This window comes from Sodalis glossinidius str. 'morsitans' (genome assembly GCF_000010085.1).
Taxonomy (GTDB): Bacteria; Pseudomonadota; Gammaproteobacteria; order Enterobacterales; family Enterobacteriaceae; genus Sodalis; species Sodalis glossinidius.
The window spans coordinates 1941424-2864169 of the sequence record NC_007712.1 but is presented as its reverse complement, the minus strand read 5'-3'; the positions used below and the strand labels follow the sequence as shown (position 1 = coordinate 2864169).

The window sequence follows — 922746 nt, the reverse complement described above, 5'->3', positions numbered from 1 at the left end:
CATGCAGGCCCTGGGCGGCAGTTTCCAGACTCCCGCATCTCTCCCGGCCGCGCCTGTCGTGGCGCAGAATAATTAAAACAACTGAGAACTCATTACCCCGCAGGTGGCGGGCACTGTAACCACCATTGCCGAGAGTTATTATCAAATCTGGTGTATGGCGATCAGGCTACGTTCTGCTCTGCTCTGATGCTTCGTGAATCTGTTCTCCATTCTGAAATTGGACGTTGTTTACCACCAGGGTCAGCCAGGTCAAATCCTCTTAGCCGGTTCCAGCTTTTCTGAGCAGACTGGAGCAGCTTAAATACCATTGACAGGGTGGTTTCTCTCGAACCACACTTCTTTGCGCGTCTGCTTCGTAGCTTCACAGTCGCAAAAGCCGATTCAATCGGCTTTGTCGTTTTTATTGATGCCCAGTGCTCTGACGGGAAGTCGTAGAATGCCAGCAGTTCTTCTCGATCTTTCTCCAGCTTCTTCATCGCTACAGGATACTTCGCTGAAAACCTTGCTAACAAAACATAAAAAAGCACATTAGCCGTTTTGTGCACCCAACAGCGTTGGTGCTGCGTGTCCGGGAATATCTTTGCCATTGCATTCCAAAAACTAAGGGCACCGTCTCCCTTAGCCAGCTTGGGAGATACGGTTAGGCCACCTGCTTGCAGGCCATTGAGAAGTTCGGCCCAGTTTGCTTCTGATTCTCGATAAACCCTCTTCGACCGCAACCAGCTCCTGACGTCCATGCTCAGTGACGCCGATACTGACCAGTAGGCAAAGGCGATCATCTTGCCTGACATGGCTATATATGCCATCAGCCCAGAAATAAACGTAGCGCGTATCGCTTAAATCACGCAGGCACCATTGCCTGTGCACTTCAAGCCATTGCTGTTTCAGTCTGCTGATGGTACTCGCGGAGAGGCCATGGGCTTTTTCACCGAGTAGCGCCCCTATGGCTTCATGAAAATCACCGGTGGATATGCCTAGCAGATACAGCCATGGCAGCAACGCACTGTTGAAGCATATTCCGTCGCCGCTGCGATCCCTGACCTTAGGCACTTTAATTTCAACATCGCCAATACCCGTCTGTATGGTTCGCTGTGGCAAATAACCGTTACGGACGACGGCATGACGCCCATCGTCAAGACGGCGTTCAGCATGTTGTTGCAGCATGGCTTCGAGCTCAGCCTCAACGACGGCGGCTATCAGTTGTCTGGCACCATGACGGATGAGTTCATGCAAGGGATCACCGGTAATATCTGGTTCTGCGGAGACCTGTAGGGTAGACTTTTTCATGGCGTATCATCTCTCTGTTGTTGAAATCATCCACGGAATCAATTAATTGCCGCCGATGACAGCGACTACGTGAAACAGGGGCAGCTGCTGGTCCGTCTTGATCCCAGCGATACCATCGTGGCGCAGGAGAAAGCCGAAGCCAATCTGGCCCGGGTGGTGCGGCAAGTACGCGGTATGTACAGCAACGTGGACAATTACAAAGCGATGGTCGCCTCGCGTAAGGTGGAACTTCAAGGCGCCAGTGCCGATTATCAGCGGCGCGCCAATCTGGCGCGCGACGGTGCCATCTCGCAAGAGGAATTGTCCCATGCGCGCGATGCCCTGACCTCGGCGGAGACCTCGCTGACGTCGGCGCAGCAACAGTTGAATACCACCAGCGCATCCAGATGTCAAAGATGCTGCGGCCACGCTGCGTAGCGCCTATCTAAACCATGTCCGCAGTACCTTGATGGCTGTGGTACCGCTGGACGATGTCTGGATTGACGCCAACTTTAAAGAAACGCAATTACTGTCGATGCGTATTGGTCAGCCGGTGGAAATTAATGCCGATCTGTACGGCGACGACATCACCTATCGCGGCAAAGTGGAAAGTCTGGGCGTCGGTACCGGCAGCGCCTTCTCGCTGCTGCCGGCGCAAAACGCCAGCGGTAACTGGATCAAAATCGTACAGCGCCTGCCGGTGCGTACCTGACGCAGCATTATCCAGCCGTTTTAAGAGCGCTTGCCCAGAGTCCCCCTGCAAGTCCCTATTTATCAATCCGTGGTCGGAATGGTTAAAATGTTCGTTACGTTTTTGCTATCGATGATGTCGGGATAAGGCGGGTTGACCCGTAAGCGAGTCGGTTCTTTATGAAAAATCTTAATCTGATCGCCGACGCTAAATAGCAGTTCATCATGGATCAGGCTTGCTTCGGTGCCAGGGATTTCTTTGGTGAAGGTGATTTTACCTTGCGGATCGCGCACGATAATCTTCGCATAGGTTACACCTGGGAAATAATGATGCGGCGTGGTGGTAAAGACGTCGATGACCAGTTTGCCTTGAGCGTGATCAACTAATAGCATGGCGAAAAACTCGTCTGCAATGCCCAAGAAATTTATTTCTTGCGAGATGATCGGCGATGCGAATTTTTTGATAAAGGCAATTTCCGCTGCATTATCCCCCTGTTTCACTATAAGATAATCCGTTGTTGGCTGGTATTTACGATCTTTACCGGTAGGCAAACGCAGGGTGTATACACCAATCGGCAGATCTCCCAATGTCATCGTCGGGCTGTCTATACGTATTTTATAAGCATAACGCGCTTCCTCCAGCAGGATCAGGTCTTTACCATAAATCTGCGCAAAGTCATCGATGTTAAAACGCAAGCTGACATTGCCTTTCAGGCCGGTAGCTTTTAACTGAGTTGCATCAACCAGTCGGAGGGTGGAGTCCAGTTTCAATTGGTTTTTCACCGCTTCCAACTGTGGTTTATCAACTAATTGATACAGCGGATACACGGCCTTAGCGTGGCTAAACTTATTACGATCGCACTGCGGTTGCGTCACATGGCCGCCGGTAAGCTGTACAAAAGGCGTTACGTCCACTTGCTCTCCAGCTATAGCAAAACTTTCAGACAGTATATCCAGCAGTGAGTGTAAGTAAGGAGCGAAGTCTGACGTATTACAGTTTTTACGGTACTGCTGATTTAAAAACGTGAAGGCATTCTTGCCCGCTTTGTCCACCATTAACATGATAAAGTAAAGCTTGGAATGCAAATCCCACTGGTTAAGCGGCTTCTCTCTGGCGATTAGCTGAAAGATGGTCTCCTCAACTTTCGCTTTATTGCTGTAATCATATAGCCAGCCGTCTTGGTATTTACGATCACCCAGCATTACATCCTGGTAGCTGGCGGCATAAATGTTGTTCCATACCTCACCGACTGAGAAATGTTTATCCGTCATAAAGTGCCCCTGATAGCCGTGGGCAATTTCATGCAAACTACCCCAGTTGCTGGCCTGCGGTGTTAGCCAAAAACTGCTAACCGAGGCGGAAGATTCCGCTGGCCAATTACCGCCGTAATAGCCACCGTTGCTGTCATCTTTTTTGTCGGATTTCATTAAGTATCGATTGTTAATATTCCAATCCGAATCATGCTCGGCCTCAAAGGAGAGACCGGACAGCGCATTGTAGAAGGTAAAAATATCTTCATAATAGGTGATAAGAGCATCTATATTCTCAACATTTCCCGGGGTTTGCAGCGCTGGTTTGCTGATCTTCGGTACCAGGATCACCGCGTATCCTGAATCGACTAAAGCGAATTCGGCGTCCTGGGAATTCCACCGCTCGAAAAAGGCCGCTTCATTCTCGCCTTTGCGGTATACCGGCAATATTTTGGACGTCTCAGGATACTCGATTTCCACCATCGGGGCGCCATTCACATAAGGTGTTTCGATAAAAGGAACTGAGACCGCGTTGACGCTAACTTCTTCCCAGTTACGGCCGACGCTGAAGCTAGCCTCAGTTTTTCTGCCGTCGTTTAATAATAGCAGCGTCAACGTGCTACTGAAAGCCGCATCGACCTAGCGGACTCTGAGCGTCTGATTGGCGGCGAGTATAATGTCTAAATGCTGGTGATAGTGGTTAATTCCTTTACTCATACCAGCAGCATCTAACCAATCAGGTCTTGTCAGCGTATAAATCGATTTCAATTTGGTAATATTAATGCATTTTAATTTCCTAAATTGTTTCATTTTTTTGAAAATATTGAGAGATTAGCCTATCACGGATGATATGAACAATTAAGTGTGCCTGGTGATTTCTTATAAAGAAAATAGAATGGTAAATATAATAATGATTTAATTTGTAAAAAAATATAGTTATTTTATAATATTGTCAATTGCACAAATGCAGCAATATTAGATGTCTTTGCCCTCTAGAACGGGATACAAATTTAAGCGTTATGGTGGTGTTGCTATGGATTAGAAGTGAGGTAAGTTTTGGATGGACGCCACGTTTATTATCGTCATTCTTACATTTTTGGTTATTTCTGGGCCTAAAGCACTCTGTCTCTAGCAACGATATCCATTCCCTTATTCTGCTCCGTCGTGGGTGAATGATTTATCCGTTGATATAAAGTGCTGACATTGATCATGTTATCCTCTCGTTACTCCTTGGCCGTCCGATAGGTTGAGTGGGACGATACCCATTTATTGTTGGGCATTTACCATTAATGCATTCATTACACTGGAGTTGAGCTATCACTGTATCGATAAACGTGATACTACCGGGGGGATAACATTATCGGTTATCGCCGGAGGATTTAATATCAATGCCATAGGCATAAGGTTATGATTAATCTATTGTCGAGCAATTAAATACTGTGCAATTTTTACCTCAACATTTATGCTGTAGGGCCCCAAGCAGCATTACCCCGACCGATTAGGCTACTGTGGGATCGGAGTCTAATATGATGAACTATTAAATCGTAAGCTACTTAATCACTCTTCGCCTATGACAGGTAGCGTCGCCATTTCGGCGTCTTGACCAGCGAGAGTGGAGCGGGGCACAGGGACGTGCCGTCTGCGGCGGCCAGTATCAATCTGGTGGCATGGGCGTAATTGCCCTGTGCCGTCTGCGGCGCCCAACATCAACCTGAATGCAGGGGCAGATTCGCGCCACGCGGTCTGCGCTGGCCACCAACAATCTTTAAGCACGGGCGTAGCAGCAGAGTGCCTTTGACAGCGGCGCGACAGGCCATGTGGCAACGGGTGTTGATAAAGTCGGTAACAAGGCAAAATAGAGAAGGGCGAAACCGAAAGTGGTGGGTCGTGCAGGATTCGAACCTGCGACCAATTGATTAAAAGTCAACTGCTCTACCAACTGAGCTAACGACCCACTTAAAAGACGTCAGAATGGTGGGTGATGACGGGATCGAACCGCCGACCCCCTCCTTGTAAGGGAGGTGCTCTCCCGGCTGAGCTAATCACCCACTTCTTAGAGCATATTACTTCTATTTCTCACGGCGGGATAAGAACTGAATCGTGGTGGGTGATGACGGGATCGAACCGCCGACCCCCTCCTTGTAAGGGAGGTGCTCTCCCAGCTGAGCTAATCACCCCCGCTGTGTGGAGTTGCATTATAGGGAACCGCCGAAATGAGTCAACGATTTTTCCCGTGAATTTGCGTGTTCGTATTAAATTTAGCCATCCCGGGCGGTTTTGCCCCGGCCTGAGCAAAAAAACTGCCGGATGTGGACAGGCGTTGAGGATTCGCCCCCAAGTGGTAGACTATTCCCCACTTTTTATTATGGGCCGGAAGCGCCATTCCGGCTGTTCGCCCTGCGTAATGAAGGCAATGTAGCTGATGAAAATTAAAACCCGTTTCGCGCCTAGTCCCACCGGCTATTTACATGTCGGTGGCGCGCGCACCGCGCTCTATTCGTGGCTGTTCGCCCGCCATCTGGGCGGGGAGTTTTTGCTGCGCATAGAAGACACCGATCTTGAGCGCTCAACGCAGCCGGCGATTGACGCCATTATGGATGGTATGAACTGGCTCAACCTGGATTGGGACGAAGGCCCCTATTTTCAGACTAAACGTTTCGACCGCTATAACGCGGTCATTGACGATATGCTGTCCAAGGGCACCGCCTATCACTGTTATTGCTCCAAAGAGCGGTTGGAAACGTTGCGCGAAGCGCAGATGGCCCGGGGCGAAAAACCGCGCTACGACGGCCGCTGCCGTGACAGCCATGAGCATCACGCCGACGATGAACCCTGCGTGGTGCGTTTTCGCAACCCGCAGGACGGCTCGGTGGTGTTTAATGATCTGATCCGTGGGCCTATTGAGTTTAGCAATCAGGAGCTGGATGATCTCATCATCCGCCGCATCGACGGGTCTCCCACCTACAATTTCTGCGTGGTGGTCGACGATTTTGATATGGCGATAACTCACGTTATCCGCGGAGAAGACCATATCAATAACACGCCGCGCCAAATCAATATCCTCAAGGCGCTGGGCGCGCCGGTGCCGGCCTATGCCCACGTCTCGATGATCCTGGGCGATGATGGCAAAAAACTCTCCAAACGCCACGGCGCGGTAGGGGTCATGCAATACCGCGATGACGGTTTTTTGCCGGAAGCGCTGCTGAACTATTTGGTGCGACTGGGATGGTCCCACGGCGATCAAGAGATTTTCAGCGTTGACGAGATGAAACAGCTCTTTAGCTTTGAGGCGGTGAGCAAGTCCGCCAGCGCTTTCAACACCGAAAAGCTGCTGTGGCTGAATCACCATTACATTAATCATCTGCCGGCCGACTACGTCGCTACGCATCTGGTCTTGCATATCGAGCAGCAGGGAATTGATACCCGCACCGGCCCGCAGCTGGCGGCACTGGTGAAGCTGCTGGGCGAGCGCTGCAAGACGCTGAAAGAGATAGCGGCCAGCTGCCGCTACTTCTACGAGGATTTCAGCGAATTCGATGCCGACGCGGCCAAGAAGCATTTGCGCCCGGTGGCAGTTTTGGCTCTGGAGGCGGTACGCGCCAATCTGGCGGCGCTCAGTGAATGGACGCCGGCCACGGTACATGCGGCTATTGAGCAAACGGCCGAGGCGCTACAGGTCGGCATGGGTAAGGTCGGTATGCCGCTGCGCGTTGCGGTTACCGGCACCGGCCAGTCTCCCGCCCTTGACGTCACCGTGCATGCCATAGGCCAGTCGCGCTGTCTGGCGCGAATCGTTAAGGCGTTGGACTTTATCGCCTGCCGGACGCAGGAAAGCGCCGGTTAGCCCTGATTTGCCGGCTTTTTCAGCGTTTAACCCATTTGGTGAATTTAACCGTTGACAGAGCTTGTTGGAATTCATATCATGCGCCCCATCCACCAGAGACGACATCCGTATACGGGGCTATAGCTCAGCTGGGAGAGCGCTTGCATGGCATGCAAGAGGTCAGCGGTTCGATCCCGCTTAGCTCCACCAATAAAAAAACCGGCCCTAGCCGGTTTTTTCACGTCTGGACATCGGATGTCAATGACTGCCTGCCTGATCCGACCCCGGCCGTCAGGCCGGGGAGAAGGAGGGCGCAGCGTTAGATAACCAGGCCGGTGATGGCGGCGGACAACACGCTGACCAGCGTGGAGCCATAAACCAGTTTCAGGCCGTAGCGGGAGACAACGTTGCCCTGATGCTCGTTCAGGCCTTTAATGGCACCCGCGACAATGCCGATGGAAGAAAAGTTGGCAAACGAAACCAAAAATACCGACAGAATGCCCACCGAGCGCGGCGATAACTCACCGGCGACTTTCTGCAAATCGATCATAGCGACGAATTCATTCGACACCAGTTTGGTGGCCATAATGCTGCCCACCTGTAGCGCTTCGTGCGCTGGCACGCCCATCACCCAGGCGAAGGGAAAGAAAATATAGCCAAGGATGTCCTGGAAGCTGATACCGAATATCAGGCTAAACAGCGCGTTTACGGCGGCAATCAGCGCAATGAAGCCGATAAGCATCGCCGCGACAATAATCGCTACCTTGAAACCGGCGAGAATATATTCTCCCAGCATCTCAAAGAAGCTTTGCCCTTCGTGTAAAGTACTCATCTGCAGGTCTTCTTCTTTTTCGACCCGATAGGGGTTAAGCAAAGACAGAACGATAAACGTACTGAACATATTCAGCACCAGTGCCGCCACGACATATTTCGGCGCCAGCATGGTCATATAGGCGCCAACAATGGACATGGACACTGTCGACATCGCCGTGGCGGCCATAGTGTACATGCGGCGCTCGGATATTTTGCCAAGGATATCCTTATAGGCGATAAAGTTTTCCGACTGACCTAGGATCAGTGAACTGATGGCATTGAACGATTCCAGTTTGCCCATACCGTTAATCTTGGATAACACGGTGCCAATGATGCGAATAACGAAGGGCAGCACGCGGATGTGCTGTAGAATGCCGATTAGCGCTGAGATGAACACAATCGGGCACAACACATTCAGGAAAAAGAACGCCAGCCCTTTTTTATTCATATTGCCGAACACGAAACCGGTGCCTTCAGCGGCAAAACCCAGCAATTTATCAAACAGGGCGGAGAAACCTTGCACGAAACCCAGGCCTATCTGGGAATTGAGGAAGAAATAAGCGAGCAGGATTTCAATTGCTAACAGCTGAATAATGAAACGGACGCGAACGCTTTTACGATCGCGACTCACCAACATTGCCAGGATCGCCACCACGGCGAGCGCCAGGACAAAGTGTAAAATGCGTGACATAGTTGCTCCAAAAATGAGGCAGACAGAATTCGCCGCTCATTCTATGTAACGGGGCAGCTAAAAACGAGTTATAAGTTGCAAATATAGCAAAATTCTCTTTCTCCTTCGTGGGAACATCCCTGACGTCGGGAGATTTTAGCTCTGATGTTAATAATACGGGTAAAAAGGCTAAGTTTTATGCTAGGCTAAAACTTAGCCTGTGCTATATTTTTGGTCGTTAAGGTGAAAGGTAGTGCGTTCGGGCCGCCCATCGTGTGACGGATTGTGCATTCACGGTTGCTATCGAAGAGATAAGTAGAATCGCTTTGAATGCATTTGATAATCATTATCATTTTTATGATATTTCATGAACATGTGAGTTGATAAGGGTTATTGCTATGGTGGACAGCAGTACTGCGGATAATGCCAACCGTGCCGCGAGAAAAGTGAAGCTTTCCTTACTCGGACCCGCTTTCATCGCCGCGATTGGCTATATCGATCCCGGTAACTTTGCCACCAATATTCAAGCGGGAGCCAGTTTTGGCTATCGGCTGCTGTGGGTGGTGGTGTGGGCCAATATCATGGCGATGCTGATTCAGCTTCTGTCCGCCAAATTGGGCATTGCCACCGGCAAGAACCTGGACGAGCACATTCGCGATCGTTTTCCCCGTCCCGCGGTGTGGGCCTATTGGGTGCAGGCCGAAATTATCGCAATGGCGACCGACCTGGCGGAATTTATCGGCGCCGCTATCGGCTTTAAAATGCTGCTCGGGGTGTCGTTGTTGCAGGGCGCCATCATTACCGGTATCGTTACCTTCCTGATATTAATGTTGCAAAATCGCGGCCAAAAACCGCTGGAAGTGGTGATAGGCGGCCTGCTGTTATTTGTCGCCGCCGCCTATATCGCCGAGCTGTTTTATTCCCGCCCGGTGATAAAGGAATTAGGCGCCGGCGTGCTGGGCGCCACCATCATGCCGCACATCATCTATCTTCACTCCTCGCTGACCCAGAACGGTAGGGAGCTGTGCCGAACGTTATTCCTCCACTAAAACTGGAGTGGCTATCGCGATGACCATCGCCGGCTTCGTCAATATTGGCGATGATGGCGGCGGCATTTCATTTCAGCGGTCATACCGGCATTGCCGATCTGGATGAGGCCTACCTGACATTGGAGCCGTTGCTCAACCATACCACCGCCACGTTGTTCGGCTTAAGTCTGGTTGCGGCGGGGTTGTCCTCCACGGTCGTGGGCACCATGGCCGGGCAGGTGGTTATGCTGGGGCTTGATCCGACGCGTATCCTGGTGATGAGCCAGGTGTTGCTCAGCTTCGGCATCGCGCTGGCGCCGCTATTGGTGTTCACCGGCAATCGCCAATTGATGAACGAATTGGTCAACTCGCCCGTGATTAAGGCGCTGGGCTGGCTGATTGTGGCGGTGGTGGTCACGCTGAATATCTACTTGCTGATCGGCACCGCCATAGGACATTAAATTCCGGCCAGGATGGCGTCGATGTCGGCGAGCTCCCGCTCGCTGAATTGCCGGTTGGCCAGCATGGCGACCGCATCATCAATCTGCGCGGTTTTGCTGGCGCCGATCAGCACTGACGTTACGCGATCGCCGCGCAATACCCACGCCAACGCCATTTGCACCAGTTTTTGCCCGCGCGCGACGGCAATCGCGTTCAGACGACGGACTTTCGCCATTTTTTCCTCGGTCAATTGCGCCCCGGAGAGAAATTGGCTCTGGCTGGCGGCACGCGAGTCTTCTGGAATCCCGTTAAGATAGCGATCGGTCAGAACACCGCCTGCCAGCGGCGTGTCCGGAACCGGCCTGTGATGATAGAAAATATCCACATAATCCAGACCTAAACGTTTCAAGCTCTGATTCAGGCTGGCCACCAGGTATTTTTTTGATCCCCAATCGCCATAGGGCCCCTGCCACATGGTATAGCCCGCCTTGGTGGAAATAATCAATTCGTCTCGATAAGGCGTAAAGTCTTCGCGCAGCAGCCGGCCAAAATTTTCCTCCGCCGAGCCCGGGGGTGGACCATAATTATTGGCAAGATTCCGGTGTATTTGATTCGCTATGAGCAGCCTGGACTGCTTGGCGCCAGCGCTCATATCCGTCAACTGATGGGCTATAAGCTCTAACCGCCCGCCGTCCTTAACCTGCCGCAGGACGTCGTTCCGCGCTGCGTCAGGGCCGGCAGTCGCCAAGCGTGTGCCGCGTCTGTAACAGGCGCGTCAACTGACAAATACCTTACCCGTATATCTTTACAGTCCCATCATGAGGTGAAAGGCTTTCACCTTACCGCGGCTGACCGGCACCTCAAAGTCTACATCGTTGAGGCGTAACAGGTAGGTGTTATTAAACCAGGGCACAATTTCGCGGATCTTCTCCCTGTTGACGACATAAGAGCGGTGCAGCGGAAAAAGACTTCTTCCGGCAAACGATCGCAAAATTCGGTGATTTCCATCGGCATGGTAAATACCTCTCGGCGTGTATAGACCCGCGTCACCTTTTCCTGAGCGACCGCATAATAAAGATTATCGATGTCGGTGACGATGATGCGCTCATCCTTCATCAAATTGACGGTATGGCTGGTGCGGGAACCGTGGGTATTAAGAGTTGCCGCCGTCAGGCGCCCGTTGGCCTCAAGCTTATGCAGCATGGTGACAATACGCTGTTCGTGGTAGGGCTCAAGAATATAGTCGAACGCTTCCAGCTCAAACGCCGCCACCGCATGCTCCTTATAAGCGGTAATGAAAATGAGCCGGCCTGCGCACCAATTTGCTGATGCTCTGGGCCAATAAAACTCCGTCCAGCGACGGGATATTGATATCCAGGAACACCACATCCACCTCATGATTTTGCAAATAGCGCAGCACATCCAGCCCATCGTCAAATGTGGCGACGATGTCCAGGCGGCTGTGTTTTTCCACTAAACAGCGCAACTCTTCCAGAGCCAGAAACTCGTCTTCAACAATAATGGCTTTCATTCTGTCTCGCTTATCAACCGCGTCAATATTACCTCCGTCAAGCGGCCTGTTTGCAGCCGCCGGGGGGCAAGTAAAACCAAATTTCCGTGCCGGGCTCCCGGCGACGAATGTGTAAAACTTCTCCGTACAACAACGCGACCCGCTGGTGCACATTCAATAACCCGATGCGCCGCGACGGCTGTTCGTTGCGCTGCACTTGTTCAATCACCGACTCGCTGATGCCGCTGCCGGAAATGCGGATTGATTTTACTTTGCAGCGTGCGCAGCTCGGCGCGGTCGGCCATTTCCCTCAGTTGCTCAATGCGCGATACCTCGATTTGGGTTGAGATGATTTGTGAAAGCCTAACCGCCATCACCTTTAGCGAATTGGTAATTTGGTGGGCGTGGCAATAGTAGATTTTCAGCGAGCCGGTGACGACGCTTTTCTCCCACAACGGGATGATGATTAGCGAGTGTATTTGCGGCGTACGATCCGCTTCGTCATTTTTTTTGATCGTAATTTTGCCGCTGGCAATCGTTTCGCGGGTCATCGCGCTGATAATTTCATGGCCAATATTGTAGCGTTCAGCGCCCACGCCGACATAGGCCAGGATATGGTGCTGATTAGTGATGGCGACCGCGTCCGCCTTGATATCGGTACGTATGATATCGCAAACGGTGGTCAAGGATTCGCTATTGATATGACGAAAGTAGGGCAGGGTTTTATTGGCTATGTCCAGCGCCAGCGCCAGTTTCGCCTGACGCGCGGCAATGACTTCTTTTTCATTTTCGACACCCTGTACCAGAAGAACAATCAGACCAATGCTGACGGCGCCCAGAATCATCGGCAAGGCTATCTTGGCGACAATATCCAGTCCCAGCGGCGTAGGTTTGGCCCAGACTACCACGATCAACATAGTGAGGGATTCGCACAGCATGCCGCCCAGGATCCCCAGGCTCCAGCGGCGTTCTTTCTTGATCCGCAGATGAATATATCCGGAGACCACGCCCGCTACCACGCTACTTATCAGACAGGGCACCGACCGGACCGTGGATATCGATGACGAAGCGATGCAGACCGGCGACTGCGCCGGTAATGATACCGACCCAGGGGCCAAAAAGGATGCCACCGGACATGACCGCAATAATGCGGACGTTGATGAGCGATCCTTCCACATTGATACCGGAATAATTACTGAAAATTGCAAACAGACAGAAAAAAGAGGGCCGGTCTACCGGCGAAGAAAGCGTTCAGTCATCACCCCGTGGTTACGGGGTGAAACTCGCGGAATGGCGCAACGCCGTGCCGCGAGCTTGCTGCTTATTACAGTAACAAAAAAATGTACCTACCTACAAGCACAGCATGAACGAAATGCCCATCATAAAATATTTCACTGTACCAATTCCTTACTATTACCACGCAAGCCTTGAGCTTGCAGTGGCAGAGGATTGAAGGGAGGTCATCGACAGCGGCCCGCCGGCGCATCCTGATCCGGTATCGCGCTTGGGGACACGTAATAGGATCGGCGTATAATGTACTCCCGAGTCCAGGCAAAATTCAATAGATTCAGACGGCTGCAGCCTGCAAATCGTAAAAAACGATATTCGCGCGCTGCGCTAAGTAATTATGCTGCCAGGGGCGCTACCGCCGTTATTTCCTGTCAGCCCGAAGGCGGGGTTCCTCACCCGGCATGAAGTCGGGTTTCACACCCAGCGTTGAGGGGTGAAGTATTTTAGCCCGGCAATGCCGGCGATGAGCAGGTACAGGCTGATAATGCGTCCGGCCGTGACCGCTTCGCCCAATACACTCATGCCGACCAGTGCGGCGCCGATACTGCTCCAGATAGCGTAAGCAGTTCCCGCCGGCAGGGTTTTCATGGACCAGGAGAGCAGCAAAAAGCTGAGGCTCAGAGCACCAAGGACCAGCAGGCTTGGGAGGGGGCGGGTAAAACCGTGGGTATATTTCAAGCCGATGGCCCAGATGACTTCAAACAGGCCGGCGACGAAGAGAATGAACCACTGCATAGGACGTTTTCCGTATTGGTCGGGTCGTCCCGCAGAATAAGGCTGGCGGCCAGGTCGTCTTGAGTACTATGATAACGCTTGCAGAGTAGCACAACGCCGTCTTGGACAGCAACTTCGCACTGATGCGGCCTGTCCGGCCGCGGCCGATAGCCTTCAGGCGACAAGGACCAGCGGGAGATCCACTGCATAGCCGGGTGTTAGCGAGTGCGTCCCGGTCGGTAGGGTTTATACGAGGAAAAGCAGACCAGGAGTTTACTCAAACTGGGAGCGAAAGGGTAAGAGGAAAACGGTAAATTAAAAAGCCGATTTCGCACTGATGCAAAACCGGCTGGGTGGACACACTGTGTGCCGCAACGCACTATCGGTAAAAGCGGATCAACCGTACCGCGAATTCAATGCCCAAGATGAGGCGGACACGCCTGGGCGGAATCGTGTGAGTCGGTCACCGCAATTTTTTCATGGTTTTTACCAACAGAAGTTGCCCCCTTCTTTGAGTGATTTTTTTTGGAAAGTAATTGCTTAATCCAACATTATGACAATATTCAATAAGCCCATTGACTGAATTGACTCCAATCTTTTCGTAAATTCTGAGTAGCCTGTTCTCAACGGTGCGAGGAGAAATGCTTAATCTTTATGTGACTCCTTAGCCGAAAGTTTTTGTATTGCGTAAAATGTTATCTCTAATTCTCTATCGGTAAAAATATCTACGGGGGATTCATGGTTATTGTAGTGGGAAGAAGGCCATTGAAGAAATCAAATATAGAGTTGAATTGAAGATACTTATTGTAATGTATGCTCCCTAATACATTACCCTATTTATCATATATAGGGAATTTTGCACAACAACAGGGTTGAAGAATAGAATTTTTTCCGAAATTGGAAATGGCGATGATTTCGGCGCCTTCTGGGCTTGACTCTGCTTTTCTATCATGAGCCTGTAGTTCATCTACTAAAGATGCCCAGGGGCAGGGAAATTCATCGTCACTGCGACCCTCAAAATCAAATCCTTTTGGTATATTCAAAAACTCACAGCATGCATTATTTAAATAAATAATTTGTGATTATGAGTTCTTTATACCCCAAGGGATTTGAGATCTCTCCATCATAGCCATATTTCTAAGCGACTCAATAGTCAATCTACTAGGTGATTCAGGGGCGTTTTCGTCCATAACATACTCTCCATTAAATACTTCGTTCGTTATCGACCAAAAATTACCCTTACATAGCTATGCAAATTGGTAAAGAGTATCGTCCCTTATTTATACATGACGTCGGAATTAAATTATCATGATTAAATTAGGATGAGGGGTATTAAAGCATGCAATCACCGAATGATTGGCGGCGCACAAGGGCGGCAGGGTAAGCTGTCCTGTCGCACATTGCCAGCTGGACGGAACCGGCAAGGCTAACTTAGCCGTGTGGGAGAAAGCAAAAGTGATGATAGTTAGTGCACATGTGTCGTTATAGTCTATTGATATCAGCGGCAAATAACGGCAATTATTTTAGGCATTAGCGAAATCCAACGCGTGGTGTCATCTCTTTAGTACTTTATTGCGGTCGCCATGAGCGCGCGGTTGGTCGAGTCAGACGAATTGAAAGCCCTGCTCATTGAGAATTTTGCTCCTTTGCTGGTTTAGCTGTGTCAGTTGTTCTGCCTTTGCACTCCTGTGTCTGATGACGCCAATGAGGGTATTGCACGGCGAGGTGTCTTTTATCACTGGCTTAAGGATATTACATTAACCGGGATCGGAAATAGGCTGCAAAAGCTACCGCCACTCTCCGGGGAGATGGTCAGTTGTACAGGCTTAGGTTAGAAAAGTGGGGGAGAATCAGATGAGGATAAAGGTGGTTCGACAGACATCATACTCATCGATATAAAGACTTTAAAATCTGATGGTTGACTAAGTGAGGATAATTGAGATACCCCCAAAAGATTTTTCAAGACGCGCTGCGGGACTTGATGAGCATTTCGTTTTTCCAGTGCGTGTACTCGGAATACTTTCATCTAGAAGATCAGCCAAGCTTAATTGGTTTTGGTAAATGTCCATGCGATATCATGCGGTAAAACCACTGTTCTGTCATCCCCTAATCACTGATTATAAATTTCATATCGATGAATGAATTAGATCGTAAGTTATCAGGTTCAATCTTCATTTTTACCTCTCTTGACCTGCTCCCTGTTGATTAACACACCGCGATGTTAGTAATGTCTTCATCAGAAACGTGAGGGCATCCCCATAAAGAAGCGTTTTTCTGACGAACAGATCATTAGTATCCTCCGCGAGGCCGAAGCCGGGGTTTCTGCCCGGGAACTCTGCCGCAAGCATGGTATTTCAGACGCCATCTTCTACACCTGGCGCAAGAAGTTTGGCGGCAGGGAAGTACCTGAAGTGAAGCGGCTTAAGTCACTTGAAGAGGAGAACGCACGCCTCAAGAAGCTGCTTGCCGAAGCCATGTTGGATTAAGGAGGTGCTTCAGGTGGCTCTGGGCCGAAAGTTCTGACGACAGACCAGAAGCGGTAAGCCGTGGAAGTCATGTGTGAGGCAACGGGCCTGTCGCAACGTCGTGCCTGCAGGCTGGTAGGTTTGTCCCTGTCTACCTGCCGTTATGCGGCTCAGCGTCCGGCTGCTGATGCTCAGTTATTTGTACGCATCACTGAGCTGGTGCTTTGGTTACCGGCGTATCTTCTGGCAGCTTCTGCGGCGTGAAGGCCCATGCGTTAATTACAAGCGGGTTTACAGCATGTATCATCTTAATAGCTTGAGCGTAAAACGCAGACGGCGACGTAAAGGGCTGGCGACTGAGCGGCTTCCGCTTCTACGCCCGGATGCGCCGAACCTGACCTGGTCGATGGATTTTGTCATGGATGCACTCGCCAGCGGTCGCCAGATCAAGTGCCTGACCTGAGTGGATGATTTCACCAAGGCGTGCCTGACGATCACCGCCGCATTCGGGGATTTCAGGCGTTCAGGCCAAGCGTATTCTGGACAGCATTGCACTATTCAAGATAATCCCACCCGTAATACGAATTTAGTGGAACTAATAAAGGGAGGGAGAGAAATCTCGCATTTTCTCGTCCTGGAGGGCTTGATACAAATCTACCATCGACAAAATATTCTGGTGTTTTGATAAAATGTACAGTACGTATTCTGTTATCGTAATAAGATAATACTCTAGGGTCTAAACGCTCGTTGCCATCGAAGCGATCCATGGACTCAGTATTCATAGTTACTTCTTTAATTGCATCAGGTAAAGAAGCTGACTCCTTTAATCTATATCTGTCACCATCTACTATTTCAAAACAATTTTCTATCACGGTATGGTCATTTCTTTCCCAATTCAATTTCGTAAGAAAATTCAGAGGACTGAGATTAGGTAAACTTTTCAATCCCAGATTGCTTAAATCCAGCTTGTTCTTTTCTTCTATTATACAATCCAGTATTTGCTTCACGGCAAGGTTTCGGTTCTCTCCCTTTGCCAAACCACCTTCAGGAAACTCTTGGCTTTGTTGAATAAACAGATTTTATGCTGCCGCTCCAGTGCAACTGCTAATCCTAGCAACGTAAAATCATGCAGTTAGGCCGCGTAAAAAAACGGCACATCTAAGGTGAGAAGCATTTTCCGCCAAAACGAGTATAGCAAAACAGCATGATTCCCTATTATTCAACAAAGCCTATCTGAATAGTAAACTTTTGCGAATTAACGATATCAGATGTGGAAATGCGCCGCCAGACGCTATCTGGCACTTAATCCCAAGGCTACGCTCCGGCGTGGCCTTTTTTTGGCTGGAATTTACAGAAGGAGCGAACATGCTATCCGCTATCTGCGCAAATTCGTCCATCGCACCCGCCATTCGCCCCTTACCCGGTCGCACTGCGCCGAACCCATTGATGGGGAGATTGGTTAGCGTCAAAAACAGGCCTGTGTACTTTGATAGCAGACCCTCGGCATGGACATTCATCAAGCGCACATTGGCCTCATTGCTTAGTAAGGTAGTGCGTGTTTGTCAGGCCATCCCTGAAGCGTTGGCTACCCTAACGTCATGCCGGGGGCGAGCTAAAAACTGCCCATCAAAGCCGGACATTGGTAGCACACGCCTGATGACGAAGACGCCCCGGACAGCCGGTATACTTCGCTATCTCGACCATCTGGTCAAAGAGACGGATATCGGCTGGGCAGAGGTAAATGACGATGACCCTGAACGCTTGTGTGACCAGGTAGCCTGACGCAGTTTTAACCGTAACGTGCTGACGGCAGAGCTTGAAGGCCAGTCGTTTAACGCATGCACCCGGATGCTAGCGCATCTGGAAGGAGAATATGGGCAGCACCTTCGCGGTGTACTGGACTTCGCCGCCGAGCAGGTGGGGCAGACGGAGGAAGACCCGGTGAAAGTCTCTACCGCCTACAAATACCCCACTCTCGTTGAGGACGTCATCATCGTCTTGCACGAGCGTCTGGGCCGCTACGACGTGCTGGTTGAACCTGGCGCCGATATTCGGCGGTATAGCGAGCTGACTTCAAAAGATATCAAGGCGTTATCCTGTATTGGCATTGGCGCCGACTTGTTGACAGCGAATGCCTGATTGTATGGCTACCACTGTGCGGCCTTTTTTCTGACTGATAGCCACCCCTTCTGAGGTGGAGTAATGAAATCCATGGGAAATCACACAATCGGCTACGCCTATAGCTGGGGCTTTGTCACGTGCCTGTTGGGCATGTTCTCGCTCAGTCAGTGGGCATTGATTCTGGGTATTGTCAGCACTCTAGTCACTTTTTTTCTGAACTGGTATTACCGCTACAAGGAATACCGTTTTAGGACGAAAAGCGATGAGCATTAAACACGCCGCCGCCCCAATGTGTGCCGTGACCGCCATAATTGTGTTGGTTGTTTCACACGGACAGGTGCGCACCAATACCGATGGACTTAAGCTTATCGGCAATGCGGAAGGTTGTCTCCGGGAGCCATATCGTTGCCCCGCCGGTCGATTAACCGACGGTATTGGCAATACTCACAGCGTCAAGCCCGGCACTTACAAAACAGACCAGCAGATAGCGGCAGACTGGCAACGTAATATTCTGGATGCAGAGCACTGCATCAACACCTATTTCCGCGGCTATGAGATGCCGGACAATACTTTTAGCGCGATGACTTCTGCCGCGTTCACCACGGGTTGCTACGGCTTGCGTACTTACAAAGGGAAGGACAACCAGCGCCACGAGACGACCCTTCATAAACTGGCGCAGAAGGGAAAATGGCGTGAGATGTGTGAGCGTCTGTCAGAGTTCAACAACGGCGGTAAATACCCCGGCCTCACGAAGCGCCGGGAAGCTGAGCGCCAATTGTGCCTGAAGTCCGTGTAACCCATTAATCCAAACCCATGAGCCTCGGCATCGTCCGGGGCTCTTTTTCGCCTGCTCCTCCTCGTGTGCATTCAACCAAGAGTCTTTCGGGACAGAGTGGCGGTTTCATCGCTAACCCCTCTTGGGCCACTCATGTCTACGAGGCAGGCTCTATCACCAAAAGGAAATAGTGATGCAATTAGTAGAAATAAAGAAATTTGATCTTGTAGCGAATACTATGGCGATTGCTGAGGGTGTTGAGAAAGATCATGACACCATTATCAAGCTTGTTGACCGTAACAAAGCTGATCTGGAAGAGTTTGGGCCACTCGTATTTGAAATCCGTATGGTTGAGAGAAGCCAAGGCGGTGGCAAGCCTCTTCGTGTTGCATTTCTCAACGAGCAGCAAACTACACTCTTAATTACCTACATGCGCAACAATGATGCTGTTCGTGTATTCAAGAAGAAGCGGGTTTCCGAGTTCTTCCGTATGCGCAATGCATTGGCGGGCAAGAAGATGGATCGCAATACCGCCCGGATTGAGTACCGCCCAATGACCGATGCCATCAAACACGAACGCGAAGCTCAGGGGAAAACCATCGCGCCACACCATTTCAGTAACGAGGCTGATTTAATAAACCGCATTGCACTTGGTATGACATCTGCAAAATTTCGTGTCCACCATGAAATAGGCAAGAAAGAATCTATCCGTGACTATCTGACGCCAGAGCAGATCCACTGCATTACCGAACTGCAACGCGCCAATACGGTATTTATTGGCATGGGCTGGGACTTCGAGCAACGCAAGGCCACGCTGATGGGAATATTCAACAAAAACCATCGTCAGCCATTGATTGAAGAACAGCACCGACTGGCAGCATGATGCGCTGGAAACTCCTCACGCTCGCCGCAATGCTGCTCACTATGACAGCTCTCGCTATAGTGGTTAGAATTCAGAGCCTCGACATCACCACCCGCCTAAAGCAGGCTAATCAATCGATGGTCGCCGAGCGTGACGCCGCCCGCGCACAGTTTACCCACTATGAACAGGCGGTAGCGCTGTTCAACCAGATAGCCGGAGCAACACAGGATGCACATCAGCACGCGGTGCAGGACTTTCAGCCGCGCATTATCCAAATACGCGAGGCCCTTACGCCTGAGCGCTGTGCTCGTCTGCCTGTGCCTGCCAGTGCTGTTAACCGGCTGCGGGCGCACGCAGACCAGATACCTGCCCATCCCGCACGCGCCGATACCGGCCACACTGCTCGATGATTGTCCAGCGCCAGTTATCCCGGAGCGCATGACGTGGGGCGACAGCGTGATACTCAACGAGAAGCTGCTGCTGGCATTGGAGATGTGCAATCAGGATAAAGCCGCGCTGAGGCAGATAGAGGATATAAGACATGGGACGACAAACAAAAAATAAAGTCGGTCGCCCGAGTAAGTTTGCCGAGAGCCTGACGAAGGCAAACGAATATTTAATGGGTGGCTATGAAACGGTTGGCGATGTGGTCCCGAGCGTTGCCGGTCTTGCCTGTTACCTCGGTATCAGTAGGGTCACTGCCCAGGCTTATGCAAGAGAAAATGAAGAGTTTTCTTGCACGTTAGAAGCCATAAAAACGTTGCAGGAAAACAGGCTCATCAACAAAGGGCTGACCGGGGATTTCAACGCCACAATCACAAAGTTGATGCTAGCGAATCATGGCTATTCGGACAAACAAGAAGTCGATAATAAATCTTCAGATGGCAGCATGGCCATTAGCCCAACGATGATTCAGCTTGTACCGGTAGAAGCAAAGCATGAATAGTGTGCAACTGCCTATTCCAGCAAAACTTGTCCCATTATTCACTGTGCCCAATAAACGTTATCGCTGTGCATACGGTGGGCGTGGCAGTGCAAAAACGCGCATCTTTGCGCTAATGACGGCGGTTAAGGCTTATCAGGCAGCAAGAAACAGTGAGTCAGGCGTCATACTTTGCGCGCGTGAGTTTATGAACTCGCTGGAAGAGTCGAGTATGCAGGAAGTGAAACTGGCAATACAGTCAGTGCCATGGCTGGCGGCTCACTTTGATATCGGTGAAAAATACATTCGCACCCTCGACAGGCGAGTGAGCTATGTGTTCAGTGGACTTCGGCATAATCTTGACAGTATCAAATCGAAAGCACGTATTCTGCTGTGCTGGGTGGATGAGGCTGAAACCGTTAGCGAAATAGCCTGGCAGAAACTCGATCCCACCGTACGAGAGCCTGGCTCTGAAGTATGGGTAACATGGAACCCTGAGACAGAGGGTAGCGCGACCGATAAGCGATTTCGCAAGGATAGTGATGACGCCATTATCGCGGTTGAAATGAACTACATGGATAATCCATGGTTTCACAGTGTGCTTGAGCAAGTGAGGCAGCGGGACCTCCGTATGCTTGACTCGGCAACCTATGCCTGGATTTGGGAAGGCGCGTATCTGGAAAACGCTAATAAGCAGGTCATGAGTGGGAAATATGTGTTTGAAACGTTCCCGGATGATCTGTGGAAGCAGGCCGATCGGCTGTTCTTTGGTGCCGATTTTGGCTTTGCGCAAGATCCAAATACGCTGATACGCATGTTCATACTGGATAACCGACTCTACATTGAATACGAGGCTTACGGTGTTGGCGTTGAACTGGATGAAATGCCCCAATTTTATGATGCGATCCCCGAAGTCAGACGATGGCCGATTAAAGGTGATTCGTCGAGACCGGAAACCATAAGCTGGCTATCCCGTCAGGGATTTAACATCGATGCGGCTGTCAAGTGGCAGGGCAGCGTGGAAGACGGCATCACTTACCTGCGAGGATTTGAAAAGATAGTCATTCACCCTTGCTGCAAAGAAACCGCTAAAGAAGCGCGATTGTACGCCTACAAAACCGACCGTATCACAGGCGACGTTCTCCCTGTCATCGTCGACGCCTATAACCACTGCTGGGACGCCATTCGCTACGGCCTTGATGGCTATATTACGGCAAGGGGTGGGTTTGGGACCTGGATAGCATTAGGGCGTAAATAATCATCAACAGCGTGAGGCATTATGTCACGAAAAAACAGAAGCCGCGTGGACGTCAGTCAGGCGACGGCGGACAGCTATGACAACTTTATCGCCCGCGTTGGCCTGCAGCAGGCTACCCAACATGCGGCATCGACTTACCGGGCGAATTTCACCAGCCGTAACCGCCTGCAGATTGAATGGGCTTACCGGTCATCAGCAATTATTGGCTCAGCAGTCGATGCCATCGCTGACGATATGACCCGCAAGGGCATACGCATTACCTCTGAGATTGAACCCCAGGCGCGCGGTATTCTGGAATCGCTGTTTGATGAGCTGGAAATATGGGATCGGCTGAATGACATCATCAAGTGGTCACGTCTTTATGGTGGCGCGGTTGGCTTTATCATGATTGAGGGACAGGCCCCTATTTACGCCGCTCAGGTTGGAAACTATTGGCGAAGGACAGTTTAAAGGCATCCTGCCGCTCGACCGCTGAATGATCAACCCTAACCTCAGTCGCCGTATTAAGGAAATGGGGCCACACCTGGGAAAACCAGAATGTTACGATGTTGTGACTACCGCAACGGGGATCCCCGCCTGGCGCATTCATCACAGCCGATTAATTCGATTTGACGGTGTGACGCTGCCGTATCAGCAGGCCCTGACGGAAAACGAGTGGGGCATGTCTGTTGTTGAGCGGATTTGGACCGGCTGACAGCCTTTGACAGCGCGACCATGGGGGCCGCACAGCTGGTGTATAAAGCGCATCTTCGTACCTACAAAGTCAAGGAATTGCGTCAGCTTATCAATATTGGTGGCCCGGCATTCGAGTCACTGATGAAAAATATGAATATGATACGCCAGTTTCAAAGTAATGAGGGAATGACCCTCATGGACAGTGAGGATGAGTTTGAAACCCATCAGTACAATTTCTCTGGTTTGGACAATGTGATTAGCCAGTTTGCTGAACAGATCAGCGGTGCTGTCGGGATCCCCCTGGTGCGCCTGTTTGGTCAGTCTCCCAAAGGTTTTTCTACCGGGGATGCGGATCTGGCGAACTATTACGACAATATCAGCACCCAGCAGGAGCGCCGACTGCGCCAGCCATTACGTAAGTTGCTCGAAATTATGCACCGCTCGGCGTGTGGCGGTCCACTGCCGGAAGACTTCACGTTTGGGTTTAATCCCCTGTGGCAGATGTCCGATGTGGATCGCTCAACGGTCGCCGTCAATACGGTTAATGCCATCACATCGGCGGTTGATGCGGGATTAATGACGCTCAAAGCGGGGATGACGGATTTACGTGAAACGTCAGATGTGACCGGCATTGGTGCGTCAATTACCGATGAGGATATTGAGGATGCGGAAGACGAAGCGCCGCCAGGCCTCGGCGAACCTGATCACCCGAAGCCGCAGCAGACAGGCACAGAGCCGTTATCGAACCAGCCTACGCAAGATAGCGCAGGCCGTGGGCGACACCGTCAATGGCCGTTACGATGGTTCAAACGCTAGCGTTATCGACATCATGGCGGCGTTGGCGCACTACAGCGAGCTGATAACCCCGTGGGCGAATCGGGTTGCAGAGCGCTTCGCGTTAGAGATTGGCCGGCAAAACGAAAAGGTGTGGCGTCAGCACAGTCAGAATATCAGTCGAGCGTTACGTCATAGTCTGAGCAACACCCCGGTGGGGCAGGTCATGCAGTCGATTGTTGCTGAGCAGGTTAAGTACATCAAATCGTTGCCACTTATAGCCGCAGACAGGGTGTATGACATTCAGAATAAGGCGATTGAAGCCGTGATAACCGGGTGCCGTGCAACGCCTTTTGCTGAAGACATCATGTCATCCGGCGATGTGGCAAATCCCGCGCAAACCTTATCGCCCGCACAGAGCTGGGACGGGCAACAGGCGCGTTAGATCAGGCCCGAGCGCGGGCTATTGGATCTGAGGGCTATCTATGGCGCACCGCTGGCGATGGTGATGTCCGTCATTCACATCGGCAGATGGAAGGCAAATTCGTTACGTGGGGAAAACCGCCAACGCTTGACGGTATGACTGGCCATGCCGGAGAGCTGCCGAACTGCCGCTGTTATAAAGAAATCATTTTTCCCCGCCTCTAAATTCATTCTCGCCTGAATAGCAGGTAACCCATGAAATATCTTTTTAACTCCCAACTGGGTGATACGCGCTATCGCATGTCGGACGGCAGTATGTTGTGCAAGGACGTGCCGATAGCCCGCACCGGAAAACAGCTCTACGGTGCCGCCGACTTCCCTGAGCTTGAACCCGACGCTGACGGAGAAATCGTTGTTGAGCGGATGGCCGATGAGGTTTTCAGTCCGGAGGCAATGGCCTCGTTTGAAGGCATGGCCGTCACCCAGCTTCATCCTGAAGATGACCTTGGCAATATTCTGTTCGTTGATACCGAGAACTGGCGCGAACTGGCCGTAGGCCATGTCAGCAATATTCGCCAGGGGGACGATGAGCCGTCGGGGTTACTGATCGCCGACCTTATTATCAAGGACGAGATAGCGATAAAGGTTATCGATAGCGGCCTGCGAGAGGTGTCCTGCGGCTATGATGCGAAGTACAGGCAAACCGGACCCGGTAAGGCAATACAGTACCAGATCACCGGTAATCATGTGGCTCTTGTCCCTAAAGGCAGAGCCGGAATTATCTGCTCGATAGAGACAGTTTCACAATGAGCAAATGTCATCAGAGCTGGTATCAGAAGCTCAGAAGTGCCATTAAAACGGGCGACGCCGACACCACGGCTGAACTGATGCAGAATGTGCCTCGCACCATCACAGGCGATGCAGACGAATCAACCCGGCGTCATCAACATTAACTTGCCACCTCAACAGCCCCTGTCGCCTGAGGCGAAAATCAGTGTGGAGCCCACGGCGGACGAAAGTGAAGCGGTGCCGTCTTACATAAAAACCATCATGGCCCGCCTGGACAAGCTGGAAGGCCGCACAGGTGACGGTGATAAGGACGATAAGGGCATCACAGGCGATGCGGATGACGAGGACGACGAGACGGAGGAGAAGGCGACCGGCGATGCGGCTTATCAGGCCGAGCTTATTCAGCCGGGCATTAATCTGGATCGCAAAATGAAAGCGACTGATTTCAAACGTGACGTACTGGCCTCTGCAGATCAGGCGTTAGTACGTCAGATTGTCGGGGATGCGGACATCCGTAAAATGAACCACCCCACCGTCGATATGGCGTTTAATGCCGTTGCTGAGCTGGCTAAAAGCCGCAATCTGAGTGTCAGGACCGCTGATGCTCACCGCAGTACTGCCAGTACCCTTGAAGCCATGAACGCTCGCCACCGCGAATTCTGGGAAAAACGGAGTAAATAATCGATGAGTAATGCAATTCTGACACGAATGGGCGTGGGCTTTGCTGGCGCCGTGTCACGTCCTCAGGATCTGACCACCGAACCTGCCGTACTGAAATCTGACGCCAACAGTGCGTTTCCCTCTTACGGTCTGGCGGGCAAGTATGATGGCGCGTTCTTTGTGCCGTTATCCGCGGGAGACACCGCTGACAAAATCCAGGGGATATTCGTCCGTCCTTATCCTACGCAGAGTGTACCGGACAAAGCTTATCTGCTGGGCAACGGGTTTGGCTATACCGGTGACATCCTGAAACGTGGGTACATGACCGTCAATGTCGGCAGTGACGCAACAGTCATTACCAAAGGTGCGCCGGTCTATATCCGTAATGCCAATCCGAGCACAGAAAGTCCTCTAGGCGCCGTGCTGGCGGCCGAAGAAAACACCGGCACTGCCGACAAGCCGTTGATTAATACCGTTGTTATGCCCTACGCCTTTTTCATCGGTCAGGGTGATGCGGACGGCAATGTAGAAATCTCGTATAAGATTTAAGGGATCCTTATGCAAAATATGCAGACATTCGACCGGGCCACGCACGACAGTACCGGCATTTTTCTTGTCGGTGAACTGGAGCGACTGGATCAAACACTCAATGAACCCCTGGTTCAATATACCTGGAGCCGTGACATTGATTTGCGCACAGACGTGTCGATCGCGGATGAAATTTCCAGCTGGACCAATACGCAGTTTGGCGCCGCGGGCAGTGCCGCTAACCCGAACGGGAAAAACTGGATTGCCCAGTAATCCACTGCCATTGCCGGTGTTAACGTTAATATTGAACGCAGCTTCCGTACACTGAATCTGTGGGGGGATGGAGCTTGGCTGGACGGTCCTTGAGCTTGCCGCCGCACAGCAGGCAGGACGGCCGCCGATTGACACGCAGAAATACGCCGGCATGCAATTGAAGTGGAATATGGATACGGATGAGCAGGTCTACATTGGCGATAAGACGCTGGGGGCCAACGGGGTCGCGGGTCTGGTCAACCAGAGCGGCATCAATACCGTGACGGCGGCAAAACGCTGGGCGGGCGGATCCCCTGATGATATCCGAAATAGTATCAATGATCTGCTGAATGCGGCCTGGAAAGCGTCGGCCTATTCTGTGGTGCCGACCGACCTGCTGCTGCCGCCAGAGCAGTATGCTTATCTGGCCAGCGTGATCGTGTCCTCCGCGGGAAATCAGTCTTTGCTGACCTACCTGACCACCAACACCCATTGCTTACCACCAGAACGGTGTACCACTCAATATCCGTGCGGTGAAATGGCTGAAAGGGGTGGGGGCGAAAAACACCGATCGCGCCGTGGCCTACACCAAAGATATGAAGTTTGTCCGTTTCCCGATGGTGCCGTTGCAGAGTATTCCTATCCAGTACCGTGGGCTGTGGCAGATTGTGACCTACTACGGCAAACTGGGTGCAGTGGAGCCGGTTTATCCCAAAACCCTTGCCTACCCTGGACGGTCTTTGACAGACAGCCCCTTCCGGGGCTTTTGATGATGGCTTATGAGCAGAAATAGCACGCTACCCTCGGTGACCAATTTTCGTGACAACTTTCCTCAGTTCGCTGATCCTGCCAAATACCCGAAAACACACATCGAGTTTCTCCTGAACCTGGCTGATGTGCTGCTCAGCGAGAAGTTCACGAGTAAGGATCTGTTTCCTTACTTTGTTGGGCTTTTTGTTGCGCACTACATGGTGTTGTGGGCGGCTGATAGCAAAGCGATGGCGACGGGTGGAGCGGGAGGTGCATCGGGGGGTGTGGCCTCGTCTAAATCGGTTGATAAAGTCAGCGTCAGTTATGACACGGGAGCCACGTTAAACCCCGATGCGGGCTTCTGGAACTATACCCGTTACGGGGCTGAGTTCTGGCAGTTGATTATGATGTTTGGCGCAGGAGGCATCCAGCTATGAAAAGCGGTGTCATTATGAGGGCAGACAAGGCGCAATCCCTTCTGGAGGCGCTTAAAACGCTCGGTAACCGAGATGTGTTGGTGGGCATTCCCGCCGCTGACTCTGCGCGTGATGATGTCCCCTTCGGCAATGCCGGCATTGGCTATATCAATGAACATGGCTCTCCGGCGCAGAATATTCCGGCCAGACCCCATCTGCAACCCGGCGTTAAATCGGTACAGGATAAAACGCTCCCCCTGTTGAAACAGGCCGCGCTTTTTACGCTTGGCGGCAATATATCGGGCGCCGAGAGATTGCTTAATCAGGCGGGAGCTACGGCGGCGGATGGGGTAAGGCGTTTTATTACCACCTCTCACTTTATACCACTGGCCTCCAGTACGCTCGCGGCTCGCGCTCATCAGGGTCGAAAGGGGGCGCAAGCAGAACTGGCAAGCCGTGCAGCAGGCAATGCCCCAGATAACGCGAATGCCAGACCACTGATTGATACCGGGCAGTATCGTCGGTCGATCACTTACATCGTGAGGGATAAAAATGCCGGATCTTGATGTTACTGACATTCTTTTTGACCCTGATTTCTGCGACACCACGCTAACGGTTACCCGTCGCGTCCGATCTGTTGACGATGACGGATTTGGGCATAACACGCATACTACCACGCGATTTTCAGGCGTTGTCACCGTAGACAAATCGCTCGAAAGCCGCCGCATGGAGGCGGGGACCCTCATCAGTGGCGCTATTCTGATTGTGACCACTGAACGGCTGACGCAGGGGCAGACAGCGCGTGACGCTGACATTGTGACTTATCAGGGTCGGGATTATCGCGTGACGTTTGTCGATCCCTATACCGCTTACGGTGCAGGCTTTGTGCAGGCGCATTGTGAATTGCTGCCGTTTGATGGAGGTATTCCTGTTGAGCAATAACGCCAGTACCGAACGGGGTTGGCTGACACCCAACGGCAGCGATCCGGTTTACTACGAGGAATTGGACAAGCTACTAAGCCAGTGGGTGCGCAACATTACCTTGCTGACGGCTAAACGTGTTATTGCCAGATGGCAACCAGAGCCGCCCGATATTCCGCCCGCAGACGTTAACTGGTGTGCTTTCGGCGTAGTGGATATGCCGTGTGACGATAATCCGGCATTTGTTAACCAGACTGAAGAAAACACTGGACTCTGGCGGCATGAGACGATTGAATGCCTGGCGTCCTTTTATGGTCCGGCAGGACAGCAGTACGCCACCCGTTTTCGTGATGGTATCACGGTGACTCAGAATAATGCGGAACTGAACACCCAGGGGCTGTCGCTCGCAGGTTACAGCCCTATTATCCCGTTTCCCGAACTCATCAACACCCAGTGGGTGCGCCGGTACGATGTTACCGTGCGCCTGCGTCGTAAAGTGGTACGCGAATACAACATCCGATCGCTGATAGACGCGCCCTTTACCCTTTCCGGAGAATAAACTATGTCACAGGGCTTACCTGTATCGAGAGTGGTCAACGTCACTGTCGATATGTCGTCGCGTGCGGCCAGCGCACGGAATTTCGGCGCATTGCTCATTATGGGCACCTCATCGGTCATCGACCCCCTTGAACGACTGCGGGCATACTCATCCATTGAAGAGGTTGCGACCGATTTTGGTACTGGTGCGCCGGAGTACCAGGCGGCGTCACTGTATTACCAGCAATCTCCCCGTCCAGTCGACCTGTTTATCGGGCGTTGGGGCAATGAAGCCTCTGCGGGCCTGCTGCGCGGCGCGATATTGACCGCAGAACAGGCGAAAATCAGTCGCTTCACCATTGTTACCGATGGCGCGATGAAAATCACCGTCAATGGAAAAGCAATCACTATTAAGGGCGTGGATTTATCGAGAGAGACCAATCTGAACGGTGTTGCGCAGCGAATTGCTGAAAAAATCAATACCGCTACTGTGTTATGGGATGCCAGCAATAGCCGGTTTGTGGTGACGTCATCAACGGCAGGTAAGAGCAGCACGGTGGGATTTACCACTGCGCCAGACAGTGGTACTGATCTTTCCGCGCTGACAGGGTTATCACAGGCGGCTGGCGCCGCACCGGTGGCAGGGATGGACGGTGAAACCGCCGCGCAGGCGGTTGCGACGTTGGCCGATTTTTCCAGCGCTTGGTACGGCCTTATCGTTGCGGCCATTCTGTCGGCGGATGATATTACCGCCATTGCTGCCTTTATCAGTGCCAGCAGTACATCACGTATTTTCGGTGTAACCACGCAGGACACGGCGACTATTGACGCTAGCCGAACCGACGATATCGCCTCACAACTCAAGCAGGGCAAGTCCGGACGGGTATTCACGCAGTATTCCAGCACGTCGCCTTATGCGGCCGCCTCAGTGTTCGGACGGGCCTTTACGGTCAATTTTGGCGCTAACAACACCACCCTGACCCTGAAGTTCAAACAGGAGCCGGATATCCAGGCTGAACTGTTGCGCACGTCTCAGGCGGATGCGCTGGCGGCGAAAAACTGCAATGTGTTTGTGCGCTATGACAACGACACGGCTATTTTGCAGGAAGGCGTGATGGCGAACGGCGATTTCTTTGATGAGCGTCACGGCCTCGACTGGCTGCAAAACTACGTGCAGAACAATCTTTATAACCTGCTGTATACCAGTACCACCAAAGTACCACAGACCGACGCTGGCGGTACCCGCCTGTTGGCCTCCGTTGAACAGTCGATGGCGCAGGCCGTCAATAACGGTCTGATTGCGCCTGGTGTGTGGAATAGCGGGGCGGTCGGGCAACTGTCGCCGGGCGATACGCTGACCAAAGGGTATTATGCCTTTATTCAGCCGATGGCGGCGCAGGCCCAGGCAGACCGTGAAAAACGTCAGGCACCGCCGATCCAGGTGGCCTGTAAACTCGCCGGTGCCGTGCATTTTGCGGATGTGCTGATCACCGTGGTTCGCTGAGGAAAATAATTTATGGCAACTTATTCATTTATGGATGTGTCGGCGTCAATGACGGGGCCGACGGGCGTGATTGATCTCGGCTATGGCTCGGCAAACGATGAAGAAGGGATTGTGGTGGCCATGACCGAGGCAAAAAACACCATGACCATTGGCGCAGATGGCGAAGGGATGCACAGCCTGAGCCCTCGAAAATCCGGCACCATCACGATTAATTTGTTGAAAGACTCGCCCGTTAATAAAAAGCTGATGCTGGCCTACAACGCCCAGAGTCAGTCCTCGTCCCTCTGGGGCAACAACGTTTTTGTGATACGTAATCATGCTTCGGGGGATATCGCCACGGCGCGCGGCGGTGCATTTCAGAAGCTCCCCGACTGGCAGAATGCCCACGTCGGTAATACGGTGGCCTGGGTGTTTGACTGTATCAAAATCGATGAATTGCTTGGGGAGTTTTAACCGATGGAAATCGAACTGAAGGGTCATTTCTACCGCGTCGGGAAACTCAGCGTATTTGACCAACTGAAAGTGGCACGAAAACTGCTGCCGGTCCTCTCTGGCATGGTCGGCGAACTGCAAAAGCTACGCGGCGGCGAGGCGGCCATGGAAACCCTGTTACCCGCCCTGGCCACCGTGATAGGTGATATGCAGGATAGCGACTGCGACGCCATTATTCATGCCTGTTTATCGGTGGTCTCCCGGCAAAACGGCAAGGCATGGGTGGCGGTATTGCGCCAAGGGGAGCTGATGTTTGATGATATCGACCTAGGGACCCTATTGCAGTTGGTCGCACAGGTGATAGGGGATTCACTGGGAAATTTTTTTCACGCACCCCTCGACGGCGCGACTGTGCCCCCACAACCAGCTTAACCCTCGATACGCTTCCTGACAGGGAAGATTATATTCTTCGCCCGGTGCGAGAATTTCATATTAACCAAAAGCATTTAGACAGTGGCGCGGTAGATCTCTGCCGTATCGCACTGCTTAATGACTATTTGGACATGAGCGCAGATAACGAAGCGCGGATAGCGCGATGGAGAGAGACAAACCGTGACTAATGTTGACACTATCCGCGACTTCCTCGTCAGCCTCAGTTTTCAGGTGGATGAATCGGGGATGCGGAAATTTGAGCGCATCCTCACCGGCGTCACCGCTAATGTGTTAAAGCTGGGCGTGGCAGTCGAGGGGGCAGCGCTGTCCGTACTGAGTTTTACCACACAGATAGCCGCTGGACTGGATAAGGTGTACTGGGTGTCACAACGTACCGGTGCCAGTGCGGCGGGCATAAAGGCATTGGGCTATGCGGCAGCCCAAACCGGCAGCAGTGCCGAAGCAGCGCAGGGCGCGCTGGAGAGCCTGGCGCGATTGATGCGCAATACCCCCGGTGCAGAAGGCTTCCTGAACTGCCTGGGGGTGCAAACACGGGATGCCCGCGGACGGATGCGTGACATGTCGGCGATCTTTACCGGTGTCGGGCAAAAACTCGGCCAGATGCCCTATTACCGGGCAAACCAGTATGCACAAATGCTGGGCATCGATGAAAATACCTTGATGGCGATGCGCAGGGGATTGAACGGCTTTACGGCGGATTATCAGTCTATGCTAAGCCGTACCGGTTTTAACGCAGAAAAAGCCGCTGCGCAGTCTAATAAGTTCATGACGGCCATGAAGGGGCTAACGGCGTTATTCGGTATCCTGCGCGATAAGGTCGGCGCAAATCTGGCCGGGGGACTGGCGGGCTTTCTGGACGACCTGAGAAAGAAAATACTCGAAAACTTTCCCAAAATCGAAGACGTGTTGACCCGGATCGTCCGGGGAATGATCCGCGCTGGTGAGATGGTGGGCCGCGTTATCTGGCGCCTGATACAGGCAGCGGGCCAAATTTTTGACTGGTGGCACCGCCTGGATGGTCAGAGCAAAAAGGTGATAACCACGTTTGGAGCCTTGACTGCCGCGATATGGGCGCTGAACCGGGCGTTTTTCTCCTCGCCGATGGACATCATTACCGGGCTGGCAGCCGCGATATTATTGCTGTGGGATGATTACCAGACCTGGAAGGAAGGGGGAACGTCCTTTATTGACTGGTCGACGTGGGGATCGGAAATCGAACAGGCGAAAAAGGCGTTCGCGTGGATAGGCGATAAAATCACCGGACTGGTTAACGATGTCGGGGGCTGGCAAAACACCCTGAACATGCTCGCCACCTTTATCGCCGGCGCCTGGGTATCAAAAGTCCTCGGTGCGTTCGGCAAGATTGCCGGTCTGCCCATCCCTCCCTGGTTAAAACTCTGGGGACTGTATGCCGGTTATCTGGTCTCAGACAGAGAAAACATTGTCACCAGCGCCAAAGCGTCCTGGGACTACAACACCCGACAGATAAAACGTGGCGTGGGCGATAGCCTGAAAGCGCTAGGGATAGATAACGCCTGGGCCAGCAAACATCGCGGCGATGCTTCCGCCGATCCACTGGCGCTCCCGCACGGGATCCGCAACAACAATCCGGGGGATCTGAATTATGCGGGGCAGGCGGGCGCAGAAAGAGAGTCGCCCGGTGGCCGCTTTGCCCGCTTTCAGACGCCGTTTGAGGGGCTGCGGGCCATGGTCTCAACACGATTGAAAAAATCATCAACACCTGGGCACCGGGAAGTGAAAACAACACGGGCGCCTATATTGCGGCGATATCCCGCCAGTTGGGAGTCGCCCCGGATGCGGCGCTGAACCTGGGCAATCCTCAGCTGATAGCGTCGCTGATGGGCGGCATTATTCAGCATGAGAATGGGCGTAATCCCTATAGCAGTGAACTGATTGACCGTGCGGCGCTCGCGGGGATAGGCGGGAAAAGTCTTCAGCAAGAAACGACGATTAATGTCTATGGCGCAAGCGATCCGGCGACCACCGGCACGGATATCGCCGACAGGCAGACCGGTGTTAACGCCCGCTTGATTGGGCAGTTCAGGCAGAGGGCCTACTGATGGATATTCTTTCCACACTGTTCTCGCAGCCCTCGCGCAAAATTGGGTTGTTGGTGCCGGATGTGGTGATTTCGGAGAAACACCAGGACCAGCTTGACATCACCGAGCATCCGGTGGAAATCGGCGCTGAAATCGCTGACCACGCCTATCAGCGGCCCGCTGAGCTGACGATGGAGGTGGGGTTTGCCGGCGGCGGCTCACTGCTCTGGATAACCGATTAATCCGCACTGGCAGTTTTTTTACGGAAAACACCATGCCTCAGAACTGGATAAGACAATGCTCGCTGATCGTCGCCGATGAAAAAGGTGAGGGTATCGAACTGTCCGCCTTTCGCACCACGTTCAGTATTTCATGGCCGGATACACGCTGGCCGCGCACGGCCGTGTTTAAAGTCTGGAACCTGAAACCGGAGACGGTGAATCGCATTCAGGCGGACGAGTTTGCTCGTGTGCAATTAATGGCAGGGTATCAGGATAACACGGGGTTGATTTTCACCGGAAACATCTGCTATTCCCTGACCGGCAGAGATAACCCGACCGATACCTTTGTGATGATTCAGGCGGTCGATGCCCATGATGCTTACGATTACGCCACTCTTAATACAACCCTGGGTGCAGGCCATACCCAAGCCGAACAACACCAGACGCTACTCACTGGCCTGGCCCCCTACGGTATTGTGAAAGGCACGACGCCTGATTTTGAGGCGACGCGCTTTCCCCGTGGAAAAACCTACTTTGGCATGGCGCGGGATGCGATAGATAACCTCGCAGGGCAGTGTCGCGCGTCCTGGCAATATATCAACGGACAGCTGGTGATGGTACCGGAAGAGACCTACGTGCAGGAGGCGGTGGTGCTCAACAGCGCCACAGGGCTGATAGGTTTGCCGCAGCAGACGATTGAGGCCGGTGTCAATGTTCGCTGTCTCATCAACCCGACAATTCAGGTGAATGGCCTTATCCTGCTGGATGAAGCGCTGGTTTACCGCACGATGTTACCCGAACGCGATATTGCCGCGGTGCCGGGCCGGATAGGGACGGTCAATCATGGCAGCGTGCAACAGACCGAAGGGGCATTATCGCCACCGGCGAGCCTGGCGACCGATGGGGCGTATATTGTGAAGAATATTACCTACAGCGGCGATACGCGGGGTAAAGCCTGGTATATGGATCTGGTGTGCGTGGCGAAAGGCGCGGCGGATTTGATGAAAACCTCAACACTGAACAAGGTGGGATAATGACGATTTCCGTATCAGAACGCGCGGGGGATAAGCAGGCGCTGCTTGAGGTCCTGCGCCACACTATATTGTCCCAGCTGCGGGTCGCTCTGCCGGGGATTATTCAGTCATTTGATGCGGAGGCTATCACCTGCACGGTACAACCGGCAATTAAGGGTGTTATCAGTGACGCGCAAGGCCGAGCGCAGTCTGTCGCGTTGCCGTTACTGGTAGATGTTCCTGTCATTTTCCCTCGTGGCGGTGGCGTTACGCTGACGTTTCCTGTTGCCGCAGGTGATGAATGTCTGGTGGTGTTTGCTGACCGCTGCATCGATTTCTGGTGGCAGAACGGCGGCGTGCAGGAAACGATTGACTAACGTCAACATGATTTGCCGGATGCGTTTGCGTTTGTTGGCCCACAGTCGCAGGCAAAAAAATCAGTGGTATCAGCGTGCATGCCGCCCAGCTGCGCAGTGATGATGGTGCTGCCTTTGTCGGGGTGGCGGCGGGACACGCCATTACCGTTACCACACCGGGTACCTTAAAGGCCACGGCGCAGGGCGGTGTGGACGTCACTGCGCCGACCATTGTGCTCAATGGCAATGTCACCATCAATGGCAATCTGTCGCAGGGCATGGGGGATAGCGGGGGAAGCGCCAGCATCAACGGCCCGGTCAGTGTGAAAAACGACATTACGGTGGCGGGTATCAGCCTGACAAACCATGTGCATACCGGCGTTCAGTCCGGTGGCAGTAAGACGGGTAAACCGCAATGAGATACCGATCTGGTAAACAGCCCTGAGTGTGTTGCCCAGGCGGTGAAAACGCGTCTTGAATTATGGCGCGGGCAATGGTTTCTGGATAGCGAGGAGGGGACGCCCTGGCGTCAGGCGGTGCTGGGTAAGCATAACACTGAGGCTTACGGTCTGGCCATCAAGCAGCGTATTCTTAACACCCCCGGCGTCCGTGGTATCAACGATTTTAACGCGATTACCTCCCACGAAACCCGAAAAATTACCGTGACCGTGCGGATACAGACGCTCTACGGCGAGACCGCAGTCATAAGCGAGGTCTAATGCTCCCTCTCGATACCCTTGGCCTATCGGCGACCGTCACCGACAGCGGCATCACTGCACCTGATTATCAGACGATACTGCAACAGCTCACCGGCTATTTTCGCCAGATTTACGGCCGGGAGTGCTATCTGTCGCCGGACAGCAAGGACGGCCAGATGATAGCGATTTACGCGCTGGCTCTCCACGATGCCAACAACGCGGTTATCGCCGCCTACAACAGCTTTAGCCCCATGACCAGTACCGGCGCGGCCCTGTCTAACACGGTGGCGATTAACGGTATCACCCGGCATGCCTCGGGGTATTCCCAGGCTGATGTCCTGCTGACCGGTCAGGTTGGCACCGTTATTACCCACGGCAGCGTAAGCGACCGCAATGGCCAGACCTGGCGCCTGCCTGAGCGGGTGACTTTCGATACGCACGGTGAGGCCAGAGTGACCGCCGTCTGTACGGCAGCCGGTAATATCACGGCGGCTCCCGGCGATATCAGCGACATAGCGACCCCGACGCGGGGGTGGCAGACGGTGACCAACCCGGCCGCTGCCACACCCGGCAGGCCGGTTGAGCGGGACAGCGCATTACGTGCTCGGCAGAAGAAATCCGTTGCCTTACCGTCGCGCACGGTGCTGGACGGTATTCAGGGCGCGGTCAGTTTACTGCCCGGTGTGGTACGGTTGCGGGGATTTGAAAATGATACGGGCGAGACAGATAAAAACGGCCTGCCAGCGCACTCTATTGCCATGATAGTTGATGGCGGTGATGTCAATGCGATTGCCCAGGCGATAGCGTTGAAAAAAACGCCTGGCGCAGGCACCTATGGCGATACCCTGGTCAAGGTCATCGACCGTTACGGTTTGCCGAAAGATATCCGCTTTTCCCGTCCTCGCGAAGTCAACGTGGCGGTGGAAATAACCCTGACTGCCTTTACCGGCTACACTACGCTAACCGGCGATAAAATCCGCTCAGCGGTGGCGGCCTACATTAACCAGCAGCTGATTGGCGATAATCTTTATCTGACGCGTCTGTATCTGCCGGCCAATCTGCCCGGTGACGAAGAAGGACAGACCTACGACATCACGGCAATAAAAATCGGGCGCTCGGCCCAAGCGGTTAAAGAAGAGAATCTGCTTGTGGCCTTCAATGAGGCGCTCAGCGGCACAACCGAGCATCTCACTTTGGTGGTGACCACATGAGGGATTACACCGACTTCGTGACGCCGCAGCATTGGGCGGCGCCAAAGTTTGTGCGCCATATCCAGCTTATGACGCGGCCGCTTCAAGATATCGCCGCGCTGGCGGGCCAGCTTAACGCGCTGTTCAGCCTGGAGGGCGCCTTTGGGAAACAACTGGATGCCATCGGAGAGTGGATAGGGCTATCGCGCTATGTGAAAACACCGATTACCGGGGTGTATTTTGCCCTCGATACTGACCGGGTGGGATTCGACCAGGGCAGCTGGAAAAGGCGCTTTGATGCCGACAGCGGTTTTACCGAGCTGGATGATGAGACCTACCGCGCCATACTGCGGGCCAAAATTCGAGCCAATCACTGGGACGGTACCTGTGAGATGTTGGCGGCTATTTATCAAGGGGTGATACCGGATAGAACGGTGAATATCTTCTTTACCGACAATCAGGATATGTCGATGGACGTCTATCTGACCGGCGGGGTGGTGCCTGAAGTCATCAAGGCGGTAATACGTCAGGGGTATCTCAATATCAAACCAGAAGGGGTGAAGCTCAATGCCTACAGTGGCTCAGAGGGCGACAACGGCATTTTTGGTTTTGATATCCGTAATGGTTATGTGGATGGATTTGATACCGGCAGCTGGTCGGTAAAACTGTAAGGAATAATGATGGCCAAGAATGAATTTTTACCGTTTGCGACGGCAGACGGCGCTAACGTTTTGTCGGCGGAAGACTATCAGACGTTGCGCTCGCGCAGTAATGGCTTTAGCGCGGGTGTCGCCCGTTCGCAGGAGCTCAATACGGTCTGGCGGCAGGCATCGGTGATTGCGCATGTGGTGGCGCAGTTTATTGCCGATACCAATAATAGTGATGTGGCTGACGACGGCGACCTGGATAAACTTCAGGCGGGGTTAATTCAAGCGCTCTCTAAGAATGTCAATAATACCGTGCCAGCCGCATCACTGAAAACGGCGGGTATCACCCAACTCAGCAGCGCCACTAACAGCGACAGTGAGACGCTGGCTGCGATGCCAAAAGCCGTGAAGGCGATAGTCGATAATCTCAGTGGTGGCCGCCTGCTGAATATCCAGTCCTTCACCGAAAGCGGCATCTATACTCCCACGCCGGGGACACGGAAAATCCGCGTGAAATGCTGGGGCGCTGGCGGCAGTGGTGCACGCATGTCCAAACAAAGTCGGGGTTCGGTGTCCGGCGCGGGCGGGGCCTATGCCGAGGTGCTACTGGATGCAACGTCGTTTTCGTCCGTGAGTGTTGAAGTGGGTACGGGCGGAGCCGCATCGGCAGACGGTGTTTCACTGGATGGTGGCGATGGGGGCGGGTCGTATTTTGGCAAGCATGTTATCTGTGGCGGCGGCAAGGGTGGTCTGATTGGCAAAGGGTTAGCCAAAGGCGGTGAACCCGCAGGTGGAAACGTAATGATGGTCGGTGGGCAAGCCGGACAAGGTGGCAGTTATACATCAGGTATATTAAGTAATGGTGTTGGCGGAGCATCTTTTGGAGGCTATAACGCTTTACCACACGTTTCATTAAAAGGTGATGATGGATCTTTTCCGGGAGGTGGTGGTGCTATGGGGTCATACGTTAATGATGATACCCAGTATGCGGCCGGGAAAGGTGGAGATGGTTTCATTATTTTAGAGGAGTATTCATGATGAAAGATACAGGCCCGTATGCTTTGATACCAGAGGGTAGCAATCGAGTTGAAATATTATTGTCGCCAGCGATGACTATCAACGCAAAGGCTACTACACCGTTAGGTACGACGAGAACACATTTTGTCAGCCCGGCATGTACTACAACGCAAAAACTGGGCTTTTTTATGATGAGCCAGAATTCAGGCTCATTAACCGTCGTGCCGTATCAGGCGGCCAGTGACACCGCCGCGGCAATCGCATTATCGACAATCAGCCGGTAGGCCGGGATTTCGCGCAACTGCTGGGTTTGGGAGTCAAATGCCTCGACATGCAGCAAATCAATTTTCAGGCCGTTTTTGCGCAAAGCGGCAATATCGCTGGCGAGCCGCTGAACGCCGAAAAACAGCAACGCATCCAGTGCCGTCACCAACAGTCTTGATGTTAGCGCCAACCGTAGCCGTTCACGCGGTACACTCACCTGCCGGGCAATACTGGTGTAGCTGTTTTCTGTGCCACCTTCGGCACCTGAGCGGAAAACGGTAAATTTGCGCGTGTAGTGAAAGGCCTCCGGCGCGACGACATCGGCGTCAAGGCTATACAGCACTCCGCGTTTGCTGCCGTTGATTTCCACCCGGCGGCTGTGGATGGTCAATTCATCGCGCAGTTTTTCGATAGCTTGTGGCGCACGGATAAGCAGCAGCCGAAACGGCAGTTCGTAGCTCGTCACATACGGCAGGCTGTGCAACGCCAGTCTGACCCGGGCAATTTCCCCGGCGTGCTGTTGCTGCATGATAAACCATTGTTTGGCTTGATGCGGGGTTTCGCTGGCCTCGGTGATGTGGTTGAGTGCGATCTGATAATCGATGCGCTGCACTAGCGACCGTCGCCAAACAGGGAAGCCAGTTCGTCGTCTGAAAGTCCTGTGCATGCTTTAACGGTGTCGCGCGGAATTCCACGGGTGAGCATTTGCCTTGCAATTTTCAGCGAGGCGCTATGCTCGCCTTCTTGGCGACCGAGCAGTATTCCTTTTTCGATGCCCTTGGCTTCAAGCTGTTCAGCGATCGTCATGGCTTCCTCCCGATAGCGCGGCGTTTTTTCTGCCAGCGCGCGAATAAACTTTTCCCCTTCAGCGGTATTTCCCGCCTCGGCCAGATAGTATAGCAGGCTGCGAAACTGCTCTTTGGGGTAGGCCCACTGTTCGAGCAATCCGGCCAGTTCGTTAACCAATTCCAGCATATCCCGCGTCCGGATGTGCTTCTGCACCAATTCTAGCAGCGCTACCCGCCGATGAGACAGTATTTCATCATCCGGCATCGCGGTGATATCGACCAGCGGGAATGCTTGCCTGTAGACTGATTTTGCCAGTTCAGGGTCAGCAAAGCAATCGAGCCATTGGGTGCTGTAGGGGTAAGGCGATGTGGTGCCGTGATAGAACAAGAGCGGAATCACCACAGGCAAAGCGTCATTGCCTTGTTCAAGATGCCGTTGCATCGCGGCGACCGCATACCTTAGAAGCCTGAACGCCATCAGCTTTTCCGGGCGGCTCTGGTGCTCGATTAGTGTGTAAATATAGCCTTTCCCGGCATTAATCTGCACGGAGTAGAGCATATCTGAACACCGGGTGCGCAGGTCGTCCTCGATGAAGCTGCCCGATTCCATCGCCAGTGTGTTGAAATCGCAGCGCTCCCGCAGATGCGGCGGCAGATGGATTTCCAGAAAGTCGCGAGCTACAGCGATATCGCCGAGGAACTTTTTGAACAGGGCGTCGTGTTGGGATAGTGAGGAATTAGACATATTTACACCGACTTTGACACAAGGCTTGATACCTTACTGTTTTTGATTATTATAAGCTTTCTATGTAATTAGCGTACCATTGTAGCATCTTCCTTCTTTCAGGGAGGTATTGAGCATGATTATATATTCCTCTGATTTTATTTTTATCGACATGTTCAAGCTGTCGTTCAATTAAATCAGGATCGAAGCGATTCTCATTAAGTATAGTACTCATTTGATGCCTAAAACCATGTTCACTTGCTATACCATCATATCCAATCCTCCTAATAAGACCTAATATTGTATTTTCGCTTATTGGCTTGTTCTGATCATTTCTTCCCGGAAACAAATATTCGTAATGTCCGGTCATAGGCTTTAGTTGTTCTAGCAGTTTGATAGCTTGATGCGACAGTGGTACTACATGGGGACGCCTGCCTTTCATGACTTCTTTGGGGATCTCCCATGTGCCTAAATCCAAATTTATCCATGACCACTTCGATAGTCTTAATTCAATCGTGCGTAGGCCCGTGAGCTGTAAAAGCTGTGTTGCTATTTTTACGATTATGCTACCGGTATATCCTGCTAATGCCCGATTAAAGTCGGGTAGCTGCTCAACTGTTAGAAATGGATAATGTTTTGGTGTAGAAGTAGTCATTGCAATGGTCAAATCTGGTGCAGGATTATATTCAACGAGACCTGTAGCCATAGCAAATCTAAAAACTTCGCCACAACGTCGCCGAGCTTTTTTAGCGCGTTCTATTGCCCCTCTTCGCTCGAATACGCGTAAAACTTCAAGAAGCATACGTGGTTTTATGTCTCGTATTGGGATATCCCCAATCATGGGGAATATATCTTTATTAAATATTGATATAATTTCTTCTGAATGATTTATTGACCATCTATTTGATCTAACGGCATACTATTACAAAGCTAATGCCTTGAATGTGCTAGCATATGCACTTTTCGTCTCTGCTAGCTGAGCTCGTTTATGAACAGAGGGATCAATACCAGAAGATAGTAATGCTTTTGCTTCTTCTCTCAGCTGTCTGGCTGCTGCAAGGCTTAATGAGGGATACTTGCCAAGGGTAAGTAACTTCTCCTTTCCCTGAACTTCATATCGCAATCGCCACACCTTTGATCCTGCCACGGACATGTAAAGTCCTAGCCCTCCGGTATCTGTTAGACGATAGGGTTTTTGCTTTGGTTTTGCTGCATCGATCTGCTTGATTGTGAGCATGTCGGGTAAAAATCCTGTTCTGTAAAAACTTTACCCGGGAATATACCCGACAAAAAGGGTGTTAGTTCATTCCCTTCAGTTCGCCTCAGTTCAGGATTATTTTATTATCTATCAGATTTTAAAGGTTTTTATTTCAGGTGGGTGCGTTTGAGTGCAGGTCTAAATGGCCCGACAGGAATCGAATCTTTTATAAATCACATGTTTTATATTGATTTTTTAAATAAATTCAAAATTAAGCCCCATTTTAAAGCCCCTTTTGAAATTCCGTCACTTTGTATAATACAAAGAATGACTGTATCACTTTCTACACTGAGCTATAGAAATCCATTGCGGTCTATTGTTCAAATATTATACGAATATGAAGTCCGTAATAGGAACAAATTCTGAACTTAATTCCTGCAAAACCATTATCGAGGCATACTCGGTATGTAGCAAAATCCCAACGCTTGAAGAAGCCAGCCAAGGCAAAGGGCTATCAGCCTCTCACGTCACGTCTTGAGCACCTAGGAGGTATTCAGCAAAGAGCCTATCTGGTAGTACAGCTCACAGCAGAGGAAGAGGAGTAATCTCTCACGTGAGGAAAAAATAGGTTGTTTCAGTTGTTTCAAAGAGTGGTTTTTTGTTTAACTATCTGTTATTAAATGGATTTATTTTTCATCCTGAAACAATTCAAGGGGGCTTTGAAACAACCGTTCCGGAAGCACGGCTATCAACACATTGGGGATGCTGGGGCATCGGGGAGATGATTTAGCAGAAAAGCTCCTTCTTTGGCTGGCCCCCATGCCAACGGAATACGCTGATCACTAATAGTATGGCAATCTTGCTGTATGTATAGCCAGTTGGTAGACTTCAGTAGACGAATAGGCTATGTCTAAGCTGATCTCCGAAAATTAGCCCATCTCTACAAACTGACGTAGTCGATTTAAAACTAGAGAGCAAGGAACAGTGTATGAATGGAGAAGTGATAAACAGTGATCCACTGGCTGAGTTACAAAAGAAAGCAGAAGAGTTTATCTCTATCAAAGAGGTTCTGTCATTGTTTTGTAAGAAGCTAGGATGCAACGTAGAAACTGCCGCTGAAATTATCATATCGAAATTACCGAATGACAATGACTTTCACGGACAGCCTATCAATCTCGGATTTTTTGGTGAAAAAATAGGTACTGCGACGTTTGTTCCTTGTGAACATGAACCATCTCTTAGGCAACTTCTTATAGATATTGTACGAGGCGATGAGTCTGCATTTGCTATTACATTTTAAATGGAATAATAAAAATGAATATCAGTGACCTTGATGATAAGTACGGACAATATGGCTTCATTAAATCGGATTTAGAATATTTGTTAGGTTTTTATTTAAACAGTGATGTAAAACCCTTACCAGATTATTTATATCCATACAAAACTCGGTTTGGCATTACTATAAAAGAATCTGCTAATATTATGGCAGGTTTTAAGCCAATGGATAATGTTACGGTAGTCGATAAAGCTGAATTATTCCATGCTTATTTAGATTCTCTTTGGGATGCTGTAGATAACGGATTACTCAATGCAACCAAGATTGAAGAAGAATACTATAACGACGAAAAATATAGAGTAAATGCCATCCTAATAAAAGATGAAGTAACTATATGGGCTGAGAAAAATAATATTCAGTGGCCTTTTGGTGTGGAAGAGCGTAGTGGAGGTGGAGAAAAAACAAAAGAAAGTACTGATGATATTATCAAAAGATTAATGGCTGAAAATGAAAAATTGAAAAATGAAATATCAGAAGTTCGGGAGCTGCTGCCTATTCTACTTAAAACATATCGTGATGATGATCCTCTTACACTAGAAATTGAAATTCGGAGAGAAAATTGAATTAATTATGATCCTGATAATGATAGGGCAACGAGAGATAATCAAGAGGCAATAGTGCATTATCTTGAAACAAAAGGATTTACAAACCGTCAGGCTAGTTCTATTGAAATGGTCGCTTGCCCGATAAAACGATGATACGACTTTTCTAAGTATCTATTCTAATACCGCTATACTTGCCATTTTATAACTGTTAAAAGTTGGCACATTGCAAGACTGATGTAGCGGTGCCTAAGAGTGAGAGCCACTCTCCATTGTCTTATAAGTATTGGCCAAAAGTGTCTCACTATTCGGAACAGCTATTTAGTTACCCTCAGGGGAAGATTGCGAACGTCTTTCGGATATCACTTGAACAATGTAACAATTAAATTAAATAACAATGAGTTATGGTGATCGCGATGGAGGGTTGTTCGTTTTTTATACATTCGCTTATCATGTGAACATCCATTCTTTAACCCTAACCCTCAGGGTGATTTCGCAATAAAAACCATTACCCTTAGGGTATATTAATTCTGAGCATTAGGGTCGTAAAACACAAAAATAAAGTAATTTACCATTCACCCTTAGGGTTCTTTTTTCTTAAAGATCCCTCAGGAATGAGGGTATGGAAATAAAGAATTTTTTTGTGCAATGATTATCTCACAAATAACAAATATTACGAGGTAAACATGTCTCAAACACTTATACGTCTACCAGAAGTCCAGCACCGTACCGGTTTCGGTAAGGCATGGATTTACCGCTTAATCAGCCAAGACCGTTTCCCATCTCCCGTAAAGACTGGCTTACGTTCAATTGCTTTTATTGAGAGCGAGGTAGACGAGTGGATTAAGGAGCGCATTATTGAGTCTCGTGGGGAGTGCAACTAATAGGCAAACACGGGGTGTGCGTTTTTGCGTGCTTTTGCGCGCGCTTTCTTTGAACATTGGAAATGTAAGAACAATACATATATTTAACTGAGAATGACCAATCATGAAAAAATTAACTGTCTTAGCTGGCAGCGGACGGACTCAACCTGAAGCCAGCCAAGGAAAGAACTATCCTCTGCCTAGCTCACTGAGCTTAATATTTAGCTCAACCAATGTGACGGCCTCGGATAGCTCCGAGGTCACTGTATCGATGACCTCGGAGGATTCAGCGGGTTACGCCAATTTGAGTTCGCCAAAACGGGCGAGCGCAAAATATCGTCAGCACCAGACCCCCATGCCGGAGGTCACTGTGACCTCTTGCAATGCAATCAATGTGTTAGCTCCAGCGTCTTTGGGGGTATGCCCAGATAACCTACTGAATATCAAGGCTGAATCGGAGTTTGTCCAGGCAGCAGATATTGCTCAAACTTTGTGCGTTACTATCGGTAACTCGCAAAATCAGCAGAGGTTGGGGTCTTTAAGACCCCGACATGTTCAAAAGAATGATTTTCGTACTTTAGAAGATGTGCAGGTAACGGGAGAAAAGAAGGGCAGCATTCGCAGTGCTACCCTTCGGCATGGTGGGGAAGTAAGTCAGCTTTGGCCCTCTTGCGCAACCGGCGTTTGATCTCGCCACGCATGGAAGTAACTATAAAACCGGCGCTACTTTCTTGCTCGTCCTTAAGAGAGTCCATCTGCTCTACTACTTCATGGGGAACCCTTACGGTAAAAAGCTGTGACTTAGCGTTTTTATTTCCTGTTGCCATCACTTACTCTCTGTTGTTTCGGTGTGTTTCAGTATACGCAAAAAAACCTAGAGAAAAAGTCTTGACGTGTGTATCACCTATGCGTAATGTGATACACACCTTAATTCTGATAAGGTCTAAGAATAGCGGGGCCCAGAAGGATTGCACTCCATTCCGGGCCTCTAACCACAATGTAACAGAGGCTTACACTATGGCATTTCTACATAGTACCCAAACTCGCCCCAAATTTACAGATACATATTGGATCGTCCCGTGTTACGAGACGACGCCTTACGGCAAAGTGTCGTTCACACGTCAAGATCGCTGTATCTTCATCGCCATGTTCAAAGACAGCCGCCTGATATGTGCTGGGCGTCAACCTGTTGGCTCAACCACGTATGGAAAACATACGAGGTCGCAAAAGGAGGGCGTTAAACATACGATGTTGCATGAAGGCATAGAGGAAATCTTTACCCCCAAAGGTATGGTCAACATCACCCCACCTTCAACCATAACGAACATCGTTACAGTTCAGGGGGTGGCACATGCGTGAAGAAATCACATTAGAGCCGATTGACGCCTTAATCAAAATTGAGGCATTAGCCGCTGCCGCTGCGCACCTTACCGATGATGAATATGAACGCGCATTAGGTAATGAAGTTATAGGTGTCATTGAATCGACCGCCAAGAAAGCGTAGGAGGTGGCTCATGTCTAATTACGTCGCCATCCAGAACACCGCCATGCCGGTAGTCGAGTACCAAGGTAAGCGAGTGGTCACCTTCGCCATGATTGATAAGGCGCATGGACGTCCGAAGGGCACCGCCGGGCGTTATTTCCGCCGTCATCGTGAACGTTTCATCGAAGGGAGCCACTTTTTTGAGCTATCTTCCGGACTAATAGTCCGCAACATACCTACAGACCTTTTCCCGAAGAAGAGTCCCAAGGGATGCTCATCACCGAGATGGGATACCTGTTGTTGGTTAAGCCATTTCAGGATGATTTAGCATGGGAAATTCAAGAGGAGCTGGTTACCGTCTACTTCCGCCGCAACACCCTGGGCGAACTCCGTCACGTCGAGATACCCAGTCTCGAAGAGTTAAGCCAATAGGTGCGATCAGGCAAAACGATCAAAGGAGGAACTTCGATCGTTATTAACAACTAGGGTATATAAAGACAGAGGGAGTATTCTGGTTGGGTGAAGAAATTTATATTTCCGATGTCGAATATCGCCAATATGCAATATAGATAATTCATCTACCGTTGGACAGGAGAAAATATGCCTAGACTAAGTCTTAGTGATACCCTGAATGAGTCCTACGGCCGGTTAGTTCAGGTGCTTAGAACTCATGATGGTGATGTATCATAGTATCGCTAATTAATATTAGCGAGTTAATGGGAGTTGTTATTGACGCAGGTTCATCATTTCCTCCTGAATCTTCGCTTAACACTATCAAATTGATTATGCAGATAAACAAGCTATCTGAGTATGTTGAAGCCAAAACGAAAGAGGATGCTCTAAGCACTAGCCATTAACACAGAAAGGCAAATTAATGACTTTAAATGATGCGGAATAACCGCAGGGCATCCCCTTAACCAAATGCAGGATTCTATATGAGTAATTTATATTACGAAGAGGCTAACCACGCCGTAGAGATGGAAAAGCAACGCTATTACAAAGTGGCTGAATACGCATAGAAGCGGGCGGCGCAATATGCCAAAAACCCTAAAAACAAGGCATATGCTTTAGGGCGAGCGTTACTAAACAGTAAACGTCATTCGCTGGACGAACGTTATTGGCTGTTGAAGCTGGAAAGTCAGCGATTACATGCCGAGCAAAAACAAAAGAAAGCTATCGCATAAGCTCTGCAAGCTCATCTTTGCGAGGAGAACGCCTCATGAACGGTTGGACACGCCTTGCCGAGACCGCTGAGAGGCTGGAGTGCAGAGGGCTTTACCGTCGGGCTGTGCCGCTGTCACCCTCACATGAAAAGCAGGATATCTGTATTAACGCCATCAAGCGTTGCTCCGGGCATAAAGGGTATTAATGAATCAGGAGTCATACCAATGAATCTCGATGAAATGAGTGAAAAAGAACTGGTAGAATTTATCAGGAAAAGCGGTGTTGAGATGCCTCAGTGGTTGCTCGACATGAAGCCAGGAGAAAAACATCGCCAATTGACACGCGAACAGCAATTGGAATTCGCAGAAATTCACTGCATCCAGCTAAGGGCTTGTGCTGCGCTCTACTATATCGATGAATGTATTAAACGCTTTGGCCGTGGCCCGGACGGACAACTGATTTTTTGCCATGAGAATACGGTGGTGGAAATCAACAAGCCGGTGATTGAAAAACTGCTCAAGGTACAGATTGAAGACGTCCTGATAGATGAGATGCCCGAGGATAAATATATCTCCGTCATGAGGTTTTATAAGTGGGATGAAATTAACCGCAAGCGTAGCTCGTCGCCCTGGCTGGTTGAATTTATCGACGAGGTGTTAATCGCCTGCGCGGAAGAAATGCTGAATTCATTTATCGACACACCTAAATCTAAACAAATTCATTAAGGAAAGAATCATGACCCAGATTATTCTTATCAAGAATACCCAACTGCCCGTTATCGAGTATCAGGGCCAGCGTGTGATTACAACCGAGCTGTTGGCTCAGGGGTATGGTGCTGAGGTGAAAAGCATTCATATGAATTTCACACGTAACAAATCACGTTTTGAAGAAACTAAGCATTATTTTCTGCTTCAAGGTGAGGAACTTAAGGCGTTTATCAACTAACCCACTAATTGTGGGTTAGTTGATAAACGCTCTCCGAGCTTGGTTCTTTGGACTGAGCGCGGGGCCTCCCGTCACGCCAAGATGCTGGAGACTGACCAGGCGTGGGAATGGTATGAGGCGCTGGAAAATAACTACTTCCGCTTACGCGAACAAAAATCCCCCGTCGAACTTGGCCTGCCGAACTTCCTTGACCCGGCAGAAGCGGCGATCGCATGGGGCCAAGAGCGCAAGACTGTGCAACTGATTTCCTTCGAGCGTGACCAGGCAATTCGCACCAAAGCCGAGATCGGCAGCCGCCGTGAAGCAACCGCGATGTCAACGGCTTCAGTAGCGGTGCGTGAGCGCAACAAGTTGGCGGCCCGTCTGGGCGAATGCACCCGTCACGCAACGGTGCAGGCAGTGATGAATAAAACCGGCAAGGAATACCCGTGGCGTCCACTCCGTAAATGGTGTGCCGACCATGATGTCGCGGTTATCCACGTTCCTGATGCCCGCTACGGCTCCGTTAACTCATGGCCCGCTGAAGCGTGGATTACCGTTCACGGTATCAATCTGCCTGAACTGTTTGGTGAGGTGGCACATGCGTAACGCTCCTATCCCTCTAGATACCGCAGCATACCGGGCAAGCGTCGCCTGTTCGCTGTACGAGGTCATTCTTGATAAGGCTAATGATGAGAAATCTTCACCTGTGCTCATCGATTTAATCAGTCTGGCTTGCGACATCAACTTTGAGGTCAGCCGCTCACTGGAAGCGCTGATGGAGGGAGACGATCATGACTGATATCTACCACCAACTGACCCGTCACGACTTTTGCCAGATGGATACGGACAGCCTGACGGAGGTCCGCAATCAGTACAGCGACGCCTTCGACGGCATTATGGCGGCTCCACGAGCGATGGGCAGCATGGCCTTTTGGGCACGCAGTAGTGATGAATACAGTGATGAACAGGCTTTTGAGGATTATCAAGCGGTAGCTGAATCATTGATGTACCTTCCGCGCATTGCTGAAGCCTTCAAATTTAATGCTATCGACGCAGATTTTGAACTTCGTTGCCGCGAAGGTTTTCCAGTCTCACACCACACTCAAACTATAACCCAAATAAAAACGGAGGACGCCGCATGAGCCGCTATCACGTCGAGAATACCCCGGACGGCATCAAGATATCTCAGCATACCGCCGAGCGCCTGTACGTGCTGTAGACCTCATCCCCTACGCTGACATCATGCCCCTCCTTGACGCTGGAGAGTGGGATGAAGACACAGATTTGGCACTGACCATCGCCGTTAAGTGGGGGGAGTCGGGTTACGACTATACCAACGAGGATACGCTACTGATGTGGCGCTGGCTGATTGCCTACGCCTTCAACCGTGAGCAACGTGAGGCAAACGGCACCGTTACCGTTGAATGGCGTCCGGGTGAGTTCAAGGAATGTGCGGTTTATCAGGGCGAATATGGCGCAGAGCAAGGAACGATAAACGCTGTCCAGTTCTATGCCGCCATGCGTGGTGAAAATGCGGCCTTTCCGAGATGGGACGCGAGGTGCTATCCGAGTTGCATGATGGCTTCATTCAGCAAATTCACGGCTCCGGGATGCCGGAAGTACCGACTGCACATTAAGGGGGAAAATATGGCACTGGAAACAAAAGACTTCCGTCTTAATTTTCTGGCTAACCAGTACTCTGCCGCTATGTATGCCGCGATACAAAAAGAGAACAGCGGTGACTGGTTTACCGTGAACGCCGGTGAGCAGGACATCCGTGTCGACATTATCGGCGGGATATCCGGGGTGCGTGACCTGATAGACGCTTATGGGCTGGAAGCCATGAAGCTGAATTACCCGCAGTGGGAATCCTTGGCAATCGCACTGCTTACCAAATCCTTGAAGGGGAAACGACTGACAAAGGCCGGGCGGGAAATATGGCAAAGCATGGTCAACGACATGGGTGCGACCGTTATCGCGAGGGGGACATAATGCCCTCTTTTGTCGATGAAGTCCGTGCCAAGGCCAACGGCCATTGGGAGCCAATCCTGGAGCGCCTCGGCATATCGACCAACCGCAAGGGTAGCCGAAGAGATGTCTATACCGCTGCCGGAGAAGCAGCCAGCCAAAGAGAAGCCTCTGCGCCCGATAGCTGAGCGTGTGGCGGCATTACTCAAGACCACCCATATAGGCGAGTCCGTCTATCTCAACAATAAGGGGCTGCAAGGCCCCCACCCGTTGCTCAAGGATGGTTCGCTACTGCTGGTACTCCGCACGATGGCGGGTACGGTCACCGGCGCTCAGACCATACGGCCTACTGGAGAAAATCGCCTGCTCGCGGGCACGAAAAAGAAAGCGGCCTTTATTCCCGTTGGCGATATCCCCGAGAACCCCGATAGCGTGGTGATTGCCGAGGGCTATGCCACGGCATTGAGTCTGGCTGTGTGCGGCGCTGAGGTAATACTGGCAGCCATTGATGCGGGCAATCTGCTCTCTGTCGCTCATGCCGTGCGGGAGAGCTGGCCGCAAACGCCCATCATCATAGCCGGAGATAACGATGTGACCCCGGAGGGCAAGAACGTCGGTAAACGTGCCGCCGAGGAAGCCGCACGTGCCGCTTCTTGCCTGTTTGCCGTGCCGCCAACTGACCATAAGGCCGACTGGAACGATTACCGCCAGCAGAACGGCGTAGAGGCGCTACAGAGGGTTTTTATGTTAAGTGCCGTAGAGCCGGAAATGCCCGTGGCAGAGGAAGTCGTGCCAATTGAGGAAAATATAGTGTCATCAACAAAATTAACCGTCATTGAAGGTGGGAAAAAAGAGAAAAAAGCGACTGACCCGTTGAAGCCCCGGATTGAGAGCCGTGAGGAGGGCGTGTATTGGGTCGAGCCGAAAATGGATAAAGATACCGGTGAAATAGTTAACAAGGAGCAATGGTTGTGCTCCGCTATCAACGTTATCGGTAAGGGCGAGGATGAAAAAGAGCGTTACTTGATTCTGGAGTGGAGCAAAGGTAAGAAAAAAACAGTTACACGAAAGGCAATACGGGCCGCCGACATTGGCGAGCGTGAAGGATGGCGCATGCTAAAGGCGGGCGGCGTTGACGTAACAACGAAATCAGGATTGCGGGCAACGCTGGGCGACTGGCTGCAACGTTCAGCAGGAAAAGAGATGTGGAGCATAACCCCGCGCTCTGGCTGGCATAAAGGGGCCTATATCATGCCCGATGGGTCAATCATCGGTGAGCCAGAACAGCCGATTATGTTTAACGGAGGAACCGCAGCCGCAGAAGCCTACAGCGTTGAAGGAACGGCGGAAAGCTGACGTGAGAATGTGGCGCGTCTGGCTGAGGGGAATCCGTTCCAGATGCTAACCGTTGGTGTGGCCCTTGCCGCTCCCATGCTGCCACTCGTGGGCGCTGATGGTTTCGGCGTTCATCTCTACGCACAGTCTACCGCCGGTAAGACGACCGCTGAGGATTTAGCCGCCAGCTTGTACGGTGAGCCGGAGCGCCAGCGGCTAACGTGGTACGGCACAGCGCTTGGTGTGGCAAACGAGGCGGAGGCGCATAACCAAGGACTACTATCGCTCGATGAGGTGGACCAGGGAGCCGCACCCAAACATGTGTACACCGCCGCCTATACACTGTTCAACGGTAAGGGGAAATTGCAGGGTTCCCCGGAAGGTGGTAACCGTGTACAAAAATACTGGAAAACCGCCGTGATAAGTACCGGAGAGCGTGATCTGGAAACCTACCTGAAAAGTGCAGGTATTAAGGTTAACGCCGGGCAATTGGTGCGTTTGCTCAATATCCCGGTCACACGTCCGACCCAGTTACACGGGCATGAAAGTGGTAAGGCACATGCGGATGCGTTGAAAGAAGCGTGGAAGCAGAATCACGGGGCGGCGGGCCGTGAGTGGATCCAATACCTCTCGACCCGTAAGCAAGAAGCCATCGAGGCGTACCAAAAGGCCAAACGCCGCTGGATATCACTTATCCCGGAAAGCTATGGTGAACGGGTGCATCGTGTGACCGACCGTTTCGCCGTCATAGAAGCCGCAGGATTGCCGCGATGCATTACAGCATATTTTTAATATTTGGGTGGTCACCTTTGGTACGGGCAATAAAGAGATTGAGCAAATAAAGCAGCAGGTAGAGGCATTTCTAAATAATTACGGATTTAGTCGTTACCTGCCTTACCCCAATCCAGACCCTAGAGATCTTCCTGTACATAAGTTAGCTGGCTATCGTACTGGAAAGGCGTTTGAAGAGGGAGCGTCTTTTCGGTTCTACACATTCCCCAATGTCTTTGAGGAAGAGATTGCCAATGGATTCGAGTACAAAGAGTTTGCTCGGGTACTCGCAGAACTTGGCATGCTGGAAACGGGAGGGGATCGCTACAAGAAGAAAGCGTTTAATAAGATTGGTGGTAAACAACATGTTTTCTATGTGCTGATGTTTGGGCCAGAAGAACCAGACCAGCCAAAAGAATAATTCAAACACGCGCGAAAATGTGGAGATATTGACGGGTTATAATAGCGGATATCACATTAACTCATTGAAATATAATAAATAACATAACCCGTGAAATACTATATATAACCCGTAAATATCAATTTGTAATCCGTAGATTGGGTATTGTAACCCATGAAACTCCGTTTCTAATCCTTGAGTCACTTCCTGTAATTATATTAAGGCGAGATTGCTGTACGGGTTATTGGAGCAGATTTTACGGGTTACGATTTTCTGGTTAAAAAATAGCAATTTATTGATTATTAATGTAAATAAAAACTTAGCACCCTATGATACCCCGTTACCCCGTTACCCCGTTACCCCGTTACCCCGTTACCCCGTTACCCCGTTACCCCGTTACCCCGTTACCCCGTTACCCCGTTACCCCGTGTAACCCGTGGCTTCTTGTACTTTTTACAAAACGCGTTTAGCAAAGAGATGTTTATCTACCGTTGATGTTGACGCTTTAGCCCAATCACTGAAAAAGCTTCCTCTTTGGCTGGCTAACCAAGTGACAGGAGATGCAGAAACGAAAGATAGTACTAATAAGCAGATGCCAATAAGTGAAATATTTCAATAAACGACAAATTTGGAGATTGCCAAGATGAATGATAGCCATACCAAGATTGCGATAAAAACCATAACTCCTCTTTCTGCTGGATGGTGGGTGAAAGATACAGAATGCACGGATTCAGGTGCCACATACGAATATTATCACCCCGTAGCAGGCATGGCTCAATATATACATTATGGAGTCAATGTTATTTATCCTGTTTGTAACGGTGAAGTTGGATTAGAGGCAATGGCTAAGACACCACTTTTTATGCCGGCAGCAAAGTTCTATCCTCTCAACGAAACAGATTTTTGGGTGATTGAGCCGGTTCACCAAAAGTTGCTTTCAGATATTATATTTCAAGTCGAAGAATGGCCCGAAACACACCCATATGCGATGCAGCGTGAATATAGCTTTATCTATTGTGTTAAAAAAATGCTAAAGCGTGATAACAATGGATGGCAAAGAACAGATGATAAAATTCAATTGTGTGTGTCAGAATATTCTGCCGTAGACAAAGACATGGCGGTTATTCATCGTGATAGTTGGAAAGCTGAAAGAGAATGGCATAAAGAGAGGGGTTATCTGTAAGAAGTCAACATCGCCAGCCAAAGGAAAAGCCTCTTCCTTGGCTGGCCCCATGCCAAGGCATCGTTTACCAGACAGGCATTCTATGAACACAGGGGGTGCAAATGAACAAAGATAGTTACTACCGTAGTACGCGGATTGCAGTATTGGCACTGCCGTTATCGTATGCGCAGTGCTGCGAGGAAAGAGATTGCCCCCAATGCATTGGGTGATGGCGAGTGGCTAATTTATGCGCGTGAATCCTGGCTTGAAAAGAGGTTGGAAATTATTCATCCGCGAACACGTCAGGAAGCCATAGATGTACTAAAATGGTATATAGACTTTCCGCGCTTTGAGGACGAGAATGGTGATAACGTTTATCTTAATCTTATTGGTCAGTATCATAGGCCTTACTGGCCGTGCGTTATTATGAGATAATTAATCCATTAAAAAATACTGAATAGCTTGTCGCAAGCGTTGAATTGATTTGAGTTCAATGGTCTTCTTTTTGGTGTCGTCGAAAAATTATCATGGGAGGCGGCATGAGAGCACGACGGCGACTGACTGCCCGCGATATTCCGCTTATCCGAACGCTGCTGGCCTCCGGTATGCCAGTGGCGGAGGTAGCACGAAAATTCGAGGTTCGTAAGCAGAACATCTACAGCATTAAAAACAACAAGAGCTGGAGGGCGGTGGAATGAACATTGAGTGGGTGCGGGGCCGTATCAGATACGCGTTGGCGGATATTCGTCAAATCAGGAACGGGCAATTGGTCAATCTGGCGGAGCGGACGCGGGTAGAAACCTCACGCTTCAATCGTAACCCTCCGCGCTTTTTCTGCCATGCAAACGGTAGCACGATCAGGGTGCCATCGTCGCCGGTGAAAGCGAAGCAAACACGGGTGAAGGGTAAAGCTATTATTCCGATACATGAGTACGATTATTCTCTCGTGCCCTGGCGTCGTGCCATCGGCGGCCTGGATGAACCGCTACAGGCGTGGATCCGGTATTGCTATGGCGATTACCGGCACCACGCTGAACAGCTCAATGTGGTGCCTTACGTGTGGCAGAAGTTCATGGCGCAGCAACCGGGGCGTATATCCGGCAAGGTGAGGCAACGCTTACAAGGATTGGCGTTGCTTGCTGTGCAGGTGGTGGCACGGGAAATAGATGGTCGCCCGAAGCGTTATACCTACGCTGAGCTGGCGGATATGGTGGGCGTCAAAAAACAAAACTGGAATGAGGTCTATAAACACTATTGGCATGGATTAATAGAGGCTACCTTCTGTCTTGATTTAGCAGCGTTGAAATGTGTAGACAACGTCATGCTTTTACAAAAACCGGGAAGTCCTACTTGCAAAACTGTATTTTTCGGCTATAATTTGACTATAAATCTATATGATGTCTAAATTGTAGCTAAAGTTCGGATGCGTCAAATCCGGCTTCTCAAGGCCTCAACTCCCTCAGGTGGTTGGGGCTTTTGCTATTGACAGCTACTGATTGCTGAATAAAATTATTAGGTCGCACATCTGATTGTTGTCCAGTCCGTATCAGTTTTGCGCAGATGTGCGATAGGGCCTCGGCTAATGCCGGGGCTTTTGCTTTCTAAAGGTTTCAGCGCTGACTATCAGCTTTGCATTTTGGACAGAAGCGCGATAGAAACTCGCACAGCTCCGTGGTTTTATCATTGGAACCTAAAGAGTGAAGTAATGCACTGAATTCTGATTCCAGCTGTTCAAACTTTTTCAGGTAATCGGCAGGGCTTAGCTCCTCGGATAGTCTGCGAAGATATTCAAAAGCAAGTTGATGGGCTGTCGGTTTATTGTTCATGGCGATGTCCTTTTCGTTATGGGTAGGCAGTCTGATAAGTACTGGTAACTCAAGTTAAGCATAATTCGTGTTTGACGCATTTTTCAAGGCTACGCTCCGGCGTGGCCTTTTTTCTGACTGATAGCCATCCCGGACGCGGTGGCGCAATAACCCCAATAACTCCAATGGATAAATTTACTACCGGCTCTGCCTACAGCTGGGGCTTTGTCACGTGCTTGCTGGGCGCGTTGTCGCTTAATCAATGGGCATTGATTACCGGTATCGCATGCACCTTGGCCACCTTTTTGCTGAACTGGATTTACCGGCATAAGGAATACCGTTTCAGGACGAAACGCGACCCATGAATCCCGAGCTGCGTAACCGATTGATAAAAGGCACAGCAGGCGGTGTTATTGCATTAGCGACCGTGCTAATTCAATGGCACGAGAGCGTACACTACACTCCCTATCGGGATTCTGGCGGCGTATTGTCGGTCTGTTATGGACATACCGGTAGCGATATTGTCCCCGGTAAGCGCTATACCGTTGCTGAATGTCAAGCCCTGCTAGATAGCGACCTGAAAGCCGCAATGTCCGTCGTTGACGCCAATGTTACCGTACCACTGACTGAGAGCCAAAGAGCGGCGTTAGCCTCGTTCGTCTACAACGTGGGGAACGGGGCGTTTGCGCGCTCTACGCTACTGAAAAAGCTGAACGCCGGAGACATGGCCGGTGCCTGTGATGAGATGCGGCGCTGGAAATATGTTGGCGGCAAAGTATCGAAGGGACTGGTCAATCGGCGTTACGCCTGAGCGCTGTGCTCGTCTGCCTGTACCTACCAGTGTTGTTAACCGGCTGCGGGCGCACGCAGACCAGATACCTGCCCATCCCGCCCGCGCTGATACCGGCCACACTGCTCGATGATTGTCCAGCGCCAGTTATCCCGGAGCGCATGATCTGGGGCGGCAGCGTGATACTCAACGAGAAGCTGCTGCTGGCATTGGAGATGTGCAATCAGGATAAAGCGGCGCTGAGGCAGATTGAGGCAATGCGAAAATGACCGAACCCCGCATCTACGGCTCGCGTTGGGATAAAGCCCGTCGTGCCTTTCTGGCCCGCCATCCGCTGTGCATGATGTGCCAGCAGCAGGGTAAGACGGTGGCGGCGACCGTGGTTGACCATATCACCCCGCACAAGCTGAAGGCGGCGTTGCAGTCGGGTAATACTGTGGCTATAGCGCAGGTACAGGGATTGTTCTGGGAGCGGCGCAACTGGCAGCCGTTATGTACGCTGCACCATAACGCCACCAAGCAACGCATGGAGAAGCGCGGCGGGGGAATGGGGTGTGACCTTCAGGGTATGCCTTTGGATGGAAATCAGTACTGGCCGCGATAAGGTTTATTTAAAAATAAAGTGTTCGTATGAGATTTTATTTATGAGTTTCATTTCTTGATAGAGTTAAATAATAAATTTTTCTGCGGAAACTTCAAATAAAATAACGGCAGGGGAGGGGTAAAACTCCAAATGAATTAAGCGAATTGGCCGCCTCCTGCCCTTTATTTTAACGCTAACCCGATTTTTTGTTTTTTTAGGTCGTCTTATTATGGCAGATAAACGCACTCGCTCAGACAGCTCAACGGCAGCGCTGAAGGCCATGAAAAATGCGTGCGAGGATACTCTCATGCCCCTACAGCATGCGGGCTTGGAGAAAAAAGCCGAACCATTCTGGCATGACAACATTCGCTCAAAATCACTGGACAGCTGGACGCCAGCGGACCTCCTGGCGGCGGTAGAACTGGCGAATAATCAGCAACTGGCAGGGGGTGGGCTTTGTTGAGGTAGTGCCTGAGACGATGCGCGCTGGCGACATTATCATGATGCAGGTATCGGCCCCGGTCACCAATCACGCTGCCGTCTATCTCGGGGATAACCTTATGCTTCACCATCTGTTTGGCAAACTGTCGGCGCGAACGCCGTATGGCCGCTATTACCGCGACAGGACGGTGCGCATCGTGCGCCACAAGGAGCGTTTACATGCTGAGAACCATTAAACTTAAGGGGGCGCTGGGCAAACGCTTTGGTCGCACCCATCGTTACCATGTTGCTGATGTGAAAGAGGCACTCCGGGCGCTTTGTGTCACGCTGCCCGGCTTTGAAAACACTATGAGTAACGCCCACCATGACGGTATTCGTTTTGCCTTTTTTAACGGCACGGAAAATATTGGCATTGAGCAGTTTGAGATGAGCAAGGGTGACCGGGATATCGTTATTATGCCGGTGATTGAAGGGGCCAAACCCGGAGGTTTTTTACAGGTGGTGTTAGGTGCCGCCGCGCTGGCCGGGGCCTTTTTTACCGCAGGAACCTCGCTGGCGCTGTTCGGCGTGGCGGCATCAACCCTGCTGACTGGCCTCGGGACCTCGATGCTGCTGGGCGGGGTGGTAAAGCTGATGACGCCGCAGCCCAATTACGGCGTCGGGAAATCATCGAGTGCCGACAATAAACCCAACTATGCTTTTGGCGCGCCTGTCAACACGGTGGCGATGGACTACCCGGTGCCGGTGTTGTACGGCCAGCGGGAAATCGGCGGTGCGGTCATCAGCGCCGGTGTTTTTGCCAGCGACCAGCAGTAGGTAAACCATGCAACTGCTTAAAAACGCGACAATAATTCAGGGGGCCAAAGGCGGTGGCGGTGGCGGTCATACGCCGACGGAGCAGAGCACCCGCTGTCGGTGTCGAAGCTTAAAATGCTGCTGGCGCTCTCTGAATGTGAAATCCAGGGCGAGCTAACCGCACAAAATATCTTTCTCAACAATACCCCGCTGGCGAATGATGATGGGTCGTATAATTTTACCGGCGTCGTCTGGGAATACCGCAAGGGCACACAAGATAAGGACTACATTCAGGGCATGCCGGAGGTGGATAACGAGGTGGCGGTAGGCATCGCCGTCAAAACGTCGTCGCCGTGGGTGCATGCCTTCAGTGACCTGAATCTGGACGCGGTGCGCATCAAGCATTGATAGCGACCGCCTGGCGATACGCTACTATCGGGTGACCTCGGTCAGCGCCAATGACGACGGCACTTTTAGCATTGCTGGGTACAGCATGATCTGAACAAATACCGCTACATCGATGACGGGGTAAGCATTACGCCACTGCCGGTCACGGTGACGCCCTCAAGCGTGATGCCTGCGCCACAGTCTATCGTGATAACGGAAACAGACCATATTGTTCAGGGGATAACGGTCGCTACCCTCCAGACGTCGTGGGAGAAGGTGGACGGGGCCATCAACTACCTCGCCCAGTGGCGTCGGGATAAGGGCGACTGGGTGAATGTGGGCGAAACCAGTGCACAGGGTTTTAGTGTGCAGGGTATTTACGCCGGGGGATATGATGTGCGCGTACGCGCCGTCAATGCCGCCGAGGTCTCTTCACCCTGGGGGCATGCGCCCTCGACCACCTCGGACGGCCAGAATCCGTTACTGCTGGCCAATGTGCCCTATCCGGCGGTCAATTATCAGCATGGCCCGCTGCCTGCCGGTGTCAGCCGCTGGTACCGGGCAAGACTGGTGGACCGCATTGGCAACAAGGGCGACTGGACGCCGTGGGTCAGGGGCGAATCCTCGTCCGATGCGTCGGAAATTCTCGGCAATATCACCGAAGGCTTTTTGACGGCGGAGGATGGTGCACGTCTGACCGAGGAAATCAATACAGTCACTGACGCCGTCGCTGAAGCAGCATTAGCCAATAATGCGGATATGCAGCGCTGGCGTAGAGAAAACGGGCAACGTAAAGCCGAAATACTTGAAGTGCGCACCACGGTCGTCGATGAGGAAAGAGCTTTTGCCGAGTACCAGCAGCGGGTGCAGGCGGAATTCAAGAAAAACAAGGCGATGATAGACACCAGGGCAACGACCGTTTTTGACCATACGGGTTCCGGCAGCGCCCTATTTAGCGTAAAGGTCGGTGTCGATATAGACGGCACCTACTGCGATGCGGGGATGACGATAGCGGCCATCGCCGAGGTGGGGCAGCCGGTGATAACGCGCATTGGCTTTAATGCTAACCAGTTCGTTATCCTGAGTGGGCCGGGTGGCAAAAGCTATTCGCCTTTCTCGGTGATTAATGGGCAGGTGTTTATCAACGAGGCATTTATCAACTACGCGGGGATGACACTGGCCAAGGTGGGGTCATGGTACTCGGCGAATTATGTGCCGGGGCAGTCGGGGACCATTATGCGCAACGATGGCTCGTTTGAGCTCAATGGCCGACAGCAGGGTGGACGCATGGCCATTAACTCGGATTCGATATCGGTGTATGACGGCGGTGGAAATCTGAAAGTGCGATTGGGGAAATTAAATTAATGTCCGAATATGGCTTAAGTGTTTTTCATGCTGGCAAGCGTTTAAACCTGTCGCATGCCAGTCCGCTGACGTTTATCGATAGGATAGAAATGAAAAAAAAGAACGAAGTTCTGGGCAAGAAGTGGAATTTTCATGTGGCCAGCAGCGCATCAGTCGATTACTCAGACCGTTGTCCGCCCGGTAGCCAGCTGCTTTGCCTGTGTGAAACCGTTTTGGCTGATAGAAACGCCGCTTTCGCCTATACGGTTTTATATCGATATTCAGGACAGGACGGTAAGACTCCGTAATGAGGTCATACGCAAAGGTGATTTACTCCTTGATAAGCCGGGTAATATTTATGTGTTTGCGCTCTACCCCACGGTTTCGGCTTTTGATGGTTATGGGATCGGTATCTACGGTGCAGGTGCCTTTCCTTTGGTGGTCGATCCTAGTAAAGGGATGTTCATGACGTATAAGGCGGACATCACGTTTACCGGAAACATGAAAATCCCTGTGTCGAGGAATTCACTGGTGTTTTGCCACTACGATGCGGTTGGTGTCGGCGTTGAATATCATCCCGATACGCAGCAACTCTCCGGTTATCGATACGATGGTGGTGGCGTATCACAGGCAATAGCGATTAGAATGAAAATAGTGGCTTTTGATATAAAAGTACCGACCATGAGCGATTATGGCATTGCTATTTATGGTCGTGACGGAAAAGTGGCCTTTACGTCGAATGAGGTCCCGATGCTGGTCAGGGGATATGTCAATACGCCACCAGAGCGCAATGCCACTATTCAACTGGCACCAAGGCCCCATGATACCGGCATTCACATGGGGGATATGGCATAAGGAACGGCGGGGGTATAAAGCCAATGCCGGGATGAGCTCGGCAGGTATCAAAGGCATGCCCGGTCCCTTTTTGCACGATGCCAATAAACACAGGGATGATGGCACAACGATTATTTATGCCAATAAACCCTTTCCGGTATTATGGGCATCGGACTATTTTTAGAATTGATAGCTGACACCGAGATTAAAGCCGCTGGATTTCCAGTCGCCGCTACCCGAGCCTGCCCAGGCGGCATCAATAACCAGCCCTTTATAAACATTAAATTGCAAACCCAGCGCGTGCGCCAGCGAAGTGTTGCTGGATTTTTCGTTTCGGGAAACCTGCTTTGGCGGAATGCTGGTTTTATCCGTTTCGTATAGGGAATTTTCAACAGAGTGCAGGGCGACGCCGAGCAAACCAAAGGCACTGACCCATTCGTTAGCTCTGAGAGTCGGTCCAGCCAAGAGGGAGACATAATCGGTTTTGACCCTGTTGCTAAATCGCTTTTCTATTTTATTAGCGTCCTTTTTATTTTTGGCTTTTTCGCCGGATAGAAAATGATTGTCCATATCACCGACGGCATAGGTTATCGCCCCCATCACCCCCCAGGTATCGTCAAGCTTGTAGCGATAACGAATAAACATGCCCTGTGGCTGCTTGTCGCTATCGGCATGTTGGGCGAAGACGTTACCGGTTGTTTTTAAACGCGACTCATATTCGGCCTTATTGGCGGAGTAGGCCGCTTTGCTTGGGTCAGAGTTCATCTGGGCGTAGCCGATGGAAAGGGTCTGGTCACCTTTGGCGGCATGGACAACGGATGAAGAGAGGATTGATAAGGCAATAACTGATTTTAAAACGCGCATTATAATAAATGACCATTTTGAGCATCGTCTGATACTGGCTAAAGGCAATGATTTGAAGTGGTTCGTTTTTAAGGATGACGGTAGCGCTTATGCCATGCAGGGTCACTGGCAAAATAACTCGGACCGGCGGATAAAAAGCAATATTGAGAAAATAGAAAATGGCCTTGAAAAGGTCGAAACGCTGACGGGCTATACGTATGTCCTTGCCGAACATCGCCAAGCGGGTGTGATGGCCGATGAGCTGGAAAAGGTCTTGCCAGAGGCGGTAGGTAATTCGGGTGATTACCATGAGAGTGATGGCACCGTTGTTAAGAATGTGAAATCTGTGGCTTACGGCAGTATCACTGCGTTGCTGATTGAAGCGATAAAAGACCTGTCCACGAAAATGAAAGTGCAGCAGGTTGAGATAGATGCGCTTAAAGCGTCGATGCCTGTGGTGCAGGATGCGGATAGTCCGAAATAACCTGTCCGTCGAATAGAGCCTTACCCCGACCGCTGAGCGCGGTTTTTTTGTGCCTGAAAAACGTAAGCCCCGACTGTAGCAAGCAGTGCGGGGCTTTTTCATAAATCTTCATCAACTTCAAGACGACATGAACAATAGCAAACCTGAAGATAAATTTGGAGATGATCTCATGATAAAAGCAGAGACATCGTGACAAGGGGCTGATACCGCAGCGAAAATAATTGCAATCTGCCGTGGTATTCGGTACATTTTGACGCCGATAGCCTGGGTTATCTGCACTGCGTCGCTTACGGCGCTGTAAGGCATATATGGAAATTGTGAACATTACACCTCGCGAGATACGGCGTATTTTTTGGCATATTATCGCGGGGATATCAGTTTTAGTCGTTGTGTTTAAGGTGGTCGCGCTTCTTTGATGAAGCGAATTAATACGGGAGTTGCGACTTATGATTAAGCGATTACCAGGCTGGAAGTTCATTATGCTGTGGTTGGTGCTGTTCACCGCCTCCACAGGCTACCTGATGGCGGCTATCCTTCATGCCATCAAATGACCCTCGGTCCCTCAACGAGCCGGGGCAGCTGTCAGTGCCTCTGTGCGAACTGGCTGAGCTCGGACTTATGCCAGCGTGTCATGGTATCGGTGAGCATGAAGGCGTTGCTCTGGCTGGCGTCCTTCTTTTGCTGTAGCTCTTGATCTTCATGTTCACTGCGAGCCATTTCATGTAACTTCCAGCCTGAATACTGACCATAGATACGATGGACTTTGTCGAGTATAGCTGCTTCATCAGGCGTAAATTTGCTCATGTCTATCTTGACTGGTGGGACTGGTAGCGGCTCATTTTTATAGTATCGGTATCTTAGTTTCAGTGCATGCACAACAGGACCATCGGGGGAGGCTTCAACTTTTTCATTGAATAATGGTTTTCCAAGCAGCGATAGGGCAAAGACCTGCGCATAGTAAACAAGTCGTTGCAATTTAGTGCTGGTCATCACATCCCCGCAGCCCTCGTTTTGATTTCGGACCAGAAAATAATTTGCTAAATCGAAACAATCTTTCATACACCACTCCTTTGTATAAACGAAAACCAAATAACCACACATCCTTGTAGATGAACTCCAAGTATTTCATACCTTGACAGAAATTAATTTTATATTTCGCTTGATGTTGTTCGTGTAATATCTACAGATTAAGATAGAGTTTTTTGTTCGTATTCAACGCAATGCATCCGATTCCGTTGACTGTTGCACTCCAACGCAAAGTAATATGTACACTGGCGTTTAATCTTTGTTGAACATCCACGGTAGCCACAGCCTCTCTGACTTCAATTCCTCTCCCAACAGCATCAGGCATGCATCCATTCACCGATATCGATTTTAAGGCACCTGTTAGCTTGATAGAGACGCTTTGCCAATGTCTGACATCGATTACCCCTAGAATAGAAATCTTCTCACAATGGCGCACAGACGCTCTCAGGCATGATCGCGTGAGCAGTGAAGTGATTGACGATGTCGGTTGACGTGCACCTGTCTATATTTTGAACTACGAAAATTTTGTAGTTCAACTTTTAAGCAGAAATCAGCTTCCACGACTCCACGGCAGTGGAACTTTGCAAAATCCGGTAAAAGCTGCCGATGAGCACTACTTTTGAGGGTGGCAAGGGGGTTGTGTGCAGCAAAAGCCGCAGCCGACAAGGCTTCCGGGGCAGTTGTCCAGCACATGAGCCAGCCAGAGAGGGAGCTTTTCCAGATGATTTTATCGATAGCTCGGTAGTTTCAGGGGGAGGATTGATTGTTTCAAAACGGGGGCTGGTTGTTTCAAGATTTTCGACAATGTCATTATATATCATGAAGATAGTGATTTTGAAACAACTGAAACTACCAAAACAACCCTCTTTTGCTTATATTACAAAAAAAGTTGCTGTCGCGTATTTAGTGTTCGTTTATCTTTCACATCCCACGGAGCCATCCCTCCGTTTCAAACGGGCTGATTAAAATATCACCACCAAGCAGCTATAGGGGGGCTTGCGCACAGATAACCTATTGAATACCAATGACGATTATGGATTTGTCCAGCGGTATAGCATGGCAATTAATTTTTCCCCCGTTTCGGGGAATAATGACCAAGAAATAACCAACCGTCTTATAGTCAGTCGGTCATCTGCATCCAACCACGTCGCTAAAAGTTAACTGGTTCATTCCCCTTTGACTTGCGCACGTCTGAAAGACTTTTCCAGGTCCCCCCACCCGAAATGACTTCCCCGGTTACCGATATCCAACGGCCGTACGCTTCACGGAGACCTACAATATTTTTGTAGGTCGTGGGGTATGCCCAGCAGAATCGGCATGGCGCAAGGTCTGGAGAGATTTTGTGCAGCCATGCGTGAGCTTGGTAGGCATGAACCCCTGGTGTGCATTCGCTCGGTGGCTGGCACATCGTCCATATTGTGAACCAGTAATATTTGATGGCTTTAATCGCCTCTTCCATGGCGCTTGGCGAAATCATAGGGGGATATGTAATGCTCTCGGTTGGCATCGAGGTAATCCGCCCACCACTGCATCATTAGACGGCGCTCTTCAAGATGCTTGGTGGTGTGGAGATAAGCGGCCTTGACCCCGTTACGCTCGATATGGCTCATCTGAAGCTCTATTACATCATCAGCCCATAAACCCGACTCACCCATAGCTCCTCTTGCCATAGTCCTAAATCCATGCCCACAAATCTCGGTTTTGGTATCATAGCCCATAACGCGAAGAGCTTTGTTAACAGTATTTTCACTCATAACACCTTTAATATCGTGGTCTCCAGGGAAAATATGTGCTTCATCACCACGCTGTACTTTAAGTTGCTTTAATAATTCTATTGCCTGCTTACTGAGCGGTACTAGGTGAGAGGATTTCATTTTCATTCCTCGTTCAGAATAACGAACTCCAGCAATAGGTTCGCGTTTGGCTGGTATTTCCCATAACGCATGCTCAAAGTCAATTTCTTTCCAACGAGCAAAACGTAACTCACTAGATCGTACAAAAGTTAATAGATTTAATTCTACGGCTATGCGAGTTATTTTTCGGCCTTTGTAACTAGTTAATCGTGCAAAGAATTGGGGTAACATGATGGGTGCTAATGCAGGATGATGAACACTTTTGGGAGGAATTAATGCTCCTGCCATATCCAGCGCCGGGTTCGTTTCAATGATTTCATTTTGTACTGCATAACGCATGATTGACGTTATTCTTTGCTGGATACGTTGAGCTACTTCGTGTTTTCCATTCTCTTCCACAGCTCTCACTACTGCTAGGAGATGGCGAGTTTTTAGTTGACGTATATCATTTTTACCGATAATTGGGAATACATATTTCTCAAGACTATTAAGTATCAAGTTACGTGTTACGTTCTCCCATCGTCTGTTATTGGAGTGCCATTTTCGAGCAATTGATTCAAAAGTAAACTCTCCATTATTCTCTGCATGCTCCTTTTTTTGCACCTTCTTAGGATCCAAACCTTTCGCGAGAAGTTTTTTGGCCTCATCGCGTTTAGCTCTAGCTTCAGCCAAGGTGATCGCAGGATAGACCCCAAAGGACAATTTATCCTCTTTTCGGTCACTAGGACGGTGATACTTCATGCGCCAGTACTTTGAACCTCGTGGTGTAACCTCCAAATACATTCCTCCCCCGTCGGAGAGTTTGTAAGATTTTTCTTTTGCTTTAGCTGTTTGTACCTGTCTGGGATTTAGCTTCATATGGGGCTCTTTTAAAATCGAACCAGTGAGAGCCACAAATAATGCCCCAAACCTAGAGACGATTGCAATAGACTTCTATTGACTCAAGTAGAGTAAGTTTCTTTGTAATATAATCTTTTTTAAGGAATGTGTAGACTTTGGTGAACTAAAGCAGACGAGATGATGGCGTCCCCGACAGGAATCGAACCTGTAACTAGCCCTTAGGAGGGGCTTGTTATATCCGTTTAACTACGGAGACACGCTAAACGGCGGCCAGTATAGCCTATCTGGCCGCGGAAATAAGCATCTGGCGGCGCGTTTGCTCAATTCCTGGTCAAACAGCGGCGCGGCCGGTTTTCTGGGGCGAAAGCCTGAGGTCTCATCGCCCCTCGTCAGCGTGGCAAAAGCGCCGCTTTATTCTGCCGGCCGCCGTGGCATCTATCTGGTCGCGGTACGCGCCGGCAGGCACGGCGGAGCCGTTGGGGTCTTTGTCCGGCCCTTAAGGCTTTCAGTGCTCGCCGCCTGATGTCATTGTTGCCGATTGCCCAGCCGCTCGTCACCCGCGGGCGCTCCCCCTTTCGCCGCTGTTTTACTGTTTTTAGCGGCCGATGCCCGCCTATGATGGCTCAAATCGTTGCGTATTTGAGCATGGCTTATCAAGGCAAAAATAAAGGTGCCACCCACGATATTGCCCGCTAGGGTCGGCAGCGCGAACGGATAAAAAAATTGCCACCAGGGGATATTGCCATTAAAGACCAAATACAGGATCTCAACCGATCCCACGACAATATGGGTCAAATCGCCAATGCCCATCAGATAGGTCATTAAGATGATGATAAGGAGTTTATTATGATCCAGACCAGCGATGCGATGATCCAGCCTGAGATGATGGCATTGCAAAACATCTCGCCCGAGGTGTTAGTCATTACCTCCTCTGAGAGAGTGACGAAGGCCGCGGCGCGTGGCGACGTCGAAGACCGGCAGATGAATGAAGGCGAAAGCCATTAACGCCGTGCCTATCAAGTTGCCCACCAGCACTACGCTCCAAAGCCGCATGAGAATGCCGAAATTATGGCGGGTGGGTTTGTGTATGAAAGGCAGAACGGCGGTTAAGGTGTTTTCCGTAAACAATTGCTGGCGCGCCAAAATGACGATGACGAAACCGAGGGTATAACCCAGATTTTCGACAAAAAAGCCTACAGTGCCCTCGGGTGTGAAAAAGACCTTTCGCCATTAGCGAGGCCCCCATCTACAGGCCGGCCGCCAGGGCGGACCACCACAACTCCAGGCTGTCCCGTTCCAATTCTTTCTCGCCCTCCTGGCGGATCTCTTCGTGAATGGCGGCGGCGGGCGAGGGCAGATTTTCCTCCTCGACTTCTATATCGGTCCCTTCTTCATTCTCCTGACTTTCTACTTCGTGAGGTTGATCGCCGGGACGCGAACGTGCTTCCTCCCCAGGCGGGTTCATATCATTTTTCCGAGCGGCAGGGTTTTTTTCGCGGTTTTGACGCATAGATTCTTCCCGATAGGCGACTCACAGGGTGACAAACATCATAAGCGTAGCGGCTGTGGCATCATCAGTCGCGTAAGTGGGATGTACCTAACGAAAAAAATGTCCTGCTATAATTTGTGGTTAATGAGTAACAAAATTTTAACGTTACTGGTTTTTCGCTCGTTTTATTGATCTAATACAGGCTATCGTTCATTGGCCGTGAATCGCGTCGGCGCGTAAGTGTTTTCCGTGGCGCCCCGTGATAGGAAGCGAACCATTGTTAATAAAGAGTTTAATGTCCAACGTTGGCAATTCACAATCTGGCCTGTGTCCGCGATGAGCGGCAATTATTTAGCGGATTGAACGAGGAATTTGCTCCCGGCGATGGGGTGCAAATTGAGGGATCGAACGGTGCCGGCAAAACGTTGCTATTGCGGATTTTGGCCGGGCTGACGCCGCCGGATGCGGGTGAGATACGCTGGCGTCAGCGCCCGCTGCGTCAGTGCCGCAGCGACTATTATCGTGAGCTGGTTTATATCGGCCATCGGGCGGCAATTAAGCCTGTTCTGACGCCCCGGGAAAATCTAACTTTTTATCAAGGGATTACCGGTCTACGCAATGATTACGCCATTTATCGGGCGCTGGAGCAGGTCGGACTGCTGGGATATGAGGACGTGCGCGCGGCGGGGTTGTCGGCAGGGCAGCAGCAGCGTATCGCTCTGGCCAGGCTGTGGCTGACGTCGGCCTCGCTGTGGATTCTGGATGAGCCGCTTACGGCTATCGACCATCAGGGCGCCCAGGCGCTTGTCAGGTTATTTGAGCAGCATTGTGCCACCGGCGGAATGGTGATTATGACAACTCATCAACCGCTGCCGGCTTCACGTTATCGGATGCGCAAGGTTGCTTTGCGTATGGCCGAGGCAACGTCATGTTTTGGTTAGTGCTACGCCGTGAGCTGCGGCTGGCGCGGCGTCAGGGCAATGAGCTGGTGAATCCGCTGTGGTTCTTTCTAATTGTCATTACCTTGTTCCCATTGGGAATCGGGCCGGAGCCAGCGTTGCTCAGGCTATCGCGCCGGGGATCATTTGGGTGGCGGCCTTATTGGCCTGTCTGCTCTCTCTTGAGCGGCTGTTTCGTGATGATGTTCAGGACGGCACACTGGATCAATTGCTGTTGTTGCAGGCGCCGTTGCCGCTCACGGTGTTGAGAAAGGTTTGCGCTCATTGGCTGGTCGCTGGTCACCGGTTTGCCCCTGCTGCTGATGTCGCCGCTGGCGGCGCTGCTGCTATCGCTGGATGTCGCCACGCCGTTATGGCCGTAAGCCGGAAAAGACCGTCGGCCGCTTTTCGTGGCGTGACCCGGTTGAGGCTATCCTCCGGGCAATGCGTTTACCGTGTTAACTGTGAGCAATAATTATTATGTTGAAAGTGCTTCATCAGTGGGCCAAACCGGAACGGCTATATTACATTTGCGGGCGGTGTATTCCTTGGTTCGCCATCGCCGCACTCTTTACGCTACTGCTTGGCTGGGTTTGGGGTTTTAGCTTTGCGCCGCCGGACTATCAGCAAGGCGAAAGTGTTCGCATCATGTATTTGCATGTGCCGGTCGCGATCTGGTCGATGGGCATTTATGTGGCGATGGCGCCGGTGTTTACTCTTATTGCGTTGATAACCGGATCCGCCTGGGGCAAACCCATGTGGGGAACCTGGTGGGTATGGGATGCGAGGCTTACCTCCGAGCTGGTGCTTTTGTTCCTCTATCTGGGTGTCATGGCGTTACATAACGCCTTCGATGACAGGTGCACCGCCGGCCGCGCTGCCGGCATCCTGATTCTGGTCGCAATAGTCAACATCCCCATCATCCACTTTTCCGTGCAGTGGTGGAATACCTTGCACCAGGGCTCCACCAACATGCAGCAAACTATCGATCCCAGTATGCGTACCCCGCTGCGTTGGGCGATTGGCGGTTATCTGTTGTTCTTTATTACCGTGACGCTGATTTTATTCCAGGAGCGTAAACGTCCCTGGGCTATCGCGCTGGCGCAAAAGGAGCGTCTATGATGAATCCCGCATTTTCTTCCTGGCCAGCCTTTCTGGCAATGGGCGGTTATGCTTTTTACGTTTGGCTGGCGGTCGCCGCCACCTTGCTGTCACTAGTGATATTGGTGGCGCAGACCCTCGTCGCGCACAGGCAACTGCTGAACGCTATCCGCCGCCAGCAGGCGCGTGCCGCAAGGCTGCGCCAGGGCGCCTCTCGCCTCACGACGACGATCCCCCCCCCGGAGAGAGACCAGTGAACCCACGTCGTAAAAGCCGTCTATGTCTTGCGATGGTGGCGGTTATTGGGGCCGCGGTGACGCTACGCGCTGCGCGCCAATATCGACCTATTTTATACCCCAAGAGAAATCTTCGGCGGTAAAGGGGAAGCGCACCAATTGCACCACGTCGGTCAGCGTTTGCGCATCGGCGGCCTGGTCATGCCCGGCAGCGTAAAGCGCGATCCGCAAACGCTACAGGTCACCTTTAAAATCTACGATGCCGCCGGCGCCGTGGCGGTTAATTATGTGGGTATTTTGCCCGATCTGTTCCGTGAAGGGCAGGGCGTCGTTGCGTAGGGCATATTGGCGCTGGGGAATCGGGTAGACGCCCGGGAGGTGCTGGCAAAACATGACGAAAAATACACCCCACCCGAAGTGGCCAACGCAACGCCGGCAGTGCAAAGTAGGGTTCAGCCCCGGGAGCAGACATGATCCCGGAACTCGGCAATTTTCTGCTTTGTCTCGGCGCCGGCCTAGCGCTGCTGTTAAGCGTCTATCCACTGTGGGGCGCCAGCCGACAGGATGCGCGCATGATGGCGGTGGCGCGCCCTTTGACTTATGGCGTGTTTATTGCCCTCGCGGGCGCTTTTGCCTGTTTGGTCCAGGCGTTTAGTCCAGGCGTTTATCGTCAACGATTTTACCGTCGCCTATGTGGTGAATAACTCAAACAGTCACCTGCCGCTTTATTACCGCATCGCTGCCACTTGGGTGGCGTACGGGGGATCGCTACTGTTGTGGATGCTGGTGGTGGCCCACTTTAGCCGCACTATGCCGGCGGAGGCCGTGGTGCGGGTATTGGCGGTAATGGTGATGATTGCCTGCGACTTCCTGGCGTTTATTTTGCTGACCTCCAACCCTTTTCGCCGCACGCTGCAGGGGATTCCCATTGACGGGCACGATCTGAATCCGGTGTTGCAGGACATCGGTCTTATCTTCCATCCGCCCTTGCTGTATATGGGGTACGTGGGGTTTTCGGTGGCGTTTGCCTTGCTATCGCTTCGCTGGTTGCCGGCCGGCTGGACACGGCCTGGGCGCGCTGGTCACTGCCCTGGGCGCTGGAGGACGAGATACGCGGTATGACGGTGGTGGGGCTGATTATGTCGCTGTGGGTGATTGTCCTCAAGCTCATGGAGCTGCATGAGCGCGCCAGCCATCGGCACGGTTTCTGGCGCGGTCTGACCCATTTGACCCGTAGCCATTGGGGCATGGTGCACGGCCATTTGGGCGTAGCGGTAACGGTCATTGGCATTGCCTTCAGCCAGAACTATAGTCTGGAGCGCGATGTGCGTATGCAACCCGGCGACAGCGTGACTCTCCGAGATTACCAATTCGTCTTCCGCCGGCTGGAGGCGCTGCACGGGCCAAACTATACCAGCGCCGCGGCCGGCCAGAAGCAACGCTGCAGGCGGAAAAACGCCTTTATACCGTCTCGCGCACCGTGATGACCGAAGCGGCGATAAGCGGTGGTCTCACGCGCGATTTGTATGTGGCGTTGGGGGAGGAGCTTGACGGCGGCGCCTGGGCCTTGCGCCTTTATTACAAACCGTTCGTGCGCTGGATTTGGCTGGGCGGTCTGTTTATGGTTGCCGGCGGGGTTTGCTGTCTGCTTGACCCGCACTACCGGGCGGCGAAGAAGGCCCGCCTGACGGGCAGCGGGGCGTCCTTATGAGCCGCAAACTGCTGTATATTCCCCTGGTGCTGTTTTTGCTGCTGGCGCTCGCCCTTACGGTGCAATTGGCGCACAATGCCCATGGCGACGATCCCACCCGGTTGGAGTCGGCGCTGATAGGAAAACCGTTACCGTCATTGACCCTGGCGTCCCTGGACGATCCCGGCAAGATTTACAGTCAAGCGCTTTTGCGCGACGCGCATCCCTGGTTGCTCAACGTCTGGGCCACCTGGTGTCCCACCTGCCGCGCCGAGCATCAATTTCTCAACGGCCTTGCCGCCTGGGGCGTCAGGATCGCCGGCGTAAATTACAAAGACAGCCGTGCGAAGACAATGGCCTGGCTTAATACCCTAGGCAATTCCTATGCGCTAAGCATATTCGATGGCGACGGTATGCTCGGACTGGATCTGGGCGTCTATGGCGCACCAGAGACGTTTCTCATCGATGGTTAGGGGATCGTATGCTATCGCCACGCCGGCGATATGAACGCCCAGGTCTGGCGCCAGGACGTCGAGCCGCTGTATCGCCGGTATGGGGGGAGCAAAAATGAGGCGCGCGCCGATATTGGCCTTGCTGGCCGGTCTGCTGCTGAGCGCTGCCGCGGCTGCGGATATTCATCAATTCAGCAGCGAGGCTCAAGAACAGCACTATCGCGCGTTGATAGGCGAGCTGCGCTGCCCGAAATGCCAGAATACCAGCATCGCCGATTCCAATGCCGTTATTGCCGGTGATATGCGTGATAAGGTCTATTCCCTGATGCAACAAGGCCAGAGTGATCAGCAAATCATCGATTATATGGTGGCGCGTTATGGCCGTTTCGTGACCTATACGCCGCCGTTAAATCCGCTGACTCTGCTGTTATGGCTGGTACCGCTGCTGTTTGTCGGGGCGGGCGCAACGGTGGTTATCGTCGGGGCCGCCCGGCGCAAACTCCCCGCCGGCGCATTGTCGGCGGCGCAAAAGCAGCGTTTTGCAAGGCTTCTCCCGCCCTCGGACAGGAATGCGCCATGATAGTCTTCGTCTTCCTCGTCGTCTTGCTGTTGCTTATAGCATGCGCGCTGTTTGTGCTGCCGGCGTTGGGCTATGGCGTTAAGTCTGCCGCCATGAGCCGCGATCAACTCAATACGCGCTTTTATCAAAGCCGGCTCGACGAGCTGGCCCACGACGAGCGTGAAGGCGTAGTGAGCGAGCGGGCGCTGCATATTGAAGATTTACAGCGTGTGCTGCTGGCAAATATCCTGGCGGCGCCCGCTACCGCGCTGGGTGCTGGCGCCAGGGGTGGTGGTGTTGGTCGCGCTGGGGCTGTATGCGCTGATCGGCGGTGCGGGTCAGGTAGTGCGCTGGCGGCAGACGGTGAAGGCGTTTCCTGCGCTGCGGGCGCGCGTGATGGATACCCACGGGCAACTCCTGAGCGCCGAGGAGTTGTCTCGCTTCGCGGTCGGCCTGCGCGCCGAGCTGCAACATCATCCGGAGAACCTGCAAAATTGGCTGATCCTGTGCCGTTTGGGGGTGGTGCTCAATAACGCCGAGTTGGCGACATAGGCGTTCGCCCAGGCCCGGCAACTGGCGCCCGAAGATGACACCATCGCGCTGGATTACGCGTCGGTGCTGACACGTTCTGACGATCCGGGGGACAACGGCGCAGGTAACAGGCTGTTGCAGGTTATTCTCGCCAAACGACCCCATGACCTGCAGGCGCTTAATGAATATCAGCAAAACAATGATGCCCGGGCTGTCGCTTTGTGGCGCGAGGTGCTGGCTCGTTTACCCGCTGCGGATGCCCGCGCCGATGCCATCCGCCAGCATATCGAGCAGGCAAAAGCGCAGGGTGGGCTGGAGCAGGCGGCCCTGACCGTGGTCGTTACCCTGTCGTCGGCCGTCGACGCCTGGTTGCCGACTCAAGGAACCATGTTTATTTCCGTCAGCGATGGACAAAGTCCAATACCTGTAGCGGTAAAACCTTTGCCGTTGATTCGCTTTCCGTTATCGTTATCGCTCGACGATAGTAATGCCATGATCCCCGAACGTTTGCTTTCTGCCCAGCAGCGGGAAAAGTACTGGTCCGAGTGGCGCGCGACGGCACCGCGCAACCGTAGCGCGGTGACTGGTTCGGCGAGAGTGCGACGCAGCCATTCGGCGGCAACGGCAGGGTAGCGGTTGAGATTAACCAGCAGCTCCCCTAGCGATGGCATAAGAATATACAACGGAGTTTTATAATGAATTTTCGCCTGTCAGGTGTGGCGTTTGCCAGCGTCCTGCTTCTGGGGTGCGCTACTCATCAAAATCAGGACTACCAGGGCCGGTCGGATCCTCTGGAAGGCTTTAACCGCAGCATGTTCAATTTTAACTACAACGTGCTGGATCCCTATGTAGTTCGCCCGGCGGCGGTGGCCTGGCGAGATTATGTGCCGAAGCCGGCACGTAACTGTTTGAACAATTTCTTCACTAACCTCGAAGAGCCCGCCACCATGGTCAACTATTTTGTAGAAGGGAAACCCTACAAGGCGATGGTGCATTTTAACCGCTTTTTCCTGAATACCTTGCTGGGGATGGGGGGCTTGATCGACGTGGCCTCGATGGCGAACCCGAAACTGGCCAAAGAGGAGCCGCGGCGTTTCGGCAGTACTCTGGGTAATTATGGCGTCGGTTATGGTCCCTATGTGCAGCTCCCCGGCTACGGGAGTTTCACGCCTCGTGAGGACATCGGCGGATTGGTAGATGATCTTTATCCACTCTTGAGCTATCTCACCTGGTGGATGTCCGCGGGCAAATGGGCGTTGGAAGGACTGGAAACACGAGCGCAACTGCTGGACTCCGACGGCCTGCTGCAGAACTCGCAAGATCCTTACGCCATGGTGCGCGCCGCCTATTTCCAGCGGCATGATTTCCTGGCCAGCGATGGCGTGTTGACACCGCAGGAGAATCCGAACGCCGAAGCGATCCAAGGCGATCTCAATTCGATAGATGCTCAGTAAGCGACGGGCCGCGCCTGCCGCGTGCGGTCCTTGGGTCGCCGTCCTGCCGGCCCGGGGCGGCGGGGGGCATAGCCGCACAGCCGGCCATGCGGCGTACCATCTGACCATGGCCGCGCTGTCGGCATTGCGGTGTTCCGTTTGACAATGACCACACAGCCGGCATGACATCGCGCCGTCTCACCATGGCCCGCAGTTAGAAATGGGGTGTGTTGTCGTTAGCGAGATAGGGTCAGCGCCGCTCGTCGACCGGTGGTCTGTTTACCGTTCCGCTACATCGGTAACGCCCAGGAAATACTCGCTGATTTCCCGTTACCTTTGGCGGTAAAAACGCGTCTTTAGCGGGCTTTTGTCCGGCCGATTGGCTGTTAACCCCGGCGCAAGGGGCGTATAATTGTTCCCAATTATGAAGGTTTAATTTACGACTAGCGCCACCCCGTGTCGCCCGGCAAGGAGAACATCATGGTTAATTCACTGAACAAATGCAGCACGAATGAAACGGCAGCTTGCTGCTGCGTTGATGTCGGCACCATCATCGATAATGAAGATTGCAAGGCGAGCTTCAGCCGCGCCTTCGCGGAGCGCCAACAGGCAGAATCGATGCTGGCCCGGCTTACGGAAAAAGCCCGCGCGGTGGAATCCGATCCTTGCCAAATCGATGCCAGGATTGACCCTCAGGATAACGGTTTCGTGCTGGACGCGGACTTCACCTTTTGCTGCCAGGCGGAAACTCTTATTTTCCAACTGGGTCTGCGTTAAATCCCTTACCCCCCGCGCCGCGAGCTCATGCGGCGCGGGGGGTGCCGTTTTTGTTCCGCGATAAGAATATTCCCACGGTGTTTAAGCACCATTCGGCTAAAGTGTTGTCATAGCCTGATAATCATCGCTATTTGCGGTGCGTTTTCTGACCTGAAAACGTCGTCCGCGCGCGAATAGCCCTGCTCATTATATTGACTCCTGGGGTGGAGTTGATGTAAAAAAAACAGCGTTTTGGTCGGATGAGACCTCTCGTCTGACCCGGTCGCGATACCGCCACCGCGGGTGGAGGGTGGCACGACCCGTACGTCATCACGGCTGGGGGGAACTGCCCGGTCGATCTGACGCGATGTTCCCCAACGACAACGGTGCATTATGCAAGTTCTAATTATGCGGCACGGCGATGCTGTTTCCGAGGCCGCGAGCGATGCGGAAAGACCCCTGACCGATCGGGGCCGTGATGAATCCGGCCTGATGGCGCGCTGGCTTAGCGGCCAGGTGGCGGACATCGATCGGGTGTTGGTCAGTCCCTATCTGCGTGCCCGGCAGACGCTTGATACCCTGCAGGCGTATCTGGTGTTGCCGGACGGCCATGAAGTCCTGCCGGAGCTGACGCCGGGCGGGGACGCCGGGCTGGTAAGCTGCTACCTGCAGGCGCTGGCGAATGAGGGCTTAAACCGGGTACTGGTCATCTCCCATCTGCCGTTGGTGGGTTATCTGGTGGCGGATTTATGCCCGGAAGAGCAGCCGCCGATGTTCGCCACTTCCGCCGTGGCTGGTGTTGATCTGGACGCTGTCAGCGGCAAGTTACGCTGGCAGGTCGGACCGAACCAACTGCTGTCGAAAGTCTGAGCGAGCCCAGCGGACGTCTTTACCGATGAACATCGAGCTCAGCCCATCCCGACATTGACGCCTAGCGCCAAATCACGTCTACCGCCGTGCAGCGTTTACGTCGAGGCCTTGTTGCAGCCCTAGCGCGGGTGGCGTTTATCTGTAGCGCAAAAGTCGTCGTCGCGGGGCGCAGTATTTCAGGCCACCCATTGGCACTTTATCCCCGGTGAGACCCCGTTCAGCCGGCGTATCAAAGCGCCGCCCATCAACAAGGCGCCAATTCCACCAGAATTAACAGCGCCACGCTCCCGCCAAATTCCTTTGGCGCCTGATGAAAACCTCTGATGTCAGGATGCTGCGCCAGCCACAGTGGCGTCTGCTGCTTCAAAATATGTTTGCCATGCACCGTGCATGACGCAGGCGCAGTGCACGTGCTCACGCCGGCAGGCGGCAATCAGCGCCCCTAATTCTTGTTTGGCCTCCTCCTGCGTCAGTCCGTGCAGATCTAAAAACAACTCGGGCGTGTAGTCGCCGTGCCACAGCTTTTTTACCTCATAAGGGCTGACGTCCGGCCGCACATAGCGAGGCGGTCCCTCCTCCTGAAGCAGCGGCTGGAACTCATCGGAAAAGTAGAAACTGGCGTCGACCTGCTCTTGTATTAATCTTCGCGCCGGTAGGGCGGTTTTGGTACGCCGTGGCGGATAGGGTGTAACCCGGTCCTGCAGCAGCGGCTTGGAGCCCACCACCGTTTGCCTGAACAGTTGCAGATCATCCTTGGCCAGCGTATATCGTTTCTTCATTATCTGCTCTGAGCTTCGCGTTTTGTATTAGTTTACCCTTTCCTTATCATCGGCGGCGAAAAATGTGGCGCCGTGACCTTTGAAGGCGCACTGGCTGCTGCTTTGTCCGTCACTTCATGGCACACTAGCGCCTGTTGATGAAAGCGAAGGCTGTGGAGGGCAGATTGGACAGAATTTTTGTGGATGAAGCGGTAGCGGAAATGCATACCATTCAGGATATGCTGCGCTGGACGGTCAGCCGTTTCAACGCCGCGCAGATCTATTACGGCCACGGTACCGATAATCCCTGGGACGAAGCGCTGCAGCTGGTGTTGCCCAGCCTGTTTCTGCCGCTGGATCTGCCGCCGGAGATGCATGGCGCGCGCCTGACCTCCAGTGAGCGCGCGTGCGTGGTCGAGCGCGTTATTCGCCGGGTGAACGAACGCATCCCCGTGTCCTATTTGACCAACAAGGCTTGGTTTTGCGGTCTTGAGTTTTATGTCGACGATCGGGTGCTTATCCCGCGTTCCCCGATTGGCGAGCTGATTACCGAACGTTTTCGCGATCTGCTGCCGTATCCGCCGGCGCATCTGCTTGATATGTGTACCGGCAGCGGCTGTATTGCCGTGGCCTGCGCCTATACCTATCCGGAGGCGGAGGTGGACGCGGTGGATATCGCTCCCGGCGTATTGGCGGTGGCGGAGCACAATATACAAGCGCATGGCGTTGAGCAGCGGGTGACGCCGATTCTCTCCGATCTGTTTCGCGACTTGCCGCCGTTGGCCTATGACGCGATTATTACCAATCCTCCCTATGTGGATGAAGAGGATATGAACGATTTGCCGGCGGAGTTTCATGCCGAACCGGTGCTCGGTCTGGCCGCCGGCAGCGACGGTCTCAAGCTGGTACGACGTATTCTTGCCTACGCCCCAGACTACCTTAGCGAAGATGGCGTGCTGATTTGCGAAGTGGGCAACAGTATGGTGCATTTGGTAGCACAATATCCGCAGGTGCCGTTCCGCTGGCTGGAATTTGCCCAGGGCGGCGACGGTGTTTTCATGCTGACGCGTCAGCAATTGGTTGCCTGCGGTGATCTTTTCAAGCTCTATCGTGATTGAAACGCCCGATCAAGCCCCGTGCGGCGCAGGCGTGTCTCTTTTTTATCAGGAATTGGTAAGGAGTCCCGATGGCAGGGAACAGTATTGGACAATTTTTCCGCGTGACGACCTTCGGTGAATCCCACGGCTCGGCGCTGGGTGGGATCGTCGATGGCGTGCCGCCGGGTATCCCCCTTTGCGAGGAAGATTTGCAGCACGATCTTGACCGCCGGCGGCCAGGGACATCGCGTTATACGACGCAGCGGCGCGAGCCGGATCGTGTAAAAATCCTCTCCGGTGTGTTTGAGGGCGTCACGACCGGCACCAGTATCGGGCTGCTTATCGACAATACCGATCAACGCTCGCAGGATTACAGCGCCATCAAGGATTTCTACCGTCCCGGTCACGCCGATTACACCTATGCTCAGAAGTATGGCCGACGCGACTACCGCGGCGGCGGCCGATCTTCGGCGCGTGAAACGGCGATGCGCGTCGCCGCCGGCGCTATCGCCAAGAAATACCTGGCCCAGCAGTGCGGGGTGCGGGTCCGCGGTTATTTGGCGCAAATGGGCGATATCCACTGCGAGCTGAAAGACTGGACGCAAGTGGAAAAAAACTCGTTCTTCTGCCCCGATGTCGACTGTCTGGAGGCGTTGGATGCACTAATACACGATCTGAAAAAGGCGGGGGATTCCATCGGCGCCGGAGTGACGGTCGTGGCGGAAAATCTGCCCGCCGGACTCGGCGAGCCGGTATTTGATCGCCTCGATGCCGATCTGGCCCATGCGCTGATGAGCATCAACGCGGTGAAAGGAGTGGAAATCGGCGATGGCTTCGCGGTTATCGGCAAGCGCGGCAGCGAAAACCGAGACGAAATTACCCTCGAGGGCTTTCAAAGCAATCACGCCGGCGGCATTCTCGGCGGAATCAGCAGCGGCCAGCCGGTTATCGCGCATCTTGCCCTGAAGCCCACCTCCAGCATCATGGTGCCCGGCCGGACGGTAAACCGCAGCGGCGACGCGGTAGAGATGGTCACCCGCGGCCGGCACGATCCCTGCGTTGGGATCCGGGCGGTACCGATCGCCGAAGCTATGATGGCTATCGTGCTGATGGATCATTTCTTGCGCCAGCGTGCGCAGTGCGCGGACGTCGTTGCAGCGGCGCCGATAAGGTGATGGTAATGCGCAGAGTATTAATCGGTTGTCTGGCGCTGGCGGCATTATTTTGCGTGGGGGCCGCGCAGACGCCGTGGCAAAAAATCGACCATCCGATCGCCGGCGCGCCCAGCTCCATCGGTAGCTTCGCCAATAGTTGCATTATCGGGGCCCAGCCGCTGCCGTTGGAAGCAGGCAACTATCAGGTGCTGCGGCCGGATCAGCGGCGCTACTTTGGCCACCCCGATCTGCTGTTGTTTATCCACGCCTGAGCAATCAGGTGAAACATCTGGGGCTGGGTGAGGTGCTGGTAGGGGATATGGCGATGCCGGACGGCGGTCGTTTTAGCAGCGGCCACGCCAGCCATCAGTCGGGGCTGGACGCGGATATCTAGTTGCAGACGCCGCGCCAGCGCTGGAGCGCTTATCAGCTGCTTAAACCTCAGCCGCTGGATCTGGTGGCGGCCAACGGCCGCGGGGTGGTGCCGCGTCTGCGGCTCCCCGAAACCGAGGCGCTGATTAAATTGGCGGCGGAGGATGACCAGGTCACCCGTATTTTTGTTAACCCGGCCATCAAAAAACAGCAGTGCCTGGATGCGGGCAGCGATCGCTACTGGCTGCGCAAAGTCCGGCCCTGGTTCGGGCACCGTGCCCATATGCATGTCCGGCTGCGCTGTCCGCCGGGCAGCCGCGAATGCGTCGATCAGCCGATACCGCCACTGGGGGACGGTTGCGGCGCCGAGCTGGAAAGCTGGTTCCTGCCGGCCAAACCGGGAACCGTAGCACCGGTGAAAAAAACACTGCCGCCACTGCCTGCCGCTGGTCAGGCGCTGCTTGACCGGCATTTGATAACACCCTGAGAAACGGGCCGTCGCGCAAGCGTCACCAGGGTCAGTGGTGGCCCTGCGTAGCGTCATTAGAGAAAAGGATATGGATTGGTTAGTGATTTCGCCCTGGCTATTGGCAGGGCTGTTTTTCGTGGCGGTGCTGGCCGCGGGGTTGCCGCCGACCCAGGCGCTGGCGACCAATAAACTACAGGGCGTAGGCGGCAGTTTTTCCGCCAGCCTCTATTTTGTTCGGCGGGGGACGGTGAAGCTTGCCGGCCAGAAACGCACTATCGCCATGACCTTGCTGGGGTCGGCGGCGGGCGCCATTCTAATTCAGCATGTGCTCGCTGAACTGCTGCGTCAGCTATTGCCCTTGCTGGTAATCGCGATCGGTCTGTATTTCCTGCTAATGCCGCGCCTTGGCGCCGAAGATCGTCAGCGCCGGCTGTCCGGCTGGCCCTTCGCCCTAGTGGGCGGCAGCTGCGTCGGGTTTTACGACGATTTCTTTGGTCCGGGCGCCGGTCCGTTTTACGCCCTGGCCTTTGTTATGCTATGCAGGTTTAACCTCGCCACCGCACATGCTAAAGTACTCGATTTTACCTCTAATTTTTTGGCGGCCTGATGCTGTTTGTCCTGTCGGGCAAAGTGATATGGGTGGTGGGACTGGTGATACTGGCCGGGCAAATTCTGGGCGCACGGCTCGGCGCGCGCATGGTTTTAACTAAAGAGCAGCAGTTGATTCGAACGATGATCGTGGCGGTGTCGCTGCTGATGAGTATCAAACTGATTTATGACAATCACGGCGCGGCAATTGCCCATTGGCTGGCCGTGTGGCTGTAAAGGTAAAGCATGTCCGTCCATTCCCATCATTATCAGCAGTTAATTGACGCCTTCGACGGTTGTTTCGCCGTTACGCAGAATACGCGGTTGGTGAAAGGCGACGAAGAGCCCATTTATTTGCCCGCCGACGACGCAGCGCCCTATCATCGCATTATCTTTGCCCACGGCTATTACGCCAGCGCGCTGCATGAAATAGCCCACTGGTGTATCGCGGGCGCCCGCCGGCGGTTATTGGTCGATTTCGGCTACTGGTATTGCCCTGACGGGCGCGATGTCGACACGCAGGCGCGGTTTGAGCGCGCCGAAATCAAGCCGCAGGCGCTGGAGTGGATGTTTTGCGTCGCCGCCGGCTTCCCCTTTCATGTCAGCTGCGATAATCTCAGTGGATATTGTGAGCCTGATCGCATTTTATTCCAGCGTCAGGTGCACGCACAGGTCGTGTTGAATCTCGAAAACGGGGTAGGGCCACGTCCGGCGGCATTTATACAAGCGTTGCATCGCTATTACCATACGCCGCCGCTGGTGCAGGATCAGTTCCCCTATCCATCAGACCTTAACGAATAGCAGTACAACATCATCAAGAGGATGAGTATGATCGCGGATTTTGAAGCGCGCATTCTGGCGCAGATCGACGAGATGGTCGAGCATGCCAGTGACGATGAACTGTTCGCCGGCGGCTATCTGCGTGGTCATTTGACGCTGGCGGTAGCGGAAACCGAACAGAACGGCGAACATACCCTGGAGGCACTGCATAGCCGGGTTCAGGAAAGCCTGGATCGCGCTATCAGTAAAGGAGAACTGTCGCCGCCGGATCAGATTTTAGTGAAAACAATGTGGCAAACGCTTTATCAGCGCGCCGCGGACTAAGCCGAGCCAGCTCCAGGATGGAGCACGGCAGACGGGGCGCTCACGGGTTTTTTGCCTGATAATGGGGGGTGGCGTCAGGATCCGCTAGGCCAGGCGGTCGCTGTGTGAAGGGCGGCACCGCGCGCGCCAGCAAAGGAGAAGTGCTAAAGCACGGCACGCGGCGTCGATAGCCGCCAGCGTAAGCCGCAGACTTAGATCCCCTTGACCGGAGGGAAGCGCCGGGGTTGGGCAATCTCCCTGCCTTTTAATAACTTGCGGACCCAGAACCGATTTGGATTCAACGCCTGCGCTACGGTGCGGGTGACCGGCAGAGGCTCGCCAAAAATTTGCGCCGCCACGATTTCCGCCGCCAGCGGTGCGCTGCATAAACCGCGGGAACTTAACCCCCCCAACATGAATAAATTGGCATAGCCCGGCGCCGTCGGCCGTGTTGCGCCCTCCGGCAGAGGCTGCGCCAGGTTACCATAGGCGCGCAAGGTCGCCTCAAAATCCGGTACGTTGCCTGCGAGCGGCAAATGATCGCGGACCCCGCACCGCGCCTGTCGGCCGTGGATATCCACCGCGTCCAGCCAGGGCGCATCCGGCAGACACGCCCGCAGCCGTTGCAGATTATGCTGCTGTTCACTGTCACGATAGTCCGTACCGGTATCGCCACGTTGATAACTGGCGCCCAGGCAATGGCTGGCAAAGCCGGGACTTTGCGGCGTTAAATAGCCGTCAAAGCATAGCACCTGACGCAGCGCCGCCAGCGGCGCCGTCGCAGGGAGATGGTTTACCTGACAGCGTACCGCATAGAGCGGTAGCGCAGCGGTTGGGGTCAGCCCGCTCATTTCATGCCCATTAGCCAACACGACCGTGGCATGGTGTACATCGTCGCCGCAGGCAAAGGTCAGCTGCCAGCCGTCGCCAGTCGGCGCTGAGCGCGGTCAATCGCCGGCGATAGTGTGTTTGCAGCCCCTGTTGCGCCGCCAATTGATGATAGCAGCGCAGTGCGAAAGGAAAGGCGGCGGTAAAAATTGGGCCAGCGCGTCATGTCGATGATTCAGCAGCGGATAGAATGCCCCCTGACGATTGCCCGAGGCGCCCTGCGCCGGTTGATCGTCGGCGCAATGAAGGGTGACGCGGGCGCCGCGCCGAAGTAGTGCCAGCGCGACCAGGGCGCTGGCGATCCCACCGCCGATAATGGCCACATCCTCGGGCCCGGCGGCCGAGGGGCGGGCATACTGGGAGCAGCGCCGGCATCAACGTCGCCGCGCGGTGCCCGTATTATGCCGGTGAGTATCTCCCGTTTACGGCCGAAGCCTTTGACCTTTGTCACCGCGAAACCGGCTTGCTGCAGCCCACGGCGGTAAAGGTGGCGAAGCTGGCCTCCGGTCCTGCCAGTCTGGCCATGGCGGCAAACAGCGTATCCTGCCACATATCGGGGTTTTTCGCCGGCGCGAAGCCGTCCAGAAACTAGGCGTCAATCTGAGTTCCAGGCTTACGTCCAGCGCGGGAAGCAGCGTATTGACATCGCCAAAGCCGATATCGAGAATGACCCTGCCGTGGGCCAGACCAGGCGGTGATAACCGGCTACCGGCTGCAGCCAGAGGGACAGCAGTTCCTCCTCCAGCGGCGCCAGCGTTTGCAAGGGCTCGAGCGCACTGCGCAAATTTTCCTTACCGAGCGGGTATTTTTCAAAGCTGATAAAGTGCAGGCGCCGCGCGCCGATTATTGCCGGCAATGCGTATCAAAGGCATGCCATAACGCCAGGAAATTGAGGCCGGTGCCAAACCCGGTTTCCGCTACCCGAAAGACCGGGCGTGTATGGGGCGTGAAGCGGGCAGGCAAGCCATTACCGTGCAGAAAAACGTGGCGGCTTTCCGCCAGACTATCCTGATTGGAAAAGTAGACGTCATCAAATTTTTGGGATACAGGTGTACCCTGATCGTTTCAGCGCAATACGGCGGGTTCAACGGCGTGGCGGTTCACGGCAGCAGGCTCACGGCAGGGAAAGTGGTACGATTCTAACTACGAGGGCTTTCCAGTGCAAATTTTGCTAACATCCTCTGATCGGACTTGTTCAGCTTACATCTGTAAGCTAAAGTGAGTGACTGAAACTCAAATATTATTACAAGAGGTATTAAATGAAACGTGCTGTGATTACCGGCCTGGGGATCTTATCAAGTATCGGTAACGACCAAAAAGAAGTCCTGGCCTCGTTGCAAGAAGGCCGCTCCGGGATTACCTTTTCCCAGGAATTGAAAGATTCCGGCATGCGCAGCCATGTCTGGGGCAATATTAAACTCGATACCACCGGGCTGATTGATCGCAAAATGGCGCGCTTTATGAGTGATGCCTCTGTCTACGCCTTTTTGTCCATGGAGCAGGCGATTGCCGACGCCGGGCTGACGCCGGACATGGTGTCCAACGACCGTAGCGGCCTTATCGTCGGCTCCGGCGGCGGCTCGCCGCGCAACCAGGTTGCCGGATCTGACGGCATGCGCGCCCGCGGCCTGCGCGGCGTGGGACCCTACATGGTTACCAAGGCGATGGCCTCCGGCGTGTCGGCGTGTCTGGCGACCCCTTTCAAAATCCGCGGCGTTAACTACTCCATCAGTTCCGCCTGTTCGACCTCCGCGCATTGTATCGGCAATGCGGTGGAAATGATCCAGCTCGGCAAACAGGATGTGGTGTTCGCCGGCGGCGGTGAAGAGCTGTGTTGGGAAATGGCCTGTGAATTCGATGCCATGGGCGCGCTATCTACCCGCTACAACGAAACGCCGACCAAAGCATCGTGCACCTATGACGTCAATCGCGACGGGTTCGTTATCGCCGGCGGCGGCGGTATCGTGGTGGTGGAAGAGCTGGAGCATGCTCTGGCCCGCGGCGCCCATATTTATGCTGAAATTATCGGTTATGGCGCGACTTCCGACGGCGCGGACATGGTCGCCCCGTCCGGCGAAGGCGCCATCCGTTGCATGCAGATGGCGTTGAAAGATGTCGATACCCCGGTAGATTACCTGAACGTCCACGGGACCTCTACGCCGGTTGGCGACGTCAAAGAGTTGTGGGCTATCCGGGAAACCTTCGGCAGCCAGCATCCGGCGTTCTCCTCCACTAAGGCGATGACCGGTCATTCGCTGGGTGCCGCCGGGGTGCATGAAACCATCTTCACGCTGCTGATGCTGGAGCACGGGTTTATTGCTCCGAGCATCAATATCGAACAGCTTGATCCGCAGGCGGAAGGCATGAACGTCATTACCGAGCCGACCCGACGTGCATTGACCACCGTCATGAGTAACAGCTTTGGTTTCGGCGGCACGAACGCAACGCTCGTGATGCGTAAATACGGCTAAGCCGTGTCGGGTGTGGCCGGGCCGTGGCGCCGGAGCCCCGTTGTCGTGCGCCGGCGTCAGCGTTCACGCTAACCAACGCGTCCCTTTCTACCGTGACGGCTATGGAAGGGAAGGGCGTTGGTTTTTTTATGCTCTCTTTGCCGTTAATTTGCCATGAGCAAGCTCGCATCATCATGCTGAACCCACTATACATTAGGCAACATTCCGGCGAATAAGACGTTGTTTTCGCTGTGCAGTGCGGTGTTTCTTTGTTATTTGACCGTGGCGCTGCCGTTACCGGTCATCCCTCTTTATGTTCATGACGAGTTGGGACTCAGCAATACGCTGGTCGGCGTCGCGATAGGCATTCAATTCCTGGCCACGGTATTGACCCGCAGTTATGCGAGTAGACTTGCCGATCAGTTCGGCGCTGCAGGGGATGGCGGCATGCGGGTTGGCCGGTGTATTCCCGCTACGGGCTGCTGTTGATAGGGCGCGTCATGCTGGGTTTCGGCGAGAGTCAACTGCTTACCGGTACTTTGAGCTGGGGGTTCGGTTTGTTGGGGCAGTCGCGCGCTGGCAGGCATCGCCGTGACGCTGCTGTTTACCCGGCAGCGGCGTCTCGAGAGCGGCGACACCGACGCCTGACGGGCGGGGCACTTCCGCGCGCAACGGACGGCGGTCGCAGTAACATCACTATGCTTTTCTGCCCTCCCTGCCGCGACGGGCCGGCAGGAGGCTTGGCACCGCACGCAGGGACGCACACGGCATCATCAAGGTCAGGCTCCTGCGGCGCGTCCGCCCCTTTCGGCCATCAGCGGGCCAGCAGCCATATAACTACCAGCACCACGGCGACAAAGACCCCTATCACCAGCGGCGATCGCGCCGAGCGGACCGGCCGTGGATCGTGTTCGATGGCGATAAGCGTGTGGGTTAACGGCTGGAGCAGCCGGACATCCGGCGTCTGGCTGTCGGCGGCGAAATGTTGCCGGCAGTACTGTTCCACGGCCTGCTGCTCCTCGCCGTGGACAGGATGCTTGAGCACCGCCGTGAGCGTGGCCAGCGTGGGATGCCCTTGCTGCGACAGAGTCAAATGGCTTTGCAAGAACTGACTTAATAACGGGAAATGGCGGGCGGGAATAGGATCGCCGGATTTCAGCCCCATCATACGGTGCAGACTTTCCCACAGTTCGGTGGGCGTCTCGCCGGTAAGCGCCGCCAGTCGGGTGATAAGCTGGCTGAGGGCCTGGTGTTCCGCCGGCAGCAGGGTGCGATCGGTCATGGCGGCCTGCTGCGGCGCCGGAATGTCCAACTGCCCATTTTGCAGTAAATGCAGTACCTGACGCAGTTGGCCGGCGTCCAATTGGCTAAGAACGGTGTGACCAAACTGGCTGCGAATAAAATCACTCACCGCCTGGCGGTTATTACCCTGCGGCAGCAGATCGGTTAACTGCTGCAATAATTGTCGGCCGGCCAATGTTTCCTGTGCCGTCACCAGCCGTCCCTGCAGCAGCTGTTCGGTGGGAAGAAAGTGGCGCACCCGTAACTCACCGCCGCCGGCGATTTGTAGATGATGAAACAGCGCGGCCCAGATTTCCGCCGGTTTACTGGGGCTTAGAGCCATAATACGGGTAATCAACCGCTCAAGCGTCATGCGCTGAGCGGTGGTCAGGGGTTGATCCGGGCCGGGCGGCGGTGGCGTCTGACCCCGTGGCGGCGTACCGGGACCGGTAACTGGTTGCATAATGCATATCCTCTCGGGAGGGCAGACGGTGAAAGTCAGGCGCGGCCCCGCTAACGGCGCGATGTTGGGGGCTGATAATAACAAGTCCGCGTCGGCAGCTGTAGCATCCGGCGTCGGGATGGCATTTTCTGCCGGACGAGATGAGTGAACCCTGCCGCTGCAAGCTTAGCCTCTCTCATCGGCGACAATGGCAAAATGAAGCGTGATAGGGTTGGGATTCTTACGCATTCGGTGGCAGAATATTCCCCCCCCCCTTTAACGTTTGATGGCACTGTGCTGCCGGAGCCTGATGTGAAAATCCTGGTGGATGAGAATATGCCTTATGCCGAGGCGCTGTTTGGGCGTCTTGGCGATGTGCAGACTGTGGCGGGCAGGGCGATTCCCGCGCCGGCGCTGGCGCTGGCCGACGCGCTGATGGTGCGTTCGGTGACCCGCGTCGACGGAGCTCTGCTCGACGGCAGCCGGGTGAAATTCGTCGGTACCGCTACCGCCGGCACCGATCATGTGGATGAAGACTGGTTGGCGCAGGCGGGGATCGGTTTTTCCGTGGCACCGGGCTGCAACGCGATTGCGGTAGTGGAGTATGTCTTTTCCGCGTTGCTGTGGCTGGCGCAGCGGGACGGTTTCGCGCTGCGCGACAAGACCGTCGGCATTGTTGGCGTCGGGAATGTCGGCGGCCGTCTGCAACGGCGGCTCAACGCCTTTGGCGTGCGTACCCTGCTGTGCGATCCGCCGCTGGCGGAGGCCGGCGCTCCCGGCGACTGGCAGCCGTTGGAAACGCTGGTGGCTGAAGCGGATGTGCTGACGTTCCATACGCCCCTTACGCTCGCCGGCCGGCATGCCACCTGGCATCAGGTGGACGAGGCGTTGTTGGCGGCGCTGCCCGCCGGCCGCATTATCATCAATGCCTGCCGCGGAGCGGTGGTGGATAACGCCGCGCTGCTGCAGGCGCTGGAGGGCGGCAAGCCGCTGAGCGTTGTGCTGGACGTCTGGGAGCCGGAGCCCGCGCTGTCGTTGCCGCTGCTGGCCCGCGTCGATATCGGCACCGCCCATATCGCCGGTTATACCCTGGAAGGCAAGGCGCGCGGCACCACGCAGGTTTTCGATGCCTACAGCGCTTATGTCGGCAGTGATGAGCGCGCGAGCCTGGCGGCGCTGTTGCCGCCGCCGGCGGTGGAGCGTATCCGTCTGCGGGGCGCGATTGATGAAGAGGCGCTGCGTCTGTTGTCGCATCTGGTCTATGATGTGCGGCGAGATGATATGCAGTTACGTCGCGTGGCCGGACTGCCGGGGGAATTCGATCGCTTGCGCAAAAATTACTATCAGCGCCGGGAGTGGTCGTCGCTGTGCGTGGAAACCGACAATAGCATTGGCGCGGATGCGCTGAGGCAGCTGGGGTTCCAAGCTCGGCCGTTCGCCGGCTGAGGCTGCACGAGGCCTCAGCCTGTCGTGCCTGACTGTAGTTGCTCTCTTGGCCGCAGGATGCGCCCGGGACCTTTTTCGCTATTTTGATTGACGGATGCCGCAGGTGCAGTGCGTCGCGGCATCGCAAAACGGGAGATAACATGATGTCTGACGGCTGGAGTATCGTTCTTTTGGGAGCAACAGGCGCAGTCGGTACGGCGCTGCTGGAAATTATGCAGGAACGCCAATTCCCGTTCGGGGAGCTGTTTTTACTGTCCAGCGAGCGCAGCGCCGGCGAAACGGTGAGGGTTAACGGACAAAGTTTGCAGGTGAGCGAAGCGGCGCAATTCGATTGGACGCAGGCGCAACTGGCCTTCTTTGTCGCCGGCGCGCAGGCCTCGGCGCTGTATGCGGCTGAAGCCGCCGCCGCCGGCTGCCTGGTGGTCGATGTCAGCGGCCTGTTTGCCCTGGAGCCGGACGTGCCGCTAGTGGTGCCGGGCGTCAATGATGACGTACTGGCCGATTACCGTAACCGCAATATGGTCGCGGTAGCGGATGCGCTGACCAGTCAACTATTGTTGGTGGTAAAGCCGCTTACCGATCTGGCGGGCCTGGGACATCTGCACGTCAGCAATTTGCTGTCTGCCTCCGCCCACGGCAAAGCGGCGGTGGATGATTTGGCGGGTCAGAGCGCCCGCCTGTTGAATGGTTTGCCCGCCGAGCCGGGCTTTTTCCCGCGTCAGCTGGCGTTCAATCTGTTGCCGCTGCTGCCCGCTGATGCCGGCTCGGTGCGCAGCGAACGCCGTCTGGTGGACGAAGTGCGTAAAATCCTGCGTGATGAGGGGCTGCCTATCTCGGTCAACAGCGTGCAGGCGCCGATATTTTACGGTCATGCACAGCTGGTCCATCTGGAAACGCTGTGGCCGATGGCCGCGGAAGAAGCGCGCGTGGCGCTGGCGGCCGGTGAGGGGCTGACGCTGAGTGAAGAGCTGGACTATCCGACGCCGGTAGAGGACGCCTCGGGAAACGTCGCGCTGAATATCGGTTGTCTGCGCAACGATTACGGCATGCCCGATCTGCTTCAGTTCTGGTCGGTGGCGGATAATGTCCGCTTCGGCGGCGCCCTGATGGCGGTGTTGACCGCGGAGAAACTGATGACCGAGGCCAGCGCGTGGTGACACTACAAACGGTGCCCCTGCCCGGCGCGGACGAGGCATTGCCGGCGGTGGCCAATGACGGCACGATGAAGCTGGCGCTCGGGATTGAATATGACGGCAGCGCCTATTACGGCTGGCAGCGTCAGCAGGAAGTGGCGAGCGTGCAAGCGTGCCTCGAACGCGCGCTGTCGACGGTCGCCGATGAAACTGTCACGGTTTATTGCGCCGGCCGTACCGACGCCGGCGTGCATGCCACCGGGCAGGTCGTTCATTTCGACACCCGATCGCGGCGACCGGATACCGCCTGGACGCTTGGCGTCAACGCCAATTTGCCGGCCGATATTGCCGTGCGCTGGGTAGCGCCGGTGACGGACGATTTTCATGCGCGTTTCAGCGCGACCGCCCGGCGCTACCGCTATATTATTTATAATCATCCCCTGCGCCCGGCACTGCTTGGCCGCGGGTTAACCCATTATTATCATCCGCTCGATGCGCCGTCGATGGCGCGCGCCGGCCAGTGTTTATTGGGCGAAAACGATTTCACGTCTTTTCGCGCTCTGCAGTGCCAGTCGCGCAGCCCCTGGCGCAACGTGCACCATCTGTACGTCACGCGACAGGGACGCTATGTCGTGGTTGATATCAAAGCCAATGCTTTTGTTCATCATATGGTTCGTAATATTGTAGGCAGTCTGCTAGAAGTGGGGTGCGGCAACCGGCCGGAAAGCTGGATCGCCGACCTGCTGGCGTGCCGCGACCGGACACAGGCCGGCGCTACCGCCCGCGCGGAGGGGCTTTACCTGGTGGCGGTGGATTATCCGTCGCGTTTTTCCCTGCCCGCGTCGTCGTCGCCGGGGCCGTTATTTCTTGCGGATTAACCGCTTACTTTTTATCGACTTGCGTTACCGGGAAAACTGAATGGAATATATTAAATTTATTATCGATTTTATTTTGCACATTGATGTACATCTGGCAGAGCTGGTGGCGCAGTACGGTGTCTGGGTGTATGCGTTTTTGTTTCTGATTCTGTTTTGCGAAACCGGCCTGGTAGTAACGCCCTTCCTGCCGGGAGACTCACTGCTGTTTGTCGCCGGCGCGCTGGCGGCGCTGCCGAGTAACGGGCTCGATATTCATGTGATGGTGCTGTTGATGGTGCTGGCGGCAATCGCCGGTGATGCGGTGAATTATACGATTGGCCGTCTGTTCGGTGAAAAGCTGTTTAGCAATCCGGACTCCAAAATCTTTCGCCGCCGCTATCTGGACAAAACCCATGAGTTTTATGCCCGGCACGGGGGTAAAACCATCATTCTGGCGCGCTTTGTACCCATCGTGCGGACCTTCGCGCCGTTCGTGGCCGGCATGGGTAATATGCGTTACCGCCATTTTGCGCTCTACAATGTCACGGGTGGACTGATGTGGGTATTGTTATTCAGCTACGCTGGCTATTTCTTTGGCAATATGCCGATGGTGCAGCAAAATCTGAAGTGGCTTATCGTGGCGATTATCCTGCTGTCGGTGCTGCCGGGCGTCATTGAAGTGTGGCGTCAGCGCCGGATGGCTGCCAACGGTAAAAGTAAGTAATTTCCCGAAGCCTGCGTGCAGAATGTGAACAAAGCATAGAGTTTTCTGTGCCAAGTCGCTGGCCATTATGGTTTAATGGGCAACCTTTGGCACGCCGTCACCGGCGGGGAGCGTGCGAGACGGCGGCCCTCCCGCCGCGGTTAAAGGTCAATTAGATATAGCGGACTGGCGGATGCCAGGTTCAAACAGAAAGGTTATCGATGAGCTGGATTGAACGAATTCTCAATAAGAGCACTATCACCTCGGCGCGCAGGGCGAACATTCCCGAAGGCGTATGGACCAAGTGTGATAGCTGTGGCCAGGTGCTGTATCGCGCGGAGCTGGAACGCAATCTGGAGGTCTGCCCGAAGTGCGATCACCACATGCGGATGACCGCGCGCGCGCGCCTGCACGCTTTCCTGGATAAAGGAAGCGAGTCTGAGCTCGGTAGCGAGCTGGAGCCGAAAGATATCCTGAAATTCAGGGACTCGAAAAAGTACAAGGATCGCCTGGCGGCGGCCCAGAAAGCCACTGACGAGAAAGATGCGCTGGTGGTGATGAAAGGCGAGTTGTACGGCATGCCGGTGGTGGTGGCGTCATTCGAGTTCGCCTTTATCGGCGGTTCGATGTCCTCGGTGGTCGGCGCGCGTTTCGTGCGCGCGGTCGAGCAGGCGCTTGCGGACGACTGTCCTCTGGTGTGCTTTTCCGCCAGCGGTGGCGCCCGCATGCAGGAAGCGCTGATGTCGTTGATGCAGATGGCCAAGACCAGCGCCGCGCTGGCGCGGCTGCGCGAACGGCGATTGCCCTATATTTCGGTTTTGACTGACCCCACCATGGGCGGCGTTTCGGCCAGTCTGGCGATGCTGGGCGATCTGAACGTTGCCGAGCCGAAAGCGCTGATTGGCTTCGCCGGTCCGCGGGTGATAGAACAGACGGTACGCGAAAAACTGCCGGCCGGTTTCCAGCGCAGTGAATTCCTGCTGGAAAAGGGCGCTATCGATCTCATCGTGCGCCGTCCAGAAATGCGTCTGCGTCTGGCCAGTCTGCTGGCAAAACTGACCAACCGGCCCCAGCCGCAGGACCCATTGCCGCACGAGCCGCGCCCTGATGCGGTCCCAGAGGATCATCAGGACGAGGTATAAAGGGCGGCGTAAGCCTGCCCGCAGCCATCAGCCGGGGGCACGCTTAGTGAAAACCCAGCATAAGCCAATGAACGGACGTATGGAAAATCTGCCTATCCCCCAAGCCACGTCGCCACTGGCCGCGTGGCTTTATTATCTTGAACGTCTGCACGCCAAACCCATCGATTTGGGCCTGGAGCGGGTATGCCATGTGGCGACCGGCCTGAATCTGCTGTGCCCGGCCACCTGGGTCATTACCGTTGGCGGCACCAACGGCAAGGGTACCACCTGCCGGCTGCTGGAAGCCATTTTGCTGGCAAGCGGGATGCGTGTCGGCGTCTATAGCTCCCCGCATTTGCTGCGCTATACCGAACGGGTGCGCATTCAGGGTGGCGAATTGTCGGAAGCCGCCCATAGTGAAGCGATGGCGGTTATCGAAGCCGGCCGTGGCGCGACGTCGTTGAGCTATTTCGAGTTCGGTACGCTGGCAGCGCTGCAGCTTTTTCGGCAAGCGGCGCTGGATGTGGTGATCCTTGAGGTCGGGCTGGGGGGGCGGTTGGACGCGACCAATATCGTCGATGCCGACGTCGCCGTAACGACCTCCATCGCCCTCGATCATACCGATTGGCTGGGACTGGACCGTGCTAGTATCGCGCGGGAAAAGGCCGGTATCTTCCGTCGCGGCAAACCGGCGGTCGTGGGTGAGCCCAACCGGCCGGCGACGCTCGACGCTGCCGACTGCGGCGCAGCGCTATACGCCCGCGATCGCGATTGGTGGTGGCAGGACGACGGCCAGCACTGGCGCTGGTGGGACAATGTGCACGAGCTTACCGCACTGCCGCTGCCGGCCATTCCGCTGGAAAACGCGGCCACGGCGCTGGCCGCCGTTGCCCGCCTGCCGTTCGCGGTACCGGAAGCGGCGGTGCGTCAGGGGCTGCGCGAGGCTTCGCTCCCGGGACGTTTTCAATGTATCGGCCGGGCGCCGCTGATCATTCTGGACGTAGCGCACAATCCCCATGCCGCCGGCTATCTGGCCCGTCGTCTGGCGGCGTTGCCCCGCACCGGCAAAGTCCGGGCGGTGGTCGGGATGCTGGCGGATAAAGATATTCCCGGCACGCTTGCCTGCCTGCGCGGGCAGGTAGATGTTTGGTATTGCGCATCGCTTGACGGGCCGCGTGCTGCCAACGCCGCGCAACTGGCGGCGCATCTTGACAGCGACGCGCAACGGTTTGAGGATGTGCCAAGCGCCTGGCATCAGGCAATAGCGGACGCCGCGCCCGAGGATTGCGTGCTGGTATTCGGCTCTTTCCATACCGTGGCACCGGTCCTGGCGCTGGCTGAAAGGGAGACGTATTGTGGCAAGTAAATTTCAAAACCGCCTGGTCGGGACCATTATCCTGGTCGCCCTCGGCGTCATCATTTTGCCCGGTCTGCTGGACGGTAAAAAGAAGCACTATCAGGACGAGTTTGCCGCTATCCCGCTGGTACCGAAGCCCGGCGACAGTGACGAGCTCGACGCGACGCCGCCGGCCAGCCAGCAATTGCCGAGCAAGCCGCCGGAAGGGGCGGGCGAAGCGGTAGAACAATCCAGCCGGGCGGCCGGCAGCGGTACCCGTCAGCCGAAAACGCTGGCGCCGCCGGATATGAAAGCCAGTCCGCCCGCGGCTACCAAACCGGAGGTCAAGCCGACCGTGTGGCCTGAGAGCAAGCCGGTGCCCAAACCGCAGACGCCGAAAGTTGAAGCGTCCAAACCGCTGGCGCCGAAACCCGACACAGCGCCTGCCGCCGAGCAGGCGCCAAAAGGGGAGGCGTGGGTGGTGCAGCTTGGGGCGTTGAAGAACGCCGATAAGGTGTCGGAAATCGTCGCCAAGCTGCGGTTGTCGGGCTATCGCGTTTATACTTCGCCGTCGGCGCCGGTGCAGGGGCAGATTACCCGGATTTTTGTTGGTCCGGACGCCTCCCGGGATAAACTGCAAAGCGCGCTTGGCGAACTTAACCAGTTGAGCGGTCTTAACGGCCAATTGCGGGCCTACAGCGTACGGTAGACTTTTGCCTGGACAGGACAGGACAGGACAGGACAGGACAGGACAGGACAGGACAGGCTAGCCGAGCCCGGCTGCTCACGCAGGTGCGGCGTTTTGACCGCAGGGACCTCGGTGCCTTGCAGGCGGTCGGCGCACCAGGTTGCGCTATCTTGTTGTGGCGATGGGCCTTTTTCACTCACCGTGATTTATTTAAACCGGGGGAATAAATCCCCTACGCAAACGTTTTCTTTTTCTGTTAGAATTCGCCGCGAACCAGCTGACCGGGCGAATGATCAAGGGATGCATGCATGATCTGGGTTGATTACGTCATTATCGGCATCATTGTTTTTTCCGCTTTGGTGAGTCTAATTCGCGGGTTTGTGCGTGAGGCATTATCTTTAGTGACCTGGGCCTGTGCATTTTTTGTCGCCAGCCATTACTATATTTATCTTGCGATATACTTTACCCGCTTTGAAGAGCAGATGGTTCGCAGCGGTATTGCGATTGCCCTGCTGTTCGTGGCAACCCTGATCGTCGGGGCAATCGTCAATTACGTCATTAGTTCGCTAGTCGAGCGGACCGGTTTGTCCGGCACCGACCGGGTATTAGGCGTCTGTTTCGGCGCACTGCGCGGTGTTTTGATTGTGTCGGCGGCGTTGTTCTTTCTCGACACCTTCACCGGTTTCTCCCACAGTCAGGACTGGCAGCAGTCCCAACTGATACCGCAATTCAGCGGTATCATCAGATGGTTTTTTGACTATCTGCAAAGCACGTCGAGTTTCTTACCGAGGCAGTAGTTGTCCCGGTAACGCTGATGAGGAAATGACAACATGTGCGGTATTGTCGGAATCGCCGGTTTCATGCCGGTAAACCAGTCTATTTATGATGCATTAACGGTGCTTCAGCACCGTGGGCAGGATGCGGCAGGCATCGTCACCATCGATGCCTTGAATTGTTTTCGCCTGCGTAAAGCCAATGGACTGGTTAAGGATGTTTTCGAGGCCCGGCATATGCAGCGCCTGCAGGGCAATATGGGGGTGGGCCACGTCCGCTACCCGACCGCCGGCAGCTCTAGCGCCTCCGAGGCGCAGCCGTTTTATGTTAATTCCCCGTTCGGCATCACTCTGGCGCACAACGGTAACCTGACCAACGCCCACGAACTGCGTAAAAAGCTGTTTGAAAACGGGCGGCGTCATATCAATACCACCTCCGATTCGGAAATCCTGCTGAACGTTTTTGCCGCCGAGCTGGATCGCTTCCCGGATTATCCGCTGGAGGCGGACAACATTTTCGCGGCGGTGGCGGCGACTCATCAGCAAATCCGCGGCGCCTACGCGTGTGTCGGCATGATTATCGGTCATGGTCTGTTTGCCTTTCGCGATCCCAACGGCATCCGCCCACTGGTCATCGGCAAGCGCACGCTGGCGGACGGGCGCAATGAATATATTGTGGCCTCCGAAAGCGTGGCGCTGGATACGCTGGGTTTTGATTTCCTGCGCGATATCGCGCCGGGCGAGGCGGTATACGTCACGGAAAAAGGGCAGCTGTTCACCCGGCAGTGCGCTGAGAACCCCAGGCATCATCCTTGTCTGTTCGAGTATGTCTATTTAGCCCGGCCGGACTCGTTCATCGACAAAATCTCGGTCTACAGCGCCCGCGTGCGCATGGGCCAAATGCTGGGCGAAAAAATCGCCCGCGAGTGGGAAGATTTGGATATCGATGTGGTGATCCCGATTCCGGAAACCTCCTGCGATATCGCGCTGGAAATAGCTCGGATACTGAACAAGCCCTATCGTCAGGGATTTGTAAAAAACCGTTACGTCGGCCGGACCTTCATCATGCCCGGTCAGCAGGTTCGCCGGCAGTCGGTGCGCCGTAAGCTTAACGCCAACCGCGCCGAGTTCCGCGATAAGAATGTGCTGCTGGTAGACGACTCCATCGCGCGTGGTACCACCTCCGAGCAAATCGTCGAGATGGCACGCGAGGCGGGCGCCCGTCACGTATACCTGGCCTCCGCCGCGCCGGAAATCCGCTTTCCAAACGTTTACGGCATAGATATGCCGAGTGCCTCGGAACTGATTGCCCACGGCCGCGAGGTGGATGAAATACGGCAGCTCATCGGCGCAGATGCGCTGATATTCCAGGATTTGGCCGATCTGGAACGGGCGGTGCGGGAGGATAATCCTGACGTTGAGCAATTTGAATCTTCGGTATTCAACGGCATCTACGTGACCCGCGACGTGGATCAGCGCTATCTGGATTATCTGGAGTCGTTGCGCAACGATGATTCCAAAGTGATGCGCGCCCAGACCGAGGTCGAAAACCTGGAAATGTATAACGAAGGTTGATCGGTACCGCGCGGGTGCAGTAGGTTATGTTCCTGACCCGCGCTTTATGGCGGCAGGTCATCTCAATCCGGGCGGTCAACCGCGCCGGTTTTTTTCGTCTTTGCCACTGGCAGGAGTTGAGGTATGAAACGTCTGATAGTCGGTATCAGCGGCGCCAGCGGCGCCATTTATGGCGTCCGCTTGCTGCAGGTACTGGGCACGCTGCCGGAGATTGAAACCCACCTGGTCATCAGCCCGGCCGCGTGGCAGACGCTGACGCTGGAAACCGCGTACAGTCTGCACGAGGTGCAGGCGCTGGCGGATGTCGTGCATGATTCCCGCGATATCGCCGCCAGCATCAGCTCCGGTTCATTCCAAACCCTGGGAATGATTATCTTGCCCTGTTCGATGAAAACCCTCTCCGGCATCGTCAATAGCTACAGTGACGGGCTGTTGACGCGCGCGGCGGACGTGGTGTTGAAAGAGCGGCGCCGGCTGGTGCTGGGAGTGCGTGAAACGCCGCTGCATCTGGGCCATCTGCGCCTGATGACGTTGGTGGCCGAGCTGGGCGCGATCATTATGCCGCCGGTGCCGGCGTTCTATCACCGTCCTGCCCAGATAAGCGATATCATCGACCAAACGGTCAATCGGACGCTGGATCAATTCGATCTGGTGCTGCCCCAAGACCTGTTTCCGCGCTGGCAGGGCGGCTGAGTGCCGCCGTTATTATTTAAATTTATGTAAAATTATTATTCTGATAATTATTTAAAATAAAATTACACAAATAATGAACATGCTGGGTAAATGGATGGTGCAGCGCCGGGAGCGATTGGCGCACGCACGGTCCAGCGCGCCAGTCGCACTACCGATTTGCGCCAGATGTCAGAGGCCACAACGGCCTCTGGCGCCCTGAACATGCATCGCGGGCGCGGCGCGATATATGGCATGAAAAGTGCAATGGTTCCGGCGGAAAAGGACACACGATCTGCCGGGCATTAAATAATTATACTGAGGGTAATTTATAAAACAGCTGTTAAAAGTTCTTCCTTTGGTGGCGGCGCGGGCAGCGCGTTTGCCGCAGTACCCAAAAATATCCGCATTGGCACCGATCCGACCTATGCCCCTTTTTAATCGAAAAACGCCAGCTGCGAGCTGGTGGGCTTAGATATCGATCTGGCCAAAGATCTGTGTAAGCGTATCGAGGCCAAGTGTACCTTCGTGGAAAGCGATTTTGATGCGCTTACCGACAAGCTCTACGCCGCCAACGCGCGTTTGATTGCCAAAGCCGGTAGCCCGATTACCCCGCCGCTGGATTCACTGCGCGGCAAACGTGTGGGCGTGTTGCAGGGGTCAACCCAGGAAGCTTACGCTAATGCTATGTGGCGGCCGAAAGGGGTGGACGTGGTCGCCTATCAAAACCAAGATCTCATCTACGCCGATTTGACCTCGAGTCGCATCGACGCCGCTTTCCAGGATGAAGTCGCCGGCAGCGAAGGCTTCCTGAAGCAGGCTGTGGGTAAAGGGTATATTTTTGCTGGCCCGGCGTTGAAAGACGACAAATTCTTCGGTGTCTGTCCGGTATGAGATTACGTAAAGACGAAACCGATTTGAAAGATGCGCTGAATAAGGCTTTTGCCGAGATGCGCAAAGACGGAAGTTACGATAAATACGCTAAACAATACTTTGATTTTGACGTGTACGGCGGTTAATCCTGTCATAGGGCATAAGCCCGTGGCGTCACGGGCTACGCCGGTATTTCTTCTTCGCCAGGACAGGTAAGATCGATGCTTTTTGGTTATTCGCAATTAATTATCAACGGCGCGCTGGTGATCCTGGAGCTGGCGCTCAGTTCCGTTTTATTGTCGGTAGTCATCGGTCTTATCGGCGCCAAACTCTCCCGTAGCCGCGCGCTGGCGGGTTGCTTTGAAGGCTGGCGTACCTGACATGGTGCTCATGCTGCTGATCTTTTACGGGTTGCAAATTGCACTGAACAGCCTGACGGAAGCCGTCGGTTTGGATCAGATCAATATCGATCCGATGGCCTCGGGGATTATTACCCTGGGCTTTATCTACGGCGCCTATTTCACGGAAACCTTTCGCGGGGCGTTTTTGGCGGTACCCCGCGGGCAAATCGAGGCGGCCACCGCATTTGGCCTCAGCGCTTCGCAGACCTTCCGCCGCATTCTCTTTCCCGCCATGATATGTTTTGCGCTGCCCGGCATCGGCAATAACTGGCAGGTCATTTTAAAGGCAACCGCGCTGGTTTCGCTGCTCGGATTAAATGATGTGGTGAAAGCCACACAATTGGCGGGCAAGGGCACCTATCAACCGTTTTATTTCGCCATCGTCGCCGGCGTGGTGTATCTGCTGTTCACCACCCTGTCCAACGGCGTGCTGCTGTGGAGCGATGGCTACCGTTTCACCGGACTGGCGGTGACCCTGTGGCTGCTGATTATCTCGGTGGTGCTGGGGGGGGGATGCTGGCGGTGGCGCGCGTGTCGTCCCGCCGCTGGGTACGTTTACCGGTCTGGCTGTTTACCTATATTTTTCGCGGCACGCCGTTGTACGTTCAGTTGCTGGTGTTTTATTCTGCAATGTACAGCCTGGAAATCGTGCGCGGTACCGATGTGTTAAACGCGTTCTTTCGCAGCGGCATGAACTGTACGCTGCTGGCGTTGACCCTTAACACCTGCGCTTATACCACCTAAATTTTCGCCGGCGCCATCCGGCTGTGCCGCACGGCGAAATTGAGGCGGCGCGTGCCTATGGCTTCTCGCCGTTTAAGCTCTACCGCGCCATTATACTGCCCTCCGCACGGCGTTGCCGGCCTATAGCAATGAAGTCATATTAATGCTGCACTCCACCGCGCTGGCGTTTACCGCGACAGTGCCGGATATTCTTAAAATCGCCTGGGATATCAACTCAGCGACCTATCAGCCATTTTATGCCTTCGGCATTGCCGCGGTATTGTATCTAATGATCTCTTTTGTGTTGATTAAACTGTTTAAACAGGCGGAAAAGCGCTGGCTGAGCCATGTCAAACCGCAATAACCCACGTGCAGGATACGTATATGCCAGAAATCAAATTGTCGATCCAGGAGCTGCACAAACGCTACGGTGACCATGAAGTGCTAAAAGGCGTGTCACTTGAGGCGCGCGCCGGCGATGTGATAAGTATTATCGGATCCTCAGGCTCCGGTAAGAGCACCTTTTTGCGCTGCATTAACTTTCTGGAAAAACCTAGCGAAGGATCGATCGCCGTTAATAATGAAAATATTCATATGGTGCGCGACCATGACGGCCAGCTTAAGGTGTTTGATAAAAAACAGCTGCAACTGCTACGCACCCGTCTGACGATGGTATTCCAGCATTTTAATTTATGGAACCATATGACCGTGCTGGAAAACGTCATGGAATCGCCAGTACAGGTGCTGGGCCTCAGCAAAAGCGAAGCGCGTGAACGCGCGGTACGCTATTTGGACAAAATGGGTATTGATGAGCGCACACGCGCCAAATACTCTATCAATCTTTCCGGCGGGCAACAGCAGCGCGTGTCCATTGCCCGCGCGCTGGCAATGGAGCCGGAGGTGCTGTTGTTCGATGAAACGACCTCGGCGCTGGATCCGGGCTAGTGGGTGAGGTGCTGCGCATCATGCAAAAGCTGGCTGAAGAGGGCAAAACCATGGTGGTGGTGGACGCACGATATGGAATTTGCGCGCTATGTCTCGAACCACGTCATTTTCCTGCATCAAGGTGTCATCGAGGTGCAGGGGCCGCCGTCAGAGGTGTTTGGCAGCCCGAAAAGCCCGCGGTTGCAGCAGTTCCTCTGGGGCCCTCAAGTAACCGCCTCGTCGGTTAGACGGCGTTGACGATTTCCGTTAGCGCCGCTTCCAGCTCGCTATAGCAAAAGGTAAAGCCGGCCTCGGTCAGCCGCCGCGGCATTGCCCGTTGGCCACCGAGTATCAGCGATGCCCCTTCGCCCAGAAATAATTGCACCGCCCGTGCCGGCACGCGGGTGAAAACTGGCCGGTGCAGGACGCCCGCCAGCACGCTGCTGAAATGTTCATTGCGCACCGGATAAGGCGAGCAAACATTGAACGGGCCAGCCAGTCCGTCGGTGGTTAGCATAAACAGCAGGGCGTTGACGATATCGTCGATATGGATCCATGACATGAATTGGGTGCCATCGCCGATGGGACCGCCCAGCCCGACTTTGTACAGCGGCAGCAATCTGCCGAGCAGACCGCCGTCGGCGGCCAGCACCACGCCGGTACGCGACAGGCAGACGCGGGTTTTTTCGCTGCGCGCCCTGAGCGCCAAATCTTCCCAGCGTGCGCACAGAGTGTGGGCAAAATCAATAATCGGCGGTTCATCTTCGTCCACTAGGGCATCATCCTGGTCTCCATAATAGCCGGTAGCGGAGCTGGAGATGAACACCGAGGGCGGATTCTCGCTCTGGCGTATCAACAGGCTCAGTTGACCGGTGACGTCCCAGCGGCTCTGACACAGCTTGTTTTTTTGCTCGTCGGTCCAACGGCGCTCGGCGATAGGCTCGCCGGCCAGGTTAATCACCGCATCAAATTCGTTGAGGTGCGACAGCGGCGCCAGCGTGGTCATGGTGGCAATCTCCGGCCCCAGCGTTTGCTGCGCGCGCTGGGTGTCGCGGGTCAATACGGTAACGTGATGCGATAAGGTCTGCAGTCTCATAACCAGGTGCCGGCCAATAAGCCCGGTCCCGCCGGTCAATAAAATTTTCATGGTGGTCTTCTCCGCCCGACATTAATCGATGCGTCGGACCGCAGGGGCCGCGCGCAACGATAGCAAAACTCCATTCTGCCTAAAGCATAGGCCACGGCGGCGGGAAATGCCCGTGGCGGACACAGTGCCGGGATCTGCGCCGCCGCCGGGCCAGCAAGGTTTAGCCGTTAGCCCGCCGCCAGGCGCGTTCCACCGCCGGACGGGTCCGGATCTCGTTGAACCAACGTTGCACAGTGGGATAGTCCGCCAGAGAGATATTCTGCTTCTCATGGGATACCTCCCAGGGGTAGGTAGCGATATCGGCGATGCTATACTGCTCGCCTGCGATGTAGCGGTGCTCCTGTAGTTGCTTATCCAGCACGCCGTAGAGCCGCGCGGTTTCGGTGCGGTAGCGGTTAATGGCGTAGGGGACTTTTTCGGGCGCATATTGGCTGAAGTGGTGTTCTGGCCGAGCATAGGCCCGAAGCCCGTCATTTGCCAGAATAGCCATTGCAGGGTGGTATGGCGTTCGCGCAGGTCGTGGGACAGCAGCTGTCCGGTTTTATCCGCCAGATAAAGCAAAATGGCGCCAGACTCAAACAGGCTGAACGGCGCGCCGCCGTCGGCCGGTTGATTGTCGACAATGGCCGGGATTTTGTTATTTGGCATTATGGCCAGAAAGGCCGGCTTGAATTGAGCGCCAGCGCTGATATCCAGGCGGTGAAGCTGATACTGCAAGCCGGTCTCTTCTAAAAACAGCGTAATTTTATGGCCGTTGGGCGTGGGCGCATAATAAACGTCGATCATAAAGCCTCCATCAGGATGAAGCGTGTGGCTTAACTGTAGTGCAAAAGCGCAGGGGATAAAAGCGAATAAGCAGCGGGGTGTGAGCGGGGTTTTTGGCGCAAAAAGGCGTTAGTCGGCTGACTATAACGGGACAGCGCTGACGCATGGAGGCTGAAGTTTGTTAAGCTTGGCGTGCCGCACCGTCTGTGCGTGCGGCGTCTCGGCATGCGAACAGGAGACGATAATGATAATTGATGATAGCGTCCGATATTCATGGCTCTCTAGCCGCCACGCGCCGGCTTCTGGCAGCGTTTGATTTAAGCGGCGCCCGCTGGCTGCTGCTTTTGGGGGACTTTCTGAACCATGGTCCGCGCAACCCCCTGCCTGAAGACTATCGACCGGCGGAGGTCGCCGCCGCTGGCGCCCGGCGACGCGCTGTTGTACGGCCATACCCATCTTCCCCAGGCGGAGCGTGTGGGGGAGCATATTCTGTTCAATCCGGGCTCGGTCAGCCTGCCAAAAGGCGGCTACCCGGCCAGCTATGGGCTGCTGGCTTATGGCCGGTTACACGTTGTGGCATTAGATGGTGGGGAAACTATTGCGCAAGTCGCAATAACCTTCTAAGTTATGACAAAATACGTCAGTCGCGTTTCTTACGTTCAACCATACCGCGCGGGCAGTCCGCGCCATTGCATAAGGGTGTCATAGGATGGAGAAACAGAGTCAGTCTGCCGGTGAGGAATGGGTCGACATTGTCAATGAAAACAATGAAGTCATCTCCCAGGCCAGCCGCCAGCAGATGCGCGCGGAACGTCTGCGTCACCGCGCCAGCTATATTGTGGTGCATGATGGTGCGGGCAATATTCTGGTTCAGCGTCGTACCGCCTGCAAAGACTTCTATCCGGGCTATCTGGATGCGACCGCCGGCGGCGTGGTACAAAGCGGCGAGGGAATGCTCGATTCCGCCCGTCGCGAGGCGGAAGAAGAGCTGGGCATTGCGGATGTCCCCTTCGCTGAACACGGGCAATTTTATTTCGAGAATGAGGCCTGCTGCGTGTGGGGCTCGCTGTTCAGCTGTGTCACCCATGGCCCGTTTGCGCTCCAGGAAAGCGAGGTCGAGGCCGTCAACTGGCTGACGCCGGAGGAAATTACCGGCCGCTGCGACGAATTCACCCCGGACTCGCTGAAAGCGCTGTCGCTGTGGCTGAGCCGCAATAACGCCCAAAGCTTTGGCAAGCCGCTGGCCTCGCAAACGTCGGACGATGGCGCGGCCCAGTAGCGGGCGCCAGCGTCGCGTGAGGCAGACCCTAGTCTATTTGCACGGGCAAGCCGGCGTAGGTATGAGGCCGGGCGCAGCACATTTGCACGAGCTTTACCGGCGTAGGCGTAGGAAAGAGCACATGACATTAACACGGGCGCTTAGCCGGCGTACGCGTGAGGCAGGGCGCAGTGGGGCTGCACGGGAAAACCGGTTTTCATTTCAGGAAAGTTGCATTACGCCTGTGCGGTGTGACCCGGGGGCCTCGCTCGGGAAAACCCTCGCTCCCGCCAGGGCCGGCGTGGTCGTTTCTGACGCTTTAACGCTAAATCAGCCTTCCGCCTGCTTCGACTGAATAGCGGTCAGGGCGACGGTATAGACGATATCATCTACCAGCGCACCGCGCGAGAGGTCGTTGACCGGCTTGCGCATCCCCTGCAGCATCGGGCCGATGGAGATCAGATCCGCTGAACGCTGCACCGCTTTATAGGTCGTATTACCGGTGTTCAAATCCGGGAAGATGAACACTGTCGCCTGACCGGCCACCGGCGAGTTGGGCGCTTTCGACAGCGCGACGTCGGCCATAATGGCGGCGTCATACTGTAGCGGGCCGTCAATGACCAGGTCCTGGCGTTTTTCCTGCGCCAGACGGGTGGCTTCGCGCACCTTCTCGACGTCGCTGCCGGCGCCGGAGTTGCCCGTGGAGTAGGAAATCATCGCCACGCGTGGTTCAATACCGAAGGCGGCAGCGGAATCAGCCGACTGGATAGCGATCTCCGCCAATTGCTCCGAGGTCGGATCCGGGTTGATGGCGCAGTCGCCGTACACCAATACCTGTTCAGGCAGCAGCATAAAGAACACCGACGACACCAGTGAACTGCCCGGCGCGGTCTTGATAAGTTGCAGCGGCGGGCGGATGGTGTTGGCGGTGGTATGTACCGCACCTGACACCAGCCCGTCTACTTCGCCTTGCTCCAGCATCAGCGTGCCCAGCACCACGTTGTCTTCCAGCTGTTCGTGGGCCACCACTTCGGTCATGCCTTTGCTTTTGCGCAGTTCGACTAGACGGGCGACATACTTCTCGCGCGCCACTTCCGGATCGATGATTTCGATGCCGTCGCCGAGTGTCACGCCTTGTACCGCGGCGACGCGCTGAATCTCATCGGGGTTGCCCAGCAAGACGCAATGGGCAATGCAGCGCTCGGCGCAAATGGATGCCGCCTTCACGGTGCGCGGCTCGTCGCCTTCCGGCAGGACGATGCGTTTACCCGCCTGGCGCGCCAGTTCGGTCAACTGATAACGGAACGCCGGCGGCGATAGGCGGCGCGGACGTTCGGAGCTGGCGGACAGCGATTCGATCCAGGCATTATCGATATGGCCCGCGACATAGTTTTGCAGTTTTTCCACCCGGCTGTGGTCATCGGCCGGCACTTCCAGGCTGAAGCTTTGCAGGCTGAGCGAGGTCTGCCAGGTGTTGGTCTGCACGGTAAACATCGGCAGGCCGGTCTGGAAGGCGCGTTCACACAGTTTCTGAATGCGCGGATCGATGTCATAGCCGCCGGTCAGCAGTACCGCACCGATTTCCACGCCGTTCATAGCGGCGAGGCAGGCGGCGACCAGTACGTCGGGACGGTCAGCGGAGGTGACCAGCAGCGACCCGGGGCGGAAATGCTCCAGCATATTCGGCAGGCTGCGCGCGCAGAACGTGACGGATTTCACGCGACGGGTCTGAATTTCCCCTTCGTGGATAATCGTCGCGCCCAGGTGGCGCGCCATGTCGATGGCGCGCGTAGCGATAAGGTCGAAATTCCAGGGAATGCAGCCCAGCACCGGCAGCGGGCTGTTTTCAAACAGCAGGCTCGGATCGACATTGGCGACGCTGGCCTTGCTGGAATCGTCGAAAATCTCCGACAAATCCGGGCGGGTGCGACCTTGTTCATCCACTGGCGCATTCAATTTGTTGACGATGACGCCGGTGATGTTTTTATTTTTGCTCCCACCGAAGCTCGAACGTACCAGCTCGATGCGTTCTTTCAGCTGGTCCGGCGAATCGTTGCCCAACGACAGCACAAAGACGATCTCGGCGTTGAGCGTCCGGGCGATTTCGTAGTTCAGCGCTGTGGCGAACTGATGTTTACGGGTGGGGACCAGGCCTTCCACCAGCACCACTTCCGCCTCTTGGGTGTTGGCATGATAGCGGGCGATGATCTCTTCCATCAGCACGTCTTGCTGGTTGGAGCCGAGCAGCGATTCAACATAGCTCATGGCCAGCGGTTCGGCGGAAGGAATGGTGGAGTTGGCGCGGATAATACGGGTGGTGGCGTCGAGGGTGTCCTCGCCGGAACGGGGCTGCGCGATGGGTTTGAACACGCTCAGGCTCACGCCCTTTCGCTCCATGGCGCGGATAACGCCGAGGCTGACGCTGGTCAGACCGACGCTGGTGCCGGTAGGGATCAACATGATTGTACGGGACACGGCTAAACCTCTTTCAACGGTTGCTCGTTAGTCAAAAACAGCCCCGCCGGACAAAGCCTGCGGGGGAGATTAGAATTACGCTGTCAGACGCGCAGCGTCCTGGGCGATAACCAATTCCTCGTTGGTCGGGATGACGATGGCTGGGCGGCTGGTGTCGGTGGTTATCACCCCGCCATGGCCGAAACGGGCGGCCAGATTGCGTTCATGATCCACTTCAAAGCCCAGCAGCGCCAGTTTTTTCAACGACAGCTCGCGCACCATCGCGGCATTTTCACCGATACCGCCGGTGAAAATCACCGCGTCCAGTCGGCCCTCCATAAGCGCGCTATAGGATCCGATGTATTTGGCCAGCCGGTGGCAGTACACATCCATGGCGCGGCGGGAGTCGGCTTTTTCGCGGTAATTGTCCTCGACATAGCGGCAGTCGCTGGTCACGCCGGTCAGACCCAGCAGGCCGGACTCTTTGGTCAACAACGTATTAATTTGGGCGACGGACATGCCTAACGCATCATGCAAATGGAAAACGATGGCCGGATCGATATCGCCGCTGCGGGTGCCCATAACCAGGCCTTCCAGCGGCGTCAGCCCCATGGAGGTATCCACGCATTGGCCATTGCGGATAGCGGAAACGGAGCCGCCGTTGCCCAAATGGCAGGTGATGACGTTTAGCTGATCAACCGGCTTATCGAGCAGTTTGGCCGCTTCGCGGCTGACATAATAGTGACTGGTGCCGTGTGCGCCGTAGCGGCGAATAGCATGATCCTGATATAAAGAATAGGGCAGGGCATAAAGATACGACTCTTCCGGCATTGTCTGATGGAAAGCAGTATCAAAAACCGCTACGTTCTTTTGCGTCAGCTGTGGAAATTCTTTCAGGGCTTCGCGGATGCCGATAAGATGAGCAGGATTGTGCAGCGGCGCGAACGGAATGGAATTCTCAATGCCTTTTACCACGTCGTCATCGATAATGGCGGACTGGATAAAGCGCTCGCCGCCGTGCACGATGCGGTGCCCGATGGCGGTTAATTGTGCCGACAGTTCCGGTTTTTGTGCCAAAATGGTATTAACGATAAAGTGCAGCGCTTCACTGTGCGCACTGCCGGCACCTAACGCCGCTTCTTGCTTGGCACCGTCCATCTTCCATTTGATACGCGCTTCCGGCAGATTGAAGCACTCGGCGAGACCGGAGATATGTTCTTCACCGTTGGCGGCATCGATAATGGCGAATTTCAAAGATGAACTGCCACAGTTAAGAACCAGTACTAGCTTACTCGACATGGAAGTACCTACTTGTTATACGTGGTTAATAATTCGTTAATCAGACTTTAATCGTAGCGCATTCCGCCGCTGACATTATATGATTAACATCATGGATGCGGTGATTTCGCGGTCATGATGTCGGCAATGCGCTCACGCGGCCCTGAAACGTTAGCTTAAGGCGGCTCCTACCACCTTGGCTGTCGCGGTCGACAGGAACGCTGGCGGCGGTGCATGCACAGCCCCGCAGCGAGGAATAGGATAACGACAGAGCGCGGTAAAGACAAAATATATTTAATTGTTATAAAATCCATAGTGAAGTTACTCTAATTTTTTAATAATTGTTCATAAAGTTGAGGTCCGCTATGTCGACACTCCCTTCCGGTTCGGTAAGTTGGTACAAGATATTCCAGCGCGGACAAAACTATATGAAGGCCTGGCCCGCCGAAAAAAGCCTGGCGCCGATGTTCCCGGAGCATCGCGTCGTGCGCGCCACCCGCTTCGGCGTGCGCTTCATGCCGGCGGTAGCGGTCTTTACCCTGACCTGGCAAATCGCTTTGGGAGGACAGCTCGGCCCGGCGGTGGCGACCGCCATTTTCGCCTGTAGCCTGCCGATGCAGGGGCTGTGGTGGCTCGGCAAGCGTTCGATAACGCCGCTGCCCCCCTCGCTGCTGACCTGTTTTCATGAGGTACGGCAAAAGCTCAATGAGGCGGGCCAGTCGCTGGCGCCGGTGGAAGGCGTGCCGACCTATCAGATGCTGGTCGAGGTGTTGAAACGGGCCTTCAAACTGCTTGATAAAGCGTTTCTGGATGATTTGTAACGTCTAAAGGCCCTGTCGGCACGCCCGGTGCCGGCCCCGCCGTCATAAATATTTCATCCGGTCATGGTTTACATCAAACAAAGCAGGGTTTGCAGTACCAGGCGCGTGGCGCTATGCCATGCAGACTTTCCTGGCGCGGCCAGGCTTTTAACACCAGGAGTAGATTATGGAGATGACCAACGCCAAACGGCTTATCCTGTCAAATCAGTATAAAATGATGACCCTGCTCGACCCTGACAATAGCGAACGTTACGCCGGCTGCAGATTATCGTCGAGCGTGGCTACGGCCTGCAGATGCGCGAACTGGAACGTGATTTCGGCGCGCTCAGTGAAGACGTTTGCCGCACAATTATCGATATTATGGAAATGCATCACGCCATGCAGGTGTTCTGGTCCAATTTAAAGGATCGCCAGGACATTGATGAACGCCGCCTGGAGTTTCTCGGCTTCGATGTCGCCACTGAAGCCCGCTATCTGGGTTATGTGCGTTTCATGGTCTTCACCGAAGGGCGCTACACCCATTTCGACTCCGGTACCCATGGCTTTAACGCCCAAACCAAAATGTGGGATAGATATCTGCGGATGCTGGCGGTTTGGCAAGCCTGTCCGCGTCAATATCATTTGAGTGCGGTAGAAATTTCGCAAATTATCAATGCCTGAAGACGGAGTAGAGGAGCGGCTTGTGCGCGGTTTAGGCTTTTTGTTTGACCTTGATGGAACATTGATTGATTCGCTGCCGGTGGTGGAATTGGCCTGGGGAAATTGGGCGCGTCGCCATGGCGTGCCGGAAGCGGAGGTATTGAATTTTATACACGGCAAACAAGCTATTACCTCGCTGCGCCATTTTATGCCGCTGCAAAGCGAAAAGACCATTCAACACGAATATCGTCTTTTAGAACGCTTTGAAGCTGAAACGATTGAGGGCGTAAGTGCGCTGCCCGGCGCGCGCGAGCTGCTTACCGAGCTCAACCGCCTGCAACTGCCGTGGGCGATTGTCACTTCCGGCTCGCTGCCGGTCGCCTCTGCCCGCGTGCGTGCAGGACAGCTCCCGGCGCCGCCGGTGCTCATTACCGCGGAACAGGTGCCGCGCGGCAAACCGCAGCCGGATCCGTATTTGCTCGGCGCCGAAAAGCTGGGTTTCCGGCCTGCGGACTGCATTGTCGTGGAAGATGCTATCGCCGGCATCCAGTCAGGGCTTGCGGCGGGGTGTCCGGTGATTGCCGTGAATCCGACGCCGGAAACGCCGCAGAAAGACGCGGTGGGAATAATTGTCGCTTCGCTGTGGCAGCTCAGGGTGACCCGGGAAGGGGATTACGCCCTGGTGAGTCGTCACGAGGTCGCCTGAGGCCTGAAAGGGCGACGGTGCAAGCCGGAGCGAGAAGTCAGCAGAGGTCGTAGTAGCCGCAATCTAGGCGAAGGGCCGAACGAGAAGGAGCGTCAAACGCCTTGCCGATGAATCGTGTATTGCATCAGATGTCCGCGCCAGCGGAGCGGATCGTTTAAGGGTGAGGTGAAACCTCGTCCAAAGCGCTCAGCGATGAAACCCGACTCCCGCGGCAAGAACCGGAAGACGCAGGGCGAGACTTGCTCATGCAAGCACTCGCGAGGGAAAACATGCAACGCGCGTGGAAACGCCTGAAGGCAAACAAAGGAGCTGCGGGGGTCGATGGTCTGAGTATTGCGCAGACCGGACAACACCTGAAGTACGCGTGCCGACCATCCGGCAACAAGATGGTCGGCACGTACCGGCCACAACCGGTACGACGCGTAGGCATCCCAAAACCGGATGGAAGCGAACGTGAACTGGGGATACCCACCGTCATCGGCCGTCTGCACGTTAACGACGCTGGAGTGATCCGGCTGGTGCGTGCTTACCTGAACGCAGGAATCATGAAGGGCGGTGTGGTGGTCGAGCGTGCGGAAGGGACGCCGCAAGGCTGCCCCCTCTCGCCTCTGCTGACCAACGTGCTTCTCGACGAAGTGGATCGAGCTTGAACTGCGGGGACACTGCTTTGCCCGCTATGCCGATGACTGCAATGTCTATGTGTGCAGTGAGAAGGCTGGCGAGCGAGTGATGAAACTGCTCAAGCGCTGCTACGACAAGCTGTACCTGAGGATCAATACATCGAAAAGTGCGGTTGCAAGCGGCTTTGGCCGCAAGTTTCGGGGTTATACCCTCTGGGAAGCCCCGAACGGCGAGATTAGACGCTTGGTGTCGAGAAAGGCGCTGGAGACGTTCAAGCAAAGGATCAGGCAATTGACTGGTCGATCGGGTGGACGCAGCATAAGCCAGGTAATCAAAGCACTACGCCGGCTATGTACTGGGCTGGAAAGCGTATTTCCAATTAGTGCAATCGGCACGACGCTGGCGACAGCTTGACGAATGGTTGCGTCGCAGGATGCGCGCTCTTCAGCTCAAAATGTGGCGACGTGGTAGTACGATTTACCGGGAGCTGTTGAAGCTTGGGGCTAAACCTCAAGTTCGGTGGCAGCGCTAAGCCGTCGGTGTTGGCACAACAGCCTGTCGGCGGTACATAACGTGTTGACGATTGCTTACTTGGATTCCCTTGGCATGCCTAGCCTCACGTAACCTCAACTGCTCGAACCGCCCGATGCGGACCCGTATCCGGGTGGTGTGGGAGGGGACTGGCCAGTTACTGGCCGCCCCCTATCCCGATTGGCATGCTGTGGCTGTAATGGCTTTTTCAGGATCGGGATGTTGGCATGAACGACGAACTCCTCTGGGTGCTTGGCCTGCTGCTGGTGACGGTGGTGCTGTTCATCACCGGGAAGGTGCGCATGGATGTGGTGGCATTGTTGGTCATTGTCGCCTTCGTGTTGAGCGGTACATTGACGTTGGCCGAAGCCACCGCCGGTTTCAGCGAACCTAACGTGTTGCTTATCGCGGCCTTGTTCGTCATCGGCGACGGGCTGGTGCGAATGGCCGGCAACAGCGAGCTGCGCATGCTACTTGACGCTGGTGGCGACGCCGATAGGCTGTTTAGTGCTGGTTCTCGGCATGGGCTATATGACGGTGGCGAGTTTCTGGCTGACGGTGCCCGATGACGGCCGTGCCGGCGACACCTGGCAGCGCCGCACCTTTCGCGATCTGATTCCGCGATTACCGGCTATCGGGACGCGCCAGGCGTCTCGCGCTGTGCGCCGGTTCGCCGCTTATCGGCCGCCGTCTGGATGATTTACGCCTGCGCGACCGCTACGGCGCCAATGTGGTCGGTATTGAGCGCTGGCGCAAATTCCGCCGGGTGATGGTCAGCGCCGGCGGCAATACCGAGCTGCGGCCGCGGGATGTACTGCTAATCGATATGTCCGCCGCCGAGACGGATTTGCGCCAGTTTTGCAGCGAACAGCAACTGGAGCCGATGGTCCTGCGCGGCGAATACTTTTCCAGTCAGGCGCGCGAGGTGGGAATGGCGGAGGTCAGCCTGATCCCGGATTCCTCTCTCCTGGCTATACTCTCAGGGAGGTCGCATTTCGCAGCCGTTACGGGCTGAATGTGGCGGGCATCCGCTGAGGCGGCGAGGCATTGCCGGGCGTACTGATCGACGAGCCTTTACAGCTGGGGGATATTCTGCTGGTGATAGGCGACTGGAAACGTATTCGGCAACTGCAGGCCTGGACGCGCGATTTTATTCTGCTCAATTTACCGGCCGAAGTGGACCAGATCGCGCCGGCGGCCAGTCAGGCGCCGCATGCGCTACTGGCGCTGGAGAAAACCGGCGTCGTCGATGTTGTGGTCCATTTATTAATACGTTTGTCCGGCGGGGCGGGGGCCCACGTGATGCTGCTAAGCATGTTTATCCTGTGCGCGGTGACCGGGCTGTTTCTCCAATACGGCCACTGTGGTATTGATGGCGCCTATCGCGCTGGGTGCGGCGCATCAATGGGCGTCTCGCCGTATCCGTTCGCCATGATTGTTGCCATCGCCGCCTCGGCGGCGTTCATGACGCCGGTCTCCGGTCTCCTCCCCGGTCAATACCTTGGTGCTCGGGTCCGGGGGCTATAAATTTAGCGATTTTGTACGTATCGGCGGCGTGCCGTTCACCCTGCTGGTGATGGCGGCCAGCGTGCTGGTGGTACCGCTGCTCTATCCTTTCTGACAAGCCAGCGGCAGGCGGTGGTGCTGACGAGCCGCGGCGGGTGGTGGCGTCAGGCGGAGACGTGTCTCAGTTCGGCGGTGCTACAGTGGTGAATCCTGGCTGATTTCGTCCAGCGACAGGCTGAAGCTTGGAATAAACACCTGCTGGAAATAGTCCATCGCGGGGCTGCGCCGTTCGTTAAGCGTTTTTTCCAGGCGCGCCATCGCCAGGGTAAATTCGGTATTACCGGCGGAAATCTCCTCCAGGCATTTCAGGTAGGCGCACAGGGAGTCGGCCTGCTTGACGACGGCTTTCTCCGCGGGCAGGTAATATTGCTCGTCGATAAGTAGACGGAAATCCTCCCGCAGCGCTTCCGGCACCATATCGATCAGTTTTTGCTGTGCAATTTTTTCGATATTTTTGTACTCATGGGCGATCTGCGCATTGTAATACTTGATGGGCGTCGGCATATCGCCGGTCAGTACTTCGCTGGCGTCGTGATACATCGCCAGTAGTGCGATACGTTCGGCATTCAGGTTAGCGCCGAACAGACGATTATTAATGAGCGCCAGAACGTGGGCGACAAACGCCACTTGCAAACTGTGCTCCGAGACATTTTCGGTACGCACATTGCGCATCAGCGGCCAGCGGTTGATAAGTTTCAGGCGTGACAGATGGGCGAAAAAGTGGCTTTGAGTCATAAATGTTTCCAGAAAGACGCGACAACGGAAACGCTATTGTGCGCACCCGGCGGCGGTTATGCAAATCTCCCGATGTCGGCTTTGGCGATTCGGCCAGTGGCGCTATGTCTATTACGACGGTAGTGATGCCGCGCGGTGGACATGCATGCAATCGGCTACGCCACCCCTACGCCGGCAGCTCTGACGGCGGTGGTGCGGTGCGCGACGCTTGCGGTCAAACCGCTTCGCCTGCGCCACGCCGCCCGTCTGTTCTTATTGATGATAGTGCTGCATAAACCGGCCAAATTTGCCGATGGCGGTTTCCAGTTCATCGACCCGCGGCAGCGTCACGATCCGCAAATGATCCGGCCAGGGCCAGTTGAACGCGCTGCCCTGAACCAGCAGCACTTTCTTCTGCAACAGCAAATCGAGCACCAACTTCTGATCATCATGAATATTAAAACGTTTGGCATCGTAGCGCGGGAACATATAGAGTGCGCCGCTCGGCTTGACGCAGGACACCCCGGGGATGTCGTTGATAAGCTCCCAGGCCCGGTTACGCTGTTCATACAGGCGCCCGCCGGGTTGGATAAACTCGCTGATGCTCTGATAGCCGCCCAGGGCGGTTTGGATCGCATGCTGCATCGGTACGTTGGCGCAAAGGCGCATTGAGGCCAGCATCTCCAGCCCTTCGATATAGCCTTTAGCGTGTTTCTTAGGACCGTTGAGCACCATCCAGCCCTGGCGGAAGCCGGCGACGCGGTAGGTTTTCGACAGGCCGTTAAAGGTGACGGTAAGGAGATCGGGCGCCAGCGCCGCAATAGAATGATGCTCCGCGGCGTCGTAAAGTATTTTGTCGTAAATCTCGTCGGAGAAAATAATCAAATTATGCTGGCGGGCGATCTCAACCAGCGACAGCAACATATCTTTACTGTACACCGCGCCGGTCGGGTTATTCGGGTTGATAATCACCAGCCCACGCGTGCGGGGGGTGATTTTGCAACGGATATCGTCCAGATCGGGAAACCAGCCGGCTTCTTCATCGCACAGATAATGCACCGCATTGCCGCCCGACAGCGAAACCGATGCCGTCCACAGCGGATAATCTGGCGCCGGGATCAGCATTTCATCGCCGCTGTTGAGCAACGCCTGCATGGATTGCTGGATCAATTCCGAGACGCCGTTGCCGATATAGACATCCTCCACGGTGAGATCCAGCATTTCGCGCTCCTGGTAATGTTGCATAATGGCCTTGCGTGCGGAATACAGCCCTTTGGAGTCGCTATAGCCTTGCGCCGTCGGCAGATTGCGGATCACATCCACCAGGATTTCATCCGGCGCGTCAAAACCGAACGGAGCTGGGTTGCCGATATTTAACTTGATGACTTTATTGCCTTCTTCTTCCAGGTGTTTTGCCTCTTTCAGCACGGGGCCACGAATGTCGTAACAGACGTTTTCCAGTTTGCTAGATTTTTCTACGGGTGCGACCACGATATTAACCCTTCTGCCAGATAGCGTATTCCCACCATGGATACGCATGATCTGCATAATGTACTCTTGTCCCGCGCGCTTTTGAAGGAGGAAACTGCGCAGACGGGGATTGTGTGGTGCGCCGGCGGCAAAAGTGAAAGAAGGAGTATTCTTATTTAAAAATAACCCTAAAAACATGCGTGATAATTATCATAGCGGGGTTCGGCAGGGAAATTAATAGAGGTTGGGTGGTCGCTTTTTATACAATATCTTGGTTGAATAGGGTAAGGTGTGAGGTGATGGAGGGGCAAGGGGACGTTCAGCCGGACAAGGGGAGGTTTTTGTCTTTGCGTGCTGAGTCCAGGACGGCCAGGGATCACGCCCGTGCCTGGCCTAGGTAAATGACGAATTTGTCGTTTTGTTGACGAAGCGTTTCATTTTGTTCGTCGTCTAGCGCACGCGGCGAAATTTAACTTCTTGACCGTCGCGGGGTTATTTATGGTATAACTTACAAGCGGTCAGATTTAGAAAAGAAGGACTATTTTTTCGTTTAAACAACAGTTAAGAGAAATTTATGTTAATAGGCGGGGCCGCAAGATAAAAATAACGCTTAATCATTAATATCTAACATTTATTGCCATTGTTGTTTGAGCATTCAATTAGTTAAATTAACGTTTGTGCCAAGCCGCCAGCTTATTTTGTTTTATACATCAAGGGGAACGAATGTTATCCTTATCAAAGCAAATGTATTGACCGCATTGGTGCGTAGTTTCAGTTTAACGGCAGTCTTTTTTAAGTGGGAATGCGATTGTTGAAGAATGAACCCTCCGGCACAAATACTGCATATCGTTCGAGGCGCCTGGCCTTACGGACGACACGATATGCCAAGGGTCGGCTTTTGACAATACGGCGGAGTTACCACCTTTTGCAACGCCAGGACAGTAGTTTGTAATTAGAATTCAAACAGTGAAGACAATATATGATCAATGCAAATCGTCCCGTACTCAATCTCGATCTGTTGAGAACGTTTGTTGCCGTCGCCGATCTTAACACTTTCGCTGCGGCAGCGGCCTCAGTCTGCCGCACGCAATCTGCGGTCAGCCAGCAGATGCAGTGATTAGAACAGCTTGTGGGGAAAGAGCTTTTCGCCCGTCATGGTCGTAATAAGCTTTTAACTGAACACGGAATTCAACTGCTTGGCTATGCCCGCAAGATTTTGCTGTACAATGATGAGGCCTGTACTTCCCTGATGTTCAGCAATATCCAGGGCGTGCTGACCATAGGCGCGTCGGACGATACCATCCTGCCCTACCTGCTAAACCGCGTAACTCGAATTTACCCCAAACTGTCCGTCGATGTCTGTGTGAAACGCGGTCCGCAAAAGGTGGAGATGCTGAAAAATGGCGAGGTGGATTTAGCCATTAGCACCCAGAGAGATGTTATGCCTTCACGCATCCTTCCGTGACACTGCTTACCTCACCGATATTATGGTACTGTGCGGCGGATTACCGCTTCACGCCCGGCGAAGTCGTCCCGCTGGTGGTGCTCGACGAGTCAAGTCCGTTTCGCACTCTGGCCGTGGAAAGCCTCGATGCAGCGGGAGTGCCGTGGCGTATCGCCTACATTACGTCGACCTTATCTGCCGTGCGCGCGGCCGTCAAGGCGAGCATGGGCATCACCCTGCGGCCGGTGGAGATGATGAGTCCCGAACTGCGGGTACTGGGGGTGAGCGACGGTCTGCCGGAGTTGCCCGCTACGCGCTATGCGCTATGTAAAAACCCGCAGGGCGAAAACGAATTGGCGATGGCAATTTTCAACGCCCTTCAGTCGGGTAGCGATACCTAACACGCCAAAACCGCTCCCGTCGTTGGAAGGGGAAAGTCCTTCGCTTGAAGATGAATGATTCTTTTTATCTAGAATAAGCTACTGATAATGTAGCTTATTTTTGGTAATACTTTATTAATCCCCTTCTTTGTGCGTTAGTGTGCTCAAAAGATTAAAACTCACAGTTATCTCCTTATCGACCTGTGGCGTATTTCCCCACCGCCCCCACGTCATTGGCTCGGCTATTTGATGGGCATATCAATAAATTAGAAATAGCATTTTAAAAAATACACTGCCAAAAAGGTGGTTATTTGCACAATAAAACCCTGAAAAATCTGTTGAAATGTGTCCTGGATCATAAAAAAGGTTTACCGCTTACGCCGATCCATAGGATTTTTCGCGAAAATGGTATAATTGAGCGCAGCTTTCCCTGATCCCTGATGACCGGTCCGCAAGCCGGAATAACGTTTCGATGACTGACACGATTTAGCTAATTTCCTGCACAATCCCTGTTAACTGACCTTTGCAGGTGTAAATTAACATGGGGTTCATGATGTCTAAGTTGACAAAAGGTTATAAAAAGGAGTAAAAAACCCCACACAATGGCTGTGTATCTTATTACCACACGGATTTTATGGTTTCTTACTTCCTTCCCGTAAATCGATGTGATGCGTAAAACTGCCGAATTCATAGAGCAGCCTGCAAATCGCCACTTTTGATGAGTAGCAAAGAGAATGTCGATAACTACTGAAATTACCGCTCATTATTGGGCTTTCGCCGTATTCCTCCTGAGTGCGCTGGGTCTGTGCGTCTTCATGCTTACCGGCGGTTTCCTGCTGGGCGCCCGCGCCCGGGCGCGCTCGAAAAACGTGCCGTTTGAATCTGGGATCGACCCGGTGGGCACCGCAAGATTGCGCCTTTCAGCTAAATTTTACCTTGTGGCGATGTTTTTCGTCATTTTCGACGTTGAAACCCTCTATCTTTATGCCTGGGCTACCGCTATTCGCGAAGCGGGCTGGGTGGGCTTCATCGAGGCAACCATTTTCATTCTTATCCTGTTGGCGGGTTTGGTTTACCTGGTGCGTATCGGTGCCCTTGACTGGACGCCGGAGCGCTCCCGACGTTTGCGCCGGGCAGGCCCCATTGGCGAAACCCCCCGTCATCAAGAGTAACAGCGAGGCAGCAAAATGGATTACACCCTCACCCGCGCGGAGCCGGACGGAGATAACGAGCGGTATCCCCTGCAAAAACAGGAAATCGTGGCGGATCCGCTGGAGCAGCACGTCCATCGCAGCGTATACCTCGGCAAGCTTGAGAGAGCGCTGCACAATGCGGTGAACTGGGGACGCGGCAATTCGCTTTGGCCTTACAACTTCGGCCTCTCCTGCTGCTATGTCGAAATGACCACCTCCTTTACCGCTGTGCACGACGTGGCGCGCTTCGGTTCGGAAGTTATCCGCGCCTCACCGCGCCAGGCGGATTTCATGGTGGTGGCGGGGACGCCTTTCACCAAGATGGCGCCCGTCATCCAGCGTCTTTACGACCAAATGCTGGAGCCGAAATGGGTTATCTCCATGGGCGCGTGTGCCAATTCCGGCGGAATGTACGATATTTATTCTGTTGTGCAGGGCGTTGATAAATTCCTGCCGGTGGACGTCTACATTCCCGGCTGTCCGCCGCGCCCTGAAGCGTACATCCAGGCGCTGCTGTTGCTGAAGGAGTCTATCGGCAAAGAACGCCGCCCGCTCTCCTGGGTGGTGGGCGATCAGGGCGTCTATCGCGCCAACATGGAGTCGGAACGTCAACGTAAGCACGGTGAGCGTATCGCGGTCACCCATCTGCGCACCTCCGACGAAATTTAACGCGCGGATACGCATGCTGGTCGCGGCTGAATAAGTGGGGCGGCATGTGCCGTCACAGCCAAATGTGGTGAAGATAACTATGACAGAGTTGATGACGCAGAATTCCGCCCTGCCGGTCTGGCAATCACAGGATCATCAAGATGATCCTGTGATTGCCGAGTTGCGTAACCATTTCGGGCCGGACGCTTTCAGCGTGCAGCCGACCCGTACCGGTATTCCGGTCGTTTGGGTGAAGCGCGAGCAAATTCTCAAGGTGCTGACCTTTCTGAAGAAGCTGCCAAAACCGTACGTGATGCTTTATGACCTGCACGGGGTGGACGAGCGCCTGCGTACCCACCGCCAGGGCTTGCCAGCAGCGGATTTTACCGTTTTCTATCATCTGATTTCCATCGATCGCAATCGCGACATCATGCTGAAGGTGGCGCTGTCGGAAAACGACCTGCATCTGCCTACCTGCACCCGCATTTTCCCCAACGCCAACTGGTATGAGCGTGAAACCTGGGAAATGTTCGGCATGACCTTTGATGGCCACACGCACCTGACCCGTATCATGATGCCGAAAAGCTGGGAAGGACACCCGCTGCGCAAGGATTATCCGGCGCGCGCCACCGAATTCGATCCTTTCGTCCTCACCAAACAAAAAGAAGATCTGGAGATGGAAGGGCTGACCTTCAAGCCGGAAGAGTGGGGAATGAAGCGTGGCAAAGACAATGAGGACTTCATGTTCCTCAACCTGGGGCCGAACCATCCTTCCGCACACGGCGCGTTCCGCATCATTTTGCAGCTCGACGGCGAAGAGATCGTCGATTGCGTGCCCGATATCGGTTATCACCACCGCGGCGCCGAAAAGATGGGCGAGCGCCAGTCCTGGCATAGCTATATCCCTTATACCGACCGTGTCGAGTACCTCGGCGGCTGCGTCAACGAAATGCCTTACGTGCTGGCGGTAGAAAAGCTGGCCGGCATCGTGGTGCCCGATCGCGTTAATGTGATCCGGGTGATGCTGTCGGAGCTGTTCCGCATCAACAGCCACCTGCTGTACATCAGTACCTATATTCAGGACGTGGGCGGGATGACGCCGGTATTCCTGGCGTTTACTGACCGTCAGAAGATTTATGATGTGGTCGAGGCGATCACCGGTTTTCGTATGCATCCGGCCTGGTTCCGCATCGGCGGCGTGGCGCACGATTTGCCGCGCGGTTGGGAAGGGTTGCTGCGCGAGTTCCTCGACTGGCTGCCGAAGCGTCTGGACAGCTATGTCAAAGTGGCGCTCCGCAACAGCGTACTGCGCGCCCGCGCCGAGGGCGTCGCCGCCTATGGCGCGAAAGAGGCGCTGGACTGGGGCGTGACCGGCGCTGCGCTGCGCGCCACCGGCATCGATTTTGACGTGCGTAAATGGCGTCCTTATTCCGGCTATGAAAACTTCAACTTTGAAGTGCCGGTGGGCGATGGCGTGAGCGACTGCTATAGCCGCGTGATGTTGAAGGTGGAGGAGATGCGCCAAAGTCTGCGCATCCTTGAGCAGTGCCTGAACAACATGCCGGCAGGCCCTTTCAAAGCCGATCATCCGCTGACCACGCCGCCGCCGAAAGAGCGCACCTTGCAGCATATCGAGACGCTTATCACGCACTTCCTGCAGGTCTCGTGGGGACCGGTGATGCCGGCTAACGAATCATTCCAGATGATCGAGGCGACCAAAGGCATCAACAGCTATTACCTGACCAGCGATGGCAGCACAATGAGTTACCGGACGCGTATCCGCACGCCCAGTTTCCCTCATTTGCAGCAAATCCCCTCGGTTATTCGCGGCAGCCTGGTATCGGATTTGATCGTATACCTGGGCAGTATTGATTTCGTTATGTCAGATGTGGACCGCTAATTATGCAGCAACAGCAAGATACCCCCAAGTATGCGGCGGCGGCGGGGCTGGACGCCGCCACCGAAACGTTCGAGCTGAGTCGCGAAGAGCGCGAAGCCATCAAGCATGAGAAGCACCATTACGAGGATGCGCGCGCCGCCTCGATCGAAGCGCTGAAAATCGTGCAGAAGAATCGCGGTTGGGTGCCGGACGGGGCCATCGCGGCTATCGCGCAGGTGCTGGGTATTCCCGGCAGCGATGTCGAAGGGGTGGCCACGTTCTACAGCCAGATTTTCCGTCAGCCGGTGGGCCGCCATGTTATCCGCTATTGCGACAGCGTGGTCTGCCATATTACCGGTTATCAGGGCATTCAGGCCGCGCTTGAGCAATCGCTGAACATTAAGCCGGGCCAGACTACGCCCGACGGGCGCTTCACCCTGCTGCCCACCTGCTGTCTGGGCAATTGCGACAAGGGACCGACCATGATGGTGGATGACGATACCCACTTGCATCTGACACCGGAAGGTATTGGTCCGCTGCTGGAGCAATATCGATGACCAAAACCATTGTCCGCTTGGCGGAAACGCACCCGCTGACCTGGCGGCTGCGCGATGACCATCAGCCGGTGTGGCTGGACGAATATCAGAGCAAAAACGGCTATGTCGGCGCACGCAAGGCGTTGAGCGGCATGGCGCAGGACGATATCGTTACGCTTGTGAAAGACTCGGGCCTGAAAGGACGCGGCGGCGCCGGCTTTTCGACCGGCCTGAAGTGGAGCCTGATGCCGAAAGATCCCGCCATGAACATTCGCTATTTGCTGTGCAATGCTGATGAGATGGAGCCGGGCACCTATAAAGACCGTTTGCTGATGGAGCAACTGCCGCACCTGCTGGTGGAAGGGATGCTGATCGCCGCCTTCGCTCTGAAAGCCTATCGCGGCTATATTTTCCTGCGCGGCGAGTATATCGAGGCGGCGGCGAACCTGCGCCGCGCGATAGCCGAGGCCACCGAGGCCGGTTGGTTGGGCAAAAATATTCTGGGCAGCGGGTTTGACTTCGAGCTTATCGTCCACACCGGCGCCGGGCGCTATATCTGCGGCGAAGAAACCGCGCTGATCAATTCCCTGGAGGGGCGCCGCGCTAACCCGCGCTCGAAACCGCCGTTTCCCGCCAGCGCTGGCGCCTGGGGTAAACCCACCTGTGTCAACAACGTCGAAACATTATGCAATGTGCCGGCCATCCTGGAGCACGGGGTAGACTGGTATCAAGGCATCACCGCCGGCAAGAGCAACAGCAACGACGCCGGCACCAAGCTGATGGGCTTCTCCGGTCGGGTGAAGAACCCCGGCGTCTGGGAACTGCCGTTCGGCATCACCGCGCGCGAGATCCTCGAGGATTACGCCGGCGGCATGCGCGATGGCCTGACATTGAAAGCCTGGCAGCCCGGCGGCGCCGGCACCGACTTTTTGATCCAGGATCACCTGGATCTGCCGATGGATTTTGAGAATATTGGCAAAGCGGGCAGCCGGCTCGGCACCGCTCTGGCGATGGCGGTGGACAACGAAATTAACATGGTGTCGTTAACGCGCAATCTGGAAGAGTTTTTTGCCCGGGAATCCTGCGGCTGGTGTACGCCGTGCCGCGACGGCCTGCCGTGGAGCGTCAAGCTGCTGCGTGCGCTGGAGAGCGGCAAAGGCCAGCCCGGGGATATTGAAACCCTGGAGCAGCTGTGCCGCTTTCTTGGCCCCGGCAAAACCTTCTGCGCCCATGCACCCGGGGCGGTGGAGCCGTTGCAAAGCGCGATTAAATATTTCCGCTCCGAGTTCGAGGCGGGTATCAGCGTTGAACATTTGGGCAATACGCGCGCCATCGCCGGCGTGCAGCCCAACCTATTAAAAGCGCGCTGGTAATCGTCCATGCGACATGAGCGGGTCAGGCGGGCGCACGCGCTTTGCACCCTGAACGCATTTTTGATTAACGCCCGCCGTTGGCGGGCCTCACCTGAGCATGCTGACTATGGCTACCATTCATGTAGACGGCAAAGAGTACGAGGTTAACGGGTCTGACAACCTGCTGGAAGCTTGTCTGTCCCTCGGCCTCGATATTCCGTACTTTTGCTGGCATCCGGCGCTGGGCAGCGTCGGCGCTTGCCGCCAGTGCGCGGTCAAGCAATACCAAAACGCCGAGGATACCCGCGGCCGGCTGGTAATGTCCTGTATGACGCCGGCCGCTGACGGTACCTTCATCTCTATCGCCGACGATGAAGCAAAACAGTTCCGCCAAAGTGTGGTGGAGTGGCTGATGACCAACCACCCCCACGATTGTCCGGTCTGCGAAGAGGGCGGCAACTGCCACCTGCAGGATATGACGGTCATGACCGGCCAGAATTTCCGCCGTTACCGCTTCACCAAGCGCACCCACCGCAATCAGTATCTGGGGCCGTTTATTTCCCATGAGATGAACCGCTGCATCGCCTGCTACCGCTGCGTCCGCTATTACAAAGATTATGCCAACGGCGGCGATCTCGGCGTGTATAGCGCTCATGATAACGTCTATTTCGGCCGTCCTGAGGACGGGGTGCTGGAGAGTGAGTTTTCCGGCAACCTGGTGGAAATCTGCCCGACCGGCGTGTTCACCGACAAAACCCACTCCGAGCGCTATAACCGTAAATGGGATATGCAGTTCGCGCCCAGCGTCTGCCAGCAGTGTAGCATCGGCTGCAATACCAGCCCCGGTGAGCGCTATGGCGAGCTGCGCCGCATTGAAAACCGCTACAACGGCAGTGTCAACCATTACTTCTTGTGCGACCGCGGCCGTTTCGGCTACGGCTACGTCAATCTTAAAGACCGTCCACGCCAGCCGCTGCAGCGCCGCGGCGACGACTGGATTGCGCTTAACGCCGACCAGGCGATGCAGGGCGCCGCCGATGCGCTGCGCCATGCGCGTAAAATGATCGGCATCGGCTCGCCGCGCGCCAGCGTCGAAAGCAACTTCGCTCTGCGCGAACTGGTGGGCGCCGAGAATTTCTACACTGGTATCGCCGGCGGTGAGCAAGATCGGCTGGCGCTGATGCTCAATGTCTTGCGCAACGGCGGCATTCGCACGCCGTCGCTGCGCGAAATGGAAAGCTATGACGCCGTGCTGGTGCTGGGGGAGGATTTGACCCAAACCGGCGCGCGCATCGCGCTGGCGGTGCGCCAGGCCGTGAAGGGCAAGGCGCGTGAAATGGCTGCAGCGCAGAAAGTGACCGACTGGCAGATAGCCGCCATTATGAACATTGGCCAGCACGCCAAACACCCGTTGTTCGTCACCAACGTTGACCGGACCCGTCTGGATGATATCGCCGCCTGGAGCTATTGCGCCCCGGTGGATGATCAGGCGCGTCTGGGCTTCGCCATCGCCCACGCGCTGGATGAGACGGCGCCGGTGGTGACCGGCCTGGATGATGCGCTTAAGGGTAAAATCGACGTGGTGGTGCAGGCGCTGGCCTGCGCCCGCAAGCCGCTTATTATCTCCGGCAGCAACGCCGGGAGCGAAGCGGTGATTGCCGCCGCCGCCAACGTCGCACGCGCCTTGAAGGGCAGGGGCAGCGATGTCGGGATTAGCTTTATCGCCGCCGGCGCCAACAGTATGGGCCTGGCGATGATGGGCGGCGGCAGCCTGGACGATGCGCTCGAAGCGCTGGAGCAGGGCGCTGCGGATAGCGTAATCGTGCTGGAAAACGACCTTTATCGCCATGCACCGGCCGCGCGCATCGATGCCGCGCTGGCCAAGGTCAATAACCTTATTGTGCTGGACCACCAGCGCACCCCCCTACAGGACAAGGCCAACCTTATCCTGTCGGCGGCGAGCTTTGCTGAAAGCGACGGTACGCTCATCAACCAGGAGGGCCGCGCGCAGCGTTTCTTCCAGGTCTATGATCCGGCGTACTACGATGATCAGGTCGTCATGCTGGAAAGCTGGCGCTGGCTGCATTCGCTGCACTCAACCTACCTGAACCGCCAGGTGGACTGGACGCAGCTCGATCATATTATTGATACCGCAGCCGAGGCGCTGCCGCAGCTCTCGGGGATTAAGGACGCCGCACCAGACGCCTGCTTCCGGATTCACGGCCAGAAACTGGCGCGCGAGCCGCACCGCTACAGCGGCCGTACCGCGATGCGCGCCAATATCAGCGTGCACGAACCGCGCGTGCCGCAGGACCAGGACACCATGTTCGCCTTCTCCATGGAAGGCAACAATGCCCCACAGGCGCCGCGCCAACAGGTGGCGTTCGCCTGGGCACCGGGCTGGAACTCCCCCCAGGCCTGGAGCAAATTCCAGGACGAAGTGGGCGGCCATTTGCGCCACGGCGATCCCGGCGTGCGGCTGCTGGAAGCGGGTGAGGACCGGCTGGACTACTTCAGCGCCATTCCGCCCGCGTTTGCGCCGGCCCAGGATGGCAGTTGGCGTATCGCGCCATATTGGCACTTGTTCGGCAGCGAGGAGACCTCGCAGCGTTCTCCGGTTATCCAGGAGCGGATGCCGGCGCCCTATGTGGCGGTGAGCCAGGCTGATGCCGCCCGGCTGGGCGTCAACAGCGGTACCCTGCTCTCCTTTAGCTGCGCGGGGGTGGAACTGCGTCTGCCGGTGCGGTTCAGCCATGACCTGAGCGCCGGACAGGTCGGGCTGCCGCTGGGGCTGCCGGGCATTCCACCGATGCTGGCGGGACAGCGCGTTGAAAATCTGCGGGAGGCCGCGCTATGAGTTGGTTGACACCGGAGGTCATTGATATCCTCCTGACGGTGGTGAAAGCGGTTGTTATCCTGCTGGTGGTGGTCACCTGCGGCGCCTACATGAGCTTTGCCGAGCGGCGCCTGCTAGGGCTGTTCCAAAACCGCTACGGACCCAACCGCGTAGGTTGGGGCGGTTCGCTGCAGCTCTTGGCCGACGTTTTGAAGATGATGTTTAAAGAGGACTGGATCCCGCCGTTCGCCGATCGGGGCATTTTCACCCTGGCGCCGGTCATTGCCTTCACGTCGCTGCTGATTACGTTCGCCATCGTTCCGGTAAGTCCGACCTGGGTGGTGGCCGATTTCAACATCGGCGTGCTGTTCTTCCTGATGATGGCCGGGCTGGCGGTGTACGCCGTGCTGTTCGCCGGCTGGTCGAGCAACAATAAATACTCGCTCCTGGGTGCTATGCGCGCCTCGGCGCAGACCTTGAGCTATGAAGTGTTTCTCGGTTTGTCGTTAATGGGAGTGGTGGCTCAGGCCGGTTCGTTCAACCTCGGCGCGATCGTTGAGTCGCAAGCGCATCTGTGGAACGTGGTGCCGCAATTCTTCGGCTTTGTCACCTTTGCGCTGGCGGGCGTCGCGGTGTGTCACCGCCATCCCTTCGATCAGCCGGAAGCGGAGCAGGAACTGGCTGACGGCTACCATATCGAATACTCGGGGATGAAATTTGGCCTGTTCTTCGTCGGTGAATATGTTGGCATTGTGACCATCTCGGCTCTGATGGTGACGCTGTTCTTCGGCGGCTGGCAGGGGCCGTGGTTGCCGCCGTTTATCTGGTTCTCCATTAAAACCGCTTTCTTTATGATGATGTTCATCCTGATCCGCGCGGCGCTGCCCCGTCCGCGCTATGACCAGGTGATGGCGCTGGGCTGGAAAATCTGCCTGCCGCTGACGCTGCTCAATTTGTTGGCGACCGCAGCGGTCATCTTGTACAACGCGCATTAAGGGGTGGATGAATCATGACGTTAAAAGAGTTAGCGATCGGCTGCGGGACCACGCTGCGCAGCATCTGGATGATTGGCATGCAGGCGTTCAACAAGCGTGAAACCCGCATGTACCCGGACGTGCCTGTTAATCCGCCACCCCGTTTCCGCGGGCGGATCGTGCTGACGCGCGATCCCGACGGCGATGAGCGCTGCGTGGCCTGTAACCTGTGCGCGGTCGCCTGCCCGGTCGACTGTATTTCGCTGCAAAAGGCGGAGACCAAAGACGGGCGCTGGTACCCGGAATTCTTTCGTATCAATTTTTCCCGCTGTATCTTCTGCGGCCTGTGCGAAGAAGCCTGTCCCACCACCGCCATCCAGCTCACGCCGGATTTCGAGATGGGCGAGTTCAAACGGCAGGATCTGGTGTATGAGAAAGACGATTTACTGATTTCAGGGCCGGGTAAATACCCGGAATATAACTTCTACCGCATGGCCGGTATGGCGATTGCTGGCAAGGACAAGGGCGAGGCGGAAAACGAAGCCAAACCTATCGACGTGAAAGGTTTGCTGCCCTAAGGAGACTGGCATGGAACTGGCGTTTTATCTTTCCGGTCTGGTGGCGGTGCTGGCGACGTTGCGCGTCATCACCCATACCCAGCCGGTACATGCGCTGCTGTACCTGATTATTTCGCTGCTGGCCATCGCCTGCGTGTTTTTCTCGCTGGGCGCCTACTTCGCCGGTGCGCTGGAAATTATCGTTTACGCCGGTGCCATCATGGTGCTGTTTGTGTTCGTGGTGATGATGCTCAACATGAGCGTCGGTCGCGATAAGCAAGAATGTGCCTGGCTGCGCCCGCGGGCCTGGATCGGGCCCGCGCTGATGTCGCTGGTGCTATTGGCGATATTGGTGCGCGCCCTGGTCGGCGCGGGGGATCACGGCATCGCGGGCGACCTGATTGCGGCGAAAACCGTGGGTATCGCGCTGTTTGGTCCTTATGTGCTGGCGGTGGAGCTGGCCTCCATGCTGTTGCTGGCGGGGCTGGTGGTCGCCTTCCATCTGGGCCGCGACGAACGCGATAACGTTGATGCGCTCTACAAGGGGCCGAAAATCACCGACGCCATCAAGAGAAGAGGGGAGGAGCAAGCATGATCCCGTTATCACACGGTCTCATCCTGGCCGCTATCCTGTTTGTGCTGGGCCTGACGGGGATGATTATCCGCCGCAATCTGCTCTTCATGCTGCTGGGGCTGGAAATCATGATTAACGCGTCGGCGCTGGCGTTCGTGGTGGCCGGCAGCTATTGGGGCCACGCGGACGGGCAGGTGATGTATATCCTGGCAGTCACGCTGGCCGCCGCCGAGGCCAGTATCGGCCTGGCACTGCTGCTGCAGCTGCATCGCCGCCGCCGGACCCTGGATATCGATTCAGTCAGCGAGATGCACGGATGAACCTACTCTATTTAACCCTAGTTTTCCCCTTGGCGGGGTTCCTGCTGCTGGCGTTTTCCCGCGGCCGCTGGTCGGAAAACCTTGCCGCGACGGTCGGCGTCGGCAGCGTCGGGCTGGCGGCATTGACCACCCTCTGGGTGGCGCTGGATTTTCTCGACGCCCGCGGCGACGGTGCGGCGGTGTATGCCCAGACGCTGTGGCACTGGATGGCGGTGGGTGATTTCCAGATACCCATTACGCTCAGCCTCGACGGCCTGTCGCTGACGATGCTGTCGGTGGTCACCGGCGTCGGCTTCTTCATCCATCTTTATGCCTCCTGGTATATGTGCGGGGAAGAGGGCTATTCGCGTTTCTTCGCCTATACCAATCTGTTTATCGCCAGCATGTTGGTGCTGGTGCTGGCGGATAACCTGTTGCTTATGTATCTCGGCTGGGAAGGGGTAGGGCTTTGCAGCTATCTGCTTATCGGCTTCTATTATACCGAGTCGAAAAATGGCGCAGCGGCCATGAAGGCATTTGTCGTCACCCGCGTCGGGGATGTGTTGCTGGCGTTCGCGCTGTTTATCCTCTACGACCAGCTCGGAACGTTGAACTTCCACAATCTGATGGTGCTGGCGCCGCAAAAACTGGCGGAAGGCTCTCCGGCCATCATCTGGGCGACGCTGATGCTGCTGGGCGGCGCGGTCGGGAAGTCGGCGCAGCTGCCGCTGCAAACCTGGCTGGCGGATGCCATGGCCGGCCCGACCCCGGTCTCGGCGCTGATCCATGCCGCGACCATGGTGACCGCCGGCGTGTATCTTATCGCCCGTACCCACGGTCTGTTCCTGATGGCGCCGGACGTGTTGCATCTGGTGGGGATTGTCGGCGTGGTAACGCTGGTATTGGCCGGCTTCGCCGCGTTGGTGCAGACCGATATCAAGCGGGTGCTCGCCTATTCCACCATGAGCCAGATAGGCTACATGTTTCTGGCGCTGGGCGTTCAGGCGTGGGACGCGGCTATTTTTCACCTGATGACCCACGCGTTTTTTAAGGCGCTGCTGTTCTTGTCCTCTGGTTCGGTGATCCTGGCCTGCCATCACGAGCAGAACATCTTCAAAATGGGCGGCCTGCGCAAATCGATTCCGCTGGTCTATATCTGCTTTCTGGTGGGCGGCGCGGCGTTGTCGGCGTTGCCGCTGGTCACCGCCGGCTTCTATTCCAAGGATGAAATTCTCTGGGGGGCGCTGGCCAACGGCCATAGCGCCCTGATGATGGCCGGCCTGGTGGGGGCGTTCCTCACGTCGGTCTATACCTTCCGCATGATCTTTATCGTGTTCCATGGCGAGGCGAAGATTAAAGCCCACGTCTGCCGCGGGATCAGCCATCATCTGCCGCTGGTAGTGCTTTTGGTGCTCTCTACCTTTATCGGCGCCTGGATCACGCCGCCGCTGGCGGGGGTTCTGCCGGCCAGCGTGTTCGGTCATGACGGTAAGCTGGCGTTGGAAATCACCTCGGGCGCGGTCGCCATCATTGGTATTTGTCTGGCGGCGGTCCTGTGGCTGGGCCAGCGTCGTCTGGTGAACGCCGTGGCCGCCAGCGCGCCGGGGCGTTTCCTGACGGTTTGGTGGTTCCACGCCTGGGGATTCGACTGGCTTTACGACAAGATCTTCGTCAAACCTTACCTGGTCATTGCGCGGCTGCTAGCACGCGATCCGCTCAATGCAGTGATGAATCTTCCCGCGCTGCTGGCGCGCTGGGCCGGACGTGGCCTGACGGTGAGCGAAAACGGGCAGTTGCGTTGGTATGCGGCGTCGATGGGTCTGGGTGCGGTTATCGTGGTGGCGCTGCTGGTATTCGTCTGAATACCCCGAGCTTCGTTTCCGGCTTAGGGCGGAGCGGCGGGTAACGTACTGCTCCGCTGACACGCCAGTTTATTGATTTTACAATTAGGGACGCAAAACGCCATGCTACTACCTTGGCTAATTCTTATCCCCTTTATCGGCGGTCTGCTGTGTTGGCAATGTGAGCGTTTCGGTACCCGTGTACCGCGCTGGATAGCCTTGATTGCCATGGGGCTGACACTGGCGCTTTCATTGCTGCTGTGGCAGCAGGGAGGATACACCCTGGCGATGGCGCAGGGGCTGCCGCAATGGCAGGTGGAGTATCTGCTCCCCTGGATCCCGCGCTTCGGTATTAGCATCTATCTGGCGCTGGACGGCCTGTCGCTGCTGATGGTAGTGCTGGCCGGGCTGCTCGGGGTGCTGGCTATCCTCTGTTCCTGGCGTGAAATCCAGCGCTACCAGGGGTTCTTCCACCTCAATCTGCTGTGGATCCTCGGCGGCGTTATCGGTGTGTTCCTGGCTATCGACATGTTTCTCTTCTTTTTCTTCTGGGAAATGATGCTGGTGCCGATGTATTTCCTCATCGCGCTGTGGGGGCATAAGGCGTCCGACGGTAAGACGCGTATCACCGCCGCAACTAAATTCTTCATCTATACCCAGGCGAGCGGTCTGGTAATGCTGGTGGCCATCCTAGGTTTGGTGCTGGTGCACTATAACGCCACCGGCGTCTGGACCTTCAATTATGAAGACTTGCTGCGCACGCCGATGTCGGAACGGATGGAATACCTGCTGATGCTGGGCTTCTTCTTGGCCTTCGCGGTTAAAATGCCGGTGGTGCCGCTGCACGGCTGGCTGCCGGATGCCCATAGCCAGGCGCCTACCGCCGGTTCGGTGGACCTTGCGGGGATTTTGCTGAAAACCGCGGCTTACGGGATGTTGCGTTTTAGCCTGCCGCTGTTCCCCCATGCGTCGCATCAGTTCGCGCACATCGCCATGTGGCTGGGCGTGGTAGGCATTTTCTACGGCGCCTGGATGGCGTTTTCGCAAACCGATATCAAGCGCCTTATCGCCTATACCAGCGTGTCCCATATGGGCTTTGTGCTGATCGCCATCTACAGCGGCAGCCAGCTGGCCTATCAGGGCGCGGTGGTACAGATGATCGCCCACGGTTTGTCGGCCGCCGGCATGTTCATCATTTGCGGCCAGCTGTATGAGCGTTTGCACGCCCGCGATATGCGGCAGATGGGCGGTCTGTGGGGCCGGCTGAGCTTTATTCCGGCGTTGTCGCTGTTCTTCGCCGTTGCAACGCTCGGGATGCCGGGCACCGGCAACTTTGTTGGCGAGATTACCATTTTGTTCGGCAGTTTCCCGGTGGTACCTGTGATTACGGTGATTTCCACGTTTGGTCTGGTGTTCGCGTCGGTCTACTCGCTTATCATGATGCAGCGCGCGTATTACGGCCCGGCCAAATCTACTGAGCCGCTGCCGGGCATGACGCTGCGCGAACGGTTGATTATTTTGTTGCTGGTGGTGCTGGTGCTGCTGCTCGGGTTCTTCCCGCAGCCGATTATGGATACTTCAGCCGCCGCCATGAGCAACATTCAGCACTGGTTCGCCGCCGACGCCGGTTCCACTATTTCAACGACAAGGCCGTAATTCGCCATGACAATAACTCCTCAACAACTGATCGCATTATTACCGCTGTTGATCGTCGGATTGACGGTGGTGGTTGTGATGCTGTGCATTGCGTGGCGACGCAACCATTTTATTAACTCCACCCTGACGGTTATCGGGATTAACCTGGCGCTGCTGTCGCTGTGGTTTGTGACGCAAAACGGCCCGATGGATGTGACGCCGCTGATGCGCGTCGACGGGTTTTCCATGTTCTATACCGGGTTGGTGCTGGTGGCCAGTCTGGCGACCAGCACGCTGGCCTACGCTTGGCTGGCGGGTTATCCGGGCAACCGCGACGAGTTCTATCTGCTGGTGCTGATTGCCACTATGGGCGGTATTCTGCTGGCCAGCGCCAACCATCTGGCGGCGCTGTTCCTGGGTATTGAGCTGATTTCGCTGCCGCTGTTTGGCATGGTGGGCTATGCGTTTCGCCAAAAGCGCTCGCTGGAAGCTAGCATCAAATACACGCTGCTGTCGGCGGCGGCGGCGTCTTTCTTGCTGTTTGGTATGGCGCTGGTGTATGCCCAAACCGGCCAGTTGTCTTTCACCGCCCTCGGTCAGACGCTTAATGACACCATGCTGACGCAGCCGGTGCTACTGGCGGGCCTGGGGATGATGGTGGTCGGTCTTGGCTTCAAGTTGTCGCTGGTGCCGTTCCATTTGTGGACGCCGGATGTCTATCAGGGCGCGCCCGTGCCGGTGTCGACCTTCCTGGCCACCGCCAGTAAAATCGCGATTTTCGCGGTCGTTATGCGCCTGTTTTTATATGCGCCGGTGACGCACAGCGATACGGTGCGGCTGGTGTTGGCGATTATCGCCTTCGCCTCTATGCTGTTCGGCAACCTGATGGCACTAAGCCAGAGCAACATCAAACGGGTGCTGGGCTATTCCTCCATCGCCCATCTGGGCTATTTGCTGGTGGGATTAATTGTGGTGCAGGCCCATACGCTGGCGCTGGAAACCGTCGGCGTTTATTTAGCGGGATATCTGTTTGCCAGTCTGGGGGCGTTCGGCGTCGTCAGTCTGATGTCCAGCACCTACACCGGCGAGGATGCGGATTCGCTGTATTCTTACCGGGGTCTGTTTTGGCATAAGCCGCTGTTGTCATCTGTACTGACGGTGATGATGTTGTCGCTGGCGGGGATCCCCATGACCCTTGGCTTTATCGGCAAGTTCTACGTCATTGCTCTGGGCGTGAACAGCCACCTGGGCTGGTTGACCGGCGCGGTCGTCGCCGGGAGCGCCATCGGGCTGTTCTACTACCTGCGCATCATGGTCAGTCTGTACCTGTCGCCGCCGGAAAATCTGCGCCGCGATATGCCCTCCAACTGGGCGCTGACCGCCGGCGGGGTGGTGGTGCTTATCTCCTCGCTGCTGGTGTTGTTGCTGGGTCTGTATCCGCAGCCGCTCATTACCCTGGTGCAATTGGCGTACCCCATTCTCTAACTGAGCGCTGCGGGTAGTGTCCCCGCGGCGTCGATGCGCCTTACGGCGATGATCATCAGCCAAAGCCCGTTTTTTCGGATTGCTCCGGCGAGAATAGTCCTCCGGTACGGGCATTTTTTGCCTATAGTTAGTCTGACGCCCTCCATCAGAACACGGAGAACAATGATGACTACACCTAACGATCCCTTCAGCCGCACAAAACACATGTCGACGATGAATGCAGCTCTTGTCCGAAACGCTGGAAGAAGTGCTGGCTTATTCCGGCGATAAAACCGATCAAAAATATGTCGAGCTGAAGACCCCCGCGCGCAGCAGGTGCTGGATGATGTTAAAACGCGGGTGAGTCAGGCGTCCGACACCTATTATCTGAAAGCCCGGCAGGGCGGTGAGCGCCGCGGATGATTACGTGCAGGAAAATCCCTGGCACGGCGTCGGTATCGGCGCGTCTGTTGGGTTGATTGTAGGGTTGCTGCTGGCTCGTCGTTAAGGGCGCCGGACGGAATGACGCCGCGGCGCCGCCGCTGTCCTCCCGCGTGCAGCCCGCCGAATATGCGCAGCGTCACGGTGCCGTGGCCTGCGCATTTTTTATCCCTGCTGCTGTGTACGGTGCGTTTTGTTTTACTCCCCACCATACGTATAATCCCTCTCATTATTCCGGTTTTGAAATAAACGGTCCGTTATGCTGTCACTGCTTATCTCCACCCTGCGGCAACACCTCAATGCCCATTTGCTGCCGGCGGCGCCCGGTGTTCGGCAGCTGGTTCTGCCCTGGCCGTACGGCGCTGCGGTGCGCCATTTCGCCGTCCTCGACGCGGCGCAGCGTTTCCTTGCCGCGCCTGAGCTGGCGGCGTCAGGGGGAACGTTATCAGGTGATCCTGACGCTTGGCAGTGCAACATCGCTTGAGGCGGACGCCACCGATTTTCTCGCCTGGCTGGAGACGTAGCCCCGCTGCGCCGGCGCCTCTGCCCGATTTGCCGGCGTGGCGCCGCCTGGTGCAGCAGGCGCTCGCGCAATTTGGCCAGGCGGGCTGGATAAAGTGGTGCTGGCCCGCCGCTCCGCGCTGAGCGTCGACATGCCTCCGTTACCGCTGTCGCTGATGGCGGCGAGCCGACAGGTTAATCACCGCTGTTTCCATTATCTTCTGGCGTGGTCGCCGCATGACGCTTTTCTCGGATCCAGCCCGGAGCGGTTGTATCACCGGCACGGTCGCTGCTTGGATACCGAAGCCCTGGCAGGGACTGTCGCCTGCGACCCGGATCCGCAGCAGGCGAGCCGGCAGGAGTCGTCGTTTATCCGGCGTCATGAACCTTTCGCGCGCCAGTGGTACGCCGGGTCAGCGGGCTATCTCACCGCCGGCGAGACCGAGTTTTGCGTGGCACTGCGCCCGGGTGTCGGATCATCATATCTGGCTTTATGCCGTCGCCGGTATTGTGAAGGGATCCGATGCCGATCAAGAATGGCAGGAAGTGGAAAATAAAGCCGCCGGTCTCCAATCACTCTTCACCAGCGAGACGCGCGAGCAGCAAACGACCTAGATCGGTGTTTATATCAATATCCGCTCTTACAATAGGGTGTCACCTCACCCCCTGAGCGCCAGGCCCATCATGTCCGAAATTATGTTTAACCGTCGCTGGGCCTGGCGAAAGCCAGCGGCCAGCCGGTGGCGGTCATTGTCACCTCGGGTACCGCCGCCGCCAATCTGTATCCGGCCTTGATTGAAGCCAGCCTGACCGGCGAGCGGCTGGTGCTGCTTACCGCGGACAGGCCGGCGGAGCTTATCGACTGCGGCGCCAATCAGGAGATCCGCCAGTCCGGCATGTTTGCCGGTTTCGCCGCCCGCACGCTGGATTTACTGCGGCCGACGCCGGCGATTCCGGCTCGCTGGCTGATGTCCCCCACGGCGGTGTGCATATTAATTGCCCGTTTGCGGAGCCCTTGTATGGCGTGGACCAGGATGAAGAGGATGACTAGTCACGGGCGCTCGGCGATTGGTGGCAGAGCGATCAACCCTGGCTCAAGGCCGCGGCGTAGTGATAGCCGGCCGGACCAACGCCGCGCAGGGAGACGCGATTGAGCAGTGGGCGCGCACTTTGGGCTGGCCGTTGCTTGGCGATGTACTGTCCTATACCGGGCAGCCGCTGCTCCATGCCGACCTTTGGCTTAACGCGCCGGCGGCGCAGGTGGAACTTGCCCACGCGGAATTGGTGGTGCAGTTCGGCAGCAGTCTGACCGGCAAGCGTCTGCTGGCCTGGCAGGCCGAATGCCCGGCCGGCGGGATCTGGGCAATCACCGCGGGTGGCGTATTTTCGCCGCAGCCGAACCGTGGCTGACGTTGCATCCGGCCGTCGCCAATCCCCCTTGGGCCTCGGTTTTGGCCGACCTGTTTGCCGTCGCCGCGAGGCGGGTAGGTCAGACGCTGCTGCCGGCGCTATTGCCCGCAGTTGGGGGCGTCTTTCTTGGCAATAGCCTGACAGTCCGCCTGGCGGATGTGCTGGCACAACTGCCGGCCGCTGCTCGCGCTTCTGGGAGACGTATCGGCGCTGTACGACATCAATTCCCTGCTCTGTTTCGCCATTGCTCGGCGCCGGTGGTAATTTTAGTGGTGAACAATAACGGCGGCCAAATTTTCTCGTTGCTGCCGACGCCGGAGACGGCAACGCTGGTTGAGCTGGTGGTGCCGGCGGAGCAGGGGGATTCTCTTTTGCGCGAACTGGTGGCGGAGATGGCGCGATGACGGGGTGGGCGGTGCGGTACCGGCAACCTGGCAGCGGTCGGCGGCCCTGTCTGGTGTGGCTTCACGGTCTGGCGGCGGTGTTGGCCGACTGGTACCGCCCAGCCGGTGTTTAGCGATTTAACGCCGACGCAGCGCGCGGACCTGATGCGACTGCGTGCCGATAACCGCGGCGCGGGGGGGGGGATTGCGGCGATGCTGATGGTCGGTTCGCTGGGCCGTCAGCCGGATCTTCTGGCGCCGTTTGCCATTACCATTCGGTTATCTGTGTGGCGCGCAGGACGTCAAATTTTCCGCGCTGGCCGAGCAGGCGCGGCTGCACTGGTGGCTGATACCGGCGACGGGGCATAACACCCATCGCGGCAACCCGCAGGCGTTTGCCACACGACTTCTTTTTTTGCTGGCTCCGTTTGAATAAAGGAACTCATGATGCTTGAACCTAATGAAGACTCTTGGTATGCCCCCATCGACTGGAGTGATTGCAGCGGCGAGTTTACCGATATTCGCTATCACAAGTCCGCGGACGGTATCGCCAAAATTATCCTTAACCGTCCGCAGGTGCGTAATGCGTTCCGTTAGCTGACGGTCAAAGAAATGATACTGGCGTTGAGCGACGCCCGCTATGATGAGGGTATCGGCGTGATTATCCTCACCGGCAAGGGGGAAAAAGCCTTCTGCTCCGGCGGCGATCAAAAAGTCCGCGGCGATTACGGCGGTTATCAGAACGGCGGTGGCGTGCATCACCTGAATGTACTCGATTTTCAACGCCAGATCCGCACCTGTCCCAAGCCGGTCGTGGCGATGGTGGCCGGCTATGCCATCGGTGGCGGCCATGTGCTGCATCTGATGTGCGATTTGACCCTGGCGGCCGGTAATGCGGTATTCGGGCAGACCGGCCCGAAAGTCGGCTCGTTTGACGGCGGCTGGGGGGCGTCTTATATGGCGCGTATCGTCGGCCAGAAGAAAGCGCGGGAAATCTGGTTTTTGTGCCGTCAGTACAATGTGCAGCAGGCGCTGGAGATAGGGCTGGTAAATGCCGTGGTACCGCTGGCGCGTCTGGAAAGCGAAACCGTGCGGCTGGTGCCGGGAGATGCTGGCCAACAGTCCCATCACATTGCGTTGCTTGAAGGCGGCGCTCAACGCGGATTGCGACGGACAGGCCAGTTTGCAGGAGCTGGCGGGGAATGCGACTATGCTGTTTTACATGACGGACGAGGGGCAAGAAGGCCGCAACGCCTTTATCGAAAAGCGCCAGCCCGATTTCAGCCAATTTAAGCGTAATCCCTGATGTGCCGGGCATCGCTTTACTGCTACCGTCTGCCAATGCAGCCCGGCGTGGTGCTGGGAAATCAGCGCCTTGCCCGGCGCGGGGGGTGGGTGGTCGTGCTGGAAGCGTCGGGACGGCGCGGCGGCGCGAGATTGGCTGGCGCGCTGGCGAACTGCCGGCAGACGTTGGATCACGCCAGGCAACTTGGCTTGACGACGGTGATAAGCTCCGGGGTTGAATCGAGTCTGGCGCTGACCCAGCTTTCCCGTTTGGCGCATTGGCTAACGCCCGCGGTGACGCTGGGGCTGGATACCTTGTCGCTAATGCAGGCGCAATTGGTGCGGCCCTGGCCCGGCTGTGATTTACCTCTGTGGTCCTTGGTCGGAGTTGGAATTTGTCGAGACGATGCCATGAGCCAAGGTCTTGAGGGAGGAGGCAATGCCTGAGCTGATTGGCCCTGGTGTCAGTGGGCACAACAGAGTCCTGATGCGGTGGCTCTGCACGGGCCTCAGGGCGATGTGAGCTGGTGGCAGGTGGCCGTGCAGCGGCAGGCGGTGTGCTGGCGCCGCTGAATCCCCGTTTGCCGGCCGAATTGTTGGCGCGCTGGCTGCCGACGCTCGATCTGGCGTTTGGTTATAGCTGTGAAAAAACGGCCTGGCCGTCGGGCATCATGCCGCTCGACGTTGATCTGTCATTGCTGTCGCCGGCGCGGGCGCCGGTTGACGTTGACGCTTTAGCGTCCCCGGTAACGCTCTGGGATGCCCAGCGTCTGGCGCTGGCTGTGCGGGAAGGCAGGCTGCTGGAGCAGGTGCTAATGGGGTACAGTCATGCGTCATTGGTGTCGACGCAGTTATGGCGGCTGCTCGGTGGCTCCGTTGTTGGTGTGGCTACGGACTGACCGAATTTGCCTCAACCGTCTGCGCCGGGCGTGCGGACGGCTCGGCAGGGGTCGGATTGCCGCTGGCCGGGCGCAGTCTGGGGTTGGTACAAGGCGAGATCTGGCTGCGCGGGGCCAGCACGGCCGCAGATTACTGGCAACAGGGACAATTGCTGCCGCTTGATGAGGGCGATGGCTGGTTTTATACCCGCGACCGCGGCATGATGCTCGCCGGCCAATTGACCGTCGCCGGGCGGCTAGATAATCTTTTTTCTGCGGCGGCGAAGGAGTACAGCCCGAGGACATCGAACGCTTGCTTTCCGGCCACGACGGCGTCTGCCAGGCATTCATTGCGCCGGTGGCTGACCCGGAATACGGCCACCGGCCGGTGGCGGTGGTGGACGCCGACGTTACGCTGGCGGCGCTGCGTGCCTGGCTCGAACCCCAATTGTCCTCTTGGCAGCGCCCTGTGGCATGGTATGACCTGCCACCGGCGCTCAACCAGGGCGGCATAAAAATTCCGCGCGGGGCTATCCACGCCTGGCTGGCGCAGAACCGAGGAGCCTGAGCACGGCTACGCCCCTGTCTCCTTCTGGCAATTATCGCATTTCGTGAAAATCCCTCGAACAGGTGTTGTGTTTGTCGATGCCGCTTTTTAAAGTGGCACTACAGGATCACAGGAGAAGAGCATGCTTAGGGTAGAAATGCTGTGCACGGGCGATGAAGTCCTGCACGGTCAGATTGTCGACACCAACGCCGTCTGGCTGGCGAACTATCTGTTCGAGCAGGGGATGCCGATGTCATCGCGCATGACCGTCGGCGACAATCTGTCCGCGCTTGTGGCGGCGATGACCGAGCTCAGCCTGCGGGCGGATGTGTTGATTGTCAATGGCGGCCTGGGACCGACCAGCGACGATCTCAGCGTGCTGGCTGCCGTCACCGCCGCTGGCGATGAACTGGTGGAGCATGCGGAGTGGCTGGAGAAGATGACGGCTTATTTCGCCGAACGCGGCCGCGAGATGGCGCCCAGCAACCGGAAGCAGGCCCTCATTCCCGCTAGCGCCGAGCTGATTGATAATCCGGTGGGTACCGCTTGCGGGTTTGCGCTGCAGCTTAACCGCTGCTTGCTGTTTTTCACCCCTGGCGTGCCGTCGGAATTCAAGGTGATGGTGGAGCGTGAAATCGTGCCGCGCCTGCGCGAGCGGTTTGACTTACCGGATCCGCCGCTGTGTCTGAGGATGACGACCTTTGGCCGTGGTGAAAGCGATTTGGCCAATGAGCTGGACGGTCTGCCGCTGCCGGAAGACGTCGTGCTTGGCTACCGCTCCTCGATGCCGATTATCGAACTTAAACTGACCGGCCCGGCGCATGAACGCGAGGCGATGGAGCAGGTGTGGCAACAGATCCGTGCGGTGGCCGGCGACAGCCAGCTTTACGAAGGGACCGACGATATACCGGCCTGCCTGGCGCAGCTGCTGCCGCAGCGGGGGCTGACCCTGGCGCTGGCGGAGCAGTACACTGCCGGTATGGTCACCTGGCAGTGCCGGAGCGCCGGCGTGCCGGTGACGGGGGGCGAATGGTGGCCTGCCGATAAAGTGGGTGCCGCGCCGCTTGCCGATTTATCGGCGCTGGCGCAGCAGGCCGCGCAGCTGGCGCAGCGTCACGGCGCCTCGCTGGGGCTGGTGGTAGGCGAGTTAACGCAAGATCATTTCAGCGTGGCGCTGCATACGCCGGCGCAGGATTTTGCGCAAACCATCGTATTGCGCAACAATTTGGTGCGGCACCCGCTGCGCGCCCGTCAGGAAGTGGTTGCGCTGATGGCATTGACGATGCTGCAGCGCTGGCTGCAGGGGAGAGCGGTTTATGCTGAATATGGCTGGGTGCATCTCGTGGCCACGCTCTAAACCGCGCGTGGCGACGCCGCCGTCGTTTTCGCTGCTGGCCACAAATAAACAGGGGGCCGTCGCCAAGCGACGGCCCCTTTGTCATCTTGCCACGGCGGCTTGTTTTACCGCGGCGGCTTATCCCGCCAGAGCGGCTCCGCTTACCACGGTGGCTTAGCCTACCGCCGTAGCCGATGACGGCGCAAAATCTTCCGCATCCACATTGTAACCTGAAGGCTCCCAGCGCAGCGTTAAAAGCGCCAGCAGGCCCAGCAGCGGCGCCAGCGCAATCATCCAGAACACGCCGGTGCCGAGCAGCGCCGTCAGCACCGGGAACAGAAACAGCGACAGCGTCGAACTGGAGCGCATCAGCGTCTGGTTAAAGCCCACGCCTACGCCGCGCAGCGAGGTGGGGTAGCTCAGAGAAGCGAAGGGCATGCTGTGCGAGCCAGGGCAGATCCCTTGTCCGAACAGGAATAGCGCCAGCATGGCGATAGCCAGACCGGCCTGCATACTATCGTGGGGGCGGCCGATAAGCGCCAGCCCGATGAGCGACACTAATTGCAGGGCATAGCCCAGCACGGTCATGGGCCAGGCGCCAAAGCGGGGCACAAAACGCACCGCCAACAAACGCGAACAGGAGGTTCAGCGCCAGCGAGAACAGTATGGTGCTCAGCATGCACTGCTCCAGAAAGCTGCTGAGGATAAACGGCAGACCAAAGGCGACCGCATTATAGGCGAACGAAGAGGCGCCGATGGTGAATCGGGCGCGACCTCGGCATTAATACCGTAGGAATGGCGCAAGATTTTCGCCGCACCGGCCAGATCGCCCTGGTTGGCGGCCCAGACGGGCGATTCACTCATGTAGCGGCTGTGGATGGCAATAATCACCAGCGCCAGTACGGCGCCGGAACCGAGGATCAATCGCCATAGCTACGCGGTATGTCCTTTGGCAACACGCCGTACAGCAACAAGACCAGTAGATAGGAAACGCTGATCGCGGCATATCAGGTGGGACACCACATAGCAATGCTGGCGGTTTTGTTACCCCGTCCGCGCAGGCGGGAGAACTCCGCCAGAAACGCCATTGCCACCGGCAAATCGATGCCCACGCCCAGCCCATCACAAAACGCGCTGTGGTGAGCACGTATTCGTTGGGGGCAAAGGCGCAGGCCAGCGCCGCCAGCACGAAAAACAGCATGTCCGCCATAAATGCCCGATAGCGGCCGATTTTATCGGTCAGGTAACCGCCGAAAAATGCGCCGACGATAGCGCCAAAGGTGATGGCGGACGCCACCATACCGGTCGCGGCCGGGGTCAGGTTGAACTCCCGCGTGACACCCTTGATGCCAAACGCCAGCGCGCCGAGATCATAGGCATCGAGAAACACCCCGCCTAGCGCAATGGCAATAATAATCGAGGCATGGAAACAATTATCGGTGTGATGATTGACCAGGGCGGAAACATCGCTGGTGCTGCGTATGACATGCCGCTCGCCGGTGGCGCTATGGCCATCGGCCAACGTGGCGACATGCGCCTTACTGAAAAGTAGAGACATAGACGTCGAGGCTTAGGTAAAAATTTTACGGTAGCCAAGCATACCGATTGGAGCAGCGAAAACCAATTCCGTTACGGAATAAGTTACAACTAAAGGCATAATACGACGAGGGCCGGCCCTCTGCGCCGCGGTAAGAGGGGATTGCAGGAATACCGCCTGTCCATGGATTTCTCCCGCAAAACAGGCGGCATATCCGCAGGGTCCGGCGCCCAAAACGCTGGCAAGCGATGATCACGACATTCATCCGTGCACGTCACGAGACAATCAATGCCGCCTGGCACCATAGCAGGTAAAAAAGCTGGCCTGTACTTGCCAAAGGATCAATAAGATACAGGCGCCGATGTGTTTTCCTGCCGAGTCCGTTATCGTCTGAGCGATTACCTACCTGTTAACGGTTGATTTATTTTAATACTATTATTTTATCCGTTGGTCTGCGGCTGTGTAGGATTTTTCTTCATCTTGTTAGGCGTTGCGGCCGTCTGTTGTCTTTTTATTGACGTTTGATTCGATCGTCTATTGCGCGATAGGGAAGCCGGTTTTGAGGCTTGTTCAATAATTTCATTTGCCCTGGCCATTATAGCTGGCGCTTCTTTTATAATCGTGTTTGTCTTGGCGTCGTATTGTTTCATGTATTGCTCTTTATCTCTATTAGAGATTTTGATGAATTCGTCCTGCTCTGCTTTAACCTTTTCCTTAAACTCGCTTAACTTTGCGTCAAACTTTATTTCATCCTCCCTTCTGGCATTAGCCAATACAGCAGATTATTTTTTCAGGTATGCTAGTTCTTTTTTAATCTGAGCGTTGAGGTTGACAGACATCGGCGCGCTATTTGGTATCGAGTTGCCTGTGGTTTCAACTCTTAGAGATCCTGATAAAGGGTCCCCCGTCATAGGTGGCTTTTTTAGCTTTTTATTTCTCATATCTAAAAGAGTCAATTTGGGAAATTGATCAATGACTTTATCAGATAGTTCTTCAATCTGGTTATTATTCACTATTAATTTTTTGAGGGAAGACGGCAGGTTTTTCGGTAGCTGTTTAAGTGCATTCCCCACAATCACCAGTTTTTCCAATTTGGGTAATTTATCTGCAAGATCATCCAGGGCGTCATCTGAAAGATGGCTGTTGTTAGCAAAATGGAGAAACTTGAGAGTGGTAGGTAAGTTACAGGGCAAACGTTTCCTGTTACAGCCGATAACGGTCAGGGATTCCAGATTTTTAGCCCGAACCGCCAGGTAGTCAAGGTCGTCTTCTTTCAACGCCGTCGAAGAAACTACCTTAAGCGTTCTGAATTCAGGATGAAAGGTTTTTGGGAGGCATTTGATACCCTCCGCTGCAAATTCTTACAACGTCGCTGGAAGAGACGCATCAAATCGGCTTAGTGGATTACCCCTTGAGATAAGCCTTCTAAGTGGTGCGCATAGGGGAGATAAGGCGACAAGATTACAGTCTTCCAAAGTGAGCATATCGTTTTTTTTACCCGTGCAGAGATAATATCATCACGCGCTTGCGCTCTTTTTTCATTTTGACAATCTTCTGTTTCGTCACACCATATCTGTAAACGCTTTTCATAAACCTCGCTGGCTCCACAGAGGGTCATCGGCTCCTTGAAGCTTTCGGCCGTAGGAGGAAAAGGAGCTAAAAATAAATTATGGTGAGAAATCTTATCGCCGCCCACCTCCAGAGTATAAAACTTATGATAAATGGCTATTGATATGATAGTATTATTTTGATTATCGGTTATGGTAAACTGGCCATCTGCGCTATTTATAAAATGGTCTTTATAATTTCCTTTGGCCATGTTTTTTAATGCATAAAAATTTTGGCTGATTTACAATATTGTACTAGCGATAGGAGGATGGCAAGTATCATTTAATAACCGGATACAGTTTTTAGTTTCTCCCCCGAAGAAAAAATCCTTCACTCTTTCCCACAGCGTCATGACCAATGGTGATTTGTGCTTGTTTGCCGCATACTCTCGTATGCGATCTGTGCTGAGTGTGTTTGAAAAAAATTTATTGCCGATGACGAAAGACATTGTCCACTCCTGTGCAAAATTAAAGTCTAATGACATTATTCCTTATCGCCATATTTACTCACTTTCGTTGCTATGTTAATCCGGTATTTTATGTGTTCGTCCCAATAATAAAGCCCCCTGGGTGGATGAATGATTTTCTGACTATGGCGCTAATGTTTTTAAGAAGCCCCTGGGTCAGGGGCTTATGCAGGCAAGTATGTCGTAGTCTATTTTCGATGTGAAGCACACAGTTATCGCTTCAGGTCGCCGCTGCCGCCGTCTGGGATGACGGGGCATGCCTGTTGTGGAGGGCTGCCGTTGCCGCCATCCAGCGTGTATGAGAATGCCCGGCGTGCCGGTCACTTCCTATTGCCGGACGACGCAGGCTACAGTCTACTCTGAGTGTCGAGGGTCACAATTTACGTGTAGGGGATTACAACTTGAGCTCGATATCGTCGACCGGCAGGCAGCAGCAGGGCAAGATTTCCCCACGGCCGACAAAGGCCAGCGGCTCCTGGTGGTATTTCACCTCACCTGCTAGCAGACGCAGGCGACAGGCGCCGCAGTAGCCGGAGCGGCACTGGAATTCTACCGGTACCTGGTGCGCCTCCAGCGCGTCCAGCAACGAGCGATGTGCTTCGCTGCAGGAAAGCGCGGCACCGCACGGCCGCAGGTGAATGAGGGGCCGCGCCATGTTACAGCTGGAAGTCGCTAAGGTCGTCGCTGTTAACTTCGGCGTCAATCTGACCTACCAGATAGGAACTGACCTCCACCTCCTGCGGCGCCACCTGAACGTTATCCGACACCAGCCATGAGTTAATCCACGGAATAGGATTGGAGCGGGTGGCGAAAGGCAGATCAAGGCCGACCGACTGCATGCGGATATTGGTGATGTATTCCACATATTGGCACAGGATATCTTTGTTCAGGCCGATCATGGAGCCGTCGCGGAACAGATAGCTGGCCCATTCTTTCTCCTGCTGCGCCGCCAGCAAGAACAAATCATAGCTTTCCTGCTGACATTCGCGGGCGATCTCGGCCATTTCGGGATCATCTTCGCCGGAGCGCATCAGGTTCAGCATATGCTGGGTGCTGGTCAGATGCAGGGCTTCGTCACGGGCGATAAGGCGGATGATTTTGGCGTTACCTTCCATTAGCTCGCGCTCGGCGAAGGCGAAAGAGCAGGCAAAGCTGACGTAGAAGCGGATCGCCTCCAGAGCGTTGACGCTCATCAGGCAAAGATAAAGCTTTTTCTTCAGCTCGTGCAGGTTCACCACCACCGTTTTACCGTTGACCTGATGAGTGCCTTCGCCCAGCAGATGGTAATAGCTGGTCAGCTCGATAAGTCCGTCGTAATAGCCGGAGATATCCTTGGCGCGTTTCAGGATTTCCTCATTGGTGACGATGTCGTCGAACACCAGCGACGGATCGTTGACGATATTGCGGATGATATGGGTATAGGAGCGCGAGTGGATGGTTTCGGAAAACGCCCAGGTTTCCACCCAGGTTTCCAGCTCCGGTATCGAGATCAGCGGCAATAGCGCGACATTGGGGCTGCGGCCCTGGATGGAATCCAGCAGCGTCTGATATTTGAGATTACTGATAAAGATATGTTTTTCGTGCTCAGGCAGCGCCTGATAGTCGATGCGATCGCGCGACACATCAACCTCTTCCGGACGCCAGAAAAACGACAATTGTTTTTCAATCAGCTTTTCAAATATGTCGTATTTCTGCTGATCAAAACGCGCAACGTTGACTGACTGGCCGAAGAACATCGGCTCCAGCAGTTGGTCGTTTTTAACTTGTGAAAAGGTGGTATAGGCCATGGGTGCTCCCGTTACACGCGGACGGCATCGCTACCGCCCGCGTCCATGTTCAAATCTTGCAGGCGCCGCTTTCGCAATCGTCCTGCTGCGTCGACTGCATGTCTTCCTGCGCATCTTCCGCGCCGTCGCGGGTGTTCTGGTAATACAGGGTTTTCACCCCGAATTTGTACGCGGTCAGCAAATCTTTTAACAGCTGCTTCATCGGTACTTTACCGGCTGGGAAACGGGACGGATCGTAATTGGTGTTGGCGGAAATGGCCTGATCGACGAACTTCTGCATCACACCCACCAAATGCAGATAGCCGTCGTTGCTCGGCATTTCCCACAGCAGCTCATAGGCTTTCTGTAACGGGATAGATTCCGGCACTACCTGGCGCAAAATACCGTCTTTGGACGCTTTGATACTCACCAGGCCGCGCGGCGGTTCAAGGCCGTTGGTGGCGTTGGAAATCTGCGAAGACGTTTCCGAAGGCATCAGCGCCGACAGGGTAGAGTTACGCAAGCCGTGCTGCTTGATATCCGCGCGCAGCGCTTCCCAATCGTAATGCAGGGGTTCGCTAACGATGCCGTCGAGATCCTTTTTATAGGTATCGACGGGCAAAATACCCTGTGCATAGGTGGTCTCATTAAACCACGGGCAGGCACCGCGCTCACGGGCCAAATCGTTGGACGCCTTCAATAGATAATATTGAATGGCTTCAAACGTGCGGTGGGTCAGATTGTTGGCGCTGCCGTCGGAGTAGCGTACGCCATGTTTGGCCAGATAGTACGCGAAGTTGATCACGCCGACGCCGAGCGTGCGGCGGCCCATGGCGCCGCGTTTGGCGGCCGGGATCGGATAGTCCTGGTAGTCGAGCAACGCATCAAGCGCGCGCACCGCAAGCGTCGCCAGCTCGCCCAGATCGTCAAGGCTGTCGATAGCCCCAAGGTTAAAGGCCGACAGGGTACACAGGGCGATTTCACCGCTGTCGTCGTTGACATCCTCCAACGGCTTGGTGGGCAGGGCGATTTCCAGGCACAGGTTGGACTGGCGAATCGGCGCCACCGCGGCGTCGAACGGGCTGTGAGTGTTGCAATGATCGACGTTTTGCACATAGATGCGGCCGGTGGAAGCGCGCTCCTGCATCATCAGCGAGAACAGCGCCACCGCCTTGATGCGGCGCTGGCGTATGCTGCTGTCCTGCTCATACAGGGTGTACAGCCGCTCGAATTCATCCTGATCGGCAAAGAAGGCGTCATACAGCCCCGGCACGTCGGAGGGGCTGAGCAGCGTGATGTACTCGCCTTTGACCAGACGCTGATACATCAGTTTGTTAAGCTGCACGCCGTAATCCATATGCCGCACCCGGTTGGCTTCCACGCCGCGGTTGTTTTTCAGCACCAGCAGGCTTTCGACCTCCAGATGCCACATGGGATAGAACAGCGTGGCCGCGCCGCCGCGCACGCCGCCCTGGGAGCAGGATTTGACCGCGGTCTGGAAATGTTTATAAAACGGAATACAGCCGGTATGGAAAGCTTCGCCGCCGCGAATCGGGCTCCCCAACGCGCGGATGCGGCCGGCATTGATGCCTATCCCGGCGCGCTGGGACACATATTTCACAATCGCGCTGGAGGTGGCGTTAATGGAGTCGAGGCTGTCGCCGCATTCGATGAGCACGCAGGAGCTAAACTGACGGGTCGGGGTGCGTACGCCGGACATAATCGGCGTCGGCAGTGATATCTTGAACGTCGAAACGGCGTTATAGAACCGCTTGACGTAATCCAGACGGGTCGTGCGCGGATAGCCGGAGAACAGGCAGGCCGCGACCAGCATATACAGAAACTGGGCGCTCTCATAGATTTCTCCGGTCACCCGGTTTTGCGCCAGATACTTGCCTTCCAGCTGTTTGACGGCGGCGTAGGAGAAATTCATATCGCGCCAATGATCGATAAAGCTGTCCATCTGCTCGAATTCTTCGGCGCTGTAGTCGGTCAGCAAATGTTTATCGTATTTGCCCATGGTGACCAGCCGCGACACATGATCGTAGAGTTTTGGCGGCTCAAACTGGCCATAGGCTTTTTTGCGCAAATGAAACACCGCCAGCCGGGCGGCGAGATACTGGTAGTCGGGCGCCTCGCGTGAAATCAAATCCGCCGCGGCTTTGATAATGGTTTCATGAATGTCGGCAGTTTTGATGCCGTCGTAGAACTGAATATGGGAGCGTAATTCCACTTGGGAAACGGAAACGTTTTCCAACCCTTCGGCCGCCCAGTCGATGACCCGGTGGATTTTATCAAGGTTAATGGTTTCTTTACGTCCATCGCGCTTTGTGACGAGCAGACTCTGGTTCATGCGGCAGTATACCTGTCTGAATGACCCGCAACCGCCCTCGCTGGCGCGCAGGCAAATAGTGCCTTGCCAGAGGACAAATCACTATATATGGGGTCTTTTTGTTAGTTTGGTAACAAGATAGTGATAAAGCTTGCGCAATGCAAGTGAGTAACTTGCTTATTTTGTGGATAACGTTGGGGAGAAACGGTCATCAAGTGGGTAAGCCGCTATTGTGCCTGTGCTTCGCGCTTGTCAATTGCGGGGGATAAAAATTTCTAGAATAATGTGGTCGTTGCTTAATTGAACGCTAACCGCGATGGCTGCCAGAAGGGGACGGAATCGCTGGACGCACTAGCAGGGGAAAAGGCGGGGTGACATTACTGGACCGGCAGGCAGGAGAAAGGCAGGGCGAGAAGACGGTCGTTCTTTGGCAGGAGGGGATAGCGGCCGCCGTAGCAAGCGGGAGAGAGGATAATCATGCGCCGGCGGCGGCAAGGGCAGCCAAAACGGCGATCGCGCCGGTAGCCCTTGCCGTTAATTGTCTCAGGCGGCGGGGCGCCTTACGCCTGGCGCCGCGTGTGCAGCATATAATTGACATCAACGTTGCCGCCGAGATAGAAACGATCCCGCAACGGATTGTAATGCAGTCCGATAATGTGCTGCTCGCGCAGGGGGGTATCATCCACCCAACCCAGCAGTTCGGCGGGCTTAATGAATTTGGTAATATCGTGGGTCCCCCGCGGCACCATACGCAGCACATATTCAGCACCGACGATAGCCATCAGCCAGGCCTTGGGATTGCGGTTTAACGTTGAGAAAAACACCTCCCCACCGGGTTTCACCAAGCGGGCGCAGGCCCGGACAATCGACGCCGGATCTGGCACATGCTCCAGCATTTCCATACAGGTCACGACATCATAGGCGCCAGGATGCGCCTCGGCGTGTTCTTCAACCGTCTGCTGGTGATACGCCAGCATCACGCCGCTCTCAAGTGCGTGCAGGCGAGCGACCGCCAGCGGCTCGGCGCCCATATCTAACCCGGTGACCTTGGCCCCTTCCCGTGCCATGCTTTCCGCCAAAATGCCGCCTCCGCAGCCCACGTCCAGCACGTTTTTGCCAAACAGCCCGCCGGAGCGTTCGAGAATATAATCCAGGCGCAGCGGATTGATGTGGTGCAGCGGTTTGAACTCTCCTTCGAGATCCCACCAGCGGGCGGCGACGGCGTCAAATTTGGCGATTTCGTTCGGATCGACGTTTTCCTGACGATGCGCAGCCGGCTGGCTCGCTTCATTGCTCACTTCAGGGATCATGTAACAGCTCCTTATCCATTTATCGGCTAAGTATACGCGCAACCGGACCGTCCGGCAGCCTGTTTGCCCGGAAAAGCGGGCATTTTCGGCGTGCCGTCGCGGTTGGGGCGCGCTTGCCGCGACATGAGATGGTTCCGCTACGCCTTTCAACGGTGACGGTGCCCTTTTACAGAAAAAAGATGGTATACTTTGACACCTTTAAATCCGGGTAGAAGCTTCATTAGTAGAGGGATAGCGGCTCCATGAGCGACCTTGCCAGAGAAATTACACCGGTCAATATCGAAGAAGAGCTGAAACGTTCTTATCTGGATTACGCCATGTCCGTCATCGTCGGACGTGCGTTGCCGGATGTGCGTGACGGGCTCAAGCCCGTGCACCGTCGTGTGCTGTTCGCAATGAGCGTGCTCGGTAATGACTGGAATAAACCTTATAAAAAATCGGCGCGCGTTGTCGGCGACGTCATCGGTAAGTATCACCCCCACGGGGATACCGCCGTCTACGACACCATCGTGCGTATGGCACAGCCGTTCTCGCTGCGTTACATGCTGGTGGATGGCCAGGGCAACTTCGGTTCGGTTGACGGCGACTCCGCCGCGGCGATGCGTTATACCGAAGTGCGCATGGCCAAAATCGCCCACGAATTACTAGCGGATCTGGAAAAAGAGACCGTCGATTACGTGCCCAACTATGACGGCACCGAGCAAATCCCCGATGTCATGCCCACCAGGATCCCGAATCTGTTGGTCAACGGCTCTTCCGGCATCGCGGTGGGAATGGCCACCAATATACCGCCCCACAACCTCGCAGAAATCATTGACGGCTGTTTGGCCTATATCGACGATGAGAACATCAGCGTCGAAGGCTTAATGGAACACATCCCCGGGCCCGATTTCCCGACCGCCGCCATCATTAATGGCCGGCGCGGCATAGAAGAGGCCTACCGCACCGGGCGCGGCAAAATCTACATCCGTGCGCGCGCCGAGGTGGAAACGGACGGCAAGTCCGGCCGGGAAACCATCATCGTGCATGAAATTCCCTATCAGGTGAATAAAGCGCGTCTGATTGAGAAAATCGCCGAGCTGGTAAAGGAAAAGCGCGTCGAAGGTATCAGCGGTCTGCGCGATGAGTCCGACAAGGACGGCATGCGGATCGTCATTGAAATCAAACGCGACGCGGTGGGAGAGGTGGTGCTCAACAACCTCTACTCCCTGACCCAGCTGCAGGTGTCGTTTGGTATCAATATGGTGGCGCTGCATCAGGGGCAGCCGAAGATCCTGCCGCTGAAGGATATTTTATCCGCTTTCGTGCGCCACCGCCGTGAAGTGGTGACCCGCCGCACGATTTTTGAATTACGCAAAGCCCGCGAGCGCGCGCATATTCTGGAAGCGCTTGCGGTGGCGCTGGCGAATATCGACCCGATCATTGAGCTGATTCGCCAGGAGCCGACGCCGGCGGAAGCGAAGGCCGCCCTGGTTGCGCGCTCATGGGCGCTGGGCACCGTCTCCGCTATGTTGGACCGCGCCGGCGACGACGCTGCACGTCCGGAATGGCTGGAGCCGGAATACGGCATTCGCGACGGGCAATATTACCTGACCGAGCAGCAGGCCCAGGCGATTCTGGATTTGCGCCTGCAAAAACTGACCGGCCTGGAGCATGAAAAACTGCTGGATGAATATAAGGAGCTGCTGACCCAGATAGCTGAACTTATCCGTATCCTGCAGAACCCTGACTGCTTGATGGAGGTGATCCGCGAAGAGCTGGTGGCCATCAAAGAGCAGTATAACGACCCGCGCCGCACCGAGATTACCGCCAATACGTCGGATATCAATATCGAAGACCTGATCAATCAGGAAGATGTTGTCGTCACACTGTCCCATCAGGGTTACGTGAAGTATCAGCCGTTGACGGACTATGAGGCGCAGCGCCGCGGCGGTAAAGGGAAGTCGGCGGCCAGCATCAAGGAAGAGGACTTTATCGACCGGCTGCTGGTGGCGAATACCCACGACACTATTTTGCTGTTCTCCAGCCGGGGACGGATGTACTGGATGAAGGTTTATCAACTGCCGGAAGCCAGCCGCGGCGCCCGTGGGCGGCCGATAGTCAATCTGTTGCCGCTGGAGTCCAACGAACGTATCACCGCTATCTTGCCGGTGCGTGAGTATGAAGAAGGACGACACGTCTTCATGGCGACTGCCAGCGGCACCGTGAAGAAGACCTCCCTCATCGAGTTCAGCCGTCCGCGCAGCGCCGGTATCATTGCCGTCAATCTTAACGATGGCGATGAGCTGATTGGCGTGGATCTGACCGACGGAAGCAACGAAGTCATGTTGTTCTCCGCCTACGGTAAGGTGGTGCGCTTCCCGGAAAACCAGGTGCGCAGCATGGGGCGGACCGCGACCGGCGTGCGCGGTATCAATCTGGCCGAAGGCGACCGGGTGGTGTCTCTCATCGTGCCGCGCGGCGAGGGGCCGATATTGACGGTGACGCAGCATGGCTACGGCAAGCGTACCGCGCAGGCGGAATATCCGACCAAGTCCCGCGCCACCCAGGGCGTTATCTCCATCAAGGTGAGCGAACGCAATGGTGAAGTGGTCGGCGCGGTACAGGTGGATGATTGCGATCAGATCATGATGATAACGGACGCTGGTACGCTGGTGCGTACGCGGGTCTCCGAGGTAAGCATCGTGGGCCGCAACACCCAGGGCGTGACGCTCATTCGCACCGCTCAGGACGAACACGTGGTGGGTCTGCAGTGTGTCGCCGAACAGGTCGATGACGACGATCTGGATTCGGTGGTGAGCCCTGACGCGCTCGCGGATGACAGCCTTGTGGATGCTGATGACGCCGATGAGGCGGATAATGGCGTCGAGGGTGACGATGATGTCGACGGTGAACGTGAATAATCGCCACGGTTGGCGTCGCGCCGGCGAGTAACAACGGTAACCAAAAAGAGCCAGCGCGGTTGCGCTGGCTCTTTTTAATTTCGGCTGATTTTCTCTTATCGAACGGTACGGGTTTGAAATATTTCACTTCGTTTCGCACCACGGTCAAAATATCCCGCTACCTGTTCAGGACGTTGGCACTCATGCTGTGGGCGCTCGGCGCGCTGTTATCCTTTCTATGTTTCTTCAGTCTGCTGCACCAGCGGGAAGCCGTGCTGCGTCAGGAGTACGACAATAGCTACGAACAGGCGCAAAATTATATCCGTCACTCGGCGGACATCACGCGTCAGCTGAAATACATGGCGGAAAACCGGTTAACCGGCAGCTTGAGCGGGCTGTATAGGCTGGACGGCAACGCCTCCGGCGCCAAATTGACCCAACCGCGCTACAGCACACTGATTCCCAACGGCGATTGTGCCAAAGAAACGCCGAGCTTTCATGCCGCGGTCAACGCATTGACCTATTTTCTCAGCTATTGGAAAGATAATTTTTCCGACGCTTACGATCTTAACCGGGTGTTTTACATCGGGGGAGAAAGCCTGTGCCTGGCGGATTTCAGTATGCGCAGCGTAGAGAACGGCGACGATGCCGCGCCCAAAAGTCTGGTGCGCCAGGTTATCAAATTCCGTAACGTGCTCCTTACCGACCGGCAAGGCACCCAATATTGGGTTACCCCCGGCAACCGGCACGACAGCGGCAATTACTACGTCCTTATTCCCCTTTACAGCGGCAATAAGCTGGAGGCCCTGATTGGCATTGAGCAAACAATACGGCTGGAGGATTTTGCCAGTGCCAGCAATTTGCCGCTTGGCCTGACCCTGCTCGATCAGAACAACCTGCCGTTACTGAGTTTGACCAGCGGCGAGCGCGGCGCGGCGGCGCTCAGCACGTTTCCCTCGCAGCCGGCCTTTTTTGGTTACAACCACGGCTTTACCAATCTGGTCATGAAAAAAGCGCTGTCCCAGACCGCGCTCAGCATGGCGTTCTCGCTGCCGCGCAGCGCGGTGATAGACAATCTCAACATGCTGCTGTTCAAACTGGGGCTGCTGAATCTGTTTTCCGCGGCGGCGCTGATGTACCTGACCTGGCTGTTTGAGCGCAGGATGCTGGCGCCGGCGGAAAAGAACGTGTTCCAATTGGAAGAAAACGAGCAGTTTAACCGCAAAATTGTCGCCTCGGCGCCGGTGGGAATTTCCATTCTGCGCATCAGCGATGGCACCAACTTGATAAGTAATGAGCTCGCACATAATTATTTGAGCATGCTCACCCATGAAGATCGTCAGCGTATTACCCATATCATCTGCGGGCAGCAGGTCAATTTCGTCGATGTCATCACTAGTAATAACACCAACCTGCAAATCAGCTTCGTCCATTCCCGGTATCGCAATCAGAACGTTGCCATTTGCGTGTTGGTAGATGTCAGCGCCCGGGTGCGCATGGAGGAGTCGTTACAGGATATGGCGGCGGTCGCCGAGCAGGCGAACCAGGCCAAGTCGATGTTCCTGGCGACCGTCAGCCACGAATTGCGTACACCGCTTTACGGCATTATCGGCAACCTGGATTTGTTGAAAACCAAGGCGTTGCCGGACGGCGTCGATCGGCTGGTCATGGCAATGAGTAACTCCTCGGCGCTGTTGTTGAATATCATCAGCGACATTCTCGATTTCTCGAAAATCGAATCGGAACAGCTAAAAATTGAACCGAAGGAATACTCCCCGCGCGAAACGGTGAGCTATATCGTCGGCAGTTACCTGTCGCTGGTGGTGAAAAAACGCCTGGGGCTGTATTGCTTTATCGACCCGGATGTACCGGACAGCCTGCGCGGCGATCCGGTGCGTTTGCAGCAGGTGCTTTCCAATTTGCTCAATAATGCGATCAAGTTTACCCGCAGCGGCAATATCGTCGTGACGGTGTATTGCCGCGACGGCTACTTGCTATTTAGCGTACGGGATACCGGCGTCGGCATGCAGACACGGGAAGTCATGCAGCTCTTTGATCCATTTGTACAGTTGGGCGAGGGTGGTCAGCGTCCGATCCAGGGCACCGGGCTGGGGCTGGCGATTTGTGAAAAACTGGTCAATTTGATGGACGGCGATATCGCCGTGGAATCCGAACGCGGACTCGGCAGCCGTTTCACCATCCGTCTGCCGCTTTATCAGGCGGTTACCCGGCCGATGGAAAAACAGGATGCCGCCGGTAACACCTGCTGGCTGGCGGTGCGCAACAGCGCCATGGGGCGCTATCTACAATTGTTGCTGCGCTATCACGGTCTGACGGTGCTGGACTATAACGACGAGGCCTTGAGCTTCAACGACATGTTTATCTGCGATGATCCACAGCAGCCGGAAGGCAGGGCGCGCGCCACGATTTGCTTCTCGAACGAGCATATAGGACCGGCGGAGGAAATCCGTCCCGGTTATTGGCACCTAAGCCCGGCATTTGCGGGGGATCTGCCGTTGTTGCTCAACTACCTTTATCGCCATGACCAGGCAACATGGTCCGCGCTGCCTGCGCCGCCGGTGATGATGCCCGCAAGCGTTGCCAACGAGGATATATTGATTCTGGTCGTCGATGACCACCCGATCAATCGCCGGCTGTTGGCCGATCAGTTGGGCTCGCTGGGATACCAGGTTATTACCGCCAACGACGGGCTGGATGCGTTGAATGTAATAAGCCGTCAGGCGGTGGACATTATTCTGAGTGACGTCAATATGCCCAATATGGATGGTTATCAGTTTGCCCACGCGCTGCGAACGCAAGGCAGGTTAACGCCCGTCATCGGCGTCACCGCCAATGCGCTAGCGGAAGAAAAGCAGCGCTGTCTCGATGCGGGTATGGACAATTGCTTGTCAAAACCGGTGACGCTTGAGGTTCTTCAGCCGGTGCTTGCGGCCTACGGTCGAAAAGTACGGCAGGCGCGAAAAGAGGCTGACCTGGGTAACCAACAATAACGTGCGGCGCGCTGTGCCGCGCGTCCGATATAAAGGCAGGTTTAATCTTTGTCGACCGGCGCCATGCTAACCGACGACAGATAATTCAACAGCCCGATATCATTTTCCACGCCCAGTTTGAGCATGGCCGATTTTTTCTGGCTGCTGATGGTTTTGATACTCCGATTCAGTTTTTTGGCGATTTCGGTCACCAGAAAACCTTCGGCAAACAGCCGCAATACTTCGCTTTCCTTAGGCGACAGGCGTTTATCACCGTAACCGCCGGCACTGATGCGTTCCAGAAGCTTAGCGACGCTCTCGGGGGTGTACTTCTTGCCTTTTTGCAGCAAGGCCAGCGCTTTCGGCAGGTCGGTGGGCGCGCCCTGTTTCAACACGATGCCGTCGATATCCAATTCCAGCACCGCACTTAAAATGGCCGGGTTATTGTTCATGGTCAGGACGATAATCGCCAGGTGAGGATAATGACGCTTAATGTATTTGATAAGCGTAATGCCATCGCCATATTTTTCACCCGGCATGGAGAGATCCGTCACCAAGACATTCGCATCCAGCTTGCCAAGACTGTTAATCAGGGCGGTGGAATCCTCGAACTCGCCGACCACGTTGACCCATTCAATTTGTTCTAAAGATTTCCGAATGCCGAACAGGACGATCGGATGGTCATCGGCAATGATGACATTAAGGTTGTTCATAGTTATGGCTACCTTGCATGCTGCAGCATTTTAGTGACAAAAATATCAATTTGGTGGATCTCGGATCCTATCTTCGATACATCGTGTTGTTTAATGTAAAACTCAAGAGATTCACAAGCACGTTTACCCGGCCCCAGGCCGAGCATCGCGAACACCCCTTTCAGACGATGAGCGGTTTGCGCCAGCGCATTCAGGTCGCCGCTTTCCGCTTCAGTATACAACCTCTTTACGTCATCGGGTACTGTCTCAACGAACAGGGCATAATAGTCACTGTCCTGTAACCGGTTTTGGTACCCGCCGTCGCTTATTGGCTCGCCGGTCGCCTGATCCCGCTCATCTTCCGGCTCCGCCAGCCGCTGCTCGATCAGCGGCAACATCGCCTCAAGCATCGGCGCGCTGAAATTGTAATTTACCTTCATACGCCGGGTAGTCAGCGCCATGACCCCCTGAGCGTCTCCGTCCAGCAACAGCGCATAATCTTCCATGCGCGCCGGGTCATCCGTCATCAGCAAATCATGCTCTTGGCCGAGGTAATGTTCATCAACATAAACGCACTCGGCACCCCATTGTTCCAGCATGGCGCTGACAATGGTGCGTATTTCTTCGTTATGAATGTCAAGCAAAACTAATGTGTCATGCAGTAGTTTTTCGGCTTCCTCGCCGTCTTCGCCCTCAAGCGGGGCCAGCGGCAGACTAAGGCTATACCGCGTGCCGATATCCACCCGGCTTTGTATCGTCAGCCGCCCGCCCATTCGACGGCAGAGCTGATCGCACAAAAACCAGGTAAGTCCCGAACCGCGCTGATACCGGTCTTGCTGCGCCGGGCTGACAAACGGCTGGCTGAGATTGGCCAGTTCTTGCTCGCCGATGCCGCTGCCGGTATCGCTGAGGGTGAAGGTTATAGCGCCGCCGGCGTCATCATTGCTTACGCGCAAGGTAATTTTACCGAAGTGGGTGGTGGTGGTGGCATAATCAAGAATCAGCGCGATCACTTTGCGGACAGCCTCTGCGTCGCCCGAATAGCAGCGCTCGAACGGCGGCAGGTAGTGATGAAACAGCCCCAACCCTTTTTGACTTAAAAGTGGTAAACGGTCACGCAACACATCGTCGCACAATTGGTGCAGGTTAAAAGGTGCGCTGGCCGGTTGCCACTCTTGCAGCTCCAGGCGGGTGAGCAACTGCAAATTATCGGTCAGCCCCATCAGCCGTGACGATTCCTGACGCAATTGCGCCAACAGCGTCGCCTGCTGGTCCTCCTGAACGACCGTGATACGCTCTACCAGCTGGCCGATAGCGGCCAGAGGAGCGTTCAATTCCTGCTGGATGTTGTTAAGTATTGCCCGCCGCGCTTCGTGATTTTTATCCAATTCCCGCTGGGCCTGCTGCAACTTTTTATTGACCAACACCTCTTTGTCCTGGTCCAGCAATTGGAACAGCCAGGTCTGCGGCGAGAGCTGGCTTTTGAACATACGAATTTCATACATTTCATTGTTCACCGTGGCCTGAATGACGCCCTGATGCCTCTCCCCCAGATTGGCGATTTTTTGTAAGCTCAGGTGCGGCAGCAGGTGATCGGCGATCTTATTGCTCGCCACCAGGGTGTTGTCGCTGAAATTATAAATCAGCAGACCCAATGGCAGATTGGCGATCACTTCCTGTCCCAGCGTTTGATGAGATTTAAGCTGTTGCACCATATCGATATTGGGCCGTAGCAAATTTTTGCGCACCAGATAAATACCGAGCAAGGAAAAGGCAATCAGCAACAGATCGATGAGCACCAGACACAGATTATTATGCAGCAGGTCCAGCGCCAGGCTGATAAGCGATACCCGGTAGGTCATGGACAGCGGCGCATTGGATAACGGCGCCGTGATTTCAAGCATGGCGCTGTTCATCCGGCTGAAGACGCGCGGCGCCTGGGCGCCGTCCATGTCGTCGTCATCCACGTTGCCGTCGGCGGCGCGATTAAGCACGAAATTGGCGCGCGCCATATTAAGCGGAATAATATCGTTGATTGGCAAATCAAAGGCGATGATGGTAGCCAAATGGCCGGGCTGATTGAAAATCATGCGCTGGGTAAAATAGTAGTCGTTAAGAAACCGGTATTTGCGCAGGGGAGAGAAACTCTCGCGTTCATCCAGGATATTGGCCTGTTGCAGCATTTCACTGCGGCGTGAATCCACCAGCGAGCCGATATAGCTGTCGCGAAAGCGGGGATTTGTTTCGCGCAGCGGCTGCGTGGAGATGAGCGTCAGACTGTTATCGCTGCCGTTAAGATAATACAGCGTGAAGCTGTTATTTTCCGCTCCCCACAGCACATCAAGATAGCGTGACATCGCTAGCGCGTGGGTGTAGGTTGCGCTTTCATGACTGCCGAAAATCATCGTATCGGTTTTCTTATGCGGCTTGTCGACAAAATACACGCCCGGACGCAGCCGCACCTCCTGCGTGCCGTTTGGCTGCAGCGCCAGCGCGTCGTTTTTGCCGGAGGCATCGTAAAGCTGATAGGCGGCGACGCGGTATTTGTCGATGCGTTTTTGCATGGCGCCGGCAATGGTGCTCAGACTATGCTGTTTTTCCACCACATAGGTACTGAAAACCTGATAACCCAGGACCCACAGCGACAGCAGCAACAGCAGAATAAACACCAGAAAACCGCGCAGCAGCGCGGTGGAGGTTAACGCGATTTTTTTAATTTGCATAATGGGCCTGGCTATTATTGTCCTTTAATGGGTCACGCGGCGCGCGCTGGCGCTGGCCACCAGTAATAATACCGCTACACAGCAAAAGAGACATACAGGCTGTCAAATGGACGATGAAGCCTATCAGGGCAGGGTCTGTAAGGATACCGGCATAGCCCACCCCGGAAATGGCCGCCAACGCCAGGTGGGGCGGCATATCCCGCTGATCGCCCACGACGCTGAACAGCAGCGGCACCAGGTTGGTGGCGCCAAAGCCCAGCAGCAGAAAGCTGAGCAGCGTCACCGTTGGAACGTCAATGGCGATAGCCAGCAGCAAGCCCGCTGCGGCGCACAGACTGCTGCCCAGTAACATGCGAAAGCGGCCGAAGTCATTGATAAGCTTGTCGCCACACAGCCGGCCGAGGGTCATGCTGATGCAGAACAAGGTATAGCCCAGGCCGCCGGCCGAGCTGTTCATGCCCTGTTCATGAGTAAGAAACAGGGCGCTCCAGTCCAGCATAGTGCCTTCCGTTAAAAACAGAATGAAACCCAGTAAACCGATCGCCAATACCCGTCCGTGGGGACGAACGAACAGCGGTGCGCTCTGATCCTCGTCCGTCACGGTCAGTAGCTGGCCGGCGGCCAGCGCCAACAGGACCAACAACACCGCCACGATAACCAGTACGCTCGCCAGGGGCGTCAGCGCACAGGCCAGCAGCGTGCTGACCAGACCGGCGCCGGCAATACCGCCGAGGCTGAAAAAACCGTGAAAGCTGGACATAATGGCGCGGCCGCTGGCTTTTTCCACTGCCACCGCCTGAATGTTCATTGTGATATCCAGCGTGCCCAGTCCAGCCCCGCGCCGAACAGCAGCAGCGTCAGCAGCGGCACACTCTCAAGCTACGCCAGCAGCGGCAGTGTCGCTCCCAGCACGCAGGCTGCCGCGATGATGGGCCGTTTGCAGACCAGCCGGTGCGCGCAAGGTGCCGCCAGCGGCGCCCGGGTGGACATCGCAAAACCAGCGATAAAAAACACCACGCGGGTGGCGATACGCACCGGATAGGTGGGGCGCAAAACTGAGGGCAGGGCAATGGTCATAATAGTAGGCCGCGAGCTTGAGTCCTGGTGTAAAACGCGACCCTAATGGGCCGCACAAAGGGGTTATGGTGCAACACGCGCCGGCAGGGGCCGCCATAAAACGGGTGCCGCCATAGGCGACGGGAGGCCTGCCTGCACCGGTGCCAGGCCGCACGTCCTGATGCCTATCTTCCAGGTAACGGGGCGCGAGATGCTGCCGGGATTATCCCGGCGGCTCACGCTTGACCGCCGCTGCCGCGACGTTCCAGCCACGGGGTTTGTTTCCCGTCTTTGGCCGGGAACACCGGTGCCAGCCGGCTGGCGATGAAATCCCGCGCGTGGTCCAGGATGACTGTCATTCCTTTGGCGTGCATATAGTCGTTATCGCGCGGGTTAAGGGAGAAACGGCGCCGAAAGGCTGATTGCTGCAGGTGCTGCCATATCTGCTCTTTGTCCCTCGCGTCTTGGGTCATTTTGGTACCTCGCCCAGGCAGGCCGCCTGCTTTATCTGCACAGGGCGCACAGTGTAACACGCCATGCGCTGGCACACGATGGACAGAAAGGAGACAATTTGCGCCGTTCACTTCATTGTACCACCGCAGGATAAGCTGGTATGAATCGGCGTGTGAGGAAAATAAATGAATCCCTGCGCTGAAATAAGACGCATGGGAAGGAAGATAATAAATAGTTAATTTATTTATTATTAACTTTTTTAAATATATTTTATCACTAAAAAATATTTTTATTCTCGTTGTTATTCTCGATCTCTCTCACAGTCTCGCTAAAAAATAACCATGCATGGAGAAAATGAAAGGAGATTTTTATAGGGTATGCCGGGGGTTTATATTGCGTTTCTTACGGAGCATATCTGGAGAAATTTTATTAATGTAATGTTTTTAAAGTCTTTTTCTTTTTGGTTGATGCTATCCATTAGTCAGTTAATATGGTGATTTTATTATTTTTTATATTATTATTATGTATATATATTGCTTGTTGCCATTCAATGGCTTGAAAGGTCAAAATTCATCGAGTATGATTCCTCCGTTAGTTCAATATTCCGATCTATCAGTGACATCAAGATCTGTTGAATGCTCGTTTTTATTTGGGCCTTTGCGGATATCAAATTATTAGTGGCGAAATATAATAAACATAGAGGGTATTAACATGAAACTACAGTATCTGTCTGTGCTCGCTTCGGCTATGGTAATGGCAGGTAGCGCTGGGGCAGCCGAAGTTTATAATAAAGACGGCAATAAACTGGATCTGTTCGGTAAACTCAACGGCATGCGCTATATGTCTAGTGATGATGCTAAAAACGGCGATCGTTCTTTCATTCATTATGGCTTCAACGGGGAAGCCCAGCTTAGCGAAGGTATTACCGGTTTCGGTACCTGGGAGCAAGAAGTCGGACTGAGCCACGCCGAAAGCGGAGGCGCGAAAAGCAACTTCACCCGCCTGGGTTTCGCCGGTATCAAATTCGCCGATGCGGGCAGCATTGACTATGGCCGTAACTACGGCGTGCTGTATGACGTCGGCGCCTGGACCGATATGATGCCGGAATTCGGTGCTGATACCACCGTAACCGACAATTTCATGACCGGGCGTGCCAATGGCGTGTTCACCTATCGCAATACCAATTTTTTCGGAATGGTCGACGGCCTGAACTTTGCGCTGCAGTATCAGGGCAAAAACGACACCAAGGAGGATGAGAAAGGTAGGCGTGGCTTAAAAGGTGGGCGTGGCTTAAATGAGGCGAACGGTGATGGCTACGGACTGTCCGTAACTTATGATTTGGGGAACGGTGTTTCCGCCGGTGCCGCCTATACCAGCAGTAATCGCACCTTGGGGCAGCGTATGTTGAACAGCGCGCGTAATAATAAGGATAAAAGGGCTGAAGCTTACTCTTTGGGTCTGAAATATGACGCTAACAACCTCTATCTGGCGGCGCTGTACAGCGAAACTCGCAACATGACGCCCTACGGCGATTTCTCGGGCAACAAGGCGAAACACGGTTTTGCTGACAAGGCGCACAATCTTGAATTGGTCGCGCAATACGCGCTTGATTTCGGCCTGCGCCCCTCGGTCGGCTATCTGCAATCGCGGATTGACGGCGATTATCAGGGCAAAAGCCAAACCATCAAGAAATACATCGAAGTGGGCGCCAGCTATAACTTTAACAAGAATATGCTGGCCTTCATTGACTATCGCATCAATCTGCTGTCCAAAAACGACTTCACCCGTGACACGCAGATATCTACTGACAATATTTTAGCAATGGGCATGACGTACATGTTCTGATGCGTCTGTTGATGTAGAGAATAAGGTGTTAAGAAACGGGGCGTACGGTGTGACAGTCAGCCCCGTTGTTTGGTAAGAGATACAGTCCTTCGCCTTATGCGGCGAAGAGGCCAGCGGTAAAGTGGTGCCTGCGTGCAGGATTGCCGCGTGGGTAAGGGAGGTGATGGGGCAAACCGGTGTTAACGATGGCGTTGATTAATCAGCGCTTTTTTGCGAATTTGTTTGACCGCTTTAATTAGCGAAAATACGGCAAAGCCGAGCAAGACGGCTATGAGAATCAGATTCGTTATCTTCTTTGCTCTCCTTTTGTCCTGAAAGGGGGCTATTATCGGTAAGGAAAGAGGGCAGGGTAATAGGATGATTCCGCAAGCGGTAGCGCGTCTTTCCCAACGCCTGCCTGCGCGCCTCTGAACTTTCTGTCGCGTCGGTTTGTGATTGTCTTTTGGTTATACAATACTTTATTCTGCTCAAGTTCCCCCCATTGCCGACAGTATGCCCTATGTACTTATTGAGAACGTCACCGGCCTCGCCGATCAACTGACAATCGAGCCGGCGGACGTCAATAATTCCCACATAGTCTTTTACAGCAAAATCAATTAGGCAAGATCCCGACGCTTATCACACCGGAGGGGCAGACCCTGTTTGATTCGCTGGTGATTATTGAATTTCTGGATGCCAAAGCCAGTGGTGGCGTGCTGATCCCAAAAGGCTATGCCCGCTGGGAGGCGCTACGCCCGCAGGCGTTGGCGGATGGTGGTTTGATGGATGCGGCGCTGTTGGTGGTGTATGAAGATCATTACCGCCCGGAGGACGAACGTTCCCCGGGATGGGTGGCGCGCGCTCGACTATGCCGAAAGTCATTATACGCTTACCCCGGTCGCCGAGACGTTGCATGTGGGAGAAATTGCGCTGGCCGCGGCGCTGGGCTACCTCGATCTGCGCTTTGAAGGCGCCTGGCGTCAACGCTATCCGAAACTGGTCACCTGGCTTACTCTGTTTCGTCAGGCGTTACCGGCTTTTGACGCCACCGGTCGGCAGCCGTAGTTGCCCCTATCAGCGCCTGCCAGCGGGGGTGTCCGTTGGTGGGTTAAGCTGCGTACCCGGTTGCCGGGCGCGCAAAGTTTTATTGCAAACAAGGAAAATAGGCTATGTCGAACCATTGGCTGTCGAAATGGGTGGCCCTGGCCGCCGCCGCAGTTTGGATGGGATCCCTTTGCGCTCTGGCGGTTGCCGCCCCGGCGCCCGTCAAGGTCACTTTCGTCCAGGAGTGGCCAGTAGCGGATGGCTTCTGGATCCCCTGGAGGTTGGGTATCAGTAAAGGGTTCTATCGCGAGGAAGGTATCGATCTCAATGTGGTGGTGCCGCCAACCGTTCGTGCCGATAATGAAATTCCTCGGTACCGGCCGGGCGGATGTCGCTTTTACCACCGTTATGGACATTATTTTCGCCAAAGAGCAGGGCGCGCCGATGATTTCGATCGGTCGCTATGGCACTGGCAATAACTGGGGTATTTTCACCCCGGCATGTCAGCTGGTCACGCTGGCGCAGCTTAAAGGCAAGCGCATCGGTATCTATAACGATGCCTGGACGAAAGCGCAGCTGTCGTTGATGTTAAAAAGTGCCGGTATGACGTTGGACGGTATCCAGATGGTCGCGGCCGCCTGAATTTATGCCTGCGACCCTGCATGGGGTGCCCGATACGCCTATTTTCATGTTCGCCGGTAATCAGCGCTGGCTGGAAAAGAATCCACAGTTGGCCAAGGCGTTCATGCGCTCAACGGCGCGAAGCGGTGCGCTATGCCATTGAGCATCCCGATGAAGCTACCGCTGCCTTCGACGCGAATTTTGTTAAACAGCAGTGGCATGAAACCATGCAGGTGCTGGGCGCGCCTGGCGTGATTTGCTTGACGCGGTGACCTCGCTCGGTATTGTGAAAACCACGTTGCCGGTAGACGCTTATTACACCAACGAATATTTATCACAGGGACAGTGATAACCCCCGCCGGCGCCGGTCTTCTGGACCGCGCCGGCAGTACGCCGCAGAGGCTGTTTATCCCCTCGCGCCGACGCGAGAGGCCTTTCACCAGGCAGGCGGCTGATCCGTTACTCGCTACCGTGGTTTTGCCGCCGTAACGAGCCGAACGCCAAAGGGTCTCCTGAACGGGCGTGCGGCCCTGCGATGCTTACACTGCTGACTTCCATCGTTGTTGCGCTGAGCATCAAGGAGCGGAAAGTCGGCAATGTTATGCGGTCACCGCATGGCATAAGTACATTTTTTTCTTAGCATTAAAATGTATAACTTACATCTTTTTTATTTGTCGATTATATGTAACGTTTGTAGAACTGTATGCTCCAGAGAACAACAGGAGTGAACAGGCGTGAACTTTCAGCAACTGCGTATTATCCGCGAGTCAGCGCGCTGCAACTATAATCTGACCGACGTTGCGAGCATGCTTTTCACTTCGCAATCGGGCGTCAGCCGTCATATCCGCGAACTCTAGGATGAATTGGGGGTGGAAATATTCATGCCGCGGTAAACTTTTGATTGGCATGACGGAGCCGGGCAAGACGCTGTTGTCGGTTGCCGAGCGTATCCTCAATGAAGCCAACAATTTCGCCGGATTGCTAATGTGTTTGCCAACAAGGATTCCGGTGAGCTCTCTATCGTCACCACGCATACCCAGGCGCGTTACAGTTTGCCGGTGTCATCAAAAACAATTCCGCGAGCTGTATCCGTGGGTGCTGTTGGTACTCAATCAGGGCAGCCCTGAGGAGATCGTCGCCATGCTGCAATCCGGCGATGCTGATGTCGGCATAGTCAGCGAGAAATTAATGACCGAAGAGCAACTGGCGGCCTTTCCTTATTACCACTGGCATCACGCGGTGCTGGTTCCGGAAGAACATGAGTTGACCCGTGCCCCTGAACTCACACTTGAGACGTTAAGCCGCTACCCGCTTATTACCTCCGACACGGCATTACCGGCCGTTCGCGGCTGGGTGTGGCCTTTCAGGCGGCAGGGTTGCAGCCGGAAGTCGTGATAAGCGCTCAGGATTCGGACGTAATCAAGACTTACGTCGAACTAGGGCTGGGCCTGCTGGCGGACATGTCTTATAACCGCGAAAGAGATGCCGGCTTGGTGAGTCTGAGCGCAGAACACTTGTTCGAGGCCAACACCGTCTGGCTGGGGGTAAAACGCGGCCAATTACAGCGTAAATACGCCTGTCGCTTCATTCAGCTCTGCAATCCGCAATTGACGCTAACGAAAATTGAAGAAGCCGTATTTGCTACCGCTGCCCCAGCCGCCGCGCTCGATTATCAAATCTAGCGTACAACCCAACAGCGTAAGCCGGCTTGCGGACCGTCTTTTTCGCGGCGGCGGCCAGGGATGAATGGTATTGTGATAATTATCACTGTTAACAAACTCGGACTAATCCTATAATTGCTCATCCTTTACAGAGCTAACGCCATGAGTCCCTCATGAGTCCGGAAAGGATAACCGTCGCACGCCCCGTGATATGGGTTTTTTTCTAGCAGAAAAGCGCATCGGCAACTCACCTCCTCGCAAGAGGGAGTACAGCAAAGGTCGTCGGTGCGCTTCTCTGTCACCTCCTGGCTCATCATGCGCATCTAAGCGTACATCACCGAAACAAACCCGATGATGGTGAGTGCCAGTCCAATTAAAAAAGCAATATCGTTGGTATGCATAACATAACCTCCGTGCTATCACTTTTGCTTCATTATCAATATCATGGTCTCGACTGGCGTGACGCGCTTTCCATTTTGATGAAAAGTCGCGCATTTGTCTGTATTGGCGCTTGGCGCAGGCCCGTTCCACCTCTTTGGATGAACATGAGCGACGCTCGCGAAGGCCATCTTGACAGCCATCCTCACCTGACTCAAGGCGCTAACGGCGGCGTGCGCCTGAAAATCCCTCGTAATGGAGTCCTTCGGCACTGGCCCGCGCAACGCTCGCATTTCCACTATGGCAATCCTGTTCCTTTGTACCTTGTGAAATTCAACCTTATAATGAGGCTACTAATCAATTTGGCCAGCAGGGCAGCGATGATTGCACTGAGTCGTGCAGTATAGGGTATAGCGCCACGGCTGTCTTTTTTCAGCAAACCTGCTTTTGGGCAGCGATGCCCGTGCGTTGCGCGTTTAAGAGGGGGCGAGTGAAGCCGATCCCGGTGGGCTTGACGGCCGTCGGCGCGCGGTTTAAACGCTGTTTTTATTAGCATAAATATAATGCGTTAATTTATTTTTTCTCTGGTAGTGATTTGCTTTAACTATGCTGAAAAAGACAATGCATCAAGAAAGTCTGTAAGGAGTGGTTTGTGCGGTTGTTTTATCAACGTATTTCTCTGTTAATCAGTCTGTGTGGTTTTTTCTCTGCGGCGTGGGCGAGCGATGTCCAGCCGGCTTCATCAACGGGGCTGTGGCAACGCTTTACGCAGAATGTGGCTGAAACCTGGCATCACTCTCCCCACCAGGATCTTTATGTGCCGGCCATTACCTGGCATAACCGTTTCACTTATGACGACGAGCATATCCGCCGTTACAATGAACGTCCCTGGGGCGCCGGTTATGGTATCTCACGTTATGACGAGAAGGGAAACTGGCACGCCATTTACTTGATAGCCTTCAAGGACTCGTTCAATAAATGGGAGCCCTTCGGCGGTTATGCCTGGGAAAAGCAATGGCGTCCTTTCGACCGCTATCAGGACATCCACTTTGGCGCCGGTTTTACCGCTGGGGTGACTGCCCGCGATAACTGGAAATACATCCCTGTCCCGGCGCTGCTGCCGTTGGCATCGGTCGGCTATAAGCAATTGACGTTCCAGGCCACCTATATTCCCGGTACTTATAACAACGGCAATGTGTTCTTTGCCTGGCTGCGCTACCGTTTCTAGACACTCCCGTCAGCCCACGCGGAGTCTCTTATGGAAAAAGCGTTTGCTCCCGCCCGGCGGCTTTGTATACTCAGACCCTATTGCCGCCCGTGGCGCGACAGAACCTATCGCGCTTGATGTGCCTGCGCCAGCCGGCTGCGTCGGGCCGGGTAACGAGTCGGCGTTATTCTTTTCTGGGGGAACAGAAGATGGCGAAAATACGCGTCGGGGTGATTTTCAGTGGTCGTTCGGCGGAGCACGAAGTGTCCCTTCAGTCGGCGAAAAACATTGTCGACGCCATTGATCGGAAACGCTTCGATGTTGTGCTGCTGGGCATCGATAAACAGGGGAGCTGGTATCTGCATGATGCCGCAAATTACCTGTTGCACGGCGATGATCCCTCCCGAATTGCGCTGATCGGCAGCACGCGGGAAATAGCCTTGTTGCCCGGCCGCCGACAGCATCCGGTTCGAGCAGGTTAGCGCCTCTCTCGGACTGCCTCTGTTTGTCAAACCTGCCAACCAGGGGTCGTCGGTGGGCGTATTCAAGGTCACCGACCGGGAAAGTTTTGCCCAGGCAATAGCGCTGGCGTTTCGTTTCGATCATAAAGTGCTTGTGGAAACCACTATCGCCGGTCGTGAGCTGGAGTGCGCCGTCCTGGGTAACGATGAACCCGAGGCCAGTCTGTGCGGCGAGATCGTGCTGAGCGACAGTTTCTATTCCTATCACACCAAATACATTAACGAGACGGGAGCGCAGGTAGTGGTGCCGGCCGCCATCAGCCAGGCTGTCAGCGATAAAATCCGCCACACCGCGCTGCGGGCATTCACAGCACTTAACTGTGCCGGCATGGCGCGGGTGGATGTTTTCTTGACACCCGATGGTAAGGTGGTGGTCAATGAGGTGAATACCCTGCCGGGGTTTACCAATATCAGTATGTATCCAAAACTGTGGCAGGCGAGCGGCCTAGGTTATACCGATCTCATCACCCGTCTCATCACGCTGGCGCTTGAGTGCCACCGTCAGGATCAAACGCTTGCCTGCGGTGTTTATCGTCGGTAATAGCGGTGGTAAGACCCTGTTGGGGTAGCAGGCTATTGACGGCCGCCGAGTGCCAATTTGCAGGCCAGACTGGCATAAACCGACGCCAGCAGGTAGCGCGGCCAGCTTGCGGGGCGGCGCTCAGGGTAAACAAAGCCGTTGCCGATATGGCTGGCGGTGAGGACCACAATCCTGTTCACCACCAATCCGATAGCGTTGAGCACCGTCGCCATCAGCATAATCTGTAGTGCCACCGATCCTGCCTGTGGTTGCACAAATTGCGGAAACAACGCTAAAACAAACAGCACCATTTTGGGATTGAGCAGGTTAGTCAGCAGGCCCTGACGGAAAATCGCGCCCCTAGCTAAGGCTGCGTGAGGCAATGAGCAGCATATCCGGCCCCGGCGTCAACGTCTCAGACAGGCCCCGGAAAATAACAGCAAGGAGGAAGTGATCAACATCCCGTTCTCTCGCAAGGCAGGTCAGGCGAACAGCATAAGAGCGTCGGGGAGGGAACTCAAGCCACATGTTACACCTGGCAAGCGACGGCGCCCGCACCTGTCGCCGGCCAATGCGCGGCCAGAAAACCGGTACGTCAGTGTTATCCCCGCCGCCAAAATTGCCGCAGCCTCAGCGCACATTATATCGCGCGCGGCCTCAGATCACCCGATCGTTAATGGGCTGAATCAACCGCGGGCTGTCATTGTAAATATTGCCGACAGCTGAGGAAACCGGATGCCAGGCAAAGGCCTCCGACGGCAGCGCGGTGGTTTCCGCCAGGGCCTTGGTGGCATCGATATCAAGCGCAGGATCAAGCCATTGCCGCGCGCCTGTGTGAGTCTACCAGCCCACACTCCCCCGGGCCCGGTCAACAAAACGACACCGCTGTCCTCTTGCGTGTCAGAAGAGGTCGGGTTGAAACGGCCGAGCGCGGCAAAAAACAGCGGCCGCCGCGCGGCGTGATAAATGTAATAAGGCTGTTTGTGTTCCACATGACGATGATCGGTGCTCCATTCATACCAACCGTCGGCCAGAATCAGCGCGCGACCACAGTGCCATAGCGGTTTGAATAGCCGGCTATAGGGCGCGGTTTCCGCGCGGGCGCTCACCATGGCGGGCTGATGATGCTTTCTCGCCCAAGGCGGATGATAACCCCAGGTAACCGCCTCCAGGTGCAGCTCTGCATCGCGCTGATTCACTACTAACGCCTGGCTTCCCGGCGAGATGTTGTAGCGACCGTTAGGCAAGGTATCCTCTGATGCCCGGCACGCCAGCGGAGAATTCAGCGCGGCCAAATAGTCCGAACGCGCTTCATATTGGGCAAAACGTCCGCACATACTGTGTCTCCTGTTTTGTGCTAACAACAGCATTAAGTATAGATGAAGCCCGCCGAAAAAAGAAAATAGATTCCAATTATTGAAAACGGGACACCGGTGGGAGGGCGTGGGAATAGTCAGTACAGCGACGTAGGGCTACAGATTTCGCGAAGTGCGGCGAGGGGTTTCTGGGACCATCGACCCCGCAACTCCTCTGCGGTGGCCCGTCAGGGAGAGATACTTGGGCGCTAGTCTGGCGAAGTAAACGTTTTCAATTAGCGCCCCGATTGAGCCCCCTCAGCAGTAAAACTCAGGACGTTCACGCGCACCACGGGGTAAGCCTCAACGGTCCAGCCGTTCTGTTAAACGCTAAAATGAGGTGCGCCTGTGAGCGTACCTTTATAAATTTATATTAATTTCAAATAGTTAAACTATTTATCGTGAACGTTATCACAAATCCAGCACGGATATATTGTCCGTAGTAAAAATCTCGAATACTTTGCCGATTCGAGTTAGCAAAATTTCATTATTCTTCGTTTATCCATAGTGTTTCAAGTCCCGTTTTACATGTGATGTAACAGAGCAGGCTGTTTACCGTGAAGCTGAATGACGCACCGGCGCGGGAAGGCAAACATTTCCTCAGCCTTGTCCAGTACATATCAAGCTAAGGGGGAGAATCATGTCGCATAAAATCAGCAAAATATAGGTACATCTCGTTTCTCTGCCCGCCGCAGCCGGACGATGCCACGCGCAAAGTCGAATCAGTAGGTTACACCGTGGTCAGAATTACCACTGATCAGTGCCTTGAGGGGTTCGGGCTGAAGTATCATGAGGTGGGCGGGGAAGCCACCAAGGCCCTCATTTTGAAAAATTTCGCCCCTAAACTCCTCGGTAGCGACCCCTTTGCCACTAAAGTGCTGTGGGCAATTTTTCCATTATCTGCGTGGCGTGGGCCGTAAAGGCTTGACCTTCGGCGCCTTAAGCGCGGTGGACACGGCGCTGTGGGATCTCAAAGGCAAGATGACCGGTCTGCGCTGTTCCGCTTGCTCGGCGGCACGAAAACTTCGGTACCGGTCTATGCCAGCGGAGGGTGGACGTCTTTCAACGACGATCAACTTTGGCGCAAGGGTATCAGAAAATAAAGGTCAAACTGGGCGTGGAAGGGGGCACTCGACCCCGGCGCGATATCGAATGGATACGGAAAGTCCGTGAGGCCATCGGACCAGATATTTATCTCTTTGAAGAGCCGGTATTTGCCGATGACATTACTGGCCTGATTCAAACGCGGCACCGATATTCCCCTTGGTACCGGCGAGCATGAATATACTAAATTTGGCGTCAGGGATTTAGTCATCAATGACGCGGTGGATATCGTACAAGTAGATGTGGCGCGCATGGGGGGCTACACGGAGATATTAAAAGCGGCCGCCATCACTCAGGCATGGAATTTAAAGTTTGCGCCCCATGCGATGGAACATATGCATAGCCATCTGGTCAGCGCATTACCCAATGCCTTGTTTCTTGAAAGATTTATGATGTTTGAGGATATTACCAACAATATCTTTATCGATCCGCCTATGCCCAACAAAGGCTATCTTGCGGTGCCCGACGCACCGGGTTTAGGGCTGCGCCTGAATATGGACTTTATTCACGATAATGAGGAGTAGCTTTTTCGTTTGGGGGTATAAAACAGACAGGTTGTGGCGACACGACGTCGATGTTCCGGGCAACGCCCTTTGCCGCCAGCCCCTGGTATTTAGGGGAAGTAACGCAGACATCGCGGCGTTTGAATATGAGGACAGCAGTATACGCTTACGTGAAATGACCCTCATTAGCATAGCTGTTTACTGATGATTATCTTTAACCCTCCCGGAATGTGATTTTAGCGTAGGCGAGCATCAGTATCAGAGAAGAGTTGCGCCCCTCATTCTTGGCCGTTACAAGAATGACACTATAGCGATAATAAAGGAATGCATAATGAATACATTAGCTTCTGTTGCCAGTAAACGCACTGATGATATCGAAAGCAAAGTCGTTAAAAAAATAATGATAAAGATATTGCCATTTTTGATGCTGGGTTATTTTATTGCATTTATGGATCGTGTCAATATTGGCTTCGCCGCAGTACAAATGAATGAATCTTTGGGCTTTACCTCGGCTGTCTATGGCGTGGGGACCGGTATATTTTTCATTGGCTATTTCCTGTTTGAAGTACCCAGTAATTTAGCTATGCACCGCTTTGGCGCCCGCGTTTGGATTGCCAGAATTATGATAACCTGGGGCTTGATCTCCGGGCTGACCGCTTTTATCAGTGGCGAATATTCATTTTTCATCATCTGATTCTTGTTAGGCATGGCTGAAGCCGGATTCTTTCCAGGCGTCGTTTATTATTTCTCCTATTACTGCCAGCTAAAAACCGGGCTAAAGTGCTCAGTGTCTTCTACCTGGCGGTGCCTTTCGCCGTGGTATTCGGTTCGCTCATCTCAGCACCCCTGCTCATGATGCATGGATTGGGGGGACTAGGAGGTTGGCAATGGCTGTTCATTATTGAAGCCCTTCCGGCAGTTATCCTAGGTATCTACCTGTTTTTCCGCTTAAAAGATAAACCTGAGCAGGCCACCTGGCTTGACGACGAAGAAAAAGCCTGGCTGACCGTCACGCTCGATAACGAGAAAGCCAATCTGGCTACGCCTGGCCAGCACCGCTTGGGCCAGGTGTTTGCCGATCCGCGCGTCATTAAAATGAGCCTGGTTTATTTCGGCATGAATTTCGCCGGCATTGGCTTGATTATGTTTCTACCGCAAATCGTGGCGGGCTTTGGTTCGGCCCTCTCCTGGGTGGGGATAATTGCGGCCATACCTTACTTTGTCGCCAGTGGGGGGGCCAGGGTGGCGGCGTTTGCCCAGAATATCCAGCAGGAAAGACGTGAAAAAGCCCTCGGCGAGCACGAGAATTCTCCGCATCTGGCGTTCTATCAGGTGGATATTACCCTTTAGGAGAGCGTCCGCCGTGCGCTTGATGATATCGAGCAAAAATGGGGTACCCCTGACGGATTGGTCAATAACGCCGTGATTGATACACAGCCCAGCGCGCCGCCGGAGGTATCCGGACCGTTTGAACATTTCCCGGCCGCGGTGTTTCGCAAAGTGGTGGAGGTCAATTTGGTCGGCACCTTTTGGGTCACTCAACAGGTGGACGCCCGGATGAAAGCGGCGGGAAAAAAAGGGTCTATCATCAATGTTGGATCCATTTATGGTGTGGTATCGCCTGTACAGGACATTTATAGCTATAAAAAAGAGGACACCAGCGTGCCCTTTATCAAGCCGGTGGCCTATTCCGCTGCCAAGTCGGGTATTTACAACTTTACCCGCTATTGCGCGACTTATTGGGGACGGGACGGCATACAGGTTAATACCCTGAAGATTTCCGGTGTGGCACGGCCGGATCAGGATCCGCGTTTTCAGAAAAATTATACCGCCCGTATGCTGATCGGCCGCATGGCCAACGAGGATGAATACAATGGAACGATAGTGTTTCTACTTTCCGACGCTTCGGTCTATATGACCGGCGCCAATGTGGTGGTCGATGAAGGATGGACAGCATGGTAAAGCACGGCCAGTGGGATAAATACCGGGGGATTATTTCGGCCATCGTGACGCCGATACATGATGATGAGTCCATCAACGAAGACGCGTTGGCGTTGTTGGTTGCTCATCAATTAAAGCGGGGTGTGGAAGGCTTTTATTGCTGCGGATCGTCCGGCGAAGGTCCTTTGCTCAGCCTGGAGGAGAGACAACGCGTCTTGCGCACGCTGGTGGAGCAGGTTAACGGTAAGGTGCCTGTAATTTCCCACGTTGGCGCCGCCTTATTATTACAAATTCTCCAAATCGGAGATTATCGCTTATTATCGCAAAGTGCTGTCGGCGATAGCGATACCGGTCATTATTTATAATATACCGCAATTTACTGCGGTGGAGCTCGTACCGAGATGGCCGGGGCGTTATTAACCGATGAACAGGTGCTGGGGGTGAAGCACACGTCGCATAATTTATATTCTCTGGAACGGATGGCGGCGACGTACCCGGAAAAAATCTTTTTCAACGGTTTTGATGAAATATACTTATAGGCCTTAGCCGCCGGCGCCACCGCGACCACCGTCAATTTGCAACCCGAATTGTTTATCGCGGTGCGCGATGCTTTTCGGATGGGTATAGATGCCCGAGGCTCAGGCGTTGCAGCAGAAAATCAATACTGTCGTGGCGTTCATGGTGGAACGGGGGATTTTTCAAGCCGCGAAATGCCTGGCGGGGCGTAATCTGACCGAACTTGGGCCGGTGCGTGAGCTCTTTACCCCCCTGACGTCGACGCAGAAAAAGGAATTGGACGGGCTGTATCACCGTATCCAGGAGACTATCGCCCATGGCAAAGGCTAGCTCGGCTTTTAGTGCGCGCTATACTCTCAGCGATATCGCGGCGGTTAAGATGGTGGCGGATCTTCTTGAGTCGACGGCCTCCGACCCCGGTACGCACGGGCTGGCGGTGGCGGTCGTGGGCTGCTACGGCTAGCTGGTGGCGTTCGGCGCCCATCACCGCTGTCCGCCGCTGCCGCGGTTACTGGCCCAGCGTAAAGCCTATACGGCGCTCATGCTGCGGCGCAGTACCTGTCAGGTGTCCGAAGAGGTGCAGCGCGGCGCCATGGCTCTCGGGGTATTGAATGATGCCATGCTTTTGCCGATGCCGGGCGGTATGCCGATTCGTATGCAGGGGGCGGTCGTTGGCGCAATTGGCATCAGCGGCTTGCCGGTTGAGCAGGATATTGCGTTGGCTGAGTCTTGGGCACAACGCTTCGGCTAACGGAGAGGTTTGCCAACCAGCCGCCGTATATCGACGGCGAGCTAACGATAGACGAAAAAAACCAATCGCAGGCGATTGGTTTTTTTTGGGGATGAATTTGGTCGGCATGAGAGGATTCGAACCTCCGACCCCCGACACCCCATGACGGTGCGCTACCAGGCTGCGCTACATGCCGAACTCATGGGCGCTTATACTACCTGTTCTTGCTATGAATGCAATAGCCGACTCGAACGACTGCTTTAGTTTTAAGCGTTTAGTTGGCAATAAAGCGTTTTTCATTCGTCAGTACCTGCAGCAGCAGCGTCAGTTGCGGTTTTTGCTGGTACAACTCCTTACCATTGACGTCGAAAGTGCGGTAACTGCCGTTATTTTCCAGCAGCAGGGTTTCATGCGGCGTGGTAATAGCCAGCTGATGTTTGTCTGCGCTCAGCACCCAATCATTGCGGCGACGCGGAGCGAACAGATCCTCCCCTTGAGAGTAATCGCTGGCGCGATTGCTGGCATGCAGCAGACGCTGCATGAGCGTCACGGTGACGTCATTGTGGTTGGTCAGTTTCGTTACTACCTGCGCCGGCGTGCCGGGCCAATGTACCACCAACGGCACCTGCAGCTGCGCGTGGTTGAAACGGGTACCGCTCTCGCTCCGTCCTCTGCCATTATCATCTAATTCCACCCCGGTGGCGGCGGTGATGACGACCACCGTATTATCCAGATCGCCGCGTGCGCGCAGAGTATCCAGCATTTGCCCCAGGGTATTGTCCAGACGTTGCGCGCCTTGCTGATAGCGGCGGGTGAAATCCGGCGTGTTGGCCAGACCGCTGCTGACGTTGGTGCCGTTAAATGACACATAGGAGAACCAGGGCGATGCGCCACTGTAGCTGTCGCGCCATTGCTGCCACTGCCTGGCGGTTTGCACGTCCGTCTGCCTGACGGGCTCCGGCAACGTAAAATCGGTCAATAGCGCCTGACGATATAGCGGATCGCGAAAACCGTCGGAGGCAAACAGGCTGAGCTGGTATCCCTGTTTATTCAGCGCGTCCAACAGCGCCGAGGATTTGCGCGTGGCCAGGATTCCGTCTAGATAGGAGGCCGAAATGCCGTAGAACAGTCCGAACAGGCCGGTATCCAGCTGATTGCCGGTGCTATAGTGCTGCGCAAAACGCGCGTTTTGTTCGGCGAAGCGCTTTAGGGCCGGCATCTGCTGGTCCAGCGTGTCATTGCGCAGCATGCCGGTGGTGATAATGAGCAGGTTCAGACCGCTTCCTTTGTCGCTAAAGCTCACCGGACTCAAGGGGTATTCCACCGCTGCCGCCTCCGGGTTGCCCTGCTGGACCAGGCGCCGCTCAAAGGCCTGAGCATCAAGCAGGCCATGGCGCTCCAGAAAACGGCGCGCGGTCATCGGATAAGATAGCGGCAGATTGGCGCGTTGCATGGTAATAGGGCGGTAAAAATTCGCATCCGCCCAGATATAGGCCACATGCGAGGCGCAAAAGGCGCCAATAAACAGCGCGGTCACCGGTTTGCCGATGTTATAGCGATTGAGGCTGCGTAATTTTTGCCAGCTCCAAGTGCCAAACAGCATTTCCACCAGGAATATTACCGGAATACCGATAAACATCAGTTGCCAGTCACGGGCCAGCTCGGTCTGATACGGGTTTATCACCAGTTCCCACACCATCGGATTAAGATGTTGATGGAAACGGGTGAAGACCTCGCTGTCCACCAGCAGCAGCGTCAGCCCCGCGGTGGCGATGATGGCGGATAAAAGACGCAATAACCGTTGCGACATCACCACGAAAGTGAGGGGAAATACTACCAGCAAATACAATGTGAAGCTGAGAAAGCTGAAATGACCAAGCCAACTGGCGAACGCGTACAGCCGGCCCGCCAGCGAGCCGGGCCAGTCCGAGATGAACAAATAGCGACTGCCCAGCCCCAGGCTGAGCAGTATATTAAAAAGGGCGAACCAGTGACCCCAACTAATCATTTGGGATACTTTGTCACGGTAGCGCTGACTCTTTGTCACCATAGCTGTGTCTTGGCTTGTGCTTAATTAATGCGTGTCGGGAAGCGGCACCGATGCGTGCAGCGCGTCGGTGAACGATTTAACCAGCGTATTGCGCATCTCGGCGCGACGTGGGTGTTGATCACATGGGTGACCATATTCCCCAAGACCATTAGCACGAGATCAGTCGGCGTATGATGTTTTTCCAGTACTGCAGCCAGTTCGGCAAGCAGGACCTCTATCTGTTCGTCACTGTAACGGGATGCTTGTGGCATAATATCATCTACGTGGCCTGTCAAAGTCCGGTATCTTACCGTATCAACTCCCCTTTTTCCGCACTTTTATCGTTTCTAACCTTTGTAGCGTTTCAGCCTTCGGTCATGGCGGAGGCGACACAGTTGCAGCGGCGGGCGATTCGGTGTTTGAATACGCACCTGACCAGAATGGAGAATAGAACATGAGTCTGGATATCGACCAGATTGCTCTGCATCAAATGATTAAGCTCGATGAACAGACGCTAGAGCTGGTGCTGCGTGATACGCCTCTTGATGTCTCGCCGGCGGTGGAAGATATGATGGCCGAGCTGCACCGCGTATACAGTGCCAAGAGCAAGGCCTACGGCATTTTCACGCCCGAGAGTGAACTGGCGGACGCGGTACGCAGTTGCCGCCGGGGAAATGAAAACTTTCTTGCCTTCAGCCGCACCGCGACGGGGCGACTGCGCGATGAGCTGGCGAAATATCCGTTTGCCGAAGGCGGAACTGTCCTGTTTTGCCAGTATCGTTACCTGGCGGTAGAATATTTGCTCATCGCGGTGCTCGGTACCTGTCAGAGTATGCTGGTCAATGAACAGCTGGATATCAGCAGTACCCAGTACCTGGATATACACCACGCGGATATTGTGGCGTGCATCGATTTGACCGAATGGGAAACCCAGCCGGCTTCCACGCGTTATCTGACGTTTCTGAAAGGGCGCGTAGGACGGAAAGTCTCGGATTTCTTTATGGACTTTCTCGCAGCAGCCGAAGGGTTGGACACCAAGGCGCAAAACCGCGGCCTGCTGCAGGCGGTGGATGATTACTGCACCGATGCAGCGCTGGATAATCGCCAACGGCAAGAGGTTCGCCAGCAGGTACACAGCTACTGCAAAGAGCAATTGCAGGCCGGCGAGGATATTGCGCTGGTGGAACTTTCCGCCACTCTGGCGCCGGTGAGTGACAAAACTTTCCAGGCCTTCTCAAGCGAACAGGGCTATGCGCTGGAGGAAACGTTCCCAGCCGATCGCGGCACGCTGCTCCAGCTCACCAAATACGCCGGCAGCGGCGGAGGGGTAACGCTTAATTTTGATGCGCATTTGCTGGGCGAACGCATTTTCTGGGATCCCGCGACGGACACGTTGACGATTAAAGGAACGCCGCCGAATCTGCGCGATCAATTAACCCGTCGTCAGAACGGCAAATAACGCTCACAATACCTTAAATCACCGTTGACTATAGTACGGTGGTTTAAGGTGACGGCGCCCGCTAGCGTCCAGATAATTAATACATCAATCATTGGCCTGAAAGTGAATGATAGATAACGACTCCCGTACGTTTCCAGGCTGTTACGTTTTTGTTGCAATAGCGAATCGCGCTATGCTACCTTCGTGAAAAATAAATATCCCGGTATGTTGCTGGTTTTTTTACCTATTGCGCAGGCGATCCTGTGAATTATTTATCACACCCCTATTTTTTGGCTGGATAACTTTGGTTATAGAGGGTTTTTATTAGCAATTCAGATTTTTTTATTAATGCTCCTCGCCTTGGCTTGTTTAATCGTAATATGGAATTCAATAAATCCAGGAGGTGTGTAATGCCCATGTCATCAGTCGCACGGCAAAATAGTGTTGTCGGAAATTATTATAACTACCTTCATGATAAAAATAGAAAAGATACAACTATTGACCGCGAAGAACGGTCGCTACGCATGCATCCGGCCAGGGATGACGGTGCAGCTGGTCAAAGGATCTTGGCATTAATCAACGCGGCAAATGTCATGGAGACCCGGTGACCAATCCTCAGGCAAAGTAATATCATCAATTTACTTTCTCTGCTCTCGCTTATCAAGCCAGGCTACGGGATTGGCAGCCTGAATGCTGCGCCGGCAAATGTCGGCCATGTTGCAACCGCGCTGTCGGGTCAGTTGCCTCCTTCGGCGCAGGCCCCAATGCCGATCGAGTTTCATCTCCCGTTGCAGAGTACTGCGGATGTTAGTGTCCGGACACCGCTGCCCCGCGGTAATGTCCGGGCAAAACGGTCAGCTGAAGCAGGCTTGCATGAAAGAATGGATGATATGTTGATATTTCAAACCGCAGAAAATTCTTATCCCACCACGGTCGATGCCCTTAGAGAGTTATATCAATCTATTACGGTTATCAAAAACGAAAAAATGGCCAATGAAGTTTATGGCTTGTTATTTGTTGCCAAGAAAATTTTTCATCAGGCGGAATATTTACTTGCGGCGGCTAGGTTGGCGAAGGCGGATCTTGCTACTCATGAGGATTATATTAAGCAGAATAAATTTTCAGCCCGACATTTGCGGAAACTAAAAAACGTCTCAGAAGATTTACGTAATGATGTCGTCAAAGAGGCGTGGAATGTTTATCAGTTCTTTCGTATTTTTTCCACTATTGCCAAGTTTAAAAAGAGAATCGAAGCGATAATCAAAAAAATCAGTAAAACCTATGATCAAAAACACAGGGTGGCGGTGTCTGTTGTTGAGGAGGAATTAAGTAAGAATAGTCATGTTCTCGGCTTGACTGAACAGAAACTCAATAAAATTCGGATGATATTCAAGACGCCATCAGAGAGTATACTCAGTGAGATAAAGCACCTTATTATCAGGAAATCATCTCCCAAGGTCATCCTGGTATTGTGGTGCTGGCTCTCGCGCATAAAAACGTTCCGCTGCCTTCCGTACCGGGGGGAAGAGACGGAAAACACAGTTTTCCCTCCCTCATCGATAACGCTGACCAAGACTTTATGACTAAGGTTGTCGTACCTTACGAGGAGAAAGCGAAGAGCGCAGTGGAAAAAAGGGGCGGCGCCCCCTTAATGCAATTGGCGACCAGCGGCAGCGCGGCGGGAGCGGTAGCTTTAGGGGCCGGCACGGTTTATCTCCTCAACAAAAGGAAACCACAGCGGATGTGGCTTTGGAAACGGTGGAGGAGGCGGTGGTGGAAGATTTGGAGGTTGACGCCGTGGAAGCCGGGACGATAGTCGGCGGACCGGTGGCCTGGATTATCGCCCTGGCAGCTATTGAAGCGGCAAAAGAGGTCGGTGAAGTCCTTGTCGAAAGCGCTGTCGAGTCGGTGGGTGGGGCGGTAAGCGAAGCGCTGCAGGACGCGGTTGGCGCAGCGGTTAAATCCGCAGTCAGGGCTACGTCGTATGAGGCCATGACGGATGCAACCTGGATAACGGCCGGTGAGGCGGTGATAGACTCGGTGGTCGAGAAGATTAATGAAAGGGTGGAGGACGGGCTGTCGAACAAGCTGAAAAAACGGGTAAGGGGGCATTAAGAACGGCTGAGATCGATATGTGAAGGATAACGGCGGTTGTGAAGCGTTCGGAGGAAACCCACGGCAAACGCCGTTTGCGCGAACATGACGCTATCTGACAAGAATGCGATGGAAGGTGGGTTCGCGGAGTAAAAAAACGCCGCAGGGTGCGGCGTTTCTTCTTTCGACGTTACACACTTAGGCGCGAACGAAATCGATATGGGTCAGTTTCGGTTTGAACGAATGACGTTGCACTGCCTGTACCTTCACTTTGCTTTCTTTACCGTCGATCACCAGAGCCAGAACGTCGGTGTAAAAACCTTCTTTGGTCTGGGTGTTCAGAACGATATCGTGATCCAGCTCGATGGCGACCGGCGCTTTGGTGCCGCCATAAACGATAGCCGGAAACTTGTTCGCAAGACGCAGGCGGCGGCTCGCACCCTTGCCCTGGTCTTTACGGATTACAGCGTTGATAGTTAACATAATTTTTCTCAAAACCTGAAATTGAACCTGCTACAGGCGACCCAGCAGCAGGCAGGATAAACATGCTTGTCAATAAGCAGGCAGGATTTTACCGGAATTACCGGCGCGGAGCAAACGAAACCCGGTTAGCCGCGTAAGCGGGAAACCACAAAATCCGGCGCCCGTAACTTGTCCGCTGCCGCTTCGATGTCCTTCGCCCGCCCCAAGGTAAACGCCACCCCCGGGGGGGGGCGCAGGTGCAACGGCAGAAACCGAAGCGCAAACAGCCGCCGCTGCGCTGGCGTGTGCAGGCGGTAGAGCTCGCCGACGTCGGCGCCGTCCTCGTCATAATAGGTAACCTGCAGCCATTCCCCCTTATCATCCTGACCCGCGCGCAGTGACATGCCGCTACAACGCAGCACTAGCGCATCCTTCAGCCGTAGCGCCGCCTTGAGCATATCATCAGGGTCGAGCAGAATCCGCTGGCAATGGTGGCAGTGACGGGCGGCGATGTCGTTCTGTGCGCCACAGTCGGCGCACAGTTTGAAGCAAAAGCGGTAATCGCATTGCTGGCGCTCGCCCCGTTCGTCTTCATGCCAGCCCTGGCAACGACGGCCGTAATGCTCAATCACCTCGCCATCGCTCGTCGTTTTGCCCCAAAATAGATTGGCGAAACCGCAGGCGGGACAGAAAACCTGTACCTGCTGGCTCTGCCCGTCCGGTTTATGTCTGCCCGACTTCCGGCGAGTAGAGATCGTGTCCGTTGCCGGCATAATCCAGGATGAGACATGCAGTTTTGCCGGGATAAAGCCGCAACCCGCGGCCGACGATCTGCTGGTACAGGCTCACCGAGGCCGTCGAGAGCAAGATGGCGATAACGTCAACATGGGGCGCGTCGAAACCGGTGGGTAAGGACCGCGACGTTGACTAGGTAATGCAGGCGCTGCGCGCGGAAGGTGGCAATCAACCTGTCGCGCTCCACGGCCGGGGTCGCGGTGCTGACGAGTGCCGCCTGATCCGACGGCAGCAGGCCGAGAATTTCGCCAGCGTGCTCAACGGTGGCGGCAAAGATCATCACGCCCCGTCTGGCGGCGCCGTAATCACGGATTTGCGCGACAATCAGCGGTGTGATGCGCCGCTGGCGCTGCAATTCACCGTTAAGCGCTTTTTCCGGGTAGTCGCCCAGCGCGTTGGGAAGAAGGCGGCTGAAATCATAATGGCGCACCGGCATATTCAACCTCTCAGGCGGCACCAGATAGCGGTGCTTCACCATGTAATGTAGCGGCAGTTCAAAAATGCAGTCGCGAAAAAAGCAGCTCTCATCGCAGCGCACCATGCCGTGGTAATGAAAATGATATATCCATCCCTTTCCCAGCCGGTAAGGTGTTGCGGTAAGGCCGAGAATGCGCAGCCCGGGCGTGACATCGCGCAGATGGCGGAGCACTTGCTGATATTGGCTGTCGTCGTCATCGCCCAGGTGGTGGCACTCATCAATGATCAGCAGCGAAAACGGGGTGGTAAAGGCTGAAAGATTGCGCGCTACCGACTGTACGCTGCCAAACACCACTTTGCCGGCGCTGTCGCGCAACTTCAGGCCGGCGGCGAAGATGGTCGCTTCCAGTACCAGGGCGCGGTATTTCTGTTCATTTTGCGCCACCAGCTCTTTCACGTGCGCCAGCACCAGAACACGGCCGCGCGCCAGGCGGGCCAGCTCGGCGATGACAAGGCTTTTGCCGGCGCCGGTTGGCAAAACGATAAGCGCCGGCGTGCTGTGACGGCGGAAATGATCGACGGTGGCCGTCACCGCTTCACGTTGATAGGGGCGCAGCGTCAATGCCATCAGCGCCGCACCCTCGCCAGTGGGAAAAAATCGGGGAAAATAGTCGTGATAATGGCTGTCTTCATAATGAATTAGGATGGATGCTAATAATTCAAGTGGATGCCTGCTAGGCGCGGCGGGTAAGCCCCGGTATACTCGTCGTATAAACAGCAACGGCTGTTCAACCTGCGCGATCCGCTGACGTTTCCTTTTCAGCCGTGGCGGTTTCCCTCTGCGGAAGCGCCGACGTTGCCAGGCGCTCCCAAGATTACAGGCAAAACAACGTTAATGCGACTGGACAAATTTCTCTCTCAACAGCTGGGCGTCAGCCGGGCCTTGGTGGCGCGCGAGCTGCGCGCCAAACGTGTCACCGTGGACGGCGAGATTATCAAACAAGGGGCGTTCCAACTGCGGCCCGAACATCAGGTGCGCTTTGACGGCAACCTCCTGCACCAGATTCTGACCGCGCGCTATTTCATGCTGAATAAGCCCCAAGGCTATGTGTGCTCAACGGACGACCCCGATCATCCCACGATCCTGTATTTCATCGACGAACCGGTACCGGACAAGCTTCATGCCGCCGGCCGGTTGGACATTGATACCACGGGTCTGGTGCTGTTGACCGATGACGGGCAATGGTCGTACCGGCTGACCTCGCCGCGCCATCACTGCGAAAAGGACTATTTAGTGACGCTGGAGCAGCCGTTGGCTGCGGAGATCACCGCGCAATTCGCCGCCGGCATCCTGCTGCGCGGCGAGAAATTGCCGACCCGTCCGGCCCGCCTGGCAACGCTTTCGCCCCTAAAGGTGCGTCTGACCATCAGCGAAGGCCGCTATCACCAGGTAAAACGTATGTTCGCCGCCGTCGGTAATCGGGTGGTGGCGCTGCATCGCGAGCGCATCGGCGCCATCGTGCTGGATGCGCATCTCCAGCCGGGAGAATACCGCGCGCTGACCGCCGGGGAAGTTGCCGGCGCGGGTCTGCTGGTAAATTAAGCCAATAATACATCTCATCAGTTTGTTGAAAGGAGTATGGAGAGTGCATCCCGAACGTAAAAAGCATGTCGGTATCGTGGTAATACTGGGACTGTTGTCCATGTTGATGCCACTGGCTATCGATATGTACCTGCCCGCGCTACCGATTATCGCGACGGAATACGGTGTGAGCGCCGGCAGCGTGCAGATGACGCTGAGCGCTTATGTCCTGGGTTTCGCCATTGGCCAGCTGTTTTACGGGCCGATGGCCGACTGTCTTGGTCGCAAGCCGGTTATCATGTTCGGGACCTTCTGCTTCGCGCTGGCCGCGGCCGCGTGCGCGCTGTCGCAATCCGTGGAGATGCTGATTTATATGCGCCTGCTGCACGGTCTGGCCGCCGCCGCCGCAAGCGTGGTGATCAATGCGCTGATGCGCGATATGTTCACTAAAGATGACTTCTCGCGCATGATGTCTTTCGTGGTGTTGGTGATGACCGTAGCGCCCTTACTGGCGCCGATCATCGGTGGCGGCCTGCTGGTTTTGTTAAGCTGGCATGCCATATTCTGGACCATCGGCCTGGCGGCGCTGGTCGCGACCGGACTGGTACTGGTGTTTATTCGCGAAACGCTGCCGCGCGAGCGGCGACAAAAGTTCCGTCTTAGCACCACCATCGGCAATTTCGGTTCGCTGTTTCGTCACAAACGCGTCTTTAGCTACATGTTGGCCAGCGGTTTCTCCTTTGCCGGCATGTTTTCGTTTCTCAGCGCCGGGCCGTTTGTCTATATCGACCTCAACGACGTATCGCCGCAGAACTTCGGCTATTATTTTGCGCTCAATGTCGTATTTTTGTTTATCCTGACGTTGATTAACAGCCGTTTTGTCGCGCGCTTCGCGGCGCAAAGCATGTTTCGGCTCGGTCTGACGATTCAATTTTCCACCTGTCTATGGATGATAGTGGTGCTGACGCTGCATTTAGGCTTCATTCCGCTGGTGGTGGGTGTCGCGCTGTTTGTGGGATGTGTTGCCATGGTGACCTCGAACGGGATGGCGGTGATCCTGGAAGATTTTCCGCATATGGCGGGTACAGCCTCGTCGCTGGCGGGTACGCTGCGTTTCGGCGTCGGCGCGATTATCGGCGCGCTATTGTCGCTGTCGACGTTTAACAGCGCCTGGCCGATGGTGCTGTCCATGGCCATTTGCAGCAGCGTTGCGCTGCTTTTGTATCTGTATGCCAGCCGTCCGCGCAAGGGCAAAGCCGCGGGCCGTGCCGGAAGACTCGAGCGCTAGGCCCGGCTGATTCGCCGCCGCGCCAGACTGATGTATGCGCTAAACCCGGCTGCGCGGCAGGGGCGCCGGGCGGCCTTGGGGATCATGTTGTGAAATGTCGCATCCGCACCGGGTTGGGAGGGCGCAAGCCCGGGCAACCCCTACCTGCGTCGGAAAAACATGCGCGTTATGCCCGGCGCATCCTCTCCTTACTCTCAATCGCTGCATGCTGGCTTCGTGATTGTTAGCCTCATCACGGGTTATCTGAAAAAAACCGGACGCGGTCAATGGCTGAAAAGGGTGTGGCTCGGCGCTATTACCACAGCGCTATTATGCCTGGCATTGGGGCTGGCGATTAACGCCACCACCGGTGAATTTCCGCAAAAAGAACAAGAGTTGTTCGAGGGCATCGTAGCGGTTATCGCAGTCGCCGTATTGACCTGGATGGTGATGTGGATGCGCAAAATGTCCCGATCGGTAAAAAATCAGCTGGAAATGGCGGTAGATCAGGCGTTGGCGCAATCCCGGCGTCAGGGCTGGGCACTGACCGGGATGGTGTTGTTTTTTCTATATTAATGCATTGAAATAAAAGGATTTATTTCTGCCAGTGTCCAATCAATGACCATATCGACCAAAAGGCCCCGGTTTTCGGGGCTTTTTTTATAGGGACAGATTAAGTTGCTTTCTACCGTAATGGGAGGAGGGAAAGGTGTCACGGGGAATAAAATCAGCGGGCAGGGGCCTTGCGGCTGTGCGTTTCGTGATTTCCCGCTCAAACGTATTCATCGTCGTGAATGAACGGCTGCATTCCAGGTTCTGACACTGGTGATATTGTCGGATCGTCTCTGAGTGAACGACTGGTGCGGGTGCGGGCCATTGCCTTGCAAAAGGGACATCTGAATATGATAAGCGTTCCACCTGGAAGTTGAACATCGTTTCATTTTAATCCGTTTTCGCTATTCATTCAGGTATTTTCGCCTCCAGATCGAGGCGGATCGTAAAGCCGTTATTGTCAATTACGTGCTCTGCCCGCGATATAATCCAGTCCTGATGATCAATATCGGCCTTGAAGCCGTTGACGGTCACGGCATCTCCGGGTAAAGCTCCGCCCGGCCTCGCGCCAGAGTGAGGGAGAACGCCGCTGCGCCCCGTTGAAGTTGCTGCCACTTTGCGGCGGCGGCTGTCCGACGCGCGTTGACGCTGACTTTTTTCTTTTTGCCAAAATTCAGATCCAGCCAGTAGGTCCGCACGCCGGTATAGGCATCCCGATCCGCGATGCGAAAACGGTGTCGGTCGCCACTCATGCGCGTAATGCTGGCGGAAGGCAGCGCCTTACCGGACGCACTGACGCCGCCGCCCGGCAGAATAAACAGCAGCCAGCCGTTTTTTATCGTGGCTATCGCGTCCAACATGTCCGCCATGCGGGTCAGAAACGACATATCGCTTTCCTGTGTCTGGTCGGCATGGTCTATTTCAATGTCCATCAGCCTGTCGCTGATCTGCGCTTTCAGGCCGTAGCGATGCGCGATAGCGGAGACCACGCGTTCAACGGTCACGTCATGCCAGGAGACTTCCCTCTTGACGTTCAGCTCATCACGAAAATCAGCGCTGCGGGCGGTAATGCCTATCGTATCCGGCGGCCCTTCGTGGGACACCTCATCAACGGTATAGCGCCCCTTGGCTCCCCCAGCCAGCCTATAGATACGGCAAGCTCAACCCCTCTCGGCGGCAGCACCAGGCGTCCGTCGCTATCGTCAACGGAAAGCGTTAACTGGTCAGCGTCAAACCCCCGGTTATCCGTCAGCGATAACGACATGATCCGTTCATCCAGTTGCGTCAGTACCCGGTCGCCCAAGGTAATCGAGAACCCGGGACTTTTTATCGCCTCGGTCAATGCGTCGTTATACTCGCCCACCACGTTGTTGAGTGTCGTTTTCAGATCTGAAAGCGCCATAATGTTCCGCGTTTTGGGCGAAGGAGATCCCACGCGCGCGGACGCGGCAACATCTGTTTTTGTTGTCGCCGCGCGGCCAGACCGGGAATAACGTGAGTGGGCAGCAAACATGGGCGATGATCACCCCTAACCCAATAACTGTAATGGCGGTACACATGTCTGAGTCTCGCTTTCATGGTGTACACGTTTGGGAAAATACCGATCTGGTGACAGCCATCAATGATATTGAATCCAGTGTCATTGGTATGGTCGCCGTGGTGGATGATGCCGACGCGAACACCCCCGTATTGCTGACGCGGGTCAATAACGTGCTGGGCAAGGCCGGCTCGCTGTACAAAACGCTCAAGGCCATTGCCGACCACTCCGCCTATGCGTGCGGCCTGCGTGCCCTTATCGACAATCAGCAGGGGTGGCATAAATCATTGTCCAACGTGGGGGTCAGTCATGTACTGGGGATCTTGCATGACGTGTTCTGGTCGCTTCAGGCGGAAGAAAGCGATGCCAATGCCCTGAACAACAAGGACATTACCACGCTTATCAAGCGTAACGGATTCCGCTTCTGGGGAAACCGCACTACCGACACCAACGCCTCTATTTTCGAGGGGTATACCCGCACGGCGCAAATTCTCGCGGACACGATTGCTGAGGCGCAGTTTGAAGCCGTTGACGGGCCGCTAACGCCGACCAACGTCAAGGATGTGGCCAGCGGCATTCACGGCAAACTGAGCGCCCTGGTGACACAGTAGCGGCTGATTGGTGCCACATGCTAGGGTTTGATCATTCTGGATAACCCGACAACCGCGCTACGGCAGGGAGAGGTGCGTATCCGATACAACTACACGCCGGTGCCGCCGCTGGAAAACATGACGCTATACCAGACGTTCACGGATGACTATTTTGGTCCGGCGTTCTCTTCGCTGGGAGGAGCATAACCCATGGCTATTCCACATAAACTGCATCAGCTCACCTGCTTTGTGAACGGTAACAACTGCATCGGCAAGGTCACATCGGTAACGCTGCCAAAGCTGACGCGCAAAACGGAAGATTTCCAGGCGGGTGGCATGATGGGATCTGTCGCCGTGGATCTGGAGTTTGATAGCGGTGCGCTAGACACCACCATGGTGATGGGCGGTCTGGAAAAAGACGGCCTGTTAATGTACTACAGCAAGATCGACGAAACCCGCTTTCGCTTTGCCGGGGCCTATTACACCAACTACAGCGACATGCTGGTTGAGGTTGAGCTACGCGGGCGCATCACCGAAATAGACGGTGGCGAAAGCAAGATGGGGGAAGACACCTCCATCAGTTACGCCATGAAAAACACCTATTACAAGCTCTCCATTGATGAGAAGCCGATCTTTGAGTTTGATTTTCTGAATTTCATCTACAAGAAAGACGGCAAAAACCTCTACCCGGACCGCATCATCTCAGCCCTGGGCATGGGGAGCTGAGGCCATTCACACAGGGCGGCGAAGGCCGCCGCACGGAGCAGACGACAATGAGCAAAAAAAACCACCAGGCCATGACGCTGGCGACCCCCATTATTCGCGGCAATGACACCATTACGGCCGTCACGATCACCGATGATATCAAACAGGCAGGGTCGCTGCGCGGGCTGAGGCTGGTCAACGTGTTGAACCTCGACACGGACGCCATCACCACACTGCTGGAGCGCGTCACGTCTCCCCATTTCAAGACCAAAGAAAGCGCCGAAATGGACACCCGTGATTTCGTCGGCCTCTCGGAGGAGCTGATGCCTTTTTTGACGCCGCCGGGGCATGGCGAATCGAGCGAGGCGGAGACGGAAAACCCGTAACGCTATTACAGTTTGACCAGATCGACGATCTGGTCGCTGATATTGCCGTTGTTTTTAACTGGCCTCCCTCTGAAATCTTCAGCATGGCACTGGCCGAGGTCATAGCCTGGCGTGAGCGGGCGGCTGTTCCAGTGGAGCTGGTGACGGTGAAAAGCCTTAATATCCGCGTCGCGTTCAGCGCGATAGTATAAACTGATCCGCCCGGTCAATGCAGCCCGCCAGCGTGCGTGCGGCCTGTCTGAGTCCCTTAAAAAACGCAGTTCGCCATCAAGGGACTGGAGAGCCAGTCCCGGACGTTCAACCGTCTGCGCGACAGCGCGCAAAACCTCCCGCAATATTGACGACGTGCGTCGGACACTTGACGGCCTGAGCCAGGCGCAGCAGGCAGGCACACGGCTTACCGACAAACAGCGCGAGCATATGGCGCAACTGGCTGCCCGACTAGAGCGTCTCAACGCCACACGCACCCAGGAAATGGTGACGCTGCGCGCCGCCTCCCAGGCACTCAAAAGCCACGGCGTATCGCTACTCGGCGGCAACCGAACCCTTGAGAGCGCCATACGCCGCATGGCGCAGTATAACTAGACGCTGGAGCGCGAGTGGCGGCAGTTGGCCGCGGTTACGCAAGCGCGCGCCCGCTATGACCGCTTGCAACAAACTGCGGGCAGGTTGCGCGGCGGCGGCACGATGGCGGTAGCCGGGGCAGCGGCGGCAGGCTATGCCGGGGGACGATTTTTAGCGCCCGCAGTGGGGTTTGATGCCCAGATGTCGCGCGTTCAGGCGCTGACCCAGCTGGATAAAGACGACGCGCAGCTGGCGGCCCTGCGCGCGCAGACTAAAAAGCTGGGCGCGGAAACGGCGTTTACGACCCGCGACGCGGCCAGCGGTCAGGCATTTCTGGCGATGGCGGGGTTTACGCCGCAGGCCATTCAAGCGGCTTTGCCAGGCGTGCTGAATATGGCGTTGGCCGGAGGCATGGATCTCGGCGAAACGGCGGATATCGGCTCTAGTGTGTTTTCCCAGTTCAGCCTGTCGGCAAGCGAAATGGATCGCATCAGTGACGTGTTGACCGGTGCCTTTACCCGCACCAACACCGACTTGCGCAGCATGGGCGAGGCGATGACCTATGCCGGGGTGGGTATGTCAACGCTCGGGGTCAGTGTTGAAGAAGGTGCGGCGATGGTTGGCGTGCTCGCCAATCAGGGCTTGCGGGGCAGCATGGCGGGCACGGGCTTGCGCGCAACGTTTTCCAGGTTGGCGGCGCCGGTGGGCCGCGCCAAGGGATCACTGAAGGCGCTGGGGGTCTCGATTGCCGACGCCACAGAAAATGCGCCCGGCAGAGGCGGTATTAACCGATCTCTACAACGCCACCAAAAAATACGGGGCGACCGACCAGATCGCCTTTTTCAAGGATATTGCCGGGGAAGAAGAAGCAAACACCCTCCAGACGCTGGTTCAGGCCGCCGGGAGTGGTGCCCTGCAAAAGCTGATTGGCGAACTGAAAAATGTCCAGGGAGAAGCCAATAAAGCCGCCAAGGTGATGGCCAATAACCTCGGCGGCGATCTGAAAAACCTGGAAAGCGCCTGGGAAGGTTTGCGTATCCAGATTGAAGAAACCACTGATGGCCCCCTGCGCCGCCTGACGCAACGCGCCAGCAACGTGATCACCGCCATCAGCGGCTGGGCGGTGCCTCGGGTGGGGCAATGGCGTGTGTCAGCGAATGGCGAGGCGTCTTTTCCTCCCTGACCGCTGGTGCAGGAAGGTTGATGGCGCTGCTAGCCCCCCTGAAAAGCCTGCTGCTGGCCGTCTTTATGTCCCCTTCTGCGGAGCTTGGCGCGCTCACCAGGGGCATCGGTGGACTGGCATTGCGCCTGACGGGATTACCAGCACTGTGGAGTATCATCATCGCCGCCATCTCCGGACTGGGCGCGGCGCTCTCCTTTCTGCTGAGTCCGATTGCCCTTATTGGAGCGGCATTTGTGGCAGCTGGCGTACTTATCTGGAAATACTGGGCGCCTATCAAAGTCTTTTTCGCCGGGGTGCTTGACGGCATCATGGCGAAGCTTGCTCCCTTGCGCGACACCTTCACGCCATTCCGCCCGCTATTTGATGCTATAGGCGTGGGGATAGGCCGGGTTTTTGACGGGTTCAAGACATTGCTCTCCCCGATGGAATCCAGCAGGGACACACTGGATAAGTGCGCCGGTGCCGGTGAAACGTTCGGCAAGGTGCTAGGGGCACCCTGCAATTACTGCTATTGCCGTTAACGACCCTGATGAAGGAGGTCGGCTGGATACTGGAAAAGCTCGGCCTCATCCCTGCCGGCCTTGAGGCTGCGCGCCTCAAAGCGGAGAGCCTGCAGAAAGCGCCCGTGATGTGGGAGTGGGATCCGCAACAAAAAAAGATGGTGTGCAAGGGGTGGAACTGGTCACCCAAAGCCGCGCCGTTTGTGGGGCTGCCGGCCCCTCACCGCTGGGGGGCGAGAGTGGCACACAGCGCCGCTTACAGAAGATCGCCGATAATACGGGGGGACTGCTGGAGGAGATCAAAAAGCGTATTGGCCCCGGCGATATCATCTTTAAAAACCTGCCGCGCGCACTGGCTGTTCGCGGCGAATGGCAGGGGGAGCGCCTGGCCAGCACACTACACACCCGCCCGGCGGTGATTACCGCATCACTGCCTGTCACGCAGGCAGAAATGCCGCTGGCAAGGCGTCGTCTCCATCCGATGGCCGTTGCGAGCAGTGGCTTTTCCGGGGAAATCCATGTTCATCTGCACGGTGTCGATCGGCAGGATGCACGTGACATTGGCCGGATTGCTGCCGATGCGGTAAATGCCGAGCTGGCGCGGCGCGAACAATTCAGCCGCAGCAGTTTTAAAGACAGAGACTAGAGGAGGCAGGATCATGATGATGGTATACGGCATGTTTGTCTTTGAACTGAAAACGTTGCCCTACCAGCAGTTACGGCACTCGCTGAACTGGCGACACGTCAAAAATGATCGCATTAACCGCTCGGCAAAATGGCAATACATTGGTGCCGGTGAAACGCAGCTCAATCTTGACGGGGTGCTTTACCCTGAAATTACGGGGGAAGACGTCTCGCTTGCTGCACTGGCGACGCAAGCCTATACCGGGCGCCCCTGGCCGTTAATCAACGGCATAGGTCAGATATATGGTATTTTTCTGGGGGAGTCCGGTGAACACCTCACGCATCTCGGGAATATCATTGACCGAAATCAGCATATTCCCCTGAAGGGTTCGGGCTATTTGTGCGATGTTCTCATACTCCTCAAACGGAAATGTCACTCCGTAACCCTGTGTATGCCAATAGATATAAGGGCGGGTCGAGGTAGAAAAGCGTATGGGGGCGGTCGTACTTTTCAATGCAAGCCTGCCAGCCCAGATGTTCAATGGTGGCGTCTGAGAGCCGCAGGTGCGCCTGTGATAGCTGCTCTTCCAGGCGCAGCAGATTGAAGCGCTGAATGCCCATTTAAACTGGCGCATAAATTCTTCCAGATGCACTTTCACCACCCGGTAGAGATTCATCAGCTCGCCGTTAATGTCGTTTAGCACTTCCACCTTAGAGGGCGGCTTGCTGAAGAACAGCGAGGCACCGCCGCAGAAAGGTTCGACATAGCACTGGTGCGCCGGGAAGTGGGGCAAAATCTGTTTTATCAGGCGACGCTTACCGCCGACCCAGGGAATCATCGGCGAGGACACGTTATGCTTCCTCATCCGGCGGTGTCGGCCAGTCGATATCCGGCGCGGTGCTGATATCAACGCGGTTAAGAAACACGCGGTATTTTTTCCATGCCCGCAGCGCGGCTTTTTCTGCTTCCGTTGCCATGTTGAGGTCTACTGCGTCTTGTAATGGCTCAATGATGCGTCCGGCGTCATCCAGCTGGCTCTTTTTCGTGAGCGCTACGCTTCGTTTGGCATCTTCCGGCGTGGGCGGCGGCGCATCCACCCAACACGGATAGCCGTTGGCGTCGCCGCCACGCAGCTTTCCGGGTGGGGGATTTTGAAATTTAATGAAAATTTCCTCTCCTACCTCAACGCTGTCTTCAGGCCATGAGCCGGCATCGATGTAGCCCTGCTTGCGATTCAGGGGATAAAATGCGCCGGTCGTGCCGCTAAAGACATATCTTTCATCGTTCATTATCATTACCTGAAACATTAATAGCCGATGGCCACATAGCGAAAACCTGAATCAGCATTCTTATTTGACCAGACTTTCATGGTGGATTGGGTATAGGCACCAAACGGATATCTGCGCTGTTCTGGTCTTTCGCCAGCTTTTCGGGCAGTTGGCTACCGCTATCAGGGTGCCGTCTTTGTCAAACAGGCCCATTTCCCTTATCCACCATCCGCCCTCATTTTCCGGGATAACCTGCTCGGTAATGATCTGGCTGCCGTTAAGCGGGTCAACGCTCAGTTGATTGAGGGCCGCGCGGCGGCGTTCGCCAGCCGCGCCGCACCCTAGTGGGTCAGGATGCCAAAAAATTTGATGCTCATGATGTGATGCTCACGGTCAGGATATCGCCATCATAGCTGCCGACGGCGACCGGAAGTTGGCCGTTAACGTCGAGATTGACCGACAGCTCGGTCATGTGGCGGCTGACGGGCTTGGCGTCCGCAATCAGGCACTCCAGCTCCTGGTACATGGCCTCGGTAATGCCGTTTTCCAGTACGCCCACATCCAGTCGGAAGGTGCCCGGTGCCTCGCCGGTTTGCCACCATTCAATCACGCGATAGCCCAGTGGCTCTAGCGCGCTTCAGGGCGGTGATGGTGCCCTTTTGCCGGTGGATCTGCCAGGCGGCTTTAATCACCTGCCGCCTGATAGCCTCCGGCCAGTTTTTATCCCAACGGTCAACAGACAGCGCCCAGGCAAGGTGAGGCAGTAGCGCCGCCGGACACGTATCCGCGTCCCATAACTGACGCAGTTCAACGGGAATATCACTGATCCGTGCCCCCTATGTTGATGGTGAAGGCGGTGCAGCGCGCCGCCTGTGTATCGTCAATCACGATTTCTTCATCGGCAGGGGTCAGGACTTCCACGCGCTGTACACCCTGCATATGTAACGCGGCCATAATGGCGGAGCGGGCCACATGACGGCCAATTTTTCCCTGCTGTGCCAGCCACGCCTTAAGCGACGCCTGCGCAGCGGCTTGAATGGGCTCAGATTCCGGTCCGGGGTAACAATGCAGACGCGCCTCAATCTGATAAGTGACGATGCTGGCCGACTGCACCGTCAGGCGATCGCCAAGGGGGCGTTTATCTTCAGCGGATAAGGCGCGCGTCACACTCGCCAGGAGCGACGCGTCAGCGGTACCGTCCCCTTCCGTCGAGAGTACGGAAAGCACCACCACCGCAGGGGATGGGCTGGTCGCTTTCGCATCGGCCACCTTGCCGCTGGCGCTTTTGGCAAAGTATTCGTAGGCACCCGATGGCCTGGCAACACTCAGCCCATCAAAGGTCGCTTGCGCCCGCAGGCGCAGTGCGGTGTCGCTTTCCATCACGGCGGGGTCGGTCTGCGTTGCGGGCGTTACCACCAGACGCCGAGTGTTCAGGTTAGCCGCCAGGTTATCCAGATCGGCATCCACCGCATGACTTAACATACAGGCCGCCGCACCGTCATTGATCTGCTGCTCAAGCAGCATCACGCGGTAAGCCACCACCTGGGCGCTCACGTTCAGCGGCTCGGATTCCAGCGCCAGCGACGCCGCGACAGACGCCTGCTGCGCCTTCGGAAAGGCCGCGATCATGAAAACCTTGATGTCATGAAGAATGCGTTCAAATGCCGGTATGGCAATGATGTGTGGCGGCGGTAACTGAGACAGGTCAACGGTTGACATGGCGGCCACTCCTGAGCGCCAGCGCGTGATGTCGTTTTCCGGCTCATCGAGCAAATCAGGCAGCAGGCTGCCGTAGTCCCGGCGCATCACACGGCTGGCCAACGGCGTGGTCAGCACATCACGAACGGCCTGCCACAGGTGGTCGGCATCGGTAAGCAACCCAGTGCTGTCCGGGTTCATGCCGGTATAGCGAACGGTCATGTCGGCCCCCCGGTGTTGCCGGCGCCGCCCTGCACATGCGTATGCAGCGTCACCCCGTGAGAGGACAGCGCGCTGTCAGAATGCACAATGTCGCCTTTCATTGTGCCGCCTGCCGTCAGTTCAAACGTGCGCGCCTTCAGATGCGCCGTGCATTCCACCACGGCCGTTTCGAGCGTTACGCGGGTCTCGGCGACGATGTGTGCGGTTTTCATGCCCTGCGCGTGCAGCGCGCCGGCGTCAGCGTCATAGCTAAAACGCGCACCATCTGGCGCGGTCAATATGATGTACTTCAGGCTGCTACCCGGAGCCGGGTGATCGCGGCTATATAGGCTGCCGATAATGACCGCTGTTTCAGTATTGCCGCCCAGGCACCCCAACCAGACCTGCTCACCCATGCAAGGCGGTGCCCAGAGCGTGAACGCGCCCGCGCGCAGGGTGCTCCAGCGTAACCAGTCGGTCAGCAGATCGCCGCTTTGCACGTGTACACGGGCGCTTTTTTCATCTACTGCACCACCACGCCGACACGAAGCAGGTTTTCCAGCAGACGGATCAGTTCAGCGTTCACCGTGCTAACCTCCCCAGGCTGTTAATCACCTGCCCGGTGATGTGTTGTTCATCTGCTGACGTGAAGCCCAGCAGTTCACACACCGGATAGTGCGTGAAAGTGCCTGGCCCAACCTGGTCACGCTGGCCGAACTGATGCACACGGGCGATACGTGCGGCCATCCCATCAAAGCCCCCGCTAGCCCCCCCCGGCATCGGCGCGCATCCTGAGAAAGCGATAACGACGCAACCGTTGAAACAGGGGCGCCTTCTTTGTGGTACTGCGGCGTACCGACTGAGTGTTAATCGCGATGTAGCGCTCAATATCGCGGCGGTAAAAGGTGCGGATATCGTTGCGATCTTCATCAAAGCCGGTAATGGTGCGCCCGTATTGGCCCCGCGCGCCGTGCCCGTTCTTCAGGCGCCGGATCTCCCCCTGCCAGACAAACACCACCCCTTGCTGGGCGCGCAGCACCTTGCGGCGGCGAGCCATCGGGATTTTTCTGGGCTTTGATGCGCTGCTGCTGACTGCGCCGCAAGGACTGGCCGATGGAGCGTGTGGTGCGCGTCTGGCCGGATGGCGAGGCGGCGTTCAGGATGTCGCGAAAAATACCGTCCAGCGTACGCAAACGATCGTCGCTCATGCAGTCGCCTCCCGCGATGCGTCTTCAAAGAGGTCACCCCAGCCGCTTTGCCTGACGTGAAGGCGTGGACGCGGCTCAGGCAGATGCTCGGCACGGGGAATGCCGTGTCATCCAGCGTCACCTTCACGCGCTCGCTTATCGGCATCTCAAACAGAATATCTGCGGTGTCGTCTTTATTAATCAGCGGAGTAAAGGCTATCTGCCGCTTTTTCTCCGGGTTACTGTATTTGCCTTCTTCTACCACCTTGTTGGTCATGTCGCGCGTAGAAATGGTGACATCACGCACTGCGGTGCCTTCTGGCGGCTGATCTGCTGATTGATCCGCGACTGAAAATCGGCATGCCCCGCCCACGCATCCAGCTGGGGATAGCCAATGGCGGTGTCATAGTTCACCTGGTCGCAGCGGTAGCACTGTGCTTCCAGATCATGCACGGTGGCCGGGTTACGGCGGTGGGTACCGTCATTGGTGCTGTTGGTGCGGGCAATCGGGCCGGTGGTGCTGATGAGCACTTTTTCGCCTTCCTGCTCTTTTACCCCGATCACGTTGATTTTTTGCAGCAGATCACTGCTCAACATCTGGGCGTTTTCCAGACGCTGCTGGACGGCCGGATCGACCGCAAAGCGCTTTTCCAGCGCGGCCACGCGGTCAACCAGATCGGCGTGAGACTGAGCAACCTGCTCAACGGCATCGCGCACCTGGCTGAACTGCGCCGTGTCGCTGTGCCGGCCTGCGCTAATCATCGCCATAATGCGGCCAAACCACTGCTTGCCCTCATCACTGCGCCGTTCTGCCAGTTCGATGAATTCCGCCTCGATGGCATCGGTAAACAGCGGCGTGTCGCCCAGCTGGTTATAAAGGTCATCACCTGCGCCCGCTGCTGCGCGGCAAAATTCAGGCGCTCGGTACCCAGACTCGCCGGGGTGTCCGTCATCGCCAGCCCGACCACATCCGCCTTGCCGTTAAGGGCAAACTGTGGATGCAGCTCAATGCTAGAATAGATTTTTTTGCCCTCCTCGGTGAGCTGTTTCATGTGCTTGGAGGGGGCGATTTCAGCATAAAGGGCGGTACGTCCCGCGAGCGGCCCTTCGCTTATCTCTTCGGTACTTAACGCCGTCACATCCTCCATGGCTTCGAAATCGCTGCCGGGGACCGGCGAAAGGTAGTGTTCCACGTTGACGCGGGCACCATAGACGTCCGGGCTGTAATGGGCGGCGGCGTCACGGAGGTGATCAGGTCTGATTTCTCGCCCGTCAACGGTGCCCCCGGAGACGGCGACGCGGAATTTTTTGCGAGCGGATTTAGAGGCGCTGGCCATGTCGGTATTCCTGTTAAGTGATGTGCTGTCTGCCAATGATGGCAAGCGTTGAATGCCGCCTCAATGCGGCGTTGTTGTCGGAGACGGGCCAGACCTGAAAGGGGGCGCCAGCGCCCGCGTGTGCGCGGTAATCTGCCTGTCATGAACGGGGAGGACCGATGATACAGGACGCTTTTATACGCCAGCGGGCAAAACAACTTTACTGGCAGGGTTATCCGCCGGCGGCAATATCGCGCCTGATGGGCATCAATCAAAACACCCTTTACGCCTGGAAAAAACGCGACGCATGGGATAACGCGTCGCCTGTCCAGCGTGTGCGCCAGTCCATTGACGCCCGCCTTGTCCAGCTGACGGGCAAGCAGGATAAAACCGGCGGAGATTTCAAGGAAATTGACCTGTTGACACGGCAACTGAAAAAACTGTCGGACGGACCACGGGCAGAGGCTGAAGCCGCCAAAAAGCCCCGCCAGCGCAAGCTGAAAAACCACTTCAGCGAGGCGCATATTACTGCGCTGCGGGTCAACATCATGGACTCGCTCGCCCCACACCAGCGGACCTAGCTTGATTCCCTTGAGGTGTGTCGGCAAGAAGACTGTCGCAACCGCATAATACTGAAGTCACGCCAGATCGGCGCGACCTGGTATTTCGTGCAGGAAGCCCTGCTGCGGGCACTGGAGACCGAGGTGACACACCCCTGGCAACGCCGATTTTTTTGTCAGCTTCGCGGCGTCAGGCGTACCAGTTCAAAAACACGATCCAGAAAGCGGCGCAGGCGGTGGACGTTGACCTGAAAGGGGGGGACTGCATCATCCTCTCGAACGGGGCCGCGAGCTGTTCTGGGGACGTCGGCGGCGACGGCGCAGTCGTACACGGGCCACCTCTATTTTGATGAATTTTTCTGGGTCAGCAACTTTACCAACCTGCGCAAGGTGGCGGCAGCCATGGCAACGCTAACAGGATTGACGCGCACCTATTTTTCCACGCCGTCAGCCGAAACACACGAGGCTTACCTGTTCTGGACCGGCGAACGCTGGAACGCGAAGCGCCCCAGGGCGCAGCGCAAGGCCTTCGATGTGTCGTGGAAGGCGCTCAATAGCGGGTTAGTTTGCCCGGACAAAACCTGGCGCCAGATTGTTACTCTGAAGGACGTTATTGATCGCGGCTGGGAATATACCCGTCTTGCCAACATCCAGGAGGAAAACAGCGAGGATGAATTTCGCAATCTTTACCTGTGCGAGTTCGTCCGCGATGGCGAATCCGCCTTTAATTTTAACGCGTTGATAAGCAGCGGGACGGACGGCTACGACGAGTGGCCAGACTGGAAGCCGTTCGCCTCACGCCCCATGGGCAACCGCCCGGTATGGCTGGGCTACGATGCCAATGGCAGCAGTGGCAACGGCGATAGCGGTGCGGTATCCGTGGTGGTGCCGCCCCTGGTGGCCGGCGGCAAGTTCCGCACGGTGGAAACGGAGCAGGTGCGCGGGCTGGAGTTTGAAGCGAAGGCAAAGGTTATCGAAAACTTCACCCTCAAGTATCACGTACAGCATATTGACGTGACGTGACGTGACGTGACGTGACGGGCGGCAACGGCGAGGCCGTTTACCAGCTAGTGAAGACATTCTTTCCGATGGCGATGCCCTACACCCTGTCGCTGTCGTCCAAGTGCGCCCTGGTGCTGAAGATGTTGCAGATTATACGCGCTGGGCGCTGGGAGTATGATCGCAGTGAGCGCGCCCTGGTTAACGCCTTTAATGCCGTGCGCAAGGTAAAAACGCCGGGCGGGTTTATCACCTATGACACCGATCGCGCGCGCGGCGTGAGTCATGGCGATCTGGCCTGGGCCACCATGCTGGCCATTATTAACGAACCGCTGGGCCAGGAAAAAGGCGACGGCGGTGGATTCGCCATAGAGTTCTGATGAAGAAAAACAGAAAAAAAATTCGCCGACCACAGGCAGACATCCTAATCTCGCCGGCGCGCTAAAAAGGGATCCCGCATTGAGCGCTTTTAGTTTTGACGGCCCTTATCTGGCGGAAGATTACGATCTGCTGGATAACATGGCTTGCGCGGACAATGGCCGGTATTACGAGACGCCCATTGACTGGGGCGGACTAGCGAAGGCATCCCGGCAGACATCATGGCATCAGTCAGCGCTGTACTTCAAGCGTAACGTGTTGACGGGCTGCTTTATGCCCCATCCTTTACTGTCCCGCCAAACCTTCTCCGCACTGGCGCTGGACTGGTTCGTTTTCGGGAATGTTTACCTGGAACTGCGACGCAATCAACTCGGCAGCCCCCTGACGTTACGGCATGCCCCCCGCCCGCTATGTCCGGCGTGGTAACGATCTGGATACCTACTGGCTCGTTCGGCAATGGCAGGACGAGCACCTTTTCAGAACAGGCAGCGTTTGCCATGTGCTGAATCCCGATATCAGCCAGGAGATTTACGGCATGCCGGAATACCTGGGGGCGTTACTCTCCGCCAGCCTGTCCCACTCGGCGGATAGGTTTCGCAAGCTCTATTACGACAACGGCTCCCATGCCGGGTGCATTATCTACGTGGGTGCCACCCAGGTTGACCTTGAAAGTATGGCGGTCGTGAAAAAAACGCTGGCGGACTCTCGGGGAAAGGGCGCATTCAAAAACTTGCTGATACATTCCCTTGCCGCGCTGCCCGGCGCGGCCTATCACAGAGCATCCCCCGTCACTGACGACCTGTGCATCACTACCCGCTATCACTGCCTGAGCGCCATGCTGACGGGCGCAACGCGACACCCTTTTACCTCCCACACCAGCCTCATAGACTCACAGGGGGCCGCCAGACGGCGAATAATGGCGCGTCAACGCATGGCCTCAGGCACCCCGTTTTGCGGGCTGCCCCTCGTCACCTGCGCGCAAGCAACGCTTCGTTTTTTGTGCAGAGGCCGATCCCGGCCCAGCCCGCGCCCGCACGGGGCGAAAAGGGGAAAAATCGCAGTAAAAAAATCGTGCAAAATTGTGCAACAGAGAAAGAAGGCATGGAATGAAGAAAAGCCGCACTCAAAAGGCAGCTTCCCAGATCAGTGGGGATTGATGGATAGTCGGCGCAAAACAGCAGCAACATCACCGCTGCTTACTGAACCCATCGCTGCAGATACCGTCAGTTCTTCCAGTTCGTCACCTTCATCACGGACATCAATGCCATTGCGCTTTAAAAAAGCCATCGCAACGAAAAAGGCGGTTCGCTTATTGCCGTCATTGAAGATATGGCCACGCGAAATAGCGACAAGATACATCGCAGAGAGTTCGTGAATATCCTCAGTGCCTTCATAGTACAGCTGGTTCTGAACACGATAAATGATCGCCTCTGCTCTTCCCGGTTCTGGCATCCTCTGCACGCCCGGCAAAGCTGCAAGTAGGCGATCATGAAACGCTATCACCTCCTGGGCGCTGATCCATTTCATCTGTCGGCCAGCGCCTTAATAGTGCAACCGTGCCGCCCCATAATTTCGGCAAATTCAGCATCCAGCTTTGTTTCCTGCCACGTGTTGAAATCATCGCGGCTGATAAGTACGGCGGCAGAGCCATCGCGGCGGGTTATTTCTACAGGCTCACCAGCCGTAGCCGCTTCCATTACCTCTGCAATATTTTGCCGGGCCTGAGATGTGGTATAGGTCCGCATATAACCTCCTTTGATGTACTCCTTAAATGTACAATATAAGCGTACAACACGCAACATCATCGCCAGAGCCTGACCCATTTCCATTGAGCGCCACGTTGTGGCGCTAGCGGACTTTTTACCGCCCGCACCCGGAGAATATCGCCCCGCGAATCCTAGAGACTAAACTCCCAGAGAGAGGTAAACAGGATGACTAAAAATACCCGCGTTGACGCTCGGCATACTGGTGCTTCTCCCAATCATCCCGGCATTCTGGGCAGCAAAACAGCAAAAATTACCAGGCGTTTTCTCTTCACAATGGTAGCAGCGGCCAGTGATCGGGATCGGACGGTAACGTCGTCTTGCTTCAGCAATCGCGCGTTCACGGAACAACGCCTCCCGCTCGCTGGCAATATCGATAATATCAGACATCGGGTCGCCCCTTCATGGCCGCCGGCGCTGTCTGAAAGCGGAAGGCCAGACCCAACTTTTTAGCCAATGCTACTTCAGCACAGGCACCTGCGCTGTCCTGCCAGCCGTCCAGCAGGTAAATCCCGTCGGCGCATTGCAACATGGTCAGGCCGATGCGCATGTAATCAGCCTCGGAAAGACCATCAGGTAGCATGGCGGGATTGAGCGGAATAGCGCCCTGAGCGGATAGCCGGACAGCGGCCAGGGAAAAAGCTGTCCGGTTGAAATCGGGTTTTCCGGTCATTGGGCCGGCAATGTAAATTCGCATGATGACCTCTTATAAATATTGAATGGGCGCTAGGTTTAACAGGAAATGTTGGTTTAAAGGAACGCACTACAAGGCGTCGTGCATGACTCCCCCGGCGATCAATCATCGACCTTTTCAAACGCGCCGTTTGCATTAAGCACATACCAGGTATCCGGTTTCACGCCGTTGTCGCCAATCTTGCTGGCGCGGATGTGGATAATGTCGCCCTCATCATTGCGGTAGCACAGTACAATTGCGCCATGCTCAGAGGCTTTGGCCTTACCCTGCGCGCCGAGAGACTCGGCAACCGATCCGACGCCGCTAACGTCTGCGGCGGACCCGTCGCCTTCAATGATCGTTTGTTCTGCGGACTTATCAATTTTACTCGCTATGCACTCGACGGCGCGGCCAACCATTTGGTGGAGGGACAGCGCCTTCTTGATGGTAATTGTGCTACTGGCGAGTTTGTTGCCTCCCGCTTCATGGGCGATATCGCCGAATACTTCAACCTCGGCAAAACGATGATTTGCAGGCGTGAAAACCTGAACTGCAAACTTCTACCGCGCGCTCGTGCTGGTAGGTTTTCCCGATCTCGAACTGATAACCACGGCAAGTCAGATCGGCGTTAAAACCTTTGTAGGCAATGATTTTGGTCATGGTGTTTGTCCTTATGCGGCCTGAAGATATTTGTCATGAGTGAATTCGCCGTTCCAGCTTTTCTTCATCGGAAGCTCGCCTTTGAGGTAGTGGCGATAAAGCCATTTAGCGCCTTCTTTTAAAAGAATGACCTCATAAAATTTCTTCTTGCCTTTTTCGGTGTTAACGGTGGCAATTTTTTCAGTAAAGTATTTGTCGCGTGCATAAGCCTTTACACGCCACTCATAAGGTTTGTTTTCCTCTTTCTGTCCGTCGTAGAGGAAATTACGCTCTTTCTTGTTTCTTATTGACCAATGCCAGCTTGGCTTCACTCTTTTTCGATTCCAGCAGAGTTTCCAGCGCAGAAATGTAATTTTCCGGCAATGCAGGGGCTTCGGTGATTGCCTGTGCTTTACCAGACTCAAGAGCGAACCAGCGATCAATGACGGCAGCACGGCGTTTTACGTCGTAGCCTGTGATGAGGATTTCTGTATGACGGCGGTCGAGAAGGAACTAGGCAACATAGCCGCGCCCATCAATAGCAACGATTACACCTTCAATTATCGTAACATATTGATTTTTATGATTACCAAAATTTGGGGCATCTTTTTCTATCTGATAAAGCTGCTCAAGCATCTCCCATACGTCACGGATAACATGGTCGTGTCGTTTACCGACAAGCTCCGCAATCTCGCGGCTGGACATGGTTAATGTTTGTGCAATGGTTAAATTTTGCATATAGATACACCTCACAAGTCAATGTGATTAATGGAACCCCGGCACGTTACCGGGGTAGGATGAGTGATTAGTGGCGTTGCAGGAACTGGTTAACGTTCGCCTGTTGCCATTTTTCGAGTGCGTGGGTCATGACGCCGTAATGCTGCTGAGAGCTTTCTTCGAGCATCCGCTGCATTCCAGCAAGCACGATATAGCTTCATACTTCACGATGACGTAGGATGCGACGCATGGTCTGCTTCTCGGCGTCGAAGATGGCCTCTTTCTGGTTGGTAATGCCGTAGATACGGCGGCACTCTTCGGCCAGCAGGGGGAGTTGCCGGATTTCAAAGTGCTGAGGGGAGGGTACGCCCGTTACGCGGCGCAGAGCGTACCAGATGGCGTTACTCCATGCCCGGTCGAAGTGGAAGCCATTTGCCATGCTCCAGACCAGATGGGTCAGACAACGGGTATCATCATCGTTGAACAGTTCGGTGGCTTGGGGTTTGTATTTCGGTATCGAGTAAAGCTCTGGCTCCATGCGGTTAAATTCCGCTATGTAAGCTTCCTTGAACGCTGCTGCCTTTTTGCCGGTGAAGCCCATGACGATGAAGACGAAGCCGTCTTTGGTCATTTCAAACATCGGGCGTTTTTCGCCTTTTGCATCGACGTAATCAACTAGCACAAAATTGTGCTGGTTAAAAATCGCTTAACAATCAAGGTTTTTGATTTTATCTAAAACCCTTTCGTGACGCTTGCTAAAGTAATCAGCAACGTCTCTAGACGTGGTTAGAGCTTTACCATTGTTGATAAATACGCGAGGTTCTTCAATGTGCAAGTTTCCTGCTAATGCTGGAAGGGCCATGATAGCCTCCGATGGTTGTATTTGAACTACTCACCACCAAGAGACGCTAACCTCTGATTGGTGGTGAAATGAATGGAGTTAGCGTTACCGGATACAACCAACCGGCCAGTCTTTCGGCTGCCCCATCCAGTCCACCATAGAGATTTAGCTGGATTGTGACGTAAAAAAACACGCTGCGTGTCATTTTGTCGCGACAATCTCGGCGGGCTACGAAACCCGGCACCTGAATTTGCAGATTGACTATAGCGCATGAGTTGATCTTCCGTCAATAAGATTGCTGGGTTACACTTGCTCAAAAGAGGAGGATTCCTCATATGGGTCAAGTTGCGTTCGATACATTGAAATTCGTTGAAACACTAGAAACTGCTGGCTTGCCTAAAGATCAGGCTAAGGCAATTTCGCTTGCAGTTCGTGAATCGCACGAGGTAGTTGATGTTGCTACCAAGCGTGATCTTGACGATGCCAAAAAAGACGTTTTATCTGAAGTTACAGCCGTCAAGCGTGACCTTGAGGACGTGCATAAAGAAATCGACGCCCGCTTCGAGAAGACCGACGCTCAGATGCAAGCCCGCTTCGAGAAGACCGACGCGCAGATAGCCGATGTCCGTAAGGATATGGCTGCGGGGTTTGATAAACTTAGCATGCAGATGACCATCCGACTTGGGTTAATGGTGGCGGCTGGTGTCAGCATTATTGCTGCTATTCTTAAAATGTAACTGTTGGGGTTGTTAGCTCAGTTGGCAGTGGACTCTTAATCTATCGGTCGCAGGTTCGAGCCCTGCACAACCCACCAATTACGTAACCCGTTTCAATTTGTGCACCTGCTTCTTAAGCCGCTTATTTTCCTCCATCAGATAGCCAATGGTTGATTTATATATCATTGTCTCTTGGTCGTCGTATGGATACGGCGACCATCTCACCGAAATTTGGATGGTTGAAGGTCGTTATACGAGGCTTGTTAAGTTGCATCATAATTAATCCTCCTCGGCCTCCATCTTTACAAAAGCGGTACCATTATGGATAAAAGCATGGTAGCAGGTTTTCGACAGCGGCGATTTCACGATAGGCGTCAGAGGTAACAGTTGTGAAGCTACGTGTACAAAGTCACCAAAACTAATATCGAATTTATCGAAGTATACATCTATCAATATCAAAATCGTCATCCTCTCGTTGCTCGTCGTTAATACCAAAGAGTGAGAAAAGCAGTTCTTCATAATCAAATTCGTTCATCATTTAACCCTCCGTTGACTATCAAAATATTTCCGCTTCTCCCAATCTTTTCCGCATTCTTTGCAGAAGAAATTACCCTCGGTTGGGGCTTCGTAATAATAGCAACGGCCTGTGAAGGGTAATTCCTCTTCTCGATAATGGGCAATCTGTTGTTGGCGGAAAGCTTCTTCGTGTTGGCTGGCTAAATCGACATCATCTGCCATAAATCTATTTGATGCTCCTAATCGTTTAATAACTTCCGGGTATTGTCCGTAAGTGGTGCCTGATATTTCTCAACCATCCTCGCGGCATAAGCGATAGCGTCCTCTCGGTCGGAGAATTCGCCAATGTTTCGTAAAAAACCGTATTCAACTTGGATAATGACGATGAATAAATCAGCTTTATCATTCTCTTGCAGCGTATAGCCCCAGTTGTCATAGGTTGCGCCAGACAGGATGATTTCAGTAACAATCGTCCCCGGCGCTATCAGGTGGTCGAATTCGTCAATGAGCTTTTGCATGGTGGTCTCCGTAGTAATGTTGACGACGCTATGAGCTTACAGATTGAGTCTATTGATTTCCTCAAGCTTATTTTCTATCTCATCAGCCACATGTATAATTTTACGCGCAAATTCTCTAGCAATTCTCGGGCTAGCTTCGCCTATCTAAGGCCAACTTACTGTTGCACGATTTTCGTATTTTAATTCAGCAATATCGAACTTTATGTTGGCGGTAATGTTTGTTAAACACATGCTGTCACCGCCAAGGATAGAAATTATGGACATCGACTATTCTCCGGTCGTTAAATGATTACCTCGCTGAAAATATCCCCGTCTGCTTTCTAAACCCCGCTTGGAATAACGCCACATTCTCCAAACAGCACGAACCCTCCTCAAATTCTACAACCGCCCCGCGATGTGTATATCTGGCTTGTATGTGCTTCTGGGCGGAATGGGTGATTTGCTCTTGGTACTGGGTCAGCGTGCTTAAATCTAGCGGTGGTGCTGGTTTGCGTTTGCTGAGTTTTTCCCATCAGGATGGATATTGCTGTTTCTCTGGCTTCAGTCCTAATGCCGTGTCAATGCGTGATATTACAAGGCCATTATCAACTTCCTCGGCCCTGCGCCGTTTTTGCCGACGGCTACGCGCATTATCTTTTACGACAGGATTGATTTACCGTAAACGATAGTTGCTTGCATGTTCACCTCCAACAGATGGTTTTGGTGGTGTGGTGGCCGGTGCTGATCTCCGGCTTTACGGTTATCGTGAGGCGTGTTTTTTCCTACCGTCAAAGAATGGGCCTTTCACCCATTGTGCCCCCTCGCCAACTTGCACATCAGCCTGTGCATTCACCACACTCTAAAAACATCTGGGCAAAGGTTCGGCACGTTTCAGTGCCTTCCGTAGAGCACTAGGCTCGTTGTAGATCAGAGTAATCAATCTGCTACCCCACCGTCTGGCTCGTCTTGTGGCTTTCTGGTGGGTTAATGGGATGAATGATACGATATGTATCAAATTTGCGCAGATGTGCGATAGGGCCTCGGCTAATGCCGGGGCTTTTGCTTTCTAAAGGTTTCAGCGCTGACTATCAGCTTTGCATTTTGGACAGAAGCGCGATAGAAACTCGCACAGCTCCGTGGTTTTATCATTGGAACCTAAAGAGTGAAGTAATGCACTGAATTCTGATTCCAGCTGTTCAAACTTTTTCAGGTAATCGGCAGGGCTTAGCTCCTCGGATAGTCTGCGAAGATATTCAAAAGCAAGTTGATGGGCTGTCGGTTTATTGTTCATGGCGATGTCCTTTTCGTTATGGGTAGGCAGTCTGATAAGTACTGGTAACTCAAGTTAAGCATAATTCGTGTTTGACGCATTTTTCAAGGCTACGCTCCGGCGTGGCCTTTTTTCTGACTGATAGCCATCCCGGACGCGGTGGCGCAATAACCCCAATAACTCCAATGGATAAATTTACTACCGGCTCTGCCTACAGCTGGGGCTTTGTCACGTGCTTGCTGGGCGCGTTGTCGCTTAATCAATGGGCATTGATTACCGGTATCGCATGCACCTTGGCCACCTTTTTGCTGAACTGGATTTACCGGCATAAGGAATACCGTTTCAGGACGAAACGCGACCCATGAATCCCGAGCTGCGTAACCGATTGATAAAAGGCACAGCAGGCGGTGTTATTGCATTAGCGACCGTGCTAATTCAATGGCACGAGAGCGTACACTACACTCCCTATCGGGATTCTGGCGGCGTATTGTCGGTCTGTTATGGACATACCGGTAGCGATATTGTCCCCGGTAAGCGCTATACCGTTGCTGAATGTCAAGCCCTGCTAGATAGCGACCTGAAAGCCGCAATGTCCGTCGTTGACGCCAATGTTACCGTACCACTGACTGAGAGCCAAAGAGCGGCGTTAGCCTCGTTCGTCTACAACGTGGGGAACGGGGCGTTTGCGCGCTCTACGCTACTGAAAAAGCTGAACGCCGGAGACATGGCCGGTGCCTGTGATGAGATGCGGCGCTGGAAATATGTTGGCGGCAAAGTATCGAAGGGACTGGTCAATCGGCGGGCAATAGAGCAAGAGTTGTTGTGTAAGGTAATGATAAATATTTAATCATTGTATTGATTTTTATAATCAAACATACTTAACGTGTTTTAATATGCATCCGGTTATCCAGCAGAAAGCACGGGCAGCAAGTCTCTTCCGTGATCTTGCCGTGCATCTTGAAGTTTATTGAGTATAATATTCTTAAAACATAAAATGGTCAGGATACATTCTAGTCATGACACAGATTTGTTAATAATAAAAGAAAATTACATGTTTATTCCATTGAGTAATCAGGGTTAGGGAGTGAATGTTTTTTTGAATAGATGTTGGTTAATAAATATGCTTATTTTGGTCAAATAACATCCTAATAGATGATTTTTGGGCGCTGAGACGTTTTTTTAACCGATGTGTTCACTTAATGAGCATTCATACTCTTGCCCTGATTGAGTAATACTGTAAATTTTTTATAGACAATTGCAGCATCAAAAGATAGTTATTACTTATGTGGAACCTACAGGTATCCACAAACATGAGCCACGACCCTACATTATTTTTAATAAAGAAGGAGTTAATTATGAATAAAGCAGACATTTCAACTTTGCATGGTCAAATAGCTAATCCTGAATCACGTGCGGCAAAAACGCATCAATGGTGGGCAAACGCATTAGAAAGTGGTAAGTTTTTTCCTGAAATCCAATCTGGCCTTAGTGATAAGTATGCTCCTACAGATATCCCCAATCAAAAACCACCAGAAGACGGGAAGATTGCTAGTGCTGGTCTGGCAGGAGCAGAAAAGCTTGATGAGTATGGTGAAAATCGTTGGGAAAAGAATGAGATAAAATCCGGTGCTATTATCGATTTCACGTGGACATACACTGCTGTGCATAGAACAAGACGTTGGAATTATTTTATCACTAAAGATAACTGGAAACCCAATGAACCATTGAGTCGTGCTCAATTTGAGAAAGAGCCTTTTTTTATGGTTCAAAATGACAAGCAACCCTATTGGGAGCATGATTTGATGCCTAATAATCCTACGATACATAAAGTAAAGATGCCAAATAAAAAAGGATATCATATCATACTGGGTGTATGGGAGATTGCTGATACCGGTAATGCTTTTTATCAGGTTGTAGATGTTAATTTTGTATAAATAGAATTGCCATATAATTTTTCATTCAAACCGTGCTGATAATCTAATATCCAGTTGACTGCCAAGCCGCCTGAAAAGGCGGCTTTTTTGTGAGGGCTATATCTGTATGAAGAACGAATTTATCGTGTTTTGTATGAAAGTTTCAGGCAAGACGAAAAAAATTAGCTAAAGATTTTGGATTTCACTATTTCCTGACTCGCTCAAAGTTTAAGGCTTATTGGCGTGCGGTGTTTTCGTAACATGTCACCGCAGGGAATGTTGCAATGACAAAACATGAAAAGCAGCAACTGGAAACACCATGAGGCTTTGTTGAATAAATATAACTTTTAGGTGATCGTCTGCTCAGATCACTACCGTCATTTCAACATCTGCACTCCATGGCAAAGCAAAAGTTTAAAATAACCAACTGGTCCACTTACAACAAAGCTCTCAAGCAGCGCGAGGCTCTGACGATATGGCTGGATGAGTCGGCAATTGTTGCATGGACGGAAAAAACAACGCCTGAACGGCGTGGCCGGCCGCTTCACTACGCAGATATGGCTATCACCACTGTCTGATGATGAAACGCGTGTTTGGCCTTTCGTTAAGGGCTTTACAGGGCTTCTGACACCATTTTTAAACTGATGTGCTGCCGCTAAGATACCCAGACTACTCGCTGATCAGCAAGCGAGCAAAGACAGTTAAGATCAGCATAAAAACGCCGACCCGTGGTGAAATCTTACCTCTAGTCATTGACGGAACCGGCCTGAAGGTCTTTGGCGAAGGCGAATGGAAAGTCCGACAGCATGGTGCCGACAGACGGAGGGTGTGGCGTAAGCTGCATATGGCCGCAGACAGTGTAACGCATGAGATTATCTGTGCTGACTTATCGCTCAGCGGTACGACGGATGCTCAGGCCCTACCCGCTCTGATAAACCAGACCCAGCGGAAAATCAGGGAAGTGTTGGCTGATGGCGCTTATGATACCCGCTACTGTCATGATGCTCTGCTGAGGAAGAAAATAAGGCCTCTTATTCCTCCACGAGGTGGGGCGCAATATTGGCCAGACCGATACCATGAGCGTAACTACGCCGTTGTGAATCAGCGTCTAAGCGGCAGTAACGATGTATGGAAAAAGCAAGTGGGCTATCATCGACGCTCAGTGGCTGAAACAGCGATATTCCGGTTCAAAACGCTTATGGGCGATCATCTAAGTCTGCGTGACTATGATGCGCGGGTAGGTGAGGCAATGGCGATGGTCAAAGCGCTTAACAAAATGACGCTGTTAGGAATGCCGAACAGCATCCGGATCGCATAACAATCGATCTGCTAGGGGGGCGTAGTCACAAGTTCTGATTTATTCAACAAAGCCACGGTATGCCGCTATCTGAATGATGGCTTCGCTGATTTGGGCTGTGGTCGGATTTCGTTTGGCGTTGCCAGTGTGGAGCAGGCCAAAATCCTTCTTGATGTTTTGCTTGCTATGGCTAATCGCAAATCAAAGCGGGATAAGTGATGCGCTGGAAACTCCTCACACTCGCCGCGATGCTCTCGACGATTATCGCTCTCGCTATCGTGGTGAGAGTTCAGTACGTCGAAATCACCCGTTTAAAACAGACCAACCAATCGATGGTCGCCGAGCGTGACGTCGCCCGCGCACAGTTTACCCACTATGAACAGGTGTTAGCACTGTTCAACCAGATAGCCGGAGCAACACAGGATGCACATCAGCAAGCCGTGCAGGACTTCCAGCCGCGCATTATCCAGATACGCGAGGCCATTACGTCGGCTCGCGGTGCTTGTCTGCCTGTGCCTGCCAGTGTTGTTAACGGGCTGCGGGCACACACAGACAAGATATCTGCCCATCCCGCCCGCGCCGATACCGGCCACGCTGCTCGATGACTGTCCACCTCCTGTTATTCCGGAGCACATGACCTGGGGCGACAGCGTGATACTCAACGAGAAGCTGCTGCTGGCGCTGGAGATATGCAATCAGGATAAAGCCGCGCTGAGGCAGATAGAGGATATAAGACATGGGACGACAAACAAAAAATAAAGTCGGTTGCCCGAGTGAGCTTGCACAAAGTCTGGAAAAGGCTAAAGCGTATTTATTAGGGGACTATGAAAATCTGGGTGATGTTGTCCCGAGCGTTGCAGGATTGGCTTGCTATCTCGGCATCAGTCGCTCAACTGCACAGGAATATGCCAAAGAAAATGAAGAGTTTTCGGGCACGTTAGAAGCCATAAAAACGTTGCAGGAAAACAGGCTCATAAACAAAGGCCTGACCGGTGATTTCAACGCTACAATCACGAAGTTGATGCTGGCGAATCATGGCTACTCGGATAAGCAGGAACTGACCGGTAAAGACGGCGGCGCACTTCAGGTAGAGACCAGGCCGCTATCGGAGATTTTTAAAAATGGCTAATCCGCATTTTAGACCCTTTATCAAGCCAGCCCCTTACAAAGTGGCTTATGGTGGGCGAGGAAGAGGTAAGTCATACTTTTTCGCTGAGCTTGCTATCGAAGTCGCCAGAAGAACCAAAACCGTCATTCTCTGTGCGCGGGAATTACAGGAATCTATTAGTGACTCGGTGCATAAGCTCCTACGCGAAACGATTGATCGCCTTGGCTACAATGCCGAATTTGAGGTGCAGAAAAACACCATCATCCATCTTGCTACCGGAACGACATTTATCTTTTTAGGCGTCAAGAATAACGTCACAAAAGTGAAGTCTGCTCAGGGTGTCGGTATCTGCTGGGTTGAAGAAGCGGAAGCGGTGACGAAGGACTCTTGGGACGTCCTATTGCCCTCAATACGCGGAGACAAGAACGCCGAAGTGTGGATTTCCTTTAATCCCAAAAACATCCTTGATGATACGTATCAGCGATTCATTGTTAATCCACCCAAAGGTGCCATCATCCTGAAGGCCAACTACAGCGACAATCCCTATTTCCATGATTCTCCACTGCCTCAACAGATGGAGGAGTGCAAAGAGCGTAATGTTGATCGGTGTCGGTGCAGGCGTGAAGGCGCAGCTCAACCGAAAGTCTCGGAGGCTCTACAGCTCGCCATGCTGACGCCGGAACAGGCGCAGGCCACCTTAAAACGGCTTGGTGTGATTGAGGTGGGTGATGGCTAGACCTGCACTGCTGTTCTACCCCTTGGCGATTGAGCAACGTTACCAAAAAGCGCTGGAACGATTGGCAAAGGCGGTTATTCAGCGCGTGAAGTCCGATATCCCGCCTCTCGTTGACCATGATAGAAATGATGCGACACTCAGCAGCCTTTCGGACACGGTGAGCGGCTTTTTTGCCGTATTACGGGTAAAACTCCGGGCTATTGCTGATGAGGTAAAACCGGAGATGGACGCTGCGACGCTGATATTGCCGCAAACGGTGACAGAGACGAACGCTTTCGCTAAAGGTGTCACCGAGCGTACGCTGGCACGGGGTATCAGCAGGAAAGGCGTACCGCTGAAGGTGAAAATCCCTGACGGTGCCCCGCCTGACCTCGTCGAACGATTTATCGCGGAGAACGTCGCGCTCATCACGTCCATACCTGAGGAATACCTTGGCAACGTCCATTCAACCGTGATGCGTGCCTGGGAGCAGGGGGCCGGGCGAAAAGCCATCAGCGACCTTCTGGCTCCCATGGTTGACCCACAGAGCGCCCCGCCAGTTAAACGGGCGCGGCTCATTGCCCGCGACCAGACAGGCAAACTCACGGGGCAAATGCAGCGATACCGGCAGCAGCAGGCGGGCATAACGCATTACATCTGGCATACGATGGAAGATAGCCGGGTGCGACACAATCATGCCTTATTGGACGGGCAAACCCTCTCATAGGATAAACCGCCCGCGGCGGCCAACTACAATCACCCCGGCGGGGATTTCCAATGCCGATGTTATGCCGAGCCGATCATCCCCGAACTTGCTGACCTGATGCAACACGGGCTGAGCGCTGACGTTGATTTTGCGAAATACCAGGCCGTACCATTGAGGAAAAAATGACAGTAGAACGCTACGACCGAACGGAGATCGTGGCGCGGCGAACTGATGAGGGGTTTATTGCTGACAGCCCGGTATTGACGCGAACGGGAATATTCCCCTACCGCAACCGGGACGGCACGACCCGATTCGAGTATCGCCCGCCCGAAGAAGTTTTTCACCCCCAGTCTCTTGCCACCCTCAAAGGCAAACCCATCACCGAAGACCATAAAGGCCATGTGACCGCCAGTAATGCCGGCGGCTGGGTGGCGGGGGCCATTTTGTCTGAGGGGCGCAGAGACGGGGATAACGTGGTTGCCGATATCGTGATCCACAACCCGGAGGCGATAGCAAAAGGCAAAAAGGAGTTATCTCTGGGCTATCTGTGCGATATCGACGACACACCCGGCGACGTCAACGGGCAGCACTACGACTGTATCCAGCGCAATATCCGGGTTAACCATCTGGCAATCGTCGGGCGCGGACGTGCGGGTAATGCACGGCTCAATCTCGACAGGGCAGACGCCATCAATGAAGACGAGGACATCACCATGACGCTTGAAGAAGCGATGAAGAAGATCGGCGAGCTTGAGGCGAAAGCCCGTGCGGATGAAGCCGAAAAAACGGGGCTTTTGCAGCAGCTTGAGACGGTAAAAAAAGACGGTGAGGCGTTAAAAGGGCGTTTCGATGCGCTGGACGCCGAACACAACAAGCTCAAGGAGGAACAACCTCAAATCAGGGCTGACGCGCTTAAACAGGCCAAGGTGCGTATTGAACTGGAAACCACGGCCAAGGCGCAGGGGGTTGAGGTGAAGGCTGATTCCAGCGATGCGGACATCAAAAAAGCTATCGTGAAGAAAATTCACGGTGACCGCTTCGATTTTCGTTCGGACAGCGTCGAGTACGTCGATGCGGTGTTCGATATGAGCCTGCAATTGCCAGCCCAAAGCCAGCAAAAACAGTTTGTCCCCCAACGCCGTGGAGACAGTCTAGACATCGCGTCACTGGCGGCACGACAGGCCGCGATGGTGGCAAAAATGAATGGCGAAACAAAGGAATAAGACGATGGCAGAATTATCACAATACAAAGGGCTACCCGGCCAAATTGCGGATACTGCGTTTAAAGATGTGATATCCCACTGTGCGGCTGAAAATGTACCGTTTGGTGTCTTCGTCACCGAAGCGAACGGAAAAGTGAAGGCCGGTGGTGAGGGTGTACTGCGCGGTGTTTCCGTACGCCAACAGACCAATGCCCTCGGCTACTACCCGAAACAGACCTGTGTTGGCACGATGCAAATGGGGCGTATCTGGGTGAAAGTGAAAGAAGGCGAGGAAGTAAAAAAAGAGACCAAGGTGAGTTATGACCCGGCAACGGGGGAGCTTGCTGCCAGCGGCAAGGCGGTGGCTAACGCACGTCTGGTCACGGATGCTGTGCCATCGGCTAACGACACCCGGATTGCGCAGGTCGATTTCCATGCCTCGCTGGACGCGGTGAGCATGGCGCAAGCAAGGCCCCAAAGGTGAGAAAGGCGATAGAGGGCCGCAAGGCGATAAAGGAGATCCAGCATGACCATTACCCAAATGATGCGCCAGGACAGCATCTTTCAGTATGACACTCACATCCTGCGCGGTGCGGTGGCCGGTTTTGCCCGTAACGATGAGTCGACGCTGGAAGAGCTTGCGGCGTTGTTGTATGTCACACGTGAGCGGGTTATCGACTACACGCCGATGTTGACACCGTTGTAGAAATTAATTCCCGTTAAAGCCGAGGTGGCAAACTGGGCGGATTCCTTCGCGTTGACCGACGGTTTTACCGTAGGCGAGCCGAAAATCATCAGCGATAATGCGGATGATTTGCCGACCATTGACCGCGGTTTAAACGCACACGCCACTCGGGCTCATTTGCTCGGTGCCAGCTACTGCTACTCGGTACCTGAGTTGGAAAAAGTACGTGCGAATGGTCTCGAACTGCCCACCGACAAGGCCATCTATGTGCGTCAGGAGATGGACAGGAAAATCGCCACTATCGGTGTCTACGGCGATGCTGATTATGCGATGCAGGGGCTGTTGACGTATCCGTTCACCACTATTGAAGACAGTGTAGGGACGAAAACGGCGCTGGCGAAAATCACCAGCTTCATCAACCAGCATTGGAACCTGAAAGGTGGGGTGTTCCCGGTGACGCACATTGTGCTGCCGCAGGCGTTGTATGACGACATAAGCATCACACTAAGCAATCCTAATACCAACCTGACCGTACTGGTGGCGCTCAAACAAGCGAATCCGGGTATCGAGTTTGTGAAGGCCAATGAACTCAACGCCGCGGGGAAAAGTGGCAAGGGCAGTATCGTTATCGGCACTATCCGCAACGATATCCTGTGTAACCGTGTTCCCGTGGCCTTTACAGCACTCCCCGCTCAGGCTCGCAATATCAATGTCTACGTACCGTGCTACTGCAAGGTGGTGGAGCTGGAGGTGTTGCAGAAAGACGCCCTCCTGCGCGTTGACCTGAAGTAGTGCGGAGGTGGTGAAATGTTAACCATTGAGAAAGCCCAAACCCTGCTCTCGGTGTACGCCCCGGCGCTGGTAGCGGAAATCACCGAAAAAAAGCTGGACGTCTTGCTGGCGGTGGCGGCATCTCATCGCCCACGTTGCCTCAAGGGTGTCAAAGGGGATGAGGCTGAACTGTATTACCTCATCTACCTGCTGTTATTGGCGAAGGCAACGGACAGGCAACAAGCCACGGATTTGCTTGCGGTACAAAGCGCCAGAGTCGGCGAATAGATTTGTCAAGGTGTATGTAGTCTGATTCATCCCAGGGTTTATAGCCCGTAGAGAAGCTAATGACGCCTATACTGAGCCACTCATCTGAAACCCGAACAGTTGTCCGTACTCCATAACGTATTTGCAAGGATGGGTAATAATGAGTCTGCCAAATCCACTTTTTGTGGGAATTGATGTTTCTAAAGCGACACTGGACATTGCTGCCAGCAGTGATATTGCTCAGTTTACGGTCAGTAATGACTCTGACGGACGGTTTTGATGCTATTACTGATGAACTGAGAAAGTATCCGGTGGTGTTGGTTCTGATAGAGGCCACTGGTGGACTTGAAGCTGCCGTGGCCTGCTTGTTTCAGGCTGAAGGCTTTGACGTCGCGGTGGTCAATCCCAGACAGGCTCGTGACTTTGCCCGCACTATGGGCTATCTGGCAAAAACGGACCGTATTGATGCACGGGTGCTTGCACAAATGGCGGAGGTCATTAATCGACATCCAGGGTGGGAACGCTTTATCCGTGCCATGCCGGATGCGGAGCTTCAGGTTCTTGCACATCAGGAACCACTTCAAAGAGCTGGCTGCCAGACTGAGCAGTATTAAAGGGGTTGGTATGATGACGGTTGCAGCGTTGCTGGCGGAGGTTTCCGACCTGGGTAGCCTCTCGAGACGAGCCATCAGCGCGCTTGTAGGCGTTGCTTCCATAAACCGGGACTTGGGTACCATGCGGGGCCGGCGAACCATCTTTGGCGGAAGGGGCGGAGTCCGAACAGCGCTTTATATGGCTGCACTTGTCGCAACCCGCTTTAATCCGGTGATAAAAGCATTTTATACGCGGCTGCTTGCAGCGGGAAAAGCCAAAAAAGTCGCGCTGGTTGCCTGTATGCGTAAACTTCTGACTATCCTGAACACGATGCTCAGAAAGAACAAAGAGTGGGATGAATCGTACCATCACGTTTCTCTATAATTTTATCGTTCAAGACAGTTGCTTCTCTCAATTAATCTTGTCCTTTAGATACCTGCATAGACTGCTCTGCCGCGTTGCGGCGAGGGCGCAGGTGGGGGGAAGCCTGCTCAGCGCCATTAACCATAATGCTGCTGATGGGCTTTTTTCCGCCGCAGATAATCCTCGTCGGCGCGCAGGCGATCCCAATAGCTTTTAAACCAGATCGTTTACACGCGGCTTGACGACACGGTCAGCATCGTATTTCCTGCCGCCCTGATGATTGGTATAACGGTGTGCGAGCGTATAGCCCATTTGTATGAATTTGCGCGCCATATCCATGCCGACGAAATTGTCCGCCCGGCGGTATTGCTCAAAATTTTGCCCTGACGGTGGTGGCAGAAGTGGCGGGAGAGCGCGTGGCGCAGGCCATTCAATTGGGGCTTGAATATGCCCCGGCACCGCCGTTTGATGCGGGTCATCCCGCTACGGCGCCGGCGTTAAAGGCGTGCTAAGAGAGATGACGCCACCGAAGGCGTCGGATGAGGTTTTCCGCATGGAGTTTTGCTATGACTGTCCGCCTGTTATCACACATTGATATTCCACCGGCATACCGGCAGGGATTCGCCGCCGCGGGGATCACGCTGTATCTCGCGCCGCGAACCGATCACACGGGCCCGATTTGGCCCGACGGGCCGCTGCAACCCGTATTGAGCGCGGTGGGGGATAACACCGAGAATGAGACGTTCGATCCGGGCGCAATTGACGTCCTCTTGACGATAGGGTCGCTCGGGATAAGCGCGCAAGATATGGCGAAGCTGCCTGCGCTGTGCCTGATTTGCTACCTGGGGGTAGGCTATGAGCGCGTCTGTCTGACCGCCGCCGCGCGCGGCATTCGCGTCACCCACGGCCGCGGCACCAATGACACCTCGGTAGCGGATCATGCGATGGCGCTGATGCGCGATATTGCTCCCCTGGACAGCGCAGTGCGCCGTGGCCGCTGGCCCAGCCGGCGTCGGCGGCTTCCTTAGGCCGTTTTATCCACATCACGTCGCGCGGGGCGCCGAAATTCTCAACCTGCAACCCGGCGGCGGCGCGCACCATCGAGCGGCGGCCGTCGGTACCTATCACCATCGGGGTGGTGATGGTAAGGGCGCCGGCGTCGTCCTCGGCGTTGACGCCGACTACCCGCCCCTCGTGCCGGCGCAACGAAACGCCACGGGTCGCGCGCAGCAGCGTAAAGCCCGGCAGCATCGCCGCCTGCTCCTCCAGAAAATTAAGGAAGTCCCACTGCGGCATCAGCATCATGTACTGACAGCGGCCGGGGAGACGGCTGAAATCGGCCATCGTGAACGTTTTACCCTGCAGCTCGCCGCGCAGCGTTGTCACTTTTTGATGCGGTAACGCCAGCAGCCCCTCCAGCAATCCCAGGTGATGTATAATGGTTAGCGTAGAAGTATGAATGGTGTCGCCGCGAAAGTCGCGGAGAAAATCACGATGTTTCTCCAACACCATGACCACGATACCCGAGCGCGCCAATAAATAGCCGAGCATCAAGCCAGCCGGTCCGCCGCCGGCGATGCAGCATGGCGTCGTAATTGTTTTCTCGCCCATGATCGGTTTCCTCCTTGCTGCGTAAAAGACAATCATAAGAAGCAGGCGTCATGTTGCAAATAATTATCGTTTACTTCTGCTATTGGCAGCACCGATAAGGCGTTAGAGAAACCGATATGGTGCAAATGGAAATACGGCGCCGGCGACTGCTCCGCTTGCGGCAGAAATGCCCGTAGCGTACTTGTCAGGCTTTGCGTCTCGCAGGGCAGCGTCAGGTGCTGATAGTGGCGGTGCGGCGCATCCAGCAAATAGAGATGGTCCGCAAACACGATGACGTTCAACGCCTCAGAGGAGGGCGAAGTGAAAAGCCGGCCGCTGAGCGTGTGTGCCTTGCCCACCGTGAGTACCCCGTTGATCAGATCGAGATTGAGCAGTAACCGCGCCAACTGCGCCGGTGAGTCCGCCGTCCGGCGGCGATAGTGGAGGTCGCGACGTACGATGTCCCGAACGAGGGCATGCCCGGCCAAGCCATCCAATAACCCTCGGCGCTTAATGCCCTGGGCGACTTCCAGCGCGATGTCCAAGGTGTTTTGGCCGCTGGCCTCGCAGCGTTTGCCGCCGAAAAGCGTATGGAACGTTTGTGGCCAGAGCAGGGACGATCGGCATAGCGCAGGTGATGCGTGAGGTAGTATTCCAGCACGCGTCGGCTGTCATCGAGCATGTCCTGCAAGGGGTAAACCGTCACCCGCGCCTTTCCAGGAAGCGGAGCGCGGTCGTTTGGCGATGGACTGACCTGCCGTACCCTGTGGCCGACGGCAGCAGCGTGCGGGGCAGGGCGAAGGGAGTAACGCCGGCCGGCGGCGCGGCTGGCGCTAAATAAGGGGCCTTTACGCTTGGGGAAAGCACGGTAAGGAAAGCGTGCGGGATAACGCGACCGGGACGGCCTGCGGCTCGTTCTGTTGCCGCGTGACCGATGGGTTGGCGCTGGAGGCAGGCGGCAACAGGGGGGAATGGCGGCCAATCTTCATGCCTGCGGTTCCTCATGGGATAAGCGTAAGCTAGGAATAGACGCTTAATCTGCGTCGATCAAGTCAGCAAGACATGTGCCGGACGTTAACGATGGCAACGAAACATTCCCCCGCAGCTATTGGGCGGCGGCGCAGCGAAGGAAACATTAAGAGAAAGAGGACGCCAGCGGGAAACGTTTTGTCGCTAAAGGGTGCCGTTGGCGGAAAGGCGCGAGTCACCGACACTGACGGTGATGCGTTGCGGTGGGAGCGAAACGGGGTCATCCGTGCCGTCAAGCCAATGACCCCAAAATCGGTTAAGACACCGCTGCGGCGGCATGAGCTGGCGGACCGCGCGGTCGGGTTTAGTTGCCGTGCTTATCCTCAAGCTTGGGTACTCCGCTGTCGTCGGTGGCGGAAAGCAGGCCGGTGCCAATATAATTGATAAGCTTGGCGCGGGTATCGGTGATATCCAGATTGCGCATGGTCAACTGACCGATACGATCCTCCGGCGAGAAGGTAGATTCCCCTTTCTCCATCGTGAGGCGCTCCGCCATATAGGTCAGATTGTCGGAAACGGTATTCAGAATGGAGTAGTCGTTGCCGCGGCGCAGTTCCAGCGTCACCTCGCCCGTTATTTCGCTGGCGACCCAGCGCTGGGTCGCGTCACGCAGCATCAGCGCCTGCGGATCGAACCAGCGGCCCTGATACAGCAGGCGGCCCAGCTGGCGGCCGTTGGCGTGATACTGATCGATAGTGTCTTCGTTATGAATGCCGGTGACCAGACGCTCATAGCCGATATGCAACAGCGCCATGCCCGGGGATTCGTAGATGCCGCGGCTTTTCGCCTCGATAATACGGTTTTCAATTTGATCGCTCATGCCTAGTCCATGACGACCGCCGATGCGGTTGGCTTCCAGCAGCAGCGCCACCTGATCGCTGAAACTCTGGCTGTTGATCGCCACCGGCAGACCGCGCTCTAAGCGCAGGGTCACTTCTTCAGCCGGGATCTGCACCTGCTCATCCCAGAATTTAACCCCCATAATGGGATTGACGATTTTCACGCTGGAGTTGAGATACTCAAGCTCTTTCGCTTCGTGGGTGGCGCCGAGAATATTGGAGTCGGTGGAGTAAGCCTTCTCGGCCGACATTTTGTAATCGAAACCGGCTTCGGTCATGAACTGCGACATCTCCTGACGGCCGCCGAGTTCATTGATAAAGTCGGTATCCAGCCAGGGTTTATAGATTTTTAGTTCGGCATTGGTCAGCAGGCCGTAGCGATAAAAACGCTCGATATCATTGCCTTTATAGGTGCTGCCGTCACCCCAGATATCGACGCCGTCCTCTTTCATCGTTGCCACCAACATGGTGCTGGTGACGGCGCGGCCGAGCGGGGTTGTATTGAAATAGGTCACGCCGGCGGTAGTGTTGTGAAATGCGCCGCATTGCAGGGCGGTCAACCCTTCCGCCACCAATTGCTTGCGACAGTCAATCAGAAGGGCTTTTTCAGCGCCGTAGGCTAAGGCCTTGCGCGGAATAGCGTCATAGTCATCTTCGTCCGGCTGGCCGAGATTCGCGGTGTAGGAGTAAGGCACCGCCCCTTTCTGACGCATCTATAACAGTGCGGCACTGGTATCCAGACCCCCGGAAAAGGCAATACCCACGCGTTGATTGACCGGTAGATGTCTGAGAATCGTTTCCATTGATGTGAGCCCTATAAGAGAAAATGACAGCAAAAGGTGAAATCGCCCGTCGCGGCAGGCTGCCGATGCATCATCTTAAGGAAACTCTCCCCGGAACGCTACCCTTAAGCGGTGGCGCCGGTCGGGAAATCCCAGCGCCGCGTACGGTCAGCCTTCAGGGAAGGCCGTCGCGTTTGCCCTAGGCGGGACCCCCGGTGCAAGCGATATTCACCGCGGGCCCTGGCGATTCAACTCTCTGATGGTGTTTCAGCACAGGGCGTGCCGGCGGCGCCGGCCTTGACGTATTCGTCCCCGTGGAGAGCGATGGCGTCCGACGTGCCTTTTGCCGTGGCGACAGCCGACGTCCCGAGCGGTCCATGGACGCGCGCATAGGCGAGTCCGTAGCGGTAAAGCCGCGCGCCCAGCCAAATCATGCCAGTTTCATCACGTTCCAGTATACGATTCGCCACCAGTACCTCAACCAATGAATAAATGCTGGATAACGGGGCCGCGAGATCTTTTGCTACTTCATAGGTCGTGATGGGGCACTGCCGGTTTTGTAAACAGTCGAGAATTTGCAACGTGCGGTCGATACCCCGTACGCGGGTACGTCGCTGGCTGCCGGTTTTACGGGGGGCTTGCACGCTTTCGTTCATGGTTATCTCCTGAGCTGTAAGGCCGGAACGCCGCCAGCCCGGCGAGTAACCCGACGCGCGCTCTTGCTTACTGCGGCCCATAAACGTGCGCAGCACTTCGACCGGAAAAGGGTGCCGGGCGCGAAAACCCAACTTACGCTCCACTATCGGCAACGTGCGCAAAATATTTAGCCGTCGAACGGGCTTTTGCGGGCTGAAGCGAAACACCTTTGTTAACTCATTGGGCTACAGCGGAGCGGGCAGGATAACGCCTCCGTGCCGGACTGCCTCTAAAGAGTCTGTATGGGACGCGTCTCCCCGGGAGAGCAGTTTTGCGCGGCGCCGGCCGGTGATATGGCGGTAGCCTACCGCCAGTACGAACAGCAGACTCTGAACCAGCACGATACAGGGACCGGTGGCGGCGTCGAAATGAAAACTGAGCAACGTGCCTCTGAGGCTGGCGACGGCGGCGGTCAGCAGCGCCAACGCTGTGATGCCGGGGGTAATCAACATGGTGATCACCAAAATGACGCCGACGTCCTGAAGCGATGCCACCACGGTCAGTCCCAGCAGGCACAGCAGCCCATAATGCAGAAGCGGAATGCGCAGTCCCAACACCGTAGCCTGACCCACATCAAAGCAGAATAGCGCCAGATCTCGCCGTTTAAGCAGCACGACTAGGGTGACTACGTCGGCAATCAACAGGGTGTGCAGCAACTCGCGCGGGGAAATGCCGAGTACGTTGCCGAACAAAATATGATTGAGATGCTGGTCGGTATCGATACGGGTGAACAGCACCAGACCGAAACCGAACATACCGGTGTAGAGTATGCCCATCACCGTGTCCTCTTTCAGCCGGCAGCGATCGCGAATATAGCCGGTGCCCTGCGCACAGCAGACCCCGCCACGAAGGCGCTTACCGCCAGGGGAACACCGGCGGCAAAGGCCAGTACGATCCCCGGCAGTACCGCATGGGAGATGGCATCGCCCATCAGCGACCAGCCTTTGAGGACCAAAAAGCACGACAACACCGCTCAGACCGTTCCTGTCGCCAGCAGGCCCGTCACAAAAGCGCCGGCGGCGTAGGGCAGACCCAGCGCATAGGCGGCCGCAACGCCCGGCATAACCGAGTGGGACAAGGAGTCGCCCATCAGCAACCAGCCTTTCAGTATCACAAACGCCGACAAAAACGCGCAGGATGCCCCCACCAGCGCGCTGACCCAAATCGCGTTACGCATGTAGGCATAATGCAGTGGCTCCAGCGCCCACTCAAGCATCCGCCGGCGCTCCCGTCAGGATCTGCAGCGGCAAACTGCCGCCGAAGGCGCGGCTCAGGTTGTCGGCGGTAAAGGTTTTCTCCAGCGGACCGGCGGCGACTACGCCGCCGTTAATCAGTACCACCCGATCGTAGTAAGTTGGCACGCTGGCAAGATTATGGGTGGAAATCAGCACCAGATGCCCCTCCTCGTGCAGTTGGCGCAGCAAGGCGATGATGGTGCTTTCGGTCTGGCTGTTCACGCCGGTAAAGGGTTCATCCAACAGCAGTATCCGCGCCTGCTGCGCCCGCGCCAGGAATACCCGCTTTCTCTGGCCGCCGGACAGCTCGCCTATCTGTCGCCGGCGCAGCGCGGTCAGGCTCACGCGGGCCAGCGCGCGATCCACTTCCAGGTGATCCTCGCGCGACGGGCGACACAGCCACGACATATTGCCGTAGTGACCCATCATGACCACCTCCTCCACCAGCACCGGAAAATGCCAGTCGACGTCCTCGCTTTGCGGGATATAGGTCACCTGATTTTCCCGCAGGGCGACCGCCACCTGCAGCCCGTTGAGGCGGATGAGGCCGGTGCTGGGACGTACCATTCCCATGATACTTTTGAACAGCGTGGACTTACCGCTGCCGTTAACGCCGAGCAGCCCGCACAGCGTGCCGCCCTCAAGCGTGAAGCCGGAGTCGCGCAGGGCGGTATGTCCATTATGATAGGTGACCGTCAGACCGCTCACCGCCAGGTGGGTGCGCGGGTATACCGCCGCGGGGGCGCTTGGCCAAACCCGCTGGCGATGGTGTCAACGGTGGTGAGCAGCAGGTCGAGATAGGTAGACACCGGCCCGTCGGCGGTGGACAAGCTGTCCACATACAGCACGCCGCCGTAGCTAGCGGGCGCCGGATTCCTGGCTGACTTGGCGCGCCGGTTTATCGGAAATGGTACTTTTGCTAAACACGACCGGAATACGGTAGCGACGGACGGTATCAATGACATTTTTTACCTGTTGCGGAGTGCCTTGCTCGTCGGCATTGATCGGCCAGAGATAGACCTCGCGTAGCCGGTAGTCCCGCGCCAGATAACTGAATGCGCCCTCGCTGGTGACCCAGCCAGTGCTGTTCGTCGGGAATTTTCGCCAGGCGGGCGCGCAACGGGGCATCGATCGCCTTGATTTCATCGGCATAACGCTTGGCGTTGTGGTTGTAAATGGCCGCATGGGCGGGATCGTGCTTCACCAGCGCCCGACGGATATTACGTCACCAGCGCATTGGTGGGCGACATCCAGGTGTGGGGATTGACGCGGTCGTTGGACCGCCGTCGCGGATTGGCATAGGTTCTATGCCTTTGGTCACAACCGCCGACGGCACGTCGTGTAATTGGTCGAAGAAGCGGCGAAACAAGCGTTCGAGGTTCATGCCATTCCATAAGATCAAATCCGCCTTTTGCGTCTTGACGATATCCCGCGGTGTGGGCTGATAATCATGCACCTCCGCGCCCGGTCGGGTGATCGAGTGCACCTCTGCCGCATCCCCCGCGACCTGCCGGTGAACAGCGCGACCAGCATTCCCGCCAGCATCAGGCGCAGCGTAAAAGGCGAGCGGGTGAAAACGTGGCGAGCAGAGGATGTCGTGGTCATGGCGATTTCCCGGGTTGCGGTTAACGTCTGAAAAAGCGGCAATCATGTCTGTAGCGGGCATCAAGCTTGCAGACCCCTATGCCACGCTGCTGGCCCAAACGCGTCGGGGGGGGGGGGGGGGCGACCTGTCGTCGGTGCCTTGCCGGCGCGGTGCCGGCATAATCAACAGATATAGCATAGGCTATATTAGATAGCAAAAGAAATTAATTCAAAATTTTGTACTCGACCGCTCTTCGTTTACAATACTTAGCCATAATGTGCCTGTCCCGCCCGCGCGGGACCGTTGGCCATGACATAACGAGGAACAAGCATGACCCAGGATGATTCATCCGCACTGTCCAGCGAACTTACGCCCTTGGTGGACGTGAAAGAGTATGTACAGGGATTCTTGCAGGTGCGTGAAGCGCATCGGCGGGAGCTGATTGATGACTATGTTGAGCTGATAGCCGATCTGATCCGCGACTGCGGCGAAGCGCGCCAGGTGGATCTGGCGGCGCGGCTGGGCGTTTCACAACCGACGGTAGCCAAAATGCTTAAACGGCTGGTGGTGGCGGGACTGGTGGAGCAACAGCCTTATCGCGGCATTTTTCTCACCGCCGAGGGAGAAGCCCTGGCTCACGAAAGCCGCATGCGTCACCAGATTGTCGAATCCTTCCTGCTGGCGCTGGGCGTCAGCCCCGAAACCGCACGCCGCGACGCGGAGGGGATTGAGCATCACGTCAGTGACGAAACGTTACAAATTTTCCGCCGCTTTACCGATAATCCTGAAACCGTTAATTCCTTCCGCTAACGCTTTCCTACGCCGCCTGGCGCAGCATCCGCGCGTTGGTGACACCCCTGGCGTGAGCGTCGGCGCTGCCCGCATCGCCGCACCCGCGGCAACCCTCTGGCGCATGGATAAACAAAAATCGCATTCGATGCTTGATTTCGCATTAATTTCTAAAAACCGCACGGATTAACTTAAATAAATATTTTCGGAATTAATTCATTTGCACTATCAAACAATAAATCGACGAAAGTATGTATTAATATTAAACAATTTATCACATTCAAAAACAAACATATATCCTCTGACATCACATCCTGCGTTTGTAATCGAAACAGCATTAATATTTGGAAAGTCGCAATTATTCCGAGTTATTTTCGGCACAAATTGTCATTAACCGAATTCCGGGTTAACTTAAAATACGCAGTAAATGTTTAGGTACAGAAAAGTTACAGAATGCAAACATTTTATGCCAGTAGTTTCATTGAGTTATTATTAGCATAAGTGTTATAAAGCTTCCGGCGATATCAGTGCATCTCAGGCGGATGCGGTGGGATGACATCAAAACTTGCAAGGAACTTGAGGGTATTTTATGGATCAGGCCGGTATTATCCAAGATTTGTTGAGCTGGCTGGAAGGGCATCTCGATACGCCGTTGACGCTGAATAGGGTGGCTGAGCGCTCGGGTTATTCCAAGTGGCACCTGCAGCGTAAATTTAAGCTGGCGACCGGGCAGGCGATTGGCGCTTATATCCGGGCACGGCGGCTCTCGCGGGCCGTGTTGGCGTTGCGGCTCACCAGCCGATCGGTAGCCGATATCGCACTGCAATACGGTTTCGATTCGCAACAAACCTTCACCCGCCCTTTTAAAAAACAATTTATACAAACGCCGGCGCTTTATCGCCGTTCGCGTAAATGGCATTTCTTGGGCATGTACCCGCCGTATCGGTTCGATAGCCGGCCTTTGCCCCAGGCGGAATTCGTTACCTTGCAGGTGATGACGCTTATCGGAACGTCGCAAAGCTATACCTGCACTCTGGAGCAACTGAGTGAATATCGCACCAATTTGCGATCGCATTTCTGGCGCCAGTTCCTGGCCGCGATGCCAACCAAACCGCCGGTGCTCTACGGTCTGTCGCCACACAGGCGATCAAGGCACGAGAAGATCGTCAGGAAGTGTTCTATACCACAGCGGTAGAACCGCAATACCTGACCGACGGCATGCGTCAGGGGCAGCCCATTGCGCTTGAGGCAGGTGAATATATTCAATTTACTTATCGCGGGCCAAAGCCGGGACTGCAAAATTTTATCCTGGACGTCTACGGCCATTGTTTGCCGATGATGAAATTGATCCGGCGCGAGAGCGCCGATATTGAACGATTCCGCCTGGCGCCTTCCGCAGACCAGGATGAGGCGTCGGCAACGTTTTTATGCGATTACCTGATCCCCATCCTGCGCGACGGTCAAGGCATGCAGCAGCCGGTGACGTTGCCGCTTAGCCTTGGTATGTGCCCGGGCTGATAGCCGCCGGGGCAAGAAGGCATATTAGCTGAACAGAAACAGTCCCCACGGTAGCAGCGTTAGATAACTCCATACGCAGAGGAAAACCCACGGCGCGTGGCGGTGAAACAGTACGTCCTGGCGAAAGTATTTCCAGGCGGTGCCGGGGTAGGCCGTGGCGTTTTCGGCGCGTCGCTCCGCAAGATAGAGGTCGTAATCGCCCAGTTCCTGGTGGTTGAACAGCAGGCGATCTTGACATTCCTGCCATCCCTTGAGTTCCGCATAGGCCTAGCGGATGCCCGGCCAGGTCTGGAAAATCAGCACAAGCGCCAAAACACTGAGCAAAAGTGGAAACAACAGGGTAAAGGGGTTTTTCCATTTGCCGACCAGCGAACTTATCGAGGTGGCGTAGGCGATAACCAGAAATGATTGTGACGCGATGAAAGCATTCAGCTTTCTGGAGAGTAAGCCACTTTGCCATTGTATTTCGCTGCGATAAAACGTTAACAGGTCTTCATCCCGGTGAGCCACCAAACGCTCCTTTTGCTTTGACAGTTACCGCTACACGGCCTGCGCGCGGCGATTGCGCCACGGCGCGCTTGTGCCGTGCACCCTATGACACCCCCACACCCGCTGAGGCGGAACCCCCCATTCGCGCCAAGGCGCTGAGCGACGCGAAACGTCAGTATAGTCACGAAACGACGAAAAGGTAGGGCGAGGGCAGCACCTTGCCCGCAGAGTGCGCGGAGGGTCGCGCGCCCACGCGGTATCGGCCGGGGAACGAACGCGGGGTGGCAATTGCGAAGACGTCGGCGTGTAATGGTCTGCAACGCGCGAGGTAATGACGCTGTGGCGGCGGCAAGAGCGCCTGCTACGTTTTACGCGCGGTGCGCTAGATCCGCACGATGGCCACCAGCGCCGCCAGACTGTAACAAATAAGCTTATCCGACGGCGCGCGATTTTCAGATCGTGCAATGAATGATGCAGCCGATGAAAGCCGCTCCAGAGCGGTAAAATGACCATCAGCAGGAGAAAGATTTTCCCGGGCCAGCTCTGAGCAAAGACCGCTATGCGCGTATAGTCGAGCGCGGCGCCAGGATAGAGGCCGAGTGGTAGCAGCAGTGTCACGAGCAGCAGCATGACCGGTGTGACAATCGCGGTCCACATGCCGCCGGCGCCAAACAGCCCCCAGAAAATCGGTTCGTTACTGTGTTTTGGACTAGATTTCACGAAGCATCTCCCCTCAGTAGAAATAGGCGAAAGCGAGTAGCGCCAGGCTAAACAGGGCGGTGACGACCCATAAACCCATAACGATCGGCTGTGGCGGCAGTTTGTGATCGCCCACGACGATAATTCTGGCTTTCGGCTCCAACTGAAACCAGGTTACGGTGTGCAGCAGCGGCGCCATCAGCGAGACGATATTCAACACAGCACCAGCGGATGCTGCAAGAAGGCGATAAACCGCGCCCAGTCCGCTTCCCCGCCGTTAAGCATCACACGGCGCCGCCGATCAGCTCCAGACTAAACCAGATTGTCGGTATCGCCGTCGCTTCGCGCAGCATGTAAAAGCGGTAGAAACCCAAGTAGCACCACCAACTGCCGGTCATCGGCGGCGTATACGATCTGCGTTTGGTTGCATGGATCATTGGTCAGTCTCCCTGCGGGGTGAGGGTGGCAATCAGGTAATCTTTTCTGCTGGCCACTTTGCCCTGCTGGATGGCCGCGGCAGGATCGACGTGCTTCGGGCAAACCTCCGAGCAGTAGCCGACGAAGGTGCAGCGCCGCACGCCATTTTCGCCGTTGAGCTGCGCCATGCGTTGACGCTGGCCTTTATCGCGGCTGTCCAGATTGTAGCGATGGGCGAGGGTGATAGCCGCCGGCCCGATGAATTCCGGCTTTAGCCCGAATTGCGGGCAGGCGGCATAGCATAGTCCGCAGTTAATGCAGCCGGCAAATTGATGGTATTTCGCCATTTGCGTGGGCGGTTGCACGTTGGCGCCCTGTTCCGGCGTGCGGTTGTTGCCAATAATCCAGGGCTGGATGGCCAATAAAATTTCCATAAAGGCGCTCATATCCACCACCAGATCGCGCTCGATAGGGAAATTCTCCAGCGCCCGCACCTTCAGGCCGTGCTGGAAATCCGCTCAGGAAGGTTTTGCAGGTCAGCCGCGGCACATCATTGACCATCATGCCGCAGGAGCCGCATATCGCCATCCGGCACGACCAGCGGAATGTCAAATCCGCCGCCAGGTGATCTTTGATATAGCCCAACGCATCGAGAAGAGACGTCTGTTCGTCCCAGGGTACCGGATAGCTCTCCCATTGCGGGGCGCGATCTTTTTCGGGATCGTAGCGTTGGATTTGTACCGTCAACGGGTGCTTGTCAGCCATGGTTGGCCTCCTTACTCACGGTGGCCGGCGCTTCCGCCTCTCTGCCGTAAACCCGCTTAGAGGGGGGTAGGGTAGTGATCTTCACGTCGCTGTAATCCAGCCGCACGCCGCCGTCAGGGGTGGCGAACGCTAAGGTGTGTTTCAGGAAATTGACATCGTCGCGGGCAGTGCAGCCTTCGTCGAGACGTTGATGCGCGCCTCGTGATTCCCGGCGGTGAAAGGCCGAATACGCCATGCATTCCGCCACATCCAGGCCGTGTTGCAACTCCAGTGCATACAAGAGATCGGTTTAAAGACGCTGCTGGTATCCTGTATCCGGACCCGTTTAAACCGGTCTTTCAACTCGGCGAGTTTATCAATGGTTTTTTGCATTGCCAGCGAATTGGAGCCCAGCCGGTTAGCGCCGTCTAGACCGACCATTCCCCGACCGCGTACAGTCCCTGCACCCGGAATCGGCTCATTGACAGGATAGAAGCCCACATAGGCTTTGGTCAGCTCGCAGATAAACGGCAGCCGCTCTTGCAGCTTTTTGGCGCCCAGATGACGCAGATCCAAATGTACGACGTCGCCGCGTGAGGTGGCGATAGTACGGCCGGCGCGCCATTCATGCCAGAAGGCCTGCGAGAGTTTGTCCCGCGGGCCCAGCTCCATGTATTTGTTTTTTGGCTCGCCCAGCGGGGTTTCCGGCCCCATGCCGTAATCCTGCAAATAGCGATAGCCGTCTTTGTTGACCATGATGCCGCCTTCGCCGCGGCAGCCTTCGGTAATCAGGATACCTGAACCCGGCAGGCCGGTCGGATGGTATTGCACGAATTCCATATCGCGCAGGGGAACGCCCCATACCCATACCGGCGCCGCCGGTCGCCAGAATCACGGCATTGGCGCGGAATTGTACTAGTTGGCCTTCCATCATGTTGATAGCCACCAGCCCGCGAGCTTGACCCTCGTCCACCAACATATCCAGTAGAAATACTCATCGAAGCATTGAATTTGGGGAAATTGCAGCGAGGTCTGAAACAGCGTATGCAGCATGTGGAAGCCGGTTTTATCAGCGGCAAACCAGGTACGCTCGATTTTCATCCCGCCGAAGCGCCGGACGTTGACGGAGCCGTCGGCCTGCGGCTCTAGGGGCAGCCTCATTGCTCCAGTTGAATTATCTCCCGTGGGCAGTCGCGTACGAAGGTATCGACCACGTCCTGCTCACACAGCCAGTCGCCGCCGGACACCGTATCGTGAAAATGATCGGCGAAACTGCACGGCGTCCTACCACCCATCGCCATGCCGTTTGATGAAAAGGGCAAACTGGTGAAAGGCGGTTTAAAGCCGCAAATTGATTTTATTATCGACAGAGGCGCCAGCGCGATCGTGGTCGGCGGCAGTACCGGCGAGGGCCATACCCTCTCGGACCAGGAATTCAAGCAGGCGATGACCGAGGCGTATGATGCCAATAATGGCCGTGTGCCGTTTGTGGTGGGTCTTATCGTCAACAGCACCCGGCAGGCCATTGCCCGGGTGAAATTGCTCGAAGGCATGAAGCTCGACGCGCTTCAGGTAACGCCGGTACATTATCTGTTCAAGCCTGATACCGACGCCACCGTGCGCCATTTCCGCGAGATTTATGACGCCACCGGCATTCCCATTCTGATTTATAACGTTATTCCCTGGAACTATCTCAGCTTGGAGCTGATGAGCCGTATCATGGAAGAAGTGCCGGGTGTGGTCGGCATGAAACAAAGCTCGGGAGATCTGAAAGCCTTGTCGGATTTGTTACTCAGCTGTCCGGATAAGATCATCGTCAGCGGGGTGGATGCGCTGCTGTACCGCGGTTTTGCCCTGGGTTGCCAGGGGGCGATTTCGGCGTTAACCAGCGCGGTGCCGTCCGTCGTGCATAAAATGTTCACAGCCGTCGAGCAAAACGATCACGCCCCGGCGCGGGATATACATTTCCGTCTTGCCAAGCTGTGGAACACCTTACCCCACGATAATCTGCCGGCCTGCTTCAAATATATCCAATCGTTCCAGGGCGTGCCGCTGTTTCAGCCGCGTCCGCCCATGCAGCTCGTTAGCGAGGCGTTGAAACGCGAAATCAAACAGGCATTTGATCAATTGATGAGTTAGCCGCTCCGGCCTGCGTCCCGCTAAGACGCAGGCATTAATAATAAAATAACCCAGCGCCCCCTGTACCCGGGCGCGATGGAGGCCTACGGCGATGAAATCTTACCACGCGACACTCACGTGTGACTGGCGCAAACAGCCCGCCGCGTCAACTTCATCCGCGGCGAATCCGCCGCACACGGCACATGATCATGCCCTGGATGCCCCGTCGGCACCGCTGGATCTACCCCGGCCCAAAGGGCATAACCTGCGCTGGGTCATCATCGGCATTATCGCGCTGTTGACTATCACCAATTATCTCGATCGGGGCAATCTTTCGGTAGCGGCGCCGCAAATCATGCAGGATCTGTAGCAACGCCATGATGGGGAGGTGCTCTCGGCGTTTGTCTGGCCTTGCGCCATCATGAATTTACCCACTGGTTGGGCGGTGCCATTTCGGCGTCAAGCTGGCGCTGGCGGTGGGCCTGTGGTAGGTGGTGGCTATTCTGACCGGTTTCGCCCGCAGCGTCGGCGGTTTTATCGGTCTGCGCATCGCACTGGGGATGAGTGAGGCGCCGCTGTTCCCTGCGGCATTGAAGGCCACCGATAAATGGTTCCCGGAGAAGGAAAAAGCGGCGGCCACCAGCGCCTATATTGCCGCCACTCAGGTCGGGCTGGCGCTGGCGCCGCCCGTGTCTACGCTCTTGATGGAGTACTTCGGCTGGCCGGCGATGTTTATCATCATGGGGGTATTTGGTTTCGTGGCCCTGCTGGGCTGGTTGGTGATCTACCGGGAACCCGAACAGCCCCCGTGGCTACACCGGGATGAATTGCGCTATATCACCGCCGGCCAGCAGCACCGCCAGGACACCCCTGCGGTGCAGCAGGCAGGGTGTCGCTTAACGAATGGAGCCGGTTGTTCCGCTATGCCTCGCCTCCACCTGGTATATGGTGATTGGCAGGCTTCTGCCTGCAATATGTTTTCTGGTTTTATATCAGCTTATGATCGGCGGCCGTTTCTCAGACCGCCTGGTGGTGCGCTGCGTGGATCCGTTTAAGGCGCGGCGCTATACCATCGCGGGCGCCGCGATGATGACCGCGCTGGCGATGTTTGTCACCGCCGCTTCTACCGGGCCGGCGCTGGCGGTAGCCTTGTTGACGCTCGGTATGTTCACTTACAGCCTGTCTTCCGTAATTACTGAACGCTGGCCGCCGAGGCCGTTACCTCGAAACGCCTGGTCGCCTCGGTGGGCAGTATTCAAAACTTCGGCGGCTTCCTCGGCGGGGCCTGCTCCCCGATTGTTACCGGTATCGTTATCGACTGCTTTGGAGGCTTTGTGCCGGCGATCGTGGTGGCGGGAGCGATGGCGATGATTTCGGCGTTGATGTATGGCATCACGCTGCGCCGGTGCCTGCCGGTATAAAGGAGAAACCAATGACACAGTCTCTTCAATCCCGTCAGCCGGTGGCTATCGATGTGTTGGTAGTGGGCGCGGGATCGGCCGGCGTCGCTGCGGCGGAGGAAGGCGCCCGCACGCTGCTGGTGGACGCGTCGGGCAGCGTCGGCGGTACGCTGGCGGTGCAATTACTGGAACACAGCGCCGGCTTTCACAATCGGGAAGGGCATCAGGTGGTGGCAGGGTTTGCTCAGCGCCTGGTCGACTATCTTGAGCAAAACGGCGCTTCGCCCGGCCAGAAGAGTTCCGCCCGTGAAGTGCACATTGCCGGCTGGTTTCGTCAGTCGGTGCCGGGCTGCGCCCGCGCGTACGTCGTTGCAATCGGCAATCAGGTAGGGGTGCGCGAATCGCGGCGTATCACCTCCACCTGTTTCGCCACCGGCGAAGCGGCAGCTCCCGGCGGCGGCATTGCGGAAGCGGTTATTACAACGCGGCGCCATCATCAGTTTGGACAGCGCCTGAGCCTGATGGGTCACGGGGCAGGTCAGGTTACGCCTGACCGCCAACGACAGGGTGAGGGATTATGGTTGATTCACACGCTCATAGTGACGCCGCCAGCGGCGACGCGCCGGCATTTTCAAGCGGGCTGCCGCGCCGGCAACTAGGGTAGCGCGGTAGGAGCGGCATGGGCATCGCCGCGCCGCGCGCGATATAAAATAAACAAGCGATCGTCCGCGGGCCGCTGGCCGGACCAAATCCGCCGCCAGGACGGCGCCGGCGGTGCGTCGCGTTCTTCCCGCGCCTGCTGCACCAGCAGATAATCGCAGCCGAGCGCGGCCGCATTCATGTGGCCCGGTTCGCCCTCACCCGAATGGCCGGCATAGATGCGCCGACCCGCCACGCCGGTCAAATAGTGCAGCATGCCGAGCTCCGATTCGCCCAGACCATCGGTCGCCAGACAGTTCGGCGCCGCCAGAAGCGTCCGCAGTTGCACGAAAGGCTGATGATAACTGCGCGCGGCGTCCAGCCACGGCAGCAATAACAGCAGCGCTACGCTCCAGACTGCCGTCATGCCGGCTGCCCAGGAACGCAACAGTTCCGGCCGGCGGTGGCAGGCGACACCTGCCCACAGCGCCAGCGCCAGGCAGGCAAGTCCGACGCTTGTCCCATCGGGCCGCAGCCAAAATCTGAGGGGAAGCTGATGGTCGATGCCGGGCCACATCCCGTGCAGCAACCGCGGCGTGCCGGTGTAGATAAGCTGCAGCGCGGTGACGATGATAACCAGCAGCAGCAACAGGAATATCCCGTCCAGCGCGCGGGCCGCGCGCCGCTGCCACGCGTTGCCGGCCTGCAGCAGCGGTAGCGCCAGCAGCGCCATGGCGGGGAGGAACGGCATCAGATAGATGTCGCGCATGGCGCCTGATGACAGCAGCGTCGTCAGGCCGACCGCAACATAGACCGCCACTACCCATCGCGCCGGGTAGCGCCGCAAAGCGGCCCCCGGTTGGCCCTCCCAGCCGCGGTGTGACAGCGTACGGCGGGCTATCGCCACCATGCCGCTTATTCCCCCTTTTACCAACAGCAATGAAGCGGGCGCGCCGGCCAACGCGACGGCAAATACTCTGTCCAGCAGCGGGTTATCATGGCCGCCCAGCGAGGAAAAGCCGACAAACCGTCCGACATTGTTGACCCAGAACCACTCATAAAACAGGTCCGGCGCCGAGGCGTACAGCGCTAGCGGCCAGGGCACCGCAAAGGGCAGTAGCGCCAGGACAGCGCACAGGAGAAAGGCCACGCCACGCCGCCCGCGCAAGGTTAGCAGCCAGGGCAGGCAACAAGCCCAGGTGGCGAACAGGACACCCGGCATCAGCAATCCTTTCGACAATAGCGCTATCCCGCAGCCTGAACCAAACGCGGCGCCGTGCCGTAGCGTTCGGCAGAAAGACGGCGTGTGCGTGGCCGAGACCGCACTCATCAATGCCGCCAGCGCCACCATTGCGCCCGCGAGCTGCCCGAGGTCGGCGGTGAATTTGTGAATGTGCTCGGCCAGGCCAAGATTGGCCACCAGCAGGGCGATGCCGCAAAAACGCCAGGCCGGCGCCGACAGCCGCGGCTGCGGAATTTCAGCGTACAGCCGCTTTAATGCATGGCAAAACCCCCACAGCGTCACCGCCAGACAAACGAGTACCGCCAGCCGTGATGCCTCATGGGGCGCCAACCACGGGAACAGCCGTACGCACAGCGCGCCCAGCCAGAAAATCAGCGGTGGCTTTTCCATGAACGGGTCGTCGCCGATGTAGGGAATAAGCCAGCGATCGTGGTTCACTACGTTCCAAACGATAGCAAAGGAATAAGGCTCATCCGCCTTCCAGGGAAAGCGGCCAAAGGTTCCCGATAACACATAAACGGCGAACAGGACGTAGAGGTTGGCGCGAACCGCCGTTATCCGCCACGACACACCTGTTGACGGCATAAGGCGGATGGAACTGGGTAAACGGAAGTGGAGCGGCAGTGTAAAGCGAAGAAATTTCATGGGTGCAGTCGTGACTTATTGTTATAGCCCGCCGAGCGGGCGACCGTGGAATGACGTTGTCGCAAAGGAGGTGGCCCTGCGATCCTGGCTGCTCCGCCGTGGGCGGAAGGGGAGGAGTTTAGCGCAGCGCTCTTGAACAATACCTCACCACACCGGCACAAAGCGGCCGTTAGCGATAATACACCGCGACGTAGTGCACTTGGATGTGCTCGATATGGACCTGTGTATCAAAGATGTCGGCGATCACCGCCGGCGGCCGGCGGTGCAGAACGGCGCCATTTTTCATCGCGATGATATGGTCTGCATAGGCGGAGGCAAAATTAATATTGTGGATCACCAGAACCACGTTTTTACCGAGCGTATCCGCGGCCTGGCGCAGTTGTTTCATCATCGCGACGCTGTGTTTCATATCCATATTGTTCAGCGGCTCATCTAACAGAATATAGTCGGTATCCTGACACAGTAATGGCGATATAGGCCCGCTGCCGTTGACCGCCCGAAAGCTCATCCAGATAGCGATCCTGCAGCGGCGTAAGCTGCAAAAACGCCAGCGCGGCATCGATATAGCGGCGGTCGTCCGCAGTAAGGCGGCCGCGCGAGTAGGGATAGCGGCCAAAACCGACCAGATCATATACCGTCATCCGGCTGGTGAAATGATTCTCCTGACGCAGGATGGACAGCAGCGTGGCAAGCGTTGCGCCCGGGGTTTTCGCCACATCGTGGCCGTCAACGCTAACGCTGCTGCACTCGGGCGTCAGGAGTCGCCCCATGACCGACAGTAACGTGGATTTCCCGGTGGCGTTGGCGCCAATAATAGCGGTAATCCCTCCGCGGGGTAAGGTGGCGGTAATCTGGTTGAGGACGGACACATTGCGGTAGTTTTTCACTACCTTATCGATTTTTATCACACCGCTGCTTTTTTAATCAGAAAATAAAGAAAGAGCGCACCGCCGACAAATTCAATCACCATGGAAAGCGTACCTGCCATATGCAACAGGCGCTCGAGAATCAGCTGTCCCGCCACCAGCAGGACCACGACCGGCAGCAAATAACAGTGGCGCCAGGACTCTATCAACGAATAGGACAAATTGGAGACCAGCAGACCAAAAAAGGTCAACGGCCCCACCACCAGGGCGGTGGAAGCCGCCACCAGCAATAAAAGCAGCATCACCCGCGGCCGATAGGCGATGCCGAGGTTGAGAGCGGTGTTGCGTTCGAGAGCGATGGCATCCAACTCAAAGCGCATACGCCAAACCACGACAGCCACGATGAGGATAATCACGGCGGCTACCGACAATATCTCCGGCGTCGCGCGGGGAAGGTGGCGAACAGGCGGCTTTGTAAAATGGCGAATTCCCTCGGCGACAGCAGACGCTGCAACAGCGTCGCCAGACTGCGAAACAGCGTGCCGCATATCAGACCGACAATAGCACCCGGTGCAGGTTGACACCGACGCTGCCGAGCAACCAGCGGAACAATACCAGTGAAAAGCCGACCAGCAACAGCGTTTCCACCGCAAATTTGCCGGCGGCGCCCAGCAACACAAGCCCTTGCACGTTGACGGAAAACAAGATGGCCGTCTGCAACAGAATAAACAGTGCTTCCAGGCCCATTACCGAGGGCGTCAAAATGCGGTTATGGTTGACCGTTTGAAACAGCAGGGTAGCGATCCCGCCGGCGAAGGCCACCAGTAGCAGGGTAGCCAGAATTTGCGCCCGGTGGACCAGGATGTAGCGGATATTGCCGTGCAGATTGACGGTCATGAATAATAGGATAAACGCCAGCGCCAGCAGGGCCGGCAGCAACAGGCGCCGCGCCGGCAGGCTTAGACGACGCCACCGGCCCGGGGCAGCGGTCCGCGACGACCAAGACGGCTCAGCGTGCATGACGATCGCTCCTCATGATCAACAAAAGAAACACCCCGGCGCCGATCACCCCCAGAATAACGCTGGCGGGGATTTCAAACGGATAGCTTATCAGGCGACCCAGAGTGTCTCACAACACCACCAGCACGTCGCCGCCGAGGCTGACCCAGGGCAGCATGCGCCGCAGATTATCCCCCAAGGCAATACTGGCGACGTTGGGCACAATCAGCCCGAGAAAGGGCAATACGCCGATCACCACCACCACGCCGCTGACTACCGCGATGAGCGCCATACCGGTGAGCATGACCCGGCGGTAGTTCAATCCGAAATTGGTGGAAACGTCGACGCCCAGCCCCGCCACCGTAAAGCGATCGGCAATGAAGCTGGCCAACACGGTCAGTACGCCGACGATCCACAGCAGTTCATATCGCTCCTGCATGACGCCGGAAAAATCGCCTGACTCCCAGCCCGCGAGGGATTGCAGCAGGTCGAACTCCATTGCCAGAAAGGTAGTGACGGCGCCGAATACCGCGCCCAGCATAATGCCGGTGAGAGGCACCATCAGCGGCGATTTCATGCGCATGCGCCCCAACAGCATCATAAACGGCGCTGTGCCGCCGAGGGCGAACAGGGTGGAGATGCCCATTTTGACGCTCAGCGGGGCGCCCGGTGCAACGATCGTCACCAGCAGCAGCACCAGGCTTGCCGATTGTGTGGTGCCGGCGATAGTCGGCTCCACGAAGCGGTTTTGCGTCAACATTTGCATGATGAGCCCGTCGACGCTCATGGCGCTACCCGCCAGCATAAGGGCCAGCGTGCAATATCGCCGAATTTGCCGTGGGGCGATTGCGGCAAAATATTCCCTGGGAGACCATAGACGGCACCCAGGTGCGTCTGGTGATTTTATTCGCGGTGAAAGAGACGGATAAAAATGCGGGACATATTAGAATGCTGGCCAAGATTTCCATTGCGCTAGGGGATGAAGAGGTGGTGGAAAAATTGCTAAACGTCCAGCGGCGCGAGGAGATGTTTGTGTTATTGCTCGCCCACTCGGGCGCGTGACGCTAAATAATTTATGAACCTGAAACGTCGTAATACCAGGTAACAAAAGGTCGCGGTTTAGCCCGCGCAATGATCCCTACCGGTAAAGTAGGAGGCGTACGCACGCGCGTTCGCCAACGCTGTACCACCAGATAAATATAACTAAATAAAATCGTTTCCTTATTATTGGAGAACGCATATGAACATCATTGCTATTACCACCTGTCCGACGGGTGTCGCCCATACCTATTTAGCCAAAAGTAATTTGAAAAAAGCGGCGTCAAAATTGAGCCTGTCGCTATTAGTGGAAACACAAGGGGCCGTGGAAAGTGACTATATTTTCACCCCGTAGGATATCCAACGGGCCGACATCGTACTCATCGCCGCGGACAAAAAAATCGATATGTCGCGCTTTGTCAATAAACAGGTTATCGACGTCTCGGTGACATGCGCGGCCAAGGACGCAGAAGGGCTATTGAACGCGATTATCACCAGGGAGCTGACGTCGCACCTGCTGCCTGCCACCCTGGACGGCGCACGGACGGAGGCCAGGAGCGATGACGCCCCACCGCGCTCTGCCATCGCGCAGATCTACGTGCATTTGATTACCGGGGTCAATTTAATGATCCCGTTTGTCATCGCCGGCGGCATTCTTATCGCGCTGAGTTTTTCCTTTGGTATCACGGCGGCGACGCCCAGCGATGCACATTTCAGCCCGATCGCGAAAATGCTGTCCGACATCGGCGGCGGTTCTGCCTTTGCGCTGATGCTGCCTATTTTATCGCTGGGAATAAGCCAGTCGATAAGCGGCAAAATGGGCATGGTGGCGATTCATACCGGCTCCGGTTTCCTCGGGGCGCTTATCGCCGGATTCCTGGCGGGCTACATCACCAAACTCATCGTCGATTATGTCACGTTGCCGAAAGCCGTGGCCGACTTAAAGCCCATTTTAATCGTGCCGCTGTTGAGCGTGTAGGCGCTGCGACCGCCACAGGAACTCCCGTTCCTGGCGCTGTTATAAGGGCAGGCGCAAACGCCAGGGTAAGCAGTTATCGATTCCATCCGACATTGTCCCCTTTGCAGTGGCGCTATGGCTCAAACATAAAGGCAGGACGCACACTGTGAACAGGCATATCCTAGCAGTCTTAAGCATTTACGCTGGCTCCTTAAGAACAATCTTAAGAGAATTTCACGTCTGTATAAAAAATCAACTGTGTTCCGTTTTGAGTGCAGAGGTGAAGGCATGCCCAGTTCGCCGTGGAAAGGGGTCGCTGCCATTAATCTTGAAAGCGCCTACGCGAGATGCCACGTTAGCTACAGGTTTATGGCTGAGCAGAGGCGCTGTCGCTGGCAAATTGTGCCAGAAGTGGACTCGATAAACCGTTCGCTGTGCCCATTTCAAAGCCCGTCATGAGTGCCTCTGACTGCCCCCTGCAACTTTAAGCCACGCGGTGATGAGGTCCTGTAACCTGGCACAGTCGTAAAAATTACAGGTATAATCCCCTAAATGACTTAACGGGTATAGAAACGACAATGACAAAACTCACCTTGCAAGAGCAGATGCTAAAAGCAGGATTAGTGTCCAGCCAAAAAATGGCTAAAGTGCAGAGAACGGCTAAAAAATCACGCGTTCAGGCTCGTGAGGCCAGAGCGGCCGTGGAGGAAAATAAAAAAGCGCAACTTGAGCGTGATAAACAGCTGAGCGAACAACACAAACAAGTGACGTTATCGAAGGAATATAAAGCACAGGTTAAGCAGCTCATTGAAATGAACATAATCCACATCGCCAAAGGCGATATTGGTTTTAACTTCACCGATAACAATGTTATCAAAAAACTCGATGTTGATAAGATAACCCAAGCTCAGTTGATAAATGGTCGTCTCGCCATCGCTCGGCTGGCGGTTGATAACGCGGGTGAGTGTCTATATGCGATTATCCCCGCGAGCGTCGCCGATAAAATTGCCCAGCGAGATGCAGACTGTATTGTCTTGCACAGTGTGCTGAGTCAGGAAGAGCAGGATGAAGACGATCCCTACGCTGATTTTAAAGTGCCCGATGATTTAATGTGGTGATCTACATTTTGCACAGGCGTAAAGATGAAAAGCCCTTCAGGGCTTTTCGTACTTTTTGCAGCCCGGTCATGGGAATGTGAGTCCATCGGGGATAGAGGGCATCAGTTGTGCGGGCAGGCGGGATAATGCCTGCTAGCGTCCCTCTTATGATATTCGTCTCTGCGCGGGTGTCTTTTGGCTCCTCTGACTGGGATCGCCTTTGCCAGTAACTGGCTAATAAGTAAGCTAAACCTGAATCCACTTTCTGTCAACACCACCAGAATGACCACCAATAGATACCGTCTTGCCAGTTATCTTGTAAGACATATTCCAGCATCGAACTCAATTATCATTATTGTCAGTAATGGGGCTAAAATGATTGTGTCTATGAACACCCTTTATGAGTGCGCTTTGAAGGGAATGCTTCCATAAGGAAATCTCCAATGCTCAAAGAAAACTTCAACGAACTGCAAATCTTTCTTGTGGTGGCAAGGGAGCGAAGTTTTACAAAGCAGCGGGCAAACTTGGTGTTTCTCAGTCTGCACTCAGCCATGCGATGAAGGCACTGGAGGAGAGGCTAAATATCCGCCTTCTGACCCGCACTACCCGAAGCGTTACCTCTACAGAAGCCGGTGAGAGAATTATTGCCTGCCTTGAACCCCGTATTGCCGATCTTGAACAGGAGCTAGAATCGCTTGTTTAACTGAACGGCAACGCCTCCGGCAATATCCGTTTATCTGCCGGTGAGCATGCTGCGTGAAGTCTGGTATGGCCGAAGTTAAAACCCTTCCTCAGGGAATATCCGGAAATTAATGTGGAACTGGTGGTCGATAATGGTTTTGTCGATATCGTGGAGGGACGTTTTGATGCCGGGATCCGTCTGGGCGAAAGCGTGGATAAGGATATGATCGCCGTGAGGATTGGACCGGATATGCGAATGGCAGTGGTTGGCGCACTGTCATATTTTGCTGCTAACCCTGTCCTGAAACTCCTCACGAGCTACAAAATCATCGGTGCATTAATATGCGCCTGCCCACTACCGGTGGACTTTACTATTGGGAGTTTGAAAAGGAAGGGAAACCGTTACGGGGCAGAGTTGAAGGACAGGTAACGTTTAATTTGCAGGCGGAAAGGATTAATGCTGCTTTATCTGGTTTTGGCATCGCCTGTATACCTGAGGATATGGTACTGGATTATATAAATTCAGGAGAGCTTATTCAGGTTCTACAAGACTGGTGTCCCTCTTTCCCCGAATATTATCTTTACTACTCCAGCCGTAAGCAGCATCCGCCTGCATTTGTGCTGATGATCGATGCACTTCGCTACTTGGAATAACGGGTCCGCAATTTGCTGTGGACCCGTCTGGGTATTAACGGCCTGCGCGAGCCTGATGCTCAGGAGAGTAACGTTCGCCGACGATTTTAATCGTTTCAAGCGCCTGTGTTATCTGACGTGAGTCATTCTGCGAAAGAATGATGTCTACAGCCCCCAGGTTTTCCTCCAGCCGGGGCTTTGTTGAATAAATATAACTTTTAGGTGATCGTCTGCTCAGATCACTACCGTCATTTCAACATCTGCACTTCATGGCAAAGCAAAAGTTTAAAATAACCAACTGGTCCACTTACAATAAAGCTCTCAAGCAGCGCGGGGCTCTGACGATATGGCTGGATGAGTCGGCAATTGTTGCATGGACGGAAAAAACAACGCCTGAACGGCGCGTGGCCGGCCGCTTCACTACGCAGATATGGCTATCACCACTGTTCTGATGATGAAACGCGTGTTTGGCCTTTCGTTAAGGGCTTTACAGGGCTTCGTTGACGCCATTTTTAAACTGATGGTGCTGCCGCTAAGATGCCCAGCTACTCGCTGATCAGCAAGCGAGCAAAGACAGTTAAGATCAGCATAAAAACGCCGACTCGTGGTGAAATCTCACCTCTAGTCTACGCCGTTGCGAATCAGCGTCTAAGCGGTAGTAACGATGTATGGAAAAAGCAAGTGGGCTATCATCGACGCTCAGTAGCTGAAACAGCTATATTCCGGTTCAAAACGCTTATGGGCGATCATCTAAGTCTGCGTGACTATGATGCGCAGGTAGGTGAGGCAATGGCGATGGTCAAAGCGTTTAACAAAATGACGCTGTTAGGAATGCCGAACAGCATCCGGATCGCATAACAATCGATCTGCTAGGGGGGCGTAGTCACAAGTTCTGATTTATTCAACAAAGCCGTGACGGATCATATGACTGAAGATGCGTTAGCTAAAGCCACCGGTACGAAGGACAAAGAACTCTTTCTGATCGATGGCGCTACTCATATCGAGACTTATTGGGTACCTAAATACGTTGACCAGGCAATGCAAAAGTTAGACGTCTTCTCCTTCTCCGATAAGAATATTTAGTAAGCTTCCAATGACGCCTCAGCCGCGCAGGCTGGGGTATGTCCATTAGCTGTAGCCACTTTCTGCTGCATTTCACATTGCGTATTCACGCGATATACCAAGATTAACGAAGTTGCGGTTAAAGATAATTACGCTACTTAAATAGGCACTATGAATGGAATTCATAGACCTAATCTGGATCAGGAAATGAAAACGATGAGCCTGATGTGACAGGATGGATCTGGAAAGAGTGAATCATTCACTTCAAATTACTTTCAGGCGGAGAAGCAAATGAGTTCGCAAGAGCTAACATTTAGTCAGGTAGTGAAAAAAAGGTACTCGGCAAGAGCCTTTCTTCCATCTCCTATCCCCAGCGATGTCCTCAAAGACATTTTGCTTAAAGCGCAATGTGCACCATCCAACTGCAATACTCAACCCTGGTCCCTGCATATCGTCGCGGGAGATAAGCTTCGTGAATTAAGCCATGCGCTGACGGCAGATCTGAAAGCAGGAAACTACAGCCTTGATTTTACGTTTGATAAAGAAGCCTATCCCGAGCCATTCAGACAAAGTGCTTTGGAGCAGGTGCGCTCGTACTATCAGGCATTGGGCGTTGCGCGGGGGGACAATTTAAGTCGCTCAGAAGTGGTAGAACGTAACGTGAAATTTTTCGGAGCGCCTCATGTTGCTCTGTTGTTCATCCCTGTTGTAGGGGACAACGTTCGCGTTGCCTTGGATGCGGGTATGTATGCGCAGGTATTCCTGCTTTCTCTGGCAGCTCGCGGTTACGCAGGCGTTCCACAGGCAGTGCTGAGTTATTTTGCCCAAACGGTGCGTCGGATATTAAATGTACCGGAGGATTTCAGGCTGCTATACGGTATTTCTTTTGGGATCCCAGATAAAACGCATCCCTCCCTGAGTTACAGGGAAGGGCGGGTTTCTATAGACGAAAGTGTCGTCTGGCATCAATAACAAAGCTTTATTTTTTTAGCTGAACGGTCAGTGCCATCAAGGCGCTGGCTGCCGTAAACAACGCAATTATCCAGCCCATCATCCATGGTGTGCCATCACTGAACAGAGCAAGAAGAAGTGAAAAGGTGATGCCGCTTCCGTATTGTAATGTTCCCATTAGCGCCGAAGCGGAGCTTGCAACATTAGGCACGGCGTCAAGTGCGCAAGCCGTGGATGTTGCAGCGATGATGCCATTCATAGCGAAGAACACGAACACAGCCCCGACAATCACGGTTATTCCACCAACACCTACGCCGGTTGTGACAGTCAGCACTATTGCGGCAATAGTGGCGATGAATACGGCATTCTTGAGCAACGCTTCCAGTGGATAGCGGTGAACCAGGCGTCTGTTGACCATGCTCACAGCCATTAATCCCACAATGTTTACTGCAAACAGCCAACCGTAGTGCTGCGGATCAACGCCGAAGTATGTGATGTACACAAACGGAGAGCCCGTGATAAAGGCGTAGGCCGCGATGTAATAGAACGTCAGGCACAGAGTAAACCGCATGTATTTGGCGTTGGTTAGCAAGGCATAGTAGTTTTGAAAGGCTCTGGTTACGGAGGCTTGCGAGCGTTTTTCAGCAGGTAATGTCTCGGGTAACCAGAATAAAGACATCAGCATTAATGTTCCGATAACCGCCAGCAGCCAGAAAATGGCATGCCACGAGGTGACTTTAATCATTTGCCCGCCGATCAGGGGCCCGGCAATCGGTGCGATGGCCATAATGATCATCAGAGTCGAAAGCATTTGTGCTGCACGAGTGCGGCTAAACAGATCGCGGATCATTGCTCGTGCCAACATTGGACAGGTACAGGCACCTAACTCCTGAAAAACACGCCAGAAGACAATTTGAACAATGTCAGTTGATAACGTACAGCCCACCGAGCCTATGACGAATAGACCTAAACCAATAAACAGCGGCAGACGACGTCCATAACGATCGCTAATCGGTCCCCAAATCAGTTACGCAATGCAAAAGCCGATAAGAAACCCTGTGATTGTCAGCTCTGCATCGCACTGTAAATCTTTTGCCATGACGGGCATAGCCGGGATAGATGTCGGTTGATAAAGAGGTAAAAGCCATCAGGGCGCTGAGAATGAGTAGAAACGATAGATCGGTTTTTTTAGCTGTCGAAGACTGCGTTCGTGCATGTAGGTTGAACATGGTGATCCGTATGAACAGAAAGGAATAGCTGCATGTTAACGGATCAAGGCCGGTTGATAATGATTGCGTGGAGGATAGGCACTGTGAGCAATATTCATCAATGAAATGAATTTTAAAGATCGTAAAAAGAGAAATTAAACATGCAATTACATTTTAGTGTATTGCATACAAAAGGTAGAACTCTGCTATTTGCTCATTACCGTAACTTAATCGCTATTAGCGATTTACTGACTTTCATGTCTGCTTTTCTCTATTAGCTGCCTTTCAGAAACCACCGAAAGCAGAAAGTCCGACTCAGAGAACTGAACAGGCTTTTCTAACATATGGCTCCTCTGACTGGACTCGAACCAGTGACATACGGATTAACAGTCCGCCGTTCTACCGACTGAACTACAGAGGAATTGCGAAAGTGGTTGATATGATAGCGGGGGGCTGTAGGGTTGTCAAAGGGAGAAACGGGGAAAATCGGCCGATCGCTCAGAGAATGCGCATCTGGGTCAAACCGGCCTGGAAGCGTTTTACTTATCCGGACGCTGCGGCTACATCAGCCCGTAGGCGTGGGCCAGCAGCCAGCCGGCACCGCAGGAGACGCCTACGCCAATCAGCCCGACGGCAAAAAGCTGTGGTTGATGACCCAGCGGCCAATGCGCGTTATGCCGGCGCGGTCGAACTGGACCGCCGCCAAATCGCTGGGGTAGGTCGGTAAAAGTTCGCGGTGGTTTTGCTCTCGGCGGCGGGGTTTATTCTCTGGGAGCTGGTGACGCTTCATCCGCTGTTAAGTCTGCGAGTGTTCGCCAATTCCGTGTTTTCTGCGGGCTGCGTGGTAGCGTTCGCTATCGGCGCCGGCATCTACGGCTCGACCTATATCATTACGCTGTTTGTGCAAACGGTGCAAGGCTTCACGGCCACCCGCTCCGGCTTATTGCTGATGCCGGCGGGCTGGTGCTGGGCCTGGTATTTCCTATCGCCGGCCAGCTAAGCGATAAATTGCCGCCGCATATTCCGGTGATGAGCGGGCTGGCGCTGTTCGGTCTGTCATGCTGGCTCTCCGGCGGGGCGGATGTGGACACGCCGTTCTGGACGATGGCCTGGTGGGTGATGCTTGGGCGTATCGGTCTTGGCGTGATGCTGCCGGCGTTGAACGCCGGTGCGCTTCGTGCGCTGCCGCCGGACAAACTGGCGTAGGGATCGGGCAGTCTCAATTTCGTGCGTCAGCTGGGCGGGTCGTTTGGTGTCAATGTCTTGTCGGTGGTGATCGACAGGCGCACCACGTTCCACGGCGATGCGCTGGCCCAGGCGCTGACCACCGCTAACGCCGCCGGCATGGAAGCTATCAGCCGGCTGGGGTTGTTGATGTCGCATTGGTGCAATCTGTTCGGTTATCCGCTGCGCGCCGGCATTCATCCCGGCGCCCTGGCGTGGCTTGAAAGCATGCTGGTGCCGAGGGAGCAACTGATGGCGTATCAGGATGGTTTTTACCTGGTGGCGCTGTTTTTTTCGCCGCCGTCGTGCCCGCCTGGCTGATGCGCGGCAAAAGGCCGCGGCGCACGGTACCGCTTAAGGAAGAGAAGCCAACACTGACACAGTGACCCGGGGCGCCCACTGCGCCAGACCATACTACGCTTGATTAAACTAGACGATCAGTCTATATTCTCGTCATGCAATCGATCCGTCCTCAACCGCGGCGCAGCCGTCCACGTAAGACGGCGGCCGCCGACCCCGATATCCGCCAGGTGTTGATTCGCGCCGGCATTGCGCTGCTTACCAAACAGGGCTTCACCGCCTCGGCATTCTCAAAGCGGCAGGCGTTCCTAAAGGGTCGTTCTACTATTATTTTTCCAGTAAAGCGGCTTTCGGCCAGGCGATAGTCGCCGGCTACGGTGATTATTTCGCCGCCAGGCTGGCACGCTGTCTCACGCAGCCCGACTTGATGCCGCTGGCACGGCTACAGGCGTTTGTCGAGCAATCGGCCAAAGGCATGGCGAAATATGATTTCCGGCGTGGCTGCCTGGTGGCAACCTCGGGCAGGAAATCGCGGTTTTGCCCTTCGGGCTATCGTCAGCAATTGAGCGCCATTCTGCACGGTTGGCAGCGGCAGGTTGCCGATTGCCTGCGGCTGGCGAAGGCGGCGGCGGAGATCCCCATGCCGAGGCGGATTGTGATGCGCAGGCGGAATTTTTTTGGATTGACTGGGAAGGGGCGGTGATGCGCGCCCGGCTGGCGGGCAATCGTCAGCCGCTGGACCGCTTTGCCCAGGGGTTTCTGTCCGGTTTACCGCGCTAGCTTTCAATGCGCTGCCTTAGGCTTCGCCACCCAAAGGAGCATCCATGTTTAACGCTATCGTAATTGATAAAGACGACGCGGGCTATCGCGCCGCGCTGACGACCCTGGAAGAAGAGCAATTACCGCCGGGGGATGTGCTGGTGCGGGTTGAGTACTCCACCTTGAATTATAAAGATGGTTTGGCGATTACGGTAAGAAGGGCCGGTGGTGCACCACTTCCCGATGGTACCTGGAATCGATTTAGCCGGTACGTTAGAACACAGTCGCCATGCCGGTTTTCGCGCCGGCGATCGGGTTGTGCTGAATGGCTGGGGCGTTGGCGAAAAGCACTGGGGCGGGCTGGCGCAAAAGCCCGCGTCAACGGCGACTGGCTAATCCCGCTGCCTGCCGGACTGGATGCCCACTCGGCAATGGGCGGCGGCCGTTGACAGCGTCGGGAGCCATACGCTGGCCAATGTTTGCGCCGGATTATGTTATCAGGGCGTCGTGACGGCCTGTGGTCTGGCCTAGGGCATGGAGTTTCCCGCAAGCGTCGCGCCGTTTATTTTGCGTGGCATAACGCTGGTAGGTATCGACAGCGTCATGCGGCCCGAGGCGGATCGTCGCGCCGCCTGGCAGCGTATTGCTGAACTCGTCGATGAGCCGCTACTGGAACGGATAAGCCGCGAAATCGGGCTGTCAGAGGCGATAGACACCGCAAAAGCGCTGATGGCGGATCAAATACGGGGTCGTATCATTGTCGATACCCAGCGCTAAGCGCAGGTCTTAACTGACGGAAAACGCCCAGCTGATTTTAGCGTTCGGCTGGGTGTTGCCACTAATGATCAGCCCATGAACGTATTCTCCTTCGCCGGGGACGGCCTATGGCTTTGTCGAAATGGAGCCGTGGGATGGGGGCAGGCGGAATGACTTTGCGTTCCCTATGAGGATTCCAACTGTCTTGTGCTGCTAAGGGACGCCACGGAGAAAGAAGATGGCGATGTTATGCTGTCCGACATCTCCCCGACCGGTTGGCATGTCACCGAACTGGCGGGTTTGCGACCCGGCGATAGCGTGGCGAACTATGGCGCCGGTCCCGTCGGGTTAATGGCGGCACATGCGGCGGTCATCAAGGGCCCACCGTAAGCGCTGGTGGTGGATACGCATCCTGACGGGTTAGCGCTGGCAGAGAAGCTCGGCGCTCCGTGTCAGGCGATGCAAATGCGGTTTCGTCCCTCGCCCTTGGCCTGATAGAGAGCAGTATCGGCCCGGCTGACCATCCTCGACGGAGAGTCGTCACGGGTCGCCGGCTGCCCCACATAGACGCCGATGCTTGGCGTAAGGGTACCGGTAGGACTGGCCTGATGCTCAATTGCCAGGCCGGTATCGCGTCATATACCCGCTGTGCAACTTCCCGCGCGCCTGCCGCATCGGTTTGCGGTAGCAGAATAATAAACTCCTCGCCACCGTAGCGCGCCACCCGATCCGGTGTCGCAATGGAAGGGCTTTCAGCGCTTCGCCAATGCGTTTCAGGCAATCATCGCCGGCGACGTGGCCGTAGAGATCGTTATATTATTTGAAAAAGTCGATGTCCAGCAAGATTATACCCAGTGAATCCTGGCTAACTACCGCACGGTTGAACTCATCGGTAAGGGCCAAATCGAAATGGCGGCGATTATACAGGCCGGTGAGGTCATCACGGCGCGCCAATGTTCCAGTGATTGGTTCAACTTGCGTAGCTCACGCTGGGCGTAGCGTAACTCTTCTTCCACACGCATGCGGCGGCGGTGTATCTGGCGGATAAACGAGATAGCCAGCAGGCTGAGCAGCGCCAGAAAAATAACGACCAGGATCACATGACTTATCGCATCCTGACGCCAATCCACCAGTGCCTGATTCAACGACATAGCGGTCGTGATCGCCACCGGAAACTGCTGCAAATGGGTGAAGCTGTAGATTTTCTGCGGATCCTGGCTGCTGAGGGAGCCCGTCATGACGCCTGAGGTTTATTGGCCGATATGTTGCTGATAGAGCGGCGAGGCTGAAATGGAACTGCCGATTGCCCGCTCGTTGTAAGGGTGACGATACAAAACGGTGCCATTGTTGAGCATCATCATTAACGTGGAGTCGTCGTCTATCACGAAGCGGGCGTAAAAGTGGCGGAAATAATCGATAACCACGCTTTCCAAAAGCACTCCCGCAAAGCTGCTATCGGGATGATTAATACGGAGCGAAACCGGCAAAATGAGCCCGCCGGAGAGCCGGTTGCGGATCACTTTGCCAATATGCAAACTACTGTCATTGTGGTCGCGATGGTAGCGGTAATAGTCGCGATCGGCAAAATCGGTATTAGTCGGCAGCGCAGTGTCGGAGGTAGCGACCATCTGTCCCGCGGCGTTATAGAGGAAAATACCTCGGTTCTGAGGCAGGTCGCGCATTTTTGCGGTGAAAAGCGGGTGCAATTGCTCCTGCTGTACGGCATCCAACCCCTCATGAGCGATACGTTGGGCTAAATCGGTCAACAGCAATTCAGCCTGCACAAAGGTATCGTTGGCATGTTGCGAAAGCGCCTGGGTCAAATTGAGAATATTGTTTTGGGAGCGCGACAGCGCAAGCTGATAGGTATGATAGAGATGCCAGCCGGTTAGGGAGACCAGCACCAAGGCCAAAAACACCGCCGATGCGGCCACCTGCAGGATGAGCGAAAAGCGAGGCGGTCCGTCCAGCGAATCAGGATCCACTCTGCGACGCCTGCGGCCAAAAAAATGTGTAAGTTTTAACATATGACCCGCGCGCAGCTTCCCGGCGAATTGAAAATACTTTCCCTCCCTCAAGCAAGTATCTATGGCTTTTCGCCGTTCGTCAAAGTTATCTCTGCCGGCACCTACGAATGATGGCAACCGCGCGTTGCATAAGCATGTCTGTTATCCCGGCGCGCGCGAACAGGTCTTAGGTAGCGGTGCAGATAAAATACGGAGGATACAGCATGTTAAGGAGCAGGGCGTTTTTATCAATCCTTTTCATCTGCGGTATAAAAGATGAACCAAGCGGCATCAGACTTTGGTCAGCAAGCCTTTTCGTCGTATTATCGAAGGTCGAGATATTTTCCTTGGTAATGACGATCTCGTAGAGATCTTTGTCATTTTTTAGCGTATAGCTGAAGTGCTTGATGCGCTGCAGTTCATAAGTTTTATCGTCGGCGCTAAAGGTCCCGTTGAGGATGTAAAAACCTTCTGCGGTGTTGGTAAAATACATGCGAACATCCACCACATAGCTGTAGGTGCCGGGGACGGTATTAGCCCTCATCACCATCAGTCCGGAACAGTTGAAGCCCGATAGCGACTGCTTATGCTGATGCAGATAAAAAAGAAAACCCGCGATAAAGCACATCACCACGATAACGATGAGCCTTTTCATGTTTCGCTCCAATTGTAAAAAAAGAAATTTAAACAATTGGAAATGTGGTCGTCCTCGTCTTTGCGACACTTGGCCATGAAAGTGCGGACATTGATATTATCCTGGATAAGCGGGTCAGGAATGAGCGTTTTAGAAAAAATGACGATATAGTTGTTTTTACATTTTTCCACATTCCCTTTCATAGCTTCGACGATCCGCAAACGGTAGTCCTCTTTTTCCAGACCGGGAATAGGATGAAAAGTATAGACTTTACATGAGTTGATCTGGCTGGAGAAGTATAATTTCTGGTTGTCATCATCTTCATAATAAATATACGCCATGATAACTGTCAGCAGCGTGACAATCACCATTAACAAGGTCAGTGCGCCATTGATATTTTTTCGCCCTCTGCTAAGCATGACGGGCGGTGCTAATTCCATCGGGAATTCGTTAACCGCAGGAATGCATGTGGCCTGAAAGACATCCTCTTCCAGCGTGCTTATCACCAACTGATCATTTAATTTCAGGCCGCGCTTTGGGATGGTGATTATCGCCGAAGCGTCCAGGCCTAATGAGGTTAATCCCTTACGTATTAAACTAACCTGTTGATTTAAATTGCCGTTAGAGGGTTGTAGCCCGTGGGCGCTCCAGACGCTGGCGAAAAGGTGCTCCCGGGTGACCGGCTCACCGGTCCCGCGATACTGAATAAGCTCCTCCAATACCCTACCAGCGGAATTGGACAGTTTCACTGATGTATCGGCATCATCCACCAGCGTAAGAAGGTATTCGGTGGTATCAAACGCCACGGTTGAATTGATAATATACTTCATTGGCTACTCCATATTGACCAGCCGCTGGTCAATATTCATACCAGACCTTTTTGTTAATAGATGTACCTGTTAAAAAGAAGACCCTGTCTTTTCTGCACATAATACCATGAACAGAATTCTCGCGTTACGAAGGCAGCAAATTGGATAATTATCATATTTTCAGGATTATATCCTTGTTAACTCTTAAAAAGAGGCTTTTTGTTTTAAAAATTTCAAAAAAGTTTTAAAATCTAAAAAAATAACAAAAAATAGCATAAAACACCTTAATTGACCAAAGCCAGGGCCTCACAAGCGACAAAAAAAGAGAGTAATCCTTCAGGCTGCGAAATAATGAGGCGATTTAACCCTAATTTTAGCAGTACATAGATAAATTGACGGTGTGCAAAAAATTGAACAAAAACATTATTTCATATGATATAAGATTACTCAATCATGTAAATAACGGATGCCGTGCTGCCTGGGCAATGTAAACGATATCATGCGGGTATCAGAAATGCTTATATCCCCCGGGCTATCTCGTTTTGCTCTAATTCCGCTGGCCCGAAAGAAATAACTTGAGCACCCGCATACCCAGGCGAGTGAATGCCCCCGGTTAACAGGAACGCGTCGCCGAAGCTTATAAGGCGTTAGTATTACCGCCATCATCATGGCATGCACGGGGCTCGGCGGGTTCTGAGGTATGGCGCCGGGCCCGACGCGGCAACTGTTTGGCAGTCCGCAATAAGAAAAGGCTTATGGCCCTGCGCGCCCGGCCGGCTCTGCGGGTGCGGCCCCGACATGGCGGGACGAAGCGGGTAAATTATACCGTTAGGGTGTGCCGTCTCACCTAATGCGCGGGTCAGCGAGGCGATATACTGCCGCGAGGGGCAAACTTCAGTCGATAGTCCTGCTGAGGTTGCTAAGAAAGGGCACTCACCGCTGGCGTGAATTGACAGGCCATGGGTTATCACATGCCTTTTTGGTTATATCGGGTGCTAAATTGCTATTACGCCGGGGACGCGGTATCAGTGTAGCGACACCATGACACCGCCGACTCGATCCGTTTGTCAGCCGATTGGGCTTCATTTATTGCGACAATGTAGAGTGTGAGATAATAACGCTAATTATCTAATTATTATTTAGCACGCGCTTAAATAAAAAAAATAAATTAAAAACCAATAATTATAATGATATTTCGTATACCATCGCTAAATAGAATAACGGCAGTGCGCTTCCCTTAAGAAAATTGCCACACGTCTTTGTTGCATTCAGTTACAATTTCATCAGCCGGGACGGACCAACATTCACCCGGCAATAGCCCATTTAATGACGTCCGCGCAACCGCGCACTGACCCTGTTTACATTGGGATCCGTTGTTGCTTATTGAGGCGCACTGACCCGGTTTACGTAAGGGTATGGCTGTAGCTCGCTAAAGCGAGCTACAGAAGGTCATGGTCAGGGAGCCGGTTTTTTGCATAAGGGAAGAGAGAAATGTACGTTGACCTACAAGTGCAATCGCGCCCCATTCTGGCGCCGCGCGCAATAAGGCGTCTCCGCTTATGGCGATAATGGCGCCCAAAATACCACGCCAGCCTGTGCCCGCCAGCGACGGTGCCGATTACCTCAAAACCATCCCCGGCTTCGCCGTGGTCCGTAACGGCGGCACTAACGGCGATCAGGTTTTTCGGGGGATGTTCGGTTCCCGGTTGCGCATGCTGTTGGACGGCGGCGAGATGCTCGGCGCTTGTTCTTCGCGCATGGACTCTCCCAGTGCCTATATTTCCCCGGAAAGTTTTGACATCGTGTCGTTGACGAAAGGCCCCCAAACCGTTCTCTGGTGACAGGGGGCCTCCGCCGGGACCTTACGGTTTGAAAGGGTGAGGCCGCGCTTCGACGCGGCGGGAATGACACTGCATGCCAGCACGCTTGCCGGCTCAAGCGGGCGGCTGGACCAGAATGTTGATGGCGCTTTCGGCAACCCGTTTGGTTATCTGCGCCTGATGGGCAATGTCTCCCGCGCCGGGGATTATCAAGATGGCGCGGGTCAGCGGGTTCATTCTGGCTGGCATAAATGGAATAGCGATGTGGCGGTCGGCTTTACCCCGACGCCCGATACCGTCATGGAGCTGACGGTGGGGAGCGGCGACGGCAATGCCCGTTACGCCGGGCGTAGTATGAACGGCACCCATTTTGAACGGGAAAGCCTTGGCCTGCGCTTCGAGCAGAACGTGCTGGGCGAGGTGCTGGAAAGCGTCGAGATGCAAGGTTAGTACCATTATACCGATCACGTTATGGACAATCACGCCCGCCGGATCGCACAGCGCTTGGCCTGCCAGGGCAGCGCCGTGCCCGGAAATTGTACCCCCTGTCGCGGCAACGTCGATCGCCTGACGCTGGGGGGGGGCATCGGCACCTGGCAATGGCAAGAGGTACAGCTGCAGGGCGGGGCGGATATTCAAGTCAATCGGCATCGGAGAAAGAGTGGCGGCCAATGGTAGCAGGATGCCCAATTTCAGGGTAGTGGGGTATTCGCGGAGGTCAGTTGGCGATTCAAACCGGCGCAGTATAACGGTGTGCGCAGAACAGAGCGCCGCAGCGAAGTGTATCCCGCCGCCTTTGTTCGCCTGGAGCACCAGGCCGAGACGCTGCCGCTGATGGCCTATGTCGGCGCGGGACTGAGTGAGCGCTTTCCGGATTACTGGGAACTTATTACGCTCACCTCCGGTCGCCGCGCCGGGCAGGATGCATTTTATCGGCTCAAACGTGAGAAAACCGCCCAGATCGATCTTGGCGCGCATCTGCAACTCGCGCCCCTGGATGCCTGGGTATTGGCCTATGTGAAGCAGGTGCGGGACTTTATCTTGTTCCGTTATGGTATTCCGCCTGCAAACATCAGCCGTGCCGATAATATCGACGCCCGCATTCACGGTGGTGAGGCGGGGCTCAACTACCGCTTCAATGACCGTTGGCGGTTAGAAAGCAGTCTGGCTTGGGCGTTCGGGGAAAATCGGGACACGCACCGGCCGCTGCCGCAGATCCCGCCGCTTGAAGGCCGGCTGGCGCTGAGCTGGGAACAGGGCGACTGGAGCGCCACGGGGTTATGGCGGCTGGTGGCGGCCCAGCATCGGGTCGCGCTGAACGAGGGGAATGTGGTGGTTAAAGACTTTCACCGCAGCGCAGGTTTTGGCGTATTGTCAGCCAATGTGGCCTGGCAGGCCGCCGCCACGATAAAATTGAGCGCCGGGGTAGATAATCTGTTGAACCGGAGCTATAGCGAACATCTCAATCTGGCGGGCAACCGTGGTTTAGGCTACGCCGCGATACGCCCCTGATGGAGCCCGGCCATACCTTATGGGCCAGAGCCGGCATCACCTTCTAACGCCGCGTGCCGTTGTGCCGATAAGTCTCGGCGGTGCGCCAGAAAAGCCTGCCTTGCAGGGGATAACCGTTTAACCGCTGATCTAACCGGTGCTACACTGTCAATTTAACGCCCCTGCGTAAGGCAATGGCATGCGATTAAGTCAGGTAGTGAGAAGCGGTCCCGGTCAATATCTTTGTCAGGCCGCCGAATTGCTAAATGTGGAATACATCACTCTCCCGACGGTGCTCGGCACCTGCGCTGCCACCACGCCGCTCTCGGCGATGTATTGGCCGGATCATGCGTTCCGCTCTGTGGATTACTATCACCTCCGCCTATCTGACCCTGGTTGATTTGACGCTGCTAATCACATCGCCGCGTGATTATTTTCTCGGCGGCATCGGCGATACGCTGGCGAAGTGATATGAAGCGGAAGCCATCACCCGCCATGCGCTGGCGGCCTTGGACAGTATGACGACGGGGGCGGTGTCGCCGGCGTTTCAGCGCGTGGCGGAGGCGATCATTGCCGTAGCAGGCATGGTGGGCGGTTGTGCGGAGTCGGGCCGCATGGCCGGTGCGCATGCTATCCATAACGCCATGAGCCATCTGCCGGAAACCCATCCGGTGCGGTGCTGCACGGCATGAAAGTCGCTTACGGCATTCTGGTACAGCTGGTTGCTACCGGCGATGAACAGGAAGTCGTGCGGCTGTTGCCTTTTTATCGCCACAATGGTTTTCCTTATGATTTTGCCACGCTGGGCATCACTACGCCTGCCGAAGAGGCCGTCAGGCTGCTGGCACTGCCCGGCGTGACCGAAGAGCAGATCGCATCGGCGCTGCGTCGGGTGGAACAACTCGCGTGCGACCTGCGTTCCTGATCTGGCGCGATCGGTTACACGGTCCGCCAGCGTTTATGGCGGACATTATGTCCGCAGAAAAAATCCCCGTATGGTTTATCACCGGCTGCTCGACAGGGTTTGGCCTAGAGCTGGCGCAGCGCGTACTGTCCCGCGGCTGGCGGGCGGTTATCACCGCTCGCGATGTGCAACAGGTCACGGCGTTAGCGCTGGACGTGACCAATGACGCAGCTATAACCGACGCGGTCAAGGCGCGGCGGTCGACAAATTTGGCGCTATTGATGTCCTGGTAAATAATGCCGGTTATGGCTATCAAAGCGTCGTCGAGGAGGAGATACGCGCCCAATTCGACACCAATGTGTTCGGACTGTTCGCCTTGACCCGCGCGGTGCTGCCGCTGATGCGCGCGCAGCGCCAGGGGCATGTGATCAATATTACCTCGGTGGCGGGGCTGGTGGGTTTCCCCAGCTCAGGCTATTACGCGGCCAGAAAATATGCCGTAGAAGGCTGGTCCGATGCGCTATGGGCGGAGTCGCGCCGTTGGGTATCAAGGTGACCTGCGTTGAGCTGGGGCCGTTTCGTACCGACTGGGCCGGACGATCGTTACGCCAAACGCCCTGGCGGATTACGCCACAACCGCCGCGGCGCGGATGAAAACCACCGCCGCCAACAGTGGTAAGCAGGCCGGCGATCCGGTGCGTGTCGCTGACGCCATGCTGGATATTACCCTCAATGCGCGGCCGCCGGGCCATCTGCTGCTTGGCGCCTGGGGTTTCGAGACGGTGACCGGCAAATTACGCGAGCGATTGGATGAAATGGAGGTCTGGCGCGATGTCAGTCTCGGCGCCGATTATCCGCAACAGGAGTGATACGCCGCGGCCGCGCCGTTCCCCCTCGACGGCGTAACCGGTGGCAGGCTGGATGCTGTAAGAGCGTGTCAGCGCCGCAGGTAAATCTGCGGCACGCCGTCCTCTTGCTGGGTCTGTACTCGGAGGTCGGCTTGATAGCAGGCGCGCAACTGCACTTCTGTTAACACCTCTGCCGGCGTCCCGCTGGCAGCAAGCCGCCCTTGCTGCAATAGCAGTATCCGATCGGCCCACAGCGCCGCCAGATTCACATCATGCAATATGCAGCACACGGCCAGCTTGCCCGCGCGGGTGAGTTGATACAGCAGGCGCAGCAGCGCCTGCTGATGATATAGATCCAGCGCTGACGTGGGTTCATCCAGAAACAGCCAGCCCTCCGGGCCGTCCTGCTGCCAAAGCTGCGCCAGCGCCATTGCCAGACGGACCCGCTGCTGCTCCCCCCCGGACAACCGGCGAAACTCGCGCGACGCCAGCATTTCGCAACCGGTTAACGTCATAACCTCGGCAAGTACGGTGGTTGCCGGCGTGCCAGACCAGGGCGCGCGCGCCATCGCCACCACTTCGCTAACCCGGAACGAAAATGCCACGCTGCCTTGTTGGGCCATTACCGCCCGCCGTCGCGCGAGCTGGGCGGCAGTCCAGACGGCCAGCTCCCGTCCTTGCAGCCGGCACTGCCCCTGTATAGGATCGAGATAGCCGCTCAATAGCCGCAAAAGCGTCGATTTACCGGCGCCATTGGGGCCAATCAGCGCCACCATTTCCCCAGGCGCCAACGTCAGCGAGACGCCTTCAATCAGCGTGCGACCGCCGGCGCGGTAGTGGAGATTGTCGGCGTGCAATAAGGCGTCAGACACCGGCCGCCTCCCGTCTGCGCAGGATAAGCCACAAAAACCACGGTCCGCCCAGCAGACTGGTCAAAAGCCCCACGGGCATTTCCGCCGGCGCCACGGCCGTGCGCGCGACCGTATCCGCCAGCAGCAGCAAAATGGCGCCGGCCAACACCGCGCCGGGCAGAAGCCAGCGGTGATCGGCGCCCAACGTCATGCGCACCAGATGCGGCACCACCAGACCCACGAAGCCGATAACGCCGCTGACCGCCGCCGCCGCCGCCACCAGCAGCGCGCTTGACAGCAACAGATGGCGCTGGGTACGTTTGACATTGACGCCCAGATAATGTGCTTCTTCCTCACCGAGCTGCAGCACATTGAGCGCGGTAGACAAACGCTGCACCACCAGCGCCCCGGGCACAATCAGCGATGCGGCGGCGGCCACCGTCGGCCATTGGGCCTGTCCGAGACTGCCCATGCCCCATAACGACAGCTGGCGCAATTGCTGATCGTTGCTTAGCCAGGAAAGGACGCCTGTCGCGGCGCTGCATAAGGCATTGATGGCGATACCGGCGAGCAGCAGCCGCGCCAGACCGGCGCTGAAACTGCTGAGTGAAAAAATCACCAGGGTGACGACAAGGCTGCCGATAAAGGCCGCCGCCATCGATGAGTACAGCGCGAAAATCGGCGTCAGCGTCCAGGGCAGCACTACCGCCAGACCGACCGCCAGTGCGGCGCCGCTGCTGATACCCAGCAAACCGGGATCCGCCAGCGGATTGCGAAACAATCCCTGCATCACCGCGCCGGACAGGGCCAGCGCGGTGCCCACCAGTAGCGCCAGCGCTACCCGCGGTAGCCGGATATGGAACCATATTTGCCAAAGCATACCGTCGCTCGGGCTGCGCCAGATATCGGCAAGCATAAGCCGCATGGCGCCGAAGCCGGCCGCGGCGGTGGCCAATACCAGAAGCAATACCGCCATGGCGCCCAGAGTGAGCAAAGGTTTGTTAGGACGCATAGAGCCTCAGGGCCGAGCGGCCGCGCGCAGCTTGACGATTGCTGCGGGCGTATCCAGGCCGAATCCCAGCAGCGCCATATCATCCAGCACCACCAGCCGGTGATGTTTGCCCGCCGGGGTCATCGCCAGTCCCGGCAATTGCCAGACTTTTTCCTCGCCGCCCAGGGTTTTGACGCCGTCGGCGGTCACCACTACCAGATCCGGCGCGCTGGCAATAATCCCTTCTGAGGACAGTGGTTGATAACGGCTAAAGCTCTGCATGGCGTTTTGCAGTCCCGCAGCGCGTATTGCGGCGTCCGCCGCGGTATCTTTACCGGCGGCCATCGCCGACATGCCGCTATGGCTAAGAATAAACAGCACTTTTACCGGCAGCGTGCCGGCGGGGATCGCTTGCAAGTCATCATGCAATCGGGCAATCAGACGCTCGCCCTGGGACGTACGGTCCAGGGCGGTGGCGACGGTTTGGATTTTGCGGTCGATGGCGCTTAGCGACGTTTCTTCCGGCACGGTGATAACCTGCACACCGCTATCGGCCACTTGCTTGAGCGCCAGCGAGGGTTTGGCCAGTTCGCTGACCAGCACCAGCGACGGACGCAAGGCTAATATCCCCTCAGCGTTCAATTGCCGCAGATAGCCGACGTCCGGCAAGCGCAGCACCTGATCCGCAGGCTTCAGGCTGGTACTGTCCCGCGCCACCACCTCCCCGCCGGCCCCGAGGGCAAAAGCGATTTCGGTGACATCGCCGCCGATGGTAATCACCCGCGTTTCGGCCAGCAGCGTAAAGGGCGCGACAAGCAGCGCCAGGGCCAGATAGCGGCGTGCGGCCAATGCCGGTACGACGCGCGATAAACCGTCCCGCAGCCGTTCACGGGTCGCAACACGCGCCAGTCGCGCCAGAACTCTGCGTAGCGATTGACGGTGCGGTGCGGGGTGGGTTTGGCCGGACAGCACAGTGAGGACCCGGTTAATTACCATAGGATGATCTCCATATTAAGGCGGCGAGTGCAGGGTGCCGCCGCGCCGAAGGGGGCGATATCGCCGATCGCCGTCTGCGTCAAGTTTGACACCCGGCAAGCGTGTTGCACAGAGCCTGAGAAAGGGGGCGCCGCGCCGCTGCGTACGGCAACGGTTGACCCCGGCACTGGCCTTTCACCGCCGCCAGAGGGTAAGGCCGTGAGGCCCGTGGGCGTAGGTAAAGTGCGTTCCTGCACGGGTGGGTGGATCGGCGGCGACGAAGCCTTGGTCTGACGTAAACGGCGTAGCGCATGATAGGCATTGTGATCTCTGTTCGGGCGATGAAACGGCGGGAGGGCCTCAAAGCACCTGTCCTGGCTTAAGGCCGCCCGCCAGCACGGGATAGGGCCTTATTCCCTTTAGTATGAATAATAATACGAACTATTATTGTTATCAATATTGTACTATCTTTTTTTAACGAAAAAGGCATGTAAAGCAGAGGGTTATCGCTTTTCCCCTTCAGAAAGTCATTCTCCTTACGGCGAGTTTATCGCCGGTGGAGGAAACCAAATACAACCGCGGCAGGACACGCCGGGCCAGAGTCTATGCCTGATGCTGATGAGGAAAAAGAGCGAAAAGCGGGTCAGACGATCCTGGCTTTCCACCGCGCAGTGCCCGTGATGCAGCTGCATTATGCTGCACACGATGGCCCCAGACCGCTACCGGTGGCTGAATCGTGGCGAGAGGCATCGACGCGATAAAAGTGGTCAAAAATACGTGCATCTGGTTGAACGCCGCCACCAGCGCCACCAGCGCCACCAGCGCCACCAGCGCCACCAGCTCCCGCGGCACATGTGCTAACTGAATTTGCCAGGCCAAATGGCGGACGTCGATGGCGGCTGCCTCCTGGGCTAAATGGTATAAGGGGCGTAAACCGCGTCGGGTCAGAAAAACAACGCTCAGCGCGGCGACGGCGGTAGCGATGATTATCAGCAGCAGCATTTCGTGACGGTAGCCCGCAAGCGTACTGGTGCGTTCCGTCATGAGCCTGCCGGTGATAATTTCCACTTCGCCGGGGCCATTGCTCGTTTTCGCCAATGCCGAGGCGGAGATAAACGGCGTGCCATTGGCCGCAAGCTGGTGGCGGACGCTTTTCAAGGTCAGCGGCTGATGGGTAGGCACCGCGGGTATGTCCGGTATGCGGGTTTTGCTGGGGTTCACCTCAATCAGCGGCGGCTGGCTGGGAAAGCGCACCACCATCAGGGATTCGGTATTGCCCAGCATATTGGCAAACAGCCGGGGTTTGGTGCGAATAAGCGCCAGCACGTCCTCGTTGAGCAACAGCGTGCGGATTTGATCCATCCGGTTCAAGAGCGCCGTGTCGTCACGAACGCTGATTTGTTTCGCCAGCGATTGATACAGCACCATCTCCGTCAGGATCATGACCAGCAACACGGTAGTGGCAATCAACAGCGACAGGCGGGCGGTCAGCGACAGGCTTTTCATGGCGTTTCGTCGCCCTCGCAGCGATAGCACACACCGTGAACCGTATGAATAAGCGGGTGAGTGAAGGGTTCATCCACCTTTTGCCGCAAATGGCGTACGGCCACATCCACTACGTTAGTATCGCCATCGAAATTCATGTCCCAGACCCGCGAGGCTATCAGGGTGCGGCTCATTACCTGTGTCCCGGGTTGGATATAAACAATTGCAGCAGGTTAAATTCTTTATTGGTCAGGTTGATCCGCAGGCCTGACCGCTCTACGCGCCGTTTGGCGATATCCAGCCGTAGGTCGGCCACCGTGAGAAGCTCCTCGCGTTTTCCGTTCATGCCCCGCCGCAGCGCGGTTCGAATGCGGGCCAGCAGCTCGGCAAAGGAAAAGGGTTTCACCAGATAATCATCCGCGCCGAGTTCCAGACCTTTGATGCGATCGTCGACAGTACTTTTGGCGGTAAGGAAAATAACCGGGGTATCCAGCAGACTATCCAGCGTTTTCATGACTTCCCAGCCGTTCAGCTCCGGCATCATGACATCGAGCAGAATCAGATCGTAATAATACTCCTCGGCCATAAATACCCCCTCGCGGCCGTTGACCGCCACATCGACGACATAACCAGACTCGGTTAAACCGCTGCGCATGTACTCCCGTGCTTTAGGTTCATCATCAATGACCAATATTTTCATCATTTACTCCGTCGCATCAGGAGAGGGTGCGCAGCGGCCTACTCAATCAATGCCGCAACCTCTTTAGGATGGGATTCATACACCGAATGGCTGTCGCCGGCAACTTCTACCATATGGCTCTTGGCGCGCTGAGCGTACATCCGTTCAAAGTCGGGATTAATGATTTTGTCCGCTTTCGCAACCATGTACCAGCTGGGTTTGGTTTTCCAGGCTGGATTATCGATGGTGGTGGAGAAAATGGCCTCTGCGATCGGCATCTGCGCCTGTGCTTCAAACATGGCCTGTTTGGCGGGCAGGTCAGCCGCGAAATCGCCGGGGTAATTTGCCGGCGCCAGCATCATATATCCGTCAGGCGTTTTCACAGGGTGCGCGCTGTTGGGGTATTTTTTGCCATTGCCGCCGCTGGATTCGCCGACGTCGAGCGCGTGGGCGGCGATATAGACCAAACCGGCGACATGTGAATCATTGCCCGCTTCGCTAATAATCGTGCTGCCGTAGCTGTGGCCGATCAGAATCACCGGGCCGTCTTGCTGAGCCAGGACGCGTTGGGTGGCGGCGACATCTTCTTTGAACGAGGTCAGCGGTTCCTGAACCAGAGTCACTTTATAACCATCTTGCGTTAGAATGTCATAGACCGGACGCCAGCCCGCGCCGCCGACAAAGGCGCCGTGCACCAGAACGATGTTTTTTTACGTTTTCGGCCTGTGCTGCGGTGCTGACGCCCGCCATCAGACAGACGCTGGAGAGGGCGATAATTTTAATGGATTGACCGAGGGTCAGTTTCATAACATGTTCCTCTAGTTGGTAAGTATAGGTGTTCATTTCATAGAAGAGTGTAGGCTGGTGAAACTGACCGCGGCATGAGCGAGTTATGACAAAAGTATGACGTTGCCGGCGACGGCTAAAAGCCAGGGCAAGATAGCGGCCGGCGTCAGAGGAGACATGTCTCCTCTGACACCTGACGCGCCACAAGCGCTAAGGTGCCTGCTGCCCGGGGCCTCGCGCGGGCGTCATCATGCCTGCTGTCTGGGGCCTCACGCAGGGCGTCAGTATGCCGATGCAGCTTGAAAGTGCTTCGCGCAGGTATCGACCTTTCGCGGTGGCCGGCATGGCGCTCCGCCAACCGCCAACTCAGCATGCCAAGCCCTCCGGTAACGCCCGCCGGCGGCAGCGATGGTAACCTGCCTCACCCGAGGTTGATAAGGCGGAATACGTCGCGGTAGCGGCGAAATGCCCATATACACAGCGCCAGACCCAGCAAGGCAATCAGCGCGCCCACCAGGCCGATATCATCGATGGTGAAGAACAAGCTGACCTGATTCCCCAGTAATGCGCCGGCACCGATACCCAGATTGAAAATGCCGGAAAACAGGGCCATAGCGACATCAGTGGCATCCTGCGCCATGCCGAGGACTTTCACCTGAAGACTCAGGGCGAGGGCGGTCATGGCCATGCTCCAGATAACGCACAACAACGCGATAGCGAGATTATGCGGCGCCAGCGGCAGCAGTAACAGCAGGCAAATCATCAGACAGAAAATAACGCCCATCAATAGCGCGGTAGGGTGACGGTTGCCCAGGAATGAAAATACCAGGCTGCCGAGGATACCGGCGGCGCCGAACAGCAAAAGCAACATGGTGGTGAAGTTTTCGCCGGCGGAGGCCACGCGCTGCATGAAAGGTTCAATATAGCTGTAGGCGGTATAGTGGGCCGTTACCACCACTACAGTGATACCGTAAATGCTCACCAGCGCAGGGCGGCGAAACAGTGCCGGCACGCTGCTCAGGGAGCTTGAATGATTACTGGGCAAACGCGGCAGCAGACGCCACAGAAGCAGCATAATCGCCAGCGCGGTGATGCCGATAATGCCAAAGGTCATACGCCAGCCCAAATATTGGCCTATGAGTCTCCCCAGCGGCAGCCCCAGCACCATCGCCAGCACGGTGCCGGTGGTCAAAAGACTGAGTGATTGCTCTGATTTTCCTTTCGGGCCGACGCGAATAGCCAGCGAGGCGGTTATTGACCAAAACACCGCATGTGCCAGCGCTACTCCGATGCGTGAACACATCAACACCCAGAAATTCCAGGCGAAGGCGGTGAGCACATGGCTGGCGATGAACAGCGCGAACGTGCCCATCAGCAGGTTGCGTCGCTCCATCTGGCTTGACAACAGCATCAGCGGAAGCGACATCAGTGCTACCCCCCAAGCGTAAACGGTGATGATCAATCCCACCTGGGCCGGCGTCATGGCAAAACTGTCGGCGATATCGCTTAGAAGCCCGACGGGGACAAATTCGGTGGTATTAAAGATAAAGGCCGCCAGCGCCAGGCATAGCACCCGCAGCCAGGCTCTTGAGCGACTGGTACGAGGCGTAAACGGCGGGCGGGCCCGAGATTGGCGGGAAGAACGTGTCGTTTGCATTGAGATGGCAGCCAACAAAAAAGAAATTAGCGGAAAGCACCGGGTGGAGCATCGTCGTGGCAGCGGGGGCCTGCGACGCCCAGGCTGCATGATAACAGTTTACTCTTGTTATGTGATCTGTGCCGCGTTTTTTTGCGGTTTCAACGTGCTGAACTTAGTGCCGCGTTTTTTGCCTGGTGTTGAAGGAAAGGCGTCAATGTATGCTTTGCGACGCATGCGAAAGGGGATACGCCGCCCGCAAAGCCCAAAGCCCAAAGCCCAAAGCCCAAAGCCCAAAGCCCAAAGCCCAAAGCCCAAAGCCCAAAGCCCAAAGCCCAAAGCCCAAAGCCCAAAGCCCAAAGCCCAAAGCCCAAAGCCCCGTGCTGGGTGTTTCGTATTCTGTGCGTGGAGCTGCAGGTGTAAGGATGCGCCGATCGGCGACCCGCGGCGAGGGTTTGGCGGATAAGCGTCGAAACAGGCGCGCCGCTTATGCCAACACCAGTCGTTTAATCTCCTGCAGCGTAGAGATGCCCTCCATCGGCCCCTTGCGGGATACCGCCAGCGCGCCGCTGGCGTTGGCATAGGTCAGCGCCTCGCTGACCGGATAGCCGGCCAGCAGCAGGCTGACAAAAGTTGCGCCGAAACAGTCACCGGCGCCCGTGGGGTCTACCAGCGGGGTCTGGTAACCCGCGACATGCTGCTCCTGCAGTCCGCCCTGCCGCCACTGGTAATGGCTGGCGCCGTTGCCGCCCCGTTTGATGGTGACATGCTGCACGCCTCCCGCCAGCAGGTCGGCAACGATTGCCGCCTCCGACTGATTGCGGCCGTGGGCGAAATCAGTCATTTCCCTTTCGCTTGCAAAAAGATATCAGTGTATTTCAGAATGTAGTCGAAGGTCTAGCGCATCTCGGGGATATTCATCATCTCCTTGCAGATGTTGGGATCGAAGGAAACGGTTCCCTGATTGGCTTTGACTATCTGAATCACCTTGCGCATGGCGTCAATGATACGTAACGAAAACAGCGATGACCCCATAATATGAAAGTGCTGGCAGCGCTCAAGCAGGGCGGGCTGAATATGGTCTGGGGAGAGGAAACCGCAAGCGCTGCTGGGAATATTGAAGATAAAATCCTGCTCAAGGGGAGTGCGATAGCTGACGAAGGCGGTGCCGGTGGGCGCTTTGTCTACCCGGGTGATGCCTTCGGTTGCTACGCCCTCCTGGCGCAGCCGCTCGATATTAAGTTCGCCGAAATTGTCGTTGCCGACGCAGCCGAATAACAGGGAGCTGAAGCCCAAACGGGCGACCTGCGCGGCGAAGATGGCGGGCGCGCCGCTGGGATAGGGGCCGAGGAACTCCCCGGGCCGGGTGAAGCCCTGGTTATAGTTTTTACAGAGAAATTCCATCAGTAACTCACCCATGGTGCAGATGCTCACAGACATAGCGTCCCCTTAATCCCCAGTAGAATCCCGATTAGTCCAGGTAAAGCACTCGTTATTGCTGTAGCGGATGATGAAATCCGACTCGAACAATTGCTGTTGATAAAATCCGTTTACTGCTCCACATGTCACCAAATTGTCAAGCTGAGTCAATTGCCCGGCCGGCGCGTGATTACCCTCGGGCGGCGGATAACAGGTGACCAGCAGCGTTTTCAGCTGCGCCTTGTCGAGCACCCGTTGGTAATGGGGTGCCAACTGCGGCAGCTCGCCGCCGAGCGCGCCGGTAGCATCCAGCGATGTGGCCTGCAAAATACAGTGGGAGAGCGTGTAATGTTGTACGACTCTGTCCAGCGTTGTGCCCACCAGAACATGGCGGTTGCGGATCATTTCACTACCCGCCAGGATCACTTCGCCATCGATAAACTCATCCGCTAGCAGGGCTTGGTGGAGGTCATTAACGATAAGCTGCATCTTTTTACGGCCGCTCAGCAAGGGAATGACCTTGCGGGTAATGGTGCCGTGCCCCAAAAACAGCGTATTCCGATCGGCCACCAGGCGCGCGCAATGTAGCGCCATTTCCAGTTCCGCGGCGCGGTTGGGCACCTCGCCGGCCGGCAGCAGTGGAAACAACATTTCCGCGCGGTGACCCCTATAAAACGAAGACGACGGGACGGAATAAGCCTGTTCATCGAAGCCGTCAGTGGAGAAAATGTTGTGCACGGGTTGGCGCATAATTAACAAGTGGCGAATACCTCAATTATAATCCGTAGCCGCTGTTTAATTCTTGTTGGCCAATTATTAGCAGTGATTAAAATAATAATTAAATGTTTGATGTCTTCGGCTATGGGCTATCGTTAGCTGTGCACTGGCGCGGCCGAGGAGTTTCATTCTTGCGCGATGTGTCATGCGCTTTGGCAGCCGGCCGCGTGGCGGTGTCCCGGATAAGGTGGTGCGCTGAGTAAGGTTTTGTCTCAAGGCCGTCGGTCTGTCCGTCCGGTCTATCTTCTGTAGTCATGGCGTCATGCTGTGGTTGAATCGTCGCGTATGCTGCGGCGCAAACGAAATTGAGGTCTCTAAAACATGAAGCATGCCACTCTTATCGGCGCCTTATTGGCGGCGTCCTTATCGCTGTTGACTCAGACCTCCAGGCGAAAAAATATCAAATAGGCAGCCTCGCTGCTGACCCAACAGCACCCGTTTTATATTGAACTGGCGAATGCCATGAAAGCTGAATCGCAACGCGAGAATGTGACGCTTAATATTTCAATAGCCAATCAAGATATGAATAAGCAATTATCCGACGTTGAGGACTTTATTACCAAAAAGGTCGACGCTATCATTATTTCGCCGGTTGATTCACGGGGCGTACAGGCAGCCATTATTAAAGCGGAGAAAGCGGGCATTCCGGTGGTCAGCGTCGATGTGGCCGCAGAAGGGGTGCCTGTCATAAGCCATGTGGCGACCGACAACTATGCGGGCGGCGTAGAGGCCGGCCGGCTGATGGGGAAACTGCTTAACGGCAAAGGCGACGTGGCCATCATCGATTATCCGGCGCTGCAGTCGGTGGTCGCGCGGGTGGACGGTTTCAAAAAGGGGTTTGTCGAAACGCACGGAGTGAAAATTGTTGCGATTCAGCCGGGTATCACCCGTGCTGAAGCCTTGACCACCGCGCAATCATCACATCAAAATTATCGGCTTCGACGGCATGCCGGAGGCATGCAAGGCGGTGGATAACGAACAGACCTTTGTCGCCGTCATCCAGCAATACCCGGACCAAATGGGCAGTAAAGCCGTGGCGGCAACCGTCTATTATCTCAACGGCAAAACGGTGCCGAAAACCATTGCCGTAGCCCCGGGCGTCTACCAAAAACCCTAACGCAAAATGCACTATCCAGCGCCGACCGGACGGACGAGGTCCGGCCGGCGTTTGGCGCAGGCCATCGCGAAATCGCGAAAACATTCGGCGCCGTGGTGGCGTTGCAAAGCGTCAGCCTGACGTTACGCCGCGGCAGGGTGCATACGCTTTTGGGGGAGAACGACGCTGGCAAATCGACGTTAATGAAAATTCTTGCTGGTCTGTATTCCCTGGACCGGGGCGCGATTGTCGTTGACGGTCGTAGCGTGACGATCCGCAATCCCGCTCATGCCCGCGCGCCGGCCAAATGGTGGCCGACTGTCGGCGGTTACTGGAGGAATTGGCATCGAGGCTGACCCGCATCATCGGGTGGGGACGTCATCGTTAAGCGACGGCGAGGCCAGCATTTTGTTCGGCATCATAGACCGCTTGAAGGCGCGCGATTGCGCGTTGGTGTACATCTCCCACCGTATGGACGAAATCATGCGGGTCTCCGACGATATTACGGTCTTACGCGACGGTACTTTTATCGCGACCCATCAGCGTGCCGACACTCACATCGCGGCGCTTATCGCGCAAATGGTCGGCCGGGAAATGAAAAATGTCTTTCCGCCTCGTTTAGGCACAGGCTCGGACCCCGGCGCTGAACCGCTGCTGGAGGTACGCCATCTCAACCGCCGGGGCAGTTTGCCGATATCAGCTTCAGCGTCCGGCCGGGCGAAGTGCTGGGCTTTTTCGGCCTGACCCGATGCGACGGCGATATCCTCATGTCGGGTAAACCGGCGACTATTCGCTCCCCCTCACAGGCCATCTCTCAAGGCATCGCGTTTGTCACTGAGAATCGAAAAGAAGAGGGGCTAGTACTGAGTCATGATGTCAATCTCAACCTGCAACATATTGCTTTCCAGCATGCCGGCCCGCTGATTAACCAGCGCCGGGAGCGGCAGACCACCTGGCCAAATGGCTGCAAAAGACCCCGCGGGTATTAATTCTTGATGAACCGACGTGGGGGGCGTCGACGTAGGCGCCAAATACGAAATCTATCAGACGGTACGCCAATTGGCGGCCAAGGGCACGGCGATTGTGTTTATTTCCTCCGAACTGCCGGAGGTGATGGCGCTAAGAGATCAGCTGGTCGTTATGCGCGCCAAGCGCATCGTGGACATTTATCCCACAACCCACTTAACCCCGGCCCAGGTCATTTCCACCGCAACAGGAGTCGCATAAATGAGTGATAAAGCTCTCCTTTCTCCCGGACATCAGCGCGATGGCGTCGGCGCCGCACTGCTGTTAGGTGCCGTTAACGGTGCGCTGACCGCGTTGGCCGGTATTCCTTCCTTTATCGTCACCGTTGCCACCATGGGGATTTTCCGCGGCGTCGCCTACATCGTCACCGACGGGATGCCGGTCATGATAAGCGATCCGGGTTTCCTGGCGATGGGTAACGGCGAATGGCTACTGATTCCGGTGCCCATTTGGATCCTGGTGCTGCTGTTGGTGGTCAATCATGCGGTGCTCGGCAGCACGACCTTCGGGCGCAAAATCTATCTGACCGGGGGCAACCGGGGAGCGGCGCTGTATTCCAGCATCAACGTGACCGCTTTGCGCATCAAATTGTTCATGATAACCGCCCTGGTGGCGGGTATCAGCGGGCTGATTCTAGCGTCGCGGCTGTACTCCGGCCAACCCAACGCGGCGCTCAGTTATGAGCTGGACGCCATCGCCGCCGCCGTTTTGGGCGGCACCAGTCTTACCGGCGGCTATGGCACGGTTATCGGCACCATGATTGGCGCGCTGATCATCGGGGTTATCAACAATGGGATGAACCTGAAACGTTCCCTATTTCTACCAAATGGTGGTGAAGGGCGTGGTGAATCCTGGTGGCGGTCTATGTCGACGTCAGAAATAAAAAGAAACGCGGTTAACCGGGGCGGCTTACAGCAAAAAGAAGGAAATAGGGTGATGAACAGTATCTATACCATTGGTGAAGTACTTGTGGAAATGATGGCGGCGAACATCGGTCAGGGGTTTACCCATCCCGTCGTTTGGCACGGTCCCTATCCCAGCAGCGCACCGGCGGCATTATCAGCTGTGTCGGCGATGACGGTTTCGGCCGGCTGAATGTCGACAGGCTGGCGCGTGACGGCGTCGACACCCGCGGCATTCGTATGCTGGCTCAGGAAAGCACCGGTAGCGCTTTTGTCGCTTATCAATCCGGCGGCGAACGGGATTTCATTTTCAATATCAAGCATTCCTCCTGCGGCCGCATTTCGCCCCAGCAGGTGGTGGAAACGCTGCCGGCGGAATGCTGTCACCTGCATATCATGGGCTCTTCGCTGTTTTCCTTCCAGATGGTGGATGCGGTGAAAAAAGCGGCTGAGCAAGTGAAAGCCGCCGATGGCACGCTCTCATTCGACCCCAATATCCGCAAGGAAATGCTGGCCATACCCGAAATGCACGATGCTCTGCATTTCATGCTGGAGTTGACCGATTGTTACCTTCCCAGCGCCAGCGAAGTCGTGCTGCTGTCGCCGGCCAACGACGCGCAGGGGGCCATAGACTGGTTTTTACAAAACGGCATCTGGGAAGTGGTCGTGAAGCGAGGCCGCGAGGGCGCCAGCTATTACAGCGCCGAACAAACGCTCCACGTGCCCGGCTACTCGGTTATTGAAGAGGATCCTACCGGCGCCGGCGACTGTTTTGGCGGTGCATTCATCGCCTGTCGCCAGCGCGGTTTCAGCTTCAGCCAGGCGCTGTCTTACGCCAACGTCTGCGGCGCACTGGTGGTCACCCGTCAAGGCCCCAATGGAGGGCACCTCCAATCTTACGCAAATCGAGGCGTTTTTGCAGCGGCGACGCCGGTTTCCGATAATCACAGCATTCAGGAACGTCAATGAAACTCTTATTGCTCGACACAAACAGGGTGAACACCTGGGCATTTGTTCCGTCTGTTCCGCCCATCCGCTAGTGGTAGAGGCGGCGCTGCGTTTTGATCTGCACAGCGACTGCCACGTCTTGATTGAAGCGACGTCCAATCAGGTCAATCAGTTCGGCGGTTATACCGGCATGACGCCAGCGGGCTTTCGAGATTTTGTCCAGACCATTGCCGCCCGGGTCGGTTTCCCTCTCTCCCGTCTGATCCTGGGCAGGGATCATTTTGGCCCCAATTGCTGGCGCGATGAACCGGCAGAGGTCGCGATGGCGAAAGTGGCGCATCTGGTTGCCGACTATGTGCGGGCGGGGTTTTGTAAAATTCACCTCGATGCCTTGCCTGGACGATCCGGTACCGCTGCGGGCGGCAAAGCTTTGTGCTGCGGCCGAGGCCAGCGCCAGCGACGCCCAGCGGCAGGCGCTGTGTTATGTCATCGGTACGGAAGTGCCGGTCCCCGGCGGCGAGGCGGACACTATCGGCAGGGTGCATGTCACGACGCCCGCCTCCGTTGCAGAAACGTTGCATCTGCACGAAATGGCCTTCCGCCGGCTGGGGCAGGCGCAGGCGATTGATCGCATCATCGCCCTGGTGGTTCAGCCGGGGGTGGAATTCGATCACAGCAATATTATTCATTATCGCCCGGCCGCCGCCCAGGCGCTGTCGCGTTTTATTGCTACCACCCCTTGGGTGTTTGAAGCCCACTCCACCGATTATCAAACCCCGCAGGCGTTCGCCCAGCTGGTGCAGGACCATTTTGCCATCCTGAAAGTCGGACCGGCGATGACGTTTGCTCTGCGTGAGGCGATTTTCAGTTTGGCGCTGATGGAAAAAGTGTTGGTGCCGGTGGAACGACAAAGCCATATTCTGGCGGTTATTGATAGCGTCATGCTCGATGAGCCGAAGTATTGGGAGCAGTATTACCATCCGCGCCACTCCCAGGCGATGGTGGATTTACACTACAGCCTGTCCGATCGCATTGCAGAGGCGCTGCGCTAGTTGATAGGTCAACTGAGTTCCTGCCGTCTGCCACTTGGCATGTTAAGTCAATATTTCCCGCTGCAATACCGGCGGGTGGTGGCGGGGAAATGCCGTGCGGATCAGCACAGTCTTATCATGGACAAAATCCAGGATGTGCTGCGGGATTACGCCTATTGCTGCCGTCCGCAGATGGTCGCAGAGCCGGAAGCGCACGCGCTGTCACTCTAAGAGGTAACACCGGCGCTTGCTTACGCACAGGGGGGAAGATCGACCTCAGGGCTTAACCGCGCCCGTCCGTGGGGTACCCGACATTACCGCAAGAACAGGTAGCAGTCATAACCTTAATCGCGCCCGCCTGCCGGATCGGGGCGTTGACGGTGACATTACGCGCATTACCGCTTACGAGATATAATAAGTATGTTGGGCATGAAACATGCAGCGCCAAAACGTCATTATCTTTCTCGGGAGGCGGGATGCTGGATCATTTGGGCGGGAAGGAGAGCGAGAGTGAACGGCGCAAGATGATCGATGCGCTGGCACGCAGCGAGCATGATGTATTAGCACCCTTTCACAAATACCGACAAAATGCCTTGCTGGATGCAACCATCGCACTCATCAGTGGCGCATCACTGACGCTGACCAGCATCGGTCGTTATCTGCCCGGTGCGGTTCAGGTCAAAAATAAAATAAAACGCGTTGATCGCCTGCTGGGTAATAAATCACTACATCAGGATATTCCTCTGATTTTTAAAAGTATTATCTCAATGCTGACGAGTCAGTTGTCTCTGTGTGTTATTGCCGTTGACTGGAACGGCTACCCGTCTCAGGAATATCACGTTCTTCGAGCCAGTCTCCTGTGCGACGGGCGCTCAATCCCCTTGTTAAGCTGGATAGTCCCGTCAGAAAAACAACAGAACTCTCAGCTACAAAAGGCCTTCCTCAATGCTCTTGCCGAGGCCGTGAACCAGCAGGCCAGAGTCATCATTGTTACCGACGCAGGCTTTCAGAACTCCTGGTTCAGACATATCAAATCTCTCGGGTGGGACTTTATTGGCCGCATAAGAGGTACGGTAAAATTCAGGCTGCAAAAAACAGGCGAGTGCTGGTACCACGTGAGTGATATCAAGGCAGAAAGGCATCCGGCAATCAAAGCCAGTGCGAGGCCGGTATATCTTGGGGCTGGAACTCTGGGATGCACAGAATATGCTCGTTGCGATGGTCATTTTTATCTTCACAAGAAGCCATCTTGCGGACGTAAAAATAAGCATTCCCGATGCAGTATCTATCGTAAATCACAGGTACGAGATGCCTGCAGGGCGGCAAAAGAGCCATGACTTATCTTCAGTAGCACAGATGACTTCAAACAACGTGAACTTATGAAGTTATACAGCCGCCGTATGCAGATAGAGCAGAACTTCCGGGATGAGAAAAGTGAGCGCTTCGGGTTCGGCTTGCGTGCCAGTTACAGTCGTTAAGCCGGGCGCATACTGGTGTTGAGCCTGCTGGCGATGCTGAGCACAACAGTTCTTTGGATTATTGGTTATCATATTGAAAACAAAGTGTTACAATTTAGGTATCAGGCCAGCAGCATTAAATCACGGCGTGTTATCTCGTATCTGACGTTAGCGGAAAATGTCTTGCGACACTCCCCGCTAATTTTAAAGTGAACTGTGCTAAGCACCGTTCTTAATCGCCTCGCCAAAACCTACCGAAATATGGTGTTGGTTTATTAGCGCTGATTTATGGGGATCCCTCAGCGCTGGTGCTGGGCTTTCCCTTCATCCGGTTTTATGCGGGCACCCCGCTTGTCACCAAAAATAATATCGCCATCGGTATCCTGTGCATCATCGATTATCAGCCGTGCACTTTGAGCCGTCATGAGCGGGATCGGCTGGAAGCCCTCGGCGCCATGGTCACCGTGTTCATGCAGGAAACTCACCGGCTGGGGCTTATCGATCCCGTGACCCTGTTACCCAACCGGCAGCGGCTGTATGATGAACTGGCGGAGCTGGATGAGCGCGAGCCGCGCTATGGGCTGGCGCTGGTGGAAACCACCGACGTCGTCCGTCTTTATGATACAGCGAAAGCGTTCGGGAGCGCGGCGGTAGAGGCGCGCATTCTGGCGGTGGCGCCGCGCATGCGGGAGGCTCTGAGATCGCGTTATCATCTCTACAGCGTGGCGTTCGGCCGGTTTGCCATTCTTTATGACGAGGCGGACACCGCCGATCTTCTGAACAACATCCGCCGTTTGCGCAAGGAGCTGAACATGGGTTTAACCAGCTTCGATACGGCGATCCGCCGCCAGTCGCAGCAAATATTGCGCGAGTGCATGAGCGCGCTACATGACGCCGTGAGCAGGGCGTCATGCGCTATCAGCCCGACAACGACCTGTCGCAACAGCGGCTGACGACCATTGTGCAGGACTTGACCAAGCGCATCTCGTCGGCCGCAGGATTTGCCATTTATTATCAACTGAAACTGAATCTGCGTACAGGCATGATTGAGAGCGCTGAGGCGCTAAAACATATGGCGCTTTGGCGCGAGCAGGGCCTGCCGCTGGCGGTGTCGGTCAACGTCTCTGTGCAGGATCTTTGCAGCGAACGTTTCCTGCGGCTGATGCGTGAACTGAAAAAAACTTACCCGCAGGCGGCGGCGCAACTGGAGCTGGAATGCCTGGAAACGCAGGAAATTTTGCACAACGAACGGGCATTGATCCACCTTGACGCGCTTAAACGCGAAGGGTACCGTATCGCCATTGACGATTTCGGCGCCGGTTACAGTAATCTTGGCTATTTGATTACCATGCCGGCGGACGTTATCAAGATCGCTCGCTGATAAGCAATATAATGGTCGATGCGCGTAACCGGATGATATTAACCTATCTCATCAAGATGCTGCATGATCTGCACTATCAGGTGATCGCTGAAGGCGTCGAAGATCAGGCAACCTTTGATGAAGTGGCCGCGCTGGGATTTGACGGCGCACAGGGTTTTATATCTCCCGCCCGCTGCCGCTGGCGGCGTTTGGTCAGTTTATGGCAACGGTAGGGCAGCCGTGGCGGAGGGAGACAGACACGGCGGCACCGCTCTAAGCACCCGCGTCTTTCTGTGTCAACGGTCGACGCCGTCGGGCGACGATGCGCGGGCCGCGGTGGCCAAAAGCGTCGCCACACGCTCTTCCGATAAGGCTTTGGAGAATAAGGGACCCTGAGCTCATTGCAGCCGACCTGCGCCAGCGCGGCACGTTTTTCTTCGCTGTCCACGCCGCGGGCGGTGACCGACACGCCCATGGCGTGGCCCAGACGAATGACCGATTCGACGATGGTCGCGGCATTGTCGTCCTGGCCCATATGTTGAATAAACGAGGGGTCGATTTTGATTTTATCCACCGGAAATTGATTGAGATGCCGAATACTGGCGTAGCGGACGCCAAAATTCTCTACGGTAATTTTAAACCCGTTAGCCCGCAGCGATTGCAGAATGCCGAGGGAGTAAGTGTCTTGATTAAATAATACGCTTTCGTTAACGCCAAGTTCGATGCGCGACGGGTCGCATTGCTGCGATTGAAGAATCGCCGCGACGCGTTCCACGAAATCCGGGCTATAAAAATGCACCGGTGTGATGCTCTCCGCGATAAATCGTTCCGGCCACTGCTGGGCGATGCGTCAGGATTGGGTCAGCATCCATTCTCCCAGGGCAATGCCTAACCCGCTCTCCTCGGCGATCAGCAACAACTACGATGATGATAAATAGCGATACTGCGGGTGCTGCCAGCGTAATTGCGCCTCGAACCCGACTACCTGTACCCCGGTAATATCCACCTGCGGCAGAAAATGCAGCGACAACGCGTCTTGCAGGCGTAGCGCGGCACGGAGATCGCGCACGACCGCCTCACGGGCACGTAACGACTCGTCCAATGATTGCTCGAACCACTGGAAGCCGTCGCGGTCGCGGGCCTTGGCGGCGTACAGGGCGATTATTCAACAGTCAATGTTTCCTGTCGCGCCAAAGCGGGCGCCGGTCGTAGTAGTGTCACACCCCTTAGGCTAGAAGAGGCTAACCGTTTAAGCCAGTTTTGTTCGCCTGAGCCTTTGGCCACCATGGCGAACCGGCGCGTTGCCACGCCGGTGGCTCTGTCGCTCATCGCGCTGGAAGCGGCGCGACCAAGGCCGCGCCTGCGCGCTGTGGCGCTAGGGGGTCACCAGGTACTCCAACGCCAGCACCATCAGGAAGCTCACTACCCCCAGCAGCGCCAGAAAGGCAATAGCGGCGAAAGTCCCGGCGGTGTTCAACCGCGAGTTGGCCTGGAGCAAATAGGCTCCCAGTCCGCCGCTGGTAGAGGCTGTCCACTCACCGATAACCGCACCTGTAAAACGCTGAAGGTGGCTGACAGCTTCAGGCCGAGAACAGCGGCGTATAAGTGGCCGGCAGTTTGACATGGCGAAAAACGCCGAGCCGGCTGCCGCCCATGGCGCGCACCAGATTCAGACTATCTTTGTCGACGGAGCCAAGTCCGCCAGAATGTGCGCCCAGGTCAGCGCCGGCGAGGGGAGAACATAGGGCGGAATGTCCCACAAACTAGGGCGGGATGTCCCACAAACGGACCGCTGTGCCCCAGATAGCGACAACCAGCAGCAGGGCGAGGAGCGGCCCGTCTACCGCAATTACTCCCTTAGGCAGGTTTTTCATGCGTTGCAGACTCCGTGGTCGCGTCGTGATAAATCATGGAGAGGATTTGACCCTTCAGCGCGATAAAGCGCGGGTTGGTCAGCGTGACGACGGAACACGGTCGCGGCAAGGGCACCGGCAATTGGGCGCCAATACGGCCCGGTCGCGGCGTCATGACTACTACCCGATCCGCCAGCATGATGGCTTCGTCGATGTCATGGGTAATAAACACCACCGTACGGCGCTGCTCTGACCATACCTGCAATAACCACTGCTGCATGGCGAGGCGGGTTTGTACATCCAGCGCGCCGAACGGTTCATCGAGCAGCATGATATCGTGCTCCATCGCCAGAGTACGCATCAACGCCACCCGCTGGAGCATGCCGACGGACAGCGCGGCGGGGTAGTGGTTGATAAACTCCCCCAGGCCGTAACGCCTGGCCAGAGCGACACCCTGCGCGCGCTATGCCAGACTGGCGCCGCCGTTGACCGTGGCACCCAGCACAATGTTGTCGATGACCGTCTTCCAGGGGAGCAGCAGATCCTTTTGCAGCATATAGCCTACGTGACCGCTGCTGCCGGTCACGTCATGACCGTCTATCAGGACCTGGCCGCTGTCGGGGGCCAATACGCCCGAAATGACATTAAACAGCGTACTTTTACCGCAGCTGGAGGGGTCGACGAGGCAAATAAATTCCCCTTGCTGCACTTCCAGGTCCGTTGGTGCAAGAGCGGTGAGCGCGCCGAAACGGCGGCTGATCTGGCGTAAGGCTAATTTCACAGCGGACATCAACAGCCTCTTTCAGTGAAGCGCCGGCAATAACAGCCCGGCGCTAGATACAGGTTGGCGCAGTGGTTGCCGCCGCGACCCGGACAACAGATTAACTCGGTGGCGGTAAACATGCAGCATAACGTCATTTTTGTTAACGGCACAGTTCGCCGGTCGTTCCCATGCCCGGGGGCAGAGGCGGCTCAGGGCGTAATACGCTGCCCGTGGCGGCGATTGCACTTGCGCTATGTTGACTTATAATGGCGCATAGAGTTCCATTTTATACGGCCTTTCATGGCGGTATTTGGCGTTAATTTTGCGCCTTATTTGTCACATTATTTCCCATTATAACAGAACTTGGCGCGTTGCCGGAGGTTGACCCCGCACGAGCGCCGCACAATGAGGGATGCCGCGCCGGTTGTCCGCGCGGTATAATCAGTAATCGTTTCGCCCAATGCCAAAGTCACCTTTGGTGTGATTGCCCTGTTTTGTCCTGGCCGAGCCAAATGTCACGCGCATTTCCCCTGTCCGGTCATCTCGCCGCAATCGTAGCCTCATTACCCGCAGGAGAAAAAATGTCCAGTGTTTATCCCGTTTCACGTCCACGCCGTTTGCGCCGTACCCCTGCTTTGCGCGCTCTGTTCCAGGAAACCGAGGTACGGCTAAGCGATCTGGTACTGCCGATATTCGTCGAGGAGGAGGTCAGCGACTATGTGCCGGTGTCCGTCATGCCGGGCGTGGTCAGGATACCGGAAGCACGCCTGGCTTTTGAAATCGAGCGCTATGCCAAAGCCGGCATTCAATCTGTCATGACCTTCGGCATTTCCCATCACCTGGACGATACAGGTAGCGATACCTGGCAGGAGAATGGCTTGGTCGCGCGCATGGCGCGCATTTGTAAAGACACGGCGCCGGAAATGATTGTCATGTCCGACACCTGCTTTTGCGAATATACCACCCACGGTCATTGCGGCGTGGTGCACGATAACGGGGTCGACAATGACGCCACACTTGTGAATTTGGGGCGTCAGGCGGTAGCGGCAGCGCGCGCCGGTGCGGATTTTATTGCCCCGTCGGCGGCGATGGACGGGCAGGTGCAGGCGATACGCGCCGCGCTGGACGGCGCCGGCTTCACCGACACCGCCGTGATGGCGTATTCCACCAAGTTTGCCTCGGCCTTTTATGGTCCGTTTCGCGAAGCCGGGGGCACTGCCCTGAAGGGTAACCGCAAAACCTATCAAATGAACCCGATGAACCGCCGCGAAGCGATACGGGAGTCGCTGTTGGATGAGCAGGAGGGGGCCGATGCACTGATGGTAAAGCCGGCCGGCGCTTTTTTGGACACCATCCGCGATATCCGCGAGGCGGCCCATTTGCCGCTGGCGGCGTATCAAGTAAGCGGCGAATACGCGATGATCAAATTTGCCGCTGCCGCCGGCGCCATTGACGAACGCCAAATCGTGCGCGAAACCCTGGGCGCAATCAAGCGTGCCGGGGCGGATATTATTCTCAGCTATTTCACCCTGGATATTGCCGAACAGGGTTTTTAATCCGTCAGTGTCCGGCGCGGTAACGTTTTACGGTGCCGCGCCGTCTGGCTTGCCTTCGCCTGCGGTATGGGGTTTGGCGGTAGCGAGAGAGAGAAAAAGCGTTCCATGTCTTGCTCAATGGACAAACTCTGCTTAAATAAAGCTGTATCGGCGGCAACGACGCACCGATAATTACGAGTCAAATCGGTTACTCCCCCCGGCGCGTAACAATCCATTCGGCGTATTCTTTGTTTTTACCAGGCGAAAAGTATCGTTCACTTCATCATGTTCGAGGATGATTATGAGTAAGACGCTTTTGGCTGTCGGCTGTTTGGCGGGCGTTTTCTGCTGTTATTCGGCGCGTGCCGCCGAAGCCACCGGTACGATAAACGCGACGCTTACCCTGACCAACGGTTGTTTAATTAACGGTGACCCAGCCACCACTAACGCCAATTTCGGCAATCTGGATTTCGGCACCCATGCCGCGACGTTCGACACCCTTGAGGCGACCATGAGCGGCGCCATCGGCGACGGTATCCGCGTGCGCTGCTCGGATGGCGCCGTATCCTATATTGTGCAGATAACCGGCAGCAGCAATCCCGCCCCGTCCAACACCCCGTATGGTACCGTGACCGCCAACGCGCATTACATGACGTTGATGACCGATCCGACGCAGGCGGTGGCCTATACCCTGTACAACGGCCGGCTTTACCTCCGCTATCGCCAACGGCACCAACCTGACCGCCGCATCGACATCGAATCCGGTTAACGGCTAAATTTATCCGATTTATGGCCGTATCACCGGGGGAGGCAATAGCACCAGCATTCCTGCCGGCACCTATGCGGATGTGATCAATGTGCAGGCCACCTATTAAATTTTGCGTCAGGGCATGGGGCAAAAGCGCATTAACAGGACGTCGGTGGACTGATGGAGCTTGTGGCTGATGCTGGCTAGCATGACGACGCTCAAGATAGCGGCGTTGCCCAACCAGAGCTTTCAGGTCGCGGCGACGGTGGTTGCCGGTTGTCTGATTAACGGCGGTCCTAGCATAGGCAAACTGGATTTCGGCAGCCAGGCTGGCAGCGACAGACAGCTTTTTACCGCGAGCATGGTACAGAATACGGCGTTTTCGCTGGCCTGTTCGCCGGGCACCACGCTAAGCATGCGTATCGATGGCGGCAGCCATTATACGAGCCAGCGTAACTTACAGCGTGTCGGCGGCACTCAGCTTATCGGCTACCGGCTATATACCGATGCCGGTCTTACCCCCGCCAACGCCATACCGGTGGGGCAGGACGTGTCGCTCTCCTACAGCGATGCCAATCATATTGTACTGCCGGTTTACGGCGCGCTGCAATTGTCGGGCATGTCACTGTCGGGGACCTATACCGATACCCTGACGGTGACGGTGACGTTGACATGGTAAAAGGCGCCGCGCGCCGGCACGGCGGTGATGAGTGACCGACGGCGAGGGCGGGAAATGCGGTTCTCATTGCTGCTGTTCGTTTACGGTGAGCGGGCCGCGCCTGAGACGCCGGCGAACCGTTGTTAAGCTGGCGGGTGATCGAGGAGGGCGGCAAGGCGTTTTTGGAGGTCACCAACCGCGGACCTGTGCATGCGCGGCTCAGCCAGGCGCAATTTGACCATCATCGTTTAAGCGACGGGCTCTTCGGCTATGTCCTGTCCCACGCGAGCTATCGTTGGCCGCTGAAGGGAACCCTGGCCCGCGGCCAGCAGTTGGAATTCCAGCTGGACAACCGCGATCGCCTCTGGCGTAGCGGCGCGCAGCAAGCGCAGTGAAGATGCGCGGCTGCCGGTCCAGCCTGTTCCCGCTATTGATCCTGCCGTCGGGCATCGGCGCCGCGGGCGCCGACACGCTGCCCCTGGACGTTCTGCCGCCGCCCCCAGCGCGGCCGAGGCCAGTCGGCGTCAGCAATACCCTTTAGGACTTATTGTCAATCAGGCGGACAACGGACTCATCGTCCCGGTCACTTTTTCGCATGGGCATTATCTGCTGCGCGCCCAGGATCTGCGCCAGGCCGGTTTGCCGGCGGAGAAGTTGACTGCCGACTGGGTCGATGTCTCGGCCATCCCGGACGTGCAGGCGCACTTGGACACACAACGACAACAGTTGCAGCTTAGTGTACCGCCGGGCTGGCTGCCGGCGCAGGCGTTTTCCCACAAACACCTTGAACCGCGCTATACCGCCAGCACCAGCACGGTGCTGAATTACGATCTCTATACCACCCGTTTTTACAACGGTGCGCTGCGCACGTCCGCCTGGAATGAATGGCGCGTGTTTGGCGACTTTGGCTATATCAGCCATGATGGCGTCGTACAGAGCAGCCTGAGCGGCGCCAGCAGCACCCGCAATGGCTATATCCGTTACGACACCGCCTGGTCCAATGAAAATGAAGATGACGCCTTGAGCTGGACCGTGGGGGATCTGATCACCGGGTCGGTCTCCTGGAGCAGTAGCTTCAGGGTCGGCGGCGTGCAGATCGCCCGGGATTTTGCCTTGCAGCCGTACCTGGTCACTTACCCGTTGCCGTCATTTAGCGGGTCGGCGGTGGTGCCGACCACCGTCGATATGTTCGTTAACGGTTTTAAAACCAACAGCGAGTCGATACAACCCGGACCTTGGTCGCTGAATAATCTGCCGTTCGTCAACGGCGCCGGCGATGCGGTAATCGTCACCACCGACGCGCTCGGGCGGCAGGTGGTGACCACACTGCCGTTTTACGTTTCCAGCACTATGCTGGAAACGGGACTGGCGGATTTTTCTTTTTCCGCCGGCGTGCTGGTGGTGGTGAATCACTCCTGGAGCCATAGTCTGTGGCAGGGGGAGCAGGGGGATCAATACGGCTTCGGCTATCGCTATAACAATCGCATGTTTAGCATCGGTACGCAGCATATCCTACGTAGCGCCCGGTTTGGCAATCTGGCGATTTATGATAACGGCGATAACGCTTTGCTTCGCGATACGCGCTGGAGTCTCAGCCGCCGCAGTGAACAATACAACGCCACGTTGTCGCTGGCGCGCTACGGCAGCCTGGGCGTGGCCTATGTTGCCATTCGCAGCGACCAGGGTGAGCGGACGAAACTGTGGAATCTGTCGTGGAGTAAATCATTATGGGGTGACGCCAGCCTGTTTGTCTCCGGCAGCTATGCGCCGCTACAGGCGGGATGGAGCGGGGCGCTGGCTCTTATCGTTCTGTTTGGCGCGCTGTCCAATGCAAGCGTTGGGGGGGAGCGATCCCCTGCGGCGGCATGGCGCAGAGGCTCACCCTGTCCAGCGCCATGCCGTCCGATGGCGGTATCAGTTGGGATCTCGCCTACGCCCGTCAACGGCGCGCCGCGGATTACCGGCAGGGGATGATCGGCTGGCGCAATCCGCTGATGGAAATTGATGGTGGTATTTACGGCTACGGTGAAGAAAACACCGTCTGGAACGATCTCAGCGGTGCTCTGGTGCTGATGGATGGGCAATGGTTCGCCGCAAATCAGTTAAATAATAGCTTCGCGCTGGTGAAAACCGGTTACCAATGTGGAAGTGAGTTATGAAAATCAGCCGGCGGGGGTCACCAACGCCCAAGGCTATCTGCTGGTGCCGGGCGTTAGCGCTTATTATCCGGCTAAATATGCAATCAACACTCTCGATTTACCGCCGGAAATCACCGCCTCCCGGGTAGAACAGTGTTTGACCATTCGCCGACAGAGTGGCTATAACGTTAATTTTGGCGTGCAGAAGCTTCGCGCCGCCTTGGTTATTCTGCACTACTGTCAGGGCCAGCCGACGGAGGTTGTCAGCTGGGATGGCCAGGCGTGGCTGGATAATCTTAGCGACGAAAACCTCATCACGGTGCAAACGCCGGATGGATGGTGCTGTCAGGCGCGGCTGACGCTGCCCGGCGGCGTGGTGTATGCGTTGAAAACCTACGGGCCCGTGCGCTGCCCGCTGAATGAACCTGCATCAGGAGCGCCCCATGACTAAACCCGACCTGCGATTCTGGCTACTTTTGCCGTTGATGATGGGGGGGGGCGCGGCGAACGCTGCCTGCTCGTTGCCCGCCAGCAGCGCCAATCTCGGCAGCATGACATCGTTTGTGCTTAACAATCAGGCCAGCACCATGACCGGCGAGGTGCACGTTAACTGTGGCGCCGGCAGTATCGCCTCGCTGCTCTCGTCCAACTACATCCGCTTGCAATTGACCGGTGCCAGCCAGGTCGCCGGGGGACGAGCGGTGCTGCAAAACAGCTGCGACGGTGTGCCGGTACAGCTTTGTACCTCGGCGAATTGCGTAACCGAACTAAGCGTGGGCGGCAGCGGCGTTACCTACGGATCGCAGGAGTTGATCAATCTGGTGGGCATCTAGCGGGATATTGAACGTGCTGACGCAATATAATATCTGCACCAGTATCGGCGTCGGGGGACGTGTTTGCCTGCCGGCATGCAGGCCGGCCGGTAGTGGTGCCGATGAGCGTAACGCTTGTCGTCACCAACGATTGCATCGCCATTACCGCGCCGAACCTCAATTTCGGCAGCGCGCCGCTGGTCGCCAGTTTTAACTATGTCACCAGGGCATCAGCGTCACCTGTACCAAAGGTAGCAGCTACACGGTGGGCTTTAGCAACGGCGCTCATGTGGTAGGCAATGTGCGCAACATGGCCAATGGCAGCCAACGGCTGAGTTATGAAATCTACCAGGCCAACGGCAACACGCGCTGGGGCAGCAGCGGCGCAGAGCGCGTGGCCAGCACCGCCGCCGTCAGCGTGACCAGCGATGGGTTGACGCTGATGTTCAACTACGTGGCAAAAATCGTCAAAACACAAACGACACCGCCGACGGGAATTTACACCGATAGCGTGATGATCGACCTGGCTTTTTAACCAGAGCGGTGGGGAGGTAACACCCGGGAACGACGGCTTTACAGAACTTGAAAAATTTATCTTTATAACGCTAAATCAGACAGTTGATGGCCCAGGAACCCGATTGGCCGGCGCGTATCGCTTGAGGATTGCATGACGCGCCGGTTTCAATGCGCTGATACCGCGCATTCTGACGTAGCTGGGGTCGTTTGGCGTCACGGTGTTTTTTATGATTACCGGCTATCTGTTCTGGCGCACAAGGCCCTGGCGCACGGCGTGGGAGATACGGCGGTATTTTACCGCCGGCGGTTGTACCGCTTGTTACCGATGTACCTTATAGCGGTGGCGGGGGTGTATTTATTATCCTCCGCTGTCGGTTTCACCGCCAATATGGACGGTGGCTATCTGCTGCGATCGCTGGCGTCCTGGTTGTCGTTTGGCTTTATCAGCGGCATGACGCTTACTGACGGCAAACCCGGCTGGCTTATTTTGTGTGGGGTATTCTGGACGCTGGCCATCGAGGTGAAGTTTTATCTGCTGTTCCCTCTGCTGGCGATGTTCGCCCGGCAACGCCTGCGCGGAATGGTTGCGCTCGGGGCGCCGTCATCCTGTTGCTATTGCTGCATTGGGTGCAGGAGATCACGGCGGTGCAGTACAGTATTCTGTTCGCCTTCATGGGCGGCATGTTGACCGCTACATTACACATCTGCCCGGGCTTTAACGCCGAGACGACGGTGCTGCTTAAAAGGCCGGTCTGGAAACAGGGGCTCTCGGCGGTGGCGAGCGTCGGCCTGAGTTTTTACCTGTTTGACTTTGCTTACACGGGCCTGTCGGTATTGCTGATTGCGGTCTTTTTCCTTATCACCGCCAGCGGTAATGACCTGTTCGGTCTGCTGCGCTGCCCATCGTTTCGCTTCGCCGGCGTCATAAGCTACAGCAGCTATCTGTTACACGGGCTAATGTTGACCATCAGTTTCCGCTGGTTATATCCACATTGGGGGCCGTTTATCGCCTTGGCTGCGGCCTTTGTGGCGGTTTTTATCGTCAGCGCCCTGACGTTCGTCAAAATCGAGGCGCCGTTTATGCAGTTGGCACATGGCCGACCCCGCGCGCGCAAGTCGGGACGGGGAGGCGGTCGCGCTAAGTGCCGCCGGCGGGATCAACGGCTGTGGCACCAATAGGCCATCAGGCTAAGGGTTTCCCGCTGCAGGCCGCAGCTATGGATCAAATATCGGCGAAGGGCTTTTACACCTGAGGATTCGCAGGCAATCCAGCCGTAGAACGCCGAATGAGCCGGCGCGGCGCTTTCCCACATTTGCTCCAGCTCCGGCCGCAGAATGCCCTGCGCCGCTTCATCCTGAGTACGCGGCGCATCGTCGGGGATCTGAAGCCGGGTCTGTAGCGCCGCCAGCAACGACTGGCCATAGGGCTGATGGGGCTGCTCTTCACGCGGCAGCCAATGGATTTTGGCGAAGGTATAATGATCGAGGGCTTGGACATCGGTGCAGAGCGGTACTTCAAAAAAAGCCTGAACCTGCGGCGGCGATGCCTGCGCCGACAAGGATTCCAGAATGCTCAGCGCCGCGGGCAGCGCGGTTTCATCCGCCACCAGCAGTACCTGGCGCACCCCGTCAGGAGGCAACCATTCAAACCCGCTGCCATTGCCGTCGAAGGCGGCATTGGGCGCGATGAGTTGCAAGCGATCGCCGATGCGGGCGTGGTTGACCCAGCGCGAAGCCGGACCGTTATCACCGTTCCGAACAAAGTCGATATCCAGCTCACCCTGGGCGGGACGCACATTGCGCAGGGTGTAGGTGCGCATCGGCGGGCGACGTTCGGCGGGCAGGGCCAGCCAGGCGGGATACCATCCGCCGTTATCCACCAGACAGGGCGGTTCGCCACCGGCCAGCGGCAGCACCACCTTGATGCGTTGATCGGGCGCATGGCGGGCCATGTTCGCGACGTCTTCGCTGTAAAAAACACAATGTTGCAGTGACGGGGTCATCGCAACACTTTCTTTTAGCGTCACGTCAAAAATCTTATAGCTGGATGGTCCTGATGACACCTGTCGCTCTTTTATTCGCCTGGCGTGTACTCCTGCTGATTGCGCGCAACTGTATAGCTAATAGGAATAATTCTCGATTTCATTCAACACTCAAGCCCGCGCAGCGGCGGCCGGTGTTCGCACGGTGCGGCAGAGGAAAACGCACAAGCCTGGCCAGGTCTGACGCTAAGTGTATTTTTAACTTACTTTAGCGAAAAATTTAATTTCACACCCCTAAACACCCGCACTATGGTACCAGTGAATCACTATCGCCGCGACCCGAAGCCAAGGCCGGCGGCAGGGTGATCGCGGCCACGCCGCTGCTGCGATCCGGGCCCTGCGGCGCTGGTAAAAACGCCGGATATGACTTGCATGCCCGCGCTCCGGCGCGATAGGACACCGTGGTAAGTAAAGGAGCAATATGGCGATTATCCCACTCGACACCGCAAAAAAACACGCCGGCCGGCCACGACGAGCCGAAGCGCCTGCTGGCCGGTAATGCCAGCCTCGACGCTCTGCGGGACTCGACCCGTCTGATGTTTCAGGATGCGCGGCTGCTGCCCTGGAAAACGGTGCGCGATAACGTGGGATTGGGGCTTAAAGGCGACTGGCGCCGGAAGGCTGATGAGGCGCTGGCGGCGGTCGGGCTGGATCGCCGTGGTTCCGAGTGGCCGGCGGCGCTGTCCGGTAGTCAAAAGCAGAGGGTGGCGTTAGCACGGGCGTTGATTCACCGGCCGTCGCTACTGCTGTTGGATGAGCCCCTAGGTGCGTTGGATGCGCTCACGCGCATCGAGATGTAGGTGTTAATCGAATCGCTATGGTGCCAGCACGGTTTTACCGTCCTGCTGGTGACCCACGATGTCAGCGAGGCGGTAGCGTGGTATTGATCGAAGAGGGGCGCATTGCGCTGGATGTCGTGGTGGACGTCCAGCGTCCGCAGCGGCGCGGTAATGCCCGGTTGTCGGGGCTGGAGGCGGAAGTCCTCGGGCCGATATTGTACCCCGCCGGCCAGCCGCCCGTCGTGCGGTACGCCCAGGGAGTGTAGAGGCCTTGCCGCCCTAAGCGGCGGCCGGTAGCGGTTATTTGGCGTTGATCCGTAGCGTGACGGGGCGTTGCCGGCCCAGATGCCAGGCCGCCAGACTGGCCGCCAGCGACAGCGCCACCAGCGGCGCCAGCGCGTAGGTAAAACTGCCGGTCGCGGTGCGAATCGTGCCAATAAGCCAGGTGCCGGCAAAGACCCCCAGATTATTTAATGCGTTAATTTGGCCTATCGCCACGGCCGCGCTGTGGGCCGGCAACTGCTCGGTGGCCATGGCCCAAAACGGTCCTTTAATCATCGAGGCGGCGATGATCGCCACGCACAACACAGCGATGGTCGGACCAAGCGTTGTCACCCACATCGTGCCCGCCAGTCCGGCGGCGCCCAACAGCAGCGGCAGGCAGGTATGCCAGGTCCGTTCACGATGTTTATCCGAATGGGCGCCCCACCAATACATCGCAACGCTTGCGATGGCGAACGGGATGGCGTTGAGTAGCCCGATTTTCATGGTGGACATATGAAAGCTCTTGATCATTTGCGGCTGCCACAGCGACAGGCCGTTGGTCACCGCGGTTCCCCCCATATACACCAGCGTCAACAGCAACACGTGCTTATTGAACAGCTGACGCCATAGAGGCACCTGAGGTACATCCGCCACCGCCGCCGCGTCGGGCTCAGTCAGTTCCCGGGTCAGCCAGTCGCGTTGCGCCGCCGTCAGCCAGCGGGCGGATTGCACATCGCGCGGCAAAATCAGCAGTGCCAGCAGGCCGAGCGCCACCGCCGGCAGCCCTTCGATAATAAACAGCCAGTGCCAGCCGCGCAGGTGCAGGATGCCATCGGTTAACAGCAGGGCGGCGGAGAGGGGCGAGCCGAGTACACTGCTCAGCGGCAGCGCCATCATCAGGACAGCGACCATCCGTCCGCGCACGGTCTTGGGAAACCACAGGGTAAAAAAGTAAATGACGCCGGGGAAGAAACCCGCTTCGGCGATCCCCAGTAAAAAGCGCAGAATGTAGAACGACCAAGGCCCCTGCACCAGCGCCATTCCGCTAGAAACCACGCCCCAGGCCACCATCACCAGCGATAACCAGCGGCGGGCGCCTACCTTAACCATCATCACGTTGCAGGGCACGGCGAAAAAGCAGTAGGCAACAAAAAAGAGTCCGGCGCCAAGACCGAAGGCCGCGTCGGACAGACCTACATCATCGTTCATTTGCAGGGCGGCAAAGCCCACATTCACGCGATCCAGCGACGCCATAAAATAACCCAGGGTCAATAAGGGCATTAGCCGCAGCGCGACTTTTCGCAGGGTAGTGGTTTCAAGCTTGTTCACATTTTCCATCGTCATCGTTTCCGTCATCGGGGCGGCTTGCGCCGGGAATGTCCATCAGCCAGCGCGCGATGAGCGCGGCAATAGCGTGATTGTTAAGCTCCATCATCAGCATATGGAAATTCCCCAGCAGACTCGCCTGGGGAAGATCCAGAACATCTACCCGCACACCGCGGGCCGAGAGTTGGGCAAAATAGGCGTCGGTACGTGCCCTGATTTGCGGCCAGCGGGCGTCGTAGTGCAAGTTATCGCCATACACCAACAACAGCGGAATATCGGTAAGCGCCGCCAGAGCCTCCTCGCCGCCGCCCTGCGCGGGTTCGATGTCGACTATGGCTTTGACCCTGTCCGGGCGGAGGGCGGCGGCGCGTAGCGCGAATGCTGTGCCCTGGGAATGGGCGATGATGATCTGTGGATCTATCCGGTCCAGCAGCCAGCAATAGGCGGCGAGGATCAGATCATCCGTCGTGGCCCAGCGCGGCATCACTTGGCACATAAAGTGCTCGAAAGCGGCAAGCGGGAATTGGCAATGGGGATAGGCGGCGGCCTGGAGGGCGTCGGGTGTCGCGCGCTGTACGCGGGAACCGATGCTAAATTGGCAGAAACTGTCCTCGGCGGTGCGCAAAATTGCCGGAGAGGAGAAATGCGGATCGCGTGGCGCCCAACCGGCCCGACCGCGCTCGACGGCGTCGACGTTATACACCGGACAGCCGTGGCGCAGGAAATAATGCAGCCAGCCTTCGCGGCCGTCCGGAGTGGTTTCCCACATCGCGCCGGTGAGCGAGCCGCCATGCCAAAAGCTTAACGGCAGGCTATGCGTCGCCGCGGCCGGCAGGAAATACTGCCCCCAGGCCTGGCCTACGCTTGTGGTACCGTTAGGGTCGATACTGACCGGTACGCCGCCGGGCGCCAGCACATAGTCGCTGACATCAGCGCCGGCGACGGTGTGCGGCGGCGCGCCAAGATAAAACGATCCCATTTCCCGCAGGGTATAAGCGGCCGATAACGTCATCTTGTCTGTCATATCATCCATTGAGAGTGTGCCAGCTCGCGGCAATGGCGCGGCGGGCGGTAAGCAGATGAGGAAGATGTGACATTGTCATGCCTTCCGGCAGACGGTCGGGCCGCCGAGCGTCAACGAGGCAAAGACCTCGCTCCCGGCGTTAAACAGCGGCACGCTCAGACCGGTTACGTTCTCCAGGCGTTCGCCGCGCGACAGCCACCAACCCTCGCGTCGAATAAAGTCCAGGGCGTCACGCAGCCGCGGTTGGGCGGCGAGCGGCGTAGACTGCTCAATCAAGCGCGCACGCTCTCCGCCACCTGCACGCACAGCGCCTGTTCATTATCCAGTACGGTAAACCAGTCGGTTTCGCCGCTAACGTCCGCCAACGCACGGAGTTCGCGGGCGATAATATCGTCCAGGCGCAGCCGTGAGCGGAAAATCTGGCCGTATTCCCAAAACCGTGCCCCCGGTTCGTAACGCTTGCTATGCAGACACTGTTGCAAAAACCGCCGTTGCGAAAGGTTGCCAGCGCCCGCTGCACCACGGAGGGGGACAGTCCGCTGTACTGACTCAGTTCGCGTACGCCCCAGACCGGCCGCTCAAGGCTGAAGGTGTCGAGTATACGCAGTGCATTGCGCAACGATTTCATGCGTTTCCCCACTGTCGCGCTATAAGGAACACTATTTCTGTTTTGATGTCCACATGACGTTTGTAACCGTTTTATTGCGTAAAAGTCAATATTAAGTAATTATTTTTATTCAAATCTATGATGTTTTTCACATTACGCCGGGAAGGTAAGGCGGGCGGCGGCACGGGGCGTCTCCGCCACGACGCAAAAGGGAATGTGACGGAGGTGACGAAGCATCGGATAGGTTGAAGTAGAGCCAGGAGAGGGGCCAAGGGAAAGTCGCCGCGCAAGCGAGTGAGTTCGCGGTGGTGTTTTGAGGCGTGGCGGCGGCACATCTTTCCCGCCGCTGCAAGTACGTCGGCCCGCCGCCGGTCGCGACCAACGCGACGCCCCGGGCTGTTATCCCGCAAGCCGCTAGTCGCCGGCTGGCCGTTGCACTGTCAGCTCAGACGAGCGCGATGGCTGGCGCTGGCCTGGGGCCGACGGCGGTCTGCTCACCGTACCAGCACGATCTTGCCGCGGGTGGCGCCCTGTTCCAGCAGCGTATGCGCCTGGCGCAGGTTATCCAGATTGATACCGTCAAAGCGGCGGGTCAGGGTGGTGAGTATCACGCCCTGGTCCACCAGCTCGGCTACCCGCCGTAGCAGAGTATGTTGCCGTTCCTGCGTCGCAGTGTGATACAGGGAACGGGTAAACATCAGCTCCCAGTGCACGCTAAGGGACTTACTTTTGAACGGGACAATATCAAACTGCTGTGGATCGTCAATCAGGGCCAGCTGCCCCTCCGGCGCCAGCACCTAGATAATCTGCGGAATATAGCTTGCGGTGTGATTCAAACCAATGACATTGTTGACATGGGTGATGCCCTGTTGCGTAAGCTGCGGCGCCCAGAGTTGGCTATGATCAATGACCGCATGCGCCCCTTGATCCCGTACCCAGCGGCGCGTTTCGTCCTGTGAGGGCGCGGGCCAGTTGCAGCAAGATGGAGCCGACGCCGTCGGCGGCGCCGATTACCAACAGAGCGCCCGGCGCGGTGGGATCCTGCTGGTGCACCTTCAGACGGTCGAACAACAACTTGCGTGAATGCAGCCTGTCACACTCTTCGCACAGCAGGCCGATGGCGCAGATGCCTATCTGCAAATGTTCAGAAATGGCGCCTTCGTAAAACCGATTGGCCTGTCCGGGTAATTTAATTTCCCCGTGCAGCGGCTTATCGGAAACGCACAACAGCGTGCCGTAGGGCACGCGGAAACGATAACCCTGTGCCGAAATCGTGGCACGTTCCATATCTACCGCCACCGCGTGGCTAAGATTGAAACGCAGCGCCGAGGCGGAATAGTGCAGTTCCCAATTGCGATCATCGGTGGTGACCACGGTACGGGTACGCAGCCGTAGCTTGGCCTCTTCGCCGGGCATGCCGCTGACTGTTTTGGTGGTGTCAAACAGCGCACGCTGGACTTCGGCAATACTGGGAGTCGGGATATCCGGCGGCAACACGGCATCCAGCACATGATCATCGCGCAGGTAGGCGTGCGCCAGCACGTAGTCGCCAATGGTCTGACTTTCGCGCAGCCCGCCGCAATGCCCGATCATCAGCCAGGCATGCAGGCGGCAGTACCGAGAGATGATGGCAAATCGTCTTGGCGTTGGAGGGGTCGACGCCGATATTGACCATCGTAATGCCCTGAACGTGGCGGTCGATCAGATGATAAGCGGGCATTTGATGGTTTTTCCAGGCCAGATCCGACACTTCATCTTCCACCGGCCCGGCGTCGCCGGTTAACAGATTGCCGCCGGCGCACGACAGGGCGACATACGGACTGTCCGGGTCGTCAATCTGCTAGCGCGCCCAAACGCTGTGGTCGCCGATGCCGGTGGTCACCTCATAACCCCAGGCATGAAGTTGTTCCGCTACCAGCGCCGCGGTGGCTTGTTCTTCATTGGACAGCTCCGGATGTTGATGCAAATGCCGACGCAGCGTGATCATGGTTTCATGCAGCGGGGCCAGGTCAGCGACTTCAGTTAATTTCAACTTGCTATTCATTACTATAGGTGTTTAGCAGGCGATAAGGTGTTTTGAGTTTACCATTTCCCTTCGGGGGAACACATCATTAAGTGCAGGAAAGCGCGTGACTTTCCCGACCCCGACGCCATGCCCGCTCCGATACGCCCACGCCAGCGTTCGCTGCGGCGCCGCACCTGAGCCGGTCCGGGCGCTTACTCGCCATTGGACTGTTATCGGGTAACCCCCGGGCGATAACGCCATCATCGCGATAAAGGTTGTCTGTAACGCTCGGGCGATGACGCCATCGTCGCGATCAAGGGTTATCGGGCAACGCATAGGCGATGACATAATCACCACGATCCGGCGACTGACGCGCGCCGCCGGCGGAAATGATGATATATTGCCTGCCGGTCGTCGGCGACACATAGGTTATCGGGCCGGCCTGGCTGCCCACCGGCAAACGGGCGCGCCACACCACCTTGCCGTTCGCGGTATCAAACGCGCGCAGATAATAATCCTGCGTACCGGCAAAGAACAGCAGGCCGGACTGGGTGACCAGGCTGGGGCCTAGCGTCGGCATACCCACCGCCATCGGCAGGTGCATTTTGATACCGAGCGGCCCCGTATCCTGCACCGTCCCCACCGGCACTTGCCACACCAGCTTACCGTCGGTTAAATCCACCGCCGACATGGTGCCGAACGGTGGTTTTTGACAGGGAATACCGAGCGGCGACAGAAAACGCTCACGCACCGCGCCATAGGGAGTGCCCGCCTGCGGCACTAGCCCCATTTCGATCCCGCTGGCCTCCTGGGGTACCTTGTCGCGTTCGACCAGGGCGTTCGCCAGACCCAGGCGCATATCGTTGACGAAGATGAGCGCATTATGAGGATCCAGCGCGACGCTGCCCCTGTTCATGTCGCCCAGCGAGCCGGGGAACTACAACGCGCGATCGCGTCCCGGCGGGGTGTACACGCCCTGATGGCGCATGCCTCTAAAAGCGATTCGGCACAGCAGCTGGTCGAGGGGCGTGGCGCCCCACATGTCCGCTTCGGTCAAGGTCTGGTTACCCATATTGGCCATGCCGACGGAAAAAGGTTGCGTGGGGGCGTAACGCTCGCCAGGCGTGTTGCCCACGGGCACGGCGCTCTCTTCCACCTTCACCACCGGCTCACCTGTTACGCGGTTGAGCATGAAAATCATCCCCTGCTTGCTGGTTTGTACCAGCACCGGCGTGGTGCCGCAGGCGCCGTCCGGCAAATCTTACAGCAGCGGCTGTGCGGGAAGATCGAAGTCCCACAAATCGTGGTGCGTGGTCTGAAAGTGCCAGCGGACCCTCCGGTCGACGCATCGACCGCCACAACCGATGAACTGTATTTATCGTCCAGCGCGCTGCGTCCGCCGCCGAAAAAGTCCGGCGTGGCGTTGCCGGTGGGCAGATAAATCAGATTGAGCTTTGAATCAAAGGACATGGCCGCCCAGACGTTGGGCGTGCCGCGCATATAGGTCGCGCCCGGCGGCTCGCCGGTGGCAAAGTTATCCGCCACACGGCCGCCCACCACCACCACCCGATCGCCCGCCACCAGCGGAGCAGAGGTTTGCTGGTAATAGCCGGGTTTGATTTCGCCCATGCCGATGGTGAGATCCACGGTGCCGCCGTTGCCGAAGTCGGCGGCGTCGGGATCACGGCTTCAGGAGCAATGGTGGCTGTAACGTCGCTGGGCGGTGGTTGGCCGTAGCCGCGGGCGTCGGGGCAACGACGAGGGGCATTGCGGCGTTGGCTGTGGCGTCGGGTGCTCGCAGTTCGTCCGTTGCCGCAGCCGGGTTGGCGTCAGGGGCGTGGGATACAGACGCGGCGGGGGGCGCCTGCGCGGCCGCAGCGTCGTCGGAGTAATAGCCAAGACCGCGGCAGCGCTGCCAGTTGGGCGCGCTGGCCAACGGATCGAAACGCCAACGCGTTTTGCCGCTGTCGGCCGACAGGGCCAGTACTTTACCGTAGGCGGTGCAGACATACAGCGTATCACCCACCTGCAGCGGGGTGTTTTGGTCTTCCACGCCGGCCGTCATTGCTGAGGGGGATGTCGCCGGTATGCGCTACCCACGCCACTTGCAGGTGTTTTACATTGGCTTTGGTAATTCTGGTCCAGCGCGGCGAAACGATCGCCGGCGGTGGTGTTGCCCCAATGAAGCCAATTTTTCTGCTCGGCGCCCGGTGGCACGGGGTAGACCGGTACCGCCTGCCGCGTGCTGACTATCGGCGTCGGTACCAGGGTATACCCCAGACTGGCGGTCAGGCAGAGTGCCAGCAGGGCCAATACGCCGAACATATAAAGCCGCGAGAACAGCGGCCAAAAGCTGAGCCCCGCCTCCCAGACGGCCCAGCACAGTGTCAGCAGGAACGCCAGCGCATAGACCCAGGCACCCGCCGGCTGCAAACCGATGAGAAGGCCCCCGGCCACCGTCGGCATCAGTCCCATAAACAGAAAATACCGACTGCCGCCCTGCGTGGCTAGATAGCCTCCCCCCGCCGTCAGGGCAAGACCGATTAATGCCATCAGTCCCCCCCCCCAGCGGCCGCACGAAATAGACGGCGCCCGGCCGTTTGCGCGTTATCTTTGTCATAGCCTGTTCCTGCTTATCAATGCCGATGCCTGCGGCAGAGGCAGGGCCAACGACAGGGAAAAGGATCGTCAATGCAATAGCCGTCAATGGTGCGCTCGGTTCAGGTGTAGCAAAGATGAACAGTCACGGGCGTCGGGGAAGGCGCCCCGGGCGTGCCCCGTGGCTCAGGCCAATGACGGGGCACGCCCGATAGGTATTATTGGAATATATAAGCGAGCGAAACGCCACCGCCCCAGTTTCTGCCCGCCGCCGGTTCAAAATAGCGGCCGTTTCTTTCATTGGCGATGACCGACCCCGCATAGCGGCGGTCAAACAGGTTATCCACCCGGCCGTACACGTCCATCAGCCAGTTGCCCAATATGTAACGGTAACGGTATCCAGCGCGGTGACGGTATAGGCTGGCGCCTGCTGGCTATTTTCATCATCGACTTCAATATCGCTCATGTAACGCACTTCCATGCCGCATACCAGCCTTCGGGAGGGGACCAGGCCAGCGAGGCATAACCCATATTGAGGGCGATGCCGGGCAGGCGATTACCGTCGGCGATTGCATCGCCCTCGCTACAGTCGCTGCTGCCGCAAGCGCGGGTGCGGTAGGTCACATCCAGCAACGTCCACGCCAGACGCAGTTGGATATCGTCGGCGAACTGCTGATCCATCGACAGTTCCAGACCACGACGGCGGATTTTGCCGGCATTGGTATAGCTGGTGCGGCCGTTGCTGCTGTCCGCGACCACGATTTCATTCTCGGTGTCGGTCTGGAATAACGCGACGCTCGCCAGCCTACTGCCGATGCGCGCTTTACTGCCGACCTCTATATATTGCTGGTGGAAGGTTTTAGCGCGTAATTCAGGCCCGGCTGGCCGTCGGGCCGGTAGGAGAGTTCGTTGATAGTGGGGGGTTCAAATCCCCGGCCGGCGGACAGATACGCATCCCAGCTATCAGTGACAGTGTAACTTAATGATCCTACCGGCAGCCAGCGATGATAGCGGGCGTTGCCGCTATCATCACCGTTGTCGGCGGTAATGTAGCGATCGTCGGAGTCGAACTGGATGTGGCTGAAACGTACCCCTGCATTCAGCGTTAGCCGCGAGGTCAGAGACCAGACGCTTTGCAAATACGGGTCGAGATTCCACATCAGGTTACGTTCATTGCGCCGCAGATTGCCCTGGGTACCGAGCTCGGTGACGCCATTGTTCAGGGTATAGTTTTCATAGCCTTTGCGCTGCTCGGTCATCGTTTCGTAATCTAGGCCGCCGGTCAGCGTAAGAGGCACGGCGCCGAGTGCCCCGCGGTGCGTCCAGCGGGTATCGATGCCTTGATAATGACGCGTTAAATCAATAACGCCGCCGGTGTGCAGCGGGTTGGCCTGGGTTGCGACCGGTATCGCCTGATATTGGGTGGTGTCGCGTTCGCCGGTATACATCATTACGCTCAGGTCGTCATTATCGCTCATCTGCCGCTGATAACGCAGGCCGGCCTGCGTCTGGGTCAGGGTTTTGCGGGTATTGAACTGTTAGGCGCGGGTGGCCTGACGGGGATTGTCATGCCACTGATCCTCGGTCAAACCGCCGGGATCGTTGGCGGTGATATCCACGGCGTTGAATAACAGGGTCAGGGTTCTGACATCGTCAATGCGCACTCCGAGCTTGGCGTTGGCAAGGTTTTTGCGCGCATCACTGTGATCGCGATAGCCGTGGGTGGTAAAGCGGGTGGTCGAGACCGCGTAGTTGACATCGCCGGCCTGTGAGCCATCGCCGACGGCGCCAGTGGCCTTCACGCCATAGCGCCAACTATCGTAGCTGCCGGTATACAGGCCCGCTTCTATCTTGTCCGGCTGGCTGCCGGTGACGGTCTCCACTTTAACGACGTCGCCGGAAGCATTACCGTACAGCGCGGAGAACGGACCGCGCAGTACCTCTACCTTGTCGACGCTGCTAAGATCGATATTCGACGTCTGGCCTTGGCCATCCGGCATGGTCGCCGGAATGCCGTCGACATAGATACGCACGCCATACATCGAGCGGGCGCCAAACCTGCGCACCGACAGTTTCAGGTCCTGGGCATAATTTTGCTGGTTCTGAATTTGCAGGCCCGTTACGCTGCCCATACTTTCCGATAAATTGACTTGCGGCTTGGCCTGGCGGAAATCCTCACCCGTAAGCACGCTAAGGGCGGCGGGCGTGGTTAGCTCGGCTAAGCCGGTCCGCGGCGCGGTAACGATCAGCGTCTGCGAGGGTGCGTCGTGGGTCTTTTCCGTTGGTGTCGTCGCCGGCGTCTCGGCGGTGCTGCGGCCCGGTAATGTTAAGGAAAAGCAGACCAACGTAGATGATAACCAGAGACGGGGTGAGGTGTTTATTACTTGGTTTGTCATTATGATTTGGCCAGTAGGCCAGATACCTGTTAAATCCATTTTAACGAATAGTAATACGCCTATCACATTATTGAAAAGTATAAATGACATTAACCTTCCCCTGGGACGGCTATTAACCACCGCTCAGGGGCGGCGAGCTGACGTTTTTCCGGCCGCTCGGGAAGGCCTGATGTTGTCCGACAATGCGCCCGCTGTCGTTATTGCAGGCGGCGCGAGCGACGGCCTTCATGAGCACGGCGCGGGTGGAGATGCGGAGCCCGGCTAGGAGCTTATTCTTTGTTGCCCGCCTCGCTATAGTCTTTACGCTTCGACATCTGACCGATGCCGGGATTAAAATAATTACACGGATCGAGCTGTTGATAGAAGCGCCGCAGCGGCGGCGCGGGGTAAAGATGACCGACGTTGTGCTCGGCGGTAAATGCTCAAACCAGTCTTCATCATTGCGCCGCAAAGCGATGAAAAAACGCTTTTTTTCCTTCCTCCTCGGTGCAGGCGAAGAACTCGCCCTCATGCTCGGAGAAATAGTCGCTGAGGAAAGCCTGCGCCTCCGACACCCCCTCCGCGCTGACTTTGAGCAACAAATGATGTTCATAACGGTCCCGATACGCCTGCATGCGCGCCGGCAGGGGATCAGGCAGTAGGCGGCTAAAGAACTGCAACAGCCGATCGCCGCAGTGCGGCGGTAAAAAAGGCAGCCATTCCGCCAGTAAATCAAAGCGGTTTTTCAGCGCAAACAACGCCGGCAGGCGCGCCGTGCCCAACCAGTGGATCAGAAAAAAGGTATCTTTGCCGTAGCGGGCGGCAATATCATAAGTGTCGCGGTGTAGATACTCGCCGGAGAGGGGCAGATGGGTAAACCGGCTTAAGATGTGGCGCCGGATAGCGGTCAGTACCGAGGTCTGGTTGGTGCCTATATAAAACACCCGCGTGCCGCGGGCCATGGGAAAGGTATCCAGCCGTACGGCAAAGACCATCACTTTGCCGGCAGACCCCGAAGCCTCAAACAGCGTGCCGGGATCGGCATTGAACCGGGCGGGGGTAGGCTCATCGATATGGCGGACATGGTCGGTGTAACCTTTGTCGGAGCCGTCGCCGGTATCATAGCGAATGTCCTGCTCGTCGTACTCGTCCCGATCCAGGCGGGACAGCAGAGTTTCTTCATCCCCCGCCAGGGTAACGCTCAAGTGATTTATGCCCTCGGCATCGACGCGGGTAAACACGGATAATTGCGTATAGGCCGGCCCGCGCTGCACCAGGGCGCCGCCGGAATTATTGCACACGCCGCCGAAAACCGAGGCGCCGATACAACTGGAGCCTATCACCGAATGCGGCTCGCGTCGTTGATAAGCCTGATTTTGTTCATGCGGGTAGTGCTGAGGATGACAATATCGCGATCATAAGCATCGCCATCCGGGGTCGAACCGCCCGTCAGGCAGGTATTGGCGGCGTGGGGGATAACGATCGCGCCGGCATCGCCGCAAGCGTCGCGCCAGCGATAATGAGCGCCACAATGGCGACAATTTTGATAACAGCGAACCAAAATTCCATTTCGCCAAACATTTTCACCGTGGGGATGTTCAAGGTGACGAAAACCATTACACAGAGCATGGTGCTCATCCAGATGGAAAAACCGGGAAACCAGAATTGAAAATAAGCGCTGATGGCGACCACATCGGCGATACCGGTGACGACCCAGCAAAACCAATAGGTCCAGCCGGTAAAATACCCGGCCCACGGCCCAAGCAGGTCGGCGGCAAAATCGCTGAAGGATTTGTAGCTGAGGTCGGAAAGTAGCAGCTCTCACATTGCACGCATGACGAAGAACAGCATAAAGCCGATGATCATATAGACAAAAACGATTGACGGCCCCGCCAGACTGAGCGTTTTTCCTGAGCCCATAAACAGGCCGGTACCAATGGAGCCGCCAATTGCCATGAGCTGAATGTGTCGGTTGGTGAGCGTGCGCCGCAGCTTTTCGGGCGGCCGGGCATAGGGCGTGTCGCCAGGCCCTCATGGGACGAACCGCATAAGCGGCCATAAGATAATGTATTAATGCTCAAGAGGGTTAATGTTTTTTACTATGCCAAAAGCCAGTATGTACTGAATAATGATGACTAGGCTTGCTATTGATTCCGTTCTCTCCTCGACGCAATCCCTCCTTCTGGCGTTGCGGCGGCGCCGTTGACCGCGGCGGCCAGACCGTGACGGGGCGACGACGCATGCTGCGGCTACGGCGCTTGCGGCGGTGATAACCCGTACCGCCTGCGCGTCCTGGGGCTTAGCCAGGCAGTGCGTGGGGGCTTGTGGCCGGCGCCAGACCTTCTTTCGCCAGCGAATCGCGGGAGATATCGCCGATGGTTTTGGCGCCGGTCAGCGTCATCGCCACCCGCATCTCTTTTTCAATCAGCGCCAGCAAATGCGCCAGGCCGGCCTGACCCGCCGTCGCCAGGGCGTAAATATAGGCGCGGCCCAGCAGCAGCGTATCGGCGCCGAGAGCCAACATTCGCACCACATCAAGCCCGTTGCGTACGCCGCCATCGGCCAGAATGGCGATATCGCCCTTCACCGCATCGGCGATGGCGGGCAGCGCCCAGGCGGAAGAGAGCACGCCGTCAAGCTGCCTGCTGCCGTGGTTGGATACGACAATGCCGTCAGCGCCGAAACGTACCGCATCCCGAGCATCCTCCGCATCGAGAATGCCCTTTATAACCATGGGACCCTGCCAGAAATCACGGATCCACTCGAGATCCCGCCAGGAAATCGATGGATCGAAATTGTTGCCCAGCCAGCCGATATAATCTTCAAGCCCGTTAGGCGTGCCCAAATAGGCGGAAATATTACCCAAATCGTGCGGCCTGCCTCGCACGCCGACATCCCAGGCCCAGCCGGGGTGGATCATCGCCTGCCAATAGCGGCGCAGGGCGGCATTCGGCCCGCTCATGCCGGAATGGGCATCCCGGTAGCGGGCGCCGGGTACCGGCATATCAACGGTCAACACCAGCGTCGAGCAGCAGGCCGCCTTGGCACGCTCCAGGACGTTGCGCATAAATCCCCGATCCTTGAGGATATACAGCTGGAACCACATGGGACGTTTTATCGCAGAGGAGACCTCCTTAATCGTGCCGGCCGAGACGGTCGATAGCGTGAAGGGAATGCCTTTATCATCGGCGGCACGTACCGCCTGTACCTCACCGCGGCGGGCGTATATGCCGCACAGGCCCACCGGCGCCAGCGCTACCGGATTGCGACGCAGGGTGTATTCCGCGTAAGCGCCGCCGTCTAGGTATGGAACAAAAAAGGCGGTAGTTTACGTTCGGCCGCGGTGCGATAGTCGTTCGCTGCTGAGATAAACAAGCGTGTGGCGCTAGTCTGAAATACTTTCTTGACGGCCTGGCTGGAATATTTTACCGGAATTAGAATATGACCGCAGTGACATTCTTACGCTACCGCCGGGCTTTGTTGAATAAATCAGAGCTTGTGTGACTACGCCCCCCCTAGCAGATCGATTGTTATGCGATCCGGATGCTGTTCGGCATTCCTAACAGCGTCATTTTGTTAAGCGCTTTGACCATCGCCATTGCCTCACCTACCTGCGCATCATAGTCACGCAGACTTAGATGATAGCCCACTTGCTTTTTCCATACATCGTTACTGCCGCTTAGACGCTGATTCGCAACGGCGTAGTTACGCTCATGGTATCCAGTATGTCCGCTGGCGAGGAGCCGATTGCTCTGTCCGACAACGCTACCGGAATGAATGGTTAGGTTGGAATCTTGACGCTTTATCAGGCTAAAGAAGAGGCGTATGCGAACGACAATTTGAAACAAGGTAATCCGATAAATATGATCCTTTAACTACTGCCAAAACAGTAAGAATAGGGCTAATGATTACTGCTGCTGTTGTCCTTATTAAGCAAAGTTTTAAACGTCAAATAAACGTCATTCTGGTTTTGAGGGTCGTTCGCGCTTCTGCATGTTAATTAGATAGGCAGGTCATCGTGACCGGTCATCGCGGAGCACTATATGAAGTATCCCTTAATAGCTTTTTTACTTTCGTTGGCAGGCCTATCATCATCGACAGTGGGAGCTGCTGCGCCCAATACGCTTTACTTGATTGCCAATAACCAGGCAACGTTGGAAAGTGAAACAACGGCAAAACCAAAAATTTATTTGATATCCAGTTCATCACAATACGATGAAAACACGATAGGAGAGATTAAGGCGGTCTTTCAGCAACAAGGCTATTCTGTGGATAGCCGTTACCTTGATCAGCAACCAACGCCGTTGGGATACGTCAACACGGACGAGGTGCGTGCGGAAACGCTAATCAATGCGCTAACGGATGAGAATGTCAAGTATCTTTGGTTTGTCAGGGGAGGTTCGGGCGCTCTGAACCTCTATCCCTATTTATATCGTAATCGGGATAAAATCGCTGCCGCTTCCCCTAAAATTCTCATCGGGTTTAGCGATGTCACAGCCCTTCACCATTTTATCAATAATGTTATCAAATGGCCCAGTATCCACGGTATTCTAGCTTCCTTTAATAGTGAAATGTATGAGGTGGATAAGACTGAACAAATAAGCATGTATAGCGGTATACAGCAGGTTTTTCGGACCATCACGAATGGCATGACCTACACGGGGATCGAACCGCTCAATGTGTCCGCCCGGGCAGGCGGGCAAGGAACTTTAAACGGCGGCAATCTGACGTTAGTTCAATCGTTATTTTCAACCCGCTATGAGAAAAACTATGCCGATAAGGTTATGCTTATGGAGGATACCGGCGTCACTTATAAGCAACTTGACAGGACGCTCCATCAGCTTGAGTATAAGAAAAACTTTCATCCTAAAGCGGTTATCTTTGGGCAATTCTATAGTATCAATGCGAATAAAATTGAGAAAGATCTTTACCGTTATGTGCTGCAGGAATTTGCCAACCGGGTGGATTATCCAGTTTACTATTATCCCGAATTCGGCCACGGTAAAACTAACCAGCCTTTTATACTGGGTCAACAAATGCAAATTTTATGCAATGAACATTACCGTTATTGCAGTCTGACCCAGCCGCCTGTGAAAAGATAGCCAGTAATCCGACGATTCGCTCATGCCGCTGGGACAGCCCTGAAGCGGCACACTTAAGATATAAAGCATTGCCGGGGTGTTTAGATATTCCACCTACGACTAATCTGCGACCACTTTTCACGAAGCTAAAATAATGACGGGTCCACCTATTGACGATGGGTTACTATTTTTCCGCCACATATAAAAAAAATCACCTCAATATACACCATCTGCCCATCTTCGTGAGTCCGAAAGTGAAGTGTAATGTGGCCATAACGCCCATCGATTCAAGCGATAAGGCTACAGGACAACCAAAAACGTAGCGATAAAAAATGAGTTTACTCATGCACCCTGTTAACAACCCGGACCGGCATAATCGGGAAAGTATTTTTCGCGCAGAGAGGTCTTTGTCTGCTGTCGCGTCTTTATGGTCACATCTTCATACCCACTTCATCAGCGACCAACATTTGGTGAATACACACGCCGGCCATAACACGGAGGCGGCAGCTAAGGTCCCGTTATAATGCAAGCTTGCCGCATCGCCTGCAGCAAAAATTCCTGGCACGGTGGTTTGCTGAAAATGATCAACCCGTAGATATGGTCCCAATATGCCCTCTTTAAGCGCACAGCCTAATTGCGCGGGTAAATCACTGACTAGCGAAGTGCGGGCGCCAATGAAAAGGATATCAAGCGGGATAATTCTACCGTCTGCCAAACGCACCGTCTCAAGTTGATCATCTTGCCCGAGTGCTTCTACAATCGGGGAGCGTTCAACGGTGACGCCTCGCTTCTCAAACAGCGCCAGCATATTCGCATCGGGCTCGAAGGCAGATTCCTGGCAAAAATAGGTCGTCGGCCCGAGATCCGATAACAGTAATGCGACCATCGCTGAACGGGGCACCGTTGCCAGCATACCAAGACGACCATCCCTGTACTCATAGCCGTGACAATAGGGACAATTCACGACCGATTTTCCCCATCGCTCAATGAGACCGGGAATAGCAGGCAATTCATCCTTCACACCCATGGCAAGGAGTACCTTGCGTGCAAAGATAGTCTCTCCCGAGGCGAAACGCACTTCAAAGCCATTTTCTACGGGCTTTACCGCCTCGGCCTATTCCTTTTTAATCGTAACACTTGGATAGGCCAGTACTTCCGCTTCAGCAAGACATTTAATTTCAGCAGGAGAACGACCGTCTTGACCGGGAAAATCGTGTGATGCTGTGGCAAAGCGATTGCGGGGCTGAGACGCGTCGACAATAAGTGTATTTTGTCGAACGCGGCCAAGCTGCATTGCTGCAGATAGCCCTGAAAAACTTCCACCAATTCATTATCTTATGCCAGTGGCAACGCAAGATAATGTATAAACAGCGTGTTTGCAGTAAAAATGCTTTTCCCCGCAACAGTTATTGCTGATCGAGATTATCGTCGCAATGCAGATAAAATCGAGAAAGTTATTTACCAATATGTGCTGTAGACGTTCTACAGACAGATAAAGCCTTCTGACGATTATTAACGCGAGTGTTACCGCGGGGCCATTCAACTTGATTATACTGGTTCAACAAATTAATCTATTTTCCACTCGCGATTATTGTTATTAATCTCGGTCCCGCGGTATGCGGAGTTAGTGGGCTTAGGCAACCAGCAATGACCGCAAAAAGCGTAGATCTAACTGACCGTCAAGCGATGCCAGTCGCACATAGAGGGAAGCGGCGTCTGAAAGCAGTCGGCAAATTTTTGTCGCCGATCCTCATCGGAGAATCGTTCCATAAGTCCGCCCTTGGCGCTCAACCGTTGCGCCTTAAGCTGACTCCCATCCTTAATTTGCAAGGTCACGATGTGGGGCAGATTGTCGAACATCAGTTCCTCTCCAGCGCGCCAGGCCTCAATGATGAGCCGCTCAGGCCATTGCGCGGCGGCCCGACCGGCATAAAGTTCGCAAAAACCCTGTGGGCCCTCGATAATATCCCGTCTTCCACTCATACCTGTTGCGGCCAGGGCGGCAGCCTCAACAGCGTTGCGCGCCGCCATGCCGGCGTGAAAGGGCTTTAGCGGGGTGCCAAATTGTCCTTTAACGCCGCTGGCCAGACTGACAGCGATACTGAGTGCGTGCGCTATGCCCGCTTCACCCACCCAGGCCTGGGCCTGTAGGCCGATGAGATAGGCATCGATCAATGCCGTACTCTCACGCTCGTCCGCCAGGGCAACCGCCAGCAGCGTGGGGACCAACACGGCCGACGCATCACTCATACCGGGTGCGAAGTTATCGTCATAATCAATGGTGTGGGCGGCGGTGGCGTTAATCAAGGCCTGAATGGCGGGGCGGTGCCCAGGCATCGCTTACGGCGCGGGTGGAAAAGTCATTCCGGCCCGCGTAAAGGCAGGCCAGCGTATCGGTAATGGCCTCCAGCGCCAGGTTTCGGGCCTGCGGCGTAAACGTTTTGGGTTGCGCGCACCAGGAGGCGATCGTTTCGATCACGGTCATGATAAAATGTCCTTTGGATGGAACAAAAAGCAGTTGCAGAAGCTGGCCAGCCTGAAAACGGTTCACCCCCCGTCCGGGCGTATCGGTGTCTACACGATGAACAATGACCAAAGTCATTGAAGGCACCACCAGGCAGAAATGCCCCCCTGCGCCTTGTGCCGAATTCGCACCATAGGCGCCCCGGCAGCCAGCGTGCGAGATGGGCTGTGTGCTAGTCCGTACACCAGTGCGCCGCTATCACCTGGTGTTGGTCCCGCGCGCCCTGCTGCAAAATTTTGTGCTGACGCCGTGGGGGGGGAGCAGGCGCAGGGCATTGCGGCGGTAATGGCACAAGAGGGGTATCTTTCGGTGGAGGTGGCTAAGGAATCGGATTTGACGGACGCAGAGGTCAAAGCGAAAATCGCCCACTGCGACGTTTTTATGCTCGGTACACTCTTTCAACCGCCTTTTCGCCGTTGGAGAACGCGACGCTGCCTTACAAACCGCAACCCGATGAGACGAGTGATCGTTACCTTGCCTGGTTGCGCTATGCGGCGGCACAAGGGAAAACGCGTATCCATTTATCCCTGCGGACGCCTTACGACATCGTCAATTATGCCGCAGACGTTGACGCCGCTGTCGCCGCCTATTCCTATTATTGCTATGACAACGGCGTTTGGGGCAGCCATGCCATGATCTCGCTGGTCGAAGTCTTAACGGGTCAAAGTTCGCCACAGGGAAAACTTCCAGTTAACACGTGGCATCATTACAATGAGAAGACCAATTCCGGTACTGTAGCTTACCCCCGTGGGTTTGGGCTCAGCTGGTAACCAAGAGAGGTGTGCGCCTGAGGCGGCGCAGGCCGGTTCACCAATCGGTGCTGATACGAGCACAGGCAAGTCGGTAGAGTTGTTCGCAGTCGGTTTTAACAGCGTCCGGACTGTGTCGCGATTCATTTACTTATTTCAGGCTCTACTTCAGGGAGACAACAGTGCGGCGTTACAAAGGAATGGTTTTTTGGCTGGTGTTCTTCGTTTGGCTAGGGGGGCTTGCCGGCTGTGGGCAAAAACGAGTGTCGGAGCGTCCATCGCCGCCACCCCGTCAATCCCAGGCGCCCGAGATGCGCGGCATTTGGTTGAGCACCGTTTACGGACTCGACTGGCCCGCACCTTCGACGCTTGAGGCACAAAGCGACGCGCAACGGATCCAACAGCAACAAAGCGCGCTCGTCGCAAAGCTGGACAACCTGGTAAGGATAGGTATTAATACGATGTTCTTTCAGGTCAAACCCGACGGCACCGCCCTTTATCGTTCCGCCCTGTTACCGTGGTCGGAGGTCCTTACGGGGACGGTCGGTCGGGATCCGGGTTACGATCCTCTGGCGTTTATGCTGTCCGAGGCCCACAAGAGAGGCTTGAAGGTCCATGCCTGGCTCAATCCCTATCGGGTCACGCTGAACATCCGACCCGAAACCGCCACAGCGCTGAGGGCCACGCTGCGAGCATCACCGGCCAGCGTTTATGCTCTACATCCCGACTGGATCCGCATTGCCAGCGGCCGTTACGTCCTCGATCCCGGTTTGCCCGATGTGCGCCAATGGATCGTCAGCGTGGTGACCGAGCTGGTCAAAAATTACCCGGTCGATGGTATTCAGTTCGACGATTATTTCTATTATGAAACCCCGGGTTCCAGGCTGGATGACGATGCCACTTACTGCCTGTACGGTCAGGGGTTTTCCAACAAAGCCGATTGGCGGCGCAACAATACCTTACTGATGGTCCAGCAAGTGTCCCAGGCGATAAAATCTCTTAACGCGCAGGTTGCTTTTGGCATCAGCCCCTCCGGCGTTTGGCGCAACGCGGCGGATGATCAGCGCGGTTCGGCTACCCAGGGCGGGGGGCCTGCGTATGATACCGCTTACGCCGACACCCGGCTGTGGGTTGAAAGAGGTCTGCTGGACTATATTGCCCCGCAGCTGTACTGGCCGGTGGGGCGCCAGATCGTGCGCTATGATGTGCTAGCCAAATGGTGGGCGGAGGTGGTTCGCCATACCCACACCCGGCTCTATATTGGCGTAGCGCTATATAAAATAGGCAGTCCGACCAAAGCGGAACCGGATTGGGGCGTGGCGGAGGGGATCGCGGAGTTGAGAAGGCAGTTGGATATTAACGAGGCCCTACCTGAGATCAACGGCACCATTTTGTTCAGTGAGTCCTATCTCAGCCAGCCACAGACCGCAGCGGCGGTGAACTATCTGCAATGCTGCTGGGCCGTTGGATCGAGGCAACTAAAACGGACATGCCCCATCCTTAGCGGCGGGGCGTCCGGTGGGGGTTATATGCCGCACAGCGCAGACGGTAATTGCGGAAACCGTTGATGAAAAAGACTGCGGCAAACATCAGGGTGAATAACAATACGATCGTCGCCCCCGGCGAGCTGTCCAGGAAGAAGGAAACGTACACGCCCAAGAAGCTGCTGGTGATGGCAATGGCGACGGAGGCCAGCATCATCGACCAGAATTTGCGGGTGATGAGGAAGGCTATCGCCCCGGGGGCAATCAATAACGAGACCGACAAAATAATCCCCACCGCTTTCAGCGCCGCTACGATCGTCAGCGCCAGGAAGCACAGCAGGCCGTAATGTAACAGGCGCACATTGAGTCCGGAGGCTTTGGCCTGGACCGCGTCAAAGGTTTGGAGTACCAGATCTTTCCATTTTACGGCGATAAACAGCACCGTGGCGGCAGAGGTGAGCGCCGCCTCGATAAGATCATCCGCACCAATCCCCAGCATATCGCCAAATAATATATGCTGTAGATGAAGCGTGGATTGCACTTTGACATACATCACCAGCCCCATGCCGAACATACCGGAAAATACGATGCCCATTAGCGTATCATGCTTGATTCGACAGTTGTTTTTCAAAAATCCGGTCGTCATGGCGCACACCAGACCCGCCACGAAAGCGCCGACCGCCAGCGGCAGGCCGACCATATAGGCAACGATGACGCCCGGGAATACCGCATGGCTCATGGCGTCGCCCATGAGCGCCCATCCCTTCAAGACCATCAGACATGACAGCAGCGAGGCGGGAACAGCAATCAGCAGCACAATCAAGAACGCATTATTCATGAAAACAAAGTGAAAGGGCATCAGTAAAGTGTCTGAAAGGCTCATCCTTATTTCCTTAATTCAATTCGGGCACGTTTACGGGAAGCCAATAAACCGTGCCGCGGCGCCAGAACGAATGCCAGCAAAAAGAGGAGGGTTTGCAGTGAAACGATCAACCCGCCCGTGGCGCCGTCCAGAAAGTAACTGCTATAGGCGCCGACGAAGCTGGTTAGCGCCCCCATCGGCACTGACACCATCAGCAAACGCGGGAACCGATCGGTCAGCAACCAGGCGGTAGCACCGGGGGTGACAATCATGCAAATGACCAGAAAGGCACCGACCGTTTGCAGCGCGGCAATCGTAGAGGCGGCCAGCAGGGTGAAGAACAAACATTTCAGCCCTACCGTATTGATACCGACGGAGCGGGCGTGGTTCTCATCAAAGAACACCACCATCAGGTCTTTCCACTTAAGCAGCAATATGGCCAGCGAGATGAAGCCAATTAGAGCCAATTGCACGATATCGGACGGTGCAATGACCAGCAGGTTGCCCAGCATAATCGTTTCGATATTCATGGCGGCAGGACGCAGCGACAGCATAAAGAGCCCGAACGCAAAGAAGGACGAGAACGTCAGACCGATAATGACATCTTCTTTCAACTTGGTTCGTTGATTGATAAAGAGCATGGCATAGGCCGCTAGGCCGCCGGAGAGAAAAGCGCCTGCCGATAACGGCATGCCTAACATCCTGGCGCCGGCGACGCCTGGGACGATGGAATGCGACAGCGCATCTCCCATCAGGGACCATCCTTTTAGCATCAGATAACAGGAAAGAAAGGCGCAGACGCCACCGACCAAAGCGGAAACCCACATGGCATTGCGCATATAGTCGTAGGTGAAGGGCTCAAGTAATACGTCAAGCATACATTCCTCAGCAGGCTTCTGGCGTCAACAGATTATCGTCCCAGGCAAGCTGATGAAGCGCGCCATCAAAAGCACGCTCGATATTGCTTCGGGTAAAGATTTCCCGGGTCGGTCCACAAGCCATCACGGTCCCTTTTACCAATACGGTCATGTCGCAAAACGTCGGCACCGAACCGAGATTATGAGTGGAAACCAGGATGGTCCGGCCTTCATCGCGCAGACCGCGCAGCAGGGTGACGATCTGTTTTTCCGTTTTCAGATCGACACCCGTAAAGGGTTCATCCAACAGTATCAGTTGGCCATCCTGGGCAATGGCCCGCGCCAGAAAAACCCGTTTACGCTGGCCGCCGGAGAGCTCACCAATCTGACGTTTTCGCAGCCCGCTCATGCCAACACGCTCCAAAGCGCATGCCACGGCATCCCTGTCTGCCTGACGCGCGATACGCATCATTCTCATATGGCCGTAGCGGCCCATCATGACCACATCCTCCGCCAGCACGGGAAAGTTCCAGTCCACTTCTTCCGACTGGGGAACGTAGGAGACAAGACGCCGTTTCAACGCCTTCGCCGGCGGGTGGCCCATGACGCTGATTTCGCCGCTGGCCAGGGTAATAAACCCCATAATTGATTTGAATAGCGTCGATTTGCCGGAACCGTTGACACCGACCAGACCCGCAATCACTCCATGAGGGATAGCAAATGTCGCCTGTTTTAACGCCAGATGGCCGTTGCGGTAAATCACCGTCGCCCGGCTGACATCAAGTGCTGTTGCGCCCGCCGGCGCAACATTTAGGTTGGATTCGCCGCGCTCAATCATGCTTAACCCCGGCGGTCATGCCTTCCGCCACGGTATCCGCCGTGACGCGCAGCAGATCAAGATAGGTTGGTGTCGGGCCTGTGGGCTCGCTTAAGGAATCCACATACAAAACGCCGCCATAATGGGAGCCGGTCTCACGTGCGACTTCACGTGCCGGTTTATCGGAAACGGTGCTCTCGCTAAATACGGCCGGGATACGGTATTTTTTGACGGTGTCCACAACTTTGCGAATTTGCTGCGGTGTGCCTTCCTGATCGGAGTTAACCGGCCAGAGATAGAGCTCTTTCAGCCCGAAGTCCCGGGCGAGGTAGGAAAAGGCACCTTCACTCGTCACCAGCCAACGTTGCGCAGCGGGGATTTGCGCCAGTTTTTCTTTTACCGGGGCGATTTCAGCATTAATTTTCTGCTTGTAGACTTCCGCATTTTCCTTATAGGTTTGGCTGTGCGCGGGATCATATTTAATTAGCGCATCGCGGATATTGTTGACATAAATGATGGCATTATCCGGGGACATCCAGGCATGCGGATTCGGTAAACCGCTGTACGGCCCCTCGACGATACCAATGGGGACCACCCCTTGCGACACGACGACGTCTGGCACATTATGTAACTGCTGATAGAATTTTTCGAACCAGCGTTCAAGATCCAGCCCGTTCGACAGTAACAATTGCGCGCCTTGGGTACGCTGGATATCCCCCGGTGTCGGTTGGTATTCATGAATTTCTGCCCCGGGCTTGGTGATAGATTCGATATCTGCTGCATCACCGGCAACATTTCTTGCCATATCCGCAATCACGGTAAATGTGGTGACTACTTTAAATTTATCGGCTGCGGGTACGGATAACGAGGTCAGCAGCAGCGATAGTGTCACGGCGGACATAAAACATTTTGCTCTAATTTTCATAGTGTAAAGGTTCCCTAAATGCTTAACAACGAGACAGCGTGCAAACAGTAGGTAGCATAAGCGGGGAACGTCTATATGTAAACACTAATGAGAACAGTTATCATTAGTTTTTCGTTGTGGTTTCGTTTAACATCACGTTTGTTGGCGTGATTTTCCTTTGCGGCCGCAGGGAGTCCGTGCAGGATTAAACGGCAAATCGACAAAAGGGTAAAACGGTAAACGCCGGACGGCGATACCCCCTAAGCGAAACAAATCAGTAGGCGGTTGCTTAGCGCGGAAGATTCAAAACAGACGCTACACGCTATTTTTTGCTCGCGAGAGGTGAAGGTGTGCGTCATAGACCGCAGCCATCAAAGGCGACATAAGACAAAATGGGTTGCCCTCGGCAAGAGGCCTATTGCGCGCGATTATTTAGTCACTCGGGGCACAAACGTATCCGATAGTGTTCATCATGAATAATGAAATAGATTGTCATTGCTTGATATGATGACGATTTACTCTTTTCTCTAAACAGGGAGAAATAAATTCATCGATAAGCTCACGGCAACGGGAAGACCTATTTCACCTACCCGACAGCAGTATCTAACAAAATCGTTTACGCCAAGGAGGCGAACATTATTATGTCAAACACTATCAGCGTAAGTAAATATGTCGCTCAGCCGGCGCTGTGCCATGGGCATGTTCCTACACCTGCTTCACGCGCCTATATTGCCTGGCAACAGGGGAAACTCTATACCGGTCAATTAAATCAGCGTGAGGCCTGTAAATTCTTTCCCGCGTTTACCTCGGGTCTTGCCGATCCTGTCGCGCCGACGGATATCAATAATATGCTACCGCCGCCGGATGGCAAAATTGCCAGCGCTAATCAGGGTAATAGTGAATTCCTGGATGAGCCCGGCACGCATTGGGAAAAACATAAAGTCGCTGCCGGTGAGCTGTTAAAGTTCTTCTGGACTTACAGCGCGATATATCTGACCCGGCGCTGGAATTATTTCATCACCCGCCAGGACTGGGATCCCAGCGCGCCATTAAAGCCATTCCCAATTCGACGCGAAGCCGTTTTTCAAGGTTGAACTTACCGAGCAGCCTTTCTGGAGCAACGGCACAGCGTTGACTCCGCCTGATCCGACTATACATGATGTCATGTTGCCACAGCGTTCAGGCTATCACGTCATTTTGGCCGTATGGGAAGTGGCGAACACGGGTAATGCATTTTATCAAGTGATTGATGTGGGGGGCGTCAGCCGATGCCAGCCGAATGGGAAATTACATTGTTTATCGTGATGGGGTGGCCCTGATAACGCTGCCGAGTTGAGTTATAAGGATACCGGGCTCGAGGCCGGCACGACGTATCGCTACTACATCATCTCCAGGGATGTGTCTGGTCAGGTATCCGCCCGAGTAATACACTAACGGTGTCCACTGAAGAGAAAGAAGATGACCAACTGGGAAATTATCCGGAATGGAAATTGATGACTTCCTACTGGTCACCGGGAGGAGATGATTATCTGACTCTGTGGCGTCCGCTAAGTTAACGCTTTGCTATTTTGTTGTCAGTGGACACGCCTGTATCCACTTTATTTTATTCCGTGTGGTGTCCCCTTAACCCGTCATCGGTAAGCCATAGTGAGATTATAAAGTTGCATTTGGCGGTATTGTATATTTCTTCAACGATATTATGAAATAGTAGTCTGGGTATCTTAGCGGCAGCACCATCAGTTTAAAAATGGCGTCAACGAAGCCCTGAAAGCCCTTAACGAAAGGCCAAACACGCGTTTCATCATCAGAACAGTGGTGATAGCCATATCTGCGTAGTGAAGCGGCCGGCCACGCTGTTCAGGCGTTGTTTTTTCCGTCCATGCAACAATTGCCGACTCATCCAGCCATATCGTCAGAGCCCCGCGCTGCTTGAGAGCTTTATTGTAAGTGGACCAGTTGGTTATTTTAAACTTTTGCTTTGCCATGGAGTGCAGATGTTGAAATGACGGTAGTGATCTGAGCAGACGATCACCTAAAAGTTATATTTATTCAACAAAGCCGCTTTACTGTCTTTACTGGAGAATAGGATAACCCGCAATTGTTGGGATTAGACGCTTATGCACTGAGCGGCGTTGTTTTCACCGACGGCTGAATTTACAGCGAACTGCGTGAAATCGGTGAAACGTATGGCTGTAAAAGTGTCGCCCACTTTTGCTACTTGAAACTAACAATACACCCTGTTTTCAAATGCAAATTATAATTTTGGCTAGCGTAAGAGGGGATGGTGTAAGCGTTAAGGGCCGCCTCTACCTTTACGGGGTGCCCAGCTATGTATTAATGATCCCGGGCTGTTCCTGTATTCCGACTTAGGCTCGTCGTCTCGGCATCTTCGTGTCGCGTTTTTTCTATTGCATGCACATTAATATCGCTAATTATGAGCCAGCTTAAATACGATGCCGAGGCGTCTGTTGTATGAGACTAATTCTTGGTCAACAATGACTTAATTGCCACATTAAAAATGGCTTAAATCAACGCTTATTGAAATATATGCCTCACACAAATTTAACTTTTCATATAAAGCTTGTTGCATTACTTTTACTAAAGGACTTCTTTCAAATACATTCCTCATTGAAAATAAATAACGAAGAATTTCAATAACTTTAACTGGGTCTTTGGGTATATTCTTACTAAGAATATTGTTTGCTAAATTATCAACCAGCTTCATATGAGTCAATTCATTACGCGATCCCAATGTTAAGTTTGCCAAATGGGGCGCTACGTTGAAGTTTTTTTAAAAAACGTGTAATCGTTCATCTTTTATTGTGTCAGAGAGGTGCTTATAAAGTGTTTGAGGATTAAACGCAGACAGTGTGTTTGTGGTGGTGTTTAAGTGTCTTGTTTTGTAAGCATCGTTTAAAACTTTCAAGTGAACATAACCATAATCTATACTCTTGTGTGTTTTCAATTTCGCATAATATGAGACTACCTTGTCGGTAAGGCGTTTAGAACTTGTGAAATCCTCTTCTGTCGAGATGCGGCCAGTCAAAATCACTGTCAGATCATGAAGTAAGTCTGAAAAGCAATTAACTACCTTTGTCCCATAAACAGTGTCATTACTATCAAGGAAATTGGCGAGCCTTCTATTGATAATATTATCTAAATATAATTTTATTGCAGGATCGTTGATTTTATCATTCTCCCACAATAAGTCATATCTTACTTGTTCTTCAATCCGATCTCTGTGAATAATAACGTGATGCTTAGGAGATGTCGAAGATATATTAGCAATTGGCGAAGGTGTTATTAACCTAGAGTCATTCAGTGGAGGGATTACAGTATAATTTATTATTATCTTAGAGGTGGGCTCAAAGGCGCTGGTTTTGATAATAGGCGTCGCCAACGTGGAAGTAGGTAATGTCACGGTCGGAGTAACTGACGGAGGTATAGGGGGATGAGTTATGCTCATTTATCTGAAGCGAGCAAAAAGCGTCGAAGCGTTGCTGCCATGGCTGTACCTGCGAGGCATATCCACCGGTGATTTTCATGAAGCCCTGGGGGCGCTACTCGGTGAAAAAGTCCATGGCCTCTCCGCGAGTACCATCAGCAGACTGAAACAGCAATGGCTTGAAGAGCACAGGCAATGGTGCCTGCGTGATTTAAGCGATACGCGCTACGTTTATTTCTGGGCTGATGGCATATACAGCCATGTCAGGCAAGATGATCGCCTTTGCCTACTGGTCAGTATCGGCGTCACTGAGCATGGACGTAAGGAGTTGGTTGCGGTCGAAGAGGGTTATCGAGAATCAGAAGCAAACTGGGCCGAATTTCTCAATGGCTTGCAAGCAGGTGGCCTAACCGTATCTCCCAAGCTGGCTACGGGAGACGGTGCCCTTGGTTTTTGGAATGCAATGCAAAGATATTCCCGGACACGCAGTACCAACGCTGTTGGGTGCACAAAACGGCTAATCCCAAAACCATGCAACCGAAAGTTAAGGCTGAGCTTCGGGAGATCTGGCTAGCAGAAAGCCGCGATGCCGCTAGTGACGCTTTTGATGTTTTGTTGGCAAGGTTTTCAGCGAAGTATCCTGCAGCGATGAAGAAGCTGGAGAAAGATCGAGAAGAACTGCTGGCATTCTACGACTTTCCGTTAGAGCACTGGGCATCAATAAGAACGACAAAGCCGATTGAATCGGCTTTTGCGACTGTGAGGCTACGAAGCAGACGCGCAAAGAAGTGTGGTTCGAGAGAAACCACCCTGTCAAAATTTCAGGATGGAGAACAGATTCAAGAAGCATCAGAGCAGAACGTAGCCTGACGCCATACACAGATTTAATAATAACTCCCGGCACGCTGGTGGTGACGAAAATAGCGGTGGCCTGGCTGGTGGCGTCGATTGCGTCGCGGGTGTTGCCGGTCAACGGTGTCGAGGTCGGTTTTTTTGCCGAGCTGTCGACGCTGGCGCTGGTGGCGTCGATGGACATGACCAACGGCGGCTTATATGCCTCCATTATGCAGCAGTACGGCAGCAAGGAAGAAGCCTGTGCCTTTGTATTAATGTCTCTGGAGTCCGGGCCGTTGGTGATCATTATCGGCACGGCGGGCATCGCTTCCTTTGAACCGCAGGTGTTCGTCAGCGCGGTATTGCCCTTTATCATCGGCTTTGTATTCGGCAATCTGGATCCGGTACTGCGGGAATTTTTTACTAACGCGGTTCAGACGCTGATCCCGTTCTTCGCCTTTGCGCTGGGCAACACCATCAATTTGGCGGTCATTGCCCAGACCGGGTTGTTGGGGATACTGCTGGGCCTGATGGTCATTATCATTACCGGCATCCCGCTGATTTTGGCTGACCGCCTTATCGGTGGCGGTAGCAACGCCGGCGGTGATTGCCGGCATGGCCCCCCCAGTTTGCGCCCATGGCGCCGGCGGCGATGTCAGTGATTGTCACCTCGATTCTGGTGCCGGTGATAACCGCGCTCTATTCTCGCCGCGTTAAGCGGGGGCGCGGCCGGCCAAGGACAGGTTTAAACCGGCCGGGCTATCACCGAGCGGTTTTCCATCCGTACTTCGGCGAGGGTCACGTCAAGGGTATCGCCCTGACGGTAGCGTTCCTCGCCTTTCACCTGCACGGTGCCTGTGTCCTGGCTGCACACTAGCTCGTCGCGCACGCTGTGGATGAAGGGGGCTGGGATGAACGCCACCGCGCCATTGTTGAGTAAGCGCACCCGCATGCCACCGCGCGAGATGTCGATGATTTCCGCCGCGAAGCGACTGTCGCTGCCGGCTTTCGGTTGCAGGAAACGGGCATAAAGCCAATCGCCGACGTCCCGTTCCGCCATACGGTTCTGGCGGCGGCGCTCGGCGAGACGCAGCGTGACTTCTTCATTCGGCCGTTCGGCGTCGCCAACGCCAATCAGGGCCTTAAGCAGGCGGTGATTGATCATATCGCCGTACTTACGGATTGGTGAGGTCCAGGTAGCATAGGCGTCCAGTCCCAGACCAAAGTGGGGGCCTGGCACCGTGCTGACTTCGGCAAAAGTCTGAAAGCGGCGAATGCGGCTGTCCAGATAGCTGGTGGGCTGGGCGTCCAACCGCCGGCGCAGGGCGCAAAAACCTTCCAGAGTCAGGAGATCGGCGGGGTCGACCTCGATCTGGTGACTGTGCAGAATGGCGACCGCCTGATCCACCAACAGCGGGTCGAAGCCGTGGTGCACGTTATACAGCCCATAACCCAGGCCGTCGCGCAGCACGCGGGCGGCGCAGACGTTGGCGGTTATCATCGCCTCTTCGATCATGCGGTTGGCGATGCGACGCGGCTCGACAACAATATCATCCACATTGCCCTTCTCATTCAGCACGAAGCGATAATCAGGACGATCCTTGAACACCAGCGCGTGACGCTGCCGCCAGGCGCTACGTGCCAGGCAAACGTCATGCAGCAGGCGAATCTGATCGGCAATGGCCTCGGTTTCGGGCTGCCAGGAACCGAGGTTTTCCAACCAGTCGGACACATTGTCGTAGGCCAGTTTGCCCTTGGATTCGATCCAGGCAGTGAAAAAGCGCGCATCGTCGGCCAGGGTCCCGTTAGGGCGCACCGTAACGCGGCACGCCAGCGCCGGGCGCCGCTCGTGGGCGCGTAGCGAGCACAGATCATCGGACAGCGCCCGCGGCAGCATGGGAATATTGAAACCGGGTAGGTAATTGGTGAAGGCGCGCTCGCGGGCGATGTTATCCAGCGGACTGCCTGCCGGCACCCAGGCGGTTGGATCCGCGATGGCGACGGTCATGACCCAGGCACCGTTCGGCGCCGGTGCCAGATGGATAGCGTCGTCCATATCTTCCGTGCTGGCGCTATCGATGGTGATGAAATCGAGCGCGGTAAGATCCTCGCGCGCCGGCCCGTCTTCCTGCAGGCTAACTCCTTCCGGCATGGTCGGCGCAGCGCGTTCAAGATTATGGCGGGCTAGTGTCACCCACCAGGGGGCGAAGTGATCGTCGGCGCGAGTGACCAGTGCGGTAATTTCGGCATAAAACTGGCGATCGCCTTTCAGCGGGTGACGACGCATTTCCGCGACCGCCCAATCGCCGGTTTGAAACATCTGGTCGACGCCGTGCTGCGGTCGCGTGGGGATAACCTCTTTGATAAGCGGATGATCCGGCACAACGGCAAGACGTTCGTCTTTGACCTGTACCCGACCAATGAAACGCGTGAGAAAGGGCTCAATGAGTTCTTCCGGCTCGGCAATCTCCCGCTCTTTTTCTGTGCGCACTACGGCCGAGATTTTATCGCCGTGCATCACTTTCTTCATGAAGGGCGGCGAAATGAAATAGCTTTTCTGGGCATCGACCTCAAGGAAGCCGAACCCTTTCTCAGTGCCTTTAACCACGCCTTCGACACGCGGTGTCTGGGAATGCAGTTGCTGTTTTAGCTGCGCAAGCAGCGGATTGTCTTGAAACATAATGTCCGGAAAAAGTGGATTGTAATGTGCTGAGTAGCGGCAGATAGTTTTACTCGATTCGGTCTGCGGCGGCAAGCTTACCGGTCATATGAAGCTAAAAAAACCACTCGGTTGACCCGGGGTGGTTTTCAGGGAGAGGGGACGAGCGATGAGCGTGCCCCTTGTCGTGTTGAGCCGGCGCGGCCGGCCGATCACAATATGCGCTGAGTCGACGGCGTCAGTTTGACCGGGACCAATTTGGAGGTCAGGGTAAAGGTGCCGTCACCGAAACTGGATAGTGGCACCAGCGGGTTGGTTTCCGGGTAATAGGCCGCCAGGTTACCGCGCGGGATAGCGTAGCTGACCGCTTTAAATCCCGTCACTTTGCGATGCACACCGTCATGCCACAGGGTTTCGATATCGACCCGATATACCTCCTTAAGACCCAGCTTGGCCAGATCCTGCGGGTGAATAAACACCACCTCCCGCTGGCCATAAACGCCGCGATAGCGGTCATCCAGGCCATAGATGGTGGTGTTGTACTGATCGTGGGAGCGCAGGGTTTGCAGGGTGAAAGGCGCATTTTCGCCCTGCAACTGCGGTATGAGCGCCTCAGGCAGTGGGGCGGCGCTATTGCCGAGATAGAATCCCCCCCGGCGCGTCGCAGCGGCGGTTAAAATCGGTAAAGCCCGGCTGGGTGGCGGTGATGTGATCGAGAATCAAATCGTAGTTGCCCGCGAGCTCGCGCCAATTGAGCTTGTCCTCGCCCAATACCGCGGCGGCGATACCGGCGACAATCGTGGTTTCGGAACGCAACTGGTCGGAAATCGGCGGGTTAACCCCTTGAGAAGCATGCACCATGCTGGAGGAATCTTCGACGGTAATATACTGATCGCCGCTGGCCTGGGTATCGAGGTCGGTACGGCCGAGCGTCGGCTGGATGAGCGCATCCTGTCTGGGCAACAGATGGCTGCGGTTAAGCTTGGTACTAATATGCACGGTCAGGGCGCAGCGCTGTAGCGCGGCCTCGGTGCGCGGCGTATCCGGCGCGGCGGCTGCCAGATTGCCGCCGAGGGCTTTTCGTCGATTCCCATGGTGCGGTTGCCCTGAACGTTGCTGTGACCGCGTACCGTGAATAGGCCGGCCCCCGGTTTACCCAACTGGCCGAAGAGCCGTTGCAAATTGACGATTTCGCGCACCGTGGCGACGGAATGCTTGTGCTGGGTTATCCCCATTGCCCAGGTACAGATAACCCGCCTGGCGCCGCAGTAAATTTCCGCGACCTCGCGCAAATCCTGCTCGCTGAGGCCGGACTGTCGGGTCAACTGCTGCCAGGAGGTGGCGTCGACGGCGGCGAGGTACGTCTCCACGCCTTAGGTATGGGCGCTGATAAAAGCGTCATCGAAAAGGCCGTCTTCTCCGCGCGCCAGATGTTGACGATGGGTTTCCAGCAGCGCTTTGACTATCCCGCGCACCGCCACCATATCGCCGCCCAGATTGGGTTGAAGGTAGCGCGAGCTGATACGCCCGGATTTTGGCGTGATAACTTCCAGCGGTTTTTGCGGATCGGCGAAACGTTCAAGCCCGCGCTCGCGCAGATTGTTGAAGCTGATGATGCTGGCGCCGTGACGCAGACTGTGCAGCATACGGGGATGGTTGGTGCCGGGGTTCTGACCGAAAACGAAAATGGCGTCGGCCAAGTCAAAATCGTTAAGGCGAACGGTTCCTTTCCCGACGCCGATACTTTGCTTCAGGCCGCTGCCCTCATGGCACATGTTGGAACAATCGGGAAAATTATTGGTGCTGAACATCCGGCCAAACAGCTGATACAGATAGGACGCCTCATTGCTGGCGCGCCCGGAGGTGTACAGCTCAAGCTGATTGGGATGCGTCAGATCATGCAGATGACTCCGGATAAGAGCAAAGGCCTCTTCTCAGCGAATGAGCAGATATTTATCACTTTCGGCGTTATAGCGCAGTGGCTCCGTCAGCCGACCCTGATACTCAAGAAAATCTTAAGGTGTCGTTATTATCGCCCCAGGCGCAGCCCGGGCAGTCAAACCCTTTTGACTTGTTAACGCGCAGCAGATTGCGGATATTTTTAAAAGTCTGTTTGCTGTCCAGCACATAGCGGGTGGTGGATTCCAGAGCTCCCCAGCCACCCGTCGCGCCGTCGTAAGGTTTTATCACAGGTTTGAATTTCATAATTAGGGTTTCGCAGATAATAACTTCGATGGGATGTTAAATTTTGTTTAACGTTTTACTCCAATTGCGTAAAAGTTTAATCGCGCCGCCGGCAAGCGTCTAATCGAAACGCTTTATCGCGGTATAGAGTGCGGTTATTGCACGCTATTTGTGATCTTGTTCATATTCCTGGCCTCAACCCCGCCCGAGTTCCTCGTCGCCGCTGGCCCTGTCTCATACTGACGGAGTCGTTCAATCTGGAGTGGCCCGCGTGATGAAAGAGATAGGCAGCAAAATTCATGGGTTTGGCAAAGCGTTGATGATGCCGATTTCGGTGATCGCCGCCGCCGGGATTTTCCTGGGATTGGCGGCGGTGATGCAAAAACCCGTGGTGACCGGCGAGGCTTTTGCCCGGCTGCATTACCCGCAGATGATCATCGGCTTTATCCGTCAGGTGGCGAGCGCACTGTTCGCCAACCTGCCGCTGTTTTTCGCCGTCGCCAGCGCTATCGGCCTGGCGCGGGAGGAGAAACCGACGGCCGCCTTTGCCGCGGTAATCTGCTTCATCAACCTGCACGTGGGGGTAAGCGCTTCGCTGGCGGCGCATAGCGCACGCGGCATGTCGCAGACCGAGGCGATGATGTATGCCGCGCAGTTCACCCCGACGCTGGGCATTTTTTCTATAATATGAGCGTGCTCGGCGGGGTCATTGCCGGGCTGGTGACGGTGGCGCTGCATAACCGTTTTTATACCGTGGTGTTGCCGACCGCCATCAGTTTCTTCGGCGGTCGACGCTTCGTGCCGATTGTCACGGTGGTCGTGCTGCCGCTGGTGGGACTCGGCCTGTCGTTCATTTGGCCTGCCATCGGCCACGGCATCGCCTGGGTGGGGCAGCTCATCGGCAAAAGCGGCGCCCTCGGGATGTGGCTGTACGGTTTTTGCGAGCGGCTGCTGATCCCAACCGGCCTGCACCATATTTTGAACGAAACGGTGCGTTTTACCCCTATCGGCGGCATAGTCACGGCGGATCACCAGACGCTGGTCGGGGCATTAACCATCTTTAACACCTCGCTCACCCATCCCGGTCTGCTAAGCGACGACGTTATCCGTCACGCTACGAGTTTCCTGGAGCAAGGTAAGATCCCCACCATGATGTTTGGCTTACCGGGCGCGGCGCTGGCGATGTATCACTGCGCGCGGCCCGAACATAAAGAACGCGTCAAGGCGCTAATGCTGGCCGGCGGTCTGGCCTCGTTCACCACCGGAATCACCGAACCGCTGGAGTTCTGCTTTATTTTTGTCTCGCCGGTGCTGTTTATTTTCCACGCGGTGTTGAGCGGTGTTGCGTTTATGCTGATGGATATGCTGCATGTAATGATTGGCAATGTGCAGGGCGGCGCCATTGATCTGGTTATCTTCGGCGTGCTCGGCGGCGCCCGGACCCAATGGTGGTATCCGGTGCTGCTGGGGGCGGTGTATTGTCCGCTTTACTATGTGGTGTTCCGTGCGGTCATCCGCCGCATGCATGTTGAGACGCCGCCGGAGCAGGAAAAACAAAGCGCCGATGAGCGCTCACAGACCATCATCAATGGCCTGGGAGGGCGGCAGAATATCGCCGACGTTGATTGCTGTTTTACCCGGCTGCGCGTGTGGGTACGCGACATGCAGCAGGTGGTGGATCGTACATTGATGCTCACCGGGGCCAGCGGCAACGATGTTCAGGTTATCTATGGCCCGAAGGTGGAAAAAATCGCCCACGACGTGAAACGGACGCTGGGCGTGAGCAGTTGATTTCGCCTGGGGGCAGACGATAGCCTCCATTCACGCACTAACGCGGATGTCCCGGCTGATTTTTGCCTATATGGAGATGATATACTGTTTGCTACCCCCGGCTACCGATCGAACTGATGGATATCAAACAACTCATTTACTTATGCAACCTGGAACGGGAGCGCCATTTCGGCCGCGCCGCCGACGCGAGCTTTGTCAGTCAGACCACCCTCTCGATGCGGCTGAAAAATCTCGAACGTGAGCTAGGGGTGGCGCTTATCCACCGCGGCAACAGTTTTCAGGGCTTTACCGCCGAGGGGGAGCGGGTACTGGCCTGGACACGGGAAATTGTCTCGGTCTGTCAGGGGTTAAAGCTGGAAGTGGAGTCGCTCAAGCAAGGTGTGGGAGGCACATTGCGTATCGGCATCGTGCCCCAATGCGGTCTCTCGCTACCGCAATTGCTACGGCAGGCGCAGGTCGCTGTGTTGCCGCTTTGTCTGGCCGAGCCGTTATTTCCGCCGTTATATGGATGAGAACTTTCGCGCCGCCGGCCTCCAGCCGCGGGTTATCCTCGAAAGCGCCTTGATTTTCCAGCCGTTGCAGGGGGGTGTTTACCGATCTGGGTTGCGGCATAGTGCTACGGGGCCATCTTTTGCCGGACATGACGCCGGCGTTAACCAGCATCCCGATCGCTATGCCGGCGATGGTGATTGCACAAACCGGGCGGGCACGGCGCGATGTAAAAGGGGCCGGTTGTCCGGCCCCGGGGGAATCAATCCATCAATCCAGATCAAGCTCGTTCATGGCGGCGATATTGAAGCCGCCGTCCACATGCACCACCTCGCCGGTGATACCTGCCGACAAATCGGAGCACAGGAAAGCGGCGGTGTTGCCGACGTCCTCAATGGTCACCACGCGGCGGATAGGCGTCACCGACTCGCAGTGGGACAGCATCTTCTTGAAATTCTTGATACCGGACGCGGCCAGGGTGCGGATAGGGCCTGCGGAAATGGTATTCACCCGAACGCCCTGCGGGCCCATAGCGTTGGCCATGTAGCGAGTATTGGCCTCCAGAGAGGCTTTGGCCAGGCCCATGACGTTGTAGTTGGGGATGGCTCGTTCCGCCCCCAGATAAGTCAGCGTCACCAGGGCGGCGTTGGGATTAAGCATTGCCCGGCTGGCCTTGGCCATGGCGACGAAGCTGTAGGCGCTGATGTCGTGCGCGATGGCAAAACCTTCCCGGGTTACGGCGTTGACATAATCGCCGTCCAATTGGTCGCCAGGCGCGTAAGCGATGGCGTGCACAAAACCGTCGAAGGTCGGCCAGATGTCGGCCAGACGGGTGAACAGCGCGTCGATGCTGGCATCTTCCGCCACGTCGCACGGCAGCACGATGCTGGAATTGAAATCGGCGGCAAACCCTTCCACCCGTGATTTCAATTTGTCATTCTGATAAGTGAAAGCCAGCTCCGCACCTTCACGGTGCATAGACTGAGCGATACCGTATGCAATTGAACGGTTACTGGCAACGCCAGTAACCAGAATGCGCTTACCGGTAAGAAAACCCATAGCATTAATCCTTGTGATCATTATTTCATGCGATCGTATGCCCGCGGTCAATCCTTGCAGCACCGTTCGTCGTTGATAAACCCGGCGAAGTGTAACATGAATCTTTCGCCGGAGTGCAGATCCGCGCCATGCGCGACGGGGGGCTCAGGTCTAGCCGCCAGGCGTCGGCGGTCAGCGCTTCGCCGAAATGGTTGGCGATGAGCCGGCGGGTCAAATCGTGCAGCGGCGCCGCGAGCACATCGGCGGTGCTGCCCCGTTCCACGACTTCGCCGTTTTGCATCACGATGATTTGATCGCTTACATGTTTCATCATGCCCAAATGTTGCGTCACGTAAATAAACGAAATCCCTTTTTTCGCCTGTAGCTCCAGCATCAGGTTGATAATTTGTGAGCGCATCGACATATCCAGCGACGCCAGCGCTTCGTCCGCCACGATAACCTTGGGCTGCAAAATCAACGCGCGCGCCAGACCGACGCGCTGTTTCTGCCCCGGCGCCAGCATGTGCGGATAGTAGTAGGCGTGATCAGGCCGCAGGCCGACCTGGCGCAGGGTGGTGTTGATGGCTTCCTCGCGTTCGCTGCCGGTCAATGCCGTGTTCAGCCGCAGCGGCACATCCAGTAATTGGCCAATGCGCTGGCGCGGGTTCAGGGCATTGCTGGCATCCTGGAAAATCATCCGGATACGCTGACTGCGATAACGATAGTCACCAAAATGCAGAGGATAATCGTCAATCAAAATCTCTCCGGCGCTGGGCTCGATGCTACCGGCCAGCATTTTCGCCAGCGTCGATTTACCAGAACCGTTTTCACCGATAATTGCCAACGTCTGACACTCACGCAGGGTGAAGCTGACGTTTTGCACCGCTGCCACCTGATGACGGCGAAACAGGCCCGTGCGGTAGCGAAACGTTTTGCTCAAATTGCGGGCTTCAAGCAGGGTTTCCATACTTATTGCTCCTCCAGATTGAGCGGATAATGGCAGGCGAAAAAGTGATTTTTAACCGGCAGCAGCAGCGGCGCCTGAATGCAGGTTTTTTGCGCATAGGGACAGCGCGGGCCGAGGCGACAGCCAATAGGCAGATGCTCAAGCGACGGAATACCGCCGGGCAGGGTATTCAGCCGGCTTTTGGGGGGCATGGAACGGCCGAAGTCGGGAATCGCCCGGATCAACGCCTGGGTATAGGGGTGGTGCGGCGTGGCGATCAAATCCTCGCTCTGGGCGCTCTCCACCGTTTGCCCACAGTAGAGCACGTTGATGCGGTTACACCATTTGCTCATCATTTGCAGGTCATGGCTTATCAACAAAATAGTGGTACTGTTATTTTGATTCAGGCGCGCCAGCAGGCGGAAAATCTGTGCCTGCGTGGTCGGCTCCATGGCGTTGGTAGGTTCGTCGGCAATCAGCAACCGCGGCTGGTTGGCCAGCGCGATGGCGATCATGACCTTTTGACACTCCCCCTCGGTCAGCTCGTAGGGATAGGCGTGCATAATCGCTTTATGGGCTTTGAAGCCAACGCGGTGCAACAGTTCAATGGCACGCCGCTGGCGCCAGCCGAATCGCTGCCACCATTGGCCCTTATAGGTCCAGCCGGGGATCGCCTGGATTATCTGCCGGCCGATGCGTTCCGACGGATCCAGACAGGATTGCGGCTCCTGGAAAATCATCGACACATTGTGGCCCACCACCTTGCGCCGTTGGCGCGGGGTTAAGGCAAGTAGGTCGATATCGTCGAAACGGAAGCGATCGGCGGTAACCCGCCAGTTATCGCGTGTCACGCCGCAGATCGCTTTGGAGATAAGGCTCTTACCGGAGCCGGATTCTCCGACCAGCCCGCGGACTTCCCCTTCGCTTAAGGTAATGCTCACGTGATCCACCGCTTTCACCGGCCCTTCAGGGGTCATAAACTCGATGGTGAGATTGCGAATATCCAGTAACGGCATTACTCCACCTCCGCAACCATGGCGCGGCGTACGCCTTCACCGAAGATATTGACGATCAGCACGCTTAGCATAATAGCGCAACCCGGCAGCATGACCGCCCAGGGCGCGAGATACACCAACTCCAGCTGGTCGTCCATCATTGCCCCCCATTCCGGCGACGGCATCTGCGCGCCCAAGTTGAAGAACCCCAGCGCGGCAATATCCAGCACCGCCATCGATAGTGCACGGGTGAACTCTGAAACCAATTGACTGGAGATGTTTGGCAGCACCGCATAACGCATAATATGCTGCATCGATGCGCCATCCATCCGCACCGCCAAAATATAGTCCTTTTCCAGTTCGCTATGCACCAAAGTATAGACGGTGTGCGCAATGCGTGGCAGCAACGCTAGCCAAACCGCCAGCATGGCATGTTCCAGACGGGGGCCGAGGAACGCCACCACCACAATGGCCAGCAGCAGCGAGGGGATGGACAGCACGGTGTCCAGCACGTGATTGAGCGCCGCCGAGCGCAAACCACGGGTGACGCCGGCTAGCACGCCGAGCGCCAGACCGACCAGCGCCGCCGCCAGGGTCACCACCAGCGCCGATCCAAAGGTGGGGGCGGTGCCGGCCAGCAACCGGCTCAGCACATCGCGGCCCAGATCATCGGTACCGAGAAAAAAGGACACGTCGCCGTAGCGCGACCAGGACGGCGGCAACAGTTGATAGCCCAGAAATTGCTGGTCCAGATGATAGGGCGCAAACAGCGAGCCGAACAGGCAAAGCAGGATCAGCAGGGCAAAGCCGTACAGGCCCAGCATCGACATGGCGTCGTGGTAAAAGCGTCGCCATAGCTGCGCCAGCGGCCCGGGCATGCGCTTCTCGCGGTAAACATTATCTGAGGGCATCTAAATTGCGTTAAGTTTGTTGATTTTGTTTAAACATGTTTTAAACTCTTATTTAATATCAATCACTTGATTGGTTTTTGTGCTTTATTACGATTTATCATGATTTAGTTTGAATAGCGTTTATTTATGAATTTTGTATACACTCTTGCGTATACGGAAAGGGAGTGTACACATTGCTAATAGATACAAAACTCAGAAAAGCACTCGGAAAGCATCGCAATAAGGTTGAAGTCATCTCTGATTCGCATGAACTTAATGTAAGGCTATCATTAACGGGTGGTGTTACTTTTTTCTACAGATACCGTTGGGAGAACAAGCCTGTTCAGCTCAGTATAGGCGATTATCCTTCTATAACACTGTCTCATGCAAGGGAGCATAGGCAACAATTTCGTGCTTGAATAACCCAAGGTTATGATCCTCAAATTAATGCCATGACGGTTGAGGAAGCGTTTAAATACTGGGAAACTTATTTATTGTAAACTCGAGGGCATCATTAAGATGCGGCAAAACAGGCGAAATTTTGAAAATCATGTTATGCCAATATTGGGTAAGATGATCGTCAACCAGACAGCGAAAGCGCACTGGCTCAGCTTGTTTGATGGCATGGGCAGGAGAGTAGTCACTGGTGAAGTGCTTGAACTTATGCAGCATGCTTTTCGGTTTTGTTCCAACCGTGGGGTAATAGACATAAATCCTATCGAATCGTTGTGCAGGTCAGATGTAGAAATGACCGCAGCCATGAGAGACCGGATGTTATCTGATGATGAAATTAGAGTGGTTTGGGATGCTCTTGACGGCATGCCAGTCAAGAAACAGTTTGTAGTGCTCTTTCTGGTAATTACAGGTTGCCGTAGCACGGAGATACGCACATCAAAATGGGATTAGTTCGATTATAAATCAAAAACATGGACAGTGCCTGCCAGTGAATATAAAACCGGCAGGACCGTACGCTGTGCACTTCCTGAGGCTGCTATTTCTCTGTTAAAAGAGCATCAAAAAGGGGCTTTGTTGAATAAATATAACTTTTAGGTGATCGTCTGCTCAGATCACTACCGTCATTTCAACATCTGCACTCCATGGCAAAGCAAAAGTTTAAAATAACTAACTGGTCCACTTATAACAAAGCTCTCAAGCAGCCGGGGCTCTGACGATATGGCTGGATGAGTCGGCAATTATGGACGGAAAAAACAACGCCTGAACGGCGTGGCCGGCCGCTTCACTACGCAGATATGGCTATCACCACTGTTCTGATGATGAAACGCGTGTTTGGCCTTTCGTTAAGCGCTTTACAGGGCTTCGTTGACGCCATTTTTAAACTGATGGTGCTGCCGCTAAGATACCCACTACTCGCTGATCAGCAAGCGAGCAAAGACAGTTAAGATCAGCATAAAAACGCCGACCCGTGGTGAAATCTCACCTCTAGTCATTGACGGAACCGAATGGAAAGTCCGACAGCATGGTGCCGACAGACGGAGGGTGTGGCATAAGCTGCATATGGCCGCAGACAGTGTAACGCATGAGATTATCTGTGCTGACTTATCGCTCAGCGGTACGACGGATGCTCAGGCCCTACCCGCTCTGATAAACCAGACCCAGCGGAAAATCAAGGAAGCGTCGGCTGATGGCGCTTACGATACCCGCTACTGTCATGATGCTCTGCTGAGGAAGAAAATAAGGCCTCTTATTCCTCCACGAGGTGGGGCGCAATATTGGCCAGACCGATACCATAAGCGTAACTACGCCGTTGCGAATCAGCGTCTAAGCGGCAGTAACGATGTATGGAAAAAGCAAGTGGGCTATCATCGACGCTCAGTGGCTGAAACAGCTATATTCCGGTTCAAAACGCTTATGGGCGATCATCTAAGTCTGCGTGACTATGATGTGCGCAGGTAGATGAGGCAATGGCGATGGTCAAAGCGCTTAACAAAATGACGCTGTTAGGAATGCCGAACAGCATCAGGATCGCATAACAATCGATCTGCTAGGGGGGCGTAGTCACAAGTTCTGATTTATTCAACAAAGCCATCTAGAGTAACCACTTCGCACCCCAGCGCCTTGAGCCGGTCGTGTTCGCGCCGCTGGGAGGGGCGTGCTTTCTGCCCCGGCGCTTTGCATTCCACAAATATCACCTGGCCACCGGAAAGTACTACCTTAGACGGTCAGGTACGCCCAGCCTGCCCGGCGATACAAATTTGTAGGCGATGTCGCCGGCGGCTTTTACCGCACGGATAAGCTGCTGCTCAATGGTTTTCTCACGCAAGTAATACATTTTCATAACCCTGAAACCGTATATATAATCGCAGCTTCCTGGCCAAATGGAATTCGGCAAGGGCGCCTTCGCTGTCCTGCCAGTCCTCCAGCATGAAAATACCCTGCGCGCATTGCAGCATGGCCAGGACGATGCGCATGTAATCGGCCTCGAACAGGCCATCGGGCAGGGTTGCAGGGTTTAGCACTGTGTCGCCGCCTTGTTTCAGTTCACGGGCGGCTTGGTAGAACGCCAAACGGTTGTAGTTGGGTATTCCGGACATCGGCCCAGCGATATAGGTTATCATTCGGTTCTTCCTTTCTGTCATTAATGGCTTTCGCTAAAGCGTCTATGCCGATGCTGGGCGAGGATTTTGCCCTGCGCTTTTGCCATACGGTCAGCGGTCAGGAAGTCATATACAACGTTGCCGTTGCCGAAGTCCCACGCGTTGCCGTTGCCGAAGTCCCACGCGTTGCAGTTAGCGTTGGCGAATGGCACGACGGTCATGGGTGGTTTTTCAATTTTCATCATGACCCACCTTCATCTTTACAAAAGCGGTACCATTATGGATAAAAGCGTGGTAGCAGGTTTTCGACAGCGGTGATTTCACGATAGGCGTCAGCGGTAACAGTTGTAAAGCTACGTGTACAAAGTCACCAAAACTAATATCGAATTTATCGAAGCATATATCTTTAATATCAAAATCGGCATCCTCTCGTTGCTCGTCGTTAATACAAAAAAGTGAGCAAAGAAGTTCTTCATAATAAAATTCGTTCATCATTTAATCCTCCGTTGACTATCAAAATATTTCCGCTTCTCCCAATATTTCCCGCATTCTTTGCAGCAGAAACTATCCTTGGTTGGGGATTCGAAATAATAGCAACGGCCTGTGAAGGGTAATTCCTCTTCTCGATAATGGGCAATCTGGTGTTGACGGAAAGCTTCTTTGTATTGGCTGGCTAAATCGACATCATCTGCCATAAATCTATTTGATGCTCCTAATCGTTTAATAACTTCCGGGTATTGTCCGTAAGTGGTGCCTGATATTTCTCAACCATCCTCGCGGCATAAGCGATAGCGTCCTCTCGGTCGGAGAATTCGCCAATGTTTCATAAAAAACCGTATTTAACTTGGATAATGACGATGAATAAATCAGCTTTATCATTCTCTTGCAGCGTATAGCCCCAGTCGTCATAGGTTGCGTCAGACAGGATGATTTTAGTTAGTAACAATCGTCCCCGGTGCTATCAGGTGGTCGAATTCGTCAATGAGCTTTTACATGGTGGTCTCCGTGGTAATGTTGACGACGCTATGAGCTTACAGACTGAGTCTATTGATTTCCTCAAGCTATTACGCTTCATTCAGTTTCGACAGCTTTCCCTTCAGTAAAAAAGGATGAGATTATAGCTAATACGACAAGATCGCTAATAAGCCGCATAGAAACACTAAATCATGTAATTAAAGAGTAGTATCAGTTATTGTGGCTTTCTTAATGTAAGATCTGTTTATTTTTTGTTCGGTAGAATTATTTTCTCCTGTTATTTGTAGCTCTTTGTTTTCAAGAGCTACAAATGATTTCTTAACATTATTAGCTAGTAATTTCGCTTTTTCTTTATCAATTGCTCCATGAATATTAAATTTAGAAATTAAGATAGTGCTTAAAGTGTTAAGTGTAACTATATTATAATTTTCTGATAACTGTGTATGCTTTTTCATATATTCCTCATACTAACAAAGAGAGTTTACCTGAATTAATTGTCTGCTTTATCAGGTGTTGCTTGTTGTTACCGAGCGGTAACATTTTCACATCTCTGATATCCCGCCTGAAATAAAGCCATATTCTCCAAGCAGCAAGACTCCTCCTGAAATTCCACGAACGCACCGCGATGTGGATATCTGGCTTTCATATGCTTCTGGGCGGAAAGGGTGATTTACTCTTGGTACTGAAATAAATCCGTTAGGGTGATAGGGGATATCGATTTATTTACCCTGCTAACTTTTTGCTTAAGATATAAGACAGGGCGTTTCAGTGGTTTTGCCCTTATTCCAACTTAGAGTGGATTTGCTGCCTTCCATTCAGCCTGTTTGGCTGCGCGTCTTTCTCAGCGACGTGACTGAGAATCATAATGCATAGACACCTCCGTCAATAAACTTGGGTGGTGTGGTGGCCTGTGCTGATCTTTGGCTTGGTTATGATGACCCGCGGGACGTCTTTCCACTATCGCGAGTAGCGTGCATCAGCCTGCATATTGACCACACCCCAAAGCTCATTGCCTTGAGATAGTTGCCCTTTTTCAGGGCAGAATTTTTAAGAGCATGAATCTGATTCAACCGCCGTCATGTTCATACGCCTCAGGCTGGCTACTTAAGCTCAGGCAATCGGCGGGTAACTCGAGGTCTTGCCTGCCGGGGTATTGCCGTTGCTGGTTGCAGTCCCACCAACTGGCCTGCGGCTATCTGGTGGGGTTATAGGACTGAGTATACATAATGGTTTTTAAACTTAAATTACATTATGTATACATTTTGGGGTTGAAATTTATCCTACTGATTTTTTTGATAATTTATTTCTGATCTATGAATTAGGGGGAAAAGGATATGAAAATTAGAAGGGAGTATCGCACTAACCACTATACAATTGATATTATAATACTTTTTGTTTTCTTTTTTTGTACATCTCTTCAAAAAGAGCATCATATTGTGTCTTTTTGATCTTCATCTCTGCAAGAAAACGCTTAGCTTCGACTTCAGGTAAGTCATCAAACAGCTTGAGAAGTTCTAGTTCTTCTTCAGTCAAGGTGGGTATAGAGGGTGTTGTAGGAGATATGGCTTCAAGATCATTATCTACCAATAATGAACCATCATTATTAAGAATGAGTTTGTTCAAACCCAAGATCACCATTATCTTGCAAAAATCCTCTATTCGAGGCTCACGCCGTCCATTTAGCCAGTGACTAATTCCGCCCTTTGTGACACCCAAGCGTTCCGCTAACTCATCTTGTGTTATGCGTAAAGCCTTCATTCGGGCCTTAGCGACTTCATGCCATTTAGCTCTTTTCATCTCTTTATTATACGCTTCGTATAAAAACCAATAAATCCACATAATGGATGATCCTGTTGCGTACATTGATTACGTTATGTATACTTGCTGCTTGGAGGTATACATGAACAAATTACGGCAATTCAGGAACCGAGTTCACTTAACTCAGACAGAACTCGCAAAAATGATGGGATGTACCCCTGGAGCCATTTGCCACTATGAACACGGTAGACGAAACATAGATATCAAGTTAGCTCATAAGATAGTTCAGGCACTTAATTCAAAATGTATATCAATAGGGTTAGATGATCTTTTTCCGTCTGTAAATAAGATTGCTTAACCAGCAGCATCGGCTCTCTAACATTCCGCCCTGAAGAAGGGCTGCCATAATCCCACAGTACCCACTCACCTGCGCCGCTCTGAGAGGCTCACAGATACGATGGATATCTTAGCCGCCAGTGGCTGTACAGGATTTCGTCTTCGAGGGTGAGAAGAAGCTGCCGCTGGATGAATACCGCTATCTGCTTCGTTCAGCGATGGAGTTAGCACGGATTCATCTGGTGGGGACAGAAAAGAACGCCCCCGGCACGGAGATGCTAGAGGCGTGAGATATAGCGGAGGAATCATGAAGCCACTACATGAAAAATGCAAGCAAAAACATCACTGCCCGCCGGTTTATCCCGGCGGCTTAGAGGACATCGCCCGTCGCATCGGTAAGCGTCTGGAGAAGAGTTTCGCAAGTTGAAGGAGAAGTCAGAAAAATGAGCATGTCATTGATGGCTAAGGCCATGAATATCAAAGTCGGTAACCCGATACGCAAGCTGGTTCTCCTTAAGCTGGCTGATAATGCGAATGATAAAGGGGAGTGCTGGCCTTCGTATCAGCATATCGCCGACCAATGTGAAATCGGCAGATCAACGGTCAAAAGCCATATCAGGGCACTCGAACAAATGGGAATGCTGCGCAGGTCATTTCGCAAGAACGGTGAGCTGAATCAATCCAATCTGTTTTACCTCACGCTCGACAATTTAGTTAAGCAACTCCCTGAAAATAGTGGGGCAGGAGATGACCTAGGTCAGGAACTGCCCGAGGGGGTAGGGCAGGAGCTGCCCCCATAATCAGTCACTCTTTTGAACCAGTCATAGAACCTAAAACCCCTTCCCCCTACCGGGGGCATCCCCCGGAACCGTCAGGAGAAAACCAACCCACCAAACCTGAACAGCATTCGACGCAGGACTATCAGGTAGCACTGGCAATCTACAACGACACGGTAGCCGACAGACTCCCCCACGCTGTAGAGCTTAACGACAAGCGGCGCAAGGGTATCAAACGACTCATGGGTCAGCTGGCACGAAAAGACCTTCAGGGGTTCCGGGCCTACGTGGAGGCGTTTGTGACCCACGCGCCGCCGTTTTACTTCGGGGACAATGACCGGGGCTGGACGGCCAATCTTGACTACCTGCTTCGTGCTGACACCTTGACCAAAGTCCAGGAGGGCACGCTGTGACAGACCAGGAAATCGAAGCCAGCGTCATCGGTGGCCTGCTGCTAGGCGGTTACACGCTTGATGCGGCGGATGTCCTCGCTACGCTGGATGACGACGCTTTCACCGCCAGCCTGTACCGTGAGACGTTCCGCGAAATTCGGCGGCAGGCGAAAACCCGTGGCTTGATTGACGGGCTGATGGTGGGTGAGGCGATGGGAGCGGCAACTTTGGCGCGGTGATGGAAACGGCGAAAAAGTGTCCGAGCGCAGCGAATCTCAAGGGGTATGCGCGGGTACTGCGAGATCTTGATGAATGGCATCGAGGCGATGTGATTGTTTCCTCCAATCGGGTTAATCGCTACGCGGTGGCATCACCTGCATTATCTACGACTCTATCGGTGTAGGCGCTGGCGTCAAGGCACACCTGAAGCGGATAGCCGCCATCAACGTTAAAGGGTTTAACACCGGTGAAGCGGTCAAAGATCCTGATGCACTGTATATGCCGGGAAAAACAAATAAAGATATGTTCGCCAACATTAAGGCACAGGCGTGGTGGGCGGTACGAGAGCGATTCTATAAAACATGGCACTGCATTGAGGCCAGAAAACAGGATCCCAAAGCGGCATTGCTCTACCCAACAGATGAACTCATCAGCCTGTCAACGACAAACATCAAAAAACTGGAATACCTGAAGGCGGAATTATCCCGGCCTCGGGTGGATTACGACAATAACGGACGCGTCAAGGTCGAGAGTAAAAAAGATATGAAAAAAAGAGGCATTCCCTCACCGAATATGGCGGATGCCCTCATTCAGATCGCGCCTTGGATACATGGGCATTGCTGGGGAGAAAGGCTTAAATGTCACGAAAACGCCATGCCCGCCATCAGGCGAAAAATCACGCCATCAGGCAACACACCGTGGATGGTTACGAAAACTTAACGGCGCGCCTGGGGATAAGAGCCCCCAATCTCAGCAGTGACGGCACGTATTTTCCCAGTTTCACCTCACGCAACCGGACGTTGGTAGAATTTACCTATCGCTCTTCTTGGCTGATTGGCGCAGCAGTGGACACCATTGCCGACGATATGACGAAAAAAAGGTGTCAGCATCACCTCGCAGGTCGCGCCTCAGGCAAGAGGCCTACTGGAAGGGCGCTGGGTATCGTTGTCGCTCAGCGATACCCTCAAGTGGTCGCGGCTCTATGGCGGAGCAATCAGTGTCATTCTGATTGACGGACAGGATATGAGCCAGCCGTTACGCATGGAAACCATTGGGCGGGATGCGTTCAAAGGTGTACTTCCCCTTGACCGTTGGATGCTGAACCTAACGAGTACCGAAATAATTACCGATCTCGGGCCTGATTTGGGCAAGCCCAGGTTTTACGAGGTGGTCGGTACTGCCCAGGGCATTCCCGGTTGGAAAATGATAGGGCTGTCGCGTTATGTGAAAACACCGATTACCGGGGTGTATTTTGCCCTCGATACTGACCGGGTGGGATTCGACCAGGGCAGCTGGAAAAGGCGCTTTGATGCCGACAGCGGTTTTACCGAGCTGGATGATGAGACCTACCGCGCCATACTGCGGGCCAAAATTCGAGCCAATCACTGGGACGGTACCTGTGAGATGTTGGCGGCTATTTATCAAGGGGTGATACCGGATAGAACGGTGAATATCTTCTTTACCGACAATCAGGATATGTCGATGGACGTCTATCTGACCGGCGGGGTGGTGCCTGAAGTCATCAAGGCGGTAATACGTCAGGGGTATCTCAATATCAAACCAGAAGGGGTGAAGCTCAATGCCTACAGTGGCTCAGAGGGCGACAACGGCATTTTTGGTTTTGATATCCGTAATGGTTATGTGGATGGATTTGATACCGGCAGCTGGTCGGTAAAACTGTAAGGAATAATGATGGCCAAGAATGAATTTTTACCGTTTGCGACGGCAGACGGCGCTAACGTTTTGTCGGCGGAAGACTATCAGACGTTGCGCTCGCGCAGTAATGGCTTTAGCGCGGGTGTCGCCCGTTCGCAGGAGCTCAATACGGTCTGGCGGCAGGCATCGGTGATTGCGCATGTGGTGGCGCAGTTTATTGCCGATACCAATAATAGTGATGTGGCTGACGACGGCGACCTGGATAAACTTCAGGCGGGGTTAATTCAAGCGCTCTCTAAGAATGTCAATAATACCGTGCCAGCCGCATCACTGAAGACTGCTGGCATTACCCAACTCAGCAGCGCCACAGACAGCGAAAGTGAGACGCTGGCTGCGATGCCAAAAGCCGTGAAGGCGATAGTCGATAATCTCAGTGGTGGCCGCCTGCTGAATATCCAGTCCTTCACCCGCAGCGGTACCTATACTCCCACACCGGGAACTAGAAAGGTGAAGGTAATATTGACCGGAGGTGGAGCCTCAGGGGGGTAAATTCTTCATCCGAAAATTATGGAAGATCTGGTGGTGCAGGGGGGACAAGAATTGCTTTCATTGATCAACCCATCTATGGTACTTACGTGACAATCGGCGCTGGAGGAAAGGCGGTTACAGATGTTGGAGCGGTGGGTAACCCGGGTAGGGATTCAATCTTTGGTTATTTAATGAAGGCCAATGGCGGTACAACGTATTTTGGGAGGAGCAGTTCTGGCAGTGGTTTTGGAATTGATGGTGGTAACGGTACAAGCGGAGGATCTCAAGGAAATAGTACTATTGGAGGCGTTTCTTACTGGAGAGGCGGTGGAGCTGGCGCGAATACTAGTGAATCTTTATCTGCTAGAGCACATGGTTCTGGGGGGCTGGTGTTAGTTCAAGCAGTACATCATCTGGTAGTGGTGCAAATGGCATTTGTGTTATAGATGAATATTCTTGATGAAAAACTATGCTGTCATAGAAGATGCCGTAGTGACCAATTTTGTTGTATGGGATGGTAAGTCTGAATGGCGTTCAGAAAAAGGAAAAGTAGTGTTTGCTCCTGAAGGCGTGGGTATTGGATGGAAATATGTTAATGGAGGCTTTAAATGGCCAGATACACCTTCATTACCGCATAAAGAATATGTAGCACTGGCCGAACAAGAAAAGGTATCACTGCTAAATAACGCAAGACAGCAAATTCTTGTATGGCAGGTTAAACTGGCTATTGGAAAAAACTCACGGATATTGAAATTTCTCAATTGAACTTATGGCTTGATTATATTGATTTACTTATTTTCGTTGATATGTCTACGGCACCTAATGTTAATTGGCTGCCTGTTCCCTGATTGCCATTAATCATTAAAAATAAACAAAAAATTTGCGAGCTATTTTTTTTGAATCAATGATTTTATTTATAAGATGCGAAAGAATAATAATAACTAAAAATGTGATAACTAAGCTAGAGCTGTATCGGATACCTTCTTTTTCAAGTATGCGTAGGGTTATATATCCTATAACTGAATGTAGAGCGTAGAATGGAAAGCTGATTTTTGCAAGGTAAGAAATTATTTTTATATCTTTAAAATGATCTCTATTTATGTAAGCAATAAAAAACAATATTATTGCATACGTGTAATTAAAGCTTATTAATTTATGAAGGGAGGGACTATATATCATGTAGTGCGAAATAATAAAGCTAGCCATGTAAAAGCCTCCCAGAAAAATAGTTTCAGGAGTGCCTTTTATATTTGAGTACGCAAGGTAGAAGCACAGTCCTATGTTTATGTAGTTTATGAAAATTACATCAGAAATAAAAGCAGTTATCGCTGAATGATTTTCATTAGCTGATACTAAGTAAGAAAAAAATAGAGCACAGTCCAAATCCTAAGATAAACTGGCTAGCATTTTTTATGATTATACTTCTGAATATAGCATATAAAAGATAAAGCTTTATCTCTATTGCTAATGTCCAGTTAACAGCATCAATAGACTTGATGCCAACTAGGTTATTAATTAAAGCAACGTTAAATATAATCTCACTAATTTTTAGACTTGGCTTGTTCGACCAGAAAAAAATTGATGTTGAATAAAGAACTATTATCATAATAAACACTGATGCGATATACGTTGGATAAATTCTCATTAATCTTTCCTTAATAAAAGGTACTCTTTCTTTAGATTTTAATGAAAAAGATACAACAAAACCGCTTATGATGAAAAAAATTGCAACGCCAAAAGGTCCATAATTGAATTGGGGTATACCAGGAGTGATGATTCTATATATATTCAATATTAATTTCTGATGGTGGTGAAAATGTCAAATCAGAAACAACATCTTTGTGAATGGCATAAACACCTATCCAATGCACAATAACTACGCATAAGAAGGCTAACACCCTTAATTAATCTGCAAAAACCACCTTATCATATTTATTATTCATCGAATCAAGTTTCATTTATTATTAGGCATCCTTAAAGAGTACTCATATTGCAATTTCACCTCTACTAATGATATATACCAATAGAAAATAAGCTAAATTAATTTAATATCAAAATCTGAGATTAAGGATAATATTATAATTTCATCTGTTATAGATGGATAATGATCTCTAAATTCTTCTACTGACGTTGAAGAGAAACTGTAGAGAGCTGAATTTACAGTTTTTTTCTTCTCATCCAAGAAAAGGGGAAAACTTTTCGTTCTTGAATGCAATAATTGAACACCAACCAAGAAAAAATTATTGGTTTTTTGTTCTAATGTTTTCGTCAAGGCATTAAAGTTGTTTATAAGATCACGATTCCCACGACTTATTATAATAAATAATTTTCCTTCATCAGATTTCAATAATTCCTTAAATCTAGAGACTGCACGTGAATAGTAATTATAGTTCTCCTCGATTGTTGTGTCTCTATGCGTAAAAAATTCTTTAGTTCCATAATGTTCCTGAAAATAAATATGTGTAGCACCTGGTTCACTGCTACCATTTACTCTATTACCCGTAACGGACTTATGTTGATGTTTATCAAGAAATAACTCAAATTCATCATTTAAACAATCAATAATTACTTCGGGACTAGAAAAAACCAGTCAAAAGGAAATGATGCTTTTTTCAATCCATACTTTTTTAATATACTAGCTGCTAAGCAATGGCTACCTAACGAGACGACATGAGAAATAGGCAATCCATTTATTTTTTTACTTCCAAAATTAATATGCAACTGGTTATTTTGGAGCTGTATCTTTTCATCTTTAAGTTCTGATGAATTACATGCAGGAGTATTGCAAATCTTAGGCGATTGTTCAGAACTGCGTGAATAGGCTTTCTGAGGTATTGTTATCAGCATTGAATTTCAAAAGGTTTTTTACATAGTCTATGACTCTGTGTTTGTCAAGTATATTCATATTTTGTGAAAGTGTGGTTGGCTGATGGGATATTGCAGGTTTTAGGTTAAAAAAACAACCCAGCCTTAATCTTAGCTATGCCGCTGGGGGAAATCAAGAAGAGTAGAAAAATATTAGCGATTCAAATCATCCAGCTCATGATCGGAGAGACCGGAAACTGCTTCACCGCAGTTCGAGTTAGGCAGCTGTCGAGCATATGTTGCGCAACCTTAAGCAAGGCAAGCTTTTCACCTTTTTCTATGCCTTTCTGCTCGCCAAGCTGGATACCCTTAGCTTCAAGCTGCTCTGCAATGGTCATGATGTCCTCCCGGTAGTCAGTGGCTTTGGCGGCAATATGCTGTAGAAATTCCGATTCATCTGAAGTATTTCCCCGTTCTGCAATGTAGTACATCAGACTACGGAACTGCTCTTTCGGTATCGCCCATAGATTTAGTAGACGAGCGATGTCAGCGGCTAGCTCTAACATATCCCGCATCCGGATGTGCTTCTATACCAATTCTAGCAGCGCTACCCGCCGATGAGACAGTATTTCATCATCCGGCATAGCGGTGATATCAACCAGCGGAAATGCTTGCCTGTAGACTGATTCTGCCAGTTCAGGGTCAGCAAAGCAATCGAGCCATTGGGTGCTGTAGGGATAAGGCGATGTGGTGTCATTGTAGAACAGGAGCGGAATGACGACCGGCAACTGGTCGTTTCCTTGCTCAAGATGGCGCTGCATGGCTGCAACCGCATACATCAATAGCCTGAACGCCATCAGCTTTTCCGGTCGGCTCTGGTGTTCAATCAGACAGAGACGTAGCCATTATGGCCCGTCGTGGTCTTCATTGAATATAGCATGTTCGAGCATTGGCTCTTAAGGTCGTCCTCGATGAAGCTACCGGGGGCCATAGCCAGTGTGCTGAAGTCGCAGCGCTCACGCAGATGAGGCGGGAGGTGTATTTCCAGAAAGTCCCGAGCGACGGCGATATCTCCGAGGAACTTTTTGAACAGAGCGTCGTGTTGGGATAGTGAGGATATAGACATATTTACACTAAACTTGGTATTGTGTACGGTATTTGTCGCTTCTGGTTATCTGGAGACAGAGAATATCGATACCTTTCTTGTAGGGTACAATATTTTCAATTTAATTATATAATTTGTTAATCAGGTCGGTTTTTAGTCAATATGAAAAATACACTTGTGTACATTAAAGAGTGCTTAAAATGAAAAAACAACAATAATAAATAACATTATATTAATATTTAAGATTATTTTTGCATTTTAGTACAACCTATCTGATGGCATACCTCTCCTTATGGCGCAGAGGGTTCGCCAGCGCGCCAACCACATCCGCCAGAACATTGACGGAAATCACCAGTGCTCCCACGACCATCACTCCGGCGGAGATGGCGGCGTAGTCTTGTTGGCGGATGGCTATGATAAGCCAGCGGCCCAGACCAGGCCAGCTGAATACCACTTCCGTAATCATCTCCAGAGTCAGCATTGTGGAAAACTGCAGCCCCAGTTTGGGAATAATCGGCGGCAGGGCGTTATGTAACAAGTGACGGCGCACAATGGTCCAGCGCGACAGCCCGCGGGTCGCGGCGGCGCGGATATAATTGCGGCCGATCACCTCAACCGTGCTGATGCGCATCAGCCGCACTACCTCGGTAGTCAGTGCCACCGCCAGCGCAGCGATCGGCAACACCATATGTTTGAGCGCGCTCAGTAACATTTCATTACGGTAGGGGGAATCCGACAGCCAGGCGTCCAACAGGGCGAAGCCGGTGATGTGCTGCACGGGATACAGCAGATCGAAGCGACCGGCGACGGGGAACCAGCCCAGATGCAGGGAAAAATAGAGGGTCAGCAGCAGCGCCAGCCAGAAAACCGGCATCGACAAGCCGAGCAGGGCGAAGATGCTGATGCTGATATCCTGCCATTTACCGCGCGTCACGCCGGCGATAATACCCAGGGGGATACCGACCAAGAGCGCCAGCAAAAACGCTAGCAGGCACAGCTCCATGGTGGCTGGAAATACTTCGCCGAGCTGTAGACCGATAGACAGGCCGTTAATGCTGGAGACGCCGAAATTGCCATGGATCAGGCTCCAGAAATAATAGCGATAGGCATCGATGAGCGCCGCGCCCTCGAGCGGGGCCCCGGGGGTATAATAGTTAAGGCAAAAACCCACCACGGATAACAGGAACAGCGTCACCAACAGTAATACCAGCCGGCGCAGAGTAAAAATTATCATGGCGTCTGTTCCTGTCGTTCATCGCGATAAACGCCGGCGAAGGACGCATTGCCGAAGGGACTGAGTACCAAACCGCGGATCCCGAAGCGATAGGCCTGCAGGCGCAAAGACGAAGCCAGCGGCAGCACAGGCAACGCCTGTGCCAGCATCTGCTGAGCACTATGGTATGTCTCGATGCGACTGGCGAGCTGCTGGGAAAACAGCGCCTTATACAGAAGCGCATCAAACTCCGGATCGCACCAGCGTGCATAGTTGGTTTGCGAAGCGATGGCGGCGCAGCTCAACAGCGGACGGAAAAAACTGTCCGGGTCGTTACTGTCGGTGGACCAGCCCGAAAGGGTCATATCGTGATTCACGGCCGTCAGCCGCGCCTCTTGAAAGCGTCCCTCTACGGGAATAATCGTCAAGCGGATGCCTACCTGCGCCAAATCAGACTGAATCAATTCAGCGGTTTTCAACGGGCTGGGATTATAGGATTGCGAGGCGGTCGGCACCAGCAAATTAAGCTGCAATGAGGTCTTGCCCAGCGCGCGCAGGATAGCGCGCGCCTTCGCCGGATTGTATTCCGTTACCCGTGATTCGCTATCATAAGCCCAGGACGCACGCGGCAGCAGCGATGCCGCGGTTTCAGCGGTACCGTAATAGATGGACTGCATTAAACGTGGATTATTGATCGCCAGCGCAATGGCGTGTCGGAGCCGGACATCATTGAGCGGCGGCTTACGGGTATTAAAGGCCAAATAAGCGATATTCATCCCGGGACGCAGCGTCAGACGCAGGCGGGGGTCGTCGCGCAGGATAGACAACTGGCTGGCAGCAGGATAGGCCAGGACATCGCACTCGCCGGTCAGTAGCCGCGACAGGCGACCGATCCCGCCGGTGCTCAAATCAATTACCACCTGAGCCATACGCGGCATGCCACGCCAATAGTGTTGATGGCGGGTAAGCCGTATAAACTGTCCAGTATGATATTCATTAAGCATAAACGGGCCGGTGCCCACCGGCAGGCGGTCCAATTGCTCCTGGTGGCCGCTGGCCGTCAGCTGGTCGGCGTATTCCGCCGACAAGACCGGCGCATAATGGGTCGCCAGATGCCATAAAAACGAGGCGTCAGGGCTTTCCAAACGGAATTCGACCGTTTCATTATCGATACGTTTGACGCTTTGCACCGTTTGTGGGAACTGCAAACTGTCAAAATAGGGGTAATCGCCGCCGTTGACGCCGTGCCAGGGATGATGCGTATCGAACATACGCGCAAAGCTGAAGACCACATCGTCCGCGTTTAACGTCCGGGTTGGTGTAAACCAGGCGGTGTGCTGGAAGGCGATATTCTTGTGCAAATGAAAACGATAGGTCGCCCCGTTATCCAACACTTCCCAACACTGCGCCAGCTCGGGGATGAGACGGTAGGTGTAGGGGTCAACCGCTAGCAGCCGATCGTAAAGCTGCGCGGAGAGGGTATCAATGGTGATGCCGCTACTCGCCATCTGCGGGTTGAACGTGTTGACCACACCGCTGACACAATAGACAAAGCCGCTCTGGCGGATCGGCGGCGGAGCAGCGGTGACTACGGGACTGCCGTGCGCCGGTGGCAGTTCAGGGGCGATAGCGCCGTCTTCGTCCGCGCCCCGTTGCGCCGCGATGATGCGCTTCTCAATGACAATGTCACTTTTATCTGTCGTTTCATCGGCGGCGGCCTGTCGGAGCGTCCCGGCCGTCAGCAGCACGCCCGCCAACAGCGTGACGGCGACGCGCGTCAAACTGTAATCTGATTGTGTCGACATAAACCACTTTATTTCTGCCAGTAATGTATTGAGTTTACCTTACTTTGGCCCACCTCCCAATGCCGATGCGCAGAAAGCCGCACGTTTCCCGCCCGGCCGGGGACTCTCCCTGCCGGGATAGACAATCTACACGTCATTTACCGCCCCAAACTCCTCCGGCTGACCAGTGCCGGCGGGCGATTTCCTCTTGACGGGTAAATTTTACGAAAAGATCTTCCTTATAATAGATAATAATGTGTATCATTCAAAAAAAATAATGAGAATGTTTATCATTCAAATGTGGTTATTGTTCATTCCCTGCGCAAGTAAATGTGGGCACCCCCAATATCGCTAAAGAACCAGTGAGGGAGCCGCAAAAAAGAGAGTGTATTTCATCTGTGTACTGTCACCGGCAGGGCCTGCCCGCGCCGTCAGATCAGTTTTAACAATAATAAATGTCAGTCAATAGGAGATTGCTTAATGACTATGCATCACAGGGGAATTCAGATAGCGCGTCTGAATAAAATCTTGCTCACAGTCATCATGGGAGGTACGGCCTTAGGCGCGTTGGCTGCCGATACCGCGGCATCCGCATCCGCCGTAACCGCTCCGCTGACGATATCCAGCGAGGCGAACAGTAAAGAAGATCAAATCCGGGTGGTCGCCAGCAAAATAAAAAAAGAGGCCGGCACCAAAACGTCTCTGAGCGCCAGCGACCTGCAAAAAGAGGGCGGTAATGATTTCGGCACGATAATGCGTTATCAGCCGTTGGTCAGCGCCACCGGCGCCGCCATGGGAACCGGCACCGGCAAAAGCGGTTTCGACCGCGGCGGTTACACGGGGTATAACATTCGCGGCCTGGAGGCCAACCGTGTCTCCATCGACGTAGACGGCGTGGAATTGCCCAACGCCACTGGAAGAAGCTATGTTAGCCGGGCGGGTTCTGGCACCTTCGGCATGGGGCGAGATTATATCGACCCCTACATGTACGGCGCGGTAGGCATTGATTCCGGCGTCACCGACGTCACGCGCGCGAACCAAGCTATTGGCGGTGCAGTTTCATTCCGGCCAAAAAGCGCGGACGATTACCTTTCCCCGACAAAATCCAGCTATTTCGGTTATCAGAGTGATTATGATTCGGCAAATCGCGGTTGGCACAACGGCATCACGGCCGGCGGCGGCGACGAGTATCTGCGTGGTTTGCTTGTTATTAGCCGCCGGGACGGCCAGGAAACCCGCAATAATAGCGACAGTGTCGACGTGGCGCCGGCTAATTGGCACTCAAACGCCTTTTTGGCCTCGGGCAGCTGGCAGATGAATGATAATCATCTGCTTACCGGTACGGTCGATTATTACCATAAAACCAACCACACCCATTACGATGCCTGGAACTCCGCCGGCAGCGCCGTCATCGGCACCAATCAGCAAACCAGCCAGACCCGGCGTTGGACCACAAGCCTGAACGATGTATGGCATCCCGATGTCGACTGGGTCGACACCATTGACACCAAAGTTTTCTACCAAAACACCAAAGCTCACGATTGGACCAAGGGTCCGTCCGCCACCGTCACCAGCCAGGTGACCACCCATTCCAATTACGATAGCAAAAGTTTTGGTATCACCAGCAATATGGAAAAAGAGTGGGGCATACATGACTTCCGCTGGGGTATTGACGCCCGGCGCTCAGATACCGAACGCCCGTTCAGTCAGGAGCCCGATCAAAACTCCTATAGCTACATCATGCAGCCGGAAGCGAATAGTACCAGCGAGAACCTCGGCGCGTTCTTACAGGATACGATGACCTGGGACCTGGCGGGGCATGATTTCTCCGTGGTGCCGGGGGTGCGCGTAGCGTATCAGCGCACCAAGCCGAAAGACCTGTCTAACCTGGCCAATAGCACTCTCACGACGGATGAACTGGAGACGCTTTATGGTTCGTTCAGTGACACGCAGGTCTTGCCGTCCCTGAGTTTCCTGTATGACCTTACGCCCCGATTGACCACCTATATTCAGTACAAACGCGGCGCGCAATTCCCTAATGCCAGCCAGATGTACGGATCATGGAACCTCAGCTCCAGCTATGCCGGCAGCAGGCAGTATGCCTTGATTGGTAACACCAGTCTGGATACGGAAACCAGCAATAACTTTGAATGGGGTCTGAAAGGCGAAGCCGTGAAAGGGATAACCTTTAGCACGGCGGTGTTCTACAACACCTATAAGAATTTTATCGATTATACGCGTTACAGCCTGTCCAGCAATCCGGAGAAATTTACCAATATCCCCAGTAATATCTATATTGCTTACCAGGCGGAAAACCGCGATAAAGCCTATATCTACGGCGGTGAAGTCAGCGCGCGTTTCAACTTCGGCACCTGGTATCCGGCGGTGGATTGCCTGCGCGCCCGACTGGCGTTCGGCATGGCTGAGGGGGCGGCCAAGTCGAGTTATCTGGGCGACAAATATGTTGATTTGGGCGGCGTGGCGCCGATGCGCGTCGTCGCCGGCGTGTCTTATGACGATCCAGACCAGCTGTATGGCGCTGCGCTGACGGCGACCTTCAATAAAGGAAAACGGGCCAGCGCGACCAATCGCCAAAGTTATACTAATTCCGGCAGTGCCATTACCGATTCCACGACGGAATATATGCGTGTGCCGGGGTACGGTCTGGTGGATTTAACGGCTTATTACCGTATTACGAAAAACGTCAAAGTGAGCGGCGGATTATACAATATTACCGATCGCAAATATTGGGATTATCTGAGCAGCCGCAATATCGAAACCAGCACCAATCAGGACCTCAACGACCAGGTGCTGGCAACGCAGTCGGGCCGGACGTTCCAGTTAGGGCTTAACGTGGACTTCTAAGATGGCGGGCGCAGGCGGTTTACTGTGCCCGGCGCAAGTCGGGCGCATCTGGGCAAGTCCTCTCCCCGCCGAGCGAAGCTACCCTGTTGTCAACCGCCGCCATCAGACGTTGTTAACCTCTGTCATCAGATAAAGCTGAATGGCCTGCAAACTACGATCTGCGCTGCCGTTATCGGCATGCAGGAACAACGGCGGAAGGCCTTAGAAGTCTGCGCGTCGCCTTGGAGTAGACGTTAAGCGAGGGTGGCAGCGGGCGGAAACAGGGCGGTCAAACACAGGCGGCGGTGACGGTGGTCCCCGTGATATGAGGAACGTGACGCTGTCACGCAAACGCAATGCGCGACGAGCGAGCGCGTTAGGCGGCGCCGGCGTGCGCCCCTTCACCGTCCAGGGCGGCGATTTGCTGGCGCCAGTGGCGCTGCTCTCTTTCGCCTTCGGTGCGCTGGCCATTGAGTTGCGCAATCTGCACTCCGTCGGCCGCAAACAGCTCCAAACTGGTCACCATGCCGTCGCGGGTGGGTTTGCGCGTAACCCAGCTCTCTGCGATAGTGTCTTCCCGCAGGTGAAGCGTAAACGTGGGATTGAAAATATTAAGCCAATCTTCTATCGGCGCCTGCTTTTGTACAGGGCCGGTAAAGACCTGTATGCAACTGCGATTACCGACAAAAATCATAACTTCATTGCCTGCTGCCTCAAGGCGTGGCAGCAAAACGCGCAGGGCGTCGTTCTCCACCTGATAGGCCAGGTTGTTAGGGACTGCGCGAAAAGCCTGCTGGCGGGACAGGCCATGCCGCTTCAGAAGTCCGAAGAACTGATGTACGTCGGTCATCGCCCGCCATTCTTGCTCAACTTGCGCCGTGTCGAGGCGCGGACTATTGGTGGCAACCGGCTCGGGGGCGAGGTCAAGCGCGGGGGCTAGGGTGACGGTGTAACGTTCAATCAGCGCTTGCCAGGCCGCTTTTGAGGTATTGGGCGTCGCGTAAATTTTCAGCGCCGAGTCCCCTTGGCTATCGAATAACTGAATACTCTGGAGTTCCCCCTGGGGCGTTTGTTCGTTTAGCGCAAACACGCTTTGCCACTGCGCGGCGAACAGGCGTAAGTCAAGGCCGCGGGGATTGAGCACCAGGCCCACATGGGGCTGTAGCTTCACATTTTCATACTGGCCGACCTGCTCATGTATCGCGTACTCATTACGGTTTATGGTTTTTGTTTCCCCCACGGCTCTGAGCGCCGGCAGCAGGGTGGCAAAATCCGGCCGTAGGGCGCAGGCATCATGTCCCACTCGCGCCAGGGTAAGCTCAGCTTCTCTCAGTCCCGCCATTGCGGCCAGATCACGCGCATATTTGTGTGGATGTTCGGCTTTCAGAGCCAAATATTGTTGATAGCGTAGTTCCATACTTCGTTCCCTAAAATGTGTTGGAGCAAACAAGATAAAGGACAGGCGGTTATTTCCCTGCTATCCGCCGGTTGACGGCATGCCCGTCGCGGCGTACCAACCCTATCGGGTGGGAGCAAACCCTATCTTCAATATATAATAATAATAGTTATAATTTTTAATGAAATGAATAGTAATAGAAATTGTTTTACGTGGGGTTTACGTAACGTTTACGTCACTTCGATTTGTCGTCTGGTAGCCGGGTTACTGCGGGTGTAAGGCAGTATGGGGTCAAGACAGGCGAGTGCCAGGTGCAGAGGTAGGGTCCCGCGGTAGCGGTGCCTAGATTGTGTAGCAATTGGCGGTGCATTGAGGGCGGCCAGGCGGAAAAACGCCCGCTTTTCACCACTCTGCAAAGCCGAATGCCCCTAATGTTGCTGCATGAATGAGAAGTATTCTCAATAAAATGCTTTACAAACGCTACTGATAACTATTATCATTTTTTTGCTACAGCTGAAGAGGCTTACCTCGACAGATGGGCACGGCATTGCTCATATTGCTTCCAGTATTATTTAGCCAGCAGGGTGCTGGCTTTTTTTTTGTCCAGCGTATAGCGTCGCCGGCCAATAAGCCGGTTCGCTTAGCCTCATCGCTTCCGGAGCCGGCAGTTGGCCCGCTTAGCCCTTGTCGCCGTCGGAGTCGGCAATCGGTATGCTTGTGCCTGAGCCCCCCCCCCGAAGCCCTCGCTCATACTACTGTTTATTACCGGCTCGCTGTCGGTTGAGGAATGATCAACCGGTGCCCGCGGCAGACGCAGCGATCCGCTGCGTCCTTGTGTATAAAGACGGTGCGCAGGCCGTGGAGGGCCCGTTCTTTTAACGCTTCAGCCTGGTGTAGCAGGCAGCGCCCGCAGTCTGGCCATCAACGCATTCAGGAAAGGGGCCGTTCGGCGAGTGGTCTACGCGTTGCCTATCGAAGGCGCTTTCCCGTGCCCGGCGGTCGTTATCGGCACGGGAGGGACGCTCACAAGCGCTGCGGGAAATGTGGCTGCCAGAGTCTGGCGGATTTGATTTATCTGGCGCCCAAAGCCGTCCATCACGCCGATATCAAGAAGCGCGGTCAGGTTGCTCAATTCCGCCATTTCCTTTGTCAGCCGCAAATGAATATTGTCCAAGAGCGTTGGCAGGGGAATGCCCTGTCCGCGATCGATCGTGGAAAAGATGTCACGCAGCAGCGGATCGAAGTAATGTGTGAAAAAATCTTCCGTCATGCCACGGGCCTGGACGTGGTTGATTGCTTGCCAGCGCTCGTCGCCGATAAAGTTATCATAGTGGATGCGCCTGTAGTGTAGCCTGATATGTTGCATCATCTCTGTCCAGAGGGGGACCCCCGGGCGCGCCACGCCGCTATGATGCGCCGCGGTGGACGATGCAGCGGGATTATGCGACTCAGGTGTCGCCGTCGCCGCAGAAATGATTTTATTCAAGCATCGGAGCTTCCCCATCGATGGGCCGTGTCGGCAGGCCTGGAGCGGGAAGGGATGAGGAACCCGCTCTCGCTGCCGTGGACGCCTGCGGTAACGCCACCGCCGCCGGTTTGGGTTGCCGTCGTTTTTGCGCCGCCGGTGCGGCTTCTGTCGCCGGTGACCTGACCACTGCCGGTGTCGTCTCTATGGCGTTCGGACTGTAGTGCGGCAGATCTGCGGCGTGCGGGGGACTCGCCGGTACGCCACGCCAGCCGGTTGAGACATAGTTATATAGCCAGTACATTGAATAGCCGCTCAAAATCCAAAACCCCGCTTTGGTGACCCTGCAGATGTGCTTGTTCTGGGAAATATAGCAGGAGGTAAGGGCGGTTGAGGTTGCCACCACTGACTCGACTGGTAAGGGCAGATAAGGCGTGGTTGTGCCGGACGTGGCGAAGTGATGTTCTCCCGTAGCGGGACTACTGCTGTGGGGGGGGTCTGAATCATGACACGCAGGTAAGTCAGCGTAAGCGCCGGCCGTGAAGAATAGCGGTTTTAGAGCATCGGGTACGCGGCTGGGAGGGCCGTCAAGATCACGGCAGGCAGGCTCGTCAGAGTGAAGCTGTAGAGGCTCGATCCGTGCTTTGTGATGTCGATTGGCGGCATGCCGCAACTGATGGTCGGTACCCTGTTGACGCTTGTAACGCGCGGTGTTTTTCTGCGTCCGCGGGGCAATTTTCTCCGGAGGTGGGTCGGCGAAAGCGTGTTTCAATTGATTCGTTGCATCACTCAACGTCTCCTCGGCAGCCAGGGCGGCCGGTAAGCCATCGCCCGTCAAACCGCGCATGCCGGTCATTCCGCGCTTCGCCCAAGGGCCAGGACCGGCGGCATCAACGGTGGCATTGCCATAACTACCCCTATTCGCCGTCGGTTGACGCGATTTGGTCCTCCCGCCGGTAAACGCCGACGATCGCTCAGGCTGCGCGGCAACGGTACCGATTTGGGTGATAATGCTAATAAAGCCCAGACAACCGATGGCCCACCGGAATTTATCCGTATCGCCGGGTTGCTGCGCCAGATGGTGTAAAACTTCCTGCAATGGCGGCTCTTTGCGCCTTTGGTGATGCTGAAATAAACCGGTGGTTTTGCGGTGGTGTTGAAGCGATGCAGGCATAATTGACCACTACCTGGGTTAAATCCGATAATCATCGTCGTGCGGCGGGACTGCCGACGTCTGCAATGGCTGGGGGTATCGAACGCCGGTGGTCCGTACGCGGCGCCAGTGGCTAAAGCGCCGCGTGGGTGAATACAATGAGTTCATTCACGCAGATTTTAAAAAGCTCTCTGTCCCGGCGCAATAGCGAACGGTTAAATAAGGCGTTAACAAGATGATGTATACGTGACAGGGCAGAGCACGGAACGACCGCCGCAATCAGGGTCGGGCTTTGATGCCGTGTTTTTTCATCATGCCGCGCAGCTGATAATGCGTGCGGGCCAGTGCCTGCTCCAGCCACTGTTTTTCCTGCAGCAGCAGCCAGGCGCGTAAATCCAGCGGCAGAGACGGCGCAGAGGATGTGGATGGCGTAATGGGAGTCAGACGCACCGCGTCGAAAGGGTTAATGATAATTTGGCTCAGGGGGTGTTCGCTATTGTTATGGTGGTAAAGCGAACGCTCAACGACGTTTTTTAGCTCGCGCACGTTGCCCGGCCAGCCGTAGTCGAGCAAACTGCGGCGCGCTTCAGCGCTGAAGCGCGGAAATAAGGGTTGCCCCAGCTCGCGGCACATCTGGATAGCAAAATGTTCGGCCATCACCATAATGTCGTCCGGGCGGACCGCAACGGCGGTAGGGCCACGACATCGAATGCTAGCCTGTCGAGCAAATCGGCTCGGAAATCGCCGGTCTGCGCCGGGAGATCGGCATTGGTAGCGCAGACCAGCCGGACATCCACCTGCAGCGACTGACTGCCTCCGACGCGTTCCAGCTCGCATCATGGGCGCGTTCGCCAGCTCATCGAGAAAAAGCGTGCCGCCGTCGGCACGCTCAAATCGACCCTGATGACGTTTTTGCGCGCCGGTAAACGCGCCGGCTTCATGGCCGAAAAGCTCGGAATCAAGCAGATTTTCATTAAGGGCAGCGCAGTTGAGCGAAACGAAGGGGCCTTGCCAGCGCGGCGAAAGGTAGTGCAGCTGCCGGGCAATCAACTCCTTGCCGGTGCCGCGTTCCCCTATCACAAACACGGTTTTTTGCAGCCGGGCGAGGCGCGACACCTGCTCAAGGACTTCCAGAAAATCATTCGACTGACCCAGCAGCGGGTCATGAGTGAGGGGAATTGGACATAGCAAATTTCGCCAACAGTTAGTGGTTATCACCACTATAACCGAAGTTTAGTACAGATAAAATTTAAAATCCTATATTTATCAATTAGATATTTTTTACCAGAGAGTTGGCGCGAAAAATGTATTAGTCAAACGGTGTGAGTTAGCCAGACTTTTAACCCGATCTTAAGAGGATAATCATAATGGACATTTTTTCCCGCTTTACCGACATCGTTAACGCCAACATCAATGCACTGCTGGATAAAGCGGAGGATCTGGAAAAACTGGTACGCCTGATGATTCAAGAAATGGAAGATACGCTGGTAGAGGTTCGGACGACGTCCGCGCAGGTGCTGGCGGAAAAGAAACAGTTGTTACGCCGTATCGAGCAAGCCGACCTTCAGCAGGCAGAGTGGCAGAGCAAAGCAGAACTGGCATTGTTGAAGTATAAAGAAGATTTAGCGCGTTCCGCGCTGATGGAAAAGCAGCGTTTGGTGAAACTTGCCGCGGCGCTGCGCCAGGACGTGAGGGTTATCGAAGAGACCCGACGCGGATGAAGTATGAGATCGGCGAGTTGGAAAACAAACTGGCCGAAACCCGCGCCCGTCAGCAGGCGCTAACGCTTCGCCATCAGGCGGCCTCGTCGTCGCGCGATATTCGTCGCCAGCTTGACAGCGGTAAATTGGATCAGGCCATGGCGCGCTTTGAACAATTTGAACGCCGGATAGATCAGATGGAAGCGGAAAGCGTCGGTTTCGGCAAGCAGAAATTCGTTGATCAGCAATTCGCCGAGCTGAAGGCTGAAGACGAGATCAATGCGCAATTGGCGGCGCTGAAAAATAAGCTGCATCACGACTGAACGCTGTGCCGCCGGGCTGAAAACGTGTTGCTACGCGCCGCCGCGGCCTGCGGAATGTAAAGATCACTTAAGGAGAAATCATGGATGCCCTGCTAGTCGTGCTCGCCATACCGCTGACTATTTTTATCTTGTTTGTCGCGCCTGTCTGGTTATGGCTGCACCACAACAGCCGTCGTCAACAGGGAAGCCGCCTGGGTCAGCAGGATACGCAGCGGCTTATGCAGCCACCCGCGACGCCGAGCGCATGCAGGCGCTGGAAGATATTCTTGACGCGGAACACCTTAACTGGAGGCAGGAATAAGATAACGGTTGATTTAAGCAAAAAACTCTACCGCCGCCCCGATGAGGGCATGATCTGCGGGGTGTGCGCCGGGATTGCCCACTATTTCGACGTCCCGACGCGGTTGGTGAGGATTATTGTTGTGCTGTCGATGATCTTTGGCCTGTTTATGTTAACGCTGCTGGCCTATGGAATTTTGGCGTTTTGGCTGGAGCCCGCGCCGCCGTCAGCTTATCAGGGACACGAAGGGTTGGCACCCGGCCAGCAATTGGATCGCGCGGATGCGCTATTGGCCGATAGCGAACGGCAGTTGCGTCGGGTGGAAAGGTATGTCACATCGCCGGCGTTTAACCTGCGTAACCGGCTCCGTCAATTATGATCGCGCTTGTCCGTTTCATATTATTGGCGTTATTGAGCCGGATACCCGCCGCCTTAAGCACCCGGCTATTAGCGCGCATCGCCCGCTGCGGCTCGCGCTCGGGTTACTGCTGCAGCCGCTGTTAGCCCTGGGGGCTGACTATTTGGCGCGTCGTATTACACCGGCCGCTTCCGCGCGCGTTACCCCAGCAAATGCTCCCATCCGACGTCGTGATGCGCTGAGGGTTTCCGGTCGTGCCGCCGCGTCTGGCCAGTCATCCCACTGCCATTGACTGGCGGCGCGGGCCCCGTATCAGGGGGCCCGCGCGTGGGGACGCCAAAGGCTCAGGCGTGCAGCGCCGCAGGCAAACGTCTGTGCGTGTGTAGCGAGGTTGTCCTTTTTGGGGAGGTGGTGCTCGTCGCGCCTACGGCGGCGCCGTTAGCCGTAACCTTTGCCCAGCCTCTCACCCTAGGCTCATTCCTTTCCGTATAGCCGGCGACCCGCGGGTAATGTCGGCAAAAAAAGCGGACGAGGTTACGGTTTTCGCTACAATAGCCGCACGCCGTGACGTCACGAGACAGGGAAAAGTAAAGGTAAACCACCGATGAAAAGACTGCAAAACGAAACTCAACGCGCTGGTGAATCGCGGGCTGGAGCGGTATCTGCGGCTGGCGGGGACCGGTTTAAGCCGCAGCGGTAAAACCGCGTTTATCACCTCGCTGGTAAATCAATTGCTCATAGCTAACCATGGTGCGCGGCTGCCCTTGTTCAACGTTGTCCGCGACGCGCGGTTATTAGGCGTGCGGCGAGTGCCGCAGCGTAACCTGGGGTTATCGCACTTTACGTATGATGAAGGTATCGCCGTGCTGAGCGGCTCGCCCCCGCCTGGCCAGTGCCGACCCGCGGCGTCAGTGAAATGCGGCTGGCGCTTCGCTATCGTTCGCGGGATGCGTTGTGGCGGCACATTAAAGACACTGGTACGCTGTATCTGGAAATTGTCGATTATCCTGGAGAATGGCTGCTGGACTTGCCTATGCTGGAGCAGGATTATCTTAGCTGGTCGCGGCAAATGTTAGTTTTGCTACAGGAGGAGCGGGCAACCTGGGCTGCGCCGTGGCTTTCACGCTGCGCCGGCCGACGAGCGGGTGTTGGCGGCCATCGCCCAGGACTACACCGACTATCTGATGCGCGCTAAAGCCGCTGGGCTGCATTTTATCCAACCGGGCCGTTTTGTGCTCCCCGGCGAGATGGCCGGCGCTCCGGCGCTGCAGTTTTTCCCCTGGCCGCAACGCGAGGACAGGGAGGAAGGGCAGCTGGCCCAGGCCGATAAACGCAGCAACATCGGGATGTTGCGCGAACGCTATCGCTACTATTGCCAACAGGTCGTGAAAGGCTTTTACAAACAGCATTTCAGCGGCTTCGACCGGCAAATCGTGCTGGTAGATTGCCTGGCGGCGCTTAATCACGGCCCCGACGCTTTCAACGATATGCGCCTGGCATTGACGCAGTTAATGCGCAGCTTTCATTACTGCAAGCGCAGCCTGTATCGCCGCCTGTTTTCCCCCTGTATTGATAAGCTGATGTTTGCCGCGAGCAAAGCGGATCATGTCACCGCGGATCAGCACGCTAATCTGGTAGCGCTATTACAGCAGTTGGTGAAAGACTCCTGGCAGAATGCCGCCTTTGAGGGCATCAGTATGGATTGCGAGGGTGGCGGCAATTCAGTCCACTCTCAATGGCGTGGTGATGCACCAGGGGCAAAGCCTGCAGGCACTCAAAGGGGACCGGCTGGAGGATGGCGCGCCGCTGACATTTTATCCGGGCGAAGTGCTGGCACGTCTGCCAGGCCCCGCTTTTTGGCAACGGCAGCGCTTTCAGTTCGAGGCCTTTCGTCCTCAGGCGCGGGAAACTGACGCGCCGTTGCCGCATATTCGCATCGATGCGGTCATCGAATTCTTGCTGGGGGATAAATTGCGATGACCGATCCTATCCGACCGCGTATCGATTTCGACTCGGCATTGGATATGCCTGCCGAGCCGCCCCTGCGCGCCGCCAGGCACTTTACCGATGACGTCGGCGAAGCGTTTATACCGCAGCCGACGGAGGCACAAGAGGACGACAGTGGCAAGCCGGAAGCGCTGATTACCTATGCCTTGACGCCGAAACGCAGCCTGTGGCGGCGAATGGTGGTGGCGGGCGCAGGTCTGTTGCTACTGAGTAGCGTTGCGCAAGGCATCGGCGCCTTCGTCAGCGCCTGGCAACACCAGCAATGGTTCAGCCTGGGCGCGCTGACGGCGGGGGGCATCTTCGTACTGGCGGGCGTCGGCGCGATAGGTAGTGAATGGCGCCGGCTCTACCGGTTGCGCGAGAGGGTGGCGCAGCGCGATCGGGCGGCCGACTTGCTGAAAAGCCATGCCTTGGGCGAGGGGCGGGCGTTTTGCCAGCAGCTTGCCGCCCAGGCGGGAATCGGCGCCGACCATCCCGCGCTACAGCGCTGGCAGGCCGCGTTGCATGATAGCCAAAGCGACCGGGAAGTCCTGGCGCTGTATGCCAGAATTGTACAGCCGGTTGTTGACCGCCAGGTACGATTCACCATCAGCCGGTTTGAGGCGGAATCGACGCTGCTGGTGGCCGTGAGCCCGCTGGCGCTGGTGGATATGAGCTTTATCGCCTGGCGTAATTTCCGCTTGGTTAACCGCATTGCCGCGCTGTACGGCATTGATCTGGGCTACTTTAGCCGCATCCGCCTGTTCCGTATGGTGCTAGTCAATATTGCCTTTGCCGGTATCAGCGAATGGGTACGGGAAATCGGCATGGACTTGGTATCCCAAGACCTGACGGCTCGCCTGTCCGCTCGCGCTGCGCAGGGGATGGGGCGGGGCTGTTGACGGCCCGGCTGGGACTGAAGGCGATGGAGCTGTGCCGGCCTCTGCCATGGCTGCCGGGGGAAAAACCCCGCCTGGGCTAGTTCCGACGCGAATTATTGGGTCAGTTGAAAATGGCGCTGGACAAGCGTCGGTCCACCTGCTGGAGTTGAATGGACGCTTTACTGTCCATACTGTCAACTTTTTGTGACAGACAGCTTCAACCGCGGTGCAATGGCCAGTATGATATGCCCCAGATACCCTGATCGCTTGAGCGAGGCAATACATGCGTTTGGAAGTAGTTTGTCAGGACCGTTTGGGTCTGGTGCGGGAGTTATTGGATTTGTTGGTCTCCCGCTCAATCGACTTACGCGGCATCGAAATTACCCCCACCGGCCGTGTTTATCTTAATTGTACGCCGCTGGAATTTGATCTTTTTCGTTCGCTTATGGCGGAAATTCGCCGCATAGAGGGCGTTACCGATGTGCGGACCGTGGCTTTTATGCCCACCGAACGCGACTCCCGCGCCATGCAGGCAATACTGTCCGCCATGCCGGAAGCCGTGTTGTCCATCGACCTGAAAGGCCGGATCGCGTTATCCAATCCGGCGGCCGCTCTGCTGTTTAATGCCAGCGGGGAGAAATTACTCGGCCAATCTTTGTCGGCGCTGGTCGGCGGGTTTGATTTCAATCGCTGGCTGGAAGATGCCCTGCCGCAGCCGGCCGCTGAACGGGTGGTGATTCAAGGCCAGGATTTCCTGCTGGATATCACGCCCGTACAACTGCCCGGGGACGATGGTCATACCGCCACCGTCGGAGGGGTCGTGATGTTGAAATCGGCATTGTGCATGGACCGGCAATTGAAAGACCATTCGGTCAACGACGACAACGCGTTCAGCCATCTGCTGGCGAGCAGCGAGCGTATGCGCCAGGTCATCAACAATGCCCGCAAGTTGGCGATGCTCGACGCACCGCTGCTGATTATCGGCGAGACCGGTACCGGTAAAGATCTTCTGTCGCACGCCTGCCATCTGCGCAGCGCCCGTGGACGTCAGCCCTTTTTGGCGCTCAATTGCGCCGCCTTGCCCGACGAAGTGGCCGAAAGCGAACTGTTTGGCCACGCCGCGGGCGCTTATCCCAACGCGCTTGAGAGTAAAAAAGGCTTTTTTGAACAGGCGGACGGCGGGTCGGTGTTGCTGGACGAAATCGCGGAAATGTCCCCGCGTATGCAAAATAAATTACTCCGCTTTCTCAATGACGGCACGTTCCGGCGGGTTGGGGAAGACAAAGAGATGCACGTCGACGTACGGGTCATCTGCGCCACACAGAAGAATTTGCTGGAACTGGTGCGGGACGGCCATTTTCGCGAGGATCTGTATTATCGTCTGAACGTACTTACCCTGGCAATCCCGCCGTTGCGCGATCGCCCCGAAGATATCATGCCGTTAACGTCGCTGTTTGTTGCCCGCTTCTGCGACGAGCAAGGCGTTACCCGACCACAATTGGCGCCGGATCTGGCCGCCAAATTAACGCGTTACCCCTGGCCGGGTAACGTACGGCAGCTGAAAAATGCTCTGTACCGGGCAATGGCCCAGCGTGAAGGGCCGGCATTGAGCGCTGTGGACATCGATTTACCCGACTTTGGCCAGGCGCTGCCGCTGACGGATGACTTGCTTGACGGCTCGCTTGATGACATCAGCAAACGGTTCGAGCGTTCGGTGCTAACGCGCCTTTACCGTGCCTATCCCAGTACCCGTAAATTGGCGAAACGGCTGGGGGTTTCCCATACCGCCATTGCCAATAAATTACGTGAATACGGTTTAAACGGTAAAAAAACGGATGATGACACCACGGTCTAACCTGCTGGCGTCGCCGTTCAGCCGGCAGCGCCGCCGCCGGCCAGCTTACTTTGACGAAAGCGGCGTTTTGGGCTCAGGCCTGCAGCGCGGCGAGCGCGGCATCATAATCCGGCTCTGAGGCTATCTCGCTGACCCGTTGGCTGTAAATGACGGTGTCGTGTTCATCCAGCACAACCACCGCGCGTGCCGCCAGGCCTTTCATCGGGCCTGCGTCAATGGCGACGCCATAATGCTGCCGGAATTGCGGATCGCGCAGGGTGGAAAGGGCGACGACTTTTTCCAACCCTTCAGCGCCGCAGAAGCGTTTTTGTGCAAACGGCAGGTCGGCCGAAATACAGAGCACTAGGGTATTGTCGAGCTGGCCTGCCAGCTGATTGAATTTACGCACGGAGGTGGCGCAGGTACCGGTATCGACGCTGGGGAAGATATTGAGAACCTTGCGTTTACCACTAAAACTTTTCAAGGTGACATCGGACAAATTGGTGCCGACCAGTAAAAAATCCGGGGCCTTGGTTCCCAGCGTTAAAAACGTCCCGGCTACGGTGACAGGTTGCCCTTTCAAGGTGATAGTCTGAGACATGAATCGCATCCTTTTTGGTGAAGTGTACAAGTCATTAACAGAATAAGCTTAATTACCCCGAAATACGAAATTTCTTCTCTTTGCTGCCGAAAGGCGTCCTATTACCGCTATACTTTTGATTTAACGCTGATTGATCCGAGGATGCCCGATGAGAGTAATGCGTTTTTATCCGCAGGCCTGGCCGCTGCGAACGCCGTTCGTCATCGCGCTCGGAGAGAGTACTGAAGCTCGGGTGGTAGTGGTGGACATCGAGCAGGACGGGCTGCACGGTATCGGCGAATGTACCCCCTATCCGCGCTATGGTGAAACCGAGGCCTACGTCATCTGCCAGATTAACAGTGTTCTGCACGGTATTGAGCAGGGGGTAAGTCGGGACGTCTTGCTGCAATTGCTGCCCGCCGGTGCTGCCCGCAACGCCATCGACAGCGCGCTATGGGACCTGGAGCGGCAGGCCGCCGGGCAAACGTTGGCGGAATATGCGGGCGTCGCGCTGCCGACGCGGATTGCCATGGCGCAGACCCTGGGTATTGATGAACCAAGACGATGGCGGAGGCTGCGCGACGCTGCTGGGAGCAGGGAGCGCGTTTACTCAAGGTCAAACTGGACGACCATCTATTAACCGAATGCATGGTGGCCATTCGTGCGGCGGTGCCGCAAGCCACGTTGATTGTGGAATCCAATGAGTCCTGGCAGCCGGAAGGGTTGGCGACGCGCTGCCAGTTGCTCGCGGATTTGGGGGTGGCGCTGCTGGAGCAACCGCTGCCCGCGGAACATGACGCGGCGCTGCAACATTTTATCCATCCTCTACCCATCTGCGCCGATGAAAGTTGCCATACGCGCGGCCAATTGGCCCTGCTGCAGGGCAGTTATGAAATGATTAATATCAAGCTGGACAAAACCGGTGGCCTCACCGAGGCGCTCCTGCTGGCGCAGCGGGCGCGCGCTTAGCGCTGCGGCGGTATAGGTTAATAGTGCCACCATTGCATCAAGATAATCAAGGGTAGCCGCATTGGCTGAAATGACCAGTAATCGACGGTAATGCACGGCAGCCCGCGATCGCTGCACCAACTGCCTAACGATCCTGGCGTCGGGTATCCTACGCTCGCTACCAGAGGCAGGTGGGACGTCTGCGCCAAATGGTGCGCCAGCGGGGCGACGCCGGCGCCTGCTCGATACAGGCCAGCGGTTCGTGAAAACTGACGATCCAGGCGAGACGCAGTTCGTCAATCAGTTGGCACAACGCCTGCGTTTCTGGCTCAGAGCTCGCTTTATCGCCGGTTGCGAGCGCCACATTCCGTGCCTCCGCCGCGCTGTTCCAACGATGCACCGTCTCGCCGCTCCGCCGCCGGAAAATTGCGGTTGAGATCCACCCCGCGGGCGTTGGCGCGCAGGCCGAAACGGCAGCCGTCCGGATTCACGGCCAGTATGAGATGATGGCGCAGCGCGCCGGGATCAATCGTGCGCAGGGCACAGGAGAGAGCGGTCACGCTTGCGGTATCATCGCCGTGCGTGCCGGCGATGATAAGCCCGCAGGCTGCCGCCGGAAGCGTCGCAGGGTGATAAAGCAACGGCGCGCCCAGCACTGATGTGCCATAAGATTGTCCCAACGATGGCAAGGCGCCGCGCTAGGATAGGGGCCGAAAGGATTGCATACTGTTTCCCGCCAGAAAATAATCAGTTATATTAACAGCGAACACTTTACCGAAAAATGTCCCGCAGTGTTAGTTTCCGCAGGGTATTTTGCCCGAACGCCGATGGGGTTAGCCCGGAATCGGCCATAGCGCTAAGGAACACTTTATGCCGCGTTTTCCGTTTGCAGTTTGCGCCTTCCTGCTCGCCGCTGTTAGCGGCACCCCGCACGCCGCCACGATACCCCCCGGTACTGTGCTGGCGGAAGTACAACATGTTGTACGCCATATTAAAGACGAGCCTTCCTCACTGGATCCGATTAAAGCCGTCGGTTTGGTTGAGGCGCAGGTTGATCGCGATCTGTTTGAAGGGCTGGTCAATCAGGACGCCACGGGTAAGACAATTCCCGGTGTGGCGCTGAGCTGGCAGACCAGCGACAACCAGAGTTTTGTGTTTCACCTGCGGCGTGACGCGCGTTGGTCGAATGGGCAGCCGGTAACGGCGCAGGATTTTGTTTACAGCTGGCGCCGGCTCGTTGACCCCGCCAATCATTCCACCTTTTCCTGGTTTGCCGAGCTCACGGGTCTGAAAAATGCCGCTGATATTATCGCCAGCAAGGTGCCCGCTGAGCAATTGGGCGTTAGCGCGCCGGACGATTACACGCTGAAAGTGGCGCTGGATAAACCGGTGCCGTATTTCGTCAGCTTGACCGCTAATTTCAGCCTGTTCCCGGTGAACCGCGCCACGGTGGAACGCTTCGGTCAGGAATGGACACGCGTCGGTAATCTGGTTGGCAACGGCGCGTTTGTTCTCAGTCAGCGGGTGGTTAATGAGAAACTGGTCCTTACCCCAAATCCTCATTATTGGGATCATAAGCATACAGTGCTGACGCAGGTCACCTTCGTGCCGATAAGCGCCGAATCTGCCGCGCTTAACCGCTATATGGCCAACGATATAGACATTACCGAATCGTTTCCCAAAGACCGTTACCGGCAGTTATTGCAACAGATCCCCGATCAGGTATACACGCCGGACCAGCTGGGGACCTATTATTATGCCTTCAATATCCGGCGGGGGCCCACTCAAGACGTACGGGTGCGCAAAGCGCTGTCCTACGCTATTGACCGGCGGATCATCGCCGGCAAAGTGGTCGGCTCTGGCGAAAAACCGGCCTGGCATTTTACCCCTGACGTAACGGTCGGCTTCACGCCCGCGGCTAGTTATTTGCAGCAGCATAGCCAGCAAGAGCTGGATGCCCAGGCGCGGGCCCTGATGCAGGCCGCCGGTTACGGACCGAATAAACCGTTGACCCTTACCCTGCTGTACAACACGTCGGAAAGTAATCAGAAGATCGCTATTGCCGTGGCGTCGATGTGGAAAAAAACTCTGGGCGTCAATGTCAAATTGGTCAATCAGGAATGGAAAACCTATATCGATAGCCGCAATACCGGTAATTTTGACGTGGTGCGAGCATCGTGGATCGGCGATTACAACGAGCCTTCCACCTTTTTATCGCTGCTGATCTCAACCCATAGCGGTAACATCGCCAAGTTTAGTGATCCCGCCTACGATAAGCTGTTACAGAAGGCCAGTCGGGAAACGCAGCCGCAGCGGCTGAGTGAAGATTACAATAAAGCAGAGACCATGATTGCCGAGCAGGCCCCAATTGCGCCGATTTATCAGTTCACCAATGGCCGCCTGATTAAGCCTTGGCTGAAAGGGTATCCGATCATCACCAACCCGGAAGACTTGTCCTACAGTCAGACGCTCTATGTGGTGAAACATTGACGGTCAGGCGAGCAGGCCGTGTCGTTGGCGCGGGGCGCGGCGTTTAATCTGTCACCCTGCCGTGAGCCGTTGGCAGCGGCACTGCACATCCGGGGCGCCGTCGCGCTCTGGATGACGCACTTTTGCGACATTTGCTACCAGGCAAACCACCAAATAGTCTGCTCAGCCCTCAGCCCTCAGCCCTCAGCCCTCAGCCCTCAGCCCTCAGCCCTCAGCCCTCAGCCCTCAGCCCTCAGCCAAAGCGCTGATTCCGTATCATTTACCCTAGCTGCTATTGCGTACGCCTGTTAAGGTGGGCAAGTCGCCGGTGATAGAGAGGGAGAGGTCATGCGTCCTTTCTGACTGACTGCGAACGGTGATTATTTAAACAACTCGCGGCGGATGCCATTAGAGAAGAATGAAGGTAATGGGTATACATACCAGCAACGAGTACACCACTTTGAACAGATAGTTTGGCAGGATGTAATGCAGCATTTCGCCCAGCGTCATGCGGGTTGCAAAGAACATCATGATCCAGATTATCGAGTTTTGGTGACAGGAAAATGGCTATCAGTAGCGACGATACAAATAAAGTGAACAGTACAATGAATATGGTGAACTCTATTATAGCGGTTCAAATCCAGCGGGCTTAACGAGCATGAAACCAGAATGGTATGACGATCGTGGGTAGAAAAAAATCGATGAGATGATTTCTAACCAGGTTGTCGGCGCTGTCGCGAAAAATATGGCCCCTTTTTTACTCGGTAACTAATATTATTAGCTATTTTTTATAAAATCATTTTATCAAATCCTTTATTCAATATAATCAAAAAAAACACAACTCGACCCAGTACTGTGCAATTATTCATATCGGGCTCCTGGGGCGTATGATGAATCCAGCGAATTGACGTAATATCATCGATACGCGTTGAAAGGGTTAGCGCACTGCCGTCGCGCAGCAAAAAAAGCCCGCTGCCTTTGAGTTTTTCATTAATTACGGCTACGGCTAAGGCTGAGTTTGCAAATATTTCATTAGGTGGTATTTGTACGCCGTAAAGACCGTCAGAATGCGGCAGCCGCGCTATCTCAGGTAATTATGATTTTTATATAACATTTCTTCTGATTCATTGTGTACAAATTTATACAACGGTACTTCAACCAAATGCTTATTATCATCAATATTGGGATCGCCATAGTCGTTAAGTAACCATTCAGGCCGTACCCGGAGCGCTTCAGCAATGCTGATAAGATGCTTGTGCGGACGAGCGATGTAGCCGGATAATAAATTAGACATATAACCATTTGACACACCGATTATTCGGGCCAGTTCAGCAGCGTTGAAACCGCGGGCGAAAAGGGCTTCTTTTAAACGATCATTAAATTGTTCCGTCATAAATAGGACCACCGATTAACCAGTTTATAGTAATAATGTTGTTAGGCGAAGAGAATAAACCTTGCCATGTCCTTGAAAGTTTCATTAATTTCATCAAGCTTTATCGTTTCAATGACCATCAGGCCACCTTGAAACGATAACATTTAGGTGCGTGCATTAGAATGAATAAAATTAAATAATTACTAATTTACTTATTTAATAATAAGGATAATTGAGCTCGGGGCGATAGTTATTCACCGTGATTATTTTATGAAACGAGCGACGACTTTCAATCAATTATTTAACGGTGCCAACCGCAGCGTCAGCCGGCGGCATTGCGAGTTATCCGCGCGCCCGCGTTCCGGCCTGTTATTACGACTCCACTGTGACATTTCAGGAGTAGCTGTCATGGCGATTGCAACCTCTATCGATTTTCTCCGCCGCTGCATCGTTTGGCCAGGCCGCCCAAGCGGCGATGATACTGCCCTGCGCCGACTGGCTCCAGAGTATGCCTGGCGCGCTAGATTGCACGGCACCGCAGTACCGCCGGCAGGCGAGCGTCTGCCGTTACGCTGCGTTTTTACCCGGGCATTCGCCCCTCAGGGGGCGCCTGGACCGTTGGGAATGTGGCGACGTCAGCCTGGGGAGGTCCGCTATGGATAAGCGATTGCCGACGCTTATTGACCTGTTGGTCGCCAGGAAAGTGCGTTTCTTTTTCACGCCCGACGGGATTTTGGTGGTGAGAGGCCATCTGGATTTACGCGGCAGCGGCATCGCCCAATTGCCGGAACGTTTGGTGGTGGCCGGCTCTTTATTGCTGACCGGCTGTCCACTCAGGCAATTACCCGGCATGCTTAGCGTCGGTGAGGTGCTGGATTTAAAAGATACGTCGGTAACGGCGTTGCCTTCGGGGCTGACCGTCGGCGGCCCTTTATTTCTGGAAAACACACCGCTGCGCGAACTGGCGGCCCACAGCCGTTTCGAGGATTCCCTTGATTTGGAAAGTACGCCTGTCTCCACGCTGCCCGTCGGGCTAAAGGTAAACGGTTATCTTAATATTCGCGGGACGGCGATAGCCCATCTACCGCCGGATTTGCAACTCAGCGGGCCTTTACTGCTGGATGCCCACCGTATCCGCAGCCCGCTGGCCTGGCGCCGCGTAACGCTGCCGTCGTGGCAGCCGGCGGAGGGAGAAGACTGGGGCGCGGTGGAGGAAGATGTCCAACTGGTCATTTTCGCCGTGCGGTTGGCGGGGGAAATAAAAATTTCCGCCGGCGGTTTTTACGGTAGCCCCGCGGCGCTGGTCCGAAGCGGTATCGGCGCACCGTTGTTGCCGGCAGCGCAGGATTGCCTGCGTGAACTGGCAGGACGGGAGGAGGCCTTATCATCCTGATCTCACCTGTGTGAAAATGGTTATACTGGAGCCTACTCATGGTTAACAAAGGTGCGGAATGTTGGATCTGTCAGAGGAGAACACGCTTAATTTTTCTGAAATCGTTTACGCCGGGCAGCTTGACGGGCAGGGTGGAATGATGCCGATTGAGGATAAGGCCATCGCCGATTGCGGTGGCACCTGCTGGCTCCATTTAGACGTGGAGCACCGGGCAGTGCCGACTGGCTCAACCGCTCGCCCTTGATTCCCGATCCGGTGCGCGAAGCCTTGGCCGGCAACAGCATACCAGCGAATTCATTGAAGAATTGCATGACAAGATCATCGCTCTGGAAAACGATCTGCTGGATCAGCAAATCCCGCCCCGCGGCCAGCTTTCGCATTTGCGCAAGCAGTTGATTGTCCTGCGACGCTACATGACGCCGCAGCGGGATGTTTTTTCCCGGCTGGCCAGTGAACATCTTCCCTGGATGACGGACGATGGCCGTCGGCGGATGCAGGATATTGCGGACCGTCTAGGACGCGGGCTGGACGACATCGACGGCGCGATTGCGCGCACTGCCGTGGTCGCCGATGAAATAAACTCGTTGATGGCGGAGGCCATCAACCGACGCAGCTATACCATGTCGCTTATGGCAATGATATTTTTGCCGACCACGTTCCTGACCGGGCTGTTTGGCGTAAACCTGGGGGACATTCCGGGTAATAGCGAGCGCTATAGGTTTGCGCTATTTTGCCTGGTGTTAGTGATAGGGGGTGTTGCCTGGTGGTTAAAACAGCGTAGATGGTTATAGTTATGGGCGCCGTGCAAGCGGATGTGACGTCTTTTTGGCTCCAAAATTGAGCAATATCAATAATAGTGATCGCAATATGAGGCATGATCACTTCCGCAGGTGAATGCAACGTCAAGCGATGGGCGTATTGTCTTACTTTCTTTTTGAATTATTGCATAGCGTATTTAATTCAGATGATGCCGGGTGAATAGCACGGCATTTTTTTATCTGCACCCGCCATCACCGCGAACCAGAAGCGGTAATCCCGACCCCTATGGCCTGTCTCCCGCTTGTTGTGACGCGTAATGTTTACTACGCTTTAAGAGAGCACGCCGTGAAAGCCATGGCGGCAGCCGGTGCAAGCCGGCCTTTAGCGTCACGCCGTTAGCTATGGCGCGTCAACCCTGTGACGCATAGAAAGAAAGAGGAAGCACAATGATGAACCAGTCCTGCACGGCCCGCAGCGCAATTATCTGCTACCGAATGAGCATTCCGACTGATCCTATCCCCAACGATCCGCCGCCGCATCTTTTCTAATGCTACCAGGGGGGATGTCTTGTTGCTAGGGGGATGACAGGCGCTCCCGCGATGCGCGCCTGGGGCCCCGTTAACGCCTTGCGCTGCTGCGTAGGCGGGGCCGACTGAGCGTATTCAGCGCAGTTTGAGCACGTCCAATTGTCATTCCGTGACGACACGGGCAGGTCATCATCCATCAGATCTTGCCAGCCTGCCGGCTGAGCAGGAAAGGATTCACGATCAAAGGCGATATCCCCGCCGTCCACCACCGCGCTGCCTTGCATCAGACCTTTGAAATCAAACAAATGCGTGTCGCTCAGATGCGAAGGCACTACGTTTTGCATCGCGCGAAACAGCGTCTCGCTGCGGCCGGGGTAGCGTTTATCCCAGTCACGCAACATATCGCCGATAACCTGGCGCTGCAGATTGGGTTGCGATCCGCATAGATTGCACGGAATAATGGGAAACTGCCGCGCCTGCGCGAAACGGGCAATGTCCTTTTCGCGACAATAGGCCAGGGGCCGGATGACTATGTGCTTGCCGTCATCGCTCATCAGCTTGGGCGGCATCCCTTTTAACTTGCCGCCGTAGAACATATTCAGAAACAGCGTTTGCAAAATATCGTCCTGATGGTGGCCGAGCGCTATCCGCGTGGCGCCCAGTTCCGTGGCCGTGCGGTAAAGAATCCCCCGCCGCAGGCGCGAGCACAGCGAGCAGGTAGTTTTACCTTCGGGGATTTTGTCTTTGACAATGTGATAGGTGTCTTCGGTGACGATATGGTATTCCACCCCCTGCGCCGCGAGATATTCAGGCAATACGTGCGCCGGAAAGCCAGGCTGTTTCTGGTCCAGATTGACGGCGACCAGAGAGAAATTGACCGGCGCGCTTTGCTGCAAATTGCGCAAAATTTCAAGCAGGGTATAGCTGTCCTTGCCGCCGGAGAGACAGACCATGATGCGATCGCCTTCCTCAATCATGGCGTAATCGGCGATGGCCTGACCGACGTGGCGCCGCAGGCGCTTTTGAAGTTTGTTAATGTTGTATTGCTGCTTTTGCATGACCACGGCGTTCTTTGCCTTCCTCATAACGTTGCGCGCGCCAGATGCTCAATCTGCGCGCAATGACCGGCGTATGGTACGGATTGTACGCGATAATGCCAACGTCGACAGGCAAAATTTCAGCAGCTGCACGGATATTTTGTCCACTCCCATTAATCGCTATGTTAGTAACCCTGTCACCGGGGTGGCAGCGTAGAGACAGGCGTGATATCTCAGCCGACGCGGCAGGAGGGCTGCGGCATAGCGCCTTGGAGACCCGGTGATGTCATGCGGGCGTAACGGTTTGAGTACCATTGCGGGCTGGGCGTCCGATGACGCGACACATTCAGGTGACTACGGCCAGCTGTCAATCAGGAAAGCACGAACGTGGAGGGGACTATGTTCAAGGCAGAGACGCACCCATCGGAGAGTTCAGATCAAACACCGGCCTTTGCCGCGAAACTGACGGCCAGGATGATGTTAAGCCACGTCATACCTGATGACATCAGCGCTGAGAAGAAAGACAAATGGCAACGGGGCAAATACCTGGCTTTGTTGAGATTGATGGCGGTCAGCAACCGTCATATCGGAAGGTTGGAATTACCGCATATTGTGATAAATCAGATGGACTTACCCGCCGGGTTTAATCTCACCGCCGCCAATCTACGTCGAAGCACATTCAAACGGGTCAGTATGATGGAGGTGAGATTGAGTCAAAGCGACCTCAGCCCCGCGAATTTGGCCCATTGTCAAATGAAGCGGGCCGATCTGCGCCACGCCACGCTGTATTTTACCCAATTGGATAATACCTGTTTGGACAGAGCCGACTTGCGCCATGCGAATTTGATTCAGGCGCAACTGGACCATGCTGTCCTTAATGGCGCCAAATTGAGGTATGTGGATTTAAGTGGCGCCCATCTGAGAAATGTCGATCTGAGCGGTGCCTGCCTCCGACATGCCAATCTGCGCGATACTTGTCTTAACAATGCTAATCTTAGCGGTGCCAAGATAAGCCTTGACAGTATTAGCGAGACTAATTTCAAAGGCGCCATCATTGACAGGGAAATCACGTTGGATTTGTCGGCCGGCTGGAGCCGGTACACCATTGATATTTATTTAGGTGCTGGCGATCGCCTTGGGCACGGTGTTCTCCAGGAGATAGACAGTCTTAACTCGCTGTATCGATCGCTAAAGATTGCGTTGTTGCGGCAAATTATGGATTCTCTACAGCAGACCAGCAATTCTTTGACGTCGGTTGCCCCCTCGCTGTTGACTATCTTGTCCAGTACACCCTATTACGATGAACCGGATATTGCCCACTGGTTACAAGAGATTTGCTCGCAATTTATCGGCACCTACGACAGGATTATGCGCCGGCAACGACAAGACGTTTTGCGGATGATGCTCGATACCTTCAGCCGTTACCCGGAAATAATGATTGACCATAATGCCGCGTTTATTCAGACTATCGCTCAGGTTATCTATGCATGCCCAAACACGACTTCGGCGCAGCAGGCGAAAATACTGTATGCGCTTTACCTCAACGAAAGCCGGATAGCACTTTACGTACTGAAGGTTGAGCGAGAAAAATATTACAGACGTCATGGCACGCTTATATTTGAATCCTGCCCTGAATAGGCTATTTATGGCCACCACGAAACAGGCCTATTCAAGCGTCAAATTAGTCAGTCTGGAAAAACAGCTGGCAATAAGCGAATTATGGGCGAACCGGGTGTATCAGTTCGACGCCAACGGCAAGGTGGTGCTTCACTATCGCCTGGGCGTAGTCTCCGTCAACCAGCGTTGGCCACCTCAGCCTGTTTGTTCAACCACGCGTTGAACGGACTGCCATGGCGCGTGACAAAATCGGCTAACACGCTGGCAAATTCGGCGCCGTGGTTTGGTTGACGTAATGCTTTAGCCATTGCGAACAAGATTGTGCGCCGCTCAGGATCGCTGTCTAAATAGTCAAAAACGAAGTAGGGCCAGACATAGAGTCGATCCGTATGCCCGTTTGCCGAATAGATATCAATGTCGACGATTTCGTCCAAACTCGGGCGCATATAGACAGGGGCTCGCTGCAGCGTTGCCATGGCCAGCGCGCGATTTTTACCGCTGAGAAATTCCGCCAACCCTTCTTGCCAAAAAGTGATGCGCTCAGGCGACAGATAAGTGTTATTGCCGTAACATATAAATCTACCATCGAGGTAATGCACGATTTCATGAAGGAAATTTTCGATTTCGCCGTCCCGGCAATAAACATATACCCGCGGCTGGTTACGCGGATCCTGGGGTTGGCCCTCGATATAGATACCGCCGTTATTGGTATCAATACGGAAAGGGTAATGGCCGTAGCGCTCATAGTGCGCTCTATCCGACAGGACGATAATGTCGAGCGGGCGGGAAATATCATCCGCGACAGGCGTCATGCCAAAAAGCGAGCAAAATTTATTGATAAGACTTTGCATACCTACGGTTATCCGTTGTTGCGCCGCCGGGTCAATTTTGTGCTGTGATAACATCCGACCGCCTAAGGGGAGCGGGATGGCATAGGGAAGAACGTCGCTCTCTTTGAGGAGTTTGAACAAGCCGTGAAAGGCGTAAGCGGGATAGTCTTCAGGATATCGCCCGGTATCTTCCACATACTTCAGCAACACCCCGCGAATGTCTTCACGCAGCGAACAGTGCGCCGGCAAGTTTTGATAGGGCCGCATCCATTCCGCCAGCATCTGGTCGTGCTGCGCCAGCAACGCACTGTAGCCATTGGGATGGTAAAACTTCTCCCTGACGGTCATGGCGGTAAACGCATTCACTGCACGACGCAGGTGATCCAGCGCGTATGTATTCTGCGGTGATGCCGAGGCAAGCGCCAACGATTGTGTAATGGACTGGCTTATCATGGCTTGCAGCTGTGTTTGCTTCCGAGACAAAAAGCGGCTGTCGCGGCTAGGGTTTGGGACGTAAGAAATCAGGTCGCAGAGCAAGCTAAAACAGCAATAACAGGTGTAATCACCGATGCGCCGGGACGGATCTAACAGAAGAAAGCGAATTAATTTGACCAAGGCGGGCGAGTTCTTCTTAAGGTGGTTCGCTTTCGGTTGCTGCCGCATTTTTTCAGCCAGCGCGGTTAACCAGGTTTCGGTCAGCGTCATCATCGCGGGGTCTTGCCCCGCCGTGCGCGGGACTTCAGCGGCCAGATAGCTGCCGAGACGGGACAACGCACCGCTTGCGGCCTTGCGTGCCTGAGCAAGCGTGGGTGAAGGGGAGACGTTATCTTTGACGCGTTTATAGTCGCTTTCAATGTACTTGGTCAATAGACGCAGCGCGGTGATATCTTTGTCGGGTTTCTTAAGGTCTTCTTCGAGCATTTGCGCCGTCAGGAGCAGCTTTTGCGGGCTATGGCCATAGCTCGTCTTCAAGAACAGCTCCTTATTATTGCGCAGATCCTTCATCAGCTGTTCACGGTCTACCTGGCTTGGGCTGGCAACGCTTTTTTCCGTTGCTTTTGCCGTACCGCTCTCGTCTAAAGTGGACAATGACCGCGTTGTCCGATAGTGGATGCGTGGTTCCCAATGTGCGGTGGCCGGCGACGGGGGGGTCTCGCTGGTTGCAACCGAAGACGAGACTATATTGGTCGTTGGCGATGATGGCGCTGGGGATGAGTTCGACGTCGAGAATTGTTTGCTGGCCATAGCGTTATTTGACGCGAGCGTTGCCTGAAAGTACATGCATTCTCCTGAAGGTGTTAAAGGGTAAATGAAAGCGACCCGCGCCTGACGACATTGTCCGACGTCAAGTTGTTCACGTCGGCAAGTAATTGGTATCGATTATAAAGTCGAGGTGCCCGCAACCCGGGCGTGAGCCGGTCTGTGTCGCTAACGTAACGATCGGTTTCCCTATTCAGAAGAGCAAGGGTTACTGTTGCCATGGTGCCGGCGCCTTGCAGGTTCCACTGGGTGACTTATTCCTTCAACGATTTCTGTTGCCTGCCAGCAGCAATTTTATCGGCCTCACGAGCTTGATAAGCCACATTGGGGACCGATTAAGGAAATGAAAACGCGCGGTGGGGAATGTAAAGCGGCAATGGCCCGATGCCAAGCTGGCGGAATGGATGCCAGCGCCTGGGGAACCCTGCGGGCGCGACGGGAGGAGAAAGCGTTTTCATCCGGCGGCGCGCGGGTGGGAGAGCGGTGTGGACCCCCACCTGCGCGCGTGATAACCGTTCAGTGAATGTCGCGGCGTCAACCGGAGGTTTCCGCCTTACCGGCCATACGCGCCAGGAAATCATATTTCTGTTTCAGCTCCTTCTCTGCTGCCTGATACAACGCGTTGGCGACGTCCGGCTGCTGGGTATTGAGCCGGCGGAAGCGTTATTCGTTAAGCAGCGTGGCGGTAAGATCGCTTGAGGGCGGCCGGGAATCCAACGCCAGCGGCACTTTGCCTTCTTCGCTGCGACGGGGATCGAAGCGGTAAAGCGGCCAGAAGCCGGTGGCGGTCAATTGACGCATCTGATCATGGCTCAACGCCAGATCATAACCATGTTCTTCGCAGGGGCTGTAGGCGATGATTAACGACGGCCCCGGATATGCTTCCGCTTCCTGGATGGCCTTAACCGTCTGATTTAACTGTGCGCCTAATGAAATCTGCGCCACATAGACATGACCGTACATCATCATGCTTACGCCAAGATCTTTGCGTGCCTTGCGCTTGCCCTGTTCGCCAAACTGGCGCCACCTGCAGCACATATTTCTGACCGCGCATATCGCGCGCCTTCACATCCAAAGACGCCAGGCCCGCCGGCGCGTTTTCCAGCGCCTCGGGCGCGACGACTTTGGCGCGAATGGCGGCGTGAGGACAGGCCGCGACGCAGTGGTTGCATTGGGTACATAGCGACGGCTGCCACAGCGGTATTTTCTCGGCAATATTACGTTTTTCCCACCGCGTGGTCCCCATGGGCCAACTGACGTCCGGGGGGAGCACAGAAATGGGCAGGGAGTCGCCCAAACCGGCGAGCATGGTGGCGGTCAAGACTTTGACGAAATCCGGCGCCGCGTCGGAAACGACAGGCGGCCGCACGAGACTCGCGCCATCGACCGGCTGCAGTGGTACGTTAAATAACGCTTCGCGCGTTGCCGCGAGCGCTTGCCAGTTGCGCTCAACCAGCTCTTGTCCTTTGCTGCTGTAGCTTTTGGCTACCGCCTGTTGCAGAGCGTTGAACGCCACGTCTGGGGGTAAAATCCCCGATAGCTGGAAAAAAACCATCTGCATGACGGTATTGATGCGCGCACCGAGCCGGCATTCGCGGGCGATCTGCTGGGCATTGATAACATAAAAGCGCTCCTGGCGTTCATTGAGCAGCGCTTGCACTTCTTGCGGCAGCCGCGCCCAGATGTCATCGGCGCCGTAAGGTGTATTCATCAGGAAAATACTGCCGGGGCGCAGACGTTCCACCATTTGATATTTATCGATAAATTGCGACTGGTGGCAGCCGACAAAGTCCGCCTGGCCCACCAAATAGGCCGAATTGATCGGTTTTTCGCTGACCCGCAGATGGGAAACGGTTAACCCCCCCGCCTTTTTCGAGTCGTAAACGAAATAGCCTTGGGCAAAGAGTGGCGTACCGTTACCGATGATCTTGATGGAGTTCTTGTTGCTGAAACCGACCCATCGCTGCCCAAACCGTAAAATAGCGCTTCCAGCCGGGACTGGCGCGGCAGCGTTGCCTCGGGCAGCGGAAGTGAAAGGTGGGTGACGTCATCATAAATACCGACGGTGAAACGCGGTCGCGGCGTCGCAAGCGTAAGCTCGTGGAACACCGCTAGCACGCAGGGCGGATCGAACTCTTTCGACGACAGCCCAAAGCGGCCGCCGATGGTTCGCGGCAGAGTGTCGCGCTCACCACGGCTATAGGCTTCCGCCAGTGCGGTCATCACGTCGAGATACAGCGGTTCCGCTTGGCTCCCGGCTCTTTGGTCCGATCGAGCACCGCAATGGCTCGGGCTGTCTTTGGAATGAACGCCAGCAGATGGCGGGCGGAGAAGGGACGAAACAGCCGCACTTTAGACCACGCCGACCTTTTCACCGCGGGTCAGCAATGTATCAATTACCTCCTCACAGGTGCCGGCGGCGAAGGCGTCCATTGGCGCTAGTATAGCAGCACACATCCTGGGGGATTTTAGCTTTTGTGTGATGCCTACCGGGTAGGAAAAGATGTGAGAAGTGTAAAGGCACCGGGCAGGTTCTCGACGAAAGCGTTTGCTACCGCTACACTGGCTGTTCCAGACGATTCCTATTCCATCCTTGCGGAGCCCTTTGATGACTTATCATGGTGGGTATTGGCGATCTCAGTTCTGTTACTGGTTGCGTGCAGCAGCTATCCAAGTGTCAATGACGAACCCGAGCAACAGGGGACGGCGGTACGCATGCCGCATCCGGTGCTGAGTCAGGAAGAACAGGCCGCCTGCAGCTGCGTGGGCGGCACGCTGACCGCCGCATTGCAGCTGGATGGCTCCAAACGGCGACTTTCATTATTTCGTCTTCTTGATCATCCGGCGAGCGTAGCAGATGACCCGTACAGGTACAATGCAGCGGCCAAGCGGCGTTGGTAATTGGCAATATAGTACTCGTCTAGGATATGTTATTGTTGGCGGGTCTATCAGCCCACAAGGATCGTCATGCCCCTGACACCATTGCCGCCTGGCGCTTTTCGCCGGCTCTGGCGCAACATTGCGCTGATGCTGGCGCTGCTATTTCTCCTGCTTTTAGCGCTATGGCTTACTCTGTAGCGCTGGTTGCCGACGGTGGCCAAATGGGTGCTGCCCGCTAATCTGCATCTTCAGCTCGACGGCCGGCCCGGCTGGCGGCGTTCACCGTTAACATCGATCGTCTGACGGTGGCGCCGTGGCAGGCGTGGGGCAGCGGTCTTACCCTGACGCATGCGGGGGCGCAAACCCGGCTGATTTATCAGGGCGACAAGCTGGCCGCCGAATTGACCCTGGACGATCGTCAACTCACCTTACAGCGTCTGGCTGTGAATGGCATGTCGGCGCCGGTGGTGATGCAGGGAAAACTCACGCTGGCGCCCGGCTCAACGTGCTGACCTAAGGCTTGCACGGCCGCGCCAACGCGGTGCTGAATATCGGTCCCGGACCGCTCAGGCTGACGGATAATCGTTTGCCGTTTCGCCAATGGTAAGGTAGATGACAATAATTTATCGCTGGATGCCGCTATCCCCGGCGAATTACGCGGCGATGTCACCGCGCCTTATCTTGCCGCCTTATTACCCGGTGCGCTATTGCGTCTGACGGGCAGCGTGTCGGATGTGTTGGACATCGATACCGCGCGCCTGTCCCTCGCTGGTATCCGGTTGTCATCTGCGGGGGTCAACGGCCGTCTACAGGCGATTTTGCAGGCCAGAACGGGCGACAGCGGGCGTTTTACCCTCCATTTGGACGGCAAAGCGGTGAATTTCTGGCCTGATGCTGGCGCTGGCGGCTGTGGGGCGATGGCGAGTTGACACCCTTCGGTGCCCGCTGGCTATCGCCGGTCGCTGTGCCTGGCAGGATCAAATCCTGCGCCTGAGCGAGGCGGAAGGGGAAATGGACCGCTTTCGCTACGGTCTGATCGATGCCCGTGCGCCGCGCCTGCGCTTAACCACGCCGCTGGAATGGCGCCGTGGCGCCAAGGATCCGGCGCTGGCTGGCGTGCTGGAAATGACCTCAGCGCGGGTGCGATTGACGCTGGCGCAGCCCGGACGCCTGTGGCAGTGGCGCGGTACGCTACAGGTGGGTGCGCTGGGGCCCGTGCAGCTGCACGGACGCTGGGACGGCGAACGGCTGCGCGGTCAGGCCTGGTGGCCAAAACAGCCGCTGCTGGTGTTTGCGCCTCTATTGCCGTCGACGTCAGATATCCGGCTGCATCAAGGTGAATTTTATGCCCAAAACGCCTTTTCCGCTTCGGCGAGTCAAGGTTTTATTGCCGGCGGGCACGGCGTGTTGAGCGGGGGCGATATATGGTATGGCGATAGTCGTCTCATCGGCGTCCGGCTGTCGCTATCCTATCGTCTGGCGCAGAGCCGCTGGCAGTTGGGGATCCGCCAACCTATCGCTTTGCACATTGATGAGATTGTTTCCCCGATCCCCTTGCGCGACTAGATACCGGCCTGAAAGGCTTCTATCCCTATGATGAGGCCTATCCACTCACCTTGACGCATGTCCGGCTAAACACCCTGGGCGGCAAGGTCACGTTAACACCGCTGCGGTTGCCGCAGCACGCGCCGGCGGTGCTGAAAGTCCAGGGGGTGGAGATGAGCGAGCTTATCACCGCGCTGAAACCCAAACAATTTGCCCTCTCGGGAAGGGTAAGCGGCGAACTGCCGCTATTGCTCGACGATCCGACGCAGGTTATTCCCCGCGGTTGGATTGTCAGCGATAATTTGATGACGCTGCGTCTGGATCCCCAGTTCGCCGACGCGCTTGCCCAGCGGGATATTGCCACCGCCGCTGCCGTCGATTGGCTGCGCTACATGGAAATCAGCAATTTGCGCGCCGGGCTGCATCTCAGTCGTGCCGGGGATTTGTCCCTCAACGCCGATATCGCCGGAACAGGCGCCCATGCGTCGGCGCGGCGCGCGGTACGCCTGCATTACACGCACCGGAAAAATATCTGGCAGCTGTGGCGCAGTTTGCGCTTTGGCGACAGGGTGGAACAATTATTGGAAAAACAGGCGGCAGCCGCCCTACCTGCCGAAGAGGAGCCTTAATGTATTGGAATAAAAGCTGGATAGCGCTTGTGTCGCCGCTGTTGCTGACACAGTGCGTGCCGCGGATCGAAATCGCCACGCCGACCACGCCTATCACCATTAATATGAATGTAAAAATTGACCACGATATTCATATTAAAGCCGACCCGCAAAGCGAGGCGCTGTTAAATCGCGACCGCGCCAATCAGGCGGCGTCAACCGGCGAATGACGGCTTAGTGTGCCGCGCGATAGACGGGATCATGAGACGCTGAGTGGGGGGGCATCGGCCTCTATGACGGGCCATCGGCGCAACGATGAAAAAAGCGCACCCGAAGATGCGCCAAACGGGCCAGAGGCCCAAGGGAGGGTAGGTCACTGAATATTTCAGGCGGAAACAAAGCTCTGAATGGACGCTTTTGCCTCTTCCTGCGCCTTCACCGCCGCTTCCGGACCATAAGCCACGCCCTCGGCGTAGATAAAGCTTACGTCGGTGATGCCGATAAAGCCCAGGAACAAACGCAGATAGTGGGTGACCAGATCGCTGGAGGTATCTTTGTGAATACCGTCGCGGGTGGTGAGAATAAGCGCGCGTTTGTTTTTCACCAGCCTTTCCGGACCCTGCTCGCTGTAGCGGAAAGTCACGCTGGCGCGGGCAATCAAATCAAAGTAGTTTTTCAATTTGCTGGGGATCGCGAAATTGTACATCGGCGCGGTGAATACCAGTACATCATTAGCCTGCAATTCGCCTATCAGCGCGTCGGATAATTCCAGCGCCTGCTGCTGGCGCTGGGTTAAGGTGGCGTCGGAGGGACGCAGTGCACCGACCAGCTCGCCATCCAATTCCGGTACCGGCTGAGCGCCCAAATCGCGTACGGTAATATCGTCGTTCAGATGCTGCTCACGCCATTGGTCAATGAAATGGTCAGCCAATGGGTTGGATTGGGAAAAGGTGGCCAGAATACTGGACTTGACTACCAAAACTTTGCTCATGGTTATTCCTTAATGATGACGGGGTTCGACAACCTGGCGTTTACTTTAGGCAACTTCCTGCCGGCGTGATAGCGCAATAATTCGAGTTGTTTATTCAAAATTATTGAACAATAGCCGAAGCGATCGGGCTGCGCGCCGTCTTATGGTAGAATGCTGATTAGAATTTTAAAGAAAACATCAGGCCGGCCGGACATGTCCGGCCGCAGGTAAAGGAAGGTAGATGTGAATTCACCCCTTGCGGCACTGACCGCGACGCTGGACGATGTCATGATCCGCGACAAAACGGTGCTTAAGCGCCGCCTGCAGGGTGCCGCGAAACGCCCTTTGACCGGCGAGCGGCAGCAACAGTGGGAGCAACAGATTGAAACCGCCATCGCCGCTTCGCGCCAGCTGGTGCAGGATCGCCGCGCTGTCGTGCCCGCCATTACCTACCCGGAAAATTTGCCCGTCAGCCAGAAACGCCAGGCTATCTTAGATGCGATACGGGACCATCAGGTGGTCATCGTGGCGGGAGAAACCGGTTCCGGTAAAACGACCCAACTGCCGAAAATCTGTCTCGAACTCGGGCGGGGGGTCACCGGCATGATAGGCCATACGCAGCCGCGAAGGCTGGCGGCGCGCAGCGTGGCCGATCGTATCGCCAGCGAGCTTGACACCCCGCTTGGGGGGGCCGTGGGCTATAAGGTGCGGTTTAACGATCAGATCAGTGATAACACCCTGGTAAAATTGATGACCGACGGCATATTGCTTGCGGAGATCCAGCAAGATCTCCAGCTATTGCAGTACGACACGTTGATTATCGATGAGGCCCACGAACGCAGCCTGAACATCGATTTTATTTTGGGCTACCTGCATCAGCTGTTGCCGCGCCGACCCGATCTAAAAGTCATCATTACCTCCGCCACTATCGATCCAGAGCGCTTCTCGCGCCACTTTCATCACGCGCCGATAATTGAAGTGTCCGGCCGCACGTATCCGGTAGAGGTGCGCTATCGCCCGCTTGTGGAACAGGCGGACGATGAGGGAGATCAGGTGCAGGGCATCTATGATGCGGTGCATGAGCTTAGCCGGGAGGGGCCGGGGGACATTCTGATTTTCATGAGCGGCGAGCGTGAAATTCGCGATACCGCCGATGGGCTCAATCGGCTCAATCTGCCCCATACCGAAGTGCTGCCGCTGTATGCCCGCTTGTCCAACGCCGAACAAAATCGGGTGTTCCAATCTCATACCGGCAGACGAATCGTACTGGCGACCAATATGGCCGAAACATCGCTCACCGTGCCCGGTATCAAATATGTCATCGATCCCGGCACGGCGCGCATCAGCCGTTACAGTTTTCGTACCAAAGTGCAGCGCCTGCCTATTGAGCCAATTTCCCAGGCGTCGGCCAATCAGCGCAAGGGGCGCTGCGGCCGCGTATCGGAAGGTATTTGTATCCGCCTGTATTCGGAGCAGGATTTTCTCTCGCGGCCGGCCTTTACCGACCCTGAAATATTTCGCACTCACTTAGCGTCCGTCATCCTGCAAATGACGGCGCTGGGGCTTGGCGATATCACAGCCTTTCCTTTTGTCGAGGCACCCGACAAAAGGCATATTCAGGACGGTGTGCGGCTTTTAGAAGAATTGGGGGCGCTGGAAGGCGAAACGGCGCGGGGCTATCGTCTGAGCCCGCTTGGCCGGCAATTGGCTCAACTGCCTCTGGACCCGCGGCTGGCGCGTATGGTACTGGCAGCCCGGGAGGGCGGTTGCGTACGTGAAGTGATGATTATCGCCGCCGCATTGTCGATTCAGGATCCGCGCGAGAGGCCGATGGATAAAAAGCAAGCGTCGGATGAGGAGCATCGCCGTTTCGCAGATAAAGAGTCCGACTTCCTGGCGTTTGTCAACTTATGGGACTATCTACAAACGCAGCAAAAAGACCTGTCTTCCAGTCAGTTTCGCCGACAGTGCCGAGGGAATTTTCTCAGTTATTTACGGGTACGGGAGTGGCAGGATGTCTATACGCAACTGCGCCAGATGGTGAAAACCCTGGGGCTGCCAATCAATGCCAAGCCCGCGGATTACCGATCGCTGCACTGCGCGCTCTTGACCGGCCTGCTGTCCCATATTGGACAGAAAGATACCGACAAGCAGGAATATACCGGCACCCGTAACGCCCGCTTCGCGCTGTATCCGGGATCGGCGCTGTTTAAGAAACCGCCGAAATGGACCATGGTGGCAGAGCTGGTGGAAACCAGCCAGCTATGGGGCCGCACCGCCGCCCGGATTGAACCGGAGTGGATAGAGCCGCTGGCTTCCCATCTGGTGAAACGCAGCTACAGCGAACCGCACTGGGAGAAAGCCGCCGGCGCGGTGATAGCCGCGGAGCGGGTCACGCTGTTGGGCCTGCACATTGTCATCGGGCGTAAAGTGAATTATGGCGCTATCGATCCGCTCTTGTGCCGCGAGCTGTTTATTCGTCATGCGCTGGTAGAAGGGGATTGGCAGACTCGTCATCCGTTTTTCCGCGCCAACCAGCGGCTGCTGGACGAGGTAGAAGAGCTGGAGCATAAATCCCGGCGGCGGGATATTTTGGTGGATGATGAAACGCTGTTTGCGTTTTACGATAGCCGTATTGGTCAGGAGGTCGTGTCGACGCGCCACTTCGACAGCTGGTGGCAGCGGGTGCAAAAGACCGATCCTGAGCGACTTAATTTTGCCAAAACCATGCTGGTGCGCGCGGGTGCGGAAACTATAAGCGCGGTCGATTATCCTAACCTTTGGCGCCAGGGCAATCTGAAACTGCGCCTGAGTTACCAATTCGAGCCCGGTAGCGATGCCGATGGCGTCACGGTACATATTCCGTTGCTGCTGTTAAATCAGGTGTCGCCACAAGGGTTTGATTGGCAAATTCCCAGCATACGTCGGGAGTTGGTCATTGCACTTATCAAATCGCTGCCCAAACCGTTACGACGTAACTTTGTGCCGGCGCCCAATTATGCCGAGGAGTTCCTGGCGCGCGTGACGTCCGATGAAACGCCGCTGCTGGATGCACTGGAGCGGGAATTACGGCGCATGAGCGGTGTCACACTCGAACGGGATGCCTGGCAATTGGACTTGGTGCCCGATCATCTGAAAATTACCTTCCGCGTCGTGGATGAGCAGCAAAGAATCCTGGCTGAAGGCAAAGATCTGGACACACTGAAAGACCGGCTTAAAGACAGCGTGCAGCAAACGCTGGCAGCGGTAGCGGATAAAGGGCTGGAGCAGGAGAATCTGCAAAGCTGGAATTTCGGCACCTTGCCGCAGCGGTTCAAGCAGAAAAAGGGCGGTTATCGGCTTATGGCCTGGCCGGCGCTGGTGGACGAACGGCAAAGCGTCGCCATCAGGTTATTCGAGACCGAAAAAGAGCAGCAGCGGGCGATGTGGCAGGGGGTGCGCCGTTTGTTGTTGTTGAATATTCCTTCGCCGATAAAATACCTGCATGAAAAGTTGCCCAATAAGGCCAAGCTGGGACTCTATTTTAATCCTTACGGCAAAGTCCTGGAGTTGATAAACGACTGTATTCACTGCGGGGTGGATAAACTGATGGCGGATCAGGGCGGGCCGGTGTGGCAGGAGCAGGATTTCCAACGGCTACAGGAGTATGTCCGCGGTCATCTCAATCCGGTGGTGGTTGAGATAGCCAGTGAAGTAGAGCAAATCTTAAGTGTGATGTTCACCATTCATAAGCGTTTAAAGGGCAAAGTCGATCTTAGCCAGGCGCTGGCGTTGTCCGATATAAAAACCCAGCTTGGCGGTCTGGTGTACCGGGGCTTTGTCACCGCCAGCGGCTGGCGGCGGCTGGGGGATATTTTACGTTATTTACGCGCCGTCGAACGCCGGCTGGATAAGCTTGCCATCGACCCCCATCGCGACCGCGCGCAAATGCTGAAAGTCGAAGCCCTGCAACAGGCTTGGCGGCAATGGCGGGCCAAATTACCTCCCGCCCGGCGTGATGAGGATGATGTAGCCGAGATTCGATGGATGATTGAAGAGCTCCGGGTCAGCTTCTTTGCACAACAGCTGGGAACGCCCGTTCCGGTGTCGGAAAAACGTATCCAGCAGGCTATGGATCTTATCCAACCCTAAACCGCGAAAATCACGGCGTCGCTCCGGCGTTCAGGGCGCCGTCGTGTCCTGCTGGCGCGCTCTTAATTGCTTCAGTTGTTCACGTATTGCGGTAATGGCCAGCGGCGCCGAGCCGCTGTCGCCGGGCAGGGTATCGCAACGGTGGGAAGCACCGCGCGCTGCGCCCAGCCGGTAATTTGGCAGTTTTCATGGCGATATAACGTATCGAGATGATCTTCCGGATAGCCCGCCTGCGTCACGTGTCGTTCTGCCTGTTTCAATTGCAGGGTCAACTCTTCGCGATCGCCCTCCCAGAGCTGCAGCGGTTTCAACGCGGTAAAAGCCCGCTTCAGGCGAATTAACGCAAAATCTTCCCCCGCCGCCGACGGCGGCACTACCCAGCCATCACCTGAGGGTTTCAGACGTTTGCCAAGTGAGACGGCCACCAAAGTCTCGATAGCGCTGGTCTGATAGCGCCAGCGCTGATGATCGGCGACGAAGCGCAACATGACGGAGGGTCGATGTTGCCCGGCGGCGTGAGCACGCAATGACCCGCCGTCAAGGCCAGATGCGGTGAAATCAGCGTGGTGGTACACAAATTACCGCTGGCGGTTTCTACCTGACTGATGGCCTGCCACGGCCAGCCGGCGGGGTCGGTTATCGCCTGACGTTGATCGTGGCCGAAGAACAACGTGCGTTGCTCATCGCTTAGCGCGGCGCTGACCCGTGACAGGGGGAGCGTCATGAACATCAACAGCAGCAAAGGCGCAATACGTATAGAGAGACTTGCCTTATGATTATCTTGGGATTCATCCGTGCGGCGTTTACTCACTATAGCCGATAATGGTCGCTAAGGAGAGTAAAAAACGTTGTGTTTCAGTCGGCTAAAGGCAGCCTGCCGTAAGCTGTCCACCGAGGAGGAGGTTAAAGGTAGAACGACACACTAATCAGTGCGCAGAGGATCAAGACGCCCAGAATAATTTCGTAGCGATAACGTCGCAGCATAGACCGGACCCTAATGAAGCGACACCCGGTAATCTGGGTGTCGCGGTATAGCGATGTATCGCGAACCAGGCCCGCGAAGACCCTGTCCGGGCGCGGCGGTGAGGGTGGGATAACCGCTGGCCGGCAAGGTTTACCTCAATTAAGTGGCAGAGGTAGCAGCGGCTTTCTTATGTTTTTTCACGGGTTTTTTAGCCGCCTGGGCAGTTTGTGCCGGCGGCTGGTGCGGTGGGGTATCAGCGGCGAAAGCGGCGCTGGATAATCCCATGGTGGCGGTAACAATCAGTGCGAAAATTTTTTTCATTGTCCTATCCTCAGCATTGCGGTTTCGTTGACAACCCCGAAACGGGGCCGATGAGGTGAGCTTAGGGGAAGGCGCCGGGATTGTAAGTGAGTGAATGGTATCGCTCTGTAACCGTTTGTACGAGAGGGGCGCGCTCTTAAATCAGCGAGGATAAGCGCCATGCATTGCGGTCAGGGTGCCGGGAGAGAACGGCCGCGCAGGCGAGGCCGGAGAAGGAAGATAAGCGCTATTAGTTACAACATACAATAGCGCTTATCTTATTTTAATCTCCCCCAGCCACAATCACACCAAATAAAAACAAAAATACCTGTCCTCAGGGCAGGAAGTGGGGCGGGCGGCGTTTGCTTTAAGCGGCCAGCGAAACAAAAAACGGGCGCTGCCCAGATGGCTTGCGCCGGCGCTCACCTCGCCGCCGTAGGCCAGGGCGATTGAGTGCACAATGGCCAGGCCTCAGCCGCCGGTGGTGCGTTGACGGCTGTAGCGTAGCGCATTATTCACCAGATTATCCAGTACACGTTCGATTAGCCGTTCATCCAAGGAACCGAAATCCCCGCCGGCGGGGATCTCTTGCGCGATAGTGCGTTTGGGTGCAGGGTGAGCACATCGTGCAATTTCTCGCCGAGCCAGCGCGGCAAATCAAAGGCGGTTAAGTTCAATACCACCTGCGGCTGGTCGAGTCGTGCGAACGTTAACAGCTCATCAATAAGACCTTCCAACTGTGAGATGTCGTGATTAAGGCGCTCCTATTCCTCTGACGATACGCCTTCACTCATAGCCAGGCGGTAGCGCAGGCGGACCAGCAGTGTACGCAATTCATGGGCTATACCATCGATGAGCCGTTTTTTACTGGCGATAAGCGTATTGACGCTGTCCGCCATCTGGTTAAACACGATGCCCAGCCGATAGAGGCTGGAGGCGTTGTCAAAATGGGTGCGCTCGTTGAGATGGCCTTGACCAAGGCGTTGGGCGGCCAGCTCCAGTTTCAACATGTCCTGCCAGTGCGGCCGCATCTAGATAAACACCGGGAAAGCCAGCGATAGCTCTATCATGACCAGTAACGCCAAATCGAGCAGGCGTATTTCGTGTAGATAGAACAAATAGGGAATCAGGCCGACCGCCAGGACGTAATTACTGCGCGGAATACGCTGGATAAAGGTATATTCATCGTCAAGGGCGACAATTTCGCCGCGCCGTAAACGTCGGTCTGATTCCTGCCGCAGACGAAATTTTTTCATCAGTTCAATATGCAACTTGAACGACAAATTGAGATCCAGCCGATTGATAGACTTTTATTCCAGTCGCGCGGCGGGATAGCTCGTAGCTCGCTCTTCATCAGATACAGCGAGCTTTTCATTAAGTCGTCAAGATTTACGGCAGGCGCGCTCGGCGGTGACTTTATACACCAGCCCGACCAACAGCGTCATGACCAGAAAGCACACAAACAGCTGTTGCGGATGATTTTGATACGAAACGGCTCAAGCGCGCTGTCGTCGAGCTTTTTACGCAGACGGGAAATCGCGACATCGATACTGCGGTCTAACCCATCGTAACTGACGCCGCGCAGTTTTTTCAGCAGCGTCTCGCGGTCCATGATCTAACCGGCATGGCAGGCGAGCTCCCAGAGCAATTCAAAGTCCGCCGTCGAGAATAACCTGGCGGTTATGGCGTCGATGCTTAACTGCCCAAAATGCAGCACGCTGGCGGTCCCGACGGTGGGCGATGGCGCTTGCGCACGCACGGCGCCGCTGTTCTGACGCAAATGCAGCCGCACCCGCGCCAGCAACACCGCAGGCGGCATCGTTTTCAGAATGTAATCATTGGCGCCCATCTCCAATGCCAGCACGTGATTCATATCGCTATCCAGCGAGGTAAGCAAAACGATAGGGCCCGTATAGCGCGGACGTAAATCCCGGCACAGCGTCATACCGTCTTTGCCGGGCAGGAGAATATCCAGCAATACCAAATCGGGCGCCTGCGCTTCGATAACCTCCCGCCGCGCGGCTCGACAATGACCTCGAAGTCATGCTTACCTAGCCAGGCGGCGATAAGGTTGCCGAATTCGCTATCGTCTTCAACATATACGATCTTATTCATCAATAGCCTTTACCGCCTTTCAACACCAACATCCCCGCCCAGAGCATACCGCCACTTACGCCCAGGCGCCACGTGCCGGGATAAATGATTTGTTAACAGGAATGAAGGTGAAATCTCGGCCGCAAATGTTGACAAAGACCTGAGCGGTAAGCGGGCTTGGGCCAACTTTTCGCAATTGCCCGGCGGCTGAGCACCTTTTGTTCCCGCCGGTATGGTATAGTGCGGGTCGGGTGGAAGGCGAGCGGCGTCAAACGGTTTAGAGAGGAAAGGGCGAGATGAGCAAACCTCAGTTTGCAACTGCCGAACAGGGCGAAGCCTTTTGCTTCGATTACACGGATTATCTTTCTGCGAGCTGTAAGAAACGCTGGAGTTTTATCGATGCGATCTACGGTGTCATTCCCATTTTCGGCATGGTGACCCGCAAGGCTGCCGCAAGCGAGACCGATCAGGAAAAGCTGAAAGCGCTGGCGTTGCAGGTTCTTTCAACCCAGGTGAATGACGAAACGAATATCATACGTCTGATTACCCTCGCCGGACAGCAGGGGCTGACTCGTTTCGATATTAAATTGCCCTACGCCCTGGAAGGGGAGCAACTGACCCATATTTGCCAGGAAGTGGGGCAACCTTTGCAACTGACCCAGCAGGATGAGCGGCTGCTCATCCTCTTACCTGACCACAGCACCGCCCCCTGCGTCTGAATCGCCCCGCCTGCCGCCGCCGTGCCTCTGCGTCCTAAACGCAGGACGCCAGGCGCAATACCCTCCCGGCGCAGAGTAGCGCGTGAAAACCCTATTGCTGGCCGTGCACTCTACTGCTCACGCCTGCGACCAGCGTTATTTGAACAGATCGGCGCTAATAGTCAGATTACTGCCACTTTGGTTCTGCTGCCATTGATGCGTAATGTGATAAAATTTAGCGTCTTTTTTCGCTGCACGCCGCGCAGTTTCCGTAGATACGTCGGTCGAACTGTTGAAATGGCCGGTGAAGCTGATGGAATCAAACGGTACCATTTGCGCCGCGGTGATGTTATTCACTTCCTGAATTTTGGTGCCATCGGGCAAGGTGACGGTGTAACGTGTACCGCGCGTCGATTGCGTTTCAAAGAAGCGGCCGACCTTACTGCGCGGGGATTCTGACGAGGCGACGCCCGGAATCTCCACGTTGGCGGCGGCGGCGCCTCCGGCGGCCAACGCCGCTTTGCCAGCTTCGGAATTGGCCGGGATTTTGTCCGGGCTTTGCACGACGCGCTTCGGCGTATCCGCTCTATAAATGAAGGCGGTAGCGAACTGGTTGCCGCCCTGGTTGGCGTTAATCTGATGCACGATGTAGTAGGATTCGGCCCCTTTGGCCTTCGCCGCCTTGGAGATAGCGTCGTTTATTTCCGGCTGACTGCGATAAAAGCCATTTACCGATACGGTATCATAAGGCTCCAGTAAATTGGCCTCTGTACTCGGCAGCTCTTTGACGCCATTAAATACCCGATATTGTGTCTCGGTGGAGGCGGCAGGAGCGTCCTGACGATAGAGATCGGCGGCCACGCGCCAATTACCGCTGTTATTGGCGTCATTAATATTGACCACATAAAACGCCGCGGCACCGGCTTGATCCGCGCGGCGCGAAACGGCGGCGGCGGCTTCGTTGATGGCGTTAAAACGGCCGGTAATATTAATACGTTTAAACGGCTGCAAACTGGCGGCTTTTTCCGGCGTAAGTTCCTGCGCTGCCTGTGCGGTAAAAGTAAGCACAGTCATTAACGCCGATGTTAATAGTGTATTCTTCAGCTTCATAAAAAATCCTTTCGACAAACGCTTTCACGCAAAATGTGCTGAACTGTTGATGTATAAAAGATTAGGCTCCGATTATGGCATGTAATAATGGCTACCGTCTCAGCATTTCATGTTACGATTGACAACATTTGCTTTTAACGACCGGAATGCGGCGGCATTTTTATCCCAAAACGTAATTAACCAGCACAAAACATAGACCGTTTATCTTAATTTAAGTAGGTTAGTAGTTGACGCCTGCTGGATTTACCGGGCGGCGGCCCGTAATGCCGCGCGTTCCGGTCCCGGCAACCTGTTATTTACAAAAGAACTGAATAATAAGGGAAAGCTATGCGTATTGGTGTACCTAAAGAACGCGTTGCCAACGAAGCCCGGGTTGCCGCCACGCCTAAAACCGTCGAGCAATTGCTTAAGTTGGGTTTTAGTATTGCGATGGAAAGCGGCGCCGGCACGCTGGCGAGTTTCGAGGATGCCGCTTTTGTCGCGGCGGGCGCGACGCTGACAACTACCTCTGAAGTTTGGCAGTCGGATATCATTCTCAAAGTCAACGCGCCGACTGAGGATGAAATTGCCTTGCTGCAAAGCGGCACGACATTGATAAGTTTTATTTGGCCGGCGCAAAATGCCGACCTGCTAACGGCGCTGCGCGCTAAAAACGTGACCGTCATGGCGATGGACGCTGTGCCGCGTATCTCCCGCGCTCAGTCGCTGGACGCCCTGAGCTCGATGGCCAATATCGCCGGTTATCGCGCCATTGTTGAAGCGGCTCACGAATTCGGCCGCTTCTTTACCGGCCAGATTACGGCGGCGGGCAAAGTGCCGCCGGCCAAAGTTATGGTGATAGGCGCCGGGGTCGCGGGGCTGGCCGCCATCGGTACCGCGGGCAGCCTGGGCGCCGTGGTTCGCGCCTTCGACACCCGTCCCGAGGTGAAAGAGCAGGTGCAAAGTATGGGCGCCGAGTTCCTTGAGCTGGATTTCAAGGAGGAGGCGGGCGGTAGCGATGGTTACGCCAAGGTGATGTCGGACGCTTTTATCAAAGCCGAAATGGCGCTGTTCGCCGCACAGGCGCAAGAAGTCGATATTATCGTCACCACCGCGCTGATTCCGGGCAAACAGGCCCCCCGCTTGATTACCAAAGAGATGGTGACCAGCATGAAGCCGGGAAGCGTTATTGTTGATCTGGCGGCGCAAACCGGCGGTAACTGTGAGCTCACCGTGGCGGACACCGTAACGGTGACCGATAATGGCGTTCGTATTATCGGCTATACCGATTTACCCAGCCGGTTACCTACCCAATCCTCCCAACTGTACGCCACCAACCTCATCAATCTGCTGAAGTTACTTTGTAAAGAGAAACAGGGCGATATCGTGGTGGATTTCGACGACATGGTTATTCGCGGCGTCACCGTGATACGCGATGGCGAATTGACCTGGCCCGCGCCGCCTATCACTGTTTCCGCCCAGCCGCAGCCGGCGCATGCGGCCCCTGCCGCAAAACCCGCAGAACCGCCCCGTCCGGCGTCGCCGCTGCGTAAATATGCCCTTATCGCTTTGGCGATTATTTTATTTTGCTGGCTGGCGAATGCGGCTCCGCGCGATTTTCTCTCGCATTTTACGGTGTTCGCCCTGGCCTGTGTCGTAGGCTATTACGTTGTCTGGAATGTCAGTCATGCATTGCATACCCCGTTAATGTCGGTCACCAATGCTATTTCCGGCATTATTGTCGTTGGCGCATTATTGCAGATAGGTGATGGCGGATGGGTTTCATTCCTGTCGTTTATCGCCGTGCTGATCGCCAGCATCAATATCTTTGGTGGTTTCACCGTCACTCAGCGCATGCTGAAAATGTTTCGTAAAAATTAAGGGGTGAACCATGTCAGAAGGACTCGTCACGGCGGCTTATATCGCCGCCGCCATTTTATTTATTTTTAGCCTGGCGGGGCTATCCAAGCACGAAACATCGCGGCAGGGAAACCTGTTTGGCATTACCGGCATGGCTATCGCGCTTGTCGCGACGGTGTTGGGGCCGGACGCCGGCAATGTCGGCTGGATTATCGTCGCCATGGTCATCGGCGGCGCCATCGGAATTTATCTGGCGCGCAAAGTTGAGATGACCGAAATGCCGGAGCTGGTCGCCATTTTGCACAGCTTTGTCGGTTTGGCGGCGGTGTTGGTCGGTTTTAACAGCTATCCGGAACATCAGGCCATCAACAACGCGGTCATGGAAAATATCCATTTGACCGAGGTTTTTCTGGGCATTTTTATTGGTGCCGTCACCTTCACTGGCTCGATTGTGGCCTTTGGCAAGCTGCACGGTAAAATTTCCTCCCGTCCGCTCATGCTGCCGCGGTGCTATCAAATGAATCTCGCGGCGCTGGTGATTTCGTTTCTGCTGTTGATATTGTTTGTGCGCAGCAACAATATCGGACTGCAGGTATTGGAGCTATTACTCATGACGATTATTGCCCTGGCGTTCGGTTGGCATTTGGTTGCTTCCATTGGCGGTGCCGATATGCCGGTCGTGGTTTCCATGCTCAACTCTTATTCCGGCTGGTCGGCCGCGGCGGCAGGCTTTATGTTGAACAACGATCTGCTGATTGTCACCGGCGCGCTGGTCGGCTCCTCCGGGGCTATCCTCTCTTATATTATGTGTAAGGCGATGAATCGCTCCTTTATCAGCGTCATTGCCGGCGGCTTTGGTAACGATATCAGCGTCGGCGACCCTGAGGCTGAAATGGGAGACTATCGCGAGACCACGGCGGAGGAGGTGGCCGAACTGCTGAAAAACTCCAGCTCGGTCATCATTACTCCCGGCTACGGTATGGCGGTTGCGCAGGCGCAGTATCCGGTGCACGATATTACCGCCAAGTTGCGTGCCCGCGGCGTTAACGTGCGCTTCGGCATCCATCCGGTGGCCGGGCGCTTGCCGGGACACATGAACGTGTTGTTGGCGGAGGCCAAGGTGCCCTACGACATCGTGCTTGAGATGGATGAAATTAATGAGGATTTCAGCACTACCGATACCGTATTGGTCATTGGCGCTAATGATACCGTTAACCCAGCGGCGCAAGAAGATCCCCGCAGTCCCATCGCAGGAATGCCGGTGCTGGAAGTATGGAAAGCTCAAAACGTCGTGGTATTTAAGCGTTCGATGAATACCGGCTATGCCGGCGTGCAAAATCCGCTGTTCTTTAAGGACAATACGCAAATGCTGTTTGGTGACGCCAAGCAGAGCGTCGAGGCGATTTTGCGTGCTCTGTAACTGTTAATCCCCGCTGGCCGGCCCGAGTTTTGTTGTCGGCATGCCTGGCGGTGCGATGTACTATGAGGCTAGGGTCGCGTCTAGTGCCTTTTCCTGAGTAGCTCACAACGCTTTCACAATGCCCGGTGGCGATATCGGGCGATTACCGGTAGCGCGCCGCCAACTGAGGAGATTGTCCGCCAAATACCGCCAGGCATGCGTGCTGAACGTTGGGCAACGCCGGGCGCACAGATAACCTCTCCCAGATCAAGGCCGCGCAGGCTGGCGGTCACAGCCTCATCAGCGGTCATACGCACCATCGCACTTAAATCCATTCCCTGACGTTCGTGAAATTCGGTGGCGACGATCCCTGGACAAAGCGCCTGAATACGCAGGCCAGCGGGTGATAGTTCTTCGTGTAATGCTAATGACAATGACACCAAATGGGAGAGGGCGGCCACATAGATAGCCCGCCCGGGGGCCTGCCCGAGCGGGGCTGTCGCGCCGAATGCCAGCATGCCTGCCACATTGATAATTGTATCGCCCCCGCGGGTTGCCATTCCCGGTGCGGCGGCGTACGCCAGTAAGGTAGGCGCGACACATTTTACCTGAAGCAATTCGCTGGACTTCTCAGAGGGTAGCGCCGTTAAGCTCATATAATGAGCCACCCCGGCGTTATTAATAAGCAATGAAAGGGGCTCCTGCCGACATAACGCGGCCACGGTGGCAATGCCTGTCTCGCAGGCTAAATCCGCCACGACCGTGCGAATATCGGCGGCGGGAAATTCGGCGGCCAGGGCGTCTAATCTGAGCTTGCGGCGACCCACAACAATCAGGTTATAACCTTGGGCGGCCAGCCGGCGAGCGAAGCTGAGGCCAATGCCCGAAGAGGCACCGGTGACCAACGCCAGCGGTGTCGTGCTGTTCATGCTTTGTTCTCCTTAATGATAGGGAGCCGGTGCGAGATGTTCCCCACATTCGGGGTGAATGACGCACAGTCAGTTGGCGTGACCCGTTTTGATACCTTTTCCCATACAGGACAGCGTCTTGACGCAACGTCAGCGGAAAGCGTATCCAAACGGCGTAAGACCGTTTCATTTGGTGCTAGAAGGCACGTATTCGGGCTAGGTGCGGCAGTTGATTTTAGCGCGAGTACGAAAAATATCCGGGCTGTGTTCGGCATTGTAGCCCGCTGCCTGAACGAGAGGTATCCAGGCAGTGGTGTACAGATTGTTCGTTTTTACGTACAATTTTGTCGGCTTGAGATGATGAAAAAATAACGGGCAGGCCGTGTCTTTGTTCGCGGCTGAGCGCCGGCGCTGTCTTGTCGCTAAAGAGTGTCACGGGCATCTAGGGGATTTAGGGTGGCGAAAAGATCAACGGACAGGTTAGGCGATCTGAAAGCGTTTGCAGCTATAGCAAACGCCGGGGGATTCCGTCAGGCGGCGCGATTGCTGCACGTCAGTCCCTCGGGTCTTAGCGATGCGGTAAGGCGGCTCGAAAGCCATCTGGGCGTATGCCTGCTGCACCGAACCACGCGCAGCATACATACTGCCGACGGAGAAAGGAAAGCAGCTGCTGGAGCGCATTGGTCTGGCATTCGACGAGCTTTTTCATCTGGAGCCGACAGGCCCTTTAATTTACAGTGCAGGGACCGCAACCGAACTCGGCGTAGCATCGGCCGTGGCGGGGCTCGGCGTTATTTATCTGTTTGAAGGCTGGCTTCGATCCTATATCGACAGTGGAGAACTGGAGCCGGTACTGGAACCTTGGTGGCGTACATTTCGGGGGCCCTATCTTTACTATTCCGGCCGCAGACTGATCCCGCCGCCGCTGCGCGCGTTTATCGATTTCCTCGCTTTAGATTATCGGGGCGTGAAATGTGGCCGGTGAGGTTATCTCCTCTCATTCTCCGCAACAGGACGAAATAAACAATCTGCCCTTGAGCCGCGAAAGTTTGCCAAGAATATCCTCCTCGTAACCTACGCTAAAAGTATAATTTCCTGCAAACAGATGGCAAAATAAAATTTTCCCCTCCTTATTGGTAAATAAGCACTACAGTTTATTAGCGTATTTCCGGGTCCGCTGTGCCGCTGGTTTCCACTCGGCAGGCATTAGCGGTACTCATGGGGCAATAATGCCTGATAATTCAAATGAGGAGAGTAATTATGAAAGCTTTAACCACCATCGCGTTAATTTTGCTCATTGTCGGCGGCGTGGATTGGTTATTGGTTAGACTGTTTCGCTTCGATTTGGTGGCGACCATTTTTGGCGGTCAGGAAGCGATGATTGCACGCATTGTCTATGTGATTGTCGGGCTGTGCGCCCTTTATTGCCAGTCGCTCCTGCCGAAAATAGCAGTGTGGCATCGAAGAGTATAATACGGCAAAACTCAGATCGATAGACAAACCACGGCGGCGTCGCCCCAAAAGGCACCCTGAGGTGCCTTGTGGTTAACTCAGACAGCCGTTACTCGTATTTATCCCCTTGCTCCAAGGTTACCGGCGAAACAAAGTCATCCGGTTTTATTGCTAGCAGATCACATTTCAGATGGTCGATCACCAGCTCGGTGGTATTGCCGATAAACGCAGCGGAAAAACTGGTGCGGCCAATGCTGCCTATGACCACGACGCCGGCATCCAGATGCTCCGCTAAATCGGGAATCACTTCTTCAGGCATGCCTTTTTCGACGTGGGTGTATTTCTGATCAAGGCCGAATTTTTGCCGTAGACTTTTCATGGCAAGAAGATGCTGCCCGCGAATCGCATCGTTATAGACGCTGGGATCGAAATCAGGTAATTCAATGACGATATTTATCGGCGTGACCTGGTAAGCGCCCACCAAATGCACCTCGGTTTGATTCACTTGTTTGACCAAGGCCAGTGAGGCTTCCACCAGCTTGATATTGAGCGGATCGTGATAGGGCTCTTCGCCGGAAAGATTGACCGCCACCAGCGCTTTACCGCCCTCCGGCCAGGGCTTGTCTTTCACCATCCATACCGGACAAGGGCATTTACGTAATAAATGCCAGTCCGTCGGGGTAAATATCACGGACTCAAAACGATCGTACTGATGGGCCATTTTTAATAGCAGATCGTGGCCAAAAGCCAGGACCTCCTGAATAATCGCCTCGAAGGGGCGGTTATGCCACACCACTTTGATTTCAATCTGTACGCCGCTGTCGAGATAATGCCGACATTGCTCGGTAATCCACGCGGTACGCTGTTCAATGACCCCCCGGCGCATGGCGGTCCGTTCATCGGGAGACAATAGCGTTGTCATTTCATAAGAAAAATCATAAATTGGCAGGAAGGCTTTAATATGGCACCCCAGCCGTTGAACCAGATAGACCGCTCTGCGCAGCGCAGGCTGATCGTCCTGATCGGGGTCGATTGCTACCAGCAGGTTCTGATACTTTGCCATAACGTCTCCTTACTTCTGCGGTTCAACTGAACGTTTAGAATAAGAGTAACTCATCAGGGCAAACACTGACAGGTAAGAAATGAAGCTGGATCAATAAAATAACAAAATTACCGATCCTGCCGCTATTCAAACGGTTTTTTGCGGCGTGCCGGCCAGATCGGACAGCAGGGCGTGATTTTCGATAGTGATATATTTGCCTTTTACCACCAGCATCCGGCTTTTTTGGAAGCGTCCGAGCAAGCGACTGATAGTTTCCACCGTCAGGCCAAGGTAATTGCCGATATCACCGCGGGTCATGGTCAGCCGGAACTCGCGTGGTGAAAAGCCGCGCTGGGCGAAACGGCGTGAAAGATTATAGACAAACGCAGCCAGACGCTCCTCGGCGTTCTTCTTCGACAGCAGCAGGATCATATCCTGATCGCCTTTGATCTCACCGCTCATCAACCGCATCATCTGTTGACGCAGATTAGGCATCTTGCCGGAGAGATCGTCGAGGGTTTCAAAGGGTATTTCGCAAACCATCGATGTCTCCAGCGCCTGGGCAAAGCTCGGATGCTGGCCGCCGTCGATGGCATCAAAGCCCACCAGATCGCCGGCTAAATGAAAACCGGTTATCTGTTCGTCGCCCTGTTCGGTAATGGTATAGCTTTTAATCGTACCCGAACGGATGGCGTAGAGCGATTTCAACTCATCACCGGCTTTGAATAGCGTTTGGCCCTTCTGGATAGGTTTTTTACGCTCGATAATATTGTCGAGCTGGTCCAGCTCGTGCTCATTGAGGGTAAAGGGAATGCAGAGCTGGCTGATACTGCAATCCTGACAATGGATGGCGCAGCCGCCGGACTGAATACGTCTGATGATACGCTTTTCAGGGATAATCATATGTCGCCGCTCATGCAATATTGATTTGCGTCAATTTTAACATTAATTGCTACCGTTATAAAAGTGCCGCAGTGGGTTGGTGCACTTTTCGCCAAAAAAGGGCGGATGCGGGGGCGAAAAGGCCGTGAAATATCGCGAAGTGGGGAGCAGTATTTACCCCCGGACCCTGCGTCGTCGTCCGGGACGGAGTGAGTGAGATACGATGACATATGACGATAAAGCGTTATTTAACCAGGCCATGAAAGATGTCAGACCGTTGAAACAGCGCGCCAGCTTGGTGTTTCTACCGGCAAAAACGGCCACGTCGCCCCGGTCGACGCCGGAGCGCCAGCCCGAGGAAAACTTTCTCACTACCGAGCTTTTCGCGCCGCTACCCTGCGAAATGCCGCTTTATTTTAAGCAAGACGGTATCCAGCAGGGGCTTATCGATAAACTTGGCCGCGGCAAATATGATATCGATGCCAGCCTCAACCTCAATATTAGCCGTATGCCGGTGGCGCGAGAAGAGTGCCGCACATTGCTGATTATTCACGGCGGCAGCGGCGCCTGCTATGTGGCGTTGCGTAAGTCGGCACGGGCGAAAAGCGAAAATCGCGAGCGCCACGCAAAACGATTACGCTAAGCCCGTCTAAGCCCAATGCGGCTTTATGCATCCAACGGCTGCCTGTACCGGCGTGTGTGGCCGCCAGACGCTGACATTGGCCGCAGGCGCGGTGATTTCCATCCGCGCGGCGCCGGGACTGTATACCGGCTCTTCAACAAATATGACGGCGAAATGCTGCGCCAGACGGCTTAACAAATGCTGCGGGCGCTGCCAGACAAAGTCCCAGCTAAGGTGGCTAAATACAATGATCGTCTGCATAGTTTTATCCTGGCCCGGTGGGCAATGAGAGGAAAACAGCATCTGAAAGTGGTCGAGCTTGCGCTGCACCCGCAGTAAGGCCGTCGCATAGAGCTGGCAAAGTGTACGCGCCAGGGGATCGGCCACGTTCGGCACCACATCCCATAAACCGCTGTGGTGCCAGTGGTGTATGTCTTCCCAATCCGACCGGTCGATGGCCGGATAAAGGCAGATACCTGCAATATCGACGCCGCCCGGCGTGGCGATCAGATGGATGAGCGGATCGCAGTGCAGTAAGCGGGCGCGCGGATCGGCCGCCCAGATGGCATCGCACCCCCCAGGGCTGCGCGCACGAGCTGGCGTTTCCCCTCCCGGCCGACATCGTCAATGGCGCCTTGCCGGCAGTGAAAAAGCTGTATCGCCAATCCCCCAGCTGGTTCATTCATCGGTGAATAGACTGGCGCCCGGTCGTAATAGGGCGCCAGCCAGGCGGCCAGCGCGCCGCAAAATCGCGCAAAGCGCGGCACGAACTGGTCGGAAAAAATATCAATATCCTCCGGCCAGCCGTAATGACAAAAGGTCCAGCAGATCTGAATATCAAGCCGCCGGGCGGCTTCCAGACGACTGTGCAGCGAGGAGAAATCAAATCGTCCCCGCTGTTCCACCAATCGCCAGCCGACGCTCTCCCGCACTATGGTAATCTGCAACGCTTTAAGCTCGGCATAATCTTGGGGCGCGCGTGACGAATGGCCGGTGAGCTGATTCATTGAAAGTTTAAGGCCCTGGCGATTAACGTGGTCGGCCCCTTCAAACCCTGCCTGCCAGGGAGAATCGAATACTTTCATCGCGACGCCTCCGATATGGTCGACAAAGCGCGGATTGCGCCGAAATAGAAATTAATAATATGCAGTGCTACGTAAGTGGCCGGCGCCGACAGAACTTATTCATGGGAATAACTTTTGAACCAATAAAAAGGGCGTACCGGTACGGCCCGTCAGCCTGATAGGGAGCGGGCGGGGGTGTTTGCATTAAAGATGCTGCCGTACAGGGCAGGCGCGGCAGTGAGAAACCTCGCCAGCGTTACCGCGCAACGCGCGTGCTGTTGCGCTTAAACCCTAACAGCCGCGTTTTTGCAACAGACGGCATAGCACAAACCGGTTCTCCCGCGTTGTCATGATTAAAAGCTAATCATTAGCCTTTTATTATGGTAGAATTGAAGCAGTGTTAACACGGCAATATCCCTACTGGTATTGAGAATACATAATGTACTTTTGCGACCTGCACGTTCCAATAACATCGCTTACCTTAAGGTGAAAAACGTTTATTGACGACGATGCGAGCAAAAGGTGGCAAAATATGGCACGCCATCCTTGTATCTTGAAATTTAGTTAGCATGGTTATGAATAGATTTGGCAAGGTGTATGCAGTCTGATTCATCCCAGGGTTTATAGCCCGTAGAGAAGTTAATGACGCCTATACTGAGCCACTCATCTGAAACCTGAACAGTTGTCCGTACTCCATAACGTATTTGCAAGGATGGGTAATAATGAGTCTGCCAAATCCACTTTTTGTGGAAATTGATGTTTCTAAAGCGACACTGGACATTGCTGCCAGCAGTGATATTGCTCAGTTTACGGTCAGTAATAACTCTGACGGTTTTGATGCTATTACTGATGAACTGAGAAAGTATCCGGTGGTGTTGGTTCTGATAGAGGCCACTGGTGGACTTGAAGCTGCCGTGGCCTGCTTGTTTCAGGCTGAAGGCTTTGACGTCGCGGTGGTCAATCCCAGACAGGCTCGTGACTTTGCCCGCACTATGGGCTATCTGGCAAAAACGGACCGTATTGATGCACGGGTGCTTGCACAAATGGCGGAGGTCATTAATCGACATCCAGGGCGGGAACGCTTTATCCGTGCCATGCTGGATGCGGAGCGTCAGGTTCTTGCTGCGATGGTAGTGCGCCGACGCCAGCTAACAGCGATGTTGATTGCTGAGCGTAACCGTCTTTATCCCGTTCATCCACAGAGCGGGAAAAGTATCAATATCATCATCAAAGCGCTGGAAGATGAGCTTGCCAGAATCGATGAAGACATGAACAACCACATCAGGAACCACTTCAAAGAGCTGGCTGCCAGACTGAGCAGTATTAAAGGGGTTGGTACGATGACGGTTGCAGCGTTGCTGGCGGAGGTTTCCGACCTGGGTAGCCTCTCGAGACGAGCCATCAGCGCGCTTGTAGGCGTTGCTCCCATAAACCGGGACTTGGGTACCATGTGGGGCCGGCGAACCATCTTTGGCGGAAGGGGCGGAGTCCGAACAGCGCTTTATATGGCCGCACTTGTCGCAACCCGCTTTAATCCGGTGATAAAAGCATTTTATACGCGGCTGCTTGCAGCGGGAAAAGCCAAAAAAGTCGCGCTGGTTGCCTGTATGCGTAAACTTCTGACTATCCTGAACGCGATGCTCAGAAAGAACGAAGAGTGGGATGAATCGTACCATCACGTTTCTCTATAATTTTATCGTTCAAGACAGTTGCTTTTTTAACTCAATTGAGTAATCGACATTTGGGCAAAAACGGTTGGTTTTATGCGTATCTCTCCCGGACCCTTGGGCGTGAAACATTATTCATTCTCGGTCAATTGTTGTCTCTAATACCGGGCGGTTATTACTTTAATGTAATGATTGAATCGTTTCCAGTTTCGACAAAGGTAAATAAGTTGGCAAGTGCTTATTGACGGTAGGTAATGACCTGAGTAAAGTATACCGGCGGATGATGTCTTTCTTGCTAATACACTATCGGGATGCTTCTAGGAATAAAAAAGGAGGCGATACAATGGATGTTGACATCTCCCCTCAACTGATATATATGTTTGAAAATAGCAAAGATCCGTGGGGGGTAAAATTATTTACCCATGATAAATCATTTCACTACTACAGTAATCAATCTAATCTTGATATGTTGAATTTGCCCGTTAACTTCGATATCGAAGGTAAAACTGATATCGAAATACCGCATCCGACTTCAGAATATGCCTACCATTTCCAGAATCATGATTTTGAAATTTTAAAAAGGCAGATCAATATTACTTCCATTGATATCTATCCTTATGGAAAGGAGGCAACGCTGCAACCGTATGCCTGTGAAAAATTTCCACTTTACGATTGCAACAAATGCTGTATTGGCGTGGTTTACCATGCGCGAAAATTTTCTCCCTACAACTTAGGAAACCTCCTGAATATTAATGTATCCGGCACTTATACGTGTCGGCTTGGGACGGGCGAGGGTGGAGCACTCGATCCGGATGATATGTTTACGGAAAGAGAAATGGAAATTATATTTCTCACTATTCATGCATTAAGCGCAAAAGAGGCAGCGCGGGTCCTTAACATTTCCCATCGCACGGTTGAAAATCGGTTACGGATTATTTATCAAAAAATCGGCATCAATTCCTCATCACAACTTGCCGAGTTTTGCAGGCAAACGAAATTACATTACAACATTCCCCCCGGCCTGCTTAAGATGGGAAGTTATCTGCATTTTCAATAAGTATTAACCCTAACGGCGCGGACGTCAGTCCAGAGCCGTACATGGATTCACTTATTCCAACATGGATATTTCTATGAATGATGATTTTGTTTATGGCAGGGTTCCCCGTGCGCAGCGTTCAACTCTTTTCACCATCACGTTAATACGAATAGGCTCTATCACCGCGCTGTCGCAATTCATGCTGGGGGCAACGCTTGGGCATGCTATGTCATTTTGGCAAGCGATGCTGGCGACCCTGTTGGGTAGCCTGATTTTGGAGTTTGTCGGTCTGGGACTGGGCCTTGCCGGCGTGCGCGAAGGGCTGCCTACTTCGTTGCTTTCCCGCTGGTGCGGTTTTGGCCGTTTGGGGTCCGCCCTCATTGGGCTGGCGATAGGCATAAGCTCGCTCGGCTGGTTTGGCGTGCAAAACGGCATTTTTGCCAAAAGTCTGGCTTATGCTTTTGAGGGCAAATTATCTTTTGCCTGGTGCGCCGTCATCTCGGGTTTGGCCACTACGCTGCTTGTCGCTTTTGGCTATCGCGCCTTGGGCTGGACGGCGAGAATTGCTGTGCCGCTTTTTATCATGATCGTGGTTTGGGCTGCTTATCATGTATTGCCGGGGAATAGCACCGCCGAGTTGTTCGGATACGCCCGCGATCGCGCGACAACGATTACGCTGAGCGCCGGGGCAACGATGGTGGCGGGCGGCTATATTGTTGCAGCGTTAATTACGCCGGATATCAGCCGCTATTGCAAAGACGGTAAAAGCGTATTCTGGATGATGACGATCTCTATTATCGTTGGCGAGTTCATTGTCAATGCGTTGTCGATTTTAATTGCGCATGTGCTCGATACAGAAGACGTGGTGAGTATCATGACGCAAAGCGCCGGTTGGTTGGGCGCTGCCTCGGTGATGCTCGCGGTAGTGAAGGTCAATGACATTAATCTTTATAGCGTATCGCTTGGGGTCAGTAATTTTATTCATGTCTGGTCCGGTTTGCGCATTAAATACAGCTACATCACCCTGATAGCTGGGTCGGTAGGAACGCTATTCACCGTGACGGGAATTTTGCATAAATTTATCGATTTTCTGATGATGGTCGGCGTGGTTTTTCCTCCCATCGCCGGCATTATGTTAGTCGATTATTACCTTTTGCGCACCCACCGTGCCCTATTGGACGCTACTCGCCAGGAAGGGACGCTTCCCGACAGAGCCGCAACGCCGTTCGTCAATGGGGTGGCTTTATTTTCCTGGGGCGTTGGCGCCGTCTCCGGCTATGTGATTACCGTGGGCATTCCTGCGCTGAATGCGATAGCCATCGCCGGCGCTCTATATTGGCTGTTGTCGCATCTTAAACATAATGATAGTAAACGCGTGTCTGAGGGTGAGAGGTAACCATTGTTTACATTAGCTTTAGTACAAACAGATGCCTATTTGGGTGAAAAACGGAGAAATCTCGAACGGTTGCAGACATTTTGCCATACCGCTAAAAAAGAAGGGGCCCAGCTCATTTGTTTTCCTGAATTGGCGACGACCGGCTATGCACCCACGCTATTGGGCCCTGAATATCATGCATTGAGCGAAACACGACAGGGTGAAACAAACCGGATGTTCAGCGCGCTGGCAACAGAGCTGGGGGTCATTATTGTTTGCGGTTTCATTGAACGCGATATGCAAACAGACGCCGTTTATAATGCCGCAGGCGTCTGGTTGCCGGGGCAGGAAAGCTGGTTAGGGGTATTTAGAAAAATGCATCTTATCCAGGAAGAAAAACGCTGGTTCACGCCCGGCCAACAACTTCGGGTATTTGATACCCCCCTCGGACGCATCGGCGGTATGATATGTTATGACGCGGGATTCCCCGAAGTCGCTCGTAGTCTGACGCTCAAACAGGCCGACTCTTTGCTCTTGTTATCTGCCTGGCCTGAAAAGGACAAGGATATATGGTATATTAACGGCCCTTGCCGGGCGCTGGAAAATACTATTTATTTGGCCGCGGTCAATCGCTGGGGCAGAGAGGGTGATTGCCAGCTGTTTGGCGGTAGTCAAATACTCAACCCACGTGGTCAAGTAATGGCAAGAGCGACGGAACACGCAGAGCAAATCCTTTATCATACCATCGATAAGCAAGTTCAGTCGGCCATTCGCCACACCTTGCCTTATTTGGCTGACCGGCAGCCCGAAAATTATCGGTAAGTATTTCCCCACGCCGTGAATGCGGGCCCGGCACCCGAAAAAAGCGCGGGTGCCGGCCTGTTGTAGGATAATGCCGGCATAGCGCGCCGGATTTCCAGGCAAGCGCTGCCCGGGACAGGGCTTTTCCCGCGCCGGCCAAATTCCCACCCGGCATTCGTCATCGTTAGCGGTTTGTCATAAGCCGCCAGGGGAGACGCCATAACCAGCGTAGCGGAGGGACTTCATCCATCCCTCCGGATAGCATTTTTAAGCGTCATTAGTTAGTACGCATAATGTAGATTATGTTAAATTAAAAATGGGCATAACTTTTGTAACATGCCTCGCGTCAACAAGGGAACAAGGGGTTCCTGTTCGTGAGGCGAACCGAAAACTAATCTATCCTGCAACATGAGATGGGTATCGGAAATGGTTAACCGCTCTTTTTCAAGGCCGTGTTTATTAAACAACATGTTGACGTTAACCGTAGATGATATATAGCTTTGCTGCTGGTTAGCGGCTGATAAGGTATCGACTGCATCGCCAAATTCCGCCACGGGCCATTTCAAGCCAATAGCAATATCTACGCCCTGACGCTTACTCACCTCAAAACTGACCTCCGGTTTGCCCACCTTCATCCATACGTTATCCACGCAGATAAGATCCGGCGGTTGGTGGTTAAACTGATCAAAAACCTGGTCCTGTATGCGTGGGCCAATGCTTTCAGGAATTAAATAACGGCTCAATGCCAGCAGACTCATGGGATTGTTGTCTACCATATTGGACAATTGTTCTAATTGCCGCTGTTTTAGTGGCGATAGCCCTGTTTGACCCATCCAGCTGTTTTTTGCCTGGGCGATGAATTGACTCCCCATGTCGGTAAGCCAACGGCCGTAATTCAGGTGGCTGTTATCTATTTTTAGATTAATGCCTTTATCCAATAATTTGATGAATTCACCGTCCGCCACCAAGGTATTGACTTCTTGAGGATGGTGTACCGGGACGCGGAATTCAGTATCAATATAATTCTGCAATTGCGCCGACGGCGGATGTGCACTCGCAAGCTGTACCGATACCGCTTCGATGTTGCCAGACCAATTCTGTGCCACTTTAATTTCCGGGGTGGGTAGACGGGTCAATAAGGATCTGATGGTGGCGGCATCCTGCTGCAGCGTTTCGCGGATGCCCTTAGGTAATGCATCGATATTTTGGTTGACGATAGTGCTTTGATCGGTGGCGTGGCCCATCATCACCACCCTGGCAAAATCTTTTGGTGAGATGTCTTCCGACACCACCAGATCGCTCGGCCAGTATTCGGTGAACACGGCTGACAGATCCTTTTCGCTATAGGGCAACTGCAAGTATTGCTGAATATTATCGATCTGCTGGCATACGGAGGTCACCATGCCGGGAACCTGATTCACCACAAACTCCAAAGTCTGCAAACCCTTTGGCGGCGGCGGTAACGTACTCGATTCAGGGGCCAATATCTGATACAATTTCCAGGCGGCCATATCATGCAGATGGGTACTTTGCCGGAATTCAGGCCGGTCCAAGATGGCGCGTTTTAGCGCTGACATGAATGTGGCGGAAATCATTTTACCGCCGGTAACGCCTGTAAAAACATTGTCCAGCGCCAAACGCAAAACATTTTCGCCGCCGTCAAATTTGGTTAATGCGGCCAGCACGCGTTCCACGCCATGATCCTGGATTAATGCCGGCCCGATATAGTGTGTAATACCGGCGGCGATTTTCCGCGCCAGTTCACCCTGCCCTTTAGATTGTAAAATGAGATCAACCAATGGCGCCAACCCGTTTTCGGCCTGCGCTCGGGTATTATCGAACAGCGCTGATCTGCCCTGATTAACAATCTCTGCGCTACGTTTTCCTAAACTCTTATTGCTTATGACATAATGCTGCGCCAGCGTGATCGTATCGGAAATGATATTTTTAGCCAGCTTGTCTCGTGTAATTGAACCCAGGCTGATGCGTTTGGTTAAGGCATTTAATTTGCTATTGCTGTCCATGCAGCGATAAATGAGGACACGAAGGCCAAATTTGGCGATGGTGGCATTATTCATGGCGTCAAGGTCCTTTTAAAGCGTTGGCCGGCGGAAGCATCCAATAATGACGCCTGGGTTGCCTGACCTATTTGGGGTAAATTCTCTTTCCAGTATTGCGCTTGATCAATTAGCGTTTCGACGCACTTCAGGGCGGCTTCTGCCGATAACAGGGCTAAATCCATCAAGCAAAAGAGGATGATTCGCTGGCCGCCGGCGTTGTAGCCAAACCAGCAGCGATGTGTGGCGATACCGAATAAATGGATCTGCAAAAGAGAGGCAAAAAAATCATCCGACAGCGGTTGGGTAATTTGCATCACCGGCGAAAAGAGATACACGTGGCTGTCATGATTTTCAAACGTAATATCGATATTATCGTCGAAACGAATAGTGCAGCCACCGCTTTGCAGTGCGTCGTTAATATTTAAATGCGCATCCGCATTGAGTGATTGTAGGAGTTCAGAAAAAGTCATCGCGTTATCTCTGGTCAGTTCGCACATTTTACCGCCCGATGGTCGGCAAATATGCTCAAGAACAAGTGTTTATTTAAAATAATATAATTAATTAAATAATTATATAAAATTTCGATTATATTTTTTTCAAGCACAGCGATGCGCAGCCAGACAGGGCCCCTTGCAGCTGACAGCCAACATAGTCAGGCATTGGGAATTTGACATGACTGTGCGAGATTACCGCTCATCCTGCGTTGCCCTATTCTGAGCGAGTGAGATGAAACGGGCGTCGAGGGAAGGAGGGATTTGGCTTGGTCAATTACGCGCCCGGGCCCGGCGCAGGACAGAGAATGAGGAAATAAAGTGCAGCGCCCGATCGGAGTAAGCCGCCATTATAGGTTGTTGGAGAACAGCTCCGCCATTTTCACTGCATCATAATAACCCCAGATTTCGCTGATTTTATCGTTGCGCATGCGTATTACCTAGCAGTAGTGCATGTTGAAGTCTACGCCATTACTCCCTCTTCTGCATGAAATTGCAGGCAAGCCATGTTCCCCTCGACGATGATCGATTCGACGACGGGACGGGGCCAGGAGGCCAGCCTGTAGTCGAGCTTGTTTATCACCTGCTCGCGATAGGCATGTATACCGTGTGATATGTTCCGGCTACGGGTGACGTTCCCATGGAGTTAAACACTACATCGTCATGCAGCGCGGCAAAAAAACCGCCGTCCAGCCGCGCGGGCGGCGATGGAGGAAAAAAGAGATTCAAGAAACCTGCGGTAATCAGTATGGGATGAATGCATTTTACTCTCTCCTTGCTCGGCGCCGGTTCAGTCGCGTGAGTGCAGTACTTCGTTCAAGCCGTCGGTCAAAAGTCGGAGCACACACGACCCGCCATCTACCGGCAATAGCGTGCAGCGTTTTATTTTCCATTGCTCCTGATGACGCTCTAGCTCCCAACGATTGACAACGGCACGGTGGTATTCTGTACCCGGTTGAGGTGCTGTGATTAGCCAGCGTGCGGCGTTTACCTTCCTGATCAAGCTGTATAATCAGAAGATAGGAAATCACCACCGCGCTATCACCGTTTAGAAAGATAAGGGGCAACCCGGTAAAATGTGCCAACCCGCCTTGAATCGCTTCTTCGTGCTCCGGTTTGAGCGTAAAGGCGGCGATCGCCTCGACCCTGCGCGCCCTCGAGCTGGGGGCCGCGATCGAATACGCCCTCTTGCACATAGACTGAGGCGGTATAATCGTTGTGCGCGGTATCTGCACTGGGCGGGTGCGAGGCGATAAGTTCATAGATGGCAAGTTTATCCTCGATAATACGTAAGCGCGCCAGGGGCGAGTTCCGTCATGTTCTATACCTCATCTTGCGATGGTGATGGCTGACAAAATTAACGGGAATCATGATGGTTTATGTTATGACAGGTAACAAACCGCTGGCGATGGCCTGGAAAATCCGTGGCTGAACCCTGGCAATTTCACATTGATGGTCGCTGGGTCACCCTGCCTGTCAGCGGAAATCTGACCGTGGACGATAGGACCCGCCTGCTCGCTGCCGCCGTCGCCGGTGTCGGGGTGGTGCTAGTCACGGAGGAAATGGTGCAAACAGCGCTGCGAAAGGCAGTCTTTGTCGTCTGTTTGCCGGCAGCGAAGAGACATTCCAGGGCTACTATCTATGCTGGCCACAGGGAAAAAGTGAGCTGGTCGCCCATACCCAGCCGGTGAAAGAATATATTTATATTTTGACGGGCTGTGTGGATGTCACGGTAGGGGAAACCGTAAGCAGGTTAAACGTCGGTGATTCGATGTTTTATGCCGCCAAAGTCCATAACCCGGCGCAAGAGGACTGTGAGTTTTTACTGGTGATTGATGGTAAGCAGGCTTGAGGCAGGCTGGGCCTTTTTCTACCAGGGCGGACGTCCCGCTGGACGTCATAGCGGGATTGGCCCAGGCCATTGTCCCGAATACCCGTAAGCCCAAGAAGAAACGATGCCCTTTTTCTGACGTTCGCTCATGGGGAAATAAACGGATGAGACCGATACGAATGAATTGTTATAAATTTCGCCCAAGGCACAGCAAAACTTCTATTGATGGTTAAAGATTGCATTGCTTTAAAAAACCGCTTTCTCTATCATGCATTCTCCTGGTAAATATAGGCCGAGAGACTCTCATGCTATTTAGTCTACATAATCACATTCTATGCTCTTCCATTCCTACCCTAAGTAATGCCCCTCCCCCTGTTTCTGATGAAATAAAAATAAAGATCGATAACATCACCCGGAATAAACACGTTATGGTATTCAGTGGTTTTTCTTTTCTGGGCTATCATGACGAACAAGCGCTTGTCGACAAGTTCAAACATATTATTTTCCGTGCTATCGTCCAATACGGTATCGGTAATTTATGCGTGGGCGCCGGCGCCACCCGTGAAGCTATTGGTAAGGTCTATGAGCTTGCAAAAGAAAAAGGCATTCAAACCCTGGGACGGGTGTCGGAACAAGCGCGAGAAAGCACGTCGCTGTCTGAACATTGTGATGAATGCATTTTCATTTCTGACCCGATGGCATCCTGGCAAGTGCGGGATCCAGAGGGAAACTCCTACATGGTTTATCTGGATACCGACAAGGCGGTCATACAGCGTACCGGCGAGTTTCTGGCTTTTGGCGGAGGTCAGATCACATCACGCTTAAAGAACTTGAAGAGGCTGAGCGCTCAGGTATCAAACCAACCGTTTATCCTGATTTTACAACGTGCGCCCGCCGTGTCACCGCACGCAGGCAGAGTGACCCCCATAGCGATGTAACGCCCGTCCGTATCGCCTATAGGGACTTGAAACCGCCGCCTTGTCGTTAACCTGCATAATGGCATTACCGTGATGTAACGTTCACAGGTCAAGCAGTGCCTTTTTCAAGTCTGGTTTATTAAATCACAATACAACACCGGTGCATTGATAAAGTTTATATTTTTAATAAAATACCCTCCATATCAAATCAAAGTAAGTTTTATTCATAACGAGGAAGGTAGCTCATTCAAAAGGTGAACGTGGTTAGTTTTTAAAATTACATATCTCTTAAATCATAATAACTTTGTAAGGTAACTAACATGAGCAGTCAGTTAATTCAGAAAGACCAATATAGCGATGAGTCATATCAGTATGATGGTTTTGACCCTAAGACCAATGATTCGGCCTACAGCTATACCTCTGCCCGGGTGATGAAACGCGTTTATAATAAATACGACACCAAGAACAAACCAAAAGTGTTTGGCTATTATACCGACTGGGGACAGTACGATGGCAGAGCATTATCATCGCCACCCTCCGGTAGCGTTGATGTCGGGAGTCGTGGCCGCGGGGTCGATTTCTCGCAATTATCCCCGACCGCCTATGATAAAATTATTTTCGGATTTACCGGTATTGTCGGCGATAAAGGTGCCAATCAGTATAAAATCGAGCAGGCCGCGGCGTGGACCGGGAAAAAGCAATATGAAATGACCATTCTGGATCCCTGGGGTGATTGTCAGGCTTACTTCAACAACGGTTTTTCAAGTTATAAAGATTTTGGCTTCGGTCCCGGCACTACATACAATGGCGGATCGCAGGAAGATTGCTTCAAAGAAAGTCACCCCAATCTGCAAGGGGTGCTGGGCGCCCTACTGGCTCTGAAGAAAAAAGCGGCGCTGGCAGGGCATGATCTTGCGCTTTCTTTCAGCGTCGGCGGCTGGACGATGAGCGAAATCTTCCATGAAATGGTCAAAAGTGACCAGGCGATCAACACTTTCGTCAGCAGCATCGTTGATTTCTTTCAACGCTTCCCCAGCTTCTCTGAAATCGATATTGACTGGGAATATCCGAATGCCGCAGGTGCCGGTAACCCCCATGGCCCTGAAGACGGTGCGAATTACCAAAAATTGATTGCTGCTCTGCGTCAGGCGTTTAATAGCCATAACCGGCAAGATATCAAAATCAGTATCGCTTCGTCCGCCAATGTCGACGTCCTGCAACATTCCAATATCAAAGGGCTGTTAGCTGCCGGGTTATACGGTATCAACGTTATGACCTATGACTTCTTTGGTACGCCGTGGCACGAAGGATTGACGAATCACACCAATCTGTATAAAACTGAGCATTCCAGTTATAGCCTGGAAGAGGCGGTGACCTATCTGCTAGAACAGGGGGTGGATCCGGACGTCATTAATGTGGGCTATGCTGGTTATTCCCGTAGCGCCAAAGGTGCCGAAATCAGCTCTTTCTCGCCGCTGAAGGGCACCTATGAAGGTAATGACACCACCGTCGGCACGTTCGAGTCAGGTTGTGTTGAATGGTATGACGTTCTTTATAACTATCTCGATTTGGAAAATAAATCAGGTCGCAATGGCTACCAGGTTTATACCGATGATGTCGCCTGTGCCGACTATCTGTATAGCCCGACGGCGAAGGTTTTCCATTCCATTGATACACCGCGTAGCGTCAGGGAAAAAGCCCGCTATGTGATTGAAAAAGGTCTTGGCGGTATTTTTACCTGGACCATCGATTACGACAATGGCTTGCTGGTCAACGCAGCGCGTGAAGGGTTGGGCTGTCCGATTGTTGATAAGGTCATCGATATGAGTCCATTCTATTTCAAGGGGATTAATATCACTGGTGAGGATGAAGGCAAGCCGGATGAGCCGAATACCCCTGACAAACCAGCGGCAGCACCGGTCGCCAAGGTTGAGATTAAAGCTTTCGCGGGCAGTTCGTTACTGTTCTGTGGTCAGCAGTCCGTCAATGCCGCCTGCTATGAATGGTCCGCCACCCAGGGGGCCGTCATCGCCGCGCCGCATGCCGAACAGACTGCGGTAGTGCTGCCTAACGTCAGCGTGGATACCCTCATATCCATAACCCTCGCCGTGACGAACGAAAGCGGTGAGCGGGCAACCGCTGTTTTCGCGTTAACGGTTGTTCCAAAGGATGACACGGACGAGCAGCCGGAAACGCCGGATGAACCGGAAACCCCTTCGCAATATCAGCAGTGGATAGCCACTCAGATCTACACCGAAGGCAACCTGGTTTCCCATAAAGGCGTCGATTATCGGGCCAACCATTGGAGTCAGGGGGATGAGCCAGGTCTGTCTACCACCACCGGACAGTATGGTTTCCCGTGGTCGGTGCTGGTTGCCTGATCCCATTGCGTTATACCGATTCGGGTGAACGTCGTCACCCACGTTGACTCTTATCGATGCATCCACCCGCCGTCAGACACGGCGGGTTTGTTACATCTGGTCTTTGTGATCCTATTGACAGCCTTCGCCGATTGCCTGACCCTGACCCGAGCGCCCTGGCATCATTGCGTTCTAGTGTATCGATTCCACCGCAGGCGCGCATCGCGCTATTTGGCCATTTCACCGATCAATATTGCGGTATGGACCCTTAGCGGCGCGTTGGCTATCGCCTGCGTTCGCCGCTGGAAAGCGCTTACCACGTTAATGAGCGGGTCCGTCATGTTACTGTTCGGCGTCGCCGCCATTCTGGCAGGCGCCAATGCGGGATCCGGCGCACTGCTGATTACCGGATCGCTGGTCACGGGCCTGGGATTTGGCTGCGGCTTTCTCGGCGCTTTAAGGACACTCATTCCCTTGATTTCAGCAGGAGAACGGGCGGCATTAATGGCCGCGTTTTATGTGGAATGCTACCTCGCCAACAACTTACCGGCGATAGCCGCCGATTTCGGAGTGCAGCGCTGGGGGCTGCTAACCACCGTCAACCTGTATGCGCTGACGATCATGATGCTTACAGTCATCGCGCTGTTGGCCTCCTGGCTGACGCGAGGAAAGCTGGCGGCGCCGTCGTCCGCGGCCTCGGCGATGGCGTGTAAATAACCGTCAATATCACCTGCGCGATAACGTCTCCAGGCGCCGTCGACCAGCTGCACCTCAACGCGTGCGCCGGTGGCCGCCACGGCTTCGGTAAACAGGATAGCCGTGGCGGCGGCGCATAACGCCAATATATGTCGACCTTCCGCCGCCTGTCGCGCCAGCGCCTGATCGATGCCAGCACCGGGACGGTGCCGGCGTCATGCTCCCCGCCTGCTCCGCTTGCAGCAATAAATGGCTATGTACCTGATGCGTAAGCTGATAATCGTCGTCCCTCAGTCGCTCTCGCGCCTGTTCAAAGATGGTGATGTTGCTCTGCGCAGTATGCAGGCAGCCAAGAGTAATCATATTAATGTCCTTTTAACGCTTAACACAGTTAACTACTGTAACCTCCCTGCCCGCCGCTTCGCGGTCTGTTACCGTCAACGCCCCACCGGTGGTCGCCGCCAGCAGGCGATGGCTGAAAAGCGTACTGAGCGTGGAGGCCTCCTGATTAAGCGCCATGTTGCTGCTTGTCCTCTGCGGATAAGTTCGCGCCCGCATGCTCGAATCTGCGATAGGTGAGCAACATAACTCGCTGCTGCTCCGGGGTTAATTCAAGCTGCTCACGCTGCTGATAAAGGCTTTTTAGCCGTGTGAACAGTTTGGCGTTTAAGTGTATGGCATCGTTGAGGGCGGCAAGCTTCGGCGATTGCGCCTCTTCAATCTGTTGCAATAGCTCGCTTCATGAGGCTGACATTCAGGATAAGATAATCAAGAAAACTGGATTGTGTCTTATTTCCGTTAAGGGTGGCACCAGTAGTGATGCATTCAAGTTCGAAGCGCCCGGGGACATGACGGCTCCCCTCACCCAAGCGCCGCCAAAGCCGCCGCGCAGCATGCTTTACGCCTAGGCGCCTCACGCGTTGTCATCACGTGGCGAAACCAATACGGCTGAACCTGTGTACAGCGAACCCGTCATGACGGTGAAAACAGAGGCTGCCATGAAGGTAAATATGCCCTTAGCAAGTGATGAGGGTATCTATTCTGATTTGCCTGACGGCGACAATATGCGGGACACTACGTCCTTAACGGCACAGACGGGCGAATCGAGCGCCGCTGACAAGCTAACGCCGGCTTCAGCCTTAGATGATCCCTTCACGGCTGCGGCATCAGCGGCTCAAAAGAGCTATTCAGCCTCCCTAGTCAGCCAGGCCGTCTCTCAAGCGGGCGACGGCCAGCGCGCCGAAGTGATGTCGTTACGTCGCGACAGCGGGCCGGCATCGGTCGTCAGCCTGGACTGGTCCTCCGCAAGCGGCGACCTACGCTATAGGGTTGTTGGGGCTACCTCGACGACTTCGCTTGCCGACGGGTCTCCCATCGCCCTCAATAATGTCGGTGACGCCAGCGAGGTGGAACGCGTTTATGCCGGCCGGCGAGAAAGCGTCATTTCGGCTGACCTTTCAGTATCTGGTATCAGCGACCGCCGGACCTCGTCCGAAGGAAGCGTGGCATTGTCTGCAATAAGTGCTAGCAGCCCCCTTGTTTCCTATGACGAAGAGGGTAATGCGCTTTTTCTTTCCGTACCCCCAGAGGTAGAAAATGAAGCTTCCGCTGGAAAGGACGCCGCTGGTCAGTCTCGTTCGATGGGGGCCGGAAACAACCGCGGCACCTCAAGTCAGAGTCACGCTCGGAATGACAGCGCCCTCCCCAGCCGCATCGGTGACGCAAGCGACAGCGGTGACCCCAGTCTGGTTAGCGATGACATTAACGGCGATCCTCCTCAGCCTGTAAGCGCTAAACGTGACGGTGCTGACCGAAGCCCGGTTAACGAGGCTGACCGACGAGGAATCCGGCGATCTTCACCTTCTCCTATAAGCAAACGATAACCTCCATGACAACGTCACCGGGGACGAGGATCAAGACCGGCTCGCTGATGGCTCCCCCGTTTGCGCCACAGACAGCGATTATCCCGGAGGTCGGGATTTACGCCGCCAATCATGCCGTAGCGAACACCCTATTCCTCAGCCGACGCGCAGAACGTAACGGCACGACCAGAATGGCCTTTGGGACGCTGGCGATGGACGCGGACCCTCGCAGCACGCTATGGCTGCGTATCCTTGGCGGGAAGACGCATGTCTTCGTCGGTGACGGCCGTCTGCAGACCAGCACCACACGTCAGATCGTGCAAGGCGGCGGCACAATTTTGCAATTTAGCCGCAGCGGACGAGACAGCGGGTACCTGGGTATCATGTTCGGCGCCGGTAAAAGCACGACGGAAAGCCGCTCTACCTCTCAGCCTTTCGGCGTGCAAACCGGTCGCGCCCGATATGTGCAGGACGGCCGCCGCCAATTGACCGAGTTCAAAGTCGGTCACGAAGGGCAACTGACCCCGCAAATCGGCGTCTGGGGTCATGTGGCCCATCAGCGCGGCGCTGGATCCGGCGCCGCGACGCGAACGGATGTCGCCCGCCGCCAGCGCACCGTTTTCGCCTGCGGTAAGCCGACATGTCCTGGAACAGCATGATGAGCTCTGTCGCCACACGGTGGGGAGAAAATGAGCTGCGCCGTAGCCGGCCGAAGAACTTTTTCATACCCTGCGCATGACCAAGCGGCTTCTCAAAATGCTTAAGAAAGTCCGACAGTAACCCTCGGCGCTTAAGCAACACCACTTACCGCTCAACGACGGTAGTGAATTCTGGATTACCGGCGTGTGGCTCGCGAGAAATCGACAGCCCATGACCCCGTGGCCAAACCGAGGTTCAGGCCCCGGGACCTCTCTTTATCACAACCAGTGACGTTGTCATCCCTGGAAAGCAGCAAACGCCAACTAAAGTGACATCCGGCGGCCTACAGCCTCACGGCGCCGGCCGCTCCTCCTGCCCGAGCTGCCAGGCGATTTCACCCTGAATACGCGTTTGATAGATATTGCGATCATCACCTAGAATCATCAGGGCAAACAACCGCTCATGAATGTCTTTGCCGTTTTGCTGGCGTAACCGCTGCAACGGTGTCGCGGCGGGATCCAGAATCACCATATCCGCTTCTTTTCCAGCGGCGAAATTACCGATAACGCCCTCCAGCGCCAGCGCTTGGGCGGCGCCAAGCGTGGCGTGATAAAAGGCTTCATAAACCGATAGCCGGTAATGTTGCAGTTGCGCCACTTTGTAGGCTTCGGACAAAGTTTCCAGCGCATTGAACGTCGTACCGGCACCCACATCGCTACCGATGCCCACCGCGACGCCGGCGTTCCAGCTTTTCTGCAGGTTAAACAGCCCACTGCCCAAAAACAGGTTTGATGTGGGGCAAAACGCAATAGCCGAACGGGTCGCCGCCAGACATTGCCACTCTTTATCCTCAAGATGCAGACAGTGGGCGAAAACGCTTTTATGCCCGGTCAAACCGTAATGATGATAAACATCTAGATAACCTTCCCGCTCGGGATACAGTTCCTGGACCCAGGAGATTTCCTGCGGATTTTCGCTCAGATGGGTTTGCAGCCAGACATCGGGATATTCCCGTTTCAATTCCCCCACGACCGACAGCAATTGCGGCGATGAGGTTGGGGCAAAGCGCGGCGTTAATGCATACCCCAACCGCCCTTTGTTGTGCCAGCGTTCAATCAGCCGGCGTGTCACGTGCTCACTTTGCGCCGGGGTTTCCAATAGCGCCGGCGGAGCATGTTGATCCATCATGACTTTCCCGGCAATCAGTCGCATGTTCCGTTGAAACGCCGCGGCAAATAGTGTCTCCACCGATGCCGCGTGCACCGTACCGAACACCAGCGCGCTGGTCGTACCGTTGCGCAGCAGCTGATCGAGAAAAAAGTCTGACATCGCCGCCGCGTGGTCGGCACAGTGATATTGGCTCTCGGTCGGAAACGTATATTGGTTCAGCCACTCCAGCAGTTGGCTACCCCAGGCGCCGATCATCTCGGTCTGTGGATAATGTACGTGGCAATCGATAAAGCCCGGCACAATGATTTTGTCGGGAAAATTGCTGAGGGGAATTGACGGCGGCAACTGGTTTCGCCCCTCTTCCCAGGTCTGTAAAGAGCGGATCTTGCCCCCATCGATGATGATTAGACCATCTTCAATGAAACGCGCGGCCTGTTCCAGCGCATCGGGATGTTGCACGGTATGGGTGATATCAAAAAAACTGCCGCGGATGGCTTTTATCGAATGCATAGTTTGCGCCTGTAATCACGTTCGCCAAAGGGGTGGTGCGCGAGAATCGCCATCCTTACCTAGCGATGAGGGACTGCGTTGCCGCGTCCGGTCATATTCATATCTGAAGGCCTTCTGTGGGTCCGGTGTATAGCACCTGTGCGAACAAAGAAGCGCGGGCACCGGGCCCAGAAAGTTGAGCGGGTAAGTATCGCAAGAGAAAGGCCAACTTGGCAAAAAGAAATCGGACTAATTATTACATATCAACTGGATAAACATTGTAGTACCTTTTTCGGTTATGCTTGCCTGCCCCAAATACGAGCAAAATAACCAAGCAAACGATTGCACTGTCCATTTAATTATCGTGCCATTTTTATAACTGGTAAATGAGAAAGAATCGACTCTATGATGAGCGCTGAACTTCACCACCGTCCCACCATGACAATGCTTGAACACCGCCGCCAGGATGTATTGCTGGCCACCAAGGCACGTTTTCCCATGGGAGACGGCCCCAATGACCGGGGGTTGTCGCGCCATCATCTTATCCGCGCCTGCGAAGCCAGCCTGCGACGGCTAAATTTATCAGTTGCATGAATGGGATGGTCTGACGCCGCTGGAAGAAACGCTGTCCGCTCTGGAGCATTTGGTCAGCGCCGGTAAGGTCCGCTATGTCGGCCTGTCCAACTTTTCCGGTTGGCATATCATGAAAACTCTAGGCGTCAGCGAGCGGTTGGTGGGGGTGCGCCCGGTCAGTCAGCAAATCCACTACGCTCTCCAGGCCCGTGAAGCGGAATATGAGCTGCTGCCCATCGCACAGGATCAGAGGCTGGGCGTGCTGTGTGGAGCCCGCTGGCCGGCGGGTTGCTGTCGGGCAAATATCACCGCGATCAAAAACCCGAAGGCACCACCCGTCAGCTGGTGGAGTGGAACGAGCCGCCGGTCTATGATGAGGAAGCGCTCTACCGTATTGTCGATGAACTGGTGGCGATAGCCGATGATCGCCTGTCGCCTGCGGATTTGTCCCTGATAGCCCCCTATCTGCGTCACCCCTAATCGCACAGGATCTATAATGGGGTATTTATGGGTCTGTCATCACCAAAAAGGAACCTAACAATGATTATTTTCGTTACCGGCGCTACTGCCGGCTTTGGCGAAGCCATTACCCGTTTGTTTATAAAGAAGGGACATAAGGTTATCGGGACCGGTCGCCGTGAGGCCCGTCTCAAAGAGCTCCGGCAGGAGTTGGGCGACGCCTTCCTACCGCTGCAACTTGACGTGCGGGACAGAGCGGCTATTGCCGAACAGGGGAGCCTGTTGCCGGCCGAATGGCGTGAGGTCGATGTGCTGGTGAATAACGCTGGTCTAGCGCTGGGCATGGAGCCGGCGCAAAACGCCAATCTGGATGACTGGGAAACCATGATCGACACCAACAATAAGGGCCTGGTCTATATGACCCGCGCGCTGTTGCCGGGTATGGTCGAGCGCAGACGCGGGCATATTATCAACCTTGGCTCTACGGCCGGTCGCTGGCCCTATGCCGGGGGCAATGTGTATGGCGCCACCAAGGCCTTTACCCGTCATTTCAGCCTGAATTTGCGCACCGATCTGGTTGGCACGCGCGTCAGGGTGACGGATATCGAACCCGGCCTGGTAGGCGGTACGGAGTTCTCGTCGGTGCGGTTCAAAGGCGATGAAGGCAAGGTGGAAAACACCTATAAAAATGCCGATCCGCTCATGCCGGATGATATCGCCGGGGCCGTATTTTGGGTGGCAACCCTGCCCGACCATGTCAATATCAATGTCCTGGAAATGATGCCGGTCTGCCAGTCCTTCGCGGGGCTCAGCGTGTATCGCGAGGGCTGATATAGCCAATGCGCTTCGCCCCGGGGCCGCGGCCGCCTAGTGAGACCTCCGTGTCGGGCACCCACAGGCAAAGCCCGCCAGATCCACGCCGCTTTCTGCGCCCCTCAGTCCGCGCCGTGGCGCCAGCCGCCTATCATGATCACGACCCCGCACAATACCACCGCCGCGCCCAGACAGTCCTGGGGGGGATAATTTGATGCCGTCGATGAACCTGAGCCACAAGAACGCTGTCAATATATACACACCGCCGTAGGCGGCATAAACGCGCCCGCTGGCGGCGGGATACAGCACCAGCAGCCCGACGAATGCTATCAGGCTCAGCGCGGCGGGAATAAGCAGCAGGCTGCCGTCCCGTTTTACGTAGCAATAAGGCAGATAACAGCCGAGAATTGCAGCGACGGCGGTAGCAATATACAGCAACACTGTTTTGGTCATTCGATCTCTGTACGCGGCAACATTGACCCTGTTGTTGATGGTTCGTGGGGTATTGAGACGATACCATCGTTAATCTCATACATTATTAGCGCGTTATTACGCGCACAGCTTGAAAGGAACATGGCATGAACACAATTCCGACCCGATGTTTGCTCGGCGGATTGCTGGCACTGAGCCTGCTGGCGTATGCCGGCGAAGGGGACGGCACCCAGCATATCGTTATCGATTCGGGCGATACCGCACGGTCGTGGGAAGCGGCGCGGCAGAGTCAGGAACAATGGAATGCCACCCATGGGCTGCGCAACAAAGTCAACACGCGCGTAGAGAAAGATTTCGACCGCTATGATCAGGCCGTAGATTTGCAGGAAAAATGCAACAGTAGCCAGAATGTCAACGCGTACTGGGAGCCCAACACCTCCCGTTGTCTGGATCGCCGTACGGGACGCTCGCTGCTGGCGCCCTGAGTATGACGAATTTCTTAAAAGCTTTACGCTGCTACGCTTATAACGCCACTTCATTATCATATAAGGATGACAGGATGAAGAAGTCAATGTTGTTACCCCTTGCGCTGGCCCTTCTTGTGCCTCTCGGCGCACAGGCCGCGTGCGAAGATGTGAAAGCGGACATAGCGAGGAAAATCGTTGCCAACGGCGTACCCGAATCCGGTTTCACGCTTGAAATCGTGCCGAGCGATCAAGCGGAAAGCGCCGGCGGACAGGTGGTGGGTCATTGTGAGAACGACACGCAGAAAATTGTCTACACCCGCCATGGGGATGACGCACCTAGTCCTTAATACGTTCAGCGGGAGGCGCTGGACGTGCCTCCCTTATCTTCGCCTGCCCTGCTTTTGCCCACGTTAATCTTCCTGCCGCGGACGCAAACCGTGCGGCAACAGGCCGGCCGCGACAAGCGCACAGAGTGAAATCAGCATTGAAACCCAATACACCCCGTGCATCGAGACCGCCACCTGCTGCACCATATGCGCCAGACCCTGGCCGTCTTGGCCGATAAGATGTTGCACCGGATCGTCAATGCCGGGTAACCGACGCTGCAAATTGATATTTAACGTGGCGCCCAACAATGCCGTACCCAGCGCCTATCCTACCATGCGCGTAAAGACCGTTGAGGCGGTGGCAATACCGCGAATCGCAAACGACGCTAGCCGGGCATCGTTAATACTGCTCTGGGCGTCAAGCCGCAACAGTAAGAGACTGCCGGCCACGAGCAGAATCGCCCCGCACACGGCCATTAGACGATCGCTGATACCGCCCAGACACTGGAGAGATAACCCTGCAGACGGGCGCGTTCTTGCTGATTGTACACATAGGCGATAATGGTGGTAGCGAGCGGCACAATAGCCCCCGCCCCCAGACCCTGCAGCGCGCGAAACAAAATCAGTCCCGGCATATGGGTGGCAAAGCCGCATAAAATGGAGCCGGTGAGAAACAGCCCGATGCCGACGAAAAACACCGGTGGGCGGCCGTAAATCGGGATGCTGATGGCCTGCAACAACAGGTAAATCGAGAACACCCAGCTCAGCAGAGGAAAGCCGCCCAGACTGGCGATGATATCCGGCATGGCGGTGGCGACGATGGTGACTTCTACCGCCGCCATAAACATGGTTAACATACAGGCAATAAGTATTCCGCCGCGTCGCGTTGGCGCCGCGACGTTCAGCGGCGTTAAGTCGGTAAATTTAGCCAAATCCCGCTGCTCTGCACGCGGCAAATAAGGCAACTCACCCAACTGCGGCGCCGGTATGATGTGATTTAGCACGCTCAGAACTTCGGCGTAGTGCGCCAATCTGGGATTGATGCGGTTAGCGACCCAGCCCAACAGCGGCAGACCGTCGTTGAGGATAGCCTCAGCGGTCAGCTTCGCATGGCTGATACAGCCAAGCTTGATGCCGATCACCAGCACCACGGGTAAACGCTCGCGAATGATCCACTCAGAGTAAGGCCGATAATCGTTCATAATCGCGCGCCAACCGCAATTGCCGTCCACCACAACCATATCCGCCAGCGCAGAGAGATGCCGTAGTCCGCGGCTCATGGCCTCATAATCCACCGCAGCGCCGGTGAAACAGCCGGCGGCGGCCTCGGGGAGCAGCAGCAGATTGACATCACTGTAAGGCCGTTCCAACGAGGACGACGTCTGCAACACGAGCGCATCGTGGTTGCGCAGCCCCTCGGCGGTCATCAGGTTGCTTTCGGCAATCGGTTTATAACCGACTGTCGTGAAATGGCTCGCCGCCAAATGCTGCAATAGTGCGCGCGCGACAACAGTCTTACCCACGGCGGTATCCGTACCGGTGACAAACATATGTTTCAACATGGCAACTCCAGACTGTCGTAATCCATTAGACTTGATAAAATTTCGCGGGAGGATCAGAGAGGAATGTACGTCATTGCGGCGAGGTGTGGCTTGCGTTAGCTCAATATTTTGGCGGTTTTACCCCTGCATCAGCTTTAGCAAAAGTGAACCATCGTAAAGTGCATCTTTCACCAGCGCCGCGCCGGGCATGGTGCCATGATTGCTAAAACGGGTTGCCTGAATTTGTATCCGCCGGCTGTAATCCGGCAGCGATTGTTGCTGGATGCAACGCTGGATGACTGGATAGAGGATTGACGCCGCAACGTTAAGCGGCGATCCCACCAAAATTTTTTCCGGATTAAATACATTTACCATCATCGCCAGAATACGCCCCACGTTAAGCCCGACGCCGGTGATGACATCCTGCGCCACGCGGTCACCGGCCAGCGCTGCGCTGCACAAGCGGTCCACTCTTAAGCTGACACCGTTGAGCGGCGAGTCCGGCTGGCGCTTCAGCCGCTGGCGGGTGTGTTCAAAGATGCTTTCCATGCCGGCGACGGTTTCAAGGCAGCCGCGATTACCGCAATAACATCGCCTGCCATCGGGATCGATCTGCGTATGACCGATTTCCACCAACGTTTGGCTGCCGCCGTGCAGCAAACGGCCGCCGATTATCACGCCGGCGCCGACATTATGATCAATAACGATTTGTATGATGTCGTTGCATCCCTGCGCCGCGCCGTAGAGCGCTTCGGCCATGGTCCAGGCGCAAATATCATGCTGCAGATATACCGGTACGCCGATGTGGCTGCTGAGAACATCACCCAACGGCATATCACACACCTCATACCAGGGCATACGGTGGATGACGCCGGCCTGCGCGTCGATAATACCGGGCACCGTCACGGCGATTGCCGTCAATCGCTCCAACTGACACTGATGGCGGTTGAAGAAGGCATCCACTTCGGCAATGAGACGGGTCAGTAACGGCAAGGGTGCTTGCGACGGCAACGGAACGGTGTCTTCCACCACCAGTTTACTGGACAATTCACGCAGTGACAGCGAGAGGCTGCCGTGGCTGATATGTAACGACAAAAAATGCCAGGCTTGCGTCTCCACCACCACGCCAATCGCCGGCCTTCCACGCAAGCCGTTTTCCTGGTATTCCGTTTCCCCCACCAGGTGCGCTTCCATCAGCTCACGCACGATTTTAGTGATACTTGCGGGTGCTAAACGCGCGTATTTGGACAGCGTGATACGGGAGACTGGACCATACGTATCAATCAGACGGTACACCGCTCCCACATTCGCCTGTTTAATTTGATCAATATGCCCGGGTTGACCAATGCCAATCACTGACCCGCTCCCGCTATTTTTCACGCTATAAAATAAAAAGATTAGGGTTATGGTGAAACTTTTACGTTTAGCCGTCAACTATTTGATTGGAAATGTGATTTGCTGCACATATTTATCCTTGGCGCTGGCGCCCCCCTGCTTTGCGGCGTCCGGTACGGAAAACTACTGCCGCTGCAGCATGAGTCCTATCATACGCTGCGCCGACGCCGACAGGGCGCGCTGTCGGTTGGTGACCAACCAGACTTCGGTTTTGGCGTCGGGCTCCTGCAGCGCTAGATAACGCACACTGTCAATCTTGATACGCAGAAACGACGCCGGCAGTATCGATACGCCCAGCCTGGCCGCGACCAGACCGACGATAGTCATGGCTTCGCCAACTTCCTGGGTGATATAGGGATCGATATCGTAGCGTTTGAGCAGCAGTAAAATTTCATCATACAGCGCGCGGTACCGACCTTGCGGTCGAAAAAAACAAAGGGCTCATCCGCCAGCTGGCGTACCGTGATGCTTTCGCCGGCGACGCTGGCAAGGGGATGATCTTGGTGCACCACCGCAATGAGCGGTTCGCGCAGCAGCAGCTGATAATCCAGCGTCTCGGGCAGCGGCGTGTTGCGCATGATACCGATGTCGAGCTTACCGGTAAGCAAGGGTTCAATCTGCTGCTTGGTATTGGTATCTACCATCTGGATATGCACATCGGGATGCTGCTGGCGAAATGCCAATAGGCTGGCCGAAATGGATTTGATAAAAGGCGCCGAGGCGGTAAAACCGATAGTGACCTCGCCCAATTCCCCGCGGTGGACCCTCGCTGCGCGATCCGCTGCCTGATTAACCTGAGCAATGATTTGCCACGCCTGTTCTAGGAACTGGCGTCCGGCCGGCGTCAGCCTGACATTGCGATTGTTGCGTTCCAACAGCAATGCTCCCACCTGCTGCTCCAGGATCTGGATCTGCTGGCTTAGCGGCGGCTGCGAGATATGCAATTTTTCGGCGGCGCGGCCGAAATGTAGCGTCTCGGCGACCGCGATGAAATAACGTAAATGCCTAAACTCAATATTAATATTTTAAATATATTAATTATTATTGTTAATATATTAGACAAAAAAATCGCCGTTTCCTATCCTTATTAAACGATTCATCTAGTTAGCGGCCCCTGCCGTTACTGTTAACCCTGCATGATGTTGGCATTAAGGATTTATCGTGAACACCTTTTCGCGCACGACGTCGTCAGCGCCGGACGCGCCGGCGACCCTAATCGCCCAGCCCGTTGCTGCACCGTCCCGATCACTGTACATCAAACGCGGTACCCCGCAATTTATCCAGCTCACACTGGCCCTGTTTTCCGCCGGCCTGGCGACCTTCGCCCTGCTCTATTGCGTACAACCTATCTTGCCGGTGCTCTCGGCGGATTTCGGCGTTTCCCCCGCCGCCAGTAGTCTTTCGCTGTCGGTCTCCACCGGCACGATGGCGCTGGGTCTTTTGTTTACCGGCCCCTTGTCTGACGCCGTGGGCCGTAAATCGGTCATGGTGGTGGCCTTGATACTGGCTGCCAGTTTTACAATTTGCAGCGCTTTCATAACTAGTTGGCAGGGTATTCTCTTGACGCGAGCCTGTATTGGGTTGTCGCTAAGCGGCGTCGCCGCTGTGGCGATGACCTATCTTAGCGAAGAGATACACCCGAGCGTAGTGGCGTTTTCCATGGGGCTTTATATTAGTGGCAACTCTATCGGCGGCATGAGCGGCCGGTTATTAAGCGGCGTCATGACCGATTTGTTTTCCTGGCGTATAGCGGTGGGTTTTATCGGACTGGGCGCTTTACTGGCCGCAGTGATGTTCTGGCGTATATTGCCCGCCTCGCGCCATTTCAGGCCGACCTCGCTGAAACCCCGCAACTTGGCAATCAATTTCCACTTGCACTGGCGTGACAAGGGCCTGCCGCTTCTGTTTATCGAAGGCTTTTTGCTGATGGGCGCTTTTGTTACGTTGTTTAACTACATCGGCTATCGCCTGCTCTCCCCGCCCTGGCTGCTTAGCCAGGCGGTAGTAGGATTATTGTCGGTCGTCTATTTAACCGGCTCCTGGAGTTCGCCAAAGGCCGGCGCGCTTACCGGGCATTACGGCCGCGGACCGGTCATGATGGTGGCGATCATGATTATGATTGCCGGTCTATTGCTAACGCTGGCCAAGCCACTGGCGGCGATTTTCGTCGGCATGATGCTGTTCGCCGGCGGTTTTTTTGCCGCCCACTCCGTCGCCAGTGGATGGATTGGCCGGCGCGCGCGGCGCGCCAAAGGTCAGGCGTCTTCGCTGTATTTGTTTTGTTACTATCTGGGTTCGAGTACCGCCGGGACGCTGGGTGGCTTCTTCTGGCACGGCTATGGTTGGTCCGGCGTGGTGGCGTTTATCACGGTGCTATTGTTGGTCGGGCTGGTTGTCGCCCAGCGCCTGCGCCGGTTGCCCGAACTGCGCGCGGTCTGACGCGTAGCGTTAGGACGTCAGCGTAACCGCTAATCGGCTGCGGCACAGGTTTCCCACACGTGAACTGAAGATATTATGGCGCGGCCTCATCGTTGATGTCTCTCATTGTGCGTCGATATACTTTGGACCGTCGGTACTGCTACCGTCTCATCACACCTTGTTGTCTCATGCGTGGTGCTAGACGTATTAAGGTCACTTTCGCTATGGTGATGGTGTATTGAGCGAAAACAATAATTTTATGTTGTAACTAATAACCGAGGAGACATCATGCCCGCTTTGGATTTAACCGAGCGTCTCAACACCTGTTTTAATACGCTGCAGCTGCGCCTGACTGCCCTTGAGCCACTGCTGAGCGATTTCAGGCTTCTTGCCGCCCGCGTGTTTACCCTGCCGGAAGTCGAAAAAGGCCAGGAGCAGGACGAGATCACAACGCTTACCGTTGAGCAACAGGTGGGGAAAACAGCGCTGGCAACCGGCGTGGCGCATTTTCAGCGTCTGTTCATTTATCAGCAAAATCAGAATAGTAGCAGCAAAGCGGCGATCCGCCTGCCGGGCGCTTTGTGCTTCGCAGTGGATAATGACCAGTATGCGGCCGCCGTTTCGTTGATAAGCGAAATCAACGATCTGAAAACCCACTTGTCCCGGCTGATAACCGTTGAATCTCAGCTCCCGCCGGAGCAGCGCTTTGACTTCGTACACCGCCATTTGCGCGGACTGAAAACCTTGAGCGCCTATCGCGGCCTGCAGGTGATTAGCGATCCCGCGACGGTACGCTTTGGCTGGGCTAATAAACAGGTCATCAAAAATCTGACGCGGAAAGAGGTGCTGACTCTGTTGCAAAAAAGTCTGCACGGCGGCCGCGCGGTACCGCCATATACCCGCGAACAGTGGCAGGAGCGGGTGCGCGAGGAGATAAACCTGGTGTCAAAACTCCCGCCGGACATTCCGCTGAAAATAAAGCGGCCGGTTAAGGTGCAGCCTATCGCGCGGGTATGGTATCAAGCGCAGAAAAAACAGGTGCAGTACGCCTGCCCTTCCCCGCTTATCGTACTTTGCCGGACGCAAAAGGGAGCGACGGCGCCCATGCTTGGGGAATTGCTTAACTATGACCGTCACACTATCCGCCCCAAACACGTCCCGGCTGCATTGCCGGCCCACCTGCTCATTGAGCGGCTGCATTTGTACGTTGCAACCTGAGACGAGCGCCGGCCCGCGCAGCCCGCCTCGGGTTCAGGCCAGGGCGGCGGGCAAAGCAGGCTTCACTTAGCTTTTCATACTGCCAACCATATCTTCGGGGCGGACCCACTCATCAAATTGTTGTTCCGAGACGTAGCCCAACTTTAACGCAGATCCCTTCAGCGTCAGCCCCTCTTTGTGGGCTTTTTTTGCGATCTCCGCGGCCTTGTCATAGCCGATATGAGTATTAAGGGCCGTTACCAGCATCAACGATTCGTTCAGTAACTGATAGATACGATCGCGATTGGGCTCGATGCCCAGCGCGCAGTGGTGATTGAAGCTGTCGATACCGTCCGCCAGCAGTCGCACCGATTGCAGGAAATTATGGATAACCATCGGGCGGTAGACGTTGAGCTCGAAATTCCCGGAAGCGCCGCCTATATTCACCGCCGCATCATTCCCAATGACCTGACAACACAGCATGATCATCGCTTCGCACTGGGTCGGGTTGACTTTTCCGGGCATAATGGAACTGCCTGGCTCGTTTTCCGGAATTCTCAGCTCACCGATGCCACAACGCGGACCGGAAGCCAGCCAGCGCACATCATTGGCGATTTTCATCAGTGATGCCGCCAGCCCTTTCAGGGCGCCATGGCCGTGGACCAAAGCATCACAGGTCGCCAGAGATTCAAATTTGTTTGGCGCAGTAACAAAGAGTTGCCCGGTCAAATCCGCCAGCGCTTTTGCCACGCGGACGGCATACTCCGGATGCGTATTGAGCCCGGTGCCGACGGCGGTGCCGCCCAGCGCCAGCTCGCACAGGTGCGGAATGCTTTGCTCAATATGTTTTGCGCTGTGCTCAAGCATCGCCACCCAACCGGATATTTCCTGACCGAGCGTCAACGGCGTCGCGTCTTGCAGATGGGTCCGGCCGATTTTCACGATATCCTTGAAAGCGACCGCTTTGGCATCCAGGGTTTTCTTTAGCACCGCTATCTGCGGCAACAGATGTTCGCGTATGGCAATGACCGCGGCAACGTGCATTGCCGTCGGAAAAACGTCGTTGGAGCTTTGGCTTTTATTGACATCGTCATTAGGGTGCACCAGGCGCCCTTCGCCGCGCTCGCCGCCAAGCAACTCACTGGCCCGATTCGCCAGGACTTCGTTCATGTTCATGTTGCTTTGGGTGCCGGAGCCGGTCTGCCAGATGGCCAACGGGAATTCGGCGGGATGCTTGCCGGCCAGAACTTCATCTGCGGCATGGATAATCGCCTGCGCACGTTTGGCATCAAGCAAGCCCAGGTCCTGATTCACCTGCGCCGCGGCGCGTTTGGTTTGCGCCAGCGCGTTAATCAGTTCAGGGGGCATTTTTTCGCTGGAAATACGAAAATGCTCCAACGACCGTTGCGTTTGCGCGCCCCAAAGACGGTCCGCGGGGACGTCAATCGGCCCCATTGAATCTTTCTCTACACGAGTCACTGCCATCATAACCTCCTGGTATTCTTCCTAAAGATCGCTAACCCGCCCCACGATGCTCACTTCTTTAGCCAGGGCATTGGTAGTATAGTCCCACATAAACGCCTACCATTATGCGAGCGGTGAGCGCTATTACAATACGAATCAATAAATTATTAACGGGAACGATCATGGAAAAGATGATAAATACCCTCCAGCATTACTCCTGGGGCAGTAAAGACGCCCTGACTCGGCTTTACGGAATTGCCAATCCCGATGGCCGGCCGATGGCGGAATTGTGGATGGGTGCGCACCCTAAGAGCAGCTCGTGCGTTGTTGATGCGCAAGGCGATGAGATAACGCTGCGTTCGCTGATTGCGCGCGATCCGGCGGGCATGCTGGGCCGTGCGGTGGCTGACCGCTTCGGCGAACTGCCCTTTTTGTTCAAAGTGCTGTGCGCCGCCGAGCCGTTGTCTATCCAGGTCCACCCCAGTCTAGAGGCGGCGAAAATCGGTTTTGCGAGGGAAAATCAGGCGGGTATTGCCCCTGATGCGCCCAACCGCAATTACAAAGACGCCAATCACAAGCCGGAACTGGTGTTTGCCCTGACGCCATTCCAGGCGATGAACGGCTTTCGTACGCTGTCGTCCATTGTCTCACTGCTACAGCCCGTCGCGGGGGCCCATCCCGCTATCGCCGCCTTACTTGCCCACCCTTATGAGCAACATTTGGCGCAGCTGTTCGGCGATTTACTGTCAATGACCGGCGAGCAAAAATCCCGCGCTCTAGATATCCTTACCGCCACGCTGGCCCATAAGCACGGCGAACCCTGGGATACCGTGCGAATGATTGCCGACGTCTATCCCGAAGACAGCGGCCTGTTCTCACCGCTGCTGTTGAATGTCATTACCCTGCAGCCTGGTCAGGCGATGTTTTTATTCGCACAAACCCCCCATGCCTACCTCAAAGGCGTGGCCCTGGAGGTGATGGCCAACTCGGACAATGTAATGCGCGCCGGGCTGACGCCGAAATACATCGACGTGCCGGAGCTGATGGCCAACGTCCAGTTCGTCGCCAAACCCGAGGATACGCTATTAACCGTGCCCCAAGAGCAAGAGGGTACGCTGTTCTTCCCGATTCCGGTGGACGATTTTGCTTTTTCGCTGCATGCGCTAACGCCAGCGCCGCGCGTGCTGGCCCAGGACAGCGCGGCCATTTTATTTTGCGTTGACGGGCAGGCGACCCTAGACGGCAACGGGCAACAAATTACGCTGCAGCCGGGTGAGTCGGTCTTTATCGCCGCGCAGGAGTCACCCATTAAGGTCAGCGGCAGTGGCCGTTTAGCCCGTGTTTACAACTAACGCTAACGCAGGCCGGACGAATTGCTTGTCAGTTGCTACTATTAGTTTCATGGCTTGGGCATTATTCCCTCGGTCATGTGCGCTTTTTGTTGCCTTAGGCGTTGCTGGTCGAACAAGTGGGATAGCAAGAAATTATAAGGATGCATAACCTATGAAAAAAAACCTCCTAGCGGTCAGCGTGATCGTCATTCTCGGCGCTGCCTGGACCGGCGGCGCCTGGTACACCGGTAAACAGTTTCAGCGCCGGTTGCCAGAGTTGGTCAACGACGTCAACGCCCGATTGCAAAGCACCTTTCCGCAGTCGGGTTTGCGCTTTGCCGCGGAGAATTACCGGCGCGGTGTATTTACAAGTCATGTCGATGTCGTACTACAGTCCGACGGCACTACCGGCGATAATAAGCTGTTAAAACCCGGCGAGGACGTGCGCTTTAACGAAAAAGTCGATCATGGTCCCTTTCCGTTTGCCCAATTGAAAAAAGGCGTATTCATTCCCAGCATGGCCTCTGTACATAGCGTGCTGGCGAAAACCGCCAAAACCCAGCCGCTGTTCGACGCCGCCAAAGCCAACGTGCCGATGGTAGCGGAAACCCGCGTCGGCTATAGCGGCAACACGGTATCCAAAATCACCCTGGCGGCGATGGATTTCCAGGACAATCAAACGGTCATCCGCGCCATCGGCGGGACGTTCGATGTCGCCGCCGATGGCGATAAACTGAAGGTGACCGGCGGCATTGATAGCCTGGTGCTGGGCGGGCTCAACCAGTGGCAACAGCGCGAACAGCTGACGTTGCACGATTTTAGCGTTGACAACGATACCCACAATGGCAAGCAGGGATATAGCATCGGCGATAACACCCTCAAGGCGCGCACGCTGGTGTACAACCTGGACAGCAAGGACATTTTAAGCATCGACTCGCTATCTCAGGTGACCCATGCCAAAGAAGATGGCGATAAGCTGTCGGTCCAGGTCAATTATGCTCTGGATGCATTGCACATCCAGGGGCAAAACTTTGGCGCCGGCAAGCTGAATATCAGCTTGTCCAACCTGGATGGAAAAGCGATTGAAGCGTTCAGCGATAATTATCATCAGCAGGTCGCGCAAATCATGCAGCAGACGGGGGCAGTTGATCCGCAACAGCAGCAGGCGCAGATTACCCAGGCTTTCTTGCAGCAGTTGCCTACCGCGCTGAAAGGCAGCCCCTACCTGACCATCGCTCCGCTGAGTTGGAAAAATACCAAAGGAGAAAGCACGTTCACCCTGACGCTTAATCTTAACGATCCGGCGACGCAGAATCCCGCGTTGACCCCGGATCAACAATGGGCCAGATTCGTCAACAAACTGGACTCCAAACTGACCGTTCCGCTGGATATGGCCACCGAAACCACGGCACAGTTCGCCCGGCTGCAGGGTTACAATGAAAAAGACGCTGACCAGCTTGCCAAGCAGCAGGTTCAAGGTTTGGCCGCTATGGGTCAGATGTTCAAATTGACCACAGTGGCGGACAATACTTTAACCAGCAGCTTCCATTATGCCGACAACCAAATCAATTTGAACGGTCAGAAAATGTCCATTCAAAATTTCCTGGGCCTGTTCGGCGTATTGGGTGCGCCGCCGGCCGTGCCGCAGCCCTGATTTCCCCTGCCTGTCATCGCGCTCCCGGCCTCCAAGCCGGGGGCGCATTTTATAATTCGTCCGGACGTCGCCCCGGGCCGGTCAATGTTATAATCATCCTATCGATGTCATCTGAAAGAGTTATCCCTCATGATTAATACTTCCCTGCCGCTGACGGATTTGCACCGTCATCTGGACGGCAATATTCGCCCGCAAACCATCCTGGATCTCGGTCGTCAATTTGGCATCTCCCTGCCCGCCACAACGCTTGAAGCCTTACGCCCGCACGTGCAGGTCACCGCCACCGAGCCGGATCTGGTCAGCTTTCTGCAAAAGCTGGATATGGGCGTGTCGGTGCTGGGCTCATTGGACGCCTGCCAGTGCGTGGCGCGGGGAAATGTCGCCGATGCCGTGGTGGCCGGTCTCGATTACACTGAGCTGCGTTCTCACCCTACTTATGGCGATAACCCATCGCTTGCCGTTGCAGTGCGTCGTAGAAGCGGTGATCGATAGCGTGCAACGCGCCAGCCGCGACACCAGATTGCCGGTACGGCTTATCGGCATTATGAGCCGCACTTTCGGCGAAGACGCCTGCTGGCAGGAGCTTGAGGCGATCCTAGCCTGCCGTGGTAGCGAATTTCTCAGCCATTTCGCCCGCGCCCACGATGCCGGCCTGCGTATCACCGTGCATGCCGGCGAGCCGCCGGTCCGGAAAGTATTTAGCGTGCCATTTCAGAGCTTGGCGCCGAACGCATTGGTCATGGGGTGAAAGCCATCGAAGATCCCAAGCTGATGGATTTTCTCGCCGACCACGCCATCGAGAGCTGCCTGAGACCTCCAATGTGCAAGCCAGTACCGTACGTGATTTGGCGCATAATCCACTGAAACGTTTCCTCTATAGCGGCGTCCTGGCGACCCTCAATTCCGACGATCCGGCGGTACGGTACAGGGTATCGATATTGGTCATGAGTATTGCCAGGCTGCGCCGGCCTGAGCAGGGAAGATATTGCCTATGCCCAACAAAACGGTCTGACCATCGTCTTTTTAAGCGAGGCTGAAAAACAGGCGCTGCGCGAAAAAGTTCTGTCCCGCCAACGCTAACAACCGCCCGTGGCGATACCGTCACGGGCGCGTCTCCCCCCTCCGCGCCTACCGCCCCGGTCTGCCACAGGACCCGGGTGATGAAGAGCGCGAGCACCTCGGTATTCAGCCGTTTCCCTGGGGAAGTATCCCGCTTCGTCTTCGTTTCGATCCTGTCCGCCAGCTCCATAATGATTTGGCTGAATGAGTCGGCATTTTGCATGAAAAACCGCCCGCGTACTTGGGGAAAATAACTGTAGAGCCGCCGTGCCAGCGGTTTATCTTTCAGCGGCAACAAAGTCATCTTTAGCGATTTTGCCGTTTCGATAATACCTCTCGCCTCTTTTTTCGATATATCCCCCCCCCTCGATAATCTGGCCAATTTCTCGTTAAGCGGTCGATTCCCTTCCATGCTGTCAAGATAAAAATAATCCTCCGTTTTAGCCGCATTATGCGATGCTTCGTGTAGAAACGTCGCCACATCATCATTAACTTTGTAGTGGCTACAGAGAAAACGACATTTAACGTTTACACGTTTGTTAGATGGTGCTGCCGCTAAGATGCCCAGACTACTCGCTGATCAGCAAGCGAGCAAAGACAGTTAAGATCAGCATAAAAACGCCGATCCGTGATGAAATCTCACCTCTAGTCATTGACGGAACCGGCCTGAAGGTCTTTGGCGAAGGCGAATGGAAAGTCCGACAGCATGGTGCCGACAGACGGAGGGTGTGGCGTAAGCTGCATATGGCCGCAGACAGTGTAATGCATGAGATTATCTGTGCTGACTTATCGCTCAGCGGTACGACGGATGCTCAGGCCCTACCCGCTCTGATAAACCAGACCCAGCGGAAAATTAGGGAAGCGTCGGCTGATGGCGCTTACGATATCCGCTACTGTCATGATGCTCTGCTGAGGAAGAAAATAAGGCCTCTTATTCCTCCACGAGGTGAGGCGCAATATTGGCCAGACCGATACCATTAGCGTAACTACGCCGTTGCGAATAAGTCTGCGTGACTATGATGCGCAGGTAGGTGAGGCAATGGCGATGGTCAAAGCGCTTAACAAAATCCGGATCGCATAACAATCGATCCCTGCACGCAAGGGTCTCCTTTCTACGCTGACCACCAATCACATTGATACAGCCTCGCCTACGGCGACAGGACGCCGTACCTCACGGCAAAAATGCTGACGCGCCTGCGGGTCATGCACCCAGGCTGCAAGCCAGGCCTGCACCGACACGGCCCGTGGCGGCTGCCGGGGCGTACGCAATTCCGCTTTCAATCCCGTGAGCCGCACGAGAGACGACAACCGCGCACCGGCGCTATTCACTGCTGAGCGCCTCCACAGGATTCAGACGGGCCGCGTTGCGCGCAGGCCAATAGCCGAAGACCATGCCGATAGCGCAGGCGCAGAGGAATGCGCCCGAAACTGCCGGCCAGGAAGTGACCATCGGGAAAATATCCCCCGCCAATGCGCTAAACAGCGCACCACCGCTCAGGGCGAGCAGGACGCCCAGTAAGCCTCCAGTCAAGCAGACCAGCACCGCCTCGATAAGAAATTGCTGCATGATATCGCCACGCCGGGCGCCTACCGCCATTCTGACGCCGATTTCATGGGTACGCTCTGTGACCGATACCAACATGATATTCATGACGCCAAGACTGCCGATAAATAACGCGATCATCGCGACCATCGTAATCAGCACGCTGAACGTCATGGACGTTTTCATAACCGAACGGCGGATCTTGTCATCGTTGAACAGCATAAAATCCTTGACGCCATGACGCTGAAGCATCAGTTGTTCAATGGTGCGTTCCGCCGCCGCATTATCAATACCGGCCCCCGTGCTCACGACGATGCCATTGACGTGCTGCTGCCCCATGAGCCGATGCAGTATCGTCGTATAAGGCAACCAGATATGGATGCGGTCAGAGTGATATCCCGTGATGTTGGTATCGGCGGCCGCAACACCGATGACCCGCACCGCCATCGTATTAAGCAACAGCGTCTGGCCAAGCGGTGACTGCCCGGTGGCGGCGAAGAGGGTGCGGCGGGCATTATCGTCGATAATGGCATCCGTCGTCGCCTGCGCCACCTGCTGCGAGGTAAATGTCCGCCCTTCGGCCAGGGAAAGGCCTCTAACGCGGAAATAGCTTTCTCCCACGCCAATCACATCCACATTGGCGGACTTATTGCGGTAACGCAGGCGTGCGGAGGTCCCCAACTCCGGCGACACGCTGTCCACATAACCTTGGCGGGCCAGCGCCACGGCGTCAGCCGGGACCAGCGTGCGAATGGCGCCCGCATTCTCATCAAAAAAATCTTTGCCGGGATAAATACTGATAACGTTGGTACCGAGAAAATTGATGCGGCGCAACGTTTGCTCCCGCGCGCCTTCCCCCAGCCCCACCACCGTGACGACGGCCGCAATACCAAACACAATGCCGGCCATGGTCAATAGCGTACGCATGCGGTGGGCATTCATCGCTTTCAGCGCCATATGCAGCGACTCGCGCACTCTGTCGGCAAACTGCGCCCCGCGTCTGCGCCGGGGATGCGCCGAGCACGGGAGCAGCGGCGGCGCCAGCGGAGTTTGATCGGTACGCGTGTCCGCGACAATGCGCCCATCGCGAATCTCGATAATGCGGCGGGCATGCCGGGCCACCGCCATATCGTGGGTCACGATCACCAACGTATGCCCCTGTCGGTTGAGCTCCGTGAGTATCGCTAACACTTCCTTGCCGGACGCGGAGTCCAACGCCCCCGTTGGCTCGTCCGCAAGAATGATTTCGCCGCCGTTCATCAGCGCACGGGCTATACTCACCCGCTGTTGCTGACCGCCCGACAGCTGCGCCGGGCAATGATGATGCTTACCCGCAAGCCCCAGCCGATCCAGCAATGCAGCTGCCCGTCGCCGCCGTTCCTGACGTGGGCGGTTGGCATATACCGCCGGAATCTCGACATTGCCCACGGCGCTGAGCTCAGGCATGAGATGATAGTGTTGGAAGATAAAACCGACATGCTCACGGCGCAGCGCCGCCAGCGCATCGGGGGTGAGCTGAGCGACATCACGACCGCGAATGCGATATTCACCGCCGCTGGGCCTGTCGAGGCAGCCCAGAATATTCATCAAAGTCGATTTTCCCGATCCTGAGGAGCCGATAATCGCCACCATTTCCCCGGGATCGATGCGCAGATGAATATCGTTCAACACGTTGACTGTCGCGTCGCCCTGGCAATAGCTTCGGCTGACCCCCTGAAGTTCAATTAGCGGCGTGGTCATCACACCCCCGTGGCCAGCGGTTCATCCTGGGACAGAATGACCTGCTCGCCCACCTGCAGGCCGGACAGCACCTGCGCGTCGACAAAATTGTTCAGACCGATTTTGACCTGGCGCGCGACGGGCTTACCCTTCACCAGCACCTGCAACGTATAGCGCCCCTTGCCTTCTGAATGGGTCAGCGCCGCTGCGGGGATCAGTAAGGTATCCTTCACGTCATCTACGATAAGCGACACCTGAGCGGTCATATTGATGCGCAGCCGGTGATCGGGATTGGGGACATCAAACAGCGCATTATAGTAAACGGCGGCGTTACTGGTGCTGTCGGTGTGCGTCGTATCCTCCTCCCTGTTCAGGCTCTCCGGCGCCTGTTCGATGGCGCGCAGCCGGGCGTGATAGGGATGGTCAGGCTCGGCGAAAATGGTAAAAAACAGCGGTTGGTTCGGGGCGATGCGGGTAATGTCGGCCTCGGAAATCTGTGTTTTGACCGTCATGGTATCCAGTTGGGCAAGTTTTACGATAATCGGCGCACTTTGCACTGCGTTGACCGTCTGGCCTTCGCGGGCGATAACCGCCACCACCGTTCCCGCCACGGGCGCGGTCACGCGGGTGTAGCTGAGATTAACCTTTTCCTTGTCCACTTTGATGTTGGCCTGCACGATTTGAGCATCCAATTCGTCAATGCCGGCGCGGACCATCGCCAGGTCCGTTTCCGCCTCTTCATAGGCCTTGCGCGAACTGGCATCGTTACGCCACAGGCGCTGCTGGCGCTGATAGGCCAGCGTGGCTTTTTTCAACGCTGCGACTTTTGCCGCGCGCTGCGCCTTAAAGACCCGTAACGCCGCCTGAGCAATCCTGAGCTCATTGAGCTGGTTGGAATCGTCGATTTCCGCGATAAGCTGGCCCTTCTCCACCCGATCGCCGTTAGCAATGTGCAGCGCGGTAATCTGGCCAGACACCTGAGCGCCAACGCTGACGCTTTTTACGGCTTCGAGCTTGCCAGTAGCCTGCACCAGCACCTGTATATCGCCGCGGCGAACCGGCGCCGTGAGAAAATTTGCGTGCGGCGTACGCAGCATCAGCCACGCTACCGCCGTTACCGCCAGCAGCAGTGTACCGGCGATAATGAACAGCAGGCGCCGTGGAACCCGCGACCCTAACGACATTAGCTTATCCTCACAATTTTAGCTTATCCTCACAATTATACTCGCCCGCCGAGCCTGCACGTTCGCCCTGGTCAGCGCTACAGGGCGCTGAAAGCTGTCCTTAATCCCCCTTTTCGCGCCACCGCCGGGGGCGCCGCTGTGGCGTAATCTACCGACATCCCCCCCCCCGGCGGACATGACACCACCGCAAGGCGCATTCCGGCGCCTCAGGAATATTCCTCTGCCCTGCGTTATTAACGGCCAGCGGTTCGGTGCTCGCTGGACGAAAGACAATAGGCCAGACCGACCCCGGGCCAGGAAATAAACTCAGCATTTCGGCCGGAAAAATAACCTGTCATTGTAATCCTGTCATAGTGAGCCAGACATTCTGTACAGCAGCAATACACTATTCGGGCGCGACGCGCGCGATTGCCGAAAAGGGGGCGCGGACAAAAGACTGAAGGGTAAAACACTGTATTATTCCATAATTTTCTGCCGTCTGATTAAACGTGGCTTGAACAAAAGGAGCATTACTGAGCAACTTTATTTGTTATCATGTTTTCTCTTCCGGGATGTTATGTTAACCGAAGATCAATTTATTTATGTTGTAACTAAAAAGATTCCTCCGTAACCTGTTTGTTTTATGATCTACGGTTTATGACCCGCGACGTGAGCGCCGGCAGGAGCCCTATCAACCCCGGCTCAGGCCAATGTCGCGCCATGGCAATGGGTGCTATTACTGCTTTGTGTTCCCGGCCTGTTATTATTAGCCGTGGCGCTCAGCGGTCTGAAGCCGGAAATACACGCGCCTGTATGGCTGGGCAATTTCATGCTGGCCAATCTGTTTTTTGTGTCGCTGGCGGAAGAAGCGCTGCTTGTGTCACCCTCTGCCACAGGACACTGGGGCGCCACGCGGCGACGGCCCCCGTTCCATCAGGGCCGACGTCCCTCATCCGGTGCCGTGGCCTCTAATGCGGCCTGTTTACGTGCGTAACGTTGGGCGAGAACCGCACATACCATTAATTGCACCTGATGGAAAATCATCAAGGGCAATACCAGCGTCCCCACCATAGCGGCAGGAAACAAGACGTTCGCCATAGGGATGCCGTTGGCGAGACTCTTCTTCGAGCCGCAAAACACGATGGTAATTTCATCCGGTGTATCAAACCCCATCCAACGTGCGGCATAGGTATTGGCAACCAGTACTACGGCTAGCAGCACCAGCGAGAACGCCAGGATCGCCACCAGCGTCCAGCCGGTGATTTGCTGCCAAATGCCCTCCACTACCGCTGTGCTGAAGGCAACGTACACCACCAGCAAAATGGATGACCGGTCAGTCATATTCACCAGCTTTTTATGCCGTGCGACCCAACCGCCAATGAGCGGTCGTGACACGTGGCCGATGATAGAGGGCACCATCAGTTGCAATATAATCGAGCCGATGGCGTGCAGCGTATCATGACCGCCCGCCCCCCCTTCCTGGGTGTACATTAGCAGCCGGACCAGCACCGGCGATAGAAAGACGCCGAGAATACTGGAGGCCGAAGCGCTGCAAATCGCGGCGGCCACATTTCCGCACGCCACGGAAGTGAAGGCAATTGCCGATTGTACCGTTGCCGGCAGCGCGCACAGGTACAAAAAACCCATATACACGCTGCTTGACAGCAAGGTGGGCACGAAGACTTTCATCGCCAGACCCAGCAGCGGAAATAAGGCAAAGGTGCTGAGAAACACCACCACATGCAACTTCCAGTGGCCGATACCGCCCAGAACAGCTTCCCGTGATAATTTGGCGCCGTGCATAAAAAACAGCAATGCGATGGCGGCGGTGGTCAAATTTTCAAAGATAACCCGGGCGATGCCGCGACAGGGAAAAAATGACGCCTGCGCCACCACGCAAATGAGCACCAACAAAAACTTATCTATACGCAAACGTTGCAACCAGGACATAAAAACAGCCTTTCCCTCATTGTTCATGACGACCTGCATCGATCGTTTTTCACCGGTAACGTTTACGTTGTTCGGCGCTTTAGATGCCTTGTTCAATGATTTCCATCACCCGGATGGCGTCCTCGGCAGACACGGGATTCGGCCGCGTGAATGCCCTGGTAATAGGCGAGATAATTTCCCGCAAGCGTAAGCACGCCGTCTTGCTTATCGACGACCCAGCCGGGGCCAGCATGGTTCCGTGCAGTATTACCCGGCGCTGGGGGTAAATCAGCACCGCGTGAAAATAATCAGTGGTCTGCGCGCCGGGACGTAGCTGCGCCAGATCGACGTTGACCGCCACCGGCATACCGAACAGCGTCAGCGACTGATCAATCAGATGCGCACCCAGATCATACCAGATGCCGCTACCGGCGCCGGGGCGCTCGCGCCAGCGATCCTTCACTTCAAGCCGGAATCGATCGTATGGAACACCGACAATACCCGCTTGCGCGCTTCCCGCCAGAGCAGGATGTTGATGCCCACCTGCTGCCGAAACAAATGGGCCAGGGTGACGGTGACAGACAGACGTGACGGGCGACTTCGTCGATGCGCAATTCACCCGACAAATGCGCCATTATGAACTGACACGCTTCGATGATGCGCGGATCCATAATTTTATTCGGGCTTTGCGGATCTTCTTCCATGGCGCGCAACAGCAGCCGCTCAAGCAAATCCATGCCCAGCTCTTCGGCAAAGCGCCGGCCCGAGCTCTGTGTCTGTTCGATATTGGCGAGCAGACGATCAAATTCCGTGACCAGCGCTTCGCTGCCCAACCGTAGCCGGCCGATATCTCGCACCTTACTGTGCCATTCCAGCCAGTAAGCCCGGGGCCGGAAATAAACACAGCGGTGATACCAGCAATCCGCATCGGGGGGAGCGGCCATAGTAGTGGGCGGATTTCGGCGGGAATAACAGCAAATCGCCGGGAGTGCAAATAAAGGACTGATCTCCTTCAAAAATCCGGCCCTGCACCTTGATGGTCAAATTGAGTATATAATCCTTCATCCCCTCAGGGCGGTCAATATAAAAGTCCAGCGGGCCATTGGCGATAATAGGCGTCAGACCGGCGACCAGATAAGCGTTCAACGCATAGCCCGGTAATAGCGGGTTCGACTGCGTTTCATGATTAATTCGATGATACATCTTTCCTCCCGACGCGCGAAACCGGCCCGCTACAGCGTTTGGCTTTTTGTTTCTAGCAGTCGAAGATGACCGCCGCCAACAGAATGACTCCGCACACCACATATTGAGAAAATGGCGAGATGTTAAGCAGGTTCATGGCGTTTTCCACCGTACCAAGGATCAACACCCCGGCCACAACATAAGAGATTTTCCCGATACCGCCCTTGAGCGAGACGCCCCTCAGCACGCATGTGGAGATGACGATAAGCTCATAGCCAAGCGAGGTCATCGGCTGGCCGGCTGGTCATCCTTGAGGCCAGAATAATGCCCGCCACCGCCGACACCAGCCCTGACAGCACGAAAATAATGATCTTGGTGCGCACTACCGGCACGCCCGCCGGGCGGCCTCTTCATTGTCCCCGATAGACAGTGTATTTCACCCAAATGTGGTTTTGTTGAGCAAAAAACCGAACAGGATCATACACAGCACGGTAATCCAGATGGGTGCCGGCAGCCCCAGCCAGTTGGCATAATCCAGCACAAAAAACCGCTCGTCCTCAATGCCGACCTCCTTCCCGTCGGAAATGATGTAAGCCAGACCCCGGACGATCTGCATCGTCGCAAGAGTGGTGATAAGCGCGTTGATTTTCAGCCAGGCGATCACCACGCCGTTCACCAGCCCGGAAATTACTCCCAGCAGCAAACCGGCGGCCACCCCGATCCAAAGGCTCTCGGTCATGTTAATCACCACAGCGGCGGTCACTCCCGAACAGGCAATCACCGACGCAACCGAGAGATCGAAATCTCCGGAGGCCAGACAAAACAGCATGCCGCAGGCCACAATGCCCGACATTGAAATCGCCAGGCCCAACCCTTTCATATTAATAAAGCTGGCAAAATTGGGCACGAAGATCGCGCAGGTGACAAACAGCGCCGCGAACACCACCAGCATGCCATAATTGTCCCAAACGCGGCTGATCCCACGGGGTTTATGGGCTTTTGCAGGGGTATAGTAACGGTAGAGATGAGTGACTCCTTCTCGGTCAGAGCAGCGCATCGGCGGCGCGGGTATCAGGGGTGGTAAGAATGGCCAGACTCAGCGCTTTTTGCTCGGTGGCCTCGTCATGGCGTATACGGTCGGCAAGCCCAAGCACCTCCGGCAGATCGCTCGAGGCAAATAGCACGGCAATCCCGCGCCGGGCCAAGGCATAAATGACCGCGTAAATTTCACGTTTGGCGCTGACATCAATGACACGGGTCGGTTCGTCGAGCATAATGACTTTCATATCTTCAGACAGCCAACGGCCAAGGATGGCCTTTTGCTGATTGCCGCCGGAAAGATTCATAATCAGCTACGTCGCCACCGGCGTTTTGATATTGAGCGCCGCGATATGGTGTTGGGCGTTTTCCGCTTCCCACGGCGCATTGATAAGGCACCCGGCGCGCAGAAATTTACGTCGGGCGCTGATATTGATATTTTCCTGTACCGAATGTACCGGGATAATGCCGTCGGCTTTGCGATCTTCCGGGCAAAGCATCAAACCGTGGCGAATGGCGTCGCCGGGACTGTCAAAGGTGAGCGGGTGTCCATCCAGCAGATGCGTACCGCCAAATACCCCCTTCATCAATTCGCTGCGCCCGGCGCCGACCAAACCGAACAGGCCCACTATTTCACCGGCGCGGACGCTCAGCGACACGGGAGATTTCACGCCCTGCGCCCGAACGGCATTCAACACCAGACGCACCTCGCCATGGGGACAGGGTTGATAGCCGTAAATGTCCCCCAGGTCGCGCCCGACCATCGCCTGCACCAATTGGTCGTGGGACACCGAGGCGGTGTCGGTAAACGTTTGCACGTAGCGGCCATCCTTGAATACGGTAATAGCGTCGCTCAGAGCGAATATTTCTTCCATGCGATGGGAGACATACAAAATAACCCATCCTTCGGCACGCAGTTCGCGAATGACGCGAAACAGCTGTTCTATTTCCCTTGCCGATAGCGAACTGGTCGGTTCATCAAAGGAGATGATTTTCGCATTCCGTGCCAACGCCTTGGCAATTTCCACCATCTGCCACTGGCCAATTTACCAGCCCGCCCTTGTGAGGCAATTAGCCCAGGTAAATATTTTCCGCCACCGTCATCTCGGGGACTAAAATGCAGTTCCTGATAAATGATGGCAACGCCGGCTTTGAGTGCATCATCAAGGCATGAATCTGGCCGGCGTAACAATCAAAACTGATGCCGTCCAGCGCCTTAACGCCGGGAAAAACTTTGCCAATACCGCGAAACGACAGGTAGGGGGGGGGTGCCGTAGTCATGAATACATCCTCGGATTGCCGCGCCTTTAACCCCGGCGGCCGGAGCCGTGGCGAGGAAATGACGTCATCATGAGACAGGGCTGTTACAGCCCTTTCTTGTCCAGCTCCTGTTTAAAATTGTCGCGGGTGATAAGCACCACATCGGTCACTTCGGTGAATTTCGGCGGCTCCACGCCTTTGGTGACCCATTGATCCAACATTTGAATGCTCTTATAGCCATGCACATCCGGACTCGGCAGCAGTGAACCATAGAAGCCGGAATCGTCATAATCGGCAGGTTTATGCATACATGCAGCTAACCCCTCCTCACTTGCGCGCGTCGATAGTCCTTATGTTTATCCCCATCGTCAGCGCAACGGGCAAGGGAGAATAAGATAAAGAAGGCGGCCATCAGTCTGGGACTGGATTTTGGCAGTGACTCGGTTCGCGCCCTGGCAGTTTCCTGCGCCACCGGCCAGGAGCTGGCAACCGAAGTGAGTATGGTATCCGCGCTGGCGGGCCGGTCCGTTCAGCCGTCCCGCCACCAATCAGTTCCGTCATCATCCGGCGGATTATCTGGAATCGATGGAACAAGCCCTGACAGCAGTCATCGGGCAACTTACCCCCGCGCAGCGCCAGCAGATCGCCGGTATCGGTGTTGACACGACCGGCTCGACGCCAGCGCCGGTGGATGCCGAAGGCCGCGTTCTGGCGTTGCGCCCCGATTTTGCCGATAACCCCAATGCCATGTTCGTGCTGTGGAAAGACCATACCGCCATCTATGAAGCCGAGGCTATCACGCGCCTGTGCCACTAGCCAGGCCTGGAGGACTACACACCCTCTATATCGGCGGCGTCTACTCCTCGGAATGGTTCTGGGCAAAATCCTGCACATCACCCGCCAGGATGAGGCCGTGCGCCAACAAACCGCCTCCTGGGTCGAACTGTGTGATTACCCACCCGGCGGCGCTGCGACGGGGCCGCTGCGCCGCCAGTCATAAATCCCTGTGGCATCCTGACTGGGGTGGACTGCCGCCCGCCACGTTTTTTAATGCCCTCGACCCGCTTTTGACCCAGCATCTGACCTGGACTTTGTTTAGCGAAACCCAGACGGCGGAACAACCGGTGGGACGATTGTGCGCGGATTGGGCGGCCAGACTCGGCCTGTCACAACAGGTGGCCATTGCCGGCAGCGCCTTCGATTGCCATATCGGCTCGGTCGGCGCGGGCGCACAGCCTTACACGTAGGTGAAGATGATTGGCACCTCCACCTACGACATTCTCATCGCCGACCCTGACCGCATCGGCCAGCGCTCCATCGCCGGCATCTGCGGCCAGATCGACGGTAGCGTTGTACCATGCCTCATAGGGCTTGAGGCAGGGCAATCGGCGTTTGGCGATATTTACGCCTGGTTCGCCCGCCTGCTGGACTGGCCGCTGCAGCAAGCCATCGATGCCACCCCCCGCACTGACCGCGACGCTTGAACCGGTGCGGGAGGCCCTTTTGTCCAGACTGGTGGAAAGCTGGGCACAGGACCCGCAGCTGGATCATCTGCCCGTGATACTGGACTGGTTCAATGGCCGACGCACCCCCTGCAAACCAACGTTTGCAGGGGGTGGTGACCGGTCTGACGCTTGCCACCGACGCGCCCGCGCTATTCGACGGCCTCATTGCCGCGACGGCCTTTGGCACCCGCGCCATCATGGAATGTTTCGAGCAGCAGGCTATTCCGGTGGAAAACCTGCTGGTCATGGGCGGCATCGCCCGCAAGTCGCCCATCATCATGCAGGTCTGCGCCGATGTGATGAACCGGCCGCTGCAGCTGGTGGCCTCGGATCAGTGCTGCGCCCTCGGCACCGCCATTTTTGGTGCGGTGGCGGCGGGCACCTTCCCCGATATCGCCAGCGCCCAGTGGGCGACCCAGGCCGAGCCGCTTTTCGCCGCGCCGGCGGGCGATGCCGGCTGAACGGCAGCACGCCGGCCCGGCGTGCTGCCCCGTTCTCGCCCTTTGTCGTGACGCCAATTACCAGCCCCGCTGCCTGGGCCTTCTGACCTGGCTGCATACCTTTTCACCGGCCAAAATGTGGATTGGCGGGCTGAACATTCTGCACAAACCGTTGCTGCAATTTCATACCCAGTTCAACGATAAGGTTCCCTGGCAGACCATGGACATGGACTTCATGAACCTGAACCAAACCGCCCACGGTGGTCGAGAATTCGGTTTTATCGGCGCGCGTATGAAGCTGGCGCATCAGGTAGTGGTCGGTCACTAGCGTGATCCCCGTACCTATGCGGGCATCGGCGACTGGATGCGCGCGGCACTCGACCGTCAGGAAAGCCAGCAGTTGGTGGTTGCCCGTTTCGGCGACAATATGCGGGAAGTGGCGGTCAGCGATGGCGACGTGGCTGCGCTAATCGACGAATATGAATCGCGCTATATCATCACGCCAAAGGTGCAAACCGGCGGCGAGCGACGGCAGAATCTGCTGGATGCGGCGCGTATTGAGCTTGGATTGCAGCGGTTTCTGGAACAGGCCGGCTGTCACGCTTTTACCACCAATTTTGAGAATCTGCACGGGCTAAAGCAGTTGCCGGGACTGGCGGTACAGCGTCTCATGGAACGGGGCTATGGCTTTGGCGGCGAGGACGACTGGAAGACCGCGGCCCTGCTGCGCATTTGCAAAGTCATGGCGTCGGGACTGCCGGGCGGTACCTCGTTTATGGAGGATTACACCTACCATTTCGAGCCGGGTAACGATCTGGTAGTGGGCTCACATATGTTGGAAGTCTGTCCGAGCATCGCCCGCGAAGAGAAATCCCTGCTGGATGCACAGTATCTCGGCATCGGCGGTAAAGCCGACCCGGCGCGCCTGCTATTTTCGACGCCCGCAGGGCCGGCGGCGGTGGCCTCGGTTATTGATCTGGGCAGCCGTTTTCGCCTGCTGGTCAACGTAGTGGATACCGTCGAACAACCGCAAACCCTGCCCAAGCTCCCGGTGGCACGCGCCGTCTGGCGCGCCCAGCCGTCGCTGGCGGTCGCGGCGCAGGCCTGGATCACCGCAGGCGGCGCTTATCATACAGTCTTCAGCCAGGCGCTTACTCTTGAACCGCTGCCTCTGTATGCGGAAATGAATAATATTGAATTAATGGTGATTGATAATGAAACACGCTTGCCCGAATTTAAATAGGCGCTATGCTGGAATGAACTTTATTATAAACTGGCGGCAAGTTAACACATCGAATAACACTCTCCTTTAATAGGCCGTAGCGCGCTGTTATCCATTGCGATTGCGGCGATTTTATTTTCTACGGGCACAGAAGGGCCGTATTTTCTGCCTTTGCGTGCCTTTCTTCCGGCCGAATCGATGCCAACAAGGGTATTTTTCTGGTTTTTTTGGTTTTTTTGGTTTTTTGGCGGGAATTTCTGGACAGCCCGGCCGCACAGAATATACTACAATACTCATATTCCCTTCCCTGAAAGCGCGACATGACTGCCCACGATTATTTGCTGAAGTTTCGTAAGGTCAACACATCTGAAAGTCTGGAAAAGCTATTTGATCATTTAAATTATTCTCTGACCGATGATGCTGAAATTATCAACATGTATCGGGCTGCAGATCATCGTCGCGCTGAATTAGCCGCCGGCGGTCGCTTGTTTGATCTCGGACAGGTACCGAAAGCAGTCTGGCGGTACGTAGTGTGACAGCGCCCTCCTCCTCGCTCAAGCTGCGCCCTATTGCTGGCTATGGGTAGTCATCGCCTGGCTGTTGCGTTTGCTGTTTCGCCGCTCCCGGCGGTTTCCCCGCCTGCTTATTCTATGGCTGCTGGTAGGCGTACTGCTCGGCATCAAAACCTTCGCCTTCGCCCCGGTCAGCGACAATCTGGCGCTGCTGGTGCCTTATATCAAGCGCTCGCAGCGCGTGCGTCAGACCTTTATTCTTCCCTGATTCGGCGCCGCCATCCTCGTCGATGCCACGGAGCGAAGCGCCAAAAAGGCGGGTCATCCCGCCCGTGCGCATCGTCAGCGCAGCCGTCAGCCCCCTTGGGTAGGACGGAATTCGCGCACGCATGCGCGAATGGGTTGTCGAACACTCGCAGATCCCGGATAATGCCCGTTGTTTCTTGTTTAGGTATGGCAATGAATGGTTACCTGATGCTGTTCATCGGCACCGTGCTGGTGAATAACTTTGTGCTGGTCAAATTCCTCGGGCTTTGCCCGTTTATGGGTGTCTCCAAGAAAGTGGAGACCGCTCTGGGGATGGGCATGGCCACGACATTTGTCATGACGCTGGCGTCGATTTGCGCCTGGCTTATTAATGATTTTATTCTGCTGCCGCTCAATATTCCCTATCTGAGAACGCTGGCGTTTATTTTTATTATCGCGGTGGTGGTGCAGTTTACCGAACTGGTGGTGCGTAAAACCAGCCCGGCCCTCTATCGTCTGCTCGGCATTTTTCTGCCGCTGATTACTACTAACTGCGCTGTTCTGGGCGTAGCGCTGCTTAATGTGAATGAAAATCACAATTTTCTTCAGTCCGCGTTATACGGCTTCAGTGCCGCCGTTGGTTTCTCGCTGGTGATGGTGTTGTTCGCCGCGATTCGCGAACGGCTGGCGGTGGCGGATGTTCCCGCGCCCTTTAAGGGCTCCTCTATCGCTCTCATTACCGCCGGGTTAATGTCGCTGGCCTTTATGGGCTTTACCGGACTGGTGAAGGTCTGATGTTGACGTTCTGGCTGGCCGTCGCCACCCTTAGCGCTCTGGCCTTAGTGGCCGGGGCAGTGTTGGGCTTTGCCGCCCGTCGTTTTCAGGTAAAAACAGATCCGGTGGCCGAGCGCATCGATGCCCTGCTGCCGCAAAGCCAATGCGCCCAATGCGGCTACCCCGGTTGCCGTCCTTATGCCGAAGCGGTCGCCGGCGGCGCCCCGATCAATAAATGTGTGCCTGGCGGCGAGGCGGTAATGTTGAAAATCGCCGCGCAGCTCAGCGTCGATCCCCAGCCGATGGATGGCGAGGCCTCCAGCCGCCCTGAATCGCGCGTGGCCTGGATAGACGAAGGCAATTGCATCGGCTGCACCAAATGCATTCAAGCTTGTCCGGTGGATGCCATCGTCGGCGCCACGCGCGCCGTACATACGGTGGTGAGCGATCTCTGTACCGGCTGCGATCTCTGTGTAGCGCCCTGTCCTACCAACTGTATTGAAATGCGCCCGCTTGCCATCACCCCCACCAGCTGGAAGTGGGATCTGCGTACCATACCTATTACGGTCATCCAGCAGGAGCAACATGTTTAATTTATTGTCTGCCCTGCGAAAACAGCGACTATGGGATTTTCCGGGCGGTATCCATCCCCCCGAGATGAAAAGCCAGTCCAGCAATGTCCCTCTGCGGTCCGTGCCTCTGCCTGACAAGCTGATAATTCCCTTGAAGCAGCATTTGGGCCCCGAAGGGGAGTTGCGGGTGGCACCCGGCGATAACGTGCTGCGCGGTCAGCCCTTGACCGCCGGTAGCGGCCGGACTTTGCCGGTGCATGCCCCCACCTCCGGCACGATAGCGGCAATCACGCCGCACCGCACCGCGCATCCGTCGGGCCTGGCGGAGCTTTGCGTCATTTTGCTGCCCGACGGCAAGGACCAATGGGTTGCGCTTAAGCCGCTGGTGGATTTTCAGCACTCTTCGTCGGCGCAGCTGCTGAGCCGTATTCATGAAAGCGGGATCGCCGGTCTGGGCGGCGCGGGTTTTCCCACCGCAGCCAAACTCGGCGGCGGCGAGCATGGGGTGGAGACGCTCATCATCAACGGCGCCGAGTGTGAGCCCTATATCACCGCCGACGATCGGTTGATGCGGGAACATGCACGTGACATTGTCACAGGTATGGCGATATTGCATCATATGCTGCGACCCCGGCGCCTGCTGCTGGGCATTGAAGATAATAAACCCGCGGCTATCGCCGTCTTAAAGGACGCGCTGTGCGAGCATCCAACAGGAGAGCTGCGCGTCATTCCCACCAAATACCCCTCCGGCGGCGCGAAACAACTCACCAAAATATTAACCGGCAAAGAGGTCCCCGTGGGTCAACATTCCGCCGCCATTGGCGTGGTAATGTTGAATGTGGGCACCGTCTATGCCATCAAGCGCGCCGTTGTTGACGGAGAAGCGCTGACCGAGCGTGTAGTAACGCTTACGGGCGAGGCGCTGGCGCGGCCGGGCAATGTCTGGGCGCGCCTCGGCACCCCCGTAAGCCACCTGCTCGCCCATGCCGGTTTCATGCCCGCCGCGGAGCCAACAGTCATTATGGGCGGTCCGCTAATGGGCTTCACGCTGCCTGCGCTGGACGTGCCGGTAGTCAAAATCAGCAACTGCCTGTTAGCGCCGTCCGTGCAGGAACTTGCGCCGGCGGAGCCGGAGCAAAGCTGTATTCGGTGCAGCCGTTGTGCGGATGCCTGTCCGGCCAGCCTGCTGCCGCAGCAACTTTATTGGTTTAGCCGCGGACAAGAGCACGATAAAGCCCGCCAGCATCACTTGTTCGACTGTATCGAATGTGGCGCCTGTGCCTATGTCTGCCCTAGCAATATCCCGCTGGTGCACTATTATCGCCAGCAGAAAGCGGAAATTCGCGCGCTGGATGACGACGCGCGGCGTGCGGCGATGGCGAAGGCGCGTTATGAAGCCAAACTGGCGCGGCGCGAGCGGGAAAAACAGCAACGGCTTGCCCACCATCAGCAGGCAGCGGTAAAACTCGATGACGCCGCAGCGGCGGCTACTTCACTCCCCGACAACACTGCTTCGATGGCCTCTTCCCCCCAGGCTGCCGTTGCCGCCGCCATCGCGCGAGTGAAAGCCCGGCGTCAGGCCGTTCAGGAAGCAGCCGGGCACCCATCGCAGGCAACCCCGGCGTCGCCAAGCGTTGGCGTGCGGGAAGAAAGTGACAATGTCACTAATGCGGCTACCAGTCCCATAGCGTCTGATGGCACGCTTACCCCGGCGCCAGACAATCTGGGCACCGAGGCATCGAGGACTGTTTCGCCTGTCGCGTCCGGGAACCGCGATATGAACGATATCGGTCCGCGCAAGGCCGCGCAGGAAAGTACGGTTCTCATAGACCGGGTTGATGCCGCGCCAGACTGCGATGAGAATGCCGCTTCAGGTGACAACGTCATCACCTTAGTAACGACCACGCCTCGGCCTGAGGGCAACGCCGCAGGGGGCCAGCGCCGCGATCACCGCCCGGCAGAAGGCGGAACAGAGCCTTCCCGCCGCGACCACAATTTCGTCTGAAGAGGACTAAATGGCGTTTAGAATTGCAAGTTCTCCCTTCACCCATAACCGGCAAACCACCCGGCAAATCATGATTCAGGTCATGCTAGCTTGTCTGCCGGGGCTAATGGCATTAACGACTTTTTTTGGCAGCGGCATTATTATCCAGCTGGTGATAGCCTGCGTGACGGCGCTGGTGGCCGAAGGTGTGGTGTTGACGCTACGTCGTCAACCGCTGGCTTCCCGACTGGGCGACGGCTCTGCTCTCCTTACCGCTCTCCTGCTGGCGCTAAGCCTGCCGCCCCTGGGCCCGTGGTGGATGATGGTGCTGGCGACGGCGTTTGCGATAGTCATCGCCAAACAGCTTTACGGCGGTCTGGGACATAATCCTTTCAATCCGGCGATGGTGGGATATGTGGTCCTGCTGATTTCCTTTCCGGTGCAGATGACCAGTTGGTCTCCCCAGCAAAGCCTGCTGCTGCATCCCGTTTCACTGACCGACAGCATGGCGCTGATTTTCACAGGCGTCACGCCGGACGGGCTGACGCTCACCCAACTCCGCGCTACCGTCGATGGCATAACGCAGGCCACGCCGCTCGATGGCTTCAAAACCGGGCTGCGCACCGGCGCGATGACTGCTTTCCACCATCGCTGGGACTGGCAGGCGAGCGCGGGATGGACATGGGCCAACATTGGCTTTTTACTGGGTGGGCTATATCTGATCTGGCGGCGGGTCATCAGCTGGCATATTCCGCTCAGCCTCCTGGCCGCCATGCTCATTGGCGCCGGGCTCGGGCACTGGCTGGCGCCTGTGGTGAGCGCGCCGCCTTTACTCCACCTGTTTTCCGGCGCTACGATGCTGGGTGCGTTTTTCATTGCCACCGATCCGGTGACTGCTGCTGCCACCGTGCGAGGACGGGTGATTTTTGGCGCGTTAACGGGTTTGTTGGTATGGCTAATCCGTACCTGGGGAGGTTACCCTGATGGCGTGGCCTTCGCCGTACTGCTGGCCAATATCTGCGTGCCGCTGATTGACCACTACACTCAGCCACGCGCATATGGCCATCGATAAGGAAGGTAGGATGTTAATGACAATGAGGAAGCATGGCATAACCCTTGCTGTATTCGCCGCTCTGGCTACCGGGTTGACGGCCCTGGTCAACGGCCTGACCACCAGCACCATTGAACGGCAGGCGGCCAGGCAGCAAATGCAATTGCTGGATCAGGTAGTGCCGCCGGATTTGTACAATAATCAGTTGCTGGACGAGTGCTATCTGGTGACCGATCCGGCGCTCGGCAGCGACGCGCCACACCGTCTTTATCTGGCGCGCAAAGACGGGACGCCGGTCGCGGCGGCAATCGAAACCACAGCACCGGACGGCTATGCCGGCGCCATTGATTTACTGGTCGGTGCGGACTTCTCGGGCAACGTTTTGGGCGCCCGGGTGACTAGCCATCACGAGACACCCGGGCTGGGGGATAAAATCGAACTGCGGCTATCGGATTGGATTACGCATTTCAGCGGCAAATCTCTGCGCTCAGATAACGACATGAGCTGGGCTGTCAAGAAAGAAGGTGGTATGTTCGATCAATTCACCGGCGCCACGATCACGCCGCGGGCCGTGATGAATGCCGTCAAGCGCACCGCCGGCTATTTGAAAAAGAACCTTAACGCGCTGGAAAAAATGCCGCATTGTGGAGATTCATCCCATGAATGAAGCGAAACGCATCCTCCTGGAAGGCCTGTGGCGCAATAACTCGTCACTGGTGCAATTACTGGGTCTTTGTCCACTGCTGGCGGTATCCAATACCGCCACCAATGCACTCGGGTTGGGGCTTGCCACGACGCTGGTGCTGGTTTGCACCAATACCGCGGTGTCGGCCCTGCGCCGCTGGATCACCGGCGAAATCCGCATTCCCATTTATGTCATGATTATCGCCTCGGTGGTGTCGGCGGTACAGATGCTTATCAACGCCTATGCGTTTGGTCTTTACCAATCCCTCGGTATTTTCATCCCGCTTATCGTGACTAACTGCATCGTTATCGGCCGGGCGGAAGCCTATGCCTCGCAGCGACCGCCAGCGCTGGCGGCGCTGGATGGGTTGTCCATCGGACTCGGCTCGACGTGCACGCTGCTTCTGCTCGGCGCCCTGCGCGAAGTGCTGGGTAACGGCACCCTGTTCGACGGCGCGGACCAACTACTGGGCGCATGGGCGCGGGTGCTGCGCATCGAGGTATTCCATACCGATACTCCCTTTTTGCTGGCCATGTTGCCGCCTGGCGCGTTTATCGGCCTGGGGTTTATGCTGGTGGGGAAATACCTTATCGATCAACGCATGAAGGCCCGGCAGCCAAAGGCGGCCCGACCGGTAGTGCTGCAACAAGGACAGCCATTAGCCGATGAATAAAAGCAAGCGTTATGACATTCTGTGTCGCCTGCGGGCGAATAATCCCCATCCCACCACCGAGCTGATGTACCGCTCGCCTTTCGAGCTGTTGATTGCAGTACTGCTCTCGGCCCAGGCGACCGATGTCAGCGTCAATAAGGCCACCAAACTGTTATTCCCTGCGGCCGACACGCCTCAGGCCATGCTGGCGCTGGGCGTTGAGGGCGTCAAAGGCTATATCAAATCTATAGGGCTCTTTAACAGCAAGGCGGAGAACATAATCAAAACCTGCCGGCTGTTGTTGGAACGCCACCAGGGTGAGGTTCCCCAAGACCGCACGGCGCTGGAAGCGCTGCCCGGCGTCGGGCGCAAAACCGCCAATGTAGTGTTGAACACTGCTTTCGGCTGGCCGACGATTGCGGTTGACACGCATATTTTCCGCGTTGCGAACCGTACCCGCTTTGCGGTGGGTAAAGATGTGGAAGCGGTGGAACAAAAGCTGTTGGCCGTGGTACCGGGTGAGTTCAAAGTGGATTGTCACCATTGGTTCATCCTGCACGGCCGCTATACCTGTATCGCCCGCAAACCACGCTGTGGCTCCTGCCTGATTGAAGATTTGTGTGAGTACGACCAGAAACATTATCCGCAATAAACTCCATGCGTTGCGGCGGGGGCCCTCCCGGAACCCACATCATCCCGTCTTTAGGCGCCACCCCAGTCCTGCAGAAAGCCTGTTTTCTTGCACCCTATGCCTGACCGTATTTGCCCGTCAATTTCCCCGGATCGCCCATCACGGGATCCAGCAAATACAGGGCGGCAGGGTTCGCCTGCTTGACCTGTTGCACGATCGCCAAAATATGCTCTCCCTCTCCCTGCTCTGGTGCGCCGATATATCCACTCAGCACCGCGTCACAGCGTTTTAAACCATCGATTGCCGCTATCCCTTTGACTATATCTCGGTCAGGTGTGTCGCAAGCATCACGCAGCCGGTCCACTGCCCATACTGGGTGTGGTTAGAAAACTGCACGGTATTGAGCGGCCACACACGAGCTGTTGCCCGCATGGCCGAAAACCACGTGAGACTGAATAGAGAGAACATTCTTCATCAAAAACCGCCTTCCACACCTTCGGCCCGTGGCCGTCACACATTAAGAAAGGGGCCCAAGGCCACCTTACCAGAAATCCCGCTATTGCCAATTGAGCAGACAGTAGTGTTTTTTGCCCCGGCGCAGCAGGGTATACCGGCTATAGAGCCTATCGGCATCGTCGAAGACGTAGTCTATCGACGCCTGTTTTTCACCGTTGACCGACACGGCATTGGAGCTTATCAAGGTCCGGGCCTGTCCGCGCGACGGCACCAGCTCCGCCGCCACCAGCGCCTGTTGCAAATCCGCGACGCGCTCAAGGTGGACCGTAGGCATGCCGTCCTGCGCCAGCTGAGCGAAATCATCCTCGGTCAAATCCGCCAGCGCGCCCGAAAACAGACTGGCGGTAATACGCTTCGCCGCCGCTAGCCCCTGCTCGCCGTGCACCATGCGGGTCACCTCTTCCGCCAGAACATACTGGGCGCGCGGCGCTTTATCGCTGGCGCGATCCTCTTGTTCCAGCGCATCGATTGCCGCAAGATCGAGGAAAGTAAAAAATTTCAAGAAGAGATACACATCGCTATCGGCGGTATTGATCCAGAACTGATAGAACTTGTAGGGACTGGTCTTACTGGGATCCAGCCACACCGCGCCACCTTCAGTCTTGCCAAATTTGGTGCCGTCCGCTTTGGTAATTAGCGGCACCGTCAGACCGTACACGGTATTTTGATGTAACCGGCGCGTCAAATCGATGCCAGAGGTAATATTGCCCCACTGATCAGAGCCTCCTATTTGCAGCGCCACGCCGTATTGCTTGTTCAGGCAGGCGAAATCGTAACCCTGCAACAGATTATAGGAAAACTCGGTAAACGAAATACCGCTATCATCACGGTTCAGCCGCTGTTTCACCGCCTCTTTATTGATCATTTGATTGACGGAGAAGTGTTTACCGATATCGAGCAGGAACGTCAGCACGTTCATCGAACCAAACCAGTCATAGTTGTTGGCGGCGACGGCGCTGTTATCGCCACAGTCAAAATCCAGGAACGGCGATACCTGACGTTTGATTTTCTCCACCCATTCCTGAACGGTTTCCGCCGTATTAAGTTTACGCTCGGTGGCTTTGAAGCTGGGATCGCCGATAAGACCGGTCGCGCCCCCCACCAGTGCCACCGGCCGATGACCGGCCAATTGAAAACGTTTGAGGCACAGCAAAGGCACCAAATGCCCCAAATGCAAGCTGTCGGCGGTGGGATCGAAACCGCAATATAGCGCGATTGGCCCAGCCGCCAACCGTTCAGCCAGCGCCTTCTCATCCGTGACCTGGGCAATCAGGCCCCGCTCCTGCAATTGTTGTATTAGGTTACTGCTTGCCATCAAAAACTCCATTATCAAGAAAAAGAAAAAAAGGACGCAACGGAACGCGCGCCAATCCTTAAAAAAAAGCAGTCAGGCCGACGTTGGTAGCGCGGCTAGGGCGCCAGCCGGTCAATGTGCCAGCCGCCGTTTTCGCGCCGGTAGAGAAACCTGTCGTGCATCCTGTGTTCGCCGCCCTGCCAAAATTCCATCGCCTCGATGCTTACCCGATAACCGCCCCAGAAACTCGGCAGCGGCACGTCACCTTGGGCAAATTTCTGTTTCAGCTCCAGGAATTTACTTTCCAGCACCCCGCGGGAGGAAATACGGCTGGACTGGCGTGAAACCCAGGCGCCTATTTGACTGTCACGTGGACGGCTATGGAAATACTTCATCACCTCGATAACCGACAACCGCTCCGCGCGTCCCAGCACCAGGACCTGGCGCTCCAGCACGTGCCAGGGAAAATGCAAGCTGATGCGGGGATTATGCGCCAGATGCGCCGCCTTGCGGCTGCCAAGATTGGTGTAAAACACCATCCCCTGACGGTCAAAATGTTTAAGCAGTACCAGCCGTTGATAGGGCTGGCCGTTCTCATCCACGGTGCCAACGCTCATCGCGGTGGCGTCGGGTAGCTGCGCGGCGCAGGCTTGCTTTAGCCATTGCTCGAACAAGTCCATGGGCTCCGCCGTTAAATCGGCGCGGCGTAGTCCGCCCCGGGTATATTCCCTGCGCAGGGCGGCAATATCGATTAATTGTTCAGTCATAATGTGCTAAAAAGGCGGCAATGAAAGCCGTTATTGTGCGCCGTGACACTGAAAATCTCAATCATTTACCCGCGACGCTCTGGATGGCGCAATCATCAACGATAATTTTGTCCTGCCGCTCGATAAACGCTCGCTCGCCCTTCGACCAGAAGCTGTATTGACCATCACTATAGCGGGCGCCGGAGGCGCTGACGACCTGCGGTAAACTCAACTGCTGACCATCGAGAATAAAGTTCACCCGCTCGCGGGCATTATCCAGCGTCACGGTCAACGGCAGCGTACCACATTGATAGTGTAAGGTCTCCGTTTGCGCACTGCGGCCGCCGTGATAGCTACAGGCGGAGGCGGCCAGCGCCAGGGAGAGTATTATAATAGGGTTGCGCATCATGTTTATGTCCTGTTTGATGATTAAACACCGCCTTAAGCGAGGCGCGCAATCGCCCGCGCTTCTCTTTGACCGAGATTACGTCTTCTCTGTCGCGGGCATGACCGGATAAATCGCCCCCAACAGCGTCTCTTCCCTGGCGCCGGTGACCGAAGGCAGATTACCCGGCAGGCCGGATAAGGTCCGAAACGCCAGCCAGGCGAACGCAAGCGCCTCCATATCATCGCCGCTCACGCCGAATTTGTCGGTGGGACTGACCTCAATTCCCGGCAGCAGTGCCGACAATCGGTTCATGACCAGCGGATTGCGCACGCCGCCGCCGCAAACCAGCAAATGTTCACAGCCGCCGCACAACAGCACCTGCTGCGCAATCGTTCGTGCGGTCAACTCCACCAGGGTCGCCTGCACATCCTGGGCGGGAACGGGGCCCAGCCGCGAGAGCTTTCGCTCCAGCCAGCCGAGATTGAAATACTCCCTGCCGGTACTTTTCGGCGCCGCCCGCAGAAAATAGTCATCTGCCAATAGATGTTGCAGCAGACTTTGATGCACCTGGCCGCTGCGAGCCCAGCGGCCGTCCTTATCATAAGGCGCCTTGCGGTGTCGCCAGGTCCAGGCATCCAGCAGCATATTGCCGGGTCCGGTGTCGTAGCCGCGGATCGGCTGGCCCGGCAGTAGCAGAGACAGATTCGCGATGCCGCCGATATTCAATACCATCCGCCGTTCCTGGGGATGCGCCAGCAGCGCGTGATGAAACGCCGGCATCAGAGGCGCCCCCTGCCCGCCCAGCGCCATGTCGCGCCGGCGAAAATCGCCCACGGTCGTTATCCCCGTCATGGCGGCGATGCAGTTATTATCGCCTATTTGCAGGGTACAAGGGGCGACCCCTTCCGGCTCGTGCCAGACGGTTTGCCCATGACAAGCTATAGCGGTCACTTCGTGCGGCGCCACGCCTGTCTGCTGCAGTAAACATAGCACCGCCTCGGCGAACAAAATGCCAAGTCGGGTATCCAACTGTCCGAACCTCGAAAGGGTCACCGCCTGTCCCTGGCACATCGCCAGAATCTGTTGTTTGATAGGCATCGGAATAGGATGGCAGTAGCGGGCCTGCTGCGCCACGGTGTGCTCATCGATTGCTGCCAGTACCACATCGATGCCGTCCAGGCTGGTGCCGGACATGATGCCTATATAGCGGCCGGTTCTCATTTCACTCCCTCTCCCTTGTGCGGGAATGTGACTTAATAAGGGTAACTTACCTAGCTTTAAGGCAGGAGGCCATGAAAATTCATACAACATTCCAGATTGTTACGAACTAAGTAATAATCTGACTTAAACTTATTAATATTTAGTAATCTAATCATATTGGTTCGTTTATTCGCAGTTTATCTTTTTTTCGATATAATTGTCTGTAGTCTCTGCGCGTTACAGGTCACTTCGATTCCCTACACCGGCGCATGAAGTTTTTACCGTTTATCCGCTTCTGTCCGGGATTGCCGCGCAGAGCAGCATATTAACTGGAGTTTTTTATGATGAAACGTTTGATCGTGGTGGCCCTGGCCGGTATGACAGTGGCGGGTTGCGCCAACAATAGCACTCTGTCCGGTGATGTTTATTCCGCCTCGGAGGCCAAACAGGTTCAAAGCGTGACGTACGGCACCCTGGTAGGGGTTCGCCCGGTACAAATTCAGGGCGGTGAAGACTCCAACGTCATTGGCGCCATCGGCGGCGCAGTGCTGGGCGGATTTCTGGGGAATACGGTCGGGGGCGGCAGCGGCCGCAGCCTGGCAACCGCGGCGGGCGCCGTGGCCGGCGGCGTGGCGGGCTCAAGCGTCGAGGGTGCGGTGAACCGGACTCAGGGCGTGGAGCTTGAAGTGCGTAAAGATGACGGTAACACCATCATGGTTGTACAGAAACAGGGCAATACCCGTTTCAGCGTCGGACAGCGCGTTGCGCTTGCCAGCAATGGCCGCACTATCACCGTATCCCCGCGCTAACCCCCTGCTTGCGCGCAATCTCACTGTTTGCGCGCAACAAAAACCGGCCCCAGGGCCGGTTTTTGCTCACGTCAGTGCCGTGGACGTAACGCATTAAGACTTGTTATAAAGCTCCAGAATATTCTTTTCCAGTTTGGCAATCATATTGCTCAGCAACTGAATCTCCTCCTGGCTAATGCCATTAAGAATTTCATTTCGGGTGCTGTCGATAACATTGTTCACTTCTTTGATAATAGGTTCAGCAGATTCGGTCAGTTTGATCCGCTTCGCCCGGCGGTCATTGGCACAGGTATGCCGGGTGATAAGCCCTTTTTCTTCGAGCTGATCCAGCGTTCGCACCAACGAGGGCTGTTCGATGCCGATAGCCTTCGCCAGTTGAATCTGAGACTGTTCCGGCGGCAACTGGCAAATATTATGTAAAGTGATCCAATGCGTCTGTGTGAGTTCTAAAGGCTTTAAACGGTGGTCAATTAAAGCGCGCCATACTCGAACAAGTCGCGCCAAATCTGATCCTAATGGCGATTCCAATTCTCTCTCCTTATAATGTAAGCTGATTAAGCTTGCTCCCTGGATTCCCCTCCATCCTAATGGGTGGATGAGCAAATTACAAATATATATACCCATAACCTAAGCATTATGTAGAGATCGATGTAAGCGACATATTCTTCCTTAATAAAATTTGGACGCCACGCACACGCGCCGTTTGCGACGAACACTCCCGATCGCGCCGGGAAACGCGGCGTTCTGCCCCCACTGATTCCCTTGTGGTTTAAACACGCTGGCAGACATCAAGGGGTATCCCCGCAGAAGCCAACGCAGCCGGCTTTCACGCTGACGAACCGGACAGTTTATTCATAACTGTAACACTATTATTGCCACATACGTAGTTTATTGTTAATTTAAGTTAAATGAAGATATAACAAATATCAATATCCCATGTATTTAGTATCATATTGTAATTTAAATATATAAATAAGTATTTAATGCGTTAGAAATTATTATAGAGAAAAACCACAGCTTCGTGGCTAATTTTTAGCTAATTATCACCAAATTCTGACGTTATTTCCTCGCCGTTAAAATGTTTTCTCTTTTCAGAAAAATACTCCTCCCGCTGGCTATTGTCGCCCGATGACGAAGGATTATCCATAGCGTGCCGGGCTGAAAGCTATTTATTATCCCTTCGCGTTAGGTTTTATTTCGGACGGGGATAATCAGAGGTTAATCCCCTTTCTTCGTCCGGACATAGCGGACGATCGTTTTACAACACCAGACGCCCGATCGGAGCCTGCGCCGCCGGCCGACAACGTACCCGTTGACGGCCTCGCAAAAGAGGGTTCGCCGCGGGTTATGCTAAACCCGATGGCAACGGGAAACTTAACCATAAGCTCAAAGACGCGCCGTGCTTGCCGCCCGGCACAGCGGCGGTTAAAACAGCGAGGGCTGTTCAGGCTCGTCCGGCAAAGCGTCACGCCTGGCAGCGGCACGGTGCAGCCGCAGGTAGCGCTGGTGACAAAGCCGCAGCACTTCACGTTTTTGACTGTCGTTCATCCCTCCCCATTGAAAACGTTCATCCCAGCTGCGCAGGCAACCGCGGCAATAGTCCCGGGCATCCGATTGGCATACCCCGCGGCAGGGATTGGGCAGGCTGAAAAATTCAAGTTGTTCCGCCACAGTACCTCCTCTGCCTCTAAATTGAAGACGGCATTTTCCATGCTGGCAAGTTATTTTTTACCCAGCGGGCCGGCATTCTGTGCTAAGCGGCGGCATTGAACCGGTTTTACAGTGCAGTCTATACTGAGGTATCTTCACTTAACACGGCCGCACCGACCGTGATAGCTCACGAGGACATTATGCGTTTATTACATACCATGCTTCGGGTAGGCAATCTGCAACACTCTATTGATTTTTACACCAAGACGCTTGAAATGCGACTCCTGCGCACCAGCGAAAATCCGGAATACAAAACAACACGCTGGCGTTCGTCGGCTATAGCGACGAAAGCGAAGGGGCGGTCATCGAGCTGACCTATAACTGGGGGTGGACAGTTACGACTTAGGCAACGCGTATGGCCATATCGCTTTGGGGGAGACAATGCGGCCGCCGCCTGCGAACGCATTCGCTAGGCCGGGGGCAAAGTCACCCGCGAAGCCGGGCCGGTCAAAGGCGGTAGCACCATTATTGCCTTCATTGAGGATCCAGACGCTACAAAATTGAACTGATTGAGAACAAACAAGCTGGTCAAGGCGTCGGCAATTAATCTTGTCAGCACGGCCGGAACCCCAGGGTTCACGGCCCGTTCTTCCCGCCCCGTCTGCATAACTCACCATGCAAGACGTACCAAAATTTGCCATAATAGCGGCTGAATTCGCTGAACATAAGAACAGGCATGGCTGAACAAGACGATTTGACTACCCTCCGCGCCCGCTTTCGCGGCTTTTATCCCGTTGTCATTGATGTGGAAACCGCAGGCTTTAACGCCGTGACCGATGCCCTGCTGGAAATCGCCGCCGTAACCTTGAAGATGGATGACGATGGCTGGTTGCAGGCTGACTCCACTCTACATTTCCATGTTGATCCCTTTCCCGGCGCGCTGCTGCAGCCGGAAGCGCTGGCCTTTAACGGTATCGATCCGCACAATCCGCTCCGCGGCGCGGTTGGCGAGTATGAGGCCCTGCATGAAATTTTTAAAATGGTGCGTAAGGGGATTAAAGATCAAGGCTGCAACCGCGCCATTATCGTCGCCCACAACGCCGCTTTCGATCATGGCTTCTTAATGGCCGCAGTCTCACGCGCCGGTTTAAAACGCAACCCTTTCCATCCCTTCGCGACCTTTGATACGGCGGCGCTGAGCGGCCTGGTGCTCGGCCAGACCGTGTTGGCCAAAGCCTGCGCCGCGGCCGGCATCGCTTTTAACAGCGGCGAAGCGCATTCTGCGCTGTATGACACCGAACGTACCGCGACGCTGTTTTGTGAATTGGTCAACCGTTGGAAACGTCTTGGCGGCTGGCCGGTCGCAATGCCCGCACCGGGCGATGCCGAAGAAGAGGCGGTCGCCGCACAAGATCGCGCCAACCCGACTCTCGATTTATAAAGCTTCAGCCCGGCGGCATTGCGCGCAAAAAAAAGGCCATCCGAGGCGTCGGGTGGCCTTTTTGCAGCGGTTAAGAAATCTGTACCGCGTTCGCTACGCCCCAATCGCGCAAGCGGAACGCAGTCTATGCAATTTTTCGGTCTGCCGTGGTCTCTTATTACTGCGCGCTATCGGTTTGCGAATTGTATTTTACCGCGGTTTCTTTAATAAGCGGTTGCAGTTCGCCGCGCTGATACATCTCGATAATGATGTCGCAGCCGCCGATGAGCTCGCCATCCACCCACAACTGGGGAAAGGTCGGCCAGTTGGAGAATTTCGGCAGTTCCGCGCGGATATCCGGATTGGTCAACACATCAACATAGGCGAAACGTTCGCCGCAGGCGGACAGCGCCTGTACCGCCTGGGCGGAAAAACCGCAGCCCGGTAATTTTGGCGAGCCTTTCATGTACAGGAGAATCGGATTCTCGGCGATCTGTTGCTGAATTTTTTCGATAGTCGTAGTCATTGTCTCGCTTCCTTAAGCCAGTGGCTGGCTTTTATTTCTCGTGCATCGTATCTGACGTAATTCACTATTCTAACGATTCCCGGGTGAACATTTAAATGCTTTTTTTAGGTTTGCCGCGCCTGGCGCCCTCGGCCTGCCCTGCGGGCGTCTGCTGCACTGCGCTGCCAGTTTGACCTTGCCAGGGCGCCACTTTCGGTTTAGGGTAGTTAACGGGTTGTAAAAGCGTTGATTTTTACGGCACCCGCCGCGCAAAAACCCGGCAAATGGGCTTTTATTCACGTTTATTCACAATCTGTATGAAAATACGGATGCGGATGCATTAGGCCCACAAATAGCTTAAATTCATCGGAGTCGTCATTTTCCCTCCGACTTTGGGCCACAGAAGATAGCGTTTATTATGCGTTTATGCTTTTTGTGCTGCTGTTTACCCAGCTCTTTCTCAATCTCGCGCACGCCGCGCCGAATGCGGGAGTGAATGCCGATCAACGTAAATCCCAGGCCAGTGCGGCCAAAACCGGTGACCGCCGCAAGCGCAAGCCCGTCAAGCTGCTGAAAAAAAGCCGCAGCGCCGAAAGCGAACCCCTACGCCATCCCGAGGCGAAAATGGACGCCGTCAAGGCGCGCAAGGCCGTGGCCACCAAATCGCCCGCCGCCGCAGCGCCGCATGCCGATAAAAAAACTGCGGTCGGTCCGCCCGACAACGCAGTCCGTCTGCGGCAATAAAAAAGGGCGTAAGAGCCCTTTTTAACGTCGGGGCAAAGCCCGGTACAACGCCGGACAGCCCGCTTGCATCATTAATTTAATACGGCGGTGAAGCTGAAAATCACAATGACCAACAGCGAGAAGACGGTAGTCATTAACGACAAAGCAAAATCGCGGCTCATGCTATTTCCTTTTGACGCTATGGCGTCAGGTGGTTGACCTCATGTTTATCCGGCCTTCATCTTGCCATATCTGAGGCCAAAAAGCATGTCCCACCGGCGTGCAAGCGCATATAACGCTTTCACTTTATCGGCAAATCGAGGAAAATTGTCTTTTGTTGGCAGGCAAACGATTCACTTAGCATTATACCCTGCTGCCGGGGGATTCAGGAGTAGTTTAGACATGGCAACCATTAAAGACGTAGCCAAACGCGCTGTCTGGAACGCCATAAAACAGCTTAGCTACTCCCACAGTGCGGTGGCGCGCAGTTTGAAGATCAACCGTACCAAATCCATCGGCCTGCTTGCCAGCACCAGCGAAGCCCCCTACTTTGCCGAGATAATCGAATCCATCGAACACCAATGCTTTGCCAGAGGCTATACCCTTATTCTGTGCAACTCCCATAACGAGCCTCATAACAGCAAGCCTATCTGCAAATGCTGGCGCAAAAGCGCGTCGACAGTCTACTGGTGATGTGCGCTGAATATCCCGAAGCGCTGTTGTCGCTGCTGGAAAAATATCGCCACATTCCCATGGTCGTCATGGATTGGAGTGAGGTGCGGAGATTTTACCGATACCATCATCGATAATGCCTTTGCCAGCGGCTATATAGCTACCCGCTATTTGCTCGATCGCGGGCAACGGAATATCGGCGCTATTCACGGCTAACTGGCACGTAACACCGGCAGCGGACGCCACCGCGGCTATCTCCATCCCTTAAACGAAGCCGGGATCATCCCTAACGCGTCATGGATTGTCCAGGGTGATTTCGAGCCGGCTTCCGGTTATCGCGCCATGTAGCATATTCTGGCTCAACGTCACCGTCCCAGCGCGATATTCTGCGGCGACGACGAAATGGCCATGGGCTCCCTGTGTGCAATTCACGAGCAAGGGTTGCGGGTACATCAAGACATTTCGTTAATAGGCTACGATAACGTCAGCCACTCATGTTATTTCACCCCGGCGCTCACCACCGTCGATCAACCCAAAGCGGTATTAGGTGAATCCACGCTCACCATGCTGCTGTATAGAATCATCAGCAAGCGCGAGTCCGCGCAGACGATTGAAGTCCACCCGGCGCTGATAGAGAGAAGCTCGGTGGCCGACGGCCCTTACCGCTCCCGCTAATTTCCGCCCTCATTATTGACGGCAGGCTCTCGTGCACGACGGGAGCCGCCTGGCTTGCGCCCGACGTTTTACACGGTGCTTGCCGCGAGGGACACCCTCCTTACCGCATGCGTGAATAATAACTCTTTAGGCTAATAAACTTTTTGTGAAGGGTGACTATTTCTCATTTTTATCATTGATTTAGACTCTTATCCCTAATTCTTCTTTTAGAGTTGTCTAAAGCCGGATGCAGGCTTATACTCAATTGCGTTAATAATTATAACGAGTTTTCTATTCATTTGCTTTAGGGACATAATGTTTACTCATGTCTGTTTCTTTCGGACAAAGCAACCGGTTTGACAGCCATTCTGAGTTTCTATTCCTCTGTTAATTTTGTCGTATCAGACACCACGGCATACAGTGGATTCTTATAAAAGCTCGCAGGCAGCGCCTGGCTCTTCCTGACGAGGTATTTTCAGAAGAAAGGTGATGGAGAAGCTATGAGTTCCTCGTGTGTTTAAGACCTGAGCTTTCAAGATAACGCTTGGTATCGCATCGTCCATGAATTACTCGCTGAGGCCGACATTGAGATCAATGGATCGCGTCCATTTGATATTCGCGTCAATAATCCGGATTTTTTTAAGCGCGTGTTACAGGACGGTTCGCTAGGCTTAGGTGAAAGTTATATGGATGGCTCGTGGGAATGCGAACGGCTGGATATGTTTTTCCAGCGGGCTTTGCGTTGCGGGCTGGAAAAGAAGCCCCCCCCATCATTTCAAGGATACCCTGCGCATCGCCGCGGCGCGTCTGACCAATCTCAAATCGCGTAAACGGGTCTGGATTGTCGGCAAAGAACATTATGATTTAGGTAATGACCTTTTCTCACTGATTCTTGATCCCTATATGCAATATTCCTGCGGTTATTGGCCGCATGCCGACAATCTGACGCAGGCCCAACAACACAAACTGGAGATGATATGCCAGAAACTGCAACTGCAGCCCGGTATGTCGCTTCTTGACGTCGGCTGCGGCTGGGGCGGTCTGGCGCATTATGCTGCAGAGCATTACGGCGTCAAAGTTCACGGCGTCACCATTTCAGCCGAACAGCAAAAACTGGGCTTTGTTGAATAAATATAACTTTTAGGTGATCGTCTGCTCAGATCACTACCGTCATTTCAACATCTGCACTCCATGGCAAAGCAAAAGTTTAAAATAACCAACTGGTCCACTTACAACAAAGCTCTCAAGCAGCGCGGGGCTCTGACGATATGGCTGGATGAGTCGGCAATTGTTGCATGGACGGAAAAAACAACGCCTGAACGGCGTGGCCGGCCGCTTCACTACGCAGATATGGCTATCACCACTGTTCTGATGATGAAACGCGTGTTTGGCCTTTCGTTAAGCGCTTTACAGGGCTTCGTTGACGCCATTTTTAAACTGATGTGCTGCCGCTAAGATGCCCAGACTACTCGCTGATCAGCAAGCGAGCAAAGACAGTTAAGATCAGCATAAAAACGCCGACCCGTGGTGAAATCTCACCTCTAGTCATTGATGGAGCCGGCCTGAAGGTCTTTGGCGAAGGCGAATGGAAAGTCCGACAGCATGGTGCCGACAGACGGAGGGTGTGGCGTAAGCTGCATATAGCCACAGACAGTGTAACGCATGAGATTATCTGTGCTGACTTATCGCTCAGCGGTACGACGGATGCTCAGGCCCTACCAGCTCTGATAAACCAGACCCAGCGGAAAATCAGGGAAGCGTCGGCTGATGGCGCTTACGATACCCACTACTGTCATGATGCTCTGCTGAGGAAGAAAATAAGGCCTCTTATTCCTCCACGAGGTGGGGCGCAATATTGGCCAGACCGATACCATGAGCGTAACTACGCCATTGCGAATATCTAAGTCTGCGTGACTATGATGCGCAGGAGGTGAGGCAATGGCGATGGTCAAAGCGCTTAACAAAATGACGCTGTTAGGAATGCCGAACAGCATCCGGATCGCATAACAATCGATCTGCTAGGGAGGCATAGTCACAAGTTCTGATTTATTCAACAAAGCCCAAAAACTGGCGCAAAAGCGCTGTGAAGGACAGGATGTCACTATTTTGCTACAGGATTATCGCGACCTGAATTTGCAATTCGACCGCATTGTGTCGGTGGGGATGTTTGAGCACTTAGGGCCTAAGAATTACTCCACCTATTTTGATGTGGTTGCCCGTAATTTAAAACCCGACGGGCTGTTTTTGTTGCACACCATCGGTGCGAATAAAACCGATATGAATGTTGATCCGTGGATCAACAAATATATTTTTCCGAATGGCTGCTTGCCCTCCGTTCGGCATATCGCCGATGCCAGCGAACCGCATTTTGTCATGGAAGATTGGCACAACTTCGGCGCGGATTATGATCGCACGCTGATGCCCTGACATGAATGCTTTCTCGCCGCCTGGCCGATGTTGCAGGGCAATTATTCCGAGCGTTTCTACCGTATGTTTGTTTACTACCTCCAGGCCTACGCCGGCGCCTTCCGCGCCCGCAATATTCAACTCTGGCAGGTACTGTTCAGCCTCCAGGGGGCGGAAGACGGTTTACGCGTCGCGCGTTAAGTCTTTGCCGCGTAAGGGCGTACGAGCCGGGTGTCGGCGTTTTCAGTACCTTTCTCTGTCAGGCGCGTTCGCGCGCCGCCAATACTCGTTCCACGGTGTCGACAATGGCCTGCGTCTGCGGGTCGATTTCGATATTGACGCTATCGCCAAGCCGTTTCTTGCCGAGGGTGGTGCGCATCAACGTTTCAGGTATTAAATGCACGCAAAAGCGGTTGACCGTTACTTTTCCAACCGTCAGGCTGATACCGTCGACGCCAATATAGCCTTTATGCAGGATATATTTCATCAGCGCCCGTTCCGCCACGGTGAACCAAATCTGGCGGTTATTTTCCGACGCGACAATTTTGCTCAGTTCGGCGGTGCACATAATATGTCCGGACATCAGATGACCGCCAATTTCAGCCTGTAGGCTTGCCGCCCGCTCTAAATTGACCTCATCCCCAACCGTGAGCGCTCCCAAATTGGTCAGCCTGAGCGTTTCTTTCATTAAATCGAAACTAACCACGTCATCCGTGATGCCGGTCACCGTCAGACAACAGCCGTTATGCGCCACCGAGGCACCGATAGCCAAATCCGGCAACAGCGCCGCCGGCAGGCGGACATAATGGGTACGAAAATGATCTTTTTCTTCAATCGCGATAATGGGCACGGTGGCCTGAACAATCCCCGTAAACATGCGTTTTCCTCATCTGGCTACACCGAACGTCGTGGCGCTCACTTTGCCCCATAATATGACGAATTCCAAATACTGACACGGTGCAATAGAGGGCATATCCCTCATATCGCGTCGTTTTCCTGCTATCTTCGCCGACGAAATGCTTTACACTATCCCGCTAAAAGGATCCTGCCAGGTGAACGTCAGGATTTCCGCTAATAAAAATTTTTATCAAACGAAAGAAAGGTGTCTACGTGGCTTTGTTGAATAAACCGATTTTATGCTGCCCCTCCAGTGCAACTGCTGATCATCCTGGCAACGTAAAATCATGCAATTAGGCCGCGTAAGAAAACGGCACACCTAGGGTGGCAAGCATTTTCCGCCAAAACGAGTATGGCAAAACAGCGTGATTCCCTATTATTCAACAAAGCCTGTCTACGTGCAAAATTATGTTAAGGAAGCGCGTATCTTGCTGGCTCTCTCCATCCCAGTCATTTTCGCCCAGGTGTCACAAACGGCGATGGGCGTGGTGGATACCATTATGTCCGGCTCGGTAAGCGCTACCGACATGGCCGCGGTGGCGGTGGGAACGTCCATCTGGCTACCGGTCATTTTATTTGGTCACGTTCTGCTGCTGGCGCTGACGCCGGTTATCGCTCAGCTTAATGGTTCCGGGCGCCGGGCCGTATTGCTCATCAAGTCCGCCAGGGCTTCTGGCTGGCGCTCGGTGTATCGCTGGTCATCATGGTATTGCTCTACAACAGCCATCGCGTCATCGACCACATGCACAGCGTCGAGCCGGTGCTGGCGGAGAAAGCGGTGGCGTTCTTGCGCTGCTTACTGTGGGGAGCGCCCCGGGTTATCTGTTTTTCCAGGTGCTGCGTTGCCAATGCGAAGGACTTTCCCGCACCAAGCCCGGCATGGTCATTGGCTTTCTCGGCCTGATGAGTAATATTCCCATCAACTATGTCTTTATCCACGGCAAGCTCGGTATGCCGGCCCTGGGCGGCGTTGGCTACGGTGTGGCGACCGGCTTCAGTTTACTGGATAATGTTTCTATTGCTGCGCGCCTACACGCGCCGGGCGAGCACGTTTAGCGATCTCCGCCTGACGGGCAGGTGGCAAAAACCGGATCCGGCAGCGCTAAGGCGGCTGTTCACCTTGGGTTTACCGGTGGCGCTGTTGGTCGCGCCGCTGGGCATCGTTGCCGTAGCTGGTCATCAAATTGCCCTCAACTTCAGCTCGCTGATGTTTGTGCTGCCGCTGTCGATAGGCGTGGCGGCCACCATCCGTATCGGGTATCGCCTGGGACAAGGTGACGTTGAGCAGGCGCGGGGCAGCGCCTGGTCCAGCCTGATGATAGGCGTCACGCTGGCCTGCTGCACCACCCTGTTGCGTGAGCGTATTGCCCTGTTGTACAACGACTCCGGCCGTGGTGATGATGCCTCGCATCTGATGCTGATGGCGGCCATCTATCAGATCTCTGATTCTATACAGGTTATCGGTAATGGCGTGTTTCGCGGCTATAAAGATACCCGCTTGATCTTCTTTATCACCTTTACCGCTTATTGGTTGCTCGGCCTACCGTGCGGCTATGTGCTGGCGCTGACGGATTGGCTTCGTCCCGCCATGGGGCCCAGCGGTTTTTGGTTCGGGTTCATTATCGGGCTTACCTCTGCCGCTATATTAATGATGTGCCGCATGCGCTGGCTGCAACGACAGACGCCCGCGCGAATTTTGCACCGGGCGGGGCGCTGAGGGCGAAATGTGCCTTGAGCGGTGAAAAAGCCGGCTTAATGCACATTCCCTCGACAATCAATCGGCGTCTGGGCGAAAAAACGCGTTTTCCCCTTGCAAGGCGTGATAGAGCCCGTTAATATTCGTCCCGCAGGCAGCAGGCAACAAAATGCGTTCTTAGCTCAGTTGGTTAGAGCACTACCTTGACATGGTGGGGGTCGATGGTTCGAGTCCATTAGAACGCACCATTCTCTGTGCGTCCGTAGCTCAGTTGGTTAGAGCACCACCTTGACATGGTGGGGGTCGGTGGTTCGAGTCCGCTCGGACGCACCAATAATGTCTGTGCCTCTTCCTTTGCATACGCCTTTCTCGCCCTTTTTTTTTCCATATGCTGCTTCAAGGCATTTTCAAGATGGCCGCGTCGACGTGCGCTTAAAACCGCAACGCGCGATATCAAGCCCTATCAGTGATTTATGCCGATAAGGGCTAAAGTGCGATGATCTGTTGTAAAAATGACACAATTACGCTTTTTTTTGTTCTAACGCATTAATTGTCCAGTTTTTACTTTGTTTTCCGCCGGCCAATAACTATAATGCAAAACTTTATTTCAATTGAATGGTTTGCAACGATTGATTTGTCTTAAATCGATAAAAACAGCATTGTCCTGCGGCGCACTTTGGCCTCGCCGGCTTGAGCCGTTCTGCTTTTTTCCTTACGTTCTGAGCTTTGTCACCTATCCTTTAAAATGGACCGCAGGTTTGAAGCGGCTTTTTTTTCATCGTGGGCCTGGTCCGGTGATGCACCAGCTTTATCATTCATCACAAATTATAGAAATCAACGTTATGAAAAAGACTAAAATTGTTTGTACCATCGGCCCGAAAACCGAATCCGAAGAGGTACTGTCCAGCCTGCTTGATGCAGGTATGAACGTCATGCGTCTCAATTTTTCCCATGGTGATTATGAAGAGCACGGTCAGCGCATCAAAAATCTGCGTGCGGTGTTGAAAAGAACCGATCAGCAGGCCGCGATTCTGCTTGATACTAAGGGCCCCGAAATCCGCACCATGAAATTGGTAAACGGCGCCGATGTCTCGCTGCGCGCCGGCCAAACCTTTACCTTTACGACCGATCAGAGCATTATTGGCAACAGTGAACGCGTTGCGGTCACCTATCCGGGGTTCACCCAGGATCTGGCGGTAGGTAATACCATTCTGGTCGATGACGGTCTGCTGGGCATGACCGTGACCAGCGTCACCCAGGACCAGGTTGTATGTAAGGTACTCAACAATGGCGATTTGGGTGAAAACAAAGGGGTTAACCTGCCCGGTGTGTCCATTCCCCTACCCGCGCTGGCGGAAAAAGATAAACGCGACTTGATTTTTGGCTGCGAACAAGGCGTCGATTTTATCGCTGCCTCCTTTATTCGCAAACGTTCCGACGTACTGGAAATCCGCGAATACCTGGAACAGCACGGCGGCAGCCATATCCAGATCATCTCTAAAATCGAAAACCAGGAAGGGCTGAATAATTTCGACGAAATCCTCGAAGCCTCCGACGGCATTATGGTAGCCCGCGGCGATCTCGGTGTCGAAATTCCGGTGGAAGAAGTGATTTTCGCGCAGAAAATGATGATCGAAAAGTGTAACCGGGCGCGCAAGGTGGTGATTACCGCGACCCAAATGCTCGACTCGATGATCAAAAACCCGCGTCCGACCCGCGCGGAAGCCGGCGACGTGGCCAACGCCATTCTGGATGGTACGGACGCCGTGATGCTGTCCGGCGAGAGCGCCAAAGGTAAATACCCGCTGGAAGCCGTGACCATTATGGCCACTATCTGCCAGCGCACCGATCGAATGCTGCCGAGCCGCATCGACAGCCTGAACGATAGCCGCAAACTTCGCATTACCGAAGCGGTCTGCCGCAGCGCGGTCGAAACCGCAGAAAAACTGGAATCGCCGCTGATTGTAGTCGCGACCGAGGGCGGCAAATCCGCCAAGTCAGTGCGTAAATATTTCCCGAAAGCGGAAATTCTGGCCCTGACCACGAACCCGCTGACCGCCCGCCAGCTTCTGCTGAGCAAAGGGGTGTCCTGCCAGCTTGTCGAAGAAATCGCGTCGACCGATGATTTCTACCGCATCGGCAAGGCAATGGCGTTGGAAACTGGTTTAGCGGCCAAGGGCGACATTATCGTCATGGTGTCCGGCGCGCTGGTACCGAGCGGCACCACCAACACCGCCTCGGTGCATATGCTGTAACGCAGGCCGGGGGCAGGCATGTCTGTCTCCCTATTCTTGCGGCACTGCACGACGTAGCGCCGCCGCTGGCGCGGTGCGCTTAGAGCAGATCCAGCTCATCCACCCCGGGCGTCGGCCCTCCTCTCAGGCCCCTGTTCATGCAGGGGCTTTTTTGTTGGCCCCAGCCGGCGTTATTAAATAAGTGTAATACTTATTAATTAGCGGGCATCCTGGCAATACCGCAATTGGTACCATAATGGTATAAAGAAACTTTATCTGTGGACCTATTTCACGGCCCGTTGGCCATCATCATCAGCGCTAATTGGGCGGACAGACAAAAAGAATCACGTCAGGGAAATAAAATATTTAGCGCAACCAATTTCGATAGCACGTTTTGCCGCTGACTTAATCGGAGAAATCTTATGGCCGCAAGGCTCTTAGCCCATTTTTTTAACCACCCTGTAAAATAAGATGTTTCTTTGAGCGGTCGATCGAATTTAATCGTTTTATTCACAAAATTTATTCTCATTCGAAAATAGTTTGTGTAATACTTGTAATGCTACATGGAGATTAACTCAATCTAGAGGGTATTAATAATGAATCGTACTAAACTGGTACTGGGCGCGGTAATTCTGGGTTCCACTCTGCTGGCTGGCTGCTCTAGCAACGCTAAAATCGATCAGCTGTCCTCCGACGTTCAGACCCTGAACGCCAAAGTTGACCATATCAGCAACGACGTGAACGCTCTGAGCTCCGACTTACAGGCTGCTAAAGACGACGCTGCCCGTGCTAACCAACGTCTGGACAACCAAGCCACTTCTTACCGTAAGTAAGAGTTCCGGTCTTGATGGGAATGGCGCACTCTGTGCGCCATTTTTTTACCTGCCAAACCCAAACCACTGGCGCTTGATTCCTCCCCTTATTGTGCGCCCGCACGCATCATCATGGGATGCCTTAATCCCTAACTTAATCCCCAAGAACGCGCCAGAGGCCTGGCCTAGCTCATCACGCCACCAGGTGCAGCCAGACGCGCGGCTTAAAACGTTGCCTTGAGCATACCAGTGCAAAAACGACGACGGACGCGCCGCCAGTTCAGGCGATGCGTCCGTCTTTATCTATCGTTGTGCTGCGGCGGCCCTACGTCAACACCTCAGCCCGATGCCGAGCGTGGACAGGCCGATTATGCGCCCGCAGCGCCTTTTGCGGCAGTGTGGTCAGCCGTTTTTTCCACCATCTGAGACGCCTCTGGCGGCGCCGGTTCACCGTTATTGACCAGCACCGGCATACCCGAGCGGCGCGCCACGGCCTGCTTCACCATGGAGCAGTCCGTCGCAGGCGCGGCAACAAATTTGCTCGTCCTGGCTTAAAGCGAATGGGTAAAGTCTGCGGATCCTCTTTCTCCGTGCGGGACAGCGGTTGATGGACCTACACATAGCGCTTACCGTCAGGCTCCACCGCCACTTTCACCTGCTCATTGATGACCTGAACGCGGGTACCGACCGGTACGCTGTTAAATAGGGCCTCAATATCGTCCGGCCGTAACCGAATACAGCCAGAGCTAACCCGCATGCCGATACCAAAATTGGCATTAGTGCCGTGGATAAGATAAGTGCCGGTACCGGCCGCCAACCGCAGCGCGTACAACCCCATCGGGTTTCTCGGGCCTGCCGGGACCACGGCGGGCAGCGTAATAACCTGCTCTTTCAGGTAAATCTTGCGGATATTGGCGGTCGGCGTCTAGGTCGGATTGGGGATTTTCTGGCTAATCGACATCACTATCGTCGGCGTATTGCGCCCCAGTTGGCCAATACCGATGGGGTCGACGATCACCTGGTTTTGTCCCTGGGGGTAAAGTAAAGCTGCAATGCCGCGAGATTGATGACGATACCCTTGCGCGGCGTATCGGGTAACAGCATTTGACTGGGGATGGCCAATACCGTGCCCGGCCGGGGGAGCCAGGGATCGGTGCTGGGATTGGCTTCCAGCATCGCCAGCAGGCCGATTTTGTATTTGTCGGCGATAGCCTCCAGCGAACCGCCATCCTGGATGACGGTATGGGTTGTGTTCTCACCGATAAGCCGGCTGTTGTCAGGCGGTAAGGGATAGACGGTAGCGCCGGCCGCGTTGATGCCGCAGCACAGCGTCCAGCGTCCAAGCCAGCCTGTTGGTTATGTTTAGCATAAGCGATCCTGGGTCAGTAACCTGTAGAGCGGCGCAAGGGCAAGTCATGGTGAAGTACGACCGACCGGCGCCAGCCCTGATTGTACCAAATGACCGGCCGTCACCGAGATGCAGCGGACTCCTAAAGCTCGGCGAAAGCCGCCCTGCCGAACAGCTGCACGCGACCAGAAGCAAACGCTTCGGGCTAGGCGTCCCCCAACGGTCGATAACGCGGCGCCATAGTGCAAATTACCAAGATCGAGGGTATGCCGCTTGGACGCCAGCAAGGGAGTAAGAGAAGCAACTGTCTTGAACGATAAAATTATAGAGAAACGTGATGGTACGATTCATCCCACTCTTCGTTCTTTCTGAGTATCGTGTTCAGGATAGTCAGAAGTTTACGCATACAGGCAACCAGCGCGACTTTTTTGGCTTTTCCCGCTGCAAGCAGCCGCGTATAAAATGCTTTTATCACCGGATTAAAGCGGGTTGCGACAAGTGCAGCCATATAAAGCGCTGTTCGGACTCCGCCCCTTCCGCCAAAGATGGTTCGCCGGCCCCGCATGGTACCCAAGTCCCGGTTTATGGGAGCAACGCCTACAAGCGCGCTGATGGCTCGTCTCGAGAGGCTACCCAGGTCGGAAACCTCCGCCAGCAACGCTGCAACCGTCATCGTACCAACCCCTTTAATACTGCTCAGTCTGGCAGCCAGCTTTTTGAAGTGGTTCCTGATGTAATAGCATCAAAATCGTCAGAGTCATTACTGACCGTAAACTGAGCAATATCACTGCTGGCAGCAATGTCCAGTGTCGCTTTAGAAACATCAATTTCCACAAAAAGTGGATTTGGCAGACTCATTATTACCTATCCTTGCAAATACGTTATGGAGTACGGACAACTGTTCAGGTTTCAGATGAGTGGCTCAGTATAGGCGTCATTAGCTTCTCTACGGGCTATAAACCCTGGGATGAATCAGACTACATACACCTTGACAAATCTATTCGTCACCATGCTAACTAAATTTCAAGATACAAGAGGTGAAGAGATGAAGAGACCAAGAAGTGAGTGAGAGAATTGGTCCCTCCCCACGAAGAGGATGCCGGCAACAATGACGAACGCAGATCGAGGTGAGCGGCCCCCCGCTGCGCCAGCGGCCGGGTTTGGCGCCCTGAGGCCATCCCGCTCGGGACGGCGAACGCGTTTACTGGCGCGCGGCAACCTGGGCGCGAATGCCCCGGACCATGGCTTCCAACCCTTGCGACCGGGACGGCGTCAGGTGCTGGGTGAGAGCCAGCGCGTCGAAAAAAGGCCGCACGTCATATGCAACAATCTCCGCCAGCGTCAGCCCCTGATAGAGGATAAACACCATGGCGATAAGCCCTTTCACAATGGCGGCGTCGCTATCGCCGTACAGCTGGACGCTGCCATCGGCCTGGGTCGACAGGACAATCCATACTTGGCTTTGGCAGCCGGCTATCCGATTATCCGGCGTGCGCATCTCCGCCGACAGCGGCGGTAGTTGCCCGCCCAGTTCGATAATATACAGATACTTCTCTTCCCAATTGCCGCAGCGGGAAAAATTGCGCAGCAATTTATCTTTATCAGGCAGATTCGCCATCGTTACGTGCTTCCCTGTCGGCTATCAGCCCAGCAAACGCTGCACCCGCACCAGACCGGCCACCAGCCGGTCAATATCGTCGCGATCGGTATACATCGCAAGCGACGCACGGCACATACTCGCCACCTGGAAATAGGCCATCAGCGGCATGGCGCAGTGGTGGCCGGTGCGGATGGCGATACAGTATTGATCGAGGAAGCTGCCAACATCATAAGCATGGTGTTTCCCCAAATTGAACGCGATAACGCCGGTGCGATCGTCAGGCCCGTACAGGGTCAGGTCCGGCACCTGCTGCAACGCTTCGAGCGTATAGCGCATCAGCTCGTGCTCATAGGCTTGAATGCTGTCCAGCCCCACCTGTTCAATATAGGCAATCGCAGCGCCCAACCCCATCATGCCGGCGGTATGGGGAGAGCCTGCCTCAAAACGCCAGGGCGCATCGTTGAAGGTGGTACCTTCGGTCAAACTGACGGTGCGAATCATCGAGCCGCCGCCTTCCCAAGGCGGCATGGCGTCCAGCAATGCTTTCCTGACGTAGAGAATACCAATACCCGTCGGACCATAGATCTTATGGCCTGAGAACACATAAAAGTCGCAATCCAACGCCTGCACGTCCACTTTCTGATGCATGACGCCCTGCGCACCGTCGACCAGCACCACCGCGTCGCAGGCTGCGCGCACTTTAGCAATAAGTTCCGGAAGTGGATTGAGAGTGCCGAGCACATTGGAAACTTGGGTGACGGCACACAGACGGGTGCGATCATCAATTAACCCCGGCAGTTTGGCTATGTCAAGCGTGCCGTCAGGCAACAGCGGAATATAGCGCAGCGACAGCTGCTTTTCCTCAGCCAGCATTTGCCAGGGAACAATATTGGCGTGATGCTCCATCTCGGTGATAAGAATATTATCGCCGGGCTGAAGATGCTGCCGGCCCCAGCTATTGGCCACCAGGTTGATGCCTTCGGTGGCACCTTTAACGAACACGATTTCATCCGCCGAGGCAGCATGGATAAAACGCGCCACCTGTTGACGCACGTTTTCCATGCGGGTCGTGGCTTCGCTGCTTAAGGTATGAATACCGCGGTGTACCGCAGCGTATCCCTGGCGATAATAGTCGCTTTCACAATCGATCACGGCGTTAGGCTTTTGCGCACTCGCCGCGCTGTCAAGATAGGTCAGCTGCTTATCGTTTAACTGCCGCGCCAAAATGGGAAAATCAGACCGGATTCGCGCAATGGGATAGGTCATGCCGCCACCCCCTGTAAAGCATCGGCGATACGCGCCAGTACCGTGTCGCGCACCCCTTCGTGGCCAATCGCTTCCATCACTTCCGCCGCGAAAGCATAAATGATCATCTGCTGGGCGTTTTCGCGGGTGATGGCGCGCGAACGCAGGTAAAACATCTGCTCTTCATCGATTCGCCCCACGGTGGCGCCATGACTGCATTTCACGTCATCGGCATAAATTTCCAGCTGCGGTTTGGTATCCACCTCCGCCAGGCGATCGAGCAGCAGATTATTATTGGTCATCTGACCGTCGGTTTTCAGCGCATGCTTGGCCACTTTAATCAGGCCGTTGAACACTCCCTTGCCGCGATCGCGGGCGATCACTTTGTGCAGCTGGCGGCTCAGGCAATGGCCTTTATTGTGCTCAAGATAGGTGCGGGTATCGCTGATATCCTGCCCCGACGGCAACAGCAGGCTGTTTATCGCCAGATCAGAGCCTTCGCCGTTCAATTGCGCGCTAGTCTGATGTCGGGTCAATCCTGCACCGAGAATAAAAGTGCTGCTTCGCACCACCGCATCGCGGCCCACGCTGATATCGTTATGGCTAAAGTGGTAGCTGGCGCGGCTTTCAAAAGCCAGTTTAATATGGCTCAGGTGCGCATTATCACCGACCGCCAAAGTGGTACGGGCGCCGCTAAAATGCCCCTGGGCATCGACGCTGGTGAAATGTTCGATAATTTGCCCCTGCGCACCAGACTCGATATCGATATGATGGCGGTAATGCAGCGTGCTCAGCGCTTCTTTGTCCTCACTGCCCTGGCTGATATGCAGCAGATACAGCGGGCGCTGCGCCGCCTTGCCCTCCGGCAGGCGGATGCGGGTGGTCTCCTGACTCAGGCTTTCGGTCAAATGCAAAAACACCTCCGGCTGAATTGGCGCAGGCAGCGCCCGACGGGCGGCCCCTTCCTCCACCTCGATTTGCCACAGGCCAGTATCGCTATCACTCAGCGCCGGCGCAAAGCGGCCATCGACAAACACCAACCGGTAGGCATCCAGCGTCAGACTGAGGGCATCGCGCACGGCAGCAGACACCGAGCGGGCGGTGGCGGGCGCAAAACGGTGCGCCAACAGTCCGTCAAGCGGGGTGTATTTCCAGTGCTCGTGCTGGCGAGTGGGCAGCCCCAGACGTTCTACATCCCGCCAATGGGCGTAAGCCTCGGCGGAGCGCGCCACGCTCTGACCGGCAAACAATTGGTGCCATTGAGTCAGCACGTGGGCGTTACTGTTGTTCGGTAAGCCAGCCATAACCTTGCTCCTCAAGCTGTTTCACCAGGGAAAAATCACCGGATTTCACAATGCGGCCCTGATACAGCACATGAACGTGGTCGGGTTGGATATAGTCCAGAATGCGCTGATAGTGGGTGACGATAATAAAAGAACGTTTGCCGTCACGCAGGGTATTGATGCCGTGGGCGACAATCTTCAGCGCATCGATATCCAGACCGGAGTCCGTCTCATCCAGAATGCACAAATCCGGCTCCAGCGCTGCCATTTGCAGAATATCATTACGTTTTTTCTCGCCGCCGGAAAAGCCCACGTTCACCGACCGGGTCAGAAGATCGGCCGGCATTTTCAACAGTTCAATCTTGGCGTCGATAAAATCGGCAAAATCGAAGCGGTCCAGCGGCGGCTGTTCGCGGTATTTGCGCACGGCATTGACGGCCGTCTGTAGGAAAAACTGATTGCTGACGCCCGGAATTTCCACCGGGTATTGGAACGCCATGAACACGCCTTTGCCGGCGCGCTCTTCAGGCTCCAGCGCCAGCAAATCGCGGCCTTTGAACATAACGTCCCCGGAGGTGACCTTATAATCTTCGCTCCCGGCAAGCGTCGCGGACAGGGTGCTCTTCCCGGAGCCGTTCGGCCCCATGATGGCATGGACCTCGCCGGGTTTCACTTCCAGATTCAGTCCCTTGAGGATAGCGTTGTCTTCCACGCTGACGTTCAAATCTTTAATCGATAACATGTTTCATTTTTCCTTTACCCGACCTATCGAGCCATCCGGGCAGCAAACGCGGTAGCGCGGCCTTAGCCCACGCTGTGTTCAAGGCTGATAGCAAGTAATCTTTGGGCTTCCACGGCAAACTCCAGCGGCAGCTCGGAGAACACGTCCTTGCAAAAGCCGTTGACGATCATCGAAATCGCATCGTCTTCGCTGATCCCGCGCTGGCGGCAGTAGAACAGCTGATCTTCGCCGATACGCGAGGTCGTCGCCTCGTGCTCCAACTGCGCGGTATTATTGCGCGCTTCCACATAAGGAAACGTATGTGCGCCGCATTCACTGCCGATAAGCATGGAGTCACACTGGGTAAAATTACGTGCGTTGGTGGCGGTCGGCATGATTTTCACCAGCCCGCGATAGGTGTTTTCGCTCTGGCCGGCCGATATCCCCTTCGAGATAATGGTCGAGCGGGTATTTTTGCCGATGTGGATCATCTTGGTGCCGGTATCCGCCTGCTGGCGGCCGTTGGTCAGCGCGACCGAGAAAAATTCCCCCACCGAATTGTCGCCGCGCAAAATCACGCTCGGGTACTTCCAGGTAATGGCCGAGCCGGTTTCGGACTGCGTCCAGGACATTTTGGCGTTTTCACCCGCGCACAGCGCGCGCTTGGTGACGAAATTGAGAATACCGCCCTCGGCCTCGCTGCCAGCGAACCAGTTTTGCACCGTGGAATACTTCACTTCAGCATCTTTCAGGACAATGACTTCCACCACTGCCGCATGCAGCTGATAGCTGTCGCGCACCGGCGCCGAGCAGCCCTCAATATAGCTGACATAGCTGCCTTCATCAGCAATCAGGATAGTCCGCTCAAACTGGCCGGTTTTGGCGGCGTTGATACGGAAATACGTCGACAACTCCATCGGGCAGAGCACGCCTTTCGGTAAATAAACGAATGTCCCGTCGGAGGCGACCGCCGAGTTGAGCGCGGCAAAGAAATTGTCGTTAGCGGGTACCACGCTGCCCAAATACTGGCGCACCAGTTCGGGGTGCTCATGGATAGCCTCACCGAAGGAGCAGAATATAATGCCCTTCTCCGCCAGCTTATGGCGATAGGTGGTGGAAACCGACACCGAATCGAAAATCGCATCGACCGCGACCTCGCTGCCTTCGCGTACCGGCACGCCGAGCTGGTTGAACGCCTGTTCCACTTCATCGGTAAGGTAGTTTTTTGCCCCTTCCGCGCCGGACTGCTGCGTAGAACCGGGCTGCGAGCCGCACGTATCATCGCAGGCGCCGCACGACGGTGCGGAATAGTAACTGTAATCGTTATAGTTGAGCGGCTTGTACTTGGCTTTCAGCCAATGCGGCTCGTCCATTTCCAGCCAGGCGCGATAGGCATTGAGACGAAACTCCAGCATCCACTCCGGCTCATCGCGTCTCGCCGAGATAGCGCGCACCACATCTTCACTAATACCGTGCGCCAGTTCTTCGGTGGCCAGTTGGGTAAAGAAGCCTTCTTTATAACGCTCGCTTTTCACCCAGGGCTGCGTCGTGTCAATATTGCTTCGTGCCATAATGATTCATCGCTCAAAGGCCAAAGCTTTCGCCGCACCCGCAGGCGTGCTGAGCTTTGGGATTGTTAAATTTGAATACGTGGTTCAACCCTTCCTGTACGTAATCCAGTTCCGTGCCGTCAATGAAAGGCATCGCTTTTAGCGGCACATACAGCTTGACGCCGTCATGTTCGTAGACGCGATCGCTGTCATCGGTCTGCGTGGCCTTCTCCACCACATAGCCGAAGCCGGCGCAACCGGACTGTTTCACGCTAAGCCGCAATCCCAGCATGGTGGGGTCACTCTCTACCAGACGCAGAATCTGATGGGCGGCAGAATCGGTTATCGTCAAGCCGCGCCAGATATTCTCCTCCAGGGAGAACGTCTCAACCTTATTGTCTACTTGCATCAGGTTTACCTCATGACGTTACAAGCTGATACTCGGAAAACCCGCCTATGTTAAAGAGTTGTATTTTCTCTTCAACCTTGACCTTTATAGGGGAATAGGCCGTTTTATGGGAAATGGCTGTAGCTATCGCCGGCAAGCGCCGTTTTCAGCCGCTATTCCCCTAATTTATTTAGGGCTATTTTACCGCTAATGCCCTGATTTTCCGTATGTATGAAAAGAAAAGATCATTTTTTTAATACTAAAACTTTCTGCCCCGTGACTAAAGCGAATATTCATAGAAATAAACTATTTTTATAACAGGTGAAAAAATAACTCGTCATTTTCGCTCAGCCAATAGCCAAATAACCCTAAAATGCTATGGAAATAAGCGTAGCGGCTCTGTTGTCTTTATTTGATAATAATTATCATTAGCGTAGCTACTGGCCGATTACTCTTTCCAATATTGGCTTCCATTATCGGGTACCACGCGCCCTCTCTCGTCTTGATAACAATTATATCACAAAAGCACCGACGGCAGCAGGCTCTTCTGTGCCCCGTCCGGACAGCGTCAGAGGTCAAAGCCCTAGCGTCGCCTCCCCTTGGGCCGGCTGTCCGTTGACGGGTTGGCGTGCCTCGTCCGCCTCCGGCGCAACCCGCCGTCGGTGCGCTTAAGCGGCTAAGCCCCCTCCGGGTACATTTCTGATTCCCCTGATCCAGGTCTATCGCTATGCTGGATTCCTTGGTGATTTCCCGCTGGATCCTGTTATGCCCACGTCCGACCGCCGCGTCACTCGCGGCACCGGAGTTGAATAAGCGCATCATCCCTATCGTCTTCTTTACCTTTATTTGCTATTTGACCATCGGTATTCCCCTGGCCATCCTGCCGGGCTTTACCCACACGACGCTGGGTTTTTCGACCCTGCTCGCCGGTATCGCCATCAGTGGCCGTTTTGGCGGCCGTCGGGTGGCGCTGCTGTCTTTTGTGGTTGAAACCGCGGGGCTGCTGACCGGTGCCGGTTTCTCGCTGGTGTTTCCTGCGCTGGAGGTGGAGGCCATGAAACAGGTTCCGACACAAAATCAGGGCACCGCACTGGGCACCTACTGCGCATTCCTCGATCTGGCACTTGGCGTGGCTGGGCCGGCGTAAATTCGCTGTAAAGGCACCGGGCGCAGCCTCAGCCGTTCGGACCGTCCAGAACGGCGGTGGTCAAGCGGGAGACGCAGGTTAACCGCGCCGTATCGTTGAAAATGTGAATATCCCACACCTTGCGCGTGCGGCCGAGGTGAAACGGGCGGCATACCGCGCGCACCCAGCCGTCATAAACGCTGTTAAGTCTCTCCAGCGACGGTGTACGCGTCCAAATCATGCGATGATCTCCAAAAGTGCCTGTAGCGGATGACGGAGGCTTTCACCCTCGATACGCTTGACCTGACTGCGGCAGGAATAACCGGTCGCCAGGCAGCGGCCGCGCGGCAGCTGTGCAAGTTGTTGTTTATAGACATTACCGAATCGTTTCCCAAAGACCGTTACCGGCAGTTATTGCAACAGATCCCCGATCAGGTATACACGCCGGACCAGCTGGGGACCTATTATTATGCCTTCAATATCCGGCGGGGGCCCACTCAAGACGTACGGGTGCGCAAAGCGCTGTCCTACGCTATTGACCGACGGATCATCGCCGGCAAAGTGGTCGGCTCTGGCGAAAAACCGGCCTGGCATTTTACCCCTGACGTAACGGTCGGCTTCACGCCCACGGCTAGTTATTTGCAGCAGCATAGCCAGCAAGAGCTGGGTGCCCAGGCGCGGGCCCTGACGCAGGCCGCCGGTTACGGACCGAATAAACCGTTGACCCTTACCCTGCTGTACAACACGTCGGAAAGTAATCAGAAGATCGCTATTGCCGTGGCGTCGATGTGGAAAAAAACTCTGGGCGTCAATGTCAAATTGGTCAATCAGGAATGGAAAACCTATATCGATAGCCGCAATACCGGTAATTTTGACGTGGTGCGAGCATCGTGGATCGGCGATTACAACGAGCCTTCCACCTTTTTATCGCTGCTGATCTCAACCCATAGCGGTAACATCGCCAAGTTTAGTGATCCCGCCTACGATAAGCTGTTACAGAAGGCCAGTCGGGAAACGCAGCCGCAGCGGCTGAGCGAAGATTACAATAAAGCAGAGACCATGATTGCCGAGCAGGCCCCAATTGCGCCGATTTATCAGTTCACCAATGGCCGCCTGATTAAGCCTTGGCTGAAAGGGTATCCGATCATCACCAACCCGGAAGACTTGTCCTACAGTCAGACGCTCTATGTGGTGAAACATTGACGGTCAGGCGAGCAGGCCGTGTCGTTGGCGCGGGGCGCGGCGTTTAATCTGTCACCCTGCCGTGAGCCGTTGGCAGCGGCACTGCACATCCGGGGCGCCGTCGCGCTCTGGATGACGCACTTTTGCGACATTTGCTACCGGGCAAACCACCAAATAGTCTGCTCAGCCCTCAGCCCTCAGCCCTCAGCCCTTCGCCAAAGCGCTGATTCCGAGCTGCTATTGCGTATGCCTGTTAAGGTGAGCAAGTCGCCGGTGAAGAGAGGGAGAGGTCATGCGTCCTTTCTGACTGACTGCGGACGGTGATTATTAAACAACTCGCGGCGGATGCCATTAGAGAAGAATGAAGGTAATGGGTATACATACCAGCAACGAGTACACCACTTTGAACAGATAGTTTGGCAGGATGTAATGCAGCATTTCGCCCAGCGTCATGCGGGTTGCAAAGAACATCATGATCCAGATTATCGAGTTTTGGTGACAGGAAAATGGCTATCAGTAGCGACGATACAAATAAAGTGAACAGTACAATGAATATGGTGAACTCTATTATAGCGGTTCAAATCCAGCGGGCTTAACGAGCATGAAACCAGAATGGTATGACGATCGTGGGCAGAAAAAAGCCAGGAGAGCGCATAGATACCGCGCGAATGGGCGTAATTCGTGCTCTCGTGACCGTAGGTGCCCGCCATGCCGCAGCAGCCGACGCTGACCGGCTCCAGGCGCGCCACGTAGCGGGCGAAAATGTCGCGCCATTGCCGGGCACTTGCCGGCAATTGTGTGGCTTCGGTACAGTGGCCGAACAGATACCAGGGCGCCGCCTGCACCGCTGGTTCGGGCGCGTGGGCCCGCGACGATGCGGGTCTCTCTCCTGCAGGCCGGCAAGCCATTTATGAACCAATTGTACCTGGAATTCGCCACGGTCGGCGCCCAGCACTTCGCGATATTCGTCGCGATAGCAGAGCGCCGGGTCCACCGCCACCATCGGCAGTCCCAGCAGCGCCGTGGGTACGGGCGAACCGCTGCAAAAATCCTTTGATATGCTGCGCTTTGCCGTTGGGGGAAAAGGGCAATAACACCGGTTCAGCCCTAGTTTTACCACCAGCCGGGCGAAATCCGCCACCACGCGCGCATCATAATAGCTGGTAAAAGGATCCTGAACGATAAGCACATGTGCCTGGCGCTGTGAGGCGGGCATCTGCTCCAGCGCTTCCAACGTGGGCTGCGCGTTGAGAATGTCCGCCGCCTGACGGCGCAACGGCGGCACATCCACCATCCCCACGGTCCGCTCGCTCAACGTGCGCACGACAGACCATTTCAGAAAAAAATTGAACGTCGCCCGCGCCATGAGAGGCGCATACCCCTCTACGCCGGCCACCAGATAATCATGCACCGGACGTAGATACCGGCTGTGGTAAAGCTGCAAAGCGCGCGCGGAAGCCCGGTACATCGATTTTGATCGGGCACTGGCTTGAGCATGCCTTACAGGCCAGGAAGCCGGACATCGCGCTTTTTACCTCGTGGGAAAAATCGTACTCGCCGCGCCCGCCAACTTTTGCCGACCCGGGCAACAACGTCTCGTAGCGTGGCCATCCCCTGCGGCAACTCCTGCTCCAGCTGTAGCGGATCGACGCCCTGCTGTGCCAACAGCCGCAGCCATTAGCGAACCAGCGTCGCGAGTTGACCGTCTATCAGGGCGCCATCGTCGCCGGCGAATTCCAGGATGTTCAGCCCCTGCATCGTCTGACCGGGGACATCCTCAATCAGCTCGCGCACCAAGTCCCAGACAATATCCTCCCGCGCCAGATTCAGCACCTTGAAATCGATGGTTTCCACCGATAGCGCATGGGCCTTCCAGCATAAATTGCGCATTGCGCAGCGCGGAATCGAAAGAGTCAAACTTCACATTGACTAAACGGCACACCTTCGGCAGCAGCATAATATCCAGCGTCGCCTCGGTGATAAACGCCAGCGTGCTCTCGGAGCCGGTGAGGATACGGGTCAAGTCGAAGGTTTGCAGATCATCGCTGAAGACATGGCGCAAATCATAGCAGGTTAAAAACCGATTAAGATCGGGAAGTTTTTCCAAGATCAGACTGCGCTGTTGCAGGCAGCGTTCCACCACCGTGCGATAAATGTCGCCGATGCGGCCCGGCTGCGCCGCCGACGTCGGCATCGCGCTGGTCTCGAGCCGTTCACCACCCAGCAATACCATCTGCAGCCCGAGGACATGGTCGGAGGTTTTGCCGTACACCAGCGAGCCCTGTCCCGAGGCGTCGGTGTTGATAATGCCGCCCAGAGTGGCGCGGTTGCTGGTAGAAAGCTCGGGTGAGAAGAAATAGCCAAGCGGTTTGAGTTTGAGGTACTGGTTTAACTGATCCTTGATAACCCCCGCTTCCACCCGTACCCAGCCCTGCTCCGTATTGACTTCAAGAATACGGTTCATATAGCGGGACATATCCACGATCACGCCGCGATTGAGGGATTGCCCATTGGTCCCGGTACCGCCGTCGCGCGGGATGAAGCTGAGTCCCTGAAAGGCCGGCAAGGCCGCCAGCCGGCCAACCAGCGCGACATCATCGTCGGCAATAGTCGAACCTCACTGTTTTATCATATTTTTTGTCCATGCCCTGCCGGCCCAAAAAAATCGCGCGCCCGCGGGCGGCCTGCGTGAATAACTAAACGAAAGTTTTCATTCGCCCCTGTCAAAAAATGACGATATACCCCATCATTATGCTACTCGCCCACATCGGCCATCGTCAGGTCGCGGGCAACCCGTCGTTTGTTTGAGGAGAAAGGTGTTTCATGGATTTCCCGCGCCAGCTTCACGATTTGCCCAGAATGTTATTCAGCGTGACGTTTATCGCGCTGATGACCCTTAGCTGCTTTTGGGTAGTACAGCCCTTTATTCTCGGCTTTTCATGGGCATCAATGGTGGTGATAGCGACCTGGCCGCTGCTGATAAAGGTGCAGCATTTGCTCTGGGGACGGCGTTCGCTGGCGGTGGTGGTCATGACGTTACTGCTGTTGCTGCTGTTTGTGCTGCCGGTATCGATCCTGGTGAGCAGTATTGTCGATAATAGCGCCCCGCTGGTTGCCTGGGCTACACAGCCGGATCGGCTGACCTTGCCCGCCCTTGCCTGGCTGCAGGATATACCGATGGTGGGCCGCAAACTCTACAGCGCCTGGCAATCACTGATTTCCGGCGGTAGCGCGCCGTTAATGAGCAAAATCCAGCCCTATATCGGCAAGGCCGCCAGCTGGCTGTTGGGCCAGGTGGCCAACCTGGGCAGCCTGCTGCTGCACTGCGGGTTGATGATTTTGTTCAGCGTCTTGCTGTATTTGCGCGGCGAACGCGTAGGGATGGCGGTGCGGCATTTCGCCATACGCCTGGGCGCAGAACGTGGCGACGCATCGGTTCTGCTGGCGGCGCAGGCCATCCGGGCGGTCGCGATGGGCGTGGTGCTGACCGCTATTGTCCAGTCCGTGCTGGGCGGCGTCGGTCTGGCGATTACCGGCATTCCACTGGCGACCGTCCTGACCGTAACCATGTTCGTGTTGTGTATCGCCCAATTAGGCCCCTTGCCGGTGCTGATCCCGGCTATGATCTGGCTTTATTGGAGCGGCGATACCACCTGGGGAACGATATTACTAGTATGGAGCTGTGTCGTGGCGACCCTGGATAACATTCTGCGGCCGATATTCATCCATATGGGGGCCGATTTACCGATGCTTCTGGTGTTGTGCGGCGTATTGGGCGGTTTACTGGCTTTCGGAATGATAGGCCTCTTTATCGGACCAGTAGTGCTGGCGGTCTCCTGGCGGTTGGTATTCGCCTGGATGCAGGAAGCGCCACCGCCGGGAAAAATCGATAATCCGGAAAAACAGCTTAAAGAATTACATTAATCCCCTTAGGTCCCGGCGCTCGTCGGGACAATTATTTCCCCCCGTCGCAGCACCTATTCTCTTAAATCGCTAAGTCATTTTGCCGTTATTTTACTTTAGCCGACACTGGCCCCAGCGAGCGGCTTATATAGGATGAATCTGAGTGACGTACCGCAGGTTTATCCCTACTATGCGTGTTATTAGCTCTATGATTTAGTAATGATTTTAATGCTACCCGGCATGACAGAATTGCTGTGTGTAGTCTTTGCCCATCTTTAAGATGGGCTTTTTTTTATGGCTAATTTGTGACAAATAAAATAACAACGCCGGTATTAATATACCGGTGTCCATTATTTCGTTCCGTTCTCTTTTAAAGCGCTAAATTGCCACGAGTGGCGCGTAGGCTAATTTTTTGCCAGGCTTAGCCAGGTGCTCACGACGGTATCCGGGTTGAGTGACAGACTATCGATGCCCTCTTCCATAAGCCAGGCGGCGAAGTCTTCGTGATCGGACGGCCCCTGTCCGCAGATGCCGACATATTTACCCTGTTTTTTCGCCGCGCAGATAGCCATGGACAACAGCGAGCGGACCGCCTCATCCCGCTCATCGAACAGCGCCGACACCAGGCCCGAATCCCGATCCAGCCCCAAGGCCAATTGGGTCATATCGTTCGAGCCGATGGAAAAACCGTCAAAGTGGGCGAGAAATTGTTCGGCCAACAGCGCGTTGGAGGGGATCTCGCACATCATGATCACCTTCAGGCCGTTTTCGCCCCGTTTCAGACCTTGCCGCGCCAGCTCCTCGACCACCACCTGCGCCTGCGCCACGGTGCGCACAAACGGGACCATAATTTCCACGTTGGTCAGCCCCATGTCGTTACGCACCCGCTTAACAGCCTCGCACTCCAGCGCAAAACAGTCGCGGAAACTGTCGGAAACATAGCGTCCGGCCCCACGGAAGCCCAGCATCGGGTTCTCCTCGTCCGGCTCGTAGCGCTCGCCACCCACCAAGTTGGCGTATTCGTTAGACTTGAAGTCGGACAGACGCACAATGACGCGTTTCGGCGAAAACGCCGCGCCCAGAGTGGCAATCCCTTCAGTCAGACGGGCGATATAATACTCTTTCGGGCTGTCGTAACCGTGGATCATATCGGTGATTTCGCGCTGCAGGGCCGGCGTCTGCTGATCGAATTCCAGCAGCGCACGCGGATGCACGCCTATCATACGGTTGATAATGAACTCCAGCCGCGCCAGCCCCACGCCGTCATTGGGCAGACAGGCAAAATCGAAGGCACGATCGGGATTGCCGACGTTCATCATGATTTTCAACGGCAATGCGGGCATTTCGTCAATGTCCGAACGGGCGACCTCGAAAGGCAGTATTTCCTGATAAATGTAGCCGGTATCCCCTTCGGCGCAGGACACGGTAACCGATTGCCCGTCGCCGATGCGTTCGGTGGCATCGCCGCAGCCGACCACGGCGGGGATCCCCAGTTCACGGGCGATAATCGCCGCATGGCAGGTTCGCCCGCCACGGTTGGTGACAATGGCGGCGACCTTTTTCATAATCGGTTCCCAATCGGGGTCGGTCATGTCGGTCACCAGCACATCCCCGGCCTCAACACGGTGCATTTCGCTGATATCGTGAATGATTTTCACCGGCCCGGCGCCGATGCGATGGCCGATGGCGCGGCCTTCTATGATGACCTCGCTGCGGTGGGTGAGCCGGTAGCGCTCCATCACCTGCCCGCGGGAGCGCACCGTTTCCGGCCGCGCCTGCACGATGTAAAGCTCACCGGTGTGCCCGTCCTTGGCCCATTCGATGTCCATCGGCCGCTGGTAATGTTGTTCAATCAGTACCGCCTGACACGCCAGATCCTGCACTTCCTCATCCGTCAGGGCAAAGCGCTGGCGCAGCGCCTCGGGCACCGGCTCGGTGCGCACCTGCTCGCCGTGGGCAGCGCTGTCGGCATAGACCATGCGGATTTTCTTGGATCCGATATTGCGCCGCACTACTGCAGGTCGACCGCTGGCCAACGTCGGTTTGTGAACATAAAACTCATCGGGGTTGACCGCGCCTTGCACTACCATTTCGCCAAGCCCGTAGGCGGCCGTGATGAAGACCACCTGGTCAAAGCCCGATTCAGTATCAATCGTGAACATGACGCCGGAGGCGGCCTCGTCGGCGCGGACCATGCGCTGCACGCCCGCTGAGAGGGCCACGCCGCGGTGGTCGTAGCCTTGATGCACACGATAGGAAATGGCCCGGTCGTTGAACAGCGAGGCATAAACATGCTTGATGGCGGTCATTACCGCATCAATGCCCTGCACATTGAGGAAAGTTTCCTGCTGACCGGCAAAGGACGCGTCGGGCATATCCTCCGCGGTGGCCGATGAACGTACGGCAAAAGAGGCGTCGGCATCATCGGCGGACAATTGTTGGTAGCAGGCGGTAATGTCGGCTTCCAGGCCGGGCTGGAATGGGGTATCGATAATCCATTGGCGGATCTGGCTGCCGGCCTTACTGAGGGCGGCGACGTCATCAATATCGGTCTGGTCCAGAAGTTGGTAAATCCGTTGATTGATCCTGCTTTGATTGAGAAATTCGTTGAATGCCTGGGCAGTAGTAGCAAAACCATTGGGCACCGACACGCCCACGGCGGACAAATGGGTAATCATCTCACCTAGCGAAGCGTTTTTCCCGCCTACCCGGTCCACATCATGCATACCAAGCTGGTTATACCACAGTACATTTTCGGCAACATTGTCATTTTGCGGCATCTGGGTCATCCTTTTAAAATATGTGCACGGATATCGTGTCGCTATAGTGACGACAGGCAAAAAGCCTACTTTGAGGTTAGCATAATCCTCCATGCGCTCGCCCAATATGAATCGTGTCAGCGACCAAATTAAGACCAAGCCGTATTCCAGCAAGGGAGTCGTCTATGGAAAGAAGCGTATTTTTTATTTCTGATGGTACCGCCATCACCGCCGAGGTAGTGGGGCACTCGGTTTTGTCGCAATTCCCTCTAACGACCGCCCTGTACACTCTGCCATTCGTCGAGAGTGAAACCCGCGCGCGCGCGGTACGCGAGCAGATTAATGCTCTCTACCAACAAAGCGGCGTCCGACCTCTGGTATTTTATTCGATTGTCACCCCAGCGGTCCGGCACATTATCGAGGAGAGCGCCGGCTTTTGTCAGGATGTGGTACAAGCTTTGGTGGGGCCGCTCCAGCAGGAATTAGGCATCGCGCCAGATCCGGTGGCGCACCGGACCCACGGTCTGACCGCCACTAATTTAAGCAAGTACGATGCGCGTATCACCGCCATTGATTATACCCTCGCCCACGACGATGGTATTTCGCTGCGCAATTTGGATCAGGCGCAAATTATTTTGCTCGGCGTGTCGCGCTGCGGTAAGACCCCCACTAGTTTGTATTTAGCGATGCAATACGGTATCCGCGCCGCCAATTACCCTTTTATCGCTGACGATATGGATAATCTTTCGCTGCCCGCGGCCCTGAAAGCCCACCAGCCCAAACTTTTCGGTCTGACCATCGACCCCGAGCGCCTGGCTGCTATCCGCGACGAGCGCCTGAGCGACAGCCGCTACGCCTCGCTGCGCCAGTGTCGGATGGAAATTAATGAAGTGGAATCTCTATTTCGCAATAATAATATCCGCTATCTCAACTCCACCAATCACTCCGTTGAGGAAATCGCGGCGAAAATTATGGATGTGTTGGGGATGAGCCGGCGCATGTATTAGCAAATTTTGCCGGGCAAGGTTGAATTCAGCGCCGGTTGGGGTATCGTGAGCAGCATCGCTTCCCGGTAACTCCACCGCGGTGAGTCCACCATTTTAGAGATAAGCATGCAAAAGACAGATGAATTGCGCACACGGCGCATCGACCGATTAGTTGCTCCCGCCTCGCTGGCCGCCGCCTTGCCGCTAAGCGCGGCGATGGCCGAGAATGTATTGCGAGTGCGCCAGCGTATTGAACGTATTTTACACGGCGATGATCCCCGTTTGCTGGTGATAATCGGCCCCTGCTCCATCCACGATACCGATGCGGCGCTGGATTATGCGCGCCGGCTTAATCCGCTGCGCGTCAAGTACCAAGACCGACTGGAAATCGTCATGCGTACCTATTTTGAAAAGCCGCGCACCGTGGTGGGTTGGAAAGGGTTGATTGCCGATCCGGGGCTGGACGGCAGTTTTCGCGTGAATGACGGTTTGGAGATCGCCCGGCGGCTCTTGCTGGCGGTCAACGAATTAGGCCTACCGACCGCAACGGAATTCCTGGATATGGTCACCGGCCAATATATTGCAGATCTGATTAGCTGGGGCGCTATCGGCGCGCGCACTACCGAAAGCCAGATCCATCGCGAGATGGCCTCCGCGCTGTCCTGCCCGGTCGGCTTCAAGAACGGCACGGACGGCAATATCCAAATCGCCATCGACGCCATTCGCGCCGCCCGCGCGTCCCATCTCTTTCTGTCCCCGGACAAACAAGGTCAGATGACGATATATCAGACCGGCGGCAATCCGTATGGGCATATTATTATGCGCGGCGGCAAAGTGCCTAATTATCAGCCGCCGGCGATCGCCGATGCCAGTGCGCAGTTGGCATCTTTCGGGCTGCCGGCGCATTTGCTGGTGGATTTCAGCCACGGCAACAGCCAGAAGCAGTATCGCCGTCAATGGGACATCGCGCATTCTGTTGGCCAACAATTACGTGACGGCAGCCGGCAGGTGGTGGGGGTAATGGTTGAAAGTAATCTGGTGGCGGGTAATCAGACCCTGCGCGCCGACAAGCCGTTGACCTACGGTCAATCCATTACCGATGCCTGTCTTGGCTGGGAAGACAGCGAGCGTCTGCTAGCGCTGCTGAACGACGCAGTGGATTGCCGCTTCTAGTCGGCTATGCGGCCCGGCCGGGTAGGATATAGCCTGCCGGGCCGTGGCCTCATTGTTGCCGCGGCGGCGTCCGCCGTTTCATGTCTGGCCTCTGGTTTACCCAATCGCTGTACCACAACATCGTTTTATGGCACAAACGCCTGACCAGATGGTGGCACGCTGACCCGGTTGTCCGTCCGCGCGCGCCGGTGTGCAGGCGACCATCACGCCCTCATTTCAGCACGGATAACCCCTTTTTATTAAGGGGTAAACACGCGTAGACTTTATGTCGTCCCATCAGCAGGCTTTACCACCGGCGCACCCGGGCAAACGTTTTCGCTTCTACTCCGCGAGGTTTATCCATGCAAACCAGCCTTTCCTATGGCGCTTCGCTGAACGCGCTGACAGTTCCCCTTCTAGCGCCGTTACCGCCTTCATCCACGACGCTGGCGCAACGGCTGACGGCAGTGCAGACGCTACCGATGGTGCTTCCGCCCATGGTCTGCCACGGTATCATCCCGCCCGCTACCGGCAAACATCTTAAGACCGTTACACTCGGCATCAGCGGCATCCCGGGCAGCGATTTACACCATTTTCGGGTTGATATTGTCCAGCAAAGCTATCCGTCCGAGGATTGTATCAACCACTGCCTGTATCCGCTTAAGCAGCGTCGTTTGCTGATGTATACCCAAATCGCCAGCGCCCGGGAAAGAGTCAATCTACTATGCCTGTATGCCAGTAATGACGGCGGGGGATCCCACGCGATGCTGTCGGCGAAAAAAATTACCCGCCACAAACTCATTCTACCTATCGGCTGGATTGTGCGCTTTCCTTCCGCGGTGACGTCACTTTCTTTACCGTGATGTATAAAAACAGCGACGGCCTCCGCGAGCCACTATTCACCCTTACTCGCACTGCCGATAACACCCTCGTCGCCTATGCCCCGGCGCAACAATCCGCAGCGTCGGCTATTGCCCATCGAGTGAGTCTGGCCACATTGGGCTTATTGAAGCATCATTTCCTGCGGCTGATAGTTACGTTGGTGGGCGATACCCGTCATACGGCGGTTTTTGTGCAATGGCAAACGGAGCAACGCCGTCAGGACCTGTTTTGCCTGCCGCTGCTGCCGGGGCTAAACGGTTCCCGCTACGAATCGCGTTTCGGAATTATGGATTTGACCGGCGCGGCCGGCGGTGATGCCTGGATGGTTATTCGCCACTATAGCGAAAAACATCGTCGGCTGAAGTGAACGGCGGGCGCCGCCAGCAGGACGTCGTGAGAGGGACGGCAGCGTGAAGCCCTTGAGGCGAAGCGGGAGTGATAATAAGGCGCGGTCAACTGGAGCAGTAGATGGCCAGATGACGTCCCCAGTCGGGTGGCGGCGCGGTAGGGATCACTCGGGGCCTGATGCAGCCGCGCCAGTTCGCCTACTTCCCCTTTTTCCGCCTCTGTAATCGCCTGTTGAGCCAGGTAGTTACGCAACACAATGCGCTGGTTGACCGCCAGCATCCGCGTTCCATACGTCGGGTATTGCACTCTTTCCAGGGGTTTTGCGCGCGACCGATCACCACGGTGTGTACGTTACGCCAGAAAAACAGTACCCGCTGACTGGCCGGCATCTGACGGAAAATGCACTCTTCCACCGCCAGATTAAACCAGGGATCGTGGGAATCCGATAACAGTAATCGCAATGAAGACATGTTTTCTCCCGGCACAGCACCGTCAAATACGCCGCGCCTGCCAATAGGCTTTACGCCAATAGCTATTTTCCAAGGACGAGCGGATCACCCCGCGGCTGGTTGAGGCGTGAATAAAAGTGTTGTCGGTATCATAAATACCGACATGCAGGCCATAGCGGCCGCTGCCGGTTTTGAAAAACACCAGATCGCCAGGCAGCAGCTCATCGCGATCCACCCGGCTGCCGATATCGGTCTGCGCCTCGGTCGTGCGCGGCAGCATAATAGCGAAACTGTCGCGGAAGGTGAGGTAGACGAAACCGGAGCAGTCAAGCCCGCTCGGGCTCAGGCCACCGTAACGATAAGGTGTGCCGTACCATTGGTTCAACTGGTCGTTAAGCTTGGCGATGACCATGATCGAATCGGACAAACGCCTATCCGGCCGCGGCGCATGGTGGCTACAGCCGGTCAACAACAGCGCCAACCCCAACAGTAGAACAGCGATCCTTTTCATTGTTGTTTCACTCTCTAACGCGCCACCAGCCAGCGGCGGTCGCCGGCCGACACCAGGCTGAACGCGACGCCGAACACGTTTGCCAACTGTTTGGGCGTCATCACCTCGGCGGCGGCGCCTGCCGCCACCAGTTCACCCTGCACCATCAGCCAGACCTCGTCAGCGTGCGCCAGGGTATGATTAAGATCATGCGCGCACATCAGTACGCTCAGCCCCGCCGTAGTCAATAGGGCAATCAGTTGATCCAGCGCGACCTGTTGCGCAATATCCAGGCTGGCCGCAGGTTCATCCAGCAACAGCAGGCGGGCGTCGGTATTGAGCGTCGGCCAGACCTGCAGCATGACCGCTGCCAATCGTACCCGCTGCCACTCGCCGCCGGAAAGCGCGTTTAACGGCCGCACCAGTTGCCCGGCGATTGACGCTACCGCCCGCGCCGCGGCAGATAACCACGCCGTTGGGCCAGCGCGCCCGGCGTCCAGGCAGCGAGCGGTTTGTCCAGCATTTGCACCTCGCCGTGAAAAGGCTGCAGACCGGCCAGACAAGCAAGCAGAGTACTTTTCCCCGCACCATTGGGACCGATGATATGGATACGCCGGCCGGCGTCGACGGCGCGGGACAGGGGGCCGCCAACGCCATTGTCTATTGCGCCAGCGCCCGCCGTTGTAGCGCTTCCTGCAAAAGCGCGTCCTCCGGCGTCACGTCAGGTGCAAATCGGGCCAGCACGCCCCCGTCGCGGCCGACGAGAAACTTCTCAAAGTTCCACAACACATCGTCCTTCATGGGTCGGCGTTAATCCTTTTGCGGCTAACCGCGCATAACAATGTCCCCTGTGGCGACGGCGTGGTCTCAGGACAGGCCGCGAGAGGTGGCGGCGCTCGCCGTTAACGTGAATTTTACTGAACATGGGAAATTGCACCCCGAAGGTCCCGCGGCAAAAGGCCAGGATGTCCTCATCACTACCCAGCTCTTGACCGACAACCTACCGGCAATTCTGCGGCCCGGAGACTCACGCGCGCCACCACATCCGCCAGCAGCAGAATACCGCCGCCGGCCAGCCCGCAACCGGGCAATAACGCGCGATGATCGCTCAGGCCCCACAGTCTGAGGATGTGGGGCACCACCAGACCGATAAAGCCGGTCTAACCGCTGTTGCCTTTTCAGCAAACGGGCGTAGCCCGGATCGCCTGAGGAGGTCATTATGCCATCACTCCCTGCCCTGATAATTACCCCGGCGCAGCATGAAACCGGCCCATTATGCACCTATCCTAACGTTATCTTATTGAAAGTGATAGCACCCTAAGCGCCCAGGGGCACGGTCCGGGTAGCAGACATAAAAAACCCGGATGGCATGCTGACAGAGTACTGGCTTTATGCCGGGACTTTGATTTCATTCTGGCTGACCGGCCGGATTCAGCTTGTCATCGCCTTGTCGATGGCCGCCGGGCTTATTCCATCCGTTCGCCCTCGTCAATATAGCGGCGCCAGCCGCCATAGGCGGTCATGTCTCGTGAGCCAGTAAGCGCAAAGCCCACTGCTAAACCCCTTTCCCCCTCGCTATTGAAAGGTCCCCCAGCGGCGCCGGGATCGGCGCGACAAACTTATTCTATGCGTGCCAGCGGAATTACCCAAACGACGATGGTGTGGCCCTAGGGCAGCGGCAATCCTCGCAGGGCGGGCAACGGTTAGCAAACAATGTCAGGATCGGGTAAGGAAACGGTAAGCGCCGTGCAAATCAGATACTGTCTGATAGTGAGCGCCCCACGCCATTGTTATAACCGCCTCAATGTCGTCCTGAAAGGTCCTCATATGAATCGAAAAATATGGCTGTTAATGCTGGCGCTGTTACTGCCGGCGAGGGGAGCGCGCTGGAGGGGGTTGCCGTGGAAATAGTCACCCCCGGTATGGTGTTGCACGTCGGCGACTGGGACCGCCGCGGCTATTATTGGGACGGCTTTGACTGGCATTCGCCGTATTGGTGGCACGATCATCGCGGTCGCTATTGGGGGACGCTCAACCGTCAGGGCTTCTACTGGAATGGCTGGCACTGGGTCGCGACCCTGCAGCCGCGGCACTATTATGCACCACCGCCCATTCATTATTCCCACCGGCCGGCGCGCCTCATCACAGCGGACAGCATGGCCACGAGTATCATGGCAAACCTGACCACTACGACCATGGCGGGGGTCGTGGCCCGCGCAAACCGCCGCCGCATTAAGACTGCAATACCAGCTTTCCGACCCGGGCCGCGCCGTCTGGGGTTTTTATGCTTATTACCCGGACCACGCTACACGCCAAAGCGAGGTAGCGAAAGGAGCAGCACCCGCGCCCTTCTTGCGTCTGCTTCACTCTTTCGGTGAGGCATTCTCGACACGGCTTTTCAGCTTCTGTCCCGGGCGGAACGTCACCACCCGGCGGGCGGTAATGGGAATATCTTCGCCCGTTTTTGGATTGCGTCCTGGCCGCTGATTTTTGTCGCGCAAATCAAAATTACCGAAGCCTGATAATTTTACCTGCTCGCCATTTTCCAACGCCCGGCGCACTTCTTCAAAAAACAGTTCCACAATTTCTTTGGCATCCCGTTTGCTCAGCCCGAGCTTTTCAAACAGGTATTCTGACATTTCAGCTTTAGTAAGCGCCATAAGTTCAATCCCTCAAGGATGCTTGGAATCGCTGCTTTAGTGCCGCCACGCATTTCGCAACGGTCGCGGCAATCTCCTCTTCTTCCAGTGTACGAGCGGTATCCTGTAAGATTAGGCTGATAGCCAGACTCTTAAAACCTTCCGCTACGCCTCTGCCCCGGTACACGTCAAACAAGTTTACGCCAACTAACTGATTTGCGCCAACTTTCTTACACTCCGCGATAATATCTGCTACGGCGACGTCATCAGCCACCACCACGGCGATGTCTCGGCGGTTAGCGGGGAAGCGGGAAATGTCATTCGCTTCAGGCACTTTACGCTCGGCAACTTTCTCCCAGAGTAGTTCAAACACCAGCGTACAGCCATTTAAATTCAGTTTCGCTTCAAGCTCGGGATGAATAACGCCAATGAATCCAATGGCTTCATTGTTAAGATAAATTGCGGCGCTCTGCCCCGGATGCAGCGCGGGATGCCGTTGTGCTCTGAACTCAATATCGTCTAATTTGCCGGTAAGCTCAAGTATTGCCTCAAGATCGCCTTTAGCATCGTAAAAATCTACCGGCTGGCGCAGCTGATCCCAATGTTCATCGGATCGCGGACCGGCAATGACCCCGGCCAGCATAAGATCCTGACGAATTCCCAGGTCGGCTGCGTTATCAGGAACAAAGCGCAAGCCGCTCTCAAACAGACGGACTCGCTGCTGCTGTCGATTCTGATTATAGACCACGGCGCCAAGAAGACCGGTCCAGAGTGACAAACGCATGGCGGACATATCTTGAGAAATCGGGCTGGGCAGCACCAGCGGCGCCTGTTGAGGATGCAGCAGCACCTGGGTTTTGGGGTCGACAAAACTATAGGTGATCGCTTCTTGATAGCCGCGGTCCACCAGCAACGTTTTGACCCGTGCCAGCGGCAGCGCCGCTTCACGGTGGTGCGGCATCACCAGGTTGGCACGCACCGGCACATTGGGAATCGCGTCATAGCCGTACACCCGAGCGACCTCTTCTATCAAATCTTCTTCGATAGCCATATCAAAACGCCAGCTCGGAGCCACGGCCTGCCAGCCCTCCGCTGTACGGCTGACCTGGCAACCCAGACGGGTCAGAATATCGCTCACGTCCTCGTCCGGGATAACATGGCCAATCAAACGATCCAGGGTTTTGCGGCGCAGAGTGATGGTGGCCGGCTGCGGCTGAGCGGATGCGGAGGTCACATCGATAACCGGGCCCGGCTGGCCGCCGCAGATGGCTACCAGGAGCGCGGTCGCCCGCTCCATGGCGCGCGGCTGCAGCGCCGGATCCACGCCGCGTTCATAGCGGTGCGATGCATCGGTGTGCAGCCCGTAGCGGCGGGCGCGGCCGGTGATGGCCAACGGATTGAAAAAGGCGCACTCCAGCACCACGTCACGGGTGGTCGGGCTGATACAGTACGCACCGCCGCCGAAAATCCCCGCCATTGCCAGCGCCTGGCCATGATCGGCAATCACCAGCGTATCGAGCGAAAGCGTCACGTCGCTGCCGTCGAGCAGGGTCAGCGTCTCATCCTGCCTGGCATGACGCACCACGATACCCCCTTCGATGCGCGCGCGATCGAAAGCATGCATCGGCTGCCCCAGCTCCAGCAGCACATAGTTGGTAATATCCACCACGGCGTCCACCGAGCGCAGTCCACAGCGGCGCAGTTTCTCCTTCATCCATAGCGGCGTCGCGGCGCTGACATTGATATTTTTCACCACCCGGCCCAAATACCGCGGGCAGGCCTCGACCGCATCGACGCGGATAGGCAGCGTGTCGCTAATTTCCGGCGTCACCGTCTCGATGGCCGGCATGTGCAGCGGCAGGCGATTGCGCACCGCTACATCGCGGGCAATCCCCAGTAACCCCAGACAATCAGCGCGGTTCGGCGTCACGCTGATATCGATGGTGTTATCGTCGAGCTGCAAATAATCGCGGATATCCTGGCCGATAGGCGCCTCGGCGGGCAGTTCGATGATGCCGTCATGGTCGCCGGTAATGCCTAATTCGGAGAACGAGCACAGCATGCCTTCCGACGGCTCGCCGCGCAATTTGGCGACTTTGATTTTGAAGTCGCCCGGTAGCACAGCACCGAGCATGGCCACCGCCACCCGCAGGCCGGCACGGCAATTGGGGGCGCCGCAGACGATATCCAGCAGCCGCTCACCGCCGACATCCACCTTGGTAACGCGCAATTTGTCGGCGTTGGAGTGCTGACGGCACTCCACCACCCGACCGACCACCACGCCGGTAAACCGGCCGGCGACCGGTTCCACGCCGTCCACTTCCAGGCCGGACATGGTAATCTGATCCACCAGCGCCTCGCTGTCGATGGCCGGATTCACCCATTCACGCAGCCAAAGTTCACTGAATTTCATGTGTTAATCCCGCCCTTATTTAAATTGTTTAAGAAAACGCAGATCGTTTTCAAAGAATGCGCGCAAATCCATGACACCGTAACGAAGCATCGTCAACCGCTCCATGCCCATGCCGAAAGCGAAGCCGGAGTAAATTTCCGGATCGATGCCGACATTGCGCAGGACATTCGGATGCACCATGCCGCAACCCAGCACTTCCAGCCAACGGCCGTTTTTCCCCATCACGTCCACTTCGGCGGAGGGTTCGGTAAACGGAAAATAAGACGGGCGGAAACGGACCTGCAGGTCTTCTTCAAAAAAGTTGCGCAGAAAATCATGCAGCGTGCCCTTCAGGTTGGTGAAACTGATATCGGTATCGATAATCAGCCCCTCCATCTGATGGAACATCGGCGTATGGGTCTGATCATAATCGTTGCGGTACACCCGCCCCGGTGCAATAATGCGAATCGGCGGCGGCTGCGCCTTCATGGTACGGATCTGTACGCCGGAGGTCTGTGTACGCAAAAGCCGGGTGGCGTCAAACCAGAAGGTATCGTGATCGGCACGTGCAGGGTGATGGGCGGGGATATTCAGGGCGTCGAAATTATGGTAATTATCTTCGATTTCCGGCCCTGTGGCCACCGAAAAGCCCAATTCGCCGAAGAAATGTTCAATACGCGCTATGGTACGGGATACCGGATGCAGACCGCCGTTTTCCATGCGGCGCCCCGGCAGCGAGACATCCAGCGTTTCAGCAGCAAGCCACGCCTCCAGCGCCGCGCCCTCCAGCGTCGCTTTGCGCTCGGCCAGCGCCTGCTGCACGTCCTGTTTGGCCTGATTAATTACCGCACCCGCCGCAGGCCGCGCGTCCGGCGCCAGATCCCGCAGCGCAGTCATTTGCTGGGTAAAATGCCCTTTTTTGCCTAAGTATTCGACGCGGACCAACTCCAACGCCTCTATATCCTGGGACCGTTCGATATCTGCTTTGGCCTGCACAACCAAATCTGCAAGATGTGGCATTGCTTTCCTCTTCTTCCTGCCGTAGATGACTTAACCGTAAATGAGCGAGAGGCCCGTTGACCGTACAAAACGGGCAGAGCACCCCGCTTATCAGCAATAAAAAAGCCTCCACTCCGGGAGGCTTTAGCGCTATTTTTCGTTTCTTGACTTACGCGCAAGCCCCCGGGATACAGGTGCTAAAGTAAAAAAAGAAACGGAAAATAGTAGCATTCATGCTTGCATTACCTTGTTGACGCTGTGTTTTGACAACTCAAAATCCTGCCCGACGTTGATACGAAAAAAAGAGGAAGACCGGCTCCCTCTTCTTTAACCGGCTTACACCAGGTCGCCTTTCGCTTTATCGGCCAGAGCGGCGAAAGCCACTTTGTCGAATACAGCGATATCCGCCAGGATTTTACGGTCGATCTCAATGGAAGCCTTTTTCAGACCATTGATGAACCGGCTGTAAGAAATACCGTTCTGGCGGGCCGCGGCGTTGATACGCGCGATCCACAGTTGACGGAACTGACGTTTCTTCTGACGACGGTCACGGTAAGCGTACTGACCTGCTTTGATAACCGCCTGGAAGGCAACACGGTAAACGCGCGAACGGGCACCGTAGTAACCTTTCGCTTGTTTCAAGATTTTTTTGTGACGTGCACGTGCTACCACACCACGTTTTACGCGAGCCATATGCTCTCTCCTAAAGTCTTATTCAAACCGATTAAAAATGACGCTTACGCGTAGGGCAGACAACGAACGACTAAACCCAGATCCCCTTTGGAAACCATGGATTTCGGGCGCAGGTGACGCTTACGCTTAGTGGATTTTTTGGTCAGAATATGACGCAGGTTAGCATGCTTACGCTTGAAACCGCCCGAAGCCGTTTTCTTGAAGCGCTTTGCGGCACCGCGTACTGTCTTGATTTTTGGCATGAGTTTATCTCTACTCCGCATTGTTAATAATATGAATCAGTGAGGCGAAGGCGACGCCTTACTTGTCAGGCCTTACTGTTTCTTCTTGGGTGCGAGCACCATGATCATCTGGCGGCCTTCAATTTTGGAGGGGAAAGATTCCACTACCGCCAGTTCACTCAGATCGTCACGAACGCGATTAAGCACTTCGATGCCGATCTGCTGGTGCGCCATTTCACGTCCGCGGAACCGCAGGGTGATTTTGGCTTTATCGCCGTCTTCCAGAAAACGAACCAGGTTGCGTAGTTTTACCTGATAGTCGCCTTCATCGGTACCAGGCCGGAATTTGATTTCCTTAACCTGAATAACTTTCTGCTTTTTCTTCTGTTCTTTAGTGGATTTGCTTTTCTCATAGAGGAACTTGCCGTAATCCATGATTCGGCAAACCGGCGGTTCGGCATTAGGGCTGATTTCGACTAAATCAACGCCCGCTTCCTCAGCTTTTTCAAGCGCTTCATTCAGGCTGACAATACCAATCTGCTCGCCGTCGATACCCGTCAGACGAACCTCTGCGGCGCGGATTTCTCGGTTAATACGATTGGGACGCGCCGGTTGAACTCGTTTTCCGCCTTTAATCCTTTATTCCTCCAGTTGATGAAGATTACGGCTGCGGATTTCGTGCTGCAGCTTGGTTATAATCTCGTTAACGTCGATACTGCCCAAGTCTTTACCGCGGCGTGTACGCACTGCGACCTTGCATGCTTCCACTTCTTTATCTCCGCAGACCAGCATGTAAGGCACCCGACGCAAAGTATGTTCTCGGATTTTAAAGCCTATTTTTTCATTTCTCAAGTCTGCTTTCACCCGAATCCCTGCCGCTGACAGTTTTTCCGTCAGTTTTGCGACATATTCCGACTGATTATCGGTAATGTTCATCACGACGACCTGTGTCGGCACCAGCCAGGTTGGGTAGAAACCCGCATACTCTTCCGTCAGGATACCAATGAAGCGTTCCATTGACCCCAGAATAGCACGGTGGATCATGACCGGTACCACCCGTTCGTTATTTTCCCCGACATAAGAGGCATTTAAACGACCGGGTAGCGAGAAGTCGAGCTGCACCGTACCACATTGCCAGGCACGATCCAGGCAATCAAGAAGTGTAAATTCAATTTTGGGACCGTAGAAAGCCCCCTCGCCCGGCTGGTATTCAAAGGCAATACCGTTTTCCGTCAGCGCGGCTGCCAGATCCTGTTCCGCCCGGCCCCAGACGTCATTGCTGCCGATACGCTTTTCCGGACGGGTTGACAGTTTGACCAGGATTTTCTCGAAGCCAAACGTGCCGTACATATCATACACCATTTTGATGCAATTGTTTACTTCATCACGCACCTGGTCTTCGGTACAAAAGATATGGGCATCGTCCTGGGTAAAGCCACGCACCCGCATGAGTCCATGCAGCGAACCCGACGGCTCATTGCGGTGGCAACTGCCGAATTCGGCCATCCGCAGCGGCAGATCGCGGTAGGACTTCAAACCTTGATTGAAAATCTGCACGTGGCCCGGACAATTCATCGGTTTAATACAGTATTCCCGGTTTTCCGACGACGTGGTGAACATGTGCTCGGCGTAATTGTCCCAATGCCCAGTCTTTTCCCACAGGACGCGGTCCATCATGAACGGCCCTTTCACTTCCTGGTACTGATAAGCTTTGAGCTTCATACGCACAAAGGTTTCCAGTTCGCGGAAAAGGGTCCAACCGTCGTTGTGCCAAAACACCATACCCGGCGCTTCTTCCTGCATGTGATACAAATCAAGCTGCTTACCGATTTTACGATGATCGCGCTTCGCCGCTTCTTCCAGATGCTGCAGGTAGGTGTTGAGCTGCTTTTTATCGCCCCAGGCGGTACCGTAAATGCGCAGCAGCATTTTGTTCTTGCTGTCGCCGCGCCAGTAAGCGCCGGAGGTTTTTTGCAGGGTAAAGTGGTGGCAGAAACGCATGTTGGGGACGTGCGGGCCGCGGCACATGTCGACATACTCTTCATGATGATAAAGCCCGGGGCGGTCATCGCGACGGATATTTTCGTCGAGGATAGCGACTTTATAATCCTCGCCCCGCGCCACAAACGCATCGCGGGCCTGCTGCCAGCTGACTTTTTCTTTGATAACGTCGTAGTCTTTTTCAGCCAGTTCGTGCATCCGCTTTTCCAGCAGGTCGAGATCGTCCTGCGTCAGGGTATGATCGAGATCGAGATCATAATAGAAGCCTTTATCGATAACTGGACCGATAGCCATTTTCGTTTGCGGCCACAGTTGTTTGATGGCGTGTCCGAGCAAGTGCGCGCAGGAATGGCGAATTATTTCCAGCCCCGCCTCATCTTTGGCGGTAATGATGGCAATCTGGGCATCGTGCTCAATGACATCAACGGCATCAACCAATTTCCCGTTAACGCGGCCGGCAATGCAGGCTTTGGCCAGACCAGGACCGATATCGCGGGCAACATCAAGGGGAGAGACGGGATGGGCAAACTGACGCTGACTGCCATCAGGGAGAGTTATAACGGGCATGCGGGTTTCCTTAAATTGCAGTGGTGATCCATACGCAAGATCACTTACGTTTCATCTTTCTTGTACATAGCTTCTTATGTCGCTGCCAACTAACCAACAATCGCTAGTTTGGTACGCAATCAGATTCACTCCTCACCCACCGCAGAAACGGCAGGCCGCTTACGGCGCTATGGTATCACTTATCCGGCAAGACCACATCTTTGTGTCGCCACGCCAGCTTAATTAACCGGCGTCGCCGATAGACAAGACGTTCGCAAACGCTACATTGACGGGGTTAGCAACGCAGGGGGCGCGAGAGGCTAAGTGTCGGGAGAGCAAATCGTGAGTGAAACATCAGGGCTGGAGCGCGGGTGTTACAGGTCAGGTGGAAAAAAGGGATTGAACAGGCGCTCGGCGCCGTAAAGGGAAATGGCGGCACGCAACGCTGTTTCCCTACGGCATGGGACCTGATGCCGATCCCGGGTCCGTCTTAGCCCGCGAAGTAATGCCCCTGGCGCAGATCCGTTAACAAATCCGGAACGGTAGGCGTCCAGCCCAGCGCCGCCCACGCGCGCTGGATGCCGGCATATCCGCGCCGAGGAAATTGGCTAGCCAGCCGAAACAGCCGAAATGCTCGCTCTCGCGCGAGGCGACCGGCAGCCCCAGCTGTTCACCAATCACGCCGGTGAGGGCCTTGCAGGTGATGCTTTCGTCGCCCACCGCATGGTAAACCGGTCGGGCCAGGTTTGCTCCAGTACCTGTCGATACAGGAGCGCGGCGTCCGAACGGTGGACAGCGGCCCAGAGGTTCTGGCAGTCACCAAGATAAGCGGATACCCCTTCTCGCGCGCCAGACGGATCAAAGCTGCAATGAAGCCATGATCGCCGCTACCGTGAACCGACGCCTCCAGCCGCACAATGCATACCCGCACCCCCTGCTCCGCCAGTGCAATCGCGGCGGCCTCGGATTGGCACGGGTAGCGGGGGTCGGTGGGGGCTGCGTCTTGTTCCGTGGCAATTCGCCCCGGCGTGAGATGAGCCAGCCCGGTGGTCACCAACAGCAGGCGCGTTGACCCTTTCAATGCGCTACCCAAAGCCTCGATCGCCACACGGTCTTGCTACGAACTCTCGGCGAATCGGGAAAAATCATGATTGAACGCGGTATGGATTACCGCGTCCGCCTCTTTTGCTGCGTGGCGCAATAGTTCGAGATCATCGAGCGTGCCGGGCAATGCCAGGGCGCCGCTGGCCGTCAACGCCGCCTTGTCGCTAGAACGAACCAGTCCCGTTACCTCATGTCCCGAGTTAAGTAACTCAGCGACTACCGCCGAGCCGGTCGCCCCCGTGATAAATACTTTCATGCGTCATCTCCGCCATTACTGTCGTGAACGCATTGCTGACCCGGGTTTCGCCGGCAGCGGCCATAAGGCCGGAGGTGTTGTCTATCTCACCCGCGTTCAGCCATAAATTGCCGCCGCTCAGAATGCCCGCGTTACGGCTGTGCGCGTTGTTTAACCGCTGGCCATGGGTATTCAATTGCAGGTATTCCACCGACTGCAAGCGTCCGCCGGCATTGAGCAGCGCGCCGCTGTTCACGCGGCACTCCCCTGCGGCGCTGATATGACCCGAACGTTGTTAATGTCACCGGCGTCAAGCGTCAAATTCCCCCCGGACAAAATGCCAGCGTAACTGTTATAGGCATTGGTCAACCGCTGGTCGTGGGTATCGATATGCAGATCCCCGGCTGTCGATTCAGGCCACTCCCGCGGTCATGACGACCGGCGGTATTATCCAATGCTCCGGTATTGACCGATAATAAGGCGCCGGCGTGCACATTTCCCCCCCTCATTGTCCAGCGAGTGGCTCATCAGTGTCATGCCTTGCGCCGTCGCCAGCCGGCCCTCGACATTTTTGACTGCGCCGCCGTCTATCTGGACCCTGCCCACGGCGCTGATCATGCCCACTGTGTTGTCTAAATCGCCGATATCGAGGGATAAATCCGCGCCGCAGGTTATCCGTCGCACCCCTTGTGCCGCCACGCTGCCGCCGGTATTTCCGAGCGACTTACGTCGGGTATCGATCGTCACCTCATCGCCCGTCAGTGCGCCATGAGCGTTCATTAAGTGCTGACTACGCTCACTTAAACGATTCTTCGCTTCTATCCGCCCCCCCCGAATTGACAATCACCGATTGCGTTTCAAGCTGCGCATCGCCGCCGAGCGCCAACACCCTGCCGCCCCCCTGCAGGTGCCCATAGATGTTGTTGATGCCGCGCTCGGCCTGCAGGAAAAAGCTGCCGTGTTCGGCCGCCATCAGGATGCCGCCGGGATTATTCAGAAAGCCTGACGTCAGCCACAAAACGCCACCGCTCTCCTAAATGGGTGGCCGTCAGCGAGAGCTATTGCGCGCGGGTAACGCTTTGCGACAGTTCGAGCTGTTCACCCGCAAGCGTCATGGCGCCGGCGGACCATAAGATGCCCTGATAGCCGTTAAACCGCTCCGCGACCACCGTCATTTTCCCGCTCCCCAGCAACTTTATCGTACCTTCCTGATTGTCCAGTATCTTGGTTTGCAGCGACAAATTGGCGCCGGGGACGATAATCCTTCCTGCACGGTTCTCAAGCCAGGCCGCCTTGATGCGCGTATCGCCGTTGTTGAGCACCATCCCTTGATGATTATTCATCTGCTGGACCTTCAACTGCAGCAGATGCTCCCCCCGCTGCTGCAGGGTGCCTAGCCGGTTGGATATTTCATGCACCATCAGCTTTAACGCATTGGCGCTCAACCTGCCATTGTTGTTAGACAAGAATGTCGCGGCGCGCGCGGTAATTTTGCCGCCGCTCATCTCAGCACCGTTAGTAGTGATAGCGCCCCGATTCGCCGACAACATAATGTCGGTGCCAGAGGTACGGCTGCCGGCCAAATCCACCTCGCTTCCCCAGACCATCAAAGCGCCTGTCGCCTGATTGGCCCCCTGCTCTAGCAATGGCCCTTGGCTGGTCATCATTAGAGTGCCCGTACGGGTCAGTTGGCCTTGTGCGTCACTGCCGGCCACCAGCTGGCTGTCGCCCATCATGTCGATGCGTTTGGCGGTCAACGTAACGTCACCGCCCGCGCGCACCGCGCAAGGTGCCGCTGTTAAATAGGGTCGCGGCGGAAAGCACGGAGTTGCTGCGCGTGTTGAGACGGCCCGCATTGATGACATCCCCCTCGCCGGCGAGCGCCAGGGTATCCTGACTTTGCAGGCTGACGCGATTTTCCAATCGCCCGGCGACGCTAAGACTCAGCTCGCCGGCGTTGCGTACGCCAACCCCTTGTTCGGTCCCCACCATGACAATTTTATGCGCATACATCCCCCCCCCCAGGGCCGCCACGTCCAGTGCATAAGCCGGCTTTTCGTCCTGAGCAGCGGCGAAAGTGCCCGTCACGTCGCCCGCGAGATTAACTCGATTGCGCCCGGTGACAATGTTGAGCGATTGACTATGTAATCCGGCGTTGACCGCCACCGCGTGGGCAATAAGCCGGGGAGCATCCGTCGTCGCTGCATGCATTCCCTTACCGGCGATATCGATCTGCCCCCCGTAAACGGTAAAACCTTGCAGTTGGCCCTCTTCGCTGCGGGGGTGACCGGTGGTAAGCGTACCGGCACGAACATTGATGAAGCCGCAACCGCTAATCCCCACCGGATTGGCGATAATGACGTCGGCGCGCTGGCCCGCCACTTCTATGAATCCGTCCAGCAGACTGGGATGCGGTTGAGTAACTTCGTTGATAATCAACGTCGCCTCCCGCGTTAATTGCGGGTTGGCGTCTACGGGACCGTCGAGTTCGGTCTGGCTCACCGTTCGCACGTTATTCAAAATGACACCACGTGCATCGACATCGAAATAATGAAATTGATTGTAAGAAATCCCAGTCCGATCAGGGGCGCAAATATTGACCAGCGGTAGCGCGTTGGCGGTGGTAAGCACTTCCGGCTGGTGATGAGGGGGAGCGCCGCCATCGGCGATGACACCGCCGTAGAGCGGCGACGCTATCAGCAGCGGGACCAATCCGAGAAATCGTCCGCCCGGCGGCCATCGTGGGCTAAGCCGATGAGCGGCTGGGTATGCAGGCCGTTTGAGGGCAAATCTTGCAAGCGCGGGCCGGTCAGCGTGTCGCGCCGCTTCAGTCTGTTCATTGATCGGTTGAGCGCGATACGCGCGCGATGCCGACGCGCCCAGAGGTTCACTAGTTTTTTGCATAGCGGGTTCCGTCCCGGTTGACTACCCCATTTGCGAGGCGGTATATCGCTCAATAATGCCAAACCAGGCGAAAGCCCAGAAAGACCGGCGTCTCGCCAGCCGCCGATGTCGAAAGCGGCAAGCCGGCGAGGCGGGCCGGCATCCACACCGCGCAGCGCCCACTCCCCGTCGGCGGCGAAGGTCTCATTGACGGACTGCGGCGAGGAGCTGGTCTGATATCGGTAATCAGCAGTGAAGGTAAATGCCTGACGGGCGAAGGTAAACGCGCTGCGGGCGCTGGCGCTCAGCGTATCCTGTCCGACCCCTCGCCCCCACTCTCTAGCACCGTGGCGGACGTTAGCCCGGCCGGCGGCACATTTCCTCTCCTTGCCGGCAGACCAGGGCACCCCTCTGATCCGCGGCGCCAGGGAGGATACGGCGATGGGTGATCCCCAGCCGCCAGGTGTGGGTCCGGTGCAATTGCGGACGCAAAGGCCTCTGATTGAGGGGGGCGTCGCTGTCGCTTACCCGCCAATCGCCGGAGACGGTGGTTTTGGCTTGGCCATCGCGATGTATTACCTGGGCGAGTTGCCCACTCCATGAACGCTGATGGCCGCTGTAACGGTAATGCCGCCGCTGACAGGCGATCCTTGTAAATTCTCGACGGCCTGTTCCAGCGCGCGCAGATCGAGCAGGTCGCCCCGCCCGGCAGCGCGGTATGCAGATTGACACCGGCGGAGGAATCGGGCGCAAGCATTAGCTGCCGCACGCGCCGAGGACAAGGCGTAGTATTAATATCCTCTGGCGCAGATCTTGCGGCGGAGCCACTACCCGCGTTGTCACCCAGCCATGGCGGATGATCCTGTTTTGCAATCGCGCTATTAATCCCGTGATAGCGCGCTTGTCCACACACTGACCGACGACCTCGTCCGCCAGCCGCTGCAGCGGAGCCAGGACGGCAAGGCATCGCGGCCGGCGAGCCTCACGCGCGCCAGGGTTACACAAGGGGCTTCGCGCAGCCTGGTCACGCTATCGGTCCCCACCGCCGCATTACGGCGGCCGTGCGGATGCGCAGAGGAGCGGCTGGTGTTGCGCATGTGGTTCTGACGGGAAATAAAGTGAGGGTCGCGCGGGGGATGAAGCCTGGATATCGTACGAGGTCATGGCGGCCAATTTAACCAGCCAATGCAACGGCATGACCCTTTTCTGCTTTCCTTGCATAACTTAATCTCCCTTTCGTTCACGCGCCACAAAAGGCGGCAAGGACGCGTGGTGGCGCCGGGCAAGGCGACCCACGGGAAGGTCCCGCCGACCAGTGGGCCATGACAGGCTTACGAGGGGAGCGCCATACCACTATGCGCCACGAGCACTGGTAATACCTGTCAGTGGATAAGGGCGACGACAACCGGCGCACATCCTGCCGGCAGGCGGCTTGGCGCGTTGCTTCATGCTTTAGGCCCGGGGAGAAAGCAGGGCCTGGGGGAAAATCTCATTAGTGATTATTAAAATAATTTATATGTCAAGTAAAATATTATGTCGAACGCCAAAAACAGCAAGTTCGCCGAAGCGGGTTTGCATGAAATTGGGAACTGCTGGCGAGGGAATCAGAGCATTGCGCTGATGACCGAAAACCAGAAAGCCATACTAATCAGTATGATACTTGGCAGCGTCAATTTGTAGAAGTTTTCCATAATTACCTCACAGTAGGTTTGCATATTTAGGAATAATCTTACACCTATTTCACTTCAAAGAATAGGGTCTAGATCTCCATTTGCCTTTCTTTTCGTTAGTTATTTCTACCTGCATCACATTTTTGGCGTTAAAAACGACTGATTTCATCTTTTCTTCACCAAAGTAGGCTGCATTTTTTACCGGTGCGCACCGTTTTCAATCGTTAAAATAAGATTAGAAAATCTTGCTATTTCATTATTTTACCTGTATCATGCTTTTGAGCATTGATTGTGCTGATGATTTTATTTATGCCGTAAAAAAGTAAAAAAATGTCACCAACAACGCCTTTGCACTTCTTTGGGGCATCATCAACGGAATACGAAACGCGTAAAGCAGGCTTCGGCCGTAAAACTCGCAGGTGGCAAGGCCGCGACCGCCTCTCATTTAAGGTGCACAACCGGGATGAACAAAAGGGGAGGCAATACCGGCGACAATCGACAAACTGCGCCCGCCAGATCGCGGCGCCTCCGACCTGCACGCGCGGCAGTGGCGGATGCCGCCGTCGGGCTGGGCGTTGTGGATAGCTCACAGGACAATAAACAGTTGACATTGAACAATTTTACAACAACACTCATTCCTACGTTCCTGGCGGCTGACGGCACAACGGGCGCAGCCTGTCCGCATCATTTCTGCTTTTCCGGATAGCGTCGGCGTGTAAGCCGACTTGCGCTTAAATACGCGTACAGTGCTCATCCGCAACACGGCATACAAACAGTTGTCATCACAGCGATCCATACCTTAAACGGCACGGCGACTTGAGGGGAAAATGACAATGTGGCACGCCATAAGCACTCTGCTGGCCGAAACCCTGGACGAAAATACGATTGTCGAACGGCGTGAATTACCCGGTGGCGAGCTGCACGCTGCCTGGTATGTGCGTTATGGCGCTCATCACATTTTTGTCAAAAGTGACGCTCACGAACTACTGCAAAAGTTTACCGATGAAGCGGACCAGCTCGCGCTACTGGCGCGTAGCAACACCGTTCGCGTGCCGCAGGTCTATGGCGTCGGCAGCGGCCGGGAGAGTAGCTTTCTGCTGCTGGAATATTTACCGCCCCGCCCGTTTGATGCCCACGGCGCCTGGCGTTTCGGGCAACAGATGGCCCGTTTGCACCAATGGAGCGAACAACCGCAATTTGGGCTGGATTTTGACAACGATCTTTCCACGCTGCCGCAACCCAACGCCTGGCAGCGCCGCTGGTCGCGTTTTTTTTGCCGAACAGCGCATCGGTTGGCAATTGCAGTTGGCGGCGGAAAAAGGGCTGGTGTTTGGTGATATTGACACGCTAATTGACGGGGTCGAACAGCGGCTGCACGATCATCAGCCCCAACCTTCCCTGCTGCATGGCGACCTCTGTCTGGATAACTGCGCCAATAGCGATCAGGGCGGTTTTCTTTTTGATCCCGCCAGCTACTGTGGCGATCGTGAATGTGATTTGGCCACTCTGCCGCTATTTATCCAAATGCCGCCGCAGATTTACGACGGTTATCAAAGCGTGTGGCCGCTGGATAAAGGCTTCGTACGTCGCCAACCGGTTTATCAACTTTATTACCGCTTGAAAAACGCTATTTTATTCGGCGGCGAGCATATCCCGAGGGCGGCAGCGGCGCTCGACAGCGTGCTTTCCCCCCGACGCCGGCGATTAAAGCATACCGAGGAGTTTAAAGGCGAAATAACCCACTATCGCAATAATCACCGGCAAAATGTACAGCGGGAAAATCTGCAGCAAAATAGTATGCTGTGGCATAACAATGCGCTGTTCAAGCTGGGCGCGGCTGATGCCGCTGTCGCCGCGGGCCTGCTCCAGCACCATCTGATCTTCGACACCTTCGCGAATATGTTTTACCTGCCGCGACATACGCGCACCGGACGCCTGCAGCGCCAGGCCAATAAAAACCAATATATAAATCCCCCAAAACACTAAATTGGGACTGGCAAAAAGACCGTGGCTGAAATCCGACTGCAGCGAATTATGCCAAAAGGCATTCAGAAATGGCGTATTAAAGCGCATCATATCGATAATGACATGGAAAAAGTCGCTTACGAACGCGTTGATGACTTGATTAGGACCGCTATTTTGCTCAATGAATTTCAACACCGAAATAAAGGTCGAAATCACTGCCGATATAAAGATTACCCATCCGGCAATCCGCTTAATCACCGCCAGGCGGCCTGCTTGCTGATACTTCATGTGCTCCCCTTGATAAAACGACGCAGGTCCGATTTGCTCAAATTTATCTATAATTTACTTTTTTTGCTTTACTGTTTTCTTAAAAAGCCTTTTATGCCGCGCCTGCGTGTAGTGACACGCCCACTTATCGTTAACCATAGGAAACGTTTCGTTATGGCAACGCCCCACCAAGCAGCACTCCGTGACCTGGACTGATTATTGACTCCGAGCCCTTGTGGCATCAGGCGGAGCTGATGGTCTTCGCCGAATTAAGCAAAGCGAGCAGCATCGCCTCCACCCTGCCCGATACGCTGGGATTACGGATTAATGAGATCGTGGAACTCTGGTATCAGGCATCCCCCTGGCAGGGCCAGTTGCGACGGGAGATCAGCGAGCGCATTATTGACTGCGCACTGGGGATGATAGAGCAGCAGCGGCCGCTGCTCATCAGCTCATCAAGGTCATCACCTTGCGTTTAACGCCCCCGCCCAGTGCTTCCCAAGGCGTTTCATTATCCAGGTAAAAAGTTTTCATCAAGCTCCTCGTTATTATTCTGTTGCGCCACGCCCAACACAGAAAGTATTCGGTCCAGTGTAAACCGAACGCTGCACGTTCCCTAACCGATTTGCCAAATCCATGATGCCATCATAAAAATAAAACATTATTTCAATTTTATTGAAAATGTTACTTAATTTTTATGATGATGCCACACCCGCGGCAGAGAAAACTAACGGCTAGTCTCGCCGATGGTACTGTCTGCAGCCGCGCTTACCGGGCCAATGCCCACAGATTGCCATGAGAGGGTTACCATGTAGGTTCGTCAAAGTATTCACAGCGACCATGCCAAACAGCTTGATACCGAAGGGCTGCGCCGCGAATTCCTTATTGAGAGGATTTTCACCGACGATCAATACACCATGACCTATAGCCATATCGACCGCATCATCGTCGGCGGCATCAAGCCGGTGACACAGGCGGTGACCATCGGCGATGAGGTTGGCAAACAGTTGGGCGTCAGTTATTTCCTTGAGCGGCGCGAATTGGGGATCATTAATATTGGCGGTCCCGGTGTCATCAATGTCGACGGCACCCGCTATGAGATAGGCCATCAAGAAGCGCTGTATATCGGCCAGGGCGCGCGCCATCTTCACTTTGAGAGCCACAGCGCCGACCAGCCCGCATTGTATTATTACAACAGTGCACCGGAGCATACCGCCTATCCCAACCGTAAAATCACGCTGGCCGAGGCGACACCGCAAACGATAGGTGACAATGTCATCAGCAATCGCCGTACCATCCATAAGTTTATCGTGCCGGATGTCCTTCCCACCTGCCAGCTTACGATGGGATTAATCCAACTGTCGGAAGGCAATTTATGGAATACTATGCCCTGTCATACCCATGAACGGCGGATGGAAGTGTACTTCTATTTCAATATGGACCCCGAAACGGCCGTTTTTCACATGATGGGTCAACCGCAGGAAACGCGCCACCTGGTGGTGTGGAATCAGTAGGTGGTCATCTCCCCCCAGCTGGCCATCCATGCCGGCATCGGCACTAAAAATTACACCTTTATTTGGGGAATGGTCGGCGAAAACCAAGTGTTTGACGATATGGACCATCTGCGCGTCAGTGAATTGCGCTAATTACCCTGCGGCCGGGCCGGCTACAGCGACATTAACACCGGCGGCCGCCAACAATAAGGTGGCATTATGATTCTGGAGAGCTTTGCATTAGAGGAAAAAGTCACGGTCGTTACCGGGTGTGATACCGGACTCGGCCAAGGTATGGCTATCGGGTTGGCGGAGGCGGGCTGTGACATCGTCGACGTCAATATCGTTGAGCCGGACGACACCGCGCGGCAGGTAGAGGCGCGCGGCCGCCGTTTTCTGTCGATTAAGGTCGATTTAAGCGATACCGCGGTTATCGCCCAGGCAGTGGCGACATTTGGTCATATTGATATTCTGGTCAATAACGCCGGTATTATTCGCCGCAGGATGCTATCGAGTTCAGCGAGAAGAATTGGGACGATGTGATGGATCTCAATATCAAGTCGCTATTCTCTATTGCTCAGGCGGCGGCCCGTCAATTTATTCAACAGGGCCGCGGTGGGAAAATTATCAATATCGCCTCGATGCTTTCCTATCAAGGCGGGATTCGCGTTCCCTATTATACCGCCTCAAAAAGTGCCGTGATGGGCGTAACGCGTCTGATGGCCAACGAATGGGCGCAGCATGGCATTAATGTTAACGCGCTGGCGCCGGGGTATATGGCGACCAATAATACCCAGCAACTGCGCGAGGATGCGGCACGAAGCCAGGCGATCCTGGAGCGCATACCCGCGGGTCGCTGGGGGTTGCCCGCCGATTTGATGGGGCCGGCGGTCTTCCTGGCCTCGGCGGCGTCGGATTATGTTAACGGCTACACCCTGGCGGAGACGGCAGCTGGCTGGCGCGCTGACAGTCAGAAAAAAAGTTACAAGGTAACCTATTCCCGGCGGCACGGGATTGCTCCATACTGGACAAATAACCAGACATTTTGCCCCGTGCCGCCTATTACCGCCGAAGGACATTTCATCTTTGCCTTGGCCAGCACCATTTTGGCCAAAAAAATGGCCCTCACCCCCGCGCTTGCCGAGGGCGAATGGTGGCATATTGTCGCCGGCGGCTTGCTTACCTGTCTGCTGACGGATATCGATCACCCCAAATCGGTACTGGGCAGCGGCTAACCTGGATGTCGGCCCCTATCACCCGTCTTTGCGGCCATCGCGGCTTCACCCACAGCCTGCTGGCGATCATGGCCGGTATCCTGCTGTTTACCCTGCGTTTGCCGCCGCAGAGCATCATCCCGCTTGATGCGTTTCACGCCATGATAATCGATTATTTAAGCCATATCGCCGCCGACATGCTGACACCCGCCGATGTGCCGCTGCTGTGGCCCTGTCGCTGGCGCTTTTGCGCCCCGCAAAGGACAATCAGCTGGAGCGTTTAGTATGTATCGCAGCGTTGATATTCGCGCTACAGCATCCGGACGGCACGCCGCTGGTACGCCATCTGGCCGTCCCCAAGTCCGTTCAGTCGCTATGGCAGCGGGTGCGCGCCAGCCTGTTGCCTTCTCCCTGACACAGGGCGCAGGTCCCTTTACACGGCGCTGGCTATCGTAACGATAGAGAAAGCGTTAGTTGGCCCTCAAGCCCAGACCCGGTGCGGACGGGTGCGGCTATTTCTTCAGAGCCCCGCGCTGCTTGAGAGCTTTATTGTAAGTGGACCAGTTGGTTATTTTAAACTTTTGCTTTGCCATGGAGTGCAGATGTTGAAATGACGGTAGTGATCTGAGCAGACGATCACCTAAAAGTTATATTTATTCAACAAAGCCACGATAATTGGGCCTGCAGCTTATTCCCGAGGAAGACGAAGAGAAATTCGACTTCGATTTACTTGACCCCACCAAACTCATTCCCGAGGCGCTGGTACCTGTTGAGATCGTGGGCAAATTGACCCTCAACCGTAATCCGGATAATTTCTTCGCCGAAACGGAGTAGGTGGCGTTTCATCCGGGCCATATCGTGCCGGGCATTGATTTTAGCAACGATCCCTTGCTGCAGGGCCAGATGTTTTCCTATACGGACACGCAAATCAGCCGCCTTGGCGGGCCTAATTTCCATGAAATTCCCATCAACAGCCCCGTCTTCCCCTATAATAATTTCCAGCGCGATGGCATGCACCGTCAGGATATTGATACCAACCCTGCCGCTTATAAGCCCAACTCGCTCAACGATAACTGGCCGCGTGAAACCGCGCCGGTGGCGGAGAACGCCGGCTTTGAAACCTATCATGAACGGGTGGACGGCGAGAAAAGTCGCCCGTCCCTATTCCGCGAAAGGGTGATAGATTTGCTTACCCGCGTCGATGTCGATCTGGCCACGCAGGTCGCCGCACGCCTCGGCTATCGCCTGTCCGACGAGGCGCAAAAAACCACGCCGCCTCCGCCGGTGAACAGTATTACCCGCGATCCCACGCTCAGCCTGTATGCGACCGGCCCCAGGCCGCTCAAGGGCCGACAGGTGGCGCGCTTCTGGTCAGCGACGGGGTTGAAGCCACCGATGTGCTGGCCGCGCTGCAGGCGCTGAAAACAGAAGGTATCCATGCCAAGCTGCTGGCATCGCACATGGGCAATCTGCAGGCGAGCGACGGATCCACCCTGCCTATCGATGGCACCATCGAGGGCAATCCGTCTATCACGGTGGACGGTGTCGTGGTGCCGAACGGTAATCTGGACGCGCTCTCGCTAGACGGGGCGTCGCGCCATTACATCCTCGAAGCCTATAAGCATCTGAAGCCGATAGCCTTCGGCGGCGACGTACGACGCTTTAAAAAGCAGTTGGGGCTGAAAGATGGCGATGATGAAGCAGGCATCAGCAAGGACGCGACGATAAGCGACAAGCTGATGCAGGCCTTCCTGGCGAGTCTGCGTGAACATCGCGTCTGGTCACGGCTGGGTAAAGCGGCCAGGATGCTCGCCTGACGGGCGATCGTTGTCGGGATTGCAGGCGGTAAGCGCCAAAGGCGCTTACCGTTTTTTTGTCCGCCGAAGAAATCCGTCGCCGCCATCAGTCAGACGACGGGCGATCATGATGCGAAAAGCGAATCGTTAGGCCTGCACTGCGCCCCATGTTAAACTGGCGCCAGGGCCGCATACCGGTGAAACTTGCAGACGAATAGTGTTAAACGATGAAAATGAATCCTGCCGAACAAATACTCTCTGCCGCAGAAAAATGCGTCATGCAAAAAGGGTTTCACAACACCACCGTGCAAGAAATCGCGAGTATGGAGGGTATCAGTACCGGCCTGATTTACCGTTATTTTACCGGTAAAAGCGAGATAATCGCGGCGCTGGTGAGCAACGTTGTCGAGCGGCTGCAGCAGAAAATCCAAGCCGATAATATTCTCGAGGGCGATAGCTCCCGTCTCACGCTCTTTGCCCGCGATAAAGTCAATGACGATGCACGGTACAATATCGCTCTCATGCTGGCTATCTCGGCGGAAGCCAGCCGCAACGCCCGTGACAGCGAAATCCGCACGCGTCTGTACATTTTTTCCTTGCTCATTGACGGCTTGATCATGCGCGAAAACGTGAATATCGCGCAGCATAATGCCGCCTTCAGACCCTTGCTAGACGAGTTGATCCGGCAAATGACGCCGGGCGTAAACTCAGCCCGCACCACCTCAGCCTGAATGGCGCCTGGGCCCCGCAACGACCACGCCATACCCACCAACGCTTCGCCATTGGGCGTTACGGGCTTGGCCGCGAATGACATCAGGCACGAACGGCGGTTGACAAAAACCGCGTTACCAGCGCAATAAGGTTGCTGTCGATATCCTCTTCATGAAAGGTCCGGCAAACCGCGCCATTGATAAGTGTTAACAGCAGCTCGATACCCGCCCGGCGTTGGGTTTCGTCCTGTGACGCCGCCAACGGCGCGCCCTGTTTTACCAGGACATCCACCAGCGCCTGCTCTTCCTGACGCAAAATAGACTGGATTTGACGGTTACACGAGGCTTCCGAGAACGTTTCCAGCAGTAATACGCGGTCCCTGGCCGGCCAGTCTACCCGAAAGGGCGCTGGGGAAATATAAATGGCCGCGTGGGCGAATACTGCCCGGCGGCATGACAAGCGCCACCCTCAGCCGGGCTTATGACATCCTCACGGGGTATTAAAGGGACAAGCTTGATTCCGCCAGCGCCGTCCCGCTCCCCATGACTTTATAAAGCGTGATTAAGTTTTGATAATATTCCAACTGCGTACTCACCAATTGCGTTCTGGCGCTGTACAGTTCCCGTTGAGCATCCAGCGCATTTTTTATTTCTGGGCTGATGGCATATACAGCCATGTCAGGCAAGATGATCGCCTTTGCCTACTGGTCATTATCGGCATCACTGAGCATGGACGTCAGGAGCTGGTTGCGGCCGAAGAGGGTTATCGAGAATCAGAAGCAAACTGGGCCGAACTTCTCAATGGCCTGCAAGCAGGTGGCCTAACCGTATCTCCCAAGCTGGCTACGGGAGACGGTGCCCTTGGTTTTTGGAATGCAATGGCAAAGATATTCCCGGACACGCAGTACCAACGCTGTTGGGTGCACAAAACGGCTAATGTGTTAGCTTCACTCCCCAAAGCCATGCAACCGAAAGTTAAGGCTGAGCTTCGGGAGATCTGGCTAGCAGAAAGCCGCGATGCCGCTAATGACGCTTTTGATGTTTTGTTGGCAAGGTTTTCAGCGAAGTATCCTGCAGCGATGAAGAAGCTGGAGAAAGATCGAGAAGAACTGCTGGCATTCTAAGACTTCCCGTCAGAGCTCTGGGCATCAATAAGAACGACAAAGCCGATTGAATCGGTTTTTGCGACTGTGAGGCTACGAAGCAGACGCGCAAAGAAGTGTGGTTCGAGAGAAACCACCCTGTCAATGGTATTTAAGCTGCTCCAGTCTGCTCAGAAAAGCTGGAACCGGCTAAGAGGATTTGACCTGCTGACCCTGGTGGTAAACAACGTCCAATTTCAGGATGGAGAACAGATTCACGAAGCATCAGAGCAGAACGTAGCCTGATCGCCATACACCAGATTTGATAATAACTCATACGCAGCCGGCTTCCGAGGCCAAATAACGGGTAATATCGTATTTAGTTTTGCCTAACGTTTCATTGCTGATTTTCGCCTGTTCTTCCGACGTTGTGGCAAGCAGCGTTCTCATGTCGCCACGTTGATCACAGGCCACCACCATCATAGAGCCGGTCGTATCGCAGATCATTTGATATCCACGACGCTCTGCGGTTGTCATTTTATTCATCGATTAATTCCTCTTACATAAAAAGGTGTTTAGTTAAATGTCCTCCAGTAGGCTTTGTTGAATAAATATAACTTTTAGGTGATCGTCTGCTCAGATCACTACCGTCATTTCAACATCTGTACTCCATGGCAAAGCAAAAGTTTAAAATAACCAACTGGTCCACTTAAACAAAGCTCTCAAGCAGCACGGGGCTCTAACGATATAGCTGGATGAGTCGGCAATTGTTGCATGGACGGAAAAAACAACTCCTGAATGGCGTGGCCGGCCGCTTCACTACGCAGATATGGCTATCACCACTCTTCTGATGATGAAACGCGTGTTTGGCCTTTCGTTAAGGGCATACATCAGGTAATTGGTGTCGCCAGCGAATTGGGCAATATATTCCGGCCCGGCGAATATGGTCGGAATTAGATACATCGGCACCATAATCACCGCCATTGACAGATAGGTATCTTGCAAAAACTTGAAATTATCGGGCAGTTCCAAATCCTCGGTGCTTCGCGAGTTTTTCCCTATCGCTCGGGCAACCGCCGCCTGGACCAGGTAACCAATCGTGCAGAAGTGCCCTAACGCCACATCGTCAGAATCTTTGATTTTACGCACAATCGGCTGGGGCGATAGCCGGCATCAACAGCGCCTGTCCCGTCAGGAAGATATATTTGAAGGGCGTAAACCGAGCGATAATGATATTCACGGCAAAAATCACAAGAAGCGTGAGCGCAACCTCAGAGCCGAGCTCGCGGTTTGCCACGCCGGCTATCGCTGCGACATCCGTGATATATCCCTGCATGCCAAAACCGCTGGTAAAGATATCATTTAGGAATGTCAGGGCAGCAACAATGATATTAATTCCTGCTATCATGATTAAAAATCCCAGTAGGGTTTTAAACACACCTTCGACAGTCTTGCCAATGGATTTTTTTGCAGGATCAGGCCGAGCATGGCTATAAGCGCTATCAAGATAGCCGCCTGCCCCAAAAAGTCCTTAACAATAAAATGAATAATTGCATCCATTTATCACCTCTTTTGTCAGTCCGCATTCATGTAGGCGAGGATCTTTTCTTCAATTTCTTTTTTATCGGTAAGCTTGTTTAAGATAATGACTTTTTTCTTATACTCCTCACTTGCATCTGAGGTTAAAATATCGGCGAACATTTTCTGGGTAAGAATAATGTCATATTTAAAAGAAGACGCTTCTGATACCTTAGTATGATCAATATCGGCATCTATACAGAGTTTTTGCAGTACGGCTTTCGCACTCATTTCAATTGCGAAACTTGAGCCCAGGCCGCAGCTACATACGCAGAGTACTTTAAGCATAATATTACCTCAGATAAGGTTATTTACTTTAGCCAGTTTGTAGAGATTGCTATCTTCATCAACTAAACGTTTTCCAGAATCTTCAAGGTCAATCGGTATGGCCTTATTGCTATTATTGATAACGATAATTTTATTTGTTAACTCGCTCTTGATACATCTTACGACTTCTTCAGCTAAAATCACGCCCTGAATTATTTCCTCGCCTGTCGGTGTGCTATTTCGCAAACCATATCTCATAATGGTTTTGCGGATTCTAATACCAATTTTATGCTCAATTTTAACGATCATGGTATCGATTGCCTCCTGAAAACCAGGGGTGTATTCTTTGGTATACCCCTCAGAGCAAAGGCCGCCATTGATTTTCTGCTTGACCTGCGTTGTGACGGAATCATCATTTATCCCCGCTTTCTAAGTATCGACGCGATGGATGACATTATTACCCGGCATAATCAGCCCATCATGGTCATCAATCGCCGGTTGCGCCAAAACCACAGGCGCGATATATGCGTTCGCGCGTCGCCTGACTCACATAACCGTTGCCTGACAACACCCGTGAGACAGTGGCTTTTGATACGCCGGCTTTGTTTGCGACCTCAAGGATTGTCGTCATTTTGTCTTCCACAGCAAAAATTATCCTACACAGTTTACCCAAACCGTTCATGCAGGTGAAATTTTTTCCGCAACACGTATGCAAAAGCCGCCAACAGAAGAAGTGATCATCGTCACAATAATAATAAAAAGAAATTTAAATTTTTGTTATTTAATTAATTACAAAACATGATTTTGTGAAACCGGTTTTCTATAGCGTGCACCGCCGTTAAGGAAATCGATGTTATGCCGCGTTGGTGCACTCATTTTACCAGCGCGACTCCAAGAGAAATGTTGATGCCGGTAGGATGACCGTTGACGCAATAAACAGGTTTGACTCTCGCTGCCGATTAATACCAAAAGATGAGTTCCTCATGCCAAAAGATTATGCGCAGATTTCCCGGGCGATCGTAGACGCCGTGGGAGGGCTGGAAAATATTGAAGCGGTTACCGATTGTATGACGCTCCTGCGCTTTGTCATCAAGGATCGCGCCCTGGTGGACAATGCTGCGTTGAAAACCATTGATGGCGTGATGGAGGTAGTCAATACCGACAGCCAGTGTTAGGTCATTATCGGCAATAATGTCGGAAAAGCCTGTCAGGCGTTTATGAACCTCGGCACGCCCGGCTTAGACGGCGGTCGGCCGGCCCCCCGTAAATGGTCACTCAAGCGTGTCGGCGCCGGTATCCTCGATGCGCTGATAGGCACCATGTAGCCGTTGATTCCCGACATTATCGGCGGCTCAATGGTCAAGTTGCTGGCGATGATTCTGGCAATGGCGGGCGTATTTGATAACGTCTCCACCACACTACAACTGCTCAACATCATCGGCGACGGCGCGTTCTTCTTCTTGCCGGTGATGGTCGCCGCCTCGGCTACGTTAAAATTCAAAACCAATATGTCCTTGGCGATTGCGATTGCGGGATTGCTGGTTCACCCGAATTTCATCGACCTGATGGCCAAAGCAGCCCAGCCCGTTGAATTTACTTTTATTCCCGTTACGGCGGTGAAATACACCTATACCGTTATTCCTGCTCTGTGCATGACCTGGATCTTGTCTTATATCGAGAAAGGGGTCGACCGCATCACGCCGGCCGTCACTAAAAACTTCCTCAAGCCGATGCTTATCGCGGCGCCGGTGGCGATAATTATCATCGTCCCGCTGGGTATATGGACCGGGATCTCCCGCATGGTCTATACCATTCATGGCTACCTGGGCTGGTTGTCGGTAGCCATTATGGGCGCGTTGTGGCCGCTGCTGGTGGTTACCGGTATGCACCGTGTCTTTACCCCGACCATTATCCAAACCATTGCTGAAACCGGTAAAGAAGGCATGGTCATGCCCTCCGAAATAGGCGCCAACTTATCCCTCGGCGGTTCGTCTTTGGCCGTCGTCGCTCTGCGGACCAAAAACCGTGAATTACGTCAAACCGCATTGGCGGCCGCCGCTTCGGCGATTGTCGCCGGCACTTCGGAACCGGCGCTGTATGGTGTCGCGGTGCGCTTGAAACGTCCGCTAATCGCAAGCGTCATCAGCAGATTTTTTGCGGCGCGGTTGCCGGTCTCGGCGGTCTCGCCAGCCATTCCATGGCTTCCCCCGGTCTCTTCACCAGCGTGCAATTCTTTAACCCCGCCAATCCCATAAGTATGGCCTGGGTGGGGTGGTCGGCATCATGGTTCTAGCGGTCGTACTTTCCTTTATGCTGACCCTCATTCTTGGCTTTGAGGATATCCCCGAGACGGAAGAGCCGCCGCGCACGGCGTCCAAACCCGCGACAGAACCGGTCAATAGCCCAGCCCGTTCGTTAATACCCAAGTTGCATCAGAAAGAGGTTAGACATGTCAGCATCGACATTCCCGGCAGGTTTTTTATGGGGTGGCGCACTGGCCGCCAATCAATCGGAAGGCGGCTATCTTGAAGGGGGAAAAGGACTGACAACGGTCGATATGCTCGCTCGGTCCTGCACGGATTCCCGTAAAGTTGGGACTACAGAAGCGTATTTAGTTTGCGCGATGATGAATTTTATCCCAGCCACCAGGCGATTGATTTTTACCACTGCTATAAGGACGACATCGCCTTGATGGCGGAAATGGGCTTTAGCGTCTTTCGTACCTCCATCGCCTGGAGCCGTCTGTTTCCCAAGGGCAACGAGTTAACCCCCAATCCACAAGGCATCGCGTTTTATCGGGATCTGTTCATGGAATGTCGCCGTCACGGTATAGAGCCTTTGGTGACGTTGAGCCACTTTGATGTGCCTATGCACCTGGTCATCGAATACGGTTCCTGGTGCAACCGAAAGGTGGTCGACTTCTTTACCCGCTATGCGCGGACCTGTTTCACCGCCTTCGACGGGCTAGTGAAATACTGGCTGACATTCAACGAGATCAATATCTTACTGCACAGTCCGTTTTCCGGCTCGGGCCTGGTCTTTGAAGAGGGCGAGAACGTCGAGCAGGTAAAGTATCAGGCGACCCACCACGAACTCATTACCAGCGTGCTAGCCACCAAAATCGCTCATGAGGTGAATCCGGCCAATCAAGTCGGCTGCATGCTAGCGGGCGGTAATTTTTATCTCTGGTCGTGCAAACCGGAAGAAGTTTGGGCAGCGCTGGAAAAGGATAGGGAAAATCTGTTCTTTATCGATGTTCAGGCCCGTGGCGCCTACCCCCCTCCGCGGAGATGAACGAACACAATAGTAGCGCGGCGAACGTGGTGAAATCCCTGGCCAATCCGCATGTGTCACGCAGCGAATGGGGCTGGGGGCGCGTGATGAACCCGATGCCAACAGCGACATCAACGATGATTACCACATCAGCTACCTGCGAGAACATATCCGCGCCATGGGCGACGCTATTGCCGACGGGATCCCGGTTATCGGTTATATCACCTGGGGATGTATTGATCTGGTCGCTGCTTCAACCGGCGAGATGAGTAAACGCTATGCTTTGTCTATGTCGATCGCGACGACCAAGGCAAGGGTACCTTGGCGCACCGCCGGAAAAAGTCCTTCTGGTGGATAAAAAGGTCATCGCCAGCAACGGAGCAGATCTGGACTAACCGGGCTTCGCGCCGGGCAGATGCGCCCGGCGCCGCGGACATGCTTAAATCGCCATGCTGCCTGACACCTCAATACGTTGCGCATTCACCCAGCGGTTCTCCTCAGACAGAAGGCTGGCAATCATTGGTCCGATATCCTCGGGCAAACCCGGCCGCCCCAACGCCGTCATGTCCGAAACCGCTTTATTGACTGCAGGGTTGTCGCGCACCATACAGCCGCTGAAATCGGTTTGGATGGGTCCTCTAGCGCCACGACATTGACGCGGATACGCCGCGGTCCGAGCTCCTTGGCCAGATAGAGCGTCATGATCTCAACGGCCCCTTCATGGCCCCGTAGGCGCAACTACCAGGATAAATGATGCGGGTCAGCCCGGATGAAATATTGACAATGCTGCCCCCATCTCGGATCAGAGGTAATAAGCGTTGCGTGAGAAAAAATACCCCTTTGACATGCACTCGATACAGGGCATCCAACTCGTCTTCGGTCGTTAGCGCAATACTGTTATGATGCGAAATGCCCGCGTTGTTGACCAGATAATCGACATGCGTCGCCTGCAACGATGCGAGCGCGTCTTTGACCCGTTCAACAAATGCCGCAAACGTCCTCGTGTCGCCGGTATCCAGCGCTAAGGCAACAACGCGCCCCCGGCGTGTTCAATAAGCGCTTGCAGCTCCATATCCTCAGCGTAGTGAGAATGATAGGTAAACACATAATATCGACTTCGCTCATGGCCGGCAACAAGCGATCCATCAATGTCCTGCCCACCTCGGTTAACACCACCGTGCGCGTATTGAGGTGAAACAGGCGGACGCCCAGCTGTTGCTCTGCCCGCCGCACCGCATCACTGAGCCGTGAGGCATTACTGCCCGCGACGCGCGCTGCCGAGCGGAATCCACCCGCTTTGGCCACCGCCGCCACGGCGTGAAGCAGTCCTAAATCGAGCCGCATTGTCCGTCACCTCGTACAGCCTGTCACCATTTAGCTGGATAGTCGCACAGTTAAGGTAACATCACAATCCTCCGGTCACTATCTCAGGAGGTATGCCATGTTTGAATCCGCTCTCACCTATCGCTTGGGCGACCGTCAAATTAGCCGCATGGGTTACGGCACAATGCAATTGTCCGGTCCAGGGGTTTATGGCCCACCGCCGAATATTCTGCTCATTCCCGGCACCTCATCCCCCCACCACTTATAAGGGAGAATATGGCGAGCCTCCAGCTTACGCTCCCCGCGGATGCGCTTGCCAAGCTTAATGCTATTGCCGCGCCTTCTGTCTGATATGGCGCACCAGCTGAACTATTTGCCGGTTTGCTCCTACCATTAACGGAAATCAATCTGGCCCGGAAAAACCGGGCCAGACACTGCGCCGTTGTCGTCGAATACGCTTGCTGAGGAAAGCCGCTTTTTTCATTTTTCTGACGTCCCCTTTCTCTATTCTTATGCGTTCCTTCATATACCACGCGACGGTATTGCCGGAAATGGACAGTTGTGAGGCTAGTTTACGGCATGAAGGCAATGCCTTATCGGGCAGAAAGATCCCCGTTAGGATGGCAGTAATCAATTTTTCCCTTAGCTGCTCCTGGAGGCTGCAGTTTACCACGAAATCGACATGGATACTGGGTGTTGTCATACCTCTGCCTCGTTTTCGCCTGATTATAGTGACGATATCGTTAACGGCAACGCGATGGATTTGCGGCCGATATCAGAATACAGCGCCGCGGGGACACATTCTCAAACCGGGCCACCGCCCTGCCCCGTGTAAACTCAAGATGGTGGGATGAGGTATGTTCGCAGGCTCATGCCGCAAATGTCCCGAGGCATGCCGGACTACCTCTCTACTTTACAAACGGCCTCGTTGAGATGAGTAGGGACAGTTGGCCAGCAGTGGTGAGCCCCCCGTATCCGGCATTCTGACACTTGCACAGTGGCGCGCCGGGCGCGTGGTCAATGTCAGCACGCTGTAAATACGGTCAATCGATGCGATGCAAAGTGTTCTTCTAATGATGCAGAGGACAGTTGCCACCACCTCAGGGCTGTCCAGATAATCCCTTGATTTATTATTCACAATTAAATCAGTGAATAAAATCCTTTATTGAAATAACATAAACCTCTCTCAAATGGGAAAAGCGTAATTTAAATTATTTTTGTTTTAACTAAATAATTCTTTTATGATGCAAATCATCTGCACGTTATCCAATGACGCGCCAAGCGCCAATGAGACATTTTCCCTATTCTCTTGGCACCACAGCGGTATTGTCAAAACAGGGTTGAGATAATCTTATTCACACCTAATAAAAAGCATTGTCACGATAAATGTTTGTCATAGGAGGAAAGTCACTTTGGAAATCATCACAACAAAATTAACCAACGGCATCGCTGTGACTTTGCGTAAAGCGGCGGGGCAAGACCCGAAACCGATCATCATTCTTTGTCACGGGTTTTGCGGTATTCAGCCTATTTTAGTACCCGTCTTTGCCGAAGCATTTACCCAAGCGGGATTTACCACTCTCACCTTTGATTACCGCGGCTTCGGCGACAGCGCAGGAGAACGCGGACGGTTAGTGCCGGCAATGCAGATAGAAGATATATTAACGGTTATCGCCTGGGCTAAACGACAGCCTGATGTTGATGCGACGCGTCTCGGCCTTTGGGGAACGTCATTTGGCGGCTGTCATGTCTTTGGCGCGGCGGCAGATAACCCTGACATCAAATGCATTATCAGTCAGTTGGCCTTTGCAGACGGGGAAAAGATCGTCACCGGTAAGATGAAAAAAGCAGAAAAAGCCGCCTTTCTCGCCACACTCGATAAGATGGCGGAAAAGCAACGTCTCACGGGCAAAGAGATGTTCGTCGGCATAACGCGCGTGTTAAGTGACGATGAATCAAAAGCGTTTTTTGAGCATCACAAAACGCACTTTCCGGCAATGGACATCAAGATACCCTTTCTGACCGTTCGCGAGACGTTGCATTATAAACCAAAAGACAATGCAGCCAAGGTGACGTGCCCGACCCTGATTATACTGGCAGAAAAAGATAATGTCAATCCGCCTGAACACGGAATTGAATTATATAATTCGCTACGCTCTCGAACCAAGCAGCTTTATATCGAACCTGATGCCCGTCATTATGATATCTACAGCGGCGATTACTTTGTTAACATCATCGCTGCGCAGACCGCCTGGTTCAAACAGCATCTTTAGAGGCTGTTTACGGCAGTCAGAAAATCAATACGCATTCTTGATAACACAATAGGCAGGCTGCAGATGAGAGGATGCGCGATTTGATTTGACGGGCTTTCGCGTGGAAAGTAATGATCGGTGGTGATAACACCACCGTTGAGGCCAAAGACAGTAACGCCCCATCCCGACAAGCACCACGGGCGCCCTGGCGTAATGTTCTGAGCGATAGCCCCACCGCAAAACGCTGCCTGGCCCGAGGATATTCTCTATTCAACGGGAATGTGACTTGCCTAGCAGACGTCAAGTTTGCTATGGCGAAGAAATCACGATGGCTTAAGTAAGGATAAGCCCCAAGCCCGCCTCTCAACCCATGTCATTGGCCAAGCGCTAATGATACAGCCTGTCCACTCATTTAACATCATGATGGAAAAATCTTAAGACCCTTTTTAGGTAACAAGCATGAGTCAAAACCCAGTGTTACCTTCATCTCTTTACGGCATAAATGAGTTTGTGGGCGAGATGAGCTCTACAGCGCTTCGTCTGTACCCACCCCCTCTCTTTGCCGAAATGGTAAAGAATGTACAAAAGAATCAAGAAATTTATCATCCGCCTATTACCCAGGAAAGAAACAAAGAAATTTATTATTACATCTCAGATTATTTATTCATTGGGTGCTTTACTCACTTTAGACTGCATGTAAGGTTTATGAGAATTAATGAGTAAATGATATTTCCCAATGGGTATTATTGAAGTGGCATGCAGGATATGCTATTGATTCTATTAACCTATTATAAAATGAATACAATAATAATATACAAGAGTACTTCCGGAGCTCGAAATGGATTGTATTAATAAACAAGATCTCATGTTTATCCTCGATAAGGGGGTAATATTCATTCCAGAAAAACGACGATTAATCTCAAATGGAGGAAGGTCAATTGAGTTGTCAGAAAACAGTTATCGATTTCTGCTGCTACTGCTTGAGGGAGAGACAGACAAACAAAATCTGATCAACCAGGTGCGGGCAGAACAACGAGGCTCTTCTAGCAAAAGTAGTTATTAGGGACAACTGTATTTGCTACATAGGGCATTCAACCTGGTTGGCTTGCCTAATTCGCTAATCAAAAAGATTTCTTGTAAAGGCGTAAAATATGTTGGTCACGTCACAGCGAAGTCTTTCAATAATCGGGGCTTTGTTGAATAAATATAACTTTTAGGTGATCGTCTGCTCAAATCACTCCGTCATTTCAACATCTGCACTCCATGGCAAAGCAAAAGTTTAAAATAACCAACTGGTCCACTTACAACAAAGCTCTCAAGCAGCACGGGGCTCTGACGATATGGCTGGATGAGTCGGCAATTGTTGCATGACGGAAAAAACAACGCCTGAACGGCGTGGCCGGCCGCTTCACTACGCAGATATGGCTATCACCACTCTTCTGATGATGTAAACGCGTGTTTGGCCTTTCGTTAAGGGCTTTACAGGGCTTCGTTGACGCCATTTTTAAACTGATGTGCTGCCGCTAAGATGCCCAGACTACTCGCTGCTCAGCAAGCGAGCAAAGACAGTTAAGATCAGCATAAAAACGCCGACCCGTGGTGAAATCTCACCTCTAGTCATTGACGGAACCGGCCTGAAGGTCTTTGGCGAAGGCGAATGGAAAGTCCGACAGTATGGTGCCGACAGACGGAGGGTGTGGCGTAAGCTGCATATAGCCACAGACAGTGTAACGCATGAGATTATCTGTGCTGACTTATCGCTCAGCGGTACGACGGATGCTCAGGCCCTACCAGCTCTGATAAACCAGACCCAGCGGAAAATCAGGGAAGTGTTGGCTGATGGCGCTTACGATACCCGCTACTGTCATGATGCTCTGCTGAAGAAGAAAATAAGGCCTCTTATTCCTCCACGAGGTGGGGTGCAATATTGGCCAGACCGATACCATGAGCGTAACTACGCCGTTGCGAATCAGCGTCTAAGCGGCAGTAACGATGTATGGAAAAAGCAAGTGGGCTATCATCGACGTTCAGTGGCTGAAACAGCTATATTCCGGTTCAAAACGCTTATGGGCGATCATCTAAGTCTGCGTGACTATGATGCGCAGGTAGGTGAGGCAATGGCGATGGTCAAAGCGCTTAACAAAATGACGCTGTTAGGAAATGCCGAACAGCATCCGGATCGCATAACAATCGATCTGCTAGGGGGGAGTAGTCACAAGTTCTTATTTATTCAACAAAGCCAAGAATCGGTGGTCAGTAAGTTGACTGACCACTCTCTGCCGCCCCCCCTCACGTGCGAAGAAAAGGAAAAAAATATACCAGCACCAGGCCTCTGTCACCCGCTCACACAAAACCAACCACCAAATTAGCCAAACAACTTAAAACGGCGATGTGTGACTGGTACCAATGCCGTAGCTGAGATATTTTTGTTTCTCTCCTGGCCGTTCTGGCGATGTGCTGGCTGACGACACTCATTTTTACTTTTTTTCCTACTTGATAAATAATGATGCAACTTTGAGAAAATCTGAGGCCGCAATGAGGACAACTAAGCATTATCACGATAGAAATGATGGCCTCAGCCGAGATGAGGTTACGAAAGATTACTACAGGTAACCGTCCGTCAGGCTATAGCTGGCGGGTAACATTCAAGGTTGTCACACGGAATCAGCTTGCTATTAAGGAAGCGATTACCTTTTTTAAAGCTATATTGAAAAAAGATGGAACAGAAAATGTTGTCAGCAACGAAGGAAAAAAGTACTAACCGGTTTCACTGCACGCTATCGTTAGTTTATCAAAGATCAACGCGGCGTCACCACCATCGAATATGCTATGCTTGGGGTAGGGATGGCAGTATTGATTGTGGCGTTAGTTAGAAGCATATACTAGAGTTATTATCAAATTTGGTGTATGGCGATCAGGCTACGTTCTGCTCTGATGCTTCGTGAATCTGTTCTCCATCCTGAAATTGGACGTTGTTTACCACCAGGGTCAGCAGGTCAAATCCTCTTAGCCGGTTCCAGCTTTTCTGAGCAGACTGGAGCAGCTTAAATACCATTGACAGGGTGGTTTCTCTCGAACCACACTTTTTTACGCGTCTGCTTCGTAGCCTCACAGTCGCAAAAGCCGATTCAATCGGCTTTGTCGTTCTTATTGATGCCCAGTGCTCTGACGGGAAGTCGTAGAATGCCAGCAGTTCTTCTCGATCTTTCTCCAGCTTCTTCATCGCTGCAGGATACTTCGCTGAAAACCTTGCCAACAAAACATCAAAAGCGTCATTAGCGGCATCGCGGCTTTCTGCTAGCCAGATCTCCCGAAGCTCAGCCTTAACTTTCGGTTGCATGGCTTTGGGGAGTGAAGCTAACACATTAGCCGTTTTGTGCACCCAACAGCGTTGGTACTGCGTGTCTGGGAATATCTTTGCCATTGCATTCCAAAAACCAAGGGCACCGTCTCCCGTAGCCAGCTTGGGAGATACGGTTAGGCCACCTGCTTGCAAGCCATTGAGAAGTTCGGCCCAGTTTGCTTCTGATTCTCGATAACCCTCTTCGACCGCAACCAGCTCCTGACGTCCATGCTCAGTGACGCCGATACTGACCAGTAGGCAAAGGCGATCATCTTGCCTGACATGGCTGTATATGCCATCAGCCCAGAAATAAACGTAGCGCGTATCGCTTAAATCACGCAGGCACCATTGCCTGTGCACTTCAAGCCATTGCTGTTTCAGTCTGCTGATGGTACTCGCGGAGAGGCCATGGACTTTTTCACCGAGTAGCGCCCCCAGGGCTTCATGAAAATCACCGGTGGATATGCCTCACAGATACAGCCATGGCAGCAACGCGCTGTTGAACGCTGTGGCAAATAACCGTTACGGACGACGGCATGACGCCCATCGTCAAGACGGCGTTCAGCATGGCTTCGAGCTCAGCCTCAACGACGGCGGCCATCAGTTGTCTGGCACCATGACGGATGAGTTCATGTAAGGGCTCACCGGTAATATCTGGTTCTGCGGAGACACCTGTAGGGTAGACTTTTTCATGGCGTATCATCTCTCTGTTGTTGAAATCATCCACGGAATCAATCAGCAGGATACGCCACCCTCTCCGAAACCTCATACACCAGAAATGAGCATAACTCCGTGCCGGATTTACGCAGTACCGTATCGGTGGCGCTCAGCTTGATGGATGCACACATGCAAAAAAACCAGATAGCCAGAATCGGCACAGTGCCGGTAATCAGCCCATTAGTGAAAGAACCAAAGTAGGCGCCGGCGCCTGGCGAAAATGTATGGCACAGGGCCCCGAGGAACAGCGGAATGAGCATCATACTGCCTGGAATTTTATCGATAGCGCGTTTAATTTGCATTTTGCTGCCACCTTATCTCAAAGACCGCCCTGAGGCGCTAGGGCCAGTCGCTGGCCGGGTCCCCCGGGTACGGGGGAAATGTAGGCATAAACTAGCAGCAAATACGGGGTCAAACAGTGATCGTCTGAAAAATTAAAATGATTCTTCCCTTTTTAAAACACGTAATTTTAATAGAAACGCGAGGCGGCGCACACGCTTGGCGCTATCCTGTGACAACGGCCTATGACCGCCCGGTCGGAGCGACATATTCGCTAATGGGCGGCTTCTGTGGGGCCACACCGCACTGCATGGGAAGGCGCATCGTCGTGGGATAGTAAAAGCAACCGCGCCGTTCGGCGCAAAGCCCGGCGCGCGAGCAACCTGAGGGTCGCGAAAACGCCGGCATGCGAGCGTGACCCCCTGGAGGGGCTGGTTATTGACCGTAATAGGCGTCTTTGCCGTGCTTGCGCAAATAGTATTTCACCAGCAGGCTGCGCTGTATCGCCGGCAGCTCCGGACTGAGCTGGCGAGAAAAAATCCCCATGTAGGCGATTTCTTCCAACACCACGGCATTGTGCACCGCATTCGCCGCATCACTGCCCCAAGCGAAAGGTCCGTGGGCATTAACCAGCACTGCCGGCACCGCCGCCGGATCGAGTTCCCGATGTCGAAAGGTCTCCACAATAACCTGACCGGTTTCCCATTCGTAACGTCCGTTGATTTCGGCTTCGGTCATCGGACAGGTACAGGGGACCGCGCCATAGAAATAGTCGGCATGCGTCGTGCCCCAGGCGGGAATATCCCGCCCCGCCTGCACCCAGATGGTGGCATGACGGGAATGGGTGTGGACAATACCGCCCAGCGCCTCGAACGCCAGATAAAGGGCACGATGGGTGTCGCTATCGGATGAAGGTTTCTGCCAGCCTTCCACCCGCCGGCCGCTCGCCATATAGTCGACGCCGGACGGTTTAATAACCATCAGGCCGTTTTCCCGATCGACTGCGCTGACATTACCCCAGATAAAGGTAACCAGCTGATGCTGCGGCAGCGCCAGATTCGCTTCCAACACCTGTTGTTTCAGACTGTTTAGCATGGTGTTCTCCTTATCCCAAGATAAGACTATTATCCGGTCCGGCGTGCGGGTCCGGTATGGGTAAACCGGCTGAAGATCGAGCGTGGTTCTGCTATTGGGACGCTGGGAAACGTGTCAGCCAGAAATCAGAAGGAAAATTTCGGATTATTTAACCTTTGAAAAACATGTAAATAATTGATTATTTACAGATTTTTTTAAGCGCTAAATATTGCGAATAAGTCTATAATTATTTCAAGGTAATTCAATATAACAGCTGGAAATGAAGAACGTGATGATGAGCTCAACCTCTAAACGCATGGCCGCCGCGGCGCTGGCGGCTATCGGCGGCTCGGTCCTGACCCACAGTAGTAGTCTTGGTACTATCGGCGGCGGCGCCGTCGGCGGGATTATTGGCCATCAGGTGGATTGATGCCCGTTGTCCGTTACGCTTGCCGCCGCCACACCGTCATCTAACGCGGTTTGGCGGTAATGGTCCCTTTAACCGCCCGCCAGCTTGACCTTCAGACCCCTCGCTTCTAAAAGCTGTTTTAACATATCGCGTTTATCGCCCTGAATCTCAATAACGCCGTCTTTCACTGCCCCGCCGGTGCCGCATTTCTTTTTCAGCTCGCTGGCAAGCGACTGTAACGCCGCGTCATCCCAATCGAGGCCGGTAATCAGACACACGCCTTTGCCTTTTCGACCGCTGGTTTGCCTCTGCAGGCGCACAATGCCGTCTCCTGACGCTCGCAGCGCGGGCATCTCGTCCGCTTTTATGCGCCCGCCGCCGGTGGAATACACCAGTCAGTTTGCATCAGACATCGGCGCCTCCGGGTTGCAGTTCCTGCAAAATCGCCGCCAGGGTGGCAGCGGGATCGGCGGCCTGGGTAATAGGACGTCCGATCACCATATAGTCCACGCCCACCTGCTGCGCCTGCAGCGGCGTCATCACCCGGCGTTGGTCCCCCGCGTCGCTGCCGGTGGGGCGGATCCCCGGCGTCACCAGCGCGAAACCCGCGCCGCAGTCGGTTTTCAGCCGCGCGGCTTCCCAGGCGGAACACACCACGCCATCCAGGCCGCACGCTTGCGCCAGTATGGCAAGACGCACGGCGTGGTCAGAAGCGCTGCCGGCAATACCTATCCCCCGCAGATCCTCATCATTCATACTGGTGAGCACCGTGACGGCGATGAGCACGGGCGCGTCAGCCCCGAACGGCACTAGCGCTTCCCGCGCCGCCGCCATCATGCGTTCACCGCCGCTGGCGTGTACATTGACCATCCATACCCCCAGTTCCGCCGCCGCGCTGACCGCTTTGGCCACCGTATTGGGGATATCGTGGAATTTCAGGTCTAGAAAAACCTCGAAACCGCGCTGCTGCAGGTCGCGCACCAGCGCCGGTCCCGCTTGGGTAAACATTTCTTTGCCGATTTTTAGCCGGCATTGGGACGGCGCCACACGGTCGGCAAACGCCAACGCCTGGCGGGCATCGGCATAATCCAGCGCCACAATCACCGGCGAGCCCGCCTGTTGCGGGGATAAAGAAGAAGAGGAAGATAAAATCGTGCGCGTCATGAAACATCTCTGGTTGGCGGTCCGCTAGCGCAGGCCCGTTAGCATCAGGCCATTTTACCCGCCGGCGGCGCAAAAGCCCAGCCCTGGCGGCGCCTGTTTACCGGGATTATTGGCCGTCCAGACCGCGTATGGGCTTGACCGAGGCCCAGGATTTACACGACGGGCAATGCCAATACAGGCTGTGGGAGGTGAAACCGCATTTCTGGCAGCGGTAGCGAGGTTTGGTGTGGATCTGTTCGCCGACCATATCGCGCAGCGTCTGCAGACTCTCTTTGGCGCGACCGTCTTCCGCCTCGCTGAGGTGAAAATTCATCAGCCGGTGAAACATGCGCATCGTCGGATGCTGGCGCAATTGCTGGTTGATATAGCCATGCGCCACCTCTGGCCCCTGTTCGCGCTCAATAATATCGGTCAACAGCAGTTCCGCCGCCGAGCCGGTGTCTTCTTCCACGCAGCGTTTAAGAAATTCCGCCCATTGGGCGGGTTGATTCAACTCCTGATAACATTCCTGCAGCATCGGCAGCGTTTCGCTGACCATTTCGCGATCCTGATCCAACACCCGCGTCAGTTCGCCGACCGCGCCCGCATAATCTTGCTGCGCCATGTAGATTCTAGCGCGCATGATGGACACCCGCGCGCTGTTTTTGTCCGCGGCCGCCCCTTTTTTCAGCAGCGCGACAGCGCGATCCATATCGTCACTGCCCATCACCTGGAGGGCCAGCTCGCAGTAAAAATGGGCTATTTCCACCCGGTGCTGCTCTTTGCCGAGCTTGACCAGTTTTTCCGCGACGTCTATCGCCTTCGACCATTCGCTGGTCGCCTGATGGATCTGCAACAGCAGACTCAATGCGCCCACCCGGAAATCATCTTCGTTCACCAACTGGCTAAACATATCTTCAGAGCGATCGTAAAAACCGGCCGCCATATAATCGCGGCCCAGTTGCTGGATGGCCAGCAACCGCTGTTCAAAGGTTAACGACGTGCTCTCCATCAATGCCTGGTGAATGCGGATGGCGCGATCGACTTCGCCGCGGGAACGGAACAAATTACCCAGAGTCAGGTGCGCCTCAAAGGCGTTGCTGTCCTCCTTCAACATATCGAGGAACAGGTCCACCGCCTTATCCTGCTGGTTGGACAGCAGGAAATTCACCCCGGCGACGTACTCCCGGGAAAGACGATTAGCTTCCTGCTGTTTATCCTGCTGCGCGCTCCTGCGCCCCATATACCAGCCATAGGCGGCGGCCACGGGCAGCAACAGAAACAGCAGTTCTAACATAATACGTTATTCCTTAGGCGCAACGGCAGGTACCCCGGCGGGCGCTTTGGTCGTCGTTTTCAGCGGCGCAAGCTGCTGTTCCAAGCGTTTCACCTTGCGTTCGGCCCGCATCAGCGCCACGCGCGTGCGCAGCCAGAACAAGCCACAGATGACCCAGCCGATGACGAAGCCGGCAGAGAACAACGAGGTGAGTAAGGTCGACACACGAAATTGACTCTGCGCCAGAAGGTAGTTGAAGGTCACCACCTGATCGTTGTGCGCGCCAAAGGTAACGGAGATGATAAAAATCACCAGCACCAGCAAAATTATCAGAATATATTTCACATGATTTCCTGCAAGCCGTGTTAGTCGTATGTTCAGACGTTTAGCTCATCTGACACAGTTAAATTACCATTTCCCCGGTAATGAAGGAAATTTTCCCCTGCGATAAACCATACTGCCTTCCGGCGGCGCGCTTCGTCGCGGCGGCGATACCTGCGCACGCTGAATAATTACTATAGGGCCGCCGCAGGGAAAACCCAACCGCCGGCGGTGCTTTTCTCTTTGCTGGTCAAACGCAAGGAACGCTTGGCCCCTCAACCGCGAGAGCGGATATCCGGCGCTTCTTCCGGCGTCGGTGTCAGTGCGCCTATCCAGCGCTGCACCAGCCAGCAGCCAAGGGTTATCACCAACCAACTGACGGCAACGCCCATGACCACATCCCACGGCCAGTGCATACCGAGCGCCATGCGGCTGACCATCAAGCCGCTGGCCCAAACCATCAGCACCACGGTGGAGACCCTGTGCAGACGCGGCCAGAGCAATCCCACGGCCAGTAACGCCCAACTGGCGGCGAAAATTGTGTGGCCCGAGGGAAACGAAAAACCGGTTTCAGCCCGCCAATGCTTCTGCAGCCAGGGCGGAATCACCTGCTGCTCTTTCAGTTCCCGCGCCACCGCCGCACTGCGCGCTTTGCGCGGCATCGCGTAAAACGCCCTATCGTCGATCGCATAATGCTTTTCCAACCACACCACGTAGGGCCTGGGTTCCTGCACCCGTTCTTTGATGAACGATTTCATGCCTTGGCCGATAAGTAACGTCGCGGTCAATATCGCCGCCAGCACCAGAGCCGGCTTGAGACGATAACGCAAGCACCAGAGAAACCAGCTTATCAGCAGTGCGCTAGTCAGGGTGCTCCACGGCGAGGTGACGGTTTGTGTCAGCCAGTACCACCCTTTTAGCCAGCGATAATCATTTTCCGGCTGCCACTGCCAGCCGCTGGCCCAGAGCAGTAGCGGCAAGACCATCAGCAGCAGCGCGCCCATGCCGGTGCGTTTTGCAATTTCAACCATTTAACTTCCCTTATCCGGATAGCCGTCAGGGTGCGCGACGGCCGCAAGCAAGCTTAACAGAAAGTGCCTTAAACAATGGCAGACGGCGTGTTGGTTGCACATTTTGTCGCCAGTTGACCGCAAAACATCCCGTCATAGGGTAAATTTATGGCAAAATAGCATCCAGAGAGGATTCCGATCGGCGCGCCTTCATGTGCTGGTGCTGGTCAAACGGCGCGCCAAGCAGTAGGATGCGCGTCATTCTTAGGTTTTGGAGAGCAACATGCAGCTTAAACGTGTGGCAGAAGCCAAACTGCCGACACCCTGGGATGATTTCCTGATGGTGGGATTCGAGGAAATCGCCACCGGGCACGACCATCTGGCGCTGGTGTACGGCGATATCACCGGGCCGGCGCCGGTGCTGGCGCGTGTCCATTCCGAATGCCTCACTGGCGATGCTCTGTTCAGCCTGCGCTGCGATTGCGGCTTTCAACTGGAGGCGGCGCTCAGCCACATCGCCGAAGAAGGCCGCGGTATTTTGCTCTACCATCGTCAGGAAGGCCGTAATATCGGCCTGTTGAACAAGATTCGCGCCTACGCCCTGCAGGACAAAGGCGCCGATACGGTCGAGGCCAACCATCAGCTGGGCTTTGCCGCCGACGAGCGGGATTTCACCCTGTGCGCCGATATGTTCAAACTGCTGGGCGTTGAAACGGTACGTCTGTTGACCAACAATCCCAAAAAGGTCGAGATTTTGACCGAGGCAGGCATCCATATCAGCGAGCGGGTGCCGCTAATAGTGGGCCGCAACCCCAAAAACGCCCGCTATCTAGATACCAAGGCCGCCAAAATGGGGCATTTGCTTAACGGCCCCGCCGAATAAGTGCCGGTCGGATCATTGCTCCCCCTGCGCGGCCAGGCTGTATGAGGTCCTGTCGGCGCGGCCCCGCCCGTTTCGACAGTTCGTCCTCTTATATCGGTTCAGCCATCCGGCGGCCCGGGTTACCCGGGATCATCACCGCACCCGGCGCCCGACGTCAGGCCGGATCCCCCACCGGTTCATTTAGCATATTGCGAATGACATAGTGCAAGATGCCGTCGTGACGGTAATAGGTCAGCTCATTGCCTGTATCGATACGGCACAGCGCATCGATAGTGCAGCTGTGGCCTTCGGTCCAGGTAAAAATCACCGGCACGTCGCAGCCGGGTTTCAGCGCCGCCAGATCGGGTATGTCAATTGTCTCATCGCCGCTTAAGCCTAACGTCTTGCGGGTTTCGCCGTGCGGGAATTCCAGCAGCAGGATGCCCATGCCGATAAGATTGGAGCGGTGGATGCGCTCAAAGCTCTCGGCAATCACCACCCGGATACCCAAAAGTCTCGGTCCCTTCGCCGCCCAATCGCGGCTGGAGCCGGAGCCGTATTCTTTACCGGCGATAATCGCCAACGGCACCTGCTGGGCGGCATAACGCATGGCGGTGTCGTAAATTGCCAGCGCTTCACCGGAAGGGACATGGCAGGTATAGCCCCCTTCAATATCGGGTACCATTTCATTGCGAATACGGATATTGGCGAAAGTACTGCGCATCATCACTTCGTGATTGCCGCGCCGTGACCCGTAGGAGTTAAAATCTTCTGTGCTCACGCCATACTGGTGCAAATAACGCCCCGCGGGGCTGTCTACATTGATATTGCCCGCAGGCGAGATGTGGTCGGTCGTCACCGAATCCCCCAGCATGACCAGGATGCGCGCCCCGTGGATATTTTCCACCAGTTTCGGTTGATGCAGCATATCCTCGAAAAACGGCGTCAGGCGGATATTGGTCGAATCTGGTTGCCAATGGTAGGTCGGGTCGCGATTGACCGCGATAGAACGCCAATCGCGGTTGCCGGTGAACACTTCCCCTTATTCTTTGTGAAACATATCGCTATTGACCAGCGTCACCACGTCGGCAATTTCTTCCGAGGTGGGCCAGATGTCACGCAAATAAACCGGCTTGCCATCGGTTCCGCTGCCCAGCGGATCCTCGCTGACATTGATTAGCATATTGCCCGCCATCGCATAGCCACTACCAGCGGCGGCGAGTACAGCCAGTTGGTTTTCACCAGCGGATGGATGCGCCCCTCGAAATTGCGGTTGCCGGACAAGACAGCGCCGACGGTGAGATCGCCAGCCTTGATGGCCGCCTCGATACTGGGTTTGAGCGGGCCGGAGTTGCCAATACAGGTGGTACAGCCGTAGCCCACCAGATTAAAGCCCAACTGGTTAAGGTACAGCGTCAAACCGGCCGCGGCAAGGTAATCGGTCACCACTTTAGAGCCCGGCGCTAGCGAGGTTTTTACCCAGGGTTTGGTACGCAAACCCTTATCGACCGTGTTACACGCCAGTAGCCCGGCGGCCATCAGAATGTTGGCGTTGGACGTATTGGTACAGGAAGTAATGGCAGCGATAACCACCGCGCCCTGATCCAGACGGTAGGTTTCACCGTCCAGCTCGAACGGCTGCGCAACTGGTTCGGCGCGTTTACCCAACGCCAGCTCATCAGTGGCTTTAAACGCCCCCGGCACGGCCGGCAGCGCCATCCGATCCTGAGGGAGACGCGGGCCAGCGAGGCTTGCCACAACGCTTTCCATATCAAGCTCTAGGGTGCTGGTAAACACCGGCTCCTCGCTGCGTCCGGTCAGACGCAAATAGTCGAGGGTAATGGCGTCCACCGGAAAAAAACCGCAGGTCGCGCCATATTCCGGCGCCATGTTGGCAATCGTCGCCCGAGCCGCCAGCTGCAGTTTATCCAGCCCGTCGCCGTAAAATTCGACGAACTTGCCAACCACGCCGTGCGCCCGCAGCATTTGCGTGACGGTCAGCACCAAATAGGTCGCGGTGATGCCTTCGTTAAGCTTACCCGTCAATTTAAAACTTACTACGTCCGGGATCAGCATCGACACCGGTTGGCCGAGCATGGCTGCCTCCGCTTCTATCCCGCCGACGCCCCAGCCCAATACCCCCAGTCCGTTGACCATCGTGGTGTGGGAGTCGGTGCCGACCAGCGTATCCGGATAGGCGATTTATTGTCCGCCCTGCTCTTCGTTCCAGACGGTCTTGGCAAGGTATTCAGATTGACTTGATGACAGATGCCGTTCTCCGGCGGCACCACGCGGAAACGGCTGAATGCGTTTTGCCCCCAGCGCAGAAAAGTGTAACGTTCCCGATTGCGCGACATTTCCAGATGATTGTTTTCAGCATATGCATCCTCGTTGCCATAGGCGGCCAGATCGACTACCGCCGGCACCCCTGTGAAGTCCTGCATTAATACCCGGGCGGGACGATAGGCGATTTCCCCCTCCGCATGGGCGGTTTTCAGCCAGCCCGCGACGTCGCGCAGGTGCGCCTCGGTGACGATAACGTCATCTTGATGGAGCAGAAGATTTTCCAGCAGCACTTTCATGGATTTGGGCAGCTTCTCCACTGGCCCCAAATGTTCTGCCGCCAGCGCCAGACTGAAGAAATGGTAGGTTTTATGGTGTGCGGTGAACATATCCCTGCTTGCTTCTTTAATTGATGACGACATAACTCCTCCCAAAAAAATCATTATTGTCATAACCCTATTCGGGTTGAGGTAATCATTTAAAGATAGTACAAACAAATGGCAACGTTTTCATAATATAGGTGGATTATTACTGCGATTGGCAAAACTCTACATACAGCGGCGGCATGGCCTGGGACGCGCCTGTACGCTCGCCGCCCTTGATTGCGGCCGCAGCGGCAGTCGCCCGTCAGCACCTGCAACCGCGATGTCGATCCGTCCGTTTGCTCAACAGCGGCAGCGACAGCGACAGGGGCCACGATAGGCCACGTTCGCGGCTGCCGTAGCGCCACTCTGAGAGACAGCTACGGTAGCGGCAAAGAGAAGGGAATCATGCGCGGCCGCCGGTATAACCCCCAACAGGGCAGTCAGTGCGGGTTAGCTGCACGCCAAAGTGGCAAGTCGGCGCCGCGGCGGCCAGCGCCGGGCGTTGCGAACGGAAGCCGCTTACGGGGGACGGTTACTTCAAGGGCAGCTTGATGTCCTTGAACATCGCTTCGATATCATCATTGGAGCGCAGCGCCACCGCCATATCGACCACATCGCGGGTCAGGTGCGGGGCAAAGCGATGGATAAAATCATACATATAGCTACGCAGGAAGGTGCTGCGACGAAAACCAATTTTAGTGGTGCTCTGGGCAAACAGATCGTCGGCATTGATTTTGACCAAATCCGGATCCGCCTCGCTATTGACCGCCATGTTGGCGATAACGCCAACCCCCAGTCCCATGCGCACATAGGTTTTTATGACATCCGCATCGGTGGCGGTAAACACGATGCGCGGCGTCAGGCCGGCGCGGTTGAAGGCGGTATCCAGCTCGGAGCGGCCGGTAAAACCAAAGGTATACGTCACCAGCGGAAACACCGCCAACTCCTCTATAGACAGCGATGTCTTGCCGGCGAGCGGGTGGTCCGGCAACACCACGACGGCCCGATTCCAATCATAACAGGGCAGCATCACCAGATCGTCATACAGATGCAAAGCCTCGGTAGCGATGGCGAAATCCGCCGTCCCCTTTGACACCGCTTCGGCGATTTGGGTAGGCGAGCCTTGATGCATATGCAGTGAAACCCGTGGATAGCGCGTGATAAACCCTTTAATCACCTCCGGCAACGCATAGCACGCCTGTGTATGGGTGGTCGCCACGTACAGCGACCCTCTATCAGGATAAGTATGTTCCCCTGCGACCGCCTTGATGGCATCGACCTTGGACAGCACCTCGCGTGCTATGCGGATGATTTCCTGGCCCGCCGGTGTGACCTTGGTCAGATGCTTGCCGCTGCGGGCAAAAATCTGCACGCCCAATTCATCCTCCAGCATCCGCACCTGCTTACTGATGCCGGGCTGAGAGGTGTAAAGCCCCTCGGCGGTGGAGGAGACATTCAGGTTGTGGTTAACCACTTCCACAATATAACGAAGTTGCTGCAATTTCATTGGCTTGTCCTGACGAATACCGTGAACCTGACGCACGGCGATAGGCCGCCGGGCCGGGGACGAACCAGGTTCTGCGAAAGCGCTTAAAAGCGTTGGTTATGACTAATACTATTTAATCATAAAAAAACACTTAATATCACTTAATTATCAATTAAAAAAAGCCAACCGCGAGGTTGGCTCTGTGACGCTGGCGGCTTTTACTTTTTCGTCACCTGCCATTCGCCATCAATGTAGAAAGCGGTCCAGCCGGTGGCCTTGCCGTCTTTTTCCGATGAGACATATTGTTGCTTGGTTTTACGGCTAAAGCGCACTAACGTACTATCGCCTTCGTCATCCTTGACGGGCGCGTCGGCCAGATAGCGCAGATTTTCCGGCAGGCGATCGCGGAAGCGGGCCAACTCGGCCACCAGCGGCGCGCGGGTCTCGCGGGATTTCGGGAACGTGTTGGCGGCCAGAAATACCCCCGCCGCACCGTCGCGCAGGACAAAATAAGCATCCGACTTCTCGCACAGCAGCTCGGGCAGTGGCACCGGATCTTCCTTCGGCGGCGCCACATCGCCATTGCGCAGGATTTTGCGGGTGTTCTTGCAGTCGTCGTTGGTGCAGGCCATGTATTTGCCAAAACGCCCCAGTTTCAGGTGCATATCGGCACCGCATTTCTCACACTCCACGACCGGACCGTCATAGCCCTTGATACGAAACTCTCCCTGTTCGATATCATAGCCGTCGCACAGCGGGTTATTGCCGCACACGTGGAGTTTACGCTGCCCGTCGATAACATAGCTGTCCATGGCGGTGCCGCATTTCCCGCAGCGGCGACGTGCGCGCAAGGCATTGGTTTCCGCATCGTCGCCCTCTAGCACATTCAGGGTCTCTGATTCCGGGATCAGATTGATGGTATTTTTGCAGCGTTCTTTCGGCGGCAGCGCATAGCCCGAACAGCCTAGGAACACGCCGGTGCTGGCGGTACGGATCCCCATCTTGCGGCCACAGACCGGGCAGTTGATGCTAGCCATCACCATCTGATTGGGCCGCATGCCGCCGTCTTCCGGATCTTTTTCGGCGTTTTCCAACTGCTGACTGAATTCCTGGAAGAAGGCATCAAGCACCTGTTTCCACTCCTGCTGATTGGCGGCCACCTGATCGAGGGTATCCTCCATCTTGGCGGTAAAATTGTAATTCATCAGCTCGCGGAAGTTTTCCTCCAGACGATCGGTGACGATTTCCCCCATTTTTTCCGCATAAAAACGGCGGTTTTCCGCATGGACATAGCCGCGATCCTGAATGGTGGAGATGATGGAAACATAGGTCGACGGCCGGCCAATCCCGCGCTTTTCCAGCTCTTTCACCAGCGAGGCTTCACTATAGCGGGCGGGCGGTTTGGTGAAATGCTGACTGGGCAGCAATTTGATAAGCGTAAGCGTCTGGCCTGCTTCCACCGCCGGCAGGGTCCGGTCTTCGTCGCCTTTGCGCAGCGCTGGCATGACTTTGGTCCAGCCGTCAAAACGTAACGTGCGGCCGCGGGCGCGCAGTTGAAACTCGCCGGCGGTGACGGTAAGCGTGGTGGAATCATATTGCGCCGGCGTCATTTGGCAGGCAACAAACTGACGCCATATCAGCTGGTAAAGTTTCTGCACATCGGCTTCCATGTCTTTCAGTTGTTCCGCCAGGGCGTTAACGTCGGAGGGACGGATCGCCTCATGTGCTTCCTGGGCGTTATTTTTACTGGCGTAATCATTGGCCTGCTTCGGCAAGTAGGGACTGCCGAAAGATGCGCTGATGTAGCCGCGAGCCATATTAAGCGCGTCCTGACTCAAGTTGGTGGAGTCGGTACGCATATACGTGATATGTCCGGCTTCATATAAGCGCTGCGCCAGCGTCATGGTTTTCTTAACGCCATAGCCCAGGCGGGTGCTGGCCGCCTGTTGCAGCGTCGATGTGGTGAACGGCGCCCCCGGCTTGCTGCTGGTCGGTTTATCGTCACGATCGCTGACCACGTAATCCGCATTTTCAAGCCCGTCCAACGCCGCCTGGATTTGCTGCTGATTAACGGGCTTGAAAGGTTTCTCCCGCTGATGCGTCACCTGCATCGCCAGCGGCGCTGCCTGCGCCGTTTTCAGGTCGGCATGCAGTTCCCAATACTCTTCGGGAACAAACGCTTTGATTTCCCGCTCGCGTTCCACAACCAGGCGGACCGCGACCGACTGGACCCGTCCAGCCGACAGACCACGGGCAATTTTTTTCCACAGCAGCGGCGATACCATATAGCCCACGACGCGATCCATGAAACGCCGCGCCTGCTGGGCATTGACCCGGTCAATATTCAGCTCGCCCGGCTGCTCAAAAGCCTGGGTGATGGCGTTGCGGGTGATTTCGTTGAACACAACGCGGCTGAAACGTTTATCATCACCGCCGATGACTTCGCGCAGATGCCAGGCGATAGCCTCCCCTTCGCGGTCAAGGTCGGTTGCGAGGTAGATGTGATCGGCTTTTTCCGCCAGCGCTTTCAGCTCGGTCACCACTTTCTCTTTACCGGGCAAAATCTCGTACCGGGCTTTCCAGCCATGGTAAGGATCGATACCCATCCGGTTGACCAATGCGAGTTGCGCGTCCGGTTTGCCTTTTTTCTTTTTACTGGCGTCGGTGCTCTTTTGACTCGCTGAACCGCTGGTCGGCAAATCGCGGATGTGACCAACGCTGGACTTAACCACGTAGTCTTTGCCTAAATATTTATTAATCGTTTTGGCTTTGGCCGGCGATTCAACGATAACGAGAGCTTTACCCATTTTTACCTTTACCTGAGTGATGTCTTCTGCAATTAAGAAGTTTTTAGCGCCAGACCCTGGCTGGGCATACCTCTTTTTTTATATTGCGGCAGCGACGCCAAAAATCAACCTGTTTTTTGTCGCACTTCCCAAACGGGAGAGCACCTGGTCAACTTCTTGTTAATCCGCTTATTTTTATAATAAGCGCAGGCGATCGCTGCTTATTTCCCCGCTAATCGGTAACAAAATAACCACCCGATGCGCGGAAGGCCACACTGTACATGATAAAAAAACTGGTGCAACCAATAAGCGGGGGAAAAAATGGTTTTACCTGCTACTCAATTAGCAAAACCGCAATCTAAACGAATAAACCTTAGTCGGTTTGCCGACAAACACAACCGAGTATTACAATAGAGCACGCGTTAATACAGGAGTGAAAAATATGCACAACTTCACCATCGCCATAGACAGAAAAAGTCTGTTAGAAGAAGCGAACCGGATAATTCGCGAGCACGAAGACTATATGCAGGGAATGCTAGCCACCGAGGTTGAACAGAAAGGGCCGGTGCTGGTTTTTCGCGGTGAGTTTTTTCTTGATGAGCAAGGAATACCCACGCCAAAGACAACCGCCGTCTTTAATATGTTCAAGCATCTTGCCCATGTCCTGTCGGAAAAATATCATTTGGCAGACTGATCTAGCGCGCCGGGTCAACTCCGCCGTTTGTGCTGCAAGCGGCGCCAAACGACGGGTTCGGCGGACATAAATGTTCAATGCCGATTAGATTGCGTGCCGGCGCGCGTTATTAAGTGAAAGGCCGGGCTGAAAACGTCAGCCCTCTTGACCCAGTCGCGTTGCTGTCCGTCTTCGTCGAGCAGCAGCACGCGTATGGCGCTACCTGGTCGACGCGTCACCCGCCCCGCCGCCGGCGCGCAAACTAACTAGATAGCAGGTCAACCTGGTGGCCACCCGGATTTCTGTATGAAAGGGTCTGAAACGTGACGCAAAGATTATCTTCTTTCCGGCAATAACTTATGTCCCTATGACCATATAAAGACTATGGTCATCATACCCCCCCTTGACGGTCGCCATGCGGCATTAGCCGCTTGCGCGGCTCCGCTAGGGCAAGCAGCTGGCGGTGCTTGCTGTCCCTCATCACGAGAGTAGCGGCTTTGTGCCCTCTAAGGAGTCGCCGCGATAGCCGCCGTTTTGCGGCCGCTGACGCCCGATTGTCGTTACAGCAGCGGCTTCTGCGCGCGCTGCCAGTAGCGCATAAGCCGCTGCTCCAGGCTTAACGCGGCGCTGTCGGTAAAGCGACTCATCCAGCATTTCGGTCGGCTAAAGCGCACGCTGATCACCTCATGCCGCGCCAGCTGTTCAATCAGCAAATCGTCGCTGGTGCCGATTGCGTCCACCAGTCCCAAATGTTGCGCCTGCTCGCCATACCAATGCTCGCCGGTAGCGACGGTGTCGACATCAAGCGTAGGGCGCATACGCTGGACAAAGGACTTAAACAGCTGATGTGTCTCATTCAACTCCTGCTGGAACTTCTCACGCCCGGCGGGGGAATTTTCGCCAAACAGTGTCAGCGTCCGCTTATAAGCGCCGGCGGTATGCAGCTCCATATCAATATCATTACGTTTCAACAGGCGGTGGAAGTTAGGGATCTGCGCGACCACGCCTATGGAGCCGATAATAGCAAAGGGGGCGGCGACGATGCGGTCCGCGACGCAGGCCATCATATAACCGCCGCTGGCGGCGACCTTATCTACCGCGACGGTAAGCGGAATGCCTTTTTCCCGCAACCGCTGCAGCTGTGACGCCGCCAGGCCATAGCCGTGCACCACGCCGCCGGGGCTTTCGAGCCGCAGCAATACCTCATCCCCCGATTTAGCCACCGACAACACGGCGGTAATTTCCTCGCGCAGCGAGCTCACCTCTCCCGCGTCCATACTGCCGGTAAAGTCCAGCACGTACAGGCAAGAACGGGCCCCAACATTATCCCCCCGATTCGCCAGAAGTTTGGCCTGCTTGGCTTCGGCTTTATCCTGCTTTTTGTGCCGTTTGTGCCATACTCCCTTCTCGGCTTCGCCTAGCCGTGCCAGTTGCATCTCCCGCTGTCTCTCGCGGTAGTGCTTGCCCAAATCCTCGATTTGAATCTGTCCTTTACGCTGGCGCGTCCGCAGGCGTAAACCAAACACCACTATTAATAGCGCGCCGATCGCCAGCACTACGGTGAGGGTTTTGGCCAGAAAAAGTCCGTACAATGCAAAATATTCCATAAAGCCGCCTTGCTAATTATGAGAACAGTTGCCAACTATTCTAGCCAAGAGTCTGCGCCGCGTCGCCTGAAAAATCAGAATAATGCCGCCAGGGCGAGAGGCCCGCTTCCCGTCCAAGGCGAACTGAGCCGGCCTGCGTCGGACCGGGGCTCGCAACCGTGATCTCCCGGCAACCGGGCACCGCGCAGGGCGCGCGCGCCGCCTTCTTGGATCGCGCAGACATTATCGCCGGACGGGGCTGCCACCGAGCATTGCTGGAGATGGCGTATACCGTCAGCGAGATCCGGCTGGTGAAACACGCTTTAGATGCCGGCGTCATGGCGCAGCAGGGAATTTATTGGTGACGCTGTCACGTCGACAGACGTTTTTTTAAGTCAGGCGCCGAAACCGCATTGACGACGCCACGTGACACGATCGCTTAGACACCACCTCGCGTGGGCTGCCCGCCCGCGCTTCTGGGCGTGATAACCGGGAAAAATGCTTAAGCGCATTGGTCATGCGGCGATGGGTCCCGGCCTTAAGGCTAGCACAGGTTCCGGCGCTAGCCTAAGTCGGTGCGCGGGCACCGTTAACCTACACCGTTATTACGTTTGATGCTTTGACCACCGCGTCGCGATGGCGCTCTCTGACTGTTGCGCTTCACCACACGGCGAATTTGCGTCGCTTTCAGGCGGCGGCGATCGCGCTCGACCGGCAGTTTGGTGACCGATTCAAGCGGCAACTGCACTTTTTCGCGCAAGTAGTTGGTCTGCTCAAGCGGCAGTTCGGTCCAGCCGCCGCGCGGCAGCCCTTTCGGCAGCGTAACGTCGCCGTAGCGCACACGGATAAGCCGACTGACCTGCACCCCAACCGCCTCCCACAGGCGCCGCACCTCGCGATTGCGCCCTTCCGTCAAGGTCACATTGTACCACTGGTTGAGACCTTCGCCGCCCTGGAACGTCAAACTGCGGAAAGCCGCCGGGCCATCATCCAGCTGCACGCCACGGGTCAACTGACGCTGTTTATCCTCATCCACTTCGCCAAAAACGCGCAGGGCATATTCACGCTCTATTTTACAGCTGGGATGCATCAGGCGATTGGCCAGTTCCCCGTCTGTGGTGAATAACAACAGCCCCGAGGTATTGATGTCCAGTCGTCCAACGGCCACCCAACGGGCATTATTGAGACGCGGAAGGCGATCAAACACCGTTGGCCGACCTTCCGGATCGCGGCGCGTACACAGTTCTCCTTCCGGCTTGTAATAGGTCAGCACGCGGCATACGGCATCTTCCACCGGTTTGATGGCGATGATGCGCCCATCAATACGGATTTTGGTGGTGCTGGTGACGTCAACGCGATCCCCAAGTGTGGCAACTTTGCCGTCAACGCTGACGCGGCCTTGTTCGATTACGGCTTCGATTTCGCGACGGGAACCCTGACCGGAGCGGGCCAGGACTTTTTGCAGTTTTTCGCTTTCGCTCATGGCGAACCTCACATGTCGCCTTCACAGGCGTCGAATGGATTAAAATACATTTAAAATCAAAATATTAACTAAAAACACTTGCGCTATTATACAGATTTATCCTTCCCCTGTAATCTTTATTCTGCCCCCCACAGGTACGGCGGTCGATACGGGGCTGTATTTGCCTACAGGGGCAGCATGATGGCGAACAAACGGCACAGCTCAATCCTGCTGTCGGCAGGCGCTCTCAAGATGAGCGGCGTAACCTGGAACGCCGACGCTCGACACACCCCGGACGGCGAGCGCCGATCCGGCCCAGTTGCCGCACCTTGGCAAATCGGCAGTGCGGGTTAGGCCATCACCGCACTGCCTTAACGCAATGCAAGCGCATGGCAGCTCTGGTGCTACAGGCTTTAGCCGCACTGCGGGTCAAGTCTATTTGCTCAGGGTCAACGGCATGCCAGACTACCGCGTCGGTGCAATGATATGCCACCGGGTGGCGGGTGGCTCACAGAAACGGTGAGACATCGCCAACCCCCTGGCGCACCACCCGCGGCGTTGGATCAGTCAAATCGATGACCGTCGTGGGTTGCTGACCGAGAAAGCCGCCGTGGATAACCAGATCGACTTGTTTACCAAGGTGATCACAAATGGATTCCGGGTCGGATTCGGCAAAATCATTGCCCGGCAGCATCAAGGTCGTGGACATCATCGGTTTATCCAAGACCTCAAGCAGCGCGAGCGCGATAGGGTTTGACGGCACGCGCAGGCCGATGGTTTTACGCTTGTCGCTCATAAGCCGGCGCGGCACTTCCTTGGTAGCCTTAAGGATAAAGGTATATTTACCGGGGGTGTTATTTTTCATCAGTCTGAACGCCTGGTTGTCCACCTGGGCATAGGTGGATAATTCAGAAAGATCGCGGCATACCAGGGTAAAATTATGATGACCATCCAACTGGCGAATGCGGCAAATGCGCTCCATGGCCGTTTTGTCTTCAAGCTGGCAGCCCAAGGCATAGCCGGAGTCGGTGGGATAGACAATGACCGCGCCTTTGCGCAGCAGATCCACCGCCTGGCTCACCAGACGCGGCTGCGGATTATCCGGGTGAAGGGTAAAAAACTGACTCATTAATCAAACACTCCTTATTAGGGCAGCCGGCAGAGCTTACGGGCAGCCTGGTTTATCCCTCTGCGGCTCCAGGAGGTTTGGCGGCAGGTAACACCGGCCAGTCACGCCATACCGGCTCAATGCCTCCCGGCAGCCACAGTTTGCGACCCAGCTCAATCCAGGCGCAGGGTTGATGAAAATCGGACCCTTGTGAAGCGAGAAGTCGATAATCACGGGCATAGGCCGCAAGCTGACTCCTCTCTTGCGGCGACTGCTGGCACCGCGCGACTTCCATGGCATCGCCGCCGGCGGTAAAATGCGTCAGCAGCCGTTTCAACCACTTGGCAGACAGATGATAACGCCCGGGGTGGGCCACTACCGCCTGTCCCCCTGCCAGGTGGATCACTTCAATCGCATCTTCTATTATACACCACTGTGGTGGGACATAGCCGGTTTTCCCCCGCGACAGATATTTTTTAAAGACGTTGGCGACGTTGGTGGTCACGCCAAGGCTGACCAGATAGCGCGCAAAATGGCCGCGGGTCACCAGATCGTCTTGCGCCAGCTGCCGGGCTCCGTGCCAGGCGTCGTGGATGCCCGCCTTGACTAGCTGCTCTGCAATGGCGCGCGCCAGGCGCTGCAGACGCTGCGACGCCAGCAATGTCGTCAGCGCCGAGTGACGCGGCGCAACGTTCAATCCTACGATATGGATTTCGTGATGCTTCCAAAGGGTGGAAATTTCCACCCCCGCCACCAGGTTGAGCTGCAAATTAAGCGCGGCAATGGCCTCCTCGGCGGGGGCAATACCCTCGACGGTATCATGATCAGTTATCGCCAGGACATCGACCCCCATACCATGGGCGCGCACCACCAGTTCCCGCGGCTTGAGCAGGCCATCAGAGGAGGTGGTATGACTGTGCAGATCATAAATAACGCGTAAGGCTGTCGTCATCGGTTGTGCCGTCAAGGGATCTCCCCGTGGTGTTCATTGCCCTCCATGATAACGGTAAACAGAGCTGAATCGAACTAATGGATTTATTTTCGTGAGCATCCATTGTGGTTGACTTTTTATCTCTGAACTAGTTTACTAGTACGCAGTACAACAACGGCCTTCGAGACGCGCAAAATAATGACCTTTTCAACCGTAATGCTTCGCTGGTGGCGCCCCCCTTTAGCGGGTGGTGAAATCATGCGTCGCTGTCATCAGACAGAGCACGATCCCAAATAGCCCGCTGCGTTAGCGGGTTTTTTATGGACGACAATCAGGAAAACAGATAATGCCAATGCCAACCACAACCAGTCAGTACCAGATAGAATTGCTGCACGCGCAGACCCCTTACCGCCCCGACACGACGGCCATGTTCAATCAGTTGTGCGGCGCGCGGCCCGCGACGCTATTGCTGGAATCGGCCGAGATCGATAAGAAGCATGATCTGGAAAGCATGATGGTGGTGGATAGTGCGCTGCGTATCACCGCCCTTGGCCAGACCGTCACGCTACAGGCGCTGAGCGGCAACGGCGCTGCGCTGTTGCCGCTATTGGATGCCGCCTTAACCGAGGAGGTCACGATCATCGCCCATCCCTATGGCCGTGAATTAACCTTCCCACCGTCGGTACAAGACGTGGATGAGGATGCCCGCCTGCGCTCGCTGTCGGTATTCGATTGCCTGCGCCTGCTCCTGACGCTGGTCGGTCAGCCGCCGGACGCGCTGAAAGCGATGTTTGTCGGCGGGCTATTCGCCTATGATCTCGTTGCAGGCTTTGAATCTCTGCCGCCGCTGCGTCCTGGACAGCTCTGCCCCGATTACTGCTTCTATCTGGCGGAAACGCTGTTGATCCTCGATCATCAGCAACAAAGCTGCGCACTGCAATGCAGCCTGTTCAGCCCCAGTCCGTCGGAGAAGCAGCGGTTGCAGCACCGCCTTGAGCAATTGCAGCATCAGCTCACCCAAGCGCCGGAGCCCATTCCGCATCAGGTTATCGACACCATGACATTGACCTGCAGCCAGAGCGACGAAGAGTACAGCCAGGTCGTACGCCGGATGCAGCAGGCGATCCGCGAAGGGGAAATTTTCCAGGTCGTGCCTTCGCGGCGCTTCTCACTCCCCTGTCCTTCGGCGCTCGCCGCCTACCATACCTTGAAGAAAAGCAATCCCAGCCCGTATATGTTTTTTATGCAGGATAATGAGTTCACCCTGTTTGGCGCCTCGCCGGAAAGCTTGCTGAAATACGCCCCTGATACCGGACAGATTGAAATCTACCCCATCGCCGGCACCCGGCCACGCGGACAGCGCGCCAACGGCACGTTGGATGCCGATCTCGACAGCCGCATTGAACTTGAAATGCGCGCCGACCATAAAGAACTGGCCGAACATTTGATGCTGGTGGATTTGGCGCGCAATGATCTGGCGCGTATCTGCGAGCCGGGCACCCGCTACGTGGCGGATTTGATCAAAGTTGATCGTTACTCCTTCGTGATGCATTTGGTCTCTCGGGTCGTCGGCCAGCTGCGCGCCGATCTTGACGTACTGCACGCCTACCGCGCCTGCATGAATATGGGCACCTTGAGCGGGGCGCCGAAAGTCCGCGCCATGCAGCTTATCGCCGAGGCAGAAGGCGAACGCCGCGGCAGCTACGGCGGCGCGATTGGCTATTTTACCGCCGCCGGCGCGCTCGATACCTGCATTGTCATCCGTTCCGCCTACGTCGAAGACGGCATCGCCACGGTGCAGGCCGGCGCAGGCGTGGTACTGGATTCCGTTCCACAGGCAGAAGCCGACGAAAGCCGCAACAAAGCGCGTGCCGTTTTGCGCGCCATTGCTACCGCCCACGACGCAAAGGAGCTGTTCTGATGGCCGACATCCTGTTACTCGATAATATCGACTCGTTTACCTATAACCTGGTGGATCAGCTGCGCGCCAACGGTCACCGAGTAGTGATTTACCGCAACCGGCTACCGGCCGCGCTCATCACGCGGGCGCTGTCCGAAATGGAAAACCCGATCCTGATGCTCTCGCCAGGCCCCGGTGCGCCCGCTCAGGCGGGCTGCATGCCAGCATTGCTCACGACGTTGCGTGGCAGGTTACCCATCATCGGCATCTGCCTGGGCCATCAGGCGATTGTGGAAGCTTACGGCGGCCACGTCGGCCAGGCGGGCGAGATTTTGCACGGTAAAGCCTCGCCCATCCGCCACGATAACCAGGGCATGTTCGCCGGTCTGCCGAACCCGCTGCCAGTGGCGCGCTATCATTCGCTGGTCGGGAATCAAGTGCCGGCAACGCTCACGGTCAATGCCCACTTTAACGACATGGTGATGGCGGTACGCAATGATGCCGATCGGATCTGCGGCTTTCAGTTTCACCCTGAATCTATTTTAACCACCCAGGGAGCACATTTGTTAAACCAGACGCTCGCCTGGGCACTGGCGTAATCAGAAGGACTTTTTCATGCAAGCGATACTGGAACATCTCTATCAGGGCGGGCGTATCAGCCGCGAACAAAGCCAGCAGCTGTTCGGGGCCATCATTCAAGGGCAACTGGCTCCGGAACAGCTGGCGGCCGCGCTTATCAGCATGAAGGTGCGCGGCGAATACTCCGAGGAAATCGCCGGTGCCGCCAGCGCGCTATTGGCCGACGCCAGCCCGTTTCCGCGTCCTGATTATACTTTTGCCGATATCGTCGGTACCGGCGGCGACGGCAGCAATAGCATCAACATTTCTACCGCCAGCGCTATCGTCGCCGCCGGCTGCGGCGCCCGGGTGGCCAAGCACGGCAACCGTAGCGTATCCAGCTGCTCGGGTTCCTCCGACCTGCTGGCGGCGTTCGGCATCCGGCTGGACATGCCGGCCGCGCTGTCGCGCCAGGCGTTGGATGAACTGGGCATATGTTTCCTGTTCGCCCCACAGTACCATTCCGGCTTTAGCCACGCGATGCCGGTGCGGCAACTGTTGAAAACCTGTACCCTGTTTAATGTACTGGGTCCGCTAATCAACCCGGCCCGACCGCCGCTGGCGCTGATTGGCGTCTACAGCCCGGAACTGGTGCTGCCGATTGCCGAGACACTGCGCGTGTTGGGCTATCAACGCGCCGCGGTGGTACACGGCGGCGACATGGATGAAGTAGCCCTCCATGCACCGACGCACGTGGCAGAGCTGCGCGAGGGGACGATTGAGAACTACACCCTGAACGCGGCGGATTTTGGCCTGTCAGCCCAGCCAGCAGAGGCGCTGCGGGGGGGATCGCCGGAAGAAAACCGTGACATTTTGGCGCGTTTGTTACAAGGTAAAGGTGAACACGCGCATGAATCCGCTGTCGCCGCCAACGTGGCCCTGCTGCTCAAATTGTTCGGGCAGGAAAATCTCCGTGACAACACCCATCGGGCGCTGGAGGAAATTCACAGCGGTGCCCCCTATGCGCGCGTGATGGCACTGGCAGCAAGAGGATAAAAAAGTCATGCAGGACACGGTACTTGCGAAAATCGTCGCAGATAAATATGAATGGGTTGCCGAGCACCAACGGCTGAGGCCGTTGGACAGTTTCCGCCATCAGGTTCAGCCCAGCACCCGGAGTTTTTATCACGCGCTGTCCGGTACCCGCACGGCATTTATACTGGAATGCAAAAAGGCATCGCCGTCCAAAGGACTTATTCGCGATGATTTCAACCCGGTCGCCATCGCAGGCGTTTACAGGCATTACGCTTCCGCGATTTCAGTACTGACCGACGAGAAATATTTTCAAGGCAGCTTCGATTATCTGCGCGAAGTGAGCCGCTCGGTGAGCCAGCCGGTATTATGCAAAGATTTTATTGTCGACCCCTGGCAGATTTACTTCGCGCGCCTGCATCAGGCGGACGCTGTTCTGCTGATGTTGTCCGTCCTCGACGACGATACCTACCGCGCGTTGGCGGCGGTGGCCCACAGCCTGAATATGGGCGTGTTGACAGAAGTCACCAGCGATGAAGAGCGCGAGCGCGCCATTGCGCTGGGCGCAAAAATCGTGGGCATCAACAACCGCGACCTGCGCGATCTGTCGATTGATTTGAACCGCACCCGCACGCTCGGTCCGCGGCTGCCGGCGGGCGTGACGGTTATCAGCGAATCCGGTATTAACCGCTATCGCCAAGTGAGCGAGCTCAGCCACTACGCCAACTGCTTCCTGATTGGCAGCGCGCTAATGTCTGAACCCGATCTGACGATGGCGGTGCATCGGGTCTTGCTGGGCGAAAACAAAGTGTGCGGACTTACCCGCGCCGTCGATGCGCGCGCTGCTCTGGAAGCGGGCGCGATTTACGGCGGGCTGATTTTTGTCCCCGGCTCCCCGCGGTGTGTGGATATCGACACCGCCCGCACCGTGATGGCCGGCGCTGCGCTGCGCTATGTCGGCGTGTTTCGCGATGCGCAGGTGGAAGACGTCGCTGCGACCGCCAGCGTGCTGTCGCTGGCGGCAGTCCAACTGCACGGCGACGAAGATCAGAGCTATATCGATGCGCTGCGCCGCGCCCTGCCGCCCGAGTGCCGTATCTGGAAGGCGCTGGATATGCGCCAGGCCCTGCCGGCGCGCGATCTGAGCCAGGTCGATCGCTACGTACTGGACAACGGCGGCGGCAGCGGCAAACCTTTCGACTGGTCGCTGTTAAACGGAGCCACGTTGGATAACGTCATGCTGGCGGGCGGCCTGGCGGCGGACAACTGCGTGGCGGCAGCCCGTCTCGGTTGCGCCGGACTGGACTTCAACTCCGGCGTGGAAAGCGCGCCGGGTATTAAAGATCATCATAAACTGGCTACGGTATTTCAGACGCTGAGCGCCTATTAACCTTCAGCCTGACACCGTGAGAGATAATCAAGCATGACACGACTTAATCCCTATTTTGGCGAGTTTGGCGGCATGTATGTGCCGCAAATCCTGATGCCTGCGCTGATTCAGCTGGAAGACGCGTTCGTCAGCGCCCAGAGCGACCCGGCGTTTCAGGCCGAATTCAGCGATTTGCTGACAAACTACGCCGGCCGACCGACCCCGCTCACGCTGTGCCGCAACCTGACCGCCGGCACCCGGACCAAACTTTATCTCAAACGCGAAGACCTGCTGCACGGTGGCGCCCATAAAACCAACCAGGTGCTGGGGCAGGCGCTGCTGGCCAAACGGATGGGCAAAACTGAAATCATCGCCGAAACCGGCGCCGGTCAGCACGGCGTGGCCTCCGCCCTGTCCTCCGCACTGCTGGGGCTGAAATGCCGTATTTATATGGGCGCCAAAGACATCGAACGCCAGTCTCCCAATGTTTTTCGCATGCGGCTGATGGGCGCCGAGGTCATTCCGGTGCACAGCGGCTCCTCCACCTTAAAAGACGCCTGCAACGAAGCGTTGCGCGACTGGTCCGATAGCTATGAGCGCGCCCACTACATGCTTGGCACCGCCGCCGGCCCGCATCCGTTCCCGACCATCGTGCGCGAATTCCAGCGTATGATCGGCGAGGAAACGCGCGCGCAGCTGCAAGAGCACGAGCAGCGCCTGCCGGATGCAGTCATCGCCTGCGTCGGCGGCGGCTCTAACGCCATCGGAATGTTCGCCGATTTCATCGATGAACCGGCGGTTCGCCTGATAGGCGTAGAGCCGGGCGGCCTGGGTATCGAGACCAGGCAGCATGGGGCGTCGTTGAAACACGGCCGCACCGGCATCTATTTCGGTATGAAGTCGCCGATGATGCAATCCGCCGAAGGGCAGATCGAGGAATCCTACTCCATATCGGCCGGCCTGGATTTTCCCTCGGTGGGTCCCCAGCATGCCTACCTTGATAGCATAGGCAGGGCGGAGTACATATCTGCTACCGACGAAGAAGCCCTGGATGCCTTCCGTCGCCTTTCCCGCCATGAGGGCATTATTCCGGCGCTGGAATCGTCCCATGCGCTGGCCCACGCGCTGAGAATGATACAAGCGGAACCGGAGAAGGAGCAGATCCTGGTGGTCAACCTGTCCGGCCGTGGCGATAAAGATATTTTCACCGTTCATGATATTCTGAAGGCGCGAGGAGACATTTAATGGAACGCTATCAGCAATTATTCAGCCAGCTGGCGGCGCGCCATGAAGGCGCATTTGTGCCTTTTGTGACGCTTGGCGATCCCAACCCCACACTCTCGCTACGCATCATCGATACACTCATTGACGCCGGCGCCGATGCACTGGAGCTGGGCATCCCGTTCTCCGACCCGCTGGCCGACGGCCCCACCATCCAGAACGCCAATCTGCGCGCGTTTTCCTCCGGCGTTACGCCGGCGCACTGTTTTGAAATGCTGGCAACAATTCGCCAAAAGTATCCCGCCATACCGATTGGTCTGTTGATGTATGCCAATCTGGTCTACAACGAGGGGATAGATGCCTTTTACGCCCACTGCGCCGAGGTCGGCATCGACTCGGTGCTGGTGGCGGATGTGCCGCTGCAAGAAAGTCTGCCATTTCGCCAGGCCGCCCTGCGCCATAACGTGGCCCCTATTGTCATCTGCCCGCCCAACTCTGATGATGCTTTGCTGCGCGAAATCGCCTCGCACGGACGGGGATATACCTATCTGCTCGCGCGCGCCGGCGTTACCGGCAGCGAGAAACGCGCAAACACCCCGCTCAAGCATCTAATCGATACCCTGAAGGAATACCATGCCGCACCGACATTACAGGGATTCGGCATCTCCGAACCCGGTCAGGTCCGTACCGCGCTACATGCCGGCACGGCCGGCGCTATTTCCGGCTCGGCGATTGTGCGTATTATCGAAAAGCATGAGGATAATCCGGCCGTGATGTTGGAACAGCTGGCCCAATTTGTGCGTGAACTCAAGGCAGCGACCCGCGGCTGACTGGCGCAAACGCAATTTATCATTAACACTTTCAATGCCGGGCATACACAGGGCCCCGGCAAAGAAACCAAGCATAAAACGACAACGCATTCCATCAAGGAGAGACTATGAACGTGTGGAAAGTCGCCGCCAGACTGTTAACCCGCTGTTATTGGTCTTCGCGCTAAACGGTTGTGCGCCGACCGCCAAGTCTGAAGGCACCGGCGGCTACATTGACGATACGGTGATCACCGCGAAAGTGAAATCGGAATTGGTACGCGACGATCGCCTGAAAGCGCGGTAAATAAACGTGGAAACCTTTAAAGGCCGCGTTCAGTTGAGCGGTTTTGTGGGCTCCGCCACCGAGGCCAGCCTGGCGGTTCAGGCCGAGCGCGGGTTGCCGGCGTCAAGTCGGTGGAAAACGATATGCAAATCAAATAACCCACGCCTGCGTTACGGCTTTCATCGGGCGCGCGCGCCCCTTTTTTCTTGGCCGACGACTATCAGAAACGATAGACCACGCCAAACATAAACGCCCACGGGTTGATACGGTATGAATGGATTGCTGTTCGCCGCCGGCCTTGAAGCGAACATTGGTATCAATATCCCACACCGGCAAATGAAAAATAAAAATTAAGACACTGTAAATAAAGAAAATTAATAAAAACACATAATCATTAAGTACACAATAGGGTACAACGATCATATGCCATTAGGCCAGCCACAGAGATAATGCACACAGGGGGTTCATGCCTACCAATCTCACACATGACTGCACAAAATCTCCTCAGCCCTTGTGCTACGCGGATTCTGCTGGACATACCACACGACCTACAAAAATATTGTAGATCTCCGTGAAGCGTACGGCCGTTGGATATAGGAAGCGGGAAATCATTTCGGGTGGGGACGCTGGACAAGTCCTTCAGACGTACGTAAGTCAAAGCGACATTAACCGCGTATCTTTTAGCAACGTGGTTGGAGGCAGGTAACCCTCTTTAAGAGGAATGGTTATATTTTAACCATCCGATGGGGCGGGGATTTACCCACTAAATGTAGGCTGGAATTTTTTTGTAAAAAGTAAAAAAAGCCACGGGTTACTGAGTTATCATAGGGTGCTAATTTTTTATTCACATTAAAAAATCAATGCTTTGATACTTTTTTAACCAGAAAATCGTAAATATGAAACTCCGCTTCTAACAAGTGATAAACTTCAAATAACCCGTAGAATAATCTCGCTGCAATGCGACTATGTGATTTTCATCTTTCAAGTGCGTAATTATTCCCCGAAACGGGGGAAAATTAATTGCCATGCTATACCGCTGGACAAATCCGAAATCTGCACTGATATTCAATGAGTTATCTGTGCGCAAGCCCCCTATGGCTGCTTGGTGGCGACATTTTCATCAGCCCGTTTGAAACGGAGGGATGGCTCCGTGGGATGGTGAAAGATAAACGAACACTAAACACGCGACAGCAACTTTTTTGTAATATAAGCAAAAGAGGGTTGTTTTGGTAGTTTCAGTTGTTTCAAAATCATTATCTTCATGATATATAATGACATTGTCGAAAATCTTGAAACAACCAGCCCCCGTTTTGAAACAATCAATCCTCCCCCTGAAACTACCGAGCTATCGATAAAATCATCTGGAAAAGCTCCCTCTCTGGCTGGCTCATGTGCTGGACAACTGCCCCGGAAGCCTTGTCGGCTGCGGCTTTTGCTGCACACAACCCCCTTGCCACCCTCAAAAGTAGTGCTCATCGGCAGCTTTTACCGGATTTTGCAAAGTTCCACTGCCGTGGAGTCGTGGAAGCTGATTTCTGCTTAAAAGTTGAACTACAAAATTTTCGTAGTTCAAAATATAGACAGGTGCACGTCAACCGACATCGTCAATCACTTCACTGCTCACGCGATCATGCCTGAGAGCGTCTGTGCGCCATTGTGAGAAGATTTCTATTCTAGGGGTAATCGATGTCAGACATTGGCAAAGCGTCTCTATCAAGCTAACAGGTGCCTTAAAATCGATATCGGTGAATGGATGCATGCCTGATGCTGTTGGGAGAGGAATTGAAGTCAGAGAGGCTGTGGCTACCGTGGATGTTCAACAAAGATTAAACGCCAGTGTACATATTACTTTGCGTTGGAGTGCAACAGTCAACGGAATCGGATGCATTGCGTTGAATACGAACAAAAAACTCTATCTTAATCTGTAGATATTACACGAACAACATCAAGCGAAATATAAAATTAATTTCTGTCAAGGTATGAAATACTTGGAGTTCATCTACAAGGATGTGTGGTTATTTGGTTTTCGTTTATACAAAGGAGTGGTGTATGAAAGATTGTTTCGATTTAGCAAATTATTTTCTGGTCCGAAATCAAAACGAGGGCTGCGGGGATGTGATGACCAGCACTAAATTGCAACGACTTGTTTACTATGCGCAGGTCTTTGCCCTATCGCTGCTTGGAAAACCATTATTCAATGAAAAAGTTGAAGCCTCCCCCGATGGTCCTGTTGTGCATGCACTGAAACTAAGATACCGATACTATAAAAATGAGCCGCTACCAGTCCCACCAGTCAAGATAGACATGAGCAAATTTACGCCTGATGAAGCAGCTATACTCGACAAAGTCCATCGTATCTATGGTCAGTATTCAGGCTGGAAGTTACATGAAATGGCTCGCAGTGAACATGAAGATCAAGAGCTACAGCAAAAGAAGGAAGCCAGCCAGAGCAACACCTTCATGCTCACCGATACGCTCCCGCTGGCATAAATCCGAGCTCGGCCAGTTCGCACAGAGGCACTGACAGCTGCCCCGGCTCGTTGAGGGGCCGGGGATTTCGATGGAATACCGCAATCTGAACAAGCTATATACTACACCGATGACAAAATCCTCACTCTCACAACACGACGCCCTGTTCAAAAAATTCCTCGGCGACATTGCTGTAGCTCGTGACTTTCTGGAAGTGCATCTGCCGCCGCATCTGCGTGAGCGCTGCGATTTCAGCACCATGGCAATGGAGTCCGGCAGCTTTATCGAAGACGACCTCAGGGGCCAGTGCTCGGATATGCTCTATTCGATGAAGACCACGACGGGCCATGATGGCTACGTCTACTGTCTGATTGAATACCAGAGCCGACCGGAAAAGCTGATGGCGTTTCGGTTGCTACGGTATGCGGTCGCCGCGATGCAACGGCATCTTGAACAAGGCAATGACGCTTTGCCGGTGGTGATACCGCTTCTGTTCTACCACGGCACTACATCGCCCTATCCCTACAGCACCCAATGGCTCGATTGCTTTACTGACCCCGAACTGGCAGAATTAGTCTACAGGCAAGCATTCCCGCTGGTTGACATCACGGCTATGCTGGATGATGAAATACTGTCCCATCGGCGGGTGGCTCTGCTGGAATTGGTGCAGAAGCACATCCGGACCCGTGATATGTTAGAAATAGCCGCTGATATCGCCCGTCTGCTCAATCTATGGGCAATACCGAAAGAACAGTTCCGTAGCCTGATGTACTATATTGCAGAGCGGGGAAATACTTCGGATGAATCGGAATTCCTACAGCATATTGCCGCCAAAGCCACTGACTACCGGGAGGACATCATGACCATTGCAGAGCAGCTTGAAGCTAAGGGCATCCAACTCGGGCGTCAAGAAGGTATCCAGCTTGGCGAGCAGAAAGGCCGGCAGGAAGGCGAAAAGCTGGCCTCACTCAAGATTGCCCGGCAGCTGTTGGCTAACGGTGCTGAGCGAAATCTTATCAAAATCGCTACTGGCCTATCTGACCATGAGTTGAATGATTTGGTGAGTCAGTAGTTTTCTTTTCGTTAATCTTAACCATCGATAACAGTTTCGGTTCAAGGTCGTAATTGTGGGATGTGACACTTAGCTGTGTCAACACGGAGTTGACATGAATCAAAAATTAAAAACAATACAGGCACTTCGAGGTATTGCTGCCATGTCAGTTCTTTTTTTCCACTACAGGTTTTACTTAAGAGGAAACGATGCTTCTGGTTATTCCTTGTGGGATATCTTATTTGGGTGGGGCATCATAGGTGTTGATGTTTTTTTTGTGATTAGTGGTTTTATTATGGTTTATACCACACATTATTACTCTGATGGATGGCACTCATCAACTCGTTTTTTACTAAATCGGGCAGCGAGAGTTATTCCATTATACTACTTTTGTCTGCTTGTCGCCTTTCTACTTGGCGGTGCGATGAGCACATTTCATTATACTGAAAAAATAAAAAATTTATTTAGCGCACTTACTTTTACAGTCTATAAAACTAACATAACTCCACATTACATTGATGATGACGAAATGTACAATATTCGTTGGACTCTTAATTATGAAATTTATTTTTGCATTGTGTCTGGTAGTTAAGAGTAGACTCATAACCCTTTTGCTCTACGGATTACTTGCAACGTGCATAATACCTATTTTTTTAGGATTTCTACCAACGCTTAGTTCGCAGGATTACAAATTTCAAACAGTAATATATGGTTTTCTTTCAAATCCGATTATTCTTGAGTTTTTCATTGGCGCTATAATTGGATATTTATATATTTTATTGAAAAGACAGAATTTGTCTTTTAACTTAGAATTAACATCTCTATTGATATCTTGTATATTGTTTCCCTTTATTGCTTATGGAGTGTATTCTGAAAAAATTAGAGCGTTAAATATTTATAGCACTATCATAATCAGTTTTTTCATCCTTTCCATAACACTAGCAGAGCCTATAATTTCAAAAAAAATACCTAACAATATGATTTATTTGGGTGACGTTTCATTTTCTCTTTACCTATTGCATAATTCTATCGGCATGGCTATAATGAAACACATTAATATCTTTCATAATAATTTCATTATTTCTTGGTTTGTTGTGATAATAGCAATTGCTGCGTCTGTAATCACTGTTCATTTCACGCACAAATACATCGAGGTGAAATTTACCTATTGGCTCAAGAAAAAATTCGCAACTCAAATGAAAAATGCAACAATCTAATAATTATTTTTGAACGGGGCTTTAAAAATCATGTATCACCATAGTTTTTTAAGAGATACGATACCACCCCATTAATTTTATGTAGGAGTTTTTTACTGTCAGTTCTACACCTAACCCCGTATTTTCCGTCACTCCCGATACTGAATGAGAATGTGCCCCTATCCCAACAGAATGTCTATGTCCACCAATAGAAACCGTATGTAAGTGCGCTCCAGCGCCTGAAGCATCGGCTTTCGCTAAACGCACCGTGCGATCTTCACCAATATATTTCCATGTTGTTCCGGAAAAAAGTTTATTGGGATCTTTGTGCTGAGCAAACCACGATATCAACGGGATAGAGTCCATCAATACTGACCTTGCTGGCCATATCGTAAGCTGCCTTCACCGCCTTCGCGTCGCAGCCAGCGTCTCACTGTCGCTGTCTGTGGCGCTGCTGAGTTGGGTGATGCCAGCAGTTTTCAGTGATGCGGCTGGCACAGTATTATTGACATTTTTCGACAACGCTTGAATTAACCTCGCCTGAAGTTTATCCAAGTCGCCGTCATCAGCCACATCACTGTTGTTGGTATCGGCAATAAACTGCGCCACCACATGCGTAATCACCGATGCCTGCCGCTAGACTGTATTCAGTTCTTGCGAACAAGCGACACCCGCGCTAAAGCCATTACTGCGCGAGCGCAACGTCTGATAGTCTTCCGCCGACAAAACATTAGCGCCGTCTGCTGTCGCAAACGATAAAAATTCATTTTTGGCCATCATTATTCCTTAAAAATCAGAGTCCAGCCAGTTTTTCAATAACACTGGCGTGCTTGTCTTGTACATGACGGAGCGCATGCTTAAATTGCAGCGCTTTATTCATATCCTCAAGCACTTGGCAACAATCATGGCGATAGCATGGGCTGGCAGGCCGTTTTTATCTGTCTCGCCCGTATCATTTTCAAATCCCCGCAACCGTACCACACCGGGCAGTAAACTGACCGCGCCCTGAATACCGTCCAGCACCGTGCGCGACGGTAAGGCAACGGATTTCTTCTGCCGAGCACGTAATGCGCTGTCCCGCTCAACCGGCCTGCCGGGTGTGGCAGCGGCCGGGTTGGTCACCGTCTGCCACCCCCGCGTCGGGGTCGCTATGTCGCTGATATCGCCGGGAGCCGCCGTGATATTACCGGCTGCCGTACAGACGGCGGTCACTCTGGCCTCACCGTGCGTATCGAAAGTCACCCGCTCAGGCAGGCGCCAGGTCTGGCCATTGCGGTCGCTTACGCTGCCGTGGGTAATAACGGTGCCAACCTGACCGGTCAGCAGGACATCAGCCTGGGAATACCCCGAGGCATGCCGGGTGATACCGTTAATCGCCACCGTGTTAGACAGGGCCGCGCCGGTACTGGTCATGGGGCTAAAGCTGTTGTAGGCGGCGATAACCGCGTTGTTGGCATCGTGGAGAGCCAGCGCGTAAATCGCTATCATCTGGCCGTCCTTGCTGTCCGGCGACAGATAGCACTCCCGGCCGTAAATCTGGCGAAAATAGCCGGTGAGCTGTTGCAGTATCGTCTGATAATCAGGTGCAGTGATGCCGCTGTCGGTGACGGTCGCCGATAGGCCAAGGGTATCGAGAGGGAGCATTAGACCTCGCTTATGACTGCGGTCTCGCCGTAGAGCGTCTGTATCCGCACGGTCACGGTAATTTTTCGGGTTTCGTGGGAGGTAATCGCGTTAAAATCGTTGATACCACGGACGCCGGGGGTGTTAAGAATACGCTGCTTGATGGCCAGACCGTAAGCCTCAGTGTTATGCTTACCCAGCACCGCCTGACGCCAGGGCGTCCCCTCCTCGCTATCCAGAAACCATTGCCCGCGCCATAATTCAAGACGCGTTTTCACCGCCTGGGCAACACACTCAGGGCTGTTTACCAGATCGGTATCTCATTGCGGTTTACCCGTCTTACTGCCACCGGACTGAACGCCGGTATGCACATGGTTTGTCAGGCTGATACCCGCCACCGTAATGTCGTTTTTCACACTGACCGGGCCGTTGATGCTGGCGCTTCCCCCGCTATCCCCCATGCCCTGCGACAGATTGCCATTGATGGTGACATTGCCATTGAGCACAATGGTCGGCGCAGTGACGTCCACACCGCCCTGCGCCGTGGCCTTTAAGGTACCCGGTGTGGTAACGGTAATGGCGTGTCCCGCCGCCACCCCGACAAAGGCAGCACCATCATCACTGCGCAGCTGGGCGGCATGCACGCTGATACCACTGATTTTTTTGCCTGCGACTGTGGGCCAACAAACGCAAACGCATCCGGCAAATCATGTTGACGTTAGTCAATCGTTTCCTGCACGCCGCCGTTCTGCCACCAGAAATCGATGCAGCGGTCAGCAAACACCACCAGACATTCATCACCTGCGGCAACAGGAAACGTCAGCGTAACGCCACCGCCACGAGGGAAAATGACAGGAACATCTACCAGTAACGGCAACGCGACAGACTGCGCTCGGCCTTGCGCGTCACTGATAACACCCTTAATTGCCGGTTGTACCGTGCAGGTGATAGCCTCCGCATCAAATGACTGAATAATCCCCGGCAGAGCGACCCGCAGCTGGGACAATATAGTGTGGCGCAGGACCTCAAGCAGCGCCTGCTTATCCCCCGCGCGTTCTGATACGGAAATCGTCATTATCCCACCTTGTTCAGTGTTGAGGTTTTCATCAAATCCGCCGCGCCTTTCGCCACGCACACCAGATCCATATACCAGGCTTTACCCCGCGTATCGCCGCTGTAGGTAATATTCTTCACAATATACGCCCCATCGGTCGCCAGGCTCGCCGGTGGCGATAATGCCCCTTCGGTCTGTTGCACGCTGCCATGATTGACCGTCCCTATCCGGCCCGGCACCGCGGCAATATCGCGTTCGGGTAACATCGTGCGGTAAACCAGCGCTTCATCCAGCAGGATAAGGCCATTCACCTGAATTGTCGGGTTGATGAGACAGCGAACATTGACACCGGCCTCAATCGTCTGCTGCGGCAAACCTATCAGCCCTGTGGCGCTGTTGAGCACCACCGCCTCCTGCACGTAGGTCTCTTCCGGTACCATCACCAGCTGTCCGTTGATATATTGCCAGGACGCGCGACACTGCCCTGCGAGGTTATCTATCGCATCCCGCGCCATGCCAAAGTAGGTTTTTCCACGGGGAAAGCGCGTCGCCTCAAAATCAGGCGTCGTGCCTTTCACAATACCGTAGGGGGCCAGGCCAGTGAGTAGCGTCTGGTGTTGTTCGGCTTGGGTATGGCCTGCACCCAGGGTTGTATTAAGAGTGGCGTAATCGTAAGCATCATGGGCATCGACCGCCTGAATCATCACAAAGGTATCGGTCGGGTTATCTCTGCCGGTCAGGGAATAGCAGATGTTTCCGGTGAAAATCAACCCCGTGTTATCCTGATACCCTGCCATTAATTGCACACGAGCAAACTCGTCCGCCTGAATGCGATTCACCGTCTCCGGTTTCAGGTTCCAGACTTTAAACACGGCCGTGCGCGGCCAGCGTGTATCCGGCCATGAAATACTGAACGTGGTGCGAAAGGCGGACAGTTCGATACCCTCACCTTTTTCATCGGTGACGATCAGCGAGCATTGTCTTATCCAGTTCTGAGGCATGGTGTTTTCCGTAAAAAAACTGCCAGCGCAGATTAATCGGTTATCCAGTAAAGTTTTGCCGTGTTGCCTAATCCAGTGGCACCCAGCAACTGTTCATCATCTGCAATCACGATGAGTTTGCCGCCCGGCTTTAGCCAGGCGTATTGCGCCAGCACATCCTGACCAGATAGCAGCGGTATCCCCGTAATGACAGGGGCGCCCGAGGCATTAAGCATATCTAGCATCCAGCCTGCTACGTCGCGCCAGATAATGCGCATCTGCCAGACGGTGCCGGAAAGCGTAATGCTGAACTGCTGATTCGTCGCCGTCAGGGGAATTTCATTCATCACCATGCACTATCTCCGCACCACGCTGTAGCAAACCGACGTTCTCAACGGGTTTCGTGGTTTTGACCCCGGTATTCGCCACGCCGGCGGTGGTGACCCCTTCCCGCATGTTGGCCTGGCGCGTCACCGTCGCGGTTTCCGTCCGGGTCATATTCAGCTCACGCAGCGTCAGCACGGCCAGCAGCACGTTTTCACTGGCCTTATCGGTCGTCACCTCAATCGCGCAGATCAGCATATTGCTGTACTGCCGCTTGCCGGTTATCACATCGAACGGTTGGCGGCTGGCCTGAAGTTCAAGCAGCTTCTGATAGGTTTCCCGTGGACTCAGGCCCAGACTCAGCCCAATTTTTGCCGTATCCCACAAATCCAGCAGTGAGCCGCCGCCGGCAAACCCCACCTCCATCGTCAGCTCAGCGGGCCGCTGATAGGCGTGGTCAGCGATTTCAGCGCCGATTTCCACCGGATGCTCGGTGATGTCAAGCTGGTCCTGGTGTTTCTCCGAAATCACCACATCCGGCACCAACAACCCAATTTTGCGCGAGGGCTGCGAGAACAGTGTGGAAAGAATATCCATCAGTAGGCCCTCTGCCTGAACTGCCCAATCAAGCGGGCGTTAACACCGGTCTGCCTGTCGGCGATATCCGTGCCGGTGGTCGCCGGATCGCTTGCGCCATAGACATTAATCGTCGTTTCTTGCTGAAGACTTTTCCCGCCTATCCCCGCGAGCGCCGCACGGTCAATCAGTTCACTGCTATAGGGATTACGCCCATTCTCATGCTGAATAATGCCGCCCATCAGCGACGCTATCAGCTGAGGATTGCCCAGGTTCAGCGCCGCATCCGGGGCGACTCCCAACTGGCGGGATATCGCCGCAATATAGGCGCCCGTGTTGTTTTCACTCCCCGGTGCCCAGGTGTTGATGATTTTTTCAATCGTGTTAAGACCACGCCCCGCATAACGGGCCAGCTGTAAGGCCATGGCCCGCAGCCCCTCAAACGGCGTCTGAAAGCGGGCAAAGCGGCCACCGGGCGACTCTCTTTCCGCGCCCGCCTGTCCCGCATAATTCAGATCCCCCGGATTGTTGTTGCGGATCCCGCGCGGGAGCGCCAGTGGATCGGCGGAGGCATCGCCGCGATGTTTACTGGCCCAGGCGTTATCTATCCCGTTACCTGTGTAACGGCGGGCAGTACATCATTGAGCAGGGTTCGGGCAATATCTTCATCAATCTGCACGCCGTCCACGAAGCAGGTTTTCTTTTCCATCATTTAAAATTCTCCCAGAAATTCATCGATTTTGATACAGTCAAACACCCAGGCGACCGTATTACCGTCTTTGGCATTCTGCCAGTCGGGTATTTTCTGAAACGCACCACCGCGCGCCGTGGCGATATCGCCTGACGCATGGTTGCGGATGACAAACACATTATTGCCCCATAATGCTGACGACTGGCTTTGGGCGTTGTAGGCCAGCATCAGCTTTTTATTAAAGGGCGATGTTTTCAGCAGATTAATTGTGATAGTACCGGATTTTCCGGCATGAAGGCCGTGCATCCCTTCGCCATCTGCGCCAATGGTCATGGTGTTTTTTGCCTCGGTCATGGCCACCACAATCCCTTCTTCAGCGTTTGCCGAGCCATAACCGAGATCAATCACCCCAGTCGGCCCCGTCATTGACGCCGACACATCCATAAATGAATAAGTTGCCATAAATTATTTTCCTCAGCGAACCACGGTGATCAGCACATCTGCAAAATGCACGGCACCGGCGAGTTTACAGGCCACCTGGATCGGCAGTGCCTGACGTTTTTCACGGTCTGCCTGGGCCTGCGCCGCCATCGGCTGAATAAAGGCATAATACCCTTTGGTCAGCGTATCGCCCGGCGACAGTTGCCCGACTGCCCCGCCATTCCACACACCAGGCGCAATCAGACCGTTATTCACGGCCTGCGCCATCGACTGTTCAACGGAGGCCAACAGGCGGGTACCGCCAGCGTCGGTCTGCGGCACTTTGGTGGTACTGGTATACAGCAGGTTATAAAGCGTGTTCTGCACGTAGTTTTGCAACCAGTCGAGGCCATGGCGCTCATCAAAGAAATCGCTATTCGCCATCACGCCTTCCTGCAAAATAGCCGTATCGTTGTCATAGCGTACAAACACATTACAGTTTTTCGCCGCCAACGCATCCGCCTGAGACGTGCGCAGCCGTTCAGCCTGGATGCCCGGCTCCTGCTTGAACTTCAGGGTCAGGGTGGTGTTATTAGCGCCAAAATTGACCGTAAAGGCCCGTCCGAAGGCTGAGGCGGCCGCATAAGGTGACGTGCTGGAATACTGCGTGAACACCCCGTCCGGACTTGCCCTGCTTGAGTTGTGAGGCGATATCGTCGGTTCGGCTAGCGTCAATAGTCGCCGTGTCCTGCGTGGTTACACCGAAAATACGTGATGTGCTGCTGGCACCGATAAAGGCAGGGATGGCGCCTTATCTACCTGCAACCTAACTTTCATAGATGCCGCCCTCCGGCACCCAACAGGCACAGATACTGGTAGAACTCGGCGCCATAGCGTGTGTTATTCCAGAATCCCCCGCTGGGGTTAAGTGTGGCGCTGCTGTCATAGCTCACACTGACCTTATCGACGGATTTTGACGACACAATGCCACTATTCGCTCCCCCAACCCCACCTATTACCACCGAACGGTTATCTGCGGCGAACAGGGTCAGATAGAGTGCGCCACAAACAGCTCCACCAGATACACAAACAGTTTGCCCAGCCGCTTCTCATCCAGCAGCGTATCCGCCAGATCCAGCCGGAAACGGATTTGTGTATTGGGGTAGCGCAGGGGATCAGCGAAGACGGGAAAGTCGGCTCTAAACGTTTCAATCGTTGGCATGGATGGATTGCCCATTATCCCGTCCCCTCCTCATCAAATGCCGTCTACAGTTTGATCCAGCCGTTCAAGCTGGCCCAGTAAAAAAACGCCCGCACTGTCGGCGGTCTTATGATCAAAGGTCTTTTGGTCAAACGTATACATGACGTGTGCGTTCCTTAAATGTTGAAGGCCACTTCCGCGATGCTATTAGCATCTGCAGCACCGATAAACCGGGCGTTGGTGAGCGCTACCGTGTTGCCTTCGGTCTTGTCGGCCTCGGCTTCAAAGCCGCCGATCGGTTTCTCTTTAGTGCCAGCCTTAACGCGGACAAAAACGGGGGCGTTATCCGCTACCGTGCCCGCATTGACCTTGACGGCGATATAGCCGCGGGTCAGCACATCCCCGGTATAGTTGTACGGTGTGGTTAGCTGTCGTGCCAAATCGCTGTCCGACATAAACGGGTAAGAGCGCACACGAATACCGAAAAAAACGGTGACCGCATCCCCTTCCGAGATAAGCACAAATTTACCGGCTACCTTTTTTCCCATCAGGCCGTCACCGGCGAAGGGTTTGTCGGTGCTCATTACTACCGGCTCGACAGTGGAATGGGAAGGCCGCGTTAATTCGCCGGCGTACCCGAAATCGGGCGTAAAGAGAATCGATGAACCGGCCATGCCGTGGCTCCTTTGTTTTTCCAGAAATCTGCTTTGGTTTTGTTCAGTTCCGCAATGTGGTTAGTGCAGCCACCCAGATTGAAGACCGGCATCTGCTGCTTGGCGTTATTGCGCCAGCGGGCAATTTCACTGTCACCGTTAAAAATGCTATCGACGGTGGCGAAGGGCATCGTCATAAAATCGGCATCAGCGTCAATCAGTGAGGCAAGTAACGCCTTGCCATCGGTGGTCTTGCAGGCGGTGCTTAACACCTGCCGCTTGAGTGTTCCCGGTTTAGTGCTGTCAGGCAGAGAGAAGCCGGGCAGAATCAGTTCGGGCGACCACATCCTGTTGATAAGCCGCGTCGCCGGTCAATCGGCGCGTGTCCTTTTCTTCCTCTTCTTCTGTAGTTTCATCAACCGTCGTTGATGACGGCGTCAGTTTTTCGAGAATGGACTGCAGCGCCGCTTCCAGTGCGGCGTGCCGTGCGGCCATACCGGTCTCGTTTTCATCGGCGGTAGGCGTGTCTGCCTCGGTTTTTTCTGCCGCCTCCACCTTTAAAATCACGGTAGGCGTTTCAACAGCGTCATCGCCGGTGAGATTGTCCGGTGCATTTTTAAGCAAGGCTTCCGCCTCCACCGAATCCCCCGTTTTAATGGCGCGCCTTAAGCTGGCAAACCAGCCTGTATTTTTGGTTGTCATAGATTGACTGTCTCCAATTGAACAACGTTTCCCAGCCGGTCCTTCAGGGACAAGCGCGATATGGTTCCCACAATATTGATTTGCTCGACTTTACCAACACCCGTCTGGATATCGGCGAGCAGTAAATCCACCTGCTCACCCGTGCCCCGGCGGATATTCTGCGCATGCCCCTGCGCCAGGCTCTGCCAGTTGCCTGGCGCAATGAAAGGATGTCACCGCGAGCATCCCGAGGATGGTTAATCACCACGGCGATACCTTCAAATGACGCCATAGACGCGGGGTTAAAAACTGCATCAGGCGTTCGGATGACGTCAATATCACCCGTGCTGTCCGGTTCAATGTAAGGAATGTCGGCCGCTGCATACATCTGACTGCCCGTGCGGGCGACCGGAACGGCTTCGCACAACAGGGAGCCGCCAGCCATGAGGTAACGGGTTTCCCCCAGTCGCGTCTTAAAGAAATATTTCATGGATTAGTTTTCCGGTATCACGATGTCGTAGTAACAGCGGCAATTGGGCAACGCGCCGGCATGACCGGTCATGCCGTCCAGCGTGGGCGGATTTTCCCAGCGCACAAACGTGCCTTCCATATGGGCATGAGAATGACGAACATCAGGATCATGGGCCGTGCGCCAGATATAGCCCTCAGAGCCGATAGCCGTGGCCTGCGCCTGTGTCAGTGCCTGGGTGGCACGAGCAATTTCCGTGCGGGAAATCAGTCTGGCGCGGGATTTGGCCACCTCTCCGGTACGCAAAAGAGCGTCCATCAATGCGGTGGGGCGCTCGCCGCGGATCATGGCTTCGATAGCCTGAGATTGGATATCCGCGATCCGGTCAGCCGCATGCAGTGGGGCAGACTTCATCCACTGGATATTTTCCTCAATAATGCTGCGGGCCGCCTGACCAATGGCGGTGTTTTTCATTTGATGGCGCAGTTCTGCCGAAATGTCACGGGATAGCGTACGCCATTGTTTTTCCTCTTGGTGTGCGACGCCGTTCAGCATACGCGTGGCCACGGTTTCGGCCCATGGACTGATGATGTCGGCATACTGGCGGAGTCGTTGTGTCGCGTCCCGCGCGGAGATTTGTGAGCTATCGTAAGTGCCGTTGACGATATCGCCCACCGCCTGCGCCACCTTACGCAGTTGGGTCGCGTAAAGCCTTTCCTGTCGCGTCGAGGTCTGGCGCGTGGAAATCGCCGGACGCGGGCGGGTCGATGTCTTTCGCATCCTCAATGTCCTCATCACTGATGTTGGCACCGATGCCGGTCATTTTCGCCGCATCACGCAACTCTGCACGGGCGACGTGTAATGGCATCAAATCATTTTCTACCGCTTTACTCAGTGCCTCGATGGTATTCAGTGCCACCGTAGCCCGGTCGGTCTCCTTCATCTGCCAGAGCGGCATAAACTCAAAGGCGAAGTCATCAGGCAAGGGCGTACCAACCTCAGAGCGATGCAGGATTTCAAACAGGCGTCTCACAGGCCGACGCAGTCTACGCGCCTGCAAGGTACTGACATTGTCATAGTAGTTGACCAGATCAGTCTCCCCGGTTGAAAATCCGGCAGGAGACTGACCAAACAGGCGCACCAACGGACTCCCTGATGCACCGGCAATCTGCTGCTGGGCAAACTGTGCCAGCACATCGGACAGTCCGCTAAATGCGTAAGAATGCGTCTGGAATTCATCGTCCTTATCCATGATGGTCATGCCCTCAATGCTATAGGTACGCAGGTGCGCCTTGTGGATCAGTTGAGCCGCGCCCGTACTGGCACTGTCATAAGCCAACAGGCGATCATAAATGCGCTCAATCACCGACATGCCCCAACCGTTTTCCGTGTACGCCTGTTGGTAAGGTAGGCCAATACCGTCCATGCGTATCACACGGCTATGATGTATTTTCCAACCGAGAATGCCTTGGGCAGTACCGACCACCTCGTAAAACCTGGGCTTGCCCAAATCAGGCCCGAGATCGGTAATTATTTCGGTACTCGTTAGGTTCGGCATCCAACGGTCAAGGGGTAGTAGACCTTTGAACGCATCTCGCCCAATGGTTTCCATGCGTAACGGCTGGCTCATATCCTGTCCGTCAATCAGAATGACACCGATGGCCCTGCCATAGAGCCGCGACCACTTGAGGGTATCGCTGAGCGACAACGATACCCAGCGCCCTTCCAGTAGGCCTCTTGCCTGAGGCGCGACCTGCGAGGTGATGCTGACACCTTTTTTTCGTCATATCGTCGGCAATGGTGTCCACTGCTGCGCCAATCAGCCAAGAAGAGCGATAGGTAAATTCTACCAACGTCCGGTTGCGTGAGGTGAAACTGGGAAAATACGTGCCGTCACTGCTGAGATTGGGGGCTCTTATCCCCAGGCGCGCCGTTAAGTTTTCGTAACCATCCACGGTGTGTTGCCTGATGGCGTGATTTTTCGCCTGATGGCAGGCATGGCGTTTTCGTGACATTTAAGCCTTTCTCCCCAGCAATGCCCATGTATCCAAGGCGCGATCTGAATGAGGGCATCCGCCATATTCGGTGAGGGAATGCCTCTTTTTTTCATATCTTTTTTACTCTCGACCTTGACGCGTCCGTTATTGTCGTAATCCACCCGAGGCCGGGATAATTCCGCCTTCAGGTATTCCAGTTTTTTGATGTTTGTCGTTGACAGGCTGATGAGTTCATCTGTTGGGTAGAGCAATGCCGCTTTGGGATCCTGTTTTCTGGCCTCAATGCAGCGCCATGTTTTATAGAATCGCTCTCGTACCGCCCACCACGCCTGTGCCTTAATGTTGGCGAACATATCTTTATTTGTTTTTCCCGGCATATACAGTGCATCAGGATCTTTGACCGCTTCACCGGTGTTAAACCCTTTAACGTTGATGGCGGCTATCCGCTTCAGGTGTGCCTTGACGCCAGCGCCTACACCGATAGAGTCGTAGATAATGCAGGTGATGCCACGCTCTATCGCGTAGCGATTAACCCGATTGGAGGAAGCAATCACATCGCCTCGATGCCATTCATCAAGGTCTAGCACGACTGAGCCCTGCATAAAGCACAAGGCGTTGCAGTCTTCCCTTCATCAGCAACGTCAAAGCCGAGACGCTTTTCTCCCACGGCGTCAAATCCCAGCGTCATATGCGCATCGACCGCCGCAGCAATCCACAACGGCTTGATAATCGCCAGGTCGCTGTCCGCGACCGGCTGCCCTTCCCAGATATGCAGATACAGGTCATAGTCTTTGCACTTGCATTCCTCCATTTCCAGGCGGAGTACTTCAGGAAAGTGGGGATTGTCGGTGTAATGCACCGTCAACAGGCAGATATCATCCGGTGGATTGACAACAAAGCGTTGATAGGTGTCGTCGAGGATATTCTTCGAGTTAAAGCTAACCCAGATTTCACTGCCCGGTTTGCGGATAGTGGGGATAAGAATATCCCAGCTCTCCTTGGTCACCGCTTCAGCTTCTTCTACCCACGCAATATCAATGCCTTCCAGCGATTTAATTTTGGTAACGTTATTTTTTATACCGTAAAACATAAACAGGCTATCGGTGGCGGCAAGATGGCGGATATACGCTTTCTGAATCTCGAACTCCTTCAGATAACCTTCGCGCTGGATAGTGTCTGCAATCAGCTGGATAACAGAATCGGCCATACTGGCCTGGAACTCACGTGCGCAAAGAAAGCGATAAGTGCCTCGTCGCGCTATTTCTACCAGTAACCGTGCGATGGCCCATGATTTACCGCTTCCCCGTCCACCTTTGGCAATCTTGTAGCGATGTGGCTGAATAAATGGACGGAAAATAGCATTAAGAGTCGTCATCATGAAATAGTGAGGAGAGTGGTTTGGTCTCTACCTGAAGTGCGCCGCCGTCTTTACCGGTTAGTTCCTGCTTATCCGAGTAACCATGTTTGGTCAGCATAAGCTTGGCAATCGTTGCGTTAAATTCGCCCTGCAATCCTTTGTTAATTAAACAATTTTCTTGTAGAGCCAGAATGCCCTCTACGATGTACGAAAATTCATTGGATTGTTTAGTCCAGTCGTACACTGATGAGCGCGATACAGCGAGATAGCCAGCCAATCCGGCGATGCTCGGGACAACATACCCAGCTTTTCATAGTCCCCTAACAAATACGCTTTAGCCTTTTCCAGACTTTGTGCAAGCTCACTCGGGCGACCGACTTTATTTTTTGTTTGTCGTCCCATGTCTTATATCCTCTATCTGCCTCAGCGCGGCTTTATCCTGATTGCACATCTCCAATGCCAGCAGCAGCTTCTCGTTGAGTATCACGCTGTCGCCCCACGTCATGCGCTCCGGGATAACTGGCGCTGGACAATCATCGAGCAGTGTGGCCGGTATCGGCGCGTGCGGGATGGGCAGGTATCTGGTCTGCGTGCGCCCGCAGCCGGTTAACAGCACTGGCAGGCACAGGCAGACGAGCACAGCGCTCAGGCGTAAGGGCCTCGCGTATTTGGATAATGCGCGGCTGAAAGTCCTGCACCGCGTGCTGATGTGCATCCTGTGTTGCTCCGGCTATCTGGTTGAACAGCGCTACCGCCTGTTCATAGTGGGTAAACTGTGCGTGGGCGGCGTCACGCTCGGCGACCATCGATTGGTTGGTCTGTTTTAAACGGATGATGTCGACGTACTGGAGTCTCACCACGATAGCGAGAGCGGTCATCGCGGCAAGCAAAAGACCGATCATCATCATCCGCCAACCGAGAGCAGTGTTCATCGTGCAGCACCCTTGCGTTTCGGCTGATATTGACTTGCCACACCTTGGCAATATGCAGGCAGTCATCAAACATCTTGCCCCTGGCACTGGCGGAAGCACTGTGGCGGTAATGGTCTACCGCCCTGTCTGCACCCTTCAGGGCGACCGATTGCTCATAGCCCTGCTTCACCAGTTCAGCGACCACATGCTTTTCAATGAATGACGTGTAGTCCTTTATGCTGCTTCCGGATCCTCGTCAGCGCCGGGAAAGTCACCCATGTCACACAACTTAAATTGGATGAGATCTTTCACCAGTTGCTCAGCTTTCTTGATGGCTTTCTTTTCTTTCTTACGCAGGGTAAACAAAGCGCTTCCTACCTGACCATGCTCCTTAAAGGAAAACTTTTCAGCGGCTGCAACACGATTTTGCATCTCGCTGATTGCCATCTCTGCCAGTCCGGAGAAAATCAAGCAGGTTAATATCCTTGCCACCTTCGAGAGCGGTCATGTGATCGAATACCTGCGCTTGAAGTTCGTAGCTGTAGCTCATTGCCATCAAACAGGCTTCACGCTTAAAGAAGCGGTAGCAGGGATATGTGCGACCTTTTTCGTCTGTGTAATCTGCTAAAAATTTAGCAGATTGATTTTCACCCAATACTTTGGGCGTTTTCGCCATAAAATTATTGTGTTGAAGACGACGATACTTTCTTGTATGGGAACTTCAACCCCTCAACTTCTGCTTTAGCTTTACGTTCAGCGTTAATGTAATCGACCATTTCAAGACTGCTCATAGTCGGCTGTTCGGATGTTGGCAGTACGACAATATTCTGATACTTTATCACTATTGGTTTTATGCGCACGAGGATGCGCAGGCGAAAAAAAGCCCCGCGGAATGCGAGGCCCATTGGTTTGGATTAAAGAATGACAGAGGCTTCAGTACAAAACTCGCGCTCTACTGCCCGCCGACTGACCAGTCCCTTCGAGACCTTGCCGCCAACATATTTCCAGCGCCGCATCTCATCACAGGCACCGGCCATGTCTCCGGCGTTCAGCTTTTTCAGTAGCGTAGAGCGCGCAAACGCCCCGTTCCCCACGTTGTAGACGAACGAGGCTAACGCCGCTCTTTGGCTCTCAGTCAGTGGTACGGTAACATTGGCGTCAACGACGGACATTGCGGCTTTCAGGTCGCTATCTAGCAGGGCTTGACATTCAGCAACGGTATAGCGCTTACCGGGGACAATATCGCTACCGGTATGTCCATAACAGACCGACAATACGCCGCCAGAATCCCGATAGGGAGTGTAGTGTACGCTCTCGTGCCATTGAATTAGCACGGTCGCTAATGCAATAACACCGCCTGCTGTGCCTTTTATCAATCGGTTACGCAGCTCGGGATTCATGGGTCGCGTTTCGTCCTGAAACGGTATTCCTTATGCCGGTAAATCCAGTTCAGCAAAAAGGTGGCCAAGGTGCATGCGATACCGGTAATCAATGCCCATTGATTAAGCGACAACGCGCCCAGCAGGCACGTGACAAAGCCCCAGCTGTAGGCAGAGCCGGTGGTGTATTTTTCCATTGAAGTTATTGGGGTTGTTGTTCCACCCCGGACAAGGTGGCTATCGGTCAGAAAAAAGCCACAAAGTGGTAGCCATACAATCAGGCATTCGCTTTCAACAAATCGGCGCCAATGCCAACAGAGGATAACGCATTGATATATTTGTAAATTATTTCACTGTACCGATAGATATAGTCGCCAGAGTCAACCAGTACATCGTAACGCCCCAGACGTTCGTGCAAGGCGATGATGATGTCCTCGACGAAAGTGGGGTATTTGTAGGCGGTGGAGATTTTCACAGGGTCGTCCTCCGTCTGCCCTACCTGCTCGGCAGCGAAGTCCAGTACACCCCGAAGGTGTTGTATCCCCCCTTCCAGATGCGCTAGCATCCGGGTACAGGCGTTAAACGACTGGCCTTCAAGCTCTGCCGTCAGCACTGTGCGGTTAAAATTGCGCCGGGCAATCTGGTCACACAGGCGCTCCGGATTATCGTGATTGACTTCAGCCCAACCGATGCGCAGTATCCCTGCCGTTTGGAGTTTCTTCGTCATCAGGCGTGTGCGAGCCATATCCGGCTTTGATGGACTGTTTTTAGTTCGCCCCCAGCATGACGCCAGGGTCGCCAACGCTTCAGGGATGGCCTGGCAGACACGCACTACCTTACGAAGCAATGAGACCAATGTGCGCTTAACTGACGACCAGTACGAGGGCTTGCTGTCAAAGCCTACCGCCCGGTTGCGGACACTGGCAATACTTCCCGCTAGCGGATTCAACGTCGTGCGACTGGGTAAAGGGCGGATGGTGGGGGTGATGGACGAATTTGCGCAGATAGCGGATAGCATGTTCGCTCCTTCTGTAAATTCCAGCCAAGAAAAAGGCCACGCGGGAGCGTAGCCTTGAAACAAGTGCCAGATAGCGTCTGGCGGCGCATTTCCACATCTGATATCGTTAATTCGCAAAAGTTTACTATTCAGATATGGAGAATTATGTGAGTATTTTTTTACTCAGTGGATAGAGGGCTGTGCCTTAATACAGGAGACATATTAGATTTAGTCACACCATCATGTCCCTAAAACCCTTGGTAGCTCATGCATTGTCAATATTTAATAGTGGAGCATCTTATCATGCAAACAACTATTTCTTCAATTATCAAATTAATCTAGTCCAATCAGAAGAAAGGTTTGGTGCTACCATTGAAATGCTTCTTGAAGAACGCAGAAGAAATAGTTTCCCCGAAAAACCATCTCGCTTTCAATCTTTGTTCGTGTGTAAATCAGTTAGAGACGCTGCTTGGTTTCGTGGTTTTTCAAAATCCCCCATCGATACCCCAATATTTGAGATTCACGCTTTAACCGGCTGGCACAGAGGCGATATGAGGCTTCTTAACATGAATTGCACACCTGTAGAATTATCTTATCGACTTGACTTGTATTGGAAAGGAATGACTGATCAAACATCTGAGGGAACTCCTCCATTCTGGGAAATACTAATCCCATTACCTGCAAAGGTTGGAAAAAAAGTTCAGGAATGACGAACGATTGCCTTTACACCATCACTATTTTTATTACCGAATTGAAACTGCCGATATCTTAACTCTGTTATGGCTCTTTCCATTGCATTTAGCGCAGTAATGACAGAGCAAGACTTGAACTCAAGCGAAAATATCTTAGGTATGTCGCTATCTAGCCCTGCAAAAAGCGTACACCTGTGCTGTCCTATGTGATTCATTTCATTCCTCTGCCATTTTAAATGCATTGACCCATCGTGTCCGAATCAAAATAAAAAGCCCCGGTATTAGCCGAGGCCCTATCGCACATCTGTGCAAAACTGATACGGACTGGACAACAATCAGATGTGCGACCCAATAATTTTATTCAGAAATCAGTAGCTGTCAATAGCAAAAAGCCCCAACCACCAGAGGGAGTTGAGGCTTCATGTTATGTGGGGTCCCGGGGACCCAGTCAAGCATTTAACTGATCGTTTGATCAGTATTTTCATGCAACAACCGAAATAGCGTCCACTTGACCAGCAATGTATGCTTCAGCGCGAGTTAGAATAGCAGCAACATACTTGTGGTCCCGATCAATTTCCCGGCCTATCGCCCTGCACGACACTTTGCCCTTGTAATACGCCACCACGATATCGTAGCCCAGCGGGTCGAAGACCTTCAGCCGCCCTACCGCCCGGTCAACTATCTCCCCGTCCTCATCGGACAGCATGGGCCGGATATCGCTGCTTGCCGTGACGATGGGCCATGCAGCCTTGTACTCGGTGCCAATGCGTGAGCCGCTCCAATGTCCCCATGCCGTCAACAGGTATCGAATATCTTTCATGCTGCCTCCCATAATAAATTTTTGACGGTACCAAAAAGAAGACCGTTGAACTCAAATCAATTCAACGCTTGCGACAAGCTATTCAGTATTTTCTAATGGATTAATTATCTCATAATAAGGCACGGCCAGTAAGGCCTATTCGACCTGATGCTGACCAATAAGATTGAGATAAACGTTATCGCTATTCCCGTCCTCAAAGTGTGGAAAGTCTATATACTATTTTAATACGTCTATTGCCTCCTGACGCGTTCGCGGATGAATAATTGCCAACTTCTTCTCAAGCCAGGATTCACGCGCACCATTTGCTCGGCATGTAATCGCTGGCCTTCCAGTTTCAACAGCCAATAACGTTCGTCCAGCGAATGACGTTTACTGTTTAGTAACTCTCTCCTTAAAGCATATGCCTTGTTTTTAGGGTTTTTGGCATATTGCGCTGCCCGCGTCCATGCGTATTCAGCCACTTTGTAATGGCGTTACCTTTCCGTCTCTACGGCGTGATTAGCCTCTTCGTAATATAAATTACTCATCTCGAATCCTGTGTTTAGCTAAGGGGGTGCCCTGCAGTTATTCCGCATCATTTAAAATCACCGACTCACTTATCAGTACTAAACATTGCTGCTAAGAACACCCTCTTTTATTTATCTCGACATCATCATCTTTAAAAAGTGTGAATTTCTCCACCCGGTTAGAATAACCTGCCTGTCTTTATAGGCCCTAGATGTTAATAACGATAGAAGCCCTCCTATCCATCGGCACAAACAGTTAGGTGTTATTTTTCACCTTGACAAAATCGCCTAAGTCGCAAATGGAAATCTTATGCAAATCGATTAATGTCCTGATTGCCGGACGTATCTGCTTTAATTCCTTGCGGTGTAATGTCATGGCGGCACTTCCGGGCTTACCGTGACCAAAGGAGGATCCTTTCTCGGCCTTAGCGACAATATACTGGGCTTTCTCCGCTGGCATCTCGCGTAGCTCTTCGAGGCTGGGTATCTCGACGTGACGGAGTTCACCTAAAGTATTGCGGCGGAAGTAGACGTTGACCAGCTCTTCTTGAATTTCCCATGCCAAATCATCCTGAAATGGCTTAACTAGTAACAGATAGCCCATCTCGGTGATGAGTACGCCGTTGGGACTCTTCTTCGGGAAAAGGTCTGTAGGTATGTTGCGGACTATTAGTCCGGAAGATAGCTCAAAAAAGTGGCGCCCTTCGATGAAACGTTCATGATGACGGCGGAAATAACGCCCAGCGGTTCCCTTCGGACGGCCATGCGCCTTATCGATCATGGCAAAGGTGACGCTTACCTTGGTACTCGACTACCGGCATAGCGGTGTTCTGAATGGAGACGTAATTAGACATGTGCCACCCCCTGAACTGTAACTATGTTCGTTATGGTTGCGGGGTCTTTGACCGGCAGCTTTGGCGACTCGGTACGTTTAACGTTCTCAGTGAAGCGCTTCACACGTTGATGTCCAGCCCAAACTAGGCGGCTATCTTTGAACATGGCGATGAAGGTGCGGCGATCTTGACGTGTGAACGACACTTTGCCGTAGGGCGTAGTCTCGTAACACGGGACGATCCAATATGTATCTGTAAATTTGGGGCGAGTTTGGGTATCATGAGAACATCTCTCGATACGTTTGAAGACCTTATAAAAACTAAGGTTGATGGTGAAAGTGTGGGGCAGTTTATAATTACAGCGTTGCGAACAGAGATAAAGCGCCGTCTACGCAAGAAAGCCAAGCAAGAATCCCAAAGCTGACTTACTTCTCCACCATGCCGAAGGGTGGCACTGCCAATGCTGCCCTTCTTCCTCTTCCGTTGCTTGCACATCTTCTAAAGTACGAAAATCGTCTCTTTGAACATGCCGGGGTCTTAAAGACCCCAACCCCTGCTGATTTTGCGAGTTACTAATGGTAACGCACAAATTTTGAGCAATATCTGCTGTCTGGACAAGCGCCGATTCCGCCTTGATATTCAGTAGGTTATTTGGGCATACCGCCACCATATGAGCGGAAGCTAACCCATTGATTGGATTGCGATAGGTCACAGTGATCCCCTTCATGGGACTACGGTGCTGGCGATATTTTGCGCTCGCCGATTCTGGCGAACTCAAATGGGAGCCGGAATCACATTTACCGTAACCCGCTGAATCTTCCGAGGTCATCGATACAGTGACCTCGACTCTATCCGAGGCCATCACTTTGGTTGAGCTAAATATTAAGCTCAGTGGGCCAGCCAAGGGGAAGCCTCCTTTCTGGCTGGCCTCACCCAAGTCTAGTAATCCCTCCGTTTCAAACGGAGGAATGCCCGGCTTGAATATATCGCCCACTGGATTTAAGGCGCAGGGGAACCCGTCACGGCCATTAGCCATGTTTGGCATTTTCATTTTAAACCTCGATTATTTAACTTGTTGTTGCGCTATTAATCAGCCTGTTGGGTTAATTTTTTCCGAGTCTCATACCACTGACGTACAGCAGCGGCATCGAAAACAGTCGCACGATCGGATAATTTAATGGGTTTGGGGAAGTCCGGCTTTTTGGTATAGCGCCAAACGGTTACTTCACTAACAGCAAGAAACTGAGCAACACTTTTTATGCGAGCATTGCCGGTGATGGGAAATGATACGGATGTTACCTCATGTGTCTTCATCTACTGTCCTGCCATTTGGTGATGTGTGATTGGCAGGCACTCTAGTCTAGAAAATTTTCTGTGATAAGGGAGAGTAGACGTACTTTCCCCCTATAGTAAGTTACTATCCCCCTTGCTTTGTTCCGAAGTTTATTGCCGCCCTCAGATGTCTCAATATCACTTCATCGTTAGCTATATGTAATATTGTAATTTCTGAAATATGGTTTTTAATTGCTTCGAGCCATTTTTCTGTACTAATTTCTTTCTTATTCCCCCTACATTCATCAGGGTAAGCACTTAGTATATGTATTGCAGCCTTGTATAATTTTTCTCTATTTACTGCATATCTCTCTTTGTTCGGATGGGAAAGATTTAAATCAAATTAATTTTCACCAAATTCTTTAAATCCTGCGCTAAATAAAGGGACGTCTTTTTGTCTTTTATTATATAAAAATTCAATGTCATCCTTTAATATCCAAAGGTGAGTTTTCTCAATCGCTTTATGCAACCATACACTACTACATTTGCAATCTTCAGAAACATCCACACCAAAATTTTTTTATGTACACTATTTATATATAGGAGCATACCGTAATTTTTAAATTCTTGTTTCAAAAAAGGAAATAGGCCAACATATTCCATTAGTCTTTCACGTCCAAACTCTAGATTCATTAAACTACACAAGTCTATTTCCCAAAATCTCCTTGTCGTACCACGTAATAGAAAATACATTTCATCCTCTTCCACTTCATATCCATCATCATTTTCATTCACATGAAAAATTAAATGAATTATAGTTAGATACTCATCAATTTCTGGAGAACAAAATAAATCTACTAGATTTTCATTTCCCCTAAGCACTTTCAATGTGCAGTCATGTTCATCTAAATAAATACCTAGATTTATCGTGCCAACAGACCCAAAATGGAGAATATCATCAATATTACATGATAGAAGCTTTGCAGCTTTCTCGATAGAGTAGTACTACATTGCCGGTATATTAACCCATAACTCAAGCTTTTTGGTATTCATATCATCATACCTTTAATTAATCATATATAATAATGCTGGCCCTAGCCGTTTTCTAATGACACCAACAGCTCTGACCATTTTTCCAAAGCTACCCTTCTCTCATTTAAGTATTGATGACGATTATAGATTCCTTCAATACCTTTGATGGTGTGGTTAAGGCAGCGTTCTGCCACGATGGGATCAATACCCAAAGCTGCTAGATGAGTTCTCGATGTACGTCGAAAATCATGAACTGTAAATGGCAAAATGTCGGGGGGCATATTACTGCGAACTTTTGATAAAGCAACATTAATAGTGCATTCTGAAATATGCATTGCAAATGCATTCTCTTACTGCTCGTGCCGGCAGTATCCATTGGCTATTATATGAAAAACCTTTAAGTTCTCTCAGCCACTCCAGTACAGGCTCAGATAATGATATATCTATTCCTTCACCTGTTTTTGTTCTCTTCTTTGGAAGATGCCATATCACACATTCAAAGTCGAATTCATCCCACTTTGCAGCACATAATTCCATTTTTCGACAGCAAAGAGCTAGTAATAATTTTATAGTTAGTTCATTCTGTTTATTGAAGCTATCTATAGATTTCATTGTTTCAAAAAAACACTTCAACTCATCACATGTTAACCATCTTTTCCTCCTCTTCTCTTGTCCACCAGCATCCTAACAGCCAAAAGAAATTGCAGGATTATTTTCCATATAGCGGTGGCGTATTGCATAGCTAAAAATTCTTTTAATTAAAGATAATACATCATTAGCTGGAGCTGGAGCTGGAGCTGGAGCTGGAGCTGGAGCTGGAGCTGGAGCACCTCTAGCAACAATAGATTTTATCATATTATCAATATCGGAAGCTGTGACTTTTTTTAACTTTAATTTCCCCAACTTAGGTATAATATCCTTATCAATATTATGTCGTATTTGTTATGGCCGTTTATGCCTTGGCAAAATTAACTGCTCATAAAAAGAATTAGCAATATCAGCCACAGTCTTTTCATTATTATCCTCATTTAATTTCGCCAAAAATCCAGCTTTTCGTTCCTTCTTTTTTTCTGCCACATCAAAACCGAGTGCAACACGGGCTGATAGCTCCCTAGCCACTTCCCTAGCCTTGGATAAGGTTACATCAGGGTAGTTTCCTAGGCAAACTACACGCCATTTTCCTAGCATCCTATATCGAAAGCGCCATGTTGGTTTTTTGTCACTTGTTCGATACCTCAAGTATAGTTCTCCACCATCAGACCTACCTTCAAATCGCTCTTCCTTCTTAAGCCATGATCTAATCTGTAAGTCAGTTAAATTCCCCATACAGCTAACCTTTTGCAATAGAAGATTTGACATCTATGTGTACCCATATTTTTATGGGTACACAATAGGGTACAACGTAATCTTGCAATTTTATGAAAGTACATGCAATTAACTGAGGGCGCTATGGGCTTGAAATTAGCGAGTTGTCATATTTTTGAAAGACTATGAGTACTTATGAAATTGAATTTTATATGTCACACCGACATATTAATCAGCCAGTTCTCGCTGACGTTATAATCCAGCCCCGCCTGCCCGGCTAGACCCCAGGAATTCTTCACGCTCAAATCGGTCAAGCCGAGATCTTGGCCCTTCTGGTTAAAATAGGCGTCATAAAAGGTGGTGTAGTTGACGTCGATGCCGATATAAGGCCACAGCTTATCCTGGGCATCGCCAAAATAGTGTTACGCCATCAGGCTGGGCGGCAGTTGTTTAACTTTAGCGATATTACCGGTGCTGTTAAGCCCGACGCGGTGACTGAACGGCGTCGCCGCCAACAATTCAACGCCGATATTGTCGGTGATCATATAGCCAAAGGTCAGCCCCAGTTGCGTGTTGTTGCTGACGTTGAACTCGCCCAATCCCAGCACATCATCCGAACTCTCGCTGGGCCGGACGGTAATGCTGCCGGCACGGGCGATAAAGTCGCCGGCCTGATGGCGAATACGGGTTGACTGAAAAAATAGCGTCCACCGAGGCGGCCAAAAGCGTTGTTTTCATGCCCTGCTCCATTGCTGTTGTGCTTACCGTTAAGGGGTAAATTTGATCCTTGTCACCATCCGGGCTAACGGTGGTGTAGAGGCAAATTGATGTGTCACATTGATAGCCAGTGTTATATCAATTCCCTTACTATTTACAGGTTGATCCATATCAACCGAATGGCAACAACAGCAAAAAAAGCGGTGATAACTCATTTCTGTTGTTTTCCGGCTTCCGGCTGGGTAGTTTTCGGGGAGTGTCGGTTCAGCTTCGACGCCGTAGCGTCGGTGGGATAACAGCATGAGCGGTGATGGCAATCCCTACCTGTCCTGCAGCGCTTGCTGCGCCTTTTTTCGCGTGTCTTTTTACTGGGCCGAGGCGGATGACGGCGCAGGCCAGGTGCCGGCGGCGTTAACGGAACCGCTCACCCCATTCTTACGCTGTATGTCGGGCACCAACGAGCCTCCCGCGCTGCAAGGCCAAATCGGCAAGCGCGTCAGCTGCACACTCTATGCCTCCCGTCCTTCCCCCTGTCGGGAATTCCAGATGAGCAGCGAAGACGGCCGGGCAAACGCCGCCTGCGATCGCGCCCGGGCGCATTATGGCCTGCCGCCGCTGGCGCGAACGATGGCGCAGGGGATTATCGTGCCGCGCTCGCCCCCGGATGATGCATTAGGGTGCCAAGCCGTGGATTAACAGGGTAGAATAGCGGGCTAGCCTAATCGTTGATTGTTTTACCAAGGAGCCCCCATGCCAATTATGGCAAGTACCCTGTACCGCGACATGCTGAATTTTTTCCGTAATCAGTTTGCCAGTATCCTGCTGTTGGCGCTGTTGACGGCGCTGATAAGCGTCGTGCTGGGCCATGCGCTGTCGCCGGGAAGTGAGCAACTGATGACCCTGAGCGACGGTACTCATCTCGGCGATACCGCCGAGATGAGTCTGCAACAGCTGGTACAGCAGATGTCAGTGGAACAGCAACGGGTATTGCTGAAAGCTTCCGCCGCCGGCACTCTGGCGGGTCTGGTCGGCAATGTGCTTTTAGCCGGCGGGCTGCTGACCATGATCCGCCAAGTGTCCAACCGCCAGCCCGTCAGCGTATTGCGCGCCATCGGCCTGTCGGCGCCGCTGTTGCCGCGCCTGTTGCTGCTTATCTTTCTTACTACGCTGCTGGTACAACTGGGACTGCTGTTGATTATCGTACCGGGAATCCTGCTGGCCATCGCCTTTAGCCTGGCGCCGGTCATCGCCACCAGTGACGATCTGGGCGCTATCAAATCAATGCGCCAGAGCTCCAGTCTGGCGTTTGCCAATCTTCGTCTGTTGGCGCCGGCGGTCTTGTTCTGGCTACTAGCGAAGGCGGCGGTTTTACTGCTGGCCACTCAGTTCACTCTGGTGTCATCGTTGGTGGCGGTGGTATTATTGAATGGATTGAGCAATCTGATTTCCGCCCTGCTACTAATCTATCTTTATCGTCTGTATATGCTGCTGCGGCAGGCCTGATGGACGTCGTTTACCCTCTTTACCGGTGGATTTTGTTATGAAGCAGTTTCTGGATTTTTTGCCCTTGGTGGTGTTTTTTATCGTCTATAATCTCTACGACATTTACTACGCATCCGGCGCGTTAATCGTTGCCTCTGCGCTGGTATTGGTTTACACCTGGCTGCGCTATCGCAAGGTCGAAAAAGTCGCCCTGATTACCTTCGTACTGGTGGCGATCTTCGGCTCGCTGACGCTTTATTACCACAACGCGGAATTTATCAAGTGGAAGGTGACGGTGATTTATTCGCTGTTTGCCGCAGCGCTGCTGATTAGCCAATTTGTATTCGGCAAGCCGCTTATCCAGCGTATGCTGGATAAAGAGATCCATCTCCCTGCCCGAGTCTGGAACAACTTGAATATTGCCTGGGCGCTTTTCTTCCTGGCCTGCGGCGCGGCGAACATTTATATCGCTTTCTGGCTGCCGCAGAGCGTGTGGGTCAATTTTAAGGTTTTCGGCCTCACCGGCCTGACGTTGGTCTTTACGCTGCTCAGCGGCATTTATATCTACCGCTATAATAATACCCATTAATCCTGCGCCTTCAGCGCGGGTGTAGTTAAACGGGAGTAATGATGAACGAAGAGATGACGAATAGTGGCGAGATAGTGCTGCGTACGCTGGCAATGCCGGCTGACACCAATGCCAACGGCGATATTTTTGGCGGCTGGCTGATGTCGCAAATGGATATCGGCGGCGCTATTCTGGCGAAAGAGCTGGCTCAGGGTCGGGTAGTGACGGTGCGCGTCGACACGGCATGACATTCCTGAAACCGGTCGCGGTGGGAGATGTCATTTGTTGCTATGCTAAGTGCCTGAAAACCGGCAACAGCTCGCTGACCATCACATCAATATTGAGGTATGGGTGAAGAAAGTGTCTTCGGAGCCCATCGGCCAACGCTACCGGGCGACCGAGGCGGTGTTTACGTACGTCGTGGTGGATAATGACGGTAAACCTCACCCGCTGCCGCCGGACCGGCGTCAGCGCTGCGGACTAAGGTGCTCAACGGGCAGCGGTTTTGCGCCGCTATTCGCCGCTGCTGACGCCCTCAAGGTCGAATTTGAAATTGACCGTCAAATTGGTTGCCGGCTTGCCCGGCTCATAAGTCCAGCGACGCATGGCTAAACGGATATCGCGCTCGAACATGTTACGTGGCTGAGCCGATAGCACCCGCACGTTCTCCACCCGACCCTCGGCATTGACGTCGAACATCACACTCACGCGGCCCTCAATGCCCAACACCTTTGCCCGCGGGGGATAAATGGGGTTGGTACGCTGCATGGCCCGCGGCGAATTACTCTCGCTTTTCACACTGCTGCTCGCCGGGGCGCTGGTAACCGGCGCGGTTGTCGGACGAACCGACGGCGCACTGGGGGCGGGCATCGCCGGACGCGTCACGGGTTTCGGCGGCTGTGGTTTGATTTCACGGTGCCGTTCAGGTTTGGGTTTCGGCGCGAGTTTAGGCAATTGCACCGGTGCAGGCGGTTCCGGCTCCGGGATGGGTTGCGGCTCGACTTCCGGCTCGGGTTGGACAGGCTGCGGCGGTTGCTGCGGCTCAGGCGCCACCAGCATCACGGTCATGGGCTGCTCGACAGCTGAGGGTAAACTTATCGGCGGGACCGTGGCATAGAGTAATCCTGCGACCAAAGAGGCGTGTAATCCGGCAGAGGCAATAAACGGCCAGGAAAAGCGACGGGTCTGATTCAAAATAGTTAACGCCATATCATTGGAGGTCGTGGATGAGGGAAAAGTTTAAATGCAAATAGCAATCATATTCAATAACTGACGGCGATCTCTTTATCGTTTAGCGCATTTATCTGTCAGAGGGCAGGCGCGCCGGACCTTTCGCTTACGGGCCACTGTCTCAGCGCTCATATGTCGGCGCCCGCCGCCTGCCCCCCTTTAACATGTCCCGGCTGCGTAACTTTTCGTTGCGCTACAGGGTGCAATATCATAACGTGAATTACTTTTACTCATTCCAGGTTGGGAGTTTTACCGTGCTCTATGTCATCTATGCCGAAGACGTGGCCGATTCGTTAGAAAAGCGCCTGTCGGTTCGCCCTACTCATCTAGCGCGTCTCCAGCTGCTACGTGATCAGGGCCGCCTGCTTACGGCCGGCTCCACGCCCGCCATAGACAGCAATGATCCCGGCGCGGCGGGCTTCAACGGTTCAACGGTCATCGCCGAATTCGACTCCCTTGAAGCGGCGCAGGCCTGGGCCGAAGCCGATCCCTATGTCGCCGCCGGCGTGTATGCGACCGTTCAGGTCAAGCCCTACAAAAAGGTCTTCTGACCGCCAACGCAGCGGGTGCGTGCCCCATCAAGGGCCACGGCGGCGCCCGCCTTCCCCCCTTCCTAATGGCGTTTGATGTCGCCGGCCACACTAACCGTGGCCCGAATACCTATGATGACCGGCGCCATGGTCGGCATAGTCGCCATAGGACTGCGGATGCAACACAGAGAGCAAGGTCAATAGTGTAAGGCCCTTATAGTGTCATGCAGGAATGGCAAGGGGATGTAGTGACTGGCGGTAAACGGTCCCCTTAGTAATAAAACCACCACGATTTCCGTGAGCGTGGCGTGAAATTATTCTATTCAGGAATTTTCGCAGTCAACTTTATAAATTGACGCGTTTCAGTATGTTATCTAACCGCTTTTTGACAGATAGTTCCGAATCATGCCGCACTGAAGGATATCCGGTTTGTACCCCGCCAGCTTATCGCATAACGTAGAAATGCTGTACTCCCGGTTAAACACTTAACAGTAGGAGGTAAATATGTTGAAGAAAACACTGATGGCAGCCTTGGTTCTGTCTGCGGTCGGCAGCTCGGCTGTTTACGCCGCCGGCGCGGCTGGTACGACTACTGCGGCATCGCAGAGCGCATCCGGCAGTGCCAGCAGCAGTGATGCCAGCTTTGTGTCCAGCTCTGTCGCCGCGGTGGCCTCGGCGAGCGATCCGGAAAAACACCGGTTCCTCTACATCAACCTCAACCACGACCGCCACGCAGTAACGCAACTGGCAACGCCTCAGGGAGGAAAACAGGCAGAGTGTTTGTCACATCTCAACCGGCATGAAGCCGGTTTTTTACCGCCTGAAAGTCAAGGAAATGCCCCGTATTGAGCGTAGGTGCGACAGACTGCAGAAACAGCGCCTCCGTTCAGTTCAGCGTATAGGAGAGGGAAAATAGCAAGGAACGCCGCTGCTGTTTGAGCTGAAGATGGCTCAAACACGTCAATCGCCGATAAGTGCGGGATTGGGCTCCAACCCACTGGCTGCGCCGTCGCTGTACCTGACGCTGCATACGCCAACGGCTTACTTCGTTACGACTTCTTTTCATCACAAAGACCTTTGGAACGGGCTTAAACGAACGCTCGCCATTATAGCCGCTTTTTCATCCCTGCCAAGCCGCGCGCGGATGCAGCGCATTATGCGCCGGGTAAAACAATTTCCTCTTTGCGCCCCTTATGCGTAAACTCAGGCTAACGCTCCGCGAACAGGATTTTTCGCCCCTATGACAACGCTTTATACCGTAATCAACTGGCTATTGCTATTCGGCTATTGGTTGTTGATCGCAGGCGTCACCCTGCGGGTTATGATGAAACGTCGCGCGGTGCCCTCCGCCATGGCCTGGCTACTAGTCATCTATATTCTCCCCCTGGTGGGAATTATTACTTATCTGCTGTTCGGCGAACTCAACCTGGGTAAACGCCGCGCCGAACGCAGTAAGGCCCTCTGGCCGTCCACCGCCAAGTGGATTGAAGATCTAAAAGGTTGTCGCCGCATTTTTGCCAGTGAAAACAGCGAAGTGGCCCGGGCGTTATTTCAACTGTGCGAGCACCGTCAGGGCATGGGTGGCCTGAAGGGCAATCAGATGCAGCTGCTGACCAGCAGCGATGATGCCCTGCGGGCGCTGGTCCGCGATATCGGCCTGGCGCAAAAAAATATTGAGATAGTGTTCTATATCTGGCAGAGCGGCGGCCTAGTGGACCAGGTGGCGGAGGCGTTGATGGCGGTGGCGCGGCGCGGCGTGCGCTGCCGGCTAATGCTCGATTCCGCCGGTAGCGTGGACTTTTTCCGCAGTCCCTACCCCGCGCTGATGCGCGCCGCCGGAGTGCATGTCGTAGAAGCCCTGCACGTCAGCCTCCTGCGGGTCTTTCTGCGCCGCATGGATTTGCGACAGCATCGCAAAATGGTGCTGATTGACAATTATGTCGCCTACACCGGTAGTATGAACATGGTGGATCCGCGTTTTTTCAAACAGGACGCCGGCGTCGGCCAATGGATCGATATCATGGCGCGCATGGAGGGGCCGGTTGCGACCGCGATGGGGATCATTTTCTCCTGCGACTGGGAAATTGAAACCGGGGAACGCATCCTGCCGCCGCTGCCCGACGTCAATATCATGCCGTTTGAACAGGCCACCGGACACACCATCCAAGTGATCGCGTCGGGTCCCGGTTTCCCCGAGGGCGTCATTCATCAGGCGTTGCTCACCTCGATTTATGCGGCGCGCGAACAACTGGTGATGACCACGCCCTACCTGGTGCCGAGCGACGATTTGCTCCAGGCCATTTGTACCGCGGCACAGCTCGGCGTGGAAGTCCATATTATCGTTCCACGCCACAACGACTCCATGTTGGTAGGCTGGGCCAGCCGGGCCTTTTTTGCCGAACTACTGGAAGCCGGAGTGCTGATCCATCAGTTTGAGGGCGGTCTGCTGCATACCAAGAGTGTACTGGTCGACGGTCAATTGAGTCTGGTGGGGACGGTAAATCTGGATATGCGCAGCCTATGGCTTAATTTTGAGATAACCCTGGTCATCGACGATGACGATTTTGGCAGCGATTTGGCACGGGTACAGGAGGACTATATCGCCCGCTCACGGCTCATTGAACCCAAAGTCTGGTCGAAGCGTCCCTACTGGCAGCGTATTGTCGAGCGGCTGTTCTACTTTTTCAGTCCATTGCTGTAATTTTACCGGACGGCATGCTGTAATAGAGCCAATTCAGCTAACGGGACAGTAATGATGGATGTGGATAATCGTCTGACGGATGATGAAACGCTCGAAGCGGCCTACGATATTTTTCTTGAGCCGACGCAGGATAATCTCGATCCGGCGGACATTTTGCTGTTCAATCTGCAGTTTGAGCGGCGCGGCAAAGCTGTTTGACCCGTCAGAAGCGTGGCATGAGCAGGTGGATTTCGATCTCAATCCCGATCTTTTCGCCGAAGTGGTCATCAGCCTGGCGGAGCAAGACGGTATGGCGGTAAACGACGTATTCACGCGCATCCTGATATGCCGCGACCGGAGCGAAAAGGTCTGCCACATTCTGTGGAAGGAGTGAGCCCTGTCCCGCCCGCGCCGCGCCTCCGATCGGCCGCGGCTAGGTAGCAAATGCCCTCCTCAACGTCAGCCGCGCCGCCGCTTGCCGCAGCACATCCTGATGCCCCAATCGGGCGCGGCCCCCCCCTCCCGCAGCTCCCGCTTGGGCGACCTGTTATTGCGCCAGCTGGGCTATATCTACCTTAATACATGAACAGACGTGGCGGAAGCTGCCCTGTAATATTGGTCGCGTCACGGCGCAGGTCTCATCGGCCAGCGGACAGCGCGTGCGGAAAACGCATCCCGACGGGGGATTAATCGGAGAGGGCAAATCCCCCTCCAGTAGCTGAATGACCTTATTGCGCTCTTTATCCGGATCCGGTATCGGCACCGCCGACATCAACGCGCGTGTATAGGGATGCTGTGGATTGTGATACACCTGATCAAACGTGCCAAGCTCCACGGCATGGCCGAGATACATGACCAAAACCCGATCGGAGATATGCTTGACGACCGCCAAATCGTGCGCAATGAAAATCAGCGAAAGCCCCATTTCCCGCTGCAGTTGCTGCAACAAGTTCACCACCTGCGCCTGAATGGACACATCCAGCGCTGACACCGGTTCATCACATATCACCAGCTTCGGCTCCAGAATCAGCGCCCGGGCAATGCCGATACGCTGGCATTGACCGCCGGAAAACTCATGGGGATAACGGTTAATCAGGTTCGGCAATAGTCCGACCTTCATCATCATGTTGCGCACTTTTTCCTTCACTTCCTGGCGGGGCATTTTCGGGAAATAGGTGTGCAGCGGTTCAGCGATGATATCGCCAATCGTCATGCGGGGATTGAGCGAGGCCAGTGGATCCTGGAAAATCATTTGAATATCGTTACGCGTGGCTCGCCACTGCGCCGTACTCATATCCTGCAACTCTTTTCCCAGCCAGGCGATACGCCCGCTGGTGGCCTTGACCAGACCAATCAGCGCCCGGGCAAAGGTCGATTTGCCGCAGCCGGACTCGCCGACTACGCCCAGCGTCTCCCCTTCATACAGCCGCAGGGACACACCATCTACTGCCTTCAGGCTTTTGGCGGGCTGCCAGAACCACTGTTTATCTCCTTTCACGTCGAAATACACCTTCAGATTGTCGACGTCGAGGATGACTTTTTTCTTCTCGGCCAGGGTGCTCATACCAGCTCCTCCAGTGACTTATAACAGGCGCGCAGTCGCTGATCGCCAAAGCGCTCCAGCGGCGGCATGGTGGCGCAAATATCCATCGAGTACGGACAGCGCGGCTGGAAAGGACAACCTTTAGGCAAGCGCAACAGATTAGGCGGATTGCCGGGAATGGTGGTCATGCTTTCGCTACCGTCAGCATCCAGACGAGGTACCGCAGCCAACAGGCCGATGGAATAGGGATGACTTGGGCTATAAAACACATCGCGCGCCTTGCCGTACTCCATGGTGCGTCCGGCGTACATGACCAGTACCCGATCGCAAATGCCGGCCACGACGCCAAGGTCGTGGGTAATCATGATGATGGCGGTATTGAACTCACGTTTTAATTCGTTGAGCAGGTTCATAATCTGCGCCTGCACCGTCACATCCAGCGCGGTGGTCGGCTCATCGGCGATGAGCAGTTTCGGTCGGCACAGCAGCGCCATGGCGATCATCACCCGCTGGCGCATACCGCCCGAGAACTCATGGGGATACATACGCATGCGCTTGCGCGCTTCAGGCATTTTTACCGCGTCCAGCATGCGCACGGACTCATTAAAAGCTTCATGTTTGCCGATCCGTTTATGCAGTTGCAGCACTTCCATCAACTGATCGCCCACGCGCATGTAGGGATTCAGCGAGGTCATCGGATCCTGGAAAATCATCGAAATCTGCTCGGCGCGCAGTTTGTTCAGCTGCTTTTCCGGCAGATTGAGAATTTCGCGGCAGTTGAACTTGGCGCTGCCGTCGATACGACCATTGGCCGCCAGCAGCCCCATCAAGGCAAAAGCGGTCTGGGATTTGCCGGAGCCGGACTCGCCGACGATGCCCAGGGTTTCGCCGGCGTGCAGAGTGAAATTGAGATCGTTGACCGCGGTCACCGCGCCGTCCTGGGTGGCGAAAGTCACCCGCAGGTCACGTACATCCAGCAGTACCGGCCAGGCGGTGTCCGTAAGCGTCACCGCGTCCGGCACCAAGGTTTGATTCGTGCTCATGGCGGCACTCCTTAACGGTCTTTCGGATCGAGGGCGTCACGCAACCCATCGCCGATAAAGTTGAAACAAAATAGCGTCACCACCAGAAACAGCGCCGGGAAAATCAGCAGCCAGGGAGACACCTCCATGGAGTTGGCGCCATCGCTAAGCAGCGCCCCCCAGCTGGAAAGTGGCTCCTGGGTGCCCAGACCGAGAAAACTCAGGAAGGACTCAAACAAAATCATGCTGGGCACCAGGAGTGAAGCGTACACCACCACCACACCCAGTACGTTCGGCACAATATGGCGCAGAATAATATTGCGGGTGGACACGCCGCTGACGATAGCCGCCTCAATGAACTCTTTGCGCTTTAGGCCCAGCGTCTGCCCGCGGACGATACGGGCCATATCCAGCCAGGAAACCAACCCGATGGCCACGAAAATCAAAAAGATGTTCTGACCAAAAAATGTCACCAGCAGGATGACGAAAAACATGAACGGAAACGAGTTAAGAATTTCCAGCAGCCGCATCATCAGGGAGTCAGTTTTGCCGCCGAGATAACCGGACAGCACGCCGTAGAGCGTCCCCACCACGACCGCCACCAGTGCGGCGGCAATGCCCACCATGAGCGAAATACGGCCGCCGATGGCGACCCGCACCAGCAAATCACGGCCGGAGGAATCGGTGCCGAAATAGTGTTGGGAGGCGATATCCGGCGCATTGGACATCATGGCCCAGTCGGTATCGTCATAGCGGAATGCAGACAGCGACGGCGCCAAGATGACGAACAACGCTATCAGCAGCAGGATAAACAGGCTGGTCAACGCCGCCCTGTTATGAATGAAGCGTCGGCGAGCGTCGGCCCACAAGCTGCGGCCTTCCACTTCCAGTTGTTCACTGAATTTCTCCAGAGCTTCGCTATTTTTTTTGCTCACAATCATTTGTGCGCTCCAGCGTCAATAACGGATTTTCGGGTCGATAACCGCATACAGGACATCGACAATGGCGTTAAACACAATGGTCAGGGTACCCACCAGTATCGTCAGGCTTAGCACCAGGGAATAGTCGCGGTTGAGAGCGCCGTTGACAAACAGCTGGCCAATACCGGGCAAACCATAAATTGTCTCTATCACCATCGAACCAGTAATAATGCCGACAAACGCCGGCCCCATATACGAGATGACCGGCAGCAGTGCCGGATTCAGAGCATGGCTGAAAATAATCCGCCGCATCGGCAGCCCTTTGGCGCGCGCGGTGCGGATAAAATTGGAATGCAGCACTTCAATCATTGAACCGCGGGTAATGCGGGCGATGCTGGCGATGTAGGCCAGTGAAAGCGCGACCATCGGCAAAATGACATATTTGGGTTCGCCGCCGTTCCAGCCGCCGCCGGGCAACCATTTCAGCGTGATGGCGAAAATCAGCACCAATAGCGGCGCTACCACAAAACTGGGGATCACCACGCCGGTCATGGCAAACCCCATGGCAAGATAGTCCCATTTGGTATTCTGCTTCAACGCTGCCATAACCCCGGCGGCGACACCGACCACCACCGCCAGCAAAAACGCCGCCAGCCCCAGTTTGGCCGAGACGGGAAACGAGTTGGCAACCAGATCATTGACCGAGTAGTCTTTATATTTGAACGAGGGACCGAAATCACCGTGGGCGAGTTGCAATAAATAATTGCCGTACTGCGTAAGGATGGGATCGTTCAGATGATATTTGGCTTCAATATTGGCCATCACTTCCGGCGGCAGGTTGCGCTCGCCGGTAAACGGGCTGCCGGGTGCCAGGCGCATTATGAAAAATGAGATGGTGATCAGCACGAACAGCGTTGGAATCGCTTCCAGCAGCCGTCGAAGAATAAACTTTAACATTACCAGACCTATAAATGGCAGTAGACGGTAAGGCGTTTGCAGAACAAATAGGGCACGACCGCCAGCGGCCTACCCTATTGTCTCACGTCAAACGTCCTTAATGTTTGATAATGTAGAGATCTTTTACATATACATTATCAAGCGGATCTTTACCGGTATAACCCCCTACGTAAGGTTTGACCAAACGGGCGTTAACATAGTAATACACCGGGACGATTGCTGAGTCTTTATCCAGCTGCTGTTCCGCCTGCTGATAGATGCCGGCGCGGGCGTCTTCCGAACCGGCCTGCAGGGCCTGGACCAGCAATTTATCAAATGCCGGGTTCTTATAATGCGCGCTGTTATTGGAGCTGTTGGACTGCATAATGTTCAAGAAGGACGTCGGTTCATTATAATCCGCACACCAGCCGGCCCTGGCGACGTCGAAATTGCCCTGACGGCGGGTATCCAGGAAGGTTTTCCATTCCTGGTTTTCAAGTTTCACATTGACACTGAGGTTCTTTTTCCAGATAGAAGCCACGGCGATGGCCAGCTTCTTATGCAGATCCGAGGTGTTATACAGTAAATCGAAGGTCAAGGGTTTGTCTTTGGTATAGCCCGCCTCGGCCAGCAATTTACGCGCCTCTTCGTTGCGTTTCTCCTGCGACCAGCCAAACCATTCCGGCGCCGTCAGCTTGGCGCCATCGGTATGGGGCGGCGTGAAGCCGTAGGCCGGCAGATCGCCCTGCGCTTTCACTTTATTAACGATGATATCGCGATCCAGCCCGAGCTTAAGCGCGGTACGCACGCGCGCATCGGTGAACGGCGCTTTCTGGTTATTGATTTCGTAGTAATAAGTGCAAAGATAGGGATCGGCATGGACTTCTTTGGGGATGTCTTTCTTGAGTTTCTGGAACAACTCAATCGGCAATTTGTTGAAGGTCATATCGTCTTCGCCGGCGCGATAGCGGTTGACGTCGGTGACTTCGGACGAGATCGGCAGATAGGTGACTTTATTAATGACGGTTTTAGTGTTATTCCAGTACTGCGGATTTCGCTCCAGGACGATACGTTCGTTAATCACCCAGTCTTTGACGACATAGGCGCCATTACCCACCCAATTGGCAGGCTGGGTCCACTTATCACCGAATTTTTCCACTACTTTTTGCGGCACCGGCGACATGGACGGATGGGCGAACACCTTGATGAGATACGGCACCGGCTCGGCCAGCGTGACTTCCAGGGTATGATCGTCAAGCGCTTTCACGCCCAACGTGTCCGGGCTTTTCTTGCCGCTGATGATATCGTCGATATTGGTGATCTGAGCGTATTGCAGGTAGCTTTCATAAGGAGAGGCAGTTTTGGGATCCGCCAGTCGTCGCCAGCTGTAGACAAAGTCCTGCGCGGTGACCGGATCGCCATTGGACCATTTGGCGTTTTGCCGCAGATGGAAAGTCCAGACTTTAAAATCCTTGTTTTCCCAGCTCTCGGCCACGCCCGGTTGTGCCCGACCCTGCAGGTCGTTAATGATAAGGCCTTCCAGTACGTCACGGTTAACGTTAGATTCGGGAACCCCTTCTATCTTGTGCGGATCCAGGGATTGCAATTCGGCGCCATTGCCGCGTACCAGTTCCTGTTTGTCGCTTAACTGCACGCCGGCGGGAACGGCCGCGGCAAAAGTTTGTCCAGCAACGCTCATTCCCATGGCGGTAACCACGGCCGCGGCAAGAAGCGTTTTTTTCGTGATGTTGGTCATTAGTGATGCACTCCGGTTTTTTTATTATTGCACGGACCCTGTCAAGCCCTCTGCAGATTCCCGCTATGCGGGTATAACGCACCTCACGCCCGCTGCGGCGAACGAAGCCGCAAGGTTAAAGGTATGATATTCGGTATTAACCCAGGCATGTTAAACAAGGCGTCGCGTCGCCGTAAAAAAAAGTTGCTGCGACAGGCTCAAACCCGCCTTAGCGCTGTGCGTAGCTTTTGTCATTGTGATTTCAACTGCATTGGACCGTATATCAAATAATTAAGTTATCCCGAGGGTAGCAAAAACACATAAGGTCAATATGTACAAAGTAATTATAATAATTTGATAATGATAAGATAAATAACACTAATAACATCTGGGTTGCATTGTGACAAGTCCCTTGAACGTGAACGGTTAAAAAAAACCTACCGTAAAGGCACTACTGATATATGGCTGATATATCGTAAAAAGTTTTTTCTGCCCTCGAACCACGCTGAAGTCCTTTGACCTCGCCCTGCCGCATAAAGAGTGCGCGATTGACTCGTCATAGGGCTTTATTGAATAAATCAGAACTTGTGACTACGCCCCCCTAGCAGATCGATTGTTATGCGATCCGGATGCTGTTCGGCATTCCTAACAGCGTCATTTTGTTAAGCGCTTTGACCATCGCCATTGCCTCACCTACCTGCGCATCATAGTCACGCAGACTTAGATGATCGCCCATAAGCGTTTTGAACCGGAATATCGCTGTTTCAGCCACTGAGCGTCGATGATAGCCCACTTGCTTTTTCCATACATCGTTACTGCCGCTTAGACGCTGATTCGCAACGGCGTAGTTACGCTCATGGTATCGGTCCGGCCAATATTGCTCCCCACCTCGTGGAGGAATAAGAGGCCTTATTTTCTTCCTCAGCAGAGCATCATGACAGAGCGGGTATCGTAAGCGCCATCAGCCGACGCTTCCCTGATTTTCCGCTGGGTCTGGTTTATCAGAGCGGGTAGGGCCTGAGCATCCGTCGTACCGCTGAGCGATAAGTCAGCACAGATAATCTCATGCGCGTTACACTGTCTATGACTAGAGGTGAGATTTCACCACGGGTCGGCGTTTTTATGCTGATCTTAACTGTCTTTGCTCGCTTGCTGATCAGCGAGTAGTCTGGGCATCTTAGCGGCAGCACCATCAGTTTAAAAATGGTGTCAACGAAGCCCTGTAAAGCCCTTAACGAAAGGCCAAACACGCGTTTCATCATCAGAACAGTGGTGATAGCCATATCTGCGTAGTGAAGCGGCCGGCCACGCCGTTCAGGCGTTGTTTTTTCCGTCCATGCAACAATTGCCGACTCATCCAGCCATATCGTCAGAGCCTCGCGCTGCTTGAGAGCTTTGTTGTAAGTGGACCAGTTGGTTATTTTAATTTTGCTTTGCCATGGAGTACAGATGTTGAAATGACGGTAGTGATCTGAGCAGACGATCACCTAAACGTTATATTTATTCAACAAAGCCTCGTCATAGTGCAATATGCCTTATTTTGAGGCTTTTCCCTGGGCACAATATAATATGCCACGCGCCCCATCATCCGCTTACGGCCGGAGGACCACCCGTGGTTTACGGCCGCAGTAGGCTGCCCGTTCGACGATCACTGGCGCATTCCGACCGCCTCTGCCTGGCGGTCTGTTATATGCCCCATCACAAGGGTGTTAAGGACTCAAGATCCCGACCGCGCCTTTTGGGCTGACAACGCGGGTAGCGATGCGAGGGCGACACGTTCGTTAACCTGGAGCACGCCGCATGATTGTGCGCCGCCGCCAACGTCAGTGTCTCCCCCTGGCGCGCTTTATCCACCCTGCTCCGCCTATGACGCTGATGTCGTGCACTGCGTTGCGTGCGCGCAAGGCCACAGACGGATAGGTTGTCCGTATTGCTATCAGCTATTCTCTTTTCCTTGGCCCCTCGGGACCGTCATCGATACGCACAACGTAAATAATTTTAATGCATAGCTTAAGGCTGAGGGAAAATAATCTATTCCCTGCGTCGGCTGGCAACGCGAATATATGCCTTCTGGGGCGCTAGTCGTTGCCCTTGTCGGTTCGATTGTTGGTCAATAGCGCGGTCTCTGCGCTGGAATATGCTGGCAAATAAGGTTACGTTTCTCTTATAGCCTTAATTAGCGCCATTTTTGTCCTCTTTACCCTGCCTATTGCAGGGCTTTATAACTCCCGTCGAGTCGTCAAGTTGTTGCTGTTATGTTAGGCTTATTAACCTTTATGTGAACTCTGTTTGTCAAACGTATCTCACGAGTAGCAAAGCGTTTTTTTGTTGAAGATGAAAGGTATCAGCTTGCATTTTTATTGATATTTATCACATATTTATCCTCCGATACACCGTAAGCTTTGCATTAAGGAAGGCGATAAGAGGAATAAAGGACTGGCGAGGTGAACAATGAGATGTTAATGATGGCGATCTGAAGACTGGTTAAGTAAAACGCCATGGCCCAAAAGGTCACAAAGCAACGAGCCAAATGAACGACGAATGAGCAAATCGGTCATATAATTGTCAACACTGGGCTCTTTACTTAAATGGTTTAACAGATTAATCGCAATTTTTAACTTTATTAGGAGAGCAATATGGCTGTTACTAATGTCGCTGAACTCAATACCTTAGTTGCACAGGTGAGAAAAGCACAGCGCGAATACGCCAATTTTACCCAGGAGCAGGTGGACAAGATTTTCCGCGCGGCCGCCCTGGCCGCGGCAGATGCCCGTATCCCCCTAGCCAAAATGGCGGTAGCCGAATCCGGCATGGGTATCGTGGAAGACAAAGTCATCAAGAACCACTTTGCTTCTGAATACATATACAACGCCTACAAAGATGAAAAAACCTGCGGCATCCTGGCCGAGGATGACACCTTTGGTACCATCTCCATCGCTGAGCCGATTGGCCTTATCTGCGGTATCGTGCCCACGACCAACCCCACGTCTACCGCCATCTTCAAAGCGCTTATTAGCCTGAAAACCCGAAACGGGATTATCTTCTCGCCGCATCCTCGCGCCAAGAACGCCACCAACAAAGCGGCCGATATTGTGCTACAGGCCGCTATCGCCGCCGGCGCGCCGCGGGACATTATCGGCTGGATCGACGAGCCGTCGGTGGAGCTGTCCAATCAATTAATGCATCATCCTGATATCAACCTGATCCTCGCCACCGGCGGGCCAGGCATGGTGAAAGCCGCTTACAGTTCCGGTAAACCCGCCATCGGCGTCGGCGCCGGCAACACCCCGGTCGTGGTGGATGAAACCGCGGATATCAAACGCGTGGTCGCCTCCATTCTGATGTCGAAAACCTTCGATAACGGTGTCATTTGCGCCTCAGAACAATCCGTGGTCGTTGTTGATGCGCTGTATGATCAGGTGCGTGAACGTTTCGCCAGCCACGGCGGTTGCATGTTGCGCGGCCAGGAACTGAAAGCGGTTTCAGATATCATCCTGAAAAATGGCGGCCTGAATGCGGCCATTGTCGGCCAGCCAGCAGCGAAGATCGCCGAAATGGCCGGCCTGCTCGTTCCCGGCAATACTAAAGTCCTGATTGGCGAAGTCAGCAAAGTGGACGAGTCTGAACCCTTTGCACACGAAAAACTGTCGCCGACCCTGGCGATGTATCGCGCACGGGATTTCGAGGACGCTGTGGACATCGCAGAAAAATTGGTGGCCATGGGCGGCATCGGTCATACCTCCTGTCTCTATACCAATCAGGACAACCAGGGCGAACGCGTCAAGTTCTTTGGCGACAAGATGAAAACCGCGCGTATTCTTATCAATACCCCGGCTTCACAGGGCGGCATCGGCGATCTGTATAACTTCAAGCTGGCGCCGTCGCTGACGCTAGGATGTGGTTCCTGGGGCGGCAACTCGATTTCTGAAAACGTTGGCCCCAAACACCTCATCAATACCAAAACCGTCGCTAAGCGAGCTGAAAATATGATGTGGCATAAGCTTCCCAAATCCATCTATTTCCGTCGCGGTTCCCTGCCGATTGCGCTTGAAGAAGTGGCCAGCGACGGCGCCAAACGCGCCTTCATCGTCACCGACCGTTACCTGTTCAATAATCGCTACGCCGATCAGATAACCTCGGTGCTGAAAAAACACGGTATCGAAACCGAAGTCTTCTTTGAAGTTGAAGCGGATCCGACCTTAAGCATCGTGCGTAAAGGCGCGATGCAAATGAACTCCTTCAAGCCGGACACCATCATCGCCCTGGGCGGTGGTTCGCCGATGGATGCCGCCAAAATCATGTGGGTGATGTATGAACATCCTGAAACCCATTTTGAAGAGCTGGCGCTACGCTTTATGGATATCCGTAAACGTATTTACAAGTTCCCGAAAATGGGAGTGAAGGCGAAGATGATCGCCATTACCACCACCTCCGGTACCGGTTCTGAAGTCACCCCGTTCGCGGTAGTAACCGACGATGCCACCGGTCAGAAATACCCGCTGGCGGACTATGCTCTGGTACCGGATATGGCAATTGTCGACGCCAATCTGGTGATGAACATGCCGAAATCCCTGTGCGCCTTTGGCGGGCTGGATGCGGTGACCCACGCGCTGGAAGCCTATGTTTCCATTATGGCGACCGAGTTCTCCGACGGCCAGGCCCTGCAGGCGTTGAAATTGTTGAAAGAGTATCTGCCCGCCAGCTACCACGATGGCACCAAAAACCCGGTTGCGCGTGAACGCGTGCACAATGCGGCGACCATTGCCGGTATCGCCTTCGCCAACGCCTTCCTTGGGGTATGTCACTCCATGGCCCATAAACTGGGCTCGGAATTCCACATTCCTCATGGCCTGGCCAATGCCATGCTGGTAAGCAACGTCATTCGCTACAACGCCAACGACAATCCGACCAAACAGGCGGCCTTCAGCCAGTACGACCGCCCGCAGGCCCGTCGTCGCTACGCTGAAATCGCGGATCATCTGGGACTCAGCGCCGCGGGCGACCGCACCGCGCAGAAGATTGAAAAGCTGCTGCAGTGGCTGGATGAGATCAAGCTGGAGCTGGGTATCCCGACCTCCATCCGTAAGGCCGGAGTGCAGGAGGCGGACTTCCTGGCCAAAGTGGATAAACTGTCGGAAGACGCCTTCGACGATCAGTGTACCAGTGCCAACCCGCGCTATCCGCTGATTGCCGAATTGAAGCAAATTCTGCTGGATACTTACTACGGCCGCAAGTTTGTCGAACCCTTTGACAATGCCGTAGAGGCTGCCACCGCACCTGCCCCGGTCGGGGACGTTAAAGCGAGCGTTCAGGCGCCCAAAAGCGAAAAGAAAGCCGAGAAAGTGACCAGTTGACGGTCTGCGCCCCAGGTAACTACTCCGCCGCAGGTCACTGAGTTTGCCGAAGGGTCATCATGGCCCTAAAACGCCCCGTCGGGAGTGACGTCCTCCGGGGCGTTTTTTATCCGTTCACGCCAAGGCTAACTTCTCCGCGCATTATCCGTCCACGGCCCGCTAGCGCTGCATCACAGGCGCCAGCGACGCTGCCGACCTCGCCACGCCCGCCAATGATTGAGGCGCCGACCGTGCCGCAACTGGCTAATGCCACGCTAACACGTCCTTTGATATTAGGGTAGACAATTGACAATTAGCTTCAGAACGATGACAGGAGGCGCTCAGCGCCGCATGGCGACCGAGCGGTACGGTAGGACGCGTATGCGCCGCAGGAGGTAAGATACCCGCTACGGGCGGAGAAGCGCGCCCGCGGCAGGCTTTGCACAGGAGGCTTTTTTACGTTACAACGATTCTCGCTATGCCGGAGGCAGGATGTTCATTCCCTGCCCCGGTGCCGAACGCGTCAGCGCCGCGGTGAAATGCTTGCGGCAGACCGACACATAGCGATCATTACCGCCAATCACCACTTGTTGCCCATCGTGAACAGCTTTACCCTGCTCATCGATACGCAGCACACGGTTGGCCTTGCGACCGCAGTAGCAAACGGTTTTCAATTCCACCAGTTTGTCTGCCCAGGCGAGCAGCCACAAACTCCCGGCAAACGGCTCAGCGCGAAAATCGGTGCGCTGTCCATAGCACCGGAATAGTCAGCTTATCTACTACGGCACATAATCCGGCAACCTGTTCACGGCTCAGAAAGTGACATTCATCCACCAGCACGCAATGTACGGTCTGCTTTTTGTGCGCGGCCGCCACAGCCACATACATATCATTTTGGGCAAAAAACACTTCCGCAGGCGAAGACAACCCGATACGCGAATGAACCTGCCCGCGGGCGTAACGATCGTCGATTTCTGCCGTGAACACGAGCGTACGCATGCCGCGTTCTTGATAATTATAGGAGGACTGCAGCAGCGAGGTTGTCTTTCCGGCATTCATTGCAGAATAATAAAAATAGAGTTGCGCCATCCACCCGGCACTCCGCCAGCCAGCGGCGGCGGTAAGCGCTCGAGACAATAACTTGCTTCCACAAACAATAAAAAATGCGCATCCTTCGCCAACGGCGTCCGGGTTATAGTTTTTGAACGCCAAAGCCGCGCGCAATGGGCATTAGCACACCAGCGGGCGACATTTATCGCGATGACGCGCGAGTAAGCCGGGCATCTGTCCCACCGCAGATGATATAAAAATCGCAGGAGATTATGCTGGAAAGCTTTTATTTTTCAGCCTCAGGTAAGGTCTACAGCGGTTATAACCCCCTCCGCGGGCGCGGTGATATAAACCTTCCTTATAATGAAATCAGCAGTGCATTATGCACTCATAAGGCGTCCTGAAGGAAAAACGGAACCTGATGAATCAATTTTGCCTCGCCTGGCGAACACAATATATTTACAGTTGCGGGTTCATGAGCATTTATAAAGAATATTTTTGATTAATCACAATCTGGGTATTGCAGAAAAGAAACTAGCGCTCTATTATTACTGGGACGCCCCCTTTATAATATTTGAGATTAAGTCAATGAGCGAAGCACTAAAGATTCTTAACAACATCCGTACTCTGCGCGCACAGGCCAGAGAATGCACTCTGGAAACTCTTGAAGAAATGCTGGAGAAACTGGAGGTCGTTGTCAATGAACGCCGTGAGGAAGATAGTCAAGCCCAGGCTGAAATTGAAGAGCATACGCGTAAATTACAACAATACCGTGAAATGTTGATTGCCGATGGAATCGACCCGAACGAATTGCTGCAGTCGATGAGTTCCTCCAAATCCGCTGGTAAAACCAAGCGTGCCGCTCGTCCGGCGAAATATCAGTACACCGACGAAAACGGCGACGTTAAAACCTGGACCGGTCAAGGCCGTACCCCTGCGGTAATCAAAAAAGCGATTGATGAAGAAGGCAAAGCACTGGAAGATTTCCTGCTATAATCGCCTGCTTGATCCAGGTTACAAAAAACCCGCTGCCCGCAGCGGTTTTTTTTATGTGCCACCGGCGGCGGCGGCGACGGCGACAAACGCCCTATCCGTTGATCAATTCCCCTTTCTGTTGCAACACGCTTTGGCTAAGCGAAAGTCTATTCCACCGCGATCTGCGCCGCAATGCCATTTAATAATCAGCAGACAAACCTTATAATGAGTAAATTATGAACAGAATAATTAACTGGCGAGCGGCGGTGAGCGTGGGGATAACCCCCGGCGTTTTACGCTAGCACCGCCATTGTGCCGTTATAATTCAACATAATCTTCACATTCGCATACTCGCGGGAGGGGTTGGCGCTATTCCATTGTGACAAATCGATGCACTTCTGTCCGCTAATTTACCAATGAGTTAAAAAGCCGTTACCCGGAACCCAGTTTGATTAGAGGACATTTCATGTTCAAGAAATATTTCACCTACAGTGATTTCTATCGTTGACGGTAAGCGTATGCCCTTTTTTCTTGCAGTATATTGCAAAAGGCAGTAAAGAAGGCGGCAAATTTCAAGACCAAAATAGGGTTATACTGCTGCCAAAATGTGCGTTATGCCGCATTATTGATAGCTTTTTCATCCAGTGAATATATTCGTTAACCTGCGTGTATATTATCGAGTGAATCTTCCCCATCCCGTTATACTCCGGCAATCCGCGCGTTGCGCAAACAAGAGGTGCCTACGCGCGAGCCATATTTCCTTCTTTGCCCTCCGCCCCAGCATTTGGTCAATAGCCAAAAGAATAATGGAAAATCGCCGTTTTTGCGCTGCAGAATCCAGCGTGCGTGCTGGGACTTTTTTCGCTCCGCCTTATTCTCGTCGGGAGATGAGCCGTCGGAGCGGAATATCCGCGACAAAGACGGGCGTGACCGCAAACGTGGAGAGCCCACGTTCACACCGTTACCGCCGCACCGCCGTATTCACTGCCGGATAACGTTTCCTATTCCATGTCCTCACCGACTGCAAGGGGCTGTAAAGGACCGGCTTTTGTATCGACCCGTAACCCTTACCGGCGCTCTGCTGCGGCGTCACCGGCCACTCTGGCGCTTGACGGGCCTCGTTTAGGGCCTCCCCGGTGTGGACGCAAAAATGCAGGAACCTAAGCGCCTTGCAGAAATGCCACCCTGGCGGTCCTCTGCGCATAATAAGTACTCTAGCGCAGCGCAACAGGGTGCCAGTGCCTCCTGCACGATGCCCGGGCCCCTTTACTCCTGGCAAAAAAAGCGTCCAACGGGCCGCTGTTATCTCTGCTGATAGGGCAATACATTAACGCTGGTAATAATCGCGATACCACTTCACGAAACGTTTCACCCCTTCCGTCACCGGCGTCTGCGGTTTGAAGCCAATCGCGCGATACAACTCCTGCGTATCCGCGCTGGTTTCCAACACATCACCGGGCTGCATCGGCAGAAGGTTTTTCTCGGCTTGAATGCCGAGCGCGTCTTCCAGCGCCTCAATATAGTCCATCAGCTTTACCGGCTGACTGTTACCGATATTATAGACGCGGTAAGGCGCGGAGCTCGCCGCCGGTGAACCGGTTTCTACCGTCCAGCCGGCATCCGGCACCGGAATCACGTCCTGCAGGCGCACGATCGCTTCCACGATATCGTCGATATACGTGAAATCGCGCAGCATTTCACCGCCGTTATAGACATCGATACGTTCACCGTTGAGCATCGCCCGGGTGAACTTGAACAAGGCCATATCCGGACGCCCCCACGGGCCGTAGACGGTAAAAAAGCGCAGGCCGGTGGTAGGCAACTGGTACAGGTGCGCATAGGTATGCGCCATCAGCTCGTTGGCTTTTTTGGTAGCCGCATACAGCGATACCGGATGGTCGACAGTATCATCCATCGAGAAAGGCAACTTGCGGTTGAGACCATAGACCGAACTGGAGGAGGCATACAGCAGGTGCTGCACCTGATTGTGCCGGCATCCCTCAAGAATATTGAGATGACCGATAAGGTTAGCGTCGCCATAGGCCAGCGGGTTCTCCAGCGAATAACGTACCCCGGCCTGTGCGCCGAGGTGGATCACCCGCGTGAAGCGTTCGCTGGCAAACAGGCTGGCGATGCCCTGCTGGTCTGCCAAATCCAGCTTTTGAAAGCGGAAAGTCTTGACGGCCTGCAGGCCGTCAAGACGCGCTTGCTTCAGCGACACATCATAATAATCGCTCAGGTTGTCGATGCCGACCACCTGATGACCGTCAGCGAGCAAACGCCCGCTGACATGATAGCCGATAAAACCGGCGGCGCCGGTGACCAGAAATTTCATCGCGGTCTCTTATCAATGAGAGGCAAGCGACGCACCGCGGCCGATGCCATAATAGACAAAACCGCGATTGGCGAGGCGTTCCGGATCGTACAAGTTACGGCCATCAAAGATAACGGGCTGTTTAAGCGCCGATTTAATGACATCGAAATCCGGAGCGCGGAAGTTCTGCCATTCTGTGCAGATAACCAGGGCATCGGCGCCACGCAAGGCAGCTTCTTTGGTGCTCATCAGTTGCAGATCGTCACGATGGCCATAAATGCACTGGGTTTCATTCATCGCTTCCGGATCGAAAGCCTGAATGGTCGCCCCCGCTGCCCATAGCGCTTCCATCAACACCCGGCTTGACGCTTCGCGCATATCGTCGGTGTTGGGTTTGAACGACAGCCCCCACAACGCAAAGGTTTTGCCGCTCAGATCGTCGCCGAAATGACGGCGGATGAAAGCAGGCAGTTTGTCTTTCTGCTTGTAGTTGACGTCTTCTACCGCCTGCAGCAGCTTGGGCTGGTAACCTATCTGCTCGGCGGTACGGATCAGTGCCTGCACGTCTTTCGGGAAGCAGGAGCCGCCATACCCACAGCCCGGATAGATAAAGCTGTAGCCAATACGCGAGTCGGAACCGATACCTTGGCGCACTTTCTCCACGTCCGCGCCCAACAGCTCCGCCAGGTTGGACATTTCATTCATGAAGCTGATTTTGGTTGCCAGCATACAATTGGCGGCATATTTCGTCAGCTCGGCGCTGCGGATATCCATGAAGATCATCCGGTCGTGATTGCGGTTGAACGGCTCATACAGCTCATGAAGCAAGTCCACCACATCCTCGTTGTCGGTGCCGACCACAATGCGCTCAGGGCGCATGCAGTCTGCCACCGCGGCCCCTTCCTTCAGAAATTCGGGATTGGATACGACATCGAAGGTCAGGCTGCTATTACGGCTTTGCAGCGTTTCCTGCATCACGGCGCGGACTTTATCCGCGGTACCGACCGGCACGGTGGACTTATCCAGGACCACTTTGTGATCCTGCATATGTTGGGCAATGGCGCGCGCCACGGCGGTGACATATTTCAAGTCTGCCGAGCCGTCTTCGTCAGGCGGCGTGCCCACCGCAATAAACTGCATAACCCCATGATTGACGCCGGCCTGCGCGTCCGTGATAAATTTCAGCCGGCCGGCTTCATAATTCTGCTGTACCAGCGGCGTCAGCCCCGGTTCATAAATGGGAATCACGCCTTTTTTCAGATTCTCGACCTTGCGCTCATCCACGTCGACGCACAGCACGTCATGCCCCACTTCGGCCAATACCGCAGCCTGCACCAAGCCGACATAGCCGATACCAAAAACCGTTACTTTCATGTTGGTAGATCCTGGTCTGTGTCAATGTATAGCCAAAAACTTCAGCGCTTTATTGTGTAATGGCGTCTTTTAACCACGTTTTGAACTCTTTGCCAAGACTTTCATGACGCAGGCCGTATTCCACGAACGCCTGCATATAACCCAATTTGTTGCCGCAGTCATGGTTCAGCCCCATCAGGTGGTAGGCTTCTACGCTTTCTTTATCCATCAGCATCGCAATGGCATCGGTCAGCTGGATTTCATTACCGGCTCCCGGCGGGGTTTTTTCCAACAGCGCCCAGATATAGGCGGAAAGGACATAGCGGCCCACCACGGACAAATTCGACGGCGCTTCTTCCGCAGACGGTTTTTCAACCACGCCTACCATCTCTACGCTTTCGCCCGGGTTAAGAGTTTTACCCTGGCAATCGACCACGCCGTAGCTGGTGACATCTTCCACGGGCTCGACCAGAATCTGGCTACGGCCAGTATCTTCAAAGCGTTTTAGCATCGCCGCCAAATTCTCGGTCTTCAGGTTTGATTCATATTCATCGATAATCACGTCGGGCAAAATCACCGCAACCGGCTCGTCACCCACCAGCGGATGCGCGCACAATACCGCGTGCCCCAGCCCTTTGGCCAGCCCCTGACGAACCTGCATGATGGTGACATACGGCGGGCAAATCGCCTGAATCTCCGCCAACAGCTGCCGCTTGACGCGTTTTTCCAGCATGGCTTCCAGCTCAAAGCTGGTATCGAAATGGTTTTCAATGGAATTTTTGGAGGAGTGGGTCACCAGGATAATCTCATTGATGCCCGCGGCGATACATTCATTCACCACATACTGAATCAGAGGCTTATCCACCAGGGGAAGCATTTCCTTCGGGATAGCTTTGGTTGCCGGCAACATTCGTGTACCCAGTCCCGCCACCGGGATTACTGCTTTTTTCACTTTGGTCGTAATAGCAGACATGAACCACCTCTCTTTCGTGAAGATAAAATTTTATCTCTATAATATGTTTAACTTTTCGATTATATCAGTTTCGGCATGGGAAACCCGTGGAATAATGGGCGTTCAGTCTAAAATAGGACAATTACCCAATAGTGAGAGTTAAAAGGTATTAACTTGATTATTCTCTATACGAAAGTCGACGTGCATTCGCACGTCAATCGGTGTTGAGCATCAGCCGCAGACGGCTGCCGGCGCCCCAGACCCCTGCACTGCCAGGCAGTGCAGTGTTGGCTGACCTGATTCAGGTAGGCATTCCCCATTGAGCCAAGCAGTACGCCGCTATTTAGCTGGATTTGCTGATTATTGGTGTTGAGCATCGCGTTGAGGCCGGCTGAAACCAAAATTAAATTATTCATTACGCGATGATAATAGCCTACTAATAAAAGAAATTGTCCTTCGAGATTCGCTTTACGCAAAAGTTGATTCACCTGTTTCAACAAGGTGGATAATTCCGGCAACCGGTGCGCGCGATTGGCCAGATGCGCCTGTAATAAACCGTTGAACAACGCACGCAACAACAACGCTGCCAATACGCCTTTTTCTTCCGCGCACGTGACATCAAGGCAGTAAAAGGCCAAATCGTGATCGGAGAGTGCGGCGATATCCAGCACCAGACCCGGCTGTTCCGCCATGGTCAACTAGCGATAATTGACCCGGCATTGCGCAATATGCTGCTGTACGGGCGGCTGCAGTTGCTTGAGCAGTTTGGCTGCAGCGCCCGGATGTTGATTCAGCGCGTCCCAATCCTGGAACAGTTGCTCTTCTTCGTCGACCTTGGAGGTGAACATATCAGGGTAAAGGCAGCCCAGTACCGTTTCACGCAGGCAGGAGAAATCCTCCACCGGTTTAAGCAGTACGTCTTGCACCCTGAGGCGAAGAACCCGGGCGATATCGGTCATTTGATCGGTGCCGGAGACAATCAGGATTGGCGTTGCGGTATCGGTCGCGCGAAAACGCTCAACAAAGGTCACACCGTTCATCTCAGGCATTTCCAGATCGCAGATGATGAGATCCGGACGGATGGAAGCCAACCTGTCCAGTGCATACTGCCCTTGATCGGCCTCGACAACATCAGCCCCTAATGTCAGAAGAAATTGCTTCAGCACGGATCGAAAAACCGCCTCATCCTCAATGATTAGAACTAATTTTCTTGCTAACGGTTTGACCATTGAAACCCCTTCCTCCGCTTATCTCTGACAGTGGCTGAAACACACCACTTTTACTGATAAGTAATGACAGGGGCTGTTTAGTCTGCTGCTGGTTTTTCATCCGCTCACATAGTCAAAAAACTCGACGCCCGGCTATCCCGACGGCCCCATTGCTACCCCATTTAACGGCCATGATGCTATTGCCAGCGACGTTAAAATCCCGATGCACCTCTAACGAGCGTAGTCGCCCCTAGGGAAATTTGTATCTTTGCAGTGCAAAATGATGGAGCTTTCGCGCCGGCTTGACAAGGGTTAACCGCCGATTAAGGGGAAAACCTCGTCCTAGCGACACCAGCCGGACAGTCATTCACCTGAATTCGTGCAAAAAAGTCGCTCCCGCCGTCAATGCGGGTAAAATACCTTTTTTTGTGTATGTGCCAGCCGTATCACGTCTTGACACCGCCACTAATCCGGGAGTACCGTGCGCTCACCTTGTCCCTGCAATAGCGGTAAGCTTTATGCCGATTGCTGCGCCCCGTTTATTAGCAAAGACGCCCTTCCCGCAACGCCTGAACAATTAATGCGGTCGCGCTACAGCGCCTTTGTTATTCAGGATGGGGATTATTTGATTGCCACCTGGCACCCACAAGCCGTCGCCGAGGCGTGGCGCGATGAGATCACAGCCGGCTTTCGTACTACCCGCTGGCGCGACCTGGCGGTGCAGGAATGCGCCGCCGGCCAGGATAGCGATTCCGGCTATGTGACCTTTCTGGCGCTCTTCTACGACGAGCGTCAGCGGCGCAATGGTTTTATTCATGAACGCTCACGCTTTGTCCGCCTCAACGAACGCTGGTATTATGTCGACGGCCGGCATATCGTACCCGGCAGAAACGCGCCGTGCCCGTGCGGCTCCGGCCTTAAGTACAAAAAGTGTTGTGAACAATAATCCGGCCGGTGTTTGCTCGCGGCCCGCTTCATGGCAAAAACTCACAGACAGGACAGGATCCGCAAGTCAATGCAGTCGCAAAATGTACAACGAAAAGTATTACGCACCCTGTGTCCGGATGCGAAAGGCCTGATTGCGCAAATCACCAGCATTTGCTTCAAGCATCAACTCAATATCGTGCAAAACAACGAGTATGTTGACCATCATACCAGCCGCTTCTTTATGCGTACCGAATTGGAGGGGCTCTTCAATGATGCCGCGCTGCTGGCGGATCTGGACGAGGTCCTGCCCGCGGGAACGATTCGGGAACTCAATCATGCCGGCCGGCGCCGCATCGTCGTGCTGGTGACGAAAGAAGCCCACTGTCTGGGTGATTTGCTGATGAAAAGCACCTATGGCGGCCTCGATGTGGATATTGCCGCGGTAATAGGCAACCACGAGACGCTGCGGGCGCTGGCGGAGCGGTTTGATATCCCCTTTCATCTGGTCAGCCACGACGGCTTCAGCCGTGAAGAGCATGATGCGCTCATGATGGCGTTGATTGACACGTTCGCACCCGACTATGTGGTGCTGGCGAAGTACATGCGCGTGCTAACGCCGGCGTTTGTCCGTCACTATCCCAATCAAATCATCAATATTCATCATTCATTCCTGCCGGCGTTCATCGGTGCACGCCCCTACCATCAGGCCTATGAACGCGGGGTGAAAATCATCGGCGCCACCGCGCACTACGTTAACGACAATCTGGATGAAGGCCCTATCATTATCCAGGACGTCATTCACGTCGATCATACTTACACTGCGAAAGATATGATGCGTGCGGGCCGGGATGTCGAAAAAAATGTGCTGAGCCGGGCGCTGTACCGCGTGCTTGCCCAGCGGGTCTTCGTTTACGGCAACCGGACCGTGATTTTCTAATTTCGCCTCCGGCCGCGCGCGGCAAGCCTGCAGTCGCCGCGCGGAATTTTACACGACTGAAGAAAAAAACGGCAAAAGAATCGGGGTGCACGCGTTAGCGCTTTATTTGATATGATGTGCCCCGCTTGACGCGTTATCGCATGTTTTCGCTCAGGTGGGGTTCCCGAACGACCAAAGAGAGCAGACTGTAAATCTGCCGTCACAGACTTCGAAGGTTCGAATCCTTCCCCACCACCATCTGAATAAATCTCCCGTTTACACGCTGCACTACCGTTTCCCTGAGCTTCGCGGGGGAAGGTGAGAACCTTCGACCCAGGTTCGCGTCGAGCCTCGCGAAACAACGATGTGCAGTATCGGCCCGCAGGGTGAGGCGCAACGCTCCGAATCATTCTTCATCCCCCCCTTTCCCTACACCCCATGCTGATAAACCTCTCTCGACCTTCACCGACCGGCACGACCACTGACGCACGTTTCCATGACTAGCGGTTTCTGCTAACATCAGCCAAAATACTCTCACCTGGCATAAACGATGAAGTTTGTTTCTTTCAATATCAACGGGTTACGCGCCCGGCCGCATCAGCTTGAAGCCATCATCACTACACTACAACCGGACGTTATCGGTCTGCAGGAAACCAAAGTCCATGACGATATGTTTCCTCTCGAAGAAGTGTCGCGCCACGGTTACCATGTTTATTACCACGGTCAGAAGGGGCACTACGGCGTGGCGCTGCTCAGCCGCGAGAAACCTCTGGCTATACGTCGCGGTTTCAGTACCGACGGCGCAGAGGCACAACGCCGAATTATCATGGCGGATTTTCTCACCCCGAAAGGCGCGTTAACGGTGGTCAATGGCTACTTTCCCCAAGGCGAAAATCGTGACCATCCGCTTAAATTTCCGGCCAAAGAGCGTTTTTACCGCGATTTACAGGGCTATGTGGAGCAAAGCCATCACGGCGAGTCCCTGCTGCTGATTATGGGAGATATGAATATCAGCCCCACCGATCTGGACATTGGTATCGGCGAAGAGAGCCGTAAACGCTGGCTTCGTACCGGTAAGTGCTCCTTTCTGCCGGAGGAGCGGGCGTGGATGGAGCGCTTGCTGTCATGGGGACTAGTAGACACTTACCGCCAGGCCAACCCGACCGACGATAGTCGCTACTCCTGGTTTGATTATCGCTCGCGGGGCTTTGATGAGAACCGTGGCCTGCGCATCGATCTGTTGCTGGCCTCGAAGCCGCTGGCGGCAGTTGTCCGGGCGGCCGGCATCGATTACACCATCCGCGCAATGGACAAACCGTCCGATCACGCACCGGTGTGGGCGGATTTCGCTTTGTGAGTACGGCGCAACCGCTCAGTGTGGTAGCAGGGCTTATCCTGCGCGACGGCGCCCTGCTGCTGGCCCGGCGCGGCGACAACCGCGATCAGCCGGGTTTATGGGAGCTCCCCGGCGGAAAAGTCGAGCCGGGGGAAACGCAGCCCCAGGCGCTCAGGCGTGAGCTGTTTGAGAAATTATCCCTCAACGCCCATATTGGCGCATTTGTCGCCAGTCAGCGCCATATTGTCGGGGTGCGAGAAATTGTGCTTTACGGCTGGCGTGTTACAGAATTTAGCGGCGAGCCGCTGTTACACTGTCATAGTGAATATCTGTGGCTTGCGCCCGCCCGCTTACGATGCCGCTGGCGCCGGTGGATGCCCCACTCATCCAAGCTTTGATTGCGCGCCTGTCGACGCGCCATCAACAAGCTCGCGGATTTAGCCGCACCCTACCGCTAGCACTTTTCGGCTGCGCCGCGCTGCTTAAGCGCGCGGGACCAGGCACGAGGAGATCGGTCGTTGCGGATCGTACTGAACCTTAATCACGAGGGCGGACTCAACATCATACGTGTAGGCACGTCATTACGCGCGTGCACGCGCCTTATCGGTGTACTGAGCACCCAAGTCGCGGCCTCCTCTTGGCCCGTGCGCGGCCTCGCTCCGCCGCTTGGAAGGCTAGAGCGGTTTTCATCTATTTCGGCACATCTGTGGATTAGGAATTCTATCTACTGAGGCAGTGCTATATGCGAAAAAACCGGAATAGATGAAAAGTGCTCTAGGCCGCACTGCCGGCCGGCGGCCGCGGGCTGGCGGGTGACTAAGGGGGTTTACGCTTACGCCGCGCCTGCTTGAGGGCCGGCTTTTCACTCGCCGGCGGCAGCCCCCGCAGCGACGAGGGCGCAGGCTGCTGACGTGCCTGCTCTATAAGCTGCTGCAATGTATGCGTCAAGGGTTGCATAAAGTCTTGATAGCGGCACTGCTTCTCGCTTATCTGCGTTAACGACGCCTCCCACTGAGCGGTCATATCTGGACTGGCAGCGCTCGGCGGCAACGCATGGATCAAACCGCGGCCGGTCTCGCTGGCGTGAATGTAGCGACCTTGTTTGAACAAAAAACCGCGCTTGAACAATAACTCGATAATACCGGCCCGCGTCGCTTCGGTACCCAGACCATCGGTGGCGCGTAGAATTTTCTTCAGCGCCTTGTCTTGTACAAAACGGGCAATGCCGGTCATGGCCGACAACAGACTGGCGTCGGTAAACGGCCGCGGCGGCTGGGTTTCACGCGCCACCACCTCGCCGCACTCGCAGAGCAGCGCATCCCCTTTTGCGACCACCGGCAACGGCGTGCCCTCGTCTTCCTCATCCCGCTCTTTCGCCCCTAACAGCGCGCGCCACCCAGCCTCGGCGAGGAAACGGGCCCGGACGAAAAATTTGCCCCCGGCGATATCCAGTTCGATAATGCAGCGGCGAAACACCGCGTCAGCACAGAATTGCATGAGATACTGACGCGCTACCAGAGCATAAATTTTCTGCTCGCTGTCGTTTAGCGTCGCGCGACTGGTGCGGGCGGTAGGAATAATGGCGTGGTGGGCATCTACTTTTTTGTCGTTCCAGCAGCGGTTGCGCTGGTCGGTATTGAGTTGCCCTTGCGTCATCAGCGCGGGCTGATGAGCGGCAATGGCGGCCAGCACCGCCTGACGCCCGGCAAAATGCTCCTCCGACAGATAGCGGCAATCAGATCGGGGATAGGTGATGAGCTTATGGGTTTCATACAGCCGTTGGCAGGTATCAAGCACCTGCTGTGCGCTCAGGCCAAAGCGTTTGGCGGCCTCGATCTGCAACGCCGACAGCGAGAACGGCAGCGGTGCCGCCTCCGATTCCCGCTTGTCCTGATACAGCATGACGTACGCCGGCTGGCTGGTAATACGGGCGACAACATGTTCCGCCAGCGGGCGATGTAGCAAGCGCCCCTCTTCGTCCTGCCAGCTTTCACACGCGTCGCTCGGCACCCACAGGGCGATAAAACGCTCCTGTGACGGTGTCACGATATGCGCTTTGACTTCAAAATAGGCTTTGGGTATGAAATGTTCAATTTCTTCATCCCGCCTGACCACCAGCCCCAGCACCGGCGTCTGTACCCTTCCCACCGACAAAACACCCTGATAGCCGGCATTGAGACCGATCAGGGTATAAGCACGGGTCATGTTAATGCCGTACAGCCAGTCGGCACGGGCGCGCGCCAGCGCCGACACGCACAACGGCACGAACTCACTGTTTTCCCGCAACCGGCTTACCGCTTTACTCACCGCCTGGGGATTAAGGTCATTGACCAGACAGCGTTTAGCGTCCCGGCGTTTAGCTTCGTCCAGCGCCAGATAGTCCAGCACCTCATCTACCAGCAATTGTCCTTCGCGATCCGGGTCACCGGCATGGATAACGCGTTCCGCCTTAGCCAGCAGCGTTTTAATCACATCTAACTGTTTTTGCACCGAGGGTCGTGGCTGCAGCCGCCACTTTTCAGGGATTATAGGCAAGTCCGCCAGCGACCAGCGGGCATAGCGACCGTCATAGACATCAGGCTGCGCCTGCTCCAGCAAATGCCCTATACACCAGGTCACCACGTGATCCGGGCCGCAGGCAATGTAGCCATCGCCCCGCCGGTGGGGCTTTGGTAAAACATCGGCGATGGCGCGGGCCAAGCTGGGTTTTTCGGCAATAAACAACTGCATGTATGAGGTGTACACCCATCGTTAGCGTCCGTATTGAACGCAACAGCATAGCATTTTAAGCCTGCCGACGCTGCGTCTTCATTGCCTGCGGCGAGACGCATCGCGACGTTATGCCCGCGCACCGCGGCCGGTTGCAGGTGAGGCTACGGTTAGCGCCGGCCAATCAGAAATGGTGCACAAAGGCGTCGGTATCGGGGGGCAAAAACGTGGTACTGGCCTTTAACTGGGGCGTGCCGAGATAGAGGAACCCGATTATTTCATCTTGCTCACGACAGCCGAACGCGGCGCGCACATCCGGCTGCGAGGTCCACACGCCGGTGCGCCAGATACCGTTGAATCCCTGCGCCAGTGCCGCCATTTGCATGGCGTGTACCGCGCAGCCGGCGGAAACCACCTGCTCCCAGCGCGGCACATTACTTTGGCTGTCGCAATAGGCCACGACCGCGATTATCAGCGGCGCGCGAAACGGCGCCTGCTGCGCTTTGTCGATGCCCTTCTGATCCATGCCGGCGTTTATCGCCGACTGAGCAAGCAGCTCGCTGAACCGGGTGCGGCCTTCCCCTTCGATAATAATAAAGCGCCACGGCTGCAAAGCGCCATGGTCCGGGGCGCGCATACCTGCGCGCAGCAGCAGATCCAGTGCCTCACCGGCCGGCGCGGGATCGGTCAAACGGGAAGCCGAGCGGCGATTCAGTAACAGTTCCAATGCATCCATGAGTTCACTCCTGATGTAAGGTATGGCGCTAACGGTATCATAGAGGAGATAATATGCATAAAAAAGATAAATATCAATATCTTGACCGCTATATTTGTTCAAAAAATATGCGGCAAAACACAACAAAGCACAACATTTTTATCAATAACTTATCGCTCATTTCGACCTGTCGACTACGCCAGAATCGACCAAATTTGACCGCTGAACACCCCACATTTGACGAAGGAAATACCATGCACTATAGTCGTTCTGCATCTGCAAATTCAGGTGTCGGGATTAGAACCCCGCTGTTTACACCGAGACCATGATGACACGCCGCGAGCGTGTTTTTTATGTTACAACCTAGCTGCATACAATGGTGGCTCAGGTAGTGGGGCTGAAAGGCACACCGGCGGTGTACCGGCAGTTCTAACCCTATCTGGGCTACCACCACGAGATTAGAACCTCCGGTGATAGTATTAACCTCATACACCGTTGGAGGTCATCATGACCGCACTATCAATAACCCCATTCTCCTTTGAAAGTAATCAAATTCGTACATCTATCGTTGACGGTGAGCTTTGGTTCGTCGCTACAGACGTTTGCTCAGCACTAAAAATAGCCAATGTCACGGATGCTTTATATAAGCTAGATTCTGATGAAAAGACGACTATCGGTTTAACCGATAGTCAGGCAGGAATGGGCGCTCAGAGCATTTGCCTAATCTCCGAATCCGGCATGTTCACCTTGGTACTACGTTGCCGTGACGCTGTGAAGCAAGGCACACTGCCCCATCGCTTTCGCAAATGAGTGACGAGTGAAGTCCTTCCCTCAATCCGCAAAACCGGCAAGTACGAGCATCCCGTTTATAAACCCGAATCCCACGAACTTTTCACCGCTAACGATACCTCCAACCTCGCCCGCCTGATTTGGTACATGAGCCACAACTTCCGCTTCAAGCAAGCATGGAGCAATGGCATATGGTACGCCCTGCGCGAAGTCACCGGCATTGCCTCACCGCAGCCTATGGAAGTCCGCCACATCCCACATATTGCCAGAGAATGCGAACTTATATGGGCGGTGATTGAACGTCTGCAATCTGCTATGGTGGAAGCCGAAAGGCGAACCATTCGGCAACTGGTGCGCAAGCGGGAGAATGTGGATAGTGTGATGGGTGAAATCGATAGCCTACTCATTGAGTCAAGCTAGAGCAACGCCTTCAAGCGCAGCGATACCCTGACCCGCTGGCATAAGTCCGAGCTCGGCCAGTTCGCGCAGAGGCACTGACAGCCGCCCCGGCTCATTGAGGGGCCGGGGATTTCGATGGCATACCCTAACTGGACCAAGGTATACTGCGCTGATGACAAAATCTCCACTATCCCAACACGACTCTCTGTTCAAAAAGTTCCTCGGCGACATTGCTGTAGCTCGCGACTTTCTGGAAATCCATCTACCGTTTCATCTGCGAAAGCGCTGTGATTTCGGCACACTGACTATGGAGTCTGGCAGCTTCATCGAAGACGACCTAAAGAGCCAATGCTCGGACATGCTGTATGAAGACCATGACGGGCCATGATGGCTACGTCTACTGCCTTGTCGAGCATCAGAGCCGCCCGAAAGCTGATGGCGTTCAGGCTGCTAAGGTACGCCGTCGCCGCGATGCGGCGGCATCTTGAGCAAGGCAATAACTCTTTGCCAGTGGTTATTCCGCTCCTGTTCTACCACGGCACCACGTCGCCCTATCCATACACCACCCAATGGCTGGATTGCTTTGCTGACCCCGAACTGGCAGAATCAGTCTACAGGCAAGCATTCCCGCTGGTTGATATTACAGCTATGCCGGATGATGAAATACTGTTTCATCGGTGGGTAGCGCTGCTAGAATTGGTGCAGAAACACATTCAGACCCGTGATATGTTAGAACTAGCCTCTGACATCGCTCTTCTACTCAATTTATGGGCGATACCGAAAGAGCAATTCCGTAGCCTGATGTACTATATTGTAGGTCGAGGCGAAACCTCAGATACCGGACAGTTTTTGCAGACCATAGCAGCGCAGACACAGGATTATCGGGAGGATGTCATGACTATTGCAGAACAGCTACGGCAGGAAGGGCTGCAAGAAGGTGAAAAGCTGGCCTCGCTTAAGATTGCTCGGCAGCTGTTGGCTAACGGTGCTGAACGTAATCTTATCAAAATTGCTACCGGCCTTTCCGACTATGAGCTGGATAATTTAGCTGGTCAGTAGTTTTTCTGCTTCTGATTGGCCTGAATTGACAATACCTTGGAAAAGTCTATGATTTTTACCAAATTTAGCCATTCATAAAGTACATGTGTTTGCTACAAAATAACAGGGCGTAAAATATGCTGGGCATTATCAGATTCTTTCTTGCGACTAGTGTCATCATCTTTCATTTAGTAGCAAAGTTTCCTAATTTAGGTTTATATGCTGTAAATTGTTTTTATGTAATAAGTAGTTATCTGATAACCATGATTCTTAATAGAACTTACGATTTCAAATTAATACCATTTGCCCAGAATAGGTTTTTGCGCCTTTTCCCCTTATACTGGTTCGCCTGTATCATAGGAATTATATGTATTTTCTTTTCTAACAACACCACGGATTTTCATCACTCCTATGGCATTCATCTATCAGTCAAAGAGCTTTTAGGTAATGTCCTATTGATTCCTTGGGCTTTGTTGTCTGATAAAATTGTTATTTCACCTTTCTATACTTTTGCAATACCAGAAATTTTAAACTTTGATGGCTATATGTTTAGGGCGGTAACATCATCATGGTCTATCGCCGTTGAAATTGTATGTTATTTTATTCTTTGGTCATTTGTAGCAAGAGGGTATAAACGGGCAATGTTAGCAATACTCACTAGCGGCATTTATCATTGGTATTCAATAAGTGTCAGCGACAACATCATAACAACCTATTCTCCCTTTTTAGCCGCAATGCTTCCCTTTAGTATAGGCTCTCTAGGTTACTTTTTATCCCATTCAATAGAAAAGAAAAATAAAGCTTTAATCAAGTCCACAAGATATCAAATATTTTCTCTTTTCCTTTTCTCATTTTTGTTTATTACCAATTGGTATATTGGATGGCAGCGTGACGAGGCATTCGCATCATTTCATTACTATTTCAATAACATCATTGCTTTGGGAGCAGTTGTAGCATTACATGCAACAACGTTATCAGGAAAAATTTCAAGACTAGCTAAATTTTTAGGAGATCTTTCATACCCCATATTTCTTTGCCATTTTTTCATGGGACTTGCAGCATGGCAGCTGATAGGACATCCAACTGAAAAAAATGGATGGTTAATATTCTCTATTGGATATGGCCTGTCTATATGTTTTGGTTTAATAACCATAGTGCTAATAGATAATCCCATATCTAAAATTAGAGATTCAATAAGATCCAAAAGATAGCTTATAGTGATTTATTATGTTGACGCTTATTGATTGTTGTGAATTCCGGAACATCATAAAAAAGCCCGGTTTTCGCGTTGTAGTACATTCTGGGCTGACAAAATGTGTTCTCGTCGTACCTGACGGTGTAATAACCGTCGCGCTTATGGTCATCGCTGGCGACAATAATATTTTTAACCCTGTTGCTGTTTTCAGGTATCAGCGCATACGATCCGGTGTTTTCCTTCATGAGTACTCCTCGACAATAATCAGACCATCGCCACCACGACCGGAAGCATAGCGCGTATTCTCATCAACATAGGCCCCCATCGCGCCGCCGCCGGGAAACGATCCATAATCGCCATCTTTAGAAACATGGGGCAGTGCGTTATAGCCGCCAAAAGAGGCCCCGCCGTTGCCGTTGATTAATAATCCGGAGGTATAGGTACCCCCTTGCCCGGACTGTCCGAAGACCATCATTACATTCCCACCAGTTGGTTTGCCGCTAACGGATGAACCGTTTTTAATTATGCCGCCGCCACCGCCTTCACAAAACACCAGAGAACCAAAAGACGAGCCACCACCGTCACCACCATCCTGAGAGACGCCAGCAGGAGACGCCGCACCACCCGTGTCCACCTCAACGCTTACGGACGAAAGGGGCGTGACATCAAGTAGCGCTTCAGCATTTCACGCGGATTTTCCGTGTCCCCAGCGTCGGCGTATAGATGCCGCTTTTGGTGAAGGACTGGATATTCAGCAGGCGGCCACTACTGAGAGTATCAGCGAGCGCCTTCACCGCCTTTGGCGTCGCAGCCAGCGTCTCGCTGTCGCTGTCTATGGCGCTGCTAAGCTGGGTGATGCCCGCAACTGTTGTGCTGGCATTCACGATACGCGGCACAAGGCCACTGCCGTCGCCAATAATCTCCCTCGACTCACCCTTGGGCACCACAACACCCGCTCCCGCTTTCGTGCGACAAATCAGCGAGCCACTGCCCGTGCATTGATTCACCACCGTCCAGCTCGTCTGCCACGCGGGGAAAATGACCGCCATATTGGCCTTCAGCTCACCTGTAAGCACGATACGCACCTTGGCCGACTGTAACGTGGTCAGCGTCACATCCGCCTTTACCAGCCCGGATAGCGTGGCAATACCGTAGTTTTCTGCCGGTACCCTGCCCGTCAGCCGGTCGTCTGCCACCTCGGGATTATCCAGATTGTTATTGTTATCGACGGTGTTCAGCCAGAAACCGCTGTTCTCCACGTTCGGGATTTTCGCACCGGCAGGATAACCGCCGATGGCGTTGGCAAACGCCGCATCAAACGGGTAACCCGCCCCGGCATTGGCCCAGCGACCCATCGCCGAGAGTTCATTGAGGATACCGTTAAAGTCCTTGCCGCTGGGCGGAATGCCGCCCGAGACTTTGGGCACCATCGTTTCCGGCGGAAAGCCCAGACTCAGCGAGGCCTCGCCGCTGCCGGTTTTGCTTTCCAGCGGGATATCACGCTTGTTGCCGTTCTGCCCGAACGGTATCGCGTGTTTGGTGGGGGTATGGCTGGATTTCATGTAAACTCCCATAAAAAACCTGTATGTCGCAGGTCATTCAGTAAAAGGTGCCCTCATCCATCGTATAGGTGTCTGCCGCAAAGCCCAGATTGAGCGTCGGCGCAATGATAAATCGCACCTCTACCCCGCTCGGTACCGGCACAATGCCAGCGTTTTCAGTATCGCCAGGTCAGACGGCGTCGGCGGAAACTCGAACACAATGTTCATGGCCATATCCCACCCGTCAGTGCAGTACACCTTGCCCCGGTCAGTAAACAGAATGCGCAAAAAGCGGTTAACCGACGGGATAGTGGCATCGGTAATATTGCTAAAGGCTTTTGCCCGTATCAGCTTGCGGTAGGCATCATCGGTTAATCTGACCACCGATGAGGGTTGCAGCCCGGCATAAAACGGTGACACATCGAACGGCTGCGGGTAGCCGTCAATGGCGGTGATTTCAACTTCGTCAAAGCCCAGATAATCCGGGGTATCTTCCACCGTCAGATAACGCGACACGCCGACAATTTTTCCCCAGATATCCAGACCATAGGTTTGTGCCGTCTCGATATCCCATAACGCCGTTAAAAAGGTGTCGGTAAAGCGCTCGAGACTGACGGCCTGCTCAAAGGTGGCTATCACAGCGTTTAACGCCAGTGATGCTGCATACTACGCCTGTATCGTCTTCAGGTAGTTCAGCCGTCACCACCTGAATAGCCGTCTCTGACGTCACCGGCACCTGGTCAATACCCAGCGTCACCCCCGACGACCAGTGCTGAGCGTCCAGTGATAGCTCTATCACCGCGATATTCAGCCTGACCGGGTCAGCGGCGGCACACCGGCATAAAACCGCCCGGCAGGGATAAGTGCCCCGATGGTCGCCGCGGCGTTGATATCGTCCTGCCCGGTAAATGATTTCCGCTTCGCTGCTGGCTATCTGCCCCTGTGGCGTGGTCAGTTCACGACTCATGCTACTGCCCAGCGCAGCATCAAAATCCGCCAGGCGACCCGCCAGCACATCGGCAATATCGGGAATAGCCAGCCCCGCTTCGGTGAGGGTGACGCCCGGTACCACAGTCGTTAAGGTTTTCTCGTTCATAAAGACACCTGGCTGCTTTCTCCATTCGTATCGATCACCGCGATAACGCCGCTGGCCCCGCGCTTATCACGATGGGCTATGACGGTGGCTCTGGCCTGCGCCACGTAGGGCAGTCTCATCGCCTGTTGTTCAAGCTGCGCCTGGATAAAGGTGGTCGTGGTGGGCTTACCCAGTATTTCACTCATCCACGGTATGCCAAGCTTGTCATTGAACCACACCTCGCCCAAAAACGTTTTACAGGCGCTCACCACGTCCTGTGCTACTGCGACCGCCTCGGACACCGTGGCAAGATGACCGGCCCCGTCCAGCGTAAGATCCCACGTCTGTGAATGCAATTTCAGTGACTGTGTTAGCATGCTTACTCCGTCGGATTATCAGGCGGTGCAGACGTGACGCGACTGCCGCCGCTCTCCACACCCTGAACGTCGTGCCGATGGCGGTTAAAATGGTCGCGCAAGTCTTTGAGCGACACGCTATTACTACCAGAATGGTCAACGATATCACCCGTGAAGGCCGCCAGCCGCGTATCGATGGTCACCCCTTCCGGGGGGGCCTTGAGGGTGGCATGGCGGCACCGAGACATTGACCGGATTGGGGTAACGATATTGATCGCGTTTTTCGCCAGCTCCAGATATTGCGTCGGAAAGGCATTCAGCAGACCGCCCAGATAAACACCGTCCGTGCGCGAGTGGCGACGCTGGCTACCCGCCAACGCCCCCCGGTGGTTGGCGACAACCAGGCTGATATCCCGGTTACAGGCGGCAAACAGCCCGATATCCCCCGGCTCCGGATTCATAGATGATGGCACTCCCGCCACATTGCCAGCGCAGGAAACGGACACCGTAGACCGTGCCGTGCGTTATCGGTTTGCCCTCGGGATCGGTGCGATTAACCAGCGGGATCACATCGACGGTTTGTACCGCCGGATCACAGGCATTGACGCATGCCAGCTCAATAAACACCTTACCGGTCAGCATTTTTTCAATCATAAATTCAATACTGCCCGCATCGCTATTGCTGTATTCCGCGCGGATATACGGCGTTGTCATCGGTGACACTCTCCTTGGTTGCTTGGCAGACCGTTTGCCACACCCCGCCTTCGCTCCAGGTGGTCAGAACATGATCGGCGGCAAAAATAATGTAGTTGCCTGTGGCATTCGGTAATGCAGTCTCAAGATAAACCGCCCTGCCCACACTCAGCATCGGGGAGTAGACGGTATTAAACAGGATCCCGCGGGGGGTAAAGACCGGGTAACCAATCAGGCCATGTGCCGGGCTGATGTGCGGACGCAGGCCATCACGTTGTTTTACCCAGGCATGAAACGTATTCTGCTCATCCACAAAGGCGCTGAGGCGGTAATCGAGACAGATCCAGATAAAGGCCGTTGGGCATTTGAAACAGGCGGATAAGGCAGGATTGCCCCGCCAGCCCTACGGTAAACTGTTGGGCTTTCAGGGGGCTAAGTGACATCTCCAGCATCAGAAAAGTCCTTGCGCGATAGCGTGAATATCTTGACGAAGGGCGTTGCCGGTGGCGCTACCGACCGCCTGCGGCGATTGCCCGACCGTCTTGAGTGCGCGGGTATTGCCCGGCGCGGGAACAGGCTGTCCGCTGCGTGGTACCGCTTTCACCGTATCCAGGCTCACACTACGGGTATTACCGGGTACCGATTCAGTGACCGCACTGGCACTCTTCGCCGTGGCATTGGCGGCAGGGCGGTTACGCGTCGCCGGGGAGGACAGCACGACCTCTGTCGCCTGTATCACCTCCTGAAAAAACAGATCCACGACCAGCAAGGTGACGCCGTTTCTTGCTGTCACGCTGTAGTCCTTGCCCACCAGATCATAGCTGACAAACGTTTCTTTCGGTGTTTCAATATCGTACAGATCGGTATTGGCGATCATGTCGTCGATGGCCGCCAGGATATCGCTTTGGCTGGTCAGCGTCAGGTTAGCCAGATTCGGTATTGAGCCGGCATATCCGGTAAAGCCGTTAATCGCCACCCTGACCGTCAGCTTGCCGGGCGATTGGATCTTGTTGAAGGCACCGTACTGGCCTTGGGCCACGGGTGCAGTAAGAATGCTTGCCCCTTTGGTGGGCTGCAGCGCCACGACGCCATCAAACCCTAATGCATTTTCTGACGTCTTATGCTTTAGAATACGGTAAGACGCCCCGACGATACTGTTGATGATACTGAGTGGACTGCCACCGCCCAAGGCATTGAACAGGGTGGCGGCATTGATATTCAGCCTATTGCGATTAACGAACGCCATAGGGCCCCCTTTACGGCATGACGCCGCTGATATACGGCGCGGTCAGCTGCGATTGGCGCGCCTTTTGCTGTATCTGCTCGAGCAGCACATCAGCCTGTGCCGTGTTCGTCGTCACATTTACGTTCTGGATATGATTTTCCGTTACGGTATGGCTGACACGCTGGCTATGATTGACCGTCTGCGCCTGTTGGAGAGCGCGTTGCTGCTGCGGGTAGTACGCTGCCATCTGCGGATTGTCGGTACGACTGTCTGCTACCGCCTTGGCAAGGGTCAATGCGTCATAAGGGTTAGTGCCGTTTTCATGCCGAATAATGGCCGACACCAGTTTTTGCATCACGGCGTTATCATTAAGGTCAAGTCGCGTATGTGCCTCAACACCTAGCGCCTTGGACACCTGCGCAATATAGGCGACGGTATTATTTTCACCGGCCGGTGCCCACGTAGAGATAATATCGTTAACGGTGCGCAATGGCCGCCCGGTGGTTTGTCCGCTGTAATAGCGCATCAACTGTCCCGATAGCGCCTTGATCCCCGTGTAGGGTGTCTCGAAGATGGCATAGCGCCCATCACTCCCCGTCGCCCCCTGCTGCCCCCTAAACTCAATGTTGCCGGGATTGTTGTTGCGGATCCCCCTCGATAGGCGAGCAGACTGTGCATGCTGTGCAACCTGAGCGCTATTTACCGCCAGATTGTGATGTTTCAGCCGTGCAAGCTCACGCATCTCTTCGCTTTGTGTGGCGATCCCGCCATAGTGTCGTCCGTCTTTTAATGCCTTGAGTCGCTCGCGCCGGTTGCCGTGAGGGCCGCTCCGAGGGCCCCTGCCCTACCAGCAGCCCCCGCCGCGCCACCCGTCAATAATCCTTTTGCTTTGACCGCTACCCAGGCTGCCAGCAGCAGCTTCATGGCATTTTCCGCACCGCCGACCGCCGCCGTAAAGTCCTGGATGCCTGCCGCGCCTGATTTGAAAAAGGCCGCAATATCATCGCCATGATCGGCAACATATTTAATCAGGTCTTTCAGTATGGGCATCAGCGCTTCGGCTATCGGAATAATGGCGTCGTACGCCTGCAGGCTTAAAATCCCCATCTGTTGCTTCAGATCTTCGAGCTGGGCATTGACCCGTTGCGCCTGGGCAATCAGCGCGGGGGTCAAACGTGAATTACGGGTAAATGTGCTGGCGTTACGGTCAAATGTCTGGTCGCTCATGCTGCGTTGCAAGCCCGCGTCGAGTCCGAGCCGGTTAGCGTATTGCAGACGCAGATCGGCGTTTTTGAGCGATCGCAATGCCTGGCCAACACGCGCGAAGGCCTCATCTAAGGCCTCATCTGGCGATGTTGCACCGATAATGTCTACCCCGGTGACGCCCTGTAACTGTGATAACGCCAGCGTATAGTCATTGACATCCGTAATACCGGCACGTAGCCATGCCTGTGAATCGCGCAGTTTTTTTAGCTGCGTCATCACTGCGCCGGTACTGCTGCCGGCGGCTTCTGCGGCACGAGACAGCCCATCAAGACGTTGTGCCGGGATAGCCAGATAGGCGGACTGGTTTCCCAGCTGGGTCAGGTTGCACGATATGCCGCCCAGCAGGCCCGTTATGCCGCCAAGCGTCAGGGAAGCGCCAAAGAAACCCAACGCCGCCTTGGATAGCGCAGAAAAGGCATTGACCCCCTCCCGCCCACTGACAGCCACCTGTTTACTGAGCACACTGACCTGTTTTCCACTGTGTACCGTGTGTTTATCCAGATCATCCAGGGCAATGACGATTTTCTTTTTGTTGTTAAGAAAATCGCGGGCGTCTACCCGGTAGACATAGACATACTCATCGACGTCCATGGTTGACCTCGCTGTAATGCTGCCAGGCAGCGTGGTTATGGCTTTCCACCGCTATCATTTCCAAAAAATCCCACAGATCTTTCACGCTGTAATCCTGCTGCAGCTCAATTAAGCGCGCTTTACCTGAACGCACCACGGCGGCGATATGCGGGGAGATATTGCGGGTCGTGACCAGTGACGGGGGACTGCCGCCGTCTCTCAGGCAGGGGTAGTCGATTCAGCAGCGACGGTTAAAAAATCGAAATTGAGCCTGAAAACGTTATCTTTAAGCGCGCGAAGGGTGGAAATCTCCTCAAAATCATTATCAGGATCTAGTGCCCGCTCTATCACCTTGCCCTCATGCTTAATCCGTATTTTCACCGTGGACAACAGTCGCTGGCTGATAAGCCTGGCCGCTTCACGATCTGCATTGGCAAGGGCCGCCAGGCCGACTGTCGCCAACCCCGCCGTGCCCATCTGCACCACCTCGGGCGGAATGCTGTAAAAACGTGACTGGCCCATGACTCTGAACATCTCTTCAGCCAAATCTTCGCCCGCCACGGCGGACATTTCGGTGATGATAAACACCTTCCCGCATCACGGTTTTGCTCTTTCACGACATACTCATGTGTTTTTCGCATTACAGGGCACTCCGGGTCACCGACTCAAAATGAAAAACGGCCTGGCGCGCGCCAAGAATACGTTGCCCTACAGGGGCTGGGGGCCAGGAATACAGCACCCCGTTAACGAAGCTGTATTTGGCTTCCAGAGCCGGTATGGACAAGATGGCATTACAGGCGAAATGACAGCGCCAGAATTGAGGCCTGCACATCCGCAACCGCCTGCTCGCCCACCAGATTTAATGCCGTATCGGTGTCTACGCCGGCACGTAACGCCCGAGTACAGGTGCGCACCCAGTCCACCTGATGTTCAGCGATGGCAATATGGAAAAAAGGGCGTGGAGGCTGCCTTTTCTCCGGTCGTCCTACCTCATTCGTATAAACCACCACCGGCACCGACGTGCCATCAGGGTAGGCCGCGCCTGCGGCAAAGCCCACTTTCAGTACCCGTGACTGAAGCCGCTTTTCCTGCGCGTCAAGAAGTGCTTTCATCTTACGCAACCTGCCCCTCCTGTTTCGCCGGGGAAATAGGCAAACAGTCGGTAGGGTTTGGTCAGCTGCCAGAAGAGTTGCCCATATTCGCTCTGCATATACCAGACGGCGTCAAAGGGCAGTCCAGTGCCGATATCAAAAGAGACGCTGACGCTGCACTGCCGATACGTCCCACCGCCCCTTCACCACCGTGACCGTCCGCATCACCATAGCGGCCATAGGCCAGGTGGGCCAGGTGGGCCAGGTGGGCCAGGTGGGCCAGGTGGGCCAGCAGCAAATACAGCAGGCGCTCGCGTTTATCGAGGTTGGATTCGAGCGAAAAGTCGCTGTTATCAAACCCCATACAGGCCAGCTCAAAAAGGTAAACGAGTGCGTCATTGGTAACATTGCTAAAGCGAGGATACCACGCCCGAAATCGGGGGATATCAAGCGTGACCGACACCATATTACACACGCTCCGTGACGACAGCACCTTTACCATCACCATCGCCGTCTTTCGGCACCACCTGCTCCATGCCGGTTTTTACGCCTTTGCGTTCACGGGTAACATCATGAATGGCGTTTTCGGACTTGATTTGAAAAATCAATCCCTTCTGGACATAAGGCGCGGCGGCGTAAAGCCCCAAAAATGTGTCGAACCACTCAGCATCGACATCACGGGTAATACCACAGCCATTCACACCGAAGGGCGTAAACACCCCCTCTTCGGATTTAACACCGTGGCTGGCACCGCTAAAGGTTACGCGGACGCCATCAACCGTAACGCTAAGACCGTGTGGCAGGCGGCATCCAACAATGATTTTTTGTGCCATGATTAAATCCCCAACATCTGAGCAAACAGCATCGGCTGTGTGATGACGGTACCAAAGGTTCCGGCGGAAACTTTCTGCTCCCAGCTTGACGGCTGGGTGATGACCGGATGCGCGCGGTATTTCTCCGAGAAGGCCACATAGCATGCGGCTGGCCACCCCATTCCGGCAGGAACATCTGCATCAGTTCACCGGCATCGGTACTGAACTGCGGGGCAGTTTCAATCACCAGATTCAGGAAGGCTTTCTTAATCATGTCTTCCAGCGAGGTGTTGAAGCTTTCATTAGCGCTTTTCAGGTAGACCGACGCCTGGTTAGAAAGCACCAGTTTTAACGGCGAAGCCATATCTACCCCATCCCCGACAGCACCGTGAGTGCGGCCGACCAGATCGCCGTACAGCGCCAGAATATCGTTATAGCGCTCCTGGATGGTTTTATCTTTCCACTGCGTTTTCTTACTGGCATTCGCCACGGGGGTAATCGGCGTGGGCAGGGACGGATCATTGAGCGCACTGTGGTTCACGCCTGAAACGCCGTAGAAAGAGAACTTGTTGCGCACGATATTCAATGTGTTGGCAATGGCATTCTGCTTTTCAGCCACATAATTAACTAGTGCCAAACCGTAACATTCCCTCTTCATTAAGAAGTTCAGATGTAATTCACAGAAATATAGAAGACTACTTTAAAGCCAACGACTTTTACTATGATAGGAAGAAAAAATTCTATAAAAACTCAGGGAAGCCAGTATCAAAAATAATAAGCATTGCTTACTTAGCACAATCAATGATGGCCATATTTTTACTCAAACCAGACACCGCAAGAGCTCGACCATCTACATTGCTCAATTCTGATGTTGAATATAAAAAGATTTTTAGTCGGGACATTAATATTGATATTTATCTAAAAGTGACATTAATCATTAAAACCACAGAAGCATTTTTAAAGAGTAATTCAGAAAAGTTCACTCTCGATACTAAGACAATAACAAATATTAAGTTTTACGTTGCGATGGTTACGGCAATCAAGCTCCTTGGTACAAAGGAAAAAATAATTGATAATTTATCATCTATTTCTCGTATAAACATAAAAGATGATATTTTACTCGAAAGTTTAGACATTGTTTTAGAAGAGTTTAATCTTTTAGGAAGTGATGATAAAACAGCCAAAGGCCCTTCGCTTACTCTAGCAATTCTTAAGTCGGTCTAGTTTTGACATCCTCCCCGCTCTGAAAGACGGGGCTTTACGGCGCACTGAGTAAGCTTCATATACATCCCTCCCTGTCCTAGTGACATATCATTCCGACAAATGGAGGATGTCAACCTGGAAACAGTTATCTACACATCCACCTTACTGTTGGGGAATAGCAGCAACCCTCGCCGCCTGAGAGGGTCAACAAAGCAGGCACTTAACACGACAGGCGGGGACATTTTCAGCGAGGTAATCATTTAATAACCGGAGAATAGTCGATGTCCATGATTTCTATTTTTGGCGATGACGGCATATGCTTAAAAAACATTACCGCCAACATAAAGTTCGATATTGCTGAATTAAAATACGAAAATCGTGTAACAGTAAGTTGGCCTTAGATAGGCGAAGTTAGCCCGAGAATTGCTAGAGAATTTGCGCGTGAAATTATACGTGTGGCCGATGAGATAGAAAATAAGCTTGAGGAAATCAATAGACTCAGTCTGTAAGCTCATAGCGTCGTCAACATTACCACGGAGACCACCATGCAAAAGCTCATTGACGAATTCGACCGCCTGATAGCGCCGGGGACGATTGTTACTAATATAATCCTGTCTGGCTTTGTAGACAACTACGGCGATATAATGCAATAGAATGATAATCCTGAATTTTTTAGCGTCTATATCCGAGGCTACGACGGCTTGCTACAGGCCATCGGCGACTTCTTCGACCGTGAGGATGCACTCGCTTATGCAGCAAGGATGGTTGAGAAATATTAGGCTCCACTTACGGACAATACCTGATTACCATTAAACGATTAGGAGCATTAAATAGATTTATGGCAGATGATATCGATTTAGACAGCCAACACGAAGAAGCTTTCCGCCAACACCAGATTGCCCATTATCGAGAAGAGGAATTACCCCTAACCGGTCGTTGCTATAATTGTGAAGACCCAGCCGAGGGTAATTTCTGCTGCAAAGAGGCTTTGTTGAATAAATCAGAACTTGTGTGACTACGCACCCCCTAGCAGATCGATTGTTATGCGATCCGGATGCTGTTCGGCATTCCTAACAGCGTCATTTTGTTAAGCGCTTTGACCATCTCCATTGCCTCACCTACCTGCGCATCATAGTCACGCAGACTTAGATGATCGCCCACTTGCTTTTTCCATACATCGTTACTGCCGCTTAGACGCTGACTCGCAACGGCGTAGTTACGCTCATGGTATCGGTCTAGCCAATATTGCGCCCCACCTCGTGGAGGAATAAGAGGCCTTATTTTCTTCCTCAGCAGAGCATCATGACAGTAGCGGGTATCGTAAGCGCCATCAGCTGACGCTTCCCTGATTTTCCGCTGGGTCTGGTTTATCAGAGCGGGTAGGGCCTGAGTATCCGTCGTACCGCTGAGCGATAAGTCAGCACAGATAATCTCATGCGTTACACTGTCTGCGGCCATATGCAGCTTACGCCACACCCTCCGTCTGTCGGCACCATGCTGTCGGACTTTCCATTCGCCTTCGCCAAAGACCTTCAGGCCGGTTCCGTCAATGACTAGAGGTGAGATTTCACCACGGGTCGGCGTTTTTATGCTAATCTTAACTGTCTTTGCTCGCTTGCTGATCAGCGAGTAGTCTGGGCATCTTAGCGGCAGCACCATCATCAGTTTAAAAATGGCGTCAACGAAGCCCTGTAAAGCCCTTACGAAAGGCCAAGTTTCATCATCAGAACAGTGGTGATAGCCATATCTGCGTAGTGAAGCGGCCGTTCAGGCGTTGTTTTTTCCGTCCATGCAACAACAGCCATATCGTCAGAGCCCCGCGCTGCTTGAGAGCTTTGTTGTAAGTGGACCAGTTGGTTATTTTAAACTTTTGCTTTGCCATGGAGTGCAGATGTTGAAATGACGGTAGTGATCTGAGCAGACGATCACCTAAACGTTATATTTATTCAACAAAGCCATTAAACAGGCGAAAACAGGCGAAAACAGGCATGATGCTTGTGTTCTCCGAGACAACCCGCATCGACTGTCTCAACTTATGCCTTTCTGATGTACTGAACCAGTTTAGGGCATTACACAACGGTGGAGCGCATATTGTCGCCGATGCAGGACACGAGCAATTTTCTGCGAAAACACTCTCCGCTGGATTTCGGAAAGCTCGCAAAGCATCTGGATTAACATGGGAACGTAACCCTCCCCCATTTCATGAAATCAGAAGTTTGGCAGCGCGACTTTACACCGATAAGAAAGGTAGGGATTATGAGCAAAAATTGCTAGGACATAATTCATCCGAGATGACCGATAAGTACCGGGATGTAAGAGGATCGAAGTGGGCTGAGATTGAGTAATTTCGATCGATAACTTGTAACCTACTGAATGAAAATGCTGATATTTTAATGGCGCTAACGGTATCATAGCGCCCTGGCCGGTAACAGCCTGCCATTGATCGGGGCGGACATGGGCGATTCCGGCATTTTCCACCCCTCACGGCCGGCAGTATCGGCGCGCTGGTAAGCTTTACCTGAAGCGTTTTTTAGAGCGCGGCCGGACAAATTTTATATTATGATTTTGAACTTCGCTGTTTTATTGGAGATCCCATGCGCACATTGTGGCGAATTATTTCCGGCCCGTTCAGATGGTGCTGGCATTTACTGAATTTCATCCGTGAATTTATTCTTAACGTATTTTTGGTGGTTCTCATCATCGTCGTCGGGATCTATTTACAAATGCGTCACACACCGCCGACGCTGGCAAAAGGCGCGCTGGTGATGGATCTGACCGGTACGGTGGTAGACAAGCCGGCCATGAATAATAAATTCCGTCAGCTTGGCCGCGAATTGCTGGGCGCTTCCAGCAACCGGCTTCAGGAAAATTCGCTGTTTGACGTGGTGGATACGCTACGCCAGGCGAAAGGCGACGCCAATATCACTGGGCTGGTCTTGTCGTTGAAAGATTTTGCCGGTGCGGACCAGGCTTCGCTGGAGTACATCGGCAAGGCGCTGCGCGAATTCCGCGATAGCAGTAAACCTATCTATGCCGTCGGCGACAGCTATAGCCAGGCGCAATATTATCTTGCCAGCTATGCCAATAAAATCTATCTCACGCCCCAGGGAGCGGTGGATTTACACGGCATAGCAACGAATAACCTTTACTATAAAACCTTACTCGACAAGCTAAAAGTCAATAGCCATATCTTCCGCGTCGGCACCTATAAATCCGCGGTCGAACCTTTCCTGCGCGACAATATGTCCGACGACGCCCGCGAAGCCGATAGCCGGTGGGTGGGTCAACTGTGGCAGCACTATTTGACGACGGTGGCGACCAATCGGCAAACCACGCCGGCGCAATTGTTCCCGGGCGCCCAGGCAATGTTGGATGATCTGCGCGCGGTCGAGGGCAATACTGCACAATTCGCGCTCAATAACAAATGGGTGGATGAAGTAGCGTCCCGCTCGGCGATTGACGCGGCCCTGACCAAGGCGTTTGGCTGGAACAAGCGCGACAAGGCGTTTAATGGCATCAGTATTTATGATTATCAGCCGGTGACGTCGACGCAACAGGGCGGTCAGATCGCCGTTATTTTCGCCAATGGCGCCATCATCGATGGTCCGGAAACGCCAGGATCGGTCGGGGGCGACACTACCGCCGACCAAATCCGCGATGCGCGCATGGATCCCGACATCAAGGCCATTGTCTTCCGGGTCAACAGCCCAGGCGGCAGCGTTACTGCCTCCGAGGTCATTCGTTCCGAGCTGGCCGCCGCGCGCGCCGCAGGTAAACCGGTGGTGATTTCTATGGGCGGTATAGCGGCGTCAGGCGGTTATTGGGTGTCCACTCCCGCCAATTACATCATCGCCAGCGCCAGCACCTTGACCGGGTCGATCGGCATCTTCGGGGTGGTTAATACCGTTGAGAACTCCCTCGACAGCATCGGCGTGCACACCGATGGAGTTGCCACTTCGCCGCTGGCGGATGTGTCGCTGACCAAAACGCTGCCGGCGGAATTCTCGCAGATGATGCAACTTAGCGTAGAAAACGGTTATCGCAACTTTATCACTCTGGTCGCGCAATCCCGCCACAAAACCCCAGAGGAGATAGACAAAATCGGCCAGGGCCATGTCTGGATTGGCAGCGATGCGGTTCAAAACGGGCTGGTCGATCGAGTGGGTGATTTCGACGATGCCGTCAGTAAAGCCGCTGAACTAGCGCAGTTGAAGCAATACCAATTGAACTGGTATCTGGATGATCCGGGCCTGTGGAATTTACTGTTCACGCAGACCAGCGCCTCGGTGTATGCCTTACTGCCGCAGCTTATCCAGTCCTGGCTGCCGGCGCCGGTCACCCAAGTGGTGGACAGGTTGAAGATGGATGCCGGCCTGGGCTTTAACTGGAACGATCCGCAAAATCGTTACGCCTTTTGCCTTTCCTGCGAGCAAATCTTGCGCTAGGGCGTTACCTGCGACCGTCCTGGTGCCCCGGACGCCGGGCCACCTGAAACAACGCCCCGCCGAGGCGATATGACTGTCGAGGCTGCCCTGACCAAGCTACATTTTTTACTTAGCCAGGCGTTGTCGGATCTGGCTATTCGCCGTCTTATGTAACAAGATCTGCGCGGTGAATTAAGTCACTTCGATGAATCTGGAGAAGGCCATGGCCAGAGCATTATTTTTAGTTGATTTACAACAGGATTCCTGCACCGGGGGGGGAGATGGTGATCGCCGTGGCCAATGCGTCGCTGGCGCTGTGCGTCCGGTGCGGGATACCCGTCGTTGCCAGCCAGGACTGGCACCCGCAGGATCATGGCAGCTTTGCCGTTAACGCCGGACAACAGATCAATACCCTTGGCACACTGGACGATCTGGCGCAAATCTGGTGGCCGGTTCACTGCGTGCAGAATACCGCGGGCGCGGCAGATTGACCGGCTGACCGTGATGGGACTGGCCACGGATTATTGTGTTAAATACAGCGTACTGGATGCGCTGCACTTAGGCTATGGCACCGAAGTGCTTACCGATGGCTGCCGGGGGGTCAACCTGCAACCGCAGGATGCGGGAGATGACGCGCCGCGGCGCCGAATTACTGACGCTGGATGCCTTTACGGCGCGTCTCACCGATGAGCTATATGCCTAACCCGTGGGCCGTACGCCTCGTTTGTTCCGCGCTTCATGCGCGTTCAAGATAGCAAGCCGCGCAAGTAATCCTAGACGCCGCCGGCAGCGTTGATCCCCGCTGAGCCGCCTCTGGCCGACTGCGGCGCGTTACACCTACCGGTTAGCTTGGCAAGGCTTAGACGGTGGCTGAGCCTCCTGCTCGGGGAAACGTCACCGGGGTTTAAGCACCTCGACGGTGGCGCTCTTCAATTCTTCCAGCAGGGCGCGCTTGCTCTTCATGGTAATCTGGCCGTCGGTACCAATACTCATGTGTTCAGGGTGGCTGTTATGGCGCGATTGCCACAGCATTACCATCTGCAAACAGTTGGCTTTCTGTTCCGGCGTCAACGCCATCCCATCGGGCCATTTGCCCAATTCCACGGCGGTCATCAACCGCTGATAAATTTCCGGCGTCATTGTCGCCAGTAGCGCTTCAACATCCATTACCGCACCCTTACTGTGGAATAATTAGCTGAATCGATAAATCTTAAGTTTCAGCCGGCGATTTCTTCACCGTTTTCCCCGTCCCGAAAACGCAGTGAGGCACTGTTGACGCAAAAGCGCGCCCCTGTCGGCTGCGGCCCGTCGGGAAATACATGTCCCAGGTGGGCATCACAGTTGCCGCAGCAGATTTCCACCCGCTGCATGCCGTGGCTATCATCATCGAGGTAGCGGATCGACTCGTCGCTCACCGGCTCATAAAAACTCGGCCAGCCGCAGCCGGAATCATATTTCGTTTCGGAATAGAATAGCGGCGCATGACATACCAGGCAATGGTACTGCCCAGTTCGCTTATTTTCCAACAGATTACCGCTGTAGGGCGGCTCGGTGCCCCGTTGTTGAGTGACATAACGCTGCATCTCGGTCATTGCTTCATCGGGTAATCTGGGGGGAGTATTATTGGCCATTGTTACGCTTCTCGGGCGATGGGTAGGTATGCTTTTTAGTACTACTATTATAACAAATAATTAACAACGCGGCAGGCAATTTTGGCGTAAACTCTACAAAGACACATTGTCGCCGCAGAAGTGTGATATCAATCACATATTGCAACCTGTCGCCGTTTATATTGGACCCTGCCATCCCCATATAGAAGATAACTGTGTTGAGTCAGTTGCGTACATATCGTGCGCTGAGCGGGGTCCGGATTGATTTGCCGCAACTATTGACACGATTCTGCTTGACGCTGCGCGAGGTTTTTGTAAATTTACAAGTAACCTTTTATTCATTATTAAATAGCTGGTGGAATATATGACTATCAAAGTAGGTATCAACGGTTTTGGCCGTATCGGCCGTATTGTTTTCCGTGCTGCGCAGGAACGTAACGACATCGAAATCGTTGCCATCAACGACCTGCTGGATGCTGATTATATGGCCTACATGCTGAAGTACGACTCGACCCACGGTCGCTTCAACGGTACCGTCGCCGTAGAGAACGGTCATCTGGTGGTCAACGGTAAAACCATCCGTTGTACCGCTGAGAAGGATCCGGCTAACCTGAAATGGGGTGACGTCGGCGTAGACGTTGTCGCTGAAGCCACCGGCATCTTCCTGACCGACGAAACGGCGCGTAAGCACATCACCGCCAGCGCCAAGAAAGTGGTACTGACCGGCCCGTCAAAAGATAACACGCCGATGTTTGTCATGGGCGTTAACCACAAAGCCTATGATGGCCAGGATATCATTTCCAACGCCTCCTGTACCACCAACTGCCTGGCGCCGCTGGCCAAAGTCATCAATGACAACTTCGGTATCGTTGAAGCCCTGATGACCACCGTTCACGCCACCACAGCTACTCAGAAAACCGTTGACGGCCCGTCCCACAAGGACTGGCGCGGCGGCCGCGGCGCATCCCAGAACATCATCCCCTCCTCTACCGGCGCGGCTAAAGCCGTGGGTAAAGTGATTCCCGAGCTGAACGGTAAACTGACCGGTATGTCCTTCCGCGTACCGACGCCGAACGTTTCAGTGGTCGACCTGACCGCGCGTCTGGAAAAACAGGCTTCCTATGAAGACATCTGCGCCGCCATCAAAAAAGCCGCCGAAGGCGAGCTGAAAGGCGTGATGGGCTACACCGATGAAGACGTGGTGTCCACCGATTTCAACGGTGAAAAGCTGACCTCCGTATTCGATGCCAAAGCAGGTATCGCGCTGAACGACAAATTTGTCAAACTGGTAGCCTGGTACGATAACGAAACGGGCTATTCCAATAAAGTGTTGGATCTGATCTCCCATATCGCCAACAAATAAGCGTGGTGACCAGATGACGAAAGGGCGGCAGCGATGTCGCCCTTTTTCTTTTACTCAGGAGGTATATCATGTCCGACTCTCTTCTTGCCTTGCCCGTCAAGCAAACGCTGTCGCCGTCGTTAACACTGCGCCAGCAGGATCAGTTGCTGCTGGTGGCGGTGGACCATCCGCAGGTGCGGGCGGCGATCACGTTGCAGGGGGCGCATCTTATCGCCTGGCAGCCCACCGGCGAGCAACCGGTGCTATGGTTAAGCGAGAAAAGCGCTTTTCAGGAAGGCCTGGCTATACGCGGTGGCGTGCCCATTTGCTGGCCCTGGTTTGGCAAGATCGCTACCCCGAATCATGGCTTCGCCCGTATTCTACCGTGGGAACTGAGCGATCACAGCGAGGACGGCCAACAGGTACAACTGACCTTTACCCTGCGCGATAGCACCCTGACCGAACCCTTTTTCCCCCACCCGTTCACGCTTAAAGCCCATTTTACGCTCGGGCAGACCTGCAGTATCGAACTGGTGGCCGAGGGTGAGTATCAGGCAACGGCCGCGCTGCACAGCTATTTCACCGTGGGAGCCATCGGCGATATCCACGTCAGCGGCCTCGGCGCCAACTTTATCGATAAGGTCAACGGCGCCTTGCCTGCCCAGCAACAGGGAGATTTGACCTTTTCCGGCGAAGTGGACCGCGTTTACACCGCGCCGGCGGAAACCAGCCTGATTCATGATCCGGTGCTGGGGCGGGTGATTGAAGTCCACCATCAGCATCATAGCGACGTCGTGTCCTGGAACTGTGGGCAATCGCTGTCGCAATCGATCGGCGATTTGGCTGATGACAGTTACCTGAGCTATGTGTGTGTGGAGACGGCGCGGGTCAATGCACCGCTTATCAGCACCTCCGCCACGCCGGCGCGCTTAAGGCAAACGCTGCGTCTGCGTAAGTCCTGAGCCGGCGCAAGCGGTAACCCGCAACAACGGGAGCGCGGCGCCCACGCCTTGCAACGCTGGCAGGAAGCTTAACCGCTAACGCGGCGCCGCGGTCGCGCCTAATTCCGCGGCAATGCTCTGCACGGCATCGTGGTGCAACAGCCCCTTGCGTAATTTGCCGGCCTGCACCAGCGGGCAATAGGCTACCACCGGCAGTTGGCGCTGGCGGCACCAGGGCAGCAGATCATATTCAATCCCCCACGAGGCAAGATGATACAGCACCTGGTCGGTCGTGCACGCTTCACCGCCCGGCACCGCCTCAAGCTCTTCCAGACCGGCGACATCGAGATTGGAGACGCCCCAGCGCAGGATTTTCCCGTCTTGCTGCAATCGAGCCATCGCTTCAACGGTCTGCGCCAGTGGGATCCCGCCGCGCCAATGGAGTAGATACAAATCCAGATGATCGGTTTGCAGCCGGCGAAGACTGTTTTCACAGGCGGTGACGGCTTTTTGCCCGCCGGCATTTTGCGGATACACCTTCGACACCAAAAACACCTCGTCGCGACGACCGGCGATTGCCTACCCTACTACCCGCTCCGAGCCGCCGTCGCCATACATTTCGGCGGTATCGATAAGCGTTAAACCTTCATCCAGGCCGCAGCGCAGCGCGCGCACCTCCTGTGCAATATCGCTGTTTCGCTCGCCCATATAACATGTTCCCTGACCGATGGCGGGCACGCTGTGCTCATCGGGAAATCGAATGTCGCTGGCGCTCAAAGTCCCCTCCTCAAGAAAATAGCATTAACCGTTTGCACAGCCTATGTGCAAACGGGTAGCATGCGCCCCATTTTAGTGTATATCATGCACCATCAAAAGCTGTAGGTGGTATCCACCCCGATAAGACCGATGGATTGTCTATCGGTCATCGGGCTATCTTTCGCTTCATCGCTCAGAAGCAAATATCGCGCCATCACGTAAGTGTGCCAACTCTGGGTAATGGCGTAATTCACGATCAGCTCCACATAGGGTGACCAGCCATCGTCGGCATGATACTCACGAAGACCACTGCGGCGCGATTCGTTGCGGTTCACGCCATAATAACAGTTGTTCTGGTCTTTGCTCGCCCACATGGCGCCACGCCCGGCAACAGGGTAAACCAGCCCTGCTGGATAGGGTACAGATAGGATAAATCGGCGGTGAAGCCATCGCTATTATCCAGCACATCGCCCAAATATTCCGCGCTCACTACCCCCCAATCCGCGGTATGGTTATAGCGCAGACCGGCCATGACCGTGGAGCGGCGTTTGTCCAGTGCTTTCATATCGTCATAATCATTTTTACTGGGTCGGAAATGCCAGAGCGCATAGACTGCCGTCACCGATAACTGGTTCTAAGTCGTCGGCCACGGCGGCAACCGGCGACAACAACCCTGCGGCTAAAACGAGGTTAAGCGGTTTAAGAGAATGCGTTTTCACGAATGTATGTTTCCCGTTAAGTAAAAATATGCGCATACTGTAGATATAAGATAAATGGTCGCGCGCGTAACCTACATTGGTTCATTTACAGAAATATATAATAACAAAATATTAAATCTATATATGTCCTTTACATATCTTGCGCAATGCGCAGCAGACCGCGTGAGACGGGGTGTACCCGATGAAACGTAAACTGAGTCATTGAAATCTCTTCAAAAAAAGGGTTGGCTACCATGACATTTGACGGATGCCAACTAAACTTTCTTGTAGAGAAGGATTAATCTGAGTTCAGTAGCATTAAAGTGCGAACAAGTTGGCATAGTGGTTGCTGTACTCAGTGAGCATCTTTTTTTCGGGAGCGGTTCTAGTATTATCTCTTAGCTCCCTTTTAACCTGTGCTAAACGTAAGGACGGGCATCGCTATGAATATATTTGACTATTACCGTCAGCGCTACGAAGCTGCAAAGGACGAAGAGTTCACTCTGCAGGAATTCCTCACGATATGTCACCAGGACCGCAGCGCGTTTGCCAACGCCGCTGAACGGCTGCTGATGGCCATCGGAGATCCTGTGATGATCGACACTGCTCAGGAACCTCCGCTCTCCCGCCTGTTTTCCAACCGTGTGATTGCCCGCTATCCGGCCTTTGAGGAATTCTACGGTATGGAAGAGGCCATCGAACAAATCGTTTCTTATCTGAAACATGCGGCTCAGGGATTGGAAGAGAAGAAGCAAATCCTTTACCTGCTCGGTCCGGTGGGCGGTGGGAAGTCGTCGCTGGCTGAACGCCTGAAATCGCTCATGCAGCGGGTGCCCATCTATGTACTCAGCGCCAACGGTGAGCGCAGCCCGGTCAACGACCATCCGTTATGCTTGTTCAACCCGCAGGAGGATGCGCATATTCTTGAAAAAGAATACGGTATTCCCCGGCGCTATCTCGGCACCATCATGTCGCCCTGGGCCGCCAAGCGGCTGCATGAGTTCGGCGGCGATATTACCCGCTTTAAAGTCGTCAAGGTCTGGCCGTCGATTCTGGAGCAGATCGCTATCGCCAAAACCGAGCCCGGCGATGAAAATAATCAGGACATTTCCGCACTGGTCGGCAAAGTGGACATCCGTAAATTGGAAGACCACGCACAGAACGACCCCGACGCCTACGGCTACTCCGGCGCGCTGTGCCGCGCCAACCAGGGGGTAATGGAATTTGTCGAGATGTTCAAGGCGCCAATCAAGGTATTGCACCCGCTGCTGACCGCCACGCAGGAGGGCAATTATAACGGTACCGAAGGCATCTCAGCCCTGCCGTTCAACGGCATTATCCTGGCGCACTCCAACGAATCGGAGTGGGTGCAGTTCCGTAACAATAAAAATAATGAGGCATTCCTTGACCGCGTGTATATCGTCAAGGTCCCTTATTGCCTGCGGGTTTCGCAGGAAATGAAGATCTACAGCAAGCTGCTCAGCCACAGTGAATTGTCGGAATCGCCCTGCGCGCCGGGCACTTTGGAAACGCTGGCGCGCTTCTCTATTCTGTCGCGACTGAAGGAGCCGGAAAACTCCAGCATCTACTCGAAAATGCGCGTGTACGACGGTGAAAGCCTGAAAGATACCGATCCAAAAGCGAAATCCTATCAGGAATATCGCGACTACGCCGGGGTCGATGAAGGGATGAACGGCCTGTCCACGCGCTTTGCCTTCAAGATCCTGTCGCGGGTATTCAATTTCGATCATACCGAGGTGGCGGCTAACCCGGTGCACCTGTTCTACGTGCTGGAACAGCAGATCGAGCGTGAACAATTCCCGCAGGACATCGTGAAAAAATATCTCGAACATTTAAAGGGCTACCTTATTCCGAAATATGCCGAGTTTATCGGCAAGGAGATCCAGACGGCCTACCTGGAATCCTATTCAGAATATGGTCAAAACATTTTTGACCGCTACGTGACTTACGCCGATTTTTGGATCCAGGACCAGGAATACCGCGATCCGGACACCGGTCAGCTGTTTGACCGCGAAGCGTTGAACGCCGAACTGGAGAAAATCGAAAAGCCGGCCGGCATTAGCAATCCGAAGGATTTTCGCAATGAAATCGTCAACTTCGTCCTGCGTGCCCGCGCCAGCAATAACGGCCGCAATCCGAACTGGACCAGCTATGAGAAGTTGCGTGTCGTTATTGAGAAAAAGATGTTCTCCAATACCGAAGAGTTGCTGCCGGTAATCTCATTTAATGCGAAGACTTCCACGGATGAGCAGAAAAAACATGACGACTTTGTGGATCGTATGATGGAAAAGGGATATACACGTAAACAGGTGCACCTGTTGTGTGAATGGTATCTGCGGGTAAGGAAATCGTCGTAACACACGGCGCGTAGACACTGTCGTCCGGAGGATATAATGGCCTATTTTATTGACCGACGACTTAACGGCAAAAACAAGAGCATGGTCAACCGCCAGCGTTTCTTGCGCCGTTATAAGTCTCAAATCAAACAGTCGATTGCCGGGGCCATCAATAAGCGTTCGGTTACCGATGTGGAAAGCGGGGAGTCGGTGTCGATTCCCAATACCGACATCAATGAACCCATCTTTCATCAGGGCCGGGGAGGCATGCGCCATCGGGTGCATCCCGGCAATGATCATTTCGTACAAAACGACCGCATCGAGCGGCCGCCTTCCGGAGGGGGCGGCAGCAGCGGTCAGGGTAGCGTAAGCCAGGATGGCGAAGGGGAGGATGAATTTGTCTTTCAGATCTCCAAGGATGAATATCTGGATCTCTTGTTTGAGGATCTGGCGCTGCCCAACCTGCAAAAAAATCAGCACAAGCAGCTCAACGAGTACAAAACCCATCGCTCCGGCTACACCTCAACCGGCGTGCTGGTCAATATCAGCGTTGTGCGTTCGCTGCAAAATTCGCTGGTCAGACGCACCGCCATGACGGCTGGCAAGCGGCGCGCCATCCGCCTGCTGGAGGCCGAGCTCGACCGGCTGGCCAACAGCGAGCCGGTGCAGTTGCTGGAGCAGGAAAAGATCCGGCAGGAAATTGCGGAACTGCGCCAGAAAATCGATCGGGTGCCGTTTATCGATACCTTCGATTTGCGCTACAAAAATTTCGAGCGTCGTCCGGAACCGTCCAGCCAGGCGGTAATATTCTGCCTGATGGACGTGTCCGGCTCCATGGACCAGGTCACCAAGGATATGGCGAAACGTTTTTATATTCTGCTTTATCTGTTTTTGAGCCGTACCTACAAAAATGTGGATATGGTCTATATCCGACACCACACCCAGGCGAAGGAGGTGGATGAGCATGATTTCTTCTATTCCCAGGAAACCGGCGGGACGATTGTTTCAAGCGCGCTGAAGCTCATGGAAGAGGTTATCAAGGAGCGCTATGATCCGAATCAATGGAACATTTATGCCGCACAGGCGTCGGACGGCGACAACTGGGCGGATGATTCACCCCTGTGCCATGATTTGCTGGCTAACCACCTGCTACCGTTGGTGCGCTATTACAGCTATATAGAAATCACCCGCCGGGCGCACCAGACCTTGTGGCGCGAATACGAAGATTTGCAGGCGCGATTCGACAACTTCGCCATGCAGCATATTCGCGATCAGGAGGATATTTATCCCATGTTCCGCGAATTGTTCCAAAGACAACTCAATGAAAGCCGGTAATCTTTCCGCAAACAGCCAGCCCGGTCCGACTGGCTGTTTATTCCCGCCGCGCACGCTCTATGCTATGAAACGAATCTCCTGCTGACAGTCACCTCTCCTGTACACCGTCAGGCCTGAGTTTACCCAGAAAGGCGGGCCGAGACGCGGCACGTCTTGCCCACCATGTCACTGGCCACAGGCTGGCGGATACGCACTGCCTTAATAGGATAAGCTGCTTGGGCTGACACGATTGACGTTTTTTGCCGGTTCCGCGCGATTTAGGTTCACATACTATTATTAATAGTATATTACAATTAATACAATATTTTATTAATATAATTTATTATCAAATCTAGTGTATGGCAATCAGGCTACGTTCTGCTCTGATGCTTCGTGAATCTGTTCTCCATCCTGAAATTGGACGTTGTTTACCACCAGGGTCAGCAGGTCAAATCCTCTTAGCCGGTTCCAGCTTTTCTGAGCAGACTGGAGCAGCTTAAATACCATTGACAGGGTGGTTTCTCTCGAACCACACTTCTTTGCGCGTCTGCTTCGTAGCTTCACAGTCGCAAAAGCCGATTCAATCGGCTTTGCCGTTCTTATTGATGCCCAGTGCTCTGACGGGAAGTCGTAGAATGCCAGCAGTTCCGAGACCTGTAGGGTAGACTTTTTCATGGCGTATCATCTCTCTGTTGTTAAAATCATCCACGAAATCAATCAGCAGCATACGCCACCCTCTCCAAAACCTCATACACAGAAATGAGCATAACTCTATTAATCTTTGTCAGCACCCAGACCCACCAGCAACCACCCTCGCGATGCGATCGTGCGCACATCATGAGCCGCTGGCTGGCTTGCGCTTTCGCGTCAGCGGTAGTAGGGTGGCGCCTTGCTCGCCCCATCAAGATTGACGGCGGCGATGACGCATCAACGGCGAGGGACGAGCAATGCGGCTGAAGCGCGTGTCGTGCAGGTATTGCCCACGTCTGCAGGCGGGTGCAGCGGCGTGTGGCAACCAATGTCACGCAGCGGTGAAAAAGTCATTTTCGGCATGTTCCGATAAAAAAGGGCTTAAACGCCTTAAAACAGATTAATACTAAAAAAAACGGCTTTTTTGTTGTAAGCAAAAAGGGTAGTTTAATCGAGTACCGGCCAGGGATCCGCCGGACCAGGTTTCCCTCCTCCCTCGCTCCCGTCGCGGGCTCCGACGGACGACTCGCCGGGCAGTATGGTGAACTTCTCTCCCCTTTTCAGGTCATGGTGCCGACGCTTTCAGCCAGACAGTCATGGTAGGAATTTCGGGTCACAACGCCTCTGCAGGATAGGCTGAGGCAGGTTATGAAATAGAAAATCAAAAGGAGACCGCGTTTGGACAGCAGCACCATTATAAGTTTGTTTATTATAGGTTCGATATTGGTGGGGGGAAGTATCCTGCTCAGCGCCTTTTCCTCACGTCTTGGCATCCCTATTCTGGTGATTTTTCTGGCTATTGGCATGTTGGCAGGAATTGATGGTCTGGGCGGCATTGCATTTGATAATTATCCTGTAGCCTATCTTATCAGTAACCTGGCGCTGGCGGTGATTTTGCTGGATGGCGGTATGCGTACCCGCGCCACCGCCTTTCGCGTCGCACTCTGGCCATCGCTTTCGCTTGCGACGGTGGGGGTCATCATCACCGCCGGTTTAACCGGTATAGCCGCCGCCTGGCTTTTCGGGCTGGATAAAATTGAAGGCATGCTTATCGGCGCCATTGTCGGCTCTACCGATGCCGCGGCGGTGTTCTCGCTGTTGGGCGATAAAGGGTTGAACGAGCGTGTGACCTCCACGCTTGAAATTGAATCAGGCAGTAATGATCCCATGGCGGTGTTTCTGACGATCACGCTTATCGCCATGATTCAAAACGGCCAGATTCACCTTGACTGGCTGTTTTTGGTGCATCTTATCCGCGAGTTCGGCCTTGGCGTGATCTTGGGCCTGGGCGGAGGCTGGCTGTTGCAGCAGGTCATCAACCGCATCACGCTAACCAACGCCCTGTATCCCCTGCTGGCGGTCAGCGGCGGCATCATGATGTTCGCCCTGACCACCGCGCTGGAAGGTAGCGGCATCCTTGCGGTCTATTTGTGTGGCTTTGTGCTGGGCAATCGGCCGATACGCAACCGATACGGTATTTTACAAACGTTCGACGGCATGGCCTGGCTCAGCCAGATTTGCATGTTCCTGGCGCTGGGCCTCCTGGTGACGCCCAGCGATTTGTGGATGATTGCTATTCCGGCGCTCATTTTGTCCCTGTGGCTGATGTTGGTCGCCCGTCCTCTCTCGATTTTTGTCGGTCTGCTGCCGTTTCGCAACTACACCACCCGCGAGCGAGTTTTTCTTTCCTGGGTCGGCCTGCGCGGAGCGGTACCGATCATTCTGGCGGTGTTTCCGATGATGGCGGGCCTGGACAATGCGCACATGTATTTTAATGTCGCCTTCTTTATTGTTCTCATTTCTTTGCTTTTACAGGGCACCTCACTCGGCTTCGCCGCCCGGCTAGCGAAAGTGGTAGTACCGCCGACCGCGTCGCCGATTTCACGCGTGGGGATGGATATTCATCCGGAAAACCCCTGGGAGCAGTTTATATATCAATTGGGAGAGGAAAACTGGTGTGTGGGAGCGGCGCTGCGCGATCTGAAAATGCCCCGCCATACGCGCATCGCTGCCTTGTTTCGCGATAATGTATTGCTTCACCCGACCGCCAACACCCGGCTACGTGAAGGGGATGTGCTTTGCGTCATTGGACGAGAGCGAGATCTCCCCGCACTGGGCAGATTGTTCAGCCAATCGCCGCCCGTCGCGCTGGATCAGCGTTTCTTCGGGGATTTTATTCTGGAAGCCAGCGCGAATTTGCGCGATGTGTCGTCCATTTACGGTCTGGAATTCGCCGGCGAAGTGGATGGTGAACTGACCCTCGGTCAATTTGTCATGGCGTTGCTCGGCGGGGGGGAACCAGTGGTCGGCGATAATGTTGTGGCGGAAGGTGTTGTGTGGACCATCGCGGAAAAGGATGAACAGAAGGTCAGCAAAATCGGCATCAAGATTGCCGACGATCCGGCTTGAAATACCATTAACCCCCGCGCGGTCGGCGCTGACGCGAACGCTTACGGCAAATGACGACCGTCTTCCTCCGTGGAGGGGATGTTAAAAGTGCAAGGTCTTATGCTGGCGTGTCACCACACATTGCGAAACGCGCAGGGTCCGCCGTTTCAGGTCAGTGTTTCTGTGGCATTGTAGACTTTTTCAAGTACCCGCATGGCCACCTGCATATCGCGGGCATCGACATCCTCCAGGATTTCTTTACCCAGCGCATCCGCTTCCGTACGGACTTTTTCGTACAGCGTCTTCCCCTCATCGGTGACCACCAGCAGCTTTTTACGCCGATCGGCGGGGGTGGGAATGCGCAGCACCAGACCGATTTTGACCAGGCGGTCAACCATCGTCACCACTGTCGCCCCCTCAACCCCAAGCCGCTGCGCCAGTTCGCTTTGCGACAGCGGCGACTCCGCACCGGCAATAGCGGCCACCGCAACCCAGCTCGCCTGGCTCAGGCCCAGGTATTTCAGGCGCCGATCGATTGCCATTCGCAGCGCGCGCGAGGTCAAATGCAACATTTTGGAAAAATTTTTATATTCAGTATTCATCAGCCGTATCAGGTAAAGACACTCTATGTTAAAAATTATCACACATTAATTACGAAGACCAACGACACGCGCTTTGCCGGACAAAGAAATTACCCCCCGCTAACAATAGATTAATATTTATTATTAGTAAAATATATAATTATATTATATATATATTTATAATTAAAGTATTATTATGCTTGCCATCCCCTCATGGCGTGGAGTGTAAATGCAAAAGTTTCTTTTTCTTCTCTTATTGCTGGTATTGCTTGGTCCTCTGGGCATTGACCTCTACCTACCGGTTATTCCCCTCATCGCCCACGGGCTCCATACTGATGAATCCCTCATCCAATCGACAATCCCGCTTTTTATTGGTGTCATGGGTATCGGCCAGCTTATTACCGGACCGTTAGTAGACTATTTTGGCCGTCGTCCGCTGGCGCTGGTCGGGGTAGCGTTGTACGGCGCGGGTACCATATTGGCGGCCATGGCGACGACCCCCTGGCTATTTGTTCTGTCGCGTGTACTACAGGGGCTGGCGGTGTGCTGTACCACCGTTGCGTTATTTAGCTGCGTGCGTGACAGGTTGGACGGCGACGATGCTGCCCGCGCCTTCAGCTTTCTTAATGGTACGCTGAATATTGTTCCCGCACTGGCGCCGATGGCAGGGGGGGGCTGGCGGTAAGCTTCGGTTGGCGCGCGCCGTTCTGGGCGTTGGCCGGCTATTCACTGTTGGTCTGGGCGCTGGTGGCGGTCGGCCTGGCGGAAACCCGTCCCGCGGGTACCCGGATGTCAACTACCCTGCCCTTTGTCCGCTATGGGCAGATAGCAGCCCAGCGCCGCTTTATTGTGTTTGCCCTGGTGAATACCGGCGCCATGGCGATGGCGTTGACCTATGTCTCGCTGTCGTCGCAGGTACTCATGGGAGAAGGCGGGCTGTCGCCACTGGGCTTTTCCATGGTGTTTGGCGCCAACGGCTTTTGGATTATGTTGGCAAGCGTCATCGCCAATAGGGTGATTCGTAAAATGGGACGCCCGACGTGTCTGACTCTCGGGACAGTATTGATGGCGCTCGGCAGTCTGACGCTAGTGCTCAGCGTCATGACGGCGCCGACAAGCTGGCAGACGCATTGGCTGAGCTACATGTTACCCGTTGCGACCGCCTGTGCCGGCCTGGCATTTTTAATGGGACCGGCCACGAGCTATGCGCTGGAGCCGTTCGCCGCAGAAGCCGGCGTCGCGTCGGCGCTGAACGGGTTTGTGCAGATGGCCGGCGCCGCCGCGGTTAGCCTATCGATGATGGCGCTGCCGCTGGCGCCGCGCCTGATTCTGGCGCTGGTGATGCTGCTGGGAGCCATTTTTGCCTTCGCGGCCCGACTACGCACGCGCCATGTTGCGCCACGGCTTAGCCGGTTGACGCCTTAAGCCCGGGGGTTATGACATGGTCACGGCGCGCCCGGGCTGACGGCGGCGCGCCTTGCGCGCCATAATAAAGTCAAAGCGCCGCTCAGCGAATTTGCACTGTGACCCGAGGCGCCAGCGCGCTCATCAGTTCATAGCCCAGGGTACCGGCAGACGCCGCCACTTCGTCGATTTTGACGTGATCTCCCCAAAGCTCTACCGCCGAGCCGATACGGGCCTTGGGACAAAGCTGTAAGTCCACCATAAGCATATCCATGGACACCGCACCAAGAGTGCTCGTCCTCACACCGTCGACCAAAATCGGCGTCCCGGTCGGCGCGTGGCGCGGATAGCCATCGGCGTAACCGCAGGCGACGACGCCGACCCGATGCGTCTCGCTCACCCGGTGACGGCCGCCGTAACCGATACGGCCACCTGCCGGCACCGACTGCACAGCAATCAATTCGCTTTGCAGCGTCATCACCGGCCGCAAACCGCTGGCGGCAATATCCTGCCAGTTCCCGCTGGGGGACGCACCATAGAGAATAATGCCGGGCCGCACCCATTGCCCATGGGTCGCGGGGTGCCATAACGTGGCGGCGGAATTTGCCAGACAGCGCGGGCCTGTCAAACCCTCACCCGCGCGCGCCACGACCGCCATTTGCCCCTCAACCCCTTCCGGCATATCCGCATAGGCGAAGTGGCTCATTAACGTCAGGGTCGCCACGTGTTTCAGCGCGTTCAGCGATTGCCATGCACCGGGCAATGCCCGCTCGCTGAAGCCTAGCCGATTCATACCGCTATTAAGTTTCAGGTAGATATCCAGCGGCGCTCGCGGGGTCATCCGTCTTAAAGCCTCGATCTGCCAGTCGCTGTGCACGACTGTGGTCAATCGATAGCGATCGATAACCGCTAAATCCGCCGGCTGAAAAAAACCCTCCAGCAGTAAAATGGGGCCTCGCCAGCCCTTTTCCCGCAGCACTACCGCCTCATGAAGATCCAGCAGCGCAAAACCATCCGTCTGCTGCAACCCTTGCCAAACGGTATTCAGACCATGGCCATAGCCATTGGCTTTGACCACCGACCACACCTGCGCTTGCGGCGCATGGCGGCGGACGATGGATAAATTTGACGCCAGCACCGCGGAATCCACCTTGGCGACAATCGGACGTGGCATGAAAACAGCTCCTTACCTCTACAAAATGGCCGCTGGAGGCGGCCTTAGACCCGCCGCGCAACGGCTACTGCATCAAACCCGGTGCATAACGCGCGACCGAGAGATCGTCATAACGAATCTCCGGTACCCGCGCGCGCTGATAATATCCGCTAAAAGACGTCCCGAACCGCACGCCATTGTCCAGCCAAGGGTACCGTGGCCGGTATTCAGATAGAGATTCCGCAGCGCCGTGGCGCCCACCAGCGGCATGCCGTCCGGCGTCATCGGCCGCAGGCCGGTCCAGAACGTCGCCTGGTCAATATGTCCCCCCGCGGGAAATAAATCTCGTACCACCGTTTCCAGCGTCAGCCGACGTTTTGCCAGCAGATCGGTATTAAAACCGGTAATTTCCACCATCCCGCCTACCCGAATACGCCGATCGAAGCGGGTGATGTAGACACCGGCGCACCCTGTTCATCCGCCAATGGGATTGTCAGCGAATATCCCTTCAGCGGATAAACCGGAATTGACACGACGTCTTGTAGCATCGCAGTGGAATAGGATCCCAGCGCCATCACGTACGCATCAGCGCACAGGATGTCACTCCCGCAGCTCACGCCATCAATACGGTCACCATTGCGCACCAGCGCGTCGATAGAACAGTTATAACGGAACTCAATGCCCTTTTCTGCCGCCATGGCAACAAGATGGCCGGTGAATAACTGACAATCGCCGGTTTCATCGTTCGGCAGGCGTAAACCGCCGGAAAGCTTGTGAGCAACGCCCGCCAGCGCCGGCTCGGCATTGACCAGTTGGTTGGCTTCCAGCAACGCATAGGGTACGCCTTCAGCGTGCAATACCGCAATATCTCGTTGCGCGTTAGCGAATTGCCTTTCGCTACGAAACAGTTGCAACGTGCCGCCCTGCCGGCCTTCATACTGAATACCGGTTTCGTTACGCAGCGCTTTTAAACAATCGCGGCTATATTCCGCCAGCCGTACCATGCGGCTTTTATTAATATAATAATGTCGGCTATCGCAATTGCGCAGCATTTGCCACATCCAGCGTAATTGCGCCCCGTCAGCATGCCATCTGACGGCCAGCGGCGCATGGCGCTGAAACATCCATTTAATGAAAAAACTGATTTAATCATACAAAGTGACTAGAAGCGGGATAAAATAGCATTAATATCTTGTCGGCCATTATTTTGCAGCATGAAAAACCCTATCCATGGTCACCTATTGCCACAACAGACGACCCGCCGTCGATCACGGTGATAAGAATTTAATATGGACTAACGGAAAAGGAAACGAATATTTCCCTTTTACACCCCGCCGCGACTCTGAGTTTCCCCCCGTCCAGTGACCCCTCATGGCGCAATCGACACGACGTGGGGCTGTCACGGGCGGTGCCGCGCAGGCAACGCGTAGCGGGCGCCTGCTGCATAACCGGCACGACCTTTTGCGTCCCGCGGCCTTTCACTTGTCCATGTTCACGCCCTTTGCAGCAGTTCAGCCCAGGCCGCGCCGTAACGCACCGCATAGGGCTTGGCACGCCCCGCTACCGGGGACGAAGCGCGAATATCACCACGCGCTCGTCTGCCCTAAACAAGGGATTGCCCTATCGCATCATTCGCGATTTTCATCTTGCGCTAGGAATAATAATAAGACAGCATGATCTCGTACTGTCTGTAACGATGAGGTGCGCTGATGACTATGTCTATTAATGAACGATCACCTTCTGCCACATGTCTTAGCGATGGACCGGATTGGACATTTGAACTGCTCCAGCAATATCTCGATGAAATTGACCGGGTAGCCAAACATTATCGGCTGGACACCTATCCCCATCAAATAGAAGTTATCACTTCCGAACAAATGATGGATGCCTACTCCAGCGTGGGTATGCCTATCAATTACACCCACTGGTCTTTCGGCAAGAAGTTCATTGAAACCGAACAGCGCTATAAGCACGGCCAACAGGGATTGGCCTATGAGATTGTGATTAACTCCAATCCTTGTATCGCCTATCTGATGGAAGAAAACACTATAACCATGCAGGCGCTGGTCATGGCCCATGCCTGTTACGGGCACAACTCGTTTTTCAAAAACAATTATCTTTTTCGCAGTTGGACTGACGCCAGCTCCATTGTCGACTACCTGATTTTCGCCCGCAACTATATTACCAAATGCGAAGAGCGTTACGGCGTCGAGCAGGTTGAACAATTGCTGGACTCCTGCCATGCACTGATAAATCACGGCGTCGACCGCTATAAACGCCCGCAGAAGATCTCGCTGCAGAACGAAAAATCCCGGCAAAAAAGCCGTGAAGAATATTTACAAAGTCAGGTCAATGAACTGTGGCGTACACTGCCACGCAGGGAAAAGGAAGAAGTGCAGGAACAGAGTTTGCGCTATCCCCAGGAACCGCAGGAAAACCTGCTGTACTTTATGGAGAAAAACGCGCCGTTGCTCGAACCCTGGCAGCGGGAAATATTACGCATCGTGCGTAAAGTCAGCCAGTATTTTTACCCACAAAAACAGACCCAGGTGATGAATGAAGGGTGGGCCACCTTCTGGCACTATACCATTCTTAATCACCTGTACGATGAAGGCAAAGTCAGCGACAGGTTTATGCTGGAGTTTTTGCACAGCCATACCAATGTCGTCTACCAACCGTCCTATAACAGCCCGTATTACAACGGTATCAATCCCTATGCGCTAGGCTTCGCCATGTTCCAGGACATTAAGCGTATTTGCCAATCGCCCACCGCGGAAGATCGGCGCTGGTTCCCCGACATCGCCGGCAGCGATTGGCTGGAAACCGTGCATTTCGCCATGCACAATTTCAAGGATGAAAGTTTTATCAGTCAATTCCTGTCGCCGAAAGTGATGCGAGATTTTCGCTTGTTTACGGTGCTTGACGACGATCATAACAATTATCTGGAAATTGTGGCTATTCATAACGAGGAGGGGTATCAGGCGCTACGCCAAGAGCTCTCCTCGCAGTACAATTTGAGTAACCTGGAACCGGATATTCAGATCTGGAATGTGGATCTGCGTGGCGATCGCTCGCTGACGCTGCGCTATACGCCGCAAAATCGCGCGCCGCTAGCGAAAAGCCGCCGTGAAGTAATGAAGCATATCCACCGGCTGTGGAACTTCGACGTCTACATGGAGCAAGTCAACGACGAGGGGAATGTCGAGCTTATCGAACATTGCCAGCCACGCCAGCCGCCGCTTTAGCCCACTTCGACCGGCCGCCGTCCGTCCCGGGGCGGCGCCCAGGCATCGCCGGCAGTCATGTGCCGACAATATCCTTAGGCATAGCGGATTGCATAGCGTTCCAGATATCCCAGCTTTCTTTACCGTAGCGACGCACCAGCTCAATAACCTGATCATAAAGTCCCACGCGACACAGCGTCGCCAGCTGGCTATAAAAATTGCGGGCCAGCTCGCGCGCCTGGGGATTCGTGAAATAATAATGCCCCGCCCGCAAATAAAGCCCTTTCAGACCGTTAATGATCAGTCCATAAATAGGATTGCCTGAGGCAAATGCCAACCCGTGGAAAATACGGCAGTCCATTTCGCTAAACGCATAGGCCTTATCGACTTCTGCCTTATCATCCACCGTCGACGCCTACGAGAGCACCGCCTGCGCTTTGTCGGGATATAGCGATACCGCCAGACGAATAAAAATCGCGGCGATATTGGTACGCACCGACAGTAAATTATCGATGAGCTGAGGCACGCTGTCATGGTCAAGCCGCGCCAGTGTTTCCAGGATATTCAGGCCCTATGTTTCCCAGACATTATTCACCTGCGTCGGCTTACCGTGCTGGATCTTAAGCCAGCCGTCACGGGCCAATCGCTGCAGCACCTCCCGCAGCGTAGTACGGGTGACGCCGATGAGATCGGAAAGTTTCCGTTCCGCGTGCAGGATGGAGACAGGCGGGAAGCGATTGTTCCAGATGCTTTCAATCAGAAACTCCTCCGCGAAACCGGCAGGACTTTGCGCTTCGATGACCATATTCGTTTGTTCCATAACAGCTTAACCATCCACATGCCTGTCACCCTTCCGAACGGGCGCGGTGACGCCATCATGAACAAGCGGCATATTTTCTCGCCCGCCGCCGGCAGACTATAACCCATCTGCCACTTATGGTGATAGGCAGCCAAAAGAGCGCTTTTTTACGGTCCCGGCGCGCGTGCTAACCTCAATAATAGTAAAACGGCGCGGCCTCAGGCATGCGGCTGGCGGAAAAGACGCTGGTTTCTGTTGTTTTTTGATTTAGAATGCTCGTTTCACGCCACTTAACTGTTCTGGACACTCTTTATGATGCGATCGTTAAACCGCTGCTCCAAACATCGCGCAGCCTGGTTACTATTGGCACTCACCACCTTCTCGCTGGAACTGGTCGCGCTTTATTTTCAGCATGTTATGCTGCTCAAACCCTGCGTTTTGTGTGTATATCAACGTTGTGCTCTGTATGGCGTCGTTGCCGCCGGGCTGGTGGGCGCCATCGCCCCCGCGACGCCGCTGCGTTTCTCCGGCCTGGCAATATGGTTGTATAGCGCTTGGGAGGGCCTGCAGCTGGCGATGAAACACACCGATATTCAACTGCATCCCTCCCCGTTCGTCACCTGCGACTTTTTTGTCAGTTTTCCTGCCTGGCTACCGTTGGATAAGTGGCTTCCGTCGGTCTTCAGCGCCAGCGGTGACTGCGCCGTCCGCCAATGGCATTTCCTGTCGCTGGAAATGCCGCAATGGATGATCGTCATCTTCGGCGCCTATCTGGCGGTCGCGGTACTCATTTTGCTTGCGCAATTCTTCCCCCCGCGCAAACGCGACCTTTTTTCACGCTGATGACGGCACGACGGCGTTACTACGCCGTCACACGCAGGCCATCGCTCCCCGGCGAGCGGATTATCTCGCCGCTTTCGATAATCGTTTCTGCACGTTGCGCAAACTGGCTTTGCCAGTCCCTGAAAACAGTCAAACAGAAGGGTAAGTAAGATATAATATACAGAGCGCGGCTTATAGCAGCCGCCGTGCGTTTTAATCCTCAGCGACTATTACTTCAAAATTTGCTCAGTGTTTTCCTCCCTCTTCATGCAGCAAGACTCAACGTAAAGATAAATGGCCCAGGTCTATTAGAAAATCAATAAGTCATTGCTTGGTCTATCGCGCCTCCGGCGGCGGTCGTTGAGGTTATCGTGAGCCCGGGTTGCGATAATGGCGTCTATGATGTTTGGCTTTCATCTAATCCTTCGTCACCTCAACAGGGGAAGAATATGAACACTATTCCAGACGGCACATAATATAGACGAGGAGCAGTGTACCTCACCCTCCTCAAGCCCCCAGGGCAGCACCCCTCAACTAAGCCATGCCGGCTTAACGAATTAAAGGAGCTTACCCCTGGAGAAGTCGAACAGCTTGAGTCATATCCCGACCTGGCACGATACCCATTCCAGGCATTGTCTTTGACGGCATCGCCGGATAATAACGCCTCGCCGACGGCCGCTAGCCACCATTATCGCGTCCCAGACAAAATTGTCTCATTGTTAAAGAAAATTGACCGGGCACCTCATCCGTTCATTGCCACCGTAGATTAAGCTTGCAAAGAAAGAAGCAACTGTCTTAAACGATAAAATTATAGAGAAACGTGATGGTACGATTCATCCCACTCTTCGTTCTTTCTGAGCATCGCGTTCAGGATAGTCAGAAGTTTACGTATACAGGCAACCAGAGCGACTTTTTTGGCTTTTCCCGCTGCAAGCAGCCACGTATAAAATGCTTTTATCACCGGATTAAAGCGGGTTGCGATAAGTGCGGCGATATAAAGCGCTGTTCGGACTCCGCCCCTTCCGCCAAAGATGGTTCGCCGGCCCCGCATGGTACCCGAGTCCCGGTTTATGGGAGCAACGCCTACAAGCGCGCTGGATGGCTCGTCTCGAGAGGCTACCCAGGTCGGAAACCTCCGCCAGCAACGCTGCAACCGTCATCGTACCAACCCCTTTAATACTGCTCAGTCTGGCAGCCAGCTCTTTGATGATGATATTGATACTTTTTCTGCTCTGTGGATGAACGGGATAAAGACGGTTACGCTCAGCAATCAACATCGCTGTTAGCTGGCGTCGGCGCACTACCATCGCAGCAAGAACCTGACGCTCCGCATCCAGCATGGCACGGATAAAGCGTTCCCGCCCTGGATGTCGATTAATGACCTCCGCCATTTGTGCAAGCACCCGTACATTAATACGGTCCGTTTTTGCCAGATAGCCCATAGTGCGGGCAAAGTCACGAGCCTGTCTGGGATTGACCACCGCGACGTCAAAGCCTTCAGCCTGAAACAAGCAGGCCACGGCAGCTTCAAGTCCACCAGTGGCCTCTATCAGAACCAACACCACCGGATACTTTCTCAGTTCATCAGTAATAGCATCAAAACCGTCCGTCAGAGTCATTACTGACCGTAAACTGAGCAATATCACTGCTGGCAGCAATGTCCAGTGTCGCTTTAGAAACATCAATTCCCACAAAAAGTGGATTTGGCAGACTCATTATTACCCATCCTTGCAAATACGTTATGGAGTACGGACAACTGTTCGGGTTTCAGATGAGTGGCTCAGTATAGGCGTCATTAGCTTCTCTACGGGCTATAAACCCTGGGATGAATCAGACTACATACACCTTGCCAAATCTATTCGTCACCATGCTAACTAAGGTACAAGGATACAAAATGCATTAATGAAGCTTATGAGAGGATGACCTATTGCATGGATGCACATTATAACTGCTTACGCCGACGAGACAGGTTACTTTTTGATTGTAACTTGATGAATGAAAAAATCAGATTGCTTAAAAAGGATATGCAGCTAAAACGCAACGACTGGCCACCGCTAGACGTCGTCGCTTACAGCAGCGCCAACGGTGAAAATACCGCCCGTGCCAGCGGTAGTCATCACGACAATCCCGCTATCCATTACCCAAGCGCTCATGTTGTCATTCCCTCATACCCCATCACCGAGCTCTGAAACGTTGACCACACCAATGCCGCGGCAACGAATTCCGTGTAGCACCTAGAGAGCCCAAAGCGGGCCGGAAAACGGGCTGGACGTTTAGCCGTTAGCCCAATCAGGTTTGTTGAGGATATGGTCCTCCCAGTCGATGACCTCGCTTTCCCGGACCGCGATATGGCGCACCGAAATTCGCTCGCCGTGCATCGCGGACTTGGAGCCACTGAGTAGAGGATGCCAGTACGGTAAGGGTTTGCCTTCACTATGCAGCCGATAGGCGCAGGTGGGAGGTAACCAGTTAAAGGTCGCCAGGTTTTTCCGGGTCAATTTGATGCAGTCCGGCTCATAAGCAAAACGGTTGGCGTAATGCCGACACTGACAGGTTTTCAAATTAAGCTGATCACAGGCGACATTGGTGAAATAAATTTCATCGGTATCGGCATCGATCAATTTATTCAGACAACAGCGCCCACAACCATCGCACAGGGACTCCCACTCCTCATCGGACATTTCGGCCAGTGTTTTGGTCTGCCAAAAGGAGCGTTCAGGCATGATGGTCTCCGTAACGTTAAGCAAGGGGGCGTTATATAATGCTTTTCCCCCCGGATGCAACTTTTTTCGTGCCGGCCGAGGGGCGCCGCTCGGCCGTGCCTGGCGCGGAGGCTAAATCACCCGCGTGGTAAGCTGATGCTGATTCAGGCTCAACACCAGCACATCGCCGGGCTTAAATGGATCATGTCGCGGGTATTTCCCCGTTGCCGCACCTGATCGTTGACGGTCAGCGTCAATTCCGCCTGCTGTGGATCGCCGAATTTTGTCGCCGGAATGAAGCAGGAAATCGGGCAGGCGCCATCGAAGCCTTTCGCTTTTTCCCACGGCTGTCCCGCTTTTTTGAACTGCGCCTGCAGATCGCGCAGCGTCAAACCCAGCGCAACGCCTACGCCAGCGATACCTTGCGCCACCTGTTGTTCGTGTGCTAGTTTCAACGGCGCGCCAATTAAAATAGCCAACTCTACCTCATGATGCACTTCACCCAGATCGGCCGGAATGACGATAGGCTGTCGAATATCGCACAGTGAAGTTTCAGGCTTGATAAACAGCACCGGTTCACTGGGAGTGGCGCTGCCCATTTTTTTAATATGGTTTCGATAATTACTGCCGACGCATACCACCTTACTGACGGGATAATCCAGCAGTGCACCCTGCCAATTTCTATGCTGATACATTGCTCTCTTTTGCAATCGTTAACACCCTGTTTACCTGATTAACGTTGTTATTATACGCCAGACAACACAAAGGGGTAGCCCCCTGGTGCTTTTCTTATGCCCAGGTAATGAGCGAGGCAGCCCACTATGGCGCCCTGCGGTCCCACAAGCTAACCTTAACCAACCGCACATCCCCAGATCATCAAGCGTGTTAACGCCCCTGTTCTTTAACGGCATTAAAACCCCGGGGTTGATTTTAGTTTAGTGACAGCGTCACTTATACGATGCACAATACCGCTACATTGACAGAACAACACGGGGCAATGCGGCTATAGACAAACGGCAAAATCACTTGAGGCATAATTGATTCAGCCGCCAGGGTGCGAGGGTTGTTATTCTGACGCCAAGATACATGGGTCAATGATCAGGTTTTTTTCGGCGCGCTGATGCTGGGCCAATAAACTTTCTACCGGAGGGGGGACTTGAAGATAGAACCCCTGCTCCTTAAATAATTCTTTTACTTTTCCTGTATCCGCCGAAGCCAGTTTTTTGCTACCGTCTAGGGGCAAAATCATTGAGAATAGGGGTTTGCCGAAGTGTGCCATTAAGTCGGCCGGGACGCGGTAAAAATCCTCTCGTCTTTCGACAAACAGATAGGTTTGATCCTGTTTTGAACTTCGATAGATCACACAAAACATATTTTTTACTCTATTAACGTGGTCTGGTGTCTTGCCTGTATATAGCGGTAACTATAACATGCATGCAGTACTACGGAATATCGCCTCCCGTGACGAAACGGGAAATACACGTGCTAAGACTGAGTCAGGATAGATGTCGCAAACGCCAATTGAGTTGAAAGGCAGTAATTTTACTTTATCGGTAATTCATGTGCATGATGCTCAGCCAGAGGAAATCCGTCGGGCGATAGAGGAAAAAGTCGAAAAAGCACCTGGATTTTTAAAAAATGCGCCGGTGGTCATCAACGTCGCCGGTCTTGGTCGTGACACCTCCTGGGAGGCGCTGTCGCAGGCGGTGCTGGCCACCGGTCTGCACATCGTCGGCGTCAGCGGTTGCAGCGACAGTAAGCTTAAACAGGCGATCGTGCGCAGCGGGTTGCCTCTGCTGACCGAAGGTAAAGCGCCGAAGCGCAGCGTCGACGCAACACCCGCCCTGGCGGCGGTCAAAACACGGCTTATCAACACGCCGGTGCGCTCCGGGCAACAAATTTACGCCCGCAGTAGCAATCTGATCGTCACCAGCAGCGTCAGCGCCGGCGCCGAGCTTATTGCCGATGGCAATATACATATTTATGGCATGATGCGGGGTCGCGCGCTGGCCGGTGCGTCGGGGGACGGAGAGTGCCAAATTTTCTGCACCCATCTCTCTCCCGAACTCATATCTATTGCTGGCCAGTATTGGCTGAGCGATCAAATTCCGGCCGCGCTTTTAGGCAAAGCCGCGCGTTTATGTCTGCAAGACGGCACGCTTACCATTCATCCTTTAATTTAGCCCTTGACAAGGAATTTATTTATGGCATGCATTATAGTTGTTACTTCGGGTAAAGGGGGGGTTGGCAAGACCACATCGAGCGCGGCCATCGCTACCGGTTTAGCCCGCAAAGGAAAGAAAACCGTAGTGATCGATTTCGATATCGGGCTGCGAAATCTTGATTTGATCATGGGCTGTGAACGCCGAGTGGTCTATGACTTCGTCAATGTCATCCAGGGTGATGCCACACTGAATCAGGCGCTGATAAAAGACAAACGGACCGAAAATTTATATATCCTGCCGGCGTCCCAAACGCGGGATAAAGATGCCCTGACCCGAGAGGGCGTGGAAAAAGTGTTGAATGATTTAGGCACGATGGAATTCGATTTTGTCGTCTGCGATTCACCGGCCGGTATTGAAACCGGTGCCCTGATGGCACTGTATTTTGCCGATGAAGCCATTATCACTACTAACCCGGAAGTCTCGTCGGTGCGTGACTCAGACCGTATATTGGGTATCCTGTCGTCGAAATCGCGCCGTGCCGAAAATGGTCTGGAGCCAATCAAAGAGCACCTGATGTTGACCCGCTACAATCCTGGACGCGTCAGCCGCGGCGACATGCTTAGCATGGAAGATGTCATTGAAATTCTACGCATTCCCTTGGTGGGTGTGATCCCCGAGGATCAATCGGTATTGCGGGCCTCCAACCAGGGTGAGCCGGTGATTCTTGATGAGGAATCTGATGCTGGCCAGGCCTATTCAGATATGGTTGATCGCTTGTTAGGGGAAGAACGTCCCTTCCGCTTCATCGAAGAAGAAAAGAAGGGATTCCTGAAACGCCTGTTTGGGGGATAAACCATGGCATTGCTAGACTTTTTTCTCTCCCGTAAAAAATCGACAGCCAATATAGCCAAGGAACGGCTGCAGATCATCGTGGCCGAACGGCGCAGAGGCGATAACGAACCGCATTATCTGCCGCAGCTGAAACGTGACCTGCTTGAGGTCATCAGCAAATATGTGCAAATCGACCCCGAAATGCTCTCGGTGCAGCTGGAAAAAAAGGATGGGGATATCTCGATCCTGGAGCTGAACGTGACCCTGCCGGAAACGGAAGAGACTACGAAATAAGCGTCTGCGCCTGACACGCCTGCAATCGACCGGCAGGCGGCCAGCGCCGTTATGGACCCGCCGTAGGCTCTGCACGCCTGGCCAGTGACGTTCCTGAATCGCCCGATATTCGCGCTGATGCCGGGCAGGGAAGCGCCGTCTGCGCTCCCTGTCATTAAGCGACAGGTCGGCCACAGACGCCAGGCGTTGGCCTTCGCGGCCGTTACAGGCCCGCTTCACTCTGACCCTGACGCAATATTGCCACTAATTGCGCGCCGAACAGCACGCAGCGCCAACCGCTAATCAGGTCCGGCTCCCGCGTAGGCGGCGTCAGCCCCCACATCACGCTGATTAAATGGTTAATTTGGCGACGCGACGCCAGCAATTCACCGCTGAGCCCCGTCTTTGCAGCCGTCAGTTGGATTTGCTCTTTTAGCGCTTTAAACATCTGGCGATAGCCGGGACGATCGACAAGATTCAGCACCGGCGCGGGCAATGCCTCGTCCGGCAGGGCCTGCGCCTCCTGCACCTTAGCCAGAAGGGCCCGGCCGTGGTAGCGAATTTCGGGCCCGCTCAGGCCAAGCTGCTCCAATTCGCCAAGCGACCCCGGCATATAGCGCGCCACCTGCCACAGATGCTCTTCGCGGACGACGAAATTGACCGCCATATCACGCTCACGGGCTTTGTTCAGACGCCAGCTGGCCAGCCGCTGCAGACAGGCCTGTTGGCGCGTGCGCAGTTGCCAGGCGTTAGCGATATCCCGATAGGTCTGTTCAGGATCGGCCACCTCGCGGCGCCGCTGACAAATAGCCTCGCACTCTTGGCTGGCCTGCGACCACCAGCCTGCCTGCTGCGTTTGCGCTATCAGCTTGTGCGCCATCGGCAGCAGCCAATACACATCGGCGGCGGCATAGTCACACTGCCGTTTACTTAGCGGGCGCGCGAGCCAATCGGTACGGGATTCGGTTTTATCCAGCGTGACATCCAGCGTTTCCGCTACCAGCGCGGCGAAACCGCAAGAAAGCGCGCGGCCGGTAAACGCGGCCAGCACCTGGGTATCGATCATCGGCACCGGCATTTGGCCGAAACTATGCCAGAACACTTCCAGATCCTCGCTGCAGGCATGCAGTAATTTGGTTACCTGCTCATCCGCCAGGAGGGCAATAAAAGGTTGCCAATCGGTAATAGCCAGCGGATCGATAAGCGTCAACGCCTCGCCGTCAAACATCTGAATCAGTCCCAATTGGGGATAATAGGTGCAGGTGCGCACAAATTCGGTATCTACCGCCACCCAGGGATGCTGACGGACTTGCTGACATCTGTCGTGTAATGCTTGATCCGTGGTAATCAATTGATAATCTAACACTGCTCTCTCTTATTACGTGATAGGGGAAAAATGACGGCCGCCTAAACAGGCCTGCGCGGTGCCGAGTAAACCGCCAGGCGTCCGGCACGTTTTCAACCGGGCGAGTGAGGAAGCGGTTACGCCCGTCGTTGCCGCAGGCCTCTCGCGCGCCAGGCGTCAGCGAACCCGGGCAGCGCCGCGGGGTTAATCCGACAGCACGGTGTCGACCCGCATGTCGCCGTAGTACCCCCCTAGGTTGGGCCGTATTCGGGCCCCACGGGGAACCGTAGCGATAATCCCAGCCCCACGGCCCGAACGGAGGCCCCATAGGCGCCGAGACCTGACGCACCACCCGCCAGCGTTTATAACCGTTTACCTGCAGGACCATGTAGGTGTAGTCCGCTTTGTCGATATGCCCTTTTTCCGTGCCGGTAATCGGGCCGACAACGGTAATCCATTGGCCTTTTAAATCGGACGGCTCCACAAAGCCGTTAATTTGGGCAATGATGCGCCCCACAGACGGCCGATGCATCAACGGCACTGCGCCGTCGTCCAGCGGAACAGTGGCGATTTCCAGACGGGTGCGGCCGGTCCCATTGGTCACTTTAACCACTTTACCGCCGAAGCGCCCTTCCTGACCGATGTACAATTGCGAGGCATTCATCACCCTCACCAAATCATCCTGCGGCGTCGGGGGGGGGAGGTACCGCGGATGGCTTCCGGTACCGTCACACACCCGGAAAGCGTTAACACAGCCGCCATGAAGCCGACCGACACCAGCCGGCGAATCGATACAGGTAAAGCTTTTGGGCTAAACATAGTGCTTTATCTCGTTAATTAATCTACTACTTTGACCCGCACCGACCGGATAAGTTTAGCGCTCAGCCCCGGCCGGATAACTTTTTCCATGCCACTTCGTTACGTAAATAGGTCGGTTCGGCAAGCGCCACCGGTTGAGCGCCGCCGTGGCGATAATGATGCAGCGCCAGCGGTAGCATGTCCCGCGCGCTCGGCAACAACGTGTGCCCCGCAACCAGCGTCAACCCCTCATGATGAAAGAGCGTCGGATAGGTCTGCCAGCCGGTGCCGGCGGTGGCCCAGCAGCCCGACAGACTCGCCCCCAGCGACGCCAGCGCCTCGGGCGCCGCTACCGCTTCGCGCTCCTCACCCAGCCAAACGCCCGCTTGGTGTTGATAGGGCGCCCAATACACTTCACCCATGCGCGCATCGATGGCAGTCAATACCTGACAAACACCGGTCTGGCGCCAGGCGCTTTGCGCCAGCACCGCCAGCGTGGATACGCCGATAAGCGGCAGATTGGCCCCCAACGCCAGTCCCTGGGCAATGCCGATGCCGATGCGGACGCCGGTAAAACTGCCGGGACCGCGGCCGAACGCCAGCGCATCCAGGCTTTTAAGCGTCATACCGGCTTCCGCCAGCAGGCTGTCCACCATGGGCAGAATGCGCTGCGTATGTTCGCGCGGGGCGAGGGTAAAGCGCTCCAGCAGGACATCGTCGTCGAGCATCAGCGCGGCGGAACAGGCTTCGGTCGCGGTATCAAGGGCTAAAATGCGGGTAGACATGCCAAACCTCAGGCGGAAACACAATGAACTTTAACGGGCGCTTATAATAACACACCCGCTGCGACAAGGGGATACAGCCCTCAGCCGCCGGTTAGAAAGGCGATGGTGCGTTCGAGCGAGCGGGTGCGGCAGGCTTTGCAGAAAAACCTTGCCGTACGGGCGGGTCATCAGTCGCTGATCGCAGATAATCAGCACGCCACGGTCATCGCTATCGCGTATCAACCTGCCGACAACCTGCTTCAGGGCGATGATCGCCTCCGGGATCTGCACCTCGGCAAAAGGATCGCCGCCGCGCAGCTGACAATCTTCAATACGGGCTTTCAGCAGCGGATCATCCGGCGCGGTAAAAGGCAGTTTATCGATAATGACGCAGGACAGGACATCGCCGCGCACGTCCACCCCTTCCCAAAAACTGTTGGTCGCCACCAATACCGCGTTACCGGCATCCACAAACTGGCGCAGGATTTCGCGCTTACTGGTTTCACCCTGCACCAACACCGGCAAGGTCAACGAAGCGCGAAATTCCACCGCCAGATCGCGCATCATCTGATGCGAGGTACACAGAAAGAAACAGCGGCCGCGGTTGGCGATAATCACCGGCAACAGCATCCGCGCCAGTTTTTGCGCCGCGCTCCCGTGGTTCCAGCAAAAAGCGCGGCACGCACAGCAGCGCCTGGGCGGCATAATCAAACGGACTGGCGAGCAGCAGGGATTTAGAGTTCTCAAGCCCCATGCGCTGTGTGAAATGGTCTAATTGGTCATTCACCGACAAAGTCGCCGAGGTGAAGATCCAGGTACCGGCCTTTTCCGCCATCACTTCATGGAAGCGGTTCGAGACCGACAACAGCGTTAGCGCCAGCAGAAAATGACGCGCGTTACATTCGTACCAATAGCTAAATCCCGGCTCGCTGGTGTTTCGCAGGCGTTTGAGCCGGGCGCGGTGTCGCTGCCGAGGCAATTATCGTTAGTACTGGTCACCAGCGGCCAGATAGGGCTGTCTTCGGGTATGCCGCCGCAGTTAGCGATGTCCCCATCCTCGGTTTGCGACGCCCAGGCGCGTACCTGACTCAGCGCACCAAGCGTTTCCGCCGTCAGCGCGCCGCCCGCCGCCGCATGCTGCGCCATCCTTTCCAGGCACAGGTAGTTGGCCCGCCCTTTCAGCAGGGCCAGCTGCCCGCGATAGGACAGCGCCTGCGCGATACGGGGCAGATCCCGGGCGTACAGCTGATCCTGCAGCGCTTTCGAGCCGGTGGAAATAATCACTTTTTTATCGGCGAACAGGGCGGGCACCAGATAGGCATAGGTCTTACCGGTACCTGCCTCAACCACCAGCGAGTGTTGCACACCGATGGCGTCACGAATGGCTTCAGCCATGAGGCGCTGAGACTCTCGCGGCTTGAAACCGTTCAGTGCTTTCGCCAGGATACCCTGGGGAGTAAAATCGTCTGTCACATTCTCTCCCGCGCAGCGCGTTGCCCTGTTTTTTATGCCGCGCCCGGATAGCCTTCATCCTGCCACATGCGCAAACGCGTTTCGCAACCGCCATCGGGCACGCTGGGCTTCCCGCGCCGGTATGGTATGCTGTTGTTTTCACTCAACCACTGAAAGGAAATGCAATGACCCTCCAGCGTATTGATGCCGGCGCCCGAATGTCTGATGCGGTGATTCACCATCAGACCCTTTATTACACCAGCGTGGCGGCGGATGCCGCGCTCGATGAAGACATTACCGGCCAAACCCGCAGCGCGCTTGCCGCTATCGATGCCATGCTAGCACGCTGCAATACCGATAAACGCCGCCTGGTGGATGCCACCATCTTCCTGCCTGACGCGGCAGATTTCGCCGGGATGAATGCGGTATGGGATAACTGGGTCGAGGCCGGCAGCGCGCCGGTGCGCTGTACTGTTCAGGCGGGCTTGATGAATCCGCGCTATAAAATCGAAATCAAAATCGTCGCCGCGTTGTCATAACGGCGAACCACCCTGCGCTTAATCATCATCGGGGTTGCTATCATAAGGATCCGTCTCGGCACGCGCCGCCGGCGTCTCAAGCACCTCGGTATCCTCCTCCCAGCGCAGGGTAACCCTTTCGCCGGTGTAGCCGGCGCGCAACTCGCGTGCTACCTGCGCTATCGCCGCGCCGCTGCTCATTCCTTCGGCCATTAACGCCTGGATCCGCTCTACGGCCAGTTGCTGCTGTTCATGGGTTAATGCGGGCATGTCGTTTAGCATCGTTCTCTCTGGGTTACGGCGATTACGTTGATTATCTCATGACGCCGCCGGTTACGCCATGACGGGGAGTTATGCTAGGATCGCGCCATAAACTCATAACTCACCACGACGCGGGCAGGATGCCGAAGCCGCGTCGATCGGGAACAGGCGCTTGACCATGCAGCCACAACTGACAGCATTACCCTATCGGCCCGATGCCGTTCTGGATTTTTTTACCCCTTTCGCCGGCCAGCCCTGGTCGATACTGTTGCATTCCGGTCATAGTGACCATCCCGATAGCCGTTACGATATCCTGGTGGCCGCGCCAGCGGTGACGCTTGTCACGCGTGACGGTGTCACTGAAGTCCGCTGGGGGGAAACGTGCGAGCTCCGGGATGACGATCCCTTTGCGCTGGTGCAACAGCAGTTGGCGGCGGTAGGCATGATGGCGTCGCCGAATGCGGAATTACCGTTTCAGGGAGGGGCGCTCGGGTATTTTGGCTATGATCTTGCCCGCGGCATCGAAACTTTGCCGGTATTGGCGCAACAGGATCTCCCGCTGCCGGACATGGCAATTGGGATTTACCGCTGGGCGGTGGTGGCCGACCATCACCGCCGTACGGTGACGCTGGTCAGCCACGACGATCCCACCCCCATACTTGCCCGGTTAACCGCAGCGCCGCCCGCGCCGCCCGCGCCGTTTCATCTGCTCGGGCCCTGGCACGCCAATATGACCAGCGCCGACTATGGCGATAAATTCCGCCAGGTGCAGCAGCACCTGCTGGTGGGTGACTGCTATCAAGTCTGTCTGTCACAGCGTTTCAGCGCCCCCTGCGATGGCGATGAATGGCCGGCGTTCCGCCTCTTGCTGGCCCACAACCGGGCGCCCTTCTCGGCGTTTATCCGCCTGGCGGACCAGACGACGGTGCTCAGCTTGTCGCCGGAACGTTTCCTGCGCCTGCGCGGCGGCGAGATCCAGACCCGCCCCATCAAAGGCACATTACCCCGGCTGACGGATGCCGAGGCGGATCGCCAGCAGGCAGCACGGCTGGCCGACTCCGCCAAAGATCAGGCGGAAAATCTGATGATAGTGGATCTGTTGCGCAACGACATCGGCCGTGTAGCCCAGCCCGGTAGCGTGCGCGTGCCATCGCTGTTTGCCATAGAGACGTTTACAGCAGTGCACCACATGGTCAGCACGATCAGCGCCGTTTTGCCGGCAGATCGCAGCCCCTGCGATCTGCTGCGCGCCTGCTTCCCAGGCGGCTCCATTACCGGCGCGCCTAAGGTGCGGGCAATGGAAATCATCGAAAGGCTGGAACCGCAGCGTCGCAGTGCCTGGTGCGGCAGTATCGGTTATATCAGCTGCTGCGGCACGATGGACACCAATATCGCCATTCGCACGCTGCTGGTCGCAGACCGGCACATTCACTGCTCTGTCGGTGGCGGCCTTGTCGCCGACAGCGATGAAGAAGCGGAATACCAGGAGACGCTGGCTAAAGCGGCCTCGCTGCTGCCTCTGCTGGAACGGCTGCATGCCTGAATCCCTGACAGAACGTCCGCTCACGTTGCCGGAGTTTATCACCCGTTTCCAACTCTGTTGCCGGAAACCCGCCACGCCACCTATCACCGCCGGCAGGCGGCGGTGCTGATTCCCATAATTTACCATGCTACACCAACGCTGCTGCTCACCCGCCGCGCTGCGTCTTTGCGCAAACACGCCGGTCAGGTCTCGTTTCCGGGCGGCAGCGACGATGCAAGCGATGCTTCCGCCGTCGCGACCGCGTTGCGCGAAGCGCAGAAGAAGTCGCGATAGATCCGCACCGGGTCCGGGTGCTGGGACAACTACCTCCGGTGGACAGCAGTAGCGGCTTTCAGGTGACCCCCATCGTGGGCCTGCTGGCGCCCGGCGGGCGTTTTGTCGCCAGCGAGGCCGAAGTGGCGGAAATATTTGAAATCCCTCTTACCGAAGCGTTGTCGCTGGCGAGCTACACCCCGCTGGATATTGAGCGGCGGATGCAGACCCGGCGGGTGTATTTCTCCTGGTACCGGCACCATATGATCTGGGGCATGACCGCCCAGATTCTCTATCATCTGGCTCCCATTATTCGGCCGCCGACCGAATAATGGGAGCCAGCTCCCTTTAACGGCACAGAGTCCTTTTCATTTCCTTTTTTCTCGCTAAAATCCCCGATAAGCAACATTAGGCAGAATATAACACTAATAGTATATTTTTAATTGGCATTTAATTTTACTACTGCATTTAATTTTCGCTCAATGTAGGGTACCGCAGGGGCGATGAGAGCAACTAACGTCACGGATAATGGCATTAGTTTATTTCATGCGAAAACGCACCTGTCATCCCCGTTCAACTATTACAATCAGGTCGATGCCACCTGCCCGTTGCCTTATAAAATGTAAAGGAGAGCAAACGTGATCAGCGTTTTCGATATGTTCAAAATTGGTATTGGTCCGTCCAGTTCCCATACGGTAGGCCCGATGAAGGCCGGTAAACAATTTGTGGACGATTTGGTCGAAAAACATCTGCTGACGACCATCACCCGTATTGCCGTCGAGGTTTACGGCTCACTGGCCCTGACCGGCAAAGGCCATCATACGGATCAGGCGATCATTCTCGGTCTGGCCGGCAACAGCCCGGATACGGTGGCTATCGACGCAACGCCGGCCTTTTTGCGCGACGTGGCGGAGCGCGAGCGGCTGATGCTGGCGGGCACGCCCCATGAGGTGGATTTCCCGCGCGAAGGCGGCATGGTGTTTCACCCCATGAATCTGGCGCGGCACGAAAACGGGCTGCGCATCCACGCCTTTGCGGGAGACCGCTGCGTCTACAGCCAGACCTATTATTCGATCGGCGGCGGATTTATCGTCGAGGAAGCTCAGTTCGGCCAGGAGGTGACCTGCGAGCTCAGCGTACCTTATTCTTTCAACAGCGCCCAGCAACTGCTGGACCATTGCCGCGATACGGCCTTGTCGGTTTCCGGTCTGGTGCTGCGCAACGAGCTCGCGCTGCACGATCGTGCGGTGATAGACCAGTATTTCGCCAACGTCTGGCAAACCATGCGAGCCTGTATTGATCGCGGCATGAATACCGAAGGCGTGCTGCCGGGGCCGCTTCGGGTGCCGCGCCGCGCCGCCGCGCTCAGGAGGATGTTAATCGCAGGAGATAACCACTCTACCGACCCCATGCAGGTGGTAGACTGGGTCAATATGTTCGCCCTGGCAGTCAATGAAGAGAATGCCGCCGGCGGACGGGTTGTCACCGCGCCCACTAACGGCGCCTGTGGCATCGTACCCACGGTCCTGGCTTACTACGACCATTTTATCGAACCCGTTTCGCCCGATATCTGGCTGCGGTATTTCCTCGCCAGCGGCGCTATCGGGATGTTGTACAAGATGAACGCCTCGATTTCAGGCGCTGAAGTCGGCTGTCAGGGAGAGGTGGGCGTGGCGTGCTCCATGGCCGCAGCCGGCCTGACGGAGCTGATGGGCGGCAGCCCGGAACAGGTCTGCGTCGCGGCAGAAATCGGCATGGAGCACAATCTCGGCTTGACCTGCGATCCGGTGGGCGGTCAGGTGCAGGTACCCTGCATTGAGCGTAACGCTATCGCCTCGGTTAAAGCGATCAACGCCTCACGCATGGCACTGCGCCGCACCAGCGCGCCGCGTGTATCCCTCGATAAGGTTATCGAAACCATGTACGAAACTGGCAAGGACATGAATGCCAAATACCGTGAAACCTCCCGTGGCGGCCTGGCTATCAAGGTACAGTGCGACTGACGAGCAAGGCGTTGACCCCGTAAGCGTTTCGGCAACGTTCACGGGGTTATGGCGCTTCGGGGTTATTCTTCCTCATCCATACCGTGCTGCGGCGCCAGTCGCTCAATCCACACCAGTTCGATACGGTACTCGACCATCTGCCGGATAGTAAACCGCCACTCGTCAAGGGTCAGCACGTCCCCTTCCATCGGCATTTGATCGCACTGCGACAGGAGTAATCCGGCTAAAGAGGTGACATTGTCCCGTCCGCGCGACAGCACCTGGGTGTCCAGCGCCTGCTGTAAGGCATGCAGATCGGTACTGCCTTTCGCCAGCCAACCGTCCTCGTGGACCTCGATTTCCGGCGTCTCATCCTCATCAGGAAACTCGCCGGCAATCGCTTCCAGGACGTTCAGCGGCGTCACTAAACCCTGTACGACGCCAAATTCGTTAGACACCATTACCATGCTGCCTTTCGTCTCGTCCGGCGCAGCTCCTCCAGCAGCTTAAGCACATCCAGGGTCTCCGGTACCACAATCGCCGGATTGGCGGCCGCGTAAGCCTTGACCTGCTCTCCGTTATCGAACGCCGCCATCAAATCCTTGGCACGCACGATACCGATAAGCTGATCCAGCTCGCCGTTACAGACCGGAAACATGTTGTGCGGCGTGTTCATTAAGGTTGCGCGCAACTCCGCAACCGGCCGCTGGCAGTCGAGCCAAGTAATTTCGTTGCGCGGGGTCATGACGCTGCGCAACGTCCGCGAGGCCAGCGACAGCACGCCGGTAATCATGTGCCGCTCCTCTTCGGCGAAGTGCGCCTGTTTGAAAGCTTTGGCTGTATCGTCCTCGCCGGTTTCGCGCTGCGCCCTGCCGCCCATCAGCCGCATAATCGCCTCCGCCGTACGTTCGCGCATCGGCTTGGCGGATTGATTTTTGATAAAGTTGCGGCGCGCTATCTAGTTGAACATTTCGATAAGGATCGAGAAACCAATGGCGGCATACAGGTAACCTTTCGGAATGTGAAAGCCAAACCCTTCGGCAATCAGGCTAAGACCTATCATCAGCAATTACCGCATCCAGGGAAAATACCGCGTCGAGGATAACAATTTGCACCACCACCGCCCAAAAGCTGGCATACCCACGGCCGGCGCTGCTGTCGTGCTCCTTGTTTTCCAGACGTTCATGCAGCTCCGTGGTGGCTTTGAACAACAGAAAAATCCCGCCAAGCAGCAAAATCAGGTCACGGCCGGAGAAGGAGAATCCCCCCATAGTGAACAACGGCCGCGTCAGCGTGACGATCTAGGATATTAACGACAGGAGGCCAAGACGTATGATAAGCGCCAGCGAAAGACCCACCATTCGCATGCGGTCGCGCTTTTTGGGCGGCAATTTGTGCCAAGATCGCAATAAAGACCACGTTGTCTATGCCGAGAACGATCACCAATACGATCAGGGTCAGCAATCCCACCCAAATTGAGGGGTCCATTAAGAATTCCATCACAGACTCCGTAAGGTATTCAGGCTGTAGTTATGACAGGGTTAAACCGCATCTTTGCCGGCAAACGCGCAGGGGCATACCGCCAAGAGGCAAACGTTCATCAAACACGACGAAAGAAGATCCAGCGCGAGGCGTCAGTGAAAGAAGACGAATGGCCGCGCAGGCGGACTAAAGTTGATGAAACGGCTTCGGTGACAGTCAATCGGAGGGCTGTTTGCTCCTTTTATAATTTAAACGCTTTACTGTATCAGGGATTCCCCTTCCGGCACAAAACTTTTTCACCTCAGGCCGTTTGTTCATTTCCAGCTACACTCTTTTGTGCGCTTCTACCGATTTCGGTAACTAAATAACTGAGCGCCGTCACAATTTTTATTTTTTTACATACTAAAATAAATCGCGATTTACTTATGATCGTCTGAACCAATAACTGAAGCAGATCGATCTGTAGGGCAGGCATCGTTCCTGACATTGCAGTTATACCACCAAAGAGTTAGGGCCCTCGACACACCCCTTGTGCGGAGCACATAACCCATTTTGTCAATACAGGAGGTATCCAGTGAGTATAGCTATTGTTATTGGCACTCACGGGTCAGCGGCCGAGCAATTACTGAAGACGGCTGAAATGATTTTAGGCGCACAAGATAACGTCGCCTGGATCGATTTCGTCCCAGGCGAAAACGCTGAAACATTGATTAAAAAATATACCGCCCGTCTAGCGGAACTTGATACCACAACAGGCGTGTTATTTCTGGTCGATACCTGGGGAGGCAGCCCGTTTAATGCCGGCAGCCGGATTGTCATCGATAAAGAAAATTATGAAGTCGTCACCGGCGTCAATATCCCCATGCTGGCCGAAACCTTCATGGCGCGCGACGATAATCCCGCTTTCCAGGAGCTGGTCGGGATAGCGGTGGAAACCGGACGTATCGGCGTGAAGGCGCTGAAAACCCCGGAACCGGAACAGGCCGCAGCTGCCGCAGCGCCGGTGGCTGCCCCGGTCGCGAAAGCCGCACCGATGGCTAACGGTCAGGGCGGCCATATGACTATCGGTTTGGCCAGGATCGACGACCGTCTGATCCATGGCCAGGTGGCTACTCGCTGGACGAAAGAAACCAACGTTAAACGCATCATTGTGGTCAGCGACGAAGTGGCCACGGACACGGTGCGTAAAACCCTGCTCACCCAGGTAGCACCGCCGGGCATCACGGCTCATGTGGTTGACGTGGCGAAAGCAATCCGTGTTTACGACAATCCGAAATATGCCAACGATCGCGTCATGTTGTTATTCACCAACCCCACCGATGTGGTGCGTCTGGTCGAAGGCGGTGTCGCAATTACTTCAGTCAATATCGGCGGTATGGCCTTCCGCCAGGGCAAAACCCAGGTCAACAATGCCGTATCGGTAGACGAAAAAGATATCGAGGCATTCAACAAACTCAACGATCGCGGGATTGAACTGGAAGTGCGTAAAGTGTCCAGCGATTCCCGGTTGAAGATGATGGAGTTAATTAAAAAACTCGGCAGTTAAGCCCTACGCCGCATTATCGCCCTTAAGAGCGTAAATTTGCCTGGAAATGGATTCATCGCTCTATTACGCAAGGTAAGAGGAGAAGTACAATGGAGATCACCACGCTTCAAATTGTACTGATATTTGTCGTCGCCTGTATCGCAGGCATGGGATCGATTCTCGACGAATTTCAGTTCCACCGCCCGCTGGTAGCCTGTACCTTAATTGGTCTGGTCCTGGACGACATGAAAACCGGTATCATCATCGGCGGGACGTTGGAAATGATCGCGCTGGGCTGGATGAATATCGGCGCCGCGGTGGCACCCGATGCCGCTCTGGCGTCCATCATCTCCACCATTCTGGTCATAGCCGGTAATCAAAGCGTCGGCGCCGGTATCGCTCTGGCGATTCCGCTGGCCGCCACCGGACAGGTGCTGACCATCATCGTACGTACCATCACCGTCGCCTTCCAGCATGCCGCCGACAGCGCCGCCGAACGCGGCAACATGACGGCGCTGAGCTGGATCCATGTCTCGGCGCTGGTGCTGCAAGCTATGCGTATCGCCATTCCGGCGGTCATCGTGGGCGTGTCGGTCGGTACCGACGCGGTGCACAATATGCTCAGCTCGATTCCAGAAATCGTCACCAACGGTCTGAATATCGCCGGTGGCATGATTATGGTCGTCGGTTATGCGATGGTCATCAATATGATGCGCACAGGCTATTTGATGCCGTTCTTTTACCTCGGTTTCGTCACCGCGGCTTTCACCAGCTTCAACCTGGTGGCGCTGGGGGTCATCGGCGTGGTCATGGCTATACTCTACATCCAGCTCAGCCCACGCTATAACCGGGCCGCAGGACAGGCCGCACCGGCGCAGGGTGCTAACGATCTCGATAATGAACTAGATTAATAGGTGAGAGACATGGTCGATACTACAGCTACAGGTCAAAAGAAACTGACGCCCGGTGATGTACGCGGCGTATTTATCCGCTCCAACCTTTTCCAGGGATCCTGGAACTTTGAACGTATGCAAGCGCTCGGTTTTTGTTTCTCCATGGTGCCGGTGATTCGTCGCCTGTACCCTGAAAACAACGACGACCGCAAGCAGGCAATCAAACGCCATCTGGAGTTCTTTAACACGCATCCCTATGTGGCCGCGCCGGTATTGGGCGTCACCATAGCCATGGAAGAACAGCGCGCCAACGGCGCACCTATTGATGACGCCTCCATTAACGGCATCAAAGTCGGTTTGATGGGGCCGCTGGCCGGGGTCGGCGACCCGATATTCTGGGGTACGGTACGGCCGGTCTTCGCCGCCCTCGGCGCCGGTATTGCCATGAGCGGTAGTTTGCTCGGTCCGCTGCTGTTTTTCGTTCTGTTCAACCTGGTGCGCCTGGCCACCCGCTATTATGGCGTGGCGTATGGCTACCGTAAAGGCGTCAATATCGTCAACGATATGGGCGGCGGCTTCCTGCAAAAATTGACGGAAGGGGCGTCCATCCTCGGGTTATTTGTTATGGGGGCGTTGGTCAATAAATGGACCCACGTCAATATCCCCTTTGTGGTGTCCCATATTACCAACACCGAGGGACAAACCACCGTCACCACCGTCCAGACGATTCTGGATCAACTGATGCCGGGTCTGGTGCCGCTGCTGCTAACCTTCGGATGTATGTGGCTCCTGCGCCACAAGGTGAACGCGTTGTGGATCATCATGGGCTTCTTCGTTATCGGTATTGTCGGCTACTGGACCGGTTTACTGGGCCTGTAAGCGTATTCTTACCAAACAGGGGGATGTTGCCCCGATTTTTTTGCTTTTTTGGGGAAAGCATGACCGTTACCGATATCGGCCTGGTAATAATGATTGTTATCGCATTGCTGTTTGCCGTCTTTGATGAGTTCATTGTAGATTACGCGCTGCGCGGTAAGACGCGGCTACGAGTACCGTTGCGCCGTCAGGGGCGCTTGGATGGGCTGATTTTTATCGTCTTGCTGCTTATCCTGCTGTACAAGAATATCACCACCGACGGCAAGGTAATGACCTCTACCCTGATTTTATTTCTGGGATTGATGGTGATCTATCTGGCCTATATTCGCTGCCCTCGAATGCTTTTCAAAACCGAAGGTTTTTTTTACGGCAATGTTTTTATTAATTATTCCCGCATCAAAAACATGAATTTATCAGAAGATGGTTATCTGGTCATTGATTTGGAAAAAAGAAGTTTGTTGATACAGGTCAATAAATTAGATGACTTACAGAAAATCTATCACTTACTCATTGAAATACAGTAGGTTAAAATTATTTATAGCCTTGACTAAATAAATTAGTTACCACCATTAAAAATACCCTATTCATTAATTACGCCGTTACACGCCGACATATCTTGGCTCTACACTCCCCGTGTGCGCATTTAATCAACAGCAAGCCTGCGGGTATTTATCCCTGTTATTTTTATAGTTGTTATTGAGGGATTTAATATGTTAAAATTGCGGCGTCATTAGGGAGTAGCCTGTTTTCGCCTCTCGGCGGAAACACCCGTGTCAACATACTCGTTTCTTTGGTAAACGTGGTGCGGGCGGCCTTCATCGGCTGGTAAGACTATAGACTGCGGACCTGTCGGTAAGGTTGGGGGACGGGAAAGCGTGGATATGGGCGCTCAGCCGAGACAGAATAATGAACCTTTCCGCCACACTGATTCTTGCCTTTGGCATGTCGATGGATGCCTTTGCCGCCTCCGTTGGCAAAGGCGCCACGCTGCACAAGCCCGCGCTACGAGAAGCGCTGCGCACCGGACTGATTTTCGGCGTAATAGAAGCCATCACCCCGCTTATCGGCTGGGGGCTTGGTTTGCTGTCCAGCCAATATATTATGCGTTGGGATCACTGGGTGGCGTTTACCCTGTTGGCGTTTCTGGGCGGTCGGATGGTTCTGGCGGGCTGGAAACAGCAGCCGTTAGAGACGTCGCTGGTCGGCAAGCATAGTCTAGGCGTGCTGATCGCTACCGCCATCGCGACCAGCCTTGATGCACTGGCCATCGGTGTGGGTTTGGCGATGCTGCAAGTCAATATCCTCCACGCCGCGCTGCTTATCGGTCTCGCCACCTTGATTATGTCCACCATCGGCATGCTGCTGGGACGTTTTGTCGGCCCTTGTCTGGGCAGTAAAGCGGAAATCATCGGCGGCCTGATTCTCATCGGCATCGGCTGTAACATACTTTACAGCCATATCGGCGAGGCTATGCTCGCCCATCTGCCCGGTTAAGTCCGCCCTGCTCCCGCCGCATCGCCCAGACGTCAGGCACGCCGCCACAGGCGCACGATAAAATCCGTTTCGCAGTCGAACCGGGGCATGGCCGCCAGCCGTTCCAGCACCAATGGGGGGGCGCCAGGCGAAGGGCGTCATGCGCAGCAGCGCCACGCCCTCCTCGCCGGTCAACCGCAGCGGGTAGCCGAGCGATAATTCCTGCAACAGGGTAAAGCCCGCAACGTTTTCTTCCTTGGGTTCGTGCAGTTGCACATCGCGGTAAATAAGTGCTTTAAGCTGATAAAGATGGCGCGGGCCGGGAGTCACCGTCAGCAGCACGCCCCCCCGGACATAGCGTGCGCCTAAGCTCGGCGGGATTGCTCGGCGCATAAATGCGCATGATACCGTCCAGTGATGCATCGACGAACGGCAGCCGCTGGCTTGAGGCGACGCAGAAGCGGACCTGCCTATAGCGCTTAGCGGCGCTGCGCACCGCATTTTTGGCGATATCCATCCCATAAACCTCCGCTTGCGGCTGGTGGTGTTTGAGCTGGTCCACCAGCGCGGCGATGTAATATCCCTCTCCACAGCCGATATCAAGCCAGCGGAGGCCGGGTTCGGGCGTAAGCGCCGCGACGGCTGCAATGACCCTGTCCCGTAACGGCTGATAATGGCCGGCATCCAGAAACGCGCACCGCACCGCCATCATTAAAAGCGCATCCCCAGGATCTTTACTGTGTTTGAACTGCACCGGCAGCAGATTGACATACCCATCTTTGGCGAGGTCAAAGCTATGCTGCCCGACGCAACGATAACACGCGTCGTGCAGCGAGAGCGGCTGGTGGCAAAGCGAACATTGGAAACAAGACATGGCCATTCCGATCGGAAAACATCGTAGGGCGCAGTGTAACATAAAATAACCCCTCTGGCGGCAGAAAAACGCGCTACACTGAGCGCATCATTCACTAGGCACGCATTTCGACGATGACCGCTTATTCTTCCCTGCTAACCTCCATCCCCGGGGTGGCGCACGGTTTTGGCGACAAGGAGTCGCTCATGCCTGAAAGGCTTCAGTCCTGGCAAACAACGCTGCCGGATAAGAAGCAGGTTCATGGTACCGCCATCGGCTGGGTGCGCCGGCCGGGCGAGGCGCTTGGCGAACTTGACGGCGTCATCACCGATGTTCCCGGTATACTGCTAACGGTGCTTACCGCTGACTGTCTGCCTGTGCTGTTCTGTCGCCGCGACGGTCGACGTATCGGCGCAGTGCACGCGGGCTGGCGCGGTTTGCTGGCGGGGATCCTCGGGGAATTTGCCGCTACGCTTGATGCGACGGGCGATAGACCATCACAGTGGGTTGCTGTGATTGGGCCCGCGGCCGGACCGTGCTGTTATGAAGTCAGTCAGGCGCTGGTGGATGAATTCAAGCAACGACTGCCACTACCGGCCGCGGTTATCGCGCCGCGTCCGCACCATCTGGATTTGGCGGCCATTGCCCGGCAGCAGTTATTAACGCTTGGTTTCAATACGGTCGACACGATCGGTCATTGCACACTTTGTTGCCCGGCGCCAGCGCCGGAAAATGGCATGCGCTATACCAGTTTTCGCCGCAATAGCAAACAGCGGGAGCATAATCCTGCCCATCCCCCCATCAGTGGCCGCAATCAGCACAGCGGGCTTATCATTCTGCCGGACGACGCTACGGCGGGGTTTAACGGGATACCCGATTGAGGAATAACAAGACACCTGCCAGCCAACAGCGACGACGCCGGGACAAACCCGAAAGGTGCTGGCACAAAGTTAAATCCCCCTGCTGACACGAATCCAGCAGGGGGATTTAGATGTTATCCGTCAGTCAAATGACCGACTGTTGCCGCAGCAACCTGGATTACAGGGCAGTTACGTTAACTGCTGAAGGGCCTTTCTGGCCATCCTGGATTTCGAATTCAACGTTCTGGCCTTCAGCCAGGGTTTTGAAACCGTTACCCTGAATAGCGGAGAAGTGAACAAACACGTCTTTGCTGCCATCGGCCGGAGTGATGAAACCAAAACCTTTAGACTCATTGAACCACTTCACTTGACCTTTAATCTTTGCCATCTTGCATATTTCCTTTGGAGTGTTTAAATCGCCTTTTGGCGATACAGAGACAAACTGGAGTCGTTACTGCTTGAGGCACTAAGATAAGGATCGGCAGAGAAGCGGTATGTAACGAAATCGTATACACGCAAAACTTCTTTACTGAAAATGCCACTCATATACAGAACTGTACCTCGTTTTACCCAATTGCGTTATCACATACTCTGTAAATAATGGCAAGCCATTTTTAATCAGGGCCGGATATGTCGCACATAATCAGGACACTGGGCTACTCACCTGGCATCAATAAGGTGCGGGAGATCCTCATTTCATACTGGGTTATAGCGCTGCGGTCTGCCGTTATCGGATAAAGATGATATTAGCGCAAACCCCTGCCGACGTCCAATGCATTATTCAGAAATAACTATTCATTCATCAATGTAAGAAATCAAGAGGCCCACTTCACAATTTTTACTCCCGGGCTTATAACCTCTTTTTCTAACATAGTAAAAGATTGTGCTAAACCTTTATGACCGAGACATTTACGCCTGCCAGTCCCCTCGCCTTTCAGACAGGATAACACCGACTTATGAACACCGCCTGTCGCCCCAGTCCGGTGCTGAAGTTGCGCTATAAGCGATCACCAATCTTGTGCAATCTTTGTCTGTGCATAAGATGCTAATATGCCAATTAATAAATTTAAAAATAACCTAAGGGCCGTTAATGCACCCAACCGAACAAAAAAGACACATAATGTCCATTTATTACCAGCTGCGTTTACGCTGGTTTGATATTAACGCACTATATACGGTGAATATTAAAGCAATATGACAATTGGAAAAGGAAATTGACTGCTCAGCCGATTGCAGGTATTTGTCACACCGCTGCGTTTAATTATCCTTTCCCTCATGCACGGCCCCATCGTCAATATCCCGTGTGCCTGCGAAAGCACGTATCATCAAGGTTGTAGCTGCCGTTTAGCGATGACGCATGGGCGGCCGGCTTAGCCGTCTCAGGCCATAACGCCGCCATCCCCTCACTGCGACAGATTCACTCGCCTCTTTAGTGGCAATCCAACCAGCATCGCGTTTACCGCTCAGACCGCCACCCTGCCGCAGGCCCAGGCAGCCACCGGTTTTCCCTCCCCAGGTCCACCGGGCTTACGAGGGCCGCCGCACAGCGGTGCCACAGGCTCAGCGTTTACCGGTTCAGGTGCCGCAGGCCTTGCGGCTCAGACGCCAGCGCGTCTTAAGCCATCCGATTTGCCTTCCGGTGGCCTTTTGCTCCCCAGCCGCAGACACCGGGCGAGAGGAGAGGAACAGTCAAAGGCGCATTTTGCCGCCTATTTTCAGCGCGGTAAAATCGGCATTGTCTAAACCGGCCGCGCGCTGAGCACGCTGCAATTCCCGCGGCGGCTCGTCCAGAGATTCATCCGCCAGCTCGAACACCCCCCAATGAATCGGGATGACCCGCGGCTGCTGTAGTTCCTGATAAAAACGCACCGCCTCGGTCGGACTCATATGGCTTTCAGTCATGAACCATTCTGGTGCATAGGAGCCGATAGGCAGCGCTGCAGCATCCAACGGCCCCAGCCGTTGACCAATTTCCGTCAGCCGCGGAGTGTAACTGCTGTCGCCCGCAAAGAAGAAACGCCAATGGGGTGTGGAGACAACCCAGCCGCACCATAAACTTTGATTGCGGTCCCACAGCGCCCGCATGCTACAGTGGCGGGCCGGCGTACAGTGCAACGTAAACTCCGCCAACGTCAGAGCATCCCACCAGTCACATTCGTCGACATGTTTGACACCGTGTCGCTGTAACCAGTCTCCAATGCCCAGAGGCGCAGCAACCCGTAATGCGGGAAAACGCGATAACAGCCGCCGCAGCGTGCCGCGATCATGATAATTATGGGAGTATAAAACCCAATCGATGGCGGGCAATTCAGCGAGGATCGCCACCTTCATCGAGCGGTCGCGGCAATCCCTGCGCCTTGCGCTCTTCGCTCCAGCGTTTTAACGCCCCCGGGTCGCACAGAGAAACGTCTGGATTGGTGAAGCCTGTTGGCGTGTGGTGGAGTTTGGCGGAATCATACCAGCGATTGGGCTTGCTCATGGTTTGCACTCTCCCTGTCAGGGACGGACAACGCAAAGGATAGCCCGCCGTCCCTATGTCAGCAGGGGAATTAACGCCCGTTGGGGTATTACCGTTCGGCGATAAAATCTTTAAACATGACGGGCTCGCCGGGGACGGGGGGTGCGGCCGGGTTCGGCTGTTCTCCCCGGGTTAACTTCGCCAGCAGCGCGGTTTGCTGTTTCTGCTGCTCCAGAAGCTCGGTGAGCAAGGCTATCTGCTCGTTGACTTTGACACTGGCGCGGTTGAGGAAAAACCACACCGCCAACACAATGACAAATACCGCGACGGATGCCACGGCGACGGCGATATTCAGGCTGCTATCTCCCAACTCATTCATGAACTGACCTGCCACTCATTAAACCAGTGGCTATCTTATCACTCCATGGAGGACTTAGTACCCTGCTGACAAAATTTGCCTGTTAACAGACGTTACCAAGGCATCTATTTAGTCACCAGACACATGCCGCTGAAGAAATCCCCTCCCTGATCGCAAAAGCTATTTAGCACCGACAGTCAAAGCGCCAGACAGAGCAGCAGAATCACGATGAGTTTAACCATTGTGCCTCTTTTCAAAACCCTATTCCTGAAATGCCTAATGCAGCAATGTTATCCGCTAAAACTTAAACAGCAGATAACAGCACCTTAATTGGTTTCAAATTAAATCATTTTAAGTAAAAAATGCACATACACATTAAATCGAACGCACTCATCGGCTTAATGCGGCCTAAAGAGGGCAGTTAATGTGGGGTGGAGAGGTCGAACTTCATGTCAATAAGGGCAATAGCTTTCTCAATTGCGCGCCGCGTGATGGGATCACGCGCGGCGGGATGGGTGCCAAAATCGATGTTTTTCAGTTGCGCGGACATTTTGTCCCGCACCTCCGCAGGCGCGATAATATCGATAACATCCAGAATTTGTTTTATCACCAGCTGGCAGGCGACCAGATCGGACACCAGTTCCTGGTTTTCGGTGAAAGGCTTTGTCATCTCTTTCCCTTTAAGCGTGGGCATCTGAACCAGGCATGATCACCCGGTTCAATCAACGGGGCGTTAAAACGGATAGTCGTGGTAGCCCATCTGGCGGGAGATCGTTCGCGCCGCATCGTGCAGCATTTTGACATAATCGTTTTTGGCGTCTTCGGAGAAACGAATAGTGGGAAACGAGATGCTCATGCCGGCGATGATGACCCCAAAACGGTCAAAAATCGGCACGGCGATACAACGCAACCCTTCCTCCTGCTCCTCGTTATCCTCGCCGAAGCCCTGCGCGCGCACTTGCTCAAGCTCCGGCAATAGCGCCTCGCTGCTGCCTGCCGTGCGCGATGTACTGCGGGTAAAAACCACATCAGCCAGAATGTAGCGCGCCTCAGCGGTCTCGCGCCAAGCCAGCAGCACCTTGCCAATAGCGGTACTGTAGAGCGGGTTACGGCGGCCGACGCGGGAATACATCCGTAAATTGTACAACGAGTCTATCTTGTGAATATAGACAATGCTGTCCTCATCCAGCGTGCCAAGATGGATAGTCTCACGCGTCAGATTGGACAATACCCGCATCTGAATATCGGCGAGGCGTATCAAATCGACGTTCTGCAGTGCTTTAGCGCCTAGTTCAAATAATTTAAGCGTTAATGAATACTTTTCCGATTCCCCTTCCTGGGCAACATACCCCAGGGATTTCATCGTTTGTAGGAAACGGTACACCGTACTTTTGGACATCATTACCCGCTGCGATAGCTCGGTAATGCCAATTTCACGCTCATCCCCTAATGCCTGGAGGATGCCAAACACTTTCAATACCGACGACACCGAATCGGGTTGCCGGTCGACTTCTGCTATCGCCATGTTAATGGGTATCCTGTAAAGGGAGTTTGTGTTTTAAAAAAATAGAACATGATTTTTAGTATAATGGCAAGGCCATCGCCTGCGCAATACGGGAGTGCCCGACATTGACCGTTAGTTAGTATTTATTACATTTCACGCTCGAATCGCACCTCGCCGATTGCAACAAAAGTGTTACAGTAAATGCTTTTACGGATGAACGAACCTTAATGACCCACATCGATCATGACGGCCTTCCCCTGCCGCAACGCTACGGAGCCATTCTAACGATTGTGTTGAGCGTCTCCATTGCGGTCCTGGATGGCGCCATCGTCAACGTCGCCCTGCCCACTATCGCCCGGGAACTCCACACCAGCCCGGCGGCCTCGATCTGGGTGGTCAATGCCTATCAGCTGGAGATAATCGTTTCCCTGCTTTCTTTCGCCAGCCTCGGCGATATTTACGGCTACCGGCGCGTCTATCAGTGCGGTCTGGCGGTATTCAGCGTCATGTCGTTACTCTGTGCATTGCTGGACAGCCTATGGATGTTGATTGGCTCCCGCGTGCTCCAGGGTTTCGGCGCCGCGGCAGAAATGAGCATCAATGGCGCGCTAATCCGCATTATCTATCCGAAGCGTATTCTCGGCCGCGGTATGGCCATCAATACGCCGATGGTGGCGATGTCTACCGCCGCCGGTCCCACGGTGGCGGCAGGCGTACTGTCGGTGGCCAGCTGGCAGTGGCTGTTCGCCATCAATGTGCCTATCGGCCTGTTCGCCCTGTGGTTGGGACACCGTTTCCTGCCGGTTAACTCGCGCAGAAAAACAGCGGCCAACGCTTCAACGCCGCCAGCGCGCTGATGAATGCCCTGACCTTTGGCCTGCTGCTGTCCGCGCTAAGCGGCTTCGCCCAACAGGTCAACGGCCGCTGGATAGCCATCGAGCTCTGTCTGGCCCTCGCGGTAGGCACTTTATTCGTCCGTCAACAGTTACGCCAACGCTGGCCGCTGCTGCCGGTAGACTTGCTGCGCATTCCCCTGTTCTCCCTGTCCATGTGTACCTCCATCTGTTCTTTTAGCGCCCAAATGCTGGCGATGGTCTCCCTGCCCTTTTATCTGTAAACCGTTCTGGGCCGGACAGAGGTCGCCACCGGCATGTTGGGCACTGCCCGCTTGTTTGGCCAAACCAGCGGTGCCGCCCTGGTCGCGCTGATGTTTAACATGTTTGGCGACAGCGGCACCCACGCCTCATTAGTGCTGGAGGGTATTTTTGCCGCCGGCGCCGCGCTGGTCAGCTCGCTACGAATGACGCAGGCTAACCCCCAGCAGGCGGTCGGGAAATAAACGCGGCGGCGCTCACGTCGGCTAAGAGAACAACACCCAGCAAAAAAAGAACCCCACGCAGCGAGTGCGGTTCTCTTGCGGCCTGCGGCGCCTCCGCTGTAGGCCGCGCCGTTGTCCCTTGAAGCCAAGGCGTTGGCGAGCGCCGCAGCCCCGTGGGAATGAACGTCTTAACGGCGGCTCCGCCGACGCGCCTTATTGCAGATAAGCGCCGGAACGCAGCGCCTCAATGCGTTTATCCAGCGGTGGGTGAGACATAAACAGCTCGCTGAAGGTCTTGTTGCGGCCGTTAATGCAGAAGGCCATCATGCTGCTGGCTTCCTGGGGTTCATAACTGGTTTTCAGCCGCTGTAGCGCCGCAATCATTTTCTCGCGCCCCACCAATCTAGCCGAACCGGCGTCGGCGTGGAATTCACGATGGCGCGAGAACCACAGCGTGATAATGCTCGCCAATACGCCAAACACCAGCTCCAACACCATGGAAACGGCGAAATACACCAGCGGATTGCCGTTACCGCTTTCCCCTTCGTCGCGGCCCGACGACATAAAGCCCGCCGCCAGCTGCGCCAGGATGCGCGAGATGAAAATGACGAAAGTATTTACCACGCCCTGGATAAGGGTCATGGTCACCATATCGCCATTGGCGATATGGCTGATTTCGTGCGCGATCACCGCTTCGGCCTCGTCGCGGTTCATATTCTGCAACAAGCCGGTACTGACTGCCACCAGCGAAGCATCGCGCCGGGCGCCGGTAGCAAAAGCGTTGATATCGGGCGCGTGGTACAACGCCACCTGCGGCATGGTGATGTTCGCCTGCTGCGCCTGCTGGCGCACGGTATTAAGCAGCCAGCGTTCGGTTTCGTTGCGCGGCTGCTCAATCACTTCGCCGCCGACCGAGCGCAGCGCCATGGATTTTGACATTAACAGCGAAACGAAAGCTCCGCCGAAACCGAACAAGCCGGCCATAATCATTAATCCGGCAGCACTGGAGGACTGGATCCCGGTGAGGCTCAGTACAATACCGAACACCACCATCACCGCCAGGTTAGTGAGCAGGAAGAGAGAGATACGCATCATAAAATGTCAGGTTCCTCGGAAATTATCACGCTTAGTGCGTAACGTTAATCTAGGGTCTCGCCGGCGATTTTCAAGCATTAGGAGTCAATAAGTCGCTAAAAAAACATAACTTTATATTTTGTTAAACTTTTGCCCCCTTCCCTGACCCACGCCAATAAAAAGGGCACCGATGTCGGCACACTGGTGAGCCTGTTACCCCGCAGGGGGGAGGCGGGCGGGCTTCGGCATGAGCAAGATCCAGCGCAATCTGCACCGTTTCATCCAGGTAGGGATCCGGCTCTTTAAAATCCTTGGGAATCGCCTCCAGATTTTTCACCGGTTTCTTGCCCTGACGTATCAGCCGCTCGTTGGTGCGCTGCAGGCGGATAGCGTCATCCTCATGGTTCTCCTTTTCCCGCTGGGCAAGATTGAGGGATACCCAGTTACGCTTATCTTTCATGGCGTGGAATCGCGCAATATCCTGTTTTATATATTGGAATTCAGGATCCTTGGCAATACGCGCCTGATGCGCTTTAAGCAATTCTGGGGAAAAGGGCTTCAGATCGCCGGCCTTGGTATAGGTGGCCGCGTTAATGCTGTCCCAAGGGAGCGCATTATCTTCAAATTTTTCGCCGGTTTCGACGGTCTCGGTGCCGGTGGGCATGATGATATCCGGCACGACGCCTTTACGCTGCGTGCTTCCGCCGTTGACGCGGTAAAATTTCTGAATCGTGTATTGAATAGACCCCAGCGCAGGCCATTCCGGGCGCAACATCTGATCGTAAATACGGTTCAGAGAGCGGTATTGCTGCACGGTACCTTTACCGAAGGTCGGCTCACCGACTACCAGCGCCCGACCATAATCCTGCATCGCCGCGGCGAAAATCTCCGACGCGGAGGCACTGAACCGATCGACCAGCACCACCAGCGGGCCTTTATAGTAGACAATGCCGTCGGTATCGCTATCCTCGCGGATTTTACCGTTGTTATCCCGCACCTGTACGACCGGCCCGCTGGGAATAAACAACCCCGATAACGATACGGCTTCGGTCAATGCGCCGCCGCCGTTGGCGCGCAAATCGATAATGATGCTCTGCACGTTCTGTTTTTCCAGCTTCTGCAGCTGTACCTTGACATCATCGGTCAGGCCCACATAGAACCCGGGGATATCCAGAACGCCTACTTTTTCTTTGCCGATCGTCTTCACCGACATTTTCACCGCCCGATCCTCAAGCCGGATACGCTCGCGGGTGACGGTGACGATACGGGTTTTGGTGCCTTTGCCGGCGGGCAATACTTCCAACCGCACCTTGCTACCCTTCGGCCCTTTTATCAGCGACACGACATCATCAAGCCGCCAGCCGATGACATCCACCATTGGTTTGCCGGTCTGGCCGACGCCCACCACGCGATCGCCTACGGTAATGGCTTTGCTTTTCGCCGCCGGGCCGCCCGGTACCAGCGAGTTTATTACCGTGTAATCATCATCCATCCGCAATACCGCGCCAATGCCTTCAAGCGACAGGCTCATTTCGGTGTTGAACTGTTCGGTATTGCGCGGAGAAAGGTAATTGGTGTGCGGATCGATCTCATGGGCGAAGGCGTTCATGATAAGCTGAAACACGTCTTCGCTGTTGCTTTGCGCCAGCCGCCGGATGGCGAACTGATAACGCTTGGTCAATATATCGCGGATCTCTTTCTCATATTTACCGGTAAGCTTAAGATTCAGCGCGTCATACTTCACCTTGGCGTCCCAAAGCGCGTCCAGCTCGGCCGTGGTTTTGGGCCAGGGGGCTTTGCTGCGGTCGATTTCGATGGCGCCGTTACCGTTGAAGTCCATCGGCTTGCTCAACTGCGCCAGGGCATATTGATAGCGCTCGAACCGCCGTTTTTCTGCCAGGTTGTACATCGCATACGGCAGGTCCAGTTTCCCACTCTTCAGCTCGTCGGCAAGCTTAGCTTTTTGGGTGGCGAACTGCGCAATATCCGCAACCAGCAACACATTGTGGCTATAGTCGAGCATGTTGAGGTAACGGTCGAAAATTTTACCGGCGAAAGCCGCGTCCAGATCGAACTGGCGATAATGCGAACGCGTAAACCGCGCGCTGACCCGCTGGCTCACCGTCTGCTGCTGTGCTTCTTCTTTCAACGCCGGGATCTGATCGGCGCGGGTGATGTCGTCTTTCGCCATCGCTACGCCCGCCAATAGCGCCCCCGCCATGATGGCGACTCTGACAAATGTGTTCATGCCCTGGTTGGCCTCCGTATCAGAACTGCAAGTGTTCTGCGCGTACTATCAAAGCCATCCCGGAAGAGAGCTGCACACGTACCCCTTCTTTGGCGATTTCCATGACGGTTGCGTCCATGGGATTTTTACCCACTTTGACTTTAATAGCCTGGCCGATTTGCAACATGGAAATATCGGTGACAGACACGGTTTTGGCGACCGGCGCCGCCGCCTGCCTGGGGGCGGGCGCGGGACGTTCTTGTTTGGGACGCGGTTTGCTGGGCATGACGTTGTCACTCTTGATGGGCCGCTTGCCCGCAGCGGGACGACGCGGCGACGCGGCCTCGCCATTTTCGCGCTTTTTCGCCTGCTGGGCGGCACGCTGAAGCTGAACGCGCACCTTGGCTTCCTCTAATTGTTTGCGTGCATGCTCAACATGCTGCCCTTCCAATTCGCCGCAGGGATGACCGTCGAGATCGACGCGCTGTGCGCCAAGCTTTATCCCGTAGAGGTAACGCCAGCTTGAGGTATAAAGACGCAACGCGGAGCGCAATTGCGTCTTGCTGATATTCTCTTCGCCCTGAACTCGTTCAACAAGGTCCTGAAAAATACCGATCTTAAGCGGCCTGGCTTCGCCTTCTGCCGTGAAACAGAGCGGGAATAGCTCCGCCAGAAAGGCAATCACTTCTTTGTTGCTGTTCAACTTAGGTTGATTTTCCATGAATTTTCCTGATTACAACGGGCTTGCCAACCAGCGCAGGCATGAACAGGAGTCATTATAATGACGCCATCGGCAAATGCCACGTTATCCGTATATCATTATCAAGTATTAGTGATAAATTTGCGCATATCGGTGGTTCCCAACTGCCGGCAGAGGTAATCCGCCACTGCCTTCAGTCCCTCTTCATCGTCCTGATCGAAGCGTTGATAAATCGTGCTATCGATATCCAATACTCCCGCCACACGACCGTCCAACGTGATAGGCAATACGATTTCCGCATTACTGGCGGCATCGCAGGCAATATGTCCCTGAAAAGCATGCACATCACCAATACGCTGAATTCGGTTTTCCGCCGCTGCACTACCGCAAACCCCTTTACCCAGCGGGATGCGCACGCAGGCGACCTTACCCTGAAAAGGCCCGAGAACAAGTATATCACCGTCGAGTAAATAAAAACCGGCCCAGTTCACCCCTTCCAGGCGCTCATAAAGCAAAGCGCTGGCGTTGGCCAGCGCGGCGATAAAATGCGTTTCTTCATCAAGGAGTGCCGACATATCCTGCAATAATTCGGCGTAAAATTGTTGTTTTTTCATAATAAACCATTAAATGAGCTAATCTTTGTGTTAGCAGACGGCACATCAGCCTCTATAAAATAAGCAATAAATGCCCAAAGCCACAAGATTAATCCGTTATGACTTCACAAAGTGTTCGCACGCGGGCGGGTATGTTTGCCCTGCCAGGCAGGCAGTTCGCCGAGCGGTAATTATAACCCGACAACAGCGGCATGGAGGGTGAAAAAATGAGGTGTGAGGGAGGCGTAAAAGCCGCGCGATGAAAATAACCGCGATTCATGATGCCTTTCCGTCCGGCCAATATCAACGCTGTCCGGAATGCGATGTTTTATTTATCCTGCCGGCCCTGAGCGATAATCAGGATGCCTGCTGCCCGCGCTGCCGGGCAAAGGTCGTGCGCAGACGCGACTGGAGCATGACCCGCCTGGCGGCGCTGGCGGTCGCTATGTTGCTGTTGATGCCTTTTGCTTTTACCGAACCGTTAATCAGCATCCGCCTGCTGGGCACGCCCATTAGCGCCAATTTGCTACAGGGCATTTGGCAAATGGCGCTACAGGGCAATATCATCACCGCCAGTATGGTGGCGTTTTGCACCGTAGGGACGCCCGCAACACTGGTCTTTTCTCTTTTATATTTGTATTTCGGCCAGCGGGTGGGCCTGAATTTACGCCCCGTGCTGCTGATGTTACATCGGCTAAAAGAATGGGTGATGCTCGATATTTATTTAGTCGGTATGGCCGTAGCGTCAATCAAGGTGAAGGATTACGCCGACGTGACCACCGGCCTAGGATTAACCGCCTACGTTATTTTGACCCTACTCAGCATCCTGACCTTAATCAATCTCAACACCGACCAACTCTGGCACACCTATTTCCCGCAGGCGGCGCGGCGCCCTAGGATGCCGCTTCACCGGCCTGCCGGATGCCCGCGGTCGCTGCCCGCGCTGCCATACGCCGCTGCGCCTCCGCCAGCGTCACAGTCTGCAAAAGGCCTGGGCCGCTCATTGCTGCGATTATCATGCTGATCCCCGCCAATGTGCTGCCGATATCCATTATCTATCTCAACGGGAGCCGTAACGAGGATACGATTATGTCCGGCATTTTGTCTCTGGCACAGGGGAATGTGGCGGTGGCGGCCATCGTCTTTATCGCCAGCATTTTGGTCCCGTTTATCAAAATCATTATGCTGTTTACGTTTCTGCTGATCATCCATTTCAATGTTCGCCAAGGCATGAAGACCCGCGTCCGGCTGCTGTGCTTCGTTATCTGGATTGGACGGTGGCCCATGCTCGATCTGTTTGTGATTGCCATTACTCTATCGCTGGTCGATAGAGATCAACTGCTTGCCTTTATGCTGGGACCGGCCGGTTTCTATTTTGGCTCCGACGTGATTTTGACAATTCTCGCTGTTGAGTGGTTGAACAGCCGTTTGCTATGGAACGCACATGCCACACACGCCGACTACACCGATTAATGCGACGGTCCGCACCAAACGCCGGATATCGCCTTTCTGGCTGCTGCCGTTTATCGCCCTGCTGATTGCCGGCTGGCTGGTCTATAGCACCCTGCAAGAGCGCGGTACCACCGTAACGATTGATTTTGTCTCCGCCGATGGCATCGTCGCCGGGCGCACGCCGGTGCATTATCAGGGCGTGGAGGTCGGCACCGTACAGAATATCAAGCTCAGCGATGACCTGCGCACTATTAAGGTCGAGGCTAGCATCAAAAGCGATATGCGCGACGCGCTGCGCGAAGGAACGCAATTCTGGCTGGTGACGCCCAAGGCATCCCTGGCCGGCATTTCCGGCCTGGACGCCCTGGTGGGCGGGAACTACATCGGTATGATGCCGGGTAAGGGCAACGAACATACCCACTTCACCGCCCTGGATACCCAGCCAAAATATCGCGTCAATACCGGCGAGCTGCTGGTGCATTTGCAGGCGGACAATCTGGGCTCGCTCAGCACCGGTTCGCTGGTGTATTTCCGCAAGCTACCGGTCGGCAAAGTCTACGATTTCGACATCGCCCGCAACCGTAAAGGGGTGACCATCGACGTGCTGATCGATCGTCGCTTTACCCATCTGGTGAAAAAAGACAGCCGCTTTTGGAATGTATCCGGGCTGAAGGCCAATGTTGACCTTCACAGCGCGCGGGTAGAAATGGAAAGCGTGGCGGCGTTGGTCAACGGTGCCATCGCGTTCGACTCGCCGGCCAATAGCGCCCAGGCGAGCACTGACGATAATTATCGGCTTTACCCCGATCTGGCCCACAGCCAGCGCGGCGTTATCATTACCCTCGACCTGCCAGACGGCAGCCATCTTAGCGCCAGCCATACACCATTGCTGTATCAGGGCCTGGAAGTCGGAATGCTGACGAAAATCACCCTGGGAAAAGACAAACATGTTACGGCGAATTGACGCTTAATCCGTCGGTAGCGGATTTGATGCGCAGCGGTACCCGTATCGAAATGACCACGCCGCAGCTCTCGCTAACCCAGCCCGATATCAGCGGTTTATTGGCCGGCACCACGCTGGAGCTGATTCCCGGAGACGGAGAACCGCAGCAGCGTTTCACGGTGCCCGACGGCAACCGTAGTTTACTGCAGTTGCCGGGGGTGAAAATCTTTACCCTGAGCGCGCCACAAACCTACGGTATCGACGCCGGTCAGCCGCTGACGATGAAAGGGATACAGGTGGGCAAGATTACCGCACGTCAACTCACGGGCGATCGGGTCGTGTTCAGCACCGCCGTTAAGCCGGAGTACGCCGGCCTCATTCATCAAGACACCAAATTTGTTGTTAACTGCCGGGTCGATGTCAAATTCGGTCTGGACGGGGTACGGGTATTGGGTACCAGCGCGCAGGAATGGCTCGACGGCAGTGTGGAAGTCATACCGGGCGCGCAAGGGCCGGCGCAAAGCCGCCACTATCCATTGTACGGCAATCGCGAAATGGCTGAACAAGGCATTCAAGGGGACAGGCCCTACGCCACCTTGACGCTGACCGCAACCGATTTGTCCGATATCCAGACCGGTTCGATCGTGCTTTACCGCAAATTCCAGGTGGGTGAGATTGTGGATGTGCGGCCTACGCCGCAGGACTTCAAAGTCGATGTTTACATCCAGCCGAAATACCGTAATTTGTTGAGCGACAAGAGCGTGTTTTGGGCCGAAGGCGGCGCGCGGCTACAAATTAACGGCAGCGGCCTCACGGTACAGGCTTCACCGCTAAACCGCGCGTTAAAAGGCGCGCCGCGTAACATTTATGGCTCGGAAAACGCCGCGTGGGCGGTGGGCAGCCAGATCGCGCTGCGTACCTACGACGCCAACAAACTTTCCCCGCGCATGCCTATCCGCTATCTGGGGATTGACGTCAACCAGATGGAGACGATGAAGCTCTCCCCCGGCAATAATCTGGTGCTGGCGCAGGCGGTATTGTATCCCGAATACGTGCAGATTTTTGCCCGCAACGGCACGCGCTTTTCGGTCATGACGCCGGAAATTTCCGCCGCCGGGGTCAACCATCTGGAAACGCTGCTACAGCAGTATATCAACGTTGAGCCGGGCAAAGGCGGCGTCGCGCGCGAATTTGAACTGCAGCAGACCACCATCACCGATTCCCGTTATCTGAATGGGCTGAATATTGTGGTAGACACGCCGGAAGCCGGCAACCTGCAGGTTGGCACGCTGGTTGACCAGGTTTATGTGGCGCTGCGCATCAGCCGTCAATATCAGCACCTGTGCGCACCAATTCCGTGTTCTGGCTGGCATCGGGCTACGATCTTAAATTCGGCCTGACCGGCAGCAGCGTGAAGAGCGGCACCTTCCAGCAGTTCATCCGCAGCGGCATTGCCTTCGCCATCCCGACACCGCCGCTGGCGCCAAAAGCTACCGAGGGCAAGCATTTCCTGCTTCACAATGAGGAACAACAAGAGTGGAAAACCTGGGGCACCGCCGTGCCGCCGAATTGATGGGTATGGCGGCCCGGCAATAGCGGCCTTCTCCTTCGGCAGCCGGGGGAAGGTACGGAAGGTACGCCAGCAGTGTAGAATTTAGCTTTTAGTGCTGTTTGCGCTATACTGCAATAACTCTTTGCCACAGGAGTACGCCATTCTCACCTCACAGAAAAAGGGGCCTATTTATGACCAAGACGACAGTGCAAATCGGCAGTTTTACCGTTGACGATGCCACCCTTTCCAGCGGCGATGATCAACGGGTCAAGAATATCGTCAGCATCCCCTGTAAATCCGATCCCGATCTGTGCCTGCAGCTGGATGGCTGGGATGAGCAGACCGGCATCCCGGCGTTTCTCGACGGGAAGGAGCACATCTTGTTCCGCCAGCATTACGATCATGACAATGATGCCTGGATCATGCGCCTCGAATAATCCCTTCTCCTACCGTCGTCGCGGGAGGCTAATGTGCTCCGCTCGTTCTTCTCTCAACACGATGCCAAGCACCGCGCCGGCGCCTGAAATGGTCTGCGTCCGTTTTCCTGCCATACTGGCGATCCCCTACTCCAGCGCGATTATGATCGGGAGGGGCGACGATGTATATCGCTGACATCGCGAACAGGAGCGGGGCAAAAAAATCAGCCTGCAGGCTGAGAAGATAAGTAAAATAAGTATGAATACGAATGAGGGTGCAAAGATGATAATGCCCCTGTAGCGTTGGGGCAACCTATCGCTGCAATAGGATACCTCGTGCTACCGCCCGCCTCCCCCGCGTTGCGCCTGCTAAACTTACCGCTATGGATAAGCCACAGGATTACCTCAATTTATGATAGAAACCCGTCAACAACTTGATGAAGCCCGGGAAGCGTGCCGCAAAATGGTAACCAAACGCGCCGCGCTGTCGCGGGGGCCTCGGTCATTCCGCTGCCCGGCCTGGATATCGGTACCGATGTATCGATTCTGCTGGCGCTGCTGCCGGCTATCAACGAGCGATTCGGCTTGAGCGAGCAGCAGTTGGCGCAGCTTCATCCCAACCGCAAGAAGTATACCTTTTATCGCCATTACCGGCGTCGGCAGTTGTCTTATCGGCAAAACTCTCACCCACGAAGCCGTCAGCCATGCGCTTAAACGCGTGGGGGTCAGGGTGGCCACCAAGTCGGTGTCACGCTATGTCCCGCTGTTGGGTCAGGCGCTGGCGGCAGGCCTAAGCTTCAGCGCGATGAAACTGCTGGGAAATAGCCATATCGACGATTGTTATCGAGTGGTCAGCGAGGTGCTGCGTCAAACGACCGCGCCGGAAACCGACGCGCCACGGCAGCCGCCGGCAGAGCCGTAACGCCCTATTCATCAAAATCTTTTGTGGTGGGCAATCGAAATATTTGCTATTCATCCGCCGGGAGCCAGATAAGAATAGACTTTTCACCCGCACAGGATGACAGCAGGATGCCCGCCCACGCCATTCATGACCAACTGTCGACGCGACTGCGCGCGTTACAGCCCTCGGTAACGCTGGTCATCTCCCAGCTTGCCCGCAAACTGACCGCAGAAGGTCGCGATATCATCAACATGAGTTCAGGCGAGCTTGATTTTGACATGCCTGAGCCTATCGTACGCGAGGCCATTGCCACCCTGCACGACGGACAGACCCGTTATACGGATGTCGGCGGCAACCCCGCGCTCAAGGCGGCCATTATCGCCAAATTCCGGCGTGAGAATCAGCTCGAATTCACCCCACGGCAAATTATCGCCAGTACCGCGGCGCCAAGCAGATCATTTTTAATGCGCTGTTAGCCACACTTGAACCGGAAGATGAAGTGATTATCTCTGCCCCTTATTGGGTGTCTTATCCCGAAATGGTGCGGCTGACCGGCTCCGTGCCGCGTTATGTCGAGCCGGGCGACCAGGACTGACGCCCGCCCGTCTTGAGGCCGCGCTGAACGCCAATAGCCGCTGGCTGCTGTTGAATTCTCCGGGCAATCCGTCCGGGGCGCTTTCGCTTTATAGCGCGGAAGAGCTGCGCGCGCTGGCCGAGCTCAACGGACCACAAACCCTGCTGCCCGAATGGTGCGGCCGTCTGCGCCAACGCCGCAATGTGGCGCTATCGATTTTGTGCCAGGCGCCGGCACTGAATGTGGCGATGCCGCCCGCCGCGTTTTATCTATTCGTTGATTGCCGCGCGCTTATCGGTAAACGCACCCCGTCAGGCGAAACGCTGCATGATGACGTGGCGCTGGCCGCCTATCTGCTGGAACACGCCGAGGTTGCTGTGGTACCGGGCTCCTCCTTTGGCATCGCCCATCATTTCCGTATCGCCTATAGCATTGCCGACGACCGGGTGGCGCTGGCCTGTGAGCGCATCATCGCGGCCTGCGGGGCGTTGGGGTGACGAGCGCCAGCCCATTTCCCTCGCCGGATATTGCGCTGGCGGAGCGGTTATTCACTGAGCTTCATGCGTTAAGCTTTGACGGTAGCGGCATTTGCCGCAACAGCTATGGCGAAGGGGAGCAGCGGGCGCATGACCTGCTGCGCCACACCGCTGAGGCGTTTGGGCTGCGCGTCGCCACCGATGCCGCGCTCAACCTGTCATGACGTTGCCCGGCCGGCCGTGGCGCCGGCGGTTATCACCGGTTCGCATCTCGATTCGGTACCCTGCGACGGCAATTTCGACGGCACCGCCGACGGTGCTCACCAGCCGCAGCGAGAGGGCCCACGATGCGCGTTAAGGGGCCAGAGGCGAGCGATGATTGTCCGCCCCCTACAATGGCGCCGCGCTCGTGGCCGGTTGCCGCGGTTAAATCTGGCTTAAGCGTATCACGATGCTGTCGCGCACATTATCGATATGGCTGGCGACAGCCGCGCGGGCGCCCTCGGCATCCTGCGCGCGCAGGGCGTCGATGATCGCCAGATGTTTCCTGGTGCCCTTTGATAAAACGTTCAGATACCTGCCGCATATTGAACATGCGCGTTTTAAGGCGCAGGCTTTCAATATAGTGCATTAACAGGGCGTTGCCGCTGTAATGAGCCAGCGCTTGATGCAATTGGCTGTCTATCTGCCAATCCTGCTGAGGACTCGGATCACCGGCACCCGGCCCGCGGCCAGACGGACGGCTTCCGCCTCCAGCGTGCGCCGGACATGCAGCGTCTCGATAAGATCACGAATAGAGAATTCCTTCACCACCAGCGTTCTACCGCCGCTGCGGCCGATAAAGCCTTCGTTTTCCAACTTGTTCAATGCATCACGCACCGGCGTGCGTGAAATCATGAGCATATCGGCCAGCCGGCGCTCCTGGAGGATGCTATTGACCGGAAGTTCACGATTGATAAGCATATTCAGTAACACATCATAGGCCTTGGCGCTGAGATTTTGTTCCCGTCCAGCCATCATGTCACCCGTTGTTTTATGAGGATCCATTGCGTCATTTCATACCGTCAATACCCTGATTAAAAAAGGCAGGCCGAGGGCCCGTCCATTGGCAGACAATCCAGACGCGCTGCCCCCTTAATCGCAGGCGACGGCCTGGCAGACCTAAGGCTGTAAAAGTGAGCGGACCGGCTCTTTGGGATAGGTGTCGAAGCCGACGATGGGGGTGACGAGCTTAGCATAGGTCCCGTCAGCCACCATCTCCGCCAACGCCTTGTTTACCGGCGCCGCCAGGTGCGGTTTGTTTTTGGTAAAGGCAAAGCCTTTCTGGATCCGGCTGACATAATCCGGCGTCTGGCGCAGCGGCAAGTGCATATCCTTGATCAAATACGCGTTGCCAATAGAATCATTGATCACGCCGTCGATATTGCCGTTAGCCAAATCCTGTACCACCGCGGTCACATCAATATAATTTTTCAGCGTCGCGCAGTGATCCACCGCCAGTTGCGCATAGGTGGAAGACACCTGGGCGCCGATGCGTTTCCCTTTCAGATCCTGTGCCGAGGTAATCGATGAATCTTGCGGAATGATAATGCGGCCGCCAGATTCAATCCAGCCGTCAGAAAACAGAATGGCTTTTTGCCACGCGGGGGTAATATCCATCGCGGCACTGCTCATATCAAACTGGTTGGCCTGCAGTCCGACCAACACCGAATCCCATTTGGTGATAACGGGTACATATTCCAGCTGTAACCGCTTGGCCACCTCCTTCATGACGCGAATTTCCAGTCCGTCCAGCTTGCCGTCGGCGCTGCGCATGCTAAAAGGCGGATCGGTACCTTCGGTCGCAACCGACAATTTACCGGGCTGCTTGAGTTCTAATTGGCCCTCATCGGCGGCACGGGCGCCGAATAGCGGGGTCATCATGCAACTACCGTGGCAATACAGAGTAAACGCTTGATTTTCATAGATGGCTCTCACTAGGCTGCAAAAAATTGGAAGGAAGGTTTATGACCTGCCGGCGCCTGCCACGCGCGCGGGCGTCACCGGCTGGCGGTTACCGTTTTCGCTGGCCAGCAGTTCTGCCATTACCGTGGCACCCAGCAGCGACGTAATCTGGCCAGGGCCGTCGTAGGGGGGACTGATTTCGGTCACGTCGCATCCCACCAGATTGATACCGGCCAACCGGCGCAGCAGCAGCAACGCCTCGCGCGCCGTGGGTCCGCCTGCTTCGGGGGTTTCCACCGCCGGCGCGGCGGCGGGATCGACAAAATCCATATCGAAGGTAATAAATGTGGGACGGCCTGCGGTGCGGGCAGCGATACGCTCCGCCCGACCTGAATCGAGTGCGCGGGATCGATGATATTTTCCTCCACGCCGCGGCGAAACGGCGTGCCGGCGCTGTAGCGCTTATCGGCAAAATACTTATCCCAGGTGTCGCTGTGCGAATCAAAGCGACGGCGCGCAATTCCGCCAGCGTCACCGAATGATAGCAGCCAATGGCTCAGGGGACGACGCCAGCCTACACCAGCGTCGATACCACCTGCTCCATACGTACCAGCATTTCCTCTTCGTAGCCCGGTACCACCAGCGCATCCCCGGCGTCGGAGGGCAGACCGATTATCGCCACATCCAGCACGCTCAGATCGCTTGCCATCGGTAAGCGCATAAAAGTCGGCACGCCGCAAAAACTCCGATTTTCCAGGGAGTTAGTCGGTAAAACACTCATAGTTCAGGTCCTTAACATTAGCTTAAACGGTGTTGTCGCCGCTCAATCCAGGAGGAAAATTCGGTCAATAACGACGTCAACAGCAAATAAATCAAGGCTGCGGCGATATAGAACTGGAACGGTCGGAATGTCGCGGAAATACTGGTCTGGGCGTACAGCGTGATGTCGATGACGGTAATGGTCGACAGCAGCGAGGTATTCTTTAGCGTCGAAATGGCTTCATTGGTCAGCGACGGCAGTACGATACGGAACACCTGCGGCAATATTATCCGTCGCATCACCTCCCCTTTGCTCATGCCGAGCACATAGGCGGATTCCATCTGACTGCGGGGAATGGCCTGCAGTCCGGCGCACATAATTTCCGCCACGTACGCGCCGCTGTTAAGCCTCAGCGCCTGCGACAAACGGCGACAGGAGAATCCCTATTTGCGGGAAACCGAAATACACCACAAACACCTGGATCAGCGCCGGCGTGCCGCGGATGAACCATATAGAACCGCCCGAGGGCGCTTAAAAACCTCACCGGCGACATTTTCGCCGACACGGCCAGAAATCCGACGACCCAGCTCAAGACGATGGTGGCGATGGTAATCAGCAGCACGATCCAGCCGGCCAGGTGGTCGCGGCCATTTATCGCAGCGGGCAATTTTCGCGCACTGAAATGGCGCAATTGCCCTCTTTATGTGCCATTGGCGTTCACGGCGTCGGCGTTGCGGTATTCAATACCCCGTAAATGAATACCCGCTCGGTGGCTGAGCATGCGCTGGCGTTGATGTTCGCGCTGACCAAACGGACCCCGCCGCGGACAGCGCGCTGCGCGCCGGCCATTTCGCGTTTAAATATGAGGGGGGACTGCGGGAGTTACAGGGTACTCTGTGGGGGTGTGGTCGGCTTTGGCGCCATTGGTCGCGCCACCGCCGCTCTGGCCCGCGGGCTAGACGTATTTCAACGGGAGCCGGTTTTGCCGGACAATCCACTGCTGGGGCTTCCCAACGTGGTGCTGACGCCGCATATCGCCGCCTCTACCGAACAGGCGATGACGCGGATGGCAAATGCGGCAGTAGACGGCGTACTGCGGGTCCTCGCCGGGGAACCACCCGCCTCGCTGGTGAACCCGGACGTATGGCCGCGCCGGCGTCGGCGCAAGGATTAGTCGCCGGCCGCCTGAATCGGCGCGATGGTGAAGCCCTGTTCCTCAAGCCGCGTGCGCAACGCCACCGCCCCCGGCGTGTCGCCATGGACACAAATACTGTCGATGCGCGACGGCAATGTCCGCCCGCTGACCGTGGTGATGGCCTGTTGCTCCAGCATGCGCAAAATACGCGTCGCCGCTTGATGCGGATCGTGCAACACCGCACCGGCAATCCCAACGCCAGTGCCGCTTTCTCGGTTTCCATACCGGGCATGACCACCATGATCAGGTCGCGATCCACACTGGCTATCGCCCGCGCCACCGCCTGTGCTAGCGCGGGGTCTTCCGCCGCCAGATTTCCCAGCGCGCCGTGGGTTTTCACGTGGCGTAAAGGGGAGCCGACGCTTTTGGCCAACGCCTGCATGGCGCCGATTTGATAAACAATTTGTCGTTCTATCTGCGCCGGGCTGTCCCCTAATATCTGACGTCGACCAAACCCTTGCAAATCATAGAAACCGGGATGTGCGCCAACACCGACGCCGCGGGCATGGGCCAGACTCAACGTGTTATGCATCACCTCGGGATCGCCGGCGTGAAAGCCGCAGGCGATATTCGCCGAGCTGACTATTTCCAGAATGCACGCATCGTCGCCCATCGTCCATACGCCGAAGCTCTCGCCCATATAGCTGTTTAAATCAATTAGCATGCTTTTTTGTCTCCCGATTGACCGTCTACGGCACACTGGCATCATTCTTGCCTAATTGCTAGAGGAGGAAAAACGTGGCGCAGTAGCAGCGTTTTTCTGGTATGCCAAAAGTATTCCAAAAACACCCGCAGAGTAAAGCCCCTCGCTTTCATGCAAGGCTTAACAGGATATTCGCGTGCAACAAAGCTCAACGTCCCCTTCGTGGCGCATTTTGCCGATTGCCGATTGCCGATTGCCGATTGCCGATTGCCGATCAGGCGGTCTGAGTGGATTTCGGGGAAGTCATCGATGAACAGATTAATCAACGGGTCACCGCTCTGGCGGCCAGAGTCAAAGACGCGGCGCTGACCGTCGGCTACGATTCCACACAGATAAGACAGGCGTTGCTAGTGGCGCAACTACAGGCACTGCTGACGCAACCCGACTCCCTTGGGCAACGGGCAAAATGCTGGACCATTCCGGTTTGTTACGACGGTGATCACGGCGTCGATCTGGCCACCCTGGCCGCGCTGCACCATCTTACGCCGCAGCAGGTGATAAACCTTCACTGCGCGGCCACCTACCGGGTCTACATGAAGGTTTTATGCCCGGCTTCGCCTATCTCGGCGGCCTGGACCGTCGCCTGCATACCTCGCGCCGGGAATTACCGCGCCTGAAAACGCCAGCCGGTAGCATCGGCAGCATGCAGACCGCGGTCGGTTCGGTAGAGGCACCCAGCGGCTGGCATTTGATCGGCCGCATGCCGGTGCGCAGTTTCGTCCTGGATCGCGAAACGCCGTTTTTGTTTAGCGCCGGCGACCATGTCCGTTTTACACCGGTCGCCGTAGCGGTTTTTACCCGGCTGGAGGAGCAACCTGATTATCTTCCCGACTGGACATGGCAATAATGGCGAACGGTTTTGACGTGCTGACCCCCGGGGTCTACACTACCTTGCAAGACGCGGGTCGGTTCGGTTTTGAAGATCGCGGCGTACCGCCTTCGGGCGCGATGGACGAGATGAGTTTCGCCATCGCCAATGCCCTGGTAGGCAATCCAGAATCGATGGGCGCACTCGAGTTCACCCTGACCGGCGCCACGCTGCGCCTGGCGGGAAGCGCTCCCTGCCGTTTCTCCGTTACCGGCGATATGCAACTGACGCTGGATGACGTGGCGCTGCCCCCCTATTGCCGCCATAGCATGCAGCCGGGCAGTACGCTGCGCGTCATCCACGCCCGCAGCGGCGCCCGCGGTTATCTGGAGGTAGCGGGCGCGCCATTGCACCGGTGATGGGTAACGTGTCTACGCTGGCGCGAGCCGCGATTGGCGGCCTTAACGGACGGCCGCTGCAAAAAGGCGATTAGCTGCCGCTGACGGCAACGTTGCCCTTCGGACTTTTGGCGGACAGCCTGCCGGTGCAGCAACTGATGCCACAACGTGAACGCCGGCCAATCCGGGTGGTCGCGAGTCCACAGCAGACGCATTTTAGCCAGGCAGGTCTGGCGTGTTTTCTCGCCGGCGAATACCGCATTAGCAGCGAAAGCGACCGGATGGGCTATCGCCTGAGCGGACCGCCGGTGCCCCACCTGCAGGGTTTCAATATTGTGTCCGACGCCATTTCCCGCGGCAGTATCCAGATACCCGGCAACGGACAGCCGATTATCGCCATGAATGACCGTCAAACCACCGGCGGCTACCCGAAAATCGCCACCGTCATTCGCACAGACCTGGCCCGGCTGGGGCAGCAGAAACCAGGCGATACGACGCACAAGCCTGCCTCTAGATAGTACGTCCGATCTTGCCGCGCAAACTGCGTGCGCGGCAAGGTTGCACCATCCCTAGCGCCGCCGGCCTCAGGGAACCCGCTAAGCGAACTATCTCCGTGGACATCCCGCCTTAAAGACAGAAGACGCTATCCCCCCGTTTGGGCTTCGGTCGCGGCGGCGCGCAAAAAGCCGGTAATAAGCTGGTGCAACAGCGATTTCCGCTAACTGTAACGCATGACCACTATCAGCTCACGATAAAAGGTCAGCGATTCCCCCAGCGGTACAATGCGCACGTGATCGGCACGCTCGCGCCATTGTCCGGCCAGCGCCACGGCGAGATTGTGCTCCACCATGCGCACAATCGCGTCAATCTCATCGATTTCCAGCGCAATTTTTGGTGTTAGACGCTGCTGACGTAAAAATTGACTCACCCTCCGGCCGCCGAACGACGTGCGATCATAACGGATAAACGGCGCGTCGCGCAGTAGCGCGAGTGGGTCGTCTCCCGCCATGTCCGGCGGCGCGACCAGCACAAACGGCTCACGCAGCAAAGGCTCGCTGTAGAGATCCTTGGTCAGCACAAAATCGGGTTTAATCACCACCGCCAAATCAATATTGCCCGCCTCGACCTGATTAAGCAGGTTGAACGACACGCCGGGTACGATTTGCGTTTCTAGATCAGGCGCCTGACACCGCAGACGGAGCAGCACCTGGGGGAGTAAGCCCGGTTTGCGTGGTGGAAATGGCGCCAATCCTGACCGTACCGCGGTATTCACTGACGGTTGCTGGCTGACGCACCCTGCCAAACAGCATCACAATGTCCTGCACGATAGGCACCGCCGCCGCCCGGCCGCTGCGGTCAAACAGCAGCATGCCGAGATACTGTTACAGCATGCGGATTTGGGCGCTGACCGCCGATTGTGTCAGGCCGATGCGCTAACCGGCCACCGAAAACGTACCATAACGGGTCACGGCGATGAAGGTATGCAATTCGCGCAGCATGCGGTTCACTTAGCAAAATTTTTTATGAGTAGTAGTGATAATATTCGCTTTTAATAAAAATATTTCAAGGTAAGAATAACCTGCAACTGCCGATACCCGGCATGAACAGGAGAAAACCCATGGCTCTAAGCCCGTTTCATTTAGCCATTCCGGTTGACAATCTACCCGACGCGCGCCGCTTTTACCGGGACGTATTCGGTCTGGAGGAAGGCAGCTCCAGCGAACACTGGGTGGACTTCGATTTTTACGGTCATCAACTGGTGATTCATGAACAGGCCAAAACCCCCGCGCAACAGGCGCTGGGCACTAATCCGGTTGACGGCCATGACGTTCCTGTACCGCATTTTGGCATTGTGCTGTCCTGGGAGGAATGGGAAACGCTGGCGGCGAGATTGCGTGATTTCGCCACCCCCTTCGTTATCGAACCCTATATTCGCTTTGAAGGGCAGGTAGGCGAACAAGCCACTATGTTTTTACTCGATCCCTGCGGCAACGCGCTGGAGTTTAAAGCCTTCAAGGACAGAAGCCAGCTGTTTGCCAAATAAGCGCCGGGCCGTGTCCTGCGCGACACCCACCCTATCGCCCTACCGTCAGGCGGCCCGCCAGACGGTAGCCTTAAGCCGTTCTCGCCCCTTGACCGCCAATGTCCCCTCCTCTCCCTCATCACCGGGTATCGGTGCGCCTTAAGTCGTTTTTCCTCATTCTACTCCACCTTCACACGCTTCACTCCGGCCACATCACATCCCTCCCGACGCCTGTCTGCCTTGTTCTTTCTCGGTTCACGTTTAAAAATACTTTTAATCCTGCAATAAATAACGCGTCCACAAAATCGTTGCATCCTGTCGACGAGCATTATTTTCATCAACAATAAACCGTCAATTACGCCCAATTCATTCCATGGATCATTTTATGATCCGTATCAATTTTTATCATTAAACAGAAATGGATTTTGTCTGCACATTTATCGCCGGTGATTTTTGTGTCCTCTGATATCGTTTTTTTGTATTCATAAGAAAATGCGCTTTATAGTTAACAGTTCGCGCGTTACCCATTGATATTCACTTCAATTAACTATGTAATAAAGAGGAATTCGCCTGTCGGAATGACTCGTGTATAAGTTAACCTCTTCTTATAAGGAACTCTCACGTTTTATTATTGATCTGCTTTGTATTATTCTACTGCTACTAGGGGTTTTTATTTATTTTATTTTTGGCAAACGCACAAATCTTACCAACTCAAAAATAATAAGCACTTAGTATAAACATTAAGGGTTTACGGCACGAATCGGCGTCGGGATACGCGCTTTATTCGAGGGTGTCTCGGCAACCGAATTTCTTAGCACACCGTGAACGCCCGTTGTCTATCACCGGTAATGCGGCAGCATAGGGCATAATCACGTCAAAGGCAACACCTGCGCACGACCGCCGTTCTTAGCACTAAATTCTCCTTGAATTGCGCTATTGCCGCCAGACTCGGGTGCGGCGGCAACAGCACATCGTGAGACGAAGATTATAAGCGCTGCTGGTTGACACCTTCGAGCATCCACGTAGACCTTGCGTAAAACGCCCTTTCTCTCGCCAGGGAGACAGATGGATTATCTCTACACGCGAGTGGCCTCCGGCGGCGCGGATTTGCCGGATTTGGCCTGTAGCCAACGCTCGCAGGCGGCAATAAACCGGGCCTCCAGCTTACCCCCGGCGTGACCGTTGGTCGCACACTCAACATAGATCATCACGCCCCGCTCATTAACCGTGAAGACAGTATTTAACAACCCAAAAGCCTCTTCCGTTAATAAGACCTCTATCATTACTATATCATCAAAACTCAGGCGCACCGCGATGCGTCCTTCGCGAAACCGTCCCTGCAGGCTATATTGGCTCCTGAGTTCCGGCGGGCTATTATCAATCATGCGAATAAAACCCAACACATGCCTTAACGTTTTAATATCCGCTGCGGGCATTTTGTCCAAAATGCGTGGCCGGTTGTTGATATTTAATAAGTTAAATAAAACTTCATAATCTTCTTGCAACGAACGTCCGGTAAGAATATATCTTATGAGATCAACCGATTTGCGCCATAAATTGAAGTGATACACACTTTGATCGCCAGCTATCATTCTTCCGGCCAGATTGGCGGAAATAGCCATATTCACCTTCCCTGATGATGTATGTACTGCAGTCCTCATAGACAGTTCCTTCTATCATTTTTTTTCGAGTCTTGAACGCGCTACCGTGTAGGAAATAATCAATTGACGACAAAGCCGGACAGATAATTTACGTGTGACGATGCAAGAGAGGTCATGCTTATTGTACGGCAAATCACAGTTCATGATTTTACCGTTTTTTCATCGCAATGATAGTCAATTTCCAGAACCATACGCAACAGTACCGCTACCGGTTCAAACAGCGTTTCCGGTATTCTGTCGCCGCAGCCGACATGCTGGAAAAGCGCCCGCGCGAGAGGGATATTTTCCACAACCGGCACGGCGGCGCGTTGTGCCAGGTCAACAATTTGTCCTGCACGTTCGGCCGTACCTTTGTCCAGCACACGCGGCACCGGCATATCGATTGGATGATACCCCAGACAAATCGCAATATGGGTCGGGTTACGTATCACGACGGCCGATCGTTTAACATTGTGCGCAAGACTACCGCTTTGGATCTCATGCTGCATTTCGTGCCGGCGTTGTTTCATGTAGGGATCGCCTTCCGCATCCTTATATTCCTGTTTTACTTCCTCCTTGCTCATTCGTTGCTGCTTCAGGGTGTTATGGGCCTGAAAAGCGTAATCGAGTACTCCAAGGACAATATAAAAACCGATTAATCCAAACCACATCCAGCGAGTGAAAGTGGTAAACAGCGGCAACGCACAACGGCTATTGCAAAACGGCAGCGCCTGAAATGTCGTTGCATAATAATAAAACAGGCCGGCAAAAATCAGCGTCAACACCACGACCTTACCGGTGGATTTACACAATTCCACCAGGCTGTGGAGCGAAAAAATTTGTTTGAGATTACTGACCGGATTAATGCGACGTCCCTTGATGCCCACGGCTTTACTGGCCAGGACGAACCCTATCTGTAGCAGCACGCTGCCAACGGTGGCTAGCGCTAACATACCGCCAAATAAGGCGAACAACAATCCGGCCGACGATAGCACAACATGCAACAGCTGATTGAAGGCAAACAGGAAAGGTCGATTAATCAGGCTTATGGACAAGACGATAAGCGTCGATGTCCGCTCTATCACCGCCTCGGCGAACAGGTGCCAGAAAAGGAGTATCGCGGCCAGTTGAACGCCGGAGGTGATTTCATTGCTTTTTATCACCTGTCCTTCTTTACGGCGGTCGCGACGTCGCTTTTCGGTCGGTTTTTCAGTTTTCTCACCCATGCCAGAGCCACGCTTTGGTCAACGCCTGATACAGCGTTTCCGTCTCCTGCAAGTAATGATGGAAGGCATAAGGCAATGACACCAGCAGCAGGAGAAGCGCCAATGCGCTTTTGATCGGCATGGAGAGAAAGAACACGTTTAACTGCCGTGCGGAACGGTTGATTAAGCCCAGCGCCAAATCCGCCAATATCATACTGAGCACCGCCGGCAGCGAAAAACTCAGGCACAAACAATAGAGTAGTTGCCACTGCGTGAGAATGAAATCAAACAGCCTGCGGTCCAGCGCCAGCGTCGTACCCGGCGGGAAGGCGCGATAAGAGTCATACAGCGCGCTGAGCAATAGATTAATGCCGCCCCCCAGAAAGAACAGCGCGCAGAGAAATTGGCTGAACAACAGGCCAAACAATGAAGTTTGCATCGCCATGGACGGATTGTAAACAGAACCCATCGTGGCACCGCGCAGCGTATCGATAAGAAAGCCTGCCATATCCACCGCCCAGAATGGAATGGCGGCACAAAACCCGAGGATAACACCAATGAGCAGCTCTCCCGGCACTCGTTCGAGCAACCCCCAACCGCGCAATGGCGCCGCCTGTTTATATACCAGTGGCAACATGGGAATAATCAGCGCCAATAACACGCCGTTTCTAATCAGCGCGCTACCGAGACTGCGGGTATTAAGCAGCGGGAAGAGCAAGGTCAAGCCCAAAGGTCGGATAAGCGTGAACGCCACCGTCACCAGACCGTCCGTAAGCGCGATCATCCGCCCCGCATCCCGATTTGCAGCAACACCTGACGGGTATAGCCCAGCAGAATTCCGCCCAGCCAGGGATAACTGGCCATTAACGTTATCGCCACCGCCAGCAGCTTTATCATGAACTGTAAAGTCTGATCCTGAATTTGCGTTAACGCCTGAAACAGGCTCACTAAAATGCCCACGGCAGACGCTACTAGCACGACGGGTAAAGACGTGATGAGCACGATCCACATTAGCTGCGTCACTAAATGGGTCAGGGCGGCGTCGTTCATGAAAAGCTTTGCACCAGCTGCGATAAAATCAAATCCCAGCCGCCCGCCAGCATGAAAATCAGCAGCTTGAAAGGCAAGGAGATCGTCATCGGCGAGACCATCATCATTCCCATCGCCAATAACACATTCGAGACCAGCAGATCGATGGCCAAAAAGGGGAGATAAATTAACAGGCCGATACGGAAAGCCTGGCTGAGCTGACTCACGGTAAACGCCGGCAACAAGATCAGGAGCGAGTCCGGCCTGACCCGCCGGCGCGCCTCTTCCGGCCAGGTTTTCGTTACCAGTTGGTGGAAATAGCGTATCTCTTTTTCGTCGGCGTTGCGGCGTAAAAATTGGCGATAGGGCATGAGCGCCTTACCGTCCCAGCCGCTGGCCCAGGGCGTATCACCGGGCGCTGCCACCGGATGCCACTGCGCTTTGACCGCTAATGCGGTCGGGGCCATGATGAATAGCGACAGGATAAGCGCCAGGCCGTACAGCGCCATGTTAGGCGGCACCTGCTGGATCCCCAGCGCATTGCGTAAAATAGACAACACCACCGCCAGTTTCAGAAATGAGGTTCCCATGACAACCGCCAGCGGCAGCAGGGAAAGGACCACAAGCAGTATTATCAACTGCCAGGGAGAGTCAGGTAATGACATAGTAATATCCGGTTGGTGAGCCTGCTGCCGTTATAGCATCAGTCCATTTTCTCACTATCCGGTTTTGGCCTGATCCGCCTGCGCCTCGGTGAGGTACCAGCGGGTAATGCGCACCAGCAGGGCGCCGTCGCAGCTTACCAGTTCCCCCTGGCCAATGGTCTGGTTATGCAGCCGTAAGATGGCGTATGGCGTAAACCGGCCGGTCACCGGCACGACGTCGCCCACAGCTAGCCGGCGCAGGTCCCCCACCGTCAGCGACAGCTCTCCCACATCTACCCGCACCTGCTGCGGCAGTGCATTGAGCAAAAGCGTGGTCCGGTTCACATCGTCGGTTATCGCTGCCCGGCCGCCGCTATCAGCCGTCGCTGCCGGCGGCGCGCCTGGCCGTGTTGCGTCCCCGGGTGCGTCATACTCCAGCTGCGCCGCGATATCCTGCATCAGTGCGTCTATTTCCATGGTGTCCCCCCCTTTCCAGGTAATGCCTACTGCCGATCCGCCAGGCAGGATCAAGGTATATTTTCCCGTTCGCGGACAGCCTGCGCTCTGTAATCGAAGCCCCGCCCCCGGTCCAAGCTGGCGCAACGCCGCCAGCGTCAGAAATTGCACGCCGATAATCAGCGTACCTCTTAGCGATAACGCCGGGCCGTCGGTCCGCGTTAGCGGCGTCACCCCGGCGGCAAACCGGCGCGAGACACAAGCCGGCAACCCTATCAGCACGCCCTGAAACGTCTGTTGCTCCACCTGCCACCTGAAGGTGACGGCCAATTGTCTTTCCAGGCCGTTGCAGGGCCGCGGCGACGTCCACGACGACAGCGTCAGCCCGCCTGCCGTCAACAGCGGCGTGAGACCCCAGGCAGCAATAGACGCCAGCAGCGGCGCTGCTATCTGCGTCGCGTCGGCCGTGCCGAGCACCTTTTCACACCAGTCGCGCCAGACCGTCGCCGGTAACCACAGGTCACAGGGTACGCCGTCGGCGCTCAAGGCGAGCACTACCCCCTTCGTACTTGACGACCATGGCTGCAGTTGCAGCGCCACCGCGCCTAATGTACCCCCTGCCGGCATCAACTTTTCGACCAGCGGTTGTTCCTCAGGCGTCAGGCTCAGCACGACTCACCTCCAAACTCATCCGGTAACCGGCTTTGCGCAATACGGCGGACAGACGAGGCGCCACCGCGCACAGCTGATGGTAAAGATCCGTCTCCAGCACAATGACCAGCATTTGCAGCCCGTCCGGCCCGTCGCTGATATCGCAAATCAGACCGTCGGCACTGCCACCCACCAGCCGATAGCGCGCATTCGCGTTGCGTGCGATAAACGGCATCGCGCCTCCCTCACCCGCCGCCGGTGCACCCTGTCGCATCAGGCGCGCAAAGGCCTGCGTGTGCGTCCCTGAGGCGCTGGCCTCCGGCGCTTCGTCATCCAGTTGCCAATGCCAGGCGCATCCCTCAGTTTTGATATTGCTCATCCGTGAGTACCTGTTTCAGTTTTTCCTGTTTTTTCAGTAATATCACCCGGGCCTCCTGCAAATCGCGCCGTCGGTCCCGCAGCGTCGCTCGCGCCTGCCGCAGATGACGCAGCTCGTCGCTTAACGCATACACACGCTGCAGCACACCTTGCATTTCCAACGTCTTCCGCCCCAACGTGCCGACCGTCGCCATCCCCCTCCACGACAGCAGGTCATGCCGCGTACGGGCGAGCTGCGCCAATCGCGCATCCCCTTCACCGGTGGCCGCTTCGTTTTGCCGCTCCTCACGGCTCACGCCCGCCAATGCGCGCCGAAAACGCATCTCGCGCTGCGTTTTCAAATGCAACACTGCCTTTAACAGCTGTTTCCGGTCAGCCGCATCAGCTGCTGCTGCAGATCGTCGATGTCGCATGGTGTGTTCTCCCGTTGTTGCAAGAAAGCGCAGATAGCGGGATAGGCGTCGACCGCCCGATCCGCCAGCGGGTCGTCACCCCGCTGGTACTCGCCGACCCGCACCAATAATTCGACGTCGCGGTAAACGGACAGCAGTTGCCGCAGCGTTGCCACCAAGACAATGTGTCGTTCGCCCACGATCGACGGCATGATGCGGCTGAGACTCGCCAGCACGTCTATCGCGGGGAAATGGCCACTTTCCGCCAGACGTCGCGATAAGATAATGTGACCGTCGAGCAGCGAGCGAACCTCGTCCGCCAGCGGCTCATTGATATCGTCCCCCTCCACCAGTACGGTGTAAAAAGCGGTGATGCTGCCAACCGTCCCCATGCCGGCGCGCTCCAAAAGACGCGGCAGCGCCGCAAAAACCGCCGGCGGATAACTGCTGCCCACGCACGTTTCGCCCGCGGCCAGCGCGATTTCCCGCCCAGCGCGGGCATAGCGCGTCAGAGAATCGGCCAGTAATAAGACCCGCAATCCCTGGTCGCGAAACGCCTCAGCGACGGTGGTGGCAAGCGAGAGGGCGCAGACACGTTCCAGCGCCGGTCTGTCCGAGGTCGCCACGATGGTTACGCAGCGTTGCCTGGCCTCGTCGTCCAACGTCTGTTCAAGAAACTCGCGCACTTCCCGGCCGCGCTCGCCAATCAGCGCCAGCACCGTCACGTCACAGTCCGGGCAGGCGCTCAGCATTGACAACAGCGTGCTCTTGCCGCCGCCCGCCGCGGCGAAAATACCGATGCGCTGCCCTTCGCCGCAGGTCAGTAATGCGTCGATAGCGCGGATTCCGGTCAATAGCGGGCGAGCAATGCGCTGGCGCGTCAGCGGCGGCGGCGGCGGTGCGTCCAGTTCGCGCCAGGGGCCCTGAGGGTCGGGCATATCGTCCAGCGCCCTGCCTAACCCATCAATCACCCGACCGAGTAACGCGCTGCCCACCGGCGCACGCTGGCGGTGGCGAAGCGGCTGAACCCGCTGGCCGTATGTCAGGCCCTCCGTCGGTCCATAAGGTGATAACAGAACATCATCCCCTTCAATTCTCACCACTTCGGCCAGTCCACCCTCAGGTAGAAGCCGACAAACTTCTCCCATCATCGCCCCCGGCAAACGCGCGCGCAGCAATGTCGCGCCAATGTGCAGCAGCGCGCCAGTCAGACGATAACCGTCGGGAGGTTCGTCGACGGGAGTGAGATGCTGCGCCAGCATCGACGCAAGACGCTGGCTGTTACATGTCATCGTCGGCCAGCTCCTCGGTCCCCAGATCAAGCGTGGCCAGAACCTGGATCGCACATTCCGCCCCCAACTCCTGCCAGGACATGACCGCAATATCGTGCCGCAACGTCTCTATGAGCCTGCGCAGGAAACGGCGCGCGTCAACCGAGGTCACTACGCACACCTCACCCAGCGGCGCCAGCGCTTCGGCAATCAGGGTCAAAATGCGTTGGTTTTGCGCCGGGCTCAATGCCGCATAGGTGCCCACCGCCGTTTGACGTATGGATTCACGGATTAGGTTTTCAATGCCTTCGCCGATACGTACTACCGGCAATGGATCTCCAAGCGGTTTCAGCCGCTGCAGGAGATGCCGCCGCAGGGCAATGCGTACATATTCAGTCAACATCAGCACGTCTTTTTCCCGCGGCGCCCATTCAATCAACGTGCCGAAAATCAAACGTAAATCGCGGATAGAAACGCCCTCCGCCACCAGGCGCTGCAGAGTTTCGGTAATTTTGCTGATGGGCAACTGGCGCTGTAGCTCTTTGACCAGTTCGGCATAATGCGCCTCCATGGCATCCATCAGATAGCGCGCTTCCTGTACACCGATAAATTCAGCCATATAGCGCACCAGCACCCGGCGCAATAGCGCGGACAAGCAGTTTTTCTGCGCTATCACCGTCAGGCCGCGATCGCGCGCCAGCGCCGCCCTTTCCGCAGGTAACCAAGTTATCTGTCCCATGCCGTCCGGCAAGGTCACCCGCTCTCCACCCAAATCGTCCGCCACGCCAAACGCCAGACAGAACCCCTTATCCGGCAGCACTTGGCTAAATACCGGCTCTTGATATAACAAGAGCGTCATTGCCGGCGCCTGCTGTGCCGGCTCCACCATAACGGTTATCTCCGGCAGCGGGACGCCATAGCTTTCAAACAGGCTCCAGCGTAGCGCATCAATTTCCTGCGTTAACGACGCGGTATTGAGCGAGGGGGAAATGCGCAGCATCAGCGGACAAGCCCCAGGCCTCATGACGTCGTCCGTGCTCTCCGTCTGCGCGGCGGGCCCGACGCCCGACGCCCGGCGAAGGCGATGCCAGATAAGCCCGCAAGGCAGCGCGGACAACAGCGCCAGCAGGAAAAAGTCAATAAAGGGGAAACCAGGTATCAGTGCAAATAACAGTAGGATCACCGCGGTAAGCATCAGCGCCTGCGGCTGTTTACCCAGCTGCGTGGACACTTCACCCGCGAGGTTCTGCCGTTTTTCGCCAGGAACGCGCGTGACAATGATGCCGGCGCTTAACGATATCAGCAGTGACGGGATCTGCCCGCACAGGCCATCGCCGATGGACAGGACGCTATAGGTCTGCATCGCCTGCCCGATGCTCATGCCACCCTGCACGATGCCGATAATGATGCCGCCAATGATATTCACCAGCACCACGATGATGCCGGCGATGGCGTCCCCTTTAACAAACTTCATCGCGCCGTCCATCGCGCCCAGGAAACGGCTTTCTTGCTGTACCAATTGACGTTGCTGGCGCGCCTGGACCGCATCAATGACCCCGGCGCGTAAATCGCCGTCAATACTCATCTGTTTGCCGGGCATGCCGTCAAGGGAAAAACGCGCGCTGACTTCCGCCACCCGCTCCGTGCCCTTGGTAATGACTATGAATTGCACAATGGTAATGATAAAGAAGATAACCAACCCGACCGTGAGATTACCGCCGACGACAAAACGCCCGAATGCATCTACAATACTCCCTGCATTATGCTGCAACAGGACCAGCCGGGTGGTGCTTATCGTCAAAGACAGCCGATAAAGCGTCGTTATCAGTAACAGTGAAGGGAAAACGGACAGATCTAGCGGATCATTGATATATATAGCGATCAGCAGCAATATCACCGAGAAGGTAATATTGATAGCGATGAGAATATCGACGACGAAGGTCGGCAGCGGCAGGACGATCATGACGATCGCGATAAGCAGCATCAACGCCAGAATGATATCCTGTCTGCCGCGGCAGGCGGCCAGCCAGCGGTTTTGCGTTAGCCAGTTGGTTACGCCCCCCGGCATAGCGCCTCCAAAAAAGTCTGCTGGCGCAGATGTAGCCCCAGCCACAGTTCTGCCGTGCTGTGCGTCGGCGGTGAACAACTGATGGCCAGCCCCGCGCCCAGGGCATACAGTCGCTGGGGCACACCAGCGAACCGGGCGGGATGCCAACGCTGCAGGCCCTGGCGCAAGACGCCGTCGGCGGCGGCATGGGGCATATATTGACTTAAGTGTAATCGGCCGCCGCGATAGTGCAAATAGGTTTCTCCCAGGGTGTGACGCCAGCACATAGCCTGCAACAAAGGGCGCTCGCCCAGCTCCGCAAGCCGGATAAATTGTTGCAAATTCCGCTCAGTAATCAGATCCCAATCCATGGCATTTCCCCCGGCAATCAGTGCAGACAGCGTCCCAAATGGTGCGGGACGCGGGTATCGGGGCTATACCTGATTTGCCGCCAGCTGCCGCAATACGTCGATGATTTGCTCGCGTTGATCGTCATCGATGAAACAGCCGTCGGGCAGGAGCGTATAGAGCGCGACCAGATGGTGAAGCAGGCGATTACGCAGCGCGCCGGAGGGGGTTAACGGCGTAAGCCGCTCATCCAGCCAGGAGGCAAATAGCCAGTTCTCGCCAACGATTTCAATGACGAGCGGCAGTAACGTCTCTGCCGGCAAACGGCATAATCCTTCGATACGTCGGCTTTCGTTCTCCAGACCCAGAAACAACGACAGCCGGCGCAGGCGCTGTAGCACGGCCGCCAACCTCTGCTGCTGTTGCCCCGGAAGGCAGGCGGCAAGTTCAAAAGCCATCACCCGCAACAACAAGCGCAACCGCTGACGTCGTGCCGTCCAGCCAGCGATGCGTCGGAACCATTCCGTCAGCGAGACTTCCGGTTCATCCAGCGCCTGCTGCAGTAAGTGTGTGATCGGCCGCAGCGTAGCAGGATCGACCTGCGCCATTTCCAGCATGGCGAACAGCGTGGTTTCCCAACCGTGCTGTTCCATCAGCGCCGCCAGTTTGGCGCTGAGCGCCTGTTTGCGGCGCTGGCTTAATGCGTCCTGCGCCAGGTAGGATGATAAGGTGGCGATTTGTCGCGCAATTTCTAGCGCCTGGCACTCCTGCGGCGCCATCGCCAGCAGGAGTGCCAGGCCACCGCCCGGTTCCCAGCTGTTTTGAACCAGCTTGATAAGCGCTTTCTGCTTGCGCGTCTGGCGGTCGGCCGATCCCCTGTCTTTACGGCCGAGCAAGCGTCCGGCCAGCGCCATGCCCATATCTTCCAGCGTTTCGGACAGGGCGTTGCTTGAGGTCTGTTCCAACTCAAGCAGCGCCATCTCCTGCAGTGCCATCTTGCGCTCCTCCGGCACCAGCCGGGCGTGTGCATCCTGCATAGAGGCCGGGGACAGTATCCCCTCGGTCGTTTTCATCGGCTTCTCCTGCTGGCGCCGCCGTTCCCCGCAGCCAGGCCAGTAAGTGTGCTAAATGTCGATCCAGCGATAGCTCCACCGCGCAGTGCGCCGACGCTAGCCGCGCCTGCGTGCGGGCGAAATGCGGTGCCGCGACGATGGTCAATTGCTCGCCCCACGCCGCCCGCATCTGCGGCACCAACGCAGGATGTACCTGTAAGGTGAGCGTCCCTTCGCTGGCTAATTTTACCACCTGCTGGGCAAGCCGGGCGCTAAGCTGCTCATCCGCAGGCTGCTGCCCGCACCAAGCGCCAAGCGCCTGCGCCATCGAGGTCTGGATGCGTTCGGCCGCGTGCCGAATAAGCAATCGTTCCTGCTCCGCCTCGTCCAGCACCCGGCTAACGTGCCGTTTTACCCATTGCCGCTCACGGCGCCGCAATAGAGCCTGTTCCAGGCGGGCGCGCTCGTTTAGAAGCTCACGCCGGATTCGCCGCTGATGCCGGGCGGCCTGACGTAGGATAGCTATCGCTTTGCGGCGCGCGGCTTTGAGCATTGACACGGCTTGGCGTTCGGCATCCGCCAGCGTTTGCTCACGCGCCAGCCGTGTCTCAAACCAAGCGGCGGCGATTACCGGGCCGTTCGGCGCCGGCCCGGCCAATTCAGTCACGGTTAATGTGTCGGCGGGCATAGTACTTGCTCCAGTAAGATAAGCGCGGTGCTGGGCACCGTTGGCCACAATGCACGGGCGGGGGGCGGTAGCAAAAGCAACAAAGGAGACAAAACTGGCTCAATGACCGCCATCCTGGTGAGGACGGCGGTGCCCAGTGTCATTGCCTGTTCCACCAGCGCCTCCGGCGCCCATACTGCGCCCCGTTTGCCACTGCACAGACCAAACAGTTGCCAGAGTGTCGCCTCCGACAGCCACTGGCCTATCACCTCTCGGTAGCCGGGCAACAGTAAATAATCGCTGCAATCCAATGCCAGAAGCCCGAGCCCCAGCGCCGCTTGCGGCATCACCGGTGCCAAACGGGCCAGGCGGCGCGCGCGCGGCGTCAGGGCATGGCCGAGCGGCGGTATGCCGCGCCACTGTCGCAACGCCTGATTCAGGCCTTGATCCAGCTGCGGCTGCTGTCCGTAACGCCACGTCGGACGCGGCCGAAACCCGAGCGCCGCCAACCAGGCAGGATTAGCATAGCGCGCGGGCTGCCAGCTATAGCGATACAACTGAAGCAACAGTGGATCCGGAGGGGTTACCGGCGCCGCTGCCGCCATCGCTCCATGGCAAGATACATCATCGCCAATAGCGTCAGCGCCAGCGGTATCATGAGAAAACGGTAATGCTGCATAAGCCAATGGATCGCTCTCCCCTGTGGATCTTGATGGTTGCCCGGCGTGGGCGCGGCAATGCGGTAAGACGCCGGCTGCATCAGTATGCTGATATGATCGTATTGCAGACCAGGAACGGCATTCTCGACCAAATTTCTTATCTGCATACGAAAGGTTTCCATATTGACCTGCGGCGAATATTTAATGAACACCGCCACCGATATCGGGGCGGTGTCGCCCTCTCCGCCTTGAGAGCGCGAGGCGATAGCAACATCAGCCTGCACCACCCCCTCCATCTGGCTGAGCATGCCCTCGATGCGCTGCTCTTTCAGATACAGGATCTTCTGCTGTTCTTCGTTCGGCGATACCACCAGTTGATTAGGGGGGAACATCATTTCGGTAGTCGTGTATTTACGGTGTGGAAAGCCATTCAACCGCAAAAGTTCGACGGCGTTGATAAATTGCGTCTGATCGACGCGTAACGTTATCCCCCCCCCCTCGCCGCGCTGCTTGTCCGCATCGATATGGTGCTGCATCAAAATCGCCAGCATCTGATTGGCGTCCTCTTCCGGCAGGCCGCTATACAGTTCGATGCGGCAACCGGCCAGCAACAGGACCGCCACGACGACGGCCAGGCAATGGCCGCCTTTCATGCCATGTTCACCAGTTTATTGATGGATTGCGCTACCGAACCGGCCACCTTGGCGCCTAAATCGATACCGGACGTCACGCCGAAGATTGCCGCCTGCCGTACCAGCATGTCATGCGGGGAAAGAGAGGTGACCGGCGCCGCGCCATAAAGTAATTGACTGAATGCCGCTGCGGCATCCGGGGATCCCTCGCTCGGGGGGGCCATTAGTGCCCCTGCCGGCGGGACGAGGGGGTAAGCGTTTTCGATTTTCATCTGTCTCTCCCGTGGTGATACTGCAAAATAGCCTTCAGCGTCTCGGCTTCCGGCCCGGTAACCTGCGCCAGACATCCCCTGGCGGCGGCTATCTCATCTAAGCCAAAAAGCAGAAAAGCATGACAAACTGCCCGCAGCGATTCATCGGGAATCAGACAGGGCAAGGCGGGCAGCATGGCGCGCACCTGGGGGCGGTAACCGTGATTGACGCCCGCGCACGCGATTTCCACCAGCAATCGGCGATCGGTATCCGAAAGCATCGTCATATCTTGGCGATAATGCCGCCGACCATATCTTTCATGGTCTTGAGTATCGCACTGGAATAATTGATAAAGGTGGAATACTGCTGCAATGCGAATTGCGCTTGCAGCAGTGTACCAGGGTTGGTGAGCTTATCCGCCGTCATTTTATCTTCAATGTCATTGCCGGCCTTGTGCGCCAGCATTGACAGCGTATTGATGAGTTGTGACACGTCCATGAGCTTCTCCTGTGTCTATCGCCCCGCCGCGGCCGGAGCGTCGGTCAAAAACGTTGCGCCAGCGGCAATATGCGGATTATCCCCGCACCGCAGCGCTGCCAGCATCCGGTGTAGACCTGAATTCCAGCCGGCCCGGCGACGTTAGCGGCAATTCGCGCCTCCCGCCTGGCTATAGACGGCACCGCATCGCAAAGGCATATTCCCACGGCGCAAACCGCGATGAGCTTGGGCAGGCGCTGCCACCCCTTCAAACCAGTAATTGATTAAGCAGGCTATGCGCGTTGGCGCGCACCGCGCTGTAATGCGGTTTATCGTCACTCATGCTGATGGCACTGTGCAACGCCATACGGGCATCCGCAAGCCGCCCCATGGCCTGCAGACACACGCCCATTTGATAAACCGGTTCCGGATGGCCGCCATCAAGCATCAGCGCATAACCGTAGAAATTCATCGCTCCTTGATATTCTCTCGTCATCATGAGCGTGCCTGCCAGCGCAACATGCGCGCGCCAGCTCCACGGCTGCGACATGACCAGCCAACTAAAATCAATCAGAGCGCTATCGTAACGCTCGCTGTAAAATGCCTGATAGCCGCGGGCAAACCGTTGCTCGTTATCGGCCGTCAAGGCAGGTTCAATCGCGGCACCGGGGTCGTTTTGGCCGGTAACGCCATTTGAGGGGGGTAGCATAGGCACCTCCAGACATGACTGTCGGGTCGCCTCGGCGAGAGGCGCGTTGCGCTTTACGACGAGGCATAATGCCACTAACGCGGGTAGCATCAGTGTAAACCGGATAGGTTGCGACGACTCAGCAAGCGTGAGGCGGAGAGCTCCAGCCAGAGATCGCCATTGCTTCGGATGCGCGCCGCGCCCAGCGAGAGCAATATTTGCACCAATTGCTGCCGTTTGCGCGCCAAAAACGGGTCGAAAACATCGGCAATGACCAGCATCCGAAGGCTGACCAACCAGCGTAATGCCTGAAAAATACGACGTAACACACCCATAAGCCGGAACAGCTGCGAAGGCCGACTGCGAGCATTGGGTTCTCGCTGCAGGGCGCAAAGAATGAGCACATCTCCCTCCACCCGATAGGTGACCTGATAAGGAGACAACTCCAGCCGATAGCCGATAAGTAAGGCACTACCCTCCAGGTAAGTCGGCTGCGAATGCAAGCCTTCGCTCAGCAACTGACGTGCAAACTCATCCATAGCCGTTTACCTCGCTAAGTGCTGTAGCGCCTGACTGTAATGCTCAACATATTTCTGCATCATCTCCTGTATTTCCCGCATAATATTTTTAACTTGCGTCTCCAGGTCTTCCTGCGTTTTGGAATAGGCATGTGCGCTTTTATTTAACAGTTCAGCTTCCGCTTTGGCGGTATCCGCCTCCTTGGTCATATAGCTGGCACCTACCGCAAATCCGCTGTTAAATGATTGACCAAAGTCGTGACCCATACCTTGATGGCGAGCGAATGCCTGATTGCAATCGGAATAATTGAAATCTGACATGCCGGATTTCAATGTTTTTACGGCCCTGGCACCAGTGAACGTACCTACCAATCCACACGCACCGTTTCCCATACCCCCCACTGCGCTTATGATTGCAGCCGTATATGCTTTCTGAATGCCATCACGGGTTTTCGTCAGCGCGTTAACATCCAGCGTCCAGGCCTGCACCTGCCGTTGCGCATTATATGCGTTCATCATGTCGCGTAATTTTTTGCACATCTCCAGCAGTTTCGCCAAAACCTCGTCGAATCTCATCAGAATGTCGTAAGGGTGCCCTGTCGCAGGCGAGGGCGCTGCAAACGCCGATTCAACCACCGGAATGTCTTGTGTGAGCACGACATTGGTTGGCTGAGATGAAAATGCGTTGATTACATGCTGGCGGCTTCCCATAGCGTCTCCTTAGGCACGGCCGCTGACGACTTGCGCCAACGCCGTTCCATAATTATCCATGATATGTAATGTGCTCTTGCGGGCTTGGATACTGTCTTGAAAGGTATCCCGGAGCTGTTGATATTGCGCTGATTTCCGCGTTTCTACCCACCTTTGTACGCCACCATTGAATGACTGGTCGGCCATTAATTTCTCGATTTGATGTTGTAAATCCGCTACCGCCATAGAGGTACCGCTTTGTTGTATCTGATTAACGCTGCCGATCCCTTCGTTGCCGGCGCTGAGGTAGGTGATATACTTGGAGCCGCCCATGGCTTGCCCTACACCCTTAGCATTGGCGGCGACCGACATGCCGCCTATCATGGCAATAGCGCCAAAGAGCGTCTGCAATACGGTCGCTGCGAGGATGATTTTGCTACAAACCTCTTTGTCCGCACCGCACAGCAGCGCCGTTTCGGCGCTCGCCTTGAGAATACCAGCAACGCCATTCAAGATGGTCGCCGTGCCGCCCACGACATCGCCCGCCATGATCCGCAACGCCCCCACAGCTAATTGGACGCCGCTGATGATCCAGTCACAGACCGCACTAAAAATACCCGCCTTGCACACTTTATCCGCTTGCTCGGCGGCTTTATTAATCTGTGCCTGATAGTCTTTTAGCTGTTTATCCCGCAATACTTCCTGTACATCGCTGGCGCGCTGGATTTGCTGGCAAAGAATATCGGCGTTTTTCGCATAGACTTCTTGCAGAAGACCATTGACCATTAACAACAGCGTCGCCGTATCCAAAGTAAGAAATTGGCTCAGCGTCGGACGCGATGGCGTCTCGGACGGCAGGGCGTCAAGCAGGTTGTCGAGCGCGGATTGCGCCTGTAACGCCGTGACGTTGCCGGTAATATTCGCTCCGGCCGATTCGCCCAACGGGTGCGTATGCGTAGACGCTGACCAGGCGGCATGGTTCACCCTCAGCCCGAGCGCGCCGGGCGTGGCGGCGAGAGCAGGACATTCGGCTACATCGACCAGATTGGGGCGCGGCTCTGCGGCGGTCCCTTGCAATACGTTAATCGGATATTGACTCATCACCGTCTCCCATTGCTGCCAGGCCCGCCCTTGACCGCTGGCGTACCGCCTGGTTTTGCTTAAGCTCACCGCAAATCAGCAGCGCAGCGTGGAAAGCTTTGCGGGCGTACGTCTTGTTGCCGCCGGCAAGATAGCACTCCCCCGCCGCACAGGGCGCTTCAGGAGAGGCCACCTTGATTTGTGCCGCGCGACCATAGGCATAAATGGCATCAATCCATACCCGCTGGGCCTGGCAGCATTTTCCCAAGTGGAACCAATAATCAAACGACCAAGCATCATAAAAAGTCAGCAGTTTGAATAGTTTGGCCGCGCCAGCCTGGTCGCCGGCCGCGGCAGATTGTTTGGCATAATCGAACAGCGTTTGCAGCGATTCCTCGATTTGCCTGTCCAACAGCATATAGACCGAGCCGCCCTGGCGGAGAAAATCACTTACCGCCAGTTTGTCTTGCCAAGTATTCGGTTGTCCCTTATATCCGGACGATGTCATTTAATAATTGTCCTCTCTTATCTATGTAGGATTTTGCGCCCGAAAATGAAGCCTGATAGGTGTTGACTTTCATTTCAAACTGGATTTGAGTTTGTTTTAATAAGTCGGTATCAGCGTTAAACGAATTATCCAGACTAGCTTGTACTAACGTTAGCTCACCTTTATTCAGGCCTTTGCTTGGATTCTTATCCAGATAATCTTCGATTTTTTTCCCATCCACCAAAATGCCATTTTCCTTCATATAGGTGTAGACCGCTGTTGGGACGCTTCTTTTGGCTTTTTCATCATCTTTGGAGATATCCGCGATGACCTTATCCATTCGGTTAGCCATATCCTTAGTGCTTCTTGCACGCAGGTTTGCGCTTTGCATTTTGTCGTTTATTAAGCTGAGCGCCTCTTGCATCAATTGAGCAAGTGCTGACAAGCTAACAATCATTTTGATAAAGGGATCTGAATCGTAACCACTAGTGGTGACCGCCGCAGCAGCTGACGTACTGGTGACAGGCAATGTCGGGTCCACCGAACTTCGCATGTCTGTGTTTATTGGTGTATAGCTCATAAACCCCCTCCCATCGTTGATTTTTCATTGGCTTGATCATGTTTTAAGCGGGTGACCAGTTGTTTGAACTTCTTTTCCAGCGCTTTCAAGTCCTGGACGGCCTCGCGCTCAAGTTGCGTAATTCCTTCAGGGAAAAGACTTTCCAAACGCGCTGTTCTGCGCGCGGCATCAGAATCCCTGCCCACGGTGTTATCCAGCATGGCGAGAGATTGTTTTAGATAATTAAAATCGTGAAAGCATTTCTGCAACCGGTTATATTCCCGATCGAGTTGCATTTTTAACGCTTCGCTGTTTTTATGCATATTGCTCTGCCCCTCCCTTAATAGCTCATCGTTATGGCGTTATAAGTCGCTCTCTGGCATCGTCATGTTACGGCAACTCAATGAGGCATTGTGATAACAAAAGTAAATGCCATTAAGAATATCTTCAGCCTGTAGCGCCGCTTCCAGCAATACGGTGAATTGCTGATATTGCGCCGGGCGAACCGGCGACTTCATTGCCTGACGCAGACGATGCTGAATGGCGTGCAGCTGGCGCTGCCACTGCTCGGCCTGGGAGGGTGACTCGCGTAAGCAGTCTTCGATCTGGGTTAGAGTAGGCATAATATCCTCCGTTAAAAATCAAAGGGGTAATTAATTAGCGTACCGCGATAGTGGATAGAGATGGCACGATCGGTGAGCGCAATCACTTCGCCACCGTCCGGCAATTGACTTCCGACCTGCAGGCGAACGCCATTTTCTAGCATCAGATAGTCGCCGTGACGGCTATGAATAATGCCCGCCGCCGGCGATGGCAGCCGCTGTGCGCCGTCGGCAGACGCCGGCACCGCCTGATAGCTAAGCGCCAGACCGGGAAATTGCGTCCGCAGCCGGTCAAGGAGCCTGATAACACGCGCCTTGCCCGGTGCGTCGAGCACCCCACTCAACGTGAACGCATCGCCGACGGGGGTCACGCTAATCTCCGCCAGCAACCCGTTATCCCGCAGCGCCGAGATAATCGCTCGGCTCTGTACTGCATGACGATTCTCAATATGCCAGCGTCGTAGACCAGGGATGAGCCGTAACTGCGGCAGCACCGCAGTCCAGCGCTTACCCATAGTGATATCACCCTGAATACACACCTCGCCAGGCGCGGTGCTGCGCACCCGTGCTCCTGTATAACCCGCCTGCAGCAGCAGGTCCTGAACATCGCGGGCCAGCAGATCGCCACGTACCACCCGATCGCGAAACACCACACCCCACGACGCCAGTCTCAGCCGCGCGGCCCCCATCTGCGCTCCCTCGGCGCAGTAGCCGGACAAAGTCAACACGCCATCCGCTGCCCACACGGCTTTAACTTTGTCCATGCCAGGCTGCTGTAACAGCATCTCGACCCATCCGGGTATGCCGGGCCCGCTATCGCGCGCCGCGCCGCTTAGCCAAAGACCCGCCAGTAAGGTGGCCAGCAACACTACCGCTATCGCGCCGGTCCAGAGAAAAGCGCCGTAACGCGCCGGCAACGTCATCTCTGCTAGACAGTCTTGCGGCGAACCAAAGGCCAGCGTCAGGCCGGCGGTCTGTAAAATGCCTGTCGCGGGCAGTGCGACGCCCTGTCGATGCCGGCGGCCATTGACCCGCGCCGCTGCGCCGTCCGCATCGACATATAATTTTCCGGCGTCTATCCTCAACGCCACGCGGGCGGTGCCTATCAGGGGCAGGCAAACATCGCAGCCGCGTTCACCGAGCGTCAGACCAGTGTCGGGCAGTTTGATTTCCCGACCGTGCAGAGCGCCTCCAAGCAGGCGAATTTGCCACTGATTATTCATGGTGCGGATCGCTACTGGCGACGGTGGCCTTTATCAAAAACAGTCGCATAACGCTGTGCGTCTCATCAATGCTGCTTCTAAACAGATGACCGAGCAGCGGAATATCACCCAATAAGGGAATTTTCTTTTGCCCCTGTTTCTGTTTATCCTGCTGGAACCCGCCCAGCAGCAGGCTTTGTCCGGGTCGCAAGGTAGCTTGGGAGGCTATTTCCGAGTTTTGCACCTGCGGCAACGGGTCCGTCGCGCTGAGCGGAGACGTCTGCTGACCGTCTTGAATGTTTAAACTCAGCATGATGTTCTGTTTCCCTTGATCTTCCATAAGCCGTGGCGTCACGCGCAAGAGCGAACCGGTGGTAACCGATTCCAGTTTGGCGAATTTATCGCCCTGCAGCTTGGTGTAGAACGTCACATTTTTATCCAGCACCGCCTGGATGTTATTGAGGGTCACTACTGACGGCTGCGACAAAATATAGGCATGGGCACGTTGTTCTAGCACATTGAGCCGCACCATAAAATCGTTGGTGTTGCTGATGACCGACGAGAATCCCCCTCTTATATCGCCATCGCTATTAAACGAAAAACCGCTGCCACCTAAAGACATAGCGCCGCTCCAGTCGATACCCAGCTTATTGATATCCCCAACGTCCACATCGATAATCATGACCGCAATCTCAATCATTTGCGGTCGTTGATCCAACGCCGCGATAAGTTGACGATAGCCCGCCATATTGGCCGCATAATCACGCACAATGACGGCATTTTGCCGCGGATCGGCGGAGAACATCGGTAAGCCTTGCGTAGGAGACGTCGTCTCAGGACTCGCTGCCCCCGCCCCGCGGTTCATATCGCGCAGTACGCTGACGATCCCCGGAATCAATACGGTCTGATCCCGATATTGATAACGGTCATCCATCGCTGTGGCGTATTTCAAGGGGTATATGTTCATACTGACCGCCTCGCCTTTACGTTTTGTCAGTTCGCCGTCCAGCATGGTGGCCAGCTGGGACACGCGCTCGAGACAGGCCGGTACACCACTGATATCCAGCGCGTTCACGTCGGGAATATGTCGGATCTCGCAGCTTTTGCTCTCCGGTACGTGGCGGTTTTGCAAATAGCGAACGAATTCCGCCGCGCGCAATGTCCTCAGCGTGATGACCTGCCGCTTTAATCTGCTGGCCGGATAAATAAACAGAGTATCGCCATCAAAATAAAAAACAAGATGATACTGACTCATTAACTTATTGAGAATTACCAGCGGCGGCCCGGAGGGAATAAATCCACTAAAATATGAATTCACCTCGGGATCTATTATGACGACAGTATCATAATTCTCCGCCAAATTGGATAACACTTGCGATAACGGCATTTGTCGTGCGCGCAATGAAAAATCTGCGCTGCGCCAGGGGAGCGTTTTGGCATGTACGGATGAAATAATAAATATCATAATTAGTATTATCGTGTTATAATTCCACTTCATGTCGCGCTTCCTGGCTGGTTATGCAAAGGCTGGCGACAACATTTGTCAAATAACGCGCCAGCGCAAGTTGTTTTTCGAGTTCCGTCGCCAACGCCTCATTTGTCAAAGTTTCATCATAATAACATCCCAACCAGATACCGGCCGCCGTCAATTGCACAGCATAATCATGGATGTCAGGATGTGCAGCCAGAAGCAATGTTAAATAATGCATTGATGTATCAGATAAATTTTTGGTGTCGTCTAATAAAATAGTGAAATAAAATGATAGCGTACTTACATAAACTTGTGCAGGAAGATTATCAATCGACATTAACACCATGTCTCCCTTTTCCGACAAATGTATATTGTCGAGAAAAGGAACGCTTCTAAATTTATTAAGCATGAATGTATTCTCCTCATAACTCCGTCATACTCAGTTGAAAACCCAGCAGGGTACATCAGTAAAATACCTGATTACCCATGGGGTGGAATTGGACACATATCCCCTTACAAATTAATACATAAAGCCTCGTGTCATCCATTATTCTATAGCCAACCGGTAATTTTAAAAAATGGACATAGCCTGAGTAGCCATACTTTATCTCAGTACATTAATTAGGGATGACAACAATGAAAAGACAACAGTCCTTAGTAATAAAGTTAACTATATTCATATCAATAAGTCTGATAATTATATGGCTTATATCAGTCGTCGCCGCGACCTATGTTTCATTAAATTTGACCCGGCATCGTATATTAGAAAATCTCGCTCATTTCTCCTCCTTACGCATGGAGTTGACCAATCATCGTTTTGTAGGTGCGGAACGCGACGCCCAAGCGCTCGCCCATCGCTACAAACTTTATCACGCGACGCCACTGGTAATGTTGCCCGACGAAAAAAGCGAAAGCCGTTATTTTCCCTTCAATCAGGAAAACTGCATTCCGCCGGGCAAAAGAGAACGCGACCGCACTTTCATTCAGGTCTTCGGCACTGCGGGGCAGACGTATTATCTAGATAGTTTTATTTTGGATCGTCGCTATGGTGTATCGCTGCTGCCGCCGCGCGACCATACGCCGGACTATTTCATCCGCCAGCAGGTCGAACTAAACGCCTTCCCGCATCAACCGGCCCACGATAACCTGTTTTGGGGCAAACCCGAGTTCCTCCCCGGTACCGGCTGGAGCGTAGCCGTCGCCGCTGCCGCGCCGAATGAAGTGCTCACCGGCCTGACGGTGAAGCTAAACGATCTCCTCTCCTACGGCCACCCGGTCTTGGAGGCGGATATTAATCTCTGGCTGGACAGTGACAACCGTATCCTGCCGTTCTCGCGCGTTTCGGCGCAAACCGCCGATCGCCTGCAACCCATGCTGCAACAGTTAAAACTCAAAGAAGGCTGGCAGAAGGTACCCGGCTACATGCTGCTGCGTACGCAGCTTAAAGGCCCCGGCTGGCAACAGGTCATCTTATTTCCCCGCAACGGCGGCATGAAACGCACCCTGGATATTATTGCGGCACAATTGCCTTTTGCGGTCGTCACGCTGTTGGTGCTGGTCGTCACGCTGTTCTGGCTATTGCATCGTTATCTGGCTCGTCCGCTCTGGGATTTCGTCGCCATCATTGGCAAAACCGGGCCTCATTCGCTTTCGGTCCGACTGCCGGAAAATCGCCACGACGAATTGGGCAGCATCGCCCATGCCTACAACTTGCTGTTAGATACCCTGCGCACCCAGTATGACAACCTGGAAAATGTCGTAGCCGAGCGGACTCGTGCCCTGAACGAAGCCAAACAGCAAGCGGAACGGGCGAACAAGCGCAAGAGCAGCCATCTCACCACCATCAGCCACGAATTGCGCACGCCACTCAGCGGCTCACTCGGGGCGCTGGAATTGTTGCAAATGACGACCTTGACCGACAAACAATTCCAACTGGCGGATACCGCCCGACAATGCGTGTTTTCATTATTATCGATTATTAATAACTTACTGGATTTTTCACGCATCGAATCGGGGCAGCTGTCGCTGCATATCGAAGAAACGCCCTTGCTGCCGATACTCGATCAGGCGATGCATACCATTCAAGGACCGGGGCAAAGCAAGGGGTTGACGTTACGAACCTTCGTTGGCAAACAGGTGCCGCTGTATCTGGATATAGACGGTATGCGTCTACGGCAAATTCTGGTGAATCTGCTGGGCAATGCCCTGAAATTTACCCAGTCGGGCGGCATATTCCTGAGCGTTAAACGGCGCGATCAGCAATTGATTTTTGCCGTCAACGACAGCGGCCAGGGGATCGCGCCCGAAGATCAGGAGAAAGTATTTGCGCCATTTTTCCAAAGTGAAGGAACGATGCAAGGCACGGGCCTGGGGCTCGCCATCGCCGCGAATCTCGCGAAGCTGATGGGAGGCTCGCTAACGCTCAGCAGCACGCCGGGGCTGGGGACCTGCATGTCGTTCATCATGCCGCTCAACGATCACCGTGAACCTCACCCGTTGGGCGGCCAGTTGGCCGCACCGCTGGCGCTTCATCGGCAATTGGCCGCCTGGGGCATAAGCTGTGATCCGTCCTTAGAAGAGTGCCCTTTCTCCGCCGCCGAGCTGCGTTTCCTACCGGGCAAACTGTATGACAGAGTCATCCGCGCCTTCGCGGGAGACCTGCCCGAAACCAGTTGCAACATCCCGGTGCAACCCTGGCGGCTGCGTATTTTGCTGGTTGATGACGCGGTGATAAACCGCGAGATCATCGGCATGATGCTGCACTCACTCGGCCAGGACGTCACCCTGGCGTGCGATGGCGCAAGAGCGCTGGCGCTCGGCCGCCAGCAGCACTTCGATCTGGTGCTGATGGATGTACGCATGCCCGATATGGACGGCACCGCATGCGCCCGTCTCTGGCGTGAGGATGCGGAAAACCGCGACCGCGATTGCATGATAACCGCCCTCTCCGCTAATACCGCGCCGGAAGATATCGCGCGCTGTAAAGAAGCGGGCATGCGGCATTATTTGACCAAGCCGGTTACATTGGCACAGCTGGCAGATGGCATCAGCCTCGCAGCGGAATACCAGCTGCAGCGGGATATTCCGCTGCAAGAGCAGGACAGTCGGTTAACCACGTCTTTTCTGGCGGCAGGCAGCGAACGGCTGCGACAGAAAGTCCACGAATTGCTGCACTCGCTTCTCAATGAAATTGAACTTTACGTTAACGATGCGGAAAGAATCAGCACGCTGTTGCATACCCTGAAAGGGGGGTTGGGACAGGCGGGATTGGGAGAACTGTTGTGCGACGTTGTCGATATGGAAAACCTGGTCAAACATGGCCTCCCGCTGTCCGGAGAACAGATAGCCGAATTGCGGCACGCCCTGGACAGATATCTAAGCGCCGAAAATGCATCCGCAGGGATGCGATAACTCAAGAGGTCACAGAATATGAATAATTATAAGATCCTGCTGGTGGACGATCATGAATTGATCATCAACGGCATTATTAACCTGCTCGAACCCTATCCGCGTTTTAAAATCGTGGCGCACATTGATGACGGTCTGGCGGTGTACAACCAGTGCCGGATACATGAACCGGACATTTTGGTACTGGATCTCGGCCTGCCGGGCATCAATGGTTTGGACTTGATTCCCCAACTGAGATCCCGCTGGCCACAGATGTCTATTCTGGCCTATACCGCCCATACCGAAGAATACATGGCGGTACGCACGCTGGCCGCCGGCGCCCTCGGGTATGTATTGAAAAACAGTCGCCAACAGGTCTTGCTGGCGGCACTCCAAACCGTGGCGGTCAACAAAAGCTATATTGATCCGGCGCTGAACCGCGAAATGATCCATACGGCCCTGAGCATGGAAGCCGAGAATCAGGAATTGCTGACGCCGCGCGAACGACAGATTCTCAAACTTATCGCCGACGGTTACACCAACCGACTCATCGCCGAACAGCTGTGTATCAGCGTCAAGACGGTGGAAACCCATCGCCTGAATATTATGCGTAAGCTGAACGTCCACAAAGTCACGGAACTGCTGAATTGTTCCCGCCGACTGGGTTTAACTGATTAACCCAGGCACCTCATGCCAGCCATGGCGGTATGACTTTTCCGCCGCCGGGGTTAGGCCCCATGTCTCGCTGTTGTCGGCTATAATGTGGCATTGGGCGTCACCTGCTCAAGTCCACCGCAAAGCCCAAACACCCGGCACAGGGCGCTAAACCGGGATCCAGGGCCCTGCTCGTTGTCCTAATTCACCCTGCGCGCCAATGACAGAGACTACGCTTTCAGGCAACAGGACGCGGAGCATACGTACATCAATGGAGAAATTTACGCCACAGGGCATCGAAACCTGTACGCGCTCAGCGCGAACCAAACGAAGACGGATAAGGACAGATGAGTATAAGACGATTTTGTACTGCGCCTATCAGGTCTATGACTGAACGTAAGCGCCACCGCGCAGAGTGAAATTCCTTGCCGCGTCAGTTGCGCAAAGGCCTTACGGCGACGACACATAATGCGATATGTCGCACCGAAGTCTGTTTATCCGCCCTATGTTGGGCCGCGATAGCCGCGGCGGGGGCTCTTGCCTGTTTGATACCCGTTAACGGAAGCGCTCAACATAGCTCTGCTTTTCCAGCAGAATAGCTTCATCGAGTTTATCAATCAGTTTACGCAGTTCGGTCAAATCCTGATGCCGAATCTGCTCCGGTTTCTTCTCCCGCGCCCGGCAGGCACGATGAAATGCTGATACTAACTGGGCTCGTACATCCGTCAACATCGCCTGAAGCAACAATTTCTTGCTATCGCCTTTCATATTGTTCCCTCCTAAATAGCTTGTTAATAATTATAATATTCCCCTTGCGGGTGCCGATTTCATCATATTATGATTGTTACTTTACATATTTCGTTAAATATATTTTATATTAATGCAATTTTATATAATATTTTATTCATGATTATGGTATGGTTAAATTAGGGCCTGGCGCAGCAATTCACCACGGGCAATACAGAAAAATAGAGGCTTTGTTGAATAAACCGATTTTATGCTGCCCCTCCAGTGCAACTGCTGATCCTGGCAACGTAAAATCATGCAGTTAGGCCGCGTAAGAAAACGACACACCTAAGGTGACAAGCATTTTCCACCAAAACGAGTATGGCAAAACAGCATGATTCCCTATTATTTAACAAAGCCAAAAATAGACTTTTCCCACGGGCTGAAAGACCAGATTAACGGTGTTAGTGGTTGTTTATTCATCAGTTGCGTCTTTCACGCTGCGCTTTCCCTGTGCCTTATTCGTTGACTTTAGCGCTGTCGACGAAAATATGCGCGCTGTACAGATAACATTTACCCTTCTTTTCCATTCCCTAGGTTACGCCTTCATTTTTCCCCTACCATAACAGGGGGCATACCTTTGTCAGACACGGGTATATCCTCCTTTTCTTGGCCTTTGATTGAGGTGCTGGATATCTTATTCAGCGGATAATAGGTGAATAAGATTAATCACTGTCATTCTGCACATGGGTAATATATACTCCTAATAACGACAGTTAACAACTAGACTATAGTTTAGTCCGCCCCCCGTCACTGCTTTCTGCCGTTGCACTGTCAGACAGTCATTTCCCTGGTCTAGTATTGCCGACCACAGCAATATTCCCTGCGGCTTCACCTTCATTATCGTGCTAACTCGCTCGTGACGCGATCCGTTTAAACGAAAACGGGTCATTCCCCTCGGCGGGTCGTCCATCAACAGATTAGACGTCATCGTAGCCCGTAACCCGTTTATTTCTCATAAGTATAATCGGCAATTCTCATTTCCATTCACACCGTGTATCATGAATAATTAACGAGTCTCTCCGCCATGAGTTAACAACTCATTACTCGATAGTCTGATTACAATTCCCCAGTACGTGAAATAGAAAGTACTTTCTCCGCTATACTCTTTTATGGATATATATTTCATTACCAATAGGAAGCGATTATGGTCAATAAAGAACAAATCATGAAATATGCTCAGGTTACCTGCTGCGGTGGAAATCACATTGGTATCGTCGACCACTTGGAGGGGCTTTGTTGAATAAATATAACTTTTAGGTGATCGTCTGCTCAGATCACTACCGTCATTTCAACATCTGCACTCCATGGCAAAGCAAAAGTTTAAAATAACCAACTGGTCCACTTACAACAAAGCTCTCAAGCAGCGCGAGGCTCTGACGATATGGCTGGATGAGTCGGCAATTGTTGCATGGACGGAAAAAACAACGCCTGAACGGCGTGGCCGGCCGCTTCACTACGCAGATATGGCTATCACCACTGTTCTGATGATGAAACGCGTGTTTGGCCTTTCGTTAAGCGCTTTACAGGGCTTCGTTGACACCATTTTTAAACTGATGGTGCTGCCGCTAAGATGCCCAGACTACTCGCTGATCAGCAAGCGAGCAAATATGCTGTTAGGAATACCGAACAGCATCCGGATCGCATAACAATCGATCTGCTAGGGGGACGTAGTCACAAGTTCTGATTTATTCAACAAAGCCTGACAAAGGGTTGGGTAATAGAATGAACAATTAATTAAGTGATGACTTTCATGCCGTGGCGGCTAACCTGCATGAAGCTCAGTGCAGAATAGGTGAACTGGCTAATGACAATTCTGACCTCCGCGCCCGGCTGGCGTCATACCCGGCAGACTGGCAGGAAGATAGTAGTCTTATGATATGGTTTCCATTGACTGCTAATGAGCTATTTAATCTTCGCGCCAAATATTACGAGTTTGAATTAGAGAATGAAGACCTGCGCGCCCGGCTGTCGGAGTAGGCATTTTCCCGGACGGGGAAATAGATAACTCTCATTATGCGCAGGGGTGGAATGACAATATCAGTTATCGCGCCGCTTTATGTGATAAACAAATAGAACGGGGGTGGAAATGATGCCAGACAATATCGATAATGCAGCCGATTTAGAGCAATTTATTATCGATATTGCATTACTAAATCGGCCGCGCAGATGCCTGATATGTAGAGCCGACCAAAACTACGCCGCCCTAGGTGAAGCGAGAGAGGATATTGCGTGCATGAAATTTAACGATATGCGAAAAGGTAGGCTGTTCATCATACAGAGGAAAACTGGACATATGCTTGCCGTGCCATTGAATCTAACACTTTCCGCCGCCGGGATAAATATTCGCGATGTAATCGAAATATGCGAGCAAGGGAACCCTTTTGATACATCGTTTTCTCTTCAGTCAGAAAAGGCGGAAGAAAACCGAGTCCAGTTTTACCTGATGCAATTACCAGCTCATTTGCAGAAGCCAGAGAATCGAGCGGTGTTCAATTTGGGACTAATCTCCCTTCTGTTCATGAGATAAGGAGTCTTGCAAGTCGCCTATACGCAGTGGAGAATGGGGATGAATTTGCACAAAGATGACTCGGGCACAAGAACATGTTGATGACCAAAAAGGACCTAGATTCTCGTGGTCAGGAACATGTGATGGTATGAGCCGATTATCGCGTTTTCGGACGTAATTCGTATAATTTCGGACAAATGCGAATTTTTCACTGTATTTCAATCAGATAAAAAAATCGAATACGATTCCTATATTCTGTCCAGGGAAATGGCTCTTGGAGAGAGCCGTGCGCTAAAAGTTGGCATTTTTGTAGGCTTTTGATGTCCTACATACCAAAGTATAGAGCGCTCGATCTGTTTTTCCACCGCGGCAACGGCATTCCTTACATATTCCGTCATCAAAGTTTAACTCTGTGATAACAGACACACTTCAGTTACTTAGCCTTTGCACTTAAGGAATTCTTTCCTATCCGCCTGCCGTCACGGTGTCGTTTTGTCAACACAAAGCTGCTGTGCGCGCTCGACAAAAGGCGCAATGCTCATTTTCTGTCCCGGATGGTCGGGATCATCAAGCAATATGACCCCGATGGGTTGAGCGTGAACGTGGCCTTCCTTACGTTGTTGCTCAGCCTTCTCGTTCAGCGGGTATTGCATAAAAGTACTCATATTCAGGGCATATAACGCGTGATCCGGCCGGCACATGAGTTGTACCTCCTCTTTGGTGAACGCCCAGCGCTTACCGTATTGGAACTTGCTCAATGTGATAATTTCCATGGCGCTGGCGTATTGAGCCGCCAACATTGCCAGGACAACAACAACCCATTTTTTGTTCATAATAGACCTGCTAGGGACATGTCGGCCGCAACCGAAAACTTATTGGGTTCGAGCATGGCAAATGCGCTGACCAACAACAGCGCCAGCACGCCAAGAGCGATTTCCGTTAACGTTAACCGGGTCAGTCGTTTAATGGCGAGGGCTTCATCCAGGCGCATCGTGGGGACGATGCGGTAACGATTGGTCAACGCCAGTAGTACCATCGCCGCCACGGCGAGGATCTTGATAAGCAACATACGCGAATACGGCTGTGCCAGCGCGACCGGCCAGTGGCTCAGCACCAGAAAGGTATTGCCGATGCCGGTCAATATTACCAGCGCTACCCACAGATGGCCGCAGCGTGAATACGCCATCAATGCCTTCAGGGCCTCTCCGCGCAGACGGGGATGTGTCAATCCGCGTAGCGACAGCAACAAAGGCCATAACCCGCCGAGCCATCCCGCCACCGCCAAAAAATGCAGCATTTGGTTACCGCGCTGCGCGGCGCCGCGTAATCCGCCATACATCGCGGCGTGTCCTACCAACGCCAGACTGAGCAGCGCCGCCATCGTCAATACCCACAACAGCCTGTAACGCCTGCAAGACAAGCGGGTACCCAGGGAGGCGCAGCAGATAGCCAGTAGTAACAGTAGGTGCCAATACCACACTTGACCAAAGGCGGTATGCAGCACCGCGCTCCAGACATCAGGACGAACAGTATCCGGCCATCCCTGCCCCATCAGACCGGCCTGTAGCGCCAGCAGCGCGCCGCCCGATGCCAGAGCGCCCAGAGCCAACCCCGTCAAAATGCCTCTGAACGCCTGCCTCAGCCGACGCCGCAGCGCCGGCGGCGCCAGACATTCGCTGAACAGTAAAATGCCGCTCAGTTGAATCAACGCGGCAAAATGGATAAAGCGGCAGGCCGCGAACCAGGCCGGCAACGTGGCCATCTATTTGATGCTAAAGGTATAGCTACCCTGGGTTTTATGACCATCGACCGAAACGACATGCCATGCCACCTGGTATTCGCCCGCGGTGAGCGGCTGCGTAAAAGGTACGATGATCTGATCGGCATTCGCCGGATCGGTTTTAATAGGTCCGGTCGGCACTTGCTGGTTATCATTCCGGGTCAAGGTTAAACAACTGAACGCGGGTTCAACCGCTTCGGTAAACGTCAGGGTAAGCGCCTGCGGCGCGTCCGTCATCGTGGCATTGGCGGCGGGATATTGCGTTTTAAGGTGGGCATGGGCCTCAGCCCGCGGCGCGCACAACACCGCCCCGGCAAATAGCGCCAGCGCGTACACCGGCGCGGCAATACGTTGCATTGACATTGGTGGCTTTCCTTAAGTAGAGAAATGTCTAAATAAACGCCACGGCGGCGGGAAACAAGACGGCAGGATCCGCTGCATAGCCATTACCGCCGCAGGCGACAAAGACACATACTCCCGGTCAGGACTGGCTGGCCCGCTTACATGAACGCAAGCAAATGATAGCGGCTGCGGCGGGTGAAGTCGAGGACAACACACTCGCCCTTCCTGCTGCGACGCGCGGGAAGGGGAACGATTACATGGTAGTGTTTACGCTATTATCGCCATTCATTTTCTTCAGATCCTGATCGATAAAGAACAGGCCACTGGCGTCGGTATTGACCAGCGCCAGCTTGTCGAGGATGGATTTGAACATCTTCTCTTCCTCGTGTTGTTCGGCGACATACCATTGCAGGAAGTGGAACGTGGAATAGTCCTGCAGCGTCATCGCCACGTGGGCCAGCTCGTTAATCTTCAGCGTGATCATCTGCTCATGCTCGTAGGCAAGCTTGATAAGCTCGGCCAGAGAGGGAAATCCGACGGGCGGCGCTTCAATAGCGCCTAACAACGGCATAGTGCCGGTATTGTTCAGATAATCGAACAGGCGGCGCATATGATCCATTTCTTCGCTGGACTGCGTCTTGAAAAACTGGCTGGCGCCCTCCAACCCTTTGTCATTACACCAAGCGCTCATTTGTAAATAGAGGTTGGCAGAAAAAAATTCGAGATTTAATTGCTCATTCAGCTTGTTGGTCATTTCTTTTTTTAACATTGACTGGCGTCCTTATGGGATATTCAGGTGATTTATTTTGCTATTATGCCTACATCAAACAGAAAAACAAACCGACTTATTCCGAAAGAAAAAAGGTTATTTAAAGATCTTGCTATTCAATAAGATAGATAATGCTATCAATAACAAAATCAGGAAGTGATAATAATTCTTATTTGTATTCTTAATAAGTGATAATGTCTCGGAATGATTGTCTTGCGCCATCGCCCATGGCGGCAACGAAATAGAAACGATTATTATTTGCCTTCCATTACCGTGACAGCTTGCAAACCGCCGTCGGCTGCATTATTTTGGACGCCGTGCAGGCACTACGGGGGAAAATAACGATGGAGTATAATTTAGCGGCGCTGGACGAGGCGAAGCGCGATAAAATCAACGTTGACCTGGCGGCATCTGCCATTGCGTTTAAAGAACGTTATAACATGCCAGTCGTGGCGGAACAGGTGGAGCGCGAACAGCCTGCCCCGTTACGTGAGTATTTTCGCGCGCGGGTGGCCTTTTACCGGCAAGCGTCACTTAACTTATCTCGCCTGCCCTACGAGCCGCATAAATAATCTGCCACCGCGCGAAGTCCCTCTGCCACAGCGGCAAGAGGGCGCGCCCGTGCGGCACTGCTTCCCCCCTGTAGGCACCTTTACCCGTAGAGGATAGCGCGCACAACGAGCTTCACCCGCGTTGACGGCAATCTTATAGGGATGTCGCGACAGGCGTCTTGACCTGTCAGTCCCGGCGCGGAGGAGGCTACCTGTACACGGGTCTGACGTCCCTGCTTTGTCCCACTTGGCCGGGCTGTGTCGTAATGCTCCCCCAGCGGCGTGGAAATAGCACGATTTGTGTTGCCAACGGCGCACGATCGGCAGTTAATGATCTCAGCATTTCCTGTCTGCCACTGAGAGATCACTATGAGTAAGGAAATGGATCGTAAAAAAGATAGTAAGAAAAAACCGTTAAAAACGCCGGAAGAAAAGCGTAACAAAAAGGCGCCTGCCTATATTGTTTAATGCCTTGCCGCTTCATTTCCTATCAACCCGCCCTCGCAGCGGGTTTTTTATTGCCCCGCAACCGGTCATAATAGGGCATCTTTGCCAGCACAGGACATAGTATGACCTTTCGCGTGATCGATACCGAGACCTGCGGCCTTGACGCCGGGGTGGTGGAAATCGCGTCGCTGGATCTCAGCGATGCGGGCATCAGCAATGTGATGAGCGATCTGGTCAATCCGGGCCGTCCCATCGGGCTGGATGCGATGGCAATTCATCATATCACCGAGGAGATGGTGGCGATAAGCAATGAGGAGACACTGTTATCCAGCCTGAAATTTGGTAAATATCGCGGCCAGACGCTGGCGCAGATAGCGCTTCAGGATCCCGATTATCTACACTGGCTGCTGGCCAATTTGCGCGATTTATCCGCCGATCTGCGCTATAGCCTCAACTTTTATCTTAACGGTGCATAGGGTGCTGAACAAAGCCCCGCGGGGGCAATGAATGCCGGGGTTGAACTCTCCCGGCCGCGGCTAGGCCGTCGCCGGCCGTTGGATCCCGAGCGGTTTCGCCAGCGACAGGATAAAGGTATATTCCATCGACACCCCTTCATAGCCTTTGAAACGGCCGGATTTGCCACCGTGGCCAGAGTCCATATCGGTGCACAACAACAACAGATGATCGTCTGTTTTCAATTCGCGCAACTTGGCGACCCACTTGGCAGGTTCCCAATATTGCACCTGTGAATCGTGCAGGCCGGTGGTCACCAGCAGATGGGGATAGGCCTGCGCGCGCACCTGATCATAGGGGCTGTATTGCAGCATGTAGCGATAGAAGGCTTCATTCTGCGGGTTGCCCCACTCTTCATACTCGCCGGTGGTCAGTGGAATGGATTCATCCAGCATGGTCGTCACGACATCCACGAAAGGAACTTTTGCTACAACCCCTTTGAACAAGTCTGGCGCCAGATTAATGACCGCGCCCATTAGCAGCCCGCCAGCGCTGCCGCCCATGGCGAAGCTCTGCGTGGCATCGCCATATCCCTGACGCAACAGCTCGCGGCTAATATCGATGAAGTCGTTAAACGAATTCATCTTGTTAAATAATTTGCCGTCCTCGTACCATTCCTGTCCCAGCTCGCCGCCGCCGCGAATATGCGTCAGGGCATAGACAAAACCGCGATCGAGCAAGCTGAGCCGGCTGGCGCTAAAATCTGGATCCATACTACTACCGTAGGAGCCATAGCCGTAAACCAGCAGCGGATTCTCGCCGGGTTTGAACAAATCCTTGCGATAAACCAGCGATACCGGCACCTCTATCCCATCGCGGGCGGTGATCCAAAGACGCTCGCTGCGGTAGTTTTCCGCCTGAAAGTTTTTCACCTGCGCCTGCTTGAGCAGCTTACGCTCGCCGGTATCCAGATTCATCTCGAATAATGTCGTCGGCGTGGTCATGGAGGAATAACCGTAACGCATCTGCACGCTTTCCGGATCAGGGTTATAGGCCAGCCAGGTCACGTAGGTAGGATCGTCGAAGGCGATACCCTTTTCTTCACCGGTCGACCAGCTTATTTGCCGCAGGCTAGTCAGCCCCATATGGCGCTCCTCCAGCACCAGCCAGTCGCGAAACAGCGTGAAACTCTCCAGCACCACGTCCTTGCGCGCTGGGATCACCGTTTGCCAAAGTTTTTCATCACCCGTCTCGCCGCGATAGAGCGCAAAATTCTTACCGTCGCGATTGGAGCGGATGTAGAAGTGGCCGTGATAATGGTCCAAGGAATATTCGTGGTCATGACGCCGTGGCAAAAAGGGCTGCGGCGTCGCCTGCGGATCGTCGGCATCCAGCAGCAGGATTTCCCCGGAAGTCGTGCTGCCGAGAGCGATGAGGATATAGCGCTCGGAGGTGGTCTTGTGCACGCTGACATAAAAAGTGTCGTCATGCTCTTCATAAATAAGCTCGTCCTGCGTGGTCGGCGTGCCCACCACATGGCGCCACACCTGATAGGGCAGTAGAGTCTTTTTATGTTTATGAACGTAATACAGCACCTGGGAATCATTGGCCCATTCAAAGCTGGACGATGCGTGTTCAATCACTTCTGGAAACCAGGAATCGCGCGCCAGATCCTTAAAGCGCAGCCCGTAAAGGCGCCGGGATAAGAAATCTTCCGCCACGGCCATGATGCGATTATCGGGGCTGATTTCCAGCGCCCCCATGGTATAAAATTCGCTCTGGGCGGCGCGCTGGTTGCCATCGAGTAGCACTTCCCACGCGTCTTTCGGGCTCGTCGCCTCCGTCTGACGGGTGTAAACGGCATACTCATTGCCCTCTTCATAGCGGCTCTGATAACGATACCCCCGTCGCACGTAAGGCACCGACCGATCCTGCTGAGGAATGCGCTCCACCATTTCCGTGAACAATTGATGCCGCAAGGCTTCATGCCCGGCCATCATCATTTCGCCGTAGGTATTTTCCCGCTTGAGATAATCCAGCACCGCCGGATCCTCACGCTTATCATCGCGCAGCCAGTAATAGTCATCCACACGACTATCGCCGTGTAGCGTTAATGTATAGGGTCGTTTTTCTGCCTTGGCTGGCAATGTCATACGGCAATTCCTTATTCTCTCTAAGAAATATAGTGGCACGAATATTCTGCTATGCCAAGCGCAAGCGGGAGCCTGAGGCGCAGCGCCGCTGCGCTTGTCGCGGCCGAGCCTGCGCCCTGCGAGCCTGTGCACGGTCAATGCAGTAGAGACAACGAAAGGTAAAGAAAGCCTGATCTGTGCAAACGTGGCGGTGTCAGCAACGGCGCCCGCAGAGGGGCGCCGGTGAAGATTAGCGATTTAATCGGTAGGTGATTTCGCCTTTGGTGCAATCCAGCGTCACGGCAAAATTCAAGTCCTGCGCATTACCGCGCACTTTCAGCGGCTCCTGCCAGACATCGCCAACGCCGGTCACCTCTTCCGGATTAACCCAAGCGTTGATATTGTTGCCGCCTGTTGGTCCTGTTCAGATCGCTGAATTTCGTTTATACTGCGCGCAAATTTTATTACCGCGGATTGACGAGATGATCACCATCGGAACAGCACTTCGTCCGGCAGCAACGCGCGTGATGTTGCTCGGCGCCGGCGAACTGGGTAAAGAAGTCGCTATTGAATGTCAGCGTTTGGGGATAGAGGTGATTGCCGTAGGCCACTATGCCGACGCCCCGGCGATGCACATCGCGCATCGCCATCACGTGATCAATATGTTGGATGGCGCAGCGCTTCGCGCCGTGATCGAACATGAGCGCCCGCACTTTATCGTGCCGGAAATCGAGGCCATTGCCACCGACATGCTGGTCACCCTCGAACAAGAAGGGCACCACGTGGTACCCTGCGCTAACGCGACACGGTTGACTATGAATCGGGAAGGTATTCGCCGGCTGGCGGCGGAAACGCTCTCTCTTCCCACCTCGCGCTACCGCTTTGCCGCCGATCGGGCGGAACTTGATAAAGCGGTCGAGGCCATCGGTTATCCCTTCATTATCAAACCCGTCATGAGCTCTTCCGGCAAAGGGCAAAGCCTGGTGCGGGACGCAGCACAGTTGGATGCCGCCTGGCAATATGCCCAACTCGGTGGTCGGGCCGGCGGTGGCAAGGTTATCGTCGAAGGGCTGGTGGCGTTTGATTTTGAAATCACCCTCTTGACCATCAACGCCGTAGACGGCATCCATTTCTGCGCGCCCATCGGTCATCGGCAAGAAGACGGCGACTACCGCGAGTCCTGGCAGCCGCAACACATGAGCGCGCTGGCGCGCCAGCGTGCGCAGACCATTGCCGCTGACGTCGTCACTGCTTTGGGCGGAAAAGGTTTATTCGGCGTCGAACTGTTTATCTGTGGCGACGATGTTATCTTCAGCGAAGTTTCCCCCCGCCCTCATGACACCGGCATGGTGACGCTGATTTCGCAGGACTTGTCGGAATTTGCCCTGCATGTGCGCGCTTTTCTCGGACTGCCGATCGGCACTATCCGTCAATATGGTCCGGCGGCCTCGGCGGTGATTTTGCCGGAGCTGCAGAGCGATAACGTCAGCTTTAGCGGCCTGGAGAACGCGCTGGCAGCCGGGCAACAGATTCGTCTGTTCGGTAAACCCGACCTTAGCGGCAAACGCCGTCTCGGCGTGGCGCTCGCCGTGGCGGCGACGGTGGAAGAGGCGGTGACGGTGGCGAAAGATGCGGCTGCCGCGGTGCGGGTCACCGGTTAAGCCGTTTTGCGTCCCCGGTTCTTTGGCCGGGGAAAGCATCAGTGGGCGCTGATTTACCTGTCGGCCCCGCACAGAAACCCCAGCAAACCCATCACACCTGCGCACAGACTACACAGCAGCAGCAGCCAATACCAGCTCCCGGCAAGGTCATGCAGATCGCCCATCAGCATCGGGCCAAACGCAGCCAGCAGATAACCCATACATTGCGCCATACCCGACAGTGCCGCTGCCTGGTGCGATTCCGCGGCGCGCAGACTGATGAATGCCAGCCCCAAAATCATTGCCGCCCCAGTGCCGACGCCCGACAACACGGTCCAGACCACGACCCATACGGGCCACAGAGCCAGCCCCGCGAGCGACACCAGCGTAACAAGGCCGGTGGCGCAAGCAAGCGCTGGTCCTTCATCCGTGCTATCACCGGCGCCAGCAGGATATCCAGCACGGCGGTGGCGAGCTGCATCAGACCGTGTAACGATCCCGCATAAGCGGAATTATACCCCGCTGCGGTTATCATGGCCGGCAGCCAGCCAACGGCGATATAGTAAATAAAGGAGTTCAGGCCGAGAAACAGCGTGACCTGCCAGGCCAGAGGCTTCCCCGGCGCAGGCCGCGGTCATACCGGCAATACGCTTCGGAAAATCACGCTTCAATAAACTCGGTAGCAATACATTGCCCACCTCTATGCCGGCACTGAGCACGAAGGTACCCAAATACACACAGGCTAACTAGTCCACGGCGCGCAGCAGCGCACCGACAATCATCACCGCCAACGCGCCAAATAACGCCCGCTCGATACCCTGCCAGCGCGCAAGCCGGGCCGCGAAGGCAAGCAGCGGTAACGTGGTCAACGCACCCGCTGCCGCAGTGCTAAGAGCAAAGCTATCCCGAATGTGGGTCACAATGGGCGCCACGCTGATTATGGGCGTGCGCAGGCAGGCCGCTATCAATAAAATGCCGACGACCAGTAAGTAAAAAACGCCCGGTCACCCAGATCTGAAAACCGGGGGATGTATTAGCCAAAAACGTGACTCCTGCTGTCATGAATGCCCGTCTACTTTACCGGCTTGCGCGGTGAAAAAATTGAGATAAAATGACGGAAAATTGTGATAAATGGCCATGCTGCCGGCACCTTTAACCCATTATGAACCCGATCGGGATCGCAATCTGGCGACGGCGATGCGTCTGAATGTCGTTCAGAGCGCGATGGAGACCCCTTTTTATCAGCATCGCAAAGGGCAATTAATCATGGCACTGCATGGCGGTATCACCTGCGAACTCACCGATGCGCTCTTGATGGTACCGCCCCATTGCGCAGTGTGGATCCCGGCTGATACGCCGCACAGTAATCACGCTACCGTCAATGCCCGCTTTTGCTTCGTGTTCGTGGAGCCCATCTTTCCGGGGTTACTGGCGCGAAGCTGTACGTTGTTTATTTCACCGCTGCTGCAACAGCTGATATTGCATCTGGCCGAGCTGCCGGGGGATTATGCGCTCGATTTACCGACCGGACGCCTTGCCGTGGTGATGCTGGAACAATTGGCCAACATGCCGGAGGAGAACCTCTCATTGCCCTTTTCTTCCCATCCGCGCATTCGACGCATCACCGATACATTAAACCATTCACCCGCCGAGCGCCGCACGCTTCCCGCATGGGCTAGTCTGGTCGGCATGAATGAGCGATCGCTGGCCAGGCTGTTTATCAAAGAAACCGGCATGACTTTTGGCTGCCGGCGACAGCGATTACAGCTAATTATCTCCATCCGGGAACTGGCGTGCAGCGGGTGGCGGAAAATCTGGGCTATGACTCTCCCTCGGCCTTTATCACCATGTTCAAAAAAGCGTTGGGGAAACCGCCCCGGCAGTATTTTGCCGACGATCGGCAGCACGACACGGCGGCTTCCCGGCGGCGGCGGTTAAACGCTGCACGTTTGAAAGGCACGTTTATCGACATGGGCGCAGACGGGTAGGTCAGGCGCCATCGTGGACCGGTTCGCTACGGCGCAATGAGGATGGCGCTCAGGCTAAAGCACCGACCGTGACGGCGATGCTGTGCTCACGGGCAAAGCATTCGCCTGAGCAACCCCGGGCGGTGGTGAGGGGGAAAACGTTAGTCGCTGCGGGAGTGGCCCTCTGTCCCTGGCCGCCGAGGTGACGGCGCAAAGGTGCGACCGATCCTGCGGGCAAAAAAAACCGCGCCAGGAACGGCGCGGATTTAACCGCCGTGCTACTTGCCGAACAGGCGCCGCCGGCGTGATGAACAGGAGTGGTTATGCTTTAGCGCCGGCAACGGCATCTTTGGCCAATTGGGTGATGCGGGCATAATCGCCCTGTTCCAGCGCCTCATTCGGTACCAGCCAGGAACCACCGATGCACAGCACGCTCTTCAGCGCCAGATAATCACGGTAGTTGGCCGGCGAAATGCCGCCGGTCGGGCAAAAACGCACCTGGGAGAACGGACCGGCGATCGCCTGGAGGGCTTTCACACCACCGTTGGCTTCTGCTGGGAAAAATTTGAACTCGCACAGACCATAATCCATACCCAGCATCAATTCGGATACGGTGCTAATGCCGGCAATTAACAGAATCGAGCCAGCTGTGGCGGTTTTTAATAACGGCTCAATCAGGCCAGGGCTGATGGCAAACTGCGCCCCGGCGGCTGTCACCTCGGCGAGCTGTTCCGCGTTCGTCACCCTGCCGCGCGCGTGGGCACACGGCTGAAAAATCGGGGCGCGGAACCTGTCCTGACGACGGTTTGATGCCGTCGGTTACTCGAACTCGTTCCACGAGCGTCCATCGCGGGTAATCATCGCGACGGAGGCAACCGGCCCCCAGGTACCGGCCTGATAAGGTTTGGGCACGTCATTATCTGCCTCCCAGGCTTCCATGATCGAATCGACCCATTTCCAGGCCTCTTCCACTTCGTCACGGCGGACAAACAGCGCCTGAATACCGCTCATGGTTTCCAGCAGCAGCCGTTCATAAGCGTCGGCCAAATGTTCCTGATTAAAGGTTTCAGTGAAGCTCAGATCCAGTTTGGTGGTCTGCAGGCGATGTTTATGATCCAATCCCGGCACCTTATTCAGGATCTGGATATCCATCCCCTCGTCCGGCTGCAGACGAATGGTCAATTTGTTCTGGGGCAATTGCTGGTAGGAATCCCGGAACAGGTTAAGCGCCGGATTTTTGAAATAGACCACGACTTCAGAACATTTGGTCGGCAGGCGTTTGCCGGTACGCAGATAAAACGGCACTCCCGCCCAACGCCAGTTGTCGATATCGACGCGGATGGAAACGAAGGTTTCAGTGCGGCTATTTTTATTGGCGCCCTCTTCTTCCAAATAACCGGGCACCTTTTTCCCCTGCACGAAACCGCCGGTGTATTGACCGCGCACCGTGGTATCACGCACATTGCTGTGATCGATGGGGCGCAGCGAGCGCAACACTTTGACTTTCTCATCGCGGATACGATCGGTGGTCAAATCCGAAGGCGGCGACATGGATATCATGGTCAGGATCTGCAACAGGTGGCTTTGAATCATGTCGCGCATCTGACCGGCTTTGTCAAAATAGCCCCAGCGACCTTCGATGCCGACTTCCTCGGCCACCGTAATCTGCACATGATCGATGGTGCGATTATCCCAATTGGAGGCGAACAGTGAATTGGCAAAACGCAGCGCCAGCAGGTTCAATACTGTCTCTTTGCCGAGATAATGGTCAATACGGTAGACCTGGCTTTCATTGAAATACTCCGCAACCTGATCATTTATCACCTGCGAAGACGCCAAGTCGGTACCCAGCGGTTTTTCCATGACAACGCGGCTCGGCTCACTGTTCAATTTCGCTTCACCCAGGCCCTTGCAGATAGCGCCGAAGGTGTTGGGTGGCATAGCGAAGTAGTTCACCGTTACCCGGGCCTGCTGGTCCAGTTTTTCACCCAGCCGGCTGAAATGCTTGGTCTCATCCACATCCAAATTACAGAAATCCAGCCGTACGCTCAGCGTTTTCCATAATTTGTCGTCGATGGGTTCCTTCATAAAGGTTTCCAGCGCTTCACGCACGACTTTGGTATACTCCTTGACGTCCCAGTCCGCGCGCCCGACGCCAATAATGCGGGTTTCCGAATGAAGCGAACCTGCCTTTTCCAGCTGATACAACGAGGGCAACAACTTACGCCGTGCCAGATCGCCTTTCGCGCCAAAAATGACCAGATCACAGGCCTGGGCTATAGAGGTTACTGCCATGTTCTTCTCCTCGTACAGGATTTGTAATTTTATTACATCGTTAGAGTATTTTTTTGACATCGACTGGTAAAACGTCAAAAATAATGCATTCCGCTCCTATTTTTTGGCAATTATACGTCTTTGTTTTCAAAAATATAATTAATTAACAACATTGTGGTTGCCTTACCGCTTTGAAAGTTAGACACAGGTCATACTCTGGCAAAAAACACGCAGGCCCTCCCGGTTTCGCTGCCTTTGACTACCAGCTCGTAGTATATTTCATTAAATCGGTAATGATTTCTCCTTTGTGTGAAATCGGCAAAATCCATGAGCTATTCACTTATGAACATGCTGGAAAAGATCAATACTCATCTGGAGTTACTGAGTAAATCCGAACGTAAGGTCGCGGAAGTCATCTTGCTCTCCCCTCAAACCGCTATCCATTCCAGCATCGCCATCCTGGCCCGTACGGCCGACGTTAGCGAACCAACTGTCAACCGTTTTTGCCGCCGTTTAGGAAGCAAAGGCTATCCTGATTTTAAATTGCATCTCGCCCAAAGTCTGGCGAATTGGACGCTGTATGTAAACCGCAATGTGGATGAAGACGATAGCGTAGATTCCTATACTCATAAAATCTTCGAGTCCGCGATGGCGAGTCTGGAGCAGGTTAAAAACAGTCTCGATATTGCCGCGGTCAATCGGGCAGTTGACCTTCTGACCCAGGCCAAAAAAATTTCCTTTTTTGGCCTTGGCGCTTCGGCGGCGGTGGCGCATGATGCGATGAATAAATTTTTCCGTTTCAATATCCCGGTGGTTTACTCAGAGGATATTGTACTACAACGCATGAGCTGCATGAATTCCAGCGAAGGTGATGTCGTGGTGCTGATTTCTCATACCGGGCGCACCAAAATTCTGGTAGAACTCTCGGCGCTGGTGCGGGAGAATGATGCGACGGTTATCGCCATCACCTCGCCACGCTCGCCGCTGGCGCTTGAGGCCTCTTTGACTCTGGAGCTGGATGTGCCTAAGGACACGAATATGTTCATGCCGATGACATCACGTCTGGCACAATTGACCGTGATCGATGTCCTGGCAACCGGTTTTACGCTGCGGCGCGGCGCAAAATTCCGGGATAACTTGAAGCGGGTCAAGGACGCCCTGAAAGAATCGCGCTTTGATAAAACGGAATTAGGACTTTAACGAAGGCATCCAGGAAACCTTCGTGCCCTCTGCGACGGCCGGGCTGCCGCAGAGGGCTTTTACCAGCAGGGATTACCCGGCGCGGGGACCGGTCAAACGTCTGGCACCCCTCCGGAGCAGTCTTTTTGTTGTAACAACACCATTGCCCAAGTCAACGGAGTTATCCATGTCCAGACGGCTAAGAAGAACCAAAATTGTCACAACCCTCGGCCCCGCCACCGATCGCAATAATAATCTCGAAAAAGTGATCGCCGCCGGCGCCAACGTCGTACGCCTGAACTTTTCACACGGCAGCGCAAAAGATCATCTTTTGCGAGCGCAGAAAGTGCGCGAAATCTCGGCCCGACTCGGCCGGCACGTGGCGATACTCGGCGATTTGCAAGGGCCTAAAATCCGCGTTTCGACGTTCCGTGAAGGGAAAATTTTTTTGAACATCGGCGACAAATTCCTGCTGGATGCCTCACTTGGCCGCGGCGAGGGCGACCGCGAGCGGGTGGGCATTGATTATAAGGGCTTGCCCGACGATGTGGTGCCCGGCGATATTCTGCTGCTCGATGATGGCCGCGTGCAGCTCAAAATACTCGAAGTCCAGGGTATTCGGGTTTACACCGAGGTGACGGTAGGCGGTCCGCTGTCCAATAACAAGGGCATCAACAAGCTTGGCGGCGGTTTGTCCGCCGAAACGCTGACCGAAAAAGACAAAGCCGACATCATTACCGCCGCGCGAATTGGCGTTGATTACCTGGCGGTGTCCTTTCCCCGCACCGGCGAGGATTTGAACTATGCCCGCCGTCTGGCTCGTGACGCGGGCAGCTATGCCAAAATTGTCTCGAAGGTGGAGCGCGCCGAAGCCGTGGCGACCGAGGAAGCGATGGACGATATCATCCTCGCCTCGGATGTGGTGATGGTCGCCCGCGGCGATTTAGGGGTTGAAATTGGCGATCCGGAACTGGTGGGTATTCAAAAAAAATTGATCCGCCGCGCCCGTACGCTTAATCGCGCCGTCATCACCGCCACGCAGATGATGGAGTCGATGATAACCAATCCGATGCCGACGCGCGCGGAAGTCATGGACGTCGCCAACGCGGTGCTCGACGGCACCGATGCGGTCATGCTCTCGGCCGAGACCGCCGCAGGGCAGTATCCCGCCGAAACGGTGGCCGCAATGGCCAGCGTCTGCCTCGGCGCGGAAAAGATCCCCAGCATCAATGTGTCCAAACATCGGCTGGATGTGCAATTCGATAACATCGAAGAGGCCATCGCCATGTCGGCGATGTACGCCGCCAACCACCTGAAAGGCATCACCGCCATTATCTCAATGACAGAATCGGGCCGCACCGCGCTTATGATGTCGCGTATCAGCTCGGGTCTGCCGATTTTTGCCCTCTCGCGCCACGAACATACCCTGAATCTGACCGCGCTTTATCGCGGCGTGACGCCGGTCTACTTTGACGGCGACGGTGAAGGCGTGGCGGCGACGACCCACGCCACCAACTTGCTGCGCGATAAAGGCTTTCTGGTGTCGGGAGACACGGTCATTATCACCCAGGGCGATGTCATGGACATGGTCGGGACCACCAACACCAGCCGCATCCTGCGCGTGGAATAATCGCCCGACAAACGCATCACGGGCCGCATCGGGCGGCCGTGATGTCCATCGCGGTGGGTTGTACGCGCATCGCGCGCAGCGCTGATAGACGCCGCAAATAGTCATTATCGCGTCGGCAGCGTTTCATCGCCCGCTTTGCCATTGCCTGATACTGGATTTCCAGCACCGCTTCCAACTCCTCGGTGGCAAAGGATGGCGCGCAGGTAAGCCGCTGACGTTGTGCAATGACCATTTGGTCGGCATCAATAAAGTATATTCGCCCATCTCTGTCCACCAATATGTTGCCTATCACGTCGGCGTCATGCATAAATAATCCGCGCGCATCGAGCTGCATCAATGCTTTGGTGCGCAGCCGATACACTTCCTCGTCGTCAAACAGATCTTCTAACGTACTGCCCACGATATATTTCGTGACAAACACATCCACCGAATCGCCGTGTTTATTGGTCATCACTCCGGCGCGGGCAAAATCAGGCTCATCATTGGCCCTATTGAGGTAATATTGGGTGCGTACGGGATGGGCATTTGGCAGCGCCGCAAAATCGATCCAGACCTTATCTTTATTACAGGGAATTTTCACCACAAACGCGCCAATTTTAAAGGCCGACCCATAGCATCCCCGCCCAATCTCCTTCCCTTTGGCGATGACGTGTTGATTAATGGATTTGCCCATGATTTGTCCCAAAAAGCGGTCAATAGAGGCGATGTGATTGCGGTGGCCCGCTGTTGTTTATAGTCTTCATAATGGCGTAAAAACGATCTCGCATAGTGTTCGTGGTGAGGCTTACTCTCGCTCCGGGCAGCGCGCAAGATAATTTCGCCGTTATTTTCGTTAAAAAGCTTTTCTTTCAGAAAATCGATTTCTTGCTGATTAAGCATCGTCCGAGTAATAGATTTCCCGGCATAGATGAGTGTTAAGATATAAACATAATAGCCATTATTTTTCCACGCAATACGGTAATGCCGTCTATGCTCTGCCCTACTGTGATCCATCATTTTCATAAGACAAAAGAGCGGGCGCCAGTGACTTTCTATGGTCTCATCCCATAAAGATTTAGGATTATCATAACAAAGCAATTGATGAATGTGTTTATAATCTTCTATTTTACTTTTTCCAGAAAAGATACGCCTGCAAAAAATCGATGAATTTTGCCCGGGCGCTGAAAAAACAGTGACTATCGTCCGCCATCATTAAATCATCAATACGTTCACGCGATATCCTGACCGTATTTCCACGGGTAGCCAGCGTGATATCGATCCTCCCATAACACCTTTCCAGTTGCGCCACTGCGCTTAATCGCCATTAACACGGCGGCGTGAAATGCTGAAAGCGTCAGCCGGTATCCCCGCCTGACGGGCGGCGCCCTATCCTATGCCAGCGGAAACAGGCCTCAGCCTGGCGGCTTACACCCACCGATGAATAAACGTGCTGGTACAGTCTACGATATTGATCTTAAGGTACAGCGATAATAACGGTAAAAGAGTAAATAAATTAACTAGATAATAATTATAAGTACCATTTACTTTTATCAGCCAAGACATAAATGAATCAACAACAAAATTAAGGTTGTTTTTGACATCCAGCGTTATTTCCCTTCAACATTTTTTTCGTTTACCGCGTTAAGGAAATTATAATGCGTCAATACCTGATTATTCCCCTATGCCTGCTATTATCGGCATGCTCCCCAAAAAAATATCCGGTGGCCATAGATGCGATTAGCGCCACCAAAGCGCAGCATATTATTAATGATGTGCAAACACATGAACAGGAAAGCCGTGGGGAATTAATTGAGTTGGTATCACAATCTTTCCTCAGCACTCCCTATCAGGCCAATATCTTAATTGGTTCAGCCACCGAGCCCGAAAAGCTGGTGGTGGATTTCAACGGCGTTGACTGCTTTACCATGCTAGATTACGTACACGCGCTGAGCCAATCGTCCAACAAGGCGGATTTTCTCGGTCAATTGGTAAAAACCCGCTACAAGAATGGTAAGGTATCTTTTGTAAACCGCAAGCATTTCTTCACAGATTGGTTTGCAAGCCAGTCGCGAAATGCGCGGGACGTCACCACCGAAATCAGTCCCAACTCCAAGATAATCCACAAGCAACTGAACCTGAAAGCGGACGGCGGGCGGTTCATTCCCGCCATCGGCGTATTTGAGCGCGATATCACCTACATTCCCGCACAAGCGTTGGACCAGAATGCGCTTGCTGCTATCCACACAGGCGACTATATCGGCATTTATTCCAAACTTGACGGGCTTGATGTTTCCCATGTGGGCATTGCCATCCGCAAAGGGGATCAGCTCTATTACCGAAATGCCTCATCTTTGCAGCGCAACCATAAAGTGGTAGATATCCCATTTATAGATTACATGCGTAACAAACCCGGGATCGTGGTATTGCGCGCCTTATAAAATCTGACGCGCTTTCCCGGGTGGGCAGCGCCGGCCCCGCGCCCTGGTCTCATCACGGGTCACGGGGGAAGTAAGCCGGCGACTCCCCGTGCCCTTTGCCCCCTTTTCTACAGCGGATCTCACGCCCTTACACGCCTCTTGCTATACCTTTGCATCTTGCAGAAACTTCAACCCTTTTTAAACCGCCCCGGATAATTCCGCCTCCTTCCCCGCACACCCCTTATTATTGCTGTTGAATAAGGGATTATTGCCTACGTTTACAGACGCCGCAGCAGGGGTATCACGGGCCGTACCGCCCTGCCCACGACTGAATTACGCATACACCCCTGCGGTGCGTTATATTCGGCGCGCAAGGCGCAGGCCTGCGCCTGCCCGAAGTAAACCGGAACTCAACGATCCCATAATTGATAATGAATCTCATTAGCATTCACAATAAAATCATCGTTCGCAACCGCATGGCAATTTGGAATAAAAGATGGAAATAGTTAGAAAAAACAGTCTTAAAGAAATCAACGGTACTATCTCCATCCCGACGGGAAAAGGCGGAGTTTTTAGGAAACTGTTTGTTTTTTCAGGGCCCGGCGCATTGATCGCGGTAGGCTATATGGATCCCGGTAACTGGATTACCTCTATTCAGGGGCGCGCGCTCTATAGCTACATTCTGCTGTAGGTGATTTTGATTTCCAGTCTTATTGCCATGCTGTTGCAGGTCATGTGCGCCAAACTGGGCATTGTGACGGGGATGGATTTAGCGCAGGCCACGAAAGCCCTGGTCGGCAAACGCACCGCCGTCGTGCTGTGGATCACCACCGAATTAGCGATCATCGCGACAGAGATCGCCGAGGTTATCGGTAGCGCCATCGCTCTGAATTTATTGTTCAAGATCCCGCTGCTGCTCGGGGTGATTATTACCGTGCTGGGCGTTTTTCTGTTGTTGGCCTTGATGAAATTCGGCATCAGGAAGATCGAGGCGCTGGTCTTTACCTTGATCGCCACTATTTTTGTTATTTTTGCTTATGAGGTGGCATTGGCCAATCCCGATCTCGGCCAAATCGTGTGCGCGTTCATCCCGCAAAGCGATATCCTCACGGCAAAGGTGGAGGGCGGTGATTCCGCTTTCTTTATTGCGCTGGGTATCGTCCGGCGCCACCGTGATGCCACATAATTTGTACCTGCACTCTTCCATTGTCCAATCGCGCCAATACGACCGCAGCTATGAGCGGGCGCTGAAAGAAGCGATCCGCTATGCGACCATTGATTCCAATGTGCAGCTTGGCTTCTCATCCATTATTAATTGCCTGCTTCTTATCCTCGGCGCCGCGATGTTTTTTGGCAAAAATCCGGATGATATCGGCCGCTTCGCCCAGCTTTATGACGCCCTGCAGGATCACACCATGGTCGGCACGATTGCCAGTTCTACCCTGGCCACATTGTTCGCGGTCGCGCTGCTAGCCTCCGGTCAGAATGCCACTATCACGGGGACCTTAACCGGGCAAATCGTTATGGAAGGGTTCATCAATTTCCGACTACCGCTGTGGCAGCGGCGCATGATTACCCGCCTGATTGCCATTATGCCGGTTGTAGCGTGTATTTATTGGTGGGGAGATAAAGGGGGATGTGGTTGAGAAGCTATTGGTCTACACCCAGGTCTTTTTGAGCATCGCCCTGCCGATTTCAATGGTGCCGCTGCTGTATTTAACGTCCTCCAAAAAACGCATGGGCAAATTTGTCAATTGCCCGCCGTTTATTGTCCTAGGCTGGCTGGCGACTGCGGTATTGGTCGTATTGAATATTCAACTCATCATCGAAACAGTGCAAATGTTGTTCAATTAAGCAGCAGCGCGTCGGCGGCCATTGTCTGGCCGCCGGTTATGCGCGAGCGATGCGCCCGTCCGCAGCCGGCGGAGTATAGCCTATCAGCGCGACGGCCGTTTATAGGGGTTGGGATCGCCGGGCTTGCGGGTTTTAAGTAGTTTCAGCACCCACGTATACTGTTCCGGATTCGGGCGGACCAGTGTTTCCACCGCTTCATTCATGCGCCGCGCCACGGTGGCCTCATCGGAGTCCGTGAGATCCGCAATCGGCGGCAGAAGATGGATATGCAGCAGGCTGGTGTTACCGTCATAAACCGGGAATAACGGAACGACGGTAGCGCGGCAGACTTTCATCAGGCGGCCTATAGCCGGCAGCGTCGCTTTATAGGTGGCAAAAAAATCAACAAACTCACTGTGCTCAGCGCCGTGATCCTGATCGGGCAGATAATAGCCCCAATACCCCTGACGCACCGAGCTGATAAAAGGTTTAATGCCATCATTGCGGGCGTGCATACGGCCGCCGAAACGCCGCCGCACGCGGTTCCACATGTAATCCACCAGCTCATTGCTCTGATTATGGAACATGGCCGCCATTTTCTGGCCGCGCGCCGCCATCAGCATCGCCGGTACGTCCACCGCCCAGCCGTGAGGAACCAAAAAGATGACATTGCGACCCTCTTCCTGTAGTCGCTGAATCAATTCGTCGCCATGCCAGCGCACCCGCGCCAGGACCCGCTTGGGATCGCGGCAGGCCAGTTCGGCCATCAGAATGGTGGACTGTGTGACGCAGGCGAACATGTCGTCAATGATGGTTTCCCGCTGCGGCGTGTCGATTTCCGGCAGGCAGTAGGCCAGGTTGACCTGGGCGCGAAAACGCGCTTTGTGCGCAACGCGGCCGACCACCCGGCCCAGCGCGCCCAAAACGGGATCGCGCAGCCGCGGCGGGATCCAGGCTGATGCGGCAATAGCGCCAATCCCCAGCCAAACGCCCCAGTAACGTGGCGTATAGAATGCGCTTTTGAAGGTTGGGATGAATTCTGTATGTCCCTTTTTTGTCTTTTCCATGCCTTTCTCACTGCTGTTAAACGCGCCCATAGTGCGGTTGACCGCATTATAAAGAAAAAAAGCAGCCGATGCAGGATCGGCTGCTGAGGGCGTCATATCAATTTAACTGCAGCTGGGGCAGCATTTGTTTGACTTGGGCAAGATACTCGGCGCGATCGCGGCCGGTCAAACCTTCGGTGCGCGGCAGTTTAGCGGTCAGCGGATTGACCGCCTGCTGGTTGATCCACACCTCATAATGCAGATGGGGGCCGGTGGAGCGGCCGGTATTCCCGGACAGGGCGATACGGTCGCCGCGCTTCACTTTCTGTCCCGGTTTCACCAGCAGTTTTTTCAGGTGCATATAGCGGGTCATATACTGACGACCGTGACGGATAGCCACATAATTCCCGGCGGCGCCGTCGCGTTTGCTGACCATCACCTCGCCGTCGCCTACCGCCAATACCGGCGTGCCGACCGGGACGGCGAAATCAACACCGCGGTGGGGCGCAATGCGCCCGGTAACGGGGTTAAGCCGGCGCGGGTTGAAATTGGAGGAGACGCGGAATTGTTTCACGGTGGGAAAGCGCATAAAACCCCGGGCCAGCCCGGCGGCATCGCGATTATAGAATTTACCGTCATCCGCACGGAAGGAGTAGTAATCCTTACCGCCGCTACGCAAGCGCACGCCAAGCAATTGGCTTTGGACGCTCTTGCCGTCCAACATTTCCCTTGAGGTCAGAACCGAGAACTGATCGCCTTTACGCAGCTTGCGAAAATCCAGCTGCCACTGCAGGGCTTTGATCACCGCATTGATATCGCCGCCGGTCAGGCCAGCGGCGCGGGCGCTGGTGACAAAACTGCCATCGAGCTGGCCGGTCAAGGTCGTATTGCGCCACTCGCCGGTCATATTAGCGATACTTTCCTTAAAACCGCCGTCAATGCGGTCATAGGTGCGCGTCTCGCGGCGGGAAACACCCCAGGTCAGGCGCTGTAAATCGCCGTCGGCGGTCAGCGTCCAGGAGAGGGACTGGCCTATCTTCAGATTGCGCAATGCGGGATTTTGCCGTGCCAGAGCGGTGACATCGGCAATATCGATGCCGTACTGGGTGAGGACGCTGCTTAGAGTATCGCCGGTGGAGATGACGTATTCATGTACTCCTGCCTCCCCTTCCACGCGTTCGTCCAGATCATCCTTTGGAATATCTTCGTCGCTGTCCGGGGTTGTTTGATCGAGGGGTTCGCTGGCCTCAGGCGCCAGCTCGCGCAATTGGTGGTCTTCCAGCGGTATGATACGGCTGTGGGGCAGCTCCACTACCGGGGAATAAATATAAGGTCGCCAAACGGCGACGGCCAGTGTGACGATGGTTAACGACCCCAGCATGACGCGGTGGGGTCGCGGCAGATGATTAAACGCCAGGGCGAAAGAGCGGGCTATCTGCTGCACTAATGACTATCCTCATGTGTTCTTTTCCAGGCAGCTCACGTACTGGTTCGACAGTTGCAACAGGAAGCGCGCGTAGCTTTCCTTGTCCAAAACGATACCTATTCCCAGCGGGTCCAGGGTGCCTATATGCACGTTTGTCCCGCGGGCGACGGCGTTGATAACGGCTGCCTGAATTGTGGCTCAGCAAAAATACAGGTTGCTTTTTGCTCAACCAACTGTGTTCTGATTGTGTGTAAAGCCTGCGCACCGGGCTGTATTTCGGGATTGATAGTGAAATATCCTAACGGCGTCAGGCCATAGTATGTTTCAAAATACCCATACGCATCGTGGAATACGTAATACCCTTTAGCGCGAACGGGTGCCAGCATTGTAGCGATATTTTTGTCATTTTTTGTCAAGACGTCCTTGAAAATGCGCAGATTATCGTCCAAAAGTTGTTTCTTTTCGGGCATTAACTCCATAAGACGGTCATGTATCGCCTCGGCAGCGACGAGGCGGGTCCCGATAAAAATGCCTCCAGCTCCGGCCCCACCCCACCCAGACCAGCACATCCGCTTTTTTCAAGCGCAGCGTATCCGACGGCCGCAGCGCGTAATCATGAGGGGATACGCCATCGGGCAGGATCACCTCCACCGGCATCACGCCATCGGCAACGGCGGCGGCGATAAATCCCAGCGGACGCACAGAGGTGACGACCGCGGCCTGGGCATGCACACAGGCCATCACCCCCAATGCGGCACCCCATAAGGCGAAACGACAGGTACGGTAAACAGGGCGCAACACGACGGTGGAAAGGGAGGCGGGCATGGCAATATTCTCATCGGTAACCAAGCAGATTGTTATGTTATAGTAACGCGGCAATTTAACAATCGTAATCATCATGACCGACTTGGTAGCCCTTGAACACATTGCCGTCGCCTTCGGGCGAAAAGCGGTACTGCACGATATCTCATTTACCCTGCGCCACGGACACATTCTCACCCTGCTCAGCCCGAATGGCGCCGGTAAATCGACGCTGGTGTGGGTAGTGCTCAGCCTTATTGCGCCCGATGCCCGCACAATAAGGCGCCAGCCTAAACTGCGCGTGGGTTATGTGCCGCAGAAAATTCATATTGATCCCACGCTGCCGCTGACGGTCGAACGCTTCATGCGTCTGCATCCGGGGGTGAAGAAAGGCGATATTGGACCGGCGCTCGCGCGGGTGCAGGCGCAGCATTTGCATCAGGCTCCAATGCAGAAGCTATCCGGCGGTGAAATGCAATGGGTGCTGCTGGCGCGCGCCCTGCTCAATTCACCACAACTCTTGGTGCTGGATGAGCCTACTCAAGGCGTGGACGTCAACGGTCAGGTGGCGCTGTATGATTTAATCGACAACCTTCGCCATACGCTCGGTTACGGCGTATTAATGGTGTCCCACGATTTACATCTGGTGATGGCGAAAATCGATGAAATGCTGTGCCTTAATCGCCATATCTGCTGTTCCGGTACTCCGGAAGTGGTCTCGGCCCATCCGGATTTTATTGCCATGTTCGGCTATCGTGAATCATCGCAGCTCGCCATTTACCGCCATCATCACAATCACCGCCACGATTTACAGGGCGAGGTCATGCCGGCCGCGCAGCCGCACGGAGAGTGCCGCCATGATTGAATTATTGCTGCCCGGCTGGGTTGCTGGCCTGCTGCTTTCGCTGGCGGCGGGTCCACTCGGCGCCTTCGTGGTCTGGCGCAAGATGTCGTATTTTGGCGATACCCTGGTGCACGCCTCCTTCTGGGCGTCGCTTTTAGTCTGTTGCTGAACATTAATCCGTTTTATGCGGTGATCGCGGTCACCCTGGCGCTGGGACTGGTGTGGCTGGAACGCTTTCCGCAATTGGCTATCGACACTCTGCTGGGCATTCTGGCGCACGGGTCGCTGTCGCTGGGCCTGGTGGTGGTCAGCCTGATGCATGGGGTGCGGGTAGATCTGATGGCGTACCTGTTTGGCGATTTGCTGGCGGTCACGCCGCAGGATATCGCGCTGGTGGCCGTCGGGGTCGTGGTGGTATTGACGCTTATCCTGTGGCAATGGCGCGCGTTATTGTCCGTGACCATCAGTCCTGAATTGGCCCACGTCGACGGGATCCGCCTGCCCCGCATCAAGCTGTTATTAATTCTGGTCACGGCGCTGACCATCGGGCTGGCGATGAAATTTGTCGGCGCATTGATTATTACATCACTGCTTATTATCTCCCGCCGCCGCCCGGTCCGTCCGTGGTGCTGTGCGCCTCGGTACTGTTTCTGCTCAGTCTAACGATGAAAATCCGGTCGTGCCCCCCGCTCGCACGGCGCAGATCACCCCGCCGCGCGGGTCAACGGCGCTATAGATCGCAGGCCACGGCTGTACCGTGCGGCGTTATTCGGGATCGCCGCCGTGTTCCTCTAGCCCGAAATGGCGGTAAGCATGCACGGTGGCGATGCGTCCGCGCGGGGTGCGTTGGATGAACCCCTGCTGAATCAAAAACGGCTCCAGCACGTCCTCTATCGTCTCCCGCTCCTCGCCGATCGCCGCCGCCAGATTGTCCAGCCCGACCGGCCCCCCGACAAACTTATCGATAATGGCCAGCAGCAGCTTGCGATCCATGAAATCGAACCCTTCGGTATCGACATTCAGCATGTTCAGCGCGCTCACCGCCACATCATCGGTGATGTGGCCCGCGGCCCGTACTTCGGCGAAGTCGCGGACCCGACGCAGCAGCCGGTTGGCAATGCGGGGCGTGCCGCGCGCCCGACGGGCGATCTCCCGCGCGCCCCCCTCGGTAATATTCAGCGCCAGACAGACGGCGCTGCGGCTGACGATGTGCTGCAAATCCCCCGTCTGATAAAACTCCAGTCGCTGCACAATGCCAAAGCGATCGCGCAGCGGCGGCGTCAGCGAACCGGCGCGGGTGGTGGCTCCCACCAGCGTAAACGGCGGCAGCTCGATTTTGATTGAGCGGCCGGCCGGCCCCTCGCCTATCATAATATCCAGCTGGTAGTCTTCCATGGCCGGATACAGCACTTCTTCCACCACCGGCGACAGTCGGTGGATTTCATCAATGAATAAAACGTCATGGGGTTCGAGACTGGTCAGCATGGCCGCCAGATCGCCGGCTTTTTCCAGCACCGGACCCGAGGTGGTGCGCAAATTGACGCCCATCTCATTGGCGACAATGTTCGCCAGCGTGGTTTTACCCAGCCCCGGCGGCCCCGAGATCAACAGATGATCGAGCGCGTCGCCGCGCATTTTCGCCGCCTGAATGAAAATCTCCATTTGCTCGAGCACGTGCGGCTGGCCGATATAGTCTTCCAGTTTTTTCGGTCGGATAGCCCGGTCGATCACCTCTTCTCCGGTCACAGCGGCGGCGCTCATCAGTCGATCGGCTTCTATCATCCTCTACCTCACAGCGCAGCGCGCAGAGCATCACGGATTAGCATTTCACAATCAGAGCCGGCGCTGGCTACTTTACTTACCATCCGGCTTGCCTCCTGCGGTTTATAACCCAGCGCCACCAGGGCAGCCACCGCTTCACCCTCGGGATCGGCAGGCATGGCCGGCGCATCGATGGCGGCAGGGATCTCGCCCGCGCCCTGTGGCACAAACAGATCGCCGGACAGGCCTTTGAACCTGTCCTTCATTTCCACCACCAGCCGTTCCGCAGTCTTCTTACCGACGCCGGGCAATTTCACCAGGGCGTTGATTTCCTGGCGTTCCACGGCGCTGATAAACTGTTGCGCCGACATGCCGGACAAAATGGCCAGCGCCAGCTTTGGCCCGACCCCGTTGACTTTAATAAGCTCGCGAAACAGCACCCGCTCCTGTTTATGAATAAAGCCAAACAGCAGTTGGGCATCCTCACGTACCACGAAATGGGTAAAGATGACCGCCTCCTGGCCGGTCTCCGGCAGGGCATAGAAACAGGTCATCGGCATGAAGACCTCATACCCTACCCCATGGGTTTCCAATAGCACCTGCGGCGGCTGCTTTTCCAGAATGATGCCTCTGAGACGTCCGATCACCTCGACCTTCCTCAATGCGTCAGGTAGTTACTTATGATGGTTATGCTTATAACATAATAAAGTCTGGATAGATATCCAGTCTAAAGGTTAACACACCACCGCCGATTGCTAACGCAGCCGCCCGCGCGCCAGATTCAGCCCGCCGCTGCCCATACGCAAGGCATTTTGGCTGACATGGCAATGGGTGATGGCGATAGCCAACGCATCAGCGGCATCCGCCTGCGGGTTGGCCGGCAGCTTCAAAAGGGTACGAACCATATGCTGCACCTGACTCTTTTCCGCTGCACCACTGCCTACCACCGTTTGTTTAACCTGCCGCGCCGCATATTCAAACACCGGCAAATCCAGATTCATCGCCACCACGATAGCCACGCCACGCGCCTGACCCAGCTTTAACGCCGAGTCCGCGTTCTTGGCCATAAAAACCTGCTCTATCGCTAGGCAGTCGGGCTGAAACTGTGTAATAATTTCGCTGACGCCGGCATAAATCAACTTCAGACGCGCGGGTAGATCGTCGACTTTGGTCCGGATACAGCCGCTCCCCAGGTAGGTCAGTTTACACCCTTCCTGCCGTACGATGCCATAGCCGGTAATGCGCGAACCGGGGTCGATGCCCAGAATCACCGTCATGCCGCTGCCGCCCGGCGCATGAGATAAGGCGGGTACGCGGTCATCACAGGGTTGCCGCCACCTCGTCGGAAATCTCCCCGTTGTGGTAGACTTCCTGCACGTCATCGGAATCTTCCAGCATGTCGATAAGGCGCAGCAATTTCGGCGCGGTCTCGGCGTCCAGGTCGGTGCGGGTCGACGGCACCAGCGCCACTTCCGACGCTTCCGGCGTCAGCCCGGCCGCTTCCAGCGCGTCCTTCACCTCGCCGAAAGCCTCAGGCGTGGTGTACACGTCAATTGCCCCGTCATCATAGGTGATTACGTCATCGGCACCGGCCTCAAGCGCCGCATCCATGATGGTGTCTTCACTCAGACCCGGCGCAAAGGAAATGACCCCTCGTTTGGTGAACAAATACGACACGGAGCCGTCAGTGCCCAAATTGCCGCCGGTTTTGGTAAAGGCGTGGCGCACTTCGGAAACGGTACGGTTGCGGTTATCGCTCAGACACTCCACCATGACCGCAGTACCGCCCGGGCCGTAGCCCTCGTAAATGATGGTTTCCATCTGCGCATCATCACCACCGCCCACGCCGCGGGCGATAGCGCGGTTCAAGGTATCGCGCGTCATGTTATTGGCTAATGCTTTATCCACCGCTGCGCGCAAACGGGGATTTGAGCCGACATCGCCCCCGCCCAGACGAGCGGCGGTGACCAGTTCGCGGATGATCTTGGTAAAAATCTTCCCGCGCTTGGCGTCCTGTGCGGCTTTACGATGCTTGGTATTGGCCCACTTACTATGACCTGCCATATTTCTCTCCGAAAAAAGCCTTTTCAGACCGGATGAATAACAAATTCTTCAATTGCCTGCCGGTTACTCCAGGATTTGGTCAATGCTGCGGCGTCCGCGGCGTCCATCCAGCGCCAGCTAAGATGCTCGCTTAACACAGGCGCCTGCTCACAGGGTAGCGTTAAACAGAACCAATATTCTGTATTGTGCGTCACTCCGGGGGCGTAACGGTGGCGAAAATGACTAAAAATTTCAAACTGAATACAGCGCTGGCAATCGGTGAGCATCAGCCCGCCGGCGGCCACATCGAAACCGGTTTCCTCACGGACTTCACGCCGCGCTGCCGCCGCCGGAAGTTCGCCGGCATCGATCCCGCCGGTAACCGACTGCCAGAATGCCGGGTCGTCCCGGCGTTGTAACATCAGTACCCTCCCGCTATCGGCGGCAGAGATAACCACCAGCACCGAAACCGGGCGTTTATAGGGCATTATGAGCGACCGTTTTCCATGGCTTCCCGCCCCTTGCCGACAACCGCAATCGACAGGTCGGCGAGTGCATCGGCATTGCCGAAACTCGGCGCTTCGGTCATGAGATCCGCCGCAGCGGTGGTTTTCGGGAACGCGATAACATCACGGATATTATCGGTACCGGTAAGCAGCATTACCAGCCGGTCGAGGCCAAAGGCCAGACCCGCATGCGGCGGCGTGCCGTATTTTAACGCATCGAGCAGAAAGCCGAATTTCTCCTGCTGTTCCTGTTCGTTGATGGCCAAAATGCCGAACACCGTTTGCTGCATGTCGCCACGGTGGATGCGCACTGAACCGCCGCCGACCTCATAACCGTTAATCACCATGTCGTAGGCGTTGGCCACCGCCGACGTCGGCGATGCGGCAAGCATTTGGGCATCGACATCCTTTGGTGCGGTGAACGGATGATGCATGGCCGCCAGGCCGCCCTCCCCGTCTTCCTCGAACATCGGAAAGTCGACGACCCACAACGGCGCCCAGCGGTCGGTAACCGTGAGCTGCAAATCCAGGCCCAGTTTCAGACGCAGTGCCCCCAGCGCATCGGTGACGACGTTTTTGCGATCCGCGCTGAAGAAAATGATATCGCTATCGGCGGCTCCGGTGCGTACCAGGATCTGTTCAATCACCTGCGGCCCCAGGAATTTCGCCACCGGGCTTTGTACCCCTTCCACACCGGCGGCGCGCTGGTTTACCTTCATCCACGCCAGCCCTTTGGCGCCGTAGATTTCACTATATTTACCGTATTCATCAATCTGTTTGCGGCTTAGCTGCGCGCCACCGGGCACGCGCAATGCCGCAACGCGGCCCTGGCTGTCGTTGGCAGGAATCGAGAACACCTTGAACTGCACGTCCTTGACAAGGTCCGCCACGTCCACCAGCTCCATCGGGTTGCGTAAATCCGGCTTGTCTGAGCCGAAACGGCGCATGGCGTCGGCATACGTCATTTGCGGGAAAATGCCCAGATCAACGCCGGTAATCTCGCGCCACAAATCGCGAATAAGCCGCTCCATCACCTCCCGCACCTGGGTTGCGGTCATGAAAGAGGTTTCAACGTCTATCTGGGTGAACTCCGGCTGACGGTCGGCGCGCAGGTCCTCATCGCGGAAACATTTTACAATCTGGTAGTAGCGATCGAACCCCGACATCATCAGCAATTGCTTGAACAGCTGCGGCGACTGCGGCAAGGCGTAGAATTTGCCTTTATGCACCCGGCTGGGCACCAGATAATCGCGCGCACCCTCTGGCGTCGCCTTGGTCAGCATCGGTGTTTCGATATCGAGAAAACCTTCGGCGTCCATGAAGCGGCGGACGAAACTGGAGATGCGCGCCCGCGTTTTGAGGCGCTGCGCCATAACCGGGCGACGCAAATCGAGGTAGCGGAATTTGAGCCGCTGCTCTTCGGTGTTATTCTGGTTGCTATCGAGAGGCAGAGGCTCAGAGCAGTTAATGATGGAAAGCTCGGTGGCCAATACTTCAACGGCGCCGGTCGCCATTTCGCTATTGACCTGGCTGTCCGGACGGGCGCGCACGATACCGGTCAACTGCAGGCAAAATTCATTGCGCAGCTCGGCGGCGCGGGCAAAGGCATCCTGACGGTCGGGATCAAAAAATACCTGCACCAGGCCTTCCCGGTCACGCATGTCGATGAAAATCAAACCGCCCAGATCGCGACGGCGGTTAACCCAACCGCATAACATCACTTCCTGACCAACATGTGACAGGTTCAGCTGTCCGCAATATACAGTACGCATTAGGATATCCTTAAAATTCAGCCCGTCAGCGGATGCCGGAATGGGTCAAAACGAGCTGTTATTCATCAATGGCTGCGCCCGGCCTTACCGGCCGGCGAGTGCCACTGCACGGGCCGGCATTTGAAAGGCGGTCATTATAAAGGAATTTCAGGCACAGCATAAGCCCGTCTGCGTTGCAGGACGCCGGCCGATGAAAATAGCGTTTCGTCTCATAAATATTAACAAAATTGATCGTGGCGATACTGTCACTTCAGGCTTGGAGTAACATACTCTGGGCTGACCGGCGCGGCCGACTAGCCGCTGCCGCGCATCATTCACTCACGGAGACCCGCATGTTAAAGCTCAATCCTTCTCGTAGCGCCTTGGTACTCATCGATTTGCAGAAAGGGATTTTGCCCTTCGCCGGCGGCCCGCACAGCGCCGCGGACGTCGTCAAACGCGCCGCCGAACTCGCGCAGGGTTTTCGTGACGCCAACGCGCCGGTATTTCTGGTGCGCGTGGGCTGGTCGGCCGATTTCGCTGACGCGCTGAAACAGCCGGTGGATAGCGCCAGCGGTGGTACCCTGCCGGCGAACTGGTGGGACATTCCTGCCGATCTCCGGGCGCAGGATAGCGATATCCGAATCATTAAACGCCAGTGGGGCGCCTTTTACGGTACCGAGTTGGAAATGCAGTTGCGCCGGCGCGGAATTGAAACGATTGTGCTGGGGGGGGCATTTCAACCAATATCGGCGTGGAATTCACCGCGCGTAATGCCTGGGAACTGGGCTTTGAGCTGGTGCTGGTGGAAGATATATGCAGCGCACACGATAAAGCTCAGCACGACGGTAGTTTCCAGCATATCTTCCCGCGCCTTGGCCGGGTACGCCACAACGCTCAAGTGCTCGCCGCCCTCACCGGGTAACCCCGGGTGGGCGATCAATCCGCTTGGGGCCGCCGCGTCGGTTACGCAGCGGCCCCGTTAACACGGAGACGCTATGCTTTATATCGGCCTACCACAGTGGCAGCACAGCGGCTGGGGCAAATATGGCCTGCGCACATTGGCGGATTACGCCCGCCATTTTAACTGCGTAGAGGGGAATACCACGCTCTATGCGCTGCCCGATGCCGGCCGGGTACGCGATTGGCGCGCCATGACGCCGGAAACCTTTCGATTTTGCTTCAAGTTCCCCGCCACCATCAGCCATCAGGGCGGCCTGCGCCATTTCAAAGCGCCGCTGGTGACATTTTTCGCCACCCTGGCGCCGCTGGCGGATCGTATTGGTCAATACTGGCTACAGTTGCCGGCGACATTCAGCCCGGCGGACCTGGAGAACCTCTGGACCTTTATTGACGCGCTGCCGGCGGATTTTCATTACGGCGTCGAGGTCCGTCATCCGGCATTTTTCGCCAAGCAGGACGAGGAACGTGAGCTGAATCGCGGCCTGCAGCAGCGGGGCGTCAATCGCGTTATCCTCGATAGCCGTCCGGTTCATGCGACCCTGCCCACCTCATCGGCATTGCGCGCCGCCCAACAGCAAAAACCCAGGCTGCCAGTGCATGCGGTGGTCACGGCCGATCGGCCACTGGTGCGCTTTATCGGCGCTGAAGATCCCGAAGATAATGTCGCACTGTTTCAGCCGTGGCTGGCGCGTTTACCTGACTGGTTACAGCGGGGAACGCCATTTTTGTTTATTCATACGCCGGATATTGCCTATGCGCCGCCGCTTGCGCAGCGGTTGTGGCCAAAACTGGCAGCAAAAATCCCCGCCATTGGCCCGACGCCTCACTGGCCACAGCAGGAAACGCTTTTTTGAGCGGGCAAAACCCTGTGAACTACCCGCTTTTTTTTTGCGACACTGCTGGCGACTCAGGCTATTATTTCGCACTCGAAAAGCAGGGTAGATAAGGGAGTACTGTTAGGATGGTAAGCGCGCTATATGTCGTGCTTGGTTCATTGTTTTTGATGAAATTATCTCTGGATGTGGTCAAGCTTAGGACCCAATACCGCGTGGCCACCGGCAACGGCGGATTTTATGAATTACAGACCGCAATCCGGGTGCATGGCAACGCGGTGGAATATATTCCCATCGGCCTGATTTTATTGGTCCTGCTGGAAATGAACGGCTCGCCCAACTGGACCCTGCACATTTGCGGGCTGATGCTGATGGCCGGGCGGCTGATGCATTACTATGGCCTGCAGACGCGGGAATATCGCTGGCGGCGCGCCGGCATGAGCGCCACCTACTGCTCGCTGGTGCTGATGGTATTGCTGAATCTCTGGTTCATGCCCTGGGATGTGGTGCTAAGCTGGCAATAACGCGACCATCCGCTCTCCTGTGGGGGTGGGAGGTGCTATGGCTTCCTTGCCTGAACCGGCCACCCGCTACCGCGCGGGACACATGCTTTATCGGCACTTTCTGATAGAATAGGCGTTTTGTACAACGACGCCTATTTTGCCATGACCCATCGTGATGACCTTTTCTCAGCGCCTATTGCCAGTTTGGGCGACTGGACTTTCGACGAGCGCGTCGCCGAAGTCTTTCCCGATATGATCCAGCGTTCCGTACCCGGCTATTCCAATATCATTTCGATGATCGGGATGCTGGCCGGCCGTTTTGCCCGCCCTGGAACGCAAATATATGATCTCGGCTGCGCCCTCGGCGCCGCCACGCTCGCGATGCGCCGCACCATCAGCCATGGCGATTGCCGCATTATTGCGGTGGACAACTCACCGGCGATGATTGACCGCTGTCGGCGCCATATTAGTGCGTTTCACGCAACGACACCCACGGAAATCATCGAGGACGACATTAGCACGGTGCCCATTGAAAACGCCTCGCTGGTGGTGCTGAATTTTACCATGCAGTTTCTTGAGCCAGCGCAGCGGCAAACCTTGCTTAATCGCATTTATGCCGGGCTGAATACGGGGGGCGCATTAGTATTATCGGAAAAATTCAGTTTTCAGGATCAGCTTATCGGTGGGCTGTTGTTCGATATGCATCATGATTTCAAAAGGGCCAACGGCTATAGTGAATTGGAAATCAGCCAGAAACGCAGCATGCTGGAAAATGTGATGCTCACCGACACGGTGGAAGTGCATAAACAACGCCTGGTCGAGGCGGGCTTTGGTCATGCCGAGCTTTGGTTCCAGTGCTTCAATTTCGGTTCATTGATCTCCATTAAACCGGAGAGCGGGCAGTGAGTCAGTTTGCCGATTTTTATCAGCTTATCGCCAAGAGTCCTCTCAGCCATTGGCTTAATACCCTGCCTGCGCAGCTTAGCGAGTGGGAGCAAACCTCCCAGCACTGCAAGTTCAGTCAATGGTTTAACGCGGTGGAACGGCTGCCAATGCTCACCCCCGCACGCCTGGATCTGCTTCACGGCGTTGAGGCGGACTGCGATCCGCCTCTGTCCGCCGGCCAGCAGGCGGGGATCGAATCTCTGCTGCGCCAGCTCATGCCCTGGCGCAAAGGTCCGTTTTCCCTGTATGGCGTCAGTATTGATACCGAATGGCGCTCTGACTGGAAATGGGAACGCGTGCTACCGCATATCGCGCCGCTGGCCGGTCGGCTTATTCTGGACGTCGGCTGCGGCAGCGGCTATCACCTGTGGCGCATGGTGGGCGCCGGCGCTCAGTTAGCTGTCGGGATTGATCCCATGCAACTGTTCTATTGCCAGTTCGCGGCGGTGCGTAAGCTGCTCGGCGGTGATCAACGGGCGCATCTGCTGCCGTTGGGCATCGAGCAGTTACCGGCGTTGGCCGCCTTTGACACCGTTTTTTCCATGGGGGTACTTTACCACCGCCGATCGCCGCTTGACCATTTGCTGCAATTGAAAAATCAATTGGTCAGCGGCGGTGAATTAGTGCTGGAAACGTTGGTCATTGAAGGCGACAGCCAACAGGTCTTGGTGCCCGGTGAGCGCTACGCCCAGATGCGCAATGTCTACTTTATTCCTTCCGCCACCGCGCTGGTAAGCTGGCTGGAAAAGTGCGGTTTTGTCAACGTGCGTCATGTGGATATGTCGGTCACCAGCACCGACGAACAACGACGTACCGCGTGGATGACCAGCGAATCTCTGGCGGATTTTCTCCATTCCGACGATCCGCGGCTAACCGTCGAGGGTCACCCCGCACCGCTGCGCGCGGTCATCGTGGCGGAGAAACACTGACTCCCTAGGGCGCGCACGATTAACATGGCGGTGAAGCGCTAATGTCTCAGTACGCGTCCCCCGGGGAGAGGCCTCGCGGTTGCGTTATCGATGTTGCTGATGTCCTCGCTAGGGCACGGGCGCGCCACAGTGACCGGGGATAAAAAAGCCCCAACAAGGATTTGGGGCTTGGTACTTGCAAGCATCACGTGGGTTTAAGCGTGTGCGTGGCAAAATTGCTTGTCATGCCGGACGCGTCGCAACGGGCAACACGGTCAGCGCGTGTTTCATGTTGGCTACCATCTCACTGTCTACACGGTAACGGCTAAATTCATCCGCTTCGCTGTCGGCGCTCATGCTCACGCCCGCTTTACGGTAGCGCATGCCGGAGGGGAAGAATTGCCCGGCGGAGCTATGCAGCTCCTGGATGCCGCTTTGCACGAATTTGTGCAGGTTGGTCAACCGCACGCACGCCCCCGCCATAATGATTGGACCACGGCTTAGCTCGGTCAGTTCCCTCAAGAGGGCTAAACCCGCTTCAGCGCTTTGCTGCTGACCGGAACTGAGAATGCGCGCGACCCCCAAATCGGTTAACTGCCGCAGCGCCTGATAAGGATTAAGACACATATCAAAGGCGCGATGAAAAGTGACGTCCATCGTACCCGCAAGGTGCATGATGCGCCGCATACGCGCCAGACTGACGTGGCCGTCTGCATCGAGCAGCCCAATCACCAATCCCGGAAAGCCCATATCGCGCACCTGAGCGACGTCATTTAGCATTACCTCGAACTCGGCGGCGCTGTAGCAAAAGTCGCCGCCGCGGGGACGGATAATGGGGTGGACCGGCAACGCAACGCGATCGCGTACCGCCCGCAGCGTTCCAAAGCTGGGCGTCAATCCCCCTTCTTTGGGAGCACAACAAAGCTCAATCCGGTCCGCGCCCGCTTGCTCAGCCTCTATAGCGCACTCCGCGCTATAGCAGCAAACTTCCAGTTTTGGCATGGTATACTACTCCTTTCTTGATGGCCCTCATCACTGGCATAGCACATTATGCCAGCAAACGGCGACGTTTTTCGTTTTTCAATTGTGCAGGGAAATGACTATGGCATTCAACTTCGATGAATGTATCGACCGGCGTCACAGCGATAGCTATAAATGGCAAAAGTACGCTGGGCGAGATGTCATTCCGCTGTGGGTGGCCGATACGGATTTCCGGTCGCCGCCCTGTATTCTCGAGGCGTTGCGCGCCCGTGTCGATCATGGCATCTTTGGTTACGGAGCGCCGCCGACAGCGCTCAGCGAGATATTTATAGAACGGATGCGCGAGCGCTATCAGTGGGACGTCAAGGCGGAATGGCTGTTGTTTCTGCCGGGTCTGGTCAGCGGCCTGCATCTGGCGTTCCGCGCGGCCGTCCACAGCGCCTGGCGCTGGTGCGTTGACTTCGCCGCCGCCGATCCGGCGCTTTCAGGCGACAAACTCCTGCTGATGCTTTGCAACCCCCATAATCCCGGCGGCACCTCCTATCGCCGCGAAGAGCTTATGCAGCATCTTGCCTTTGCACAAACGCACGATCTGCTGGTGTGCTCCGATGAAATTCATTGTGATTTATTACTGACCCCGGGGCTACGCCATATCCCCTTCGCCTCCTTGAATGAGGATGCGGCGCAGCATTACCCTTATTTCGCCTTCAAAAGAGCTTCAATATCGCCGGCCTAGGAGCGTCGGTGGCGGTCATCCCGAACCCACGTTTACGTATGAAATTCGCCGCACAGCGCGCGGGCGTGGTGCCGGTGGTGGATGTCCTGGCGCTGTGGTCAAGCCTGGCTTTCACAGCAGTTGGACTATCTACGCGGCAACCGCGACCAGCTGACGGAACGCCTGCGAGAAATGCCAGGCCTGACGCTGGCAGGCCCCGAGGCAACCTATTTGGCCTGGATTGACACCAGCGGTCTGGACGTGGACAACCCACACGCCTTCTTTGAACAGGCGGGCGTCGGTTTGTCCGCCGGCGCTGATTTCGGCTGTCCCAGAACGGTGCTGGATACCGCTCTGGATCGCATGGTCCACGCCTGCCAACAGCGCCGCGGGCATAGCGCAGCCCCTGTGCCGTTAAGGATGCTCGGGGATAACGATAGCGCGCAGGGCTTAAGGGTGAAATTTCACGGTGACGCGCCCGTCGCTGACCGCCAGCGTGGGATTGGCTAACGTTTCCACCTGAGCCTGCGGCTGGCTTTGCTTGATACGCAGATTCGGCGAGGCCAGCGCCTCATCCGACAGGAGCGCCCGCGCAAACAGGGTGTCCACCTCGCCCGGCAGCACTATTTCGACATGTTCCCATCCTTCATGAGGATAACGCCGCTCGCCGGGCCAGGATAACTCAATGCAAGAAATAGACTGCCCGCCTAAATTCAGCGGCGTCGTCAGTTCAAACAGCGCAATCTGACGGCCGTTAATTTCCGCTTCATGCAAAAGATGGCCACATTGAGAAAAATCGTGATACCACCGCTGTGCCGTGACGTCTTGATGACAGCGCACCGCAATATGATCGATAAAAAAAGCTTCTGGCAAAATACCCAATCTATTAGTTAATGCATATAGTTCCGCTTCAAAACGCGGAAAATCGATTTTCAAATCCAATAATTGTGGAGCGTCGGTCCAATTCATTTTTCTTTATCCTTAATTGTATTTCCAACTCTCATCACCTCAGCCGTCGCGCCCGGTGTGCCGCGCCAATCGCCGCTTTCTTAGACCGGCCAGGGACGAAACTTGGCACAATAGAGTATTAAGATTAATCTGTTTGTTTGCAAGAGGGCATTAAATGACAAATATTTATCCTGTTTTAACCACAGCGTAATGCGCAGCCTTAATTGCTGACATTAAACTTACACAAAGCAAGTTTATGTCATATTTCAATGCGGTGACAAGCGTAAAAGATAAGTATTTTCTGAAAGCGCGTTGGCTGGATTTTGCCTTTGCGTTATATCGGCTATTTTAGACTCCTAAATAATCCAAGGTATATAAAATGCTATTATTAACTTTATGCCTATTGCTAGTTATTGTCGCCATATATTCCATTATCCAGCATTTACGCACTAAAAATCGCAATCAGCTCGGCATGTCGCGTAAAGAACGCCGCCGCTACCGATAACCTTTCTCGCTTCCCGTGATGCGGCGGGCAGCCACGTCTCTTCCGCGTCCACTGAATCTGTCATTCCGCTCTACTGACTTCCACCGCCGATTATGGTATAAGCATGGTTTATTTTTCGGATCTGACCACCGTGTCCGCCCGGTTACGGTGGCGTAGTCAGGTTGTCAGGGAATGTCAGCGCTCTGCCTGCCTCCCGCCCATGCAATAAAGGTATTCCGGTGAACATCCACACTCTTCTCTCAGAAAAAATCCAGCAGGCGCTGGTGGCCGCAGGCGCGCCCGCCGACTGCGAAGCGCAGGTGCGCCAATCAGCGAAGGCTCAGTTCGGCGACTATCAAGCCAATGGCGTCATGGCGATTGCCAAACAGCTCGGTCTGCCGCCCCGCAAGCTGGCGGAAAACGTCGTCGGTTTGCTGAATTTGGACGGTATCGCCCGTAAAGTCGACATCGCGGGTCCCGGTTTCATCAATATTTTTCTCGAGCCGAGCTGGTTGGCAAACCACCTTGCCGCGGCCCTTTCCTCTCCGCGACTGGGCATTGCAAGCGTCGCGTCGCAAACCATCGTGGTGGATTATTCCGCGCCCAACGTCGCCAAAGAAATGCATGTCGGCCACGTGCGTTCTACCATCATCGGCGATGCCTCGGTGCGCACGCTGTCGTTTTTGGGCCATAACGTTATTCGGGCCAATCACGTAGGCGACTGGGGAACGCAATTCGGCATGCTGATCGCCTATTTGGAAAAGGTACAGGACGGCGGCGAAGCGGAAATGCAGCTCTCAAGCCTGGAGAGCTTCTACCGCGCCGCCAAGCAGCATTACGACGAGGATCCGGCGTTCGCCGAGCGCGCCCGCGGCTATGTGGTGAAGCTTCAGGGCGGCGACGAGTATTGTCGACAAATGTGGCGCAAACTGGTGGATGTCACCATGGCACAGAATCAGAAAACCTATAACCGGCTTAATGTGACGTTAACGCGTGCGGACGTCATGGGGGAAAGCCTGTACAACGACATGCTGCCCGGTATCGTGGCGGATTTGAAAGCGAAAGGGCTGGCGGTGGAGAGCGAAGGCGCCACCGTGGTGTTCCTCGACGAATTCAAAAACAAAGAAGGCGAGCCCATGGGGGTGATCATCCAGAAAAAGGATGGCGCTTACCTGTATACCACCACCGATATCGCCTGCGCCAAATACCGCTATGAGACGCTGAAGGCCGACCGGATTATCTACTATATCGATTCACGCCAGCATCAGCACCTGATGCTGGCCTGGACTATCGTGCGCAAGGCCGGCTACGTCCCTGAATCGGTCCCACTCGAGCACCACATGTTCGGCATGATGCTGGGCAAAGACGGCAAACCGTTTAAAACCCGCGCCGGCGGCACCATCAAGCTCACAGAGCTGCTGGACGAAGCGCTGGAACGCGCCCGCCGTCTGGTTGCCGCCAAGAACCCCTCCATGGACGCCGGGGAGTTGGCAAGACTGGCGCAGGTGGTGGGGATCGGCGCGGTAAAATACGCCGATTTATCGAAAAGCCGCACCACTGATTATGTTTTTGACTGGGACAATATGCTGAGTTTTGAGGGTAACACAGCGCCCTATATGCAATATGCCTATACCCGTGTCGCCTCGATATTCAAACGCAGCGGCCAGGATGAGCAGCAGCTCACCGGCGACATCCGCCTGGAGGCGGAACAGGAAACCCAGCTGGCGGTTCGTCTGTTGCAGTTGGAAGAGGCCATTGCGACCGTGGCACGCGACGGCACGCCGCATGTGCTCTGTGCCTATCTGTATGATTTGGCCGTGCTGTTCTCCGCTTTCTACGAACACTGCCCCATCCTGAATGCCGAGAATGCGGCGCTGCGCCAAAGCCGCCTGCAATTGGCGCTGCTTACCGCACGCACGCTAAAAAAAGGGCTGGATCTGCTGGGTATTGAAACCGTGGAACGGATGTAGCTGACTAAAACGTCCGAAGCGTTAAGCCGTTTGTCAGCCCAGCCCTGGCCAAGCCGCCGGTCCACCTGATGATGCGGACTGTTTTTTTTGCTTATGCCAACTCTTATCGCCTTTCAGGACCTACTGGGGTTTGCGTGATTGGGGCATGCCAGGGTTCAGTGCATCGGCATACCAACATTCTTTGACTTGGCCATGCCGGGGGCTAGTGAACCTGCACCGAGCGCGCGAAGTGGCGTGGTCGGAATCCCACCAGCCACAGCGTGGCGAAATAGACCATTCCGCCCACCGCAACCACGCCCATCAGCCGCAGCAGCCGCCAGGGCATACTGCCTTGCGACCAGTCAGGCATCATCATTAGCAGCCCGATAAGCGCCGCCGCCATGATAATGACCGCCAGTAACAGCCGGCAGAAAAAACCGAGCCATCCTGGCTGCGGCTCAAACAGCTTTTGCCAGCGTAATTGCCAATACAAGAGCGCGGCGTTAAGGCAGGCGGCCAGGCCGATGGACAGCGACAAACCGGCATGCTTTAGCGGACCAATAAAGGTCAGGTTCATTAATTGCGTCATGAGAAGCGTAATCATCGCCATGCGTACCGGCGTTTTGATATCCTGGCGGGAGTAGAACCCGGGCGCAAGCACCTTGACCAAAATCAGACCGACCAGGCCCACCGAATAGGCTATCAGCGCCCGCTGCGTCATCAAGGCGTCAAAGGCGGAGAACTTGCCGTACTGGAACAGCGCCACGGTCAATGGATGCGCCAGAATTCCCAGCGCGACGGCGCTGGGAAGCGCCAGCATAAAGCATAAGCGCAACCCCCAGTCCAGCAGACGGGAGTATTCATCGTGATTGCCGCGGGTAAAGCTACGCGATAGCGAAGGCAACAAAATGGTCCCCAGCGCCACGCCGAGCACCCCGGAGGGGAACTCCATCAGGCGGTCGGCATAATACATCCATGACACCGAGCCGGAGACCAGAAAGGAGGCAAAAATGGTATTGATGATAAGGGAGATTTGGCTGACGGACACGCCGAGAATGGCCGGTCCCATTTGCCGCAGCACGCGCCAAACGCCGGCGTCGCGGAACTGTACTCTGGGCAGCACCAACATGCCGATTTTCTTCAGGTGCGGCAGCTGATAACCCAGTTGCAGGACGCCACCGGCCAACACGGCCCAGGCCAGCACCATGACGGGCGGATGGAACAGCGGCGCCGCCAGCAGCGCGAAACCTATCATGCTGACGTTGAGCAACGTCGGCGCAAACGCCGGCACCGAGAAGCGGTTCCAGGTATTAAGGACAGCCCCTACCAGCGAGGTGAGGGAAATAAGCAAAATATAGGGAAACGTGACGCGTAACAGCGCCGTGGTCAGGGCAAATTTCTCCGGCGTATCGGTAAACCCCGGTGCGGTGATCATTATGACCCAGGGCGCGGCCAGCATACCGGCCACGGTGACCAGCGCCAGCACCAGCGTGAGCAAGCCTGCGATATAGGCGACGAATACGCGCGTCGCTGCATCGCCCTGCTGGCTCTTGTACTCCGCCAGAATAGGAACAAACGCTTGTGAAAAGGCCCCTTCGGCGAAGATACGCCGCAACAGATTAGGAATTTTAAAGGCAACGAAAAAGGCGTCACTTGCCATACCCGCGCCAAATACTCGCGCGACGATGGAATCGCGGATAAACCCCAAAACGCGGGAAAAAAGTGTCATGGAGCTGACCGCTGCCAGCGATTTCAATAAATTCATGGTGTTAATTTTCTGTTCCGCCTGGATGCCGTCGACCTGAAGGTGGCGCACCGTCCGGCAAATCCTGAGCCTTATGGGTGCGCTTAGTCTACCCTGCCCGGAGAAAATCGCCACTGTCCGTTATCGCTGCCGCCATCGCAGCGGATATGAGGCGGTCTCTTGAGCTGAGGCGGTAATGGGCCAACGGGCATTGCAGCCTCACCTCCGATGCGGGCATCAAACCCTATGCCGCCCGGCCGCGGTGGTCACGATGCGGCTCCCCGCACGCCGGTCGGCATTGTCCAGGCTATGCCCTTGTCCCGAACGGCGTGCGGGCGTCAGGCCCCGCGTTGCGCCAGCAGTCGCTCAATCCACCGCTGCGCGCTGATGCTTTCCTCGCCGCTCAGACAGGTGGGTGTCTGATTCGCCGCGCAGTCGATAAAGTGCTCTACCGCGCCGGTAAACCCGCACTGGGTTAAAATCGTCTGCCAGGCGGGGACCGGCAGCTCCCCAATGGTGCCCTCGCGTTCCCATTGAAACGGCGCATCTCTTCAACCTGATAAAGCGCACCGCGGGTGACGGCGGTAAAGGTTTCCCGCTGACTGCCCGCCTGACGGTGCATGGTAGTGGTGACCAGGCAATCGCCGCAGCGGAAAGCGTGCTCAGAATACAATAGCTGATCGGCCGCATTGGTCTGCACCAGACCGCCGGACAGCGTCGGCGTGCCGCCTGCCAGCCACAATGCCGTGTCTACAACGTGCAAATAATCATCCAGCAAGGTAAAACGCGTGTCCTCTGCGGTCTGACACTGTCGCTGCGATGTTTGTTCATACGCAGCGAAGCGCCGTGCTGCATTTCCTATTTCAGACGCTGGTACAGGGGCGCGAAACGTCGGTTAAATCCCACCATTAAAATCCGCTGATGCCGGGCGGCTAACGTCAACAGCTGTTCCGCTTGCGCCAGCGTCGCCTCCAGCGGCTTATCCACATACACATGCCGGCCACGCTGCAGCAAATCGCTCACGACCTCATAATGACTGTCGGTACTGCTATGGACAAACAGGGCATCACACTGCTGGGCCAGTTCATCAACTCGCGCGTAATAGGGGATGCGATAACTGTCGCAAAGCGGCTGTGCCCTCTGTTGATTGGGTGAAAAAGCGCCCACCAGACGCCAGCGGGCGGAGTCACTCAACAGCGGCAAATACACTTTCTGCGCAATGCCGCCCAAGCCGATAATACCAATGCGTAATGTCATCCCCCTCCCCTGAGGCATCAACGTCCGGGCGTCCATCCGCTGTGGGTGAGCGCCATCAAAACATGATCGCGCCACTGGCCATCGATCAATAAATAATCTTTTGCGTAACCTTCACGGATAAAACCGAGTCGCGCAAGTAAACTGCCGCTGCGATGATTGTGCGGCATATAGTTAGCCATTATTCGGTGCATATGCCGCTGCATATGACGGATCGCGGCCTGGAGCGCTTCAAACATCAATCGCTGCACTTGCCACATTTCCCCTAACGAATAGCCGAGAAAACACGCATGAAATGAACCGCGCAACACATTACTGAAATTCGCCACGCCGCGGATTTCCGTTTCCAGCGGATCGAGCAGGACAAAATAATATGCGCTGCCCTGGCGATGCATTTCGTTTATCATCCCCAAACGCGCCTGCCAGCCGGAGGGATAACAATGACTTTCATCGCGAATCGGCTCCCAGGGTTTGAGGTAATCCCGATTGGCCGCGTAGTACTCCGCCAGACGGTAATCGTCCCGTTCATTGGCCAGACGGACCACCAGCCGGTCGGTGACCAGTCGCACCTTTGGCGACGCTGAGCGATAGCCAAACATCTTTCCTCCGCCCTCCCGTTTTTCCTACTCTCTCCGGCGCAGAGGTCGATTCTGAGGCAGAAATGGCCACGTATTCGATCGCCTAGAGCCTCATGCCGCGTTTTAATGCTGACCGGGACACTGCGCCACTTATAAACAATAATATAATGTTGATAATAAAGTATATACCCTGATAATTCCGCGCTATTAAAAAATATCTAAGCACACTATCGCTAAACAAATATTCCGGTCAGAATAGGCTGTCCTCATAGCCTTTATTGCATCTTAGGGTGGAGCATGTCGTCGGTCTCGCAAGCTCGGAGCTTGGGTAAATATTTTCTGTTAATGGATAATATGCTGGTGGTAATGGGCTTTTATGTCGTCTTCCCGCTCATTTCCATCCGTTTTGTTGATCAACTTGGCTGGGCCGCGCTGCTGGTGGGCATTGCGCTGGGCCTGCGACAATTTATCCAGCAGGGGCTGGGGATTTTTGGCGGCGCCTTCGCCGACAGACTGGGGGCGAAGCCGATGATTATCGCCGGTATGCTGATGCGCGCCCTGGGGTTTGTCTTGATGGGCATCGCCGATGAACCCTGGCTGCTGTGGCTTTCCTGCGCGCTTTCCGCGCTCGGCGGCACCTTGTTCGATCCGCCCCGGACGGCGCTGGTGATTAAATTGACGCGTCCGTGGGAGCGTGGCCGCTTCTATTCGCTATTGATGATGCAGGATAGCGCCTGCTCCGTCATCGGCGCGCTGCTCGGCAGTTGGCTGCTGCGCTATGATTTCAAACTGGTCTGCCTGGCCGGCGCGGTGCTGTTTGTCTTTGCCGCCATCTTCAACGCCTGGCTGCTGCCGGGTTATCGCATTTCCACCGTGCGGGCGCCCATGCTGGAAGGGATGCGCCGGGTGCTGCGTGACCAGCGTTTTGTCACCTACGTACTGACCTTGACCGGTTATTACATGCTGTCGGTGCAGGTGATGTTAATGCTGCCGATTCGCATCAATGAGGTTGCCGGACAGCCGGCGGCGGTGAAATGGATGTATGCTATCGAAGCAGCGCTGTCGCTGTCGTTGCTCTACCCCATTGCACGCTGGAGCGAAAAGCGCTTCAGGCTGGAAACCCGGTTGATGGCGGGACTGACCGTTATGCTGTTGAGCCTGTTTCCCATCGGTCTGATTGAGGATCTGCGCGCCCTGTTTATGTTGATTGGCCTGTTTTATATTGGTTCAATTATTGCCGAACCCGCGCGTGAAACTCTGGGCGCCTCGCTGGCGGATAACCGCGCCCGCGGCAGCTACATGGGCTTCAGCAGGCTGGGCCTGGCATTGGGCGGCGCTATCGGCTATAGCGGCGGCGGCTGGCTGTATGATGTCGGCAACCGGCTGGAGATCCCTCAGCTTCCCTGGTTCATGCTGGGGCTGATAGGCTTTATCACGCTGCTGGGCTTATATCGTCAATTCCAGCAGCGTCCCATCGAGCCCGCGATGCTTAACGGCCGCGGCGAAGGCTCCTGACAGCGCGTCTCGTCTTGAGAGGCCTGCGCCGTCTGGACCCGCGCTGCGGTTGATCCCTCGCGTAATGTTACCCATACTTTAATTTCAAAGTACCCTGTCGGCGCAACAGGCGCCGACAAACCACGGGAGGATGCCGACATTATGAAATTATACATCTATGAGCACTGCCCTTTTTGTGTCAAAGCCCGCATGATTTTTGGCCTTAAAAACATCCCCATCGCCCTGGAAGTAATGGCGAATGACGGTGAGACCACCCCTATCTCGATGGTGGGTCAGAAAATGGTACCGATCCTGCAAAAAGAAGACGGCAGTTTTATGCCCGAAAGCATGGATATCGTGCATTACGTCGACCAGCTTGACCGGCGTCCGCTGTTAACCGGCCCGGCCCAACCCAGCCCGCCATCGGCAAATGGCTGAAAAACATGAGCGACACCGCCCAGCGTCTGTTGCACCGCGGTTCGTGCACGCAAGCCTGGAAGAATTCGCCACCGAGCAGGCCCGACAGTATTTCATCAAAAAGAAACAGGCCAGCATGGGGGATTTTGCGCAATTGTTGGAGCACACGCCGGGTTTGGTGAAAAAAATCAGCCAGCAGCTGCGCGAGTTGGATCCGCTCATAAAACAACCCAATGCCTGCAACGGCGAATTGTCTGAAGACGATATTCACCTGTTTCCCTGGCTGCGTTCGTTGACCATCGTCGCCGGTATCGACTGGCCTACCCGCGTCGCCGACTATCGCGATAATATGGCCAAACAAACGCAGGTCAACCTTCTTTCCAGCATGGCACAATAGCCTGCGCGGGTAACGCCCTTCGGGGCGTTGCCATCCCGACCCCGCCGCATTTATGTTATGCTTGGCCGGCCTCGAAGTGAGGACGTAACAAGTATGAGGAAGGAATGAAACAAGGTAAACGCTTTGCGCTGGCGGTCTGCTGCTGAGCGGCTGTAACAAGTTGACGCATTACAGTCTCAGCGAACAAAAAGTGGAAGACCGACTGGGAAGACTTTAGCGCTTTATTCTCTACCTGCTCGGTGAACAATAATCTTGTTTTACTTCATTCCAACCGCTGCCTGGGCGCTAACGGCGGCTTGGAAGATGCCTATTTTTATTGCCCCCCCGGACGGCACGCTGATTCCCTTAAGCGCACTTCCTTGAAAACCTGTTTCGGCGGTTTTTTATGTAAAATTCAGCCCTATCTCATTCCACCCTCAGATGAAATGAAATGAAATTGCCGCAACTGAAATTTCAGTTGTTCGTCCTGACGGCAAGATATAGTTATAGTGCATTAGCGTGAAATATTCTTCACCGCAGCAGTGAGTAAGCGTGAAGAAGACAACATTGCCCTGAGATTTATTTTTACTCAATATGAAATTGTAACTATGACGGCGATTATTTTTAATACTTTCTAGATCATTCTTGAAAAATTATGCTTTGCCGGGGGAGGCATCATCTCTGTTATGTTTGTCGCCCGTTATTTAGGGCCGGCCAACTTTGGCGCCTTTAGCTATTTATTGTCTATCGTTATTCTGATTATGCCTTTTTTTCAGCTCGGGAGTGATAACATTCTTTTCAACCGCATAGCCAAGAACAGATATTCCGGTATGCGGCTAATGACGGCATCAGTAAAGGGCTTTGTTGAATAAATATAACTTTTAGGTGATCGTCTGCTCAGATCACTACCGTCATTTCAACATCTGCACTCCATGGCAAAGCAAAAGTTTAAAATAACCAACTGGTCCACTTACAATAAAGCTCTCAAGCAGCTCGGGGCTCTGACGATATGGCTGGATGAGTCGGCAATTGTTGCATGGACGGAAAAACAACGCCTGAACGGCGTGGCCGGCCGCTTCACTACGCAGATATGGCTATTTAAACTGATGGTGCTGCCGCTAAGATGCCCAGACTACTCGCTGATCAGCAAGCGAGCAATCAGCATAAAAAACGCCGACCCGTGGTGAAATCTCACCTCTAGTCATTGACGGAACCAAATGGAAAGTCCGACAGCATGGTGCCGACAGACGGAGGGTGTGGCGTAAGCTGGATATGGCCGCAGACAGTGTAACGCATGAGATTATCTGTGCTGACTTATCGCTCAGCGGTACGACGGATGCTCAGGCCCTACCAGCTCTGATAAACCAGACCCACCGGAAAATCAGGGAAGCGTCGGCTGATGGCGCTTACGGTACCCGCTACTGTCATGATGCTATGCTGAGGAAGAAAATAAGGCCTCTTATTCCTCCATGAGGTGGGGCGCAATATTGGCCAGACCGATACCATGAGCGTAACTACGTCGTTGCGAATCAGCGTCTAAGCGGCAGTAACGATGTATGGAAAAAGCAACGATCTGATTTATGGTAAGGTATATCACGCCGCCGCCGGTATTTTGCTGATAGGCGCGGTCACTACCTACTTTAGCGTGATGGGCCCCGTGGCTTATCGGGTCATCATCATGAATGCCGGATTTCGTTTTGTTGCGGTCAAGATGCCGCTTATCGCCGTACCCAACATTGTTCTCAACAGCTATCTCATCCCTTATATGGAATAAAAGGAGAAGCATTCGCCACGTTACTTTCAGAATTTTCATCACTCTTCATACTCAACGCCTTCTTTAGAAAAGGCCTTATTACCAGCCAGATATTATTTTCCTACAAGAGTATACCTTTGTTAATTTCTGAGGTTAAACATTATGCTAAATCCAATCGCTAAGTTTCTGCTGGACCTGCTCCATCATCAGCTGAAATATTCGCGGGTTTTAAAAAAATGGCCGAACCTGATTCATCCGACCACCTTTAGCGAGAAAATTACGCTTAGGAACCTGTGGCCAAAATCTATCTACACAGACTTGACGGATAAACATAAAGTCAGAAAATATATTGCCTCCACCATCGGTGAGAAGTATCTCATCAATCTCTATTGTCGCTGCGATGAGCTCACGGAAGACATTTTCGACTCGCTGCCGACGTCTTTTGTCATCAAGGCCAATCATAGCTCCGGCTTCAATCAGGTGGTCTATGATAAATTGTCGATTACCTTTGTAGAATTGAGCGGGACCACTCGGTTTTGGACAAAAAGCAGTTTTTATAAAATGTCGCTCGAGAAGCATTATAAAAATATCAAACCCTGCCTCTTAGTGAAAGAATTGCTGCTGGTGGATGGGCATGTCCCCAACGATATCAAGTTCCACTGTTTTAACCGCCAGGGAGAGATGCACATCTTTATTCAAGTCTATTATGACCGTTTCGGCGTGCACCGTCGGGACGTTTTCGATGAGAACTGGCAGCGCACCGATATTCGCATGGGGTTACAAAACAGTCCGGTGCCAATGGGGAGACCCAAACATCTCGCGCTGATGATCTCGCTTGCCAAACAGATCGCGAAAGATTTTTCTTATCTGCGCATCGATTTTTATGAGGCCAACGACAAAGAATTGACCTTTACCCCCGGCGGCGGACTGTACCGTATCTATCCGGAGGAAATACAGCATAAATGGGATAGCTTCTTCATTGATTAAATAGGCCACCCGACATGCGCTAACACGCAATGGCCCCCTATGCTTGGCGTATTCGCCAAGGAACCGCATAGCCTGCTGATGGTTATAGTAGCGGTCATGCGGTTTCTAACGTTACCCTCTACGGTTCTGAGTCCGCCTTTTCACTGGCCCTTCTCTACCCCGGGTTATTTTTTCCCGTCGTCTCAGGTTAATTCCGGTTGAGGACGACAAGAGCACGATGCACCTTAATTCACTTACCCTTGACCGAGTCGCAACTCCCCGTCATGCGTGCGCAAATAAACGCTCACACCTTAAGCAATAAGTATTTGTTGCCAAAATTATGCTTGACCATACAAGGGTGAATCCCTATAGTAGCGCCCCGTTGACCTGATGGTTAACACGTGGTGAGGTGTCCGAGTGGCTGAAGGAGCACGCCTGGAAAGTGTGTATACACGAAAGTGTATCGAGGGTTCGAATCCCTCCCTCACCGCCAGAATCTAATAAGAAAGCCCGGGTAATAACCCGGGCTTTTTTTATCGCCTAACCGCACCATTAGCCGTAAGCGCTCAGCATGCGCTGACATAGCGCCGAGCGCACACAGTCCTGCTGGCTGAAACGAATGATTGCGATCATATCGTCATCTTCCTGGAACCGTTCCAGCGCATCCGCCAACCCCGATTTGACTCCGCGCAGCAAATCACATTGCGTCACGTCGCCGTTAACGATGACCGTGACATTCTCACCCAACCGCGTCAGAAACATCTTCATCTGATTGACCGTCACATTCTGCGCTTCGTCAAGAATGACAACCACATTTTCAAACGTTCGGCCGCGCATGTAGGCAAAGGGGGCGATTTCCGGACGCAGACAGTACTGCATATAAGGACGACCCTAGCCGACGTAGCAGAATGTCATAGACCGGACGGAAGTACGGGGCAAACTTCTCGGCGATATCACCGGGCAGAAACCCCATATCCTCATCCGCCTACAACACGGGTCGGGAACGATTATCCGCTCAACCTCTTTATGAATTAACGCCTCTGCCGCTTTCGCGGCGCTTAGGAAAGTTTTACCGCAACCGGCCTCACCGGTGGCGAAGATCAACTGTCTGGTTTCAATGGCCGTCAGGTACTGCTCCTGAACCTAGTTACGCGCTTCTATCGCCGATGTATCACGGCTGTCGCGCGCCATACCGATTGATTCAATCCCGCTCATATGAACAAGAGAAGTGACCGAGTCCTCTTCACGCATTTTGTGATTGCGTGACTCGCGACGAATGACGCGTTTTGCTTCACGACGAGCTTTGATCATTGCTTTTTGTCTTCCCATAGTGGCACCTTACAGTTTGTTCACTCTCCACATGGACCAGGCCATGTGATTACGCTTCACATACATATGAGGTTGCGGCTTCCTTTTAAGCCATTGGAGAAGGTAATGGGCCTGTGGCAGGGCTGGATAACGCACGCCGCTGGCGGTCTTTCACCGGGGGTAAAAAGGAACAAAAAAGGTATCGATTAGAGATGACGAACAAAAAACCAGGGGGACAAGGGGTCTCGAAGCGGCATCCGCCGATGCATCGGGGAGTGATTGATAAGGAATGATGTTCAGTATTCAGCCCGTAGCAGGACACTGTCATTAGCGATCCCCATGGTAACCGTGACAACAATACGGTAGAAACGCCGCTTATTGCCTTCAGTATAATGACATTGCTACAGATTGCCGTCACTTTGCAACTTTTTTTCAATGTAAGTTGCCGTTAACCGTGCGTCAAGCTCAAAGGATCCCTTGAGGGAGGGATCAGACGACCCTACCGATTAAGGTCATTAATACTTCCGTCAAGCGTAGGTGACCTAAAACAGGCTATAGCGTGATCGTTGCCGCAAACGGCCGTTAACCATTGATTAAACCTCTCTTTACAGGGTTGCACTAAGTTGCAACATTGGCGATAGTAAGGGCTCATTTGACAGGTGGAACGGGAATAGCATGGGTACAACCACAATGGGCGTAAAATTAGACGATGAGGCGCGCGAACGCATTAAGCAGGCGGCGCGTCAGCTTGACCGCACGCCCCACTGGCTCATTAAGCAAGCAATATTCCATTATCTGGACGCGCTGGAACAAGGTGCAACTCCCGGACTACCACTGCCGGCAGCAGAAGCCGATGACACGCTGAAAGTGGTGAGCGACGAGCCGCGTCAACCCTTTATCGATCTGGCGGAACAAATCTTGCCGCAATCGATCACCCGTGCCGCCGTCACCGCCGCCTGGCGCCGTCCGGAAACCGAGGCGGTACCTTGGTTACTGGAGCAGGCCCGTCATCCGGCACCGATGGCAGAAACCATTCAGACACTGGCCGGGAAATTAGCCAATCAATTGCGCCATCAAAAGCGCAGCGGCGGCCGCGCGGGTATAGTGCAAGATCTGCTGCAGGAGTTCTCACTTTCTTCCCAGGAAGGCATAGCGCTGATGTGCCTGGCCGAAGCGCTGCTGCGGATCCCGGATAAAGCGACGCGGGATGCTTTGATTCGGGACAAGATTAGCAACGGCAACTGGCAAACGCACCTGGGCCGTAGTCAATCGCTGTTCGTCAACGCCGCCACCTGGGGTCTTTTGTTCACCGGCAAACTGGTTGCAACCCATAATGAAGCCAGCCTGTCGCGCTCGCTTAACCGCATTATCGGCAAAAGCGGCGAACCCCTGATCCGTAAGGGAGTGGATATGGCCATGCGGTTGATGGGCGAGCAATTCGTCACCGGCGAGCACATCGGCGAAGCGCTGGCCAACGCGCACCGTCTGGAACAGCAGGGGTTCCGTTATTCCTATGACATGCTGGGTGAAGCCGCACTGACGGAAGAGGATGCCCAGGCCTACCTGCTTTCCTACCAGCAGGCAATACATGCCATCGGCAAAGCTTCAAGCGGCCGCGGTATCTATGAGGGGCCTGGGATTTCCATCAAGCTTTCCGCGCTGCACCCTCGCTACTGCCGGGCGCAATATGAACGCGTCATGGCGGAGCTGTATCCGCGGCTGCTGCGGTTGACTCTGCTGGCGCGACAATATGATATCGGCCTTAATATCGACGCCGAAGAAGCCGACCGGCTGGAAATTTCCCTCGATTTGCTGGCCCGACTTTGCTTCGAGCCGGCGCTGGCGGGCTGGAACGGCATCGGCTTTGTCATTCAGGCTTACCAAAAACGCTGCCCGCAGGTCATTGACGAGCTGATAGACCTCGCCAAGCGCAGCCAGCGCCGCCTGATGATTCGGCTTGTGAAAGGCGCCTATTGGGATAGCGAAATCAAACGCGCGCAAATCGAAGGGCTGGAGGATTACCCGGTCTTTACGCGCAAAGTCTATACCGATCTCTCTTACCTTGCCTGTGCACGCAAGCTGCTCAGCGTCCCGCATTATATTTATCCGCAATTCGCCACCCATAACGCCCATACGTTGGCGGCGATTTATCATTTCGCCGGCCAAAACTATTATCCGGGCCAGTATGAGTTCCAGTGCCTGCACGGCATGGGCGAACCGCTTTATGAGCAAGTCGTAGGCAAAGTCGCCGAGGGCAAGTTAAACCGTCCCTGCCGCATCTACGCCCCCGTCGGAAGCCACGAAACACTCCTAGCCTACCTGGTACGGCGGCTGTTGGAAAATGGCGCCAATACCTCATTCGTTAACCGTATCGCCGACAGCGCCGTGCCGCTGGAGCAATTGATAGCCGATCCGGTACAGGAAGTGACCCAGCTCGCGGTGCGCGAAGGCCGTGCGGGGCTGCCCCATCCGAAGATCCCCCTGCCGCGCGATTTATATGGCGCGCAGCGGCGTAATTCTGCCGGGCTGGATCTGGCTAATGAGCATCGTTTGGCCTCCCTGTCGGCCGCATTGCTTAACGTTGAACACCAAACCTGGCAGGCAGCACCGGTCGTCGTCACCGAGATAGGCGACGGGGCAGTGCAGAAAGTGCTTAATCCGGCGGATCATCGCGATGTGGTCGGCGAGTGCCGGCAGGCCTCCTCAGAGGAAGTGGCGCACGCGCTGGCCGCTGCCGTACATCATGGATCACTCTGGTCTGCCACACCGCCCGCCGATCGCGCTGCGGTGCTAAAAGAAGCCGCCAACCGGCTGGAGACGGACATGCAGCCGCTTATCGGCCTTCTGGTACGCGAGGCGGGCAAGAGTTTCAGCAATGCCGTTGCCGAAGTGCGCGAGGCGGTGGATTTTCTGCGCTACTACGCTTGCCAGATAGCGCAGGATTTCGATAACGACAATTATCGCCCGCTTGGGCCTGTGGTTTGCATCAGTCCATGGAACTTCCCGCTGGCGATTTTCCTCGGCCAGATTGCCGCCGCGCTGGCGGCGGGCAACACGGTTCTGGCCAAGCCTGCCGAGCAAACGCCGCTTATCGCCGCCAGGGCGGTAGCGCTAATGCTGGAGGCCGGCGTGCCTTTGGGAGTATTGCAACTTTTGCCGGGGGCCGGGGAGACAGTGGGCGCGGCGCTAGTCGCAGACCCGCGCGTACGGGGCGTCATGTTCACCGGCTCGACACAGGTAGCCAGACTGCTGCAAACGACTCTCGCTGCACGGTTGGATCCTCAGGGCCGCCCGATACCGCTTATCGCCGAAACCGGAGGACTGAATGCGATGTTGGTGGACTCTTCGGCGCTAACCGAGCAGGTTATCATCGATGTGGTAACCTCGGCCTTCGACAGCGCTGGCCAACGCTGTTCAGCACTACGCCTGCTGTGTATCCAGGAGGACGTCGCCGAGCGGACGCTGCGTATGCTGCGCGGCGCCATGGCCGAATATACGTTGGGCAACCCCGAACGGCTGGCTACCGATATTGGCCCGGTTATCGATTCTAGCGCAAAAGCGGCCATCGACAGCCACATAACCGCAATGCGCGAGCGGGGTTATACCGTCTGGCAAACCCCTGCGGCCGAAGCCGCCGGCGATATCCAGGGCACCTTTGTTCCCTTGACCCTGATCGAGCTCGACAGTATAGAGGCCCTGACACAGGAGGTATTCGGGCCGGTGTTGCATGTGGTGCGCTATCAGCGCCGCGAGCTGGACAGCATTATCGACCAGATCAACGGCAGCGGTTATGGCCTCACGCTCGGACTGCATACCCGCATCGATGAAACTATTCAACGTGTCACCGAGCGGGCGCATGTCGGCAATTGCTACATTAACCGCAATATCGTCGGCGCCGTTGTGGGCGTCCAGCCTTTCGGCGGCGAAGGGTTATCGGGAACGGGTCCCAAAGCCGGCGGCCCTCTCTATTTGTACTGTTTACTCTCCCAACGCCGCGATGATGCGCTATTGCCTTCGCTACAGGCACTGGATGCGGTGCATGCGCCGGATTTCACTCGGCGCGAAATCTTGCAGCAGGCTCACCCTGCTCTGGTCGCCTGGATGGAAACCCACCAGCCAACGCTTGTCGCCCAATGCCGCCACTTGGGCGAGATTTCCCAGGCGGGCAGCGTTCGCCTGCTTACCGGCCCCACCGGCGAACAAAATAGTTACCGGCTGCTGCCGCGCGAACACATTTTGTGTCTGGCGGACCAGGATCCCGACCTGCTGCTCCAACTGGCGGCAATAACCAGCATTGGCGCACGGGCGCTGTGGGCAGAATCGCCGCAGAGCCGGCGACTCTTCACTACGCTGCCCGATTCGGTCAGGCAACGTATCACCCTGCTGGCGGACTGGACGCAGGAGGACGTCAGGCTGGATGCGGTGCTATTCCATGGTGATTCCGATCAATTGCGCAATCTGGCACAAACGCTCTCCAAGCGCCCGGGCCCATTGATAACGGTGCAGGGTAATGCGCGGGGCGACGGCCAAATCGCGCTGGAACGGCTGTTAATCGAGCGTGCTATCAGCGTCAATACCGCCGCCGCTGGAGGGAATGCCAGCCTGATGACCATTGGCTGAGAACGCCTCTTGCGCCTGCGCGCCGGTTAGCGCTGTGTTTTCCGCCGGCATTACCGCAGCGCCTTGCGACGCCTGCCATACGCCCTGAATACTTTGCAGGGCGTATGGCACTGTTGGTCGCTAATCAGCAGACCCTCACAGACCCGATGCAGCTTGCGTGGCTGGCCGCCGCAGGCATGCGCCAGCTGCCATTCAGCCGTTCCGCCATAGGGGCCCCAAAAGCCGCCAGACAACGCGAGATGAATTCATAGCCGCTTTCAAGCGTAAGGGGTGCGAGCTTGACGGGCAGCAGATGACGGCGAAGCCCCTCTCCGGCGCCCAACACCTCCTCTGGGTCTTCGCCACGGGCAACCAGAATCATTTTTACACGGCATGCCCTGTCCGCCAACTGCTTGAACAAGGTGAGAAAGCCATAACGCTCTTCGCGATTCGCCATCCTGTCAACATCATCGATAATCAGCCAGACGGGGGATCGCTGACGCTCTCCCCAGGCATCCAGTGCCACCACCACCACCGCATTATCGTCGATCACCGCCGCGGTCCGCTGCTCTACGGTCTTCTTTCCAAATTTTACGCCGCTGCCCACCAGCGAAAAGTGGGCACCAAACAGCGATTCCTGGCGCCGGTACTGACCGCGAGCGCCGAGCGTGACCGCATGCCTCATCATGGTAAGCAGCGTAGACCCCGGTTCACAGCTGATTCTCACCGGCGGAAAGCGCAGCGCATGACGCCCCGGCGCGCTCAGCGCTTGTTCAAGCAAACGCAATTCCCGCTGCCGGCCACAGAGTCCGCGCGGGTGGTCTACCGGGGTGGAAGGATGCACCACGTGATACAGCCCGGTAAAGAACTCTTATCTCGTTAGCGTATTTAGCATGCCAGCCACTCCCCATAAAAAACAGTAATAACCGATTTCAATATTGAAATACGGTTTTAATAGTATCCTGATATCAGGAGGACCATGATGACATTAGCTGAACTAGTCAAAAAACGCCGGCGCGAGCTGGGTCTGACACAAGTGAAAGCGGCCGCGCTTGCCGTCATTCGCCAGCAATCCTGGGGAAATATTGAGGAGGGCAAAACCAGCAAACCGCGTAATATTGTCGGTATCGCCAGCGCCCTGCAATGCAGTCCCGACTGGTTGATGAACGGGGGCCCTTGCTGAGCCGCGCGGAAGTGGATAGTCGGAAAATCCCGCTGAGATAAATGTCGTGCAGGCGGGCGCATTCGCCGAGAAAGCGCCCATCACCGGCGATGATGGGGACTTCGAGTACATGCTGACCGACATGGATTGGTCGAGCGAGGCATTTGCCCTCAAAATCGAAGGCGACTCTATGGTACCCTCGTTTCACACGGAGATGTCGTAATAATCGACCCCGATATTGAACCGCATCCAGGGGAATTCGTGGTGGCAAAAAACGGCGATCACGAAGCCACATTCAAGAAATACCGGCCGGTCTCGTTCAATGCCCGAGGCGAGCAGGTGTTTGAGCTGATTCCGCTAAACACCGACTACCCCATTTTGCGTTCGGATCACGTGCCCATCCGGGTCATCGGTACCATGGTGGAACATCGTATCTACCGCTGCAAGCGTTGATGGCACGTGGGTGACTACCGTTAGGCGTGCCACCATATCACCGCCTCTGCAAAAGCGCATTTTTGGTCTATATTTAAAGAGTTTCCACTTGCAAAGGACGAGAACTATGTACGATAAAGCCAAAGATAAAGTTGAAGAATTCGCGGGGAAAGGCCAGGAAGCGTTTGGCAAAGCAACGGACGATGATTCTCTGACCCTTGAAGGGAAAATCCGGCAAAAAGCCGCATAAGCGTCTTACACCTTTAACGATTATGTCGACAGCGTTAAAGAGAAAACCAGTAAAGATCCGGTTCCTGCGCTGCTCATTGCCGGTGGGGTAGGCTTCCTGTTGGCAAAAATTCTGGGCTCAAGTCGCCGCTAACACGCTATTACCGACCGTGACACTCGAAAGCATCACCGGCACGCCTGTTGCGCACCGTTTTTTTTATGCCATCAACGTGACACTTTCATTTTTACCCCCAGCCCGACTTGCCTCAGCGCTAGGGTCTTACGCTCACTTTTTAATAGTGCTGTCCGTGGGGAGTTTCGTTACGCCTGCCGCGGTGGCGCTAGCGGCAACGGTGCAGGCGCGCCTGGCGGATTTACGCGCGCGAGAACCGTCATCCTGACGCAAGCCAGGATGACGGAAAAGTTTAGCGGGTCGCACCCGAGACTGCCTGCCCGACAATTTCAGCTTTAGAGGGGATTTTTTTCAAATCGTCCAGGAAAGACTGACACCAATGTACGATGTCGTTTTGCTTGATCACCGCGATCATTTCCTGATAGCGCGCTTTACGCTCGCTAAGCGGCATACTAAGCGCTTTATCCAACGCTGAGGCAACGCCGTCGCGGTCATAGGGATTTACCAGCAACGCCGAGGTCAGTTCATTGGCCGCGCCGGCAAAATGGGATAGGATCAACACTCCGGGATCATTGGGGTTCTGTGACGCGACATACTCCTTGGCCACCAAATTCATCCCGTCGCGTAACGGCGTTACCAGCCCCACCTCACAATGGCGGAATATTTTCATCAGCAGACTGCGTTCATAATGCTGATTAAGATAAAACAGCGGCGTCCATTCCAACGTTGAGAAATGGCCGTTGATACGACCGGCTTCGGTCTCCAGCTCGTGCCGGATATCCTGATACGCCTGTACATCGCCGCGTGACGTCGGCGCAATCTGGAAATAACGGATATTACCGCGATGCTGCGGGTAATTTTCCAGCAGCGTCTCGTAGGCCTGAAAGCGCTCCGGTAACCCTTTGGAATAATCGAGACGATCAACGCTAATAATCAACTGACCGTTCATCTTATCGCGCAGATGCGCAAGTTTTGGCGGTAACGGCCCTTCCGCCAATTCACGGATACTCTCCGGCTCAACGCCTATGGGGTAAACCCGCGCCGTTACCAGCTTGTTGTAGGCCTTGATGCGATCATCATCCAGATCTTCAACCGTGGTCACCAACGCCAGGTTTTCAATGAACGCCTGACGATCGCTTTCCGCCTGAAAGCCCACTAAGTCGTATTCGCAAAGCTTTTCTAACAGCTCCTTACGCGGGGGCAACGCATTGAAGATCTCGGAAGTGGGAAAAGGAATATGCAGAAAGAAACCTATGCGGTTTTTCATGCCCAATTTGCGACAAGCGGCGGCAAACGGCAATAAATGATAATCATGTATCCAGAGAATATCATCTTCATTTACTAGAGGCTTTAAACGTCCCGCCAGCATTTCATTGACCCGACAATAGCCATCATAGTCTTCACGTTGATATTGCACTAAATCAAGACGGTAATGAAAGGCGGGCCAGATAACGGTGTTGGAAAAATTGAGGTAATATTGATCATATTCACTTTGCTTTAGACTAAATGCCGCAAAGGTGATGTTGTCTTGCTGGTTTTTTTCGAGTGGTTCATCTTCTTCGCTTATTTTGCCATTCCAGCCAAACCATAACCCGCCCTGGTCTTTAAGAGAATCCATAATGCCGACGGCCAGACCGCCGGCGCTTTCCTTTTTACCTTCAATAGCCGCTATTCTATTTGATACTACCACTAGGCGACTCATAAACCCTCCCCAACCGATTTTTTGGTTTTAATAGATTGATTTTTTTGTTTTTCTACCAATGTCAGGATCCACTGGTGTACCTGGTCCACATCGTCCAGATGGTAACGGGCAACCGAATTGCCGGGTCCAACTTTAATCGTAATTCCCCGTAACGCATTGACCTGCTTGAAGCCCGCTTCATCGGTGAGATCGTCGCCGATGAATAACGGCGTGCGTCCGGCAAAGGGCGCTTCCTGCATAAATGCCGCTATGGCCGCGCCTTTATCCACACAGGCGGGCTTAAGCTCCACCACACATTTACCGGGCTGTAAAACCAGTTCGGGATAACGCGTTACCACATCCTGCGCCAGCGCCAATATGCTCTCCTGGTGTTGAGGTCCTTGGCGATAGTGCAGCGCGAACGCCACGCCTTTTTCTTCCACATGGCAGCCGTCAAATGCGGTAATGGCCTGCTTTAACTCCTGCGCCAACGCTGCCGCGAGTGGCGCTGACAAAGCCACACGATGTAAATCCCCGCGGGCGTCTCGGCGCTTGGCACCGTGCACCCCGGCGGCAGGTCCGCGCAAGGGTGCGCTCAGCGTATCCAGCTCTGCGATAGGCCGACCTGATACCAATGCCAGCGCGCCGTTAGCGGCGTCGGAAAGCTTGCACAACGCCTCTTTGATATTGGCAGGTATGGTGACCCATTCTGGTCGTGTTTCAATGCCGGCGAGCGTTCCGTCCACATCAAAAAACCAGGCGGTATCCGCTAACATTATCGGCGGTATTGAATCACTTAGTGTCATACCTTCTTATCCTCATTCTGTCCCGCTCACGCGCGCTCTTCACAGCGCATCGTCCAAAATTTCGTTGCTATGCCGACGTCGGGCTGCCCTGACATACCATCGTGAAAGCGGATTTCTAAGGAGTGCAAGAATATGAAGTGAATCCCGGTTTTCGTAATGCTCCTTTAGATGTGCTTTACCAGCACCCAGCTTTCTTTGTCCCGGGACCAGCGACCAGAGAAATGGTGGTCTCCTTAGTCTGGTTCTGGAACCGCCTGAGTCAGGCGGCGGTGATAGCAGAATAAGTATAGTCAGGAAAACCTACTCTGTCATAACCGGGACCGGCGCCCTATTCCACGTACACCCGGTTATTTTTAACATAAAAACAACTAACGGATCACACTTTTATCCCGGACAAGCTTAAATTTATCTTGCAAGCGAATGGCGGTACAACGGTCTTCCTGCACTGACATTGACATTGACATTGACATTGACATTGACATTGACATTGACATTGACATTGACATTATTAGCTAATCAGGGCAACAGGACCAACGGTATGACAGTCGTCTTTTTGACCCGCTTACGGCCGGATGCACGGGTGATATGACGCGATGTCATGTCAATTAATCTTAAGCCAAAAACCTGCCTTGTCCGATGGCAAGTTTACAAATCTCCGCCAACAAGCGCACCGGCACCGGTAGCGCAAAAAAACGCAGAACCAAGTCAATCCCGCTTATTCTTTAACCTAATTGTGGTTAACTATATGAAAAATAATTAAAAAATTTAATAAAAAAGCGTTACAAATCATTTCCATACTTACAGTCAGGTCAAAAAATGCCTGGGAAAATTAATGAATTTTTCTTATGTATAGTTAGTAAAATATGATTTATTATTAAAATTATAAATATACTAATTGATTTCTACATTTAACATTTGATGAGGATCTTCCCCGTACCGACGCGGGAAAATCCCGACGGTTCTCACATGGATGGCGGCATGCAGGCTTTGCCGATTTGTTAAGAAATGGTGATTGATAAAGCACCTTAAGAGTTGTTCGAAAAAATATCGTTGATTAATATCACACATTGTGGTTAAAACATTTGCTATGGACACAAAAAAATAATTCAGAAGTACAGAAGTGATGTGAGGCTTTTGGGCATTTTATCGTTGAGTAAAACGGATAAACGAATCAGGTGAGGGTACGCTATGGCAACGATTATTATGGACTCATGCAGTTATACCCGCCTAGGGCTGACTGGCTTTTTGACCGACACAGGGGTAAAGAGCCGTAATATCAATACGGTAAATGACATTGCACAACTCCAGGCGCGATGCGATAAGCTAAAGCCGGCTGTGGTGTTTATCAATGAAGAATGCTTTATAAATGAACCTGATGCCACCGGTAGAATAAAACGCGTTATTACGGCTCATCCCGAAACGCTTTTTTTCATTTTTATGGCAATGACCAATATCCATTTTGAAGACTACTTGTTCGTGCGCAAAAATCTCATTATTACTTCAAAATCAATTAAGCCTGCCATACTTAATTCTCTGATTGCGGGATGCTGCAAAAACCGCATGACCGAGCACGCGCATTTAACGGGTCTTGACCTTAACCCGGTCCGTCTGAGCCAAACTGAATCTCATATGTTACGCATGTGGATGTCGGGTCAAGATACGATCCAGATTTCTGATAGTATGCAGATTAAAGCCAAGACGGTTTCGTCGCATAAAGGCAACATCAAACGTAAGATCAAAACCCATAATAAGCAGGTGATTTATCATGTGGTCCGCCTGACCGAAACCGTTACCTCGGGCATTTTTGTCAATGCGCGTTGAAATGGCTGCTTAAGTTACTTATCGCCGGCACGGCACCACGTTGATAATGGTGGTGTTCCTGCCGACTGCGCTGTTTTACTATCGGATACAATGGGTTATTTCGCTTGCGTTTCGCCCACAACCGGCTCGACAAATATTCCATCGGGTGAACTGAGTTCATTGAAAAACCAAATACCGGTCGGATAATCGTCAAGCGAAACCAGATACATGACCCCCTCGCTGAACTCTTCTACCGCCAGAATAGTGCCTTCCCGACGTGGCCCGCCGTCCGTTTTAACTGTTACACGATTATGCAGTTTCATGTCTGTCCTCATTACGACTCATTTAGGGGTAGTATAAATGCACTTTTCCCTGAGCTGCCAGCAGGATCGTAATAAAGCATTCCTTCGTGGATGGCAGGTCCCGCTTTCGCAGCCTGCCTACCCATTAAAGCAGGTTCTCCAGAGTGCTTTTTGCCCTCAAGGCGAACTTCAGCAGCACCGGTACCGGTCACACCTTTGCTCGGGCAACCGTTTTATCCACTATACTATTAGGGTCTTTTTCACACTCTTCTGGGGAGACAATCATAGCTTTCGCCAAAGAATGGCTTTGTTGAATAAATCAGAACTTGTGACTACGCCCCCCCCCTAGCAGATCGATTGTTATGCGATCCGGATGCTGTCCGGCATTCCTAACAGCGTCATTTTGTTAAGCACTTTGACCATCGCCATTGCCTCACCTACCTGCGCATCATAGTCACGCAGACTTAGATGATCGCCCATAAGCGTTTTGAACCGGAATATCGCTGTTTCAGCCACTGAGCGTCGATGATAGCCCACTTGCTTTTTCCATACATCGTTACTGCCGCTTAGACGCTGATTCGCAACGGCGTAGTTACGCTCATGGTATCGGTCTGGCCAATATTGCGCCCCACCTCGTGGAGGAATAAGAGGCCTTATTTTCTTCCTCAGCAGAGCATCATGACAGTAGCGGGTATCGTAAGCGCCATCAGCCGACGCTTCCCTGATTTTCCGCTGGGTCTGGTTTATCAGAGCGGGTAGGGCCTGAGCATCCGTCGTACCGCTGAGCGATAAGTCAGCACAGATAATCTCATGCATTACACTGTATGCGGCCATATGCAGCTTACGCCACACCCTCCGTCTGTCGGCACCATGCTGTCGGACTTTCCATTCGCCTTCGCCAAAGACCTTCAGGCCGGTTCCGTCAATGACTAGAGGTGAGATTTCACCATGGGTCGGCGTTTTTATGCTGATCTTAACTGTCTTTGCTCGCTTGCTGATCAGCGAGTAGTCTGGGCATCTTAGCGGCAGCATCAATCAGAACAGTGGTGATAGCCATATCTGCGTAGTGAAGCGGTCGGCCACGCCGTTCAGGTGTTGTTTTTTCCGTCCATGCAACAATTGCCGACTCATCCAGCTATATCGTCAGAGCCTCGCGCTGCTTGAGAGCTTTGTTGTAAGTGGACCAGTTGGTTATTTTAAACTTTTGCTTTGCCATGGAGTACAGATGTTAAAATGACGGTAGTGATCTGAGCAGACAATCACCTAAAAGTTATATTTATTCAACAAAGCCCCAAAGAATATAACGAACACATGAAGCGTGAAATAAGCATTGATGTAGAGTCATTACTCAATGCCGTCGCCGATCTGACCGGCGAAACAGTGCAAGAACACGCGGATAACAAAGAGGCGTACATGGTGACCGTACAGGGCAAGCAATACACCACTTTCGGCGCGCTGGCAGAGGCATTTGAACTCGATATTCGCGATTTTACCGTTAACGAAGTGAATAATTGACCACAACGAGCGAATAAAAAAATCCCCGATCGCACAGACCGACAAAAATTACAAATAAAATCAAAAAGATAGTTTGTTTTCGTAGCGTAACAAACTTAAAAATCTTCATTTATTTCAGCCGATTGCGTCAAACCTCGAAGCAAATACGCTAACACTTTAGGCCACTTCAGCCCCACATTTGACGAAGGAAATCCCATGCGCTATAGTCGCTCTGCATATGCAAATTCAGGTGCTGGGATTGTCACCCCGATGAATAAACCGCGCCAATAGACACGCCGCGAGCGTGTTTTTTTATTGGCCCCAGCCAAGTCACATATCAATGGTGGCTCAGGTGGGGGAACCGAAAGGTTCGCCGGTTGGTTTATCCGGTTGTGACAACCCTGTCTGGGCTACCACCAATGAGATTGTCACCTCGGGTTTATAGCGAGTACCGCTATAAACCACTGGAGGTCATTATGACCGCATTATCTATCACACCATTCACTTTTGAAGATCACCTGGTGCGCACCGTCGTCATTAACGATGAGCCGTGGTTCTTTGCTGTAGATGTATACAGCGCCCTTGATATTCAAAACCCCTCTAAAGCCTTGAAAATACTGGATAGCAATGAACGGTCTAACTTTAAGTTAGGGCGTCAGGGAGATGCGAACATCATATCCGAGTCCGGCATGTTCACCTTGGTATTACGCTGCCGTTACGCTGTGAAGCAAGACACCCTGCCCCATCGCTTTCGCAAATGGGTGACGAGTGAAGTCCTTCCCTCAATCCGCAAGACCGGCAAGTACGAGCATCGCGTTTATAAACCCGAATCCCACGAACTTTTCACCGCTAACGATGCCTCCAATCTCGCCCGTCTGATTTGGCACATGAGCCACAACTTCCGCTTCAAGCAAGCATGGAGCAATGGCATATGGTATAATTTACGAGAAGTCACAGGCATTCCCTCACCTCATCCAATGGAAGTCCGCCACATCCCGCATATTACCAGAGAATGCGAACGTATATGGGCTGTGATTGAACGTCTGCAATCTGCTATGGTGGAAGCTGAAAGGCGAACCATTCGGCAACTGGTGCGCAAGCGGGAGAATGTGGATATGCTGTAGCTCGTGACTTTCTGGAAGTGCATCTACCACCTCATCTGCGTGAGCGCTGCGATTTCAGCACCCTGGCAATGGAGTCCGGCAGCTTTATCGAAGACGACCTCAGGGGCCAGTGCTCGAACATGCTGTATTCAATGAAGACCACGGCGGGCCATGATGGCTACGTCTACTGCCTAATCGAGCACCAGAGCCGACCGGAAAAGCTGATGGCATTTCGCCTGATGCGGTATGCGGTCGCCGCGATGCAGCGCCATCTTGAGCAGGGCAATGACCAGTTGCCGGTCGTCATTCCGCTCCTGTTCTACCATGGCACCACGTCGCCCTATCCGTACAGCACACAATGGCTCGATTGCTTTGCTGACCCTGAACTGGCAGAATCAGTCTACAGGTAAGCATTCCCGCTGGTCGATATCTCGGCTATGCCGGATGATGAAATACTGTCCCATCGGCGGGTAGCGCTGCTAGAATTGGTGCAGAAGCACATCCGAACGCGGGATATGCTGGAATTGGTTAACAAACTGGCCGGATTGCTCGAACAGTGGGCCTACCCCAAAGAGCAGTTTCGCAGCTTGCTATACTATCTGGTCGAGGCGGGAAATACCGCTGAAGGGGAAAAGTTTATTCGCGCACTGGCAGAAAAAACGCCGCGCTATCGGGAGGAAGCCATGACGATCGCTGAACAGCTTGAAGCCAAGGGCATCGAAAAAGGAATACTGCTCGGTCGCCAAGAAACGACCACAGAACTTGCACGAAAGTTCCTTGCTAACGGTGTCGATCGCTCTGTTGTTAAGCTATCCATCGGTCTCTCCGACCAAGAGCTGGATGAGTTGGCGCGCCAATAGCTTACCGCGTACTACTCTGTCGCATCCTGTGCCACAGGCATCGACGCCTTAAGCGCATCTATCTCTGCCTGCTGCGCTTTTACTTTCGCGGACAGGTCTTTTATTGCTTCAATCAGCAACGCAGTGATACTGCCGTAAGCCACAGATTTCACATTCTTAACAACGGTGCCATCACTCTCATGGTAATCACCCGAATTACCTACCGCCTCTGGCAGGACCTTTTCCAGCTCATCGGCCATCACACCCGCTTGGCGATGTTCGGCAAGGACATACGTATAGCCCGTCAGCGTTTCGACCTTTTCAAGGCCATTTTCTATTTTCTCAATATCGCTTTTTATCCGCCGGTCCGAGTTATTTTGCCAGTGACCCTGCATGGCATAAGCGCTACCGTCATCCTTAAAAACGAACCACTTCAAATCATTGCTTTTAGCCAGTATCAGACGATGCTCAAAATGGTCATTTATTATGTCGGTGCTGTAGAACTCAGTTCTCATATTCCCGCCGGCATAGGGATTATACTGCAAACTCGCCGAACGCTGCTCACCACCACTTTTTCCTTTGCCATTAAAATGCAGCGTACCGGTGAGACTCCCTCCCGTTTTGGCAATATAATTTCCCAGAGCGGATTTATCCGCTTTAGTCTCCAACGCTGTCTGTTCAGCTTTTTTATCAAGCGCTGATTTATCAGCCTTAGCGTCAAGCTCTGATTTATCCACCTTGCCCGCAACATCCGCCGCCAGCTTTTTAAACGAGTTCAATGTGACCTGCATACCGTCCGGCGCTTCCAGCATCACTTCACCCTCGCCGGTCATGATGTGCTGCCAGCCGTCCATCTGGCGCTGGTAGTAGCGAAGCTGGGCGGACAGCTCACGTCCGAAGTCCACGTACGAGCCACCGTTGTAGGTCACGATGGCGTAGGACACCTCCTTGACGGCTTTGGGTGGCCCGGACACCAGAAGCAGCTACGTGTCGCTCACGATACTGGCAATTTCATACAATGCCACCGTACCTGTGCCCGGTAGCAGCAACATCAATCCTCTCTTCATCCGTTGTCCATGCCGCCAAAGGTGACCAGACCCTTTCCATCGGCTACGCCCAGATGAACTCTGACCCAAGCAAAGCGGCCTACTCCGCCAATAAGACCGAATATGAGTCGCGTTTAAAAACAACCGGTAACGTCTTCGCCCAACATGCCGACAGCGACAAGCAGCCACAGGGCATGTTTATTCGTTATCGCTACAAGCTTGACGATACCTGGGGGGTGATGGGGGCGATAACCTATGCCGTCGGTGATATGGACAATCATTTTCTATCCGGCGAAAAAGCCAAAAATAAAAAGGACGCTAATAAAATAGAAAAGCGATTTAGCAACAGGGTCAAAACCGATTATGTCTCCCTCTTGGCTGGACCGACTCTCAGAGCTAACGAATGGGTCAGTGCCTTTGGTTTGCTCGGCGTCGCCCTGCACTCTGTTGAAAATTCCCTATACGAAACGGATAAAACCAGCATTCCGCCAAAGCAGGTTTCCCGAAACGAAAAATCCAGCAACACTTCGCTGGCGTACGCGCTGGGTTTGCAATTTAATGTTTATAAAGGGCTGGTTATTGATGCCGCCTGGGCAGGCTCGGGTAGCGGCGACTGGAAATCCAGCGGCTTTAATCTCGGTGTCGGCTATCAATTCTAAAAATAGTCCGATGCCCATAATACCGGAAAGGGTTTATTGGCATAAATAATCGTCGTGCCATCATCCCTGTGTTTATTGGCATCGTGCAAAAAGGGACCGGGCATGCCTTTGATACCTGCCGAGCTCATCCCGGCATTGGCTTTATACCCCCGCCGTTCCTTATGCCATATCCCCCATGTGAATGCCGGTATCATGGGGCCTTGGTGCCAGTTGAATAGTGGCATTGCGCTCTGGTGGCGTATTGACATATCCCCTGACCAGCATCGGGACCTCATTCGACGTAAAGGCCACTTTTCCGTCACGACCATAAATAGCAATGCCATAATCGCTCATGGTCGGTACTTTTATATCAAAAGCCACTATTTTCATTCTAATCGCTATTGCCTGTGATACGCCACCACCATCGTATCGATAACCGGAGAGTTGCTGCGTATCGGGATGATATTCAACGCCGACACCAACCGCATCGTAGTGGCAAAACACCAGTGAATTCCTCGACACAGGGATTTTCATGTTTCCGGTAAACGTGATGTCCGCCTTATACGTCATGAACATCCCTTTACTAGGATCGACCACCAAAGGAAAGGCACCTGCACCGTAGATACCGATCCCATAACCATCAAAAGCCGAAACCGTGGGGTAGAGCGCAAACACATAAATATTACCCGGCTTATCAAGGAGTAAATCACCTTTGCGTATGACCTCATTACGGAGTCTTACCGTCCTGTCCTGAATATCGATATAAAACCGTATAGGCGAAAGCGGCGTTTCTATCAGCCAAAACGGTTTCACACAGGCAAAGCAGCTGGCTACCGGGCGGACAACGGTCTGAGTAATCGACTGATGCGCTGCTGGCCACATGAAAATTCCACTTCTTGCCCAGAACTTCGTTCTTTTTTTTCATTTCTATCCTATCGATAAACGTCAGCGGACTGGCATGCGACAGGTTTAAACGCTTGCCAGCATGAAAAACACTTAAGCCATATTCGGACATTAATTTAATTTCCCCAATCGCACTTTCAGATTTCCACCGCCGTCATACACCGATATCGAATCCGAGTTAATGGCCATGCGTCCACCCTGCTGTCGGCCATTGAGCTCAAACGAGCCATCGTTGCGCATAATGGTCCCCGACTGCCCCGGCACATAATTCGCCGAGTACCATGACCCCACCTTGGCCAGTGTCATCCCCGCGTAGTTGATAAACGCTTTATTCATAAAGACTTGGCCATTCTGCACCACAAACGGCACCGTCACCTGACCGTTGGCCCGGTTCAGCAGCGCCAGCCGATCTGCCTCGAACAGCACCTGCGTCTTGACCTGGCCGTCCTTGACTTCGGCTCCGATGGCTATGCCCGCCGAATCATACTGTCCATCGTGGATAATACCCGCCTCGACACTGTGGATAGCCTTACCATCGCCATTTTGTTTAAATACCGTCGTCGCCTTGGTCTTAATGGCCGCTTCGTTCTCGCCCAATTTGACCGACACATGCTCCAGCTTCTCGGCAAACGCCTGCGTCTCATCCACCAAGGTAGTGCGCACCTCGAGGATTTCCGCCTTGCGCTCGCCGTTCTCCTTGCGCCAGCGCTGCATATCGGCATTGTTCGCCAGGGCCGTTTCAATAATGCCGCTGGTGTTGCTGTTCACCTGTCCTGACAGCGCGTCCCACGCCTCACTGGTGACGATATCGTCTTTAATAACTTCCAGAATACCGGCCGCATCATCCTGCGGCAACCCGCTGGCTTCCACAAACGCCGACTTACCCACCACATTGACGCTGCGCACATAAAAATAAAACGTCCGGTTGGGCTTGATATGCGGCCCCTGCACCACCCACAGCGGCCCGGTACCCAGATATTGCACCTGCCGCGTCACCGCGTCGATATCGGCGATGGCCTTTTGCGAAAACCAGAACTCATACTGCGGGCGCAGAACGGTCTTTCCACCGGTCATGGGTCTCACCCCCAGGCTAAAATACCCCGCCTCAATCTCAATCTGCGTCGGTGCCAGCGTGTTGATATCGCCACATCCAGCCAGCGACGGTAGAGCGGGCGGGTCACTTGGGCGATAAAGGTATCCTGCAAAATGCCGTACCCTTCCTGCGCTTCCACCAACTCCTGGCGCTGGGCGCTGTAAGTACCGTCATAGTTACGGGCAATCGAGGAAAAACTGCCCCGCGTCCCCGCAGCGACCGCCCGTAACTGCCCCATAAGAAACGATTCGAGGTTGCTATTGGGCCGGTCAGATTTCACCATGCCAACCTTCTCACCGGGGTGCAGGCCGTCAAACAGCATACCGGGCTCGATATCCAGCTCCCGCGGGGCTTCATCCGCCTTATCGTCGTAGTTGAACGCATCCCCCTTGACGACGTACATCCCCAGCGACGCCGCGATACGTGCCGCTATCCGCTCTGACTATTCATACTCTTTCAAATCAGCGATGCGTATCAGCGCACCAGAGAGCAACGATACCCCGCGTACCTGATGCAGACGGCGGGTAAATTTCAGGTGCAACATCTACGCAGCGTCCACATCATCGTACACGCCGGCGACGAGCCCTTCAGACGGCAGACTGCGCCTATCAGGTTATCCAGTACACTCATCGAAACCTCGCCAGTGAATAACGTGAACGGGTGCCACTGCCACCCAGCTGAGCCAGACGGCTTTCGATTTCCTGTCGCCCGCGGCGGATTTCGCTCAGGTTTTCCAGGGTCATCGACTGCCCGTTCATCATCACGGATTTGCCCATCAGCACCGCCTCTTCCGCGTCGTAATACTTCTCCAGCAGTCGCGTTAAACGTGCCTGCGTCATAGCCATCCTCCCCCGCCGCTTCAGGCCGACGGCGTTTTCCGTTTTTCGGTTTTCAAGGGGCGCTCGCCGCCTTCCGTTTTTTCAGGGACCTTGACCGACGCGGGCGGCGGCGTTTCATCGAGTAAACGCGCCCAGGCGGGCGGTTTAGCCCAGTCAATCTCTTCATAGCCGTGCAATATCACCAGCGCCTGGGCATACACCAACAGGTCAAAGGCTTCATTGTTGCCGCGCCCCGGTTTAGTCCATTTGCCCTCCGGCCCGCGCTCTTCATAGGTCAACTCGTCATAAAACGTTGCCGGCAGCCAGTCGGGGAAATGCACATAGTTTGGCCCCGGCGTGTCGCGCTCCAGTGCGGCGGCCACCCGGTCCTTCAGCGCATTGGTCTGCAACAGGTACAATGGCACATCGCCCCGCGCCCGTGCCCGGCGCTCTGAGCGTTCCGTGTTATCCGGGTAACTGCGGGAAATCAGTTTTCCCCGCGTCAGGCTGTCGCCCTTAAACAGGTAGACCCGCCGTCCAAGGCCATCACGCCGGCATTGCCGCCAAAAATGGTAAGCATTGTCGGTGACCCCGTCTTCACCGCCAGAGTCCACCGCCAGGGCCAGAATGCCCATGCGCGTCTGTGGCCTGGCGCTCAACGGGTAGGTTTTCTCCAGCACATCGGTGCGTAATAGCGCCCAATCTTCCACATAGGCCGCCGGGTTAATCGGCAGGCTCTCCCCCTGCTCATCAGCGCGGGGCGCATGACGGAGCGAGAAGCGGTCTATCACCCAGCGTTCCCCCTGCGCACCGTATCCCGTGACCTGCACCACAAAGCGGCTCTGACGGCCACCCTGCACATCCACGGTCGCCACCAGAAAACGTACTCCCGCCGGCACCTCGCGTTTGCCCAGGCGGCTCGGCACGTGCCATCAGTACCTCGCCTTGCCGTTGCACCTCGGAGCGACGCGGCAGATAGGGCAGTCCCCAGTCGGTATTGATGACCGCTTTCAGGGTCTCCTCGCTGCCGGTCCGTGCATACTCCTGCTCAGCGGTCAATAGTTTGCAGACCAGCTGCGCCCAGGTCTGATAGGCCGCCGCCGGCCCTTCCATCCAGAAGGAGGCAATGCGGGAACGTCGGGGTATGCCCGAGCGGTTGCCATGCCGATCAATCTGCTGACCTTCAATCAGCCAGACGCCGCGGTTGTTCAGTTCGCGCTTCTGCGTCGCATCAATCCGTCCCTGGCAATGCGGACAACACAGGTGTGCCGCCTCGCTCGCCTGTACCGGGTCGGTGATATCACGATAGCCGGTCACCGTGCCCATGGCGGGCTTGAAATATTCGCCGCAATGCGGACAGGGCCAATACCAGCGCCGCCGATCACCCCGATTGTAGAGCGACAGAATGCCGGTCGTGGGCGGGGCTTGGTGGGGAAACTCCTGGTGCCATTTGACATCGGTGATTTCGCGTCCCGGCGAGCTTTCGACAAGCGTCATGCCCGCCGACATGAAGGTGGTTGTTCGCTTGGAAGCCAAGGAAAACGCATCCCCTTCGCCATCAATATCGGCGGGGAAGCGGTCATAATCGGTGAGTGCCACGCGTTTATAATCGGACGAGGAAAAAATACTGATAGACGGCCAGCCTATTTTGAGTACCGAACCATCACGAAAAATCTTATCATGCACATTGTTATCATTACGTTGAGGACTCAAACGGCGTGCCGCTTCGGGACTGGCACGAAACGTTCGGGCCAGACGCTTTTTAGAATGCTCCTGGGCTTTTTCCTGCGTCATCTGCACCACAAGCAAACCTGCCGGATAGCACACGATGCTGTAGATTATCCAGCCATCAATCAGGCCGAGCGTTTTCCCCGTTCGCGCGGGCCCCACAAACACCACAGCGTCGAATTCTCGTTTTGCCAGACAATTCATCGGCTCAACAATATAGGGCGTCAGGTTGGGCTCCCAGGGTAATGAGTTTCCTGCGCCCATTGGCACCCGCATATACTGGCGAACCGCATCCGCTACCGGCATCCTCCGTGGAGGAAAGCTAAGACTGGAGATGTCTTGTCCCAGCACTACCGCTGAAGCATATTTTTCACTCATTTTGCTCTTCATCAGGCTCTTCCTGCGGTTTATGAACGGCAGCGCACATGGTGTAGGCATTCTCCCCGAAACCCTCACGCGCCTTATCGATAGCATCCTGCACTACAGCGACGGCGGAGGGCGTTAACGCCGCATCACGCTCCAGAACATCTGGAAGGGTTTCAAGTACCTGAACCAATGCTTTCATTAGGGCGGAATAAACCGCAGTCACCTCATGCACCGGAATAAGCTGACGCTGCTCCTTTTCCAACCAGATCCGGCCTTTTTCGGAGTCAAACCAATCTTTGCGCTCCTTTGGCGTCATGTCGTCAGAGTTCTGATTAGCTGCGGTGTCCCCGGTATTCAGCTGACCAAAGAGCGCGGGTACCACCTGATGCAGTGCATAGACCGGATTACCCTTTACCGTACCGGCGATAGGGATGTTGGCTTCCAGAAGGCGATTTTTTACAGACCGTCGGTCAAGCCGGCATGCCTCAGCAATTTTAGCGACACTCCACTGGTAAACATCGCCAATATTGCTGATGTTAGACATGTGTCACCTCATGCACAGCTCAACTGTACAGCTCAAAATCAAATATACCCTTTAAAATCATTTTGTTAGACGCAATCCACCTGTACATGGTTTTTTCAAAATGTACAGGTAGATTATTAATTTAATCATTTTTATCAATAGGTTAAATGACCTGCTGCTGTGCGCATGAAAACCCAAAAATGAGCCGTTTCCCTCGGGGGCGCCGCCGCCTCGTGGCAAGGGGGCCCCCGCAGGAGTACCTTTTACCCATTCCTTGTGCGTCATCGATATATCAGCAGAGCGTGGTGAACCTTACTTTTCGGGGGCATCGCTGAAGCCTCTCATTGCATCAATCTGCCTCAGCGCCGCTTTATCCTGATTGCACATCTCCAATGCCAGCAGCAGCTTCTCATTGAGTATCACGCTGTCGCCCCAGGTCATGCGCTCCGGGATAACTGGCGGTGGACAGTCATCGAGCAACGTGGCCGGTATCGGCGCGGGCGGGATGGGCAGGTATCTGGTCTGTGTGTGTACGCAGCCCGTTAACAGCACTGGCAGGCACAGACAGACGAGCACAGCGCTCAGGCGTAAGGGCCTCACGTATCTGGATGATACGCAGCTGGAAGTCCTGCACCGCGTGCTGATGTGCATCCTGTGTTGCTCCGGCTATCTGGTTGAACAGCGCTACCGCCTGTTCATAGTGGGTAAACTGTGAGCGGGCGGCGTCACGCTCGGCGACCATCGATTGGTTGGTCTGCTTCAGACGGGTGATTTCGAGGCTCTGAATTCTAACCACTATAGCGAGAGCGGTCATCCGCCAACCGAGAGCAGTGTTCATCGTGCAGCACCCTTGCGTTTCGGCTGATATTGACTTGCCACACCTTGGCAATATGCAGGCAGTCATCAAACATCTTGCCCCTGGCACTGGCGGAAGCACTGCGGCGGTAATGGTCTACCGCCCTGTCTGCACCCTTCAGGGCGACCGATTGCTCATAGCCCTGCTTCACCAGTTCAGCGACCACATGCTTTTCAATGAATGGCGTGTAGTCCTTTATGCTGCTTCCGGATCCTCGTCAGCGTCGGGAAAGTCACCCATGTCACACAACTTAAATTGGATGAGATCTTTCACCAGTTGCTCAGCTTTCTTGATGGCTTTCTTTTCTTTCTTACGCAGGGTAAACAAAGCGCTTCCTACCTGACCATGCTCCTTAAAGGAAAACTTTTCAGCGGCTGCAACACGATTTTGCATCTCGCTGATTGCCATCTCTGCCAGTCCGGAGAAAATCAAGCAGGTTAATATCCTTGCCACCTTCGAGAGCGGTCATGTGATCGAATACCTGCGCTTGAAGTTCGTAGCTGTAGCTCATTGCCATCAAACAGGCTTCACGCTTAAAGAAGCGGTAGCAGGGATATGTGCGACCTTTTTCGTCTGTGTAATCTGCTAAAAATTTAGTAGATTGATTTTCACCCAATACTTTGGGCGTTTTCGCCATGAAATTATTGTGTTGAAGACGACGATACTTCTTGTATGGGAACTTCAACCCCTCAACTTCTGCTTTAGCTTTACGTTCAGCGTTAATGTAATCGACCATTTCAAGACTGCTCATAGTCGGCTGTTCGGATGTTGGCAGTACGACAATATTCTGATACTTTATCACTATTGGTTTTATGCGCACGAGGATGCGCAGGCGAAAAAAAGCCCCGCGGAATGCGAGGCCCATTGATTTGGATTAAAGAATGACAGAGGCTTCAGACAAAACTCGCGCTCTACTGCCCGCCGACTGACCAGTCCCTTCGAGACCTTGCCGTCAATATACTTCCAGCGCCGCATGCACCGGCTCTGTCTCCGGCGTTCAGCGTCTTCAGTAGCGTAGAGCGCGCAAACGCCCCGCTGCCGACGTTGTAGACGAACGAGGCCAGCGCAGCTTTTTGGCTCTCAGTCAGTGGTACGGTAACATTGGCGTCAACGACGGCCATTGCCGCTTTCAGGTCACTCTCCAGTAGGGCCTGGCATTCCTCAGCGCTATAGCGTTTACCGGGAACGATATCGCTATGGTATGCCCATAACAGACCGACAACACACCACCGGAATCCCGATAGGGCGTGTAGCGCACGCCTTCGTGCCATTGGATGAGTACGGTCGCTAATGCGATAGCGCCGCCTACTGTGGCTTTTATCACTCGGTTACGCAGCTCGGGATTCATTAGTCGCGCTTCGTCCTAAAACGGTATTCTTTATGCCGGTAAATCCAGTTCAGCAAAAAGGTCGCCAGCGTACAGGCGATACCGGTAATCAATGCCCATTCACTGAGCGAGAACGCACCCAGCAGGCACGTGACAAAGCCCCAGCTGTAGGCAGAGCCGGTAGTAAGTTTTTCCATGGGTATTCTTGGAGTTATTACGCTACCTCGTCCGGGGTGGCTATCAGTCAGAAAAAAGGCCACGCCGGAGCGTAGCCTTGAAAAATGCGTCAAACACGAATTATGCTTAACTTGAGTTACCAGTACTTATCAGACTGCCTACCCATAACGAAAAGGACATCGCCATGAACAATAAACCGACAGCCCATCAACTTGCTTTTGAATACCTTCGCAGACTGTCCGAGGAGCTAAGCCCTGCCGATTACCTGAAAAAGTTTGAACAGCTGGAATCAGAATTCAGTGCATTACTTCACTCTTCAAGTTTCAATGATAAAACCACGGGGCTGTGCGAGTTTCTATCGCGCTTCTGTCCAAAATGCAAAGCTGATAGTCAGCGCTGAAACCTTTAGAAAGCAAAAGCCCCGGCATTAGCCGGGGCTTTATCGCACATCTGTGCAAAACTGATACGGACTGGACAACAATCAGATGTGCGACCTAATAATTTTATTCAGCAATCAGTGGCTGTCAATAGCAAAAAGCCCCAACTCACCAGAGGGAGTTGAGGTCTTGACGTAATATAAATCATCTGATGTAGTCATCAATATTATATTAATATATCAAAGATTCTACGATTGTAAAATTTTTTCCCTTATTTAACAAATGTTAAGCTGCTACACATTTTGGGGCTGGCTGCCTTTTTACATCAGGATCCATTTCCAGGCTGACGTCCAAGGCCATAAGGATACCCTTCAAAAATCCCTTCAGCATTTTGCAACTTTCTCCCGATATAACAATCAGAACAGCCATGCTCTGACGCTAGTTTCATAAATTTTTTACCAAAAATGTAATAGTCAAATAATAAATTATGTGCATTTAGGTTTTTCTTGTTCAGGGAAGCTATACATCTTGATATGATGAGTCCGTCATCATCAATGCACTGCTCTCGGGACTTAATTTTTGATGGAACAAGTTCAGAGAAGCCGGCAGCAATTGGACGCCAATAAACATTTTCGCGATTATTGGCTGCCCATGCTCCCCACCGCGCCAGTACCTGCTGAATATCTCTCATTTTACCGCTCCCCAGCTTTTGCCGTTTTTGATGCTGTAGATGTTCTGCTTGCGAACCTCGAATTTCCTCGTCACCTCCGCCACCGGCATACCGGAGGCCAGCAGCGCCCGGACAAGCGGAATATCGCTCGCGGTAAGCCGCCCTCGTGGTCTCATGCTGCCTCCCCCATGCGATAGGTAATGCCCTCCTGATACCAATCCGGTAGCGTGAACTCGATGCGCCAGATATTTCCGCCAGCCAGTAATTCCCTAAGGCGCTTGAGTTCATCCTTCATGTGCTGGTAAATCTCCTCCATCTGCAACGGCTTCAAGCGTATTGGCATCGCTGCCAAATGCGCCACGCGGTCAATAGTCATCTCTCCGTAGGTGATGTTCGCGTGCATCGTAAACTCATACGGGTCTTCTCCTAATTTGCGGTGGCAGCCCGCACAGTGAGCAAAGGCGTTGAAGGGATGATAGCGGGTCGCCTTGTGTCGGCGGGATTTGAAATGGGAGCAATGGAGATTACCGTGGTCGTGATGAAAATAGTTACCGCAGTAATCGCACTGCCAGTTGGTTCTTTCTCGGACGAGTTCAGAAAATACCGCGTCATGCTTATCTCGTTTCAGTGCCATACCTACCCCCATATTCGGCTCATCAGCGCCTGCTTCCTTACCGTAGTCATCCCTTTTGAGGTGGTTCGCCACGGTCGCCAGATGAACAACACGCTGCTCTTGCTGTTACCCGCCTTGCCCTTCTCGCCGGTTTCAGCGCTGATAAACAACAATCGCACCTCATCTGCCGTTTTCTGTGCCTGAGCGAACCACGCCGTCGAGGTGTCGGAAGGGAGAAGCATGACGATAGTCTGCTGCTGTACCGCACACTGCTCGGCGGCCTTTTTCATCTACGGCATGATATTGCTGTACGGGGGATTGCAGAAAATGGCACCCCGAGTCTGCCAATCGCAACTCAGGGCATCATCCTCTTTTTGTCAGATAGTCGAGACACAGGGCATTATCGTGGTCGGCGGCAGCGTCAAGGCAGAACCCGAACTCTGCATTCAATGCCTGAAAGACCTCGTGCGGCGTTCGCCATGTATCTTTGTGCTCTGGCCGGGTGTTTGATTTTAGTGCCATATCCAGTTCCACATTTTGTTAACCATTGAGCGTGGCGTTGGTTTGAGGTATTTCTGTTCGCGAAGGGTGACGACGACATCCCAATACTGCGGGTTACTGCTCAGTGACCTGACAACACAATAATCCTTGCCTTCGTAGTGCCTGATGAGGTGTTCAGCCTCTTCCTGGTTAACCCGTCATACCTGAAACAGCTCTTCTTCATCCGACTCTCCCAAAATAATCCCCTGAATAACGCACCTCCCACAGCCTGACGCCGTTTCCCACTGCCCAGACTTGCGAGTACTCAATCAAACTGTTCATGCGCTTCACGCCCATCTGAGCCGTGCTCTCGCGGATGCTGCAAAACTCCCCCTCCAGCCCTGTAACGACTTCTCCCGGCCTGCCTGTGGCGATGGCATGGCCTGAGACGAACAACGCTTTCCAGTCCAAAAGCGGACGCGGTTTATCTGCCCACAACACTTGCCGAGAGACATCGGTGCATAGCGCATGAAACAAATTGTTCTGCGGCAAATTTCTTGTGCTGTCGTTGATGGTAATTTCGAGAGGGCGGTGTTCGTCGGTGGGGAGTGAATCAATAAACGCTTTCAGGTTTTCTCGTATTCGTTCATCACGCAGCAGGAAGCGTGTTTTGTCCATTAACCACCTCTGAATTTATCCACCCAAACAAAAAGGGCTGCAATGAAAATTCCTGATAAGCGGTTCCCTGCGTGCCAAACCGGTTTTTGGCGACAATGAGTTCAGCGTATTTCGCCGCTGGACTATTCTCGTTGTACACCGCATCGCGGTAGAGCATGATGATGCTATCAGAGCGTCCTGCTCAATGCTGCCTGAATCTCTTAAATCAGCACAGGTAGGCCGCTTATTGGTGCGCTGCTCTACGTTTCTGGATAACTGACTTAGCGACATCACCGGCGTTTTCAGCTCCTTCGCCATACGCTTGAGGCTGCCGGAAATATGCGCGACGGCAAGGTCATTACGCTCTGCTCGTGGCTTCTCAATCAGACCCAGATAATCGACCATAATCAGCGATAACGCAGGGTGGGCAAGCTTGTGCCGGTAAGAAATGGCTCGTATCTGCTCGATGGTCAGTGATGATGCATCCACGACCCAAACATCAAGCCCCTGTAAGCGGCGAAGTCCCTGAGATACTCTTGCCCAACCTCCGTCATCCATCCGGCAAGGCTTGCGTAGCGTCGAAACCGGGAGATGACTGGCTCCCGCCAATGAGCGCTCGATAACCTGCATCGCATCCATTTCCATCGAGAAAATCAAAACACCCTTGCGTTCGATTTCAGTTATCGCGCCGTTCTCCGTGTCAATCTGGCGTGTGGTATGCTGTGCAGCGACACCCTCCGCCACCTTCAAGGCAAATTCAGTCTTTCCCATGCCGGGACGGGCGGCAACAATCACCAAGTCCACCGGATTGATACCACCAAGAATGTCATCCAATTCCTCAATGCCCGTTTTCAATGAGTCCGAGGCTTCCCCATTCTTCAGACACTTTTCCAAAAGCGCGGTGTAGGGGGCTATCAGCTCGTCGATATGCATTGGGCGGACTTCGTCGGCGGGGCAGTCGATATCACGCAGGGAGGCTAACACCTGCCCCATCACTGCCAACGCACGTTCATGGTTCGAGGATTGGCGTATCTGCTCCAGTCCATCGCCCAACAACGCCGTGAAGCGCCCGCCGCACACGCTGATAGTCTGCCAGTACCCGCGCATACCCCTTGAGATTCGCTGCGCTGGGACACTTCTTCGCCGTTTCCATCACCGCGCCAAAGTTGCCGCTCCCCATCGCCTCACCCACCATCAGCCCGTCAATCAAGCCACGGGTTTTCGCCTGCCGCCGAATTTCGCGGAACGTCTCACGGTACAGGCTGGCGGTGAAAGCGTCGTCATCCAGCAGCGTAGCGAGGACATCCGCCGCATCAGGCGTGTAACCGCCTAGCAGCAGACCACCGATGACACTGGCTTCGATTTCCTGGTCTGTCACAGCGTGCCCTCCCGGACTTTGGTCAGGGTGTCAACACGAAGCAGGTAGTCAAGATTGGCCGTCCAGCCCCGGTCATTGTCCCCCGAAGTAAAACGGCGGCGCGTGGGTCACAAACGCCTCCACGTAGGCCCGGAACCCCTGAAGGTCTTTTCGTGCCAGCTGACCCATGAGTCGTTTGATACCCTCGCGCCGCTTGTCGTTAAGCTCTACAGCGTGGGGGAGTCTGTCGGCTACCGTGTCGTTGTAGATTGCCAGTGCTACCTGATAGTCCTGCGTGGAAAGCTGGTCAGGTTTTGGTTGGGGGTTTGGTTTTTTCCTGCCGGTTCCGGGGAGAGGCCCCCGGTAGGGGGTAAGGGGTTTTAGGTTCCATAACTGGTTCAAAAGAGTGACTGGTTATGGGGGCAGCTCCTGACCTAGATCATCTCCTACCACACTATTTTCAGGGGGGTGCTTAACTGAATTGTCGAGCGTGAGATAAAACAGATTGGATTGATTCAGCTCACCGCTCTTGCGAAATGCCCTGCGCAGCATTCCCATTTGTTCGAGTGCCCTGATATGGCTTTTAACTGTTGATCTGCCAATTTCACATTGGTCAGCTATATGCTGGTAAGAAGGCCAGCACTCCCCTTTATCATTCGCATTATCAGCCAGCTTAAGGAGAACCAGTTTACATATCGGGTTACCGACTTTGATATTCATAGCCTTAGCCATCAATGACATACTCATTTTTCTGATTTCTCCGCTACTTACGAATATCTTCGCTATGTCTCACGCCTCCAGCATGCTCGTGTTGGAGGCGTTTTTTTTAGGTGCCAACACAGTAGCTACCGTCTGTTTCGCTAGCTGAGCTATTGGACTTACTGCCCATGCTTGACCTAAAATCACCATTGCAGTCGCCATGTCGCGCAGGTTGTAGCGGCTGACCTTGGATTCGTTCCACCCTGCCAGCTTTGAAAAGCTGCGCTGGGTCAGTGCAGACATAGCCAGCAGCAGGTCGGTTTCGACGCGGTTAATCTCATGTGTGTCAGGTTTGCTTGGATTTGCATAATCCATAAGTGATAATCCTTTGTGTGGTAATCAATAGACGTGACAATGCCGTGAGCAAGTCACAGTGAGTGGGTACTGTGGGATGTTGAGTTCGCCACGTTGTCAGTGGCTTCCGTAGGACGAATGTCCGTTGTGAAAAATTCGGTAACTTACATAAATCTTTACTTTTTAATACTAGGGAAAGGTTTTATTTCTTCACCTTTTACAGACCCATCAGGCATAACGGTTACAAAAATGTTACGCCCCGCCCGGCTCGCTTTACTAATTGCGCATTGAATGACGCCAAGGTCATATGCAGCTTTCGTTTGTCCGTGAGCTTTAACGTAATCAACTAGGGTCATTTTGCTCATGGTTAATCTCCGTTTTATACACGACACAAAGAATACATCAGGTATTCCCTCATTACAATACCTCCCATATTTTGCCGTCAATACAATTGGTATTATCATGCAGTCATGAAAACGAAGACACCTTTAACTCCAGAGCAACAAGCTGACGCAGCACGCCTGAAAGCCCTGTATGAGTTAAAAAAGAAGGAATTGGGTCTTACCCAATACACAATAGCCGACCACCTTGGCATTTCTCAAGGTGCCGTAGGTCATTACCTTAATGGTAGAAATCCGTTAAACGTACCGATAGCCTCTGAGTTCGCGTCGTTACTAAAAGTGTCAATCGGGGATTTTAGCCCTTCTCTTGCGCAAACCATTTCACAATACTTAATTAATAATGCGAGCAATGCATGCAATATGTCTGCATTCAAAAAAGCGTACGATTATCCATTGTTCAGCACAATTCAAGCAGGCTTCTTTACAAATGAAGCAAAAGCATTCTCTTTATCAGATGCTAGAGACTGGGTATCAACTACTCGAAAAGCAAGCGATAATGCTTTTTGGTTGGAAGTTGAAGGCCACTCTATGACCTCACCAGCAGGTTCACGACCAAGTTTTCCAGAAGGAATGCTAATACTCGTAGATCCTAAAGAATTGGTAGAGCCTGGTGATTTTTGTATAGCAAGCATGGATGGTTGTGATTTCACCTTCAAACGTTACATCAAAGATGGAGGGATTCTTTATTTAGAGCCGTTAAATCCGCATTTCCCGTTACTCACATGTAATGAAAGCTGTCAATTGGTTGGAAAAGTGATACATGCGCAATGGCCTGAAAAAACATTCGATTAAATCCCATAACATAAGCATGTTAGCCACAGCAAAGGGCATCGGCTAACGCTTTCTCTCACCCTTTTACTCCTAAACCCAGCCCCCTCTCCCCCTCATTTCGTTTAGCATTCGCACTTTGTATCGTTAGGCTTGCAAAGCGACAACCCTAAGTAGCGGTAATGCAATAAAATATTTAAATACAACAAAATCAATAATATACGCCTTTTATTATTAATTAAATACTTTAGGTATTTACTTTTAGAGTATTTTGAGTATTCTTTAACCATCGAGACACACGGTCTCATGATCTTTACAACGAGCTTCATGCTCTACGGAAAGCACCGACAACGTGCCGAACCTTTGCCCAGATGTTTTTAGGGTGTGGTGAATGTGCAGGCTGATGCACACTACTCGCGATAGTGGGAAGGCGTCCCGCGGGTCATCGTAACCAAGCCAAAGATCAGCACCGGCCACCACACACCACCAAAACCATCTGTTGGAGGGGTCATGAAAACTATCGTTTATGGTAAATCCGTTAATCCGGTTAAGAAAATAAACGCAGCGACTCGCCGTCACGCGAGACGCAAGGCAGAAGCAGTCCAGCGCGAACTTGTGGTATCACGTATCGATAAGGTGCTGGGGCTGAAGCCAGAGAAACAGCAATATCCATCCCGATGGGAAAAACTCAGCAAACGCAAACCCGCACCACCGCTTGATTTAAGTACACTGACCCAGTACCAAGAGCAAATCACCCTTTCCGCCCAGAAGCACATGAAAGCCAGATATCCACATCGCGGGGCGGTCGTGGAATTTGAAGAGGGTTCGTGCTGCTTGGAGAATGTGGCGTTATTTCAGGCGGGGTTTAGAGCATCAAAAGCAATATCGGCGAAGTGATATTTTTACAAGATGATGCTAAACCCAATTACTGGATGTATATTTTTCAATCAATGCGGTGATGGATTCTTAACCCTTCAATGAAGAACAGCAAAAAATTCATAGAAGCCTTCATCAAAAAGTACATGTATACTTCAAGATGCATGAGAAAGAAGCGCGATGGACTTACTAACTAAGCCTTCTGCTGGATGAGATAATGCATTTTGCAGTATTTTAAATACATAAAATAAGAGCCAGGAGTTTAACGTGTTAAAAAAACAAATAATCAGATTATTCTTGAAAAAATATTAAAAGATAAAAAACGAACTTAATGAAGAAATAACAGACTCTGATTTTTTGAAATTTATTCGTTATCAGAAATTACTAAAAACCACGATGTCACATATGATGACATTACATATAGTATAGTTGGAGGGATTGACGACAGTGGATTTAATTTAATATTCACATTCATAAATGAAGAACTACAAAAAGAAGATACTAAAATTAATACACAGATACGGAAAAATCATATTGAATTAGTTATAATTCAATCGAAGACATCACCTACATTTAAAGAAGACGCAATCAATAAATTTCGTGAAACAGCAAAAGATCTCTTCGATTTATCTAATGATATTGCTGAATTCAAGCAAAGATATAATCCGCTTTTGTTAGAAAAAGCATCTATATTCAAAATATGCTTATTCTAAATTAGCAACAACCTTTCCAACACTTGTAATAATATTTTTTATGCCACACAAGGATTAAGGTCTGAAATACATGAGAATGTAAAAAGCAAAGTTCATAAGCTCCAAGAAGATATAAAAAGACTATTTAGCAATGCATCATTCGAGTTTGAGTTCATTGACTCTAGCACATTACTGGAAATGAGTCGCAATATACAATCTACTTCACGCACATTAGAGGTGTCAGAACAGCCCATAAGCATCTCGGCAGGAAGTTATATTTGTTTAGCCTCTTTAACAAAGTACTATGATTTCATCTGCGACAATGGGGCATTAATCAAAAGCATTTTTGAATCTAACGTCAGAGATTATCAAGGGAGTGTTACAGTAAACACAGTAATTCGCATGACGCTTCAAAATGAAAATTCAGATGATTTCTGGTATTTAAATAATGGCGTGACGATTATCACACCAAAAGCGATTAGCGCGGGAAAAAAATTAACCATTAAGGATCCCCAAATAGTTAACGGACTCCAAACATCTCATGAAATATACCGTTTTAAAGAGTAATTCAGAAAAGTTCACTCTCGATACTAAAACAATAACAAATATTAAGTTTTACGTTGCGATGGTTACGGCAATCAAGCTCCTTGGTACAAAGGAAAAAATAATTGATAATTTATCATCTATTTCTCGTATAAACATAAAAGATGATATTTTACTCGAAAGTTTAGACATTGTTTTAGAAGAGTTTAATCTTTTAGGAAGTGATGATAAAACAGCCAAAGGCCCTTCGCTTACTCTAGCAATTCTTAAGTCGGTCTAGTTTTGACATCCTCCCCGCTCTGAAAGACGGGGCTTTACGGCGCACTGAGTAAGCTTCATATACATCCCTCCCTGTCCTAGTGACATATCATTCCGACAAATGGAGGATGTCAACCTGGAAACAGTTATCTACACATCCACCTTACTGTTGGGGAATAGCAGCAACCCTCGCCGCCTGAGAGGGTCAACAAAGCAGGCACTTAACAAGATAGGCGGGGACATTTTCAGCGAGGTAATCATTTAATAACCGGAGAATAGTCGATGTCCATAATTTCTATCCTTGGCGGTGACAGCATGTGTTTAACAAACATTACCGCCAACATAAAGTTCGATATTGCTGAATTAAAATACGAAAATCGTTCAACAGTAAGTTTGCCTTAGATAGGTGAAGTTAGTCCAAGAATTGCTAGAGAATTTGCGCGTAAAATTATGCGTGTATCCGATGAGATAGAAAATAAGCTTGACGAAATCAATAGACTCAGTCTGTAAGTTCATAGCGTCGTCAACATTACCACGGAGACCACCATGCAAAAGCTCATTGACGAATTCGACCACCTGATAGCGCCGGGGTCGATTGTTAGTGAAATCATCCTGTCTGGCGTTGTAGACGATTGAGGACATTTCTTACAAGAGAATGATAATTCTGACTTTTTCAGAATTTATATCCGGGGCGGCGACGGCTTGCTACAGGCCATCGGGGACTTCTCCAACCGTGAGGACGCACTCGCTTATGCCGCGAGAATGGTTGAGAAATATCAGGTACCACTTACGGACAATACCCGGAAGTTATTAAACGATTAGGAGCATCAAATAGATTTATGGCAGATGATGTCGATTTAGCCAGCCAACACGAAGAAGCTTTCCGCCAACACCAGATTGCCCATTATCGAGAAGAGGAATTATCCCTAACCGGTCGTTGCTATAATTGTGAAGACCAGCCGAGGATAATTTCTGCTGCAAAGAATGCGGGAAATATTGGGAGAAGCGAAAATATTTTGATAGTCAACGGAGGATTAAATGATGCAACTCACTAAGTCCCATATAGAATTCAAAAATAATATGGTCACCGCCTTCAACATTGACTGCTCGAAATATCTATTAAGCATGGAACCTCATAGTTGCGATGACAACAACACCAGAGTATGCCGGGGGATAATTAGCACGTTACTGAAGGAGAACGATGACCTCCGGCAAAAGGTACGTAGGCTAACGAGGATATATTGTTAAAGAAATTTCATCACCGCTGTTGCAGCGCTGATAGTCACCACAATGACCCCGCCGAGTTTTAGCAGCAATCCAGTAGCGATATTTTCAACATCCTTACGAAGCAACGATATCTGAGCATCGCTCTTCGCATCAACTTTTTCAAAGAGAGCAATGGTGTCTTTACGAAGCAAGTTGATTTGTGCGTCGGATTTATCAAAGCGTATCTGTATCTCTGCGGACAGGTCCTTACGGACATCGGCTATCTGCGCCGTCAAGTCCTTGCGCACATCCTCAAGGTCACGCTTGGTGGCCACATCCGCCACTTCATGAGACTTGCGCACGACGAGCGAAATCGCCTTGGCTTGCTCACTGGTAAGCCCGGCTGTCTGAAGCTCTTCTGACGCCTGCAATGTATCAAATGCAATTTGTCCCATGGGGTCCTCCTGTGTTAAGCCAAGTGTAGCGTATCCACCACATCAACGGAAGGAGTAACACCAATGGCTCCGGTATTTCCGAGCATTTACGGTGCTAACTATTCGACACAAAAAGGAAAGTTCTTTCAAAGACGAGGCGATATCTGGATACAGATTGAACGATATCTGCCATGCGCCACAGGAACCCTAAATGAACCACTTGAGGCCACGGCACAGCGTTGGCTAAACGAACTTGAGAACGGAACACTCAAGACCAAGCGAGCCATTGGGAGTACGGGAGCCACTAAGACCGCTGTATACAAGCTAACCGAAGGTGGCCTCAAAAATAATTTACCTATGAAGTTTGCAAAGTAATTAACTACATCAACGGAAGGAGTTACCTCCATGAACTACAACCAAACGCTTATCGTGCCTAGGGTAGGGGTATTGAACACTGGGAGCCGCGCATCACTAGCCTTGAAGTCTACTCTGGCGAGAGAGGCGGAATCATCCTGAAACCCGCGGAAATGGGCGTTGCCACTACCCGCTGGTCGCCCACTGCAAAAATGCGTGAAGCATTCATAAAGCTTTTGAAGCAGGCGTAATCCTACCATCCCCCTATCGAGGCTCAATCATGCAATTGCAAAATCGGGAGTTAACGCTCCCTGCTTCTTCTGCGCCCGAAATCCGGCCAGCAGAGAGCGATATAGCCACCCTACGCCGACACGTCATCTCCGGCGACTGGACGCCCACCAATAACGGCACATGCACGCTAACCGACCTTGGCTTGCGGCATAACGGTAACGGCCTTGTTTGGCTGCATTCCGGCGTCTCCGTACATGAGGCCGATAGCGATACTGGGTTGGCGGGTAGCGATAAGATGTCGCATGAATATCACAAGGGCTTGCGCACAGATAACCAATTGTCTAAAAAGGCTTTTATTCCATTTGTGCAAGCGTCAGAACGTGAGCGCTTCGGCTTCAAACGCATCCCCGTCGATGGTAAATGGCTTCATGTCTACGCCGACCATATCCGCTTCCTAGCGAAGAAACGCATCCGCATCGATGGACGACAAGTAACCGGCTATACGGCCAAAGGTATTAGCGTAGAAATGCTGGGCTAAGGGTTGTGTGCAGAAGAACCTACATTCCACAAGGACTACAGAGATTTTGTGCAAGGTAACAATCGACATCCACCACCCCATTGACGCAAGGATAACCCATGCGCTATAGTCAATCTGCATCTGCAAATTCAGGTGCCGGGATTAGGAGCCTCGAAGGAATCACCGCGACAGAGTAACACGCCGCGAGCGTGTTTTTTATGTCGCAATCTAGCCTCATCTCAATGGTGGGCTGGATAGGGCAGCCGCAAGGCTGGCCGGATGGTGATCCCGGTAGTTCCTAACCCTGTTCAGCTCGCCACCAATGAGATTAGGAACCTCATGGTGGTGATTACATCAAGATCACTATCGGAGGCTATTATGGCCCTTCAACGATCTCTTACTGCACCTAAAGTTAGCGTTCACAACGGCAGAGCCGTAACTACATCAGTAGACGTTGCTGATTACTTCGGCAAGCTACATAAAAACGCCATCCAGAAGATAGAATCCATTGATTGTTCTGAAAAATTTAACCGGCTGAATTTTCAGCCCGTTGATTACATCGATGCAAAAGGCGAAAAACACCCGATGTTCAAGATGACCAAAGACGGCTTCGTCTTCCTCGTCATGGGCTTTACGGGCAAGAAAGCAGCAGCGTTCAAGGAAGCTTACATAGCGGAGTTTAACCGCATGGAAGAACGGCTTCATGGCGCAGTTGCCGTCAGTGGCGTAACCAGCGAAATCTTACTCACCCTCCAAGATAATAAAGTCATCAGCTCTCGGCCAATCGTTAATGACGAATACGTTGCCAGTCTCGATACATTGTTCGAGATCGCGCGTCGAGCTGACTATCTCGTCATACACAAAGACGATCTAATTAAAAAAACTCGGTAGCTAATCACATAATCCCGCCCCGGTATCGTGCTGGGGTTCCATTATCGTTTTAACCAACGAGATATATCTGTATGCAAAATTTAACCATTGCACAAACATTAACCATGTCCAGCCACGAGATTGAGGAGCTTGTCGGTAAACGACACGACCATGTTATCCGTGACGTATGAGAGATGCTTGAGCAGCTTTATCAGATAGAAAAAGATGCCCCAAATTTGGATAATCATAAAAATCAGAAAGTTACGATAATTGAAGGTGTAATCGTTGCTATTGATGGGCGCGGCTATGTCGCCTAGTTTCTTCTCGACCGCCGTCATACAGAAATCCTCATCACAGGCTACGACGTAAAACGCCGTGCTGCCGTCATTGACGCTGGTTCACTCTTGAGTCTGGTAAAGCGCAGGCAATCACCGCAGCCCCTGCATTGCCGGAAAATTACATTTCTGCGCTGGAAACTCTGCTGGAATCGAAAAAGAGTGAAGCCAAGCTGGCATTGGTCAATAAGAAACAAGAAGAGGAGATTCATTATTTACAAAATTTATTCCAGGTAGGAAGACTCCATCACAGTTCTGCAAGCAAGATTGGCGACAACGGCGTGAAACCGGATACCTGGTATGTGCTTAATGCAAACGGCGAATTTGAAGAAGCCGATGGTTGATCACACCAAAATGTGAAATATAAAAGGAATTTAACCATGTTTAAAACGTTCTGGACACTGAAGATTATCAACGCTATTTCAATTATGACATGGATAGCAGCAGGTATAACCACTGTCATTGGCATTATGGATGCAGAACCAAAGATAGTTATCTTTTCAGCAATAGTATTAGTTTTTAGTCGGTTATTTTTGGAATGCATCGCTGTACAATTTGTACAGGCTGAAACTTTGAAGAAAATTCTCAGTAAACTGGAGAAGGAGCATGAAACCTAAAATTCCTGAACGAATAAAAAAGAAGGCAACTCAACTTGAATATCTGTACCGTGAAGGACTTGCTTATGCAATACGTATTCAACGAACGGGTTATTTATCAATGCGGCTCTGTCTCTGCTGGCGCATGTTATCTAAAGATAACGGTCAGAGTTGGAAAACCATGAGTCACGCAACATACAATACAAAAATAACACAATAATAACAGGAGCACCCCATGAATTACGCATTCGCGGGTAATGCTGCCCTCATGGTGAGCTATCACCCGGAAGAAACGCAATTGAATAAAATCGTAAAATGGCTGAGAAGTGTGGATACAGAAAGCTTATCGATATTCTCCGGCAAGAAGGCAATGTGCTATGCCAATAAGTTAATTCAGGCGCTAATCGCTGAATCTCTGCGATTACACGACGCGTTGCTATGGGATATTACTATCAAAATATATGAGGTAGGGATAAAGGATGAACTTATTAGATAACATACCGCCACAAGTGCAAACACTGCGTATGAGTAAGGAATGTCGGCGTTTCTACTTGGTTCAGGCGCTTGAATATCGGCGCTTAGGCATGCGTGAAGCGAAGAAAGAATCGCTGCATTATGCACACACAAAAAAGCTAAACATCAAATACTTAATGCCAAACGGTAACTAACTAACCTTTTTAAGGTGAACAATGAGTATAGAAACATTAGTGTTGGGAAAATCAGGTAGCAGTAAATCTACCAGCCTGAGAAATCTTGACCCGGAAAAATTACTCCTTATCCAATGCATAAGTAAACCTTTACCTTTCAGGTCTTCCGATTGGAAATTATGCACTAACGCCCAGGATGGAGGGAATCGAATCAGAACTGACAACTCAACAAAGATAGAGCAAATACTGAAAAAATCACCACATGAAATCGTTGTTATTGACGACTATCAATCAGTATTGGTCAATGAGCTAATGAATCGCTCCAGTGAACGGGGTTACGATAAATTTACTGATATCGGGAAAAACGCTTGGTCGATATTCAATACTGCCGGAGCGCTGGATGAACATCGCAGAGTTTATATCCTAGCTCATACTCAAACGGACGACTTCGGTAACATTAGAATGAAAACAGTGGGAAAAATGGTTGACCAGACAATTGTCCCAGAGGGTTATTTCACCATTGTATTGCGGGCCGTTGTCAATAACGGTAATTACCGCTTCTCGACGCAAACCAACGGGCAGGACTGCTGCAAGAGTTCTATGGGCATATTTAGCGAAACCCTGGTAGACAATGACCTTAAAGCCATTGATGACGCTATCTGCTCTTACTACGGCATCAACAACATCCAAATGATTAAGGAAAAAACAGCATGAATAACGTGACATTCATTTACAATCAGGAAGCAGCACTGGCCGCCGGTCAAAGCGGATTTATCACTGAATCTGGCGCTTATGTCGTCACCATTCTGGAAGCAAAGTATATGACCAGCCAGAGCGGCGCAGAATCCATTGAGTTTTCAGTTGAAAACGAAGACGGAAAGAAAGCAAATTACATTAATATCTATTGCCAGAAAAAAGACAAAACACCGAATAAATATGGTATCAATATGATTAATGCCATTATGGGTTGTATTGGTGTTCAGCAGCTCACTACCAAAATGATTGATGCCCATACGCATCTGGCACCAGAGCTTACCGGTCAACGTATTGGACTAGTACTGCAAAAGATGTTGAAAACCAAGTCAGACGGCAAGGAAACGCACAGCCTTGATATTATGCTTCCTTTTGCGGCTCAGACGCGTCAAACACTGGAGAAGAAAATAAAGAATCTTCCCGCACAGGCTATCGATAAGCAAGTTGCAACGCTACAAGATAAGGACGAGCGCAAACAATCACCGCGTGGCTATGAGCAACAGGAAACATCCGCCCCGGATTCAGACATCCCCTTCTAAATCTATTCATTAACGCAATTCATGGCTGACCCCCGGTCAGGGAGTCGGCTATCTGCAATACAGGAGTTCAGCATGGACAAGAATGCTAATCTTATGAAAGATAAGGTGATGTTTTATAATTCAACCCCCGGCATCTGGTTATTCCCTGATGGTAAGGTAATTACTAGCTATTACGAGGCACAACAAAAAGCCGATAAACTAGGAATGAACTTACAGATGCCTAATCTACGCCGCTTTTCAAACTCACATTAACGCTATTGAGGTGAAATATGAATAGTTTACTCACCGAATTACTCGCTCGCCGGGAAACGGGGCTTATCAAAGAAATTGAAAAACTGGAAAACCGCATTATCCGCATGGAAAATCAGGCCGATGCAGAATGCTGGCTTCTTAAAGATGATATCCGGCAAACGCGATTTGAAGCGGACTGCAAGCTTATTGAGGAATATGAGGAAGGCATTCGTTCTGGACTGCCAAAAGAGGAAATACTGTCCTCTCTGGTAAATGGTGCGCTGCATCGGATTCAAGCGACCATGCAATAAATAATCCCGGCTGTCGCATGGCAGCCTGAAATCACCTCACCACTGCACACCAGGTGTGCAACTCTATTTCTACGATTCGCCATTCCCCCGCCTGCTCGCCGTCATGACGAACGGCGCAGCGGCTTGATTTAAGCAGAGGTCATTATGGCTACAGCATTTCTTGATGATGACGAAGTGTACATTCTTACTAGATACAAAAAACCGAAATTACAAAAATCATGGCTGGCAAAGCTGAATATTCGGTTTGAAGAAAACGCTAGGGGAAAGCCAGCGGTCTACCGTTCACATTTTCAGGTAGTACCAAGCACTAGCAATCATCAGCCAGAAGAGGAAGAGCCTAATTTTGGAGTAATTTAAATGGGCCAGAGAAGAAAGAACCCTGAAGATAATAAATTATCCAAAAATGTATATAGGGGGAAATATAAAACGTACTTCAAGCCTAGCCAAAATCAAACGATAGCGCTAGGCCCCAAGGATATGTCCATATCTGAAACATGGCGACAATATGAAGTAGAGCTGTCCGAACTGACTAAGGTCATAACCTTTTCCCGATTGTGGCACTCCTTCCTTGGGAGTGCCTACTTCTCTGAACTGAAACCAAGGACTCAGAAGGATTATTTGCAGCATCAGAAAAAGCTTATCGCCGTATTCGGTGAGGTGAAGGCTGATAACATCAAACCTGAGCACGTAAGAACGTTCATGGATAAGCGCGGCCTACAAAGCAAAACACAGGCCAATCATGAGATGGCAAGCATGTCTCACGTGTACAAATGGGGGTATGAGCGAGGCTATGTGAAGGGAAATCCTTGCGCAGGTGTGATGAAATTCAAGGCGGTCAAACGTGACAGATATATTACAGATGAAGAATATACAGCAATTTACAATGCGGCCGATGATGTAGTTAAAGCTGCAATGGAGATAGCTTATCTGTGTGCCGCTAGGCTATCTGATGTACTTGGAATGAAGTGGCAGCAAATTACAGAACAAGGAATATTCATTCAGCAAGTGAAGACAGGAATCAAGCAAATTAAAGCCTGGACGCCAAGATTACGGGAAGCCATAGAAATAGCCAAATCCTCTTCAGCGCCTGCACAAGCCGATACCCCGGTCATCATGGGGCAACATAAAGGGCATTATACTAAACGAGGCTTCAGTAACCGATGGACGGAAGCTCGTTCAAAAGCATCTGCCCAACTTGGCTACGAGCTTGACTGTACATTTCATGATTTGAAAGCTAAGGGTATTTCGGATTACAAGGGAAGTACAAAAGATAAGCAATTATTCAGCGGGCATAAATCAGAGAGTCAGGTGCTAGTGTATGATAGAAAAGTGAGAGTTACACCATCTTTGGATGTACCTACAATGAGGTCTAAAAAGTGAAAATACGCTAACTCAACGCTAAGTGGTATTTTGAGGTATATCTAAATTAACTCTAACCTATTGATAACTATGGCGGAGGAGGTGGGATTTGAACCCACGGAAGGTTGCCCTTCGCCGGTCGCACAGACCGAAGTAAAATCTTTTATTTTCAGTAATTTAACTGATTACACAGGAATAAACGGATACATTTCATACACGGAATATCAATCATTTACGTTCAATCTAGCGGAAATATTCTAATGATTTTCGGCCTCAAAATCCGCTATCGTAGTCTCCAAAACATCCGACAGCTGATTACGGAATCCTTATTGTAGGACAGATCCCACCTACAATAAGGATTGCTTACCGATACGCTGACCCAATGGTTCGATTGCTTTGCTGACCCTGAACTGGCAGAATCATTCTATATACGAGCATTTCCGCTGGTTGATATCACGGCTATGCCGGATGATGAAATACTGTCTCATCGGCGGGTAGCGCTGCTAGAGTTAGTACAGAAGCACATCCGAACGCGAGATATGCTGGAGTTGGCTACTGATATCGCCCGTCTGCTCAATCCTATGGGCAATACCGAAAGAGCAGTTCCGTAGCCTGATGTATTATATTGCAGAGCGGGGAAATACTTCGGATGAATCGCAATTCCTACAGCATATCGCCACAAAAGCCACTGACTACCGGGAGGATATCATGACCATTGCAGAGCAGCTTGAAGCTAAAGGCATCCAGCTTGGCGAGCAGAAAGGTCGTCAGGAAGGGTTGCAAGAAGGTGAAAAGCTGGCCTCGCTCAAGATTGCCCGACATATGCTCGACAGCGGCTTAACTCGGACTGCAGTGAAACAGTTTACCGGCCTATCCGGTCATGACCTGGATGATTTGACTCGCTAATTTTTTCTACTCTTCTTGATTTCCCTCAGCGACATAGCTAGGTTTAAAGCTGGGTTGTTTTTTAACTTAATATATATGGTATCCCATCAGCCAACTACACTTTTACAAAATATGAATATACTTAACAAACACCGAGTCATAGGCTACGTAAAAAAATTTTGAAATTCAATGCTGATAACAATGACTCAGAAAGCCTATCACGCAGTTCTGAACAATTGCCTAAGATTTGCAATAGTCCTACATGTGATTCCGTAAATATTAAAGAAGAGCAGAAAATTGTAAACCCCCTAATTTCTCTAGTAAGAGGAGAAAGATTAATAAATGGAAGAAAAGTTAAGCACATAGCTTCGCTAGGCAACCATTGCTTATATTCTGCCACTCTGAAAGATCATGGACTTAAAAAATATTCTTTACCTTTTGATTGTATTTTTACTCATTCAGAAATTATTTTAAATTGTCTAAATGATGATTTCTCTTTATTTCTTGATAAAAAGCACTATCTCTCATTAACAAATGAAAGGCATGACAGAGATTATGAACCAGGTGCTTCACACGTATATTTTGAAAACAAGCACAGTACAATAAATACATTTAATCATCGTGATGTAACTCAATCTGAAAATTATAATTATATAGTACGAACTGTTGAAAGGTTCAGAAAGCTATTGACTTCAGATGATGGAAAAATATTCATGATGATTGCACTTCCGAAGTATGATCTTTCTAACTCTTTTGATAAATTACGAAATAGATTAAATGAGTTAACAAATAATTTTCATTTTATAGCAATTCAATTGCAAGATCCAACGTATAAACATAACTCGCTATCGATTGAAAAAATTTTAGATAAAAAAATGCTGAGTTATACAATTTCACACCATCTTCCATTGAAAAGGGTGGAGGCAGATTTAGATCACGAATTGATGAAATTATTGTAATTGGCTTGCTTGCAGAGTTTGAAATAAATCTTACCTCAATATGAGAAATGAATATGCTAGGCATTTTTCGATTTTTCTTAGCTAGCTGTGTAATGGCTTTTCACCTTACAGCTATTATGCCAATGCTTGGAGTTTATGCTGTAAATAGCTTTTATGTTATCAGTGGTTTTCTTATAACATTAATCTTAAATAAAACATATCACTTTAATTTTTTCAAGTTTTTAATAAATAGATTTTTGAGATTATACCCTTCATATTTTATATTCCTCTTGGTGGGATTTATCATAATTTATCTGTTCCCATCAGCGCGGTTATTTCATACTTCTTGGAGTGGTAATTTTCTTCCTGGTGATTACCTGGGAAATTTACTGATTTTTCCCTGGGCGTTCTTATCAGATAACGCTGTGGCTAATCCTTTTGCAGCCTTTATCAAAGAATATCCATTTCATGTGGATGGAAACAGATTCCGCATTGTTACATCTAGCTGGTCTGTTGCTGTTGAATTAGTATGTTATTTCCTCCTATGGTTCATAATAGCTAGGAAATGGTATTTTTCGTTTGTAGCACTTGTCTTATCGATTATTTATCATGTTTATGTATATTACCAGATTCAATCTTTTCAAATAGCATATTTCTCTTTTGTAGCTGCATTGTTGCCATTTAGTATTGGCTCCGTAAGTTTTTTCTTATCTGAAAAGATAAAAAAAGTGAGCTATCACTTAACTTTTCAACAAAAACAACACTATTATTTTTATGTATAATCATTTTCTGTACCAACTGGTACCTATCAGAATGTATTAATCCTACTGGATGGATACAGCTTGGTTACTACATTAACAATGTAATCTACTCTATTATTGTTATGATTTTAATTCGCTGTGAATACCATGGTAAATTTAGAGAGATAGCTAAATAAATCGGTGACATGGCTTATCCCGTTTTTCTCTGTCATTATTTTTGTGGGTATTTTTCTTGGCTAATAATCGGTACAACACACCCCACAAGAGGATGGAGAGTGTTTTTGTTAGCCTATCCAATTTCAATATTATTATCAATTTTATGTGTAAATTTGATAGATAAGAAGTTTTCTAAAATACGTGACTTTATTAGAAACGGGTTTAATTAATTATACTCTAATGCCATTAATTTCTTTGAAATCAGGGCTGTCATAAAACAAACTGTCATTCTTGTTGTAATACATTCTAGGCTGACAAAACACAGAGTCGTAATACTTAATAGTGTAGTAACCTTTTTTCTTAAAGCTATTATTTTCTACAATAATGTTTTCAAAAATATTGTTTCCTTCAGGAATCAAAGCATATGCCCCACTCTTTTTCATCATGAATATTCCTCTACAATGACCAGTCCGTCTGCACCTCTTCCCGACGCATGTGCAGAGTTTTCATATGATTTAAATGCCCCTGCTCCACCGCCACCAGGATACCCTCCGCACTCACCTGGACCACCTACATGAGGTACACCGCCCGAAGATGAAAAAAAGGCACCACCAATTCCGTCAGAAAAAGAAGCGAGTGATCCCATACCACCTTGTCCTTGAATAAGGATTATTGAACCGCTTGGACCAGATGTTTTTCCTCCTTTTAGGTTGCCTGTCGATTGACCTCCGCCACCACCATCAGCAGTAATTGATAATGCCATAATAGATGATGCACCTCCATCTCCACCATTAGCAGCCACATCTCCATCAACACTAGCACCACCACTGCCAACTACTACTTCAATTGTTGCTATATTAGGGAGTACATATAACCCTTCGACATCCCCCCCTGCGCCCGAAGTTGCACCACCGTTTGTTGAAGTCCCAGCACCGCCTCCGCCCGCGCCCCAGCATTTCACGCGGATTTTCCGTGTCCCCAGCGTCGGCGTATAGATGCCGCTTTTGGTGAAGGACTGGATATTCAGCAGGCGGCCACTACTGAGAGTATCAGCGAGCGCCTTCACCGCCTTTGGCGTCGCAGCCAGCGTCTCGCTGTCGCTGTCTATGGCGCTGCTAAGCTGGGTGATGCCCGCAACTGTTGTGCTGGCATTCACGATACGCGGCACAAGGCCACTGCCGTCGCCAATAATCTCCCTCGACTCACCCTTGGGCACCACAACACCCGCTCCCGCTTTCGTGCGACAAATCAGCGAGCCACTGCCCGTGCATTGATTCACCACCGTCCAGCTCGTCTGCCACGCGGGGAAAATGACCGCCATATTGGCCTTCAGCTCACCTGTAAGCACGATACGCACCTTGGCCGACTGTAACGTGGTCAGCGTCACATCCGCCTTTACCAGCCCGGATAGCGTGGCAATACCGTAGTTTTCTGCCGGTACCCTGCCCGTCAGCCGGTCGTCTGCCACCTCGGGATTATCCAGATTGTTATTGTTATCGACGGTGTTCAGCCAGAAACCGCTGTTCTCCACGTTCGGGATTTTCGCACCGGCAGGATAACCGCCGACGGCGTTGGCAAACGCCGCATCAAACGGGTAACCCGCCCCGGCATTGGCCCAGCGACCCATCGCCGAGAGTTCATTGAGGATACCGTTAAAGTCCTTGCCGCTGGGCGGAATGCCGCCCGAGACTTTGGGCACCATCGTTTCCGGCGGAAAGCCCAGACTCAGCGAGGCCTCGCCGCTGCCGGTTTTGCTTTCCAGCGGGATATCACGCTTGTTGCCGTTCTGCCCGAACGGTATCGCGTGTTTGGTGGGGGTATGGCTGGATTTCATGTAAACTCCCATAAAAAACCTGTATGTCGCAGGTCATTCAGTAAAAGGTGCCCTCATCCATCGTATAGGTGTCTGCCGCAAAGCCCAGATTGAGCGTCGGCGCAATGATAAATCGCACCTCTACCCCGCTCGGTACCGGCACAATGCCAGCGTTTTCAGTATCGCCAGGTCAGACGGCGTCGGCGGAAACTCGAACACAATGTTCATGGCCATATCCCACCCGTCAGTGCAGTACACCTTGCCCCGGTCAGTAAACAGAATGCGCAAAAAGCGGTTAACCGACGGGATAGTGGCATCGGTAATATTGCTAAAGGCTTTTGCCCGTATCAGCTTGCGGTAGGCATCATCGGTTAATCTGACCACCGATGAGGGTTGCAGCCCGGCATAAAACGGTGACACATCGAACGGCTGCGGGTAGCCGTCAATGGCGGTGATTTCAACTTCGTCAAAGCCCAGATAATCCGGGGTATCTTCCACCGTCAGATAACGCGACACGCCGACAATTTTTCCCCAGATATCCAGACCATAGGTTTGTGCCGTCTCGATATCCCATAACGCCGTTAAAAAGGTGTCGGTAAAGCGCTCGAGACTGACGGCCTGCTCAAAGGTGGCTATCACAGCGTTTAACGCCAGTGATGCTGCATACTACGCCTGTATCGTCTTCAGGTAGTTCAGCCGTCACCACCTGAATAGCCGTCTCTGACGTCACCGGCACCTGGTCAATACCCAGCGTCACCCCCGACGACCAGTGCTGAGCGTCCAGTGATAGCTCTATCACCGCGATATTCAGCCTGACCGGGTCAGCGGCGGCACACCGGCATAAAACCGCCCGGCAGGGATAAGTGCCCCGATGGTCGCCGCGGCGTTGATATCGTCCTGCCCGGTAAACGTCTTGATAATCGCCTGCTGGATACGACTATCGGTATCGGCGGGCAGCTCAGTGCGCTGATTTTGCAGCGTCACCCGAAAAGACACCGTGGTGGGCTTTGCCGTCTGCCACTGCAAGGCATACTCGGGATACAGTGGGCTGTAGCCCTCGGTATGTTGAACGGTGTAATGCGTATCGCTGTTCATCTCGCAACCGAGGGCCTTGTTGTTGAAAATAGCCTGGGCAATATCGGCCTGTGCACCGCCAGCAGCGCCTCCTGAAGAGACACATCCAGATTGCGCGCATTCGCGGCGACAGAACGACGCCGGCGCGCTTCAAACGCCGTACGGCCTTCTACCTCATTGCCCAACACGCCGGCGACGTGATTCGTGATGGCCGACCAGCCCGGTAAATCTGGATTAACTCCCCGGCACCGAAGGGAATAGGCCCCTGGGTCGTATTCTGGAACCAGCGCTGCCGCTCGCGGGCAGGGTGGCAGCATTGACCGCAACATACTGATAGCCGCGCGTATCTTGCGCCACACTGCCCACCGGCAGCTGCGTACCGGCCAGCCCCGTGCAGATAGCCGTCACCGTGGTACCGGTCGCGCCAAGGCGGTCAATAAAATACAGTCGCCCAATTGCGTCCTGAAACCGGCCACTGGCAAAATCCGGGTTAATGGTTAACCAACGCCAGCAGCTGGTCGTTTCTGGCGGCGATAATCGCTGCCTCACTGCTGGCCAGCTGGCCAGCTGGCCCTGCGGGGTCGTCAGGCTGGTGCTCATCGCACCACCAAGCGCCGTGGAGAAATCGCTTAGCCGGCCGTTCAGAATATCGACCTCATCCGGTACCAACAGGCCTGTCTTGGAAAAAGTAACCGCCGGCACTGCGGTGGTATGCGCCGAGGATTTCTTTGTCATAATAGCACCGTGGTTTGGTCAAAGTTGGTATCGGTTATCGTCATGACGCCGCCCATACGGCGCTCGCCACCAGGAAACGGCCGTGCAGCTCGCGGACGACACATAGGGCAGCTTCATCGCTTCCTGCTGCATTTTGGTGTTAATAAACTGCGTCCCCGGCCACTGGCCCAGGATGCGTGGATAGAGGGGATGCCCAGTGTGGTGTCGTACCAGCATTCCCCAAAAAGGTGCTGCAGGCACAGGCAACATCCTGGGCCACCGCGTAAGGGTTATCGGTTACTGCCAGATTGCCGGCCCGTCCAGCATCAGATCCCAGGTCTGTGTGTCGAGTCGCAATGAACGTGTTTGCATGGCCCTTTCCTATTGGGGTTTTCCCGTCTGCGCCCCGCCCGACTGAACACCACCGTGTACGTGGTCACCAAAGGCAATGCCGCCGATGGTCGCACCGCCGGCGAGGGATGCCTGCCCGGTCACCTTCAAGGTATTCAAGCTTTGCACCTTACCGTTCAGCAGGATGCTGTCTGCATTCACCGCAAAGCGTGAGGCATTGGCCTCAATATCTGGCGCGTTCAGTGAAATTTTCCAAGGTGAGGTGACACTGATTTGCTGATCGGCAAACTGGATAAACTGCACCGGCGGGCCGTTGAGTACGCCCCCCAGATAGAGAGCATCCGACAGATTGTGCGTGCGCCGGGCATTGACGGCTGGCGTGTCGCCTTGACGCCACTGATATCCCGGTCGCAGATAGCCAGAAAACCGATATCACCGACTCTGGGCGGCATGATCACCGCGCTGTCGCCCCCTTGCAGACGCCAGACCGGGACGTTGTAGACCACCCCATGCGCGATGGGTGCACCATCGCCGGCGACCGCCATCACCATCGGGCGAATATCAATGGCACCCTCTTTCACGTTCACCACCTGCCCCAGCGTGATAAACACATGGCGGCCCAAAAACTGGCTCAGGATAAACTCCTGCGCATTGCTATCTCCATTTAGATCGGTACACTCACGTGTAATGGATGCATCTCATTCTCCCGGAGTCGTAGCAGATCGCAGGCGGTACTCCACTGGCCGCCCTCCACCCATGATGTCAGCGTATGCACGGCGCCAATAACGCTGTATTGCCCGCTGGCATTGGGAAGCACCGTCTCCAGCAACAGCTTGCGCCCGATGAAGATATCGGCGCAGAACAGCGTGGTAATACTGAGCCCCACGCTGGTAAAAATGGGATAGCCAATCAGCCCCTGTGGTGGCGAAATCCGTAATGCCGGCGCTTTTCGCGGCGTGCCCTTCGGCCAGATCGTCACCTGCTCGACGTTGATGTCGATGTCTGCTTCAACGACCTGGGCCGCCTCCAGCATCTGCCGGGTGATATCCCCCTGAAAATAGGGGTTTGGCAAGGCCCGTTTTACGCCCTCGTTTTTGTATTTTAGCCCAGCCACTGATGCCAGCGACGTAAAGATAGTGTCAATACCAACGGTACATTCGGCGCTGAAGGGCGGCGCGGCTTTCGCCCGCAAATAAAACATCATGTTAGCGGTGATCATCAGCGACACGCCCGGGGCCTGATTGTAATCGGCGTAGGCGTCGCTGATGAATCCCTCGAAGATTTGCCAGTCAGCGGCCCAGAGGCGGATCCGGTTAGGCGCCGCCCCGTCGATCCAGACGCCCTTATAGCTCAGCACCACCATGTGCTGTGGCGTCAGTCCAAGGTAAAGCGTGATTTGAGTGCCGGCAATCCCGCCATACGCCGTCAGGCTTACATAACAGCGCGCATTTTTGATGGTGAGCACGTTGTCCTGATCGTCAAACGTTCGCCCCTCTGCCAGGGTAAATTCCACCCTGATACTCCGCTGTTGATAGCTCACGGCATTTCCTCCGGCGCCAGGTAGTAAAGATTTGAAACGCTCCCCGAGGCCGGACCATTCCGGATCGTCCTCTCCCTCAAGATCAGCGAAAAACAGCTCACCCGCGAACGGGAGATAGCCATAGCGCACGATTTGTTTTGTTGCATCAAGGACGCGATAGTACCGCTCCACGCCGGGCTTTTACTGGCAATTATGGTACGGAAATACGGACGGTGCGGCACGGTAATGGTGTGCGCGGGGATCATGACGCTCTGCGCAAAGTTTGCTTTTGACGCTTTCACGAAACGTGTACCCACCGAACCCGTGCGCGGGTTAGCACGAAAATGCAGGGTCTGTTCGCGGGCAGGTACCGTGATACTGCCGCCAAACTCATTGCCACCGGCATTCCCTCCGGATAGGTCGCCCCTGCCAGAAAGCCCACCTTAAGCGTTTTCCCGGTTGCCATGTTTTTCGCCCGCTGCGCCAGCCGTTGCCGAAAAGCATCGCCTCCCCTGATCTTGCCGGCCATATTACAACCCCAGTAGCGCTTTGATGGCGTCGGCGTCTTTGGCGGCCAGGATCTGCCGACCGATAGCGCTGGCGTCGCTGATCTCCGCCACTTTTGGCCGGTAGTTGTCCGCCTTGGCACCGATGGCCTATCGCGCGGCCGCCGCCTCTTTCGCGGTCAAGTAGCTGTTTACCGGTCGTCGTAGCATCGGTGATCTGCGCAGTGGTGATGGCAGTACCGCTGCCATCCTGAGGGGTCAGAACCTCTATCGGGTAGCCCCCCATCGACATGGCACGTTGCGTCATCTCTGTTCTCCTCAAAAATAGTTAGCGCCAGCGGCGTAGGGCGCGAATAGTAGTGGGTGGGGTAACGTGAGGGTGAGCCGCCTGCGTGATAACGCCATGTCCGGTACGGCGCGGTAGCCTGCCAGTAATCCGCCCCGTACGGGGTCTGCAAGTACCACCAGGACGCGTCGTTACTGCCGCTGCTGTCCACCGACACCGAGCCTTCTGACGCACTGGTGATACGCCCAACCAGCCCGCTATCCTCGCCACGCAGCGCGCAAAGATGCGCGACCAGCAGAAACAGTAACTGCTCACGCTCTTTCAGATCGGCGATAAGACTCGCGTCGGTATTGTCGAGATAAAGCGTCGCCGCCTGATTAAACCGTGCCTGCAGCAGGTCTTCACTGACCGATGCAAACATCGGACACAGTGCCCGAAACGCTTTACTATCAAACGTCACAACCCCCATGGGTTACCCCTTCTGGCGCATCGCCTCATCATCCCGGGCGATGCCCGGTAGCGGATTTTCCTGCGACAGCGGCTCCAATTCGGAGACTGTCCCGGCCTGCTCCCTCGCCTGCGAGCGGGCACTGTTTTGGATACTTTGGGCGAATACCACCCCGTTTTTGATATAGGGTTGTTGGGCGTGTATCGCCAACCAGGCATCGAAAAAGACCTTGTCAACCTGGGTCAAGCCATACCCGCCGGTAACGTGCCCCGCTTCCTGACGATTACCGTTGAGGGTAACGGTCAGCCCTTCTACCTCAAAGACCAGGCCATTGGGCAGTTTGCAGCCCACAGTGACATGTTTAGCCATCATTTACACTCCCACCATTTGTGCAATGGCCAGCGGCTGGCGGATGATCGCCCCCCAGGTGCCGGCGGATTTTTTCTGCTCCCAGGCCGAGGGTTTGACCACCACGCTGTGCGCCCGCAGTTTTTCCGTAAAGGCACAATACCCCACATCCTGACCGTCGAGCTTTTCGGCAATAAGCTGGAGAAGCTCACCGGCAGCGGTGGTGTACTCCACAGCGCTGACGGTCGTCAGGCCGGGGAAGTTTTTTGCCAGCAGATCGGAGACATTCACCTTATAGGCGTTCGTCTTGGTCAGGTGCACCTCAGCGGACGGCGACAGGCACAGCTTCATGCTGTCAGTGCGCTCAATCAGGCCTTTGGTCTGCGTCACCAATTGCTTATAAAGACGCACGATGTCGTCATAGACCGCCTGACCGTCCTTGTCATCCCAACTGACCTTGCCATTCACCAGCGCCGGCGTAATGGGCGCGGACAGGCTCGGGTCGTTCAGCAAACCGTAGTTCTTCAAACCGTCAATGCCGTAGAAATACGACTTATTCTGAAACTTGTTGAGCACCAACGCTGACGCCACATTAAGTTCAGCCGCCCAGCCTATGCGCCCCTCACCATACATATCCAGTTCGCGATCACCCCACAGGGTAAAGGTCTGGTAATGGTAGCTTTGCCGCGGCTCCCAGTTCACATTGGCGCTTACCGTACCGTTATGGCTGTAGTCACCGTAACTGCTGACCTGCCCGGTCGATTCCACAATGGGGAATTGCGCGGTCAGCGTAGTCCAGTCGCCTTTTTTGGTTTCGCCCATGATTTGCGACGCCTTCATTGGCGTTACCATCACGCGGATCAGCTCAGGGTCGACATAGTTAGTGAAGTACGCCGGAATACCGCCGTTGGTCTGCGTCACCATCTGCGGTTGTGCATCCATGGCCAACGCATAGTTACCCGTATAGTCAGCCGTCAGGTACGCCTGCGCACCCGGCAGGATAATGCCGTAATCGCGACGGGCGGTGGCGTAGTGTTGCTTGAATTTATTCATTATTTGCTCCAGGTGCTGATCATGATCAGGTCTTCCGCGGCCGCCTCACTGGCGTCATAAAAAGCGGTTTCGGCAAAGCCGTCCAGGCTGACACCGGTGGCGATCTCACCGGTCGTCAGCGAGGCGAACACCTTCTGCCCGCGCGTGGCCGCCGTGGTGGCCCGCGCCCAGACATCGCCGGCGGTTATCAGCGTGCATTCACGGCCTGACGGGATCAGCATGGCGGTGGCAGCCAGCCACCCAACAATGGCGGCCTGCCCGTCCCGCGATACAAATCCCGCCGGCGCGCCCGTGCCCTGGTTGGTCGCCACACCGTTAACGACCCTGGAAGAAATCCTCTTCTTGCTTGTCAAGTATCAGCAGGCCGCGGTTATCCCGCGTCTGGTTAAACAGCTCGGCCCGCAGCACGTACCCCGGATCGCATTTCCCCTGCAGGGCAGTCCCCAGTTTGGTTTTGATGCCGCTTAATGAAAACGTATGCAGGGTATCGCCCACGCTGTCGCGGGTGCGCAACCAGTTATTCACATACGGCTCCGCCATTTGCGTCAGTGATAACCCGCCAAAGTTATAGGCGGCCTTCAACATATCGGGAACCGGGCGTGAGACAAAATTCAGCAGGCGACTGGCATGAACCGTTCATACCATTCCGTCGGCTGGTAAAAACTATCACTCAACGGATTATCGGCGTTGTACATCCCCGGGTAGGTCCACACTGGCTCCACTACCCGTAGGGCATGCAGGGCACCGCGAGCGATTTTTTTAGCCGAAATAAACAGCGGCGATCGCAACTCTTCCGCGTCGGGCCAGGCCGACTGCCCGGTGGGCGAGCGCATGTTGATATAAAGCTGCCCACGGCCAAAAAAACCATCATGCTCCGCCGCCAGCCGAAACGCCTCCTGTACCCGGTAGCGGGCCAGGGCGGCGGCAAGCTGCGTCACGCGCGCCGCCTTACTCTCATCGCCGTCACCGGCGACAGTGATTTTTATCCACTTGCGCGTCATCTCTTCGGCCATCACGCTGACCATACGGCGGTACTCAGGTAGCTGTGCCATCTGGGAAAGGTAGGGATAGCCCGGAAAACCGCCGATCACCGCATCGGGGTAGCTGCCGTTGAGCATATCGTAGGGGGTGGTGTCCATGGCCAGTACGGCAGGGCGAATAGCCTCTGGGATCACCCCTTTCGGCGGATCGTACTGCTCAAAGCGCCTCCGTTGACGTCGTTGATTCTCTTCCAGCATCTGCGCATGTACGCACATGGATGACGGCATTACCGGCACCGCCGGGGGTGCCGCGGTGTCCATTGGCGGTTTTTTTGCCTTGAAGGGCCACATGAAACGCTCCTGATCAGTTCGGGGGACACGCTTATCGGGTGGTGCCGGCCGGTAATGTATCCATCCAGTGAGTAGCGGATGGAGTCCCAGCAATGGTTGTGTTTATCCACAAACACCGGCAACACCTCATGGGTTTGCCGGTCGACCTTGTACGAATACAGCCGTGCTTCCTGTACGGTATGCGCACAACGACTATGAATAACAATATGCTCGAACCCCCGCAGGTAGGCAATCCCGTCCTCGACGCTGCCCGGCCATTTGGCGGCCGCGCTGATACGAAATCCCTGTCGCTCAAGGTAGCTGATGGTCTCCGGTCGGCTGTTGTCACCTTTAATCGGCCAGTCACGGGCACCGGGTACCTTGTCGTAAAACGCCGGCAGGTGGTCGAGTTCAACGCCCATGCCATATTGTTCATGCTCAATGTAAAGGGTTCGTCCAAGGATAAAACTGCGTATCAGCGTGCTGGGATCGTTGGCGAAGCCAAAGTCCGCACCGAAAAATAACCGGTCAGCCTGCTGCCACAGGTCGTCAGCGAAGGACTCCACTCTGTACTTGCCGGAAAACACCACCGCGTCGCTTATCGTGCGCGGTTTGCCCAGCCAGATATGCTCATAGGCGTCGTAGTCAACCCGTTTCAGGTACTCCATTTCCTGCCGAAGTACCTTGGGGAACCAGGGGTTATCCGTGTAATTGACCTGCACCACCACGGCGCTCTCTGGAGGGTTGACAACAAACCGCTGGTACGTCGGGGCGGATTCTTCGCGGGGGTTAAAGCTGACCCAAATCTCAGACTGGCCCGTTTCATTTTCCTTACGGATGGTAGGAATGAGCACGTCCCATGAGGCGACGCTGACCGTCTGCGCTTCCTCCACCCAACAGATATCAACACCTTCGGTCGATTTGATCCCCTGGATGTCGTAGCGCAGGCCTTTGAAAATAAACTCGGCGCCGCAACGGCTACGAATGCTTTTCTCTGTGATGTTAAACCAGGCGGATAACCCGAGGGCGGCGATCTGGTCGGTCAACAACCGGTGCACCGAGTCCTTGATGGTGTTCTGCACTTCACGCGTTCACAACACCCTTAGCGTCTTCGACGCTGTCAACACCACCAGGGCGCGAGCGATTTCCCACGACTTACCGCACCCGCGCCCGCCATGAAAAACCTTGTAACGCGCCGGCTGGAACAGCACCTTGAACTTGGGAGAAAAGTCCAGATTAACCTTCACCCTCTTCACCCCTTTTACTAAACTGCACCACAAACGTCGGAGCCTGCCCGTCCACGCCTGTCAGTTCGTTTTTAACGTTGTCTTTGAACGCCTGGACACTGACGTGTTTCCCTAGCAGCTCCAGGTTCTTCACCTTGTCCGGCCATTTGATTTTTTTCAACATACCAATGGCATCACGTGCCTCTCCTCTGCCCTCAAACATCTCGGCCAAATCAACGCCGCTCAGATAGCGGCGCCAGGCGGCCGGCCATTCAGCCAAGAGCCTGACGCGGAGGTCTTCATCGAGAATATCCGCCACATCCATGTTGTCGATTTCCAGCAGACGCTGGAGAACATAACAGGCATCGATATTTATCTGCTCATTGCGCGCCTGCTTCAGTTCATCAATACGCTGCCGGACCGCTTCTTCCTGCAGCAGGTTATAGCCATTCTGGTCAGCGCCGTTCTTGCTGTATCCCGCGCGTACGGCGGCCGGCCCCGCTTTGAGGTCGATAAGGTATTCATGGCAGAACATCTCTTTTCGGGGGGCCAGTTTTTTGGCATCGGGTTTATCCCGCTTTTCTAGTCATTTTCGCATTTCCTCAATCTGCCTCAGCGCAGCTTTATCCTGATTGCACATCTCCAGCGCCAGCAGCAGCTTCTCATTGAGTATCACGCTATCGCCCCACGTCATGTGCTCTGGGATAACCGGCGGCGGGCAATCATCGAGCAGCGTGGCCGGTATCGGCGCGGGCGGGATGGGCAGGTATCTGGTCTGCGTGCGCCCGCAGCCGGTTAACAGCGGCAGCAGGCACAGGCAGACGAGCACAGCGCTCAGGCGTAAGGGCCTCACGTATCTGGATGATACGCGGCTGGAAGTCTTGCACCGCGTGCTGATGTGCATCCTGTGTTGCTCCGGCTATCTGGTTGAACAGCGCTACCGCCTGTTCATAGTGGGTAAACTGTGCGCGGGCGGCGTCACGCTCGGCGACCATCGATTGGTTAGCCTGCTTCAGGCGAGTGATTTCGACATACTGGAGTCTCACCACGATGGCGAGAGCGGTAATCGTCGCGAGCATCGCGGCGAGGGTAAGGAGCCTCCAGCGCATCATGCTACCAACCTGTGTTGCTCTTCGATTAACGTATTACGAAAACACCGCACGCCAAATAAGCCTTAAACTTTGAACGCATCAGGAAATAGTGAAATCCAAAGTCTTTAGCCAATTTGTTTTTCGTCTTGCCTGAAACTTTCATACAAAACACGATAAATGCGTTTTTCATACAGATACTCCTAATGACATTATTAATTAAGACATCATTTTCATGGTTCAAATAAAGCTTTCTCTTCCTGCCTGCGCTTAATCAAGCCTGGCAACGACACTTTTTTACCGTCAACGGTCGCATGGCACCATTTGGAGAACTCTACCGCTGCCCCGGGGTAATCACTTTCATTCAGCTTTTTAAGCAACGTCGATTTAGCAAATGCCCCGATGCCGATATTGAAAACCAGTGAACACAATGCGTCGAACTGATTCTGTGCCACCGGCACGGTTATCAAGGCATTCAGTCGTTCAACCACGGCGTCGATATCGTCACGCAGAAAAGCGTCTGCCTGTTCGAGGGGGATAACATCCTCTGCCTTGACGCCGTTCGTATGCCCGTAGCCGATAGTCCATCTGTCTGCGCTGCATTGATATGCGGTGAGCTGAAGCCCCTCAAACGCCTTTATCCGTTCTAATCCATTCTGACTGATATTCATCATGACTCCTGATTCTTGCGCCGGGTAAACGCCTTTATGCGCTCGCGGATGTAGTCAGTCCCGACGTAGCCGATATAAATCGCCAGGGCCTGTGGTGCTGACTCGGGCAGTGTCAAGCCAAGCATAACTTCAATAAGGGTCAATAGAGGCTTGGCGAAGAATGCCAGTGTGCTACAGGACAGCGTGTCTAGCAGTCGCCGACTCCACGGATTTCTGACCCACGCATTGCGCAGAAACGAAAACAGGGCGGCGACAGTGGCGTAGCCAAAATCGGTTTGGTTGCAGCGTATCCAGGCCAGCAGCGCGACCCAGAATCCCGGCTCTTTCTCAGGCATTTTCATTATTTTTTATCAAAAGGAAGGTTACAGCATCGAAATGACGCTATGTAACGATTAAGGTGTCAGCACCAATGCCAACACAGGATAACGCCTTGATATCTCTCGACGTCAGGTCACCGTACTGCCGGATATCAGCACCGGGCTCAACCAGCACGTCGTAACGACCCAGACGCTCGTGCAAGGCGATGATGATGTCCTCGACGAAGGTAGGGTACTTTTAGACGGTGGAGACTTTCACCGGGTCTTCCTCCGTCTGCCCCACCCGCTCGGCGGCGAAGTCCAGTACACCCCGGAGTTGCTGGCCGTATTCCCCTTCCAGATGCGCCAGCATCCGGGTACAGGCGTTAAACGACTGACCTTAAAGCTCTGCCGTCAACACTGTGCGGTTAAAACTGCGTCGGGCTACCTGGTCACATAGTCGTTCCGGGTTATCGTGATTCACTTCAGCCCAACCGATATCCGTCGCTTTGACCAGATGGTCGAGATAGCGAAGTATACCCGCTGTTTGGGGCGTCTTCGTCATCAGGCCGGTAGTGCTGATATCCAACGGACGGGGAGCGTTTCGACATCTGACCAGCGAAGCCAGCCCACGAGGGATAAACTGAAACACACTGGCTATGTGCCGAAAAACCAAGAGCACCGCGCGCTTAACAAACGACCAGCACGAGGGCTTGATGTCAAAGCCTATGACCGGTTACGGGCACTGGAGATGCTCCCTGCCAGTGGATTAAGCACCGAATGACCGGGCAAAGGGCGAATAGCGGATAGCGGATAGCGGATAGCGGATAGCGGATAGCGGATAGCGGATAGCATAGTATCTCCTCATAACGGCAAAAAGGCTTTACCGGAACGAAGCCATAGATGTTAAGTGATGAGTTTAGGCAGCGACGGAAGAATGCCGTGATTGCATTTAATTCAGAAAAGCCGCAATCCGCTGTTCGTCATCGCAGATATACATGATTTTTTCCAGCTCCGACATTTCTTTCCAGGCTCTTGGGGCATCGATGATTTTGCGCACAATGTGTGGTTTTGCCATTAAGAGATCAATCACCGCATCGTCAATGGGCGATGGTCCTTGACCAAAATTGATGAGTCCGTAAATATGTCTGTGTGCTGAGAGTTTTTGCGGATGGCAATGATCGAAGTCAAGATTCACAAACAGATACCCGGGAAAAACAGGTGAGAGTCTTTTCCGAAAGGACGCTACACTATCTGGTCGCCGATATTGGGTTTCAATCATTGGACAAAAATAATAAACACCAGATGCAGCTAGATGGTTGAAAACCATATTAAACAACGTTGCTTTAAATCTTAAAAGATACCAACTCATGATATGACAATCTTTAGCCCGCACCTCTAAATTCGATGACCATGCGAATTTTCATTCGGACATCGAAGCGCTATAAAAGTAAGATTACCCATAATTTTACGATCGTAAAGTGTTTTTCACGTCCAATTTCATTTCAAATAGGTAACGATGACAAACTAACATCCAATACCATGAGATAACCTTCAAAGATACCTTCAGCATTTTATATGCCTCTTGCCAATATGAGTATCTTAACATTGACGCTCAAATGCTAAAATCATAAACGTTTTGCCTAGAACGTAATAATAAAATAACAAATTATATGCTTTAGTTTTTTTTCATAAAGTGACACTATGCAATTAGAAATACATATACCGTCATCATCTGAACACCGTTTTCTGGACTTAATTTTGTGCGGGATCAGTCCTGACAAAGACTTGGCTATGGGACTATCGTTCGAGTTGACGACCCGTGCTCCCCAGCTTTCTAGTACATACTTAATGTCTCTCATGTCGTCATATCCTTTTTTAGATCTCCCTCCTCACAGGCGTGATATCAGCTTGCCACTGCCCGTATATTTCAAATTTTTACTATCGATAATTCACATCAGGACGGATTTTTAATAAATCTATCCACGCTGGTCTCGGCCTACTGCGATCCTGCAACCGTAAAACAGGCTTGGGTATATCTTTCCCCTCGGCAACCGCCTTCGACCATTTATCAAGCTCCCTGGATAGCGCTTTTTCGACTTCCGCCTCTGTCAAACGGTTCTGAATCATGCACTGACGTACTTCCGTACAAATCCAATACATCACTGGATGACTCCAGGGAAATTGCTCTACACTTTCATAAAGTCCGCGATCTCGGCAATAGCAGCGAAACTCTTCAGACAAATTAATTAACGAAATGCCAAACGGATTTGTTTCGGACATATCGGCTGATACGATGGAAATAAACTCCGCCAGATCGGGAGGCCATGAATTCCCGGAAGAACAACGAGCAATACAAGTATCCATCACGCCTGACATTTGCTTATCATTCAACCTGCCAATCGCCGCTTTCCAGGTCAATAATGGGGTCGTGCCGTTCTTTGCCATCCACCGATCCAAGTATATCATCCCCATAATATTCCAGAGGCGGTAAGCCTTCTCGCTCTCGTTCCTCAGCGATTGCGGCCCGTATTTTTTCGACTGCATGCCCCCTAGTTGGTTGATATTGTTTAACTTTTTTACCATCTTTGCCTCGCTTGCCAGTAAATTCCCTGCTCCGGCGGATGCTCTTCGTTAAAGCCTGTTCCCACTGAGCGTGATGTTTTGCCTTTCCCTCGGCCTTCCAGAACGTGATGAACTCCGCCAGTTCTGTGGCGGTTGGAGGCTCGTCGAGAACAATCCCCCACGTCGCAGCCTTCCGGCTGAATTCCTCGTCCAGTAGCCAGTCGTCGTGCATCGTGAATTTATCAATCGGCCCAAACCATCCAGGCGACGGAGGCCGATTATCGAGCACCGCGTTGTTGGCTGATGGATCATGTCCAGACGCCAAACTTCGCACACGCGCGCTAGAGAGGGGGTTATCTTTTATATCTTCCTCTCTCTCTATCTCTGGTAACGCTTTTTGAAACGCTGGTGTAACGCTCTCGGCGTTACATTCTTCCGGCGTAGTGAGTTTCATTTTGCGTGATTTTGTAACACGCTGGTTTGTAAATACCCGTTTTTTAGAAGAATTCCCGTTATGACGTTCAAAGTTCGGAAACTTCAGAGTGCTATCATCAACAATCAGCAAACCAATCGAAATAAGAGCATCTGCAAAGCCTTTTACAAACGTAATTCGGTCAACTGCATTTTTTGTAACGCTCACAGCGTTACACTTTGTCTTTCCATCGACGGTTTGCTGGTCAGCCCAGGCCCATAAGCGGATTAATTTTCCCAGCGCAGCATCAGGATCAATATCCAGCAACTCTGCAAACTGGCATACCTCCGGCTTATCAGGAGTAATGACCTCGACTTTTATCCAATTAGACGACATAAGATGCCTCGTTTAGCCAGTAACGCTCTGAGCGTTACTTAATAAGTACAAATACGTTACAGTCTGGCTCTGTGGAGACGGTCCCGTATTTGCACTGATGTTTTTATTGCAACAAAAATTCTCATTGGTCATACCTCGCTACACCCGGCAGTAGTTGCCGTAAACCGGCCTTTTTGGGAGCGCATGCAGTGCGCTGATAGCCTCACTTATTTCCTTTTCGGATAGACGGAGAATCGAGCAATGCGGCGCTGACGGCCTTGGCAAACTCTTTATTCGCCTGCGCAACGCGATAGGACACTGAACCCGAGCGCCGATACTCCAATGCCTTCAGTGAGTACAGAGGCAAGTCTCCCCCACCTAACTCAATTTAGTAGCAATGGCCCAGCGGCGTAGTTCAATGCAAAGTGCTTCATGGTTGAACTGCATAAGTCAGATTTTCGCCTCCGTTATGTTTAGGTGATAAGTCATTTTTGGAATTCTTTGAGCCATACAAATCAGCATTACGCTTAAACCTACCTTGAGTGATCAATTCAAGCTGAAAAGCTCTTTTTTCTGGAATAACATCACGCCAGCGTGAAACAGCTGCATGCGATATACCCAGAGCTTGAGCAGTTTTAGTAAAACTTCCATCAAAAAATTTAAGTACATCAATCTTTTTCATCGGGGACACCATTTTAACATTAAGACGCGATGAATGTAATTATAGTTACCTTAAATATAAATCAAAATTAAACCCTTCTGGTGTAACATAAGTTACTCTATCAATCATAGGGCCCGCTGAGATGGATATGCCGAGGCGCATAAAAGATCTGAGAAACGCGCAAAAAATAATTCAAATGACGCTTTCAAAGATGGTTGGAGTTTCTCGTATAGCAGTTACAAAATGGGAAAACGGCCAAAGTGAACCTGATGGTAAAAATCTTATCAAACTCTGTCAGGCGCTGAAATGTAATCCTGACTGGCTATTGTATGGATTAGATAAAGCTGACAGTACCACGCAAAATTCACTTAGCAACAGTAATTATCAATCTGTGTCTGTTGTTTCTTGGGCGCAGATTGGTGAATGGGACGGAAGGTCTCCATTTGCTACTGAATCAGAAGCTATAAAGTGGATTGATGTAATGGGAAACATTCCAAAAGGCGCATTTATCGTTGAAGTAAAAGGGGATTCTATGGTTAATCCTCATGGTATGCCTACATTACCAGAAGGTTCTTTCGCGTTGATTGAACCAAGATCGATGTTGACTGAGGACTTGAATGAAAAGATAATTATTGTTCAACTAGCTCAACAGCGTATACCTAGTATCAAAAAACTATCGCTTGATGGCCCCAATGTGTATCTCAGATCTTTGAATCCTAACTTTAAATTAATAGATATGGATATAAAAGACTTGATTGTAAAAGGATTAGTTATTCAAGTAATACAAGAAGTATAACTTGTCAACCCCTCAACTATAGAGAGGTATTTGGTAATGACTCCAATTAATAGAACATGTGTTTTTCGATGAAGGTTCCGATGACTTTGTTCGTGAATCTCGACGGAGCGCGAGAAGCAAATCGTTTTACGCGCCTGTCGTTTAATGCGGGTCGGAGCGTCAGGTTATTGCGCTCTATGCGTTGCGTGAAGATCTTGCCAGTCAGATGTTTCTGCTTCGGCACCTCTCTTGCATAGCTGCCCCAGTTGTCACTGGTAATCATGCCGATGTTGAATGGCGTCAACAGAGCCAGCAATTCACGGTAGGTCTCATCGGTTCGGAGGCCAAAAGTGTAGGCCAGAACGCCGCCCCGTTTTGGTATTGTAAGCATACCAGAGCCAGTGCTGTAGCGCCTTACTGCCAACGAAGCTCCATTGCTCATCAAGTTCACAGATAAGGGCAATATCGGCGTGAGCAACGGGAGAAGACGTTATCCGGCGGGGCGAGAGCTTTTTAAAGCCCGGATGACCGTATTGATGCCGATTTTCAACGCTCTGGCGGTATCGCGAACACCGGCACCGTTGAAGGCCATATCAACGATCTGCTCTTTAACTCCCGGCTTTCGCGCTTCATAGCGGTAGGTAAGCTGAAATACACGGCGACAGCACTAACACCAGAAGCGTTCGCGCTTAGTTGGACTAAGGCCATGTCGATAAATTTCATCTGAATGGCAGCGAGGACAATGAACAGAAACTGTAACCACGTGGAAACCTCAAATAGCGGCAGAATATCACAAAAACCAACCATTTCAAGACATTATCGGGTTTTTTAGCACCTCGAAAGTAACTTATATTACCATGAATCCATCAACAGCAACCAGCGACGGCAAAACCCCGGCAGATAATAATACTACGAGTCACCCGCCGATTGCTTTAGCTCAATGTAGCCAGCCCGAGGCGTGATGATCATGACGGAGGTTGCGAGAAGTTTGGCGGCTTAGGTCGTAGAGGCACAGCAGTAAGGGTTAGGTAAGCGTTCTGACAATCTGAAAGCAGATGAGAGGCATGACCAATGAAAAATATTATTCCGAACAGCGGCAAACAGGTAATGCTCAGGGACAAGCGCACAGGCGCGCCCTGGCTGGCATCCTTCAACTACGTCAATCAGCACTATTCGTTTCAACCAGTGGGTAATTTGCGGGCAATAAGGCAAGAATTTGAGAGCTTAGAAGTACCGGCAGAGTTTGAGCCAGCCGGAACGCGTTACTCCGAATTTCTGTGACTTTTGTAGTGACGGCGGGCAGAAGCCCTGCGAGGCATGAAACGACCCGTTAGCCCCACGTTACGGGGCGCGCAACACGATCGGGATAGGGGCGGTCAGTAACTGGCCGGTCCCCTCCCACACCACCCGGCATACGGGTCCGCACCGTGCGGTTCGAGCAGTTGAGGTTACGTGAGGCTAGGCATGCCAAGGGAATCCAAGTAAGCAATCGTCAACACGTTATGTACCGCCGACAGGTGTTGTGCTAGTTGGAAATACGCTTTTCAGCCCAGTACATAGCGGCGTAGTGCTTTGATTACCTGGCTTATGCTGCGTCCACCCGATCGACCAGTCAATTGCCTGATCCTTTGCTTGAACGTCTCCAGCGCCTTTCTCGACACCAAGCGTCTAATCTCGCCGTTCGGGGCTTCCCAGAGGGTATAACCCCGAAACTTGCGGCCAAAGCCGCTTGCAACCGCACTTTTCGATGTATTGATCCTCAGGTACAGCTTGTCGTAGCAGCGCTTGAGCAGTTTCATCACTCGCCAGTCTTCTCACTGCGCACATAGACATTGCAGTCATCGGCATAGCGGGCAAAGCGGTGTCCCCGCAGTTCAAGCTCCCGATCCACTTCGTCGAGAAGCACGTTGGTCAGCAGAAGCGAGAGGGGGCAGCCTTGCGGCGTCCCTTCCGCATGCTCGACAACCACACCGCCCTTCATGATTCCTGCGTTCAGGTAAGCACGCACCAGCCGGATCACTCCAGCATCGTTAACGTGCTTCCTTAAACGATCAATCAGAATGTCGTGGTTAATCCGATCAAAGAACTTCGATAGATCAACATCAACCACCACGCGGTAGCCATCTTGTACGTACTGATGTGATGCAAGAACAGCGTCATGCCCACGACGACCGGGGCGAAACCCGTATCTATATTCACTAAAAGTGGGATCGATCAGCGGTTGCAGCACCTGGAGCAGTGCCTGCTGAATCAGACGATCGATGACGGTGGGTATCCCCAGTTCACGTTCGCTTCCATCCGGTTTTGGGATGCCTACGCGTCGTACCGGTTGTGGCCGGTACGTGCCGATCATCACTTGTTGCCGGATGGTCGGCCACGCGTACTTCAGGTGTTGTCCGGTCTGCGCAATACTCAGACCATCGACCCCCGCCGCAGCTCCTTTGTTTGCCTTCAGGCGTTTCCACGCGCGTTGCATATTTTCCCTCGCGAGTGCTTGCATGAGCAAGTCTCGCCCTGCGTCTTCCGGTTCTTGCCGCGGGAGTCGTCGAGTTTCATCGCTGAGCGCTTTGGACGAGGTTTCACCTCGCCCTGAAACGATCCGCTCCGCTAGCGCGGACATCTGATGCAATACACGATTCATCGGCAAGGCGTTTGACGCGCTCCTTTCTCGTTCGGCCCTTCACCCAGAGCGGCTACTACGACCTCTGCTGACTTCCCGCTCCGGCTTGCACCGTCGCCCTTTCAGGCGAGATCTCCCCCCAGGTAAGAACGCACTCCTTCACTGCACAACCGCCGGAACTACGCCACCTCGCCTTGACCACAAGAGTTTCACGGTTTCTCGCCCGCTCACCCTGCTCGCCAGCGCCTTCTATCCGATTCTTGTTCATCGGCTCGCATTTCGCTCCACACTTCCTCCCCACGCTCAGTCACCCTTGCGCAGTTGTGCTTCGCTCACTGTGGCCAGCTTGCGGCGGGACTTGCACCCACAAGAGTGCGCTCATGCTGGGCGCACTAAACTAAAAAGGCCCGCTTCAGGGCGGGCGTCTCTACCGGCTTTACGTCCCGGTGACGGCGGAGTTGGCGACCAAACCAACTCCTGCGAGGCATGATCAATGACTTCCATCATTGGACGCAGGGATTATAGACCGCTTCACGTCATCCGGCAACAGTTAGATATGAGCTTGGCTATAAAAGGAGATGAAATGAATATTGAAACCGAAAACGAAATCCGCTGCACGGTTGAAAGATTCACACCGGAGCAAGAGGAAAGTCTTGGAAAAGAGGTTGAATGGGCCAACAACGAATGGAGTTATGAATATCTGGCCCAGAAATTGGCAAAGGTTATTTCAGTATGCGGAGAAAAGGCACTGCTATTAGCGATGCAAAATAATGACGAATTTATGATTGCAGCCTACAAAATAGTGGCACAGGCTGTAAGAAACCAGCAAGCTATTAATTGCTCTATTATCATGAAAGTTTTGACGAGGTGGCGTAATAGCAAATAAATTAAATACAACCTCAGCGATTCTAGCCGAAAAAGGCGTTGATTTTTCCACATGGAGCGCACTTAAAAATAGTATTTATCCCGGCGCTAAAGATGAATCGGTCATGATGGCATTGGACTATTGCCGAGCGCGTCAGCTTGACCCATTAATGAAGCCGGTACATCTGGTGACAATGTATATTAAAGACGCCAAAATCGGCAAGGGAGAGCAAAGAGATGTCGTTATGCCGGGTGTCGAACTGTATCGAATACAGGCAGACCGGTCAGGAAATTACGCAGGTGCCAAGGAGCCAGAATTTGGCCCGGATGAAACCAAAACCTTTAATGGCATAGAAGTCACTTTTTCGCAGTGGTGTAAATATACGGTATGCAAGATGATGCCTGGCGGCCAGATTGTTGAGTACAGCGCGAAAGAATATTGGCTGGAAAACTATGCGACCGCAGGCAGGGATTCTAACGCACCTAATGCAATGTGGAAAAAGTGCCCTTACGGCCAGATAGCAAAGTGCGCAGAAGCTCAGGCACTTCGCAAGGCATGGCAGGAAATCGAGCAGCCCACAGCCGAGAAAATGGAAGGCAAGACGCTGGATGTTATCGACGCGCGCGATGTCACGCCATCCGCAGGCCACTCAACGAGTCATGAGGGAGCAACAACTGAAACGTTGCAAGCTATCAATGACCTGCTTTTGTCTCTAGACAAAACCTGGGATGAAGATTTTCTTCCCCTTTGCTCAACAGTATTCAAACGGCAGGTCAGCGAAGCGGCAGAGCTGACCGACCAGGAGGCATTAAAGGCGCTCGACTTCTTGCGGAAAAGAGCCGCCAAGAATGCAGCATGATAGACGCCGACGTTATTCTGTCTAAAACGGGCATAGACGTCACGCAGGTGCAACAGGGTTGCGTTTGCGCCTTGGCGCCATAACCGCCTCAGAGGCTTCCTGCGTGATTTCCAGCCCACGTTCAGGCAACAAATGGACGGATACGAAGCGGTCTTACTTCAATAAGCTGATTGCCGAGATTTGTACCGGGCAATCTCCCGAAGTGAAGGCAAGGCCGCTAGAATGGGGAAAAGAAAACGAAGAGGTAGCAAGACGACTGTTTGAGTTCACTACAGGGTTAACCGTTATCGACGTCCCCATCATATTCAAGGAGGAAGATATGCGTGTAGCGTGCTCCCCCGATGGCGACTGTAGTGATGGGCTGGGACTTGAATTAAAGTGTCCATTTACATCACGCGACTTTATTAATTTTAGACTGAATGGCTTTGACGGCATCAAATCGGAATATATGGCTCAGGTTCAGTTTAGCATGTGTGTTACGGGTAAAGAAGCATGGCATTTTGCTAACTATGACCTCGAATGAAGCGTGAAGAACTTCACAACGTCATTGTTGAATAAAACGATAAATACATTTCAAAATTTGAAGAATCCGTACCAGAGTTTACAGAAAGAATGGATATGGCATTAGCTGAACTTGGATTTACCTTTGGCGAGCAGTGGAATTAACATTCCTTAATGACTAAACATTTAATTTTATGAGGTGAAATATGAATGATTTACTCACCGGGTTACTTGCACGTCGGGAAACCGGACTTATCGAAGAAATCGAAAAACTGGAAAGACGTATTATCCAGATAGAAAACATCGCAGAGGCCGAGCGATGGAATATGATGGATGACAATCAATTCGCTCAATACGAAGCTGACAGGAAGATAATAGAAGAATATGAAAAAGGAATCCGAAATAGATTGTCGAAAGAAGAAATATTGGCGTCCCTGATGAATAATGCACTGCATAGAATGAAATTAATCAACACCTTTTATCACACCAATCATTAATAAAAGAAATCCCGAATGAATGTCTTTTACGCATGGTATCCTGAGAACGGAGAAGATTTCGACTATGGACATGAGATAGAAGCGGATAGTCCAGATGAAGCCGTAGAGATATGGTCCGAGCTGAACGAAAAGTATAAAATTATAAGTGGTAGCTGGTCACCTGAACTATGCGTTGCTGAACAAGATGACACTACCCATCATTTCAAAATATACGGCGGCATGATGCCATTATATTACATCCATAAAATTCAGAATGAAGAGGTACAGGCTCAATGATTGATAATGAAAAAGCATTTGAAGAAGTTAGAGTAATGCATGAGGCTGGCGTGTTGGCCGACTACGCCTGCCAGGAAGACTCCATTCCCCAGGAGGATGCGATATTACTTTCCCGGTTTGCGCTGACCTCGCTTGATGGGCAGAACGAAAACTGCGATGCAGAAAACAATAAGTGGATTGCTTGCAGCGAGCAAATGCCAAAAGATGGGCTGATGCTTCTTGTAATCGGCAATGGGCATATTGATATTGCATATTTTGATGACGGAGATTGTCAGGGATTTTTAAATGGGTACGTGACTCACTGGATGCACCTGACAGATTTACCCACTATAGATACATTATTGCCAAATTCAGTGAAAAACGGGGGGGCGGTATGAACCAGCTCATGACCTACACCTGCCATAGTTCGGCTATGCCCTGCGCGGTGACTGACAATAACGGCTTGTCATATTTCAATCGCGCGATGCGGAAATTGCTGATTTCGCCTTTATCCCTTGAGCTTTTCCACTCTCAGGAAGAGAAAGCCCGCGAGAGTTGCCAGCTTTTCTCAGTGCAGAATAAGTGGCCCTTCGGCCCTGAGGAGAAGCTGCAACCTTACCTGTTCGATTTCTACCCGCAATTCGAGTGCATCGGCACCATCTGCCATACGCGCCCGTTTGCGTTCGGCTCAACGCTGGAATGCGTGAATGGGGAAGCGCCGCGCCCGGCGACGTGCCAGCCAGATACCCGCTGGCCGCAAGCACCTGAATATCTGGTGCAAGGGAGGCAACTTTGACGTGGTGATTATAAGCGCCGCCTTTGAGCGCCATGGCCTGCCCATCCCCTGGCATTACTGGCGGGTGCGGGATATGCGCACTCTGCAATGTCTGGCACAGGCAACCGGCTGCTCGCCCGCGCGCCAGACCCTGAAGCACCACTCCCTTGAGGATGCCTGCTATCAGGCGCAGGTGGTGGCAGAAATCTGGCAGCGTCATTCCGACGCTTTTATCGAACATTGCTGAGGACATGCAGATGAAACCTATCCTGAAATGGGCGGGCGGCAAGTCTCGCCTGATGCCCCGCTTGCGCCCCTTCCTGCCGGCGGCTGACTGTCTGGTCGAACCTTTTGTCGGCGGTGCCTCGGTTTTCCTCGCTACTGACTACCCTCGCTATGTGCTGGCAGACATTAACCCGGACCTTATCAATTTCTACCAGGCGGTTGTTGATAGCCCGGAAAGCGTCATACAGGCAGCGCTGCCGCTGTTCAGGCACGCTAACACTTCTGTTGACTATTTTCGTTACCGCACCAATTTTGCCCAATGGCGAGCGACCAGGGGCATTAAACGTGCCGCCGTGTTCCTTTACCTCAATCGCCATGGCTACAACGGCCTGTGCCGCTACAACCTGCGTGGCGAATTTAACATCCCGTATGAACATTACAAAAAGCCCTATTTCCCCGCCGCAGAAATCCGCCTGTTCGCCGAAAAGGCGCGCGATACCCATATCCGGTTTGTCTGCCTGCCCTTTGAGGAAACACTGGCGCTCCATGTAGATGAGCACTACGCAGTGTATACCGACCCGTCTTATTTCCCGCCTGAAGACAGGGACGGCTTCACCGGTTATTACATCACGCCGTTGAGGAAATGCGCCTTACCGAGCTTCGCCGCGAGGACACTCTCCTGGCGAAAAAGCAGGTTGACGACCAGCTGGAAACGGTGAGTTCCAGTATTTACTGGCGCTTTGACCAGCGCGAAAAGCAAAAGGGCTTTGACAGCGCCCGCCGCTGGCTAACCGAGTCCGTGGTTAAGGTGATGTTGCCGCGCATTGCGCGTGTAAACGCCGGCTACCGCCTGAATGAAATAGCAGACGACGATTTCCGGGCGCTGTTTGGCGACCGCGCAACCCAATCCCCCCAGCATAATGGCGTGGTGGCCTTTTTACGCCTGCGCACCCAGCGTCAGCGTCTGCCCGACCTGGACAGTCATGCACTCAAGTCCCTGGCGAACGACGCCGCCCATGTTGCCGCCACGGAAGTGGCCCGCCTGACCCACGCGCAGTGCGATAAAAGCGAATGGCGCATCGTCTATGACCACCTGGCCCACATTGTTCATCTGCTGGGCCTACAGCCGCCGCTCTGGCGCAAGCTAGAAAAATGTTTTGTTCCCTTTGATGCCCAACCGGCCATCAGACGAATGTGTGATGCGCGGTGGTGGCTGAACAGCCTGCGCCGTACCGCCAACGAGTGGCGCAAATGCATGGCGCTGGAAGATGGAGAGGGTAACCGTATCAGCCTGATGGATGGCTATGCCGCCAGCCAGGCCAATCCCGCCATCCGACGGACTGAACTGATGGTGCGTATAAGGGGTTATTTACTGATATTTGCCCGCCTGGAAGACATGCCCCGCATCCTGGAAATCCTGCGCGACTATGCCACGGCGGCAGACTGCGAAGAATTACGCAGCGCCGTCGCGGCAAACGCCCGATTTGATGCCAAAGCCATTGACCCGGAAAAAGGCAGCGCCACCGCCTGGGTTTCACGCTGGGGCATTCGTCAGTTTCAGTTTATCGGGTGCATTCCCGTCACCGTCTGGCGGGAGCTGCGCTGCCTGAATGACAGCGAAACCGCGCACGGCCTGAGCGTGGAATTTGCCGCCTGCCACGATGCGGCCAACGCCCCGACTGGGCCGGGTATGTCAATGCACAGGGTGGGCCACTGGTCAAGCGTTATGATCTGGCGGTGCGCACCTGGTACCAGCCCGCCGAGGTACTCAATCAGTACGGCGAGGAAAGGCTCAGTATCCGCGGCCTGTTCGAGTTCTGTCACTAACTGCACGGGGGATCCAGGGCCGCCAACCTCAGATTGGCGCACAACGCCCCCCTTACCGCCCCCCGAGGCGGCCATAAATACCCGCCATCATACCAACCCCTTTAATACTGCTCAGTCTGGCAGCCAGCTCTTTGAAGTGGTTCCTGATGTGGTTGTTCATGTCTTCATCGATTCTGGCAAGCTCATCTTCCAGCGCTTTGATGATGATATTGATACTTTTCCCGCTCTGTGGATGAACGGGATAAAGACGGTTACGCTCAGCAATCAACATCGCTGTCAGCTGGCGTCGGCGCACTACCATCGCAGCAAGAACCTGAAGCTCCGCATCCAGCATGGCACGGATAAAGCGTTCCCGCCCTGGATGTCGATTAGTGACCTCCGCCATTTGTGCAAGCACCCGTGCATCAATACGGTCCGTTTTTGCCAGATAGCCCATAGTGCGGGCAAAGTCACGAGCCTGTCTGGGATTGACCACCGCGACGTCAAAGCCTTCAGCCTGAAACAAGCAGGCCACGGCAGCTTCAAGTCCACCAGTGGCCTCTATCAGAACCAACACCACCGGATACTTTCTCAGTTCATCAGTAATAGCATCAAAACCGTCCGTCAGAGTCATTACTGACCGTAAACTGAGCAATATCACTGCTGGCAGCAATGTCCAGTGTCGCTTTAAAAACATCAATTCCCACAAAAAGTGGATTTGGCAGACTCATTATTACCCATCCTTGCAAATACGTTATGGAGTACGGACAACTGTTCAGGTTTCAGATGAGTGGCTCAGTATAGGCGTCATTAGCTTCTCTACGGGCTATAAACCCTGGGATGAATCAGACTACATACACCTTGCCAAATCTATTCGTCACTATGCTAACTAAATTTCAAGATACAAGGATGCTTTCACCGTGACGGCAACTTCATTCAACATTTCTCTGTCGCAAAACCATGCAAACGAGTAGACTTAACGATTCTGGTAATAAGGAAGGACGGCAGGAAGGCCGTATCCAGATCGCCTGTCAGCTTCTTGCTAATGGTGTCGATCGCGCCGTTGTCAGACTGTCCACCGGACTGACCGACAACGAGCTGGACAACCTGCCCGCGCCGCAATGATTTAACAATCCGTTAACGTCCCCTAATCTTCAGCGGTCAGGGCGTGGCATTTTTCGCATCCCGCGCAGATCTTGCCGGTATTTTTCACCACCCGGATCGCCCGATCATTCCATAGCTGTAACATCTCGCTGTTTTTCATATTCGTCACGGCTAACGCAGGCAGCTTTGCACCGCGCGGACGCCGCCCGTTGTCGACGCCCGTGCGGTAAAAATCCTGACTTCGCGCCCTTCACTCAGCCAGCGCCTGATGCGTTGCATCATCGGCCCCACCGGTTTACCGATGCGCGCGCCCTGGCCTGTGCGTGACTCGGCCAGCGTGCCGTCCAAGTCGACGCCTATCCATCCCATATACTGATTCTCCTAAAGCCCGTGCATTCTGCCCTGACCGCCGACAGCGTAAATAAAATGATTTTTTATTCATAAAAATGAATAATATACCTGCTATTCACTGTCATATCAACACGCCCAGGATCCTCTCAGAGCGCAGGGTTTATTTTGCCTTCCAAGCCCCTCTGCGCGCAGTCCCCCCACGCCTGCGCGCTGTTCACTTGATTATTCACTTTTTATGCACCGAAAAATCACCTTCAACCCTTATCCGGCGGGGTTTTCAGGGCAGTTTCTTCTGCACAAAATTGTGCAAATTTGTGCACCCTGGTTGTGCAGGCTCAATTCCGGCATGATGCCTTCCCCGAGCGCTTATCCGGCCTCATTATCCAGCAGCTTATAGGGCTTAAATCGCACCACCTCTTCGCCCACCCAATCGTTAATTTCGCTCAGACGTTGCTGAAGAGGGGCAAGCTCATTGATGGCAAACACCCGCGCCGCTTTTTCCACATCACCAAAGCCGCCGGTATTGTTGGGTAAAATCCCCATCAACTGCGGCGGGATGCGCTGCGCGGCCAGCTGATCATCCCGGCTGGTGTTTTTGATGTGCATAAACTCATCCTTTGCCGCCACCTCGGCCAGCGGGATAAGCTGCAACCCGTCTTTTTTGCCGTTCGGCGCATACATAAACAGGTTGCGGAAGTTGCCTGGGCCTTTCGATGCTTTCATTGCCTTGCGCAGGGCGTCAATATCGTCCTGACTCTGTGCCGCATCGTTCATGTACAGGATAAAGCCGGCATGGCTGCCATTGAGGTAGTACTTGCGGCGAAACAGCGTCGCCGCTTCATTCAGCCACACCGAGTTCAGGGCGGACAGGTACTCCGGTACACCGTAAATCTCCTGGTTGATATCCGGATCCAGCAGATGAAATATCGCGCCTGACGCAAACGGGTGGGGTGTCTGAGGCTAGGCGACATACCAATAGGTGCCTGGCTCAACCCCCACGCGGGTATACTTGGCCGGGCTGGGGGTGAGTGTCATCACCTCACCCAGCCGGTTCACCCGGCTTTCAAGAAAGGCGTTGCCAAACACCATAAAATCGAGTGCAAAGCGGCTAAAATTCTGCTTGGACAGCAGACGGTGGGGCTGAAACAGGCTCACCAACACATTACGTTTCATGTAAATTGGGGAGCTATGATGCACCGCTGCGCGGAAGGTCTTTGCCAGCGCGTTAAAGGACACCGGCGGCGCATACCAGCGATCGACGATGGCACACTCCAGATAATCGAGCATTTCACGCCGATCTATCATGGGGAGCGGATCATCAAAGGTAAACACCTCGGCACGTGGCGCGCCCGTGCGCGGTTGCGGGCCTGTTTTTGGCCCCTTGCGGGATTGACGCATCTTAAAATATCTCCATAAAGCCGGCGTTGGTGCCGGTTGTCCCTTCGAGGTGTTCATTTAACAAGGCATGCATCACCGCCCAAGCGACGTCACTGTGGTTGACGCCTTCGGCGCGGCTGGTGACATAGGTGGCCCGCCGCCCGGAGGCGGTCAACTGCCGACGGATAGCCATAAACGCCTTGGCGATATCCAGGCAGCCTGCATCAAACTTCAGACGGCCGGCGCGGATGACATCCTTGGCTTTCAGCACCAGATCGGTTTTCATTTCCAGGATGTAGTTGATGGTGTTGACGGCGGGAAAAAACTGCCGAACCAGCTGCGATACCGAGCGCCCCAGGCCGGTATTGTCAATGCCGATATAGGTCACGTTGTAGCGCTCGGTCAGCCCCTTGATGTTGGCGGCCTGGGCGGTAAAATCCATGCCTTTCCACTGGTGGCGCTCCAGTACCCGAAACGGGCCGCCTGGCACGCGCGGGGGCATCACCACCGCACAGCCGGCGCTGTCGCTGTGCTCGGAGCTGGCCGGATCGTAGCCTATCCAGACTTCGCGATCGGCGGCTGGCCGCCGGGCAAAGGGTTTCACATCGTCCAGCGTACCCAGCTGTCCACCATGCAGCGCTCCATTTCCGCCAGGGAGAAGGTGGCGGTGGCATCATCAATAAAGTGGCACAGATAGAGGTTGGCAAAATCCTCATCGCTGTTTTCGGCACGCAGATCGTCGATAGTCAGCAGGTTGCAGCCCCCGCGTACCGCGTCCTCTACGGTGACAATTTGCCGGAACTGTTTATCCTCACACAGCACGCCACCGGCCAGCCGTTGATGGCTGACATCGATGTCTTTCTGTCGGGCGGTCGCTTTCCCCTTGTTAAACAGCGTGCCGTTCCAGAAGGCATACGCCTCATGGGTCACACTCGACGGGGTAGAAAAAATAGGTTAACCGGTAGCGATTTTGCGAGGCCATGCCCGACGCTACCTTACGCAGCTTGCGAAAGCCGCGGATCCAGAAATATTCGTCCAGATAGAGGTTACCGGAACGCCCCTGGGCGGTATTGGCATTGGTGCTAAAAAAGTGTAGCTCGGCACCGTTGGGCAGGATAATCACCTCGCCTTTCAGCACGACATCCACTTCCTGGGCAAAATCCACAATATAATTCTTAAACTGATGCGCCTGCGCTTTGGACGCCGAGACAAACATCTGGTTACGCCTGGTATCCAGTGCGTCAATCAGCGCTTCGCGGGCAAAATAGAACGTCGCCCCCATCTGGTGCGATTTGAGTAAATTGCGAATGCGAAATTCATTGGAGAGGCCCGCCTGATACCAGATGCGCTGGTAATCGTAGAGTGAGTCCAGAAAAAGCGCCTTAAGCTGCGTCTGTTGCTCCGGCGTAAACGCATTGCGCAGTGGTTTTTTGCGCGGGCCACGGTTACGGTTTTCTACATTGGGGTTCAGATCGGCTTCGTTGCCGCCGGCGTTATATTTACCAATCCGCGCATGATGCTCGGCCTGACGGGCCAGCAGGTCGATTTCCTTAAAATGGCGGACGCGTTCGATCCGGCTTTCCGACCGGCCCGCGCCAATCTGTAGCATGTCAACAGCCTGTTCCCCGACAGCATATTCAAATCACAAGGGGATATGCTGGCCCTGAAAGACGAGGACATTGCCGACGGTCCGCTCAAGGGCAAGCTGGCGCTGCTGGCCCAGATTGACGCCACCGACGACCTGGTGGCGCTGAACCAGCGCCGGCAGAAGATTTACACCAGTATTGAGTACTACAAAAAGTTTGCTGACACCGGCAAGGCTTACCTGACCGGCATCGCCTTTACCGATAATCCGGCTTCGCTCGGCAGTGAAATGATGATGTTCAGTGCGCAACACCTAGCGGACAGAGGCCTCTTCTTCGGCGCCTGCGAAGAAACCTGCCTGGCCTTTGAGGCGCCGGCGGTCGACAAGCCGGGCCTGTTTAGACACATCGCCGCCCTGTTTGGCAAAAAGCCCTCCACCGATGACCCGCGTTTCGACGATGTGCATCAGGCCGTGACATTGGTGGCGGAGCATCAGCAGGGACTGGACGCCCGGCTGGGCGAATTCTCGGCGCTGCCGGAGGCCATTGCGGCACTGCAAGCCCGTCAGGGGGCAACAGAAACCGCACTGGACGCCTTAACCGCCCGTCTTGGCAACACTGACCGTTCCCCAGCACGGCGCGAACCGGCCACCGGCGGCAACGGCGTGACTTTAACCGACTGCTGACAGACGCAACGGCAGATGATAGGAAAACTCGAATGAATCCGAAGACACGCAGCCAATACAAGGCGTTTTTACAGCAGGTCGCGCACCTGAATCATCTTGATGCCGAGGATGTGGTCACCCGTTTTACCGTTGACCCGTCAGTCAGACGCTGGAGTCAAAAATCCAGGACAGCAGTGATTTTCTGAAAAAAATTAATATCGTGCCGGTCGATGAGCAGAGCGGCCAGAAGATGGGTCTGGGTGTTGATCGCCCGATTGCCAGCACCACCGACATCGATACCAAAGAGCGTGAACCCCTCGACCCCAGCAGCCTGGATGAGGTGGGCTATGTCTGCACTCAGACCAACTTTGATACCGCACTGAAATACGCCAAGCTGGATGCATGGGCCAAGTTCCCGGATTTCCAGACCCGTATCCGCAACCAGATTGTGAAACGCCAGGCGCTGGATCGCATTATGATCGGCTGTAACGGCACTTCGCGCGCCAAAACCTCCGATTTCAAAGTCAACAAGCTGTTGCAGGACGTGAATATTGGCTTCCTGGCAAAAATCCGCAAGGCGGCCGCGACACAGGTGATGAATAAAATGGTCTCCTCCACTGGTAGCATGGTGTCCGAGAAAATCCGCGTCGGTGTCAAAGGGGATTATAAAAACCTGGATGCGCTGGTGATGAACGCCACGGACGAGCATATCGCCCCCCTGGTTCCAGGATGATACCGAACTGGTCGCCCTCTGTGGGCGTTCACTGTTGGCGGATAAATATTTCCCGTTGGTTAATCAGCCAGAAACGCCTCGGCGGCCTGCAGGCAATACGGGTACCGTTCTTCCCTGATAACACCATTTTGATCACCCGCCTGGATAACCTGTCCATCTACTGGCAGGACGGCACCTGATAGATAACCCGAAGCGGGATCGCATTGAAAACTTTGAATCCGTCAACGAGGAGTATGTGGTCGAGGATTATCAGTGCACGGCGCTGATTGAAAATATCCAGATCCTCGAGCCGGAAGTCACGCCTCCAAAAAGCCAGGGGAATAAGGGCTGATGAGTAATCCTGCCCGTTATCACCGCGCCTTTGTAGCCGCCGAGTTGGCGGCCTCACAGGATGAAAGCGCGCAAATGAGCCATCTGGGCCATTACGAGCTGCTGCTGTTCAAGCTGAAGCAGGATTTGGACCGGCTGCATCACGTCGAATCCCGCCGCCGCAAGGCGCAGCTCAAGCGCGAGATGTTGCCCACCTATCAGCCCTGGGTCGCCGGCGTGCTGGCAAGCGGCACCGGGGCGCAGGACGCGGTGCTGATGCGGATGCTGGTCTGGCTGCTGGATGTGGGTGACATCACCGCGGCGCTGGATATCGGCGACTATGCCCTGCGCCACGCCCTGCTGGCCCCGGACGGATTCGAGCGCGCCACGCCCTGTCTTATTGCAGAAAAGGTCACCGCCAGCGCCCAGCGCAACCTGAATGACGGCCAGCCGCTCGATACTGAGCAGCTCTTGCGCGCCCGCTCATTGCTGGCTGGGCAGGATATGCCGGACAAGGTGAAGGCCTGTTTGCTAAAAGTAGTGGGCCACGCGCTACGCCAGGACGGTACCCTGACCCCGGTCCGTGTGCGTGAGGCGGCGCTGAACGCCATGCATGAGGTGAATACCCGGCTGGCCGTCTGGCATCGGGCGCAGGAGCGCGCCGGCACTCTGGCGCTGGACGCGGTACCCGCTGAACCGGGCCTGATTAAGCGCCGACAGAAAGAGAAAGCGTTGTTTGAGTCAAGAGAGTAAATGAATTGACCCGTACCTGTGACGAGATACGGCCCAGGAAATCTGTTAGTGCCAACGTCTCTAAAGAGCGGATCAGTCAGTGGGTTGTGGAGCGAGAGCTTTGCAAAAATAGTCTATAATATTACTAAAGGTGATAAAAATGAAAAAAAGCACAAACTTTATGTCAGAGTTTTCTTATAATTCAGTACCTACTTCGGGGCCTTATATTAATTCCGTATTTAACTCAACATATGCAGAACTAATTTACACGGAACAATATGTCCCTTCTGAAGGTGATGCTGAACATGTATACTGGTCTACATGTAATCCTTACTTTGGAGAAAGAGGTAGTTATGCAGGTATTCAGCATCAAAAAGATAAAATACTAGAGGGTGTACCGTTTGTTTATAATAACATATTCTCTGTTTGGGATATGAAAGAAACCACACCTGATGAGCCTACAGAAGTAAAACTAGAATACGGATGCCCTGGATTATATTCAAATCGCTTTGGTGGAGAAGGTACAGGCTTACATACGTCACATCCCATGCCCTGGAAAACCAATCAATGGTATGCAACTGCAATCAGACGTTGGTATATACAAGAGGAAGATGTTACTCATGCAGGGATGTTTATGTATTCTTATGAAACTAAAAAATGGGTACATTTTGCATCCGTGATGATTCCAAAAAAAGATGTTCTTATAAAGAATAAAACTGTAAGTGGTTTTCTTGAGCGTTTTGCGGGTAATGCTCTTGGATATCACGGTATTTATGGACAACATTTTAAAATGCATTCAGATGGTTCCTGGGAAAAACCTTTGTATTATAAAGCATCAGCCGGTGGTTCGCCGAGAACGTGGAATGCTGAGTCTGTAAACAGCAACACCAATATTAAGCTTATCGCCGGCGGTGATTTTGAAAATGACAAAAAAGAAAAAGAATTTAAAGTCAATCAATTCGATAAACGGCCGAAGCCGACAAAAGCACCTAGAATAGATGCAATTTCTACGGAACTTTTATCTGATACATTGAAAGTTAGTTGGACTGTTGATGATGGTTTATCGCCACAATTGTCTTACGCTATTGAAGTGAGAGAGAAAGAAATTAACGGCACTCTTGTGGCACAAGAATCAAAACTTATGCCACATCAAAGATTGGCATATATTAAACTCCCACAAAATTTGATGCCTGGAAAATACTTTGTGACATTGAAGATTACAAGCATCTTTAATGATGATTCGGATGTAAAATGTACCTCCTTTGAAGTCAATAATTCAATCTATCCGGTATGGGATAAGAGCACTATATATCAACATGGCGATAGGGTAACCTTCGATAATTCCGACTGGGAAGCAAGATGGTGGAATGTTGGACAGGAGCCTCAAGTTACCACTCCTTCATCAGATTCCACATGGTTAAAGCTGTAAAGGTTAATTGAAATTATTTAAGTATTAATTATTTACCACCAAGGGAGCAAGAGGCTTTATGTTTGTGAAAAGGCTTTTTGCTACCTCAATATTCGCCACAATAGTTGTTCTCGCTATCGTGGTTAGACTCCAGTTCGTCGAAATCACCCGTTTAAAGCAGGCTAACCAGTCGATGGTTGCCGAGCGTGACGCCGCCCGCGCACAGTTTACCCACTATGAACAGGCGGTAGCGCTGTTCAACCAGATAGCCGGAGCGCGACACAGGATGCACATCAGCAAGCCGTGCAGGACTTTCAGTCCCGTATCATCCCGATACGCGAAGCCATTACGTCGGCTCGCGGTGCTTGTCTGCCTGTGCTGTTAACGGGCTGCGGGCACACGCAGACAAGATACCTGTTCATCCCTCCCACGCCGATACCGGCCGAGCTGCTCGATGACTGTCCACCACCGGTTATCCCAGAGCACATGACCTGGGGCGACAGTGTGATACTCAACGAGCAACTGCTGCTGGCGCTGGAGATGTGTAATCAGGACAAAACCGCACTGAGACAAATTGAGGCCCAAAACCATGACGAAGCACGAAAAACAGCCACTCAACACCCTCTGCCGTTATCTGAATGACGCCACGGTCTGGCGCGGCGTGGTGGCAGCCGCAAAAGCCGCGCTTTTTAACGAAAAAAACCCATGCTAAAACCTGATTCGCTCCGTGCGGCATTAACCGCCGCCGTACCCTATGTGGCGCAAAACCCCGACTGCCTGCATATTTTTATTGACGAAGGAGCGATTGTCAGCACGCTGGCATCGTCCCTCTTGTTTGAATACCAGTACACCCTGAACCTAGTCATCACCGATTATGCCGACAGCGCCGACCCGCTGGTTGTAGCTATCCTGCACTGGCTGCGCACCCATCAGCCCGATATTATGGCCAACCCCGATAAACGCGATAAAGGCTTCACCTTTGAAGCGGATTTTCTCGATAACCCGATGCGGGATATCCAGTCTCAATCTGCGGCTGACCGAAAGGGTGATTGTGCGCGAAGACGGCGCTACATTAACCGTTAGCCGCCTGGATGAACCCCCGCCGCGTCGTACGCTGATGCGGGAAGTGGCGAAAACCCTACGCCAGCGGCAGAAAAAACACATCCAGGCACAGAAAAACCCTTATGGCTCGCCTTATATTCCCCGTAAACGCCGGGTACGCGACAAGCACGGCCGACTGCGGCGCACGATGTTTACCCGGCTGCATACCGCTCGTTTTATGAAAACCGCATCGACCCCGGATAGCGCGTCGGTCAGCTTTACGCCTGCCGTTGAGCACCTGACGAGGGTGCATCATTATGGCTTGCGCGATCGCATCAGCCGACACGGCCCGACGGTACGCTATGCCCGTCGTCAGCTGCTGGGCTTTACCGACGCCGACCGTGACTGGATAGCCGATCTGGCGCTGGCCCACCTCGCCCGATAGCCGCCTTGTAACGCCCCTGACACAAGCCCTACCTCGTGCCGCGCCCCCCCCCCCCCGACGCGGCACACTGACAGATGAAAACTGCACTCGCTGACATTAAACGCCTGCTGGCCAACCTGATCCGCTTAGGTGTCGTCTCCCGCGTGGACACCACCACCGGCCGCTGCCGGCCGTCTTTTCCGACATCCACTCGGCGCCCTCCGCCGCGCCGGATGTGGTACACCTGACGTTCCCGGATGGCGCGGTGATGGAATACGATCCGGACACCGGCGCACTGACGGCGCGCGGCATCAAAACCGCCCAGATTCAAGCCAGCGAATCGGCCGCGGTGACGACCCCCATAGTCCTGGTGACCGCCAGTGAGCGTATCACGCTCGATACGCCGGAGGTCGTTTGCACCCAGCATCTGCGCGCCCGCACTCTCAGTATCACCGAGGGCGGCACGATGCAGGGCACCCTCACCCACAGCGGCGGTAGCCTGACCTCCAACGGCGTGACGCTGGACAGCCACCGGCAAAGCGGCGAGGGGCTGTCCGATATGGCCCATCTGCGCCAGTCAGTGGCTGATATCCTGCAAACGCCCACCGGTAGCCGCGTTATGCACCGGGACTACGGCTCGACACTCTTTGCGCTGATTGACCAGCCGCAGACGCCGGCATTAAGGCTGCAAATCATGGCCGCTCTCTACGGCGCGCTGCTGCGCTGGGAAGATCGCCTGACGCTCACCCAGCTCCGGCTATCCAGCGCGGCCAGCGGAAAAATGACGGTTGACCTGGTGGGACAGCGTACCGATACTGCCGCACCGCTCACCCTGACGCTGCCCTTAGGAGGATAACCGTGGCGACCATCGATTTAAGCCAGCTTCCCGCGCCCAACGTCATTGAGTCCCTCGACTTTGAGACGCTGTTTGCCCAACGCAAGGACAGCCTGATAGCCCTTTATCCACCAGAGCAGCGCGAGACGCTGCAGCGTACGCTGCGCTATGAATCCGAGCAGCTGGTTAAGCTGTTGCAGGAAAACACCTACCACGAGCTGTTGCTGCGTCAACGCATCAATGAGGCTGCACAGGCGAACATGCTGGGCTACGCCACCGGCACCGACCTCGATCAGTTGGGCGCCAACTATAACGTCCAACGCCTGGTCATCACACCGGCGGATGACACCCAACTTCCGCCAACGCCGGCGGTGAAAGAAAGCGATCGGGATTTTCGCCTGCGTATCCAGCAGGCGTTTGAGGGACTGAGCGTCGCTTACCAGTTCCACGGTCGCAGTGCCGATGGCCGCGTCGCGGATATCTCTGTTATCAGTCCGCAGCCCGCCTGCGTGACCGTTTCGGTACTTTCCCGCGAGGGCGACGGCACCGCCAGCGCCGAGTTGATAGCGAAAGTTGCCGCCGCCCTGAATGCCGACACCGTGCGCCCGGTTGCCGACAGGGTGACCGTGCAATCCGCGCGCATCGTACCCTATGAGGTGGAGGAGGCCTCCATCTGTTACCGGGACCGGAAGCTGGCCCCATCCGCCAGGTGGCAGAGCAACGGCTTGACGCCTACGCCCGCGACCAGCATCGGTTGGGGCGGGATATCCGGTTGTCCGCACTCTATGCCGCCCTGCATGTGGAGGGCGTGCAGCGCGTGGTATTAACACGCCCCGAGGCGGATATCGTGCTGGATGCCACCCAGGCGTCATACTGCCAACGCCATACACTGACCCTGGGAGGCAGCGATGCATAACGGTCGTTTACTGCCGTCAGGCTCGACGCCGCTCGAAGTGGCGGCTGCTGCGGCGTGCGCCCAGCTGGCACAACTACCTGTCCCGCTGCGTCAGTTGCTCAACCCACAGACCTACCCGGTGAATTTGCTGCCGTATCTGGTGTGGGCCTTTTCCGTTGACCGTTGGGATGAAAGCTGGCCGGAGGCGGCCAAGAGTCAGGTGATTGCCAGCAGCCATTTCATTCATCGCCACAAGGGCACTATCAGCGCCTTGTGAAGCGTGGTAGAGCCGCTGGGCTACCTGATAGAGGTGCGCGAATGGTGGCAGCTGAACGAAACGCCCGGCACGTTTCGCCTGATTGCGGACGCAAAACCCGTCAGCCGCCACATGACCGGGCTGTCGGTCAATCTCGACGTTAACGGCCAACTTCCGGTCGCCGTCGGCAGCTATGATGGCGATATCCTGACCGTGAGCATCACATCATGAGCATCAAATTTTTTGGCATCCTGACCCACTAGGGTGCGGCGCGGCTGGCGAACGCCGCCGCGCGGCCCTCAATCAACTGAGCGTTGACCCGCTTAACGGCAACCAGATCATTACCGAGCAGGTTATCCCGGAAAATGAGGGCGGATGGTGGATAAGGGAAATGGGCCTGTTTGACAAAGACGGCACCCTGATAGCGGTAGCCAACTGCCCGGAAAGCTACAAACCCCAGATGCAGGAAGGCAGCGGGCGCACCCAGACCATTCGCATGATCCTGATCGTCAACAGCACCGAGGAACTGGCGCTGAAGATTGACCCGTCCATCGTGCTGGCGACGTGGCACTATGTGGATGATGGCGTTATCGAGGTGAAAGCCTATGCCGATACGCTGATGAAAGCCCATCTCAATCATGCCGATCCGCATCCACAGTATGCGCCCAAGGCCAGCCCGGTTTTCACCGGCACACCGATTGCACCGACGGCCAAAACCTTTCCGCTCAATACGCCGGTATTGCTGACCGACGTGCTGGACGCCAGCGGCAAGGCTGGCAATAAAGGGACACTGGCCCGCGCGCTGGATGCTATCGCCGCCCAGGCTAAACCGGTCACTGTGGTAGTGTGTGTTCCCCAGGGCAAGACCGAAGCGGAAACCACCACCCATATCATCGGCGGCGTCACCGCCGAGGGCAAAAAAACCGGTATCAAGGCGCTCTTGGCCGCACAGGGCCAGCTCGGCGTCAAGCCGCGTATTCTCGGTGTGCTGGGGCATGATACCCAGGCGGTCGCTGCCGAGTTGCTGGCCGCCGCACAGCGCCTGCGCGCCAAAATCGATGAGCAGACCGGCGCTGGCATAAAACCCTGTCCAATGTCGGCGTTAATGGCGTCACCGGCATCAGCGCGGATGTGTTCTGGGATCTGCAGGACACAGGCACTGACCTGCTGAACCAGAACGCCGTCACCACGCTCATCCGCAAGGACGGCTACCGTTTTTGGGGCTCGCGCACCTGCTAGGATGATCTACTGTTCCAGTTTGAAAGTGCCACCCGTACCGCCCAGGTGCTGGCCGATATCCTGGCCGAGGCGCAAGATGTGGGCCGTTGACCAACCGCAACATCCCTCGCTATGGCGGGATGCGTCCGCCAACGACAAGGAAACGCTCAGGGCGGGCAAGCTGACGATTGATTACGACTATACGCCGGTACCGCCGCTGGAAAACCTGGCGTTACGCCAGCGTATTACCGATCGTCATCTGATGAACCTCACCCCAGGGTGTCAAAGGTTAAATGGAGGAGGCCATGGCCTTACCACGCAAGTTTGAAGCGTATCGCGGTGCCGGCATGGGCGGCGCGGTGAATGTTGATATGGGGCTCGAAGACGGCGAGCTAGATGCAGAAATCACCCTGGGTGGTATCGATCCGCAGATTTTCCGCCAGTGGGCTATTACGAAGGCCGACGGTATCCCGCTGCGCTTTATGGGCAGCTACCAGCGTGACGACACCGGCGAAATCATCGCCGCTGAGGTGGTGATGCGCGGCTGTTTCGCTGAATTTGATTTTGGCAACCATAAATACGGCGACAACACCCAGACCAAGCTCAGCGTCAAAAACGTTTATTACAAACTGAACCTAGGCGGCGAGGTGTTGATTGAAATCGACACCCTCAATATGGTGGAAGTGGCCGGCGGTGACGATCGCCAGGCCGAACACCGTCGCGCCATTGGCCTGTAATACAGAGGAGACCGTACCATGAAAGACATCACCGTCCCGGAAACAGCGGAGATCCAGGCACTAAAACAGAAGCCCGTCACCCTTGAAGTGCCTATCACGCGCGGCAAAACCTGTATCAGCTGGCGGCTATCCTGAAGCTTTTTTTGTGCCGAACTCGGCCCTGTCCGCTTCCCCGACAGACTGACGGTCGACGATTTAATGGCGGCATCAGGCCCTGATCCGCAGTGGAGCGGTTGATGAGTGATAAAGACCTTCACCTCCAGGTAATATTAAGCGCGGTAGACAAGCTTACACGCCCGTTTAAGGCCATGCAGGCCAGCAACAGGACGCTGGCGTCAGCGGTAAAATCCGCCAAGGACTAACTGAAACAGCTGGAGAAGCAGTCAGGCCAGCTGCAAGGGTTCGTCAAAACCAAACAGCAGGCCGCCCAGGCCGCTAGCGCGTTACGCGCCGCCCGCGACCAGGCCAGCCGTCTGGCGCTCGCCATGAAAAGCACCGACGCCCACGCCACTCGCCAGGTCAGGCAATTTCAACAGGCCCGCGCGGCCGTCGCGCAACTGCAGGCCAGGTACAGCACGTTGCAGACAGTCAGTGCACCGCCCTGCAACAAAGCGGCATCGCCACCCGTCAACAGCTGACGCCCAGCGTGCCTTAAAATTCCGCACCGCCGAGGCCAATATCCATCTGGCTACCCAGCAGCAACGCCTTGAACAGCAGGCCGCCCAATAAAAGTGGGTTAACCGATACCCGCAGCCGTTACCATCAGGCACTGGGGGTATGCAACCAGCTCGCCAGCACCGGCGCGGCCATGGCGGTCACCGGCGGCGCCACACTGCTGGGCATGAAACCGGCGTTAAGCGAAGCGGCGGCCTATAGCCAGCATGTGCAGTGTTTCAGGGCGCAGGGAGTCAGTGAGCTGCAAGTACGAAATGCAAAGGACTTTGTCGCCAGCCATCCTGTGCTGGGCAACAGTCAAACGGAATTAATGAAGTTATACACGGAATCATGGGCCATCACCCGCGACCCGCACCACACTCAGGATGCCACCGTGCAGCTTGCCCGCGCAGAAACCGCTATCAAGATGCTGGGCAATCAAGGTTTGCTTACCCCTGAGCAGACCGAAAGTTTCAATCAGCTGTCTTACGCCATGCTGAAGAACGCCGAGCTGCGCAACGAGATCCGAAACGGCTCGCCAGCTTTATCAATGAATCGGTGAAGGCGTTTGCTGTCACACAAACCATGGTGACGCCGAAGGATACCAATGATTTTATGAAGCGCGGCGGCTCAGCAACCAAGGATATCGACAGAAGCGAATATTTTTATGCCTTCGGGCACTTAATCCAGGAAATGGGCGGCGAGTACACCGGGAACACCCTGAACTCTGCCCGGCGTAACTGGATTGGCAAGAGCATTACCGAGCGCAGCAAGGATTGAGATGGATCGCATCGGGCTGATTAAAAATACCATCTACTCCAAAACCGGCCATGTCAAGGATTTTAACCTGGTTAACCAGGAAAAATTCATCAAAACGCCGTTTAAATATTTAATGGAAGAGGTGGTGCCTTTTCTCTGCTGTCCAAGGCGATACGGCGTACTGCCACGGCGGGACGTTTGCTTCTGGTGGGTACCCTTCGGCATATTGGTACTGCCATTGTCTGGCTGGGGCGCCTGATGTTCGCCAACCCGATCCTGGCGATAATTGGCGTCATCGCCGGTACGGCGGTGCTGATATGGCAAAACTGGGATACGCTGGGACCCAAATTCACCGCGCTATGGGAGTCCGTCAGCCAGACGACGCGGGAAAAATGGCAGGCTATCCAGGATTATTTACAGGCGCTGCCTGGCCGATTTAAGGATTTTGGTACCCGTATCATCGATAGCCTGATGGACGGCATCAATGAAAAATGGCAGGCGCTGAAAAATAAACTGACCTCGCTGACCGACTACCTGCCGGACTGGATGAAGGGCAATACCACCGTGCAGGCGACTGCCGCGCTGCATCCGCTGGCAAACTACGCCGGCGAGCACGACAGGGGCGGGCGTATCCCGGCCGGGCGCTTTGGTCTGGTGGGCGAAGCCGAACCGGAAATCATCAGCGGGCCGGTCAATGTCACCAGCCGCCGCGCCACCGCCAGCCTGGCCGCTGCCGCCCTGATGATGGGCGGTATGTCGTCCGCCCTTGCCCAGGCACCGCTGCATCCTTACAGCCTGCCGGCCAGCCATTATCGCACCCAGCAGGGCAACCAGGCTCCCGCCGGCGGCGTGACCCATATCAGTATTGAGGCGCCCATTCAGATTGTGGCGCAGCCGCACCATAGCCCGCAGGATATCGCGCGGGAGGTGGCCCGCCAGCTTGACGCCCGTGAACGCCAGACCCGCGCTCACAGCCGTTTTGAAGACAGCGAGTAAACAACGATGATGATGGCATTAGGCATGTTCGTTTTTATGCCGCACACCGTGCCCTATCAGGAATTTCAACACCAGATGGCCTGGCGTCACCCGTCCAACAGCCGGATAGGCCGCCGCCCGCAAAGCCAGTTCCCCGGCCCGGATGAAGAAACCGTCACCCTGAGCGGCGTCCTGTTGCCGGAAATCACCGGCGGCCGCGTCTCGTTAATGGCGCTGCAAAAGATGGCGGAAACCGGTAAAGCCTGGTCGCTGATTGAAGGTAACGGGGCTATCCATGGGATGTTTGTGATTGAAAACCTGAGCCGCATCAAAAGCGTGTTTTTTTCCGACGGCACCGCGCGGCGCATAGAATTTACCCTGACGCTTAAACGCACCGATGAAAACCTCAAAGAGATGTTCGGTGACCTGTCGCAGCAGCTGAACGACCTGAGTGGCGCACTCTCCGACACCCTGGGCGGGCTGCTATCATGAGCCTGTCGGCCTTGCTTGATAGCGCCACCGGCGGCCATACCCCGGACTGGCGGCTGAGCGTCGACAGCGTCGATATTACCGGCAACATAGCACACCGCCTGATGTCATTAACCCTGACGGATAACCGGGGCTTTGAGGCGGACCAGCTGGATATTGAACTGGATGACAGCGACCGTAGTCTGCTCTTGCCCCGCCTGGAGGCTAACGTTGCCCTGTCTCTCGGCTGGAAGGAAACCGGGCTGATAAATAAAGGCACCTTCCGTCGATGAAATCGAGCACAGCGGCGCCCCAGACCGGCTGACGATACACGCCCGCAGCGCTGATTTTCGCGCCTCGCTCAACGTCCAGCGCGAAGCGTCCTACCATAACACCACCCTCGGCGATGTGGTGAAAACGCTCGCCGCCCGGCATAAGCTGACGCCGGTGATGAGTCAGGCGATGGCCCGCACCAAACTGGCCCACAGCGACCAGAGCCAGGAATCAGACGGTAGCTTCTTAACGAGACTGGCAAGGGAACATGGCGCAGTGATGGCGGTTAAACAAGGGAAAATGCTGTTTTTTAAACAGGGGCAGAACCAGACCCTGAGCGGTAAACCGCTTCCGGCGCTGACCCTCACCCGCCAGCAGGGCGACAGTCATCAGTTTACACTCGCCGACCGCGACGCCTATACCGGCGTGGTGGCGCACTGGCTTAATACCCGTAAGGTCAAATCCGAGGCGGTCCGCGTCAAACGCAAGCGGAAAAAGCGGTCCACCAACACAGAAAAACAGGGCGACTATCTGATAGGCAGTGAGGAAAACGTGCTGGTTCTGTGCCACACCTACGTCTCAAAGCACAATGCCGAACGGGCGGCCAGAGCGAACTGGGAACGGCTGCAACGCGGCGTCGCCACCTTCTCCATCACGTTGTCACGTGGCCGCGCGGAACTCTCTCCTGAAATGCCGGTCAAGGTCAGCGGCTTTAAACGTGAAATCGACCAGGCCGCCTGGACGCTGGTTACCGTGACCCACACGCTGAATAGCAGTGGATTTACCACCGCCCTGGAGTTGGAGGTGAAAATCGATGCGCTTGAAATGGAATGAGAAAAGCCAGAATGCTATACTGGCGCTACGACCGACCTTAGTCGGGCGCGTATGGAGAGCACTCACGCCATGATGCATTGCCCCCTTTGCGGCCAGGCCGCCCATACCCGTACCCGCCATTACATTACCACCACCAGAGAGCGCTACAATCAATGCACTAACATTAATTGTGGTCACACCTTCATCACGCATGAAACCTTTACCCGTTCTATCTGTGTTCCCCGGCAGATAGAACCCGCCCCACCACACCCAAGCCAGAGCGGCCAGGGAATGCTACAGTTTGGATAGGGAAAATCAAGGGCGGAGGCTTTTTGAGCTGGCGCCCGCTGCCGATCAGGTCACGTTAATCACTGACGCTTCATGTCTGGCTTAGCATCAGGCGAAGAGCGGGAGGTGCTTGCCGTTTGCCCTGAGTCACGATGATGATGCAGGGCGCTTATCGCATTTCTACGATCATAAACATCCTACACATAGATAATTTTGCGTATTATTTTTTATTTAATTCATTAGAAGATGAGTTTAGCAACGGTTACACTTGCGATGCTGATTAGGACACCGATAAGCCAGAGCGTGTGGTTTTTCATTTGATGCAATATACCAACATGCATTTTTTCAATTTCCACGCGCACTTTTTCAAGACCAACTTTTGTTGCAAAGTTATCGGCCTTAGTGTTCAGAATCGTTAACTCTTTTTGCACCTCTTTCACACTATCTTCAAGTGTTATTACTCGAGCTTCAATGCCAGACATATCGTCTCCTCCTCCTTGGCTTAATAAGCTTATAATTTCTCGTTTTAATTTTTTTCACTGTGTTTACTTTAAGGATCCGAGTAAAACTCATTATTTATAGTAGCAAGAAAAACGATCCACAAAAAGCTTCAAAATCCTCAACATTCGGTATTCATTTGAAGTAAAATACAGCGGCTGTCGATTCAATAATGCTGTAACACAGCAGATAGAACGGTTTTCGTCTATCCAAGCGCACTTACTAGGTTATGCATTCTATCTACTGGCATAGTGCCGTATGTGATAAAGCTGGGATAGATAGATAAAGCGTACTCTAGAGGGCCGTCGCCACTTCATCGCCATTATATCGCCACTTATCGACTTCAAGGCGAAAAAAAACCGCCTTGACAGCGGTGAGTAATATAAGGCATCTTGTTGATTATTATGGTTTTTTCTGTGTGGTACCCGGGACGAGACTTGAACTCGTACAGCCAAAGGCCGAGGGATTTTAAATTGAGCGTGTTATCGATATTAATCAATAACTTATGTTAATCCTTCCTAACAACATTGCTAACTAGGGCGCCAATATAGCAGGGTTTGCGGCTAACATCAAACGCCATGTTAGGAAAGAATTTCTCCCCTCTTCTGCATAATAATTCTGTTGCTATCTGCATAACGTAACTACAGACAGTCACTTCGTCGCTTCATACCACGACTGCCAGCGGTAGATTGTGGTCCGCAGTTCACGTGCACATTCATCGGTCTGAATGTCCGCCAACAGATCTTCGTCGCTGTTCTTCCCGGCGTCACTTATCTTGCACGGCGGCATCATCAAATCCGGGGATATGGTTGGCCGCGTCGATTGAACGCTGCCGCAACTGCACAGCGTCATCATCAAACTGGCATACACTACGATTCGGACTGTCAACATACTTCACCACATTCCGATAAACGGTTCGGTAAATCACTTTGGCCGCTACGTTGGCATCAACGGCTTTCTTCTCACCGGTATTCACTGCTTTTTCTGCTTCCAGGCGCTTTGCCCTGGCCTGTCTGTTTACATGCTCGCTGTGGGCGTACCAGCCTTTCAGATAACCGGCCCAGAATGCCCCGGAGACCACAGCGAGAACAGCAATCAGCGCGATAAGTTTTGCGTTCATTCGTCAAGTCCCCAGCATGTCAGCTCTGCTTCTTGTTCACGCCGCAGCACCTGACCGTAGCAGTCATTTGAACGGATACGGCAATCTCGGCCACCATCCCAAATCCAGCGCCTGATTTCAGCACAGGCACCGCGGCGATCCCCGGCGTTGAGCTTTTTCCAGAACGTGGACGAAAAACACCTGGCCGGCCCTATGCTCCACGGACAGAATGACGCTATACCCACTTTTTGCGTCTCGGTCAGTGGCACACGTACATTCCGCTCAACCCAAGCCAATGCTTTAGCCTGCTCGGCCTTATCAATTTTCTCGCATTGTTCCAGAGATAACCGCATCCCTTTGACTACAGGCTTGGCGTTAACGAACGTGGTGCCGCCGCAGATAGTCCAGATACCGCCCCCGTCCTGATACGCCACAGTCCGTAGCCCTTCTTTTTCATCCTGAAACTGCGACATAATGGCGGTACTCGTCGCTCCGGCAGCGATTAACGCCAACATGGCCGCACTGAGTTTACTTTTGCTCGCCATCTCTTAGTGCCTTTTTCGCCGGTAATCTTTGATTTTGAAATACAAATTGGTGAGATAGGTCAAAAGACCAAAAAATACCGATGCCAGCACGCCAATAGCTGACCATTGACCCGGACTGACGGTATCCATAAGCTGCAGCAGCCAATAGCCGCCGCTTCCTAATGACGTGCCGTAGGATAGCCCCGCCGCAACGTCCGAGATGTTATTCATTCTCATGCCTTACCCCTGCAGGGAATCACACTGTGTTATGCCACGGAGAGTAAGGTGTGCGAGCGGTCGGGATCCTGACTATAAAACTCGATGGTATTTTTAGGGACTAGGTTTACTAACATATTTTTATATAAACATAAAAAGGAAAAGTATCAACTATGGTGGCGTGGTGGTATTGCTGCTGTGTGTTAATTCGTGCCATAATGTAAAGTAAGAGTATTTCTATACGGTAAAAAATATGCTAGGTATTATTAGATTTTTTCTTGCGACGTGTGTAATTTTATTTCATTTATCAGGAAAATTCCCTAATTTTGGACTGTATGCCGTAAATTGTTTTTATGTCATAAGCGGTTATCTGATTACCATGATTCTTAATACAACTTACAATTTCAAGTTGATACCATTTACAACAAATAGATTCTTACGCCTTTTCCCTTCCTACTGGCTTGCCTGCATCACAGGCATTATATGTATTTATTTTATTGATAATCCTAAAGATTTTCATCTGTCCTATGGCCTTCATATATCAGTTAAAGAGTTCCTTGCTAACTTATTGTTAATACCTTGGGCTTTTTTATCTGATAAAATTATTATTTCACCTTTTTATGCTTTTGCAACTCCTGAATTTTTAGATTTTAAAGGATACATGTTCAGGGCAGTAACATCATCATGGTCCGTTGCTGTCGAAATTACATGCTATTTTTTACTTTGGTGCTTTGTGGCTAGAGGATATAAAAGGACATTATTAGCAATACTTGCTAGCAGCATTTATCATTGGTATGCAATAAGTGTTAGCGACAACATCATAACAACCTATTCTCCCTTTTTAGCCGCAATGCTTCCCTTTAGCATAGGTGCTCTAGGTTACTTTTTATCCCATTCAATAGAAAAGAAAAATAAAGATTTAATCAAACCTACGCGATATCAAATATTTTCTCTTTTCCTTTTCTCATTTTTGTTTATTACCAATTGGTATATTGGATGGCAGCGTAACGAGGCATTCGCATCATTTCACTACTATTTCAACAACATCATTGCTTTTGGAGCAGTTGTAGCATTGCATGGAACAAAGTTATCAGGCAAAATTTCAAAACTAGCTAAGTTCTTGGGAGATCTTTCATACCCTATATTTCTTTGTCATTTTTTTATAGGTCTTGTAGTATGGCAAATAAGTGGACAACCAACGGAAAATCGCGGATGGATAATATTTTTTATTGGATATGGTCTATCTGTAATTTGGGGACTACTCTCAATATTACTTATAGATAGACCAATATCTAAAATTAGAGATTTAATAAGAGCACGAGCCAATTTGTGATGTTTTGCTAAACTTTAATTTGTGATTCCAGAGCATCGATACGAGCCTCTAGTCCACGAACAATGAATAGTGCAAGCTGGTCATGCCGAAAGCTATAGCGATCTCCCGATGCTCTCTTCTCACTGACTGGCTTATCAAACTCATCATAATGCGTGATAACTTCTTTTTCATCCCAACAATCATAGCAGATAAAACCATAGTGAAACGGATTAAGTTGATGCTGAACCATGATTTCAATAGCTCTCTGTACTGTCATACCGCAATGTTCTCTGGCAGACTCTCCCTCCTCTTTATATTTTCCTATCCAGCGGTAAAAACCGATTTCTTCAGCTAAGGATTTTGCAGCGGCAAGTTCATTTTTATTAAAACCGCGCACCTTTGTTTTCTCACGTTCATCAGAGGTTTGAATGGTACCGTTAGCCGCGTAAATTGCAGAGATACGATTATTCTGATTACCTACGGTGTAAGCATTGTCACCAATCGGAACAAAATCCCCTCGCCCAGTTATACACCAGCGGTTATTACGAATCCTCTCCGTAGTATTACAGGTGCTAAAATAAATGCAGGCTGGGGTAGATGAAGTACTCCATTCTCCCATAGATCTTAATTCAATGCCGGCTTTTGCTATTTCAAACCCTTCTCCATTATGCCCAGCAAGAACAAGAAATGTACTTACTCCATCAGGCGTAGCCATCGGATCCGACATTGTACCGCCGTGGCATATTCCACGAAAAATTCCTTGAGATACTTCATTATTTTTCTTTGCGCTGATTAACTGAACTTCTGCGACATTACCTTCTCTGGCGATAAACAGCCCTCGACCTTCTTGGTCTCTCCAGTTAGCGTTACCGTAAGTAAACTGATAACGACCCGATGGTGCAATCCACACGTCACCAAAGCCGTTAAAAGAGGCCACATCAACACGTTTATCGATGGTGCTGTCTTGAGGGGTCGCAACAATCCTTAAATATCCGCCGTGATTGCTGTTGCTACATGAGCCTGACTGTATAAAATGCAGTGCGACATTTGAATGCTCGGTATAGTTGTTCCCTGTCCACGGACGAGAGCCATATCCACCTATCAGTTGGCCGTCCCCGGCTGCTACACCATTCCTCGCTTTGACATAATTGTGAAAGACGGCGCTACCACCATTGACATTTTCCACACCAAAACTGACTTCAGTTTCATCGTTACCAGTAATATTAATTGCAACACCGTTAGTTGCGGTGGTCTTTTCTATGGATAACCCTGCCGCAATACCTTTGAGATGAGTAATATCGCTGTTTACACCACGGGCAGCTTTACTTATCAACGCCTGCTGCACAGTTTCTCTTTTACCACCCGGCTGTTGACTACCAATTCGGGTCGCGCCATCGGATTTCGCCAGCTCGGTTAACACATCGGCGGCAGTGCCTGTGGGCGGCAACGCCGCAATCGGCGCACCATCTTCATCAAAGGAGAGTATTTTCCCGGCCCGCGTTGCTGCGTCCGGTATCGGGGAAATCGTAGATTCAGGCGCACGCAAGGCGCGATTTGAAATATCGGCGTGAAGCTGGCCGACTCGTTCATTGGTAGCACGGTTTAGCGCTTCAACATGCTGATTGGTTTTGCTATTCAACTCATCAGCATATCGGTTGCCCTTTTCGTGAAGCGTATCGCTATAGCTTTTCGTGGCCGCATCGTGCCTATCCAGGGGGGAGCCCAGCCGAGAGATGCGATAACCTTCAGCGTTAAAGGGTAAACCTGTTAGAGGACGACATAGCGCCAAACCAAGCTGCACAAAAGAACGCTGGATCGCCATCCAGAGGCGGTCAAAATCCTTGTTAACCGTATCAGCCAACATGTCGCCGTTATCCTGATAATCCGTCAACCGGGTCGTTGGCACCACTCGCTCCAGCATCACTGTCGCGCCAGTTGCGGGTGGAGTAAGGAATGTCACATTGCCACCGCCCAGATTACCCGTGCCTGTTACGGTATACCCCGTATTCACTTCGACGCCGTTAACCGTGACCTGAAGATCTGCGGCACTGATAATATAAAATTCAAACGGAAAAACCGTTGTCAGCCCGTTCGCAGTGTAAATAACGTAGGGCGTCTGATTGGGTACCGACATGGCGCACTCTCCTGGCTAGTAATCGACGTCGACGCTGTGCTCGCCGTCACTTAACTGCCAATTTTCGCGCACCCGAGTGGTCGGGATCCCGACTACTTTACCGATGCGTACCGGCGTTTGACTGATGGCACCGGCGCCGGAATCAATATAGTCATCCGGTTGATCGGTAAGCGCAGGGTTAAACTCCCGCATCTGGTCGTACATCGGACCGTCAAGCACATCGCTGTGCGCCCACAGGAAACGCGATGATAGTGGCGCTTCAAACGCATCAAGAATGCGCTTTTGTTTGTTGGTAACGGTAAATTCTTCCTGGACGCCGCACCCGGTACCTTTTAATGCCTGGCGCAGCAGTTTTCCGGCAAAGCTACCGGGGCCGTTGACTTCCACTACCACGCGGGGGATCTGGTATTTGATCACCATATCGCGTATCTGCACCACCTGACCGCCAGTGATTTTGTCGTTATCATTGAATTCGGCCAATTCTCCGGTTAGCGCCTGGCACACCTGCCAATACAGATGCCCGCGCGCATCGGTCAGCATCAAGGAAAAGGCGCTGGCATCTGCTTTTACTTTCCCGGTTGCCACGTCCCACCAGGCGACGGCACCCACAATCTGCGTCGCCCCCAGCCACAACGAGCACGCCCGGTTTGCGTAGCGTATCTCCGGCTGCACGTTGTACTCACGGATGCGGTCAGGATCGAGACGTACCTCCCCGATGGGCTTACTGTGCAGCTGATATTGACTGTCCCATTCGTTAACCGTGCGACAATCCTTACGCCGGGTTTCAAGCTCCTCCGCGTTGAAACGTTCGGGCCATTGGCAGCCCGCGTAACAATCAATCATCGTCTCGGGTGGCGCCGCAAACGCGATACCGTCTTCTGTCAGCCGATAATCCACGTGCTCGGCCAGCAGTCGCGCCCCATTGTGGATCCCCATAAAGACATAGTCAGGTCGAAACGGCAGCGTATAGCGCAGACTGACCGCCTCATTCGCCTCGATACGATACTCATGGGAAAAAAGTTTAATCGTCAGACAATCCGCGCCAGCAGCTTCCATCTCGTCGTACAGGCTGTCGTGGGTATGGGGTGTACCGATAAACAATTTTCGGCCTCCGGGAATAAGAATATGCGTCTGCTCACTCAGACGGTAACGCAGCTTTTCACGGGCTTCTGGCGTCTGAATATTGCCGGGGACTTCCACGTCATCGTTTTGGCATTCGTTCGCCCGCGCGCCGGTGACGTTTGAAAGGATCCCCTTTGCGAACATGCTGGCATTGCGCTTATCATGCGCCCCCTCAACCGACCATTGCTCAACGGCACCGATGCTTTTAGCCAACATACCTTTCGTCAGCGGATGGTTACGCAGCACATTCTGCGTGTCGCGACTGGTTTTACGGGCGGTGGAATCCGATTCGGACTGGTGAAGAATACGGTACTGCCGATCGCGGTAATACCGCCAGGCATTATAAACAGCCAGAATCGTCGATTTACCGAAGCCACGAAAGCAACGGAGCACCGCCAGATTGCCGCGATGCTCAAGCCAGTAGCACGCGCGATAATGACAGTCGGGCACATCCCATCCCATGCGCTCCGCCCATATCAGGAAGAAAGCGAGGAAAGACGTCATGCCTTCCCTTTCTGTATGCGCGCAATGATTTTCTCTGCTTCCCGCTCGGCACTGGCAACCTGTTGATCCAGCTCAAACGCCTCATCATCATCGCCAGGGCGGCCTCCCGGCGTTCCTCCACGCATTTGCAGGCCTATAAGCGTCTGCACCTTGGTTAACAGCGTCAGCGTGGCCGCCGCGTTCTTCTTGAACCAGTAGCGATCGCCGCGCTCCTGTTGCGTGTGCGCGTCAATGGCCTTTCCTGCACCAGGCCAGTTATCCGGATCGGCTTCTTCCAGCACCACATCCGTTAATTTATCACTCAGCGTGCTGAGGCGTGTTTTTTCATCGTTATGCATAAAAAGCCCCGTGATTATCACAGGGCTATCATGGACTTGCTGAAAGGTCAGGATCCCGACCGATTGGCGCGAGCGGGTTTATTGCGGCAGCCTGTCCTGCGGACGCCACCAGTAGGTTTGATTAAACTCTTTCCGGGAACGCTTTTCCATTCGGCGTAAATACCCCGGTGAAAAGATTTCCTGTAGCTGGTTAAAGACCATATGGTCAAACACCGCCTTGGTATACCATAAGTTTTGACCTGGGATCATGCCTTTGGCAAACTTGACGAGATCGCCCCCGGTTTGTTCCGGCTTACCCTCGACCGCGTTGAGCGGGATACCCTGCAACAGTTTAATGGCGTCATCAACAACCCCCGCCACCGGCCCGAGCATGGAGGCCAATGCGCCAGAGCCATACCGGGTGTGGTCGGAAAGCAGAAAATCACCATACAAGCCCGCACCGCCGCCCTTTAAAAAGGCATTGACCCAAAATTGCAGGGCTTTATCGCCCGTTATATCCCGTGGATTTCGTCCCGCAATAACTTCGCTGATTTGTTGGGACATCGCGCCCAATACGGTCGTACTCGCCAAAAAGGCCGCCAGATACGCTGCACGACCGCCTGCAGAGGGCATATTCAACGCACGGGACCAATGACGCATCATGACCGCGATGGGGAAAGATTTGAAGAGAAAAACACTACGCACAAGCTCGCCACGCCAGTCCCCGCGCTGCATCGCCGCGCCGGTCACCATGCGCTCGCGCGCACCGGGCGTAACCACCGCCATATCCACTTCCTCGCTGACGGCACCCAGCAATTTACGCATCGCCTCAAATTTCACCCGCTCGGCATTACCCAACGCTGCAAGTTTCTCATTCGGGATGCGCATAATACTTTCCGGGGTTAACATCGTTGTGTTGCCATTTCCCCAGTCCTCTTGCTCGGCCAGCTTCCATATCTTCCAATCTTGCGAGCTGATACCTTTGCTTTTGAGTATGCGCGCGTCCTCATCGGCAATTTTTGCAATGTCGGCGTGCTTACGTACCAGGTTACCGATTCCGCCCATCATGGTAACGCCGTAGGCCCGCTTATGCGCATCCGACCACGCGGATAGCCCACTGGCCCGCATTACCGCGTTAGCAACCCAGCGAGAGGGCGAAGGGCCCATATTATCGGTCGCCCAGCGGTTGACGCTTCCCAACAAGGTTTCCATCGCCAGACCCGCGCCACGGGCAAGCCGGATCTCGTCCTTATTCGCCGGGTTCATCGCGGCAAGCTGATTGCGCAATAGCTGTGCCATCGGCAAGTTATTGACCTTGGCCGTCAGGTACATCGTGCCGTTATCAGACAGCGAGGAAATCAGTGCCGAGCCTAACCGCGACGCCACGAGCCAGTTGCGCACGTGATCCGCCCAGCGGGCAATATGAGGATTGGCGATCGGCTGCGTTTTCCCGGCGATAAAGTTGTAAAGGTCTTCTGTTTTGTTCTTCAGTTTTTTTATCTTGCCAGTTCGTGATGGCGTTTCGTCAGCGGTTTTAGCCGCCAGCTCGTCAAGCAGGGAGCGGAACACCTGATCGGGGTTAGGGCCGTAGGTTTCCACCAACGCGATATCTTTACTCATACCGTCCAGGTGGTTGACCAGAATATCCCACATCGACTTTTCACCGAAGCGTTGCTGATAGGCTAAATACCCTTCCGCGTCTTTAAAATGAATTTGCCTTTCCGCGTTACCACGATTCGCGCGTGCGCCAGACAGACGTCGCCCCGAATCACCCAGTTTGTTCATGCCGCCAGTGGCAATGGTCTTGTAAGCATGACCAAGAAAATCGGCGACGTCCTTATCGCTCATCAGCTCGCCGTTCTCTTTGACGTACTTATTGCGATCAAGCTTCCCCATCACAAACCCGACCCAGTCGGATTGCGTGGCTTTGCCTACCTTTTCCATTGAATGGTGTTGCGGCATGCCCCAGTCTTCCAGGTGACCGATATCGCCTCCGGCATCGTTAAAGCGGCGGCGCAACAGCTCGGAGACGTTTTTCCACGCTTCAGCCCCCTTTTTTGCCCTCACGTTACCGGTATCCTGCCCGCGCATTTCGTAGACCAGATCGCTGATCCCCTGCTTATCCTCAAAAAGCTGAAAGAAACGCGGGTCAATGGCGCTGAATAATTCGTCCAGTTGGCTTAGGGCATAATCCCGCGTCGCCTTGGTGCGAGATTCCACCGATAAAAAAGGGGCTTTGCCGTCAGCGTGAAATGCAATCGTTCGGTTCAGGGCTTCCAGCTTGCCGCCTTTTCCCTTATAGCCCGCGATAAAGTTATCCAACCGCTGGCGCGCCGCTATCGTCAGCGCCACCCGCCGCTTTTTCAGCGTGGCCTCGCGCTCTAACGCTTCCGCCGCCATGTGTCCCGCGCGCTGCATCCGCTCTGACTCGCTTAAACTTCGCCATGATGTCGGGTCGTTACGCGCCAAATGGCGCATATTTTTCACGATGCGATCTTCAATCCCCTGGATCTCTGCTGAGGTCAACGTGCGTTTCGACGCCGCGGTGATCGCCTGTATACATTCCTGTCGCATTTTACGCTCTCCCAAGGAAGCAGCTTACCGCCACATCAAATAAACCGGCGTCGTGCTTCGCGTTTTCGACATCCTTATTGGCTTGTGCCAACAAGTCCGCCGCCCTGACCGCTGTAACACTGTCATCATGACTCACGACATGCACCTCAAGATCGGGATTTTCCATCACGGCGCGTTCTGCATGCCGGAAATCATACTCATCACCCGCAGTGTCATTACCACGGGCCTGATGTTCCCCCGCGGCTAACGGGTCCTGTCTCACCTGCGCCACTGTACGGGGTTTAGGCGTGGATAACCCCCTCATCCCCGCGACATCCGCGTGATACTGCTCCGCTGCCGTGGTGGCGCCACCCCTAAGCCCTAATGCCTCACGCACCGACTGTGAAGCCAGATTGACTCTTGGCATCTTTTGCAGAAATTCCGCCCCCTCAAGCAGCGCGCCGACATCGACGGGTTCACCTGCCAGTACGTCCGTCATCGCCTTATTCATCGCCTGGGCATGGGCATTGCGGGAAAGTACGCTGACAGGCACCCCCGGCGCCACGGTCACCTCAAAATTAACGTGGCTGCTGCTCGTTAGCGCGGCGTCAATCTCTTCCGGAGAGACGCGCCTTACCGGTACATCCTCACCTCGGCTATTGATAAAGCGCCCCAGCCCACCGAACGCCACGCCTAAAACGGCATCGGTTGCCAATGCCTGAGCATCCATAACGTCATACTGGCGCGCCATGTCCTCGTAACCGCCGCGTCGTAAAGTCTCGGCGGATAACCCACGCTGGGCCATACCCATAGCGATATTAGTACCTGCCGAATAAAACAGGTCAGGTGCAGCGCGGGCCACGGCACCGGCTAATGCCCCCGAGGCGCCTCTGCCAACAGACAGCGCGGCACTTACCCCCTCGGCCACCGCGCCCCCTGCTCGCAACCCCAGCGACATAGGGAGAACCACACCTAATGCCGCCGTGCCGCCGGTGACCAGCGCCTTATCAACGGCGGTCCCGTAATCAACGCCGTCGGCTCGAGATTTCTCGTAATCGGAGAACCCTTGCAGTGTACCCACGGTTGCAGCAGCGCCCCAAGGACCACCCATGAGGGATCCTGCGATCGCCTGTCCGCCTAGTTGCCCCAGAGAGTACAGGACTTGCCCCGCCGTTCCGGTCGTGCCCGGATCGGGTGTGAGTTCGCGGACGCTTTTTTCCGCCAGTTTTCGCTGTTCCTTGAAAAAATCGGCTGAGGAGTCACGCACGCCAAAGGTTTCGCTCACCGCTTCGGCAACGGGCGACATCACGGTATCCAGCGCCGCCCATCCCACTTGATCCGCCTGTCTTACGCCAGACCACAGTCCTTCAAAAAGGGCAGTCCCCGCACCATCAAAGAAAGCTGCATCTTGCAGCGTACCTGTACCAATGGGATGTTCCGAGGCGTAGGCCAGCGCTTTATTTTGTTGTGTTGGGCTAAAACCGAAATAGCTCATTGAGGAATGCCCTCCTCGCCAAAGCGGAGCTTTTCTGCGTCAATGTGCAACACCACCGGTCTGCCGTCTTTTCCTAACAGATAACCGCCACCGAGCTTCACCAGATACTGACTGTCGCCGTGGCTCTGTAAGCCGTATCGCCCGGGCGGCGGCTTGATTCCGTCGTCCAACACTTGTTTCTTCCAGGCTACGCCCACCGCTTTATTGAACTGGCTTTCTGACATCCCCCAGGGTAACAGCACGTCCCCCTGTCCTCCGTAGTCGTATACGCCCCCGGTCGCCACGTTGATAGCCTGAGTCCAAGTGTCTTTGTCGTATTCCCCTGAGACGTTCCCCTTGCGGGCCATGACGCCAGCGTAATAATCCTTCGCGACGTCGTACGCCTGCGCAGCACCTTCGGCATCACCCGCAAAAGCCTTGCCGACCTTGTCGACAAATTCAGGACGTAAATCAGTATCTTTAGGCATTTCAATCCCGCGGGTTTTATTCTCGACCCCATTGACGTTGGTCGTCACGCCGGCGCGGGCATTGGCCCCCTCGATAATCGTTTTCGCTGCATCATCCGGGGTAACCATTAAATCAGCGCTCAACCAACCTCCCTCATTCCCTATTACGTTACCCCTCTTTCCCATGATGGCACCGGCAACCGCCGCCGACGGCGCGTAGCGGCTCACCTGCTGTAACGCGGCTGAGTACTGCACCCCCGCTCCCAGCCCCTGTCGCAGTGCATCCAGATAAGCAATGGACTGCGATGCCGGCGCAGAACGCAGCATTTCGCCTATCTGAGACGCTTCCGACTGGGAAAAAATGGCTAACGGGGTGCCGTAATGCCGGGCAAGCTCAGGCGCTAAACTTCCCCGTGACGATAGCCCGGCGCGGAAGGCCTCTGGCGTTTGCATATCGAGAGGGGCAATCTGTTTTTGTTCCGCCGCGTATTGAACAGGATCTTGCATTCGCGCCCTGTTGACGTATTCAACGGCTTTTTGCAATGTCTCATGGCGTTTAGCCGCCTCAGCGTAACCTTCTCCTGGCACGGGTTCACGTGCATTCAGTAACGCCTGCTGGCCCACCGGTGATAACTGCTGGACCGTTGAGATATCGCTACCCAGCTGTTGGGTATCGAGATAATTTGCGTACGCTTTTTGTCCCGCATCGTAGCCGTAGGCACGGGTAAATTCGTCCGCTGTGAATTCACGGGGGTAATTCTTCCCACGTAACGCCGCCGCAGTGAAATCTTTCAGCTCACCCTCTAACTCAACACGATATTCCCGCTGCTGCTGGTTGAGCTGCCCCTGCGCCACGCTGCGCAGCCGCGCAAGCTGTACCGGATCTAACTGGGTCACGGCGGTTGTGGCGCCTGCCGCGCGCAAGTGGTTACCGTCCGGCGCGGGTAGCGTCACCAGACCCAGCGCGGACATTGCGCCCGTTGAGATTTGTTCTTTGGAATAGGGGTTACCGCCATTCTCATGCTCGGTTATTCCCGCACACAGCGCGGTTAGCGTATTGATGTCCGTCAGGTCGAGTCGCTTGTCGGCGGGAACTTTCAATGCCTTAGAGACAGCGGCAATATACGATGCCGTGTCGTTTTCATTCGGGGGGGCCCAGCGTCCGATGATTTGTTCGACCGTGTTGTAACCGCGTTTATTGTAGGCCAGCAGGTTTTTGCACAACGCGCGAAGGCCGTGCTCAGGCGTCGCGAATGACGCAAATCGTCCGTCGCCCTTGGTCTCCCCCTCCCAGGTGTTTTCCGTGCGTACCAGATTCCCCGGATTGTTACTGCGCACGCCGACCGGCGCGGTTGCGCTGCCGCCGCTATAGCGCACCGCGCCTCCGGCGTCTGAGGGCTCTCCCGCCAGCCGGACAAAATCAGCGGGATTCGATACCGCGATATTCTGCGCGGTAGTAAACGCGGTTGTTTTCACATACTTGTTCTGCTGCTCGCTTATCTGTTCCGGGGTCCAACCGTGCACCTTGCCGTACTCGGCGATCTGCTGTTGCGCGCTCCCGACTTCCAGTTGATAACTGACGTTGTCATGCCAAAATCCGGCGGCGCGCGTCTGGCTGTTGGCTATCGTTGATTCAAAATTCCCCTGCTCAACTCGCCGACGCTGCCCCAACTCATGGCTTAAGCCGGTTCGCTCGAGTTGAATACGCCGCGCGATAGCCTGCTGCTGGAACGGCTCGCGCATATCTGAGGGCAACTCCGCCGCCAATTTATTGGCGAAATCCTCGTATTGCCGCGTGTAATGACCCGTAGCCCCTTCTGCGTTTGTCCCCTGCAACGCAAGCAGCCCGTGTTCGGGGTCATTGACCAAGCCATTGGTGAAATCATCAAGCTGCAGCGTCAGTGCCTGTAAATGACCCTGTCTTTCCTGCTCGATGCGCCGCTGTTGCTGCTCCGCGCCCCCGATGCCTACCGACGCCAAATGCTGCAGCGCATTCGCGACGGCGCCGGTGTTGCCCACGTCAACGCGGGTCGGTTGCGCAGCAGGCGTCGCATTGCCAAAATTCCCCACTGGAATACGCATCAGCGGATCCCCATATTCGCGAAAAGGTTACTTGAAGCGGCGTCTGTCGTCGGGTTAGCTTTCTTCCAGCCTGAGTAAGCCTTTGCCCCTCCCTGTAATAACGCGCTGCCGGCATTGATATATCCCGCTGATGCCGCATTGCTGCCGCTAATGCGGTCAGCTTGCGCCTGCGCCCTGTAGCGTGCGCTGGTGTTCATGCCGTTTACTATCGTGGTGTAGGCATCCTCTTCCGCATCGCCGGTAATGCCCGAGGTGATGCGTAGAGCAGTACCCTCCCCGGTTTCTACCCCGGAGGCAGCCAGTGCAGCATTCGCCTGCGCCGCCTGATGCTGACCCGCCTTACGGATTTTTTCCGCCTGCACCTTTGCCGCCGCTTTAGCCGCATCAGCGTCTGCCTCAGCCTGCGCGGCCTGATAATTCGCCATCTTCTGCTGTTGCTGCCCCTGCACGACGGCACCGCCTGCCGCCAATACCGACGATGCAACCAGCGCAATCTCGACGCCTGTACACATCTCACACCTCCATCGAATAAAGCAGCCCGGTGCGTGACAAGCCAAGCCGTGAATATAATTCGCCGGTGCGTTCCTCGTGCACCCCCGTGGTAATGCCCATATTGATCACCGCGGCGCCGTGCTCTTTCGCCCAGGCCATAAAGGATTTGACCAACCGTGCACCGGCCGACCCGCCACGATGGTGAGGGGAAATGAAGACGCCGTACTCAAACGCCATCAACTGGCGCGAAAACCATTGCTCCCCAATGCCACCGGCCAGCCAGCCGATGATCTGCCCGTTGTGCTCTGCCACCAGAACGCAACCGGCATCGGCGCTGATAAGGTGATCGGCCAAATCAGCGCATTTTAGCGCGTCAAACGGCGAGTTTTCCGCGTAGCGTGATTCCTGGTACATGCTGGCCCCCAGCGCAATTAACGCCGGGATATCGTTTCGTGTTGCCGTTCGGATCATGGTTAGCCCCCGTTGCTGGTAAACGTGGTGATAATGGCCAGAAGGTGAAACGGCAACGGCTGGCGCTGCTGCACAATCAAGGTATCCTCGCCACGCTCCCAGCCCAGTTTGCCCATATAGTGATCCCCCGTGAACAGCGGTGCCGGTTTATCCAAAATCTTCGGGCCGAATGTGCGAAAAGGGATGATCTGGCCGTTGCATTCTGCGCCGATGGTGTCAAGAAAACGCATCGTGACTTCGCTGGTCCGCTTACGCGCGTTCTGCGTTGTCCCCTCCGTCGTGGCAACTTCAGGCGTTAATGTCTCTATCGTGGTGTCGTAGTGGAGACCTATCTCTACGGTCTTCGCTTTACGCGCCAGCGTGACCTGCCCGCCAGAGACAACGGCACGCGGCATGACCGACCCATCGGCAACCACATCCACCGTTTTGCCCTCCAGGTGCCGAAGCCCCGCCCAGGTCGTAGCACCGGCCTCGCTACGCCCGGTGATGGCCGCATCGGTATTCAGCACGTTATCGAACACTTCGACGTAGCGTACGGTGTGCCCGTTAATGTGACGGCGAACCAGTGCATACAGCACGTCATCCCGCTCGGAGGGGATGGACGTCACGGACTCAAAAGCACCCTCAGTCATCTGGCGTGACCAGGCAACCACATCCTGAGCGCGATCCATCGTCACCGTGACGGCGACACCATCTTCACGCACCAGCCAGATAAGCCCGTCCGGCTGCTGCTGGTACGCCATATCGCGCACGCCGCCCGCCGTGATGTGCTCCGCCAGTACCGTCAAATCGTTAGCAGCATAGGACACGAAGCTGTCGGGATCGTACGCCACGGCATAGAGCTTGCGCCCGGCCCGCTGGATAAACAGAATTTCGGTACCGACGCGCAGCGGACGAATACGGTTACAGCCATACGGGCTGGGATTCTTGACCGAAATATTGGTCGGCGTGATAGCCGCGTCGTTTCCCGACGTAATGGTAAATTCACCGCCGTAGGTCAGCGCAATCAGCGTGTTCATCTGTGCCAGGTGGACGATCGGGTTAAGCTGATCAGAAGACAGTGTAAAGCTGATGGCCGCATCGTCTTTGGTCCCCAGCTCGAACGACAGATAGGCTCCGGTTTCACTCCACCAGATGGTTTGTGGATATTTGGGCGATCCGGCCAACACCAGACGCTGCTGGTATAACGTCACCGCCCCCGGATAACCCAAATTATCCGTCCAGACCGACTCCTCTCGCGTCCATGAGCCGGGTGACGCGGCCTGCTTGGCGTTTAAATCCGAGCGAAGCGTCCCCACAGCCACCTGCGCACTGTCGATGCGCTGTATCAGGACAAGGCCGCCATTGATGCGCACATAGGCCCCCACATCCTGGGCAACCCATCCCGCACCAGTGAATGGTGGATTTCTATTCTCACCCGGGTCCGCATCACTGAGCGTCAGTGTCACCTCGGAGCCAACGAATTCTTTTGCCGAGGGCCTACACCATTTTTTCGGTGTCTCGCGGATTTCATCAAAGGGCTCGACGATAAACGGTGCGGGCTCCAGCACCCAGTCCGTTTGCCCACGACGCTGGAGCCGATAAGGCTTCACCGCCGGATGCACCAGGAACATGGTATCCGCGCCCTGAACGTAATTCACCGAGGGCAACCGGTCAGCGCTGTAGGGGCTGGCAATTTCATACGGTGTGTTGTTGGCGTTCACCACCGGTTTACCTTTTTGGTAAACGCGCAGGTAACCGTCGCCAAACTCCAACACATACGCCTGTGAACGGTTAAAAACATACGGGATAAGCCGTGCCGGGCGATCGCTGTATTTGGCGGCGGCCGCAAAGCGGGTACCTGGACGGCGCATGACGCCGCCCTGCACCACCACAACGCCATTTTGGATAGCTTTCGCGCCATTGGCATAACGCATAATATCAACGCGCCCCATCAGGCGCGGAGAGACTTCCCCGGCGGTGAAATTGGTTTTAATTAGATTGGCGCGCATCTTAAAACCTCGACGCCAAGGTGGGGAAACCGTCCAGCCTCTCCGGCGGATCTTCCTGTCCATTGATGGATTTCGCCTGCTGGAGCAGAAAAGCGGCTTCCTGTGTCAGACTGTCGCGCAAGCTGGCAGATCCCGTGACGGCATAGGCCAGTTTTGCCTGCATCGTCACTTCGGCGACGTTGACCAATGCCACGTCCCAGGTTGATTCATCCTCACTGCGAAAGATATAGCGCAGACGGGCCTCCTGTACGTTCGCCAACAGGCGTTTTCCCTCAATGCGATACGGGATATCGTCATACCGTTCACCCACCGACAACACCCGGATAAGATCCGCCGGAAGGGGAAACTGGTAGCCAAAACCGAAAGCGGGGGCGGTACTGACGGGAGAGAGCACGACGCGTTTAATGGCGCAGTGCCACGGATGGGCGCGCAGCAGGTTATTGCGTACAGAAGGGTAAATATTGGCGCAGAGTCTGGCGTGCGGGGTCGCCTCATCGAAACTGTTGATCGGATGCGCCCCCAGCGCCAGCAACGCGTTAGAGCAGATAGATACACTCGAACTCATGGCGACACCTCAAATGAGAAAGGCCGGGGAGCCCCCGGCAAAGATCCCGGCGGCTTACGCGACAAACTCGATGGCGACGACTTTTTTTTCGTTCGCCCGACCGGCACCATAAGACGCATCGACAGAAATCTGAATGGTATTATTTTTATCGCGACGCGGGCCGATATCAACGTTGTACTGTGCGCCCGTCCCCAAATGCACCGCGGATTTACACCAGGCGGCGGCGGTTTTGGTGGTGACGGTAGGCTCGCCTGCTTTCGCTTCATCCAACTTTTCGTACGCCAGCCACTTAAAGCCCAGCCAGTTACCGGACACCGCGCCCTCCTGGAGCATCTTCACCGCCATAAAGTCGGCGCTGGTCAACGTGGTATCGCTGAGGATCTGCGTCAACATGTCGGCGTTGTAAGTGATATACAACTCCTCACCGTTCTGTTCATCGCACTCGTTACGGCGAAACATCGCCTTGGCGGCAATCAGCTTGGCCTTGGTCATGCCGGTTTTGCCTGCGACAATCTTTTGCGTTGTCGGCAGGGCGACGGGCGCATAAGCACCGGTATCCGATGTTTTGCGCAAAACGGTATCGAGCAACGCCCGATAAATAATGTCGTCCTTTTTGCGGTTAGCGGCAGCCAGGGTCAGCTGTAAATAGGGCCCCTGCGGATCAGCAATCAGTTTGCGCAGGTCACGCTTCTCCACCGGCACGAAGACCCCGTAGTCCGCCATCAAGGCGTTACGCGTTCCCGCTTCAGGGACATCCCAGACCGTATCACCGAACCGCGTGGTGATTTGGGTCATCTCGATAGTCCCCATATCGTTGATGGTGAACGATGCCCCGGTAATATGGCCTCGGTCGGTGACGGCGGCCTGCAGGCGAGAGTCTTTTTGCTGCGAGGCAATTTCAAACGAATCATGGAACTGCTGCACAAACGCAGCGGTGATCATGTTCTTGTTGGCATCAAAAGCCATAATGCACACTCCGAATAGTGATTAATCGCCTGCGAGGTGTCGGTCTCCCGGCTCGTTTCAACGCTGCCCGGTTGGCGCTGACGGACAGAGGGGATCAGGTATCCGGCTACCCAGCCGGGCTGCTTTGTGAGGATTGTGAGTGTGATGTGCGGTCAGGATCCCGACCAAATGAAACGAGGCCAGCCACGCGGCCGGCCTGTTGACGGTCAGGCGACAGAATGTGTGCCGTACGTCTTCTGGTAGAATGCTCGTATCTGGGCGGCGACACGATCATGATCAGCATGTTTCGGGTCGGCATAGGCTTCCGACTTCATCAGGTCACGGATGACTTGCTGCGCCGTCGGGTTAGCGTCCGCCCCCGCCGGCGTATCCTCCTGCATCTCCGCCCCCACTTTCGCCAGCAGGCGGATAACCAGCGGATTATTGCCGATATCATCCAGGCGATCTTTGTCGCCTTCATCGGCCAGCGCATGAAACGCACGGTAGGCCAGCCCGATGTTTTTGTTAAATTCAGCGTCAGATTGCCACACCGCGCGTAACTGTGTCCCCGCGGCGTCCGCATCCAGCTCGGCCGCACCGTTCACTAACGCCGGGGCACGTTGCAGGTACTCGCCTAGAATAAAGCCCATTTGGTCATTCGTGATGCCCCTGGCGTGAGCGGCTTTGAGAAAGCCCTGCATTTCAGGATCGGCTTTGAATTCATCCCATTGAAACCCCTCGGCGTCTACCTTCGGCGCGTAGTCATCAACGGACTTCGGCGGGGCATCACCGTGACCTAAACGCTTCTCAAGATGCGTATAAGACTCCGCCAGTTTGCGCGCAGAGCTTTCCACGTTAAGCTTGCCGTCATCGTCCATAACGCGGAATTTTTCCGGTACCCAATCCACCTCGTCCGCTGGCGCCTGTGCGCCGGTGCCAAGCAAAGAATGACCCGCATCAGGATTAACAGATCCGTCGCCACCGTTGCCCCCCGCGTCCTCGCCAGCATCGGCGTGCAGGAATAAGTGTTTAGATTTCCACATGGTTTAAAACCCTCAGCTTGAAGCGATAATTTTTGCGGTACGTAAACTGGCCAGAATGGCGTTAACCGTGGTGACGATTTTTGCAACGTCAGCACCCGCAGCAAGATCAGCAATCGCTGCACCGGTGACTATTTCCAGCGTGGTGCGGGCATTCGCAGCGCTGCCCGCGGTCAGCAGTGCTTTCCCTGTCGTGGACGCATCCGTTATCTGGTCTGTGCTGGTTTTTACTGTGACAGGTTTTTCGATAACCTTATCGCCCTTGTCGGTATGTTCAATGTCAATCGCCATCGTCGTAGACTCCGTCAGCCTGGTTAATTCTCATGAGAATGAAATCGAGCACGGCACGCTGCCCGGCTCTGTAGCACGTTGCGCGGTCGCCCTCAGGGCCACCCTCCACGTAGACGGCGCGCCCGAATCGCCGGGCTAATTCCGCCAGCACTTCAGGACCGCCCGCCGTCTCTTCAAACAGGCGTTTGTAATCGCCCGGTAGCACGGGTTTTCTCATTGTCCCCCCGCCAATCTTTGGCCCATTGCGCTCCCCGCGGCCTGACCGGCGGCGCTGGCTGCCTCCTGCCCGGCCTGCATCATCAGCTGCTGTTGCGCTTGCTGCTGCTGAGCCTTGGCGCGCTGGTCGCGTAGGCTGGTGACATCCGCCGCCGAGCGGATCACCTTAGCCGGTACACCCAGCGCATCGGCCACCACGCGCATGGCCTCATCGGTGTCCACCAAGTCTACGACCTCCGGGCTAACCTGGGAGAGCTGCGCCACGTTCGCGCCAAGACGCTCAATCGCAGTCACGTCCTCCAGCTTCTGTGCGCGGGCCAGCGGCGAGATATAGCGCACATTAAAATGCGCGGTTTGCATGCTGTCCGGGGGAGCAGGGAAGACGCCAGCGCGGAAGGCAATACCGAAACAGCGCTCAACCAGCGGTTGCAGGTATTCAGCCTGAAACCGTCCGTAGACCGGCCCCAGCAGTTGGCGGATCAGGGCCACGCGGACATGGACTTCGGTCGCGGTCATCGCCGGGCCATCCTGTGGCTGCAACTGGTCGGCCATCATGATTTTGCGAATGCTGGCCTGCAGGCGGTCTTCTGCGGTAAACGCGACATGAAAATCAGCCCCCGTGAGCAAGGGCTTCATACTGTTCACGCTGCTCGCCACAATGATGCGGCGCGGGCCGACCTTGACGGAGTACGGATTGATGACACCGTCATCCTCGGCAATCCACATGCCCGAAATGGCCAAATCCTGCGCGGCCTTCTCCATGCGTTTGGTTTCGTTCAGCTCCTTGCAGTCTGGCAACGCGTCATATACCGGGCCAATGCCGTACGCGCCGCCAGAGATTTTCATCCAGCGCGGTACGCAAACGGGGAATTCGTGGTAACCCGATTCTCGCACTATGCGCTTTCCTTGCCTCTCCACGTGAAAAGAGGCAAAGCGCAAATGCTTAGCCAAACGGGCGTTTACTACATAATTCTTACGCGGGAAAATGGCGTGCAGGAAATCAAACTTGTCATCCGGCTTATCCTTGGCAGCACGGCGTATTTTCTCGCTGACGCCCGCCTCTCCGAACTCAGCGATGGCCTGCTCGGCGGTCATCTGATAGCAGCGATAAATCGTATCGACAATGCCGTCTTTGCGGGTTGACGCAACGTAGCATTGCGATAGCGGCCACTGCTGGAACATATAGCCGCCCTCCTCCCGGTTCTCGTCGATGTACAGCACGAACCAGCCCGCGCACACGACGTCAAGATTCGCCTCATAGCCTTCCGCGTCAAAATTGGCTGCGTGAATATTTTCCCAAACCAGAGTCGCGCAGCCTGATAGCCACGCTTTAGCGTCATCCGGCAACGATTCGCTATCAAGGTTTAGCCATTGCGCATTCGCCGGCGTCATGCCAGACATAAGCGCCGAGGCCAGCATGCGGGCGCTGTCGGTGGCGGTGCCGTCCAGCAGCTTCGCCACCTTCGACTTGGCGCTCTGTGCGTCCAGCACGTCAGCCGAAAAGCCGGCGCCACGCAACGGATAGGTGTAGTCGTAGCACTCGCGCCAGACGCTTTCATGCCGCTGGCGGTGGGATTTTAGCGTATCAGCACGCGTAATCAGCTTGACGGCAAGTTCATCCATTCGTTACGCCCCTAATGCCTTTTTCTGCGCAGGCTGCGCGCCCGAAGACAACAAAGAGCTGCCTGAGTCCGCGGCCCCTTCTGCACCACTGGCCAGCAAAGACGAGCTTTTCTTGCGTTTCTTGCGCGCGGCGGTATCTGCGTTCGCCGCCTTTGCCGCTGCGTTCGCCGCCTTTGCCGCTGCGTCTGCCGCCGCATTGGCTTCAGCCTGCGGATCCGTTCGTACGACCTGGGGTGCACTCCCTCCACACATCACGCTCTCCTTAGCCCGGCACGTGCCAGCCGTGTTCCGTTAAAATCGGCTTACCCAGTACGGGCTGACGTTTACCCTCTTCATTCGTCACAACCCCAAGCGGCGCGGCGGCGGCTGCCGTGGTGGCCTTTTTAACGAGTTCGAGGAAAGAGAGATTATCGGTTAGCTTCTGCTCGACCATATCGGTAAAGCCCAGGGCTTCAAAGCGGGTGATGATGGCTGCGGCCGGCTCGTCAAGCGTGGACAGGATAGCGTTACGCTCAGCCTGTGCGGTGCTGTCTGGCAGTGCAGAACCCCTCTGCTGCACGGTCTGCTCATCGGCAGTGCCGACACCCTCAGGCAATGCTTCATTGCCCGCCTGTTCGTCTGTAGCAACCTCTGCGGCGGTTGTGGACTCCTGCCCCGGGATTTCGACGGCTTTTCTTTTTCGTGCCATTGTCGTGGCTCCTGTCGATAATAGAGCCACCAGTGTGAAAGGGATACCCGGTCAGGATCCCGACCAAATGCGCTGTTGCGGAAGAGGGGGGCTAGCGTTTGTTGCGCCAGGCGTACACAAAGCGCCGCGATGATACCTGCACGGGCAGCTCTGTGCGCTGGCGATGCGTGACATAACACCAGAAATCAATCAGTGCCTCGCCGGTGTGATGATTAGGTGCCGCGCCCTGCTTCCAGCCAATAATCGCAGACTTGGACACGTCCAGCTCTCTGGCGATTTCCTGTAACGGAATGCCGGCGCGGGTAATGTCGTTTATCACCCGAAACCAGTCGGTTTTGACCGTTGCAACTACCGGCACGGTGTCCCCCCAAAACGCGCGTGCGCGCGACCCTGAGAGCGTGTTTTTATCGATTGCAACAAGCCGCCGGCCTCGGCTGTCGCCGTGGTCAGTGTGGTAGGTCTCGTTTTTTGATATGCCGTCTGCGCCATCTTAACCCCTGGGTTGGACGGCACAGCAGTTGGATTAGGGAGGCCAGTTGTTCAGGCTGGCGTGGTGATTATAGCAAATTCTCTGTGGCATCGTTGGCGCAAAGTTGCCTTGCCACGCCCCTGACAGCTATACTGCCTGCATCACCAAGAGGATACGCACATGGGCCAAGTCGCATTTGATACATTGAAATTCGTCGAAACGCTTGAGACAGCCGGTTTACCGAAAGATCAGGCTAAGGCAATTTCGCTTGCGGTACGCGAATCGCATGAAGCGGCCGACGTTGCTACAAAGCGCGATCTTGAAGATGCTAAAAAAGACGTTTTATCCGAAGTTACAGCCGTCAAGCGCGATCTTGAAGATGTACGTAAAGAGATTGAGTTTCGCTTTGAAAAGACCGACACCCAAATCGCCGATGCCAGAAAAGAAACGGCGACACAGATAGCCCTTTTGCGTAAGGACGTTGAAAGCATATCAACGTGGTTGCTCATTAAGATGGCTGCCATGATGACGGCACTTCTTGGAATTGCGGTCACACTCGTCAAAATTCTCATTTAACCTTCTCAACAACCCACGCCCAACCCCAAATTATCTTCAGAACGGGATTGAATCCTCGTACGCATCGACGGGCGGTATGCCTTGAGATGGATAACCGCTGTATTGCGGGTTATGACGGCGCTCATCCTTGTCCTTAAGCGTGGAAAGCATCATATCGATAGTCTTTGCATCCTGGCTTTCGAGACGTTCCTTGATAGTCTGCTTCGTATCAGGATAGAACGGGATACGAATTTCAAAGTTGTAGGTGTCTCCGCCGTCCTGCTTGGTGCGTAAAATCTTCTGCAACAGTAGCCCTACACGCTTTCCAGCGAACTCAGGAACGATAGTTTGGCTGGTACTGAGCATCTTTTCGCTAATGCTTTTGACTTCGGTACAGCCCATGATGGCTTGAATCATGTTAACGCCGTAGGCATTGGCGGAGCCATCTTTCTTGTTGATACAAACGGAAAGGTATTGGATGAGGTGGCCGTCTGCTGATTCGCCTGAAAATTCAATGAACGTTGCACCATTTTGACTTTTCACTACTTTGGCTTCCTCGATGGTGATAACGTAAGCGCCGGACTCCTTGATAAAGTTGCTCTGCCCGGCTGATACGGCTGCTGATTCGTCATAAGTGAACAAGGTTTTGCTCATGATACAGTTTCCTTGAGATTTCGAATGCTGGTAAATTTATAGTTGCTGCAAGTTGCGGTGCCGCGATTGAGCGTCAGAGATAATAGTTTACATTTACTCTTTAATTTTCTGGTTTTCAAAATATTTTCGCTTTTCCCAATCTTCCCCGCATTCTTTGCAGCAGAAATTACCCTCTGTCGGATCTCCGCAGTTGTAGCACCGCCCGGTAAGCGGCAAAGGCTCACCACGATGATTCGCTATCACATGCTGACGAAATGCTTCTTCGTTCTGGCTGGCTATATCGATACTATCGGCCATAAATCATTACCTTACTCATACATTTGTTAAATTTCATGGCGTTTCAACAATAGAAAGGTACACTCTACCACCCTTCGTCACTGGCCCCCACTCGGCTTCAAGCTTTTTGATCTGACTGTCGTCAATCCAGATCCCTGCATTGGTCACTGAATCAAACAATGCCTTAAAATAATTATCAAGATCCCGCTTTGCTCTGCTCGGTGGGCAGAGTGTTACCGATACGGCTAAATCTCCCGTTACAGGCTGAGGCATACCGCGAAGCTGCTCAAGAATTTCCGCAACCGCCTCAGCCCGATACTTTCTGCCCCGCTCACTGACAAGATGCCGACCTGCAAGTTTTCCCCGGTTCGGTGCTCGCCAGTAGCCATTAACGCTCGGTGGAAACGGAAGGGTCAAATTCACTTACTATCGCCTTTTGGGATGTCCCATCCGGCAATAGAAAAGCGGCCCATTTTCGGGTGATACCGCTGTGTGCCACGCTGCTCCGCCTCGTACATCATACGGTTCAATGCGGAAACGAAAACAGCTTCCTGAACAACGGACATTTGTGTAACCTGACCGCCCGGCGCAACATGGGGAACCTTTTTATGCGGGACACCCCACGCCATGACCAGCTGCTTGCTTTTGGCGTTGCTGAGGCCGTAAGTGGCTTGTAGATAGCTGTAGCCCTGATAACCGGCGGGGATAGTGCCTTGCTTGATATGGTCGATTTCCTCGGCAACCTGCTCGACTTGCGTTTCCACCGATTTCAGGCGGCGCTCCTGGACGACGTTAGCCAGTGCCATAGCCGCAATGATTTCATTGGGGCTTTGCGACGAACTCTGTTGCTCCAGCTTATCAATCAGCGAGCGGCGAACCGCTTTGGATTCACGCGCTGCAACGCGTAGAGCTTGCTTGAGGGTCATATGGATAATTTCAATATCAGCGCCGTTTTTTTGACCTACGAAAATTTCGTAGGTCTCGCCCTCAAGTTCATCTTTGACGCGACTGATAAAGTCGTTGTTACGAATAGGCTTCTCGCCATACTCCTTGCGCGCCGAATTGACCATCTCAAGCAATGATTGGCTATCGATGCTTCTATCAGTGACAATGCTATGATTAACTGATAAATTATTATGAATCACGTTGATACCTCGCATGAATATTTAAGTTAAAATTGACTTGGCCGTTAGCAAATTGTTGACGGTACTCCTTTCCGCAAAACGCGCCGTACGGCTTTTTTCACGCTGCAACTTTGCGTACCACTTCAGTCCCGATGCGAATAAGATCGCTTTTGTCTACCGTGGTGAACTGACAACGATTTTTGAAGAACGGCCTCCAGATAAACAACAGGCTCCCCTTGCTATTGCCGTTCTTGCCGCACACCCCGGTTGCAGCGCTGATGAACGACAACCTGCCCCCAGTGATAACGCGTACCTCGTCCACACTTTCCAACCCCAGCCTGAACCACCCCGTTGAGGTATCGGAGGGAAGCAGCATCACAATCGTCTGCTGCTGTACCACGCACTGCTCGGCGGCCTTCCTGACCCACGGCGTGATGTTGCTGTAGGGCGGGTTGCAGAAAATCGCCCCCCGGGTGTACCAGTCGCAACTCAGGGCATCATCCTCTTCGGTCAGATAGCAGCGACACAGGGTGTTGTCGTGGTTGGCGGCAGCATCAAGGCAGAACCTGAACTCTGCATCCAGCGCACGGAATATCTCGACCGGCGTTTGCCATCTGTCCTTACACGCTTTTGGCGTTTGGCTGACTATCATTTTTTCTCACCGCCAGTAGTAATTTATCGAACCGGTAAACAAGGCTGTTTCGGCAATATTCCTCGACGATCCCCGGACGATTTTCTTCATTGAGCGTATTGAAAATTTCACATCGTTCCGCGCTACTGTGGAAGCAAACAAAGCCCTTCAACCCACGGGAACGAAACACCTTTTTCTCAGCGAGCAGCTCGCGAATAACCTTGCTGATATTGGAGCCATCGGTATGCAACGCGGCAGCCAGATCAAGGCGATTCGTTCCGTCATTCGCTTTGATATAATCGAGAACCTGCCGCTTGAGTTTTTCTCTGGTTCGGCACTGGGTCATGTTTATAAAATTCCCTTCTGCTGGCGGGCACGGGCCTCCGCCTTGATAAAACGATAGTTGTATTCAGTATTGAATGCGCTCAGGACCAAATCCCAGTGACGTTCGCGGGCAATCTGGCGCAGGTGTTGATTATCTTCCCAAAGCCGCCTGAGATGGCGTAATACGCACCACCGGCGCACTTGATGAACCCATGCCATCAGCGACAATACCGGAGCACCCAATACCTGTCGGGTATTGACGATATGGTTAGCGACTGCTTTCATATCAGCCCAGCCTCCTTGCGCTGCTGGCATTTGGCATACAGCAATTCGGCTGGCGTGGGGCCTGATGGATGCCTCGGCGGCGCAATGCGTTTAACAGGTGCCGGAATGACATCACCACGGCCTAACCGATTTTCCATTTTTGACAACAATGGTTCCGATTTTTTCCTAACTTCTTCGTCCGTCAGGCGGTATCGCCGCATGGCGTCGAAAAGGTCCGTTACCAGCCAGTACAGAGCGGCGGACTTCCAGGGATAATCCTCAGCACACTCGTAGTCACCACGGCGCTTGCAGTAGGTCAGAAACTCGCTGTAGAGCTGCTCTGCCGTGGGTAGCCCGGCGTGTTGTGAGTTACCCTGCTGGCACCACTCGATGAACTGGCCCGGCGACGGCAGGAACGGCGAGGCCGTTTTTCGTGCCATCGCAAGCCCGGCCTCAATCTGCCCCATGTGGTTTATCCCGTTCTCGGCAAAGGCCATAACCCACTGTCGGCGCAGCATGTCCAAATCGTCGGCGGTCTTGATGTTTGCCATTGGCGCTGGGAAAATCTGGCGCAGCGCTTTAAAAACCTCGTTGAACAGGCGTACCGCCAGCAACTGCCGGTCGTTCAACGACGGCGGCACGAATGTTTTTACATCAGCCATCACGGAATCTCCCTGTTAGCCCGTTGGTAACCTTGAGTGTTTGCGTCGAAGAGCTCAAAGGCTTTTGCTCAAAAAACGACCAGAAAAGTGGGTTTCAGCGGCACACACCAAAAAACCTCCCGTAAGCCTCGCTACGCGTTTTTTTGATCTGAGTGGCACGATGTTACGTTTTAACGGAGAAAACGCCGCCAAGAGCTTCCTAGGCACCTTAAAATCGATTCCTGAACTGCGGCGGAGACCGAAATTCGTCTCTGAGCAAAACGCTTGGGGGATTGCCACACCGAATGTTTTTGCCTTGCCCATCACAAAATCCCCTTGTCAATCAGCTCGTTAGCCCACTCCGTGCCGTCCCAGTCAAGTCCTGTGGCTGCCTGAGCCGTGGGGGAACGCGTCCGTCCCGCCCTGTCCTGCTCACGGCACATCCAGCCACTCACGAACCGCCGGATACCCCTGCGGGTCTTCCGCCGTCGGGGCTGTGCAAGCAGCCATCCCCGCTGGTTGCGAAGCTCCTGCCTGACGTCCACCGCCGGGTAGAGCGACTCGAATTCGGTCACAAGCGCCTCGGTGACGGAAAATTCACTCCCGTCGTTCAGCGGCAGCGAGATAAACACGGGTTCAGACGGGGCATGCAGACCAGCGCCGTTGCGCTGCGTGGCTTCCCCTCGCTTCGACGCACCACCGCTCAGAGGCCGCATTCCGGTGTCCGGTTCGGCATGGGGTGGTTCGGCATCGGGCTTCGACGCACCATCGCTCAGTGGCCGCACTCCGGTCTCCGGTTGGGCATGGGATGGTTCGGCGTCGGGTTCTGACCCTGAAAAACCATCGGGTAACTCGCCGCATGATTTTTCGCCGGCCTGGAGCTGAGTTTTTTCAGCTCCGGGCAGAAGGTGTTTATCCTTCTCTTTCTCCTTCTCTATCTCCTTCTCCTGGCTTCGGAGGGCCTTGTAAGCCCCTTCGGAGGCCCTTGCTTTTTTTCGCCCAAATCCACGGCAATTTTCACGGCAATTTGTTAAGTGAAAACTCTGGTGGTACTTGTCGAAAAACATTGAAAGTAAATAGTTTTCTGGTAGAGAATCGTATAATCTTTGAATGCCGAGACACTGGTTATCTTTGGGTTTTAGATAGGCTCCGATTTGGTATTTAGCCATCTCAATGACCCAAACCATTTCTGACTCAAAATCGTAGTGACAAAAACCGGTCTCTACACCCCCTTGAAGCCCCTTGGAAGCCCCTTCCATCCCTAGGCCAGTTTCATACGCAATGTGCTGCACAGGGATGTAGTACAGACCAAGCATGTTTGAGTGAGGGCTGGTAAGCAGGTACATCGCGACGATGAGTGCTTCCGGCCCCATTTTTTTTAAATCACGGCCGGTCTTACCTATCCAAAACTGTGGGGAAACCTTGCCGAAATCGCGCATCAGAACACCTTAAGTCCTTGAAACAGGCTGGTACTTAATAAAATCATTGGTCATACCTCGCTACGCCCGGCAGTAATTGCCGTAAACCGGCCTTTTTTGGAGCGCATGCAGTGCACTTATAGCTTCACTTATTTCCTTTTCAATAGACGGAGAATCGAGCAATGCGGCGCTGACGGCCTTGGCAAACTCTTTATTCGCCCGCGCAACGCGATAGGACACTGAACCCGAGCGCCGATACTCTAATGCCTTCAGGATCGCGGGCTTGAGTGCTTCAATCTTCTCCCTCGCCTTGCGGCTATCGCTGTCCAGCCAGCGAAAGATGTTCTGCATGTTGTTGTGCGTCGCGCCGGGGGCCTCCAGTGGGTACAAAGGCAAATCTCCCCCACCTAACTCAAAGTAGAATCGGCTGATCTCCGCTGCGACAGTTTCGCGTTTAGTGGCAATGGCCCAGCGGCGTAGCTCAATGCAAAGTGCTTCATGGTTGAACTGCATAAGTCAGATTTTCGCCTCCGTGTTGGGTATTTTTATGTTTAGGTGGTAAGCCATCAGTGGGATTGGGATATTTGTCTGGCCTTAATTCATGAGGTGTAATTTTCCAGTTCAATGCGTTACATGCGGGCAAAACCTCTTCCGCAGGCACACGCTTTTTAAACCATCCGCTAATAGTTTGAGGCCTCTTTCCCAGCCGTCGTCCCAGCTCAGACTGAGACATTATTGCTAGTATCTTAATTTGTAGTTGCTTATTCATTTTCCGTTCCTTTGTGAACCTACGGTGAGATGATTACAGATATAAATTTAAATTGCAAATATTAATTGCAATGCTGGTTACAAAAATATTCTGTAGAATCAGAATGGGTATATTTGAGGTAGATATGATTTTTGCCAAACGTCTCCAGCAGTTGCTGGATGAACTGAATATCAACCAATCCGAGCTTGGTCGCAGGCTTAATGTAAAACCGCAGTCAGTTCAGGGTTGGTTAAAGGGGGTTATCCCTCGTATGGACAAGCTCGAGAAGCTAGCAAAATTAGCCGATCGCCCTGTATATTGGTTCTTTATGCCATATGGAGAAGAAGATAATCATAAGCAAGTTATCAATGTAATCAATCAACCTAAGTTAACAGGTAATAAACAGAAAATTTTAGAACTGCTAGATGATCTTCCGACAAGTGATACAGAGCAAATCATCAGAGACATGGAGCAAAAAAGAGATTTCTATCGCCGCAAACTTGAAGAATTACTACGGGAACGAAACAAACCTGCATGAGTCGTTCTTATCTTGGAACGACTTCCCAACCAACGATTAATCCTCTTGTAAAACCGCCCTTCTCGAATGTACGCAACTCATTAATAATAATGATGTTTATTTCTTAAATTCCCCATTGTAAGCAATGCATTTGCTGATTCCTTGGTACACAAAGGACATCTTCAGACTCGCCTTATCTGCAATTTTAAATTTAAATAATCTTGACTGCTTATGTTTTTATTTGTAGAGTTACCCCATCAACAGCAACCAGCGACGGCAAAACCCCGGCAGGCAATACCACGAGTTACCCGCCGATTGCCAGAGCTTAAGTAGCCAGCCCGAGGCGTAGGAACATGACGGCGGTTGGGAGAGTCAGTATATGAACGTGGTGTTAGCAAAGAATTCGCGGTAGGGGTACAGCGGGGACCTGGCCGCCTGACAGGGGAATCAAGCAGGCACCATTAACGCCATGAATTTTAACGACATGTGGGGGCACCAATGCTTAACACCGACGAGCGACTTTACTACTCAGGTGCGGGTGACACGCTGAAAGCGTTATTGATCCATATCTATCAAGAAGAAGCTTACAAGCGGTCGCGGGAAGACAAAAGCATCGAACAGGATTTCGCAAATCGCGCCAAACAGATCGCTACCAGCGTTCGTGACGCATATCTGGCGCTACTGGATAACAACTGCGGGCCGTCAGCCCGGCGAGAAGGGCAAGGAGTAGCAATGAAAGATGCTGATCCTGATTTTTTAGAGGACGGTCGGGCCGATGCAGTGGCAGAAGCTTTAGCAAAGGCTGCTGAAGCGCTTTGCCCAGCCGGACAGGTTTATCCGCTCGAGGTTCTGAATAAGGCGCGAGAAATAATTAAATCGCGCCCAATCGGATACTACTTCGATATAACGTTAGAGTCCGGCCCCCAGCCGCGTAAATGAATTACCGATAGCAGTAGTAAGAAAGGCACAGCAGTAAGGGTTAGGTAAGCGTTCTGACAATCTGAAAGCAGATGAGAGGCATGACCAATGAAAAATATTATTCCAAACAGCGGCAAGCAGGTAATGCTCAGGGATAAGCGCACAGGCGCACCTTGGCTGGCATCCTTCAACTACATCAATCAGCACTATTCGTTTCAGCCAGTGGGTAATGTACGGGCAATCAGGCGAGAATTTGAGAGCTTGAAGGTACCAGCAGAGTTTGAGCCAGCCGGAACGCATTACACCGAATTTCTGTGACTTTTGTAGTGACGGCGGGCAGAAGCCCGGCGAGGCATGAAACGACCCGTTGGCCTCACGTTACGGGGTACGCAACACGTAAAAAAACCCGCGTCAGGGCGGGCGTTTCTACCGGCTTTACGTCCCGGTGACGGCGGAGTTGGCGACCAAACCAACTTCTGCGAGGCATGACCAATGACTTCCATCATTGGACGCAGGGATTATAGACCGCTTTACGTCATCCGGCAACGGTTAGATATGAGTCTGGCTATAAAAGGAGATGAAATGAATATTGAAACCGAAAACGAAATTCGCCGCACGGTTGAAAGATTCACACCGGAGCAAGAGGAAAGCCTTGCAAAAGAGGTTGAATGGTCTAACAACGAATGGAGTTATGAATATCTGGCCCAGAAATTAGCAAAGGTTATTTCAGGATGCGGGGAAAAGGCACTGTTATTAGCAATGCAAAACAATGATGAATTTATGATTGCAGTCTACAACATGGTGGCTCAGGCGGTAAAAAACCAGCGAGCTATTGATATGCTCTATTATCATGAAACTTTTGACGAGGTGGCGTAATGGAAAATGTTGGCCTACTTGACAGACAGAAGTATTTAGGTGGTAGTGACGTAGCAGGAATACTAGGTATTAGTCCATGGCGTACTGCACTTGATGTTTATCTTGATAAGGTACAACCAAGAAAAGAGGAGATTAGCCTACAAAAACAAAAAATATTCACACGCGGCCAACGCATGGAACCATATATTATAGACCTGTTATCTGAAGAGACGGGACTTAAAATAGCCAAGAGAGGCCATCGATATCTTGACCCTGAGTTACCCTATATAGCCGCTGAAATCGACGCTGAGGCAGAGAGTGGGGAAAACATCGAGATCAAGACGGTGAGTCCATTTAAGGCAAGAGATTGGGGAGAGCAACAAACTGATTCCATACCCGTTTATTACACGGCTCAAGCCATGCATGGGCTTATGGTAACGGGTAAAAAAGTGTGCGTGTTTGGTGTTCTGATTGGCGGCGATGATTTTCGGGTCTATCGTGTTGAAAGAGATGATGAAACAATAGCTGCTATTCGTGCTAAAGAGATGGAATTTTGGGAGCGCGTCGTTAATCTTACTCCGCCACCAATAATCAACGAACATGATGTGAAGCGCTATTTTGACCGTGATGCAGGCTCATCGATTGAAGCGAACGGTAAGATGATATCGCTTATAAATGAGCTAAGAATGCTGAAAGTGCGTAAGGATGAAGCTGACAAAGACATTCAAATGATAGAAGAACAGATAAAACTAATAATGCAACAGCATTCAATTGTAACCATTGATCAGAGACCGATAATTACATGGAAAACACAATCATCTACCCGGTTCGACATTTCAGCCTTTAAAAATACTCATCCGGGAATATTTGATAAATTTAAGAAAACAACTCAATCCCGTGTATTTCGCTTGAAATAAGGAAAAATAATGTCAAACAATACACTCAAAATGGTGGCTACTGGTAAGCCGTCAGAAACTAACAATGAAAAACCTGTAACACTCGCAGCTTTACTGGCAGATAAAAAAACAAAAGCACAGATGGCATTGGCGTTGCCAAAGCATATGACGGCAGATCGATTAGCCCGTATTGCAACGACAGAAATACGCAAAATTCCCAAGTTGGCTTCTAGCGATCAGAGAAGTTTTCTTGGCGCAATCATGCAATGCGCTCAATTAGGGTTAGAGCCAGGAAGTGCAATCGGCCATGCATACTTAATACCCTTTGACAAACGCGAGAAAGTTAATGGCAGATGGACGACTGTATCAACTGAAACACAATTGATTATAGGCTATCGCGGCATGATAGACCTTTCCCGCCGCTCCGGCCAGATACTTAGCATATCGGCTCGTACCGTACATGAAAATGATAAATTCATCTACGCTTATGGCTTAGAAGAAAAACTTGAACACATACCATGTGAAAATGGTGACCGTGGAGCAATGACACACGTCTATGCGATTGCCCGCCTTAAAGATGGAGGTGTTCAGTTCGAGGTAATGAGTCGAAATGATATTGAGAAAGTGCGAGCAATAAGTAAAGCAGGGGATAAAGGCCCGTGGGTCGATTACTTTGACGAGATGGCAAAGAAGACGGTTATTCGCCGATTATTTAAATATCTTCCTGTTTCTACTGAGCTACAGAAAGCCGTCATCTTAGATGAAAAAGCAGAGGCCGGAATTAGTCAGGATAATGCAGCGATAATTACTGGTGAATACTCCGTTATTGAAGACGATAAAAAAGATCACCTTATGTTGGAACAGGAAGAGGCTCGCCAACAGGTAGAAGATATTTTAAATAATCTTGACCCTCGTACACAAAATGCTAAAGAAAATTTTGCTAAGGCTGAAGCAGAGATAGCAGGATTGGAAAAAAAATTAGGTAATGACCTCTATACGGGATTTATAAGAACGCTCGATGATATGCGTGTTGAGTACCAATAGTTACCGAGAGAACATTAGTGTAAAATTATATTCAGTAAGCAGTGGAAAAGACAAATATTAACTATTAAATATTTAATCTAATGAGGTGAAACATGAATGGTTTACTCACCGGGTTACTTGCACGCCGGGAAACCGGTCTTATCGAAGAAATCGAAAAACTAGAAAGACGCATTATCCAGATGGAAAACATCGCAGAGGCTGAGCGATGGAACATGATGGATGACAACCAATTCGCTCAATATGATTCTGACAGAAAGATAATAGAAGAATATGAAAAAGGAATCCGAAATAGATTGTCGAAAGAAGAAATATTGGCGTCCCTGGTAAATAATGCACTGCATAGAATGAAATTAATTAACACACCTTATCACACTAACCATTAATAAAAGGAATCCCGAATGAATGTCTTTTATGCATGGTGTCCTGAGAACGGAGAAGATTTCGACGATGGGCATGAGATAGAAGCAGATAGTCCAGATGAAGCCGCTGAGATATGGGCCGAGCTAGACGAGGAATATAAAATTATAAGTGGTAGTTGGTCACCTGAACTATGCGTTGCTGAACAAGATGGCACTATCCATCATTTCAAAATATACGGCAGCATGATGCCATCATATTACATTCATGAAATTCAGAATGAAGAGGCACAGGCTCAATGATTGATAATGAAAAAGTATTTGAAGAAGTTAGAGTAATGCATGAGGCTGGCGTATTAGCGGATTACGCCTGTCAGGAAGACCCCATTCCCCGGGAGGATGCGGTATTACTTGCCCGATTTGCGCTAGCCTCTCTTGATGGGCTGAACGAAAAATGCGATGCAGAAAAAAATGGGTGGATTGCTTGCAGCGAGCAAATGCCAAAAGATGGGCGAATGCTTCTTGTAACCGGCAATGGGCATATTGATATTGCATATTTTGATGACGGAGATTGTGAGGGATTTTTAAATGGGTACGTGACTCACTGGATGCACCTTTCAGATTTACCCGATGTAGATGAGTTACCTCCGAATTCAGTGAAAACCAGAGGTGCGGGATGAAAAATAAAATTTCCGTAGGTTATTCAACATTGTCTGGGCGTATTCTGGCCGGATATTCCACACAGGAGGCGGGCACTACGCGCTTTACGGGTAAGAAATACGATGTCACGGATGAGGCGGTTACGGCGGTTGCTCGAAAGATGCTTCATCGCGAAGAGAGTATCGAGGTGGATTTTGGCGACGGGCGAATTCTACGATTCTCCGTGGACATTGTTTCTCCGGGTAAGCCTGAATTGGTAGGAGGTGCGGCATGAACGACATCCTGACGTACACTTGCTTGCATCTGACTACACCCTGCGCCGTAACTGGCTTAAAGGGCATGCCGTTCTTCAATCGGGCAATGAAGGAATTACTGAATTTACCGGAAAGTATCGACATTATCGAAATGCCTATGTCGCTTGAGTTGTTTCTGGTGCAGGAAGAAAAAGCCCGCGAAAGTCGCCAGCTTTTCTCAGTGCAGAATCAGTTTCCCTACAGCCCAGAGCAGACGCTGCAGCTCTATCTTTTCGATTTCTATCCGCAATTCGAGTGCGTTGATGACCAGTCGGAGGATGAGGAATTCGAGTGCATCGGCACCATCTGCCATGCGCGCCCGTTTGCTTTCGGCTCGACGCTGGAATGCGTGGACGGGGAAGCGCCGCGCCCGGCGACGTTTGAGCCGGGTGAGCGGTTTACGCCGAGAGAGTGGGAAATCGTGTTCTTTGCCTTGCATAACCTGAGCAGCAAGGAGACAGGACGGCGGCTGGGTATCTCTCATCGCACGGTCGAGAACAAGCTTCAGGATATTTATCAGAAGACCGGAACGCATTGTAACAGGGGGCTGGCGATGTACTGCCGCGAAAACGGGACGGACCGCTATATCCCACCGTCTTTGCTGTCGCCATCGAGCCACGTTCTGAATAACTACGGAGCGCAGTAACGTCTCACTGAACTGATAGTAATGTAGCATAATACACTAGCCATTTTTAAAACTGATTTTCAAAAATCAAAATCAATCCGGGCAGCATATTAGTATGTTGAACGGTCGTATTGAGGTATGACCAATGAAGAATGAACATGATATTTTATCACCAGACGAATTAGTCCAGTTAACCGGACATCAATATAAATCAAGGCAGTGCCAATGGCTGAATGAGGCGGGGATCTGGTACAAGAAACGACGGGATGGTTCACCAAGTACAACGTGGTATCACATTGCTCATCCGTTGGCATATAGGCAATTTTCAACGGAACAAAAGCTGGATGAACCTAACTTCAGTGCTATGTGAGTTATAATAATGGTTGGCAAACGCAAGAATCCAGCAGATAACGCTCTGCCACCTCGTGTTTATCGAGGGAAAACACAATATGAATTTCATCCGGCTAGCGGTGGGTCAATATCATTATGCCCTCTGGATTCATTAATACCTGTTGTATGGGCGAAATATGAACAAGCCAACAATTATCGCAATGAAAGAAAAAACCTAGAGCATTTGATAAATCAGTTTTTTCTTTCTGCTGATTTTATGGCTCTTGCAGCGGAAACACAAAAAGACTATAAAAGAAATTCAACTAGACTACTTCCCGTTTTTGGGAAAATGCATCCTGATAATGTTAAGCCTCAGCATATAAGAAAATATATGGATAAACGGGGAACAAAAAGCAAAACACAGGCAAACCATGAAAAACGGTTTCTATCACGTGTTTATCGCTGGGGTTATGAGAGAGGAATTACCAAGGGGAATCCATGCTCAGGTGTAAGACAATTTAAAGAAGAGGCTAGAGATCGCTACATTACAGATGCAGAATATGAAGCGTTGTATTCCGTTGCTCCCGCTACTGTTCGTATAGCAATGGAGATCGCTTATTTATGTTGCGCTCGGCAGAGCGATGTTTTGTCATTGACTAAATCACAGTTGCTTGATGATGGGATTTTCATTTGCCAAGGGAAAACGGGCAAGAAACAGATAAAAGCATGGACTGAACGCTTAAAAAAAGTAATTGACTTAGCCGATAGCTTACCAGCATCACAAGGCGTTAACAGCATTTATGTATTACATCAACCCAACGGCAATCGTTACACACGTGATGGTTTTAATTCAAGTTGGGCAAAAGCTCGAGCAAAAGCTTCGGTGTTACATCCTGAGCTAACATTTGATTTCACTTTTCACGATTTGAAAGCGAAGGGAATCTCTGATTTAGAAGGTTCACTGTCAGAGAAGCAAGCGATCTCCGGGCATAAAAGCATCGGACAGACGGCACGGTACAACAGAAAAACAGAGATAGTCCCCGTCGTCGGTGGTCAGAAAAAATGAATTTTTATTCAAGCCAAAAAAATGATGTTAGGAATGATGTTAGGAATAGCTGATTTGGGCACAAAAAAACCGCCTTGACGACGGTGACTAATACAGGACATCTTACTGATTATTATGATTTTTTCTGTGTGGTACCCGGGACGAGACTTGAACTCGTACAGCCAAAGGCCGAGGGATTTTAAATCCCTTGTGTCTACCGATTCCACCACCCGGGCGTCGGGAAATCAAAACTGGAGGCGCGTCCCGGAGTCGAACCGAGGTAGACGGATTTGCAATCCGCTGCATGGCCACTCTGCCAACGCGCCTTATTTCATCGCTTGTCTTCGCACTACAGCCGTTTTATCGACAAATTGCCGAATCACTACCTTGCAACTAACTGATCATAAATACAATTCGTTTATTCCATGTTTCAGAATGGACGCAATTATGGCTTGCCTGAGCAACGATGGCAAGCCTTTTTTGGCGCGAGACGTTTAGATGGTTACATCACAGCCAACACAGGCCCGCGCTAAAAAAAACCGTCATTTGCCTGCGCCGGCAAACCTTGCACTACTCATCATCGCCCCCACGCATCCGACCATGGAATCGACGCTTGACGGGCGATCTATCGCCGGTCAGATACGCGCAAAGAGCGGTCGCAGAGGCCACACCAACCGCTGCTCGAGTCCCGTGCCATTGGTACCCGGGTAAGCTAGGACGAAAGGATGCGGTGTAAGATGTTAGCCGGCAACAGCGAAAAAAGGACCCGTAAGGGTCCTTTCAGAGGCCTACCGCGAGCGAAAATCTCCGCTGCCGACCGAAATTTGGAGCGGGAAGCGAGGCTCGAACTCGCGACCCCAACCTTGGCAAGGTTGTACTCTACCACTGAGCTATTCCCGCATTACTTACAACACCTGATTTAATAACGCTAGCAAAACCGTGGTTGCTTTCGATGCGATGCATTCTACTGACCTCGTAGTATGAGTCGATACAAAAATAACTATCGTCGATGCGTTTGCTGGTTTTTAAATCGCTTCTCTCAATGTTCAAACAAATCGTGCCGGGCGGCATACAAATATTGGAACATGGACCAGAACGTCAGCACCGCCGCGACATACAGCGCGGCAATGCCTATCCCCGACACGATGTCGTCCGGCCGCCACAATAGCGTCACCAATGCGAGCATTTGCGCAGTGGTTTTGACCTTGCCAATCCAGGAAACCGCTACGCTGCTGCGCTTACCTATCTCCGCCATCCACTCGCGCAAGGCGGAGATAATGATTTCGCGAGCGATCATCGTCGCCGCTGGTAGCGTAATCCACCATGAATGAAAATGTTCCGCCACCAGCACCAGCGCCATGGCGACCATCACTTTATCCGCGACAGGATCGAGAAACGCACCGAAGCGGGTGGTCTGTTTCCAGCGACGGGCTAGAAAGCCATCGAACCAATCCGTTACCGCGGCCAGGACAAAAATTAACGCGCAGCACAGCGGCGCCCACTTGAAAGGTAGATAGAAAGCCAGAACAAAGAACGGTATCATGACGACACGGAACAGGGTAAGCCAAGTCGGTATATTCAGTTGCATAGTACTTTGGTAACTATCTGGCTCTGGCCGGAGTGGAAATTATTAAGTATGTTGCTACATTGCCGCTAGTGTTTCAACGCATTAAATATTTTTTCTGCAAGAGCGCCCGAAATGCCCGGCACTTGGGCAATTTCTTCAACGCTGGCATTGCGTAGCGGCTGCAGGCCGCCCATATACTTCAACAGAGACTGTCTGCGTCTTGGTCCCACACCCTCAATCAATTCCAGCGCGCTGGTATTTTTTACCTTAGCACGTTTATTGCGATGGCCGGTAATCGCATGGTTGTGTGAATCATCGCGGATATGTTGTATTACATGCAATGCAGGTGAATCCGGCGGCAGCGCCATCCCCTCGCCATGAGGCTGCAAAAACAGCGTTTCGAGGCCGGCCTTGCGATCCACTCCTTTTGCCACGCCGAGCAACACCACGCGCGATTTGTCCCAGGGGACCTCCAACTGCTCGAACACCGCTTTTGCCATTCCCAATTGCCCTTTACCGCCATCAATAATCACCACGTCGGGGATTTTCTTTTCTTCCAACGCTTTACCGTAGCGACGGCGCAGAACCTGATCCATGGCGGCATAATCATCGCCGGGTGTAATGCCTTCAATGTTATAGCGGCGATATTCGGCGCGTACCGACCCATTGCCGTCAAAAATCACGCAGGAAGCGATAGTATGCTCCCCCATCGTATGGCTGATGTCAAAGCATTCCATCCGGTTGATTGCCTGAATGCCCAAAAGTTCCGCCAGGGCGGCTAAACGCTGATGTACCGTCGACTGCTGCGACAGTTTAGTCACCAGCGCCGTCGCGGCATTCGTGCGGGCCAGTTTTAAGTAACGGGCACGATCGCCGCGCGGCTGCGTTTGGATCTGAATTTTCCTGCCCGCTTGCTCACTTAGCGACGCCGCCAGCAACGTTTTTTCCGGCAGTGTGAAATCCAGCAGAATCTCCCCCGGCAGCGACCGCATCTGACTGCCCTGGAGATAAAATTGACCCACAAACGTCTGTACCACTTCCGCCAGTTCGGTACCGACCGGCACTTTCGGGAAATAACTGCGGCTGCCTAACACTTTACCCTGGCGAATAAACAGCACATGCACGCAGGCCATCCCGGCGTCAAAAGAGACGCCAATGACGTCCAGATCTTCCCGGTCACCGGAAACGAACTGTTTTTCCGTCACTCGGCGCACCGCCTGTATCTGATCACGTGCGTGCGCAGCGTCCTCAAAATTCAGCGCACGGCTGGCAAGCTCCATCCGCTCCACGAGCTGATTAAGCACCTGCTGATCTTTGCCCGACAAAAACAAGCGCACATATTCCACCTGCTGCTGGTATTCCTCATCGCTGACCAGTCCTGCTACGCAAGGCCCCAGACAGCGGCCAATCTGATACTGCAGGCACGGTCGTGAACGGTTGCGATACACGCTGTCCTCACATTGGCGAATCGGAAACAGCTTTTGCAGCAGGGCCAACGTTTCCTTCACCGCATAACCGTTGGGAAACGGACCAAAATAATCCCCTTTCGCATGCTTGGCACCGCGATGGGATGTGATACGCGGATGTGCGTCACCGCTGAGAAAAATGAAGGGATAGGATTTGTCGTCACGCAGTAATACGTTATAGCGCGGCTGATACAGCTTGATATAGTTGTGTTCAAGCAGCAGCGCCTCGGTTTCCGTATGGGTGATGGTGACATCAATATGATGAATGCTTTTCACCAGCGCTTCAGTCTTGCGGCTGGCAACCTGGGCGCGAAAGTAGCTTGCCAGGCGTTTTTTCAGATCTTTAGCCTTGCCGACATAAATCACCGTACCGGACAAATCATACATGCTATAGACGCCAGGCTGGCTGGTTACGGTGCTCAGGAATTGTTTGGCGTTGAAACTGTCAGTCACTACTTAATAAAATCTCCGTGTTGAACAACCCGTGACGGATGGCCAGATGGGTTAATTCTACATCACCGCTGATGTTTAGTTTACTAAATATCCGATAGCGATAGCTATTGACGGTTTTGGGGCTCAAATTGAGCTGCTCTGATATATCGGTGACCTTCTGCCCGCGGGTAATCATCAGCATAATTTGTAATTCCCGTTCAGACAAACATTCAAAGGGGGTTTCCGCCTGCGGCTCCAGCTGGCTAAGGGCCATCTGCTGGGCGATATCCGACGCGATGTAGCGTTTACCGGCATTGACCGCGCGAATGGCGCAGATCACCTCGCGCGGCGCGGCGGCTTTACTGAGGTAGCCAGCGGCCCCGGCCTGCATCACTTTAGCAGGTAATGGGTTTTCTGTGTAAATGGTCAGCATGATAACTTTGATATCAGGCGAGAAGCGCACGATTTTGCGCGTAGCTTCCAAACCGCCAATACCCGGCATATTCATATCCATTAACACGACGTTGACGCAATTGTTGCGGCACCACTTCACCGCATCCTCGCCACAGTGTGCCTCGCCAACGACTTTGAAGCCTTTGATATCTTCAAGAATGCGTCGTATCCCTGCGCGCACCAATTCGTGGTCATCAACAAGAAAAACGCTTATCAAAGAAAAATTCTCCAAAAAGAGGGAGTAATGTAAAGCGAATCAAATATTTAAGACTTAATATTACAGCTTTTAAGTAAATAAAGAAAAATGATTACTCGCTTATACTGGAAAAATTCAGCAAATTCAGCAGTGTCGCCTGCTGCGCAGGCTCATTTTAGACAGATAGGTTATTGCACCGCAAGGAAATTTCACCAAAATTCGCGTAGCGGTCGGTAATTGCCGATTTACCCTGTAAACTCACCCCATCAACGCCGCCAATACAGCGCCGAAATTGTTTATAAAATGAACAGATCACCATTCAATCTACTTTAAAATCATGCTGTTAATTTTTGATACTCTTTCAGGCAATATTATCATAAATCATTTAATATACATATTTTAAAGAATAATTATTTATTTCATATTACTTTTAGCGTACAAAACTTTAAAATTTATTATAATATATTGCCGCTCCGCTTAATCCGTCACCTTTGACGGTTGGGGGGCAGCGCGCGGAAAAGGTGCTGTTTTTTAACCTGACGCATTTCGTCGGGATAAATGATATACGTCAATTAAATTTATAAAACAAAACCTGTTAAATCGCCGTACATGGCGTCCAACGTCGACTCATAACGATCCGGCTGACGCGATGTCAGTCGTAATGACCACTGATAACGGGGAAAATAATGGGCAACGTTGAATTTACTACCGATAGCGAAACCGCAGTTCTCGCGCAGGAAGTCAACTGCATGAAAGCGATGATGTCGCTGCTGTTGAAAGCAATTGGACAAGCCGATGCCGGTAAGGTCATCATCAAAATGGAGAAATACATTAGTCAGCTTGATGACCCCGAACAGCAAGCTGTTTTTGGCTTTGTTGAATAAATCAGAACTTGTGACTACGCCCCCCTAGCAGATCGATTGTTATGCGATCCGGATGCTGTTCGGCATTCCTAACAGCGTCATTTTGTTAAGCGCTTTGACCATCTCCATTGCCTCACCTACCTGCGCATCATAGTCACGCAGACTTAGATGATCGCCCATAAGCGTTTTGAACCGGAATATCGCTGTTTCAGCCACTGAGCGTCGATGATAGCCCACTTGCTTTTTCCATACATCGTTACTGCCGCTTAGACGCTGATTCGCAACGGCGTAGTTACGCTCATGGTATCGGTCTGGCCAATATTGTGCCCCACCTCGTGGAGAAATAAGAGGCCTTATTTTCTTCCTCAGCAGAGCATCATGACAGTAGCGGGTATCGTAAGCGCCATCAGCCGACGCTTCCCTGATTTTCCGCTGGGTCTGGTTTATCAGAGCGGGTAGGGCCTGAGCATCCGTCGTACCGCTGAGCGATAAGTCAGCACAGATAATCTCATGCATTACACTGTCTGCGGCCATATGCAGCTTACGCCACACCCTCCGTCTGTCGGCACCATGCTGTCGGACTTTCCATTCGCCTTCGCCAAAGACCTTCAGGCCGGTTCCGTCAATGACTAGAGGTGAGATTTCACCACGGGTCGGCGTTTTTATGCTGATCTTAACTGTCTTTGCTCGCTTGCTGATCAGCGAGTAGTCTGGGTATCTTAGCGGCAGCACCATCAGTTTAAAAATGGCGTCAACGAAGCCCTGTAAAGCCCTTAACGAAAGGCCAAACACGCGTTTCATCATCAGAACAGTGGTGATAGCCATATCTGCGTAGTGAAGCGGCTGGCCACGCTGTTCAGGCGTTGTTTTTTCCGTCCATGCAACAATTGCCGACTCATCCAGCCATATCGTCAGAGCCCCGCGCTGCTTGAGAGCTTTGTTGTAAGTGGACCAGTTGGTTATTTTAAACTTTTGCTTTGCCATGGAGTGCAGATGTTGAAATGACGGTAGTGATCTGAGCAGACGATCACCTAAAAGTTATATTTATTCAACAAAGCCATTCAGAGGCTGTAATACGTCTATCAACAGGACATCTTCAGGTTCAAGTGATAAAGTCTGTCGACCCAGACTATCTTCTAATACTGCCTTCAAGCATAATGACCAACAAAAAATGATCATTTAAATCACCCCGTGTGATGGGAAATTAACAAACGTCTGCCCCATCGCCCGGATATGTCCACAGATAAAAATATCAAAATGATGGGCTTCAACACGCCAATCGAGGATATCAACCTGAGACCGGGTGAAATGTGCTTGCAACAAAGAAGCATTGACACCGAAACGCCAGCGTTCAATCTTAGAGGACGGTATTTCCCCCTCAAAGATGTTGTCATAAATAATCCGAGCGTTTTCATCTTTCATGATGCTGCCTTAAAGGGGACAGGCGTACCCGCGCACGCAATCACTCCCCAAAAAAAATGATATTGGACAGGTTTCTCTTTTAAACGCGTTCAGTGTTTTTTTATTTATCACCGACCTGCAGAGAGGCAGTGTGATGATATCAATAAATTTTAAAAGGATGGCATAGATTTAATAAATCATAGAACAAATTTTTATCTACGTCGTTAGTCTTACACAAAAAATAAATAATCACTCTAAAAAAATAGATTGAATTAATTACCTACTTTCCATGAATAAGAAAACCCGGTGCTTCATGTCGCCGGTCTCGCGAGCATACCGATAGCATTAACCATTTGTGCTCTTACGTAGTCGCGGTAACTGGTGGCAGGATGTTGTACCGGATTGAAACAGAGCGAGATTAGAATTCGCTGAAGCCACTATGCCAGAATTTTCGTTATGCAAAATAACATTGGCTTATAATACATAACAAATTAGCAATTTTATTACTCACTTCTCTCCTCAAAGAAAACATCGGGTTTATTCTGAAGTTTGATCAACGCCGCAGTTGACCGACATGAAAGCGATAAATTTGCTATCAAAGCAATCTGTTTCATTGACCAGGACTGCAGCACGGTATCACATCAAGTGCCCTCAATGTTATTTGCACGGGACGCGACATGCGTACTGCTCAGCGCATGTTTGAGCGCAGAGGCGAAGACATGGAAAAGAGTACTCATTTAGCGTAATAAATACCGTTGGCAAGGCGAGCCCTGACCATGATTTTCACCGGAACTCGCGATGGGGTAATGGTTTTACCCCCCTTTTTCATGGCGAGGCCGATTATTTTTAGCGTATCTTGGGCGAACAGGGTGTACACGCTTGTGCCGGGCGGCCCTTACTTACAAGCTGAACTAACACAAGGCGGTATATAAGTCCTGTGCCACCGCTGGCTAGGGCCTGTGCAAGCGGGGGGATATTTCGAGCATGTAAAGGATTTAATCAGAAAGGAACGGCGAATATGGACACGCACACCCTGACGACATGGCAGCTTCTTGTTGCAAGCTACCTCACCGGCACTGTCGTCACAGCGCTTTTGAAATTTTTTATCAGCCGCGACCCGTCCTTTCGGCATACGTCTACTGTGCACCGCGCTTATCGGTTTAACCTGGCCACTAAGCTTTCCACTCGTGCTCATTTTTATTATGCTGTAAACCTGAAAACACATGGCAGTTGGAAAAGGCAAAACTTCGTCCAGGTGCCAACATCGCCCTTTATAACCCTCAATAAGAAAAGGGCCGCACCTGTGCGGCCTTAAAGAAGTTGTCCCCACCCGGCGCTTATCTCCGGAACTCACCCGACGGCGGTTTTAGCTCTGCAATGGGGATAGCTAGTTATATCATTTAAGAGGATTCCGATTCAATACCAAATGAGAATGAAAATCACATGTATTTGCATATAGCGTGATTTTACCGAGCAAAGCGCGTCCCGTCTGGTCTCATTGAACTAACAAGTCAACGAATTCATCCTAATGGTAAGGACGCGAGTTCCCTATATACCCCTTTTTTATTTCCTTATTACGGTCGATTTTTCTTATGCTCATCTGTTGCTAACGCCTCTTTACGCCCTGCAACCACCTACCCTGGGGGGTAAGGAAGCTTAATCGTGTATGACAGCACATCAAAGAAGGCACACCCACAGCGTTAAATGTCTTACACTGTCAATAACGGCCACGGATGGTGCAAAAGCAGTTTGGCCTGGCCAGAGCCTGCTGGACCCTCAGCGCCTGCTGACAAGCGAGCGAGCTCCCTGACTAGTGACGCGCAACTTCTCGTTAGCAGGCTGGCATTAAGCCTTATAAATCTCCTCGTTTAGAAAAAAGAATCCGGGTACATTATGCAAAAATAGATTTGCCGACATAAATTAGGTGTATTGCTAATCGTGGTGCTGGCGCTCGAGTTGGTGATGTACCTACTCACGCCCTCCTGGTTCCCCTGGGGACTTAACTAATAAACGTTATTCTAACGTCAGGCACGGTAGTTATGCCTCATCCCGGCGCCGCGTCCTATTTCCAATCTAAATGCATTATCAAAGTGTTTTTGGCCGTTGCTTGCCACGCTTTATTTTACACGCGCCTGGCATAGGCTAAACCCCATATCGCAAAAAACAGGCCGTCGAGCAACGGCAATTTCATGATTGTCACGCTCGTCTGCCTTGCTGCGAGAGAAATTGACAGATTATGCTCCCCCTGCCGGATATCTCTTCAGGGCAAAGGATACGCGTTAGTTTTCTTTGGCCAGATGTCTTATCGAGGGTGGAATACTCTTTACCCCTACTGAAACCTATGTAATTTTTATTCTCGCAAGGTGAAGAGGATACAAAAGACATTACCTTTCAAAGAGAGATAATCATGGAGTGTAGCAACGCATCAGCGGACGTCGTGCTAAATACCGAATCCCTCGGCAAAATCCCCATCATTGCCATAATGGAGCACGCCTCTATTCCCTGGGCGATCAAGGATTCGGAATCAAGAATTGTATATATGAATAACGCAGCTGTAGACTTTCTCAATCTGCCGGTAGGTTTCGATTTTGAAGGTCGAACAGATGAAGAATTACCTCATCCCTGCTCTGAATTCGCCGAGGAGATTCGAGCCCAAGACAGAAAAGCAGAAGCCAGCAAAGAAGGCACGGAAACCATTATTACCTCCTATTTTGGTCGTCAGGGTCTGTTGGCACCCTTTTATACGCCAAAATTCCCTCTTTATGATCACGAAGGGAATGTTATAGGAACAATGCTCTACCAGAAAAAATTTGAACTTATTCACCTGTGTGATTTTTTCCGCGAGCTTTCACCGTCAGTGATTACCCTTAATCAGCCTGACAGTACCTTTAATGAAAAAGAATTGGATATCCTATTTTATGCTATGCAGCGCATGGATAAAAAGGGGATAGCACAAAATTTGCACCTTTCATTACGGACGGTAGAGAAGCGATTGAAAACTCTTTATAATAAATTGGGCATAAATAGCCTTAGCGCATTAATAGAGTATGGTCGTCAATTCGGCCATAATCGCTATATACCCAAAAAATTGTTACAGTCTGGCGTAAATTTTTTCTGGTGACGGTTCAACGCCAATAAGCAAACGTCATAAACAACTTTAACTAAAGCGAATGACTTCTGGCATTCCTCTGGCGGAACGTCACTAACACCGGCGGCAATAAGGAAATAGCGACAAAACTTAGCATATCACATCGTACTGTTGAAAATAGATTGCAAAGGATTTATGAAAATAAAGCTGCACATACCTTTCCCCACTCTGAAATGATAGGGTATTTAAAGGAAAATGTTCCTTTAAACCCTAAAGCAAATTTGTTATCAATTTTATAAATTTGAGGTTGTCTTAACGTTTGAAAACAGTGTCTGGTCCAGCATATATTCAATGGTAAGTCTTTATGAGAATCCCCTAGCAATGACAATTATTTAGTATGGGGGAAGCCTGTAGTAACCCTGTGCTGATTCCCACCTCGTTTTCAATATTAGGATCACCGGGCAGATATGAGTGGTATTTCGTCTTGGAAATCCCGCTTGCAGATTGGATTTCTCCGCCACACTTATGCGGCGCTCCGCTTTCTGAGATAAACGATGATCGGATTTGAAATGCATTTTCCCAGAGGTCAAAAAGGGCACATCGTGGGCGGTGAGTAAAACTAAGAGCTAGATTAGCAAGAGAAGGTAAGCCAGGGCTTGAGTTCATGGAACGACCAAATACCCAATGATAATGGTATTCGCGTAAAGCAGTTATGCGAACATAGCTTAGGATGGCAGCGACGGAATGGAGTTAACTGGACTCTGTGCCAATGTGAAAAACCCAGGCGTCACGCGAGGAAAGGATATCATCGCTCATCACAGCAGAAGCAAAGTGCTTGATTGACGAGTTGTCAAATTACTTTAAGGCCGTTGTCGTGTTTGCCCTCGCTACCGGCTTACGGAGGTCAAAATCCTCCATCTCGAATGGTCACAGCGCAACATGCAGAGGAGGATGACCTGAATACATCCAGAGAACACTAAAGGCAGCCGCCCCTTAAGGGTGGCACTCATTGACACGGCTTGGTGTACCTTGCGCAGTAAAATGGCGAAGCATAACCGCAGAGTGTTTATTTATCAGACGCCATGCATTACCAGATGGAACTCTAGCTCCACAACTAAGAAAATGCGTGTCGATAGTAATAAGGCTTAGCCTTGTGCCTTCAGCACGCCGGAATTATGGATTCTCGTTTTTACGACCTACGGCATACCTGGGCGTACGGGTTGATACGTTCGGCAGTTCCATTATCTGCATTACCAGAAATCAAATGCGGCGAATCGACAGTAATGGTGAGGAGATATACTCACTTTTCTCCTAATCATTTTACTAATCACGCACGACACATCGACAGCATTTTCGCGTAGTGCGACACAAATACGACACAGGGTGATTTTACAACCGGACGAGAGGGAATCTAACTTATTGAAATATTGGTGGGTCGTGTAGGGCTTGAACCTACGACCAATTGATTAAGAGTCAACTGCTCTGCCAACTGAGCTAACGACCCAACGCCGAAGATTATTCTCTTAATGGGCGCCAGCGTCAAATACTTCATGTCGGTTGCGGCTTTGTTGAATAAATCAGAACTTGTGTGACTACGCCCCCCTAGCAGATCGATTGTTATGCGATCCGGATGCTGTTCGGCATTCCTAACAGCGTCATTTTGTTAAGCGCTTTGACCATCGCCATTGCCTCACCTACCTGCGCATCATAGTCACGCAGACTTAGATGATCGCCCACTTGCTTTTTCCATACATCGTTACTGCCGCTTAGACGCTGATTCGCAACGGCGTAGTTACGCTCATGGTATCGGTCTGGCCAATATTGCGCTCCACCTCGTGGAGGAATAAGAGGCCTTATTTTCTTCCTCAGCAGAGCATCATGACAGTAGCGGGTATCATAAGCGCCATCAGCCGACGCTTCCCTGATTTTCCGCTGGGTCTGGTTTATCAGAGCTGGTAGGGCCTGAGTATCCGTCGTACCGCTGAGCGATAAGTCAGCACAGATAATCTCATGCGTTACACTGTCTGCGGCCATATCCAGCTTACGCCACACCCTCCGTCTGTCGGCACCATGCTGTCGGACTTTCCATTCGCCTTCGCCAAAGACCTTCAGGCCGGTTCCATCAATGACTAGAGGTGAGATTTCACCACGGGTAGGCGTTTTTATGCTGATCTTAACTGTCTTTGCTCGCTTGCTGATCAGCGAGTAGTCTGGGCATCTTAGCGGCAGCACCATCAGTTTAAAAATGGCGTCAACGAAGCCGAGCGTAACCGTTTTTATCCCGTTCATCCGCAGAGCAGGAAAAGTATCAATATCATCATCAAAGCGCTGGAAGATGAGCTTGCCAGAATCGATGAAGACATGAACAACCACATCAGGAACCACTTCAAAGAGCTGGCTGCCAGACTGAGCAGTATTAAAGGGGTTGGTATGATGACGGTTGCAGCGTTGCTGGCGGAGGTTTCCGACCTGGGTAGCCTCTCGAGACGAGCCATCAGCGCGCTTGTAGGCGTTGCTCCCATAAACCGGGACTCGGGTACCATGCGGGGCCAGCGAACCATCTTTGGCGGAAGGGGCGGAGTCCGAACAGCGCTTTATATCGCCACACTTGTCGCAACCCGCTTTAATCCGGTGATAAAAGCATTTTATACGCGGCTGCTTGCAGCGGGAAAAGCCAAAAAAGTCGTGCTGGTTGCCTGTATGCGTAAACTTCTGACTATCCTGAACGCGATGCTCAGAAAGAACGAAGAGTGGGATGAATCGTACCATCACGTTTCTCTATAATTTTATCGTTCAAGACAGTTGCTTCACTGAATATTTTCATTCACCAGACAGCAAAAAGGCCACGCCGGGGCGTAGCCTTCAAAATAAGTGCCAGATTAGCGTCTGGCGGGGTGAAAAATCACTCTAAACGTGTATCACTGAGTGCAGATATGATGATTTGTTTCATTGTTAAACAAACCTCTATGAAAGCATCTTCCTCTTCCTGGACGGCAACAATTATCGACCTCTGACAATGACCGACATCAACATTTAGCATTCCATCCCTATATAGCATTGATATAGTGGACAAAAATTGCTTTCCACCGGTTAATGGCTGGTCATCAATAACAGTTGAAACTTTAAAGGTGAGCGTATAGTCGTCGGTAAGGTTTATAGCAGCCAGCGTAGTTTTCTGGAATGCTCCGTCTTCATTTAAATGTCCTACCGATACATAGGGTCTGTCAACACCTTTACTATCCCGCCATCTCTCGGCAGGTAGACAAAGCGATTTTTTATACTCTTTGACAAGTTTATACCCGAGTTTTTGTAACTTAGACCGTCGAACATCATATTGCCGGTCTATCTTTACTTTATACTCCCTGATATCTGCGTAGGTTATACTCATTCCAGTCTCAAAAAAGTTATAACTCTGAAGAAACATAATAACCTCTGAGACGATCAGGAACAACAAGCCCCGGCATTAACGGACATAGTCTACGCATGGCGCTCCCCAACTTTCTGGAATGGGGAATTTTTTAAACGGTGGATGGTTAGCTCTTCGAAGATTTTTTCTTTAGCTTCCAGTCCGCGATCGTTAACTTCGATCAATGCCTGAAGCTCTGCCAGGGCTTGCATCTGTCCAAGAACACGCCCCAGTTTACGCATATCGAAATCGCGGCACCGGTAACCCTCACGTGGCGTTAACGCGTCGGCTATGCTATCGAGTATCTCATTTCTGCGCAGTGCCATTTTCCGCAACTGCATTTCATCGTATTTTCCCGCGTGAGCGTTGACTGCATTCATGCCAAGCATATTCGCTATGCGCACCGCATTCTCGACAATCGCCTCGCGATTAGCCGTGATGCATCCATCTGACGCAGCTCTAATCACAGCATTCTTTATCGGTGCTTCTTCGATGAAAACCTTGCCTGCTTCAATCTTGAAGGGCTGCGTGGATTCGGTCTTTTGCAGCCTGGCCTTAACTTCGCTCAGTTTTTGCTCTACCGCTGCAAGCAGCGCCTCAATAATTGAACTATCACTCATTTATTTATCCTCTCTCCAGACGACATTACGCGATGCAAGCCGTTACGCTCAGCCCCTTCAAATCAGGGCGATTGTACTCAACCCGGAGCGACTCGTCTGAACAGTCAACATCGTAGCCGTGGCGGTACGCCGCTGTACTTCTGCCATAAAGCGTGTCGTCGATCAGCAGGTTATCTCCCTGCCATACCCTGCCCGCCAAGGCTGTCCAGGCGTAAAGCGATACCGCAGAGGTATATTCCGACGGCTCGACGTCAAAATACGTCTCGAAGAAAGTTTTCACGCGTGGCACACCGTCCCAATCCACTCCGTTCAACCACTCGATGGCGCTATCGAACGGGTTCTCATCGGCAACCAGCAACACTGCATCCCGCTGAGCTCTTTACTCACCGGGTCAAACTGCCGCCGTTCCAGAGTGATACGCAGTCTGCTAAAATCGGGGCCGGTAATGGGCACCCATTGGTTATCGCCCTCCTCGGCCAGCATAATTTCATCGCGGAACTGGTCGAAGCAGACTTGCACGCCGCAGAAATCAGGCCGCGCAACAGCCTTGCTGACGTTATCGATGGTGTTTTTAATGACGCCGGTCTTGTCTTTGCGCACAAAGGCTGGCCACGGCGTTTTATTCGCCGCCTCAACCGCGCCCAGGTCCTCAAAATCCTCCACCACCGCCACGGGATGCTTCATGCGCTCAGAGCCGGGGTTTATCCAGCCAGCATCGCCCGTGCGCTTAAAGATGGCCTGATAACCAGTACGATCGGCTTTTAGTGCGTCGTTATCCCACTTGGCGGCGGCGGACCATTCGATCCACAGTTCGCGCACCCGCTCTTCGTACTCGGTACCTTTGAACCACGCCAGCCGGTTCCCCATCGCAATCCATGCCAAATAGCGCCCGCAACTACCCTCAGCGTCCGCGATAACATCGAGGTGCCACAGGGCGGAGCGGATATCGTCGAACGTCTCATCGTTAACATTGTCCAGCTGCACAAGGCGCTCTAAATCGTCAACGGAATTGGTATCGGATGCCGGCAGGCGATCGCACTCTTCCCCTTTCGCTGCCTCAGCCAGCAACGTGTCAACATCAACCGGTCGCCCGTTGAAGCTCTCAAATTCGGCGTTCTCATCAGGCAGATAGATGATTTGCGCCGAACCGTAAACGCTGTCATCCCAGCGAACCGGACCATCGTAGTTCAGCATGACAACGTGCATGATGTGCGCCTGCAGCTGCTGCAACACTCTAGGCTTTTCCGCCGCCGTAATCGGGCGGCTCGGTTCGAGCACAATGCGGATACGGCTTTCGCCATTCACCGCCGGGTGCTTGTGGCTGGCAGTGGTGTAGGAAAAGCCCCGATAGTCCGATATCGCCGACTTGACGCTCTGCCAGCCCTCTTCGCTGATGCCGTCAAGGTCTAGCGGCAGCACATACAGGTCACCCGCACTGGTATCACAGCGCCGTCGCGGCATCCCCGGCTTGAACGTGCACCAAAGGTAGGGCAAGTTCCGCTTTTTATTCTCTAATGCCTTTGGTGTCAATGGATTTAACGCCGATACGCACGCAGCTTTTGCGCACGGACTTCTCAAACGCAGTGAAGTCCGTGGCGCTCCTGTCGCGTGGCTGATTATCCTTAGCGTTTCGCCCCTGTGTGTAGCGAATCGCCATGGGTCATTTGGCCTTGGTGATGGTAGAGGTTGCTATTTGTGTTAGGTAAAACTGCTCCAAAGCACGCACTGTCGATATTCTAGGGTCAGCATTCTTGCCCGTCAGTATCCGACTTATTGAAGGTTGTTTTACCCCGTGTCTTTTTCTAGGTCTTTTTGGGTGAATCCAAGCTCCAGTAGAGACCTAACTACTTCTTGTAGTGTTTTTTTATCCATCATGTCAACTCTCAAAATATTTATAAAACGCATAAAAAATAACAATTCGTATATGAAATAAAAATGCGAAAATTTTATTTTTAGCCGATTATAATATGCGTAAAAGAATATATTTATATTTGGAGACATACAGATGAACTTAGGGACAGAAAAATTAAAAAGAAATATCAATAGCTTAATGTCTAATAAGCAAGTAAAAAGTGTTGCTGAATTATCACGGCGAATAGGGATGCCTCAGCCTACATTGCATCGGATGCTGAATGGTGAAGTCAAAAGTCCTCGGTTGGCAGTGGTCCAAAACATTGCAAAATTTTTCAATGTAGAGGCTAATGATTTGTTATATAAGGATTTAACTCTCAAGGATAATCATCAACCATATCGTTAACGCCTTCGGCATTACCCTGCCGGATATGCAGAAAAGTACACTTAAGCGGCGTATCAACGACCCCGATCTGCCGATAGCGTTGCGCGAACGGCTGATCGTCCGTCTCCAATCCTGTACAACCAGCACCAGTAAGTACGAGAAATTGGTCGAATCCGTCAGCCGCGATGGCCGTTTACGCGGCACCAAGCAGTTTTGTGGTGCCTCACGTACCGGGAGCTGGGCGGGGCGGCTTTTTCAGCCCGACAACCTCCCTCGGCCATCCATGTCACAGGCAGAGATTGACCTGGGGATAAAGGCGCTGAAAAAGGGCGTGGCAGATTTGGCGTTCGACGTTATGCCGCTCACCAGTTCTGCACTACGCGCCTGCATCCGCACGCCCGAAGGTAAGAAGCTAGTAGTATCCGACCTGAGCAATATCGAAGGCCGGATGCTGGCGTGGCTGGCGGGCGAGGAATGGAAGCTGCAGGCATTCCGCGATTATGACGCTGGTATCGGCGATGACCTGTACAAGCTGGCCTACGCCAAGGCGTTCCACATCGACCCAAGCGAAATGACCAAAGCGCAAAGGCAAGTCGGTAAGGTGATGGAGCTCGGATTGGGGTATGGCGGCGGCGTGGCAGCCTTCGTGACCTTTGCCCTCGCCTACGGCCTTGACCTCGATGCGCTGGCCGATGTGGCCCTGCCCTCCATACCGGCGACAATTATCCGCGAGGCCGGAAACTGGTACGCCGAGTCCGTAAAGCGGAAGAAAACCTACGGGCTGACAGAGCGCGTGTTTGTTGCCTGTAATTCGATAAAACGCCTGTGGCGGGACGCGCATCCAAAGACCATCTCGTTCTGGCGGACACTGGAGGACGGGGTACGGCACACCATTGAACACCCGGGTGCACGCTGCCTTGTCGGCGCGTCAAAATCCGGCGCGACGGTGCGTGGCTGCGCATCGCCCTGCCCTCGGGCCGGGTCGTCTGTTACCCGGGAGAGGGGAAGTGACCTACATGGGCATGGACCCGTACAAGCACAAATGGGACCGGCTCAAAACATATTCCGGAAAAATTGCGGAAAATCTCACCCAAGCAGCCACGCGTGACGTGCTGGCAGCAGCCATGCCCGTGATTGAAGAGCACGGCTACGAGATTGTTTTAACGGTACACGATGAGGTGGTCTGCGAAGCGCCGGATACCGATGACTACACGCATGACGCGCTAAGCACCCTACTGGCAACTACCCCACATTGGGCCGATGGCCTGCCGCTTAACGCTGGCGGGTTTGAAGCGCTTTATTACCGGAAGGAATAACTCGATGAACATTGAAAAACCATCCATGACCATCGTACCGTTCGCCAACGCTAACTGTAACGCGTGGGACTTCGGCAACGGCAACGTTGTTTATGACTTTTTGACCGCTGACCGTATGGCAAAACCCTCGCCCAACACCAGCACCGGCGCTTTAGCGAGAGCCATTAATGACGGGAAGGCATAAGCATGTACTACCTAAGAGAAAAAGCCATCGAGCAACAGCTTATCCGCGCGGTAAAAGCCACCGGCGGCATCGCCTACAAGTTTGTATCGCCGAGCAGGCGGGCGTACCTGACCGTCTGGTCGTCTTACCTGGTGGCCGGGTGCTGTTTGTGGAATGCAAAGCGCCGGGGCAGAAAGCACGCCCCTCCCAGAGGCGCGAACACGACCGGCTCAGAGCGCTGGGGGGCGAAGTCATCGTGCTGGATGATAGAACGGTCGTGGGTTTAACCACAGAGCAACCGCAACAACGTTGATAGCATGGATAGCTCTTCTTGATTTTCAACAGGAAGACCAATTTTTATTTGCGTTTTCCGCAATGCTATAGGCTTCAGACAAGACCAGATGTTGTTATCAGTGCTTTCCAGCTCGATGAGTCTGGCTTTCAGATCAGCATCATTGAACTGGGCTTCATTTGTGAATAATCTGAGATACTCAAAGGATTGTTTCGCGGCTCCGGCGGACTGCTTGCCAAATTGGTAAGTCGATTGCACCACTGAAATAATCACGATCATCACCCCAAAGAAAAATGGGTTCGCTTTTAGCACTATCGCTGAGCCGAAAATCAACGTTAACACCGAAAAGAGTCGGTCAATCCGCCCCGTCGCGGTGGCGTACAACTGTTCTAGATAATACCCGTACAGGATACGGTCTTTAATTTCATCTCGGCTCATAGCGATTCCTTATGGTTATCAGCCTCCGGTTTTCTTCGGTGTCGGTGGCGGAGCCTTAGGTTGTGGCTCGGGCCTTACATTCTTTTCGGGTAAATAGTCATAGGCCAGCCTTTCGCAGGTAGTGACCGTTTGCTTTTTAGACATTGGCTTATCCTTATATTGCATTGGGGTAAGCATATTTTAACCGATTCCTTTGCATTGGGGAATGCAGGAACCTTCGCCGCCTGAGAGGGTTATCAAATCAGGCACCACAAGCAGTCTACGGAGAATTGAATCATGAAACTGGCTAACGCATGGGTGCTGACCTTCAGGCACCCCAATAGATACCGTCTTGCCAGTTATCTTGCAAGACATATTCCAGCATCGAACACCTGCCCTGATTTCAGCACTCCGTAAGCTTGTTGCAATAGTTTCTTCATTGCCGCACATACGACAACTTTCCCTGATTTATTACGTGCATTCATACGCTCTTTCAGCGCTATTATTGCTGGGTTATAGCACATTACCGTCAGGGCCGGCATATACAGGGCTTTACGTATCATGGCGCTGCCCACCTTTGATATCCGACTTTTACCTTTCCACAGCCCAGACTCCTGCAACATCGGATTCAGACCAGCCCAAGCCTCGACAGCTTTGCTGCTATCGAATCGTGACATATCACCAAAATAGCCCAATATCATGCTACTCAACACGCCAGCTATCCCAGGGATCGATTCCAACAGTTCCCTGTTTTGCTTAAGACTTGGATAGTTGCCTATATGATTGTCCATCGCCTGTTTTATCTCTGCTATTTGGGTATCCAGCGCAGCGATGACCGTGCAGATGGAAACCTGTACTAACGGGAGGCTGTTTCCAGGCGATTTTCTTCCATCTGCTTCATTTCCTGCAGATTTATTAGCCGGTTGACCAACGCTTTCAGCTTTCTTTCATTCAGCGGCAACGGTTGCCACAACACGGGAGCATGCAGCTTACAATAACGCGCGATCATGCGTGCATCGCCTTTATCTGTCTTGTTACGACTCAGTTCACTGCAGCAGAATGATTTTATGCGTGCTGGATTTTCCACGCTCACAGCGTAACCTGCATCAGCCAGGAAAGTAGACAATGGCTCACTGTAAGCACCTGTTGCTTCCATACATATATGGCAGTCACCGAACGGCTCAAGCCATTTTTTCAGCGCATCGAAACCCTTAGGCGTGTTAGAAAAGGCTTTGAATTTGTAGGCTGCTTTACCTTTCCAGACTGCAACGTCAAATTTCTGGGAAGCAACATCAATGCCGACAGGGGTGAGAATTTGCACGTGCTAATCAGTCGGGGATCATAATACCCTGAGTACAATGATCGAGATATAGGGAGAGGTCGTCGCCATCACCAACGGCGGCGAGAGTATCGACGATGTCCGCGGTCAGTCTGGGCAGGCAGCCTAACGAAGACTGGGGGAAGCCCAGACGCTCAGGGCAGTGATTGAGTATATGGCCAAAGACAACAAGCGACTACGCAAACAGGTTAGGCGCCTGACGCAGGAGGGGTGTTGCTGAAAGTGGAGGGTCGAGCAGGCATCGAACCCGCGTCCTTACGGTTTAATAACACGTACGCTCTTCCAATCTGAGCTACCGACCCTAAAAATCACAACGATGGACTAAGGTACTCATTACCTTAATGTACGTCAAGCTTATTCCGATAGATTTTTCATTAATCTCGGGATGATGACCATACGCAATAGTGTACTAAGGAAGCGTCATATCTTGAGGATGGCGGCGATAATACTGACTGCAGCTGCGACCATTAGCCCAAGGCGAATCATCATCTGCATACTAAGCTTTTCAAATTTATCGTTAATTTTATCAAATCCCACAGCCATATCCTTACGGACATCAGCGATCTCTGCGGATAGGTCTTTACGGACATCATCAAGATCGCGCTTGGTTGCAACATCAGCAACCTCATGAGATTTACGCACAGCAATAGAAATCGCCTTAGCTTGCTCTTTATTCAAGCCAGACTTTTCCAGTGTTTCGACAAACTCTTGAGTATCAAATGCAACTTGGCCCATAGGTAATCCTCCTGTGTTACGCCAAGTGTAAGCGATCTGAACACCAACCTGCAAAATTTTGCAAGCTAGCCCCCTAATACCTCTTAACTACATCCGTTTAACTATGGAGAAATCGTTATAACCAAAGTCATCACTATTCAGAATACCCAACTGCCCGTTATCGAATATCAGGGCCAGCGTATGATTACGACCGAACTGTTGGCTCAGGGGTATGGGACGGACATCAATAATATTCAGCAAAATTACAAACGCAACCAAGAGCGTTTCATCGAAGGAAAACACCTCTTTAAGATTGACGGGGAGGAGCTAAAAGAGTTTCGCTCAAAAAAATAACCAACCGTCTTATTGTCAGTTGGTTAATAAACACTCAACCAGCCTCACCTTCCGGACTGAGCGCGGGACCTCACGTCACGCCAAGATGTTGGAGACCGACCAGACGTGGGAGTGGTATGAGGCGCTGGAAGATAACTACTTCAGCTTACGCGAACAAAATCCCCCGTCGAATTTGGCCTGACGAACTTCCTTTACTCGGCAGAAGCCGCGATCACATGGGGCAAGAGCGCAAGGCCGCACAACTGGTGACGTTCGAGCGCGATGAAGCGATCTGCACCAAAGCAGAGATCGGCAGTCGCCGTGAAGCAACCGCGATGGCAACGGCTTCGGTAGCGGTGCGTGAGCGCAATAAGTTAGCGGCACGTCTGGGTGAATGCTTTGAACACTCCACCGTGCTTGCCGTCAAGAACCGGACTGGCATCGAATATCCGTGGCGTCCACTGCGCCAATGGTGCGTCGAGCACGAGGTAGAGGCTATCACCGTCCCTAATGCCCGCTACGGCGCAGTACGCTCCTAGCCTGCCGAAGCGTAGATGGCCGTTCATACCGTGAACCTGCATGAGCTGTTTGGTGAAGTGATTTATGCACAAGGCTGACTGGCCAGGGAAAGCTATATTCTTTGAACTTTCTTCTTGACATTTCGCTTTGACTATTAACGACGAGATAATCCATGCGCTATAGTCAATCTGCACCTGCAAATTCAGGTGTCAGGTTTCAGACCCCGCCGAAGTGACCGCGACAATGTGACACGCCGCGAGCGTGTTTTTTTATTGTCCAAAAACATCCGTACGTCCTAATAATGGTGGACTGAATGGGGCAGCCGAAAGGCTGGCTAGTTGGTTACTCGGTAGTCTGAAACCTGTTCAGTTCACCACCAATATGAGTTTCAGACCTCTAGGTGGTGATTACACAAAGTAACCGCAGGAGGTCATTATGACCACTACCTTAACTTTCCGTAATACTATTCTTGAAACTGTCGCCCACGACGGGCAAATCTGGTTCACATCTGTTGTGCTTGCCAAGGCATTGGACTATCGTCAACTTGATTCTATCAAAAATATTTACAATTGGAACAAAGACGAATTTACTTCATGCATGACAACGGCGGTCAATTTGACCGTCAATCGGATAAACAATAGCTTACGTGAAAAAGCAGTTCGCGTTTTCTCCCTACGCGGCGCTCACCTCACCTGATTGCAATGTTCGCCAACACGCCGATTGCCAAAGAGTTCCGCAAATGGGTGCTGGACACTCTCGACCGCGAAGTCAGTCACCCGGTCTACCAACCCGAAGCCCCTGAGCGTTTTACGCGCAACGATACCCGTAACCTTGCGCGTTTAGTCTGGTGCATTACCCGCGGCTTCCGTTTTGAACAGGCATGGACCAATGCCGTTTACTATTCCCTGCGCGATGTCACTGGCACCCCATCGCCGATGCCTTTTGAAGCGCAGCATATCCCCCTGCTGGCCGAAGAGTGCCGCCGCATTTACTAAGTCACCGAAACCCTGCGTGAAGACGTCCATACCGTGCTAGCTGATATACAGCGGCTTTTCGAGAGCTGCCACCGCCAGCAGCAACGGGGCGTGGAAAATCGCCTTGACCACTGGCACGAAGACGAAGTTAAACACTTCCTGACACGCCACTAACCCAGTAATTCTGCCCTGGGATCGCCCCGGGACTTCATTAATCACATTGACTTGTGAGGAGCTTACTATGTCTAAAGAAAATCAACTGATTGCAATCGAAACAAATAGCATCAATGGAGAAGCCGTCCAGACGGCGAACGCCCGTGACCTTCACGCGTTCCTGAAGATCGGCAAGGATTTCACCAACTGGATTAAAGAACGCATCAAGCAGTACGGATTTGTTGAAAACGTCGACTACGTGATTGTCGATAATTTGATCTCACCAAAATCGGCGAGTGCAAAATCTCGCGAGTTATGCTCATTTCTGGTGTATGAGGTTTCGGAGAGGGTGGCGTATGCTGCTGATTGATTTCGTGGATGATTTCAACGACAGAGAGATGATACGCCATGAAAAAGTCTACCCTACAGGTCTCCGCAGAACCAGATATTACCGGTGAGCCCTTACATGAACTCATCCGTCATGGTGCCAGACAACTGATGGCCGCCGTCGTTGAGGCTGAGCTCGAAGCCATGCTGAACGCCGTCTTGACGATGGGCGTCATGCCGTCGTCCGTAACGGTTATTTGCCACAGCGTTCAACAGCGCGTTGCTGCCATGGCTGTACCTGCGAGGCATATCCACCGGTGATTTTCATGAAGCCCTGGGGGCGCTACTCGGTGAAAAAGCCCATGGCCTCTCCGCGAGTACCATCAGCAGACTGAAACAGCAATGGCTTGAAGTGCACAGGCAATGGTGCCTGCGTGATTTAAGCGATACGCGCTACGTTTATTTCTGGGCTGATGGCATATACAGCCATGTCAGGCAAGATGATCGCCTTTGCCTACTGGTCAGTATCGGCGTCACTGAGCATGGACGTCAGGAGCTGGTTGCGGTCGAAGAGGGTTATCAAGAATCAGAAGCAAACTGGGCCGAACTTCTCAATGGCCTGCAAGCAGGTGGCCTAACCGTATCTCCCAAGCTAGCTACGGGAGACGGTGCCCTTGGTTTTTGGAATGCAATGGCAAAGATATTCCCGGACACGCAGCACCAACGCTGTTGGGTGCACAAAACGGCTAATGTGCAACCGAAAGTTAAGGCTGAGCTTCGGGAGATCTGGCTAGCAGAAAGCCGCGATGCCGCTAATGACGCTTTTGATGTTTTGTTGGCAAGGTTTTCAGCGAAGTATCCTGCAGCGATGAAGAAGCTGGAGAAAGATCGAGAAGAACTGCTGGCATTCTACGACTTCCCGTCAGAGCACTGGGCATCAATAAGAACGACAAAGCCGATTGAATCGGCTTTTGCGACTGTGAGGCTACGAAGCAGACGCGTAAAAAAGTGTGGTTCGAGAGAAACCACCCTGTCAATGGTATTTAAGCTGCTCCAGTCTGCTCAGAAAAGCTGGAACCGGCTAAGAGGATTTGACCTGCTGACCCTGGTGGTAAACAACGTCCAATTTCAGGATGGAGAACAGATTCACGAAGCATCAGAGCAGAACGTAGCCTGATTGCCATACACCAGATTTGATAATAACTCCTTCAATCGCAGCATCTGCCAAATTGATACAATCTTTGGCTAACACTTCCGCTTGAATTTCTCTGGCACGCGCGTACTGCTCCGAAAACTCTTCATGCCTGCATAACCATAATGCGACTGTGCTAAAAACTGGCATTCCAGGCCGCTGGCAGATTGACCTTAAACTTTCGCCAGTCATCAAAAGCGCGCAAATATCTGCCGCTACCTCCGGTAAATAATCAGAGGGGCGACCCATTTTATTTTTTGTTTGTCGTCCCATAAAGAATTTCCTGCTGTTTTAAGTGCCAGCCCTTGCGGACTGTAGGATGCTTGAAGGTAATCGCAAAGCGATTATACCTTAGCCTCCTTCTATTATTTTCTTAGCGCCTCAATCTGCCTCAGCGCAGCTTTATCCTGATTGCACATCTCCAGCGCCAGCAGCAGCTTCTCATTGAGTATCACGCTATCGCCCCACGTCATGTGCTCTGGGATAACCGGCGGCGGGCAATCATCGAGCAGCGTGGCCGGTATCGGCGCGGGCGGGATGGGCAGGTATCTGGTCTGCGTGCGCCCGCAGCCGGTTAACAGCGGCAGCAGGCACAGGCAGACGAGCACAGCGCTCAGGCGTAAGGGCCTCACGTATCTGGATGATACGCGGCTGGAAGTCTTGCACCGCGTGCTGATGTGCATCCTGTGTTGCTCCGGCTATCTGGTTGAACAGCGCTACCGCCTGTTCATAGTGGGTAAACTGTGCGCGGGCGGCGTCACGCTCGGCGACCATCGATTGGTTAGCCTGCTTCAGGCGAGTGATTTCGACATACTGGAGTCTCACCACGATGGCGAGAGCGGTAATCGTCGCGAGCATCGCGGCGAGGGTAAGGAGCCTCCAGCGCATCATGCTACCAACCTGTGTTGCTCTTCGATTAACGTATTACGAAAACACCGCACGCCAAATAAGCCTTAAACTTTGAACGCATCAGGAAATAGTGAAATCCAAAGTCTTTAGCCAATTTGTTTTTCGTCTTGCCTGAAACTTTCATACAAAACACGATAAATGCGTTTTTCATACAGATACTCCTAATGACATTATTAATTAAGACATCATTTTCATGGTTCAAATAAAGCTTTCTCTTCCTGCCTGCGCTTAATCAAGCCTGGCAACGACACTTTTTTACCGTCAACGGTCGCATGGCACCATTTGGAGAACTCTACCGCTGCCCCGGGGTAATCACTTTCATTCAGCTTTTTAAGCAACGTCGATTTAGCAAATGCCCCGATGCCGATATTGAAAACCAGTGAACACAATGCGTCGAACTGATTCTGTGCCACCGGCACGGTTATCAAGGCATTCAGTCGTTCAACCACGGCGTCGATATCGTCACGCAGAAAAGCGTCTGCCTGTTCGAGGGGGATAACATCCTCTGCCTTGACGCCGTTCGTATGCCCGTAGCCGATAGTCCATCTGTCTGCGCTGCATTGATATGCGGTGAGCTGAAGCCCCTCAAACGCCTTTATCCGTTCTAATCCATTCTGACTGATATTCATCATGACTCCTGATTCTTGCGCCGGGTAAACGCCTTTATGCGCTCGCGGATGTAGTCAGTCCCGACGTAGCCGATATAAATCGCCAGGGCCTGTGGTGCTGACTCGGGCAGTGTCAAGCCAAGCATAACTTCAATAAGGGTCAATAGAGGCTTGGCGAAGAATGCCAGTGTGCTACAGGACAGCGTGTCTAGCAGTCGCCGACTCCACGGATTTCTGACCCACGCATTGCGCAGAAACGAAAACAGGGCGGCGACAGTGGCGTAGCCAAAATCGGTTTGGTTGCAGCGTATCCAGGCCAGCAGCGCGACCCAGAATCCCGGCTCTTTCTCAGGCATTTTCATTATTTTTTATCAAAAGGAAGGTTACAGCATCGAAATGACGCTATGTAACGATTAAGGTGTCAGCACCAATGCCAACACAGGATAACGCCTTGATATCTCTCGACGTCAGGTCACCGTACTGCCGGATATCAGCACCGGGCTCAACCAGCACGTCGTAACGACCCAGACGCTCGTGCAAGGCGATGATGATGTCCTCGACGAAGGTAGGGTACTTTTAGACGGTGGAGACTTTCACCGGGTCTTCCTCCGTCTGCCCCACCCGCTCGGCGGCGAAGTCCAGTACACCCCGGAGTTGCTGGCCGTATTCCCCTTCCAGATGCGCCAGCATCCGGGTACAGGCGTTAAACGACTGACCTTAAAGCTCTGCCGTCAACACTGTGCGGTTAAAACTGCGTCGGGCTACCTGGTCACATAGTCGTTCCGGGTTATCGTGATTCACTTCAGCCCAACCGATATCCGTCGCTTTGACCAGATGGTCGAGATAGCGAAGTATACCCGCTGTTTGGGGCGTCTTCGTCATCAGGCCGGTAGTGCTGATATCCAACGGACGGGGAGCGTTTCGACATCTGACCAGCGAAGCCAGCCCACGAGGGATAAACTGAAACACACTGGCTATGTGCCGAAAAACCAAGAGCACCGCGCGCTTAACAAACGACCAGCACGAGGGCTTGATGTCAAAGCCTATGACCGGTTACGGGCACTGGAGATGCTCCCTGCCAGTGGATTAAGCACCGAATGACCGGGCAAAGGGCGAATAGCGGATAGCGGATAGCGGATAGCGGATAGCGGATAGCGGATAGCATAGTATCTCCTCATAACGGCAAAAAGGCCACGCCGGAGCGTAGCCTTGGGATTAAGTGCCAGATAGCGTCTGGCGGCGCATTTCTACATCTGATATCGTTAATTCGCCAAAATTTACTATTCAGATATGGAGAAATTCATGAGTAATTCTAAACAAACGACGAATGAGAATTAAGCCTCAGCCAGCGTCGCAATCTAAACCCTCTCAACCCTATGTGCCTAAAGATTTTTCCACGGAACGCATGCTTGCTGAAGATCCAGCACCTGTCAAAAAAGATGATAAGTAACAGCTGACACCAGCATGGAAAAAACAGGAACAAGGACAGTGGCTATTCTTGCTCTTTTTGATGAGAGCTGATTGTTGCATTTACAACCCGCAATTCAGCCGAGGTCTTACACAAATTATTCAGCCTGTATCGCCGCATTACCGATGTACGGTTACAGCCTCCAGAAAATCCCTTAGCCTTGAGATAATCAAAATCTTCCTGACTGATAGTCTTATAGGCTTCAGTATACAAAAGATGCGGTGAAGACGATACTAACCTCCGTATCTGTATCGACAATCCACAGAAAACAAGATATATCGCACACAATGCCCAGCACAGGGTAAACGTAGCCATCCCCGCACTCAAGAAAATGGGTGGCTGCTTTTGGGCCAGAAGCAGAAAAGATGACCCAACACCTACAATGAGAATACTTAATAGTTTATAGCTATTTTCTTTGTTTACAGTATTCGACTGATGAAGCTCCCTAATGCAGTCTTCTCCCTGCTTTTCTAAAAAGTTAAGAAACTCATCATCGATATCGAGGAAATAATCCTTCGGTAGGTTTTCCACTATGCACCACCTTTTAAAACACAAAAGCCCCAACCACCAGAGGGCGTTGCGGCATGGTTTTCCGCAGTGAGTAAATTTTCAGATTTCGAGTCGTATTTAACATAATAAACATTACCCGCACCGACGCATTACCACTCATCGCGTAAACGCATAAAGCCTGTCAAAAAGGGGGCCTTTAGCCCGGCGAAAATGGCCGGTTTTTATGTTACCGATTTATTAACAAAATGGCGAAATCCGTTTGGCAGCCTTTTACCGGTGAAAGACGCCTTTTTGACAGTTTTCGGTACGTTCGCGTGTTGCGAACCGCAGAAACACTATTGCCCCACACACTGGCGAGGCGATCCTGAACGCCTTCATTGAAACCCGCATCAAAATAACCATCTGGTATGTTTCGCAAAGGCGGTAAGTTAATTTTTAATCGTGACAATCCTGCTAGCGCGCCCGCACGAAACATTATCCACATCAGCTGAACTCCTGAGTTTTCATACTCAGAATCTAGATCATTCCTCAGATTGTAATCGCAGCGGGCGTGGCCCCTAGTTTTATATGTGAGCGATAGCTGCGGGTAATCCCTCTCCATAAGCATTTCAAAATTGTACCGTATATTTTCAGTCAGCATATTTGTAATCCTGATCACCCATCAACACAATAGGCCATTTCCAGATTGATATCTGCCATCGCAAGACAACCCGCGATAAATCCTTCGGCTGATTGCAACCATGTGGCCACAAGGTTGTGAGAAATCCCGAGCTTATCACACATGACCCTCAGCGAAAAACCATTGACATACCGCATAATAATTATGCCGATAAAGGTATGCATCATATCGTTTCAGACGACCTACCGCGCAACTGACGGCAATCCCATCATCGTCCCTTGTGGCTCAAGGGCTCAAGTGGAACCACCTCCCAAAACTAGGTGGTTCCACCCTTGCCCATACCTTGGCTTTTTTGCTATTAATACGCAGATGTATATTTTTGTATTCACACTTTATTAGCACACCACAAATTCGCATTTCTTCCCGCTTGCCGATGTTACATGGCGACAATCCGATGGCGTCCTGCAAGACATCACTTACCCGTAAAAACTCGCGAGCACGTGGACGCTCACCGGTTAGTGCATCGGGCTCATCCAATCATCTTTCGACGATTTCAAACCAGGCATCCTTAATCATGTGCTGTTCGTGTACGCCGCTCGCCAGTCGCTCAGCATCCCGCCCGGAACTGCACACCGCCCAATGTCCTGTAGAGCTCTGTACCCTCGGCCCATAGCTGCATCACATCGCGTTTGATGTCGTCTAAACGCATCTTACCAACGCGCAGCGGTAACCAACGCCGATTGCCGGTTTCGTCGGCCAGAAACTCTTCCTGATTGGTAGTGCCGAACATCACCAGACGGCGCGAGAACTGTGTAGCGAATTCACGGTATTTGGGCACCCATTGGTTATCGCCCTCCTCGACCAGCATAATTTCATCGCGGAACTGGTCGAAGCAGACTTGCACGCCGCAGAAATCAGGCCGCGCAACAGCCCTGCTGACGTTATCGATGGTGTTTTTAATGACGCCGGTCTTGTCTTTGCGCACAAAGGCTGGCCACGGCGTTTTATTCGCCGCCTCAACCGCGCCCAGGTCCTCAAAATCCTCCACCACCGCCACGGGATGCTTCATGCGCTCAGAGCCGGAGTTTATCCAGCCAGCATCGCCCGTGCGCTTGAAGATGGCCTGATAACCCGTGCGATCGGCTTTCAGTGCATCGTTATCCCACTTCGCGGCAGCTGCCTCGATATCACCATCAGGCGCCGTTGCCGACCACTCCAGCCACAGGTCGCGCGCCCGCTCTTCGTACTCGGTACCTTTGAACCACGCCAGCCGGTTTCCCATATCAACCCACGAGCTATAAGGGCCTGCCATTTCGAGCACCGGCGCATACCACAGGGCAGAGCGGAGATCGTCGAACGTTTACTCATCCACCCGAGCCAGTATCACTTCGCGCTCCAGATCTGCCACAGCATCCGATGATTTTTCCGACGCGCTAGTCTGTGCGTTAACTACGGGCAGGAGGGCCCGCAGACGCGCCTGTATCGCCTCCAGTTGCTCTTCGGATACTTCGACAGGGCAAAGCGCCAGACGATTCTGGCCCCGCTGGGGTGGATCCCAGCGGCCATAAACTGCTGCCCGGTTGCCAGTAACTCGATTTGTGCGGGTCGCCCATCCTCATCAGGCAGGCGTAATACGCCTTTCCGACGTTCAAAAGGCGCGTTCAGCAGGTACAAGCACTTGTTGGCGTTTTTGCGGAAACGGCATGGCGGCAGGCAGCCGAGCGTATCACGAAGCACTTGCTCAATAATCGCGTGGTGCCCCTCGTCCTCGTTATCGCAGTCCAACGCAATAAGCCCCCGACCAGTGCGTACGCAGATACCGTAGTCCGGCTCCTCCCAGTTATCCAGCATGGCGGGCGTGATAAGCATCGATGCCCACTGGCGAATGCCCGCGATTTGCTTTTTGCGATTGTAAAGTGAGGGGACTTTAGCCGGGTGAAGCAACTGCCCGGTCGTTTTATCTATGCGGTAAAGCTGGCTTTTTTTCGATACTACCGCCTCCGAGTTGCACACCGTTGGCAGCAGGTGCTCAGGGCACAGTGAGCGCCACAGCGCCCACTCTTCGGGGGTGGCACCCCATAGTGTATTGCCCATCAGGGACCACCTCAGACGTTGTAGTATTTCGTTAAATCAATATCCCCTTCGTCGTCATCATCCTCTTCTTCGTCAACGCTGTTAGGCAGATCGGTTTGGGGAAACACCATCTCTGGTTTGGGCGGAAAAAGACTATCAACACTACACGAAAGCCCTTCCTCGTTAAAAAGGCGAACAATCTCGTGACAAACGTTCAAGTTAGGCAACCGTTTTCCGCTCTCGTAGTTAGCAATTCGAGATTGGTTCCACCCTAGTTTTTCTGCCAGCGAGGCTTGCGTAATGCCTAATTTTTTCGGTACACAGCAATATGGTTCATCAAACATGTCCTTGTATTTTCCAACATCAAACATGGCAATGATTCACAAAACGTGATGCCCCGTCAATTCCGTTTGGTGATTTTATTAAAATCACGTGGCGTGATAAAATTATGCCGCACTGAAATTCCGCTGAGTGACGAAGAGTTAAAATTTTGAAGAGCAATTACGTTTCGCCCTATAGATATTGCACAACGCAATAAAAAGGCTGCGCACATGAAAACACAATTTGAAATAATTGGTGATCGTTTAAAACGTATCAGAGAACAGGCGGGGTTGAGTCAAGCTCAGCTAGCAAAACTTTGCGGATGGGCCTCACAATCTCGCATAGCAAACTACGAAAAAGGAGCCAGAGGTATCGGCGCTGATGATGCCCTTATACTATCTAAGATATTGAAAGTATCTCCTGGTGAATTACTTTTTGGGGAGCAAAGTCCATCGTCACGACCGAAGCTCAGCTCCCCGAATACCCTCTTCTTAGTTGGGTTCAGGCCGGGGACTTTACTGAAACCGATGGCACTTTTACAGTGGAAAACGCTATACGCTAGGTCCCAACAGTAAAGAGCGCCAGCGAGAGGGCATTCTGGTTAGAAGTCCACGGTGATTCCATGACATCCCCCATAGGATCGCGCCCTAGCTTCCCGGAAGGAATTCTGATTCTGGTTGACCCCGATAAAACCGTAAGTTCAAGTGAACTATGCGTGATGTATTTTGAAGAAAGTGGTTTCGCCACCTTTAAAAAATACTTAGAAGATGCAGGGATGCGCTTTCTAAAACCGTTAAACCCACAGTATCCACTTATAAATTTAGGCAAAAACGAGTGCAGATGCGTCGGTAAAGTTATTGACGCCCGGTGGCACTGCTTAGATTAACGCACTTTTCACTCCTACCTCTTTGAACCTCTAAAGCTGCGCCAGGAACAGGGCAGTTTCCGTCGCACCCAATAATCACAAAAAAAAGATTAAAAAAATATCTTTTTGTGATTGTCACTCCCAACACAGCTCCACCCGCTCTTTAACAACTTGGACAGGGCAGTCACACCCCGCAATTCAGTGACACGCTGAATGTCTTGGCTAACCCGTTGAAACCGGAATGCGAGACTGGAACGTGATGAGGTACCTGCGTTTTGCTGCACGTACCCGAAGCAAACGTGAATTTATCAAGCGTTGGCGCTGTTCGCGGGCGCTTTATTAAGTTCATTCACCTTATCTAACTGATTAAAAACGGAAATCCACCATGAACCACCTTAAACGTATGCAGCACCGCTACCGGCTGACGGGCGCAGACTTGCGCCACCATACCGGCACCATCGTGACCGGTGCGTTGTACCTGCTAGCGCTGCTGTGCGCCGGAACACTTTTTCTCTCGATAGCGAGGACCCTGTAATGTCACTGGAAGCCCATCTGGAGCGGAGTAACCAGCTCGACGAGGAGCGCAATACGCTGCTGGCTGAGCGGAACAAGCTCATTGCAACACAATGCACGGATAACCGAGTGGTTTGTCAGCATGAACCGCCCGCTCGCGCGCAAGCCAATATCGTCAATCACTGAGCCTGAACAACCCGAAGCGGCTGCAGAGCCAGAAACATCAGTAGTGGTAATAGCGACGCCCGAACCGGCAGCCGCACAACCCGAGCCGACTCCGGTCGATAACACACCCCTGCGCGATATCGAAACGCTGGATAAGCATACCGTGGTGGCGCTGGCGGGCGTCAGACCGGCAATCAACATCCCTCGAAGCAAGCTTCTCGAGATCGCACAGCAAATACTGAAATACTGGGACATCCTGCCGGGCATCGAAGACCGTCGCGAATACGGCTATCAGCTTCTAGGCTCGCATCCCGATAATCGCCACAGCGCCAAGCCCCTGTAACCAAATCGAAGACATCAGTAAAAGGCAAAGTGAAAGCCTCCGATGCCTGTGAACTTACCGCAGAAGGCCAGGACGGCGCGCCACACGGCAACCGAAGTCCTGACGACATCCCCGCGTCCGGTCCACCCGATACCCCTGATAAAGGCGGTACCGCTGATATCGCAGCACTACGAGAGAAAGGCCGGTTGATCCTGGTTCATCGCCTCGAAAAGGTTGAGAGAGAGGCGATAGCCCAGGCACTCGCCCGGTGTGGCGTGGAAAGTATCAGCAAAAGCCCGGACGAAAAAGTTCCGGCGGTGGTCGCTGCGCTCCAACAGCTGGCCGACGAGCTGGGGGGGTGTTAGCTCATGGCAGAGCATGCGCAATTAGCCCCCTCCAGCGTGGAGAAATGGCTCAACTGTCGCGGCAGTCTGGCGATGGAAGCGGGCCTTCCCGAAAGCACCTCATCGTACGCTGAGGAGGGCAGCGCCACGCGCCGGGTCGCGGAAAATGTCCTGAACAACCGGCTCAACCCAACACTAGCAGGTAAACCGCTCAGCGGCGGTCAAGACGCCGCCTACATTGGCACCTACCCGCTGGCAAAAGGGGGAAAGCCTATCGGCCCGCAGGTGACCGAGGAGATGGCCGAGCATGTACAACGCTATATCGATACGGTATAGGCGCGGGCCTAGGGTAATGACCTGCTGGTAGAGCGGCACGTGGACTTCTCAAAGGTTATCGGAATGCCTGAACAATTCGGCACCGCTGACGCCATCATCCT

General features: G+C 54.2%; 877 protein-coding genes, 17 tRNA genes, 2 other RNA genes, 274 pseudogenes and 2 other annotated features (1 of these 1172 only partly in view). Of the genes and pseudogenes, 582 read left to right on the top strand and 588 right to left on the bottom strand.

What is annotated here, in order from left to right:
* Positions 1-166: 166 nt before the first annotated feature.
* Positions 167-1287, bottom strand: a pseudogene (locus SGP1_RS15225) (IS256 family transposase).
* A 45-nt stretch (positions 1288-1332) separates the two neighbouring features.
* Between SGP1_RS15225 and SGP1_RS27860 the strand changes: the two are divergent.
* A pseudogene (locus SGP1_RS27860) lies at positions 1333-1972 on the top strand (HlyD family efflux transporter periplasmic adaptor subunit); the annotation flags it as partial.
* Positions 1973-2040: 68 nt separating this feature from the next.
* Here the strand turns inward: SGP1_RS27860 and SGP1_RS15215 are convergent.
* The 4 genes from SGP1_RS15215 to SGP1_RS15200 all read right to left on the bottom strand — a co-directional run bounded on the left by SGP1_RS15215 (position 2041) and on the right by SGP1_RS15200 (position 5384).
* On the bottom strand, positions 2041-3822 hold the full coding sequence (locus tag SGP1_RS15215) for a putative mucin/carbohydrate-binding domain-containing protein (RefSeq protein ID WP_041867068.1): 1782 nt from the start codon (positions 3820-3822) through the stop codon (positions 2041-2043).
* A 1263-nt stretch (positions 3823-5085) separates the two neighbouring features.
* A tRNA-Lys gene (locus SGP1_RS15210) sits at positions 5086-5161 on the bottom strand.
* 18 nt (positions 5162-5179) lie between these two features.
* Positions 5180-5255, bottom strand: a tRNA-Val gene (locus SGP1_RS15205).
* 53 nt (positions 5256-5308) lie between these two features.
* Positions 5309-5384: transfer RNA gene (locus tag SGP1_RS15200), tRNA-Val, on the bottom strand.
* 245 nt (positions 5385-5629) lie between these two features.
* On the opposite strand from SGP1_RS15200, the gene gltX reads away from it, so the two are divergent.
* Both gltX and SGP1_RS15190 read left to right on the top strand, forming a co-directional pair.
* Positions 5630-7051 carry a glutamate--tRNA ligase gene (gene gltX / locus SGP1_RS15195; protein ID WP_011411501.1) on the top strand — a complete coding sequence of 474 codons (1422 nt, stop codon included), beginning with the start codon at positions 5630-5632 and terminating at the stop codon, positions 7049-7051.
* 113 nt (positions 7052-7164) lie between these two features.
* Positions 7165-7240, top strand: a tRNA-Ala gene (locus tag SGP1_RS15190).
* A gap of 109 nt (positions 7241-7349) precedes the next feature.
* Here SGP1_RS15190 and SGP1_RS15185 read toward each other — a convergent pair.
* Positions 7350-8534 (bottom strand): NupC/NupG family nucleoside CNT transporter, encoded by a 1185-nt coding sequence (locus tag SGP1_RS15185; RefSeq protein WP_011411500.1) that lies wholly within the window; start codon positions 8532-8534, stop codon positions 7350-7352.
* A 377-nt stretch (positions 8535-8911) separates the two neighbouring features.
* On the opposite strand from SGP1_RS15185, the pseudogene SGP1_RS15180 reads away from it, so the two are divergent.
* Positions 8912-10002, top strand: a pseudogene (locus tag SGP1_RS15180) (Nramp family divalent metal transporter).
* Here the strand turns inward: SGP1_RS15180 and SGP1_RS15175 are convergent.
* The 5 genes and pseudogenes from SGP1_RS15175 to SGP1_RS15160 all read right to left on the bottom strand — a co-directional run bounded on the left by SGP1_RS15175 (position 9999) and on the right by SGP1_RS15160 (position 13517).
* Positions 9999-10730, bottom strand: a complete 732-nt coding sequence (locus SGP1_RS15175) for an aldo/keto reductase (RefSeq protein WP_011411498.1) — start codon at positions 10728-10730, stop codon at positions 9999-10001. The pseudogene SGP1_RS15180 and the gene SGP1_RS15175 sit on opposite strands and share 4 nt — an antisense overlap.
* Before the next feature lie 57 nt (positions 10731-10787).
* Positions 10788-11098: pseudogene (locus tag SGP1_RS36625) on the bottom strand (LytTR family DNA-binding domain-containing protein).
* Between the two features lie 166 nt (positions 11099-11264).
* A complete protein-coding gene (locus SGP1_RS36620; RefSeq protein ID WP_424141117.1) occupies positions 11265-11513 on the bottom strand; it encodes a response regulator in 249 nt (82 codons plus the stop codon).
* Between the two features lie 37 nt (positions 11514-11550).
* Positions 11551-12716 (bottom strand): annotated as a pseudogene (locus SGP1_RS25780) (LytS/YhcK type 5TM receptor domain-containing protein); the annotation flags it as partial.
* A gap of 480 nt (positions 12717-13196) precedes the next feature.
* Positions 13197-13517, bottom strand: coding sequence for an SMR family transporter (locus tag SGP1_RS15160; protein ID WP_011411497.1), 321 nt, complete (start codon positions 13515-13517; stop codon positions 13197-13199).
* A gap of 2237 nt (positions 13518-15754) precedes the next feature.
* Here SGP1_RS15160 and SGP1_RS29980 point away from each other — a divergent pair.
* Positions 15755-16545 (top strand): annotated as a pseudogene (locus SGP1_RS29980) (transposase); the annotation flags it as partial.
* On the opposite strand, the gene SGP1_RS29975 reads toward SGP1_RS29980, so the two are convergent.
* Entirely contained in the window at positions 16516-16998 is a 483-nt protein-coding gene (locus tag SGP1_RS29975) for a hypothetical protein (RefSeq protein ID WP_158302411.1), read from the bottom strand. The pseudogene SGP1_RS29980 and the gene SGP1_RS29975 overlap by 30 nt on opposite strands.
* Positions 16999-17617: 619 nt before the next feature.
* Between SGP1_RS29975 and SGP1_RS35235 the strand changes: the two genes are divergently transcribed.
* The 31 genes and pseudogenes from SGP1_RS35235 to SGP1_RS15005 all read left to right on the top strand — a co-directional run bounded on the left by SGP1_RS35235 (position 17618) and on the right by SGP1_RS15005 (position 38236).
* Positions 17618-17743 (top strand): hypothetical protein, encoded by a 126-nt coding sequence (locus SGP1_RS35235; RefSeq protein ID WP_279379394.1) that lies wholly within the window; start codon positions 17618-17620, stop codon positions 17741-17743.
* A gap of 66 nt (positions 17744-17809) precedes the next feature.
* Positions 17810-18100 (top strand): hypothetical protein, encoded by a 291-nt coding sequence (locus SGP1_RS15145; RefSeq protein ID WP_148203535.1) that lies wholly within the window; start codon positions 17810-17812, stop codon positions 18098-18100.
* A gap of 72 nt (positions 18101-18172) precedes the next feature.
* A complete protein-coding gene (locus tag SGP1_RS15140; protein WP_243466044.1) occupies positions 18173-18355 on the top strand; it encodes an HP1 family phage holin in 183 nt (60 codons plus the stop codon).
* Positions 18345-18878, top strand: coding sequence for a lysozyme (locus SGP1_RS15135; protein WP_011411496.1), 534 nt, complete (start codon positions 18345-18347; stop codon positions 18876-18878). Before SGP1_RS15140 ends, SGP1_RS15135 begins: the two co-directional genes overlap by 11 nt.
* Positions 18879-19050: 172 nt before the next feature.
* Complete coding sequence (locus SGP1_RS15130; RefSeq protein ID WP_041867064.1) at positions 19051-19740, top strand: Rha family transcriptional regulator; 690 nt, start codon at positions 19051-19053, stop codon at positions 19738-19740.
* A complete protein-coding gene (locus SGP1_RS15125; protein ID WP_011411494.1) occupies positions 19737-20129 on the top strand; it encodes a hypothetical protein in 393 nt (130 codons plus the stop codon). The genes SGP1_RS15130 and SGP1_RS15125 overlap by 4 nt, the downstream gene beginning before the upstream one ends.
* Positions 20023-20283: an Rz1-like lysis system protein LysC gene (gene lysC / locus SGP1_RS36615; RefSeq protein ID WP_083764761.1), complete on the top strand. Its 261-nt coding sequence runs from the start codon at positions 20023-20025 to the stop codon at positions 20281-20283. The genes SGP1_RS15125 and lysC (SGP1_RS36615) overlap by 107 nt, the downstream gene beginning before the upstream one ends.
* Positions 20261-20665 (top strand): DNA-packaging protein, encoded by a 405-nt coding sequence (locus SGP1_RS15115; RefSeq protein ID WP_011411493.1) that lies wholly within the window; start codon positions 20261-20263, stop codon positions 20663-20665. Before lysC (SGP1_RS36615) ends, SGP1_RS15115 begins: the two co-directional genes overlap by 23 nt.
* Positions 20658-21899 (top strand): PBSX family phage terminase large subunit, encoded by a 1242-nt coding sequence (locus SGP1_RS15110; protein WP_011411492.1) that lies wholly within the window; start codon positions 20658-20660, stop codon positions 21897-21899. The genes SGP1_RS15115 and SGP1_RS15110 overlap by 8 nt, the downstream gene beginning before the upstream one ends.
* A gap of 21 nt (positions 21900-21920) precedes the next feature.
* Positions 21921-23390 (top strand): annotated as a pseudogene (locus tag SGP1_RS15100) (DUF1073 domain-containing protein).
* Positions 23278-23996: pseudogene (locus SGP1_RS15095) on the top strand (phage minor head protein). Before SGP1_RS15100 ends, SGP1_RS15095 begins: the two co-directional pseudogenes overlap by 113 nt.
* Before the next feature lie 30 nt (positions 23997-24026).
* A pseudogene (locus tag SGP1_RS15090) lies at positions 24027-25241 on the top strand (DUF2213 domain-containing protein).
* Between the two features lie 3 nt (positions 25242-25244).
* Positions 25245-25769 carry a structural cement protein Gp24 gene (locus SGP1_RS15085; RefSeq protein WP_011411490.1) on the top strand — a complete coding sequence of 175 codons (525 nt, stop codon included), beginning with the start codon at positions 25245-25247 and terminating at the stop codon, positions 25767-25769.
* 18 nt (positions 25770-25787) lie between these two features.
* Positions 25788-26770, top strand: a pseudogene (locus tag SGP1_RS15080) (DUF2184 domain-containing protein).
* Between the two features lie 9 nt (positions 26771-26779).
* Positions 26780-27187 (top strand): DUF4054 domain-containing protein, encoded by a 408-nt coding sequence (locus tag SGP1_RS15075; RefSeq protein WP_011411489.1) that lies wholly within the window; start codon positions 26780-26782, stop codon positions 27185-27187.
* Positions 27184-27732, top strand: a complete 549-nt coding sequence (locus SGP1_RS15070; protein ID WP_011411488.1) for a hypothetical protein — start codon at positions 27184-27186, stop codon at positions 27730-27732. Before SGP1_RS15075 ends, SGP1_RS15070 begins: the two co-directional genes overlap by 4 nt.
* Positions 27719-28108 (top strand): hypothetical protein, encoded by a 390-nt coding sequence (locus SGP1_RS15065; protein ID WP_011411487.1) that lies wholly within the window; start codon positions 27719-27721, stop codon positions 28106-28108. Before SGP1_RS15070 ends, SGP1_RS15065 begins: the two co-directional genes overlap by 14 nt.
* Positions 28098-28646 (top strand): phage neck terminator protein, encoded by a 549-nt coding sequence (locus SGP1_RS15060; RefSeq protein ID WP_424141116.1) that lies wholly within the window; start codon positions 28098-28100, stop codon positions 28644-28646. Before SGP1_RS15065 ends, SGP1_RS15060 begins: the two co-directional genes overlap by 11 nt.
* A gap of 3 nt (positions 28647-28649) precedes the next feature.
* Complete coding sequence (locus SGP1_RS15055; RefSeq protein WP_011411485.1) at positions 28650-30128, top strand: DUF3383 domain-containing protein; 1479 nt, start codon at positions 28650-28652, stop codon at positions 30126-30128.
* Positions 30129-30140: 12 nt separating this feature from the next.
* On the top strand, positions 30141-30581 hold the full coding sequence (locus tag SGP1_RS15050; protein WP_011411484.1) for a phage structural protein: 441 nt from the start codon (positions 30141-30143) through the stop codon (positions 30579-30581).
* Positions 30582-30584: 3 nt separating this feature from the next.
* Positions 30585-30992 (top strand): phage tail assembly chaperone, encoded by a 408-nt coding sequence (locus SGP1_RS15045; RefSeq protein ID WP_011411483.1) that lies wholly within the window; start codon positions 30585-30587, stop codon positions 30990-30992.
* A 32-nt stretch (positions 30993-31024) separates the two neighbouring features.
* Positions 31025-31180 (top strand): DUF6889 family protein, encoded by a 156-nt coding sequence (locus tag SGP1_RS33925; protein ID WP_083764842.1) that lies wholly within the window; start codon positions 31025-31027, stop codon positions 31178-31180.
* The gene (locus SGP1_RS15040; protein WP_011411482.1) at positions 31173-32840 is read left to right on the top strand and encodes a hypothetical protein; all 1668 of its coding nucleotides are present in this window, start codon (positions 31173-31175) and stop codon (positions 32838-32840) included. Before SGP1_RS33925 ends, SGP1_RS15040 begins: the two co-directional genes overlap by 8 nt.
* The gene (locus tag SGP1_RS33920; protein ID WP_083764840.1) at positions 32813-33094 is read left to right on the top strand and encodes a hypothetical protein; all 282 of its coding nucleotides are present in this window, start codon (positions 32813-32815) and stop codon (positions 33092-33094) included. Before SGP1_RS15040 ends, SGP1_RS33920 begins: the two co-directional genes overlap by 28 nt.
* Positions 33094-33300 (top strand): annotated as a pseudogene (locus tag SGP1_RS15035) (phage baseplate protein); the annotation flags it as partial. The gene SGP1_RS33920 and the pseudogene SGP1_RS15035, both read left to right, overlap by 1 nt.
* Positions 33301-33347: 47 nt before the next feature.
* Positions 33348-34328: a phage protein gene (locus SGP1_RS15030; RefSeq protein WP_011411481.1), complete on the top strand. Its 981-nt coding sequence runs from the start codon at positions 33348-33350 to the stop codon at positions 34326-34328.
* Positions 34328-35082 (top strand): annotated as a pseudogene (locus SGP1_RS15025) (phage baseplate assembly protein V). The gene SGP1_RS15030 and the pseudogene SGP1_RS15025 overlap by 1 nt, the downstream one beginning before the upstream one ends.
* A pseudogene (locus SGP1_RS15020) lies at positions 35083-35382 on the top strand (hypothetical protein); the annotation flags it as partial. It lies immediately after the preceding pseudogene.
* On the top strand, positions 35382-36572 hold the full coding sequence (locus tag SGP1_RS15015; protein ID WP_011411480.1) for a baseplate J/gp47 family protein: 1191 nt from the start codon (positions 35382-35384) through the stop codon (positions 36570-36572). The pseudogene SGP1_RS15020 and the gene SGP1_RS15015, both read left to right, overlap by 1 nt.
* Entirely contained in the window at positions 36569-37222 is a 654-nt protein-coding gene (locus SGP1_RS15010; protein ID WP_011409961.1) for a DUF2612 domain-containing protein, read from the top strand. Before SGP1_RS15015 ends, SGP1_RS15010 begins: the two co-directional genes overlap by 4 nt.
* Before the next feature lie 162 nt (positions 37223-37384).
* Positions 37385-38236, top strand: a complete 852-nt coding sequence (locus tag SGP1_RS15005; protein ID WP_243466043.1) for a phage tail protein — start codon at positions 37385-37387, stop codon at positions 38234-38236.
* 208 nt (positions 38237-38444) lie between these two features.
* Here the strand turns inward: SGP1_RS15005 and SGP1_RS15000 are convergent, their stop codons facing one another.
* The 4 genes from SGP1_RS15000 to SGP1_RS36610 are packed head-to-tail and all read right to left on the bottom strand — an operon-like array spanning position 38445 to position 41228.
* Positions 38445-39092 (bottom strand): hypothetical protein, encoded by a 648-nt coding sequence (locus SGP1_RS15000; protein WP_011411478.1) that lies wholly within the window; start codon positions 39090-39092, stop codon positions 38445-38447.
* On the bottom strand, positions 39092-40012 hold the full coding sequence (locus SGP1_RS14995) for an Rpn family recombination-promoting nuclease/putative transposase (protein WP_011411477.1): 921 nt from the start codon (positions 40010-40012) through the stop codon (positions 39092-39094). Before SGP1_RS14995 ends, SGP1_RS15000 begins: the two co-directional genes overlap by 1 nt.
* 49 nt (positions 40013-40061) lie before the next feature.
* Positions 40062-40856 carry a tyrosine-type recombinase/integrase gene (locus tag SGP1_RS14990; protein ID WP_424141177.1) on the bottom strand — a complete coding sequence of 265 codons (795 nt, stop codon included), beginning with the start codon at positions 40854-40856 and terminating at the stop codon, positions 40062-40064.
* Positions 40857-40913: 57 nt separating this feature from the next.
* Positions 40914-41228, bottom strand: coding sequence for an Arm DNA-binding domain-containing protein (locus tag SGP1_RS36610; protein ID WP_424141115.1), 315 nt, complete (start codon positions 41226-41228; stop codon positions 40914-40916).
* Positions 41229-42177: 949 nt separating this feature from the next.
* On the opposite strand from SGP1_RS36610, the gene SGP1_RS14985 reads away from it, so the two are divergent.
* The 4 genes from SGP1_RS14985 to SGP1_RS29970 all read left to right on the top strand — a co-directional run bounded on the left by SGP1_RS14985 (position 42178) and on the right by SGP1_RS29970 (position 44618).
* Positions 42178-42489, top strand: a complete 312-nt coding sequence (locus SGP1_RS14985) for a hypothetical protein (protein WP_041867061.1) — start codon at positions 42178-42180, stop codon at positions 42487-42489.
* Positions 42490-42503: 14 nt separating this feature from the next.
* The gene (locus SGP1_RS24535; protein WP_011411476.1) at positions 42504-43088 is read left to right on the top strand and encodes a hypothetical protein; all 585 of its coding nucleotides are present in this window, start codon (positions 42504-42506) and stop codon (positions 43086-43088) included.
* A gap of 665 nt (positions 43089-43753) precedes the next feature.
* Positions 43754-43951 (top strand): helix-turn-helix transcriptional regulator, encoded by a 198-nt coding sequence (locus SGP1_RS27820; protein WP_041867598.1) that lies wholly within the window; start codon positions 43754-43756, stop codon positions 43949-43951.
* Positions 43952-44054: 103 nt separating this feature from the next.
* Entirely contained in the window at positions 44055-44618 is a 564-nt protein-coding gene (locus tag SGP1_RS29970) for a hypothetical protein (protein WP_148203533.1), read from the top strand.
* Here SGP1_RS29970 and SGP1_RS35745 read toward each other — a convergent pair.
* Complete coding sequence (locus tag SGP1_RS35745) at positions 44557-44685, bottom strand: hypothetical protein (protein ID WP_341532868.1); 129 nt, start codon at positions 44683-44685, stop codon at positions 44557-44559. The genes SGP1_RS29970 and SGP1_RS35745 overlap by 62 nt on opposite strands.
* A 596-nt stretch (positions 44686-45281) precedes the next feature.
* Here SGP1_RS35745 and SGP1_RS31510 point away from each other — a divergent pair.
* The 13 genes and pseudogenes from SGP1_RS31510 (at position 45282) to SGP1_RS14910 (ending at position 54545) form a co-directional block, all read left to right on the top strand.
* Positions 45282-45434: a hypothetical protein gene (locus tag SGP1_RS31510; RefSeq protein WP_166506720.1), complete on the top strand. Its 153-nt coding sequence runs from the start codon at positions 45282-45284 to the stop codon at positions 45432-45434.
* 10 nt (positions 45435-45444) lie between these two features.
* Complete coding sequence (locus tag SGP1_RS36605) at positions 45445-45741, top strand: ORF6N domain-containing protein (protein ID WP_083764838.1); 297 nt, start codon at positions 45445-45447, stop codon at positions 45739-45741.
* Positions 45711-45845: a hypothetical protein gene (locus SGP1_RS35230; protein WP_279379392.1), complete on the top strand. Its 135-nt coding sequence runs from the start codon at positions 45711-45713 to the stop codon at positions 45843-45845. Before SGP1_RS36605 ends, SGP1_RS35230 begins: the two co-directional genes overlap by 31 nt.
* Before the next feature lie 956 nt (positions 45846-46801).
* On the top strand, positions 46802-47302 hold the full coding sequence (locus SGP1_RS14955) for a hypothetical protein (protein WP_041867058.1): 501 nt from the start codon (positions 46802-46804) through the stop codon (positions 47300-47302).
* 10 nt (positions 47303-47312) lie between these two features.
* Positions 47313-47522 carry an ORF6N domain-containing protein gene (locus SGP1_RS27810; protein ID WP_011411474.1) on the top strand — a complete coding sequence of 70 codons (210 nt, stop codon included), beginning with the start codon at positions 47313-47315 and terminating at the stop codon, positions 47520-47522.
* A gap of 39 nt (positions 47523-47561) precedes the next feature.
* Positions 47562-48110 carry an ORF6N domain-containing protein gene (locus SGP1_RS27805; protein ID WP_158302410.1) on the top strand — a complete coding sequence of 183 codons (549 nt, stop codon included), beginning with the start codon at positions 47562-47564 and terminating at the stop codon, positions 48108-48110.
* Positions 48103-48303 carry a hypothetical protein gene (locus SGP1_RS14940; RefSeq protein WP_041867057.1) on the top strand — a complete coding sequence of 67 codons (201 nt, stop codon included), beginning with the start codon at positions 48103-48105 and terminating at the stop codon, positions 48301-48303. The genes SGP1_RS27805 and SGP1_RS14940 overlap by 8 nt, the downstream gene beginning before the upstream one ends.
* Entirely contained in the window at positions 48296-48646 is a 351-nt protein-coding gene (locus SGP1_RS14935; RefSeq protein WP_050747725.1) for a hypothetical protein, read from the top strand. Before SGP1_RS14940 ends, SGP1_RS14935 begins: the two co-directional genes overlap by 8 nt.
* A gap of 511 nt (positions 48647-49157) precedes the next feature.
* Positions 49158-49496, top strand: a complete 339-nt coding sequence (locus SGP1_RS36600; protein WP_070108805.1) for a hypothetical protein — start codon at positions 49158-49160, stop codon at positions 49494-49496.
* Positions 49496-51999 (top strand): annotated as a pseudogene (locus SGP1_RS25770) (DUF927 domain-containing protein). The gene SGP1_RS36600 and the pseudogene SGP1_RS25770 overlap by 1 nt, the downstream one beginning before the upstream one ends.
* Positions 52000-52621: 622 nt before the next feature.
* On the top strand, positions 52622-53161 hold the full coding sequence (locus SGP1_RS14920; protein WP_148203532.1) for a hypothetical protein: 540 nt from the start codon (positions 52622-52624) through the stop codon (positions 53159-53161).
* Positions 53162-53679: 518 nt separating this feature from the next.
* Entirely contained in the window at positions 53680-53838 is a 159-nt protein-coding gene (locus SGP1_RS29960) for a hypothetical protein (protein WP_158302409.1), read from the top strand.
* On the top strand, positions 53835-54545 hold the full coding sequence (locus SGP1_RS14910; RefSeq protein ID WP_011411471.1) for a bacteriophage antitermination protein Q: 711 nt from the start codon (positions 53835-53837) through the stop codon (positions 54543-54545). Before SGP1_RS29960 ends, SGP1_RS14910 begins: the two co-directional genes overlap by 4 nt.
* A gap of 205 nt (positions 54546-54750) precedes the next feature.
* On the opposite strand, the gene SGP1_RS27800 is transcribed toward SGP1_RS14910, so the two are convergent.
* Positions 54751-54966, bottom strand: a complete 216-nt coding sequence (locus SGP1_RS27800) for a YdiH family protein (protein ID WP_083764826.1) — start codon at positions 54964-54966, stop codon at positions 54751-54753.
* 164 nt (positions 54967-55130) lie between these two features.
* On the opposite strand from SGP1_RS27800, the gene SGP1_RS14905 reads away from it, so the two are divergent.
* From SGP1_RS14905 to SGP1_RS14860, 11 genes and pseudogenes are all read left to right on the top strand, one after another.
* On the top strand, positions 55131-55310 hold the full coding sequence (locus SGP1_RS14905; RefSeq protein WP_041867027.1) for a phage holin family protein: 180 nt from the start codon (positions 55131-55133) through the stop codon (positions 55308-55310).
* Complete coding sequence (locus tag SGP1_RS14900; RefSeq protein WP_011411470.1) at positions 55307-55756, top strand: lysozyme; 450 nt, start codon at positions 55307-55309, stop codon at positions 55754-55756. Before SGP1_RS14905 ends, SGP1_RS14900 begins: the two co-directional genes overlap by 4 nt.
* Positions 55757-55761: 5 nt before the next feature.
* Positions 55762-56004, top strand: a complete 243-nt coding sequence (gene lysC / locus SGP1_RS31220; protein WP_162010784.1) for an Rz1-like lysis system protein LysC — start codon at positions 55762-55764, stop codon at positions 56002-56004.
* The gene (locus SGP1_RS14890) at positions 56001-56339 is read left to right on the top strand and encodes an HNH endonuclease signature motif containing protein (protein WP_011411469.1); all 339 of its coding nucleotides are present in this window, start codon (positions 56001-56003) and stop codon (positions 56337-56339) included. Before lysC (SGP1_RS31220) ends, SGP1_RS14890 begins: the two co-directional genes overlap by 4 nt.
* Before the next feature lie 208 nt (positions 56340-56547).
* Entirely contained in the window at positions 56548-56781 is a 234-nt protein-coding gene (locus SGP1_RS14885; RefSeq protein ID WP_243466042.1) for a hypothetical protein, read from the top strand.
* Positions 56756-56995, top strand: a pseudogene (locus SGP1_RS14880) (NlpC/P60 family protein); the annotation flags it as partial. The gene SGP1_RS14885 and the pseudogene SGP1_RS14880, both read left to right, overlap by 26 nt.
* Complete coding sequence (locus tag SGP1_RS14875) at positions 56979-57575, top strand: tail assembly protein (protein ID WP_011410950.1); 597 nt, start codon at positions 56979-56981, stop codon at positions 57573-57575. The pseudogene SGP1_RS14880 and the gene SGP1_RS14875, both read left to right, overlap by 17 nt.
* Positions 57576-57674: 99 nt before the next feature.
* Positions 57675-57962 carry a hypothetical protein gene (locus SGP1_RS33905; RefSeq protein ID WP_243466041.1) on the top strand — a complete coding sequence of 96 codons (288 nt, stop codon included), beginning with the start codon at positions 57675-57677 and terminating at the stop codon, positions 57960-57962.
* A pseudogene (locus SGP1_RS36595) lies at positions 57955-58628 on the top strand (host specificity protein); the annotation flags it as partial. The gene SGP1_RS33905 and the pseudogene SGP1_RS36595, both read left to right, overlap by 8 nt.
* 72 nt (positions 58629-58700) lie before the next feature.
* Positions 58701-59306 (top strand): phage tail tip fiber protein, encoded by a 606-nt coding sequence (locus SGP1_RS36590; RefSeq protein WP_424141176.1) that lies wholly within the window; start codon positions 58701-58703, stop codon positions 59304-59306.
* 132 nt (positions 59307-59438) lie between these two features.
* Complete coding sequence (locus SGP1_RS14860; RefSeq protein WP_011411063.1) at positions 59439-60140, top strand: DUF6453 family protein; 702 nt, start codon at positions 59439-59441, stop codon at positions 60138-60140.
* 159 nt (positions 60141-60299) lie between these two features.
* Here the strand turns inward: SGP1_RS14860 and SGP1_RS14855 are convergent, their stop codons facing one another.
* Positions 60300-60884: an Ail/Lom family outer membrane beta-barrel protein gene (locus SGP1_RS14855; protein WP_041867053.1), complete on the bottom strand. Its 585-nt coding sequence runs from the start codon at positions 60882-60884 to the stop codon at positions 60300-60302.
* A 34-nt stretch (positions 60885-60918) separates the two neighbouring features.
* On the opposite strand from SGP1_RS14855, the gene SGP1_RS14850 reads away from it, so the two are divergent.
* Positions 60919-61446, top strand: coding sequence for a tail fiber domain-containing protein (locus SGP1_RS14850; protein WP_041867052.1), 528 nt, complete (start codon positions 60919-60921; stop codon positions 61444-61446).
* A gap of 582 nt (positions 61447-62028) precedes the next feature.
* Here the strand turns inward: SGP1_RS14850 and SGP1_RS14840 are convergent.
* A complete protein-coding gene (locus tag SGP1_RS14840; RefSeq protein WP_050747719.1) occupies positions 62029-62505 on the bottom strand; it encodes a Panacea domain-containing protein in 477 nt (158 codons plus the stop codon).
* Between the two features lie 573 nt (positions 62506-63078).
* Between SGP1_RS14840 and SGP1_RS29955 the strand changes: the two genes are divergently transcribed.
* Positions 63079-63438: a hypothetical protein gene (locus tag SGP1_RS29955; protein WP_148203530.1), complete on the top strand. Its 360-nt coding sequence runs from the start codon at positions 63079-63081 to the stop codon at positions 63436-63438.
* 476 nt (positions 63439-63914) lie between these two features.
* On the opposite strand, the gene SGP1_RS14835 is transcribed toward SGP1_RS29955, so the two are convergent.
* The 4 genes and pseudogenes from SGP1_RS14835 to SGP1_RS33900 all read right to left on the bottom strand — a co-directional run bounded on the left by SGP1_RS14835 (position 63915) and on the right by SGP1_RS33900 (position 66675).
* A complete protein-coding gene (locus SGP1_RS14835; protein ID WP_011411466.1) occupies positions 63915-65183 on the bottom strand; it encodes a tyrosine-type recombinase/integrase in 1269 nt (422 codons plus the stop codon).
* Positions 65184-65346: 163 nt separating this feature from the next.
* Positions 65347-65421 (bottom strand) — tRNA-Arg (locus tag SGP1_RS14830).
* A 269-nt stretch (positions 65422-65690) separates the two neighbouring features.
* A pseudogene (locus SGP1_RS14820) lies at positions 65691-66411 on the bottom strand (formate/nitrite transporter family protein).
* Positions 66412-66675 carry a hypothetical protein gene (locus SGP1_RS33900; protein ID WP_243466039.1) on the bottom strand — a complete coding sequence of 88 codons (264 nt, stop codon included), beginning with the start codon at positions 66673-66675 and terminating at the stop codon, positions 66412-66414.
* 284 nt (positions 66676-66959) lie between these two features.
* Between SGP1_RS33900 and ccmA the strand changes: the two genes are divergently transcribed.
* The 15 genes and pseudogenes from ccmA (at position 66960) to sixA (ending at position 75220) form a co-directional block, all read left to right on the top strand.
* Positions 66960-67595 (top strand): cytochrome c biogenesis heme-transporting ATPase CcmA, encoded by a 636-nt coding sequence (gene ccmA / locus SGP1_RS14815; RefSeq protein WP_011411465.1) that lies wholly within the window; start codon positions 66960-66962, stop codon positions 67593-67595.
* A pseudogene (gene ccmB, locus SGP1_RS27785) lies at positions 67583-67960 on the top strand (heme exporter protein CcmB); the annotation flags it as partial. The gene ccmA and the pseudogene ccmB, both read left to right, overlap by 13 nt.
* A 112-nt stretch (positions 67961-68072) precedes the next feature.
* Positions 68073-68714 (top strand): cytochrome c biogenesis protein CcsA, encoded by a 642-nt coding sequence (gene ccsA / locus SGP1_RS14805; protein ID WP_011411464.1) that lies wholly within the window; start codon positions 68073-68075, stop codon positions 68712-68714.
* Positions 68714-68950, top strand: a complete 237-nt coding sequence (gene ccmD / locus SGP1_RS14800; protein WP_011411463.1) for a heme exporter protein CcmD — start codon at positions 68714-68716, stop codon at positions 68948-68950. Before ccsA ends, ccmD begins: the two co-directional genes overlap by 1 nt.
* A pseudogene (ccmE, locus tag SGP1_RS14795) lies at positions 68947-69358 on the top strand (cytochrome c maturation protein CcmE); the annotation flags it as partial. The gene ccmD and the pseudogene ccmE, both read left to right, overlap by 4 nt.
* Positions 69359-69399: 41 nt before the next feature.
* Positions 69400-69633 carry a hypothetical protein gene (locus SGP1_RS36585; RefSeq protein WP_050747718.1) on the top strand — a complete coding sequence of 78 codons (234 nt, stop codon included), beginning with the start codon at positions 69400-69402 and terminating at the stop codon, positions 69631-69633.
* Positions 69581-70640, top strand: a pseudogene (locus SGP1_RS25760) (cytochrome c-type biogenesis CcmF C-terminal domain-containing protein); the annotation flags it as partial. The gene SGP1_RS36585 and the pseudogene SGP1_RS25760, both read left to right, overlap by 53 nt.
* Positions 70637-71179 (top strand): annotated as a pseudogene (locus SGP1_RS14785) (DsbE family thiol:disulfide interchange protein); the annotation flags it as partial. The pseudogenes SGP1_RS25760 and SGP1_RS14785, both read left to right, overlap by 4 nt.
* A 7-nt stretch (positions 71180-71186) precedes the next feature.
* Complete coding sequence (locus tag SGP1_RS14780) at positions 71187-71651, top strand: cytochrome c-type biogenesis protein (RefSeq protein WP_011411461.1); 465 nt, start codon at positions 71187-71189, stop codon at positions 71649-71651.
* Positions 71648-71839 (top strand): annotated as a pseudogene (ccmI, locus tag SGP1_RS33895) (c-type cytochrome biogenesis protein CcmI); the annotation flags it as partial. The gene SGP1_RS14780 and the pseudogene ccmI, both read left to right, overlap by 4 nt.
* A gap of 187 nt (positions 71840-72026) precedes the next feature.
* Positions 72027-72365 (top strand): annotated as a pseudogene (locus SGP1_RS36580) (tetratricopeptide repeat protein); the annotation flags it as partial.
* Between the two features lie 183 nt (positions 72366-72548).
* Positions 72549-72794, top strand: a complete 246-nt coding sequence (locus tag SGP1_RS36575) for a c-type cytochrome biogenesis protein CcmI/CycH (RefSeq protein ID WP_424141175.1) — start codon at positions 72549-72551, stop codon at positions 72792-72794.
* Positions 72795-72856: 62 nt separating this feature from the next.
* The gene (mlaA, locus tag SGP1_RS14770) at positions 72857-73615 is read left to right on the top strand and encodes a phospholipid-binding lipoprotein MlaA (protein WP_011411460.1); all 759 of its coding nucleotides are present in this window, start codon (positions 72857-72859) and stop codon (positions 73613-73615) included.
* A 459-nt stretch (positions 73616-74074) separates the two neighbouring features.
* A complete protein-coding gene (locus SGP1_RS14765; RefSeq protein WP_011411459.1) occupies positions 74075-74371 on the top strand; it encodes a YfcZ/YiiS family protein in 297 nt (98 codons plus the stop codon).
* 372 nt (positions 74372-74743) lie between these two features.
* Complete coding sequence (sixA, locus tag SGP1_RS14760) at positions 74744-75220, top strand: phosphohistidine phosphatase SixA (protein WP_011411458.1); 477 nt, start codon at positions 74744-74746, stop codon at positions 75218-75220.
* A gap of 244 nt (positions 75221-75464) precedes the next feature.
* Here sixA and smrB read toward each other — a convergent pair.
* Positions 75465-75999, bottom strand: a pseudogene (gene smrB / locus SGP1_RS14755) (endonuclease SmrB).
* A 164-nt stretch (positions 76000-76163) separates the two neighbouring features.
* On the opposite strand from smrB, the gene prmB reads away from it, so the two are divergent.
* From prmB to SGP1_RS14725, 6 genes and pseudogenes are all read left to right on the top strand, one after another.
* Positions 76164-77096, top strand: coding sequence for a 50S ribosomal protein L3 N(5)-glutamine methyltransferase (prmB, locus tag SGP1_RS14750; RefSeq protein WP_011411456.1), 933 nt, complete (start codon positions 76164-76166; stop codon positions 77094-77096).
* Positions 77097-77164: 68 nt separating this feature from the next.
* Positions 77165-78250, top strand: a complete 1086-nt coding sequence (aroC, locus tag SGP1_RS14745; RefSeq protein ID WP_011411455.1) for a chorismate synthase — start codon at positions 77165-77167, stop codon at positions 78248-78250.
* A 5-nt stretch (positions 78251-78255) separates the two neighbouring features.
* Positions 78256-79088, top strand: a pseudogene (gene mepA / locus SGP1_RS14740) (penicillin-insensitive murein endopeptidase).
* Positions 79089-79158: 70 nt separating this feature from the next.
* Positions 79159-79895, top strand: a pseudogene (locus SGP1_RS14735) (TSUP family transporter).
* Between the two features lie 9 nt (positions 79896-79904).
* Positions 79905-80459, top strand: a complete 555-nt coding sequence (locus SGP1_RS14730; RefSeq protein WP_011411453.1) for an elongation factor P hydroxylase — start codon at positions 79905-79907, stop codon at positions 80457-80459.
* A gap of 27 nt (positions 80460-80486) precedes the next feature.
* Positions 80487-80762 (top strand): YfcL family protein, encoded by a 276-nt coding sequence (locus tag SGP1_RS14725; RefSeq protein ID WP_011411452.1) that lies wholly within the window; start codon positions 80487-80489, stop codon positions 80760-80762.
* Between the two features lie 191 nt (positions 80763-80953).
* Here the strand turns inward: SGP1_RS14725 and mnmC are convergent.
* Positions 80954-82694 (bottom strand): annotated as a pseudogene (gene mnmC / locus SGP1_RS33880) (FAD-dependent 5-carboxymethylaminomethyl-2-thiouridine(34) oxidoreductase MnmC); the annotation flags it as partial.
* A gap of 194 nt (positions 82695-82888) precedes the next feature.
* Between mnmC and fabB the strand changes: the two are divergent.
* Positions 82889-84100 (top strand): beta-ketoacyl-ACP synthase I, encoded by a 1212-nt coding sequence (gene fabB / locus SGP1_RS14710; protein WP_011411451.1) that lies wholly within the window; start codon positions 82889-82891, stop codon positions 84098-84100.
* Positions 84101-84301: 201 nt separating this feature from the next.
* Positions 84302-84663 (top strand): annotated as a pseudogene (locus SGP1_RS14705) (arabinose transporter); the annotation flags it as partial.
* A gap of 230 nt (positions 84664-84893) precedes the next feature.
* Here the strand turns inward: SGP1_RS14705 and flk are convergent.
* The gene (flk, locus tag SGP1_RS14700; RefSeq protein WP_011411450.1) at positions 84894-85823 is read right to left on the bottom strand and encodes a flagella biosynthesis regulator Flk; all 930 of its coding nucleotides are present in this window, start codon (positions 85821-85823) and stop codon (positions 84894-84896) included.
* Positions 85824-86114: 291 nt separating this feature from the next.
* Here flk and pdxB point away from each other — a divergent pair, with 291 nt between their 5' ends.
* From pdxB to hisP, 14 genes and pseudogenes are all read left to right on the top strand, one after another.
* Positions 86115-87248, top strand: a complete 1134-nt coding sequence (gene pdxB, locus SGP1_RS14695; RefSeq protein ID WP_011411449.1) for a 4-phosphoerythronate dehydrogenase PdxB — start codon at positions 86115-86117, stop codon at positions 87246-87248.
* A gap of 143 nt (positions 87249-87391) precedes the next feature.
* Complete coding sequence (locus SGP1_RS14690) at positions 87392-88405, top strand: aspartate-semialdehyde dehydrogenase (protein ID WP_011411448.1); 1014 nt, start codon at positions 87392-87394, stop codon at positions 88403-88405.
* 65 nt (positions 88406-88470) lie between these two features.
* On the top strand, positions 88471-89259 hold the full coding sequence (gene truA / locus SGP1_RS14685) for a tRNA pseudouridine(38-40) synthase TruA (protein WP_041867589.1): 789 nt from the start codon (positions 88471-88473) through the stop codon (positions 89257-89259).
* A 40-nt stretch (positions 89260-89299) separates the two neighbouring features.
* Positions 89300-89962, top strand: coding sequence for a DedA family protein (locus SGP1_RS14680; RefSeq protein ID WP_011411446.1), 663 nt, complete (start codon positions 89300-89302; stop codon positions 89960-89962).
* A gap of 200 nt (positions 89963-90162) precedes the next feature.
* Entirely contained in the window at positions 90163-91083 is a 921-nt protein-coding gene (gene accD / locus SGP1_RS14675) for an acetyl-CoA carboxylase, carboxyltransferase subunit beta (RefSeq protein ID WP_011411445.1), read from the top strand.
* Positions 91084-91162: 79 nt separating this feature from the next.
* Positions 91163-92428: a bifunctional tetrahydrofolate synthase/dihydrofolate synthase gene (gene folC / locus SGP1_RS14670; protein ID WP_011411444.1), complete on the top strand. Its 1266-nt coding sequence runs from the start codon at positions 91163-91165 to the stop codon at positions 92426-92428.
* Positions 92418-93107: a cell division protein DedD gene (gene dedD / locus SGP1_RS14665; RefSeq protein WP_011411443.1), complete on the top strand. Its 690-nt coding sequence runs from the start codon at positions 92418-92420 to the stop codon at positions 93105-93107. Before folC ends, dedD begins: the two co-directional genes overlap by 11 nt.
* Before the next feature lie 287 nt (positions 93108-93394).
* A complete protein-coding gene (gene cvpA / locus SGP1_RS14660; RefSeq protein ID WP_011411442.1) occupies positions 93395-93883 on the top strand; it encodes a colicin V production protein in 489 nt (162 codons plus the stop codon).
* Positions 93884-93916: 33 nt separating this feature from the next.
* On the top strand, positions 93917-95434 hold the full coding sequence (gene purF, locus SGP1_RS14655) for an amidophosphoribosyltransferase (RefSeq protein WP_011411441.1): 1518 nt from the start codon (positions 93917-93919) through the stop codon (positions 95432-95434).
* A 123-nt stretch (positions 95435-95557) separates the two neighbouring features.
* Positions 95558-96127, top strand: a complete 570-nt coding sequence (locus SGP1_RS14650) for a UbiX family flavin prenyltransferase (RefSeq protein WP_011411440.1) — start codon at positions 95558-95560, stop codon at positions 96125-96127.
* 303 nt (positions 96128-96430) lie between these two features.
* Positions 96431-97122 (top strand): annotated as a pseudogene (locus SGP1_RS14640) (transporter substrate-binding domain-containing protein).
* Positions 97123-97197: 75 nt separating this feature from the next.
* Positions 97198-97813, top strand: a pseudogene (gene hisQ, locus SGP1_RS33875) (histidine ABC transporter permease HisQ); the annotation flags it as partial.
* A pseudogene (locus SGP1_RS31495) lies at positions 97793-98464 on the top strand (ABC transporter permease). The pseudogenes hisQ and SGP1_RS31495, both read left to right, overlap by 21 nt.
* Before the next feature lie 20 nt (positions 98465-98484).
* Positions 98485-99282, top strand: a pseudogene (hisP, locus tag SGP1_RS14625) (histidine ABC transporter ATP-binding protein HisP).
* Here hisP and SGP1_RS14620 read toward each other — a convergent pair.
* Both SGP1_RS14620 and SGP1_RS14615 read right to left on the bottom strand, forming a co-directional pair.
* On the bottom strand, positions 99269-100171 hold the full coding sequence (locus SGP1_RS14620) for a TIGR01777 family oxidoreductase (protein ID WP_011411438.1): 903 nt from the start codon (positions 100169-100171) through the stop codon (positions 99269-99271). The pseudogene hisP and the gene SGP1_RS14620 sit on opposite strands and share 14 nt — an antisense overlap.
* A 160-nt stretch (positions 100172-100331) precedes the next feature.
* A pseudogene (locus tag SGP1_RS14615) lies at positions 100332-100957 on the bottom strand (glutathione binding-like protein).
* 233 nt (positions 100958-101190) lie between these two features.
* Here SGP1_RS14615 and SGP1_RS14610 point away from each other — a divergent pair.
* Both SGP1_RS14610 and yfcD read left to right on the top strand, forming a co-directional pair.
* Positions 101191-101560 (top strand): annotated as a pseudogene (locus SGP1_RS14610) (metallophosphoesterase family protein).
* A gap of 85 nt (positions 101561-101645) precedes the next feature.
* A complete protein-coding gene (yfcD, locus tag SGP1_RS14605) occupies positions 101646-102215 on the top strand; it encodes an NUDIX hydrolase YfcD (RefSeq protein ID WP_011411436.1) in 570 nt (189 codons plus the stop codon).
* A gap of 309 nt (positions 102216-102524) precedes the next feature.
* Here yfcD and pta read toward each other — a convergent pair whose 3' ends face one another.
* Both pta and ackA read right to left on the bottom strand, forming a co-directional pair.
* Complete coding sequence (gene pta / locus SGP1_RS14600; protein ID WP_011411435.1) at positions 102525-104669, bottom strand: phosphate acetyltransferase; 2145 nt, start codon at positions 104667-104669, stop codon at positions 102525-102527.
* A gap of 75 nt (positions 104670-104744) precedes the next feature.
* Positions 104745-105947, bottom strand: a complete 1203-nt coding sequence (gene ackA / locus SGP1_RS14595) for an acetate kinase (protein WP_011411434.1) — start codon at positions 105945-105947, stop codon at positions 104745-104747.
* Positions 105948-106291: 344 nt separating this feature from the next.
* On the opposite strand from ackA, the gene yfbV reads away from it, so the two are divergent.
* From yfbV to SGP1_RS14570, 7 genes and pseudogenes are all read left to right on the top strand, one after another.
* On the top strand, positions 106292-106747 hold the full coding sequence (gene yfbV / locus SGP1_RS14590) for a terminus macrodomain insulation protein YfbV (RefSeq protein ID WP_011411433.1): 456 nt from the start codon (positions 106292-106294) through the stop codon (positions 106745-106747).
* Positions 106748-106913: 166 nt separating this feature from the next.
* Positions 106914-107407: pseudogene (locus SGP1_RS14585) on the top strand (YfbU family protein).
* On the top strand, positions 107400-108092 hold the full coding sequence (locus SGP1_RS14580; RefSeq protein WP_050747713.1) for a sugar phosphatase: 693 nt from the start codon (positions 107400-107402) through the stop codon (positions 108090-108092). The pseudogene SGP1_RS14585 and the gene SGP1_RS14580 overlap by 8 nt, the downstream one beginning before the upstream one ends.
* A gap of 269 nt (positions 108093-108361) precedes the next feature.
* Positions 108362-108742 carry a hypothetical protein gene (locus SGP1_RS32015; RefSeq protein WP_198408728.1) on the top strand — a complete coding sequence of 127 codons (381 nt, stop codon included), beginning with the start codon at positions 108362-108364 and terminating at the stop codon, positions 108740-108742.
* A gap of 79 nt (positions 108743-108821) precedes the next feature.
* Positions 108822-109127 carry a hypothetical protein gene (locus SGP1_RS32010; protein ID WP_198408727.1) on the top strand — a complete coding sequence of 102 codons (306 nt, stop codon included), beginning with the start codon at positions 108822-108824 and terminating at the stop codon, positions 109125-109127.
* Positions 109096-109245 (top strand): hypothetical protein, encoded by a 150-nt coding sequence (locus SGP1_RS36570; RefSeq protein ID WP_198408726.1) that lies wholly within the window; start codon positions 109096-109098, stop codon positions 109243-109245. The genes SGP1_RS32010 and SGP1_RS36570 overlap by 32 nt, the downstream gene beginning before the upstream one ends.
* A 226-nt stretch (positions 109246-109471) precedes the next feature.
* Positions 109472-110865, top strand: a pseudogene (locus SGP1_RS14570) (SLC13 family permease).
* Between the two features lie 80 nt (positions 110866-110945).
* Here the strand turns inward: SGP1_RS14570 and yfbR are convergent.
* Together yfbR and SGP1_RS14560 are read right to left on the bottom strand one after the other, a co-directional pair.
* Positions 110946-111545 (bottom strand): 5'-deoxynucleotidase, encoded by a 600-nt coding sequence (gene yfbR / locus SGP1_RS14565; protein ID WP_011411431.1) that lies wholly within the window; start codon positions 111543-111545, stop codon positions 110946-110948.
* 252 nt (positions 111546-111797) lie between these two features.
* On the bottom strand, positions 111798-113063 hold the full coding sequence (locus tag SGP1_RS14560) for a pyridoxal phosphate-dependent aminotransferase (RefSeq protein WP_050747938.1): 1266 nt from the start codon (positions 113061-113063) through the stop codon (positions 111798-111800).
* Positions 113064-113973: 910 nt separating this feature from the next.
* Between SGP1_RS14560 and SGP1_RS14550 the strand changes: the two are divergent.
* The 25 genes and pseudogenes from SGP1_RS14550 (at position 113974) to SGP1_RS14430 (ending at position 137407) form a co-directional block, all read left to right on the top strand.
* Positions 113974-114839, top strand: a pseudogene (locus tag SGP1_RS14550) (LysR family transcriptional regulator).
* A 713-nt stretch (positions 114840-115552) separates the two neighbouring features.
* A complete protein-coding gene (locus SGP1_RS14545) occupies positions 115553-115990 on the top strand; it encodes an NADH-quinone oxidoreductase subunit A (RefSeq protein WP_011411429.1) in 438 nt (145 codons plus the stop codon).
* 15 nt (positions 115991-116005) lie between these two features.
* Positions 116006-116680: a NuoB/complex I 20 kDa subunit family protein gene (locus SGP1_RS14540; protein ID WP_011411428.1), complete on the top strand. Its 675-nt coding sequence runs from the start codon at positions 116006-116008 to the stop codon at positions 116678-116680.
* Between the two features lie 79 nt (positions 116681-116759).
* Positions 116760-118559: an NADH-quinone oxidoreductase subunit C/D gene (nuoC, locus tag SGP1_RS14535; protein WP_011411419.1), complete on the top strand. Its 1800-nt coding sequence runs from the start codon at positions 116760-116762 to the stop codon at positions 118557-118559.
* Positions 118560-118561: 2 nt separating this feature from the next.
* On the top strand, positions 118562-119095 hold the full coding sequence (gene nuoE / locus SGP1_RS14530) for an NADH-quinone oxidoreductase subunit NuoE (RefSeq protein ID WP_011411418.1): 534 nt from the start codon (positions 118562-118564) through the stop codon (positions 119093-119095).
* Positions 119092-120447 carry an NADH-quinone oxidoreductase subunit NuoF gene (gene nuoF, locus SGP1_RS14525; RefSeq protein WP_011411417.1) on the top strand — a complete coding sequence of 452 codons (1356 nt, stop codon included), beginning with the start codon at positions 119092-119094 and terminating at the stop codon, positions 120445-120447. The genes nuoE and nuoF overlap by 4 nt, the downstream gene beginning before the upstream one ends.
* 97 nt (positions 120448-120544) lie before the next feature.
* Positions 120545-123283, top strand: coding sequence for an NADH-quinone oxidoreductase subunit NuoG (nuoG, locus tag SGP1_RS14520; RefSeq protein WP_173340363.1), 2739 nt, complete (start codon positions 120545-120547; stop codon positions 123281-123283).
* Complete coding sequence (gene nuoH / locus SGP1_RS14515) at positions 123280-124257, top strand: NADH-quinone oxidoreductase subunit NuoH (RefSeq protein ID WP_011411415.1); 978 nt, start codon at positions 123280-123282, stop codon at positions 124255-124257. The genes nuoG and nuoH overlap by 4 nt, the downstream gene beginning before the upstream one ends.
* 14 nt (positions 124258-124271) lie before the next feature.
* Positions 124272-124814 (top strand): NADH-quinone oxidoreductase subunit NuoI, encoded by a 543-nt coding sequence (gene nuoI, locus SGP1_RS14510; protein ID WP_011411414.1) that lies wholly within the window; start codon positions 124272-124274, stop codon positions 124812-124814.
* A 10-nt stretch (positions 124815-124824) separates the two neighbouring features.
* Positions 124825-125388: an NADH-quinone oxidoreductase subunit J gene (gene nuoJ, locus SGP1_RS14505; RefSeq protein ID WP_011411413.1), complete on the top strand. Its 564-nt coding sequence runs from the start codon at positions 124825-124827 to the stop codon at positions 125386-125388.
* The gene (gene nuoK, locus SGP1_RS14500) at positions 125385-125687 is read left to right on the top strand and encodes an NADH-quinone oxidoreductase subunit NuoK (RefSeq protein WP_011411412.1); all 303 of its coding nucleotides are present in this window, start codon (positions 125385-125387) and stop codon (positions 125685-125687) included. Before nuoJ ends, nuoK begins: the two co-directional genes overlap by 4 nt.
* Entirely contained in the window at positions 125684-127528 is a 1845-nt protein-coding gene (gene nuoL / locus SGP1_RS14495) for an NADH-quinone oxidoreductase subunit L (RefSeq protein ID WP_011411411.1), read from the top strand. The genes nuoK and nuoL overlap by 4 nt, the downstream gene beginning before the upstream one ends.
* Before the next feature lie 102 nt (positions 127529-127630).
* The gene (nuoM, locus tag SGP1_RS14490; RefSeq protein ID WP_011411410.1) at positions 127631-129163 is read left to right on the top strand and encodes an NADH-quinone oxidoreductase subunit M; all 1533 of its coding nucleotides are present in this window, start codon (positions 127631-127633) and stop codon (positions 129161-129163) included.
* Positions 129164-129169: 6 nt separating this feature from the next.
* Complete coding sequence (gene nuoN / locus SGP1_RS14485; protein ID WP_011411409.1) at positions 129170-130627, top strand: NADH-quinone oxidoreductase subunit NuoN; 1458 nt, start codon at positions 129170-129172, stop codon at positions 130625-130627.
* Between the two features lie 217 nt (positions 130628-130844).
* Positions 130845-131114 (top strand): annotated as a pseudogene (gene elaB / locus SGP1_RS14475) (stress response protein ElaB).
* Positions 131115-131373: 259 nt separating this feature from the next.
* Positions 131374-131571 carry a hypothetical protein gene (locus tag SGP1_RS14470; protein WP_148203526.1) on the top strand — a complete coding sequence of 66 codons (198 nt, stop codon included), beginning with the start codon at positions 131374-131376 and terminating at the stop codon, positions 131569-131571.
* A 36-nt stretch (positions 131572-131607) separates the two neighbouring features.
* On the top strand, positions 131608-132105 hold the full coding sequence (locus tag SGP1_RS36565) for a chorismate-binding protein (protein ID WP_083764830.1): 498 nt from the start codon (positions 131608-131610) through the stop codon (positions 132103-132105).
* A 150-nt stretch (positions 132106-132255) separates the two neighbouring features.
* Positions 132256-133362, top strand: a pseudogene (locus SGP1_RS27775) (thiamine pyrophosphate-binding protein); the annotation flags it as partial.
* Between the two features lie 105 nt (positions 133363-133467).
* A complete protein-coding gene (locus SGP1_RS14450) occupies positions 133468-133710 on the top strand; it encodes a hypothetical protein (protein ID WP_041867042.1) in 243 nt (80 codons plus the stop codon).
* A gap of 75 nt (positions 133711-133785) precedes the next feature.
* Positions 133786-133938: a hypothetical protein gene (locus SGP1_RS33865; protein ID WP_243466037.1), complete on the top strand. Its 153-nt coding sequence runs from the start codon at positions 133786-133788 to the stop codon at positions 133936-133938.
* 15 nt (positions 133939-133953) lie between these two features.
* Positions 133954-134445 (top strand): annotated as a pseudogene (locus SGP1_RS33860) (enoyl-CoA hydratase-related protein); the annotation flags it as partial.
* Entirely contained in the window at positions 134393-134647 is a 255-nt protein-coding gene (locus SGP1_RS33855; RefSeq protein ID WP_341532867.1) for an enoyl-CoA hydratase-related protein, read from the top strand. The pseudogene SGP1_RS33860 and the gene SGP1_RS33855, both read left to right, overlap by 53 nt.
* A complete protein-coding gene (locus SGP1_RS35740) occupies positions 134647-135072 on the top strand; it encodes a hypothetical protein (RefSeq protein WP_041867041.1) in 426 nt (141 codons plus the stop codon). Before SGP1_RS33855 ends, SGP1_RS35740 begins: the two co-directional genes overlap by 1 nt.
* 45 nt (positions 135073-135117) lie before the next feature.
* Positions 135118-136071: pseudogene (locus tag SGP1_RS27765) on the top strand (hypothetical protein).
* A 121-nt stretch (positions 136072-136192) separates the two neighbouring features.
* Positions 136193-137407, top strand: coding sequence for a nicotinamide mononucleotide deamidase-related protein YfaY (locus SGP1_RS14430; RefSeq protein WP_011411408.1), 1215 nt, complete (start codon positions 136193-136195; stop codon positions 137405-137407).
* A 153-nt stretch (positions 137408-137560) separates the two neighbouring features.
* On the opposite strand, the pseudogene SGP1_RS14425 reads toward SGP1_RS14430, so the two are convergent.
* The 8 genes and pseudogenes from SGP1_RS14425 to ubiG form a co-directional block, all read right to left on the bottom strand.
* Positions 137561-138944, bottom strand: a pseudogene (locus SGP1_RS14425) (MFS transporter).
* A gap of 419 nt (positions 138945-139363) precedes the next feature.
* Complete coding sequence (locus SGP1_RS14420; RefSeq protein ID WP_041867040.1) at positions 139364-139696, bottom strand: hypothetical protein; 333 nt, start codon at positions 139694-139696, stop codon at positions 139364-139366.
* Positions 139697-139705: 9 nt separating this feature from the next.
* A complete protein-coding gene (locus tag SGP1_RS14415) occupies positions 139706-140200 on the bottom strand; it encodes a hypothetical protein (RefSeq protein WP_011411407.1) in 495 nt (164 codons plus the stop codon).
* Positions 140201-140319: 119 nt separating this feature from the next.
* Complete coding sequence (locus SGP1_RS14410; RefSeq protein ID WP_041867039.1) at positions 140320-140742, bottom strand: hypothetical protein; 423 nt, start codon at positions 140740-140742, stop codon at positions 140320-140322.
* A 649-nt stretch (positions 140743-141391) separates the two neighbouring features.
* A complete protein-coding gene (yfaE, locus tag SGP1_RS14405; RefSeq protein ID WP_011411406.1) occupies positions 141392-141652 on the bottom strand; it encodes a class I ribonucleotide reductase maintenance protein YfaE in 261 nt (86 codons plus the stop codon).
* A 1-nt stretch (position 141653) separates the two neighbouring features.
* Positions 141654-142784, bottom strand: a complete 1131-nt coding sequence (nrdB, locus tag SGP1_RS14400) for a class Ia ribonucleoside-diphosphate reductase subunit beta (RefSeq protein WP_011411405.1) — start codon at positions 142782-142784, stop codon at positions 141654-141656.
* Between the two features lie 49 nt (positions 142785-142833).
* The gene (gene nrdA / locus SGP1_RS14395; RefSeq protein WP_011411404.1) at positions 142834-145116 is read right to left on the bottom strand and encodes a class 1a ribonucleoside-diphosphate reductase subunit alpha; all 2283 of its coding nucleotides are present in this window, start codon (positions 145114-145116) and stop codon (positions 142834-142836) included.
* 539 nt (positions 145117-145655) lie between these two features.
* A complete protein-coding gene (ubiG, locus tag SGP1_RS14390) occupies positions 145656-146405 on the bottom strand; it encodes a bifunctional 2-polyprenyl-6-hydroxyphenol methylase/3-demethylubiquinol 3-O-methyltransferase UbiG (protein WP_011411403.1) in 750 nt (249 codons plus the stop codon).
* Positions 146406-146647: 242 nt separating this feature from the next.
* On the opposite strand from ubiG, the gene gyrA reads away from it, so the two are divergent.
* Both gyrA and rcsC read left to right on the top strand, forming a co-directional pair.
* On the top strand, positions 146648-149308 hold the full coding sequence (gyrA, locus tag SGP1_RS14385; RefSeq protein WP_011411402.1) for a DNA topoisomerase (ATP-hydrolyzing) subunit A: 2661 nt from the start codon (positions 146648-146650) through the stop codon (positions 149306-149308).
* Between the two features lie 113 nt (positions 149309-149421).
* Entirely contained in the window at positions 149422-152298 is a 2877-nt protein-coding gene (rcsC, locus tag SGP1_RS14380; protein WP_011411401.1) for a two-component system sensor histidine kinase RcsC, read from the top strand.
* Positions 152299-152339: 41 nt separating this feature from the next.
* Here the strand turns inward: rcsC and rcsB are convergent, their stop codons facing one another.
* From rcsB to SGP1_RS14360, 4 genes and pseudogenes are all read right to left on the bottom strand, one after another.
* Positions 152340-152990, bottom strand: coding sequence for a response regulator transcription factor RcsB (gene rcsB / locus SGP1_RS14375; RefSeq protein WP_011411400.1), 651 nt, complete (start codon positions 152988-152990; stop codon positions 152340-152342).
* A gap of 8 nt (positions 152991-152998) precedes the next feature.
* A complete protein-coding gene (gene rcsD, locus SGP1_RS14370; protein WP_011411399.1) occupies positions 152999-155692 on the bottom strand; it encodes a phosphotransferase RcsD in 2694 nt (897 codons plus the stop codon).
* A 24-nt stretch (positions 155693-155716) separates the two neighbouring features.
* Positions 155717-156769 (bottom strand): annotated as a pseudogene (locus SGP1_RS14365) (MFS transporter).
* 215 nt (positions 156770-156984) lie between these two features.
* Positions 156985-157221: a DUF4186 family protein gene (locus SGP1_RS14360; protein ID WP_050747705.1), complete on the bottom strand. Its 237-nt coding sequence runs from the start codon at positions 157219-157221 to the stop codon at positions 156985-156987.
* Positions 157222-157912: 691 nt separating this feature from the next.
* Between SGP1_RS14360 and SGP1_RS14355 the strand changes: the two genes are divergently transcribed.
* From SGP1_RS14355 to SGP1_RS14325, 9 genes and pseudogenes are all read left to right on the top strand, one after another.
* Positions 157913-159046 carry a porin gene (locus SGP1_RS14355; RefSeq protein WP_011411398.1) on the top strand — a complete coding sequence of 378 codons (1134 nt, stop codon included), beginning with the start codon at positions 157913-157915 and terminating at the stop codon, positions 159044-159046.
* Positions 159047-159832: 786 nt separating this feature from the next.
* Entirely contained in the window at positions 159833-160090 is a 258-nt protein-coding gene (locus SGP1_RS33850; protein WP_050747704.1) for a glutathione S-transferase C-terminal domain-containing protein, read from the top strand.
* A gap of 104 nt (positions 160091-160194) precedes the next feature.
* Entirely contained in the window at positions 160195-160548 is a 354-nt protein-coding gene (locus SGP1_RS33845; RefSeq protein WP_243466324.1) for a hypothetical protein, read from the top strand.
* Entirely contained in the window at positions 160430-160711 is a 282-nt protein-coding gene (locus tag SGP1_RS33840) for an ABC transporter substrate-binding protein (protein ID WP_050747703.1), read from the top strand. Before SGP1_RS33845 ends, SGP1_RS33840 begins: the two co-directional genes overlap by 119 nt.
* Before the next feature lie 4 nt (positions 160712-160715).
* Positions 160716-160853 carry an ABC transporter substrate-binding protein gene (locus SGP1_RS33835; RefSeq protein WP_243466035.1) on the top strand — a complete coding sequence of 46 codons (138 nt, stop codon included), beginning with the start codon at positions 160716-160718 and terminating at the stop codon, positions 160851-160853.
* Positions 160837-160962 (top strand): hypothetical protein, encoded by a 126-nt coding sequence (locus SGP1_RS35225; protein ID WP_279379391.1) that lies wholly within the window; start codon positions 160837-160839, stop codon positions 160960-160962. The genes SGP1_RS33835 and SGP1_RS35225 overlap by 17 nt, the downstream gene beginning before the upstream one ends.
* 462 nt (positions 160963-161424) lie before the next feature.
* Positions 161425-162372, top strand: a pseudogene (locus SGP1_RS14340) (LysR substrate-binding domain-containing protein).
* Between the two features lie 1036 nt (positions 162373-163408).
* Positions 163409-163957, top strand: coding sequence for a lipid IV(A) palmitoyltransferase PagP (gene pagP, locus SGP1_RS14330; protein ID WP_424141174.1), 549 nt, complete (start codon positions 163409-163411; stop codon positions 163955-163957).
* A 188-nt stretch (positions 163958-164145) separates the two neighbouring features.
* A pseudogene (locus SGP1_RS14325) lies at positions 164146-164998 on the top strand (D-alanine--D-alanine ligase family protein).
* A 32-nt stretch (positions 164999-165030) separates the two neighbouring features.
* On the opposite strand, the gene SGP1_RS14320 reads toward SGP1_RS14325, so the two are convergent.
* On the bottom strand, positions 165031-165360 hold the full coding sequence (locus SGP1_RS14320; protein ID WP_050747702.1) for a LysE family translocator: 330 nt from the start codon (positions 165358-165360) through the stop codon (positions 165031-165033).
* A 303-nt stretch (positions 165361-165663) separates the two neighbouring features.
* Entirely contained in the window at positions 165664-166314 is a 651-nt protein-coding gene (locus SGP1_RS14315; RefSeq protein ID WP_011411396.1) for an SOS response-associated peptidase family protein, read from the bottom strand.
* Between the two features lie 1274 nt (positions 166315-167588).
* Here SGP1_RS14315 and SGP1_RS31995 point away from each other — a divergent pair.
* The 8 genes and pseudogenes from SGP1_RS31995 to SGP1_RS24440 all read left to right on the top strand — a co-directional run bounded on the left by SGP1_RS31995 (position 167589) and on the right by SGP1_RS24440 (position 171147).
* On the top strand, positions 167589-167960 hold the full coding sequence (locus SGP1_RS31995) for an enolase C-terminal domain-like protein (RefSeq protein ID WP_198408788.1): 372 nt from the start codon (positions 167589-167591) through the stop codon (positions 167958-167960).
* A gap of 310 nt (positions 167961-168270) precedes the next feature.
* A complete protein-coding gene (locus SGP1_RS24445; RefSeq protein WP_050747701.1) occupies positions 168271-168633 on the top strand; it encodes an MFS transporter in 363 nt (120 codons plus the stop codon).
* An 86-nt stretch (positions 168634-168719) separates the two neighbouring features.
* A complete protein-coding gene (locus SGP1_RS33830; RefSeq protein WP_158302403.1) occupies positions 168720-169289 on the top strand; it encodes an MFS transporter in 570 nt (189 codons plus the stop codon).
* Between the two features lie 57 nt (positions 169290-169346).
* Positions 169347-169901 carry an SDR family oxidoreductase gene (locus SGP1_RS14300; RefSeq protein ID WP_243466034.1) on the top strand — a complete coding sequence of 185 codons (555 nt, stop codon included), beginning with the start codon at positions 169347-169349 and terminating at the stop codon, positions 169899-169901.
* Positions 169886-170300, top strand: a pseudogene (locus SGP1_RS33825) (dihydrodipicolinate synthase family protein). The gene SGP1_RS14300 and the pseudogene SGP1_RS33825 overlap by 16 nt, the downstream one beginning before the upstream one ends.
* Positions 170301-170507: 207 nt before the next feature.
* On the top strand, positions 170508-170726 hold the full coding sequence (locus SGP1_RS33820; protein WP_243466033.1) for a hypothetical protein: 219 nt from the start codon (positions 170508-170510) through the stop codon (positions 170724-170726).
* A complete protein-coding gene (locus SGP1_RS33815; RefSeq protein ID WP_243466032.1) occupies positions 170713-170859 on the top strand; it encodes a hypothetical protein in 147 nt (48 codons plus the stop codon). Before SGP1_RS33820 ends, SGP1_RS33815 begins: the two co-directional genes overlap by 14 nt.
* A gap of 3 nt (positions 170860-170862) precedes the next feature.
* Positions 170863-171147, top strand: coding sequence for a GlcG/HbpS family heme-binding protein (locus tag SGP1_RS24440; protein WP_243466031.1), 285 nt, complete (start codon positions 170863-170865; stop codon positions 171145-171147).
* Positions 171148-171245: 98 nt separating this feature from the next.
* On the opposite strand, the gene SGP1_RS14285 is transcribed toward SGP1_RS24440, so the two are convergent.
* The 3 genes and pseudogenes from SGP1_RS14285 to SGP1_RS27755 all read right to left on the bottom strand — a co-directional run bounded on the left by SGP1_RS14285 (position 171246) and on the right by SGP1_RS27755 (position 173427).
* Positions 171246-171322 (bottom strand) — tRNA-Pro (locus SGP1_RS14285).
* Between the two features lie 78 nt (positions 171323-171400).
* Complete coding sequence (gene yejM, locus SGP1_RS14280; RefSeq protein ID WP_011411395.1) at positions 171401-173176, bottom strand: LPS biosynthesis-modulating metalloenzyme YejM; 1776 nt, start codon at positions 173174-173176, stop codon at positions 171401-171403.
* A gap of 24 nt (positions 173177-173200) precedes the next feature.
* Positions 173201-173427 (bottom strand): annotated as a pseudogene (locus SGP1_RS27755) (YejL family protein).
* A gap of 182 nt (positions 173428-173609) precedes the next feature.
* Between SGP1_RS27755 and yejK the strand changes: the two are divergent.
* From yejK to SGP1_RS24435, 3 genes are all read left to right on the top strand, one after another.
* Positions 173610-174614: a nucleoid-associated protein YejK gene (gene yejK, locus SGP1_RS14270; protein ID WP_011411394.1), complete on the top strand. Its 1005-nt coding sequence runs from the start codon at positions 173610-173612 to the stop codon at positions 174612-174614.
* 743 nt (positions 174615-175357) lie between these two features.
* On the top strand, positions 175358-176176 hold the full coding sequence (locus SGP1_RS14265) for a hypothetical protein (RefSeq protein ID WP_041867036.1): 819 nt from the start codon (positions 175358-175360) through the stop codon (positions 176174-176176).
* Between the two features lie 166 nt (positions 176177-176342).
* On the top strand, positions 176343-176708 hold the full coding sequence (locus SGP1_RS24435) for a hypothetical protein (protein ID WP_148203521.1): 366 nt from the start codon (positions 176343-176345) through the stop codon (positions 176706-176708).
* Between the two features lie 177 nt (positions 176709-176885).
* On the opposite strand, the gene rplY is transcribed toward SGP1_RS24435, so the two are convergent.
* Together rplY and SGP1_RS14250 are read right to left on the bottom strand one after the other, a co-directional pair.
* Complete coding sequence (gene rplY, locus SGP1_RS14255; RefSeq protein WP_011411392.1) at positions 176886-177170, bottom strand: 50S ribosomal protein L25; 285 nt, start codon at positions 177168-177170, stop codon at positions 176886-176888.
* 128 nt (positions 177171-177298) lie between these two features.
* Positions 177299-178989: pseudogene (locus SGP1_RS14250) on the bottom strand (DEAD/DEAH box helicase); the annotation flags it as partial.
* A gap of 267 nt (positions 178990-179256) precedes the next feature.
* On the opposite strand from SGP1_RS14250, the gene rsuA reads away from it, so the two are divergent.
* The 3 genes and pseudogenes from rsuA to SGP1_RS14235 form a co-directional block, all read left to right on the top strand.
* On the top strand, positions 179257-179964 hold the full coding sequence (gene rsuA / locus SGP1_RS14245) for a 16S rRNA pseudouridine(516) synthase RsuA (protein WP_011411390.1): 708 nt from the start codon (positions 179257-179259) through the stop codon (positions 179962-179964).
* Between the two features lie 100 nt (positions 179965-180064).
* Positions 180065-181231, top strand: coding sequence for a Bcr/CflA family multidrug efflux MFS transporter (locus SGP1_RS14240; protein ID WP_243466288.1), 1167 nt, complete (start codon positions 180065-180067; stop codon positions 181229-181231).
* Between the two features lie 168 nt (positions 181232-181399).
* A pseudogene (locus SGP1_RS14235) lies at positions 181400-181774 on the top strand (FTR1 family protein); the annotation flags it as partial.
* Between the two features lie 96 nt (positions 181775-181870).
* Here SGP1_RS14235 and SGP1_RS27750 read toward each other — a convergent pair.
* Positions 181871-182087, bottom strand: a pseudogene (locus tag SGP1_RS27750) (ogr/Delta-like zinc finger family protein).
* Between the two features lie 83 nt (positions 182088-182170).
* A pseudogene (locus SGP1_RS33810) lies at positions 182171-183164 on the bottom strand (phage late control D family protein).
* Between the two features lie 155 nt (positions 183165-183319).
* Here SGP1_RS33810 and SGP1_RS14225 point away from each other — a divergent pair.
* From SGP1_RS14225 to SGP1_RS31455, 9 genes and pseudogenes are all read left to right on the top strand, one after another.
* A pseudogene (locus tag SGP1_RS14225) lies at positions 183320-184096 on the top strand (phage tail sheath subtilisin-like domain-containing protein).
* A gap of 3 nt (positions 184097-184099) precedes the next feature.
* A complete protein-coding gene (locus tag SGP1_RS14215; protein WP_011411388.1) occupies positions 184100-184615 on the top strand; it encodes a phage major tail tube protein in 516 nt (171 codons plus the stop codon).
* A gap of 47 nt (positions 184616-184662) precedes the next feature.
* A complete protein-coding gene (locus SGP1_RS14210; protein ID WP_011411387.1) occupies positions 184663-184980 on the top strand; it encodes a tail protein in 318 nt (105 codons plus the stop codon).
* A 20-nt stretch (positions 184981-185000) separates the two neighbouring features.
* Positions 185001-185140 (top strand): annotated as a pseudogene (locus SGP1_RS33805) (GpE family phage tail protein).
* Between the two features lie 185 nt (positions 185141-185325).
* The gene (locus tag SGP1_RS31480; protein WP_166506707.1) at positions 185326-185565 is read left to right on the top strand and encodes a hypothetical protein; all 240 of its coding nucleotides are present in this window, start codon (positions 185326-185328) and stop codon (positions 185563-185565) included.
* Between the two features lie 102 nt (positions 185566-185667).
* Positions 185668-186727 (top strand): annotated as a pseudogene (locus tag SGP1_RS36560) (phage tail tape measure protein).
* A gap of 20 nt (positions 186728-186747) precedes the next feature.
* The gene (locus tag SGP1_RS31465; RefSeq protein ID WP_166506705.1) at positions 186748-187248 is read left to right on the top strand and encodes a hypothetical protein; all 501 of its coding nucleotides are present in this window, start codon (positions 186748-186750) and stop codon (positions 187246-187248) included.
* 109 nt (positions 187249-187357) lie between these two features.
* Complete coding sequence (locus SGP1_RS31460) at positions 187358-187873, top strand: hypothetical protein (protein ID WP_166506704.1); 516 nt, start codon at positions 187358-187360, stop codon at positions 187871-187873.
* Positions 187874-187886: 13 nt separating this feature from the next.
* Positions 187887-188168: pseudogene (locus SGP1_RS31455) on the top strand (phage tail protein); the annotation flags it as partial.
* Here SGP1_RS31455 and SGP1_RS14185 read toward each other — a convergent pair.
* From SGP1_RS14185 to SGP1_RS33790, 8 genes and pseudogenes are all read right to left on the bottom strand, one after another.
* Positions 188130-188717, bottom strand: a pseudogene (locus SGP1_RS14185) (DNA adenine methylase). The pseudogenes SGP1_RS31455 and SGP1_RS14185 sit on opposite strands and share 39 nt — an antisense overlap.
* Complete coding sequence (locus tag SGP1_RS14180) at positions 188704-189141, bottom strand: tail fiber assembly protein (RefSeq protein WP_011411385.1); 438 nt, start codon at positions 189139-189141, stop codon at positions 188704-188706. Before SGP1_RS14180 ends, SGP1_RS14185 begins: the two are co-directional and overlap by 14 nt.
* Positions 189142-189201: 60 nt before the next feature.
* Positions 189202-189444, bottom strand: a pseudogene (locus tag SGP1_RS27725) (phage tail protein); the annotation flags it as partial.
* A gap of 49 nt (positions 189445-189493) precedes the next feature.
* A pseudogene (locus SGP1_RS27720) lies at positions 189494-189947 on the bottom strand (phage tail protein I).
* Entirely contained in the window at positions 189940-190839 is a 900-nt protein-coding gene (locus SGP1_RS14170; protein WP_011411384.1) for a baseplate assembly protein, read from the bottom strand. The pseudogene SGP1_RS27720 and the gene SGP1_RS14170 overlap by 8 nt, the downstream one beginning before the upstream one ends.
* 197 nt (positions 190840-191036) lie before the next feature.
* Positions 191037-191605, bottom strand: a pseudogene (locus tag SGP1_RS14165) (phage baseplate assembly protein V).
* A pseudogene (locus SGP1_RS27715) lies at positions 191602-192227 on the bottom strand (phage virion morphogenesis protein). The pseudogenes SGP1_RS14165 and SGP1_RS27715 overlap by 4 nt, the downstream one beginning before the upstream one ends.
* 252 nt (positions 192228-192479) lie before the next feature.
* Positions 192480-193543 (bottom strand): annotated as a pseudogene (locus tag SGP1_RS33790) (GPO family capsid scaffolding protein).
* Positions 193544-193701: 158 nt separating this feature from the next.
* Between SGP1_RS33790 and SGP1_RS33785 the strand changes: the two are divergent.
* Positions 193702-195461, top strand: a pseudogene (locus SGP1_RS33785) (terminase large subunit domain-containing protein).
* A gap of 79 nt (positions 195462-195540) precedes the next feature.
* Positions 195541-196204, top strand: a pseudogene (locus SGP1_RS33780) (phage portal protein); the annotation flags it as partial.
* A gap of 398 nt (positions 196205-196602) precedes the next feature.
* On the opposite strand, the gene SGP1_RS14120 reads toward SGP1_RS33780, so the two are convergent.
* The 9 genes and pseudogenes from SGP1_RS14120 to SGP1_RS35725 all read right to left on the bottom strand — a co-directional run bounded on the left by SGP1_RS14120 (position 196603) and on the right by SGP1_RS35725 (position 199933).
* Entirely contained in the window at positions 196603-196986 is a 384-nt protein-coding gene (locus SGP1_RS14120) for a type II toxin-antitoxin system death-on-curing family toxin (protein WP_011411382.1), read from the bottom strand.
* A complete protein-coding gene (locus SGP1_RS14115; RefSeq protein WP_041867580.1) occupies positions 196983-197204 on the bottom strand; it encodes a type II toxin-antitoxin system Phd/YefM family antitoxin in 222 nt (73 codons plus the stop codon). Before SGP1_RS14115 ends, SGP1_RS14120 begins: the two co-directional genes overlap by 4 nt.
* A 159-nt stretch (positions 197205-197363) precedes the next feature.
* Positions 197364-197612: a hypothetical protein gene (locus SGP1_RS29905; protein ID WP_148203520.1), complete on the bottom strand. Its 249-nt coding sequence runs from the start codon at positions 197610-197612 to the stop codon at positions 197364-197366.
* Positions 197605-197919, bottom strand: a complete 315-nt coding sequence (locus tag SGP1_RS14110) for a DUF4406 domain-containing protein (RefSeq protein ID WP_011411381.1) — start codon at positions 197917-197919, stop codon at positions 197605-197607. Before SGP1_RS14110 ends, SGP1_RS29905 begins: the two co-directional genes overlap by 8 nt.
* A gap of 98 nt (positions 197920-198017) precedes the next feature.
* Positions 198018-198314: a hypothetical protein gene (locus SGP1_RS35735; RefSeq protein ID WP_341532818.1), complete on the bottom strand. Its 297-nt coding sequence runs from the start codon at positions 198312-198314 to the stop codon at positions 198018-198020.
* Positions 198315-198368: 54 nt separating this feature from the next.
* A pseudogene (locus SGP1_RS35730) lies at positions 198369-198555 on the bottom strand (DUF7666 domain-containing protein); the annotation flags it as partial.
* Positions 198556-198566: 11 nt separating this feature from the next.
* Positions 198567-198959: a hypothetical protein gene (locus SGP1_RS33775; RefSeq protein ID WP_243466029.1), complete on the bottom strand. Its 393-nt coding sequence runs from the start codon at positions 198957-198959 to the stop codon at positions 198567-198569.
* An 88-nt stretch (positions 198960-199047) separates the two neighbouring features.
* Positions 199048-199272 carry a Rha family transcriptional regulator gene (locus tag SGP1_RS33770; protein WP_243466028.1) on the bottom strand — a complete coding sequence of 75 codons (225 nt, stop codon included), beginning with the start codon at positions 199270-199272 and terminating at the stop codon, positions 199048-199050.
* A 196-nt stretch (positions 199273-199468) separates the two neighbouring features.
* On the bottom strand, positions 199469-199933 hold the full coding sequence (locus SGP1_RS35725) for a Rha family transcriptional regulator (RefSeq protein ID WP_341532816.1): 465 nt from the start codon (positions 199931-199933) through the stop codon (positions 199469-199471).
* Between the two features lie 494 nt (positions 199934-200427).
* Between SGP1_RS35725 and SGP1_RS14085 the strand changes: the two genes are divergently transcribed.
* On the top strand, positions 200428-200829 hold the full coding sequence (locus SGP1_RS14085) for a DUF1640 domain-containing protein (protein ID WP_011411380.1): 402 nt from the start codon (positions 200428-200430) through the stop codon (positions 200827-200829).
* Between the two features lie 6 nt (positions 200830-200835).
* Positions 200836-200906, top strand: a tRNA-Lys gene (locus SGP1_RS14080).
* A 436-nt stretch (positions 200907-201342) separates the two neighbouring features.
* On the opposite strand, the gene SGP1_RS14070 is transcribed toward SGP1_RS14080, so the two are convergent.
* The 3 genes from SGP1_RS14070 to SGP1_RS27700 form a co-directional block, all read right to left on the bottom strand.
* Positions 201343-201546 carry a hypothetical protein gene (locus tag SGP1_RS14070; protein ID WP_041867029.1) on the bottom strand — a complete coding sequence of 68 codons (204 nt, stop codon included), beginning with the start codon at positions 201544-201546 and terminating at the stop codon, positions 201343-201345.
* 17 nt (positions 201547-201563) lie between these two features.
* On the bottom strand, positions 201564-201842 hold the full coding sequence (locus tag SGP1_RS14065; protein ID WP_041867028.1) for a hypothetical protein: 279 nt from the start codon (positions 201840-201842) through the stop codon (positions 201564-201566).
* A 1054-nt stretch (positions 201843-202896) separates the two neighbouring features.
* Positions 202897-203112, bottom strand: coding sequence for a YdiH family protein (locus tag SGP1_RS27700; protein ID WP_083764826.1), 216 nt, complete (start codon positions 203110-203112; stop codon positions 202897-202899).
* A gap of 164 nt (positions 203113-203276) precedes the next feature.
* Between SGP1_RS27700 and SGP1_RS14060 the strand changes: the two genes are divergently transcribed.
* The 15 genes and pseudogenes from SGP1_RS14060 to SGP1_RS13990 all read left to right on the top strand — a co-directional run bounded on the left by SGP1_RS14060 (position 203277) and on the right by SGP1_RS13990 (position 212733).
* A complete protein-coding gene (locus SGP1_RS14060; protein ID WP_041867027.1) occupies positions 203277-203456 on the top strand; it encodes a phage holin family protein in 180 nt (59 codons plus the stop codon).
* Entirely contained in the window at positions 203453-203938 is a 486-nt protein-coding gene (locus SGP1_RS14055) for a lysozyme (protein ID WP_011411379.1), read from the top strand. Before SGP1_RS14060 ends, SGP1_RS14055 begins: the two co-directional genes overlap by 4 nt.
* Positions 203939-204446: 508 nt before the next feature.
* The gene (locus SGP1_RS14050) at positions 204447-205025 is read left to right on the top strand and encodes a lytic polysaccharide monooxygenase auxiliary activity family 9 protein (protein ID WP_041867577.1); all 579 of its coding nucleotides are present in this window, start codon (positions 204447-204449) and stop codon (positions 205023-205025) included.
* 377 nt (positions 205026-205402) lie between these two features.
* A pseudogene (locus tag SGP1_RS14045) lies at positions 205403-206322 on the top strand (IS5 family transposase).
* Positions 206323-206516: 194 nt separating this feature from the next.
* Entirely contained in the window at positions 206517-206906 is a 390-nt protein-coding gene (locus SGP1_RS14040; protein WP_011411378.1) for a hypothetical protein, read from the top strand.
* A complete protein-coding gene (gene lysC / locus SGP1_RS36555) occupies positions 206800-207060 on the top strand; it encodes an Rz1-like lysis system protein LysC (RefSeq protein WP_083764824.1) in 261 nt (86 codons plus the stop codon). Before SGP1_RS14040 ends, lysC (SGP1_RS36555) begins: the two co-directional genes overlap by 107 nt.
* The gene (locus SGP1_RS14030; protein ID WP_011411377.1) at positions 207038-207430 is read left to right on the top strand and encodes a DNA-packaging protein; all 393 of its coding nucleotides are present in this window, start codon (positions 207038-207040) and stop codon (positions 207428-207430) included. Before lysC (SGP1_RS36555) ends, SGP1_RS14030 begins: the two co-directional genes overlap by 23 nt.
* A pseudogene (locus tag SGP1_RS14025) lies at positions 207423-208007 on the top strand (PBSX family phage terminase large subunit); the annotation flags it as partial. The gene SGP1_RS14030 and the pseudogene SGP1_RS14025, both read left to right, overlap by 8 nt.
* Before the next feature lie 130 nt (positions 208008-208137).
* Positions 208138-208851 carry a phage minor head protein gene (locus tag SGP1_RS24415; protein WP_050747693.1) on the top strand — a complete coding sequence of 238 codons (714 nt, stop codon included), beginning with the start codon at positions 208138-208140 and terminating at the stop codon, positions 208849-208851.
* A 161-nt stretch (positions 208852-209012) separates the two neighbouring features.
* Entirely contained in the window at positions 209013-210053 is a 1041-nt protein-coding gene (locus tag SGP1_RS14015) for a DUF2213 domain-containing protein (protein WP_011411374.1), read from the top strand.
* A 4-nt stretch (positions 210054-210057) separates the two neighbouring features.
* Positions 210058-210516, top strand: coding sequence for a structural cement protein Gp24 (locus SGP1_RS14010; RefSeq protein WP_041867024.1), 459 nt, complete (start codon positions 210058-210060; stop codon positions 210514-210516).
* Positions 210517-210558: 42 nt separating this feature from the next.
* Entirely contained in the window at positions 210559-210738 is a 180-nt protein-coding gene (locus tag SGP1_RS14005; RefSeq protein ID WP_041867023.1) for a hypothetical protein, read from the top strand.
* A gap of 24 nt (positions 210739-210762) precedes the next feature.
* Complete coding sequence (locus SGP1_RS14000) at positions 210763-211509, top strand: major capsid family protein (protein ID WP_011411373.1); 747 nt, start codon at positions 210763-210765, stop codon at positions 211507-211509.
* A gap of 15 nt (positions 211510-211524) precedes the next feature.
* Positions 211525-211776, top strand: a complete 252-nt coding sequence (locus tag SGP1_RS13995) for a hypothetical protein (protein WP_041867022.1) — start codon at positions 211525-211527, stop codon at positions 211774-211776.
* Positions 211777-211915: 139 nt separating this feature from the next.
* A pseudogene (locus tag SGP1_RS13990) lies at positions 211916-212733 on the top strand (IS110 family transposase).
* Between the two features lie 116 nt (positions 212734-212849).
* On the opposite strand, the pseudogene SGP1_RS27690 reads toward SGP1_RS13990, so the two are convergent.
* A pseudogene (locus SGP1_RS27690) lies at positions 212850-213093 on the bottom strand (DUF4385 family protein); the annotation flags it as partial.
* On the opposite strand from SGP1_RS27690, the pseudogene SGP1_RS29900 reads away from it, so the two are divergent.
* Both SGP1_RS29900 and SGP1_RS35720 read left to right on the top strand, forming a co-directional pair.
* Positions 213072-213206 (top strand): annotated as a pseudogene (locus tag SGP1_RS29900) (DJ-1/PfpI family protein); the annotation flags it as partial. The pseudogenes SGP1_RS27690 and SGP1_RS29900 overlap by 22 nt on opposite strands.
* Before the next feature lie 45 nt (positions 213207-213251).
* Positions 213252-213596: pseudogene (locus tag SGP1_RS35720) on the top strand (hypothetical protein); the annotation flags it as partial.
* Positions 213597-213609: 13 nt separating this feature from the next.
* On the opposite strand, the gene SGP1_RS13975 reads toward SGP1_RS35720, so the two are convergent.
* The 10 genes and pseudogenes from SGP1_RS13975 to SGP1_RS35205 form a co-directional block, all read right to left on the bottom strand.
* Complete coding sequence (locus tag SGP1_RS13975; RefSeq protein ID WP_050747692.1) at positions 213610-214323, bottom strand: FAD-dependent monooxygenase; 714 nt, start codon at positions 214321-214323, stop codon at positions 213610-213612.
* A gap of 32 nt (positions 214324-214355) precedes the next feature.
* A complete protein-coding gene (locus SGP1_RS13970; RefSeq protein ID WP_011411371.1) occupies positions 214356-214847 on the bottom strand; it encodes a hypothetical protein in 492 nt (163 codons plus the stop codon).
* A gap of 303 nt (positions 214848-215150) precedes the next feature.
* A complete protein-coding gene (locus SGP1_RS30825; protein WP_158302401.1) occupies positions 215151-215291 on the bottom strand; it encodes a hypothetical protein in 141 nt (46 codons plus the stop codon).
* Positions 215292-215635: 344 nt separating this feature from the next.
* Positions 215636-216973 (bottom strand): annotated as a pseudogene (argG, locus tag SGP1_RS13960) (argininosuccinate synthase).
* Positions 216974-217200: 227 nt separating this feature from the next.
* Complete coding sequence (locus SGP1_RS24410) at positions 217201-217815, bottom strand: helix-turn-helix domain-containing protein (protein ID WP_148203519.1); 615 nt, start codon at positions 217813-217815, stop codon at positions 217201-217203.
* Positions 217816-217836: 21 nt separating this feature from the next.
* A pseudogene (locus SGP1_RS13950) lies at positions 217837-218864 on the bottom strand (metal ABC transporter permease); the annotation flags it as partial.
* A complete protein-coding gene (locus SGP1_RS13945) occupies positions 218857-219591 on the bottom strand; it encodes a metal ABC transporter ATP-binding protein (protein WP_148203518.1) in 735 nt (244 codons plus the stop codon). The gene SGP1_RS13945 and the pseudogene SGP1_RS13950, both read right to left, overlap by 8 nt.
* Positions 219588-219722 carry a hypothetical protein gene (locus tag SGP1_RS35215; protein WP_279379389.1) on the bottom strand — a complete coding sequence of 45 codons (135 nt, stop codon included), beginning with the start codon at positions 219720-219722 and terminating at the stop codon, positions 219588-219590. Before SGP1_RS35215 ends, SGP1_RS13945 begins: the two co-directional genes overlap by 4 nt.
* Positions 219723-219741: 19 nt before the next feature.
* Positions 219742-220011: a metal ABC transporter solute-binding protein, Zn/Mn family gene (locus tag SGP1_RS35210; RefSeq protein WP_279379388.1), complete on the bottom strand. Its 270-nt coding sequence runs from the start codon at positions 220009-220011 to the stop codon at positions 219742-219744.
* 34 nt (positions 220012-220045) lie between these two features.
* Positions 220046-220534: pseudogene (locus SGP1_RS35205) on the bottom strand (metal ABC transporter solute-binding protein, Zn/Mn family); the annotation flags it as partial.
* Positions 220535-220798: 264 nt separating this feature from the next.
* On the opposite strand from SGP1_RS35205, the gene mntR reads away from it, so the two are divergent.
* Positions 220799-221278 carry a manganese-binding transcriptional regulator MntR gene (mntR, locus tag SGP1_RS13935; protein WP_011411370.1) on the top strand — a complete coding sequence of 160 codons (480 nt, stop codon included), beginning with the start codon at positions 220799-220801 and terminating at the stop codon, positions 221276-221278.
* 568 nt (positions 221279-221846) lie between these two features.
* Positions 221847-222775, top strand: a pseudogene (gene robA / locus SGP1_RS13930) (MDR efflux pump AcrAB transcriptional activator RobA).
* 267 nt (positions 222776-223042) lie between these two features.
* Here robA and SGP1_RS29890 read toward each other — a convergent pair.
* The 5 genes and pseudogenes from SGP1_RS29890 to SGP1_RS35200 all read right to left on the bottom strand — a co-directional run bounded on the left by SGP1_RS29890 (position 223043) and on the right by SGP1_RS35200 (position 226425).
* Positions 223043-223285, bottom strand: coding sequence for a hypothetical protein (locus tag SGP1_RS29890; protein ID WP_148203517.1), 243 nt, complete (start codon positions 223283-223285; stop codon positions 223043-223045).
* A 361-nt stretch (positions 223286-223646) separates the two neighbouring features.
* Positions 223647-223984 (bottom strand): annotated as a pseudogene (frdD, locus tag SGP1_RS13920) (fumarate reductase subunit FrdD).
* A gap of 13 nt (positions 223985-223997) precedes the next feature.
* Positions 223998-224400: pseudogene (frdC, locus tag SGP1_RS13915) on the bottom strand (fumarate reductase subunit FrdC).
* Positions 224401-224403: 3 nt separating this feature from the next.
* A pseudogene (locus tag SGP1_RS13910) lies at positions 224404-225145 on the bottom strand (succinate dehydrogenase/fumarate reductase iron-sulfur subunit).
* Positions 225138-226425 (bottom strand): annotated as a pseudogene (locus SGP1_RS35200) (FAD-binding protein). The pseudogenes SGP1_RS13910 and SGP1_RS35200 overlap by 8 nt, the downstream one beginning before the upstream one ends.
* Between SGP1_RS35200 and SGP1_RS13900 the strand changes: the two are divergent.
* The 5 genes from SGP1_RS13900 (at position 226424) to SGP1_RS13890 (ending at position 229301) form a co-directional block, all read left to right on the top strand.
* On the top strand, positions 226424-227263 hold the full coding sequence (locus SGP1_RS13900) for a dihydrodipicolinate synthase family protein (protein ID WP_050747689.1): 840 nt from the start codon (positions 226424-226426) through the stop codon (positions 227261-227263). The pseudogene SGP1_RS35200 and the gene SGP1_RS13900 overlap by 2 nt on opposite strands.
* A gap of 91 nt (positions 227264-227354) precedes the next feature.
* Positions 227355-227612 carry a hypothetical protein gene (locus SGP1_RS24405; RefSeq protein ID WP_050747688.1) on the top strand — a complete coding sequence of 86 codons (258 nt, stop codon included), beginning with the start codon at positions 227355-227357 and terminating at the stop codon, positions 227610-227612.
* Between the two features lie 124 nt (positions 227613-227736).
* The gene (locus SGP1_RS24400) at positions 227737-228297 is read left to right on the top strand and encodes an MFS transporter (protein ID WP_158302400.1); all 561 of its coding nucleotides are present in this window, start codon (positions 227737-227739) and stop codon (positions 228295-228297) included.
* Positions 228298-228486: 189 nt separating this feature from the next.
* Positions 228487-228663 carry an MFS transporter gene (locus tag SGP1_RS29885; RefSeq protein ID WP_148203516.1) on the top strand — a complete coding sequence of 59 codons (177 nt, stop codon included), beginning with the start codon at positions 228487-228489 and terminating at the stop codon, positions 228661-228663.
* A gap of 11 nt (positions 228664-228674) precedes the next feature.
* Complete coding sequence (locus SGP1_RS13890; RefSeq protein WP_011411366.1) at positions 228675-229301, top strand: FAD-dependent oxidoreductase; 627 nt, start codon at positions 228675-228677, stop codon at positions 229299-229301.
* Here SGP1_RS13890 and SGP1_RS13885 read toward each other — a convergent pair.
* The 4 genes and pseudogenes from SGP1_RS13885 to SGP1_RS13870 all read right to left on the bottom strand — a co-directional run bounded on the left by SGP1_RS13885 (position 229298) and on the right by SGP1_RS13870 (position 233839).
* Entirely contained in the window at positions 229298-231169 is a 1872-nt protein-coding gene (locus SGP1_RS13885; RefSeq protein ID WP_011411365.1) for an ArnT family glycosyltransferase, read from the bottom strand. The genes SGP1_RS13890 and SGP1_RS13885 overlap by 4 nt on opposite strands.
* A 169-nt stretch (positions 231170-231338) precedes the next feature.
* A pseudogene (locus tag SGP1_RS13880) lies at positions 231339-232077 on the bottom strand (ABC transporter ATP-binding protein).
* Positions 232074-233055: pseudogene (locus SGP1_RS13875) on the bottom strand (iron chelate uptake ABC transporter family permease subunit). Before SGP1_RS13875 ends, SGP1_RS13880 begins: the two co-directional pseudogenes overlap by 4 nt.
* Positions 233045-233839 (bottom strand): annotated as a pseudogene (locus tag SGP1_RS13870) (ABC transporter permease). Before SGP1_RS13870 ends, SGP1_RS13875 begins: the two co-directional pseudogenes overlap by 11 nt.
* Before the next feature lie 32 nt (positions 233840-233871).
* On the opposite strand from SGP1_RS13870, the gene SGP1_RS13865 reads away from it, so the two are divergent.
* Positions 233872-234096, top strand: a complete 225-nt coding sequence (locus tag SGP1_RS13865; protein WP_243466025.1) for a PTS sugar transporter subunit IIA — start codon at positions 233872-233874, stop codon at positions 234094-234096.
* 178 nt (positions 234097-234274) lie between these two features.
* Positions 234275-235048, top strand: a pseudogene (locus SGP1_RS13860) (fructose PTS transporter subunit IIB); the annotation flags it as partial.
* Here SGP1_RS13860 and SGP1_RS36550 read toward each other — a convergent pair.
* Positions 234982-235134 (bottom strand): annotated as a pseudogene (locus tag SGP1_RS36550) (hypothetical protein); the annotation flags it as partial. The pseudogenes SGP1_RS13860 and SGP1_RS36550 overlap by 67 nt on opposite strands.
* A gap of 474 nt (positions 235135-235608) precedes the next feature.
* On the opposite strand from SGP1_RS36550, the gene SGP1_RS13855 reads away from it, so the two are divergent.
* Positions 235609-236148 carry a DUF2058 domain-containing protein gene (locus tag SGP1_RS13855; RefSeq protein WP_011411363.1) on the top strand — a complete coding sequence of 180 codons (540 nt, stop codon included), beginning with the start codon at positions 235609-235611 and terminating at the stop codon, positions 236146-236148.
* Between the two features lie 101 nt (positions 236149-236249).
* Here SGP1_RS13855 and SGP1_RS33730 read toward each other — a convergent pair whose 3' ends face one another.
* Positions 236250-236438 carry a hypothetical protein gene (locus SGP1_RS33730; RefSeq protein WP_243466287.1) on the bottom strand — a complete coding sequence of 63 codons (189 nt, stop codon included), beginning with the start codon at positions 236436-236438 and terminating at the stop codon, positions 236250-236252.
* Between the two features lie 132 nt (positions 236439-236570).
* Between SGP1_RS33730 and SGP1_RS13850 the strand changes: the two are divergent.
* Positions 236571-237462: pseudogene (locus SGP1_RS13850) on the top strand (LysR family transcriptional regulator).
* Between the two features lie 34 nt (positions 237463-237496).
* Here the strand turns inward: SGP1_RS13850 and SGP1_RS29880 are convergent.
* Positions 237497-237634: pseudogene (locus SGP1_RS29880) on the bottom strand (aldo/keto reductase); the annotation flags it as partial.
* Between the two features lie 76 nt (positions 237635-237710).
* On the opposite strand from SGP1_RS29880, the pseudogene SGP1_RS25725 reads away from it, so the two are divergent.
* The 3 genes and pseudogenes from SGP1_RS25725 to SGP1_RS13835 all read left to right on the top strand — a co-directional run bounded on the left by SGP1_RS25725 (position 237711) and on the right by SGP1_RS13835 (position 239475).
* Positions 237711-238299 (top strand): annotated as a pseudogene (locus SGP1_RS25725) (transposase).
* Between the two features lie 48 nt (positions 238300-238347).
* Positions 238348-238524 (top strand): annotated as a pseudogene (locus SGP1_RS29875) (alpha/beta hydrolase); the annotation flags it as partial.
* A gap of 270 nt (positions 238525-238794) precedes the next feature.
* A complete protein-coding gene (locus tag SGP1_RS13835; protein ID WP_011411362.1) occupies positions 238795-239475 on the top strand; it encodes a nitroreductase in 681 nt (226 codons plus the stop codon).
* 7 nt (positions 239476-239482) lie between these two features.
* On the opposite strand, the pseudogene SGP1_RS13830 reads toward SGP1_RS13835, so the two are convergent.
* The 3 genes and pseudogenes from SGP1_RS13830 to SGP1_RS33725 form a co-directional block, all read right to left on the bottom strand.
* Positions 239483-240683 (bottom strand): annotated as a pseudogene (locus SGP1_RS13830) (multidrug effflux MFS transporter).
* A 324-nt stretch (positions 240684-241007) separates the two neighbouring features.
* Positions 241008-241083: transfer RNA gene (locus tag SGP1_RS13825), tRNA-Asn, on the bottom strand.
* A gap of 139 nt (positions 241084-241222) precedes the next feature.
* Positions 241223-241392, bottom strand: a pseudogene (locus SGP1_RS33725) (anaerobic C4-dicarboxylate transporter); the annotation flags it as partial.
* 48 nt (positions 241393-241440) lie between these two features.
* On the opposite strand from SGP1_RS33725, the gene SGP1_RS24390 reads away from it, so the two are divergent.
* The 7 genes and pseudogenes from SGP1_RS24390 to SGP1_RS13805 all read left to right on the top strand — a co-directional run bounded on the left by SGP1_RS24390 (position 241441) and on the right by SGP1_RS13805 (position 244091).
* Positions 241441-241662, top strand: coding sequence for a hypothetical protein (locus SGP1_RS24390; RefSeq protein ID WP_083764818.1), 222 nt, complete (start codon positions 241441-241443; stop codon positions 241660-241662).
* The gene (locus SGP1_RS24385; RefSeq protein WP_050747683.1) at positions 241626-241868 is read left to right on the top strand and encodes a hypothetical protein; all 243 of its coding nucleotides are present in this window, start codon (positions 241626-241628) and stop codon (positions 241866-241868) included. Before SGP1_RS24390 ends, SGP1_RS24385 begins: the two co-directional genes overlap by 37 nt.
* Before the next feature lie 21 nt (positions 241869-241889).
* Entirely contained in the window at positions 241890-242207 is a 318-nt protein-coding gene (locus SGP1_RS24380; RefSeq protein WP_050747682.1) for a hypothetical protein, read from the top strand.
* Positions 242208-242472: 265 nt separating this feature from the next.
* Positions 242473-242766, top strand: a pseudogene (locus tag SGP1_RS33720) (TetR family transcriptional regulator); the annotation flags it as partial.
* A 23-nt stretch (positions 242767-242789) separates the two neighbouring features.
* The gene (locus SGP1_RS33715; protein WP_424141114.1) at positions 242790-242966 is read left to right on the top strand and encodes a TetR family transcriptional regulator C-terminal domain-containing protein; all 177 of its coding nucleotides are present in this window, start codon (positions 242790-242792) and stop codon (positions 242964-242966) included.
* A 44-nt stretch (positions 242967-243010) separates the two neighbouring features.
* Positions 243011-243722, top strand: a pseudogene (locus SGP1_RS25720) (alcohol dehydrogenase catalytic domain-containing protein).
* 186 nt (positions 243723-243908) lie between these two features.
* Positions 243909-244091 carry a hypothetical protein gene (locus SGP1_RS13805; RefSeq protein ID WP_041867017.1) on the top strand — a complete coding sequence of 61 codons (183 nt, stop codon included), beginning with the start codon at positions 243909-243911 and terminating at the stop codon, positions 244089-244091.
* A 62-nt stretch (positions 244092-244153) separates the two neighbouring features.
* On the opposite strand, the gene SGP1_RS36545 is transcribed toward SGP1_RS13805, so the two are convergent.
* Together SGP1_RS36545 and SGP1_RS36540 are read right to left on the bottom strand one after the other, a co-directional pair.
* Positions 244154-244264 carry a hypothetical protein gene (locus tag SGP1_RS36545; protein WP_424141113.1) on the bottom strand — a complete coding sequence of 37 codons (111 nt, stop codon included), beginning with the start codon at positions 244262-244264 and terminating at the stop codon, positions 244154-244156.
* A gap of 113 nt (positions 244265-244377) precedes the next feature.
* Positions 244378-244425: pseudogene (locus tag SGP1_RS36540) on the bottom strand (hypothetical protein); the annotation flags it as partial.
* An 8-nt stretch (positions 244426-244433) separates the two neighbouring features.
* Between SGP1_RS36540 and SGP1_RS35195 the strand changes: the two are divergent.
* On the top strand, positions 244434-244559 hold the full coding sequence (locus SGP1_RS35195; RefSeq protein ID WP_279379387.1) for a hypothetical protein: 126 nt from the start codon (positions 244434-244436) through the stop codon (positions 244557-244559).
* Here the strand turns inward: SGP1_RS35195 and SGP1_RS36535 are convergent.
* The 5 genes from SGP1_RS36535 to SGP1_RS13790 form a co-directional block, all read right to left on the bottom strand.
* Entirely contained in the window at positions 244518-244604 is an 87-nt protein-coding gene (locus SGP1_RS36535) for a hypothetical protein (protein WP_424141173.1), read from the bottom strand. The genes SGP1_RS35195 and SGP1_RS36535 overlap by 42 nt on opposite strands.
* A complete protein-coding gene (locus SGP1_RS33710; RefSeq protein WP_050747679.1) occupies positions 244571-244939 on the bottom strand; it encodes a hypothetical protein in 369 nt (122 codons plus the stop codon). The genes SGP1_RS36535 and SGP1_RS33710 overlap by 34 nt, the downstream gene beginning before the upstream one ends.
* Positions 244940-244951: 12 nt before the next feature.
* The gene (locus SGP1_RS24360; protein ID WP_050747678.1) at positions 244952-245686 is read right to left on the bottom strand and encodes a cache domain-containing protein; all 735 of its coding nucleotides are present in this window, start codon (positions 245684-245686) and stop codon (positions 244952-244954) included.
* Positions 245687-245894: 208 nt separating this feature from the next.
* On the bottom strand, positions 245895-246362 hold the full coding sequence (locus tag SGP1_RS13795) for a FidL-like protein (RefSeq protein WP_041867016.1): 468 nt from the start codon (positions 246360-246362) through the stop codon (positions 245895-245897).
* Positions 246359-247171, bottom strand: coding sequence for a winged helix-turn-helix domain-containing protein (locus SGP1_RS13790; RefSeq protein ID WP_011411361.1), 813 nt, complete (start codon positions 247169-247171; stop codon positions 246359-246361). The genes SGP1_RS13795 and SGP1_RS13790 overlap by 4 nt, the downstream gene beginning before the upstream one ends.
* A 1538-nt stretch (positions 247172-248709) precedes the next feature.
* Here SGP1_RS13790 and SGP1_RS33705 point away from each other — a divergent pair.
* The 8 genes and pseudogenes from SGP1_RS33705 (at position 248710) to SGP1_RS13775 (ending at position 252234) form a co-directional block, all read left to right on the top strand.
* Positions 248710-248991: a TonB-dependent receptor plug domain-containing protein gene (locus SGP1_RS33705; protein WP_050747677.1), complete on the top strand. Its 282-nt coding sequence runs from the start codon at positions 248710-248712 to the stop codon at positions 248989-248991.
* Positions 248992-249054: 63 nt separating this feature from the next.
* Entirely contained in the window at positions 249055-249420 is a 366-nt protein-coding gene (locus SGP1_RS33700) for a hypothetical protein (RefSeq protein WP_050747676.1), read from the top strand.
* 21 nt (positions 249421-249441) lie between these two features.
* Positions 249442-249648, top strand: a complete 207-nt coding sequence (locus SGP1_RS33695) for a hypothetical protein (RefSeq protein WP_050747675.1) — start codon at positions 249442-249444, stop codon at positions 249646-249648.
* Between the two features lie 75 nt (positions 249649-249723).
* Positions 249724-250482 (top strand): TonB-dependent receptor domain-containing protein, encoded by a 759-nt coding sequence (locus tag SGP1_RS33690; protein WP_050747674.1) that lies wholly within the window; start codon positions 249724-249726, stop codon positions 250480-250482.
* Between the two features lie 326 nt (positions 250483-250808).
* The gene (locus tag SGP1_RS35190; protein ID WP_148203513.1) at positions 250809-250931 is read left to right on the top strand and encodes an iron-containing alcohol dehydrogenase family protein; all 123 of its coding nucleotides are present in this window, start codon (positions 250809-250811) and stop codon (positions 250929-250931) included.
* A 48-nt stretch (positions 250932-250979) separates the two neighbouring features.
* Complete coding sequence (locus SGP1_RS29860; RefSeq protein ID WP_148203512.1) at positions 250980-251153, top strand: iron-containing alcohol dehydrogenase family protein; 174 nt, start codon at positions 250980-250982, stop codon at positions 251151-251153.
* Positions 251150-251386, top strand: a complete 237-nt coding sequence (locus tag SGP1_RS29855; protein ID WP_050747673.1) for a hypothetical protein — start codon at positions 251150-251152, stop codon at positions 251384-251386. Before SGP1_RS29860 ends, SGP1_RS29855 begins: the two co-directional genes overlap by 4 nt.
* Before the next feature lie 47 nt (positions 251387-251433).
* A pseudogene (locus tag SGP1_RS13775) lies at positions 251434-252234 on the top strand (oxidoreductase).
* 68 nt (positions 252235-252302) lie between these two features.
* On the opposite strand, the gene SGP1_RS13770 reads toward SGP1_RS13775, so the two are convergent.
* The 10 genes and pseudogenes from SGP1_RS13770 to SGP1_RS13725 all read right to left on the bottom strand — a co-directional run bounded on the left by SGP1_RS13770 (position 252303) and on the right by SGP1_RS13725 (position 261686).
* On the bottom strand, positions 252303-253085 hold the full coding sequence (locus SGP1_RS13770) for a heme ABC transporter ATP-binding protein (protein ID WP_011411360.1): 783 nt from the start codon (positions 253083-253085) through the stop codon (positions 252303-252305).
* Positions 253078-254076 (bottom strand): FecCD family ABC transporter permease, encoded by a 999-nt coding sequence (locus tag SGP1_RS13765; protein ID WP_011411359.1) that lies wholly within the window; start codon positions 254074-254076, stop codon positions 253078-253080. The genes SGP1_RS13770 and SGP1_RS13765 overlap by 8 nt, the downstream gene beginning before the upstream one ends.
* A 6-nt stretch (positions 254077-254082) precedes the next feature.
* The gene (locus SGP1_RS13760) at positions 254083-254904 is read right to left on the bottom strand and encodes a heme/hemin ABC transporter substrate-binding protein (protein WP_011411358.1); all 822 of its coding nucleotides are present in this window, start codon (positions 254902-254904) and stop codon (positions 254083-254085) included.
* Positions 254905-255633: 729 nt separating this feature from the next.
* A complete protein-coding gene (locus SGP1_RS35185; RefSeq protein WP_011411357.1) occupies positions 255634-256536 on the bottom strand; it encodes a hypothetical protein in 903 nt (300 codons plus the stop codon).
* Positions 256533-257215, bottom strand: a pseudogene (locus tag SGP1_RS13745) (heavy metal response regulator transcription factor). Before SGP1_RS13745 ends, SGP1_RS35185 begins: the two are co-directional and overlap by 4 nt.
* Before the next feature lie 38 nt (positions 257216-257253).
* On the bottom strand, positions 257254-257889 hold the full coding sequence (locus SGP1_RS13740; RefSeq protein WP_341532815.1) for an alpha/beta hydrolase: 636 nt from the start codon (positions 257887-257889) through the stop codon (positions 257254-257256).
* Positions 257843-258001 carry a hypothetical protein gene (locus tag SGP1_RS35715; RefSeq protein WP_341532814.1) on the bottom strand — a complete coding sequence of 53 codons (159 nt, stop codon included), beginning with the start codon at positions 257999-258001 and terminating at the stop codon, positions 257843-257845. The genes SGP1_RS13740 and SGP1_RS35715 overlap by 47 nt, the downstream gene beginning before the upstream one ends.
* 400 nt (positions 258002-258401) lie before the next feature.
* Entirely contained in the window at positions 258402-259637 is a 1236-nt protein-coding gene (locus SGP1_RS13735) for a sugar transporter (protein ID WP_011411355.1), read from the bottom strand.
* 466 nt (positions 259638-260103) lie between these two features.
* Positions 260104-261056, bottom strand: a pseudogene (locus SGP1_RS13730) (sugar kinase).
* Between the two features lie 9 nt (positions 261057-261065).
* Positions 261066-261686, bottom strand: coding sequence for a DeoR family transcriptional regulator (locus SGP1_RS13725; protein ID WP_158302397.1), 621 nt, complete (start codon positions 261684-261686; stop codon positions 261066-261068).
* A 588-nt stretch (positions 261687-262274) separates the two neighbouring features.
* On the opposite strand from SGP1_RS13725, the gene SGP1_RS33680 reads away from it, so the two are divergent.
* The 12 genes and pseudogenes from SGP1_RS33680 to SGP1_RS13685 all read left to right on the top strand — a co-directional run bounded on the left by SGP1_RS33680 (position 262275) and on the right by SGP1_RS13685 (position 269865).
* The gene (locus SGP1_RS33680; RefSeq protein WP_243466021.1) at positions 262275-262787 is read left to right on the top strand and encodes a substrate-binding domain-containing protein; all 513 of its coding nucleotides are present in this window, start codon (positions 262275-262277) and stop codon (positions 262785-262787) included.
* Positions 262780-262929: a hypothetical protein gene (locus tag SGP1_RS33675; protein WP_243466020.1), complete on the top strand. Its 150-nt coding sequence runs from the start codon at positions 262780-262782 to the stop codon at positions 262927-262929. The genes SGP1_RS33680 and SGP1_RS33675 overlap by 8 nt, the downstream gene beginning before the upstream one ends.
* Before the next feature lie 95 nt (positions 262930-263024).
* Positions 263025-263264, top strand: coding sequence for an ATP-binding cassette domain-containing protein (locus tag SGP1_RS36530; protein WP_243466019.1), 240 nt, complete (start codon positions 263025-263027; stop codon positions 263262-263264).
* 13 nt (positions 263265-263277) lie between these two features.
* A complete protein-coding gene (locus tag SGP1_RS36525; RefSeq protein WP_050747670.1) occupies positions 263278-263652 on the top strand; it encodes a hypothetical protein in 375 nt (124 codons plus the stop codon).
* Positions 263631-263897, top strand: a complete 267-nt coding sequence (locus SGP1_RS36520; protein ID WP_050747669.1) for a hypothetical protein — start codon at positions 263631-263633, stop codon at positions 263895-263897. Before SGP1_RS36525 ends, SGP1_RS36520 begins: the two co-directional genes overlap by 22 nt.
* Before the next feature lie 16 nt (positions 263898-263913).
* Positions 263914-264135 carry a hypothetical protein gene (locus SGP1_RS36515; protein ID WP_050747668.1) on the top strand — a complete coding sequence of 74 codons (222 nt, stop codon included), beginning with the start codon at positions 263914-263916 and terminating at the stop codon, positions 264133-264135.
* A gap of 51 nt (positions 264136-264186) precedes the next feature.
* Positions 264187-264833 (top strand): annotated as a pseudogene (locus SGP1_RS13710) (ABC transporter permease); the annotation flags it as partial.
* Positions 264834-264870: 37 nt separating this feature from the next.
* A pseudogene (locus SGP1_RS31210) lies at positions 264871-265755 on the top strand (sugar kinase); the annotation flags it as partial.
* 24 nt (positions 265756-265779) lie between these two features.
* Positions 265780-267046: pseudogene (gene gatZ, locus SGP1_RS33650) on the top strand (tagatose-bisphosphate aldolase subunit GatZ).
* Positions 267047-267339: 293 nt separating this feature from the next.
* Positions 267340-268551 (top strand): annotated as a pseudogene (locus tag SGP1_RS13695) (IS4 family transposase).
* A gap of 29 nt (positions 268552-268580) precedes the next feature.
* Entirely contained in the window at positions 268581-269225 is a 645-nt protein-coding gene (locus SGP1_RS13690) for a diguanylate cyclase (RefSeq protein WP_011411352.1), read from the top strand.
* Positions 269183-269865, top strand: a pseudogene (locus SGP1_RS13685) (EAL domain-containing protein). Before SGP1_RS13690 ends, SGP1_RS13685 begins: the two are co-directional and overlap by 43 nt.
* On the opposite strand, the gene SGP1_RS27640 reads toward SGP1_RS13685, so the two are convergent.
* The 5 genes and pseudogenes from SGP1_RS27640 to SGP1_RS35705 all read right to left on the bottom strand — a co-directional run bounded on the left by SGP1_RS27640 (position 269757) and on the right by SGP1_RS35705 (position 272275).
* Positions 269757-270431 carry an EAL domain-containing protein gene (locus SGP1_RS27640; RefSeq protein WP_158302396.1) on the bottom strand — a complete coding sequence of 225 codons (675 nt, stop codon included), beginning with the start codon at positions 270429-270431 and terminating at the stop codon, positions 269757-269759. The pseudogene SGP1_RS13685 and the gene SGP1_RS27640 overlap by 109 nt on opposite strands.
* A 120-nt stretch (positions 270432-270551) precedes the next feature.
* Positions 270552-270734, bottom strand: a complete 183-nt coding sequence (locus tag SGP1_RS36510) for an EAL domain-containing protein (RefSeq protein WP_050747666.1) — start codon at positions 270732-270734, stop codon at positions 270552-270554.
* Positions 270735-271007: 273 nt separating this feature from the next.
* On the bottom strand, positions 271008-271130 hold the full coding sequence (locus SGP1_RS35180; protein WP_279379386.1) for a hypothetical protein: 123 nt from the start codon (positions 271128-271130) through the stop codon (positions 271008-271010).
* Between the two features lie 82 nt (positions 271131-271212).
* Positions 271213-271392: a hypothetical protein gene (locus SGP1_RS33645; RefSeq protein ID WP_243466018.1), complete on the bottom strand. Its 180-nt coding sequence runs from the start codon at positions 271390-271392 to the stop codon at positions 271213-271215.
* A gap of 97 nt (positions 271393-271489) precedes the next feature.
* A pseudogene (locus tag SGP1_RS35705) lies at positions 271490-272275 on the bottom strand (ABC transporter ATP-binding protein).
* A gap of 554 nt (positions 272276-272829) precedes the next feature.
* On the opposite strand from SGP1_RS35705, the gene hemB reads away from it, so the two are divergent.
* The 12 genes and pseudogenes from hemB (at position 272830) to SGP1_RS13625 (ending at position 279834) form a co-directional block, all read left to right on the top strand.
* On the top strand, positions 272830-273804 hold the full coding sequence (gene hemB / locus SGP1_RS13660) for a porphobilinogen synthase (RefSeq protein ID WP_011411349.1): 975 nt from the start codon (positions 272830-272832) through the stop codon (positions 273802-273804).
* A 280-nt stretch (positions 273805-274084) separates the two neighbouring features.
* Positions 274085-274658 (top strand): annotated as a pseudogene (locus SGP1_RS13655) (Csu type fimbrial protein).
* A gap of 69 nt (positions 274659-274727) precedes the next feature.
* Positions 274728-275210 (top strand): Csu type fimbrial protein, encoded by a 483-nt coding sequence (locus tag SGP1_RS13650; protein ID WP_050747664.1) that lies wholly within the window; start codon positions 274728-274730, stop codon positions 275208-275210.
* 119 nt (positions 275211-275329) lie between these two features.
* Complete coding sequence (locus SGP1_RS13645) at positions 275330-275584, top strand: hypothetical protein (RefSeq protein ID WP_050747663.1); 255 nt, start codon at positions 275330-275332, stop codon at positions 275582-275584.
* Between the two features lie 259 nt (positions 275585-275843).
* Entirely contained in the window at positions 275844-277163 is a 1320-nt protein-coding gene (locus SGP1_RS27625; protein WP_158302395.1) for a fimbria/pilus outer membrane usher protein, read from the top strand.
* Positions 277160-277348, top strand: coding sequence for a hypothetical protein (locus SGP1_RS27620; RefSeq protein WP_050747660.1), 189 nt, complete (start codon positions 277160-277162; stop codon positions 277346-277348). Before SGP1_RS27625 ends, SGP1_RS27620 begins: the two co-directional genes overlap by 4 nt.
* On the top strand, positions 277338-277778 hold the full coding sequence (locus SGP1_RS27615; RefSeq protein ID WP_148203508.1) for a hypothetical protein: 441 nt from the start codon (positions 277338-277340) through the stop codon (positions 277776-277778). The genes SGP1_RS27620 and SGP1_RS27615 overlap by 11 nt, the downstream gene beginning before the upstream one ends.
* The gene (locus tag SGP1_RS36505) at positions 277771-278160 is read left to right on the top strand and encodes a hypothetical protein (RefSeq protein WP_050747658.1); all 390 of its coding nucleotides are present in this window, start codon (positions 277771-277773) and stop codon (positions 278158-278160) included. The genes SGP1_RS27615 and SGP1_RS36505 overlap by 8 nt, the downstream gene beginning before the upstream one ends.
* A gap of 13 nt (positions 278161-278173) precedes the next feature.
* A complete protein-coding gene (locus SGP1_RS36500) occupies positions 278174-278353 on the top strand; it encodes a hypothetical protein (RefSeq protein WP_341538060.1) in 180 nt (59 codons plus the stop codon).
* A 51-nt stretch (positions 278354-278404) separates the two neighbouring features.
* The gene (locus SGP1_RS36495; RefSeq protein WP_050747657.1) at positions 278405-278674 is read left to right on the top strand and encodes a spore coat protein U domain-containing protein; all 270 of its coding nucleotides are present in this window, start codon (positions 278405-278407) and stop codon (positions 278672-278674) included.
* Positions 278675-278929: 255 nt separating this feature from the next.
* Positions 278930-279343: an acyltransferase family protein gene (locus SGP1_RS13630; protein WP_158302394.1), complete on the top strand. Its 414-nt coding sequence runs from the start codon at positions 278930-278932 to the stop codon at positions 279341-279343.
* Positions 279301-279834: a hypothetical protein gene (locus SGP1_RS13625; RefSeq protein WP_148203507.1), complete on the top strand. Its 534-nt coding sequence runs from the start codon at positions 279301-279303 to the stop codon at positions 279832-279834. Before SGP1_RS13630 ends, SGP1_RS13625 begins: the two co-directional genes overlap by 43 nt.
* Here SGP1_RS13625 and SGP1_RS13620 read toward each other — a convergent pair.
* The gene (locus SGP1_RS13620) at positions 279813-280718 is read right to left on the bottom strand and encodes a siderophore-interacting protein (RefSeq protein WP_011411346.1); all 906 of its coding nucleotides are present in this window, start codon (positions 280716-280718) and stop codon (positions 279813-279815) included. The two genes, SGP1_RS13625 and SGP1_RS13620, sit on opposite strands and share 22 nt — an antisense overlap.
* A 440-nt stretch (positions 280719-281158) precedes the next feature.
* On the opposite strand from SGP1_RS13620, the pseudogene SGP1_RS13615 reads away from it, so the two are divergent.
* Positions 281159-281742: pseudogene (locus SGP1_RS13615) on the top strand (ATP-binding cassette domain-containing protein); the annotation flags it as partial.
* Positions 281743-281776: 34 nt separating this feature from the next.
* Here the strand turns inward: SGP1_RS13615 and SGP1_RS13610 are convergent.
* The 15 genes and pseudogenes from SGP1_RS13610 to SGP1_RS29845 all read right to left on the bottom strand — a co-directional run.
* Positions 281777-283084 carry an MFS transporter gene (locus SGP1_RS13610; protein ID WP_243466016.1) on the bottom strand — a complete coding sequence of 436 codons (1308 nt, stop codon included), beginning with the start codon at positions 283082-283084 and terminating at the stop codon, positions 281777-281779.
* Positions 283056-284099: an alpha/beta fold hydrolase gene (locus SGP1_RS13605; protein WP_050747656.1), complete on the bottom strand. Its 1044-nt coding sequence runs from the start codon at positions 284097-284099 to the stop codon at positions 283056-283058. Before SGP1_RS13605 ends, SGP1_RS13610 begins: the two co-directional genes overlap by 29 nt.
* 66 nt (positions 284100-284165) lie before the next feature.
* The gene (locus SGP1_RS13600; RefSeq protein ID WP_041867010.1) at positions 284166-284366 is read right to left on the bottom strand and encodes an IclR family transcriptional regulator domain-containing protein; all 201 of its coding nucleotides are present in this window, start codon (positions 284364-284366) and stop codon (positions 284166-284168) included.
* Entirely contained in the window at positions 284363-284572 is a 210-nt protein-coding gene (locus tag SGP1_RS33640) for a hypothetical protein (RefSeq protein ID WP_041867009.1), read from the bottom strand. The genes SGP1_RS13600 and SGP1_RS33640 overlap by 4 nt, the downstream gene beginning before the upstream one ends.
* Positions 284573-284631: 59 nt before the next feature.
* Positions 284632-284718, bottom strand: a pseudogene (locus SGP1_RS36490) (hypothetical protein); the annotation flags it as partial.
* A 473-nt stretch (positions 284719-285191) separates the two neighbouring features.
* Entirely contained in the window at positions 285192-285494 is a 303-nt protein-coding gene (locus tag SGP1_RS24270) for a zinc-binding dehydrogenase (protein WP_050747655.1), read from the bottom strand.
* Between the two features lie 274 nt (positions 285495-285768).
* Positions 285769-286537: pseudogene (locus tag SGP1_RS13585) on the bottom strand (AMP nucleosidase); the annotation flags it as partial.
* A complete protein-coding gene (locus tag SGP1_RS27605) occupies positions 286538-286729 on the bottom strand; it encodes a hypothetical protein (RefSeq protein WP_158302393.1) in 192 nt (63 codons plus the stop codon).
* Positions 286730-287015: 286 nt separating this feature from the next.
* Positions 287016-289255, bottom strand: a pseudogene (locus SGP1_RS36485) (PQQ-binding-like beta-propeller repeat protein).
* 263 nt (positions 289256-289518) lie between these two features.
* Positions 289519-291696 (bottom strand): annotated as a pseudogene (gene pqqU / locus SGP1_RS13565) (TonB-dependent receptor PqqU).
* Positions 291697-291965: 269 nt separating this feature from the next.
* Positions 291966-292070: a hypothetical protein gene (locus SGP1_RS33620; RefSeq protein ID WP_243466286.1), complete on the bottom strand. Its 105-nt coding sequence runs from the start codon at positions 292068-292070 to the stop codon at positions 291966-291968.
* Positions 292071-292133: 63 nt separating this feature from the next.
* Positions 292134-293018, bottom strand: a complete 885-nt coding sequence (dld, locus tag SGP1_RS27600; protein WP_050747654.1) for a D-lactate dehydrogenase — start codon at positions 293016-293018, stop codon at positions 292134-292136.
* A 148-nt stretch (positions 293019-293166) separates the two neighbouring features.
* Positions 293167-293667, bottom strand: a pseudogene (locus tag SGP1_RS29850) (amino acid permease); the annotation flags it as partial.
* 307 nt (positions 293668-293974) lie between these two features.
* Positions 293975-295050, bottom strand: a pseudogene (gene lldD, locus SGP1_RS13545) (FMN-dependent L-lactate dehydrogenase LldD).
* 155 nt (positions 295051-295205) lie between these two features.
* A pseudogene (locus SGP1_RS29845) lies at positions 295206-295394 on the bottom strand (IS5/IS1182 family transposase); the annotation flags it as partial.
* A gap of 324 nt (positions 295395-295718) precedes the next feature.
* Here SGP1_RS29845 and SGP1_RS13535 point away from each other — a divergent pair.
* A complete protein-coding gene (locus tag SGP1_RS13535) occupies positions 295719-296777 on the top strand; it encodes an LD-carboxypeptidase (RefSeq protein WP_011411342.1) in 1059 nt (352 codons plus the stop codon).
* A gap of 418 nt (positions 296778-297195) precedes the next feature.
* On the opposite strand, the gene SGP1_RS13530 is transcribed toward SGP1_RS13535, so the two are convergent.
* The 3 genes from SGP1_RS13530 to SGP1_RS35700 all read right to left on the bottom strand — a co-directional run bounded on the left by SGP1_RS13530 (position 297196) and on the right by SGP1_RS35700 (position 299241).
* The gene (locus SGP1_RS13530) at positions 297196-297783 is read right to left on the bottom strand and encodes an NAD(P)/FAD-dependent oxidoreductase (protein ID WP_198408723.1); all 588 of its coding nucleotides are present in this window, start codon (positions 297781-297783) and stop codon (positions 297196-297198) included.
* Between the two features lie 641 nt (positions 297784-298424).
* Positions 298425-299093: an MmgE/PrpD family protein gene (locus SGP1_RS24255; protein WP_341532813.1), complete on the bottom strand. Its 669-nt coding sequence runs from the start codon at positions 299091-299093 to the stop codon at positions 298425-298427.
* Positions 299056-299241, bottom strand: coding sequence for a hypothetical protein (locus tag SGP1_RS35700; RefSeq protein WP_341532812.1), 186 nt, complete (start codon positions 299239-299241; stop codon positions 299056-299058). Before SGP1_RS35700 ends, SGP1_RS24255 begins: the two co-directional genes overlap by 38 nt.
* 455 nt (positions 299242-299696) lie before the next feature.
* Here SGP1_RS35700 and SGP1_RS30810 point away from each other — a divergent pair, with 455 nt between their 5' ends.
* Together SGP1_RS30810 and SGP1_RS13515 are read left to right on the top strand one after the other, a co-directional pair.
* Complete coding sequence (locus tag SGP1_RS30810) at positions 299697-300050, top strand: hypothetical protein (RefSeq protein WP_041867005.1); 354 nt, start codon at positions 299697-299699, stop codon at positions 300048-300050.
* A 179-nt stretch (positions 300051-300229) separates the two neighbouring features.
* Positions 300230-301597: a glycoside hydrolase family 10 protein gene (locus tag SGP1_RS13515; RefSeq protein ID WP_083764793.1), complete on the top strand. Its 1368-nt coding sequence runs from the start codon at positions 300230-300232 to the stop codon at positions 301595-301597.
* Here SGP1_RS13515 and SGP1_RS13510 read toward each other — a convergent pair.
* The 4 genes from SGP1_RS13510 to SGP1_RS13495 are packed head-to-tail and all read right to left on the bottom strand — an operon-like array spanning position 301530 to position 304950.
* Entirely contained in the window at positions 301530-302396 is an 867-nt protein-coding gene (locus tag SGP1_RS13510; RefSeq protein ID WP_011411339.1) for a metal ABC transporter permease, read from the bottom strand. The genes SGP1_RS13515 and SGP1_RS13510 overlap by 68 nt on opposite strands.
* A 2-nt stretch (positions 302397-302398) precedes the next feature.
* On the bottom strand, positions 302399-303253 hold the full coding sequence (locus SGP1_RS13505; RefSeq protein WP_011411338.1) for a metal ABC transporter permease: 855 nt from the start codon (positions 303251-303253) through the stop codon (positions 302399-302401).
* A gap of 7 nt (positions 303254-303260) precedes the next feature.
* Complete coding sequence (locus SGP1_RS13500) at positions 303261-304070, bottom strand: manganese/iron ABC transporter ATP-binding protein (protein ID WP_011411337.1); 810 nt, start codon at positions 304068-304070, stop codon at positions 303261-303263.
* Positions 304063-304950 carry a metal ABC transporter substrate-binding protein gene (locus SGP1_RS13495; RefSeq protein ID WP_243466014.1) on the bottom strand — a complete coding sequence of 296 codons (888 nt, stop codon included), beginning with the start codon at positions 304948-304950 and terminating at the stop codon, positions 304063-304065. The genes SGP1_RS13500 and SGP1_RS13495 overlap by 8 nt, the downstream gene beginning before the upstream one ends.
* Before the next feature lie 644 nt (positions 304951-305594).
* On the opposite strand from SGP1_RS13495, the gene SGP1_RS13490 reads away from it, so the two are divergent.
* Together SGP1_RS13490 and SGP1_RS33615 are read left to right on the top strand one after the other, a co-directional pair.
* Positions 305595-306047 (top strand): lytic polysaccharide monooxygenase auxiliary activity family 9 protein, encoded by a 453-nt coding sequence (locus tag SGP1_RS13490; protein ID WP_011411335.1) that lies wholly within the window; start codon positions 305595-305597, stop codon positions 306045-306047.
* Between the two features lie 37 nt (positions 306048-306084).
* On the top strand, positions 306085-306258 hold the full coding sequence (locus SGP1_RS33615) for a lytic polysaccharide monooxygenase (RefSeq protein ID WP_424141112.1): 174 nt from the start codon (positions 306085-306087) through the stop codon (positions 306256-306258).
* 402 nt (positions 306259-306660) lie between these two features.
* Here the strand turns inward: SGP1_RS33615 and SGP1_RS13485 are convergent.
* Together SGP1_RS13485 and SGP1_RS29835 are read right to left on the bottom strand one after the other, a co-directional pair.
* Positions 306661-306938: pseudogene (locus SGP1_RS13485) on the bottom strand (transposase); the annotation flags it as partial.
* 527 nt (positions 306939-307465) lie between these two features.
* Positions 307466-307678 (bottom strand): hypothetical protein, encoded by a 213-nt coding sequence (locus tag SGP1_RS29835; protein ID WP_148203506.1) that lies wholly within the window; start codon positions 307676-307678, stop codon positions 307466-307468.
* Between the two features lie 742 nt (positions 307679-308420).
* On the opposite strand from SGP1_RS29835, the pseudogene SGP1_RS13480 reads away from it, so the two are divergent.
* Together SGP1_RS13480 and SGP1_RS13475 are read left to right on the top strand one after the other, a co-directional pair.
* Positions 308421-309268 (top strand): annotated as a pseudogene (locus SGP1_RS13480) (IS256 family transposase); the annotation flags it as partial.
* A gap of 29 nt (positions 309269-309297) precedes the next feature.
* Positions 309298-309950, top strand: a pseudogene (locus SGP1_RS13475) (2-keto-3-deoxygluconate permease); the annotation flags it as partial.
* Positions 309951-309977: 27 nt separating this feature from the next.
* Here SGP1_RS13475 and SGP1_RS13470 read toward each other — a convergent pair.
* Both SGP1_RS13470 and SGP1_RS13465 read right to left on the bottom strand, forming a co-directional pair.
* Entirely contained in the window at positions 309978-311912 is a 1935-nt protein-coding gene (locus tag SGP1_RS13470; RefSeq protein WP_011411334.1) for an exoribonuclease II, read from the bottom strand.
* Between the two features lie 191 nt (positions 311913-312103).
* Positions 312104-314096 (bottom strand): annotated as a pseudogene (locus SGP1_RS13465) (molybdopterin-dependent oxidoreductase).
* A gap of 253 nt (positions 314097-314349) precedes the next feature.
* On the opposite strand from SGP1_RS13465, the pseudogene SGP1_RS35175 reads away from it, so the two are divergent.
* A pseudogene (locus SGP1_RS35175) lies at positions 314350-315866 on the top strand (PTS transporter subunit EIIC).
* Between the two features lie 116 nt (positions 315867-315982).
* Positions 315983-316575, top strand: a pseudogene (locus SGP1_RS13455) (LysR family transcriptional regulator); the annotation flags it as partial.
* A 50-nt stretch (positions 316576-316625) separates the two neighbouring features.
* On the opposite strand, the gene fabI reads toward SGP1_RS13455, so the two are convergent.
* From fabI to sapC, 4 genes are read right to left on the bottom strand one after another with little or no spacing between them, the layout of a single operon-like run.
* The gene (fabI, locus tag SGP1_RS13450; protein WP_011411333.1) at positions 316626-317414 is read right to left on the bottom strand and encodes an enoyl-ACP reductase FabI; all 789 of its coding nucleotides are present in this window, start codon (positions 317412-317414) and stop codon (positions 316626-316628) included.
* Between the two features lie 25 nt (positions 317415-317439).
* Positions 317440-318360, bottom strand: a complete 921-nt coding sequence (gene sapF / locus SGP1_RS13445) for a putrescine export ABC transporter ATP-binding protein SapF (RefSeq protein WP_011411332.1) — start codon at positions 318358-318360, stop codon at positions 317440-317442.
* A 2-nt stretch (positions 318361-318362) separates the two neighbouring features.
* Positions 318363-319355: a putrescine export ABC transporter ATP-binding protein SapD gene (gene sapD, locus SGP1_RS13440; protein ID WP_011411331.1), complete on the bottom strand. Its 993-nt coding sequence runs from the start codon at positions 319353-319355 to the stop codon at positions 318363-318365.
* The gene (gene sapC / locus SGP1_RS13435) at positions 319355-320245 is read right to left on the bottom strand and encodes a putrescine export ABC transporter permease SapC (RefSeq protein WP_011411330.1); all 891 of its coding nucleotides are present in this window, start codon (positions 320243-320245) and stop codon (positions 319355-319357) included. The genes sapD and sapC overlap by 1 nt, the downstream gene beginning before the upstream one ends.
* A 173-nt stretch (positions 320246-320418) precedes the next feature.
* Between sapC and SGP1_RS33600 the strand changes: the two are divergent.
* Together SGP1_RS33600 and SGP1_RS27590 are read left to right on the top strand one after the other, a co-directional pair.
* Positions 320419-321229 (top strand): annotated as a pseudogene (locus SGP1_RS33600) (tyrosine-type recombinase/integrase); the annotation flags it as partial.
* A gap of 92 nt (positions 321230-321321) precedes the next feature.
* Positions 321322-322215: pseudogene (locus SGP1_RS27590) on the top strand (IS5 family transposase).
* A gap of 39 nt (positions 322216-322254) precedes the next feature.
* Here the strand turns inward: SGP1_RS27590 and SGP1_RS13415 are convergent.
* The 6 genes and pseudogenes from SGP1_RS13415 to SGP1_RS24240 form a co-directional block, all read right to left on the bottom strand.
* Positions 322255-322514 (bottom strand): annotated as a pseudogene (locus SGP1_RS13415) (VRR-NUC domain-containing protein).
* A complete protein-coding gene (locus SGP1_RS13410) occupies positions 322498-322800 on the bottom strand; it encodes a DUF4406 domain-containing protein (protein WP_011411329.1) in 303 nt (100 codons plus the stop codon). The pseudogene SGP1_RS13415 and the gene SGP1_RS13410 overlap by 17 nt, the downstream one beginning before the upstream one ends.
* 20 nt (positions 322801-322820) lie before the next feature.
* Entirely contained in the window at positions 322821-323024 is a 204-nt protein-coding gene (locus SGP1_RS13405; protein WP_148203504.1) for a hypothetical protein, read from the bottom strand.
* A complete protein-coding gene (locus SGP1_RS13400) occupies positions 323011-323274 on the bottom strand; it encodes a hypothetical protein (protein WP_041867003.1) in 264 nt (87 codons plus the stop codon). Before SGP1_RS13400 ends, SGP1_RS13405 begins: the two co-directional genes overlap by 14 nt.
* 677 nt (positions 323275-323951) lie before the next feature.
* Positions 323952-324209, bottom strand: a complete 258-nt coding sequence (locus SGP1_RS13390) for a hypothetical protein (protein WP_041867001.1) — start codon at positions 324207-324209, stop codon at positions 323952-323954.
* 925 nt (positions 324210-325134) lie between these two features.
* Positions 325135-325593, bottom strand: a complete 459-nt coding sequence (locus SGP1_RS24240; RefSeq protein ID WP_050747648.1) for a helix-turn-helix domain-containing protein — start codon at positions 325591-325593, stop codon at positions 325135-325137.
* 1 nt (position 325594) lies between these two features.
* On the opposite strand from SGP1_RS24240, the gene SGP1_RS35695 reads away from it, so the two are divergent.
* The 10 genes and pseudogenes from SGP1_RS35695 to SGP1_RS33585 all read left to right on the top strand — a co-directional run bounded on the left by SGP1_RS35695 (position 325595) and on the right by SGP1_RS33585 (position 330267).
* Entirely contained in the window at positions 325595-325870 is a 276-nt protein-coding gene (locus SGP1_RS35695) for a helix-turn-helix transcriptional regulator (protein WP_341532811.1), read from the top strand.
* Positions 325871-325988: 118 nt separating this feature from the next.
* Complete coding sequence (locus SGP1_RS30805; RefSeq protein ID WP_158302392.1) at positions 325989-326138, top strand: hypothetical protein; 150 nt, start codon at positions 325989-325991, stop codon at positions 326136-326138.
* Positions 326139-326291: 153 nt separating this feature from the next.
* Positions 326292-326683 (top strand): annotated as a pseudogene (locus tag SGP1_RS31980) (helix-turn-helix domain-containing protein); the annotation flags it as partial.
* A 350-nt stretch (positions 326684-327033) separates the two neighbouring features.
* Positions 327034-327255 carry a DnaB-like helicase N-terminal domain-containing protein gene (locus SGP1_RS33595; protein ID WP_041867000.1) on the top strand — a complete coding sequence of 74 codons (222 nt, stop codon included), beginning with the start codon at positions 327034-327036 and terminating at the stop codon, positions 327253-327255.
* A gap of 283 nt (positions 327256-327538) precedes the next feature.
* The gene (locus tag SGP1_RS29800; RefSeq protein ID WP_341532810.1) at positions 327539-327955 is read left to right on the top strand and encodes a hypothetical protein; all 417 of its coding nucleotides are present in this window, start codon (positions 327539-327541) and stop codon (positions 327953-327955) included.
* Between the two features lie 225 nt (positions 327956-328180).
* A complete protein-coding gene (locus tag SGP1_RS33590; RefSeq protein WP_243466013.1) occupies positions 328181-328918 on the top strand; it encodes an anti-CBASS protein Acb1 family protein in 738 nt (245 codons plus the stop codon).
* Positions 328919-328924: 6 nt separating this feature from the next.
* Positions 328925-329440 carry a phage tail protein gene (locus SGP1_RS13360; RefSeq protein ID WP_011411328.1) on the top strand — a complete coding sequence of 172 codons (516 nt, stop codon included), beginning with the start codon at positions 328925-328927 and terminating at the stop codon, positions 329438-329440.
* 180 nt (positions 329441-329620) lie between these two features.
* A complete protein-coding gene (locus tag SGP1_RS29790; RefSeq protein WP_041866998.1) occupies positions 329621-329815 on the top strand; it encodes a hypothetical protein in 195 nt (64 codons plus the stop codon).
* A gap of 63 nt (positions 329816-329878) precedes the next feature.
* Positions 329879-330184, top strand: coding sequence for a tail fiber assembly protein (locus tag SGP1_RS13350; protein WP_050747646.1), 306 nt, complete (start codon positions 329879-329881; stop codon positions 330182-330184).
* Complete coding sequence (locus SGP1_RS33585) at positions 330181-330267, top strand: tail fiber assembly protein (protein WP_243466282.1); 87 nt, start codon at positions 330181-330183, stop codon at positions 330265-330267. Before SGP1_RS13350 ends, SGP1_RS33585 begins: the two co-directional genes overlap by 4 nt.
* A 494-nt stretch (positions 330268-330761) precedes the next feature.
* On the opposite strand, the gene SGP1_RS36480 is transcribed toward SGP1_RS33585, so the two are convergent.
* The 6 genes and pseudogenes from SGP1_RS36480 to sapA form a co-directional block, all read right to left on the bottom strand.
* Positions 330762-331211 carry an acyltransferase family protein gene (locus SGP1_RS36480; RefSeq protein ID WP_158302391.1) on the bottom strand — a complete coding sequence of 150 codons (450 nt, stop codon included), beginning with the start codon at positions 331209-331211 and terminating at the stop codon, positions 330762-330764.
* 243 nt (positions 331212-331454) lie between these two features.
* On the bottom strand, positions 331455-331766 hold the full coding sequence (locus SGP1_RS36475) for a hypothetical protein (RefSeq protein ID WP_424141111.1): 312 nt from the start codon (positions 331764-331766) through the stop codon (positions 331455-331457).
* Between the two features lie 218 nt (positions 331767-331984).
* Positions 331985-332266: a DUF1796 family putative cysteine peptidase gene (locus SGP1_RS36470; protein WP_083764785.1), complete on the bottom strand. Its 282-nt coding sequence runs from the start codon at positions 332264-332266 to the stop codon at positions 331985-331987.
* A gap of 171 nt (positions 332267-332437) precedes the next feature.
* Positions 332438-333350, bottom strand: a pseudogene (locus tag SGP1_RS13335) (Rpn family recombination-promoting nuclease/putative transposase).
* Between the two features lie 247 nt (positions 333351-333597).
* On the bottom strand, positions 333598-334563 hold the full coding sequence (gene sapB, locus SGP1_RS13330; RefSeq protein WP_011411327.1) for a putrescine export ABC transporter permease SapB: 966 nt from the start codon (positions 334561-334563) through the stop codon (positions 333598-333600).
* Positions 334560-336347, bottom strand: a complete 1788-nt coding sequence (gene sapA, locus SGP1_RS13325; protein WP_011411326.1) for an ABC transporter substrate-binding protein SapA — start codon at positions 336345-336347, stop codon at positions 334560-334562. Before sapA ends, sapB begins: the two co-directional genes overlap by 4 nt.
* Positions 336348-336869: 522 nt before the next feature.
* Between sapA and SGP1_RS13320 the strand changes: the two genes are divergently transcribed.
* Positions 336870-339191: a TonB-dependent receptor domain-containing protein gene (locus SGP1_RS13320; protein WP_050747934.1), complete on the top strand. Its 2322-nt coding sequence runs from the start codon at positions 336870-336872 to the stop codon at positions 339189-339191.
* 355 nt (positions 339192-339546) lie between these two features.
* Here SGP1_RS13320 and SGP1_RS13315 read toward each other — a convergent pair whose 3' ends face one another.
* The 4 genes and pseudogenes from SGP1_RS13315 to SGP1_RS13300 all read right to left on the bottom strand — a co-directional run bounded on the left by SGP1_RS13315 (position 339547) and on the right by SGP1_RS13300 (position 344363).
* A complete protein-coding gene (locus SGP1_RS13315) occupies positions 339547-340587 on the bottom strand; it encodes a hemin-degrading factor (protein WP_011411325.1) in 1041 nt (346 codons plus the stop codon).
* Positions 340588-341524: 937 nt separating this feature from the next.
* A complete protein-coding gene (locus SGP1_RS13310; RefSeq protein WP_148203503.1) occupies positions 341525-342052 on the bottom strand; it encodes a hypothetical protein in 528 nt (175 codons plus the stop codon).
* On the bottom strand, positions 342045-343130 hold the full coding sequence (locus SGP1_RS13305; RefSeq protein ID WP_158302390.1) for a hypothetical protein: 1086 nt from the start codon (positions 343128-343130) through the stop codon (positions 342045-342047). Before SGP1_RS13305 ends, SGP1_RS13310 begins: the two co-directional genes overlap by 8 nt.
* Positions 343131-343463: 333 nt before the next feature.
* Positions 343464-344363, bottom strand: a pseudogene (locus SGP1_RS13300) (sigma 54-interacting transcriptional regulator).
* Between the two features lie 188 nt (positions 344364-344551).
* On the opposite strand from SGP1_RS13300, the pseudogene pspA reads away from it, so the two are divergent.
* From pspA to tyrR, 6 genes and pseudogenes are all read left to right on the top strand, one after another.
* Positions 344552-345207, top strand: a pseudogene (pspA, locus tag SGP1_RS13295) (phage shock protein PspA).
* An 80-nt stretch (positions 345208-345287) separates the two neighbouring features.
* Positions 345288-345508, top strand: a pseudogene (gene pspB, locus SGP1_RS29785) (envelope stress response membrane protein PspB).
* Between the two features lie 49 nt (positions 345509-345557).
* Positions 345558-345866: a PspC domain-containing protein gene (locus SGP1_RS13290; protein ID WP_050747933.1), complete on the top strand. Its 309-nt coding sequence runs from the start codon at positions 345558-345560 to the stop codon at positions 345864-345866.
* A 583-nt stretch (positions 345867-346449) separates the two neighbouring features.
* A pseudogene (locus SGP1_RS13280) lies at positions 346450-347825 on the top strand (YcjX family protein).
* Positions 347822-348813, top strand: a pseudogene (locus tag SGP1_RS13275) (YcjF family protein). The pseudogenes SGP1_RS13280 and SGP1_RS13275 overlap by 4 nt, the downstream one beginning before the upstream one ends.
* Before the next feature lie 182 nt (positions 348814-348995).
* Positions 348996-350567 carry a transcriptional regulator TyrR gene (gene tyrR / locus SGP1_RS13270; protein WP_011411319.1) on the top strand — a complete coding sequence of 524 codons (1572 nt, stop codon included), beginning with the start codon at positions 348996-348998 and terminating at the stop codon, positions 350565-350567.
* Positions 350568-350640: 73 nt separating this feature from the next.
* On the opposite strand, the gene tpx is transcribed toward tyrR, so the two are convergent.
* Positions 350641-351147, bottom strand: a complete 507-nt coding sequence (gene tpx, locus SGP1_RS13265; protein ID WP_011411318.1) for a thiol peroxidase — start codon at positions 351145-351147, stop codon at positions 350641-350643.
* A gap of 148 nt (positions 351148-351295) precedes the next feature.
* On the opposite strand from tpx, the pseudogene ycjG reads away from it, so the two are divergent.
* A pseudogene (ycjG, locus tag SGP1_RS27550) lies at positions 351296-352089 on the top strand (L-Ala-D/L-Glu epimerase); the annotation flags it as partial.
* A gap of 18 nt (positions 352090-352107) precedes the next feature.
* On the opposite strand, the pseudogene mpaA reads toward ycjG, so the two are convergent.
* A pseudogene (gene mpaA, locus SGP1_RS27545) lies at positions 352108-352763 on the bottom strand (murein tripeptide amidase MpaA); the annotation flags it as partial.
* A 181-nt stretch (positions 352764-352944) separates the two neighbouring features.
* Here mpaA and SGP1_RS13250 point away from each other — a divergent pair.
* Positions 352945-354564, top strand: a complete 1620-nt coding sequence (locus SGP1_RS13250) for a peptide ABC transporter substrate-binding protein (RefSeq protein WP_011411317.1) — start codon at positions 352945-352947, stop codon at positions 354562-354564.
* 387 nt (positions 354565-354951) lie between these two features.
* On the opposite strand, the gene SGP1_RS35170 is transcribed toward SGP1_RS13250, so the two are convergent.
* Together SGP1_RS35170 and SGP1_RS13245 are read right to left on the bottom strand one after the other, a co-directional pair.
* Positions 354952-355074, bottom strand: coding sequence for a hypothetical protein (locus SGP1_RS35170; protein WP_279379385.1), 123 nt, complete (start codon positions 355072-355074; stop codon positions 354952-354954).
* Positions 355075-355624: 550 nt separating this feature from the next.
* Positions 355625-355936, bottom strand: coding sequence for a helix-turn-helix domain-containing protein (locus SGP1_RS13245; RefSeq protein ID WP_041866993.1), 312 nt, complete (start codon positions 355934-355936; stop codon positions 355625-355627).
* A gap of 387 nt (positions 355937-356323) precedes the next feature.
* Between SGP1_RS13245 and SGP1_RS29780 the strand changes: the two genes are divergently transcribed.
* From SGP1_RS29780 to zntB, 3 genes and pseudogenes are all read left to right on the top strand, one after another.
* Positions 356324-356578 (top strand): hypothetical protein, encoded by a 255-nt coding sequence (locus SGP1_RS29780; protein WP_148203502.1) that lies wholly within the window; start codon positions 356324-356326, stop codon positions 356576-356578.
* Entirely contained in the window at positions 356571-357308 is a 738-nt protein-coding gene (locus tag SGP1_RS24215; RefSeq protein WP_148203501.1) for a hypothetical protein, read from the top strand. The genes SGP1_RS29780 and SGP1_RS24215 overlap by 8 nt, the downstream gene beginning before the upstream one ends.
* A gap of 61 nt (positions 357309-357369) precedes the next feature.
* A pseudogene (gene zntB, locus SGP1_RS13235) lies at positions 357370-358099 on the top strand (zinc transporter ZntB).
* Positions 358100-358617: 518 nt separating this feature from the next.
* Here zntB and ttcA read toward each other — a convergent pair.
* Positions 358618-359679, bottom strand: coding sequence for a tRNA 2-thiocytidine(32) synthetase TtcA (gene ttcA, locus SGP1_RS13230; protein WP_011411315.1), 1062 nt, complete (start codon positions 359677-359679; stop codon positions 358618-358620).
* A gap of 351 nt (positions 359680-360030) precedes the next feature.
* Between ttcA and SGP1_RS24205 the strand changes: the two genes are divergently transcribed.
* Complete coding sequence (locus SGP1_RS24205) at positions 360031-361269, top strand: pentapeptide repeat-containing protein (protein ID WP_050747641.1); 1239 nt, start codon at positions 360031-360033, stop codon at positions 361267-361269.
* A gap of 7 nt (positions 361270-361276) precedes the next feature.
* Complete coding sequence (locus SGP1_RS27540; RefSeq protein ID WP_158302389.1) at positions 361277-361471, top strand: hypothetical protein; 195 nt, start codon at positions 361277-361279, stop codon at positions 361469-361471.
* Here SGP1_RS27540 and SGP1_RS13220 read toward each other — a convergent pair.
* Positions 361425-363167 carry a collagenase gene (locus SGP1_RS13220; protein WP_158302388.1) on the bottom strand — a complete coding sequence of 581 codons (1743 nt, stop codon included), beginning with the start codon at positions 363165-363167 and terminating at the stop codon, positions 361425-361427. The two genes, SGP1_RS27540 and SGP1_RS13220, sit on opposite strands and share 47 nt — an antisense overlap.
* A 22-nt stretch (positions 363168-363189) precedes the next feature.
* On the opposite strand from SGP1_RS13220, the gene SGP1_RS30800 reads away from it, so the two are divergent.
* Both SGP1_RS30800 and SGP1_RS29775 read left to right on the top strand, forming a co-directional pair.
* Positions 363190-363351, top strand: coding sequence for a hypothetical protein (locus tag SGP1_RS30800; RefSeq protein ID WP_158302387.1), 162 nt, complete (start codon positions 363190-363192; stop codon positions 363349-363351).
* 330 nt (positions 363352-363681) lie between these two features.
* Complete coding sequence (locus SGP1_RS29775; protein WP_148203500.1) at positions 363682-363861, top strand: hypothetical protein; 180 nt, start codon at positions 363682-363684, stop codon at positions 363859-363861.
* An 11-nt stretch (positions 363862-363872) separates the two neighbouring features.
* Here the strand turns inward: SGP1_RS29775 and SGP1_RS25680 are convergent.
* Positions 363873-365759: pseudogene (locus SGP1_RS25680) on the bottom strand (2-oxoacid:acceptor oxidoreductase family protein); the annotation flags it as partial.
* A gap of 84 nt (positions 365760-365843) precedes the next feature.
* Between SGP1_RS25680 and SGP1_RS13205 the strand changes: the two are divergent.
* From SGP1_RS13205 to SGP1_RS13195, 6 genes are all read left to right on the top strand, one after another.
* Entirely contained in the window at positions 365844-366239 is a 396-nt protein-coding gene (locus SGP1_RS13205; RefSeq protein WP_148203499.1) for a hypothetical protein, read from the top strand.
* A gap of 284 nt (positions 366240-366523) precedes the next feature.
* Positions 366524-366730, top strand: a complete 207-nt coding sequence (locus SGP1_RS24190; RefSeq protein WP_050747637.1) for a hypothetical protein — start codon at positions 366524-366526, stop codon at positions 366728-366730.
* Between the two features lie 195 nt (positions 366731-366925).
* Positions 366926-367147 (top strand): hypothetical protein, encoded by a 222-nt coding sequence (locus SGP1_RS24185; RefSeq protein ID WP_050747636.1) that lies wholly within the window; start codon positions 366926-366928, stop codon positions 367145-367147.
* A complete protein-coding gene (locus SGP1_RS24180; RefSeq protein ID WP_148203498.1) occupies positions 367128-367784 on the top strand; it encodes a hypothetical protein in 657 nt (218 codons plus the stop codon). Before SGP1_RS24185 ends, SGP1_RS24180 begins: the two co-directional genes overlap by 20 nt.
* Before the next feature lie 50 nt (positions 367785-367834).
* Positions 367835-368392 (top strand): intermembrane phospholipid transport protein YdbH family protein, encoded by a 558-nt coding sequence (locus SGP1_RS24175; RefSeq protein ID WP_050747634.1) that lies wholly within the window; start codon positions 367835-367837, stop codon positions 368390-368392.
* A complete protein-coding gene (locus SGP1_RS13195; RefSeq protein WP_041866990.1) occupies positions 368392-368601 on the top strand; it encodes a YnbE family lipoprotein in 210 nt (69 codons plus the stop codon). Before SGP1_RS24175 ends, SGP1_RS13195 begins: the two co-directional genes overlap by 1 nt.
* 155 nt (positions 368602-368756) lie before the next feature.
* Here SGP1_RS13195 and SGP1_RS13190 read toward each other — a convergent pair whose 3' ends face one another.
* The gene (locus tag SGP1_RS13190; RefSeq protein WP_011411312.1) at positions 368757-369362 is read right to left on the bottom strand and encodes an FMN-dependent NADH-azoreductase; all 606 of its coding nucleotides are present in this window, start codon (positions 369360-369362) and stop codon (positions 368757-368759) included.
* A gap of 222 nt (positions 369363-369584) precedes the next feature.
* Between SGP1_RS13190 and hrpA the strand changes: the two genes are divergently transcribed.
* Positions 369585-373472 (top strand): ATP-dependent RNA helicase HrpA, encoded by a 3888-nt coding sequence (hrpA, locus tag SGP1_RS13185; protein WP_041866989.1) that lies wholly within the window; start codon positions 369585-369587, stop codon positions 373470-373472.
* Between the two features lie 30 nt (positions 373473-373502).
* On the opposite strand, the pseudogene SGP1_RS27535 reads toward hrpA, so the two are convergent.
* The 4 genes and pseudogenes from SGP1_RS27535 to rstA all read right to left on the bottom strand — a co-directional run bounded on the left by SGP1_RS27535 (position 373503) and on the right by rstA (position 376851).
* Positions 373503-374229 (bottom strand): annotated as a pseudogene (locus SGP1_RS27535) (trypsin-like serine peptidase).
* A 366-nt stretch (positions 374230-374595) separates the two neighbouring features.
* Positions 374596-374757: a hypothetical protein gene (locus SGP1_RS30795; RefSeq protein ID WP_158302386.1), complete on the bottom strand. Its 162-nt coding sequence runs from the start codon at positions 374755-374757 to the stop codon at positions 374596-374598.
* 282 nt (positions 374758-375039) lie between these two features.
* Positions 375040-376181 (bottom strand): annotated as a pseudogene (gene rstB, locus SGP1_RS13175) (two-component system sensor histidine kinase RstB).
* A pseudogene (rstA, locus tag SGP1_RS13170) lies at positions 376178-376851 on the bottom strand (two-component system response regulator RstA). The pseudogenes rstB and rstA overlap by 4 nt, the downstream one beginning before the upstream one ends.
* Positions 376852-377126: 275 nt before the next feature.
* On the opposite strand from rstA, the gene SGP1_RS13165 reads away from it, so the two are divergent.
* On the top strand, positions 377127-377549 hold the full coding sequence (locus tag SGP1_RS13165; protein WP_011411310.1) for a hypothetical protein: 423 nt from the start codon (positions 377127-377129) through the stop codon (positions 377547-377549).
* A 135-nt stretch (positions 377550-377684) separates the two neighbouring features.
* Here SGP1_RS13165 and ydgH read toward each other — a convergent pair whose 3' ends face one another.
* Positions 377685-378638: a DUF1471 family protein YdgH gene (ydgH, locus tag SGP1_RS13160; RefSeq protein ID WP_011411309.1), complete on the bottom strand. Its 954-nt coding sequence runs from the start codon at positions 378636-378638 to the stop codon at positions 377685-377687.
* 327 nt (positions 378639-378965) lie between these two features.
* On the opposite strand from ydgH, the gene pntA reads away from it, so the two are divergent.
* The gene (pntA, locus tag SGP1_RS13155; RefSeq protein WP_011411308.1) at positions 378966-380498 is read left to right on the top strand and encodes a Re/Si-specific NAD(P)(+) transhydrogenase subunit alpha; all 1533 of its coding nucleotides are present in this window, start codon (positions 378966-378968) and stop codon (positions 380496-380498) included.
* Positions 380499-380508: 10 nt separating this feature from the next.
* Positions 380509-381897, top strand: coding sequence for a Re/Si-specific NAD(P)(+) transhydrogenase subunit beta (pntB, locus tag SGP1_RS13150; RefSeq protein ID WP_011411307.1), 1389 nt, complete (start codon positions 380509-380511; stop codon positions 381895-381897).
* Positions 381898-382010: 113 nt separating this feature from the next.
* Here the strand turns inward: pntB and SGP1_RS13145 are convergent, their stop codons facing one another.
* A complete protein-coding gene (locus SGP1_RS13145; protein ID WP_011411306.1) occupies positions 382011-382805 on the bottom strand; it encodes an SDR family NAD(P)-dependent oxidoreductase in 795 nt (264 codons plus the stop codon).
* A gap of 408 nt (positions 382806-383213) precedes the next feature.
* Between SGP1_RS13145 and SGP1_RS35690 the strand changes: the two genes are divergently transcribed.
* The 3 genes from SGP1_RS35690 to SGP1_RS13125 all read left to right on the top strand — a co-directional run bounded on the left by SGP1_RS35690 (position 383214) and on the right by SGP1_RS13125 (position 384257).
* Positions 383214-383591 carry a helix-turn-helix domain-containing protein gene (locus SGP1_RS35690; protein ID WP_341532809.1) on the top strand — a complete coding sequence of 126 codons (378 nt, stop codon included), beginning with the start codon at positions 383214-383216 and terminating at the stop codon, positions 383589-383591.
* Entirely contained in the window at positions 383560-383769 is a 210-nt protein-coding gene (locus SGP1_RS35685; RefSeq protein WP_041866986.1) for a hypothetical protein, read from the top strand. The genes SGP1_RS35690 and SGP1_RS35685 overlap by 32 nt, the downstream gene beginning before the upstream one ends.
* Before the next feature lie 275 nt (positions 383770-384044).
* Positions 384045-384257 carry a DUF378 domain-containing protein gene (locus SGP1_RS13125; RefSeq protein ID WP_041866985.1) on the top strand — a complete coding sequence of 71 codons (213 nt, stop codon included), beginning with the start codon at positions 384045-384047 and terminating at the stop codon, positions 384255-384257.
* 88 nt (positions 384258-384345) lie between these two features.
* On the opposite strand, the gene uspE is transcribed toward SGP1_RS13125, so the two are convergent.
* Together uspE and fnr are read right to left on the bottom strand one after the other, a co-directional pair.
* Complete coding sequence (gene uspE / locus SGP1_RS13120; protein ID WP_011411305.1) at positions 384346-385299, bottom strand: universal stress protein UspE; 954 nt, start codon at positions 385297-385299, stop codon at positions 384346-384348.
* 126 nt (positions 385300-385425) lie between these two features.
* Positions 385426-386178, bottom strand: coding sequence for a fumarate/nitrate reduction transcriptional regulator Fnr (gene fnr / locus SGP1_RS13115; protein WP_041867551.1), 753 nt, complete (start codon positions 386176-386178; stop codon positions 385426-385428).
* Between the two features lie 205 nt (positions 386179-386383).
* Between fnr and SGP1_RS13110 the strand changes: the two genes are divergently transcribed.
* Entirely contained in the window at positions 386384-386803 is a 420-nt protein-coding gene (locus SGP1_RS13110) for a hypothetical protein (protein WP_011411303.1), read from the top strand.
* 6 nt (positions 386804-386809) lie between these two features.
* On the opposite strand, the gene SGP1_RS13105 is transcribed toward SGP1_RS13110, so the two are convergent.
* The gene (locus SGP1_RS13105; protein WP_148203497.1) at positions 386810-387169 is read right to left on the bottom strand and encodes a glycosyltransferase family 1 protein; all 360 of its coding nucleotides are present in this window, start codon (positions 387167-387169) and stop codon (positions 386810-386812) included.
* Between the two features lie 119 nt (positions 387170-387288).
* A complete protein-coding gene (locus tag SGP1_RS13100; protein ID WP_011411302.1) occupies positions 387289-387867 on the bottom strand; it encodes a hypothetical protein in 579 nt (192 codons plus the stop codon).
* Between the two features lie 701 nt (positions 387868-388568).
* On the opposite strand from SGP1_RS13100, the gene SGP1_RS13095 reads away from it, so the two are divergent.
* From SGP1_RS13095 to SGP1_RS13080, 4 genes are all read left to right on the top strand, one after another.
* A complete protein-coding gene (locus tag SGP1_RS13095) occupies positions 388569-389537 on the top strand; it encodes an IS110 family transposase (RefSeq protein WP_011411301.1) in 969 nt (322 codons plus the stop codon).
* A 319-nt stretch (positions 389538-389856) separates the two neighbouring features.
* Positions 389857-390570, top strand: a complete 714-nt coding sequence (locus SGP1_RS13090) for a helix-turn-helix transcriptional regulator (RefSeq protein WP_041866983.1) — start codon at positions 389857-389859, stop codon at positions 390568-390570.
* Between the two features lie 73 nt (positions 390571-390643).
* A complete protein-coding gene (locus SGP1_RS13085; RefSeq protein ID WP_173340361.1) occupies positions 390644-391945 on the top strand; it encodes a purine-cytosine permease family protein in 1302 nt (433 codons plus the stop codon).
* 3 nt (positions 391946-391948) lie between these two features.
* Positions 391949-392746, top strand: a complete 798-nt coding sequence (locus SGP1_RS13080; protein ID WP_011411298.1) for a nitrilase-related carbon-nitrogen hydrolase — start codon at positions 391949-391951, stop codon at positions 392744-392746.
* Between the two features lie 284 nt (positions 392747-393030).
* Here SGP1_RS13080 and SGP1_RS13075 read toward each other — a convergent pair whose 3' ends face one another.
* Together SGP1_RS13075 and SGP1_RS13070 are read right to left on the bottom strand one after the other, a co-directional pair.
* Positions 393031-394803 carry a hypothetical protein gene (locus SGP1_RS13075; RefSeq protein ID WP_011411297.1) on the bottom strand — a complete coding sequence of 591 codons (1773 nt, stop codon included), beginning with the start codon at positions 394801-394803 and terminating at the stop codon, positions 393031-393033.
* A complete protein-coding gene (locus SGP1_RS13070) occupies positions 394800-395282 on the bottom strand; it encodes a type III secretion system chaperone (protein ID WP_011411296.1) in 483 nt (160 codons plus the stop codon). The genes SGP1_RS13075 and SGP1_RS13070 overlap by 4 nt, the downstream gene beginning before the upstream one ends.
* 1418 nt (positions 395283-396700) lie before the next feature.
* On the opposite strand from SGP1_RS13070, the gene SGP1_RS13065 reads away from it, so the two are divergent.
* The 5 genes from SGP1_RS13065 (at position 396701) to SGP1_RS13050 (ending at position 401101) form a co-directional block, all read left to right on the top strand.
* Positions 396701-396967 carry a hypothetical protein gene (locus tag SGP1_RS13065; protein ID WP_041866982.1) on the top strand — a complete coding sequence of 89 codons (267 nt, stop codon included), beginning with the start codon at positions 396701-396703 and terminating at the stop codon, positions 396965-396967.
* On the top strand, positions 396964-397128 hold the full coding sequence (locus SGP1_RS29765) for a cupin domain-containing protein (protein ID WP_148203496.1): 165 nt from the start codon (positions 396964-396966) through the stop codon (positions 397126-397128). The genes SGP1_RS13065 and SGP1_RS29765 overlap by 4 nt, the downstream gene beginning before the upstream one ends.
* 407 nt (positions 397129-397535) lie before the next feature.
* Positions 397536-398045: a hypothetical protein gene (locus tag SGP1_RS13060; RefSeq protein WP_041866981.1), complete on the top strand. Its 510-nt coding sequence runs from the start codon at positions 397536-397538 to the stop codon at positions 398043-398045.
* Positions 398046-398344: 299 nt separating this feature from the next.
* Positions 398345-400405, top strand: coding sequence for a glycosyl hydrolase family 18 protein (locus tag SGP1_RS13055; RefSeq protein ID WP_011411294.1), 2061 nt, complete (start codon positions 398345-398347; stop codon positions 400403-400405).
* A gap of 210 nt (positions 400406-400615) precedes the next feature.
* The gene (locus SGP1_RS13050) at positions 400616-401101 is read left to right on the top strand and encodes a hypothetical protein (protein WP_041866980.1); all 486 of its coding nucleotides are present in this window, start codon (positions 400616-400618) and stop codon (positions 401099-401101) included.
* A 354-nt stretch (positions 401102-401455) separates the two neighbouring features.
* On the opposite strand, the gene SGP1_RS30790 is transcribed toward SGP1_RS13050, so the two are convergent.
* Both SGP1_RS30790 and SGP1_RS13040 read right to left on the bottom strand, forming a co-directional pair.
* Positions 401456-401599, bottom strand: a complete 144-nt coding sequence (locus SGP1_RS30790) for a hypothetical protein (RefSeq protein WP_158302385.1) — start codon at positions 401597-401599, stop codon at positions 401456-401458.
* A complete protein-coding gene (locus SGP1_RS13040; RefSeq protein ID WP_041866978.1) occupies positions 401589-401810 on the bottom strand; it encodes a hypothetical protein in 222 nt (73 codons plus the stop codon). Before SGP1_RS13040 ends, SGP1_RS30790 begins: the two co-directional genes overlap by 11 nt.
* Before the next feature lie 226 nt (positions 401811-402036).
* Between SGP1_RS13040 and SGP1_RS13035 the strand changes: the two genes are divergently transcribed.
* Both SGP1_RS13035 and SGP1_RS13030 read left to right on the top strand, forming a co-directional pair.
* Complete coding sequence (locus SGP1_RS13035; protein ID WP_041866977.1) at positions 402037-402963, top strand: hypothetical protein; 927 nt, start codon at positions 402037-402039, stop codon at positions 402961-402963.
* Between the two features lie 5 nt (positions 402964-402968).
* Positions 402969-403601, top strand: a complete 633-nt coding sequence (locus tag SGP1_RS13030) for an autotransporter outer membrane beta-barrel domain-containing protein (RefSeq protein WP_011411292.1) — start codon at positions 402969-402971, stop codon at positions 403599-403601.
* 331 nt (positions 403602-403932) lie between these two features.
* On the opposite strand, the gene guaD is transcribed toward SGP1_RS13030, so the two are convergent.
* Positions 403933-405261, bottom strand: a complete 1329-nt coding sequence (guaD, locus tag SGP1_RS13025; protein WP_011411291.1) for a guanine deaminase — start codon at positions 405259-405261, stop codon at positions 403933-403935.
* Positions 405262-405645: 384 nt separating this feature from the next.
* On the opposite strand from guaD, the gene SGP1_RS36465 reads away from it, so the two are divergent.
* The 4 genes and pseudogenes from SGP1_RS36465 (at position 405646) to ydfG (ending at position 407103) form a co-directional block, all read left to right on the top strand.
* Entirely contained in the window at positions 405646-405834 is a 189-nt protein-coding gene (locus tag SGP1_RS36465; protein WP_243466011.1) for a hypothetical protein, read from the top strand.
* Positions 405827-406018: pseudogene (locus SGP1_RS36460) on the top strand (aldo/keto reductase); the annotation flags it as partial. The gene SGP1_RS36465 and the pseudogene SGP1_RS36460, both read left to right, overlap by 8 nt.
* Positions 406019-406077: 59 nt before the next feature.
* Positions 406078-406293, top strand: a complete 216-nt coding sequence (locus SGP1_RS36455) for a hypothetical protein (protein WP_050747632.1) — start codon at positions 406078-406080, stop codon at positions 406291-406293.
* Between the two features lie 60 nt (positions 406294-406353).
* Positions 406354-407103: a bifunctional NADP-dependent 3-hydroxy acid dehydrogenase/3-hydroxypropionate dehydrogenase YdfG gene (ydfG, locus tag SGP1_RS13015; protein ID WP_011411290.1), complete on the top strand. Its 750-nt coding sequence runs from the start codon at positions 406354-406356 to the stop codon at positions 407101-407103.
* Positions 407104-407207: 104 nt separating this feature from the next.
* Here the strand turns inward: ydfG and SGP1_RS13010 are convergent.
* Positions 407208-407538: pseudogene (locus SGP1_RS13010) on the bottom strand (YnfA family protein).
* Positions 407539-407663: 125 nt separating this feature from the next.
* Between SGP1_RS13010 and SGP1_RS13005 the strand changes: the two are divergent.
* Both SGP1_RS13005 and SGP1_RS13000 read left to right on the top strand, forming a co-directional pair.
* Entirely contained in the window at positions 407664-408002 is a 339-nt protein-coding gene (locus SGP1_RS13005) for a DUF1283 family protein (RefSeq protein ID WP_011411288.1), read from the top strand.
* A 74-nt stretch (positions 408003-408076) separates the two neighbouring features.
* Positions 408077-408331 (top strand): DUF1161 domain-containing protein, encoded by a 255-nt coding sequence (locus tag SGP1_RS13000; RefSeq protein ID WP_041867550.1) that lies wholly within the window; start codon positions 408077-408079, stop codon positions 408329-408331.
* A 63-nt stretch (positions 408332-408394) separates the two neighbouring features.
* Here SGP1_RS13000 and SGP1_RS33565 read toward each other — a convergent pair.
* From SGP1_RS33565 to SGP1_RS12980, 4 genes and pseudogenes are all read right to left on the bottom strand, one after another.
* Positions 408395-409167: pseudogene (locus SGP1_RS33565) on the bottom strand (MFS transporter).
* Between the two features lie 42 nt (positions 409168-409209).
* Positions 409210-409872 (bottom strand): annotated as a pseudogene (gene bioD, locus SGP1_RS33560) (dethiobiotin synthase); the annotation flags it as partial.
* A 117-nt stretch (positions 409873-409989) separates the two neighbouring features.
* The gene (gene mlc, locus SGP1_RS12985; protein WP_011411285.1) at positions 409990-411207 is read right to left on the bottom strand and encodes a sugar metabolism global transcriptional regulator Mlc; all 1218 of its coding nucleotides are present in this window, start codon (positions 411205-411207) and stop codon (positions 409990-409992) included.
* 162 nt (positions 411208-411369) lie between these two features.
* Positions 411370-412268 (bottom strand): annotated as a pseudogene (locus tag SGP1_RS12980) (LysR family transcriptional regulator).
* 193 nt (positions 412269-412461) lie between these two features.
* On the opposite strand from SGP1_RS12980, the gene SGP1_RS12975 reads away from it, so the two are divergent.
* Positions 412462-413685: an MFS transporter gene (locus SGP1_RS12975; RefSeq protein WP_050747932.1), complete on the top strand. Its 1224-nt coding sequence runs from the start codon at positions 412462-412464 to the stop codon at positions 413683-413685.
* Positions 413686-413952: 267 nt separating this feature from the next.
* On the top strand, positions 413953-414882 hold the full coding sequence (gene tus, locus SGP1_RS12970; protein WP_011411283.1) for a DNA replication terminus site-binding protein: 930 nt from the start codon (positions 413953-413955) through the stop codon (positions 414880-414882).
* Between the two features lie 66 nt (positions 414883-414948).
* Here tus and fumC read toward each other — a convergent pair whose 3' ends face one another.
* Complete coding sequence (gene fumC / locus SGP1_RS12965; protein WP_011411282.1) at positions 414949-416346, bottom strand: class II fumarate hydratase; 1398 nt, start codon at positions 416344-416346, stop codon at positions 414949-414951.
* A 161-nt stretch (positions 416347-416507) separates the two neighbouring features.
* Here fumC and manA point away from each other — a divergent pair, with 161 nt between their 5' ends.
* From manA to SGP1_RS12945, 4 genes and pseudogenes are all read left to right on the top strand, one after another.
* On the top strand, positions 416508-417677 hold the full coding sequence (gene manA, locus SGP1_RS12960; protein ID WP_011411281.1) for a mannose-6-phosphate isomerase: 1170 nt from the start codon (positions 416508-416510) through the stop codon (positions 417675-417677).
* Between the two features lie 151 nt (positions 417678-417828).
* Positions 417829-419310 (top strand): YdgA family protein, encoded by a 1482-nt coding sequence (locus tag SGP1_RS12955; protein WP_011411280.1) that lies wholly within the window; start codon positions 417829-417831, stop codon positions 419308-419310.
* A 129-nt stretch (positions 419311-419439) separates the two neighbouring features.
* Positions 419440-420390 (top strand): annotated as a pseudogene (gene add / locus SGP1_RS35165) (adenosine deaminase).
* A 522-nt stretch (positions 420391-420912) separates the two neighbouring features.
* Positions 420913-421450, top strand: a pseudogene (locus SGP1_RS12945) (IS5 family transposase); the annotation flags it as partial.
* Between the two features lie 240 nt (positions 421451-421690).
* On the opposite strand, the gene SGP1_RS12935 reads toward SGP1_RS12945, so the two are convergent.
* Both SGP1_RS12935 and SGP1_RS12930 read right to left on the bottom strand, forming a co-directional pair.
* The gene (locus SGP1_RS12935) at positions 421691-423652 is read right to left on the bottom strand and encodes a MacB family efflux pump subunit (protein ID WP_011411279.1); all 1962 of its coding nucleotides are present in this window, start codon (positions 423650-423652) and stop codon (positions 421691-421693) included.
* Positions 423652-424815: an efflux RND transporter periplasmic adaptor subunit gene (locus SGP1_RS12930; RefSeq protein WP_011411278.1), complete on the bottom strand. Its 1164-nt coding sequence runs from the start codon at positions 424813-424815 to the stop codon at positions 423652-423654. The genes SGP1_RS12935 and SGP1_RS12930 overlap by 1 nt, the downstream gene beginning before the upstream one ends.
* Before the next feature lie 706 nt (positions 424816-425521).
* Between SGP1_RS12930 and SGP1_RS31970 the strand changes: the two are divergent.
* Positions 425522-425668: pseudogene (locus SGP1_RS31970) on the top strand (CPBP family intramembrane glutamic endopeptidase); the annotation flags it as partial.
* 59 nt (positions 425669-425727) lie between these two features.
* Here SGP1_RS31970 and SGP1_RS12925 read toward each other — a convergent pair.
* From SGP1_RS12925 to SGP1_RS12900, 6 genes and pseudogenes are all read right to left on the bottom strand, one after another.
* A complete protein-coding gene (locus tag SGP1_RS12925; RefSeq protein ID WP_011411277.1) occupies positions 425728-426744 on the bottom strand; it encodes a bile acid:sodium symporter family protein in 1017 nt (338 codons plus the stop codon).
* Between the two features lie 79 nt (positions 426745-426823).
* Complete coding sequence (locus tag SGP1_RS36450) at positions 426824-427186, bottom strand: Gfo/Idh/MocA family oxidoreductase (protein WP_041866973.1); 363 nt, start codon at positions 427184-427186, stop codon at positions 426824-426826.
* Positions 427187-427227: 41 nt separating this feature from the next.
* Positions 427228-427926, bottom strand: a pseudogene (gene araC / locus SGP1_RS12915) (arabinose operon transcriptional regulator AraC); the annotation flags it as partial.
* Positions 427927-427978: 52 nt separating this feature from the next.
* Positions 427979-428884, bottom strand: a pseudogene (araH, locus tag SGP1_RS12910) (L-arabinose ABC transporter permease AraH).
* A 64-nt stretch (positions 428885-428948) separates the two neighbouring features.
* Positions 428949-430224 (bottom strand): annotated as a pseudogene (locus SGP1_RS12905) (ATP-binding cassette domain-containing protein).
* 83 nt (positions 430225-430307) lie between these two features.
* Positions 430308-430484 (bottom strand): annotated as a pseudogene (locus SGP1_RS12900) (arabinose ABC transporter substrate-binding protein); the annotation flags it as partial.
* A 114-nt stretch (positions 430485-430598) separates the two neighbouring features.
* Between SGP1_RS12900 and SGP1_RS12895 the strand changes: the two are divergent.
* From SGP1_RS12895 to nth, 11 genes and pseudogenes are all read left to right on the top strand, one after another.
* Positions 430599-432133: pseudogene (locus tag SGP1_RS12895) on the top strand (ribulokinase); the annotation flags it as partial.
* A 67-nt stretch (positions 432134-432200) separates the two neighbouring features.
* Positions 432201-433391: pseudogene (locus SGP1_RS12890) on the top strand (L-arabinose isomerase family protein); the annotation flags it as partial.
* Positions 433392-433690: 299 nt separating this feature from the next.
* Positions 433691-433906, top strand: coding sequence for a transcription modulator YdgT (ydgT, locus tag SGP1_RS12885; protein ID WP_011411276.1), 216 nt, complete (start codon positions 433691-433693; stop codon positions 433904-433906).
* 40 nt (positions 433907-433946) lie between these two features.
* A pseudogene (locus tag SGP1_RS27510) lies at positions 433947-434150 on the top strand (DUF2569 family protein); the annotation flags it as partial.
* A gap of 191 nt (positions 434151-434341) precedes the next feature.
* The gene (gene rsxA / locus SGP1_RS12875; RefSeq protein ID WP_011411275.1) at positions 434342-434923 is read left to right on the top strand and encodes an electron transport complex subunit RsxA; all 582 of its coding nucleotides are present in this window, start codon (positions 434342-434344) and stop codon (positions 434921-434923) included.
* The gene (gene rsxB, locus SGP1_RS12870; protein WP_011411274.1) at positions 434923-435495 is read left to right on the top strand and encodes an electron transport complex subunit RsxB; all 573 of its coding nucleotides are present in this window, start codon (positions 434923-434925) and stop codon (positions 435493-435495) included. The genes rsxA and rsxB overlap by 1 nt, the downstream gene beginning before the upstream one ends.
* Positions 435488-437479 (top strand): electron transport complex subunit RsxC, encoded by a 1992-nt coding sequence (gene rsxC / locus SGP1_RS12865; protein ID WP_011411273.1) that lies wholly within the window; start codon positions 435488-435490, stop codon positions 437477-437479. The genes rsxB and rsxC overlap by 8 nt, the downstream gene beginning before the upstream one ends.
* Before the next feature lie 10 nt (positions 437480-437489).
* Positions 437490-438530, top strand: a complete 1041-nt coding sequence (gene rsxD / locus SGP1_RS12860) for an electron transport complex subunit RsxD (protein ID WP_011411272.1) — start codon at positions 437490-437492, stop codon at positions 438528-438530.
* Between the two features lie 10 nt (positions 438531-438540).
* Entirely contained in the window at positions 438541-439176 is a 636-nt protein-coding gene (gene rsxG, locus SGP1_RS12855) for an electron transport complex subunit RsxG (protein ID WP_011411271.1), read from the top strand.
* Positions 439169-439867: an electron transport complex subunit E gene (locus SGP1_RS12850; protein WP_011411270.1), complete on the top strand. Its 699-nt coding sequence runs from the start codon at positions 439169-439171 to the stop codon at positions 439865-439867. Before rsxG ends, SGP1_RS12850 begins: the two co-directional genes overlap by 8 nt.
* Positions 439860-440498: an endonuclease III gene (gene nth, locus SGP1_RS12845; RefSeq protein ID WP_011411269.1), complete on the top strand. Its 639-nt coding sequence runs from the start codon at positions 439860-439862 to the stop codon at positions 440496-440498. The genes SGP1_RS12850 and nth overlap by 8 nt, the downstream gene beginning before the upstream one ends.
* A 121-nt stretch (positions 440499-440619) precedes the next feature.
* On the opposite strand, the pseudogene pdxY reads toward nth, so the two are convergent.
* From pdxY to anmK, 5 genes and pseudogenes are all read right to left on the bottom strand, one after another.
* Positions 440620-440952 (bottom strand): annotated as a pseudogene (gene pdxY, locus SGP1_RS12840) (pyridoxal kinase); the annotation flags it as partial.
* A gap of 81 nt (positions 440953-441033) precedes the next feature.
* Positions 441034-442308, bottom strand: a complete 1275-nt coding sequence (gene tyrS / locus SGP1_RS12835; RefSeq protein WP_011411268.1) for a tyrosine--tRNA ligase — start codon at positions 442306-442308, stop codon at positions 441034-441036.
* A 95-nt stretch (positions 442309-442403) separates the two neighbouring features.
* Complete coding sequence (pdxH, locus tag SGP1_RS12830; protein ID WP_011411267.1) at positions 442404-443054, bottom strand: pyridoxamine 5'-phosphate oxidase; 651 nt, start codon at positions 443052-443054, stop codon at positions 442404-442406.
* A 61-nt stretch (positions 443055-443115) separates the two neighbouring features.
* The gene (locus SGP1_RS12825) at positions 443116-443442 is read right to left on the bottom strand and encodes an MliC family protein (protein WP_011411266.1); all 327 of its coding nucleotides are present in this window, start codon (positions 443440-443442) and stop codon (positions 443116-443118) included.
* 75 nt (positions 443443-443517) lie between these two features.
* On the bottom strand, positions 443518-444642 hold the full coding sequence (anmK, locus tag SGP1_RS12820; RefSeq protein ID WP_011411265.1) for an anhydro-N-acetylmuramic acid kinase: 1125 nt from the start codon (positions 444640-444642) through the stop codon (positions 443518-443520).
* A 320-nt stretch (positions 444643-444962) separates the two neighbouring features.
* On the opposite strand from anmK, the gene slyB reads away from it, so the two are divergent.
* Positions 444963-445430 carry an outer membrane lipoprotein SlyB gene (gene slyB, locus SGP1_RS12815; RefSeq protein WP_011411264.1) on the top strand — a complete coding sequence of 156 codons (468 nt, stop codon included), beginning with the start codon at positions 444963-444965 and terminating at the stop codon, positions 445428-445430.
* A 93-nt stretch (positions 445431-445523) separates the two neighbouring features.
* Here slyB and slyA read toward each other — a convergent pair whose 3' ends face one another.
* Positions 445524-445958 carry a transcriptional regulator SlyA gene (gene slyA, locus SGP1_RS12810; RefSeq protein ID WP_011411263.1) on the bottom strand — a complete coding sequence of 145 codons (435 nt, stop codon included), beginning with the start codon at positions 445956-445958 and terminating at the stop codon, positions 445524-445526.
* Between the two features lie 897 nt (positions 445959-446855).
* On the bottom strand, positions 446856-447101 hold the full coding sequence (locus tag SGP1_RS12805) for a DUF1289 domain-containing protein (RefSeq protein WP_011411262.1): 246 nt from the start codon (positions 447099-447101) through the stop codon (positions 446856-446858).
* Between the two features lie 179 nt (positions 447102-447280).
* Between SGP1_RS12805 and gloA the strand changes: the two are divergent.
* A pseudogene (gene gloA, locus SGP1_RS27505) lies at positions 447281-447687 on the top strand (lactoylglutathione lyase).
* Between the two features lie 129 nt (positions 447688-447816).
* Positions 447817-448521, top strand: a complete 705-nt coding sequence (rnt, locus tag SGP1_RS12800) for a ribonuclease T (RefSeq protein ID WP_011411261.1) — start codon at positions 447817-447819, stop codon at positions 448519-448521.
* Positions 448522-448678: 157 nt separating this feature from the next.
* Here rnt and SGP1_RS12795 read toward each other — a convergent pair whose 3' ends face one another.
* Positions 448679-449026: a Grx4 family monothiol glutaredoxin gene (locus SGP1_RS12795; RefSeq protein WP_011411260.1), complete on the bottom strand. Its 348-nt coding sequence runs from the start codon at positions 449024-449026 to the stop codon at positions 448679-448681.
* 405 nt (positions 449027-449431) lie between these two features.
* On the opposite strand from SGP1_RS12795, the gene SGP1_RS12790 reads away from it, so the two are divergent.
* Positions 449432-449749: a hypothetical protein gene (locus tag SGP1_RS12790; protein WP_041866971.1), complete on the top strand. Its 318-nt coding sequence runs from the start codon at positions 449432-449434 to the stop codon at positions 449747-449749.
* A gap of 71 nt (positions 449750-449820) precedes the next feature.
* On the opposite strand, the gene SGP1_RS29760 is transcribed toward SGP1_RS12790, so the two are convergent.
* Positions 449821-449910: a YnhF family membrane protein gene (locus SGP1_RS29760; protein ID WP_148203490.1), complete on the bottom strand. Its 90-nt coding sequence runs from the start codon at positions 449908-449910 to the stop codon at positions 449821-449823.
* A gap of 220 nt (positions 449911-450130) precedes the next feature.
* Between SGP1_RS29760 and purR the strand changes: the two are divergent.
* The 4 pseudogenes from purR to SGP1_RS12770 form a co-directional block, all read left to right on the top strand.
* A pseudogene (gene purR, locus SGP1_RS12785) lies at positions 450131-451075 on the top strand (HTH-type transcriptional repressor PurR).
* Positions 451076-451578: 503 nt separating this feature from the next.
* Positions 451579-452170, top strand: a pseudogene (locus SGP1_RS12780) (class I SAM-dependent methyltransferase); the annotation flags it as partial.
* A 75-nt stretch (positions 452171-452245) separates the two neighbouring features.
* A pseudogene (locus SGP1_RS24160) lies at positions 452246-453061 on the top strand (IS5 family transposase).
* A gap of 54 nt (positions 453062-453115) precedes the next feature.
* Positions 453116-453661 (top strand): annotated as a pseudogene (locus SGP1_RS12770) (class I SAM-dependent methyltransferase); the annotation flags it as partial.
* Between the two features lie 58 nt (positions 453662-453719).
* On the opposite strand, the gene SGP1_RS12765 reads toward SGP1_RS12770, so the two are convergent.
* Complete coding sequence (locus SGP1_RS12765; protein ID WP_011411259.1) at positions 453720-454337, bottom strand: riboflavin synthase; 618 nt, start codon at positions 454335-454337, stop codon at positions 453720-453722.
* A 418-nt stretch (positions 454338-454755) separates the two neighbouring features.
* Between SGP1_RS12765 and SGP1_RS12760 the strand changes: the two are divergent.
* The 5 genes and pseudogenes from SGP1_RS12760 to SGP1_RS12740 all read left to right on the top strand — a co-directional run bounded on the left by SGP1_RS12760 (position 454756) and on the right by SGP1_RS12740 (position 459120).
* A pseudogene (locus tag SGP1_RS12760) lies at positions 454756-456074 on the top strand (MATE family efflux transporter).
* A 150-nt stretch (positions 456075-456224) separates the two neighbouring features.
* A tRNA-Val gene (locus SGP1_RS12755) sits at positions 456225-456301 on the top strand.
* 8 nt (positions 456302-456309) lie between these two features.
* Positions 456310-456386 (top strand) — tRNA-Val (locus SGP1_RS12750).
* Between the two features lie 509 nt (positions 456387-456895).
* The gene (gene pykF / locus SGP1_RS12745; protein ID WP_011411258.1) at positions 456896-458308 is read left to right on the top strand and encodes a pyruvate kinase PykF; all 1413 of its coding nucleotides are present in this window, start codon (positions 456896-456898) and stop codon (positions 458306-458308) included.
* A gap of 575 nt (positions 458309-458883) precedes the next feature.
* Positions 458884-459120 (top strand): major outer membrane lipoprotein, encoded by a 237-nt coding sequence (locus SGP1_RS12740; RefSeq protein ID WP_011411257.1) that lies wholly within the window; start codon positions 458884-458886, stop codon positions 459118-459120.
* A gap of 347 nt (positions 459121-459467) precedes the next feature.
* Here SGP1_RS12740 and SGP1_RS36445 read toward each other — a convergent pair whose 3' ends face one another.
* The 10 genes and pseudogenes from SGP1_RS36445 to sufA all read right to left on the bottom strand — a co-directional run bounded on the left by SGP1_RS36445 (position 459468) and on the right by sufA (position 467255).
* A complete protein-coding gene (locus SGP1_RS36445; protein WP_424141110.1) occupies positions 459468-459605 on the bottom strand; it encodes a hypothetical protein in 138 nt (45 codons plus the stop codon).
* 110 nt (positions 459606-459715) lie between these two features.
* A pseudogene (locus SGP1_RS12735) lies at positions 459716-460428 on the bottom strand (L,D-transpeptidase family protein); the annotation flags it as partial.
* 341 nt (positions 460429-460769) lie between these two features.
* Positions 460770-461147 (bottom strand): annotated as a pseudogene (locus tag SGP1_RS12730) (transposase); the annotation flags it as partial.
* Positions 461144-461305 (bottom strand): hypothetical protein, encoded by a 162-nt coding sequence (locus SGP1_RS33535; RefSeq protein ID WP_243466009.1) that lies wholly within the window; start codon positions 461303-461305, stop codon positions 461144-461146. The pseudogene SGP1_RS12730 and the gene SGP1_RS33535, both read right to left, overlap by 4 nt.
* Before the next feature lie 343 nt (positions 461306-461648).
* Positions 461649-462065, bottom strand: a complete 417-nt coding sequence (sufE, locus tag SGP1_RS12725; protein ID WP_011411256.1) for a cysteine desulfuration protein SufE — start codon at positions 462063-462065, stop codon at positions 461649-461651.
* Positions 462066-462089: 24 nt separating this feature from the next.
* The gene (sufS, locus tag SGP1_RS12720) at positions 462090-463313 is read right to left on the bottom strand and encodes a cysteine desulfurase SufS (RefSeq protein ID WP_011411255.1); all 1224 of its coding nucleotides are present in this window, start codon (positions 463311-463313) and stop codon (positions 462090-462092) included.
* Entirely contained in the window at positions 463310-464596 is a 1287-nt protein-coding gene (sufD, locus tag SGP1_RS12715) for a Fe-S cluster assembly protein SufD (RefSeq protein ID WP_011411254.1), read from the bottom strand. The genes sufS and sufD overlap by 4 nt, the downstream gene beginning before the upstream one ends.
* A complete protein-coding gene (sufC, locus tag SGP1_RS12710; RefSeq protein WP_011411253.1) occupies positions 464571-465317 on the bottom strand; it encodes a Fe-S cluster assembly ATPase SufC in 747 nt (248 codons plus the stop codon). The genes sufD and sufC overlap by 26 nt, the downstream gene beginning before the upstream one ends.
* Before the next feature lie 62 nt (positions 465318-465379).
* Positions 465380-466867, bottom strand: a complete 1488-nt coding sequence (sufB, locus tag SGP1_RS12705; RefSeq protein ID WP_011411252.1) for a Fe-S cluster assembly protein SufB — start codon at positions 466865-466867, stop codon at positions 465380-465382.
* Positions 466868-466880: 13 nt separating this feature from the next.
* On the bottom strand, positions 466881-467255 hold the full coding sequence (sufA, locus tag SGP1_RS12700; RefSeq protein WP_011411251.1) for a Fe-S cluster assembly scaffold SufA: 375 nt from the start codon (positions 467253-467255) through the stop codon (positions 466881-466883).
* 889 nt (positions 467256-468144) lie between these two features.
* Here sufA and SGP1_RS27500 point away from each other — a divergent pair.
* Positions 468145-468375 (top strand): annotated as a pseudogene (locus SGP1_RS27500) (MFS transporter); the annotation flags it as partial.
* A gap of 34 nt (positions 468376-468409) precedes the next feature.
* Here the strand turns inward: SGP1_RS27500 and SGP1_RS12690 are convergent.
* Positions 468410-468601, bottom strand: coding sequence for a hotdog fold thioesterase (locus SGP1_RS12690; protein ID WP_050747629.1), 192 nt, complete (start codon positions 468599-468601; stop codon positions 468410-468412).
* Positions 468598-468717, bottom strand: a pseudogene (locus SGP1_RS36440) (hypothetical protein); the annotation flags it as partial. The pseudogene SGP1_RS36440 and the gene SGP1_RS12690, both read right to left, overlap by 4 nt.
* Before the next feature lie 12 nt (positions 468718-468729).
* On the opposite strand from SGP1_RS36440, the pseudogene SGP1_RS12685 reads away from it, so the two are divergent.
* Positions 468730-469563, top strand: a pseudogene (locus SGP1_RS12685) (peptide ABC transporter substrate-binding protein); the annotation flags it as partial.
* 330 nt (positions 469564-469893) lie between these two features.
* Here the strand turns inward: SGP1_RS12685 and SGP1_RS35160 are convergent.
* Together SGP1_RS35160 and SGP1_RS27495 are read right to left on the bottom strand one after the other, a co-directional pair.
* A complete protein-coding gene (locus tag SGP1_RS35160) occupies positions 469894-470016 on the bottom strand; it encodes a hypothetical protein (RefSeq protein WP_279379385.1) in 123 nt (40 codons plus the stop codon).
* 745 nt (positions 470017-470761) lie between these two features.
* Positions 470762-472138, bottom strand: a pseudogene (locus tag SGP1_RS27495) (FAD-binding protein); the annotation flags it as partial.
* 227 nt (positions 472139-472365) lie between these two features.
* On the opposite strand from SGP1_RS27495, the gene ydiK reads away from it, so the two are divergent.
* Both ydiK and rprA read left to right on the top strand, forming a co-directional pair.
* Positions 472366-473466 carry an AI-2E family transporter YdiK gene (gene ydiK, locus SGP1_RS12675; protein ID WP_011411250.1) on the top strand — a complete coding sequence of 367 codons (1101 nt, stop codon included), beginning with the start codon at positions 472366-472368 and terminating at the stop codon, positions 473464-473466.
* Between the two features lie 171 nt (positions 473467-473637).
* Positions 473638-473741, top strand: an RNA gene (gene rprA / locus SGP1_RS25665) — antisense sRNA RprA.
* A gap of 108 nt (positions 473742-473849) precedes the next feature.
* On the opposite strand, the gene ppsA is transcribed toward rprA, so the two are convergent.
* Complete coding sequence (ppsA, locus tag SGP1_RS12670; RefSeq protein WP_011411249.1) at positions 473850-476225, bottom strand: phosphoenolpyruvate synthase; 2376 nt, start codon at positions 476223-476225, stop codon at positions 473850-473852.
* Positions 476226-476389: 164 nt separating this feature from the next.
* On the opposite strand from ppsA, the gene ppsR reads away from it, so the two are divergent.
* The 4 genes from ppsR (at position 476390) to SGP1_RS12650 (ending at position 479591) form a co-directional block, all read left to right on the top strand.
* A complete protein-coding gene (gene ppsR, locus SGP1_RS12665; protein ID WP_011411248.1) occupies positions 476390-477211 on the top strand; it encodes a posphoenolpyruvate synthetase regulatory kinase/phosphorylase PpsR in 822 nt (273 codons plus the stop codon).
* 105 nt (positions 477212-477316) lie between these two features.
* Positions 477317-478363 carry a 3-deoxy-7-phosphoheptulonate synthase gene (locus SGP1_RS12660; protein WP_011411247.1) on the top strand — a complete coding sequence of 349 codons (1047 nt, stop codon included), beginning with the start codon at positions 477317-477319 and terminating at the stop codon, positions 478361-478363.
* Positions 478364-478704: 341 nt separating this feature from the next.
* The gene (locus SGP1_RS12655; RefSeq protein ID WP_011411246.1) at positions 478705-479205 is read left to right on the top strand and encodes a hypothetical protein; all 501 of its coding nucleotides are present in this window, start codon (positions 478705-478707) and stop codon (positions 479203-479205) included.
* Complete coding sequence (locus SGP1_RS12650; protein WP_041866969.1) at positions 479205-479591, top strand: hypothetical protein; 387 nt, start codon at positions 479205-479207, stop codon at positions 479589-479591. The genes SGP1_RS12655 and SGP1_RS12650 overlap by 1 nt, the downstream gene beginning before the upstream one ends.
* Here the strand turns inward: SGP1_RS12650 and SGP1_RS31190 are convergent.
* From SGP1_RS31190 to SGP1_RS27480, 6 genes and pseudogenes are all read right to left on the bottom strand, one after another.
* A complete protein-coding gene (locus tag SGP1_RS31190) occupies positions 479561-479851 on the bottom strand; it encodes a hypothetical protein (protein WP_162010780.1) in 291 nt (96 codons plus the stop codon). The two genes, SGP1_RS12650 and SGP1_RS31190, sit on opposite strands and share 31 nt — an antisense overlap.
* A gap of 5 nt (positions 479852-479856) precedes the next feature.
* A pseudogene (locus SGP1_RS27490) lies at positions 479857-480042 on the bottom strand (lipoyl protein ligase domain-containing protein); the annotation flags it as partial.
* A 22-nt stretch (positions 480043-480064) separates the two neighbouring features.
* On the bottom strand, positions 480065-480532 hold the full coding sequence (locus SGP1_RS12640) for a C40 family peptidase (RefSeq protein ID WP_011411245.1): 468 nt from the start codon (positions 480530-480532) through the stop codon (positions 480065-480067).
* Positions 480533-480546: 14 nt separating this feature from the next.
* Positions 480547-481175 (bottom strand): annotated as a pseudogene (locus SGP1_RS12635) (ATP-binding cassette domain-containing protein).
* Positions 481172-481505, bottom strand: a pseudogene (gene btuE, locus SGP1_RS27485) (glutathione peroxidase); the annotation flags it as partial. The pseudogenes btuE and SGP1_RS12635, both read right to left, overlap by 4 nt.
* Positions 481489-481668 (bottom strand): annotated as a pseudogene (locus SGP1_RS27480) (iron chelate uptake ABC transporter family permease subunit); the annotation flags it as partial. The pseudogenes btuE and SGP1_RS27480, both read right to left, overlap by 17 nt.
* 684 nt (positions 481669-482352) lie before the next feature.
* On the opposite strand from SGP1_RS27480, the gene SGP1_RS24145 reads away from it, so the two are divergent.
* On the top strand, positions 482353-482889 hold the full coding sequence (locus tag SGP1_RS24145; RefSeq protein WP_050747626.1) for a DUF2502 domain-containing protein: 537 nt from the start codon (positions 482353-482355) through the stop codon (positions 482887-482889).
* Here SGP1_RS24145 and ihfA read toward each other — a convergent pair.
* The 19 genes from ihfA to SGP1_RS36430 all read right to left on the bottom strand — a co-directional run bounded on the left by ihfA (position 482875) and on the right by SGP1_RS36430 (position 495133).
* Positions 482875-483171 carry an integration host factor subunit alpha gene (gene ihfA, locus SGP1_RS12620; protein ID WP_011411244.1) on the bottom strand — a complete coding sequence of 99 codons (297 nt, stop codon included), beginning with the start codon at positions 483169-483171 and terminating at the stop codon, positions 482875-482877. The two genes, SGP1_RS24145 and ihfA, sit on opposite strands and share 15 nt — an antisense overlap.
* A 4-nt stretch (positions 483172-483175) precedes the next feature.
* Positions 483176-485563, bottom strand: a complete 2388-nt coding sequence (gene pheT, locus SGP1_RS12615; protein WP_011411243.1) for a phenylalanine--tRNA ligase subunit beta — start codon at positions 485561-485563, stop codon at positions 483176-483178.
* A gap of 15 nt (positions 485564-485578) precedes the next feature.
* On the bottom strand, positions 485579-486562 hold the full coding sequence (pheS, locus tag SGP1_RS12610) for a phenylalanine--tRNA ligase subunit alpha (RefSeq protein ID WP_011411242.1): 984 nt from the start codon (positions 486560-486562) through the stop codon (positions 485579-485581).
* A 95-nt stretch (positions 486563-486657) separates the two neighbouring features.
* Positions 486658-486781 (bottom strand) — a sequence feature (Phe leader region).
* Positions 486711-486776 (bottom strand): pheST operon leader peptide PheM, encoded by a 66-nt coding sequence (pheM, locus tag SGP1_RS29750; RefSeq protein ID WP_158302476.1) that lies wholly within the window; start codon positions 486774-486776, stop codon positions 486711-486713. Its footprint overlaps the feature before it by 66 nt.
* Before the next feature lie 96 nt (positions 486782-486877).
* Positions 486878-487234, bottom strand: a complete 357-nt coding sequence (gene rplT, locus SGP1_RS12605) for a 50S ribosomal protein L20 (protein WP_011411241.1) — start codon at positions 487232-487234, stop codon at positions 486878-486880.
* Between the two features lie 44 nt (positions 487235-487278).
* Positions 487279-487476, bottom strand: a complete 198-nt coding sequence (rpmI, locus tag SGP1_RS12600; RefSeq protein WP_011411240.1) for a 50S ribosomal protein L35 — start codon at positions 487474-487476, stop codon at positions 487279-487281.
* A gap of 72 nt (positions 487477-487548) precedes the next feature.
* Positions 487549-488091 (bottom strand): translation initiation factor IF-3, encoded by a 543-nt coding sequence (gene infC / locus SGP1_RS12595; RefSeq protein WP_071882016.1) that lies wholly within the window; start codon positions 488089-488091, stop codon positions 487549-487551.
* A 3-nt stretch (positions 488092-488094) separates the two neighbouring features.
* Positions 488095-490023 (bottom strand): threonine--tRNA ligase, encoded by a 1929-nt coding sequence (gene thrS / locus SGP1_RS12590; RefSeq protein ID WP_011411239.1) that lies wholly within the window; start codon positions 490021-490023, stop codon positions 488095-488097.
* A gap of 504 nt (positions 490024-490527) precedes the next feature.
* The gene (locus tag SGP1_RS33530; protein WP_243466008.1) at positions 490528-490683 is read right to left on the bottom strand and encodes a hypothetical protein; all 156 of its coding nucleotides are present in this window, start codon (positions 490681-490683) and stop codon (positions 490528-490530) included.
* Entirely contained in the window at positions 490673-491110 is a 438-nt protein-coding gene (locus tag SGP1_RS33525; RefSeq protein WP_243466007.1) for a hypothetical protein, read from the bottom strand. Before SGP1_RS33525 ends, SGP1_RS33530 begins: the two co-directional genes overlap by 11 nt.
* A gap of 9 nt (positions 491111-491119) precedes the next feature.
* Positions 491120-491362, bottom strand: a complete 243-nt coding sequence (locus SGP1_RS33520; protein WP_243466006.1) for an NAD(P)H-binding protein — start codon at positions 491360-491362, stop codon at positions 491120-491122.
* On the bottom strand, positions 491316-491597 hold the full coding sequence (locus SGP1_RS12580; protein WP_041866967.1) for a hypothetical protein: 282 nt from the start codon (positions 491595-491597) through the stop codon (positions 491316-491318). The genes SGP1_RS33520 and SGP1_RS12580 overlap by 47 nt, the downstream gene beginning before the upstream one ends.
* 191 nt (positions 491598-491788) lie before the next feature.
* A complete protein-coding gene (locus SGP1_RS12575; RefSeq protein ID WP_041866966.1) occupies positions 491789-492121 on the bottom strand; it encodes a hypothetical protein in 333 nt (110 codons plus the stop codon).
* Between the two features lie 16 nt (positions 492122-492137).
* Positions 492138-492359, bottom strand: coding sequence for a hypothetical protein (locus SGP1_RS24140; protein WP_050747625.1), 222 nt, complete (start codon positions 492357-492359; stop codon positions 492138-492140).
* A gap of 40 nt (positions 492360-492399) precedes the next feature.
* A complete protein-coding gene (locus SGP1_RS24135; RefSeq protein WP_050747624.1) occupies positions 492400-493122 on the bottom strand; it encodes a hypothetical protein in 723 nt (240 codons plus the stop codon).
* Positions 493106-494053, bottom strand: coding sequence for a filamentous hemagglutinin N-terminal domain-containing protein (locus SGP1_RS24130; protein ID WP_050747623.1), 948 nt, complete (start codon positions 494051-494053; stop codon positions 493106-493108). Before SGP1_RS24130 ends, SGP1_RS24135 begins: the two co-directional genes overlap by 17 nt.
* Positions 494038-494631, bottom strand: a complete 594-nt coding sequence (locus SGP1_RS30785) for a hypothetical protein (protein WP_050747622.1) — start codon at positions 494629-494631, stop codon at positions 494038-494040. The genes SGP1_RS24130 and SGP1_RS30785 overlap by 16 nt, the downstream gene beginning before the upstream one ends.
* Positions 494582-494956, bottom strand: coding sequence for a ShlB/FhaC/HecB family hemolysin secretion/activation protein (locus SGP1_RS36435; protein WP_158302384.1), 375 nt, complete (start codon positions 494954-494956; stop codon positions 494582-494584). Before SGP1_RS36435 ends, SGP1_RS30785 begins: the two co-directional genes overlap by 50 nt.
* A gap of 24 nt (positions 494957-494980) precedes the next feature.
* Positions 494981-495133, bottom strand: a complete 153-nt coding sequence (locus tag SGP1_RS36430; protein ID WP_424141172.1) for a POTRA domain-containing protein — start codon at positions 495131-495133, stop codon at positions 494981-494983.
* A gap of 1588 nt (positions 495134-496721) precedes the next feature.
* Between SGP1_RS36430 and SGP1_RS36425 the strand changes: the two are divergent.
* Positions 496722-497523 (top strand): annotated as a pseudogene (locus tag SGP1_RS36425) (fructosamine kinase family protein); the annotation flags it as partial.
* A 75-nt stretch (positions 497524-497598) separates the two neighbouring features.
* Here the strand turns inward: SGP1_RS36425 and SGP1_RS27465 are convergent.
* Positions 497599-498147, bottom strand: coding sequence for a YniB family protein (locus tag SGP1_RS27465; RefSeq protein ID WP_011411237.1), 549 nt, complete (start codon positions 498145-498147; stop codon positions 497599-497601).
* Positions 498148-498380: 233 nt separating this feature from the next.
* On the opposite strand from SGP1_RS27465, the gene SGP1_RS12545 reads away from it, so the two are divergent.
* The 6 genes and pseudogenes from SGP1_RS12545 (at position 498381) to SGP1_RS24110 (ending at position 503360) form a co-directional block, all read left to right on the top strand.
* Positions 498381-498605 (top strand): hypothetical protein, encoded by a 225-nt coding sequence (locus SGP1_RS12545; RefSeq protein WP_050747621.1) that lies wholly within the window; start codon positions 498381-498383, stop codon positions 498603-498605.
* A 348-nt stretch (positions 498606-498953) separates the two neighbouring features.
* Positions 498954-499772 (top strand): annotated as a pseudogene (kduI, locus tag SGP1_RS12540) (5-dehydro-4-deoxy-D-glucuronate isomerase).
* A gap of 66 nt (positions 499773-499838) precedes the next feature.
* A pseudogene (gene kduD / locus SGP1_RS12535) lies at positions 499839-500586 on the top strand (2-dehydro-3-deoxy-D-gluconate 5-dehydrogenase KduD).
* A 94-nt stretch (positions 500587-500680) separates the two neighbouring features.
* Positions 500681-501248 (top strand): annotated as a pseudogene (locus tag SGP1_RS12530) (metal-dependent hydrolase).
* 260 nt (positions 501249-501508) lie between these two features.
* Positions 501509-502650: pseudogene (locus SGP1_RS27460) on the top strand (catalase); the annotation flags it as partial.
* Between the two features lie 206 nt (positions 502651-502856).
* On the top strand, positions 502857-503360 hold the full coding sequence (locus SGP1_RS24110; RefSeq protein WP_050747618.1) for a TetR/AcrR family transcriptional regulator: 504 nt from the start codon (positions 502857-502859) through the stop codon (positions 503358-503360).
* Between the two features lie 82 nt (positions 503361-503442).
* Here the strand turns inward: SGP1_RS24110 and SGP1_RS12515 are convergent, their stop codons facing one another.
* Complete coding sequence (locus SGP1_RS12515) at positions 503443-503799, bottom strand: hypothetical protein (protein WP_041866962.1); 357 nt, start codon at positions 503797-503799, stop codon at positions 503443-503445.
* 157 nt (positions 503800-503956) lie between these two features.
* Between SGP1_RS12515 and SGP1_RS12510 the strand changes: the two are divergent.
* Positions 503957-504727 (top strand): annotated as a pseudogene (locus SGP1_RS12510) (IS256 family transposase); the annotation flags it as partial.
* Positions 504728-504757: 30 nt separating this feature from the next.
* On the opposite strand, the pseudogene SGP1_RS12500 reads toward SGP1_RS12510, so the two are convergent.
* Positions 504758-504967: pseudogene (locus tag SGP1_RS12500) on the bottom strand (tagatose-bisphosphate aldolase); the annotation flags it as partial.
* A gap of 125 nt (positions 504968-505092) precedes the next feature.
* Here SGP1_RS12500 and SGP1_RS29745 point away from each other — a divergent pair.
* Positions 505093-505307, top strand: a pseudogene (locus SGP1_RS29745) (transposase); the annotation flags it as partial.
* Here the strand turns inward: SGP1_RS29745 and SGP1_RS12495 are convergent.
* From SGP1_RS12495 to SGP1_RS12485, 3 genes and pseudogenes are all read right to left on the bottom strand, one after another.
* A pseudogene (locus SGP1_RS12495) lies at positions 505304-505981 on the bottom strand (PTS transporter subunit IIC); the annotation flags it as partial. The pseudogenes SGP1_RS29745 and SGP1_RS12495 sit on opposite strands and share 4 nt — an antisense overlap.
* A gap of 15 nt (positions 505982-505996) precedes the next feature.
* Entirely contained in the window at positions 505997-506287 is a 291-nt protein-coding gene (locus SGP1_RS12490) for a PTS sugar transporter subunit IIB (RefSeq protein ID WP_041866958.1), read from the bottom strand.
* 9 nt (positions 506288-506296) lie between these two features.
* A pseudogene (locus tag SGP1_RS12485) lies at positions 506297-506635 on the bottom strand (6-phosphofructokinase); the annotation flags it as partial.
* On the opposite strand from SGP1_RS12485, the pseudogene SGP1_RS33505 reads away from it, so the two are divergent.
* A pseudogene (locus SGP1_RS33505) lies at positions 506633-506791 on the top strand (transcriptional regulator); the annotation flags it as partial. The pseudogenes SGP1_RS12485 and SGP1_RS33505 overlap by 3 nt on opposite strands.
* On the opposite strand, the pseudogene SGP1_RS12480 reads toward SGP1_RS33505, so the two are convergent.
* Positions 506781-506897, bottom strand: a pseudogene (locus SGP1_RS12480) (LacI family DNA-binding transcriptional regulator); the annotation flags it as partial. The pseudogenes SGP1_RS33505 and SGP1_RS12480 sit on opposite strands and share 11 nt — an antisense overlap.
* Positions 506898-507249: 352 nt before the next feature.
* Here SGP1_RS12480 and ascF point away from each other — a divergent pair.
* Positions 507250-508669, top strand: a pseudogene (gene ascF, locus SGP1_RS12470) (PTS cellobiose/arbutin/salicin transporter subunit IIBC); the annotation flags it as partial.
* Between the two features lie 46 nt (positions 508670-508715).
* Positions 508716-509934: pseudogene (locus SGP1_RS12465) on the top strand (family 1 glycosylhydrolase).
* A 44-nt stretch (positions 509935-509978) separates the two neighbouring features.
* Here SGP1_RS12465 and SGP1_RS35155 read toward each other — a convergent pair.
* The 3 genes and pseudogenes from SGP1_RS35155 to SGP1_RS27445 all read right to left on the bottom strand — a co-directional run.
* Positions 509979-510146 (bottom strand): hypothetical protein, encoded by a 168-nt coding sequence (locus SGP1_RS35155; protein WP_279379384.1) that lies wholly within the window; start codon positions 510144-510146, stop codon positions 509979-509981.
* Between the two features lie 91 nt (positions 510147-510237).
* Positions 510238-510558, bottom strand: coding sequence for an SDR family NAD(P)-dependent oxidoreductase (locus SGP1_RS35150; protein ID WP_279379469.1), 321 nt, complete (start codon positions 510556-510558; stop codon positions 510238-510240).
* 91 nt (positions 510559-510649) lie between these two features.
* Positions 510650-510883 (bottom strand): annotated as a pseudogene (locus SGP1_RS27445) (helix-turn-helix domain-containing protein); the annotation flags it as partial.
* A 1391-nt stretch (positions 510884-512274) separates the two neighbouring features.
* On the opposite strand from SGP1_RS27445, the gene uilS reads away from it, so the two are divergent.
* From uilS to SGP1_RS36420, 3 genes and pseudogenes are all read left to right on the top strand, one after another.
* Positions 512275-513135, top strand: coding sequence for a UilS family quorum-quenching N-acyl-homoserine lactonase (gene uilS / locus SGP1_RS12450; protein ID WP_011411236.1), 861 nt, complete (start codon positions 512275-512277; stop codon positions 513133-513135).
* 1242 nt (positions 513136-514377) lie between these two features.
* Positions 514378-515301 (top strand): annotated as a pseudogene (locus SGP1_RS12440) (IS5 family transposase).
* Positions 515302-515904: 603 nt separating this feature from the next.
* The gene (locus SGP1_RS36420) at positions 515905-516000 is read left to right on the top strand and encodes a Flp family type IVb pilin (protein ID WP_148203666.1); all 96 of its coding nucleotides are present in this window, start codon (positions 515905-515907) and stop codon (positions 515998-516000) included.
* A gap of 28 nt (positions 516001-516028) precedes the next feature.
* Here the strand turns inward: SGP1_RS36420 and SGP1_RS12430 are convergent.
* The 3 genes and pseudogenes from SGP1_RS12430 to SGP1_RS12420 form a co-directional block, all read right to left on the bottom strand.
* Positions 516029-517150, bottom strand: a pseudogene (locus SGP1_RS12430) (IS256 family transposase).
* 98 nt (positions 517151-517248) lie between these two features.
* A pseudogene (locus SGP1_RS12425) lies at positions 517249-517476 on the bottom strand (2-keto-3-deoxygluconate permease); the annotation flags it as partial.
* 412 nt (positions 517477-517888) lie between these two features.
* Entirely contained in the window at positions 517889-518548 is a 660-nt protein-coding gene (locus SGP1_RS12420; RefSeq protein WP_011411235.1) for an L-ribulose-5-phosphate 4-epimerase, read from the bottom strand.
* Between the two features lie 304 nt (positions 518549-518852).
* On the opposite strand from SGP1_RS12420, the pseudogene SGP1_RS30775 reads away from it, so the two are divergent.
* A pseudogene (locus tag SGP1_RS30775) lies at positions 518853-518957 on the top strand (osmotically-inducible lipoprotein B); the annotation flags it as partial.
* A gap of 68 nt (positions 518958-519025) precedes the next feature.
* Here the strand turns inward: SGP1_RS30775 and yciH are convergent.
* The 5 genes from yciH to pgpB form a co-directional block, all read right to left on the bottom strand.
* Positions 519026-519331, bottom strand: a complete 306-nt coding sequence (gene yciH / locus SGP1_RS12410) for a stress response translation initiation inhibitor YciH (RefSeq protein ID WP_424141171.1) — start codon at positions 519329-519331, stop codon at positions 519026-519028.
* 10 nt (positions 519332-519341) lie between these two features.
* Entirely contained in the window at positions 519342-520100 is a 759-nt protein-coding gene (gene pyrF / locus SGP1_RS12405; RefSeq protein ID WP_011411234.1) for an orotidine-5'-phosphate decarboxylase, read from the bottom strand.
* A gap of 106 nt (positions 520101-520206) precedes the next feature.
* The gene (gene lapB / locus SGP1_RS12400) at positions 520207-521376 is read right to left on the bottom strand and encodes a lipopolysaccharide assembly protein LapB (protein ID WP_011411233.1); all 1170 of its coding nucleotides are present in this window, start codon (positions 521374-521376) and stop codon (positions 520207-520209) included.
* Positions 521377-521382: 6 nt separating this feature from the next.
* On the bottom strand, positions 521383-521700 hold the full coding sequence (locus SGP1_RS12395; protein ID WP_011411232.1) for a LapA family protein: 318 nt from the start codon (positions 521698-521700) through the stop codon (positions 521383-521385).
* 251 nt (positions 521701-521951) lie between these two features.
* Positions 521952-522707: a phosphatidylglycerophosphatase B gene (gene pgpB / locus SGP1_RS12390; protein ID WP_011411231.1), complete on the bottom strand. Its 756-nt coding sequence runs from the start codon at positions 522705-522707 to the stop codon at positions 521952-521954.
* A 262-nt stretch (positions 522708-522969) separates the two neighbouring features.
* Between pgpB and ribA the strand changes: the two genes are divergently transcribed.
* Positions 522970-523569 (top strand): GTP cyclohydrolase II, encoded by a 600-nt coding sequence (ribA, locus tag SGP1_RS12385; RefSeq protein ID WP_011411230.1) that lies wholly within the window; start codon positions 522970-522972, stop codon positions 523567-523569.
* A 154-nt stretch (positions 523570-523723) separates the two neighbouring features.
* Here ribA and SGP1_RS35145 read toward each other — a convergent pair.
* From SGP1_RS35145 to topA, 3 genes and pseudogenes are all read right to left on the bottom strand, one after another.
* Positions 523724-526253: pseudogene (locus SGP1_RS35145) on the bottom strand (aconitate hydratase).
* A 475-nt stretch (positions 526254-526728) separates the two neighbouring features.
* On the bottom strand, positions 526729-527703 hold the full coding sequence (gene cysB / locus SGP1_RS12375; protein ID WP_011411229.1) for an HTH-type transcriptional regulator CysB: 975 nt from the start codon (positions 527701-527703) through the stop codon (positions 526729-526731).
* A gap of 197 nt (positions 527704-527900) precedes the next feature.
* The gene (gene topA / locus SGP1_RS12370; RefSeq protein ID WP_011411228.1) at positions 527901-530489 is read right to left on the bottom strand and encodes a type I DNA topoisomerase; all 2589 of its coding nucleotides are present in this window, start codon (positions 530487-530489) and stop codon (positions 527901-527903) included.
* 421 nt (positions 530490-530910) lie between these two features.
* Here topA and SGP1_RS12365 point away from each other — a divergent pair, with 421 nt between their 5' ends.
* On the top strand, positions 530911-531162 hold the full coding sequence (locus SGP1_RS12365) for a YciN family protein (protein WP_011411227.1): 252 nt from the start codon (positions 530911-530913) through the stop codon (positions 531160-531162).
* 539 nt (positions 531163-531701) lie between these two features.
* Here SGP1_RS12365 and sohB read toward each other — a convergent pair.
* Positions 531702-532748, bottom strand: a complete 1047-nt coding sequence (gene sohB, locus SGP1_RS12360; protein ID WP_011411226.1) for a protease SohB — start codon at positions 532746-532748, stop codon at positions 531702-531704.
* 158 nt (positions 532749-532906) lie between these two features.
* Between sohB and SGP1_RS27440 the strand changes: the two genes are divergently transcribed.
* On the top strand, positions 532907-533092 hold the full coding sequence (locus tag SGP1_RS27440) for a cob(I)yrinic acid a,c-diamide adenosyltransferase (protein ID WP_041866953.1): 186 nt from the start codon (positions 532907-532909) through the stop codon (positions 533090-533092).
* A 224-nt stretch (positions 533093-533316) separates the two neighbouring features.
* Here the strand turns inward: SGP1_RS27440 and rluB are convergent, their stop codons facing one another.
* The 3 genes from rluB to rnm form a co-directional block, all read right to left on the bottom strand.
* Positions 533317-534210 carry a 23S rRNA pseudouridine(2605) synthase RluB gene (rluB, locus tag SGP1_RS12350; RefSeq protein WP_011411225.1) on the bottom strand — a complete coding sequence of 298 codons (894 nt, stop codon included), beginning with the start codon at positions 534208-534210 and terminating at the stop codon, positions 533317-533319.
* Between the two features lie 487 nt (positions 534211-534697).
* Positions 534698-535318: an L-threonylcarbamoyladenylate synthase gene (locus SGP1_RS12345; protein ID WP_011411224.1), complete on the bottom strand. Its 621-nt coding sequence runs from the start codon at positions 535316-535318 to the stop codon at positions 534698-534700.
* A gap of 52 nt (positions 535319-535370) precedes the next feature.
* Positions 535371-536249, bottom strand: coding sequence for an RNase RNM (rnm, locus tag SGP1_RS12340; RefSeq protein WP_050747614.1), 879 nt, complete (start codon positions 536247-536249; stop codon positions 535371-535373).
* A 198-nt stretch (positions 536250-536447) separates the two neighbouring features.
* Positions 536448-536551: a sequence feature (Trp leader region), on the top strand.
* A 29-nt stretch (positions 536552-536580) separates the two neighbouring features.
* Here rnm and SGP1_RS12335 point away from each other — a divergent pair.
* From SGP1_RS12335 to SGP1_RS12305, 6 genes and pseudogenes are all read left to right on the top strand, one after another.
* Positions 536581-538149, top strand: a complete 1569-nt coding sequence (locus SGP1_RS12335) for an anthranilate synthase component 1 (RefSeq protein WP_011411222.1) — start codon at positions 536581-536583, stop codon at positions 538147-538149.
* A pseudogene (trpD, locus tag SGP1_RS33470) lies at positions 538149-539742 on the top strand (bifunctional anthranilate synthase glutamate amidotransferase component TrpG/anthranilate phosphoribosyltransferase TrpD). Before SGP1_RS12335 ends, trpD begins: the two are co-directional and overlap by 1 nt.
* A 7-nt stretch (positions 539743-539749) precedes the next feature.
* Positions 539750-541108, top strand: a complete 1359-nt coding sequence (trpCF, locus tag SGP1_RS12320) for a bifunctional indole-3-glycerol-phosphate synthase TrpC/phosphoribosylanthranilate isomerase TrpF (protein WP_011411219.1) — start codon at positions 539750-539752, stop codon at positions 541106-541108.
* A gap of 33 nt (positions 541109-541141) precedes the next feature.
* Positions 541142-542332 (top strand): tryptophan synthase subunit beta, encoded by a 1191-nt coding sequence (gene trpB / locus SGP1_RS12315; RefSeq protein WP_011411218.1) that lies wholly within the window; start codon positions 541142-541144, stop codon positions 542330-542332.
* The gene (gene trpA, locus SGP1_RS12310) at positions 542332-543138 is read left to right on the top strand and encodes a tryptophan synthase subunit alpha (protein ID WP_011411217.1); all 807 of its coding nucleotides are present in this window, start codon (positions 542332-542334) and stop codon (positions 543136-543138) included. The genes trpB and trpA overlap by 1 nt, the downstream gene beginning before the upstream one ends.
* A 115-nt stretch (positions 543139-543253) precedes the next feature.
* Positions 543254-543558 (top strand): annotated as a pseudogene (locus SGP1_RS12305) (BON domain-containing protein).
* 62 nt (positions 543559-543620) lie between these two features.
* Here SGP1_RS12305 and SGP1_RS36415 read toward each other — a convergent pair.
* Positions 543621-543730, bottom strand: a pseudogene (locus tag SGP1_RS36415) (OmpW family outer membrane protein); the annotation flags it as partial.
* Positions 543731-544576: 846 nt separating this feature from the next.
* On the bottom strand, positions 544577-544876 hold the full coding sequence (locus tag SGP1_RS29725; protein ID WP_148203486.1) for a hypothetical protein: 300 nt from the start codon (positions 544874-544876) through the stop codon (positions 544577-544579).
* 573 nt (positions 544877-545449) lie between these two features.
* Here SGP1_RS29725 and SGP1_RS12295 point away from each other — a divergent pair.
* From SGP1_RS12295 to SGP1_RS36410, 3 genes and pseudogenes are all read left to right on the top strand, one after another.
* On the top strand, positions 545450-545890 hold the full coding sequence (locus tag SGP1_RS12295) for a Panacea domain-containing protein (RefSeq protein WP_050747613.1): 441 nt from the start codon (positions 545450-545452) through the stop codon (positions 545888-545890).
* Between the two features lie 109 nt (positions 545891-545999).
* Positions 546000-546941: an Rpn family recombination-promoting nuclease/putative transposase gene (locus SGP1_RS12290; RefSeq protein WP_041867536.1), complete on the top strand. Its 942-nt coding sequence runs from the start codon at positions 546000-546002 to the stop codon at positions 546939-546941.
* A gap of 94 nt (positions 546942-547035) precedes the next feature.
* A pseudogene (locus SGP1_RS36410) lies at positions 547036-548137 on the top strand (acyltransferase family protein).
* Between the two features lie 48 nt (positions 548138-548185).
* Here SGP1_RS36410 and SGP1_RS33460 read toward each other — a convergent pair.
* The 28 genes and pseudogenes from SGP1_RS33460 to SGP1_RS29705 form a co-directional block, all read right to left on the bottom strand.
* A complete protein-coding gene (locus SGP1_RS33460; RefSeq protein WP_083764763.1) occupies positions 548186-548482 on the bottom strand; it encodes a hypothetical protein in 297 nt (98 codons plus the stop codon).
* A gap of 36 nt (positions 548483-548518) precedes the next feature.
* On the bottom strand, positions 548519-548740 hold the full coding sequence (locus SGP1_RS33455; protein ID WP_050747611.1) for a tail fiber protein: 222 nt from the start codon (positions 548738-548740) through the stop codon (positions 548519-548521).
* Between the two features lie 12 nt (positions 548741-548752).
* On the bottom strand, positions 548753-548896 hold the full coding sequence (locus SGP1_RS33450; RefSeq protein ID WP_243466001.1) for a hypothetical protein: 144 nt from the start codon (positions 548894-548896) through the stop codon (positions 548753-548755).
* 96 nt (positions 548897-548992) lie between these two features.
* Positions 548993-549760: a baseplate J/gp47 family protein gene (locus SGP1_RS12275; protein ID WP_011411215.1), complete on the bottom strand. Its 768-nt coding sequence runs from the start codon at positions 549758-549760 to the stop codon at positions 548993-548995.
* Positions 549760-550059 (bottom strand): annotated as a pseudogene (locus SGP1_RS12270) (hypothetical protein); the annotation flags it as partial. The gene SGP1_RS12275 and the pseudogene SGP1_RS12270, both read right to left, overlap by 1 nt.
* A pseudogene (locus SGP1_RS12265) lies at positions 550060-550814 on the bottom strand (phage baseplate assembly protein V).
* The gene (locus SGP1_RS12260; protein ID WP_011411214.1) at positions 550814-551794 is read right to left on the bottom strand and encodes a phage protein; all 981 of its coding nucleotides are present in this window, start codon (positions 551792-551794) and stop codon (positions 550814-550816) included. The pseudogene SGP1_RS12265 and the gene SGP1_RS12260 overlap by 1 nt, the downstream one beginning before the upstream one ends.
* Before the next feature lie 32 nt (positions 551795-551826).
* A complete protein-coding gene (locus SGP1_RS12255; RefSeq protein ID WP_041866951.1) occupies positions 551827-552126 on the bottom strand; it encodes a phage baseplate plug family protein in 300 nt (99 codons plus the stop codon).
* Positions 552113-552694 carry a phage baseplate protein gene (locus SGP1_RS12250; RefSeq protein ID WP_011411213.1) on the bottom strand — a complete coding sequence of 194 codons (582 nt, stop codon included), beginning with the start codon at positions 552692-552694 and terminating at the stop codon, positions 552113-552115. Before SGP1_RS12250 ends, SGP1_RS12255 begins: the two co-directional genes overlap by 14 nt.
* A pseudogene (locus SGP1_RS31700) lies at positions 552694-553227 on the bottom strand (lytic transglycosylase); the annotation flags it as partial. The pseudogene SGP1_RS31700 and the gene SGP1_RS12250, both read right to left, overlap by 1 nt.
* A 158-nt stretch (positions 553228-553385) precedes the next feature.
* A complete protein-coding gene (locus SGP1_RS12240; protein WP_011411212.1) occupies positions 553386-553826 on the bottom strand; it encodes a DUF3277 family protein in 441 nt (146 codons plus the stop codon).
* Between the two features lie 12 nt (positions 553827-553838).
* Positions 553839-554571 (bottom strand): annotated as a pseudogene (locus SGP1_RS12235) (DUF3383 family protein); the annotation flags it as partial.
* 46 nt (positions 554572-554617) lie between these two features.
* Positions 554618-555021: pseudogene (locus SGP1_RS12230) on the bottom strand (DUF4054 domain-containing protein).
* 140 nt (positions 555022-555161) lie between these two features.
* Complete coding sequence (locus tag SGP1_RS12225) at positions 555162-555659, bottom strand: structural cement protein Gp24 (RefSeq protein WP_011411211.1); 498 nt, start codon at positions 555657-555659, stop codon at positions 555162-555164.
* Positions 555605-555985, bottom strand: a complete 381-nt coding sequence (locus SGP1_RS24080; protein WP_148203485.1) for a hypothetical protein — start codon at positions 555983-555985, stop codon at positions 555605-555607. Before SGP1_RS24080 ends, SGP1_RS12225 begins: the two co-directional genes overlap by 55 nt.
* Positions 555942-556340 carry a hypothetical protein gene (locus tag SGP1_RS24075; protein WP_050747607.1) on the bottom strand — a complete coding sequence of 133 codons (399 nt, stop codon included), beginning with the start codon at positions 556338-556340 and terminating at the stop codon, positions 555942-555944. The genes SGP1_RS24080 and SGP1_RS24075 overlap by 44 nt, the downstream gene beginning before the upstream one ends.
* 43 nt (positions 556341-556383) lie before the next feature.
* Entirely contained in the window at positions 556384-556707 is a 324-nt protein-coding gene (locus tag SGP1_RS36405) for a DUF2213 domain-containing protein (protein WP_424141170.1), read from the bottom strand.
* Positions 556708-556812: 105 nt separating this feature from the next.
* Positions 556813-557475: a phage head morphogenesis protein gene (locus SGP1_RS12215; RefSeq protein WP_011411210.1), complete on the bottom strand. Its 663-nt coding sequence runs from the start codon at positions 557473-557475 to the stop codon at positions 556813-556815.
* Between the two features lies 1 nt (position 557476).
* Positions 557477-558803 (bottom strand): annotated as a pseudogene (locus SGP1_RS12210) (DUF1073 domain-containing protein).
* Positions 558722-559372 carry a terminase large subunit gene (locus tag SGP1_RS33445; RefSeq protein WP_243466000.1) on the bottom strand — a complete coding sequence of 217 codons (651 nt, stop codon included), beginning with the start codon at positions 559370-559372 and terminating at the stop codon, positions 558722-558724. Before SGP1_RS33445 ends, SGP1_RS12210 begins: the two are co-directional and overlap by 82 nt.
* Positions 559366-560163: a PBSX family phage terminase large subunit gene (locus SGP1_RS33440; RefSeq protein WP_243465999.1), complete on the bottom strand. Its 798-nt coding sequence runs from the start codon at positions 560161-560163 to the stop codon at positions 559366-559368. Before SGP1_RS33440 ends, SGP1_RS33445 begins: the two co-directional genes overlap by 7 nt.
* Positions 560147-560544, bottom strand: a pseudogene (locus SGP1_RS12200) (DNA-packaging protein). Before SGP1_RS12200 ends, SGP1_RS33440 begins: the two are co-directional and overlap by 17 nt.
* Complete coding sequence (lysC, locus tag SGP1_RS36400) at positions 560522-560758, bottom strand: Rz1-like lysis system protein LysC (protein WP_041866950.1); 237 nt, start codon at positions 560756-560758, stop codon at positions 560522-560524. Before lysC (SGP1_RS36400) ends, SGP1_RS12200 begins: the two are co-directional and overlap by 23 nt.
* Positions 560676-561074, bottom strand: a complete 399-nt coding sequence (locus SGP1_RS12190) for a hypothetical protein (RefSeq protein WP_011411208.1) — start codon at positions 561072-561074, stop codon at positions 560676-560678. Before SGP1_RS12190 ends, lysC (SGP1_RS36400) begins: the two co-directional genes overlap by 83 nt.
* Before the next feature lie 213 nt (positions 561075-561287).
* Positions 561288-561844 (bottom strand): annotated as a pseudogene (locus SGP1_RS33435) (Rha family transcriptional regulator).
* Between the two features lie 123 nt (positions 561845-561967).
* Positions 561968-562453: a lysozyme gene (locus tag SGP1_RS12175; protein ID WP_011411207.1), complete on the bottom strand. Its 486-nt coding sequence runs from the start codon at positions 562451-562453 to the stop codon at positions 561968-561970.
* Entirely contained in the window at positions 562450-562629 is a 180-nt protein-coding gene (locus SGP1_RS12170; protein WP_173340360.1) for a phage holin family protein, read from the bottom strand. Before SGP1_RS12170 ends, SGP1_RS12175 begins: the two co-directional genes overlap by 4 nt.
* Before the next feature lie 80 nt (positions 562630-562709).
* Positions 562710-563450, bottom strand: a complete 741-nt coding sequence (locus tag SGP1_RS29705; RefSeq protein ID WP_148203483.1) for a hypothetical protein — start codon at positions 563448-563450, stop codon at positions 562710-562712.
* 221 nt (positions 563451-563671) lie between these two features.
* Between SGP1_RS29705 and SGP1_RS29700 the strand changes: the two genes are divergently transcribed.
* Positions 563672-564139, top strand: coding sequence for a DUF2441 domain-containing protein (locus SGP1_RS29700; protein ID WP_148203482.1), 468 nt, complete (start codon positions 563672-563674; stop codon positions 564137-564139).
* Between the two features lie 463 nt (positions 564140-564602).
* On the opposite strand, the gene SGP1_RS12155 is transcribed toward SGP1_RS29700, so the two are convergent.
* The 8 genes and pseudogenes from SGP1_RS12155 to SGP1_RS12130 form a co-directional block, all read right to left on the bottom strand.
* Positions 564603-564941, bottom strand: coding sequence for an antiterminator Q family protein (locus SGP1_RS12155; protein WP_041866945.1), 339 nt, complete (start codon positions 564939-564941; stop codon positions 564603-564605).
* Between the two features lie 230 nt (positions 564942-565171).
* Entirely contained in the window at positions 565172-565402 is a 231-nt protein-coding gene (locus SGP1_RS29695) for a hypothetical protein (RefSeq protein ID WP_148203481.1), read from the bottom strand.
* A 301-nt stretch (positions 565403-565703) separates the two neighbouring features.
* Positions 565704-566228: an ORF6N domain-containing protein gene (locus SGP1_RS12150; protein ID WP_050747604.1), complete on the bottom strand. Its 525-nt coding sequence runs from the start codon at positions 566226-566228 to the stop codon at positions 565704-565706.
* Between the two features lie 440 nt (positions 566229-566668).
* Entirely contained in the window at positions 566669-567331 is a 663-nt protein-coding gene (locus tag SGP1_RS12145; RefSeq protein WP_041866944.1) for a hypothetical protein, read from the bottom strand.
* A 35-nt stretch (positions 567332-567366) separates the two neighbouring features.
* On the bottom strand, positions 567367-567594 hold the full coding sequence (locus tag SGP1_RS27405) for a helix-turn-helix transcriptional regulator (protein WP_083764757.1): 228 nt from the start codon (positions 567592-567594) through the stop codon (positions 567367-567369).
* A 447-nt stretch (positions 567595-568041) separates the two neighbouring features.
* Positions 568042-568440: a hypothetical protein gene (locus SGP1_RS29690; RefSeq protein ID WP_148203480.1), complete on the bottom strand. Its 399-nt coding sequence runs from the start codon at positions 568438-568440 to the stop codon at positions 568042-568044.
* Between the two features lie 206 nt (positions 568441-568646).
* A pseudogene (locus SGP1_RS12135) lies at positions 568647-569910 on the bottom strand (tyrosine-type recombinase/integrase).
* Between the two features lie 197 nt (positions 569911-570107).
* A pseudogene (locus SGP1_RS12130) lies at positions 570108-570572 on the bottom strand (OmpW family outer membrane protein); the annotation flags it as partial.
* Positions 570573-570906: 334 nt separating this feature from the next.
* Here SGP1_RS12130 and SGP1_RS12125 point away from each other — a divergent pair.
* From SGP1_RS12125 to yciA, 4 genes and pseudogenes are all read left to right on the top strand, one after another.
* Positions 570907-571302 (top strand): YkgJ family cysteine cluster protein, encoded by a 396-nt coding sequence (locus SGP1_RS12125; protein WP_011411204.1) that lies wholly within the window; start codon positions 570907-570909, stop codon positions 571300-571302.
* 54 nt (positions 571303-571356) lie between these two features.
* The gene (locus SGP1_RS12120) at positions 571357-572109 is read left to right on the top strand and encodes a YciC family protein (protein ID WP_011411203.1); all 753 of its coding nucleotides are present in this window, start codon (positions 571357-571359) and stop codon (positions 572107-572109) included.
* Between the two features lie 37 nt (positions 572110-572146).
* On the top strand, positions 572147-572677 hold the full coding sequence (locus SGP1_RS12115) for a septation protein A (protein WP_011411202.1): 531 nt from the start codon (positions 572147-572149) through the stop codon (positions 572675-572677).
* A 38-nt stretch (positions 572678-572715) separates the two neighbouring features.
* Positions 572716-573118: pseudogene (gene yciA, locus SGP1_RS12110) on the top strand (acyl-CoA thioester hydrolase YciA); the annotation flags it as partial.
* Positions 573119-573169: 51 nt separating this feature from the next.
* Here yciA and tonB read toward each other — a convergent pair.
* Positions 573170-573865, bottom strand: coding sequence for a TonB system transport protein TonB (gene tonB / locus SGP1_RS12105; RefSeq protein ID WP_011411201.1), 696 nt, complete (start codon positions 573863-573865; stop codon positions 573170-573172).
* A 275-nt stretch (positions 573866-574140) separates the two neighbouring features.
* Here tonB and SGP1_RS12100 point away from each other — a divergent pair, with 275 nt between their 5' ends.
* Together SGP1_RS12100 and SGP1_RS12095 are read left to right on the top strand one after the other, a co-directional pair.
* Positions 574141-574437 (top strand): YciI family protein, encoded by a 297-nt coding sequence (locus tag SGP1_RS12100; RefSeq protein ID WP_041867530.1) that lies wholly within the window; start codon positions 574141-574143, stop codon positions 574435-574437.
* 483 nt (positions 574438-574920) lie between these two features.
* A complete protein-coding gene (locus SGP1_RS12095; protein WP_011411199.1) occupies positions 574921-575265 on the top strand; it encodes a hypothetical protein in 345 nt (114 codons plus the stop codon).
* Positions 575266-575302: 37 nt separating this feature from the next.
* Here SGP1_RS12095 and SGP1_RS27400 read toward each other — a convergent pair whose 3' ends face one another.
* A complete protein-coding gene (locus tag SGP1_RS27400; protein ID WP_424141169.1) occupies positions 575303-575446 on the bottom strand; it encodes a YciY family protein in 144 nt (47 codons plus the stop codon).
* A 210-nt stretch (positions 575447-575656) separates the two neighbouring features.
* Here SGP1_RS27400 and cls point away from each other — a divergent pair, with 210 nt between their 5' ends.
* Positions 575657-577117 carry a cardiolipin synthase gene (gene cls, locus SGP1_RS12090; protein ID WP_011411198.1) on the top strand — a complete coding sequence of 487 codons (1461 nt, stop codon included), beginning with the start codon at positions 575657-575659 and terminating at the stop codon, positions 577115-577117.
* Between the two features lie 54 nt (positions 577118-577171).
* Positions 577172-577490: pseudogene (locus SGP1_RS12085) on the top strand (HI1450 family dsDNA-mimic protein).
* 153 nt (positions 577491-577643) lie between these two features.
* Here SGP1_RS12085 and oppF read toward each other — a convergent pair.
* The 6 genes and pseudogenes from oppF to SGP1_RS27395 form a co-directional block, all read right to left on the bottom strand.
* Positions 577644-578660, bottom strand: a complete 1017-nt coding sequence (gene oppF / locus SGP1_RS12080; RefSeq protein ID WP_011411197.1) for a murein tripeptide/oligopeptide ABC transporter ATP binding protein OppF — start codon at positions 578658-578660, stop codon at positions 577644-577646.
* On the bottom strand, positions 578657-579682 hold the full coding sequence (locus SGP1_RS12075) for an ABC transporter ATP-binding protein (protein WP_011411196.1): 1026 nt from the start codon (positions 579680-579682) through the stop codon (positions 578657-578659). The genes oppF and SGP1_RS12075 overlap by 4 nt, the downstream gene beginning before the upstream one ends.
* An 11-nt stretch (positions 579683-579693) precedes the next feature.
* On the bottom strand, positions 579694-580602 hold the full coding sequence (gene oppC, locus SGP1_RS12070) for an oligopeptide ABC transporter permease OppC (protein WP_011411195.1): 909 nt from the start codon (positions 580600-580602) through the stop codon (positions 579694-579696).
* 15 nt (positions 580603-580617) lie between these two features.
* A complete protein-coding gene (gene oppB / locus SGP1_RS12065) occupies positions 580618-581538 on the bottom strand; it encodes an oligopeptide ABC transporter permease OppB (RefSeq protein WP_011411194.1) in 921 nt (306 codons plus the stop codon).
* 97 nt (positions 581539-581635) lie between these two features.
* Complete coding sequence (gene oppA, locus SGP1_RS12060) at positions 581636-583273, bottom strand: oligopeptide ABC transporter substrate-binding protein OppA (RefSeq protein WP_011411193.1); 1638 nt, start codon at positions 583271-583273, stop codon at positions 581636-581638.
* 595 nt (positions 583274-583868) lie between these two features.
* Positions 583869-584703, bottom strand: a pseudogene (locus SGP1_RS27395) (IS5 family transposase).
* Positions 584704-585888: 1185 nt separating this feature from the next.
* Between SGP1_RS27395 and adhE the strand changes: the two are divergent.
* Positions 585889-588606, top strand: coding sequence for a bifunctional acetaldehyde-CoA/alcohol dehydrogenase (gene adhE / locus SGP1_RS12045; protein WP_011411427.1), 2718 nt, complete (start codon positions 585889-585891; stop codon positions 588604-588606).
* 455 nt (positions 588607-589061) lie between these two features.
* On the opposite strand, the pseudogene SGP1_RS12040 reads toward adhE, so the two are convergent.
* Positions 589062-589674 (bottom strand): annotated as a pseudogene (locus SGP1_RS12040) (thymidine kinase).
* Between the two features lie 549 nt (positions 589675-590223).
* Between SGP1_RS12040 and hns the strand changes: the two are divergent.
* On the top strand, positions 590224-590631 hold the full coding sequence (gene hns / locus SGP1_RS12035; RefSeq protein ID WP_011411425.1) for a histone-like nucleoid-structuring protein H-NS: 408 nt from the start codon (positions 590224-590226) through the stop codon (positions 590629-590631).
* Positions 590632-591937: 1306 nt separating this feature from the next.
* On the opposite strand, the gene SGP1_RS12030 is transcribed toward hns, so the two are convergent.
* From SGP1_RS12030 to rssB, 4 genes and pseudogenes are all read right to left on the bottom strand, one after another.
* Complete coding sequence (locus SGP1_RS12030) at positions 591938-592945, bottom strand: NAD-dependent epimerase (protein WP_011411424.1); 1008 nt, start codon at positions 592943-592945, stop codon at positions 591938-591940.
* 12 nt (positions 592946-592957) lie between these two features.
* Complete coding sequence (locus SGP1_RS12025; RefSeq protein ID WP_011411423.1) at positions 592958-594298, bottom strand: UDP-glucose dehydrogenase family protein; 1341 nt, start codon at positions 594296-594298, stop codon at positions 592958-592960.
* A 49-nt stretch (positions 594299-594347) separates the two neighbouring features.
* Positions 594348-595250 (bottom strand): UTP--glucose-1-phosphate uridylyltransferase GalU, encoded by a 903-nt coding sequence (gene galU, locus SGP1_RS12020; RefSeq protein ID WP_011411422.1) that lies wholly within the window; start codon positions 595248-595250, stop codon positions 594348-594350.
* Positions 595251-595443: 193 nt separating this feature from the next.
* Positions 595444-596458, bottom strand: a pseudogene (gene rssB / locus SGP1_RS12015) (two-component system response regulator RssB).
* 460 nt (positions 596459-596918) lie between these two features.
* On the opposite strand from rssB, the gene SGP1_RS12010 reads away from it, so the two are divergent.
* From SGP1_RS12010 to SGP1_RS11990, 6 genes and pseudogenes are all read left to right on the top strand, one after another.
* On the top strand, positions 596919-597383 hold the full coding sequence (locus SGP1_RS12010) for a YchJ family protein (protein WP_011411420.1): 465 nt from the start codon (positions 596919-596921) through the stop codon (positions 597381-597383).
* A 69-nt stretch (positions 597384-597452) separates the two neighbouring features.
* Entirely contained in the window at positions 597453-598301 is an 849-nt protein-coding gene (gene purU, locus SGP1_RS12005; protein WP_011411192.1) for a formyltetrahydrofolate deformylase, read from the top strand.
* Positions 598302-598454: 153 nt separating this feature from the next.
* A tRNA-Tyr gene (locus SGP1_RS12000) sits at positions 598455-598538 on the top strand.
* A gap of 40 nt (positions 598539-598578) precedes the next feature.
* A non-coding RNA gene (locus SGP1_RS25650) (RtT sRNA) lies at positions 598579-598706 on the top strand.
* A gap of 124 nt (positions 598707-598830) precedes the next feature.
* The gene (gene xthA, locus SGP1_RS11995; protein ID WP_011411191.1) at positions 598831-599637 is read left to right on the top strand and encodes an exodeoxyribonuclease III; all 807 of its coding nucleotides are present in this window, start codon (positions 598831-598833) and stop codon (positions 599635-599637) included.
* A pseudogene (locus SGP1_RS11990) lies at positions 599634-600022 on the top strand (NUDIX domain-containing protein); the annotation flags it as partial. The gene xthA and the pseudogene SGP1_RS11990, both read left to right, overlap by 4 nt.
* 410 nt (positions 600023-600432) lie before the next feature.
* On the opposite strand, the gene SGP1_RS11985 reads toward SGP1_RS11990, so the two are convergent.
* Positions 600433-602346 (bottom strand): DNA topoisomerase III, encoded by a 1914-nt coding sequence (locus SGP1_RS11985; protein ID WP_011411189.1) that lies wholly within the window; start codon positions 602344-602346, stop codon positions 600433-600435.
* A 163-nt stretch (positions 602347-602509) separates the two neighbouring features.
* Complete coding sequence (locus tag SGP1_RS11980; RefSeq protein ID WP_011411188.1) at positions 602510-603061, bottom strand: NAD(P)H nitroreductase; 552 nt, start codon at positions 603059-603061, stop codon at positions 602510-602512.
* 53 nt (positions 603062-603114) lie between these two features.
* On the opposite strand from SGP1_RS11980, the gene SGP1_RS30770 reads away from it, so the two are divergent.
* The 5 genes and pseudogenes from SGP1_RS30770 to SGP1_RS27390 all read left to right on the top strand — a co-directional run bounded on the left by SGP1_RS30770 (position 603115) and on the right by SGP1_RS27390 (position 606477).
* A complete protein-coding gene (locus SGP1_RS30770; protein WP_158302382.1) occupies positions 603115-603369 on the top strand; it encodes a hypothetical protein in 255 nt (84 codons plus the stop codon).
* A 178-nt stretch (positions 603370-603547) separates the two neighbouring features.
* Positions 603548-603850: a BRO-N domain-containing protein gene (locus SGP1_RS33430; RefSeq protein WP_243465998.1), complete on the top strand. Its 303-nt coding sequence runs from the start codon at positions 603548-603550 to the stop codon at positions 603848-603850.
* Positions 603851-604249 (top strand): hypothetical protein, encoded by a 399-nt coding sequence (locus SGP1_RS33425; RefSeq protein ID WP_243465997.1) that lies wholly within the window; start codon positions 603851-603853, stop codon positions 604247-604249. It abuts the gene before it with no gap.
* Between the two features lie 148 nt (positions 604250-604397).
* Positions 604398-605287 (top strand): annotated as a pseudogene (locus SGP1_RS11970) (Rpn family recombination-promoting nuclease/putative transposase).
* Positions 605288-605403: 116 nt separating this feature from the next.
* Positions 605404-606477 carry an acyltransferase family protein gene (locus SGP1_RS27390; RefSeq protein ID WP_011411187.1) on the top strand — a complete coding sequence of 358 codons (1074 nt, stop codon included), beginning with the start codon at positions 605404-605406 and terminating at the stop codon, positions 606475-606477.
* A 1-nt stretch (position 606478) separates the two neighbouring features.
* Here SGP1_RS27390 and SGP1_RS11965 read toward each other — a convergent pair whose 3' ends face one another.
* From SGP1_RS11965 to SGP1_RS11890, 18 genes are all read right to left on the bottom strand, one after another.
* Positions 606479-606706, bottom strand: coding sequence for a hypothetical protein (locus tag SGP1_RS11965; protein WP_041866941.1), 228 nt, complete (start codon positions 606704-606706; stop codon positions 606479-606481).
* The gene (locus tag SGP1_RS29685; RefSeq protein WP_148203479.1) at positions 606703-607095 is read right to left on the bottom strand and encodes a hypothetical protein; all 393 of its coding nucleotides are present in this window, start codon (positions 607093-607095) and stop codon (positions 606703-606705) included. Before SGP1_RS29685 ends, SGP1_RS11965 begins: the two co-directional genes overlap by 4 nt.
* 43 nt (positions 607096-607138) lie before the next feature.
* Positions 607139-608023: a phage tail protein gene (locus SGP1_RS11955; RefSeq protein WP_050747602.1), complete on the bottom strand. Its 885-nt coding sequence runs from the start codon at positions 608021-608023 to the stop codon at positions 607139-607141.
* A gap of 120 nt (positions 608024-608143) precedes the next feature.
* The gene (locus tag SGP1_RS11950) at positions 608144-608641 is read right to left on the bottom strand and encodes a DUF2612 domain-containing protein (RefSeq protein ID WP_243465996.1); all 498 of its coding nucleotides are present in this window, start codon (positions 608639-608641) and stop codon (positions 608144-608146) included.
* On the bottom strand, positions 608625-609098 hold the full coding sequence (locus SGP1_RS11945) for a hypothetical protein (protein ID WP_011411185.1): 474 nt from the start codon (positions 609096-609098) through the stop codon (positions 608625-608627). Before SGP1_RS11945 ends, SGP1_RS11950 begins: the two co-directional genes overlap by 17 nt.
* Positions 609095-609454 (bottom strand): hypothetical protein, encoded by a 360-nt coding sequence (locus SGP1_RS11940; RefSeq protein WP_041866939.1) that lies wholly within the window; start codon positions 609452-609454, stop codon positions 609095-609097. The genes SGP1_RS11945 and SGP1_RS11940 overlap by 4 nt, the downstream gene beginning before the upstream one ends.
* A gap of 2 nt (positions 609455-609456) precedes the next feature.
* Positions 609457-609894 (bottom strand): hypothetical protein, encoded by a 438-nt coding sequence (locus SGP1_RS27385; RefSeq protein WP_050747601.1) that lies wholly within the window; start codon positions 609892-609894, stop codon positions 609457-609459.
* The gene (locus SGP1_RS27380; protein ID WP_050747600.1) at positions 609851-610147 is read right to left on the bottom strand and encodes a hypothetical protein; all 297 of its coding nucleotides are present in this window, start codon (positions 610145-610147) and stop codon (positions 609851-609853) included. The genes SGP1_RS27385 and SGP1_RS27380 overlap by 44 nt, the downstream gene beginning before the upstream one ends.
* A complete protein-coding gene (locus SGP1_RS11930) occupies positions 610110-610439 on the bottom strand; it encodes a hypothetical protein (protein WP_041866938.1) in 330 nt (109 codons plus the stop codon). Before SGP1_RS11930 ends, SGP1_RS27380 begins: the two co-directional genes overlap by 38 nt.
* Positions 610432-610578, bottom strand: a complete 147-nt coding sequence (locus SGP1_RS30765) for a hypothetical protein (RefSeq protein WP_158302381.1) — start codon at positions 610576-610578, stop codon at positions 610432-610434. The genes SGP1_RS11930 and SGP1_RS30765 overlap by 8 nt, the downstream gene beginning before the upstream one ends.
* Positions 610578-611372 carry a hypothetical protein gene (locus SGP1_RS11925; protein ID WP_011411183.1) on the bottom strand — a complete coding sequence of 265 codons (795 nt, stop codon included), beginning with the start codon at positions 611370-611372 and terminating at the stop codon, positions 610578-610580. The genes SGP1_RS30765 and SGP1_RS11925 overlap by 1 nt, the downstream gene beginning before the upstream one ends.
* A 10-nt stretch (positions 611373-611382) precedes the next feature.
* Entirely contained in the window at positions 611383-612093 is a 711-nt protein-coding gene (locus tag SGP1_RS24055; protein WP_011411182.1) for a hypothetical protein, read from the bottom strand.
* A gap of 44 nt (positions 612094-612137) precedes the next feature.
* Positions 612138-613208, bottom strand: a complete 1071-nt coding sequence (locus SGP1_RS11915; protein WP_011411181.1) for a hypothetical protein — start codon at positions 613206-613208, stop codon at positions 612138-612140.
* Between the two features lie 198 nt (positions 613209-613406).
* Complete coding sequence (locus SGP1_RS11910; RefSeq protein ID WP_243465995.1) at positions 613407-613775, bottom strand: hypothetical protein; 369 nt, start codon at positions 613773-613775, stop codon at positions 613407-613409.
* Between the two features lie 203 nt (positions 613776-613978).
* Positions 613979-614308 carry a hypothetical protein gene (locus SGP1_RS11905; RefSeq protein ID WP_011411180.1) on the bottom strand — a complete coding sequence of 110 codons (330 nt, stop codon included), beginning with the start codon at positions 614306-614308 and terminating at the stop codon, positions 613979-613981.
* Between the two features lie 52 nt (positions 614309-614360).
* Complete coding sequence (locus SGP1_RS11900) at positions 614361-614780, bottom strand: DUF4054 domain-containing protein (RefSeq protein WP_243465994.1); 420 nt, start codon at positions 614778-614780, stop codon at positions 614361-614363.
* Positions 614746-615111 (bottom strand): hypothetical protein, encoded by a 366-nt coding sequence (locus tag SGP1_RS11895; protein WP_041866936.1) that lies wholly within the window; start codon positions 615109-615111, stop codon positions 614746-614748. The genes SGP1_RS11900 and SGP1_RS11895 overlap by 35 nt, the downstream gene beginning before the upstream one ends.
* A complete protein-coding gene (locus SGP1_RS11890) occupies positions 615065-615727 on the bottom strand; it encodes a hypothetical protein (protein ID WP_050747596.1) in 663 nt (220 codons plus the stop codon). The genes SGP1_RS11895 and SGP1_RS11890 overlap by 47 nt, the downstream gene beginning before the upstream one ends.
* Between SGP1_RS11890 and SGP1_RS11885 the strand changes: the two genes are divergently transcribed.
* Together SGP1_RS11885 and SGP1_RS31420 are read left to right on the top strand one after the other, a co-directional pair.
* Positions 615721-616314, top strand: coding sequence for an AIPR family protein (locus SGP1_RS11885; protein ID WP_050747595.1), 594 nt, complete (start codon positions 615721-615723; stop codon positions 616312-616314). The genes SGP1_RS11890 and SGP1_RS11885 overlap by 7 nt on opposite strands.
* A gap of 817 nt (positions 616315-617131) precedes the next feature.
* Positions 617132-617308 (top strand): hypothetical protein, encoded by a 177-nt coding sequence (locus SGP1_RS31420; RefSeq protein ID WP_166506638.1) that lies wholly within the window; start codon positions 617132-617134, stop codon positions 617306-617308.
* A 26-nt stretch (positions 617309-617334) separates the two neighbouring features.
* Here the strand turns inward: SGP1_RS31420 and SGP1_RS11880 are convergent.
* Positions 617335-618175, bottom strand: a pseudogene (locus SGP1_RS11880) (IS5 family transposase).
* A 106-nt stretch (positions 618176-618281) separates the two neighbouring features.
* On the opposite strand from SGP1_RS11880, the gene SGP1_RS11875 reads away from it, so the two are divergent.
* The 3 genes and pseudogenes from SGP1_RS11875 (at position 618282) to SGP1_RS25640 (ending at position 621407) form a co-directional block, all read left to right on the top strand.
* A complete protein-coding gene (locus SGP1_RS11875; protein ID WP_050747594.1) occupies positions 618282-618638 on the top strand; it encodes a tyrosine-type recombinase/integrase in 357 nt (118 codons plus the stop codon).
* A 249-nt stretch (positions 618639-618887) separates the two neighbouring features.
* Positions 618888-620738 (top strand): signal peptide peptidase SppA, encoded by a 1851-nt coding sequence (sppA, locus tag SGP1_RS11870; protein WP_011411178.1) that lies wholly within the window; start codon positions 618888-618890, stop codon positions 620736-620738.
* A gap of 202 nt (positions 620739-620940) precedes the next feature.
* Positions 620941-621407: pseudogene (locus SGP1_RS25640) on the top strand (isochorismatase family protein).
* A 204-nt stretch (positions 621408-621611) separates the two neighbouring features.
* Here the strand turns inward: SGP1_RS25640 and SGP1_RS11860 are convergent.
* Complete coding sequence (locus SGP1_RS11860) at positions 621612-621884, bottom strand: YeaC family protein (RefSeq protein WP_011411177.1); 273 nt, start codon at positions 621882-621884, stop codon at positions 621612-621614.
* Positions 621885-621934: 50 nt separating this feature from the next.
* The gene (msrB, locus tag SGP1_RS11855) at positions 621935-622348 is read right to left on the bottom strand and encodes a peptide-methionine (R)-S-oxide reductase MsrB (RefSeq protein ID WP_011411176.1); all 414 of its coding nucleotides are present in this window, start codon (positions 622346-622348) and stop codon (positions 621935-621937) included.
* Between the two features lie 343 nt (positions 622349-622691).
* Here msrB and gapA point away from each other — a divergent pair, with 343 nt between their 5' ends.
* Both gapA and SGP1_RS11845 read left to right on the top strand, forming a co-directional pair.
* Complete coding sequence (gene gapA, locus SGP1_RS11850) at positions 622692-623690, top strand: glyceraldehyde-3-phosphate dehydrogenase (protein WP_041866934.1); 999 nt, start codon at positions 622692-622694, stop codon at positions 623688-623690.
* A gap of 68 nt (positions 623691-623758) precedes the next feature.
* The gene (locus tag SGP1_RS11845; protein ID WP_011411174.1) at positions 623759-624631 is read left to right on the top strand and encodes a D-hexose-6-phosphate mutarotase; all 873 of its coding nucleotides are present in this window, start codon (positions 623759-623761) and stop codon (positions 624629-624631) included.
* A 75-nt stretch (positions 624632-624706) separates the two neighbouring features.
* Here the strand turns inward: SGP1_RS11845 and SGP1_RS11840 are convergent.
* Positions 624707-625387: pseudogene (locus tag SGP1_RS11840) on the bottom strand (aldo/keto reductase).
* Positions 625388-625479: 92 nt separating this feature from the next.
* Positions 625480-625931: pseudogene (locus SGP1_RS33420) on the bottom strand (MipA/OmpV family protein).
* Between the two features lie 576 nt (positions 625932-626507).
* Between SGP1_RS33420 and SGP1_RS11830 the strand changes: the two are divergent.
* Complete coding sequence (locus SGP1_RS11830; RefSeq protein WP_011411173.1) at positions 626508-628442, top strand: PrkA family serine protein kinase; 1935 nt, start codon at positions 626508-626510, stop codon at positions 628440-628442.
* Between the two features lie 36 nt (positions 628443-628478).
* The gene (locus tag SGP1_RS11825) at positions 628479-629756 is read left to right on the top strand and encodes a YeaH/YhbH family protein (protein WP_011411172.1); all 1278 of its coding nucleotides are present in this window, start codon (positions 628479-628481) and stop codon (positions 629754-629756) included.
* 345 nt (positions 629757-630101) lie between these two features.
* Here SGP1_RS11825 and SGP1_RS11820 read toward each other — a convergent pair.
* Positions 630102-630413 (bottom strand): annotated as a pseudogene (locus tag SGP1_RS11820) (transposase); the annotation flags it as partial.
* Positions 630414-631103: 690 nt separating this feature from the next.
* Here SGP1_RS11820 and SGP1_RS11815 point away from each other — a divergent pair.
* Complete coding sequence (locus SGP1_RS11815) at positions 631104-632834, top strand: potassium/proton antiporter (RefSeq protein ID WP_011411171.1); 1731 nt, start codon at positions 631104-631106, stop codon at positions 632832-632834.
* A gap of 146 nt (positions 632835-632980) precedes the next feature.
* On the opposite strand, the gene SGP1_RS11810 is transcribed toward SGP1_RS11815, so the two are convergent.
* Positions 632981-633415: a MarR family winged helix-turn-helix transcriptional regulator gene (locus tag SGP1_RS11810; protein ID WP_041867523.1), complete on the bottom strand. Its 435-nt coding sequence runs from the start codon at positions 633413-633415 to the stop codon at positions 632981-632983.
* Between the two features lie 208 nt (positions 633416-633623).
* Here SGP1_RS11810 and SGP1_RS11805 point away from each other — a divergent pair.
* A pseudogene (locus SGP1_RS11805) lies at positions 633624-634819 on the top strand (multidrug effflux MFS transporter).
* 82 nt (positions 634820-634901) lie between these two features.
* On the opposite strand, the gene dadX reads toward SGP1_RS11805, so the two are convergent.
* Together dadX and SGP1_RS11795 are read right to left on the bottom strand one after the other, a co-directional pair.
* Complete coding sequence (dadX, locus tag SGP1_RS11800; protein WP_011411170.1) at positions 634902-635972, bottom strand: catabolic alanine racemase DadX; 1071 nt, start codon at positions 635970-635972, stop codon at positions 634902-634904.
* Between the two features lie 64 nt (positions 635973-636036).
* Positions 636037-637084 (bottom strand): annotated as a pseudogene (locus tag SGP1_RS11795) (D-amino acid dehydrogenase); the annotation flags it as partial.
* 576 nt (positions 637085-637660) lie between these two features.
* Here SGP1_RS11795 and SGP1_RS11790 point away from each other — a divergent pair.
* A complete protein-coding gene (locus tag SGP1_RS11790; protein WP_011411169.1) occupies positions 637661-639196 on the top strand; it encodes a SpoVR family protein in 1536 nt (511 codons plus the stop codon).
* 55 nt (positions 639197-639251) lie between these two features.
* On the opposite strand, the pseudogene fadR reads toward SGP1_RS11790, so the two are convergent.
* Positions 639252-639980 (bottom strand): annotated as a pseudogene (gene fadR / locus SGP1_RS11785) (fatty acid metabolism transcriptional regulator FadR).
* 306 nt (positions 639981-640286) lie between these two features.
* On the opposite strand from fadR, the gene dsbB reads away from it, so the two are divergent.
* Positions 640287-640817 carry a disulfide bond formation protein DsbB gene (gene dsbB, locus SGP1_RS11780; RefSeq protein WP_011411168.1) on the top strand — a complete coding sequence of 177 codons (531 nt, stop codon included), beginning with the start codon at positions 640287-640289 and terminating at the stop codon, positions 640815-640817.
* A 787-nt stretch (positions 640818-641604) separates the two neighbouring features.
* Here dsbB and SGP1_RS11775 read toward each other — a convergent pair.
* Positions 641605-642512 (bottom strand): annotated as a pseudogene (locus SGP1_RS11775) (IS110 family transposase).
* A gap of 308 nt (positions 642513-642820) precedes the next feature.
* Here SGP1_RS11775 and SGP1_RS30760 point away from each other — a divergent pair.
* Positions 642821-642985, top strand: a complete 165-nt coding sequence (locus tag SGP1_RS30760) for a hypothetical protein (RefSeq protein WP_158302380.1) — start codon at positions 642821-642823, stop codon at positions 642983-642985.
* A gap of 84 nt (positions 642986-643069) precedes the next feature.
* Here SGP1_RS30760 and SGP1_RS11765 read toward each other — a convergent pair whose 3' ends face one another.
* The 3 genes and pseudogenes from SGP1_RS11765 to SGP1_RS11755 form a co-directional block, all read right to left on the bottom strand.
* Positions 643070-643519: a YcgN family cysteine cluster protein gene (locus tag SGP1_RS11765; RefSeq protein ID WP_011411167.1), complete on the bottom strand. Its 450-nt coding sequence runs from the start codon at positions 643517-643519 to the stop codon at positions 643070-643072.
* Positions 643520-643695: 176 nt separating this feature from the next.
* Positions 643696-644193: pseudogene (locus tag SGP1_RS11760) on the bottom strand (fumarylacetoacetate hydrolase family protein); the annotation flags it as partial.
* Between the two features lie 371 nt (positions 644194-644564).
* On the bottom strand, positions 644565-644870 hold the full coding sequence (locus SGP1_RS11755) for a YcgL domain-containing protein (protein ID WP_011411165.1): 306 nt from the start codon (positions 644868-644870) through the stop codon (positions 644565-644567).
* Between the two features lie 133 nt (positions 644871-645003).
* Between SGP1_RS11755 and minC the strand changes: the two genes are divergently transcribed.
* The 3 genes from minC to minE are packed head-to-tail and all read left to right on the top strand — an operon-like array spanning position 645004 to position 646788.
* The gene (gene minC / locus SGP1_RS11750) at positions 645004-645681 is read left to right on the top strand and encodes a septum site-determining protein MinC (protein ID WP_011411164.1); all 678 of its coding nucleotides are present in this window, start codon (positions 645004-645006) and stop codon (positions 645679-645681) included.
* Positions 645682-645702: 21 nt separating this feature from the next.
* The gene (gene minD / locus SGP1_RS11745) at positions 645703-646515 is read left to right on the top strand and encodes a septum site-determining protein MinD (RefSeq protein ID WP_011411163.1); all 813 of its coding nucleotides are present in this window, start codon (positions 645703-645705) and stop codon (positions 646513-646515) included.
* A gap of 3 nt (positions 646516-646518) precedes the next feature.
* Positions 646519-646788: a cell division topological specificity factor MinE gene (minE, locus tag SGP1_RS11740; RefSeq protein ID WP_011411162.1), complete on the top strand. Its 270-nt coding sequence runs from the start codon at positions 646519-646521 to the stop codon at positions 646786-646788.
* Between the two features lie 202 nt (positions 646789-646990).
* On the opposite strand, the gene rnd is transcribed toward minE, so the two are convergent.
* The 4 genes and pseudogenes from rnd to SGP1_RS11720 form a co-directional block, all read right to left on the bottom strand.
* On the bottom strand, positions 646991-648133 hold the full coding sequence (gene rnd, locus SGP1_RS11735) for a ribonuclease D (RefSeq protein ID WP_011411161.1): 1143 nt from the start codon (positions 648131-648133) through the stop codon (positions 646991-646993).
* 220 nt (positions 648134-648353) lie between these two features.
* Positions 648354-648931, bottom strand: a pseudogene (locus SGP1_RS36395) (Slp family lipoprotein); the annotation flags it as partial.
* A gap of 62 nt (positions 648932-648993) precedes the next feature.
* Entirely contained in the window at positions 648994-649695 is a 702-nt protein-coding gene (tsaB, locus tag SGP1_RS11725) for a tRNA (adenosine(37)-N6)-threonylcarbamoyltransferase complex dimerization subunit type 1 TsaB (RefSeq protein ID WP_011411160.1), read from the bottom strand.
* 30 nt (positions 649696-649725) lie between these two features.
* Positions 649726-651069 (bottom strand): annotated as a pseudogene (locus SGP1_RS11720) (ATP-dependent DNA helicase).
* Positions 651070-651311: 242 nt separating this feature from the next.
* Here SGP1_RS11720 and SGP1_RS11715 point away from each other — a divergent pair.
* Positions 651312-651665 carry a RidA family protein gene (locus SGP1_RS11715; protein WP_011411159.1) on the top strand — a complete coding sequence of 118 codons (354 nt, stop codon included), beginning with the start codon at positions 651312-651314 and terminating at the stop codon, positions 651663-651665.
* 84 nt (positions 651666-651749) lie between these two features.
* On the opposite strand, the pseudogene SGP1_RS11710 reads toward SGP1_RS11715, so the two are convergent.
* A pseudogene (locus SGP1_RS11710) lies at positions 651750-651926 on the bottom strand (YoaH family protein); the annotation flags it as partial.
* Between the two features lie 157 nt (positions 651927-652083).
* Between SGP1_RS11710 and pabB the strand changes: the two are divergent.
* From pabB to SGP1_RS11695, 3 genes and pseudogenes are all read left to right on the top strand, one after another.
* Positions 652084-653448, top strand: coding sequence for an aminodeoxychorismate synthase component 1 (gene pabB, locus SGP1_RS11705; protein WP_041866930.1), 1365 nt, complete (start codon positions 652084-652086; stop codon positions 653446-653448).
* Positions 653441-654032: pseudogene (locus SGP1_RS11700) on the top strand (CoA pyrophosphatase). The gene pabB and the pseudogene SGP1_RS11700 overlap by 8 nt, the downstream one beginning before the upstream one ends.
* Positions 654033-654338: 306 nt before the next feature.
* Positions 654339-655703, top strand: coding sequence for an L-serine ammonia-lyase (locus SGP1_RS11695; protein WP_011411156.1), 1365 nt, complete (start codon positions 654339-654341; stop codon positions 655701-655703).
* A 62-nt stretch (positions 655704-655765) separates the two neighbouring features.
* Here SGP1_RS11695 and SGP1_RS11690 read toward each other — a convergent pair.
* Positions 655766-657182 (bottom strand): annotated as a pseudogene (locus SGP1_RS11690) (TerC family protein).
* A gap of 556 nt (positions 657183-657738) precedes the next feature.
* On the opposite strand from SGP1_RS11690, the gene manX reads away from it, so the two are divergent.
* The 5 genes from manX (at position 657739) to mntP (ending at position 661952) form a co-directional block, all read left to right on the top strand.
* On the top strand, positions 657739-658710 hold the full coding sequence (gene manX, locus SGP1_RS11680) for a PTS mannose transporter subunit IIAB (RefSeq protein WP_011411155.1): 972 nt from the start codon (positions 657739-657741) through the stop codon (positions 658708-658710).
* An 89-nt stretch (positions 658711-658799) separates the two neighbouring features.
* Positions 658800-659600: a PTS mannose/fructose/sorbose transporter subunit IIC gene (locus SGP1_RS11675; RefSeq protein ID WP_011411154.1), complete on the top strand. Its 801-nt coding sequence runs from the start codon at positions 658800-658802 to the stop codon at positions 659598-659600.
* A gap of 12 nt (positions 659601-659612) precedes the next feature.
* A complete protein-coding gene (locus SGP1_RS11670) occupies positions 659613-660461 on the top strand; it encodes a PTS mannose transporter subunit IID (RefSeq protein WP_041866928.1) in 849 nt (282 codons plus the stop codon).
* 59 nt (positions 660462-660520) lie between these two features.
* Entirely contained in the window at positions 660521-660982 is a 462-nt protein-coding gene (locus tag SGP1_RS11665; RefSeq protein WP_011411152.1) for a DUF986 family protein, read from the top strand.
* 382 nt (positions 660983-661364) lie between these two features.
* Positions 661365-661952 (top strand): manganese efflux pump MntP, encoded by a 588-nt coding sequence (gene mntP / locus SGP1_RS11660; RefSeq protein WP_011411151.1) that lies wholly within the window; start codon positions 661365-661367, stop codon positions 661950-661952.
* Positions 661953-661984: 32 nt separating this feature from the next.
* Here mntP and rlmA read toward each other — a convergent pair.
* Positions 661985-662811: pseudogene (gene rlmA, locus SGP1_RS11655) on the bottom strand (23S rRNA (guanine(745)-N(1))-methyltransferase).
* A 107-nt stretch (positions 662812-662918) separates the two neighbouring features.
* Here rlmA and pgeF point away from each other — a divergent pair.
* Entirely contained in the window at positions 662919-663665 is a 747-nt protein-coding gene (gene pgeF, locus SGP1_RS11650; protein ID WP_011411149.1) for a peptidoglycan editing factor PgeF, read from the top strand.
* A gap of 157 nt (positions 663666-663822) precedes the next feature.
* Here the strand turns inward: pgeF and cspE are convergent, their stop codons facing one another.
* The 7 genes and pseudogenes from cspE to kdgR form a co-directional block, all read right to left on the bottom strand.
* Positions 663823-664032: a transcription antiterminator/RNA stability regulator CspE gene (cspE, locus tag SGP1_RS11645; protein WP_005968829.1), complete on the bottom strand. Its 210-nt coding sequence runs from the start codon at positions 664030-664032 to the stop codon at positions 663823-663825.
* A 23-nt stretch (positions 664033-664055) separates the two neighbouring features.
* Positions 664056-664190, bottom strand: a complete 135-nt coding sequence (locus SGP1_RS27365) for a DUF2627 domain-containing protein (protein ID WP_083764749.1) — start codon at positions 664188-664190, stop codon at positions 664056-664058.
* 1143 nt (positions 664191-665333) lie between these two features.
* Positions 665334-666123 (bottom strand): annotated as a pseudogene (locus tag SGP1_RS11640) (MBL fold metallo-hydrolase).
* A gap of 88 nt (positions 666124-666211) precedes the next feature.
* Positions 666212-666481, bottom strand: a complete 270-nt coding sequence (locus SGP1_RS11635) for a YebO family protein (RefSeq protein WP_050747588.1) — start codon at positions 666479-666481, stop codon at positions 666212-666214.
* 104 nt (positions 666482-666585) lie between these two features.
* On the bottom strand, positions 666586-666651 hold the full coding sequence (gene mgrB / locus SGP1_RS36390) for a PhoP/PhoQ regulator MgrB (protein ID WP_424141168.1): 66 nt from the start codon (positions 666649-666651) through the stop codon (positions 666586-666588).
* Between the two features lie 230 nt (positions 666652-666881).
* Positions 666882-667130 carry a DUF2766 family protein gene (locus SGP1_RS11630; protein ID WP_011411148.1) on the bottom strand — a complete coding sequence of 83 codons (249 nt, stop codon included), beginning with the start codon at positions 667128-667130 and terminating at the stop codon, positions 666882-666884.
* Between the two features lie 63 nt (positions 667131-667193).
* Positions 667194-667985: a DNA-binding transcriptional regulator KdgR gene (gene kdgR / locus SGP1_RS11625; RefSeq protein ID WP_011411147.1), complete on the bottom strand. Its 792-nt coding sequence runs from the start codon at positions 667983-667985 to the stop codon at positions 667194-667196.
* A gap of 206 nt (positions 667986-668191) precedes the next feature.
* On the opposite strand from kdgR, the pseudogene SGP1_RS11620 reads away from it, so the two are divergent.
* Positions 668192-669303, top strand: a pseudogene (locus SGP1_RS11620) (MFS transporter).
* Positions 669304-669495: 192 nt separating this feature from the next.
* Here the strand turns inward: SGP1_RS11620 and htpX are convergent.
* The 4 genes from htpX to SGP1_RS11600 all read right to left on the bottom strand — a co-directional run bounded on the left by htpX (position 669496) and on the right by SGP1_RS11600 (position 673897).
* Positions 669496-670377: a protease HtpX gene (htpX, locus tag SGP1_RS11615; protein WP_011411146.1), complete on the bottom strand. Its 882-nt coding sequence runs from the start codon at positions 670375-670377 to the stop codon at positions 669496-669498.
* 121 nt (positions 670378-670498) lie between these two features.
* Positions 670499-672604, bottom strand: coding sequence for a carboxy terminal-processing peptidase (prc, locus tag SGP1_RS11610; protein WP_011411145.1), 2106 nt, complete (start codon positions 672602-672604; stop codon positions 670499-670501).
* A gap of 19 nt (positions 672605-672623) precedes the next feature.
* Complete coding sequence (gene proQ / locus SGP1_RS11605; RefSeq protein ID WP_011411144.1) at positions 672624-673304, bottom strand: RNA chaperone ProQ; 681 nt, start codon at positions 673302-673304, stop codon at positions 672624-672626.
* Between the two features lie 101 nt (positions 673305-673405).
* On the bottom strand, positions 673406-673897 hold the full coding sequence (locus SGP1_RS11600; RefSeq protein ID WP_011411143.1) for a GAF domain-containing protein: 492 nt from the start codon (positions 673895-673897) through the stop codon (positions 673406-673408).
* A 238-nt stretch (positions 673898-674135) separates the two neighbouring features.
* Here SGP1_RS11600 and yebS point away from each other — a divergent pair.
* The 9 genes and pseudogenes from yebS to SGP1_RS11570 all read left to right on the top strand — a co-directional run bounded on the left by yebS (position 674136) and on the right by SGP1_RS11570 (position 680414).
* A pseudogene (yebS, locus tag SGP1_RS11595) lies at positions 674136-675349 on the top strand (membrane integrity lipid transport subunit YebS).
* Positions 675321-677844, top strand: a pseudogene (locus tag SGP1_RS11590) (MlaD family protein). The pseudogenes yebS and SGP1_RS11590 overlap by 29 nt, the downstream one beginning before the upstream one ends.
* A 170-nt stretch (positions 677845-678014) precedes the next feature.
* Positions 678015-678260: a DUF1480 family protein gene (locus SGP1_RS11585; protein WP_011411142.1), complete on the top strand. Its 246-nt coding sequence runs from the start codon at positions 678015-678017 to the stop codon at positions 678258-678260.
* A gap of 432 nt (positions 678261-678692) precedes the next feature.
* Entirely contained in the window at positions 678693-678953 is a 261-nt protein-coding gene (locus SGP1_RS29675) for a hypothetical protein (RefSeq protein ID WP_050747587.1), read from the top strand.
* 16 nt (positions 678954-678969) lie between these two features.
* The gene (locus tag SGP1_RS29670) at positions 678970-679161 is read left to right on the top strand and encodes a hypothetical protein (protein WP_050747586.1); all 192 of its coding nucleotides are present in this window, start codon (positions 678970-678972) and stop codon (positions 679159-679161) included.
* A 107-nt stretch (positions 679162-679268) separates the two neighbouring features.
* Complete coding sequence (locus SGP1_RS33410) at positions 679269-679616, top strand: aminotransferase class I/II-fold pyridoxal phosphate-dependent enzyme (RefSeq protein WP_050747585.1); 348 nt, start codon at positions 679269-679271, stop codon at positions 679614-679616.
* A 23-nt stretch (positions 679617-679639) separates the two neighbouring features.
* Entirely contained in the window at positions 679640-679735 is a 96-nt protein-coding gene (locus tag SGP1_RS33405; RefSeq protein ID WP_243465993.1) for a hypothetical protein, read from the top strand.
* A 50-nt stretch (positions 679736-679785) separates the two neighbouring features.
* Positions 679786-680211 (top strand): aminotransferase class I/II-fold pyridoxal phosphate-dependent enzyme, encoded by a 426-nt coding sequence (locus SGP1_RS33400; protein WP_243465992.1) that lies wholly within the window; start codon positions 679786-679788, stop codon positions 680209-680211.
* On the top strand, positions 680208-680414 hold the full coding sequence (locus SGP1_RS11570; protein ID WP_041866927.1) for a hypothetical protein: 207 nt from the start codon (positions 680208-680210) through the stop codon (positions 680412-680414). The genes SGP1_RS33400 and SGP1_RS11570 overlap by 4 nt, the downstream gene beginning before the upstream one ends.
* Before the next feature lie 202 nt (positions 680415-680616).
* Here SGP1_RS11570 and SGP1_RS36385 read toward each other — a convergent pair.
* From SGP1_RS36385 to SGP1_RS33375, 7 genes and pseudogenes are all read right to left on the bottom strand, one after another.
* Positions 680617-680821: pseudogene (locus SGP1_RS36385) on the bottom strand (FCD domain-containing protein).
* 50 nt (positions 680822-680871) lie between these two features.
* Positions 680872-681237, bottom strand: a complete 366-nt coding sequence (locus tag SGP1_RS33395; protein ID WP_243465991.1) for a GntR family transcriptional regulator — start codon at positions 681235-681237, stop codon at positions 680872-680874.
* A gap of 114 nt (positions 681238-681351) precedes the next feature.
* Positions 681352-682113, bottom strand: a complete 762-nt coding sequence (locus SGP1_RS11560; protein ID WP_083764747.1) for a transporter substrate-binding domain-containing protein — start codon at positions 682111-682113, stop codon at positions 681352-681354.
* 81 nt (positions 682114-682194) lie between these two features.
* Positions 682195-682655, bottom strand: a pseudogene (locus SGP1_RS33390) (arginase family protein).
* 53 nt (positions 682656-682708) lie between these two features.
* Complete coding sequence (locus SGP1_RS33385; protein WP_243466322.1) at positions 682709-682915, bottom strand: hypothetical protein; 207 nt, start codon at positions 682913-682915, stop codon at positions 682709-682711.
* Between the two features lie 17 nt (positions 682916-682932).
* Positions 682933-683283 carry an ABC transporter permease subunit gene (locus SGP1_RS33380; protein ID WP_243465990.1) on the bottom strand — a complete coding sequence of 117 codons (351 nt, stop codon included), beginning with the start codon at positions 683281-683283 and terminating at the stop codon, positions 682933-682935.
* Between the two features lie 20 nt (positions 683284-683303).
* Positions 683304-683585: a hypothetical protein gene (locus tag SGP1_RS33375; protein ID WP_243465989.1), complete on the bottom strand. Its 282-nt coding sequence runs from the start codon at positions 683583-683585 to the stop codon at positions 683304-683306.
* Between the two features lie 78 nt (positions 683586-683663).
* On the opposite strand from SGP1_RS33375, the gene SGP1_RS11545 reads away from it, so the two are divergent.
* Complete coding sequence (locus tag SGP1_RS11545; protein WP_243465988.1) at positions 683664-684068, top strand: NAD(P)-dependent oxidoreductase; 405 nt, start codon at positions 683664-683666, stop codon at positions 684066-684068.
* On the opposite strand, the pseudogene SGP1_RS11540 reads toward SGP1_RS11545, so the two are convergent.
* A pseudogene (locus SGP1_RS11540) lies at positions 684065-684702 on the bottom strand (5-oxoprolinase subunit PxpA). The gene SGP1_RS11545 and the pseudogene SGP1_RS11540 sit on opposite strands and share 4 nt — an antisense overlap.
* A gap of 317 nt (positions 684703-685019) precedes the next feature.
* Between SGP1_RS11540 and SGP1_RS35665 the strand changes: the two are divergent.
* From SGP1_RS35665 to SGP1_RS35130, 3 genes and pseudogenes are all read left to right on the top strand, one after another.
* Positions 685020-685639, top strand: a pseudogene (locus SGP1_RS35665) (5-oxoprolinase subunit B family protein).
* On the top strand, positions 685639-686019 hold the full coding sequence (locus SGP1_RS35135) for a hypothetical protein (protein WP_050747583.1): 381 nt from the start codon (positions 685639-685641) through the stop codon (positions 686017-686019). Before SGP1_RS35665 ends, SGP1_RS35135 begins: the two are co-directional and overlap by 1 nt.
* A gap of 92 nt (positions 686020-686111) precedes the next feature.
* On the top strand, positions 686112-686516 hold the full coding sequence (locus SGP1_RS35130) for a biotin-dependent carboxyltransferase family protein (protein ID WP_050747582.1): 405 nt from the start codon (positions 686112-686114) through the stop codon (positions 686514-686516).
* 200 nt (positions 686517-686716) lie between these two features.
* Here the strand turns inward: SGP1_RS35130 and SGP1_RS33360 are convergent, their stop codons facing one another.
* On the bottom strand, positions 686717-687205 hold the full coding sequence (locus SGP1_RS33360; RefSeq protein WP_243465985.1) for a LysR substrate-binding domain-containing protein: 489 nt from the start codon (positions 687203-687205) through the stop codon (positions 686717-686719).
* On the bottom strand, positions 687174-687368 hold the full coding sequence (locus SGP1_RS33355; RefSeq protein ID WP_243465984.1) for a hypothetical protein: 195 nt from the start codon (positions 687366-687368) through the stop codon (positions 687174-687176). Before SGP1_RS33355 ends, SGP1_RS33360 begins: the two co-directional genes overlap by 32 nt.
* Positions 687369-687616: 248 nt before the next feature.
* Here SGP1_RS33355 and SGP1_RS11520 point away from each other — a divergent pair, with 248 nt between their 5' ends.
* Positions 687617-688042 carry a VOC family protein gene (locus tag SGP1_RS11520; RefSeq protein WP_011411139.1) on the top strand — a complete coding sequence of 142 codons (426 nt, stop codon included), beginning with the start codon at positions 687617-687619 and terminating at the stop codon, positions 688040-688042.
* A gap of 1055 nt (positions 688043-689097) precedes the next feature.
* Here SGP1_RS11520 and SGP1_RS11515 read toward each other — a convergent pair.
* The 29 genes from SGP1_RS11515 to spiC all read right to left on the bottom strand — a co-directional run bounded on the left by SGP1_RS11515 (position 689098) and on the right by spiC (position 709527).
* Complete coding sequence (locus SGP1_RS11515; RefSeq protein WP_041866925.1) at positions 689098-689643, bottom strand: hypothetical protein; 546 nt, start codon at positions 689641-689643, stop codon at positions 689098-689100.
* 179 nt (positions 689644-689822) lie between these two features.
* Positions 689823-690887 (bottom strand): EscU/YscU/HrcU family type III secretion system export apparatus switch protein, encoded by a 1065-nt coding sequence (locus tag SGP1_RS11510; protein ID WP_011411137.1) that lies wholly within the window; start codon positions 690885-690887, stop codon positions 689823-689825.
* Positions 690880-691650 carry an EscT/YscT/HrcT family type III secretion system export apparatus protein gene (locus SGP1_RS11505; RefSeq protein ID WP_011411136.1) on the bottom strand — a complete coding sequence of 257 codons (771 nt, stop codon included), beginning with the start codon at positions 691648-691650 and terminating at the stop codon, positions 690880-690882. Before SGP1_RS11505 ends, SGP1_RS11510 begins: the two co-directional genes overlap by 8 nt.
* Positions 691647-691916 carry an EscS/YscS/HrcS family type III secretion system export apparatus protein gene (locus SGP1_RS11500; protein ID WP_011411135.1) on the bottom strand — a complete coding sequence of 90 codons (270 nt, stop codon included), beginning with the start codon at positions 691914-691916 and terminating at the stop codon, positions 691647-691649. Before SGP1_RS11500 ends, SGP1_RS11505 begins: the two co-directional genes overlap by 4 nt.
* Positions 691913-692560: a type III secretion system export apparatus subunit SctR gene (gene sctR, locus SGP1_RS11495; RefSeq protein ID WP_011411134.1), complete on the bottom strand. Its 648-nt coding sequence runs from the start codon at positions 692558-692560 to the stop codon at positions 691913-691915. The genes SGP1_RS11500 and sctR overlap by 4 nt, the downstream gene beginning before the upstream one ends.
* Positions 692561-692614: 54 nt before the next feature.
* Positions 692615-693667, bottom strand: coding sequence for a YscQ/HrcQ family type III secretion apparatus protein (locus SGP1_RS11490; RefSeq protein ID WP_011411133.1), 1053 nt, complete (start codon positions 693665-693667; stop codon positions 692615-692617).
* Positions 693648-694025 (bottom strand): type III secretion apparatus, encoded by a 378-nt coding sequence (locus SGP1_RS23995; protein ID WP_011411132.1) that lies wholly within the window; start codon positions 694023-694025, stop codon positions 693648-693650. Before SGP1_RS23995 ends, SGP1_RS11490 begins: the two co-directional genes overlap by 20 nt.
* Positions 694006-694365: a hypothetical protein gene (locus SGP1_RS11480; protein WP_158302379.1), complete on the bottom strand. Its 360-nt coding sequence runs from the start codon at positions 694363-694365 to the stop codon at positions 694006-694008. The genes SGP1_RS23995 and SGP1_RS11480 overlap by 20 nt, the downstream gene beginning before the upstream one ends.
* 14 nt (positions 694366-694379) lie before the next feature.
* On the bottom strand, positions 694380-695708 hold the full coding sequence (locus SGP1_RS11475; protein WP_011411130.1) for an EscN/YscN/HrcN family type III secretion system ATPase: 1329 nt from the start codon (positions 695706-695708) through the stop codon (positions 694380-694382).
* Positions 695698-697755, bottom strand: coding sequence for an EscV/YscV/HrcV family type III secretion system export apparatus protein (locus SGP1_RS11470; RefSeq protein ID WP_011411129.1), 2058 nt, complete (start codon positions 697753-697755; stop codon positions 695698-695700). The genes SGP1_RS11475 and SGP1_RS11470 overlap by 11 nt, the downstream gene beginning before the upstream one ends.
* Positions 697740-698105: a type III secretion system apparatus protein gene (locus SGP1_RS11465; RefSeq protein ID WP_011411128.1), complete on the bottom strand. Its 366-nt coding sequence runs from the start codon at positions 698103-698105 to the stop codon at positions 697740-697742. The genes SGP1_RS11470 and SGP1_RS11465 overlap by 16 nt, the downstream gene beginning before the upstream one ends.
* Before the next feature lie 63 nt (positions 698106-698168).
* On the bottom strand, positions 698169-699155 hold the full coding sequence (locus tag SGP1_RS11460; protein WP_011411127.1) for a SepL/TyeA/HrpJ family type III secretion system protein: 987 nt from the start codon (positions 699153-699155) through the stop codon (positions 698169-698171).
* Entirely contained in the window at positions 699049-699822 is a 774-nt protein-coding gene (locus SGP1_RS11455; protein ID WP_011411126.1) for a type III secretion apparatus, read from the bottom strand. The genes SGP1_RS11460 and SGP1_RS11455 overlap by 107 nt, the downstream gene beginning before the upstream one ends.
* Positions 699804-700367, bottom strand: a complete 564-nt coding sequence (locus SGP1_RS11450) for a type III secretion system domain-containing protein (RefSeq protein ID WP_011411125.1) — start codon at positions 700365-700367, stop codon at positions 699804-699806. Before SGP1_RS11450 ends, SGP1_RS11455 begins: the two co-directional genes overlap by 19 nt.
* A 17-nt stretch (positions 700368-700384) precedes the next feature.
* Complete coding sequence (ssaJ, locus tag SGP1_RS11445) at positions 700385-701113, bottom strand: EscJ/YscJ/HrcJ family type III secretion inner membrane ring protein SsaJ (RefSeq protein WP_011411124.1); 729 nt, start codon at positions 701111-701113, stop codon at positions 700385-700387.
* Entirely contained in the window at positions 701110-701364 is a 255-nt protein-coding gene (gene sctI / locus SGP1_RS11440) for a type III secretion system inner rod subunit SctI (protein WP_011411123.1), read from the bottom strand. Before sctI ends, ssaJ begins: the two co-directional genes overlap by 4 nt.
* The gene (locus tag SGP1_RS11435) at positions 701361-701624 is read right to left on the bottom strand and encodes an EscG/YscG/SsaH family type III secretion system needle protein co-chaperone (protein ID WP_148203664.1); all 264 of its coding nucleotides are present in this window, start codon (positions 701622-701624) and stop codon (positions 701361-701363) included. The genes sctI and SGP1_RS11435 overlap by 4 nt, the downstream gene beginning before the upstream one ends.
* 2 nt (positions 701625-701626) lie before the next feature.
* Positions 701627-701842: a type III secretion system needle filament subunit SctF gene (sctF, locus tag SGP1_RS11430; RefSeq protein WP_011411121.1), complete on the bottom strand. Its 216-nt coding sequence runs from the start codon at positions 701840-701842 to the stop codon at positions 701627-701629.
* A gap of 247 nt (positions 701843-702089) precedes the next feature.
* A complete protein-coding gene (locus tag SGP1_RS11425; protein WP_011411120.1) occupies positions 702090-702530 on the bottom strand; it encodes a SycD/LcrH family type III secretion system chaperone in 441 nt (146 codons plus the stop codon).
* A gap of 89 nt (positions 702531-702619) precedes the next feature.
* Positions 702620-703048, bottom strand: a complete 429-nt coding sequence (locus tag SGP1_RS11420) for a secreted effector protein (protein ID WP_011411119.1) — start codon at positions 703046-703048, stop codon at positions 702620-702622.
* Positions 703049-703054: 6 nt separating this feature from the next.
* Entirely contained in the window at positions 703055-703738 is a 684-nt protein-coding gene (locus SGP1_RS23990) for a translocation machinery component (protein ID WP_011411118.1), read from the bottom strand.
* A 9-nt stretch (positions 703739-703747) separates the two neighbouring features.
* Positions 703748-704818: a type III secretion system translocon subunit SctE gene (sctE, locus tag SGP1_RS23985; protein ID WP_050747581.1), complete on the bottom strand. Its 1071-nt coding sequence runs from the start codon at positions 704816-704818 to the stop codon at positions 703748-703750.
* Positions 704799-705305, bottom strand: coding sequence for a CesD/SycD/LcrH family type III secretion system chaperone SscA (gene sscA, locus SGP1_RS11405; protein ID WP_011411116.1), 507 nt, complete (start codon positions 705303-705305; stop codon positions 704799-704801). Before sscA ends, sctE begins: the two co-directional genes overlap by 20 nt.
* Positions 705286-705864: a secreted effector protein gene (locus tag SGP1_RS23980; RefSeq protein WP_011411115.1), complete on the bottom strand. Its 579-nt coding sequence runs from the start codon at positions 705862-705864 to the stop codon at positions 705286-705288. Before SGP1_RS23980 ends, sscA begins: the two co-directional genes overlap by 20 nt.
* The gene (locus SGP1_RS11395; RefSeq protein ID WP_011411114.1) at positions 705861-706166 is read right to left on the bottom strand and encodes a hypothetical protein; all 306 of its coding nucleotides are present in this window, start codon (positions 706164-706166) and stop codon (positions 705861-705863) included. The genes SGP1_RS23980 and SGP1_RS11395 overlap by 4 nt, the downstream gene beginning before the upstream one ends.
* Before the next feature lie 39 nt (positions 706167-706205).
* Positions 706206-706466: a type III secretion system chaperone SsaE gene (gene ssaE, locus SGP1_RS11390; RefSeq protein WP_011411113.1), complete on the bottom strand. Its 261-nt coding sequence runs from the start codon at positions 706464-706466 to the stop codon at positions 706206-706208.
* 11 nt (positions 706467-706477) lie between these two features.
* Entirely contained in the window at positions 706478-707668 is a 1191-nt protein-coding gene (gene sctD, locus SGP1_RS11385) for a type III secretion system inner membrane ring subunit SctD (protein ID WP_011411112.1), read from the bottom strand.
* Positions 707661-709145, bottom strand: a complete 1485-nt coding sequence (locus SGP1_RS11380; RefSeq protein WP_011411111.1) for an EscC/YscC/HrcC family type III secretion system outer membrane ring protein — start codon at positions 709143-709145, stop codon at positions 707661-707663. The genes sctD and SGP1_RS11380 overlap by 8 nt, the downstream gene beginning before the upstream one ends.
* Complete coding sequence (spiC, locus tag SGP1_RS11375; protein WP_011411110.1) at positions 709129-709527, bottom strand: SPI-2 type III secretion system protein SpiC; 399 nt, start codon at positions 709525-709527, stop codon at positions 709129-709131. Before spiC ends, SGP1_RS11380 begins: the two co-directional genes overlap by 17 nt.
* 218 nt (positions 709528-709745) lie before the next feature.
* Here spiC and SGP1_RS11370 point away from each other — a divergent pair, with 218 nt between their 5' ends.
* Complete coding sequence (locus SGP1_RS11370) at positions 709746-712529, top strand: two component system sensor kinase (protein WP_011411109.1); 2784 nt, start codon at positions 709746-709748, stop codon at positions 712527-712529.
* Between the two features lie 18 nt (positions 712530-712547).
* Entirely contained in the window at positions 712548-713183 is a 636-nt protein-coding gene (locus SGP1_RS11365) for a two component system response regulator (protein WP_011411108.1), read from the top strand.
* Between the two features lie 531 nt (positions 713184-713714).
* Here the strand turns inward: SGP1_RS11365 and SGP1_RS11360 are convergent.
* Positions 713715-713927, bottom strand: a complete 213-nt coding sequence (locus SGP1_RS11360) for a hypothetical protein (RefSeq protein WP_041866922.1) — start codon at positions 713925-713927, stop codon at positions 713715-713717.
* Between the two features lie 1325 nt (positions 713928-715252).
* Between SGP1_RS11360 and SGP1_RS11355 the strand changes: the two are divergent.
* Both SGP1_RS11355 and SGP1_RS29665 read left to right on the top strand, forming a co-directional pair.
* Positions 715253-715552: pseudogene (locus SGP1_RS11355) on the top strand (transposase); the annotation flags it as partial.
* Between the two features lie 482 nt (positions 715553-716034).
* Entirely contained in the window at positions 716035-716475 is a 441-nt protein-coding gene (locus SGP1_RS29665; RefSeq protein WP_050747580.1) for a hypothetical protein, read from the top strand.
* Between the two features lie 458 nt (positions 716476-716933).
* Here the strand turns inward: SGP1_RS29665 and SGP1_RS11345 are convergent, their stop codons facing one another.
* From SGP1_RS11345 to ftnA, 4 genes are all read right to left on the bottom strand, one after another.
* Complete coding sequence (locus SGP1_RS11345) at positions 716934-717287, bottom strand: YebY family protein (RefSeq protein WP_011411107.1); 354 nt, start codon at positions 717285-717287, stop codon at positions 716934-716936.
* On the bottom strand, positions 717284-718216 hold the full coding sequence (gene copD / locus SGP1_RS11340; RefSeq protein ID WP_011411106.1) for a copper homeostasis membrane protein CopD: 933 nt from the start codon (positions 718214-718216) through the stop codon (positions 717284-717286). The genes SGP1_RS11345 and copD overlap by 4 nt, the downstream gene beginning before the upstream one ends.
* Positions 718217-718597 (bottom strand): CopC domain-containing protein YobA, encoded by a 381-nt coding sequence (gene yobA, locus SGP1_RS11335; RefSeq protein WP_011411105.1) that lies wholly within the window; start codon positions 718595-718597, stop codon positions 718217-718219.
* A gap of 232 nt (positions 718598-718829) precedes the next feature.
* Positions 718830-719345, bottom strand: a complete 516-nt coding sequence (gene ftnA / locus SGP1_RS11330; RefSeq protein ID WP_011411104.1) for a non-heme ferritin — start codon at positions 719343-719345, stop codon at positions 718830-718832.
* Between the two features lie 344 nt (positions 719346-719689).
* Here ftnA and SGP1_RS11325 point away from each other — a divergent pair, with 344 nt between their 5' ends.
* Entirely contained in the window at positions 719690-719917 is a 228-nt protein-coding gene (locus tag SGP1_RS11325) for a DNA polymerase III subunit theta (protein ID WP_011411103.1), read from the top strand.
* 548 nt (positions 719918-720465) lie between these two features.
* Entirely contained in the window at positions 720466-720819 is a 354-nt protein-coding gene (locus SGP1_RS11320; protein ID WP_041866921.1) for a hypothetical protein, read from the top strand.
* 60 nt (positions 720820-720879) lie between these two features.
* Here SGP1_RS11320 and SGP1_RS11315 read toward each other — a convergent pair whose 3' ends face one another.
* Complete coding sequence (locus tag SGP1_RS11315; protein WP_011411102.1) at positions 720880-722949, bottom strand: S9 family peptidase; 2070 nt, start codon at positions 722947-722949, stop codon at positions 720880-720882.
* A 229-nt stretch (positions 722950-723178) separates the two neighbouring features.
* Positions 723179-723301 carry a YebF family protein gene (locus tag SGP1_RS27340; RefSeq protein WP_158302378.1) on the bottom strand — a complete coding sequence of 41 codons (123 nt, stop codon included), beginning with the start codon at positions 723299-723301 and terminating at the stop codon, positions 723179-723181.
* Positions 723302-723410: 109 nt separating this feature from the next.
* Here SGP1_RS27340 and purT point away from each other — a divergent pair, with 109 nt between their 5' ends.
* Entirely contained in the window at positions 723411-724589 is a 1179-nt protein-coding gene (gene purT, locus SGP1_RS11310; protein WP_011411101.1) for a formate-dependent phosphoribosylglycinamide formyltransferase, read from the top strand.
* A gap of 53 nt (positions 724590-724642) precedes the next feature.
* Here purT and SGP1_RS11305 read toward each other — a convergent pair.
* Positions 724643-725554: pseudogene (locus SGP1_RS11305) on the bottom strand (MFS transporter).
* 807 nt (positions 725555-726361) lie between these two features.
* On the opposite strand from SGP1_RS11305, the gene SGP1_RS33350 reads away from it, so the two are divergent.
* Positions 726362-726556 carry a helix-turn-helix domain-containing protein gene (locus tag SGP1_RS33350; RefSeq protein WP_341532806.1) on the top strand — a complete coding sequence of 65 codons (195 nt, stop codon included), beginning with the start codon at positions 726362-726364 and terminating at the stop codon, positions 726554-726556.
* A 300-nt stretch (positions 726557-726856) separates the two neighbouring features.
* Here the strand turns inward: SGP1_RS33350 and eda are convergent.
* Together eda and zwf are read right to left on the bottom strand one after the other, a co-directional pair.
* A pseudogene (eda, locus tag SGP1_RS11295) lies at positions 726857-727285 on the bottom strand (bifunctional 4-hydroxy-2-oxoglutarate aldolase/2-dehydro-3-deoxy-phosphogluconate aldolase); the annotation flags it as partial.
* Between the two features lie 69 nt (positions 727286-727354).
* A complete protein-coding gene (zwf, locus tag SGP1_RS11290; protein WP_011411099.1) occupies positions 727355-728830 on the bottom strand; it encodes a glucose-6-phosphate dehydrogenase in 1476 nt (491 codons plus the stop codon).
* A gap of 321 nt (positions 728831-729151) precedes the next feature.
* Here zwf and SGP1_RS11285 point away from each other — a divergent pair, with 321 nt between their 5' ends.
* Positions 729152-730009, top strand: a complete 858-nt coding sequence (locus tag SGP1_RS11285; protein ID WP_011411098.1) for a MurR/RpiR family transcriptional regulator — start codon at positions 729152-729154, stop codon at positions 730007-730009.
* Between the two features lie 166 nt (positions 730010-730175).
* Positions 730176-731618, top strand: coding sequence for a pyruvate kinase (pyk, locus tag SGP1_RS11280; RefSeq protein WP_011411097.1), 1443 nt, complete (start codon positions 730176-730178; stop codon positions 731616-731618).
* A gap of 16 nt (positions 731619-731634) precedes the next feature.
* Here the strand turns inward: pyk and SGP1_RS11275 are convergent, their stop codons facing one another.
* Positions 731635-732198: a hypothetical protein gene (locus SGP1_RS11275; protein WP_148203474.1), complete on the bottom strand. Its 564-nt coding sequence runs from the start codon at positions 732196-732198 to the stop codon at positions 731635-731637.
* A complete protein-coding gene (locus tag SGP1_RS29660; RefSeq protein WP_148203473.1) occupies positions 732195-732620 on the bottom strand; it encodes a hypothetical protein in 426 nt (141 codons plus the stop codon). Before SGP1_RS29660 ends, SGP1_RS11275 begins: the two co-directional genes overlap by 4 nt.
* Positions 732621-733252: 632 nt before the next feature.
* Between SGP1_RS29660 and SGP1_RS11265 the strand changes: the two genes are divergently transcribed.
* From SGP1_RS11265 to SGP1_RS33340, 5 genes are all read left to right on the top strand, one after another.
* On the top strand, positions 733253-734035 hold the full coding sequence (locus tag SGP1_RS11265) for a DUF1460 domain-containing protein (RefSeq protein WP_011411095.1): 783 nt from the start codon (positions 733253-733255) through the stop codon (positions 734033-734035).
* Between the two features lie 475 nt (positions 734036-734510).
* Positions 734511-734705 (top strand): hypothetical protein, encoded by a 195-nt coding sequence (locus SGP1_RS33345; RefSeq protein WP_243465983.1) that lies wholly within the window; start codon positions 734511-734513, stop codon positions 734703-734705.
* Between the two features lie 6 nt (positions 734706-734711).
* Positions 734712-735200 (top strand): Nramp family divalent metal transporter, encoded by a 489-nt coding sequence (locus tag SGP1_RS35125; protein ID WP_279379382.1) that lies wholly within the window; start codon positions 734712-734714, stop codon positions 735198-735200.
* Complete coding sequence (locus tag SGP1_RS35120; protein ID WP_279379468.1) at positions 735190-735660, top strand: divalent metal cation transporter; 471 nt, start codon at positions 735190-735192, stop codon at positions 735658-735660. Before SGP1_RS35125 ends, SGP1_RS35120 begins: the two co-directional genes overlap by 11 nt.
* Positions 735653-735868: a divalent metal cation transporter gene (locus tag SGP1_RS33340; protein ID WP_243465982.1), complete on the top strand. Its 216-nt coding sequence runs from the start codon at positions 735653-735655 to the stop codon at positions 735866-735868. Before SGP1_RS35120 ends, SGP1_RS33340 begins: the two co-directional genes overlap by 8 nt.
* A gap of 83 nt (positions 735869-735951) precedes the next feature.
* Here SGP1_RS33340 and lpxM read toward each other — a convergent pair whose 3' ends face one another.
* The 3 genes and pseudogenes from lpxM to SGP1_RS11245 form a co-directional block, all read right to left on the bottom strand.
* Positions 735952-736914, bottom strand: a complete 963-nt coding sequence (gene lpxM, locus SGP1_RS11255; protein WP_011411094.1) for a lauroyl-Kdo(2)-lipid IV(A) myristoyltransferase — start codon at positions 736912-736914, stop codon at positions 735952-735954.
* 97 nt (positions 736915-737011) lie between these two features.
* Positions 737012-738337, bottom strand: coding sequence for a murein DD-endopeptidase MepM (mepM, locus tag SGP1_RS11250; RefSeq protein ID WP_011411093.1), 1326 nt, complete (start codon positions 738335-738337; stop codon positions 737012-737014).
* Between the two features lie 12 nt (positions 738338-738349).
* A pseudogene (locus SGP1_RS11245) lies at positions 738350-739045 on the bottom strand (metal ABC transporter solute-binding protein, Zn/Mn family); the annotation flags it as partial.
* 172 nt (positions 739046-739217) lie between these two features.
* Here SGP1_RS11245 and znuC point away from each other — a divergent pair.
* On the top strand, positions 739218-739985 hold the full coding sequence (znuC, locus tag SGP1_RS11240) for a zinc ABC transporter ATP-binding protein ZnuC (RefSeq protein WP_011411092.1): 768 nt from the start codon (positions 739218-739220) through the stop codon (positions 739983-739985).
* Positions 739978-740635, top strand: a pseudogene (znuB, locus tag SGP1_RS11235) (zinc ABC transporter permease subunit ZnuB); the annotation flags it as partial. The gene znuC and the pseudogene znuB, both read left to right, overlap by 8 nt.
* Positions 740636-740729: 94 nt before the next feature.
* Here the strand turns inward: znuB and ruvB are convergent.
* The 6 genes from ruvB to aspS all read right to left on the bottom strand — a co-directional run bounded on the left by ruvB (position 740730) and on the right by aspS (position 746046).
* Entirely contained in the window at positions 740730-741746 is a 1017-nt protein-coding gene (gene ruvB / locus SGP1_RS11230; RefSeq protein WP_011411091.1) for a Holliday junction branch migration DNA helicase RuvB, read from the bottom strand.
* Positions 741747-741754: 8 nt separating this feature from the next.
* Positions 741755-742372, bottom strand: a complete 618-nt coding sequence (gene ruvA / locus SGP1_RS11225; RefSeq protein ID WP_011411090.1) for a Holliday junction branch migration protein RuvA — start codon at positions 742370-742372, stop codon at positions 741755-741757.
* A 108-nt stretch (positions 742373-742480) separates the two neighbouring features.
* The gene (ruvC, locus tag SGP1_RS11220; protein ID WP_011411089.1) at positions 742481-743002 is read right to left on the bottom strand and encodes a crossover junction endodeoxyribonuclease RuvC; all 522 of its coding nucleotides are present in this window, start codon (positions 743000-743002) and stop codon (positions 742481-742483) included.
* 43 nt (positions 743003-743045) lie between these two features.
* Positions 743046-743789: a YebC/PmpR family DNA-binding transcriptional regulator gene (locus tag SGP1_RS11215; protein WP_011411088.1), complete on the bottom strand. Its 744-nt coding sequence runs from the start codon at positions 743787-743789 to the stop codon at positions 743046-743048.
* Between the two features lie 23 nt (positions 743790-743812).
* Positions 743813-744256 (bottom strand): dihydroneopterin triphosphate diphosphatase, encoded by a 444-nt coding sequence (gene nudB / locus SGP1_RS11210; RefSeq protein WP_011411087.1) that lies wholly within the window; start codon positions 744254-744256, stop codon positions 743813-743815.
* On the bottom strand, positions 744256-746046 hold the full coding sequence (gene aspS, locus SGP1_RS11205) for an aspartate--tRNA ligase (RefSeq protein ID WP_011411086.1): 1791 nt from the start codon (positions 746044-746046) through the stop codon (positions 744256-744258). Before aspS ends, nudB begins: the two co-directional genes overlap by 1 nt.
* A gap of 332 nt (positions 746047-746378) precedes the next feature.
* On the opposite strand from aspS, the pseudogene SGP1_RS11200 reads away from it, so the two are divergent.
* The 5 genes and pseudogenes from SGP1_RS11200 (at position 746379) to cmoB (ending at position 750198) form a co-directional block, all read left to right on the top strand.
* Positions 746379-746950 (top strand): annotated as a pseudogene (locus SGP1_RS11200) (hydrolase).
* A gap of 73 nt (positions 746951-747023) precedes the next feature.
* Complete coding sequence (locus SGP1_RS11195; protein WP_011411084.1) at positions 747024-747842, top strand: DUF72 domain-containing protein; 819 nt, start codon at positions 747024-747026, stop codon at positions 747840-747842.
* 107 nt (positions 747843-747949) lie between these two features.
* The gene (locus SGP1_RS11190) at positions 747950-748345 is read left to right on the top strand and encodes an MAPEG family protein (RefSeq protein WP_011411083.1); all 396 of its coding nucleotides are present in this window, start codon (positions 747950-747952) and stop codon (positions 748343-748345) included.
* 141 nt (positions 748346-748486) lie between these two features.
* A complete protein-coding gene (gene cmoA, locus SGP1_RS11185; protein ID WP_011411082.1) occupies positions 748487-749230 on the top strand; it encodes a carboxy-S-adenosyl-L-methionine synthase CmoA in 744 nt (247 codons plus the stop codon).
* Positions 749227-750198 (top strand): tRNA 5-methoxyuridine(34)/uridine 5-oxyacetic acid(34) synthase CmoB, encoded by a 972-nt coding sequence (cmoB, locus tag SGP1_RS11180; protein WP_011411081.1) that lies wholly within the window; start codon positions 749227-749229, stop codon positions 750196-750198. The genes cmoA and cmoB overlap by 4 nt, the downstream gene beginning before the upstream one ends.
* A 222-nt stretch (positions 750199-750420) precedes the next feature.
* Here cmoB and cutC read toward each other — a convergent pair whose 3' ends face one another.
* Positions 750421-751179 (bottom strand): copper homeostasis protein CutC, encoded by a 759-nt coding sequence (cutC, locus tag SGP1_RS11175; protein WP_011411080.1) that lies wholly within the window; start codon positions 751177-751179, stop codon positions 750421-750423.
* A 100-nt stretch (positions 751180-751279) separates the two neighbouring features.
* Between cutC and SGP1_RS27335 the strand changes: the two are divergent.
* Positions 751280-752254: pseudogene (locus SGP1_RS27335) on the top strand (MalY/PatB family protein); the annotation flags it as partial.
* Positions 752255-752323: 69 nt separating this feature from the next.
* Here the strand turns inward: SGP1_RS27335 and SGP1_RS11165 are convergent.
* Positions 752324-752842: a VOC family protein gene (locus tag SGP1_RS11165; protein WP_011411078.1), complete on the bottom strand. Its 519-nt coding sequence runs from the start codon at positions 752840-752842 to the stop codon at positions 752324-752326.
* 702 nt (positions 752843-753544) lie between these two features.
* On the opposite strand from SGP1_RS11165, the gene argS reads away from it, so the two are divergent.
* Positions 753545-755275 (top strand): arginine--tRNA ligase, encoded by a 1731-nt coding sequence (argS, locus tag SGP1_RS11160; RefSeq protein WP_011411077.1) that lies wholly within the window; start codon positions 753545-753547, stop codon positions 755273-755275.
* Between the two features lie 202 nt (positions 755276-755477).
* Here argS and murJ read toward each other — a convergent pair whose 3' ends face one another.
* The 3 genes and pseudogenes from murJ to rimJ all read right to left on the bottom strand — a co-directional run bounded on the left by murJ (position 755478) and on the right by rimJ (position 758851).
* Positions 755478-757019, bottom strand: a complete 1542-nt coding sequence (gene murJ, locus SGP1_RS11155) for a murein biosynthesis integral membrane protein MurJ (RefSeq protein WP_011411076.1) — start codon at positions 757017-757019, stop codon at positions 755478-755480.
* A gap of 317 nt (positions 757020-757336) precedes the next feature.
* Positions 757337-758273 (bottom strand): annotated as a pseudogene (locus SGP1_RS11150) (Gfo/Idh/MocA family protein).
* A complete protein-coding gene (rimJ, locus tag SGP1_RS11145) occupies positions 758273-758851 on the bottom strand; it encodes a ribosomal protein S5-alanine N-acetyltransferase (RefSeq protein WP_011411075.1) in 579 nt (192 codons plus the stop codon). The pseudogene SGP1_RS11150 and the gene rimJ overlap by 1 nt, the downstream one beginning before the upstream one ends.
* Positions 758852-759127: 276 nt before the next feature.
* Here rimJ and mdtH point away from each other — a divergent pair, with 276 nt between their 5' ends.
* The 7 genes and pseudogenes from mdtH (at position 759128) to SGP1_RS11110 (ending at position 764329) form a co-directional block, all read left to right on the top strand.
* Positions 759128-760345: a multidrug efflux MFS transporter MdtH gene (mdtH, locus tag SGP1_RS11140; RefSeq protein WP_011411074.1), complete on the top strand. Its 1218-nt coding sequence runs from the start codon at positions 759128-759130 to the stop codon at positions 760343-760345.
* Between the two features lie 141 nt (positions 760346-760486).
* Positions 760487-761138: pseudogene (gene grxB, locus SGP1_RS11135) on the top strand (glutaredoxin 2).
* 665 nt (positions 761139-761803) lie between these two features.
* Positions 761804-761989 carry an oligosaccharide flippase family protein gene (locus SGP1_RS36380; protein ID WP_041866918.1) on the top strand — a complete coding sequence of 62 codons (186 nt, stop codon included), beginning with the start codon at positions 761804-761806 and terminating at the stop codon, positions 761987-761989.
* 60 nt (positions 761990-762049) lie between these two features.
* Positions 762050-762686, top strand: a pseudogene (locus SGP1_RS27330) (transposase); the annotation flags it as partial.
* Positions 762670-762891 (top strand): hypothetical protein, encoded by a 222-nt coding sequence (locus tag SGP1_RS11120; RefSeq protein WP_041866917.1) that lies wholly within the window; start codon positions 762670-762672, stop codon positions 762889-762891. The pseudogene SGP1_RS27330 and the gene SGP1_RS11120, both read left to right, overlap by 17 nt.
* Positions 762892-763032: 141 nt before the next feature.
* Positions 763033-763857: an ATP-grasp fold amidoligase family protein gene (locus tag SGP1_RS11115; RefSeq protein ID WP_011411073.1), complete on the top strand. Its 825-nt coding sequence runs from the start codon at positions 763033-763035 to the stop codon at positions 763855-763857.
* A gap of 382 nt (positions 763858-764239) precedes the next feature.
* Positions 764240-764329: transfer RNA gene (locus SGP1_RS11110), tRNA-Ser, on the top strand.
* Positions 764330-764388: 59 nt separating this feature from the next.
* On the opposite strand, the pseudogene phoH reads toward SGP1_RS11110, so the two are convergent.
* Positions 764389-765165 (bottom strand): annotated as a pseudogene (gene phoH / locus SGP1_RS11105) (phosphate starvation-inducible protein PhoH).
* Positions 765166-765819: 654 nt separating this feature from the next.
* Between phoH and putA the strand changes: the two are divergent.
* Positions 765820-769764 carry a trifunctional transcriptional regulator/proline dehydrogenase/L-glutamate gamma-semialdehyde dehydrogenase gene (gene putA / locus SGP1_RS11100; RefSeq protein ID WP_011411072.1) on the top strand — a complete coding sequence of 1315 codons (3945 nt, stop codon included), beginning with the start codon at positions 765820-765822 and terminating at the stop codon, positions 769762-769764.
* Positions 769765-769888: 124 nt separating this feature from the next.
* Here putA and SGP1_RS11095 read toward each other — a convergent pair whose 3' ends face one another.
* Positions 769889-770590 (bottom strand): hypothetical protein, encoded by a 702-nt coding sequence (locus SGP1_RS11095; RefSeq protein WP_011411071.1) that lies wholly within the window; start codon positions 770588-770590, stop codon positions 769889-769891.
* A 132-nt stretch (positions 770591-770722) separates the two neighbouring features.
* On the opposite strand from SGP1_RS11095, the gene SGP1_RS31965 reads away from it, so the two are divergent.
* From SGP1_RS31965 to SGP1_RS33320, 4 genes are all read left to right on the top strand, one after another.
* Positions 770723-770926 carry a helix-turn-helix domain-containing protein gene (locus tag SGP1_RS31965; protein WP_243465980.1) on the top strand — a complete coding sequence of 68 codons (204 nt, stop codon included), beginning with the start codon at positions 770723-770725 and terminating at the stop codon, positions 770924-770926.
* Positions 770927-770972: 46 nt separating this feature from the next.
* On the top strand, positions 770973-771128 hold the full coding sequence (locus SGP1_RS33330) for a S24 family peptidase (RefSeq protein ID WP_243465979.1): 156 nt from the start codon (positions 770973-770975) through the stop codon (positions 771126-771128).
* A gap of 38 nt (positions 771129-771166) precedes the next feature.
* On the top strand, positions 771167-771358 hold the full coding sequence (locus SGP1_RS33325) for a S24 family peptidase (RefSeq protein ID WP_243465978.1): 192 nt from the start codon (positions 771167-771169) through the stop codon (positions 771356-771358).
* Positions 771359-771464: 106 nt separating this feature from the next.
* Positions 771465-771587 (top strand): CsbD family protein, encoded by a 123-nt coding sequence (locus SGP1_RS33320; RefSeq protein WP_166506624.1) that lies wholly within the window; start codon positions 771465-771467, stop codon positions 771585-771587.
* Between the two features lie 403 nt (positions 771588-771990).
* Here the strand turns inward: SGP1_RS33320 and otsA are convergent, their stop codons facing one another.
* Both otsA and otsB read right to left on the bottom strand, forming a co-directional pair.
* Positions 771991-773400 carry an alpha,alpha-trehalose-phosphate synthase gene (otsA, locus tag SGP1_RS11080; protein WP_011411070.1) on the bottom strand — a complete coding sequence of 470 codons (1410 nt, stop codon included), beginning with the start codon at positions 773398-773400 and terminating at the stop codon, positions 771991-771993.
* Positions 773397-774185, bottom strand: a complete 789-nt coding sequence (gene otsB, locus SGP1_RS11075; RefSeq protein ID WP_011411069.1) for a trehalose-phosphatase — start codon at positions 774183-774185, stop codon at positions 773397-773399. The genes otsA and otsB overlap by 4 nt, the downstream gene beginning before the upstream one ends.
* A gap of 1188 nt (positions 774186-775373) precedes the next feature.
* Here otsB and rcsA point away from each other — a divergent pair.
* Positions 775374-776006 (top strand): transcriptional regulator RcsA, encoded by a 633-nt coding sequence (rcsA, locus tag SGP1_RS11070; RefSeq protein ID WP_011411068.1) that lies wholly within the window; start codon positions 775374-775376, stop codon positions 776004-776006.
* A 95-nt stretch (positions 776007-776101) separates the two neighbouring features.
* On the opposite strand, the gene dsrB is transcribed toward rcsA, so the two are convergent.
* Both dsrB and SGP1_RS11060 read right to left on the bottom strand, forming a co-directional pair.
* Positions 776102-776308 carry a protein DsrB gene (gene dsrB / locus SGP1_RS11065; RefSeq protein WP_011411067.1) on the bottom strand — a complete coding sequence of 69 codons (207 nt, stop codon included), beginning with the start codon at positions 776306-776308 and terminating at the stop codon, positions 776102-776104.
* 339 nt (positions 776309-776647) lie between these two features.
* Positions 776648-777503: pseudogene (locus tag SGP1_RS11060) on the bottom strand (IS5 family transposase).
* Between the two features lie 95 nt (positions 777504-777598).
* Between SGP1_RS11060 and SGP1_RS11055 the strand changes: the two are divergent.
* From SGP1_RS11055 to SGP1_RS11045, 4 genes and pseudogenes are all read left to right on the top strand, one after another.
* Positions 777599-777802 (top strand): DUF2525 domain-containing protein, encoded by a 204-nt coding sequence (locus tag SGP1_RS11055; protein ID WP_050747579.1) that lies wholly within the window; start codon positions 777599-777601, stop codon positions 777800-777802.
* A 319-nt stretch (positions 777803-778121) separates the two neighbouring features.
* On the top strand, positions 778122-778226 hold the full coding sequence (locus SGP1_RS33315) for an ash family protein (RefSeq protein ID WP_148203471.1): 105 nt from the start codon (positions 778122-778124) through the stop codon (positions 778224-778226).
* A gap of 31 nt (positions 778227-778257) precedes the next feature.
* Positions 778258-778905 (top strand): BRO-N domain-containing protein, encoded by a 648-nt coding sequence (locus tag SGP1_RS11050; RefSeq protein ID WP_011411066.1) that lies wholly within the window; start codon positions 778258-778260, stop codon positions 778903-778905.
* A gap of 11 nt (positions 778906-778916) precedes the next feature.
* A pseudogene (locus SGP1_RS11045) lies at positions 778917-779744 on the top strand (Rpn family recombination-promoting nuclease/putative transposase).
* A gap of 11 nt (positions 779745-779755) precedes the next feature.
* Here the strand turns inward: SGP1_RS11045 and SGP1_RS11040 are convergent.
* Positions 779756-780577, bottom strand: coding sequence for a tail fiber domain-containing protein (locus tag SGP1_RS11040; RefSeq protein ID WP_148203470.1), 822 nt, complete (start codon positions 780575-780577; stop codon positions 779756-779758).
* 164 nt (positions 780578-780741) lie between these two features.
* On the opposite strand from SGP1_RS11040, the gene SGP1_RS11035 reads away from it, so the two are divergent.
* Positions 780742-781428: an Ail/Lom family outer membrane beta-barrel protein gene (locus tag SGP1_RS11035; RefSeq protein ID WP_148203469.1), complete on the top strand. Its 687-nt coding sequence runs from the start codon at positions 780742-780744 to the stop codon at positions 781426-781428.
* A gap of 159 nt (positions 781429-781587) precedes the next feature.
* Here SGP1_RS11035 and SGP1_RS11030 read toward each other — a convergent pair whose 3' ends face one another.
* The 12 genes and pseudogenes from SGP1_RS11030 to SGP1_RS10980 form a co-directional block, all read right to left on the bottom strand.
* Complete coding sequence (locus SGP1_RS11030; RefSeq protein ID WP_011411063.1) at positions 781588-782289, bottom strand: DUF6453 family protein; 702 nt, start codon at positions 782287-782289, stop codon at positions 781588-781590.
* A 132-nt stretch (positions 782290-782421) separates the two neighbouring features.
* Positions 782422-783384 carry a phage tail protein gene (locus tag SGP1_RS11025; RefSeq protein WP_041866912.1) on the bottom strand — a complete coding sequence of 321 codons (963 nt, stop codon included), beginning with the start codon at positions 783382-783384 and terminating at the stop codon, positions 782422-782424.
* Between the two features lie 59 nt (positions 783385-783443).
* Positions 783444-783947 (bottom strand): annotated as a pseudogene (locus SGP1_RS11020) (phage portal protein); the annotation flags it as partial.
* Between the two features lie 82 nt (positions 783948-784029).
* Positions 784030-784242, bottom strand: coding sequence for a hypothetical protein (locus tag SGP1_RS11015; RefSeq protein WP_041867503.1), 213 nt, complete (start codon positions 784240-784242; stop codon positions 784030-784032).
* Positions 784243-784262: 20 nt separating this feature from the next.
* Positions 784263-786327, bottom strand: a pseudogene (locus SGP1_RS11010) (phage terminase large subunit family protein).
* Positions 786320-786859, bottom strand: coding sequence for a DUF1441 family protein (locus SGP1_RS11005; protein ID WP_011411061.1), 540 nt, complete (start codon positions 786857-786859; stop codon positions 786320-786322). The pseudogene SGP1_RS11010 and the gene SGP1_RS11005 overlap by 8 nt, the downstream one beginning before the upstream one ends.
* Before the next feature lie 291 nt (positions 786860-787150).
* A complete protein-coding gene (lysC, locus tag SGP1_RS36375; RefSeq protein WP_041866911.1) occupies positions 787151-787390 on the bottom strand; it encodes an Rz1-like lysis system protein LysC in 240 nt (79 codons plus the stop codon).
* A complete protein-coding gene (locus SGP1_RS10995) occupies positions 787308-787676 on the bottom strand; it encodes a hypothetical protein (RefSeq protein ID WP_041866910.1) in 369 nt (122 codons plus the stop codon). The genes lysC (SGP1_RS36375) and SGP1_RS10995 overlap by 83 nt, the downstream gene beginning before the upstream one ends.
* The gene (locus SGP1_RS33310; RefSeq protein WP_243466240.1) at positions 787627-787860 is read right to left on the bottom strand and encodes a hypothetical protein; all 234 of its coding nucleotides are present in this window, start codon (positions 787858-787860) and stop codon (positions 787627-787629) included. Before SGP1_RS33310 ends, SGP1_RS10995 begins: the two co-directional genes overlap by 50 nt.
* Before the next feature lie 29 nt (positions 787861-787889).
* Positions 787890-788445 (bottom strand): annotated as a pseudogene (locus tag SGP1_RS33305) (Rha family transcriptional regulator).
* A gap of 59 nt (positions 788446-788504) precedes the next feature.
* Positions 788505-789042, bottom strand: a pseudogene (locus SGP1_RS10985) (lysozyme).
* A complete protein-coding gene (locus SGP1_RS10980) occupies positions 789042-789218 on the bottom strand; it encodes a phage holin family protein (protein WP_041866909.1) in 177 nt (58 codons plus the stop codon). The pseudogene SGP1_RS10985 and the gene SGP1_RS10980 overlap by 1 nt, the downstream one beginning before the upstream one ends.
* A 164-nt stretch (positions 789219-789382) precedes the next feature.
* On the opposite strand from SGP1_RS10980, the gene SGP1_RS27310 reads away from it, so the two are divergent.
* Positions 789383-789598, top strand: a complete 216-nt coding sequence (locus tag SGP1_RS27310) for a YdiH family protein (protein ID WP_083764738.1) — start codon at positions 789383-789385, stop codon at positions 789596-789598.
* A gap of 262 nt (positions 789599-789860) precedes the next feature.
* Here the strand turns inward: SGP1_RS27310 and SGP1_RS27305 are convergent.
* From SGP1_RS27305 to SGP1_RS10935, 10 genes and pseudogenes are all read right to left on the bottom strand, one after another.
* Positions 789861-790266, bottom strand: a pseudogene (locus SGP1_RS27305) (antiterminator Q family protein).
* The gene (locus tag SGP1_RS30750; RefSeq protein WP_158302357.1) at positions 790263-790421 is read right to left on the bottom strand and encodes a hypothetical protein; all 159 of its coding nucleotides are present in this window, start codon (positions 790419-790421) and stop codon (positions 790263-790265) included. The pseudogene SGP1_RS27305 and the gene SGP1_RS30750 overlap by 4 nt, the downstream one beginning before the upstream one ends.
* The gene (locus SGP1_RS10975) at positions 790418-790879 is read right to left on the bottom strand and encodes a hypothetical protein (RefSeq protein WP_041867442.1); all 462 of its coding nucleotides are present in this window, start codon (positions 790877-790879) and stop codon (positions 790418-790420) included. Before SGP1_RS10975 ends, SGP1_RS30750 begins: the two co-directional genes overlap by 4 nt.
* 2 nt (positions 790880-790881) lie before the next feature.
* Positions 790882-791380 (bottom strand): annotated as a pseudogene (locus SGP1_RS10970) (phage N-6-adenine-methyltransferase).
* A 198-nt stretch (positions 791381-791578) separates the two neighbouring features.
* Entirely contained in the window at positions 791579-792016 is a 438-nt protein-coding gene (locus tag SGP1_RS10965) for a recombination protein NinB (RefSeq protein ID WP_011410799.1), read from the bottom strand.
* 46 nt (positions 792017-792062) lie between these two features.
* Positions 792063-793373 (bottom strand): annotated as a pseudogene (locus tag SGP1_RS23975) (replicative DNA helicase); the annotation flags it as partial.
* A gap of 72 nt (positions 793374-793445) precedes the next feature.
* On the bottom strand, positions 793446-793754 hold the full coding sequence (locus SGP1_RS36370) for a hypothetical protein (protein WP_050747504.1): 309 nt from the start codon (positions 793752-793754) through the stop codon (positions 793446-793448).
* Between the two features lie 74 nt (positions 793755-793828).
* Positions 793829-794099: pseudogene (locus tag SGP1_RS10945) on the bottom strand (helix-turn-helix domain-containing protein); the annotation flags it as partial.
* Positions 794100-794141: 42 nt separating this feature from the next.
* Positions 794142-794426 (bottom strand): CII family transcriptional regulator, encoded by a 285-nt coding sequence (locus SGP1_RS10940; RefSeq protein ID WP_041866908.1) that lies wholly within the window; start codon positions 794424-794426, stop codon positions 794142-794144.
* Between the two features lie 155 nt (positions 794427-794581).
* Positions 794582-794770, bottom strand: a complete 189-nt coding sequence (locus tag SGP1_RS10935; RefSeq protein ID WP_041866907.1) for a Cro/CI family transcriptional regulator — start codon at positions 794768-794770, stop codon at positions 794582-794584.
* Positions 794771-794875: 105 nt separating this feature from the next.
* Here SGP1_RS10935 and SGP1_RS27300 point away from each other — a divergent pair, with 105 nt between their 5' ends.
* The 5 genes from SGP1_RS27300 (at position 794876) to SGP1_RS27290 (ending at position 798998) form a co-directional block, all read left to right on the top strand.
* The gene (locus SGP1_RS27300; RefSeq protein ID WP_011411057.1) at positions 794876-795598 is read left to right on the top strand and encodes a LexA family protein; all 723 of its coding nucleotides are present in this window, start codon (positions 794876-794878) and stop codon (positions 795596-795598) included.
* A gap of 486 nt (positions 795599-796084) precedes the next feature.
* Positions 796085-796471 carry a hypothetical protein gene (locus SGP1_RS23970; protein ID WP_011411056.1) on the top strand — a complete coding sequence of 129 codons (387 nt, stop codon included), beginning with the start codon at positions 796085-796087 and terminating at the stop codon, positions 796469-796471.
* A gap of 869 nt (positions 796472-797340) precedes the next feature.
* On the top strand, positions 797341-797709 hold the full coding sequence (locus SGP1_RS31955) for an AIPR family protein (protein ID WP_166506616.1): 369 nt from the start codon (positions 797341-797343) through the stop codon (positions 797707-797709).
* Entirely contained in the window at positions 797684-797965 is a 282-nt protein-coding gene (locus tag SGP1_RS31950) for a hypothetical protein (protein WP_041866906.1), read from the top strand. Before SGP1_RS31955 ends, SGP1_RS31950 begins: the two co-directional genes overlap by 26 nt.
* Before the next feature lie 817 nt (positions 797966-798782).
* Entirely contained in the window at positions 798783-798998 is a 216-nt protein-coding gene (locus SGP1_RS27290; RefSeq protein ID WP_243466239.1) for a hypothetical protein, read from the top strand.
* Positions 798999-799187: 189 nt separating this feature from the next.
* On the opposite strand, the gene SGP1_RS10910 is transcribed toward SGP1_RS27290, so the two are convergent.
* On the bottom strand, positions 799188-799604 hold the full coding sequence (locus SGP1_RS10910) for a hypothetical protein (protein WP_011411055.1): 417 nt from the start codon (positions 799602-799604) through the stop codon (positions 799188-799190).
* A 63-nt stretch (positions 799605-799667) separates the two neighbouring features.
* On the opposite strand from SGP1_RS10910, the gene SGP1_RS10905 reads away from it, so the two are divergent.
* The 3 genes from SGP1_RS10905 (at position 799668) to SGP1_RS10895 (ending at position 801576) form a co-directional block, all read left to right on the top strand.
* Positions 799668-799958, top strand: coding sequence for a hypothetical protein (locus SGP1_RS10905; protein ID WP_041866904.1), 291 nt, complete (start codon positions 799668-799670; stop codon positions 799956-799958).
* Between the two features lie 259 nt (positions 799959-800217).
* A complete protein-coding gene (locus SGP1_RS23965) occupies positions 800218-800706 on the top strand; it encodes a hypothetical protein (protein ID WP_011411054.1) in 489 nt (162 codons plus the stop codon).
* A gap of 258 nt (positions 800707-800964) precedes the next feature.
* Complete coding sequence (locus SGP1_RS10895; protein ID WP_050747578.1) at positions 800965-801576, top strand: Rha family transcriptional regulator; 612 nt, start codon at positions 800965-800967, stop codon at positions 801574-801576.
* A 98-nt stretch (positions 801577-801674) separates the two neighbouring features.
* Here the strand turns inward: SGP1_RS10895 and SGP1_RS33295 are convergent, their stop codons facing one another.
* A complete protein-coding gene (locus SGP1_RS33295) occupies positions 801675-801893 on the bottom strand; it encodes a hypothetical protein (RefSeq protein ID WP_041866903.1) in 219 nt (72 codons plus the stop codon).
* Between the two features lie 107 nt (positions 801894-802000).
* Here SGP1_RS33295 and SGP1_RS33290 point away from each other — a divergent pair, with 107 nt between their 5' ends.
* The 14 genes from SGP1_RS33290 (at position 802001) to SGP1_RS27270 (ending at position 808931) form a co-directional block, all read left to right on the top strand.
* Positions 802001-802234 carry a hypothetical protein gene (locus SGP1_RS33290; protein WP_041866902.1) on the top strand — a complete coding sequence of 78 codons (234 nt, stop codon included), beginning with the start codon at positions 802001-802003 and terminating at the stop codon, positions 802232-802234.
* A gap of 36 nt (positions 802235-802270) precedes the next feature.
* Entirely contained in the window at positions 802271-802507 is a 237-nt protein-coding gene (locus tag SGP1_RS10880) for a hypothetical protein (protein ID WP_041866901.1), read from the top strand.
* A complete protein-coding gene (locus tag SGP1_RS36365; RefSeq protein WP_083764736.1) occupies positions 802497-802706 on the top strand; it encodes a hypothetical protein in 210 nt (69 codons plus the stop codon). The genes SGP1_RS10880 and SGP1_RS36365 overlap by 11 nt, the downstream gene beginning before the upstream one ends.
* Before the next feature lie 15 nt (positions 802707-802721).
* Positions 802722-802982 carry a hypothetical protein gene (locus SGP1_RS10875; protein ID WP_041866900.1) on the top strand — a complete coding sequence of 87 codons (261 nt, stop codon included), beginning with the start codon at positions 802722-802724 and terminating at the stop codon, positions 802980-802982.
* A gap of 193 nt (positions 802983-803175) precedes the next feature.
* Positions 803176-803847, top strand: coding sequence for a hypothetical protein (locus SGP1_RS10870; protein WP_011411053.1), 672 nt, complete (start codon positions 803176-803178; stop codon positions 803845-803847).
* Entirely contained in the window at positions 803844-804425 is a 582-nt protein-coding gene (locus SGP1_RS10865; protein ID WP_011411052.1) for a DUF669 domain-containing protein, read from the top strand. The genes SGP1_RS10870 and SGP1_RS10865 overlap by 4 nt, the downstream gene beginning before the upstream one ends.
* Positions 804426-804497: 72 nt before the next feature.
* On the top strand, positions 804498-804677 hold the full coding sequence (locus SGP1_RS10860) for a hypothetical protein (RefSeq protein WP_041866899.1): 180 nt from the start codon (positions 804498-804500) through the stop codon (positions 804675-804677).
* Between the two features lie 17 nt (positions 804678-804694).
* Positions 804695-804967 (top strand): hypothetical protein, encoded by a 273-nt coding sequence (locus tag SGP1_RS10855; protein ID WP_041866898.1) that lies wholly within the window; start codon positions 804695-804697, stop codon positions 804965-804967.
* Between the two features lie 144 nt (positions 804968-805111).
* Entirely contained in the window at positions 805112-805324 is a 213-nt protein-coding gene (locus tag SGP1_RS10850; RefSeq protein ID WP_041866897.1) for a DUF4224 domain-containing protein, read from the top strand.
* Positions 805325-806347: a tyrosine-type recombinase/integrase gene (locus SGP1_RS10845; protein ID WP_011411051.1), complete on the top strand. Its 1023-nt coding sequence runs from the start codon at positions 805325-805327 to the stop codon at positions 806345-806347.
* Between the two features lie 338 nt (positions 806348-806685).
* The gene (locus tag SGP1_RS33285) at positions 806686-806937 is read left to right on the top strand and encodes an Rpn family recombination-promoting nuclease/putative transposase (protein ID WP_243466238.1); all 252 of its coding nucleotides are present in this window, start codon (positions 806686-806688) and stop codon (positions 806935-806937) included.
* Between the two features lie 4 nt (positions 806938-806941).
* The gene (locus SGP1_RS33280) at positions 806942-807232 is read left to right on the top strand and encodes a hypothetical protein (RefSeq protein ID WP_243466237.1); all 291 of its coding nucleotides are present in this window, start codon (positions 806942-806944) and stop codon (positions 807230-807232) included.
* A 158-nt stretch (positions 807233-807390) separates the two neighbouring features.
* The gene (locus tag SGP1_RS27275; RefSeq protein WP_158302377.1) at positions 807391-808170 is read left to right on the top strand and encodes a DUF1796 family putative cysteine peptidase; all 780 of its coding nucleotides are present in this window, start codon (positions 807391-807393) and stop codon (positions 808168-808170) included.
* A gap of 53 nt (positions 808171-808223) precedes the next feature.
* Entirely contained in the window at positions 808224-808931 is a 708-nt protein-coding gene (locus tag SGP1_RS27270) for an acyltransferase family protein (RefSeq protein ID WP_243466236.1), read from the top strand.
* A 365-nt stretch (positions 808932-809296) separates the two neighbouring features.
* Here SGP1_RS27270 and SGP1_RS10830 read toward each other — a convergent pair whose 3' ends face one another.
* The 31 genes and pseudogenes from SGP1_RS10830 to SGP1_RS27235 all read right to left on the bottom strand — a co-directional run bounded on the left by SGP1_RS10830 (position 809297) and on the right by SGP1_RS27235 (position 825803).
* Complete coding sequence (locus SGP1_RS10830) at positions 809297-809512, bottom strand: hypothetical protein (protein ID WP_041866895.1); 216 nt, start codon at positions 809510-809512, stop codon at positions 809297-809299.
* On the bottom strand, positions 809509-810900 hold the full coding sequence (locus tag SGP1_RS33275; RefSeq protein WP_011411050.1) for a phage tail protein: 1392 nt from the start codon (positions 810898-810900) through the stop codon (positions 809509-809511). The genes SGP1_RS10830 and SGP1_RS33275 overlap by 4 nt, the downstream gene beginning before the upstream one ends.
* Before the next feature lie 120 nt (positions 810901-811020).
* Complete coding sequence (locus SGP1_RS10815) at positions 811021-811518, bottom strand: DUF2612 domain-containing protein (protein WP_243465996.1); 498 nt, start codon at positions 811516-811518, stop codon at positions 811021-811023.
* The gene (locus SGP1_RS30735) at positions 811502-811678 is read right to left on the bottom strand and encodes a hypothetical protein (protein ID WP_158302346.1); all 177 of its coding nucleotides are present in this window, start codon (positions 811676-811678) and stop codon (positions 811502-811504) included. The genes SGP1_RS10815 and SGP1_RS30735 overlap by 17 nt, the downstream gene beginning before the upstream one ends.
* Positions 811679-811686: 8 nt before the next feature.
* Complete coding sequence (locus tag SGP1_RS31695) at positions 811687-811974, bottom strand: hypothetical protein (protein ID WP_050747463.1); 288 nt, start codon at positions 811972-811974, stop codon at positions 811687-811689.
* 213 nt (positions 811975-812187) lie between these two features.
* Entirely contained in the window at positions 812188-812688 is a 501-nt protein-coding gene (locus SGP1_RS31690) for a hypothetical protein (RefSeq protein WP_050747576.1), read from the bottom strand.
* Positions 812689-812706: 18 nt separating this feature from the next.
* On the bottom strand, positions 812707-812928 hold the full coding sequence (locus SGP1_RS33270; protein WP_243466235.1) for a hypothetical protein: 222 nt from the start codon (positions 812926-812928) through the stop codon (positions 812707-812709).
* Between the two features lie 120 nt (positions 812929-813048).
* Positions 813049-813707 (bottom strand): annotated as a pseudogene (locus SGP1_RS10805) (Gp138 family membrane-puncturing spike protein).
* Complete coding sequence (locus SGP1_RS10800) at positions 813683-814729, bottom strand: hypothetical protein (RefSeq protein ID WP_243466234.1); 1047 nt, start codon at positions 814727-814729, stop codon at positions 813683-813685. Before SGP1_RS10800 ends, SGP1_RS10805 begins: the two are co-directional and overlap by 25 nt.
* A 106-nt stretch (positions 814730-814835) precedes the next feature.
* Positions 814836-815066 (bottom strand): hypothetical protein, encoded by a 231-nt coding sequence (locus SGP1_RS23945; protein WP_050747575.1) that lies wholly within the window; start codon positions 815064-815066, stop codon positions 814836-814838.
* Positions 815067-815396: 330 nt separating this feature from the next.
* Positions 815397-815798: pseudogene (locus tag SGP1_RS10790) on the bottom strand (DUF4054 domain-containing protein); the annotation flags it as partial.
* Between the two features lie 3 nt (positions 815799-815801).
* Positions 815802-816146: a hypothetical protein gene (locus tag SGP1_RS10785; RefSeq protein WP_041867495.1), complete on the bottom strand. Its 345-nt coding sequence runs from the start codon at positions 816144-816146 to the stop codon at positions 815802-815804.
* Between the two features lie 3 nt (positions 816147-816149).
* Entirely contained in the window at positions 816150-817178 is a 1029-nt protein-coding gene (locus SGP1_RS10780; RefSeq protein ID WP_011411046.1) for a hypothetical protein, read from the bottom strand.
* On the bottom strand, positions 817178-817489 hold the full coding sequence (locus SGP1_RS10775) for a structural cement protein Gp24 (RefSeq protein ID WP_050747574.1): 312 nt from the start codon (positions 817487-817489) through the stop codon (positions 817178-817180). Before SGP1_RS10775 ends, SGP1_RS10780 begins: the two co-directional genes overlap by 1 nt.
* A 4-nt stretch (positions 817490-817493) precedes the next feature.
* Positions 817494-817763, bottom strand: a complete 270-nt coding sequence (locus SGP1_RS36360; protein WP_050747573.1) for an anti-CBASS protein Acb1 family protein — start codon at positions 817761-817763, stop codon at positions 817494-817496.
* A gap of 26 nt (positions 817764-817789) precedes the next feature.
* Positions 817790-818479, bottom strand: a complete 690-nt coding sequence (locus tag SGP1_RS10770; protein ID WP_050747572.1) for an anti-CBASS protein Acb1 family protein — start codon at positions 818477-818479, stop codon at positions 817790-817792.
* Positions 818446-819570: a PBSX family phage terminase large subunit gene (locus SGP1_RS10765; RefSeq protein WP_070108754.1), complete on the bottom strand. Its 1125-nt coding sequence runs from the start codon at positions 819568-819570 to the stop codon at positions 818446-818448. The genes SGP1_RS10770 and SGP1_RS10765 overlap by 34 nt, the downstream gene beginning before the upstream one ends.
* A 9-nt stretch (positions 819571-819579) precedes the next feature.
* Positions 819580-819735: a hypothetical protein gene (locus SGP1_RS33265; RefSeq protein ID WP_243466233.1), complete on the bottom strand. Its 156-nt coding sequence runs from the start codon at positions 819733-819735 to the stop codon at positions 819580-819582.
* The gene (locus SGP1_RS10760; protein WP_011411045.1) at positions 819725-820249 is read right to left on the bottom strand and encodes a terminase small subunit; all 525 of its coding nucleotides are present in this window, start codon (positions 820247-820249) and stop codon (positions 819725-819727) included. Before SGP1_RS10760 ends, SGP1_RS33265 begins: the two co-directional genes overlap by 11 nt.
* A gap of 51 nt (positions 820250-820300) precedes the next feature.
* On the bottom strand, positions 820301-820543 hold the full coding sequence (lysC, locus tag SGP1_RS27255; protein ID WP_041866894.1) for an Rz1-like lysis system protein LysC: 243 nt from the start codon (positions 820541-820543) through the stop codon (positions 820301-820303).
* Positions 820437-820826, bottom strand: coding sequence for a hypothetical protein (locus tag SGP1_RS10750; protein WP_011410993.1), 390 nt, complete (start codon positions 820824-820826; stop codon positions 820437-820439). Before SGP1_RS10750 ends, lysC (SGP1_RS27255) begins: the two co-directional genes overlap by 107 nt.
* A gap of 209 nt (positions 820827-821035) precedes the next feature.
* Positions 821036-821473 carry a lysozyme gene (locus tag SGP1_RS10745; protein WP_011410992.1) on the bottom strand — a complete coding sequence of 146 codons (438 nt, stop codon included), beginning with the start codon at positions 821471-821473 and terminating at the stop codon, positions 821036-821038.
* Positions 821473-821814: a phage holin, lambda family gene (locus SGP1_RS10740; RefSeq protein ID WP_050747560.1), complete on the bottom strand. Its 342-nt coding sequence runs from the start codon at positions 821812-821814 to the stop codon at positions 821473-821475. The genes SGP1_RS10745 and SGP1_RS10740 overlap by 1 nt, the downstream gene beginning before the upstream one ends.
* 355 nt (positions 821815-822169) lie before the next feature.
* A complete protein-coding gene (locus tag SGP1_RS30730; protein ID WP_158302373.1) occupies positions 822170-822334 on the bottom strand; it encodes a hypothetical protein in 165 nt (54 codons plus the stop codon).
* Positions 822335-822495: 161 nt separating this feature from the next.
* Positions 822496-822624: a hypothetical protein gene (locus SGP1_RS35110; RefSeq protein ID WP_279379456.1), complete on the bottom strand. Its 129-nt coding sequence runs from the start codon at positions 822622-822624 to the stop codon at positions 822496-822498.
* Between the two features lie 97 nt (positions 822625-822721).
* Complete coding sequence (locus SGP1_RS27250) at positions 822722-823141, bottom strand: transcription termination/antitermination NusG family protein (protein WP_083764732.1); 420 nt, start codon at positions 823139-823141, stop codon at positions 822722-822724.
* 271 nt (positions 823142-823412) lie between these two features.
* Positions 823413-823631, bottom strand: a complete 219-nt coding sequence (locus SGP1_RS33260) for an antiterminator Q family protein (protein WP_243466232.1) — start codon at positions 823629-823631, stop codon at positions 823413-823415.
* A 79-nt stretch (positions 823632-823710) separates the two neighbouring features.
* A complete protein-coding gene (locus SGP1_RS27240; RefSeq protein ID WP_243466231.1) occupies positions 823711-824163 on the bottom strand; it encodes a replication protein P in 453 nt (150 codons plus the stop codon).
* Complete coding sequence (locus SGP1_RS35660; RefSeq protein ID WP_341532866.1) at positions 824156-824566, bottom strand: DnaT-like ssDNA-binding domain-containing protein; 411 nt, start codon at positions 824564-824566, stop codon at positions 824156-824158. The genes SGP1_RS27240 and SGP1_RS35660 overlap by 8 nt, the downstream gene beginning before the upstream one ends.
* Before the next feature lie 66 nt (positions 824567-824632).
* Positions 824633-825142 (bottom strand): annotated as a pseudogene (locus SGP1_RS35655) (hypothetical protein); the annotation flags it as partial.
* A gap of 409 nt (positions 825143-825551) precedes the next feature.
* Complete coding sequence (locus tag SGP1_RS27235) at positions 825552-825803, bottom strand: Cro/CI family transcriptional regulator (RefSeq protein WP_083764728.1); 252 nt, start codon at positions 825801-825803, stop codon at positions 825552-825554.
* A gap of 175 nt (positions 825804-825978) precedes the next feature.
* Here SGP1_RS27235 and SGP1_RS10725 point away from each other — a divergent pair, with 175 nt between their 5' ends.
* Positions 825979-826578 carry a LexA family protein gene (locus SGP1_RS10725; RefSeq protein ID WP_243466230.1) on the top strand — a complete coding sequence of 200 codons (600 nt, stop codon included), beginning with the start codon at positions 825979-825981 and terminating at the stop codon, positions 826576-826578.
* On the opposite strand, the gene SGP1_RS35105 is transcribed toward SGP1_RS10725, so the two are convergent.
* From SGP1_RS35105 to SGP1_RS35085, 5 genes and pseudogenes are all read right to left on the bottom strand, one after another.
* Positions 826557-826700: a hypothetical protein gene (locus tag SGP1_RS35105; RefSeq protein ID WP_279379467.1), complete on the bottom strand. Its 144-nt coding sequence runs from the start codon at positions 826698-826700 to the stop codon at positions 826557-826559. The two genes, SGP1_RS10725 and SGP1_RS35105, sit on opposite strands and share 22 nt — an antisense overlap.
* Positions 826688-826948: pseudogene (locus tag SGP1_RS35100) on the bottom strand (IS1 family transposase); the annotation flags it as partial. The pseudogene SGP1_RS35100 and the gene SGP1_RS35105, both read right to left, overlap by 13 nt.
* Positions 826887-827021: an IS1 family transposase gene (locus SGP1_RS35095; protein ID WP_341532865.1), complete on the bottom strand. Its 135-nt coding sequence runs from the start codon at positions 827019-827021 to the stop codon at positions 826887-826889. The gene SGP1_RS35095 and the pseudogene SGP1_RS35100, both read right to left, overlap by 62 nt.
* Before the next feature lie 26 nt (positions 827022-827047).
* Complete coding sequence (locus SGP1_RS35090) at positions 827048-827149, bottom strand: IS1-like element transposase (RefSeq protein WP_279379455.1); 102 nt, start codon at positions 827147-827149, stop codon at positions 827048-827050.
* Positions 827150-827224: 75 nt separating this feature from the next.
* Positions 827225-827320: an IS1 family transposase gene (locus SGP1_RS35085; RefSeq protein WP_279379454.1), complete on the bottom strand. Its 96-nt coding sequence runs from the start codon at positions 827318-827320 to the stop codon at positions 827225-827227.
* 308 nt (positions 827321-827628) lie between these two features.
* Here SGP1_RS35085 and SGP1_RS10710 point away from each other — a divergent pair, with 308 nt between their 5' ends.
* On the top strand, positions 827629-827838 hold the full coding sequence (locus tag SGP1_RS10710; RefSeq protein ID WP_041866890.1) for a hypothetical protein: 210 nt from the start codon (positions 827629-827631) through the stop codon (positions 827836-827838).
* A 263-nt stretch (positions 827839-828101) separates the two neighbouring features.
* Here the strand turns inward: SGP1_RS10710 and SGP1_RS33255 are convergent, their stop codons facing one another.
* A complete protein-coding gene (locus SGP1_RS33255) occupies positions 828102-828356 on the bottom strand; it encodes a hypothetical protein (protein ID WP_243466212.1) in 255 nt (84 codons plus the stop codon).
* On the bottom strand, positions 828356-829033 hold the full coding sequence (locus tag SGP1_RS33250) for a reverse transcriptase domain-containing protein (protein WP_243466229.1): 678 nt from the start codon (positions 829031-829033) through the stop codon (positions 828356-828358). The genes SGP1_RS33255 and SGP1_RS33250 overlap by 1 nt, the downstream gene beginning before the upstream one ends.
* A gap of 637 nt (positions 829034-829670) precedes the next feature.
* On the opposite strand from SGP1_RS33250, the gene SGP1_RS10695 reads away from it, so the two are divergent.
* The 10 genes and pseudogenes from SGP1_RS10695 to SGP1_RS36355 form a co-directional block, all read left to right on the top strand.
* Positions 829671-830063 (top strand): hypothetical protein, encoded by a 393-nt coding sequence (locus SGP1_RS10695; RefSeq protein ID WP_041866889.1) that lies wholly within the window; start codon positions 829671-829673, stop codon positions 830061-830063.
* Positions 830053-830901 carry a phage recombination protein Bet gene (gene bet / locus SGP1_RS10690; RefSeq protein WP_041866888.1) on the top strand — a complete coding sequence of 283 codons (849 nt, stop codon included), beginning with the start codon at positions 830053-830055 and terminating at the stop codon, positions 830899-830901. Before SGP1_RS10695 ends, bet begins: the two co-directional genes overlap by 11 nt.
* Positions 830898-831567, top strand: a pseudogene (locus SGP1_RS10685) (lambda exonuclease family protein). The gene bet and the pseudogene SGP1_RS10685 overlap by 4 nt, the downstream one beginning before the upstream one ends.
* 41 nt (positions 831568-831608) lie before the next feature.
* Positions 831609-831899, top strand: a complete 291-nt coding sequence (locus SGP1_RS10680) for a hypothetical protein (RefSeq protein WP_041866887.1) — start codon at positions 831609-831611, stop codon at positions 831897-831899.
* Between the two features lie 15 nt (positions 831900-831914).
* Positions 831915-832175, top strand: coding sequence for a hypothetical protein (locus tag SGP1_RS10675; protein ID WP_041866886.1), 261 nt, complete (start codon positions 831915-831917; stop codon positions 832173-832175).
* Positions 832172-832552 (top strand): DUF551 domain-containing protein, encoded by a 381-nt coding sequence (locus SGP1_RS10670; protein ID WP_041866885.1) that lies wholly within the window; start codon positions 832172-832174, stop codon positions 832550-832552. Before SGP1_RS10675 ends, SGP1_RS10670 begins: the two co-directional genes overlap by 4 nt.
* Positions 832549-832950 (top strand): hypothetical protein, encoded by a 402-nt coding sequence (locus SGP1_RS10665; protein ID WP_050747570.1) that lies wholly within the window; start codon positions 832549-832551, stop codon positions 832948-832950. Before SGP1_RS10670 ends, SGP1_RS10665 begins: the two co-directional genes overlap by 4 nt.
* 1 nt (position 832951) lies before the next feature.
* Positions 832952-833176, top strand: coding sequence for a 3'-5' exonuclease (locus SGP1_RS10660; protein WP_050747569.1), 225 nt, complete (start codon positions 832952-832954; stop codon positions 833174-833176).
* A gap of 10 nt (positions 833177-833186) precedes the next feature.
* Complete coding sequence (locus SGP1_RS27225; protein ID WP_011410445.1) at positions 833187-833873, top strand: Dam family site-specific DNA-(adenine-N6)-methyltransferase; 687 nt, start codon at positions 833187-833189, stop codon at positions 833871-833873.
* A 407-nt stretch (positions 833874-834280) separates the two neighbouring features.
* Positions 834281-834969 (top strand): annotated as a pseudogene (locus SGP1_RS36355) (replication endonuclease); the annotation flags it as partial.
* Positions 834970-835072: 103 nt separating this feature from the next.
* Here SGP1_RS36355 and SGP1_RS27215 read toward each other — a convergent pair.
* Positions 835073-835691 (bottom strand): annotated as a pseudogene (locus SGP1_RS27215) (IS110 family transposase); the annotation flags it as partial.
* A 229-nt stretch (positions 835692-835920) separates the two neighbouring features.
* Here SGP1_RS27215 and SGP1_RS30725 point away from each other — a divergent pair.
* Positions 835921-836085, top strand: coding sequence for a hypothetical protein (locus SGP1_RS30725; RefSeq protein ID WP_158302376.1), 165 nt, complete (start codon positions 835921-835923; stop codon positions 836083-836085).
* Positions 836086-836235: 150 nt separating this feature from the next.
* On the opposite strand, the gene SGP1_RS33245 is transcribed toward SGP1_RS30725, so the two are convergent.
* The 3 genes and pseudogenes from SGP1_RS33245 to SGP1_RS10635 form a co-directional block, all read right to left on the bottom strand.
* A complete protein-coding gene (locus tag SGP1_RS33245) occupies positions 836236-836433 on the bottom strand; it encodes a hypothetical protein (RefSeq protein WP_243466228.1) in 198 nt (65 codons plus the stop codon).
* A gap of 348 nt (positions 836434-836781) precedes the next feature.
* Positions 836782-837720, bottom strand: a pseudogene (locus tag SGP1_RS10640) (phage portal protein).
* Positions 837721-837814: 94 nt separating this feature from the next.
* Positions 837815-839353 (bottom strand): annotated as a pseudogene (locus tag SGP1_RS10635) (terminase large subunit domain-containing protein); the annotation flags it as partial.
* 93 nt (positions 839354-839446) lie between these two features.
* On the opposite strand from SGP1_RS10635, the gene SGP1_RS10630 reads away from it, so the two are divergent.
* The 22 genes and pseudogenes from SGP1_RS10630 (at position 839447) to SGP1_RS27200 (ending at position 852879) form a co-directional block, all read left to right on the top strand.
* Positions 839447-840061: a GPO family capsid scaffolding protein gene (locus SGP1_RS10630; protein ID WP_050747568.1), complete on the top strand. Its 615-nt coding sequence runs from the start codon at positions 839447-839449 to the stop codon at positions 840059-840061.
* Between the two features lie 32 nt (positions 840062-840093).
* Positions 840094-841104 (top strand): annotated as a pseudogene (locus SGP1_RS10625) (phage major capsid protein, P2 family).
* Positions 841104-841835 carry a phage terminase small subunit gene (gpM, locus tag SGP1_RS10620; RefSeq protein ID WP_011411038.1) on the top strand — a complete coding sequence of 244 codons (732 nt, stop codon included), beginning with the start codon at positions 841104-841106 and terminating at the stop codon, positions 841833-841835. The pseudogene SGP1_RS10625 and the gene gpM overlap by 1 nt, the downstream one beginning before the upstream one ends.
* A gap of 139 nt (positions 841836-841974) precedes the next feature.
* A complete protein-coding gene (locus SGP1_RS10615; RefSeq protein ID WP_083764726.1) occupies positions 841975-843243 on the top strand; it encodes a DUF3472 domain-containing protein in 1269 nt (422 codons plus the stop codon).
* A gap of 282 nt (positions 843244-843525) precedes the next feature.
* Complete coding sequence (lysC, locus tag SGP1_RS33240) at positions 843526-843864, top strand: Rz1-like lysis system protein LysC (protein WP_011411036.1); 339 nt, start codon at positions 843526-843528, stop codon at positions 843862-843864.
* A gap of 63 nt (positions 843865-843927) precedes the next feature.
* Positions 843928-844305, top strand: a complete 378-nt coding sequence (locus SGP1_RS10605; RefSeq protein WP_011411035.1) for a phage tail protein — start codon at positions 843928-843930, stop codon at positions 844303-844305.
* Positions 844268-844708 carry a phage virion morphogenesis protein gene (locus SGP1_RS10600; protein ID WP_011411034.1) on the top strand — a complete coding sequence of 147 codons (441 nt, stop codon included), beginning with the start codon at positions 844268-844270 and terminating at the stop codon, positions 844706-844708. The genes SGP1_RS10605 and SGP1_RS10600 overlap by 38 nt, the downstream gene beginning before the upstream one ends.
* A 214-nt stretch (positions 844709-844922) precedes the next feature.
* On the top strand, positions 844923-845543 hold the full coding sequence (locus SGP1_RS36350) for a phage baseplate assembly protein V (protein ID WP_424141124.1): 621 nt from the start codon (positions 844923-844925) through the stop codon (positions 845541-845543).
* Positions 845544-845545: 2 nt separating this feature from the next.
* Positions 845546-846438 (top strand): annotated as a pseudogene (locus SGP1_RS10585) (baseplate assembly protein).
* A pseudogene (locus SGP1_RS10580) lies at positions 846431-846904 on the top strand (phage tail protein I). Before SGP1_RS10585 ends, SGP1_RS10580 begins: the two co-directional pseudogenes overlap by 8 nt.
* 7 nt (positions 846905-846911) lie before the next feature.
* A pseudogene (locus SGP1_RS36345) lies at positions 846912-847178 on the top strand (phage tail protein); the annotation flags it as partial.
* A gap of 204 nt (positions 847179-847382) precedes the next feature.
* A pseudogene (locus SGP1_RS33230) lies at positions 847383-848219 on the top strand (phage tail sheath subtilisin-like domain-containing protein); the annotation flags it as partial.
* Positions 848197-848628 carry a phage major tail tube protein gene (locus SGP1_RS10565; RefSeq protein WP_243466078.1) on the top strand — a complete coding sequence of 144 codons (432 nt, stop codon included), beginning with the start codon at positions 848197-848199 and terminating at the stop codon, positions 848626-848628. The pseudogene SGP1_RS33230 and the gene SGP1_RS10565, both read left to right, overlap by 23 nt.
* A gap of 236 nt (positions 848629-848864) precedes the next feature.
* The gene (locus SGP1_RS35080; RefSeq protein ID WP_279379473.1) at positions 848865-848990 is read left to right on the top strand and encodes a hypothetical protein; all 126 of its coding nucleotides are present in this window, start codon (positions 848865-848867) and stop codon (positions 848988-848990) included.
* 123 nt (positions 848991-849113) lie between these two features.
* Positions 849114-849266: a hypothetical protein gene (locus SGP1_RS30715; protein ID WP_158302374.1), complete on the top strand. Its 153-nt coding sequence runs from the start codon at positions 849114-849116 to the stop codon at positions 849264-849266.
* 68 nt (positions 849267-849334) lie between these two features.
* The gene (locus SGP1_RS10560; protein WP_011411032.1) at positions 849335-849844 is read left to right on the top strand and encodes a hypothetical protein; all 510 of its coding nucleotides are present in this window, start codon (positions 849335-849337) and stop codon (positions 849842-849844) included.
* On the top strand, positions 849841-850062 hold the full coding sequence (locus SGP1_RS10555) for a hypothetical protein (RefSeq protein ID WP_041866881.1): 222 nt from the start codon (positions 849841-849843) through the stop codon (positions 850060-850062). The genes SGP1_RS10560 and SGP1_RS10555 overlap by 4 nt, the downstream gene beginning before the upstream one ends.
* Before the next feature lies 1 nt (position 850063).
* Complete coding sequence (locus SGP1_RS10550) at positions 850064-850300, top strand: hypothetical protein (protein ID WP_041866880.1); 237 nt, start codon at positions 850064-850066, stop codon at positions 850298-850300.
* Positions 850300-851037: a hypothetical protein gene (locus tag SGP1_RS10545; RefSeq protein WP_041866879.1), complete on the top strand. Its 738-nt coding sequence runs from the start codon at positions 850300-850302 to the stop codon at positions 851035-851037. The genes SGP1_RS10550 and SGP1_RS10545 overlap by 1 nt, the downstream gene beginning before the upstream one ends.
* Positions 851038-851043: 6 nt before the next feature.
* The gene (locus SGP1_RS10540; protein WP_011411031.1) at positions 851044-851508 is read left to right on the top strand and encodes a phage tail protein; all 465 of its coding nucleotides are present in this window, start codon (positions 851044-851046) and stop codon (positions 851506-851508) included.
* Positions 851505-852591, top strand: a pseudogene (locus SGP1_RS10535) (phage late control D family protein). Before SGP1_RS10540 ends, SGP1_RS10535 begins: the two are co-directional and overlap by 4 nt.
* A 69-nt stretch (positions 852592-852660) precedes the next feature.
* On the top strand, positions 852661-852879 hold the full coding sequence (locus tag SGP1_RS27200) for an ogr/Delta-like zinc finger family protein (protein ID WP_011411806.1): 219 nt from the start codon (positions 852661-852663) through the stop codon (positions 852877-852879).
* 218 nt (positions 852880-853097) lie between these two features.
* Here SGP1_RS27200 and SGP1_RS10530 read toward each other — a convergent pair whose 3' ends face one another.
* The 4 genes from SGP1_RS10530 to SGP1_RS10515 form a co-directional block, all read right to left on the bottom strand.
* Positions 853098-853340 carry a hypothetical protein gene (locus SGP1_RS10530; RefSeq protein ID WP_041866878.1) on the bottom strand — a complete coding sequence of 81 codons (243 nt, stop codon included), beginning with the start codon at positions 853338-853340 and terminating at the stop codon, positions 853098-853100.
* Between the two features lie 782 nt (positions 853341-854122).
* Positions 854123-854476, bottom strand: coding sequence for a hypothetical protein (locus tag SGP1_RS10525; protein ID WP_041866877.1), 354 nt, complete (start codon positions 854474-854476; stop codon positions 854123-854125).
* Positions 854473-855000: a lysozyme gene (locus tag SGP1_RS10520; protein WP_011411030.1), complete on the bottom strand. Its 528-nt coding sequence runs from the start codon at positions 854998-855000 to the stop codon at positions 854473-854475. The genes SGP1_RS10525 and SGP1_RS10520 overlap by 4 nt, the downstream gene beginning before the upstream one ends.
* Before the next feature lie 3 nt (positions 855001-855003).
* On the bottom strand, positions 855004-855210 hold the full coding sequence (locus SGP1_RS10515; protein WP_011411029.1) for a class II holin family protein: 207 nt from the start codon (positions 855208-855210) through the stop codon (positions 855004-855006).
* Between the two features lie 238 nt (positions 855211-855448).
* Between SGP1_RS10515 and SGP1_RS27195 the strand changes: the two genes are divergently transcribed.
* Positions 855449-856528 (top strand): acyltransferase family protein, encoded by a 1080-nt coding sequence (locus tag SGP1_RS27195; protein WP_011411028.1) that lies wholly within the window; start codon positions 855449-855451, stop codon positions 856526-856528.
* Positions 856529-856535: 7 nt separating this feature from the next.
* On the opposite strand, the gene SGP1_RS10510 is transcribed toward SGP1_RS27195, so the two are convergent.
* The 18 genes from SGP1_RS10510 to SGP1_RS10425 form a co-directional block, all read right to left on the bottom strand.
* Entirely contained in the window at positions 856536-858641 is a 2106-nt protein-coding gene (locus tag SGP1_RS10510) for a phage tail fiber protein (protein ID WP_041866876.1), read from the bottom strand.
* Between the two features lie 15 nt (positions 858642-858656).
* Complete coding sequence (gene terL, locus SGP1_RS10505; protein ID WP_011411027.1) at positions 858657-860267, bottom strand: phage terminase large subunit; 1611 nt, start codon at positions 860265-860267, stop codon at positions 858657-858659.
* Positions 860264-860605 carry a hypothetical protein gene (locus tag SGP1_RS10500; protein WP_041866875.1) on the bottom strand — a complete coding sequence of 114 codons (342 nt, stop codon included), beginning with the start codon at positions 860603-860605 and terminating at the stop codon, positions 860264-860266. The genes terL and SGP1_RS10500 overlap by 4 nt, the downstream gene beginning before the upstream one ends.
* Before the next feature lie 78 nt (positions 860606-860683).
* Positions 860684-863158, bottom strand: a complete 2475-nt coding sequence (locus SGP1_RS10495; protein ID WP_011411026.1) for a hypothetical protein — start codon at positions 863156-863158, stop codon at positions 860684-860686.
* 1 nt (position 863159) lies between these two features.
* Entirely contained in the window at positions 863160-864632 is a 1473-nt protein-coding gene (locus SGP1_RS10490) for a hypothetical protein (RefSeq protein WP_011411025.1), read from the bottom strand.
* Positions 864629-867160, bottom strand: coding sequence for a hypothetical protein (locus SGP1_RS10485; protein ID WP_011411024.1), 2532 nt, complete (start codon positions 867158-867160; stop codon positions 864629-864631). The genes SGP1_RS10490 and SGP1_RS10485 overlap by 4 nt, the downstream gene beginning before the upstream one ends.
* A complete protein-coding gene (locus SGP1_RS10480) occupies positions 867160-867672 on the bottom strand; it encodes a hypothetical protein (RefSeq protein WP_041866874.1) in 513 nt (170 codons plus the stop codon). Before SGP1_RS10480 ends, SGP1_RS10485 begins: the two co-directional genes overlap by 1 nt.
* Before the next feature lies 1 nt (position 867673).
* The gene (locus SGP1_RS10475; protein ID WP_011411022.1) at positions 867674-868123 is read right to left on the bottom strand and encodes a GNAT family N-acetyltransferase; all 450 of its coding nucleotides are present in this window, start codon (positions 868121-868123) and stop codon (positions 867674-867676) included.
* A 2-nt stretch (positions 868124-868125) separates the two neighbouring features.
* The gene (locus SGP1_RS10470; RefSeq protein WP_011411021.1) at positions 868126-870114 is read right to left on the bottom strand and encodes a hypothetical protein; all 1989 of its coding nucleotides are present in this window, start codon (positions 870112-870114) and stop codon (positions 868126-868128) included.
* Between the two features lies 1 nt (position 870115).
* On the bottom strand, positions 870116-870679 hold the full coding sequence (locus tag SGP1_RS10465; RefSeq protein ID WP_011411020.1) for a hypothetical protein: 564 nt from the start codon (positions 870677-870679) through the stop codon (positions 870116-870118).
* A gap of 54 nt (positions 870680-870733) precedes the next feature.
* Positions 870734-871645: a phage capsid protein gene (locus SGP1_RS10460; RefSeq protein WP_041866873.1), complete on the bottom strand. Its 912-nt coding sequence runs from the start codon at positions 871643-871645 to the stop codon at positions 870734-870736.
* 206 nt (positions 871646-871851) lie between these two features.
* Entirely contained in the window at positions 871852-872667 is an 816-nt protein-coding gene (locus SGP1_RS10455) for a hypothetical protein (protein ID WP_011411018.1), read from the bottom strand.
* Between the two features lie 12 nt (positions 872668-872679).
* Positions 872680-872955, bottom strand: coding sequence for a hypothetical protein (locus SGP1_RS10450; RefSeq protein WP_050747565.1), 276 nt, complete (start codon positions 872953-872955; stop codon positions 872680-872682).
* Positions 872945-873172: a hypothetical protein gene (locus SGP1_RS10445; RefSeq protein WP_041866872.1), complete on the bottom strand. Its 228-nt coding sequence runs from the start codon at positions 873170-873172 to the stop codon at positions 872945-872947. The genes SGP1_RS10450 and SGP1_RS10445 overlap by 11 nt, the downstream gene beginning before the upstream one ends.
* The gene (locus SGP1_RS10440; protein ID WP_011411017.1) at positions 873169-874794 is read right to left on the bottom strand and encodes a portal protein; all 1626 of its coding nucleotides are present in this window, start codon (positions 874792-874794) and stop codon (positions 873169-873171) included. Before SGP1_RS10440 ends, SGP1_RS10445 begins: the two co-directional genes overlap by 4 nt.
* A 3-nt stretch (positions 874795-874797) precedes the next feature.
* Complete coding sequence (locus SGP1_RS10435) at positions 874798-875046, bottom strand: hypothetical protein (protein WP_041866871.1); 249 nt, start codon at positions 875044-875046, stop codon at positions 874798-874800.
* Between the two features lie 10 nt (positions 875047-875056).
* Entirely contained in the window at positions 875057-875482 is a 426-nt protein-coding gene (locus tag SGP1_RS10430; RefSeq protein WP_041866870.1) for a hypothetical protein, read from the bottom strand.
* A 91-nt stretch (positions 875483-875573) separates the two neighbouring features.
* Entirely contained in the window at positions 875574-875840 is a 267-nt protein-coding gene (locus SGP1_RS10425; RefSeq protein WP_025246086.1) for a hypothetical protein, read from the bottom strand.
* A gap of 291 nt (positions 875841-876131) precedes the next feature.
* Here SGP1_RS10425 and SGP1_RS10420 point away from each other — a divergent pair, with 291 nt between their 5' ends.
* Positions 876132-876527, top strand: a complete 396-nt coding sequence (locus SGP1_RS10420; RefSeq protein WP_011411015.1) for a hypothetical protein — start codon at positions 876132-876134, stop codon at positions 876525-876527.
* A gap of 36 nt (positions 876528-876563) precedes the next feature.
* On the opposite strand, the gene SGP1_RS10415 is transcribed toward SGP1_RS10420, so the two are convergent.
* The 11 genes from SGP1_RS10415 to SGP1_RS27190 all read right to left on the bottom strand — a co-directional run bounded on the left by SGP1_RS10415 (position 876564) and on the right by SGP1_RS27190 (position 882607).
* Positions 876564-877160 carry a hypothetical protein gene (locus SGP1_RS10415; protein ID WP_011411014.1) on the bottom strand — a complete coding sequence of 199 codons (597 nt, stop codon included), beginning with the start codon at positions 877158-877160 and terminating at the stop codon, positions 876564-876566.
* 93 nt (positions 877161-877253) lie between these two features.
* Positions 877254-877457 carry a hypothetical protein gene (locus SGP1_RS10410; RefSeq protein WP_041866869.1) on the bottom strand — a complete coding sequence of 68 codons (204 nt, stop codon included), beginning with the start codon at positions 877455-877457 and terminating at the stop codon, positions 877254-877256.
* A 33-nt stretch (positions 877458-877490) separates the two neighbouring features.
* Positions 877491-877859 (bottom strand): RusA family crossover junction endodeoxyribonuclease, encoded by a 369-nt coding sequence (locus tag SGP1_RS10405; protein WP_011411013.1) that lies wholly within the window; start codon positions 877857-877859, stop codon positions 877491-877493.
* Complete coding sequence (locus SGP1_RS33225; protein ID WP_243466226.1) at positions 877856-878581, bottom strand: hypothetical protein; 726 nt, start codon at positions 878579-878581, stop codon at positions 877856-877858. Before SGP1_RS33225 ends, SGP1_RS10405 begins: the two co-directional genes overlap by 4 nt.
* A 97-nt stretch (positions 878582-878678) precedes the next feature.
* Positions 878679-879212: a phage N-6-adenine-methyltransferase gene (locus tag SGP1_RS10390; protein ID WP_011411011.1), complete on the bottom strand. Its 534-nt coding sequence runs from the start codon at positions 879210-879212 to the stop codon at positions 878679-878681.
* Complete coding sequence (locus SGP1_RS10385) at positions 879181-879537, bottom strand: hypothetical protein (RefSeq protein WP_041866868.1); 357 nt, start codon at positions 879535-879537, stop codon at positions 879181-879183. Before SGP1_RS10385 ends, SGP1_RS10390 begins: the two co-directional genes overlap by 32 nt.
* 2 nt (positions 879538-879539) lie before the next feature.
* Entirely contained in the window at positions 879540-879800 is a 261-nt protein-coding gene (locus SGP1_RS10380; protein WP_041866867.1) for a hypothetical protein, read from the bottom strand.
* Complete coding sequence (locus tag SGP1_RS10375) at positions 879797-880441, bottom strand: replication protein P (protein WP_041866866.1); 645 nt, start codon at positions 880439-880441, stop codon at positions 879797-879799. Before SGP1_RS10375 ends, SGP1_RS10380 begins: the two co-directional genes overlap by 4 nt.
* Before the next feature lie 302 nt (positions 880442-880743).
* Positions 880744-881859, bottom strand: coding sequence for a hypothetical protein (locus SGP1_RS23925; protein WP_011411009.1), 1116 nt, complete (start codon positions 881857-881859; stop codon positions 880744-880746).
* Between the two features lie 60 nt (positions 881860-881919).
* Entirely contained in the window at positions 881920-882351 is a 432-nt protein-coding gene (locus tag SGP1_RS10365) for a toxin YdaT family protein (RefSeq protein ID WP_041866865.1), read from the bottom strand.
* Positions 882335-882607 carry a transcriptional regulator gene (locus tag SGP1_RS27190; protein ID WP_083764724.1) on the bottom strand — a complete coding sequence of 91 codons (273 nt, stop codon included), beginning with the start codon at positions 882605-882607 and terminating at the stop codon, positions 882335-882337. The genes SGP1_RS10365 and SGP1_RS27190 overlap by 17 nt, the downstream gene beginning before the upstream one ends.
* Positions 882608-882710: 103 nt before the next feature.
* On the opposite strand from SGP1_RS27190, the gene SGP1_RS10355 reads away from it, so the two are divergent.
* From SGP1_RS10355 to SGP1_RS10300, 13 genes are all read left to right on the top strand, one after another.
* Entirely contained in the window at positions 882711-883124 is a 414-nt protein-coding gene (locus SGP1_RS10355; protein WP_243466225.1) for a helix-turn-helix domain-containing protein, read from the top strand.
* A gap of 477 nt (positions 883125-883601) precedes the next feature.
* Positions 883602-884042 (top strand): hypothetical protein, encoded by a 441-nt coding sequence (locus SGP1_RS10350; protein ID WP_148203466.1) that lies wholly within the window; start codon positions 883602-883604, stop codon positions 884040-884042.
* Positions 884043-884129: 87 nt separating this feature from the next.
* Positions 884130-884339 carry a hypothetical protein gene (locus SGP1_RS10345; protein WP_041866864.1) on the top strand — a complete coding sequence of 70 codons (210 nt, stop codon included), beginning with the start codon at positions 884130-884132 and terminating at the stop codon, positions 884337-884339.
* 174 nt (positions 884340-884513) lie between these two features.
* Positions 884514-884897, top strand: coding sequence for a hypothetical protein (locus tag SGP1_RS10340; RefSeq protein WP_148203465.1), 384 nt, complete (start codon positions 884514-884516; stop codon positions 884895-884897).
* Positions 884897-885793 carry a YqaJ viral recombinase family protein gene (locus SGP1_RS10335; RefSeq protein WP_011411007.1) on the top strand — a complete coding sequence of 299 codons (897 nt, stop codon included), beginning with the start codon at positions 884897-884899 and terminating at the stop codon, positions 885791-885793. The genes SGP1_RS10340 and SGP1_RS10335 overlap by 1 nt, the downstream gene beginning before the upstream one ends.
* Before the next feature lie 9 nt (positions 885794-885802).
* Positions 885803-886816 carry a recombination protein RecT gene (recT, locus tag SGP1_RS10330; protein ID WP_011411006.1) on the top strand — a complete coding sequence of 338 codons (1014 nt, stop codon included), beginning with the start codon at positions 885803-885805 and terminating at the stop codon, positions 886814-886816.
* Between the two features lie 92 nt (positions 886817-886908).
* Positions 886909-887199, top strand: a complete 291-nt coding sequence (locus SGP1_RS10325; RefSeq protein ID WP_041866862.1) for a hypothetical protein — start codon at positions 886909-886911, stop codon at positions 887197-887199.
* A gap of 15 nt (positions 887200-887214) precedes the next feature.
* On the top strand, positions 887215-887475 hold the full coding sequence (locus tag SGP1_RS10320) for a hypothetical protein (RefSeq protein WP_041866861.1): 261 nt from the start codon (positions 887215-887217) through the stop codon (positions 887473-887475).
* Positions 887472-887852 carry a DUF551 domain-containing protein gene (locus SGP1_RS10315; protein ID WP_041866860.1) on the top strand — a complete coding sequence of 127 codons (381 nt, stop codon included), beginning with the start codon at positions 887472-887474 and terminating at the stop codon, positions 887850-887852. Before SGP1_RS10320 ends, SGP1_RS10315 begins: the two co-directional genes overlap by 4 nt.
* Positions 887849-888106 carry a DUF7446 family protein gene (locus tag SGP1_RS10310; protein WP_041866859.1) on the top strand — a complete coding sequence of 86 codons (258 nt, stop codon included), beginning with the start codon at positions 887849-887851 and terminating at the stop codon, positions 888104-888106. Before SGP1_RS10315 ends, SGP1_RS10310 begins: the two co-directional genes overlap by 4 nt.
* 65 nt (positions 888107-888171) lie before the next feature.
* A complete protein-coding gene (locus tag SGP1_RS10305; protein ID WP_198408780.1) occupies positions 888172-888771 on the top strand; it encodes a helix-turn-helix transcriptional regulator in 600 nt (199 codons plus the stop codon).
* 124 nt (positions 888772-888895) lie between these two features.
* Positions 888896-889120, top strand: coding sequence for a DUF4224 domain-containing protein (locus SGP1_RS27185; protein WP_083764723.1), 225 nt, complete (start codon positions 888896-888898; stop codon positions 889118-889120).
* A 9-nt stretch (positions 889121-889129) separates the two neighbouring features.
* Complete coding sequence (locus tag SGP1_RS10300; RefSeq protein WP_011411004.1) at positions 889130-890146, top strand: tyrosine-type recombinase/integrase; 1017 nt, start codon at positions 889130-889132, stop codon at positions 890144-890146.
* Between the two features lie 129 nt (positions 890147-890275).
* Here the strand turns inward: SGP1_RS10300 and SGP1_RS10295 are convergent.
* The 6 genes from SGP1_RS10295 to uvrY form a co-directional block, all read right to left on the bottom strand.
* A tRNA-Leu gene (locus SGP1_RS10295) sits at positions 890276-890361 on the bottom strand.
* A gap of 16 nt (positions 890362-890377) precedes the next feature.
* Positions 890378-890451, bottom strand: a tRNA-Cys gene (locus SGP1_RS10290).
* Positions 890452-890950: 499 nt separating this feature from the next.
* Positions 890951-891025: transfer RNA gene (locus SGP1_RS10285), tRNA-Gly, on the bottom strand.
* 139 nt (positions 891026-891164) lie between these two features.
* Positions 891165-891713, bottom strand: coding sequence for a CDP-diacylglycerol--glycerol-3-phosphate 3-phosphatidyltransferase (gene pgsA / locus SGP1_RS10280; RefSeq protein WP_011411003.1), 549 nt, complete (start codon positions 891711-891713; stop codon positions 891165-891167).
* A 65-nt stretch (positions 891714-891778) separates the two neighbouring features.
* The gene (uvrC, locus tag SGP1_RS10275; RefSeq protein WP_011411002.1) at positions 891779-893611 is read right to left on the bottom strand and encodes an excinuclease ABC subunit UvrC; all 1833 of its coding nucleotides are present in this window, start codon (positions 893609-893611) and stop codon (positions 891779-891781) included.
* Positions 893604-894260 (bottom strand): UvrY/SirA/GacA family response regulator transcription factor, encoded by a 657-nt coding sequence (uvrY, locus tag SGP1_RS10270; protein WP_011411001.1) that lies wholly within the window; start codon positions 894258-894260, stop codon positions 893604-893606. The genes uvrC and uvrY overlap by 8 nt, the downstream gene beginning before the upstream one ends.
* A gap of 665 nt (positions 894261-894925) precedes the next feature.
* On the opposite strand from uvrY, the gene SGP1_RS10265 reads away from it, so the two are divergent.
* Positions 894926-895123, top strand: coding sequence for a DUF2594 family protein (locus tag SGP1_RS10265; protein WP_041866858.1), 198 nt, complete (start codon positions 894926-894928; stop codon positions 895121-895123).
* A gap of 39 nt (positions 895124-895162) precedes the next feature.
* Here SGP1_RS10265 and SGP1_RS10260 read toward each other — a convergent pair whose 3' ends face one another.
* Both SGP1_RS10260 and SGP1_RS10255 read right to left on the bottom strand, forming a co-directional pair.
* Entirely contained in the window at positions 895163-896086 is a 924-nt protein-coding gene (locus tag SGP1_RS10260; RefSeq protein ID WP_011411000.1) for an IS5 family transposase, read from the bottom strand.
* A gap of 195 nt (positions 896087-896281) precedes the next feature.
* Positions 896282-896524 carry a hypothetical protein gene (locus SGP1_RS10255; protein WP_041866857.1) on the bottom strand — a complete coding sequence of 81 codons (243 nt, stop codon included), beginning with the start codon at positions 896522-896524 and terminating at the stop codon, positions 896282-896284.
* A 997-nt stretch (positions 896525-897521) separates the two neighbouring features.
* Here SGP1_RS10255 and SGP1_RS33220 point away from each other — a divergent pair.
* Positions 897522-897818: a GhoT/OrtT family toxin gene (locus SGP1_RS33220; protein ID WP_243466224.1), complete on the top strand. Its 297-nt coding sequence runs from the start codon at positions 897522-897524 to the stop codon at positions 897816-897818.
* Between the two features lie 1092 nt (positions 897819-898910).
* Positions 898911-899624, top strand: coding sequence for a helix-turn-helix transcriptional regulator (locus SGP1_RS10250; protein ID WP_011410999.1), 714 nt, complete (start codon positions 898911-898913; stop codon positions 899622-899624).
* A 1395-nt stretch (positions 899625-901019) separates the two neighbouring features.
* On the opposite strand, the gene SGP1_RS10245 is transcribed toward SGP1_RS10250, so the two are convergent.
* A tRNA-Lys gene (locus SGP1_RS10245) sits at positions 901020-901095 on the bottom strand.
* 113 nt (positions 901096-901208) lie between these two features.
* Positions 901209-901853 (bottom strand): annotated as a pseudogene (locus tag SGP1_RS10240) (IS5 family transposase); the annotation flags it as partial.
* On the opposite strand from SGP1_RS10240, the pseudogene SGP1_RS10235 reads away from it, so the two are divergent.
* Positions 901851-902375: pseudogene (locus SGP1_RS10235) on the top strand (IS110 family transposase); the annotation flags it as partial. The pseudogenes SGP1_RS10240 and SGP1_RS10235 sit on opposite strands and share 3 nt — an antisense overlap.
* A 118-nt stretch (positions 902376-902493) precedes the next feature.
* Here SGP1_RS10235 and SGP1_RS10230 read toward each other — a convergent pair.
* From SGP1_RS10230 to SGP1_RS10220, 4 genes are read right to left on the bottom strand one after another with little or no spacing between them, the layout of a single operon-like run.
* The gene (locus tag SGP1_RS10230) at positions 902494-903042 is read right to left on the bottom strand and encodes a hypothetical protein (protein WP_041866855.1); all 549 of its coding nucleotides are present in this window, start codon (positions 903040-903042) and stop codon (positions 902494-902496) included.
* A gap of 26 nt (positions 903043-903068) precedes the next feature.
* Positions 903069-903617: a hypothetical protein gene (locus SGP1_RS10225; RefSeq protein ID WP_011410998.1), complete on the bottom strand. Its 549-nt coding sequence runs from the start codon at positions 903615-903617 to the stop codon at positions 903069-903071.
* A 25-nt stretch (positions 903618-903642) separates the two neighbouring features.
* On the bottom strand, positions 903643-903975 hold the full coding sequence (locus SGP1_RS33215) for a VapE domain-containing protein (protein WP_243466223.1): 333 nt from the start codon (positions 903973-903975) through the stop codon (positions 903643-903645).
* Positions 903927-905036, bottom strand: coding sequence for a hypothetical protein (locus tag SGP1_RS10220; RefSeq protein ID WP_243466222.1), 1110 nt, complete (start codon positions 905034-905036; stop codon positions 903927-903929). Before SGP1_RS10220 ends, SGP1_RS33215 begins: the two co-directional genes overlap by 49 nt.
* Positions 905037-905622: 586 nt before the next feature.
* On the opposite strand from SGP1_RS10220, the gene SGP1_RS27170 reads away from it, so the two are divergent.
* The 4 genes and pseudogenes from SGP1_RS27170 to SGP1_RS10200 all read left to right on the top strand — a co-directional run bounded on the left by SGP1_RS27170 (position 905623) and on the right by SGP1_RS10200 (position 907645).
* Positions 905623-905874 carry a helix-turn-helix domain-containing protein gene (locus tag SGP1_RS27170; RefSeq protein WP_148203320.1) on the top strand — a complete coding sequence of 84 codons (252 nt, stop codon included), beginning with the start codon at positions 905623-905625 and terminating at the stop codon, positions 905872-905874.
* Positions 905855-907169, top strand: a pseudogene (locus tag SGP1_RS27165) (DNA polymerase); the annotation flags it as partial. The gene SGP1_RS27170 and the pseudogene SGP1_RS27165, both read left to right, overlap by 20 nt.
* Before the next feature lie 4 nt (positions 907170-907173).
* Positions 907174-907353: a hypothetical protein gene (locus tag SGP1_RS10205; RefSeq protein ID WP_041866496.1), complete on the top strand. Its 180-nt coding sequence runs from the start codon at positions 907174-907176 to the stop codon at positions 907351-907353.
* A gap of 2 nt (positions 907354-907355) precedes the next feature.
* Positions 907356-907645, top strand: a pseudogene (locus SGP1_RS10200) (VRR-NUC domain-containing protein).
* Here the strand turns inward: SGP1_RS10200 and SGP1_RS10195 are convergent.
* The 6 genes from SGP1_RS10195 to SGP1_RS33200 form a co-directional block, all read right to left on the bottom strand.
* Positions 907616-908062 (bottom strand): hypothetical protein, encoded by a 447-nt coding sequence (locus SGP1_RS10195; RefSeq protein WP_011410996.1) that lies wholly within the window; start codon positions 908060-908062, stop codon positions 907616-907618. The pseudogene SGP1_RS10200 and the gene SGP1_RS10195 sit on opposite strands and share 30 nt — an antisense overlap.
* A gap of 338 nt (positions 908063-908400) precedes the next feature.
* Positions 908401-908832, bottom strand: a complete 432-nt coding sequence (locus SGP1_RS33210; protein ID WP_243466221.1) for a transposase — start codon at positions 908830-908832, stop codon at positions 908401-908403.
* Between the two features lie 65 nt (positions 908833-908897).
* A complete protein-coding gene (locus SGP1_RS33205) occupies positions 908898-909362 on the bottom strand; it encodes an IS110 family transposase (RefSeq protein ID WP_011410995.1) in 465 nt (154 codons plus the stop codon).
* 241 nt (positions 909363-909603) lie between these two features.
* A tRNA-OTHER gene (locus SGP1_RS10185) sits at positions 909604-909682 on the bottom strand.
* Positions 909683-909800: 118 nt separating this feature from the next.
* The gene (locus tag SGP1_RS10180; protein ID WP_011410994.1) at positions 909801-910115 is read right to left on the bottom strand and encodes a hypothetical protein; all 315 of its coding nucleotides are present in this window, start codon (positions 910113-910115) and stop codon (positions 909801-909803) included.
* Positions 910116-910202: 87 nt separating this feature from the next.
* On the bottom strand, positions 910203-910373 hold the full coding sequence (locus tag SGP1_RS33200; RefSeq protein WP_243466220.1) for a hypothetical protein: 171 nt from the start codon (positions 910371-910373) through the stop codon (positions 910203-910205).
* Here SGP1_RS33200 and SGP1_RS35645 point away from each other — a divergent pair.
* The 6 genes and pseudogenes from SGP1_RS35645 to SGP1_RS10150 all read left to right on the top strand — a co-directional run bounded on the left by SGP1_RS35645 (position 910314) and on the right by SGP1_RS10150 (position 913577).
* Positions 910314-910448, top strand: coding sequence for an ORF6N domain-containing protein (locus tag SGP1_RS35645; protein ID WP_341532864.1), 135 nt, complete (start codon positions 910314-910316; stop codon positions 910446-910448). The genes SGP1_RS33200 and SGP1_RS35645 overlap by 60 nt on opposite strands.
* A 215-nt stretch (positions 910449-910663) precedes the next feature.
* Complete coding sequence (locus tag SGP1_RS10170; RefSeq protein WP_050747562.1) at positions 910664-910966, top strand: hypothetical protein; 303 nt, start codon at positions 910664-910666, stop codon at positions 910964-910966.
* A 415-nt stretch (positions 910967-911381) separates the two neighbouring features.
* Positions 911382-911642 (top strand): hypothetical protein, encoded by a 261-nt coding sequence (locus tag SGP1_RS33195; protein ID WP_341532850.1) that lies wholly within the window; start codon positions 911382-911384, stop codon positions 911640-911642.
* Positions 911643-911647: 5 nt separating this feature from the next.
* Positions 911648-911941, top strand: a complete 294-nt coding sequence (locus SGP1_RS35640; protein ID WP_341532849.1) for a hypothetical protein — start codon at positions 911648-911650, stop codon at positions 911939-911941.
* 220 nt (positions 911942-912161) lie between these two features.
* Complete coding sequence (locus SGP1_RS35635; protein ID WP_050747561.1) at positions 912162-912443, top strand: antA/AntB antirepressor family protein; 282 nt, start codon at positions 912162-912164, stop codon at positions 912441-912443.
* A 38-nt stretch (positions 912444-912481) separates the two neighbouring features.
* A pseudogene (locus tag SGP1_RS10150) lies at positions 912482-913577 on the top strand (IS256 family transposase).
* Here the strand turns inward: SGP1_RS10150 and SGP1_RS10145 are convergent.
* The 13 genes and pseudogenes from SGP1_RS10145 to SGP1_RS25590 form a co-directional block, all read right to left on the bottom strand.
* Positions 913557-913865, bottom strand: coding sequence for a hypothetical protein (locus tag SGP1_RS10145; RefSeq protein WP_041866854.1), 309 nt, complete (start codon positions 913863-913865; stop codon positions 913557-913559). The pseudogene SGP1_RS10150 and the gene SGP1_RS10145 overlap by 21 nt on opposite strands.
* Before the next feature lie 92 nt (positions 913866-913957).
* Positions 913958-914200, bottom strand: a complete 243-nt coding sequence (lysC, locus tag SGP1_RS27155) for an Rz1-like lysis system protein LysC (protein WP_041866853.1) — start codon at positions 914198-914200, stop codon at positions 913958-913960.
* On the bottom strand, positions 914094-914483 hold the full coding sequence (locus SGP1_RS10135; protein ID WP_011410993.1) for a hypothetical protein: 390 nt from the start codon (positions 914481-914483) through the stop codon (positions 914094-914096). Before SGP1_RS10135 ends, lysC (SGP1_RS27155) begins: the two co-directional genes overlap by 107 nt.
* 209 nt (positions 914484-914692) lie before the next feature.
* Positions 914693-915130: a lysozyme gene (locus SGP1_RS10130; RefSeq protein WP_011410992.1), complete on the bottom strand. Its 438-nt coding sequence runs from the start codon at positions 915128-915130 to the stop codon at positions 914693-914695.
* Positions 915130-915471 (bottom strand): phage holin, lambda family, encoded by a 342-nt coding sequence (locus SGP1_RS10125; RefSeq protein ID WP_050747560.1) that lies wholly within the window; start codon positions 915469-915471, stop codon positions 915130-915132. Before SGP1_RS10125 ends, SGP1_RS10130 begins: the two co-directional genes overlap by 1 nt.
* A 355-nt stretch (positions 915472-915826) precedes the next feature.
* On the bottom strand, positions 915827-915991 hold the full coding sequence (locus SGP1_RS30710) for a hypothetical protein (protein ID WP_158302373.1): 165 nt from the start codon (positions 915989-915991) through the stop codon (positions 915827-915829).
* 610 nt (positions 915992-916601) lie between these two features.
* The gene (locus SGP1_RS10120; RefSeq protein WP_243466219.1) at positions 916602-917108 is read right to left on the bottom strand and encodes a hypothetical protein; all 507 of its coding nucleotides are present in this window, start codon (positions 917106-917108) and stop codon (positions 916602-916604) included.
* Between the two features lie 205 nt (positions 917109-917313).
* The gene (locus tag SGP1_RS10115) at positions 917314-917727 is read right to left on the bottom strand and encodes a hypothetical protein (RefSeq protein WP_041866852.1); all 414 of its coding nucleotides are present in this window, start codon (positions 917725-917727) and stop codon (positions 917314-917316) included.
* A gap of 14 nt (positions 917728-917741) precedes the next feature.
* Complete coding sequence (locus SGP1_RS36340; protein WP_424141167.1) at positions 917742-917870, bottom strand: hypothetical protein; 129 nt, start codon at positions 917868-917870, stop codon at positions 917742-917744.
* Positions 917871-917991: 121 nt separating this feature from the next.
* Positions 917992-918547, bottom strand: a pseudogene (locus tag SGP1_RS10105) (VapE domain-containing protein); the annotation flags it as partial.
* 336 nt (positions 918548-918883) lie between these two features.
* A pseudogene (locus SGP1_RS29615) lies at positions 918884-919018 on the bottom strand (hypothetical protein); the annotation flags it as partial.
* 137 nt (positions 919019-919155) lie between these two features.
* Positions 919156-919800 (bottom strand): bifunctional DNA primase/polymerase, encoded by a 645-nt coding sequence (locus SGP1_RS10100; protein WP_011410991.1) that lies wholly within the window; start codon positions 919798-919800, stop codon positions 919156-919158.
* 11 nt (positions 919801-919811) lie between these two features.
* Positions 919812-920123 carry a helix-turn-helix transcriptional regulator gene (locus SGP1_RS25590; RefSeq protein ID WP_011410990.1) on the bottom strand — a complete coding sequence of 104 codons (312 nt, stop codon included), beginning with the start codon at positions 920121-920123 and terminating at the stop codon, positions 919812-919814.
* Positions 920124-920330: 207 nt separating this feature from the next.
* Between SGP1_RS25590 and SGP1_RS33185 the strand changes: the two genes are divergently transcribed.
* From SGP1_RS33185 to SGP1_RS27150, 6 genes and pseudogenes are all read left to right on the top strand, one after another.
* A complete protein-coding gene (locus SGP1_RS33185; protein ID WP_243466218.1) occupies positions 920331-920675 on the top strand; it encodes a helix-turn-helix domain-containing protein in 345 nt (114 codons plus the stop codon).
* Between the two features lie 47 nt (positions 920676-920722).
* Positions 920723-920986, top strand: a complete 264-nt coding sequence (locus SGP1_RS33180; protein WP_243466217.1) for a LexA family protein — start codon at positions 920723-920725, stop codon at positions 920984-920986.
* A gap of 364 nt (positions 920987-921350) precedes the next feature.
* Positions 921351-921500: a hypothetical protein gene (locus SGP1_RS30705; RefSeq protein WP_158302317.1), complete on the top strand. Its 150-nt coding sequence runs from the start codon at positions 921351-921353 to the stop codon at positions 921498-921500.
* An 81-nt stretch (positions 921501-921581) separates the two neighbouring features.
* Positions 921582-921986: a hypothetical protein gene (locus SGP1_RS10085; RefSeq protein ID WP_148203462.1), complete on the top strand. Its 405-nt coding sequence runs from the start codon at positions 921582-921584 to the stop codon at positions 921984-921986.
* A 29-nt stretch (positions 921987-922015) separates the two neighbouring features.
* On the top strand, positions 922016-922330 hold the full coding sequence (locus SGP1_RS10080; RefSeq protein WP_041866849.1) for a hypothetical protein: 315 nt from the start codon (positions 922016-922018) through the stop codon (positions 922328-922330).
* A 3-nt stretch (positions 922331-922333) separates the two neighbouring features.
* A pseudogene (locus SGP1_RS27150) lies at positions 922334-922746 on the top strand (DUF2800 domain-containing protein); its annotated part runs 373 nt beyond the window's last position; the annotation flags it as partial.

Bases quoted from the DNA above. Each gene is read 5' to 3' on its own strand.
- yfbR (WP_011411431.1), bottom strand. From the start codon at position 111,545: ATGACTCAAAGCCACTTTTTCGCCCATCTGTCACGCCTGAAACTTATC.
- SGP1_RS14855 (WP_041867053.1), bottom strand. From the start codon at position 60,884: ATGAACTCTGACCCAAGCAAAGCGGCCTACTCCGCCAATAAGGCCGAA.
- SGP1_RS33850 (WP_050747704.1), top strand. From the start codon at position 159,833: ATGAAGATCATTACCGCCCGGAGGACGAACGTTCCCCGGGATGGGTGG.
- SGP1_RS10470 (WP_011411021.1), bottom strand. From the start codon at position 870,114: ATGCGCGCCAATCTAATTAAAACCAATTTCACCGCCGGGGAAGTCTCT.
- SGP1_RS11325 (WP_011411103.1), top strand. From the start codon at position 719,690: ATGGAGTATAATTTAGCGGCGCTGGACGAGGCGAAGCGCGATAAAATC.
- SGP1_RS12790 (WP_041866971.1), top strand. From the start codon at position 449,432: ATGCTTTTTGTGCTGCTGTTTACCCAGCTCTTTCTCAATCTCGCGCAC.
- SGP1_RS35080 (WP_279379473.1), top strand. From the start codon at position 848,865: ATGAGTGATAAAGACCTTCACCTCCAGGTAATATTAAGCGCGGTAGAC.
- SGP1_RS11600 (WP_011411143.1), bottom strand. From the start codon at position 673,897: ATGAAAAAACAACAATTTTACGCCGAATTATTGCAGGATATGTCGGCA.
- SGP1_RS13510 (WP_011411339.1), bottom strand. From the start codon at position 302,396: ATGAGCCTTTCAGACACTTTACTGATGCCCTTTCACTTTGTTTTCATG.
- rcsA (WP_011411068.1), top strand. From the start codon at position 775,374: ATGGCAACGATTATTATGGACTCATGCAGTTATACCCGCCTAGGGCTG.
- SGP1_RS33260 (WP_243466232.1), bottom strand. From the start codon at position 823,631: ATGAGAGACATTAAGTATGTACTAGAAAGCTGGGGAGCACGGGTCGTC.
- SGP1_RS24145 (WP_050747626.1), top strand. From the start codon at position 482,353: ATGGCTGTTAATGCTGGCGCTGTTACTGCCGGCGAGGGGAGCGCGCTG.
- SGP1_RS12925 (WP_011411277.1), bottom strand. From the start codon at position 426,744: ATGTCCTGGTTGCAACGTTTGCGTATAGATAAGTTTTTGTTGGTGCTC.
- SGP1_RS24255 (WP_341532813.1), bottom strand. From the start codon at position 299,093: ATGCCTGGGCACCGCCCCGCCATTCAGGCCTTGATTAACGCCACCGCC.
- rsxA (WP_011411275.1), top strand. From the start codon at position 434,342: ATGAATGGTTACCTGATGCTGTTCATCGGCACCGTGCTGGTGAATAAC.
- sufA (WP_011411251.1), bottom strand. From the start codon at position 467,255: ATGCAAGTAGACAATAAGGTTGAGACGTTCTCCCTGGAGGAGAATATC.
- SGP1_RS33845 (WP_243466324.1), top strand. From the start codon at position 160,195: ATGTCGAACCATTGGCTGTCGAAATGGGTGGCCCTGGCCGCCGCCGCA.
- trpA (WP_011411217.1), top strand. From the start codon at position 542,332: ATGGAACGCTATCAGCAATTATTCAGCCAGCTGGCGGCGCGCCATGAA.
- SGP1_RS10665 (WP_050747570.1), top strand. From the start codon at position 832,549: ATGAACCAGCTCATGACCTACACCTGCCATAGTTCGGCTATGCCCTGC.
- SGP1_RS10195 (WP_011410996.1), bottom strand. From the start codon at position 908,062: ATGAGCCGAGATGAAATTAAAGACCGTATCCTGTACGGGTATTATCTA.
- mlaA (WP_011411460.1), top strand. From the start codon at position 72,857: ATGAATTTTCGCCTGTCAGGTGTGGCGTTTGCCAGCGTCCTGCTTCTG.
- lapB (WP_011411233.1), bottom strand. From the start codon at position 521,376: ATGTTAGAACTGCTGTTTCTGTTGCTGCCCGTGGCCGCCGCCTATGGC.
- SGP1_RS24415 (WP_050747693.1), top strand. From the start codon at position 208,138: ATGGCTAGACCTGCACTGCTGTTCTACCCCTTGGCGATTGAGCAACGT.
- rimJ (WP_011411075.1), bottom strand. From the start codon at position 758,851: ATGTTTGGCTATCGCTCAGCGTCGCCAAAGGTGCGACTGGTCACCGAC.
- SGP1_RS10320 (WP_041866861.1), top strand. From the start codon at position 887,215: ATGAATGTCTTTTATGCATGGTGTCCTGAGAACGGAGAAGATTTCGAC.
- SGP1_RS11965 (WP_041866941.1), bottom strand. From the start codon at position 606,706: ATGAAGGAAAACACCGGATCGTATGCGCTGATACCTGAAAACAGCAAC.
- SGP1_RS12255 (WP_041866951.1), bottom strand. From the start codon at position 552,126: ATGGTGATGAATGAAATTCCCCTGACGGCGACGAATCAGCAGTTCAGC.
- fabI (WP_011411333.1), bottom strand. From the start codon at position 317,414: ATGGGTTTTCTTACCGGTAAGCGCATTCTGGTTACTGGCGTTGCCAGT.
- SGP1_RS27250 (WP_083764732.1), bottom strand. From the start codon at position 823,141: ATGAGTTGGTATCTTTTAAGATTTAAAGCAACGTTGTTTAATATGGTT.
- SGP1_RS10385 (WP_041866868.1), bottom strand. From the start codon at position 879,537: ATGACCCAGTGCCGAACCAGAGAAAAACTCAAGCGGCAGGTTCTCGAT.
- SGP1_RS36610 (WP_424141115.1), bottom strand. From the start codon at position 41,228: ATGCTCACAATCAAGCAGATCGATGCAGCAAAACCAAAGCAAAAACCC.
- SGP1_RS12765 (WP_011411259.1), bottom strand. From the start codon at position 454,337: ATGTTTACGGGGATTGTTCAGGCCACCGTGCCCATTATCGCGATTGAA.
- gyrA (WP_011411402.1), top strand. From the start codon at position 146,648: ATGAGCGACCTTGCCAGAGAAATTACACCGGTCAATATCGAAGAAGAG.
- SGP1_RS12260 (WP_011411214.1), bottom strand. From the start codon at position 551,794: ATGCCTCAGAACTGGATAAGACAATGCTCGCTGATCGTCACCGATGAA.
- SGP1_RS33815 (WP_243466032.1), top strand. From the start codon at position 170,713: ATGGCAAAGGCTAGCTCGGCTTTTAGTGCGCGCTATACTCTCAGCGAT.
- rsuA (WP_011411390.1), top strand. From the start codon at position 179,257: ATGCGACTGGACAAATTTCTCTCTCAACAGCTGGGCGTCAGCCGGGCC.
- SGP1_RS10350 (WP_148203466.1), top strand. From the start codon at position 883,602: ATGCTTAACACCGACGAGCGACTTTACTACTCAGGTGCGGGTGACACG.
- SGP1_RS12545 (WP_050747621.1), top strand. From the start codon at position 498,381: ATGGTCTTCGCCGAATTAAGCAAAGCGAGCAGCATCGCCTCCACCCTG.
- SGP1_RS14560 (WP_050747938.1), bottom strand. From the start codon at position 113,063: ATGCGTATCCATGGTGGGAATACGCTATCTGGCAGAAGGGTTAATATC.
- SGP1_RS27365 (WP_083764749.1), bottom strand. From the start codon at position 664,190: ATGAGTGGCATTTTCAGTAAAGAAGTTTTGCGTGTATACGATTTCGTT.
- SGP1_RS15045 (WP_011411483.1), top strand. From the start codon at position 30,585: ATGGAAATCGAACTGAAGGGTCATTTCTACCGCGTCGGGAAACTCAGC.
- manA (WP_011411281.1), top strand. From the start codon at position 416,508: ATGGAAAAGATGATAAATACCCTCCAGCATTACTCCTGGGGCAGTAAA.
- putA (WP_011411072.1), top strand. From the start codon at position 765,820: ATGGGTACAACCACAATGGGCGTAAAATTAGACGATGAGGCGCGCGAA.
- SGP1_RS11980 (WP_011411188.1), bottom strand. From the start codon at position 603,061: ATGGATGCATTGGAACTGTTACTGAATCGCCGCTCGGCTTCCCGTTTG.
- SGP1_RS10420 (WP_011411015.1), top strand. From the start codon at position 876,132: ATGGGCCAAGTCGCATTTGATACATTGAAATTCGTCGAAACGCTTGAG.
- SGP1_RS13890 (WP_011411366.1), top strand. From the start codon at position 228,675: ATGACACAGTCTCTTCAATCCCGTCAGCCGGTGGCTATCGATGTGTTG.
- SGP1_RS27810 (WP_011411474.1), top strand. From the start codon at position 47,313: ATGACCCAGATTATTCTTATCAAGAATACCCAACTGCCCGTTATCGAG.
- SGP1_RS33385 (WP_243466322.1), bottom strand. From the start codon at position 682,915: ATGAGTGTTTTACCGACTAACTCCCTGGAAAATCGGAGTTTTTGCGGC.
- SGP1_RS27195 (WP_011411028.1), top strand. From the start codon at position 855,449: ATGCTAGGTATTATTAGATTTTTTCTTGCGACGTGTGTAATTTTATTT.
- minE (WP_011411162.1), top strand. From the start codon at position 646,519: ATGGCATTGCTAGACTTTTTTCTCTCCCGTAAAAAATCGACAGCCAAT.
- SGP1_RS36360 (WP_050747573.1), bottom strand. From the start codon at position 817,763: ATGTTGAAGGCCGCCTATAACTTTGGCGGGTTATCACTGACGCAAATG.
- SGP1_RS11560 (WP_083764747.1), bottom strand. From the start codon at position 682,113: ATGATGACCCCGCTATTCGGCGCCCGTGCCGCCGATGAGGGCCAATTA.
- SGP1_RS15010 (WP_011409961.1), top strand. From the start codon at position 36,569: ATGAGGGATTACACCGACTTCGTGACGCCGCAGCATTGGGCGGCGCCA.
- SGP1_RS36405 (WP_424141170.1), bottom strand. From the start codon at position 556,707: ATGTATGCAGCGGCCGACATTCCTTACATTGAACCGGACAGCACGGGT.
- SGP1_RS27390 (WP_011411187.1), top strand. From the start codon at position 605,404: ATGCTGGGCATTATCAGATTCTTTCTTGCGACTAGTGTCATCATCTTT.
- SGP1_RS33280 (WP_243466237.1), top strand. From the start codon at position 806,942: ATGTATTATATTGCAGAGCGGGGAAATACTTCGGATGAATCGCAATTC.
- SGP1_RS10615 (WP_083764726.1), top strand. From the start codon at position 841,975: ATGAAAAAAAGCACAAACTTTATGTCAGAGTTTTCTTATAATTCAGTA.
- SGP1_RS33855 (WP_341532867.1), top strand. From the start codon at position 134,393: ATGCCGTGGTACCGCTGGCGCGTCTGGAAAGCGAAACCGTGCGGCTGG.
- SGP1_RS30710 (WP_158302373.1), bottom strand. From the start codon at position 915,991: ATGACGAAGACGCCCCAAACAGCGGGTATACTTCGCTATCTCGACCAT.
- SGP1_RS14240 (WP_243466288.1), top strand. From the start codon at position 180,065: ATGTTGATGCCACTGGCTATCGATATGTACCTGCCCGCGCTACCGATT.
- ruvC (WP_011411089.1), bottom strand. From the start codon at position 743,002: ATGACGGTGATTCTGGGCATCGACCCCGGTTCGCGCATTACCGGCTAT.
- SGP1_RS11875 (WP_050747594.1), top strand. From the start codon at position 618,282: ATGATGCTTGTGTTCTCCGAGACAACCCGCATCGACTGTCTCAACTTA.
- sufD (WP_011411254.1), bottom strand. From the start codon at position 464,596: ATGGCTGGCTTACCGAACAACAGTAACGCCCACGTGCTGACTCAATGG.
- SGP1_RS10850 (WP_041866897.1), top strand. From the start codon at position 805,112: ATGGCTACAGCATTTCTTGATGATGACGAAGTGTACATTCTTACTAGA.
- SGP1_RS14360 (WP_050747705.1), bottom strand. From the start codon at position 157,221: ATGACCCAAGACGCGAGGGACAAAGAGCAGATATGGCAGCACCTGCAG.
- SGP1_RS10710 (WP_041866890.1), top strand. From the start codon at position 827,629: ATGAAAAATATTATTCCGAACAGCGGCAAACAGGTAATGCTCAGGGAC.
- oppF (WP_011411197.1), bottom strand. From the start codon at position 578,660: ATGAGCACCCTGGCCGAGAAGAAAAAAGTCATCCTCGACGTCGACAAT.
- nuoL (WP_011411411.1), top strand. From the start codon at position 125,684: ATGAACCTACTCTATTTAACCCTAGTTTTCCCCTTGGCGGGGTTCCTG.
- SGP1_RS12155 (WP_041866945.1), bottom strand. From the start codon at position 564,941: ATGAAAGATATTCGATACCTGTTGACGGCATGGGGACATTGGAGCGGC.
- sppA (WP_011411178.1), top strand. From the start codon at position 618,888: ATGCGCACATTGTGGCGAATTATTTCCGGCCCGTTCAGATGGTGCTGG.
- SGP1_RS11315 (WP_011411102.1), bottom strand. From the start codon at position 722,949: ATGACATTGCCAGCCAAGGCAGAAAAACGACCCTATACATTAACGCTA.
- SGP1_RS14050 (WP_041867577.1), top strand. From the start codon at position 204,447: ATGAATAAAGCAGACATTTCAACTTTGCATGGTCAAATAGCTAATCCT.
- SGP1_RS33320 (WP_166506624.1), top strand. From the start codon at position 771,465: ATGTACGATAAAGCCAAAGATAAAGTTGAAGAATTCGCGGGGAAAGGC.
- murJ (WP_011411076.1), bottom strand. From the start codon at position 757,019: ATGAATTTATTGAAATCGCTGGCAGCGGTCAGCTCCATGACACTTTTT.
- SGP1_RS11925 (WP_011411183.1), bottom strand. From the start codon at position 611,372: ATGGCGTTCGTTAATCGCAATAGGCTGAATATCAATGCCGCCACCCTG.
- rsxC (WP_011411273.1), top strand. From the start codon at position 435,488: ATGTTTAATTTATTGTCTGCCCTGCGAAAACAGCGACTATGGGATTTT.
- SGP1_RS10125 (WP_050747560.1), bottom strand. From the start codon at position 915,471: ATGAAAATGCCTGAGAAAGAGCCGGGATTCTGGGTCGCGCTGCTGGCC.
- SGP1_RS10465 (WP_011411020.1), bottom strand. From the start codon at position 870,679: ATGAGTTCGAGTGTATCTATCTGCTCTAACGCGTTGCTGGCGCTGGGG.
- SGP1_RS33705 (WP_050747677.1), top strand. From the start codon at position 248,710: ATGGCGATAATGGCGCCCAAAATACCACGCCAGCCTGTGCCCGCCAGC.
- SGP1_RS10760 (WP_011411045.1), bottom strand. From the start codon at position 820,249: ATGTTCTGCCATGAATACCTTATCGACCTCAAAGCGGGGCCGGCCGCC.
- SGP1_RS14110 (WP_011411381.1), bottom strand. From the start codon at position 197,919: ATGCGAATTTACATTGCCGGCCCAATGACCGGAAAACCCGATTTCAAC.
- SGP1_RS27620 (WP_050747660.1), top strand. From the start codon at position 277,160: ATGATCGGCTGGCGCAATCCGCTGATGGAAATTGATGGTGGTATTTAC.
- SGP1_RS13245 (WP_041866993.1), bottom strand. From the start codon at position 355,936: ATGACGGAACAATTTAATGATCGTTTAAAAGAAGCCCTTTTCGCCCGC.
- nrdB (WP_011411405.1), bottom strand. From the start codon at position 142,784: ATGGCCTATACCACCTTTTCACAAGTTAAAAACGACCAACTGCTGGAG.
- SGP1_RS10525 (WP_041866877.1), bottom strand. From the start codon at position 854,476: ATGAACGCAAAACTTATCGCGCTGATTGCTGTTCTCGCTGTGGTCTCC.
- rnm (WP_050747614.1), bottom strand. From the start codon at position 536,249: ATGACGACAGCCTTACGCGTTATTTATGATCTGCACAGTCATACCACC.
- SGP1_RS33220 (WP_243466224.1), top strand. From the start codon at position 897,522: ATGGACACGCACACCCTGACGACATGGCAGCTTCTTGTTGCAAGCTAC.
- ydgH (WP_011411309.1), bottom strand. From the start codon at position 378,638: ATGAAGCTGAAGAATACACTATTAACATCGGCGTTAATGACTGTGCTT.
- SGP1_RS35210 (WP_279379388.1), bottom strand. From the start codon at position 220,011: ATGCCCCGTTGCGCGCCCGCCTGGCGAAAATTCCCGACGAACAGCACT.
- SGP1_RS14905 (WP_041867027.1), top strand. From the start codon at position 55,131: ATGGATAAATTTACTACCGGCTCTGCCTACAGCTGGGGCTTTGTCACG.
- SGP1_RS36470 (WP_083764785.1), bottom strand. From the start codon at position 332,266: ATGCTGATAACAATACCTCAGAAAGCCTATTCACGCAGTTCTGAACAA.
- SGP1_RS33695 (WP_050747675.1), top strand. From the start codon at position 249,442: ATGGACAATCACGCCCGCCGGATCGCACAGCGCTTGGCCTGCCAGGGC.
- nuoN (WP_011411409.1), top strand. From the start codon at position 129,170: ATGACAATAACTCCTCAACAACTGATCGCATTATTACCGCTGTTGATC.
- nuoI (WP_011411414.1), top strand. From the start codon at position 124,272: ATGACGTTAAAAGAGTTAGCGATCGGCTGCGGGACCACGCTGCGCAGC.
- SGP1_RS36465 (WP_243466011.1), top strand. From the start codon at position 405,646: ATGATGAGCGCTGAACTTCACCACCGTCCCACCATGACAATGCTTGAA.
- SGP1_RS35700 (WP_341532812.1), bottom strand. From the start codon at position 299,241: ATGACCGTGATCGAAACGATCGCCTCCTGGTGCGCGCAACCCAAAACG.
- SGP1_RS10380 (WP_041866867.1), bottom strand. From the start codon at position 879,800: ATGAAAGCAGTCGCTAACCATATCGTCAATACCCGACAGGTATTGGGT.
- SGP1_RS13650 (WP_050747664.1), top strand. From the start codon at position 274,728: ATGCTGGCTAGCATGACGACGCTCAAGATAGCGGCGTTGCCCAACCAG.
- SGP1_RS13470 (WP_011411334.1), bottom strand. From the start codon at position 311,912: ATGTTTCAAGACAATCCGCTGCTTGCGCAGCTAAAACAGCAACTGCAT.
- rsxD (WP_011411272.1), top strand. From the start codon at position 437,490: ATGGCGTTTAGAATTGCAAGTTCTCCCTTCACCCATAACCGGCAAACC.
- ppsA (WP_011411249.1), bottom strand. From the start codon at position 476,225: ATGCCGCAAAATGACAATGTTGCCGAAAATGTACTGTGGTATAACCAG.
- SGP1_RS10180 (WP_011410994.1), bottom strand. From the start codon at position 910,115: ATGGGCCAAGTTGCATTTGATACTCAAGAGTTTGTCGAAACACTGGAA.
- lpxM (WP_011411094.1), bottom strand. From the start codon at position 736,914: ATGGAAAAGACAAAAAAGGGACATACAGAATTCATCCCAACCTTCAAA.
- SGP1_RS12295 (WP_050747613.1), top strand. From the start codon at position 545,450: ATGAAAGATTGTTTCGATTTAGCAAATTATTTTCTGGTCCGAAATCAA.
- SGP1_RS14920 (WP_148203532.1), top strand. From the start codon at position 52,622: ATGAATGATAGCCATACCAAGATTGCGATAAAAACCATAACTCCTCTT.
- SGP1_RS14620 (WP_011411438.1), bottom strand. From the start codon at position 100,171: ATGAAAATTTTATTGACCGGCGGGACCGGGCTTATTGGCCGGCACCTG.
- SGP1_RS11165 (WP_011411078.1), bottom strand. From the start codon at position 752,842: ATGAATTGGACCGACGCTCCACAATTATTGGATTTGAAAATCGATTTT.
- SGP1_RS14910 (WP_011411471.1), top strand. From the start codon at position 53,835: ATGAACATTGAGTGGGTGCGGGGCCGTATCAGATACGCGTTGGCGGAT.
- SGP1_RS33535 (WP_243466009.1), bottom strand. From the start codon at position 461,305: ATGAGTCTGCCAAATCCACTTTTTGTGGAAATTGATGTTTCTAAAGCG.
- SGP1_RS11860 (WP_011411177.1), bottom strand. From the start codon at position 621,884: ATGGATGTTGAAGCGCTACTGGCGACAATGACGCCGGAAATTTATCAG.
- SGP1_RS12365 (WP_011411227.1), top strand. From the start codon at position 530,911: ATGCACAACTTCACCATCGCCATAGACAGAAAAAGTCTGTTAGAAGAA.
- SGP1_RS12575 (WP_041866966.1), bottom strand. From the start codon at position 492,121: ATGAACGCTCATGGCGCACTGACGGGCGATGAGGTGACGATCGATACC.
- SGP1_RS12345 (WP_011411224.1), bottom strand. From the start codon at position 535,318: ATGAGTCAGTTTTTTACCCTTCACCCGGATAATCCGCAGCCGCGTCTG.
- SGP1_RS10430 (WP_041866870.1), bottom strand. From the start codon at position 875,482: ATGGCACGAAAAAGAAAAGCCGTCGAAATCCCGGGGCAGGAGTCCACA.
- SGP1_RS11515 (WP_041866925.1), bottom strand. From the start codon at position 689,643: ATGGCTATTTCCGCCAATCTGGCCGGAAGAATGATAGCTGGCGATCAA.
- fumC (WP_011411282.1), bottom strand. From the start codon at position 416,346: ATGGCAGTGACTCGTGTAGAGAAAGATTCAATGGGGCCGATTGACGTC.
- dsrB (WP_011411067.1), bottom strand. From the start codon at position 776,308: ATGAAACTGCATAATCGTGTAACAGTTAAAACGGACGGCGGGCCACGT.
- SGP1_RS12075 (WP_011411196.1), bottom strand. From the start codon at position 579,682: ATGAGCACGAATCAAACCTTGGTGCCGGACGCGGTGACGCTTACGGAC.
- SGP1_RS33245 (WP_243466228.1), bottom strand. From the start codon at position 836,433: ATGGGATGGATAGGCGTCGACTTGGACGGCACGCTGGCCGAGTCACGC.
- dadX (WP_011411170.1), bottom strand. From the start codon at position 635,972: ATGCCACGTCCGATTGTCGCCAAGGTGGATTCCGCGGTGCTGGCGTCA.
- SGP1_RS10670 (WP_041866885.1), top strand. From the start codon at position 832,172: ATGATTGATAATGAAAAAGCATTTGAAGAAGTTAGAGTAATGCATGAG.
- SGP1_RS10965 (WP_011410799.1), bottom strand. From the start codon at position 792,016: ATGGACAAAACACGCTTCCTGCTGCGTGATGAACGAATACGAGAAAAC.
- SGP1_RS11360 (WP_041866922.1), bottom strand. From the start codon at position 713,927: ATGAAAGGCGATAGCAAGAAATTGTTGCTTCAGGCGATGTTGACGGAT.
- SGP1_RS29660 (WP_148203473.1), bottom strand. From the start codon at position 732,620: ATGAAAATGATGGATCACAGTAGGGCAGAGCATAGACGGCATTACCGT.
- SGP1_RS35660 (WP_341532866.1), bottom strand. From the start codon at position 824,566: ATGCACGACGACTGGCTACTGGACGAGGAATTCAGCCGGAAGGCTGCG.
- SGP1_RS13400 (WP_041867003.1), bottom strand. From the start codon at position 323,274: ATGATGAACGAATTTTATTATGAAGAACTTCTTTGCTCACTTTTTTGT.
- SGP1_RS24445 (WP_050747701.1), top strand. From the start codon at position 168,271: ATGAATACATTAGCTTCTGTTGCCAGTAAACGCACTGATGATATCGAA.
- SGP1_RS11670 (WP_041866928.1), top strand. From the start codon at position 659,613: ATGGTCGATACTACAGCTACAGGTCAAAAGAAACTGACGCCCGGTGAT.
- SGP1_RS36575 (WP_424141175.1), top strand. From the start codon at position 72,549: ATGTTTATTTCCGTCAGCGATGGACAAAGTCCAATACCTGTAGCGGTA.
- SGP1_RS36505 (WP_050747658.1), top strand. From the start codon at position 277,771: ATGACTAAACCCGACCTGCGATTCTGGCTACTTTTGCCGTTGATGATG.
- SGP1_RS10520 (WP_011411030.1), bottom strand. From the start codon at position 855,000: ATGGCGAGCAAAAGTAAACTCAGTGCGGCCATGTTGGCGTTAATCGCT.
- SGP1_RS14430 (WP_011411408.1), top strand. From the start codon at position 136,193: ATGCTTAGGGTAGAAATGCTGTGCACGGGCGATGAAGTCCTGCACGGT.
- SGP1_RS35715 (WP_341532814.1), bottom strand. From the start codon at position 258,001: ATGAAACTGACCCTCGGTCAATCCATTAAAATTATCGCCCTCTCCAGC.
- SGP1_RS27380 (WP_050747600.1), bottom strand. From the start codon at position 610,147: ATGACAACGCCGTATATCCGCGCGGAATACAGCAATAGCGATGCGGGC.
- SGP1_RS33210 (WP_243466221.1), bottom strand. From the start codon at position 908,832: ATGGACAATCATATAGGCAACTATCCAAGTCTTAAGCAAAACAGGGAA.
- SGP1_RS31690 (WP_050747576.1), bottom strand. From the start codon at position 812,688: ATGACAAAGAAATCCTCGGCGCATACCACCGCAGTGCCGGCGGTTACT.
- SGP1_RS12250 (WP_011411213.1), bottom strand. From the start codon at position 552,694: ATGGATATTCTTTCCACACTGTTCTCGCAGCCCTCGCGCAAAATTGGG.
- SGP1_RS35090 (WP_279379455.1), bottom strand. From the start codon at position 827,149: ATGGCCTTCAACGGTGCCGGTGTTCGCGATACCGCCAGAGCGTTGAAA.
- SGP1_RS10440 (WP_011411017.1), bottom strand. From the start codon at position 874,794: ATGGATGAACTTGCCGTCAAGCTGATTACGCGTGCTGATACGCTAAAA.
- SGP1_RS30730 (WP_158302373.1), bottom strand. From the start codon at position 822,334: ATGACGAAGACGCCCCAAACAGCGGGTATACTTCGCTATCTCGACCAT.
- SGP1_RS12170 (WP_173340360.1), bottom strand. From the start codon at position 562,629: ATGGAAAAATACACCACCGGCTCTGCCTACAGCTGGGGCTTTGTCACG.
- pntA (WP_011411308.1), top strand. From the start codon at position 378,966: ATGCGTATTGGTGTACCTAAAGAACGCGTTGCCAACGAAGCCCGGGTT.
- uspE (WP_011411305.1), bottom strand. From the start codon at position 385,299: ATGGCAAAGTATCAGAACCTGCTGGTAGCAATCGACCCCGATCAGGAC.
- SGP1_RS13070 (WP_011411296.1), bottom strand. From the start codon at position 395,282: ATGTGCGAACTGACCAGAGATAACGCGATGACTTTTTCTGAACTCCTA.
- SGP1_RS13835 (WP_011411362.1), top strand. From the start codon at position 238,795: ATGAGTTCGCAAGAGCTAACATTTAGTCAGGTAGTGAAAAAAAGGTAC.
- SGP1_RS33195 (WP_341532850.1), top strand. From the start codon at position 911,382: ATGACCACTACCTTAACTTTCCGTAATACTATTCTTGAAACTGTCGCC.
- topA (WP_011411228.1), bottom strand. From the start codon at position 530,489: ATGGGTAAAGCTCTCGTTATCGTTGAATCGCCGGCCAAAGCCAAAACG.
- SGP1_RS27200 (WP_011411806.1), top strand. From the start codon at position 852,661: ATGATGCATTGCCCCCTTTGCGGCCAGGCCGCCCATACCCGTACCCGC.
- SGP1_RS24215 (WP_148203501.1), top strand. From the start codon at position 356,571: ATGGATAAGCGATTGCCGACGCTTATTGACCTGTTGGTCGCCAGGAAA.
- SGP1_RS29800 (WP_341532810.1), top strand. From the start codon at position 327,539: ATGTTCGCCAACATTAAGGCACAGGCGTGGTGGGCGGTACGAGAGCGA.
- SGP1_RS33355 (WP_243465984.1), bottom strand. From the start codon at position 687,368: ATGCTGCTGTTTGACCGCAGCGGCCGGGCGGCGGCGGTGCCTATCGTG.
- galU (WP_011411422.1), bottom strand. From the start codon at position 595,250: ATGTCTGCTATTACGACCAAAGTGAAAAAAGCAGTAATCCCGGTGGCG.
- SGP1_RS10325 (WP_041866862.1), top strand. From the start codon at position 886,909: ATGAATGGTTTACTCACCGGGTTACTTGCACGCCGGGAAACCGGTCTT.
- yfaE (WP_011411406.1), bottom strand. From the start codon at position 141,652: ATGGCGCGGCCCCTCATTCACCTGCGGCCGTGCGGTGCCGCGCTTTCC.
- SGP1_RS11475 (WP_011411130.1), bottom strand. From the start codon at position 695,708: ATGACATGTAACAGCCAGCGTCTTGCGTCGATGCTGGCGCAGCATCTC.
- SGP1_RS33275 (WP_011411050.1), bottom strand. From the start codon at position 810,900: ATGAAATCCAGCCATACCCCCACCAAACACGCGATACCGTTCGGGCAG.
- SGP1_RS10530 (WP_041866878.1), bottom strand. From the start codon at position 853,340: ATGTCTGGCATTGAAGCTCGAGTAATAACACTTGAAGATAGTGTGAAA.
- hemB (WP_011411349.1), top strand. From the start codon at position 272,830: ATGTCCAGTGTTTATCCCGTTTCACGTCCACGCCGTTTGCGCCGTACC.
- zwf (WP_011411099.1), bottom strand. From the start codon at position 728,830: ATGGCAGTAACCTCTATAGCCCAGGCCTGTGATCTGGTCATTTTTGGC.
- SGP1_RS27700 (WP_083764826.1), bottom strand. From the start codon at position 203,112: ATGAACAATAAACCGACAGCCCATCAACTTGCTTTTGAATATCTTCGC.
- ydfG (WP_011411290.1), top strand. From the start codon at position 406,354: ATGATTATTTTCGTTACCGGCGCTACTGCCGGCTTTGGCGAAGCCATT.
- SGP1_RS33865 (WP_243466037.1), top strand. From the start codon at position 133,786: ATGATGCTTGAACCTAATGAAGACTCTTGGTATGCCCCCATCGACTGG.
- SGP1_RS14890 (WP_011411469.1), top strand. From the start codon at position 56,001: ATGACCGAACCCCGCATCTACGGCTCGCGTTGGGATAAAGCCCGTCGT.
- SGP1_RS10550 (WP_041866880.1), top strand. From the start codon at position 850,064: ATGGATCGCATCGGGCTGATTAAAAATACCATCTACTCCAAAACCGGC.
- SGP1_RS11030 (WP_011411063.1), bottom strand. From the start codon at position 782,289: ATGTGGCCAGCAGCGCATCAGTCGATTACTCAGACCGTTGTCCGCCCG.
- pgsA (WP_011411003.1), bottom strand. From the start codon at position 891,713: ATGCAACTGAATATACCGACTTGGCTTACCCTGTTCCGTGTCGTCATG.
- SGP1_RS10845 (WP_011411051.1), top strand. From the start codon at position 805,325: ATGGGCCAGAGAAGAAAGAACCCTGAAGATAATAAATTATCCAAAAAT.
- SGP1_RS24405 (WP_050747688.1), top strand. From the start codon at position 227,355: ATGAAATCTTACCACGCGACACTCACGTGTGACTGGCGCAAACAGCCC.
- SGP1_RS11585 (WP_011411142.1), top strand. From the start codon at position 678,015: ATGACCAAGACGACAGTGCAAATCGGCAGTTTTACCGTTGACGATGCC.
- SGP1_RS14900 (WP_011411470.1), top strand. From the start codon at position 55,307: ATGAATCCCGAGCTGCGTAACCGATTGATAAAAGGCACAGCAGGCGGT.
- msrB (WP_011411176.1), bottom strand. From the start codon at position 622,348: ATGGCCAATAATACTCCCCCCAGATTACCCGATGAAGCAATGACCGAG.
- SGP1_RS35695 (WP_341532811.1), top strand. From the start codon at position 325,595: ATGGATGATCCTGTTGCGTACATTGATTACGTTATGTATACTTGCTGC.
- SGP1_RS13500 (WP_011411337.1), bottom strand. From the start codon at position 304,070: ATGATTGAGCGCGGCGAATCCAACCTAAATGTTGCGCCGGCGGGCGCA.
- rpmI (WP_011411240.1), bottom strand. From the start codon at position 487,476: ATGCCAAAAATCAAGACAGTACGCGGTGCCGCAAAGCGCTTCAAGAAA.
- SGP1_RS10415 (WP_011411014.1), bottom strand. From the start codon at position 877,160: ATGAGCAAAACCTTGTTCACTTATGACGAATCAGCAGCCGTATCAGCC.
- sixA (WP_011411458.1), top strand. From the start codon at position 74,744: ATGCAAGTTCTAATTATGCGGCACGGCGATGCTGTTTCCGAGGCCGCG.
- SGP1_RS15135 (WP_011411496.1), top strand. From the start codon at position 18,345: ATGAGCATTAAACACGCCGCCGCCCCAATGTGTGCCGTGACCGCCATA.
- SGP1_RS12955 (WP_011411280.1), top strand. From the start codon at position 417,829: ATGAAAAAAAACCTCCTAGCGGTCAGCGTGATCGTCATTCTCGGCGCT.
- SGP1_RS12935 (WP_011411279.1), bottom strand. From the start codon at position 423,652: ATGACCACGCCGCTAATTGAACTTCAGGGGGTCAGCCGAAGCTATTGC.
- SGP1_RS35170 (WP_279379385.1), bottom strand. From the start codon at position 355,074: ATGATGTTCTTTGCAACCCGCATGACGCTGGGCGAAATGCTGCATTAC.
- SGP1_RS32010 (WP_198408727.1), top strand. From the start codon at position 108,822: ATGAAACTGCTCAAGCGCTGCTACGACAAGCTGTACCTGAGGATCAAT.
- SGP1_RS27235 (WP_083764728.1), bottom strand. From the start codon at position 825,803: ATGAAAAAGATTGATGTACTTAAATTTTTTGATGGAAGTTTTACTAAA.
- SGP1_RS10300 (WP_011411004.1), top strand. From the start codon at position 889,130: ATGGTTGGCAAACGCAAGAATCCAGCAGATAACGCTCTGCCACCTCGT.
- SGP1_RS13410 (WP_011411329.1), bottom strand. From the start codon at position 322,800: ATGATAACCTATATCGCTGGGCCGATGTCCGGAATACCCAACTACAAC.
- SGP1_RS27310 (WP_083764738.1), top strand. From the start codon at position 789,383: ATGAACAATAAACCGACAGCCCATCAACTTGCTTTTGAATACCTTCGC.
- SGP1_RS14860 (WP_011411063.1), top strand. From the start codon at position 59,439: ATGTGGCCAGCAGCGCATCAGTCGATTACTCAGACCGTTGTCCGCCCG.
- SGP1_RS13075 (WP_011411297.1), bottom strand. From the start codon at position 394,803: ATGAATAATGCCACCATCGCCAAATTTGGCCTTCGTGTCCTCATTTAT.
- SGP1_RS27800 (WP_083764826.1), bottom strand. From the start codon at position 54,966: ATGAACAATAAACCGACAGCCCATCAACTTGCTTTTGAATATCTTCGC.
- SGP1_RS33295 (WP_041866903.1), bottom strand. From the start codon at position 801,893: ATGACGGCGGTCGAGAAGAAACTAGGCGACATAGCCGCGCCCATCAAT.
- SGP1_RS13900 (WP_050747689.1), top strand. From the start codon at position 226,424: ATGCCGTTTGATGAAAAGGGCAAACTGGTGAAAGGCGGTTTAAAGCCG.
- SGP1_RS13195 (WP_041866990.1), top strand. From the start codon at position 368,392: ATGTATTGGAATAAAAGCTGGATAGCGCTTGTGTCGCCGCTGTTGCTG.
- SGP1_RS11830 (WP_011411173.1), top strand. From the start codon at position 626,508: ATGAATATATTTGACTATTACCGTCAGCGCTACGAAGCTGCAAAGGAC.
- SGP1_RS10785 (WP_041867495.1), bottom strand. From the start codon at position 816,146: ATGGCTAAACATGTCACTGTGGGCTGCAAACTGCCCAATGGCCTGGTC.
- SGP1_RS10860 (WP_041866899.1), top strand. From the start codon at position 804,498: ATGGACAAGAATGCTAATCTTATGAAAGATAAGGTGATGTTTTATAAT.
- SGP1_RS11055 (WP_050747579.1), top strand. From the start codon at position 777,599: ATGAAGCGTGAAATAAGCATTGATGTAGAGTCATTACTCAATGCCGTC.
- SGP1_RS10485 (WP_011411024.1), bottom strand. From the start codon at position 867,160: ATGCGTATTCCAGTGGGGAATTTTGGCAATGCGACGCCTGCTGCGCAA.
- SGP1_RS24240 (WP_050747648.1), bottom strand. From the start codon at position 325,593: ATGTGGATTTATTGGTTTTTATACGAAGCGTATAATAAAGAGATGAAA.
- SGP1_RS11455 (WP_011411126.1), bottom strand. From the start codon at position 699,822: ATGCCCGCCGACACATTAACCGTGACTGAATTGGCCGGGCCGGCGCCG.
- SGP1_RS10750 (WP_011410993.1), bottom strand. From the start codon at position 820,826: ATGATGCGCTGGAGGCTCCTTACCCTCGCCGCGATGCTCGCGACGATT.
- SGP1_RS14410 (WP_041867039.1), bottom strand. From the start codon at position 140,742: ATGGCCAAAGGAAATTATAAAGACCATTTTATAAATAGCGCAGATGGC.
- ccsA (WP_011411464.1), top strand. From the start codon at position 68,073: ATGTTGAAAGTGCTTCATCAGTGGGCCAAACCGGAACGGCTATATTAC.
- SGP1_RS10980 (WP_041866909.1), bottom strand. From the start codon at position 789,218: ATGGAAAAACTTACTACCGGCTCTGCCTACAGCTGGGGCTTTGTCACG.
- SGP1_RS27185 (WP_083764723.1), top strand. From the start codon at position 888,896: ATGAAGAATGAACATGATATTTTATCACCAGACGAATTAGTCCAGTTA.
- sufB (WP_011411252.1), bottom strand. From the start codon at position 466,867: ATGGCACGAAGCAATATTGACACGACGCAGCCCTGGGTGAAAAGCGAG.
- pgpB (WP_011411231.1), bottom strand. From the start codon at position 522,707: ATGGTTGAAATTGCAAAACGCACCGGCATGGGCGCGCTGCTGCTGATG.
- SGP1_RS10910 (WP_011411055.1), bottom strand. From the start codon at position 799,604: ATGGGACAAATTGCATTTGATACATTGCAGGCGTCAGAAGAGCTTCAG.
- SGP1_RS11955 (WP_050747602.1), bottom strand. From the start codon at position 608,023: ATGAAATCCAGCCATACCCCCACCAAACACGCGATACCGTTCGGGCAG.
- cysB (WP_011411229.1), bottom strand. From the start codon at position 527,703: ATGAAATTGCAGCAACTTCGTTATATTGTGGAAGTGGTTAACCACAAC.
- SGP1_RS11985 (WP_011411189.1), bottom strand. From the start codon at position 602,346: ATGCAGTTGTTTATTGCCGAAAAACCCAGCTTGGCCCGCGCCATCGCC.
- SGP1_RS36605 (WP_083764838.1), top strand. From the start codon at position 45,445: ATGTCTAATTACGTCGCCATCCAGAACACCGCCATGCCGGTAGTCGAG.
- SGP1_RS10265 (WP_041866858.1), top strand. From the start codon at position 894,926: ATGGGCAACGTTGAATTTACTACCGATAGCGAAACCGCAGTTCTCGCG.
- nuoJ (WP_011411413.1), top strand. From the start codon at position 124,825: ATGGAACTGGCGTTTTATCTTTCCGGTCTGGTGGCGGTGCTGGCGACG.
- SGP1_RS14055 (WP_011411379.1), top strand. From the start codon at position 203,453: ATGAATCCCGAGCTGCGTAACCGATTGATAAAAGGCACAGCAGGCGGT.
- SGP1_RS30790 (WP_158302385.1), bottom strand. From the start codon at position 401,599: ATGGCGCTTAATCAGGAGGCCTCCACGCTCAGTACGCTTTTCAGCCAT.
- SGP1_RS27540 (WP_158302389.1), top strand. From the start codon at position 361,277: ATGGCCACCACGAAACAGGCCTATTCAAGCGTCAAATTAGTCAGTCTG.
- SGP1_RS12640 (WP_011411245.1), bottom strand. From the start codon at position 480,532: ATGAAAAGGATCGCTGTTCTACTGTTGGGGTTGGCGCTGTTGTTGACC.
- SGP1_RS13855 (WP_011411363.1), top strand. From the start codon at position 235,609: ATGACAAAACTCACCTTGCAAGAGCAGATGCTAAAAGCAGGATTAGTG.
- SGP1_RS10145 (WP_041866854.1), bottom strand. From the start codon at position 913,865: ATGGGACGACAAACAAAAAATAAAATGGGTCGCCCCTCTGATTATTTA.
- SGP1_RS13145 (WP_011411306.1), bottom strand. From the start codon at position 382,805: ATGAACAGCACGACACCGCTGGCGTTGGTCACCGGTGCCTCTTCGGGC.
- SGP1_RS14070 (WP_041867029.1), bottom strand. From the start codon at position 201,546: ATGGCAGATGATGTCGATTTAGCCAGCCAACACGAAGAAGCTTTCCGC.
- SGP1_RS14355 (WP_011411398.1), top strand. From the start codon at position 157,913: ATGAAACTACAGTATCTGTCTGTGCTCGCTTCGGCTATGGTAATGGCA.
- mntP (WP_011411151.1), top strand. From the start codon at position 661,365: ATGAACCTTTCCGCCACACTGATTCTTGCCTTTGGCATGTCGATGGAT.
- SGP1_RS11810 (WP_041867523.1), bottom strand. From the start codon at position 633,415: ATGAATACTGAATATAAAAATTTTTCCAAAATGTTGCATTTGACCTCG.
- SGP1_RS11035 (WP_148203469.1), top strand. From the start codon at position 780,742: ATGCCACCGTACCTGTGCCCGGTAGCAGCAACATCAATCCTCTCTTCA.
- rplY (WP_011411392.1), bottom strand. From the start codon at position 177,170: ATGTTAACTATCAACGCTGTAATCCGTAAAGACCAGGGCAAGGGTGCG.
- SGP1_RS12120 (WP_011411203.1), top strand. From the start codon at position 571,357: ATGCCAATTATGGCAAGTACCCTGTACCGCGACATGCTGAATTTTTTC.
- SGP1_RS33315 (WP_148203471.1), top strand. From the start codon at position 778,122: ATGGTGGCTCAGGTGGGGGAACCGAAAGGTTCGCCGGTTGGTTTATCC.
- SGP1_RS13885 (WP_011411365.1), bottom strand. From the start codon at position 231,169: ATGAAATTTCTTCGCTTTACACTGCCGCTCCACTTCCGTTTACCCAGT.
- SGP1_RS35635 (WP_050747561.1), top strand. From the start codon at position 912,162: ATGTCTAAAGAAAATCAACTGATTGCAATCGAAACAAATAGCATCAAT.
- SGP1_RS10695 (WP_041866889.1), top strand. From the start codon at position 829,671: ATGACTTCCATCATTGGACGCAGGGATTATAGACCGCTTCACGTCATC.
- SGP1_RS31465 (WP_166506705.1), top strand. From the start codon at position 186,748: ATGGCGCTGCTAGCCCCCCTGAAAAGCCTGCTGCTGGCCGTCTTTATG.
- SGP1_RS27225 (WP_011410445.1), top strand. From the start codon at position 833,187: ATGAAACCTATCCTGAAATGGGCGGGCGGCAAGTCTCGCCTGATGCCC.
- trpCF (WP_011411219.1), top strand. From the start codon at position 539,750: ATGCAGGACACGGTACTTGCGAAAATCGTCGCAGATAAATATGAATGG.
- SGP1_RS10490 (WP_011411025.1), bottom strand. From the start codon at position 864,632: ATGAGCTATTTCGGTTTTAGCCCAACACAACAAAATAAAGCGCTGGCC.
- SGP1_RS31510 (WP_166506720.1), top strand. From the start codon at position 45,282: ATGCGTGAAGAAATCACATTAGAGCCGATTGACGCCTTAATCAAAATT.
- SGP1_RS31955 (WP_166506616.1), top strand. From the start codon at position 797,341: ATGAGTCGCAATATACAATCTACTTCACGCACATTAGAGGTGTCAGAA.
- SGP1_RS35235 (WP_279379394.1), top strand. From the start codon at position 17,618: ATGACGAAGACGCCCCGGACAGCCGGTATACTTCGCTATCTCGACCAT.
- SGP1_RS29705 (WP_148203483.1), bottom strand. From the start codon at position 563,450: ATGCTATCCGCTATCTGCGCAAATTCGTCCATCACCCCCACCATCCGC.
- SGP1_RS10115 (WP_041866852.1), bottom strand. From the start codon at position 917,727: ATGCTGACTGAAAATATACGGTACAATTTTGAAATGCTTATGGAGAGG.
- SGP1_RS36590 (WP_424141176.1), top strand. From the start codon at position 58,701: ATGCAGCGCTGGCGTAGAGAAAACGGGCAACGTAAAGCCGAAATACTT.
- SGP1_RS33430 (WP_243465998.1), top strand. From the start codon at position 603,548: ATGACCGCACTATCAATAACCCCATTCTCCTTTGAAAGTAATCAAATT.
- SGP1_RS10875 (WP_041866900.1), top strand. From the start codon at position 802,722: ATGAATTACGCATTCGCGGGTAATGCTGCCCTCATGGTGAGCTATCAC.
- pyrF (WP_011411234.1), bottom strand. From the start codon at position 520,100: ATGACGCGCACGATTTTATCTTCCTCTTCTTCTTTATCCCCGCAACAG.
- SGP1_RS29860 (WP_148203512.1), top strand. From the start codon at position 250,980: ATGACGACGGGGGCGGTGTCGCCGGCGTTTCAGCGCGTGGCGGAGGCG.
- oppB (WP_011411194.1), bottom strand. From the start codon at position 581,538: ATGTTAAAGTTTATTCTTCGACGGCTGCTGGAAGCGATTCCAACGCTG.
- SGP1_RS10305 (WP_198408780.1), top strand. From the start codon at position 888,172: ATGCCGTTCTTCAATCGGGCAATGAAGGAATTACTGAATTTACCGGAA.
- SGP1_RS10335 (WP_011411007.1), top strand. From the start codon at position 884,897: ATGGAAAATGTTGGCCTACTTGACAGACAGAAGTATTTAGGTGGTAGT.
- adhE (WP_011411427.1), top strand. From the start codon at position 585,889: ATGGCTGTTACTAATGTCGCTGAACTCAATACCTTAGTTGCACAGGTG.
- SGP1_RS14730 (WP_011411453.1), top strand. From the start codon at position 79,905: ATGTCCGTCCATTCCCATCATTATCAGCAGTTAATTGACGCCTTCGAC.
- SGP1_RS14115 (WP_041867580.1), bottom strand. From the start codon at position 197,204: ATGCGGACCTATACCACATCTCAGGCCCGGCAAAATATTGCAGAGGTA.
- gpM (WP_011411038.1), top strand. From the start codon at position 841,104: ATGAGTAATCCTGCCCGTTATCACCGCGCCTTTGTAGCCGCCGAGTTG.
- SGP1_RS23995 (WP_011411132.1), bottom strand. From the start codon at position 694,025: ATGAGCAATATCAAAACTGAGGGATGCGCCTGGCATTGGCAACTGGAT.
- SGP1_RS14580 (WP_050747713.1), top strand. From the start codon at position 107,400: ATGCCTGAAGACGGAGTAGAGGAGCGGCTTGTGCGCGGTTTAGGCTTT.
- SGP1_RS14690 (WP_011411448.1), top strand. From the start codon at position 87,392: ATGTCTGACGGCTGGAGTATCGTTCTTTTGGGAGCAACAGGCGCAGTC.
- SGP1_RS29970 (WP_148203533.1), top strand. From the start codon at position 44,055: ATGAAAAAATTAACTGTCTTAGCTGGCAGCGGACGGACTCAACCTGAA.
- sapD (WP_011411331.1), bottom strand. From the start codon at position 319,355: ATGCCGTTACTGGATATTCGCAATCTCACCATCGAGTTTATGACCCCT.
- tsaB (WP_011411160.1), bottom strand. From the start codon at position 649,695: ATGTCTACCCGCATTTTAGCCCTTGATACCGCGACCGAAGCCTGTTCC.
- recT (WP_011411006.1), top strand. From the start codon at position 885,803: ATGTCAAACAATACACTCAAAATGGTGGCTACTGGTAAGCCGTCAGAA.
- SGP1_RS23980 (WP_011411115.1), bottom strand. From the start codon at position 705,864: ATGAGCTATACACCAATAAACACAGACATGCGAAGTTCGGTGGACCCG.
- SGP1_RS11510 (WP_011411137.1), bottom strand. From the start codon at position 690,887: ATGGGTGAGAAAACTGAAAAACCGACCGAAAAGCGACGTCGCGACCGC.
- SGP1_RS11895 (WP_041866936.1), bottom strand. From the start codon at position 615,111: ATGGCACAAAAAATCATTGTTGGATGCCGCCTGCCACACGGTCTTAGC.
- rluB (WP_011411225.1), bottom strand. From the start codon at position 534,210: ATGAGCGAAAGCGAAAAACTGCAAAAAGTCCTGGCCCGCTCCGGTCAG.
- SGP1_RS11675 (WP_011411154.1), top strand. From the start codon at position 658,800: ATGGAGATCACCACGCTTCAAATTGTACTGATATTTGTCGTCGCCTGT.
- SGP1_RS10225 (WP_011410998.1), bottom strand. From the start codon at position 903,617: ATGAGTGATAGTTCAATTATTGAGGCGCTGCTTGCAGCGGTAGAGCAA.
- SGP1_RS10830 (WP_041866895.1), bottom strand. From the start codon at position 809,512: ATGATGAAAAAGAGTGGGGCATATGCTTTGATTCCTGAAGGAAACAAT.
- sufE (WP_011411256.1), bottom strand. From the start codon at position 462,065: ATGGCGAATCTGCCTGATAAAGATAAATTGCTGCGCAATTTTTCCCGC.
- SGP1_RS11755 (WP_011411165.1), bottom strand. From the start codon at position 644,870: ATGTTTTGTGTGATCTATCGAAGTTCAAAACAGGATCAAACCTATCTG.
- SGP1_RS11365 (WP_011411108.1), top strand. From the start codon at position 712,548: ATGAATAATTATAAGATCCTGCTGGTGGACGATCATGAATTGATCATC.
- SGP1_RS14840 (WP_050747719.1), bottom strand. From the start codon at position 62,505: ATGAAAGATTGTTTCGATTTAGCAAATTATTTTCTGGTCCGAAATCAA.
- SGP1_RS11395 (WP_011411114.1), bottom strand. From the start codon at position 706,166: ATGCATAAAAACAGCGAAGCGTTAAAAATGCAACTCGATCGGGAATAT.
- SGP1_RS13005 (WP_011411288.1), top strand. From the start codon at position 407,664: ATGAACACAATTCCGACCCGATGTTTGCTCGGCGGATTGCTGGCACTG.
- SGP1_RS12650 (WP_041866969.1), top strand. From the start codon at position 479,205: ATGTATAAAAACAGCGACGGCCTCCGCGAGCCACTATTCACCCTTACT.
- SGP1_RS14885 (WP_243466042.1), top strand. From the start codon at position 56,548: ATGGCAGATAAACGCACTCGCTCAGACAGCTCAACGGCAGCGCTGAAG.
- sctD (WP_011411112.1), bottom strand. From the start codon at position 707,668: ATGAATAATCAGTGGCAAATTCGCCTGCTTGGAGGCGCTCTGCACGGT.
- SGP1_RS10565 (WP_243466078.1), top strand. From the start codon at position 848,197: ATGGCCTTACCACGCAAGTTTGAAGCGTATCGCGGTGCCGGCATGGGC.
- rnt (WP_011411261.1), top strand. From the start codon at position 447,817: ATGGCTGAACAAGACGATTTGACTACCCTCCGCGCCCGCTTTCGCGGC.
- SGP1_RS14955 (WP_041867058.1), top strand. From the start codon at position 46,802: ATGAATCTCGATGAAATGAGTGAAAAAGAACTGGTAGAATTTATCAGG.
- SGP1_RS24080 (WP_148203485.1), bottom strand. From the start codon at position 555,985: ATGTGGTCGCCCGAACTGATTCTGCCCGGCTTCTCTCTGCCTGACAGC.
- SGP1_RS10310 (WP_041866859.1), top strand. From the start codon at position 887,849: ATGAAAAATAAAATTTCCGTAGGTTATTCAACATTGTCTGGGCGTATT.
- SGP1_RS10905 (WP_041866904.1), top strand. From the start codon at position 799,668: ATGGCTCCGGTATTTCCGAGCATTTACGGTGCTAACTATTCGACACAA.
- SGP1_RS14180 (WP_011411385.1), bottom strand. From the start codon at position 189,141: ATGAACGATGAAAGATATGTCTTTAGCGGCACGACCGGCGCATTTTAT.
- SGP1_RS13100 (WP_011411302.1), bottom strand. From the start codon at position 387,867: ATGAAAGTATTCGATTCTCCCTGGCAGGCAGGGTTTGAAGGGGCCGAC.
- cls (WP_011411198.1), top strand. From the start codon at position 575,657: ATGACAACGCTTTATACCGTAATCAACTGGCTATTGCTATTCGGCTAT.
- mntR (WP_011411370.1), top strand. From the start codon at position 220,799: ATGACCCAGGATGATTCATCCGCACTGTCCAGCGAACTTACGCCCTTG.
- SGP1_RS14085 (WP_011411380.1), top strand. From the start codon at position 200,428: ATGGGTCAAGTTGCGTTCGATACATTGAAATTCGTTGAAACACTAGAA.
- SGP1_RS13725 (WP_158302397.1), bottom strand. From the start codon at position 261,686: ATGTTGTTTCCACTGCTGCCGGCCGGCGAGGTGCCCAACCGCGCCGCG.
- anmK (WP_011411265.1), bottom strand. From the start codon at position 444,642: ATGAGAACCGGCCGCTATATAGGCATCATGTCCGGCACCAGCCTGGAC.
- SGP1_RS13095 (WP_011411301.1), top strand. From the start codon at position 388,569: ATGAGTCTGCCAAATCCACTTTTTGTGGAAATTGATGTTTCTAAAGCG.
- SGP1_RS15015 (WP_011411480.1), top strand. From the start codon at position 35,382: ATGCTCCCTCTCGATACCCTTGGCCTATCGGCGACCGTCACCGACAGC.
- SGP1_RS33840 (WP_050747703.1), top strand. From the start codon at position 160,430: ATGAAATTCCTCGGTACCGGCCGGGCGGATGTCGCTTTTACCACCGTT.
- SGP1_RS33450 (WP_243466001.1), bottom strand. From the start codon at position 548,896: ATGATGGCCAAAAATGAATTTTTATCGTTTGCGACAGCAGACGGCGCT.
- nuoM (WP_011411410.1), top strand. From the start codon at position 127,631: ATGCTACTACCTTGGCTAATTCTTATCCCCTTTATCGGCGGTCTGCTG.
- otsA (WP_011411070.1), bottom strand. From the start codon at position 773,400: ATGAGTCGCCTAGTGGTAGTATCAAATAGAATAGCGGCTATTGAAGGT.
- rsxB (WP_011411274.1), top strand. From the start codon at position 434,923: ATGTTGACGTTCTGGCTGGCCGTCGCCACCCTTAGCGCTCTGGCCTTA.
- SGP1_RS15115 (WP_011411493.1), top strand. From the start codon at position 20,261: ATGGGACGACAAACAAAAAATAAAGTCGGTCGCCCGAGTAAGTTTGCC.
- SGP1_RS14765 (WP_011411459.1), top strand. From the start codon at position 74,075: ATGGTTAATTCACTGAACAAATGCAGCACGAATGAAACGGCAGCTTGC.
- SGP1_RS13995 (WP_041867022.1), top strand. From the start codon at position 211,525: ATGTTAACCATTGAGAAAGCCCAAACCCTGCTCTCGGTGTACGCCCCG.
- SGP1_RS13110 (WP_011411303.1), top strand. From the start codon at position 386,384: ATGACATATGACGATAAAGCGTTATTTAACCAGGCCATGAAAGATGTC.
- SGP1_RS10455 (WP_011411018.1), bottom strand. From the start codon at position 872,667: ATGTGGAAATCTAAACACTTATTCCTGCACGCCGATGCTGGCGAGGAC.
- SGP1_RS14315 (WP_011411396.1), bottom strand. From the start codon at position 166,314: ATGTGCGGACGTTTTGCCCAATATGAAGCGCGTTCGGACTATTTGGCC.
- SGP1_RS13505 (WP_011411338.1), bottom strand. From the start codon at position 303,253: ATGCTTGACGTATTACTTGAGCCCTTCACCTACGACTATATGCGCAAT.
- SGP1_RS15140 (WP_243466044.1), top strand. From the start codon at position 18,173: ATGGGAAATCACACAATCGGCTACGCCTATAGCTGGGGCTTTGTCACG.
- SGP1_RS33440 (WP_243465999.1), bottom strand. From the start codon at position 560,163: ATGATGACGACTCTTAATGCTATTTTCCGTCCATTTATTCAGCCACAT.
- SGP1_RS11015 (WP_041867503.1), bottom strand. From the start codon at position 784,242: ATGACGCAGGCACGTTTAACGCGACTGCTGGAGAAGTATTACGACGCG.
- SGP1_RS29835 (WP_148203506.1), bottom strand. From the start codon at position 307,678: ATGAAGCTGGTTGATAATTTAGCAAACAATATTCTTAGTAAGAATATA.
- SGP1_RS12025 (WP_011411423.1), bottom strand. From the start codon at position 594,298: ATGAAAGTAACGGTTTTTGGTATCGGCTATGTCGGCTTGGTGCAGGCT.
- SGP1_RS10390 (WP_011411011.1), bottom strand. From the start codon at position 879,212: ATGATAGTCAGCCAAACGCCAAAAGCGTGTAAGGACAGATGGCAAACG.
- SGP1_RS35135 (WP_050747583.1), top strand. From the start codon at position 685,639: ATGGCGAACGGTTTTGACGTGCTGACCCCCGGGGTCTACACTACCTTG.
- SGP1_RS14170 (WP_011411384.1), bottom strand. From the start codon at position 190,839: ATGTCAACCGTTGACCTGTCTCAGTTACCGCCGCCACACATCATTGCC.
- SGP1_RS10345 (WP_041866864.1), top strand. From the start codon at position 884,130: ATGAAAAATATTATTCCAAACAGCGGCAAGCAGGTAATGCTCAGGGAT.
- SGP1_RS11765 (WP_011411167.1), bottom strand. From the start codon at position 643,519: ATGCCTGAACGCTCCTTTTGGCAGACCAAAACACTGGCCGAAATGTCC.
- SGP1_RS12420 (WP_011411235.1), bottom strand. From the start codon at position 518,548: ATGCTAAACAGTCTGAAACAACAGGTGTTGGAAGCGAATCTGGCGCTG.
- SGP1_RS10745 (WP_011410992.1), bottom strand. From the start codon at position 821,473: ATGAATATCAGTCAGAATGGATTAGAACGGATAAAGGCGTTTGAGGGG.
- spiC (WP_011411110.1), bottom strand. From the start codon at position 709,527: ATGCTTAATAAATTTAGAAGCGTTCCTTTTCTCGACAATATACATTTG.
- dsbB (WP_011411168.1), top strand. From the start codon at position 640,287: ATGATGCGATCGTTAAACCGCTGCTCCAAACATCGCGCAGCCTGGTTA.
- SGP1_RS27190 (WP_083764724.1), bottom strand. From the start codon at position 882,607: ATGAATAAGCAACTACAAATTAAGATACTAGCAATAATGTCTCAGTCT.
- pheT (WP_011411243.1), bottom strand. From the start codon at position 485,563: ATGAAATTCAGTGAACTTTGGCTGCGTGAATGGGTGAATCCGGCCATC.
- pheS (WP_011411242.1), bottom strand. From the start codon at position 486,562: ATGCCACATCTTGCAGATTTGGTTGTGCAGGCCAAAGCAGATATCGAA.
- tyrS (WP_011411268.1), bottom strand. From the start codon at position 442,308: ATGGCAAGCAGTAACCTAATACAACAATTGCAGGAGCGGGGCCTGATT.
- SGP1_RS11915 (WP_011411181.1), bottom strand. From the start codon at position 613,208: ATGGACGTCGATGAGTATGTCTATGTCTACCGGGTAGACGCCCGCGAT.
- aspS (WP_011411086.1), bottom strand. From the start codon at position 746,046: ATGCGTACTGTATATTGCGGACAGCTGAACCTGTCACATGTTGGTCAG.
- SGP1_RS10355 (WP_243466225.1), top strand. From the start codon at position 882,711: ATGGGTATATTTGAGGTAGATATGATTTTTGCCAAACGTCTCCAGCAG.
- SGP1_RS31965 (WP_243465980.1), top strand. From the start codon at position 770,723: ATGATGACATTAGCTGAACTAGTCAAAAAACGCCGGCGCGAGCTGGGT.
- purT (WP_011411101.1), top strand. From the start codon at position 723,411: ATGATCACCATCGGAACAGCACTTCGTCCGGCAGCAACGCGCGTGATG.
- SGP1_RS15110 (WP_011411492.1), top strand. From the start codon at position 20,658: ATGAATAGTGTGCAACTGCCTATTCCAGCAAAACTTGTCCCATTATTC.
- SGP1_RS14725 (WP_011411452.1), top strand. From the start codon at position 80,487: ATGATCGCGGATTTTGAAGCGCGCATTCTGGCGCAGATCGACGAGATG.
- SGP1_RS10340 (WP_148203465.1), top strand. From the start codon at position 884,514: ATGACTTCCATCATTGGACGCAGGGATTATAGACCGCTTTACGTCATC.
- SGP1_RS13735 (WP_011411355.1), bottom strand. From the start codon at position 259,637: ATGCAAACGACACGTTCTTCCCGCCAATCTCGGGCCCGCCCGCCGTTT.
- SGP1_RS10895 (WP_050747578.1), top strand. From the start codon at position 800,965: ATGGTGATCCCGGTAGTTCCTAACCCTGTTCAGCTCGCCACCAATGAG.
- SGP1_RS11215 (WP_011411088.1), bottom strand. From the start codon at position 743,789: ATGGCAGGTCATAGTAAGTGGGCCAATACCAAGCATCGTAAAGCCGCA.
- SGP1_RS11505 (WP_011411136.1), bottom strand. From the start codon at position 691,650: ATGATCGCGCTTACGGACGGTCTGGTGACGGTGGCGTTCACGCTTATC.
- SGP1_RS14010 (WP_041867024.1), top strand. From the start codon at position 210,058: ATGGCAGAATTATCACAATACAAAGGGCTACCCGGCCAAATTGCGGAT.
- SGP1_RS13495 (WP_243466014.1), bottom strand. From the start codon at position 304,950: ATGTCCGCCGTGACACTATCGCTGCTGCTGACCTCGTTATCCGTACCC.
- SGP1_RS10315 (WP_041866860.1), top strand. From the start codon at position 887,472: ATGATTGATAATGAAAAAGTATTTGAAGAAGTTAGAGTAATGCATGAG.
- SGP1_RS11630 (WP_011411148.1), bottom strand. From the start codon at position 667,130: ATGACAAAGCCTTTCACCGAAAACCAGGAACTGGTGTCCGATCTGGTC.
- SGP1_RS12190 (WP_011411208.1), bottom strand. From the start codon at position 561,074: ATGAACACTGCTCTCGGTTGGCGGATGATGATGATCGGTCTTTTGCTT.
- SGP1_RS11470 (WP_011411129.1), bottom strand. From the start codon at position 697,755: ATGCCGGGGGGCGTAACCAACTGGCTAACGCAAAACCGCTGGCTGGCC.
- SGP1_RS11120 (WP_041866917.1), top strand. From the start codon at position 762,670: ATGTATGGAAAAAGCAACGATCTGATTTATGGTAAGGTATATCACGCC.
- SGP1_RS31420 (WP_166506638.1), top strand. From the start codon at position 617,132: ATGGCAGATGATATCGATTTAGACAGCCAACACGAAGAAGCTTTCCGC.
- SGP1_RS12115 (WP_011411202.1), top strand. From the start codon at position 572,147: ATGAAGCAGTTTCTGGATTTTTTGCCCTTGGTGGTGTTTTTTATCGTC.
- nuoC (WP_011411419.1), top strand. From the start codon at position 116,760: ATGACAGAGTTGATGACGCAGAATTCCGCCCTGCCGGTCTGGCAATCA.
- SGP1_RS35190 (WP_148203513.1), top strand. From the start codon at position 250,809: ATGCGTTCCGCTCTGTGGATTACTATCACCTCCGCCTATCTGACCCTG.
- SGP1_RS23965 (WP_011411054.1), top strand. From the start codon at position 800,218: ATGCAATTGCAAAATCGGGAGTTAACGCTCCCTGCTTCTTCTGCGCCC.
- SGP1_RS10675 (WP_041866886.1), top strand. From the start codon at position 831,915: ATGAATGTCTTTTACGCATGGTATCCTGAGAACGGAGAAGATTTCGAC.
- SGP1_RS33700 (WP_050747676.1), top strand. From the start codon at position 249,055: ATGACACTGCATGCCAGCACGCTTGCCGGCTCAAGCGGGCGGCTGGAC.
- SGP1_RS11115 (WP_011411073.1), top strand. From the start codon at position 763,033: ATGCTAAATCCAATCGCTAAGTTTCTGCTGGACCTGCTCCATCATCAG.
- sapF (WP_011411332.1), bottom strand. From the start codon at position 318,360: ATGGAAACCCTGCTTGAAGCCCGCAATTTGAGCAAAACGTTTCGCTAC.
- purF (WP_011411441.1), top strand. From the start codon at position 93,917: ATGTGCGGTATTGTCGGAATCGCCGGTTTCATGCCGGTAAACCAGTCT.
- sufC (WP_011411253.1), bottom strand. From the start codon at position 465,317: ATGTTATCGATTAAAGATTTGAACGTCAGCGTGGAAGACAACGCTATC.
- guaD (WP_011411291.1), bottom strand. From the start codon at position 405,261: ATGCATTCGATAAAAGCCATCCGCGGCAGTTTTTTTGATATCACCCAT.
- pdxH (WP_011411267.1), bottom strand. From the start codon at position 443,054: ATGACTGAACAATTAATCGATATTGCCGCCCTGCGCAGGGAATATACC.
- SGP1_RS15070 (WP_011411488.1), top strand. From the start codon at position 27,184: ATGAAAAGCGGTGTCATTATGAGGGCAGACAAGGCGCAATCCCTTCTG.
- SGP1_RS12095 (WP_011411199.1), top strand. From the start codon at position 574,921: ATGTTGAAGAAAACACTGATGGCAGCCTTGGTTCTGTCTGCGGTCGGC.
- SGP1_RS10740 (WP_050747560.1), bottom strand. From the start codon at position 821,814: ATGAAAATGCCTGAGAAAGAGCCGGGATTCTGGGTCGCGCTGCTGGCC.
- SGP1_RS10780 (WP_011411046.1), bottom strand. From the start codon at position 817,178: ATGAATAAATTCAAGCAACACTACGCCACCGCCCGTCGCGATTACGGC.
- SGP1_RS23970 (WP_011411056.1), top strand. From the start codon at position 796,085: ATGAAAACTATCGTTTATGGTAAATCCGTTAATCCGGTTAAGAAAATA.
- SGP1_RS10170 (WP_050747562.1), top strand. From the start codon at position 910,664: ATGGGGCAAGAGCGCAAGGCCGCACAACTGGTGACGTTCGAGCGCGAT.
- SGP1_RS27170 (WP_148203320.1), top strand. From the start codon at position 905,623: ATGAACTTAGGGACAGAAAAATTAAAAAGAAATATCAATAGCTTAATG.
- copD (WP_011411106.1), bottom strand. From the start codon at position 718,216: ATGGCCACGTTGCCGGCCTGGTTCGCGGCCTGCCGCTTTATCCATTTT.
- SGP1_RS13090 (WP_041866983.1), top strand. From the start codon at position 389,857: ATGGATGTTGACATCTCCCCTCAACTGATATATATGTTTGAAAATAGC.
- SGP1_RS10770 (WP_050747572.1), bottom strand. From the start codon at position 818,479: ATGGACACCGCGGCACCCCCGGCGGTGCCGGTAATGCCGTCATCCATG.
- SGP1_RS10880 (WP_041866901.1), top strand. From the start codon at position 802,271: ATGTTTAAAACGTTCTGGACACTGAAGATTATCAACGCTATTTCAATT.
- SGP1_RS13790 (WP_011411361.1), bottom strand. From the start codon at position 247,171: ATGAAGTATATTATCAATTCAACCGTGGCGTTTGATACCACCGAATAC.
- tpx (WP_011411318.1), bottom strand. From the start codon at position 351,147: ATGTCTCAGACTATCACCTTGAAAGGGCAACCTGTCACCGTAGCCGGG.
- oppC (WP_011411195.1), bottom strand. From the start codon at position 580,602: ATGATTGTGAGCAAAAAAAATAGCGAAGCTCTGGAGAAATTCAGTGAA.
- kdgR (WP_011411147.1), bottom strand. From the start codon at position 667,985: ATGGCGATAGCAGAAGTCGACCGGCAACCCGATTCGGTGTCGTCGGTA.
- SGP1_RS35740 (WP_041867041.1), top strand. From the start codon at position 134,647: ATGTGCCGGGCATCGCTTTACTGCTACCGTCTGCCAATGCAGCCCGGC.
- cutC (WP_011411080.1), bottom strand. From the start codon at position 751,179: ATGCCAAAACTGGAAGTTTGCTGCTATAGCGCGGAGTGCGCTATAGAG.
- rcsB (WP_011411400.1), bottom strand. From the start codon at position 152,990: ATGAACAACCTTAATGTCATCATTGCCGATGACCATCCGATCGTCCTG.
- SGP1_RS10540 (WP_011411031.1), top strand. From the start codon at position 851,044: ATGATGATGGCATTAGGCATGTTCGTTTTTATGCCGCACACCGTGCCC.
- SGP1_RS11370 (WP_011411109.1), top strand. From the start codon at position 709,746: ATGACAACAATGAAAAGACAACAGTCCTTAGTAATAAAGTTAACTATA.
- SGP1_RS24055 (WP_011411182.1), bottom strand. From the start codon at position 612,093: ATGCGTGAGCTTGCACGGCTGAAACATCACAATCTGGCGGTAAATAGC.
- SGP1_RS13320 (WP_050747934.1), top strand. From the start codon at position 336,870: ATGGGAGGTACGGCCTTAGGCGCGTTGGCTGCCGATACCGCGGCATCC.
- SGP1_RS14875 (WP_011410950.1), top strand. From the start codon at position 56,979: ATGCTGAGAACCATTAAACTTAAGGGGGCGCTGGGCAAACGCTTTGGT.
- ruvB (WP_011411091.1), bottom strand. From the start codon at position 741,746: ATGATAGAAGCCGATCGACTGATGAGCGCCGCCGCTGTGACCGGAGAA.
- SGP1_RS12655 (WP_011411246.1), top strand. From the start codon at position 478,705: ATGCAAACCAGCCTTTCCTATGGCGCTTCGCTGAACGCGCTGACAGTT.
- SGP1_RS36365 (WP_083764736.1), top strand. From the start codon at position 802,497: ATGAAACCTAAAATTCCTGAACGAATAAAAAAGAAGGCAACTCAACTT.
- ackA (WP_011411434.1), bottom strand. From the start codon at position 105,947: ATGTCGAGTAAGCTAGTACTGGTTCTTAACTGTGGCAGTTCATCTTTG.
- SGP1_RS14005 (WP_041867023.1), top strand. From the start codon at position 210,559: ATGACCATTACCCAAATGATGCGCCAGGACAGCATCTTTCAGTATGAC.
- SGP1_RS11790 (WP_011411169.1), top strand. From the start codon at position 637,661: ATGACTATGTCTATTAATGAACGATCACCTTCTGCCACATGTCTTAGC.
- SGP1_RS12150 (WP_050747604.1), bottom strand. From the start codon at position 566,228: ATGATCGATAAGGCGCATGGCCGTCCGAAGGGAACCGCTGGGCGTTAT.
- SGP1_RS12030 (WP_011411424.1), bottom strand. From the start codon at position 592,945: ATGAAATTTCTGGTCACCGGCGCCGCCGGTTTTATCGGCTATCATGTC.
- SGP1_RS11940 (WP_041866939.1), bottom strand. From the start codon at position 609,454: ATGCTAACACAGTCACTGAAATTGCATTCACAGACGTGGGATCTTACG.
- SGP1_RS24205 (WP_050747641.1), top strand. From the start codon at position 360,031: ATGTTCAAGGCAGAGACGCACCCATCGGAGAGTTCAGATCAAACACCG.
- sapA (WP_011411326.1), bottom strand. From the start codon at position 336,347: ATGTCGACACAATCAGATTACAGTTTGACGCGCGTCGCCGTCACGCTG.
- SGP1_RS27400 (WP_424141169.1), bottom strand. From the start codon at position 575,446: ATGCAGCGTCAGGTACAGCGACGGCGCAGCCAGTGGGTTGGAGCCCAA.
- nuoE (WP_011411418.1), top strand. From the start codon at position 118,562: ATGCAGCAACAGCAAGATACCCCCAAGTATGCGGCGGCGGCGGGGCTG.
- SGP1_RS14265 (WP_041867036.1), top strand. From the start codon at position 175,358: ATGCCGATCGAGTTTCATCTCCCGTTGCAGAGTACTGCGGATGTTAGT.
- SGP1_RS10605 (WP_011411035.1), top strand. From the start codon at position 843,928: ATGCTAAAACCTGATTCGCTCCGTGCGGCATTAACCGCCGCCGTACCC.
- SGP1_RS11460 (WP_011411127.1), bottom strand. From the start codon at position 699,155: ATGAAAACGACCGAGGGGATACTGTCCCCGGCCTCTATGCAGGATGCA.
- SGP1_RS13060 (WP_041866981.1), top strand. From the start codon at position 397,536: ATGGTATTCAGTGGTTTTTCTTTTCTGGGCTATCATGACGAACAAGCG.
- SGP1_RS31950 (WP_041866906.1), top strand. From the start codon at position 797,684: ATGAAATATACCGTTTTAAAGAGTAATTCAGAAAAGTTCACTCTCGAT.
- SGP1_RS10435 (WP_041866871.1), bottom strand. From the start codon at position 875,046: ATGTGTGGAGGGAGTGCACCCCAGGTCGTACGAACGGATCCGCAGGCT.
- cvpA (WP_011411442.1), top strand. From the start codon at position 93,395: ATGATCTGGGTTGATTACGTCATTATCGGCATCATTGTTTTTTCCGCT.
- SGP1_RS12850 (WP_011411270.1), top strand. From the start codon at position 439,169: ATGAATGAAGCGAAACGCATCCTCCTGGAAGGCCTGTGGCGCAATAAC.
- SGP1_RS14120 (WP_011411382.1), bottom strand. From the start codon at position 196,986: ATGAAATGGATCAGCGCCCAGGAGGTGATAGCGTTTCATGATCGCCTA.
- SGP1_RS15085 (WP_011411490.1), top strand. From the start codon at position 25,245: ATGAGTAATGCAATTCTGACACGAATGGGCGTGGGCTTTGCTGGCGCC.
- SGP1_RS13360 (WP_011411328.1), top strand. From the start codon at position 328,925: ATGATGGCCAAGAATGAATTTTTACCGTTTGCGACGGCAGACGGCGCT.
- SGP1_RS33820 (WP_243466033.1), top strand. From the start codon at position 170,508: ATGCCCGAGGCTCAGGCGTTGCAGCAGAAAATCAATACTGTCGTGGCG.
- SGP1_RS10495 (WP_011411026.1), bottom strand. From the start codon at position 863,158: ATGCGACAGGAATGTATACAGGCGATCACCGCGGCGTCGAAACGCACG.
- SGP1_RS30750 (WP_158302357.1), bottom strand. From the start codon at position 790,421: ATGAGACCACGAGGGCGGCTTACCGCGAGCGATATTCCGCTTGTCCGG.
- tyrR (WP_011411319.1), top strand. From the start codon at position 348,996: ATGCGTTTGGAAGTAGTTTGTCAGGACCGTTTGGGTCTGGTGCGGGAG.
- SGP1_RS30765 (WP_158302381.1), bottom strand. From the start codon at position 610,578: ATGCTGGAGATGTCACTTAGCCCCCTGAAAGCCCAACAGTTTACCGTA.
- SGP1_RS10940 (WP_041866908.1), bottom strand. From the start codon at position 794,426: ATGGATTATGCAAATCCAAGCAAACCTGACACACATGAGATTAACCGC.
- minD (WP_011411163.1), top strand. From the start codon at position 645,703: ATGGCATGCATTATAGTTGTTACTTCGGGTAAAGGGGGGGTTGGCAAG.
- SGP1_RS13000 (WP_041867550.1), top strand. From the start codon at position 408,077: ATGAAGAAGTCAATGTTGTTACCCCTTGCGCTGGCCCTTCTTGTGCCT.
- SGP1_RS13610 (WP_243466016.1), bottom strand. From the start codon at position 283,084: ATGACGATGGAAAATGTGAACAAGCTTGAAACCACTACCCTGCGAAAA.
- SGP1_RS29790 (WP_041866998.1), top strand. From the start codon at position 329,621: ATGGCGGTACAACGTATTTTGGGAGGAGCAGTTCTGGCAGTGGTTTTG.
- nth (WP_011411269.1), top strand. From the start codon at position 439,860: ATGAATAAAAGCAAGCGTTATGACATTCTGTGTCGCCTGCGGGCGAAT.
- SGP1_RS14995 (WP_011411477.1), bottom strand. From the start codon at position 40,012: ATGTCTAATTCCTCACTATCCCAACACGACGCCCTGTTCAAAAAGTTC.
- SGP1_RS11320 (WP_041866921.1), top strand. From the start codon at position 720,466: ATGACCTTTCGCGTGATCGATACCGAGACCTGCGGCCTTGACGCCGGG.
- SGP1_RS10870 (WP_011411053.1), top strand. From the start codon at position 803,176: ATGAGTATAGAAACATTAGTGTTGGGAAAATCAGGTAGCAGTAAATCT.
- SGP1_RS33185 (WP_243466218.1), top strand. From the start codon at position 920,331: ATGAAAACACAATTTGAAATAATTGGTGATCGTTTAAAACGTATCAGA.
- SGP1_RS23945 (WP_050747575.1), bottom strand. From the start codon at position 815,066: ATGGCCGGCAAGATCAGGGGAGGCGATGCTTTTCGGCAACGGCTGGCG.
- nrdA (WP_011411404.1), bottom strand. From the start codon at position 145,116: ATGAACCAGAGTCTGCTCGTCACAAAGCGCGATGGACGTAAAGAAACC.
- SGP1_RS29725 (WP_148203486.1), bottom strand. From the start codon at position 544,876: ATGAGCACTACTTTTGAGGGTGGCAAGGGGGTTGTGTGCAGCAAAAGC.
- SGP1_RS14780 (WP_011411461.1), top strand. From the start codon at position 71,187: ATGAGGCGCGCGCCGATATTGGCCTTGCTGGCCGGTCTGCTGCTGAGC.
- SGP1_RS10410 (WP_041866869.1), bottom strand. From the start codon at position 877,457: ATGGCCGATAGTATCGATATAGCCAGCCAGAACGAAGAAGCATTTCGT.
- ssaJ (WP_011411124.1), bottom strand. From the start codon at position 701,113: ATGAAAGGCGGCCATTGCCTGGCCGTCGTCGTGGCGGTCCTGTTGCTG.
- ihfA (WP_011411244.1), bottom strand. From the start codon at position 483,171: ATGGCGCTTACTAAAGCTGAAATGTCAGAATACCTGTTTGAAAAGCTC.
- minC (WP_011411164.1), top strand. From the start codon at position 645,004: ATGTCGCAAACGCCAATTGAGTTGAAAGGCAGTAATTTTACTTTATCG.
- SGP1_RS14940 (WP_041867057.1), top strand. From the start codon at position 48,103: ATGCGTAACGCTCCTATCCCTCTAGATACCGCAGCATACCGGGCAAGC.
- SGP1_RS35155 (WP_279379384.1), bottom strand. From the start codon at position 510,146: ATGGTGCGCGACAACCCTGCAGTCAATAAAGCGGTTTCGGACATGACG.
- SGP1_RS10630 (WP_050747568.1), top strand. From the start codon at position 839,447: ATGCTGGCCCTGAAAGACGAGGACATTGCCGACGGTCCGCTCAAGGGC.
- SGP1_RS12335 (WP_011411222.1), top strand. From the start codon at position 536,581: ATGCCAACCACAACCAGTCAGTACCAGATAGAATTGCTGCACGCGCAG.
- SGP1_RS30705 (WP_158302317.1), top strand. From the start codon at position 921,351: ATGAACCACCTTAAACGTATGCAGCACCGCTACCGGCTGACGGGCGCA.
- SGP1_RS13535 (WP_011411342.1), top strand. From the start codon at position 295,719: ATGAAGTATCCCTTAATAGCTTTTTTACTTTCGTTGGCAGGCCTATCA.
- SGP1_RS12795 (WP_011411260.1), bottom strand. From the start codon at position 449,026: ATGACTACGACTATCGAAAAAATTCAGCAACAGATCGCCGAGAATCCG.
- SGP1_RS13290 (WP_050747933.1), top strand. From the start codon at position 345,558: ATGATCTGCGGGGTGTGCGCCGGGATTGCCCACTATTTCGACGTCCCG.
- SGP1_RS27300 (WP_011411057.1), top strand. From the start codon at position 794,876: ATGAAAACGAAGACACCTTTAACTCCAGAGCAACAAGCTGACGCAGCA.
- SGP1_RS11520 (WP_011411139.1), top strand. From the start codon at position 687,617: ATGGCTCTAAGCCCGTTTCATTTAGCCATTCCGGTTGACAATCTACCC.
- SGP1_RS12490 (WP_041866958.1), bottom strand. From the start codon at position 506,287: ATGCTTAAAGTACTCTGCGTATGTAGCTGCGGCCTGGGCTCAAGTTTC.
- SGP1_RS11845 (WP_011411174.1), top strand. From the start codon at position 623,759: ATGTCCGACTCTCTTCTTGCCTTGCCCGTCAAGCAAACGCTGTCGCCG.
- SGP1_RS14210 (WP_011411387.1), top strand. From the start codon at position 184,663: ATGAGCAAAAAAAACCACCAGGCCATGACGCTGGCGACCCCCATTATT.
- SGP1_RS12275 (WP_011411215.1), bottom strand. From the start codon at position 549,760: ATGCTCCCTCTCGATACCCTTGGCCTATCGGCGACCGTCACCGACAGC.
- SGP1_RS33460 (WP_083764763.1), bottom strand. From the start codon at position 548,482: ATGGACTCTATCCCGTTGATATCGTGGTTTGCTCAGCACAAAGATCCC.
- pabB (WP_041866930.1), top strand. From the start codon at position 652,084: ATGCAGCCACAACTGACAGCATTACCCTATCGGCCCGATGCCGTTCTG.
- SGP1_RS10130 (WP_011410992.1), bottom strand. From the start codon at position 915,130: ATGAATATCAGTCAGAATGGATTAGAACGGATAAAGGCGTTTGAGGGG.
- sapB (WP_011411327.1), bottom strand. From the start codon at position 334,563: ATGATAATTTTTACTCTGCGCCGGCTGGTATTACTGTTGGTGACGCTG.
- SGP1_RS29700 (WP_148203482.1), top strand. From the start codon at position 563,672: ATGTCCCTAAAACCCTTGGTAGCTCATGCATTGTCAATATTTAATAGT.
- SGP1_RS12225 (WP_011411211.1), bottom strand. From the start codon at position 555,659: ATGGCCGGTTCATCGATTCTCTTTACGCCCGATTTCGGGTACGCCGGC.
- SGP1_RS29855 (WP_050747673.1), top strand. From the start codon at position 251,150: ATGAAAGTCGCTTACGGCATTCTGGTACAGCTGGTTGCTACCGGCGAT.
- SGP1_RS30725 (WP_158302376.1), top strand. From the start codon at position 835,921: ATGCAAACGAGTAGACTTAACGATTCTGGTAATAAGGAAGGACGGCAG.
- htpX (WP_011411146.1), bottom strand. From the start codon at position 670,377: ATGATGCGTATCTCTCTCTTCCTGCTCACTAACCTGGCGGTGATGGTG.
- SGP1_RS36620 (WP_424141117.1), bottom strand. From the start codon at position 11,513: ATGAAAGCCATTATTGTTGAAGACGAGTTTCTGGCTCTGGAAGAGTTG.
- gltX (WP_011411501.1), top strand. From the start codon at position 5,630: ATGAAAATTAAAACCCGTTTCGCGCCTAGTCCCACCGGCTATTTACAT.
- SGP1_RS30825 (WP_158302401.1), bottom strand. From the start codon at position 215,291: ATGAAGATTGGCCGCCATTCCCCCCTGTTGCCGCCTGCCTCCAGCGCC.
- SGP1_RS33900 (WP_243466039.1), bottom strand. From the start codon at position 66,675: ATGCGTCAAAACCGCGAAAAAAACCCTGCCGCTCGGAAAAATGATATG.
- SGP1_RS14545 (WP_011411429.1), top strand. From the start codon at position 115,553: ATGTCGATAACTACTGAAATTACCGCTCATTATTGGGCTTTCGCCGTA.
- SGP1_RS10515 (WP_011411029.1), bottom strand. From the start codon at position 855,210: ATGAATAACATCTCGGACGTTGCGGCGGGGCTATCCTACGGCACGTCA.
- sufS (WP_011411255.1), bottom strand. From the start codon at position 463,313: ATGACCTATCCCATTGCGCGAATCCGGTCTGATTTTCCCATTTTGGCG.
- cmoA (WP_011411082.1), top strand. From the start codon at position 748,487: ATGACCCATCGTGATGACCTTTTCTCAGCGCCTATTGCCAGTTTGGGC.
- SGP1_RS11005 (WP_011411061.1), bottom strand. From the start codon at position 786,859: ATGTCTAACATCAGCAATATTGGCGATGTTTACCAGTGGAGTGTCGCT.
- SGP1_RS12145 (WP_041866944.1), bottom strand. From the start codon at position 567,331: ATGAAAATGCCAAACATGGCTAATGGCCGTGACGGGTTCCCCTGCGCC.
- SGP1_RS24075 (WP_050747607.1), bottom strand. From the start codon at position 556,340: ATGACAACCAAAAATACAGGCTGGTTTGCCAGCTTAAGGCGCGCCATT.
- SGP1_RS31190 (WP_162010780.1), bottom strand. From the start codon at position 479,851: ATGCTGGCGGTCAACCAGCGCATTGTGTTGCGTAACTACCTGGCTCAA.
- SGP1_RS11285 (WP_011411098.1), top strand. From the start codon at position 729,152: ATGAACATGCTGGAAAAGATCAATACTCATCTGGAGTTACTGAGTAAA.
- flk (WP_011411450.1), bottom strand. From the start codon at position 85,823: ATGCAACCAGTTACCGGTCCCGGTACGCCGCCACGGGGTCAGACGCCA.
- SGP1_RS13190 (WP_011411312.1), bottom strand. From the start codon at position 369,362: ATGAGCAAAGTTTTGGTAGTCAAGTCCAGTATTCTGGCCACCTTTTCC.
- prc (WP_011411145.1), bottom strand. From the start codon at position 672,604: ATGAACACATTTGTCAGAGTCGCCATCATGGCGGGGGCGCTATTGGCG.
- SGP1_RS33395 (WP_243465991.1), bottom strand. From the start codon at position 681,237: ATGGATCCTCATAAAACAACGGGTGACATGATGGCTGGACGGGAACAA.
- SGP1_RS10100 (WP_011410991.1), bottom strand. From the start codon at position 919,800: ATGGGCAATACACTATGGGGTGCCACCCCCGAAGAGTGGGCGCTGTGG.
- SGP1_RS14065 (WP_041867028.1), bottom strand. From the start codon at position 201,842: ATGCAAAAGCTCATTGACGAATTCGACCACCTGATAGCGCCGGGGACG.
- SGP1_RS10510 (WP_041866876.1), bottom strand. From the start codon at position 858,641: ATGTCGGTACCCAATCAGACGCCCTACGTTATTTACACTGCGAACGGG.
- SGP1_RS11195 (WP_011411084.1), top strand. From the start codon at position 747,024: ATGCTTTATATCGGCCTACCACAGTGGCAGCACAGCGGCTGGGGCAAA.
- SGP1_RS35160 (WP_279379385.1), bottom strand. From the start codon at position 470,016: ATGATGTTCTTTGCAACCCGCATGACGCTGGGCGAAATGCTGCATTAC.
- trpB (WP_011411218.1), top strand. From the start codon at position 541,142: ATGACACGACTTAATCCCTATTTTGGCGAGTTTGGCGGCATGTATGTG.
- SGP1_RS12825 (WP_011411266.1), bottom strand. From the start codon at position 443,442: ATGATGCGCAACCCTATTATAATACTCTCCCTGGCGCTGGCCGCCTCC.
- SGP1_RS11465 (WP_011411128.1), bottom strand. From the start codon at position 698,105: ATGGATTGGGATCTGATTACTGAGCGGAATTTGCAACAATTTATCCGG.
- SGP1_RS10855 (WP_041866898.1), top strand. From the start codon at position 804,695: ATGAATAGTTTACTCACCGAATTACTCGCTCGCCGGGAAACGGGGCTT.
- gapA (WP_041866934.1), top strand. From the start codon at position 622,692: ATGACTATCAAAGTAGGTATCAACGGTTTTGGCCGTATCGGCCGTATT.
- SGP1_RS13390 (WP_041867001.1), bottom strand. From the start codon at position 324,209: ATGAAAAAGCATACACAGTTATCAGAAAATTATAATATAGTTACACTT.
- accD (WP_011411445.1), top strand. From the start codon at position 90,163: ATGAGCTGGATTGAACGAATTCTCAATAAGAGCACTATCACCTCGGCG.
- rplT (WP_011411241.1), bottom strand. From the start codon at position 487,234: ATGGCTCGCGTAAAACGTGGTGTGGTAGCACGTGCACGTCACAAAAAA.
- SGP1_RS11825 (WP_011411172.1), top strand. From the start codon at position 628,479: ATGGCCTATTTTATTGACCGACGACTTAACGGCAAAAACAAGAGCATG.
- otsB (WP_011411069.1), bottom strand. From the start codon at position 774,185: ATGACACTAAGTGATTCAATACCGCCGATAATGTTAGCGGATACCGCC.
- pntB (WP_011411307.1), top strand. From the start codon at position 380,509: ATGTCAGAAGGACTCGTCACGGCGGCTTATATCGCCGCCGCCATTTTA.
- sohB (WP_011411226.1), bottom strand. From the start codon at position 532,748: ATGGAATATTTTGCATTGTACGGACTTTTTCTGGCCAAAACCCTCACC.
- SGP1_RS29780 (WP_148203502.1), top strand. From the start codon at position 356,324: ATGGCGATTGCAACCTCTATCGATTTTCTCCGCCGCTGCATCGTTTGG.
- SGP1_RS33835 (WP_243466035.1), top strand. From the start codon at position 160,716: ATGCCTGCGACCCTGCATGGGGTGCCCGATACGCCTATTTTCATGTTC.
- purU (WP_011411192.1), top strand. From the start codon at position 597,453: ATGCAGTCGCAAAATGTACAACGAAAAGTATTACGCACCCTGTGTCCG.
- SGP1_RS12690 (WP_050747629.1), bottom strand. From the start codon at position 468,601: ATGATTTGGACGCGTACACCGTCGCTGGAGAGACTTAACAGCGTTTAT.
- SGP1_RS30760 (WP_158302380.1), top strand. From the start codon at position 642,821: ATGCAGCTAAAACGCAACGACTGGCCACCGCTAGACGTCGTCGCTTAC.
- SGP1_RS11425 (WP_011411120.1), bottom strand. From the start codon at position 702,530: ATGCTACCCCCCTCAAATGGCGTTACCGGCCAAAACGACCCCGGTGCC.
- SGP1_RS12930 (WP_011411278.1), bottom strand. From the start codon at position 424,815: ATGTCGTTAGGGTCGCGGGTTCCACGGCGCCTGCTGTTCATTATCGCC.
- sctI (WP_011411123.1), bottom strand. From the start codon at position 701,364: ATGAAAATCGAAAACGCTTACCCCCTCGTCCCGCCGGCAGGGGCACTA.
- SGP1_RS10375 (WP_041866866.1), bottom strand. From the start codon at position 880,441: ATGGCTGATGTAAAAACATTCGTGCCGCCGTCGTTGAACGACCGGCAG.
- SGP1_RS10260 (WP_011411000.1), bottom strand. From the start codon at position 896,086: ATGGCAAAGCAAAAGTTTAAAATAACCAACTGGTCCACTTACAACAAA.
- SGP1_RS15160 (WP_011411497.1), bottom strand. From the start codon at position 13,517: ATGCAGTGGTTCATTCTCTTCGTCGCCGGCCTGTTTGAAGTCATCTGG.
- sapC (WP_011411330.1), bottom strand. From the start codon at position 320,245: ATGCCCTCAGATAATGTTTACCGCGAGAAGCGCATGCCCGGGCCGCTG.
- SGP1_RS35640 (WP_341532849.1), top strand. From the start codon at position 911,648: ATGTTCGCCAACACGCCGATTGCCAAAGAGTTCCGCAAATGGGTGCTG.
- pgeF (WP_011411149.1), top strand. From the start codon at position 662,919: ATGACCGCTTATTCTTCCCTGCTAACCTCCATCCCCGGGGTGGCGCAC.
- SGP1_RS15075 (WP_011411489.1), top strand. From the start codon at position 26,780: ATGAGCAGAAATAGCACGCTACCCTCGGTGACCAATTTTCGTGACAAC.
- SGP1_RS13350 (WP_050747646.1), top strand. From the start codon at position 329,879: ATGAAAAACTATGCTGTCATAGAAGATGCCGTAGTGACCAATTTTGTT.
- SGP1_RS29760 (WP_148203490.1), bottom strand. From the start codon at position 449,910: ATGAGCCGCGATTTTGCTTTGTCGTTAATGACTACCGTCTTCTCGCTG.
- SGP1_RS13055 (WP_011411294.1), top strand. From the start codon at position 398,345: ATGAGCAGTCAGTTAATTCAGAAAGACCAATATAGCGATGAGTCATAT.
- SGP1_RS11380 (WP_011411111.1), bottom strand. From the start codon at position 709,145: ATGAAGTGGAATTATAACACGATAATACTAATTATGATATTTATTATT.
- SGP1_RS15145 (WP_148203535.1), top strand. From the start codon at position 17,810: ATGCTAGCGCATCTGGAAGGAGAATATGGGCAGCACCTTCGCGGTGTA.
- SGP1_RS36585 (WP_050747718.1), top strand. From the start codon at position 69,400: ATGATCCCGGAACTCGGCAATTTTCTGCTTTGTCTCGGCGCCGGCCTA.
- SGP1_RS11265 (WP_011411095.1), top strand. From the start codon at position 733,253: ATGCGTCAATACCTGATTATTCCCCTATGCCTGCTATTATCGGCATGC.
- SGP1_RS29955 (WP_148203530.1), top strand. From the start codon at position 63,079: ATGAGCACTACTTTTGAGGGTGGCAAGGGGGTTGTGTGCAGCAAAAGC.
- SGP1_RS29905 (WP_148203520.1), bottom strand. From the start codon at position 197,612: ATGTCTGATATTATCGATATTGCCAGCGAGCGGGAGGCGTTGTTCCGT.
- yobA (WP_011411105.1), bottom strand. From the start codon at position 718,597: ATGTCAATGCAACGTATTGCCGCGCCGGTGTACGCGCTGGCGCTATTT.
- SGP1_RS10725 (WP_243466230.1), top strand. From the start codon at position 825,979: ATGACGCTTTCAAAGATGGTTGGAGTTTCTCGTATAGCAGTTACAAAA.
- SGP1_RS14540 (WP_011411428.1), top strand. From the start codon at position 116,006: ATGGATTACACCCTCACCCGCGCGGAGCCGGACGGAGATAACGAGCGG.
- SGP1_RS13515 (WP_083764793.1), top strand. From the start codon at position 300,230: ATGGTTTTTTGGCTGGTGTTCTTCGTTTGGCTAGGGGGGCTTGCCGGC.
- sscA (WP_011411116.1), bottom strand. From the start codon at position 705,305: ATGACATCGTCCGGATATAAGGGACAACCGAATACTTGGCAAGACAAA.
- SGP1_RS12290 (WP_041867536.1), top strand. From the start codon at position 546,000: ATGACAAAATCCTCACTCTCACAACACGACGCCCTGTTCAAAAAATTC.
- SGP1_RS35185 (WP_011411357.1), bottom strand. From the start codon at position 256,536: ATGAAAAGCCTGTCGCTGACCGCCCGCCTGTCGCTGTTGATTGCCACT.
- SGP1_RS10475 (WP_011411022.1), bottom strand. From the start codon at position 868,123: ATGATCCGAACGGCAACACGAAACGATATCCCGGCGTTAATTGCGCTG.
- SGP1_RS33710 (WP_050747679.1), bottom strand. From the start codon at position 244,939: ATGACGGGCTCCCTCAGCAGCCAGGATCCGCAGAAAATCTACAGCTTC.
- SGP1_RS13490 (WP_011411335.1), top strand. From the start codon at position 305,595: ATGTCAAACACTATCAGCGTAAGTAAATATGTCGCTCAGCCGGCGCTG.
- SGP1_RS13605 (WP_050747656.1), bottom strand. From the start codon at position 284,099: ATGGATGATATGACAGACAAGATGACGTTATCGGCCGCTTATACCCTG.
- SGP1_RS14935 (WP_050747725.1), top strand. From the start codon at position 48,296: ATGACTGATATCTACCACCAACTGACCCGTCACGACTTTTGCCAGATG.
- SGP1_RS36340 (WP_424141167.1), bottom strand. From the start codon at position 917,870: ATGTGTGATAAGCTCGGGATTTCTCACAACCTTGTGGCCACATGGTTG.
- ssaE (WP_011411113.1), bottom strand. From the start codon at position 706,466: ATGCCTACTCTAACCCAGATCGAAGACTGCTTACGCGAGTCACCCTCC.
- SGP1_RS13405 (WP_148203504.1), bottom strand. From the start codon at position 323,024: ATGATGAAAATTGAAAAACCACCCATGACCGTCGTGCCATTCGCCAAC.
- SGP1_RS32015 (WP_198408728.1), top strand. From the start codon at position 108,362: ATGCAACGCGCGTGGAAACGCCTGAAGGCAAACAAAGGAGCTGCGGGG.
- yfcD (WP_011411436.1), top strand. From the start codon at position 101,646: ATGGAGAAACAGAGTCAGTCTGCCGGTGAGGAATGGGTCGACATTGTC.
- SGP1_RS10975 (WP_041867442.1), bottom strand. From the start codon at position 790,879: ATGGCACTGAAACGAGATAAGCATGACGCGGTATTTTCTGAACTCGTC.
- SGP1_RS33255 (WP_243466212.1), bottom strand. From the start codon at position 828,356: ATGAAACTGCTCAAGCGCTGCTACGACAAGCTGTACCTGAGGATCAAT.
- fabB (WP_011411451.1), top strand. From the start codon at position 82,889: ATGAAACGTGCTGTGATTACCGGCCTGGGGATCTTATCAAGTATCGGT.
- ydiK (WP_011411250.1), top strand. From the start codon at position 472,366: ATGGATTTCCCGCGCCAGCTTCACGATTTGCCCAGAATGTTATTCAGC.
- SGP1_RS23925 (WP_011411009.1), bottom strand. From the start codon at position 881,859: ATGCGCGATTTCGGCAAGGTTTCCCCACAGTTTTGGATAGGTAAGACC.
- SGP1_RS10135 (WP_011410993.1), bottom strand. From the start codon at position 914,483: ATGATGCGCTGGAGGCTCCTTACCCTCGCCGCGATGCTCGCGACGATT.
- SGP1_RS12240 (WP_011411212.1), bottom strand. From the start codon at position 553,826: ATGGCAACTTATTCATTTATGGATGTGTCGGCGTCAATGACGGGGCCG.
- SGP1_RS10680 (WP_041866887.1), top strand. From the start codon at position 831,609: ATGAATGATTTACTCACCGGGTTACTTGCACGTCGGGAAACCGGACTT.
- SGP1_RS14680 (WP_011411446.1), top strand. From the start codon at position 89,300: ATGGAATATATTAAATTTATTATCGATTTTATTTTGCACATTGATGTA.
- SGP1_RS11500 (WP_011411135.1), bottom strand. From the start codon at position 691,916: ATGAACGACGCCGCCCTGACCCATTTAGTGACGCAGCTAATGTGGATC.
- SGP1_RS13530 (WP_198408723.1), bottom strand. From the start codon at position 297,783: ATGGGTGTGAAGGATGAATTGCCTGCTATTCCCGGTCTCATTGAGCGA.
- SGP1_RS33520 (WP_243466006.1), bottom strand. From the start codon at position 491,362: ATGAAAGTATTTATCACGGGGGCGACCGGCTCGGCGGTAGTCGCTGAG.
- SGP1_RS10365 (WP_041866865.1), bottom strand. From the start codon at position 882,351: ATGCAGTTCAACCATGAAGCACTTTGCATTGAGCTACGCCGCTGGGCC.
- nudB (WP_011411087.1), bottom strand. From the start codon at position 744,256: ATGCCCTATAAACGCCCGGTTTCGGTGCTGGTGGTTATCTCTGCCGCC.
- SGP1_RS29775 (WP_148203500.1), top strand. From the start codon at position 363,682: ATGAAAACGCGCGGTGGGGAATGTAAAGCGGCAATGGCCCGATGCCAA.
- SGP1_RS30770 (WP_158302382.1), top strand. From the start codon at position 603,115: ATGCATAAAAAAGATAAATATCAATATCTTGACCGCTATATTTGTTCA.
- SGP1_RS13315 (WP_011411325.1), bottom strand. From the start codon at position 340,587: ATGGAACTACGCTATCAACAATATTTGGCTCTGAAAGCCGAACATCCA.
- SGP1_RS27465 (WP_011411237.1), bottom strand. From the start codon at position 498,147: ATGAAGTATCAGCAAGCAGGCCGCCTGGCGGTGATTAAGCGGATTGCC.
- SGP1_RS36445 (WP_424141110.1), bottom strand. From the start codon at position 459,605: ATGGTGAAGCAGGCCGTGGCGCGCCGCTCGGGTATGCCGGTGCTGGTC.
- SGP1_RS27270 (WP_243466236.1), top strand. From the start codon at position 808,224: ATGCTAGGCATTTTTCGATTTTTCTTAGCTAGCTGTGTAATGGCTTTT.
- folC (WP_011411444.1), top strand. From the start codon at position 91,163: ATGGAAAATCTGCCTATCCCCCAAGCCACGTCGCCACTGGCCGCGTGG.
- rsxG (WP_011411271.1), top strand. From the start codon at position 438,541: ATGTTAATGACAATGAGGAAGCATGGCATAACCCTTGCTGTATTCGCC.
- SGP1_RS10460 (WP_041866873.1), bottom strand. From the start codon at position 871,645: ATGGCTTTTGATGCCAACAAGAACATGATCACCGCTGCGTTTGTGCAG.
- SGP1_RS29960 (WP_158302409.1), top strand. From the start codon at position 53,680: ATGAGAGCACGACGGCGACTGACTGCCCGCGATATTCCGCTTATCCGA.
- terL (WP_011411027.1), bottom strand. From the start codon at position 860,267: ATGACGTCTTTCCTCGCTTTCTTCCTGATATGGGCGGAGCGCATGGGA.
- pyk (WP_011411097.1), top strand. From the start codon at position 730,176: ATGTCCAGACGGCTAAGAAGAACCAAAATTGTCACAACCCTCGGCCCC.
- SGP1_RS13085 (WP_173340361.1), top strand. From the start codon at position 390,644: ATGAATGATGATTTTGTTTATGGCAGGGTTCCCCGTGCGCAGCGTTCA.
- mdtH (WP_011411074.1), top strand. From the start codon at position 759,128: ATGTCGTCGGTCTCGCAAGCTCGGAGCTTGGGTAAATATTTTCTGTTA.
- aroC (WP_011411455.1), top strand. From the start codon at position 77,165: ATGGCAGGGAACAGTATTGGACAATTTTTCCGCGTGACGACCTTCGGT.
- SGP1_RS10480 (WP_041866874.1), bottom strand. From the start codon at position 867,672: ATGTGTACAGGCGTCGAGATTGCGCTGGTTGCATCGTCGGTATTGGCG.
- SGP1_RS25590 (WP_011410990.1), bottom strand. From the start codon at position 920,123: ATGTTTGATGAACCATATTGCTGTGTACCGAAAAAATTAGGCATTACG.
- SGP1_RS14015 (WP_011411374.1), top strand. From the start codon at position 209,013: ATGACAGTAGAACGCTACGACCGAACGGAGATCGTGGCGCGGCGAACT.
- SGP1_RS15125 (WP_011411494.1), top strand. From the start codon at position 19,737: ATGATGCGCTGGAAACTCCTCACGCTCGCCGCAATGCTGCTCACTATG.
- tus (WP_011411283.1), top strand. From the start codon at position 413,953: ATGCCCGCTTTGGATTTAACCGAGCGTCTCAACACCTGTTTTAATACG.
- SGP1_RS27290 (WP_243466239.1), top strand. From the start codon at position 798,783: ATGGCAGATGATGTCGATTTAGCCAGCCAACACGAAGAAGCTTTCCGC.
- SGP1_RS15130 (WP_041867064.1), top strand. From the start codon at position 19,051: ATGCAATTAGTAGAAATAAAGAAATTTGATCTTGTAGCGAATACTATG.
- nuoK (WP_011411412.1), top strand. From the start codon at position 125,385: ATGATCCCGTTATCACACGGTCTCATCCTGGCCGCTATCCTGTTTGTG.
- SGP1_RS10450 (WP_050747565.1), bottom strand. From the start codon at position 872,955: ATGGCGATTGACATTGAACATACCGACAAGGGCGATAAGGTTATCGAA.
- SGP1_RS10250 (WP_011410999.1), top strand. From the start codon at position 898,911: ATGGAGTGTAGCAACGCATCAGCGGACGTCGTGCTAAATACCGAATCC.
- ttcA (WP_011411315.1), bottom strand. From the start codon at position 359,679: ATGAGGAAGGCAAAGAACGCCGTGGTCATGCAAAAGCAGCAATACAAC.
- SGP1_RS35120 (WP_279379468.1), top strand. From the start codon at position 735,190: ATGCCACATAATTTGTACCTGCACTCTTCCATTGTCCAATCGCGCCAA.
- SGP1_RS15065 (WP_011411487.1), top strand. From the start codon at position 27,719: ATGCCGGATCTTGATGTTACTGACATTCTTTTTGACCCTGATTTCTGC.
- SGP1_RS10445 (WP_041866872.1), bottom strand. From the start codon at position 873,172: ATGAGAAAACCCGTGCTACCGGGCGATTACAAACGCCTGTTTGAAGAG.
- sctF (WP_011411121.1), bottom strand. From the start codon at position 701,842: ATGGACGTGTCACAACTCATCAATACGCTGTCAATGCTGGCGCACAAG.
- truA (WP_041867589.1), top strand. From the start codon at position 88,471: ATGAAGCTGGCGCTCGGGATTGAATATGACGGCAGCGCCTATTACGGC.
- SGP1_RS11345 (WP_011411107.1), bottom strand. From the start codon at position 717,287: ATGAACAAAAAATGGGTTGTTGTTGTCCTGGCAATGTTGGCGGCTCAA.
- SGP1_RS13765 (WP_011411359.1), bottom strand. From the start codon at position 254,076: ATGCGTCCTAACAAACCTTTGCTCACTCTGGGCGCCATGGCGGTATTG.
- SGP1_RS35110 (WP_279379456.1), bottom strand. From the start codon at position 822,624: ATGCTATCCGCTATCCGCTATCCGCTATCCGCTATCCGCTATCCGCTA.
- SGP1_RS14650 (WP_011411440.1), top strand. From the start codon at position 95,558: ATGAAACGTCTGATAGTCGGTATCAGCGGCGCCAGCGGCGCCATTTAT.
- SGP1_RS30715 (WP_158302374.1), top strand. From the start codon at position 849,114: ATGAAAAGCACCGACGCCCACGCCACTCGCCAGGTCAGGCAATTTCAA.
- SGP1_RS11190 (WP_011411083.1), top strand. From the start codon at position 747,950: ATGGTAAGCGCGCTATATGTCGTGCTTGGTTCATTGTTTTTGATGAAA.
- SGP1_RS27820 (WP_041867598.1), top strand. From the start codon at position 43,754: ATGTCTCAAACACTTATACGTCTACCAGAAGTCCAGCACCGTACCGGT.
- SGP1_RS13165 (WP_011411310.1), top strand. From the start codon at position 377,127: ATGAGCAAACCTCAGTTTGCAACTGCCGAACAGGGCGAAGCCTTTTGC.
- SGP1_RS29665 (WP_050747580.1), top strand. From the start codon at position 716,035: ATGATGCCAGACAATATCGATAATGCAGCCGATTTAGAGCAATTTATT.
- SGP1_RS13125 (WP_041866985.1), top strand. From the start codon at position 384,045: ATGAAAGCTTTAACCACCATCGCGTTAATTTTGCTCATTGTCGGCGGC.
- ccmD (WP_011411463.1), top strand. From the start codon at position 68,714: ATGAATCCCGCATTTTCTTCCTGGCCAGCCTTTCTGGCAATGGGCGGT.
- oppA (WP_011411193.1), bottom strand. From the start codon at position 583,273: ATGACCAACATCACGAAAAAAACGCTTCTTGCCGCGGCCGTGGTTACC.
- SGP1_RS15030 (WP_011411481.1), top strand. From the start codon at position 33,348: ATGCCTCAGAACTGGATAAGACAATGCTCGCTGATCGTCGCCGATGAA.
- SGP1_RS11945 (WP_011411185.1), bottom strand. From the start codon at position 609,098: ATGAACGAGAAAACCTTAACGACTGTGGTACCGGGCGTCACCCTCACC.
- ppsR (WP_011411248.1), top strand. From the start codon at position 476,390: ATGGAAAGAAGCGTATTTTTTATTTCTGATGGTACCGCCATCACCGCC.
- SGP1_RS11025 (WP_041866912.1), bottom strand. From the start codon at position 783,384: ATGACCGGTGGAAAGACCGTTCTGCGCCCGCAGTATGAGTTCTGGTTT.
- yejM (WP_011411395.1), bottom strand. From the start codon at position 173,176: ATGGTGACAAAGAGTCAGCGCTACCGTGACAAAGTATCCCAAATGATT.
- SGP1_RS15055 (WP_011411485.1), top strand. From the start codon at position 28,650: ATGTCACAGGGCTTACCTGTATCGAGAGTGGTCAACGTCACTGTCGAT.
- SGP1_RS10865 (WP_011411052.1), top strand. From the start codon at position 803,844: ATGAATAACGTGACATTCATTTACAATCAGGAAGCAGCACTGGCCGCC.
- SGP1_RS35745 (WP_341532868.1), bottom strand. From the start codon at position 44,685: ATGGACTCTCTTAAGGACGAGCAAGAAAGTAGCGCCGGTTTTATAGTT.
- SGP1_RS11420 (WP_011411119.1), bottom strand. From the start codon at position 703,048: ATGGATGAGTTTGCACGTCAGTTGCTGAGCGAAGGCTTGCATTCGCAG.
- SGP1_RS27405 (WP_083764757.1), bottom strand. From the start codon at position 567,594: ATGAAGACACATGAGGTAACATCCGTATCATTTCCCATCACCGGCAAT.
- SGP1_RS12740 (WP_011411257.1), top strand. From the start codon at position 458,884: ATGAATCGTACTAAACTGGTACTGGGCGCGGTAATTCTGGGTTCCACT.
- SGP1_RS13795 (WP_041867016.1), bottom strand. From the start codon at position 246,362: ATGAAAAGGCTCATCGTTATCGTGGTGATGTGCTTTATCGCGGGTTTT.
- thrS (WP_011411239.1), bottom strand. From the start codon at position 490,023: ATGCCCGTTATAACTCTCCCTGATGGCAGTCAGCGTCAGTTTGCCCAT.
- SGP1_RS33250 (WP_243466229.1), bottom strand. From the start codon at position 829,033: ATGCAACGCGCGTGGAAACGCCTGAAGGCAAACAAAGGAGCTGCGGCG.
- SGP1_RS11665 (WP_011411152.1), top strand. From the start codon at position 660,521: ATGACCGTTACCGATATCGGCCTGGTAATAATGATTGTTATCGCATTG.
- SGP1_RS10205 (WP_041866496.1), top strand. From the start codon at position 907,174: ATGAACATTGAAAAACCATCCATGACCATCGTACCGTTCGCCAACGCT.
- xthA (WP_011411191.1), top strand. From the start codon at position 598,831: ATGAAGTTTGTTTCTTTCAATATCAACGGGTTACGCGCCCGGCCGCAT.
- SGP1_RS12175 (WP_011411207.1), bottom strand. From the start codon at position 562,453: ATGAATCCCGAGCTGCGTAACCGATTGATAAAAGGCACAGCAGGCGGT.
- znuC (WP_011411092.1), top strand. From the start codon at position 739,218: ATGACCGACTTGGTAGCCCTTGAACACATTGCCGTCGCCTTCGGGCGA.
- sctE (WP_050747581.1), bottom strand. From the start codon at position 704,818: ATGAGTCAATATCCGATTAACGTATTGCAAGGGACCGCCGCAGAGCCG.
- ubiG (WP_011411403.1), bottom strand. From the start codon at position 146,405: ATGATCCCTGAAGTGAGCAATGAAGCGAGCCAGCCGGCTGCGCATCGT.
- SGP1_RS33680 (WP_243466021.1), top strand. From the start codon at position 262,275: ATGAAAGCTGAATCGCAACGCGAGAATGTGACGCTTAATATTTCAATA.
- SGP1_RS27385 (WP_050747601.1), bottom strand. From the start codon at position 609,894: ATGAATCCGGAGCCGGGGGATATCGGGCTGTTTGCCGCCTGTAACCGG.
- SGP1_RS14030 (WP_011411377.1), top strand. From the start codon at position 207,038: ATGGGACGACAAACAAAAAATAAAGTCGGTTGCCCGAGTGAGCTTGCA.
- SGP1_RS31695 (WP_050747463.1), bottom strand. From the start codon at position 811,974: ATGAACAGCGATACGCATTACACCGTTCAACATACCGAGGGCTACAGC.
- nuoH (WP_011411415.1), top strand. From the start codon at position 123,280: ATGAGTTGGTTGACACCGGAGGTCATTGATATCCTCCTGACGGTGGTG.
- SGP1_RS10935 (WP_041866907.1), bottom strand. From the start codon at position 794,770: ATGAGCAAAATGACCCTAGTTGATTACGTTAAAGCTCACGGACAAACG.
- SGP1_RS12125 (WP_011411204.1), top strand. From the start codon at position 570,907: ATGAGCGGTGATGGCAATCCCTACCTGTCCTGCAGCGCTTGCTGCGCC.
- SGP1_RS33345 (WP_243465983.1), top strand. From the start codon at position 734,511: ATGGAAATAGTTAGAAAAAACAGTCTTAAAGAAATCAACGGTACTATC.
- SGP1_RS11715 (WP_011411159.1), top strand. From the start codon at position 651,312: ATGACCCTCCAGCGTATTGATGCCGGCGCCCGAATGTCTGATGCGGTG.
- SGP1_RS14060 (WP_041867027.1), top strand. From the start codon at position 203,277: ATGGATAAATTTACTACCGGCTCTGCCTACAGCTGGGGCTTTGTCACG.
- sctR (WP_011411134.1), bottom strand. From the start codon at position 692,560: ATGTCATTACCTGACTCTCCCTGGCAGTTGATAATACTGCTTGTGGTC.
- SGP1_RS10500 (WP_041866875.1), bottom strand. From the start codon at position 860,605: ATGCATAACGATGAAAAAACACGCCTCAGCACGCTGAGTGATAAATTA.
- SGP1_RS24535 (WP_011411476.1), top strand. From the start codon at position 42,504: ATGAATATCAGTGACCTTGATGATAAGTACGGACAATATGGCTTCATT.
- SGP1_RS11040 (WP_148203470.1), bottom strand. From the start codon at position 780,577: ATGGACGGCTGGCAGCACATCATGACCGGCGAGGGTGAAGTGATGCTG.
- SGP1_RS35735 (WP_341532818.1), bottom strand. From the start codon at position 198,314: ATGGTTGGCCGCGCCGTCGAGTGCATAGCGAGTAAAATTGATAAGTCC.
- SGP1_RS33180 (WP_243466217.1), top strand. From the start codon at position 920,723: ATGACATCCCCCATAGGATCGCGCCCTAGCTTCCCGGAAGGAATTCTG.
- SGP1_RS30800 (WP_158302387.1), top strand. From the start codon at position 363,190: ATGCGTGGTTCCCAATGTGCGGTGGCCGGCGACGGGGGGGTCTCGCTG.
- SGP1_RS12660 (WP_011411247.1), top strand. From the start codon at position 477,317: ATGCAAAAGACAGATGAATTGCGCACACGGCGCATCGACCGATTAGTT.
- slyB (WP_011411264.1), top strand. From the start codon at position 444,963: ATGATGAAACGTTTGATCGTGGTGGCCCTGGCCGGTATGACAGTGGCG.
- SGP1_RS23990 (WP_011411118.1), bottom strand. From the start codon at position 703,738: ATGGGAAGCCGCCAGCATGTAATCAACGCATTTTCATCTCAGCCAACC.
- SGP1_RS14835 (WP_011411466.1), bottom strand. From the start codon at position 65,183: ATGAAGCTAAATCCCAGACAGGTACAAACAGCTAAAGCAAAAGAAAAA.
- nuoG (WP_173340363.1), top strand. From the start codon at position 120,545: ATGCTGACTATGGCTACCATTCATGTAGACGGCAAAGAGTACGAGGTT.
- ftnA (WP_011411104.1), bottom strand. From the start codon at position 719,345: ATGTTAAAAAAAGAAATGACCAACAAGCTGAATGAGCAATTAAATCTC.
- SGP1_RS10255 (WP_041866857.1), bottom strand. From the start codon at position 896,524: ATGAAAGATGAAAACGCTCGGATTATTTATGACAACATCTTTGAGGGG.
- hns (WP_011411425.1), top strand. From the start codon at position 590,224: ATGAGCGAAGCACTAAAGATTCTTAACAACATCCGTACTCTGCGCGCA.
- SGP1_RS14215 (WP_011411388.1), top strand. From the start codon at position 184,100: ATGGCTATTCCACATAAACTGCATCAGCTCACCTGCTTTGTGAACGGT.
- yejK (WP_011411394.1), top strand. From the start codon at position 173,610: ATGAGTCTGGATATCGACCAGATTGCTCTGCATCAAATGATTAAGCTC.
- yfbV (WP_011411433.1), top strand. From the start codon at position 106,292: ATGTCGACACTCCCTTCCGGTTCGGTAAGTTGGTACAAGATATTCCAG.
- pykF (WP_011411258.1), top strand. From the start codon at position 456,896: ATGAAAAAGACTAAAATTGTTTGTACCATCGGCCCGAAAACCGAATCC.
- SGP1_RS33410 (WP_050747585.1), top strand. From the start codon at position 679,269: ATGCCCGCCCACGCCATTCATGACCAACTGTCGACGCGACTGCGCGCG.
- cspE (WP_005968829.1), bottom strand. From the start codon at position 664,032: ATGGCAAAGATTAAAGGTCAAGTGAAGTGGTTCAATGAGTCTAAAGGT.
- SGP1_RS10545 (WP_041866879.1), top strand. From the start codon at position 850,300: ATGTTCGCCAACCCGATCCTGGCGATAATTGGCGTCATCGCCGGTACG.
- SGP1_RS13975 (WP_050747692.1), bottom strand. From the start codon at position 214,323: ATGGGCGAGAAAACAATTACGACGCCATGCTGCATCGCCGGCGGCGGA.
- SGP1_RS24110 (WP_050747618.1), top strand. From the start codon at position 502,857: ATGAAAATGAATCCTGCCGAACAAATACTCTCTGCCGCAGAAAAATGC.
- ribA (WP_011411230.1), top strand. From the start codon at position 522,970: ATGCAGCTTAAACGTGTGGCAGAAGCCAAACTGCCGACACCCTGGGAT.
- SGP1_RS15185 (WP_011411500.1), bottom strand. From the start codon at position 8,534: ATGTCACGCATTTTACACTTTGTCCTGGCGCTCGCCGTGGTGGCGATC.
- SGP1_RS11435 (WP_148203664.1), bottom strand. From the start codon at position 701,624: ATGCTTTCGGATACCGATCGCCGATTGCTGGTGGAAATCGCGTGCGCG.
- SGP1_RS30795 (WP_158302386.1), bottom strand. From the start codon at position 374,757: ATGAAAAAAATTTTCGCACTGATTGTTACCGCCACCATGGGATTATCC.
- SGP1_RS15050 (WP_011411484.1), top strand. From the start codon at position 30,141: ATGGCAACTTATTCATTTATGGATGTGTCGGCGTCAATGACGGGGCCG.
- SGP1_RS11900 (WP_243465994.1), bottom strand. From the start codon at position 614,780: ATGGTAAAGGTGCTGTCGTCACGGAGCGTGTGTAATATGGTGTCGGTC.
- nuoF (WP_011411417.1), top strand. From the start codon at position 119,092: ATGACCAAAACCATTGTCCGCTTGGCGGAAACGCACCCGCTGACCTGG.
- SGP1_RS10995 (WP_041866910.1), bottom strand. From the start codon at position 787,676: ATGAACACTGCTCTCGGTTGGCGGATGACCGCTCTCGCTATAGTGGTT.
- SGP1_RS36380 (WP_041866918.1), top strand. From the start codon at position 761,804: ATGTTTGTCGCCCGTTATTTAGGGCCGGCCAACTTTGGCGCCTTTAGC.
- SGP1_RS13250 (WP_011411317.1), top strand. From the start codon at position 352,945: ATGCCGCGTTTTCCGTTTGCAGTTTGCGCCTTCCTGCTCGCCGCTGTT.
- ydgT (WP_011411276.1), top strand. From the start codon at position 433,691: ATGACTGCCCACGATTATTTGCTGAAGTTTCGTAAGGTCAACACATCT.
- rcsD (WP_011411399.1), bottom strand. From the start codon at position 155,692: ATGCAAATTAAAAAAATCGCGTTAACCTCCACCGCGCTGCTGCGCGGT.
- SGP1_RS11050 (WP_011411066.1), top strand. From the start codon at position 778,258: ATGACCGCATTATCTATCACACCATTCACTTTTGAAGATCACCTGGTG.
- SGP1_RS14985 (WP_041867061.1), top strand. From the start codon at position 42,178: ATGAATGGAGAAGTGATAAACAGTGATCCACTGGCTGAGTTACAAAAG.
- tonB (WP_011411201.1), bottom strand. From the start codon at position 573,865: ATGGCGTTAACTATTTTGAATCAGACCCGTCGCTTTTCCTGGCCGTTT.
- SGP1_RS11635 (WP_050747588.1), bottom strand. From the start codon at position 666,481: ATGAATGAGTTGGGAGATAGCAGCCTGAATATCGCCGTCGCCGTGGCA.
- SGP1_RS33770 (WP_243466028.1), bottom strand. From the start codon at position 199,272: ATGCAAAATTTAACCATTGCACAAACATTAACCATGTCCAGCCGCGAG.
- proQ (WP_011411144.1), bottom strand. From the start codon at position 673,304: ATGGAAAATCAACCTAAGTTGAACAGCAACAAAGAAGTGATTGCCTTT.
- SGP1_RS13030 (WP_011411292.1), top strand. From the start codon at position 402,969: ATGACAACGTCACCGGGGACGAGGATCAAGACCGGCTCGCTGATGGCT.